The organism is cyanobacterium endosymbiont of Epithemia turgida isolate EtSB Lake Yunoko, from assembly GCF_000829235.1.
Taxonomy (GTDB): Bacteria; Cyanobacteriota; Cyanobacteriia; order Cyanobacteriales; family Microcystaceae; genus Rippkaea.
Window position 1 is genome coordinate 57672 of record NZ_AP012549.1, and the last position, 922746, is coordinate 980417.

561 protein-coding genes, 15 tRNA genes, 3 rRNA genes, 2 other RNA genes, 36 pseudogenes and 1 riboswitch (1 of these 618 cut by a window edge) are annotated in these 922746 nt (G+C 33.5%); of the genes and pseudogenes, 332 read left to right on the plus strand and 285 right to left on the minus strand.

The annotated features are described in order from the left end of the window. Positions 1-1987 precede the first annotated feature (1987 nt). Positions 1988-2170, minus strand: a complete 183-nt coding sequence (locus ETSB_RS10750; protein ID WP_408643579.1) for a hypothetical protein — start codon at positions 2168-2170, stop codon at positions 1988-1990. An 856-nt stretch (positions 2171-3026) separates the two neighbouring features. Here ETSB_RS10750 and ETSB_RS00160 point away from each other — a divergent pair. Next, on the plus strand, positions 3027-8975 hold the full coding sequence (locus tag ETSB_RS00160) for a translocation/assembly module TamB domain-containing protein (protein WP_044105515.1): 5949 nt from the start codon (positions 3027-3029) through the stop codon (positions 8973-8975). A gap of 1191 nt (positions 8976-10166) precedes the next feature. Here the strand turns inward: ETSB_RS00160 and lgt are convergent. Both lgt and ETSB_RS00170 read right to left on the minus strand, forming a co-directional pair. Continuing rightward, positions 10167-10994 carry a prolipoprotein diacylglyceryl transferase gene (lgt, locus tag ETSB_RS00165; RefSeq protein WP_044105518.1) on the minus strand — a complete coding sequence of 276 codons (828 nt, stop codon included), beginning with the start codon at positions 10992-10994 and terminating at the stop codon, positions 10167-10169. Positions 10995-11146: 152 nt separating this feature from the next. After that, positions 11147-12211 carry an LOG family protein gene (locus tag ETSB_RS00170; protein ID WP_044105519.1) on the minus strand — a complete coding sequence of 355 codons (1065 nt, stop codon included), beginning with the start codon at positions 12209-12211 and terminating at the stop codon, positions 11147-11149. A gap of 684 nt (positions 12212-12895) precedes the next feature. Between ETSB_RS00170 and ETSB_RS09785 the strand changes: the two genes are divergently transcribed. Both ETSB_RS09785 and ETSB_RS00175 read left to right on the plus strand, forming a co-directional pair. Further along, positions 12896-13054, plus strand: a complete 159-nt coding sequence (locus ETSB_RS09785; RefSeq protein WP_171816363.1) for a hypothetical protein — start codon at positions 12896-12898, stop codon at positions 13052-13054. A gap of 293 nt (positions 13055-13347) precedes the next feature. Continuing rightward, positions 13348-14424 (plus strand): calcium/sodium antiporter, encoded by a 1077-nt coding sequence (locus tag ETSB_RS00175; RefSeq protein WP_044105522.1) that lies wholly within the window; start codon positions 13348-13350, stop codon positions 14422-14424. Between the two features lie 512 nt (positions 14425-14936). Here ETSB_RS00175 and ETSB_RS00180 read toward each other — a convergent pair. Together ETSB_RS00180 and ETSB_RS00185 are read right to left on the minus strand one after the other, a co-directional pair. After that, positions 14937-15281: a phage holin family protein gene (locus ETSB_RS00180; protein ID WP_044105525.1), complete on the minus strand. Its 345-nt coding sequence runs from the start codon at positions 15279-15281 to the stop codon at positions 14937-14939. Between the two features lie 113 nt (positions 15282-15394). After that, positions 15395-17803, minus strand: coding sequence for a phosphoketolase family protein (locus tag ETSB_RS00185; protein ID WP_044105528.1), 2409 nt, complete (start codon positions 17801-17803; stop codon positions 15395-15397). A gap of 580 nt (positions 17804-18383) precedes the next feature. On the opposite strand from ETSB_RS00185, the gene gap reads away from it, so the two are divergent. Further along, positions 18384-19421, plus strand: coding sequence for a type I glyceraldehyde-3-phosphate dehydrogenase (gene gap / locus ETSB_RS00190; protein ID WP_044105531.1), 1038 nt, complete (start codon positions 18384-18386; stop codon positions 19419-19421). 3080 nt (positions 19422-22501) lie between these two features. Here gap and ETSB_RS00200 read toward each other — a convergent pair. Further along, positions 22502-23631 (minus strand): annotated as a pseudogene (locus ETSB_RS00200) (Gfo/Idh/MocA family protein). Positions 23632-25487: 1856 nt separating this feature from the next. Continuing rightward, positions 25488-26537: a CAF17-like 4Fe-4S cluster assembly/insertion protein YgfZ gene (ygfZ, locus tag ETSB_RS00205; RefSeq protein WP_044105538.1), complete on the minus strand. Its 1050-nt coding sequence runs from the start codon at positions 26535-26537 to the stop codon at positions 25488-25490. Positions 26538-27060: 523 nt separating this feature from the next. Here ygfZ and ETSB_RS00210 point away from each other — a divergent pair. The 3 genes and pseudogenes from ETSB_RS00210 to ETSB_RS00220 all read left to right on the plus strand — a co-directional run bounded on the left by ETSB_RS00210 (position 27061) and on the right by ETSB_RS00220 (position 29375). Further along, positions 27061-27723: a hypothetical protein gene (locus tag ETSB_RS00210; protein WP_232509893.1), complete on the plus strand. Its 663-nt coding sequence runs from the start codon at positions 27061-27063 to the stop codon at positions 27721-27723. A gap of 58 nt (positions 27724-27781) precedes the next feature. Next, positions 27782-28564, plus strand: coding sequence for an ABC transporter permease (locus ETSB_RS00215; RefSeq protein WP_044105544.1), 783 nt, complete (start codon positions 27782-27784; stop codon positions 28562-28564). 69 nt (positions 28565-28633) lie between these two features. Further along, positions 28634-29375, plus strand: a pseudogene (locus ETSB_RS00220) (energy-coupling factor ABC transporter ATP-binding protein). Positions 29376-29963: 588 nt separating this feature from the next. Here ETSB_RS00220 and ETSB_RS10415 read toward each other — a convergent pair. Then, positions 29964-30089, minus strand: a complete 126-nt coding sequence (locus tag ETSB_RS10415; RefSeq protein ID WP_269763970.1) for a hypothetical protein — start codon at positions 30087-30089, stop codon at positions 29964-29966. 962 nt (positions 30090-31051) lie between these two features. On the opposite strand from ETSB_RS10415, the gene ETSB_RS00225 reads away from it, so the two are divergent. Then, entirely contained in the window at positions 31052-31534 is a 483-nt protein-coding gene (locus ETSB_RS00225) for a hypothetical protein (RefSeq protein ID WP_044105547.1), read from the plus strand. A 448-nt stretch (positions 31535-31982) separates the two neighbouring features. Here the strand turns inward: ETSB_RS00225 and ETSB_RS09045 are convergent. Continuing rightward, positions 31983-32411: pseudogene (locus ETSB_RS09045) on the minus strand (bifunctional adenosylcobinamide kinase/adenosylcobinamide-phosphate guanylyltransferase); the annotation flags it as partial. Between the two features lie 2909 nt (positions 32412-35320). Between ETSB_RS09045 and gnd the strand changes: the two are divergent. After that, positions 35321-36742, plus strand: coding sequence for a decarboxylating NADP(+)-dependent phosphogluconate dehydrogenase (gene gnd, locus ETSB_RS00235; RefSeq protein WP_044105550.1), 1422 nt, complete (start codon positions 35321-35323; stop codon positions 36740-36742). 95 nt (positions 36743-36837) lie between these two features. Here the strand turns inward: gnd and ETSB_RS00240 are convergent, their stop codons facing one another. The 5 genes from ETSB_RS00240 to ETSB_RS00260 all read right to left on the minus strand — a co-directional run bounded on the left by ETSB_RS00240 (position 36838) and on the right by ETSB_RS00260 (position 43521). Continuing rightward, positions 36838-38073 (minus strand): LL-diaminopimelate aminotransferase, encoded by a 1236-nt coding sequence (locus tag ETSB_RS00240; protein WP_044105553.1) that lies wholly within the window; start codon positions 38071-38073, stop codon positions 36838-36840. A gap of 458 nt (positions 38074-38531) precedes the next feature. After that, a 5S ribosomal RNA gene (rrf, locus tag ETSB_RS00245) occupies positions 38532-38649 on the minus strand. Between the two features lie 68 nt (positions 38650-38717). Next, a 23S ribosomal RNA gene (locus tag ETSB_RS00250) occupies positions 38718-41590 on the minus strand. Between the two features lie 218 nt (positions 41591-41808). After that, a tRNA-Ile gene (locus ETSB_RS00255) sits at positions 41809-41882 on the minus strand. A gap of 152 nt (positions 41883-42034) precedes the next feature. Next, positions 42035-43521: ribosomal RNA gene (locus ETSB_RS00260) — 16S ribosomal RNA — on the minus strand. Together the 16S, 23S and 5S rRNA genes with 1 tRNA gene alongside form the textbook arrangement of a ribosomal RNA operon. A 709-nt stretch (positions 43522-44230) precedes the next feature. Between ETSB_RS00260 and ETSB_RS00265 the strand changes: the two genes are divergently transcribed. Then, positions 44231-45073, plus strand: a complete 843-nt coding sequence (locus ETSB_RS00265; protein ID WP_044105555.1) for a tetratricopeptide repeat protein — start codon at positions 44231-44233, stop codon at positions 45071-45073. 3 nt (positions 45074-45076) lie between these two features. Further along, positions 45077-45337: a hypothetical protein gene (locus tag ETSB_RS00270; RefSeq protein WP_145972220.1), complete on the plus strand. Its 261-nt coding sequence runs from the start codon at positions 45077-45079 to the stop codon at positions 45335-45337. Between the two features lie 1065 nt (positions 45338-46402). Here the strand turns inward: ETSB_RS00270 and ETSB_RS00275 are convergent. Further along, the gene (locus tag ETSB_RS00275; RefSeq protein WP_044105561.1) at positions 46403-48037 is read right to left on the minus strand and encodes an alpha-D-glucose phosphate-specific phosphoglucomutase; all 1635 of its coding nucleotides are present in this window, start codon (positions 48035-48037) and stop codon (positions 46403-46405) included. A gap of 195 nt (positions 48038-48232) precedes the next feature. Here ETSB_RS00275 and pth point away from each other — a divergent pair, with 195 nt between their 5' ends. Next, on the plus strand, positions 48233-48847 hold the full coding sequence (pth, locus tag ETSB_RS00280; protein ID WP_044107509.1) for an aminoacyl-tRNA hydrolase: 615 nt from the start codon (positions 48233-48235) through the stop codon (positions 48845-48847). 45 nt (positions 48848-48892) lie between these two features. After that, positions 48893-49225 carry a 30S ribosomal protein PSRP-3 gene (locus ETSB_RS00285; protein ID WP_171816448.1) on the plus strand — a complete coding sequence of 111 codons (333 nt, stop codon included), beginning with the start codon at positions 48893-48895 and terminating at the stop codon, positions 49223-49225. A gap of 79 nt (positions 49226-49304) precedes the next feature. Here ETSB_RS00285 and atpC read toward each other — a convergent pair whose 3' ends face one another. The 3 genes from atpC to ETSB_RS00300 form a co-directional block, all read right to left on the minus strand. Next, the gene (gene atpC / locus ETSB_RS00290; RefSeq protein ID WP_044105567.1) at positions 49305-49715 is read right to left on the minus strand and encodes an ATP synthase F1 subunit epsilon; all 411 of its coding nucleotides are present in this window, start codon (positions 49713-49715) and stop codon (positions 49305-49307) included. Positions 49716-49814: 99 nt separating this feature from the next. Then, positions 49815-51266 carry a F0F1 ATP synthase subunit beta gene (gene atpD / locus ETSB_RS00295; RefSeq protein ID WP_044105569.1) on the minus strand — a complete coding sequence of 484 codons (1452 nt, stop codon included), beginning with the start codon at positions 51264-51266 and terminating at the stop codon, positions 49815-49817. Positions 51267-53477: 2211 nt separating this feature from the next. Beyond that, a complete protein-coding gene (locus ETSB_RS00300) occupies positions 53478-55094 on the minus strand; it encodes a Ppx/GppA phosphatase family protein (RefSeq protein WP_044105571.1) in 1617 nt (538 codons plus the stop codon). Between the two features lie 2148 nt (positions 55095-57242). Between ETSB_RS00300 and ETSB_RS00305 the strand changes: the two genes are divergently transcribed. Beyond that, a complete protein-coding gene (locus ETSB_RS00305; RefSeq protein ID WP_044105574.1) occupies positions 57243-58118 on the plus strand; it encodes a 4-hydroxybenzoate solanesyltransferase in 876 nt (291 codons plus the stop codon). 1357 nt (positions 58119-59475) lie between these two features. On the opposite strand, the gene ETSB_RS00310 is transcribed toward ETSB_RS00305, so the two are convergent. The 5 genes from ETSB_RS00310 to ETSB_RS09790 form a co-directional block, all read right to left on the minus strand. After that, positions 59476-59549: transfer RNA gene (locus ETSB_RS00310), tRNA-Met, on the minus strand. 59 nt (positions 59550-59608) lie between these two features. Continuing rightward, positions 59609-60562, minus strand: coding sequence for an asparaginase (locus ETSB_RS00315; RefSeq protein WP_044105577.1), 954 nt, complete (start codon positions 60560-60562; stop codon positions 59609-59611). Positions 60563-60705: 143 nt separating this feature from the next. Next, complete coding sequence (locus ETSB_RS10755; protein WP_171816364.1) at positions 60706-60828, minus strand: CGLD27 family protein; 123 nt, start codon at positions 60826-60828, stop codon at positions 60706-60708. Between the two features lie 307 nt (positions 60829-61135). Further along, positions 61136-61549 (minus strand): ribosome silencing factor, encoded by a 414-nt coding sequence (gene rsfS, locus ETSB_RS00320; protein WP_044105580.1) that lies wholly within the window; start codon positions 61547-61549, stop codon positions 61136-61138. Between the two features lie 86 nt (positions 61550-61635). Beyond that, entirely contained in the window at positions 61636-61776 is a 141-nt protein-coding gene (locus ETSB_RS09790) for a hypothetical protein (RefSeq protein ID WP_171816365.1), read from the minus strand. A 2200-nt stretch (positions 61777-63976) separates the two neighbouring features. On the opposite strand from ETSB_RS09790, the gene ETSB_RS00325 reads away from it, so the two are divergent. Next, positions 63977-65575: a S8 family serine peptidase gene (locus ETSB_RS00325; RefSeq protein WP_044105583.1), complete on the plus strand. Its 1599-nt coding sequence runs from the start codon at positions 63977-63979 to the stop codon at positions 65573-65575. A 572-nt stretch (positions 65576-66147) separates the two neighbouring features. Here the strand turns inward: ETSB_RS00325 and ETSB_RS00330 are convergent. Beyond that, positions 66148-68619 carry an ATP-dependent Clp protease ATP-binding subunit gene (locus ETSB_RS00330; RefSeq protein WP_044105586.1) on the minus strand — a complete coding sequence of 824 codons (2472 nt, stop codon included), beginning with the start codon at positions 68617-68619 and terminating at the stop codon, positions 66148-66150. Positions 68620-68763: 144 nt separating this feature from the next. Further along, on the minus strand, positions 68764-69345 hold the full coding sequence (gene rimI / locus ETSB_RS00335; protein ID WP_044105589.1) for a ribosomal protein S18-alanine N-acetyltransferase: 582 nt from the start codon (positions 69343-69345) through the stop codon (positions 68764-68766). A gap of 2203 nt (positions 69346-71548) precedes the next feature. Here rimI and mnmE point away from each other — a divergent pair. From mnmE to ETSB_RS00350, 3 genes are all read left to right on the plus strand, one after another. Then, positions 71549-72925, plus strand: coding sequence for a tRNA uridine-5-carboxymethylaminomethyl(34) synthesis GTPase MnmE (gene mnmE, locus ETSB_RS00340; RefSeq protein WP_044105592.1), 1377 nt, complete (start codon positions 71549-71551; stop codon positions 72923-72925). A gap of 651 nt (positions 72926-73576) precedes the next feature. Next, entirely contained in the window at positions 73577-76489 is a 2913-nt protein-coding gene (locus ETSB_RS00345; RefSeq protein ID WP_044105595.1) for a DEAD/DEAH box helicase, read from the plus strand. A gap of 135 nt (positions 76490-76624) precedes the next feature. Further along, positions 76625-76711, plus strand: a tRNA-Ser gene (locus ETSB_RS00350). 53 nt (positions 76712-76764) lie between these two features. On the opposite strand, the gene ETSB_RS00355 is transcribed toward ETSB_RS00350, so the two are convergent. Continuing rightward, complete coding sequence (locus tag ETSB_RS00355; protein WP_044105599.1) at positions 76765-77199, minus strand: peroxiredoxin; 435 nt, start codon at positions 77197-77199, stop codon at positions 76765-76767. Between the two features lie 111 nt (positions 77200-77310). Between ETSB_RS00355 and ETSB_RS00360 the strand changes: the two genes are divergently transcribed. Further along, positions 77311-77730, plus strand: a complete 420-nt coding sequence (locus ETSB_RS00360) for an Npun_F0494 family protein (protein WP_044105602.1) — start codon at positions 77311-77313, stop codon at positions 77728-77730. A 1533-nt stretch (positions 77731-79263) separates the two neighbouring features. Then, entirely contained in the window at positions 79264-79503 is a 240-nt protein-coding gene (locus ETSB_RS00370; protein ID WP_044105605.1) for a 2Fe-2S iron-sulfur cluster-binding protein, read from the plus strand. A 271-nt stretch (positions 79504-79774) separates the two neighbouring features. On the opposite strand, the gene ETSB_RS00375 is transcribed toward ETSB_RS00370, so the two are convergent. Continuing rightward, positions 79775-79861 (minus strand) — tRNA-Ser (locus ETSB_RS00375). A 418-nt stretch (positions 79862-80279) separates the two neighbouring features. On the opposite strand from ETSB_RS00375, the gene ETSB_RS08950 reads away from it, so the two are divergent. From ETSB_RS08950 to ETSB_RS00380, 3 genes are all read left to right on the plus strand, one after another. Next, positions 80280-80441, plus strand: coding sequence for a DUF2256 domain-containing protein (locus tag ETSB_RS08950; protein ID WP_070104596.1), 162 nt, complete (start codon positions 80280-80282; stop codon positions 80439-80441). 111 nt (positions 80442-80552) lie between these two features. Further along, on the plus strand, positions 80553-80777 hold the full coding sequence (locus ETSB_RS10760) for an isoaspartyl peptidase/L-asparaginase (protein ID WP_145972262.1): 225 nt from the start codon (positions 80553-80555) through the stop codon (positions 80775-80777). A gap of 886 nt (positions 80778-81663) precedes the next feature. Next, a complete protein-coding gene (locus ETSB_RS00380; protein WP_044105607.1) occupies positions 81664-82035 on the plus strand; it encodes a YkgJ family cysteine cluster protein in 372 nt (123 codons plus the stop codon). Between the two features lie 2807 nt (positions 82036-84842). Here ETSB_RS00380 and ETSB_RS00385 read toward each other — a convergent pair. From ETSB_RS00385 to larC, 3 genes are all read right to left on the minus strand, one after another. Then, positions 84843-85529 carry a lysophospholipid acyltransferase family protein gene (locus ETSB_RS00385; RefSeq protein ID WP_044107511.1) on the minus strand — a complete coding sequence of 229 codons (687 nt, stop codon included), beginning with the start codon at positions 85527-85529 and terminating at the stop codon, positions 84843-84845. Positions 85530-85983: 454 nt separating this feature from the next. Continuing rightward, entirely contained in the window at positions 85984-86901 is a 918-nt protein-coding gene (locus ETSB_RS00390; RefSeq protein WP_044105609.1) for a lysylphosphatidylglycerol synthase transmembrane domain-containing protein, read from the minus strand. 83 nt (positions 86902-86984) lie between these two features. Beyond that, on the minus strand, positions 86985-88214 hold the full coding sequence (gene larC, locus ETSB_RS00395) for a nickel pincer cofactor biosynthesis protein LarC (RefSeq protein WP_044105611.1): 1230 nt from the start codon (positions 88212-88214) through the stop codon (positions 86985-86987). 95 nt (positions 88215-88309) lie between these two features. Between larC and ETSB_RS10145 the strand changes: the two genes are divergently transcribed. Beyond that, positions 88310-88600: a Sua5/YciO/YrdC/YwlC family protein gene (locus ETSB_RS10145; protein WP_232509819.1), complete on the plus strand. Its 291-nt coding sequence runs from the start codon at positions 88310-88312 to the stop codon at positions 88598-88600. Positions 88601-89564: 964 nt separating this feature from the next. Here ETSB_RS10145 and ETSB_RS00405 read toward each other — a convergent pair. Further along, on the minus strand, positions 89565-90428 hold the full coding sequence (locus tag ETSB_RS00405; RefSeq protein WP_232509821.1) for a tetratricopeptide repeat protein: 864 nt from the start codon (positions 90426-90428) through the stop codon (positions 89565-89567). 2597 nt (positions 90429-93025) lie between these two features. Between ETSB_RS00405 and ETSB_RS00410 the strand changes: the two genes are divergently transcribed. Continuing rightward, entirely contained in the window at positions 93026-93490 is a 465-nt protein-coding gene (locus ETSB_RS00410) for a hydrogenase maturation protease (protein ID WP_044105615.1), read from the plus strand. A gap of 4 nt (positions 93491-93494) precedes the next feature. On the opposite strand, the gene ETSB_RS00415 is transcribed toward ETSB_RS00410, so the two are convergent. Beyond that, positions 93495-94043, minus strand: a complete 549-nt coding sequence (locus ETSB_RS00415; protein ID WP_044105618.1) for a (2Fe-2S) ferredoxin domain-containing protein — start codon at positions 94041-94043, stop codon at positions 93495-93497. Between the two features lie 531 nt (positions 94044-94574). On the opposite strand from ETSB_RS00415, the gene dpsA reads away from it, so the two are divergent. Further along, the gene (gene dpsA, locus ETSB_RS00420) at positions 94575-95126 is read left to right on the plus strand and encodes a DNA starvation/stress protection protein DpsA (RefSeq protein WP_044105619.1); all 552 of its coding nucleotides are present in this window, start codon (positions 94575-94577) and stop codon (positions 95124-95126) included. A gap of 268 nt (positions 95127-95394) precedes the next feature. On the opposite strand, the gene ETSB_RS10765 is transcribed toward dpsA, so the two are convergent. The 3 genes and pseudogenes from ETSB_RS10765 to ETSB_RS00430 all read right to left on the minus strand — a co-directional run bounded on the left by ETSB_RS10765 (position 95395) and on the right by ETSB_RS00430 (position 97245). Beyond that, positions 95395-95589, minus strand: coding sequence for a hypothetical protein (locus ETSB_RS10765; RefSeq protein WP_408643587.1), 195 nt, complete (start codon positions 95587-95589; stop codon positions 95395-95397). A gap of 21 nt (positions 95590-95610) precedes the next feature. Further along, positions 95611-95844, minus strand: a pseudogene (locus ETSB_RS10770) (GTP-binding protein); the annotation flags it as partial. Between the two features lie 438 nt (positions 95845-96282). Continuing rightward, positions 96283-97245 carry an undecaprenyl-diphosphate phosphatase gene (locus ETSB_RS00430; protein ID WP_084220166.1) on the minus strand — a complete coding sequence of 321 codons (963 nt, stop codon included), beginning with the start codon at positions 97243-97245 and terminating at the stop codon, positions 96283-96285. A 2435-nt stretch (positions 97246-99680) separates the two neighbouring features. On the opposite strand from ETSB_RS00430, the gene dxs reads away from it, so the two are divergent. Beyond that, entirely contained in the window at positions 99681-101591 is a 1911-nt protein-coding gene (gene dxs / locus ETSB_RS00435; protein WP_044105621.1) for a 1-deoxy-D-xylulose-5-phosphate synthase, read from the plus strand. A gap of 2176 nt (positions 101592-103767) precedes the next feature. On the opposite strand, the gene grxC is transcribed toward dxs, so the two are convergent. Next, positions 103768-104034, minus strand: a complete 267-nt coding sequence (gene grxC / locus ETSB_RS00440) for a glutaredoxin 3 (RefSeq protein WP_044105622.1) — start codon at positions 104032-104034, stop codon at positions 103768-103770. A 178-nt stretch (positions 104035-104212) separates the two neighbouring features. Between grxC and ETSB_RS00445 the strand changes: the two genes are divergently transcribed. Further along, a complete protein-coding gene (locus ETSB_RS00445) occupies positions 104213-106009 on the plus strand; it encodes a S8 family peptidase (protein ID WP_044105623.1) in 1797 nt (598 codons plus the stop codon). 1000 nt (positions 106010-107009) lie between these two features. Here ETSB_RS00445 and ETSB_RS00450 read toward each other — a convergent pair. After that, complete coding sequence (locus tag ETSB_RS00450; RefSeq protein WP_044107512.1) at positions 107010-108257, minus strand: FIST signal transduction protein; 1248 nt, start codon at positions 108255-108257, stop codon at positions 107010-107012. A gap of 335 nt (positions 108258-108592) precedes the next feature. Here ETSB_RS00450 and ETSB_RS00455 point away from each other — a divergent pair, with 335 nt between their 5' ends. Then, positions 108593-108817: a Calvin cycle protein CP12 gene (locus tag ETSB_RS00455; protein ID WP_044105624.1), complete on the plus strand. Its 225-nt coding sequence runs from the start codon at positions 108593-108595 to the stop codon at positions 108815-108817. 158 nt (positions 108818-108975) lie between these two features. Then, positions 108976-109605, plus strand: a complete 630-nt coding sequence (locus ETSB_RS00460) for a DUF3177 family protein (RefSeq protein ID WP_044105625.1) — start codon at positions 108976-108978, stop codon at positions 109603-109605. 702 nt (positions 109606-110307) lie between these two features. On the opposite strand, the gene ETSB_RS00465 is transcribed toward ETSB_RS00460, so the two are convergent. Then, a complete protein-coding gene (locus ETSB_RS00465; protein ID WP_044105626.1) occupies positions 110308-110715 on the minus strand; it encodes an ArsR/SmtB family transcription factor in 408 nt (135 codons plus the stop codon). Positions 110716-111560: 845 nt separating this feature from the next. Here ETSB_RS00465 and ETSB_RS00470 point away from each other — a divergent pair. The 7 genes from ETSB_RS00470 to ETSB_RS00500 all read left to right on the plus strand — a co-directional run bounded on the left by ETSB_RS00470 (position 111561) and on the right by ETSB_RS00500 (position 119789). Then, positions 111561-111740 (plus strand): hypothetical protein, encoded by a 180-nt coding sequence (locus ETSB_RS00470; protein ID WP_044105627.1) that lies wholly within the window; start codon positions 111561-111563, stop codon positions 111738-111740. Between the two features lie 11 nt (positions 111741-111751). Next, the gene (locus tag ETSB_RS00475; RefSeq protein ID WP_044105628.1) at positions 111752-112837 is read left to right on the plus strand and encodes a DUF3326 domain-containing protein; all 1086 of its coding nucleotides are present in this window, start codon (positions 111752-111754) and stop codon (positions 112835-112837) included. After that, entirely contained in the window at positions 112830-113408 is a 579-nt protein-coding gene (locus tag ETSB_RS00480; RefSeq protein WP_044105629.1) for a CPBP family intramembrane glutamic endopeptidase, read from the plus strand. The genes ETSB_RS00475 and ETSB_RS00480 overlap by 8 nt, the downstream gene beginning before the upstream one ends. Before the next feature lie 32 nt (positions 113409-113440). Continuing rightward, entirely contained in the window at positions 113441-113887 is a 447-nt protein-coding gene (locus ETSB_RS00485; protein ID WP_044105630.1) for a DUF3531 family protein, read from the plus strand. 217 nt (positions 113888-114104) lie between these two features. Then, complete coding sequence (locus ETSB_RS00490) at positions 114105-115823, plus strand: ABC transporter ATP-binding protein (protein ID WP_044105631.1); 1719 nt, start codon at positions 114105-114107, stop codon at positions 115821-115823. 1289 nt (positions 115824-117112) lie between these two features. Further along, a complete protein-coding gene (gene recJ, locus ETSB_RS00495) occupies positions 117113-119461 on the plus strand; it encodes a single-stranded-DNA-specific exonuclease RecJ (protein WP_044105632.1) in 2349 nt (782 codons plus the stop codon). Between the two features lie 61 nt (positions 119462-119522). Beyond that, positions 119523-119789: a LapA family protein gene (locus tag ETSB_RS00500; protein ID WP_044105633.1), complete on the plus strand. Its 267-nt coding sequence runs from the start codon at positions 119523-119525 to the stop codon at positions 119787-119789. 848 nt (positions 119790-120637) lie between these two features. Here ETSB_RS00500 and rsmD read toward each other — a convergent pair. The 4 genes from rsmD to ETSB_RS00520 form a co-directional block, all read right to left on the minus strand. Next, a complete protein-coding gene (rsmD, locus tag ETSB_RS00505) occupies positions 120638-121180 on the minus strand; it encodes a 16S rRNA (guanine(966)-N(2))-methyltransferase RsmD (RefSeq protein ID WP_044105634.1) in 543 nt (180 codons plus the stop codon). Between the two features lie 317 nt (positions 121181-121497). Next, positions 121498-122136 (minus strand): imidazole glycerol phosphate synthase subunit HisH, encoded by a 639-nt coding sequence (gene hisH, locus ETSB_RS00510; RefSeq protein ID WP_044105635.1) that lies wholly within the window; start codon positions 122134-122136, stop codon positions 121498-121500. Positions 122137-124341: 2205 nt separating this feature from the next. Beyond that, positions 124342-125583, minus strand: coding sequence for an FAD-dependent hydroxylase (locus tag ETSB_RS00515; protein WP_044105636.1), 1242 nt, complete (start codon positions 125581-125583; stop codon positions 124342-124344). 2019 nt (positions 125584-127602) lie between these two features. Beyond that, positions 127603-128523 (minus strand): alpha/beta fold hydrolase, encoded by a 921-nt coding sequence (locus tag ETSB_RS00520; protein ID WP_044105638.1) that lies wholly within the window; start codon positions 128521-128523, stop codon positions 127603-127605. A gap of 146 nt (positions 128524-128669) precedes the next feature. On the opposite strand from ETSB_RS00520, the gene ETSB_RS00525 reads away from it, so the two are divergent. The 5 genes from ETSB_RS00525 (at position 128670) to prmC (ending at position 132230) form a co-directional block, all read left to right on the plus strand. After that, the gene (locus ETSB_RS00525; protein ID WP_044105639.1) at positions 128670-129197 is read left to right on the plus strand and encodes a GNAT family N-acetyltransferase; all 528 of its coding nucleotides are present in this window, start codon (positions 128670-128672) and stop codon (positions 129195-129197) included. Positions 129198-129314: 117 nt separating this feature from the next. Then, positions 129315-129388, plus strand: a tRNA-Pro gene (locus tag ETSB_RS00530). 319 nt (positions 129389-129707) lie between these two features. Continuing rightward, complete coding sequence (locus ETSB_RS00535) at positions 129708-130463, plus strand: Tic22 family protein (RefSeq protein ID WP_044105640.1); 756 nt, start codon at positions 129708-129710, stop codon at positions 130461-130463. Positions 130464-130569: 106 nt separating this feature from the next. Next, entirely contained in the window at positions 130570-131298 is a 729-nt protein-coding gene (locus tag ETSB_RS00540; RefSeq protein WP_044105642.1) for a Tic22 family protein, read from the plus strand. Positions 131299-131306: 8 nt separating this feature from the next. After that, positions 131307-132230 carry a peptide chain release factor N(5)-glutamine methyltransferase gene (gene prmC / locus ETSB_RS00545; RefSeq protein WP_044105644.1) on the plus strand — a complete coding sequence of 308 codons (924 nt, stop codon included), beginning with the start codon at positions 131307-131309 and terminating at the stop codon, positions 132228-132230. Here prmC and ETSB_RS00550 read toward each other — a convergent pair. The 3 genes and pseudogenes from ETSB_RS00550 to hemH form a co-directional block, all read right to left on the minus strand. Then, positions 132227-134113, minus strand: coding sequence for an ArnT family glycosyltransferase (locus ETSB_RS00550; RefSeq protein ID WP_044105645.1), 1887 nt, complete (start codon positions 134111-134113; stop codon positions 132227-132229). The two genes, prmC and ETSB_RS00550, sit on opposite strands and share 4 nt — an antisense overlap. A gap of 39 nt (positions 134114-134152) precedes the next feature. Then, complete coding sequence (locus ETSB_RS00555; RefSeq protein ID WP_232509823.1) at positions 134153-134794, minus strand: phosphatase PAP2 family protein; 642 nt, start codon at positions 134792-134794, stop codon at positions 134153-134155. 1758 nt (positions 134795-136552) lie between these two features. Continuing rightward, positions 136553-137563 (minus strand): annotated as a pseudogene (gene hemH / locus ETSB_RS00560) (ferrochelatase); the annotation flags it as partial. Between the two features lie 127 nt (positions 137564-137690). On the opposite strand from hemH, the gene ETSB_RS09055 reads away from it, so the two are divergent. Next, the gene (locus ETSB_RS09055; RefSeq protein ID WP_052470599.1) at positions 137691-138008 is read left to right on the plus strand and encodes a hypothetical protein; all 318 of its coding nucleotides are present in this window, start codon (positions 137691-137693) and stop codon (positions 138006-138008) included. A 359-nt stretch (positions 138009-138367) separates the two neighbouring features. Further along, the gene (locus ETSB_RS00570) at positions 138368-138925 is read left to right on the plus strand and encodes a YqeG family HAD IIIA-type phosphatase (protein ID WP_044105648.1); all 558 of its coding nucleotides are present in this window, start codon (positions 138368-138370) and stop codon (positions 138923-138925) included. Between the two features lie 1005 nt (positions 138926-139930). Here the strand turns inward: ETSB_RS00570 and ETSB_RS00575 are convergent. Together ETSB_RS00575 and ctpC are read right to left on the minus strand one after the other, a co-directional pair. After that, the gene (locus tag ETSB_RS00575) at positions 139931-140920 is read right to left on the minus strand and encodes an adenosine kinase (protein WP_044105650.1); all 990 of its coding nucleotides are present in this window, start codon (positions 140918-140920) and stop codon (positions 139931-139933) included. 941 nt (positions 140921-141861) lie between these two features. Beyond that, positions 141862-143154, minus strand: a complete 1293-nt coding sequence (gene ctpC / locus ETSB_RS00580; protein ID WP_044105651.1) for a carboxyl-terminal processing protease CtpC — start codon at positions 143152-143154, stop codon at positions 141862-141864. A gap of 216 nt (positions 143155-143370) precedes the next feature. Here ctpC and ETSB_RS00585 point away from each other — a divergent pair, with 216 nt between their 5' ends. The 5 genes from ETSB_RS00585 to rnpB all read left to right on the plus strand — a co-directional run bounded on the left by ETSB_RS00585 (position 143371) and on the right by rnpB (position 152948). After that, entirely contained in the window at positions 143371-144138 is a 768-nt protein-coding gene (locus tag ETSB_RS00585) for a cell division protein FtsQ/DivIB (RefSeq protein ID WP_232509824.1), read from the plus strand. Between the two features lie 317 nt (positions 144139-144455). After that, a complete protein-coding gene (gene ftsZ / locus ETSB_RS00590) occupies positions 144456-145715 on the plus strand; it encodes a cell division protein FtsZ (RefSeq protein ID WP_044105656.1) in 1260 nt (419 codons plus the stop codon). Between the two features lie 2381 nt (positions 145716-148096). Next, on the plus strand, positions 148097-149458 hold the full coding sequence (locus tag ETSB_RS00595) for a 16S rRNA (cytosine(967)-C(5))-methyltransferase (protein WP_044105658.1): 1362 nt from the start codon (positions 148097-148099) through the stop codon (positions 149456-149458). Positions 149459-149529: 71 nt separating this feature from the next. Continuing rightward, positions 149530-149943 carry a tellurite resistance TerB family protein gene (locus tag ETSB_RS00600; RefSeq protein ID WP_044105659.1) on the plus strand — a complete coding sequence of 138 codons (414 nt, stop codon included), beginning with the start codon at positions 149530-149532 and terminating at the stop codon, positions 149941-149943. 2623 nt (positions 149944-152566) lie between these two features. Beyond that, an RNA gene (gene rnpB / locus ETSB_RS08945) (RNase P RNA component class A) lies at positions 152567-152948 on the plus strand. A gap of 91 nt (positions 152949-153039) precedes the next feature. On the opposite strand, the gene mfd is transcribed toward rnpB, so the two are convergent. From mfd to ETSB_RS00645, 8 genes are all read right to left on the minus strand, one after another. Beyond that, entirely contained in the window at positions 153040-156531 is a 3492-nt protein-coding gene (gene mfd, locus ETSB_RS00605; RefSeq protein ID WP_044105660.1) for a transcription-repair coupling factor, read from the minus strand. Positions 156532-158866: 2335 nt separating this feature from the next. Then, positions 158867-159184: a hypothetical protein gene (locus tag ETSB_RS00610; protein WP_044105662.1), complete on the minus strand. Its 318-nt coding sequence runs from the start codon at positions 159182-159184 to the stop codon at positions 158867-158869. A 73-nt stretch (positions 159185-159257) separates the two neighbouring features. Beyond that, complete coding sequence (locus tag ETSB_RS00615) at positions 159258-159674, minus strand: KH domain-containing protein (protein ID WP_044105664.1); 417 nt, start codon at positions 159672-159674, stop codon at positions 159258-159260. Then, positions 159661-159915 (minus strand): 30S ribosomal protein S16, encoded by a 255-nt coding sequence (rpsP, locus tag ETSB_RS00620; RefSeq protein ID WP_044105666.1) that lies wholly within the window; start codon positions 159913-159915, stop codon positions 159661-159663. The genes ETSB_RS00615 and rpsP overlap by 14 nt, the downstream gene beginning before the upstream one ends. Positions 159916-161562: 1647 nt before the next feature. Next, positions 161563-163146, minus strand: a complete 1584-nt coding sequence (locus ETSB_RS00625) for an NAD(P)H-quinone oxidoreductase subunit 4 (RefSeq protein WP_171816450.1) — start codon at positions 163144-163146, stop codon at positions 161563-161565. Between the two features lie 1686 nt (positions 163147-164832). Continuing rightward, a complete protein-coding gene (locus ETSB_RS00635; RefSeq protein ID WP_044107515.1) occupies positions 164833-165684 on the minus strand; it encodes an energy-coupling factor transporter transmembrane component T family protein in 852 nt (283 codons plus the stop codon). A gap of 10 nt (positions 165685-165694) precedes the next feature. Next, the gene (locus tag ETSB_RS00640; RefSeq protein ID WP_044105670.1) at positions 165695-167422 is read right to left on the minus strand and encodes an ABC transporter ATP-binding protein; all 1728 of its coding nucleotides are present in this window, start codon (positions 167420-167422) and stop codon (positions 165695-165697) included. Between the two features lie 62 nt (positions 167423-167484). Next, a complete protein-coding gene (locus ETSB_RS00645) occupies positions 167485-168270 on the minus strand; it encodes a membrane protein (RefSeq protein ID WP_044105671.1) in 786 nt (261 codons plus the stop codon). Positions 168271-171319: 3049 nt separating this feature from the next. Here ETSB_RS00645 and ETSB_RS00650 point away from each other — a divergent pair. Continuing rightward, a complete protein-coding gene (locus tag ETSB_RS00650; protein WP_044105673.1) occupies positions 171320-172369 on the plus strand; it encodes a Rieske 2Fe-2S domain-containing protein in 1050 nt (349 codons plus the stop codon). A gap of 1773 nt (positions 172370-174142) precedes the next feature. Then, a complete protein-coding gene (gene arsS, locus ETSB_RS00655; RefSeq protein WP_044105675.1) occupies positions 174143-175114 on the plus strand; it encodes an arsenosugar biosynthesis radical SAM (seleno)protein ArsS in 972 nt (323 codons plus the stop codon). 1924 nt (positions 175115-177038) lie between these two features. Here the strand turns inward: arsS and ETSB_RS00660 are convergent. Continuing rightward, positions 177039-177545: an SH3 domain-containing protein gene (locus ETSB_RS00660; protein ID WP_044105677.1), complete on the minus strand. Its 507-nt coding sequence runs from the start codon at positions 177543-177545 to the stop codon at positions 177039-177041. A gap of 2693 nt (positions 177546-180238) precedes the next feature. On the opposite strand from ETSB_RS00660, the gene ETSB_RS00665 reads away from it, so the two are divergent. Next, positions 180239-181204, plus strand: coding sequence for a lysylphosphatidylglycerol synthase domain-containing protein (locus ETSB_RS00665; protein ID WP_044105678.1), 966 nt, complete (start codon positions 180239-180241; stop codon positions 181202-181204). Positions 181205-181598: 394 nt separating this feature from the next. Here ETSB_RS00665 and ETSB_RS00670 read toward each other — a convergent pair whose 3' ends face one another. Continuing rightward, on the minus strand, positions 181599-182042 hold the full coding sequence (locus ETSB_RS00670) for an Hsp20/alpha crystallin family protein (RefSeq protein WP_044105680.1): 444 nt from the start codon (positions 182040-182042) through the stop codon (positions 181599-181601). A 378-nt stretch (positions 182043-182420) separates the two neighbouring features. Here ETSB_RS00670 and ETSB_RS00675 point away from each other — a divergent pair, with 378 nt between their 5' ends. Then, on the plus strand, positions 182421-184475 hold the full coding sequence (locus ETSB_RS00675) for an NAD(P)H-quinone oxidoreductase subunit 5 (protein ID WP_044105682.1): 2055 nt from the start codon (positions 182421-182423) through the stop codon (positions 184473-184475). Between the two features lie 1279 nt (positions 184476-185754). Then, positions 185755-186555, plus strand: coding sequence for a 5'-methylthioadenosine/S-adenosylhomocysteine nucleosidase family protein (locus tag ETSB_RS00680; protein ID WP_070104597.1), 801 nt, complete (start codon positions 185755-185757; stop codon positions 186553-186555). Positions 186556-186577: 22 nt separating this feature from the next. On the opposite strand, the gene ETSB_RS00685 is transcribed toward ETSB_RS00680, so the two are convergent. Both ETSB_RS00685 and secA read right to left on the minus strand, forming a co-directional pair. Next, the gene (locus ETSB_RS00685; RefSeq protein ID WP_044105683.1) at positions 186578-187759 is read right to left on the minus strand and encodes a M20 family metallopeptidase; all 1182 of its coding nucleotides are present in this window, start codon (positions 187757-187759) and stop codon (positions 186578-186580) included. 1767 nt (positions 187760-189526) lie between these two features. Beyond that, positions 189527-192337 carry a preprotein translocase subunit SecA gene (gene secA / locus ETSB_RS00690; protein ID WP_044105685.1) on the minus strand — a complete coding sequence of 937 codons (2811 nt, stop codon included), beginning with the start codon at positions 192335-192337 and terminating at the stop codon, positions 189527-189529. Between the two features lie 1423 nt (positions 192338-193760). Here secA and nadA point away from each other — a divergent pair. The 5 genes from nadA to ETSB_RS00720 all read left to right on the plus strand — a co-directional run bounded on the left by nadA (position 193761) and on the right by ETSB_RS00720 (position 201053). After that, the gene (gene nadA, locus ETSB_RS00700) at positions 193761-194732 is read left to right on the plus strand and encodes a quinolinate synthase NadA (RefSeq protein ID WP_044105688.1); all 972 of its coding nucleotides are present in this window, start codon (positions 193761-193763) and stop codon (positions 194730-194732) included. Positions 194733-196833: 2101 nt separating this feature from the next. Beyond that, positions 196834-197619: an MBL fold metallo-hydrolase gene (locus tag ETSB_RS00705; protein WP_044105690.1), complete on the plus strand. Its 786-nt coding sequence runs from the start codon at positions 196834-196836 to the stop codon at positions 197617-197619. A gap of 1412 nt (positions 197620-199031) precedes the next feature. Further along, on the plus strand, positions 199032-199385 hold the full coding sequence (locus ETSB_RS00710) for an STAS domain-containing protein (protein WP_070104604.1): 354 nt from the start codon (positions 199032-199034) through the stop codon (positions 199383-199385). A 172-nt stretch (positions 199386-199557) separates the two neighbouring features. Continuing rightward, positions 199558-199920 (plus strand): Mini-ribonuclease 3, encoded by a 363-nt coding sequence (locus ETSB_RS00715; protein WP_084220228.1) that lies wholly within the window; start codon positions 199558-199560, stop codon positions 199918-199920. Positions 199921-200705: 785 nt separating this feature from the next. Beyond that, positions 200706-201053, plus strand: a complete 348-nt coding sequence (locus ETSB_RS00720; protein WP_044105693.1) for a cell division protein SepF — start codon at positions 200706-200708, stop codon at positions 201051-201053. A gap of 212 nt (positions 201054-201265) precedes the next feature. Here ETSB_RS00720 and ETSB_RS00725 read toward each other — a convergent pair whose 3' ends face one another. Both ETSB_RS00725 and hemN read right to left on the minus strand, forming a co-directional pair. Next, positions 201266-202744 (minus strand): SulP family inorganic anion transporter, encoded by a 1479-nt coding sequence (locus tag ETSB_RS00725; RefSeq protein WP_044105695.1) that lies wholly within the window; start codon positions 202742-202744, stop codon positions 201266-201268. A gap of 1921 nt (positions 202745-204665) precedes the next feature. Further along, positions 204666-206060: an oxygen-independent coproporphyrinogen III oxidase gene (gene hemN, locus ETSB_RS00730; protein WP_044105696.1), complete on the minus strand. Its 1395-nt coding sequence runs from the start codon at positions 206058-206060 to the stop codon at positions 204666-204668. Positions 206061-207264: 1204 nt separating this feature from the next. Between hemN and ETSB_RS00735 the strand changes: the two genes are divergently transcribed. Continuing rightward, on the plus strand, positions 207265-207777 hold the full coding sequence (locus ETSB_RS00735) for a bifunctional nuclease family protein (RefSeq protein WP_044105697.1): 513 nt from the start codon (positions 207265-207267) through the stop codon (positions 207775-207777). A gap of 53 nt (positions 207778-207830) precedes the next feature. Continuing rightward, a complete protein-coding gene (locus tag ETSB_RS00740) occupies positions 207831-208961 on the plus strand; it encodes an aldo/keto reductase (protein ID WP_044105698.1) in 1131 nt (376 codons plus the stop codon). A 30-nt stretch (positions 208962-208991) separates the two neighbouring features. On the opposite strand, the gene ETSB_RS00745 is transcribed toward ETSB_RS00740, so the two are convergent. Next, entirely contained in the window at positions 208992-209612 is a 621-nt protein-coding gene (locus tag ETSB_RS00745; RefSeq protein ID WP_044105700.1) for a TIGR04282 family arsenosugar biosynthesis glycosyltransferase, read from the minus strand. Between the two features lie 724 nt (positions 209613-210336). After that, entirely contained in the window at positions 210337-210630 is a 294-nt protein-coding gene (locus ETSB_RS00750; RefSeq protein ID WP_044105701.1) for an RNA recognition motif domain-containing protein, read from the minus strand. Between the two features lie 308 nt (positions 210631-210938). On the opposite strand from ETSB_RS00750, the gene ETSB_RS00755 reads away from it, so the two are divergent. Together ETSB_RS00755 and aspS are read left to right on the plus strand one after the other, a co-directional pair. Next, positions 210939-211337 carry a tyrosine-type recombinase/integrase gene (locus ETSB_RS00755; protein ID WP_044105703.1) on the plus strand — a complete coding sequence of 133 codons (399 nt, stop codon included), beginning with the start codon at positions 210939-210941 and terminating at the stop codon, positions 211335-211337. Positions 211338-211616: 279 nt separating this feature from the next. Beyond that, entirely contained in the window at positions 211617-213413 is a 1797-nt protein-coding gene (aspS, locus tag ETSB_RS00760; RefSeq protein WP_044105704.1) for an aspartate--tRNA ligase, read from the plus strand. A 269-nt stretch (positions 213414-213682) separates the two neighbouring features. Here the strand turns inward: aspS and ETSB_RS00765 are convergent, their stop codons facing one another. Next, positions 213683-215308 carry an NADP-dependent glyceraldehyde-3-phosphate dehydrogenase gene (locus ETSB_RS00765; RefSeq protein ID WP_044105705.1) on the minus strand — a complete coding sequence of 542 codons (1626 nt, stop codon included), beginning with the start codon at positions 215306-215308 and terminating at the stop codon, positions 213683-213685. Positions 215309-216808: 1500 nt separating this feature from the next. On the opposite strand from ETSB_RS00765, the gene leuB reads away from it, so the two are divergent. The 3 genes from leuB (at position 216809) to ETSB_RS00780 (ending at position 220574) form a co-directional block, all read left to right on the plus strand. Continuing rightward, positions 216809-217894 carry a 3-isopropylmalate dehydrogenase gene (leuB, locus tag ETSB_RS00770; RefSeq protein ID WP_044105707.1) on the plus strand — a complete coding sequence of 362 codons (1086 nt, stop codon included), beginning with the start codon at positions 216809-216811 and terminating at the stop codon, positions 217892-217894. A 125-nt stretch (positions 217895-218019) separates the two neighbouring features. Then, entirely contained in the window at positions 218020-218238 is a 219-nt protein-coding gene (locus tag ETSB_RS00775) for a hypothetical protein (protein ID WP_408643855.1), read from the plus strand. Positions 218239-218903: 665 nt separating this feature from the next. After that, positions 218904-220574: an alpha-glucosidase gene (locus ETSB_RS00780; protein WP_044105711.1), complete on the plus strand. Its 1671-nt coding sequence runs from the start codon at positions 218904-218906 to the stop codon at positions 220572-220574. Positions 220575-220957: 383 nt separating this feature from the next. Here the strand turns inward: ETSB_RS00780 and ETSB_RS00785 are convergent, their stop codons facing one another. From ETSB_RS00785 to ETSB_RS00795, 3 genes are all read right to left on the minus strand, one after another. Continuing rightward, positions 220958-221647 carry a potassium channel family protein gene (locus ETSB_RS00785; RefSeq protein ID WP_044105712.1) on the minus strand — a complete coding sequence of 230 codons (690 nt, stop codon included), beginning with the start codon at positions 221645-221647 and terminating at the stop codon, positions 220958-220960. Positions 221648-221745: 98 nt separating this feature from the next. Next, positions 221746-223110, minus strand: coding sequence for a TrkH family potassium uptake protein (locus ETSB_RS00790; protein WP_044105714.1), 1365 nt, complete (start codon positions 223108-223110; stop codon positions 221746-221748). A 389-nt stretch (positions 223111-223499) separates the two neighbouring features. Further along, positions 223500-225113 (minus strand): SpoIID/LytB domain-containing protein, encoded by a 1614-nt coding sequence (locus tag ETSB_RS00795; protein ID WP_044105716.1) that lies wholly within the window; start codon positions 225111-225113, stop codon positions 223500-223502. 1139 nt (positions 225114-226252) lie between these two features. On the opposite strand from ETSB_RS00795, the gene ETSB_RS00800 reads away from it, so the two are divergent. From ETSB_RS00800 to ETSB_RS00810, 3 genes are all read left to right on the plus strand, one after another. Continuing rightward, entirely contained in the window at positions 226253-226483 is a 231-nt protein-coding gene (locus ETSB_RS00800; RefSeq protein WP_044107521.1) for a DNA-directed RNA polymerase subunit omega, read from the plus strand. Positions 226484-226692: 209 nt separating this feature from the next. Continuing rightward, positions 226693-227211 (plus strand): hypothetical protein, encoded by a 519-nt coding sequence (locus tag ETSB_RS00805; RefSeq protein ID WP_232509827.1) that lies wholly within the window; start codon positions 226693-226695, stop codon positions 227209-227211. A gap of 18 nt (positions 227212-227229) precedes the next feature. Continuing rightward, entirely contained in the window at positions 227230-227598 is a 369-nt protein-coding gene (locus tag ETSB_RS00810) for a DUF1818 family protein (protein ID WP_044105717.1), read from the plus strand. Between the two features lie 504 nt (positions 227599-228102). Here ETSB_RS00810 and ETSB_RS00815 read toward each other — a convergent pair. Both ETSB_RS00815 and thrC (ETSB_RS00820) read right to left on the minus strand, forming a co-directional pair. After that, positions 228103-228378, minus strand: coding sequence for a MoaD/ThiS family protein (locus ETSB_RS00815; RefSeq protein ID WP_044105719.1), 276 nt, complete (start codon positions 228376-228378; stop codon positions 228103-228105). 103 nt (positions 228379-228481) lie between these two features. Beyond that, positions 228482-229774 (minus strand): threonine synthase, encoded by a 1293-nt coding sequence (gene thrC, locus ETSB_RS00820; RefSeq protein ID WP_044105721.1) that lies wholly within the window; start codon positions 229772-229774, stop codon positions 228482-228484. Positions 229775-230893: 1119 nt separating this feature from the next. On the opposite strand from thrC (ETSB_RS00820), the gene ETSB_RS00825 reads away from it, so the two are divergent. The 5 genes and pseudogenes from ETSB_RS00825 to ETSB_RS09060 form a co-directional block, all read left to right on the plus strand. After that, on the plus strand, positions 230894-232117 hold the full coding sequence (locus ETSB_RS00825) for a lipid-A-disaccharide synthase-related protein (RefSeq protein ID WP_044105722.1): 1224 nt from the start codon (positions 230894-230896) through the stop codon (positions 232115-232117). Positions 232118-232201: 84 nt separating this feature from the next. Next, positions 232202-232747, plus strand: a complete 546-nt coding sequence (cysC, locus tag ETSB_RS00830; protein ID WP_044105723.1) for an adenylyl-sulfate kinase — start codon at positions 232202-232204, stop codon at positions 232745-232747. A 1006-nt stretch (positions 232748-233753) separates the two neighbouring features. After that, entirely contained in the window at positions 233754-235760 is a 2007-nt protein-coding gene (gene tkt, locus ETSB_RS00835; protein WP_044105725.1) for a transketolase, read from the plus strand. Positions 235761-236672: 912 nt separating this feature from the next. After that, positions 236673-236744, plus strand: a tRNA-Asn gene (locus tag ETSB_RS00840). Between the two features lie 246 nt (positions 236745-236990). Beyond that, positions 236991-237722, plus strand: a pseudogene (locus tag ETSB_RS09060) (FAD-binding protein); the annotation flags it as partial. A gap of 215 nt (positions 237723-237937) precedes the next feature. Here ETSB_RS09060 and ETSB_RS00850 read toward each other — a convergent pair. Next, entirely contained in the window at positions 237938-239131 is a 1194-nt protein-coding gene (locus ETSB_RS00850; RefSeq protein ID WP_044105727.1) for a glycosyltransferase, read from the minus strand. 2084 nt (positions 239132-241215) lie between these two features. Beyond that, complete coding sequence (locus tag ETSB_RS00860; protein WP_044105730.1) at positions 241216-243285, minus strand: thioredoxin domain-containing protein; 2070 nt, start codon at positions 243283-243285, stop codon at positions 241216-241218. A 295-nt stretch (positions 243286-243580) separates the two neighbouring features. On the opposite strand from ETSB_RS00860, the gene ETSB_RS00865 reads away from it, so the two are divergent. Further along, a complete protein-coding gene (locus tag ETSB_RS00865) occupies positions 243581-244840 on the plus strand; it encodes a DUF3747 domain-containing protein (RefSeq protein ID WP_044105732.1) in 1260 nt (419 codons plus the stop codon). 178 nt (positions 244841-245018) lie between these two features. On the opposite strand, the gene ETSB_RS00870 is transcribed toward ETSB_RS00865, so the two are convergent. The 3 genes from ETSB_RS00870 to ETSB_RS00880 all read right to left on the minus strand — a co-directional run bounded on the left by ETSB_RS00870 (position 245019) and on the right by ETSB_RS00880 (position 248784). After that, on the minus strand, positions 245019-246308 hold the full coding sequence (locus tag ETSB_RS00870) for a glucose-1-phosphate adenylyltransferase (protein ID WP_044105733.1): 1290 nt from the start codon (positions 246306-246308) through the stop codon (positions 245019-245021). A gap of 255 nt (positions 246309-246563) precedes the next feature. Beyond that, positions 246564-247445: a D-alanyl-D-alanine carboxypeptidase/D-alanyl-D-alanine endopeptidase gene (gene dacB, locus ETSB_RS00875; RefSeq protein ID WP_044105735.1), complete on the minus strand. Its 882-nt coding sequence runs from the start codon at positions 247443-247445 to the stop codon at positions 246564-246566. A gap of 319 nt (positions 247446-247764) precedes the next feature. Next, entirely contained in the window at positions 247765-248784 is a 1020-nt protein-coding gene (locus tag ETSB_RS00880; RefSeq protein ID WP_044105738.1) for a long-chain acyl-[acyl-carrier-protein] reductase, read from the minus strand. Between the two features lie 2985 nt (positions 248785-251769). On the opposite strand from ETSB_RS00880, the gene murJ reads away from it, so the two are divergent. Further along, the gene (gene murJ / locus ETSB_RS00885; protein WP_171816367.1) at positions 251770-253377 is read left to right on the plus strand and encodes a murein biosynthesis integral membrane protein MurJ; all 1608 of its coding nucleotides are present in this window, start codon (positions 251770-251772) and stop codon (positions 253375-253377) included. A 222-nt stretch (positions 253378-253599) separates the two neighbouring features. Here murJ and ETSB_RS09795 read toward each other — a convergent pair whose 3' ends face one another. Continuing rightward, the gene (locus ETSB_RS09795; RefSeq protein ID WP_171816368.1) at positions 253600-253758 is read right to left on the minus strand and encodes a hypothetical protein; all 159 of its coding nucleotides are present in this window, start codon (positions 253756-253758) and stop codon (positions 253600-253602) included. Between the two features lie 972 nt (positions 253759-254730). Between ETSB_RS09795 and ETSB_RS00890 the strand changes: the two genes are divergently transcribed. The 8 genes from ETSB_RS00890 to ETSB_RS00925 all read left to right on the plus strand — a co-directional run bounded on the left by ETSB_RS00890 (position 254731) and on the right by ETSB_RS00925 (position 266801). Next, the gene (locus tag ETSB_RS00890) at positions 254731-255609 is read left to right on the plus strand and encodes a hypothetical protein (protein WP_044105740.1); all 879 of its coding nucleotides are present in this window, start codon (positions 254731-254733) and stop codon (positions 255607-255609) included. Between the two features lie 58 nt (positions 255610-255667). Next, on the plus strand, positions 255668-255925 hold the full coding sequence (locus ETSB_RS00895; RefSeq protein WP_044105742.1) for a chlororespiratory reduction protein 7: 258 nt from the start codon (positions 255668-255670) through the stop codon (positions 255923-255925). A 113-nt stretch (positions 255926-256038) separates the two neighbouring features. After that, entirely contained in the window at positions 256039-257436 is a 1398-nt protein-coding gene (locus tag ETSB_RS00900) for a hypothetical protein (protein WP_044105744.1), read from the plus strand. A 337-nt stretch (positions 257437-257773) separates the two neighbouring features. Then, a complete protein-coding gene (locus ETSB_RS00905; RefSeq protein ID WP_044105746.1) occupies positions 257774-260938 on the plus strand; it encodes a DEAD/DEAH box helicase in 3165 nt (1054 codons plus the stop codon). Between the two features lie 1121 nt (positions 260939-262059). Beyond that, positions 262060-263142, plus strand: a complete 1083-nt coding sequence (locus tag ETSB_RS00910) for a TIGR00341 family protein (RefSeq protein WP_044105748.1) — start codon at positions 262060-262062, stop codon at positions 263140-263142. Positions 263143-263405: 263 nt separating this feature from the next. Then, positions 263406-264683 (plus strand): adenosylhomocysteinase, encoded by a 1278-nt coding sequence (gene ahcY, locus ETSB_RS00915; RefSeq protein WP_044105749.1) that lies wholly within the window; start codon positions 263406-263408, stop codon positions 264681-264683. 90 nt (positions 264684-264773) lie between these two features. Then, complete coding sequence (locus tag ETSB_RS00920) at positions 264774-265382, plus strand: exopolysaccharide biosynthesis protein (protein WP_044105751.1); 609 nt, start codon at positions 264774-264776, stop codon at positions 265380-265382. 54 nt (positions 265383-265436) lie between these two features. Then, positions 265437-266801 (plus strand): TIGR03279 family radical SAM protein, encoded by a 1365-nt coding sequence (locus tag ETSB_RS00925; RefSeq protein ID WP_044105753.1) that lies wholly within the window; start codon positions 265437-265439, stop codon positions 266799-266801. 201 nt (positions 266802-267002) lie between these two features. Here ETSB_RS00925 and petA read toward each other — a convergent pair whose 3' ends face one another. Together petA and petC are read right to left on the minus strand one after the other, a co-directional pair. Further along, a complete protein-coding gene (gene petA, locus ETSB_RS00930; RefSeq protein WP_044105755.1) occupies positions 267003-267989 on the minus strand; it encodes a cytochrome f in 987 nt (328 codons plus the stop codon). A gap of 67 nt (positions 267990-268056) precedes the next feature. Beyond that, on the minus strand, positions 268057-268596 hold the full coding sequence (gene petC / locus ETSB_RS00935) for a cytochrome b6-f complex iron-sulfur subunit (RefSeq protein WP_044105757.1): 540 nt from the start codon (positions 268594-268596) through the stop codon (positions 268057-268059). A 263-nt stretch (positions 268597-268859) separates the two neighbouring features. Here petC and ETSB_RS00940 point away from each other — a divergent pair, with 263 nt between their 5' ends. Continuing rightward, positions 268860-270263 carry an amidase gene (locus ETSB_RS00940; protein ID WP_044105758.1) on the plus strand — a complete coding sequence of 468 codons (1404 nt, stop codon included), beginning with the start codon at positions 268860-268862 and terminating at the stop codon, positions 270261-270263. A gap of 77 nt (positions 270264-270340) precedes the next feature. Here the strand turns inward: ETSB_RS00940 and ETSB_RS00945 are convergent, their stop codons facing one another. After that, complete coding sequence (locus ETSB_RS00945; protein ID WP_044105760.1) at positions 270341-271042, minus strand: C40 family peptidase; 702 nt, start codon at positions 271040-271042, stop codon at positions 270341-270343. A gap of 306 nt (positions 271043-271348) precedes the next feature. Between ETSB_RS00945 and ETSB_RS00950 the strand changes: the two genes are divergently transcribed. Beyond that, positions 271349-271816: a GNAT family N-acetyltransferase gene (locus ETSB_RS00950; RefSeq protein ID WP_044105762.1), complete on the plus strand. Its 468-nt coding sequence runs from the start codon at positions 271349-271351 to the stop codon at positions 271814-271816. A gap of 1523 nt (positions 271817-273339) precedes the next feature. Here the strand turns inward: ETSB_RS00950 and ETSB_RS00955 are convergent. Further along, positions 273340-273948: an L-threonylcarbamoyladenylate synthase gene (locus ETSB_RS00955; RefSeq protein WP_044105763.1), complete on the minus strand. Its 609-nt coding sequence runs from the start codon at positions 273946-273948 to the stop codon at positions 273340-273342. Between the two features lie 1530 nt (positions 273949-275478). Here ETSB_RS00955 and ETSB_RS00960 point away from each other — a divergent pair. Both ETSB_RS00960 and tyrS read left to right on the plus strand, forming a co-directional pair. Continuing rightward, positions 275479-276888 carry a glycosyltransferase family 39 protein gene (locus tag ETSB_RS00960; protein ID WP_044105765.1) on the plus strand — a complete coding sequence of 470 codons (1410 nt, stop codon included), beginning with the start codon at positions 275479-275481 and terminating at the stop codon, positions 276886-276888. A 138-nt stretch (positions 276889-277026) separates the two neighbouring features. Continuing rightward, on the plus strand, positions 277027-278250 hold the full coding sequence (gene tyrS, locus ETSB_RS00965; RefSeq protein WP_044105766.1) for a tyrosine--tRNA ligase: 1224 nt from the start codon (positions 277027-277029) through the stop codon (positions 278248-278250). Between the two features lie 743 nt (positions 278251-278993). Here the strand turns inward: tyrS and ETSB_RS00970 are convergent. The 7 genes and pseudogenes from ETSB_RS00970 to ETSB_RS00995 form a co-directional block, all read right to left on the minus strand. Continuing rightward, positions 278994-279905 (minus strand): methylenetetrahydrofolate reductase, encoded by a 912-nt coding sequence (locus ETSB_RS00970; protein ID WP_044105769.1) that lies wholly within the window; start codon positions 279903-279905, stop codon positions 278994-278996. Positions 279906-279946: 41 nt separating this feature from the next. Further along, positions 279947-280957, minus strand: coding sequence for a tryptophan--tRNA ligase (gene trpS / locus ETSB_RS00975; protein ID WP_044105770.1), 1011 nt, complete (start codon positions 280955-280957; stop codon positions 279947-279949). A 365-nt stretch (positions 280958-281322) separates the two neighbouring features. Beyond that, complete coding sequence (gene petN / locus ETSB_RS10420; protein ID WP_044105772.1) at positions 281323-281412, minus strand: cytochrome b6-f complex subunit PetN; 90 nt, start codon at positions 281410-281412, stop codon at positions 281323-281325. A gap of 1070 nt (positions 281413-282482) precedes the next feature. Further along, a complete protein-coding gene (locus tag ETSB_RS00985) occupies positions 282483-282971 on the minus strand; it encodes a DUF4168 domain-containing protein (protein WP_044105774.1) in 489 nt (162 codons plus the stop codon). A gap of 3314 nt (positions 282972-286285) precedes the next feature. Continuing rightward, positions 286286-286669: pseudogene (locus tag ETSB_RS10775) on the minus strand (glycogen/starch/alpha-glucan phosphorylase); the annotation flags it as partial. Positions 286670-287230: 561 nt separating this feature from the next. Further along, positions 287231-287755, minus strand: a complete 525-nt coding sequence (locus tag ETSB_RS00990) for a DUF4168 domain-containing protein (protein WP_044105776.1) — start codon at positions 287753-287755, stop codon at positions 287231-287233. Positions 287756-288601: 846 nt separating this feature from the next. Then, on the minus strand, positions 288602-291010 hold the full coding sequence (locus tag ETSB_RS00995; RefSeq protein ID WP_044105777.1) for a GH116 family glycosyl hydrolase: 2409 nt from the start codon (positions 291008-291010) through the stop codon (positions 288602-288604). A gap of 864 nt (positions 291011-291874) precedes the next feature. On the opposite strand from ETSB_RS00995, the gene ETSB_RS01000 reads away from it, so the two are divergent. The 3 genes from ETSB_RS01000 to ETSB_RS10780 all read left to right on the plus strand — a co-directional run bounded on the left by ETSB_RS01000 (position 291875) and on the right by ETSB_RS10780 (position 294251). Next, positions 291875-292192, plus strand: coding sequence for a hypothetical protein (locus ETSB_RS01000; RefSeq protein ID WP_044105779.1), 318 nt, complete (start codon positions 291875-291877; stop codon positions 292190-292192). A 146-nt stretch (positions 292193-292338) separates the two neighbouring features. Further along, a complete protein-coding gene (locus ETSB_RS01005) occupies positions 292339-293487 on the plus strand; it encodes an AAA family ATPase (protein WP_044105781.1) in 1149 nt (382 codons plus the stop codon). Between the two features lie 632 nt (positions 293488-294119). After that, entirely contained in the window at positions 294120-294251 is a 132-nt protein-coding gene (locus ETSB_RS10780) for a carbonic anhydrase family protein (RefSeq protein ID WP_145972265.1), read from the plus strand. A gap of 530 nt (positions 294252-294781) precedes the next feature. Here ETSB_RS10780 and crtR read toward each other — a convergent pair. Next, a complete protein-coding gene (gene crtR / locus ETSB_RS01010) occupies positions 294782-295657 on the minus strand; it encodes a beta-carotene hydroxylase (RefSeq protein WP_044105783.1) in 876 nt (291 codons plus the stop codon). A 442-nt stretch (positions 295658-296099) separates the two neighbouring features. On the opposite strand from crtR, the gene ETSB_RS01015 reads away from it, so the two are divergent. The 4 genes from ETSB_RS01015 to ETSB_RS09800 all read left to right on the plus strand — a co-directional run bounded on the left by ETSB_RS01015 (position 296100) and on the right by ETSB_RS09800 (position 298001). Beyond that, positions 296100-296675 carry a DUF2062 domain-containing protein gene (locus ETSB_RS01015; RefSeq protein ID WP_052470601.1) on the plus strand — a complete coding sequence of 192 codons (576 nt, stop codon included), beginning with the start codon at positions 296100-296102 and terminating at the stop codon, positions 296673-296675. Positions 296676-297291: 616 nt separating this feature from the next. Then, complete coding sequence (locus tag ETSB_RS10565; RefSeq protein WP_408643857.1) at positions 297292-297366, plus strand: hypothetical protein; 75 nt, start codon at positions 297292-297294, stop codon at positions 297364-297366. Positions 297367-297564: 198 nt separating this feature from the next. Next, on the plus strand, positions 297565-297810 hold the full coding sequence (locus ETSB_RS09070; RefSeq protein ID WP_052470602.1) for a hypothetical protein: 246 nt from the start codon (positions 297565-297567) through the stop codon (positions 297808-297810). A gap of 26 nt (positions 297811-297836) precedes the next feature. Further along, positions 297837-298001 carry a hypothetical protein gene (locus ETSB_RS09800; RefSeq protein ID WP_171816369.1) on the plus strand — a complete coding sequence of 55 codons (165 nt, stop codon included), beginning with the start codon at positions 297837-297839 and terminating at the stop codon, positions 297999-298001. 806 nt (positions 298002-298807) lie between these two features. On the opposite strand, the gene ETSB_RS01025 is transcribed toward ETSB_RS09800, so the two are convergent. The 5 genes from ETSB_RS01025 to ggpS form a co-directional block, all read right to left on the minus strand. Further along, the gene (locus ETSB_RS01025; RefSeq protein WP_044105785.1) at positions 298808-300724 is read right to left on the minus strand and encodes an ABC-F family ATP-binding cassette domain-containing protein; all 1917 of its coding nucleotides are present in this window, start codon (positions 300722-300724) and stop codon (positions 298808-298810) included. A 44-nt stretch (positions 300725-300768) separates the two neighbouring features. Beyond that, positions 300769-300987, minus strand: a complete 219-nt coding sequence (locus ETSB_RS01030; RefSeq protein ID WP_044105787.1) for a DUF4327 family protein — start codon at positions 300985-300987, stop codon at positions 300769-300771. Between the two features lie 244 nt (positions 300988-301231). Continuing rightward, the gene (gene argB / locus ETSB_RS01035; protein WP_044105789.1) at positions 301232-302110 is read right to left on the minus strand and encodes an acetylglutamate kinase; all 879 of its coding nucleotides are present in this window, start codon (positions 302108-302110) and stop codon (positions 301232-301234) included. 841 nt (positions 302111-302951) lie between these two features. Next, a complete protein-coding gene (gene glpD, locus ETSB_RS01040) occupies positions 302952-304625 on the minus strand; it encodes a glycerol-3-phosphate dehydrogenase (RefSeq protein ID WP_044105791.1) in 1674 nt (557 codons plus the stop codon). A gap of 171 nt (positions 304626-304796) precedes the next feature. After that, positions 304797-306290: a glucosylglycerol-phosphate synthase gene (gene ggpS / locus ETSB_RS01045; protein WP_044105793.1), complete on the minus strand. Its 1494-nt coding sequence runs from the start codon at positions 306288-306290 to the stop codon at positions 304797-304799. 525 nt (positions 306291-306815) lie between these two features. Between ggpS and trxA the strand changes: the two genes are divergently transcribed. Further along, entirely contained in the window at positions 306816-307133 is a 318-nt protein-coding gene (trxA, locus tag ETSB_RS01050; protein WP_044105794.1) for a thioredoxin, read from the plus strand. A 53-nt stretch (positions 307134-307186) separates the two neighbouring features. Here the strand turns inward: trxA and glgA are convergent, their stop codons facing one another. Further along, positions 307187-308620 carry a glycogen synthase GlgA gene (gene glgA / locus ETSB_RS01055; RefSeq protein ID WP_044105795.1) on the minus strand — a complete coding sequence of 478 codons (1434 nt, stop codon included), beginning with the start codon at positions 308618-308620 and terminating at the stop codon, positions 307187-307189. A gap of 1265 nt (positions 308621-309885) precedes the next feature. Here glgA and ETSB_RS01060 point away from each other — a divergent pair. Continuing rightward, the gene (locus ETSB_RS01060) at positions 309886-311115 is read left to right on the plus strand and encodes an HhoA/HhoB/HtrA family serine endopeptidase (protein ID WP_044105796.1); all 1230 of its coding nucleotides are present in this window, start codon (positions 309886-309888) and stop codon (positions 311113-311115) included. Positions 311116-314822: 3707 nt separating this feature from the next. Here the strand turns inward: ETSB_RS01060 and gmk are convergent. Together gmk and remA are read right to left on the minus strand one after the other, a co-directional pair. Next, positions 314823-315377, minus strand: coding sequence for a guanylate kinase (gene gmk, locus ETSB_RS01065; RefSeq protein WP_044105797.1), 555 nt, complete (start codon positions 315375-315377; stop codon positions 314823-314825). Between the two features lie 9 nt (positions 315378-315386). Beyond that, positions 315387-315662: an extracellular matrix/biofilm regulator RemA gene (gene remA, locus ETSB_RS01070; RefSeq protein ID WP_044105798.1), complete on the minus strand. Its 276-nt coding sequence runs from the start codon at positions 315660-315662 to the stop codon at positions 315387-315389. 604 nt (positions 315663-316266) lie between these two features. Between remA and rlmN the strand changes: the two genes are divergently transcribed. Continuing rightward, complete coding sequence (rlmN, locus tag ETSB_RS01075; RefSeq protein ID WP_044105799.1) at positions 316267-317292, plus strand: 23S rRNA (adenine(2503)-C(2))-methyltransferase RlmN; 1026 nt, start codon at positions 316267-316269, stop codon at positions 317290-317292. A gap of 418 nt (positions 317293-317710) precedes the next feature. Here the strand turns inward: rlmN and ETSB_RS10150 are convergent. The 4 genes and pseudogenes from ETSB_RS10150 to hisA form a co-directional block, all read right to left on the minus strand. Further along, positions 317711-318346, minus strand: a pseudogene (locus ETSB_RS10150) (zinc-binding dehydrogenase); the annotation flags it as partial. Between the two features lie 364 nt (positions 318347-318710). Further along, positions 318711-320339, minus strand: a complete 1629-nt coding sequence (locus ETSB_RS01080) for a glycoside hydrolase family 3 N-terminal domain-containing protein (protein WP_044105800.1) — start codon at positions 320337-320339, stop codon at positions 318711-318713. 9 nt (positions 320340-320348) lie between these two features. Beyond that, positions 320349-320741 (minus strand): 30S ribosome-binding factor RbfA, encoded by a 393-nt coding sequence (rbfA, locus tag ETSB_RS01085; protein ID WP_044105801.1) that lies wholly within the window; start codon positions 320739-320741, stop codon positions 320349-320351. Positions 320742-320889: 148 nt separating this feature from the next. Next, positions 320890-321663, minus strand: coding sequence for a 1-(5-phosphoribosyl)-5-[(5-phosphoribosylamino)methylideneamino]imidazole-4-carboxamide isomerase (gene hisA / locus ETSB_RS01090; protein ID WP_044105802.1), 774 nt, complete (start codon positions 321661-321663; stop codon positions 320890-320892). 1520 nt (positions 321664-323183) lie between these two features. Here hisA and ETSB_RS01095 point away from each other — a divergent pair. From ETSB_RS01095 to ETSB_RS09815, 4 genes are all read left to right on the plus strand, one after another. Beyond that, positions 323184-323489: a hypothetical protein gene (locus tag ETSB_RS01095; RefSeq protein WP_044105803.1), complete on the plus strand. Its 306-nt coding sequence runs from the start codon at positions 323184-323186 to the stop codon at positions 323487-323489. A gap of 1674 nt (positions 323490-325163) precedes the next feature. Next, positions 325164-325853, plus strand: coding sequence for a riboflavin synthase (gene ribE / locus ETSB_RS01100; protein ID WP_044105804.1), 690 nt, complete (start codon positions 325164-325166; stop codon positions 325851-325853). 1326 nt (positions 325854-327179) lie between these two features. Beyond that, positions 327180-327256: riboswitch (Glutamine riboswitch) on the plus strand. 43 nt (positions 327257-327299) lie between these two features. Beyond that, positions 327300-327524, plus strand: a complete 225-nt coding sequence (locus tag ETSB_RS01105) for a riboflavin synthase subunit alpha (RefSeq protein WP_408643598.1) — start codon at positions 327300-327302, stop codon at positions 327522-327524. Between the two features lie 643 nt (positions 327525-328167). Then, positions 328168-328329 (plus strand): hypothetical protein, encoded by a 162-nt coding sequence (locus ETSB_RS09815; protein WP_171816372.1) that lies wholly within the window; start codon positions 328168-328170, stop codon positions 328327-328329. A gap of 1376 nt (positions 328330-329705) precedes the next feature. On the opposite strand, the gene cysS is transcribed toward ETSB_RS09815, so the two are convergent. From cysS to ETSB_RS01120, 3 genes are all read right to left on the minus strand, one after another. Next, entirely contained in the window at positions 329706-331145 is a 1440-nt protein-coding gene (cysS, locus tag ETSB_RS01110; protein WP_044105806.1) for a cysteine--tRNA ligase, read from the minus strand. A 1761-nt stretch (positions 331146-332906) separates the two neighbouring features. Continuing rightward, positions 332907-334739 (minus strand): threonine--tRNA ligase, encoded by a 1833-nt coding sequence (gene thrS, locus ETSB_RS01115; RefSeq protein WP_044105807.1) that lies wholly within the window; start codon positions 334737-334739, stop codon positions 332907-332909. 279 nt (positions 334740-335018) lie between these two features. Beyond that, positions 335019-335798, minus strand: a complete 780-nt coding sequence (locus tag ETSB_RS01120) for an amino acid ABC transporter ATP-binding protein (protein WP_044105808.1) — start codon at positions 335796-335798, stop codon at positions 335019-335021. An 883-nt stretch (positions 335799-336681) separates the two neighbouring features. Here ETSB_RS01120 and ETSB_RS01125 point away from each other — a divergent pair. The 3 genes and pseudogenes from ETSB_RS01125 (at position 336682) to def (ending at position 340047) form a co-directional block, all read left to right on the plus strand. Further along, positions 336682-337044: a hypothetical protein gene (locus tag ETSB_RS01125; RefSeq protein ID WP_044105809.1), complete on the plus strand. Its 363-nt coding sequence runs from the start codon at positions 336682-336684 to the stop codon at positions 337042-337044. 1375 nt (positions 337045-338419) lie between these two features. Further along, positions 338420-339242: pseudogene (locus ETSB_RS09085) on the plus strand (magnesium chelatase ATPase subunit I); the annotation flags it as partial. Positions 339243-339483: 241 nt separating this feature from the next. Further along, positions 339484-340047 (plus strand): peptide deformylase, encoded by a 564-nt coding sequence (def, locus tag ETSB_RS01135; protein ID WP_044105810.1) that lies wholly within the window; start codon positions 339484-339486, stop codon positions 340045-340047. Between the two features lie 467 nt (positions 340048-340514). Here the strand turns inward: def and ETSB_RS01140 are convergent, their stop codons facing one another. Beyond that, positions 340515-342749 (minus strand): RelA/SpoT family protein, encoded by a 2235-nt coding sequence (locus tag ETSB_RS01140; RefSeq protein WP_044105811.1) that lies wholly within the window; start codon positions 342747-342749, stop codon positions 340515-340517. A gap of 292 nt (positions 342750-343041) precedes the next feature. On the opposite strand from ETSB_RS01140, the gene patD reads away from it, so the two are divergent. Further along, positions 343042-343389: a heterocyst frequency control protein PatD gene (gene patD / locus ETSB_RS01145; RefSeq protein WP_044105812.1), complete on the plus strand. Its 348-nt coding sequence runs from the start codon at positions 343042-343044 to the stop codon at positions 343387-343389. A 56-nt stretch (positions 343390-343445) separates the two neighbouring features. On the opposite strand, the gene ETSB_RS01150 is transcribed toward patD, so the two are convergent. Further along, on the minus strand, positions 343446-345017 hold the full coding sequence (locus tag ETSB_RS01150) for a M16 family metallopeptidase (RefSeq protein WP_044105814.1): 1572 nt from the start codon (positions 345015-345017) through the stop codon (positions 343446-343448). Between the two features lie 530 nt (positions 345018-345547). Between ETSB_RS01150 and ETSB_RS01155 the strand changes: the two genes are divergently transcribed. The 3 genes from ETSB_RS01155 (at position 345548) to ETSB_RS01165 (ending at position 348511) form a co-directional block, all read left to right on the plus strand. Continuing rightward, the gene (locus ETSB_RS01155; RefSeq protein WP_044105816.1) at positions 345548-345862 is read left to right on the plus strand and encodes a DUF6825 family protein; all 315 of its coding nucleotides are present in this window, start codon (positions 345548-345550) and stop codon (positions 345860-345862) included. A 132-nt stretch (positions 345863-345994) separates the two neighbouring features. Then, positions 345995-347680, plus strand: coding sequence for an ABC1 kinase family protein (locus tag ETSB_RS01160; RefSeq protein ID WP_232509898.1), 1686 nt, complete (start codon positions 345995-345997; stop codon positions 347678-347680). A 45-nt stretch (positions 347681-347725) separates the two neighbouring features. Beyond that, complete coding sequence (locus ETSB_RS01165) at positions 347726-348511, plus strand: Stp1/IreP family PP2C-type Ser/Thr phosphatase (RefSeq protein WP_044105817.1); 786 nt, start codon at positions 347726-347728, stop codon at positions 348509-348511. Positions 348512-348844: 333 nt separating this feature from the next. Here the strand turns inward: ETSB_RS01165 and ETSB_RS01170 are convergent, their stop codons facing one another. Further along, a complete protein-coding gene (locus ETSB_RS01170) occupies positions 348845-349348 on the minus strand; it encodes a GNAT family N-acetyltransferase (protein WP_044105819.1) in 504 nt (167 codons plus the stop codon). Positions 349349-349462: 114 nt separating this feature from the next. Beyond that, positions 349463-350590 carry an RNA polymerase sigma factor, RpoD/SigA family gene (locus ETSB_RS01175; protein ID WP_044105821.1) on the minus strand — a complete coding sequence of 376 codons (1128 nt, stop codon included), beginning with the start codon at positions 350588-350590 and terminating at the stop codon, positions 349463-349465. A gap of 805 nt (positions 350591-351395) precedes the next feature. On the opposite strand from ETSB_RS01175, the gene priA reads away from it, so the two are divergent. The 5 genes and pseudogenes from priA (at position 351396) to ppk1 (ending at position 361242) form a co-directional block, all read left to right on the plus strand. After that, positions 351396-353918, plus strand: coding sequence for a primosomal protein N' (gene priA, locus ETSB_RS01180; RefSeq protein ID WP_044105822.1), 2523 nt, complete (start codon positions 351396-351398; stop codon positions 353916-353918). 1728 nt (positions 353919-355646) lie between these two features. Continuing rightward, a complete protein-coding gene (locus tag ETSB_RS01185; protein ID WP_044105823.1) occupies positions 355647-356612 on the plus strand; it encodes an RluA family pseudouridine synthase in 966 nt (321 codons plus the stop codon). Positions 356613-356707: 95 nt separating this feature from the next. Then, positions 356708-357212: pseudogene (locus tag ETSB_RS01190) on the plus strand (photosystem I assembly protein Ycf4). Between the two features lie 40 nt (positions 357213-357252). Next, entirely contained in the window at positions 357253-357996 is a 744-nt protein-coding gene (locus ETSB_RS01195) for a peptidylprolyl isomerase (RefSeq protein WP_044105824.1), read from the plus strand. Between the two features lie 1077 nt (positions 357997-359073). After that, the gene (gene ppk1, locus ETSB_RS01200; RefSeq protein WP_044105826.1) at positions 359074-361242 is read left to right on the plus strand and encodes a polyphosphate kinase 1; all 2169 of its coding nucleotides are present in this window, start codon (positions 359074-359076) and stop codon (positions 361240-361242) included. A 77-nt stretch (positions 361243-361319) separates the two neighbouring features. Here ppk1 and ETSB_RS01205 read toward each other — a convergent pair whose 3' ends face one another. Further along, positions 361320-362684 (minus strand): UDP-N-acetylmuramoyl-tripeptide--D-alanyl-D-alanine ligase, encoded by a 1365-nt coding sequence (locus ETSB_RS01205; protein ID WP_044105828.1) that lies wholly within the window; start codon positions 362682-362684, stop codon positions 361320-361322. 1241 nt (positions 362685-363925) lie between these two features. Between ETSB_RS01205 and ETSB_RS01210 the strand changes: the two genes are divergently transcribed. From ETSB_RS01210 to ETSB_RS10165, 6 genes are all read left to right on the plus strand, one after another. After that, on the plus strand, positions 363926-364717 hold the full coding sequence (locus ETSB_RS01210) for an alpha/beta fold hydrolase (RefSeq protein ID WP_044105829.1): 792 nt from the start codon (positions 363926-363928) through the stop codon (positions 364715-364717). Between the two features lie 1534 nt (positions 364718-366251). Further along, entirely contained in the window at positions 366252-367940 is a 1689-nt protein-coding gene (locus ETSB_RS01215) for a TolC family protein (protein WP_044105830.1), read from the plus strand. 224 nt (positions 367941-368164) lie between these two features. Further along, positions 368165-368389, plus strand: a complete 225-nt coding sequence (locus tag ETSB_RS10425; RefSeq protein ID WP_269763971.1) for an alanine:cation symporter family protein — start codon at positions 368165-368167, stop codon at positions 368387-368389. Positions 368390-368409: 20 nt separating this feature from the next. Continuing rightward, positions 368410-368529, plus strand: a complete 120-nt coding sequence (locus tag ETSB_RS10430; protein WP_269763972.1) for an alanine:cation symporter family protein — start codon at positions 368410-368412, stop codon at positions 368527-368529. A 237-nt stretch (positions 368530-368766) separates the two neighbouring features. Continuing rightward, a complete protein-coding gene (locus ETSB_RS10160; RefSeq protein WP_232509830.1) occupies positions 368767-368949 on the plus strand; it encodes a hypothetical protein in 183 nt (60 codons plus the stop codon). Positions 368950-369125: 176 nt separating this feature from the next. Beyond that, positions 369126-369368, plus strand: a complete 243-nt coding sequence (locus ETSB_RS10165; protein ID WP_232509832.1) for an alanine:cation symporter family protein — start codon at positions 369126-369128, stop codon at positions 369366-369368. Between the two features lie 661 nt (positions 369369-370029). Here ETSB_RS10165 and ETSB_RS01225 read toward each other — a convergent pair. Further along, positions 370030-370839: an inositol monophosphatase family protein gene (locus ETSB_RS01225; RefSeq protein WP_044105831.1), complete on the minus strand. Its 810-nt coding sequence runs from the start codon at positions 370837-370839 to the stop codon at positions 370030-370032. A 321-nt stretch (positions 370840-371160) separates the two neighbouring features. Between ETSB_RS01225 and ETSB_RS01230 the strand changes: the two genes are divergently transcribed. Then, a complete protein-coding gene (locus tag ETSB_RS01230) occupies positions 371161-371358 on the plus strand; it encodes a hypothetical protein (RefSeq protein ID WP_044105832.1) in 198 nt (65 codons plus the stop codon). Between the two features lie 1959 nt (positions 371359-373317). Then, complete coding sequence (locus ETSB_RS01235; protein ID WP_044105833.1) at positions 373318-375960, plus strand: chloride channel protein; 2643 nt, start codon at positions 373318-373320, stop codon at positions 375958-375960. A gap of 542 nt (positions 375961-376502) precedes the next feature. Here the strand turns inward: ETSB_RS01235 and ETSB_RS01240 are convergent. Further along, entirely contained in the window at positions 376503-377423 is a 921-nt protein-coding gene (locus tag ETSB_RS01240) for an NAD(+) kinase (protein WP_044105834.1), read from the minus strand. A 1102-nt stretch (positions 377424-378525) separates the two neighbouring features. Between ETSB_RS01240 and wecB the strand changes: the two genes are divergently transcribed. From wecB to ETSB_RS01260, 4 genes are all read left to right on the plus strand, one after another. Beyond that, positions 378526-379647: a non-hydrolyzing UDP-N-acetylglucosamine 2-epimerase gene (wecB, locus tag ETSB_RS01245; protein WP_145972222.1), complete on the plus strand. Its 1122-nt coding sequence runs from the start codon at positions 378526-378528 to the stop codon at positions 379645-379647. Positions 379648-381963: 2316 nt separating this feature from the next. Then, entirely contained in the window at positions 381964-382473 is a 510-nt protein-coding gene (locus tag ETSB_RS01250) for an LptA/OstA family protein (protein WP_044105837.1), read from the plus strand. Positions 382474-382552: 79 nt separating this feature from the next. Further along, complete coding sequence (gene lptB, locus ETSB_RS01255) at positions 382553-383281, plus strand: LPS export ABC transporter ATP-binding protein (protein ID WP_044105838.1); 729 nt, start codon at positions 382553-382555, stop codon at positions 383279-383281. 12 nt (positions 383282-383293) lie between these two features. Continuing rightward, positions 383294-384472 (plus strand): LptF/LptG family permease, encoded by a 1179-nt coding sequence (locus tag ETSB_RS01260; RefSeq protein ID WP_044105840.1) that lies wholly within the window; start codon positions 383294-383296, stop codon positions 384470-384472. A 382-nt stretch (positions 384473-384854) separates the two neighbouring features. On the opposite strand, the gene ETSB_RS01265 is transcribed toward ETSB_RS01260, so the two are convergent. The 4 genes from ETSB_RS01265 to proA form a co-directional block, all read right to left on the minus strand. Beyond that, positions 384855-385832: an ABC transporter ATP-binding protein gene (locus ETSB_RS01265; protein ID WP_044105841.1), complete on the minus strand. Its 978-nt coding sequence runs from the start codon at positions 385830-385832 to the stop codon at positions 384855-384857. Between the two features lie 29 nt (positions 385833-385861). Beyond that, positions 385862-386848: a hopanoid-associated sugar epimerase gene (hpnA, locus tag ETSB_RS01270; protein WP_044105842.1), complete on the minus strand. Its 987-nt coding sequence runs from the start codon at positions 386846-386848 to the stop codon at positions 385862-385864. Positions 386849-387928: 1080 nt separating this feature from the next. Continuing rightward, positions 387929-388690: a YebC/PmpR family DNA-binding transcriptional regulator gene (locus ETSB_RS01275; RefSeq protein WP_044105843.1), complete on the minus strand. Its 762-nt coding sequence runs from the start codon at positions 388688-388690 to the stop codon at positions 387929-387931. 823 nt (positions 388691-389513) lie between these two features. Then, on the minus strand, positions 389514-390818 hold the full coding sequence (gene proA / locus ETSB_RS01280) for a glutamate-5-semialdehyde dehydrogenase (protein ID WP_044105844.1): 1305 nt from the start codon (positions 390816-390818) through the stop codon (positions 389514-389516). A 962-nt stretch (positions 390819-391780) separates the two neighbouring features. On the opposite strand from proA, the gene ETSB_RS01285 reads away from it, so the two are divergent. The 7 genes from ETSB_RS01285 to ETSB_RS01310 all read left to right on the plus strand — a co-directional run bounded on the left by ETSB_RS01285 (position 391781) and on the right by ETSB_RS01310 (position 398765). Beyond that, positions 391781-392707, plus strand: coding sequence for a spermine/spermidine synthase domain-containing protein (locus ETSB_RS01285; RefSeq protein ID WP_044105845.1), 927 nt, complete (start codon positions 391781-391783; stop codon positions 392705-392707). Positions 392708-393322: 615 nt separating this feature from the next. After that, a complete protein-coding gene (locus ETSB_RS01290; RefSeq protein ID WP_044105847.1) occupies positions 393323-393691 on the plus strand; it encodes an EamA family transporter in 369 nt (122 codons plus the stop codon). Positions 393692-393837: 146 nt separating this feature from the next. Next, positions 393838-393911 (plus strand) — tRNA-Arg (locus ETSB_RS01295). Between the two features lie 426 nt (positions 393912-394337). Beyond that, on the plus strand, positions 394338-395471 hold the full coding sequence (thrC, locus tag ETSB_RS01300) for a threonine synthase (protein ID WP_084220169.1): 1134 nt from the start codon (positions 394338-394340) through the stop codon (positions 395469-395471). A gap of 809 nt (positions 395472-396280) precedes the next feature. Beyond that, the gene (locus ETSB_RS10435; RefSeq protein WP_269763973.1) at positions 396281-396406 is read left to right on the plus strand and encodes a hypothetical protein; all 126 of its coding nucleotides are present in this window, start codon (positions 396281-396283) and stop codon (positions 396404-396406) included. A 148-nt stretch (positions 396407-396554) separates the two neighbouring features. After that, on the plus strand, positions 396555-398045 hold the full coding sequence (locus tag ETSB_RS01305; RefSeq protein WP_044105848.1) for a TolB-like translocation protein: 1491 nt from the start codon (positions 396555-396557) through the stop codon (positions 398043-398045). A gap of 345 nt (positions 398046-398390) precedes the next feature. Next, positions 398391-398765 (plus strand): slr1601 family putative cell division protein, encoded by a 375-nt coding sequence (locus tag ETSB_RS01310; protein ID WP_044107531.1) that lies wholly within the window; start codon positions 398391-398393, stop codon positions 398763-398765. An 863-nt stretch (positions 398766-399628) separates the two neighbouring features. Here the strand turns inward: ETSB_RS01310 and ETSB_RS01315 are convergent. The 5 genes from ETSB_RS01315 to ETSB_RS01335 all read right to left on the minus strand — a co-directional run bounded on the left by ETSB_RS01315 (position 399629) and on the right by ETSB_RS01335 (position 404234). Continuing rightward, positions 399629-399699 (minus strand) — tRNA-Gly (locus tag ETSB_RS01315). A gap of 111 nt (positions 399700-399810) precedes the next feature. Beyond that, a complete protein-coding gene (gene ndhN, locus ETSB_RS01320) occupies positions 399811-400317 on the minus strand; it encodes an NAD(P)H-quinone oxidoreductase subunit N (RefSeq protein ID WP_044105849.1) in 507 nt (168 codons plus the stop codon). A 529-nt stretch (positions 400318-400846) separates the two neighbouring features. Next, on the minus strand, positions 400847-401422 hold the full coding sequence (locus tag ETSB_RS01325) for a glyoxalase-like domain protein (RefSeq protein ID WP_044105850.1): 576 nt from the start codon (positions 401420-401422) through the stop codon (positions 400847-400849). Between the two features lie 1090 nt (positions 401423-402512). After that, positions 402513-403562 carry an ABC transporter permease gene (locus ETSB_RS01330; protein ID WP_044105851.1) on the minus strand — a complete coding sequence of 350 codons (1050 nt, stop codon included), beginning with the start codon at positions 403560-403562 and terminating at the stop codon, positions 402513-402515. A gap of 153 nt (positions 403563-403715) precedes the next feature. Next, positions 403716-404234 carry an adenine phosphoribosyltransferase gene (locus ETSB_RS01335; RefSeq protein WP_044105852.1) on the minus strand — a complete coding sequence of 173 codons (519 nt, stop codon included), beginning with the start codon at positions 404232-404234 and terminating at the stop codon, positions 403716-403718. 589 nt (positions 404235-404823) lie between these two features. Between ETSB_RS01335 and ETSB_RS01340 the strand changes: the two genes are divergently transcribed. The 9 genes and pseudogenes from ETSB_RS01340 to ETSB_RS01375 all read left to right on the plus strand — a co-directional run bounded on the left by ETSB_RS01340 (position 404824) and on the right by ETSB_RS01375 (position 419228). Continuing rightward, positions 404824-405432: a DUF3038 domain-containing protein gene (locus tag ETSB_RS01340; RefSeq protein WP_044105853.1), complete on the plus strand. Its 609-nt coding sequence runs from the start codon at positions 404824-404826 to the stop codon at positions 405430-405432. 2 nt (positions 405433-405434) lie between these two features. After that, positions 405435-406067 carry a DUF4335 domain-containing protein gene (locus tag ETSB_RS01345; RefSeq protein ID WP_171816451.1) on the plus strand — a complete coding sequence of 211 codons (633 nt, stop codon included), beginning with the start codon at positions 405435-405437 and terminating at the stop codon, positions 406065-406067. 1398 nt (positions 406068-407465) lie between these two features. Next, entirely contained in the window at positions 407466-407864 is a 399-nt protein-coding gene (speD, locus tag ETSB_RS01350; protein WP_044105855.1) for an adenosylmethionine decarboxylase, read from the plus strand. Positions 407865-409334: 1470 nt separating this feature from the next. Further along, on the plus strand, positions 409335-409742 hold the full coding sequence (locus ETSB_RS01355) for a hypothetical protein (protein ID WP_044105856.1): 408 nt from the start codon (positions 409335-409337) through the stop codon (positions 409740-409742). 444 nt (positions 409743-410186) lie between these two features. Beyond that, positions 410187-410633: pseudogene (locus ETSB_RS09090) on the plus strand (chromosome segregation protein SMC); the annotation flags it as partial. A 3686-nt stretch (positions 410634-414319) separates the two neighbouring features. After that, positions 414320-415822, plus strand: a complete 1503-nt coding sequence (gene glpK, locus ETSB_RS01360; RefSeq protein WP_044105857.1) for a glycerol kinase GlpK — start codon at positions 414320-414322, stop codon at positions 415820-415822. Positions 415823-416190: 368 nt separating this feature from the next. Next, on the plus strand, positions 416191-416529 hold the full coding sequence (gene ebsA, locus ETSB_RS01365; protein ID WP_044105859.1) for a type IV pilus biogenesis protein EbsA: 339 nt from the start codon (positions 416191-416193) through the stop codon (positions 416527-416529). A 118-nt stretch (positions 416530-416647) separates the two neighbouring features. Then, a complete protein-coding gene (locus ETSB_RS01370; protein ID WP_044105860.1) occupies positions 416648-417721 on the plus strand; it encodes a phosphotransacetylase family protein in 1074 nt (357 codons plus the stop codon). 85 nt (positions 417722-417806) lie between these two features. Continuing rightward, complete coding sequence (locus ETSB_RS01375; RefSeq protein ID WP_044105861.1) at positions 417807-419228, plus strand: protein adenylyltransferase SelO; 1422 nt, start codon at positions 417807-417809, stop codon at positions 419226-419228. A gap of 193 nt (positions 419229-419421) precedes the next feature. On the opposite strand, the gene ssrA is transcribed toward ETSB_RS01375, so the two are convergent. Continuing rightward, positions 419422-419811: a transfer-messenger RNA gene (ssrA, locus tag ETSB_RS08965) on the minus strand. Between the two features lie 2041 nt (positions 419812-421852). Here ssrA and ETSB_RS01380 point away from each other — a divergent pair. Next, complete coding sequence (locus tag ETSB_RS01380) at positions 421853-422848, plus strand: methyltransferase domain-containing protein (protein WP_044107534.1); 996 nt, start codon at positions 421853-421855, stop codon at positions 422846-422848. A 693-nt stretch (positions 422849-423541) separates the two neighbouring features. On the opposite strand, the gene mrdA is transcribed toward ETSB_RS01380, so the two are convergent. Continuing rightward, on the minus strand, positions 423542-425320 hold the full coding sequence (gene mrdA / locus ETSB_RS01385) for a penicillin-binding protein 2 (protein WP_232509900.1): 1779 nt from the start codon (positions 425318-425320) through the stop codon (positions 423542-423544). 3702 nt (positions 425321-429022) lie between these two features. Here mrdA and ETSB_RS01395 point away from each other — a divergent pair. The 4 genes from ETSB_RS01395 (at position 429023) to argH (ending at position 435575) form a co-directional block, all read left to right on the plus strand. Further along, a complete protein-coding gene (locus ETSB_RS01395; protein ID WP_044105864.1) occupies positions 429023-429955 on the plus strand; it encodes a glycosyltransferase family 2 protein in 933 nt (310 codons plus the stop codon). A gap of 345 nt (positions 429956-430300) precedes the next feature. After that, positions 430301-431224, plus strand: coding sequence for a hypothetical protein (locus ETSB_RS08775; RefSeq protein WP_052470604.1), 924 nt, complete (start codon positions 430301-430303; stop codon positions 431222-431224). 421 nt (positions 431225-431645) lie between these two features. After that, positions 431646-433064 carry a PP2C family protein-serine/threonine phosphatase gene (locus ETSB_RS01405; RefSeq protein ID WP_044107537.1) on the plus strand — a complete coding sequence of 473 codons (1419 nt, stop codon included), beginning with the start codon at positions 431646-431648 and terminating at the stop codon, positions 433062-433064. 1113 nt (positions 433065-434177) lie between these two features. Next, positions 434178-435575 carry an argininosuccinate lyase gene (gene argH, locus ETSB_RS01410; protein WP_044105865.1) on the plus strand — a complete coding sequence of 466 codons (1398 nt, stop codon included), beginning with the start codon at positions 434178-434180 and terminating at the stop codon, positions 435573-435575. A 1684-nt stretch (positions 435576-437259) separates the two neighbouring features. Here the strand turns inward: argH and ETSB_RS01415 are convergent. From ETSB_RS01415 to ETSB_RS01440, 6 genes are all read right to left on the minus strand, one after another. Next, complete coding sequence (locus ETSB_RS01415) at positions 437260-438123, minus strand: SWIM zinc finger family protein (protein WP_044105866.1); 864 nt, start codon at positions 438121-438123, stop codon at positions 437260-437262. Positions 438124-438137: 14 nt separating this feature from the next. Further along, a complete protein-coding gene (locus tag ETSB_RS01420; RefSeq protein WP_044105868.1) occupies positions 438138-438905 on the minus strand; it encodes a M15 family metallopeptidase in 768 nt (255 codons plus the stop codon). Positions 438906-441618: 2713 nt separating this feature from the next. Then, positions 441619-443010: an NAD-dependent malic enzyme gene (locus tag ETSB_RS01425; protein ID WP_044105869.1), complete on the minus strand. Its 1392-nt coding sequence runs from the start codon at positions 443008-443010 to the stop codon at positions 441619-441621. A 326-nt stretch (positions 443011-443336) separates the two neighbouring features. Next, a complete protein-coding gene (locus ETSB_RS01430) occupies positions 443337-444767 on the minus strand; it encodes an NAD(P)(+) transhydrogenase (Re/Si-specific) subunit beta (RefSeq protein ID WP_044105870.1) in 1431 nt (476 codons plus the stop codon). Positions 444768-444773: 6 nt separating this feature from the next. Continuing rightward, complete coding sequence (locus ETSB_RS01435; RefSeq protein ID WP_044105872.1) at positions 444774-445061, minus strand: NAD(P) transhydrogenase subunit alpha; 288 nt, start codon at positions 445059-445061, stop codon at positions 444774-444776. A 108-nt stretch (positions 445062-445169) separates the two neighbouring features. Continuing rightward, positions 445170-446327 (minus strand): Re/Si-specific NAD(P)(+) transhydrogenase subunit alpha, encoded by a 1158-nt coding sequence (locus ETSB_RS01440; protein WP_044107538.1) that lies wholly within the window; start codon positions 446325-446327, stop codon positions 445170-445172. Between the two features lie 611 nt (positions 446328-446938). On the opposite strand from ETSB_RS01440, the gene modA reads away from it, so the two are divergent. Beyond that, the gene (gene modA, locus ETSB_RS01445; protein ID WP_044107540.1) at positions 446939-447718 is read left to right on the plus strand and encodes a molybdate ABC transporter substrate-binding protein; all 780 of its coding nucleotides are present in this window, start codon (positions 446939-446941) and stop codon (positions 447716-447718) included. 19 nt (positions 447719-447737) lie between these two features. On the opposite strand, the gene obgE is transcribed toward modA, so the two are convergent. The 4 genes from obgE to ETSB_RS10575 form a co-directional block, all read right to left on the minus strand. Next, positions 447738-448724: a GTPase ObgE gene (obgE, locus tag ETSB_RS01450; RefSeq protein WP_044105873.1), complete on the minus strand. Its 987-nt coding sequence runs from the start codon at positions 448722-448724 to the stop codon at positions 447738-447740. Positions 448725-448811: 87 nt separating this feature from the next. After that, positions 448812-449513: a Mo-dependent nitrogenase C-terminal domain-containing protein gene (locus ETSB_RS01455; protein WP_044105875.1), complete on the minus strand. Its 702-nt coding sequence runs from the start codon at positions 449511-449513 to the stop codon at positions 448812-448814. 111 nt (positions 449514-449624) lie between these two features. Continuing rightward, entirely contained in the window at positions 449625-449696 is a 72-nt protein-coding gene (locus tag ETSB_RS10570; RefSeq protein ID WP_332403817.1) for a hypothetical protein, read from the minus strand. Between the two features lie 32 nt (positions 449697-449728). Further along, a complete protein-coding gene (locus ETSB_RS10575) occupies positions 449729-449971 on the minus strand; it encodes a L,D-transpeptidase (RefSeq protein ID WP_332403710.1) in 243 nt (80 codons plus the stop codon). 871 nt (positions 449972-450842) lie between these two features. On the opposite strand from ETSB_RS10575, the gene ETSB_RS01465 reads away from it, so the two are divergent. Next, positions 450843-452552 (plus strand): iron uptake porin, encoded by a 1710-nt coding sequence (locus ETSB_RS01465; RefSeq protein WP_232509834.1) that lies wholly within the window; start codon positions 450843-450845, stop codon positions 452550-452552. A gap of 1354 nt (positions 452553-453906) precedes the next feature. On the opposite strand, the gene gatA is transcribed toward ETSB_RS01465, so the two are convergent. Beyond that, positions 453907-455355: an Asp-tRNA(Asn)/Glu-tRNA(Gln) amidotransferase subunit GatA gene (gatA, locus tag ETSB_RS01470; RefSeq protein ID WP_044105876.1), complete on the minus strand. Its 1449-nt coding sequence runs from the start codon at positions 455353-455355 to the stop codon at positions 453907-453909. A 2754-nt stretch (positions 455356-458109) separates the two neighbouring features. Next, complete coding sequence (locus ETSB_RS01475) at positions 458110-459504, minus strand: TldD/PmbA family protein (RefSeq protein WP_044107544.1); 1395 nt, start codon at positions 459502-459504, stop codon at positions 458110-458112. Between the two features lie 1879 nt (positions 459505-461383). Between ETSB_RS01475 and ftsY the strand changes: the two genes are divergently transcribed. Further along, positions 461384-462892, plus strand: a complete 1509-nt coding sequence (gene ftsY, locus ETSB_RS01485) for a signal recognition particle-docking protein FtsY (RefSeq protein ID WP_044105877.1) — start codon at positions 461384-461386, stop codon at positions 462890-462892. Positions 462893-465080: 2188 nt separating this feature from the next. Here ftsY and ETSB_RS01490 read toward each other — a convergent pair. The 4 genes from ETSB_RS01490 to ETSB_RS10170 all read right to left on the minus strand — a co-directional run bounded on the left by ETSB_RS01490 (position 465081) and on the right by ETSB_RS10170 (position 468941). Further along, positions 465081-466580, minus strand: coding sequence for an Ig-like domain-containing protein (locus ETSB_RS01490; RefSeq protein ID WP_044105879.1), 1500 nt, complete (start codon positions 466578-466580; stop codon positions 465081-465083). A 52-nt stretch (positions 466581-466632) separates the two neighbouring features. Beyond that, positions 466633-467451 (minus strand): TIGR03943 family putative permease subunit, encoded by an 819-nt coding sequence (locus tag ETSB_RS01495; RefSeq protein WP_044105880.1) that lies wholly within the window; start codon positions 467449-467451, stop codon positions 466633-466635. 40 nt (positions 467452-467491) lie between these two features. Then, a complete protein-coding gene (locus ETSB_RS01500) occupies positions 467492-468532 on the minus strand; it encodes a permease (RefSeq protein ID WP_044105881.1) in 1041 nt (346 codons plus the stop codon). A 148-nt stretch (positions 468533-468680) separates the two neighbouring features. Then, positions 468681-468941, minus strand: a complete 261-nt coding sequence (locus tag ETSB_RS10170; protein WP_232509836.1) for a hypothetical protein — start codon at positions 468939-468941, stop codon at positions 468681-468683. A 141-nt stretch (positions 468942-469082) separates the two neighbouring features. Between ETSB_RS10170 and ETSB_RS10180 the strand changes: the two genes are divergently transcribed. Beyond that, positions 469083-469463, plus strand: coding sequence for a hypothetical protein (locus ETSB_RS10180; protein ID WP_232509837.1), 381 nt, complete (start codon positions 469083-469085; stop codon positions 469461-469463). A gap of 593 nt (positions 469464-470056) precedes the next feature. On the opposite strand, the gene ETSB_RS10580 is transcribed toward ETSB_RS10180, so the two are convergent. From ETSB_RS10580 to ETSB_RS01530, 6 genes are all read right to left on the minus strand, one after another. Continuing rightward, on the minus strand, positions 470057-470434 hold the full coding sequence (locus tag ETSB_RS10580) for a precorrin-8X methylmutase (RefSeq protein ID WP_332403716.1): 378 nt from the start codon (positions 470432-470434) through the stop codon (positions 470057-470059). Further along, positions 470364-470606, minus strand: coding sequence for a precorrin-8X methylmutase (locus ETSB_RS10585; RefSeq protein ID WP_332403718.1), 243 nt, complete (start codon positions 470604-470606; stop codon positions 470364-470366). The genes ETSB_RS10580 and ETSB_RS10585 overlap by 71 nt, the downstream gene beginning before the upstream one ends. A 446-nt stretch (positions 470607-471052) precedes the next feature. After that, complete coding sequence (locus ETSB_RS01515; RefSeq protein WP_044105882.1) at positions 471053-472225, minus strand: amino acid ABC transporter permease; 1173 nt, start codon at positions 472223-472225, stop codon at positions 471053-471055. A gap of 136 nt (positions 472226-472361) precedes the next feature. Next, positions 472362-473429: an amino acid ABC transporter substrate-binding protein gene (locus tag ETSB_RS01520; RefSeq protein ID WP_044107545.1), complete on the minus strand. Its 1068-nt coding sequence runs from the start codon at positions 473427-473429 to the stop codon at positions 472362-472364. 94 nt (positions 473430-473523) lie between these two features. Next, positions 473524-473856 (minus strand): ATP-binding protein, encoded by a 333-nt coding sequence (locus ETSB_RS01525; protein WP_044105883.1) that lies wholly within the window; start codon positions 473854-473856, stop codon positions 473524-473526. An 817-nt stretch (positions 473857-474673) separates the two neighbouring features. Then, positions 474674-475111: a DUF4168 domain-containing protein gene (locus tag ETSB_RS01530; protein WP_232509839.1), complete on the minus strand. Its 438-nt coding sequence runs from the start codon at positions 475109-475111 to the stop codon at positions 474674-474676. A gap of 208 nt (positions 475112-475319) precedes the next feature. Here ETSB_RS01530 and rsmH point away from each other — a divergent pair, with 208 nt between their 5' ends. Next, positions 475320-476234: a 16S rRNA (cytosine(1402)-N(4))-methyltransferase RsmH gene (gene rsmH, locus ETSB_RS01535; RefSeq protein ID WP_044105886.1), complete on the plus strand. Its 915-nt coding sequence runs from the start codon at positions 475320-475322 to the stop codon at positions 476232-476234. A gap of 147 nt (positions 476235-476381) precedes the next feature. Here the strand turns inward: rsmH and kaiC are convergent, their stop codons facing one another. The 3 genes and pseudogenes from kaiC to ETSB_RS01545 all read right to left on the minus strand — a co-directional run bounded on the left by kaiC (position 476382) and on the right by ETSB_RS01545 (position 479554). Further along, on the minus strand, positions 476382-477944 hold the full coding sequence (gene kaiC / locus ETSB_RS01540) for a circadian clock protein KaiC (RefSeq protein WP_044105888.1): 1563 nt from the start codon (positions 477942-477944) through the stop codon (positions 476382-476384). 20 nt (positions 477945-477964) lie between these two features. After that, positions 477965-478362, minus strand: a pseudogene (gene kaiB / locus ETSB_RS09095) (circadian clock protein KaiB). A 307-nt stretch (positions 478363-478669) separates the two neighbouring features. Then, positions 478670-479554 (minus strand): circadian clock protein KaiA, encoded by an 885-nt coding sequence (locus ETSB_RS01545; RefSeq protein WP_044105889.1) that lies wholly within the window; start codon positions 479552-479554, stop codon positions 478670-478672. A gap of 1168 nt (positions 479555-480722) precedes the next feature. On the opposite strand from ETSB_RS01545, the gene ETSB_RS09820 reads away from it, so the two are divergent. After that, complete coding sequence (locus ETSB_RS09820; protein WP_171816373.1) at positions 480723-480875, plus strand: hypothetical protein; 153 nt, start codon at positions 480723-480725, stop codon at positions 480873-480875. Positions 480876-481742: 867 nt separating this feature from the next. Beyond that, the gene (locus ETSB_RS10440) at positions 481743-481865 is read left to right on the plus strand and encodes a hypothetical protein (RefSeq protein ID WP_269763974.1); all 123 of its coding nucleotides are present in this window, start codon (positions 481743-481745) and stop codon (positions 481863-481865) included. A 406-nt stretch (positions 481866-482271) separates the two neighbouring features. On the opposite strand, the gene ETSB_RS01550 is transcribed toward ETSB_RS10440, so the two are convergent. Further along, a complete protein-coding gene (locus ETSB_RS01550) occupies positions 482272-482922 on the minus strand; it encodes a lysophospholipid acyltransferase family protein (RefSeq protein WP_044105890.1) in 651 nt (216 codons plus the stop codon). Between the two features lie 676 nt (positions 482923-483598). After that, positions 483599-483877 carry a hypothetical protein gene (locus ETSB_RS10185; RefSeq protein ID WP_232509841.1) on the minus strand — a complete coding sequence of 93 codons (279 nt, stop codon included), beginning with the start codon at positions 483875-483877 and terminating at the stop codon, positions 483599-483601. A gap of 2225 nt (positions 483878-486102) precedes the next feature. Here ETSB_RS10185 and ETSB_RS01560 point away from each other — a divergent pair. Further along, a complete protein-coding gene (locus tag ETSB_RS01560; protein ID WP_044105892.1) occupies positions 486103-486975 on the plus strand; it encodes an energy-coupling factor transporter transmembrane component T family protein in 873 nt (290 codons plus the stop codon). A 1518-nt stretch (positions 486976-488493) separates the two neighbouring features. On the opposite strand, the gene ETSB_RS01565 is transcribed toward ETSB_RS01560, so the two are convergent. Together ETSB_RS01565 and ETSB_RS01570 are read right to left on the minus strand one after the other, a co-directional pair. Then, a complete protein-coding gene (locus ETSB_RS01565) occupies positions 488494-489987 on the minus strand; it encodes a UDP-N-acetylmuramoyl-L-alanyl-D-glutamate--2,6-diaminopimelate ligase (protein ID WP_044105893.1) in 1494 nt (497 codons plus the stop codon). 875 nt (positions 489988-490862) lie between these two features. Continuing rightward, positions 490863-491912 (minus strand): fatty acid desaturase, encoded by a 1050-nt coding sequence (locus tag ETSB_RS01570; protein ID WP_044105894.1) that lies wholly within the window; start codon positions 491910-491912, stop codon positions 490863-490865. A gap of 255 nt (positions 491913-492167) precedes the next feature. Between ETSB_RS01570 and ETSB_RS01575 the strand changes: the two genes are divergently transcribed. The 3 genes from ETSB_RS01575 to ETSB_RS01585 all read left to right on the plus strand — a co-directional run bounded on the left by ETSB_RS01575 (position 492168) and on the right by ETSB_RS01585 (position 495712). Then, positions 492168-492851 (plus strand): Crp/Fnr family transcriptional regulator, encoded by a 684-nt coding sequence (locus ETSB_RS01575; RefSeq protein ID WP_044105896.1) that lies wholly within the window; start codon positions 492168-492170, stop codon positions 492849-492851. A gap of 2 nt (positions 492852-492853) precedes the next feature. Next, on the plus strand, positions 492854-494632 hold the full coding sequence (locus tag ETSB_RS01580; RefSeq protein ID WP_044105897.1) for a M61 family metallopeptidase: 1779 nt from the start codon (positions 492854-492856) through the stop codon (positions 494630-494632). Between the two features lie 168 nt (positions 494633-494800). Further along, on the plus strand, positions 494801-495712 hold the full coding sequence (locus ETSB_RS01585; protein WP_044105898.1) for a branched-chain amino acid transaminase: 912 nt from the start codon (positions 494801-494803) through the stop codon (positions 495710-495712). Positions 495713-496218: 506 nt separating this feature from the next. On the opposite strand, the gene ETSB_RS01590 is transcribed toward ETSB_RS01585, so the two are convergent. Both ETSB_RS01590 and ETSB_RS01595 read right to left on the minus strand, forming a co-directional pair. Then, positions 496219-497736, minus strand: coding sequence for a sensor histidine kinase (locus ETSB_RS01590; RefSeq protein ID WP_044105899.1), 1518 nt, complete (start codon positions 497734-497736; stop codon positions 496219-496221). Positions 497737-498553: 817 nt separating this feature from the next. Further along, on the minus strand, positions 498554-498988 hold the full coding sequence (locus ETSB_RS01595; RefSeq protein ID WP_044105901.1) for a ferritin-like domain-containing protein: 435 nt from the start codon (positions 498986-498988) through the stop codon (positions 498554-498556). Between the two features lie 1374 nt (positions 498989-500362). Here ETSB_RS01595 and ETSB_RS01600 point away from each other — a divergent pair. After that, positions 500363-501649 carry a TldD/PmbA family protein gene (locus ETSB_RS01600; protein WP_044105902.1) on the plus strand — a complete coding sequence of 429 codons (1287 nt, stop codon included), beginning with the start codon at positions 500363-500365 and terminating at the stop codon, positions 501647-501649. Positions 501650-503476: 1827 nt separating this feature from the next. On the opposite strand, the gene ald is transcribed toward ETSB_RS01600, so the two are convergent. After that, positions 503477-504562, minus strand: a complete 1086-nt coding sequence (gene ald / locus ETSB_RS01605) for an alanine dehydrogenase (RefSeq protein WP_044105903.1) — start codon at positions 504560-504562, stop codon at positions 503477-503479. 529 nt (positions 504563-505091) lie between these two features. On the opposite strand from ald, the gene ETSB_RS01610 reads away from it, so the two are divergent. Then, positions 505092-505559, plus strand: a complete 468-nt coding sequence (locus ETSB_RS01610) for a hypothetical protein (protein WP_044105904.1) — start codon at positions 505092-505094, stop codon at positions 505557-505559. Positions 505560-508074: 2515 nt separating this feature from the next. Here the strand turns inward: ETSB_RS01610 and ETSB_RS01615 are convergent. The 4 genes from ETSB_RS01615 to leuS form a co-directional block, all read right to left on the minus strand. Then, positions 508075-509103, minus strand: a complete 1029-nt coding sequence (locus ETSB_RS01615) for an AI-2E family transporter (RefSeq protein ID WP_044105906.1) — start codon at positions 509101-509103, stop codon at positions 508075-508077. A 32-nt stretch (positions 509104-509135) separates the two neighbouring features. Next, positions 509136-509324 carry a hypothetical protein gene (locus ETSB_RS09535; RefSeq protein WP_145972223.1) on the minus strand — a complete coding sequence of 63 codons (189 nt, stop codon included), beginning with the start codon at positions 509322-509324 and terminating at the stop codon, positions 509136-509138. A 763-nt stretch (positions 509325-510087) separates the two neighbouring features. Further along, positions 510088-510160: transfer RNA gene (locus ETSB_RS01620), tRNA-Ala, on the minus strand. 1899 nt (positions 510161-512059) lie between these two features. Then, the gene (gene leuS / locus ETSB_RS01630) at positions 512060-514624 is read right to left on the minus strand and encodes a leucine--tRNA ligase (RefSeq protein WP_044105908.1); all 2565 of its coding nucleotides are present in this window, start codon (positions 514622-514624) and stop codon (positions 512060-512062) included. A gap of 1148 nt (positions 514625-515772) precedes the next feature. Between leuS and rpmI the strand changes: the two genes are divergently transcribed. The 3 genes and pseudogenes from rpmI to ETSB_RS01645 all read left to right on the plus strand — a co-directional run. Beyond that, positions 515773-515976: a 50S ribosomal protein L35 gene (rpmI, locus tag ETSB_RS01635; protein WP_044105909.1), complete on the plus strand. Its 204-nt coding sequence runs from the start codon at positions 515773-515775 to the stop codon at positions 515974-515976. Positions 515977-516052: 76 nt separating this feature from the next. Beyond that, positions 516053-516406: a 50S ribosomal protein L20 gene (gene rplT / locus ETSB_RS01640; RefSeq protein WP_044105910.1), complete on the plus strand. Its 354-nt coding sequence runs from the start codon at positions 516053-516055 to the stop codon at positions 516404-516406. Between the two features lie 151 nt (positions 516407-516557). Continuing rightward, positions 516558-517025: pseudogene (locus tag ETSB_RS01645) on the plus strand (four-carbon acid sugar kinase family protein); the annotation flags it as partial. Positions 517026-517027: 2 nt separating this feature from the next. Here ETSB_RS01645 and ETSB_RS10190 read toward each other — a convergent pair. The 7 genes and pseudogenes from ETSB_RS10190 to ETSB_RS08780 form a co-directional block, all read right to left on the minus strand. Then, positions 517028-518685 (minus strand): annotated as a pseudogene (locus tag ETSB_RS10190) (radical SAM protein); the annotation flags it as partial. Between the two features lie 88 nt (positions 518686-518773). Next, positions 518774-519127 carry an STAS domain-containing protein gene (locus ETSB_RS01655; protein WP_044107546.1) on the minus strand — a complete coding sequence of 118 codons (354 nt, stop codon included), beginning with the start codon at positions 519125-519127 and terminating at the stop codon, positions 518774-518776. A gap of 2889 nt (positions 519128-522016) precedes the next feature. Further along, positions 522017-522997, minus strand: coding sequence for an NAD-dependent epimerase (locus ETSB_RS01660; protein ID WP_044105911.1), 981 nt, complete (start codon positions 522995-522997; stop codon positions 522017-522019). A gap of 1898 nt (positions 522998-524895) precedes the next feature. Beyond that, positions 524896-525798: a succinate--CoA ligase subunit alpha gene (locus tag ETSB_RS01665; protein ID WP_044105912.1), complete on the minus strand. Its 903-nt coding sequence runs from the start codon at positions 525796-525798 to the stop codon at positions 524896-524898. A gap of 113 nt (positions 525799-525911) precedes the next feature. Continuing rightward, positions 525912-527174 (minus strand): ATP-grasp domain-containing protein, encoded by a 1263-nt coding sequence (locus tag ETSB_RS01670; protein WP_044105913.1) that lies wholly within the window; start codon positions 527172-527174, stop codon positions 525912-525914. 229 nt (positions 527175-527403) lie between these two features. Continuing rightward, positions 527404-527590: pseudogene (locus ETSB_RS01675) on the minus strand (HlyD family efflux transporter periplasmic adaptor subunit); the annotation flags it as partial. Positions 527591-528540: 950 nt separating this feature from the next. Next, complete coding sequence (locus tag ETSB_RS08780; RefSeq protein WP_052470605.1) at positions 528541-528759, minus strand: hypothetical protein; 219 nt, start codon at positions 528757-528759, stop codon at positions 528541-528543. Between the two features lie 1121 nt (positions 528760-529880). Between ETSB_RS08780 and ETSB_RS01685 the strand changes: the two genes are divergently transcribed. From ETSB_RS01685 to ETSB_RS01695, 3 genes are all read left to right on the plus strand, one after another. After that, positions 529881-531095, plus strand: a complete 1215-nt coding sequence (locus ETSB_RS01685) for an HhoA/HhoB/HtrA family serine endopeptidase (RefSeq protein ID WP_044105915.1) — start codon at positions 529881-529883, stop codon at positions 531093-531095. Between the two features lie 380 nt (positions 531096-531475). Beyond that, positions 531476-532900: a TonB family protein gene (locus tag ETSB_RS01690; RefSeq protein WP_052470606.1), complete on the plus strand. Its 1425-nt coding sequence runs from the start codon at positions 531476-531478 to the stop codon at positions 532898-532900. A 170-nt stretch (positions 532901-533070) separates the two neighbouring features. Then, positions 533071-533143: transfer RNA gene (locus ETSB_RS01695), tRNA-Ala, on the plus strand. Between the two features lie 104 nt (positions 533144-533247). Here the strand turns inward: ETSB_RS01695 and ETSB_RS01700 are convergent. Then, positions 533248-534373: pseudogene (locus ETSB_RS01700) on the minus strand (site-2 protease family protein). A gap of 250 nt (positions 534374-534623) precedes the next feature. Here ETSB_RS01700 and argF point away from each other — a divergent pair. After that, complete coding sequence (argF, locus tag ETSB_RS01705; protein ID WP_044105916.1) at positions 534624-535547, plus strand: ornithine carbamoyltransferase; 924 nt, start codon at positions 534624-534626, stop codon at positions 535545-535547. Positions 535548-538245: 2698 nt separating this feature from the next. Here the strand turns inward: argF and ETSB_RS01710 are convergent. From ETSB_RS01710 to rimP, 6 genes are all read right to left on the minus strand, one after another. Then, the gene (locus ETSB_RS01710) at positions 538246-538443 is read right to left on the minus strand and encodes a hypothetical protein (RefSeq protein ID WP_044105917.1); all 198 of its coding nucleotides are present in this window, start codon (positions 538441-538443) and stop codon (positions 538246-538248) included. 135 nt (positions 538444-538578) lie between these two features. Further along, positions 538579-539223: a low-complexity tail membrane protein gene (locus ETSB_RS01715; RefSeq protein WP_332403723.1), complete on the minus strand. Its 645-nt coding sequence runs from the start codon at positions 539221-539223 to the stop codon at positions 538579-538581. Positions 539224-539283: 60 nt separating this feature from the next. After that, positions 539284-542292, minus strand: a complete 3009-nt coding sequence (gene infB / locus ETSB_RS01720) for a translation initiation factor IF-2 (RefSeq protein ID WP_044105920.1) — start codon at positions 542290-542292, stop codon at positions 539284-539286. A gap of 182 nt (positions 542293-542474) precedes the next feature. Further along, positions 542475-542765: a YlxR family protein gene (locus ETSB_RS01725; RefSeq protein WP_044105921.1), complete on the minus strand. Its 291-nt coding sequence runs from the start codon at positions 542763-542765 to the stop codon at positions 542475-542477. A 22-nt stretch (positions 542766-542787) separates the two neighbouring features. Beyond that, a complete protein-coding gene (nusA, locus tag ETSB_RS01730; protein ID WP_044105922.1) occupies positions 542788-544011 on the minus strand; it encodes a transcription termination factor NusA in 1224 nt (407 codons plus the stop codon). A 38-nt stretch (positions 544012-544049) separates the two neighbouring features. After that, positions 544050-544511: a ribosome maturation factor RimP gene (gene rimP / locus ETSB_RS01735; protein ID WP_044105924.1), complete on the minus strand. Its 462-nt coding sequence runs from the start codon at positions 544509-544511 to the stop codon at positions 544050-544052. A 1739-nt stretch (positions 544512-546250) separates the two neighbouring features. On the opposite strand from rimP, the gene ETSB_RS01740 reads away from it, so the two are divergent. The 7 genes from ETSB_RS01740 (at position 546251) to ETSB_RS01770 (ending at position 559298) form a co-directional block, all read left to right on the plus strand. Beyond that, the gene (locus tag ETSB_RS01740) at positions 546251-549745 is read left to right on the plus strand and encodes an AAA-like domain-containing protein (protein ID WP_044105925.1); all 3495 of its coding nucleotides are present in this window, start codon (positions 546251-546253) and stop codon (positions 549743-549745) included. Positions 549746-550498: 753 nt separating this feature from the next. After that, positions 550499-551665, plus strand: coding sequence for a sulfate adenylyltransferase (sat, locus tag ETSB_RS01745; protein WP_044105926.1), 1167 nt, complete (start codon positions 550499-550501; stop codon positions 551663-551665). A 485-nt stretch (positions 551666-552150) separates the two neighbouring features. Continuing rightward, on the plus strand, positions 552151-553440 hold the full coding sequence (locus ETSB_RS01750; RefSeq protein ID WP_044105927.1) for a dihydroorotase: 1290 nt from the start codon (positions 552151-552153) through the stop codon (positions 553438-553440). A gap of 290 nt (positions 553441-553730) precedes the next feature. Next, positions 553731-554459 carry a 16S rRNA (uracil(1498)-N(3))-methyltransferase gene (locus ETSB_RS01755; protein WP_044105928.1) on the plus strand — a complete coding sequence of 243 codons (729 nt, stop codon included), beginning with the start codon at positions 553731-553733 and terminating at the stop codon, positions 554457-554459. 1142 nt (positions 554460-555601) lie between these two features. After that, the gene (locus ETSB_RS01760; RefSeq protein WP_044105929.1) at positions 555602-556351 is read left to right on the plus strand and encodes a HEAT repeat domain-containing protein; all 750 of its coding nucleotides are present in this window, start codon (positions 555602-555604) and stop codon (positions 556349-556351) included. A gap of 133 nt (positions 556352-556484) precedes the next feature. Continuing rightward, the gene (locus ETSB_RS01765; protein ID WP_044105930.1) at positions 556485-557093 is read left to right on the plus strand and encodes a flavin prenyltransferase UbiX; all 609 of its coding nucleotides are present in this window, start codon (positions 556485-556487) and stop codon (positions 557091-557093) included. A gap of 1392 nt (positions 557094-558485) precedes the next feature. Then, positions 558486-559298, plus strand: a complete 813-nt coding sequence (locus ETSB_RS01770; RefSeq protein WP_044105931.1) for an inositol monophosphatase family protein — start codon at positions 558486-558488, stop codon at positions 559296-559298. Between the two features lie 187 nt (positions 559299-559485). On the opposite strand, the pseudogene ETSB_RS10785 reads toward ETSB_RS01770, so the two are convergent. Further along, positions 559486-559982 (minus strand): annotated as a pseudogene (locus tag ETSB_RS10785) (carbohydrate ABC transporter permease); the annotation flags it as partial. Positions 559983-560077: 95 nt separating this feature from the next. Here ETSB_RS10785 and ETSB_RS09110 point away from each other — a divergent pair. The 10 genes and pseudogenes from ETSB_RS09110 to ETSB_RS01820 all read left to right on the plus strand — a co-directional run bounded on the left by ETSB_RS09110 (position 560078) and on the right by ETSB_RS01820 (position 579745). Beyond that, positions 560078-560335 (plus strand): hypothetical protein, encoded by a 258-nt coding sequence (locus tag ETSB_RS09110; protein WP_044105933.1) that lies wholly within the window; start codon positions 560078-560080, stop codon positions 560333-560335. Positions 560336-561112: 777 nt separating this feature from the next. Continuing rightward, positions 561113-562600, plus strand: coding sequence for an Asp-tRNA(Asn)/Glu-tRNA(Gln) amidotransferase subunit GatB (gene gatB, locus ETSB_RS01785; protein ID WP_044105934.1), 1488 nt, complete (start codon positions 561113-561115; stop codon positions 562598-562600). A gap of 869 nt (positions 562601-563469) precedes the next feature. After that, on the plus strand, positions 563470-567048 hold the full coding sequence (metH, locus tag ETSB_RS01790) for a methionine synthase (RefSeq protein WP_044105935.1): 3579 nt from the start codon (positions 563470-563472) through the stop codon (positions 567046-567048). Between the two features lie 339 nt (positions 567049-567387). Further along, positions 567388-567564 (plus strand): annotated as a pseudogene (locus tag ETSB_RS10200) (class I SAM-dependent methyltransferase); the annotation flags it as partial. A gap of 1223 nt (positions 567565-568787) precedes the next feature. Then, positions 568788-570008, plus strand: coding sequence for a (E)-4-hydroxy-3-methylbut-2-enyl-diphosphate synthase (gene ispG, locus ETSB_RS01795; protein ID WP_044105937.1), 1221 nt, complete (start codon positions 568788-568790; stop codon positions 570006-570008). A gap of 121 nt (positions 570009-570129) precedes the next feature. Beyond that, the gene (gene rpsT / locus ETSB_RS01800) at positions 570130-570423 is read left to right on the plus strand and encodes a 30S ribosomal protein S20 (protein WP_044105938.1); all 294 of its coding nucleotides are present in this window, start codon (positions 570130-570132) and stop codon (positions 570421-570423) included. Positions 570424-570598: 175 nt separating this feature from the next. Beyond that, the gene (locus tag ETSB_RS01805) at positions 570599-571387 is read left to right on the plus strand and encodes a TatD family hydrolase (RefSeq protein ID WP_044105939.1); all 789 of its coding nucleotides are present in this window, start codon (positions 570599-570601) and stop codon (positions 571385-571387) included. Positions 571388-571425: 38 nt separating this feature from the next. Beyond that, on the plus strand, positions 571426-574734 hold the full coding sequence (gene rpoB, locus ETSB_RS01810) for a DNA-directed RNA polymerase subunit beta (protein ID WP_044105940.1): 3309 nt from the start codon (positions 571426-571428) through the stop codon (positions 574732-574734). An 83-nt stretch (positions 574735-574817) separates the two neighbouring features. Then, entirely contained in the window at positions 574818-578753 is a 3936-nt protein-coding gene (locus ETSB_RS01815) for a DNA-directed RNA polymerase subunit beta' (protein WP_044105941.1), read from the plus strand. Between the two features lie 296 nt (positions 578754-579049). Beyond that, a complete protein-coding gene (locus ETSB_RS01820; protein ID WP_044105942.1) occupies positions 579050-579745 on the plus strand; it encodes a response regulator transcription factor in 696 nt (231 codons plus the stop codon). A 369-nt stretch (positions 579746-580114) separates the two neighbouring features. Here ETSB_RS01820 and ETSB_RS01825 read toward each other — a convergent pair. Then, positions 580115-580187, minus strand: a tRNA-Phe gene (locus tag ETSB_RS01825). 2508 nt (positions 580188-582695) lie between these two features. Here ETSB_RS01825 and ETSB_RS01835 point away from each other — a divergent pair. Beyond that, entirely contained in the window at positions 582696-583799 is a 1104-nt protein-coding gene (locus tag ETSB_RS01835; protein WP_408643617.1) for a DNA adenine methylase, read from the plus strand. Between the two features lie 1732 nt (positions 583800-585531). On the opposite strand, the gene mnmG is transcribed toward ETSB_RS01835, so the two are convergent. Further along, positions 585532-587457, minus strand: coding sequence for a tRNA uridine-5-carboxymethylaminomethyl(34) synthesis enzyme MnmG (gene mnmG / locus ETSB_RS01840; RefSeq protein WP_044105947.1), 1926 nt, complete (start codon positions 587455-587457; stop codon positions 585532-585534). A 385-nt stretch (positions 587458-587842) separates the two neighbouring features. Between mnmG and ETSB_RS01845 the strand changes: the two genes are divergently transcribed. The 5 genes from ETSB_RS01845 to ETSB_RS09825 all read left to right on the plus strand — a co-directional run bounded on the left by ETSB_RS01845 (position 587843) and on the right by ETSB_RS09825 (position 593151). Beyond that, positions 587843-588070, plus strand: coding sequence for a hypothetical protein (locus ETSB_RS01845; RefSeq protein WP_044105948.1), 228 nt, complete (start codon positions 587843-587845; stop codon positions 588068-588070). Positions 588071-589174: 1104 nt separating this feature from the next. Continuing rightward, entirely contained in the window at positions 589175-590692 is a 1518-nt protein-coding gene (locus ETSB_RS01850; RefSeq protein WP_044105949.1) for a UbiD family decarboxylase, read from the plus strand. 1405 nt (positions 590693-592097) lie between these two features. Continuing rightward, positions 592098-592295 carry a hypothetical protein gene (locus ETSB_RS08970; RefSeq protein WP_070104598.1) on the plus strand — a complete coding sequence of 66 codons (198 nt, stop codon included), beginning with the start codon at positions 592098-592100 and terminating at the stop codon, positions 592293-592295. Between the two features lie 285 nt (positions 592296-592580). Then, a complete protein-coding gene (locus ETSB_RS08975) occupies positions 592581-592766 on the plus strand; it encodes a hypothetical protein (protein WP_070104599.1) in 186 nt (61 codons plus the stop codon). Positions 592767-593001: 235 nt separating this feature from the next. Further along, entirely contained in the window at positions 593002-593151 is a 150-nt protein-coding gene (locus ETSB_RS09825) for a hypothetical protein (RefSeq protein WP_171816375.1), read from the plus strand. Positions 593152-593273: 122 nt separating this feature from the next. On the opposite strand, the gene ETSB_RS01860 is transcribed toward ETSB_RS09825, so the two are convergent. The 5 genes from ETSB_RS01860 to lepA all read right to left on the minus strand — a co-directional run bounded on the left by ETSB_RS01860 (position 593274) and on the right by lepA (position 598869). After that, complete coding sequence (locus ETSB_RS01860; protein ID WP_044105951.1) at positions 593274-593783, minus strand: TolB family protein; 510 nt, start codon at positions 593781-593783, stop codon at positions 593274-593276. Continuing rightward, entirely contained in the window at positions 593784-594284 is a 501-nt protein-coding gene (locus ETSB_RS01865) for a TolB family protein (RefSeq protein WP_084220231.1), read from the minus strand. 114 nt (positions 594285-594398) lie between these two features. Then, positions 594399-595238 carry a Ycf66 family protein gene (locus ETSB_RS01870; protein WP_044105952.1) on the minus strand — a complete coding sequence of 280 codons (840 nt, stop codon included), beginning with the start codon at positions 595236-595238 and terminating at the stop codon, positions 594399-594401. 394 nt (positions 595239-595632) lie between these two features. Further along, positions 595633-596742, minus strand: a complete 1110-nt coding sequence (locus ETSB_RS01875; RefSeq protein ID WP_044107549.1) for a citrate/2-methylcitrate synthase — start codon at positions 596740-596742, stop codon at positions 595633-595635. Between the two features lie 318 nt (positions 596743-597060). Further along, positions 597061-598869, minus strand: coding sequence for a translation elongation factor 4 (lepA, locus tag ETSB_RS01880; RefSeq protein WP_044107550.1), 1809 nt, complete (start codon positions 598867-598869; stop codon positions 597061-597063). A 1697-nt stretch (positions 598870-600566) separates the two neighbouring features. Between lepA and ETSB_RS01885 the strand changes: the two genes are divergently transcribed. Together ETSB_RS01885 and ETSB_RS10590 are read left to right on the plus strand one after the other, a co-directional pair. Continuing rightward, positions 600567-601133 (plus strand): DUF721 domain-containing protein, encoded by a 567-nt coding sequence (locus ETSB_RS01885; protein WP_044105953.1) that lies wholly within the window; start codon positions 600567-600569, stop codon positions 601131-601133. 674 nt (positions 601134-601807) lie between these two features. Then, on the plus strand, positions 601808-602077 hold the full coding sequence (locus tag ETSB_RS10590) for a 5'/3'-nucleotidase SurE (RefSeq protein WP_332403729.1): 270 nt from the start codon (positions 601808-601810) through the stop codon (positions 602075-602077). Positions 602078-604580: 2503 nt separating this feature from the next. On the opposite strand, the gene lpdA is transcribed toward ETSB_RS10590, so the two are convergent. Then, positions 604581-606011 carry a dihydrolipoyl dehydrogenase gene (gene lpdA, locus ETSB_RS01895; RefSeq protein WP_044105954.1) on the minus strand — a complete coding sequence of 477 codons (1431 nt, stop codon included), beginning with the start codon at positions 606009-606011 and terminating at the stop codon, positions 604581-604583. A 707-nt stretch (positions 606012-606718) separates the two neighbouring features. Between lpdA and ETSB_RS01900 the strand changes: the two genes are divergently transcribed. From ETSB_RS01900 to sds, 5 genes are all read left to right on the plus strand, one after another. Further along, a complete protein-coding gene (locus ETSB_RS01900; RefSeq protein WP_044105956.1) occupies positions 606719-607555 on the plus strand; it encodes a prephenate/arogenate dehydrogenase in 837 nt (278 codons plus the stop codon). 318 nt (positions 607556-607873) lie between these two features. Then, positions 607874-609265: a cation:proton antiporter gene (locus tag ETSB_RS01905; RefSeq protein ID WP_171816376.1), complete on the plus strand. Its 1392-nt coding sequence runs from the start codon at positions 607874-607876 to the stop codon at positions 609263-609265. A gap of 394 nt (positions 609266-609659) precedes the next feature. Further along, positions 609660-611489 (plus strand): N-acetylmuramoyl-L-alanine amidase, encoded by a 1830-nt coding sequence (locus tag ETSB_RS01910; RefSeq protein WP_044105957.1) that lies wholly within the window; start codon positions 609660-609662, stop codon positions 611487-611489. 91 nt (positions 611490-611580) lie between these two features. After that, positions 611581-612426 (plus strand): glutamate racemase, encoded by an 846-nt coding sequence (gene murI, locus ETSB_RS01915; protein WP_044105958.1) that lies wholly within the window; start codon positions 611581-611583, stop codon positions 612424-612426. An 803-nt stretch (positions 612427-613229) separates the two neighbouring features. Then, positions 613230-614201 carry a solanesyl diphosphate synthase gene (sds, locus tag ETSB_RS01920; RefSeq protein WP_044105959.1) on the plus strand — a complete coding sequence of 324 codons (972 nt, stop codon included), beginning with the start codon at positions 613230-613232 and terminating at the stop codon, positions 614199-614201. Between the two features lie 510 nt (positions 614202-614711). Here sds and grpE read toward each other — a convergent pair. After that, entirely contained in the window at positions 614712-615485 is a 774-nt protein-coding gene (gene grpE, locus ETSB_RS01925; RefSeq protein ID WP_044105960.1) for a nucleotide exchange factor GrpE, read from the minus strand. A gap of 203 nt (positions 615486-615688) precedes the next feature. On the opposite strand from grpE, the gene ETSB_RS01930 reads away from it, so the two are divergent. Next, entirely contained in the window at positions 615689-616054 is a 366-nt protein-coding gene (locus ETSB_RS01930) for a Rid family detoxifying hydrolase (RefSeq protein ID WP_044105962.1), read from the plus strand. A gap of 283 nt (positions 616055-616337) precedes the next feature. Here the strand turns inward: ETSB_RS01930 and ETSB_RS10790 are convergent, their stop codons facing one another. Next, entirely contained in the window at positions 616338-616448 is a 111-nt protein-coding gene (locus tag ETSB_RS10790; RefSeq protein WP_084220232.1) for a DUF2811 domain-containing protein, read from the minus strand. Between the two features lie 479 nt (positions 616449-616927). Between ETSB_RS10790 and ndhO the strand changes: the two genes are divergently transcribed. The 3 genes from ndhO to sbcD all read left to right on the plus strand — a co-directional run bounded on the left by ndhO (position 616928) and on the right by sbcD (position 619903). Next, the gene (ndhO, locus tag ETSB_RS01935; protein ID WP_044105963.1) at positions 616928-617149 is read left to right on the plus strand and encodes an NAD(P)H-quinone oxidoreductase subunit O; all 222 of its coding nucleotides are present in this window, start codon (positions 616928-616930) and stop codon (positions 617147-617149) included. 223 nt (positions 617150-617372) lie between these two features. Next, positions 617373-617507 carry a hypothetical protein gene (locus tag ETSB_RS10445; protein ID WP_269763975.1) on the plus strand — a complete coding sequence of 45 codons (135 nt, stop codon included), beginning with the start codon at positions 617373-617375 and terminating at the stop codon, positions 617505-617507. A gap of 1145 nt (positions 617508-618652) precedes the next feature. Continuing rightward, positions 618653-619903, plus strand: coding sequence for an exonuclease subunit SbcD (sbcD, locus tag ETSB_RS01940; protein WP_044105965.1), 1251 nt, complete (start codon positions 618653-618655; stop codon positions 619901-619903). A gap of 3242 nt (positions 619904-623145) precedes the next feature. Here the strand turns inward: sbcD and ETSB_RS01945 are convergent. Continuing rightward, positions 623146-625089, minus strand: a complete 1944-nt coding sequence (locus ETSB_RS01945; RefSeq protein WP_044105966.1) for a transglycosylase domain-containing protein — start codon at positions 625087-625089, stop codon at positions 623146-623148. Positions 625090-625306: 217 nt separating this feature from the next. On the opposite strand from ETSB_RS01945, the gene thrB reads away from it, so the two are divergent. Then, positions 625307-626242 carry a homoserine kinase gene (thrB, locus tag ETSB_RS08795; RefSeq protein ID WP_052470652.1) on the plus strand — a complete coding sequence of 312 codons (936 nt, stop codon included), beginning with the start codon at positions 625307-625309 and terminating at the stop codon, positions 626240-626242. On the opposite strand, the gene ETSB_RS01950 is transcribed toward thrB, so the two are convergent. Then, a tRNA-Leu gene (locus ETSB_RS01950) sits at positions 626224-626305 on the minus strand. The genes thrB and ETSB_RS01950 overlap by 19 nt on opposite strands. 211 nt (positions 626306-626516) lie before the next feature. Here ETSB_RS01950 and ETSB_RS01955 point away from each other — a divergent pair. Next, the gene (locus tag ETSB_RS01955) at positions 626517-627719 is read left to right on the plus strand and encodes an HhoA/HhoB/HtrA family serine endopeptidase (RefSeq protein WP_044105968.1); all 1203 of its coding nucleotides are present in this window, start codon (positions 626517-626519) and stop codon (positions 627717-627719) included. Between the two features lie 1286 nt (positions 627720-629005). On the opposite strand, the gene ETSB_RS01960 is transcribed toward ETSB_RS01955, so the two are convergent. Next, a complete protein-coding gene (locus tag ETSB_RS01960) occupies positions 629006-631066 on the minus strand; it encodes a DICT sensory domain-containing protein (protein ID WP_044105969.1) in 2061 nt (686 codons plus the stop codon). A 774-nt stretch (positions 631067-631840) separates the two neighbouring features. Here ETSB_RS01960 and ETSB_RS10795 point away from each other — a divergent pair. From ETSB_RS10795 to ETSB_RS02010, 10 genes and pseudogenes are all read left to right on the plus strand, one after another. Further along, positions 631841-633019 (plus strand): annotated as a pseudogene (locus ETSB_RS10795) (DUF4912 domain-containing protein). Between the two features lie 192 nt (positions 633020-633211). Next, entirely contained in the window at positions 633212-633403 is a 192-nt protein-coding gene (locus ETSB_RS01970) for a hypothetical protein (RefSeq protein ID WP_044105970.1), read from the plus strand. A 272-nt stretch (positions 633404-633675) separates the two neighbouring features. Then, positions 633676-635646, plus strand: a complete 1971-nt coding sequence (recJ, locus tag ETSB_RS01975; protein WP_044105972.1) for a single-stranded-DNA-specific exonuclease RecJ — start codon at positions 633676-633678, stop codon at positions 635644-635646. A gap of 640 nt (positions 635647-636286) precedes the next feature. Beyond that, positions 636287-636412, plus strand: coding sequence for a hypothetical protein (locus tag ETSB_RS10450; RefSeq protein WP_269763976.1), 126 nt, complete (start codon positions 636287-636289; stop codon positions 636410-636412). Positions 636413-636491: 79 nt separating this feature from the next. Beyond that, on the plus strand, positions 636492-636761 hold the full coding sequence (locus ETSB_RS01985) for a hypothetical protein (protein WP_044105973.1): 270 nt from the start codon (positions 636492-636494) through the stop codon (positions 636759-636761). Positions 636762-636773: 12 nt separating this feature from the next. Beyond that, entirely contained in the window at positions 636774-636995 is a 222-nt protein-coding gene (locus tag ETSB_RS01990) for a hypothetical protein (RefSeq protein ID WP_044105974.1), read from the plus strand. 743 nt (positions 636996-637738) lie between these two features. Next, positions 637739-637948, plus strand: a pseudogene (locus ETSB_RS09125) (Rieske 2Fe-2S domain-containing protein); the annotation flags it as partial. A 575-nt stretch (positions 637949-638523) separates the two neighbouring features. Beyond that, a complete protein-coding gene (locus ETSB_RS02000; protein ID WP_070104601.1) occupies positions 638524-638706 on the plus strand; it encodes a hypothetical protein in 183 nt (60 codons plus the stop codon). 209 nt (positions 638707-638915) lie between these two features. Next, positions 638916-639653 (plus strand): photosystem II biogenesis protein Psp29, encoded by a 738-nt coding sequence (gene psb29 / locus ETSB_RS02005; RefSeq protein WP_044105976.1) that lies wholly within the window; start codon positions 638916-638918, stop codon positions 639651-639653. 775 nt (positions 639654-640428) lie between these two features. Beyond that, complete coding sequence (locus ETSB_RS02010) at positions 640429-641031, plus strand: hypothetical protein (protein ID WP_044105977.1); 603 nt, start codon at positions 640429-640431, stop codon at positions 641029-641031. Positions 641032-641598: 567 nt separating this feature from the next. Here ETSB_RS02010 and ETSB_RS02015 read toward each other — a convergent pair. The 3 genes from ETSB_RS02015 to ETSB_RS08800 form a co-directional block, all read right to left on the minus strand. Next, positions 641599-642471 carry a 3'(2'),5'-bisphosphate nucleotidase CysQ family protein gene (locus ETSB_RS02015; protein WP_044107554.1) on the minus strand — a complete coding sequence of 291 codons (873 nt, stop codon included), beginning with the start codon at positions 642469-642471 and terminating at the stop codon, positions 641599-641601. A gap of 179 nt (positions 642472-642650) precedes the next feature. After that, the gene (locus ETSB_RS09830; protein WP_171816378.1) at positions 642651-642794 is read right to left on the minus strand and encodes a hypothetical protein; all 144 of its coding nucleotides are present in this window, start codon (positions 642792-642794) and stop codon (positions 642651-642653) included. 24 nt (positions 642795-642818) lie between these two features. Continuing rightward, on the minus strand, positions 642819-643001 hold the full coding sequence (locus ETSB_RS08800; protein ID WP_052470609.1) for a hypothetical protein: 183 nt from the start codon (positions 642999-643001) through the stop codon (positions 642819-642821). Positions 643002-644323: 1322 nt separating this feature from the next. Here ETSB_RS08800 and gcvH point away from each other — a divergent pair. Next, a complete protein-coding gene (gcvH, locus tag ETSB_RS02025) occupies positions 644324-644719 on the plus strand; it encodes a glycine cleavage system protein GcvH (protein WP_044105978.1) in 396 nt (131 codons plus the stop codon). Between the two features lie 123 nt (positions 644720-644842). On the opposite strand, the pseudogene ETSB_RS02030 reads toward gcvH, so the two are convergent. Beyond that, positions 644843-645829: pseudogene (locus tag ETSB_RS02030) on the minus strand (photosystem II q(b) protein). 325 nt (positions 645830-646154) lie between these two features. Beyond that, positions 646155-647324, minus strand: coding sequence for an S-layer homology domain-containing protein (locus ETSB_RS02035; RefSeq protein WP_044105979.1), 1170 nt, complete (start codon positions 647322-647324; stop codon positions 646155-646157). A gap of 2015 nt (positions 647325-649339) precedes the next feature. Here ETSB_RS02035 and ETSB_RS10455 point away from each other — a divergent pair. From ETSB_RS10455 to rpiA, 3 genes are all read left to right on the plus strand, one after another. Continuing rightward, entirely contained in the window at positions 649340-649468 is a 129-nt protein-coding gene (locus ETSB_RS10455; protein WP_269763977.1) for a hypothetical protein, read from the plus strand. Positions 649469-649541: 73 nt separating this feature from the next. Continuing rightward, on the plus strand, positions 649542-650006 hold the full coding sequence (locus tag ETSB_RS02040; protein WP_044105980.1) for an RNA recognition motif domain-containing protein: 465 nt from the start codon (positions 649542-649544) through the stop codon (positions 650004-650006). A gap of 122 nt (positions 650007-650128) precedes the next feature. Continuing rightward, the gene (gene rpiA, locus ETSB_RS02045) at positions 650129-650839 is read left to right on the plus strand and encodes a ribose-5-phosphate isomerase RpiA (RefSeq protein ID WP_044105982.1); all 711 of its coding nucleotides are present in this window, start codon (positions 650129-650131) and stop codon (positions 650837-650839) included. 661 nt (positions 650840-651500) lie between these two features. Here rpiA and ETSB_RS10800 read toward each other — a convergent pair. The 3 genes from ETSB_RS10800 to ETSB_RS02055 all read right to left on the minus strand — a co-directional run bounded on the left by ETSB_RS10800 (position 651501) and on the right by ETSB_RS02055 (position 654669). Beyond that, positions 651501-651635 (minus strand): DUF3370 family protein, encoded by a 135-nt coding sequence (locus ETSB_RS10800; RefSeq protein ID WP_145972268.1) that lies wholly within the window; start codon positions 651633-651635, stop codon positions 651501-651503. A 416-nt stretch (positions 651636-652051) separates the two neighbouring features. Beyond that, positions 652052-653392, minus strand: coding sequence for a tRNA (N6-isopentenyl adenosine(37)-C2)-methylthiotransferase MiaB (gene miaB, locus ETSB_RS02050; protein WP_044105983.1), 1341 nt, complete (start codon positions 653390-653392; stop codon positions 652052-652054). A gap of 581 nt (positions 653393-653973) precedes the next feature. Then, positions 653974-654669 (minus strand): COP23 domain-containing protein, encoded by a 696-nt coding sequence (locus ETSB_RS02055; protein WP_044107557.1) that lies wholly within the window; start codon positions 654667-654669, stop codon positions 653974-653976. 389 nt (positions 654670-655058) lie between these two features. Between ETSB_RS02055 and ETSB_RS02060 the strand changes: the two genes are divergently transcribed. Beyond that, positions 655059-655721, plus strand: coding sequence for a DUF2301 domain-containing membrane protein (locus ETSB_RS02060; protein ID WP_044105984.1), 663 nt, complete (start codon positions 655059-655061; stop codon positions 655719-655721). Between the two features lie 712 nt (positions 655722-656433). Here the strand turns inward: ETSB_RS02060 and ETSB_RS02065 are convergent. Then, a complete protein-coding gene (locus ETSB_RS02065) occupies positions 656434-657282 on the minus strand; it encodes a DNA-formamidopyrimidine glycosylase (RefSeq protein WP_044105985.1) in 849 nt (282 codons plus the stop codon). A gap of 1116 nt (positions 657283-658398) precedes the next feature. On the opposite strand from ETSB_RS02065, the gene ETSB_RS02070 reads away from it, so the two are divergent. From ETSB_RS02070 to ETSB_RS02120, 11 genes are all read left to right on the plus strand, one after another. Then, positions 658399-658761 (plus strand): ATP synthase subunit I, encoded by a 363-nt coding sequence (locus ETSB_RS02070; protein ID WP_232509905.1) that lies wholly within the window; start codon positions 658399-658401, stop codon positions 658759-658761. Between the two features lie 56 nt (positions 658762-658817). Next, the gene (gene atpB / locus ETSB_RS02075) at positions 658818-659558 is read left to right on the plus strand and encodes a F0F1 ATP synthase subunit A (RefSeq protein ID WP_044105987.1); all 741 of its coding nucleotides are present in this window, start codon (positions 658818-658820) and stop codon (positions 659556-659558) included. Between the two features lie 328 nt (positions 659559-659886). After that, the gene (gene atpE / locus ETSB_RS02080) at positions 659887-660132 is read left to right on the plus strand and encodes an ATP synthase F0 subunit C (protein WP_044105988.1); all 246 of its coding nucleotides are present in this window, start codon (positions 659887-659889) and stop codon (positions 660130-660132) included. A 265-nt stretch (positions 660133-660397) separates the two neighbouring features. Then, positions 660398-660829 carry a F0F1 ATP synthase subunit B' gene (locus ETSB_RS02085; protein ID WP_044105989.1) on the plus strand — a complete coding sequence of 144 codons (432 nt, stop codon included), beginning with the start codon at positions 660398-660400 and terminating at the stop codon, positions 660827-660829. A gap of 37 nt (positions 660830-660866) precedes the next feature. Then, a complete protein-coding gene (locus ETSB_RS02090) occupies positions 660867-661403 on the plus strand; it encodes a F0F1 ATP synthase subunit B (RefSeq protein WP_044105990.1) in 537 nt (178 codons plus the stop codon). A gap of 3 nt (positions 661404-661406) precedes the next feature. Then, on the plus strand, positions 661407-661964 hold the full coding sequence (gene atpH / locus ETSB_RS02095; protein WP_044105991.1) for an ATP synthase F1 subunit delta: 558 nt from the start codon (positions 661407-661409) through the stop codon (positions 661962-661964). 48 nt (positions 661965-662012) lie between these two features. After that, a complete protein-coding gene (atpA, locus tag ETSB_RS02100; protein WP_044105992.1) occupies positions 662013-663524 on the plus strand; it encodes a F0F1 ATP synthase subunit alpha in 1512 nt (503 codons plus the stop codon). Positions 663525-663629: 105 nt separating this feature from the next. Continuing rightward, positions 663630-664574 (plus strand): F0F1 ATP synthase subunit gamma, encoded by a 945-nt coding sequence (locus ETSB_RS02105; RefSeq protein WP_044105993.1) that lies wholly within the window; start codon positions 663630-663632, stop codon positions 664572-664574. A 1034-nt stretch (positions 664575-665608) separates the two neighbouring features. Beyond that, positions 665609-666277, plus strand: coding sequence for a deoxyribose-phosphate aldolase (gene deoC / locus ETSB_RS02110; RefSeq protein WP_044105994.1), 669 nt, complete (start codon positions 665609-665611; stop codon positions 666275-666277). A gap of 27 nt (positions 666278-666304) precedes the next feature. After that, positions 666305-667150: a DNA repair protein RecO gene (gene recO, locus ETSB_RS02115; protein WP_044105995.1), complete on the plus strand. Its 846-nt coding sequence runs from the start codon at positions 666305-666307 to the stop codon at positions 667148-667150. 127 nt (positions 667151-667277) lie between these two features. Then, entirely contained in the window at positions 667278-668675 is a 1398-nt protein-coding gene (locus ETSB_RS02120) for an MFS transporter (protein ID WP_084220173.1), read from the plus strand. A gap of 305 nt (positions 668676-668980) precedes the next feature. Here the strand turns inward: ETSB_RS02120 and ETSB_RS10805 are convergent. From ETSB_RS10805 to ETSB_RS10815, 3 genes and pseudogenes are all read right to left on the minus strand, one after another. Continuing rightward, a pseudogene (locus ETSB_RS10805) lies at positions 668981-669400 on the minus strand (cobaltochelatase subunit CobN). A gap of 424 nt (positions 669401-669824) precedes the next feature. Then, the gene (locus tag ETSB_RS10810; protein WP_408643863.1) at positions 669825-670070 is read right to left on the minus strand and encodes a DUF3479 domain-containing protein; all 246 of its coding nucleotides are present in this window, start codon (positions 670068-670070) and stop codon (positions 669825-669827) included. 160 nt (positions 670071-670230) lie between these two features. Beyond that, positions 670231-670419, minus strand: coding sequence for a hypothetical protein (locus ETSB_RS10815; RefSeq protein WP_408643629.1), 189 nt, complete (start codon positions 670417-670419; stop codon positions 670231-670233). 810 nt (positions 670420-671229) lie between these two features. Here ETSB_RS10815 and ETSB_RS02130 point away from each other — a divergent pair. Further along, on the plus strand, positions 671230-672528 hold the full coding sequence (locus tag ETSB_RS02130; RefSeq protein WP_044105997.1) for a dihydrolipoamide acetyltransferase family protein: 1299 nt from the start codon (positions 671230-671232) through the stop codon (positions 672526-672528). Between the two features lie 1383 nt (positions 672529-673911). Here ETSB_RS02130 and ETSB_RS02135 read toward each other — a convergent pair. Both ETSB_RS02135 and ETSB_RS02140 read right to left on the minus strand, forming a co-directional pair. Next, the gene (locus ETSB_RS02135) at positions 673912-674307 is read right to left on the minus strand and encodes a hypothetical protein (RefSeq protein WP_044105998.1); all 396 of its coding nucleotides are present in this window, start codon (positions 674305-674307) and stop codon (positions 673912-673914) included. Continuing rightward, complete coding sequence (locus tag ETSB_RS02140) at positions 674304-674672, minus strand: YtxH domain-containing protein (protein ID WP_044105999.1); 369 nt, start codon at positions 674670-674672, stop codon at positions 674304-674306. The genes ETSB_RS02135 and ETSB_RS02140 overlap by 4 nt, the downstream gene beginning before the upstream one ends. Positions 674673-674788: 116 nt before the next feature. Between ETSB_RS02140 and purH the strand changes: the two genes are divergently transcribed. Continuing rightward, the gene (gene purH, locus ETSB_RS02145; protein WP_044106001.1) at positions 674789-676339 is read left to right on the plus strand and encodes a bifunctional phosphoribosylaminoimidazolecarboxamide formyltransferase/IMP cyclohydrolase; all 1551 of its coding nucleotides are present in this window, start codon (positions 674789-674791) and stop codon (positions 676337-676339) included. 136 nt (positions 676340-676475) lie between these two features. Here the strand turns inward: purH and ETSB_RS02150 are convergent, their stop codons facing one another. Beyond that, positions 676476-678731, minus strand: a complete 2256-nt coding sequence (locus ETSB_RS02150) for a PBP1A family penicillin-binding protein (RefSeq protein ID WP_044106002.1) — start codon at positions 678729-678731, stop codon at positions 676476-676478. A 1085-nt stretch (positions 678732-679816) separates the two neighbouring features. Here ETSB_RS02150 and ETSB_RS10205 point away from each other — a divergent pair. Continuing rightward, positions 679817-679999 carry a hypothetical protein gene (locus tag ETSB_RS10205; protein WP_232509843.1) on the plus strand — a complete coding sequence of 61 codons (183 nt, stop codon included), beginning with the start codon at positions 679817-679819 and terminating at the stop codon, positions 679997-679999. Between the two features lie 1229 nt (positions 680000-681228). Here ETSB_RS10205 and cysK read toward each other — a convergent pair. The 4 genes from cysK to ETSB_RS02180 form a co-directional block, all read right to left on the minus strand. After that, a complete protein-coding gene (gene cysK, locus ETSB_RS02165) occupies positions 681229-682194 on the minus strand; it encodes a cysteine synthase A (protein ID WP_044106004.1) in 966 nt (321 codons plus the stop codon). Positions 682195-682301: 107 nt separating this feature from the next. Beyond that, entirely contained in the window at positions 682302-683003 is a 702-nt protein-coding gene (gene purQ, locus ETSB_RS02170) for a phosphoribosylformylglycinamidine synthase subunit PurQ (RefSeq protein ID WP_044106005.1), read from the minus strand. A gap of 6 nt (positions 683004-683009) precedes the next feature. Continuing rightward, positions 683010-683291 carry a phosphoribosylformylglycinamidine synthase subunit PurS gene (gene purS, locus ETSB_RS02175; RefSeq protein ID WP_044106006.1) on the minus strand — a complete coding sequence of 94 codons (282 nt, stop codon included), beginning with the start codon at positions 683289-683291 and terminating at the stop codon, positions 683010-683012. A gap of 489 nt (positions 683292-683780) precedes the next feature. Next, a complete protein-coding gene (locus tag ETSB_RS02180; protein WP_044106008.1) occupies positions 683781-685265 on the minus strand; it encodes a site-2 protease family protein in 1485 nt (494 codons plus the stop codon). 151 nt (positions 685266-685416) lie between these two features. Here ETSB_RS02180 and ETSB_RS10210 point away from each other — a divergent pair, with 151 nt between their 5' ends. Further along, complete coding sequence (locus tag ETSB_RS10210) at positions 685417-685566, plus strand: hypothetical protein (protein ID WP_232509844.1); 150 nt, start codon at positions 685417-685419, stop codon at positions 685564-685566. A 2719-nt stretch (positions 685567-688285) separates the two neighbouring features. Further along, complete coding sequence (locus ETSB_RS02190; protein ID WP_044106009.1) at positions 688286-689479, plus strand: NHL repeat-containing protein; 1194 nt, start codon at positions 688286-688288, stop codon at positions 689477-689479. 998 nt (positions 689480-690477) lie between these two features. Here ETSB_RS02190 and ETSB_RS09835 read toward each other — a convergent pair. The 4 genes and pseudogenes from ETSB_RS09835 to ETSB_RS02205 form a co-directional block, all read right to left on the minus strand. Continuing rightward, the gene (locus ETSB_RS09835) at positions 690478-690615 is read right to left on the minus strand and encodes a hypothetical protein (RefSeq protein ID WP_171816379.1); all 138 of its coding nucleotides are present in this window, start codon (positions 690613-690615) and stop codon (positions 690478-690480) included. 433 nt (positions 690616-691048) lie between these two features. Beyond that, entirely contained in the window at positions 691049-691399 is a 351-nt protein-coding gene (gene sodX / locus ETSB_RS02195) for a nickel-type superoxide dismutase maturation protease (RefSeq protein ID WP_044106010.1), read from the minus strand. Positions 691400-691423: 24 nt separating this feature from the next. Then, a complete protein-coding gene (gene sodN, locus ETSB_RS02200) occupies positions 691424-691882 on the minus strand; it encodes a superoxide dismutase, Ni (RefSeq protein ID WP_044107558.1) in 459 nt (152 codons plus the stop codon). A gap of 409 nt (positions 691883-692291) precedes the next feature. Beyond that, a pseudogene (locus ETSB_RS02205) lies at positions 692292-693225 on the minus strand (succinate dehydrogenase/fumarate reductase iron-sulfur subunit). Between the two features lie 618 nt (positions 693226-693843). Here ETSB_RS02205 and ETSB_RS02210 point away from each other — a divergent pair. The 3 genes from ETSB_RS02210 to ETSB_RS02220 all read left to right on the plus strand — a co-directional run bounded on the left by ETSB_RS02210 (position 693844) and on the right by ETSB_RS02220 (position 697542). Further along, on the plus strand, positions 693844-694239 hold the full coding sequence (locus ETSB_RS02210) for an AbrB family transcriptional regulator (RefSeq protein ID WP_084220174.1): 396 nt from the start codon (positions 693844-693846) through the stop codon (positions 694237-694239). A gap of 267 nt (positions 694240-694506) precedes the next feature. Next, positions 694507-695343 (plus strand): CPBP family intramembrane glutamic endopeptidase, encoded by an 837-nt coding sequence (locus ETSB_RS02215; protein WP_332403739.1) that lies wholly within the window; start codon positions 694507-694509, stop codon positions 695341-695343. A 1833-nt stretch (positions 695344-697176) separates the two neighbouring features. After that, a complete protein-coding gene (locus ETSB_RS02220; protein ID WP_044107559.1) occupies positions 697177-697542 on the plus strand; it encodes a DUF1815 family protein in 366 nt (121 codons plus the stop codon). Between the two features lie 86 nt (positions 697543-697628). Here the strand turns inward: ETSB_RS02220 and pdhA are convergent, their stop codons facing one another. Continuing rightward, positions 697629-698663, minus strand: coding sequence for a pyruvate dehydrogenase (acetyl-transferring) E1 component subunit alpha (pdhA, locus tag ETSB_RS02225; RefSeq protein ID WP_044107560.1), 1035 nt, complete (start codon positions 698661-698663; stop codon positions 697629-697631). A gap of 426 nt (positions 698664-699089) precedes the next feature. Between pdhA and ETSB_RS02230 the strand changes: the two genes are divergently transcribed. Both ETSB_RS02230 and rpsU read left to right on the plus strand, forming a co-directional pair. Beyond that, the gene (locus ETSB_RS02230; RefSeq protein ID WP_044106014.1) at positions 699090-701381 is read left to right on the plus strand and encodes an IMS domain-containing protein; all 2292 of its coding nucleotides are present in this window, start codon (positions 699090-699092) and stop codon (positions 701379-701381) included. Between the two features lie 171 nt (positions 701382-701552). Continuing rightward, complete coding sequence (gene rpsU, locus ETSB_RS02235; protein WP_012596483.1) at positions 701553-701735, plus strand: 30S ribosomal protein S21; 183 nt, start codon at positions 701553-701555, stop codon at positions 701733-701735. A 126-nt stretch (positions 701736-701861) separates the two neighbouring features. On the opposite strand, the gene ETSB_RS02240 is transcribed toward rpsU, so the two are convergent. From ETSB_RS02240 to ETSB_RS10220, 3 genes are all read right to left on the minus strand, one after another. Beyond that, positions 701862-702209, minus strand: a complete 348-nt coding sequence (locus ETSB_RS02240) for a translation initiation factor (RefSeq protein ID WP_044106016.1) — start codon at positions 702207-702209, stop codon at positions 701862-701864. A gap of 349 nt (positions 702210-702558) precedes the next feature. Then, a complete protein-coding gene (locus ETSB_RS10215; protein ID WP_232509845.1) occupies positions 702559-702765 on the minus strand; it encodes a hypothetical protein in 207 nt (68 codons plus the stop codon). Between the two features lie 70 nt (positions 702766-702835). Further along, positions 702836-703027, minus strand: a complete 192-nt coding sequence (locus ETSB_RS10220) for a hypothetical protein (protein WP_232509846.1) — start codon at positions 703025-703027, stop codon at positions 702836-702838. Between the two features lie 718 nt (positions 703028-703745). On the opposite strand from ETSB_RS10220, the pseudogene ETSB_RS02250 reads away from it, so the two are divergent. Beyond that, a pseudogene (locus tag ETSB_RS02250) lies at positions 703746-705010 on the plus strand (cytosine deaminase family metal-dependent hydrolase). A gap of 1782 nt (positions 705011-706792) precedes the next feature. On the opposite strand, the gene hisC reads toward ETSB_RS02250, so the two are convergent. Then, positions 706793-707848 (minus strand): histidinol-phosphate transaminase, encoded by a 1056-nt coding sequence (gene hisC / locus ETSB_RS02255; RefSeq protein WP_044106017.1) that lies wholly within the window; start codon positions 707846-707848, stop codon positions 706793-706795. Between the two features lie 225 nt (positions 707849-708073). Beyond that, entirely contained in the window at positions 708074-710059 is a 1986-nt protein-coding gene (gene htpG, locus ETSB_RS02260) for a molecular chaperone HtpG (RefSeq protein ID WP_044107561.1), read from the minus strand. 502 nt (positions 710060-710561) lie between these two features. Between htpG and ETSB_RS02265 the strand changes: the two genes are divergently transcribed. Beyond that, positions 710562-711530: a hypothetical protein gene (locus ETSB_RS02265; RefSeq protein ID WP_052470610.1), complete on the plus strand. Its 969-nt coding sequence runs from the start codon at positions 710562-710564 to the stop codon at positions 711528-711530. Between the two features lie 1403 nt (positions 711531-712933). Here the strand turns inward: ETSB_RS02265 and dusA are convergent. Further along, on the minus strand, positions 712934-713929 hold the full coding sequence (dusA, locus tag ETSB_RS02270) for a tRNA dihydrouridine(20/20a) synthase DusA (protein WP_044106018.1): 996 nt from the start codon (positions 713927-713929) through the stop codon (positions 712934-712936). Between the two features lie 2576 nt (positions 713930-716505). Between dusA and rplC the strand changes: the two genes are divergently transcribed. From rplC to ETSB_RS02430, 33 genes are all read left to right on the plus strand, one after another. Continuing rightward, entirely contained in the window at positions 716506-717144 is a 639-nt protein-coding gene (rplC, locus tag ETSB_RS02275) for a 50S ribosomal protein L3 (protein ID WP_044106020.1), read from the plus strand. Between the two features lie 50 nt (positions 717145-717194). After that, positions 717195-717827, plus strand: coding sequence for a 50S ribosomal protein L4 (gene rplD / locus ETSB_RS02280; RefSeq protein ID WP_044106021.1), 633 nt, complete (start codon positions 717195-717197; stop codon positions 717825-717827). Further along, positions 717820-718122, plus strand: coding sequence for a 50S ribosomal protein L23 (locus tag ETSB_RS02285; RefSeq protein ID WP_044106022.1), 303 nt, complete (start codon positions 717820-717822; stop codon positions 718120-718122). Before rplD ends, ETSB_RS02285 begins: the two co-directional genes overlap by 8 nt. A gap of 95 nt (positions 718123-718217) precedes the next feature. Continuing rightward, the gene (gene rplB, locus ETSB_RS02290; protein ID WP_044106023.1) at positions 718218-719048 is read left to right on the plus strand and encodes a 50S ribosomal protein L2; all 831 of its coding nucleotides are present in this window, start codon (positions 718218-718220) and stop codon (positions 719046-719048) included. Positions 719049-719111: 63 nt separating this feature from the next. After that, complete coding sequence (rpsS, locus tag ETSB_RS02295; protein WP_044106025.1) at positions 719112-719393, plus strand: 30S ribosomal protein S19; 282 nt, start codon at positions 719112-719114, stop codon at positions 719391-719393. A gap of 55 nt (positions 719394-719448) precedes the next feature. Next, positions 719449-719811 carry a 50S ribosomal protein L22 gene (gene rplV, locus ETSB_RS02300; RefSeq protein WP_044106026.1) on the plus strand — a complete coding sequence of 121 codons (363 nt, stop codon included), beginning with the start codon at positions 719449-719451 and terminating at the stop codon, positions 719809-719811. 36 nt (positions 719812-719847) lie between these two features. Beyond that, positions 719848-720573, plus strand: a complete 726-nt coding sequence (gene rpsC / locus ETSB_RS02305) for a 30S ribosomal protein S3 (RefSeq protein ID WP_044106027.1) — start codon at positions 719848-719850, stop codon at positions 720571-720573. 87 nt (positions 720574-720660) lie between these two features. After that, positions 720661-721080, plus strand: coding sequence for a 50S ribosomal protein L16 (gene rplP, locus ETSB_RS02310; protein WP_044106028.1), 420 nt, complete (start codon positions 720661-720663; stop codon positions 721078-721080). Positions 721081-721084: 4 nt separating this feature from the next. After that, positions 721085-721339 (plus strand): 50S ribosomal protein L29, encoded by a 255-nt coding sequence (gene rpmC / locus ETSB_RS02315; RefSeq protein WP_044106029.1) that lies wholly within the window; start codon positions 721085-721087, stop codon positions 721337-721339. A gap of 30 nt (positions 721340-721369) precedes the next feature. Further along, a complete protein-coding gene (rpsQ, locus tag ETSB_RS02320) occupies positions 721370-721612 on the plus strand; it encodes a 30S ribosomal protein S17 (RefSeq protein ID WP_044106030.1) in 243 nt (80 codons plus the stop codon). 16 nt (positions 721613-721628) lie between these two features. Next, on the plus strand, positions 721629-721997 hold the full coding sequence (gene rplN / locus ETSB_RS02325; protein WP_044106032.1) for a 50S ribosomal protein L14: 369 nt from the start codon (positions 721629-721631) through the stop codon (positions 721995-721997). Continuing rightward, positions 721998-722348: a 50S ribosomal protein L24 gene (gene rplX / locus ETSB_RS02330; protein ID WP_044106033.1), complete on the plus strand. Its 351-nt coding sequence runs from the start codon at positions 721998-722000 to the stop codon at positions 722346-722348. A gap of 103 nt (positions 722349-722451) precedes the next feature. Continuing rightward, a complete protein-coding gene (gene rplE, locus ETSB_RS02335; RefSeq protein WP_044106034.1) occupies positions 722452-722994 on the plus strand; it encodes a 50S ribosomal protein L5 in 543 nt (180 codons plus the stop codon). 91 nt (positions 722995-723085) lie between these two features. Beyond that, positions 723086-723487, plus strand: a complete 402-nt coding sequence (gene rpsH, locus ETSB_RS02340; protein ID WP_044106036.1) for a 30S ribosomal protein S8 — start codon at positions 723086-723088, stop codon at positions 723485-723487. A 48-nt stretch (positions 723488-723535) separates the two neighbouring features. Further along, complete coding sequence (gene rplF / locus ETSB_RS02345; protein WP_044106037.1) at positions 723536-724084, plus strand: 50S ribosomal protein L6; 549 nt, start codon at positions 723536-723538, stop codon at positions 724082-724084. 2 nt (positions 724085-724086) lie between these two features. Beyond that, entirely contained in the window at positions 724087-724449 is a 363-nt protein-coding gene (gene rplR, locus ETSB_RS02350; protein ID WP_044106038.1) for a 50S ribosomal protein L18, read from the plus strand. A gap of 38 nt (positions 724450-724487) precedes the next feature. Beyond that, positions 724488-725009, plus strand: coding sequence for a 30S ribosomal protein S5 (gene rpsE, locus ETSB_RS02355; RefSeq protein ID WP_044106039.1), 522 nt, complete (start codon positions 724488-724490; stop codon positions 725007-725009). A gap of 77 nt (positions 725010-725086) precedes the next feature. Further along, complete coding sequence (gene rplO / locus ETSB_RS02360) at positions 725087-725533, plus strand: 50S ribosomal protein L15 (RefSeq protein WP_044106040.1); 447 nt, start codon at positions 725087-725089, stop codon at positions 725531-725533. Between the two features lie 78 nt (positions 725534-725611). Next, complete coding sequence (gene secY / locus ETSB_RS02365; RefSeq protein WP_044106041.1) at positions 725612-726928, plus strand: preprotein translocase subunit SecY; 1317 nt, start codon at positions 725612-725614, stop codon at positions 726926-726928. 83 nt (positions 726929-727011) lie between these two features. Further along, entirely contained in the window at positions 727012-727575 is a 564-nt protein-coding gene (locus ETSB_RS02370; RefSeq protein WP_044106042.1) for an adenylate kinase, read from the plus strand. Positions 727576-727747: 172 nt separating this feature from the next. Further along, the gene (infA, locus tag ETSB_RS02375; RefSeq protein WP_044107563.1) at positions 727748-727975 is read left to right on the plus strand and encodes a translation initiation factor IF-1; all 228 of its coding nucleotides are present in this window, start codon (positions 727748-727750) and stop codon (positions 727973-727975) included. Positions 727976-728091: 116 nt separating this feature from the next. Next, positions 728092-728205: a 50S ribosomal protein L36 gene (rpmJ, locus tag ETSB_RS09130; protein WP_084220176.1), complete on the plus strand. Its 114-nt coding sequence runs from the start codon at positions 728092-728094 to the stop codon at positions 728203-728205. 71 nt (positions 728206-728276) lie between these two features. Beyond that, positions 728277-728660 carry a 30S ribosomal protein S13 gene (gene rpsM, locus ETSB_RS02380; RefSeq protein ID WP_044106043.1) on the plus strand — a complete coding sequence of 128 codons (384 nt, stop codon included), beginning with the start codon at positions 728277-728279 and terminating at the stop codon, positions 728658-728660. A gap of 48 nt (positions 728661-728708) precedes the next feature. Next, positions 728709-729101: a 30S ribosomal protein S11 gene (gene rpsK / locus ETSB_RS02385; protein WP_044106045.1), complete on the plus strand. Its 393-nt coding sequence runs from the start codon at positions 728709-728711 to the stop codon at positions 729099-729101. Positions 729102-729199: 98 nt separating this feature from the next. Beyond that, the gene (locus ETSB_RS02390; RefSeq protein ID WP_044107565.1) at positions 729200-730144 is read left to right on the plus strand and encodes a DNA-directed RNA polymerase subunit alpha; all 945 of its coding nucleotides are present in this window, start codon (positions 729200-729202) and stop codon (positions 730142-730144) included. Between the two features lie 58 nt (positions 730145-730202). After that, on the plus strand, positions 730203-730553 hold the full coding sequence (gene rplQ / locus ETSB_RS02395; protein WP_044106046.1) for a 50S ribosomal protein L17: 351 nt from the start codon (positions 730203-730205) through the stop codon (positions 730551-730553). A gap of 27 nt (positions 730554-730580) precedes the next feature. Continuing rightward, positions 730581-731471: a tRNA pseudouridine(38-40) synthase TruA gene (gene truA, locus ETSB_RS02400; RefSeq protein ID WP_044106047.1), complete on the plus strand. Its 891-nt coding sequence runs from the start codon at positions 730581-730583 to the stop codon at positions 731469-731471. Between the two features lie 39 nt (positions 731472-731510). Next, positions 731511-731969, plus strand: coding sequence for a 50S ribosomal protein L13 (gene rplM, locus ETSB_RS02405; protein WP_044106049.1), 459 nt, complete (start codon positions 731511-731513; stop codon positions 731967-731969). Beyond that, positions 731969-732382, plus strand: coding sequence for a 30S ribosomal protein S9 (gene rpsI, locus ETSB_RS02410; RefSeq protein ID WP_044106051.1), 414 nt, complete (start codon positions 731969-731971; stop codon positions 732380-732382). The genes rplM and rpsI overlap by 1 nt, the downstream gene beginning before the upstream one ends. 50 nt (positions 732383-732432) lie before the next feature. Beyond that, positions 732433-732690, plus strand: coding sequence for a 50S ribosomal protein L31 (gene rpmE / locus ETSB_RS02415; protein ID WP_044106052.1), 258 nt, complete (start codon positions 732433-732435; stop codon positions 732688-732690). A gap of 589 nt (positions 732691-733279) precedes the next feature. Beyond that, positions 733280-734392, plus strand: coding sequence for a peptide chain release factor 1 (prfA, locus tag ETSB_RS02420; RefSeq protein ID WP_044106054.1), 1113 nt, complete (start codon positions 733280-733282; stop codon positions 734390-734392). A 1140-nt stretch (positions 734393-735532) separates the two neighbouring features. Continuing rightward, positions 735533-736483 (plus strand): cation diffusion facilitator family transporter, encoded by a 951-nt coding sequence (locus tag ETSB_RS02425; protein WP_044106055.1) that lies wholly within the window; start codon positions 735533-735535, stop codon positions 736481-736483. A 66-nt stretch (positions 736484-736549) separates the two neighbouring features. Further along, positions 736550-739237 carry a trans-splicing intein-formed DNA polymerase III subunit alpha N-terminal partner DnaE-N gene (locus tag ETSB_RS02430; protein WP_044106056.1) on the plus strand — a complete coding sequence of 896 codons (2688 nt, stop codon included), beginning with the start codon at positions 736550-736552 and terminating at the stop codon, positions 739235-739237. A gap of 182 nt (positions 739238-739419) precedes the next feature. Here ETSB_RS02430 and cysH read toward each other — a convergent pair whose 3' ends face one another. Continuing rightward, on the minus strand, positions 739420-740226 hold the full coding sequence (gene cysH, locus ETSB_RS02435; protein ID WP_044107567.1) for a phosphoadenosine phosphosulfate reductase: 807 nt from the start codon (positions 740224-740226) through the stop codon (positions 739420-739422). A 594-nt stretch (positions 740227-740820) separates the two neighbouring features. Here cysH and pyrH point away from each other — a divergent pair. Both pyrH and frr read left to right on the plus strand, forming a co-directional pair. Continuing rightward, the gene (pyrH, locus tag ETSB_RS02440; RefSeq protein ID WP_044106058.1) at positions 740821-741543 is read left to right on the plus strand and encodes a UMP kinase; all 723 of its coding nucleotides are present in this window, start codon (positions 740821-740823) and stop codon (positions 741541-741543) included. Continuing rightward, complete coding sequence (frr, locus tag ETSB_RS02445; RefSeq protein ID WP_044106060.1) at positions 741530-742078, plus strand: ribosome recycling factor; 549 nt, start codon at positions 741530-741532, stop codon at positions 742076-742078. Before pyrH ends, frr begins: the two co-directional genes overlap by 14 nt. Positions 742079-742728: 650 nt before the next feature. Here frr and ETSB_RS02450 read toward each other — a convergent pair. The 3 genes from ETSB_RS02450 to ETSB_RS02460 form a co-directional block, all read right to left on the minus strand. Then, entirely contained in the window at positions 742729-742998 is a 270-nt protein-coding gene (locus ETSB_RS02450; RefSeq protein WP_044106062.1) for a YggT family protein, read from the minus strand. 480 nt (positions 742999-743478) lie between these two features. Then, complete coding sequence (locus tag ETSB_RS02455) at positions 743479-744117, minus strand: hypothetical protein (RefSeq protein WP_044106063.1); 639 nt, start codon at positions 744115-744117, stop codon at positions 743479-743481. Between the two features lie 137 nt (positions 744118-744254). Next, a complete protein-coding gene (locus ETSB_RS02460) occupies positions 744255-745520 on the minus strand; it encodes a glycosyltransferase family protein (protein ID WP_044106064.1) in 1266 nt (421 codons plus the stop codon). Positions 745521-745742: 222 nt separating this feature from the next. On the opposite strand from ETSB_RS02460, the gene ETSB_RS02465 reads away from it, so the two are divergent. After that, entirely contained in the window at positions 745743-746306 is a 564-nt protein-coding gene (locus ETSB_RS02465; protein ID WP_044106065.1) for a DUF2808 domain-containing protein, read from the plus strand. Between the two features lie 3840 nt (positions 746307-750146). Here the strand turns inward: ETSB_RS02465 and ETSB_RS02470 are convergent. Beyond that, complete coding sequence (locus ETSB_RS02470; RefSeq protein ID WP_044106067.1) at positions 750147-751361, minus strand: M20 metallopeptidase family protein; 1215 nt, start codon at positions 751359-751361, stop codon at positions 750147-750149. A 791-nt stretch (positions 751362-752152) separates the two neighbouring features. On the opposite strand from ETSB_RS02470, the gene ETSB_RS02475 reads away from it, so the two are divergent. Further along, positions 752153-752371, plus strand: a complete 219-nt coding sequence (locus ETSB_RS02475) for a DUF3134 domain-containing protein (RefSeq protein ID WP_044106068.1) — start codon at positions 752153-752155, stop codon at positions 752369-752371. A 75-nt stretch (positions 752372-752446) separates the two neighbouring features. Next, complete coding sequence (mraY, locus tag ETSB_RS02480; RefSeq protein ID WP_044106070.1) at positions 752447-753544, plus strand: phospho-N-acetylmuramoyl-pentapeptide-transferase; 1098 nt, start codon at positions 752447-752449, stop codon at positions 753542-753544. On the opposite strand, the gene ETSB_RS02485 is transcribed toward mraY, so the two are convergent. Continuing rightward, a complete protein-coding gene (locus ETSB_RS02485; RefSeq protein WP_044106071.1) occupies positions 753541-754347 on the minus strand; it encodes a TlyA family RNA methyltransferase in 807 nt (268 codons plus the stop codon). The two genes, mraY and ETSB_RS02485, sit on opposite strands and share 4 nt — an antisense overlap. A gap of 2608 nt (positions 754348-756955) precedes the next feature. On the opposite strand from ETSB_RS02485, the pseudogene ETSB_RS02490 reads away from it, so the two are divergent. Together ETSB_RS02490 and ETSB_RS10225 are read left to right on the plus strand one after the other, a co-directional pair. After that, positions 756956-757716, plus strand: a pseudogene (locus ETSB_RS02490) (AAA family ATPase); the annotation flags it as partial. Positions 757717-758026: 310 nt separating this feature from the next. Continuing rightward, positions 758027-758797: pseudogene (locus ETSB_RS10225) on the plus strand (ferredoxin:protochlorophyllide reductase (ATP-dependent) subunit N); the annotation flags it as partial. A 1701-nt stretch (positions 758798-760498) separates the two neighbouring features. On the opposite strand, the gene ETSB_RS02495 reads toward ETSB_RS10225, so the two are convergent. After that, positions 760499-761647, minus strand: a complete 1149-nt coding sequence (locus ETSB_RS02495; RefSeq protein WP_044106072.1) for a SpoIID/LytB domain-containing protein — start codon at positions 761645-761647, stop codon at positions 760499-760501. Positions 761648-762775: 1128 nt separating this feature from the next. Between ETSB_RS02495 and ETSB_RS02500 the strand changes: the two genes are divergently transcribed. Then, positions 762776-765292: a DNA gyrase/topoisomerase IV subunit A gene (locus ETSB_RS02500; RefSeq protein WP_044106073.1), complete on the plus strand. Its 2517-nt coding sequence runs from the start codon at positions 762776-762778 to the stop codon at positions 765290-765292. Positions 765293-767179: 1887 nt separating this feature from the next. Here ETSB_RS02500 and glgX read toward each other — a convergent pair. Together glgX and ETSB_RS02510 are read right to left on the minus strand one after the other, a co-directional pair. After that, positions 767180-769267, minus strand: a complete 2088-nt coding sequence (glgX, locus tag ETSB_RS02505; RefSeq protein ID WP_044106075.1) for a glycogen debranching protein GlgX — start codon at positions 769265-769267, stop codon at positions 767180-767182. 344 nt (positions 769268-769611) lie between these two features. Further along, positions 769612-770052: a SufE family protein gene (locus tag ETSB_RS02510; RefSeq protein WP_044106076.1), complete on the minus strand. Its 441-nt coding sequence runs from the start codon at positions 770050-770052 to the stop codon at positions 769612-769614. Between the two features lie 420 nt (positions 770053-770472). Between ETSB_RS02510 and ETSB_RS10230 the strand changes: the two are divergent. The 3 genes and pseudogenes from ETSB_RS10230 (at position 770473) to ETSB_RS02520 (ending at position 773523) form a co-directional block, all read left to right on the plus strand. Next, positions 770473-770854 (plus strand): annotated as a pseudogene (locus ETSB_RS10230) (DUF7682 family zinc-binding protein). Between the two features lie 97 nt (positions 770855-770951). Further along, a complete protein-coding gene (locus tag ETSB_RS02515; protein WP_044106078.1) occupies positions 770952-772133 on the plus strand; it encodes a cysteine desulfurase family protein in 1182 nt (393 codons plus the stop codon). 124 nt (positions 772134-772257) lie between these two features. Next, positions 772258-773523 (plus strand): pentapeptide repeat-containing protein, encoded by a 1266-nt coding sequence (locus ETSB_RS02520; protein ID WP_044106079.1) that lies wholly within the window; start codon positions 772258-772260, stop codon positions 773521-773523. Positions 773524-775031: 1508 nt separating this feature from the next. On the opposite strand, the gene ETSB_RS02525 is transcribed toward ETSB_RS02520, so the two are convergent. Both ETSB_RS02525 and ETSB_RS02530 read right to left on the minus strand, forming a co-directional pair. Next, complete coding sequence (locus ETSB_RS02525) at positions 775032-776420, minus strand: DUF2079 domain-containing protein (RefSeq protein ID WP_044106080.1); 1389 nt, start codon at positions 776418-776420, stop codon at positions 775032-775034. A gap of 793 nt (positions 776421-777213) precedes the next feature. Next, the gene (locus ETSB_RS02530; protein ID WP_044106082.1) at positions 777214-778494 is read right to left on the minus strand and encodes a mannosyltransferase family protein; all 1281 of its coding nucleotides are present in this window, start codon (positions 778492-778494) and stop codon (positions 777214-777216) included. A 2078-nt stretch (positions 778495-780572) separates the two neighbouring features. Between ETSB_RS02530 and pstS the strand changes: the two genes are divergently transcribed. The 5 genes from pstS to pstB (ETSB_RS02555) all read left to right on the plus strand — a co-directional run bounded on the left by pstS (position 780573) and on the right by pstB (ETSB_RS02555) (position 785612). Next, a complete protein-coding gene (gene pstS, locus ETSB_RS02535; RefSeq protein ID WP_044106083.1) occupies positions 780573-781733 on the plus strand; it encodes a phosphate ABC transporter substrate-binding protein PstS in 1161 nt (386 codons plus the stop codon). 220 nt (positions 781734-781953) lie between these two features. After that, positions 781954-782922 (plus strand): phosphate ABC transporter permease subunit PstC, encoded by a 969-nt coding sequence (gene pstC / locus ETSB_RS02540; RefSeq protein ID WP_044106085.1) that lies wholly within the window; start codon positions 781954-781956, stop codon positions 782920-782922. Positions 782923-783050: 128 nt separating this feature from the next. Further along, on the plus strand, positions 783051-783869 hold the full coding sequence (pstA, locus tag ETSB_RS02545) for a phosphate ABC transporter permease PstA (RefSeq protein ID WP_044106086.1): 819 nt from the start codon (positions 783051-783053) through the stop codon (positions 783867-783869). Positions 783870-783905: 36 nt separating this feature from the next. Beyond that, complete coding sequence (gene pstB / locus ETSB_RS02550) at positions 783906-784715, plus strand: phosphate ABC transporter ATP-binding protein PstB (protein ID WP_044106087.1); 810 nt, start codon at positions 783906-783908, stop codon at positions 784713-784715. Between the two features lie 102 nt (positions 784716-784817). Then, on the plus strand, positions 784818-785612 hold the full coding sequence (gene pstB, locus ETSB_RS02555) for a phosphate ABC transporter ATP-binding protein PstB (protein ID WP_044106088.1): 795 nt from the start codon (positions 784818-784820) through the stop codon (positions 785610-785612). A gap of 753 nt (positions 785613-786365) precedes the next feature. Here pstB (ETSB_RS02555) and cobT read toward each other — a convergent pair. Together cobT and ETSB_RS02565 are read right to left on the minus strand one after the other, a co-directional pair. After that, positions 786366-787444 (minus strand): annotated as a pseudogene (gene cobT, locus ETSB_RS02560) (nicotinate mononucleotide-dependent phosphoribosyltransferase CobT). Between the two features lie 72 nt (positions 787445-787516). After that, positions 787517-788296 (minus strand): DUF2232 domain-containing protein, encoded by a 780-nt coding sequence (locus tag ETSB_RS02565; protein ID WP_044106091.1) that lies wholly within the window; start codon positions 788294-788296, stop codon positions 787517-787519. A gap of 964 nt (positions 788297-789260) precedes the next feature. Between ETSB_RS02565 and ETSB_RS02570 the strand changes: the two genes are divergently transcribed. Further along, positions 789261-791018, plus strand: a complete 1758-nt coding sequence (locus ETSB_RS02570) for a hypothetical protein (protein ID WP_044106093.1) — start codon at positions 789261-789263, stop codon at positions 791016-791018. Positions 791019-791101: 83 nt separating this feature from the next. On the opposite strand, the gene radA is transcribed toward ETSB_RS02570, so the two are convergent. Then, the gene (radA, locus tag ETSB_RS02575) at positions 791102-792601 is read right to left on the minus strand and encodes a DNA repair protein RadA (RefSeq protein WP_044106095.1); all 1500 of its coding nucleotides are present in this window, start codon (positions 792599-792601) and stop codon (positions 791102-791104) included. Positions 792602-792840: 239 nt separating this feature from the next. On the opposite strand from radA, the gene rpaB reads away from it, so the two are divergent. Further along, positions 792841-793572, plus strand: coding sequence for a response regulator transcription factor RpaB (gene rpaB, locus ETSB_RS02580; RefSeq protein WP_044106096.1), 732 nt, complete (start codon positions 792841-792843; stop codon positions 793570-793572). A 108-nt stretch (positions 793573-793680) separates the two neighbouring features. Here rpaB and ETSB_RS08805 read toward each other — a convergent pair whose 3' ends face one another. From ETSB_RS08805 to trhO, 3 genes and pseudogenes are all read right to left on the minus strand, one after another. Further along, entirely contained in the window at positions 793681-793935 is a 255-nt protein-coding gene (locus ETSB_RS08805; RefSeq protein WP_052470611.1) for a hypothetical protein, read from the minus strand. A 45-nt stretch (positions 793936-793980) separates the two neighbouring features. Further along, a complete protein-coding gene (locus tag ETSB_RS09845; RefSeq protein ID WP_171816381.1) occupies positions 793981-794118 on the minus strand; it encodes a hypothetical protein in 138 nt (45 codons plus the stop codon). Between the two features lie 65 nt (positions 794119-794183). Further along, a pseudogene (gene trhO, locus ETSB_RS02590) lies at positions 794184-794888 on the minus strand (oxygen-dependent tRNA uridine(34) hydroxylase TrhO); the annotation flags it as partial. A 112-nt stretch (positions 794889-795000) separates the two neighbouring features. On the opposite strand from trhO, the gene ETSB_RS02595 reads away from it, so the two are divergent. Then, positions 795001-795073, plus strand: a tRNA-Ala gene (locus ETSB_RS02595). Between the two features lie 1717 nt (positions 795074-796790). Here the strand turns inward: ETSB_RS02595 and ETSB_RS02600 are convergent. From ETSB_RS02600 to ETSB_RS02610, 3 genes are all read right to left on the minus strand, one after another. Beyond that, positions 796791-797636, minus strand: coding sequence for a hypothetical protein (locus tag ETSB_RS02600; RefSeq protein WP_044106098.1), 846 nt, complete (start codon positions 797634-797636; stop codon positions 796791-796793). A 27-nt stretch (positions 797637-797663) separates the two neighbouring features. Then, on the minus strand, positions 797664-798269 hold the full coding sequence (locus ETSB_RS02605) for a DUF1517 domain-containing protein (protein ID WP_044106101.1): 606 nt from the start codon (positions 798267-798269) through the stop codon (positions 797664-797666). A gap of 227 nt (positions 798270-798496) precedes the next feature. Then, on the minus strand, positions 798497-799675 hold the full coding sequence (locus tag ETSB_RS02610; RefSeq protein ID WP_052470612.1) for a Ycf66 family protein: 1179 nt from the start codon (positions 799673-799675) through the stop codon (positions 798497-798499). 135 nt (positions 799676-799810) lie between these two features. On the opposite strand from ETSB_RS02610, the gene ETSB_RS02615 reads away from it, so the two are divergent. Next, the gene (locus ETSB_RS02615; protein WP_044106103.1) at positions 799811-805744 is read left to right on the plus strand and encodes a translocation/assembly module TamB domain-containing protein; all 5934 of its coding nucleotides are present in this window, start codon (positions 799811-799813) and stop codon (positions 805742-805744) included. A 564-nt stretch (positions 805745-806308) separates the two neighbouring features. Here ETSB_RS02615 and dnaK read toward each other — a convergent pair. Beyond that, complete coding sequence (gene dnaK / locus ETSB_RS02620) at positions 806309-808222, minus strand: molecular chaperone DnaK (RefSeq protein WP_044106105.1); 1914 nt, start codon at positions 808220-808222, stop codon at positions 806309-806311. Between the two features lie 1732 nt (positions 808223-809954). Between dnaK and ETSB_RS02625 the strand changes: the two genes are divergently transcribed. Then, complete coding sequence (locus ETSB_RS02625; RefSeq protein WP_044106107.1) at positions 809955-811202, plus strand: MFS transporter; 1248 nt, start codon at positions 809955-809957, stop codon at positions 811200-811202. Between the two features lie 158 nt (positions 811203-811360). Next, a complete protein-coding gene (locus ETSB_RS02630) occupies positions 811361-812512 on the plus strand; it encodes a glycosyltransferase family 4 protein (protein ID WP_044106110.1) in 1152 nt (383 codons plus the stop codon). Positions 812513-813709: 1197 nt separating this feature from the next. On the opposite strand, the gene serS is transcribed toward ETSB_RS02630, so the two are convergent. After that, positions 813710-814993: a serine--tRNA ligase gene (serS, locus tag ETSB_RS02635; protein WP_044106112.1), complete on the minus strand. Its 1284-nt coding sequence runs from the start codon at positions 814991-814993 to the stop codon at positions 813710-813712. 1471 nt (positions 814994-816464) lie between these two features. Between serS and ETSB_RS02640 the strand changes: the two genes are divergently transcribed. The 3 genes from ETSB_RS02640 to fabZ all read left to right on the plus strand — a co-directional run bounded on the left by ETSB_RS02640 (position 816465) and on the right by fabZ (position 817542). Then, the gene (locus tag ETSB_RS02640) at positions 816465-816755 is read left to right on the plus strand and encodes a hypothetical protein (protein ID WP_332403747.1); all 291 of its coding nucleotides are present in this window, start codon (positions 816465-816467) and stop codon (positions 816753-816755) included. Beyond that, complete coding sequence (locus ETSB_RS10610; protein WP_332403818.1) at positions 816740-816823, plus strand: hypothetical protein; 84 nt, start codon at positions 816740-816742, stop codon at positions 816821-816823. The genes ETSB_RS02640 and ETSB_RS10610 overlap by 16 nt, the downstream gene beginning before the upstream one ends. A gap of 221 nt (positions 816824-817044) precedes the next feature. Beyond that, on the plus strand, positions 817045-817542 hold the full coding sequence (gene fabZ, locus ETSB_RS02645; RefSeq protein ID WP_044107573.1) for a 3-hydroxyacyl-ACP dehydratase FabZ: 498 nt from the start codon (positions 817045-817047) through the stop codon (positions 817540-817542). 1188 nt (positions 817543-818730) lie between these two features. On the opposite strand, the gene mgtE is transcribed toward fabZ, so the two are convergent. After that, complete coding sequence (gene mgtE / locus ETSB_RS02650; protein ID WP_044106116.1) at positions 818731-820119, minus strand: magnesium transporter; 1389 nt, start codon at positions 820117-820119, stop codon at positions 818731-818733. A gap of 371 nt (positions 820120-820490) precedes the next feature. Between mgtE and ilvN the strand changes: the two genes are divergently transcribed. Next, positions 820491-821021, plus strand: coding sequence for an acetolactate synthase small subunit (gene ilvN, locus ETSB_RS02655; protein ID WP_044106118.1), 531 nt, complete (start codon positions 820491-820493; stop codon positions 821019-821021). Here the strand turns inward: ilvN and ETSB_RS02660 are convergent. Further along, positions 821006-821221, minus strand: a complete 216-nt coding sequence (locus ETSB_RS02660) for a hypothetical protein (protein ID WP_044106120.1) — start codon at positions 821219-821221, stop codon at positions 821006-821008. The genes ilvN and ETSB_RS02660 overlap by 16 nt on opposite strands. 432 nt (positions 821222-821653) lie before the next feature. Then, positions 821654-822019, minus strand: a complete 366-nt coding sequence (locus ETSB_RS02665) for a DUF2237 family protein (RefSeq protein ID WP_044106122.1) — start codon at positions 822017-822019, stop codon at positions 821654-821656. Positions 822020-824254: 2235 nt separating this feature from the next. Here ETSB_RS02665 and ETSB_RS02670 point away from each other — a divergent pair. After that, positions 824255-824755 carry a Tic20 family protein gene (locus ETSB_RS02670; RefSeq protein WP_044106124.1) on the plus strand — a complete coding sequence of 167 codons (501 nt, stop codon included), beginning with the start codon at positions 824255-824257 and terminating at the stop codon, positions 824753-824755. Here the strand turns inward: ETSB_RS02670 and ETSB_RS02675 are convergent. Continuing rightward, positions 824715-825542 carry a fumarylacetoacetate hydrolase family protein gene (locus tag ETSB_RS02675; RefSeq protein ID WP_044106126.1) on the minus strand — a complete coding sequence of 276 codons (828 nt, stop codon included), beginning with the start codon at positions 825540-825542 and terminating at the stop codon, positions 824715-824717. The genes ETSB_RS02670 and ETSB_RS02675 overlap by 41 nt on opposite strands. Positions 825543-825711: 169 nt before the next feature. On the opposite strand from ETSB_RS02675, the gene rpsF reads away from it, so the two are divergent. Both rpsF and aroQ read left to right on the plus strand, forming a co-directional pair. Continuing rightward, a complete protein-coding gene (gene rpsF / locus ETSB_RS02680) occupies positions 825712-826068 on the plus strand; it encodes a 30S ribosomal protein S6 (protein ID WP_044106129.1) in 357 nt (118 codons plus the stop codon). A gap of 463 nt (positions 826069-826531) precedes the next feature. Next, positions 826532-826996, plus strand: coding sequence for a type II 3-dehydroquinate dehydratase (aroQ, locus tag ETSB_RS02685; protein ID WP_044106130.1), 465 nt, complete (start codon positions 826532-826534; stop codon positions 826994-826996). A 1149-nt stretch (positions 826997-828145) separates the two neighbouring features. Here aroQ and lpxD read toward each other — a convergent pair. Then, positions 828146-829186, minus strand: coding sequence for a UDP-3-O-(3-hydroxymyristoyl)glucosamine N-acyltransferase (gene lpxD / locus ETSB_RS02690; protein ID WP_044106131.1), 1041 nt, complete (start codon positions 829184-829186; stop codon positions 828146-828148). A 331-nt stretch (positions 829187-829517) separates the two neighbouring features. Here lpxD and ETSB_RS02695 point away from each other — a divergent pair, with 331 nt between their 5' ends. Then, a complete protein-coding gene (locus ETSB_RS02695) occupies positions 829518-829748 on the plus strand; it encodes a ferredoxin-thioredoxin reductase variable chain (RefSeq protein WP_044106132.1) in 231 nt (76 codons plus the stop codon). A gap of 679 nt (positions 829749-830427) precedes the next feature. Here the strand turns inward: ETSB_RS02695 and ETSB_RS09550 are convergent. From ETSB_RS09550 to ETSB_RS02710, 5 genes and pseudogenes are all read right to left on the minus strand, one after another. Further along, positions 830428-830920, minus strand: a pseudogene (locus tag ETSB_RS09550) (GDP-mannose 4,6-dehydratase); the annotation flags it as partial. Further along, complete coding sequence (locus tag ETSB_RS10820) at positions 830893-831072, minus strand: sugar nucleotide-binding protein (protein ID WP_084220234.1); 180 nt, start codon at positions 831070-831072, stop codon at positions 830893-830895. The gene ETSB_RS10820 and the pseudogene ETSB_RS09550, both read right to left, overlap by 28 nt. A gap of 209 nt (positions 831073-831281) precedes the next feature. Then, complete coding sequence (locus ETSB_RS02700; protein WP_044106133.1) at positions 831282-831998, minus strand: 4'-phosphopantetheinyl transferase family protein; 717 nt, start codon at positions 831996-831998, stop codon at positions 831282-831284. A 33-nt stretch (positions 831999-832031) separates the two neighbouring features. After that, a pseudogene (locus tag ETSB_RS02705) lies at positions 832032-832664 on the minus strand (sensor histidine kinase); the annotation flags it as partial. Then, complete coding sequence (locus ETSB_RS02710) at positions 832657-833640, minus strand: aspartate carbamoyltransferase catalytic subunit (protein WP_044106134.1); 984 nt, start codon at positions 833638-833640, stop codon at positions 832657-832659. The gene ETSB_RS02710 and the pseudogene ETSB_RS02705, both read right to left, overlap by 8 nt. 280 nt (positions 833641-833920) lie before the next feature. On the opposite strand from ETSB_RS02710, the gene ETSB_RS02715 reads away from it, so the two are divergent. The 4 genes from ETSB_RS02715 to ETSB_RS02730 all read left to right on the plus strand — a co-directional run bounded on the left by ETSB_RS02715 (position 833921) and on the right by ETSB_RS02730 (position 839046). Beyond that, the gene (locus ETSB_RS02715; protein ID WP_232509847.1) at positions 833921-834547 is read left to right on the plus strand and encodes a GUN4 domain-containing protein; all 627 of its coding nucleotides are present in this window, start codon (positions 833921-833923) and stop codon (positions 834545-834547) included. 518 nt (positions 834548-835065) lie between these two features. Next, entirely contained in the window at positions 835066-835257 is a 192-nt protein-coding gene (locus ETSB_RS02720) for a hypothetical protein (protein WP_044106136.1), read from the plus strand. A 1518-nt stretch (positions 835258-836775) separates the two neighbouring features. After that, positions 836776-837969: an NAD(P)/FAD-dependent oxidoreductase gene (locus ETSB_RS02725; RefSeq protein ID WP_044106137.1), complete on the plus strand. Its 1194-nt coding sequence runs from the start codon at positions 836776-836778 to the stop codon at positions 837967-837969. 573 nt (positions 837970-838542) lie between these two features. Further along, positions 838543-839046 carry a hypothetical protein gene (locus tag ETSB_RS02730; protein ID WP_044107574.1) on the plus strand — a complete coding sequence of 168 codons (504 nt, stop codon included), beginning with the start codon at positions 838543-838545 and terminating at the stop codon, positions 839044-839046. A 1385-nt stretch (positions 839047-840431) separates the two neighbouring features. Here the strand turns inward: ETSB_RS02730 and ETSB_RS02735 are convergent. From ETSB_RS02735 to ETSB_RS02745, 3 genes are all read right to left on the minus strand, one after another. Next, complete coding sequence (locus ETSB_RS02735; protein ID WP_044106138.1) at positions 840432-841502, minus strand: potassium channel family protein; 1071 nt, start codon at positions 841500-841502, stop codon at positions 840432-840434. Positions 841503-843421: 1919 nt separating this feature from the next. Further along, positions 843422-844576, minus strand: coding sequence for an iron-containing alcohol dehydrogenase family protein (locus tag ETSB_RS02740; RefSeq protein WP_044106139.1), 1155 nt, complete (start codon positions 844574-844576; stop codon positions 843422-843424). 185 nt (positions 844577-844761) lie between these two features. Next, on the minus strand, positions 844762-845175 hold the full coding sequence (locus ETSB_RS02745; protein WP_044106140.1) for a universal stress protein: 414 nt from the start codon (positions 845173-845175) through the stop codon (positions 844762-844764). Positions 845176-845378: 203 nt separating this feature from the next. Here ETSB_RS02745 and ETSB_RS02750 point away from each other — a divergent pair, with 203 nt between their 5' ends. Beyond that, entirely contained in the window at positions 845379-846581 is a 1203-nt protein-coding gene (locus ETSB_RS02750) for a phosphoglycerate kinase (protein WP_044106141.1), read from the plus strand. A 201-nt stretch (positions 846582-846782) separates the two neighbouring features. On the opposite strand, the gene petE is transcribed toward ETSB_RS02750, so the two are convergent. From petE to phoU, 8 genes are all read right to left on the minus strand, one after another. After that, positions 846783-847142 carry a plastocyanin gene (gene petE / locus ETSB_RS02755; protein WP_044106143.1) on the minus strand — a complete coding sequence of 120 codons (360 nt, stop codon included), beginning with the start codon at positions 847140-847142 and terminating at the stop codon, positions 846783-846785. Positions 847143-847280: 138 nt separating this feature from the next. Continuing rightward, entirely contained in the window at positions 847281-848465 is a 1185-nt protein-coding gene (locus ETSB_RS02760) for an aspartate aminotransferase (protein ID WP_044106144.1), read from the minus strand. A 1272-nt stretch (positions 848466-849737) separates the two neighbouring features. Next, positions 849738-850931, minus strand: a complete 1194-nt coding sequence (locus ETSB_RS02765) for an anhydro-N-acetylmuramic acid kinase (RefSeq protein WP_044106145.1) — start codon at positions 850929-850931, stop codon at positions 849738-849740. Between the two features lie 1965 nt (positions 850932-852896). Continuing rightward, positions 852897-853784, minus strand: a complete 888-nt coding sequence (locus ETSB_RS02770) for a phosphatidate cytidylyltransferase (RefSeq protein WP_044106146.1) — start codon at positions 853782-853784, stop codon at positions 852897-852899. Between the two features lie 176 nt (positions 853785-853960). Next, complete coding sequence (cbiT, locus tag ETSB_RS02775; protein ID WP_044106147.1) at positions 853961-854551, minus strand: precorrin-6Y C5,15-methyltransferase subunit CbiT; 591 nt, start codon at positions 854549-854551, stop codon at positions 853961-853963. Between the two features lie 95 nt (positions 854552-854646). Beyond that, positions 854647-855747 (minus strand): tRNA guanosine(34) transglycosylase Tgt, encoded by a 1101-nt coding sequence (tgt, locus tag ETSB_RS02780; RefSeq protein ID WP_044107575.1) that lies wholly within the window; start codon positions 855745-855747, stop codon positions 854647-854649. 1956 nt (positions 855748-857703) lie between these two features. Next, a complete protein-coding gene (locus ETSB_RS02785) occupies positions 857704-859452 on the minus strand; it encodes an iron uptake porin (protein WP_044106148.1) in 1749 nt (582 codons plus the stop codon). Positions 859453-859742: 290 nt separating this feature from the next. Further along, entirely contained in the window at positions 859743-860411 is a 669-nt protein-coding gene (phoU, locus tag ETSB_RS02790) for a phosphate signaling complex protein PhoU (protein WP_044107577.1), read from the minus strand. 347 nt (positions 860412-860758) lie between these two features. On the opposite strand from phoU, the pseudogene map reads away from it, so the two are divergent. Next, positions 860759-861639, plus strand: a pseudogene (gene map, locus ETSB_RS02795) (type I methionyl aminopeptidase). A 69-nt stretch (positions 861640-861708) separates the two neighbouring features. Here map and petH read toward each other — a convergent pair. Further along, a pseudogene (gene petH / locus ETSB_RS02800) lies at positions 861709-862870 on the minus strand (ferredoxin--NADP reductase). Between the two features lie 2704 nt (positions 862871-865574). Continuing rightward, positions 865575-866369 (minus strand): SAM hydrolase/SAM-dependent halogenase family protein, encoded by a 795-nt coding sequence (locus tag ETSB_RS02805; protein WP_044106150.1) that lies wholly within the window; start codon positions 866367-866369, stop codon positions 865575-865577. Between the two features lie 382 nt (positions 866370-866751). On the opposite strand from ETSB_RS02805, the pseudogene ETSB_RS02810 reads away from it, so the two are divergent. Then, positions 866752-867325: pseudogene (locus ETSB_RS02810) on the plus strand (MazG family protein). Between the two features lie 85 nt (positions 867326-867410). Then, positions 867411-868001, plus strand: a complete 591-nt coding sequence (lepB, locus tag ETSB_RS02815) for a signal peptidase I (protein ID WP_044106151.1) — start codon at positions 867411-867413, stop codon at positions 867999-868001. Positions 868002-868129: 128 nt separating this feature from the next. Here the strand turns inward: lepB and hypB are convergent, their stop codons facing one another. Beyond that, entirely contained in the window at positions 868130-868954 is an 825-nt protein-coding gene (hypB, locus tag ETSB_RS02820) for a hydrogenase nickel incorporation protein HypB (RefSeq protein WP_044106152.1), read from the minus strand. A 3-nt stretch (positions 868955-868957) separates the two neighbouring features. Next, positions 868958-869290, minus strand: coding sequence for a hydrogenase maturation nickel metallochaperone HypA (hypA, locus tag ETSB_RS02825; RefSeq protein ID WP_044107578.1), 333 nt, complete (start codon positions 869288-869290; stop codon positions 868958-868960). 358 nt (positions 869291-869648) lie between these two features. Here hypA and ETSB_RS02830 point away from each other — a divergent pair, with 358 nt between their 5' ends. Continuing rightward, positions 869649-870398 (plus strand): response regulator transcription factor, encoded by a 750-nt coding sequence (locus ETSB_RS02830; RefSeq protein ID WP_044106153.1) that lies wholly within the window; start codon positions 869649-869651, stop codon positions 870396-870398. Positions 870399-870638: 240 nt separating this feature from the next. After that, positions 870639-872354 carry a DNA mismatch repair endonuclease MutL gene (gene mutL, locus ETSB_RS02835; RefSeq protein ID WP_044106154.1) on the plus strand — a complete coding sequence of 572 codons (1716 nt, stop codon included), beginning with the start codon at positions 870639-870641 and terminating at the stop codon, positions 872352-872354. A gap of 882 nt (positions 872355-873236) precedes the next feature. Here the strand turns inward: mutL and queF are convergent. Both queF and ETSB_RS02845 read right to left on the minus strand, forming a co-directional pair. Further along, complete coding sequence (gene queF / locus ETSB_RS02840) at positions 873237-873665, minus strand: preQ(1) synthase (RefSeq protein WP_044106156.1); 429 nt, start codon at positions 873663-873665, stop codon at positions 873237-873239. Between the two features lie 47 nt (positions 873666-873712). Continuing rightward, positions 873713-875020, minus strand: a complete 1308-nt coding sequence (locus tag ETSB_RS02845) for a sensor histidine kinase (RefSeq protein ID WP_044106157.1) — start codon at positions 875018-875020, stop codon at positions 873713-873715. Positions 875021-875251: 231 nt separating this feature from the next. Between ETSB_RS02845 and ETSB_RS02850 the strand changes: the two genes are divergently transcribed. Further along, the gene (locus tag ETSB_RS02850) at positions 875252-875581 is read left to right on the plus strand and encodes a DUF3155 domain-containing protein (RefSeq protein WP_044107579.1); all 330 of its coding nucleotides are present in this window, start codon (positions 875252-875254) and stop codon (positions 875579-875581) included. 107 nt (positions 875582-875688) lie between these two features. On the opposite strand, the gene ETSB_RS02855 is transcribed toward ETSB_RS02850, so the two are convergent. Further along, a complete protein-coding gene (locus ETSB_RS02855) occupies positions 875689-876243 on the minus strand; it encodes a cofactor assembly of complex C subunit B (protein ID WP_044106159.1) in 555 nt (184 codons plus the stop codon). 84 nt (positions 876244-876327) lie between these two features. Next, entirely contained in the window at positions 876328-876720 is a 393-nt protein-coding gene (locus ETSB_RS02860; protein ID WP_044106160.1) for a DUF4359 domain-containing protein, read from the minus strand. 100 nt (positions 876721-876820) lie between these two features. Here ETSB_RS02860 and ETSB_RS02865 point away from each other — a divergent pair. Next, a tRNA-His gene (locus ETSB_RS02865) sits at positions 876821-876893 on the plus strand. A 57-nt stretch (positions 876894-876950) separates the two neighbouring features. Here the strand turns inward: ETSB_RS02865 and ETSB_RS02870 are convergent. The 3 genes and pseudogenes from ETSB_RS02870 to ETSB_RS02880 all read right to left on the minus strand — a co-directional run bounded on the left by ETSB_RS02870 (position 876951) and on the right by ETSB_RS02880 (position 881900). Next, positions 876951-877505: a DUF2808 domain-containing protein gene (locus ETSB_RS02870; RefSeq protein WP_044106161.1), complete on the minus strand. Its 555-nt coding sequence runs from the start codon at positions 877503-877505 to the stop codon at positions 876951-876953. 81 nt (positions 877506-877586) lie between these two features. Beyond that, complete coding sequence (locus ETSB_RS02875; RefSeq protein ID WP_044106163.1) at positions 877587-879743, minus strand: polyribonucleotide nucleotidyltransferase; 2157 nt, start codon at positions 879741-879743, stop codon at positions 877587-877589. 1265 nt (positions 879744-881008) lie between these two features. Beyond that, positions 881009-881900, minus strand: a pseudogene (locus tag ETSB_RS02880) (heterodisulfide reductase-related iron-sulfur binding cluster). A gap of 184 nt (positions 881901-882084) precedes the next feature. On the opposite strand from ETSB_RS02880, the gene ETSB_RS02885 reads away from it, so the two are divergent. Further along, complete coding sequence (locus tag ETSB_RS02885) at positions 882085-884328, plus strand: APC family permease (RefSeq protein WP_044106164.1); 2244 nt, start codon at positions 882085-882087, stop codon at positions 884326-884328. Between the two features lie 92 nt (positions 884329-884420). Here the strand turns inward: ETSB_RS02885 and ETSB_RS02890 are convergent, their stop codons facing one another. Further along, entirely contained in the window at positions 884421-884633 is a 213-nt protein-coding gene (locus tag ETSB_RS02890) for a hypothetical protein (RefSeq protein WP_044106165.1), read from the minus strand. A gap of 548 nt (positions 884634-885181) precedes the next feature. Here ETSB_RS02890 and ETSB_RS02895 point away from each other — a divergent pair. Beyond that, positions 885182-885922 (plus strand): cytochrome c biogenesis protein CcdA, encoded by a 741-nt coding sequence (locus ETSB_RS02895; RefSeq protein ID WP_044106166.1) that lies wholly within the window; start codon positions 885182-885184, stop codon positions 885920-885922. 95 nt (positions 885923-886017) lie between these two features. After that, on the plus strand, positions 886018-887394 hold the full coding sequence (locus tag ETSB_RS02900; RefSeq protein WP_044106168.1) for a cytochrome c biogenesis protein: 1377 nt from the start codon (positions 886018-886020) through the stop codon (positions 887392-887394). A gap of 21 nt (positions 887395-887415) precedes the next feature. Here ETSB_RS02900 and ETSB_RS02905 read toward each other — a convergent pair whose 3' ends face one another. The 5 genes from ETSB_RS02905 to ETSB_RS02925 all read right to left on the minus strand — a co-directional run bounded on the left by ETSB_RS02905 (position 887416) and on the right by ETSB_RS02925 (position 894361). Next, entirely contained in the window at positions 887416-887733 is a 318-nt protein-coding gene (locus ETSB_RS02905) for a DUF3082 domain-containing protein (protein ID WP_044106169.1), read from the minus strand. A 46-nt stretch (positions 887734-887779) separates the two neighbouring features. Next, positions 887780-890509, minus strand: coding sequence for a valine--tRNA ligase (locus tag ETSB_RS02910; protein ID WP_044106171.1), 2730 nt, complete (start codon positions 890507-890509; stop codon positions 887780-887782). Between the two features lie 1144 nt (positions 890510-891653). Then, positions 891654-892565: an alpha/beta hydrolase gene (locus ETSB_RS02915; protein WP_044106173.1), complete on the minus strand. Its 912-nt coding sequence runs from the start codon at positions 892563-892565 to the stop codon at positions 891654-891656. Between the two features lie 12 nt (positions 892566-892577). Then, positions 892578-893231 carry a phosphoribosylglycinamide formyltransferase gene (purN, locus tag ETSB_RS02920; protein ID WP_044106174.1) on the minus strand — a complete coding sequence of 218 codons (654 nt, stop codon included), beginning with the start codon at positions 893229-893231 and terminating at the stop codon, positions 892578-892580. A 56-nt stretch (positions 893232-893287) separates the two neighbouring features. After that, entirely contained in the window at positions 893288-894361 is a 1074-nt protein-coding gene (locus tag ETSB_RS02925; protein WP_044106175.1) for an aromatic ring-hydroxylating dioxygenase subunit alpha, read from the minus strand. Between the two features lie 758 nt (positions 894362-895119). On the opposite strand from ETSB_RS02925, the gene ETSB_RS02930 reads away from it, so the two are divergent. Together ETSB_RS02930 and ETSB_RS08810 are read left to right on the plus strand one after the other, a co-directional pair. Beyond that, positions 895120-895347 carry a c-type cytochrome gene (locus ETSB_RS02930; protein ID WP_332403758.1) on the plus strand — a complete coding sequence of 76 codons (228 nt, stop codon included), beginning with the start codon at positions 895120-895122 and terminating at the stop codon, positions 895345-895347. A 338-nt stretch (positions 895348-895685) separates the two neighbouring features. After that, entirely contained in the window at positions 895686-895883 is a 198-nt protein-coding gene (locus tag ETSB_RS08810; RefSeq protein ID WP_052470613.1) for a hypothetical protein, read from the plus strand. A 624-nt stretch (positions 895884-896507) separates the two neighbouring features. On the opposite strand, the gene ETSB_RS02940 is transcribed toward ETSB_RS08810, so the two are convergent. Further along, entirely contained in the window at positions 896508-897941 is a 1434-nt protein-coding gene (locus tag ETSB_RS02940) for a glycosyltransferase (protein ID WP_044106176.1), read from the minus strand. Between the two features lie 269 nt (positions 897942-898210). Between ETSB_RS02940 and ETSB_RS02945 the strand changes: the two genes are divergently transcribed. The 4 genes from ETSB_RS02945 to ETSB_RS02960 all read left to right on the plus strand — a co-directional run bounded on the left by ETSB_RS02945 (position 898211) and on the right by ETSB_RS02960 (position 901562). Continuing rightward, positions 898211-899440: a bifunctional sterol desaturase/short chain dehydrogenase gene (locus ETSB_RS02945; protein WP_044106178.1), complete on the plus strand. Its 1230-nt coding sequence runs from the start codon at positions 898211-898213 to the stop codon at positions 899438-899440. 593 nt (positions 899441-900033) lie between these two features. After that, positions 900034-900705: an energy-coupling factor ABC transporter ATP-binding protein gene (locus ETSB_RS02950; RefSeq protein ID WP_044106179.1), complete on the plus strand. Its 672-nt coding sequence runs from the start codon at positions 900034-900036 to the stop codon at positions 900703-900705. Between the two features lie 77 nt (positions 900706-900782). Then, entirely contained in the window at positions 900783-901328 is a 546-nt protein-coding gene (locus ETSB_RS02955; protein WP_044106182.1) for an NYN domain-containing protein, read from the plus strand. Positions 901329-901489: 161 nt separating this feature from the next. Then, a tRNA-Glu gene (locus ETSB_RS02960) sits at positions 901490-901562 on the plus strand. 139 nt (positions 901563-901701) lie between these two features. Here the strand turns inward: ETSB_RS02960 and ETSB_RS02965 are convergent. Then, on the minus strand, positions 901702-902985 hold the full coding sequence (locus tag ETSB_RS02965; RefSeq protein WP_044106183.1) for a serpin family protein: 1284 nt from the start codon (positions 902983-902985) through the stop codon (positions 901702-901704). 234 nt (positions 902986-903219) lie between these two features. Between ETSB_RS02965 and ETSB_RS02970 the strand changes: the two genes are divergently transcribed. Together ETSB_RS02970 and ETSB_RS02975 are read left to right on the plus strand one after the other, a co-directional pair. Next, positions 903220-903903 (plus strand): MotA/TolQ/ExbB proton channel family protein, encoded by a 684-nt coding sequence (locus ETSB_RS02970; RefSeq protein WP_044106185.1) that lies wholly within the window; start codon positions 903220-903222, stop codon positions 903901-903903. Between the two features lie 26 nt (positions 903904-903929). Continuing rightward, positions 903930-904580, plus strand: coding sequence for an ExbD/TolR family protein (locus ETSB_RS02975; protein ID WP_044106188.1), 651 nt, complete (start codon positions 903930-903932; stop codon positions 904578-904580). Positions 904581-904650: 70 nt separating this feature from the next. On the opposite strand, the gene ETSB_RS02980 is transcribed toward ETSB_RS02975, so the two are convergent. Continuing rightward, positions 904651-905076, minus strand: a complete 426-nt coding sequence (locus ETSB_RS02980) for a hypothetical protein (protein WP_044107580.1) — start codon at positions 905074-905076, stop codon at positions 904651-904653. A 192-nt stretch (positions 905077-905268) separates the two neighbouring features. Between ETSB_RS02980 and ETSB_RS02985 the strand changes: the two genes are divergently transcribed. Next, positions 905269-906447, plus strand: coding sequence for an extracellular solute-binding protein (locus ETSB_RS02985; protein WP_044106192.1), 1179 nt, complete (start codon positions 905269-905271; stop codon positions 906445-906447). A gap of 16 nt (positions 906448-906463) precedes the next feature. Beyond that, positions 906464-906700: a membrane protein insertion efficiency factor YidD gene (gene yidD, locus ETSB_RS02990; protein ID WP_044106193.1), complete on the plus strand. Its 237-nt coding sequence runs from the start codon at positions 906464-906466 to the stop codon at positions 906698-906700. Positions 906701-906797: 97 nt separating this feature from the next. On the opposite strand, the gene ETSB_RS02995 is transcribed toward yidD, so the two are convergent. The 3 genes from ETSB_RS02995 to ETSB_RS03000 form a co-directional block, all read right to left on the minus strand. Further along, a complete protein-coding gene (locus tag ETSB_RS02995) occupies positions 906798-907244 on the minus strand; it encodes a phosphomannose isomerase type II C-terminal cupin domain (protein ID WP_044106195.1) in 447 nt (148 codons plus the stop codon). A gap of 1837 nt (positions 907245-909081) precedes the next feature. Further along, positions 909082-909243: a pentapeptide repeat-containing protein gene (locus tag ETSB_RS10825; RefSeq protein ID WP_145972270.1), complete on the minus strand. Its 162-nt coding sequence runs from the start codon at positions 909241-909243 to the stop codon at positions 909082-909084. Positions 909244-909340: 97 nt separating this feature from the next. Further along, positions 909341-911251 carry an NAD(P)/FAD-dependent oxidoreductase gene (locus tag ETSB_RS03000; RefSeq protein WP_044106196.1) on the minus strand — a complete coding sequence of 637 codons (1911 nt, stop codon included), beginning with the start codon at positions 911249-911251 and terminating at the stop codon, positions 909341-909343. Between the two features lie 160 nt (positions 911252-911411). Here ETSB_RS03000 and ETSB_RS03005 point away from each other — a divergent pair. Further along, a pseudogene (locus ETSB_RS03005) lies at positions 911412-911647 on the plus strand (hypothetical protein). 24 nt (positions 911648-911671) lie between these two features. Next, positions 911672-913210 (plus strand): uroporphyrinogen-III C-methyltransferase, encoded by a 1539-nt coding sequence (gene cobA, locus ETSB_RS03010; RefSeq protein WP_044106197.1) that lies wholly within the window; start codon positions 911672-911674, stop codon positions 913208-913210. Between the two features lie 491 nt (positions 913211-913701). Here the strand turns inward: cobA and gcvP are convergent, their stop codons facing one another. Then, complete coding sequence (gene gcvP / locus ETSB_RS03015) at positions 913702-916656, minus strand: aminomethyl-transferring glycine dehydrogenase (RefSeq protein ID WP_044106198.1); 2955 nt, start codon at positions 916654-916656, stop codon at positions 913702-913704. Between the two features lie 1032 nt (positions 916657-917688). Further along, positions 917689-917829, minus strand: coding sequence for a hypothetical protein (locus ETSB_RS09855; protein WP_171816385.1), 141 nt, complete (start codon positions 917827-917829; stop codon positions 917689-917691). 440 nt (positions 917830-918269) lie between these two features. Between ETSB_RS09855 and uvrB the strand changes: the two genes are divergently transcribed. After that, the gene (gene uvrB, locus ETSB_RS03020; RefSeq protein WP_052470614.1) at positions 918270-920279 is read left to right on the plus strand and encodes an excinuclease ABC subunit UvrB; all 2010 of its coding nucleotides are present in this window, start codon (positions 918270-918272) and stop codon (positions 920277-920279) included. A 217-nt stretch (positions 920280-920496) separates the two neighbouring features. On the opposite strand, the gene ETSB_RS03025 is transcribed toward uvrB, so the two are convergent. The 3 genes from ETSB_RS03025 to ETSB_RS10830 all read right to left on the minus strand — a co-directional run. Next, positions 920497-921669: a sugar phosphate nucleotidyltransferase gene (locus ETSB_RS03025; RefSeq protein WP_044106199.1), complete on the minus strand. Its 1173-nt coding sequence runs from the start codon at positions 921667-921669 to the stop codon at positions 920497-920499. Positions 921670-922254: 585 nt separating this feature from the next. Beyond that, on the minus strand, positions 922255-922401 hold the full coding sequence (locus ETSB_RS10235; RefSeq protein ID WP_232509849.1) for a hypothetical protein: 147 nt from the start codon (positions 922399-922401) through the stop codon (positions 922255-922257). Between the two features lie 323 nt (positions 922402-922724). Then, positions 922725-922746, minus strand: partial view of an aminotransferase class V-fold PLP-dependent enzyme gene (locus ETSB_RS10830; RefSeq protein WP_408643664.1) — the final stretch only. It continues 260 nt past the right edge of the window; only the last 22 of its 282 coding nucleotides appear in the window; its start codon lies off the right edge, out of view — the gene reads right to left on this strand; its stop codon occupies positions 922725-922727.

Genomic DNA, 922746 nt, shown 5'->3' on the forward strand with positions numbered 1-922746 from the left:
AAAATCTTTATGATAAATTCATAATTATTGACTATATTAATTAGAGTTAAATTCATGTTGTTTTAATGGATATTGTTTATACTAACTCCCTTTAACAAGACTTTGTTTAACTACTTGAGCCAAATTATATTCATTCTTAAACATCTTCCCTACTATTATATTTAGCCATGAACTATAAATTTACATAATAGAAATAAATAAATTGAAATAATAAATATATATATTTATTATTTCAATTTAGCTTTAACTGAATTACTTGCTTGTGCAAACTAGATAATTGTCCAGAGCAATTTTATTAATTATCATAATCTTCCGTCCTTCCTTTTCTGAAAGCCTTTCAATAATTTTTATATTTTTTTATTTTTATGTCCTTTTTATTACACTTTTTTCTCTAATATTTTATCTATAAATTATCTTTTTTATTGTATTTTTTAAAAGGTTCACCAAATTTATATTTTTTTTACTCTATGTCCTTTTATATTTAAACATAATATTGTTTCTCTGGTTCTAGAAAAAATTTTTAGATTACAAGTAAACTTCGATAAAAAAATATAAATAAATTAGTAAAGTATGAGCACAGTTCTTTTGGAAAACTTCCTATGAATTAAAAAACTCTTTGAGAGTAGATTACGATACCTCAATTATTTTTATAAAAACAAGCTTAGCAATAAACAAAGAAAAATCCAAAAATAAATTGAAAATATAAACCCGTCAAATCAAGAGTGTATTTTGTAGAAGACAACTTACTTAATTAAATTTAAATCGAGTAACTTACTCTGCTCATTAAATACTTGCCATACTCATCTCATAATTAATTTTAGATATCTGAACATAAAACCCTTACTACACAAGCAACTTTCCTAGATAGTTTATAAAAATTTATTAAATCTAAAGTATTTTTGATAACCTCACTAAAATCTTTATGAGATTCTGAAATTTATTATGTCAGTTAGTCTGTTACTTTTACAGGTTAACACATTTTATTATATTAGAATAGTCAGGACATTCTTTTTGTTTATTAAAAAATAATAAATTCACGATGTATGGATCAGTAAATTTACTTCTTTACTGAATACTTTTACTCTTATTATTGACATGTAAATTATTATATCACAATATAAATTAAGATAACAACTTCTATAGATAAAAGTAGACTTTAGCATAGTTTATAAACTTAATATATTATTTAAAGTAAGTGTTTTTACGTCAATCATTATTTAATATTTATGAAGCAATAGTTTTTATGTTTAAAAATATAGAAAATTTAACTTATTTATCAATATCTATAATTTTTATGTTAATTCTTTTCAAGAAAAATCAGTTGGTAAATATTATTTAATACTTATTGTTTTTTTTAAAAACTTCATATTATTAGTCAAATATTCATTAAATTATCGACTAAGTTTAACCATTTTATACTCACTCTTGTAATTAAATTACATAAAGTTTATTTCGTTATAGGTTTAACAAATATATAGATATAGGATCGGCTGACCGTAGAAGTCAACCTTTTTCTAATAGAACTTTAAACTCTTCTTCTTTAATTTAATCTTAATCTAGGTTAATATCAAGAAATAGATCTATTTCTTGATTTATTTGCGTTCAATAAATCATTTTCTTCTATATTATATCATCTGATGCCACTAATATATTATGATATAATTCAAGTAATCTAATATTATTTTAAATAAAACTTTTTTTATATATTTAAAATTATAATTTTTGAGTTTTTAACTTCTACCTGCTATGAGCATAATTTATTCTTATAGCAAGTACACTATTTTTGAAATTCTATCTCCAAAAGACTTACTAAATTAGATATTATCTACTTTTTTTATATAATTTTAACTTTTTAGGTACTTATTTCAGATACTTATTTTTTAGTCGATATCAATTAAAATCCAAAACCAAATATAATATTGAATTATAGCCTAAATCTTATTAGATAAAGCTATGCAATATTATTAAGGCAGGTTTTGATATTACTTTAATAGTGAACAAGAGGAACCAATTCATAACTGTTAATAGTTCCTTGAAAATAATCATTAATTGCTTCTCTTGAATAGGGAGTAACTCCAGTTTCTTCTCCAAACCACTTTTCATAAACCGCTACGGCTTCAAGTTGATCACTAACAATTCCTTCCATAAATTTGACTAAACTGTAATTCACAATATTCCGCCAAGTAGATTCATCTTGAGGAAGTATACAAGTATAAGATTCATAGACATAGGGAAGCTCTGGAACTACTTCTAATTCATTAGTATTACTTAATTCTTGTTTTAATCTTTATAGAATAATTTCATCACCTGTAAAAGCATCTATTATTCCCTTCTCTAGTTTTTTAAACCCATTATAATCTTTTACTATAACTAATTTAGCAGCAGGTTGTTGTTGTTTAATTACCCGTTAGTTGCTAGTTTTAGAAATTACTCCTACTTGACGGACAACGAGGGTATCAATTGTTTCTATCTCGCTCCCTTTTTTAACTAAAGTTTTGTTACCACTAGCAAAATAACTTACGGTAAAATATACTGTTTGAGTTATTTTTTAAGTAACTGCTAAGAATCAAGTTTAATGGGTTTACCTATTTTTTTGAATATCTTTACGAATTACTTCGAGAATATCCAAAGAATATCCCACTCATTTCCCTGATCATTAACATAACTAAAAGGGATAGCGTCTTTACTAGTTCCGGCGGTAATTACTCCAGTTTATCTAATTCCTTCTAAAATTACACCAGCTCAACTGGAAGATTGGCTAATTGTAGCAAACATTTAAATTCAAATTACTAAAGTTAATTTTTTTCCCATCGTTTCTTTCCTAAGACAACTTAGGTTTATAGACCAAGAGGATGGAAAAAATGTTTCGTCAAAGTTGATTGACTTAAATAATAAGAGGGTAATTTAAGCAAGTCGCAAAGATACACTTAAAAATTTTCCGTTGCTTATGAGAAATAGATGCTAATGTAACTAGCTAGGTATGTTAACTTAATCAGTAAATCTTACTGAATTCTGCTTAGGCAAAAATGACGAATAATCCTCCAAATTCACCACTAAAACCGTCTAATAAAAATAATTTGCTAACTAGATTAACTAGTTTTGCTAGGCGGCCTTCTACCCTGATAATGGGTGGAATGTTGTTAATGTTGGGGATAACAACCTATTGTGGGATCAATTATTTCGTCTGTCAAAAACTATCACCTCTCCTTTCTAAAGAATTAAGTAAACTTGTTGAAAGGGAAGTTAAAATAGGTAAAGTAGAAAGCTTTTCTTTTAATAAAATTAGTGTTGGACGTTCTTATATTCTCACCACTGAGACGGATACAGATTATGCTGAAGCTGCAAAAATTGTCATCAGTTTTAATCCACTGCCCATCTTTATTGGTAGACCTTTAATTATTGATATTACTATCAAAAAATCTAATTTTTTTATCGAACAAAATAAAACAGGAGAATGGGTTAAATTTTCCAGAAATAAAGAAAAATTAGAACTCAATTTTCCAATTAATATTGACGCTAAGATTCGTCTCAAAGATGCAGACATTATGGTCCATCCTTACGGGTTTAAAAAATCTTTATCGCTTAAAGTAGATGGGAAAACAGATTATAATTATAAGTCCAATGACAATCAACAATTTAGTTATGCTTTTGAGGTTAATCTTCTCAATAGTGAGATTAATATAGAAGGAAAAACCAATATTAATAGTTGGAAAACTCAAGTACAATTACAGGTTTATAAATTGGAGTTATCCGAACTAGTTTCTTGGATTTCTGATTTACCTATTATCATTAAAAATGGGCAATTAAATAGTAATCTAAAATTTTATTTTCCTTCTTTAGAAGAAATAGAAAAAATTACAGGGTTAGGAGTATTTAATATTTCTACTATTGAAGCAAATATTAAATACTTAAAAACTCCCCTCAAAGTTGACTTGGGTTTAGATTTTCAAGAAAAAACTGTTAAATTACAAAAGACAGAAATTAGTATAGGAAAATTAATTGCCAAAATTACTGGAAGAATTAATTGGGACCAAGGTTATAATGTTAACATTGATATTAATCCAGTTTCTCTAAAAGATTTACTTGCTATTGTTCCTCTAAAGTTGCCTCTCGAACTAAAGGGAGAAATTCAAGGAAAATTTAGACTTAATGGGGAAATTAAAAATCCTATTTTGACTGGAACAATTAAAAATACAAAACTTCTGCTAATCGATCAGGTTATTATTAAGACATTTACGAGTAATTTTAAAGCTAATTTATATCACTTTATCCTCGAAAAAGTTAGAATTATTCCTGCTGCCGGGGGAGAAATTATAGCTAGAGCAAAAGTAGATCCAGGAGTTCTAAAAGAGACAAAAAAACGAAAAAAGACTGATTGGAAAAAAATTCCTTTTTTCCTTGCTTTTAATGTTAAACTTCCCACAGAAGAATTAGTAATTCCTTATTTTCAAAAGAAACAAAATATTAATTTAGGCCATATTACAGCTCAAGGTATAATTACCGGAACTTTAGGGAACCCATTAGGTAAAATAGAATGGCAGTCTCCAAATCTAATTCACAATTCAAAAGAACAGATTTCAGGGAAAGGAAGAATTTTATTGTCAGGAATAGAAATTTCACTTCAGGAAACAATTTTACGGTCTGCAGAAGGACATGTTACCATTCATGGTTTAGGAAGCTTGAAAGATAAAAAATGGAAGATAGCTTTGAAAGCTAATACTTTTTCTCTCAGCCCATTTTTAATGATTACTTGTTCGGTTATTACCTGTTCTGAGCAAGTTACTCGTCAGTCAGTTACTCTTACTAAGAGTAATGTAAAATTATCGGGTAAGTTAGATAATTTTCATTTAATTAAAATTAATGGTCAGGGAAATTTAACTATTGATGTTGATGGTGGGACAATCGCCGTTAGTAGTCGTCTCGCTAATGACAATATAAATTCTGTTGTTAGTATATCAGGAATTTATCTTAATCCCTATATTTCCAATTTAGCAGTTCCTACAAAAGTAACAGAAAGTTACTTTAACCTATCAGGTTCGTTGGAAAAACTCTTAGGAAATTCTACTTTAAATATTGACCATCTCCAAGCAAAGGGAAATTTACAATTAACCATTGATGGCAGTCCTGTCAATGCAACTATAGACTTAGGCAATGGAATTCTACAAACAGTGGTAAAATCTTGTCAAATTTCCTTTGACAAGATTTTTCCTGATTTATTCGTTAATGCTAAGTTAATTAGGAGTAGTTTTGACTTAGCATTAAATCTTAATTCTGTCTTCACATCCCCAAAAAACTTAATCTTCAATAGTTTAAAGGCTAATGTCAAGGCACAATTTGTCGTGGAGAATAGTCTGGTTAATATTGCTGGAAAATTAAAAAATGGTCAGGTAAATGGGTCAGTTCACCTTGGTGAATTATATCTTAATAAACTTGTTGCTACCCTACCTGTTACTGCAAAAGTTATCGGAGGAAAAATAAAATTTTCTAGTCAATTAATACCTTTACTTTCTACTAAACCTGACGTGAGTAGTGTCGAACTAATAGCTAATATACAGCTTTCTACGGCCCAAGGTAACATAAATACCACTACCCAATTATATAATAATCAGTGGACAACAAACATCAATGTATCTAATCTCAATACTGCTCTGATTTCAGAGAAAATTATTCCCCAAGCGTTCTTAACTAAAATTTCTAATTTAACCGCAGAAATTAAATTTTCTGGCAGTATAGAAGATTTTCTCGCAGGAAAGAAAATTATTCCTGTTCAAGTTAATAATATTGTCGTTAGAGCCGATGGACAAATTTTAAATGCTCAAGGAAATTTGCAATTATCTAATCTTTTGAGTAACCCTGATATTTCCAACCTCAACCTATCGGTTAATGTCAGTTCCAACTTATATCAATTACCCTTAACTGAATTAGTTTCCATTATTCCTCCAGATCGAAAATTCCTTTTCGGAGAACTTAGCGTGGAAGGTCAGGGAGAATTTACTGGAAAATTTTTAGGGAAAAACCTTTTAACTTCTCCTACATACCCAGGTAATCTCCAATTATTAGGAAATTTAAAATTTACTAATTTTGTCTTTAATGATCAAGTTTTTGAAGAAATTTTAACAGGAACTATCAAGGCAACTTTTAGAGAAAAAATTGCTCTAAATTTAGAAGGAAAAGACGATAAAATTAATGCAGTCTTTACCCCTTGTACCAAAAAAAACTGTCTTGCTCCTTATGTTCCCGCCTCTTTTGAATTACGTCAAACTGCCGGAGAACAATCTCCTATCCTTGTACAAGGAATTTTAGAAGGTAATCGCCTTACCACTAAAATTGAAGTATTACCTCTAAAATTAGCTAGAATTTCTTTAGGTAGAGAATATGGTGTCCCTAGTTATCTTTCAGGTTCGGTTAGCAGTCAATTGGAGATCGATACTTCCACTCTCGAAGGACGGGGAACCCTCACTATTCACAAACCAAAGTTAGGATTTATTGAAGGACGACAACTCACCGCAAAGGTCCAATATAAAAATAATGTGGTTTTTTTACACAATGCAAGCCTAAAATTAGGGAAGAGTGATTACAATGTGCAAGGTTCACTTGATCTGCAATCATTAGTCTTACAAGGAAAATTAACGGTTAATGATGGTCGCGTAGAAGATCTGTTGACCGCCTTAAACGTTACTAACCTTGAACGGTTTTTAGACGTAATTAAATTACAACCCCCAGAGTATAACTATACTACTGCTGAAGCCATCCCTCCAGAATCTGTCGGAGATGCTCAAGAAACCATTGCCGGACAAGTAAACTTATTAGGAGTTATTGATCAAAAAATACGTCAATTAGCTGCTCTCCGTAAAGCAGGAGGAATTCCTAGCGAATTGGATATTCGCGGTCGCTTCGATGCCAATGTTGCCCTAGGAGGAACTTTGTTAGACCCCACTTTTAACCTAAAATTTATGGGTAATAAGTGGGAATGGCATCCTCAACAACCCTTCCCCGACATTGTGCCACCCTTGGGTTTGGTGGTATTAGATGAACAATTTATTCCCATTAACTCTGTGAAAGTTCAAGCTAAGTCAGTTAATGGAGTAATTGCAGTTAAATACGCCCAAATACGACTAAAAGAAACATTGTTTGCTTTACAGGGAGATTTTTCCTCACAAAACATAGATTCTGAGTGGAGAGTGCAACGCTTATCTGTTGATACTGTAGGTAACTTTGTGAAACTTCCCGTAGATATTGGTGGGTTTGTTAATGTATCAGGGACTCTAAGTGGAACCCCTACTCAACCGGAAATACAAGGACAGTTTGCCTTTTTAACAGGAGCATTTCAAGGACGATCACTGAGAAAAAACCTTCCAGGACGATTTAGCTATCAAGATGGTCGGTTTCGACTCGCTACTACTGATGCATCCTTTGTGTACTTAGCAATTAATATTCCTTTTCCCATTACCCCCGAAAATGATATCTTTAACATTGAGGCAAAACTAGGCACAGATGCACTAGAGTTAGTAAGTGTTTTAACTGGAGAACAAGTAATCTTAATTGGCGGAGAGGGGCAAGTTAACGCCCAAGTCCAAGGACGTATTAATCTTTTCAATGGACTGACGGTTAACGATTTAAACGCCCAAGGAAAAGTACTCCTAAGTGAAGCTATCTTCAAAAGTGCCGCTTTGCCCGAACCTTTAACTATTAGCGGAGAAATTAACCTCGATGATCAAGCCATGAAAATTTCTCAACTAAAAGGAACTTTTGCCCAAAGCAACCTGATTATTGCCGGAGTTTTACCTTTATTCGAGTCCCAAGCTCAAGTTGAAAACCCCCTCACTGTTGCTATTGAAAAAGGAATTATTGATTTAGAAGGATTATATAGTGGAGAAATAGAAGGAAGTATTTTTGTTACGGGAAATGCACTTAAACCTTCTGTTAGTGGTGTAGTTCGTTTAGCTGATGGACAAGTCTTTATACCCGAAACTCCAAAAATCGCTACAGGGTTACCTAATGTTGCTCTAACTCAATCGTCAAAAACTCATCCTCAAGTGTTTTTCTCTCAAGAAAATGTTTCTTTTGTCCCTAAATTACGGGATTTTAGAGTGATTATTCAAAATTTATCGGTGCAAACTCTTCCTCTGTTTCAGTTTCAATTCGGGGGAGATTTAATAGTTAATGGCTCTTTAAATAATTTAACTAGCCTGAAGCCTCAAGGAAACATTACCCTCAATCGGGGGCTGATTAATTTTCTTGAAACCCGCTTTTTTCTCGAACGTCGAAATCTTAATCAAATTGTTTTTTATCCAGACAAAGGATTATTAAATCCCGATCTTGATCTACAACTGCGGACGATTGTTTCAGAAGTTCCTGAGACCTCAAAGGACCTCCGTGCGGCCGATACTACTGAAATTCCTGATGATAGTTTAAATAAAGTACAACGGATTGATATAAATTTGGCTCTTAAGGGATCTTTAAATCAGTTAATTCCCAGTTTTGACAAAGATAAATCTGAGTCGTGCTTGATTAAACATCTTTTACAACCAATCCGTATTGAAACCACCTGGTCTGAGGAGGAATTAACTCTTTTAGAAAACTGTTTAACTCTTCTAGCTGAGCAAAGTCAAGAGAACTTAGATGAACAACTTCTAAGTAATCCAGTAATTAATTTAACTAGTAGTCCTCCGCAGAGTCAAGGCCAAATCGTCCGCTTATTAGGAAAACAACTATTTGTTTTAGCTGAATCTTTACAAGGACAAAGTACCGAGCAGTTAATTCAATTTGGCATTGTCCAGTTAGCATTATCAATGGTATTCCAAACCCTTATTTATGATATGGAGAGTACTATCAGTGAAACGATTAGAAGTACTGATTTTAGAATTGTTCCATTCTTAGAAACTATTTATGAAGTGGAAGATAAAGGGTTTATTAAATTCTCCTACGATTACGGTCTTAATGAATTTCGAGTGCGCTACGAAAAACAATTTTAGTTAATTTTTAATAAATTGAGATAAAAATTATGTTAATGATACTAACTGGAAAAAATAATGGCAATAATATATTAATTATAATCTCAGTTTATTAAGACTAAAATATGCGTATAAATTTAACGGTTCACTGTCAATAAATATTTTTCTTTAACCATTAGTGGCATAACTAATACCAAAAAACAAATATTTAGCTATGTATTGAGTCAGAAGGATATTGAAGGATAAGGAGATGCTTCTATTTTTTTACTGATTAAAGACTAAGAAAAAATTAACAAATAGATTCAAAAAAATCATAAACCATGATCTCAATCATAGGGCAATTTTATCCTTTAAAACATCCTAAAATTGAACTCAGTTAAAAAGAAAACAATAATACTTTATCCATCTATACAGATGTCGATATAGGTTTTTATTTTCTAATTATATTAGCTTAATTTTTTAGACAGACTGGCATCTAGGAATTACTTTTATTTAGCTATTTTTTATTTTGTATTTATTTAAGCTCACTTACTTAACTATTTTATTATTAGTATTTTACATTCCTATGAAATAGGAGAATAAATTCGAATTTATATCTTTTCCCATAATCATATATTCAATATTATAGTTTAGTTAGTTCATTCCTGGTGAGAAGATAGGTTAACCCCGATTAAACTAAATTCTCTGTTGGATGACAATAGCTTACAGTAACTTGAACTACTTCTTCCTTATTAATTAGGATTAATAGGTAAATAAAACAAGATATAACTAAAATAAATTCTCAATAATTTTAGATTTATTATTAAGTTGTCATTTTACTAAAAGTCATAGTAACAACAGCAGTTTTCATTTGGATAGATTAAAGTAACAAAACAAAAAAATGTTAGTCATATAAAAAAATGAAGCTATATTCCATAGATATTTTCAATAAAATTATGGAAATTAACCATAAGATCGACCAATTAATTTAACAACTAATTAGCTGATCTAGCCACTACTGTTATCATGAACTATCCAATTATAATCTACCATAAAATAATGGTTAAAAAATATTTCTAGTTAGGTTATCGTCATGTTTGAATTTTCTCTAAAATTGAAGCACGAGACAGGTATATTCGGTAAAAAATTTTACATCTATTCCTATAATTTTGAGTGCCAAAACTTACTTTCTATTTAAACAGGTTTTGAAATGGAAAAACCAGATGTTCATTATTAATGAACATCTGGTAGTGATCGCTTTTCCTTATAGAGCCAAATTAAACCCAAAATTCCTAATCCTATCATTACTAAACTAATCATTTGAGCAATTTTCAAAGAGCCTAACATTAGGCTATCTGTTCTCAATCCTTCTATCCAAAATCTTCCAAAACTGTAGGTGATTAAATAGACTAAAGACAATGTACCTACTTGGATTTTATCCCTATGTTTTAATCCAAAAAAAAATAGACTTAATAACAAAAAAAATACTAATACATTCCAAATAGATTCATATAAAAAAGTTGGATGAAAATATTCCTCATTAATATATGTTAAAGGACGGTGATTTACAGGAATATATAGTTTCCAGGGTAAATTAGTCGGAGAACCGAAAGCTTCTGAATTAAAGAAATTTCCCCATCGTCCAATGGCTTGTCCTAAGGTTAAAGATGGCACAATTAAATCTGCTAACTGCCAAACAGAAACTTTATTTAAACGAGCAAAAATAATAGCTGTTAAAGTTCCTCCGATAATGGCTCCATGAATGGCAATTCCTCCTTTCCAAATGGCAATGATATCCCCTGGATTTTGAGCGTATTGTTGCCATTCAAAGATGACATAATAAAGTCGAGCGCAGGGAATAGAGGAAATTACCAACCAAATCACTAGATCAGCCATTAAATTGGGATCAACCTGACGTTTTTTGGCTAACCATTGGGATAAAGCAACACCAATTAAGACCGAAGACGAGATCAATAGTCCATACCAACGAATAGTAAAAAAACCAATTTCAAAGATAATTGGCCCTGGGGATTGAAACTGAAACCCTAATAAACTGTTCATTATCCAAATTAGTAGTTGAAACATCGGAGGAATAGATTGTCAATACCAAAGCCAATCAAGTACAATTGCACAAATTAATAGCTTTTGAGTTCTACCAAGTTAGCAGTTAAATATTTTTCTCCTTGTTATTTTCTCATAGTTCTTACAATTACCTACTTCCATTCGGGGTGAGATTCTACCGGTAAACAAGGACTATATTGGTTGATCTGATTAATCATTTTATATAAACGACCAAGGTTGCGTTGATCAAAATGAAATACTAAGCGAGGTAAGCTTTCTGTTTCATCCCCTTTTTCACTAGGTAAGGCAGCACTTTTACAAATTGTTTCCTTGACAAGGATATCTGAATAGTCGTCATTGAGCTGGTCTACTTGTTCATCAGATAATTCTGAATTAAGACGCATCACAAATAAATCTCCCACATAGCGACTTGAATGATACACGCAATAGAAATTACGGATAACGTTACAGGCATGAGCTAAATTGTCTGTAACAGTATAGAGACTAAAATCTTCTGGACTAATTAATCCCCGTTGTAAGAAATTCTTCTGGTTATGCTTGTTCCAAATTTTCCAATAGTCGCCTCCAGGTTCATCAATTAATACCAAAGGACAGGGTCCATATTTTCCTGTCTGAGAAAGAGTTAGGGTTTCAAAGACTTCATCTTGGGTGCCAAACCCTCCTGCAAATAGAGCTACTGCGTCACTTTCTCGCATAAAAAAGAGTTTTCTGGTAAAAAAGTATTTAAAATTAATCAATTTTGGATCATCAGCAATAAAAGGGTTGGCACTTTGTTCAAATGGTAATTGAATATTAAGTCCAAAAGAATGCTTTGGTCCTGCTCCTTCATTCCCTGCTTGCATTATCCCTCCTCCTGCGCCTGTAAGAACCATAAACCCAAACTGAGTGATATAACGAGCAAATTCAACTGCTAAACGATACTCCGAACTTTGGGGAGACAGACGGGACGAGCCAAAGATAGTAACTTTACGTATGTGACGGTAAGGATAAAAAGTCTTAACCCCTTGTTCTAAGTCTTCTAGGGTAGCAGTTAAAATTTTCCAGTCGAGGCGGTCTATCTCTTCTCCCGCAATTCTCAACAAGACAGATAGTGCCCGTTTGACTAGGGTGCCATGTTCATGTTCTGACAATTTTGCTATTAATTCCCGTATGTCTTTAGCTAAAGAAGGGGTTGTATTATCTTTTGATAAAGTCATAGTTTTGGATTGAAGACTACCCTCATTGTATCGAAAATTCTATTTATTCATACACATCTTTATATGTGTATGAATAAATAGAATTAAAAATATAGAGTTTTATCATTGTTTTAAGTTTTGTATTATTTTATTCTTATTTTTTTAGTTTTATTAAGTAATAATTGTGGCTTTTTTATACCAAGTATGATGTCCAGTGTTTTTTATAATTTTTATCCTAACTGTATTAGATCATTCCAAAAACTTGGTATTGATCACGACCGAGTTTCTCGGATTTTAATAAATACGTAAAACAAGAATTCCAGTTTTTATTATGATGTTGTCACAACTAGTATAGAATAGATATGATTATTAAATTTTTAAAACCTAGAAAAAATATAATAGCAATTTGGGGTTAAATAGATAGGTTTTGAACGCCATATAGGAGTTTGGAGTCTGTGAATTTTTACTATTGATGTAAAAACCAGTATAGAACTGTATCGAAACCCCTACTAACTCTTCTAAAAATAAATAATAGACCTTTGGCAAGGTAAAATATAAATTTATCTGTTAATTGTCATGAGTTTAGTTTCATTATTAACCACTTTGATTTTTTGACTTTTGTGTATTTTTCTTTTTTGACACTATAAAAGTGTTATTTTTAAAGTGAGTGAATATTGTTTTAGCAAACAACATTTTTAGTCAAAAATGGATAATTGTCCTATTTGTTCTAGTCAAATTCTACGGCATATCAATCATCACAAAATTTACTGGTATTGTCCCCATTGCCATGAAAAGGTTCCTAATTTCACTCGATTTTTAGTTTCTCAGAAGATTCATGAGGTTGTAACTGAGGAAAAACGTTAATATGTAACAGTCAAAATTAATTATCCTACTCTTTTAAAGAGTAGGACAACATATAAATACTAATAATATGGACGGTCTGATCAATCCCGCCATAGCGCACAGTGCACAAGGGATATGATATGGTCAGATACATTGCCAAACTGTTGATTTGTCAAAAATCGGGTTGATATTTTGATGATCGATTAATAAACTTGGACAGTCAACCAATCAAATCAATCATCTCAACTCCTTTAAAGAACTTCAACAGATCAATCAAGACTATTTACTCCCCTTACGTCAAGAGAGTGCAACGTATGGATTTTTTCGTGCTAGGTAAACTCTTAGCTGGATTAGTATTGTTAGTCGTTGGTGCAGAAGGATTAGTCAACGGTGCGTCTTTCCTAGCAGCTAGTTTGGGGATTTCTCCATTGGTCATTGGGTTAACTATTGTTGCTTATGGGACAAGTTCACCCGAAATGGCTGTGGCTATTCAATCAAGTTTTACCGGACAGGCCGATATCGCGTTGGGGAATATAGTTGGTAGTAATATTTTTAATGTCTTAGTCATTTTAGGGTTATCCGCCTTAGCAATGCCTCTAATAGTGGCACAACAGTTGATTAGACTTGAGGTTCCTATCATGATTGGGATTTCATTGCTGACTTTGTTGTTTGGATTTGACGGCTTGATTAACCGCTCAGATGGAGTAATTTTAGTAATCGGTGGAATTATTTATACTATTTTTCTCATTGTTAAAGGGTCAAAACAACCTTCTGAAGAAAAAGAATATGAAAAATACACCGTTTTAGAAGATATTTCAGTTTTTCAATGGATGAAGAATTTAGGATTAATGTTAGGGGGAACAGGGTTATTAATTTTAGGCTCTCGTTGGTTGGTGGAAAGTTCTACTAGCATCGCCCTCACCATTGGAGTTAGTGAATTAGTTATTGGTTTGACGATTGTTGCAGTAGGAACGTCATTACCAGAATTGGCCACCTCAGTTATGGCTACTTTGAAAGGAGAGCGAGATATTGCGGTTGGTAATGTGATTGGAAGTAACATATTTAATATTTCGGCTGTATTAGGAATAGGGGCTATGGTTTCTCCTCAAGGCATCCCTGTCTCTAATGCTGCCATTGGATTTGATCTACCAGTGATGATTGCGATCACTATTTCTTGTTTACCTATTTTCCTTACAGGAAATGTGATCGACCGTTGGGAAGGGTTACTGTTTGTTAGTTATTATATTGCTTACACAACTTATTTAATTCTACGTTCGACGGGACACGATAGCCTACACATATTCAGTAATATCATGCTTCTTGTTGTTATTCCCCTGACTGTACTTACTTTAACTATAGTCACCGTCAATAGTTTATGGAAACAAAGGTAAAAACGATAGATTTTCCCTAATGAGTATTTAAGTTGTTCCTCGTTAGTAGCTATTATAAAGATTTCAGTTGAAGATATTATCGACCTAAACTATTTATCCGAAGAGGTATTAGTGAGGATTGTATTTATATATACTATACTGCCAACAGTAGGTTTTCAAATTAAATCCTCAATATTAGTCATCAAATTGTTAGTCATAACACTTATGAATGCAATCTCTGTAATATTACTTATAAAAAAATAAATGAAAATATCACAGAGAATTGTCAACAAATGAATCATAGTTTTTGAATGAAGATAAAAAAATAAAAGAAGATGTCTATTTACTCTATCATGAAAAATAATGGAGTAAATAGATTAGTTAAATAGTTAGATCAAGATAATTTAAATCAAATGAAAATATTAAGTAATTGACTAGAAAAATAAAAACAATTTGGTGATGATATTTTGGGCTTTGTGGTTTTCGACAAATGACTCTGATGTTAAATGATGGCAATAGCATAAATATAAAAGTTATTCTTTAGGCTCTAATAATTGACCAAAAAATCCAGAAACAAGAGATAAAATAATTGAACCAAATAAGGCATCCCAAAAGGTATCAATGCTAAACCCTGGTGTCAAATAACTCACTAAAGAAAAAGCAATAGCATTAACCACAAATAAAAATAACCCTAAACTCAAAAAAGTTAAAGGAAATGTAAATAAAATCAGAATAGGCCGAACAATAGCATTAATTACTCCCATCACAATAGCAGCAAAGGTAGCAGCAAAAAAGGATTTAATAAAAATGCCTGGAATAACATAAGCCGTAATTAATAGTGAGATTGCTGTGATAAGCCACGTAAATAAAAATTGCATATCAGTTATTTAACCTCTTTTTAATAAAAAATATATCAAGCTTATAGGAAGACACAATAATAATGTTGCGCTAAAAGATTTTCCTGATTGTCTTTATTTATTAAAAGCCAAAATTAGTAAGGCCATTTCCATTCAGTTATTTCTGGTTTGTCGATACCATTATCATAGGCATAAGCTCTATGTGCCATAATAGCATTCTTCATGTGTTCATGAACATAAGCGGCGGCTGACCCTAATTTAGAAACACGGTGAATGACATCAATCACTAAATTAAAGCGATCAACTTGATTATTCATCGCTAATTCGAGGGGGGTGTTAATATTACCCTTTTCCTTATAGCCGCGAACATGAAGGTTAGCATGATTGGTGCGACGATAGGTTAACTTATGAATTAACCAAGGGTAGCCGTGAAAGTTAAAAATAATAGGCTTATCTTTAGTAAACAAATTATCAAAATCCCAATCTGAAAGTCCATGAGGATGTTCTCGTTCCGGTTGTAATTTAAACAAGTCAACTACATTAATAAACCGCACTTTTAATTCAGGAAATTCTTCTCGTAAAATAGCAGTAGCGGCTAAAGCCTCTTTAGTGGCAATGTCGCCACAACAGGCCATAACCACATCAGGGCTATCAAGTTCTGTGCCACAATCATCGTTACTAGCCCAATCCCAAATACCAATGCCCTTAGTACAATGTTCAATAGCTTTTTCTATGTCTAAATATTGGAGGTGTTTTTGTTTATCGGAAACGATGACGTTAACGTAATTCTTACTTCGAAAACAATGATCTCCAACAGACAGTAAACAGTTAGCATCGGGGGGGAAATACACACGAACTATGTTTGCACTCTTATTGGTAACAAGATCAACATACCCTGGATCTTGGTGACTAAACCCATTATGATCTTGTCGCCAAACAGTGGAAGACAACATGATATTTAGGGAAGAAATTGATGCCCGCCAAAATACTTTATTTTTGCAGATATCAAGCCATTTAGCATGTTGGTTAAACATTGAGTCAACCACATGAGCAAACGCTTCATAGGTGTGGAAGAATCCGTGACGACCTGTTAATAAATAGCCTTCTAGCCATCCTTGTAACGTATGTTCGCTCAATATTTCCATTACCCGTCCATCAGTGGCAATTTCAGTGCCGTCAGCATCTTCAGGCAGAATATCAGCCATCCATACTTTTTTACTTGCTTGGTAAATATTGCTTAGACGATTAGATGCAGTCTCATCAGGACCAAAAACACGGAAGTTAGTCATGTTGTTAGCCATGATATCCCGTAAAAAATTTCCAAACAAGAAAGTATTTCCCACCTCTATTGTTCCAGGCTTGGTTACTTCAACTTTATAGTTACGGAAGTCAGGCATTTTAAGGTTTTTACGGAGTAACCCTCCATTGGCGTGAGGGTTAGCACTCATGCGGCGATAGCCGATGGGGGCAAGTTTCTGTAATTCGGAAATTAATGTACCATTTTCATCAAAAAGTTCTTCGGGTTTGTAACTCTTCATCCAGTCCTCAAGAACTTTTAAGTGAGCAGCATTATTGTGCATTTCTGATAAGGGAACTTGATGTGATCGCCAGAAGTTTTCTGTTTTCTTGCCATCTACTTCTTTAGGGCCTGTCCATCCTTTTGGAGAGCGTAACACAATCATTGGCCACATGGGGCGTTTAGCTGTCCCACTACTATGCGCTTCTTGTTGAATTTGTTTAATTGCTTTGATCGCTGCTTCCATGGTAGCGGCCATTTTCTGATGCATTACTTCAGGATCAGAGCCTTCGACAAAATAAGGTTTATAACCATACCCCTTGAAGAGACATTCTAGTTCTTCATGACTAATACGAGCCAAAATTGTCGGATTAGCAATTTTATAACCGTTGAGGTGCAAAATAGGTAACACAGCACCATCACGTACGGGGTTGAGAAATTTATTAGAATGCCAAGAAGTGGCTAATGGTCCAGTTTCTGCTTCTCCATCTCCTACCACGACAGCAACGATAAGGTTGGGGTTATCTAAGGCCGCACCGTATGCGTGGGAGAGACAATAGCCCAATTCTCCCCCTTCATGAATTGATCCAGGAATTTCTGGAGTACAATGGCTACCGATTCCCCCAGGAAAGGAAAACTGCTTGAAAAACTTTTTCATTCCCTCCTCATCTTGGCTTTTATCAGGGTAAGTCTCAGAATAGGTTCCTTCAAGATACACTGGCCCGAGTATTCCGGGAGAGCCGTGACCAGGACCTGTTATATAGATTGCGTCTAAATCATATTTTTTAATCAGGCGATTGAGGTGGATATAAACAAAGCTCAAACCAGGACTTGATCCCCAATGTCCCAACAAACGCTTTTTAATGTGTTTTTCCTGTAAAGGTTCTTTGAGTAAAGGATTATCTTGTAGGTAAATCATCCCAACAGCAAGGTAGTTACAAGCTCGCCAATAAGCATTAATTTGTCGTAAATCGCTGTCAGAAAGAGGATTTTCTTCTAAAGTTAAGTTTTCTGGTGTAGTTGTCATAGTTTATCGTTTTAAATTTGTATTTAAAGTTTATTACTGTAAATTAGTTACTTTTATTTAGTATAGTTATTTTTTTAAAATTTATTCACGTATATTCAAAAATTAAGTAACTGTAATAGCATGGCGACTATAATTTTTTCATAGTAGCAATTTTTTGTAAATATTGCTACTATGAAAGGCTTTCAAATTATCAGAACTCGGTACTTATAAAGATTAAGTCTTTGAAGTTATAGAATTTCATTAAAATAAGAGTTTTGGAGTTTGTTAGCTACTAATTTATAATTCTTGGTCGAGAAGAGCTATGACTGTTTACTAATTTAGAAAGTTTAGTGATTTAAAACAAACAATGTAATTCAAGAGAATTTTTTTAAGTTATGGGATTAAATCAGAATGATGAAATAGTTAAAATTTTAAAAAATTTATGAAATACAGAAATATCAGCTAAATATATATAAAATATTGATATTTTAGGCTTCACTTAAGATATAAGTTACGGGAAATACAGTACTGTAAGAACAAATAGTCTTTTTTGATTGCTTTCAAAATAAAAATTGTACATTTAATTTTAGGAGCTTATTTTATGGCAACTGTAAAAGTTGGTATTAACGGTTTTGGCCGAATTGGGAGATTAGTCTTTCGGGCTGGTGTCGATAACCCTGACTTTGAATTTCTCGGCATCAATGACTTAATTTCTCCAGACAACATTGCTTATCTACTTAAATATGATTCTACCCATGGGCGCTTTAATGGGAGGGTGGAAGCCAAAGAAGATGGTATTATTGTCAATAGTAAATTTATCCCTTGTTTTTCTGTCAGAGATCCCGAACAATTGTCTTGGCGAGAAAAAAGTATCGATTATGTACTGGAATCTACAGGATTATTCACCACCTATGACGCAGCCAGTAAACACCTCAAAGCGGGAGCCAAACGGGTAGTAATTTCTGCTCCCACCAAAGATACCGAAAAAGTTAGGACAATCGTAATGGGGGTCAATGATAGTGATTATGATTCCACTAAAGATCATGTAGTATCTAATGCCAGTTGTACCACTAATTGTTTAGCTCCCATTGCTAAAGTGATTAATGATAACTTCGGCTTGTCCGAAGGGTTAATGACCACAGTACATGCAATAACTGCCACTCAGCCTACCGTAGATGGTTCTGGCAAAAAAACTTTTCGGGAAGGACGGGGAGCACTCCAAAATATTATTCCAACTTCTACTGGTGCAGCTAAAGCTGTTATTTTGGTTATTCCAGAGTTAACAGGAAAATTAACAGGGATGGCTTTACGAGTCCCCACTCCTAATATTTCTGTGGTTGATCTAACTTTTAAGACCACTCAACCTACAAGTTATAAAGACATCTGTGCAGCAATGAAAGCAGCTGCTGAAGGTTCTTTGAAAGGTGTTTTGAACTATACTGAGGAGGATGTAGTATCCATGGACTTTAATGGAGATTGTCATTCAAGTATTTTTGATGCCAAAGCAGGAATTGAACTTAACTCCAATTTCTTTAAAGTTATATCTTGGTATGACAATGAATGGGGTTATTCTTCTCGGATATTAGATCTAATGAAAATGATGGCAGCTAAAGACTCAGAAACAAGGACTGCTGTTTAGTTTCTTCGGCTCTTCTAGACGACTAGCTGTGGAAGAGCTATAATAGTTGACACTACACACCCTTTCCTAAGTTATAAAATACTTCCAAAGTAGAAGTTCTAGGGTGCGATTTTAATTGATGGATCTAAAAGAGAACATCTAGTTTCCCATCATAGTTCTTTAACTCCATCATAGTTCTTTAACTAGTGTTAATACTCTGCTTCTCTGTCTTAACCTCTACACTTCGAATTTGAGCTATAGTCAAAGCATGAACACTTTTAATCTGGTTTATCTGGTTTATTTTTTTTACTAAAACTATTGGAGATGCCTCCCTATTAAACCAAGCTTTGTCTGTCACCTCAGTTACCTCAATTGAATAAAGACTCTTAAATAAGAAGACTTCACTATCCAAGAGGTTGGATAGTTCTCCTCAACATTTACTGAAAAACTGAATCTTACGAATTGATTCATCACTAGACTAAAGAAAAGGATAATAATTATGATAGTCGTAATAATCGTTAAAAATAGAATCAGCGATTGTCCTTGACATTAACAAGTTAGCCGAGATAATCGCTTATAAATATCACCCATAATTTTAACCAATGATTAATAATTTCAATTAACTCGATAAATATTAATTAGCTATAACTATCTATAAAAAATTTCCCAAACACATAATGCTAAAGTTTATCTTTCGTGTAGTATATGTGGACAAGCAGCTAGTCAATATTCCGATCTTGTTGAAGATTTAGTTCAGTGGGAAATTACCAACATTTCGGTGGAAACTGAAATGGTAGAACCAACTTATCAAGTAGTCGCTAGGGCTGAGAAAAAATTACTTTTAGAATTGATCATACAACAAAGACAAAACTAATTTGCAACCCGTTATATTCAGACATAGGCTTTATGTGTTGAGCATAGCAATTATAAGGTATTAGTTGTACTAAACCAAGTGAGTCAGCTCAAATAAGTGTTAAATAAAAGAGTTCTATAAAAAGAGTGATCGCTCGATAGTAGACTGCCCGAGAGTATAGTTGACATAATTAGGAATACAAGAACTATCAAAATTGACTAGCAACCCAAAAGTCTTTTCCAGAGTTAGAATATAAACATCATATCTAAATATAAGAGGCTAAGAAAGTTAAAGAGATATCAAATTGGGTGTAACTATTAGAAAATACAATTAAAAAAGAATTGATCGAGTAATTATTTAAGCAAGAAAAGGATAGTGATATTGTTTTGTAAATGGAAGAAAAAGAACTTTGATTTGAAAAGATATAAAATCTCTTCAAGAGAGCTCAGAAAGAGATGAAATAACTTATTATATCCAAGTTTTTTTTATTAAAAAATAGATAAAAGTAAAATTTACTACTAAAAAATAGTTAACTTTGTTTAAATAGCTACAAATATAAAGTATTAAAACTAATGACAGCAATTGTTCTGTATCCTACAAAAAAAGAGGTTAAAAAGGTAGTACAATTTTAGACAATGAGACATAGGGATTCAAGCAATACGGAAAATATAAAAAGATAGATATAGCGATTATTCTTGGTAATTACTCGGTATATATCAAGTGGTTTATAAAAGTAAAATTGAAACGTTAGTAAGAGCTAAGCCTTGCAAACAAAGGTTGTATACGCAATCTGTTAATTTATTCAGTGAACGTGACATTTATTTTTAAAGAATCAGCTTTTAGTCTATTAGTAGGTGAATTATATCATTTTTTAAAACGCTATCATTGTTGTTAATATCTCAATTAGCACATAACAAGGTTAACGATTATCTCAGATAATTATCATCAATAATTGAGATTTAAATTATTGTTTAAATTTAGCATAACACGAAGTTATCTTAGTTTTTTACTTTAAAATAAAAAAATATTTTTTAGGGAAATATGGATAAGTAATCAGCAAAAAAAATATTAATATAAGAGTTACAAATAATACAGTTTATCGAATGTTATATTTTTAATATGTTGTTTAAATAGGATTAATTCTAAAAAATTAAAAAATATTTATAAAGTATAATTATATCAATTAATTTTATTAATTTTTATTTTATATTCTGTTGATAATAGGGAATTACTGAAAAACTTGTTGATAAAATTATCAACAAGTTTTTCAGTAAAATATCCTTGGACTACCAATAATTTACTAGTCAAATTTTACATTAACTTAGAAAGTAATTTACGGTCATCGGTGTTGCCTAGAGTTAACTTAAAAGTCAATATTTACTGCAGTAATTTATAGTTAAATGCGGTTTTAATCCGCAATGCTATCTCGCATAATTTCATACCTATTCAACTAGTTCTTTAAAAACTCAATATACTCTTCGGATTAGAATTGATGAAATTAATTTTTATTATTTTTATTATAAAAATTAGTAAAAATTAGCATATTAAAATTATTATCTAGAGCATAAATTTTATAAAATAATGATAGCTGATTTTGTAAAAAAATGCTTTTTTACAAAAGACAAAAGAAGCTGTAACATATAAAGTTTCGATATCCTGATCCAGGAAAAATGATAACAAAAATTTTAACTTCACTTCTTCTCAGTTAAACTCCCATTTTTACAATAGAAGATCAATCTGTATTCACTTGAGATTTATCATTATGTGTAAATAATTATTTATTAATGGTTCCGATAATCCCTGAGATTATCACTAAAAACTTAAATTTAATAAATTACTATATAATTATAAAATTATAATCTTAATAAGATATTATCTTTAACCTTTAAAGTAGCTAATTTATTTCTGTTTAAATTGCTTTTAATTCAATATTTATACTGCTTATATTTGCCATCATTTTTACTCTCTATTAGTTTATATTATTATTTTTTAGTTAATTACTTAAAGTTGTATTATGTATAAATCATTAACTGTTGAAACAGTAATAATTGGTTGTTTTAACTCTAGAACAAATCAATCGTAACTCTTCCAGATTAGCTGTGAAAAAATAATAATCAATAAAAAAAAGCTGAGAGTCTTGACTTATAAGATTTACAGCATATCAGAAAATTTTTTATAAAAATTAAGTTTTTGAAGTTACAGAATACAGTCAAAATCATAGTTTTGGACATTATTAGCTACTGATTTATCATTCTGAGTTGACAAGATCCATATATTGTTTTATATCTAGCACGTCTACCCAGCAGTTCTTATCATTTACTTTATAGGCTAAATCCACTATTTATTGAGAATAAACTCCTTCACATAAAGAGGGAACTAAATACTTTCCTTGATCAATACTTTTTCCCCAACGATCAACGACTCGAATAAATAGTGCTAATCTTCCATCGGTAAAGAGTTCAGGGAATGCCAACTGTTTAATAATTTCAACTTCTGTGAGGGATTGACCTGCAGGAGCAGCTTGTAAATGAAAGCCATGAATATAATCTTTTAGGTTATTACTTCCTAAGACTAAAGTACCATGATCGCCATATACTTCACTTATACCCAATGTCCGTGTCCATTATTAAGTTAACGAACTGAGGGATACTTGACAGGGTACTCCATCATTCAGTTCTAACATCAATAAAGAAGTGTCATCAGTATTAACCGGCTTTAACTTACTATTATCTTTAGGATCAGGACGTTCTTTAATTGCAAAAATTATTTGAGCTGATAATCGTTTAAAAGGTCCAAATAACCAGTGAATATATATACTCGAAACAATGGGAGCCAAGTGTCCCTAAAACTCCTCCTCCTTGATCTCAAGGGGAATACCAATTCTAAGCAAGTTCTGGGTTTGCGCGACTCGCCACTAACCAATCAATCTTAATTAGGCGAATTAGTCTCACATAATTTTATTGTAAGTATTTTTATAAAAGTTGCCACTTAGGAACATAACGAAACTCAAAATATGTTGTGACAACTAATTTTTTTTGTTGCGTTATGATGATAAAGTTCTTTTGCTTCTTGCGCTGACATCGCCATAGGTTTTTCTAACAGTAGATGTTTATCTGCTTCCAAAATTTATTTACCCATTTCTTAGTGAAGCAACAGAGGTTCAGAAAGACTAACAGCATTGATTTTACTTAGAGATAAGAGTTTTTAAAAATTATCAAAAACATAGGGGATATGGTGAGAATCTGCTATGGCTTTGGATTTTGGTAAATCATGATTGTAAATAGCAATTACCTCGGTGCTAGAATGGTGTTTTAATCCTGGAATATGGACAGCTTGACTAAAACCGGTTGCGATAACAGTGACACGAATAGTTGACATAATCCCCGTTATAATCGAAACTTAAAATGTTACATGACAGTTTACTATCTATTTTTTAATAACTGCTCCAGTTTGTAACCATATCATGACTTTGAATTAAAAAATGAAGTATCTTATTGTATATAACCAAAATCTTCATGATGATTTTGTATAACTTTAAGCATTGAGATATTTGCACATATCTCAATGCTTAAAGTTATTTGAATAACTATTCACACTCAAGTAGAAGATAACTACGATGAAGTAGTAATTTCACTATGAGCAATCTGTACTAACTTCAATTAGAATGACAAAGATATCTATTTTATAAACTCGGGTAAATAGTCTATGAACTCCGTTGATAACGAAGTCCTTTTTATAGTCTTACTTACTTCATTTTTTTCATTATTTATAATGATTTCTCTGGTATTTTAAGTCTATTGTCATGATAACTCACTTAACTTTTTAGAAACTGATTGAAGCTCAGCTTTTACGCTTACAAAACTTCATAAAAAAAGCAAGATAAGATATAAAAGTAATAGTTACAGTTTTTTTATGCAAGAGGGGAAGAACCTAAAACTTTTTATCAAGTAAGTTCTACAAAAGTTAGTTTGGCAGCACGGGGGAGTCCTCACTCTAGTTTCTTTTGTAGGAGGCAGAAAAATTGGGGAGATTTTAAACAAATAAAATAGGCTAGATAGAGCAATTTTATTACATGAACTCGATCTTCTGGTGAGAAATAACATTCTCTATTACCATTAACCACAATAATTAACCAGTTAGGAGTAGCTGGAAAAATTTTAGCCGCTTACTTATCTGAAAACACTAGAGAATGGGAACACGATCTTTCTTTTTCTTGAATAATCTTTATGTAAATTATTTTTCTAGTTATATTTTCTGATAGATTTAATCAATCTATAATTTTTAAAATTTTTTATCCTCTTGAATTTTAACATAATATTTGTACTTTTGTTCTCGTTATAGAGAAAATTTTTAGCATTAGTTGACTTTAATGTTTCTTATTCCTCTAATCTTATTAGCTTAATTCTTAGCTAAAGTGGTATTTAATAAGCACTCTTTTGTAACCACCTTATTTTAAAATTAATTTAGCTATCAACTTGTACTTTAATTAATTCAATTTTCTTGTTAGTCCTTTTTACTACTTTCTGGAGAGTTCTATTTTTAAAATATATACAATTTTGTAATCCATCTGCTTATTATCTAATAACTATTCTCCTCTTTTATTGAAAAAATATTTTCTTAGACTAAAAAATATTTTTATTTTTTATCTTAGCTTTTTCTTGTTTACTATTTAATAGTATTTTTTTAGGTTACTTTTAAGTCTTTTTGTTGTTCTTTATTTTATACTTTTTTTGCGGGGTTATTGATAATTTGTCTGTATTTATGATGTATTTTTTTTACTTCTATTTTGGTATTATAAAATATTTATTTCAATGCCTTGAAAACCATATTTTAATAAAATTATGCTACTACCTTTTTATTTATTTTCATAAAAAGCCATACGTTTTCTACCTTGTATACTCAACTAAGGCTGCTGTATCATTTTTTTCTTTAAAAATAAGTTATTTCATCTTTACTGAGTAACATAATCTCTGCTTGGCTGTAAAAATAAGTATTTTATAGATCAGTAAACAGAAAAAACTTAGACTTTAATTATGCTAATCTATTTAATTTAAAAAAGTAATAAATCTTAAGTAAATTGTAGGTTATATTACGCTTTACTAATAAAAAAACCTTATGTATATTCTTAATTATAGCGTAAGAAAAATCATAGTTTAACTTATAAACAATCAAAAGTTCACCTAATGTGCCCTACTTGGTATTTTTTTCTCAAAAATTTATTAACCAGCAGATAGTTAATAATATTTATGGGTTAAAAAAGGTACTTTTATTACTTTTCCTCGTGCTTTTTCTATTTGAATGCTTAATTCTACTCCTCCTGCTTTGGTGCTAATATAAGCTAACCCAAAAAAACTTTGATTAATCTCAGTACAACTTGTCAAAATTCCTACTTTTTTTCCATCCAAAATAACTGGAGTTCCTGGAATAATCTCTTGACTCAACTTAACTCCCCATAGTCTTTGTTTGACTCCTTTATAGGTATTTAGACGAGCAATGGTTTCTTGTCCAATATAACAGCCTTTTTCAAAGGAAATGGCTCGCCATAATCCTGCTTCTAGGGGATTATAATCTTCAGTTAATTCCTTATCAAAAAGCGGTCTTCCTTGTCGTATTCGTAATTGTTCCCACACGCGATCTCCGATAGGAATAATTCCTAATTGTATTAATTGCTCCCAAACAGTTTTGGCTTGATTGATTGGAACAATTAAGGTATAGCCGGGGATAGCTAACCCACTTCCTACAGCTATCCTCATAGAAGCCTCTCCTATAGCCGTTAAACAATGACTTTCTGGTAGAAGTTCAGCCAAACCATTAATCCCCCCTTTTTTTAGAAAGGAAGTACATTCGGAACCAATTAAGGTAAAAACAATATTTTGATCGGAAACATCTGTAATTTTTACTTTATCCATAGGAAAGATGTACCGGTCTATCCACTCCATCAAGAAGTGACGACGGTTTGGGGAAACCAAAATCAAGATTGAGTCGTTTGTGACGTAAACTGTAACCAAATCAATGATTCTACCAGTAGAATTGATAAAAACGGTGTCACACGCTAGTCCTGGCTTTAATTTATTAATATTATTGGTAGTTTGATTATGAAGGAAACGTAAGCGATCATCTCCTGTAAGTTTTAGAAGTCCCCAATGACTGCGATCATAAATAACCGCTTTGCTATAAGCTGTTTCAAATCCTTCACTATCATTGCCAAAACTACCGATTCTTGTTTTATTTTCTGTTAAAGTTGTCTCTGATTGTCTTTGAATTTTATGTATTTTTTGTCTCATAATTGATAATAAAATTTGATACTAAATTAATAAGTTAGTTTACTAAATATTTCCATTGTAATTCGTTGTTATTTTATATATCGTTACCAATTGACTTCTCCTGTTTCATTAAAAAATTAATATTTCTGATCGTATCAACATTACAATCCTACAATTTTACTTCAATGAAAGCTAACTAAACATTTAGTTTAGAATATTTTATTAAATAAGTCAAATATGGTTATTAACCATATTTGACTTATTTAATAAAATGCTTTTTAACTTAATTTTGACAATTGTTTACTTAAGTTATTCATCACCCAGATAAAAATAGGTTGAATGATAACTTCTACTTCTCGTAGATTCTCTATTATGCTAAATATAGATTTTATTGTTAACATCGGGGTTTCCTCTATATCGACGTCAAAAAACATTATAATGCTAGCCTAGCGGTGTTTCTCTTTTTTAAAAAATGACCGAACAACAATTACATCCAAGATTTTATTGGTTTTATATCATTATTTCCAATATTTTCCTAATCTTTATGTTGAAAACTCCAGCTGATAGTCAATTCTCATCAGAGGTTAATCCTATTCAGGATAGTTCGCTTGAAAATACCTTTGATTTACCACAAGAAATTATTGAAGATAGCCCAGTCTTAAAAAGATGGTTAAATAACATTCCTAATATTTTATATGATATTTATACTGATCCGAGTTTTCGAACACGTGTGGGAATAGGATACGCAGAATTTCCTTCTACTGAACATGATGGAGGAATTAATATTACGGTTGATGATATTTTCATTGGGAAAACTGGTTTGACAATTAGCGGTGACTATCAAACTTCTTTTGGAAGAAGAGATGCAGGAGGGGTTAACTTACAATATTATTTGTTGCCTTTGGGAAATTATATTAATGTTGCTCCTATGGTAGGATATCGTTCAATCTCCACTAATAACTATTCTGAAAGTGGAGTGAACATTGGAGGTAAATTGTTTTTTCCCTTATCACGTACTGGCGCATCTGATATTTCCTTGTCTCACAGTTTTATCTCTCCTGGTGAAGATAATGAAGTAGGGATTACAACGCTTTCTTTTGGTTATGCAATTACTAAAAATATTCGATTGGCTACAAAAATTGAAAGACAAAATTCACAGGTAAAAAAAGATAGCAAAATTGGCGTTATATTTGAATTAATACCATAGTTTAATACTATATTTTGAAATAAAAATGGTGAAATAAATTATTAAGCAATAGACCACAATGAGAACCTATTTACAAGTTTTACGATTATTTTGGACAACATCAGTTACAGCAGAATTAGAATATCGATTTAACTTTATAATTGCTATGGTTAGCAGTTTTGCTAATTTGATTGGAAGTTTATTTAACCTATTCCTATTCTATGGAACAGGTTATACCTTTCATGGATGGACCTGGGACGAAGCAATGATAGTGGTAGGAATATTTACTTTCTTACAAGGTATTTATACTACTTTTTTAGTCCCTAATCTAAATCGAATTGTCGAACAAGTAGAGAAAGGAACCCTAGATTTCGTGTTACTGAAACCAATTAGTAGTCAATTTTGGTTGTCTTGTAGAATTTTATCTCCTTGGGGATTTTCAGATTTGGTTTTTGGGGTAATTATAATTTTCTATTTTAGTTCTAAACTATCTTTACATCTAGGAGACTATATACTCAGTTGTATAACAATAATTTTGGGCATTACCATTTTGTATAGTATTTGGTTTATCTTAGGAGCAACCAGTGTATGGTTTGTCAAAATTTATAATGTGACTGAAGTTCTAAGGGGATTATTAGAAGCAGGTAGATATCCCATAAGTGCTTATCCTAAGATCTATCGTTTTTTCTTGACTTTTGTAATTCCTATTACTTTTTTAACCACTGTTCCGGCAAAGGTACTTTTAGGAAAAATTGAAGGTTTATGGATTTTAGGCGCAATACTAATAGCATTATCTCTATTATTGATCTCTCACTATTTATGGCAATTTGCTCTTCGTTTCTATACTAGTGCTTCTAGTTGATTTTTACTTTATAAACAAGGACTTCTTCTACTGCTAAAAATATACAATAACTTTATTGTAATTTAAAATATAAGCTACAGTTATCCCGATGTGACTTACCCTCTGAACGGAATTAACTTATCAGTTCAAGAGGAGAAGAGAGTTGCCATAATTGGAGCAAACTGATCGAGAAAATTCACTTTACAATTTCACCTCAATGGAATTTTTCTACCTCAGTTAAGAAATATTAAAGTAAGGTAGTAGGAAGTTAATACTCAAAATTTTACCAAGATCAGAAATTTTGTTGGTTTAGTTTGTTAAAATATCGATAATCAGCTATTTATACCTACTGTGTGGGATGATATCGGTTTTAAACCGAAAAATGGTGGTATAAAGGGAAACCCCTGTAATTAAGAGTTTGAGAGGCTATGGAAGCGGTAAAAATAAATCCCAGAATCTATAGTTTAAGGAGCGCTGATAATTTATCAGAAGGAGAAAAAAAGCGGGTAGCAACTGCCGGAGTTTTAGCCATGCAGCCTCAAGTGTTAGTGTTAGATGAACCTTCTTCCCAACTTGATCCCTGTTCTCGACGCTATTTAATTGGCTTGCTACAGACTTTTTCTCTAACTCAATTAATTGCTACCCACGACCTTAATTAATTTAGCCTGGGAATTATGTGAGCGCACTATTATCTTAGGCAAGATCAGATTGTCTATGATGGTGATACAGACAGGATAATGAGCGATCAAAACTTTTTAAAGAAACAGGACTTAGAAACCCCTCTCATCTCAGTTACAGTCGCCCCTACTGTAATTTAGGAGACGCCCCTTAAGTGAGTACAGAAAAGGCGAAGTTGAAATTTATGCTCTTAGAGTGGAAACATACCATAGTTACCTCGAGTCATTGTATATTGTTAAACCTCTGCCTGCTCTATAAAATGCTTTAACCTCGAGACAGAATACAGAAAAAGTTTTTAAGCAAGAGTTAGCTGTGTTCTGTTGATAGAGTGTTCAAGATTAATAAATACAGTTGCAGCTTTTGTTTGAGTAATTAGATTTTTCAGCTACAAACGCTTAATTTAGTATTTAATTAGCATTTTTTAGGTGTTAAAAGTAAAAATTTTTTTAAAATTAGGATACCTAGATAAGATGAAAAGCTATCAAGGTCAATAGAAAATAAAAGTAGAAAATTATAGATTAAGTTCAACTATTTTAAAATAATTGTTTAGTTTTACGAAGGGACTCGATTAAGTTATTCAATAAATTATGATTATGAAATATACAGGATTGTAAGTCTTCTGCTGACAATCTTGAAAAATAGCCTAGGGTAGGCTTCACCTATATTTTTACAAACTACAAAAAAGTTTAGGTTTAGCTTGTACTAAGTTATTTTTTTAAAAAATGGGGTGAAATGACTAAAATTAGAACACACAAGCGTTAAGCAATCTTGTCATCGATTCGCTTGAACCGACCCAAGTAGAAAAAATATTTTCTAGGGTGACAACAAACTGTTTCTGGTTAGAGATTTTCGCAATTGCTCTCTTCAAGAAGTCTTGGTTACTCTTCTTTAAATAAGATACTATCTATCTCTATAACTGTACTTCTAGAATGAGTTTTGTGGACATCGTTGATCTAACTTTGACTCTAAGGGTTTATAACTTTGTTTCTCAAGAGTTACGTGCAGCAGAAGACTTCGAGTTCAAGATATTCTACACTAAGAATATTTTTCTTATTACAAAAGTTCACGAACTCTGATGGCTTTTTTAGAGAAACCCAAGACTTTATCTTCCTTTGAGGAGGCACTTTCCCATAGTAACGCGCTTTCATGTATATGTTGCCAGTGAACGTGATATTGAATGAATCTACCGGTTTTGCGTGGTGGTCAGACAAGCAAGCTTAATTAGCCTTTCTGGTCAACTTCTTGGTATTCATGTTACTTAACTTACGCCAGTAGATTTGGTGTGCTATTGTTGATATGTTGGTATTTTAAAGTTCTGTTCTTTGGCGGTGCTTATGAAGCCATAAAGTAAAATGGTGATATATCAAATCTTCGACATTTTAATTCTACAAGATGACAATAGAGTTACAGAGCTTAAAATTCTATAGATTTAGTTATCATGGAATAAAGCTTTAGACTGTCACTAACTATTCAGTTGAGCGCGGCTAGATTTTCAGCTAAAACTTTAACAATTGTCTATAAGAAGTAATATAGACTAATTTACCTATTTTTAGAGTAAATTAGTCTGAAGCAAGTCACTATACTTTCTCTTCTTTTTTTAAAATAGGTTGAAAATTCTAACATCACTAAAATTTTGTGTTCTATGCAGTTTAAAATCTATTTTAGGGTGTCTTCTCAAGAAGAATGATCAATTATATTAGAGAATAGAACCTCACACTGCCATTGCGTTTTTAATCAAAAATTAATCCTTTGAATTGACTAAGAATGTTGCAAAAATTAGGTGCTATAGTCAAATAGATTTGCCAGAGAATTATCATAGTAGACGCAATTGTGATGCTTAATTTCTCTTTTAAGTTAATGTTAATGACCTTTAAGGGCAAGCTTTTATGTGCTTTTTCTCTTTACAAGAGATATCGTGTTGTTAGTACCGCCCCTGTCGACGTTCTTTGGCAGAAATTAATTAATTTGGCTGATGTTTCTTGGCATCCCCTATTCTCAAAAACAAATGTCCCTTTGGGACTAATTGCGAAACCAGGGTTGATTTATCAAGTAGTAACACGCCTCACCCCCATCCCCATTCGTCTATTTGTAGAAAATGTAAGGCCAGGAGAATTATTAAGTATGCGAGTTTTAGCTATTCCAGGAATTGAACAGAAAATCACTTATCAAGTAGAGTCTACTCTCTGCGGGTCTTATATTTCCTATTCAGTGACTTTACGTGGATGGCTATCTCCATTGATCTGGTGGCTTATCAAACCCTATTCTGCTCGTGTCGCCTCTGAGTTAGCCAATGCGGCCGAAAGATTAGCTTAATCCTCTTTGCTTAGTTAAATGCACCAAAGTTGAACTAATCGTAGTTTAATCTTGCAAGTCGCTGTTGAATGTGAGCCAGGTAGATTTTGTTGTCAATAGCAACTCTTGGGGATGGTAATTTATTATTTGGCTAACCGGGCAAGTTAACACATAAGGCACACAGGGGAAGTACCTCCAGAAATAGCGACAGGACAAGACATCCCACACCTTGTCTATTCGACTAGCTCCCACTCGGGATTCAATAGTTGTTGAATAGTTTGTTCAGCACCCTCCAGATAACAATCAGCATCTATGGCGAAGATCTATTGCTAGTAGCTTCCGAAGTCATATCTATAAACCTTTCTGTGGTCAGCAGTGCAACCTCATGCTAACACCTGTATTGTTTTTCATCATTCTTTGTAATTTTATATTTACAATGATTCTCTTCTCAGAGGTTCGCCAAGTTAACCTAAGTTAACTTGGCGATTGCCCCCAGGTGTCGGGTTAAATTTCCTAGGCGATCACAAAATGTACGTCTTAAGGGGAAAGTTGGAATGACTCCCCATCCTGCCTCCTCAGCTACTAAAACAACATCTACCGGGGTCGTTTCTAAACGGTCTAAGAATTGAGCCATCGTCTTTATCCAGGTCAAACCATCTTGTTCTAGACAATTGGACACCCAGGTTTCTAGAGAATCAATCAAAAGACAATGAGGCGGCGTAACTGTTTCTAATATAACTGATAAGTAATAGGGAACTCGTCGGGTTTCTCAATGGGGAAGACGACGTCCTCGATGGCGAGTAATCCTTTCTAGCCATTCTGGGTCCTGGGTATTATCTAAGGCTGTAGCGATATAAATAACAGGCTTCTTAGATTTTTCAGCCAGGGTTTCAGCCCACTCACTTTTACCTTAAGGGGTAGGCCCAGTTACTAAAATAATTTGTTGGTTTTGAAGCGGTTCTAAATCATTTACCATAATAACTAGAATTGCTTTGAAATTTTAGGACTCAATAAATTCCACAAAAAAAGTATATATTCCATGATCGATCATCCTTTTAGCTTGAGATAAAGCGGTATAAAAATTAGCCATTGTCTCAGTGACAAAAATAAAAAGTACCGGACGTTATACCCAAAGAATCTATCTTAAACCTGGAGATATTTCGAAGTCAGTTAAAATAGTATGAATATTTATCATGATTTTATTTTAATATTAATAATTTAATTAATATTAAAAAATATAATTTATTTTAGTTTAGCACTAATAATTATTAATTCTTGCTCTTTATTTTTATTTTCATAAAGTAGACAAAAAATAAATTAATTATATCCAGGGTTTTAAGATTTAATAATAAGTGTGTAAGGTTTGCTTATTTATTGTTAGCCTTGAACACCATAAATCATAAAAAATAATTAGCAAAAAATGACAACTAACTTATTAAAAACTTTTTGACTTTAATTATACTGTATTTATGTTAACTTTAGCAACCTTAAAGCAAGTAATTTTAGTCTAATTATAGGGTTAATCTACGATACTATAACATTGTTGATAATTTCTGATAACGCAATATAAATTCTTCGATGTTTAATCATAATGATTGAAAGTTAACTATGATGAATTCTCGATTTGGTATATAGTGTAGGTTCAACTATAATTTAGTTAACAAGAAGTTTTTTTCACCACTAGGCTAATTGATTTGGAGTTGATGGATGTTTTCCAAGCTTTAATACTTTAAAATCAGCTGATGTACTTGCAAAACTTGTCTACGGACTTGACTTAAGGAAGTTGACACGTAGAATATTAGCTCTAGATTAAATTAATCACAATTGAGCGTAATTTGTATAAAACAACCTATTTATTAAGATTTTTATTTAAATAGAAATTATTATATCTAATAAGTAAATTAGTAAAATACTAGGCATGATATGCTTAAATAATTTATATAAATTTTAGCTATATTTTTTAGACAGTTGTTTATAAAAAATTTTTTATATAACCAGATTAATAAAAAAATAAACATAAGTTTTATGTATTTTAATAGGTGACAATAGCGGAAAAAATAATTAAAAATATTTTTTTGAAATAGAAATTAAGCTGCAATTATATTTGTTATAATTTATCTTATAAGTTCTCTTGTCGGACCAGTTTATTTTAATAAAAAAGAAACCACGCAAACAGTTGTTAACGTTGGTACGAACAAGGGAATAAAAAATAACTCACCTTCTGTTTCGTAATTTTAGTGAGATTTAAACTTTGTTACAGTTAATTTTGTACTTTATCTACTACAATAATAGTTTTATTTCTTAAAGCAGATCGTCACTCCATTTTTAATAAAATTACGCTAAGTGAGCACTCTTTACTACGTAAAAGGTTTAAAATTTACTTTTAACTTCCTGAGAAAGGTTATTTAAAGTTTCTCTAAGATTTAATGTATTTATCGTTGATCAATACATTAAATTGCAGCGCATGGATACCGCAATTACGATTTATTATAAGAGAGGTTGTTAAATTTTTATGCTGAGTAAGGCAACATTACCAATACGGTTAATATAATTAATTTATTCAATTTCTTATGCTCTGTCCTCTAGGTTTTTATTTTTTAAGAATTATTCCAGGTCAGCATTCAATTTGGGCTAAAAGTGGTTATAGTTATAACCTGTAGAATCAATTTATTCTATGATAGAAAGACAAATGGGGTGATGAGAGATAAAGATTTTTTTAACCAGGCTTAGATACTCTCATAACAGTAGTATTTAAAAGTAAAATTTATCTAGAAAGATAATAAAAATGTACAGTAAAAATTAATAATCGTATCCTTTCCTTTCTTCAAAAATCCCTCTGAAAAAAACTCAATTACTTTCAGTATATAAAATTCAGTATCTCGACTTTTCGACAATTTTGGTCTTATTTTTTCTGTCGACTACCTCATAACAAGACTATAAACTGCTACGATCCTTCATTTAAGATGTAGTTAGTAGTCAAAACCTCGATGTTACAAACATATAACTTAAATTTAACTGCGTGAGCACATCTTTATAATTCGAAAAGCGGCACTAGATTTTATGGTTAAAATTAGGGTTTAAGTGCGCTTAGCAAGATTAAATTCAGCTAAAATCGCGAAGACCATAGCAGAACACTTTTAAAAAATACTAGGATATCAGTTGTTATGGCGAATTATATTAATTTTTTTTCTACAGTCTTTTCATTAATCAGAGGCTAAGCAATCGTTCTAATCTAAGTAAATTAGAGAATAATCTTACAATTTATGAGTTTATCTACTCAATAATTGACTCAAGTTGCTTAATAACTGCTTTTTATCCATTTATTCTTTTATTTATGTCTCAAACAAAAGTTTACCAAACTTTAATGTGGTGTTGTTGATTTACAATTACTTAGAGGCTCACATATATGAAATAAAAATTAAAGTGTAACTAGAGCTACCAACTAACAAAAAAAATGATCTACAAATATTCGCATAATTATCCATATTCATAAAGTACCAATTGTGGACATAGTTAAAGAAAAAAGAGGTTTAAATGCTGATTTCTGACTTTTGACTTCTGAGTTTCAATTACTGCCTTGTTAAGATACTGTTTAAAGAATTGGGGAAACTAAAAATCCAACGTTAGACTAAAAAACGTTAGATTAATTAGGGTGCACTGCTACGCAGAAGGCGAAAAGTAAATAGCCATCAGGCAAAAGTTGACCATAACAAAGCTTCAGCTTTTACCAATGTCTAGTCAACCAATGCCTTATGCAATAGCAAAAACCCTTTTTGATAAAAACCAAGTAGATTTGGTAGCAGTTATATGACGAAACGTACCTTTGCTGTAATCGGTTTAGCCGTGATGGGAGAAAACCTAGCCCTTAATGTGGAGAGTCGTGGTTATCCCATTGCTGTTTACAACCGTAGCCGCGAGAAAACAGACAAATTCATGAGTACCCGGGCCGTCGGCAAAGATATAAAAGCGGCTTACTCCCTAAAAGAATTAGTCCAAATCTTAGAACGGCCCCGTAAACTTCTGGTGATGGTTCAAGCAGGACAACCTGTTGATTACGTCATTCAAGACTTAAAACCTCTCCTTGAAAAAGGAGATATGATTATTGATGGCGGTAACTCTCTCTATGAGGATACCGAAAGACGTACCCAAGAATTAGAATCCACCGGACTTGGTTTTGTAGGAATGGGTGTTAGCGGTGGAGAAGAAGGTGCCTTAAAAGGACCTAGCTTGATGCCTGGGGGTACAAAAGCTGCCTATAAAGAACTCGAACCCATTTTTACCAAAATTGCTGCCCAAGTAGATGATGGCCCGTGTGTCACCTTTGTGGGACGAGGTGGAGCTGGTCACTATGTAAAAATGGTGCATAATGGGATCGAATATGGCGATATGCAATTAATTGCTGAAGCCTATGACATCATGAAAAATGGATTAGGGTTGAGCAATGAAAAGTTGCACAATGTCTTTAAAGAATGGAATACTACTGATGAACTTAATTCTTTTCTCATTGAAATTACCGCCGATATTTTCAAATACAAAGACCCAGAAACCGGAAACCACCTAGTAGATCTCATTCTCGACTCCGCAGGACAAAAAGGAACCGGACGCTGGACCGTGATGACTTCCTTAGAGTTAGGGGTTCCTATTCCTACTATGTATGCTGCGGTAAACGCACGCGTCATGTCTTCGTATAAAGATGAACGAGTAGCTGCATCAAAAGAACTACCTGGACCCAGGACTAAATTCGAAGGAGATGTCAAGGCATTTGTTAACAAAGTAAGAGATGCTTTGTACTGTTCTAAGATGTGTTCTTATGCTCAAGGAATGGCCCTAATTGCTAAGGCCTCAGCAGAGTATAATTACGGGGTAAGTTTACCTGAATCCGCTCGTATTTGGAAAGGCGGTTGTATCATTCGTGCTGGGTTTCTTGATAAGATTAAAAAAGCATTTCTTGATAACCCCACCTTGCCTAATTTGTTATTAGCTCCTGAGTTTAAGCAAAGCATCTTGGATCGTCAAGAGGCATGGCGCGAAGTGTTAATGTTGGCTAACAAGTTGGGTATTCCTGTTCCTGCTTTTAGTTCGTCTTTAGACTATTTTGATAGTTATCGTCGTGTTAGTTTGCCTCAGAATTTGACCCAAGCACAAAGGGATTATTTCGGGGCGCATACTTACGAACGTATTGATAAACCTAGAGGCGAATTTATCCATACTGAATGGGCGGCTCAATAGTAGATTTTTCCCCTCGTTTATTAACTAAAAAAACTCTCCCAAGAGAGAGAGTTTTTAGTTAATAAACGAGGGGGCATAGCTCACCTTACCTGAGACTACATAGAAAACTGTGTTGTAATACGTTTCATAGCTTCTTCTATATTCTTCCGACTATTGAAAGCAGAAATCCTGAAATATCCTTCTCCTGCGGCACCAAACCCAGATCCTGGAGTTCCCACAACATGAGCAGTTTGCAGTAATTTATCAAAAAAATCCCAACTTGAGAGATTGTAGGGTGTTTTTAGCCAAATATAGGGAGAATTGACGCCGCCATATACTTTAAACTTTGCTCTTTTTAGTTGATTGCAGATGATCTGAGCATTTTCTAGATAAAAACTGACTAATTTCTTTACCTGCGCTTTTCCTGTATCGGAATAGACTGCTTCTGCTCCTCGTTGTACGATGTAGGAGACTCCATTAAATTTGGTACACTGCCGACGGCTCCACAGTTTCCATAATTCTATATCTGACTCATCAGAGACTTTAGCGGTAAGTGTTTTGGGAACTACTGTGAAGGCACAACGAGTCCCTGTGAATCCTGCATTTTTAGAAAAAGACCTAAATTCGATTGCACAGTCTTTTGCTCCTTCAATTTCATAGATGGAATGGGGGAGACTGTCATCAGTGATAAAAGCTTCATAAGCAGCATCAAAAAAAATGATAGACCCTCTAGCTTTAGCGTAGTCTACCCAGATTTTGAGATAATCTTTGGTGGCGGTTGCCCCTGTGGGATTGTTAGGAAAGCAAAGATAGATCAGATCGACTTTCTGACTAGGGATGTCTGCAATAAAATTATTCTCTGCACTGATCGGAAGATAAACTAAACCGTCATATTCTCCTTTGTCATTGGCTTTCCCCGTATGACCAGCCATGACGTTTGTATCAACATAAACGGGGTATACAGGGTCGGTAACAGCGATTTTGTTATCCCTGCTAAAAATATCAAGAATATTTCCTGTATCGCATTTAGCCCCATCTGAGACAAATATTTCTGAGGCATCTATATCACAATTCCTTGCTTGGAAGTCATTAGCCGCTATCTTTTCCCGTAACCAGCCATAACCTTGTTCTGGTCCGTAGCCTTGAAAAGTTGCGCGATCACCCATATCTTCCACCGCTTTAATCATGGCAGTGCGACAAGCTTCGGGCAGAGGTTCTGTTACATCTCCGATACCCAGCTTAATGATATTGGTATTAGGATTGGCTTCGGAAAAATTTTTTACCCGTCTGGCAATTTCAGGAAATAAGTATCCTGCCTTAAGTTTTAAGTAATTTTCGTTGATAGTCGTCATGTTTATTTTTATACAAATACTTTTTATTAAGCTTACACTGTGTCAAAAATTTTAAAGATAGTTTCAAATGTTATGGGTGTTCTGTTAACGTAAATTCTTAATGATTTAAAAACTTAAAAATTGTTTAAACCATTAAGAATTTACTTGTTGTCAATAAAAATACAAAATTAGTAGATCTTAAATTATACTAGACTTTACTATATTTTAGTGCTTCAGGTCCTCAATATTTAAATCAAAATGCGATGAAGTTGATAATTATCTAAAGCTGTTCAAAAACAGCGGGTAGTAAAGTAAGGAGAACCTACTTTCTAATTTAGTCTAATTTCTCAAACATTCTTCTGTTTTAAAAGTAAAGTCTTATAACTGAAAATCCTACTTATAGTGCAGAAAGTATCGGTCCAGATACTAACAGAGAATCTCTTTCCCAATAGGAAAGAGATTCTCTGTTAAAAAACAAATCCTGGCATCGAGCTATTGTCCCGGTGGGCTACCCCACAAGTATCTTGGCCGCTGCCGCGTTTCACAAGCGAGTTCGGGATGGAATCGCAGTGGGTCCACGGCGCTAGAGACACCAGGAAGTCAAATGGCTAAAAGCACCTTCAAGACTGCAAAAAACGAGAAAAGAAAAGTTTAAGACAACATAAAAGGTCAAGCCCTCGATCTGTTAGTATGCCTCGGCTTCATTCATTACTGGATGTCCACCTAGCACCTATAAACGGGTAGTCTGCCCGTGATCTTACCAGGTTAACCCTGTGAGAGCACTCATCTTGAGGTGGGCTTCCCACTTAGATGCTTTCAGCGGTTATCCGCTCCACACTTGGCTACCCTGCGTTTACCGTTGGCACGATAACAGGTACACCAGCGGTGTGTCCTTCCCGGTCCTCTCGTACTAAGGAAGGCTCCTCTCAATGCTCTTACGCCTACACCGGATATGGACCGAACTGTCTCACGACGTTCTGAACCCAGCTCACGTACCGCTTTAATGGGCGAACAGCCCAACCCTTGGGACGTACTTCCGCCCCAGGTTGCGATGAGCCGACATCGAGGTGCCAAACCTCCCCGTCGATGTGAACTCTTGGGGGAGATCAGCCTGTTATCCCTAGAGTAACTTTTATCCGTTGAGCGACGGCCCTTCCACGCGGTACCGTCGGATCACTAAGGCCGACTTTCGTCTCTGCTTGACTTGTAGGTCTCGCAGTCAAGCTCCCTTATGCCTTTGCACTCTACGGCTGATTTCCAACCAGCCTGAGGGAACCTTTGCGCGCCTCCGTTATCTTTTAGGAGGCGACCGCCCCAGTCAAACTGCCCACCTGAAACTGTTCTTTCCCCGGTTAACGGGTTAAAGTTAGAATTCTAGCTTTTCTAGAGTGGTATCTCACTGTTGGCTCCATCTGACCCACGAGCCAGACTTCAAAGCCTCCCACCTATTCTGCGCAAGAAAAGCCCGAATCCAATTCCAGGCTACAGTAAAGCTTCATAGGGTCTTTCTGTCCAAGTGCAGGTAGTCCGTATCTTCACAGACAATCCTATTTCGCCGAGCCTCTCTCCGAGACAGTGCCCAGATCGTTACGCCTTTCGTGCGGGTCGGAACTTACCCGACAAGGAATTTCGCTACCTTAGGACCGTTATAGTTACGGCCGCCGTTCACCGGGGCTTCAGTCGCTAGCTTCGGTTACCCTAACCAACTTCCTTAACCTTCCGGCACTGGGCAGGCGTCAGCCCCCATACTGCGTCTTACGACTTGGCGGAGACCTGTGTTTTTGGTAAACAGTCGCCTGGGCCTCTTCACTGCGACCACCTCTCGGTGGCACCCCTTCTTCCGAAGTTACGGGGTTATTTTGCCGAGTTCCTTAGAGAGAGTTATCTCGCGCCCCTTAGTATTCTCAACCTCCCTACCTGTGTCGGTTTCGGGTACAGGTAATTAGAAATTAACGTGGTCCGGGCTTTTCTGGGAAGCTTGACATCAGTCACTTCCTCTCCGTAGAGAGTCGAACTCGCAACTCAGCTCAGGATGTTTTCTCCATCCCTCAACACCTCGTATACTTATACCGGTAACCATTATCCGGCTGACCTAGCCTTCTCCGTCCCCCGCCACAATCTCTAATCAGTACGGGAATGTTAACCCGTTGTCCATCGACTACGCTTTTCAGCCTCGCCTTAGGTCCTGACTAACCCTCCGCGGACGAGCCTTCCGGAGGAACCCTTAGGGTTTCGGGGTATATGATTCTCACATATATTTTCGCTACTCAAGCCGACATTCTCACTTCTATGCTGTCCACACCTGCTTGCCGCTAGTGCTTCACCCTACATAGAACGCTCCCCTACCACAGTTTCCTGTCCACAGCTTCGGTAGAATACTTAGCCCCGTTCATTTTCGGTGCAGGAGCGCTTGACCAGTGAGCTATTACGCACTCTTTTAAGGATTGCTGCTTCTAGGCAAACCTCCTGGTTGTTTATGCACTCCCACCTCCTTTATCACTTAGCATTCATTTGGGGACCTTAGCTGGTGGTCTGGGCTGTTTCCCTTTCGACGATGAAGCTTATCCCCCACCGTCTCACTGGTTGATGCATAACGGGTATTCTGAGTTTATCTCGCTTTAGTACCGCTTTCGCAGCCCGCAGCGAAATAGTGCTTTACCCCCCGCTATGGTACACAACCGCTGCGCCTAAACGCATTTCGGGGAGAACCAGCTAGCTCCGGGTTCGATTGGCATTTCACCCCTAACCACAGCTCATCCGCTGATTTTTCAACATCAGTCGGTTCGGACCTCCACTTAGTGTTACCCAAGCTTCATCCTGGCCATGGTTAGATCACCCGGGTTCGGGTCTACAAATTGTGACTAGCGCCTTATTTGGACTCGCTTTCGCTTTGGCTTCAGGTATTTTCCCTTAACCTGCCACAACCTGTAAGTCGCCGGCTCATTCTTCAACAGGCACACGGTCAGACGTTAAATCGTCCTCCCATTGCTTGTAGGCTAACGGTTTCATGTTCTATTTCACTCCCCTTACTGGGGTTCTTTTCACCTTTCCCTCGCGGTACTATTTCACTATCGGTCACACAGGAGTATTTAGCCTTACGAAGTGGTCTTCGCAGATTCATACGGGATTTCTCGTGCCCCGTACTACTCGGGATTCAGCTAGGCTGCTTAAGTTTTCAACTACAGGACTTTCACCTTCTTTGGTGCAGTATTCAGCTGCTTCGTCTAACCGCTACAGTCCACATTGCTGTCCCACAACCCCATCAGCCGAAGCTGATGGTTTAGGCTGGTCCCTGTTCGCTCGCCGCTACTGGGGGAATCGCTTTTGCTTTCTTTTCCTCGGGTTACTAAGATGTTTCAGTTCACCCGGTTGGCTCGCACCACCCTATGTATTCAGATGGTCGTGTTTAAGGTTGCCCCATTCGGAGACCTCCGGCTCAATGCTTGTTTCCAGCTCCCCGGAGCGTTTCGTCGGTAACTACGTCCTTCATCGCCTCTGTGTGCCTAGGTATCCACCGTTAGCCCTTTGTAGCTTGACCATTTTAATATGGTATTACTTAGACTTTTCTATTTGGTCAATATTCTCTTACGCTTCAATCTAGTAACGTAAGTAATGACCGTTTTCTCGTTTTTATGCAGTTTTCAAGGTGCTTTACTAGGCTCTAACTGCCCAGCAGTCTGCCTCACTTTGTTCAAGCGAGACTCGGTGCTGAACTGGTACTTGAGTGTTATTCTGTTCAATACACATTAGGTTAGGTGGGCCATCCTGGACTTGAACCAGGGACCTCACCCTTATCAGGGGTGCGCTCTAACCACCTGAGCTAATAGCCCTTATCCTGAACCAATCATAATTTAGAAGCTAATTCAGATATGTTTCCCTTGCACGACCTTGGGATTAGTTCTAAGGAAAAGCATTATTTTATCTAGGTTTTAGACTTTCGTTTTATACCTTTTGCTTTATTCCTTGAACTGAGGTCTCCCTATAAGGAGGTGATCCAGCCACACCTTCCGGTACGGCTACCTTGTTACGACTTCACCCCAGTCACCAGCCCTGCCTTAGGAGTCCCCCTCCAAAAGGTTAGGGTAACTACTTTGGGCGTGACCAGCTTCCATGGTGTGACGGGCGGTGTGTACAAGGCCCGGGAACGAATTCACCGCAGTATGCTGACCTGCGATTACTAGCGATTCCTCCTTCATGCAGGCGAGTTGCAGCCTGCAATCTGAACTGAGGCTGGGTTTGATGAGATTCGCTTTCCCTCGCGGGGTCGCTGCCCTTTGTCCCAACCATTGTAGTACGTGTGTCGCCCAGAGCGTAAGGGGCATGCTGACTTGACGTCGTCCTCACCTTCCTCCGGTTTGTCACCGGCAGTCTCCCTAGAGTTCCCAACTTAATGATGGCAACTAAGAACGAGGGTTGCGCTCGTTGCGGGACTTAACCCAACATCTCACGACACGAGCTGACGACAGCCATGCACCACCTGTGTTCGCGCTCCCGAAGGCACCCTCAACTTTCATTAAGGTTCGCGACATGTCAAGCCCTGGTAAGGTTCTTCGCGTTGCATCGAATTAAACCACATACTCCACCGCTTGTGCGGGCCCCCGTCAATTCCTTTGAGTTTCACACTTGCGTGCGTACTCCCCAGGCGGGAAACTTAACGCGTTAGCTTCGGCACGGCTTGGGTCGATACAAGCCACACCTAGTTTCCATCGTTTACGGCTAGGACTACAGGGGTATCTAATCCCTTTCGCTCCCCTAGCTTTCGTCCCTGAGTGTCAGTTCCGGCCCAGTAGCGCGCTTTCGCCACCGATGTTCTTCCCAATATCTACGCATTTCACCGCTACACTGGGAATTCCCGCTACCCCTACCGGACTCTAGTTTCTCAGTTTCCACTGCCTTTCCAGAGTTAAGCTCTAGTATTTAACAGCAGACTTGAGTGACCACCTGCGGACGCTTTACGCCCAATAATTCCGGATAACGCTTGCATCCTCCGTATTACCGCGGCTGCTGGCACGGAGTTAGCCGATGCTTATTCCTCAGGTACCGTCATATCTTCTTCCCTGAGAAAAGAGGTTTACAACCCAAGAGCCTTCCTCCCTCACGCGGTATTGCTCCGTCAGGCTTTCGCCCATTGCGGAAAATTCCCCACTGCTGCCTCCCGTAGGAGTCTGGGCCGTGTCTCAGTCCCAGTGTGGCTGTTCATCCTCTCAGACCAGCTACTGATCGATGCCTTGGTGAGCTCTTACCCCACCAACTAGCTAATCAGACGCGAGCTCTTCTCCTGGCAATAAATCTTTTACCTTACGGCACATTGGGTATTAGCAGTCGTTTCCAAATGTTATCCCCAACCAAGAGGTAGATTCTCACGCGTTACTCACCCGTCCGCCACTAGCTCCGAAGAGCTCGTTCGACTTGCATGTGTTAGGCATACCGCCAGCGTTCATCCTGAGCCAGGATCAAACTCTCCATAGTGTTTGATCTGACTTTTAGCCGGTATCTTCTAACTTAGTTAGTTTTCCGGCTTTCTTTACTTTTATCTCTCTGCTTTCTCTATCTAGTAGACAGGGAAAGTAGTGAGATGTATAATTATCTTGAATAACAAGGGGCACTATACAGTTGTTAGCTTCTAAATTATTGATTTTTCAAGGTCCAGTGCGCTGGGGAGAGTGTTGCTCTCAGTTGCGCATTTACCAATGTACACCAGTCGATTTAAAAATGTCAAGCTTTTTTCAAAAAAATTTTTTTCTTTCTTCCTAAATCAGGCTATAACGTAGTCTTGGGTTTATAACTGGTTTTTGTGTTTTATTGAAGCATAGTCTCTATAAACTCTAAAACTTGTTTATCATGTATAATAGCATATAAAATAGGTCCACTAAGCAGTAGAAGTCTTTAGGGTGATATCCACCAGAACTCATCGAGATAGATGAATTACCGTGTTCATCACTAGCGAAAAGTCTAGCTAAAATTGTTAAATTCTTATCACATCTCAGAGGATACTTACTCGATTAATGATCTAACTACACTAAAGTAAGTCGTTTAAGGGAGTTGTATAGGTAATAGAGTAGCAACAAAAATGGACAAGATACTTACTCATAGTAAAGTTTAATGTTGTATTTGTGATTAATAGAGCTTGATTAGACTATTAGAATATTTAAAAGTTGTTTCTTAACTTCGAACCAGAATGATAACTAATAATCTTTATATTTTAAGACTGTTAACCAATATTCTCGCAGCTAGTTCTTTAGTGTCCGCTCATCCATTGCTGTTGTCTCAACAACCAAGCGATGTCCCAACAGAAATAACTCCAAACAGTCTTTCTCCAAGTCCATCTCAAGAGTCAGATGCTCTTGAATGGTATAACCAAGGGGTAGATAAAATTAATGAAAGAGACTATGAAGGAGCTATCATTAATTTTACCGAAGCCATCGAATTAAACCCCCAAGATCCTGATGCTTATTATAATCGTGGCTATGCTCAACATATCTTGGGTAAGCTCAATGAAGCTCTCAATGACTATAATCAGTCTATAAAGATAAATCGTAAATTTGTTTATGCCTATGGTAATCGTTGTTACGCCTTTTTTCAATTAAAAGAATATCAAAAAGCTTTGGCTGATTGTTCAGAAGCAATTAATCTTAATCCTGAATATGCTGATTTTTATATATATAGAGGTAATACTAAAGATTACCTTGGTAATCATCAAGAAGCTATTGCTGACTATACTAAAGCCATTGGACTTAATGATAATTATGCCAAAGCTTATTACAATCGTGGTTTAGCTTACAATCATGCTGGAGAATTAGAAGCAGCGATCATTGATTACACTAAATGTTTAGAATTAAATCCCAATTCAGCTGATGCCTATTACAATCGGGGAGTAACTAAGTTCCTAATAGGAAATCAGAAAGAGGCTTTCACTGATATACATAAAGCCGCAGAATTATTTAAGGTTCAAGGCAATTTGGATCATGCTAAGCAAGCTCGCGGTACAATTAAAAAATTACAAGCTCAAAATGATACTTAGATTTTGAGATCTAGGTTCAATCAACACTCAAGAAAGTATAGTTCTGTGGGACAGGAAACTATCATAGTCGTTGGCGAAATGAGACAGTTAGCTACCCTTGAAGCAGACAATGACAATTTATTTAAATTTGTAATCCTACTGGCTCTTAATCAATCTGATAGTTTTAGTATTACATGCAGTATTACATATGAATCAATACTTTTATTAGTCAATGCGATACGAGCCGTGATTATACCTGTGATGTTATATCCTTATCGTCGTTAAGTTTCCACGAGAGATGAACTCTAATTATTTTAATTTTCATAGTTTGGCGTTGCGAACTGGGGCTGTGTTAATAGAACTAAACAATTAGTTTTTTATATTTATTTAGTAACTTGACTATGATACATCGGTAATCGTATCAAACTTTTTCAAGACGTGTTAAAAATATTTTTCTAAAAAATATATAAGTTCATTGATTTTGTAGATTATCCTTTTTAAGGTTAACTCAATTATGTCGTCAATTAATTTTTTAACATCTGATGTATTGGGCACTCGTGAAACGCTTATTTGATAATTATACGACTTTAGTCATTGAAGTTAATCCCTTAATAATTAAAAATTGTTTTTTTAAAAAACATATAAATCGACATATAAATCTATCTTTTTTTTTAAACATTAGAAACTAAAATAATATTATTAAGTTTATTTTATAATAAACAAATAAGTAAATTAAATTCTAGTTATTGACAAAATATCTAGTTTTTTTTGAACCTAATAACATCAACAAAAAATTAAAAAATTGTTATAATTAATATTAATTGTAACAATTTTATCTTAATCAAGGCATAAGCTTAATATTAACTTGTCTAGATTATATATAAATCCTAAAGGTTAACTAAATTATTTATTTAACTTAAAGCTTTTTAAACAGAAGCTGATAAATAATATTGTTTAAATGAGCTTTTACTATAATTTATATATCTAAATATTAAATTTTTTATCCTGTCCTGCGGTTACCTATAACTCATATTATATATATAGGCAGCAATCAAATCTATCAAATTTGTATTATAGAAGTTAAGGCTTATATTTTCTAGTAAATTATTAGCTTTTCTAAAACATGCTATTTATGTATCTATTAATTTTGTGTAAAAAATTAATAGATACATAAATAGCATGAAAAACGTTACATTTAATGCTCTATAAAAAAATAAAAAAACTAAAATTGATAATAAGACATCAGATAAGTAGTTTTTAAAAAATCTATTAAATAATTAGTTTGAACTAAAATACGAGACTTATAGGGTGAATATTGCCTACTCTACAAGTCTCAATTCAGAAAATAAATTAAGTAATAACAGTGGGTTTATCTCGTCCTGTAAACTCCTTGATTTTAGCTATTTCATCGGCTAATTGAATTAAAGGTTTTAAAGCTTGTTGAGTTTCAATATTATGCTGACTAGCATCTAATTCATAACTCTCGATATAAACCCTTAAAGTAGCTCCTTTTGTTCCCGTCCCTGATAAACGAAAAATAATACGAGAACCATCTGTAAACCCAATACGAACACCTTGTTTTTGACTAACACTACCATCAATAGGATCAGAATAAGAAAAGTCATCAGCATAGGCGACTTCATAATAACCATATTTCTTTCCTTTTAGATTCTCCACCGTTAATCGGAGTTTATCCATCAATTCATTAGCAGGTTTTAAGTTAACTTCTTCATAGTCATGGCGGGAATAATAATTTCGTCCGTATTCTTTCCAGTGTTCTTGTACAATTGTCTGAACAGACTTATCTCGAACTGCTAGAATATTAAGCCAGAAAAGTACTGCCCATAGACCATCTTTTTCTCGAATATGATTTGAACCGGTTCCAAAACTTTCTTCTCCACAAAGGGTTACTTTTCCTGCATCTAATAAGCTACCAAAGAATTTCCAACCGGTGGGGGTTTCATAACAATCAATACCCAGTTTTTCAGCTACTCGATCTACGGCTGTACTAGTAGGCATCGAACGAGCAACCCCAGTTAAACCATCTTTATATCCAGGGACTAATTTCGCATTCGCAGTTAATATTGCTAAACTATCACTGGGAGTCACAAAAAAGTTACGTCCTAAAATCATATTTCGATCACCATCCCCATCGGAAGCTGCTCCGAAGTCAGGAGCATTTTCTCCAAAAAGAACTTCTACTAAGTCATGAGCATAGACTAAATTAGGATCAGGATGACAACCTCCGAAGTCTTCTAAAGGAGTCCCATTTTTTACAGTTCCTTTTGGAGCCCCTAAACATTTCTCAAATAAAGCACGAGCATAAGGTCCAGTTACGGCGTGGAGGGAGTCCATACACATCCTAAAGCTTCCTAAACTAAACAAGGTTTTTATTTTGTCAAAATCAAACAATGTCTGCATTAATTCGAGGTAAGGAGCAATAGAATCTATAACTTCTACTTCCATTATTCCTAATGTGAAAGATCCAGGAAGATTAAGTTTTATATCTGCTGCATCAAGTATTTTATATTCGCTAATGGTTTTAGTACTCTCAAAAATAGTATTGGTAACTTTTTCGGGAGCTGGTCCACCATTGGTTACATTATATTTGACTCCAAAGTCACCGTTAGGTCCTCCAGGATTGTGACTGGCTGAAAGAATAATGCCGCCTAAAGCCTTAGATTTGCGAATAACAGCTGAAGCTGCTGGGGTAGAGAGAATCCCATTACACCCTACCAGAATACGTCCAATGCCATTTGCAGCAGCCATTTTAAGGATAATTTGTATGGCCTGACGGTTGTAATAACGACCATCTCCTCCTAAAACAAGAGTTTGTCCTTTAATCTTATCAAGGGAGTTAAAAATAGACTGAATAAAGTTTTCAAGATAATTAGGTTGTTGAAAAACAGTAACAGCTTTACGTAGTCCAGAGGTTCCTGGTTTTTGATCAATAAAGGGAGTAGTCAAAACAGTACGAATGATCATATTAATCTAGCTCTAATCTTTATAGTGTAAGCGTTTGAAGGATTTAGATAACTTCAATATGGTAAATTAACTTGGCCTTATTTTATAGTCAATAGGCAATGCAACAATCTTGGAGTGATTTAGATGCTTATTTTTGAGATTATTCTATAAGATTTGTTTTAATTTGTTTATACTCAAATGATAATGGTATTTTCAATGTCTAAATCTCTTTCATCTTCTCTAATTATTCCCCGACTAATTATCGGGTTAGGAAATTGCGAAGATAAATACGATAAAACCCGCCATAATATCGGATTTGAAGCTCTTGATGCTTTAGCCCAAACTTGGAAATTATCCTTCACAGAAAATCGCCGTTTTCAAGGTTTATTTACCGAAGGAATAGTCAAAGGGAATCAGAAAGTTTACTTACTTAAGCCCCTCACTTATATGAACCGTTCAGGTAGATCAGTTCGCGCCGTTAGCGATTGGTATAAACTATCACTGGCTTCGATATTAGTAATTTATGATGATATGGATTTACCTGTCGGACGAATACGAATTAGATTAGGAGGATCAGCTGGAGGACACAACGGCATAAAATCAATTATTTCTTACTTAAGTAGTCAGGACTTTCCTAGGTTACGCATTGGAATCGGTGAATCTCATCCTTCTAAAGAAACAATTTCCCATGTTTTAGGAAAGTTTACCCTTGATGAAAAAAATATTATGGAGAAGGTCTTACCCTTAGTAGTCAATGCTTTGGACATGAGTCTCAAAGAAGGAATTGAAAAAGCTATGAGTCTTTATAATAACTGCACAGTTACCAAATAAGGTATAATAAACTGCCGTAGTGTAGTTAGAATAAACGAGGTTTATCTGTTGCAGGAGTCATTAGAGTTAGAATCAAAATTTCTTTTAAAAGCACTTTGGTTAGATGCTAATGTGGCGATTACTGTCGATCAGATAGTGGGAAAAGGAACCAGTCCCCTAACTGACTATTTTTTTTGGCCACGAAACGATGCTTGGCAACAGTTACAAGATGAATTAGAAGCCAAACATTGGATTACGGAAACCGAAAGGATTGAAATTCTCAATCAAGCTACAGAAGTCATTAATTATTGGCAGGATCTCCGTAACCAAGGTAAACGCGTCTCTATGGCTGAGGCTCAAAGCAAGTTTCCAAAAGTCGTCTTCAGTGGCACCAATTAATTCGATGGTGCTGACAGATGAGGGACGAGTCTTTAACCCTTTCTTTGCCCTCATCTAATTTTTTCCTGGAACTAAATCTTTAAACTAGTCTACCTAATGCTTGAAGACGTGCTCTAGCCCGTTTGAAAGCTTGGGAGGCTCTGATTTGCTCTTGACGGTTACCCCCTTTGTTTGCCTGTTCTAAATGGGTTTGAGCTTTAATGAATTCCGTTTGTGCTTCCTCTTTGCTAATATCATTGTCAACCTCTGCTGAATTAACCAAAACTTTAAGAACATCGTGGTCGACTTCGGCAAAGCCGCCCATAACTGCTAAATTTTTCCAATCCTTACTAGGGCGGATTCGCATAACCCCAATATCGAGAGCAGTCAAAAGAGGAGCATGACCAGATAAAATTCCCAACTGTCCAGAGGTGCTTGGTAAGATGACTTCTTCTACAGCTTCATTCAAAACGATTCCATCTGGAGTAATTACACGGATTTGTAATGTCATATCAGTTATTCGCTATTAGTTTTAACTATTAATTATTTAGTTATCAGTCAACAGTGACTCGAAAGGTATTTATCCAAGAGACTGTTGACTGAGGAAGAATTAGTCTTTTTGCAGTTTTTCGGCTTTTTCTTTAGCTTCGTCGATATTTCCGACTAGATAAAATGCCTGTTCAGGCAGATCATCTAAATCCCCATTAAGAATCATTTGAAACCCCTTAATAGTCTCTTTAAGAGTTACATACTTACCAGGTGAACCAGTAAATACCTCAGCCACAAAGAAAGGCTGAGATAAAAATCGTTCAATCTTACGAGCACGGTTTACAGTGCGACGATCATCTTCAGATAATTCATCTAATCCTAGAATAGCGATAATATCCTGTAATTCTTTATAGCGCTGTAGAGTTGATTGCACCGCACGAGCTGTATCATAATGCTCTTGACCAACAACGGAAGGTTGTAACATGGTGCTGGTAGAATCTAGAGGATCGACTGCGGGGTAAATCCCTTTAGAAGCTAGTACACGGGATAACACAGTGGTTCCATCGAGATGAGCAAAGGTGGTTGCAGGGGCAGGGTCAGTTAAGTCATCTGCAGGGACGTAAACTGCTTGAACAGAGGTAATAGATCCTTCTTTTGTAGAAGTAATCCGTTCTTGCAAATCTCCAACATCAGTCCCTAAAGTGGGCTGATATCCAACTGCAGAGGGCATCCTTCCTAACAACGCAGACACTTCAGAACCTGCTTGAATAAATCGGAAGATATTATCAATAAACAACAATACGTCCTGTTTATTGACATCACGGAAATATTCCGCCATGGTTAAACCAGATAGACCAACTCTCATTCTAGCTCCTGGAGGTTCGTTCATCTGACCGTAGACAAGAGCAATTTTCGATTCTTCAGGGTTATCAGGATTAATAACCTTAGATTCAATCATTTCGTTGTAGAGGTCATTTCCTTCGCGGGTACGTTCTCCTACACCAGCAAAAACGGAGACCCCCCCGTGGTTGATAGCGATGTTGTTGATTAATTCCATCATGATGACAGTTTTACCGACACCCGCACCACCAAATAGACCAATTTTCCCCCCTTGACGATAAGGAGTTAGAAGGTCGATAACTTTAATTCCAGTCTCAAAAACTTTAGGCTCAGTTTCTAATTCAGTTAATTTAGGCGCGGGACGGTGAATAGGGGAAGTCTTACTCATATCTACATCACCTTTCTCATCCACAGGCTTTCCTAGGACGTTAAAAATGCGACCAAGAGTAACTTTACCTACAGGAACGCTGATAGGCGCACCAGTATCAACAATTTCCATACCGCGAACCAATCCGTCTGTCCCACTCATAGCAACAGCACGAACTCGGTTGTCTCCTAACAACTGCTGCACTTCACAGGTAATGGAGACATTTGCCCCAGAGGAGTTTGTGCCTTCAATTGTGAGTGCATTATAAATTCGAGGTAATTTGCCACTGGAAAATTCGGCATCAACAACCGGTCCAATGATCTGCGTGATTTTACCAACGTTGGTTTGTTCTGTTACGGCTACCATACTTATACTTATTCTATTTGTTTAAGGGGTTAGCTTAGAGTTTGGCTAAGGTACAACCTACTCTTATTAATCTTCTTTCGCCACCCTATAGAGTACCACTTCTGGGTAACACGGGGAATGTCTCTAAGATTGTTTGGAGAAAACCGATTTTATCAAAACCTGCCATCTAAAAAAATAAAATCTAAAGATAAAGTTTAATCACTGACAAAAAACTTATCAAAAACTAGAATTCTAATTATGGATAGCATATGATCAGATTTTGTATATGAGTTAAATCAGGTTCAATTAATTTTTTTTGTTTTATATATCCCTAACATTATTCAATATTCAAATAAGTTTAATAAAATAGAGTTGATATAAATTTATATTTATTATTTTTTAACTATTAACAAGCTGCTTATGTCAACCAAATTAACTATAAGATGTTCTCTTTGAGTAGAAAAAGGTTTCTTTTGTCAAATTAAAGATAATTTATATGAAGATATATTAACATAATAGTTAAGCTATTAAAGCATAAAAAAATATGTATTAGGCTATTTAAGTAAAAATTATCGCTATGGTCCTAAAAAGCAAAAATTTTGAATAAACCTTAAGAGATCGTAGTAGTATCTAAAGAATTAAGGTTTGTCGTTTATCTCAAACTACTAGTGATACTATAATGCTTCATTTTGATTAAAAAAGTAAATAAAACAGGAGATTACACAGTAATCAATAACCAATAATAAAAATACAGCTAAGACGAATAAAAATTAATTTTTTTTATTCAAACTCAATAATAATTTAGCTTTAACTAAAATAGTTTGATTATGGTTAACAGGATTACTTGAAAAAATATAATTATTTGTATAAAAAACAGTAATAACAAAAAAATAGAAATATTAATAAATAAATCAGAAAAAGTATTTTCAGATAAAAATAGATTTTACTGGAGAGATTATCCTCCATATATTAATGGCTTTAGAGGATGAATACACTACTTTAATCAGCACAAATCTTAAAAATATTTGTGCTAGAAATTTGTTTAAAGCTTGATTATATTAAGGTTTAATTATTCAATGGTACTAGAAGATATTATTTTAATGAATAGATGTTACCTTTTATAAAAAAAATATTAATTTTAAAAAATGGACATAAGCTATAGTATTTTGTTTCTAATTTTCTAAAATTAGATAGAATTAAAATTGGATGCTGATAACAAATTAATCCGACAAACTCAAATAATAGTAAATAGATTTTATCCAGTCAAATAAATTAGTAATAAGTCAAATAGTTAAACAATTTTATTTAAGAATAAAAATTATGTTAAACTTATCCAAAAAATAGAAAGATTAATTAGATTTAAGATAAAAAACTTTACTGATAGAATTAAAAGCATACTAATTAAATCTAATTTTTTTTACTCGGTATTCTATTCCAAACTTACCATCCTCTATTAAAAATAATAATAAATTAATAAAATTTATTTAATTAATTTATTATTTCAAAATACTTATTATAGGATAATAAATATTTTTTATTAATTAATAAATTTTTTTATATTTTTACTATGGAAATTGAATTCCATAAGATTTTTCTAAAAATATATAACCATTTATAGTCCTAACTTATCAGAGCAGTTGGTCATTTACAAATACAATTTTAAATTATTTTTTTTAAAAACCTCTATGTTTAGAAAACATAAATATTTACTCTATAAATTTATAATATTTTATGCAATTATTTTATTGTTATAAATTAATTTAAAATTATTTTTTAATTTAAAATATATTCTTATTCTATATAATTTTTAATTAAATATTTTTTTGAACACAATTTTTGTCTATATCACAAGTTACTTTTCATTCTATTTATATTGATTAGATACTAATATTCAGTTTAATCACTAGACTAGGTTTTTATTATTCTATTAATTAATACATATCTATATATAGAATAACTTTAAAAGAAATACTACCTTTTTAACTCTACATAATTTTAACTTTTTAGATGGTATTTATCACTATAATTCAACTAAGATATACTTTTTATATGCCGTTTTATATAAATTAGTTATCCCTTATTATTAAGTAAGTTTTTATAGCCGTATTTAGTATCATTAGCTAATTCTTAAGATATAATTGCAAAACCTGCTTTACAAGAAGAATTAAGGAATAAGTTTCTCAGTAACAAATTAGCCTTGCCAAGGCTAATTTGTTACTGAGAAACAGAAATTTAGTTTAATGTAGCGACAACTTTAACTCCAAATTCATTCTCAAAAACTAGTTTATTATAGTTTAAATTCCACAGTTCTAAGGCACAATCATCATTAGGATCAGTAGAAAATAAATGTAAATAAAGCTTTTTGCCTTCTTTATCATACTTACATTCAACAGTTTTGACAGCTTCTATTTGCCGACTATTAAGGGCAACAGCTAAGCGTAAAATTAGACTTAGTTGTCTAACTATTTTTTTATGAGTATCCGACAACTTACTATAGGGCTCATGTTTTTTCTTAGGGATACTTTTACGATGATAACGAGCCACATTGGCAATAGTTTCTAATTCAAGTTCTGTAAACCCTAATAGTTCTGCATTACGAATCAAATAATAAGAGTGTTTATGATAAGCAGAATGACTAACATATAAACCACATTTGTGTAGAATAGTTGCTGTCCAAAGTAACTCCCATTCTTCTATTCCCCAATTGTGAAAAATTCCTTTTAATTGCTTAAATAAACTTTGGGTAAATTGTGCTACTCTTTCACCATATTCTATATTAACTTGATACTTACTGGCAATATTATAAACACTACGATGACGTACTTTTCCCTGATAACACAATCGATCTTCAATTAACTTGTGAGTTAGCATCCAGTCAACAATCATTCCTTCACGTAATGCCCGTTCACAAACGATAATATTATCTAGTTTTAGCATGGCCATTGCTTCCATTAAAATCACTCCACCTGCCACAATAATTTCGGCACGTTTATAGGGCATACCTGAAACTTTTAACCGTTCTTTATAAGTCATGGAAACAAATTTTTTTACTAAATCTTTAACCTCTTTAAGTCCTATTTGATAACCCTGAAGACGACTAGGAACTTCTCCTAACTTTTGTAATGCATTGATAGCCACTATGGTTTCGATAGTTCCAGAAGTTCCCACCAGTTGGGGCTGTTCGTTATTACCTAATTTACGACGTAATTCATCAATCGGACGTTCAAGCATTCCCCGTATATAAGCCTGTAAATTAGCAAATTCTGTTTCACTGACAGGATCAGTAGTGATCAATTCCTCTGTTAGTCGTACCGCTCCAACTTTAATACTACTGAGAAAACGGGGCTCATGAACATCAGCAAGGATAATTTCTGTTGAACCTCCTCCAATATCAATAATGATATGAGGCTGAGTCTGAAAATTCATACCTGACAAGACTCCTAGATAGATGCGACGTGCTTCTTCATAGCCAGAAATTAGGTCAACTTGAATACCAACCTCTAATGCAACTCGTTGAATAAAATCTTGCCCATTAGGAGCTTCTCTAGTAGCACTGGTAGCAATAGCAACAATATGATCTACTTTCATACTAGTGGCTAAGTCTTTACAGCGTTTTAGAGATGCGATTGCCCGTTCTATAGCTTCTTCGGTTAACTTTTTAGTTTTTGCCTCCCGTACCCCTAGCCGAACTGCATCTTTTTCTCGGTTTATAATCGTGAAAGTGAGCAGAGTTTTATCAATTTCCACTACTATCATATGGATCGAATTTGTACCAATATCAATGGCTGCTAATAAACAAGTATTACGGCTGTCACTATTAGTAAAGTTGTAATCAAAGGATGTTGTCATAGACTCAGTTTCTCGATTCTTTTACATGAAGAAGGTTTTTGGTTAATTTATTAAACTATTTTTTTCAATAAATCAAAATCAAGCTACATAGGCATTATCTAAATATTCATATGAATAATAAAAATCTTACAATAATCCACAATTTACTTAAACAATTGACTTAAATTTAAAATAAAGATTTTGAGCACAAAGTTATATATTATCACATTATTTTCATTGAATAAATTTGAGCTCATGAGTAAAATAATTATATTAAAGAATATTTAATTACTCTATTCAAATAGATATTTTTTTTATTTATTTGTTTTTTGCATTAAGTTTTAAACTAAAATTTAATGCAAAAATATCCATATATCTGTATATAAATATTATGTAAGCATAAAGAATACTTCAAGTTAACTATTGAAATTGATTCTATTTATAGTTGAGTTAATGATAATTAAATACATTAGTAATAAAATATATTACAAATACAGCAATTTACAGATATTTATTTACGTTAGATAAAAAATTAAAAATTTAAATAAAATAGAGTAGAAACTTATTTAGTTATGTATTTAAAATGTATGCGACTAATAAAAATAGGTAATAATTAAAAGTAATTTATATTACTAAAGTTTATAAGATAAGTAAAAAAATAAGATAAATAAAATTTATATATTTAATCATAAAACATTGATGCACTATATAAAACTAGATTTTAAATAAAGATAATAGTATAAAAGTACTCAAGAAATATTAGAGATATTAAAAGTAGGACTTAATACAAAAAATAAACTAAAACTAAATTAACTTAAATTAATTACTTTAGTAGTTAGTGAATACATTGTAATTATTTTACTTAGAATTATAAGATAACCTTCTTAAAAATATATGAGATATTTAATTATTAACTTTAATATCTTAATAAGAAAAGTAAAAAATTACTAAAAATAAATTTTATAGATAAATAAATATTAAAAAATAAGTACTCTCTTATAAAGAAAGCTTATTTAGATGATTTTTAAATTAAATAAAATTTCTACTAATTTTAGAAAATTAATATTTATTTTTACCAATAATAGAAATCAAAATTTTATATTCTAATTACCACTCAATAAAACATGCAAATAAAATATATAGAGATAAAAATTTTAATAAATTAAAATTTTTATTAAAATGATGAATATTTTTTAGAGATATACTTTATATATAGAAGGCTATTGATCTATAAAATAATTTATACTCAGGAGGCTCTTTTAAATATAAAAATATATTTTTTAAAAAAATAAGATAAAAATTATTAAATACTCCTTTAATAGTGAAGTAAATAATCTGATTATTAGAATTAAATAGACAACAATAAAAACCTTTAAAATTTAAGTTAATTAACTCAAATTTTAAGTTATCATCTATGACCAGTAGAGTTAGATTGACAAGTAGATATTTTAGAGATAGAAGTAAGTAGATTTAACAAATACAAAAATTAGACTTAAAACAAAATTTAGTGAATCAAGATAGAGCTTAATAAATACCATAAAAATATGGTATATACATTTACATTCCAGCCTAAAATAATAAAGATTTTAAAATAAAATAATAAATAGCTTTCGATTTTAAGTCTTAGAACCTATAAAAATAAAAAAGTAATATAGATTAAAATAATAGATCGAGCTAATTATATCAAATATTTTGATTAGTTTTACGTGCTAAGATAATAAAATACGAATTTAACTATTTATAGAAATAAATTAGATAATCTGAATAGGTTTTAAAAACCTATTCAGCAAGAGTTATAGTTTATTTAAATTTTTAAAAAATAACTTGACAAAATTACTCATCTTAAAGGAAATCAAAATAGTTTAGAAGTGTCTATGAAGATAGAATATAAAAAAATAAATTAATTTAATTTATAATGTAATATAAACATACTTTTATACTCAACTGATAACATTAGTAGGTTTATTTTGAATAATAAACCTACTAAAAAATATTAAAAAATAATAATTAAAAAAATATTCTGTTATTATATGTCAATTTTTTTATTCATTTATATTAAATAAATATTCTAATACATAGAGTGTTAAATATTTTCTGAGCACATCTTTTCTGAATTTTATGGTAACTTTTATAATAGAAAAGTTATAAATAATTAGCCTAATTTATTTTATGGTCACTTTTTCTCAATCAACTTCTGAACCTACTTGGCTAAAGATTATTCGACTCTTGCGGTGGAATAAACCGGCTGGAAGGTTAATTTTAATGATTCCTGCACTATGGGCAGTTACTTTAGCATCTAAAGGAAATCCTTCTTTACCATTAGTGGGGATAATTATTTTAGGAACTTTAGCTACCAGTGCGGCAGGTTGTGTTATCAATGATTTGTGGGACAGAAATATTGATATTTACGTAGAAAGGACCTGTACCCGTCCTTTGGCAGAAAAGTCTTTATCCGTAAAAGTAGGTATTATTGTTGCTTCTATTGCTCTAGGATGTGCAATGATTTTATCCTTGTATCTTAATCATTTAAGTTTTTGGCTCTGTGTCGCTGCGTTGCCTGTGATTATTGGTTATCCTTTAGCTAAGAGAGGGTTTCCTTTTCCCCAATTAATTTTATCCATAGCGTGGGGGTTTGCTGTTTTAATCAGTTGGACGGCAGTGACAGCTCGATTAGAGCTTTCTACTTGGATATTATGGGGAATAACGGTATTCTGGACATTAGGATTTGATACAGTTTATGCTATGTCGGATCAGGAAGATGATAAAAAAATTGGAATTAATTCTAGTGCCTTATTTTTTGGATCTTATACGGCTAATGCCGTAGGAATATTTTTTACAATAAGTGTTGGTTTATTATCTTATTTAGGAATAATTTTAAAACTTAAAGTTGTATTTTGGATTACTGTATTTATTGCTCTAGTAGGTTGGACAGTTCAATATTTTTACCTCCGTTTAAAAAATATCCCTAGATCTGTATATGGAGAAATTTTTCTTCAGAATGTTATATTAGGTTTTCTCTTATTACTGGGAATGGTGTTCGGTTAATCTTTTGCTTTAAATTCTGTGTAAACAGTATTTAAAAAATTAGTATCGTAAAATTACGAATAAATTTTTGTATTGTCTTTATCATTAATCTTCTATAAATATCTTCTAGACAAACTTCAACAATTAATCAATAACACTGTTAAAATTCTTTTAGACGGTTCAAAAATTTGTGATTAACTATTTACCCTAAAGTCTTTAATATAAATAGCCTAGTATTCTTTAATCCTTTACTACTTCAATAACTATGATAAACTCTCTTTTCGATTAAATTTTTTAAATTAATATCTGTTCAGGATATCATTTTTATAAAATTCAATAAACTTCTTATATATTCTTTAATGTGGAGTATTTTTCCTGCTCCACATTAAAGAATGTTCTAATAAACTTCTCAGTCACTTGCAGCAATAAGGATAGGGTTTATTAAGTATTAGTATTTGCTTCTTTAAATATAAGTCCTCAAGCAGTAGTCATCCCTAGGGATATATCTTATTGCTCAAGGAAATGACATCCATAATGTCCAACAGTAAAGAGGCTAACTTATTAGACATTTCTTCAATCCGTAATCTTTCTTGATAAAGCGAAAGAAAAAACTTAGATATAGACTAGATAATATGGTGATATTAAGATTTTTGAATAAAGTAAAAAAGATAAATTTAGCCAAAACTATAGACGAAACTTCAACATAAAGAACACTATAAATTTTTATTATGAAAGTAATTTCAGTTTAAAAATATTTAATAAGATAGTTTTTAGTACTTTTTTGTTAAGTCCTAAACTTCTACTTTATGAAAGTTAAGCAGTAATTTTTTAGTTTACAAACAAATAGTGTAGATTCCTTCAAACTTGTAAGATTTATTATATTTTTTAGCTACCATTTATTTGGCAATAGAAAGATTAACTCTAATAAAAGCTAAATTTTGGGTCAATTTTGTTAGGTCAAGAATCTTAAAACTATATTCTTAATACTGCTTAAGAACATAATTTTTTCTACTCGGTTAAAGAAAGTAAACTACCTCTAGTTTTTGCTTCAACAAAAGTTTTGATAAAGTCACGATATCCTGAACAGATGTTTAAAACAAAATCGGATTTTCAGACATTTTTTGGCAATTAGGTAAGAACATTAATTACAGCCATCTTAACTATCAATTTATCTGAATTATCAAAACCTCTCAAAGCTCTGGCTATTGTATTGGATTTCCACCTAAATTCCTGAAACAACCTTCACAAAACCTAGAATAATTAGTGGCAGACCTAACTCTAACAATCGTTAATATACAACAGTAATAGAATATGATGTAACACTTCAGTAAAAACTTATATCAGCCAGATTTTATATCTAAAAGTGACCTTTACAGAATGGCGGGAGGCGGATTTGAACCACCGACCTTCGGGTTATGAGCCCGACGAGCTACCAGACTGCTCTATCCCGCGTTGCATTTACGAGTATAGCAGAAAGTATAAGCTTATGGCAAGTTATTTACTAAATAATTTTAAATCATAGATAATTCCCCAATGACTTCAAGACGTTTGTAGTTACTAAGGCTCACAAATTTTTTAGCCAAGGTTTCGACTATACTAGGAACTATCCAACCCATACTTCGCAACAAATGAAGAGCTGTGGCATATTTAGCTCGTTTTGAACCGTCTATCACTTTAATAGCTAATCCCATTCCCTGTCCTACACGACCAACACATTGAATGCCTTCAGCCCCAGATTTACTGACGAGTTCTCCTTCAGTCAAACGCATTAATTCTGTATCAAAGGCTCCTTCCCCAGCTATCATTTTTGGGTAGTAAGTCATTGCTCGAACAATTCTTTCTAAATCTAGGTTATTCCCCGATGCTAACTGAGCATATAAATGAGCCATTTGACTAAGTTTTATAGAGTAGGTGGGAGCTCCACAATCATCATAGGCACTGATCAATTCTGCCCCTGGCATAGCTAACAACTCACCAATTTTGTCTAGGATTAAGTATTGTACAGGGGAAGATTTTTTAAGGTAGGTATTAAGAGGCCAGTTGCGTTGTTGACAAATAGCTAACATTGCAGCGTGTTTCCCTGAACAATTGTGCTGTAAAGAACTTTGATATCCTTTAGGAATAGGGCATTGCAACGCACTAGGGTCAATATTAGCCCGCCACAGTATATTGAAAACTTGTCGTGCCTGTTCAACTGTCCCTTGGTGAGAGCTACAAATAACTGCTAAATCTTTATCATTTAGCTCATAGCGTTCTAGGGTTCCAGTGGTAACTACAGCTATGGATTGAAAGGGCTTTAGAGCTGAACGAACAAATGCTGTGGTCTCAGAATTTCCGGCGACTGATAAGAGTCTTCCACGAGCATCACAAACCGTTGCTTCAACTTGATGAGCTGACTCAACAATGCCTTCCCGTAATAAATGAACTTTCAATTTAGGAGTATGGGTGCGTGTTCCTCTAGTCATTCGATTCTAAAGTTTAAGGTTGTGGGTTGGTATTGGGTGTGTCGAAATGTTATTGAGACAACCACATCATGATATTACCAATGATTGTATCTACGACAATTATTTCTATAAGAGTCAGAGGTTGTAGAATTGAGTCTACTTGGTTAGGAAACAATCAGACGATCATGAGTTAACATTTTTGGAAGTTTAAACCAAGTTTGTCCGTCATACCATCTTGACTTTTCATAAAAAATAATCTTTTTTTTATGCGATCGCCCATGTAACACCAGCTTAACCCCAATTGTATGACGACTAGGGTAACCATTAACCCCACCCCTAGGTTATTTATTGCACAGTATAAATAACCTAGGGGATATTTGAGGAGAAAACCTAGCTGTAGTGATCGGACTAACTAATATTTATTTAAATAGTCCTACATAAGTAATTTTTCGCTAATAGAATTCTTTTTCTATAGTTGCTAATGGACAAAAAACACAATTTTTTTAAGTCTTCGTATTCCTTAATTGACTGCCGTTCGGCAGGAATGGGACAGATATTTATGGACAATTCCCTCATAATAATTATAGCTTCTAACTAGAATAATTCAATACGTTTAGCATGACCCCAGAAAGCTTCTAAATTATAAAATTTTCGTTCTTCAGGCAGAAGAATATGAACGATTACATTTCCATAATCTTGGAGGATCCAAGTCCCTTGTCGTTTTCCTTCAATGCGTAAAGGGGATTGTCTACAGGTCTGATCAACTTTTTCTTCAATCGCATCGGCAATTGCTTTGACTTGAGTAGTAGAAAATCCAGTAGCAATAATGAAGTAGTCACTTAGGTAAGAAATCTCTGTTACTTTCAAAATAACAATATCATCGGCCTTCCGGTCGTCGGCTGCTTGGACGATCGCCCAGATGAGGGTTTGTTTTTTGGGATCAGTGAAATTATGTGTCACCGTTAAAGTTAAGGTATTTTCTGAGAAAGATGGTTTGTAATTTATCATTAAGGGTTATTTTATCTTAGACCTTCAATTATTCATAATTTAAGCAAAATTAGAGTGTTAATTATTTTTCTTGACTGGAGTAAACTCTATTTTTGTTTGAGACAATACCTAACAGCGAGTTGAATGGCTCTTAGACGAATATCAATGATAGCCATCCCAATTAAGCTTTTTAAGAAAAAGTTACAGGTTTGCTGCACGCTTCCATAAAAGTCTCGCCAACCGAACACAATGCATAGTCTTAGATTCTAGCGTATTTTCCTGATTGTATTTTAAGATATTAGCTAAACAATACGGCACACATTTGAAAACTACCTAAAGTAGGATTACTTGATAGTTATCAACATCTTTTCATCTTTTACTCTAAATTGTTCTTTAGCTATGACTATATTTGTTTCTTCCAATGAACAATAGTTTAGATCAAAAACATAATTTAGCCAAATTATACATTAACCTTGCGATCGCTGCTTTCAAGGAGCTAACTTAATAATAATTAAACAATTTAATCTACATACACTCTTCACTTAAAATTAGATTCTAAACAATGGAGAGTAAGTAATTGTTTTTTAGCCTCAAAATTACCTTTACTCACATACTTATCTGTCATTATTTGATCATTAAATTTGTTTTACACTCCGTATTACAACTAATTCACTATAATAAATTTTTAAATTTTACTAAAGAAATTACAGTCATATTTTTTAAGGTCATTGTAGAATTTTACTAAGTTATCAAAACCTACCTTAATTTTAATAATTAAATAATTTATTTTTTATATAAAAATCATTCAAAAGCAACCTCTATCTTAACTAATATTTAAATAGTTTTACATGATTTAATCAATAATTTTATTTAGTTTATTTTTTAAAAATTTATTAATAAATTTTTGTGAATTTTTGGGGTAATAAAAACTAATTTTTACTACTCTCCTAAAATTTTTTATAAAAATAAATATGATTAATAATCATTTACGCTATCATGGTATAAATTTCAGAGTTATAGCAATAAAGTAAAAAATATTTAATCAAGTAGATTAAGTGTAATTATAGCTATATTCGTTGTTAATACAATACTATTTAACTAGTATATTGTCAATATAATATGATTTTAAATATTAGATTAGCTATGTTCAATTAATACCATTTAACTTGGATTTGTTAAGATTATTTTTTGCCAAGAACTATATAGTAATAATCACAGTATTTAAACGGCAAGATAGATGATAATAATTAGAAAATAAAGATTTATTTTACAAAAGTTTTTATTTAATTTTGTTTAGCGTTCATCTGACTTTGATCTTCTGATATAATTACAAACCTTTTATGTAGTTTATTGGTAGTTCTATCAGCAATATATCAGAGGAGTTTAAAAATTTGTATTTCCCAATAATAAATTGTTATCATCCATTCTTCAGTCCGGTTGAGTTTGGGAGCTTGAATAACATAAAGAACTTTTTGATTGTCTGATTTTATCTTATAATCTTCCTAGGGCTTGATAAACGATAACTAACCATATTTCAATTCCTGAGCGGGATAGCAAGTTAATTAATTCGGTTGCTTCTCCGAGATTTTGTATACTCAGATGATATTGAATCAGTCATACTCAATCTAGTCCTACTTGATATTTAAGTTGTAATTATCCTTGGTTTAGAACAGTCATAACATTAACAGTTTTTAAAGTAAACAATTTCAAACTGAATAATTGTACAACTATAGTCATTAAGCTATGGTATTAAATAGTTATATGTATTATTCAAACTATAGAGAGTTATTGATAACTAGAACTTAGATACTCAACGATTAAACTATATTATCTTGAATAAGATTGAACAATTTATCTGATAGTCACTGGAGAATTGTTGACTGAAAAATCATCAACAGAAACAAGATAGATATGAGAATGCTGGCGTAACTAACGATTTTTTCTAAGATAAAAAATTTAAAAACAAATACATAATAAATTACATTAAACAATGATCATTAAAATATGATAAATTAAACGAATCTAATTTTCTAGATATAGAAATATATACAATTGATGTTTTTGACATTTATTTAAAGCTGCTTATCTGTGATAACTGTTATCTTTTTCTTGCAATATAAATTTTTCTCAGTTAATTAACGCCATAGTTTTGTTATAAAAATTTAATTTACTCTTAATTTATTAATATTCAGATTAAACTCAAAAAAATAGAGAATTTTACTTTCATTCCCCAAGTAAAAATAAAACAAATACTCGCTTTAAATTGCCGTTTTAGACAGAAATCTCAAAAAAATCACTTTTATACTAACTAATCAACTGTGATAATAATTTAATCATAGATTTTGTTCTCTATTGACCACTCTAAAAAGAAATTTTTATTTACAAGTCTACCCAGACGTTAGAACTCTCATTAATATAGGTGATAACAGTGATATAGATTCACAATACATGAAAAAGAGTATTGCATGGTTGGTAGGGAGTTTAAGTGTCTTGGAAATCATGACCACCATTGGGGCTTTAGCAAATTCTATAGGCGAAGCGGGAATTAATGCTGAAAGGTTACACAAAGACCCTTACAATCTAACGGGACGTAAAATTGCTATTGGTCAAGTGGAAATTGGCCGACCTGGACAATTTGGGTTTGATAAAATTGCTGCCTGGAATCCAAAGATTAATTTAGCAGGAGTCTATTTCCGCAACAATTTTGTTAAACCTAACAATAATTTAGATAACCATGCAGCAATGGTGGCAACAATGATGGTGAGTCAAGATAAACGGATACCTGGAGTTGCTCCAAAGGCTAGACTATACGCCTCAGCTGTTGGTGAGCTTAAACGAGGAGGACAACCCGAAGAATGTTTAGCCAGTCAACACGTAGCTCAACAAAATGGTGGTGATGTTCGGGCGATTAATTTTAGTTTTGGGGAATCTTTACAACGAGATCCTAGAGAAAATGCGAGGCTTGATGGCAATGCTTTGTTGACTCAATGTATTGATTGGTCTGCAAGGGTTCATGACGTTCTTTATGTAATTGCCGGCAATCAAGGGGAAGGAGGTATTCCTATTCCGACAGATCATTACAATGGAATTACTACTGCTTATACGACTAAACAAAAAGGGAAATTTACTAAGGTTGATTTTGCGAATTTAAGCGCGCTTCCGGTAGGAATTGGTCGGCGTTTGATTAGACACGAAATTAATACAGGACTAAGGCGAGCAATTAGTTTAGTCGCCCCAGGAAATAAAATTATTCTATATGATCTGTCGGGAAAAATTAATGAGGTCAGTGGGACAAGTTTTGCTGCCCCCCATATTACGGCTTCGGTGGCTTTACTCCAGGAATTTGGTGATCGCCAACTACGAGAAAAAAAAGCTAATTGGAGTTTAGATTCCCGTCGCCATCAAGTTATGAAAGCTGTCTTGCTCAATTCTGCTGATAAATTGCAAGACCACGGCGATGGTTTATTACTAGGTATGGTTCGTACAGTTTTAAGTAAAAAAAATCAAACCTGGTTAAAATCTGATGCCTATCGCGACCCAAAAACCCCTTTAGATATAGAGATGGGAACAGGACATCTAAATGCCTTTCGGGCTTATCAACAATTTAGTGCGGGTCAATGGAAACCTGATAAGGCAGTATCTTCTTTAGGTTGGAATTATGATACGATCACTTATAATGAACATCATGATTATGTAATAAAAACCCCATTAAACAAAGGAAGTTATGTTGCTATTACCCTTGTTTGGGACCGTCATGTTGAGTTGAATGATACTAATAGAAATAAGCGATATAATTTAGGCGAAACATTCCGTAATCGTGGCTTAAATAATTTAGATTTATATTTAATGCCAGCAACAGGTAAAAATATTTCTCAAAATATCTGTTCTTCTATCAGTAAAGTAGACAACATTGAACACATTTTTTGTCAAGTTCCTAATACCGGATCATACAAAATTCGAGTTCAATATCCCCAACCCCTAAATCAACATAAACAACCTTATGGGTTAGCTTGGTGGAGTGCTTCTTTGACGTCCTTTCCACAGTAGGTTTTCTTGAGTAAGTTCAACTATTACCATTGACTGACAATGTACAATTCAAATTGGTGGACTTTAATAGCCTAATTTTGGGAAGATTCTTAAACTCTGATTATGAATAATGGCAAAAATTAAGTAAGGGTCATTCGTGCCTCAGGAGATAATTATATCTAAGACTAATTTAGAGAACAATAAATATTATTTGTGCTGAGACTAATGACCGTATTGACATAGAGCTGGTAATGACCTAGTTTTACTAAACTGTACTGAATAATCTTTTGCTTACCAAGACTAAGATCATTAGCTATCATAAAATTATCGAAAAAAGATGAAATTAAATTATTTTCCATTAGCTTAAAATTTGGGGTTTTTTGAAAAACTCAGGATATTTATTGAGACAGCTTTAACACAATGATTAAAGCCTTTAGATTTCAAAAAAAACCATCCTCAGCTTAATTTAATTACCGCAAATATAAACAAGTTATCATCTCGAGAAGTTTCCACTTTAAAAGCGGCAGTAGAAGTAATTCGCCACCGCTATAAGTTGGGTTTAATAATCTAGACAATTATTCGATAAACCGTCATCAATCTGTAGTCTTTGCTAACAAATCTTCCTTGTTTTCGCTGGATATAACTTTGACTTTGCCATCTGCATCAATGTCCACTAATGCAGCATCTCCTTCACTAACTCGGCCTGAAAGAATTTCCTCAGCTAAGATATCTTCAAGGAGACGCACAATGGCACGACGTAAAGGTCGTGCACCATAAGCGGGGTTATATCCTTCTTCGACCAAACGTTCTTTGAACTTTTCGGTAACATTTAAAGTAATGTTTTTATCAGTCAACCGAGCAAAGACTTCTTTAAGAAGAATTTCAGAGATTTCCTTAACTTCATTTTTATCCAATTGACGGAAGACAATAATTTCATCGAGACGGTTGAGGAATTCGGGACGAAAGTAATTCTTCAATTCTTCATTAACTAAAGCTCGAATACGATTATATTGAGCCTCTGTCTTATTCTCTTCAAACTCAAATCCGAGTCCACCACCACCTTTTTCGATCACTTTAGATCCGATATTAGAAGTCATGATCAACAAGGTATTTTTAAAGTCTACTGTACGACCCTTAGCGTCAGTAAGCCGACCGTCTTCTAGGATTTGTAAAAGCATATTGAATACGTCAGGGTGTGCTTTTTCAATTTCGTCAAAGAGAATTACTGTATAGGGACGGCGGCGCACTGCTTCGGTTAACTGTCCCCCTTCGTTGTAACCCACATATCCAGGAGGAGAGCCAATTAACTTAGATACTGTATGGCGTTCCATATATTCGGACATATCCAGACGGACCATGGCATCTTCCGAACCGAAAAAATAAGCAGCTAATGCCTTGGTTAACTCAGTTTTACCTACTCCAGTAGGTCCAGAAAAAACAAAACTAGCAATCGGACGGCCAGGGTTTTTCAGACCAACTCGCGCCCTGCGAATCGCCCGTGACACTGCTTTCACTGCATCTTCTTGACCGATTAAACGCTGGTGTAGTGTATCTTCCATGTGTAGCAGCTTTTCGGATTCACTTTCCGTCAGTTTATTCACTGGAACTCCAGTCCAAGAAGCTACAATATGGGCGATTTCCTCTGAATCTACAAAGGGGTCATCGCTATCTCCTTCTGTTTTTTTTGCCGAGGAGATTGACCGAATTTCCTCTTTAATTTCCATTTCACGATCACGGAGCTCTCCAGCCTTATCAAAGTCTTGAGCTCGGACTGCATCGTCTTTTTGTTTAAGGATAGAACGAAGCTCTTTATCAAGTTCTTTGGCTGCGGGAGGTAATTGGGAATTAATTAACCTTACTCGTGATCCTGCTTCATCAATGAGGTCAATCGCTTTATCAGGAAGATAGCGGTCCGAAATATAACGATCAGAGAGCTTAGCAGCAGCTTCCAGAGCTTCATCAAGTATCTTTAATTTATGGTGTTGTTCATAACGTTCTCGTAACCCATAGAGAATCTCAATGGTTTCGTCAACAGAGGGTTCACCCACCATAACTGGTTGGAAGCGACGCTCTAGGGCTGCGTCCCGTTCGATATGTTTTCGGTATTCATCGAGAGTGGTAGCCCCGACACACTGCAATTCCCCCCGTGCTAGAGCTGGTTTAAGAATATTAGCTGCGTCAATTGCCCCTTCAGCTGCCCCTGCACCGATAAGAGTATGTACTTCGTCAATCACTAAAATCACATTTCCAGCCTGACGAATTTCGTCCATAATCTTTTTAAGACGTTCTTCAAATTCCCCACGATATTTAGTTCCGGCTACTAACAAGCCGATATCGAGGGTGACTACTCGTTTTTCTTCAAGAATATCAGGAACATCTTTGGTAGCGATACGTTGAGCGAGACCTTCAGCAATTGCGGTTTTTCCTACTCCTGGTTCTCCAATTAAAACGGGATTGTTTTTGGTTCTACGACCAAGAATTTGAATCACCCGTTCAATTTCTTTATGTCGTCCTACTACGGGATCAAGTTTTCCTTCTCCAGCCATATTGGTCAGATTAGAACCAAATTCGTCAAGAGTTGGAGTTTTATTAGATCGTCCGGATGGACCTCCGCCAGCAGCTACTTCAGCCGTTTCTCCAAGTTGTCGTATCACTTGAGTCCGGACTTTAGACAAGTCTACTCCTAAATTTTCAAGAACCCGTGCGGCTACCCCTTCTCCTTCACGAATTAACCCTAGGAGGAGGTGTTCGGTTCCAATATAGTTATGTCCGAGTTGCCGAGCTTCTTCTAATGAGAGTTCAAGAACTCTTTTAGCTCTTGGTGTGAAAGGAATTTCGACGGCGACAAACCCTGAACCACGGCCAATAATTTTTTCGACCTCAACGCGAGCGTCTTTAAGGTTGATACCCATCGACTTAAGAACCTTGGCTGCCACTCCAGTTCCTTCACCAATTAGCCCCAGAAGAATTTGCTCCGTCCCGACAAAGTTATGTCCAAGACGGCGGGCCTCTTCTTGAGCCAGCATTATGACCTTGATAGCTTTTTCTGTAAAGCGTTCAAACATGATTTATTTGTCCATCACCTGCTGCTTTCCCTTGTAAGCTGATTTTAGCACTCAATATCCTAGGGAATAATCTAAAAACTTTCTTAAATTTTTTTAACTGATTAATTATCTTGATTCCTATTCATTAGATTAGGGTTACTATATTCATTTGTTTTTTCCACTTATATCATCATCACCTCCTTCTAATGATAGTTGCCAACTAGATTGACTGAGACGATCACTGATATGTGACCACCAATGGGACAAATCTTCTCGAAATCGGGGATGGTTTAAATGCCCTCGCCATAAAATCAAGGCATCCTTTCCGGTTTTTTGATAATAGCCTTTGCGCCTTCCAGCCAGTTGAAAGCCAATTTTTTGATAAACGGCGATGGCTGACTGATTGGAAACTTGCACCTCTAAGGTAGCACGTTCTAGATTACAGTTAACGGCTTTTTTTAACAAACTGTAAAGCAATAGTTGTCCTAGTCCTTGTCCTTGATAGTTGGGGTGGATCATTAATAATACAATATGAGCTTCTTCTAAAATTGCCCAAAAACAACCGCAACCAATAATGGAATTGGATTCTAGAGATAAAACTAATAAGCTACTATCTGGGTTATCTAGTTCTCGCTGGTAACCTTTTTTTCTCCATAATCCTCCTAAACACGCACGATCTAACTCAACTAATTGAGTTAGTTGGTTATAGTGGGGCGTGTTTAGTAAGATAAGACGTGAGAAAACCATTATAAATTATCAATTTAGACTAAAAGGTAGTTGTGATGCAAGATAAAGTGGTTGGGCAAATAACGACTAAGTTATAGAGGTAAAAGTTACAATAGTCCAAGTAGTTTCTCAATATTTCTTAGAAGACGATATGTTTATATTCAACTGCTTAGAAACTTTTTTAACTAAATACCTACTATATTCTAAGTTCTCGTGATACGTTTTTGATAATCAAGATCAATTATAATTAATAGTACGATTAAACTAAACTAATTACTGTGAAGATAAAAGATTAATAACAATTTGAGCAGATTACTAAAAGAGTTATCTAAATTAAATTTTGTAAAATCTAATTTAGATAACAGAATTTGAAAAGTATTTTATTAAAATAGGATTAAATTTAATTAAATAATACCTTCTGATCAATTAAGTTGAATATCCATTGCCTGGATATAGCTAGGTAAGATAATTTCTACATATTTAAATAACTAATTTTTTTAAAACCCTCACTAAATATATATTACTTATTTGCTAGATATAAAACTAGGATACAGTTATTCCCAATTTTAGATTGTATATTCAACCTCTATTAAAAGACTCATCCATAAAATTCATAAACATATATTTCAATCAATTGCATCTTTTTTCCCTTTTTAAAATTATTACACTCTATTATATATATCATCTCAAGTATTTTTTATTAGTTAATATAATTTAAGGGTATTTCACTAAATTTGATTAACTTTATTCATAAAAGACTCCTAATAATGAAAATAAAAGTTATTAGTTTAGAGGGTAAAAACTTTAAAATAACATAAATCTAGGTGTAAGAAAATAATTAAATTAGCATTTAATTATTTTCTTACACCTAGATTTTTATTACTAATGGTTTATTGATTTATAAAAAGAGACTGATCCTGAAATATTAATTACTCATAAATAATGAATTTATATTTTCTATTTAAAATAAAAGTATAAACATTGTTAATTCTTATGTTATGTTACAGTAACAAATAATTTGATTTAACCTTTATTTTTTTCTCTCTATATTGGAGTATCTTATTTGCAAGGCTCTCATAATAATTTTACTACCAAATTTTAAACAATCTAAATAAATCCCCATTTTATATCTGAAACTAAAATACTTAGTTTTATATAAAAAAATACAAAAAGTCTGTAGTTAATATTAGAATTAAAATAAGACTAGAAGCAAATAACTCCTTATTACTATTTATTATATAAGTTATATTATATATGAAAATATTTTACGTCATAAAAACCTATTTTTATATACCTTATATTTTTAAGGGACTTTCTATATATAAATCAATAAGAAATACCTAAAAATTAAATATTCTTAATATTATTAGTTAAGGTTAATCTTTAAATATATTTAAAATTTTTAAAGACTATCAAGTCTACGAATTTGACTAAACTTAATGCTGTTTCCTCCGTGAAAGCTATATGATGTTTACTTATTCTGAAATATTTACAGACATGACAATTCCTACACTTTAGTTAAGTATTTAAATTGAGTTATAACTTTTTTGATTCTCTAACTATACATCTATTTAATTTCTTAATAAGTTTATCTGCTTTAATATAAAATTAAGGTACCTATATCTAATATTTTTTTGTAGAGATAAGTGTAACAAATGTAATTTTATCTAAAAGTTTCTGTTTATTTAATACAAACAACAGATAAGTAGTTGAAACTAGGATCTCTTTTTTATTTTCTAAATTTTTATAGCAGTTTTGATAAAAATAACTAATAGTTAAACATGCTTTATTTGGTAAAAATTTACATATAATTAATTTATTTTCTAGTTAAAAACTATTTTTATAAAAAACCTATATAAGTATAAATTACTTTTTTACCGATTCCACAGTTATGTTGACATTATGAAGACATTTATTACCGATAATATAAGCTGTATGAACGGATCCATTATATCAACTAATACTGAATCTTTTTATAGAGCAACTAAAATTTCAAGGTAAAAATTCGCTTTGAATATTTAAATCTAGACCATCGTGATACGAAAAATAAAATTTTCATTTCACTTAAGGCTGATCATTCTATATTTCACTATTGACAGATTCCACCTCAGTGAACTTTCAATACAAACTTCTGTCAAAAAATATAAATAATATTAGAGATAATTAAGCAATTTTAACTGATAATAAGGAGAACAATTACAAGAAACCCAGTTAACGCATAACTATGACGATTAATCAAGGAGAAACCATAGCTGCGATTGCTACGGCTATTGTCCCCCAACAAGGTAGCATCGGGATTGTGCGTCTATCGGGAAACGAGTCCCTAAGCATCGCCAAAACTTTGTTTTATTCCCCTGGAAAACAACTTTGGGAAACCCATCATATTCTTTACGGTTACATTCGCCATCCTCAAACTAAACAGGTGATAGACGAAGCTCTTCTACTATTAATGTTAGCTCCTCGTTCTTATACTCGTGAGGATGTTGTAGAATTTCATTGCCATGGAGGCATGATTCCTGTGCAGCAGGTTCTACAAGCATGTTTAGAATTAGGAGCAAAACTAGCACAACCTGGACAATTTACTCTGCGAGCATTTCTTAACGGTAGAATCGACTTAACCCAAGCTGAGAGTATAGCAGACTTGGTGGGAGCACGCTCCCACCAAGCATCTCAAATGGCATTAGCTGGGTTGCAAGGAAAACTAGCAAAAACAATACATCAACTCCATGATAGTTGTTTAGATATTCTTGCAGAAATAGAAGCTCGAATTGATTTTGAAGATGATTTACCCTCTTTAAATAACAGATTAATTATTGAGAGGTTAGAAAAAATTTTAGAGAAATTACAGGATATTTTAGTCACAGTCAATCAAGGAGAATTACTCCGTAGTGGGATTAAAGTCGCTATTGTTGGTCGTCCCAATGTGGGAAAGTCAAGTTTATTCAATGCTTGGAGTCAGTGTGACCGTGCTATTGTTACCAACTTACCAGGAACCACTAGAGATATAGTAGAATCACAGTTAGTGGTGGGAGGAATTCCTGTCCAAGTATTGGATACTGCCGGAATTCGAGACACTGTGAATACAGTTGAAAAAATAGGAGTTGAACGATCACGTCGTGCCGCGGGTCATGCTGACCTTGTGTTGCTAACCATTGACGCCCAAGCAGGATGGACTGTTGAGGATCAAGAAATTTATCAACAAGTAAACCACCGTCCCTTAATTTTAGTTATTAATAAAATTGATTTAGGAACAATAGAATCAATACAATTGCCCTCAACAATAAAACAAATTGTTAAAACAATCGCTACAGAAAATCAAGGAATTGAAGCTTTAGAAAAAGCTATATTAGCATCGATTAAAATTCAAAAAATAACAGTAGTTGATTTAGATTTAGCTATTAATCAACGGCAAGCAGCAGCCTTAACTCGTGCTAAACTTGCTTTAGAACAAGTACAAAAAACTATGGCTAATCAATTACCTTGGGATTTTTTAACAATTGATCTACGTGTTGCCGTTAAAGCATTAGGAGAGATCACTGGAGACGAAGTTACAGAATCAATTTTAGAAAGAATTTTTAGCCGGTTTTGTATTGGCAAGTAATAATAACACTTAACTTTATTTATAAAATTTAGCAAGTAAATAGTTCTAAATTAATGTAAAAAATAAATAATTTTATTTTTAAATTTTTACGGTCAAGCAATCTAAGAGTGAATATCTAATACTTATATTTATATCTTTCAGAGTAATTTTCCTAAGTAGATTATATTGATTTTTAAATATTTTTATAAAAATATTTAAGCTCTTATTTAATATGATCTGCTTTCTATTCTGTTTAGTTTGAGACTCTAAGTCAGTAGATAAGTATAATAATTATTGAAAATAATTATTATACTTATTCTTTTTTTATTTGGAATATTTTTTAGTTTAATCAGAACTCTTTGTCTAAAATAATGCTACTTTTTGGGAGTCTTTATTAAAAGGGCATATTACATACTTTCTTTAAATTCTCAACTTTATACGTTTATTTAACTATCAGGTTCCTATAACGAAAAATAGATATTTTAGTAAACTTGTGTACTGGTTTGTTAAATAAGACGATAATTGTTATACAGAAATCTACTCAATCATTAATCATCAGTTAATCAAAAATTTATCTGCGTCAGTGTTATTTTTGTATTTATTCCCTGACCACCGTAATAGAATGGGAAAAGAGATATGAACCTTTGACAGTTAACCGTACGTATAACTTGAGTGAAACAATCCTTAGATCCGTCTCCATTAAACTTAGATAAGCTTTTCCCCTTTGAACTAGATGAGTTTCAACAAGAAGCGATCACAGCCCTGACAGAGGGAAAGTCTGTTGTTATCTGTGCACCTACAGGTTCAGGGAAGACCGTTATTGGGGAATATGCAATTTACCATGCCTTAGAAAGAGGTAAGCGTGTTTTTTATACTACCCCCTTGAAAGCTCTTTCAAATCAAAAATTTCGTAATTTTCAAGATCAATTTTGTCCAGAGTTGGACCAAGAGGAGCAAAACTTAGTAGGGTTAATAACGGGAGACATAGTGATTAATGCTAATGCCTCCATCGTTATTATGACCACTGAGATTTTCCGTAATATGCTTTACCGAACCCCTATCGGACAGGTAGGAACGTCTCTAGAAAACGTGGCTACCGTGATTTTAGATGAGTGTCACTATATAAGCAATCAAGATCGCGGAACAGTCTGGGAAGAATCTATTATTTATTGTCCTCCTACTATCCAATTGGTCGCTCTGTCGGCTACTATCGGTAACCCTAAGGATCTTACCAATTGGATAAATCAAATCCGAAAAACTGCCCCGGGTATTGACTTAAATACTGATACAGTCAGTCTGTGTAAGTTGATTAATTCTAATTTTCGTCCCGTTCCTTTGAGGTTTTACTTTAGTAGTAAAACGGGACTTTCTTCGCTCCTTAATCAGAAACAAAATGCTCTCAATCCTTGTTTAAAATCTAAGGGACAACAAAACCAAAAAAGGCGACTTAAACGTGAAGATTGTCCCAATCTAATAACAGTAATTAGACAACTCTATCAAGAAGACTTACTTCCTGCTATCTATGTTATTTTTAGTCGTCGAGGGTGCGATCAATCAGTACAGAAACTTAACAGTTTAACCTTAGTTTCTTCAGAAGAATCTCACGCTCTACAATATAATCTATTAACCTTTTTTCTTTCCAGAAATCTTCCCCTTCAAGAAAACCTACTTCAGGTGGTTCAAATTGAAAATCTTCCCCTATACCAACCATTATTAAACTTTTTATCTAATCTATCTTATGATGCCGATTTGTTTGATTATCTAAGAAAAGATGAAGAAGCAAAAATCTATTTATTTCAATTATTAGCTAAAAAGTGTCAATTAGTCAGAGGTGACCAACTTGAACCTCTAACCAGAGGCATTGCTGCCCATCATGCGGGAATTCTTCCTGTTTGGAAGGAATTAGTAGAGCAGTTGTTTGAGGCAGGTTTAGTTAAAGTGGTGTTTGCCACTGCAACCTTATCAGCAGGAATTAACATGCCAGCGCGAACTACGGTGATTTCTGCTCTTTCCAAACGGACCGATACTGGACATAGCATGTTGAGACCATCCGAATTTTTACAAATTGCTGGGCGGGCAGGACGACGAGGAATGGATAAGGTAGGTTATGTAATAACGGTCCAAACCCCCTTTGAAGGAGCAAAAGAAGCTGCTTATCTAGCAACTGCCGACTTGGAACCTCTAAAAAGTTGCTTTACTCCATCCTATGGCATGGTTTTAAATCTTTTGCAAAAACAGACTTTAGAGGAAGCCAAACACTTACTGGAGAGAAGTTTTGCAGAATACCTGGCCCAATTAGAATTAGAACCTGAAAAGCGGAATATTGCCAGTTTGACTACTGAATTAACAAAAGTGGATATTGATTTAGCAGGACTGACAGAAACCGATCTCTTTACTTACGAGAAACTTAAGGCTCGTCTTAAAGAAGAACAGCGATTGCTGAAAATTCTACAACAGCAAGCAGAGAAAACCCATAGACAAAAAATATCCCCTCAATTGGATAAGTTGAATTTGGGAGCTCTTTTTTATCTCAAAGGAAACCGTCTAAAATTGCGCAGTCCTCACTTAGCCGTATTAGTAGCAATTTTGCCTGGCTCAGGAAAGTCTTATGATTATCTATGTTTAGGGGAAGATAACTATTGGTATAGAGTAAAACGTAACGATGTAGTCGATATCAGTGAAACTTATCTCCCCCTTAATGTAATTAAGGAGCTAAATTTGCCCGACCTTGATACTCTTCCTTTCGGCAAAAGTCATAAAGGTGATGAGAATTGTGCAAAGATCCACAGTCAAATACGTGACCATGCTTTTTCGTTGAAGCTCGCCCCGGAGTTAATCGAGCAACAGCAACGTATTAATAACATTCAAGAGAAAATAGACAGTCATCCCTTTTCCCAACAAAAAAATCCGACTCGTTTACTAAAACTACACCGTCAACGCTTGAAACTCCGAGAACAACTCCATATTAGCCATGTCAGATTTCATAAACTCCAGTCTCGTCAATCCTATTATTGGGAAGAATTCCTTAATTTAATCGATATTTTAAGAGAGTTTAAAGCATTTAATGGTCATGAACCCACGACTCTAGGGCAAGTTTGCGCTACCATTCGAGGAGAAAACGAACTTTGGTTAGGACTGGTAATTATGTCTGGATCCCTCGAAGGTTTAGAGTCTCATCATCTGGCTGCTGTGGTGAGTGCCTTAATCACTGAAACCTTGCGCCACGACACTTGGACAAATTACTCCCCATCTCCAGAGATTTTAAATGTTTTTAATTATTCAGATGAAAACAAAGTAAGTTTGAGAGAAATTCGTCGTCTCCTTTGCGAATCTCAATCTCGGTATGATATCACTATTCCAGTGTGGTTAGGGTTGGAATTGACAGGAGTAATTGAACAGTGGGCTTTAGGGACAGACTGGCAGGAATTGTGCAATAATACGAGTCTTGACGAAGGGGACTTAGTGCGCTTGTTGCGACGAACTATCGACCTTCTTTTGCAAATTCCCCAAATTCCAAATATTTCTAGATATCTCAAGAGATCTGCTAAGGACGCCGTGACTAAACTTAAAAGATTTCCAATTTAGGTTTACAAGTTTTAATATGCGAAGTCTTTTTATAAACAGATCTCTATGCTGAGCCATCGCTGAAATTTTAAGAGTTATGATTAGAATTTCGCTTCTCTTTTCCATTATATAATGGAAAAGAGAGCATCTACCTTTGGAGAGGTGGCAGAGTGGTTGAATGCGGCGGTCTCGAAAACCGTTTCTGAATTAACTCAGACGAGGGTTCGAATCCCTCCCTCTCCGCTATAGTTACAAACCGTTTTCAAGTAGACCATGTCTACCTGAAAACGGTTTGTTTATCCTAATGTTGCCAAAATATCTTGAGCGTGACTATCAGTTTTGACCTTTTCATCTACATGGTTAATTCTACCTTCATTACCTATAATATAGGTAACACGCTTAGAACGAACTCCGTCGTGTACATCGTAGGACTTAGTGATCTCTCCATCACTATCAACGAGGAGCTGAAATGGTAAGCTGTACTTTTCTTTGAACTTGCGGTGAGAGGACTGTTCATCCATACTAATTCCAAGGATAACTATTTCTTTATCCTGATACTGACTGTAATTATCACGGAAACTTTGAGCCTCTTTGGTACAACCAGGGGTATCATCCTTGGGATAAAAATACATAACAATGACTTTGCCTTTAAAATCAGATAAGGAAACAGTTTTGCCTTCATCATCTATAGTAGTAAAGTCTGGTGCAATAGTTCCAAGAGATAAAACCATAATTCCTAAGTATTTAGATTAAAAGTTTATTAGTTCCGATCATAATATCTTAAATGTTTTTTGAACACCCTTAATGATAAAAATGTTATAATTTCACCCTAAAAAATCTTTATGACTGCTTCTTCAACTGAAGTTCTAACTCCCTCAGACCTCAACTATTCTAACAAGACTCTAAAACGGGCTGAACGTGCTTTACGTTGCACTTCGTTTAAGTTATCTTTATTTGTTACCATGAGGAAAAATAGTGTGCCTCTATCTGAAATTGCTCTATCTACCGGTGTTGAAAAAAAATATACTCAAAAATTTCTTTCAGAACAACAAACCGAAACAGACTTGATATGGTTAATTACTGTGGGTATCCTACGACGGGAAGTTGATGGACAAGGGATTACCGATAGTTTTCGTTTGACTCCCTTAGGACGGAAAGTTATCCTTAAATGGGAAAGTGAAGGCAAAGAAGTGTCTAAAGCTTTGTGGTGGGATCGTATCGTAGATAACTTAACCCGTTGGATTCGTTTTTTCTTATTTTAAAGATACAAAAAGTCATTGGCCTAGCTGGACACAAGTATTATGTCCTTAATACTAGGTTAAACTTATTTATGAACTCTATAATCCTACTAGGAACAACATCCCACGCTGGAAAATATTTTCTCATTGCGGCTGGCTGGCTATTTGTCGAATTTTAGTTCGTCAAAGATGGCGTGTTACCCCATTTAAGGGACAAAATATGGCATTGAATACCTACTCCTAATGGCAGGGAAATTGGACCCGCCTAAGCAGTACAAGCCTGGGCGGCTAAAATAACTCTTACAGTCGAAATGAATCTCATTTTACTGAAACCTCAAGGAAATATGATTTTTTAAGTCATTATAAAGGAAAATATGATAGGAACAACTCATGCAGCTGAATCTTATGAAAGGTATTTTGATTAAGAATGGAATGCTATTACATCATATCTTGAGCGTTTAAAAACAAGATGTGACGTGATCGTCTGTGAAGGTACCGGTAGTCCTGCTGAAATAAATATAAAATGGGATTTAGCGAATGAATATGCAAGTTGCTCGCTATTTAAACGCAGCAATCATTTTGGTAGTTGATATTGATCGCGGAGGAGCGTTTGCCCATGTGGGAAGACATTACAACTTCTTGAACCTAAAGAAAGGGCATTAATTAATGGTATTATTACCAATAAGTTTCGGGGACAGCGATCGTTATTAGATTCAGGGATTGATTGCTTAAAAAATTACACTTGAATTCCTGTCTTGGTAGTCATTCCTTGGCGTGATGTTGTGTTTCCTTCGGAAGATTATTTGAATTTATTAGATTGACAACCATTCAATAGAAAAGAAAATTTAACCATTAATCTTCTTAGCTTACCTCATATTTCGAATTTCATAGATTTTTATCCTTTAGATGCAGGACTAACAGTTGATTTAAACTATCTTAATATACAAGACTTTTTGAACCATACTAATGCGGTAATTATCACAAGATTTCAAACTATTATCGTTGATTTGATTAAAATTTATGAAAGTGAAATGGAAAAAAATACCAGATTATATTAAATCAGAAGGTGTTGTCATTAGGATTTGCAGCTGGTTTCAAATGTCAGGAAAACAGATACTCCATCCTAAGTAATTAGAGGACCATCAATATTTCTATTTAGGCTTAGATTTACTTCTAATGGAAACAGTTATTACCCCTAAAAAAATTTATCGTCAACTAAAAGTAATGTCTAATTATACCGAATATAATTTAATTGTAATAGGGTATAAAATAAACCAAGGAATTACTTGTTTAATTACGGTCTCAGAAGCAATAAAAGACTTTGTATTCTTTATTTGATGATTCTAGTTTGGGGGTGTTATTTACACGAACTATTTAATAATGGAGTCTGGCGACGGACTTGGTTAAATTTTTTATGTTAACGTAGGGAGTTATCTCCTTTGTCTACAGCGATGAGCAATTACTACAAACATAGCTGAATTTGGTGGAGGAATTTGTTTATTCAAAAACCATATTAAATTAATTAATAGATTGTTAATCTTAAAGTTTCAAAAAGTTATGACAGTTAAAGTACAATTTCTTCCTCATTCAATCACTATCGAAGCCCAGCCCGGTGAACTTATATTAGAGGTAGCACAAAAAGCAGGGGTGTTTATTCCCACAGGATGTTTAATGGGTTCTTGTCATGCTTGTGAAGTGGAATTAGGAGAAGGAAATCCTGTTTGTTCCTGTATTAAAGTAATTCCTGCTGGAAGTGATTTTTTAAATATCTATGTCTATTCCGATCCTGTTTGGTGATTATCGTATCTATAATAAATAGAGTCTTTTTATGTTATACAAATTTTTAAGTTATTGACTAAATCAATAACTTCTTACTGCTATGCATCGACTTTTTTCCAAAAATTTTACATCTTCAATTTAACTTTTTGGATTAACTGGGGATAAATTACCAGATTTCAATTGCTTAATCATTTTTTAAACCCAAAGGACAAAATCTTAATCGTATCGTAGAAGATTTTCAGCTATAAAGTAATAAATTTTATACTTTCATCCTACCTAACTCTATCTACGGAGAGGGAGGGATTCGAACCCTCGTTAAAGTTACCCTTAAACAGCATTTCCAGTGCTGCGCCTTCAACCACTCGGCCACCTCTCCATGTTATGTTACAAACCATCATTATAGTATCAAATCTTATATTATGTCAAGTTTTATGGTAAAACCTGTGGGCAGAAAACAAAGTAAGGGGTATAAGTAATATTTTTTGACGATAAAATATTACTTATACTCCAGGACTTGCCATTGACCACAATAAACCCCCAGTAATTACGCTGTTTTTACCATAAACGTCTAGAGGTTAACAGGATACATCAAAAATGTTCTAACACTCTCACTTGCAGATAAATATAGATAAGCTCGCAAAACATTATTTCTTTTTTCTCTCATAAGAAGTGTATTTCTTTTCTATTGCTGTTGGGTTTTACTTCTTGAGCAGTGACAACTAAGATGAATTGACGAATGGAAGATCAAAAAAATTATCTATAATATGATCACTGGTAAATTAGTAGTATAATTTATGGCAAGTCAACCTTTAAAATCCAATTTACCGAGAAAAACTTGTCCAGTTTGTGGATTTTCTTTTACCTGGCGTAAAAAGTGGGCTAAGTGTTGGGATGAGGTGAAGTATTGTTCCAAACGCTGCCGTAAGCGTGTTTTTCAGTTAAAACGGTCATCTTGACTTTTAACTTCACTTATGACTACAGTTAAACCTAAATTTATTATTCATAGTAATACAAGTTTTCTTACAGATAAAGGAGATTTAGAAAGTTTTTGTTAACTCCTACACAATATTGTTAGTGAAATTTATCAACTATTTAAAAATAAAGAAAGTACGATAAATAATGTAGTTTTAGGTTGTCAAGATATAGAAAGTAAACTCCGATTTAATGTTGGAATTAGATCGAAGTTTATTTTCGATAGACTAGTTCACATTACTGTTTGGTTAATGGATAGAACTAAGCAAATATTTAGCGGCATAATCAAGGTCTCCTCCCTCAAAATTTCATTTAATTAGCCTAATTTTATAAATCTAAAGTGATAAAACTTTTTCTGCTCTCTATTCGGTAAAATTGGTCGAAGAACCTAATATTTTCATTTATGATCCGCTCACAGAGTTTTGTATATTAAAAAAATGACTCGAAAAATGAAAAAACAACTTTTAAGGTAAGACGTGCTGATTTATTGCTCAACTGTATTCAGAAACAAGAGGGTTCTATTGGAATGGTTATCCGAGATAAATAAGGAAATATTGCTGCAATTACTTCTACAGAGGTCAACTTGAGAGATCAGAGCGGGGACTCAGCGATGCTGCCTGGGATGCTAACTCCCACAATGATGTGGCTTGTATAAAAGTGGTAAGGGATATCGTCAATAGAGTGTTTAGCGGTAAAAATTGTTATTCAGGTGAGTGATAGAATGAACTTGTCCGATACTTTGTAAAAATATAAAATCAACTAAAACAAACTAGGTGCAATAGTTCTTGAATTAAAGTGGGTTTATTACTTAGGGCAAAACCTGTCAAATCATTTTTGCCGCTTACCACAGCAATTTTATCAAAAATAAACCCTGGAATGTAAACTGATAGAATTTATAGGTTATTCTGACAGGGAGACTATAGGAAATAGAAAGTAGGCTTCAGGAGAAGCGCCATTACAAATATAACCATAAAACCTAAGACTATAATAGAGTTTACAAAGATTAATTAAAGAATAAATTTTAGATTTAAGGCTGTTAGCAATTTCATCTCTTTTCCTTAACGTTCCTGTTATAACTTTATTTTGAAAAGTAAAGATCTATAAAACTTATAGTCTATAATATCTATCAATGCTTCAGCATTTCTAAGTAATAACATAAAAATACATAAAATCCTATTACAAATTTAAAATAAGGTTCTTTAAATTATGGCAACTTGGCAATGTGTAACAGGATGTGGAGCTTGTTGCAATCTTGATCCAGTAGACCGTCCGGATTTAGAAGATTATTTGACCCCGGAAGAAATAACCCATTACTTCAGTTTAGTGGGAAAAAGGGGGTGGTGTATTAACTTTAATCACAACACCCGTAAATGTCGTATTTATCAAACCCGTCCTGATTTTTGTCGGGTAACACCAAAAACATTCGAGACAATGTATAAGGTTGAGAAAGTACAGTTTAATGATTTTGCTATTAAATGTTGCCAGCAACAAATTGCAGGAATTTACGGAGAAAATAGCTTCGAAATGAAGCATTACAACCAATTAGTGATGGTAGATAAAAAGACGGAAGGTGAATAAATCGGTACTGTTGGAATCCTCTTTTCAAGGCAGATTTTTAATATATAAGGAAGGGGTAGCTCAAAAATTGATTTACATTTTATGTTGCAAAATCGACCAAAGCTCACTCTAATTTATCTGTTTTGTTTCCTAGTAAATGATTAAACAAGGAGTAAATTCAACTTCATGGTTGAGCCAAAGTAGTATCTACATCTTATTTTGAGTTTCACTATTGCATCAATATTTTTTGCATAAATGGGCAATACAACCTAATTAATAACGTTATTAATTAGAGTAAAATCTCAGTTTTTTATAATTTTAGCTATCGCTTTAATTATTTACTACTAGTTTGTTTAGAGTATTAATTGGAAATTTACTCTTTTATCGTTTATTCTTCTTTCTCTGTTATTAATCTAAGAGATTATCTCGGATTTGTGATATATCATATGATATAGTAACTAGTTAATCAGTAGAAACTACTCCTGAGCTATGCATCTAAAAAATGTAGAATCCTGATAATCTAAAGGTTTTTAATGAGTTATTTAACTATATATATTATCAAAAAAATTAGTTAATTAAATCGATTTAATCTATTAGATTTTGAGAATAACTAGTATCTAAATAAATTTTGGGTTGGAGTTTATAGACAAGTTATTAGCCTGGTCATAGGCGGTATTTATCTGGCAGCAGTCAATATCAAAATAAATAATTGTAATCTGTTATTTTGATAAAGTAGAAAAAATTACAATTAATTAAATTGTTTCTATACTTAATCTATAGAGTTTCAGTGTTTACCTTGTTCCATAAAGTTGATGCAGATTAAAATCATAACTAAAAAATAGTTTAGTTCACAGCATTAAATGTTGTAAACTAAATTGTTATATCTGTAGCTTCATCTCAATTTCAATAATTTATTTAAAAATCTAATAAAAAGATTTATTTGTGTACATCATTTACGTTTTATTTCTGAGATTCATGAAATATATGAAGTTAAAGCTATCTATAATGTATATATTATTTATGCAAACTGCTATGTTATAGCCTATAGCTGTATTCGTTTATAAGTTTAAAAATTTATTAATTTTTAAACTTAGCTAAATATTATTCTGTTTTACAGAAGGTATCTATACATAAAAATATATTCGACGATTTTGATAGTTGGGTAAACTGAAAGAGATCTAGCTATCAACTGTTTAAGTTTCCTATAATTTTACAATTACTAGTCTCTTATGGTTTAAGATAAGTTATGATTTTTAATCATAAAATTAGCTACTACTTTCACCTGTAAAGATGTCCAAAGTAAATACAAATTGAGTTAAAACTTAAGTAAATTTTAACTCAATTTGTATTTTGTTATTATTTTAGCACAATCAGTTACGTTAAATTTTTTTAAAAATAAGGATTTTAATAACAAAATTATCGACCCCTTATTTTTACTGAACCTAATCTCGACTTATTACAGGTTGAATATCTTCGTTTGATAGGAATGGGTGGCCAGCAATTTTTAATTAGACAGCAATTAATAAATATCTTTTTATAACTCATGTCCGTGGAGTAATACTAGATTTTTTCTATAATTTACGAGCTTAAAAGTAAGCAATAGCAAAGTTTTTTCTTAGAAAAGATTAATTCAATCAGTCTATAATGTAAACTTATAGACTGATTGTAGCAAACAGAATAAAAGATTGCTGTACTGTATTTACCTTTGTAAGAACAGTACAATTTACTCTCTAGAATTTTCACCTACATTAATCTCATAATTTGGATTAATCAGAGACAACTCAATGAGCATACGATTTAACTTTACCTTTATTTCACAAATATTCATCAATTGTACTTTAGGATAAATCAAAGTAATTTCATACTAAATTTAGGAACCTGCAATCTTTTAGAGCAAGTTAGTATTGAGTCATGCTTTAAATTACTTGGAGTAAGTCTCTTAAATACTGACGTTATTAACCTTTCTTTAGACTATATCGATTCAGGCGATCATGATGGGCTATTATTGCGTTGAACTTAAGCAAGACAAATTTAAGTTTTAACTGCAGCCAGTCTGTATTGAAAATAACCAAGTATTTAAGCAGGTCACTATAAATAAAATATAGAAGAATAAATGATTCTATCCTTCTATATTTAAGAAATTATAGTTATATTTATATTGCTTTAATTTATTTTTTTTATAATAAATATTTAAAGCAAGACTTTATTTAACTAATTTGACTTAATTATATTCACTTTCCAATGTTTTTAAGACAATTTAATGAGCTTGTATTTGATATTATCCCCTTCTAGATTTAGTTTTAAACTCTAAATAGCTAGAAAGAATAGATAGAATTCTTCTCATTACTTTAGTTTGGGTTTAACCAAACTTATTGTATGTATATAAGTAATAATTTGCTAAAAAGCTAGAATAACTTCTTTAATAAGAAAACTGATTGAAAGCTTTGCTATCTATCAATTATCTGACACAAATTTAGTGTAAATCTATCTGATGGGTACACTATCACATTATATCTATTCTGTTTGTGTAGGACCCTTGACTTTTGCATAGCTCAATTCAAGGGTGTAATGATTATTTTTTGATTGCTATTAGTATCAAAAACCATTTCAATCAGCTGGATAAAACTAGTTAGTCTTGAAAACTTAATTTTTTTACAATTTTCAGGAAACATCAAAATCTATTTAAACATTACTTAAATAATCAAATAACAATATGACTAATTGTTGTTATCATGCTATTTGCTTTTATAAGTTTTGATATCATCATGCTCAATGATCACATCTTTTTGTGGAATAATCTTAATTTAGAAAACAACTACTACTGATTCTTAAGGGTCTTGTTTTTGATATAATTCCCTAAGAATTACTTCTAAATCATCGGTTAGTTTTTCAGAGCTGCTTTTTATTCTTTTTGAAGAGTATTTAGCGACCTCTATAGGTTTTCCAATAGTTACCGTCACATCGGTACCCCAACTAGGATAAGGTCGGATATATCGAATCCCGACGGGAAGAATTTTAATTTGAGATTCTGGTTTTTTGGATTCTACTTCTAGGGCAATACGAGCAACTCCTCGCTTAAGAGGATGAACTTTATTGTCCCGAAAAATTCCTCCCTCTGGAAAGATAACTAACATTTCTCCTGCTTTCAGGAGCGCAACACTACGTTCCAAACTACTTAACCCTGGACGCTTAACATCAACAGGAAATCCTCCTAAATGGTGAATTAGGCAGCCTTGAATTCCCTTCATTTCGGTTGATGTTACCATAAACCGTACGTCTCGACTACTGGCAAGTCTCCCTACAGCTTTAGGAATAATCAAAGCATCCCATCGGGAACGGTGGGTTGGGGCGACAATTGTCGCCCCAGTTATTGGAATATTTTCTTGACCAGTAATTATTATTTGACCAAAAAATAAAGGTAACACTAACCAACAACCTAGATGGTATACCAATTTAACTAACCAGGGATTAATAGACGATTCAACAGAGTTACTATATAAAGTAGATAAATTCATAAAATTAGCTAAAATACAACTTTTAAAAAAACTCATTTTCTATAACTATAGTTAGTTTCAGCTTCACTTTAATCGGTCTTACGAATTAATGTCTTAAAAGTAGAGGACAGTTGGTCGAGTGTCATTCAGGCAAGAACTACATACTCAGTAATCTCTAAAAATTAACGATAAAAATAAAGAAAAATAATTGCTATAACTTCAATAGCAATTATTTACAAAACAGTTAAATTAATTTAAATTATTTAGATATTTTTACTAATTTTTTAGCCTAAAAAATAGTAAATACTACACTATAAATCTCTTGTTATTTTATCTAATTTAATAGTTACTTTTCTATATTTTTAGGTAATTAAATTTAAATATTAATAGTAAAATTTTTCTTAATTTATTAAATACAATGTAAATCTTTTTTGTAAATACACTTGTTTACAATCAACATACGTATTCTATTGATTTATTCTTTTGTCAATAGCCATAATCCTGCCCCTGCAACTTCTGCTAAGATACTAATTAATCGAAAGATAACAATAGTACTAAGAACTATTTGAATAGGAAAATTTTCTGTTTTTAGTAGAAAAATAATGGTGGCTTCAAATACGCCTATACCACTAGGTGCACCAGGAATTATTAATCCTAATAGCCAGGCAAAACTAAAAGTATTTAATAATAAAGGAATTTGAAGAATTGATATTGGCATAAATGCTATCCAAGTAAAAATAAACCCTAATGCTCTTAGTAATATGAATACTATTTCTCCCAATAAAATAGTCTTGGGATAATGTTCAAAATAAATATTATTCTGAATACTATCTTGGTTATTTTTTTTAAAATAAAAAAATATTCTATTGATAAAAAAAGGATGAATTGCCAACAATCCAATTAACATGATTATCATTTGTATAATAAATAACCAAGGATTGTAAGCGGTTTTATTTACTCCAACAATATAACTCGATAAAGTAATCATTAAAGCTGAATTAGCCATAAATAGTGGTTCTAGTAAAACAGTAAAACTAGCAATCTTAAAAGAAATTCCTTGTTTATGAATTGCAAAAATACGTCCATAAAAATGTCCTATATTTCCAGGAACATATTTAAATATATTGGTAGTCAAGTAAACTTTTAAACCCCATTTTTTTGTCATTGGTTGTTTGAGTAGTTTTAATATTTTAACCCAGACTAACGCAGACCAAATATGAGAAAAGAAAGTAACTAAAAAGGCTATTATTAATAAATAATAACTTTGATTATTAAAGGTTACTGTTAGGACAGTACTCCAATTACGTTGAAAAGTATTTACTATGAACAATAAAACTATTCCGAAAATGAACCATTTGAAGTAAATTCTAAGGACAGCAAAAGCTATTTTCATATAGAGATTCTCCTTAAATGTCTTCTGAAAAATGGTTTAGCAAGAATATAAAGATAAATCTAAAATTATTATTTATTTTCTTTCTATTTGTTATGCCAAATATTCAAAACCATCTGTTGAACAGTTCGTAATGGTTGATTTATTTTTCTAGCTAAAACTACGCAGTCTTCATATTCTGGTTGAACATTAATAATTGTTTTCTGTCCATTAATCTCTTGACTAGCAATTTTAACTCTTACCATACCATAATCTGTATTTAACTCCTGAATTTCTCGGTTTAATATAGAGCGATTTTGAATAAGATAGCGTATTCCTAGTGTGGTAGTTTCCTGAAAAATAATCTTCTTACAATCTTCCATTTTATCCAGAGGACATATTACAGTTAATAAAATTCCTGGACGAGACTTTTTCATACCAATAGCTTGCGTAAATACATCGACTGCTCCTACTAAAAATAACCTTTCAAAAAGGTAAGTAATTATTTGGGGGTTAAGATCATCAATCTGAGTTTCTAACACAGCAATTTTTTCTGAGCTATTAATAATATCTTCGCTAGGAGATTCTCCGATCCATAACTTTAAAATATTGGGAATAACTAATTCCTGTGAACCTGCCCCTAAACCAACTTTTTGTAATTTTATTGGAGGAGGAGAGCCAAAGCTTGTTACTAAAGTGGTTACAATAGCTGCTCCTGTAGGTGTTACTAATTCTCTATTAATATCATTGCTATAGATAGGAACTTGACGAAATTCCCATAACTTAATTACAGCTGGAACAGGAACTGGCAAACATCCGTGGGCTGCCCAAACTATTCCTCCACCTCTCGGCATAGATGAACAATATAAAGCTTCTATCCCTAGCCAATCTAATCCTAAACAAGTTCCTACAATGTCTACAATAGCATCAGTAGCTCCTACCTCATGAAAGCGTACTTTTTCCGGTTCTACCCCATGTACAGCTCCTTCTGCTATAGCTAGTTGACGGAATATATCCAAGCTCCATTGAGTTACTTGAGAAGATAAATTAGCTTGTTTAATCATTAATTCAATTTCAGGTAGATGACGCACACAATAATTATGACTATGATGATGCCCAGTTAACTGATTAACTCTCAATAAGTCAACATGAACCTTGGTAGCTAATTGTCCTTGACGGTGGACCTGTTCTTTCCACAAACAATATTCTGCTTCAATACCTAATTGTTGGAGTTTTTTTATTAGATATTGTAACGGAACACCACTGTCAACTAATGCTCCTAAACACATATCCCCAGCAATTCCTGTTGGACAGTCTAAATACCCGATTTTTTTCATGATTTTTGTCAATTTTATCTTATTGGGCAAAAAAAGCGTTATTATTTTAATTTTATTCTAATACTTAAAATAAAGTTTTATCTTTAATTTTTAACATGGCTAAACTATACAATCTTTATCCTAATAATTCCCAATCTTGTACTATTGAAATCATTATGAAAGACCTAAAACAAGAGGCAATTATTTTATGTCCTACTAATATAGTTTATGCTATCGGTTGTGATATTAATCATAAATTAGCTGTACAACGGGTTAAGCAATTGAGACAATTGTTCAGCAATGAATGCTTAACCTGCCTCTGTTCTTCTTTGTGTAGGGTTACTGATTATGCTTTTGTCTCTGATAAAGCCTATCGAATAATGAAGAGTGTTATTCCTGGTCTTTAGACTTTTTTTTAAGGATAAAATTAGTCACTAAATTAGTGATGAGTCTCAAATAAAAAGACATAGTAATCCGAGTCATCTACAGTAATATTTGTCAAATAATTTTATAAATTTTAGATAATCCTATTGTATCTAATTCTGTACATTCACTTGATAAAAAAAGAGGTTTTTTAACTATTATAGTAGAGAAAAAAATTTTTTGATATTTTAGATAATCAAGTGAATTTCATTATTGATACTGGATTAGAATATGGAGTTGAAGTATCTACTATTTTAGACATGAATTAATCTAATCCTATAGTTGTTCGATAAGGATTAGATTAAGATGATTCGTAAAATTTAATTACCTTAATAGGTTAATTAGATTTTTTAAATATTCATTATTAATTTAAGTAGATTTAAAGCATTAAATTTAATACTACAATAACTACTGATGCTTTAATTATTAAAGCTTGTATTTTGATTAATATTTAAATTTTTTCTATAAAAAAACTTTAGTTTAAAAGCTATAATTAAAATCAAATTGATTCAAGATAATCATCAAAATTGTTTAAAAAATATATTACGAGGTTTACACTATTAAATTTAACAGCTTCAAATAAAATTAGTGCGAGCTGTTGTATAAGAAGTGTTAGATATTGTTAATATCCTTAAAAGTTCTCCTATTTTTAGACAATAGATAAGCTGTATCTTAAGTTCAGAAAATCAACATATGTTTTAAGTTGCTGAAGTATTAGCCCATGGGTTTATTATTTTTTCAGATAAAACAGAGATTCTCTATAAAGCTACGTATGATTATATCTTCTAATATAAGAGATAAAAAATCATTCTTTAGAACAAGACCGATATTGATGTTGATTGACAATCAATGGAACAACCAATACTGTCAAAAAATATCAACCAGGAGTTCTTTTAAAAGAGATAGAAGTCTGTAGGTAATTTATTTATTTTAATCCACTTAGGTAAACTATGAAGGTGTTTTTTCAAGGCTTTTTAGGAGGGCTTTAATACTAGGAGTATCTAGAAATACTTTAGTATCTTTTAATAGCTTAGTTCCCCAGAGATTATCTTCTAGAAATTGCAATTCACCATAGCGACTGTCAAGTTTTAAAGCGGCTTCTCCTAACTTAAGTCCTTCCTCTGTTTTCCCTTGAGCATATAAGGCTACTGCTACAGCTAATTTTGGCTCTGCTTGTTCGGAATCAATAGTTAATGCTGCTCTCCACTCTTCAATCGCGCTCTTGGTATCTCCTTCTTCGTACTTAATCAAACCAATATTATTAACCGCAGGCCAAAAATTTTTCTCTTGAGCAATTGCCTTTTTATAAACTGTAATTGCATCTGTAATTTTTCTTAATTTTAAATAGGAATTACCTAAATCAAACAAAGCTGCGGGTGTATTTGGTTTAAAGACAAGTCCTTGTTCTAATTCCTTTACCGCCGCTCGATACTTTCCTTGTTGAAAATAGGCATTTCCTAAGGTAAATTTAATTCCTGCTTCTTCTGGAGCTATGGATAATGCTTTTTGTAATGCCTCAATCGCTTGATCTAATTCTTGTTTTTGAATATATAAAGTTCCTAAAATAAACCAAGGTTGATATTGAGTAGGAGCAAGTTGGGTAGCCAGTTTGGCTCTTGACAAGGCTAACTCGTATTGTTGAAAACGAACTAACTGTACCGCATCCTCGGCTAATTCTAAACCCCGTTGTTCCAATTGCTCTAAGTTTAATCGGGGAGTGTAGGGCAGAAGGGCCTGTCCCATTACGGGGGTCATCAAAGTCCAAAACCCTGTCAAAGCAAATAGGGAAAGCAACCAGTTACGTTTAGGCACGATATTTTTGTTAAAGTCTTTCAGAATAGCTAGTTGGTCATCCCAATCATTGTAGTCTGTCTCGTTGCAATTTGGTTATACAATAGTGTTGGCAAATTTGGAGATTGTAAGTTGTGTGTATTTTGTTAAGATCTGGTTAATTTTAATTAAGTTTAAAGTAAAAAAGAATGAGTTATACTAAACCTTTTATATGAAGACTAAAAACACAAGACTAGAGTTATGGTATCGATAATAATTGTTGTTATAATATTTTAACTTAATTTTTATTTCTTCAACAAACTACTCAACTCAGTTTAACTAATATAATTTTAAAATTAAAAGCACTAATCTATTACCAAAAATTAAGATTACAAATAAAATCTAACTAGTTAAATTTGTAAAGAAAAATAACAGTATTTTTTATTTTTAATGGCTTAATCAATAAAAAAATATTTTTTTATTGATTAAATTATCTAGAAATGAGATATCATAAGTACTAAAAATAAAATTATCGAAAAATTTAATTTCTTTTTTTTAAAAAAAGATTTCTTTAAAATAATTAAGATAAAAATTTAAAATAATTCTTATCTTATGATACGAGAAGTATATGCAAACACAAAATAAAACGAATAAACAATGAATAAAAGCAATTCTCCGCTATAAACAACATTCATTAATGTCACCTATTTAAAATAAGCATTAAAAAAAGTATTTTTTAATCTAGTTAGCTATCAGCATTTTTTAATGCTTAGCTTATCTCTCTTAGTAGAAGATATCATTATGCTGTTTTTTGGCAGACTCGCACTGGTTAAATTAGATGAATTAGTTTATTACTAGTATTAGAGTAAGGTATACTGAAAATTTAAAACCTTAAGTAAATTATAGTAAAAATATGTAAAATAGTATTAGTAACTTAAGGCATTTAAAATTATAAATAATTATTGTAAATATTGGGTTTAAAATTAACTGTAAATAACAATTAAACCTATAAAATTTTTTATTTATTATCATAATAATAATCTAATAAATTGTTGCAAATATATAGTATTTTATCTTTTATAGCTCTATCAATAGTGGTATCTCTACTTAAAAATATTTTAAGTATTTAGCAAAATTAAATAATATAAATATATATTTTGCAGATGTTTTAAAATTGTTATAGTTTATTACGAGCTTAAGAATATTTTTGGGATTCAATATTTTATTAATTAGACTATTTAATAAGTTTTTAATCCTACTAATATTTTATATTTATTTACCTGTATTTTTATGTTTATGATCAAACAACAACTTGTATTTAAATACAAGTTAGTTTATGAATAGAAAACTCTCTATAATAAATATTATTTTTATAATCAATTGAATCAACAAATTTTAAAGTATTTAAAGTTAGTTTTAATTTAATTGAATAAATTTTCAGGCGTCATAAAATAACAAAAAAGATATGATATTTTTATAGTCATCAAGAAGAATCTTTAGCAGGATGACTTTTATGTCATGAAATAACTAATAAAATAATAATATTTTTTATGGCAATGAAATACTTACTTGCACAAAAAATAAGTGTTATATACAATATTTAGACTATGTATTTAAAATTTATAGAAGCAGGGTTAAAACTTTAAAAATAAATATTGACATACATTTTGAACTCAAAATTTTAGAATTAGATTTTACGATAAAATCAAGTTTAGTTGTTTATAAATTATAATAATTTATAAACAACTAAAAAAATATAAAAAATATTGTCTAATTTTAGAGTACTGACTACATCAAGATATTTATAGTTTAAATTATCTATTATTATTGATCTTAAAATTTTTATAAAAAATATGGTAAAAATTTATTTTAATTTGCTAAGGCACTTAAGTTTTATTTTGTATTAACTGTCAAATTGCGCGTTATTTTTATCGAAATAACACGTAATTTGACAAAAATTAAGTGTAACAAAAAACTATATTAAATAAAAACCTATTTAATATAGTTTTTTGTTACATAAATAAAAATTTAAAGTTTTACTTTGATATGGTTCCAAAATTTTATAACTCTAATTTCTATAAATATCTAGTTTCTAAAATTGAATAATACAGTCAAAGTATAAATCTTGTAATTTATTAGCTACTAATTTATTAGACTAACTCTGAAAGAACCACCAAAATACTTATGAGAAATATCGAGTTGGAAGAAGACACTTACAATCTTTTAGTGTCGCAATCAAAGCACATTTAGGATTAAGTAAGCTAAAAAAGTTAGAATAAATCTAATTGACACTCAGAAACAAGCTGAAAGATCAAAAAACAAATTTTCTCGCTTTAGTTAAAGGAAATAAGTATCTTTAGGTTTAGCTGGGTAATAAGAAAATCGAAATAAAGAGAAAAGAGTTTCTGGACAAAAAAAACAATATATTTACAACCGATGAGTAATAAGTAATTTTAATTGTAGAGAAAGCAGGACGGAAATAATAGATAAATAACAAATTTTCTATTTAGAGAAAGATTACTAAAATAATAATGTTCTATTCTTAGGTAGGGAAACTTTCACCATACGCTGATTATTTTTTCTGAAATTGGTTATCTCATAGTTAGGATGTTCCTTTTGTTGATACTTTTATACTGTCTATGTTGACTATTATTGGTTGTGGTAATCTAAATCGATCTGATGATGCTGTAGGGGTTGTCATTGCTCAAAACCTTCAGGAATTTCTTTTAAAACATCCTGCTTCTAATGTTCGTATCTATGATTGTGGAACAGCTGGAATAGAAGTTATGTTCCAAGCTCAAGGTAGTCAAAAATTAATTATTATTGATGCATGTTCGACTAATTCTTCTCCAGGAACTATTTTTGAAGTCCCTGGAGAAGAGTTAGAGAACTTACCAACACCAAGTTATAACTTACATAATTTTCGGTGGGATAATGCCTTAGCAGCCGGACGTAAAATTTTTAAAAACGATTTTCCTCAAGAGGTAATCGTCTACTTAATTGAAGCAAAAAATTTAAACCTAGGATTGGAATTAACTCCTCCAATACGAAAAGCTGCCACAGTGGTTTTGGAGAAGTTAAAAAAACAAATTATAAATTGGTGACAACTTAAGTAAAATATTTCTCGAGTAAATTATCCACTTGTCTGACACTAACCTGATTATATTGAATTTCATCAGGTAGAATTACTATGTTCGGTCCTTTTTTGCATTGTTTAAGACATTCTGTCAACCTAATTTCTACCTGATTCATTAAACTGCGGTCAACTAATTTTGCCTGTATTTGTTGATATAATGATTTTCCTCCTCGCTCCCAACACCTAGTTTGTTTACAGACTAAAATCTTCTTTTTACTAGCTTGTTCCGGCATAATCATCACACAGGCTTTTTGAGGTCGAGTTAAAGTTTTAATAGTTTCCGCTTTAAGTTTAAAAATTCCCATACTACCCTTTGTTTCCCTAGTTCCTTGAATTTCTAGCCAATCCTTAGGAGAAAGTTTAATATCTAAATAAACTCCTAATTCTTTGGGAATTTCTACCCAAAATTCTCTTGAAGTTACTTTAATACGCAAATATTTAGTTATTAGTGCGTTTTTCATGACAAAACTTTCTAATTGACCGATAAGGAGGAAAGGAGAAATAGTTAAAAACTTTGACATCTTTTTTTATTTATTAATGAAATAATTGATAATTAAACTTATTAGTAATAACAACAATAATTTAACTAGTAGATTAATTCTTTACTAGAGCTTAATCATCCCTTAACCACACTCAAAAGTTGGATGACGACAATAGGACTAGTTGGACTTATAATAGTTGATTAATACAGCAATGTCAGGGAATTTATAAATCTTGAAGATAAATAATGTACACTTCAACGATCACTATAAACCAGTTTTTATGACTTAAGGTTAATTCTAAAGAAAAATCAACTTAGTTTATTGACATCAACGAATAAATATAATTTCTATTATTGCTTTACATAAAAACCTAAATAAATAATTATTATTTTGAAGTATCTCAATAAAAAAAATTATTGCCGAAGACAATTCGGAACTAAATTAAATCTGGGTTCATCCGTTTTGGCTTAAGCCTAATTTTTTTAATATATTTTTAGGTATTGATAAATTGTTGCTAAAATAAGGTATTTTAGATATAGAAAGTTTAATATAAAGAAGGCAACCATGAAGATGACAACTACTCAGGGCTTGGTACGTGCTTTTGGAGACGTGGGGGAAAACTCTGTTTTGCTAGACAAGAGTGTTACCATTCCTATTTGTGAAGGATTAAACGTGTTGATAGCTAGTTTTCAAGGACTATACCTTCAATATGAAAAACATCATTTTGTTGTAGAGGGTTCAGAATTCTACTCTTTACATGAATTTTTTAATGAAAGTTACGATAATGTTCGTGATCATGTTCATGCCCTCGCTGAACGGTTAAATGGACTTGGAGGAATTCCCGCTGCTAGTTTTAACAAATTAGCTGAATTGTGTTGCTTTAACCCTGAAGCAGATGGATCTTACGGCTGTCGGGAGATGGTAGAACATGATTTAGAGGCAGAACAGGAAGTTCTTAAGCTACTCCGTAAACAAGCCGCTCAGGCTGAAAGCTTAGGAGATAGAGCAACTCGTTATCTTTATGAGCAAATTCTACTTAAAACAGAAGAACGAGCTTATCATTTAGATCACTTCTTAGTTAGCGACAGCTTAACTCTAGCCTTTGTTAATGACGGTAACTAAAACTTCCTTAAGAGTTTCCAAAGAGAGAACAAACAGTACCTGATTGAACAAACTCCCATTCTTAATGGGAGTTTTCACATTTCTAGTTTAATTCACACTCAATCTTTTCTAATGTTAATCGACGATTAATCAATACTAATCAAGTTTGGCGCAGTTTATTAAATTTACAAGAACGATCACCTACTCCCTGTAAAACTAACCGAATGGGTTTAGATAAAACATGTACAAACCCTTTGATCCAATCAATTTTTTGAGTTTTAACTATTTTTTAAAGTTGATTAACTAAGCTCTTTAGCTCAAACTCTTGCTCTAAAATTACTCGAACAGAATTAATATTATCATCATGATTATGGTCTTCTTCCTCATTGTGATGACTAAGACGATTTTTAAAATCATCCTCGACAGCAACATTAAAATCTAATAAAACATTAGGATTAATTTCTTTGTTATTATAAGAAACCATTTTGATTTCTGCTCTTAATTCTTATCTCAACCACTCTTTGACTTGATGAAGTTGAAACGGTTCAATTAAGTCAGTTTTAGCCAACAATACTAAATTTACACAGACTAACTGATTTTTAAATAACTCCTCAATTGGATTTTCATATTCTAGTTTGGGATTATCCTGTCGTTGCGCTTCTAAGACAGCCAAATCCCTTACTAGAATACCTAAAACTAAAGCTTGAGGATCTACTACTGCTACCACTCTGTCCACAGTGGTCCTATTAGGTAGGAATTTATATTCTCTGAAAGGCTTAAACTAAAGGGTTTGGCAATACCAATCCAGAAGTCTCAACTAGTACAAAATTAATTCAAAAATATTAGTATTTGAGTCTTTATCTTCATCACAAATCTGACAATACCGCAAAAATTTTCTATCTATTCCTACTTCCTGAAATTTGTTAAATAAAACAGCAATTTATTTTTGTTGATTATATTATAGTAGATGACGAACCAATGTTACCTTAACCACTCCGAGAAAGTCAGTAATAACCGTAAAATTTTATGTATAGTAAAGTTTAGCATGTTGTCAAATGATGTTTTATCAAAAATTTTTCTTGAAACCCCTTTAAAAATATTAGAGAAACTAATTGATTGTAAGTGTTATTTTTTATAATATTATTTTAACTTAAAAGTAGTGTATATATGTTTTAATTCAATTAAGATTGAACACAAAAGATCCTAAAATTAATACGCCAAATCCTAAACGATACCAAACAAAAATCCAAGTATCACGGTTTTGTAAATAGCTGGTTAACCAAGCGATAGCTAAATAGGAAAAAATTGTTGAAGAGATAACTCCTATAATAACAGGAAATAAAATTTCTTTGGAAAAGCCTAGTACCAAAACTTCTTTAGATTCTGCTAATCCTGCTATAGTAATAGCTGGAATTCCTAATAAAAAAGAAAACTTAGCTGCGGTTGCCCGTTCCAAATTCATAAATAATCCAGCTGTCATAGTAGAACCTGAACGAGACACTCCCGGAATTAAAGCCAAAGTTTGGGCTAGTCCCATTAAGACCCCGTCTTGTAATGTTAGTTGTTTAAAATCTCGTTTATGAGTTCCTAATTTTTCTGACAAAGCTAACAATACAGCCATTACAATTGAAGAGATTGCAATAGCTCCTATACTGCGTAATGGAGAATTATCTAAATCAGAAACTAACCATTTCCATAACAACCCAAAGAAAGCAATCGGTAAAGTTCCCAACACAATGCCTGCCGCTAGTCGAAAATCATAAGATTTATAGTCCGAGATGCAGATAGCTTTTAGCGTCCCTTTAATAATATCTGTTAAATCTAACCAGAAATACCATATTACTGCGGCAATACTTCCTAGTTGGATCACTGCTGTAAAAGATACTCCAGGATCACCCCATCCTAAAGCCAAGGGGACAACTTTTAAATGAGCCGTACTGCTAATGGGCAAAAATTCTGTCAATCCTTGTACCATTCCTAACACAATAGACTGAAACCAGTTAAATTGATAAATGGGAGTATCAGAAACTTTTAAGGAATTAGAATGAACAGTTGCTGTAAAATTCCAAAATAGGCTCAATACACCGCTAAAAACAAAAAAAGCAACTAATTCTAGTGGTCTGTGTTTTGGTTGAGTCATAAGAATTGAGAGACTTATATAAACTTAAAGGATAAAAGTTTCAGCAATTTTATCAGTAAATACTTGCTGTTTAAAACTTTTCTACAAAAATTGAACCCCCTAGCAATTCATCTTATAACATTCAATAAATTTAAACCTAATTATCTATTTAAAACCTAGATTTTTTAAAAAATTGTTAAAGTTATCTAATTTTATATATGAGAAATTACTAGCTTATTTATTTTTTTTAAAATACATCGAAATCAAGAATAATTACTAATGTCTTGGTATTCTATCTAGATAGTAGCGAAACTCAACCCCAACTTATTGATCTTGAAAATCAATTTTTAGAAAATAAAATTTTAAGCTTTAAATTTTATTTTAGTCTTCTTTATAAATTCCCTATAAACTTAAAGCTGTCTCTCTACCTTTTAACCTCTTTCCTTTCCCCTTTTTCTGAAAATTTATCTTTAAGTAAATTATCTCTAATAGAACTCTATAAATAAACTTAAAAGCCTTGGATAAGACTTAATATCTTTCAGCAGATCTAGAAAATAAACTCAGATTAGATATCGTTAAAATTCCTGAGAGAGATTTTCTAATGTAATCATCCCTAACTAGTCTCAGGAGTTGAATCTGTGAAAAACCTTAACATTTAGTTGCAATCTAAGAATTTCTTTTTATCTAAAATTTATCATCATTTAAGCTAAATACTCTATTATTACTAGATTTCCTGGAATTTAACAGAATATTTACACTTATCCAGAGAATTTTAAAGGAGTGATCACCTAAAAAAGTCAATTTTCTAGTTTAATACAATATAATCTTACGATTCTTTCTTTGAATATAGCCAACGATTTTAGCGATTTACAAATAAGTCTCGATGAGAATGTGCTTATCGTATTTATACGACAACTATCTTTAATTTTAGATCCACTTTAACAGATAATTTAGTAACATATATGGTTAAACACACTTTATCTAAACGAGATGTTGAGAGAATATCATAAAATAATTTATCTAGTTATTTTAAAAGGACTTAATTCCTTTTTTTAACATTTATATTTATTACTCTCGTTTATTTTACCCTCAAGCAACTTAATTTTATAAAAAGCTACTTTTTATTTGGGTTAATAAAGTATGTTAAATCATTAATTTTATTATTAAATACATAACAGGAAAAACATCAATTATAAACAATCTTTTAAATAAAATTAGTGCTTATTATTGATTAATAATTTTTATGTTTTTTATTCTTAAAATATTTTATAGCTATATAGGTTTTTGATCTCATTATAAATAGGTCAAAAACCTATATAAATTTAATAATCATTGTATTAATTTATTCAAAATAAACAATAATTTTATGCTGCTTAAATTAAGTATTTTTTATTTTATTATTCCTAATATCTATTGGAATAATAACCAAAAAGTAACTTTTATTCTAACCCTATTAGTAATTTTTGACAATCTAGGCTCTCTTACTTGTTTATCTAATATAATAGAACTCTAATATTAGATTTAATTATTTATTTTTAACATTAAAATATAAAAAATTATTAAAATTTAAATATTAGCGTTAATTTAAGTTGTTTATATTAGCAATGTTGATATATTGTTTGTTAGACAAAATTACTATAATTATAGAATTATATTTTGTCTATGATCATCTAATTGCTAAGTAGATGATTTTAAACTAAAAGAATTTAACATTAAATAAAAAGACCATTTTAAACTAAAAAATAAGTTAAATGTAATGAATTACTTGAAGTAAAATGGTTAATTTTTATATCTCTAAACTTATAAGTAAAAATTAATAAATTGTTTTAATAGTTTTACCATATAAATATATATTTTATGCATATTTATATAGTAAATATTTTATTATATTATCCGATAAAAATAAATAATTTAAATTAACCTAAACTCAAAAATATTTAATAAAGTATTACTAATTTACTCAGATTTTGAAGTGTTTTTTGGACATTCATTCCATTATGGTTGATAACCTCTTCAATTTAATATATAGATTTAAAAAAGTAAATTAATTTTTTAATTTAAAATTTAAACTTAGCTATTCTGTATTGTTAATGACAAAATATTTTTTTATAAAATGTATTAAATATTAACTTGATTGAATAAATAACTATAATATATATATTATAGTTATTTATTCAATCAAATCTTAAAACTGATTTATATAATTTATTTATCTTAAAAGCTTTTAAAACTTATCGCTCATTATTTTGTTTAATTTTTACTGCAAAAATTATAATATTTTAATTAATAAAATAGTTAATAATTTCATTTAAAATATATATAGAAACTCTGATAATTAATCAGATTAATTATCAGAGTTTCTATAATTAGTCATGAGGAAATAATAAACTAAAGTCAGAAAATCAATTAAAGTTGTAATATAGCGCATTAATCAAAATGGTAGAGAAACATACAGCATGCACATAAGTGAAATCACTCATCCAAACCAGTTACATGGTTTATCGCTCCGACAACTAGAAGACATCAGTCGTCAAATTCGAGAAAAGCATTTACAAACGATCGCCGCTAGTGGAGGACATTTAGGTCCTGGGTTAGGAGTAGTAGAACTCACTGTCGCCCTTTATCAAACCCTAGATTTAGATCGGGATAAAATCACCTGGGATGTAGGACACCAAGCCTACCCTCATAAAATGTTGACTGGTCGTTATGATCGTTTCCATACCCTACGGCAAAAAAAAGGAATTGCTGGATATCTAAAACGTTGCGAAAGTCAATTTGATCATTTTGGGGCTGGACACGCCTCTACAAGTATTTCTGCTGCCTTAGGGATGGCATTAGCTAGAGATGCTCAAGGAGAAGACCATAAAGTTGTAGCAGTGATTGGAGATGGAGCATTAACTGGAGGAATGGCCTTAGAAGCCATCAACCACGCTGGACATTTACCCAACACAAATCTCATGGTCATTCTCAACGACAATGAGATGTCTATTTCTCCAAATGTAGGAGCTATTTCTCGCTACCTCAACAAGGTGCGTCTGAGTGATCCTGTTCAATTCCTTTCAGACAACCTGGAAGAACAATTTAAACAGCTCCCTTTTTTTGGAGGGTCTTTTACCCCCGAAATGGAAAGGGTTAAAGAAGGGATTAAACGTCTAGCAGTGCCTAAAGTAGGTGCAGTAATTGAAGAATTAGGTTTTAAATATTTTGGTCCAATTGACGGACACAATCTAGAAGAGTTAATTGACACCTTCAAACAGGCCCATAAAGTATCCGGACCCGTCTTTGTTCATGTTGCCACTATCAAAGGAAAGGGCTATGACCTAGCTGAAAAAGATCAAGTAGGCTACCATGCTCAAAGTCCCTTCAACTTAGCTACTGGCAAAGCTCATCCGTCCAATAAACCTAAACCTCCCAGTTATTCTAAAGTTTTTGCTCATACTCTTACTAAGCTAGCCGAAAACAATTCTAAAATTATCGGAATTACTGCCGCTATGGCTACGGGAACAGGATTAGCTAAACTTTATGCTAAACTTCCTAAACAATACATTGATGTAGGTATTGCTGAACAACACGCTGTTACCCTGGCTGCTGGTCTTGCTTGTGGAGGAATGCGTCCCGTTGTAGCTATTTACTCCACATTTTTACAAAGAGCTTACGATCAAGTTCTCCATGATGTTTGTATTCAAAACCTTCCCGTTTTCTTGTGTCTTGATCGCGCCGGAATTGTCGGTGCAGATGGACCGACTCACCAAGGAATGTATGACATCGCTTATCTAAGATGTATTCCTAACCTGACTATCATGGCTCCTAAAGATGAAGCGGAATTACAACGAATGGTGGTGACAGGAGTTAATTACACTAATGGACCTATCGCTATGCGTTATCCTCGTGGTAGAGGTATTGGAGTTCCTTTAATGGAAGAAGGTTGGGAACCTTTGTCCATCGGTAAAGGAGAAATTCTCCGTACTGGAGATGATATTTTACTTTTAGGCTATGGCTCCATGGTAAATATAGCCTTACAAGTGGCAGAAATTCTCGTAGAATATGGCATTGAAGCGACAGTAGTTAATGCCCGTTTTGTTAAACCCTTAGATACGGAATTAATCTTTCCCCTCGCTCGACGCATTGGAAGAGTAGCTACTTTAGAAGAAGGTTGTCTCCTGGGTGGTTTTGGTTCAGCAATAGCTGAAGTCTTGTCTGATAACGGCATTTTAATCCCTTTGAAGCGATTTGGCGTGAGCGATCACCTAGTTGATCATGCTACCCTCGAGCAATCCAAAGTAGATTTAGGGCTAACCAGTCCCCAAATTGTTGAACAAATTATACAAGTTTTTTTCAAAAGTCTTCAACCGTCTGTAATGAGTTAAGACATTTGGGTAAATGAGTATTATTAAACGAACAATGGGGAAGTTTATCGTTAAACTCTTTTCCCTTAATTACACGCTCAAATATAACAACAAATTATTTTTAATGTGTTTATGTCTACTCAATTAAATTAACAACAATAGGGGCTTGTTATTAAGCCTCTATAAATTGTCCAGTATTAACTGAAAATTTTAGAATCATGAAATCTTTATCACAATGCTTAACTTCTAAGGTAACAACATCATTTTGTTTGTAAAATAGTTTATCTTTTATGTTCTCCTAGATTAAATCCGATAGATGAATTTAAAAATATCAGTCTTCTAATCAGACTCCCTTCCTTAGAGAATTAAAGTAAGTTATGACCCTATTGTCATAATCAAATTTTTTTTGATAAATACTGAATTAATAATGTGTAATTAAAAAGTAAATTTTTTGGAGTTTAGAATTGACGGAGTTCGCGAGTATATAAACTTTTTAAAAGTTAACTTTAATTAATATTTTTTACTATTTTTTTAGTTATTCATTACTAAAAATAGATACTAACTATTCTAGTACTGTATCTAATTCGTTCACGATATTTTAGTTAAAAAAATAAAACTTTATAAGATTAGTTGACTAACTTTAGTGATACTAATATATGGTTTGATGTTTATAAAAAAAAGTATTTATTTCTGAATAAAATATTTTTTTATATTTAAATATGATAAGATTTTATCTTTTTATTATTATTTAATAGTTTAATAATTTTACAGACTATTAATTCATTTTATTACATGAAATATCTCTATTATTATTTCACTTGTATTGTAGCGCAAATTTATTCATAAAATTATGATAGGGTTTCCCAATATCCATGACAACCTCTTAAATTTTAGTCAGAACTTTTTACCTCAAGCTCTTACTCATTTTACTGTTCTTTAAATTTTTCTTATTTTTATAATTACTACTCTCACACCTTTATCTAAATTTACTAAAGCACTAAGAAAACCTATTAGGATAATTTTATCCTTAGCAAGGAAGTAAACAAATAGTAAAATGAGTACTATTTTTTATTAGAATTGACAATAATATTTTAGTTTTTTTGTTGAAAATCTAAAATAAGTATAAGATAATGCTGCAGTCAATTATGAAGGAAAAAGTATAACAAATTTTAGAAACAATAAAAAATTTAGGTTTTTGTTAGAAACAATATACTAAAAGTTAAATAAAAATAGCTTGATTATATAAAAATTATATTACCCAGTAACAATATAAGTTGTACTTGCCAAAAAGTAATAATAACAAAAAAATACGAATACTAAAGAGATAAATAAACCAGAGTTAAATTTTTTCTAAAAAAATTTAAAAATATCTACATAATTATTATATTAGACCAAGAAAATATTGTCTTTTAAATAATAAAAATAACTAGAAAAAATTTGCTTTAATTGTTATTTTTTTTAAAAAAATTACTTATTTAAGTATTTATAAAATTTATAAAGCTATAATAGAGATACATTTCGATGTTAATCATACAAAAATTTACTTCTTTAGCAAAACCTAGTAGATATTATTATCTATATTGATTTATCTTCTTATAAAAAAATATCTTTAAAAAAAATATCAAAAAAAGCTGAATACAAACTATTATATTTTCTGCTCTATTCTTAAAATTTAAATAAAATTTAAAATTAATAGTCTATTACAAAAACTTTACTGAAAGAAATACTACCTAAATTAAAACTAGTTTTTAAAAAGTCATTTTATGTTTTTTGGATTAGTTATTTATTGAGTATAAATATATAGCAATGAGTATATTTAACCTAAGAATACTTGATTTGTTGAGGGAAATAGTTGGTGACTATTTAATATAATTTTTTAAAAATATACGAGTAATTATTATAAGTCTTATTGACTCTATTGTTACGTTTGTATATTAAATAATAATCTCTAGAATGATCAGGTTTTATAAAAAAATAATTTGGGTCTATTCAGGTTTTTTATACTTTAATAGATAGTTTTTTTATTTCATAAATTTGGTTGCAATAAACATTAAACATTTAAATCAAATTAAGTATATCTCTTATATAACCTTAGCTTAGTAAGGACAGGCTCAGCCACTGTTAAGCAGAAGATCTTTACCGAGAAGGGTTTGAATTTTTTTAAAATTCAAACCCTTCTCGGTAAACATGTGGTTTGTTAAACCGTCGTAGTCAAGAGAGAATCTAATTCACTCATGGATTCCAAAGAATATAATTCATTACATCCACCAATAGGTTGATTATTGATAAAAATTTGGGGCAGACTACTACGACCTTCAGCTCTTTGTTTCATTTTTTCCCTTGTTTCATAATCTCCATCAATACGATATTCAGTGTACTTGACTCCCTTTTTATCGAGTAAGGCTTTAGCCCGAATACAAAAAGGACAAGTACCCCAAGTATAAATTTCAACATTAGCAGTCATTTTGATCCTGAATCTAAGTTTTAAGTCTTAAATTTATATTGTACTAAAATTAACCGCAAAATTAGTCAATCATTACCTGAAAACTAAGTAATAAGAACATTTTAAATTAAGAATTGAAGGTCCAGATAGGTTATTCTGAATATTTAGACTAGTACCTGCTGTAACGTTGGTCAAGCTTATGAAAAAGTTATTATTCCTTAGTTTATTTATTATTGGGCTATGGGTAGCCTTATATAACTTCAAAGGATTAGCAAATCAGGGAAAATTTGATTCGATAGTGATTAATTTTCGTGAAGATGTTCCTACCTCAATTATTAGTAAACAATTAGGAGCGATTACTAAACAATATGAAAAGACTGTAAGTCTCAATAGTATTTTTTCTGCTGATGAACACATCTACACTGTATCAGGGGATAAAACTTTCCTTAACCTGATAAAACAGTCTTCTATTAAAAAATATATTGAATACTCCGAACCCAATTATATTTACAATGCTTTAGAAATACCCAACGATCCCGACTATAACAAGCAATGGAACTTGCATAGTATTCATGTTGAAAAAGCTTGGAAAAATAGCCAAGGGGAAGGAATCACTGTTGCTGTGATTGACACAGGGGTTAGTAGAATCCCTGACTTACGACAGACAGAATTTATTGAAGGTTATGATTTTGTCAACGATCAAACTGATGCCTCTGATGATAACGGTCATGGAACCCATGTTGCTGGAATCATTGCCCAATCGACAAACAACAAGTATGGAGTAGCTGGTATTGCTTACCATGCTAGAATTATGCCTCTCAAGGTTCTTGCTGCTGAAGGTGGAGGAACTGTTGCTGATATTGCTGAAGCAATTCGCTTTGCTGCTGATCATAATGCCGATGTGATTAATTTAAGTCTTGGGGGAGGTGGTGACAGTCAAGTTATGAAAGATGCTATTGACTATGCTTATTCAAAAGGTGTTGTTATTATTGCTGCTGCGGGGAATTCTAATAAAAATGCTGCTTCCTATCCCGCCCGTTATCCTAAAGTAATTAGTGTATCTGCTCTAGATGCAGCTGGTCAAAAAACAACTTATTCTAACTATGGGGCTGGAATTGATATTTCTGCCCCTGGCGGTAGTGAGATAGGGAAGATTATTCAAGAAACGATTAACCCCCAAACGGGAGAAGCGATTTTTGTCGGGTTCCAGGGGACGAGTATGGCCGCCTCTCACGTCGCGGGTGTAGCGGCTTTAATTAAGGCTTCTGGTATTAAAGAACCATCTGAAGTATTAGCTATCCTTAAACGATCCTCTCGTAATGTTCGAGAAGATCCTTTTAACCATTACGGGGCAGGACAATTGGATGCTGGGGAAGCGGTTTCTTTAGCCTTCAGAAGTCAAATTATCTTCAGGGACTTCTTCCGATGGATGCGCGCCAATGGCTACCTTTACCCTCGTTTTTGGATTGATTACAGTGTAGTGGCGTTAGTTCCCAAACTATTAATGTTTGTAGGGTCTTATCTGTTGGCTTGGTTTTTAAGGGTCTATTTTCCTTTTGCCTGGACTATATCTCTAAATTTGGGGTTAATTTTGGGAAGTTCAGGACTGTTTTTTCTGCAAGGAATCTATATTTTTGATTTGCCTCAATGGCCCTTCCGAGTTATGGGGAGTTCTATTCCGGAATTAGATAATTCTATTCGCGGAACTTCTTTGCTAAATCCTTTTTTAGCTAGTATTTTAGTTCCTTTTACTTTGATAGTTTTGTTATTAGGTTATGAACGAGGAAAATCATTTGCGTTGGGAATTTCTTTAGGAGTCTCTTCTTGTTTAACAATTCATACTGTCATGAATTCTGCAGTTTGGGCAATTCCTTCAGGAGATATTTCCCGATTTTTTTTAGGAGTTAATGTTATCCTCTGTTTTTGCTTAATTTGGCCAATAGTCAAAAAAAAAGATCAAACAACACAATTACAGTATAAAAAGGCTAAAAAATGATTTATAAAATATTTTTGATATAGAGGTTATCTGTTTTTTGATTGGTTTTCAACTTATCACAGATTAATAATATGAAATGAACTAGTATAATGTCTAGTCAAGAAACTTAAGGTGTATAATTTATGAACTTTCTTTATTTTTAGCTTTTTCTTACTAATTTAATTGTCAAAATAAGCAATTATTTATAAAGTACAATACTTAATTATTTCGAAGCTTTTTTACAGCAATTAGCTAATTTCAATAGGCCTTATATTCATCCTGGATTTTTATTAAAGATCTTCTAATTGTTTTTAACAATATTTGTTTAAATAACTGGCAATATTTTATTAAATTTAATTTCAACTTTTTCTTCTTCACTTAAATCTTTTTTATTTTTATTAAAAATATATTTAATCTTACTTTAACTAAAACTATTTTTTCTTTTGACCAATATTTTTTATTTAGATTTTTTAGTTTGTAGGTTAAATTTTTTATTATTAAATAATAGATTGTTTCAATAGATACAATCTATTTGCTACTATTTTAACTTACGACATTAATTTATTGATACAATTTTTATAGCGATTTTTTTAAAAAATACTGAATTCTTTAATTTAAATAAAAGTCTCGTAATAAATTTATTATTTTTTAATAAAGACAATTTTAATACTTTAGATTTTTAATCTGTATTATGCGATATAAGTCTTTGAGAATTATTTTTATTTATTATTTACCCACTCCATTTCTTGTAGATATATTCAGCTTATATTTTTTGTTTTACTCTTTTGCATATTGATTAAATCTTATTTAACAAGAGGCAATCTTGAAACAAACATTTATTTTCTCTATCCAAGACAAATATTTAATAATTTATTCATTATTTTTATGGAGTTTTCTGGTGCCTAAAACAAAATAAATATAAGTTACCGAGAAAAAATACGCTCAGTATATTGGAGTAGTAAAACTTTTTTGTCACCTTAACCTAGAAAAAAACAAAAAATAAATATACATTTTTATCTACTTAATTTGGCTGAAGAAAAAGTGCAAAAATAGAAGTATAACCATGCAAAAAAGTTTTCCCCTCCACCGGTCCAATTTCTCCGTTACAGAAAAAGCCTCCCAAAGGTGGTTGGGGAAGATAACGACGAAACAGCCATGAATCAAAATTTGGCTTGTCATAAAAAGCTTCTCCACGCCCTAAACAGGAAAAAATTAACGCCCCCCGAATCTTTTTGTCTAGTTCACCAACAGTGACATAAGTCCTGAGAAGAAATTCCAAATCATCTGCCGAAGTTTTAGCATCGCATAGATGAAATTGAACTCGTTGACCTGGACGAATAGGATTGCCGATAGCAATCGCCCCTACTTGCGGATCAAACCCAACCAAATGACGAATCAAAAAATCTCCAGGTTGCAAATCGTGTTTAAATTCATCGCTGACAATCCCAATCAACAGAGAATGTTTGGCTAATTGACGATCATCTTTATCCAACGTTTTGATCAACTCTCTAAGAGATTCTAAAGAAGAACGACTAACTATGGGTTGAGCCATATTTTCTAGTTTTCCCAGCTGTAAAATAATATTGCGTCCCCCTTGCATAATTTGATAAGGCTGTCCAATAGGACGACATCCTTGAGCGACAATAGATTCAACTATAATCTTTCCATTTAAGGCTAATCCTACGGTTCCCTGATGACATAGCTTAAGCTCTGAAGGTTCTGAGGTATAGTAAAATAAAGAACTTTGAACATTCATAGCCCCTGTACTTGCTAGCCCCCCTACTTTTACTGAATCTGGGTACGCAAAATCAAGCCCAGCTAATAAATCATTAATTCCTGAAAAAAAGGGATCAGATAAAAGAATAAAATGTGGGTGTTGTTGAAGAGGAACACCCACAAGTTTGCTCCAAGCATCGGGGGAACTGTCGAGATCGGGTAAATTATCAGGAGTAAGATAGAAGGCTTGAACATCAACCTCCGGTAAGCTAGCAACAGTAAGACTTAGAGCCGGTCCACTTTCAACCTCGATGATTTGGGTAGAATTATCCACGCCAATTGTTCCTCCTCCACTACAACCAATAAGAATAGGTAAAGACAACTTTTCTAGAATTAGAGAAATTAATCTAGGATAATCACTAGCGTAGGCCGAAGAAATGAATAAGATACCCAAGTCAGGGGACTGAGATAAAGATTTTGTGACTCTATCTACAACTTCTGTGACTGCGGCTTCTAGTGATGGACGGACAGATAAAGCATTCACCCACTGCATTTCATTGATCATAGAAAGTTCATGAAATTATAAAACGACGAGTAACTATAGAGCAAAAAAAAAGAATTATTAGTTTATAAACACAGACGAGATAGGATTACTTCAATAAGTATGTTTTAAGATATCAAGCAAAGACAGAGAAATTTTGCGATTGAGTCAATTCTTTCAAGTATACTTTTCTTGAGAGAAGATTAAGAATTAGTCATAATATTAAGTAGGTATGAGTAGAAGATTTATATATACTATGACATGAGTCGTGGCACAGACAAATCCGTTAGGATAAACTGAAATCTCAATACCTATAAGATTAAAGTCAAGAAAACCAAGGAGGAATAATGGGTAACATCGAAAATCAAATTGAACAAGAGAGACAAAACGCTAAAATCGTCTGCAGTATTAAAGGAGATAATTCTAGAGATTACGCTGCCGCTTGGGATGCCGTCGAAGAGCTGCAAGCGGAGGCTTTTCACCAAAGGCAAAAACAACTTACTAAAACCCCTTTCAAGACCAATTGTGATATTAATCCTGACGTGGTTGAATGTCGAGTTTATGAAGACTAGAGTTTAATACACTCGCATATACAGTCTGTTGCCCATTTACCGATATTACAACCTAGTGGTAGTGACAATAATCTAAATGCGGATCATCACTACTATTCTGAGCATAAAAAACATCCCTTTAAAATAATTAGAGCGTTTTTTGAGGAAATTGAAAGAAAATGGATGAACTATGGTTTCGGCCTTTAGTTTGGACTGATTATCGATTAGCGATGTCATTCATTGTTATAGTTCCTACAATTTTGATTATCTGGTCTCTAGTTCGACAAGCAGAAGCCATTAGTCGTCTTCTTATTATTTATTGGCGAGTAGCTAGTTTATTAATGATCACGATCTATTTGTTGGTCCCAGCTTGGGGGATCGAAAACTCCACTTTTGAAAATCTTTGTGGACAAATTGGCTTTATCACTGCTTTGGTCGCTCGTATTCTGATTCCCATTTCCCTTTGGTTTTGGGTGGATATTAACGACGAAATTAAGGATTTATCTCCGAGTTTTCTAAAATTAATGGTTGTCTCCTGGCGTTGGGCAATGACAGTTTATTGTAGTTTAGGGGTCATCGCTAGTGTTCCTTTTTTGTCTTGTGCATTTTCTCTAGATTTACTTTCAAGTCCATTCTGTCAAGTTTGGATTGAAGCTCCTTTAGGATATCGTTCTATTATTCATAGCGATGCTACTCAAGGATTTATTGGATTTTTAGGCCTGTTAGGATTATCGGTCTATGTTCTTTATTTTGGGTATTTTCTCTTAATTAGACTTGGTAAGCAAGGACGCTTAGCTCTTGAACAGTAAAATAGAGTAGAAGTAGTACAAATTTAGAATTAAAACCTCAGAAACAATAATCACTTAAATTTTCTATTGATAAAGAAAAAATTTTAACTTGTATTTTACATTTAAAATAGTATTATTTACTCAAGTTAAACAATTGAACTTTATGTTCTCCAAAGTCAATAAAAAGTTCTACTAGTAGATAGTATATAATTTAAGAGATCCTGAGCTAAATTATGATTTTTAAAAAATTTTTCAACTCTTCAATGAAGATAACCGATTTCATGATTAAAATTTATTGAATTTTAAAATAAACTATTAGTTATTAACATTGATTGTTTGTTTAGTCCCTACATAATGAAAGATTTAAGAAGCGCTGAGAATTGAATGATTAATAGATTTAGTGATATTCCCCCAGACAAATCGCACAAGCTTACAGTACAAGTTTCCCTGTCTCATGATCAAGATGCTGCTATCTCACCGGGGGTTTCTAAATAGCAAATATTTGCTATTTAGAAACCCCCGGTGAAATATTTCCAAAGTCAGCACTATGAACTATCTATCAGTTAGAATACATCGGTTTTTAAGCAGGTATTTTTTCATATATCTATTAGACTTGTTCTAAGAATCTAGTTTTTCTAGCTTCCTCATTAAACTTTGACTCTATTTTTAGACCGATACATTGAACATTGTAGGTACTTACTACTCCGACATCTGATACCGTAGCTAGAAAGATTGTTGAAATACTTTTAGGGACTTTAAGTGTTTATTTTTTTTTTGTAATTGAGTGGCGATTGAATTGCAAACTAAATCACATAAAGAAAAAACTAAAGGGTTTGCGATTGCATAAACTACATTAACCCCCTGTTGAGTTCGTGTCACAATTCCTGCCTGGGTGAGAAGTTTTAAGTGTTTAGATACATTTGCTTGTCCTAAACCCGTAATTTCAATAATCTCAGAGACATTTTTTTCTCCTCTTTTAAGACTGCAGACGATCTGTAATCGGCTGACTTCAGATAAAACTTTAAAAAAATCCGCAATCATACCGAAAACTGCTGGAGATAACTTAGACGTCTCAGAGTCCACCGATAATGCTATCTTTATTACTGATCGTGAATTAGGGCTTTGAACCATATTGCTATAGAGTTTACTAACTGAATAGTTATATTTATTTTTGTAGTATAGCTTGATTTACAGCTAATTTGCTATACTACTCACTAGTAGTATATTAAGGTAATCCTCAAGATGAGGGGATAATAATTTAAATCATTGTGAAATAAATCTTCTATGGGAATAATTAGTATAATAAACCCTATATAAAATTATTTTTATAAAAAACTTAGCAAAAAATAATTTTATATAGGGTTTTCTAAAAAATGCAATTAAGATATAGTTTCTTTTAAAAGAAACTATATCTTAAAAATTTGATTAACATTAAATTTTTAAGAGTAAATTCAAGCTAAATTAATTTCAAAGAATAGATATCAATGAAGTAATAGAGGTTAATTTAAACTGACTTAACAGGGGTAAAGTCAACTAATAGTAATTTTTTTTGCCGACTCGTGGAAAACTTATAAGCAATAAACTAATTTTTTAAAAGCCGATTTATGTTATATAACCCTTAGTTGAGATCTTTTATCTAAAGCTGATTCAATAGATGCTAAGTTATGATAAATAAAATTTAGTCAATAAAACAATAGTCGTTATTTTATAACTTAATTGAAACTAATTTAGTAAATGCAGATTTAAACTGCGTGATTTCATTCAATTGAAGCCAACAAATTTAACAAGGGCTGATGAAAAAGAAACAATTTGATTTATATCTAATTCTGAGTAGATAATTATGCCGTATAGAACAGTTTACAATGATAATTAAATTAATACATATTATCCACTGTTGATCTACATTAATAGGTTATTTTTTCAAGAAATATTTGTTATGGTAGAGTAATTAAACCACCTATGCGAATTTAAAAGCAATGACGACTCATTTTATTACTGTCGAAGTCAACCTTCAAAAAAATATCTTAAAATTACACGAAGAGATTGAAGCTGAACTTGGAAAAAGAGGAGAACCTCTTCGCTGGTCGATCACGGAAGTTGACACTAAAAAGCAAACTGTTCACATAGAAGGAATTATTACAAATAGCAGTAATTAAAATTTACTATAGTGGTTCATCTTCCTTATACCGTCGTTTTAATTGTTCCCACCGGAATTGGGGCTACTATTGGGGGTTATGCTGGAGATGCTCTTCCCGTTGCCCGTGCTATTTCCCAAGTGTGTGATCGCTTGATCACACACCCCAATGTTCTCAATGGAGCACAACTCTACTGGAATCTTCCCAACACCTTTTACGTTGAAGGATATGGACTCGATCGCTTTGCTCGAGGAGATTGGGGACTGCAACCAGTTCATCAAAACCGAGTTGGTCTAATTTTAGATCAAGGACTCGAACCAGAATTACAAACACGCCACTTACAAGTTGCTGATGCTACGAGAGCTACTCTAGGATTAGACATAACCGATTATATCCTTACCGACACTCCTCTAGAGATTAATCTAGGCATTGCTTCTTCTGGGACTAGTTGGGGAACTATTGGCAATCCAGATAGTTTACTCAGAGCAGCAGAGACATTAATCACCCAAGCTAAAGTTCAAGCAATTGCAGTTGTTGTCCGCTTTCCCGACGAACTTGACAGTTTAGCTCTAGATAACTACCGTCATGGTCAAGGAGTTGACCCCTTAGCGGGAGCAGAAGCAGTTATTTCTCACCTAATTGTCCGTCAATTTGGTATTCCCGCTGCCCATGCTCCTGCTTTGATGCCTTTACCCCTGGAGCCAAATCTTTCCCCCCGTGCCGCAGCCGAAGAACTTGGCTATACTTTTTTACCTTGCGTCTTAGTAGGGTTGAGTCGCGCACCTCAGTTTGTTTACACAGAGGGAGTGAATTTAAAGTCCACACTTGTGGATTCTGTGATTTGGGGAAATCAAGTAGATGCAGTAATTATTCCAGAGACTGCTTGTGGAGGAAGTGCTATTCTCAGTTTCAGCCATCGTAACACCCGTATTATTACAGTTGCAGAAAATAAAACTAGATTACAAGTTACCCCAGAGTCCCTCGGAATTCAGGCGCTTAAGGTAAACTCTTATTTAGAGGCGTTAGGTGTTTTAGTTGCTCATCGTGCTGGAATCAGTGTTAGTGTCTTGCATCCTACTGTCTCATCCCTTAATTGTTTTTCTAAAACTCGTGACTGATCCTAAATTGTCTGATATAGAATCGTTAACCCGTGAGCAAATTTTAGTAGTAATAGGAGTAACAGCAGTTATTCTCTTAATTATTGCTAAAGTTTGGCAGAAAGTATGGTCTGTTATCCTACTGGATGTTCAATTAACCTTCAACGCTATTTTAGGTGGTTTAGGAGTGGCGGGGGGAATTATTGTTACTAGTAGCATTATTTATCATCTCTGGCCAGCCTATCGTCAAAGTGCAGATATTTACTTTAAATTAATAATTCGACCGTTAATGTGGTTAGATTTAATTTGGTTAGGATTATTACCAGGTTTAAGTGAAGAACTGTTGTTTCGTGGAGTAATGTTGCCCGCATTGGGATTAAATTTACTCGCAGTGATTCTGTCAAGTGTAATCTTTGGAATGCTTCATTCAAGCGGAATGCAACAGTGGCCTTACGTGATATGGGCAACGATAGTAGGATTTGTGTTAGGTTATAGTGCTTTATTGACAGGGAATCTAGCGATTCCAATTATCGCCCACATTATGACTAATTTAGTGTCAAGTTACTTGTGGAAAATTAGTAAGTCGGTATAAATATATACTAATCAATAATTGATATTTAATATATGAAAATTCAATTTCGAGAATTTAATCCTTTTGATTTATGGATTTGGCTAGAGTTTAAAACTATTCCTTCATCTATGGAAAAACAATACATAGAGGAAGTATTTAATGCCTGGTTTTATTTAGGAAAGTTGGGAGCATTTAACGCCGAAAATTTACAAGTACAAGATCAGGGAATTGATATTAGTTATATGGAATATGAGACAGGTACAGCTAACAGTGTTATGATGGCTCTCATGCACAATATGACAGAGTTTCAATATCGAGGAGTTTGGGGACGCTGCTGGTTTGATTTGGGAACGAGTGATTTAATTGCTTTGGATATTTTGATTAATGCTTTAAATCAATTAAGTAAGGAGTATGTCACTATCAATAGGTTGATTATTGGTGGTGAAAATGAAAATTGGAAAGCTGAAGATAAAAATCAATCAATATTTATTGAGAACTAAGTTTTAAAAATATTTTCATTTTATTGATATTTAAGACTAATTTTTTAAAAAATTAGTCTTGGCTGAGTGAGAAAATTAAAAACCTATATAATTATCATTATTTCATTTCAATAAGTTTTATGACTCTTCCAAATGTTTAAACGATTGATTTCAAGAAAGCCAAGTTATACAGAAAATAATGGAAAGATTTTAAAAATTACCTAAAAAAGACAAGCGCATGGCAACGTCACGACTTCGACAACTAGGTAAATATTTGCATCCTTACTGGAAACAAGTGTTGTGGGGAACAAGCACATTATTTGTTGTTAATGCTCTAGGGGTTTATATTCCTCTACTGATTCGAGATAGTATCGACGATTTGCGTCAGGTGTTTAGTTTGGATCGAGTATTATCATATGCTGCTCTAATTTTAATTCTGGCAACTATTATGTGGATAATTCGCATGATCTCGCGCCTCATAATTTTTGGAGTGGGTCGTCAGGTAGAATTTGACCTCAAACAGAGGATATTTGAGCATTTACTTACCCTAGAACCTGCCTATTTTTCTACTAATACCTGCGGCGATTTAATTAACCGTGCCACCAGTGATGTAGATAATATTCGTCGTTTGGTAGGCTTCGCAATATTGAGTTTAATTAATATTATTTTTGCCTATGCTCTGACTCTTCCGGCGATGTTGTCCATTCATATTTCCTTAAGTTTATTGGCTATTGCTATCTATCCAGTGATTCTATTTATAGTTCATATCTTCAGTGGACAATTACAAAATCAACAGTTTAAGGTGCAAGAAGGACTGTCTGAGATTAGTGAATTAATTCAAGCAGATATCAGTGGCATGGCTTTAATTAAAATTTATGCCCAAGAAGCTAACGAAATTCATGCTTTTGACCAACTAAACCAAAAACTACTAAAAGCTAACTTAAAACTCGCCCAAATTCGTAACTTTTTATTCCCTATCATTGAAGGTATATCATATATCAGTCTATTACTGCTGTTAACTTTTGGAACTAAAGCAATTAATGAAGGAACTATCAGCATTGGAGATTTTGTTGCTCTAATTATTTTAGTAGAACAGTTAGTGTTTCCCACGGCTTTCCTGGGATTTACAATGACTGCCTATCAACGGGGAGAGGTGAGTATTGACCGAATAGCAGCCATCTTTCAATCACAGCCGAGAGTTCGCGATCGAAACCAAGTTAAATCTATCTCCTCATCAGAGATTAAAGGTAAATTAGTTGCCCTTAACCTAAGCTATACTTATCCTGGGGCAAAAAACCCAGCTTTAGACAAAGTTAACTTTACAATTAATCCTGGAGAAACGGTAGCCATTGTTGGTCCAATCGGCTGCGGAAAATCTACCTTAGCCAATACCTTACCCCGTTTACTTGAGATTGCCCCAGGACAGTTATTTTTAGATGATTATGATATCACTGAGTTACCTCTAGCCCAATTACGGGAGGCAATCGCCTATGTTCCTCAGGATAGCTTCTTGTTTAATACTTCTATTGAAAATAATATTCGTTATGGAGACCCTCTTAAAGGACGAGATGAAGTAGAATGGGCAGCTAAACAAAGCCATATTCATCCAGAAATTATGAATTTGCCGCAAAAATATGATACTTTAGTTGGAGAGAGGGGTATTATTCTTTCAGGCGGTCAACGACAACGTATTGCTCTAGCTAGGGCTTTATTGATGGATGCTTCAATATTAATTCTAGACGATGCTCTATCGAATGTTGATAATAAAACCGCTGCCCAGATTCTAAATAGTCTTTACAAGGAACAGGGTAAGACTGTCATTTTTATTTCTCATCATTTATCGGTTGCAGCGCAAGCAGATCGTATTTTAGTGATGGATAAAGGAAAACCTGTTCAGATAGGAACCCATAAAACCTTGTGGCAACAACCTGGTTTGTATCGGTCTCTTTGGAATTAACGCCAATCATAGAAAGTCTACAAACAAATAAAATTCAACCCTTACTTACTTAAATTTGACTATGAATTGTTTAGTCCTATTATACCGATATAAGCTCTGAATATAACTCAAAAATAAAAATATTTTGATAAATTTAATTTACAGTTTTACTTGATGAGGACTTCATAGAAATAAGAACTACTTTTAACTGTTAATTTCGTTTTTGTTCCAACTCCGAAATTAATTTGAAATGAATTATATTAATATCAATATAAACAAGTTCTTATAAATTGTGCTATTGAGGAATCAAACTAACTTTACAACTGGCTTAGATTAGGAAATAACCCATTCTTCACAGTCTACTCAATAAATAATTTTAGGATAAATTTCTGCCGCTTCATAGATTTTGTAATCAGCCCAGCAAAACTTACAGTGAATAACTTTTAAATAAAATTAATTGATTAATTTATCAACGTTAATGACTTATTTCTGGGTAAAGATAAAATTACTAGTAACCCCTAAAGAAAAACTTTGCTTAAATAACTTAAGAGAAGTTCAAGAATGACCTTATGAATCTAAAATTGTAGATAATATGCTGCTGTACTTACTAAGAAATTAACGATTAGTTTTAGCTTTAGGATTAAGAATTCTTCTCTTAACATTAACAATATTTATTAAATAGATTAGGCCTTTTCTCCTTAATGCAGCTCCAATGCTCAAAGTATCTACCCAAGCTGACTATGACGCATAAATTTTAGGTGTACCAGTAAATTTTCTTTATTGGTTGGTTTTTAGGATAGAAATAAAATGGTAAAGTTTTCTTTATGTACTAATTTTAGTACAATAATCGTAACAAATCTCTTAACCCCAAATACTATGTTGTTACATATATTTTACTTTGGAAATGTATTGAATTAATGGATTAATTTTGTCACCGAATCTTTAGGTGTTAAGGTATAAATTTTAAAGAAAAAGTAGCTAAACAAGACTTACCTCCTCTATGAAAACTGACAAGAATAATTGCTTTAAGTGTAAAACTAATATCAGCTATAGCTTTTACCTGTACTAGGATTTACTTCAATTGTCTTTATTTTAGATGGCTATTCTCTGGGACTAGCTGAAGGAGTAATTTCACGTAATACAGCTTTGATTTATATTTTTTTGGGTTTATTCCTTGAACTATTATTACTTGACAGTTAAATAATAATGACTTATTACAATTAACTCTATCTTACTTTATGATACTCAGAGCTATTTTACTCAGTTCATAAATTACTCAAAGTATTAAAAAGGCAAAATTTTTATTTATAATGAATATCTTGCAAGATAAATGGCAAATAGCACCATCTCCATTAATTCCTCAGTGGTTTCTAACAATTGTTAAATTATATACTCCTAATTCTGAAGGAAAACATGTTGCTAAAATTCTATGGCAACGAGGAATTCAACACAAAGATCAACTGATGTCTTTCATTGATGCTGATGCCTATCATCCAACTAGTCCTTTTGCTTTTGGAGAAGAAATGAAATGGGCAGTTAAACGCCTTAAAAGAGCTTATGAAAATCGAGAAAAAGTAACTATATGGGGGGACTTTGATGCTGATGGAATTACCTCAACTAGCGTTCTTTGGGAAGGATTAGGACAATTTTTTCTTCCTCATCTTCAACTTGACTATTATATCCCTAATCGTATCACAGAATCACACGGATTAAATTGTCAAGGAATAAAAAAATTAGCAATATCAGGAACTCGGTTAGTTGTGACTTGTGATACAGGCAGTACTAACTTAACTGAAATTGACTATGCTAATGAGTTAGGTATTGATATAATTGTCACCGATCATCATGTTTTACCAGATACTCGGCCCCCTGTTACTGCTATTATCAACCCTCGCTACTTTAGCACTAATCATTCTCTATTTAATCTATCAGGAGTGGCAGTAGCCTATAAATTAATTGAAGCATTTTATCAGGAATTACCTAATATTCCTCAAGAACCACTAGAACAATTATTAGACTTAGTTGCTATCGGGCTAATTGCTGACTTAGTTGAGTTAAAAGGAGATTGTCGTTATTTAGCACAAAAAGGTATTCGATGCTTGCACAAACAGCAACAATTTAAAACTCGTCCAGGAATTGCTAAATTATTAGAGTTATGTAAGAAAAATGGTGATCGACCTACTGATATTTCCTATGGTATTGGACCTAGAATTAATGCTATTAGTCGCATTTATGGAGATGCAACATTTGGAGTTGAATTATTAACTAGTCGCGATATAAAACTTTGCCACGAACTTGCTTTTAAAACCGAATTAGCAAACACAAGACGTAAAGAAATACAACAAAGAGTTTATAAAGATGTTAAAAATAAACTATCTAAAATTGACTTGTCAACTGTGAAAGCTATTGTCTTAAAAGATACTCAATGGGATAGCGGAGTTCTAGGGTTAGTTGCAGGAAAAATTGCTCAAGAATATAGTCGTCCAACAATTTTATTAACCATAATAGAAACAGATAATGAAGACGAAGTTAAAGGCATAAAAATGCTCAGAGGTTCAGCGCGCTCAGTTAATCAAATAGATTTATATAAATTACTGGATTATCATAAAAATTTGTTACATCGTTTTGGAGGACATCCTTTTGCTGTAGGGTTAAGTTTACCTCTAAAAAATTTAACTTTATTTAGAGAAGGGATTAATCAACAATTACGACAAAAACTCGATCATATTACTTATTTAAAAGCAACGATTGAAGTAGATTTAATTGTTACTGTTGTTGACTTAGGACAAGATTTATTTCGAGAACTAAAATTATTAGAACCCTGTGGAATTGGTAATTCTATTCCTAAAATTTTAATACAAAATTGCTGGTTTGATAATGTTTTCAGCAATAATATTGAGGACAGAACAAAAAATAAAATACAGTATATAAAGACAACTTTTGAGATTCATGATTTTTCTACTGACAAAGGATTTCCTGGAGTTTGGTGGGAACATTATAAAGATGAGCTTCCTTTTGATAAACTCCAAGATACTATTGTTGAATTATATTTTAATTCTTATTATAAACGTTATGAAGTTAGATTAATTGCTATTAGAGACTGTGTAGATAATGTTGAACTTAATCAAAATACTAATAATAATAACTATTTGTTAGATTGGCGAAACAAAAAATATAAAGAAGACTTTCAAAAAGTAAATACTCAAATTCAAATATTACAAGAATGTCCTAATAGCTGGGATGAACTATTAACAATATATCATCAAACTCAACAAAAAAAAATTAAACTTGCTCTTGCTTATGATTCACCAAAATATATAAATTCCATAGAAGTTTGGCAACAATTATTAGGAATTGCAAAATATTACAGTCGTACTAATGAAGTTGTCAATATAAAACAAATAAAGACAAGATTAGAACTTAGTAATTATACCCTAAAAATTGGATTAGAAACCTTGTATGAATTAGGATTTAATTACAATAAAATAGAAGAAAAGTTCCAATTTAGATGGATCAAAAAGATTGCTAATAATGCTCAAAAACAAGTGAGTAAATTTCTAGAAATAGTGGACGAAGAACAATTTCAGCATAAATATTTTTCTGAAGTTTCGCTTGAGTATATCAACAAAAAAATATATATAAACAATAAAAAAGAATAAATATAATTTATTCTTTAAGCTAGAATAGATAAGGTGCTATTGCAAAAGTACGTATAAAATTATGAAATCTTTAACCTATCTAATTATCACAATAATGATTGCTTTCTGGTTTGGAGTAATCGCTATTTTTTCTATTCAAAACATTACTGAAATTTCTTTAAAATTTTTAATGTTGGAATCTATCAAATTTCCCATTGGAGTATTATTATCTTTCTGTATAGGGGGGGGAATGGTTTTGGGATCACTAATGACTATATTGTGGGAATGTTCAAAATATTTACCTCAAAGAGATTCAAGGAAAATTTCTAAAGAAGTTGATAATTTTTGATTTAAATTGAATCAATGTATATGTTAGGTTAATGTTAAATTACAAGTCGTAAAATTACGTCGAACAATTGATGCGTAAATTCTAATAGCCATAGAAAAATTAGTTATTTAGTTGCTGATGATTTAATTAAAATATAAACAATAAAAATAAGAAAAAAATTAATTTAAAATTGTAAAAATTATATAAAAATTTTTACAAATAAAGTCAATAAAAGAGTAAATAAGAAGACTTTAATAAAAGCAAAATAAATAAAGTGATAGAAAATTTTAGAACAGAAAAACCTCTGTTTTAAGTTAATTTTTTTAATCATAAAAATTAACTTAAAATAGAGGTTTAAAAATATTGCTTAAAAACTTAATTAAAAAATAAATAAAAAAGTTAAGATAATATTTTCAATGAAAACTATTAGTTGGTGACTAGAGTCTTGTTAACTAATTTAGTTGAACTAGCTCCAGTAGGTTTAATTTATTGAGATTTATAAATAATAAATTTGCTAAGTGTTAGTGTTTATATAATCCCTTATAAAGAATAGTAGATTAAAATAATAATGGTAATTTTAATAAAATAAAAGTTAAAATAATTGCAAATAAAAGCAGTAAATTTACTTCGATTAAAAACCAAATTAAATTAGACTTATACTATTAATTAATTAATAGTTTATTCACTTAGTAGAATTGATGAAATTGATAATATAGAATTTATTAGAGATAAAATATTTGTACTAGTTAAATAATAGCGACATTTCGATTTTGAAAATTAAAGTAAGTAGGAATTTTTAAAAAATAACTATGACAAGCATAATTTATATTAGAGTTAACAAATTTTTTTTGCTTTCTGATTTTCTTCTTTTAACTCGATTGAAATACATACAATGTTATAGCACTATTTCCATAATATTTTTTCTGACGAATTTCTAATCCATTGATTGTCATTGCTTGCCATAATTTAGGATTATGTTCTACTGCAATTTCTCCGCCTTTTTTTAAAAGTTTGTGAGCTGCTATTTTTTCTAAAACAGGTTGATACAACATACTAGTATAAGGCGGATCAAAATAGATATAATGAAATTGTTGTCCTTCTAGAGTTTTTAGGATGTTTAAAACATCACCTTTAATCACTTTAAAAGTCTGATTTGTCGTGGAAAATTTTTGCCAATTTTGCTTAATAATTTTACACGCTTTCCCATAGCTTTCAATACCTATTACTTCCCTTGCACCACGAGATAAAGCTTCTGCACCCATTGAACCATTTCCTGCACATAAATCTAGCCAACGACATTCGACAATTGAACCTTGCCAAATATTAAACAAAGCCTCCCTAACTTTAGCAGATGTAGGACGAATTAATTGTCCAGGTAAAGTGGTTAATAATCGATTTCCATAAATCCGCATTCTGGTTAATAGTTAATTATAGGGATATTGATTAGGAACTACTGACAAATACAAAAGTCTAGCCAAACTCAAACACGTAATAGTGATCAGTCAATGCAACACGACTAATAAACTCTTGAGTATCTAAACTATCCATTGTTTTTTCTAATTGTACTTGTCTTAGTTACCAACTACTAAAATAGTAATCTATCCTAAATACAATTTTATCCAAAAAAACTATTGATAGGTTTTTAGATATCTCTAAGTGAATAAGTAACTGCAATTGAAGTCTAACTTAACTAATCTTAATTATCTAAGCAGACAATTAAAAATTCTAGTTATTTATAGAGTTGTACTGATTTAAGTAAACTCACAAAATTAGATAGGCTTTTTAAGCCATAATTGGAGGATTTTTCAGGGTGAAATTGTACTGCCATTAAATTATCAAAAGCAATTGCTGCTGTTACTGTTTGACTGCCATGAGTAACGGTTGCTGCGGTAACACTTATATCAAGTGGATCAACATAATAAGAGTGAACAAAATACATGTAAGGATTAGGGGGTAAGCCTTGCCATAAACTTAAATTAGATTGAGTAAATTCCAATTGATTCCAACCCATGTGAGGAATAGTAAGATAAGGTTCAGAACGAAAACGACGGACCTTTCCAGGAATAATTCCTAACCCTGGTTCTTTCCCTTCTTCAGAAGTATCAAAAAGAATTTGTAAACCTAAACAAATTCCTAAAAAAGGTTTTTTATCAGCAATTGCCTGTTTAATAGGATTAACTAAATGGCGCGCCCGTAAATTTTGAACTGCCGGATCAAAAGATCCTACTCCAGGTAAAATAATTCCAGCAGCTTTAGCAATTTCGTTAGGAGAATCAGTGATTTTTGGGGTTATCCCTGCTCTTTCGATTCCCTTACAAACAGAATGTAGATTTCCCATATCATAGTCGATAACTGCAATAAAATTCATGTTGTAAGATTTAATATAATAAATGCTTTGATCCTATTCTAGAGTATAAGAAACCATGACTAGCATTGTTTTAACTTTACTTGATTTCAAATTTAGATACCCTATCAACTCTCTAGTTCCTTGAAGGTTATTTGAAGATATATTTAAAATAAAGCTATCGAAGGAGTATTTATTTAAACACTCCTTCGATAGCTTTATTTTTGTCATAATGACTAGATTGTATCGATTATTAATTATAAACTTGAATATTAGGAGAGAATGGGATAAACTTAAAAGCACAATTAACCTAAAAAAATAGTTTTATAATTGCTTAATATATCTATTGGTTACGATGAATGAAAATTAATTTATTTATAAAAAATTTTATTATAAAGTAATATAATATTTGCGACAATTTAATTGTATCTATATCTTGATCCTGATTCTATATTTTTATTTATTTTTAAAAAATTTATCTAGTTGAATTTATAATAACTTATTTAGAGATACATAAAGTAAAAAAAATATCTATGATTAGATTAAAATATAATCATTTACTTATAGAAAAAATAATGTTAATTAATTGTGATAAAAAAGAGAATTAGTTTAGAAAATAATTATTAAATGGCTTTAAATAAGTGATTAACAAGTCATCAATTTTTTACCAACTACTTGAATAATCTAAGCAAAGACTGGAACAATTATGACAAGAAGGCCTCAGCTAGATAAAAGTCTAACTATTCGACAATTAACATAGATTTTTACAAAATTTAATTATAGGTAAAGTTCTTATTATTATCCATAATGGAACAATTAATATGCTTGTCTTTATAAGAATTAGTATTAAACTATTTCTAATAATACTGCTATTTTATGAATTTTAAAATAAAAAGTAATTTAATCATTGAATAACCAAGAGTAGATTTACAATATTAGAAGTGTTATGTTAAGGTTTTATATATAATATAATTATAATGTCTATTATATATAAAACCTAATTATTTTAAAGAATTTTATTTTAATTTTTTAAAAAAAATATTAATTTTTATAACTTAAAAACTTGAACTATGCCCTTATATAAAAATACTTTAAATATAATTTATAACCTATTACAAAGATAATAAAAAAAACAGATGATCTCTATCGTAAAAATATACAGTATTATATTTCATTTTTTATCATTGCTGTCACTCCATCGGCTATTCCTCTTTTTTTTGTAAATAAGAAATTTTTAATAGCTTGACAAGTTTTTCAGACAAGAGTAATTGTTAGTAGCCATTACAGGTTATTTTTTAAACAAATAGTACGTGATACGAAAATCAATCAAGTCTATACTAGGATTTTATAGTACAATATCAGCATCTTGGGTAAGGGCTGATACGTTAACATTAGGATAAAATACTTCTGTTTATCTTTGAAGTTTAATGGAAGGAAAAAAATTGATCAGTAAATTTATATATTATACAGGAGATATTTTAAAAAGCATAGGAACAATTTGTTGAGAAAGTTAGTAACAGAAAGAAAATATATAATTGGAGTTTTTATCTATTGGTATAAAAATTTTCCTTTCTGAGAAAACTTAAACTTTAAGATAAATTATTATTTACCAAAAACCTATTACAGCAATCAAATAAAAACATGTTATTATTTAATTGATAAGACTAAAAAGTGCAGACTAAAGTAGTTTAATTAATACTATTTTTAATACAAAACTAGCTGAGGTTAGTGTTTTGTCTAGTACTAAAAAAATTAACTTTTTGAAATACTGCTGGTTATGAATAAGTCAATCGCCCTTAATTTCATAAACAACTTCCAAATTCTTGTATGAAAGCTTACTTATTATTAATTACTCCTATTCTTAGCCTGCCTTTATAAATAAACGTTATTTTTTTTATGCTGTCAAATCTGAGGGAATAGACTTACCATCATGAGTTTACTTTCGATTCAGAGACTGTTTTGAACGAAACTTTAAGTAAGTGACATATAAGAAAATAAAATTTTTTAGGTAATTTTTTTTTCTTTAAGCCATTTAGATGATTCTTTTGGAATGTTAGTTCAGCGAAATACATCATATAGTTATCTTAAGATAACTATTATAAATAGTCTCCTATGAGTTCTTTTAGATGAAGAACAAATTGACCAATTTTCTGCTCTTATTATTCTTTTAAAATTTAGATAAAAATTGATTACACCTAAAAATCTAGAATGATTTACTTAATTGATCGTTTATTTAAGCAATTGAGGCATTTTCCCTAGTAATCCTGTCATTAATTGCAAAGAAACCCGTTTAAATAAAGGAACAGTATTAATCAACCACAATCCCAACCGACGCAATATCATTAATAACCACCACTGATTAGAAAATAAGCGATTTAAAAAGTCAGTAAACCCCAATATTACCCAATTCTCGCTTCTGCGCCAGTGTTCGTAACGTTTCAAGACCTTTAAACTTCCGATATCTTCTCCTTGTTGATGAGCTTTTTGTAAAACTTCTGCTAAAGCCGCCACATCTCGAATTCCCAAATTTAACCCCTGTCCCCCCAAAGGATGACAGCAATGTGCAGCATCCCCGACCAGAACAAGTCTGTGCTTTGTATAGCGCTCACTTTGCATTAACTGAATCGGAAATATAAAACGATCACTGACCAATTCTAATTTTCCTAAAATTCCTCCAGTCCGTTGCTGTAACTGACTTAAAAATTTTGTTTCGTCTAATTCTCTAATTGCTTTCGCTTGGGAATGAGGAGCTGTCCAAACAATTTGACAACGATTTCCTGGAAGGGGTAAAATCCCCATAGGTCCCGAATACCAAAATCGTTCAAATGCTATGTTATTGCTCGGGGCGTTATGTTTAACTGTGAAAGTAACACAAGACTGCCAATATTTCCATCCTTGAGTTTTAATACCTACTTTTAAACGTATTGGCGACTGTGAGCCGTCGGCTCCTATAACTAATTTACTACGGATTTGCTGTAATTGTCCCTCCACTTTGACCTTGACTACAGCCTCTGTATCTTGATAGTCCACGGCTATCACTTCAGCCGGACATAACCATCGAATTTCCGGCTCCTCTAAAATCGCTGTTTGTAGTGTTTCTAAGAGCATTTTATGTTCTCCCACGTAGCCTAGATAATCTGTTCCAATATCGGTAGTTTGGAACTCAACTACCTGTGGATAATCAGCATCAGAAAGGCGAATAGAGTGAAACTTTCCAACTTTAGGAAATATTTTTTCCCAGATCCCAATTGCGTCTAAAATACGCGCAGACAGTAGTGAGAGAGCATAAGCTTGAGGTTTGCTTGCAACCTTTATCTGAACCTGAGTCTCAACAATAACGATTTTCAATCCGGATTTTTTGAGGGCTGTAGCTAAAATCATACCAACAATTCCTCCCCCCACAATAGTAAGATCGTAGTCTGCAGTATGTTTAGAGAGTGCAATAGAGGCGTTTAGCTGATCGACAGTCATTTTAAATTATTTCTTCAAAAAAGGTTTAAAAAACATACACTTTTTAATTGTGACGTGAATTTTTTGAGTATGCAAGGTCATTAATCTAGATCCTTACTTTAGGATGAAGTATTTTGGCATTATGGCTCTCAGGTTAAAATTTAACTGCCCATGAGGAGTTAAAGTCTGATTTTTAACTCCTGATTTTTACCAGATTAGCTACTACAATTCCTATGAAATAGCCCCACAATAGTCCCTAAACTAACATTTTGTACTAATTTCAAAACAGTAGAGTTTTTTCCACTTCAGGGGGAATAATCAACTGCAAAGGATCTATTTGGGGGTTAACAGATTCTATCTGCACCTTTTGGAAAGTGTTTAAGAGATGAGTTAAGACTATTGTTAGTTATAGTTAATTTTTGCTGCCAATGATCATAAATATTGCGTACAACAATAGATATTTTGTATATTTCGTGCTGAATACTTTATATTTCTTTGCGAATATCTATCTTAATCGCTCGTAAAACCTCAATTTAATTTATGGTCTCAATAAGTTACTAATGAAAGGAAAAACGTAAGTTACTAAGAGATATTCTCGAATGATATGAATTAATATTTTGGCTTTCCAAAGCTTTTGAAGCTTCCTGTCGTAAAAGTTTCATTAAATTAATTTTTATGTTTCTAAGTAATCTCAATTATTAGACAAAAGTCTAATAATTGAGATTACTTAGAAAGTTGAATGTCCAGTATCTGAAGTTTATGTATAAGATCTTGATAATAGGAGTAATCACTCAATATACTGACTTTAATCATCTCTTAAAGAGATTATTTTCGATAATTTTCTAAAAAATTGTATAATACATTATTTTTTGTGATTTTTATTTATTTATTGTAATCTAAACTCCTTAACCAGTTAAATTATCGAGAAAGCTTTTGGTATTTTTATTGAAGCTCTATCAAATAAGATTGCTGGCACAACCGTTGTAGTTGCTGTTGATTTTAACTTACTGCCTAACGTAATTTAAAAATTTGCTCAGTTACAAACTTTATTCCTTATTTAACCCAAATATTTTTGTATTTATTGTCTTAATCGATATAGGATTAAGCTAAATGAGCTAAGACAAATTTTTTGAGTATCCTCATGTTGCAAAGTCACCTCCATCATGTTCTTCATTTTTAAGGGTTTAATGATCAGAGAAGCTTTTTTCCTTGAACTAGACTGTGATACCCTAGGGCAGGATTTTCCCAAGTAATTTATGAAATAATTAGTCTCAATGTACCATAACTTGATTTTTTAAAACTTTAATTTTTATCTTTAAATCAATTGGTGTTTTAGGGTAATTTTTTTAGTGTTAAAAGTTTATAAAAATATTTGAAAATGCCCTCTATAAATAAGAGCTTATTTCATCAATTAAATGGCTACTGTTATTATAATCGCTAAAATTAGGGAAACAATTAATGTTTAATCGTATCCTTAAATATACTACTAATCGTCCTATTTTTTATCTCAATTGAGCGCTTAATTCTCTTTTCTAAATAAAAATCTCTTCAGTTATCTTTATCTCCTCAGGGAATAATTAAATTTTTATTACTATCGTTTGTACATAAGAGATTTCCTCACAATACACTCACATTTCACATTAATATAAAACACAATATTCAGTTCAGGCGTTTGCTCCAATGATTATAATCATTGGAGCAAACGATTTAGTCTATCATAGTAAATAGACTCCTAAAAATAACCTATGCTTTCTTGATTGTCATTAAGTCAATCTATACTTAATGAATATTGTCTATATAAATTCATGGACAAGAAACAAAGAATATACAGATGATGATAATTTCATGTTGTCAATCGCAAAGATTGAGAGAAATAGATGTTTGCAGAAATAATTACTTTTTGCAGTCCCCAAATCTGTTTTTGAATTAATGTTAAACAATTAAAGAATTAAGCTCTTTGGCAAGGTGGATGGCACACTCCAGAAAAAATAGATTATCAAGAAGCATACATAGAGATTTCGTCAATAAGTAGCATAAATTTTAACTATGGTTCATAATAATTTTTAACATCTTCTCCCCTAATATCTTTGGTTGTTCTATCATAGACATATGACCACAATTAGACAGTTCAATAACATTACTCCCCTGACCCTCAAAAAGAGGATGAAAACTAGCTAAATAGCGAACATATTTAGTTTCCATTACCGTGTCTTTGTCCCCAGCCAAAAAATAAACAGGTTGTTGTAAACGAGATACTATCTGGGGGAGTAAGTGAACCTTAGTTTCTGTTGTAGAATCAAGTAAAAATCCCAACGCAGCTTGAGTATCTGCTTTAAGCAAATCTAGGACCCGTTGTCGTCCCCAACGTCGTTCTAAAGAACAAGCCATTATAAGTCGAGAGAAAAGTACATCAATTAGAGCCACAGAGAGTAGCCAGCTTGGTCGGCGCCTGATTAACCGTTCTCCGACTGAGCGGAATTGTTCGAATTCTTCCTTGAGATAAATTCCGCCTCCTGAATTCAGGCAAATAACTCCCTGAACAGTTTCAGGACAAACATCAGCCCCCCACAAAGCAATACTACCCCCCAAAGAATGGCCTATAAGCCAAGCTTTCTTAATAGCCAATTTTTGTAGTAGAACACTTAAGTCTTGAGCATAAGCCCCTAAACCGTAAGGAGAGATGTTATTAGTTGAACTGGGATTGGCTCGTTGAAATGAAGTTCTCCAGTTGATTACTTTGTCTTGATTTAAAGCTTCTCGAACTTGCTGAGAGTCACCAAACCCTCGGAGATCATAAATTAGACAAGGATAGTTAGGTGTTAATTGTTCAATTAACGGAAGCCAGTATTGACGACTCAATAACCATCCATGAATAAAAATAAGTACAGGGGTAGATGCTTGAAAAGACGTGGATGTTAGCTCATAGGCGTGAGGAACTCCCAAAATGTCGATAGTTGGCATATATTTATCCTAACCTGATAAGAAGGCTTTTTAGTCGATATAATGATTTAAGGAAAACCTTGCAATTTGGTGTCTACTTAAAACCCACCCAAATAGCCTAAATACAGTATAAATTAAATAAAACATCAAAGCTTAGCCGTGTCGGCATGGTCTTTTGGAAACGATTGTTTAGTAACCCTTCTGATTCAGTCACCTCTGCTCTAACTTCGAAATTCAACGGAGAACCCCTAGACATAAAAGGCGAGACAAACAGTCAACGGCGCATTTTCTTAAGTACCGAACGAGATATTAATCTCTACGAACTCGAAGAATTATGTAATGCTGTTGGCTGGGCGCGTCGTCCCCTACGGAAGGTTAAGCAAGCCTTACATCATAGTTTTATCGTAGTCTCTATGTGGGAAGTTGAGAAAAATCAGAGGCGTTTGGTTGGATTTGCCCGTGCAACTTCCGATCACGCTTTTAACGCTACGGTTTGGGACGTGGTCGTCCACCCAAGTTGCCAAAATAAAGGACTTGGGAAAGCTTTAATCAAATATATGATTCATAAACTTAGGAATAAGAATATTAGTAATATTACTCTGTTTGCTGATCCTCAGGTAATAGATTTTTATCGTCGTCTGGGATTTGTTTTAGAGCCTGAAGGCATCAAAGGGATGTTTTGGTACCCCAATTAGACATCTCCAAAAATTAAGATGCAACCCTGATGATATAAAAGTTTTAGGTTAATCTTTGACAAAGGTGTATTGATGATTTGTGAGTATTTAGGCTACAATAAATAAGTAAGCGCGATACGGGATGTAGCGCAGCTTGGTAGCGCGCCTGCTTTGGGAGCAGGATGTCGCAGGTTCGAATCCTGTCATCCCGACTTTAACTGGATTACCCACAACTTTACTGCCTTTGATGTTTCATCAGCTCTATGAGTATGAGTTTGTTATGATGAGATAAAATTGCGTAGGAACTTGGTTTTAGCGAATTTCGTCCGACTCCAAGTAAAGGTCTGGTCACGTATCGAAAAAATTCTGAATCTTAACTACCTCAGGTAGTAAAATTACTATGAAAACAATAGATTTGTAAGAGATAAATTTTCTAAACTTAAACTTGTGCCCAAAAAATTAGTTCATTTTTGTCGGCTATTAAGTATAAATAAAGTCAATCATAGTCATAGAATGTGAGGTTAACTTCTTATGAAATCATTCATCCGTAGCAGTATTACTCTAGGATTAGCTAGAAGTTCTGTTATGATTTATTCTTTGTTAAATTATGATTTGAGTGTTTTGGCATTAACTCCAGAACAAATTGTACAGAAACTTAATCAAGTGCCTGTATTTACTATTGGCAACAGTAAAGAAATATTATTGTCTACTGACAATAATAAAAAAACATTTGTCACTTATCTGAGTCATCAGGATGCTCAGCAGGTTGTTGAGCAAATTACTAAAGACAATCCTCAAAGTCAGCTAGAAGTAATTACTATTCCTTTAGGTAAGGTTTATGAATTACTAAAAAGCAAGGAAAAAAGTCAATCCCAAGAACCTCCTGATTTATTTACTTTTATTCCTTTAAAAAAACAACTTCCATCAGCTTTATCAATTCTTAAACAAGAAGATCCTAGTGCTAAAGATTTTCCTGGAATTCCTTTATTTTACGGAATGATCAAGGTCAATGAACAAGAGACTTTTTTGTCTGTAAAAGACGGAGAGAAAAATTTTACTCCTTTTTATTTTGAAAGAGAGTCTCTACAGAAATTAATTGAAAATATCAGACTACAACAACCTAAATTTGCTTCATCTATAGAAGTCAAAGTAACTCCATTAGGTGGAATTGTTTCAGCCTTTGAAAGTGACGATAAAAAACAAGAAGACTTCATAAAAAGTGTAGTACTTGTTCCTTCACAAGAGTCAGCAAAAAAGTTACTAGAAACATTCAAACAAAATCAGTAAGTAAAGTAGGAAATTCAGGATGGAAAAGCTAGTAATGTCATCAATTTATTGACATAAAAAATGATTTTTCATCAAATGTTAAAAAATATTAAATTCTTATAAAAATATGAAAACTTTGATTCGTTGGGGTGCCACTCTAGGATTAGTTGCTAGTACAATTTTATGTTCTGGCTTGTATCAGTCGCGTTCAGCTTTTGCCTTGCCTCAAGAAGAAATTTTTAAGTTACTCCGTGGAATTCCCGTTTTCATGTTGGTAAACGATAAAAATGTCCCGTTGGGAGGTAAAATAGATGAACAAACAATGTTTACTAACGTTTTTATGAGCAAACAGAATGCTCATGAATTTTTGATCCAACTTAAAAAAGATAAACCCTCTATTGCTGATCAATATAAAGTAGAACTTATCTCTTTAGGTGCAATTTATGAGGTTTCTCAAAAGAATTCTAATGAATCCCAACGATTGGCACTTCAATATATTCCCACTAAAACTGAAGTTGAGTCTGCTAAGCCTATTCTAAGTGAAGATGGAAAGGAATATAGAGGAGGTGTTCCCTTATACATACTTAAAGGAGGACCTGAACAAAATTATTTAACAATCAAACAAGATGGGGAAACTATTATTCCTATATTTTTTGAAAACCAGACAATTCAACAAGTTATTAATAACCTAAAACAACAGGAATCTGACCAAGCTACTAATCTCAAAATAGAAGTAATTTTACTGGGAAATTTAATTGGTACTTTGGAAAAAGAAGATAATGAGTTTTTTCGAAAAATTCGGTTATGGCCATCTCAGGAAATGATGAAAATCATCCAAGAAAATCGCCAAAATTAACAACGCTAATGGAAAATTTAACAGAAGATAGTCAAAGAACTGCTGTATCGGGATCGGACCTAGAAACTTGGCGAAGTTGGGCTATAAGTGAATCAATCGCCGCCAATGTCCTTCCTCAAGAAGTAGACTGGGTACTTCAGGAAGTAGCAGAGTTAGATCGACTTTCATTGAAGTTAGAGTTATTTCGGCAGCGATCAAAAATTTACCTAAAATTTCCCCTATCTTACTTAGAGCAATTATGGCGGCATCGTCTCAAAGATAGGGTTCCTATTCAATATCTTGTAGGTGTAACTCCTTGGCGTAATTTTTTACTGAAAGTTGCTCCTGGAGTTTTTATTCCTCGCCCTGAAACCGAGTTGATCATTGATTTAGCTGTTCAAGCAGTTCAGAAGAGTTCCATTCTTAACTTAAACTCAGGACATTGGGTGGACTTGGGGACTGGTAGTGGAGCAATTTCAATTGGATTAGGTATTATATTTCCCAAAGCAAAAATCCATGCTGTTGACTATAGTGAAGTCGCCCTAGCTATTGCTAAAGAAAATGCTAAAAACTTAGGACTCTCTTCAAAAATTCAATTTCATGAAGGATCATGGTGGACTCCCCTAGAAAATTTGAAAGGTAAAATTAGTGGGTTGGTCTCTAATCCCCCTTATATTCCCACAGAAATACTGTCTCAACTCCAACCAGAAGTCAAATACCATGAACCATATTTAGCTTTAGATGGAGGTAAAGACGGTTTAGAGGCAATTCGCTATCTAGTAGATAGTGCTCCTAATTATCTTCAGTCTGGGGGAATTTGGTTGATTGAAATGATGGCCGGACAGGGAAAAAATGTAGCTCAATTGTTAGAAAATTCTTCTAATTATCATTCAATCAAAATATTGTCAGATCTAGCAGGAATTCAACGTTTTGCTTTAGCTTATCGTACTTAATTAAACTGTTTGATTAATGCTTCTCTATCCAAAATTGTTTGTATTTTTACCCGAATTAATTGATAAGCAATACTTTCCCCAATAACTTGATAATCAGATGATTTTAAGGCTAACTGTTCAAAATATTTAGGTTTAGCTACTATCAAGATAGTTGATGACATATTTTGCTGATTAGCTTGCTCGTTAAAATAGTCAATTACTCTACCATTATAGATATCAGTTTCAGTAATAGAATCAACGGTTTGTTGAGTGTAATAAGTTATACTCGGACGCATAAAACCAATAAAAACTAATTTTTCTCCTGGCTTCTGTTCTTGTTTTACCAAGGTTCCAAGTTCTCTCAGAGGAAGTTGCCGTTGACTGTCAACAATTGGAGCAATAGGAAGTGCAACCCAACTAAAAAAAGCCATAAAACCTAATAAATTTGCTGCCCAAATCCAGCGTCGATGATGTTTCCAGAACAGTAAAATTAAAATACCTAAAGTGGAAAATGACAAGATAATTCCACTATGGATGGGTACACCTGATTCCTTTAATAACTCGCTAAACTGGGGCATCATTGGATCGTAACCAATAAGTTTAGGGCTGATGAAACTTGCAACAGCTAATCCACTTAAAATTCCTATATTAGCTAATCCACTAAGCCAAAATAAAATTATCCAAAATCCTGACGATTTTTCTCCTTTTGTTGCCATTTGTTCGCTCCAAAACAGTGTAATCATAATGGCTGCAGCTGGTATTAAAGGAAGAACATAACCTGCTAATTTAGTGACTGAACTAGAAAAAAATGAAAATATAACAACAAACCAAACTAAAGCGAATAAACCTAGGTGGTTTGAACGATGGGAAGAAACCCAAAATCTCCGTTTCCAAAAACGTAAACGAGCAATAGCTAATGGTAAGAAAATTGACCAAGGAAGTAATCCAACTAAGACCACAAAAAAATAATAATACCATGCCCCAGGATGGCGACTAACAACACTAGTAAATCTTTGTATATTGTGCAATCCAAAAAAAGTATTAATATATTCTTGACCGTATTTTAAAGTAATAAGAACAAACCAAGGAACAGTAATAGCAACAAAGCTCCCAATTCCCAATAACCAAGGAGTCTCTTTTATCACTTCACCTAAGCGATTAACAAATAACAGAAATACAATGACGATAATCCCTGGGAGAACAATTGCTACAGGACCTTTAGCTAAAACACCTAAAGCCATAAATACCCAATATCCCACATACCACCAATTTGTAGAAAATAATTTTAATTGCTTAGTAGAATCTTTTAGGGGATGAGCATAACCAATAAAAAATGACAGTAATGCTAATCCAATATTACTAGATAAAAACATATCAGAAACCGCTGTTCTTCCCCATGCAATCCAAAAAGGATTAAAAGCAACAATAGCTGCTCCTAAATTAGCTGAAAACCAGGATTTACAAGAATCGGGTCTTATTTTCTCTTCTATGGAGGAGTGGAAAGGTTTAAGGCTAGAAAATCCAAAATTGTGTAAACTATAAAAACTCAAACCTACTAAAGCAATCGCAAATAAAGCCGAAGGAAAACGAGCCGCCCATTCACTCACTCCAAATAGTTTAAAAGATAACGAAACTAGCCAATAGGTCAAAGGCGGTTTATCAAAGCGAGTTTCGCTATTCCAATAAGGAGTTAACCAATCTCCTGTTATGTGCATATGACGGGATGCTTCAACAAACATAGGTTCTGTTTTATCAATCAACCCAATAGTTCCTAAATCCCATAAAAAAGCGATCCAGCTAATTAGTACCAGCCATAAAACAGAAAAGAGCCATAGTATTTTGGGGGATTTTTTTAAAAAGTTATATTTGCTTATAATTTGTTTATGTGCGTCTATTTTATCCATAATAATATCCAATTTAAATATTTTTAATAACTGAAATAACTAGAAATTACGATATTTTGTGTCAATAGTTTTCAAAAGAAAAATAGATAAAGTAAAGGCTAGATAGCCAACGCAAAAACCGGCAATAATATCTGTTGCCCAATGAACTTGTAAATAAAGACTCGCCCAACCCATAAAACAAATCAAAATAATTGATATGCTATAGAAGTAAACAGTTAGTTTAGGAAACTTGAATGAAATCAAATAAGAAATGTATAAATACAGCATAAAGTTACCAGAAATGTGACCACTAGGGTAACTGTTTCCCTGAACATCTATTAATCCTGGAGCGGGACGAATTCGATCAAATAAAGGCTTTAAAAACTTATCAGTTAAAATAAGAATTCCCAGAGAAGAAATTGCTAAAACTTGGGCTTCCTTTAAATAACGTTTCCAGAATAAAAAACTTAAACTGCCTAAAACAAAAAAAATAACAATTTCAGCTTCTCCCGAAATATAAGAGAATCGTGCAAATTCCAATAAACCAGGTTGACAAAAGTGGCGAACCCATCGTATAAAAGTTTCATCCCAAGCATCAAGATTTCCCCGAACAACTTCTTGATTCAGCCATAATAATAGTAATAAGACAATCACAAATGATGTTAAAGTCTTATTTGTTATTACTTGGCCAATCTTTTCCATCACACTCTTTCTTAGCTTTAGCTTCATATCTAGTTAGATGTTAAAATTTAAGTAAGTATCACCATATAATAACACTCGGATTTATAAACGGCTTTACTCTGACTTAATCTGGGATAATTAGGATCCTTTCTGAGAACTAATCATCAATAATCCTATAAAAATCAGTTATTTTAAAGATAAGTTAAAAAAAATAAACATCTGACTCATCGGGTAAAAATTATTACTATCATTGGTTCTGTAGGCAATTTTTAAACAAATAGTTAATGACCGAATAAATGTAACGAGGTTTAACTTTTTACCTGTAAGCAATGAAACTCGCACTTTTATGAGATCTCTATTATGTGATCTTTTCTGAAAGATTGGAAACTTCTATCAATTTACTATTAATACTTACAGTGTCTCAAAATTCAGGTGTAACAAATTTTGGTGGATAAATTCTCTTCGACCAAGAGAAGTTATTCCCTCTTGTTGATAAATAAAGTAATCAAGCGAATACCGCCTTAATTACTTTGAACTTATGGTCAAAATCTTGCTATTCAATCAAATATTAAGGTTAATATTTAAAGAAATTCAAAAACAGTGGGTTATCTACAAAATTGCTGAAAAAACTAACCTATTAAATCTTGATTCATGTATTATTTCCATAATAGACCGAGACAAAAAAGAGTTTAGATTCAACTTATTTTAATAAATTCACTTATCATCTCTAAATTTTACTGAAAATAAATAATATTTGTATATTAACGAAATTGAATTAGTGTTTCGATTATTACAAAAATCAAGAAACACTAATCAGTAAATAATTTTAGAATAGATTATAGAAGACTATGATAGTGTTATATTGACAAGGAGAGATTTAGGAGTAAAAATAATTTATTAACTAATTCCCGTGCTAAAAAAATAGACTGTTCAGTTATGTAATTATAAAAGAATGCCCGCCATTACCGCTACCTAAATACTAGACAGCACATTTCATAACTTCTATCGGACTCGTGCTTAAACTATTAATTTTGCTGATGTTAAAGACTGTATCATTTTCACTAAAGTGGTAAAAATTCTAGCTGCAATTACCCTCTTTGAAAGGTATTAAATTTTTTAAGACACTTCTCTAGACAAGATTAATGATACCGAAGCCTAAAATTGCGCTCTTATTATTTTCAATAAATCTTCAACTTACGGCATACCGTCACCCTTACAGGATAAAATAATCCCTTTTTATTAGTTTTAAGAAATTATCTTCATTGGTCCATAATTATTATTATTTTCTATGAAAAAGTTTATTAACGTCTTGATTTGATTTAGGAACTGATTTTTGCTTAATTAAAGAGGAGGTATATTTTTTTACAATATTAGTTAGTCAAACAAACTTAAATTTATTTTATTTGAGACAATTTAACTTTAAACCAGGAAAGCTAGAATAGCTTTTACATTTTAGTAATACTATTAATTAATAAGTAAAACAATAAATAAGATTAAATAAATCTAAAACATTAAAATGATTAAAAAGAGCAAATACGCCAATGTTTCTGAGAATCAATTCTTAAGTTTTCTTGATACAAATAACCGTATTAGGTGTATAAAGATGTTCTCTAAAAGTTTAGTTACCAATCGAGCTAAAAATCAATAAAAATAGGGTATGTATTCAACTAAGGAACTCGATAAAAGTTTTCAATCTCTACTTTTCATCAACTCTCTAATATTCGATATTAATTTATTGAAGAATTTTAATGTCTAATGTTTTTAGGGACAAATTTTTATTTTTTTTAAACGAATAACTGTATCAAAAGTACAAGGAGGTTCTTTAAGAGATTTAGTCACCAGTCGAGCTAAAGAATCAATAAAAATAGGGTGGGTATTTAACGCAGGCACTCGATAAAAGTTTTTAATCCCTGCTTTTTTAGCAATTTCTCGATATTCAATATCAATTTCTTGAAGAGTTTCAATATGTTCTGAAACAAAACTGATAGGAACTACTAATAAGTCTTTGACTCCTTTTTTCCCTAATTCTTTTAAAGAATCTTCTGTGTAAGGTTTGAGCCATTCTATCGGACCAACTCGACTTTGATAAGCCAGAGTGAAATCATTTGGCCGATTGAGGGTTTTCATGATTAAGTGAGTACAAGCTTCAATTTCTGCTTGATAGGGATCTCCGGCTTTGTCAACATAACTTTGAGGGACTCCATGAGCACTGAAGAAAATATGGATATGACAAGGATTTTCACATTTATCTAATTCTTGAGTAATTAAATCGGCCATCGCTGTTAAATAATCAGGATGATCATACCATGAGGCAATCAAAGTATAGTTAATTTGTGTAAGATTACTATCAGATTGCCACATTTTTTCAAGCACTTGAAAGCTGGATCCACTGGTGCTGATGGAATATTGAGGATACAAAGGAAAAATGACTAAACGCTCTATTCTGTCTCGTTTGATGTGATTGATTGCCTCTTCAGTAAAGGGGTGCCAATAACGCATCCCAATATAAATTTGAGCATCTTGACCAATTTCTGCTAATTTTTTCCCGAGAGCTTTTCCTTGAGCTTCAGTAATTCTTCTCAAAGGGGAACCTCCTCCAATTTTTTCATAATTTTTCTTAGATTTTTCACTTCTTAGTAGAGAAATTAACCAAGCTAAGGGCTTTTGTAACCAAGGGAAAGGTAATCGAATGATTTCTGGGTCAGAAAATAGATTGAACAAAAAGGGGCGAACATCTTGTAACTGTTCCGGACCCCCTAAATTTAGTAATAAAACCCCGACGCGATCCATAATTTTATGTAGATAAATAACATTTTCGGATTCTTTGTTAAGTTTAACAATATATAGGCTCAATATTGAGATTTCAATGACAAAATATTCATAATCTAGTGAGTTACATAAGTTAGGGGGTAACGAGTTGGTCACAATTTTAAAGACCTGGAGTCATCAATATTCTTGGTTGCATAACACTATTTCCCGTTTAGTATCCCTAAGTGTCGAAGGTGAAAGGAAGTTTTTTTACCTTACCATTGAAAATGTTCCTCTGAAGTCTGATACTAAGATTTTAGATTTATGTTATGGCGGAGGTAAAGCCACTAACTTTTTTTCTACTAAAACAACCAGACTTAACGTTTTATTAACTCCTCTTTATCAAACAGTTAAAGCAGTTTTTGAGGCTAATTATTTTGGCGAGCGAGCTAAACAAATGCCTTTTGCTCAATTTAAATTTGGTTGAGTTAATACCAGATTTGCTTTTATTGTTCTCCACAAAATGTAAGCCAAGCAGCTTGAAGAAATTTTTAAAAGTTTATCAGGTTCTTAACACTGAAAGTTTTGTTGCTGTAACTGACTTACATAAGCCGACTAACCGTTTCGTTTATTTTGTCCATCTCTAACTATTTTTATATGAATAGTGAATATTTGAAATGAAGACAGCCTAAAAGTTACTCAACACTTACTTAGTGACAAAGTTAACTTCAGTAGTTTTTCGAGCTTATCAACAACGACTTTATGGAGGAGGAAGTTTGCAAGTAATTCAAGTTAAGAAATAAGATTGAAAATGATCCCTCCATTATCATTGAGGTAAATAAACGAATGTCCAAGACCAAATTACTACAACCTGATTTAGTTTTGGGAGATACTATTCTCGGTCTAACACCAGAAATTCTTACCTATTATCACATTCAAGGATTAGTCTTGGATGTAGACGAAACTTTGGTTTCCCTCCAACAGAGCCAAGTGTCCCAAGAACTTGAGCAATGGATAAAAACTATTAGACAAATCACTCCCATTTGGCTAGTTAGTAATAATTTAAGTGAAGGTCGCATTAAGAGAATTGCTAATACTTTAACCTTGCCTTATCTATTAAGAGCGGTAAAGCCTTCTCGACGCAAATTACGGCAGGCTGTCCAGGCAATGCAACTCCCAGTTAATGGTGTAGCTATGGTAGGTGATCGCTTATTTACTGATGTTTTAGCTGGTAATCGTTTAGGAATGTTTACCATCCTCGTCAAGCCTATAGCAGATACTGCTGTAGTTGATCGCTACTACCCAATTCACAATTTCGAAATCTGGCTGTCTCAAATTTTGGGGGTATCTCTGATAGTCCCAAAATTTGAATTTACTAAAAACGATCAATCTTTAAAACACTAGGCTAATTCTGAATAACTTGATTTACTACTTTAGGTTAACTTTTTTGAGGAGAATTTAATCCTACCATCCTCAACAAATACTAGCCCTTACTTTAAAAGCTCCAACAATAGTTTGATATGATACAACCAATATCAAAGTCTATTGTTTGAGAAGCTGTTTTTTTCCAAAAAACATATCCTGTGAGATACAACATCTACATCTTTATTTATAGCGTAACCAGATTTCATCTACAATCAAGGTAAACAAATCAATATTTACTGCTAGCAGGTTAAATATTTTAAATCAAACGGATCAGTGTCTCAGTTTTGTTATATTTTTTATCAAAGTACCTTTTTTTGTTTCCTTAATATTTATGAGGCAATTTTCATGCTTATTTTCAAATATTAAGTAAAATTTAAACATTTTTCAAAATTTTTATGTATAAAATAAAATATTTTTTTACTCTCGTAATAGGTTCTGTTTTTTTGTTAATCAAACACGTCTGTTCAACAGAACATACTTATCATTAAGTTATTGTGATGTTTAGTGAAAGTCTTCTAATTAAGATTTTTAAGTTACGGCTGTCGCAGTATTTTTCGATTTAATTGACTTTGATAGCCTGTTGGTCTCTGTGTCAATATTTGAGGGTAACTCATTGCCATTCCCCAACAAATATGTATGCTCTAATCTCTTTAATGAGAACTTGTGGTCATGTTCTCATTGAAGAGATTAAAGTTGTGGGATTTATAGCATCACATTAAGCTAATTTTAACTGTTAGCATCTTCTTTCGAATATTTTGGTAATGATGTAGGCGTAGAATAAATAAAGGACGAAGATTTATTTCCCGGATAGCCTTGATCATATTTATTGATGGATGGTTATCAGACTGTATATATATATTTCACATGATTATAGAAAGCCGATGTTGGTCATTTATAAAAGAGCTCTGTGATCAGAGATAAATTAAAACTTACAGAGACATTTAGTCAGATATCTCTATAGTAGATTGCTAACAGAAAAATTTTTTAACTTGTTAGTAAAGATTTTAATTCCTCAGTAGTTAAACGAGGTCCATAACTAGTAACAATACGAGAAGAAGCCCGTGAAGCAAGATCGCCTGCCTGGACATAGGTCATTCCGTGGGTGATCCCATAAAGAAATGCTCCCGCATACATATCTCCTGCACCAACGGTATCAATAGCCCGAACAGGATAAGGAGCAATTTCAACTAATATTTGACCATCAAAAACTAATGATCCCTTCGATCCACGGGTGATAGCAAACCCCTTAGCTATAGTTTTTAAATAAGCGATCATCTCGGAAAAATCTTTTGTATTAGATATTTTTACAGCTTCTGCTTCATTAGTAAAAATAAAATCTAACCCAGAGCCAATAATCTCTAATAGCTCATTTTTAAAAAACTCCACTATGTTTGGATCAGATAAGGAAAAAGTGGTTTTTACTCCTGAAGCTTCTGCAATTTCCCTAGCTTTCATAGCTGCTGCTTGAGCAGTTGAAGAAGTGACTAAATATCCTTCCAGGTAAAGATATTCAGAGTCAGAGATTGCTTCGAATACTAGTTCTTGTTCAGAAAAATTGCTCGAAATACCTAAAAATGTATTCATAGTGCGATCAGCATCAGGAGTTACCATAACTATGCATTTTCCGGTAGTTCCCTCTTCGCCATCGCCATTGTGTTCATTTGTATCTAACCCACACTTGCGTAGGTCTTCTAAATAAAATTTTCCTGCTTTATCTGCCGCCACTTTACAAGAATAAAACCCGTTACCACCGAATTGATTAATAGCTATCATGGTATTAGTAGCAGAGCCTCCACTACTTTGTTTACACGGTTGTCCATTGAGCTTCTTTATCAACTCCTCTTGAAAGACTTCATCTACAAGAGTCATGACACCTTTATCAATATTTAATCTCTGAAGTAATTCTGGTGAAACTTTAAATTCTATATCTACTAAAGCGTTACCAGCACCATAAACATGATATTTTTTCTGCATGAATGCTTTCTTGTCTTATGACAAACCTCTAAAATGTTTAATTATATTTTAGTCCAACATAGAGTATTCGCATTATAATTTTGGTCAGTTTAGCAATAAACAAGATTTAAGATAAACTACTAATTAAAGTAAAAAATAGCTATGTTTATAGAAAAAATTGATATAAATAGCTAAAATAATTAAATTTTTTTGATTATAGATTTATCAATATTTAAAGTTAATAAATCTATAATCAAAAAAATCATAACTAAGTTTAAATAACTCAAGTAAAACTTGAATTTTAAGTGTAAATAGATTTCACTATTAGGTTTTTATTTTATTACTGTAAAAATGATCTGAAATAGTTTAAATTTAAAGCTTAGTTTGATCGATGATAACAATCAATGAATAAGAAGTATATATATAGCTAAACAATAATTGTTTTTAGTTTAAAGGCGGATAACATTTAAAAAATAATTAAGCTATCCAAAATTAATTAACGTGATATTTTTTATTATTTTAAACAAAAAATTATTCAAATTATATTTATTTAGATAATAAACAGCTTAACTTGTGCGTATATAGTGTTTCCTGATAATTACTAATTTAATAATTGTAGTTATTTTGTCCTAAATTTATTGTGTAATTAGTTGATAAGATTTTTAAAATCTATAACTGAATCAATTGAAATATCACTAAATTAGAAGGATTTAATAAAAATTAAATACTGTCAGCTATTTTTAGTTACAGAAATTGTTTGTTCTTTGATAAAATAGTTTATTTGTTTACGGAAACTACAGTCATTTAATAGACTTACATAATGCTTTCTCTTCTTTATCTATGATTCAAAAACAAAGGAGAAAAAACAAATACCAAAATCCCTGCCTTTTCTCCCTATTTAAGTCTTAAGTGACTTAAGGCAAAATCCTGCTAATTTTAACTAGAAAATGCCTAAAATAATGTTATTGACTTATGGCCTGAACGTTGCTTTCTTTAGAGTTCGTTATTTGTTGTTTAAGTACTTCAAACGCTTTATTAAACTGGGGATCACCAAAACTTCCGATTCGCTCGCGATCTTGTTGAAGAGCTTTGCGTTCGTCGTTGCTCAATTCAAATATAACATCAGGGTCGATACCTTGTTTATTAATATCTCGACCATTGGGAGTGAGATACTTAGCGATGGTCACAGCTAACCCAGAACCATCTCCTAATCCCCGAACAGATTGCACTAAACCCTTACCAAAAGTCTGCGTTCCTACAATCATAGCGCGTCTATGATCTTGTAAAGCTCCTGACAAAATTTCACTGGCACTCGCTGAACCACCATCCACTAGCACCACTAGGGGTTTATCTGTTAAGGCACGATTACTAGCTCGTTGTTGCTCTTCTTGTCCACCACGGTTAACTGTTGAGACAATTTTTCCTTCATCAAGCCACATCCGAGCAATTTCAATGCTTGAATATAACAGTCCTCCAGGGTTGGAACGAAGGTCTAAAATATAACCGTTAACCTGTTCGGCTTCTAAATTTTTAATAGCCTCTCGCATTTCTTGACCAGCTTGACTACTAAATTGAGTCAGACGGATATAGCCAATTAACCCAATAGGAGTTTGTTGAGAACGAGAGCGAACAGGGTTTAGCTCTATGCGCGCCCTGACAAGGGAATAATCAGTTTCTTCAGCACTACGACGAATAGTTAAAGTTACTTCACTACCTGGTTTACCCCGAATTAACTTAACGGCATCTCCGACATCCATACCCTTAGTAATCTTGCCATTAATTTTTGTAATAACATCTTTAGATAAAATTCCGGCCTTAAATGCCGGAGTATTTTCAATTGGGGCAACTACCATCAATTCGTTAGTTTCTTCATCTTTAGTAATTTGAATACCTACTCCAGTTAATTCTCCTGAAGTATCAATTTGCATATTCTTGAATTCTTCAGGATCCATAAATCGAGTATATGGATCTTCAAGCCTTTCGAGCATTTCTCTAATCGCCTTATAAGCCTCCTTTTTATCTCCATAAGGACGCTTTAAATATTCCTGACGAATAGCTCGCCAATCTACCTGATTAAACGTTACGTCAACATAGGTCCGGTTAATTATCTGCCAGACTTCATCAACTAATTCTTTTGGATTATCTTGAAAAAAGGCTTGACTCTGGGAGAAGCGTAGTCCTCCACCTGTGACTGCAACCGCAGTTAGGACAGCCACAGTCGCGCTGAGAATTAGTCCGCGTTTTTTATTAACCATAAGCCTAGAATTTATGCAAAGATAAAAGGGTAAAGAGATTTTTACTAACTGAGTGTCAATTGTGATACTTAAACCTGATAGTCCAACTTGATATATCTTCTACTATTAAGTTGTTTAGTTCATAGGAACATACAGTTGGTTATTTTAAAATTAGAGTACTTTCCTCTAGTTATAACATTTTTTTAAAGCAGATACAGGCATCCTATGATGAATAACATGCCCATTGATATGAATTCTTTGAAAAGTAAGCGACAAACTTTACGTGTTCAGCGAAGATTCAAGGCATGGCAAAGTGTATGGCGTTTTTTAGCCCTTTTGGGAATGATGGGAGGATTAATTTGGATGCTTAGTTGGCCTCATTGGGTCATCAAAGATAAATCACAAATTAAGATTGTAGGAAATCAACTATTGTCTTCAGAGAAAATTCGGCAGCTTCTTAAACTATCTTATCCTCAATCTATCTGGCAACTCCCCCTTCATGAATTGACCCAACAATTGAAGGCAGAACCCCCATTGAAAGATATTCATCTTACTCGTCAACTTTTTCCAACCCAGATAACTGTTACCGTCAAAGAACGACAACCTATTGCTATGGGGACTTCTTCTCAAGGAGATGGCTATCTCGATGCCGCGGGGGTCTGGATTCCTAAGAAGTTCTATAAAAAAGATACGAAAATTGAAACAGAACAAGACCTCACGGTCCTCGGTTTTGAGCCTCAGTACCGTTCCTATTGGCTTGAAATATATCACCTAATTCTTCAGTCTCCTATCAACGTTATGGCAGTAGATTGGCGAGACCCAAGTAATCTGATTTTAAAAACTGAATTGGGAACTGTTTATTTTGGACCTTATGGCAATCGCTTTCGGGAACAATTGCGGATTTTGGCTAAAATGAGAGAAATTTCCTCGCATATTCCTCCAAACCGGGGTTTTTACTTAGATGTGACCAATCCTCGGTCTCCTTCAGTTCGTCTAGTGCCTTAGTATAAATTTGCTGCATTAATTACGTTAATTTTGAACTATTTATTTACTATTTTAAACTGTATTATTAAAGATTTCTCACTTGACTTTTAACAAAAACAATTATGCTTGTAGTATATAAGGGTTGAAAACTTCAGATTTTTAGGATATGAGATAGTATAAATTTACGTGATATAGTAAGTTTTATATTACATATAGGTGAATATTCAATTTATTATATATGTATACTAAATTATAATCTAATTAGCTATATTTGATAGTAATTAAACATACTGTTGTTTAATGATTTTTAATTATTCCTAATTACCCATTAATATAAAATGGATTCTCGTAAAAAATTAATGTCTAACAATTCGAGTTTCAGTGACACTAAATCTTCCGAAATGTCCAATACAGTAGACGATTGTGGTATTCATAATAATAATCTGTTCTTGTCTCAATTGAACGATCCTTCAGAATCCCTTATAGAAGACATCAGGAGCAACAGAATAGTGCCAAATAATGTGGCTAAAATAAAGGTCATTGGCGTTGGTGGTGGCGGATGTAATGCGGTTAACCGTATGGTTGAAAGTTCCTTGACTGGAATTGAGTTTTGGGCTATCAACACTGATGCTCAAGCTCTTTCTCAATCAGCAGCACCTCAACGTTTACAAATCGGACAAAAATTGACTAGAGGTCTAGGAGCTGGTGGAAATCCATCTATTGGGACTCAAGCTGCTGAAGAGTCTAGAGACGAAATCGCTCACGCTTTAGAAAATACCGACCTTGCTTTTATTACAGCTGGTATGGGTGGGGGAACTGGCACAGGAGCAGCTCCTATCGTTGCCGAGGTAGCAAAAGAAATGGGCTGTCTAACGGTAGGGGTTGTCACCCGTCCTTTTACCTTTGAAGGACGACGGCGTACTACTCAGGCAGCCGAAGGAGTCAATAATCTGCAAAATAACGTTGATACTCTCATTGTTATTCCTAATAACCAGTTACTACAAGTCATTCCTCCAGACACTCCTTTGCAAGAAGCATTTCTGACAGCCGATAATATTCTGCGACAGGGGGTACAAGGGATTTCGGATATTATTACAATTCCTGGTTTAGTTAATGTAGACTTCGCGGATGTTAGGGCAGTGATGGCTGACGCAGGATCAGCATTAATGGGACTAGGAACTGGTTCAGGGAAATCTCGTGCTAATGATGCGGCAGTACAGGCAATTTCTTCTCCTCTATTGGAACATTCGATTAAGGGAGCTAAAGGAGTTGTCTTTAATATTACTGGAGGCAGTGATCTCACCCTTCATGAAGTAACAACAGCTGCTGAAACTATTTTTGAGGTAGTTGATCCCGAGGCCAATATTATCTTTGGAGCGGTTATTGATTCAGTGTTACAAGGAGAAGTAATAATTACAGTCATTGCGACAGGTTTTAGTGGAGAATCTGACAATATAGCTTCAAAAACAGTAAAGAGTACTTCTGTGCGAAGAGTAAGCAACACTACAACTACCAAAGTTCTTGAGTCAGAATCTCCTAAACCCACAGGGTTAGATATTCCAGACTTTCTTCAACAACGTCGTTTTCCAAAACACTAGTTGATTAATAAGTATACTCGAAATAATTTTTATTAAAATCAATCTTATGAATAAGAGACTTTTTAAAATTTTGGTTTTCCTCATAACTTGATTTGAATAAAACATTAATCTAAGTATTTTTTGTTCAAGAAACTTACTACTATTACTAATCATTTGGTGTTAATTTTCTTTACTTTGATGCGTATTAAGCTCGTTTCAGAAGAAACCGCAAAGTAAATTCATGATAAATTAAAGTTTATAAAAAAATAAGTTTATATATTTATAAATTTTGTCAATCTTCAACTATAAAGTTTGTTTACTTAGTATTCTATAGGTTGATTTCACATCATATAGTTGGATACGGTTAAAAATTTTTTTGATAAAGAGAAAACATAAAATATATAATTATATTAATCTAAAATAAATAATAGTATTAAGTTGTCCAAATAGGAATATTCTGAAGTCCAGAGATATATAGGGTTTTATTTTAATTGGCTTCGATCTAAATAAAAGTTAATCAAAACCTATATATCTATATTAACTTTTTTAAGTTACAATATACGTAGAAAGTATTTTTTATTCAAAACCCTCTTGTTTTCTATAATGTGTTTTAAACTCTGATAAGAGTATCTAAACTTTTTTAAAGTAATACCATTCTCGTTAAGTTTAATTTTTTTTTCTAGCTAATGAGCAACTCTCGGCCCTGTATATATTTGCTAATATACTGATATATATTTTAATATATGAGCTAATTATTAAATAATTTGATTGGTTAACAAGGTTTTTTCTTCTTTATTTTAAATTCTTATTATTAATATTTTTGTCTATCTCTTCTTTTAATTTACTAAATTTTTTTGTATTTTTTTACTATAATCATAATCTATTACTACAGTGAATAAAATATTTTTGGGATTCCTTTCTAAAAAATTTTTAGAAGAAAGTGTTATCTTTTCAATTAGACGAAATTTTAACTTCCCATGTATTTATATTTTATTTTAAACAAACTAAAATATGAAGCTAAATAAAATTTTTTAACAATTTTTTGTATAAATCATTTCTTTCTTACTAAGAGTTAATGTTTTTATGATTAAATTGAGTAAAATTTAGTATTTACATAATTTTTTTTGATAATTATATTGTTATATATATAAGTTATATAAATAAACCTATTACTATCTTATTTAAGATATCAAGACCGGGAATGGTAATTTATCTAAATTGAGAGTCTCATTTATTAAACTAAATCGAGTATTTGATACTATAGGTATAAATTAAATTAAAATATTGCAGATATGATAACATCATATACATTAAAAATATGTATTTTAACAACTATATTATTGATAATAAAATTATGTGTATATATAAATATGTATATTAAGTATATCTAGAGAACTTAAAGTTTTAAAAATCTAAAATAGTGTAGTATTATTTTACATATTTTACTACTTAAATAATATTAGTTCACAGAATAGTTTCTAAAGTAATTATGTAGAATAAATAAACTTTCAGTCACAGAATGATAGTTTTAATCTCATTTTTTATTTATTAGGTTATTTTAGGTTAAAGTTAATAAAGACTAAAAATTTTATTTCTAATTAAGATAGAGTGTAAATATAATTATTTTTGCAATTTGATTAGGTTTTTAGATTAAATTATTAAAGTTCAAATTTAGTTTTTAGTTATTATAATATCTATCGATAATTTTATTTATATTAGATTTTATATATAAAATCTAATATCTATCTATTAATTTTTTATATATAAATAGAAATATAAAAAAATATTGTAATTTATACTTATAAATATATTTTTTTATCAGAAAATTATATACTTTACTATGTTTGTTTATTAACTTTTGATAAAAAATAGTAGCAATATTTATATTCAAAACTAATTTAAAATATCTAATTTACGCAATTTTAAATCTAAATTAAAACTAAAATATAAACTACCTAAATTAGTATTTAGGTAACAACTTATAACTATAATATACCTATTAATAGAGACTATTATATTAATAAATTACAACAAGATTTACATAAAATTTTACTTTATAAAACTATTTTTATAGTTTTATAAAGTCTCAATAAAGTTAATACACGATCAAATTTTTTTATTTTTAATAAAAATAAATTTAATATAAAATAAATAAAAAAATAATATCAATAATTATATATTAATAGCAGTATTTATTGAAGTATGATACTTCGAACAAAAAATATTATTTCAATATTTATCGAAGTATTTTATACTATTTTTATGAATTGCTATATAAAAAGTTTTTATATTAAATATTTAGGAATATTTTACTCATAAATTAATTATTTACTAGTCAACATTGAGCCAGTTTATGTTAGCTTAGATAGTCTACTCAATAAAAAAATGGTTTTGTAAAAACTATGAAAATTTCAGCTGAAGGAAACACAAATTCTCGCCAATTAGCTCTAGTAATTCTTAAAGAAATTGAACAACGGGGAGCTTATGCTGACATTGCCCTTAACCACGCTTTGAACCAAACTAATTTCAATCTAAATGATCGCGCTTTGGTCACGGAATTGGTCTACGGCATTGTCCGACGACGGCGTACTTTAGATACTTTAATTAATCAACTAGGCAAAAGATCTGCTCATCAACAACCCCCAAATCTTCGTTTAATACTACATCTTGGACTCTATCAATTGCGCTATCTTAATCATATTCCCTTATCAGCAGCCGTTAACACCAGTGTTGATCTAGCCAAAGAAAACCAATTACTTCCCCTTTCAGCGGTAGTTAATGGTATCCTGCGTCACTATATCCGTTTGAGTGAGACTAAAATTGATCCTCTAATCTTACCTGATCACCCTGTTGAAAAATTAGGTGTTCTCTATAGTTTTCCTAATGAAATTATCGAACTTTGGTTGCAGCAATTCGGGGAAAATACTACCGCCCAACTATGTGAATGGTTTAACCAATCTCCTCATCTTGATTTACGGATCAATCCTTTGACAACTACTCTAGAAACTGTTAAAGCACATTTGAAGCAAGCTAACATTAATGTGATGGGTCTAGAAAATATTTGTCAAGGATTAAGACTAATTGGTAAAACTGGAGATATTAAAAAATTACCAGGGTTTAAAGAAGGGTGGTGGACTGTACAAGACAGCAGTGCGCAATTAGTAACTCATTTACTTGATCCTCAACCTTCAGAAGTAATTATTGATGCTTGTGCTGCCCCTGGCGGAAAAACTACCCATATTGCTGAATTAATGCAAGATAAAGGGATAATTTTTGCTTGTGATCGCACTTCATCAAGATTAAATAAACTACAAGCCAATGCCCAACGATTACACCTAAAATCCATTAAAATCGTCACAGGAGATAGCCGTCAATTCAACCAATTCACTGCGATGGCTGATCGAGTTTTATTAGACGCTCCCTGTTCAGGACTAGGAACCTTGCATCGACATCCTGACATTCGTTGGCGACATAGTCCTGAAAAGGTCCGACAGCTATCGAAATTACAGCAAGAGTTATTAGAGAAAACGGCAACCTGGGTAAAACCTCAGGGAGTTTTAGTGTATGCTACTTGTACCCTTAATTGTTTAGAAAATGAATTAATTATTAAACAGTTTCTTGATACCCATACGAATTGGTACATCGAAGCACCATTAGCTCATTCGCCCTTGTGTAATTGGGTAACTTCATCAGGATGGATAAAAATTTTGCCCCATCAACATCAAATGGATGGCTTTTTTCTGGTGAAGTTAAAGAAAGGTTAATAGAACCTCCATGTGTTTGTTAAGTCCTTCATTATAGAAATAGGAAAAATTAGAAATAATTGAAATTAACCATGAAAAGTGTTCATAAAAAGAAACAACTCCTCAAGATTTTAATTGGTGCTGCTTGGATTGACGGATTAATCCAGAAAGAAGAACGAAATTATTTGAATAAGATGATAGCTGCTCAGGGTCTTGCCGATGATCAAGAGATTGCTACTCTTTTCTCTGAACTTAAGCCAGTTCAACCTAGTCAGTGTTATCAATGGTTAGAAGAATATTTAGGAGTTAATCCTACTACTAAAGATTATCAAAAGCTACTTGAGTCTATTAGTGGTTTAATTTACAGTGATGGTGATGTGCAGATGCAAGAAGCCCAATTGTTGACTAAATTACAATTGCTTAATCCGTCTCAGGATTCTTATAAATCTTCTTTTGAGAAGATATTAAAAATTGTTCAAAAATTATATAAAAAGGCTATTAGCTAAGAAATAATCAAGAGCAAAAACTATCGATCAATAATTTTATTGCCGATCATTAAATTAATTTATTGGCCATTAAAATAACAACCGCAGTCTATTCATTTTCATAAAGCCCTATTTGTGGATACGATGAGGTTAACAACTACACCCAATGATAACTGTTAATATTTAAGACTATAGTTGTTATTTAAAAACAATAATAAGTAAAGCCAATTTATCTTTTGTACTCTCTCTTGATTTCTAGACATAAAGATAAATTTTCTGTAGACGATTAGTCGAAAAATGAGTTAATAAATATAGTTTTAAGCACTTAGATTGATCAAATGTTTAATTTGATCAATCTAAGTGTTTGAGTTAATCGTTAATTATTTTAATACAAAAATATTGACGAAGTAAAATTTTATCAATTAGTTTGACTGACTTTTACTTCATCTTCTATTGAAGATAAGTAATTTCTTATATTTTTTGTTGATAGAGGTTTTTAAAAAGTCATTGAATAATAAATTTTTAATCTTTAGAGAATTTGCTAACTCAATTGCTGCATCAACTAAAAAACAATTTTATGATTGTCTATATTCTCTGGGGTTAACTTAAAAAACAAACAATTCACTACAATTGTTTATAACTAAATTTATTTTAAATTCTTAACACCATTATACAAGATTTTAGATACATCGAATCTAAGTCTTTATAAACTCGGTGCGCTCTACTACAAAACTGATGAAAAATCTCTATATAAATAAAAACAATAAAACTAATTTGTGTAATTTATTTTTGCCTAGGAAATAAGCTTCATAAAATGATTGCCGCTGACTAGATTAGGAGATATTTTTCACATTTGTAATATGTTAAATTGTTCAAAAGTCCGATATTTTAACGCATAAAAAGCAATTACAATAAGTAAAACTTTACCTATTTAAAAATAAAAATGTTGTTTATATTTTATAATGAATATTATTAATTTTTAAAATATAAACAATGTTGCCGTAATTTTTGAGATAAGTACTCTGACTTACAAAATACTTCGGTACGATATAATACTTTAGATCTAAAGTACTATATAGATAGTTATTTTCTTTTATTAGCAAAATATGGTGTCGTATAAAAATTTTAGAAGATAAACTGTTTGTACGACTACAAAAAAATTATCTCGAAAAAATTTATGCTATGCAATGAGAATTATTACCCTTATGGAGGACAAATTATCCTCCATAAGGGTAATAATTAAATTTTATTAATAAAAGAAGAGCTCTTTAATTTAACCTAAGATAAAAATATACTTCCTAAACTGTTATAATCACGTTATTCAACTGTTCGATATTTTGGAGACTTATTAAAAACTTACCTAAAGTTTAATGAATATTTATTTATCCTCTATAAATAATAGAATGAACGAAATCATGTAAGTCTTAACAGGTATCCCTACTATTTTTATTACTCTAACTTTTATTGTAGGAATTTATAATATGAATTTTGAATATATACCATAATTTTATTGGTGTTAAAATTATATTACTGGTCTAGGTTTAATAGCAACTGTTACGACAAGTTTATTATTTTACTTTTCCCTACGGGGATAGTTTTATTAATTTTATAGTCTTAACAAAACCCTAAATTAATTAATAGCAATAACCAATTAAGTAGATAAAATCATTACAGTTATATTTCTTTGCCAAATATTAGTACTTTCTTAAAATTTTCAGATAATACTAAGTTAGACAAACCCAAAGAAATCTCAAATAGAAAAGTAGCTACTAAAGTAAAAACATTATATAATTGTATTATTATAAGAAATTTAACAAGCATAATCAAAAGAGCAAAAAATATTAAAATTAACTAGTAATCTATAAATTAATACCATAACAATAACAAAAGCAGAAATCTTATATTTAAGTATTCTAGAATAGAAAATCAGAAAAATTGTAGGCAAAATAAAATATTTAAAATATATATTTATAAAAATAATTTATAGATAGATTATCTAGAAAAGAGAAGCATTATAGAAGTTTTTGATAAGGTTTTAAAACTAACTTTTAAATAAATAAAAATTTTAATAATACTCTTAGACAAAGGTAAAAATATTTTAAATAATTAAAGACAATCTAAATTTTCTTAAAAAAGATAAATAAAAATTAATTTTTTTTAAACTTTTAAAATATACTATAAACGGAAAAACATAGAAGATGGCACAAATGGCACAATAATCATCTATTTTTTTAAAAAAAGAAATTAATATTGTAATTTCATTAAAATAAATCTGTCTATACTGAATGTATTAATTAAAACTATATCGGAACAATAATAAAATAAAAAAAAGATACCCTCTGTTTTGTATGATAAATCATAGTTTTATATTAAACACCATGAAAAATGGTATCAAATAAAAGTTTATAAAACTGTAGGAAGGATATTTAAAAATAAATATTATTTAGCTAGGTCAGCTAAATAAAATCCTGCTTAAAAAAAGTTACCCTAAAAAATATAAATTAGAGCAATAGAAATTTAGCTCTATCTTAAAAAAGATAGAAATATAAAATTATTGAAGTTTTGAACGTTTACTTAAAGCTACTTACTTGTCTACTTAGAACACAAACTTTCCGAGCAAAAAACAGTATACTAAACATAGGAAAGAGTTAGCGAGGGAGTTGCGGATTCGTCCTTGAGGCGAATTCGAGGAAAGTCCGGGCTTCCTAAAGACCAAACTTGCTGGGTAACTCCCAGTGCGCGTGAGCGTGAGGATAGTGCCACAGAAAAATACCGCATTTTTTAGGCATTGTCTAAAAAATGTAAGGGTGCAAAGGTGCGGTAAAAGCGCACCAGCAGCATCGTGAGGTGCTGGCTCGGTAAACCCCGGTGGGAAGCAAGGTCGGAGGAACTAAGGTTGGTCTTTTTCCGTTCCGTTATTGGAGAACCGCTTGAGGCGTTTGGTAACAAGCGTTCCAGATAGATAATTCCCCCTATAAGACTAATATTTTATAGGAACAGAACCCGGCTTATGTCTAACTCTTTCCCCTTTCCTTAATCATTATTTGGCGTCTATCCTTACTAATATAGGTGGCACAGTGAAGAACTACTGCCCTGAAAGGATACTATCTGAGAACATCAATTAGCAATTTCTATTTCCTCTTGGGGTAACGCTCTTTTCATCTTTCCCAACCACTCAATTAAACTCTCTAATTGTTTTTGGGGTTTTGATAGTCCTAAACCTCTAACAGTTACTTTCTTAGGACTATAAACAAATCGTGATTGCAGATAATGAGGTAGGTTTTCTTGTAATAATTTCCAAGCAGGTTCTTCCATCGGAGTCTCTAAAATGATATGTTGTTTGTCATCAGTTTTAATACGAGAAAAACCTAAAGATTTGCCAATTTGTTTTAATTCTATTACCTGCAGTAGTTGTTTTACGGAGGTGGGTATCTCTCCATAGCAGTCTGTCCAAGCTACCATAATTTGCTCTAAATCTTTTTTGGAATTCGCTGTTGCTACTGCTCGATAAGCATCCATTTTTTGTTGCGTATCAGCAATATAACTATTAGGAATAAAAGCGGTTAACTGTAAATCAACTTGAGTTTCATTAACTTGAGGTATTTCCTGACCTTGAATTTCTTTGATTGCTTCTTGTAACATTTCCATGTACAGTTCAAATCCAATAGCCGTCATTTGACCTGACTGTTCAGCCCCTAATAGGTTTCCTACTCCCCGGATTTCCATGTCACGAGTGGCTAATTGATATCCTGAGCCCAATTGGCTGAGTTCTTGTAAGGCTCTCAATCTTTTCCTGGCTGTTTCTGTTAATTCCCCTCTACTTGGATATAATAACCAAGCGTGGGCTTGTACTCCAGATCGTCCAACTCTTCCTCTCAACTGATAAAGTTGAGATAAACCAAATTTTTGAGAATCTTCAATAATAATCGTATTAACTCTTGGAATATCTAATCCTGATTCAATAATCGTTGTACAAACTAAAATATCTCCTATCCCATTGTTAAAGTCTAACATGGTTATTTCTAATTCATTAACATCCATTTGTCCATGAGCAACCATAATTCTCGCACTGGAAATCATTTGTTGCAATTTTCCCGCTACTTCTTCAATTCCCTCAATCCTAGAAACAACGTAAAAGATTTGTCCCCCCCGATCTAATTCGTTACGAATAGCGGTTCTAATAACATCAGGATTATAACTGGATAAGTGGGTTTTAATAGAACGACGAGAGGGTGGAGGGGTAGTTATTAAACTCATTTCTCGAATACCTGATAGGGACATATATAAGGTCCGAGGAATAGGAGTAGCACTTAAAGCAAGAACATCAACTTGAGTTTTTAACTTTTTAATTTTTTCTTTTTGATTAACCCCAAATCTTTGTTCTTCGTCAATGACTAATAATCCTAAGTTTTTGAACTCAATAGTTTTTCCTAAAATTTCATGAGTTCCTACAACAACATCTAATTCTCCTGTAGCTAACCGTTGAACAATATTCTTTTTCTCTGAAATGGTACGGAAACGATTTAGTAGTCCAATATTAATTGGATAAGGTGCAAATCTTTCTTTTAGAGTATGATAATGTTGTTGCGTTAGAATCGTAGTCGGTGCCAGTAAGGCAACCTGTTTATTTCCACTAGTAATGGCTTTAAAAATTGCTCTGACAGCGACTTCTGTTTTGCCAAACCCCACATCTCCACAAACTAATCGATCCATAGGGCGATCACTTTCTAAATCTACTTTTATATCTTGAACTGCTTGCAGTTGATCTGGTGTCGGTTTATAGGGGAAAGAACCTTCTAATTCTTCTTGCCAAGGGGTATCAGGAGGATAAATAAACCCTGATTGTTGAGAGCGCTTAGCATAAAGATTTAATAGGTCAACTGCTAATTTCTTAATAGTTTTACGAACTCTCTGTTTAGTTTTTTCCCATGTTTTTCCTGTCATTTTATGGAGTTCTGGAGAACGATTTTCAGATTGATAATAGCGGGATAAACTATCCACAGAATCTGCTGGAATTCTTAATAACCCATCATGATATTGAATAACTAAATACTCACGAGTTGCTAAACTCTCTAGTTTTAAAAATCTACCAACTCCATGACTTTTATGAACAACATAATCTCCGGGAAGTAGTCGCTCTAAGTTTATTCGTTTAGAGGCAGCCCGACGACGTTTTCGGATATATCCTGTAGGGGATAAAACATATTGTCCAAAAAACTCTTCATCGGTAATAACAACAACCCGAAAAGTAGGAAGAATAAATCCTTTTAATTCTGCTAAACCTGAATACTTTAAAGCTACTGCTATCCCTTGAGTATGATATTTTTCAACTCCTGGGTAATCACGAGGATTTGGAATAAATTGAGCTGGACAGTCATGTTCTTCTAATAAAGAAACTGTTCGAGAAGGTTGGGCAGAAACCAACCAGGTTGAATATTTATTTAGATAAATACCACTGTAAATTTCTTGTTTTCCTCGTAATATTTCTGCTAGTTTAGAGAACTGATGAGGAACACTAGGAATCGGACGACTTGACAAGTCTAATGCAGTTATATTCGTGCTTTCTGATAACTCTGAAAGATAAATAATAGGAAGTTTTCTAGCTAAATTTACAGAATTTTGAAAAGAACGATGAATCTTCGGCAAAGGTAATTCTAATTCTTGCCAGTTATCCTCTATATATTCTAACCAGCGATTGCTATGGGACTCACATTGTTCTAATTCATCAAAAACACAAAGGGTGTTGTCTCCTAAATAATCTATTAATGAAGCGGGTTTTTCAAAAGCTATTCCTAAAAAACGTCCCATTCCCTCGGGATAATTATCGTCCTCTAATGCATCTATTTCTTCAACAGATAAATAAGTCTTTAAAGATTGATGTCGTTCATTAAGAGTGTTGATAATGATAGGATCAAAACTTGTAGGAGTTAGAAGAACTTGGTCAAGTTTTTCTAATGAACGTTGAGTTGCTAGATCTAATTCTCGAATTTTTTCTAATTTATCTCCAAACCATTCTAATCGAATAGGTAATTCTAAGGAAACTGGAAAAATATCAACAATGTCTCCTCTTCTACTCCATTGACCCTCAGTTTCTACTAAAGAAACTCTTTTATAACCTAATTTAGTTAATGATTGATTAATTTCTTGAGATGATTGAGTTATTCCTGTTTGTAAATTTAAACAATAAGACCAAAAAATCTCAGGAGGTGGTAAATGAGGTTGTAAAACTTTTTCTGTGGTAACAATAGCTAATTTATTATCAATAGACGATGAACTATTTATACTTGACAAAACCTGCATTTGTCCCCAAATCATTTCTGATTCAGCGTTAAATAACTCATAAGGAGATGCTTCTGAGGTTGGGTAAAAATCAACAGTTTTCCAGCCCATAGTCTCTAACTGAGTTGCCCATCTTCCCGCCTCTTCTTGGGTTGCACAAACCACTAACAAACTTCGATTCTCCGCCTGTGCTAATGCTGATACCATTAAGCCTTTAGGAAATCGAGGAATTCCTTTTAATCCTAAATAACCTATTTTTTTTAGTTTCTCTAATAATTCTTTAGTTAGAGGTGATTTTTGTAGGGTACGAATTAGAGAAGAAAAAGTCATAACTATATTAACAAATCTATTTTATCTTTTAGTATATAAAAATAAATAAAGATGATTTTTACATAATCAAAATATTTTCAGATAGCTATTGTAACACACTTTATCATTGGCTGTTTTTGAAAACAAAACAGCTTGTTCAGACTTAAGATATACCCTTAAATAAACGTTAAAGATCTAAATTATTTTATGCCTCTACCTGTAACTACTTTAAATGAATTAAACTCATCTTTAAACATCCTAGGAATCTTCTGAACTTTTTTCAGTACTATTTTCTCTATATTATATTTAGCTTTATACTCTAAGTTGGTATTTTATATAGAATAGATATATTTTTTTATTATTGTTTTGATTTTGCTTTAAATAAACTACTTATATGTACTAAATCATCACTGAGAATAATTACCTCATTTATCTCTTTATTTCTACCTTTTAATCAAAAAAAAATCTATCTATTTAAATTATTTATATTTTTACCTTATTTTTTAAAACAATTTTTATTTATAGTTATATAACTGTAAATTTTTAACTATTTTTAGTATACAGAAAATTTTTTATCAGTTATTAAATATATTTAATAGATTTGCTAAACTTTTAATTCATTTAAATTCCGATCTTTTTGTATTAAAATAGTATATCTATACCCTTGTTCTTGTTTTGTATAAATTTTTAAAATAGTAAGTTAACTCCAATAGGTTTTGATGTTTGGATTTTATTATCTTAATTTTTAAGTGGTTATTATCTAATATTTTTTATTATCATATAAATTTGTTAAATTTAAACTCTTTGCAATATTTAAAATCAACAGAAAACTTGTATAAAAAAGTATAATATAATTTTTATAAATTACTCATATTTAAAAACAACATAACTTTATTGAATACATCAAAGCTATTTACCTACATTGTAATTACAAATATTTTAAATCGGTAAAGAGTACCCAACGTCAGCTAATATAATTAATTGTACTCCTATATTTAATCAATCACTTATTTGCTGTTCTCTCAACTCATTAGCTATTTTTTACTTTAACATATTCAAACTCTCTATATTACTACAAAAAAACTATATTAATGAGGGGTTCTAGCTTATGGCTGGTGTTTATTTTTTAACCCTGTAAATATAATAAATGACAAATATTCTAATTTACTAATTTATTAGAGTCAATTAGTCTCTTTAATTTACAATGCATTAAAGAGACTAATTGACAGTTAACTATACTTTAGCAAAATTTTTTTAATCTACTTATATTTTTTGAACAATCCTTCAAATTATCTACTAAAAAATGATTATTTTTTAAAAAAATAACTACATTCTACAGTATTAATAATATGGTCAATATCGTTTTTTTAATAACCATCGATCATCTGTTTAACTAATGCTTGTGTTTATTTTTATTCTGCCTTACTTTCTGGTGATTCTGCACAACATCCTTGGATTTTAAAAATAAATATTTCACATCCATTTATTGTTAAAACTTTTACTATTGTTTGATGAAAAAAGAAAAAGATAGCCTTTGCAAAAAATATAAAATAATCCCTGTTCGATATCGTAATTTTTCTAAATCGCAATAACTTATGAGATTTGTTCTCCCCATTTTTAATAATACGTTTAAAAGAAATTATTAAACTCTATCTCTTTCCCTATAACCAATTGTTGAACAACAAAGGACGGAACAACTTCTGCTATAGTGATTTATAGCTCTAATTCGAGTAAGGTTCGGTCTATCTTAGGGATTGCGGTTTTATCTTCAATCATTTCTAAGATTCCCGATGTGTAAGGAGAGTAAGAATAAATTCTAAATATAACTTTACAAATAATCTTTAACGTACAAAAAAAGTCTTAGGTCTAAATCTATAATTTTTTTATAACTTTTTCTCCCACTTTTCATATCTACTGTGGATTTAATCTCATCAATGATGACGTCATTGAGGTAAATAGGGTATATAGGTATAAATTGGTTAACCTATTTAAGAGTCCGTCGTAAATTGACCAATTTAAATTCTGCTTCTACAGTTTTTATGAAACCTACCACAGCACGGTCAACAATACAGTTCAGATTTTGAATATTTATAACTAGTCTTGGGGATAATACTAAGCTACTTCAATTTAAGTTTAGTACTATCCCTGCATGATAAAAATAGATCATATTCTTTCCTTAGCAGACTGAATAATCTTAGACAGATTTTTTAAATTAAGGGTATATCAGATAATTAGAACAAATATTAAAACATATGAAGTTGTCAATTGAACTTTTTTAAGATAAATCTAGGGTATTTTAAAAAAGAATTGCATCATGGGAATCAACCAAAAACTCAAGTTGTATAAGTAAGATTCTTTAATCTAAAGGTAACTCACTCCATTCTGCACAAAAGTTGTCCCAACATAATACTTTTTCTTTCCCTGGAAACCAGTCTACTTGGTCTACTCTAAACCATTGTTGCATCAAATGACTCCAAAGTTCAATGTCTTCCCCATTGTTTCGGTAATAATATTTTTGACCGCTACGGGTCACGATTTCCCAGGTTAGACCATTTTCTAAGTGATCAAATTCTATGCTTAGAGTACAATTTTCAGGGGATAATAATTTATCTCCTTGACGTTGATAACAAGTAGTTTGACAATTTTGCAGGTTGGATTTTCTTAAATTAGCCATAAATACAATACTCAGTAATTTTTTTTAAAGAGTGGAAAGTATTAGGAGGGTTTTTTACTCTCCTAAACTTCTCCTAGTTTTCCCAATGAGATCTTACAGAAAGTCTTGGCAAAGGAGGACGATTAGTCCTGGTTTTTTTAGGCATAAATTTACCTTCAGGTCTGTAACCAGTTTGATAGCTAGAGCCAGAACTTCCCCCTGCAATATCATAAATATCAAGGTATAAAGATTGACCAGCAGCAGTAGCAGCTAATTGTAGGACCACACAAATAGCCTGAAAATTACTTCCACTTCTTCCAAAAATTCGTTCTTTATCATTGCCTTCAAAGGCTAAACGAATCCAAACCCGTTGATTCTTATTAACCTGTTCACAATCCACACTTAAAGAATCGGACGATTCTAACAAAGGTTCTACCAAAAATTCTACTAAACCCAAATAATCTGGGCTGGTAGAATTTGATGAATTAGACCAAGAATTAGGCTTGAGCATTGACTTGTTCAAATACTTGCGCTTTCTTAAGAATACTACGAACAGTATCAGTGGGTTGAGCTCCCTCTTGAAGTCTTTTAACAATCCCTGGAACATTTAAGTGAGTTTCGTCGGTTCTGGGATTGTAAAATCCTAATTCTTCTAAAGGGCGACCATCACGACGACTGTTGTTATTCATAGCGACAATTCTATAACTGGCCTCACGCTTTTTACCGTACCGTTTTAAGCGTAGTTTTATCATATTAGTTACTGAGACTCCTTAACTCATTGATAATTTTTAATCACTGTCTGGTAAGAGATTGACTTTTAGCTCAAATTGACTAAGTCATTTCCGAACCTATAATCATACCATTTTATTGTCAACTTCAGTAAATTATCAGAATCGCTATTGTTATGTAGACTTAATTGATATATGCGAAAAGTAGTTAAATGTAAACATTGCCTATTTATTCGGTATTTCTTCTAATCTTTCAGTCCTATTACTAAGAGCTTAGAGTTGGTCAATTCTAAGAATTTAAATTTTATTAGCGTGACATTTAAGACATTACTGAATAAAAATGGAATTGGGCACAACTTATCTTTTTTTCAGCGATGCTCATGCAGAAATTAGGTTTATTTTAACAACCTTAAAAAGTTAGACGACGAGATAAAGCTATTGCTATAACAATTTTTTACTTCAGATTAGTCCCTTGAGAAGCTCGAAAAGCAGATGCAAACTTCTCCATTTGAGAAGAAGAGAAATTGTCTCTTTTTCTGCTTGTCAAAGCATTAAAATATATGGAAAACACTTCTTTGGTTTCCATGACTAAAAATCTAATATTACCATGATCTCTCTTTCTCGCTACGATTTACTTGAGTCAAATATCCACACATCAATCTAGTTTTAATGCGAGATTTGCTTTCTATTACTAATTTGGTGAAATCATTGTTCTCTATAAAAGCAAATCTCGCATTAAAACCTTTAGTCAAATTTTATGATAGTTGGACTAACTTTATGAATTAGGGTAGTAAATGAGAATATTGAGGGTGGTTAAATGGCTTTAAAATAAAAAATATAATATCGTATTATTACTTAAATAAGTAACGATTTGCTAAAAAGAATATTGATATTTTTTTGGTTTTAATACAGAAGTGTTTGTTGATTTAGCCCAGGATAATGATTTATTAGAATTAATAGTACAGTCCAATTTTGATATTGTCTTCTTTTACTTTAAAAGACAAAGAAGACTTAAAAGTAATAAAAAAATCTAAAATATCTTTATTCCTGCCATTCATAATGCTATTTTGTAATTAAACCTACTAATTTACGTTTAATAGTTAACTTTATCTTCAGGTTTAATTACAAAATAGTCAGCTCTATATATTATTCTGCTTGTGGAAGATATGACAATTCTTATCTGTCATATTTTGTATATTACAAACTATTTTATATATTCCTGTTTAGTATTTTAAAAACAAGAAAAGCGACTGCAGGTTTGCGCAAAAAAAATATTAATCGAAGTACCTTAATCAAATGTGTTTCCATCCATACTATCAAAAAAAATTTTTAAGAATAGATTGAAGCTTTATGATTTTTCTCAAATGAAGAAATATTCTTATAACGTATATATAATTAGGTTATGAAATTAAAAGTTTCTTAATTTCATTTTTTCTTGGAGTTACCCAATTAACTTTATTTATACGTTTTAGTAATTGTTATCTTATAATAATAATTCAAACAAAAACCTTGTTAAGAAGTTTAGTATTTTTTCTTAAAAACTTTTTTTAAGAAAAAATTAAATAATAGTCACAAAATCTTAAGATTAGAAAAAGATGACAATCATTAATAAAAATTTATTATTGTACGCTAATAATTTTAGTAAGGCGGGCACTACCCACCTTACTAAAATTACTTAATTGCAGGAGCTTTTAAAGCCATTTGTTGAGTTAAAGAGAGCTGCACTTCCTTAACTCCCCCTCTTAAAGTTGGAACTGAATCACGTAATACTGTGGTGAGTTGGTTAATACTAGAATCGTAAATCTGGGTGACAATTTTTGGATATAAACCAATACCAATGATAGGAATTAATAAACACCCAATAATGAACACTTCTCTCGGTTCAGCATCAATTAATTTGGTATGGGAGATTAATTCTTCATTTTCAGGTCCATAAAGCATTTCCCGCAACATTGACAAGAGATAAATGGGGGTTAGAATTACCCCGATAGCAGCTAAAAAGACTACAATTACTTTAAATGTTGAACTGTAAGCATCACTAGTTGCAAATCCTACAAAAATCATTAATTCTGCAACAAATCCACTCATTCCAGGTAGTGCCAAAGAAGCCATTGAACAAGTAGTCCACATGGCAAAGACTTTCTTCATCTTTTGTCCTATTCCTCCCATTTCATCTAGCATTAGAGTATGGGTGCGATCATAAGTACAACCTACCATAAAGAAAAGACTCGCTCCAATTAACCCATGGGAAATCATTTGTAACATTGCTCCACTGGTACCCAATGAAGTAAACGAGGCTATTCCAATTAGGACAAACCCCATGTGGGAAATTGAAGAATAGGCAATTTTTCTTTTTAGGTTTCGTTGAGCAAAAGAGGTTAAAGCAGCGTAAACAATATTTACAACTCCTAAAATTACTAACATGGGGGCAAAAAAAGCATGAGCATCCGGTAACATCCCTGCATTCATCCGTAGCAGTGCATATCCTCCCATTTTTAAGAGAATACCTGCTAATAACATATGGGCAGGTGCAGTGGCTTCTCCGTGAGCATCTGGTAGCCAAGTATGAAGAGGAAAAATGGGTAATTTAACGCCATAGGCAATGAGAAGACCTCCATAAAGCAATAATTGCAGTTTCAGAGGAAAATCTTTACTCGCAATCGTCACCATGTCAAAAGTGATATTGTCACCATAGAAGGCCATGGTTAAAGCTGCTACTAAGATAAATAATGATCCCAGCGCAGTGTAGAGAATAAACTTAGTTGCTGCATAAAGACGGCGTTTTCCTCCCCAAATAGATAGGATGAGATAGACGGGAACTAATTCTAATTCCCAGACGAGAAAAAAAAGTAACATGTCTTGTACAGCAAAAACAGCGATCTGTCCCCCATACATCAACAACATCAGGAAATAGAACAACTTTGGCTTAAATGTCACCGGCCAAGCAGCCATGGTAGCCAAGGTAGTGATAAACCCCGTCAGCAAAATGAGGGGCATGGATAGCCCGTCAGCCCCCACTGACCAATTTAAGTCGAGTTGAGGAATCCAGGAATAGCTTTCAAATAATTGAAGGTCGGGATTGTTTAAATCATATCCAGTATAGAAAGCATAAACAATCACTGAGAAATTAATGAGTCCAATAGTCAAAGCATACCATTTGACTGTCTTACCGTCCTTATCAGGAATTATAGGAATAAACAGGGCGGCAATAATTGGAAAGAGAATTATGGTAGTTAACCAGGGCAAATTGGCAATATCCATTGCGATTATCTAATGTACTGAGTGATACTTGGAGTTTGGTTAAACAGTTTTTCAGTTCTTTGTTATCAGTGTTTTCACTGTTGACTGTTGACTGTTCACTAGTTCAATATCTCCAAAAAATAGCCGCTATATCTTAACTACTTTTTCTTTAAGCTTTTAAAAATAGATCTCATATCTTAATCTTTGGATAAGCTCGGTGAAACGATTTCGATAATCAGGCATTAACCATAACTTAAACTACAAGAGTCTCTAAATCAAAAATTTATAATATTTATGTAAATTTTTGATTTAGAGACTCTTGTAGTTTAACTATAATAAAACAACGACAGGAAACCCCTGGAAGTATTAAATTTTTAAGTTCCTAAACAGAGTAAAAAAAATAGAGTACTTACTTAAGACAGTTTTGGCTATTAGTAAAAATGATTATAATTTTAATAAAAATTTTGTTATCTTAATGGAAGATCAGTAATTTTTTATTGAAACAGGACGAATAAATATCAATAAAACTACTGTCCATTTGTCCATCAATAACTTTATATAAAATTTTGTCACTACAGTTTTGAATAGTATCAATTTTAGAGTTTATGTTGAGATGATTTCAGATTAAAGTATAGACAATATTTTTATAATTTAAGAGGCTATAAATGTGATTTTATAGTGTGCTGTTATCAGCTTTTAATTTTAAATATTAGTATAAAATATAAAAATTTTAATAGGTTACAAATAGTAGGAGTCTGGAGCAATCATTTTAACCATGAGGACAGTAAATTTTCTAGGTAATATTTAGATATATTCTGGACAATATAAGCCCAGTAATCAGATATTCTTTTTGAGAAGAACCTGAGAAAAAACTAAAAGAAAATACACAAAAACCAAATTTTTATTTTGTATATATAGACCCAGTTAATTTATTTATAGTCAATCAAATATTTTTTAATACAAACATTATATAAATGTATCTTATTGACAATAATTTTCTGCTATCTGAAGTCAAAATTCAGTTAGCTTTAATGGGAATAATAATACTTCTAATAATTTTTTATATTTTTATTAACCCTGTATCTTACAGAGTAAAATAAGCAAATAATAACTTTATAATAAATATATTCGAATATCTTGAGACAAGAGTGGCACTTTTTTATAAATTTATAATATTCCCTAAATAAAGATAATTAATAGTAATTATATCCATTGTTTTACGATTTAGTTTTCGAGGTTTTTATTGACTGACTCCATTACTTTTAGCTACATTATCAATGTCACTATTGATAACATACTTAACAATCTTTGTCTTAAATATTTAAGTATACTTTATTTTTTAAAAAATTGGATTGACTCTTATATGAATTTGTTTCTAAAATAATTAGATTGCACCTTATAAAGATTAATTTTAAATAAATGTATATTTATTTTTATGTTCAAGAAAAATTTTTAATTCTTAATTTATTATTTTTATATAGTTTAACGTTGAATACCTCAATGTTATCTGAATCTATTGTGTTATCATTAAGATATTCTTCGTAAAACTCTTTTATTAGTTGCGCAGTGTCTATATCTAAGAAATTAAGTAATATAGGAGGCTTGAATATGGAGTAACTATATATAAGAGTTATTACTTCCATGACAATTTTTATTGCTAACAACTTACTATCATTAAATAATAAAAACATAAGTAAGCGACTAAGAATAAATTAACCAAGCAAATTTGCCTACACCCAGTTTAAAGTAAAGAATTAGTACAATAATCAATAAAATAATTAATAAAATAATTGTTATATAGTCCGCCTTAGTAAGTAATGATTTATGTAAATAAGTACGATTAGAACTACCAGAAAATGCTTTAGACTGCATAATAATTGATAGTTTTCGAGACTTAACCATCGCATTTATAATTAGGGTGACTGCAACGCTTGAATATATTTTTGACCTAGAGATTAATCCCATTTTTTCTATAGCTAATCCTCGTAATTTTTGGGCTTCAATAATAGTCTCAATTTCTCCTAAGAAAAGGGGTAAAAAACGCAATGTAGAGGAAAAAATAAAAATAATTTTATAAGGTATTTTTAATCGTGCCATACTTACTACCATTTGATTGATATCAGTAGTAAAAATAGCTAAGGGGATAACTAAAATCATAGTTAAGGTTTTAACGATAATATTTAGAGCATAGATAATTCCTTCTTGATTGATAGAAGCTCCTCCAATCCACCAATAAGTTTGAGGGATACTGAAAATAGGGGTCAAAGTATTTCTATTAATTAAAGTTTTAACCTGATCAACATTAAAAAATCCCATAGTTATTAATAGAAATACATAAAAAGGAAGCATTACTTTTAGAACTAATCTAAGATACTCTAATCTAATCCCAGCTAACAAACAAGCAGAACCGACAGATAAAGCAAGAATTCCTCCAGTAATAGGACTATCCCAGATAAAAGCAATTAGAGTAATTATCACAATCATCACTAGTTTAGTCCGAAAATCTAAACGCTTGAAAAGGTTATCGTGTTTAATATATTCAAGTTTAAGCATAGGATTATCGTTAGTCATTGATAATGAGTTCAAAACAATTACTTAATTCAATAGGAGTTAATACACGATAATTGTGTCCCAAAAATTGACTCAGATTTTTTCCCAAAAAAACCACTTGAGGAGGAGTAAGATAAGTAGACTTTAATAAGTCGATTTCATAATAAGCTTCACGAATAGGAGCATCAAGTAAAATGGTTCCTTGACCCATTATAATTATGCGTTGAGCGTAGCCTGGCATTAGATATAAATGATGGGTAATAACAATGACAGTTTTTCCCATTTTATGTAGTTGACTACTCATTTCTAAAATAGCAAGAGAACCATGGTAATCTTGACCAGTTGTGGGTTCATCAAGAATGATTATATCAGGTTCCATAGCCAAAATAGCAGCAATTACGATTCGAGCGCGATCACCCTTTGGTAGGGACAAAGGATGATCGTGACGATGTTTTAATAACCCCATTATTTCTAAGCTTTTATTAACCTCTTCATCGATTTTATTGAAAGGATAATTTAGCTTTTCTAAAGCAAATGAGACTTCTTTTTCCACTGTCATATTAAAGATTTGAGTGTCTGGATTTTGCCCTACATAGCCAATAAAACAAGACAATTCACTCACAGAAAAAGTTTTGATATCTCGCTGACGAATTTTAACAATTCCTTTGGAAGGAGATAACAAATTTAAAAAATGTTTAACTAAAGTACTTTTTCCCGCTCCATTTTGACCCGCAATTAATACATATTCTCCTTGATAAATATCTAGCGAAACTTGGTTTAAAGCTTTTGTTCCATCCTTGTAAATATAAGTTAAATTATCAGTTGACAGAACTAATTTTTTTTTATCTTGATCATAAGTCTTAGACAAAGTGAATGATGGAGCAATAGATACATTATTTTGTATCCCTTTGAGAGCGGAGAGTCCTTGATTAAGTGTGATAGGAATTCTAGGAAATTTAATTCCTTTTCGACTAATATGGTAGAAAGTTTGAGCAACTTCGGGGGGACGTAAATTTTGAGCTTGGAGGAGTTCAATTTCTGAGTAGATTTTATCAGGAGAACCGATGGTTAACAATTTTCCCTCTGATAATATGGCAATACGATCACTAAACTCGGCCATCTCTTCCGCAGCATGAGACACCATGACAATGGTGATTCCTAATTCCTCGTTTAATTCCTTGACAGTAGCAAACACTTCTTGGGAACCAATGGGATCTAATTGAGAGGTAGGTTCATCAAGGATCAATAACCTAGGTTGTAAGGCCAAAGCTGCGGCAATTGCTAACCTCTGTTTTTGCCCTCCCGACAATTCTTGAGGATGTTTCTTTTGGGTTCCTTCAAGTCGAACCGCTGCTAACACCCGGGGAATGCGAGTAAGAATTTCGTCAGGTTCCACAAGGAGATTTTCTAAGGCAAAAGCAATTTCATTTTCTACCGAAGTCGAAAGTAGTTGAGTTTCAGGATCTTCAAAAACTGCTCCTACATACTGCGCTAAGGTACTGACTGTGTGTTCTATCGTATCAAGTCCCCCGACAGTGACGTAACCAAAAAAACGACCACCATAAAATTGGGGAACAATCCCATTAAGGGTTAAAGAAAGAGTAGTTTTTCCAGCACCAGTTGAACCAATAATGCCAAGAAATTCTCCTTGAGCAATGTCTAATGAAATATTTTCGAGTACGGGTTTGGAGGAATTGGGATAAAGATAAGAAACATTTTTTAAACTAGCAATCACATCCATAATCATTTCTATGAAACGAACAAACCAAGGAAAATATATTAATTTCTACTTTTTACCTGCAATTAATAAATAGCTTGTTTGGGTTTCATTAAACCAATAGCTCGTAAACCAGAAATAACTCTAATACCGATAAATGCTCCCATTAAAGAACGGATTAAGTTTTCTAACGGTACAATAGGAACTAAAAATAACCAGGTTTCTTCTGGCCAGTTAAACATATAGTAGGTAATAACCACTTGACCTAGGTGAGATAGTCCCATGACCATCCAAGTCCCTACAAATACCCCAACAGTTACGAAGAAGGGTTTCTGACTATTAATACATTGTGCAATCAAAGAACAGGTGGGCAAGGCAAATAATAAAATTCCTGACCAGTCAATAAAAGAACCGGCAATAATTGTTGAAAGAGAAACCCTATTGTAAAGAGCATGGCGAGTATATAAAAATAACTCAATTACAAAAATAAGGGTTAACCCAAAACGCCAACAAGTATTTCTCTTCCCTGAAGACATTACACCGGCCGTAAAACTAGCTATTACTGCTCCTAAAATAGAGATCAGAGGAATTCCTGCCGTATGAGGCGCGAGAAACACACCAATAAGAGTCCCCATTCCACTGGTTATTGCTCCAGCTAATGGACCTAGTAGCCACCCAACTAAAGGAAAAATTCCCTGACTCATAGGAAACAACCCCCCCGAACCAATAGTTATGGAAAAAGGAATAAATGCGAGAACTGTAACTACAGTGGACAAGACCACAATGTAATCTAGGGGAGTGCCATCGACTGAGACTTCTCCTGAAGTTTTAACTTCTCTTTCTTCGCCTTTGAAAAGTTTTGGGGATAACATGACTGGTTAATGTTATAACTTTTTTATTCTAAGCTATTTTTGAGCAGTTCTAGCGCATTTATTAGTTGAGGAAAAAAAACACGCGATCAAACAGAAAAATAATATATATGTTTAAAAAACAGTCCAAATATAGCATTACAGGGATAATAGTTAATTAACTATCAATTAACTATCAATCTTTCTAGATTACCTGAATAATCTGTTACAAATATGGGCTTTAAGTACTCAATCGATTGCATGTATTGTGGTTATAATTATAATATTGATAACTTCTGATAATGATAAATAAAACTTTTTTAAAAATGAGGGTGAATAGAAGATTAAGATAGGATTATATCAAGCTACAGATGATGATAGCATTAATTGCTTTAAGTTTCATATTAAGACAATAATTTACTTTGCGTATGATCCTTACTATATTTTTATTCTTTAAAGTCAAGACTAACCCGACTAACGCATTAAAATTTTAACTAGAGAACTTTAAATAATTGATTCAGATGAAGTGTAGTCAATAATTATCATGAATAAACAACTAGTTACTAGTAAAAATTTAATCTTGATTTAAAGTCGTATCAAATATTATCTTCAAGAAAAAACTAAACCTAATAATAAAGTATAAAATAAATTTATTAATTGAGAAATTAAATACTTCTTTAAAGTTAAGCATATTAGACTTAATTTATTCGCCCTTGGTAAATTATCTTGAACATCTCACCATTTATGATTTAGTAACATACAGATAGATTTATTTTTAAGTTTATCATTTATTCATAAGTTAGGACTTTTTTGAATAAATTACGTCAACAATCTTGATAATTAGTTAATTTTTGAATTTTTTCTTCAATGTTTTTTTAGTTAATATTTATTTAAGATTTGATTCTGTATTTGTATCAGACTAAACAGGTAGGTTTTCTTAAGAAAAATAAGATTGCTCCTATAAGCGAAATATATTCACTGATCATTCTGAATCTCTAAAGCTAAAAATTTTAAATAACTGTTTCATAACCTCAGAAACTACAACTTTTTCCCCTGAATTTAGATACTTATTAATTATCGAAATTAGCGCTCACCAATACTACTTTCTCTTCATAGAAGAAAAAAAGTTTCTAACTAAATATTAAACTATGTTGTTATACCATTATTTTTTACAGCAATAGGGATAGTCAACGAAGTTGAAAAATATATAGGAGGACTTTACTAAACTGTATTGAAAGTCATTATTTTTAACACTTTTTTTAAGGAATAGCTCAAAAATTTATCTATATCTTTTTTGAAGAAGTTAGAAATAGCCTAACCACTCAATATTTGAAGACAACTATTCATGAATAACTTTTATTACTCAATTGTTGCACCACCAAGAAGCTTACTCTTACCTTCTAGCATGCCCTTAATTATGATTAACTCCAGAAGTAAAATTTAGTTTAAGACGCCTGATACATACATAACATTACGTTGATGCAATTCTATTTGCTAACCCTAAGAAGGTGTTAAGTTGTTTATTGATGTAAACGATGTTAATATTCTTTGTTATTATTATAACTATATAGTTAAAATGAGATTTCCTTTAAATCTTGATTGTTTAAAATCTCATAATTCTTAAAAAGAATAGAGTTATTTGACCTAAGCAAACGAGGCTATTAAGCTTTTTAAAATTACATTAAAAATCTTTATAAACCGAAATAAACTTATATTTATTTATACTGAATTTAAAGATAAAATAGAGTCAATAAGTAATTTTTTATATATTAAGTCAAATAAATGATATAAAAAATAACAAAGATTGTTTGTACTAAAAGTAATTTATAAAAATTATATGGATTAAATTAAATTAATAAAAATTATATTCAATCTTTATCATTAGTCCCCTAAAACAGGTTATTTGAAATTAAACAAGGGAAATAAAAAATACAATTTTTAGTTTTCCTTGTTTAATGCATGTGTATTTAGAAAATTACTATGTTATAGTTAAAATATTCAAATCTAGAGAGTTGATTTTCTTATGTGGGCATTAATGATATAGATGGCAAGACATTGTCACTTTGGAGCAAACAATATGTTTACCAACAATGAGTTATATAATAATAGTAATAAAATCTGTTTCTATTTTAGAGCTAATACCAGATAAATAAAAAATATGCAAAAAGTTACATTTTATTTTAGCAGTTTATATTTTTGATTAATTTTAAAACTTCTAATCTTATAGCCAAAAATAATAATGATATATCTGATATAGATTAATGTTATTTTCCAGAAAAAGATAAAAATTTTTGTCACATACCAAACAATGATATTATCAGTATTCATAATACTTTATATCGTTTAATCCAATTTAACGGCTCAAAAAGGTTACTCTCAATATAATGAATAGAGATTTGATATAAAAATATGGTTAGTCTATCTTGTTCTTAATTATAAAAGCCTTTAACCGAAGTGCTGGTTTGGACAGTTATTTTTATTTCTTATTATTAGAATAAAATTGATCGGTAAGTTATCAAGTAATATATAATGATTTATGACAATAAATTTATCAATAAATTAGACTTTAAGGCACTAACAATAAGTATCGTAAAAATAATAAATTTAAATTTTTAAAATAAACAATATTAAGATAGGCTAACTTAGCTATAAAAATTATTTTTATGGCTAAATTTTTTCTAGCTTTGTTTTATTTGAGTTTAATTATAATTTTTGATTTATGAGAAAGAGAAAATAATTTTTAAGACCTTGACTCTTTTGAGATTATCTGATATTAAGTTAACAAACCATGACTTTTAAAACTCTCATTATAAATGTTTTCTATTGACTCTGTATTGAGGTAATTTAGACGAAGAATAGCCTTAGTAGAATATTCAATTCATTTTTCTATCACTCCCGAGGGAATTAGTAATATAGATAGAGAAAATATTAAAAGCCAAACATTAGTACTACTTCTGTTGAGTATTTATCTTTTAATCTTAGAGATATATTAAGATAAAATTGATTGCAATCTCGTTAATTTGGAACAAAACAAAAGAAACTACGTCAGCTTCTATGAGAGGAGAATAGCTTCATGACCACTTTGTTGCATGATTGTTGGTATGTCGCTTTGCCTGGTAGACAATTAAAACCAGGTGAAATGATTCATAAGAAAATGCTTGGCAAACCCGTTTTAGTTGGACGACGCAAAGATGGGGAAGTCTTTGCTATGCGTAACATTTGCCCTCATCGAGGAATCCCTTTACAATATGGATGGATGGATGGGGACAATGTATGTTGTCGTTATCATGGTTGGAAGTTTAACACTCATAATGGGAGTTGTAAAGAAATTCCTTCTTTAACTGAATATGATGATTTAGATATTAGTCGTATTCAGGTTCCTACCTATCCTTGCCGAGAAGTTCAGGGAAATATCTGGGTCTATTTTGCGAGGAATACTGACAAAGGAACTGATATTGCTACTATTCCCCCAGTGCCTACCATCCCAGATTTTGGTAAGATCGAACCTGGAATTTCCGAAGTCATCCATTTTACCTGTAACATTGACCACGCTATTATTGGATTGATGGATCCAGCCCATGGTCCGCACATTCATAGTTCTTGGTGGTGGCGTAGTGGTCCACAAAAATTTCGAGTCAAAGAAAAGCAATATGAACCTGTCACTCAAGGATTTCGTCTTGTTCCCTATGATATGCCGGTGAGTGCACGCCCTTACAAGCTCTTAGGGGATAAAGTTTCCATTGAAATTATCTTTGAATTACCTAGTGTACGAACAGAAATTTTAAGAGGTGATCGCTATTCTGCTTGTTTATTAACCACTATTACTCCTATTGATGAAAACGAATGTGAGGTTTTTCAGAGCATTTATTGGACTATTCCTTGGATAGGAGTCTTTAAACCTTTATTAAAGTTACTAACTCGCCAATTTTTAGCACAAGACCGTGATGCGATAATTCAACAACAAGAAGGGTTGAGCCACAATCCTGCATTAATGTTAATTGATGATGCAGATACTCAAGCAAAATGGTATTTTCGCCTAAAACAAGAATATCAAAAATCTAAAGCAGAAAATCGACTTTTTAAGAATCCAGTAGAGCCGAGAATATTACGTTGGCGCAGTTAGAAAAAATAAATGAGATTTTTGATGTGATCAAATGTACTGAGCATAATAAACCAGTCACTAATAACTTTTAGAACTCTCATTAGAAAAACCTATAGCTCCAAGAACTATAGGCTTTTCTAATGAGAGTTCTAAATCTCTTATAATTTTGAGAGCCTTGCAAAGCTGAACTTTTAGGTTTTGTTCCAGTCGGTATAAAAGAACTATAAAAAATACATATATCTTGAAAGTTTCCTTTGAATTTAAATACCATTGAGAACTTTTCGGTTATGAGATGGACTTCATTTTATAAAATTACGACATAGACATAGTCTGTAGATCTATGGCAATCCCAGTATAGACTAGAGCAAACTTATTATCTCAAACCTAAGTAAGAAAACAATTTTACTTCTCAATTAACGATTTCTAACTCTTTCTTTATTTTTAAAATACTTCTAGACAGGATATATTTAGCGAATGACTTCATAATTTAAATGTAAAACTACCGAAAAACTTACCTTCTATTTTACAGGAAGTTAAAGCAGCAATTACCTCCTATTGCTTTGAGTTCTCGGTATTTAAGTCTCTGTTTTATTTTATTGATGACATACACTACTATTTCTTATTAAAAACTCAGTAATATTCATTGTAGTAACAGTGAAAGTTAAAAGACTATTATTATAGTCTTAACTTAGGAAATTACTATGCAATCAATTCTCAGTCAAAGGTCTTCTTTTTTCAATCATTATGATAGTGAACAAGCGGTTCTATAATTTTATTAAGTAAAGTACAAATCCAATAACCGAGTCTATCTTATTCTGTTGACGATGAAGATAGTTGTTTAAAAATTTTGTGGCAGGTAATCACTAACAATGACAATAAACTTCGTGACATAACTTTTGATATTAATGAAAATAAAACCGTTTTTAATTTTTGTTTATAAACAAAACCCTATTATTTTATATATCCCAAAATTCATCAAAAAGATAGAGTCATTAGAACTTATAAAATAATTCATTTAATTTATAAATATTAGGCATAATTTTCTAATAAACTTAGATATAAGAACACTATATCTATTAAGGGATAGATACAAAGTTTAACTATATATCTCAATTATATACAACAATAGTTAAAAAAAAATATAATATAGTGATTTGAATCTAAACTTAAATATTATTAATTTGACAGGATACTTGAATTGCTGATAATATCATTTATCTTTTTGTTTATAACTATGTTTTAAATTTGATTTTTTTAAAAAACCCATTAATAATTTACTAAGCCTTGTTAAATAATAAAATTAGGTAAAATAGCCGTTGTTGCTGATATTGTATATAATCAAAACTATACCCCAAAAATATTGGCAATCCTAAACTCAAAAAAGTCTATTAGTATAAATTTATGTAAATACAGTTAAGAAATTTTTAAAAAAACAAGAAACATAATTCTAATATTAAACTTGTAATATAAGAAAAAATTCCTGACAAGTTATTAATTAATTTTAATTAAATACTTTTATTACTTGTATTTATAAAAATAAATACAAATCTCATTTAAATTTTTTACCTATAAGTAATTATTTTTATTTCTACTAAACAACAAAATTTTATATAGATAAACCTATAAAAATAATCAACAAAAATAATAAAATAATTCAGATTGTACTCATGCTAACTCAAAATAATTTTAAAAAAGCTATCATAGTTAATGAAACCTAACCACGATTTATTTTACGTTACTAGATATTATAAAATAATAAAAATTATTAAATTTTATGGAGAAACTAGATAAAAAGTGACTATCATAAATTTTTCTAAAATTATTCCTTTGAGTAAGCAAAAAATAAAAATTTTACAAATTAATTTAGGTAAACGATGCAATCTTACTTGTATTCATTGCCATGTGGAAGCGGGACCAAAACGTACTGAAGAATTATCTCCAGAAGTTTGTCAGCAATTAATTGAAGTAATTAACCGTTTTCATCAAATAGAAACTGTAGATTTAACAGGGGGTGCGCCAGAAATAAATCATGAATTTCGTCCTCTTGTAGAAGCAGCTAGAAAAGTGGGAAAACGAGTGATTATTCGCTCTAATTTAACAATTTACTTTGAACCTAATTTTAAAGATTTACCTGAGTATTGTGCTAAACATCAAGTAAGAATTATTGCTTCTTTTCCCTGTTATGTAGAAAAGAATACTGATACACAAAGAGGCAATGGTGTTTATATTAATTCAATTAAAGCTTTACAAATTTTAAATAAAAAAGGGTATGGAAATAACCCTAATCTAATATTGGATTTAGTTTATAATCCACCCATGCCAAAAAATGATAATTTTATTTTAATTCCAGATCAAAATCAATTAGAAAAAAAATATAAATTTTTTTTAAAGAAAAATTTTAATATTAATTTTAATCGTCTTTTTACTATCATTAATATTCCTGTAGGTAGAACAAAAAAATATTTACAAAATCAGTATTTATATATTCCTTATCTTGAGTTTTTAGAGTCTAATTATAATGAGTTCACAGTGCCTCATCTAATGTGCAAAAATCAACTATCAATTGATTACCACGGTAATGTTTATGATTGTGACTTTAATCAAATGGAGAATATTTATGCGACTAATCAAGATGGAGAAAACCTTACTATCAAAAAACTCTTAGCTTTGAATAATTTAGATACAATTAAAACTATCAAAACTGCTACTCATTGTTATGGGTGTACAGCTGGAAATGGTTCGAGTTGTGAAGGATCATTAATCTAAAAATCAAAAGAACAATTATATTTTTTTGCCAAGAAAAAATAGCTATTTATTGAATTGATAAGTCTAGGAATATTCTGGTAAAATCTATTATAATTACTTTTGTTATTGCTAATCGTAATAAAGTAAGTTGAAAAAATAAACCCCACAATAAAACAATGGTAAATATAATTTTTTGATTAAATAAATAGACTAATAAATCTGGTATATATTATTATTTTCGTTTATATATTAGCAATATTTTTTTAGCTTTAGAGCATATACTGAAAGTACTTTACTAGAGAAGTTATTGAAAAATTTTATGAATAAAATTTTTCAATAACTTCTCTCAATTAATATAAAATGCAAAAAAATATTAAATTCAATTTAATTTTAATTAAATAATTAAGCGTTTTTTAATTGAAGCAGTTAACGACAACCTTAAAAATAATTTTTAACTTCAATATTTAAAAAATTAAAATTTTTATACTGTTTTATAACCTCTAATACTAGATTTATTTACTATCAATAGTAAAGCTAAAACCTATTTATTTATCTTTCAATTAAAGTTTTAAATAGACTATCTTTCCCTTATAATTATTTATTTAAAATTATTAACGTACTGATTATTAGTAGCTCCCATAGCACAATGCAAAAATATTAAGATAGGTTTTCAAAGCAGTATCTACAAACTCTTTAACTGTTCCAAACTTAGACAACATTTGTTTGAGTTAAGTTTTTACAACAAGTCACCAATTCTCAATTTCGTTTAAATCTAGAAAGTCAGGTAAAAGATATCATCGTTGACGTATAGATTTTTCTTCTATTTTCTAGATAAAATTTAAAAATTAAATATTCAGATAATCAGTATCTAAATAAATCTTTATTTTTTTATTAAAAATTTAAAAAATTTCTCTCTTTTAAGAAACTAATATAAATATATTTTTATCCTCTATTTTTATATATTAATATTTATTATTTTTCTTATTTATTACTATTAGTATATAGCTAACCTTCTATATCATTAAATATGACTTTATCTAAATATTTATTTCTGCTTTTAGCAATTAATTACAGGTTCTTCTAATTTTTTATACGTAGAATTTATATTCTATGCAGTGATATTCTTTTCCCCAAATAGAGTAATTATTATTTAAATGATAAAATTATTTTTTTTAAGTATACTTTAAAAGTATTTAAACCTTTTAAAAATATTAAATTTATGTAAGTTTTGTATGGCTACAATTATTTTTTATTCTAACTCTTACCTATAAGGTGCCGGTATAATTGATAGTGTTTGCTTAGCTATTTAATTACTTATATTATAATAATAGAACTATTATAGTAGAAATATACTATAATAGTATTTATCTATATGTCAATAAATTATTTAAAAATAAAGTTAACAATCGAAAAAGTGGTGAACTTAATTTATAAACTATTCAGTATCTAAAAAAAATATTTATTGCTCTAGTAATAAATTTAAACTGACCTTAGTGTCTTTTTTAAAAAGTAATAATTGCCAAAATTATTTTTTAAAAAAATATTGTCTATAGCTACCTGGCTAATTTTAGCCTTTAGAAAAAAAATATTAATATTTTTTTTCAATTACTTTATCATAAGATATTTTTTATGAAGTTATCTCCATTAATTTACCATTTTTTTCTAAAAATTAATTGATAATTTATCAGGTAAGTATATACTTACGTGCTATTAATAAACTTATCCTGTTTTTATAAAAATAAAAATTATGGCTAAAGACGCGGAAACTGAATTACAATCAGATTCACTAACATGGCTCAGTTATAAAAATTATTAGGGTTATCTATTTATAAAACCCTTAGCAATAAATTATACAAGTACCTTTTTAAAAAATCTTTCATATTGACGTTTTTCAAAGTAAGCTTTTTTTTCTAAAGAGTACAGTGGGTCTTACCCACTGTACTCTTTATTCTATTTTTTGTACATTTCCTGCTTTAACCCAACCTTCTTGCCCATTTTGAGAGAGACGAACATTTTGCCAGTCTCCATCAAGACTCGTCTTCAAAATAATCAATTCAGCTTCGTAATCAATACCTCCAATCCTTTGAGCATCTTGGTCAGGTTCAGCCCGCAAACTTAAACCACTAGGCCAAATAACAGAGGCTTTATAAGCCCCGGAAGGCAAATCCTCTTTTTTTTCTTCCTCAACTTCGGGAGAAGCTTGAGGTTGTTGAGCAGCTATTTCTTCTTGAGATTTTTCTTCAGATTTTTTAGCCTTTTGTTGGGCATTAGACTCAATTTTAGACGTCTCTGCGGCTTTTTTTGGGGTTTCTTCGACAAAAATAGGTTTTGGAGGTGAGGTATTTAAACGATAAAATACTACATAAGCTAAGGCTGTAGTCCCGCTAACGAGTAGAAGAATCCCTACAAAGAATCCTAAAATAAATTGTAACAATACAGAGAAATATTTCATAATTGCTTCAAAATTTGATTTTAAAACTTGACATAAGATTAAGACAGTAATTCTAAATCCCGGACTAAGTTAATCGTAAATGATATTACAGTAAACGACTTATGAGGAAAGCTTGACTAGCTTACTCCACAGGAGCTTGGTATTGATATAGACTCGATTTGTTTTTGGGCAAAGCCAATGTACATGTCCTTAATCAAAGCTTGTTCAATTTCTTTCCCAAGAAAATTCGGTGTTTCATAAACTAACTAACTATTTAATATTGTAATTTTTCAAGTTACAAGATCGAAGTCTAGATGGAGAGACGTTAAAAATGACTTCACGTTCCTCTTCTATAGGCGGACTTACAAAAAAATTTTATCAAAGGAGCTTTTACGTAATATTTAAGGGAATCAAGCTGAACATTATTGACAATCGCGACTAGAGACATTAAAAACTTTCTTTCCGCTAACTAGGTGATAAAGGTTTGAAAAAACCTGCTGTTACTTCTGCTATTTCCTTTGCTATCAACTCTCTAAACGCTTGATTAATTTCACAAATCTATAATATGCAGGGACTAGGACTTCTATAAGATTAATCATCTGACAGACACGAAAATCCTAATTATTTTATTAACCATTCAAATAACTGCTCTACATTCAGAGGTAATGATGATAAATACTAATACATAGAATATAGCTCTCACACTAAGAGATTTTCAGTTTCTTGTATTTCTACTAAAAGAAAACTATAAAAATAAAGTAGGTTATGGTTTTTGACTAAATATTCTTTCTCACCTCAATAACTAATTTTTAAAGTTATCTAAACTATCTAATATTAAAGTGATCATATTTAATATCTAAAATATGAATATGATGGATTAGTTTCTGACAGATTAATTAAAATTTTTGTTTAAAAATAAGATTTAATTTTTGAGGTTTATGTATCTTGTGAATAGCAATATAAGAGATTAAAATATTACTAATACGTCTTAACCTCTTATGTCGCTAGTTGGAGGGAAAAAAGTCAACTAATTCTAAAATAATTTGGATTACAGGGACAAGAATAACAATGTTTTCTGGTTATATTTTTAGGTTATGTAAAAGATAAAAAAGTCAAAAAAATATTTACGAAAAATTAGGTAAAAGGTTCTAAAATTTTGTTCTTAGTTTTAAATATTTTTTTGACTAATTCTAAGGCTTGCAAAGGATTATACTAACCAAATTTTTATCGAAGTTATTTTGAATAGCTATCCACAAAGTCCCAAATCAAAATATATGCAGAATAATATCTCAAGGTTTGAGCCTGTTGGGTATATTGTCCCTTTAACTTCTTTTTAATTGAGGGATTTTGATTATAAGTTGGGGAATAATAAGCTTTTAATAGTAGTTTCAATGCATCATCAAAATATATTTTTAGTGATGAGTTATCGCCAATTTCGTTATTAGATCATGTCTAAAGTTAAAATATTTGTTTAAATTTAGCAAGTTTTTTAGTAAAAATTAAATTACTTGCTAAGTTTTTATCCCAGGTACTTTGTAACTTTTGTGTTTAAAGTTGCTTTTCAAGTAATTATAATTCTAAGCCTTAGATATTAATAAATTTTAATCTAAAGCTATTAATTACTTTCTTGACAGAGTCAATGTATCCAAGAATTTAATTAAAATAATTATTCTTTTAAATTACTGTATGAGAGAAACACATAAAAACATGATAAATAATAAATTATTTTAATTAAAAATTAATTACATCATATAGTATATATTATTTTAGTTTAATTACAGCCATAATCACTCAATCATAGAAATATAAAATAATTCCCATTTTTAAGATTGATTTATAAAAATATATTTAACAAAAAATAGGCAATAGTTAAATAAAATAGTAGTATAAAATCTAGTATTAAGTTAAGTTGACTAAAAATAATGTAAATTATACAAAAAACTTCCACACAAGTAGATTTGATATCCTTTCATAGAGTCATTCAATCGTCGCTATTTTATTTAAATTTTTTAACAAATAGCGATGTATTACCAAAAAACAGACATTTTGATTTACTTATACAGACAATCATGATAAGTATCGAGTATTTAAATCAGTTTAGTCATAAATTTATTTATAATTTTAAAAAATAAAGTATTCAAAGTTTTTAAATAAGTTTGACAATATAATGTTTGGAGATTGGATATTGTTTCTCAGTCTAATGGTAAAGAATTAAGATAAAATACAAGTTCAATTTTTTCGAGATCTACTACTTTTATTAAAATAAATAGATAACAACACAACTACTATCTAAAGCCAATCAATATATCCTTGTATAAGGTTAAAGAGCAAGAACTAGTTCCTAAAAAAGTTAGCATATATTTATCTTGGGTAAAGATATTATGATTATTTTATTAATAAAGATTTTATAATCTTTATTAATAAAATAATCATAGATAAATCTTAAATCTTTAATTATAATGTAAATATTAACTTAACTTATCTCTACTAAAACTAGTTTTAGTAGAGATAAGTCAATTTTTTACTTTAAATTCTTAACCAACTAGTATCTTTTAATTACATAAAAATATAGTTTAAAGTTTTTTTAATTTTATTTGAACTGTGATTTGACAATAATAGTAATTAATTTAATCAATATTTTTTACAAGAGATATTTGATTTGTAAATCAGTTCTGTTTGTAGATATTTTTTATATAAAAATTTAATTTATTAGTATGTTTAATAGCATTTTTTTTCGCTTACTTACATCTTGTTCTAGCTTAGTAATTTTTATTTTATCCCTTTGGACAATCCATGAAAATTTCCACTACTACAGTACTCAAAATATTTGGAATGCTTTATCGACAGTTCCCTTGTCTAATATTCTGAGAGCAATTGTTTTAATGAGCTTAAACTATGTAATCATGACAGGATATGACTGTCTAGCAGTAAATTATGTTCATCATACTCTTTCCTATTCTAAAAAAGCTTTAGTAAGTGTTATTTGTTCAGGAATTAGTAATAGTGTTGGTTTTGCTTTAATTAGTAGTTGTATGATTCGCTATCGTTTATATTCTAATTGGGGATTATCTGCAATTTCTATAACTCAAATTTCTGCTTTTTGTAATTTAACTTTTATTTTAGGATTATTGTTTATGGGAGCGATTATTTTTACAACAAATCCTTTAGAAATTCCTCATTTATTAAGTTTACCATTTGTATCAGTACAGACATTAGGAGTTATTTTTCTTTTAATTATTTTAGTTTACTTATTCTTAACAACTATCTGTAAAAAGCCAGTGAAGATTGGTCAATGGACTTTGCCTAATGTTTCCATCAAAATGGCTTTATGTCAGCTAATTGTATCCGCATTAGATTGGTCATTAGCTGCAGCAGTTTTTTACTCTATTTTGAGTGGATATGTTTCTTTTTCTTATTCAACTTTTTTAGGAATATATATGTTAGCACAAATAGCTGGATTAGCAAGTAACGTTCCAGGTGGGTTAGGAATTTTTGAAACAGTTATACTTTTATTTTTATCTCCCTTTATTTCTACAGAAAAAATATTTGGTTTTCTTTTAATATATCGACTAGTTTATTATTTTATTCCTTTAACTATATCTGTCTTATTACTTGGAAAATATGAATTTAAAAAGTTTTTTTTTACACCTAACCAGATTTTTTTAAAAGAGTATTTATAAACTTATTTTTACTTCACATACTAAATTTATTTTTTTTTTACAATTTACAATATAGAAAAAATATCAAAAATTTTTTATTCTTATTAAACAAACTATAGTCTTTTATAAGACATATTTTAAAAAATTACTGTATTGAAAATAGGCTAATATCTCTATCAATAAATATGTAGTTAAAGTTAGATAAATAGATATCTATTCATCTAACTTTATTAAAAATATAAAATTTATTAAGGAGTTATTAAGGAGTTATTAAGAGGTATTTTGAAAAGAAAGATAATAAAAATTTTATTATTATTTAGTAATTGTAAAATCAGGAAAAAGCTAACAACTTCTCAGATAATGATCTGAGAAGTTGTTTAACTAGAAAGTTAAGCTATGTGACTACTCCCAATGACTAACTAATATTTACTTTAACAATCTTATTTTTTTCATCTTCAGCCTTAGGAATACTTAAGTGAAGAATGCCGTCTTTATATTCAGCAGCAACATTACTCTTGTCAACTAAAGAAGGAAGTGCAACCACCCGTTCAAACTTACCATAACGGAACTCACTTTGAGTTACCCCTTGATCTTCGGAAACGACTTCCTGCACACGTTCACCTTTAATATAAACAGCTTCTTTAGTCAACTGAATATCTATATTTTCTGCTTTCATTCCAGGGAGTTCTAATTTAAGTAAAATCGCTTCACTAGTTTCCGAAAGTTCAGCTGCAGGTATAGAAGCAAACTCTTTCATGTTCTTTCCAACAGTAGGGGAAAATACATCATCAAATAAACGGTTCATTTGGTGTTGTAGAGTATCTAATTCACGGTTGTTTCTGTAACGAATAAGTGTCATATCAAACCTCCATCAACTTTAATCTAGTACTTTGACTTATTTACTGTACTGATTACAGTTTAAACAAGACTATATGATTAGTACAATACGGTTTATACAACAATATAAAATGTAATTTCCCTATAAAATTTAAATGAAAAAGTATTTAGAAGATAAGACTTTGAGGTTACGTTTTTTTCCTATCTCTAACTTCTAATCCCCAACTCCTTGAGATTTTTAATTGATAATTCGTAATTTAGACGAAAAGACTGACGTACACTAAAGAGTAGGTTTGTAGAATATGGCTGAACATGAATCAACTCTAACTTCTTGTTCACTCGCCATAGTCATCAGGCTATGTTCCAATTATCTTGTAACCTCTAGTGTTTAGAAAAGTACATGAGTGAAACTCTTTATGAATACGCCTGGTTAATACCCGTCCTACCCTTAGTTGGGGCGATGTTAGTCGGGTTAGGACTTATTTCCTTTAATCAAGGAACTAACCGCCTACGACAGATAAATGCGGTCTTCATCCTCTCCTTATTAGGATTATCGATGGTGATGTCCTTCACTCTGTTATGGAGTCAAATTCAAGGACATGCTAGCTATACTCGTATGATTGAATGGGCTGCAGCAGGCGATTTTCACCTTAATATGGGTTATACCATCGATCATCTCAGTGCCTTAATGAATGTTATCGTTACCACCGTTGCTTTTTTGGTAATGGTATACACTGATGGTTATATGGCACATGACTCTGGATACGTCCGATTCTACGCTTATTTAAGCATTTTTAGTGCATCAATGCTGGGATTGGTCATTAGTCCTAACCTAGTCCAGGTTTACATTTTCTGGGAATTAGTGGGAATGTGTTCCTATCTTTTGATCGGCTTTTGGTTCGATCGCAAAGCTGCTGCAGATGCTTGTCAAAAAGCTTTTGTAACCAACCGTGTAGGAGATTTTGGACTACTTTTGGGAATGTTAGGGCTGTACTGGACAACTGGAAGCTTTGATTTTCACATCATAGGTGAACGTCTCGAAGAATTAATTTCTGTAGGTACCATAGCCCCTGCTTTAGCTGCTGTATTTGCCATTTTAGTTTTTTTGGGTCCTGTGGCTAAATCAGCCCAATTTCCTCTCCATGTTTGGCTACCAGATGCAATGGAAGGTCCTACTCCTATTTCTGCTTTAATTCACGCTGCAACAATGGTAGCAGCTGGAGTTTTTCTTATAGCGCGGATGTACCCTGTCTTTGAACAAATTCCGGTAGCAATGTCTACTATTGCTTGGGTCGGAGCGTTAACCTCCTTTTTAGGCGCGACTATTGCTTTGACTCAAAATGATATCAAAAAAGGGTTAGCCTATTCCACTATTTCTCAATTGGGTTACATGGTAATGGCTATGGGAATTGGGGCGTATAGTGCTGGATTATTTCATCTGATGACCCATGCTTATTTCAAAGCTATGTTGTTCCTTTGTTCTGGGTCTGTTATCCATGGAATGGAGGGAGTTGTGGGTCATAAACCTATTTTGGCTCAAGATATGCGATTAATGGGTGGATTACGTAAGTATATGCCTCTAACTTCTTTAGCTTTTTTAGTAGGAACTTTAGCTATTTGTGGAATTCCTCCTTTTGCAGGGTTTTGGTCAAAAGATGAAATTCTCGGTCTTGCGTTTAAGGTTAACCCCACATTATGGTTAGTGGGTTGGTTGACTGCGGGACTTACTGCATTTTATATGTTCCGTATGTATTTCATGACCTTTGAAGGAGAATTTCGCGGCAATGATCAAGCTATCAAAAATCAATTGTTAGCTTCTTTGGATGCATCTTCTCCTTTTCCTAAATTCAGTCCAGGGGTAATGGAAATTAGTAAATCAGACCATGATAATGATCATGTACACGATCATAACTGTTCTCCTCATGAGTCTCCTTGGACTATGACTTTACCCTTGTTGATTTTGGCGATTCCTTCAGCTTTTATCGGTTTATTGGGAAAACCTTGGGATAACAGATTTGAAAAGTTTATTCTTACCTCAAGAGAAGTCATTGAGGAAACTGCTCATTTTGATTGGACCGAGTTTTTAATTATGGCCGGAACTTCTGTCGGTATTGCCGTCATCGGAATTACAGTTGCTTCTTTGATGTATTTGCAACATAAAATTGATCCCGCAGCAATTGCTAAAAAATATCCAACTTTGTATCAATTTTCTCTCAATAAATGGTACTTCGACGATGTTTATCACAATGTTTTTGTTATGAAGTGTCGTCGGTTAGCTCGTCAAATTATGGAAGTAGATTATCGTGTCATTGATGGGGCAGTTAATCTAACCGGTTTGACTACTATTATAAGTGGAGAAGGATTGAAATATCTGGAAAATGGTCGCGTTCAATTCTATGCTTTAATCGTCTTTGGGGCAGTCTTAGGATTAACAATTGTTTTTAGTGTAGTTTGACACTAATTTAAACCTAATTTGGTGACTAGAGTGAGAGGGCTTTTTGCCCTCTTTTTTTATAATTTAATTTATAAAAAAATAATAAAAATTTATCTAATTATCTGATTGAAAAAATATCAATTAACTTTAGCTATTAAATTAAGACTTGTAAATAAAAGAAAATAAGTATAAAACATAAAAATAGTTTAACAAACAACTCAAAAATACAAGAAAAATAAAAAACTTTTCTAAAAATTATTTTAATTATCAAATTGTTACTTAAATATCTATAAAAAATCTATTGATTAAGCCATTAGTTTATATTTTTTATCTAGCCAAAAAGAGATTAAAGCCATTCAAATAAAATATGAAAATATAGTAATATATCGAATTTTTATTTTTAAAAATAAAAATTTATATTTATATTTACCAAACATCAAAAATATAAATTAAGATGGCAATTACTAATCAACAGAAAAATTAAACAAAATCTAGAATAAATAAAATTTTAAAATTTTTATTGGGTAAAATAATGATATAAATTACAAAACAACGGTAATTTTATAAATAAATAATATTGCTAAATATAATATAATTCATAGATATGATAAATCAGGAATAACTAATAAAAACTACGTATGATAAAAAGTAAATACACCAGACAAAGAAGTATTTAAGAGAAAAAATTATATAAAACTTGCTTTGACAATAAACAAAATCAACAATATACTACTAATAGTACAAAAAAATAATATGCCTTGTATCCTTATAGTAGTTAAATCAAGTTTTACTCAAGGAAGTCACTCTAAAAAATATCAATAGGAGTGATATAGATTTTACTATAATTACTTGAGTGTAGAAATACAAAATCTTTTTAAAACTTATCTGAAAAGTATTCAGATAAGTTCCTCTGTTAAAGCTTCCCTTTAGACATCTAAGCTAGCGATAATGTGTGAGAGATTAAGTTTTCTACAACCCGATGCCTTAATTTTTTTAAAATACCTCTTTGATATTAAGTTTAGGCTGGCATGAATAAACACTAATGTTTTATCACGAGTAAACTGTTAAACAACTTGATTTAAATGAATAATATTAAAAATTTTAGTTAAAAATTAATTATAGATATATAAAATAAAAGTTTTAAAAAACTTATCTAGTATTTTTACTCAATAAAGTATTGATATACTATTTTTATGCTATGATCATTTTTTTATCAGCTTTTTTAGAATTGGCATAGTTTCTCAAAAGGTAAAAAATCAAATAAAAACTTTTTTAAAACAAGGAGTGGGTTATCAATAAAATGTATTCATCCTTACATAGTATTTCTCTCACAAACTATATCGACATGATTCTAGTTCCCCAAGGAATTGAGTATAAAGTCGTTTGTGAAGGATTCAGAGAAGTAAAGCAATTTAGTCCTAAAATTAAAATCATTCAGATTCCTGCAGGACTTTTACCTTTTAAAAGTTATCTTGAACAATGGCAGCAAATTCATAAATTCGTTGATCATCCTCCTAAAGGAATCTTATTAATGGGGTTAGGCGGAAGTTTATCCCCAAAATATCAGGTAGGCGATAAGATTATTTACCAAAAATGTTGTTTAATTTCAAACAATACCTTGCCTCTACTCTGGCAAACTTGCGATATAAATCTAGGTAATTTAGTGTATCATTATCTTAATAAGAAGATTATACGGGGCAAAGGGGTGACAAGCGATCACATAATTTCTTCGGCTGAGGAAAAATGGCAATTAGGACAACGTTATCAAGCTGATGTAGTAGATATGGAAGGAATTCCCCTTTTAGAGTTTTGTGGCTATTTTAAAATTCCTGTTGCTATGATTAGAGTTATTAGTGATAGCTGTCAACAGAATTTACCTAATTTAACCCCTGCATTCAGAAAAGATGGAAGCTTCAATCCTTGGATATTAACATTTCAAATGTCCAAAAATCCTCTAAGTTCAATTCATTTGATTAGAAGTTCTCTAAAAGGTTTAAAAACACTGAAACAAGTTTCAAAGGATCTTGCCACAGCAATCACCACATCGGTTATAGAAACCCAATTTTATTCAAAAGAAACAAATGACAGAAATATCTCATGAATTATTTCTAATTACTATATATTTATTTGGAATACTGATAATATTTATAGGCGGCATAGGACAGAGTAATAACCCCTGTCAAGATAGCGGACTCATCTACCTCGAATTGAGGATGATGTAACGGATGATTGAGCTTTTCTGAAAATCCTACTCCCAAACGAAACATACTTCCTGGAGCGTGTTCAAGGTAAAGGGAAAAATCCTCTGCGCCCAAAGATGGTTCAGCTAAAATGTGTAGACGATCATTTCCCCAAGCTTCTCTACAAGTAGATTCAAGAATTCGAGTCAATTCTATGTTATTTTGCACCGAAGGAACTCCCTGACGATAATCAACCTTATATTTTGCTCCATAAGTATCACAGACATTAGCGACTATTTTTTCAATCCACTGAGGTAAATTGGTGCGGGTATCAGGATGAAGAGATCGTACTGTGCCGGACATTCTTACCTGATCTGCAATGATATTAGGAGCGCGGCCACCGTTAATTTGCCCAATAGTTAATACTACAGGACGTAAAGGATTTTGAGTTCGACTAATAGCTTGTTGAAGAGTCGTAATGACCTGAGAAGCAATCCAAATGGCGTCAATAGCTTTATGGGGACGAGCTCCGTGACCTGACTCTCCTTGAATAAAAATTTCTATGTCATCAGCTGCAGCGGTAAAAGCTCCGTATCTAATTCCCACGGAACGGGCTTGAAGAGAAGGAAAGACATGTAGTCCAAAAATTGCATTCACATCGCGCATTGCTCCGTCCTGAAGCATCCAGCTTGCTCCTTGGGCAATTTCTTCTGCAGGTTGAAATAAAAATCTTACGTTTCCTGACAATTGTTTAGCTAACTTAGAAAGAACCATAGCGGCTCCTAACCCCACCGTTGTATGAACGTCGTGTCCACAAGCATGCATAATACCAGGTTTACACGAAGCAAATTCTAGGTTTGTTTGCTCATCTATCGGCAGAGCATCCATATCGGTACGAATAGCTAGGAGACGCGGATCTGTTCCGTTTCCGTTTAAGTTTCCTACTACTCCAGTTTTTCCTACATTTTCTTGAACGCGAATACCGCACGAAGAAAGAACACCCGCCACATATGCAGCAGTTTGGTACTCTTGTCCACTTAGTTCAGGGTGAGCGTGAAAGTGACGGCGAATTTCAAGAAGTCTGGGAAACAGAGACTCGGTGAGATCTTTAATTTCAGAAAACATGAGACTTGAGTAATTAGGAAGCTTATAATGTTTCTTGTATACTAAACTCAAAGTTAAGGTATGGATTTTTAACTTAATGAGAGCTTCACTATGCTTATTTATACATATTTCTATAATATAGACTTAAATTATGAATAAACTTAAATCGTGAATAAACTTAAATAAGCATAAGATTAGTCAATGTTTGTGATGTAAATTCTACATTTATTAAGTTTTTCTTAGAAGAGAACAATAGTTTTTATGGAATTCTTTTGGTCTGATTAGACTAAAAAATTACAGTTAAACTTGGTAGTTTGTTTATTTAGGCTGAATTAATAGCTATAGATGCCATTGAAACTCAAATAGTAGTTGATTATTTTCATAATCTAAAGTAAAAAGAAACAGTTGGTGAAGCCAAAGGCAATCAATAAGTAATATAGGAAAAGACTTTTGCAATTCCAGTTGAATACACATCCACTACATTAACCCTGACTATACTCTGAAAAAACTAGCAGCTTTAATGATTGTAGATTATTTTGGAGATATATTTTCGGACTTAGGAATTGCAATGGTATCTCCTTTTTGTAGGATAACATTCGCTTGGTTGGATATCACCTCTTTGTAGTAACTTCCATAAATTTACCTGAATGTTCTGTTAGGAAACATCACGGTTTAGAGGACATATTTCTATTTTACGAATGTCGGCTAGGTTTTTAACTCTATTGGTTCATTTGATAGCAACAGTAAGTTTCAGAGATTATTGTCGACTGCTAGATTTTTTACTTCTTCCCAAACTTATGTTGGGAACGACTCGATAAGATTCTAGCCGATGCACTTCCTACATTAATTTTCGATTGGCTCATCACCCCAGACTCGTATTGTAGAATATACAATACGAGTCTGAGTGATATCAATATTGTCTTCAGAGGAAATAATGACTGTATTCCCGTAGCGTAAGATAATATCTTGCCGAATCCTTCTTTCTTTCTCTGAGCTATGTCTACAAATTAAGGTTTAATATCAGGGGGTATCTTTGAAATTGACGGCAAATTTGAACTTTATTAAGATTAGCGATTGTGTAAAATTGTTGTTTTTCGAGAATGGGGAAGAGATTAAAAGCCTGAATTATTGGTTTTTAAATCTCTACAAGCAGAAATCGAGGAATTAATAAATTGACGGTAATATATAGAGTGTTTAATATGTTGAGCGTATTATTATGCTCAATAGTTACTATAAACTATAGTACAATTCCTAATATAGATATTAACAGTGTTCTATATACTATAATTTGGTATTTTTCAGTAATTTTTTTAATATGAAAGACATTCACATAAATGCGATCATTGGCTCCGAGACTATATTTAATTTTAGTCAATAGACTTTTGTTCTAAATAGAGTATCGATTCCAGCGGAGCTACATAGTCTTAGAACAAAAGCGGAGATTTCATGGGAGAAGTTAGTCCTCAAATAGTACACATTGAAAAAAACAAAAAGCTCAACCTTAGCAAACTATCATCAAATAATGAATAAAATAGCATAACTTTAAAGAAAAATTATTCACAGTAAACTAGCTTAATATTGTTAGTTGTTAAAATCATAATTTTCATATTTAAATTTATTTTCAATAAAACCTATAAAAACAGTGTTATTAACAATAATCTTATTGTTTTTATTTTAATAATTAAGTTTTTAAATAGCTTAATTATTAAAATAATTTTTTAAAATAGCTTAATTTTCTTAAAAACCCCTCGAGGATTGTTTTTTAATCCTCGACAATATCACTAAAATTCAAGCAGTTTGAGGTTGTCCTTGTGGTTGAAACTGAAATAATGAATATACTACATTTCGACGAATATCAATCATCATTTCTAAGAACATTTCATACCCTTCTTGCTTATATTCAATTAAGGGATCTTTTTGTCCATAACCTCGTAAACCAACAGACTCTCGTAATGCATCCATCGCCTGGAGATGTTCGCGCCATAGAGTATCAATTTGTTGTAAAATAAAAAACCGTTCGGCTTCGCGCATCAAACCAGGGCGAATTTTATCTACTTCATCTTCTTTTATATCGTAAGCTTTACGTACCTCTTCATTGAGAAATACCTTCATTTCACTAACGGTCATATCTTCCATCTCTTTAGCAGTAATGTCCTGTAAGAGATAAACGAATTCCTTGACTTTACTCACCAAATTGTCTACATCCCATTCTTCGGAGGGTAATTCTGGGTTCACGTAGGCATCTACAATTTCATCCATGGTTTTCTCAGCGTACTGGAGAACTTGTTCCTTAAGATCTAACCCTTCAAGAACTCGACGACGTTCAGCGTAGATAGCGCGACGTTGGTTATTCATCACCTCATCGTATTCAAACACTTGTTTACGGGTATCGTAATAGAAAGTTTCCACCTTTTTCTGAGCACCCTCTAGAGAACGGGTGAGCATCTTGGACTCGATGGGCATATCTTCTTCAACACGAAAAGCATTCATCAAACCGGCTACGCGATCACCCCCAAAAATTCTTAATAGATTATCTTCTAAACTTAAGAAAAATTTTGTTGATCCTGGGTCACCTTGTCGTCCTGCTCGTCCCCGTAATTGGTTATCAATGCGTCGGGACTCGTGACGTTCAGTCCCCATCACGTTGAGTCCGCCTAATTCCACCACTTCATTTTGTTCCTTATTGGTAACAGTTTCGTAGGATTGACGAATAGCTTTATAAACTTCCCGCAATTTTTTAATCACAGGGTCTTTGGTGGGAGCTTTTTCTGAAGCAACTGCAATTTTCTCCTCAGCTTCAAGTTCCGATAAACTTTGTTGTCCGTAATTATCAACAGCTATTTTTAGCATAGCTTTCAGCATCTCTTCGATTTCAGGAGAAAGCTGAGTGGGAAAAATATCTGAATCAGAAGGACTCCAGTTTTTGGTTTTCTTCTTTTCTTTCCCGAATCCTTGAGACCGACTACCTCGACCATTACCCACCGTCGCCGCCACTATACCATCATCTTCAGGCATCACAATTTGAGGCATAAGGAATTCCCGAATTTTTAGCCGTGCCATATAGTCAGCATTGCCCCCTAAAATGATGTCAGTTCCTCGTCCTGCCATATTGGTAGAGATAGTAACTGAACCTTTACGTCCAGCTTGGGCGATAATTTCTGATTCCCGCTCCACGTTTTCAGGACGAGCATTGAGAAGATTATGGGGAATTTTTTTTGTCTGCAAAAGTTGGGAAAGAACTTCTGATTTTTCAACACTGGTAGTTCCTACCAGGATAGGACGTCCTTGATGGTGTAACTTCTCCACTTCATCGGCTACGGCTCGCCATTTGGCGGTTTCGGTTTTATAGACAACATCAGGAAAATCGTAGCGTTGGGAAGGTCGGTTGGTGGGAATAATGGTAACTTGAAGATTATAGACTTTTTCAAGTTCTGTTTCTTCAGTTTTTGCGGTTCCTGTCATACCTGAAAGTTTAGGATAAAGAAGAAAGAAATTTTGATAGGTAATGGTAGCTAGAGTCTGAGTTTCCTTTTGAATATTCACTCCTTCTTTTGCTTCAATAGCTTGGTGTAATCCGTCACTCCACCGTCGTCCAGGTAGCACCCGCCCGGTAAATTCATCAACAATTACAACTTCTTTATTGCGGATCATATAGTTGACGTCTTTAACAAATAATTCCTTAGCTTTAATAGCATTAAAAATATAGTGTGCCCAAGGATTTTCTTGATCGTAGAGATCCTTAACCTTCAATAATTCCTCCGCTTTCTCGAACCCTTGATCCGTCATTAAAATGTTCCGAGCTTTTTCGTCTACTTCGTAGTCTCCTGGTTCTTCTTCACTTTTTTGAGCGATGAGTTGCGCAGCAATGGAGGCTGCTTTGAGATATTTTTCGGTAGGACGTTCTATCTGTCCTGAAATAATCAGAGGGGTTCGAGCTTCATCAATTAAAATAGAATCTACTTCGTCAATGATGCAGTATTCGAAAGGCAGTTGAACTACTTCAGCCATAGCAGTGGCCATATTATCCCGTAGATAATCAAACCCTAATTCACTATTGGTGGTGTATGTAATGTCACAAGCATAGTTTTTCTTTCGTTCATCAGGACTCATTCCCGCTTGAATTAATCCGACACTGAGTCCTAAAAAACGATGAACCTGTCCCATCCATTCAGCATCCCGACGGGCTAAGTAGTCGTTTACGGTAACAACATGGACTCCTTTTCCAGTTAATCCATTAAGATAGGCAGGAAGGGTTGCTACTAAGGTTTTCCCTTCTCCTGTTTTCATTTCTGCAATTTGCCCTTTGTGTAAAACAATTCCACCGAGAATCTGAACATCAAAGTGGCGCATCCCTAAGACTCGAATTCCAGCTTCTCGTACCACAGCAAAGGCTTCAGGCAGAATCTCATCTAAGATATCTTCTAACTCCTCATTATCTTTCGCTTTGTCAATCACTTCTCTAAATTCGACTGTTTTCTGCTTGAGTTCTTCATCGGATAATTTTTGAATGTCTTCTTCAAGTACATTAACTTCTGTGACTAAAGAATAAAATTTTTTGAGTTTGCGGGTGTTTGGGTCACCAAATAAAGTTTTAAGCATAGGTTTCTTTTGGAACTTATTCTAATTATTTGAGGATTGAGGCTCTAAGATGCCTGAAATGACGATTTTTATCTTAAGCTATAAAGATTGAGAACTGACAAAAAAGTTATAAATCATTGTATCATCTAGGTTTTAGTACCGAGTTTTTACCTTGATATTGAAGAGATGAGGAAAGAATTTATCATGACAACCTATAGTCAACAATAATAAAATTGAACTCGTATATAGTAGGTGTAACAAAACTCTAATAAATAAAATATAAAAGCATTGATTTGCAAAATCTAAAAAACTATAAAAACCCAGTTTATATATAAACTGGGTTTTTATAGTTAAAGAACACTGTCACAATAAATCATTGATAGTTAATAAATATCAATAATTTATAATTATTAGTCTATAAAAGTGGAAGATAAACTGAATAGACATAGTTATTCCATTGAATAAATTTTTATAAATTAAATAAATAACTATTTTAAAAACTCATGTATAACAGTTTAATAGTCATAAGTCGACAACATAAAATAAAAGATATTTTTATAACATTAAAGATCAATGATTTTAAAGACTCAAAAATTTGGACAAAAGACATAGGCATTATTAACAGTATTATTTTGCTACCAAAATTTTTTCTTAAGGTAAAATGTCTAATACTATTAGATGCTTTTAACACAGCATATCGTAGTATTGTCTTAATTTAATCTAATATATAAGAAGGATATACAAAAAAATATAACAAGAATATATCAGGCCTTTAATTATAGCATAAAATTTGACTAATCAAAAATATAATTTATTTTGAAATTGTCTAAATGATGGTTAATTTTTTACTTTAAACTTAAAAATATAACTATTTTTAAGTTTAAAGTAAAAAATAGAAACATAAAATTTATTGATAAAGGGTTTTTAAAACCTCAATGACGATTATAATTTTATGAATAACATTTCACTCAATACAATTATTTTCAACAGCACAACCTTCGAAATTTTAAGATCTTATATTAAAATCTTTCAACGTATAAGTATTGTTATCTGTTGAAATACTTGTCAACGCAGATTACGATGTACGGACTATTATTTGGAAACCCTTTACAATCACAAACTTTTGTTGCAATACGATGCGAGTAAATAAAAATTATTTTATGATTAATATGGTTTGTTTAAATGTATTTATCAATACAACTAAAATCATCAACAAACAAGAACTAGGGATTTATGGACTTGAACTGAATAATTTCTTTAGTAAACAATCCTTAAAGTTTATATTTAATTTTCGTGTGTCTATGCTTAAAGGGTTAATTCCTGATATCAATAGCATATCTATATTCAATTCTTGGGATAGTGATGTTGCACTAATTTAGTTAAAATTACTATAATAGGTTTGGTAATACTAACTGTAAATACCAATCAGGAGTAACATTCCACTGTGTTGACCACTATAAGACCTCATCCATACTCACAATCTAATCAAATTCCCAATGATTTATTGACAGCGATAAGCCAACTCAAAAAAGAATTAAATGCTGTTATTTTAGCTCATTATTATCAAGATCCTGATATCCAAGATATTGCAGATTTTCTAGGTGATTCTTTGAGTCTTTCTCAACAAGCAGCTAATACAAATGCAGACGTCATTGTCTTTGCCGGGGTTCATTTTATGGCAGAAACGGCTAAAATTTTGAATCCTAATAAATTAGTTTTACTACCTGATTTAGAAGCTGGGTGTTCTTTAGCTGATAGCTGTCCTCCTAACACTTTTGCTCAATTTAAGGCTCAATACCCCAATTGTATTGTAGTTTCCTACATCAATTGCACTGCTGCTATTAAAGCGATGAGCGATATTATTTGTACGAGTTCTAATGCGGTTAAAATTGTTGAGCAACTACCAAAAAATCGTTCTATTATTTTTGCTCCTGATCGCAATTTAGGAAAATATGTAATGAAACAAACAGGACGAAAGTTAATTCTTTGGCAGGGCAGTTGTATAGTTCATGAAACCTTTGCAGAAAAGAAAATAGTTCAGCTAAAAATAAAATATCCCCTTGCGGAAATAATTGCTCATCCTGAATGTGAAACTTCTGTTTTACGTCATGCTAATTATATTGGTTCAACTACTGCTTTGTTAAAATATTGTCAACAAAGTTTAAGTACTGAATTTATTGTTGCAACGGAGCCGGGAATTATTCATCAGATGAAAAAACTTGCACCTATGAAACACTTTATTCCTGCACCAGCAATAAATAATTGTGCTTGCAATGAGTGTCCTTATATGCGATTGAATACACTAGAAAAATTGTATCTCGCTATGAAGTTTAAACAGCCAGAAATTACAATAAATGAATCTATTAGGATTGCTGCTTTAGGCCCTATTCAAAAGATGTTAGAATTGTCATTTTAGTTAATAACTTACTTAATCAACCTCCCTTGCAAAAAATAATATTGATTAGGCAAATCTCAAAATAACTTTACGGTATTTTACCCTATATTCAATACACTAGACTTGTTAATAAAAGTATGTAATAGTATCACAAAAATTTTAGTTTGTATTTAACAACAAGATCTAATATAACACGCCCTAATTTTTGTTTAGTTTGTAAACATTCTACAAAATATTAGTAGATTTTGTTGTCAAGCTACTCAGGTCTAACAATCTACTTTTTTGCTATCATAAAACTTTGGATAAAAAAATTAGACCAGCTATAAAAAATAAAATTTAGAAGAATATCCAAGATATAGAGTCTTTGATTTTAATGAAGTCATTCTTTCAGCGTCACCAAGAAAAAATGATGGGAAAATTATCTAGACTATTACGATCTTAGTCTGTTTTTTTCGTAGTAAATTTAATTTACCTTATTTTTTTCTAAATTCTAATCTATCAAAAAATAAATTACTTAAAAAACCAAAATTAAAATTAATTTTGGTTTAAACACCTATCAAAGCAAATACTACCATTTTCAAATATAATTTGAAATGGTAGTATTGATGCTTTTAATATAAATTAAATTAAACCATAGTAATAAAAGGAGTTTAGTTATATAAAAATTAAAAAGTTAATTTTAATAACTGTCAAGTGTAAGTAGTAAATTGAAGAATATCTTCAAACTTACCTTAATCAACTTTTATATAAAAAAACAGATAACGGACTTAAAAAAATTGTAAATTTTAAAATTATATAAACAAGAAAATTAGAGGTAATAGTTAAATAGTTATAAGTTTATAATAAAAAATTATACAATAATTTTGCCCATTAATTAATACTATAAACTACTCTAGTAGTAGATATGTTTTGTATACTAGAATTAGTTAATATTTAAATTATTTAAAATAACTCTTAAATAAGAAACTATAAAAACTAGAAATACTACACTACTAATACAGAAAATATATGTTTTTAAAAAAATAAAAATTTTAAATAATAAATAAACAGTTAAATTTAACTAGGTGTATAAAACGTCACCAATCTTCTAAAAAAGATACTAACTCTTTTAAAGAAATTGAAAAATTCTTTATGTAAATTTGGATTGAGCATTAGAACTGTTAAAATCAGTCAATTGGTGTCAGGCAGGTTACTTTTTACATCAAAAGTTATCAAATAGTTAAGCTAGACATTAAATTAGGAGAATTATTCCTTATTTTTAACCAATAAAAACTTAAAGAACAGGAGAAAGTATTAACAATAAATAAAAGTCTACTAAAAAGAGAACTTATGGACTCAGTAATTTGATCAATTTTAAACTTTAAATTTTCTTAACTTTACATATCATTAATTAATTTTACATTACCAGGTTAGTATAATTATTTTTTGTGGCCATGTAGAATTATTTTCTGTTTTCTAACTTATAGATAAAAAAATGATTTTACTTAATATAAAACTTATTTTATATTAAGTATATTAACCTTATACTTCTATTTGTTTTTGAATGATGCAGTATTTCCTGATTTATTTTTTTTATTTCTAGCTCTATATTTAAAATAATTCGGAATTATTTTAAATATAGAGCTAGATTTTCCTTTTTTTCCAGAATATTGAAAAATTATTGGCTATTAGTAGAGTTTCCCATCTCTTTCTAAAAAATAATAAATATATTTTATATCTTATTCGGTAAAAGCTCTTTTTTATTTCTCAAAGAATTACACAATCCTCTTTTTTACTTTTTTGCTGATATATTTACTCAACCTACAGTTTTTTCACCTGTTATTTTCTTTTTTTTAAAACTTATACTTCTGTTCTAGTTCTAGTAACAACTTTTAGTTCGCGGGTCAACTTTGATAGTTATTACTCTTCTAAATTAGGTTATTTAAATTCTTGGATAGACTGAGATATAGTGCTGTTCCCTTTTTAACTAATCTTGATTTTATAATTATCTAGGCTCATTGACCCAATGTAACTTACTATTTGTGCTCAATGAATTATACAGTCCCCAAATAATTATCAACTGATAACACTTCTCCGAGTTGCTATACTAAACAAGATTAAAATACCTAATTTTGGACTAAAAATGAAACGGCGACAGTTACTCCATTATGCTAGTGCAGGTGCTATTACAGCTACTGTAATTTCCCTGATTTCTCACTTTCAGCCGGCCTCAGCCGAGGGTAACGGTTCATTAATGATAGAGTATTTAGGTCATACTTCTTTTTTATACATAGGAGGAGGACTAAGAATTTTAGCTAATCCTTTCCGGGCAATTGGCTGTACCGCCGGATATAGACTACCTAAAATAGAGGCAGATTTAGTAATTATTAGTAGCCAACTCTGGGACGAAGGAGCAGCTGAAAACCTACCTGGAAATCCCAAGGTTTTGTATGAACCTGGAGTTTATGAAATTAAAGGACTAAGAATTCAAGGAGTCGGTATTGATCATGATCTTAAGGGAGGCAAACAATTTGGGACTAATGTCGCTTGGCGTTGGATTCAAGGAGGACTGCGAATTGTCCATTTAGGCGGAGCAGCTGCTCCTATTGGCATTGAACAGAAAATTCTTCTAGGAACTCCTGATATTGCTATGATCCCTGTGGGAGGCGGACGAAAAGCCTATAAACCTAATGAGGGAAAACAAGCAATGGAGATTCTTAAACCCAAGGTAATGATTCCTACTCATTATTTAACAGAAGCTGCAGATACGGAAGCTTGTGACTTATCTCCTGTAGATGAATTTTTAGAGTTAGTCAAAGACATGAATATTCGTCAGATTAATGACAATAAATTGCTAATCAAATTTCAAGATTTACCCAAAGAAGGAACTCTTATTCGAGTTTTGAGTGAAAAACCAGTTCTTAAATAATTCTTAGGCAAACTAAACTAATACACACATAGATTGTGAAATACAACACCTGAAGACTTTAGAAATCGAGTCTAAACCATGGGATAAATTGATAGTTGTTTCGATAGAAGGTTTTGGGTGAGTATCATAAACTAATTTTCCAGGGTAGGGATAAGTTTTAACGATCAAGCCATAAGCCCAAGTTGTAATCGCAATTTTTGCTAAAGGTCCAATTATTTCTGTTCTTCTAGCAGAATGGAAAGAACTAACGATAACGGGTAAATAGGTACGTCATTTCAGAGTAACCACTGCTTGTAAGTTTAGGACATTGCGAGTGTATGGATAGGTATCAAAACCATAAATTCTCGCCCACATAACACTGTCTGGAAATTTTTTTGACTTAAGATATATTCTACCTCAAAATAAACTCTTAAAGAGTTGCAGCTAAACCTCATTTTAAAAGTAATTGAAACTAATAGAAGAAGATCTCGGTTTCAAATTTCTTTTTCCGCAACTATTGAGCAGATTAATTTGCTTATTGAGAGGTAAAAGTCTCAATTTATGCTAAATATTTAATAATATAATGACTGCTAATAATTACATTTTCTTGATTCTCAAAAAGAAAGATACCTGTTGAAGCTATAATGTTTACTACTTTGGAGTAAACATTATAAGCCAAGTTTTGCGTTTAATCTGGATCCAATTTTTTTTTGACAAGAATAAACATTGAAAAAACGAAATCTCGTATCAGTACTCAAGGAATGATGTGAACTAAAAAGAACAATACAGCTCAATTTTTCCAAAACTTTTGTCATTGTCAAATAAAATCAAAGCTATAAAATCAGATTCGATTCGAGATGTAATTATGTTGTTTGTCTAGAGAAAAATAAAGAGAATCTTGTAATTTTGTTAATTCACCTCAACTTCCTGCTAGTGTAGGCTAACTTTATCGATCTCATGCTAGCTTGACTTAAGCCTGTGGATACTAGGCTTAAATTTTAGAGTGTTGAGGTGGAGCTATTATTCTTAAATAGAAAAGAAACAATCGATAGATATTCAATATCTCTAAAATTAAAATAATTAAGTAATTTTAAAAAAAAATCAAAATAATGTTCACATGGCATATCCTCCAAAGACTATAAGGTTAATTAGCTCAAAGTTAGGGTATATAAACAAACACTTTAGTACGTTATGAGATGAAAAAGTAGATAAACTGCTTAAAAAGCTATAATTTACATAGCATACTTTGTTTCCTGTTTCTAAACAAAGCAGTCTTCTGAAGTTTGATGATGATCACGTTAAAAAATGTTGATCAGTTCAAATCCTTAAAAAAGTTCACTTTTTATGTCTCACAACGCTATAATATCTTATCAGAATTAAACCCTATCATCGACTCGGAGGAGGAAGCTATTCCTGAGCAACTTATCCTGACCGTGAGTTTACGAGGAACTCGCGATGTTCAAAGCACATACCAAATTTTTCGGCTAACTGGCCTATTAGATGCTTTTTCTGAACCTACTTTTCGGAAGGTGATTGGAAATTGTATAGATGAGGGACCAGCCAATATTATTCTAGTCTTGTCTCAAATTGACTTTATTGATAGTTCTGGACTGGGCGCTTTAGTTCAACTTGTCAAAAAAGCACAAACTAATAAGGGTAGCTTACAAATCGTTACTAATCCTAGAGTGACTCAAACTGTTAAGCTAGTTCGTTTAGAGAAATTTTTGTCTTTGCAAACTTCAGTCGAAGATGCTATCAATAATCTCCCAAAGATAGTTAACTCATGACAAGGACGTTACTGCTGTTTTTGTTCTTCTAGGATACTTAAACCGAGTTGAGGCTGTGAACTTACCTAATTCTGACCAAGACCAAGCTCAGTCCCTGATTTTCCATGAGGTTAGTCGAGTCTATGATAGCCTCTCTTCTGAGTGCATCGGTGTTAATTTTAAGTCAGTTGGTATGATACAGCAATTGTCTCCTGGCTTTCTGGCTTATTTGGGGGATGCAGTTTATGAACTTTATGTTCGGAGCCACTATATCTTCCCTCCGCGGCGGCTAGCTGACTATCATAATAAAGTAGTATCATTGGTGCGTGCCGAAAGCCAAGCAGCTTTTCTGTCAAATCTTCACCCACATTTAACGGAATTTGAGAAGGACATTGTTCGTCGAGGACGTAATACAGCGGCAGGAGGACGTCGACGTATATCACCAGAACTTTATCAACAAGCCACCAGTTTTGAAACTTTGATTGGCTATCTCTATCTACAAAATCCACAACGTTTAAATCAATTACTCGGAAAATTAAATTTAAATTCAGCTTAAGTGATGAATTCCTAAGAAAGACTTATATTAGTTGAAGGAAACGATATCTTCTAGAAATTTTTTTATTTTCTGTTGTTGGTGAATTGAGAGAATTTATTTATAAGAATATTTATTAAGAAAAGATGCCATTTTTAAATGAGGACAGATAATGTCGCAGTTGTTGTAACCACTTCTTGAAGGTTCAGGATATCAAAACTTTTGAAGGTTTTTATTCATGATAAGTTATTTTTCAATCATCGACCTTGTCGTACTTTAGATTGGGTATGAAAAATAAAAAAAGTGTTTGTCAATCTCGTGGAATACATATTTGTATAAACTGTATTATCCCGAACAATAAAGTTGGTAAAATTGAATATTGTTTAACAATTGTGTACAGACTATCTGACTACTAAAATGGATGAGTAGTCTATTGCCATTCAAGAGTAAACTCTCAGGAAGATAGCTGCAAATTTCAAAGCATTGGACTTTTGGGAGAGACTATGTTAAACCATTGTGAAGGGACTAAACCTTTAAAATAAACCATGTTAGATCATAATATAAAGGTAGCAACAATGAGAGATAAGATGTAGCGTAAACGAGTCTTTTTTTGAGATGTATTTAAGATTTAGTTTAAGCCATAAGGCGAAATAACTAAATAGAATCTTATATCGCTGGGTTAAAGGTGTCTCTATTATTGTCAAATATCTAAGGTGCTCGACAATAATGGTTTAGTAAACTGTATGCTCTGAGGTTGTCAGAAGTATTTTAATTTTTTCAAGTTAACACGTGATACTAGAACGAAAGTTATGACTAATATCTATCCATTCGATTGGCCTACTAATAGTGATTGTCAGGCCGAAGTAGTGGTAAAAACAGTATATTCAATACAGGAAACTCGTCAGGCTCTCGAGCTGGTTCAAGAGCGTAAAACTGTAGTTTTAATCCTAGATAAATTGCCCTTAGACCAGGCTCAGCGAGTAGCAGATTGGGTCGCGGGGGGAGCTTGTGCCACTGATGGACGAACCTTTTGGGTTGGGAAGAGGACTTTGATGTTTGTTCCTAACCAAGTCAGTGTTAAGTCTAGCCGCCTTTCCACTTCTCCTTTTGCTCCTAACCTCAAAACCTGTACAGAGCAGTTGACTAGTATTCCTTAAAGAAAGTTCCTACATAATTTTGTCAATTAACCTCTTTGGTGGAGAGGAAACCGACATTCTCTGAACTGATATTCTTTAGAGGACTAATATTCTCTGAGTAAAGTTCCTATAGAATTTAGCTAAACTTGTTATGTAAAGTAAAGATTAAAGATATAAAAGACATCGCCGACAATGAACTCAATTAGAAGTTGCAGTTTTTGTGAGTTAACTCTTTATACACAATCATTTTCGAGATCATCGGGTTTATTATGAACTCCTAAACGTTCTATCAGGGTAGCACTCGCTTCGTTGAGGCCGACTAGATCAACTTTGATGTTATGTTTACGGAACCGTAAGACAACCTTATCTACAGCATCGACGGCAGAGTGATCCCACAAATGAGCATGAGTTAAATCAATAATTACTCTTTGCAGGGGTTCCTGAAAATCGAACGTACTGATGAAGTTATCAACAGAAACAAAAAATATATGTCCATTAACACTATAAACTCGTTCATTTCCATCTCCTTTAAGTAGGGAATCTACAAAAATAAGAGAGGCAATTTTACGACTAAAGAAAATAGCACTCATAGCAACTCCAATAAGCACCCCAATAGCTAGATTATGGGTTAACACAGTAATTAAGACGGTGGTAATCATTACTGCAGTTTCATTCTTCGGAAACTTAGTAATACTGAGGATGGAATTCCAATTAAAGGTGCTAATAGACACCATAATCATAATTGTTACTAGAGCCGCCATAGGAATTTGTGCTATCCAATCGCCAAAAATTAAAATAAAAGTTAAAAGAAAAATTCCAGCACTGAGGGTTGAAAGTCTTGCTCGTCCTCCAGAACGAATATTGATCACAGATTGACCAATCATGGCACATCCAGCCATTCCGCCAAAAAATCCCGTCACAATATTTGCTATTCCTTGGGCGATCGCCTCCTGATTTTTATCACTAGATGTATCAGTTAAATCATCAATTACATTAGCAGTCAAGAAAGATTCCAATAATCCTACCAAAGATAGAGTAAAAGCATAGGGTAGAATGATTTGTAACGTCTCAAAGTTCCAAGGAATTTTTGGTACAACAAACACGGGAAGAGTACGAGGAAGACTTCCTATATCCCCAATTGTAGGCAATTGAACCCCTGTAAACAAAGAAAAAATAGTTAAGCCAACGATAGCTACTAATGGAGAAGGGACAACAGTTGTGAGACGAGGTAAACCGTAAACAATTATCAGCCCCATAGCAACCATCCCGTAAACTAACCAGGAAGCCTCCTTGAATTGGGGCAACTGGGCGTCAAAAATCAGAATAGCCAGAGCATTAACAAATCCGACCATAACCGCTTTGGGAACAAAGCGCATCTGATAACTAAGTTTGATCCAACCTAAAATAATCTGGAGAATCCCTGTTAAGATTGTTGTGGCTAATAGGTATTGTAGTCCATAGTCTTTAACTAAAGTAGTCATCAATAAAGCCATTGCTCCTGTCGTTGCTGAAATCATCCCAGTCCGACCACCAATAAAGGCAGTAATAGTGGCAATGCAAAAAGAGGAATATAATCCTACTTGAGGGTCAACTCCCGCGACAATAGAGAAAGCGATAGCTTCAGGAATTAGGGCTAAAGCTATCACAGCTCCTGCCAATAGGTCATTTTTAACATTAGAAAACCAGACTTTTTTGCTAAAAATTTCATTCATACTTGTTTGACGAATAAAGATGATCTTAAATTAAGCTGCACGGGATTAATGTTATTTTCCTACTAAGTGGGTAACTTCGGTTATGCTAGCCGATTAATTGATTATTCACTGCATCACTTCATACAGCCACAAAAAATCTAATGCGATACCTCGTTACCTAGCTATTATCTCTGTAACTGTCATTTCTTTAGTTACTTATAAAAGTAATTACTTATACAATTAATACTAGTAAATTTTTAGCAGATTAGATATAAATATAAACTAATAGTGCTTTACTCTCTAAGTACGACTATTAATTTAGCCAAAGATACAAACAATAAAATCTGATTAAAGAATCTAACGTAAGAGGAAATTAAAAACTATATTTTTCTCAATTATTGTAATTAAAATTTTAGAGGCTTGTAATCATTTATGACTATGCAAACAGCCTTAATTTTTTCTACAAAAAATTACATATATTCCATCTATACTTCCTATAAAAATATTCCTTTCCTGAAAGTTATTTTAGACCTTTATCTTTAAAGTTTAAACATGCTCAATAAGCAGTTAATCAAAAATTGTAGTTTCTTTTATTGAATCTAAAGTCTTAACAAGAAGATTCTTATAATCTACAGATATATTTTAGCATTATAAAACCCTATCTGTAGACTACATACCATTTTTTATGAAAGCTTAAATATGGTAATTTTTAGTTGATGATGTTCGGTAAAAAACTTATAAGAATAGGTAAAATTGTTGGGCTATCTTAAAAAGAGGTTAATTATTTACCTCTGAATAAAAGGTAAAAGAAATTGAACAAGCCAAAAAATTCAAAATAGACATTATACTATAGTTAGTACAGGTAATTTATTAAACAATTGTTTGAATAATGATTAGTTATTTATGAGATAGTGCTCGCTATACTTTAGATTCACTTGGGTTATAAATAGATACAAAAACAGTTCAATAAGTATGAATTTTAAAAATTATAATCATAGCCAATGTATTCTTAAAGTTAGTAGCAGAAAAGGTTATATAATATGCAGCTTTAGTGTGAAAAATATTAGATTATATTAGTGTAAAGTATAGATTATATAAATTAATTGAAGGAGATTGTTAGTATCAGTACACTACCAGAATAGTATACCAGATTGTAGCCACTAAACACGAAAATAAAAAAATAGATAAACAAAAATAATAACTAAACTTTATCAAAAGTATAATAATTACTGCAAATACTTTATGAACGTTTATAAAAACTATTTCTATGACTAAATAATTAATATGTTTTTATAAACAATCAAATATCAATATGTCATTCGCTAAACTTTAATAAAAAGTTAGCTACTAAAAAATATATGGGTTTTTATTATTTTCCAATATCTAGTACAGTTGATTATAAATTCAGTCAATCTTATCAATTTTTCAAGGGTTACTTTGTTATTAACAATATTTAATATATAAATATTGTTAAATTTTAAAATTTTATTCATTAAAGAATATTATATATACTAAGTTATAACTCGGATTTAACTTAAATTAAAATACTTTAAAGATCAACTAATATTGGTATTTTATGGTGAAGTATTCTGCCTTCAGACCCAATGAAGATTAAATTATATCAGATCACTTAAAGATTTCTCTATTTAATAAAATTTTTAATCTTAACCTGAATCTTATTTTAAAACCCTTGTTTAAATTTTTGAAAATATTAATTTATACAATATAAACTTCACTCTAATTATTAGGGATATAAAATCATTTATATTGGTTAACTTATATTTTAAAGTTTATAACTATTTGTTCTTAAATTCTTAATTAAGCCTTGACAAAAGGTATTTACAGTATCTTTTGTCAAGGCTTAATTAAGAATTATTTCAATATATTATTGTGGAATAATTCGTTACTGTTTGTTAGAAATAAGTTCTCAAGCTTAGTTCACTTAAATTGCTTTAGAAAATGATTGTTCTTTACGTCTTTTAAGGTAAATATCAAAGATAGAAACAACATTACGAATTAATAATCTTCCAGAAGGTGTAATTTCAATATAATCGCTAAATAATTTGACTAAGCCATCAGCCTCCAGAGATTTTAAGTCTACTAATTCATGAGCAAAATATTTATCAAAATTAAGATCAAACTGATTATACCTTTGTTCTAAATAAGACTTATTTATTTTAAATTGACACATAAGCTCCATAATGACTGCCCGTCGGATAAGATCGTCTCTGTGGAGAATAACGCCTTTTTCAATAGGTAGTTTTTTAGAAATTAGAGAATTATAATAGTCTTTTAATCCTTTATAATTCTGAATATAAACATCATTTAACATGCTAATAGATGTTACACCAAACCCAAAGAGATCAGATTCTGGTTTAGTAGTATATCCTTGAAAGTTACGATGTAATTTACCTTCTTGTTGAGCAATCGCTAATTCATCATTAGGTCTAGCAAAGTGATCCATACCAATATATATATAACCACTATGATTTAATTTTTCAATAGTCATTTGAAAAATAGCTAGTTTTTCTGCTGTTTTAGGTAAATCTGTTTCAAAGATATTTTTTTGCACTGCTTTCAACCAAGGCATATAAGCAAAGTTAAATAAGGCAATACGATCAGGATTGAGTTCAATGGTCTTTTTAATGGTCTCTTTAAAAGTTTCTAAAGTTTGAAAAGGTAGCCCATAAATTAAGTCAACATTAGCTCCTTTAAACTCTGCTTCTCGAATCCAACTCATCACATTAAATAGCATAGATTCCGGTTGAATGCGATTGATTGCTGCTTGAACTTTTGAATTAAAATCTTGAATACCAAAGCTAATCCGATTAAATCCTAATTTTCTTAGAAAGAAAATATAGTTTCTGTTAATATATCGAGGGTTAATTTCAATAGAAATTTCTGCTTTTTGATCAATATTAAAATTATTAATTAAGCTATTAAATAATTGATCCAGTTGTAGTTGATTTAAATAATTAGGAGTACCGCCTCCCCAATGGATTTGATTGACTTTACGAGTAGGGGAGACTAAAGCAGCAATTTGATGAATATCTTGAATTAAATAACTTAAATAAGTAGGAGCAATTCTTTTATTTTTAGTAATGATTGTGTTGCAGCCACAAAAATAGCAAGCAGTTTCACAAAAGGGAATATGACAGTAAAGAGAAATAGGTTTTGTTTTGTAATTTTCTACTCCTATTCCTGCCCAGAAATCTATTTCTTTTACCTCTGTGTTGAATTCAGTAGCAGGGGGATAACTGGTATAACGAGGTACGGATTTATTATATTTATTCAGTAAATAGGCATCAACTTGTACATTCTGTGAGTTAATTTTCATAGATATTAACCATATTTTTAACGGGTTTTAAAAGGATTTTAAAAAAGAGATATATTTTAGGATATATAGAATTTATAAACAGCTGATAGTTTTTGGTTTTGATTATTAAGTGGTTAGTTTTTACTGTCATGAACCGGCTGTTACGATTTTTACATTATGTCCATGACCATTATGATGCTCCGCACTACCAGTATGCCTTGACAAGTAATCAACTCAAAAATATGATCATTAGTGGTGGCTTTGGTATCAATTTCTAATTCATAGACTACATCAAAATTCAGTCTAATATAGACATTAATCTTATCAATATTTTTTTAAAACAACTAATCATTAACGATTTTAAAAAATAAAGTATTCTAATATTTCTTTTTAAAAATTAACCCAGTTTCTGTGATATTAATCTTAGTAAATTTATAAGATTTAGTTCCTTTAACTAAAGTTGATTATAAAGCTAAATAAATAATGTTTTTTAGCCTTGTTCTCCTGATTAATTACCCCTAAAACAGTAAACCAATAATACAGGTTTCGTCTTAAAAACTTTACGAAAGTAGTCAACATTAACTTTTAGCTAAAGAATTAATAACTTCTTTACACTAAATTTGCTTCTCAGAAAATAATAAGTAATTACTTAAAACCTGTTAGCAGTTCATTCAATAAAAATAAATCTAACTAATTACTAGACAATGATGATAACTTTACAGTTCTTCTAGTATACTGTATAGGGAATAAAAATAAGCTAACAGTTTTCTAAAGATTTTCTGTCTAAAGAAATTTTAAAAAAGAAAACTTTGAGTGAATACTATATTTCAGCCATAGTGTAATAATTGCTGGTTTTTTGCGTAGTTTTGTAGCTAAATTATTACTTACAATTTTTTCCTCATAGATGGAATATGCTTTCCTTATAAAGGAAACTAGATAATTAATTGTTGACTAACTTTATGAGTTTACAACTATATTTCGATATATTAAGCATAATTTTAACAGAACTTAATAAGTTCTTTGGGAAAACTAAACAACTCCAGCAAGAATACCAAAAAAAAGGAGGATTAGTGCCTTCTCTTTTTGGGGCATACTGTGAATGGACCTGATTCTTTAAGGAGTTAGGCTGGAGTCCTAAAAAATGTATTTAAGTAATCTAGTTTCCTCTAAAGTTAAATAATGTAGGAAAAATACTTAAAGATTAAAATTCAATGAGGATCAGTAAATGATTGAAATGAATGTTGCTGGAATCGCCTTAGATGCTGTTACCCGAAGTCCTATTGTATTACTTCAAGATGGAGCTGAACGTCGTGCTCTTCCCATTTTTATTGAACAAGATCAGGCAAAATCTATTATTGGGGCTTTGGAAAATCAGACCCCTCTTCGTCCTTTAACTCATGATTTAATTGTCAATCTATTTCAAGCGTGGGAAATGGAGTTAGACCGTATTATTATCCATTCTCTTCAAAATAAGACGTTTTATTCTGTGCTATGTTTACATCGAGGAGAAACCAAAAAAGAAATCGATTGTCGTCCCTCTGATGCTATTTCCATCGCTTTGCGCACAGGAAGTCCCATTTGGGTTATGGAAGAAGTGATTGCTAATGCGTCGATTCCTGTAAATCGGGATGCGGATGAAAAAGAACGCCGCGCTTTTCGTGAATTTGTGGAAAATCTATGTCCAGAAGATCTTATCCAACGGCGCAGAGAGGTTCCAGAAGATGATAATGAAAATTAACAACAGTAGGTATAATTTACCTTTAGCTTTTAGCTTTTTATTAAGGTATTAGCATGCGCTATAGACGTTTTGGCAAAACAAATTTACTCTTATCTGTTTTCTCCTTGGGAACCATGCGTTGTTTGTCTTCTAAGGCTATCTTCGAACAAACTATCGAACGGGCGATCACCTTAGGAATAAATCATTTTGAAACGGCAAAAAGTTACGGAAAGAGTGAACATTACTTAGGGCAGTTCCTTGCTCAGCAACCTTTAACTTGTCGAGAAAACCTTTATATTACAACGAAATTACCACCTACTCCTAACCCCGATCAAATGAGTCAGTGGCTAGATGAATCTTTACAACGTCTTCAAGTAGACTATTTTGACTGTTTAGCAATTCATGGAATTAACACATGGGACCATTTTCGTTGGCTCACTCAACCTAATGGATGTTGGATAGCATTACAAAAAGCATTAGACGACAGAAGAATTCATCATCTTGGATTTTCAACTCACGGCAATTTAGACTTAATTTTAGAAACAATCAAAACGAATTTATTTGAATTTGTTAATCTTCATTATTATTATTTTTTCCAACGTAATGCGCCCGCAATCGTCCTCGCATCCCAAAAAGATATGGGAATATTTATTATTTCTCCCGGGGATAAAGGAGGTGGTCTTTATACTCCACCAGACCGCCTAAAAAGCTTGTGTAAGCCGTTTTCTCCTTTGGAATTAACCTATCGATTTTTGTTGAGCGATCAGCGTATTACCACTTTAAGTGTAGGTGCAGCAAATCCCGAAGAATTAGCTTGTCCTTTAGAGTTAGAGTTAGACCTAGGGCCTCTTACCTTGAGTGAAATCGAACTCTTTCAACGTTTAGAAACTCATATAAAAACAACTTTAGGAAGTTATCATTGTCGTCAATGTTATCAATGCCTTCCCTGTCCTGAAAAAATAAATATTCCCGAAATATTACGATTACATAATCTCGCGGTTGCTTATGACATGACCAATTTTGCCCAATATCGTTATAGGATGTTTGAGAATGCTGCTCATTGGTTTCCAGGAAATAAAGGTAGCCATTGTACTGAATGTGGAGATTGTCTTCCCCGTTGTCCGGAAAAATTAAACATTCCTAAATTGTTACAAGATAGCCATCAACAATTCAATGGTTTACCTCGTCGACGTCTGTGGGAATGATTTGTTTATGATTAAGTCCCACGGTCTTTTTTAATCCATTCTGTACTTTTCCCAAGTTACTAAATCTTCGGGACGATCTATATCAGACAAAACAGATAAAACAAATGTATTTAGTTTTAGTTGTCGAGCAATAATTTTAGTTTTAGATAAGACTTCATTTGTTCCCCAAGGAATATTTTGAAACAACTCAGGAATCATTGTTCTTAATCCAATCAAATAGTAACCACCATCAGATGCTTCTCCTAAGACTAAATCATTTTTATCTAACAACTCGAAAGCATTCCTGATAATTTTTATATTCAAATCAGGACAATCAATTCCAATAATGACTACTCTAGAAAATTTTAATTTAAAAGAATCCTCGAAAGCCAACTTCATTCGATTCCCTAAATCTTCCTCATGTTGAGGACAATAATTTAAATCATTTCCCAACCAACTCTCCATAGATTTTTGACTACCTCCTGTATAGTAAACAGCGGTAGAAATTTCTTTCGTTAATTTTCTTACTTCTGCTATCGTGTGCTCTGTAAGTTGAAGCTGTAACTCTGCTGCACCTTCTGCACCTAAAGCTGGAATCAAGCGCGTTTTAGTTTTTTTAGGTTCGGGATAACGAGTAAAAACAATTAATCGGTGGCAATTATTATTAGTCATTTTACTGGCTTATCATTGATAAATTAAGCTATTAATGTAGATACTATTTATCTAGTAAGCGTTAACGATAATTCAATGTTGGGTTTTTAAGTATATTAATGTTATGATCTGAAACTTTTTGTACCTTTCTAATAAATAAGAAAAAGGGTATTCAACTAATAAGTTGACAATTAAAAGAGTGAGCTGACCATGACACAAAATTATACTGATTGGTCAATTAAGATTAAAAACTTAAGCTAATAGCAGCATGTAAAATTCCATGAAAGATCGTTTTTACTTTGAAAAAGATGGATCAAACCTTGTACATGTAAACCTACACTAGTATGGTTTCATCACTAGCTTGAGGGATATAAATTTATAAAATTTATCCTAGAATTAGTTTTAACTTTTGTCTTAAAATTTAGTTAACCAGTCTCAATTCTTTTTATAAAGACTTACTCGAAAAATACACAAAAATATCGTTTTGTACATTATCCTAATGAATAGCAACCAGGAATTTGTTATGAGCGTAAATCTTAGTCAAGGACAACAAAGAGCAAGAAATTTCTCATGAATCATTTCTGATTGCTATAGTTAATTGGTAAACCTCAAAAATAGCCTGGAGATCTTGTACACAACGTCTTTAGGAAAATCTGGTCATATAATTTAGATTTATCTGAAGAAATTCCAAGCCACAGGAGGACCACACCTCTTTAAAGTGGTGTGGCAAATAATGTCAGGCAGTTTAAAAACGGTTCCGTCCGCGTCCGCCACCATAACCTCCACCACCCCGCTGTTCACGCTCTCTAGCTTTGTTGACTTTGAGAGTACGTCCCATCCACTCAGCTCCATCAAGAGTCTCGATGGCTTTATCTTCTTCATTAACTGAGTTCATTTCAACAAATGCAAAGCCACGCATCCGACCAGTTTCCCGGTCAGTTGGGACATACACTCTTTTGACTGAACCATATTCGGCGAAGACCGAATTAAGATCATCTTCCGTAACATCGTAAGAAAGGTTGCCTACATAAATGGACATAGATTGTCTCCATTGACGACTGATGTGTGTAGAGATATTAGATTTCGGAGAGCATCTTGCCAAGACAAAACGGGAAAAACCTGTCAATGCTAATAACAAACTCAAAACCGATACTCAAACTCTCATTATTTCAATCATAGCACTTTCAGAACAAGAAAGAAACATTTTAGACAACTCGGTACATCTTTACTCAAAAGAATCACCTAACTTTACTTTGAAAAAATTTGTTAAGATCCATTGTGTTAATTTTTTTTTCATATTTTTTTCTTGCTTCTTTATCCTAAAATTCCCTATCGATCTAAAACCTAATGTATCAGTCGGATTACTCTTTACCTGACTTAGCTCAAGGATCTCTATTACAAGAATTTCTTGAAACTTTGCCGCTCCCATACAAAACCATAGTAGCAATCGCCTATTTTACCTCGTCAAGAATTAGTGATATTTTATTGTTAAAAAATAGCGATATCTACCCCAATCAAATTAATATTATAAAATCAGAATCTAGTTTAAACAAGTTAGTTCCTATCACTCCCTTATTAAGACCTTATTTAACTATTTATCTTAATGGACTTAAGTCAGAAGAATCAGCTTTTCTTTTTGTTAATTCCCAAGGAGAACCTTTAAAAAGTTGGCTAGTTTTTCGAGTATTAAACATAACAGCGCGTCAAATTAATCTTCCAGAAGTATATTTTTTTATTCTTCGTTAATTTTTGTAGATAATTGGTTATGTAATTTTAATTGAAATTAAAACGGCTAAAGGTTCCAATTGGTATTGAATTATAAAAAATATTGAGTATAAAAAAATTAAAGACTTTTTCCATCTTCAGCAATTTCTAACACCCTGTAACCGAATCTTAACTCGATCTAAAAAAAGGTGCTTAAGATTAACTAAATGCGTGATAATGGGCAATGCGTCTTTTGATTTGGCCAGGCTGAACCAGAAAACGTAACTTTTTGTATGATGATCAAACTTAAGATTAATTCCGATGCGAACTCATTATTGCGGTGACTTACGAGCAACTGATATTAATAAGACCGTTACCCTATTCGGTTGGGTTGATCGCCGAAGAGATCATGGAGGTGTTATCTTTATTGACCTACGTGATCGCACAGGAATTGTCCAAATTGTTAGTGACCCCCAACGAACCCCTGACTCTTATCCTGATGCAGAAACCCTGCGTAGCGAATATGTAGTCAAAATAGTAGGCTGTGTAAGTAAACGTCCCCCAGAGTCTCTCAACCTGAAATTATTGACTGGAGAAGTGGAAATATATGCTGATAGTATAGAATTACTTAACGGAGTGGATAAGCAACTTCCCTTTGTGATATCTAGTTTAGAAGCAGAATTAGTCAGAGAAGATGTTCGTCTCAAGTATCGCTATTTGGACTTAAGACGGGATTGCATGGCCAAAAACTTGCAATTGCGTCATAGGGTAGTTAAAGCAATACGTCGCTATCTAGAAGATAAACAACAGTTTATGGAGATAGAAACTCCCATTCTTACTCGTTCTACCCCTGAAGGAGCGCGGGATTATTTAGTTCCTTCCCGTGTTAACCCTGGTCAATGGTATGCTCTACCACAGTCGCCTCAATTGTTTAAGCAATTATTAATGATATCGGGATATGATCGCTACTATCAGATTGCCCGTTGTTTCCGCGATGAGGATTTACGGGCTGATAGACAACCAGAATTTACTCAATTAGACATGGAAATGAGTTTTATGTCCGAAGAGGAAATTTTGGACTTGAATGAGGGATTAGTTTGCTATATTTTTAAAACTGTTAAAGATATAGAAATTTCCCGCCCCTTTCCTCGTCTAACGTATGCAGAAACTATAGAAAAATATGGGACAGATTGCCCTGATACCCGTTTTGATTTAACCTTAGTTGATGTTTCAAGTATTGTTAAAGATAGTGGATTTAAAGTTTTTTCTGAGATAATTAAAAATGGTGGAAAAGTAAAAGTTTTACCAATTCCTGGGGGCAATGAAACGATCTCTAATGTAAGAATTAAACCTGGGGGAGATTTATTTAAAAAAGCTACTGATGCAGGAGCTAAAGGAATTGCTTTTATTCGAGTCAAAGATAATAATACACTTGATACTATTGGAGCAATTAAAGATAATTTAAGTCAACAACAAAAGGCTGAATTGTTAGCTGTAACACGAGCTAAACCGGGAGATTTATTGCTATTTGGAGCAGGAAATACAGATACAGTTAATAGATCTTTATCTCGATTGCGATTAGTAATTGGAGAACAATTAGGATTAATCGATCATGAGCAAGTTAATTTACTCTGGATCACTGAATTCCCCATGTTTGAATGGAATGCCGATGAAAAGCGATTAGAAGCATTGCATCATCCCTTTACTGCACCTAATCCAAAAGATTTACATGATCTCAAAACTGCTAGAGCGCAAGCTTATGACTTGGTCTACAATGGAGTAGAAATTGGAGGTGGAAGTCTAAGAATTTATAAAAAAGAAATCCAGGAAAAAGTACTTACAACTATTGGCTTATCTAAGTCGGAAGTAAACAATAAGTTTGGTTTTTTATTAGAGGCTTTAGAATATGGAACTCCTCCTCATGGTGGTATTGCCTACGGGTTAGATCGCTTAGTGATGTTGTTAGCCCGAGAAGATTCCATAAGAGATGTTATCGCATTTCCGAAAACCCAACAAGCAAGCTGTTTACTTACACAAGCACCGGCTACTGTTGACGACAAACAATTAAAAGAATTACAGGTTCAATCTATTTATAAATCTAAATCTAAAACTAAATAATCAAGATAAACTAGTAATGAAGTTATTTTACTCAGTATTGCTTCATAAAAACAATACTAGAATTATCGGGTGGTAAGCCTCACTTGATCTAAGTTATAGAGGTAAAACAATGAGCGGATAACCCATCACAATTAGAGTTTTATACTTCTGATTATTTAGTTTAAAAAGTTATAAGTGGTCAACCACATCCTCTCTATCGAGAGAGTCTAAAAATACAATTTTAGACTCTCTCGATAGAGAGGATGGAAAGGGTGAATTAAATAATTTACTTATAAAATGAAATCAGTAGATAAGAAATTGGACTTATGTTCTCTGACGATTTCAGAAATTAATTTTTTATTAATATCAATTTCTTTAGCTGCCACTAAAGTCCGGATGGAAAAAGCTCTTAAAGCATCATTAACCGATAAAGTTCCTTCTGCAGAATCTTTTCGTCCAGTGAACGGGAAACTATCAGGTCCCCGTTGACATTGACTATTTAGATTAACTCGACAAACTTGATTAACTAAGGGATCAACTAATTGAGCGATCTCTTCTGTGTTCTGTCCAAAAATACTTACCTGTTGTCCGTAATCTGACTGCACTAAGTAGTCAATAGTAGTCTCAATATCATCAAAGGGAACAATGGGAATAACTGGTCCAAATTGTTCGACAGAATAAATTTTCATTTGTTCGTTGACAGGATAAAGAACTGCTGGATAAAAGAAGGTTTCGTTAATGGTTCCTCCTGCCTCATTAATCACATCAGCCCCATGTTTTTTGGCGTCTTCTACTAAGTCTTGAAGATACTGAGGTTTTCCTCTTTCAGCAATAGGAGTTAAGAAGACTCCTTCTTCCCACGGCATCCCAAATTTAAGGTTACTAATCGCCTCGATAAACTTGTCTAAAAACTTATCAATAATAGCAGTATGCACGAAAAGAATCTTAATAGCAGTACACCTTTGTCCATTGTAGGATAGAGTTCCTAGAATACATTCTTTAACAGTCAAATCTAAATCAGCGTGTGGTAAGATAATCCCCGGATTTTTAGCTTCTAATCCCAAAATCGATCTGAGACGGTAAGATTTTGGGTGCTGTTTTTTAAGGTTGTTAGCCGCTTGACTACTTCCAATAAAAGCTAACGCATCTATTTTTCCTGACTCCATTAATGCAAGTGAAATCGTTCGACCTTTACCATAAATAGTATTAACAACTCCAGGAGGAAAAGCTTCTTTAAACGCTTCCAGCAAGGGATAGTTTAATAATACCCCTGGACGGGGGGCTTTGACAACAACAGTATTCCCCATAATTAAAGCAGGAATTAGAGTCGTAAATGTTTCGTTGAGGGGATAATTAGCTGGTCCCATACTCAAGACAATCCCCAATGGTGCACGGCGAATTTGTCCTATAACTCCTTGGGTAATCTCAAAGCGCGAAGAAACTCGATCCAGATTTTTAAGAGCATCAATAGTATCTTCAATATAGTCAACAGTTCTGTCAAATTCTTTGCAAGAATCTGTATAAGATTTCCCAATTTCCCACATTAAAAGATTGACGACTTCTGCCCGTTTTTCCTTCATTCGATAAGCAAAGTCTTGGAGGCATTCAATTCGTTGACCAACGGGCATAGTTGGCCATTTTCCACGTCCATTATCATAGGCTTTTGCTGCTGCATCTAAAGCAGATAAAGCTGCTTCTTCTCCTAAACATGGAAAGTCACCAATTTTTTTACGAGTTAATCCTTGAGGTGTTTTTAGGTAAATAGGAGATAAGGATTCTTCCATTTCTCCATTCCAAATCTCTAGTTTTCCATTGATTAGATATTCCCGTTGTTCGATAGAATTTTCTAGGTAAAATTCTGGAGGAATATTTTCAAGAGAAGGAAAAATATTGTTGATTTTTGCAAAAATACTCATGATGTTTTGTTATGTTGTTTAACAACTTTAAAGATATATCAAATATCAAGTTGTTTAAAGATGTTCAATAAAATTTTAGCTGAGTTTAATAATTGCTTCTTTTGCATCTCATTGAGAAATAAGTTCACGCATTTTAATGATCCTCCTTCATCAACAACGATGGACAAACTAAAACGAGCACATTGATGCTATAGAATCTCTGAATTGGAAGAATAATAATTAAAATCAGTTTTTAATACCATAAGATTACTTTTATTAATACTTGCAACTACTAAATAGATAGTACTGATATTGTAGCCCCTTAGTTTAAAAATTTTATATGCAGCATTTTTTACTTAATTAAAAACATTATTTTATATTTTTTTATGACTTAGATAAGCTTTGCCCCTTTACTGAAAAAAATTTAGTTTTTTCAATCAAATGTATATGCTATTATATAGATATAATAGATGGTTCTCATCCCCTATGACTTTGGGCATGAATAATATTAAGATTAAAGTTTTATGCTAATAAAGAGAGGAAAAAGATTGTATCTAAACTAAATAGTTACTGAGCCCAATACCTTAGTGTTAAAAAATTCAATATCTTTCAAGTTAATATTAGATTAACACATCAATAGTGTTACTAACAATAAATAAGATTGCATTATAACAGCGTCTTATCATATCACTCAAGATATTTTTTTGACTCTCTTTTGCTGTAATGACTATCATGTCAGCATTTTTTCCTCAAAGTCTATCTGAGTAATAGTTTATAGTCTATTGAAGACACAAAATACATGCTGTGTACTAGGTCCATAAGCCTTTCATACACTTTTTTTTGATTAATACATCTCAAAATTAATTTATCAAATTAGTTTTAACTCAAAGTATCATTAAGCATACACTGTCTTCACCTGTATACCAAGAATAATTGCTTCCTGAAGGCAAACAGTGGCAGAGTTTCTATCTTGAATGATAGAAACAACAACTTGATTAAATATGGCTAGCTCTGAAGAGAATTTAGTATCAATTCAAAGAATATACTAGATGATGAGCTTAGGCTAAAATTTAGTTCAAAAATACTTAATAATGAGTATAGATTCAAAATCTAAAAATTTGCTGTATCTCATTATTTTGTAAAGCTCAAAAAATTAAGTTTTTTCGAAAAATAAAAAAATATTTTCAACTCAAATATTAAGTAGTATTCGTTAGATAAACTTTTGTTATCAGACACAAACTAAAATTTATAAGAATGGATGTAGTAAATGATTTTGTAATTTAAAAACTGTAATCTTTATACTTTTTATGTTGAAGAGTTAAATGAGTTAGGACAAATAGCTGTTTGAAATAGTAAAAAAGTCATGAAAGTTATTCAAAATTGCTTATCAAGACTAAATGTTTTGACTTGTGTTCACTGACCTTTAAGACGTTACTGTAATGAGGAGTTTTTTAAAAACCTATGAGAGAGTTCAGGGTACAATAAAAAGCAAGCACATGAACTAAATAGTAAAAGTCCCCTATGACGAGGCAATATACAATTACCCTTCTTCCTGGTGATGGCATTGGTCCCGAAATCTTGACAGTTGCTGTAAAGATTCTACATCTCATCGGAGAACAGTTTGATATCAAATTTAATTTTAAAGAAGCCCTCATTGGAGGATCAGCGATCAGTGAGACGGGGAAGCCCCTTCCTGAAGAAACCTTAACCTGCTGTCGTAACAGTGATGCTGTTTTATTAGCTGCTATTGGGGGGTATAAATGGGATAATCTCCCTCGTCATCAACGTCCTGAAACAGGATTATTAGCTATTCGTGCTGGACTTAACCTCTTTGCTAACTTGCGCCCTGCGACCATTTTCCCCCAACTAATTGATGCTTCTTCCCTTAAACCAGAAGTGATAGGGGGAGTTGATATCATGGTGGTTCGAGAATTAACAGGGGGCATTTATTTTGGACAACCTAAAGGCATTTTCGAAACGGAAACAGGAGAAAAACGGGGAGTCAACACAATGGCTTATGTAGAGTCAGAAGTTGACCGTATTGCCAAAGTTGCTTTTGAAACAGCCCAAAAACGAGGCGGTAAGTTATGTTCTATTGACAAAGCTAACGTCTTAGATGTGTCTCAATTATGGCGCGACCGTGTTAATCATATAGCATCCCAATATCCTGATGTAGAACTTTCTCACCTTTATGTTGACAACGCAGTTATGCAGTTAGTTCGCGCTCCCAAACAATTTAATACTATTTTGACAAGTAACTTATTTGGGGATATTCTCTCCGATGCGGCGGCAATGTTAACTGGTAGTATTGGGATGTTACCCTCAGCTAGTTTAGGTTTAGAAAAACCAGGGTTATTTGAACCTGTCCACGGTTCAGCGCCTGATATTGCCGGACAAGATAAGGCTAACCCCCTCGCCCAAGTACTAAGTGCAGCCATGATGTTACGGTATGGATTAAATGAACCTAACGCGGCAAGTAAAATTGAACAAGGCGTATTAGAAGTGTTAGCTCAAGGCTATCGGACAGAGGATATTATGTCCCCACAGATGAAAGCAGTGGGATGTCAGCAAATGGGAGATATATTACTCAAAGTAGTAGAATCTTAATGTCTAAGATATTCGTCTTCGAGTGGGTATTGACTGGTATGGAGATACAACAAGAGTCAGGTTGAGTTATGGGGAATAAAACAGTGAAATATGCATATCAAACACCAAATGCCAAACAACAAAAAATGCAACTGCCTATCACTATTGACTGCGCTATTTTAAGAGCGGCGCAGCGTATTTATAGGGACTATTGTGTTTTTCATCCAAAACATAATAAAAGGCCTTACGGCATTGCCATTGATCGCCAAAGCAAACGAGGACAACTAATCTTTCGAGAAAACCCTGTTCTCTTACCTGGAGAAAGTTTTGTCTCGACTAATCAATTTGAAGTTAAAATTAATTGACTTTACAATAACTACATACTTTACACAAACATAAATTTATGGAGATCACAAATTATTTACTTGAGCATTTGTAAGTTATTTCATTCTCTTCTGATAACTATTCAATATATTTTATATTGTCTTTTTTTCTAATTTGTTACCTATAATTTTTTAAAAAAATATTGAAAAATTATTTTTATAATTATAACTTATAATAAGTTTATCCCAACTAACTTTCTATCCTCTTGTCTTTAAATAAATGTAAAATCTCTATTTTTGTTCTTGTTTTCAAGTACATTTTTTACTACAAGTTATCTTTAATAGTTTTTTTCTTCTAATTATGTTAGTCTGACTTTTAGGTGGACTTACATCTATGTAGTTACTCTTTTTAAAAGATTTTTCTATTTTAGACTTATTTGAATTTACCTATTTGTTAGGTATAGAATAGCTGTGGTGACTTGTTAGGAGACATCATCAGTTAATATTGATGATGTAGCAGGGTGCCATATAGGCATTAAATAGTTGTTGATGGCAACAACATAGCAAAAAACAAGATTCTAATTAACAGTTATTTGTTTTTGAGCAGTTGGTGCGAGTCGAAACTCTTATCATCAAAGGCCTTCTAATCTACTTCTCGATTTTAGCTTTGTTTTTTTTAACCTTCGTTTTTTGAGGTGACTACTCTAATGTCTAGTTTCCAATCAAAATATCCATGGTGGTATGGATGCGTAATCTATGAAATTTATATTCGTAGCTTTTACGATAGCAATGATGATGGGGTAGGAGATTTACAAGGAATCATAAAAAAAATCGATTATTTAGGGTCTCTTCCCATTGATGCTCTTTGGATCACGCCTTTTTATCAATCTCCGATGAAGGATTATGGATATGATATCTCAGATTATTATTCGGTTGATCCTCTGTTTGGAACTCTAGAAGATTTTGAGGAATTAATTGAGAAAGCCCACGCTCGCAATCTTAGAATTGTAGTCGATCAGGTATGGAGTCATACCTCTGATATACACCCTTGGTTTATTGAAAGTTCTTCTGATCGCTATAATCCTAAAGCAGATTGGTATATTTGGGCTGATTCTAACCAAGGAGATGTTCCCAATAATTGGTTATCAATTTTCGGGGGAACTGCTTGGAAATGGTGTGAATCTCGCCAGCAATATTATCTCCATAATTTTATCGATAGCCAACCTGATCTCAACTGGCATAACCCTGATGTCGTCAGAGAAATTATGAAAGTAGGAGAATTTTGGCTAGCAAAGGGGGTTGATGGGGTACGTCTTGATGCCTGTAATTATTACATGCATGATCAAAGTTTACTAGATAATCCGACTCGTACCAAAGGAATGCCTAATCAAGATGGAGTTTCTTCTCTTAATCCGTACTCTAAGTTTATTAACCTCCACAATATGAACGAGGTTAAAAACATCAAATCTTTAAGACGCATCCGCAAAACCTTGAATAAATACCCTGAAACCTTTGCTATTGGAGAGATTGTGGCGGCTGATGATCCAATGCGCCAAACGGTTGAGTATATTCGGGGGTCAAATCGATTACATACAGCGTACAATAGTGCTTTGTTAGTTAATGAGAAACTAAGTCCAAAATTAATTGCCAGGGTGATCGAAGATTTATCTCTTCATCTCGAAGCGGATGAGGAAGAGATGATCTGTATCACTATGAGTACTCATGACTTTCCTCGTGCTAGGTCAAGATGGAAACCGAATGATGATTCTCTAATTCCAGCTTTTGAGAAAATGCTCATTTCTTTGTTACCTACCTTGCGGGGCATCATTTGTATTTATCAAGGGGAAGAATTGGGGCTAACAGAAACCAATGTCTCTAAAGAGAAGATGAAAGATCCTTTTGGTATTTTCTTTTATCCTTATTTTGCGGGACGCGATGGCTGTCGAACTCCTATGCCTTGGGAATCAAATAAAAAAAACTTTGGTTTTACAAATAATGAGGAACCTTGGCTTCCTGTAGATGAACAATATCAGTCTCTTGCAATTTCGGCTCAAGAAGAAAGAGAAGATTCTATGCTTAACTATTTTCGATTTTTCCTAGAATGGCGTAATCGTCAACCGGCTTTAAAATATGGGTCGGTGGAATTGATTGAAGTCGGAGATAGTATCTTATCCTTCTTAAGAAAAACTCCTGATCAAGAACTTCTTTGTGTCTTTAATATTAGTGAACAAATAATTTCCTATCTCATTTCTTTTCGGTATGGAAAGGCAATCGTCGGGTCTAATATTACAAGTTTCCCCACAACCAATTTGGGTAATGGACAAAGAACCGTTGAAATGGAACCTTTTGGCTTTGGCATCTTCGAACGAGAATCTTAATTAAGTATTATTATTTTGATGCTTCTTCTACTATTGTTAGCAGGAGCGTCAAAAAAGGGAATCATTTTAATCTTAAGTTTTGCAAAATAAATGATATGGTGGCTAACTTAAAATTTGTTCAAGGATTTCTAATAAATAAAAATAACTTAGCTAGGTTTCCAACAATAAACACAATCAGAGCAATTGATGAGTTGCGACAATGAGTTTTCGACTATCTAGTCTCTAAATCAGTTACTTCTTTTCAAAGAGTCCTTATTTTTCAGTTGATTTCCTTTTAATTTCTATCTATTCTGTCCTTAATCAACTTAAGAATTTCCATCTATACAAATAAGTCACTATAATGGATTCATTGGGTAGATTGCTAATTAGTGGATTGATTATCATTAAATTGGTAATTGTTGAATATCTCTGTTGGAACCAATAATAACCATCACTAAGTTTTTATCAAGTTTTTCTTGGGGAGTAGGATTTATTTTGAATTTATCTTCTTTTCCAGTAGCCAAAACATTTATTTTATAACGATTCCTAAGATTTAATTCCTCGATTGTTTTTCCGTGAAACTCTTCAGGAACCCAAATTTCTACAATACTGTGATCAGGATCAAGATCAAACCGTTCAAGAATAGCTGGTTTTGTCAGAGTATAAGCCAATTCACACCCAGCATGATATTCAGGAAAGACCACTAAATCTGCTCCCACCCGTTCCAATAACTTTCCATGAATCTTAGAAGATGCTTTAGCAACAACCCATTCAACACCGCCCTCTTTTACGTTGAGGGCCGTAACAATACTTTCTTCTAAATAATTCCCAATAGCCACAATTACCGTATCAAATTCGAAAATTCCAGCCTCTTTTAAAGCATTAGGTTGAGTTGAATCTAACTGAATAGCACTAGAAGCAATTTTCTCATTTAAAACTTGTGCTACTAGAGATTCTTTAATGTCAGTTCCTAATACTTCATAGCCCAGTTTATAAAGTGTTCCAGAGACAGCTCGTCCAAAACGGCCTAAACCAATAACCGCAAATTGACGAGTCTCTCGACGAAGATTATTCAAAAAGTTTAAGGATTTCAATGTTCTCCCCCTATTCTTTTGTTAGTTAAAGAGTGCAGTTCTTCAATTCCTATTTTACCTTTTCTGGGTAACAATCACGAGATAACTTAATCCATTCTTTACCCAACTAACAAACGTTCTTCAGGGTATTGAACAACTCTAGGATTAATTTCACCGACAATAGCTGCCATAAAGACAAGAATACCTACTCTCCCAGTATACATGGCTAAAATTATTAAAAGTTGTGACAGGGAAGAAAGGCTGGCGGTAATCCCGGTGGAAAGTCCCACTGTAGTAAAGGCTGAAATTACCTCAAATAAAACTTGAAATGAACTGACCTCAGTATCAAAAAAAGCCGGGTGAAAACTAATCTCAATAAAGGAGATGAGAAAAGTAATAGAAATTACCGTAATGGTTGAACCAAAAACAACAGCTACTGCTTTTAAGATTAGAGAAACTGGAATCTCACGCTTATACATAACTACTTGATCGTTACCTCGTAAAACTGAACGGGTACAGTTAGTTAAAATCCGAAGTGTTGTAGTTTTAATTCCTCCTCCTGTTCCGCTAGGACTTGCACCAATAAACATAAAACCCATGGTTAAAAATAGTCCAGAAATTGTCATTCCTCCAATATCAATACTATTAAACCCAGCAGTTCTAGTTGTTACAGATTGAAACCATGCACCCAATAATTTACTTTTAAAATTTAGTGATGCTAAGGTGTTCTGATTTTTATATTCAACCAATAGAAACATGATCGTTCCCAGTATCAGTAAAAATGCTGTGGTGCTAATAACCACTTTGAAGTTAAGAGATAAAAAAACTCTTTCTCTACGCTTTGTAATTTTGTGTAAAATCCAAAGATATAGCTCAATAATAACTGAATAGCCAATGCCTCCCAAAATAATCAAAAAAGCGACAACGAGATTAATTGTTAGAGAATCTTGAAAACCAACCAAACTATCTAGAAATAAACTAAATCCAGCATTATTCCAGGCACTAATACTATGAAAAATAGATATCCATAATGCACTAATTTTTCCATATTTTTCTTTAAAGAAATTAAATAATAGTAAAGCTCCTACAATTTCAAAAACAAGAGTCATCCCAATAATAGAACGAATAATTGTTTTGCTATTTTCTTGGCGAAGGGGACGATCTAAAGATTCTTGAATAGCTAATTTTTGTCGAAGATCAAATCGCCGACCAGTCAATAATATCAAAAAAGTTGTTGTTGTCATATATCCTAATCCTCCTATTTGAATTAATAGCAGGATAATCAATTGTCCCCAAAAAGAAAAGTAGCTCCCTGTATCAACTACAATCAAGCCAGTTACACAAACAGCAGAAGTTGCTGTAAATAAGGCAATAATAGGGTTATTCCAATGATAATCATAAGTAGAAAATGGCAAAATCAACAAGAGAGTTCCAACTGAAATAACAGCTAAAAACCCTAAACAAATAGTACGAGCAATAGTCATAAAAAAAAATAGTAAGTAACGATAAAAACCAATAAAACATGGCTTTTTAGATTATTTCTGACAACTTTATAATAAAAAAATCTGAAAGTATTACTTTACAAGATTTCTACGATCCTTAAAACTTGATCTTTATCAAAATTAAGTTTTGAGAATAACATAAGACAGTCAGAATAAAAATTTTAACTGCATTATGTCACTAACTTATCATACTAAGTCTAGAAGAGCCAAGAATATTACTTATGAGTCTGAAACTTATTTGTTATTAAGTGAAGGGTGACATATTGTTCCCTCATTACTAGCTGAAAGTCTAGCGTTGATTCGGTAACTTTATCAATAAATAAAGCTCAATTTGGCACTTATCTATTTTTGACATAAGTAGTCTTAATCATTTATTCTTGTGCTCGCCAAAAAACAATCGATTCATTAAGGGGTTCAATTATTGCTCCGGGATAATAAAAAGAAAGTATCTTTTCAGCATTCCAACCTAATTTAGCTAAATTGTAAGATCCGTATTGACTCATCCCTACACCATGGCCAAACCCCCCTCCAACAAAGGCGAACCCTCTTAATTGTTTCTCATTATTATAGATAGGTTTTAGATAAAATAACGTACTACGAGGGGGATAAAAAGCACTACGAACTTCATTCTTATGTAACTCTAAAGAACCTTTATCCGTTTCGACTTTCATGGTTAAAATACGTCCAGATTCTGATCTTTCAATGACTTCCATCCATCGAATTATTTTAAAATCAGCTAAGGGATCTTTACGTTTTTTTAGATACTTTTTTAAATCCTGACTTAAACTTTCAAGAGTTGCCTGTCGATCCCAACGAAAAACATTTCTTCCTGTTTCATTAAATCCATTTTTTAAACTAATAAAATTACGAAAATTTTGTTCCTTAGCTAAGGATGTTTTTGACAAGTCCCAAAGTTTTTGGGGAGAATCAATAACCGCTTTAAGATAAGGTCTTTCTTTTCCATTCCAAATATCACTAAACTTGGCCGTCACTCCTCCTGTAGTGGAGGAATAGAGGGCATCTACTAACTCATTTTCATAAGTCAATACTAAGCCTTTAGTAGCTTTGATCGCTTGATCAGCTTTAGGACTAGTTCCACTTAACCCATAATAAACCTGACAGTGGGTTGTAGCACACAATTGATAGTTATCCGCTTGAAACCGTCGTATATTTCGTAAAGCATAAGTACGGGCAATAATAGTTTGAGCTTTCGCTGCATTAAGGGGAGCCGATGGTCCAATTTCGTGAGGAACAACCCCCCTAAGATAAGTTTCAAGGGAAATATTGTTAACTAAAGTGTAGGTTCCATAGGCGTTGGGTTGTAGCCTCAGACTTCCTCCATAATAACGGACTTTTCCTTGACTTAGACTAACTTGAACAGGACTTTTGCCTGGGATTATCTCTAAATAATCAGGACTATAAATTTTACCAGCCACGGTAAAAGTTGCTCGAGGAGTAGCTGCTACAATTTCTAATTCAAGATAGACATTCCTAAATCCTTTAGCTTTAAGATTTTCTAGTAACCAACGACGTAATAAGGGGGTTTCGTAAACATCGCGTTTTGCCCAAACTTGCCACTGTTCAGGTTGAGTAACTTCTACTTTAATTCCCCTTTCTTGCCATTTTTTCGCACTGTCTTCCGCGGTTTCAAAAGTAGCATGATCACTTAAAACTACTTTCTCTCGTAGCACAGGCGTTGATAAAGGTTGTTTAACTACTTCAATAGTGAATTGGTTGGTTTGAACTATTTTTTGTTGGCTATCATCGTCGTCAAATTTTAGAGTTAGGGTATCTTCACTAGTAGTGGCAATGACTAATTTTTCCTTTTCTTTTTCCCCAAACCGTTGAACCACTCCTACATCTAGCTCAACATCTGTTGCTCTTACAGGGGATGTACAAACTCCTCCAAGTAAAATAGGAAGGCAAAATAAGCTGATACATAGAAGTTTGCCCCTGACTGGGCGATGAGTCTTGGTAATTTCCATATTGAGCTAGATTTATAGGTTTTCTATTTTACGCCTTGTTATTTTTTATATCAGAATTATGGAAAATTCACATTTTTCTATTATGTAAACATAAGTCAACTCATAGGCTAGACGGGATCTTATTTAAAATTGTTGCTAGTCATCTTGAAAAAAATTTTGTTATGTTTTAACACTTATATTCATAAGTTTTGTGCTAAGATACGAATCGCGGTAGAAAGTTGAAAATAATCTGCTTAGACTCTATAAAGTCTAGTCATACAAAGCATTGTAACAGCAAGTATAATAATTGCACGCTGGCAAATTTACTTATCTTGAAAGGATTTACGACATCACTGGGGATACTGAAATTAGCAATTATTAAGTTAAAAGGGTGAACTTAATAAATATTGACTCTCTCAAAATATTTATAATTTTTATAATTATCTATATTCATAAGCTAGAAAAATTGTATATTAGCTATCAATTTTAATGTAAATTTCTAATTAATTAGATCTTCTGGCAAAGATTTATAACCAACAATATTAGGATGAAGTTCATTGGAAGTTGATCGTTTTCATGAAAATAGCCGGACAAAATTATTGTAACTATTGTAATAAATGCTTGCCTTGCTGATCAAATACTATGAAGTCTGTCAATGGGTGCCCGTTAGGTCGCCTTAGCATAGTAGAAGAATCATTAACTACCACCGAAAAAATAATTCTATAAGAGACTTGGTTAAGTAACTCCCCGCGAGATTAAAATTCTCTCTATAACTGTTCAGACACCTGAGAAAGACGATTACCCCCAATTCCTAAATTGTACAAAATATGACCAGTTTGTAAATCTTTCATTTACTGACGACGTAGTCTGTTTGTTCAACCTCAACCGACTCGATTACAATGTCTATGAATTAGACTATTTCCAAAGTGACTATTTTTTAAGGTTTAGACTTGACAGGTGATTTAAAGAGTTAAGTGGTTTCCAAACAGTTTGCATTAGGGGATATCTCCTCAATCGAATTTATGAACAGCCTCATATTTTTGTAGCAAGGTTGCTTATGACTTAAATAGTAATCGCTTTTAGTGTTGGACTATACAGTTATTAGAACGACTGTTAAACTAGATGAATCTTGGTTAATCCGTTACCCGGCTTATATATTCATGCAAAAAAGACTTGCTTTTGACTCATCTGAAGTTATATATCACGCTCAGAAACTCCTCGATGCTGCGACTAACCGCTATCGAATTACGGTACAAGTAGCTAACCGTGCTAAACGTCGTCGTTACGAAGATTTTGATAGCATTGAGGATCCTTTAATGAAACCGGCTATTCGTGCCATCATTGAAATGTCAGATGAACTTACCCAACCTGAAATTATTAGTGATAATTGAAGATCAAAATCTATGCTAAGCCTACCAAATTTGTCTATATAGACCATGAAAATGGAAAAGACTATATAAACCATATTCAATATTATTCGGTTATGATTTGGAAAATTCTTCAACCTTGGAATTATTGCTCATATCTCCGGCAAAACATAAGACTACTGATCATTTTTCTTCTGAGTGCTACTCTAGTTATAGAGGGGGGGCGGTTTAAATTGTCTCGAGGTAACAGCTTTAGAGTTCAACCTGTTAACGCTCAAACTCTACGACCTGAAGAAGCTGCTGGTATAGTTTACAAAAAATTATCCTATCTGCCCAAAGAAAATCAATATATTCGTAAAGATACAGAGAGAATTGATCCTGTTCAAACTTTAATCAGTCGTTTTATCCGTTATCATCGGGATTTAAAACGTCGGGAGCCTAGTGTTTCTCTTGATTGGAAAATTACCCTGGCTGACTATTTAGGGGTGAATGAATCAATAAAGAAAGATCGCTATCCTGGTAGTTCCACTCTGCAAAATAACCCATTAACTCCTGACGTTGAGGCAATTCGAGAATTAAACCGCCATCAACGTCAGGAGTTAGTGGATTTGTTGGTTAGTATCTATGCTCCTAAACAGAAAAAACTCAACCTTCCTACAATTCAGACCGAATCAATACCTGAGTTTTTTCAACCAACTCCTACTATAGGTCCTAGTCTTTCTAAACCGGGGGATGCTGATTTATTAAAGTGATGCTGCCTTATTAAAGTTATGAGTGATCGTTTACTTAAAAAAGGAACAGGATGGCGTATTGGCTGGAATCCTAACGCTGTTCCTTATCAGGGATTAATTGGTGGTAAAGATTGGGCAATAGAATTGACAAAAGCTGAATTCAAGGATTTTTGTCGTTTGTTTAAACAGTTAGCCGAGACAATGGAAATAATGTCCCAGGAATTGATGGACGTTGAAAAAATCGCCTGTGAAGCAGAAAGCGACTTTTTGTGGTTAGAAGTAGAAGGATACCCCCATGCTTATTCCTTGCGTCTTATTCTTAACCAAGGTCGTTGTTGCGAGGGAAACTGGTCTGAAGAAATGGTAAGAGAATTATTGCAAGTAGTTAAAATTTTTGAAATATCTTAATTTTCTTAGAAAATATAATAAAAATAATTTCTAGGTGAATCGTTTAAGGAAAATAAGCATTATAATCTTTTCTAAGAAATAAGGATATGAAATTGCAGAAAAAGACAATATATAGTTTATTCAAAAATCCTTGGCAAGAATAAAAAAGCTTAATAAGAGTCAAAAACTTTTTACAGTAGAGAGAAAAATGAGATTAATTTCCAGCAGCAGGTGTAATATCTTAAAAGAAGACGAAAAATATACACAGGGATTGTTTCTTATAACGGCTTTAGTATATACAAGTAGTATAGTCAAACTCAAATAATGGATAGAAAAAAGATTATACTTATTCTTTCTATAAAAATATTTAAACATAAATATGATTCAGATAAAGCGGTTAGACAAAGTTTTTATCGAATGGTTTCTAATCTAATCAATTGAAGCTTAATATGACCTACTAATAAAAGACAAAACAGCAAACAGAATAAACACTGTTCACTGTTTTCGATTTACAAATATATAAAATTAACCACCAGCAACTGCTGGGACAATACTTACTTCATCCCCATCACTGAGAATAGTATTTATATTATCTAAAAAGCGAATATCTTCACTATTCACATAAAAATTTAAAAAGCGACGGGGAGCTCCAGTTTCATCACATAAACGCGCTTTAATTCCAGGAAAAGTTTCTTCAAGGGAGTCAAGTAATTCATTAAAATTACTCGCTGTACATTCACAGTCTTTTTGATTGTTCGTAAACTTTTGCAAGGGTGTAGGAATTAATACTTTAACAGCCATAGTTATTTAGCAATAATTAATAATTACCAATTATCTAGTGTAGTAAGAGAGTGTAGCCATCAGGATATTAAGAAATGAGAAAACTTTGACGACTACGCAGAGATTAAACTAAAACTTGTTGCCATTCAAGACGTTCTAAGGTCCGAGAACGTTCCAGAGCACGTTCAAAGCTATCAAGTTTTGGCTCAATGGTCAGGGGTTCACCGATATATCCTTGAACTGCTTCTTGAGTTTTTAGTCCATTCCCGGTGATGTAGGCTACGGTAGTTTCTTCAGGCTCAATCTTTCCGGCTTCTACTAGCTTCTTTAGGACGGCAATAGTTGTCCCTCCGGCAGTTTCGGTAAAGATACCTTCAGTTTCTGCTAAGAGTTTAATGCCTTCAATAATTTCTGCATCGGTTACACTTTCAATATTGCCATTAGTTTTACGGGCAATATCGAGGGAATAGCACCCATCAGCCGGATTTCCAATAGCTATAGATTTTGCAATAGTATTCGGTTTAACAGGAGTTATAAAGTCTCGTCCTTCTTTGAAGGCGGTAGCGATAGGAGAACATCCTTCTGCTTGTGCGCCACTGAAGCGAACAAGTTTATCTTTAACTAATCCTGTTTCGATGAATTCTTGGAATCCTTTATAAATCTTAGTATAGAGGGAACCAGAAGCTAAGGGAGCAACTACATGATCGGGGAGTTGCCAGCCAAGTTGTTCAGCCACTTCAAACCCTAGGGTTTTAGAACCTTCAGCATAGTAGGGACGTAAATTAATATTAACAAATCCCCATTCGTAGCTATTACTGACTTCGCAACAAAGACGATTAACTTGATCATAGTTTCCTTTGACCGCCATTACCGTAGGGTTGTATATAAGAGTTCCGAGAATTTTACCTGCTTCTAAATCGGTTGGGATAAAAACATAACAGTCTAACCCAGCATGAGCAGCGATAGCTGCAGTAGAGTTGGCTAAATTTCCTGTACTCGCACAAGAAACCGTTGTAAAGCCTAATTCTCTAGCACGAGTTATGGCCACAGAAACCACTCTATCTTTAAAGCTGAGGGTCGGCATATTCACCGCATCGTTTTTAATATAAAGATCTTTCAGACCCAAGCGACGAGCTAAGCGCTTTGATTTCACCAAAGGAGTCATCCCAGTGCCAAGATCAATAGGATTTTCGCTTTCTACGGGCAAAAATGCTTTATAACGCCAAATGGAATTAGGTCCTGCTTCGATAATTTCACGACTAACTTGAGCGCGAATAGCATCGTAGTTATAAGCCACTTCTAGAGGGGAAAAAGTTTCTTCACACACATGAAGAGCTTTTAGGGGATATTTTACACCACCTTCTTTAGAAACGAGATGGGTGAAAGTGGCGGTTTTGGTTTGCGTTACCTGAGTCATGGATTTCGATCCTGATTTCTCGTGAATCTTTAATAGTGAAAAATGCTGTAATCTTCCGTAAATTTTCACCCGTTTTTGAACATGTTATCATAGTAAATATATTTCGTCAAATATACCCGACTATTTTTATCGGCATTAATATTCAGATGTTTTGTATACTGTTTTTACAGGAAATAAAAAAATTTTGATAATACATTATTAAGTCAATTATTTAAATAAATGCAGTAAACTCAACTTAATAGGTCTCAAAATTATGATTTTAGTTAATTGTAATCAACTAAAAATTTTTATAGTCATTTATGCTCAATCATGTTAGTCTAACCAATACAAATCTATTTATAGAAGATATTGGTCAACAAATTATAAGACAGCTATTGAATTAGGTAATTTAGAAATTGCACTAAGATTAACTTGAATACATTGCCTATAATTGAATGCTACCTAAACAAGATGTAAAAATTAGATTTTGTACAAGGGATAAAAATTTTTATTAATTAAAAGAATTTTACTAAATTAAAGCCTAGATATTAGTGTTATTGTTAAATATAAATTTAATTTCTATTTAACAATAGAATTTAAAATTTGTCTATATTTCTGATTCACGATAAAATTCATCATATCATAACCTGATCAACTGTAATATATCTTTATTGGTTAGTATTCTTGATACTAAGTCAGCTATTTTGAATTTAAATATTTTTTGAAGAAAGTGTTTAAACTTTTGACTTTAACAATTGTTAGTTTTATTATAAAATAGATTTGTTATAATCTTTCCTTATGATCCTTGCTTTTAAAATATAAAATATGAACTTATAAATATTGCTCTTTAATACTGCTAGCCTATTCACTCTTTACTGGAACAAAATATAAAGACCAGTTTTCTTCCCAGGAAAACCAAATGTAGATGACCTAAAAATATTTGCAAGAAATTTAAAATGGTTTAATAATAAAAAAGTTGATTTTGGTAAAATACTTACTTATTTTTTAAATATTTCACTTAAACTTACTTTTATTTATAAATAAAAATAGGGTTAGATCCATGTATTATTAATTAATAAATTATAGTTTTATTTTCTAAATACTTCGAATTATAATAAGCAATTTTTTAAAAAACCTATTATGTTAAAAAAGCAGGTATTATTCATTAGCAATGGAACAGGAGAAGACCTTAATGCAAGTTTGATTCTCCAGTCATTAGTTAAAATCGCTCCCAAAATTAACATTGTAGCAATGGCGTTAGTAGGATTAGGAAATGCTTACCAGAGTTTAGGCATTCCTCTCGTTGGACCGAGACAAATACTACCGTCTGGGGGAATTTTTTACACCCATTTTTTTAATTTAGTTAAAGATTTAGTATCAGGACTAGTGGGCTTGACATTACGTCAGATTCAATTCTTGCTTAATTATCGCCATAATTGTGATTTTTGTATCGCTGTGGGAGATATTTTCCCGGTTACTATGGCATATCTCACTAACCGTCCCTTCGTAGCCTTTCTTGTATCTACTTCTAGTTATTATGAGGGCAAATTGCGGCTACCTGGGTTAACTCAATGGTGTTTACGATCACATAGATGTTTAGCAGTATTTACACGCGATGTATTTACCGCCGAAGACTTACAACAGCAAGGCATGACTAAAGCTGTGTTTGCAGGTTATCCTATTCTAGATGTCTTGTCTCCTATAGGTAACGATTTAAACCTAAATCCCAAGATACCAACAATTGCCTTACTACCCGGAAGTCGTCTTCCTGAAGCCCTTCATAACCTAACATTACAATTGAAGGTATGTGAGGCAATTAGTGAACTGGAAATAGTACAATTTCGAGTTCCTTTAGTGTCTAGTATTAGAGAAGAAGAGCTAGAAACTATTGCAAAAAAACAGGGATGGCATTATCAATCACCAGGAATTTTCAGTAAAATCAAGCAAAATCAAACAATTGTTGTAAAGTGTTATTGGAATGCTTTTGCCGATATCTTGCAACAGTGCGATTTAGTTTTGGGGATGGCAGGAACAGCCGTAGAACAGGCAGTTGGTTTAGGCAAGCCTATTGTACAGCTTCCAGGATACGGACCCCAATTTACTTATGGTTTTGCTGAGGCACAAAGGCGATTGTTAGGGATTTCTGTGCAAACTATCGGTAAAACTCCAAATAATCCTACTTTATTTACGGATGCTGCCCACACCATTCAAACTATTCTTAAAAATCCCCAATATTTAGAGGAATGTCTAGAAAATGGGCGGCAGCGAGTAGGACAAAAAGGAGGATCTGATAGCCTAGCAAATGCGATCGCTCAATTATTGTTATCTCAACACTTAACTCGAGCTAACAAAAACATGGACTAATCTATTGTCATCTGCTTTTATTCAGGTTATCCTTTTCAGGATTGTGTATAAACATGACATATTTAGTAGGATCATAATGCCACTATGGAACGACGAGGCGTAACTATCTGGTTAACTGGATTAAGTGGTGCTGGAAAAAGTACTATCACTCATGTTTTAGGAAAAAAATTGAGTGATGGAGGCTATTCCGTAGAAGTTCTTGATGGAGATATTGTTAGAACAAATTTGACAAAAGGGTTAGGTTTTTCTAAGGAGGATCGTGATACAAACATTCGTCGTATCGGTTTTGTGGCTAGTTTATTAACCCGTCATGGAGTAATGGTTCTTGTCTCCGCTATTTCTCCCTATCGTGAAAGTCGGGATGAGGTTCGGACTAGAATTGGAAACTTTGTAGAAGTTTTTGTTAATGCTCCCTTAGATGTATGTGAAAATCGTGATGTCAAAGGATTGTACAAGCGTGCTCGCTCGGGAGAGATCAAGTCTTTTACTGGAATTGATGACCCGTATGAATGCCCTTTAAACCCGGAAATAGAATGTCGTACTGATTTAGAATCACTCGAAGAAAGTGTTAATAAAATTTGGCAAAAACTTAGAGAAATGGGATATCTGTCTAAATCTATAGCAGTTTAATAGGAATTAGGTTAAGAATTTTCTGTCAAAATTTTTCTTTCCAAAATAGACTGAACCTTAAGTTAGTAGTTTAAAAGAAAAAATAAAGTAGAAAACTAATATATTGGAAAACTTTATTAAAACAGGATATAGTTATCGGAACTTATGTCAAGAAATAAATGGTTAAATTCCAATATTAGGGACATAATTATTTGCCTAGACATTTTAAGATTTATCTCATGACCAGGAATTAAGTTAAATGATTAAAAACAGTTAAAAATCGATAATTCTCAATTCTGAAAAAGAGATTATTAGTTCAGTAAAAATAAAAAAATAAAGAAAAAAGAGGAAATCGTTTATTAAAAAAAGTTTAGTAAAGTCAAAGTATTAAATTTTCTTAAAAACCCGATATAGTTCGGTTGTATTTCGCAAGATAGTCGAGGGTCAAATGGAGTCGGTAACAGTATATTCCTCTAATTTAGAGAAATATACTGTGTTATTGAATGTTACTGCTAGTTTTTAAAACAATTATGTAGAGCCTATAAATTCATAGTTAAAATATATAAGGCGATTTTGACTTATTTTTTCAGTGTTCGGAGAGTTTTTATCAAGTTAGAGTTTGTGAGAGCTGACAAAAAGTTAGATCGATAATTGAATTTGAATAAAATTATTTCTTAGAGTTAACTTCGACTTTATTTGAGAGCATTGAAACTAAAACTTAAGTTCTCTTATTTCTTGAAATATTTGATTATTATCGATAAATTTTAAATTTGTATAAATACCATAGCGATCATTTTATCCATTTAAAAACACACATATTTAACACAATGTGTCAATGTGTAGCTCTTAATAGATGACTATCAAACAAATGTGATTATAAAGAAAATTATGAGAATATTATCTTCCCATTATGACAAAAGAGTGGGAAGATGGATACAAACCTTGAGGTAGCCTACAGTTAGCAGTTATCAAACTCGGTACCCATTGTTGTCTTAAAATTTATCGTAAGTTTATTTCAAAAAAAGTTATGGTCGTTGCCACCCAATCACTCGAAGAACTGTGCATTAATTCTATTCGCTTTTTGGCTATTGATGCTGTTGAAAAAGCTGAATCTGGACACCCAGGATTGCCGATGGGAGCAGCTCCAATGGCATTTGTCCTTTGGGATAAGTTCATGCGGTACAACCCCAAAAATCCTAAATGGTTAAACCGTGATCGCTTTGTCCTCTCGGCTGGACATGGCTGTATGCTTTACTATGCTTTGTTACATCTAACCGGATATGACAGTGTTTCCATCGATGACATTAAACAATTCCGTCAATGGGGTTCACAAACTCCTGGACATCCTGAAAACCACGTTACTGAAGGAATTGAAGTTACCACTGGACCTTTGGGACAAGGAATTGCTAACGGAGTTGGGTTAGCCCTAGCTGAAGCTCATTTAGCAGCTAGATTCAATAAACCAGATTGTAAGCTCATCGATCAATATACCTATGTAATTTTGGGTGATGGCTGCAACATGGAGGGAATTTCTGGAGAGGCTTGTTCTTTAGCTGGACATTGGGGCTTAGGTAAACTGATCGCCTTATATGACGATAACCATATCTCCATTGATGGGTCTACAGATATTGCCTTTACTGAAGATGTCTCTAAACGGTTTGAGGCTTATGGTTGGCACGTTCAGCATGTCGAAAATGGCAATACAGACTTAGATAGTATCGCTAGAGCGATTGAAGTAGCCAAAGCAGTTACCGACAAGCCTTCTTTAATCAAAATTACCACTACTATTGGTTATGGTTCTCCTAACAAGGCTAACAGTCATGATGTCCATGGGGCAGCTTTAGGAGCTGACGAGGTTAAGGCTACCCGTAAGCACTTAAGATGGGAATATGCTCCATTTGATATCCCATCTGATGCCTTAAATCACTTTCGTAAGTCCGTTGATCGCGGCGCTAGCTACGAAGCAGAATGGAATAAGTTATTGACTCAGTACAAAACTAAATATCCTGAAGATGCTGCTCTTCTAGAACGGATGGTCAGTGGCGAATTACCCAATGGATGGGATAAAGCACTTCCTGTTTATACCCCCGAAAGTAAAAAAGACGCTACCCGTAATCAATCAGGCATAACCTTGAATGCGATTGCTGGCGTACTACCTGAACTAATTGGTGGATCAGCTGACTTGGCCCCCTCTAATAAGACCTTACTTAAGGGTCTTGGAGATTTCCAAAAAGGGCAATACCAAAACCGCAACATCCGTTTTGGAGTGCGCGAACACGGTATGGGAGCTATTTGTAATGGAATAGCCTCACATGGGTCCGGGTTAATTCCTTACGGTGCAACTTTCCTGGTTTTTACCGACTACATGCGTAATGCTATTCGTCTCTCTGCCTTAGCTGAAACAGGAGTGATTTGGGTCATGACCCATGACTCTGTGGCTTTAGGCGAAGATGGACCTACTCACCAACCAGTTGAGCATATTGCCTCTTTAAGACTAATTCCTAACCTGATTGTGATTCGTCCTGCGGATGGTAATGAAACTTCTGGGGCTTACAAAATTGCCATAGAAAATCGTCATCGTCCCACTTTGTTAGCATTATCTCGCCAAGCATTACCTAACCTAGCCGGAAGTTCCATCCATGCAGTAGCAAAAGGTGCTTATATCGTTAGCAACTGTGATGGAACTCCTGATATCATCCTCATCGGAACTGGCAGCGAAGTAGAACTCTGTCTTAATGCAGCAGAAGTGTTAATCGGGGAAGGTAAAAAAGTTCGAGTTGTTTCTATGCCTACCTGGGAATTATTTGAAGAACAAGATGCAGCTTATAAAGAGTCTGTTCTTCCTAAAGCAGTTAAAAAACGCCTTGCGGTAGAAGCGGGAGTCAGCTTTGGATGGCACCGTTATGTCGGGGATGAAGGCGCAACTATCAGCATTGATACTTTTGGTGCTTCTGCTCCTGGTGATGTCGTCCTTGAAAAATTTGGCTATACCGTTGAGAACGTCGTTGCTAAAGCAAAAAAAATTTTAAGTTAATTCATATTTCTATCATTAACTTAACTAATAGTCCTCTAAAATTTTAGAGGACTATTATGTGTTTTGGCATTTATAATAAATTGTCATGAATTATCAAAAATAACTATTTTATGATCATTCATATACAGACAAGTAGATCCTAATTATATTGATAAAGTAAAAGACACTTTTTAAAATCGTAGTTTTCCTAGTCAACAAAAATTAGCACTTAAAACAAGCTCATTGATTACTGTACCTGCGATCCTATTGCCGATAATCTAATATTTTTTGAGTATCAATTTAGTATAGACTTAGTGATGAATTTACAAATGCAGGACATATTGTTCCATCTGAACTAGTCCTAACCACAATTCATACTCTAATCGTAAATATTCAGGTATAGTTTCTCCTTCCAAATCATAAATTATAGGTTTAGTGTTTTAAACAACAAGCATCGTTCAGTTCATTTTCATAATTATTTAAACAGTAAAAACTTAAGCTATCAATTCCTTTTTCCTGAAAAGAACGACAGAAAAATTATCTTTATCCTATAGGGAAAAAGATAACATGGAATGAGAAATCCCTAGCTACATTAGCCGGTTAGCTATTTCCATTATAGTAACTTACTTCGACTCAACAGTGTTTGGTTGATCTGTAAATGAAAGCCTAAATAACCTTTCCAGCATAAGGTAGCAGAAGTTTCACCAGTCGGAAGGATAGTTAAATCGGTTAAGATTCAAGATAAAAAGATAGGATAGTAATTATGAGTAGATATAGAAACCGAGGGGTAAAAGAAGTATGTTTTTAAGATAAAATTGCAAGGTTACAATCTACAACGTCCTATGCAGCGGAGATTGTAACAAAATATTCATTGAGGGGTTGCTAAATTTATAGATTTATTGTTAGAATCAATGATGGCAACAAAGCAGATAATCCTCAGTAGCTCAGCGGTAGAGCGGTCGACTGTTAATCGATTGGTCGTAGGTTCGAATCCTACCTGGGGAGTCTATATAGAGTATATGCAGTTTTTATTAGTGATGGGCTAGAGTTGTTAAGTTTTGAGCTTGGGATGAGCAATAAAAATATTATCAAAACCTGCTTGATTGTAAAATAAACAACTCACTTTCTTGAAACTTTCTCAAGTTAATTTTTTGTGTTCTGACATCCAGGTTTGATACTAACTATAAATTTTGCCTAACTAGCCTGATTTAAAGTCTTCATAGGAGATAGGAAGTCATAATCTAATGCAAGATGTTACAATATGACGTCATTATCATTGATGTTTGGTTAGCTGAATATCGTGCCGCTCTAGAAATTAAAAGTTTTACCCCTACAGTTAATGTAGCTGTTGTGGATAAAACTCATCCTATTTGATTACATTCTGTAGCGGACTAAGGATGGATCGCTGCCAGTTTATAAATGCTTATCCTAAAGACAGTAGATAGTCTGAACTTTTGATAGCATCAAAGGTTCAGACTATCTCACCGAGCAAAATACAGTTATTTTATTGATCAAAGAAGCTCCTGATATGATTATCGACTTAGAACATTCAAGGGTACTATTTTCTCTTGTAGAAGATGGCAAAATTGCTCAACGAGCTTTTGGTGGTCATACTTACAACCGCACTTGTTCCGCCGCCAATAAAACTGGACATGCTATTCTCCACAATTTAGTTAATAACCTCCATTGTGATGAAATTACTATCTATGATGAATGGTATGTGATGCAATTAATTAATTCTTGAAAAAGGGGATGTAAAAGAGATCATTATGTATCGTATCGAATATGAAAAACTTGGAATTGTCCAAAGTCAAGTAGTCATGTTTGCTATAGGGGGTTATGTACAAGTATTTAATGCAACTTCTAATGAGCGTCTACAGGGAACGATTTAACCATATCTGCCATGGCGGGGATCCCTTTAGAAGATATGGTTAAATCGTTCAGTTTCACCCTATTGGATTGTATTTCGTTAGGGTCTTAATTTTTTCAAAAATACTTTGGTCTATTATTTTACTGTAAAAATTGATATTTAATATATGCCTGTGGTGATTAATATATTTTACCTGAAGGAAAGTATTGATTCTTAGGGGACATCTTTCATCTATTTTAAGTTAGTTAAATTAATTAACCTAAGTGTAATTTATAACATCGACAAAGACAGTTTTTTATAAATTAATTAAAATTTGATAAAGTTACTGTCAGTCAATCTCTGTAACTCGCCAACTTAATTTAAGATTAAACCAAAAATTACAAAAAGTAACTATGGCAATCGCTAATAAGTTTGCTATATATTTATTATAGTTAAAAATACTAACAAATATATTCAAAAATAATACATTGAGAATTAATCCTGCCAAACAAATTAAATTAAATTTAATTAAGCGTTTTAATCTTTGTCTTTTTTGTGGTTGTTGGCGGGAAATATCTCCAAATGTCCAACAATCATTCCAGAGAAAATTATTAATAACAGCCAACTCAGCCGCGATAATTTTACTACGTATTAAAGGTAATTCTGGGCCGATCTTATCACTTAATAAGTAAAAAAATACCATATCAACAACAACACCAGTTAATCCAACTAAACTAAACTTGATAAATCTGGCTGAAATTGATAAGCGTAAGCCCAATAAATGCTGGATATATTCTATATATTGTTTCCAAGTGACTTTACTCTCTCCATCCTGACGTTCTCGAAATACATAACCTACTTCAGCAATCCAACTGATAGAACCTCTTGCAGTTACCTCAATGAGGATTTTGTATCCCACTGGACTTAATACCTTGCAGGCTATAGCATTGCGACGCACCATAAAATAACCACTCATGGGATCAGAAAGTCGACTAATAACTTCTGGGAGAATTATCAATCCTAATATTTGCGCCCCACGGGAGAGAAAACGACGCAAAATACTCCACTCACTGACACCGCCTCCTTCAACATGACGACTAGCAACAGCTAAATCAGCCCCTCTTTCCATTTCTTTTAATAGTTTTTCTAACACTTCTGGGGGATGTTGTAGGTCTGCATCAATGACCCCTAAAATTTCTCCTTTCGCTACTTGCCACCCTCGAATAACCGCCGTTGATAAACCTTTTTCATTAACACGGCGCATTACGTGCAGTTGGGGATAGTTAGAGGTTAATTCTAAAGCTAATTTCCAGGTATGATCAGGACTATCGTCATCAACAATTATTAGTTCATAACGTTCTGACATATATTGGTCCAACAACTGACTTAAAATTTCAACTATATCCTTAATATTCCCGGCTTCGTTATAAGTTGGGAGAATGAGAGATAATTTGGGAAGAAAATCGCGAGCAATTTCTTTAGTTGCACAAAAGTAAGAAATTTTTAAAGTCCCAGAGGGAGTAGAGAGAAGGGATTGATTCATTAGTTATTAAAGTTTAATAAAAGTTGTTTAAGAATTGTTTGACAATATTGTCGATTGAGTCAGAAAACAAGTAATGAAAATTGATTAAATCTAGCGATTTTAAATAAAAAGTACTTATTTAAATGAATTTAACTTGTTTCAATTCAATTCTACTAACTCAATAGGTTGACACAGGTACTTAAAACAGAAATAATTATGGAAGAAAATTATAGATAAAACAGTTTCAGGTTCATATCATACATCCTAATTCATGTAAAAACTCTGAATTTATATCCCAATTCTATAGAAAGACAACTCAGTTTTTTTCTAAAAAAATACTTGATTTTTGTCGTCGATGTCATCTCATGAAAAGCTAGCAGTTCGAGGTACAATTTGAACAATAGCAAGTTATGGGGAAGTTAAGTTTTGCATCTTGCTGATAGTATCATCCTGACTTGTCTATTAGTTCCAGGGTTATTCACTCTAATAGCATTGATTAGTGCCTTTGTTCAGAGTCTTGACCTGTTTTTTATATAGGTATTAAAACTAGTATTATTTGCAGTCCAAAGGGAGAAACTCAATCTTTTCTCAACAGAGCTTGAATTTTACAAATTGTTCGTGGTTTTGTTTTGTGATTAGGTTGTTGCTTTATAGCCTAGTTGGATGGTGATCTTTGAGCCTCATGGCTAATATTAATCATTCGTTTAGCTACCATTATTAATAGATTTAGCTTTATTTCTTTAACTACTCTTAATCGTAAGATGGCATTAGGTATCCTAAACAGATTTGAGTTTAAAGTTCAATTCTTAGTTATAGCCATCAAAGTTATCTGGGCTTATTTTCAAGGAACGATTTGGGCTTTATTTGGTGGAAGTTTACTAAATAACATATTCACGTTAATCGAAAGCTATCCTTTAAAAGCAAGTTCACTCAGATGTTTGACTTGGAAAAAAAGTTGATCAAGGAATTCGTTTCTTTTGGTCGCTAGATTTTTATTTCTACGGTAATATTCTGGTTGGTTAACTCAGCTGATAAACTCCTTTTAGGAAAATTCTTGTCCTTGGAGATTTTAGCTATTTATACATTTTTTTTACTTACTAACTTGTTTAAGATCGTAGCAAAAAGAATAATCCGTCAAGTAATTTTCTCCTTGATAGCTCGCGATAATAAGATTTTCAAGGAAAAACTTGGAAAAAAATATCTAAAGTCTGTTAGCATATCTTACTTTTTATTCTGTATGGTGTAACTATGTTAGTAAGTTTTGATGGCACAAGAATTATTACTCTATACCATGATAAGTATATTCAAGTAGATCGGATATTATCGATGCTTTTCTTTGAATTTTGACAACAACTTTTTTTATAACCATTAATCAAAATTTTTTGGTTATAGGTAAGCCGTGTTATAAGAATTTTGGGAACTTTTCAAATTTTTACGTATGATCGTCATGTTACCATTATTATTTTGTTTACAGGGAATTATTGAACTCATACTTAATCATTAAATTTAATGACATTATGTTTTACACTTCAGTTGCCTATGACGTCTAAAGACCCAAAGTTAATTTAAAGTAGTACTTATTTTAATCTATTAAACCGTACCAAATAGTACTTTTTTTTTAAAAAAATTTTAGTCATGAAATAGCGTTTTTAGGCAAAAGTAATCTTTTTCATGAATTTTAAGTACATAAAATAATTAATATATAACATTTTTATTGTTGTCTTTTCTTAACCGTTCCCCATCCACCGTTTTTTATTTTCGATTTCCTGCTATCAGTTTACCATCCCAAATTTGATGAAACCAAAATTTATAATAAATACACAAGTAAAAAATAAGTTTATTGTCAATCAAGTTGAAACAATTTTGTAGTTTATAAAGCCAACTACAGTATAGCTTTTACACTTAATCTAATGCAACGCTCTTATTTTTCTATTTTATAAATTATATAAATTGCAAGTAATCTTTATACAACTATTATAAATCATGGGGTCCAAGTGCATTGAAAATTAAATAACTAAGAATTAATTATATTTTAGTTTGGTATGTAGGAATAGCATAATAACACTAGTCATCAAAGTATACTTACAATAATTTTAAAAGACAAATTATTGTAAGTTAAGTGAATTGGATTCTTGTATTTGTTTTAATAATTCTTCCATAGTTTTGGCTGGTTCTAAACAAATTAATCCTTGACAAAGCAGCCCAACAGAATTATTAGGAAGATTATTATCGACGCGATAAACTGTAGTGGGAAAATATTGAGAACTTAATTGTTTTAAAACCTCTGGGTTGCTTCTGACTAAATTACCAAAACGGTACCAGTCTAAGGCTAAAAATAAACTTGGACAAGCTTTAGGTGATTGACTTAGAACAGAACTAAACGCCTGTAGTCCTTGTTCGGCGCGATTAAGATATTTTAAGTTGTCTGTGAGTCGGGCTAAGCGCACTAAATTGCTTATAGCAATACCATTAGCGGAAGGAGTAGCATTATCGATATAATTCCGTTCTCGGACTAATAAATCTTCACTATTATCAGAAGCATTATCAAAGTAACCTCCCTTTTCCATACTCCAGAAAAACTCGTCGAATTCTTGTTGAATATTGATCGCTTTTTCTAGCCATTGAGTTTGGCTAGGATTTGCTGTTTGTAAATCCAATAATGCTTTGATAAACAAAGCATAATCTTCTGACTGAGCTAATACAGAGGGGTTACCACTATAATTGAGACGATGTAATCGTTTTTCTTTCCATTGTTTATTCAGAATAAACTCAGTAGCCTTGATAGCTAATTTCCAATACAAAGGTTCTCTAAAAACTCCATAAGTCCTAGCCAAACCTGAAATCATTAAGCTATTCCAGGCAACAATCATTTTAGTATCTGTTACAGGAGAAATGCGTCCTGTCCAGGATTTTTTTTGGACTTCTTCTTTATTTTTTACTGGAGGAAAAGTAATTAAATCTTCTCTGGAATTTCCATAACGTAATATGAATAATTTATCTAATATTTTTTCTATATCTTCTGAAAATACTCCTTTTTGACGAAGTTGTAAAACATTTTTTCCCTCAAAATTTCCTTGAGGAGTGATGAAAAATACTTTTGCTAACACTTTTAATTCGTTTAAAGTTAAACTGTCTTGTAACTGTTTATAACTCCAGACATAAAATGCTCCTTCTTCTGGGTTTTCACTTTGGGTAGTAGTGAAATTATCTGCATCTTGAGATGCATAAAAATAACCTTGTGGAGCAGTCATTTCCCGTTGCAACCATTCCACCGTGAGCGTAATCGCTCGTTTAAACGCAGGTTCGGTTTGTCCTTGACTCCAAAGATTAGCTAAATATTCGATAATTTGCCCATTGTCATAGAGCATCTTTTCGAAATGCGGAACTGTCCAAGTTGGATCTATGGTATAACGATGGAAGCCACCTCCTACATGATCATAAATTCCCCCTAAAGCTAAATCTTCTCCCCTTTGATTAGCAATGGCTTTACTCTCTTCTTGAGAATTCCAAGCAAACCGACTCCCTTGTAAAACGAGATTTACATATGGAATCATGGGAAAACAGGGATAGTCAACATTTTGGGAACTAACCTTAATAATCTCCGTATTGATAGTAATTCCCTGATAAAAAAGCTCGTTGTTTAGTAATTCGGTTTCAGTTGACGGAAAAAGAGCTGACCTTCGTAGGGTAGTCAGAAATTCCTGTTTGAAATTATTTAGTTTTTTGGTTTCTGTCTCATAAAAACGGCAAATTAACTGTAAGATACGTAAAAAACCCGGACGTCCGTAACGAGGCTCTACCGGAAAATAAGTCCCCCCATAGAAAGGAACCATATCTCCGGGTGTCAAAAAAATATTGAGCGGCCATCCTCCTTGTAACCCCATCATCTGAACTGCTTTTATATAAATTCTGTCGAGATCAGGACGTTCTTCTCGGTCTACTTTAATAGGCAGAAAATTGATGTTAAGATAATCTGCGATTACTTTATCACAAAAAGCTTCTCTCTCCATCACCGTGCACCAGTGACAGCTAGAATAGCCTATTGAAAGAAAAATTGGTTTGTTTTGTTTGTGGGCTCTTGAGAGAGCTTCTTCGCACCAATACCACCAGTCTATGGGGTTATCAGCGTGTTTACGTAAGTAAAGACTTTGAGCCATTGCCAGACGGTTAGACATAAAAATTAAATAATCGTGTGTTTTTCCCCCAATAGTTTAACCGAAATTTTAGAAGAGATTCTTCCCTGAAATCTAGTCAGCTAAAAATATACTCAAGCTAGTTTAGGTAAAGGGCTTGCAAAAAGTTAATTTATCAAAATTAATTCCAATAATCTCTATTTATGCTAATTTTGTAGTACTTCTATAAGAGACGGAACTTGATTATCCTTAATAAGGTCAACGAATTACGTTAAGTGTTATCGTCCGATCTAATTGTTCAAATAGCCATAGTAACAATAGTTTATTTTAAAAAGCCATGAAAAAATTGAACTTAATCCTAAGACTTACAACTTTAGCAAGTGTTATTTTTCCAAGTCTGATGTCTTCTAATATCTCTGTTCAAGCTTCAACTTTTGAAGAACAAGCTGTGCAACAAAATAACGTTGTTGCGATTGCGAGACCTTATGGACAGGGCAAATATGACTTGTTAATTATTGAACAAATTCCGGACAAACAGGCTTGTTGGACTGAAAGTGGCTCTAATCCTATTTTAGTGGAGCCTCTATTATTAAATTTTGACTTTGTGGGAATTTGTCGCCGCGCTACCGATAGTAATGGCTACTCTATTCGGGTCGACGGAAACGACTTAGGATTAGATTACCTCTTGCGTTTAGTTCCCCGTGATGAGGAGTTAGTACTAGTAGGAACCCCAAGAGGTGGTAATCATCAAGAAATAGTTGTCGGTAGCACCAAAGGACTTGCTTCTGGGTTTATGAAAATAATTCTAAATCCTGGATGGCAATTTTCTAAACGATCTTATCAAGGAAAAGTGTTAGGGCACTTTTATTTAAGCACATCTCAAGCAGCAATAACTGGAGAAGTAGAAGCAACTGAAATCGCAATTAATCCTAAACAAAGAGCAACTTCAATGGCAAATACCAACCAGGAAAGTGTCTTTACAGACATTGACGATAATGTCTATAAGCCAGAGGTTGAACAAGCTGCAGCCATTAAAATTGTAACTGCTTTTGAAGATAATACCTTCCGTCCTCGAGAAGCCATTACCCGTGAACAACTGATTGTCATGGCTGTTGACGCTCTTGGAAAGGTGTCTAATATAGATTTAGAGACACCTTCCCAACGGGACATTGCCACTTTCAAAGACGTATCAGGTGATCGTTGGAGTGCAAAAAAAATTAAATGGGCGCAGTGGAATTTTTTAAATATTGGTAATCCTAATAATACTTTTCGACCAACTGAGTCCATTACTCGTGCTGAATTAATTGATACTATGAGTCGTGTAACTATTTACCTAAAAAAACAACTCAATTTACCCCTGGAGATCCAACAAAAACAAAAACCAGTCCAGTTTTCTGACATTTCTGATAATTGGGCAAGAAATGTAATTAGCCAAATGTCGGGTTATTGTGGTGTTGCTAGTCCTCTTAACGAAGAAGGAATCAAGTTTGCCCCTGATCATAAAGCCACCCGTGATTATACGGCGGCGGTTCTAGTGCGGGTACTTGATTGTATCCAGTCCGAGTTGAAACAAGCTAATAACATCACTGAAAAATAAAAATTTTTGTTTTAATTTAATGTTAAAGAGGAAAAGACTCTCTTTTTCTTTTCCTCTCCTCTTATTGTTTATCTCTGAATTCAAGAAAAGGAGTGGGTTTAAGATCGTGTTTTTTGGTCTTGTAAAGTTAAAAGGCAAGAGATTCCTTAGTCTTCGAGGGTAAAAATTTGTTAACTACTTAGATGACTTTTCCGTCAGGAATGCTAGCATTTTTAAGGACGACTACAATACCGTTGCGAATATAGAAGCCCTCGTTTTCACAATTAGATTCTTCGACTTTTTCTTTGTTGACAATAGTGACATTACGGCCAATACGCGCATTTTTATCCACAATTGCCCGTCTGATGGTACTAAATTCTCCAATACCTATAGGAATTTCACCTTGCTGGGTTTGAATTTTTCTAATTTCTAAAGACTCATAATAATCTGCTCCCATCACCATCGTATCTTTGACAATACAATTGGATTCGATTCTTGAACGAATTCCTAAGATAGAATTGTGAATACGACAGTTTTTTATAATACAGCCTTCACTAATCATTGATTCAGTAATGTTAGAATCAAGAATCTTTGTTGGGGGTAAAGAACGTCCGCGGGTATAGACTGGAACTTTTTCATGGTAGAAGCTGAAAGATGGATTTGGCTGACGATTGAGAGCCAAATTAGCTTCATAAAATGATTCAATGGTTCCAATATCTTCCCAATATCCCTTGAATAAATAGGCCTGTAGATTATAATCTTTGGCAGAAAAAGGGATAATTTCCCTGCCAAAATCTGTTTGTTCTGGATTCTTCTCTAAGAGTGTAGCTAAGACCTCTTTTTTGAAGACATAAATCCCCATAGAAGCAATATATGGACTTGCTTTAGCTTGTTCTGGGTTTAAACCTAGAATAGCTGTATTGACTGCCATCTGTTTTAGTTCTTCTCCTTTGGGTTTCTCGCTGAAATCAACCACGCGGCCGTGATCATCGATTTTCATCAACCCAAAACTGGAAGCTCGTTTCTCGTCAATGGGGACGACCGAAAGGGTAATATCAGCGTTGGTGTCTCGATGTCGTTGGATAAAATCACTGTAATCCATTCGATAAAGATGATCCCCAGACAGAATCAAATACTCATCAATATCCCATTCTTGAAATGACCAAATATACTGACGTACTGCATCGGCGGTTCCTTGAAACCACTTGGGGTTTTTTGGAGTTTGTTGTGCAGCTAATACTTCCACAAATCCATTACTAAATCCTGAAAACCTGTAAGTTCGGGTGATATGACGGTTGAGGGAAGCAGAGTTAAACTGGGTTAAAACATAGATTTTGAGAATTTCCGAATTAATACAATTGCTCACTGGAATATCAATTAGACGGTATTTACCTGCTAGGGGAACAGCAGGTTTAGCTCGTAGCTTAGTGAGGGGATAAAGCCGTGTACCTGCTCCGCCGCCAAGTATAATTGCTAAAACCTTTTTCACAACAAAACCTCGCTATTGCCTGTTATACTTCTTTTAGTAAAGTGTAAGACTATAAGGGACATCTCGGAAACAAACTTTAGATATCCATTAACAATGGAGCATCTACTTTCTCTTATTACTAGAATTAAGGACTAAGTAAAATCTTAGAACATAAGTTTTTGCCATATCCTAATGGATATTAGATGAATTTTGTTAAAGAATAGAAATTGCGGCCAGTAACTATAACCAAACATTAAACAACATGAATTTTTACATCTATTTACAAGGTTGGGTAATGCTGAGTTGAAGGACCATTCTATCAATAGCACGAACTAGAGAATAACCAGAAACCCGAGTATTATTGGCAAGAATGCTAAAGACTATCTCTCCAAAATCGGGATGGTTAATATAACCTGACAAAGCCCTAACTCCTCGTAAAGTCCCGGTTTTAGCATGAACTTTTCCTTGAGCGGGGGTTTCTTTCATACGATTTTTCAAGGTTCCACTTATTCCAGCGATAGGTAAAGAAGAATAAAAAACATCCTTATCTGGAGTATAGTACATTGCCCGTAAAATCATGATTAATGATCTGGGGGTGGCAACATTGCGTCGAGATAATCCTGATCCATCAGCTTGATGGAAACTATTAGGGTTAACCCCCATTTGTGTCAAGGTTGATTTAGCAGCCGCTGCCCCTCCAATATAACTCAAAAGGATATCAGCGTAATAATTATCACTTCTAACGTTGGTAACTTTAATCCAATCTTGTATAGATTTAGACTGAATTTTAGATTGTGGATTTAATGTTTGCAAGGCGGCAGCAGTGGTAAATAATTTAATATTAGAGGCAGGGATAAATTTTTTATCCGCATTATGACTATATAAAGTAGTTCCGTCATCGAGTTTTTCTACTAGAATTCCCCAGTTAGCATGATAGCTACCAATAATACTAGCGATGGCCGGTTCAATTAAAGTTGCACAGGTCCCCGACGTTCTTAGTTCAGGTTTAGGAACATGAATTTCAATAGACTGTTGCCCCTGAAAATAATCAGTTGTGGTGATGGGGTTAGTTTCGTCAGCAATAGATGAAGTTCCCCAAGCAAGGGAAATAGTCGCCAAAATAGCGATATATTGAGAATAAAAAATAATTCGTTTCATGAGTTTATCTTTGTTTGTTAACTACCTGTTACACCAAGATCAATGTTGATTGATTGTTTAACCAATCAATTTAAGTTCATAGTTAATCAAAATATGATCAAAATAAGATACTTTTCGCTTGGTCGGTATTATCAGAACTCGATGAACCATGGCAATTTTTACCCCAATAACTATAAACATAGGGTTACTCCACTTAAACTCAGAAAATGCCGGCAAAACTCTAGACGATTTTAGCCTAACAAATCCGGGCTAAGCCTAAAAAAACTTGAATCATTAAACTTTCTCCCTATTCAGGTATTTGGTCAATCCTGAACTTAAATTAGCCTAGGAGAGGTCGAAATCCATGTTTTATAGAAGCTTGGCCAATTTGTTCCATTTTGCTAACAGTAATCTGATTACGACCCCAAGAAAAATTAGTGTGCCAGCCTTCAAACTCTAATAAAATACCCTCAGCAAAACAGGCAAACATTTGGCGAGAAGGAATATCCATGTTGACAATCTCCATGATTTTCCAGTTGATATCAAGAGAATGTTCAACAATTCCCCCCTTAAAAATATGAATATCAGGATGTTTAATTTTAGTTCCCAAATTTTTTGGATAGCCGCCATCTATTACAAGAACAGGCTTTTTCAAGATCTCGGGGTCTATTTCCACCCCTTTGGGCATACTAGCTACCCAAACAATGATGTCAGCCTGGGGCAATGCTTCTTCTAACCCTAAAATTCTACCTCGTCCCAATTCTTCTCGTAGTGTTTGTAATCGTTTTTGATTTCGAGCAATTAACAATAATTCGGCTACATTAGTTTTCCTGTCTAACCAGCGACAGACTGCACTTCCAATGTCACCTGTTGCCCCACACACAGCAACCGTTGCCCGAGATAAGTCAATACCAAGCTGAGCTGATGCTTGTTCAAGCTGACGACAAACAATATAGGCGGTGTGAGTATTGCCTGTGGTAAAGCGTTTAAATTCTAACTCTACATTGCGGACTTGCTTGTTATTTTTAAGGTTGAATTCTTCAAAAACAATCGAAGAAAATCCTCCTAATGCAGTGATATTAATGTCTGACTTTTGAGCTAAAGCCATGGCATTTAAAATCTTACGAATAGCAGCTTTAATTCGTCTATTCGTAAGCATTTCTGGCAAAAAACAAGATTCTATATATTTTCCCTCGATGGTTTGTCTTGTAAGACTAGTGACATGAAAATTATCAACAATTTGTGGTGGAGCTGAGCACCAAAAATCAAGACTTTGATTGGCGTATTCAGAGTAGCCGAGAGCATGGGCAACGGCTTGGGCGTGTTTCAAACTGGTAAGATGACCGATCAGAGCAAACATTGATTGTTTTTAGGTTAAACTATGCTTAATGAAAAGCAGAAAATAAAGAAAACAGGATTTAGATAATATTAATACTGTTAATAATATTACATAAAAATCCCCCTCTTGGAGAAAACCAAATTGTTGATATCTTTTTTAAGAAAGAAAATTTAAGATTGCAAAGTGTTGTACTTAGTGTCTAAATTATCGTAGTTGTCCGTTTAATTAGCTATCTAACCAAAGTTTGAGTGCCGGTGTGTTCGCAATCACTGTTGGGTATGTCTGAAAAAATAGCAAAATAGTCTAATTTAGCCTATGAATATTTAGTAAAATAACTCGAATTATGAAATAAATATTCAAGGGTTAATGAGTCTTGTTGTTCGACAAATCTTGATATTTATCTTTTAACTGAATCCAAGCTACTTCTCATAAAATTGAGTCAGTTACTGATTTTATTGGGAGTAGCTCTCTCATTATTTTTTATATCTCATTATTATTGAGTTCTTTCGAGTACAGATCATCTAAACTCTGTTAAATCTTAATAATGAAATCAAACCCTAAGGGAATTACAGTATCAATACAGACTCAAGCTACCACTTGTATTAATGATTTTTAACTATATTATCTTTCTAAAAAAAAGGACATTAATTTCGGCTACTAATTTTAATACTAAATCCAAAGTTTATTTTTTATTTGAATTTGAAATAATTAAGTACAAAAGGTTTATAAATGAAACTTGTCATCCACTTTGTTGCCTAATGTTTCCCTTTTTAACGTACTATCAGTGCGATTTAGGCTTTGATATAGCCAAATATCTAAAATTAGTTTACCTTGTGATATGACAGATAGCATTCTCAAATTAAACTGCATTCTTCCACTCCCTAAAACGACAAAATCAATAGTTTTTGGGACTTTAATAGTTAAATTATTAGTTGATAGTTTATTTACTAATTTATAAATGGGCTTACTCGTTACTGTCGTCTATACTTAATTGTTAGTTAGTAACCAATTAAGTATAGGTGATACATCAAGATTAAATTTATATAACCTGTTCTAGATAACACTTTCGACAAAAGAGAGATCATAAGTCGATACTTTTATTTGGAGATAATTAACGACTAAATTTATTGCCATACCATCTCTTTGTTTAATTTTAGGATAAACATAGATTTTTTAGCAATTACACTTATGTTTAGTAATAATACTGAGATTTTTCAAAATATTTAAATTGTTATTACTGCCATTTATTAAATATCTTTTTAAGATTTTACTTCAGTAAAGTCTTTTTTGTCTTGAGTAAATATCTATCCTTATTATAACCGTCGCTGGCAGAGGAAAGAATCGATTTAAATTTTTTTATCAATAGATTCACTTACCATTAGACTTGCTCTCTGTTAACTATTTTCTTATCGTAGTTTATCAAATATTAAAGGAGATTGAGTGATACAAGTCGTTAAAGACGAAAGTGTAGAGATTAATAGAATGACGATTATTTTACAAAATTTTAAAATATTTAATCTCTTTTTTTAGCTCCAAAAGTATTATTTTTATTGTTTTTTGTTCAATTTGATAGTATTTATCTATTATAATTGTATACTAAAAAAATAAAATTTTTATAAATAATATTAAATATTTATTCTACTTTTAGATAAATCGTTAAAATTCATAATAGGTTTAAATTCTATTAATTCAAAATTTAAGCTCAAAAGACTAAGTTTATTCATAAATAATAGGGGTTTAGTAAAAAAAATCTATTATTTATATATTTTTTTATCAATTACTGCAAAGTTAAATTTATAAAAAAATATATAAATAATAAATAATCAAACAATTAACTAGTTCAATTGGCCTTTAAAGGTTGACTTGATTGGTTAATCATATTAGATATTTAATACTAAAATAACATATTTTAAATAAAATTAAAATTTTTAAAGTCAAGTAAAATACTTTACAGAAAAAATATTAATTATGTTTTTAGTATCTAAATGTCGTAGTCTAGTTTGGAAGGAAATTACAATTTTTTAAAAATTCTTAATAAGAAGAGTAAAATAAATTGCTATTTTCAACTAAAACGTCTCTTTTTAAAAAAAATTTAGTAGAAGAGTAAATAAAATTTGTTATTGTATTATTTTTTATGGATAAGATGAATAAATTAGCTCTATACTGGCTCAAAAGAAATATTTATTGATTTGATTCTAATAAGTAACCGTGTCGAAGCAGAGACACAAATGTCAGTATGATTTTAGCAATAAACTAGTTAATAATAACATAACGATGCTTGAGGATAATTTACTCTTAAACTATGTAAAATCTCGATTATAAATAATCTATATTTAATGATTATATACTAATCTCTATACACAACGATATAAACTACTTTTTTAGCTAAAATTAAGGCAGTAATGGGAATAACAAAAATAGTACATAATTGCCCATTATTAGCAACTTACTACAAAAATTAAAGAATAATTTTTTATTCGATATTAAAGATTTATTTTTATAAAAACTTATATGACTAAATTTGTGATTGTTTTTTATCAATTTTTCTTAATACTTACTGCTGGAAACTTTGGTTATTCTTGAAACTCTACTATAAATGCTGATTGACCAAAGTTGTTTTCACCACACTAGGAATAACAGCTTAAGTTCTTAATTAATTTATTAGACCATATATAATTGTAAACAATCAAAATATTTTTTTAGAGAAAATTTTAGTAAGGAGATAGCACTTTTCGATAATGTCCATACTCCTATGTTAAATTGTGTGGATAAAAATACCGTTTTATATCAACTTTTTTACAAAATTTTATAGATATTTAAAAAACCTTTTTTATTTTTAAAAATTTTATTAATATTGTTTTTATTTGTATTTTATGGATATATAAATTATTTTATATATTTCATTTAAAGTTAAGTATAAACTAATTGAATTAGAGCTGAATTAATTTCTTGTCTATCTTCTCGAAATCACTGATAATTAGTAGTCAGTCTTTCATTAAAAGTCCCGTGTCTAACCAGAAAAAAGTCTCTCGTTCTCTATTCAGTATTGCAAGTATTGTTGCCCTAGCTACCTTTATTAGTAAAGTCTTTGGCTTAGTCCGAGAACAAGTGATTGCCGCAGCTTTTGGAGTAAGTTCGATAGTTAATGCCTATGCCTATGCCTACGTCATTCCAGGTTTTCTCTTAATCCTTTTAGGAGGGATTAATGGACCGTTTCATAGTGCCTTAGTTAGTATTCTTGCTAAACGGAACAAGTCTGAAGCTGCGTCCCTTGTGGAAACAGTAACTACCTTAGTAGGTATTATTTTGCTGATGACTACCATTATCTTGATTATCTTTGCGGGAACATTTATTGATATCCTAGCCCCAGGGTTAGAAGAACAAACTAGGGCGATTTCAGTTCAACAATTACGAGTTATGGCTCCTTTAGCCCTCTTGGCAGGACTTATCGGTATTGGTTTTGGCACTCTTAATGCTGCCAATCACTATTGGCTACCCAGTATTAGTCCTTTGTTTTCAAGTTTAGCAATTGTGATCAGTGTAGAGATTTTTACTTGGTCAGTGGGGGCGCAAATAAACTCCTCCCAATATATTCAGCTAGGGGGAATGGTCTTGGCCGGAGGGACTCTTGTTGGTGGTATTTTACAATGGGTTGTTCAATTAATCACCCAAAGTCATCTTGGGATGGGAAAATTACGCTTGCGTTTTGATTGGCGTACTCCAGGGGTGATGGATGTGATACGAGTTATAGGACCTGCTACCCTCTCATCAGGAATGTTGCATGTTAATGTTTATACTGATCTTTTTTTTGCGTCGTTTATTCAAAATGCAGCAGCTGCCATGCGATATGCTAATTTTGTTGCCCTAACACCTTTAGGAATCATTTCTAACATGATTTTAGTACCATTTTTACCTGTTTTTTCTCGTTTAACAACCCCAGAAAATTGGCCTGAATTAAAGGTAAGAATCCGTCAGGGACTGTTATTGGCTGCTTTAACAATGCTTCCTTTAACAGCTATTTTTATTGCTATTGCTCCTTTAATTATTAAAGTTATTTACCAACGGGGAGCTTTCAAATCAACGGATGTAGATATTGTTGTTCCAGTTTTAATGGCCTATGGACTGGGAATGTTCTTCTACTTAGGTAGAGATATTTTAGTTAGGGTATTTTATGCTTTAGGAGATGGAGAAACTCCTTTTAAGGTGAGTGTTTTTAACATTTTTCTCAACGGATTACTTGATTTTTTATTATATAAACCTTTTGCTACTCCAGGGTTGGTGCTGGCTACCATTGGAGTAAATATTACATCCATGATGATATTTTTATGGATTTTAAATCGCCGTCTTCATGGTTTACCATTAAAAAAATGGGGACTTTCTTTATTGGGATTAACAGCAATTAGTTGTATGGCCGGAGCAGGAAGTTGGGCAATTAGTTTAGCTTGGGAACAACTATTAGGAAGTAATAATCTATTGCTACAATTGTTACAATTAACTCTAGCGTTAGGGGTCGCTTTTGGTATCTTTGTTGTTCTGTCTATGCAATTAAGACTGCCTGAAGTTGACATCTTACTCTCTCGTATTCGTCATAAGTTTAATAGAGCTTATGAATAGGCTAAGAAAGACCTAATACACTTAGTTTTTTCCACCTATCAAAAAAATTTAGGATAAGTTTTGAGAGATTAAACCAATACATCTCAGAAAGTTTTTGACAATCTGGGTGGGCTGATACTTTGTGAAACTTGTAATTACTCAGTTAATTACAAGTTTCACAAAGTATCAGCCCACCTAAATAATTGCTAAACCAAAAGAAGACTTAGTGTTCTACTCATCAGTTTACTCATCTTTATCTTGACTCTCGTTATTATTGCTGTTCTGATTACCAGCATGATGTCTACCTCGAGACGAAAATCGAGAAGATTTATGACGAAACTGACGAGCATAAGCTTGATTCCGTTCAGCTTTCTCTTTTTTTAGATTACGACGCTTAGCCACTATGATTTCCTCAGTAATTTAGATAGAATGGCCATCAAAAAGCTACTCTAAAGATTAACTCTAGTTCACTTTGACCAAGTATTGATGGATTAAAGATAGAAAGTTTAGATCCGAATAGTTTCTGCGCCCTCCCCCGCAATATAAACTTTTGCTGTTTTTATTAGGTCTAGTTTTATTAACCTTAAGTTTTTACCTCATCCACTCAGCCCTTCCAGCTAAGTGGATGAGGTATTTTCTTTTTTTTACAATTAGCCATTTTAAAAAAGCTAAACCCCTGCATTCTTTGAGTTTTACCCTAAGTAAACAACTCCTTTAGGTTTTTTTCAGTAATCTCTTTTTCAAAATTATTGCAGAATACTGACATAGGATGATCTCTTTATTCAGATATTATGCAGAAATATCAAGACAAGACTCCGGGGAACAGCCTACCAATGATTAATCTGGAAAAAAGCTAACTAATAATAACAACAAAACTTAATTGCCTATCTTTATTTCCGTTGTCAGACTATATCCTAGCACTTTTGGCTAACTTAAAGCAAATTTTAAATATCTTCTTCCATGTCAATCGAATTCTTATTATTTGATACAATGATTATTGCTGATACCATGACAAATATTTAAAAATAATCAGCAAAATTATTCTATATGAATAAAATTACCAACTATTTTATAAGGGGTTTGTGTACAAATAAAAGTACGTCAATTTATTGCAGCCAATAACAGTTGCTTTAATAGTAGTAATATCTTGATTTTTAAGTTCATAAAATATCTCGTTTACTAACTAATAAATTCAGTATGATGGAGCTTTTTAAAAAATGAGAAGCACACCATTATAAATTAAGTACTTCTGAACTTTTTTCCCGCAGAGAATTTTATCTTCCCATCAAGGTGGGATTTATGATAAAATAAATTCGGCTAGAAATATCTAAATAACATAACCCGGGATTAACAAAAATATAATACAAATGCCAAATGCCAGAAAATAAATTGTCTCAAGAACAGTTAATTTTTTTATTAGAAACAACTACTCAACAACTAAATAGGGTTTTAGAAATACTCAAAAAGGCATCCCCTGATAAACTTCCGACTACAAACACTGTAGAAACTTTAGTAAAGACCACTCAAATGATTGTGGCAGATCTCGAACCTTCTTCATGTGAAGTTGTTCTCTCAACCTCACATGAAGAAATCACCGCAGAATGGGACAAATCAACTAGGTCTGAGTCCTCAAAACCATCATTAATTCCTGTTGTTGACTTTGAAAATTCTATTGGATCTAAAACTTGGTGGGATAGTTTTTTCAGAGCATTTCGTTTGATTTTACCTTCTAGTTGGAACAAGAACCTATCCAATTGGTCAATTATCACGATTCTCGCCAGCATACTAATTGTGATCTTATTTATCTCAATTTTGCTATTTTATCGACTTTTAACCCCTATAGCTGAAGATCTTTCTGTACCCTCTCGACAAAAAGTTGTAGCCATCTCCTCTCCATTGAAATCGCTTAAAATACCTCAATCTATGAAAATATTGTCATCTTCTGAACCCAGATTGACTCCAGAACAAAATCTGATTGAGGCGATTCGGCATGACATCATTGATTTAACAAATCAGTATCCAGAAGAATTAATAGGTCTAATTGAAGCCAATTTCAAAGCAAGCTGTTTAATGATAACTTTAGGGAAAGAATGGTATCAGTTAACACCAAAAAAACAAAATATATTAGCAAAAAATATATTTAGACATTCTCAATATTTAAATTTCCGCAAGCTAGAAATGATTGATTCTCAAGGCAATCTAATTGCATATAGTCCAGTAGTGGGAGATGAAATCGTTGTTTTTCGTCGATAAATTTGAATAATTAATTCAAATGCTATAATTCAATTTATATTGAGGAATTTAAACACTGATGGTAGATTCAATTTTGTATCAAGATGATGTTTTTATTGTTCTTGAAGCAGATCAATCAGAAAAAATTTTTACTTCCCTAGAGTTATTAGAAAAACTCAAGAAAATTTTATTAACTCGCCAAGATGATTTACCTAGAGATTTGAAGAAATTGACTTTAGTTGACGAACAAGCAGAGTTGTTGAAAAATAATTTTTGTGAACTTGATATAGGATCTGATACTTATTTGCAATGGTATGCAATTCGCTTAGAAAAATAATTATGCTGATTACTGATTACTTTCTTCAGCCTTCAGCAAATTTATGATTAGGAAACAAAAATTCATCTAATCGAGTCCCAGAATTTTAGTCATCGTTAATTAATAACGAATCAATGCGTGCCTCTGGTAATTTTTTACTATTTACAGTTTTTTTCGCAATTTCCTTTGCAATTCCTCCTGTCATCACTTTTAATGGATGTTATGACCTAGTTTGGTCCGCTGATATTAAATACTTTGGTGAAAATGGACAAAATGGTCAATCTGGACAAGCCGTTAAAAACACTAGAAATAGTGATGATTTAACTCTATTTGCTGATGGTTCCCCTCTCACTTTAGACTTGGCTGGTCTTGATGGGGAAAAGGGAAAAGATGGTCAAGAAGGAAAAGCCGCTAACTGCAAATCCCAACCAGTTGATGTATCCTATAATCTTCAAGCACCTAGTGGTGGCAACGGTGGTAATGGTGGTAACGGAGGCGATGGTGGTAACGGAGGGTCTTTAAACATCTACACCACTGATATCACTAATTTAAAGCAAATTTATGTTAATGCAGTAGGAGGTAAAGGAGGAGAACCTGGACTTGGTGGTAAAGGTGGTAAAGCTTGTCAGTGCAACAATTCCTATTGGAGTCTAGAAACTTGTACAGGAAACCCTGATAATTCTAATTATCGCTGTACAACCCGTGAGTTTAACTGTCAAGAGGGAAGACAGGGGTCTAATGGTATAAGTGGGCTTAGAGGACGCGATGGAATTTTAGGAAAGTTAACTTACATTAATCTTGATAAGCCTTTAGAACCAGATGAGCCTGCTGCAACTGTAACAATGGCTACACTAAAGAAAAAAGGTTATCTTCTCTCAAAGAATAAATGGGAAACTCGTAATGGCGCAATGGCTTTATTTTCTCCTGGTTCAATTATTGATGACCAATATTTAGCTCTTACTGAGCGAATAGAAAAGTCATTTTTATTGGTATGGAATGCTCCTCAACAGTTTTCTAAATTTGCTAATCAAAAAATAACTTTGGGATTAGAAAAAGACCAAAAAATTAAGGTTTATATTCCTGATGATCTTTGGATTGAAGCAACAACTCAACAACAGAATAAACTAACTCAGTTTATTATCTATAATGCAATTAATGCTGAAGATACTACACAATTAGGGAGTGCAAAATTATCTGGTAGCAAAAGCAATCTTCAGGTAACTTTAATTGATAAAGGGCAACAATCTGATTTGATTGCTACTAAGTTTAAAATTATTTACAGAACGACTCGTTCTGATGCTCGTTTTCGCTCTGTTTCTGATTATATTACTCGATATGAAGGAGAAATTCCTGAAGAATTAGTAACTCTCGATAAAAATAAATTTACTATTAAAATTGGACAGCTACCTATTAAACCTAATGATTTTCAATTGGGGTTAGGAGTAGAAATTAAAATCTTCGCTCTTCGCTCTTTTGCGGGTTATTCTGCCAAGCAAGTCATTACAGTTAAAGATATACTCAGACCATTTTAATCAACAAAATTCAAAGAGAACTATTCCCTAATTATAATGAGAAGTCTTATCATTAAATATGAAAATAACAAGAGTAGAAGAAAAAAAATAGAAAATATTAACTTTAGAATGCTTTTGTCTTAATAAGATTACCATAAATATGTCACAAATGTAAAATTAAAGTGGTAATTAGCGAAAGATTTTAGATTAATATTACAAGTATCTGTTTATTTTTAATTAATCTAATCGCTCATAATTTACTCCTTAATTTAGTAAAAACGACCCAAAAAAATCATTAATAACTAGAAAAATAAACTATACTTTGTAGTATTTTAATTAGATAATTTTAAAAATATTTATGCCTACTCTACATGGAAGTTGGATTAACGAACTAGATAAGAGTTTTTTGTTTATTTGGGGAGAAACCTGGCGAAGTGATTATCTTAATAAATCTTTAAATAAATTAGTTAATTTACATTTTTTTCTTTTAAATAAATTAGAGTTAATTAATTTATTTAAATCTAACAACCTAGAATTTTCTCCTCAAATAGAAGAAACATGGACTAGTAAAATTATTAATTTGCCTAGTACTAGAATTAAAAGCCAAAATATCGATGTTCCTTGTTTATCTTCTCAATTAGAGTCAAGCGAATTTAACACTTCTAAAAATACTCTTTTCCTGAAAAGTTGGGAAATACAAGGTTTTTGTTTAAAAGACATAGAAGCTATTAACTTTTTTAGACAATTACCCTTAGGGTTTTCAGACAACTACGAAAATTATTTAGGTGAAGATTTAAGATTTTGGTCCCATATTTATCGATGGAGCCTCGATTTATTAGCCAGGGGAAAATTTTTGCCTGGACTTACTTATGTAAAGGAGGAAACTCTTCAAAGTCAGTGGTATTTAATCTTAGATAGCACTATTGATCAAACTCGACTTTTTGAATTTAGTAACCTGATGCCAACTGGATGCTTAGCCTATTTTAAAGGGCTTGAATCTGAGGGAGACATCAAAGCAAATGCTTTAGAGTCTCAACAATTAATTTTAGATTTTCTTATAAATATTATTAATATTTATATACGTTCATTTTCCCAGTCTAGTCCTCTTCTCAATCAGGATTTATTAGTTCAACGATGGTTGAAATCTTTAACTGAAATAAATCCTGATTTTACCGCTTCTACAAATAATATTAAAAGGCTAGAAAATGCTTTATATAATTGGAATTTATCTATTCAAGAATACTTAGTCACTCCAACTAATATAACCTTAGGAGTTAATCAATTTAGAGTATGTTTTTATCTAGAACCTCCTAGCTTAAAAGCTATCAATTTAGCTGATAATGACTGGAATCTAAAATATTACTTACAGGCCTTAGATGATAGAAAAGTTTTAGTAGATGCTCAAACTATTTGGGAACATCCTGTTGAACAATTATTATGGGGTAAGAGAACTATTGAAAAACCCCAAGAAACTTTATTAAAGGGATTGGGACTAGCCTCCCGTCTCTATTCTCCTATTGCAGAAAGTTTACAAGAAAGTCAACCTTGGTATTGTAAACTCAATTCCATTGAGGTCTATAACTTTATTAAATCGAGTGCAACAATCTTAGAAGATAATGGACTGGGCATTATTTTACCTTCTAGTTTAGCCAGAGAAAAAGAAGAAAAAAAATTAGGAATTAGTATTGAGGCTGAAGTCAAATTTAAAAAAGGAGAACGTCTAAACCTACAAAGTTTACTGAACTACCAACTAAAATTAGTAATTGGTCAACAAATAATTTCCCAAAAAGAGTTTGAAAAATTGTTAGACAAGAAGTCTCCTTTGGTAGAAATAAATGGAGAATGGATAACCTTGCAACCCTCTGATATTCAAGCGGTAAAAACAATTTTTAATAATTCTTATAAGTCACTTGAATTATCCATTGAAGATGCTTTGCGCCTCAGTATAGGGGATAGAAAAGTAATCTCTAAACTTCCTGTTATTAACTTTAAAACATCTGGAATTTTACAAAAATTAATCAATAATTTTACAAATAATCAATCGATTAAAATACTCAATAATCCCCCGGAATTTAAGGGAGAATTACGTCCTTATCAAAAAAGGGGTGTTAGCTGGTTAAGCTTTCTTGAACAATGGGGATTAGGAGCTTGTTTGGCAGATGATATGGGACTAGGAAAAACACCTCAATTACTTGCCTTTTTGCTTCATTTAAAAGCACAGGAAATGTTGAAAAAACCAGTATTATTAGTTTGTCCTACCTCCGTATTAAATAACTGGGAGCGAGAAGTTAATAAATTTTCTCCTACCTTATCAACTTTGATTCATCATGGAGAAAACCGAAAAAAAGAAAAGTTTTTTGCTAGGATAGTCAAAAGTAAACATTTAGTAATCACAAGTTATCCTCTCGTTTATCGAGATATTGAAACCTTAGAAAAAGTTGAGTGGAAAGGAGTAGTTTTAGACGAAGCTCAAAATATTAAAAATTCCCAAGCCAAACAGTCTCAGGCAGTTCGTAGATTCAAAACAGAGTTTCGAGTTGCTTTAACAGGAACGCCTGTGGAGAATCGCTTGTCAGAATTATGGTCAATTTTGGATTTTTTAAACCCAGGATTTTTAGGAAGCCAGCAATTTTTCCAGCGTCGTTTTGCTGACCCTATTGAAAAATATGGAGATCGAGAGTCTCTACAAATCTTACGGTCACTGGTACGTCCTTTTATTTTAAGACGCTTAAAAAGTGACCAAGATATCATACAGGATTTTCCGGAAAAACAAGAAATAAATGTATTTTGTGGTTTATCCCCTGAACAAGGTAGATTATATCAAAAATTAGTAGATAATTCTCTTCATGAACTTAATAACAAAACCGGAATTCAACGTCAAGGAATAATTTTTTCATTATTAATAAAACTTAAGCAAATTTGTAATCATCCAGCACAATTTTTAAAAGAAAAACAACTGAAAATACCTGAGCGTTCTGGAAAGCTTATGAGGTTAGAAGGAATGTTAGAGGAATTAATTGCAGAGGATAATCGCGTTTTAATTTTCACCCAATTTTCTGAATGGGGAAAATTATTACAACCTTACTTGCAAAAAAAATTTTCTCAAGATGTACTCTTTTTATACGGTGCAACTCGTCGAGAAAAACGACAAGAAATGATTGATCGCTTTCAAAATGATCCCAATGGACCTGCTATTTTTATTCTCTCCTTAAAAGCAGGGGGAACCGGATTAAATTTAACCCGTGCTAATCATGTTTTTCATATTGATCGTTGGTGGAATCCGGCAGTAGAAAACCAAGCAACAGATAGAGTATTTCGCATTGGACAAAAACGAAATGTTCAAATTTATAAATTTATTTGTATAGGAACATTAGAAGAAAAAATTAATGATTTACTAGAAAGTAAAAAACAATTAGCAGAACAAACTGTTGACACAGGAGAAAATTGGCTAACTAAGTTAGACACTGATCAACTCAAAACTTTATTATTGCTTGATCGCAAAGCAATTATTGATGAAGAGTAGATAGTAAATAATTTTAATTATATTACCTATTAAAAACTGACTTAATTAAAGCTTAAATTTTATTTAAAAACCTAGTTATATTAAAGCTAAAAGTATTTCTTAATAATGGTTACTTTTTATAAATATAAAATACAGTCAAAATAAAAATTGAAAAAGTTATCCCAAGTACAATTAATATACTATTCAAAAAAATAGACAATAATAATTAATTTGCTTTTATAATTTATTCTTCTATTTTAGGGGTTTTAAACCACTCATTCAAGCTGTACTATCTTCTATAGTAATTGTTTTAACATTTTGTTTGAATTCAATTCAATTAAATCAAGTATTTAGATTTATTGATAAGTATTTAATTGAGAATCAAACTTTATCTTTATACTTTTAATCTTTACATTACTACTTTGATTGTTTAGAAGTAGATTATTTGAGTTGTTTAAGATGATTTCTGAAAATAAGTGAACTATAATTATGTTCATAAATTGAAGTGTTTTTAGTGTCTTATTTTCGGGAAATATATTATAAGTTTAACTTAAAATATTTCCCTCTAAAATAGATTTTTTGTTATTTTAAAAAAGTTTAACTATATAGTTATTATTTAATATAAGCTTAGCAAGACTATTAAACAACTACTTTTAATCTTAAATTTTATAAATAAAAATTTATTCATTTTTAGGAGTGTTTTTAACAGACCAAAGTCACTAGGCTAAAGTATAATTAGCTGTCTAGTAAGGTTCTTGTATTTCAACTATATACTAGTTAACATGATAAAGATAAATAATCAAGAATATGAGTGTAGTTAAAACTAGTATATAGTTGAATATTTACTTGGAAATAGCAGATTTTGTAAATTCTAATTCACTCTAAAACTTCTCCTCTTCGACGAGCAGGATAACTATTGAGCCCGTATTGGTACTTAACAATACAAGCTAGATAACTAAGTACTATATAAGCGATACAAGTGACTTGATGTGAAATTTTGGTTTATTTCTGGATAATGACTAAGTTTTAGACAAAAAAATTTCTTATTTTTTGACAAGGTCAATTTTTTGCCAATTTAAAGCTATGCTACATAATTAACTTATTCCTCACCAACTTTAATTAGGAAGAGTTCGAGCTAACCTATGAAAACTTGGATTAAAGATAAAATTCCTCGAGTTTCACCAGAGGCTCTAGATAAATTGCGCCAGGAACTTTTAGAAGAAGCCAAACTCGAGACTAATTTTCTAGTTTTGACCTTCAGTTCTTGTATTATTGCCAGTTTGGGACTATTAATGAATAGTGCTGCCGTAATTATAGGAGCGATGTTGATTGCACCACTAATGTTACCATTAAGAGCATTGGCACTAGGTGCACTGGATACAAACGGGAAACTTTTAGAAACTAGCTTATTAACCCTAAGTGTAGGCACTCTAATATCCATCCTCATATCAGGATTGGTGGGGGGGTTGTTTGGGGTTCCTGCAACTTCTTTTGGGGGAGAGATTTTAGCACGGACTCAACCCAACCTAGCAGATTTAGGAGTAGCAGTGATGGCAGGAGGGATTAGTGGTTTTGCCAAAATTCAACGTAAAATCAGCGATGCACTGGCGGGAACTGCTATTTCAGTGGCTTTAATGCCTCCATTATGTGTGGTGGGTATTGCCCTGTCTCAACAAGATTGGCAACTCAGTAGTGGATCCTTTCTCCTTTATTTAACCAATTTATTAGGAATTACCCTTTCTTCTCTATTTATTTTTACTTTGGGGGGATATTACCTCAATTATAGCCGTACAGGGAAAGCGTTAGGAGGATTTTTCGTTATGACAGGACTTCTAATTTTTCCTTTGTTTATAAGTTTTTGGAATCTTATTCAAGAAGAACGATTTGAAGCTGATATAAAAAAAATTCTTCAGAATCAAACAATTACTGTCGGTCAACAAACGGAACTAGTTAAATTTGAGGTCCAATGGCCTCGAGTCCCTTGGAGTAAGAAAAGGCCTACTGTATTTTTGACTGTTCAAGAAAATGCAGACAATCCTGTCACCCCAAATCAAGTGCACTTAGTGGAAACTTTACTTGAACGCTCCTTGGGAAAAAAAATTAAGCTAGTTTTTCTAGCTAGTGAATTAAGAGAAGTTCGTGCTGAGCAAGAAGAGGAACTCTCTCCCTATTTTCTTTTTGATTCCCTTCCTCCTCCATTAATGCCTCGAAATGAACGTAATTAATCATCCTCTTCTTTTACTCCTTTGTTTCGATCTGACAAGAATCTCGAAATATCCCTATTTCCCTCGGATTAGTTTGCTAATCAAGATGTAATGTTTCACAGACCCTTAATCTATTAGTTGAAGTAAGTACAGTAGATGAAGCAGAATTTAAGTCTTAACTATTCTGATAGTAATTTTTTATGTTAGAAAAGCTCTGAGAAAGTGTTAACTTAAGTTATTAGATTAGCAAGTTAACATTTCATTTCGTTGAGGAAACAAAAGATATGGTGGCTACTCCAGTCCAACAAAAATACGATATTAAGGATATCTCCTTGGCTTCTAAAGGACGGCAGCGCATCGAATGGGCTGCAAGAGAAATGCCTGTGGTCAGACAAATCCAACAACGTTTTGTTAAAGAAAAGCCTTTTGCAGGAATTCGTTTAGTCGCTTGCTGTCACGTTACTACTGAAACTGCGAGCTTAGCGATGGCCCTAAAAGCCGGGGGAGCGGATGCTGTACTTATTGCCAGTAATCCTCTTTCTACCCAAGATGATGTAGCAGCTTGTTTAGTAGCTAACCATGATATCCCTGTGTATGCCATTAAAGGGGAAAATGATGAAACTTATAAACGTCATGTTCAAATTGCCCTTGACCATAAGCCCAATATTATCATTGATGATGGTAGTGATGTGGTTGCTACCTTGATTAAGGAACGACAACACCAAATCAAGGATATCATTGGAACCACAGAAGAAACCACTACCGGCATTGTGCGTTTGATTGCAATGTTGAATGATGGAGTTCTTACTTTTCCTGCAATCAACGTTAACGATGCTGATACCAAACATTTCTTTGATAACCGCTACGGAACTGGACAATCCACTCTTGATGGTATTATCCGCGCAACTAATATACTTTTAGCGGGTAAAGTTCTCGTGGTAGCTGGCTACGGTTGGTGTGGCAAAGGAGTTGCTATGCGTGCTCGTGGATTAGGTGCTAACGTTATTATCACTGAAATTGATCCTGTTAAAGCAATTGAAGCTGCTATGGATGGTTTCCGTGTTATGCCCATGACAGAAGCTGCTACTTACGGCGATGTGTTCGTAACCGTAACTGGAAACAAGCATGTTATTTGCGCTGAACACTTCAAAGTGATGAAAGACGGTGCAATAGTTTGTAATTCAGGTCACTTTGATATTGAAATTGACCTAGAATCTTTAAGAGCAAAGGCGAGTGAAGTCAAAGAGGTTCGTAATTTTACCCAAAAATATACCCTACTCAGTGGTAAGTCTATTATTGTTCTAGGAGAAGGTCGTTTAATTAACCTGGCCGCAGCAGAAGGACATCCTAGTACAGTGATGGATATGAGTTTTGCCAACCAAGCTTTAGCTTGTGAATATCTAGTAAAAAATAAAGGAAAGTTAAAACCAGGAATTTATAAAATTCCTAAAGAACTTGACCAAGATATTGCTACGTTGAAATTGAAAGCAATGGGCATCACTATTGATACCTTGACTGCAGAACAAACCCAGTATATCAATTCTTGGACTGTTGGAACTTAATCGACTGAAGATGGGTGGGAATAACCCACCCGTAGTGATTTACGGTAAATAATCAATAGTTACTTTTTCAAAAAATCAATTTAGCATAGCATGGCAAAACTTTCAGTTGAATTAGAACGCTATTTTTTTGAAGAAGAAAGAGCTTCAGATGTTAAACTTACCGATATTTTGTCTTTGGCTGGAGAGCGAATATTTGGATTTTTATTTATTATTCTAGCTTTACCTTCTGCTTTACCAGTTCCTGCCCCAGGTTACTCCGTTCCTTTTGGAATTTTAATGTTTATCTTGGCTATTCAACTGATTGCAGGGTATAAAGCTCTTTGGTTTCCTGAAAAAATAATGAAAGGGTCAATTAAACTAGAAACAGTGCAGAAGTTCCTAGAAAAAGGAATTCCTTGGTTAAAAAAAATCGAGGCATTGACTCACCCTCGCATGACCTATGTTTGTACGAGTTTACCAGGAAGAGTGGTGATCGGTGTTGCGATTGCTTTAATGTCTATTTTCATGATAATTCCTATTCCTGGAACTAACACTTTACCTGCAATGGGAATTTTTGTAACTGCTTTTGGGTTACAAGAAAATGATGGATTTATTAGTTTAGTAGGACTAATAATTTGTCTAATTGCTGGGACTATGTCAACCTTAATTATTTTTTTAGGGAAAGAGGTTATTGAATTAATTTTTAACCTTATAAAATAGTTAATAGGTAGTTAAATATTTATATAATTACCTATTAACTTAGATACATAAATAATGACTCATTCTTCAATTTACTCCGCTAAAATTAGCTTTGTTATCCCCAATTCTATCGCCAAGGAAGTTGGTTTTGAAGTAGGAGATTCTTTGATTTCTGTTAATGGGTTTCCACTGCGGGATTTAATAGATTATCAGTTTTTATGTGCTGATGAATATTTAGAATTAGAAGTAGTTGATAACAAGGGACAAACTCATTATATAGAAATTCAAAAAAACTATGATGATGATTTAGGATTAGAGTTTGAAAAGGCCTTATTTGATGAGCTAATTCAATGTAAAAATCATTGTCCTTTTTGTTTTATTGATCAACAACCTCCAGGAAAACGAGATAGTCTTTATTTTAAAGATGATGATTATCGTTTAAGCTTTCTTTATGGCAGTTATTTGACCTTGACTAATTTATCTCAGAAGGAATGGGAACGTATTGAAAAAATGCGTCTTTCTCCTCTGTATGTTTCAGTTCACTCAACAGAAGCTGATGTACGAGTTAGCTTATTGAAAAATTACCGCGCTGGACAAATTATAGAACAGTTTAAATGGTTTCAAGAACGACAGTTGCAAATTCATGCTCAAGTGGTTGTTTGCCCAGAAATTAATGATAGTTTTCATTTAGAAAAAACCTTGACTGATTTAGCCTTATTTCATCAAGGAGATATTCCAACTATTATTTCTACTGCGGTGGTTCCAGTAGGATTAACTCGCTTTCGTCCCCTAAACGATAAATTAATTCCAGTCACTAAAACTAAAGCAAAAGAAATTATTAAACAAGTTCTATCTTTACAAAAAGAATTTCACCATAGATTTAACAATAATTTTGTTTGGTTAGCTGATGAATGGTTCTTAATTGGACAAGAAGAATTACCCCCAGAATCTCACTATAAAGATTGTCCACAAAGTGACAATGGAATCGGTTCAATTCGTAAATTTATCCGGGAATTTGAAACAACAGCAAAACAATTATTGCCAGCTAAAGTTGACAAGTCAGTTACTCTGACTTGGGTCGTTGGAAATGCAGTAGAAAAAGCTTTTCAACCCCTAGTTAAAAAATTAAATAAAGTAGATGGATTAACAATTAATTTAGAAGCATTGCGGAGTCATTACTGGGGACAAGAAACAACAGTAACAGGATTATTGACAGGAAAAGATTTATTGACTCAATTACAAGGAAAAGATTTAGGTGATGGTATTTTGTTACCCTCAATTATGCTTAAACACAATGATATTTATTTCCTGGACGATATGACGGTTGAAGAATTAGCTAAACAATTAAATATTAAAATTTTTCCTGTGACTGGAATTGAGGAACTTATTCGAACTTGTTTACATAGTTCCACTTTACCTACTACTATATTAGACCGATAGATAACTGAATTATTTTTATATAAAAATAAAGTATACCTTTGTAGATTTAATTAATAAGTCACTACGCCCTTTCTGCAAATTCTCTCTTTAGAGTTTAAATCTATTTTTTAGACTAAACTAGTATAAAAAAATAGCAAAATGGACAGGCTAGTGCCCTGTCCATCTAGAATTATAAGATTTTTGAAAAAGTTACCAAAAAGTTTATAATTTCATTTCGGCTGCTTGAACTCTTTCGACTTGTTTCTTCTTAAGAACTAACAGGATTTGAGCTAACATAATCGCTGCTAAGAAGATCAATAACCACTTAACTCGTGTAGGACTTTGTAAAACAATTTCTGTGTCTTTTTGGCCAAAACCACCAATATTAGGATTAGTTGTGAGGGCTTCTCCCGCTGCCACTTGTTGTCCTTCATAAACAATCAATTGAGGACCTGCAGGAATTATATCTACTACGTCACCATTGGTCGTCTCCAAGGTAACAGTGTAACCGCCAGTCTCATTTTTACTGATGGCAGAAACCTTTCCAGCTTGGGATGCTTTAAAAATGTTATTATTGCTAGATTGTCCGTTGGGATATATTTGACCCCTACCGCGGTTAGCCCCTAAGTGAACAGGATATTTGCCAAAGTTCACACTTTTGTCCTTGGAAGGATCAGGAGATAAAACAGGGAAAATAATCTCTTGATATTGATCTCCAGGTAAAGGTCCAACAAGAACTACGTTTTCTTGATCTTCACGGTAGGATTGAAAGTAAAGTCCTTCGATCTTTTCTTGCATTTCTTCGGGAATGCGATCAGATGGAGCAATCTTAAAGCCTTCGGGTAGCATGAGGACAGCCCCTACATTTAGACCCCCTTTGGATCCATCTCCTAACACCTGTTGAGAATTAAGATCGTAGGTAATTTTTACCACTGCCTCAAAAACTGTATCGGGTAGAACCGACTGAGGAATTTCTACTTCAGCCGCCTTTTCTGCTAAATGACAGTTAGCACACACAATACGTCCAGTCGCTTCTCTAGGGCTTTCTGGAGCTGTTTCTTGCGCCCAGAAAGGATAGGCAGCAGCCCCTTGGGGGAAAGCAACATCGTTAAAAATATAGAGGGCAAAAGTAGTACAAGCAATCAAAATGATTTGCTTTGTAACCTGCTTACTTGCTTGCCAAATTGCCGAGAAATTGGGTGTTCTCATTGCTAAGTCAAACCACTCAAGTCTTAAATGTTAACATTACTAAGGATCGAGACAATTGACCGAATCATCACCACCAGGGGTTTTCATCAGTTCGAAAATCCGTTTCTGTCCAAGTGCTAAAAACTACTTTGTTGCTGTCGTCAAGATTGACATGAGCCAACATTAATGATACGGGAGCAGGTCCACGCGTGACTTTTCCCTGGGCATCGTATTGGGAGCCATGACATGGACAGATAAATTTTTCTTCGCTAGTATTCCAAGGAACAACACAACCTAAATGTGTACAAACGGCGTTAATTCCATAATCAGCCAGAGTTTTATCTTCCTCAACTATGATATAAGTAGGATCGCCTTTCAACCCTTCAGTTAAAACGCGATCACCTGGATTGTGAGCCGCTAAAAACTCGCTGGCAATGACGTCATTACCAAGAGCATCTTTAGCTGTTACACCACCACTAGTCCCACCATTAGAAGAGGGAATAAAATATTTAGCCACCGGATATAATGCCCCAGCTGCTATGCCAGTAATTGTTCCGAAGGTCAATAGATTCATGAATTGGCGACGTCCCATATCGGGGACATCGGACAAACCAGATACTTGAGTCATAACCAATTATTACTTGTCTATGTTTGCTGATACTTATGATTTACTAAGAATCAGGAGTTATTCATCTGTGCTGCTTAGAAAGGATATAATAGCAACCTTGAGCTAAATTGAATACTCTCTCACAGAGAACTCAATTTGCATCATCAAGTCATGCGGTTGTATCCTTGCTTTGAAAACAGATTATTAATTCCATTGTCAAGTATGGCAGAAATCTGCCCAGAAAACTTAGTAAGTTTGGCAGTCAAATAATTAAGACCAATACAATGAATTCTCTTGATTTAGCTTTTACTCCTGCTTTAGAATTGGCCAAATTAATTCGCAACCGTCAAATTTCTCCTCTAGAATTAACCCAAGTTTACCTTGATCGGATTCAACAATATGATCCCAAATTAGGTAGTTTTTTTGCTATAGCAGGAGAAATGGCTATGGCCGACGCTAAAATAAAAACGGAACAATTAGCCCAGACTTCAGAAATTAATGCTCTTCCCCCTTTTTTTGGAGTCCCTACGGCGATTAAAGATCTTAACGCTGTTGCACAAATGCCTTTAAGCTATGGAATTTCTGCCTTTAAAGATAACGTTGTAAATTATGATGATGAAGTAGTAACACGAATCAAAGAAGCAGGATTTATTATCTTAGGTAAAACAGCGACTTCTCAATTGGGTTCTTTTCCTTATACAGAAGCTCCAGGGTTTCCTCCAACTCGTAACCCTTGGCATCGAGATTATGTGGCGGGGGGGTCAAGTGGTGGAGCTGCTGCTGCTGTAGCGGCAGGATTATGTCCCATTGCACAAGGATCGGATGGAGGGGGATCAATTCGTATCCCAGCTGCTTGTTGTGGGTTAGTAGGGATTAAACCTTCTAGGGGTCGGATATCTAATGCTCCCGTAGGGGACTTTCAAAGTGGAATTTCAACCCACGGACCATTAGGGAGGACGGTGGCTGATGCAGCAGCGTTACTGGACGTGATGTCCGGCTATGTGACAGGAGATCCTTATTGGTTAGTATCTCCTGAGATTTCTTTTTTAGCGGCTACTCGTCAATCTCCAATTCCTCTTAAAATTGCCTTTTCGACTAAAATATCCCCGTTTCCTGAACCTGAATGGGTCATCAAAGAAGCAGTTCATAGGACAGTCAAAATATTAGCAGAAATGGGGCACGAGCTGGAACCTAGCTGTCCTAATTTTCAGGAATTAATCAATCCTTTTAAGCAAATTTGGCAAGCAGGAATTTTAGCTTCTGGAGTTCCGTTAAAAGTATTGAGTCCCATTAATCAGTGGTTAGGAGAACAGGCAGAAATGACAGGGAAATATTTACAGGCGGTTCATCAAATGCAAATTGTTTCACGGCAAATTGTTGCTTTTTTTGATCGTTTTGATTTGTTGGTTTTACCTGTTTATCTACAACAACCGATTAAGGTAGGAGAATGGGCTAACTTATCTCCAGAAGAAGTCGTAGAAAATATTATTAAATGGATTGCTCCCTGTCCTCCTTGTAATGCGAGTGGTTTACCGGGAATTACTTTATCGATGGGACAAGATGAAAAAGGTCTACCAGTGGGTATCCAATTAATTGGAAAACCTGCCGATGAATTAACATTAATTCGGGTAGCATCACAATTAGAACAAGTAACTGATAGCCTTTCATTTAAGATGATTGAATTATAATTTAACTATCCATCCAATTTGCTTACCAATTGTAATTTAGTTCATAAAGAAAAACTTTATTTGTATACAAATAAGGACTAAGCCGTTAAAGAATTATTATAACTTCTCATAACGCGCCCACAACTCCAAAAATTATTGTAATATACCTGACTAATTACATCGCCTTGTCCTGAAAAAGGATCTATTGCAATACTATTTCTACCCGTTTCGTGACCAGAGCTATGAATATAGTACCCCTTGCCTAAATAAAGAGCAACATGGTTGACTTGTCTTTGCCCAAAAAAAATTAAATCTCCAGCTAAGAGATCTTCTTTTTCAATTTTTTGGGTAAAAGCTTCTTGTTGATAAGAGTCTCTCGGCAGCCAGATTCCTGATATCGCGAAAGCTCTTTGTATTAAACCTGAACAATCATAATTTGGTCCAATAGTTCCCCCCCATAAATAATAATTAGGCTGTTCCATAGCTGCCTTTGTAAAAGCGATAACTTCTCCCAAACGGGGTAAAATGTCGTTGCGGTTAAAAATGAGAGGATTATAAGGCTCACTCACTGGTTTTAATGTTGATAATTGAGCAATGGGTAGCCATGCTAAATAGTTGTCTTCCTTTAAACAAACTTGAACGGCTTTCTCCGTGGCAGTATTTAATAAAACAGTAAAATTTCTTCCAGTAGCTGCTTGAGTAGCTAATTTTTCGCATTGAGAAGAGTCAAATAAATCTAAAGGAGTATGATTACAATATTCACCGCAGACGGAAGGAGGTAGAGAGTTGAGGGAAGTCATAATTTAAGATAAACAACAAAAGGAAATTTATTTAATAAATAGTTATACACCATTAAAGTTAAAGATAAGGCAAAGCAATAGGCAATGATTAAAGTTTTAGGTTTTTAAAAAATAGTTTTTAACACAAGGCTGTGTATTTATCCACAGACTACTTATGTCAGGATATGAAAACAATAAGTAGCTGATTTTTTTATAAAATTCGCTACGATTTATTGTGTATCAAAAAAGAGTTAAGTACATTCTAAGCATATCTATGACTTTTGACTTCCAATTAATCTCCAAATACCTTTTAGGAATTATTTAAAGATGGATTGTCGCCACATTAAGTTCTCTATTGACAGAGCTGAGGTTGATCTTATACAACTTCAAGCATTGTTCAACGAGGTAGCCTTTTGGGCAAAAGAAAGAACTCTTGAAGATTTAGGGATTGCACTTGCAAACAGCAATCCAATCGTTACTATTTGGGATACAACAAGAATGATTGGCTTTTGTCGAGGTATATCTGATGGAATTTATCGGGGAACTATTTGGGATGTGCTTGTTTGCCCAGAATACCAAGGATTAGGTCTAGGACGCAAGTTAGTAGAGACGACTTTAAGCCATCCGTTGATGTGTCGGGTTGAACGAGTCTATTTAATGACGACTTACCAACGAAAGTTTTATGAACGCATTGGCTTTCAAGAGAATAAGTCGACCACCATGGTATTACAGAACACCTGTGAAATAAATTCTCTGCCTTTGGGTGAAGAATCTTTTGAGTATATACTAAAGTAATCGAAAAAAGTACTTGGGCAATCTTTTTTTGAAACTTTAAGATAAAGATCTATTGCTTTTAATACTTCTTATTCTGCAACAGAAGTTCACATGTAGACTATAAAATAAATACTTGTAATAAATGTTATTTATTAGCTACTAAATAGGTGAGTTTAAATAGATATCGAATATAAAAGTAGTTGAAAAAATGCAATTACTAAACAACATACTATCTAAAATGCAGTTAATATAATTAGATGCGCAAGTACTATCAACGTTGGCTCGCAACCTAAACAATTTTCTCTAGAACGAGAATAGAAACATAAATTCTATGTTCACATTATAAAAATGAAAGATTAAATAAATTGTGAATCGGATAAAACTGTAACATAATTTAATTAGATAAAAAATATATAGAAGTTTTATAAACAAGAGAAAGATTATAGTCTTACCCAAGAAGTAAAATAAAAATAATTTAAAATGAAGAGAAGTGTGAAATATTTTAACTTACTTTAAAAGAACTTGCGATAATTTATCTATATCCTAAAAAATCTTTTTAACTATTCTAAATAAATACAAAAAATACAGTGATCATCATAAATAATCGCAATTAGAATAAACTCATTATGTAGAGTTAACTAGCAAAATACTTAGTTTAAATATCCTTTAAACTAAGTATTTTGCTATCTTTATAAAAGTCAGATTTCTAAATTAGAGGCATAACCTGTTTTTAGTATTTTTTATACGTCTTAGAAAATCTCAATAATATTGATACTAAGTCTTGATTGTCATAAGTAATTATTATTAGGTTTTTATCCTGCAGTTCATAAAAATATAAAAATATTCTATATAAATAGTTTAATTCAGCTTATGTTTTTTGCATCAATATTTTTTTAAATCCAGTATTTGTAAGTTATCTATTTTTTGATTCAAAGGGGTTTATTTTTTTAGATAAAAATATATATTACTACTTCAACTTCGACTTATCATATTATTTTATTCATAATTTTCTTTGTAAATCCTCTGATCTTCAGATTGGACTATTTGATCTTAATTAAAACCTCTGATCTTTAGTTGATATTTATGTTATTTTTTTAGATTTTTATCTCTATGATGTCTGCGCTCACTTCTTTATATGAATCTACTTCCTGGTATCTCAATTATAGCAATTTCATCAACTGTTAATAGTTTTGATTTTTGAAGGGTTTGGTATATAAATTTTGACTAAAGTCTCTTAATCCTTATGTATATTTTTTATTCACTTCCTCCATTGATTATATTTTTTAATATATGTTATTCTTAAATATTAATTTTTTTTAAAAATTATTTAAATATTGATTATATTCTATCTAACGACAAGTTATTTTGAGATAGATGGTTGCTTTTGTCCAAGACAAATTTCCGATAGTTAATTTATTATTTTTCTAAAATTTTCTAGTGGTTGAGCCACAATAAATACAAGTTGCTGTTTAGTATATTTTTTTAATCAACTCGTTATGTAAAAATTAAATATTTTTACATAACGAGTTGATTAAAACTACAATCTATTCGATAATTTCTTCTTCCTCAAGAGAGACGTTTCCTTGACGTAAAATCATCCACCCTTTTTCTGTCCATTTTGCAACAGTTGAGGGAATTCCACTTCCATATTTTTTTTTAGAAGTTAAGTCACTATCATCTAGGGTATAAACATCAGGGAAAGTTGCCGCAATCGCTTTCATAGTTTCTAAAGGAGGATTACCTGATAGATTAGAACTTGTAGTAGCTAAACATCCCGTTTTTGCTAAAATTTCTTGGGCAGTCTTATGGTTAGGAATACGAAGACCAATACTACCTGAATTAGTAGGATTTATTGTTGCTGTAACCAGGGGCGAAGCAGGTAATACTAAAGTTAATGATCCTGGCCAATAACGTTGGGCTGTTTGTTGCCAAATATCCAATTCTTGAAAAGTCCCTTTAATATATGGCCTAAAATCTTCAGGAGATGCTCCCATTAAAATTAAGGGTTTGTCGGGGGAGCGTTTTTTAAGAGAGAAGATCAAGGAAGCACGTTCAGGTAAAACTCCTAGAGCGGGAACAGTATCTGTAGGAAAACTTATCACTTGACCAGTTTTTACGACTTTAATCAATTGAGATTGGCGAACTTTAGGCATATTTTCCAAAGTAACTACTATAAAAATCGTTAGAGGTTTTTTAAAAAACTATTCCATTAAGCAAAATTACATTATGTTAAAATTACCAGGGGTAATTTTAACATAATGTAATTTTTTATTCCTATTTTATACTTGAAAAATCTCCTTCTGATAAATCTATCTAAATTAAATTAATTTGCTTAAAATGAACTAACTTATTCTGAATTTACTTAATGTTAAAAAATATAATTTAAATCTACGCAGTTAAAACTAGTATGAATTAATTTATGTCTTTAAAAATATTTTTTATATTAACACTCTGTAAATTACTTCTTAATTAAGTCATAATAAAACAAGCATTTAGATAACTGAGGTGAAGTATAATAATGGAATGATCACTACAATTTAAATGATTATAAACATAAGAGTTATGTGGCTAATAATTATAAGGGTGAGTATAATTTTTTTCTATTTTGTAATAGTAGAATTAGTCTGTTCAGAAGAAGATTTATTAAATTGACGAGACTTATCTTGTTTACAAGTGTAATTAAATTCTCAGAGTTTAGCTATAACTTTAGCCATTAACTGTTAATTTTTTTCAAAGGACAATCAGAATGTCAAATTTTGGCAATCTTGGTTAATCCTTTTAAAGGATTTACCTATTTCTAATCCCAACACTGTGTAAGACTCTTCTATTCCTTTTATTACTACGCAAAGAAACTAACTAAACGACAAGACCAATTCTACGAGGCTATTACAGCAGCCTAGGCATTGACTCTGAAAAATTAATGAACTAGCTATATTAGTTAGGATAAATATTAGTTAAGAAGAAATAAGAATTAAAAGACTAAAAAAAGTGACATTTGTATTCAAACAGAGAGAAAATATAAATTGAAAATAAGGAAATTAGTTATCCTATGAATAACTAATTTTAAAAATAATTTAATTAGTTAATAATTTAATTTTTATTTTGTTTATTTAAGATTCTATGCTTAATTGCTCATGTCTTTGTTACGATAAAAATTAACAATGTAACCATAGATATACAAATAATTTATTAAATATTTTTTAGCTTGAGTCAAATTTTGTTTTCAAAAAGACTATTTACGAATGTTGCAGTAATCATAAAAAATCAGACATTAACTCGACAATATTGATATTAGAATTGATTCTAGTAAAAGAGTACAGAAGACGATATAACATCTACTAGAACTCTTAATTATAGGAAAAGATTAATTGAGTAAAGAACAAAATTAATGTAATTTAATTACACAAAGTAGAAACATACTTGGGAAACCTCGCAGAAATGACTACTACTTTATTAAAAGAAGAAATTAGACTAATTATTGATATTTTAAAAAACCTAGAAAATTAAAATATATTCCTTATTTTTTTCTCTTCAGAAATTATTCCTACGTAACAGATCTGATAGAACTATCTTTTCATCATGATAACCTTACTTAGTTTCTATTCGTGAAAACTACAAAACCGTGTACCTGAGCAGGTATTATCTATAACTGAATCACAGAACAGTTTAGCTAGGATGTCAAGATGATTAACTGGATTAATAAAAATCGAGGAAAAAGTTGGGTAAGAAAATTATTTTGGGCGGGAGTTGTCATTACTCTAGCAATTTTCCTATTGAATTTTACTTTAATAGGGTTTGGGGTATACGGAGATGGAATAGGATATTATACACCTCTACGTTCCTTGATTTTTGACGGTGATCTTCGAATTTATAACGAATATGAATACTTATCCCATTCAAAGTCTAATTTTGGTGGAGGTGCTCGTGTAGATAAGGCTATTCCCCAATACAGTAAATACACCTTAGGTTTAGGATTAATCCTATCCCCTTTTTTTTTCCTCGGACATTTTACAACTTTAATTGCAAATACTTTGGGGTTAGAAATTGACCCGAATGGACTGACTTGGAGTTATGAATTATTCTATTGTTTAGGCAGTATTATATTAGGTATTTTGGGACTAATTGCTTGCTATAAAACCGCCAGATTATTTTTTAGTCAGACTGCTTCTGTTTTAGCTGTCGCAGGAATTTGGTTTGCCTCTCCTTTGAGTTTTTACCTTACTTTAGAAGCTTCTATGTCTCATGCTGTCTCTCAATTTTTAATTTCTGTCTTTCTCTATATTTGCATCTCTACAGTTTGGGCAAAACAACGCCGTCAACAAATTTTATTAGGACTAGTTTTGGGATTAGGGGCACTTGTTCGTCCTCAAAATATTTTGTTTGCTATTGTTCCTATCATCATGATTGTCTGGAATATAATTAATAGAACCATTAAAGCTAACCCAATTAGTAGAAATAACCCCTGGAAAGGAATGATTGAACTACCAGACATTACTTCATTAGCTGTCATAGGATTTGTAGCTTGTTTAATGCAGCTTCCCCAAATTTTTATCTATCAATGGCAGTATAGTAGTTTTTTTAAAATTCCTTATCTAGAAGAGGGGGGAGCAGAAGGGTATGAGTCGAGTTTTAACTGGATTCAACCCCAAATTAGTAATGTTTTATTTTCGGGACATCGCGGGCTATTTTTTTGGCATCCTGTATTATTTTTAAGCATCATCGGCTTGATTTTAAGTTATAAAAAATTACCAATATTAGTCACAAGTTTTTTGCTAGCTTTTGGATTACAAGTTTATTTAGTTGCTTCTTGGTGGTGTTGGTGGCAAGGCTCAAGTTTTGGGGGAAGAATGTTTATAAATTGTAGTTTAATTTTTGTTTGGGGATTAGCAGCTTTTTGGGATAATTTATCCTGTAAGAGATCACCACTAATTGGAGTAGTAGTGACTCTATTTTTAATAGGATGGAATGCCTTATTAATTCTACAATACGAATCAGGGATGATTCCTTCAGAAAAAGCTGTTACTTTTGGAAGAGTTTTACATAATCAATTATTTGTCATTCCTCACTTTATAAATCATATTTTTAATCGTTAGTCATTAATTGATGATTTTTAAACTTAAAAATCATCAATTAATGACTTGAAAATGTTAATTATAGTGGTAGATTTTAATCCTAGTGAGTTAATAGTCAGTTATCATGTGAAATGAAATTTTAGTAATTTTAAATTGCAGATGTCTCCTGTTATCCCTTCTGAAAACTTAGTTTGGTTGTATAGAGGAACTCATGAAATCTTCCCCCATCAACCCCATTCAGATAACCTTGAAGAAAACTTTGAACAATACCTGAAAAAATGCGATCATCCTCTTAGAGTCAAGTTAGGAATCGACCCCACAGATTCGAACATTCACCTAGGCCATAGTATCCCTTTTCGAAAGTTAAGAGCGTTTCAGGATGCAGGACATACTGCTGTAGTAATCATAGGAGATTTCACGGCACAAATTGGTGATCCGACAGGAAGATCGGAAGTTAGGAAACAATTAACGCCCGAACAGGTTCAGGAAAACGCTAAAAACTATTTAGAACAATTGTCTCCTATTCTTGATTTTGAAACCCCAGGAAGATTAGAGATTCGCTACAATTCTGAATGGTTAAAAGAATTAAATTTAGCTAAAGTTCAAGAATTATTAGCTACAATGACTGTAGGACAAATGTTAGCTAAAGAAGGATTTGCACAAAGATTTAAGCAAGAAAATCCCATTTTTCTGCATGAATTTTTGTACCCTTTAATGCAGGGTTATGATTCAGTGATGATTGACGCAGATATAGAATTGGGGGGGACAGATCAAAAATTTAATATTGCTGTAGGAAGAGACTTACAAAGACACTTTGGAAAACCTCCTCAATTTGGTTTATTATTACCTATCTTAATTGGAACAGATGGCCATAAGAAAATGTCTAAATCTCTTAATAATTATGTTGGCTTAAAAGAAAATGCGCTGTTGATGTATTCAAAATTAGAAAAAACTCCAGATACTTTGATCAGAAATTATTTTGAATTATTAACTCAATTATCATTAGATGATTTACCTGAAAATCCAAGAGACTGTCAAAAACAGTTAGGGATTGAAATTGTCTCTCAATTCCATGGAAGAGAAGCTGCTTTAATTGCCAAAAAAACCGCGGAAGAGTTAGTGAAAAAAAGGAATAAAACCTCGAAAGATATAGTAGCTGAATATAACCTCTCTGGAGTCGAATTTCCCGCCAAACTATTTTATGTTTTGAATGCCAGTGGATTATGTAGCAGTAGTGGAGAAGGAAGACGACAACTTCAAGGGGGTGCAGTTCGTTTAGACGGTGATCGCGTTACTGACGTTAACTTAAGTTTTGAAACTGTCGAAGAACTCCGAGGAAAAGTATTGCAAGTAGGGAAAACAAAATTTATTAGGTTAGTTTGAACGATTGATATAAAATCAGATATTCATAGCTCCTTTATGTTTCTTTATTCTCAAACTATCTTGTCTTCTATCTATTTTTATGCTTTTTAATATAAATAAATTTCTACAGATAAATTTAGAGATAATTAAGTATTTTTACTCCTAATAATATAATCCATAAATTAAATCAATTAGGGAATAGTTAGACAAGAAAACAGCTTATTTTAAATATTTAAGATATTTCATATATTTTTCTATCTATTGATACTCTACTCTAATCATAGACGAGAGCCTTTAATAGTTAATGAATAAAAAGTTAACCTAACTATATAGATGAAGTTACTCTCAATATAGAGGTTTATTAGTTTTTACTCTCGGGCTACAGCATTTTTTACTTTAATATTTTGGGTTTAGTACTTCGAGTGAAGTTACTCGGTAAAAATGCTATAGTCCAGGAAGTATTTCATCAGAAATTAAAAAAATAATGCCAAAAATATGTTAATTAAGATCAAGAATAAATTAAAGTATTTTCCTTATTCCAATTGTATAAATCAATCTACATTGACCAATACAAAATTAAGTTTTATATTTATTCACAATAATATCCTTAAGACATACCTTATGCTTCAAGATTAACAACTTGGTAGCTTACCAATATGAGAGTTCACATTAATTTTTAGAGATATATAAAAATTTAGAAAAATAAGCATAAATTTTCGGGTAAATTATATATATTCATTTTTTATTCCTAAATTTCCATTAAGTTAATTAATAATAGCTTGTTCCAAAGAAATAGGAGAAACTCCTGCTAAATTTAAAATCTTAGGAATCAAATCTTCGCGTTTAACAGCCATAACATGAACTCCTTGACATAACTCTTTGGCTAATTGAACTTGTTCAGCAGCAATTTTAACTCCTTCTTGCAAAACATCATTCGCATTAGCTAATCTTTGGATAATTGTTTCGGGAATTTTAACTCCAGGAACATTACGGTTAATAAAGTTAGCATTTTTAGCTGATTTTAAAAGAAAAATTCCCGCTAAAATTGGTTTACCTGTTCCTGCAGCAATTTTGTGCATAAACTTATCTAATTGCTCAAAGTCTGTAATCAATTGACTCTGAAAAAATTGTGCCCCTGCTGCTAATTTATGTTCGAACCTTCGTTGTAACCCAGACCAACTAGGACATTGAGGATCGACTGCTGCCCCAGCAAATAAATCTAGAGAATCATCGGGAAGAGATTGATAATTAAAATCCACTCCACGATTAAGATTATTAATCATTTTGAGTAGCCGAACAGATTCTAGCTCAAATACCGCTTTTGCTTTTTTGTGATCACCAGCATTAACTGGATCACCAGTTAATGCCAGAACATTACGTAATCCTAGAGCATAAGCCCCCATTAAGTCAGCTTGTAGTCCAATTACATTACGATCACGGCAAGCTATCTGACAAATAGGTTCTATCCCATATTGTAACAACAAGGCTGAAGCTGCTATGGAAGACATTCGCAAGACAGCTCTACTCCCATCAGTTACATTAACCCCATGAACTCTCCCTTTAAGTTTTTGAGCCATCTCCACCATACGGGCAGGATTGCTTCCTTTAGGAGGAGTTACTTCTGCAGTAATTAGAAATTCTTTATTTTGAACAGCTTGTCGAAAACGATTGATCATGAGAATAATGACGGATAGAATTAAGGGGTTTTCGGTAGTCTTTAAAAAGAGGCTAAATATCCCAAAACTACTTTAACTCGCTCTAAAGTTTGGTTAGCAACAGCTTCAGCTTTTTCTTTTCCACTTTTTAAAACTGATTCTAAATAATCTTTATTATCCATTATTTCTTGATATTTTACTTGAATAGATTTAAGAGCTTCTACTGTTGTTTCACTCAGTAGAGGTTTGAATTTTCCCCACTCCATCCCTTGACATTCAAAGATTACTTGTTCTTTCGTTTTCCCTGATAATAAACCATACAATTTTAATAAGTTATTACATTCAGGACGTTCTAGATTATCAAATTCTAAACCTCGAATAGGGTCAGTTTTACAACGTTTAATCTTTTTATTAATTAATTCAGGAGAGTCTAATAAATTTATTCGACTCATATCCGAGATATCAGATTTGGACATTTTACGCTTACCATCTGTTAAACTCATAATCCTCGCACCTTCAGCTCTTATCAAAGGTTGGGGAATCTTCACCACAGGGTTTTCAGGAGTTGCAAATTGATCATTTAAACGAATGGCAATATCACGGGTTAATTCTAAATGCTGTTTTTGATCTTCTCCTACGGGAACGAAATCAGCATCGTACAGAAGAATGTCGGCAGCCATCAATACGGGATAGTCAAGTAAGCCAACACTAACGTTTTCCCCCTGTTTAAGCGCTTTTTCCTTGAACTGTATCATTCGTTCTAACCAATTAAGAGGAGTAATACAATTTAGTAGCCAAGCTAATTCGCTATGAGCTGTTACATGGGACTGGACAAAAATAGTAGCATGTTCCAAATCGATACCACAGGCTAAGTAAAGAGCGGCAATTGTATAGGTATTTTGGGCTAAAGTTTGAGGATTGTGGGGAACTGTAATGGCGTGTAAGTCCACTATACAGAAGAAATTATCGTAATTTTGCTGAATCTGAACCCAATTGCTAATTGCTCCTAAATAGTTGCCTAGATGTAGATTACCTGTGGGTTGAACCCCTGATAGTACTCGTTGTTTACCCATTCTTGATTATACTGTTAACGGTTATGGCTCATCCTTCATCATAGTAATTATCGATAACTCGAAGGCATGCCTATATTTTTAGTTTAAAAATATGTCTTTGACAAAAAAAGTACTTAATTCTCAAAGGCATAATACACAAGGACCAAAGAAGATTTCTTTGTTGTTAAAAGATTTATGGAAACGAAAATTTGTTCCCCTAATTTAGTGCTTTATCACCCTGTTTTTTGAGCTCGGTTTTGACAGCGAGCGGCGACCATCGATCATACCACTTTATTCTGGTTAGGTGATGTGATCGCCACTAACCAGGATGATAAGCAACCCTAAGGCGACCAAAAGTATATTCAGGTAGACGTTATCTCCACTGTTTAGAAACCATTACGGCCCCATACAACCATTGCTAAAGACCAGGTAAATAAAGCTAAAATGCCAACCCAACCGAGAGCTAAAATATCCATAGTTGTTTACGTATGTGACTGATGCACTTATTCAAAATTACAGATTCTATGATACTTTATATTTAGGTAGAGTCATGAAGGACTATGGGACGGGACAACAAATTTCGAACTTAGAATGTCCTAAATCGCTCTAAGCAGAGAATTGAAAATTTATTACTTTTAGGAAAATTACCTAACAGCCAAGATAATTAATTACTTTCTGAGCAAATCAGACCTCTTAAAATTGTTAACACTGGGGTTAAAATTGGAGGTCACTTTGTTGAGTTGATTTTTGTTTGTTGCTACTTATACATTATATAATTCATCCCTATAACAATTTTTATCTCAGAGATTGAGCAGTATGGCTTTTGGGTTAGTTTCTGGATTTGTTCTCGTCAAAATGTCTACCAATTTAACTGATGACTCAGTATAATGAAGTTTTTTAGTCGTCAATGGTATTTTTAGGTTTGACAATTACTCGTTTTTACCTGAATTTAGCTTTATATCATTTGTTAATCATACTTTTTGCTGAATTTTTAGTATTGATTTGCTCTAAAACTATAAATCTTTCATAATCTCTATGACTAGAGAATAAAATAGTTGAGAATTTTTAAGAAATTAACCTAACCGCATTTATAAAGAATAACGAGTTTATAACAGTTTTACTCCCATAAAGATCAACTGCTTCTATTTCTTCAGAAGATAAAGAAAGACTACAGTCCTCAATATATTAATAGATAATCATTTTTTTATTATATTTTTTGATAGTTTAATCCAGTTTTAAATGAATATAAATTTATATTTTCTTGAATTTTAATATTATATTCCTGATTTTTTTCTTGTCCTGGAGAAAATTTGGGGTTGTAATTAAAATCTGACAGTTTTTTCTCTTCTAATTAGACTAGCTTAATTTTTAGCAACCTAACATCTAGAAATTGTTCTTTTTTGACTGCCTTTCTATTTTAAGCTTAGTTATTTAACAGTTATAGAAGCAACCAATTTTTTAGTTTTTAGTCGTATATAAATAAAATACACTCACTCATCAATTTGTCCTAAATATACAAAAAATATTGTTCATAACTCAGCAAGATTTAATTACCCACCATCTGTTGTACTTTTTTTTGTAATTGACGATCTTGGGATATGATGGTCTCAATCTGCCGAAAACGCTTGATTTCTAATCCCTGAGACTGGATTAAACGCTCTTTTTTTTGTTCCGTATTGGCGATAATCTCTTCTACTTCACTTATGGTTTTCTGGAATTTTTCTAGTTCCTCTGATGAAGCCTGAAGTCCAGTTGTATAATTGTAATTACTATGACTTTCTCCGATTTCCATAAATCGTTCGTAACTTAGTCCTCCTTTTTTTATTGTTATTGCCATTTTTTGTTGGGTTCTATAGTCAATTCCTTGAAATTGCTGTAGGATTTGAGCAAATTGTCTCAGTTCTAAGGGGCTAATTTCTGAATTCTCGGCTTCAAAAAACCGGGTAGTTTTAGCTTCAATTTGACCATAGACAGGTAAAGACATAAATAAGGAAAAAAATCCTATAATTCCTCTGACTAGAATTGGTTTTAGCATTAGATAAATTTACTTTGTTAATTGTTGATAAATATGTAAAAATCTCAATTTTACTCAAACGTTAACACAGTCATCCTCAAAATTGCAAGTCACTAACTTGTGATTAATTGTATTGTCGGGTGTATTCTTGAACCCTAATGATTAGGTGTTTAACTTTTTCGAGGTTGTGATCTCTGATAGTACGGTTGATTTCTAGATTTTAGGTCTTGATGAAACTGAATCGCTAAAATTTCTTTATCTGTTTCTAGTTCGTCCTCTAGACTATTTGAATGACACTCTTAGTTAAAGACAATTGATAAAGATCTCAGTTATGTTTCCTCCAAACATATTCCAGGTCTGTCCTAACTTTCTATCTGCAGGAACAAGGACGGGAGAGAAAATACTAAGTTCAACAAATAAACAACAAAGCCAACAACGACTTTTGCCTATATTTTCCTGTTTTTTAAACTTCTAAGGTAAATTTTAAATATATTTCTGATTTTATAGGCTCTCTCTCTATGTTTTAGTCTCTGACTCAGATAATAAAGTCATTTGAGTTTTTAAAAGTAATCCCATTCTCTTTAGCCTAAAATTATTTGAACATAATTTTTTTTCTATCCAACAGGCTACTTTTAGTCTTATATATATTTTTATATTTGTAGGGTTTTATGTTTATTTATGAGGCAATTTTCCAAGTAGTCTATTAATTAAGAAAAGTTTTTTTCCTCTTTTTTGTATTAAATTTATATTCTTGATATTTTTTTATTTGGTTTTAAAAATATGATTTTTAAAAACTTTTATACTTAAATTAAAATTTATTACTACAAAAAGAGCACTATTTTAAATTATCTATTACTGAGATATTTTTCAAATTATGTAGATTTATAATTTAAATATTTTTCACTTTATAAACATCGTTTTTATTTAGATTATTTTATATCTACTACAAGTAAAATTTTAACATTAAATTTCTTATTTTTCGACAATAAAATAGGTTTTAATAAAATTATTTTTGTGATAGGTAAATCACAATTAAATACCCTAATTAGCTTTCAATAAAATAAATAATAGTTATTTCTCCCTGGATATCAAAAAAAACCTAAAGTTACTATTGTTAATAACAATTTGATAAACCAGATAAAATTTATACAATTAAAATTTACTTATTAAATGATAAAAATATTTATTAACTTTTTTGTCTGATTTATTCAGGTTTTTAGAATTAGTTTATTCTCTCTAGAGATTATATTTTTAAACATTAGTGATTGAGTTAATCAAATATTAACTATATTAGCAATAAATATATTTTTTTACAACTACTACAGCTTATAAAATTAGTTTCTATATTTGTTTAGATTGATGTTTTTCGACAGCATAATAAATTGTAATTTTAGTATTTTCTTTGTGTACTTTAGTAAAAAAAATACTTAATTTTTTATACTCATGAGGAAACCTAACAATCTTTAGAGCTCATTTTATACTATGTAAATTTATTCTAATTTTATTGAAATAGTTAACTTGTTGATTTGCCTAGTCTTTTTTAGAGAGACGACTATAATAGATTAACAATATAAACTGGTGTTTTGTCACAACACAACTTCTAACTTGACCCAGCACTGTAACCCATCATTGAATGGTAAAACCCTATCTGTCGGAATGTGTAATTTTTTTAAACTTGAGTTACTCTAAGAGGTTTGTTAAGGATTGACAAATGAGATATACATAAATAGTGCAATTACTGCCACTATTTATGTATATCTCAGGGAGATAGTTGGCTATTTTGTTAAAAATAATTTTGTTTATACCTTGTTGTGTTTATTATCGAAGTCTAAAAGTTTAATTAAGTAAAGACACTTAAAGAACATAGAGTTACGTCATATTTTTGTTTTACATAAATACAGAAAATTTCTGGGTAAATATCTTCAAACTTAATCATAGCCTTAGTTTATATTTATGGGTATAGTTCTTATTAGATAATGTTTAACATTAGTTATTAACAACTAAATTAATTTATGAAAAAGAATAGAAATTTTAAAAATATAAATAATTTAATTTATTAACTAAAAATCATAATTATATACGATATTTTAATTGCTCATATTTTTTCGATTAAGACGATTTAGTTCTTTAAAAATAGGCTTAAGTAAATAGAAAATTAAAACTTGATTTAGTATGATATTTTGCATTATTTTACGATTTTATGCCAATATAAATACGAGTTACTGAAAAAAGTATAAATTCATCAATTATTAGCAGAAGTAATAGTAGTTAACAATTTTTTTAAAATTGTTAAAAAATAAATGACTTTAAGAAGTAAATTGCAAAACTCGAAAATATTGGATCATCTAGTATTACGTGAAGTAGAATTTATTCCAATTTAGAGTATAAACCTAAATGAGATAATTTCATATAATGATGATTAACTATTTATAGATAGCGAAATTAGATATTGGAAGTCTACTTCGGAAAAAAATAGACGATTTTATTGAAAGTTTTTTGACATTTTTATAACATCTGTCTAATATCTATTTTTTTTTAGATAAAGGTTGAGACTAAGACTATTTTCGAGAATATCTCTGATTTATTTGTGAACACTACAAATTATTTTCTTCCATTTACCTTGATTATATTTTCTCTCTAATTGCCAATAAGATAATTATTTTAAACGTTATAGAACTTAAGTTGATAAACTTTTGAGTTACATTCATCACTTTTTCCAAAACTTTCTAATTGTTAACTCAAGTTATCCAACTGTAAGGTATAAAATTATGTCATATCATTGCGTTTATTGTTGCGTACCAGCTTTGTTATAGCAATTATTCTTTAAGCTGTTTATTGTTATCCTTAAGATTTGGTTTAGGCTGATGAAATTTAATCTAAGCAATATCAAATAGCATTATGCATTGACTATTAAACATTAACCTTCTTTTGGAAGAAGGAATTTTAGATATAGTAGCGAACAACAGCAAAAATTTGCGTTAAAATTAGTACCTGTTGCAATTATTTCTTTTCTATAGACGGTGGGTTAAATAGTGTGATTATACTACTTCTAGTTTTTTTGTTGTTTTAAACGACTTACAATAAAATGATTAGCTACCCTAACTTAGACTTTAAACTTTAGAGCTAGCACTATTTTGAGAGCTAAATCATAATTCGATAGTAGCCTGTTTGGGATACCAAACAGGCTTACAATATTCTTGAACAGAGCAATCATTATAAAATTTACTCATTTGTATCACATTTCAAGTTGAACTGCCTATTGTGTATGAAAATTATTTCAGTTGGAGTTTTTTATCAAATATAGAGAACAAGAGAAAAGAATATTGTTGTAGCTATAATTTTTTCTCTTGAATCAGTTCATCGTTAGGATAATAAACTTTGCTGATATTTTCCGAGTTAACTTTACTATTGACTGTCTAGTAGTAGTCTCCAAAGTTAAGGCATTGAAAATCAAAGAATTCACAGGCTTCTAATTTTCATAAACGTAGGGGGTTGGAGGTGTTAACTTTGTATTCTAAAAGGGGGTATCCTTAGGAATTTCTTTAACTACATAGTCAAGAATCTAGTGTACTCGGTAGGCTCTACATTCATCTGTGAGCTTATTGGCTAAATATCCCAATTTTGTAGCGAATTCCATAGCCAATAGCTAGAGTTTCTAAACTCGATAAAGAGTCCATTTAACAAGGAGCTAATCTCCTTGATTTCTCATTTTCTAGCCCGGTTTATTTATCATAATTAATTAGTTTTTAAAGACTATTTTTTTATCATTCTATTGCTTAGCATATATATAATAATTTTTTTAAAATTAATTGATGCCGTATTTAACTAAATTTTAAAAAAGCAATTACGAACATAAAATATGAGCTAATACAATATAACAATCATTTGTTATCGCAATAGTCAAAAACTTTACCTAAATGTGGAAAAGATCATCGAAGATCGCTCATCAAAAAGTGTCTCTCTCTAATCGAGAGTGATCATCTTCTATAGCTAATTATCTTGATGAAGATGTATTCATTAGTCTTTTGTTACCTTCCTCACTTAGAAGATAGATGATTCTTGGTTTTAAATAAGTCATCCCTAGAATGGTATTAAAGAAATATTCAAATCCTTATTGAAGTTAAAAAGAGAGAAATTTAGGTTAAGTTGTTGAATAATTTCTTCTACATTAATAATTTACAATTTGCGTTATTGATAAATATCCTGACATACTTCCCAGTCACATCAAAAACGATAATGGTATAGTATGCCAATGAAATGTTGGCAAACTTAAACTATGCTTAATTTTTAATAAACTTAAGAACTTCTCGCTGTAAGGAAGGATTGTTTTGAACTTTAGTGGCAATCTCATTAAACTCCCGGATAGTAAATCCTTGAGATTTGACCAATTCCCGTTGTCCGAGTAGATTTTCTTGAGCAATTTTTTTTACTTCGGGAAAAACATTCTCGAATTTTTTAAGATCTTCATCTGAAAAGTTTTCTATAGGCACTTCTGTGTCACGCTTCCTTTGAGCAATTTCTCGAAAACGTTGTCTGCTTAATCCTTCACTTTCAAGGATTTTAAGTATTTTTTGTGTGGTTTCTTGGGCTAAACTCCGTTGTTTTTTGATAGTTAAAGCAAATTTCTCTAAGTCTTTTACAGTAAGATTTTTAGAAGTCTGAACTATAGTATATCCCTGAGTTATCTGTTTAAATGCACTTCTTAATACATAGTCATCGGTTTGACTCCACGTTGGAAGTTCTCTTACTCCCAATAATAAAGGTAACACTCCGATAAACTTTCCCAAAAGCAGTTTTTGAAACATTGTATGATTTCCTTAGAAGTATAAATTTGTGACTATTTGTCAATCTCAGATAGTTCTTTTGTCCTCTATTCATTGGTAATGCAAAGAGTACTGTTAATTTTAACAACTCTTCGTTCAAAAAAGAGAAAATATGTAGGAAATTCAAAAATATTTTTATTTTTTCTTATTTTGATAAATTTGAATAAATTCTCTCTTACGTAAACTACCAATTCTGTTACAAATTAAATAAATTATTTATCATTATTTAGTTTAATATTTATTTTCTAAATTACCGTAGTGCCATACGAGATTTGTGATTTAAAGCTAATGCCATACATTTGATGAATATTTTAAATGTTAAAATTAACCAATGTTAGAATAACAGAACTTAATTAATATCTGTAAGATATCTATTATATGGAGCTATAGTTTAGCCGTTAATTAATCTTCTAGACAGAATTAATCATCAGTTTAAATATTTGTTAATGCAAAAAAAATAAGAGTGATTTTATCGAAATAATCTCAGGGTTTTCCTAATTTATATAATGAACTTTTGACTGAATATCAAAGAGTACAGATTTGTTTTTTATGACTTAACTAAAGATAATATAAGAATACTTTTTTAGTGTTAGACTGAAAAAATACTCTATTGGCGGATATCTATAAAATTTTTATAGTATTTTAAGCTCTAATAATAATCTAATGATAAGAATACAACTTTACTTTTTAGAGTTAGTATTTCAATACTTTGCTTGACAGTAATAAATATACTTTTTATAAAACTCAATAGTTTTACATAATCAATGGAGTTTGACTATTCTACTAAACTTTAGATAATAAAGTAGTATTGCTCATCTTAGACAAGCACTATAGAGAACTAAAATTAGTTAAGACTTCATAAATTGCCCAAATAGCCATTGCCCGTAGATAATGACATGCACGAACAGTTCCATCAGCTGTTATCGCTTCAGGAGTACGAAATTGTAAACCATTTTCATATACTTGTTTAACTACTACTTCAGTTAACTTCAATGCCTCATCTCTGCGTCCCATTTGTACTAAAAATGCCGCCAAACCAAAGTTAATTCCTGTCCAAACTTCCTGGGGATGAGTTGAGTTAGGATCTTCGGGAATTCCATCGGGTTTCATGCCATTTGCTGCCCCATATTTTCCTTCTTTAAACTTCAAAAAACAAGCATCATAAATCTTATTTAAGGTTGACTGGATATATTGATTTTCAACTACGTTAGGCAATTCCAATAAACGAGCATAGAATTGACCACACAATTGATCTGTCATTACCACACTAGAACCACTTTCACTATCGAGTTTATAGTATTCTCCATTCCACAAAGTTTTATGATAAATTGACCGAGATTGTTGTAACCAATAATTATAATTTTTTATATGATCACTAACTAGTTTAAGTTCTGATTCTAAATTGATTGGAGTATTTTCTAATATAATCTTGCCTATTTTAATAGCAGACTCCAGGGCTGCTATCCACAACCCACCACAATATGCACTTATTCCTTGTAATTGCCAATCATCAAAAGTTTGATCAGGTGCACCGGAATTTTCGGGTATACCATCATCATCTAAATCAAAAGTTTTTAAATAGGCTAAGGTTTCTACAATCGCAGGCCAACATTTCCTTAAAAACTCTTTATCTTTGCCTGGTGTCAATAAATAATCTCGATACACTTGGAGAACAAAATCACTGCCTAAATCTTTCCACAAATTACAATCTTGATAGCTAGTATAATTGGTTTTTTCCCAGGGATGTTCATTAGGAGCGCCTAGGTCATGAGGGGTAGCCCCTTTAGCTTTTCTAATTGCTTTTGTCTGGTTATACCCAATAATTCTAGGGGTGTCATCATAAGTTAAAATTGCTCTAGCAAATGCTTCTAAAACTGATTTTTCTATCCTTGGCCAAAGCATCATTAACCCAAAAGAACCATATAGTCGAACATCTAGACTTTCATACCAACGATAGTCTAGACATTCAAGAATACCAAATTGCCCTACAGGATAATCCTCTGAAGCAGCTGTCCATAAAGTTCCTCCATCAGTGAGTAAATATAATTCATTCAATAAAGCCATTTTAAACCAGTCAGGCAAGTCGTCTCTTTTAATAATAGGAGACTGCCATTCTTCTATCTTTGTATGCCAAACATTAAAATTTTTTAAAGCTGTTCTAACTATTGCCCAACCGTTCTTGCCATTGTGATCAAAAAAGTCAGTGTAACGACGATAATATTCTACTCCTGGAGCAAATTCTGTAACAGGAAAATCCCAGGCTAAAATAAAGGGAATTTTTTTAGTTTTTCCAGGACAAATAGTAAACCGAATGGTCATGGCTACGGCAATTTGTTCTCCAGGTTCGGCTGGGGTTTCGTCTTCGGTATTTGGTAACGATCCATTGATAGTGAAATTGTCCCAAACTTCTGAACCATCTCCCTTGGGGTTCCATCTTCCCATATAAAAAACTTCGACACTGGGATTAGTCACACTAGCAATGCAAATTTGTCCTTCCCCTTCTTGCACTTGAGTCTGGAGTTTAATATGGTTGCAGATAAACCCAACACTGAAGTTATCTCGCACCCATTGATTAAAATTTCCAGCACTCTGTTCCCACCGAGGTTGATATCTATATTCAGGGCTACCATCGTCTCTAATGGTAATTTCAGAAGATTTGATAGTATTGGTAAACCATCCCACAATATTTTGCCACGTTACCATAATACTGAGAGTAATGGGTTTATCTGTAGGATTGTGGGCAGTCCATTCAAAGATAGCTAAAGGATAGCTAGTTTCCTGATAGTTATCTGGAATAATTGGGGAAAACTGCTCACAGGTTAGCTTACTTTGGAATACACCTTGATATTCGTACCAACTGCGAGGATAAAGGGCATGATAAGTCCCTTTCTCCGTAGGATACCAATTCCAAGTTGATAAAGTTCCATCTTTAGGAGCTTGGGTACACAGAGCATAAGTTTGAGAGGGTTTTCCTTCGGACTGTTCGAAAACGCTAAACTGACAGGCTGGAATACTACCGAATGTATGTTCACCCCCATCAAAATGCCAGAGGTTGAAGTCACCACTGGGAGAACGGCCAATGCAACCAGCTCCAAACCCGCCGAGAGGCATTCCATGGTTTGGTCCATCGTCTAAGTTACTAGCTATTCGTACTGTGTAAGGCTTATCCCATCCTTTACCGATAGGACGTTTCCAAGTGCAAGTAGGAATCTTGGGAAAAGAAAGTGGTGTTTCCATAAAGTCTATTCTAACCTATTACAATTATCCGATTAATGCTATTAATCGGCTATGAATTTCAACATCTATACTCAAAGACTAACTAGAAAAAAAAATCAAAACATGCTTGTTAGTTAACAGGAAAAATGTATAACAAAGGTTATAGCTTTTTATCCGAAGCTCTAACCCTTGTTCTTTCTAGAACCGTCTCAATTAGCTATTTGTAATAAAAAATAGATTACAATATTCATTGTAACGTATAAATTATTAAATTTTTATTCATCATGCAAAGTGATTAAGCTCAACTTATTTTATATAATACTCTACAAAAATATAGTATTACTTATTGCACAATAAAAACGTAATTATTTTTATGCTTTTAGACTAAGTATGATACATAAACAGATGATATTTTATATCAAATTATTTTTATATTTTTAACGGTTTAATTTGTATTAAAATAAATTTTTTAATTATTTAAAATTCTGTAAATACTTATTATAATAATTATTCACTAAATATAACATTATATTTAGTGAATAATTAACTCAAAAACTAGTTTTTAAATAAAAAATAAATATTTTATTTACTTTTTATTTATGTATCTTTTTCCTTGAAAGATACATACTAATATTTAGTTAACTAAATAAGTTGGACAAAGATTTATATTAATAACTAAATTACTGATAGCGGCGAAAAAATGTATAAATATAATTAACTTAATAAGGTATAAAATTCTATCTATATTACCTAATTATCTATTGAAGTTTGACATATCGTCTTTTGACGAATATTAAGGATTATTTGTAAGATTAATCTTGCTAATATATCTAATTACCTTACGCTACCCATGGATTCAACAGTCGAAAAAAAAAGTTTGTTTCTATTCAACCCACAGGCTTTTGTAATCAACAAAAAACTGCCCTTGTCTCCATTGGTATTACCCCGACAGGCTATATCTCCATTGGTATTGCTCCCATGGGTATTATCGCTATTGGCATTGTTCCCATGGGAGTAATTTCGTTTGGGGCAGTGGCCATGGGAACTGTTGCTACAGGAGCCGTTTCTATGGGAATAGTGGCTTTTGGAGTCGAAACTATGTCTCTCTTGAACTTAGAGCGGTCACAATTAGGGTCTATAGAAATTAAGTTAAAACCTCACAATCACGATAGTTACAAAAACTATAATCATTCGAGTCCTTAAAGTTTAACACCTAATATACTTGAGATAAATTATTAATTTTCTGGAAACTCTACGAGCCAGGGATTAATCAAGTAGATTAAGGAAACCAAATCTGGCTCTAGACCATCTATGCTATATACTAAGAGCCAGTTTGTATTGCTATTTCTATGAATAATTTTAATCCTCCTCAGATGCCCTTAGACAGTAATTTAAATCTAAAGCATACTTCTAATCACCTGAATCAGACTGATACTACTAATCCCAAAATTTGCCAGACTACAACCACAATTGAGTTTAGTGAACCTCCTTCCTCTACATCCATAGAAATTTTAGTTACTCCTGAGAAGGACCAAGTCACTAGTCAGGATTGGTTTAACCTTTCCCAAAAACTACGAAAACAAAATAGAGAACTACTTGAAAACATCGTAACACTAGAACAATCTCTAGCTGAATGTCAACAACAGTTACAAGGAGAAGAACAAGAAGCACATCAAAATAATTTTATTATTGCCCAAAAGCCCGCCAAAATAAAAAACATAAAAGAACAATTTCAAGCTATTCAAAAACAGTTACAGCAGCAACAACAGGAGTTAAATACTAGTCAAAAAAGATTGGTAATAACTCAATCAAAATTAGCTCAGATAGAACATCAATGCACCTTGCTTAAGCAAGGTTATCGGGAAAAAGCTGATCAACTAGACCATAGTCAAAAACAGGTTGAAGAATTACAAACTAGGTTGCAACGACAACAACGATATGCCCTACAGTATAAAGCGGCTTTAGATGAATGCTTGAGTAAGTTGTCTGCTAGGAAGCAAGTTCAACCTTCGATAAACTCTCTCAGTTCAGCTAAAACTTTGACTCCTCAGATAAATTCCATTAAAATCTGGTCAGAACAACTCACAGGACAAAAAGTATCAGAGTCAGTTTTAGATAAGGTCCAACCGAGAGCTCTGCTTGAGCGAATTGCTACCTCTAACCCCCCAACAAAGTCTGAACCTTTATCGTCTTTAGGACACTTCAATCAACCTCTTCAAAATCCGTTGTTCTTAACCCCAGAAATACCTGAGTCCATGAAACAGATGAAGACTAACAAGGAGGGCATACTCAATCAAAAAAACCCGGAATTTACATCAGCTGATTTTAATCCCAAAACTGTTGCTAAGTATGATATTCACTCTCAGAAAATGGTTACTCCAACACCTCAAAAATTAGCAGTGCAGCCTCCTGTCACTTTCAGTTTTGACATTGGTTGTAACAAACCTCATGATAAAGTTAAGATTGACTTACCTTCTTTTTTGTCTAGACGACATTAATTATTAACTCCAATGTTAAGATTATCAATCTTTGGTTAGAAACTGTTTTAAAAATCAACTAATTAAGTAATTAACGCCATAATTAGACCCAATAGTTCCGATAAGTTAGTTAAAATTATAGATATACGCTCTTTTCTCGAATCAATTCCTGTGAAATTAGTACGGACAACCTTTAGCGTAAATTTTCCTTCATTATTAGCAACTATTGGCAAAGAAAATTATAGTGAATGGGATTAGCGGCATCCTAAACAATGGGGAGAGATTTCTGAAGAACACCGAGTTTGTAAAACTGAAAAATAATAGTCACTTATTAACTTACAATTTTCTATCAAATCTCAGCTTGGACATGTATAAATTTTTTATAAAGAAATTCCCCTGCGCATTATCAATAATGGTCATACCATGCAGGTTAATAGTGTAGCAGGGAATTTTATTATTGTTGATAGCCCAAAATTTGAGCTTTTATGATTTTATTTCTATTATTCTAGTGAAGATACTGTCGATGGAAAAAACTACCCGATGGAAATACATCTAGTTCATCGAAATCAACAAGGTTTCCTTGCTGTTTTAGGAGTTTATCTTAAACAAGGCTAAGAACATCAAACTCTTCAGTTGATTCTGGATAGTATTCCATCCATAAAAAGTGCAAAAAATTAATTTATAATCATAATATTACCTTAGATAAACTATTATTAACTAACTTTGACAGCTACCTATATTTTGGTTCTCTGACTACTCCTCCTTGTTCTGAAATTGTCTATTAAATAGGATAGTATTTCAAGAACGGGGGAAAGTTTCTCTCAAATAAATGCAACAATTCAAACAAATTTTTTCCTAAAATGTTCGTTCAGTTTAATCGATTAATTATCGTTTTATCCTGATTGCTATTTAAAAACCGATGAAACAAACTCTCCAAACTCTCCATACAGATTATGATTGAAACCGGTAATTTGTGGGACTAAATTATGGTTTAAGCTAAACGTCGTAAGAATGGCATCAGAAAAAAATATAGCCAAGATACAGTTATTTTTTCTTAACTTCCTCTTATTAAACGCCGAACTGACGTTTTCTATCAATGGACAATTCAGGGAGATTGTATCATGGTGGTCAGCCTCCACATTCTTTATAAGTTATAGAAAAAACTAGAAAGTATGATCCTAGATTTAGATAATAGTGTTCCAATTTTTTATTGACCGTCTCCAAGCTTTTGCTTCTTGTAATCTGCTTCGCTAGCAGTCTACAAGTAGTTTAAATTACTTAGTGAATTATCATAAAAATACGACAACTCATTAACTCATTTATGATGGAAACGAATTCCTAGAAAGACATCATATAAAAAACTCCATAAATTTTTTCCTTCCAACAGATCTAGAGATTGCTCACACTCCTTAGCGTCTAAAAGAAGTTTGGTTACATTATAGGCTGACTCATACTTGTACCAAGGAATAGATGGCCATAAGTGATGAACTAAGTGATAGTTCTGTCCAAAAATCATTAGGTTTAAAATAGAATTAGGATAAACCCTTGCATTTTTCCAGCGATCACGTTCTTTGAAAGGACGATGGGGAAGATAGTCAAAAAATAAACCCAAAGCAACTCCCACCACTAAAGCAGGAACAAACCAAAAGTGCATTAAGTAGTCGATAAATCCGAAATGAATACCCAAAAAAACTCCCGTAAATAGAAATAGTCGACTTATAAACCATTCCAATAACTCATGCTTACGCCACAAACGACGTTTAAAGAAAAAAACTTCGTGATAGAAGAAACGAGCAGCAATCATCCAGAGAGGTCCTCCAGTTGAGACAAAATAATCAGGATCATTATCAGGATCATTAACATGGGCATGATGTTGTAGATGTACGCGTGTAAACACGGGAAAGGCAAAGCCTAACATTAGCGCACTACCATGTCCCAAAATGGCATTAAAAATCCGATTATTATGAGCAGCATTATGGGAAGCGTCGTGAATAACTGTTCCTGATAAATGAAGAGCGAGAACATTAGAAAAAAAACAAACCCAATTAGACCATCCCCATAACCAATAACCGCAGGTTGAAAGACTAATCAGTGAGAGTGCACTAAAAAACATCAAGACATTAGGGTTGAACCCACCTGGTGTTCTGAGATACCCTTCGAGAACTGTTAGCGAGGTTTGGTCCGACTGCATTATGTTGCTTACTCCTTTGCTAGGGTCATATCTATCCTTAGATAGTCTGCAAGACCACCATATTTTAATAAAGATTTGTAGTGTTATGGCATGTTTATAGAATAAGGGACGAACAGTCACTGATCATAAAACATAATCTTTGAAAAAATACCGTTTTATTATGTTTAGCTCAGATTGTTTCAGTATTGATAGAAAAAATATTCTATACAGTTTAACTTTTATCTCTGGAATAGATTAAGTTTTAAGTAAGTTTCAATGGTAATTTTTTTTGTATTGACACTTAATTCAAGAAAATTAAACAATAAAAAAATTTTACAACGTTGTTTAAATAAGCAGCAACTTAATTGATTTTTAAAATTTCTCTCATATCTCGTAAGATTGTTATATTTTTTTTAAGAGACTGATAGCATAGTAGAAATAGTGGTTCAATTGTTAATTGACAATGCCTCTAAATTTCTGTTCTAGTTACTCCTCTGAGTCGATGGTGATAGAAGAAGATAGTCCTCCGAACTTTACAGACTTGAATTTATTACCTTGTCGCTTGGGAAGGTATTGCCGTTACTTATATTTGCGGTTCCGTCGGTTACGGGGAACTCCACATTCCATAGCGAGAGGATTAGCTTGTGGAGTGTTTGCCGGGTGTTTTCCTTTGTTGGGGCTTCAAACTATTATGGGGGTTTTGCTAGCAGTTATTTTTCGGGGCAATAAGTTGGCTGCAGCTATCGGAACTTGGATTAGCAATCCTCTAACTTATGTTCCTGTTTTTGCTTTTAATTATAAAGTAGGCGAGTTTTTATTATTGGGTTTTCGAAATACAGTTGTACAAACAGATGTTCGACAAAGTTGGCAATCTTGGTCAACCTTAATAGAATCGGGTTTTGATTTTATCTTTACACTATTTTTGGGATGCTTAATTGTTGGTATATTCTGTTCTTTTGTTAGTTATTTTTTGAGTTTAAAGTTATTTTCTTTGGGCAGAAATCACGTAGATTTACCAATCGGAAATGATAATCACTAAATTTAAGATGGATAATTCTAGATTAGGTCGACTCGAAATTGCATACCTCAATTGAAATAACTAAGGATCGATACACTAATATTTACATTAAAAATTATCAGTTTGATAGGAAAAAAATAAAACAAAGCTAATTCTATTTTTCTGTAAACTGTTTCTAACACAAAATAACGATCTGATAACCCCATCTAAAAATTGAGTTATAAATTGCCTACAATAAAGTAGAATTGACAGTCAGTTAGGAAATAATCTCCCAGACAAAAGCATGACAAAAACTGTTCTAGCTATAATGATACCAAATACTATAACGGTGACTCCACAAAGACTGTAAAAAGAGGCTAGCAAATTATTAACCGAAAAATATATTAGTGAACTACCTGTCATTAATGATTTTGAAAAATTCATTGAAGTCGTCTCTGAGACCGATTTAATATGGAAAAAATCGGAACTTAAAGTATCTACTTATCTAATGATTTTAGACAGTGTTATTTATTTGCAAGATTCCGCTCGCTATAAAAAAGAGATCCATAAAATATTAGAGTAAACAGTAGGAGAATTAATGACTAGTAAACCTATATCAGTTAAATCCTCTCAATCTTGACGTGAAGCTGTCCACATTATGCACAATAAAAAAATTGTCCGTTTACCAGTAGTTGATAACCAAGGAGATAAGATCATTGGTCTGTTAACTTAAGGAAAGGAGATATTATTCGTTCAATGGTTCAACATTAGCTTCATACATTAATCCAGAGCAAAATGAGTATTTTAAATTTGTACAAAAAATATTTATTCGACATCGATAACCATGTCCAACAGGCTTAACTTTTGACCTAGTGTAGGGTGACTCAATTAAACTAAAACTTGAAGAAAGAAACTTCAACTGAAAACTATTTTGTTTCCGAATATTTCCGGTAGTTTGATTGAAAACTACATTCAACGAGTTACTGAATTAAGTCAATTGAGTCAGCACATTTCCACTATAAGAGAAGTGGAAAAAATTGTGGCAGAATTTGGTATTGAACCTGATGAAATTGAAGCCGCTCAAAAACAATCCTACGACCACTATGTTTGCCCTCAAGGTCATACATATGCTTCAGGCGCATATGATGCTGTATTAGAATTTCACTTCAAGAAGTAGTAGCTTTTAACCATTCTAATTTAGAGGTGTTAATTAATCTTACTGGTTCCGATATGGAACGCTGGAAAGAAAAACATTACCATGAAGACGAAAATAATATTTGTTTTAGAATTTGTCAATGTCTTGTCATTAAACTCGATTGTGAAGAAGCGTTAAATTTATTAGAACGGGTTTCTAAAGCTTTAAAATAGCGTAAACAGACATCAATTGGTATTATTGTTGGATGAGGAGTATTAGTGCTAAAAGTTAGTAATTTTTTCTGATTAAGTGATACATTACCTAATGTGTGTGAAAACCATCAAAGCTTCAACAACTAGAAAGGGCTGTTTTCCAATATCTAAATAAGTTGCAAAAAGAACAAGCAGTCTCCAAAGCAAAAATTTTTATCCTACAAAAACGTAATGATCAGCGTTATCAAGTTAATGTCAATAGGCTCTATAGTCGTATGAATCAATTAGAATAACAGTTGGCTACTATACAACGAAAAATACTTGAGATCAAAAACCCTCAACCAAAGAAACTAAACCCTAAATCCTTTCCTGACATTACAATTCCCTAGGTATAATATTTTTTCAGCCTCCGTGCAAGAAGAAACCCTACGCCATAAATGAGTGAAACGTATCGAACTGTGGGGAAGTAACTGTATAAGTAAGTTTTTTTGACACAAATTAGATAATGAGAATACTATTAGTATGTAGTCTGAGTTTTCCTTGAAAATTATGCTCAATTTCTCTTGTAATTAGTGCATTTTTGAGGAAACTGGTTGCACCTTATACTTATAATTTACTATGTTTTTTTTAAAGTCAATCATAAGTATAAGGTGCTGGAATAACTGATGACGATCACTTAACTCTTTGATTATTAATTTTTTAACTATGAAATAGTACTAATATTCTTATATTGTGTTACGATTACTATAGAATCATAAAAGCAATTTAAAATTTATGAATCCTTTGAATATCATCTTTGTGCTTGTTGTCTAAAAAAACACGAAGATTTAGATGTCTCGCTCTGCTAATTCTAGCCATCTCCCAGTGGCTGTCTCAATGGATTCAATCAATTGAGCTAATTCTTTTGTTAACTCTTGTATTTTAGTAAAATCACTAGGAGTACTACTATATAGTATTTGTTCAAGGGTTTCTTTTTTAGCTTCTAATTCTGGAATTTGTTCTTCAAGTTTTTTATATTCGTGTTTCTCATTAAAAGACAGCTTACGAGATTGACTAAACTTTGATTCTTTTAAAAGAACTATTTTTTTCTTAGTTTTAGTTTCTTGTTTTTTATTTTCTTCTTTACCTTGTTCTTCCTGAGCTTTTTTATAATCTATGTAAACAGAATAATTCCCTGGATACTGACGAATATTTCCACCAAGTTCTAAAGAAAAAATAGTCCTGACAGTACGATCAAGAAAATAGCGATCATGAGACACTACAATCAAACAACCATTAAATTCCTCTAAATATTCTTCTAAAACTGCCAACGTTTGTACATCAAGATCATTTGTAGGTTCGTCTAAAATCAAAACATTAGGCGAACTCATCAAAACTCGTAGCAAAAATAATCGCCGTTTCTCTCCCCCAGACAGTTTATGGATGGGTGCATATTGTTGATCCGGTGGAAATAAAAATCGTTCCAACATTTGAGAAACAGTAATCACATTCCCATCAGCAGTTTCAACCAGCTCAGCTATACCTCTGAGATAATCAATCACCCGTTGATTTTCATTAACAATTAAATCTGCAGAGTGTTGATCTAAATAACCAATATGAACGGTTGATCCAATATCTACTGTCCCTGAATCAGGGGTAACTTGACCCATAATAATATTCATCAGAGTAGACTTTCCCGCCCCATTGGATCCAATAATACCTACCCGATCTTCTGGACCAAAAATATAAGTAAAATTTTTAATTAAAGTGCGCTCACCGTAAGACTTACTAACCTCTTTTAGTTCAACAACTTTTTTGCCAATTCGACGACTAATTGTGGAAATATCTACTTTATTTTGAGCTTGTTTATGTTCTTTCTCCTGCATCTCTCTAATACGGTCAATTCTAGCTTTCTGTTTAGTACTTCTAGCTTTTGGTCCTCGCTTAAGCCATTCCAATTCCCTTTGTAAAATTCCTGCTTGTTTGCGTTGACTACTTAATTCGGATACTTGGGCCTCAACTTTTTTTTGCAGATAATAGCTATAATTACCAGAGTAACCATAAAGATATCCCTGATCAATTTCTAAGATACGATTGGTTACCTTATCGAGAAAATAACGATCATGGGTAATAAGCAATAAAGCTCCTTGATAGTGAGCCAAATAACTCTGCAACCATTCTACCGACAGAGCATCAAGATGATTTGTTGGTTCATCCATCAGTAAAACATCAGGGTTAGACAACAAGGCTGATGCTAGAGTAATACGCTTACGACAACCCCCTGATAAATTAGCAATTTTATCCCCAAAATCTTCAATTCCTAGTTGACTTAAAATGATTTTAGCATTGGTTTCCATCTCCCAAGCCTTCAGTGCATCAATGCGTTGGCTGACACTTGATAACTGAGACATTAAGATTTCTATTTTTTCTGGTTGATGTGCTAATTGATATGAGAGTTGCTCATATTCCTGAACTAACTCCATTTGTTCTCCACAGTCAGTAAAGACCTGCTCTAAGACTGTGAGATTTTCATCTAGGTTAGGTTGTTGGGGCAAATAGATAATTTTGGCTCCAGCATTAATCCAAATATCTCCCCCATCAGCTGATTCTAGCTGAGCAATGATTTTAAGCAAAGTGGACTTACCAGAACCATTTGTTCCAATTAACCCAACTTTGTCTCCTTCATTAAGGCTAAAGCTGATATCCTTAAGGATTTCTTTGATGCCAAAGTTTTTTCTAAGTGCTTTCAGGGTAAAAATGGTCATAAAAATAATGTTTTGGAAGAAGCAAAATATCCCCACTTATATGATTATTCTTCATCCCACGCCTCCACGTTCAGGACCTCACTGACAGGGTCTTTCATGGTAAATTCAAACTCTAAAAGTTCCCCTTTCCAATAACCCCACTGATCGCCATAAAGGAGGGCGAGTTTCCATAAACTATCGTTTGGTTTAAGCACTTTGGACTCTACGAGTGAAGCGACTTTACGCTGAAACTTCACCATGGGATGGGCCACTTGCTGCGTCATAGACTCAATTAACTTGCATTTACTAAATTTTACAAATACTCGCTGGGTTATGCTTCTTGTGTGTGGTTATAAATTAGCGTTGCTGTATAGACTTATATAATCAGACAGATTAATAGAGAAGCAGTCCCCGCGTTCTTAGTTTTAGCTTATCTGTTTAATTTTTGCAAGGGCTTTCGGGCTAATGTACGGTAATTACTACCAACATCAAGACTTATTAAGTTAAAGCTGACTTAACTCTAGAGTTTTATGCAACTAACATCGAGCCAATACCCTTATCAGTGAATATTTCTAATAATAGGGCGTGAGGGAATCGCCCGTCAATAATATGAGCAGCCCTTACTCCTTGAGCAAGTGACCGAACACAACAATTGACTTTAGGAATCATTCCACCTGCTACAACACCTTGACTAATTAATTCTCTAGCTTGTTGAATATCCAATTTAGTCAACAAGGTCGAGGAATCATTACAATCTTGGAGAATTCCTCGAGTATTGGTGAGTAAAATTAATTTTTCTGCTCCTAAAGATGCGGCTATCTCACCAGCGACTGTATCGGCATTGATATTATGTACTTGTCCTTTTTGATCAGCAGCTACACTCGAAATCACTGGAATATAACCACTATTGATCAAAGCATTAACAATTCTCGTATCAACTTGATTGACTTCACCAACAAACCCAACACCTTCTGTGCCAACGTGGCGAGCCTTAATTAAGTTACCATCTTTGCCACACAGTCCCACCGCTTGACCACCAGCCTGGTTAATTAGGGCAACTAATTCTTTATTGACTCGGCCAACTAACACCATTTCTACCACATCCATGGTAGCGGCATCTGTCACGCGCAACCCGTCTTTAAATTGAGGTTCAATGCCTAGTTTTTCTAGCCAAGTATTGATTTCAGGACCGCCACCATGAACAACAATAGGATGAACACCAACACAAGCTAAAAAGACAATATCACGGATAATTTTATCTTTAAGGTAACTGTCTTTCATGGCAGCACCACCATATTTGACAACGACAGTTCGTCCAGTAAATTGTTGAATGTAGGGAAGAGCTTCACTAAGAACTCGAACGCGGGTAGATTCTACTTCTCCAATATACTCATTTTCGATACGCATAATCGATTACTCATTTGTTAACGTAGCCAGATTAATAGTTTAGAGGAAAAAGTAGCTAAAACCAAGTGTTTTTACAGTAAATCATAAACTTTTTCACTTAATATTAAGGTTAATATTTAATCTTGAAGATTTCAGAGAATAACTTTACTTAGTCATTCTGTAAAAAATTAAATTTTTATCGGGAACATTATTATCTATTTTGTTCGTCTCCATTTATATTATTAAAAAACAAAAACATTGAGGATATAGAGTTTAATTTTAAATCTAAAATGACACAGATTTAGACTTCAAAAGTTTTACTACGATATTACTACTACAAAAATACGAGATAGAACGCAAATTGTCACAAAAATCTATAGTCTTAAACTAAGATTTTTGACATCAGCCTTTATAATAAGAACATCTTAGTCTATTGTCTGATGATACGTTCAACTGGTATCCTAAGACGTTCTCTTTTAGACAATTTAAGGACAAGAACGTAAAAACAAGTGTCTTTTCGACTGATTTTAGGTGGTGTGAGATGTTAGAACGTTTGCTATTAGCTAGCACAGTAACGTGTTTGTTATACTTTTCCGCTCAAGTAGGTCGATCTTCGCTAAATCCAACACAGACTAATCAGCCCTTTGGGTATATAAAGTTTGAGAGCTCTTCCCTGCCGACCTCTCGAAGAGTGTGGTCCGCTTTTGCAGCCTCCAAGCCAGATTCTGTCTTTGGTTAAGCTATTAGCTTAGATCATTGTTTAATTCATTATAAGAGCTGGTGGGGGGAGAACTTCACTAGTCGAGTCTAAGTGTAGTTGATCTTTGAGAAACATCTCCTCTCACCAAAATGTTAGTGTTGACTACCAAGATTTCTTTAAAGAAGTAAAATCAGGAATACAATTATTTTGTATATAGTCAATGTATCTCTCTTTTTCTTGACGACATTTATCTTCGTCCCAACTACAATGTCGACTCAGAGTCTCTATAAGACTTGGCAGTAAATCGATTCCATAATCAGAGTGTATAGCAAGAGTAGTACGACGACGCATAATATCTACTAAAGTGTAAGCTAGTTCATGACGAACTGCATAAACAATTTGGGCTTTGATATCGGGAAGTTCAGGAACAATAACTGCTGCCAAATCCGGTTCTGAGTCTGTTAACGCTAAAATATCTAGTGTTTTTGCTCCATACATGGATAACAAATGATCGATGGTCTGGTTCGAAACGCGATCATGATATTCCGTTAAAACTTTTTGTACACGGAAATCACTCGGTAGAATCGAGCCTGGAAGAGGTTTATCTTCTGTCGGACAAGGGGGGACAGGTTTTCCTTGTCGCTTAAAGACCATATCGACTACTTCTTCGCCCACTTGGCGATAAGTGGTTAATTTTCCTCCAATTAAAGAAATTAGGTTAGTTACTCCTTCTTTAGTGTGATCAAAGAAGATGTGTTTGCGGGTAATACTCCCTGTGTTTTTACCTTCAACATTAGGAAGAGGACGTACTCCTGAATAAGTAAACTGTATGTCTTTACGCGAAAGTCGAGCGTTGGGAATAATATTATTAGTTTCCCTCAATAAATAGTCAATTTCATCATTGTCGGCTTTGAGTTGCTCTAGACTCCCTTTAAATGGTTGGTCAGTAGTTCCAATTAAATACATCCCGTCCCAAGGTACAATAAAGAAGGGACGACCATCAGATTTAGCCTCTACATAAAGACTGGTATTGAGTGCCCCAACAAAGGGTTTAACTACAATATGACTACCTTTTGTTCCACCAATTTTCTTTGTTTTACCAATGGGGGCCTCTCTGCTATCTTTCATCCCCAACCGACAGATATGATCAACCCAAGGGCCTACCATGTTAATCACTATCGATTTGTCATGTCCATTAACGATAAATTCCTGGTCTGTCCAATAGTCTTTACAGGTCAGAGATGTAATTCTATTGCCCTGACGGTGTAAGTGAATCACTTCAACGTAACTAAAAACCGTCGCTCCGGCCGCTTTTGCCGAGAGAATATTTTCTAAACACAATCTTTCTGCATAAGTTACTTGAGCGTCATAATATTGAGCTCCTCCAGCTAACCCATCTGGATCGATAGAGGGAAAAAGTTGTTTAAATTGGGCAGAAGGTAACATTCGATGAGAAGGAACTGTTTTATCCGCACTTAAAATATCATAAAGTATCATTCCCGCCCAAATTTTCCAATAAGGACGAGAGCGATCACGGTAAATGGGAATGGTTAACAATAAAGGTTTAACTAGATGAGGGGCAGTACGAAGGAGAATTTCTCGTTCTCTTAGGGATTCTCGCACTAGGGAGAATTCCAAGTATTCTAGGTAGCGCAACCCTCCGTGAATCAAACGGGTTGACCAGCTAGAGGCTCCACAAGCAAAATCCCCTTTCTCTATGAGAATTGTTTTTAATCCTCGTAAAGCAGCATCTCGAGCTACACCGGCACCATTGACACCGCCACCGATGATAATCAGGTCGTAAGTTGTTTGTTGAATTTCATTAAAATCTCGCATGATCATCATCACTTTATTTTTAAATTCTTCAATAACAATTCCTAGTTTTATTAGCTACTAACAACTCTTTTTTTATGTCCTTTGAGAAAGAGAAGAGAACTAAAAATAGATAAAAGACTTTCTAGATTAAACCAGGTTGCTTTTTGTCGGTTACCCTTAACTCAATAGGGGCTATCGGTCTAAGACAGTTTCGTGTTTTATTTCCTTAAATAACTTAAAGAGACGATTTGCCCAATAGCTGACATCATAGGTTGTCACAGTTTTATACATTTCAGTCATACGTTTCTTTTGGTCTTCAAGGGGCATAGCTAAAGCTTCTTCTATTGCTTGGTCCATACGATCAATTGAATATGGGTTGGTTAAAATCGCTTGAGGAAGTTCAATAGCAGCTCCAACAAACTCGGAGAGAATTAAAACCCCATCTTTACCTTCATGAGCGACAATATATTCCTTAGCCACTAAGTTTAAGCCATCTCGTAAAGGAGTAGTCCAGCAAATATCGGCGACGCGATAGTAACAGAATAGATCTTCTAAAGGCAGAGGTTGAGTAAACAGTTGAATGGGAGTCCAATCAAACTTAGCATATTGTCCATTAATTTTTCCCACTAGCTGTTCAATCTGCTTTTGAGCCGTTTCATACACTCGCATTCCGGTAGCAGGTTGTACACAGGTCATAACGAGGTTAATTTTACCATGTAAGTCAGGACGGCGTTCTAATAAACGACCAAAGGCTTCTAATGTCTCACTATTTCCTTTAACGTAGTCTACCCGACCAGCAGCAACTAATAGTTTGCGTCCTTGGAGTTCTTCTCTAATTTGCTCAAGTCTAATTTTAATTTCTGGTTTATTAAGGACTTCAAGAATATTTTTAGGGTTGGTCCCTACTGGAAAAGCATCAATATTAATAATTTGTTCTTTATGGGAAAGCTTTGTAGTTCGTTCAGGTTCAGCTAGAGCAATTCCTACCGAAGTCATGTGTCCAGCAACTTTTTCTCTCTGGACAATTTTTACTTCTCGCAAACTGCGAGCCACATTCACAAAGTTCTCTGAATACCGAGGAATATGAAACCCAACCACATCACAGCATAGCAAACTATCCAAAATAGCTTCGCGCCAAGGCAGAATGTTAAATATATCTGCCGGTGGAAAAGGTGTATGGTGGAAAAATGCAATGCGGACATTCGGCATTTTCTGACGAATATAATAGGGAACTAACCAAAGATTGTAGTCATGAACCCAAACTAAGGCATCATCGGCCGCTTCTTTACAGGCAGCATCTGCAAAGAGACGATTAATTTCTGTAAAATTATCCCAATCTGATGACTCACTTGTAAAATGCGAAGGGAAGGAATGGAGAATTGGCCAAAAGGCTTCTTTTGAGGTAATGTGGTAGAAATGCTTAACTTGATTAGCGTCTAGGGGGATACGATGGACAGTGTAACTTGCATCCTCTTTTACAGTAACCTGTTCGGTGAACGTAGCTTTTTGTTCATTACTAACCTGCTTCCATGCAATCCAAGTTCCTTGACCGACATCAGTAAAAAAACTTTTTAGAGTTGGGACAATTCCATTAGGACTTTTCTTTGGTCGGTAGTGAATTTTTCCATTTTCTACTACTTCATCGTAGGGTTCCCGGTGGTACAGAATAACAAGAGATGATTTCATACTTTTCTTTGCTGGCTAGTGTTTGTCGCGAGTTGTTGACTATCTAAACTCCCAACAAATACTCTATGAACTTTTGAGCGAGTATTTTGGCAGCTTATTAGTTAATTGTTCACATATTCGCATACATTTAGGCTAAAACTCATTGCTTGGTTCTACTCTCGTCACTATGAATTCCTGACGAAGGAAGAGTGTGGCTTTGATTAACTCAATCCATTTGTCTAGTCTAGGATTTTTCTTGTCTTCATCCTCATAGTGAATCAGAAGAATAACCCTTCTGTACCTAACTTTCTCATTTGTTTTGCATGGATTTATATTAGGTACTTTAACATAAATTTACAGTGTTGGGCATGAAATATTGAGGTATGAATTAGGGGTGTTTTATATTATGAGACAAGGAATAATACTTAACAAAGTCTAAAAAATTAATAAGATTATAAAAAATTCCTGTATTATCTGGATAACTAAACTAGATTAAAACTCTCAAACAAAGTTATCTTGACGTCAGCTATCATAGGGTGGAACATTATGGTGATTAAAAAGCAATTTTCTAGTTTTAAAACCCTGTTAGCCACTTCCAAAGTTCCTGTGTTGGTTGATTTTTATGCAACTTGGTGCGGTCCCTGTCAAATGATGGGTCCCATCTTAGAACAGGTCGGGGCTAATATGAGTGGCCGTCTACAGATTATTAAGATTGATAGTGATAAATATCCTGGAATATCATCTCAATATGGAGTCCAAGCTTTACCGACTTTAGTTTTATTCAAAAAGGGCAAACCGGTTGAACGTATTGAAGGGGTAGTTCAAGCGTCTCAACTAATTCAACACTTACAAATTCTCATATAAATTGTTGATGATGAATTGATGATCACCTAATCGCTGTTCACCTTTAATTGTAACTAGGTTATGGACCCAATTAAAAAATTAATTTGGTCGCGTTCAGCCTTACTTAGTTCAGGAGATTTACCCATAACTGACTTATATATTTTGACATATTCGGCGGCAGATTTATACCAGCTAAAGTTCTGGGACATACATCGTCGTTGAAGTTTTTGCCAATCTTGTTTAAAGCGAAACCCCTCCCAAGCTCGTATCATACAGGTTAAAAAATCTAACGACTCATAGCGATCAAAACAATATCCGGTTCCCGTATTATTGGCGGGATCATAGAAGGATATTGTATCCACTAGCCCCCCAGTACGGCGAACAATGGGAACACAGCCATAACGCATGGCTAACAATTGACTGATGCCACAAGGTTCAAAACGAGAGGGCATTAAAAAAACATCTGAACCAGCATAAACTCGTCGGGAAAGAGCATCATTGTAGAGAAATTGCACCGACATTCTACCTCGAAAACGGGAAGCAATTTGCCATAATTGGGTTTCATAATAGCAGTCTCCAGTCCCAACAATGACTAATTGAGCATCGGTATAAGCCATAAACTGATCTATAATTTGCATCAAGAGGTCAATGCCTTTTTGTTCGACTAGACGAGTTACCATCCCCATCAATAAGATATGTTTATTCACCTCTAATTCTGTCTCTTCTTGTAACCCAATCTTATTAGCTTCTCGCATTTCCAGAGTGTTTTTTGTGAAGGTTTGATATAGATATTTGTCAGTAGTTGGATTGTAATCTTCCATATCAATACCGTTGAGAATTCCTACTACATTCTTATGAATGTGAGAAAGCAAACCTTCTAACTTTTCTCCATACTCCACCGTTTGAATCTGCCGAGCATAAGTAGGAGAAACGGTAGTAACTCGTTCGGCAAATTGCAGGGCTGAAGCCATAACATTATCCCCTTGCATATACCAAGGACACCATGTTACTTGTTCTAAATAGCCACGCCATGGTCCTTGATAAGCCAAATTATGAATAGTAAAAACTGTATGAATATCAGGAGACTGCTTCATCCAAACAGGGATCATTCCTGTATGCCAGTCATGACAGTGAATAATGTTTGGTTTCCAGACATTCCAAGCAAATTCAGCCGCCCCATTTGCAAAAAGAGTAAACCGCCAAAATTCATCTTCCCCACGATAAATACGACGGGGGGAAAAAGCCGGATGGCCAAATAGATAGACTGAAATATCACTATTTGGCAAGGTAGTCTCATAGACAACAAAATTTTGAAACATGGCAAACCCTTGCCAAATAGGAATCGGAGAAATTCCTATTTGGTCAGTCAAAAAGCCATAATAAGGCATGAAAATCCGTACATCATATCCTAATTTACGTAAAATTTTTGGTAAAGCACCGACTACATCCCCCATACCTCCAGCTTTTGCGAGTGGTGCGACTTCTGCCGCAACAAATAAAATCCGCATCTTTGCTCCGTGTGTATTGGCGTTAATTCTCTGACTGATTATACGAGAGTTGATCCCTCTTAAGATAGTTAAATTTTGAATGGTAGAAATTAACTATTTACTGTTTATTCTTGAGAAGACATAAAGTTCAATATTTAAAAGTGTTTTATCGGCATAAAATTTACTAAAAAATAAGTTAACTTCAGTTTTTTTATTTGAAGTTAATCTTGTTAAGATTGATGTACTTTTAAATAAATGCAAGTTATTTTTATTGTTAATTTAATAAAATGTTATTTTTTGTACAAAAAATAACTTGCATTTATGTCTTATTTATTCCACTTGTTAATTTTTTAAACCATTACTTAAGCTGAATTTTGTTAATTTTTATCGTTTAAATATAAGTTTAAAACCCATTAACATTAATATTTTTATTATTATTTTTGATGAAATACATATTTTAAAAAGTGAGGTTTCTATTTATCCTATAAAATATAATTGAAAAAAAATAATATTTTTATATTTTTCTTTAGGCGAGTATCTTATAGACTAATCTGATCTAGGTAATGTTATTTAAATTGATATTTAAATAACATTAAGTTTTGTATTTTATATTAATTTAATAGATTTATTTTGCTGCTATATACTTATTGTATTTATATATAAAATACAAACTTTTATATATAAATACAATAAGATTTAAAAAATATAAAAACTACTTATATTTATATGATAAATATTTATTAAAAGTTATTTAAAACAGTACCTCTATTTTAAATAAAATTAAAGGATATGTATTTTTTATATTACAATAGTTATTATTTAATAATATAAATTATTGAACTAAATAAACAATTAATTTTGATATAAAATTTAAAAAACTAATTGAGCAATTTATTAAATATTAAAAATAAACTTATATAAAACTTCCATAAAATCACTGATTATATTCTTTATTAATCTAATTTTTGGTTAAGACAGGCATTTTTACCATAAAATATAGTACGATAATACTTTTGATTCAACGAGAGTGAATTTTCTCTTGGTGTAGTTAAATTTTAAGAGTATCAGGATTAAAATACTGAAAGATTGACAGAATCATGTCATACTTGTTACATTATTTTGTCATGTATTCATAATTTCATATAATATGAAATATATGTTGTATTATACATTGAGATCAAATTACCCAATTTTTATATACTAGACTAGTAAGCTTACTGTCTATCTTGATGACTATTTCAATTTCAAACTATTTTAATCTTAAATTATTAGAGGTAAAATCCGTAATGAAAAACGATACGCTTAACCTCGATTATTCGCACCCCAGTAAATCCCAACGTCCTATATTAGCAACTTACTTAACTTATGCTTCCTTAGTACTATTAGGAATCGGAATAGGAGTTGGGGGAGTTTTTGTTATTAGTAAATCTAAACTTTTGATAAAACCCACTGAACCTTTAGAAAAATCCCAGGTTACTGAATCTTCAAAACAATTTCTTTCTTTTCAAGATAACGGAAGTTTTGTCATTGATGTTGTTAAAAAAGTAGGACCTGCTGTTGTTCGTATTGATGCTTCTAGAACAATTACAAATAAAGTTCCTCCAGTTTTTGATGATCCATTTTTTCGCCGCTTTTTTAGCTCTGAAATTCCTGGAGTTCCTCAGGAACAAATTGAACGAGGAACAGGGTCGGGATTTATTTTAAGTAGAGATGGAAAAATTCTTACTAATGCCCATGTTGTCGCCGGAACAAAAGAAGTAACTGTTACTTTAAAAGATGGCCGTACGTTTGAAGGAAAAGTGCTAGGAACTGATTCCCTAACAGATGTGGCTGTCATTAAAATTGAGGCTAATGATTTACCTAAGGTACAACAGGGTAATTCTGATAATCTTCGGGTAGGAGAATGGGCGATTGCCATTGGTAATCCTCTAGGATTAGATAACACAGTTACAACAGGAATTATTAGTGCGACAAAGAGGTTAAGTTCTCAGGTTGGAGTCGGTGATAAACGAATCGAATTTATCCAAACCGATGCGGCAATTAATCCTGGTAATTCAGGAGGTCCTTTACTCAATTCTGATGGACAAGTTATCGGAATGAATACTGCTATTATTCAAAATGCTCAAGGAATTGGGTTTGCAATTCCCATCAATAAAGCCGAAAGAATTGCTAATAAATTAATTGAAGATGGGAAGGTAGAACACCCATTTTTAGGAATCCAAATGGTAGAAATTACTCCTGAAATTAAAAAGAAGCTACAGGAAAGTCAAAGACTGAATTTAACAACAGAGCAAGGGGTATTAATTGTTAAAGTCATGCCGGACTCTCCTGCTGAACAAGCTGGATTAAAAGAGGGAGATATTCTTCAAAGAATTGGCGAAAGACTCCTAAATAATCCAGGAGAAGTGCAAAAATCTGTGGAAACAACTCAAATTGGTGAAATATTAGATTTACAGATTGAGCGAGATGGAAGCCCTATAAATTTAAGTGTTAAAGTGGGAGTGTTACCTAATTAGTTAATTGTAAATAGTGATTTTTTTATTATTGACTAATTTTTTAGATTATTCTGACTTAAAAAACATTGCTAGTTGTTAAGTTTTTTAAAATAAAGACTCACATAGTTTTTTACATAAAAAATATCATTAGTAGGGTTAGCTTTTTTTCAGGAGAAACTTATTCTTTCTGTCTTTGATAACTTTTTAAGACTCGTCTTCGTCTTTTATTTCATATAATTATTCATAGCCCAATTAATCTGACTTTAGGAATTGTTCTGTGTTTAAGATTATTATTTTTCGGTTGGCAAATCAATCAAACAGCAATAGTAAATTTGATTACTTACATAAATGTGGTTTTAGCTAATTGGCCCGGTTGCTTAGAAATTTAAGATTATTTTATATTTAGATTAATGTTTTTAGTCAAATTTTTATTAAAAATTATTTTATTGATTTTAGCATGATTTATTTTAGCTTAATTTGGGGTCATTTTAAGTACCTTTTGGTATGGAAAGCTTTAAAATAAATTAGACAAATTAAAGAGAGTAACAATAGATATTGTATTAGAATAATTTTAAATATTTAGCGAGCAATTAGAAGCACAAAAATAAGTGTCAGTTATTTTTATTAAATTTTATTTCCATTGTAGTAATTTTATTGTCTAATGTAGTAAAAATTACTGTAAATATAATAATTATTTGTCTTAATTTTTAAAATTTAATCTGAGAAAGATGGTAGCTATAGTTTCGTTATAAATTATTTGTAAAAGTTTACCAAGAAGTGCAGGGTTTACTTGAGTTAATTTTTTATTAATTAGTATTCCTTTAGCGAATTTTTTGATTATTTCTTTTTCTGTTAGCGAGGGTACTTTATTTCTCTGTGATTATATTCTACTAACCGGACAATTACCTAATAGTAATTAACCTAACAATGTTTTTCTTGACAGGTTTTATCTTGCGCAAATTATTACGTTTCAAAACTAGGTACTCACTAAGATTCATGTTAAGATTTAAAACTTATGAAAAATAATAATTATCTATATAATTAGATTTTATATTTTATGTATAAACTATTATATTTGATACAATCTAATGTTTTTATTTCATGTGTACAGTGTAATATGTTTAAACTAAGTTAATAAATAACATTCTAAATTTAGATATTATAAGAATAATTTTATCTATCAGAAAATAGATCTTATGGTAAAGATTTGTATTTATTATAGACAATTAATAAAAAAATATAACAACAATACATGAATTTTTCTAGTTTTTTTAATTTTCAAAAAAAGTCGTTTACATTGAAATTAATTCTTCTTAAATAAGAGCTAATTTATATATAAAAAAATATTTATAACACAAATAGTAAAAAAGATTTTGAATAGTGAGATTAATAATGAAGCCCATAGAATAGGAACAGTGCTTAAAAATTTAAGTAAATAATTATAAAAAAAATTAAATTTTTAAATATATATAACTAATATTAATTTTTTTCTAAAAATATAAAAATATTAATATTAAAATTAAGCCATGTAATGCCAATTATAGACATATATTATTTTATATGTCTATTGATCTTTTCAGAAGAGTTAATATAGCTATTTTTAAAATATTTTTTATTGTTTCAGGTTTTATTTTTGATTTTCAGTGACTACCTTCTATCTTCTAATAAATTAGATCTAAGTTCACTGGTAAATGCCTAATTCCTAAATATTAGATATCTTATCAAAAAGTTTATTTTTTATTAAAAATTAGTTAAACTAGGCGCGATTATATTTAAGTTAAGTCACTAAATTGCAGACAACTTATCTACAACAAGTAAAAAGTTTTAATGAGTTTCTTCTGATGTAAATTTCTTTAAATTAATCACAATTGATCAGCAATCTCATGTCACTCTCTCTGTATTATTTACAATAAAGAAATATTAACAATGATTGTCAATAAAACAATAGACAAGGCTGAAAAAAAATAAAATAACTCAGCAAGTTAACTTCACCTCTTTTTATTGAATTAGTCAAAGAAATCATCATTAAATATTCTAAAAACTAAAAGCACACCTCGTTGAATTTAACTCCATAAAGGAAATATACTTCATCTTCTAGACTTTAATATCTGTCGTGGAGAACTTATAACCGATAGAATAACTACAGTTATTTAATCAAAATGCAATAGAATGGTAATTTAGGAACTTTTTGTTAAAAAGCTCAGCGTTGGGGAAAAATATAAATTTGTTGTTAAAAAGACCAACAAACACTGTAGTCATAAAACTTATACCTACAATTACTGACAATAATTATATTATTGTCTAGCTTCTAGAGTCACTGCTCTTAATATCTGAAACTATCAAAAATCGATTTTCACAATATTCTTGTATTTATTTATGAGGTCTATTTAAAGTTATGGCTGCGCACCAGTTATTACTTTACCCATAACGTCAGTTTTACCATACTTGTTCCCCACAAGCCTGGAGGACGTTTTTCAACCTATCGTAAATTAGCAAATAAATTAATTTCCTATGTAAAAAAAATAGGTTGTATCTATATTGAACTCGCTCTCATAGCCAAACATCTTTTTGGCAGATATTGGGGATATCAAGTAGTAAACTACTATATCTCTCGTTATGGAACTCATCAAGATTATATTTACAATTTTGTTAATTATATTGATTGACAATAAATATAAATTATTATGAATTAGGTTGGAGTACATTTTTTACAAAACCTTAACAAGTTATCCATATTTGACAGAACTCTCTTATATAAATACAATTTCTCTCGTAAAAAACATAAAAAATAGGTCCTTCGTTTTTAACTACGGACGCAATGAAGTTCACAATTTCTTGATTGCTGACACCTTATTTTTATATGATAACTATCAAATTAATGGTGTTAAATATAGATGCAGTGTACTCAATATGACATTTTAGTTACGATCAAAAAACCAGTCAATAGATTCCTGACTAACACGAAGACACGATAAGATTAAGGTGATGGCTCTTATTTATCAATTAAACGTGGACTTGTTTAAGAATTATCCAGAAGTTTTATCCATTGCTGAAAAATATACTACTTGACTGATGTTACACCCCATCCTACTGGTATTGGCAGACTAGAAATCCAGTTTAAATGGGATATGTATTAGATCAATGATACTCTGCAGTATTTTAAAATATATCCCCAAAATAGATCTAATTATCATAAACAAATTCTTTTTAGTCTTCAGTTTACTTTCAATAAAAATTATATGTTTGCACTTTCCCATGAAGAAATAGTTTATGGAAAAGAACATCTCTTTTAAGAGAGTTCGGTGAATAGCAAGCATAAGTTAGCTAACTTATGCTTGCTATTCACCGAACTATTTACGTATTCAAAGAGGAAACTTTGTTTATAGAGATTTAATTTTATAAAAGCCATCAATAGAACCTAACTGTTTGTAACTTCGAACCAAATATTTATCAAAATTATTGGGTTGGCGTTCTTCAATTAGAATCATAACTATTATTAATGATCAATGCTAGTTATGATTCTGAGGTTTATAGTGGTTATGGAACGCTGAAGCAATCTTCTCTCAAAACCTGTTAATGAAACTTTCACACTTGGTTTTATAGTTTAGAAGTAAAAGCTCCAGCCTTGACTGCCTTGGTCTTTAAATTAAACCAACAGGAAATATTAAGGTCATAGTATTGAGAATGGGTAATTTGCTCACTCTCAATAAAATATGGACAGTGTTGAACTAAACAGCCAAAATCAAACTTTCAAACTTTTGTAATGTTTGGTTTGGGTCATCATTAATAAGAGTGTAGTTAAATTCTCCACTAGCCGTCAACTCTTCTTTAGCTAGTTCCATACGGTAGGTGATAGCCTCTTGTGAATCTTTACCTCGTTTTATCAGACGACGCTCTAGTTCTTCTAGAGATGGAGGTAGAATAAAAATTCCTAGAGCATAAGGAAAAGTTTGTTTAATTTTCCTTGCTCCCACTACATCGATTTCTAATAACACTTTTGTTCCCAATTTAATTTTTTCTTCTATATCAAAACGAGGGGTACCATAGCAATTATCAGCATATTTTGCCCATTCTAATAATTTTCCCTGGTTAATCATCTCTTTAAATTGGGAGCTTGTGATAAAGTGGTAATCTTTTCCATCCACTTCTCCCCTACGAGGCAAACGGGTAGTAACGGAGATAGACAAATAGAAGTCATTATGGCGTGCTAGTAAGGAACGAACAAGCGTCCCTTTACCAACGCCACTAGGCCCAGTCAGTACGATAAGCTGTCCTGATGACATGGGGAAATTTTACCTTGAATTACCGTTAGCATGAGTATCTTTGCTGGCAACAAAACGATGGGCGACAGTTTCTGGCTGAATGGCTGAAAGTACTACATGACTCGAATCTGTCATAATAACTGCGCGGGTTCGACGGCCATAGGTGGCATCGATAAGTTGCCCACGATCACGCGCATCGGTGATAATACGTTTAATAGGCGCTGATTCAGGACTAACAATTGCAATCACCCGATTAGCAGAAACGATGTTTCCAAACCCAATGTTGATCAGTTGTATGTTTTCCATAGTTGTAACGGCTGTGCCGTGTAAGAAATAATTGATAAACCACCATTACTAATGGTATCGATAAAAATTAAGACTTACAACGTAAAAACCTATCTAACCATTTATTTTTCAGTTTTTTCACCTTTTTCTCACAATTTTTCCGTAATGGCTTTGGGTAGTCTCTACACTTATAACAGATATGATGGTCACCATTACCCCAAAATGCCTTAATTATGTTGAATATACCTATATTTAAAAAAATTTAAATTTATATAGGTTATCATTTTTATATTAATGTTTTCTAATTTTGCTTGAGGGGTAATTGAAATCAATATCAGCAAAGCAATCATGATCAAGGATATTTTCAATGGGAATAAATTCAACTAAAATAATTATCTTTGTACTCAATAAATAGACACTCTAGTTTTAGGATAGATTTACAAAATTTTGGTTGAAACAACGAAATATAACCTCAGATCTTATATAAAAATTCTTTTACCATAACATTGCCAGACTTATCATACTGTAAAATGACTAAGATTATTTTTTGTGGCAAGTCAAAAACTGACAGAAAGACACGATACACTCAAAGAGTGTAATTTTCATAATTTGTAAATATTTATCAATGATTTCAACCGAAAAAACCCTCTTAGGTAAATCTTTAGAGGAATTAACTCATTGGGTTCAACAACAAGGACAACCGGCCTATCGAGGCAAACAACTTCATCAATGGCTATATCAAAAAGGGGCACGATCATTGGAGGAGATTTCTGTTTTTCCCAAGCTTTGGCGTAACCAACTGGGTAATTACCCAGTTGGTCGTTCTAAAATTAATTATCGCATTATTTCCCCTGATGCTACTCGAAAATATTTATTATCTCTTGATGATGGTTTAATTATTGAAGCTGTTGGTATTCCCACTACCAAACGCTTGACTGTTTGTGTTTCTTCTCAGGTAGGGTGTCCTATAGCCTGCGACTTTTGTGCAACAGGAAAAAGAGGCTATGACCGTAATCTTAAAACTCATGAAATTGTGGATCAAGTTTTAACAGTTCAAGAAGATTTTCAAAGACGAGTAAGTCATGTTGTTTTTATGGGAATGGGAGAACCATTACTTAACCTCGAAGCAGTAATCTCTGCTGTGAAAATTCTTAATCAAGATATGCATATTAGTCAGCGATCACTGACTATTTCTACGGTGGGACTTCCTCAAAAAATTATTCGATTGGCTAATCATAATCTACAAGTTACTTTTGCCGTCAGTCTTCATGCTTCTAACCAAGTATTGCGAGAAAAATTAATTCCTAGTGCAATCTCTTATCCTATAAAACAGTTATTAGAAGACTGTCGACAATATATCGCAATTACTCGACGGCGAGTAACTTTTGAATATATCTTATTAGAGGGAGTCAATGATCTACCTAAGCACGCTATTGAATTGGCTAATCATTTACGGGGATTTCAAAGTCATGTTAATTTAATCCCTTATAATCCCATTGAAGAAGCGAATTATAAACGTCCTAATCAACAAAAAACTCAAAATTTTATGAATGTTCTTCAACAACATAAAATTGCTGTTAGTGTTCGCTATTCAAGAGGATTAGGGGCTAATGCAGCTTGTGGACAATTACAGTCTTCTCGTTTATTTTGAAAGAAGTGACCTAGGTATGAGGTATCACTAATTTTACAGTTCGAGAATAATCGACTATTAAATAAATATAAACTAGATAGTTAATTTCAATCATTTTACTCTAGTTATAGAGAGGTTCTTGATTGAGATATACAGAATTAGAACAGTAATTTTTGGGAGTTTTATTCATGATTAACTAGGTAAATTTAGTCAAAAATACATAAATACTAGTTTTGCTAAGATGATAAGACTTCAAATACTGTTTATCAATCTTCAGTGAAATTATCTTTTCCTGTTTAGAACATGATAAAACGTGAAATAAATTTCACAGCTAATATCTTAAAATGGTCCAATAATATGGTAGACTTCTTTCCTAAAAGGAGAAAAAAAGATGCCGTTATGGGAGCTCCGACTAACTTCACCCAAAGTGCATTGTGAATTACCTTTGTCCAGTTACTAATAAAAAAGTCAGGTCAATAAATGATAGAGATGTAATAACACTCCTAATGGAATTACCTTGATGCATTAACTCAACGCGTTGTTGATATTCTCTAAGGACATAATGTGGGTAATAAAATCATCAATATCAATCTTGTGATCTATAATATCGGTCAACAATTGTAGTAACATCAGTACGTCCCCTGGCACCACAAAATGTGCTCTCTTTGTAAACCCTTCCAGTGACTAATTGAGACAGTCGGATACTGATTTCTTCTTCTACACCAAATTCATCCCAACAACCGTAGAAACTCCCCAACCTTTATGAAAACATTCTACAGCTTGTTCCATAATGCTGACATCACCAATACATCTAAAACTATAATCTGATTAGTCCCGTTTGGTTAACCCTACTAAGTACTCTACTAAATCACCATCAATTCCTGTAGGGTTAACGAAGTGAGTCAGTCATGCTTTTTGGCTAATAGACGTTGTTTAGATGGGTTAATATAAACCCCTACAATCATGCCCCACCATTTTCGTTTCTTAAATAGCATTTAAACTAACACTTCCTAACCCGAATAAGCACTACATTAGAACCCGGTTCTACCTTAGCAGTATCTACCACCGCCCCAATTTGATGTCTATTGTATTGTGATCGCAAATTTTTAGTCAGTGTAATGGCACGGCCCAAGAAAATAATTCCCAACCTTTTCCCCGGAGTTGTAGCTTTTAAAAATTGTTTACATGGTGTATTAGTACATTTAATATGACCGCAAATTATGCACTTAAATGCTACATTTAAGAGACTGTTGATGAAGATGGGATCAAATATAATCAGTTAGACAAACTTTGATTATTTTCAATATATTAAGTTAATTTTTTACACCATAACACTATTTTTCTCGGCTTATTAGCCTACTTTGGAATATTAGATTACACCAATATATTTTAAAGTAAGAGGATAATTTGCTTTATCAACATTTTCTAACGGTTATTAACTAGAGAAAAGTATCCTGTAAATTACCAGAAACTTCCGATAAACCAAACAAAGTCTTACAAGATATGTCCTGTCCTTCTGCCATTTGTCCGTAAGAAAATACCCAAGGTAAATCATCCTTCAAAACTTTAGTTTCATTAAGAAACCAATCTCTAACATAAGGACTCCCATAGATAATTAATCCCTTAACTATTTTGTACTTTAGCAATTTCTTGTAAATCTTCTGTACTCTATCAGTTAATCCTGCATTCCCTCGAAATGGATTTCCCCTAACAAATATTTGTAATAAAGTGTTGCGATTATCCTTTAAAACAAAACCAAGAGTATTTTCATCTACTAACTGTAAATTGTATCCCAGTTGTTTAGGGATAGTGACAGCAGGAGTCTGGCGATCTAAAAAATCACAATTAAGGAGATCATCTACCACAATTAAATTACGTTGTTTTAATTTCTTCTTTAGGGGTAAATTTCCTCCCTTCTCACTGGAATATTGAAGAATGTGAACAACTATTTCTTTGGATATAGGTTGAGATAATTGACTTAGAGAAGATAAAAGCTGATTCTCAGAGGAAGAAATAGTAGTCGATACTTTCTGTTTAGCATGCCTTATCCTAGCTAGAGAGGCTTCAATTCTCTCACAAGTAATACGTCCTGACTTAACCGCTTGGTAAACTGCCTCAATAGTTTTTTGGGGATCGTGAGGCATTAATAAAATATCAGCTCCCGCTTCTACCGCCATCACCGCTACTTCTTCGGAAGTAGCATAATTGGTTATTCCTCCCATTACCAAAGCATCGGTAACAATTAGCCCTTCAAAACCTAACTTTTTTCGTAACTGACCTGTTAATATTTTCTTAGAAAGAGTTGCAGGTTTTTGTTCATCCCAAGCCTGAATTAACAAGTGGGCAGTCATCACACTATCGACACCAGCCTCTATTGCTTTTTTGAATGGGACTAATTCTACCTCCTCTAGTCGACGCGTTTGATGAGGGATAACCGGTAAATCTAGGTGAGAGTCGGTGTCAGTATCTCCATGTCCTGGAAAATGTTTAGCAGTAGTTAGAACTTTATAGGTCTTAGCCCCGTCTATAAACGCCGTTGCTAAGTGGCTAACAATCTCAGGATTATTACTAAAAGACCGGATATTGATTACCGGGTTTTCCGGGTTATTATTAACATCAACTATGGGAGCTAATATCCAATTAATCCCAATGGCGAGAGCTTCTTGGGCAGTAATCATCCCCATTTTGGTTGCATATTCAATCGCTTTACCCAAATCTTGTTTAGCAATAGCAATACTTCCTAAGGCCATCGGGGGAGGAAACCAAGTCGCTCCAGAAAATCGCTGTCCCACCCCCTCTTCAGTGTCCGCAGCCACTAACAGAGGGGTCTTTGACCACTGTTGTAGCTGTTGGGTTCTTAGGGCTAATTCAGCTCCAGTTCCCCCCAATAAGATAATGCCTCCTAAATTTAAGGTTTGTAGCCAATGGCGTAATTGAGTATTAGGGACTTCCCAAGTAGGGAAACGAATCTGCTGATCGAACAAATGTCCAGAGGCACGAACCACTACCATTTGCCCAATCTGTTGTTTGAGGGTTTCGTTAGTCGAATGGAATGATAAGTTGGTCACAACGGTTAATTATACATATTCCTCTTGGTCGAGATCATTTTCGTCGGGGAGAGTTTCCTTAATTTGATTGAGTAGATGAACCATTTTATCTCCTCTTTCCAGGGAAAGATCTTGGAGAAAGATCACTTCGGGAGTGCGTCGTAACCGCATTCGCTGTCCCAATTCTCGACGAACAAATCCTGCAGATGATTGGAGTCCAGCCATGGTTTCTAATTGAGCTTGTTTACTTCCATAAATACTGACAAAGATTTTGGCATGTTGTAAGTCTCCTGATACATCAACTGATGTAACACTAACCATTCCTGTTCCCACGCGGTCGTCTTTAATATCGTGGAGTAACATTTGACTGATTTCGCGTTTTATCAATGAGGAAACACGAGAAACTCGACGACTAGTAGCCATTTTTGCTCCCTATTGTTCCAGAATTATGGTCTACAATTGAGACAAAATATCTCAACTTGACGATTATGTTGTCCATAACGATACTAAATATATATTACCTTTATAATTTAAAGAAAATAGTCTTTATTAGTTTTACTCAGTTGAGAAATTATGCTAAGGCTGAAGATCCCAAGTCAGGGGGAACATCTTGCCAACGCCCAGGACCAACAGCCCGAAGGGCTTCTGCTAAGTCGAGGTTCCCTGTGTATAGGGCTTTTCCTATAATTACCCCTGTTATTCCTACAACTTCTAAAGAAAGTAAACTTAATAAATCAGTCAAAGAACTGACTCCCCCCGATGCAATGACTGGAATATTAACATGACTTGCTAATTCTCGTAAGGCTTTGTGGTTAGGACCGCCTAAAGTTCCATCTCGATGAATATCGGTGTAAATGATAGTGGTCACTCCTGATTGCACCATTTGTTGGGCAAGGTTTGTAGCTAAGACTTCTGAGGTTTCTAACCATCCTCGTGTGGCTACTCTCCCATTACGTGCATCGATGCTTACGGCGATTTTTCCCGGAAATTCTTGGCATAATTCTCGGACCAAAGCAGGATTTTCTACAGCAACGGTTCCCACAATGACACGCTTAACTCCCAGATTGAGGAGTTGAGCAATACTCAAACTATTGCGTAACCCTCCTCCTACTTGGACAGGAATAGAAATAGATTTCACAATGGCTTCAATGGTGGTTAAATTGACAGGGTTTCCTTGTTTAGCCCCATCTAGATCTACAAGGTGAAGGCATGTTGCCCCAAGGTCTGCCCATTGACGGGCTATTTTCACTGGATTTTCACTATAGACTTGGGATTTATGATAGTCGCCTTGATAGAGCCGGACACAACGCCCATCAAGAAGATCGATCGCAGGGATAATATCCATTTTTGATTTATATTTTGTGATTAATTTACCTTGATCTTCATTATCCCTTAGAGTTATACAATTAGAAATTAGAGACAAAAACATCTAATCATTAAGACTCGTTTGATAGTTTTTAACTTTTTAGTATCCTGCCTCTAGGGATGTTTTGCTCAATATTTCTATAAAAAATTAAGCTTATTGGAATAGAAAATCAATTAGCTGTTCCTCGTCAGGACTCTACATCGATAGTTTTTAGTAAATAAATTCGTAATAAATCCTCAATATTTCTCCGATAATTCCAGCGATTAACGATAATTTACCGATGGCTTTTACAATTTTAGGCTAGTTACTCTCTTCAATTTATTTTATCTTTAAATTACGCTTAGAATATTTGAGTATAAATTCAGGATGATCTACATCAAAAATAATTTTAAATACTCGTACTGATGTTTGATTTATTTTATGGATTACTTCTTGTTCAAATTTAGTAGCATTATAACCCTAAAGACTCATAAAAACTAGCTATTTGATGAATGGTTAAAGTGGAAGTAACAAAGATAGATAAGAGGAAAAAACAGCTTCATAATCTAGATTGTCAAGTGGTCTAAAATTTAGGTTGAGAATGGAATAAAGCAATCACAATATCTCCGTAACAATTTTTATATTGACACTAGATTTAAAACTTTTTTTAAAAATATAAAATAGTTTTGTGAGACATTTTTCTAAATAATTTAGAATCATAATATAACGCTAATATCTAATTTGTTTAGAAAGATAGATAGCGTCAATTATCTATTCTAATGGGAAGAACTTATGAGTACAATTTTTAGTAATTTTTCCTAGATACAAGGATAAGTTAAAATCTATCATGGACTTATTTAAAAATCCCGCATAACGGGCTTCATCCAGCGCCATAAAGTGAAAAGTTCTAAAATACAAACCCGTTCAAGATATTCAATAAATCCTTCTTTTATAGTTTTATCTGAATAATTTTAAGAGCCTGTATTGAATTATTTATCACGGATAAAATGAATGGTGGCAATTGTAGTCTTTCCTCATCTCTGTCAACATTGCATTTATTCCATCTTTTGTTCGGTCAGAAAAGGTCAGCGAACGTGGGGAGAGAAAGGTTTCTCTAGTATGGGCTTTAGTTCTTAGTTTAACTTCTGTTAGGGTTAGTTTATCTAGTGTATTAATCATAGCTTCTTGGCTAAGAGATTTTGTCTAAGTGTTACGGAATACTGATATTTAGATCTACCTTTAATCTGGTAAGCAAATAGATTCAATTAATCATTGAGTTTTAGTTGAAACTCGATGATTAATTGAATTTGAAAGTATTTGTCTATTTATATCGGTCTATTTTAATAAAAATAGACCTAAATTTGATAAAAGTTATAAAAATTAGTTTAACGTATTGTGTTGATCTCATCCGTTTAGGTGAGGTAAACGTTTTGTTGTTTGTTTTATCATCCTGAGGGTGAGGATCAATAATTTTTAGTGTGAAATAAACAAAAATAACCCCATACACTTCCTAAGTCGTTATGAAAGTCGTTTTATTGTTCATTAGTTTAAGTTTCTCTCTGACAGTAACTGTGATCGCCTCTGAAACGGAGCCTTTGGCTAAAGACTTAGCCGGAGTTGAACCAAGAACTTTTGACGACTGGGATTGGGCCGTTGGAGGTAAATATACAGATCATATACAACCGGAATCTTACAACTCCAATGGACTAGGTTTAGATGCTTATCAAATTAAAGTTAAGAAATTAAACGACACTTTGGGAATTAATGATCGCCAATTAGGAGATGTTCAAAGAACGACCCGTCGCCTTCCTTTTGCTGAATTTTAACCTAAATAGGGTAGAGCAATTTATAGGGTCTTGCCCTTGAGTAATTTGCAGCAATTAGTGATCGCCAAGTAACTTTTGGGTTTAATGATCAACAAGAATATTTAACCGTCACTACTTGATAGTTAAGAGGAGGAGATGTTAACAGTTGAAATTAAATAGGGGTTGAACTTGTGTCGGAGTTAATGACTATAATTTTCTGAAATATAGATTCGCAGAATCTATATTTCTTACAGCTGGGGGTAATTGCTTGTCCTGGAAGGAGATTTGATCTCCTAAAGCTGTAGACTAATGACTACCCTAAATTAAGTTCTAATATAAATAAATCATAGAAAAATTCGTGGGTATGAAACAACTCTTGTGTTTAAGCTAAATTGAAGAATTGTTAGTGATCCCTTAAAAGTCCTGCAAAATTTGTTAGTCAAAGTTCGGTGATTATGTAAGCTCATTTTCTTGAAAAATTTTTATAAAGTGGAATATATACAAAGTTCTGGAATACCTATAATGAGTAATAAATGTCAGAAAAATCATCGCATAACAACTCATTATTTACACTAGCAGGATGAAAAGCGATAGAAATTTCCTTGTCAAATGATAAACGCGATAATTTAATTATATCAAAGGGTTTTCCTCAGTTTTAGTAATCACTCCATAAATATGTGAAGTTCCTATAGTAAAAAATAAATTTGGCTATGAGCTTCTTGATTTAGCTATTTTCGATGAGCTGAGAACTATTTTGTAGTTTTCTATCATATAAACTTGATAAATTCACTTATTTAAGTTTATTTTTTTGTATAACTATCTATGAATTAGATTATACTTATTTGGCATAAAATTCTTTATCTAGTTAGCAACTTAATTAATAGATAAATCAATCCAAACAACACCAAGCAAACATTTTATTTTTCAGTAAAACAGGTAAATATAGATTGTAATTTTTAATTATTTATCTTTGAAAGACTCTCTTGAATATTGGTCAATAGTCGATTATATTAAATAATATAATTGACTATTCTAAAAAAAGATTATTTATAGAATAAAAACATAAATTCTTGCTAAAATATATTAATATTATTTAATACCTATATTACGCTGTCATAAAACTTTTCATGAAAAGTACACTTACCTCATAAAGAGTGCTAAAAAGCAGTTTATACAAAACCTACATAACTATTAATAGTAGATTTTATAGAAAAACATCAAACATAGTAGCTTTATGAACAAAAATTCTGTTAAGAACATTAGGTTAGAGATATCTAAAAGATTCTGTACTTTATAAAGTACTTTTATAAACTTATTTTGGCTATCTTAATTACACTTGATTGTAATTCGTAGTATTGTTAATAACTTATCTAGTCTTACATAATTAAATTTTATATCATTACTTCTATTTATGCCATTCTGGCTACAGAAGAGTTAATATTCTTAATAAGATTTAAATAACGTTACTTTGTGATCTATCAAAGTTTCTAAAAACCCAAAACAATTAAACTCTTCAGGAGAGTATCAAATAATAAAACCTACTCACAAGAACATATTTATTTTGAGTAGTTAACACTTTAATTTTACTGAGTTTGGGGATTTACTCTAACTAAAATTTATTAGCTGCTGAAATCAATTATAATAGTAGAAGGAAAAAGTAAAAACAAAACTAAAAGTTATTTTTTTTTAAAACCTGTGTTCACTGGATTAATTCAAGGCCTTGGTACAATACATCCGCAGGGATCCGACTGCTTTATTATTTCCTTAAGAGATAGCAAGAAGACCGATATTTGGACAGATCTTGCCCTGGGAGATAGTGTAGCCATTGATGGAATTTGTTTAACTGTTGAGGAAATAACCTCTGATGGATTTATAGCTACTGCTTCCTCAGAAACATTACAAAGAACAACTTTAGGTCAACAAGTCCAAACTGCTAGTTATGTTAATGTGGAACTTTCTTTACGAATTGGCAGCAAACTAGGCGGACATTTTGTTACTGGACATGTTGATGGAGTAGGTTATTTTGTGGAAGCGATCATTACTGGGAAAGCTTGGGAAATGTTCTTTGCCGCACCCCCTTCCCTTCTGGAACAGTGGCAAAAGAACATTGAACGGTATCTTTTTCCTAAAAGCAGTGTGGCAGTCAATGGCATTAGTTTAACCATCGCTGAATATGATCCTAAGGAGCACTGGTTTAAAGTAGCAGTAATTCCCCACACTTATTATCAAACCAATCTCTCTCATCTTAAAATTGGGAACTGGGTAAATATTGAAGGAGATATACTAGGCAAACACGTTGCCAAGTTGTTAGGACAATATTCAAATTCTTATCAAGCTTCTCAAGATATTAGCTTAGGTTTTCTTTCAGAACATGGATATCTCTAGTTATCCTAACAATATGTTAAGTGTAGAGACATAGACATTGAGATTATAGTTAAGGTCTGATAATCAATATGTTAATTATGAAGTATTTGAAAAATTCAAAGATATGACGATAAAAGGTTTTTACTGCAAAAAAAATCAGATAAAATCGTTCGGTTTTTATGTATATGAGAAAATAAACTATTCTGGAAAAACAATACTTGAAAAAAACAATAATCTTGAGCTATTGCTGACTTATCATAACTAAATAAATATACATGAACCTCTTCCTAAGAGAACAGAAGTTTTTTAGTATTTGAGAGTTAATGAATATTTTAGTAACTTAGTTGGAGCTTATCGATAACGAACTAAAGACTGTAAGAAAATATTACTATATAGACGATAATTTTTTGCAAAATAATATTTTGGGACAACAGAAAATTGATAGATATTCAATGGTTAATATTCTGACACTAATACCAAGCGTTAGTAAAACACCGTATAGCTAGATACTCAATTTTATAAACCTTTAAAAATTTTTACCTACATCATTCCAGAATTAATTCAAAAAAGTACGCACGAGACAACTGTTAGATTAGCCGACCGTAGACAAAAAGTCATCAATAAATCTAGACTTTTGAGAAAAAACAAACTAAAACTGTCTCATAAATTGGCTTTAAAGCAATGTTCGAAAAATTTTTGTCAAGTTCCAATATGAAAAGATTCAATAACACTTAGATTATCAGTAATAGATTTGCATACGTAAAGTCTCTCCATCCCATTAGCTTTTCAACAACATTTTTTATCTGTATCCAAAATTTTAGCAAAACTTTCTTTTTAAAAGCTCTTTATTGATAAAGTATAATTAAAATTTTTATTTAGTTTATATTTAGTTTTATTACCTTTTCTTAACTCTTGTGCATTACTCTTTTCATTCTTATATTTATTAGATACCCCACAATACTCCCTGATTTATAAATTTTTTTCATTAAATTATACCCAAGCTACGACTTCTTGAACTTCCCATATTTTTGTATTTAAACATAATGTTTCTGTTACCCAATTCTGTTATTGGCTGAATTTCCAGATGTTCCAAAATCTAAAATATCATTTTTCATCTAAACTAGATTACTACTTTAGTTTTTTAGACTTATAGTCTGTTTATCTACTTAGCAATAAACAGACTATAAGTAGTATGCCCTTTAAAAATCTACTTTCAACTTAGCTCTTTTGATTATTTTTATTAAAAAAAATCTAACTAAACTACAAAAAAAATAACAAATATTCACTTAGAGTTGACATTTATGTTAAAAGTTATGTAGCTTAATAAGGGGTAAAATTAGACATAATATCGTTCATCTCGACATAGCTAACAGAAAGGGTTGTGAAGGGACGGAAGTAAGTAAAGACAACTGAAGGAACGCAAGACAACCTATAGACTATTAATGAGGTATAAACACGTAGATGCTTATGTTTTCTTTGATTACTTTAACAATTGCTTCAGTGTCTGTTTTTCTTAGCTTTAAGGCTAAAGAAGATGTGTTTAAGGCAGCAATGGGATGTACTGCTACTTTGTCCACTTTCGTAACTTTAGTTGTTGCACCTTGGATTCTTAAGCTCGCTATTTTAGCAATTCCTATTTTGATTATCGACAGACTCAACAACAAAACTACTGAAGAATCAACTCACGGCTAAAAGTACTAATTGCTATGTTATCTTAACTAAGTAGAGGCTAGGGATGGGATAAATAAAGGTTTATACCTCTTCTAGACTTAGGATAATACGTTAGTAGCTAATAACTTACGATAGTTTCGCTTTAACTGTGTTCTATGGCTATGAAAGCCTAATTTTAATAACAATTGAGTTTTTAGAACGCAAGGGGATTGTACTTCTAGAGAGGGAAATTAACCCGCCAAATGCTCCTTGTTATAGTGATTTAGGCTTAGACTATTAGTCGTAAATCGATAAATTATCACATCAACTTTGTCACAAAGAAATTTAAATTCATCGTAATTTATCAGAAGAATTAGGGACAGATACACAATCTCAAAAACTATATTTATCATTGATAATTTTGAGAGAATCTGCTTCCGAAGCGATTACTCAAAATCACAAGAAATTTGTAATTTGTCTTCAATGTTTAAATTTTCAAAAAGCGTGCGAATTGGAACCTCTTTTAAATCCAAGTTCTATTTCTAGTAAACTGACGCTACTTCATGGATATATTCACCCTCAAAAAAATAATCAAGTATATTCCCAAGCTTTTGTTTGACTTGAAGAAGAGAGTCAAATTGAGTCAGTTAAACAACTATCAACACAAGAAAATCGTACCGTAGGAGTGATCACAGCCACCCAAAAGTATCATAGTCGATATACTATCGTTTGTGCAGATGGACTAAGTCGTTATTTACTCAATAAAATTGGTGTAACAGTTGATGTTTATTTTACTCATATACAGTTAATCGTGATTCCTCATGTAGATATTAAATTGCGAATGTGAGTAATACCAGCTATTTTCAAAAGACTAATAGCAGAATCGAAACTTAATAATTATCGGCGGAAATAATCCCAGTTCAGATATTATTGCTGAGAAACATAATTTCTTGATGATCATTTTTGTTTAAAATCACTTAGCTAAATTTGCACCGATCCGATAGTAAAAATTGATCAAATTTTGAGTGAAGAAACCATAATAAAAGAAATTGATCGAATTTTACCTACTTTAGAAAGTCTGCCAGAAACATTATATGATTGTTTAATTGTATTTACGCCTCATTCTAGTACTAGGGTGGGGAGAATTGAAATGTTTACCAGACTTTATTGATTTTTTTATTTACAATAAATACCTTAGTTTTTACTTCTACTATAACCAGACAGTTTGCAAATTAAGTAACAGAAGACAGTCAACAAATACCAGTTATTAATTAACTTTTGTATGTTAAAAGTTGGTATTGTCTAAATTAGCTAGTGTCTAACCCCTTCCCTACTCAATTAATTATTTTAAGTTTACTGTCAAACGTGATCAACGTCTGATTGCATCGAGAGTTAGGATAGATATAAAAAAGGAATTAAAGAACTTAAAATATGAATTAACTGGCTTATGTAGATAACTAAAGTAGTTTATTAAGAAGAAATTAGAGAACATTTAATCAACATAAATTATATCTAGTTAGTAATCTAACCTATAAATAAAAAAGTTACAGTTATCTATTTGATAGCATAAATTCTTAAAGGTATTGAAAAATAATTATACAATCAATTAAAATCAATAAAGTGATTAAAATAGTGGCATAACTAACTGAATTGTAGCTATAACTAGTGGCGTGATTAATTTATTTTTATCTAAATTTATAAAAATTTAGATAAATTATGTAGTAATAGTTTATATTAAAGTGATAAACACCTTATAGTATCTAAGGTTAAGACATAGTGAGGGATAAAAGCTTTATATACATACTCCCTTAGCTGATTTTAAAAAAACCTCTAACCAAATAGCTAGGGATTCAAGAAGACCGAAAAAAAATTGTTTTCTACATTATCTGAAAGATAATGTTAATACTTCATCTTTTTCTAATTATAGAAAGGTATTTTAAATAACTAAATTTACTACGTCTACAGTTAATGACTAACCTAAAATATTGCTCAGTTCAAACATTCTAGAAACCGAAGTATTGATAACTGTTTGATTGATATTTATTATTTCAGATAATTGTCAACTTATTTATATTTGGATCTAGATATTGAGAATAACAAATGTATTTTTTAATGTTGCTTAATTCGCCTTAAATTAAGGATATAAGCTAATTTAAATTAATTTTTAAAGAGGTTTTTTTATTATTGATAATTTATATTTCATACTTTAGCCATATTTTAAGTCTAACTACGATACCAATTTGTGACACCTTCAGGTTGATCAACTAAAATAATACCGTGCTCCTTTAACTTATCTCTAATACAGTCACCTTCAACATAATCTTTACTTTGACGGGCTCTTTTTCGTTGCTCTATAAAATCTTTAATTTCTTTATCACTTAACCTGTTATTCAACTCTTTTTGGTCCTCATGTAGGTCAACTTCTAGCCCTAAAACTTGTGCTAATTCCACTAAAGTTTTCCATTTTTCTTCTAATACTTTAGGTGAAGTGTCTGTATTTCCCTGATGTACTAAGACATTGCTTGCCCTACGTAATTCTTTAGCAATTTGAAATAATATTGCTAAACCACCTGCGAAGTTAAAATCATCATCAACTACTTCTTGAAATCTTTGTTTTAAAGTAGAGGAAGACTTGGAAGTAGAAAAGCCTAATTCAGACCCGTATTGATAACCAAAAAGTAACCCTTCTTTAAGAGAATGCCAACTATTGGTTGCTGCTTTCAACGCTTCATCAGTAAAGTCCACTGGTTTGCGATAATGTGCCTGAAGAATAAATAGTCGCATAGCCATTGGATGAATTTTATCTAATAAATCTCGAATAGTGATGAAATTTCTTAAAGATTTAGACATTTTTTCTCCTTCTACTTTCACCATACCATTGTGCATCCAATAACGAGCTAAAGGTTTTCCTGTTGCGGCTTCTGACTGGGCAATTTCATTTTCATGATGAGGAAAAATAAGGTCACTTCCCCCTACATGAAGATCGATAGTTTCTCCCAGGTGTTCTAAAACCATCGCAGAGCATTCAATATGCCACCCTGGGCGACCCTTTCCCCACGGAGATTCCCATGAAGGTTCTCCTGGTTTTGCACTTTTCCAGACAGCAAAATCACAGGGATCTTTTTTTGCTGTTTCAAATTCTTCTACATCTACTCTTCCACTAGCTCCTACTTGTAAATTCTCTAATTTTCGACCTGAAAGTTTTCCATAGTCTTTGAAATGCCGTACTGAGTAATAAACATCTCCACCAGATTCATAAACATAGCCTTTTTGTTTGAGTTTAGACACTAAGTTTTTAATACCATTGAGAGTATGAGTCGCGCGGGGGTAAGCATCTGCCTTTTTGATATTAAGACGTTCCATATCCTTAAAATAAGCCTTAATAAACTGTTTGGTAATTAATTTTATCGGTAAATTATCTTTCTGCGCTCGATTAATAATTTTATCGTCAATATCCGTAAAATTTTGAATATAAGTTACATCATAACCACACCATTGTAAGTAATTCCGCACTACATCCCATATCATACAGGTTCTAGCATGACCCAAATGGCAATAGTCATAAACAGTAATACCACAGCAATACATGAGTACTTTATTATTTTCAATAGTTTTAAAAGGTTCTTTTTGACGGGTTAAAGTGTTATAAATACTGAGTGTCATTAGTAAGTTTATACTTGATAGTTACAGTGCAGTGATACTATTATTAATAGTATCACTGCACTGAGTACTTTTTAGAAGATTAAGAGCATGCACGGTTCGTTCCATAATTATCGGAATAAAATTTTGACAATCGATAAAGCAAAGGAAATATACTTAATTTGGTGACTTAGAGGAAGTTTAACTCATAAGTTCTAGAAGTAGAAGAATGTAACTTTATGGAATAACAAAAATGACTAATTTCTATAAGACTAAATTTCTGTAGACAACTTGATAAACTCATGCCTTAAATTTCATATAAATAATCTTAATTCGGATAACTTCAAAAGAGAAGATCAAAGACTTGTCAATAGAAAAATCTCATACTATTAGAGTAGTTGAATAAAAAATTAATCAAAGATAAACTAAAATTAATTTACTAAAATATAGATATTGCTACTTCATTTAAATAAAGTCAGTATATAACTTTATTTTTAATAATTAAAATAATATTTGTATGTTTTGCCACAATTATAGGATTATTTAAACTATCTATTTTAATAGAACTCATCTACATCATTTAAGCAAGAATATTAGTATAAAATCATACTGATTGCATTAATTATATTTGTCTAAACTTTATAAATTCTCGAAATGACAGTTTATAATTAACTATTTAAATAAAAAAATAAGAAATAATTTAAAATTTATGATAGTTATTAATCCATAAGTTCTCTTTTTAATAAACTTCAATTTATTGTTGACGCCTTCCACTATTTTTCTTATTATAAATCACTCAAAATTTTTGCAAAATTACACATATACAGTCTATAAAAAATATAAGAAAAATTTAAATAATTTTAAAACTAACTATTATCAATGATGATATTATTCTTATTCGAAATTAAAGAAAATTTAAGTATAATAGTAAAAAATAAGAATGATAATCTAAATTAGATATTTTTATATTAAAAATTAGTATCAGATTTAAGTTAACTAACGCGCCTATTGATTTTAGGTTTGACTAGAGCTTCTCAGACTAAGAAATTATCTGATTCTCTCAGAATAATTTGTGTTAGTTAAGAGTTCATCTACTTTCTTGACAATTGATAACATAGTGTTGTTTATTTATATTCAACTACTTATCTATATAGTAGAGCACTACGTAAAAATAAATATTAAAATGAGTTTTGAATTAAAAAGTGAGTAGTATTAGTTATACTGACATTTATGATTTATGATAAAAAGCAATTAAAACAGTATAAAACAACACAAAAAATCAAAGTTTATCGTTTATTTGTAATTAGTCGCAATATTTTCAATTTACAGTTTAAAATAGCAAAAAATAAGAGATTATACTGTAGCTATTAATATAATGAAGACTTAGTACAATGTATAATTAAGAATATATAAAAATTTTAGTACTTTGTAAAGTAAAATAATAATTTAATTTTAAGAAACATGGCTAAATTATGGGAGATCAATATTGATCAATGAAGTATGATTTATATATGCTAAAAATTATGAATTATTTTAAAAAATAAATAAACTAAAATATTTAGATAAAGTTTATCTGTTAACAAAGAGAATTATCTATATAGCTAAAGTCTTACTCTAATATTTTTACATAGTACTATAACTATAGCTCTTTATAGATTTATGATCAATTGTTAAACTTTGCCTTTGCATTTTTTATATTTGTATGACAGTTTTCATAAACCAAATTATCTTTGAAATCAATTAATATTTTAGTTATTTTAGGGTGAGCAATCCCCACCCATAAACTTAGAAATTAGTATAATTAGTTATAGCTTCAGTTAACTTTTCTATCACTTCATTAACCCCCATTTGCCCTAATTCACCTGATGTGCGAGTCCGAATGCTTAAATTGTTAGACTCCACTTCTTTTGAACCGACAATTGCCATTACAGGTATCTTTTGTTTTTCCCCATTACGAATCATTTTACCCAGTCTCTCTCCAGAGGCATCGGCTTCTGCACGAATATCTAATTTTTGCATCTTGTTTGCTATTTCTTTAGCATAATCTAACTGAACATCACTAATAGGTAAAATACGCACCTGAATAGGAGATAACCACAAAGGAAAATCTCCAGCATACTCTTCGATTAGAATACCGATTAATCTCTCTATAGAGCCAAAAGGTGCACGGTGAATCATCACCGGACGTTGACGAGTTCCATTCTCTGCTATATATTCTAACCCAAATCGTTGGGGTAAATTATAATCAACTTGAACCGTTCCCAATTGCCATTCTCTTTCCAAAACATCTTGAAAAATAAAGTCTAATTTAGGACCATAAAAAGCCGCTTCTCCTGGAGCCTCAAAATAGTCCATTTTCAGTGTTTGTACAGCGCGAAGAATGGCATGTTGAGATTTTTCCCAAACTTCGTCAGACCCAATATATTTACCTGGCTCATTACCTCTAAAACTTAATCTAGCCTTGAAATTATTCAGTTGCAAACTTTTAAAGACAGTAAGAATTAAATCAACCACATTAAGAAATTCTGCATCTAACTGATCAGGAGTAACGAATAAATGAGAGTCATCAACAGTAAACCCACGAACACGAGTTAATCCTCCTAATTCTCCTGACTGTTCGTATCGGTAAACTGTGCCAAATTCTGCCAACCGAACTGGTAAATCGCGATAAGAACGCAATTCACTTTTATAAATTTGGATATGAAAAGGACAGTTCATTGGTTTAAGAACAAATCCCATTTCTTGCGCTGCTTCCTCAGCATTTTCTGCCATCATAGGAAACATGTCCTTTTTATAATTTTGCCAATGACCCGAAATTTTGAAAAGATCGATTTTAGCAATATGAGGGGTTACTACCCCAAGATAACCCCGTTTGATTTGTTCGTTCTTTAGAAAATTTTCCAGAGCAAACCTAATAATAGTTCCTTTGGGAGTCCACATAGGTAAACCTGGTCCCACGAGGTCAGAAAAGATAAATAACCCTAGTTCTTTACCTAATTTACGGTGATCTCGTTTTAATGCTTCTTCCTTTCGTCGTTTATATTCGGCCAGTTGTTCAGGAGTTTCCCACGCAGTCCCATAAATACGTTGCAGTTGCGCTTTTGTTTCATCCCCTCTCCAATAAGCTCCAGCCACACTTTCTAGATCAAATGCTCGGGGGTCAATATCTCCAGTAGTTTCCATGTGGGGACCAGCACAAAGATCCCACCATTGATCTCCTAAATGATAGAGAGTAATAGGAGGTTTAAGTTCTTCAAGTATTTCAAGTTTATAGGGTTCTTTGAGATCGGTAATACGTTTTTTTGCTTCCTCTGGGGTCACTTCTTCGCGGATAACGGGAAGTTTGCGTTTGATAATTTTAACCATTTCTTTTTTGATGTCCTTGAGATTCTGTTCAGTAAAAGGTTCAGAAATATCAAAGTCATAGTAAAACCCTGTTTCGGTCCAAGGTCCAATGGTTACTTGCGTTTTAGGAAAAAGTTTCTGAACCGCCATAGCCATAATATGGGAGGTGGTATGGCGAATACGCTTTACCTTATCAGACTCACTGGTACGGGGAAGTTTGATGGGAGTTAATTCTTGGAATGCCTCAAGGTTAGCAGTTGACTGGTTAACCATTTACTTCATACTCTTCTATGATTCTTTATCTAGTTTATTGTGTATTAAGGAATAGAGAACTTAGAAACAGCTTTAAGCTCAATATTTTATATTCTGATAGTGTAGATTTAATTTGTTAAATGTTAAATCGATCAGCTTCTGAATTAAATATCTACGAAAGTTCTCAATCCATAAACCCTCTTTTTAATCAATCTTGATTTATTTTTAATACTTTCTGCTGTTACTGGAGTTATTTTTTAGTAATTGAATAATTATTAGAGAAAATATAGAGTATCAAGATTATAAAATCTGAGATAAAAACTGTCTGGATCTTTCTGTTTGAGGCTTATCAAAAAATTCTCCAGGGGTTGCCACTTCAACAATTTTTCCTTTATCCATAAAGACTACACGATCAGCTACTTCCTTTGCAAATCCCACTTCATGGGTAACACATACCATGGTCATCCCGGAATCAGCTAAACTACGCATTGTGTCCAACACTTCTTTGATCATTTCTGGATCTAAGGCAGAGGTAGGTTCATCAAATAACATAATCTTGGGTTGCATGGCTAATGCGCGAGCGATCGCCACTCGCTGCTGTTGTCCTCCTGATAATTGACCTGGATATTTATGAGCCTGTTCAAGAATACCCACCTTTTCGAGTAATTGCATAGCTGTCACTTCTGCTTTTTCTTTCTTTTGGTGGCGAACCCAGATGGGAGCTAAAGTAACATTATTAAGAACTGTGAGATGGGGAAATAGATTAAATTGCTGAAATACCATCCCCACTTCCCTACGAATAGTTTCAATATTTTTAAGATCATGGGAAAGTTCCACGCCATCAACAATAACATTCCCCTTTTGATAAGATTCTAGAGCATTAAAAGTGCGAATAAAAGTAGATTTCCCTGACCCTGAGGGTCCCATAATGACCACCACCTCTTGGGGGTTGACTCGAAGACTGACCCCCTGTAACACATGAAAGTTATTATCGTACCATTTCTCCACATCTTGAGCAATGATGATAGGGTTCTTTTCAGAACTAGAATATGAATTGTTATTTTTAATAGATTGAGTCATCGATTTTAAGCAGTGACTATTTGGTCTTCTACCACTGTATTGCAAAATTCTCAAACTTTCACTGTGAACTATAACTTAAACTTGTTTGAGGACAAAGAAAAATACAAAGTAATGGAACCAAAAGAAATATATAAATTATAGATTAAAACAAAAGCTGACGATCTATCTTTCGTTGTTTCATCTCCCAATAGTATAACGAAAAAATACTCAATAGATAGAAATTTTAACTCATCAGATTTAATAACACTTCTTGTTTATCTATTTTGGTAAAAAATTATGATCAACTCCTTTCCTCAAAATAGAAGAGCAGCAAGACCATAATTGCAATTAAGACTCTGACTCAACAAGACTCTAAAATCTGTAGCAATTTACTTTTAAGTTCAGAAGTATCCCCTTTTTTATTTCTTTAAAATTAACATAACACAAAGTAGCTTAATATGAATTAAGCTACTTTGTGTTATGTCTACAATAAGTTTTCGGAAAACAAGATAGTGACAATAGTATAAATATATTAAATGTAAAATATATTACAGCAAAAAGCTGATATAAAATTTTCTATTTTTTTCTGCAATTAAATGGCAATCATATGTAGACAACCAGTCAAATTATTACTTTTCTAAATAAAATACAAATCAAGATATTAATTTTATTTATTAATAAAAATTTAATTGTAATTAAAATTGCAGATCAATTGAACTTATTGGAAATAAATGTATAGGTGATAAATATAAGTTTGAAAATACCAAATTAATTTTTCAGGAATTACCTATACATTTATCAAAATAAATTGAATAATAATAACTTTTTTTATATCTTCTTCTTTATAAGTAGCCGCCAACATCAGATAATAGAGAAGATAACCGATATCTAACTCATACTTCTCATGAATACTCCTTTCCTTTCCCCCGAAGACTTACCTTTGCAAAGTACGACGGACTTCGGACTGCGACGGAAACTTGATGAAATCATCGGTAAATATTTCTACGAATCTTGTGATCGCTCACTCCAGACCTTATTGTCCCAATGTGGCTGGTATCTTACCAGTTCTTCTAATGTTTTAACTTTGGTGATTACCTGTCCTGATCATTCAACTAATTTACGCATTCTTAAATATGTTACAGCCCTGGGATATTATTTAAAAAATTTTACTGAGAACGGAAAAATCCAGATATATCCTCCTGTGGGTGAAGGAACTTCCTTGAAAATTTTCGTCAAACAAGGACGAATCTATCAAGACTCTCTTTAAAAAAACCCTCAGTAAGATGGACAATGCCATCTTACTGAGGGTTTTTTTAAAGAGAGTCTTATTACAATTATTAACACCACGAATTTTACGAGTAGTTGGTGATGATACGGTCAAACTAGACTATAAAATCAAAGTTAAATCTCAGCTAGGCTCAATAGACAATTATATTTTATTCTCTTTCTCCAATAATTTTTATTCTAGTGACATCCATCTTGCTCAATGTACTGAAATCTCTCCTTGTAATACTCGTCAAACATTAATGCAGTGCTTGTCTGTAGTTATGGTAATAATTGTACACTTACCACCTCAACTTTGTTAGGATATTGTTAGTACTTACCCCATGGTTGCCAGGTTTTGCCGTAGAAATAACGTTTTAAGTTGCACAAAAAAACAACCATTTATCATTATTAATAATAATTTTTCTGGATACTAATTAGAAACTTTTATCTATTGGTCGAACCTAGTCAATAATTCTCCGTCCAGCTATAATTAATCAATTATCATTGTAACTGCACATAGCTACCATATTCAATTATGGAGATAAATATCTATCTTTATTTGTAGGAATCTTTTTTAAAGAGCTATAGCGAGTTATAATGATAATCTCTGAATAACCAAAGACTTTAAATCAATACAATAGTCTGGGTTGGATAGGTAGGAGTGAGCAAAAATTAGAGTAACACCTAATAAAAAAATATACTACATAACTATAATTAAAACCACTATCAAAATAGAGATTATTGCATACTCAGAAAATTTTCATTTTGACATGACGCCACAATAGTTATAGCTAACTTAATTAGTATAATATTGAGCTTTGTATTTTTCTAGATTAACTCTACTAACAAAAGATAGTATTCAAAAACTATAGATATTATCCTAAATTAATTCTTTTTACTTGATCTTAAAAAGTAAGGAATAAAGATAATCATTAGAAAACAGTAAAAAAAATTAATGTCAGTTAAGTGAAAACAAAGACAATTATTCCGGTGGAATACTTTCCCTTTTTTCTTAGTAACATGACTAACAAAGTGGGCGGAGATTATTAGGACTCAGAATCGGCTCGATTGTAGTCACTATGATAGACCCTTAATGCTATAGGGTTTCTTTTTTTAATACTCAGCTTTGGAATATTTTCTTGTGGTTTAAGACACTGTATTCCATACTTGATACATTTATACTCTGGAGCTTGTTCAATAATTTTCCAATTTTTGGGGTATCAAGATGCCATATCCATTAAACTAGACTGAAACAAAGCATATTATCAATTAATTTTTCTATAGTTTCCACACCTCTGATACTCCTACAATATGGCACAATAGAAAAAGCTGACTATTATGATAGTCATGTAAAACTGAATTAACTAAAATTTTAAATGATTCTGGTGAATGCAACTTTTGAAGGATCTACAAAGACTTGTCGCATTGTTTTTCCCCTCACTGCTATTGTCGGACAAGAAGAGATGAAATTGGACTTGCTACTCAACGTCATTGACTCTAAAATCGGTGGTGTAATGATTATGCGTGATCGAAGTACTGGAAAATCTACCACTATTCTCGCGTTAGCCGACTTACTTTCTGAAATTAAGGTAGTAGCTGATGATCCCGTCAACTCTGACCAGAATGATCCTAACTTTATGAGTGAGCGCGTTCGTCAACAACTGAGGAAAAATATTCCTCTCCAAGTGGTTAGTAAAAAAGTTACGATGGTAGATCTTCCCTTGGGAGCCACTGAAGATAGAGTCTGTGGTTCAATTAATATTGAAAAGACCCTCTCACAGAAGGTGTGAAAGCTTTTGAACCACAGACTTTTGGCTAGAGCAAACTGTGGTATCATTTACATAGATAAGGTTAATCCTCGATGACCATCATGTAGATGTTCTCCTTGATTCGGCAGCTAGTGATTGAAATAAAGTAGAACGAAAAGGGGTTTCTATTCGTCATCCCGCACGGGTTTTCCTAGTTGGCTCAGGAAACCCAAAAGAGGGAGAATTACGACCTCAATTACTTGATTGTTTAGGAATGCACGCAGAAATTAATACCACAAAGGAACCGTAATTAAGGGTGAAAATTGTAGAACAACGTTCGTAATTTGACAAAAATCCTCAGAAATTCTATATTAGATACCAATTCCAACAAAAAGACCTGCGAAAACACTTAGTTGAAGCTCAAAAACTTCTCAAACAATTGGAAATAGAAGAACATTAAGATAAAAAAAGTGTAAATTGAGTGAACTGTAAGAAGTTTAAATTTTTAAAAAGCATTTTCTTTACTGTAATAGAATTGGGGAAATTAGAAGTTTGCAAGTTTTTTTTATCTTAAATTATCTGTACTATTTTTGATTATCTTTCTATGATTTTATTTGAGCTAAACCAGAAAAAATTCGTTAAAATCAAAGTGAATTAGAAAATCGCTTTACCATTGACCGGCTCACAGTTCTATGACTTCTGTAATCGCTGTAGAAAAAGAAAAGTTAGAAAATCCTCCGTTAGATATTCACTATTTGGGTGACCGCATTTTACGTCAACCAGCTAAACGTATTGCGAGAGTTGATAACTCTGTTCGCAAACTAATTAAAGAAATGCTACAAACTATGTATAGTTCTCATGGAATCGGTTTGGCTGCAACTCAAGTAGGGATTCATAAACAATTAATTGTTATAGATTGTGCTCCTGATGATTCGGACAATAAACCTGTGGTTTTAATTAATCCTAAAATTACCAGTATTTCTAAAGAATTATCTCTGTTTGAAGAAGGTTGTTTAAGTATTCCAGGAGTTTATTTAAATGTTACTCGTCCTGAAATGATTGAAGTATCTTTTAAAGATGAACAAGGAAAACCTCGCAAGCGACAAGCAACTGATTTATTAGCACGGGTTATTCAACATGAAATAGATCACCTCAATGGAGTGATGTTTGTTGATCGAGTTGGCAATGGTTTAGCATTAACTGAAGCTTTACAAAAGAATGGATTTTCTCCACAAGCTATCAGACCGGTCAAATAACCAATAATTAATTGGTTACTAAAAAGAGGCAATTTTTTTATCTTTAAAAGTAGCTTACTATTGTCGGGGTTGTCCATTATTCTAATTGTAGACGTTAGTCCTATCTTTGAACTTTCGTCACAAATCTTTGATTGCTCAAAATGATCACAAGTATTATTTTAACCATTAGCACTTTCTCAACGGCTCTTTTTTTGTGCGCCGTGTGAGACACAAAAATCAACATAGAATAATCCCAACTCTTCCTCTAGAGCTAGGCTTAATGATGAGAGTGTCGATCTCGACAATGTTAACTGTGAATGAGTTATATTTAAGGTCTAATTTACTATTAACAACTTAGCTTACAAAATATCAAGAGCAACTACTTAAACTCTCCCTAAAAATACTATCAAAAACTACAGGAATCTTATCCTTTTGTCGTAAATCTATAAAAATATCTTTTATTTAAGTACTTTTGTCAAGATTTCACACTATTTATTGACACGGTGAACATTGACTATATCACTTAAATTCCGAATTTGAGTGATAACATATTCTAATTGTTGACGATCACGAATATCAATTCGCAAGTTAATTATTGCAGGCTTACTACGACTGGTTTTTACCCCAGCATTACGAACATTAATGTTATTGTCACTGAGACGGGATAAAATATCCTTAAGGATTCCTACACGATCGAGAGCTTCAATAAAAATATCCACCGGATAGGTTTGGGTATATCTATTGTCTTCTGTGGGATTCCAACGAACTGGAATCAAGCGGTCACCAAGTACATCATTTATGTTAGAACATCCTTGACAGTGAATTGAAATACCTCTAGCCCCCTTTGTCACTATACCGATAATGGGTTCTCCGGGCAAAGGGTAACAGCAGCCAGCAATATTGTAAACTAACCCTTCAACGCCTATAATCGGAGATCTATTTTGCTTGACTGGACAAAAAGCAAGAGGAGAAGGGTTGGAAGCTCGAATTTTATCATTGGAAATTTCTTCTTCTTGAACCTTAACAGTATTTTCTCTAAGTCGGTTAGCGACTTGGTTTAGGGTAATTTCTCCATACCCTAAAGCCGCTAGTAAGTCCTCAACAGATTGATAATTAAAGCGTTCAGCGACACTTTGCATGGGATCAGATTTAAGCAAAGCATCTAAGCCATTTTTACCTAATTCCTTTTCTAACATCTCGCGTCCTCGGGAAAAATTTTCGTCTCGGTGTGATCGCTTATACCATTGACGAATACGATTTCGCGCACTGGGAGTCACTACAAAATTAAGCCAGTCTAAACTAGGGTGGGCGTTTTTCTGGGTAATAATTTCTACAATATCTCCATTATTAAGAGGAATATCTAAAACCGACCACTTTTCATTGACTCTTGCTCCTTTCATGTGGTTTCCGACTTCTGTATGGATACTATAGGCAAAATCAACGGGCGTAGCCCCTCGCGCTAGGGCAACTACATCTCCTTGAGGGGTAAAGACATAAACATCATCATTAAAGAGATTATCTTTGAGAGTATCCACATATTCTTGAGCATCTTGGAGATCTTTTTGCCATTCGAGAAGTTGACGCAACCAGGTAAATTTTTTATCCTCTTCAGAAAGAGTAGTATAGTTCGATTTCCCTGTCTCTTTATATTTCCAGTGAGCAGCGATCCCATATTCAGCTATGTGGTTCATCTCCAGGGTCCGAATTTGTACTTCTAGGGGACGACCCGTTAACCCCACTACCGTTGTATGAAGAGATTGATAACAGTTGGGTTTTGGTAGTCCAATATAATCCTTAAAACGCCCAGGAATTGGTTTAAATATGTCATGAACTACCGCTAAGGCCCGATAGCATTCCTCATTATTGTGAACAATGATTCTTAGAGCAGCAATGTCGTAAATTTGATGAAATCCTTTTTGCCGCCGCTGCATTTTATGATAAATTCCGTAAAGATGTTTGGGGCGAGCTTGTAAGTCCAACACTCGAATTCCAACACTTTCTAAGCGTTGACGTAAGGTTTCTTTTATTTTTTCTAAACGAGTTTCGCGATCACTACGTTTTTCGGCTACTAAGGATTGAATTTCTCGATAGGCTTCTGGTTCCAAATATTTAAAGGATAGATCTTCTAAGTCCCACTTCAACCGCCAAATTCCTAAACGATTTGCTAAAGGAGCAAAAATTTCTCTAGTTTCCAGGGCTATACGTTTTTGCTTTTCTGGTTTAAGGTGTTCTAGGGTTCGCATATTGTGTAGGCGATCAGCTAATTTCACCACAATTACCCGAATATCTTTAGCCATTGCTAAGAACATCCGACGAAAATTTTCAGCCTGGTGTTCTGTTTTACTCGAAAAATTGAATTTAGATAGCTTAGTTACCCCTGCCACTAAGTTTTGTATTTCCTGCCCAAACTGTTCCTCAATTTGTTCTAGAGTGACATCCGTATCTTCTACTACGTCATGGAGAAATCCGGCCGCAATCATAGCTTTATCTCCACCTAAATCCCGCAATAACCCTGCTACAGCGATGGGATGTGCAATATATGGTTCTCCCGATTGACGATATTGTCCTTCATGTAGTTGATAGGCAAAATTGAACGCCCGACAGATTAGACCAATATCTTCATTATCTTGATCAGATTGATAGGTAACCAGAAATTGATTCAGCCAGTCAGGAAAAGATAGTTTAATATGTTCTGGTTCAGGATAAGTAGCTACTAGGTTCATAGAATAATGAATGGTTAACAGGGCGATAATAGACAGAACAAGACAACTATGGTAGCCGAAAGCAAAATTACTGTACAAATTAACGATTGACTGCCGTTTAACGAAAAAAGTAATAAAAAAGGCGCCCAGAAACTAAATATGTGTTTTTTCTTTGTATCTTCTACAGAAAGACTAACTAAAAGAAATCAATGCTTGCTTGAATAGTTTTAGTCGAAGAAAAGGTTTAGTACCAATACAATTAACTTCTATGGTCTATCATAATTAAATATATCTTAGCTCGATCCTGTTGTTTATGTTATCGAAACCTCATCAAAAATTGTTAGCTTCCTTGATTACCCTCAAAGATCAAGTCATGATGAAGGACATAGACTCGAAACGATTATCCCAAAATTTTCGAATGTTACAAGAAATTTTCCAAAATTATATTTTGGGAGCAACAACTGAGAATTTAGAGAATTCTGTTGTCTCTTCTTGGCAATCTATCCAGACTGAAATCCATCGGACGTTACGCTTGTTGATAACTGATTTTCTATTTTTACAGTCTTCCCACAAGCGAAGTACAGAAGAACAACGATTAGAAATCGTGCTTGATCACATTGAAAAACTGATAGGTTATTGTCAAGTTATTCTAAATAGGTAACTTTTTAAAAAAATTATTGGGGAAAAAATGCTATTTTTATTCCCCATATATGGATATTATTTTGTTTTAGATAAAATACGACCAATAGTTTTATTTTCAGGAATAAACGTTTTTTTAGCTACTCGTTTAATGTCTGCTGCACTCACCGCTTCAATAGCTGTTAATTGATCAAAAAGATTGCGCCAACTTCCAGTTTTAACTTCATATTCAATCAATGATCGAGCCATACCTAAATTAGAGTCGAGCGATCGCACTAAGGCTGCCCTAAGTTTAGTTTTTACTCTTTGCAATTCTTGATCGGTGACAAATTCTTGCTTTAATCGTTCAATTTCTTGTTCCAAGGCTTCACCTACTTGGTTAACTGTACTATTAGGAGCAGTCTGAGCATAAAACAACATTAAATTAGGATATTTATCTCCTGGAAATCCATTAAAACCTTGAGCAACTAAAGCCACTTTTTTCTCCTCAACCAGGGACTTATAAAGACGAGATGTCCGTCCTGAACTTAATAAAGTTGCCATCACTTCATAGACAGCATGATCAGGGTGAGTAATCGCCGGGCGGTGATATCCTTCAAGATACCAGGGTTGAGACAGTAATTCCAGGGTAATTTCTTTGGCTTCAGTTTGTCGAGGTTCTATTTCAGTTACTCTTGGCGGTTTAGGTTTAGCTGAATAACGACTGAAATAAACTTGGGCTAATTGTTTAACTCGTTTGGGACTCACATCTCCTACAATGGCGAAAGTTAAATTATCAGGAACATAATAAGTCTCGAAGAATTGCCGGACATCTTCACGGGTCAGACCAGTAATATCTTGATTATAACCAATAACAGGGCGTTTATAAGGATGTTTAGCAAAGGCGATATCAAGAAATGCCTCCACCATTTTACCAATAGGACTATTATCAGTTCTGAGGCGACGTTCTTCCAAAATAACGTCCTGTTCTTTATAAAATTCTCGGAAAACAGGTTCTAAAAATCGTTCTGATTCCAGCGACATCCAAAGTTCCAATTTATTCGACGGAAAACTATAAAAATAGGTCGTCCAATCACTCGAAGTCGCTGCATTCATCCCAACTCCTCCGGCCGTTTCCACAATTTGACCAAAGGCATTTTGCTGAACGTATTGGTTAGCTTCTGTCTGAACTTTTTGGAATTCTTGAACTAATTGTTCAACTTCTTTGATTTTCCCCGCAGCTTGAGCGGCTTTCATTTGAGAAAATAGGGTATCTAGTCGCTCTAAAAGAGGCTTTTCTGCTGTGTAATTGGTGGTTCCAATGTCTTTCGTCCCTTTAAACGCTAAATGTTCTAAAAAATGAGCGACCCCTGTCTTGCCATCAGGTTCATCTACCCCTCCCACATCAGCATAAGTTACGAAAGACACCACAGGTGCGTCATGATTTTCCATGACGATGAACTTCATGCCATTATCGAGTTTAAATTCCGTTATTTGTTCAATCGCTCTATTAAGATAAGGTGTAATTGATTGGTTGGCTATTGGAGTGGAAGAATTATTAGAAAGTGGTTGAGCAATAACTGGAACACTACTCCAAAGAAGAAATAGCAAGCTGAGGGTTGCAAAAGAATAGCGCATAGGAAGCGATCGAGTTGAAGAGTTTATTACCATTGATGCCATCAAAGAAAACGACGTTTAGAATCTCTTTTCTAGGATATCGAGATTTAAAAATGATAGCAGGGAGTCATAGGGTGATTAAGTCGTTTCTATGAAAAAGGATTATTTGTTACAATGTGAGTGGGTCAAAATATAACTGAGATATTGATTTGATAATAAAAAAAGTGTTCAAATCTCTAATATAGATCATACACATTACAAAATACCTCTGTAAGATCAAGACGAAATTTTAATTTAATATCTACCCCATCAGACTTCAATGAAATGTTGCTTCTAGGATCAATCTACTGCTTCCTCTTCTCTCAAGTTTATGTCGGACTCATGTTTTTAGAAAATCTTCTCTGTCGCTACACAGGAAACTTATTTTATTTAGTGCTACCTTGTCTAAGTTAAACCTGAATTTTCTCCTCTTCTCCGCTACTGTCAAACACTTCCCGAACCCAAAGCAATTTTTAATTTTACTGGATAAGTCTTGAAGAAGCAAGATATAATTTGTTACAAAACAGATTAGAGAAAATTTTGTAATGAGTAATCCAGTACTTCATGCCTTTTTCTTAGGCCGAGCTTTTGCTGAAGTCCTTAGTGAGAAAATAGAAGAGAACTTTACTAATGCCCTCAGCGAATTGGGCAGATTTGACGCAGAACAACGCGAACAACTGCGGCAATTTATCGAAGAAGTACAAACAAGAGCTAAAGTCGATGTTGCTCCAGAAAAAACTGTTAACACTACCCATAGTGAAGATTTTCCCATCGATTTACAAGAGACAATAGACAATTTACGTGCTGAAATCGCTCGTCTGAAAGCAGAATTAAAAATTTATCGCGTTCAAAAAACATAATTATTTCTTTATAGCTCTCATTTTCTCACCCTATTAGCCTAAGTTACTCTTAGCACCACAAATCGAGTGTTTCCCCTGTCCTTCAATGTCAACCGTTTCTATTCCACAAAAACTACTTTAGTCTCTAACTACGTGACCGAATTAGAAAATAAACAACAATTCCGTTGGAATCAGGAAAAATACTCTATTAATCGCCGTCGTCTGGACATTTGGTGGTTCATGTTGACCTTATTTACCCAATTTTGGCTCAATGGTAAAAAATGGAGCTATCGAGGGGGCTATAGTGAAGAAAAAGAGACCGCCCGACGGCAAAGACAAGCGGTGTGGATTAGAGAAAATTTATTCAATCTCGGACCAACTTTTATTAAAATAGGTCAATTGTTCTCTACTCGTGCCGATTTATTCTCTGCCGAATATGTTGCGGAACTGGCAAAACTTCAAGATGAAGTTCCGGCTTTCGCCTACGAACAAGTTAAAGCTATTATTGAAAGGGATTTTAGTAAACCACTTCCTAAACTATTCCATAATTTTACTTCAATCCCTATTGCAGCAGCTAGTTTAGGTCAAGTCCATAAAGCTCAACTCCATTCAGGAGAGGAAGTAGTCGTTAAAGTTCAACGGCCAGGGTTAAAACAACTCTTTACTATTGACCTAGCGATTCTAAAACATATTACCCACTATTTTCATAACCATCCTCGTTTGAGGAAAGGACGAGACTGGACCGGGATATATGAAGAATGCTGCCGTATTCTCTGGTTAGAAACTGATTACCTTAACGAAGGACAAAATGCGGATACCTTTCGTCGTAATTTTCGTGACGAAAATTGGGTTAAAGTCCCCCGAATTTACTGGCGTTACACTTCCCCCCGTGTCTTAACTCTTGAATATATGCCGGGAATTAAGATTAGCCATTATGAAAAACTCGAAGCAGCCGGATTAAATCGTAAAATCTTGGCTAGACTAGGAGCAAAAGCTTATTTGTACCAATTGCTTAACAGTGGATTTTTCCATGCCGATCCCCATCCGGGAAATATTGCTGTAAGTACGGATGGAGCCTTAATTTTTTATGATTTTGGTATGATGGGACGTATTAACGCGAACGTCCGCGAGAAGTTAATGGATGCTTTGTTTGGGATTGCTCAAAAAGATGCTGCTAGAGTGGTCTCGTCTTTAGTAGCTCTCGATACCTTAAGTCCTGCAGACGATATGGGGCCAGTGCGTCGTTCCATTCAATTCATGCTCGATAATTTTATGGACAAACCCTTTGAGGAAAAGTCAATTAGTCAAATTAGTGATGACTTGTATGAACTTATCCATAATCAACCCTTCCTCTTTCCAGCAACTTTTACCTTTGTTATACGTGCGTTTTTAACAATAGAAGGGATAGGAAAAGGGTTAGATCCAGACTTTAATTTCATGGAGGTGGCACAACCGTTTGCCATGGAACTTATGACTGATATCAATGGAAATAGCGAAACTAACATTCTCAATGAATTAGGACGGCAAGCGATTCAGGTGAGCAATATAACGTTAGGATTACCGCGACAAATTAACGATACAATGAAAAAATTAGAGAGCGGTGATATTCGCGTAAGAGTACGCTCAGTTGAATCTGATCGTCTATTGCGTCGCTTAGGTATGATACAGATGGGGACTAACTATACTATTCTCACCAGTGCTTTAGTCATATCTGCAGCCCTTTTATTTGTCAACGGTTCGCTTCTTTTGGCAATAGCCACAATCATGATGGCATCGGTTCCAACATGGGCTTTATTTTGCTTACTGCGTCGTCTTAATAGTCTAGATTTGATGTTCTAGTTCTTGTTTATCACTATTGTAAATTGTTTAGTAGTTAACTCACCAATGATAAATCGTAGGTTCACGGGTCTAACTGATACAGGTGTCGTGCGATCAGTTAACCAAGATAATTTCTATATCGACCCTGGAGGGCGGTTTTTTATTGTAGCTGACGGTATGGGAGGCCATGCTGGAGGAGAAGAAGCAAGCTTAATTGCTACTCGAGAGATTCAAGCCTATCTTGAGACTCATTGGAAATCTGATATTCCTTCTCGTATTCTCCTTGAACAAGCTTTTTTAGAAGCTAATAAAGCAATTCTCATTGATCAACAAGATCATCCTGAACGAGTAGACATGGGAACAACGGCTTTGGCGATTATTTTCCGAGATAATCAGCCCTGGCGAGCCCATATTGGAGATTCTCGCCTTTATCGCTTCCGTGACATTGAGCTTGAGCAAATTACAGAGGATCATACTTGGGTAGCAAGGGCATTAAAAATGGGTAATATTACTCGAGAACAGGCGACAACTCATCCTTGGCGACACGTTCTTTTCCAATGTTTAGGGCGTAAGGACGTTAATACCATTGAAATTGTCCATCTGGATGTTCAATCTGGTGATCGCTTATTGCTATGCAGTGATGGGTTAACAGAAGAAGTCTCTGATGAAACCATTGAGCAGCTTTTAAAACAACAAAGATCTTGTGAAATAGTTGCTCAAAATCTCGTAGAAACAGCTAAAAAAGCTGGGGGGTCGGATAATATTACAGTAGTTATTGTTGTTGAAGAGGGAGAAACTCAGAGAGTTCAAGGAGATGACCTTGATACTAGAGTTGATATAAGAGGTATTTGAAATGGACTTTAATTAGCATAAATTACTGTTTCATAATTTTTTTAGACAAGATCAGGGTAGTAATTATAAATTGTTTACACTGTTAGCCTTGTTTCTCAAAGTCGATATAGGCGTAACCTATTTATCTAAAGGTTGAATAGTTTTCTTAGCTTTAGGTCAATTTATAGTCCTTTAATTTTTTTAAAAATCTTTAGGTTGTTTATAATTTTTGTTTGAATATAACTCATAAATTCCGGCGAGTAGCTAACTCTACATAAACATTAGTATTTTTTACCCCTATGTTTAAGCGCAATTAAAGTTCAATCCTACTTGGTAAATTTCAATGGTCTTTTTTTATTGACTGTGATGTTGATCATCATTAACTAACTGAGATAAAGTTCTCTCACTTACTCGACATATACGCCAGTCAGGTAATATATCAGCACCCATTTTCTTGTAAAATCCAATAGCGAGACTATTCCAATCTAAAACACTCCACTCTAACCGTCCTGCCCCTCGTTTAACAGCTAATTGAGCTAAATAAATCAATAAAGATTTTCCAACTCCTTGACGACGATAATCAGGTAAGACAAATAAATCCTCGACATAAATTCCTGGCTTAGTCAAAAAGGTAGAATAATTGGGAAAAAAGACAGAAAACCCTACACATTGAGTTCCCCATTGTGCCACAATAGCTTCTATATAGGGTCTTTTGCCAAATAAATGTTCCCGCAACATCTCTGCATCTCCTGTTACTTTATGAGAGAGCTTTTCATACTCAGCCAAGGCTTGAATTAGCGAAAATAAGTCTACAATATCTGATGGTTGAGCAGAACGTATTCTGAGATTTTTGTTCATAAATTTTATTTCAGGTAACAGTGAACAGCAGCCTTTCGAGACCTCTTTTTAGACTAGCCTAAACTGCTACTTTGTCCACGATAATCTACTGATTCACTGTCAATTACTCAATAACTAATGTAACCATCCTTTTAAACGACGAGCAACCTGGGGACGACGTAATTTCCGCATGGCTTTACTTTGAATCTGACGTACTCGTTCACGAGATAGATTAAACATTCCACCTACCTCTTCCAAGGTGTGGGGTTGACTAGTGGATAATCCATAGCGTAGAGAAATTACATCTTTTTCCCGTTCAGTAAGAACATCACTTAACACCGCTGATATCTCATAGCGTAACATTCCTTCACTCATTTGTTCTTCAGGAAGTTGTAGCTCCTGATCTTCAAGTAAGTCCAGCAGTTCTGTATCTTCTCCTTTCCCAACGCGATGGTTTAACGAAAGAGATTGTCTGCGCAATTGAAGTAACTGGCGCAGTTGAGGTGGTGTCACTTCTAACTCCATAGCTAGTTCCTTTTCGTTAGGGTTGCGCTGCAAGTTTTGCTTCAAAACGCGCTGTGCTTTTTTGAGTTTGTTAAGCTTCTCAACAATGTGAATCGGTAAGCGAATCGTCCGTGCATCATTGGCAATAGTACGAGTAATGGCTTGACGAATCCACCAATAGGCATAGGTAGAAAACTTATAGCCTTTATTTGGATCAAATTTTTCAGCTGCCCGATTTAAGCCAATAGCTCCTTCTTGAATCAAATCTAGAAAAGGAACCCCTCGATTAAGGTATCGTTTTGCAATAGAAACTACTAACCTTAAATTCGAGCGAATCATTTTCCGTTTGGCAGTACGTCCTCGATAAAGACGACTTTCAAACTGCCGTTGGACATCAAATCCCATCGCTTCGGCTAATTCCTCTTTGGTCGGAAAACGCTGCAGTTCTTCTTTAAGTTTTTGACGTGTTTCTTCTGTTTGAACTAAAAATTGAATATTATTAGCTAATTCAACTTCTTCTTCGGGCCCTAATAGGGGATACCGTGACATTTCTTTAAAAAATGTTCCTATAGTGTCATCTGAAACTGCCTTGCGGTATTCATTGGAGTGCTGATTGCTCAATTCATTAGATAAAGACGAGAACTCAACTTCAATCGCTTGAAAATTAGTATCAACTTGATCAATATTATCTGGCTCAAAGACTTCTTGAGGCAATGGAGCAGTTAAAGAATGGTCTTGGAGCATTTGAGTCATGTTCATAATTAATAAACAGATGAGAATGGTGTGTAAAAAAATTAATAAATGAGGGAACAATAGAACTAGATACAATGTCGAATATTTTGTAGAGCTGATTGTGACATTTAATGAAATTTGGAGAAAATATTTAAGGTTGTCTTAAGTAGTTACCCCAGATAAACAGCTATCAAAATAAAGAAAAGTTATGACACCTTAATAAGGAATAAGAGAAACTGAGCCATCGGACTTCTCACTAAACCTCTATCTTAACTTTGTCAAGATTATTCCCTAGTGAAGGATCATGTCTACTAAGCTACCAGAATTATTTGAGGTTTCTGTTTGTCTAATTACAAAATGACAAACAAGTAGAGGGAATCTTGCTATGATTTTTTTGAGATAAAACCTATGACTAGAGAGAACTTAACATCTTTAACCCCAGTAATAATCAAGGATATCAAGAAAATTAGTAATGATTAACTAGTCTTATTTTTGAGATATTTATTTTTTTGTGGTTGTAATAAAGTTTTGTTACAAAAAAATCTAGATTATTTATAGCTAAACTTTAAAAAAAAATAACAATGGTATATTTTTATACCTTCGATGCATCAAAAAAGTTTTGGCATAAGTGGAGGTAAATTTTTGATAGAACTCTGATGTTTGAAAGAAAATAGGAGAAGATAACGATTCAAGAAGTAGATCACAATTTATTAACTAATTTCATTAACAAATTAAGCTTTGCTTGCATACCTAGTACGAAGAAATAGGTAAATTTTTTCAGACAATTATATGTAGGATCGCTATAGTTTACCTTTAAAAATCCTAAAGGACTATGGTTGATAGCATGAAAACTTTTATTGGAGCTGAATCTAGCTCCCCTTATGACGTAAGATTCTCTTCCGAACAATGGGTTGAGGTGTTGGTCGACTGTCCAGGGGTACAAGGATTATATACCTACCATATTCCTCCAGAATTAAGCATAAAATCAGGAGATATACTAAATGTTCCTTTTGGTTCTCAAATGGTGGGGGGAATTGCTATCCGTCGGGTAACTTCCCTTCCTCGTGATCTTGATATACAACGAGTTCGCGATGTAGAGGATGTAATTACAGCAGGGTTCTTTCCTTCTGGATATTGGGAATTACTTAATCGAGTTGCCCAATATTATTGTACAGATTTAATAACGGTGGTTCGAGGAGCGTTACCACCAGGGTTATTGGGACGATCACAATATCGTATTCGTTTAAAATATAAAATTCTACCTCCTGAGGCTAAAACTTTTTGTAGTTCAGTGGCTAGAAAAATTTTAAACTTATTGCTGTCGCAAAAAGACGGAGACTACAGTAGTCAATATTTACACCGAGAAGTTATAGGAGCAAGTCGGGGGATACGAGAATTAATCAAACGGGGTTGGATTGAAAGTTATCTCAACCCCCCAAAAATGAATAAACCCAAACGACAAAAGGCTGTTACATTAGTGGTTGATCGCTTTCCCACAAATTTGACTAAACAACAGTTAGAAGTGTTACAGGTATTGCGTCAGCAAGATGGGGAATGTTGGTTGACGGAATTAGTTAAACTTTGTAATAGAAGTTCTCAAGTGGTGAAAAAGTTAGAAGAAAAAGGGTGTGTTGTAATTCAATATAAAGAAAGATTAAGGTTATTAGAACAGCCTCAATTAAATAAAGATCACCCAAAACCATTAACCACATTTCAAACAAAAGCTCTGAACGTTATTAAAGCCCTAGAAAACTATGCAGAAATTTTATTACATGGGGTAACAGGTTCAGGAAAAACAGAAGTCTATTTACAAGCTATTGCCCCTTTATTAGATAAAGATAAATCCGCCCTAGTTTTAGTTCCCGAAATTAGTTTAACTCCTCAATTAACCGATCAGTTCCGGTCTCGTTTTGGAAATAAAATTTGTGTTTACCATAGTGGGTTATCAAAGGGGGAAAGATATGATACTTGGAGACAAATGTTAACAGGAGAACCCCAAGTTGTCATTGGAACCAGATCAGCAATTTTTTCACCCTTACCTAATTTAGGATTAATTATTCTTGACGAAGAACATGATTCGAGTTTTAAACAAACTCAAATTTTACCCACTTATCACGCCCGCAATGTTGCCTTATGGCGAGGAGAAATAGATAATTGTCCAGTAATTTTAGGATCAGCCACTCCCTCGTTAGAAACTTGGATAAAAATAGCTAATACGAAACAAAATAACTCTCTCCCTTTATCTGCCTCTTCCTCTCCTAATTCTTACTATTTATCTTTACCAGAAAGGATTCAATCTCGTCCCTTACCTCCGGTAGAAATTATAGACATGAAACAAGAATTAAAATTAGGAAATAGTTCTATTTTTAGTCGTTCTTTACAAGACGCTTTAGCCGAGCTAGAAAGCTCAAAAAAACAGGGTATTTTGTTTATTAACCGTCGGGGTTATAGTACTTTTGTTTCCTGTCGTAGTTGCGGTTATGTTTTAGAATGCCCCCATTGTGATGTATCTTTGTCTTACCATTATGCTCATGAAGGAGCAATGGAACTGCTGAGATGCCATTACTGTAATTATAGTCAAAGTCAACCTAGTCGATGTCCTCAATGTAGTTCTCCTTATTTAAAATTTTTTGGCAGTGGAACCCAAAAAGTAACCCAAGAATTAACTAAACTGTTTCCGTCTCTACGTCCTTTACGTTTTGATAGTGATGCGACAAGAACTAAAGGATCACATCGTAGTTTATTAACCAAATTTGCTCAAAGAAAAGCAGATTTGTTAGTAGGAACTCAAATGCTAACAAAAGGGTTAGATATAGCCCAAATAACCTTAGTAGGAGTCATAACAGCAGATGAACTATTACATATGTCTGATTACAGAGCAGCAGAACGGGCTTTTCAAACTTTAACTCAAGTAGCAGGAAGGGCAGGAAGAGGAAATGATTCCGGCCGAGTAATTATCCAAACCTATTCACCGGAACATCCTGTTATTCAATCAGTCAGTTCCCATGATTATCAAGGCTTTATTGAAACTGAATTACCCCAAAGAGAGGTATTAAGTTATCCTCCCTATGGACGATTAATTTTAATTAGATTGAGTGGAACTAATAAAATAGAAGTTCAGCAAACTTCTCGAGCATTAGGAGATATTTGTCGAGATAAAGTAGGAAAAGGTTGTGAAATTTTAGGTCCTGCACCAGCAAATATTATGCGAATAGCTAGACGTTATCGCTGGCATATTTTATTAAAGTTTGATCCTAATGCTCAAGTAATTATTCCAGATATTAACAACTTAAAAAAGGTTTGTCCACAATCAGTTAACTTAACCTTTGATATTGATCCATTAAGAATTGATTGAACAACAAAAACTATAAATAGTTTAACCTATAATGTACTATTATTTCATAAAATTATTTCTTGTATAAGAGATAAATGTAATTATTTTCAATGAAATTTTTTAAGGGGTTTTTTTAAAAAAATAAATTTGTCTATTTTAGAGATTATATAGTCATATTTATTATTTAATAGTAAACGGTTTAAATTAATAATAATTAACAAATAATGACCACCATTAGTGTTATGATCTGAATCGGTTTAGTTTACCTGTATAAGAGAGTCTCAAAATTACCAGAAGACTTATCGTAAAAAAAAATTGTGAAATAGTTATGTTAATTATGTTAATCTTGTAGCCTTAGTTTTTAAATTCAGAGTAGAACTAAATGCTCACAATGACTATTTTCGTTAAAATTGCCTTGTCACCAATTAATTATTGAAATAATTAATTTTAATTGGATTGAGTGGAACAAATAAAGATATTTAATGTTGATGTTTTTAAATATTTTTTTGAATATTATTTAAGTAACACTGCACGGCATAGATCATAAAAAGATTACGCATCACTAGTACTTATAGTAATATTTTATTATTTCATGTTTTATTTAAATGTTTAAAATACTATTTTGATAATTTATTTACCTTTGAAAGTACAACTTGTAATCTAGAGAATATTTCACACTAAAATCTCACAAAAATTTCAAAAAATATTAAATGTGCAGAACTAAATAGACAAAATGAAATGATCTCATTTATCGTCTAGTAAATATTGCTCTTTTAGGCTTGTGACAATATGTCAATAAATAAAAATTAAAAGTTTTATATTGCAATATTTATTAAATTTAAAAAATTAATGATCATTCAAAATAGCTAAAAATAATTATTATTTTCAGAATTAATTTAATAAAAAATTAGATAATAGAAAGTATACTGACAAATAGTTTTTATAAAAAAAAGTAATTTTAAAACTAGTTAGGTAGTCGCTAAGTACTACAATATATGGGATAAGAAACAAATTAAATCTCGACAATAGAAATTACCTAAGATGACTGCTAATATTTAGCGAATCTACTTTGAGAACTAGTATTGCTGAAAGTTAATCTAAAATATTTAATGAATTAATCTTCTACTATTTTTTAGACTATAGAGTGTGCAATTATGATAGTGATCTCGAACATTATCTATCATCCAAAGCTTACACGCACTACAAAATGATAAAAAAAGTTAAACGAAAACTAATTGATATGATTCTAGGTTTTTTATCTAAACAAATACCATTACGGATAATATCAGGTACTATTTAGTATAGGCAAATATTTTACTTAAAGTTTTTATACTGGCGTGACTAGTAATTACTTGCTCCGTTAAGAATTACTATTGTGCTAGACTAACTAAAATGACAAGATCAGATAGAGGATCTATGAAAACTTTTAAGTTTAGAAGTAGTGACTAGTTATGAAACGAAAACACAAGGAATAAAACTAGAAAAAATCAAAAAAAGATAAATTGCTAATAATTAGACTTTTTATGATCGTTGACTTCAAATTCAATGGTAATTTTTTGATTGTGCTTAATAACTCTTAATATGTGAGAGAGTAAACTAAATACTTAATTCTAGATTAGGACTAAGAATTGATTAAGTTTCCTAGAATATTGATTAACTTAGTCTAGTTATCGAGCATATCTGTCGACAAGAAAACCTAGTTGACTATTTGCTCGACGAATGTTTTATTTATCCTAAATTTGTCAGAAAATGGAAGTAGAGTTAACTGTAGTAGAAAAAAGTGATCGTCTTGATCGTTGTTTATCCCAACTTTTAAAAGATATCTCCCGATCACGTCTCCAAAAACTCATTCAACAGGGAAATGTTCAGGTTAACCGTCAAATTTGTACTAATAAGAAAATTAAAGTTAGTTTAGGCGATCATCTACTTATCTCTTTTCCTCCTCTTCAACCATCGAATCTTGAACCAGAACCCATTCCACTCGATATTCTTTACGAAGATGACTCCCTTATTATCATTAACAAACCCGCAGGGTTAGTTGTTCATCCAGCCCCTGGACATCCTACTAAAACATTAGTCCATGGACTGTTGTATTATTTTCCTGAATTAGCAGGAATTGCAGGAGTACAACGACCAGGAATTGTCCATCGTCTTGATAAAGATACAACAGGAGCGTTAATGGTAGCAAAAACTGATTATGCCCACCAGCACCTACAAAGTCAACTAAAAACAAAAACAGCGCGACGAGAGTATTTAGGGATAGTTTACGGTGGTTTTCATTTTCAGTCACCGGGAAATTTTTCTACTCACGATCACAAGGAACATGGCACAATTAACTTACCTATTGGCCGTCATCGAGTTAATCGCAAAAAAATGGCAGTGGTTCCTGTGGAAAAAGGAGGACGCGAGGCGGTCACTCATTGGGAAATGTTAGAAAAGTTAGGGAACTATACTCTAGTTAAATTTCGACTAGAAACCGGACGCACGCATCAAATACGGGTTCATAGTAGTTATTTTGGTCATCCAATTGTAGGTGATCCACTGTATTCTTCTAAAAGATCGGTCGGAGTAAATTTAACAGGTCAGGCTTTACACGCTCATAAGTTGAGTTTAGAACATCCAGTTACAGGAAAACCAATTGAGGTAGTCGCCCCTTTTCGAGAGGCTTTTACTAAACTTTTGACTACATTGCGTAAACGATATTCAAACACTTGATAAAACAAGGTAAAAAAAGTAATTTGTATTTTACAAATGAAGTATGTTGTTAACCAGAAAATTTTTTGAATATTTTTATTAAAATACTTTAGGAAATTTTAGAGTCTTGCCGCTCTAGTACTACTTTGTGGGGAATAGCAGCCTCAGTAGGGGTAATTGGTATTTTGGGGCTGAACTATCGAGCTATTCCAAAATTTACTTCCTCGTTGTTAGAGGTACGGGTAGACTGAAATTTATTTCTCAAGGAATAGCTCTTCTATTCTATGGGGTTGTAAGTTCGGCTTATGAACTCTGTCTCTGGTCTAGTATTATTTTAAACATCGGAGAAGGCTATGACAAATCCAATAAAGAAACGGGCAAATTAAGCATATTTCGCTGGAGGTAGAAGTTTCTTGGCAAAAGCATCGGATCGAATTTAAAGATGTCCAAGCAGCTATACGGACTGATATAAAATAAGGGTTAAATGTCACACGAAAACTGTATGTACGGCTGAAGCAATATAGAAAAGTTTCCCTGATTCGCACAGGACAGTCTATTTCTTTTTCAAGACTAGAAAACCAAGAGGCTGAATTGGCTTGTTTTTGGGGAGTTCCCTTCTAGGGCTTATAATAATTGCCAACCCTAGCATTAGAAAATTGAAATGAAAAAATTACTACAGCGTTGGTCAACTATCTTAGCTTGTTTAGTTTTAGTTGGCGGTTTACTCTTAACGGGATGTTCTAGTCCGTCGGCCACTTCTTCTGATGCCAATACTAGCGAAAACTCAACTCTATCCATGCTGACGGGTCAAGAGAATCAGCTAGATATGGACAATTATGTTCCTAGACTTGAAGGTAAAGCAATAGTAGAAATGATTATTAAAGGCTTTCCCGTTACGATTGAAGTCAATGGAAAAGATGCTCCCGTCACCGCTGGAAACTTCGTTGATTTGGTTAACCGCGGCTTTTACAATGGATTAATTTTTCATCGGGTAGTTAAAGAACCCCAACCTTTTGTTGCCCAAGGAGGAGATCCCCAAGGAACTGGAACCGGCAGTTTTGTTGATCCTGATACAAAGAAAACTCGTTATGTTCCCCTTGAGATTAAATTAGAAGGAAATGAAAAACCTATCTATAGTAAGGCTTTGGGTCGGCAAGGAGCTTCTGTTAAAAAAAATGTAGTTCTATCCCATACTCGTGGTGCAGTAGCTATGGCTCGCTCTCAAATGCCTGATACTGCCTCTTCCCAATTCTATTTTGCTCTGTCTGATTTAACTTTTCTTGATGGAGACTATGCTGTATTTGCTTATGTCACTAAAGGAATGGATACTGTCGATAGCCTTAAACAGGGCGATCATATTGATTCAGCTAAAGTGATTTTTGGATTAGAAAACCTAAAACAATAATTTATAGAAGTTTAATACTAAAATACTGACTTGAATGACTTGTTGATGATGGCTTTAGTGAGGCTGAGTATAAAACAGTCATAAAGTTTGAGTCCGTTGGCTTATTTAACAGACTGTAGTTGCTGAAAGTTCATGACACGACTACGTTATCGTTAATTCGCAGAATCCTTACGTCTTAGAATGACAGAAAATTACGGACGGAAAGAAAAACAGTAGCTCCATGGTAAAAACAGTATTTGTTGAAGTCTGGTGCTATGCAGATAAAATATCGTCCTAATTCTACCGGAGTATTTTGTGATTGGGATCACTTCTATAGTTAGGATATTGAACTGTTCAAACATTTTATACATCACAGGTTCTTCTCCATTACAAGAAAACATTTCTTGATTTAATCAGCCATAATCGTTTTGTGGACTTATGCCTCAGGCAATGACGTTGCTGTGCTGTTTTTATGGATTTATCAAAGCTAAATTACACGGACAAGTTTTATCAATTATACTCCGATATAGGTCTTTCGTCAGGTCTTCAAGAATAGTGCGCTTCCTGTTCTTGAGAAACTAAAGAGTTATATAGGGTATGTAATTTTTAAAATTTTTAAAAAAGCTATATTGACAAAGACTTCAGGCAACTACTTGCTATTTACAAAGGATGAAGTAAAAGTTAGTTTAACTGATTTATAAAGTTTTTTTATAGGTATTTTGAAATTAAAACGATTAACGACAAACTTTAAAATATTTCTCGGGTTGAACAAATATTCAATATCCCGAAATATTTGGGATTGTTTTGTTAACTTTTTTGCTCGCCTGATTGCTTATACTTATTTACAAAAAAAATTTTTTCTCGGTTTAGGAGAACAAGATCAGCTAATCTTGTCTACCACTATTTGAAACAACCATTGTAGTTTTTATTTTATTATTGGCGATTGTTATTTAAGATTATCGTCAACTTTGTTGTTTTTAAACTTACGTCGTCTTAATCATAGATATGACGCTGAGAGAACAAGTTCAATATAAAATCAAAAGCAATAACTCCTATGCCGAAATTAGTTTATGTGTCTTCTGTATGTTTTTGAAAATCATGTCCCAAGCCAATGTAGTCAATAATACCTTTAATCTTAAAGATTCTCAATACTATTTCAATCGAGAATTAAGCTGGTTAGAATTCAACTATCGAGTCTTGCACGAGGCATTAGACGAACGAACTCCACTTCTAGAACGCCTAAAATTTACCGCAATTTTTAGCTCTAACCTTGATGAATTCTTTATGGTTCGCGTAGCAGGGTTAAAACAACAAGTAGCTGCTGGTGTAAGTAAATTAACTCCTGATGGTCGGACTCCTTCTCAACAGTTAATCGATATTGGTGCACGTCTTCGTCCTTTAGTTAAACAGCAGGATCATCTGTTTGAATACACCCTCAAAAATCTCTTAATTGCTCAAGGAATTTACTTAATTAACTACGTCGATCTCGATCAAGAACAACGTACTTATCTACATCAATATTTTGATGATTATATCTTTCCAGTACTAACACCATTAGCCGTTGATCCGAGTCATCCTTTCCCTTATATTTCTAACCTAAGTCTAAATTTGGCGGTTGTAGTTCGTGAACCTAACACCGCAAAAGAACATTTTGCAAGGGTTAAAGTTCCTCAAGTGCTTCCCCGTTTTGTCGTATTCCCCAAGGAATTACGCCATCAAGAAAATGAGCATACTGCTGTCTGGACAGGAGTTCCTCTTGAACAAGTAATCGCCCATAACTTGGAGGCTTTGTTTCCGGGGATGATTGTGCAAGAATGTCATCCCTTTCGTTTAACTCGCAATGCGGATCTATTAGTAGAAGAGGATGAAGCTGATGATCTTCTATTAGCCATAGAACAAGAACTTCGCAAACGTCATGTAGGTAAATCTGCAGTTCGTTTAGAAATACACACTTCTACCCCCAGTAACATTCGAGAACGACTGATAAAAGATTTAGTTTTAGATGAGATTGATGTCTATCATATCGATGGGTTACTAGGACTCAAAGACCTATTTTATTTTATGTCCATTCCTCGCTCTGATCTTAAAGAGAAACCTTGGAGTGCAGTCATTCCTAGTCCTTTACAACGAATTAAACAAGTTTTTAACAACAATGAAGATAGCATAATCCAACAGAAAGGAGAAAATATTTTTTCCCTAATTAAAAATTCTGATTTGTTAGTTCATCATCCCTATGATTCTTTTAGTGCTTCTGTTGAAGAATTTATTAACCAAGCTGCATATGACCCTAATGTTTTAACAATTAAGATAACCCTTTATCGTACTTCTGGCGATTCTCCTATTGTCAAAGCTTTAATTGCGGCAGCAGAAAATGGTAAACAAGTAGCAGCCTTAGTGGAATTAAAAGCCAGATTTGATGAAGAAAATAATATTCTTTGGGCGCGGCGCTTAGAACAATCTGGCGTCCATGTTGTTTATGGCTTAGCGGGACTCAAAACTCATACTAAAGTAGTCTTAGTAGTGCGACAGGAAGATAATAAAATTCGGCGTTATGTCCATATTGGAACAGGAAATTACAATTATAAAACTGCTAAGTTATACACCGATCTAGGCTTATTAAGTTGTCGAGAAGAACTGGGGGCTGATTTAACAGATTTATTTAATTTTCTCACAGGATATTCTCGTCAGAAATCCTACCGAAAATTGCTAGTCGCTCCCGTCACTATGCGTAATCGCATGATAGAAATGATTTATCGTGAAGCACAACATTCTAAAAATGGAGGAAGTGGACGCATTGTAGCTAAAATGAATGCCTTAGTTGATTCCCAGATGATTAGAACCCTCTATGAGGCTTCTCAGGCAGGAGTTAGAATCGACTTGATTGTGCGGGGAATTTGTTGTCTACGTCCAGGAGTTAAAGGGATTAGTGACAATATTAATGTTATTAGTATTGTGGGTCGTTTTTTAGAACATTCACGAATTTTTTATTTTCACAATGGTGGAAAAGAAAAAATATATATTGGGAGTGCAGACTGGATGACTCGTAACCTTTCTCGTCGGGTTGAAGCTATAACTCCTATCGAGGATCCATCAATTATGCAGGAGTTACAAGAAATCTTAGGAATTATGCTAGCTGATAATCGTCAAGCTTGGGAATTACAGTCTGATGGTAGTTATATTCAAAGACATCCTGGGGAAAATTGTCGAGAACAGAGTGCGCACGAGATTTTCATGAAAATGGCATTAAAGAGTCAACAGTTAACATAAAGAAATAACTGAATATAGAGGTTAATACTTATTGTCTTTTGTTATGAAGCCCAAGAGACCTCATAGGCAGTCTATGATTAGACTATTAACTGTTCTCGAAACTTTTCTACCACTAAGTTTAACCCGACAGAATTAGAGGCTTTAAAAAGTAAGCGATCGCCCGGTTTGACGATTTCTTTTAATCGTTCAATAAGTTCCTGATGGGTAGAGATACAATCAGTGATCACACCTAGTGCGCCCTGGGTAATTGCCTCTGCCTCAGGATCATTAACCAACACTAACAAATGATCAATCTCTAATTCCTTTACCATTTTTCCAACTTCACGGTGGAATTGAGCTGATTTTTCTCCTAATTCTTTCATAGTTCCTAGAATAGCTAAATGTCGTTTGCCAGGAATCCCTTTCAACAAATTTAGAGCCGCTTTCATAGACTCTAATCCTGCATTATAGGTCTCATCGAGAATGATAATGTCACCTGACAATTGATATTTTTGGGAACGTCCTTCAGGTACATGAACCCCAACTCCTTGAGTCAAAGGAGTTAAATCGAAATTTAGACATTTGGCTACAGCCAAAGCCCCTAAATAGTTTAAAGCATTGTGATGACCTGGTAACGGCACAGGAAAATTCATCCCCTCTACCTGTAAAGTTTGAAAATCAATTAATTTGCCAGTTATATCTCCTCCTTCAAGCCCATAAGTAATGGTTTTTCCTGACCAAACTTTCTTTGCCGTTTGAATTAAAAGAGTATTATCGTGGTTGAGAATAGCAATTCCCTCTTGAGACATTTGAACTAATAACTCACATTTAGCTTGCGCGATCGCCTCTTTTGAGCCTAGTCTCCCAATATGGGCTGTTCCCACATTTGTAATTAGCCCAATAGTGGGACGGGCTATTTGAGTGAGTAAAGCAATCTCTCCTAGAGCTCGCATACCCATTTCAACTACCACATAATTATGATCAGTCGTTAGATCTAATAAAGTTTTAGGAACACCAATTTCATTATTGTAGTTACTTTTAGTTTTGTGTACTTTCCCCTGTGTTCTCAAGACAGCTGCAATTAATTCTTTTGTAGTTGTTTTGCCAACTGAGCCTGTGACAGCTATCACCGGAATATCAACTTGATTACGCCACCAATGAGCAATTTGTTGATAAGCAACTAAAGTGTCTTTGACTTTAAACTGTGGTATTTTCTTACTTAAATTTACTGGTAAATAGTGATCGACAATCAGAGCTACTGCTCCCTTTACTGTTGCATCTTCTGCAAATTCATGTCCATCAAAATGGCTGCCTTTTAATGCCAAAAATAATTCTCCTTTTTCGATGGAGCGGCTATCTGTACTAATTCCTTTAGCCCTTTCATAAGGAGTAAAATCAAAAACTTGTTCTAAATTACTTTCAAATAAATTAAGAAAGTTGCTGAGATAAATTTGGAATGACATAATGTTTCAATCAAACTCTTTTATTGAAAAATAAACTTGAATTTAGTGATTTTATAATAACAAATATTACTTAACAAATATATCTAATTTTAGCTACAGTTATGATACTATGATAGTAGATTTTATAGATCTACTTGGTATCTAAAGCATATTTAAGAAGCTTAATGTTACAATGTTGACTATCTAGCTTTGAATATTCTGAATCAATGCTAAAAATCATTCTAATGAACAGGTTATGTGCAAATTAATTCGTCCGGGTGCTTATTCGATTATTGTCTGAATTTTGAATGTGATATTTTAATCATCCGTTGACAGATAAAGCCTCAACTACACAATTGTATTCCTAACCTAATTAGTCTGTTTAAAAATTTAGTGGAACTTTGTAGTGTTTTTTAGCATTACATCAATTAAATTCACTATTTGGTTAAAAAACTTAGTAAATCTAATGAATTTACTAAATTTCAGTGGTTAGTGAGAATAATTAATGTTAAAAGCACCAACAATTAATTCATAAGCAATCTTATCCATTGTTATTAATAATTTATACAAATATTATTCATCTACAGACGATAGTAGAGGTCGATATAAACAAATCGTTGTAAGTATTAAGCACAACACAGAACTTTACTTATAAGGTTGGGATTGTTCAACTAATACCACTCTTCAGGCTTAAATTAATGACACTAGAATATTGTCAAATTTAAAATTCTACGTTTTCAATAGAGTTAAGTCCTGTTTTTAAACACTTTGTGTAGACATAGTAGACGATAGTCATACTTATGAAAGTATGTCCCATAATTTTTCTAACTCCAATTGTTTCCGCCTAAACTATTAAATGGTTTCAACAAGATTTTTATAAGTATTTAATTATTATTTAACAACCTTTAATATACAAAAAATTAATTAAAAAAACTATCCATAACGTCTTCTGAAATATTATACCTGAATACAATAATAAAAAATCCAATAAATTTTTAATGGTGCAGATATCGAATCAATTATTAAATTTTTTCACCGTTAAAAGTATTCAGTAGCCGGAACACTATGTTTTCACTAAAAATATTACTTTTAGTAAAGTGAATTTAACTATCTTAAGCCAAATCAAGTTTTTTTCAAATGAAATCGACTGAGATCATGACAAACTTCTCATTTTTATATCCAGAAGAATGAGAAGTTTGCTATGATTTGAAAGTTTCCTGTTTAAGAATATATAACTAACTATCAACTCTACACAGTCAATAATGAGGTTACTTTGTCCAAAATACTCAACATCATCAGAAGTTCCTCTATTTATCTATTTGCCAGGAATGGATGGAACGGGGAAGTTATTACATCGACAAGTTAAAAAATTGACTCAATTTTTTAACGTTCGTTGTTTAGCAATTCCCCAAAATGATTGTAGCAACTGGAATACTTTAGTTTCTCAAACCATTTGTTTAATTGAAAAAGAACTCAAGCATCATCCTCAATTTTCTTCGGTTTATTTATGTGGAGAATCTTTTGGAGGATGTTTAGCGATCAAACTTGCTCTAAAGTCTCCTGAATTAATTAAAAAAATGGTTTTAATCAATCCTGCTTCATCTTTTACACAACGTCCTTTATTAAGTTGGGGAAGTGAATTAATTCAATGGGTACCGGAGATTCTACATCAAACTTCAACCCTAGGATTTTTACCATTTTTAGCAGCTTTAGGAAGAATGCAAACAAAGGATTATCATGTTTTATTAAAAGCGATGCAGTCAGTTCCTCCATTAGTAGTTAGTTATCGACTGAAGTTATTACGGGATTTCAACGTCGATGAAGCACAATTAAAACAGTTAACCCAACCTATTTTAACCGTCGCTAGTGATAGCGATTACTTATTACCGTCTGTCACCGAAGGAAAACGATTAGTCAACTGCTTACCTAATAGTCATTTAGTAATCCTAGCTAATAGTGGACATGCTTGTTTATTAGAAACTGAAGTTGATTTAACTAAACTGCTTCAAAACTATAATTTTTTACCCCTCAAAATCACAGCCAATGAACACTAAAACCGATAAGACTTATTAATTTCTAGTCATTATTGAATATCTTAATACGAAGAAAATATTAGGGAAGATAGATATTCAAAAATGTAACAATAATTTTAGCACTTTTAGGTTTATGAGATAGCTCTGTAAGGTACACAACTACTGCTAATATCACTATTAACTCTAAAACTATTACCGACAGTAACAGGATAATAAGGGGTGATATAAACCTATATCTTTAGATTAAAATCTAGCTGTTTAGGAGCGAAAATTTTCTGTACCATACATTTTTTTAAAAGTATTTTTATTTTGATACGTGCGTATCAAGGTAGACTAAATGTAGACTTTTTACAGCCCTATAGGAATATAGAAAAACTTATTATCCTTATATAAATTTTTATAAAAAAGGAAAAATAGCATGTAATGAAAATTCAATCAATACTCTAAAAAGTATTGATTAAACTATAAAGTTAAAATTTTAATTCAAAAAAAATTAATTTTTAAAAATATAAGTAAAATATCGGGATGGGAAACTACCAATAAGCTCTATCCTGATTTTAGAAGCTAATATTAATTATTTAGGTATTTAAAATATCCAATAAAAATTATTGTTAAGATATATAATTTAGTAGTTATCAGCATTTTTGGATATTGGTTTTAGGTATAGAATCAAACAAGGCGGTTAGTCAAAAAGATTATAATAGTTATGTTTATAGCAAAAAATTGAATATTTTCTTAAAAAAATTATATTGATTATCAATTTCAACGAAAGAAGACAATAAATAAATTAGAGAGTAGCAGCAATATTAGTAACATTAGTGTTGTTGACAGTGAGGGTAATGCTACTAGTGTCACTAACTCCAATGGGAAGGGATCATCTTACGTTATTTCTGAGATAAGAATTATGTTGAATAATCTGCTTTAGAAAGCAGACTTAAATTTCTTGAGGTTTCACCTATGATCTTCCAATCACCATACTTTCTCAATCAAGTCTTACACAATTATTCTTAAACAAGAAAACCCTGAAAATATCTTAGAATTATGGATAAATTGTGTTTAAACTGCTATTTTATAAACAAGTTTCAATTTACTCTATTTTGGGTATTTCTTGGATAAAGCCATAACCTATCCACTGTTTAAACAGAGAACTTAGAAGAATTAGTCCTAACCAAAGGCGACACAAATTATTTAATCAACATAAACAAATATGTTTTTTAGGAAGGTTCGTGTGTTTCAATACATTGATTGTGACAGAACAACTGCCATTGGCAATCCTCAATGGTTCGGACTTATGTGTGATTGAACTAATTGCTTATTGAACCAATAATAAATTGTAATACTCAACTTGGGTTGAAAACTCCTACCAACATTTTTGCTAGACTACTCTGGAACAGTAATAGGATATTTTCTTTGTCCTCGGACGATTTTCTCTTTTATTGAAAATAATGTAACTTATATAGCTGAAGAGTCAAGAGCAAAAAAACATCATGATTCCCTCAGTGTAATTTAGCTGACGAGGTCATCATCGGTTCTACTCAAATTTTCAATAAATACTATGTTTGTTTTACGTTTGTGTGTGAGTATGAGTGCAGGTATTTTTCTGTCCTTAGTCTGGAAAGTATCGGTGGCGACACAAGTACCGTCATCTTCTGTCAAAACTCAAGATGGAACTTCGGAAACTTCTCAGAAAACTTATTTGTTATCCCCCAATGAGCGAGTGCAAGCGAAGAAGTCGAACCCTAATCTGGCGGACACCCAACAGATAAAACAATCTATTTCAAAACAAACACCATCAACTATCAAGAAATTTCCTACTCAGGTTACTGTTGAGTCAATAGACTCGTTAAATGTAACCAACACTGTTGATCGCTCTTCAGGCATCTCAAAAAACTTGCTATCAAACAAACTTAATCCCGGTGGCAACCCTTTATTGTTTCCCACTAAACCCTCAGAAGTGGAGACCGCCATCAGTCAACCGATTACCTTAGAACAAGCCATTTCCTTGGCATTGCATAATAATAGAGAACTCCAAGCCTCTCGTATCAAACTAGAAGAGCGTCAGGCTCGTTTAAAGGTCGAACAAGCCGACTTGTTTCCTACAATAGACATTGGAGCTAGTGCCGTACGGTTTAGAAATGATCGGGTATTTGGTGGTGGTACAAATCAACTTGGAAATTTAATTCCTGAAGAAACCAGTGCTGAAACTTTTACGGATCTTCGGGGTTTAGCAACCCTTAATTACATTATTTACAGTGGGGGTGAACGGTCAGCCCAAATTACACGGGCTCAACGAGAAGTCCGAAACCAAGAGCTAGAAGTAGAGCGAATTTCTGAACAAACCCGTTTTGAATCTACTGATCGTTATTATCGCTTACAAAACGCCGATGCTCAGGTTGCCATTGCCCAAGCGGCGGTAGAAGATGCCAATCAAAGTTTACGGGATGCTCGATTGTTAGAACAAGCCGGGTTGGGAACACGATTTGATGTTTTGCGAGCTGAGGGTGACTTAGCTACGGCTAATCAAGGGTTAACCCGTGCAATTGCAGAACAGCGAACTGCAAGACGTAGTTTGTCCGAATTTCTGAGTGTCGGACAACACATTCAATTAACAGCAGTAGATGAGATCTCCGAAGCAGGGACTTGGGCAATGACCCTTGATGAAACCATTGTCCGTGCCTATAAAAATCGCGCTGAGTTAGAACAACAATTAGTACAACGAGAAATTGGTCAACAAGACCGTGACATTGCTCTGTCAGAAATTAGACCCCAGGTTAGTTTTCTGGCGGAATACGATGCACGGGAAAACTTAGACGATGGCGTTCCTGTTCTTATGGACTGGACATTCGAAGCACGGGTTCGCTGGCGGATTTTTGATGGGGGGAGAGCCTTTGCGGGAGCCAGACAAGCTGAACGGAATATAGACTTAGCCAATACTAACTTTGCTAAACAACGTAATGCCATTCGTTTTGAGGTAGAAGAAGCTTATTATAACCTTATTGCAAATCGGGAAAACATCACCAGTACCCGCAAGAACGTTGAAATTTTTACAGAGGCTCTCAGACTGGCTCGATTACGATTTCAGGCAGGAGTTGGAACTCAAACTGATGTCATTGATGCTCAACGAGATCTCACCGATGCACGGGGGCGTTTTCTACAGGCAGTTATTGGCTACAATCAATCTCTCAATGCTTTACAACGCTCAGTTAGTAATTTACCTGATAATGGACTGTTTGAGGCACGTTGATCCTAGGCAATTGTCTGTCTTCTGTCACTTTAAACATTGTAGGAGCAATTTATGTGTCTTTACGTATAAGTTAGTATCTTTCACAGAAAAATTAATTTTTAAAATTGTGAATCATCTTGTTGTTCTAACTGATCAACTCTTTTCTCATTTTGTCTATATGTATTGAACAGACACTTTTCTTTGATCTTATAGGAGTTTCCCTAATTACTCTCTGAGTATTGGTCATGGTAATTTTTTGTACTATACAAATGGTATTTATTAATATTTGGGGGTTTAAACACGCTGTTGATATTGCCCTAGTCCAATATGATTACCTCCAAGATAACTCAAAGGAAAAATTAACTTTCTTTCCAGTTTTGGCGACTGCTTTATCTGCCAGTGTAGGATTATGGAATATGGCTGGGGTAGCCCTTGCAATTAAACTCGGAGGTCCAAGGGCAATATTTTGAATGACCATAACAGTAATTTAATGTCAACTAAATTTATCGAATGTGCTTTAAGGCTGAAATATCGCATTGTTCATTCTGATGGAATAGTAGTTTGTGGAGCGATGTACTATTTGTGTGACGGGTTAAATACATTAGGTTAAGCTCAATTGAGATAAGGTTTTAGCAATCATTTATCGAGTTGCTGGAATTGATTCAGCCATAGGTGCAGGAAATATGTTCCAGTCTAATCAATCGTTTGCTGTATTAGTCATCATCATTCCACAGTTAAAACCATATAATTAGGCTTATGCTTTAAGTTTAGCGCTGTTGGTAGGATTAGTAGAGGTATTGGCAGTATTAACCATATTAGCATCGTCACTAGTAAGTTAGTCCCAATAATGGTTGTAGTTTACATTTTTAGCTATTTGTGGATGTTAAAAGTAAATTTTACGGTAATTCCCAGGGTATTTTTTATGGTTCAAGGAGTCCGGCACAGTGCCTTTTCTAATGGAGTTGAATTGGAACAGCGGCGATTGCTCATTCAGTGGACAAGACTTAAGAACCTATTCGATAGGGAATGATTTCCATCTTAGAACCGTTTGTTGACAGGGTGATTATCTGTAATTTAATGGCATTGATAATCATAACGATAGGAATCTATAGCGACGTAGTGGGAGTAACTATTAGTAGTTGAGCTCTAGCAGCGCTAGCTTTTGGTTTAGTTATTAATTGGGTTCCTTTTGTTTTAGCTGAGGTGATGGGTCTGTTTGCCTTTTCAGGGATAATCACTTGGTGTTATTACGTCCAAAGATGTTTGGCTTATGTTTTCGGAGAATCTAGTCGTCATACCTTTAAAATTATGTTTCTAATTTTCATCTTTCTGGGATCTATTATTAATTTAGGAGACGTAGCAAACTTTAGTGAAACAATGTTATTAACCTTAGCTATTGCTAATGTTCTAGATTGTATTTTATTTTCAATAAAAATAGCTGATAATTGACAAAAATATTGGCAAAAGTTGAAGTTTAAAGAAATAAAAGACAAATAATACCTGCAAAGGGAAGATATCCACGCTATTTTAGTCGCGCGTCTAGTCAAAATATTTTAATCGCTTGATTGAAAGATTCTGGTGCTATCCAAAAGGCCCAATGATTTCCCCGGACTTCTTTAACATGTAAGTTATTTAAATAAGTTTTATAAGGCTTAATTTGCTATCAAGTTATATTAAGTCCTTGTTTGGGTTTAATAAATAGTGTAGTAATCTCAATAAACTCAGTCAATCCTGTGCATCTTATCATATCTTTAAAAAGATAGAGGCATATCACATTTAATTCCCCATTTTTCCTTGTTTTTTCAATTCCTGATTAGAAAACTTTTTGTTGCGAGGGAGTCTATCCTTAAATATAATCTGCAAATTTATAACCAGTTTAAGGTTTACTGCTATCACCATGACTGCCTAAATTAGGTGCAAAAACTATGATGATCCCTCGATAAATAATCTTCTAAACTTGACTAAATTAAGCTATTATCAGCCAAACGATACAACAGTATAATTATTTTTTTCCTAGATTCCATTCTGAATAAAATATATGAATACCTGATAAGTTAACAATGTTATGAACAAATATTTTTTACCATAAACAAAGTTATTAGATCATAATTTAGGATAAAATACACTGTACGAAGGGCTTAAAAAAGGGCACTAATTCAGGTTGACTAGCCACTAAACAAGGAAAAGATTTTTTTCCATAATCATCACCAATCTTAAGCGGAAAAATAGGGTCATCATTTAAAGAGACAAAAACTCCACCTGCACCTCTAAGAATAACCCAAACCGCTGCAATATCCCAAATTTTAGGGGTGACTTCTACCCCCCCTAATGCTGCTCCACAAGCCACTAATGAAATGTTATAACTAGCGACTCCAATCATACGAATTTTACACGGAAAAGGTTCTCTAAGAATTTTAGTACTACGAGTGCATAAATTAAAAAGATGACTTTGGCTAGGCTGGTCATAACTAGTGTGAATTTTTACTCCATTTGAATAAGACCCTTTAGGTCCAGTTATTCCGGTTTCCCCATACCAGTATCCATGAAAAGATTGCTGAAGTTGGGGAAAATAAACAAAGCCAAAAACAGGGGTTCCTCTATATAACAATCCCAGAGAAATCCCCCAAATTGGGATACCTCGCGTGAAATTAGTGGTTCCATCAATCGGGTCAATGATCCAACACCAGTCTGTTTCAGGGAAGATATGAGTGGTTTCCTCAGTAAGAACTCCATGTTCAGGAAATTTGGTAGCGATCTCTGTGCGAATAGTTTGATCAGTCCAATGATCAGCTTGGGTAACTAAAGAACCATCATCCTTCTGTGTAGGGGATATTTTACCTACATCAGCCACTAAATGATGTCCGATTTTTTGGGTTGTCGTCCGACAAAACGTTAAAACCTGGTGCCAAAATTGTTCCATGTTCAATTGTAAAAATAAGAAGGTAGCAATAGGATATCATCCTTAGAAGATATAGGAATATAATTTGATAAAGCAAGTTTTTTGATTCCAGGTTCCCCAAGATAAAAGCTAGAAAGATTTCATGAGTTGCCCTCGGATAGAATTTTAACAAAAGTGTTATGCTAGTGGGCAATCACATCTTTTTGGATATTTTTTCTACAATAAGGCAAAAAATTTAAATTCATTTGAACCCCAAATTATCAATATTTTACTTTTGAGACCGATACTGCCCATAAAATTTTTGTCGTAGATGAAACTTTAAAATATTAATGAGATAAGAAAATGTTATCAACTTCAACTAACAAAGCTGCTATGATCCGTAACTATATTCTTCTTTCTCTAGTCGTTATGATTTTGGGAGTGGGATTAACGGATATTTTTAAAAATCCTGGTCGAGTTGGACAGAAGGATCGTATTGATAATTATGTCCGCTACATCAATGCCGGTTTTGTTGCTCAAACGCAAAAATCAGGACGTTAACACTCCGTCGTTAAGCTCGTGTTGGCAATATTTTGGCTCAAGATGTCTAGACAAACAATATCTCTAGGTTCTTCCACTGATCTTTTTCTTGCTAGCGTAAGAACCACGACTAAAACATTTTTATATGAAATTACCTTTCGCTCTCCAGCTTATATGTAAGTACGACTTACTAAACTCTATGGATGAAACCATACTTTAATATAAGTAAATAATCCTTATACTCCTATTATTTGAGGAATAGCGCAGTATTATTTTATCCCCTTGTTAGCTTCTTTTTAATTAAAAAATAAATTAATTATCGTACCTATTTTTATTACTTTCATCTATATTTTTTTATAAATTCAACCATTGTTTTTTATAGGCTTAAATGAATATTATCTATTAATAAATCATTAAATCCTTTTTTGAAAGCTCTTGAAATCATTCTTAGTGAAGATATTTTTTAAAACCTTATCTAAAAATTTATATAAGATTGTATTTTTTGATTAATTCACCTAACTTACAATATCTTTGATTTGCTATACTCTTCTATTTTATAGATAATATTTATGCTCTTTTCTATCATGGAGTTTATCTTTTGGCTACGAGTAAACTTTGATAACATTTATCTTTCTAATTATGTTAGCTAAATTTTTAAAAAAACACTATATTTTAATTAATCACTAAATTAATCACTTTATTTATGAACTTGATATTTTAATCAACAGTTTTCAATATACTTAAAATTAGGATAATAAGGAGAAAAAAATACTACTTATGCTCCGATAGACTTCATCAGTGAGAAAATCTTTTTTGTTTACATATTTTTAAATAGTAAAATAGAAAAACCTAATGTAGCGAGCGTTACGATTAACGCAATATTTTTACTTGATTATTAGAATGTGTTCCCTAAGCTCGTTTCTCTTTAGTTGCTCCGGCATAGCGACAAGTCATAGCTAGCTTAACTTCAGTTTCATTCATCAAAATTAAGTACGCAAGTTTAAGTTATCTAAGTAACATAGAACACTCCCATCTCAGGGTTTATACCTTGGTAGATTGAGAAGCTACCAAGGTATAAAGTATTTATTTTTTCGTTTGAGTGAATACTTAGTTCTTGTAGAGCAGCATAGTTATTTTATTCTAGCAATTCTTCTACAATGTTTAGGTGATTATGCTTCCATTAAAAGGAATGTTTCCGTCCATGAGGAAACAGTTATCTACTTTTTGTTGTTTTATAATCTCCAGGGAGATAATCGATAAAACTATAACTGACTTAAAAAGACTCTGATAGTTATAAAATTAATTAACTAGTCTTATTATTAGTTTCTATTACTTCAGTGGAAATATCTATAGGAGCACAGTTTGTTTTTTTTTATATTTGCTTCAATTTATTCAGTTGATACTACACTTAAATTAAGTTTACTAATAAAAATATATTAATTTTAACCTTAAATTATACTAAATATAATTTATATTCTTTGATTAATTTTACTTATGCCAATCACAAATATTTAATTTGGCTCACTCATGTAAAGCTTTCAAGTATCACAAAACATATAAAAATTTTTATTATTTCAGTTATTATTTAATCTTAAAACTGTTAATACTATTTTTAAGTTAGCCGCTGCAAAAAAGTAATATTCAAGAATGCATTTAAGATTTAATATTATTTAAATCTTAAAGTTATAATATTAATTGATATTAGGTTTTTCCAAAAGATTAGAGAGGTTTCTTTGTATCTGAAGATAGTATAAATTCTGATTATATAGAAAACAATTGCTCAGGGAGACTTCGACTAATATCATTAATATCTATTAAGTAATATTGAAAAACTTAAGAAACTTAGAAAATATTTGACGAAAACATCATCATCACACCGTCACATTCTTCAAATCTAAAAGAGATCTAGAGGATTGTTAGCTAAAGTTCTAATCTAATAATAATCTATGATTAATACACCTAGCCTCAATCTGGTGAAGCATGCAGCCTCATTTGTATCCCAAACGCCTCTACCAGTGGCTCACTTCTAGTAACTTTAGGCTCGGTACCACCGATCCTCGCTATGCCTTAGTAGAGGCCTGTTTGATCGGATTTCTCTCAGCCTTAGCTGCTCTTATTCTTAAAGTAGGAGTCGGTTGCTTGGGAGGATGGCGAGTAAGTTTAGCCAATCAATTTGGGGCGATTTGGGTCCTTCCCCTTGGAGGCTTAATTTTAGGATGGGTATCGGGATGGTTGATCGAACAAGTTTCTCTTACTGCTGCAGGAGGTGGTATTACCCAAGTCAAAGCTTCGTTGGCTCGCTATCCTGTCCCATTATCTCTACAGGTTGTTCTAGTTAAATTAATTGGCACGGTCTTGGTATTAGGGGCTGGATTAACCCTAGGTCGTCGTGCCCCCACAGTCCATATTGGAGCGGCTTTAGCAGCACAGTTAAGCAGTTGGGTTCCCACCTCTCCTGAACATCGACGACAAATGATTGCGGCTGGAGCTGCTGCCGGACTAGCTGCTGGATTTAGTACTCCGATTGCTGGAGTTCTATTTGTGGTTGAAGAGTTGATGCGCGATGTTTCTGGTCTAACTCTACAAACCGCTATTGTTGCTTCATTTGTGGGAGCTGTTGTCTCTTTAATCCTTCAGTCAGCATCTCTATCATTTTCGTCTTCCCTTTTAAATCTGCCTAATATTAGTTTTTCAGCTTCTGAAATTCCTTTTTACCTATTGTTGGGGATTTTAGCTGGGATATTAGGCTCACTTTTTAAACGGGGACTTCTGTTTAGTCTGAGCGTGCAAAGTCGTCTTAATTTACCTTTACCTTGGCGAATCGGATTAGTTGGGATGATTTCCGGGGTAATCGTTGCTCTCTTACCTCCTTTTTTTCAAGATAATGCAGGATTAAGAACTTTTTTGGTTACAGGTGGATTGAGTGACGACAAAATTCTTTTAGCTTTTGTTGCTCATTTTTTCTTAACTATACTAGCCTATAGTTCTAATGCTCCGGGGGGACTTTTTGCCCCCGCTTTAGTTTTGGGATCCGCCCTAGGCTATTTAGTGGGAGATTTTGAGGAGTTTATAACAGGAACGGGCGCCGAATCTACCTATGCCCTGGCAGGAATGGGGGGCTTTTTTACTGCAGTAGTTCGGGTTCCGGTAACAGCTATTGTTATTGTCTTTGAATTAAACACGGATTTTAATATCGTTCTTCCTTTAATGGTGACTTGTGCGGTTTCTTATGTGGTAGCCGAGAGTGTATCACGAGGGTCTTTATACGAAGATATGCTTAGGACTAAGGGAATTTACATTAATGAAGCAGCAACGGCGCAAGATTTTTTGTCTCAATTGACTGCAGCCAATGTCATGCAGTCCAAAGTAGAAAGTTTACCTAGTCATTTGACCCTTGAAGAAGTTTTTCAAGCAATGTCTATATCGAGTCATCGCGGCTTTCCAGTGATAGAGAACGGCAAATTAGTGGGAATTGTCACTCAAACTGATTTGTCCAATTCGGCTCAATATTTACCAGACACATGTCTTAGAGATTTCATGACACCACGCCCAATTACGGTTCCAGCCGATGCTTTTCTAAGTGATGTTCTCTATATACTTAATCGACATGGATTATCTCGTCTTCCAGTAACAGAAGGGACAAAATTAGTAGGAATTATTACCCGCACTGATATTATTCGTGTAGAGGCTAATCAACTTGAAGGTCATAATGCTCAAAGAAATGAATCCTTGCAAGAACCTTCTTATGCTATCTATCAAACTCGCGCTCCAGCTATTGGAGAGGGACGCATTTTATTGCCTTTGGCTAACCTAAATAGTGCAACAGCTTTGTTTCAAATTGGAGCGGCAATCGCAACTCAGAAACAATCGGAATTAGAATGTTTACAGATAATTAAAGTTCCAAAACACAGTAATCCTGCTCAAACTTCCCTAAAAAATCAACCCCAGCGTCAATTACTCCAAGACCTGGAAAGATTAGGCCGGCATCAGCATCTTCCGGTTCACACTCAAATTCGGGTTGCTCATGATATTGCCCAAGCTATTTTAGAAACAATCCGTGATCGCCATATTACTTTGATGATCTTGGAATGGACTGAAGACAGTCGAACTCCTGGAGCAGTTTTTGGACATATAGTAGATTTTTTGATTAGTAAAGCCCCTTGTGAATTAGTTTTAATTAAATTGGGTGATCACCATAATGTTTATCCTTACAATTTAGATAAGGATGCTACCTGGTTAATTCCTATCGCTGGAGTACCTAATGCTCAACGGGCTATGGAGTTACTCCCTGGACTAACTGGGTTGTATAATTGTTCACGCTCGCCAATTATTTGGTTGTGTAAAGTATTCTCTCCTGATGGCAATTTTCCTGACTACCAAGCTTTAGAACAAACTGCTCAAGAGTTACAACGAACTCTTGAGCGCCTTGTTATTCCTTTACCCATTCGTTCCCAATCGGTGGCTGATGCGGTGGTTCATTTGGCAACCTCCGAAACTTGTGATGTAGTCATGTTAGGGGTCAGTCGCGAGGGTCTGTTAGAACAGGTGATACATGGTAATCTTTCCAAAACAATCGCTCGGCAAGTCCACAGCACTGTTATTTTAGTTCAAGATGCATTATAAGATTAGTCCACTGCAAGAAAAATCTAAAAATGTATAAAAAATATGTCTTAAATTCATATAAATTAGATTTTTTTTGCATGCAGATGCCTCAGTGAACAACCTATGCTGGGAAAAATAATCACATGAAGAAATAATATTAGGTTTGAGATCATGTAAATAATCACTTAACCTTATAAACTCATTATTTATTTTTCTACCTGGTCACTATCGCTGGAGTATCAAATGCTCAACAGGTTATGGAATTACTCCCTTACTAGGACTAGGACTACTTAGCTTGAGTTTATCTAAAATTGTCATTAATCAAAAGAAAATAGACTCTTAGGTCTCTCTAAAAAAATGAGGAGTTTAATTTTTAAAAATTACGAAGCAAATACATCCTAGTAGATTATTAGTAAATAAAATATGAATTAAGTAAGGTACATTCGGTTAATTTTTTTCGTGACAATTCTAAACTGAAGTTAAATCATAGCATAACGTACTAAGGTGAGTGAGTTTCAAGTATCTTATGCCACGCACGCCGCCAACATATCCCAGTTTACTCCTCACCCTCGATGGTTGTTGTCATAGTGGATTCTCGTTCCAGCCCATTGGAGTTTTTCTCGTAAGGTTTGATAAAAAGAATAATTTTCTTGAAGAATAATAAATTTGGCCACACATTCAGCCATATGAACCCTTATCCATTGTCCTGGCCAAATAGACGTAGCTAAAGCTCCATCAGTCCACAATTTAGTATTTAATTCAAAGTCCCCCAAAGACCAAATATCTACTACAGACCGAGGGGGAATAATAATAGGACGACTGGCCAAACTTAGGGGACAAATGGGAGTAACAGCGATCGCATCCATGCCTGGATGAACAATAGGTCCATTGGCTGAAGCAGTATAACAAGTTGACCCCGTAGGAGTTGCTACCAATAACCCATCCCCCTGATATTGATCCACCACTTCTCCATCGAGTTCTATTTCTAAAACTGATGTGGGCATCCGATCAATACTTGCAGGCTTCACACACATTTCATTGAGACAATAAAACTGTTCACTACTGGGGATTGGGTTGGTCTTATCTCCTTCAAATAAACAAGCTTCTAACATCATGCGTTGTTGTACTACATAGCGATCCCCTAACAAACGAGCCCAAACGTTTTCTATATCCTGAAATAACTCAAAGGGTTCGGTGAGAAAGCCTAAATGTCCTCCCACATTCACTGCCAAGATAGGGATGTTTTCTGGTGCTAATTGTCGCGCTGCGGCTAATACGGTTCCATCTCCTCCTAAAATGATAGCTAGATCAATTTTTTCGTTAACAGAAGATAAAAACACGGGGTAGGGATTGTCTTTAATCCCACTAGGCCCCATCAATACTTTACAGTTACGGACTTCTAGTTCTCGAGCACAGGTTTGAGCCCATGATTTACTTTGGGCATCTGCAGCTTTGTAAGCAATAATTACTTGTTTAAGTTCCACGTTAGTTGAGTTTAATTGTTAATTTTTCCCTCAACTTACCGAGGGATGTTTAAACCTTACTTTCCTATTATTGTATCGAATTAAGTTATCTATAAGCTACTCAATGCACTAGACTTTACTAAAAGTCTAGTGCATTGAGTAGCTTATGATTATAATAGTGAACAACAAGGCAATTGTGTCTTTATTCAGTTTTTACTCAATCAATATCTAGATTTATCTCTCTCAAATTCAAGGATACTAGAATTTAAAAATATTTTTTTATTTTTTACTAACAGTTTTCAATGAAGTTGAAATCAAGAGGGTAAAGAGATAAAAATACGACCTTTGCTCTTATAGATTCCATCAGTTCTCTAATCTTTTATTCTTCTATTATAGTTTAGTAAATTATCCATGGGCACATAAGCTTCTGGCTACAGTGTGTCAGTGCCTCTGTTCCATAATCAAGAAAAACTTCTTTATTTTGTTCATCATTCAAAAGTAAAAGAGGCTAAAAAGACTGATTTAGCGGATACTCTAATCAACATAACATATGAAGATATTTTCCATAAACTCATCTTTTTTTAGTTATTTCGACAAAGTGATGAGTTATAGCCAGCACGTACTCCAGTTTTGTCAGTAAAAACTAGATCTGAAAGTTTTAGTTATCCAAATATCGTCGAATATTCTTCCTTCAAAGTTAAAACCCTATCTTATGTAAAGTTCTAAAGCATGAAATGTTTTTCGCGGTCAAGTTAAGTCTTTGAACGAAACAAAGCATTGTAAAAATACTGACCCTAACACTTATTGTCTTTTTTAAGTAAGTACTGATATCTTGTACACTAGCATAGGGTTTTTACATTTTAGTAACTGCTCTGCGCCAATTAAAGAAAATTATTCTCGGCAACAAGAGAATAGTTCTATTATTTTAGTGAGAATATCTATGGAGTACAGCTTTATTTTTTTGCGCAACTAATTTATATTTCTTCACTTGTATTTATCGAGATATAAACAACTATAATGCTAAAGTATTTTTTTAGTACAATTTTTTATAAAAGGGATAACTTCATTGCCGGACTCTAATAATATAGAATCAATAAGCTAACATTACCTCTTAACAATTTCAGTGCCTTACCCCATTTGTATTACCCTAGGAACTCGTCCTGAAGCAATCAAACTTGCTCCCGTGATCAAAAAATTTCGTCAATCGCCGGCGTTTAAGACTTATGTTATCCTCACTGGACAACACCAGGAAATGGTAGAACAAGTGATGAAATTGTTTGAATTTGAATTGGAAGGTGATCACAATCTTAAAATTATGCAACCCCGTCAAACTCTGACTGATATTACCTACCGTAGTTTACAAGGGTTAGAAGCTGTCTTTAAAGAAATTCAACCACAATTAGTCATAGTTCAAGGAGACACCACTACTGCTTTTGCAGCTACATTAGCGGCGTTTTATCAACAAATCCCCATTGGCCATGTTGAAGCGGGATTACGCACTGATGATATTTATAATCCTTTTCCTGAAGAAGCTAACCGCCGTCTAATTTCCCAACTTGCTCAATTACATTTTGCCCCCACTCAATTAGCTGTGGAAAATCTTAAGCGTTCAGGAGTCACAGGCGAAATCCATCTCACAGGTAATACAGTAATTGATGCCTTATTAACAGTTGCCAAAAAGAAGCAGCAAACCCTTGACATTAAAGGCTTAGATACTAATAACTATCGGTTGTTACTCACAACAGTTCACAGACGAGAAAATTGGGGTCAACCTTTACAAAATATCCTCACTAGTCTTCGTCTTATTTTAGATAAGTATCCTGATACAATCTTATTATTGCCAATGCACCGCAACCCAGTAGTTAGGGAACCAATTCAAAAAGTATTACAGGATCATCCAAGAGTTTTCCTAACTGAACCTTTAGGTTATGGAGAATTAGTCGTTGCAATTCAGAATTGCTATTTATTATTGACAGATTCAGGTGGATTACAAGAAGAAGCTCCTAGTTTAGGTAAACCTGTGTTGGTGTTAAGAGAGACTACTGAACGTCCTGAAGCTGTTGAAGCCGGAACTGCTAAGTTAGTGGGTACTAATTCTCAGAATATTTTAGCAGAAGCGAGTAAATTATTAAATAGTAAAAATGCTTATAAAAAAATGGCTAATGCGATTAATCCCTTTGGGGATGGGAAAGCAAGTGATCGTATTTTAGAAATCGTACAACGTTATTTAGGAGAAAAGTATTAACTATTTTGACTAAGTATTGGCTAAATACGTATCATTAATATTAATAATTATCATCACGTTCTTATTTAAGAATGCGGATATCAGGAACGACAATAGTTATATTATATGAGTAATAGTAATAATTTGTAACAGATGTGGAAAAATATAAATCACTTAATCATCAGTTATTTTATACAGCATTAAATCAATATTCTTCTAACTAAGAATACATTGATGAAAACATCGTTGTAGAACAAACTGCTTATAAAAAATAGATAAACGACATTATCAATTAAGATAACTTTATAAAGTTGCTATTTTATTTAGCAGAAAATATGAAAAATATAGATTACTTTTACTGTAGTACTACGCAAACGTGTTAGATTATCCTTATGATTAACACTAATCATTGGTTGAGGAAATATAAAAAATACATAAAAAAGTTTATGGGGTTTCATTTCGTTAAAATTAGTTACAATACTTTATTTTTTTACTCCACACAATTAAAAAATAACTCATAAAATATAGTAAAGTCAAGGACACATAAAAGTTTAGATTCTTGAGAAAAAAAATAATAATATAACTCAAAATAAATAGCTTAATTATGATGGAGTAACTAACGTTTGTCAATAAAATAATAAGTTATACGCTCCAAGAGTCATGAATTCCTAGATAAAAAATTACGGATATAAAAAAATATTATAATTTTTGGAATAAAAATGATAATAAATATCTAAAAAAAGAATATTTAATTTATATAAATCTAAATTAAATAATAGATTAAATAATCTATATAAATATTATTTTAAATAATGGATACGTTATCCTATAATTTGTGTATATTTTTGAATATATAAGTGTAAATAATATTTATATTAGGTTTTTTAAAAAGTAACATTTTTTACCTTCTCAACCTGTTAATATTTAAAAATAGAGATTTATTTAAAGCTTAGTTATGCAATTAATTATCTAAAAGTTTAATTACTCAATCGTAACTAGGAGAGAACGTTAAATCATACTATTCTTTATAAGAAAACAACATAAGAAAAATGGTTAAAAAAACTAGACATAAACTATGGCAGCTCCCATCTAACCTTCCAAATTTAAATAAAATGTAGAATCGGTAGTCTTGTATAAAAACTTTAAGGAAACAAATGTTACCTGAATTTAAAATAGCTATAGAAGAGATAAAAAAAGAACATAAAAGTACAATTATATAAAATAAAAGCTTATGAAATTTTTCAAATATGTTTGAAGATAAATATACTTTACCTAAAGTATTTAAACAAAGTTTTAATCAAAAATATTTTTATTGAAACTTCAACTTAAATAATATATATTTAAGTTAAATTACTGATGTAATTATTACAATTTAAATATTGTTATACATTTAAATTGTAATAAAAAATATAAATTAGTCTGTCATTATAACATTTAAACTTATTTTTTTAAAAAATAGAACTAAATATATACTAATTTAAACTCTGTTTAAGGTGTTAAAAAATTGAAAATTTTTTGTCAATAATTCTATATTAACCATCATGATTAATCAAGCAAGGATTAGGAACTATGTAAAATCATTAAGGATAATAGGAACTCAATGGTGTTAATCAGGAAGTTTCTTCTTTTGAAAGGAGATAAAACTGACCATAGAGAATAGTAAATCCTTTCAAATTTAATACTTATTCATTAAACCAAGTTGCTTATTTGACATAGAAAGTATAAAGACAGATTATCTATCAAACAAAACACAATTTAATTTTTATTAATAATTTTTTGTAGTATTGACTATATAGTATAAGTTGTTACTTGTATTATCAGGTTTCGTATTTATATAACTATTAGAGGCATATTTATTTGACTTATAAACTCTCTATAAGCAGTAGCAAAAAAAAATATCAGCATATAGCAGCAATTTTAATTATATATTTATTCAGTTATTTTATAAACTTTTGTATGTATAGATTGTAGGTCTAGCAATAGAAAACCATAATAACATTCAAGCAAAACTTTCTTTGATTTAAATAGTATAAAAAACCTCTAATTTAGATAAACAACTCTAAATTAGAGGTTTTTGCCTTATGAAGTCTTCAACATTCCTATTGCTTCCTAACTTAAAACAGTTATAGCTGTTTTGCAACCTAGTATAGATATACAGCTATTAGATATTTTCGTTTTAGAAGGGGTGCCCAAAACAAAGATATTTAAATAAAATAGAGCGCGATGGGATATCCAATGATTACAGTCCGCCTAATGTTTTTACAACTTCCGAACCAACTCGTTGTTTTTATCCCTATAATCGAATCAATAATCTTGGACCACTAGACTAGAAGAGCAATGTTATCCGTTCCGGTATTAACGCCCAAATATTCCTTAAAAGTTCTAGAGAGTGTTCTCGCCCTAATAATAGGAATCTTGACCATTAAAGGGACATCCCTAAACGCGATTGCCCAAACACCATCCTCCAACAGTCCCTTGACCGTTCGCGCTGATATTCAAGAAGCCAACTCAGAAACGGGCGTTGTCACCGCTAGGGGTAATGTGCAAATTTTTTATCCTGCCCGCCAAATTCAAGGCACTGCCGCCCAAGCACAATATTTTAGTCGAGAACGTCGTCTGGTTTTAACAGGTAACGTTTACGTCTTACAAGAAGGCAATAGTATGCGGGCAGAAATCATGACTTATCTCATCGACGAAGGACGATTTATTGCCACGCCAGAATCTAGCGAGCAAGTTGAATCTATCTATCTTGTCACTGAAAATGAAGAAAGTCCTCCCGCCCCTGCATCCGTAGCTCCTGCTCCTCCTTTAAACTCAACTCCTTTACCCCTACTCTTAAATCCCTGATCGGCAATTCATATAGTTGCAATTTTTGATAAGGTGTCTTTTTGAATTTTATAAATTAGCGACTTCTGAGTTTAATATAATGACACTCGTTTTAGATAACATTCATAAATCCTACGGAAAACGCTTTGTCGTTAATCGAGTTAACTTACAAGTAGCCCCTGGAGAAATTGTGGGACTCCTCGGTCCTAATGGAGCGGGAAAAACTACTACCTTTTATATTGCGACAGGGTTAATTAAACCCAATACAGGTAAAGTGTGGCTTCATCAACAAGATGTTACTACTTTGTCTCTCAATAAAAGAGCGCAGTTAGGAATCGGTTATATGACCCAACAAGCTAGTATTTTCCGCCATTTGAGTGTTCGCGAAAATATTCACTTAGCTCTAGAACAAACTAAAGTTCCTTTTCGCCAACGGGCAAACCGTCTGCATCAACTTATAGAAGAATTTCGTCTAGAAAAAATTGCCAATACCCAAGGCTCTCAAGTTTCTGGGGGAGAACGACGGCGCACAGAACTCGCTAGATCCTTAGCAGTAGGACTCAATGGACCAGAATTTCTGTTATTAGATGAACCTTTTGCTGGGGTTGACCCGATCGCAGTTTCGGAAATTCAGACTCTAATCGCCCACTTACGTGATCGCAATATAGGTATCCTGATTACCGACCATAATGTCCGAGAAACCCTTGCTATCACTAATCGTGCCTATATTATGCGTGACGGTCAGATTTTAGCTGCTGGTAGTGCTGAAGAACTTTATGCTAATGATTTAGTGCGACAGTATTATTTAGGGGAAAACTTCCAGTTATAACGAAAAATAACCATGAACATGGGGCAATTTAAATTTAAAAAAGTTAATTTGGAACTTCCTAGCTTATCCATTATGGATCGCTATCTTTTTATGGAGATTTTATTACCTTTTCTCTTTGGAATGGGGATTTTCACCTCATTAGGCATTGCGATCGGAACTTTATTTGATCTAGTGCGCCGTGTCACAGAATCGGGTTTATTACTTACTGTAGCCCTAAAAATCCTGGCATTGAAAATGCCTGGGTTCGTTGTTTTGGCTTTTCCAATGGCCATGTTATTGGCAGCTTTAATGGCTTATAGTCGTCTATCGAGCGATAGTGAATTAATTGCCATGAGAAGTTTAGGGGTCAGTATTTATCGCTTAGTAATTCCTTCCGTGTTATTTAGCTTAATAGTGACAGTATGTGCCTTTATAGTGAATGATTGGATTGCCCCAGCAGCCACTCACGAAGCGGCTGTTACCCTAGAAAAGGCTATTAACCAAGAACGTCCCAATTTTACAGAACGAAATATTGTTTATCCCGAATACCGTACCCTTCAACAGGAAGATGGAAAAGAAGCAACTATTTTAAGCCGTCTATTCTATGCGGAAGAATTTAATGGGAAACAAATGCGGGGATTGACGATCCTTGATCGTACCCAAGAAGGGGTAAACCAAATTGTCACATCTCAGTCGGCAACATGGAATATTTTAACTAATACCTGGGATTTTTTTAACGGAACAATTTACTTAATTGCCCCTGATGGTTCCTATCGTAATATTGTCCGGTTTCAACATCAACAATTAGCTTTACCCCGCGCTCCTTTAGATTTAGCAAATAGTCGTCAAAACTTTACTGAAATGAGTATTCGTGAGACTCAAGAATATTTAGAAGTTATGAAACTTAGTGGTAATGAAAAACGGGTTCGTAAGGTACAAGTTCGCATACAAGAAAAGTATGCTCTTCCGTTTGTTTGCGTAGTGTTTGGGTTAGTGGGAGCAGCGATAGGAGTTAGACCGCAAAATACCAATCGAGCCACTAGTTTTGGAATTTGTGTTGGGTTGATTTTTGGCTATTATCTTCTTGCTTTCGTTACTAGTTCTTTAGGAATTTGGGGAATTTTTACTCCGTTTTTAGCAGCTTGGGCTCCTAATATTTTAGGATTGAGTGCCGGAGGATTATTACTAGTACAATCAGCCAGTCTAAGATAGTAAAAATAGAAAAAAATATGATATTTAATATCCTTATTCAAGGAAAAGTTATTGAAATCCCAAGAGTTACTTTCCCTTTAGAAGAAAGTATGACTTCTAGAAAATAATTGCGGATCACATCATGAAAAAAAAAGAAAATGTTTGCTAATTCACTTTCTATAATTAGACTAAGTACAAAAATTATGGGTATTGACATTAGATTATGAGTCTTTATATAATAAGTTTGTTTTTAACAAATTAATAAATTAAACATTTAACTTATTATTGTTATTAAGACTTATTAAAATTTTCATTAGTGGTGGCAATCCTATTTAACTTAATTTTATTTATTTACTTAAACAGGTTTAAAATAATAGCTCAAAGGTAAAGATTTTATTTGTGATTAAATACTGTTAGTTTGAAAAATATTACCAATGATTTCTTCTATGGAAGGGTCAGTTACATTAAGATCAATGACTTCCAATTGATCTAGAATATGAGTAATCATAGTGATTAAATTTTCTTGTTTAACTAAAAACCTAACTACTTGTCTATCAACGGTTTCAACATTCCCATAACTAGCTAATTGATCAGTTGAAATAGAGTGAGCTAATTCTACATTTACCTGTCGATAAGGGGAAAATCTAGAGAAAATTTTCTCTAAATCTCCGTCATAGATTAATTGTCCTTGATGAATCAATAAAACCCGTTTGCATAAAGCTGTAATATCAGCCATATAATGACTGATTAACAGAATTGTTGCTTGATACTGCTGATTATAATCCCGTAAAAATTTCCTAATCGCAGCTTGAGCATTAACATCTAATCCTAAAGTCGGTTCATCTAAAAATAATATTTGGGGATAATGTAAAAGAGCGGCTAATAATTCAGCTTTCATCCGTTCTCCTAAAGATAGTTTACGGACTGGCTGGGTTAGTTTATCTTCAATTGATAACATTTGAGATAATTCTTGTAGTCGTTGTTTAAAGATTTTATCTGGAATTTTATAGACTGCTCCGTTAATCCTTAATGAATCTAATGTTGGTAAATCCCATAATAATTGCTGTTTTTGTCCCATCACTAAACTGGTTTTTTGTAGAAACTGGGGTTGGCGACGAAAGGGAAGATACCCCGCAATTCTCACCTTTCCTTCTGAAGGATGAATTAGCCCAGTAAGCATCTTCAGGGTGGTGGTTTTCCCTGCACCATTAGCTCCAAGAAATCCAACTATTTCCCCCTGTTCAATAGTGAATGAGATATCTTTGACAGCTTCTACTTTTCGGTAAGTTCGATTGAAAAAGTGGGATAATGTTCCTCTAATTCCAGGTTTTTTAATAGGAATATAGTAGTTTTTAGCAAGATTTTCGACAATAATTGACATTATGATTACAATTGATAATTGTTAAACTTTTATACATATCTATGATTAACAAACCAGGTAACAGCATCTTGTAAAGCTTGTTTAACCGATGATTGGGGTAATCCTAATTCCTTGACTGCTTTGCTTCCATCGTAATACATCGGAAACTGAGACATTCGTACTTCATCTAGGACTAGGGATGGAGATCTTCCCAAAGGAGCTAACAGAGATTCTTCGATCCAAGCGATAGTTAAAGGTAGCCAAAAAGGAACAGTTTGCTGGGGAGCATTTAATCGAGTAATAGTAGCTAATTCTTCTAATAGCCTTTTAAGGCTTAAATTTTTGTGTCCTAGGAGGTAACGTTCCCCCGATTTCCCTTTTTCTAAAGCTAATAAATGACCCCAGGCTACATCTCGCACGTCAATTACGTTTAACCCTGTGTCTACATAAGCGGGCATTTGACGGCGTAAAAATCTCAAGATGATCTTTCCCGTGGGGGTAGGTTTAATATCCCATGGTCCGATAGGGGTACTGGGATTAACAATGACTACATCTTGACCATTTTGGACAGCTTTATGAGCCTCTTGTTCAGCCCAATATTTTGATTTTTTGTAGTGACTAACTAATTTCTCTACTGGACTTTGATAAGTTTCATTAATGATTTGACCGGACTTTCCTACTCCAATAGCGGCGACGGAACTTGTATAAACCGTGCGTTCAATTCTAGCTTGACGGGCGGCTTCTAGAATTGAACGAGTTCCCAAAACATTACTTTGATAAAGTTGGCGGCGATCTTGTTGATAGAAAGAATAGTGAGCTGCAACGTGAAAAAGTATGTGAGTTCCTCGTATTTTTGCAGCCAAGTCAGGACCATTTAGATCACCTTTTACCTGTTCAACATCTAGGTTTTTAAGGTTATTTAAACAACTGTTGGGACGCACTAACACTCGCACTTGATAACCTTGCTCTAATAACAGCCGAACTAGGTTTGTGCCGACAAATCCAGTTCCTCCTGTAATAAATGCTTTAATTGTCATTTATGAAGTAATTTTTTTGTAATTAAATATATGTAAATTTTAAATTGCTCAGATAAGCATAATAAACGAAAGAATTTTTATCAACAAAACATTACATTAAGGTAAAATGTGCTAAGCAAACTCTTCCTGTTGGATATAAACTAGAGTTTTTATTATACTGTGACACATCTTTCATAAAAAAGTTTTGAGTGATTCTTCTATACTAACATCCTCTTCAATTACCTTAAAATTAATTTTTTAAATCTCCTCCTTATTGAATAATTTGACAAACTTCCTTTAGTTTTTTAATATTTAGCTAATTTTTATGTGCCTAACTTAAAAATAAATTTACATCTTTCAAGAAACATTAGGTTAGAAAGTTAAGATTATCAAAGTTTCGCTGTTTCATTTATTCTATTTTGTTGCAAAAGGTAGAAGTATATAAAGTACTTTTCGCAAAATCACCATAAATCTATCAGTGTTGACTCTTTGATATTTAACTAAACTAAAAATACTTATATAACAGCAATTAAGTGATTTAACATTTATATTTATTCTAGGATTTATTTCATAATATACTCACCAATATAATGCGAATCTAAACCGTAATAAAATATTATTACATTCCTGATCATTATTTAAATTAAATTTACTTTGCTCATATCGTCACTAATAATATTTAAGTCCTAGCTTGGAAAATACTACCTGAAACTAGAATTTTAGGCAATCTGCTCCTAGGAGCACTACTCCTTGTTGAAGGACTCTGCTTCCATTTTAGGAAATTGCTCTTATTTCAATCACAGTACAATTTTGGAAAACGAACTTTGAAGCTTAAAGTTACTTCTCGAATAACTTTGAGATCTGTCAACATTACAACGAGAGTATCTATTACTCGAATTGCTTATATCCTTATAAGGGATAATATTGCACAAATGTCATAGGAAATTTAACAGCTTTACTGAATGTTTGACTCTAATTAGCAGCATAAAAATTTATTTGTACAAACATTGAAACAATAATTTTTTTCCACAATCTAGCTTATAATATTCCAATCTTTATAAGTATTAGACTAGTATTTTATAATTAAAATCATAAGTTTATTCAGGCGACATTAGCCTCAATGAATATCTCAGATATTAAAAAATTTGCATTTACGCTATACACATCTTCAAGAGATTCTAGTGTATCAATTAATTTTAAAAGTAATCTGTATTGATCTGAATCATTAACTTCTACAAGAGTATTAGGAATCCATCTTAATTCCACTTCAAAAGAATTAATTTTTTTTTCTTTTAAGGTTTGAGTTAGAGGATCTAAGTTAGTAACTTCACTAAAAATTTCAGCCTTCATTTCTTCTTCAGATAATTTGTAGGTTTCCGCCCCTCCTTGGACGGAAACTTCAAGAAGAAAATCTTCACTGATTTCTCCTTCAAGAATGACAACCACTTTTTGGTCAAACATCCAACTTACACAACCTATTTCTCCTAAATTTCCTCTGTTTTTACTAAACGCTTCCCTCAGATCAGCAGCTGTGCGGTTGCGATTGTCGGTTAGGGCTTCAATGAGAATAGCCACGCCCCCTAATCCGTAGCCTTCATAGCAGATTTCTTCGTACATAGAATCGCTATTTTCATAGGTTCCTGCCCCTTTAGCAATCGCCCGTTCTATATTTTTATTAGGAATCCCAGCGGCTTTGGCTTTTTCAATTGCAGTCCTAAGTTGAAAATTAGCCGCTGGATCAGGAAGCCCATGTCTTGCTGCTATGATAATGGCACGGGATAATTGAGTAAAAGTTTTGCCTTTCTTTTTATCAACTCTTTCTTTTTGGCGTTTGATATTTGCCCACTTACTATGACCTGCCATAATTTTTTCAAAAACCCTATATATATTATATAATTTTACTACATCCTGAACTAACTCATAAATAGTTAACTGTCTGATAGAATCATTACTTAACTTTGACAACTATAATTAGATACATTCAATTAAATTACTAGATACAGTTGATACTTATTATGAATACTAAGTAGTCTTTCTTATTTTTTAGTATTAATTATCAGTTTATTAAACTTAATAAAATATTTTAAGTATTTATATAATAAATCTGCTTTAACTCTCCATATTTATTGATTTAATTTAGGTAATTTAAGGTAATAATAATTATTTTGAATAAAAGTTTTTATTTTTTTATGTATATATTTATCAAATTTATTTTTTACGGTATTCAACAAATTAATAACAATTTGGGATATCTGCTAATATAAAAGTATTTTAAATTACATTAATACTCATTTTGGATAATAGACTGTTTACAATATAGAAAAAAATGAACCAATAAGTGTACTCTAAAATAAATATTTTATTCTAAATCCTTAAACTAAAGCTGTCACCAATAAAAAAATTATGGTATTAGGAATAATTTTAAATAGCTCTAATATAAAAATAGCCATGAAAACTGTTAATACTAATAGTAGTTAATCACCATGCAATTAAAAGATTTATAACTTACCTTCTCTTAGTTTGCACTATTTTACAAAAAAGTTAAATTTATTTATAAAATAACTGTTAATCTAAATTAATTTAAAATTATAAAAATGGTTCAATTTTTTTGATCAAATATCATTAATAACAATAACTTTCATATTTATTCAATATACGACCTTAATATTTTTTGATAAAAAGTTTCTTACATATCTCGACAGTTAAAAGACTTAGCGTGATCTCCTGAATAAGTTGCTACAATGTGAGCGTCTCCAGTCACTTGATATTTATAGGTAACTAATCCTTCTAAGCCTACCGGACCTCTGGGAGGCATTTTTTGAGTACTAATACCGACTTCAGCCCCAAAACCGTAGCGAAACCCATCAGAAAAACGAGTTGAACAATTATGAAATACCCCGGCTGCATCTACTTGGTTTAAAAATTTTGTAGCGGAAATATTATTTTCCGTAATGATTGCATCGGTATGTTTTGAACCATAAGTGTTGATGTGAGCGATCGCGTTTTCTAGGGAAGCTTCGATTTTAATTGAGAGGATAAGATCACTATATTCTGTTTTCCAATCCTCTTCTGTAGCAGGCATTATATCGATTAATTCTTGACAATTTTTATCTCCCCTTAATTCAACATTATTTTCTTTTAAAACTTGAGCTATCTTAGGCAAGAACTGAGGGGCAATTTCTTGGTGCACTAATAATGTTTCAATGGCATTGCAAGCTGCAGGATATTGAATTTTAGAATCTACTGTTATGGCAATTGCCTTATTTAAATCTGCCTGTTTATCAACATAAAGGTGACAAATTCCATCGGCATGACCTAAGACAGGAATATTAGTATTTTGTTGAATATAACTAACAAAATTATTAGATCCTCTAGGGATAATTAAATCAACATCCTTTTCTAACGCTAATAATTCTTTAATTTCTTCACGGGTAGTTAGTAATTTAATACTATCGCGATCAACGCTAGTTTTTACAAGTGCGTCTTGGATAACTTTGAATAGAGTTTGACAGGAATTAATTGCTTCTTTTCCTCCTTTAAGAATTACCCCATTACCAGATTTTATGGCTAAGCTAGTAATTTGAATTAAGGCTTCAGGTCTGGCTTCAAAAATAACTCCTAACACTCCCAATGGGCAGGTTTTTCTCTTTAATATTAACCCCTCATCCAACTCTCGATGGATTTGAATTATCCCTACAGGATCGGGCAATATTCCAATATTTCTTACCCCCTTAATCGTAGCTTTTAATTTGGTCTCGCTAAGTTTTAAACGGTTATATAAAGGTTGAGAAAGTCCTTCCCTTTTAGCGGTTTGACAGTCAGATTGGTTCGACGTAATAATTTCAGGAATTTTGTCTTCCAAGGCCTGCGCGATGGCTTCAATTGCATTATTGCGCTCGTCTATAGATAGTAATCCTAACTGACGTGCAGCTTCACGGGTTTTCTTGGCAATTTTTACTAAAGATAAAGCTGTGACTGAAGTTGAAAGCATAAAAATTTTTAAATTAACGTTTCTTTCGATATACTATCATATCTAAAAACCTAAAAATCTTACTATTCTAAACTTATATCTTTAATGGGTTTTTATATTTCTAGAAATAAAGCAGAAAAAAATATTGAAGAGTATAGATGTAGACTGAAAATATTAATATGTTTACATAAGTAAAAAAATTGATAGCTAACTTAGGAATAAAGTCTTTTAAATTTAATATTTTAATTTTTAATCATTGTGGTTATTCTAGGCTAGCTGCAAAACACCACTATTTGATAAAGATACAAAATTATAAAACTTATTTTTATAGTTATAAAGTGTAGTATTACCGTTAAATTTCAATCACTAATATTAAAATTTTAAATAAAATGATATTAGTAATTAGATATGAATTAGCGTGAAAGATAAAGATAGGTTAAGGGTTCAAACTATTTAGAATATATAACAGTTTTGCTATTGGTTCAAAAACAATAGCAAAACTGTTATATTTTTCTTGAAAATAAATTTTATTTTATAAAAAAATGATTCAGATAAAATAAAAACTGCTCGTAATATATATTATTTCTGTTATACTACTATTTATAGTGTACTATTACGTCTCTTAGTCAATAAAGTAATTTTTTCTCTTTTTGCAAAAAAGTCTTTTCTATATCAATAGATAAAAAATATTCTTCTTAAATAATAGTTATTATTATATCGACTTATACCAATATATAAAATACCATGTATAAACAATAAACACAAATTGTTTAGTTATACACAAAAGAGAAAATCTTCTAAGTAAGATTGGTTACTCAATAAATACATAATCTAATTTATTTTATCACTTATAAAATAAATTAGTAGAGATTTTTTTGATTAAATTTTAGAAAAAACCTTTCAAATAAATAATATTTTAACGCTATATAACAATTTTGTGCTTTGATTAATAGCTAGACTATCTTTTAAATGAAATGAATATTATGACTACTAGTAAAACTAAGACAGAGCTGTGGATTAATGAAAATATTACCCCTTGGGACATTTATAGTCATGGAATTAAAGAAATTTTAGTTTATAAAAAAACTCCATATCAGGAGATGTATATTGTTGAAAGTGAGTCCTATGGTAAAGCATTAATTTTAGACGGAAAATGGCAATCCTGTGTAGGAGATGAATTTATTTATCATGAAAGTTTAGTACAACCAGCAATGATTACCCATCAATTTGTAAAAAAAGCCCTCATTTTAGGTGGTGGAGAAGGGGCGACTATTCGGGAGATTTTACGGTGGAAATCTATTGAAAAAGTGACGATGATTGACATTGATGGAGAAGTAGTAGCTGCTTGTCAAAAACATCTACTTGAAATGCACCAAAACTGTTTTGATGATCCACGAGTGGAATTAATTATCGATGATGCTCTAAAAATTTTAGATAAAATCTCCGGAAAATGGGATATTATCATCTCAGATTTATCTGATCCCATTGAAGAAGGTCCGTCATTCCCATTATTTACCAAGGAATATTTCGCTAAACTACAGAAAGTATTATCTCCCCAGGGTTTAGTGATTATTCAGAGTGGTCAAGTTTCTCCTCCATTTATTAAATATCACGCCCGTTTAGTGAATACTCTAAAAGCTGTTTTTCCTCAAGTTAATTCTTATTGTGCTCCCACTCCTACCTATGGTTCTCCTTGGGGTTTTGCTATCTGTGGAAATCAAGTTTTAAACACTTTCCCTGACCCAGGTTTTGTTGATGATTTATTGGCGACACAAACGACAGGAGGATTACGTTTAATTGATGGACAAACTTTATTAGGAATGTTGCAAACTCCTCTTTATATTCGAGACGCAATTTCAAAATGCACGGATGTTTATACTTTTGATAAACCACCAAAATTTTTTAGTTAATTATCCTGAAGTTAACTTTTGATACTAGTATACCTTTGAGTTCAAATTAAATTGTTATTTAGATCTAATAAAATTAGATTGTTATTTTCTCAATTTAATTTTTTTTAAAATTGTGTTTTGCTCTTCTTCATTATCTTCAGTTTAATTAAATTCAAGTTTAACGATAGATATCTATGTATAGTTATCGACTGTAATTATATACCCTAGGTGTAACCATCCAACCATTATAGCTATAAGTATTATAATTACCTATAATAACTGTGGTTAATATGTCAATAGTAAAATTGAACATTTCTCCAAGGGAAGTTAAGGTTATCTTCTCGTCTGGACGATAAGCAGAAAGAACTAAAGCTAGCAGAGTTTTAGGATTACGGTATTTCAAAAAAATTTATTGTCTATAAATAATTTATTGAGTTCTTGTTCATGATCGTGGGTTATAAATAACCGTTATAAAATCCGCCTTTTAGGAGAAAAAGGTTTAAACGGAGATATCATACGTAAGTTAACCGCTTAATAGTGAATAACTATTAAGCGGTTAATTTTTTAGTTTCGTTGTAATTTTGTATATACTGTATACTGACTTAAATTATATAGAATCCAGATGGAACCGCTGTTGTGACTTATAAGGAATTGTACCTGTTGTTATTTGCGGTGCTAACTAGTACCATGGGGCAGTTATTGTTAAAACTCGGGGCAACTAAGCTAGGTAAAGTAAACGCAGATAACGCGGTTAGTCATATTTTGAATATCCTCATGACTCCAGAATTATTGGCGGGATTATCTTGCTATGGGTTAGGAGCGATAGCCTATATTCTCTTATTGACTCGTGTTCAACTGAGTATCGCTGGTCCTTCTGCGGCGTTAATTTATGTTTTTTCGGTTTTAATTGGCTATTTTTTCTTCCAAGAGTCAATCCCTGTATATCGTGCTTGTGGGTTAGGATTTATTATTTGTGGGGTTATTTTAGTTATTTGGAAAGCTTAAGACTAATCTCCATGTTACTTTAAACTATTAAGTGAGTTATTTATGAGGCTTAACTGCTTTTTTTTCCTTTGGACTTATGATTTTTAAAATTATCCCCTTGTGCAATCAATAGAAGTTATGCTATGATAAGCTGTTGAGAAAGACATGGGACTGTAGCTTAGTGGATTAGAGCGCGTGGCTACGAACCACGAGGTCGGGGGTTCAAGTCCCTCCAGTCCCGTACTCATTAAAAGTTAGTAAAGTTAAGATTAATTGTTCTTCCAGATTCAGTGTTTTTTTACGACCGACCCATTTTAAGTATTTTTAGTATGGAAGAGCTAAATTGACAAATATAATCAACTTTTCTAAGTAAATTGATTGTGTAAGTGGAGTTTGAACTATTTATGGGGTTAGTCAAAATTTACCGAAGATAGGGACTGTGAAGGATGAAATAAACTCCTTTAGATTTTGGTCAGAACAACTGATTTATATTTGTGGCTCCTGCAAACTTGTTGTTAGTCAAAACTGAATCCATAGAAACTTGTTTATCTGTTATTCAATAGGGTAAAAAGAGTGATATTCTAATCTACCTGACCGATCTAAAATAATGAGGAATAATCCTCCCAGAAACTAGTAAAGGCAACCAACCCTCAAGCTTAACTTATCCATGAAAGTTGATTATCTAACGCCACAAGCCGCTCAAACTCAATTCTTGGAAGTGCCAACTCTTCCCCCTACAAACTGCCAACCCTGGCCAGGGTTAATCGAAACCTATCGTCCCTATCTCCCCGTAAGCGAAGCAACTCCAATTATCACCCTTTTAGAAGGAAATACTCCCCTGATTGAAGTCCCCCGTATTTCCCAACAAATTGGGCGCGGAGTCAAAGTACTGGTTAAATATGATGGCTTGAACCCTACAGGAAGTTTCAAAGATCGGGGCATGACCATGGCGATTTCCAAGGCTGCTGAAAATGGAGCCAAAGCAGTAATTTGTGCTAGTACGGGAAACACTTCAGCAGCAGCGGCTGCCTATGCTAAACGTGGTAATATGCAAGTTTTTGTTATCATTCCTGATGGCTATGTTGCCCTAGGAAAGTTAGCGCAGGCTTTGCTTTATGGAGCAGAGGTGATCGCCATTGAAGGGAATTTTGACGATGCTTTAACTATTGTCCAAGAAATGGCCGAAAAGTATCCCATTACCCTGGTTAATTCTATTAACCCCTATCGTTTAGAAGGGCAAAAAACCGCAGCTTTCGAAGTGGTAGATTGCTTAGGAAATGCCCCCGATTGGTTATGTATTCCTGTGGGCAATGCAGGGAATATTAGTGCTTATTGGATGGGATTTTGTCAATATCATAGTTTAGGGAAATGCGATCACCTACCCAAAATGATGGGGTTTCAAGCTGCAGGGTCTGCACCATTCATCAGTGGTAAACCAATTGGATCACCTGAAACTCTGGCAACAGCTATTCGTATTGGGAACCCTGCTAATTGGGATAAAGCTTGGGCAGTTAAAAAAGCTAGTCTCGGAGAGTTTAACGCTGTCACCGACCAGGAAATTCTAGAAGCTTATCGCTTATTAGCCTCTCAAGAAGGAATTTTCTGTGAACCGGCCAGTGCCGCTTCTGTGGCAGGATTATTAAAAGTCAAAGATCAAGTTCCTAGTGAAGCAACAGTGGTTTGTGTATTAACAGGCAATGGACTTAAAGATCCTGACTGTGCGATCAACTATAGCAATAATCAAATAAAATCGGGAATCAAGCCCCAATTACCTCTTGTTGCTGAAGCGATGGGATTTTAATACTCAGTGTCGGACTTAATTCTCGATGCTTTTTATAGAAAGTTAGGAAAAATCTGAGATATTTGATACAAATTTTAGAAACTTTAACTACACATTTTATAGGGGCAATAGCTGTTTACCTCTATAAAATGTGATTTCAATAAAATTTAAAATATCGGTTGTTATTCTCAATATCCAAGTCACAGTACAATAAGGTTGATGATTGCCTTAAATAACAACTGTCAACAATCTAAACTACAATAGTTGTTCAAAAAATAGTAGAAGGCAAAGCTAACTTACCTTTTTGTCTTAAATAAAAAGAAGGGTTTTGAGATCAGTAGGTATAAGCAACCGGTCAAGCAAAAAAGTTAAAAAAGCAGTTCCAAATACCTAGATTTCTCGAATGCTCAATCTAAGAGATTTTTTGATGTCTATTGTTTTCCTTAGATCTACCAGTTGAATCTTCTAGGGATGTCCCCATTTTTTTAAAATACCACTTTATTCAAAGATACAGAAGACGTGTATTATGTAATTTTTCAACATATGGAATAGAGCTATGACGAAGGAGTATTTAGTCAATATGGACAATAGTAACTTCTAGTAGTAAATTACTCTACTAGAAGTTACTGATATTTTTTTATAGTTATATTTATAATCCTAAAAAATGAAGATATAAAAATATAACTCCATAATTAATATTATTTAAGTCCTTACATTCAGCATCACAACAGCAATTACATTGCATTAGAGCTAATTTTTAAAAAATTAAAGAATAAATTGAAATATTAAAAATTTTTTAATATTTTTTTCTCATTAGATTTAACACAATTATGGCTGTTCCTTATACTAATTTGGAATGGGATACTTTACTCACCTATGCTGATGGTATCATTTCAGAGGTAGTAATAGCTTTGTCTTCAAGTACAGTTATAGCAAGGGAATATGGTCTTCCTTGAGTCATAGATCTTTACTATGCTACTCAAATATTCAAAGGTGAACAATGAGGTATTGCAGAAATTTTAGATAATTAGAGTTTATCTAAAAAAGACCCTATGAAAAAGGTTTTATGTCTAACCTGCACCTATAATAATCTTTATCACAATCATGACAAATTCATCAAAAAAACCTCAATCTTTACTCAAAACATTAAAACTATTTGATTGGATCGCCTTAGGGTGTATTGTTATTCTCAGTTTGGCAATGGGAGTAGTGTTAGTGAGAGGAGAACAAATTCCCTTGCGAGTCAGTTATTTTAGTTGGAACGGAAAAAAAATTGGGTTACAAGATAAAGCCTTTAGACTAACTTTTAACCGTCCTGTAGATAAGTATAGTGTTGAAAAATATCTATCTATTGATCCTCCCCTTCCTGGGAAAATTAGCTGGCAAGGACGCCAATTAATTTATACTTTAGACGATCCCCCAATTTACGGGACAAATTATCAAATTAAATTGCAAAATGCTCACAGAATTTATGATCAGAAACCGATTGAACCATTTGTTAGTTTATTTAGCACTCGTGATCGTACCTTTGCCTATATTGGCGTTACGGCAGAAGAACGAGGGCGGCTAATTCTCTATAATATTACTGATACTAATCAACCGAAAAAAACAATCCTAACCCCTCTCGATCTAATCGTCACTAATTTTAGAATTTATCCCAATGGTAATAAAATTCTGTTTAGTGCTTATGAACCTAGTCTCAGGGGTAAAACATTGGTAAAACAGCAATTATACACGGTCACCACAGGTTTACAAGTTTCTCCTAATGGTGTTGAAATGCCACGGGCTGGAAGACTAAAACGCATCCTTGACACAAAAGACTATCAAAATTTGAGTTTCGATCTATCGCGCAATGGTCAAAGTATTGTCATTTGGCGAATTAATCATAAAAATCCAGATGATTCAGGTTTATGGACGGTTTCTGACGGACAAAATCCAAGACCATTGGGAGTTCCTGGAGGAGATTTCGTTATTTCCCCTGATGGTAAGCGTGTAGTTATCTCTCAACGAGGTGGGGTGGGAATAGTTCCTTTAACCTCTGATGGGGGATCGTCAGAGTTCTTAGCAGGGTATGAAAAAAGTCTAGGATTTTCTGCCGATGGGAAGCAGATGCTTCTGGTTAGAGATAATCGGGATTATACGCGATCACTGATACTTATCGATCGAAACAAAAAAAAGCAAGAGTTATTCCGTACCCTTTATCCAATTATTGACTGCGAGTTTGAACCCAGGGAAGAAAAATTGCTTTATTGTCTTAAAACTGACTTAATTGAGGATAAAAAAGGTAAATATCGTGAAGAACCTTTTCTTTCAGTAATTGACATGGAAAAGACAGTAGATTTTCCCCTACTTGCTTTACCCAACTATCGGGATGTCCAACTAAGCATGTCCCCTGATGGAGTCGCTTTATTATTTGATCAAGTAGCGACAACGGTTCCTAAATCAACCAATGATTTAATTACCTCAGAACAACAGGCAATCGTTGATGGACAAGTGTGGTTACTTCCTCTCCCTGAGTTAAAAGAATCAGACAAAACTCTTAAAATTAAACCAGAAGAATTAGAAATCGGGTTTAAAGCACAATGGTTGCCTTAAGGTTTTGTTTATGGGTTATCTGTTTATTTTGTTAGTGTTTGTAACAAAATATTTCAAAAAATACCTTAGGTTTCCTAGTTTATGCTCCAGAAATGGTAAGTTTAGTCCAGAGCTGAATAATAACACACCGAAGTGAGTGAACAGTGGTTAACAAGAAGTTTATTTCCCATATCCATATCGGAACTCCAAGTTGGAGTTACTTTGGTTTCTAGATTGTCAGCTTTTTACCTATCTATGGAACTTTATAAGTAGGATGTTCGTTTTATAAAATAGTCAGCATATTTGTTGACCAATTGCTTTCCAGAGTTTTTTATTAATGATTCTTCGTCAAACAGTTAAATGCCTATGGCTGCACCTCAGATTTTAGAAACTTATCGAAGTCCGAGTTTCTCCTCTGTCCGCCGACGTCGTCGCAAACCTGATCAGAAAGAAACTCATGTTCAGGCTCAATGGATGACTACCGAAATTAAAGTCAAACTGATCGTTAATGGAACTTTGTCAGTTCTTGCCGCTTTCACCTTGCTAAAACTGTTACCTTATCAGTTTTTACAACAGGTAAAACTGAAAGAAGTTCTAACTCAAGTCCAAGAAACAGAAAGACGAGTGGGGGAGTTAAGACAAGATTTTGGACGTAGTTTCGATCCACATCAAGTTAAACAAGTGATGCAAGAAAATAGTCCTTTAATTGACCCTAATCAACGGCAGATTTATTGGAAATAATCTTTTTATTATTCATTAGACAATAATTAAAATGTTACACAGAAAAGACCAATCAAGTCTAGGTTTTTTTAGGTAATTTAGATTTTTTAGCAATTTTTTCTATGGGTTGTCTTGAATTTGTTGATATTTTTTATAACAAATAATTGCTAAATTCAGAATAAATTTATTAATCCTCAACCTCTCTCAAACAATATTCAACTTCGGTGATTATTTTGTTAGATAAAGTCAAGTTTAACTATCTTCGCATGGTGTAAATTTCAGGATGTTGTTGTTCTAGAATACCCCAGATGCTAATTTTAGACACCTTGATCCCAAAACTATTGAAGTAAACTACATCAAAAGGGTGAATAAAGCGACCATCTGAACCATCGCCAATATTTTCCTATCCAATAGGAAAAAGATCTCTACCCCTTAGCAGGTAGCCAGTTTTGATACAAGTTAAGACTAAAATGTAGCCCTTTGATCTTCAAATTTTAGAATAAACCTAGGCTTATATAATACTCTATAATACTATTAGTCACATGGATAGTTTTGAGTTGACCACCATGGTATATCTGATGTTGCAGGTTTCTGTTTCGAGGGTGATATGGTCTCATTTGAGTCCCTGGCATTTTTCTGCCGGTTCTTTACCTTTCTAGGTATATAACATTGCTTGACTTAAGAATAGTATGGGTTAGTCTTTATTAAAGAATTGGAATCAACAAACTCCAATAAACTTTAACCTCCGTTTCAAGTAATTCCATCTGGGACTTATACTGCTAACTGTGGGAGGTCTCAATCCTTTTCTATTTTAACCGACAGATCCTATAAAATTATTAATAACTAGACAGCAGTTCCTCATGTCAATTTTATAGCTTAATTAAAGCGGGTGAGGGGAATCGAACCCCTATCATTAGCTTGGAAGGCTAAGGTTTTACCACTAAACTACACCCGCAAACCAGCTGTAAGCTCATTGATCCTACCCAAATGAAATTAACATGGATCTTAAACACTTGTCAAGGTCTTGGTTTAGAACTTTTCCAGACCTTGAAGAACAAGTCCTTGACTAAGTTGTCTTAATGGCATCTGACAAGGTTTTCCAACAAAAATAACGTTCTCCCCCCATTTCCACAATAACCTTAATCCGACGTTCAATAAAGGGCAAATTAGCAAGATATTCTAATTCGGTTTTAGATAGAATGTGTCCTTCTAAAATCCATAATATTAATCCCTTAGACTTAGCTGGTAAGTGTTCTACTTGATAGGCGGCAATGGGAGGAACAAAATATGTGGAGCCAACAGCCGCATCTTGTCCAATATTCTTTTTACCCAAATGAGGAGGGCGAACTCCATGAATGCCCATCAAATAGGCACTGACATCGCCAAGTCCCTTAGCTGTTAAAGAAAGGCTATTATAACCATTAGCTCGTAAACGTCGTTGATAACGCCCTTCAAAACCACCCTCTAGAGGGGCGTATACTGCCAACGCGCCTGATTTTTCCAAAGCGCGGACTAATTCTTTTCCAGTCTCTAAAGCGCGTAGCAATCCTTTTCCGATGGTTAGCAGTGTCATTGCAGTCCTAAAAAAATTCCTTTATTGATTATAAGGGAATCCTTCCCGTTGAGAGAAAGATTTAAACTTTAGCTTTAAAGTTAAGAGAGTTTTACTAAAAATACTCATAACCACTCGTCCCAATAGATCCTAATGTTTTAGGAGATTTAACCACGCTTGTTGTCCCAATTCCTTTCGTTGCTGACGACTATGAAAGTGAATTACCTCTAAGAAAAAGGAAATAAAATGCACAGGACCTCCTTTGAGAATCGATTATGTACATCTGACAATGTATGTGGAAGATCACTTCAGGCTGAATTCTTTTAGAGCAAGAAATTGTTCTGTTAGACGACCCAAAAGTAGATCTATTTCACAAGCAAAATTAGGAATTTTGTAAGGATGGAGGAGGTTTACATAAAAAAATAACCGTTGATAGATTATCTGATAAAAAATTATTGCCAGTAAGCAATCAAAACTGAAGACTCAACAATCAAAAAAGTTGTTTTATTCAATATGTTTATCTTTATGGAGTTGTTAAAAACATTAACAACTAATTATCGATCTCAGTTATTTCAATTATTCTTTCTTCAATATCTTTAACTAAAAAATTGAGAGGTTGATTACGACGGATTTTGTACTTTAAGCGTCTTGATTGGACTCGCAGCAAAATGTCTTCTAAACATTCATGGTCAAAACAAACATGGCGTTGACGGTTCTTGTGTCCATAACTAGCCCCAGCAATAATATGCAACTGAGCATTTTTTTTTAATTGATACCAAAGTCCCTCAGAATTGCTGAAAACTGCTGTTGTTGGATTATGGGTAGTAGATACATAAAAAGAGTCAAGTGCCTCTGTTCCTAAATTCTGTTCATAATTGTAATAGTAATGTAAGGGAACTTCTGCGACAGGTAATTCTAGCAAGCCCTGATAAAATTGTCGGGCTATTTCCAAATCACAAACCATAATAGTATAAATTTTGGGTGCGCTGGTAAGAAACATCCACATTGTTAAACCATAGGATGCTAGTAGCATTACCATAATACCTTGGGTTGAGAAAAGACTATCAATGGGTAAAAACATCCCTAAATAATAGTGGTGTAGAGAAAAATTAGTCTCAAGATCCATAGAATATAATCGATATAGATATATTAGAATTTTTGTTTTGATTAAGCAACTGAAAAAAGAGCTAAATGTCAAGAATGACAACTTAATGTTATCTATTCAACTATAACAATAGTCTTCATTCGTTGAGTTAAGCTTTGTGTGTGAGTGGTAGCTAGCAGATATATGTCTTATCTTTCTCATGAGACTTGAAAAATCTTAAAAAGTAGGCGAGGGCAAACTAAAAAGGTATGATATCGAGAAAATACAGTATAACTAGGCTGAATTTTATCAACTTGTATTTTGATTAGACGAGATAAATTATACTAAGTTGTTGGCTATTTGTTACTATCTGTGTTGTTATGGGAGTTCAGTCAGTTTACGCTCATCTTCTTTGCTGATTGCGCAGAATAGTTTTTCTAGGGGTTAAAAATTTTAGAGTTTCTTTAAAACCGGTCGTTTGAATTTAAAAAATCGCTTCATGTTTTAAATTTTCTCCGATGGGGTTATGCACTAGGAGTTTGCCATCCTAAATCTGATTCTAATTTCAGATCAACGAGAGTCTTTCCTAATGTTTTTGAATTGATTCGTGATATTTGTCCAGTATTGAGAACTTTAGAGCCGCGTGAAGAAACCCAAACTCTTGAGATGATTAAGCTAGTCTTGAAAGATTATAGCTATAAAATCGGTCAATTCCTACTGCTGTAATTGCCCATAGCAATCACAATATTCGGACATGATTGTTTGACAAAGAGGAACCGTCCTTGTATCTCCTAAAAACTGGGACACTTTTCCCAATCTTTCTGATAGAGTTCATCACAGGGGCGTTAGAATAACGAGGATTAGAATAGGAGGCAATTATAAGCAGACGCAAAGACTGAGATACTTAAAATACAGCCATTTTCATTCTATTCGATTTCATCATAGTTGTCATTAATGACTCAATTAGGTCTTGTAGACTGGGGTCAGTAAAATTCATAGTAATTTGGGCAGTTCGTTATAGGATGGGGCTACCTACTTTAGTAATTTGTGGAGAAAAATAAGTCTTTATCATTGATAATAATTTTCTTGAGTTTGAAACCTCTTCGTTGACGAAAAAAGAAAAGATTTTTCCTTATTTTAAGTTTTCCAATTTAATGCGAGGATCAACTGCTTTGAGTAATAAATCTGCTAACAAATTTCCCACAATTAGCATAGTTGCCCCCATGGTTAGACTTCCCATAACTAGGTAAAGATCTTGTGCTTGAACTGCCCCTAAAATTAAAGTTCCTAACCCTGGCCAATTAAAGAAAAATTCTGCAATAAACGATCCTCCCAATAAACTAGCAAACTCGAATCCCAGCAAAGTAATTAAGGGATTAATGGCATTGCGTAATCCATGAATATAAACAACTTTGTCTTCAGATAATCCTTTTGCTCGTGCAGTTTGAATATAGTTTTGTCTCATCACATCCAGCATTTGTCCACGTGTCAAGCGCATCAACCCTGCAAAACTCGTAATACTTAAAGCAATAGTTGGTAAAATCATGTGCCATACAATATCAGTTATCTTCTCAATGGAAGATAATTCTTGATGATTTAAACTTATCATGTCCCCCACAGGTAAAATAGGGGAGATATTCTGAGCCAAAATTAATAATAATAATGCCGTAATAAAACTGGGAAATCCCTGTCCTAAATAACTAATTATTCGCAAAAGTTTATCAATAAAACTATTATTTTTAACTGCACTTAGTATGCCAAAAGGTAAGGCAATTAGCCAAGTTAAAATAATTGAGGATATACTCAATAATAATGTTGCTATAATTCGTTCATTTAATAGGGAAATAACTGAACGATTAAAGACAAAGCTTTCCCCAAAATCAAGATGAATAACAACTTGCAATAACCATTTAATATATTGCTTATGCCAAGGTTGATCTAATCCAAAACGTTCGTTTAAACTAGCCAGGGTTTCTGCGGAGATATTAGGATTTTGTTTTAAGGTATCAAGATAATTTCCGGGGGCAATTTGAATGATAATAAAACTAAGGAAAGAAGCTAAAAGTAAAGTTAAAAGTCCTTGTATAACTCGTTTTACAACATATAAATTAGTGTCACTTGTTAACCTTTTTTTTAGTTCTATTAATAGTTTATGAAAATGAAAGGATAAGAAAGAATTCATGGGTTGGTAAATTTATCCATTGTGAATTGTTAATTTTTATTAATTATATGTATGTTATACTAATAGCAAATAACCAAATTTTAAAAAGACTTCTGTATAGAAGATATAAAGTCAATCTAAATCAAAAAGAAAATATAGCTAAAGGTTATTGTCCTAATAATCTACTAGGGTAACAATTGGCACAGCAGGAAGTTTTTGGCGGCCTTCTAAGGCTTTTAACTCGATGATAAAGGCAAAGCCCAACACCTCACAACCAATTTTCTCTAACAAATCTACTGTTGCTCTAGCGGTTCCTCCCGTGGCAATTAAATCGTCAATAATAAGTACCCTATGATGAGCAGCTAAAGTATCTTGATGAATTTCGAGTTTATCGGTTCCATACTCCAAATCGTACTCAACTTGATGGACTGCCGCCGGAAGTTTACCGGGTTTACGAACAGGGACAAAACCCGCCTTAAGTTGGTATGCTAAAGGAACTCCAAATAAAAAGCCGCGAGACTCTATCCCCACCACATAATCAGGCAATAAACTCTGATGTTTACATTTTTGGCATAAGGTATCAATGGTATAGCGTAATCCTTCCTGATTACTGAGTAGAGTGGTAATATCTCGAAACATAACCCCGGGTTTAGGGAAGTCGGGAATATTTCTAATCAATGCTTTAATATCCATAAGTTATATTCTAAATTTGTTCGGGAGAAGTCAAAAATTACTTTAACAAACTGTCAGTATAAGTTTTTAATTAAAAATTACGCTTTTATCACTGATTAATTTTAGCAATGATAGAGGATTTTTAGTTATGAATAACTAAGTAGAACAATATCCATTTGATAAAAATTGATCTCGCCCGAATAAGCAACAGTTATTTCTGGTTAAGTATCTGAGAAGCTTTTTACTTTTTCTTAATCACATTCTTCATTATTCGTGTAGGTAATTGGTGGTGTTCCACATCATTCGGCGTTTTTAGGCCCCAATAGTTTACTATTGGGGCAAATAACAAATACAGATTTTTTTGAATCTAACTCAGCTAACTTCTAAAAGATAGTTGTATTTTTTGTCTGAAGATAGATTATTGAACCTACAATTAATGATCTTTATTGGAATCGCGCATCATTATCCTGTCTTTTGATACTGGTGTTATTCTAACCATTAAATCGATAATCAACTAATTGACTCTCTTGCCAGATATAGTTAGAACAGATAACGGACCAATTACCAAAACACTAAGCTATTCTGTAAGATAAATTCCACTGTTAGGATAATGTCTAATTTGAGTTCTCATACTAAGTTTAAACCTGTGATTTTAGATGTCCTACCGGATTTTCCTATTTCTGGACAGCGATGTGCCGTACGACTTCAACAACGGATTGATTTATTATTATTGGCGATTGAAGCCTTGGAAAGGGGAGCATCAGAACAGATGCTCAAAACCATTCAACAACTACAATTGCAGGAGATTATTAAAAATAGAATTATCTTATGGCGGTTGCGATGTACAAATCCTTTACGGCGTTCCTATACCCGTGAAAGCCTAACTATTATTCAAGCTAAAGCATTAGTAATTATTGCCAACCATCAAGCAAAACCCCTAACCGTTCAGATTCGACAACTCTTGTTAGCTGAAAAACAGATGAGACAAAAAAGACTACCAGTCAATTGTCATTTTCTGTTAGCAGAATATTTAGACCAATTTCGTGCTCATTTTCAGAGTCGGATGAACCCTCGTCGTGCTAAAGTTTCAGTCTATCTAACTTCCAATGATGAATTAAATAAATTGGCTTTGTTTTTATTAAAACAACTTTTGTTTTGTACCGGAACTACTGGAATACAAAGATTTTGGATTAGTTTATTTGATGGAGAGATCGCGTGAATATCAAACGACAATATAGCCTACCCAATTGTACCTTAATATTAGAAGGATTGAGTGATAATTTTACTGAAAGTGATTCCCAAGATAATCGCTCTCTTTTATCAATTTTAGTCAATGTTGAATGTCGTTTTGTGGGGACGTCCCAAACACTCCAAGGGGGAAGGACGTTTCTGGAAAATTTAGCCAAAGTAGCCAGTGCCTACGCCCAAGAATACCTCAGTGGTATCCCTCACCCGCAAGATACCCAAGGGAACGAAGATTTGATTTGCCTTGAGAAAATTGAAGGCACTGATCTTCATCTCTTGAAATGGCAACCTAGTACACAAATGAGTCAATCCTGTGTGCAGTTAGAATTAAACACTGTTCAGTTATTTGATTTGGTTGAAAGTCTTGATCAGTTTTTTGCTGATTGTAGAACACTTCCTGATTTTAGTTTGCAATTACACCCAATATCTCGACGATATCGTCCACCTGATGAACCGTTACGACAACGGGCAGTACCGGCTGCATTGGGAATAGGGAGTGTTGCCTTGATGTCCTTGATTTTATTTTTTTTCCCCATTCCCGAAATCCGTGAACCAGAACTCAACCCACCTGAAACATCTACTAAAATTATTCCTACCAACAACTTTTGAACTTTTTTCAAGATAAGTTTAACGATATTTTAAAAAATGGTTGTTGTTCTCAACATCTAAGTCAAAATACAACAAAGTTGACGATCATCTAAAACAATAACCGCAAACGACAGGAGGTAAATTAAACTAGCATTCTAACCCTAAATCAATATACGATTTGTCCAATAAATAGATATGAGAAATTAGTAGAGTAAAAAGATGAACAAAACAGTTAAAAACACTTTAATTTTTTAACTATTCAATATGAGATATAGTTCTAAACTAGTTATCTTTAATCAAAGAACACTGACAAAACGAAATTCTATTGAGCAGTTTCACAAACTTTTACTTCATCTACTGTCAATGGAGATGAATTGCTTAAATTGCTTGCTAATCAAACTTTTTAAAGATTTATTGAGCAATATATGCTCTTAAATTCCTGGTGTCATACAACATAATTTTGGTACAGTTCAATTCAACTAAATTTTTAAAAACTCGGTGTGCTCTGCTGTGAGACTAATCACAGAACTATAGTATAGTGGAGTGAGACAGTACAGTAAAATCATTACCCTGGACATAAGTTATACAAAACGTTGTAGTTCACTGGATGTAGGACGGGCTTTTTGGCAACGGGTAAGAATCTGTAATAAATAAAATTCTTTAAGGGTTCAATATCCTGAGCAAGAACAAGCAACTACAATGACGAAAACTTAACCTGTTCTCAAGCTATAACAGCATCTTTTCTCTTCAATATTTAAAGGATAGAATAACAATGCCGTTCAGATTTTTGGTGAAAGTTATCTGAAGCATACTTTCCGTAATATCAAGAAAAGATTGTAGAGCCATAGCACCAGACCTCAATTGATAAACATTGCTTATGGCATAGAGCTGCCGCTCCTTTTTTTCTTAAAATTTTCATTGAATTCACATTTTTCCAACCCCCTAAACTTCTTTTCAGAAAAGTAGGAATTAACAAATATTAACTCAACTCCTACTTGATAATTAGTAACGTAAAAGTAGACTAAATGTAGAATAAGCTCAATAAATAACACTAATCCTTTAGGACAATATCTTCATTAAGAATTTGGTCGTAAAATTCCCTGGATTACTCAGATTATCCTTTAGTGACTTTTTTGTGAGAATAAATAGTTGCTTTGATGGCTTCACTTTCTCATTTATATAGTCTTCGATTTACTAAATTTCTCTCTATAATAGTTTTAATTTGCTCAAGTTCTATATTTAAATTTTATTAAAATATTTGTTTTAGCTTAGACTATTTTAAACTTTCATTAGATTAGATATTAATCTTAATTGTCAGCAAACTTGTGAAAATATTTCCATCAATGGTTGAGTTTATTCGCTAAATTGTGCTATATCTAGATATCTTGAAAGGGTAAATCATTAAGGATAAATTCAAGAATGACAAAATTGGGAACTCATTTGATTGTCGACGCTTGGCAAGCACCATCAGATCTCCTCAACGACCCCGAACGAATTCGCCATGCACTTTTAGAAGGAATTACTGCAGGGGAGGCAACCCTGATTGATTTATGTGTTCATCATTTTAGTCCTCACGGTGTTACTGCCACAGCAACTTTAGCTGAGTCCCATATTGCTATTCATACTTGGCCTGAATACGGTTATTTTGCAGCCGATTTATTTTTCTGTGGACAAGGTGATCCAGAACAAGCTTTAGCTATTTTAAAAATTGCTTTGCAAGCTCAACAAGTTCAAGTAAAAATTATTGAACGAGGGTTTCCTAACTTACTTGATCACGATCCCTCTCTTACTACTACTATTTGTCAAAGTGTTGCTTAGAGGTTATTAGATAAACTTTAAAAGTAATAAAAGTCTTCTGACTCGTGATACACGGTAAATTTTACTGTCAATGACTATGCTCTATAACTTAGTCATCGCCTAACTCATCCCACCCAAATATTAAATATTTTGTTTACTAATAAACTCTTAATCCTTAATTATTAATTATATCTAGAGAGTTTTATATATCATATTTACATCTTTTATTTTGGTTAGATTGTTGACTAATTCATTAAGTTTATTATCTAATAATAAAGCGTCTTATTTCGATGGGTTAATCTTTTTAAGATACTAATTACTTGATCATCAAATATACTTAAAATTTTTTCCCTATTGTTACTAATTTACATGATTGTCAAATAGTATTTAAAATTATTATCAATAAAAAATAATTAGTGCCATGAATTATAGCTAAATCTCCTGCTAACATAACATTATTTTTTATTGATCATCTATTTATAATGCAGTTAGTAACATATCATTAATACCATTAGATACTCAACTATTATAGAAAATAATTTGATAAAATTTAGCTTTAAAAGCAATTAATTTTTCTATAAAAAATATCATTAATAGGAATAGTTTAAGTTTCTACAGATATAATTCAAGAAAGTATATAAGCTACTTTAATTACTAAAAATAAGTCAAATAATATGAGAGTTTTATTGATTTATTACTTAGTATATTTTCTCTGCATCAAAATAATTTAATAGCTATTAAGTTATTAATTGAATTATCAAAGATAAAAGCTAATAGAATAGATGACTAAAATAGAAATTTTCTATTTTAGAAAAGCGTAATTGCTTTCAACTACAAATAATTGTTTTTCGTAAATAATATAACATCTGAATTTTTACTGAAAGAATATATAATGCACTTTGCTAGTCAGGATAATTGCCATAGTTTTAGTCAATTAAAAGCTTATCCAACGTGATCATGGTGTATTTATGAAGAACCATCAGCTGTAAAATGTAAAAATCAAAAGGGATACACGACTTTTGATTACTTCAATTCCCATCATATATTTTAAAAAAGTGAGTCGTTAAAGATGCAAGGTCAGGGGGATAGAAAAACTGATCCCTTAGCTTAGTGAAAGGATTAAATAGTTAAAACTAAAAGGAGTTAAGGTTTTTACAATAGTTGCTACTACTACTTTCTGTGCTTGCTGTTGTTTGATCAAATCAGTAGGATTTAAAGTGAAATAGCATGATCTCTTTGCAAATCTTAATGTTGATAATGTTCCCAATTTACAAAATGTGATCACCAATGCTTATGAACAAATTATGTGGACGCCATAAGTCATGACATCAATGTTTGTGATAACTTGAATTCTGAAAGAACAGAAATAATATAAAAAAGTATTACAACAAGTAGTTGACTTAGCATTTGGTTTTATTAAAGCTGCAACAGCAGTTATTTTGGCTCCTTGATTAGATAAAATAAACTTAATCCCAAATAAAGATTAATAATATGGAACACAGTTTTTTGTGGCTACCCTTACTAATTATTTTCTTCTGGTTAGCTTGGAGTGGTAAAAATGAATATCAAAAACTAGAAGCATATCGTCAATGGGCAAAACAATTTGATCAGTCAAAATATGATATTTACTCAATTATTGGGGTCAAACAAAAACAAATAACTTGGGGAAACCCAACGCGATTACCTCCACAAAACTTACATTCATTTTCTTTAGAAGATGTCACCGGCATTCGTCTATTAGTCAATGATTGTCCGGTAGACATCAATACCTTACCTACAAAAGGAAATCCAACTATAGAATTTATTTTTATAGGTGATAAAGCCTCTATAAAAATACCTTTTACCGAAATTGACTTGGCAGTAAGATGGCTAAAATTCCTAAGAAATCTTAAAAAATAATTAATATTTACTGCTGAATTAATTAATATAGTTGTATTATCACAAATAAAATACTACAAAACTAAAAAAATAAATTAAATGTCAGTCTAAATCTAAATTATTTGTCATCAATTAATACGCTAAATGTTTTTATTGATACCGTATAAAAAATAAAACCTAATTTTTTTTTATACAATAATCGTTAACAAAAACATGGCAATAAAAAAAAGAATTTTTAATAAGGTTAAAAGAACAGTTAAAATTTCAAGAAGTTGAACTTCCTAATCCCTTACTTAAAATTACTTTACTTAACAGAATTAAACTATACAGTATAGATTTAAAACCTCATATTGAATAAAAGCAAAAGGCAATCTGTAGTGAAAAAAATATCTTAGAACAATAGAATTTGTTAATACATTGGTGTTTAAAAAATACAAAAAATTATTAATCATAGAATTTTAAAATACAGAATTATTATTAAAAATAATAATTTCTTCAACATTAATATATCGCTCCTCAAAAAAAGTATTTAATGCAGTTAATAAAAACTTTAGCACTACTTTTGATATCCTTTCTGATGGGGATAGCTATTTACAATTATAGAATAAAGATAAACCTCTTGAAGACCACTTAAACCTAGTTGCACATTCTAAAGGAAACCTTGTTTAGAGGTTAAGTTATATATCAGGAGGAGAAAAATATTTAACAGCTTTAAGCTTTATTTTTTCTTTGCAAAGATACTGTCCTTCTCCTTTCTATGCCTTCGATGAAGTAGATATATTTTTAGATGGAGCGAATGTGGAAAAATTATCAAAAATGATTAGAAAACAGGCGCAATAAGCCCAGTTTATTGTAGTTAGTTTACGTCGTCCTATGATTGAAGCTTAGGAAAGTACTATTGGGGTGACTTAAGCAAGAGGTGCTTATACTCAAGTATTAGGTATTAAACTATAAATAATAATTTAGTATTTTCTTCTATGACAGCCTCTTAATCTATATGACATTTGTACATTATCTTTATTTGATCTAGTCTTAAGAAAGAGTTTCACTTACTAAAGTTATGTAAATATTTTAGTTTAATTTAAATTAAGGAGAATGCAGGGTTTAGCGCTCTTCTCCTTTATAATATAGACTATAAAGTCTAACCAATATAAAAATTTATTTTAAAAATTAAACTAATTTAAGTGATTTTTTTGAAAGAAGTGAATAATAACAGAAGTTATTTCTATTTATGAGTAAAATTGATAACTTAATCTCTAATAATTAGAGATTATTTTGGAGGTGACTCCTCAAGATTTAGCCCCTTCTTTCGTTAAGCTTAAAAAAGCAGATTTAAAAACTATAAATCTGGATCTTTTTTGTGAAAGCCTAAAAGCTACTATAATTTGCAAAATTACCTAGTTTTAAATTAGATAAGGTAGTTTTTTACTAAAAAACTATCTTATCTCAGCTATCAATAACTTAACCAAGTCATGAAAAGCTTCAGGGGAATTAGGAACAGCCTAGAGAAGAGGAAAACCTAAGTTTCCTAAAACGACTCTTTTGCCATATCTAATTTATTACGTAATTCTCCATAAGCAATCAAAAAAATTTAAAGGTTACTTTCTCAAATTTGTAGGATATAATCAGCCGTAAAAATATATCAACCAGCAAAAATTTTTTCTAGCTGACATTATAGAAAATTTTAGGCGTGTTTACTTTTTACTTTTATCCAGGATATACTCTTAACTTCTACTACTTTACTACGTCAAAATTATAGGGTTAAGAAATTTTTACTAAACAAAAATTAATATTTTTTGTCCAGTATTTTTACTTAAAGTCTTCTCTATTATGGAGGAAATGGTAACGAGTGTATCGAAGTACTTCCCTGAAAATACAGCTTTCAATAAATCGATAATGGTCTAATCAATTAATTACTTAGAGCGCAAAATTGTAAGTGTTTTTTTCGGATAAATTTACAAGTGGTCATCTCTACACGTTTAAGTGTTACTCATTATAGTTATCTGTGATTTAGTCACTTGTTATTGATCGTAACAAGTTTTTTTAGTGAAAGGGAGTATCAAAATAAAGTAGCTAAGTAATTATAAAATAGCAATGGTTGGGATATCAGTTTACCTAAAAGCTCACTTAACTTCATTAGAAGAGTAATCATTATTAGATTTGACTAACAACCTAAAAATTTTGTGTTTGAACATAAGAGAATGGAAAATTATAAAAATTGCAGATTAGGTGAAACTATAAGAATATTTAATTTTAAAAGCATTTTATAGATCCTCTTCTTTAAGAAAAAGAGAGATTATAGAATTCTCTAAAAAGTATAAAAAAAATAACACAGTAATCCCATATAACAAAAAAAACACGACTAAATACAAGAGAAATGTTATAAACTAAATTTTTTTTTAACTATGTTTCATTTTGAAATAGCTCAAATACATAAAAATATTATAGAATTAGTAGGTGATAAAAGAAATAAAATTAGAAAAATACTGCCAGGAAAAAGGAATGTATATAATAACTTTTATTGAAAGGTGTTCGGGTTTTTATGTTGTTTTATTTTAAATTAAATTAAAATCTTAGAAAGAACAAGTATTATATCTATATTTTTATAAAAATTTAATTTATTATGGAGTAATAAATTAAATTACTTTGAATCGAATATTTTAATTTAATCCCTGAAAACAGATAATTTACCGATTTTTATTGTTACTTTTTAATAGTAATTGGTTAATTCAAATGCTATGAATACTCAGTTTAAATTTTTATCATAAATTTACTAAATCATTTTCACTATTAATAATATTATTGAGAGAGTTTATAAGATTTGATAGTTATAGTTTAATTTAATGTTCTCTAATTAAATAAGCTTATATCTAAAATATTTTTGCTTAATTATTTAATTAAATATAAATTTATTTTACTAAAAAAATTTATTTGCTACTACTTAAACTTGTTATATTAACTGATCAATAATATTTCTATAAGTTTTTTAAAACTGTATGCTAACCTCTTTTATTGAAATTAAAGAGGTTAGATATTTTACTGGGTTTTAATTTTACAAGTCAACTTTTTTAAAAAAAGATACTAATACTATATAATAGTTTTATTGTCCATTATTTGTAACTCAAGTATTTGAGTATTATTTATATTGATAATTTATTCAATTTGTATCTTATCCTAAATTTTTAGGTAAATATTTACAGCCCATTGATGATATTCTGTATTATAAGTAACTAATTTAACGATAATTAATTTTGAGATAAATAACTTTTTATTTCTAAGGTAAATTTATGATAATTAATTTATTATTTTTATATTATTTAAGCTTGTTATGATAGGTGATAATTAATTTTTATAAAATTAAAATTTTACTTTTTAAATAAAGTTAAATAATTTATTCTAAATTCATAAATTAATTTAATATTTTAAATTATATATAATTAAACTTATATATAATTTATGTTTGTATTTTATTGATAAAGTAATTTTCGTTTTTAATAATTAAATTATCAATAATAAAACTTCATATTTTTAATTTAGTTTCACAATAAATTTATCTAATAATCTCTAAACTTGCCTAAATTATATTTATCTTTAAATATAATTTAGGCAAGGTAGTCTCATTAACTTTTTGTTAAAAACAACCCCATATAAATCTGTTAAAAACTAGGTAAATTTAGCCATATATATTAAACATATAAGAATATACTAAAATAATTTATTTTCTGAATATCTTAATAGTTTTAAAAGATAAATTACTTGACTGTTAATCGCTTATTAGTGCCCATAAAATTTTATAAAATCTTGTATAAATTCTTTAAAAAATTTTTTAGAGAATAAAAAAAAGTCAAAAATTTACTTTGATAAAATGATTAAATAGAATATTTGATTATCAAAAAAATTAATTGTTTTTGTTGACATTATTATTTTTCTCTATACTTAGACACTTAATTATTACCACTTGAAAAACTTCCAGTTAATTTGGCTTCTTAGGAGGGAAAAATGAGCTAACTCATAAATACACCGACATGAAATAAAACAAATATTTACCACCAGCAACAACAACTATTACTATATTATTCTTGCTATTCCCTCGCCACAGCACATTTGTTTTGTTCTGTACTTTATAAGTGACAGTTATAAAACTGTCCTGGTTTTCTTTCCCATTAAAAATAACGATAGTACAATATGCCTAGATTAGGTACCAATTCGATGAATCGTGGTGTGAGAAAAGTAAGTAGAAAGGCATTTGGGGTCGAAACATGGCAAGACTCCCAAGTGCCTTTCTTATCAGGGTAAAAAGTACCAGCTTTTTACAGTCTCAGTCGTAACTGGACTTTTATTAAGTGATTAACTTGACATCTTAAATTCATTTAAATTTATTTTTTGGACTTGAAACGAGTTTAAGATGTCAAGTTACTTGTAAAATAGTCTCATAGTAAGTGTTTAGACTGATTCTAGATAAAAGCTCCTAATTACATAGGAGACAATCTATAGATATAGTCTTCGATTTTAGCAGTTCAAGATTGCTAATCATGATGATCCAAAACATTTTTCAGTGAGAGTGCTTTGGACAACCTATTATTAATGATAAATAACTAATGACAATCAAACACGACAAATATATCCTGGCGATAGACTTAGGGACTACGGGGAACCGCGCCATTCTTTTTGATAAAGAAGGTGCAATTGCTAGTCAAGTATATAAAGAATTAACTCAACATTATCCTCATCCAGGTTGGTTAGAACATGATGCAACAGAAATTTGGCAAGATACCCTTAGGGTTATTAATCAGGCTTTAGAAAAAAAACAAGTAGATATTACAGCAATTGCAGCTATTGGTTTGACCGTACAGCGGGAAACCTGTCTCTTATGGGATAAGACTACGGGAAAGCCCCTATACAAGGCTATCGTCTGGCAAGATCGTCGTACTTCCGATTTATGTGCTAAATTACGCGAACAGGGAAAATCTCAAGAAATTACTCAAAAAACTGGTCTAGTTCTCGACCCCTACTTTTCCGCCACTAAACTTGCCTGGTTGATTAATTGGGTTAAAGAAAACAAACCCTTAGTCAACTTTGAGAATATCATGGCTGGAACCATTGATACTTGGATGCTATGGAAGCTAACGGGAGGTCAAGTTCACGCTACCGACCATAGTAATGCCTGTCGTACCATGTTAATGAATCTCGATAGCCTAACTTGGGATTCAGATTTATTAGAATTGTTTGGCATTCCATCAACTTTTATGCCAAAAATTCAAACAAGTATGAGTTATTTTGGTAAAACCGATGCTGATATATTAGGGGCAGAAATTCCTATTACCGCTATTTTTGGTGATCAACAAGCTTCTCTATTTGCTCACGGTTGTAACCGTCAAGGAGTACTTAAATGCACTTATGGGACGGGCACTTTCCTGATTCTACAAGCTGGCACAAAAGTCATGCGCTCTCAAAATCAACTCCTTTCTACTATAGCTTGGACAACAGATAACTTTACTAACTATGCCCTAGAAGGATCGATCTTTACCTCTGGAGCCGCAGTTCAATGGTTACGTGACGGCGTAAAATTAATTAATAGTGCAGTTGAAACTGAAACCATGGCTTATCAGGTTTCCGATACTAATGGAGTCTACTTTGTCCCTGCGTTGAGTGGATTAGGAGCACCTCACTGGGATATGTCAGCTAGGGGAGCATTTTTCGGTATAACAGGAGGAGTCCAAAAAGAACACATGGTAAGGGCAGTATTAGAATCGATCGCTTACCAAGTTAAGGAAGTAGTCGAAGCTATAAATAAGGGCTCAGACACGGCAGTAGCCTGTCTCAAAGTTGATGGAGGTGCTTCCGAAAATAATTTTTTAATGCAGTTTCAAGCCGATACTTTGGGAATTCCTGTGGAACGTCCTATGATACTAGATGCCACTGCCCAAGGTGCCGCTTTTGGGGCTGGATTGACCGTTGGTTTTTGGGACAGTTATGATGATCTGATTGCTGCCCGTAAAATTGATCGAGTCTTCAACCCTGGAGACAATGCCCCTAAGGCTCAAGCTAACTTTATTCCCTGGCAACGAGCAGTAGAACGGGCTAAACATTGGGTTCAATAGTACCAGGACCATCCTTAAGACTGGACTACTACTTCCCCGATGCATCAGTCGGGGAGTGATTAGAAGTGATCAGAAAGTGAACTGTCCATTACTCTTGGTCTTAACATTATGCTCAATATTCATTGTGATGAATATTGACTAGAATTTTTATCTATAAAGCTATTTAAATTCATTTTTTTACATTGATATCTTTTATTTTTGTACGACCTTCTTGCAGCGTAGCCGTTTCTTATCTTTCATCAAAGCGATACAATACAATGACAAAGACTTAACAAATTTAGGTCGGACAGGACAATGAAAGTAGTACAGTTTAAGGGCGTTTGTCTATCCTCTATTCAATATCGAACCCCTTTAAAATTGTTAATCCCATGAGAACTACTATCAATCAAATTAAACCTGCCCTAAAAGGGAATGTGATAAGTTATAAGCCTTGCTATTTTCCAAAAGAGATTGATGAATATAAAATTCTCCGCCATGCGCTTTATTCAGATGAAGGTGCTCTAGAAAGAAAATGTCGTATTGAGGGGATTGACAAAATTCCTTATGAAACTACCATTCTTAACTCAGAGTTTATCAACTTTCTTGTTGACTCGATTAATATTTTTCCGAAAGCTTATTTTTCCGATTTTACTCGAGTATCTTATCACAGATTACTGCATCTTGAAAAATTTTCTTCCTTATCCTTTTACAGCAGTTTACACAGTTGAAAACTGTATCAGAGCATTAAGTGGGAAAAAAAAGGTTAAGAGCAATGTTTGATAGATGCTACATCTATACCATTTCCTAAAAAACTGCCGTTGAATGACATATTTAAGGAGTAACCTCGTGGCACTGTCAACAAAATATTTACTAGTTGGATCAATTGAAGCGTGCAGTGGCAAATCCGGGACAATCATTGGACTTGCTCATCATTTAAAGCAAAAAGGGTTTTCTGTGGCCTATGGTAAACCCGTCGGAACCTATTTAGGAGATAACTCGACTCTAGGTAAAGAAGCTGATGTGCAGTTTATCACTGATGTCCTGGAATTAAAATCGACTCAAATACGATCACCTCTGTTATTCCTAGAAACAAAAACTGTTGAGAGACGCCTCAGAGGGGAAGATACTAAAAACTATACTCAATTGTTAAACCAGTCCTATGGTGAAATAGAAGCTGATGTGGTAATTCTCGAAGGAGTAGGAACACTATGGAAAGGAAGTTTGTTTAGCTTATCGGTAATGGATATTGCTCATACGCTCGGCGCGTCGATCATGCTAGTCGCCCGTTATCATTCTCCTTTAGTGGTTGATAGCCTTGTCAAGGCTAAACAGCAGTTAGGCGATCATCTAATAGGAGTGATTATTAATCATATTCCTGTCGATGAATTAGAATCCACTCAAACCCTAATTAGACCCTATCTAGAAGGTCAAGGAATTAAGGTTTTAGGAATGTTGCCGTCGAGTAATTTACTGCACAGCGTTAGTGTTCGTGAAATTGCTCACCAATTAGAAGCAGATGTGTTGTGTCGTGGTGATCGCTTAGATTTAATGGTGGAAAGTCTCACTATCGGGGCGATGAATGTTAACTCGGCGTTGGAATATTTTCGCAAAGGACAACATAAAGCTGTGGTTACAGGAGGTGATCGCACAGACTTACAACTAGCTGCTCTGGAAACTTCCACTAGTTGTCTGATTTTGACTGGACACATTACCCCTCAACCTTTAATCATCAACCGGGCTGAGGATCTAGAGGTTCCCATTCTTTCAGTTAATCTTGATACCTTACAAACGGTAGAAATTGTTGATAGTACCTTTGGAACTGTTAGACTTCAAGAACAAATTAAAATAGATTGCATTGAACAATTAATGACCGATTATTTTGATTTTGATGACTCCCTCCAAACCTTAGGACTTAGTTAAATTGATGCAGGTGTATAAGTTAACTGGTATTAAACTTTGCATTCGGTGATCAAGGATTTTAGATTTTAAAATTTTTTTAGCCAATATGATAGAAAACCCAGATAATCCCTTTTTCAATCTTAATTATGAACCCGTTCTCGAAAATCTTGGGGATGATTATTATGACCAAGTTGCTGCTGCTGAATTTCCCCAACAGATTCTTCGTTTCCGCAATAATGAGTTATTACCCTTGTTCGGGTTATCTTCTGAAGTTGTATCTGATAATCATTTTATTGAAGCCTTTGGTAAATTAAAAGGAGTTCGTCCTTTTTTAGCTTTACGCTACCATGGTTATCAATTTGGACAGTATAATCCCCTTTTAGGGGATGGAAGGGGTTTTCTTTACGGACAAATACAGGGAACAGACAATCACTTATATGATTTTGGAACTAAAGGATCCGGTCAAACTCCTTATTCCCGTGGTGGCGATGGTAGATTAACTTTGAAAGGGGGAGTTAGGGAAGTATTAGCTGCCGAAGCGTTACATTCTTTGGGAGTAAGAACATCACGTTGTTTAAGTTTAATTGAAACTGGAGAGAAGCTATGGCGTAGTGACGAACAGTCCCCTGCTCGTTCATCAGTTATGATTCGTGTTAATCGTTCCCATATTCGTTTTGGTACTTTTGAACGGTTGTATTACCTAAAACGTCCCGATTTAATTCAGAAATTATTAGACCATGTTATTGATATTTACTATCCCGAAATTGGTAAATATTCAGACCGTTACTCCCTCTTCTATGGAGAATTAGTCAAACGAGTTGCCAAATTAGCAGCACAGTGGATGGCAGCAGGATTTTGTCATGGAGTATTAAATACAGATAATATGTCAATTACGGGAGAAAGTTTTGATTACGGTCCCTATGCTTTTATTCCTACCTATAATCCAAAATTTGTTGCTGCTTATTTTGATGATGGTGGACGCTACAGTTATGGGAATCAAGCGTTTATTTCTCGTTCAAATTTAGAGATGTTGCATCTCCCTTTGATGACCGTCATTCCTTTGTCTGAGTTGGAAGAATCTTTAGCGAAATTTGATTATTATTACCGCCAATTTTATCAAGAATTAATCCTAAGAAGATTAGGATTCGATAATTTTATGATTACTGAGGGACAAAATTTAGTGGAAAAAACATTAGAAATTTTACAAGAAACCCAAATAAGTTATTTTGGATTTTTTAAAACTTTATCTCAAGGATTCAATTATGGATGGCGTGAAAACAGTCTAACTATTTTAGAAAACATAACATTACCTCCTGCTGATTGGCAAGGTTGGTGTATGATTTATCATCGAATTCTAAATCAATTACCTATAGAAATGATAAAAACAGTAGAAAATTGTTTGCAGGTTCATAACCCAAAAATTAGTTTAGTAAAAGAAACTATTGAAACAGTTTGGGAAGCGATCGCCTACAGAGATGATTGGCAACCTTTTTATAACCTAATTAAAAAACTACAATTGAAAGAGTGACTGATCTCCTCTCAAATCATCTTTAATAATATTTTTCTATCTTCTACACAACTTTTAAGAGAAAAGAGCCAAACAATTAAATCAGCTACATTGCTTGATAATCTTAGGTTTATCGGACTCAGAATGTCTCTCTTAACTGAAAAGACCCAGCCATGACCATAAATTAGCTGAGCCTTTTTGAAGTTAATGTTATTTATGGAGCCGAGCAGAGTCGAACTGCTGTCCAGACTGGGTATTGACTGTCCGCTCATTCACAGGTTTAGTACTTTTGATCCGCAGAACGGGAACCATTCTTTATCCCGAATGGTGGGGGATACTCTAGTAAGGTCTTTACCCAATAGCCAACCAGAGATAGCTATCGAGTGCATCCGTTGGGTTTAGGCTTCTAAAATTTAACGGAGTCACCCTAGAAGCGAGCGTACTCTTTAAGAGTTTAGTTATGCAGCTACAGCCGCACGCTCAAACTTAACGATTTTATTCGCATTTACTTTTTTGTTTGAATCTTGGATTTACGAGAGGAGACTCACTCTCGACCTGAATCACAGAGGAGATTTCGCCAACCTGTCGAAACCGTTACGGCCCCTTGCTGATCTTGTCTACAATTATAAGTTCTAGTCTAGGATTTTGACAACCTAACAAAGGATGATTGTTCCATCTACTTAAAAACTTCTCGTCTAGGACCGAAGGCATAAAAAACTTGTATGGAGTTGTCACTAAACCTCCAGTTATTGTAATTGTATTCTTGTTTATGGAGACATTGTATATAAGCAGCCTGAAATAAATGCTTTTCAAAACAATTATTTCGTATCTTTATCTCTAAGTAATTAGAGTTAAATTTATATTACCATGACTAATATTTTTTGAAATTAACTTATTTTTTAAAAAAATATTTTACTGCCTCAGCTAAATCATATTTATCTTTAGACTCCCTTTCGGGAATTTTATGAGTTTTATTGGCGCTATTTTCTTTCTATTACATTTAGTTTTGAACTATGAACCTTAAAAATTATACTCCATATACCTCCTTATCTAATATTTTTCTACTTTTTATGCTTTTTTATTTCTGAAATATATATAAATTATTATACTTATTTTTATTTAATTTTATTTTGAGCCCTTATCTTAATAGATTACGTATTTTTATAAAATTTAATTTTACTCCCATCTATTACTACTATTTTTTTGAAAAACTTAGATTATTAACTACTGATATAGACTCAATTTACCCTATTATTAGTAATTACTAAATATACTTACTGCCTTCTTCTATATAAGTTATTTTTCTTGAAAAGTAAGAGACAAATATAATCTTTCTTTTGTTATAATCCCGAAAAAAATTTTATAGTCCTGAGTTGACTTTGATAGGTTTAAGGGTTTCAATTCTGTCAGCCAAATTTTTAGGCAGCCTGAGATATAAGATCATCGCTGTTTTTAAAATACTTTTCCATTCTACATTTTAAAAAGCTCGTCAACTGAGATAGTCTGTTTGTCTGGCAGAATAATTCAATAGTTTTAAAATTTTTTCCTTCCCGATTAGTCAGAGCCGCTGTTTCAGCGTAACTTACTTCGAGATAAGTGAACCAATTACCAGAGTAATTAAAATATTTTTTGGATTCTATAATTCGTCATTTTTTAGTTTCCCACACATGATTTTTATGAGTATAATCGCCGCCAGCTACAAAAAATCCATGAATACAACAACTTCTTGTTCTGTCATGATAAATATTTTTAGTAGTTTCCTTTCGATAAGATAGAGTTATTTCACTAATAATTTTAGCTATTTTTTTCATATATATACTCTTAAAAAAAATATTTCTTATCTGTTTTACTTATAACACATCGGCAAAATTTATAGTTCTAAATAGTTAAGTGTAAATAAACCTATTTTAAATAGGATTAAAACATAATTAGTCTATATATTTATAGTAGTTTTAAATTAAAATTTTTACCATAATAATAGTAGAAGAACTAATCAATTAACTTAAATATAAGTTTTCTAAGAACTAGTCTTTACTACAATTATTTTGATGGTTTTTAAAATTTATATATATTTAATTTTCCCCTACTTTCTGGATGTATCCAATTGTTTTTACTACTTTTTCGACCAGTTATGAGTTACGGCTTACCATAGATTAAAGCCCAATTAATCCAGATACTTGAAACCTTGAAACAAATTTATTCCACAATTTTGTGAAGTATCTCGTAGTTGTATCAACCCAAGTTTTTACACAGATGAATTGCTACGCGAACTCTCGAGGAAAAAATTTCAATTAAATGTCAATTATCTCTACCTTCTATACTATTGTTGATAATCTAATCGCACTAGCTTTATCTTTTTTTTTGCTAAATTTTTCTAGCTTTAGTTAACTCAAATAAAGACCCTTCCTACTCCGAACTTGGAAATATTCTTAAATTAGAAGTTAAAATTAGTTAACCAAAGTCTTGATAACTAACTCTCTCAACACACTTTTCCTAAATAATCGCCTTCAAATATAAAACATATATTAACATAGTGCTGTTTGATTTATGTCCAACCACCTAATCCGAGCAAACAACAACAATCAATTTCATAACTTGATATAGTGAAATTACTAATGTGAACAGAGACTACGGTGTCAGAACTGATGGGCTTATATTACCCTCTAGGATTTTTACTGGTCTTACTAGCGATAGGAATGATACTCTATCTAATAACCCCTCGTCGTTATCAGTCCTCCAACACAGTAGCTAAATCCTACGATGAATGGACTCAAGACGGTATTTTGGAATTTTACTGGGGAAAACATATCCACTTGGGTCATTATGGTTCGCCACCTCGAAAGAAGGATTTTTTGACGGCCAAGTCTGACTTTGTAGATGAAATGGCCAAATGGGGAGGGTTAGATCAATTACCTCATGGCACTACCCTTTTAGATGTAGGTTGTGGCATTGGTGGAAGCAGTTGTATTTTAGCCAAAGATTATGGGTTTAATGTAACAGGGATTACTATTAGTTCCCAACAAGTTAAACGTGCCCAGGAGTTAATCCCTAAAGGCGTTGATGCTAAATTTAAGGTGGACGATGCCCTAGCCCTTTCTTTTCCAGATAATAGTTTTGACGTGGTGTGGTCCATTGAAGCAGGTCCCCACATGGTAGATAAAGCCAAATATGCTCAAGAAATGATGCGAGTATTGAAACCTGGCGGCTTGTTGGTCGTAGCTGACTGGAATCAAAGAGATGATCGCCAAAAGTCTCTTAATTTTTGGGAAAAACTTGTAATGCGTCAACTTCTAGATCAATGGTCTCATCCGGCATTTTCTAGTATTGAAGAGTTTTCCGAACTATTAGCAGAAACGGGATTAGTAGAAGGACAAGTGACAACAGCCGATTGGACACAAGAAACTCTTCCTTCTTGGTTTGATTCTATTTGGCAAGGAGTTGTTCGACCTGAAGGATTATTTCGTTTTGGTCTATCGGGATTAGTTAAATCTCTGCGAGAAGTTCCCACTTTGTTATTAATGCGTATTGCTTTTGGTAGTAATCTGTGTCGATTTGGGATGTTTTACGCAATTAAAGTTAATTCTGAAAAAAAAATTAGTCAAAACCAACACGGAAGAAATAGTTCAAACTTAAGAAATTAATTGCCATCAATAAAAAGTAAAAGTTAATTGTAAGTAAGTGGACTAAAATACCGCTAAGACTAATGTACAAAACCGTTCCATTGGTTATCGTTAAGAGATACAAAGGTCAAAGCTGACTCTAAACTTAGACTTTGATGTATTGTTTTATAGAGATTGTCCGCTTATAGTATCTATCAACTGATCAAGTTTGTGTTATACAAAAACCGAAATGGATCTCTCCTTTAAAATGTTCTTATAGGAGATAATTTCCCTCGTCGACTACGATGATCTAGTACAAACCTGTGTTGACTTGATTCAGGTAAATGCTATGCTTCTACCTGAATCAAGTCAATGTGGCCATGAGTTGTTTTGTAGCTGGAACCAAGCAGTGATAGTAAAACGAATCTTCAAGAGAAGAGTCATCGGACTGTACGTCAATTAAAAGACTATTAGGGTTTACTAATAAACTTCCTCAGTAATTAACATTTTTTTCTAAAAAAAATTAGGCTTTTCTAGATACAGTTATGATCAATCAGGAGTTAGTAGTCTAGAAGGACTATGACTTTTTAGAAAACCAATAAGTTTGACTGAATTTAAATAGCTATACTCATAGGTTTAGACTTTGTTAAAATTACCTAGTAAACAGAGAAAATGGGGAATATTTCGATAAACTCACTGCCAAGTCAATCTCTTAGAGGATAACCCTAAAAACAATTATTTCTTATTTTTAAAATGAGCTTCCATGACCTGACGCACCATAGGGGCAGCCACCGACCCTCCACCCCCGCCGGAATGTTCAGCAAAAGCTACCACTACAATTTCTGGCTTATTATAAGGGGCATATCCCCCAAACCAGGCATGAACCTTCCCTGGAGGGGCTTCTGCAGTACCGGTTTTTCCTGCTGCAGGTGGTAAATTTGGCGAATTTAAGGCTTTTCCGGTTCCACTTGACACAACTGCCCGTAGTCCTTGTTTTAGGGTTATAATAGTGCTAGGTTTAAGATTCATAGATGTTCGCCATTTACTCACATCTCCGTCTCCTTTTAAGAAATGGGGTTTGACTCGATAACCACCATTGGCAGGGACAGCAAACATAATGGCCACTTGTAAGGGAGTTGCCTGAGTGAACCCTTGTCCAATAGACATATTCACTGTATCTCCATCAGTCCACCCCCAGCTGTAATTTTTTTGTTTCCAGGTATCATCCGCAATTAACCCTCGTGCCTCTTCTTCTAACTCGATGCCAGTTTTGTCTCCAAAACCATAGTTACGCGCCCACTTAATTAAGGTTGTCCCTCCTACCCCGCGTCCGATTTGTCCATGAAAGGTATTACTACTCCAGGCAATCGCCCGAACATAGCCCATCGGTCCAAATCCAGCCCGATTCCACTCCCCAAAGAACGTTCCCCCAACATTGAGGTAAGCGAAAGTATTTAAAACTGTATTGGGGGGATATTTCTCTGTTTCCATTCCAGCAGTCGCCGTGACTATTTTAAAAAGTGAGGCAGGAGGAAATCCCCGTAAAGCGCGATTAACAAAAGGGTCTCCCTCACGACGCCATTTCTCCCAAGTTTCAGGAGTAATTTGGCTAGAGAATACATTAGGGTTGAAGCGTGGATAACTAACCATAGCCAAGACTTCCCCGTCTCTTGGATCTATGGCGACGATAGCACCTTTGCGTTTACCTAGAGCGGTTTCTGCAGCTTTCTGTACGTCTAAATCTAGGGTAAGAGTAACATCTTTTCCCGCCTTCCCAATTTTTTGCCCTAAAACTTTTACTACTTTTCCTACGCCGTCTACTTCTAGCTGCAAGCCCCCCCATTCTCCTCGTAATTGTTGTTCATAAGCCGCTTCTATCCCCATTTTCCCTACAGTATCTCCTAGACGGTATCCTTCCGAACGACGTTTAGATAATTGTTCAGCATTAAGTTCTCCAGTGTATCCTAAAACATGAGCTGCTAGGTCTTGGTTAGGATAGTTTCGTACACTTTCAATATCGACTTCAAGTCCGTTAAGTTCACTTTTAAATTCTTCTAGGGCAGTAATTTGAGCAGGGTTAAGACTACGGGCGATACGGATAAGAGTAGGGGAATTATAGCCTGCTTGTTTAATCTTTCGTTCAATATCATCTGCTGAAATAGATAAAAGTTGGGATAGGTAGCGTAAATTTTCTTCCCAGTTAGATTCTTTGATGACAACAGGCCAAAGATAAGCAGCATGGGTTAAGCGGGTTGAGGCTAGGACTCTACCTTTGCGGTCAAAAATATTACCTCTTACGGGAGGTTTAGGGATGATGCGAATGCGATTATTTTCGGCTTTTTCCCGATAAACTTCTCCTTCCAACAGTTGTAGATAGACCAGACGTGACCCAATCCCTCCTAATAGAATTAAACTAATTAAGACCATAATTAGCCAAGGCTGACGTTTTTGTCCGATAGTACGATTGGTTTTCTTTTGTCTTGTGTTGTAAAAATCATGACTATCACCAAACATTGGTGTTTGCCATTTGGACTCGGAGTGGAAAGAATCGGTAAGCCGCATATCGTCTATTCAAGAATTGTTAACGTACTAGGATAGCTTTTTAAACACTATTATTTTTAGTATAGAAGTGTTGAAGTTAATTAAAAACCCCTGAACTATAATCTATGACTGATACCAATTCTTTACTTTCTTATTTACTAGAAGGCTTTTATAAAAAATTTAAAGTTCTTGATAATCATTGGCAAAATTTATGTTAGCATAATTAGGTTTTTTCTATGTTTATTGTTCAAGTTTATGAAAAAATTAGAGTTTTTAATATAGATGTGTTAATTTGTAGAGAAAGCTAAATCATGGCATTTCTACAATAATCAAGATAGAAGACTACTTTAATTAAACAAGTAGCTTTAGTGGAAGGTGCGTAGTCATAGAATGTTTGCCGTTAGCAATTTAAAATATTTAAATATAAAAATCGCTATCAAAAACAAAATTAGAAGAGGCAATCACAACAGAGTACAATTATGCTTATGTCGAATTTTATCAAGGCTATTAACTTTGAGTTAAGTACATTTTGGGGATTAATCCTGTTTTATTATTAAAATTACTCACAAATAAGTTTATCAAAATAGGAAAATATTGACCACAAAATACCAAGTTTAATCCAGCTAATATTCATACTCACAGAGTTACTGTTTAAGACAATAAAACGGATTTTAAAACTTAATTATTGATTTTATAAATTAATAATTAAGTTTATTTGACGAGCCAGACAATAAAACAAACTACATAGCATAGCTTGTTTTATTGTTGTAAGTTGGACTAAAGTTTGTTTTTACAATACAACAGAGAACTTGATAATCTTTTCATCTATTTATTTATTTAGATGCTAATACTTAGTGTTTTACTTTCCTTATTTTTCATAAGTAAATATTGAAAATTACTACTTGAGTATCGAAGTACTAAATTATATTTTGAGGAATTTATATTTTTTCCCTAATATAAAATATTTTAAAAAATATTTTATATTTATATTTAAAGCCTATCAGATAAATATGTAAGTAATTATCTTTTTAAGAGATAAATCTTAAAGTTAATTAATATATTTATTTTAATTAAAATAATGAGTTAATAACTCCGGCTCAATAAAGACCTTACTTATGTCAAAATTTTTTATTTAACTTTATATAGTCAGTTTTATTTTTTATAAATATTGTATAAACTATTAGTTTAATAATAAACTACGGATAATAATATTGTTATTATTTTTGTTGAAATACCTAAAAATGTAAAGTGGAATATATTCTAAAAAAAATATAAAAATTAGTAGTTGTATATTTAACTTTTATTTTATTAAAGTTAAATATACAAAAAACTTACTATAAATCAATCTTAATTTTTTGTATACATACTTATCTTAATTCAAAAAAAATAAAGGTAAAATCTACGATAATACACAATATAGATCAACATCAAACTACCTTTTTAAATTAATGCGTAAATTATATAATTTTATACTCTAAATCAGGTAAATATTATTAGATATAATAAGTGGTTTAAACATCATTTATTAAATAAATATTGAATAAATATTAAATAATATTAAAGGTTGTAATTATTATTTTTCGTATATATGAGAGGAAATTTTTATCGTTTTAAGTATTTGCTAAAACTAAGAAGATAGGTTTTTCTATTCATTTTTTAATTTTATTTTTCTATTACAGTTGATAATAAGTTACTTGATGAAAAATAGTTATCGTTTTTAGGTTTTAACACTTAACATCCACTTTCAGAGAGAACGCATTGTTATTTGTTTTTATATAGACCTTTTCTAGCTACTGTTGTATCTCTAAAAAAAGATTACTTAAAAACAATACATTTATGCTATTGTGACTTCTGTTGCAGCTATCTTTGAAATTTAAGTTAGTAATTACTAATCAGTTAAAATATTTTAGCTGGTTTCTCTAACAAGAGAATAATATAGACTAACAAATGCACTGCGAATAATAAATGATTTATTATTTAATCTTTTTCCTAAACTTCCTCCTTTTGTATCAAGATTATTGATGTACCCTAATAGGTTTCTTTTATCTTCCTAAAAAGAGAATTCATTAAAAGTTGAATATCAATAACAATATTATTATTTTTTAGTTCAGAAGAAGAGTAAGAACAAAAATTAAGTTTTTTATTTTTACTATTACTGACACTAAATATCATAATTATTTTTGCTAACTGTTTTTTACACTGCTGTCTAAAAGTTATAGCAACAAAGATTGCAACCTTGGTAAACTTATCAAAATAACAATAAGATTTTTTATACAAAGCACTAGGATGACTTCCTATGACTATTTTTGTTCAACTAACTTCTGATTAAGAATATAGTTAGTTATTTAACGATAACATCGTAACTTAAATATAACTAATTTATGATTATATTACAAATATTAAACTGTAATCAAAAATATTTAGTGTAATACACTGTAACTTACAATAAAAATTGTACCTATTTTTTTAAAAAAATAAATCTTTTGTATCTATTAAAATCAATTATATACATATTTTTTACTATTGTTAATTGTCTAAACAACTTACCAGATTAGAGCTAGTTCAAACTAAACTATATTTTCTTATAGATATAAAGATTATATCATTTATTTAAATTTTTTCAAACAATGTAGTTATTGAAAGTAAATATCTATAATTAGATATTGTGCCTAAAATATTTATTATTTTTTAATATTATTTAAATAATAATAATATTAAGTTGAGTATTTTAAACGGTTTCTTGATTTTAATTAAGAGTAGGCAAGTACTTTATCTTTGTGAAATTTTTTAAAAATAGACTTGAGGAATATGAATTTAAAAAATAAAGTAGTAAAAATTTAATTTTACCATTAGAGTAGTACATTAAAGTTGATCTAAATTATTTTTAACTCTTGAACTTAAAATATTGTAAATATTATCTAAATCTTAATCGAGAAATTTATTCGTTTACCAGTTGCTGTAGTCTGGCCATCTCGTCTATAAAAACCCTGAAGACGCGTAAGATATTGTTAACAATAAAACCTGTATTATAACCTTATTAAATTATTAGTTAGCAATATTCATTACTACAAAAAAAATAAGTAAAAATAATTGCAGTATCTCAGTATGTTTTAGTAATAATATCTATTATCGTAGCATTAATTAGATTAAAATGGAATTATCACGATACAGTCTATAATTGTAAATAAACTAGATAATTCAATACGTTATTACTCAAATTTGGCATAAATATAGTATATAGTATACGGTAGTTCATGCAGAGATTACTAAATAGATTAGTCTTTCTAGGAAATAAATTAAAATACTAGGATATCATCTTATTTTGGTTGACTTCAAAGATACAGTTTAACAAACTATTTTACATAAATTGTCAGTAATTAATAAACCTTAGTATAAATACTACTAAAATTGAAATATACTTTTTTTTAAAATAAACAATTTCCTAAAATTTTGTCAGCAATATAATTTAATATTACTGCCATTTTTGAATCATCTTATGAAATTACGTGTTCATGATTTGCCCTGTTTTAAATTTAAACGATTGCTAGCTGTTGATATTCTAAACAGCTAGCTATACTACTCTAGAACCAGAGTCTCGAGAGCTAAAAAAATAGGCAACTTTTGGATAAAGTTCGTTAGACTATTGATTAAACCCGATTACAAGAAAAAAAAGCTGTGTTTTTTAGCGTTGTTATTCCTACCTATAATCGAAAACCTATCCTGGAAAAATGCCTAAGAGCTTTAGAAAATCAACAATTAACTGATGATAAAGTAAGTAACTACGAAGTCATCTTAGTTGACGATGGCTCGACAGATAATACCCTAGAATGGCTAGCAGAAAATATCGCAGAATTCCCTCATGTGCGTCCTTTTCTTCAAAATCATCTGGGTCCTGCCGCAGCAAGAAATTTAGGAATAGAAAAAGCCCAAGGTGATACAATTATATTCATTGATAGTGATCTAGTTGTAACTGAGACATTCATTCAGTCCCATGCGAATGCTTTAATCACAGGAGAAAAAGAATTAGGAAATAAAAAATTATTTACCTACGGTGCGGTGATTAACACTTGTAACTTTGATAATCCTACCTCAGAATCTTATAAAATCACTGATTTTTCTGCAGCATATTTTGCTACTGGCAATGTAGCAATTGCCCGTGAATGGTTAGAAAAAGTTGGAGTTTTCGATACGAGATTTCAACTTTATGGATGGGAAGATTTAGAATTAGGAGTGCGACTTAAACAACTAGGATTAAAATTAGTTAAGTGTCCCAAAGCAGTTGGTTACCATTGGCATCCGTCTTTTACTTTAGATCAAATACCTAGCTTAATCGACCAAGAAATTCAACGGGGAAAGATGGGAATTCTTTTCTACCAGAAACATCCCACATGGGAGGTTAGATTGATGATCCAAATGACTTGGTTACATCGTTTATTATGGGGATTTTTATCTTTAGGAGGCAGTCTTAATGAACGCACGCTTGCACCTGTTTTGCAATGGTTAATTAATCAAGGAAAACCGCAACTCGCCTTAGAAATTGCTCGAATATTTCTAAATTGGTATAATGTACGCGGAGTTTATACTGCTTATCGAGAATTACAAACCTAGGTGGTATATAAAGCTTATGGATTTTAGGTAAATTCCTCGCCTAAAATATAACCATCGAGTTAAAAGTTGGGACGGACTTAATTATTAAAATCCAGTCATAAACTAATTTTCTCTTGTGTCTTCTGCTTTCTCTCTTCTCCATTTTGGATAAATGGTTTTAAGCCAATATAAAAACTTTCGTTAAAAATAGGCTGATGGAAAGACCGATGTCCGAGATCATTGAAATATTAGCAGCTATTGTCAAAGTTTGTTGAAAACTAAGCTGTTCTAAAAGTGATAACTTATTGATTTAAGTGAAACTTCTGGGCATATTGGAAATTAATTACCCCTATTTTGGAGACGATAATGAGTATTGCGATTGGCATTGTTGTAGGTTTAATTATCGGAGGAGTTATCGGTATTTTTCTATCAACCTTCTCCAAGGAGCGCAAACTCGCAGCTCAATTAGAAAGAAGTACAAAAGCTCTAAAAGAGGCTGAAATACTTCAGCAACAACAAGCACAAGAAATCAAACAATTACGGCAATCTCCACCGCAGATGCAAGAGATTGAACAATCTTATCAAATTAAAATACAAGAAATCGAGCAATCCTATCAGAAACAATCGGAAGAACTGTCTCAGACTAAAACTAAACTAAGTAAATTAGAACAGAACGAACGACAAATACAAAAAATTCAACAAACTTATCAAACTCAACTTGAGATACTAGAACAAACCTATCAAGCCAGACTTAAAGAAACGCTGCAACAAGTGCAAAGGTTTGCTCCAGTATTAGAAACCAATCAGGCACACATTCAACAAATTGAGCAAATTTATCAAACTCAACTGCAAGAACAGCAACAAGCTCATGAGCAAGCTATTAACGAGTTAGAAAAAGCCTATGACGAAGGAGACTTCGCCTTAGATGAGTGGGGGGAGGCAGAAACCTCTGATACCTTATCAGAAGACCTAGTCCATGACACCACTAAAGCTCTATCCTTAGATCAAACTGAAGGAAGAAACCAAAACAGGGTTGCTGACTTATTGCAACAAAAAAAATCTGACGATCTAGATTTTTTTGAGATGTTACCTACTGAGGAGGAAACAACTAAAGACTTATCGGGGGCTTTCACAAAAGACTCAAAAAATCCTTATGTCGGTTTTTTTGAGTCAGAAACCAAAGATACAACCCATGACCCTGATGAAATCTTTTCCAGTTTTCTAGATACAGAAAAGTCTGAGGAAAATTTAACGAACCTATTAGAAACAGACGACAAAAACAAGTCTTAACAAAGAAATCTGTTTTAGCCGGCTAACGACAATCATCAGAATGACATAATCACATAACAATAATCTGACAAGCGATGAGAAATCGGAGCAAAATTATAATCTGAAGAGATTCGAAAATCTTTGACAACAGACTCCCGTTCATAGATATTTGTTATAGATATTTAATTCCCAGGAGAAAGTTTCTGGGATTTTTTGCTCATAAGAAAACTTATAATAAAATCTTTTCAAGATATTTATTGGCAATCTAACAAATTAACGTTATGATTAACCAGTCATAATTGTGGTTAAAGTTGCCCTCAACTCACAAAACTAATACTTTAAACCTAGCGCGTTTAAGATAGACTGCCTCACTAGAAAATTACTCTTCCTCAACGTTTATGGTCTAGGATTAAGACACTTGATACCTTTACCGTCTGATGTCATTACTGCTGTGCCTATTCACCGCCAGCCTCCTTTTGCTCAAAACATACCAACCTGTGGTCTCAAAACCGATACCACTCCTGTTTTTGCCCTGAAAGAACTTGTTGCCAATCTTTATCGAGAACAAAATAAAATTCAAAACTTATTAAGTTCCCTAGGGTTTGCTTTACGAAGTTTTAATAATCTCAATCAGTTTCTAGAACTCACCCCTTTGATGACAGCACGGGTGACTGATGCTGATGGAAGTGTCTTGATTTTCTATAAAGCGAATGGGCAAGTCTCTTTAGAACAGTTACATTGTCAAAATCATCAAATCGAGGTGGAGATTCAAGAAGTTCTGACTCGCGTCATTAATCAGATTAACAGTAACGCCTCAATTACTCGTAGCCTGGCGGTTTCCTTCGACGAACAAATTCGCCATGAAATGGGTACAAAAATTCGTCTGTATAATACGCCAATTTTAGTCAAAAATATGGAACGGGGGCGGCTTTACGTTTTTAGTGCTAATCCTCAATATGTTTGGACCCAAACCCGACGGAGATTACTCCAATTGGTGGCTGATCAAACAGCCGTTGCTATTGCTAATAATGAATTAACGGTAGAACTACGCTCCAAAGAACGACAGGATCGCGAATTGGAAATTGCTTCTGAAATTCAATTACGTTTACTACCACGCAAATACCCAAGTATTCATGGTGTAGAATTAGCTGCCCATTGCCAAACTGCTAACCGGGTTGGAGGTGACTACTATGATTTTATCCCAACTAATTATGATCAACTCCGTCAAAATCAAAACAGCACAGAGCAAGTATTAGATCATTGCGTTCCTTGGAGTATTGTCATTGGAGACGTGATGGGAAAAGGAGTTCCTGCCGGGTTGATCATGACTATGACGAGAGGAATGCTTAGGGCAGAGGTATTAAACCGTAACTCTCCTGGACAAATCCTCCAACACCTCAACCGAGTCATGTACTCTGATTTAGAGAACTCCAATCGGTTTGTAACACTTTTTTATTCGGAGTATGATCCCAAAACTTGTATTCTCTCTTTTAGCAATGCAGCCCACAACCCTCCTCTGCGATGGCAGTACGCTACACAAGAGATTGAACGACTCGATACCGAAGGAATGTTAATTGGATTAGATCCTAATTCTGAGTATGGGGATGAACGGGTTCAACTAAATCCAGGAGATATTGTCCTTTATTACACCGATGGACTAACTGATGCGGTTAACCTAAAAGGTGATCGTTTTGATGAAGATAATTTGATTGCTGCTTTTCAAGCGGCTTGTCAAGAATGTGATAGTTCCCAAACTATTCTTAATTATTTATTTAAAGAGGTTGAGCAGTTTATTGGGACAGGAAATAATAATAGTGATGACATGACTTTGGTCGTCATGCAGGTGAAATTATCGGAATAATTCTTGAATTTATGGGAGATTTTCGATTTTACTGTTTAATTATCCTATAAATTTGGGAATTATAGCCCTATTTGCTTATTATAACAGGTTTTATCTGGCTGCACACTAACTGCTTGGGCAAACGTAAGTTCGATAGAAATTAAAAAAAAAATGACTAAGCAATAACTTTATGCTGGATGATAGAATTTATTAGACTTTAATATTCGATACTTGCTTGGTATTTTTAAACTTAGATTGCTTCTATTTAAAATAGATGAATGATTGGCTTTCAAGTTAACTCTAGACGACATATATGACTATAAATTTATGCCTAAGTTAAAACAAGATTTTACTGGTAAATTTTGGGGATACTAAGGAGATATTCTTTCAGAACTCTCTTAAGAACTCTGTCAACAAATACTTTAAGCAATTAAATAAAGTCAAAGGTTAGTGACACTAATTGATATAATTTTGCTTCGTCAGCATTCTTTGATTAAAACAATTAACGATTAACTTAAACAAATCTTTGTAATTGAACATTAGTAGAGATTAAAATATTTAAAATTATTTTGTTAAACTTTGTACTCAACTGACAGCCTAATACCTATTTATCAGAAAACTCTTCTTTCGATTTAGAGTCAAAAGGCAAGTCGGCTTTCACCCCTTGTTGTTTTTGCAGTACTATTGTAGCCTTAATTATTGGCAGTTACTGTTCTCGATAATCGTCGACCTCGTCGTCTTTTGATTGAGACATTGAGAATAACAACCGTGTTTTTAAAACTCGTCGAACTCACATTGAGTTGAACTGTCTCGCACCTCAAAGTATTGAAAATACTGACATTATTGGAAAGTTTCAATCATTAAAGATTTTATCAAGTCCGGTCGTGTCTGAACTTTGGATATTTAATTTGTTCCAGGATATATGTTTAGAATTTTTACTGGTGCTTAAACGCTTTATTTTTAGTCAACGGCCGATAGTAAACCAATGGTTGACTATCGATAACGGATAATCAGATAAAGAATATTTTTCTTGGATTAATGAAGTACAACACATTAGGTTCAAAATTTATGACCCATTAGGGTTTAACTTACTTTTGACAACAATTTTTTATTTTTGACACCTAGGGGGTTACTGTGAGCAAACAAAAAAAGTGGAGTGAGCGCTTTGAAGGCAATCTTCATCCTTCCATCGCTCGATTTAACGCTAGTATTAGCTTTGATATCGAATTACTTGAATATGATATAACAGGTTCTATTGCCCATGCCAAAATGTTAGCCCATACAGGAATTATTGCTGAGAGTGAAGCACAAAAATTAGTGCAAGGACTAGAAAAAATTCGTCAGGAACATCATAATGGAGAATTTATCCCTGGAATTGACGAAGAGGATGTTCATTTTGCAGTAGAAAAACGTTTAATAGATATTGTGGGGGATGTCGGCAAAAAACTTCACACAGCAAGATCCCGTAATGATCAAGTAGGGACTGATATTCGTCTTTATCTACGAGATCAAATTAATAAAATTCGGAGTCAATTACGGGATTTTCAACAAGTCTTACTTGATCATGCTCAAAACCATGTAGAAACGCTTATTCCAGGTTATACCCATCTACAACGGGCTCAACCGATCAGTTTAGCTCATCACCTATTAGCTTATTTCGAGATGGCACAACGAGACTGGGAACGATTGGGAGAAATTTACGCTCGGACAAATATTTCTCCATTAGGATGTGGTGCATTGGCAGGAACAACATTTCCCATTGATCGTCAATATAGTGCCCAATTATTAAAATTTGAAGGTATTTATGGCAATAGTTTGGACGGAGTGAGTGATCGTGATTTTGCTATCGAGTTTCTCAATGCTGCTAGTTTGATTATGGTTCATCTTAGCCGTCTAAGTGAAGAACTAATTTTTTGGGCTTCCCATGAATTTAAGTTTATCAGCCTTACCGATAGCTGCGCTACGGGGTCAAGTATAATGCCTCAAAAGAAAAATCCTGATGTTCCTGAGTTAGTCCGAGGAAAAACTGGACGAGTCTTTGGCCATTTACAAGGAATGCTAGTTTTAATGAAAGGGTTGCCTTTATCTTACAATAAAGATCTCCAAGAAGACAAAGAAGGAATTTTTGACGGGGTGGCAACGGTTAAAAGTTGTTTGGAAGCCATGACAATTTTTTTAGGAGAAGGCATTGAGTTTTGTAAAGAACGTTTAGCTCAAGCAGTAGCCGAGGACTTTTCAAATGCGACAGACGTAGCCGATTATTTAGCTGTCCGCGGGATTCCTTTTCGGGAGGCTTATAATTTAGTAGGAAAGGTAGTGAAGACTAGTTTAGCATCGGGTAAGCTCCTTAAGGACTTATCTCTAGAGGAATGGCAAGCCTTACATCCTTTGTTTGAAGCTGATATTTACGAGATAATCGCCCCCAAACAGGTAGTAGCAGTTCGTAATAGCTACGGTGGAACTGGTTTCAAGCAAATTCACCAAGCTATTGCAAGGGCGAAAGCACAAATAGAATCTTCCCAACTACACTAAAATCTTAGTCTTCATCTTTTAAGACTGTAAATTGATTGCGGCGATATATTAAACCATCATGAGAGTTATATCTCATCTTTTTACCCCCTAACCTAAGCAACTATATATTCTCATTCTTGTTGATGAACGTATTGTATTTATACGACTGAGGCATACAAGTACGGTGGATATTTTCTAGAGAACTTGTGGACTGGAGAGAAAATATTCTAACAACAATCAACGGGAATTGTTAGGATAAGCCTGCTTAAAATTGTTGCAAATTTGCCGTGTAGTCGGGATTTATGCTTCTACTCATCAAAATCATAAAGTTTGTTTCTATATTTTAAAGGAGATGTGATCTGAACTTAAGCGATTAACGATCTCTATGGAAGTTTATGCTATCATTTCCCTTCAGAAGAGGGAATGGGGATGATGGCAACAGTAAAAATTGGAGTTGGAACTAGTCTGTTTCCTCTCTTAATCAGTCAGTTTAAAATCTTCATCTTTTTCTTTTGAGAACAAGCAGTATTGACAGTAGTTTCAATCCCTTATCACACACCTTTCTGTATTTCCCTTGACCCGTTGTCTTACTTAATAGCGGATTTAAATTTAATTATGGAGCTTATAATAACGGCAGTGGGCAAATTAGTCCATTAAGTCTTTATCGGTTACTCAATCAATTGTTTCATTGAGACCTTAAAAATTTTTATATTTTTAAATTAGCGAGTATTTAAAAATTTTTGTTCAATAGTTTTCAATTAAGTTTAAATCAGTGGAATGTATAGAGATAAAAGTAAGACTTGTACTCGAATAGATTCCATTATTTATCTAACTTTTATTGTTTGACAAGCTGATAAATTATCCATAATTACACCAGTTTTTATCCACCGTCATGGCATCAAGATTTTTTTATTAAAGATAAAAAAATTTTTTTGTTTGCCTATAGTTAAAAAATAAAAACGACTACACAATCAAATGTAGCAAGCGCTCTGATTAACGGAATATTTTTCATAGACTAGGTTTCCTTTAGTCGCTCTGGCACAGTAATAAGTAATGGATAGATAACTTTGGTTTTGTCAATAAAAACTAAATATGAAAGTGTGGTTTGTTTAAGTATCGTTAATGTTAAGTAATGATATCCCAATCAAAAGTATTTTTTCTTGATCATGGGAAAATAATTCTACAATTTTTATTGCTTTCTAAGGTCTAAGGAGACAATTAACAAAACTATAATTGGTTTGAAAGTGCCATGTCAGTTATTGAGTTTATTTATTGGTCTTGTTGTTAGTTTTGCTAATGCTAGTGGAACTATTTATATAGTCTACTTATATTAGTAAGTTAAACTACTTTTTTTGTTCTTTTAACTTTAATTTATCCAGGTACTCCTTATAAATTAGTTTTTTGTGTTTATTAACTTTAACTAAAAACTTAATTAGAGGTTATATTAGCAGTCTCTATTTCTGTAAAATATCGATGACTATAATTTTAACATGAGTCAACAGGGTTTTAAAAAAGAACTTATTATTTTTATTTAAATTATTAAAGTGATTATAAAAAATAATCACTTTAATAAAAGGTGAAGCTAGTTTACATATTTTTACTATAAGTGACGTTTATCATTGTTGTTAGAGATACTATAAGATATCAATTTTTTACTCAAATTAAAGAGAATTTTACTTAATCATTCTGTGAATTGTTATCTATCTTAGACTTTACGATTCAATGCCTCCATTACTGCATATTGACTCATGTTTTTATAAACTTGTTGTAGATGTTGTTGAGCGACTCGTGCTTCTTCATAAGTTAAAGTAATTCTTCCCAAAATATTTAACACTGTTTGATCATCAGATGGGGGAATAATAACGATTAGTGAGGAATCTAATCCTCTCTTATACTGCCAAAATTTAGTAAAGTCTAAAATCTTAGATTTTTCTGCTTGGTGATTTAATGTTTCTGTTATTTCTGGCAATTTATCTTTATTTTTCGTTAATTTTCTGTCTTTCTGCTGATTAAGTTTATGAAGGCGTAGCTGACGTAAAGCATCAAGAATTTGCTCCTTTGTTCTTCCTCTTAATTTAAAGATTGTAAAAGGATCTTCCCTAAAATACTCAGCTAATTGATAATAAACTGCCCCAATATGTTTACAAAGGTTAGCTTTGTCGGGACAACTACAACAAGCATTAATATCTGACAAGGTAAAAGGAAAAACACTAAGTCCGTTATTAATAAAAACTTCTTCAATATTTTCTGGCATTTTTCCGGCTAATAATTGGGCTGAAAAAATTGCTTTCTCAGATAAACTCTCAATAATATAATCCCAATCTTTATCAACAAAAGGAACTAATGAAAGTGATACTTGATAGGGATTAATATCACTACCTTGAACTTTTGCAAATACTTTTGCGTCTTCAAATTTAATACTTAAAATTTTTCCTTCTCTTGCATAAATTCTAGCCCGTTCTAATCGTTTTTTAAATCTATAAGAATCCAGCAATTCCAACCAACGTTCTACCCACCATTCCTTGTGATATAAAGTCTCGTCACTGTTTGATGAATTAGAATTAGTCATAATCTTGTTGTCTTTTAGTTAGAAGGGGTTTGTTGTAAATTTCTAGCTTTATAAAAAGTCTCTAAACTTTCTTGATCTCCCACATATCGCCAGTGCCAGGGTTCATAACTAATGCCTTGGTGATTATCAGGGGGAAAAGACAGCTCAAAACTGTACTTAGCAGCATGATTTTTTAACCAGCTAAAAGCAGCTGTTTTCTCAAAATCAAGGCTTAAATGGGTAGCAGGGGTTTTAGCATCGCCAATATCTACCGCATATCCAGTATGGTGTTCACTATAGTTAGGGGGTGCACTCACTTCAGCACGTTCACTAGGATTTTGGTTCCGTTGTCGTTGGATTTCAAAAAATAAGTAGTTTTGTTCAGAAACCGTCCTAAATCCTGAAATAGGAGTCAGAATAATTCCTTTATCTCGAGCTGCCTTTTGCATTTCTATGAATTGCTCAGCTGCATTAAGACGCAATCGGACGTGTCCATCAGAAGTAATTGCTTTCAATGTTGATATGGGAGCTTGTTTATATTCTAAATGTCCAAGAACATTTTCTAATGGCTCGGGAGAAGGATTAACTACTGGGATTGATTTTGGGACGGGAGAAAGTTGAATCGAGATTGCAGAAGATGAGGATGTGGTTGATGGTAAAGGAACTAGACGCATGAAGAAAGTTCCACCTAAAATCAGAATAGGCCCTGCCCCTAGAATGCTTCGTATTAACAATTTTCGTTTTTGTTGTATCTTGGCTTTACTGATAGAAGTTTCTCTTAAAGCCTCTGGAATATCATTCATGTCATGATCGTATAATTAATAGTTCATTGAACATTGTTGATGTATTATCGTTTTTTGTCTACTCTCAACATTTGCCAATTTTATAGGAATTTTCAATTTAGTAGATAAAATTGACAGTAATGAGTCAATATGTCAATTATATTTTATTCAGTACTTAAGATAGATAGAATATAGCTTTATTAAACATTTAATTAAGTTTGTTTCATGATTTATTTCAGATTTGGTAAGCTCTATATTAATAAATATAACTCTGGGAAATATCACTGTTTCTTTCTCTCTATAGTTAATTTTAAATTGTACTGACTACTTATAATGAATTTATTGCTTAAAACTTAGTATTATGTTGAATGAATAGCCAATAATAATTAATTTATCTGTTTTTTAGAACTATTTGCTAGGGAGTTAATAATTTTAGGAAAATTTCTGAAAGTAATGGAATATATACTCATTTTTTAAAATTTTATGGATTGCTCAATATCTGCAATAAAAATTTATTAAAACAGAATAAATCTAAAATCAGTAAATATTTGAGCTATAAACTATAATTAGATTCGATATGTATTGAGTAAAAAACAGAGAATCAATATAAATTTTACCAAGACTAAAAAAAAATATTGTTATTTAAGTAATAATAAATAATTATTAAATTTTTCATACAATCAATTAAAATTTAAATAAATGTAGCTTATGCCCTAGACAATAATTTAAATACACTGTTTTTTTATAGGTTTAGAAAGGAAAAATCACAGACATTGGTTTCATTCATTTTCTTTCGATAGAAATCTATTATGAGACTAGTATTGAACACATAGAGTTTTTAAATGTTTAGTTGTATGGAACTAAAATCTTTTTGTTTGGCATTATAGATTTGAACTATATTCAGTTATAAACGATCACAGGGAATTATTGACTTTGAAGTGAATTACAAGCAACACAGATAATCATCGATCTGTTCCTAAGTTAAGAAATAATTTAATTGGTAAATTTTGGGAAACCCGAGTATATATTGTTTAATAACTCTTTTAAAGACTCTATCAATAACGACTTTAATTAATTACTTGTGATCAACAGAAAACAAAAAAAGGAGTTGGTGGAACTAACTATTATTATCTCACTTTATAAGCGCTCTTTAATCAAAACAGTCAAGGGACAACTTTATAATATCTCTCCGATTGAATCTTCTAGAAATAGAAGTGTTTAGAACTATTTAAGCTAAAAAGAGAAGTTTGTATTGTGTCCGACTGAGTTAAAATAATCATTTCTGTCTTGCTTTATTGTTAGTAGTTACTGTTTTAGGCAATTATCAATCTTGTCTTTTTGTTTACTCAAATATTGAGTAAATGTGCTTACAGCCTAGTTTGACTCACCTATAAATGGCTTCTTAGAGGATAAAACAAAATAATAGTATATACCTAAAAAATTAGATATATACTAGTATAACTAATTGTGACTATTATTAGTATAGCTGATGGCTACAATTAGAAATATGTTTAATGGTTATATTTATAGCAAGTTTCTTGGTCATATAAGTCAGTCTTATCACAAAATAGTATTATTTTATCCTCAAATTATTAAGGAAAAAATTAGATATTTTTTCCAAGAAGTTTGTTGCTTCAATAGTTCCCCAAAGATACTTCACTGTTGTAGTGATTAATTACTGCAATAGATGTATCTATCTGGTTAAAAGACAGCTTCTTTATATGCTTGTATGTTTATAGTAAAAAATGCAGATTTATCAATTACCATCTTAGTAAATACTTAAGCAATCACATAATAATCATTTATTTGAAAGAAAAATACTGATAAATAATATGGTTTACCAAGGAAAATATACTGACTCTTTGTCAACTGTTTATAAGCTAATAATTACTAAAAATATTAGACACAATTAATTGATCAATAATTTTATTTTTTTTTATAAAAATTACAAGGAAGTTCGCTTTGTTAATTATGGCAATCGCGAATAAATTTTTTATTATTAAGTTCCGTGACTATCTTTTATATATTTTCTGTTAGTTTCGTAAGTTTTAAAAATTTATTTCTTAAAGTTTGTCAATTTTATTGACTCTTTATAAGTTAAAAGAAACTATTCGATAAGGTTTTTAAAAACCCTATTATTTAATGCTGTCAAACATACCAAAATTTAGAAAATTTATGATGTAATATTAACATCAAACTTTTTTCTCCTTAAATAAGCAAAGTTAAACACAATTAGTTTTAACATAGTTACTATACTACTTAGATTTAATAAATAAGAACATGAATTTCTTTATTTATTAAATATTTAAATACCAACCTGTTAGTTATTTCAATATTTATCGTACTTTGTAGTTATAATATATTTTTTGATAAATTTTTTATAGTCATACGTATACGTATATACTAAAAATATAATAGAATAATACAGTTTTTTTGTTTTTATTAAGGGGTTTATATTTAATTTAAGAAATCTTTTTCTACCAAACAAGAATACTTTTTTTCTCTAAATCTATTAAGGTATTTTATTCTAAATTTTTCATATATACTAATATTGTTTTTGATAAAGCTACATAGAATTTATTGATATTTTTAAAACATTTAATTTATGTTGTTTTCTCTGCTTATAAATTATGACTTAGCTGTTCGGTAGTTCTATAACCATAACAACTAAAATAAAACTATCCTAAGTTATAGGGGAAATAAAATATTTTATTTCCCCTATAACTTAGGATAATTATTGAGAAGCTACCCTATCCTGACGAGCTACACGACAAACTGCCTCAGCAACTGCTCGATACACCCTTTTATCAAACACCGAAGGGATAATATATTCGCGATTAAGTTGACTAATATTCACCAGAGACGCAATAGTCTTAGCTGCTTCTAAATACATATGCTCAGTGATAGTTTTAGCCTGACAATCTAAAGCTCCACGAAAGATTCCGGGAAAAGCTAACACATTATTTATTTGATTGGGATAATCACTACGTCCAGTAGCTACAACTGCTACATCATCGCTTATTAATTCCGGTTGAATTTCTGGGATAGGGTTTGCCATAGCAAATACAATGGGCTTAGTAGCCATGGATTTAACCATTTCTAGTGTCACTACCCCTGGCACACTTACGCCCAAGAATACATCAGCCCCCTGCATGGCATCTACTAAAGAGCCATTGACATTAACTGCAAATTCCCGTTTTTGAGGGTTTAAATCAGTGCGGGAATTGGAGACAAGTCCCTTAGAATCACATAACCAAATATTAGTAGCTCCGGCAGTGCGTAATAAAGCCGCGATTGCTATCCCTGCTGCTCCAGCCCCATTAATCACAATTTGTACTGTTTCTAGGGACTTCTGGACTAATTTCAAGGCATTAATTAATGCCGCTAAACTGACAATAGCCGTTCCATGTTGATCGTCATGGAAAACTGGAATATCTAATTCCTGTTGCAGTCGCCGTTCAATCTCAAAACAACGAGGGGCAGCAATATCTTCCAAGTTTACCCCTCCAAACACTGGAGTAATGCGTTTAATAGTTTCAATAATTTCTTCAGTGTCTTGGGTGGCTAAACAGATGGGGAAAGCATCAATATCAGCAAATTCTTTAAATAACATGGCTTTTCCTTCCATGACCGGGAGGGCAGCTTCAGGACCTAAATTTCCTAATCCTAGGACTGCACTTCCATCAGTAACAACTGCTACGGTATTTTGCTTAATAGTCAGGTTAAATACTTGAGAGTGATCGTGGGCAATAGCGTTACAGATACGTCCAACCCCTGGAGTATAAGCCATGGCCAACTCAGAACTAGATTTTATGGAAATACGACTAGCAACCATGATTTTTCCCTTACTGTGGAGATCAAAGGTGCGATCAGAGACTTTGAGAATTTTAACGTTAGGAATTTCTCTAACTGCTGCTAGAATCTCCTCGGCATGTCCTTCACTCGAAGCATCTACCGTAATTTCCCTTTGGGTGATTGAACAAGTATGTTCAATTAAAGAAATTTGTTCAAAACTTCCTCCTGCTCCGGCTATTGCCTGGGTAATGTTGGAAAGAGTTCCTACTATGTTGGGAAGTTCAATAGTTAAAGAGAGACTATAACTTGAATTGGGCTTAAGATTTGCCATGTTTAGAAGAGTTTAGGGGTTATGAGTTACGAGCTAGGAGCCAGAGAGTTCAGTATACTAAATATGGTTTTGGGAAAAATATTTCAAAATGACGATTATAGATTTTAAGTTAATGAAACAACTTCTTCTCTGAAGAAGAATATAGTTAACTAGAAATTTTGAAAAAAATAGAAAATTATTTACGTTACATTCAATTGAATTGCTGCCGAAGATTGATCTTCAACAACTTATTTATTGTTCTCTATATAGCCATTGCTTTTTTCATGAAATACAGTGAACAGTTCCAAGATTAAAAAGGAACAACTGTTCACCGATAAAAAAATAGTTTATAGTTGCTTCACTTGAGCCACTAACTGGGATAGCATATCTTGCGCGTTACCAAAAAGCATCATAGTTTTATCTTCGTAGAAAAGTTGATTATCTACCCCCGCAAACCCAGTGCTAAGACCCCGCTTAATAACGATAGTATGATGAGCTTTGTCTACTTCGAGGATAGGCATTCCAAAAATAGGACTATCCTGATCGCTTTTTGCAGCAGGATTAACAACATCATTTGCTCCGATCACCAAGGCAACATCAATAGTATCAAATTCAGGGTTAATGTCCTCCATATCATGAAGTTGATTGTAAGGGACATTTGCTTCAGCTAACAGCACGTTCATATGACCAGGCATTCTTCCTGCAACAGGATGAATAGCGTATTTAACTTCTACACCCATTTTTTCAAGTTGATTAGCCAATTCGCGCACAGTGTGTTGTGCTTGCGCTACTGCCATTCCATAACCAGGAACAATTACTACAGAACGGGCGTATCCTAACATCATTGCTCCTTCTTCAGGATCAATGGAGTGAACAGTCTTATCAGTTGTTTCTCCATAACTTCCACCATTAGCGGTAGTTGCTCTACCAAATGCGCCAAATAGAACGCTTGAAAGAGAACGGTTCATAGCTTTACACATGATTTCCGTTAAAATAATTCCTGATGCTCCCACTAACGCCCCTGCAATAATGAGCATATTGTTCATTAAAATAAACCCAGCAGCACTAGCAGCTAAACCAGAAAAGGAGTTTAAGAGGGAGATAACCACGGGCATATCACCACCTCCAATGGGGAGGACAAATAATACCCCAAAGATAAGTGAAACCAAAACCAATCCCAAGAAAATAGAGATGCTAGTGGGATCTAAAAAGAGATAAATACTACCAACAATAAAGCTAAAAAATATCAGAACATTAAATGGCTGTTGTAAGGGGAAGGTAATAGGAGAACCACTTACTACCCCTTGTAATTTTCCAAAAGCTAATAAACTTCCAGTTAGGGTAATACCGCCGACAAAAACCCCTAAAATTGCTACTATAGTCGCCTCAATGGGGATAGTCTTTTCAACTTCTAATAACCGCCAAAATTCTCCAACGGCAATTAAAGCACTAGCTGCTCCTCCTAGCCCGTTGAAAATACCTACCATTTGGGGCATAGCTGTCATAGCAACTTTTTGGGCGGTAATCCCCCCGATAAGTGAACCAATTACCACACTAATCAAAATCATTTGATAGTTAACCACTGACTGATTAATCATGGTGGCAACAATAGCCAGCAGCATTCCAAATGAAGCAATAATGTTACCCCGACGGGCAGTTGCCGGAGAGCCTAGTTGTTTTAACCCTATAATAAAAAAGGCGGCGGCGGTTAAATAGGCTAATTCGATGCCAGTAGTTAATCCTGACAGTATATCCCTACATAAAGTTGTATCATTCACAGTTATCTATGCTCCCTTCTTTTTAAACATCTGCAACATACGGTCAGTCACTAAAAACCCACCCACAACGTTAATAATAGCGAGAACAACGGCGATTAAGCCCAAAACAACGGTAATACTCCACTCTTTAGGTCCGGCAATTAGTAACGCCCCAACAACGGCAATACCTGAAATTGCATTAGCCCCTGACATTAGAGGAGTATGCAGAGTAGGAGGAACTTTATTAATTACCTCAAATCCCACAAATGAGGCCAAAACAAATACCACTAAACCAACCAACAGTCCAGTTGTCATAAATAATTTCACTCCTAAGCAGGATTCAGAATTATGATATTGATGAGATAAAAACTCTAAACTTGATCTGTTCAAACTGTTGCCTTTTTCCTTCCCGACAGGCTACCCTTAGGCTTTCACCAAACGGAATAGAGCTTCTTTTACTTTGGGATGGCGCAATTGTCCTTCATGGGTAACACAAGCTCCATCAATTATGTCATCGTCAAAATCAAGCTGCATTACTCCGTCTCTAACTAGATATTTCACCAATGTCAAGAGATTCTTTGCATAAACTTGGCTAGCATTAACAGGAAGACTAGATGGTAAGTTCAAGGGTCCAATCACATTAACCCCGTTGTAACAAACATTTTTTCCAGGTTCAGTACAAGCGCAGTTACCTCCACGATCAGCTGCAATATCGACAATCATTGAGCCGATTTTCATTTCTGCGACCATTTCCTCGGAAATAATAACGGGAGCTCGTTTTCCTTGAACTTGAGCAGTTGTGATCACTACATCGGACTTTTTAACATGCTCAGTTAATACCTGACGAATAAGTTCTTGGGTATTCTGGGTAACTTCCTTGGCATAACCCCCTGTAGTGGTAGTATTCTCTTGTATGGGAATTTCCACAAATTTAGCCCCAACACTTTGTACTTCCTCTTTGACGCCAGGACGAATATCAAACGCTTCCACTACAGCCCCTAAACGACGTGCAGTGGCGATTGCCTGTAATCCTGCAACTCCTGCCCCAATTACTAAAACTTTAGCGGGGGGAATGGTTCCAGCAGCCGTTGTCATCATAGGAAACAGTCGGGGGAGAGAAGCTGAAGCGATTAGAACAGATTTGTAACCGGCAATATTGGCTTGAGATGAAAGAGCATCCATACTTTGAGCGCGACTAGTACGAGGGATTAACTCCATGCTAAAAGCAGTGATTTGACGCTGTGCTAATTCCTGAATTTTCTCTGGGTTTCCCAGGGGGTCAAGGAAACTGATTATCTTAGCTCCTGATTTAAGCCAATCCATTTCCATTTTTCCATGCTGTTCCCCTGGAGGAGCAACTTTGAGGAGGATATCGGCTTCTCCCCACAATTGTTCTGGAGAACTAATGATCTGTGCTCCTGCTGCCGTGTATTCAGCATCGGTAAAATGACCTCCAAGTCCTGCTCCTGATTGAACCAATACCTCAAATCCTAATTTGATAAAACGGGCGACGGTATCGGGAACTAGAGCTACTCGCAATTCTCCTATTTCACTTTCCTTCGGAACAGCAATTTTGGTCATGCTCAACTTTCCTTCTATAATGTTATCGGTTAAAAAAGGCATTCCTAATATTTTGATGGTTATCTCTTGGTTAAGAGCAAACCTTAAACCCTTCTTCGTTTTTGAAGACGTTTGCTTCATAAAGTTTAGCAAAACTTGATTAGTATTTTACCGTCAGTGTAATTAACCACACTTTGATTGAGTTTTAAATAAACTTTAATCCTACTTCTATTCCATAGATGGTAGCCTATGGAGAAACATGTAACTATAACTCAATAATTTAAATTAATAAATTTTTTCTCATCACTAATTATTCTTGAGAAGAAAAAAATCTATCATTATCATTGAATTTTATGTCAAAAACTCATTAGTTATTTTTTAAATAGAAGCTAATTTTTTTTACAAAAAAATTGTAATAAAATGAGTGTAATTTAATAGGTTAACTTTTTTAAAGTATAGTATGTTAAGATTGAGTCTAGAGACAAGATTACTTTAGTTCTTAATAAAGTAATCTTGCATAGTTAAAAATTGTTTAACTAAATAATTATAAAGAACAAATAAACTATTTTTGTTTTCTATGACATAACTGTTTAAGTTGATTATTTTAGGAGCTAAAAAGATAAATTATGATCATAAACAGGAGAAAATTTATAGTTTTTATTTTAGCAATTTTGACGACAGCTTGTACAGATTTTAATTCATCTAAAAAACAATCAAAAATTAATTTAACTATCTCAGTTGCATCTAGTGTTCAGGATGTAATGAAGGATATTCGAGTCCTTTATCGAAAGGAAAACCCAAATGTTTATGTTGACTATAATTTTGGTTCCTCTGGTTCGTTGCAGCAACAAATTGAACAGGGAGCACCAACTGATATTTTTCTTTCTGCGGCTCCTAAACAAATGGATGCTCTGCAAAGAAAAGAGCTGCTGTTAACAGAAACTAGACAAGATTTACTAAAAAATAGAGTTGTTTTAATTGTTCTTAAAGATACAAATAATAATGCAACTTTCGAAAGCTTAAACAATGCTGAGTTTAAAAAAGTTGTTTTGGGAGACCCTGGCAGTGTTCCTGCTGGACAGTATGGAAAAGAAGTTTTAAGTTTTTTAGAACTATACAAAAAAATTGATTCTAAGTTAGTTTTTGGGAAAAATACTCGTCAGATTTTATTTTATGTAGAAACAGGTAATGCTGATGCAGGATTGGTCTATAAAACTGATGTTAGAATTTCTGACAAAGTTAAAATAGTAGATACAGCTCCTGAAAATTGTCATTCTCCAATTATTTATCCTATTTCTGTTATTAAACAAAGTAAACATCCAGAAGAAGCTAAAAAGTTTATAGAATTTCTTTTTAGTGAGAAAGTAAAATATATTTTTAAAAATTATGGATTTAGCTTAGTGAAAGATTAAGTCCATGATAAATATTCTTCTATTCTAGCTTGTTCCAGACAATTTGGAGAAGTTCCTCTAATCTTGTTCTTGTTACTGCAGAAATGGTGATAATTGGGTATGAATTAAGATTTTCTAATTCTGTTTTAATGGTTTGAACAGTTTCCTCATCTGCCGCATCTACTTTGTTAAGAGCAAGAATCTGGGGACGATTGTTTAACCCTCTGCCATAAGCGTTTAATTCCTCTTGAATAATCTGATAATCAGCAATCGGATTGCTGGAAGTTACATCTACTAAATGCAATAATAGACGAGTTCGTTCAATATGGCGCAGAAATTCATGTCCTAACCCAATTCCTTCATGAGCACCTTCAATTAACCCTGGAATGTCTGCAAATACTGTTCCGTCTCCTGTAGGTTTACGCACCACTCCTAAATTGGGAACTAGAGTAGTAAAAGGATAATCGGCAATTTTAGGACGGGCTGCCGACAATGCAGCCATCAAGGTAGATTTTCCTGCGTTAGGTAAGCCTATAATCCCTACTTCGGCTAGTAATTTTAGCTCGAGGCGTAACCAGCGATGTTCCCCTGGTAATCCATCGAGGGCATAGTCAGGGGCGCGATTTTGGTTACTGAGGAAGTGTTTGTTTCCCAATCCCCCCTTACCTCCAGCCACTACACAGAGAGTTTGTCCTTTTTCTACTAGGTCTCCCAAAATTTCTTCGGTTTCCCCATCGTAGATAAGAGTTCCACAAGGAACTTCTATGATACAGTTTTTGCCATTGGCTCCTGTCCGATTGCTAGGTCCGCCTCGTTTCCCATCATCGGCCTTAAAACGACGCGCATAAGAAAAGTCCAGTAAAGTTTGTAGATTTTGATTAGCTACGAGAATAACTGAGCCTCCCCATCCTCCATTACCTCCTGCAGGTCCTCCAGCCGGAACATATTTTTCTCGTCGGAAGGCAACTGTACCATCCCCTCCTTTGCCTGCTTCAACTTCGATCTCAGCTTGGTCAATAAATTGCATATAAAATTATTGTTGTAAATCCCTAAATATTTCTTTTTAAAGGGTCAACACCTGTCGACCCTTTAGTGAGTTGATTGTTTACTTATTCTAAACGTACTCTGAGATATCTTCTTTACAATTATCAGACAAATAGCATAAAGCACGAAAACGCAACCCGACTAGTTGTTCATAGAGAGGATTAAGTTTACATAAAGCAGGAATGTGAACAATTTTATGTCCAAAAAGCTTAATGTCTCGTTCAAAGGGACATTGAGAAGGGACCATCTTACAAATAAATCTAGCAAGGCGAGGGTCATGAATCTCCATTCCATCGAGCCATTCCTTGAGAGGATGTAAAAGATCAGGATGGGGATAAGGAGGACTTGATAAAGAGATAGCTGCCCCGCTGCCAGCCTGTGCTTGTGGGTGTTCTTTCAGAGAATTGCACAGGGTATGTTCTAAGGATTTGAAGGCTTCTATTTTGAGTCCTAAAGCATCACTAAACTGATGTAATAACTCTGCTTCGGAGGGGGAGTAAATTCCATCAGCAATTGCTACTAAAACTGCGGTTCTTAAGAAATTTTCGGACGTATTTTGATCAGAACCTAATGCTCTGGCTAATTTTTTAGGAGTGATCGCGCTAAAAGCTACATCTGTTGTATCTTCTAAGGCTAAATCTTGAATAAGTTGAGAGATTAGATCTTGTTCTTCGGGATCATAATGCCCGTCAACCCAGGCAATAGTTAGTAAACCTTGTAGCCAAGCAGCAATTTGAGTTTCAGTGTAAGAAGATTGAGCAACGCCAGCCATAATAATATTCTAATTCAACACATTAAGTAAGGGATAGAGACAGTCGATTGCACGATAAAGAATTAGTTTTTTCTCTCTCTATCCCTTATAAGTTTAACTTTGCACGTCACCCTATGGTTGAACAATCACCGAAATTCCTTTATTTACCAATTTGGATAAAGCTTTTACATTAATATTCTTCATACGAACACAACCGTGAGAAACTGCTTGACCGCTCAAATGTTTTCCATTCGATGAAACCCAATATAATCCTTTCTGTTCGTCCAAAAGCCAATCCAACTTTCTCCGAGAGGGCTGTTTATCCCTGGCGCACTTATTTTCCTATTCCAAGGATTTTCCCCTTTTGGTTTTTTTATCATTTGAATGATTTTAAATTTCCCTTGTGGGGTCTCCCAACCTTTTTTACCGATTGCTACTCGATAACTGGCTAACAGTTGATTATTTTGATATGCGTACACCTTACGCTCTTTTAACTTCAGTACTAAACGTGTTTCTAATACTTTAGTTTCTGCCAGGGTTGCTTTGTCGGCTAGACTAGCTTCTACTAAAAGCGTAATGGGAGAAGTAGGGGGGTTTTTCGTTTCTGTCTTTAATGGTGCAACCGCTTTTCCTGCACCGACCTACTTACTGATCAAGGATACGGGTCAAAAAAGACTCCCACCAGTTAAGGTCAATAATATTAAAATTTGTTTAAACTTTATTTTTTTACAGTTCTATGTAAACTTCCAATAGTTAGTTGGTAAACAAGAATCGCAGTAGCCCTCCAACATTTTAGAAGATATCTCAGACAATATAATCTAAATTGAATATTATTTTTTCCATAGTTTATTTTCCATCTTCCCAACTACACTTTATCTGTACATCTCCAAACCTGCTGCCCTAATTATTTCACTGCGTAAACTTTTAAGATAACTAGCGCATAAAAATGGTGTCAATGAGTTAGGCAACAACTTTATTTTTTAACTTTAAAGTAATGAAAACTAATATCAGTTATAGGGGTTTTTCTCTATTTCTCCATTCAACTATAGCCACAATATGAGTGTTATTGATCTAATGAAAATTATTGAATTTTCGTATAGCAAAAGGCTTTTTATTAGTTTTCATTTAGATAAGCTTAGTTCTTTTGAATATTATATAGTGAGGATTATGTGGTAAGGGTAAGCAACAAAACTATAAAGTTTATCCAACAAATGAACAAACATAAATTATGGACTTTTTTTGATAAGGGATAGTACAATAGCAACCGTTACCAAAAATTCCGGTGTGAGCGTTAATTTAATGTTAAAGATTCTAAGCATAGTCCAATGTCCCCTAATTATCCTAGGAATAATGATGATAATTACATCTAATTCCCAGGCTTCGTCTTTACCTAATCTATCTAATCCCTCGGTTTTGTCTTTATCTAAGTTGCGAAAAAATAACCTAAAACTGCAACAATTAACTGATGGTTTCTTGAATAACACTGATCATCCTCATCAATCACAGGTAACAAGTGTTTCGGACTTACAAAATGGTTTCTTAAGTAACACTGATCGTTTTGATCAATCACAGCTAACAAATGTTTTGAAGTTACAAGATGTTTCTCCCACGCAATGGCCCTATGAAGCATTCCGAAGTTTGGTAGATCGCTACAACTGCATTAAGGGGTATCCTGATAAGGTTTTTGAAGGAGATAGAACCTTATCCCGTGATGAATTTGCTGGCGCGGTAAATGCCTGTGTTGATAGCATTCAATTTGAATTCCAACAAAATGCATCAATTTTACGAGAAGATATAGAAAAATTAAAGTCGATAGCGCAAGAGTTTGAAATAGAAACGGGCTCCTTGGGAACACGAACGAGTAATTTAGAATCGCGGGTAGCCTATACTGAAAATAATCAGTTTTCCACTACCAGTATTCTCACTGGTGAGATGATCATGGGGTTAACGGGGATCACCAGTGGAGAAAAAAACCAAGGTACTGAAGACATCTTTAAGGTAACTAACCTAGGATATCGGGGACGACTGAAATTAAATACTACTTTTGATGGGGATGATTCGCTCTATATCCGTTTTACAACAGGGACCGCACCGGCTTATCCTGATATTACAGAAACATTTGAAGGAAAATTAAGCTTTTCACAACCTGATGCGAGTGATTTAGGTATACAACTGATTATCTATGATTTTGCACTCGCAGAAAATGTACGGATGTTTGTTGAACCAGTCGGAGGTGCTTTTGATGACTTCGTTCCCACAGTGAACTTCCTTGATGGGGATGCGTCGTCTGGAGCATTATCTTCATTTGGCACTCGTAATCCCGTTTATTATATGCCCGGGGGGCCAGGTATTGGTTTTCGAGGGCGGGTTTTTGAAGTGTTTGAATGGAGTGGAGGTTATTTAGCAGACAAGGCTGCTAGTCCTGATTTAGGTGCAGGGATGTTTAATGGTCCCTATGGTGTAATGGGACAATTGGCTTATGAACACAAGGAAAATTTTAAAGCAGCGTTTACATATTTGCATGGATATAACAATCTTGATTCAGGAACTGGTAGTCGTCGTTCCAATTTCCAAAGCTTTATTGAGAAAGAGTTTAAAGACTTTGGAGCCTCTGTTGATACAGTTAATAATTCCTATAGAGTGGAATTGAGTTGGCATATTCTTGATCAATTTGTTCTAGGTGCTTGGGGAGGCTTTACTACAGTCAGAACTTTAGGGGCAATTGATTTAGGGAAAGATTTAAAACCCATAGACAGAGGGAATCTAGACATTTGGAACTGGACGGTAAGTTTCGCTTTTCCTGATGCTATTTTTGAAGGAGATACAGCAGCAATTATTTTTGGGATGGAACCTTGGGTTTCTAAGTCTAATCTCGTCTTACCTAACGGTTTAAGAAATAATGACCGCGATAGCTCTTTTCATTTCGAGGCAATTTATGAATATGCAATCAATGATAATATTTCAATTACCCCTGGCATAATTATCATTACTTCTCCAGATTATGATAACAGCAATAATTCTTTATTTATTGGAACAATTCGCACAACTTTTACTTTCTAATTGCTGTATATAATTTCTTTATATTGATTCTTCTTATAAAGAAATTATCTCAATAAAAATCAAAATTCAATTTAATTATCATTCAATAATAGTAATTATACAAGACAGGTTTAGTATAATTATTATTATTGATGTTTTTAGTTTCTTATCATTTAGGATAATTATAGTTGCTGACAGTTAAGATTATTATTCTTGCCAAATTAAGCTCTGTTAATATTTGGTATACTTTTGTTATTATAAACTTGATATAGGCAAAATAATTGCCGTTTTTATTCTTTTCTCTTGATTGTAGTTTTAGTTTTATCTACTTCTTTATTGAAAAATTTTCTGTTTTTAGGGGTCTTCTTCTTTAGAAGATAGATAGGTTCTTATCTTCACTTTTGTTCTTTAGTTATTTATGACTTTTTTTGACTTACTGATTCTCTTGTAAGCATAATGTTTTTGTCCTTGTTCGTGTTCTGAAGAAAATTTTTAGCGTAGGTCAACGTTGATAGTTCTTACTCTTCCAATGCTGTTCGCTGGATATCAGTTTACTTGGTGTCCAGCGAACACTCTTTTAAAATTATTTTTTTGTATTTTTTAAAAAAAAGATCACCTATTTTAACCTTTAAAAAAAATACCACAAAAGTAGTCATTCTAGACCGAATATGATATGTTATTTATTAAAAAATGCTAGAACTCTTATTATGAATATATTCTGCAAATTCAGAGATTTAATTTCTATAAAGATAAAATTTTTTTATTCTTTGATACCTGACAAAGTAATACTCTTTTGTTCACTATATTTTTTAATGGTTGACACATAAAAACTATAAAAGTAAACTTATGTAAGTACTGCAGTATTTAATTAATTTTGATAAACTTCTGATTCATAGAAAAAATCTCTATTAGTTTTGCTATATTCTCAATAGTCAACCATAAAAATTAAGAACCCTATACTTTAAAAGTATTGTACTAAACTGATATTGTAACTAACGTTTCCAGCATGACCATATAAATATAATAAAACGCGATAACTGTTTAAAATCAGTAGATATACACCATACATAGATGTGTTTCTTTTCATTATTTGTAATCAATATATTTATTTAACCTAAAATATTGATAATTTAATCCTAACTTTAATAAATATAATTTACCTTACAAAAGGTAACAAAAATTGATTGCTTTTCTTGAATTATCAACCCCAAATAAGCGACTTTTATTTTGATTGGTTTCAGTTTATTGACTATCTGTCTTTGAATAAAATTAAGAATAGATACCCCAAAAGTCTTATCTGGATAATTATTAAAAAATTAATAGCTTTAATTTAAAATATATGTTTAATCAGTTATTAAAATTAATTAATTGTTAACTACTTTAACGTTGGTTTTTGATTATGCCAATCAGTGGCTTGTTCATAAGCGTAACCGACTTGAAATAGTTTCCCCTCTTCTAAAATATTTCCAATCAACTGTAAGCCAATGGGTAAGCCATTTACATCGAAACCGCAAGGAATACTCATTCCTGGAAGTCCAGCTAGATTAACAGGAATTGTCGTTAAATCAGACAGATACATACTTAAAGGATCATCCGTTTTTTCACCTACTTTAAATGCTGTAGTGGAAGATGTAGGACAAACTAAGACATCAACGGTTTCAAAGGCTTTATTAAAATCCTGTTTAATTAAAGTGCGAATTCTTTGCGCTTTTAAATAAAAAGCATCATAGTAACCAGCAGACAACGCATAAGTTCCAATCATAATGCGTCTTTTAACTTCAGGACCAAAGCCTTTAGCACGGGTTTTAGTGTACATTTCTAAAAGGTTTTCTGCTTCTTCTCTAATACCGTATCTAACCGCATCGTAACGGGCTAAATTAGATGATGCTTCCGAGGGCGCAATGATATAATAGGCAGGTAAACCGTAGCGGAAATGAGGACAAGAAACCCTCTTAACTTTTGCTCCCAATACTTTTAATTGATCAACAGCGTTATTAACGGTTTTAGCAACCACAAAATCTAAACCTTCTTCAAAAGTTTCTTCAATAATGCCAACTGTTAACCCTTTTAAACTACTTTTAAGAAAAGTAGTATAGTCTGGAATAGGAACATTGAGACTAGTAGAGTCTTTAACATCATAACCCGCAATCGCTCCCAAGAGAATTGCTGCATCTTCAACACTTCTTGACAACGGACCGACTTGATCCAAGGATGATCCATAGGCAATTAACCCAAACCGTGAGACTAGTCCATAAGTTGGTTTTAGTCCGACGATACCGCAAAAAGAGGCCGGTTGCCGGATAGATCCTCCTGTATCTGAGCCCAAGGCTACTACACACTCATCAGCTGCCACCGCCGCTGCAGACCCGCCAGAGGAACCACCTGGAATACGTTCAAGATCCCAAGGGTTAGCCGTGACCTGATAGCTGGAATTTTCCGTAGAACTTCCCATAGCAAACTCATCTAAGTTCGTTTTTCCTACTATAACTGCCCCAATTTCCTGTAATTTCTGAGTGACAGTAGATTCGTAGGGAGGAATAAAATTTTCTAGTATTCTCGAGGCACAAGTGGTAGGAATACCTGCAGTACAAAGATTATCTTTTATACCGATGGGAATACCCGCTAACAGGCCAATTTCTTCTTTGGCGGCAATTCTTTTATCTACTGCTTTAGCGGTTTCTAAAGCGTGATTGGCCGTGACACAGAGAAAACTCTTGACCTTTGGTTCTACTATTTTGATACGTTCTAATACTTCTATAGTAGTTTCGACGGCAGAACGTTCTTTGTTGATTAATTGTCTATGTAGTTCGCGGATAGATGTCATAAATATAACCTAATATGTTTTGGATGGTATAACTTAACACTCCAACGGTTTAGATAATACTAGCATTAAATGCTATCATTTTTCAGGGAATAAGGCACCGATGATTGACCACTAAAAGGATGCCTTAATTAATAAAAATTCTAGCTTAACAATTAAGTCTAATTTTTATAGTCTAATTGAGTTAATTTGATAACAAATAGTGATATTATATTCATATGATTTAGACTGCTATCTGAAAACTAAAATTTTATAGAATAAATACAATATTTTAAAACGTGAAACTATCCATAAAAATGATTGTGGGTAATTTGTAATTTTTATTGTTATTATTAATAGTGTTATTATGTTATTTTTTTCTAGACTTTTAAAGAAAAAATAGACATTGTTAGCATAGAAGTAGCTAGTTTATGTCCTTTTTGATTCTTGTTTTCTTCTAGTTTAAGTTTATACAAATTTACATTATGGTAACTACAGTTATCAATAGTTACTTGATCAAAATCTTATATTATTGCTATATAATTATTTTTTATATCTTAGAGACTACCGTGGTAAGTGCCAACTCAATAAAAATTATGCCAAACTAATTACGCTTCAGCTCTTTATTTTATTTCCTAATACATTTTGATATTATCTAATTTATGATTAAGCTATTTTACCATACAAAGCTTATATACTAGTACTTTATTATATGAAATTATTAAAAAGCTATAGTAACCTATTTTGATTTTAGGAAAAAGAGAGATGTTATTAAATTAAAACTACTTTAATGCTTCCTTATATGTTCTTATTTATATAATTTATATACTTACTCGTTTATCTAAATAAACTCACATTCTGTAATATTTTTTTTCTTTAATTTAACTATAGTGATTTTATTAGTTGTCAAGTATTTAAATTTTTAATATTTTCTATAAATTCTTGATTACTTATTTTATTTAGCTGAATTTTTAATGCCACTATTTTAAACTTTTTCAGATTTTATTATCTTACATGTTTAAGTGCATGTTCTTTTATTTTTAAGTCAACTTAATTCTTTTGTGAGTTTGTTTATATCTTAAGATTAAGTCTCATGTGATGAGACTTAATCTTAAGATATAAAGCTTTTTCTACTCAAGGTCAATTGATCGTAGTTAATTTATAATTTTGATGAAATTTATTGATGACTTTACTAGAATAGAAAAATTAAAGAGTCATGTTGTTTTTTAAAAAAAACTATACCATTACTATCTCTTCTAAGCTATGAATAATAGATAATATTTATTCCGTCTAAATTTAGAACCTCATTCATTAAACTGATTAGAGGATTTGATGCAGTTGGTATAAACTAAGTGAAAATTTTAAGTTTCATATAATTTGATTCAAATATTAAATATCTCGGAATACCATCTATAATGGTAATTATAGTTTTTAATAAACCTATAAGTGATAATAAAACTTTAGCTTTTGGTTTTTATTAAGCTAATAATAGCATAGCAAATTTTAGGTTTTATATTATATTATAAGCTATCTATTTATCATTATTATTAATATTTTATAATTTATAATTTTATACAAATAAAATTATAAGTAAATTAATTATTTTATAAAAATAATTTTTAGTTTATTTTTATAGCATTACAGCGAATAATTCTCTAAAAATATTATCTGTTTAAATAAATATTGGCTATTCAATAGATACATTAGATTGCCCAATAAGACCTTTAGTATAGTAAAATCGCTGGAACTATGTCAAACTTAAATTTAAAATTTTGCCAAAGAAATATTAATAGTTGTATTCAATAAGTTTTAAAATTAAGGTTAATTTTAAATATTTTATAAAAGATAAAAAGCTATTTCTCTAAGTTACTAGAATTTTGATAAAGTCATTACTAAAGATAAAAATAATTTAATTTATAAAATAATTTTAGACAGTGGCAGTGACATCTTATAATTGGTTCTCTCAATATAGAATAAATTTTTAAACAACAATAAAAAATTTGCATAAATTAAAGCTTAAATAAATTTCTTTGTAAGTTTACAAATGTTATAAAAATACATAGCTTAATAATAAAGAGAATACAAAACTACACAAGTAGTTTTAAAAACTGTTTTAAAAACTATTCATCTTAACCTTTATCTTGCTATTTAAAATTTATTTGTAGCTACTATTTTTAGTTATTAAAAATTGGCTTTCATCTTTTATGAAATCAATTTAAAATCCATAAAATGTGGATATAGTTTAGAATTTGTTTATTTTTTAAAAAATTAAGAATCATCATACATGATAAATTCTGGTTATTAAAACTAATGGCTAATCTAGTTTTCAGAAAATATTAATTTTAATAAAAAATAATTATGCTAGCATAATTATTAACATGATAAAGGACTTAATTTTATCTTTTTATCGAAAAGTAATGACTGGCAAATAGTTCTAGAAAGCACTATTTTTATTTAGTTTATTTAAATTATTTTTATTACTTGCTTTACATTCAATATTTTTTGTCAAGTTAAGTTGATGTAAAAATTAGATCTATAAGGTTATCAATTATTATCGTTACTTTTTTAAAAAAATATTAATATTGATATTAATTTTATTACCATTAATGCTTTTACTAAAAGTTCGAATATTAACCTAGTAGGATCATCAGCCAGTTTTGAAATTCGAGGTTTGACAGTTACCTTTGTGGTACAGTAATTCTCTGAACAACTATTTGTTTTCTTGAATGAGTTCTGTGACCTCAGTTCTAGATATTAAAATCTTAGATTTAATACGTATTAAGCTACTTCTCCCCCTACCATAACCTCTTTAATCCGTAGACTTGGTCCCCCACAACCAACGGCTAGACCGCTTTGTCCCTCTTTACCGCAGCCTCCTGATTCATCCCAATAAAAATCATTTCCGATCGCTTCAATATTACCTAGGGTTTTAAACACATTCCCTGATAAAGTTACATCTCTGACAGGTTCAGCTAACTTTCCATGCCGAATCATCCAAGCTTCCCCTGCACTAAAAGTGAACATTTCCCCATTTGTCATTCCTCCTAACCAATTTTTGGCATAAATTCCCTCTTGAATATCCATAAATAAATCTTTTACTGGAGTCTTTCCACGTTCGATCCAAGTGTTTGTCATTCGTACTAAAGGAGGATAATGATAGTTTAAACAACGAGCATTTCCAGTAGGTCGTTCGTTCAATTTTCCGGCAGTTTCCCGTGAATGTAACCGTCCAACCAAGACCCCATTATGAATTAATTGGGTCTTGGTTGCAGGAACTCCTTCATCATCATAAAAATAACTCCCTCTGTGACCTTGAGGAGCAGCCCCATCAAAAATTTGCAGAATCTCAGGTCCAAATTGTCTCCCCATACTCATCAACTCTAAAAGCTCAGGATTTTCGTATAACATATCCGCTTCAGAAAGGTGGCCAAATGCTTCATGAACAAACAAACCTGTAAGAACAGGGTCTATCACAACTGTATAGTTATTTCCCTTCACAGGGGGCAAAACTAAAGCATTTAGCGCGCGTTGGGCTGCTCCTTGTATCTGTTGTTCTAAACCTGTTAAGTCTTCATACCCCCGACGAGAACCTATGGTTTCCCGTCCTGTTTGTAAGTTTTCACCACTTCTAGCCGTTGCTGAAAACCGCATTTCCAAATCTGCCCAAGATTGTTTGATCAATGTCCCTTCAGAGCTAGCGAAAAGGATGTTTTGGGTACTGTCTTTATAGTGAACTGAGGTAGTTGCAATTTGGTTACTCAAACTGCGAAGGATAGCATTGTAATGTTCACACAGGGCTTTTTTTTGTGCTATTGGAACCTGGCGAGGATCAGTTCCGGTTAAGGGCAACTGACAGTCAATCTGGACGGGTTCAATGGGAGCTAATCGAGTTTCCTTATCCCCCACCAAACGTGCTGCTGCGACCACCTCTTCCACTCGCTGGTTTAAAGTTGATAATTGATTAAAGGTGGCAAAACCCCACCCCCCTCTATAACAGGCTCTAACTTGACCTCCACTGGCAATACCTTCGCTCAGAGTATCTATTTTATTCCCTCGCAATATAATATTTGTCTCTTCAGAGTATTCGACCCGAATTGCTAAAAAATCTACGTAATCTCGGTGACGGTGGATGATTTCTGTTAGTTGATTTTTGTAGGTGTTAATCTCAGTCATAGAGGCAGCCATAGCTAATTGTGATTCTAATTTCTTTTAGTTTAAAGGACATATGGAAAGTATAGGATGCGGGAATAAATAACCTTTAAATATAAAAATAAACAATAATTTAGTTCTTGTTTTATTAATACCTTTAGTTAAATTTTCATTAATCGCTTAAGCGGTGGATTTGCTAAAAAAATGTCAACGCTTAATCCACATACCTATATTGTTTATAACAAAGAATTCCTGACTGCAGGTTTTGTTTTTTGGGATTTAAATGTCATATAAGGAAGTGTTTTTGTCACTACTGTGAACATAGTTACATTAAAATCAAAGCCATGAAATATTGCATTATCAGAGTGCACCTTATTTTTTACCACATTTTTACCTTGGTCATTTTCACTATCTCTTAAATTTTGTCAATATTTCATTATAGTAGTCATCAAGTTTGCTTTATTAGAAACATGGACACAGAAAACCTTTAAAGGACTCAATTTTATTAATCCTACCATAAGTTTATTCATGTAGTTCTGCCTTGGCTTTCAGTTTACTTGTGAGTGTTCAGACCCTTCAAGCTTCTTATTGTTTCTAAAAAGTTTTTGTTCATAAAATTAGTATTACTTTGATCATTAAAAGTATTTCATTGCATCCACTCATTCTACAACTGATAAACTTGTTTTAAATCGGTGTTATCGCTCATTTTTTTCTTATAAATTCTATTAGAATAGGGAAATAGTTTTAATGCCACTTCCAAGGATAGATTTGAAAGTAACTCAAATCTTGACATCGTCAGCTTCTGAGATATCCAAGATATTTTAATTATCCTCCCTAGCCTCCTTCATCGCCACTGTTTTTATAATTTATTGATACTTCTTTGGTAATTTACTCCAAACAGGTTCATTAATTGGAATTTTTAAAATTTTGTCTAATTTTGACTATACTCGATAGTAATAATGAGAATTAACTTTAATTTTAGCTTAGTTTTTTACCCTTAATCAGCGACTATCCACCCTACTGTATTGATCGCTTTTTTATCTAGAGCTAGAAAAATTTTCCCTGGTAAAACTTAAACATCAATCCCGAAACTGGACATCATCTCACCCTCCAACCCAGAAATATACATTTTTAACTCTTTGAGATCTCTTATCGACTTAACTTTTATTTTAAACTATCTCCCATTTTTGCCCCATATTACTAGTCGGGAAATTAATCACATTAAAATCAGCATAAAATATGTGCATACCTTCTAGTTCACTTCCGTGATACAGCCAAGAAATGTATTGCTGACAACTTAACTCAAAAGGCATAGACTTCCCAAACTCTAAAACTAGATTGTTGCCTATGTGCCTATGTAATAATGACTTGCTGTGTATCTACATTCAACAGTAAAATACTGTTGAATGTAGATACACTATAACCTTAGTGTAATTTTTTCCTTGCATAAGCAATAGGCAGCAATGGTAATCTTTCCTTTCATCATATCCAGAACTCGATTGCAAACTGTTTGCACTCCCCAAAATTGTATGGAGAGACTTAGTCCAACTGGTGGTCACTTCTAGCAAAAACAGGGAAGCTGTTTCTGGTCACTTCTTCTGAGCTAGATCGAGCATCACAAGAGTTAAAAATCATAGTAGTGGCAGCTCCCAATTCAACATTACTAAATAGAAGATCGGCGTTTCGTTTATATATGGATAAATTATCAAGAGGTTTATGACTAAATTATTCTTCAGCTATAGTTATCGACTATGTTAAAGTTTATCTTGATTTATAAGTTTCCTAACCAAATTAAATGAAAGGTTGGTATTGTCTAGCAACAGGTTTTTATTTATTAAATAATCCTGAAATCTCTGTTAAAATGTTCTGAACATATAACTTAACTTTTTTAAAAAACATTCTTATGTTTAATTGGTTTTACAGTAAAGTTGAAGCGCCGGCTAAATCTCAAGAATTAGAACCTGTTGAAAAAAAAACTCCTACTGATTCTTCACAAATCCAAAAACAAATCCCAGAACAAACATCCCAGCCAAGTCAAGAGGATTATCTGACTTGGGCTAAGTTAGCTTATAAAAACATTCAACAAAGCAAAGAAGAGTCTCAATCAGAAGAAACTCCAGAAACGCTTGAAACAGAAGCTGATTTACAACAAGAAACTCCCACCAAAATCGAGCCTTCAAAGACTCCTAAAAACCCAGTCTCAGAAGTTTTTGAAGGACCCGTTTTCACCACCAGTGCAACCACTACTACCGTTGAAACTCCTAAACCCTCAGTACAAGAAGTTAGTGAAGAATCTGCTTCCGTTGAAGAAAGAACCAGTCCTGCTTGGATGCAAAAATCAGATCGTTTAGAGATCCTTAAAGAGACAGCGATAGAGAAGGAAAAGGTAGACGAATTAGGATTAGCCTTTGATGAAGAATTTGTTTGGTCAGTCAAAGTTCTTGCAGCTCAAGGCCGTGCACCTAAAGATATTTCTGCCGAAGAAATCAGCTGGTTAAAAAAACTGCGTCAAGGACTCGGTAAAACCCGTCGAGGATTAGTTAACAAACTTAAAGCGGTTGTTGGACAAGGACCCCTCAACCAGGATGCGGTAACAGAAATTGAAACTCTGTTGCTACAAGCGGATGTGGGTTTAGAGGCTACTGAGTATATCATTACAAGTTTACAAAGTAGATTTCGCGAAGAGACATTACCCCCCGAACAGGCGATTGCCTATCTTAAAGAAATTCTACGCGATATTCTTGATGCTCCCTTGAAACAAATAAAGAATCCAGGGTTTGCTCCTGAAAAAAATACCCTCAATATTTGGTTAATGACAGGGGTTAATGGTGCTGGCAAAACAACCACGATTGGAAAACTCGCCTATTTATCCCAAAAATCTGGGTATAGTTGTATAATTGCTGCGGCGGATACTTTTCGAGCAGCAGCCGTGGAACAGGTAAAAGTATGGGGACAGAGAAGTAATACTCTAGTCATCGCTAACCCAGGTAAAAATACTGATCCGGCGGCAGTAGTGTTTGATGGCATTGTGGCTGCCCAATCTCGTCAGATAGAACTCTTGTTAGTGGATACGGCAGGACGGTTACAAAATAAAAAGAATCTAATGGAAGAATTGTCTAAAATTAGGCGAATTATTGACACAAAAGCCCCTAATGCCCAAGTTGAAGCTTTACTAGTTCTTGATGCTACTTTAGGACAGAATGGATTACGCCAAGCTGAAGTTTTTTCAAAATCAGCCAACTTAACGGGAGTGGTGTTAACTAAATTGGATGGAACTGCTAAAGGTGGAATAGCCTTGGCTGTTTCTCAAAAACTTAATTTACCTATTCGCTTTATCAGTGCAGGAGAAGAAATTGAAGATTTACATCCCTTTTCTAGTTATGAATTTATAGAGGCCTTACTCAATACTTAACATCTCGAAGAATTCTAGTCTTTAGGTAAGCATTGTTCAACTTATTTTCATTGATTGAACTTTAGTAATTACTCACAAGTTGATTGTTTATACAAACAATACTAATTTTTTATATCCAATTATAACCTAGCAAACTGAAATTTGAAACTTTAGCTACTTGTAATTTTAAATGTTATTAGCTAAGGTAAGTTGAACTAATGTTGTTATCTGAGCATAAATGCTTTTATCCGCGGATACAAGATTAATAGTGTTTTTACTTTTTTAATTTTTTGACAGAGTTATGGAATAATAACAGTTGACAATAGATTTAACAAAAGTGCTACACACAGAATTCACAATATTTAGAAAATTTTATTTCTTGGATATACAGTAGATAAAAAAACAACCCATTTTTTTAAAATTTTTATCAACTTTAATTAAGAGAATTAATGTCTTCGTAATATTTTCAATATTACAGAAATAGTCAACATTGATAGTTCTATTAAACTGGTAATGTTAAATTAAATAGTTAAATCTCAAGTCAAGAAACTTTGGAGTTAAAAATAGACTAAATTTTTGAATCTATGAGCTTTTGTTTCAATCAACTTCAACTTATTATTAATACTGTTTACCGTTCCCTAAATTGTTCTTTAGTCAGAACAGATAATAAATTCTATAATCCAATGTTTAGCCTAATTGTTTCACGAGTATTTAGCTACAATAAATAAGTTTTATGACACATATTAGTTAAGTTCAATAGTCATGATATTAAATATTAATTTTTATTAAAAATATTTGTTTATTGATATTGAATTTTAAAAAATAAACCTAAATTAACTTTTAATTTTTTTGTAATTATTTCTATCCCTGATCTACTTATTCGATTTCTTTTCGCAGTATTCTTGATATCACTATTTAAAGTCTCTTGAATTAGTTTTTTTAAAAATTTTTAGTATATGTTATCTTCTTTTAAAGAAAATTAACTTTTCTATAAATTTATTTTTATGTTAATTAAATCTAATTCAACGAAAATTAATTATGATATGAACGGTTGTCTTTGATTAAAGTAATTCAATAATAGTTAATTTATAAATATAAAGTCTCTAAGAGATGAATTTTTTTAAAGAATTTTAAAAAATAGTTTAAAAACTTTTATTAATTTATAAACTTTTTAAAAAATATTAAAACCAATCAAAATTAAGGCTAGTGGATAGAATATCATAGGCATAATTTTACATTTTTTTGCAAAATAATAGAAAAAATATAAATCATCAATATATATTATCTAATAAAAGTTTATATGCTCATATTAAAGTAAAAAATAAACCTAAAAAATAGAAATAGATAATTTTTAAACTTTTTAAAGTAAACTTTTAAAAAGTTTAAAAACCTAAAAAATCTACATTTAAAAGCCAATATAGATATATGTTTTTTTCAATGAACTTAGAGCAGGATTGAAGCTAATCTCGTTTAAGAAAGATAAACTTTTTCAAAGATACTACAAGGCTATAAATAGTCATATACTTATGAATTTATTAAACTTTTAACAAAAAAATTTTATAATATAAGACTCAAAGAGGAAATATAAAATAGTTGAGTTTAGTTTATGAATATTTGATTAAGAATATAGCTCTATCTAAAAAAAGTTTTATTGATATAAGATAATATAGTCTAGTTTTAGAGCAAAAAGAGAAAAATTTATTTAGCAATTACTAAAAAGTGTTTGCTGGGTTTCTATTTATAATTCAAGCCAGCATAAAGATTATAGATGTTAATATGCAAGCCTTGAGTCAATGAGTATTTTTGAACAATTAATGAAATGAAAGAAGTATTACTGAATCGTTATCATATATTCAATAAAATAAAAAAAATTAAGAATATAACTTATTTTAATTGGCTAAATTTTCAATTTCTTTTTCTAGGAGAATGTGTCCGTCGCATTTAGTATCAGACAATAAGTAAAGAAGTTGAAAGAATTGTAGTATATTTTTATAATCGATTTTCCTAAGTAGTGATCGAAAAAATTAATCAAGAAATTAAATTGATTATAAAAGATAAGCTTATAGCTGAACTAACTTCGAGAGGTTTAGAAAAAAAAAGAAGAGTTTGATTAAATAAGTATTTCTCCTATAAACTTATAACACTCAATATAGAAAAGCTTTATTCATTAAGATCTTTTGAGTTAAACCGAAAAATTAGAGTTAAACAATTAAGGCAACCATTGAGGATGAAATCCAATTAGAGGTAATTCTTTTAGTTCCACTTGAGTATTCACAGTATTTTGTGTTGGTGGAATCAGTAGCCATAATTGTCCGCCGACAATTGCTTCTCCTGAATTACTAGTTAATTTATCATTAAAAATGGGATTGTCACTAGTTACAACCTGATCAAATAAAAGAGCTAAACCGTCGGGGGATAAACTAATCTTTATATCCCGATAATCGGATAAAGTTGCCAAAGGGACCATAGCTCCTTTTTTAAGATCAAACTTCGCAAAATAAGGTTGTTCTTTGTATTCTTCAGTATTTACCAATTCGGTTAGTAAGCAATAAAGAATAGTTCCCTTTAAATTGAACTGACAATCAATGATAGACCCTTCAGTTGTTAGGAGTTCTTTTTGCACCCCTTGATTATTCACATAAAAAAGTGATCGCATGTAACGCAAATTAGCATCATCTGTATTGAAGTCTACCATAGCTGCCGCTGAACCATTAGGAGCAAAATTGAGTAATTGACCGAATTTAGGTAAAAAATCCAAGGGTTCAGCCAGAGGTTCTAGGGGTAAAATTCCAATTCCTTCTCCCCTAGCTACTGCTAACGTCTGGCTATCAGGAGTAATGGAAAACTCTCCCCCCGTTACTTTTAACCGTTCCGGTTTGTCTCCAGATTTCAGCATCCACAGATCAAAATCAGCTGGATTTTGGCGGTTAACTCGTTGTACTACAATAATTTTTCCATTATCTGACAAATCAAATTGGTTATTTTGATAGTCTTCATTATCAAGTATCAGTTCTATTTTCCCTGGTTGATTAGCCGTAGGGTTATCCACCCCATTATCAACTCCTGTTGTCACTTTATACAGTTGCAATTCTCGTAATCCCTCAATTCCTCGACCTTGAGAGGCAGCCGAAAAAAGGATGTAATCACCTTGAGGATAAAATTCAAAGTCAATGACAACTAGCTCTCTAGGAGTTAAAATTCGCTTATTCTGTCGGGTTAAATTATAAAAAACCAGTCTTCCTTCTTCTTTCCCTTGAGTTCCAATGTAAGCTAAAGCGCGATCACGACTTTGAAACTCTCCCATAAATGGTTCCATTACTTCCCCTGGTTGTCCTTGTTGTCTAAACCGTTCCCTGGCCCCAGAAAGATGGATTTGATAGGTTTGTCCGTAGGGAACTGGATTTTTTAAGGTGTAAGCCAGTCGTCGTCCAGCCCAACTGAATTTACCAGGAACAGGAGGATCAATCACTAAATTTTTTTCAACACTAACAGTATCCATCGGGCGATCAAAGGTTAAAATAAATGCTCGATCTTTGGCCCCAATTTGCTTATTTTGCCAGGTTAAACTTTTAACTCGCGGTCCTTTTCTTAAAAAACATTGACTTCCACAGTTTTTTTCTCCTATGATCAAACCTACAATGACCAACATTAAGGCGGCCATGATAAATAAAGAAATTCTGTCAATAGGTCGCAATACTAACTTATTCATAAGAACATAGTTAAACAACAATTAATTTCTTTTCAAAAAGTTATATTTTAGTTTAATATCCATAAGGAGAATCAGGAGTCGGAATAGTCTTAATAGACGTAGCTTCTAACACCAATTGACGTTTTTCTGTAGGGTTTTCTTTCATAGTTTGTGTATCAATTTTTAGAGTTTCTGTCATCATTAATGCTTCTACTTCTAACCAAGTATCAGGAGGATAAGCACTGCGATCACCCTCTAATTTTAAAGGCAACCCTACCGGATAAGCATCTACTGCACAACAAGTAATAATAAAACGACTTAGAAAAATGTAATTGTTAGGTAGAATAGGGGAGTGAACGACAAATCCTGTGACTTTAGCCTTTTGTCCTTTATAGGCATCAGGTTCAGGATAAGCATTCAAGGTACGTATCCATTCTATGAGGGATCTCTCCTCTGGTTTCACAGTAGTTCTAAAGGTTTGGGTTTGAGTTTGAGTGATGGGCAAAGATTCAGAAATTCCCCTTTGTAGTGCCATTTGACTGTTGAAAATGGTTGGAGGAATCACTAATCCAGTAATCGCTGTCACAATTAACAAACCACTGCTCCATCCAGGTGGAAATAAAGTAATATGTTGAACGGACTCAAAATTTGCTATATTAGTGTTTTTGCGGCTGATATTCTTAATAACTTGCCAGGTTTTGAGCCCAGCTAACAAAAAGAGGATAATACTGGTGACAAAAACCAGCCAAAAGTAATTGGGGTGAATCAATAACTTCAACTGACCAGTTACCCAATATTTAAATAATAAAATCGCCCAAGTCAGTAAGGCTAAAACATCTAACCCTGGTAGGAGACGCCTTAGAAAAGATTGTAATTTCGAAAGAAAATTCATTATTATAGCTAGTATCACCTGATTAGGCACTGTTTTTATTTTAGAAAAAATAACTATGATATAAGGCTAAGATAAAGGTTAATTGAGCAATTAAGACAAACAAATAAATCAACATTCTGGGTTTAAAGATTGAAAACATCAAACCGATTGCTTTAATATCAATCATGGGACCAAAGACCAAAAACGCGAGCAAAGAACTTGTCGTGAAGGTAGACGCAAAGGAAAGGGCAAAAAAGGAATCTACTGTTGAACAAATAGACACAATTGCCGCTAAGAGCATCATAGCTATAATAGAGCTAATGGTTCCCTGACCTAAGTCAAGAATCATTTCACGGGGAACAAAGACCTGTAAACAAGCAGCAATTGAACTCCCTAAAATTAGCATTCCTCCCAATTCTCTTAATTCTTGTACAACATTATCCAAAACTAGTTTAAATCGTTTAGTTGAGTCTGGAGTAGAGTTTGTGGATGAGGCAATCGCTGTTTCTGCCATTGCCTCGATTGATAAGGGTTTTCCTGGTTTATCAAGTAAAAAAGTTCCTGACTGCAGCAATGTCAGGCTATCTTGACGAAAGCCTTCTTGAGTTGACAAATTCCTTTTACTTATCTGATGGCGTAATCTAGTGACTCGTTGTGCTAAAAATGGTTGCAACAGAGGGCGGGAATCTTTTTCGACACTGAAAACACAGCCCATGAACACAGCAATGCTTAAGGAAAATACAATCCTAAAAACAACAATTTCTGGTTGTCCCCGAAAAGCTACCCAAGTTGACCAAATAACAACAGGATTAATGGTCGGGGCAGCTAATAAAAAACCAATAGCTGCTGAAGTAGGTATTCCCTGCATCAACAGTCGTCGCGCTACTGGAACGTTTCCACATTCACACACGGGGAACAAAAAACCAATACAACTACCGGCCAATGCTCCTAAAAAGGGATTTTTAGGCAATATTTTGATTAATCTTTCCTCATCAATCAATAGCAGTAAAATACTTGATAGTAATACTCCTAATAAAAGAAAGGGAAAAGCTTCTATCAGCAGGCTAAGAAATAATGTGAAGGCGTTATATAGTTGACTCATTATCAGTGATTTGAGGATTTCTTTAGGCTGAACTTATCCTAAACCTTAAAGGATATGAGCACCTTAACAAATCCCTTGATTGGTTTATTATGGAAGCCCGTGCAGCACAAATTTATAGTTCAGTATTGATAGAATAATAAATAATGCCTTACGTCTTCAATAAACTTAAGGACGCCCGTAATAGCATAATAGGATTTAAAGAAGAAAATCGGGTTAAATTACAGGCGGAGGCAGAACGAGTAACCTGTAGGTTTAATAGCTGATAATCCCAGGATCTTTTCTTAAACCAGTCTATAGCAACAGCTAAGTTTTCCACTGTTGCTAGTGCTATAACTAAGATTCCATCTTTAGCCAACTTATCTTTGCAGACTTCTAAAATTGGAATAATGTTTCCCCCACTTCTTCCCATAAAAATACGATGAGGTTGGGGTAAGTCAGCTAGAATACCAAGGGCTTTTCCATGAATGGGGACAACATTAAAAGCTTTAAGATGCTGCCAGTTTTTTCAATAAATGTAATTACAACTGCTGTTTTTTCTAGAGCATAAATTTTGGAATTAGGACATAATCTGGCAATTTCAACAGATACATATCCTGTTCCTGCGCCAATATCCCAAACAATTTGTTTATTATCTAGGGATAATTATCCCAGAATGCTAATGCAACTTTCTTGTTTTGTAATCAATCCTGGTCTATCTTTAAAGGTAGAAAATAAATTATCAGGCAGACCAAATAAAGGTAAGTCATTAAGATCAATTTATAAAAAGTTATTTAAAGGTTTTTGTAAAATAACAACAATATTAAGAGAAGCAAATATATCAGGTTTATTTTCTGCTAAAGAATTAGCAGAAAATAAACCTGTATTTTTTCAGTATAATATACTTTGTTTTTACAAACTAAAAATTAATAATAATAAGATAAATTTAAACTAAGATAAAAACGAGTAATTACTGATAGATTGTGATTGTGAGTGCGATATGTTAAAATAACATTTTTATTAACTCCCTGTTTAAATAAATAATGCAATTAAGTTATCTATTTATCGTCCGTAAATGCTGATAGTTTTAGTGTCTTGCCAAGGTATTTTAGGTAAATTAAGTACTAATTGTATACTACTTATATGAGTATAAAACTTTAAATTTTTTGTTGGCAAATACTCTATCAATAATCCTCCTAAAAAAAAATAGATCTCCAGTCACTAAGATAAGAATCCAATTCTGATTGTCTTTTTCTTTATTAATTTCTTTGATATTTTTAAGTAAATCCTTCATGACTATTATTTTAGCAGGATACTCAAGAAAGTAGCTTAAGTGTTATTTACTTCCAACCAATAATGTAGCTTTATTGACAATTTCTTGGACTAGTTTAGTTAGTCCCATTACTCTGTTTAAACTAATTACTATTACTTTAATCATAATTATTTTAGACAATAGAGGTAATTTATTGATTTCCTGTTTTCTTGAAATGCTACTATCAATAAAATTTTAAAAATAGCAGAGGTAAGTGTTAATATCCCTTTGCAACCTTATACTCTAATCTGAGGCATACTAGTTTTAGCTAATATTTTTTGTGAGTAAACTACAGAAACAAAACCAACAGAGTAATCAATAATCAAGGTTGATTTTACTTTAGAAGTGACCAATTCTTTACATAAAGCTATTAAAGCAGTGGGGACATTTCCAATTACATAAATAGATTGAGGATATTGGTTAAAACAATTTAACAATCCAGTTTCGGTATGAGGTTTTCCAGGTAGGGCGTTGCTGACTTGTTCTATAGCAGCAATAATAGTATTTTGAAACGTTTTATTGACTAAAGTAAAGATTCCTTGTTTAACTATTGTAATATCGGTTACGATAGTCTTTACTTTTGGGCAAAAATTTGATGGTTTTAGTAATTGCATCAGGGCTAAATTTAAGTAAATCAATAAAATCAAAATCTGTGGTAGAATGGATAACACGACGAGCAATTGCATACTCAAATTTATTAAGATTACAATCTCCAACTTCACGATCAATAATCGCAAAACTTTTTTTAACAATTGTATGATTAAATTGTTGATTTATTTTTGGCAAAAACCTTCATCAAAATAAAAGGAAATAAGAGATTTATTATAAATTTTTTAGTAGGTTTATAGAACATTGCCATTATGGATAGATTGATTAACTACCAGAAAAGACTTGGTGAATATCTACAAAACTGAGAAAAATACGTTGCCCTGATACTAAAAAAAATTGGTAAGTAACATAGAAATAGTTATCCCTATTGTTTATTAATAAATAGACTTTTTTATCCTCTATTTTGGGGTTATCTTATTACTGTTGCCTTGACGAATATTAGTTTATGGAAACAGAGTTTGAGACTATTTATTATGTCTCAGTATCTTCTACTCCTGATACCTATGCTGTTACGCTTAAAACTAAGTAAGTTTCCGTTAATTCTTTCACAATGTAGATAACTTCTCTATGTGCACCTATGGCGCAACGACTAAAACTAACTAGCTGCTGAACAGTAATAGTTTTTAACGTTCTTTAAGCCGTACGATTGCGTTAAGTTGGTTCATCGCCGTAGATATAATCAAATTAAAAACCAGATAAGTTATCATAACAATCAATAACATTTCTACTGCCTTTCCAGTTTGGTTGGAAACAGTATTAGCGACAGCATAAATGTCATTATAACCAATAGCAACTGCTAAACTAGAATTTTTAGCTAGATTGAGAAATTCACTTGTTAATGGCGGAATCATAACTCGTAACGCTTGGGGAAAAATTACTAACCGCATTACTAAACTTGGGTTAAGTCCTAGTGCTTTAGCTGCCTCCCATTGTCCTTTAGACACTGATTGAATACCGGCCCTAACGATTTCAGCAATAAAGGCCGCCGTATAAATGGTTAGTCCCAATAACAATGTCGCAAATTCGGGGGATAAATTTAATCCTCCTTGAATGAGATTAATGTCACTATTATATTGAGGCAATTGCCAATCAATACCAAAGATAAAAATTAATGAAACAAAGATTAATATCCCCAGCATTAGTCCTTGATAAGGTCTTTCTTTTTTTTTCAACTGAACTATCATTTGATTCCGTTTACGCCAAACTAATCCAGCTAAAAAACTATTGAAAATAATAAATCCCAAAAACAAGAAAGTTTGTAAGTTACCTAAAGGACGAGGAAGATAAATTCCTTGATTAGAGAAGAAAATTAAATTATAAAAGTTACCAGGCTCATAAATTTTAGGGAATTTTAAAAAAACGGCAAAATACCAAAAAAATAATTGCAATAGTAAAGGAGTGTTTCGTACAGTTTCTACGTAAATTGAAGCCATTTTCCGGACTAACCAATTATCAGATAGTCTTCCTAATCCGACAGTAATACCGACAATAAAAGCTAAGACAATACCACTAATCATTACTCTTAAAGAATTAAGTAATCCCACTAAAACTGCCCTGCCGTAGGAATCAGTAGAATTATAAGGAATCAAAGAGTCAGAAATACTGAAAGATGCTGTGCGATCAGAATCAATTAAAAAAAATAATCCAAAATTTAATCCTAATCGTTTAAAATTATTAACCAAATTATTACTTAAAATTAATATAACTAATCCTAAAACCAGGACAATGAATACTTGAAAGAAAGTCTTCAGAAAACGAGAGTCTCGCCATAATAGTATTTTTTTTTTGTCAATCATTTTAGTTAGTAATTAATAGTGAATAATTTTAAAATTGTTAATAGCTTTAAAGCATAGTACTTCATGTTTAAAAGTTAGCAGTAAAACAGCTTCGACATCAGCTATTAAGTATTACTCCTTAACTATATATAACATCCTATCTAAACGGTGGGGAATAAAGCAAACCGCCATCAGTCCAAAGTTTATTAAGTCCTCTATTTAATTTCAATGGTTGACCAATGTTGCGTTCATAAATTTCACCATAATTTCCGACATGCTTAATAATGCGGAAAGCAAAATCATTAGGTAATCCTATGTCCTCACCTAATTTATTATCCAATCCTAAAAACCTTCTGATATTAGGATCTTCACTAGATTCAAAGGTTTTTATATTTTCGGACATAATGCCAAATTCCTCTGCTTGCATAGTAGCAAAAGTAATCCATTTCACTGCATCAAACCAATCAGGATCTCCATCGGCGACAACTGGACTGAGTGGTTCTTTAGACATAAAAACCCCCAGTATAACATGATCATCTTTTTGAGGAAAAACAGAACGACGGGCTACTAATTGAGACCGATCTGCAGTAACCGCCTCGCAGCGACCTTCCTGATAGGCAGCATAAAGAGCGTCCACATCATCAGAAATAACGGAATTATAGTTTTCTACTCCCCTTTTACGCATCTGATCAGCTAAATTCTGTTCTGTAGTAGTTCCAGCTAAAACACAAATTGATTTAGCTGCCAAATCTTCCAATTTAGTTGCCCCACTCACTTTAGTCACCATGATGCCTTGTCCATCATAAAAAACTATAGGGGCAAATGCCACACCTACTGAGATGTCTCGACTCACTGTCCAGCTGGTATTGCGATTGAGAATATCTACTTCCCCTGTCTGGACAGCCGTAAAGCGCTCTTGTGCACTAAGCTTACGGTATTCAACTTTGGAAGGATCATCAAATAAGGCTGCCGCGATTGCTCGACAGATGTCCACGTCCAAACCAGAATATTGCCCATTTTCATCTACAAAACTAAACCCTGGCACTTCCCCATTAACTCCACAAATTAGGTGTCCTCGTTCTTTAACTATTGCTAGACGACTTCCATTAAGGTCTGTTTTTCTCTTCTCGGCAGTGGGTTGAGTAGTCCTTTGTTGGCTTCCACAAGCCGTTAATGGAACTACTGAACATAAAGTCGCCAAAACTAAGGACAGCCATTTAGCCATAAACCAGGTTTGCTCAAACATTTGTTACTTTTAGGATTAATGTGATGTATCGATACTAAGTTATCCCTTCAAAGGATTTTAAAAACTTTCAGCTTTATACTAAATCAGATTTAGAGTAATTCAATGATGATGTTAGAGTAAGAATTGTTCTTTGATTCAAGCTACTGCTTATGATGATCTGTCTTTGATGATTTTTGACAATCGCCTCAGCAATAGCTGATCCTAAACTAGATTCTTCTGAACTTCGATGAATATGAGACCGGTTAAAACGATATAAACGGTCCAATAGATGAATTTTAGGGTTTTCTAAAATGCCTTTACCATTATCTTTAACAGCAACCTGTTGTAGGCGAACAAGATGGTCGCGCTTGATTAGTTCTTGTCTCGCCTTTTTTATTGATGCTTTGGTTTTCTTGACGTTGGTCATATTTTTTCCTTTATCTAGGTTGCGCTAAAAACAAAAGGTTATTGACCATATTTCCTAACTGTTAAGTTAAGTTAAGTATCCTACTACTTCGAGCTGTCGTTGTTGCATTTAAAAATCTGTTTCAAAATAAGCTAAGTCTATCTGAACATTAGGTTGAACGATGGCGATGGGGCTTCCCAACTTATTAAAAGCATCGGTAGCAGATTATAATTATTTAGGATTTTAGGCAAGATTCCCAGGCAGGTTCGATCACCAGCTTTAAAAGGAACTTGAGTAATAGCCCTCACCATCCTAATCTATACTCAATAGCTGGATAGATTTAATTATCTTAAACTAGGGATAATTTGCTGTTAGATATTTTAATACATAACGATTACGGTCAGTCTTTTGAGTAATTTCTTCTGAAGATGTGAGCGCCTTCCATAAGTGTTTCAGGATATTGTAAATCTAGTTTACTAGATAAATTCTAACGCAGAAAAAGACCTCTCTTACAAACAGTAACAACAGGATAGCTGTCACAGCAGTATATCAAATCGCTAAACGAGTGATTTATATTGATTAATCTCTTTAGTTTAATACTTTTAAAGAGTCAAACAAGCATGGATTTTTTAGTCAAGCTGCGATGAAATTACAACAAAACAAACTGATTCTTTAACTTGCAAGGTTTTTAAGACTTCAAATATTTTACCTTTTAATAGTTTTCAAACTTATCATCCACTAATTTATCACACTCAGTCTAGAAGAGCCATAATTGTTTAATTATGGATAGGTAATTAAATTTTATTATAATCTTTTTTTTTAAAAAAAAATCGTTTCTTTAGTTTTCTTGCTGTATCTTAACCATGGCGTTTTGGATTTTTTGTTTTAAGGTTTCGTCTCCTTGTGCTTTTTGAGTCATGATATTAAACTTACTCGCGGTAAATCCGCGTCGTTCAGCAATAGTTTTAGAACTATTGCAAAAATCAACTGCAATTTTTTGCGCTTCGCCGGGTAATTTTCTAAAACTTTTAGGACTATCACAAGCAATTTCTGGGGGAGAATCATTGATAATATCTTCAATTTTTTGGTATGCGATTTGACGTTGAGATTCTATAGTTAACACAGTTCTAGCATAATTAATAATATCGCTATCAGTGATCTCCGAAATTGACGACGGATCTTGTCGAGAAAAGATGGGGACAATATTACATCCGTGGAGGATACCGATAAGTGCTAGTAAACTAGCCATTAAAGAACGAGTCAATGTTCTGTTCAAATTCAATAGGGAACAGTGAATAAACACCATGCGCGCTAACCGTCAAGTATATAATACTATTGGAATCTCCGCCCGAGTTTCTTCTTTGTTTTGAATTATTTTAAGTATTATAAGTTCCTGTGATCTCCAAAAGAAACTTAGACTACATCGTTCATAATTTTTCCTGTTTCTATCCATCTGTGTGATTCTCAATTATCTATTTTTTTTTATGACTTACTTAAATAATTCTGTTTCAACAACTTTTACCAATATTCAAGAGACTTCATTTATCCATATTCCTGTTTTATCGCAAGAAGTCATTGCCGGATTAAAAATTTGTCCGGGAGGACATTATCTGGACGCAACAGTGGGAAGTGGTGGACATAGCTCCTTAATTTTAAATGCCTTTCAAGATGTGCGGATAACTGCTATTGATCGCGATCAACAGGCAATTGCGGCAGCTAATGCCAATTTAGAAAAATTTGGTCGAGAACGAGTTCGGTTCTGGCAAGGAAACTTTGCTGATTATCCAGGAAAACAAGCAGAATTTTCGGGCATTATCACTGACTTGGGTGTCAGTTCTCCACAATTTGACCTTCCTGAACGGGGGTTTAGTTTTCGTCATGAAGCTTCTTTGGATATGCGGATGGATCAAAACCAGTTGCTAACGGCGGCTGAAATTATTAATTGTTGGAATGAAAAGTCTCTAGCTGAACTTTTTTTTCATTATGGAGAAGAACGGCAATCACGACTTATTGCTAAACGCATCGTACAGCAAAGGCCATTTTATACCACAATCCAACTAGCCCAAGCCATTGCTCATACAGTTTCTACTAAATACCGTTATGGACGTATTCATCCTGCTACTCGTGTTTTTCAAGCGTTACGAATTGCAGTGAATGAGGAACTCGTGTCTTTAGAAAGATTTTTAGATCGGGTTTCCCAGTGGCTAAAACCTGGAGGAAGGATCGGAGTTATTAGTTTTCATAGTCTCGAAGATCGTATTGTAAAGCATCGTTTTCGTGACTCTTCAACACTGAAAATAGTAACTAAAAAACCAATTATTTCTCAACCCCAAGAAAAAGCTATAAATCCTCGTTCCCGTTCAGCTAAACTCCGATTTTCTCAGCGTATGAAAGATTGAGGATATCGAGAGTAAAGATTTAGCTTTTCGTTATTTGAATTGATAATTTTGACTGTGAGAGAACTTTGGAGCAGGAAAGAAAAGCGTTAAACGTCTATAATTGAATCTCTAATAAGCGATTCAAATGCACAACAGCTTAACCATTAACTACTCATCAAGAGATTTATCTTTAACTTCGCGAACAATACGGAAAAATTCATTTTTTTCATCGATAGTAATTCGAGTAGGAGAACCACTGATGATGCCTTCGTAATTACGGAATGAACCCTTAATTCTTGGACCGCCTTGATCAATAGTGTATTCTCGAATCCCTTTATCATGCCAAGACCCTCGCATTTTAAAGACATTAATCGCTCTGGACATTTTCCCTCTAATTTCCACATATTGCAGCATGAGAATGGTATCAGTAATGGTGGAAATATGAGATTCCGTAATAGAATGAGAACCCATAAATTTATCAGTTGTGTTGGTAAAAAACCCTGTTATTTCTTCTTGTTTTGCATAACCTGTTACCTCAATTACAAACTGACGAAAGGCGTTGTGAGTAACTCCTCTTGCTAATGCTGAGAGAGAATCAATAGCAATTCGTGAAGGTTTAAATTCAGAAATCTCTGATTTAATGATCTGTAAGTGATCCTCCAATCCTGCAGATTCAGGATAGCTACATAATAATTTCAGTAGTCCCTTCTGTTCCATTTTTTCAAAATCAATTCCCCAGGAAAAAGCATTTCGAGATAATTGGGCATGAGACTCTTCATAAGCAAATAAAATTGACCTTTCTCCTTGACTACAACCTTCTTCCAAAAACTTATTTACCAGCAAAGTTTTACCAGTTCCTGTTGCTCCAGTTACCAGAATAATTGAGTCTTTAAAAAAGCCTCCTCCACACATTTCATCAAGAGTTTCAATTCCAGAAGAAGCTCGAGTATTTGAAGAACGCTGAGTAAGTCGCATAGCTCCTAACGGAAAAATATTAATTCCATCATTAGTAATGGTGAAAGGATATTCTCCTTTCATATGGGTTGTCCCGCGCAATTTAAGAATTTCAGCTGTTCTTCGACGACGTTCTCCTTCTAAAACATTTCGTAAAATGACTACATTATCAGAAACGAATTCTTCTACCCCAAAACGAGCGATTTGCCCGTATTCTTCCACCCGTTCTGTAGTCATAATTGAAGTAACCCCTAGGAGTTTTAACCGTGCTACTAAACGGAAAATCTCTCGACGTACCACGGATGCTGCATTATATTGTTGAAACACTGCCGTTACTGAATCAATAGAAACGAGTGTTGCTTTGTACTTGTGAATTGCATACTGGATACGTTCAATTATAGCCGAGAGATCAAAACTTCCTACCACTTCTTGTCCATCAGGATCAGGGGAAGCATCAAGAATAAATAGTTGACCCTTATCAATAATTTCTTGTAAATCCCAACCAAAACTATAGGCATTTTGAATAACGTCTGCTGGCGATTCCTCAAAGGTTACAAATAATCCCGGATAATCAAAATATTTAATCCCATGATAGAGAAACTGAATTGCTAGTAACGTTTTACCAGTTCCTGATGTTCCACTAACCAAGGTGGTTCTTCCAATGGGAAGTCCGCCATGGCTAATTTCATCAAACCCTTCAATCATAGTCCGAATCTTACAGACTCCTTTAGGAGGTAGTTTTTTTGGTATTTGCCTATTAGGAAGCGATTCATTCATTGTTGATTTATTGATTCTTCTTATTTAAAATTAACGATAATTTCATATACAAATATATGTAAGTTGCTCTTACTATATATTAGCAAATAACATGGAGATTTTTTTTGTAAATTATCTTCTCTTTCTTTAATTTTTTCATAAAAAAGATATAAGCCAATAATAACTTTTTCTCTATCTGAAATATCGCCTATAATCTTACGAACAAGGAAAAATAAAATTTTAGTTAAAGTGGTTTTTTCTAAAATTTTATTTTCCTCAGGTAGTTGAGGGTTTTTAGGATATCAATAACTTTGAAAGCATAAACTCCTTTAAATTTATCTTCAAGACTATTTTAAAGTATTTTAAAAGCTCTGACACAGTTAGTGGTATTGCCTGCTACATAAAGCTTAAGACCATAGGGAATTTTGAATTTTTTCATCGGCTAAAAATCAGGAGATTTTGATATAAAGAATATTGTTTAAAAATATTTTTTTACTTCTGTAGATCAGCTACAATAAAACCATAATTAATACAAACTTCAGGTCTTATTTTGCAAGATTATTAAGGCTTATAAGACTTGTTTTTTAGAAGAAATATAGTTTCTATTTTTATAGAATGAAGTTAAACTAAAAGTTTTATAAGTTATTAGTAATTAATTTATCGTACTTAATCTAGAAGAGCTAATTTTTTTATTTCTCAAAAAGTCTGGGATGGTAACAATGCCTTTATATTTTTGGTAAAGTTAATCAAACATAAAGATTTTCCCTGGGAACTGAGCAACGATACATTTCTCCCAAATGTGCTAAAACATCAATGATAGTGAAGCGGTAATCTAAAAGAATTTCATCACTGCGGCCTTCTATCTTAAGCTGCTGAGAAAATTCGTCTATTAACTCCATATGAATTTCTAAAATTTTAGAAATTGCAATATTGGCAAAAAAAGCTTTGTTCACAAACTGATCAATAAACTGGTTAATTTCAGTCTCATCACTAAAGTAATTAAGAACAATTTTTCGATATTTTTTAGTTAAATAATTAATAAGTTCTTCTTGCTGTATTTTGGAAATATTTCGAAAAAAATATCTGGGATTTCTCTTGTAAAACACTCCTAAATAGCCCAGTCTTTCCTTGAGCTTTTTTGCTAACCGACGTTGTTGTAAGAGCACAAAACTTAACTGTTTATCAGGAACTAAGACTTCGGGCAAAGAAACTGGACTTTTTGTTAAAGAATAACTTGGTCCCAAACGTAAAAATTGCGCAATAGCTAGATCAAGAGATTTTGCCATATTATCTAAGGTCGTTACTGGCTGTCGTACCTCCGCACTATGATAGAGACACGCTAGGGTTCCAACTTTATCTGGAAAAACGTCTGTATCTAACTCTGGTTCAATAATAACCACCGGAAGTAGGATTTCTTGTTCGTAAAGTTGATTAAATAAAGAAGAGACCGTAGTATCTCGGAAAATAACGAGACAGTCAATTTGTACGTCACGACTGTTTACTAAGTCGAGCAACTCCTGAGAAGAGTCAACTAGTTGAATAAAATAAGACGTACTGCTCAGAATATTTGTCAAATACTGGGCAATATGGTGATTACTGATATAGAGACAAATTGATAATCTAGATTGCAAGGTTTTAAGATTAAGAACTAGGTCACTAGAGAATTATAAAAGAAAAAACTGAATAGTATTAGCAACTCCTTCACATAAAAGTTAACATAAATACTTTGTTAACACAAATACTTTCATATCAGATAATTCAGCGTCTTCGACTAAACTCTTTTAAACAAAATTAAGTGATCATTTACTAGTTGACTATGATCACTTAATTTTCGTTATAAAAATATATCTGCATTTTATAGAAGGTAAGATTAAATAAGCCTACCTTCTATAAAAGCAGTTAAAAACTAGTAATTGCTAAATACTAGTCTATCCAAAAATATAGTTAACAGAATTAAAAGAGCAAGAACTTTAAAAGTTAACTAATGAACCCCCAAAATTAGTCCAGAACAAGGATGAGAGCCCAAATTTTATACGTAAATTTTAAAAAATAAAATTATAACAATAATTTATAGATATATTATTAAAGTAAAAGAAGAATTGTGCTTGGTTTTTTTTAAAAAAAATAATTAGGAATCAAGAAGAGGTAAAATCTTTTGGATATTTTTTATATGAATGATGATAAAAATTTATTATAGCCAATAATAATCTAATTTTTATAAAAAAATAAAAGTTTAATTAACTCTTTCCAGGATTTCTATTTTTTTATAAAAGAGCCAGAAATAAGCAATAATTAAAACAAAAAATAATGATTTTATCAAAAAAATATTTAAAAATACATGTAATTATGTCAATATAATTACATGTATTTTTATCTAAAAGATAACTATAATCATGGGAGTTAAATTTATTTAAATTTAACTCTACTTAAATAAAAAATAGTTGTTCGAAACCACTCTACTCATTATCTACATAAATAGACCATAAACTTCTGTTATTATCGAATATGAATATTAAGTATCTTAAAAAAAGTTCAATTAATTAGTAGTCAATAGGTTTAAATTTAACTGTGCTATGTGACTCCAAAAAATTAATTTTTATAGAGATTAATTTTTTGGAGTTTATAAAGTTGCACAAAACAAAATTTTATAGCTGATTTAGATAGTTTATAAGTTTTTTAACAAACAAATATTTGTAAATTTATTACACTAATTAATCATTTGTAATTTATGAGCCTTCAAAGACCACTAATCAGGGCAAGATCAAGATTAAAATATAGGACAGAGATACCTATCTTGATTTGGACAGAATTACTCCCGCTAGTCCGATGCTGACTCTAAAACAATTTCTTCACCCTGTCCCGATTTGTCAATATTCTATCACCATTAAAGAGATTACTACCCTATTTCGCTCAGGGAAGTATGAGGGGCTAGTAATAGTAGATTGTGCCTAAAAGCCATTAGGTATGGTCTGTGTCCATTATCTTCTTTCTTTACTCCTAAAACAATCTTTTGAGGCTATGCCTTCGTCGTTTAGGGTTTTTCAAAACGATAGTCAAGTATCTCAATCGTTGATGCTAGATAACCTAGAGAACTTGTCAATTCCTGTAGTACTTATTCCTTATGACTTAAAAGTAATAGATTTTTTTGCCTATTGACAAGACAAAAATATTGACCGAAGAATTTCTCCCACCTATGGACTTGTAAATGACAGTGGAGATTTTCAGGAACTTCTCGATAGCTAATGCTAAAAGCTTTTTTAACTCAAACTCTTCCTATTACCCCTCAACCGTCTTTATTATTCACCTATCGTTACTGATCGAATTGTTAGAGCAATTTCCCCTACCCGTTCCGTTACAAACACAACAGAAAAACATGATACAATAAAATTACTTGTGGCGTGAGCCAATTGAGAAGTTAATTCTCTCCAATAATACTAGTGTTTGCTTCTTATCAAGTCAAAAATTACAATTCCTTTCGGATCAAGTTGTCGCATTGGCCCAAACTCCCACCTTTTACTTTCCTTCCCCTACTACTTAGCAGAGGGGTTTTCTCTAACAAGTCACCCTTCTTGTTCTCAATGGTTTCAATCTGTTCCTGAAAAGCTTAAACCTCAATATTTTCTAACCGATACCAATTCTTTACATTCTCTTTTGCCTTCTCCTAGTTCATTAATAGAGTATAATCTGGGCAAAGAAAGAGTTTCGACCATCGTATTCGTGAAGGCGATAATATCGAACAAGTCCAAATATTAACTAAATGTTTGGCAAGTAGATGTAGTAGTCTTACATGAACGTTATCTTGATGATCCAACCGATTAGGTGCAATCACTTTCTAAACAACTCAGACTAGCTGAGTTACTCTTAGTCACCCTAGACCTAAAAACAACCAAAGCAGCCAATCGAGTTAAAAATCCATCTGTTTTTCCTTGCTTAAATCCTTGAAATCAGCAAAATATTTAGCAATTATGGCAGGTAATTTATATTGCTGCCTCAAGTACCCTTTAAGATCCCTAAGTAATAAGGTACATAGTGTAAGGCGGTTGATCAACTCCTTCGATGAATTCCCAATGAGTTAATTGGGTCTTTAGCTCCCGCGCGGAGTACCTCATGGTATAAACAAAAGAGAACGCATCGAACTGTAGAGGAATTTCGCAATATCTTAGGTCTGAGATGAAAACACACTCAAGGCTCGGCGACTAAAGCTGATGAAAAGTTGACGATACTGACTGTGGAGGTATTTGGGTGGGATAGATCAATAGGAGTGTTTTGTATCTATAAAATATAGTTGAAATAGCAGGGTTTTATGGCGAGGAACAAAAAGCCCGCACTTATCAAAACTGTCAATAGTCTAACGCCCTAAATCATGCATTTTATTAATGGCCATAGTACATTGTTGGGTAACGGCTGTTAATTCTGTACGTTTAACTGATGCAGGGGGATCGATTAAGGTTCCAATGCGGAGAGTAACAGGAACAGGAAGGGGAATACTAACCCCTTTAGGTAGAATTTTATGCGTTCCCCATAAACAGACTGGAAGTAGGGGAAGTTGAGCTTTAGCAGCAATCATGGCTGCTCCTAATTTTGGGTCATGAATACGACCATCTGTTGTGCGAGTTCCTTCAAGGAAAATACCTACAATCCATCCTTCTTTGAGAGCATTCAAGGCCGCTCGAATTGCCCCGCGATCACCTGAACTTCGTTTGACAGGATAAGCTCCATATAACTTAATTCCCTCCTTTAGAAGGGGAATCTCAAATAACTCTTGTTTAGCCATATATGCCACAGGACGACCAACTCCACTGCCCAAAATAGGAGGATCAAAATAACTAGCGTGGTTACTGACAATAATTAAAGGATGTTTTAGCGGAACATTTTCCAGTCCATAAATCTTTCCTCGGAAATAAGTATAGAAGATTGGAGTAATAATAATTCCCTTAAATAAATAATAAAGAATTAAATTTTTAAGAGTTTCTCGTTCACGAAATTCACTGTTAGGCATGGTGATTACTTATTTTTTTCTGAATTTTTTCCCCTTAATCAAACCATCCTATATTCTCATCGGTTAGTTCCTCATTAAATAACGAGGGTGCAACATAACGTCTAAATGAGCACAGTGGTTGACTTGTCTGAGATTTTTTAGTTTTGATAAACATTGCTACTTGAGACTTAAGAGAAGATCTGAAGACATGTGATTTTTAGGCTGCTTCAGTTTTGAGTTTATCAATAAATTATTGTTATTGAGTTAATTGAATAGATATCTCTTCCTTTTTGTTAGTTACGTGTAAAGCTTTTTAACTAGTTGTCTTTGTGCTTCTAATTCTATCCGGTATTGATTCACTTTTTGAGTATCTAGCTCAAGAGTTGTGAGCAATATTTTTTTGTCATAAGCTCATTTGTAGATCATTGACTTGTTAGTTGGTTTTATCTAAAATTTTAGTTTATTCCCTAATTTTAACTTCAAGTTCAGCTTTAATCGTGTGAATTAACCTAGAATTAATTGGTCGTGGATTGTGATGATGCGAGATCCTGAGGACTTTTTTTGGCTGTGTCTGAAGTATTTTTAGGCGCATCTAAGAAAACCTCTTCCTTGAAGAAATCAGATAAGCTTTTCTTTGTCATAATTTACTTCAATCTCATTGGAACTCTTCTGTTAGCATGCGATAATCCCCTTGGGCTTATTTGGCAGGGTTATCCCGCAATTCTGTAAGAGAAACTCCTTCTAATACCACTTGTTCATGAGCTTTATACTGACGAATAAAAGTATAGCCAGTGGGAATTGTCAATGGATTGAATAAAACTCGGTGAGCAGTTTTAAGCGATACTCCCATGGTGTGTACTATCTCAATTAAAGTTTTTAAATCCATCGGGGCTACTGGAGTAGTAAAAATTAAATAATCAGCAGACATAATTACAGCTTTTAGAGCTTCTGAACACAAAGCTGGAGGTGTATTCACAATAATAAGTCTATAATTGCTGACGTGCTAGATTTTCGCTAATAATTTAGGATTATTTTTTGCCGTTAAATCAAAGTTCATACATTCTTTTCCACGTCTAGTCCAACAAGTTGTATCCTTCTGAGGATAAAAATTTACTAACAAAACTTCTTGTTTTTTAACTACTACAGCCGTAAATTTAGCGGCTGTAGTAGTTAGTTTTACTTACGTCCCTTTACCGTTACCAACGGCAAGAAGTGATCATTATCTCTCACCATATCATGGGGGCTGACCTTTGGTCATTAATTGTCATTAAGCTAAATTGAATAATAGTGTTTCACTATCACTTAGAAAATCCTTCTTTAGGAATATTCTCTAAGTGATTAATCGCCGCTTCACATCCAGCATGAGTCAGTGAGTTTAGATAAATATGAAAATAGAAAAGTAGTTAAAGAAAAGCGATCTTCTATATGTTGGACTGCCTACAAATTAAGCCAATAATTTTATAACAATCAACACTATAAAAAGTTGATTATCGCCATATAAATCTTCTCTAAAACAAGATAATAAATATTATGTTTAAGTTTGAAAATATAAAATCTTAAAAAGATAATAGGTCGAGTAAATATGCCACTAAATATTATTTATATGACAACTAGATAAACAATTTTTAGATAGGTTATTCAACAAAGAGAAAAATTAAAGGCGTATCCGAGAAATAGAAATAAAAGAATAAGAATAAAATATATCGAAGAGATCTCAAATAAAGATAAAAAAAATTATCATAGTAAATAATTATTTGGAATTTCTAAAAACATGGAAAAATTATATTAATTATCTAATAAATATATAAGAGGCAAAAAAGAACTGTAAATAAAAAAAATAAAAATATAATTAATCCGTACTAAAATTATCTTCTTTGCAAAAAAATATAAATAAAAAGGATGGTATAAATTCGGTAATTATCAATAATATTTATTAGATATACGTGTTTTAGTTACAGTAAAGTCAAAATAAAAAAAGGATATCTATCTATTTTTTATTAACTTATAGTCTATAAAAAATATAAAGTTACCGAAACGTCTACATATTCTCTGGCTGTTTCAAGTTTAGGAAAAATTTGTTTAATCAAAGTTTTAAAATTAATTATAAAATTTGTTAAAATTTAGATAATAAGACAAAAAACTTTATTTTATATCTATTTTTATTACTAGTTTACTAATGGTTTTTATGAAAAATCTTGTAGTAAAAATAATAAATTTTATTACTTAAAACGGTGAAATTTTTATTTATTTTAAGTAAAATTTAAACTAAGGTTTCTTGCTGTTTTTATATTCTACAGTAATTTATTTAAATTTTTAAAATGTGAATACATGTATGTTTTTTCCTATTTTTATATATAAATTTATTTAGATATCTCCTTTTAATTCTTAAATTCTTAGGTCATTCTTATTTATTTATATAAATAATTCATATATTATTGTCCAATAATTTAGCTATTTTTAGCTTATAAAGATTTTTTTATTTTTTAGACTTACTATATTTTTATATCTTAATCAATAAAAACTGTGCTGGTTTATATATTTTTATTTTTGATAATTATAAATATAAAGTAATATAACTATGTTTAAATAAATAGCATATGTTAATTTTTTTAAAATTAGATTTTTAAAAAATGCCATAATTAATGGCGCTATTTTTATTATTTAATTACTTTGTTTACTAGTAGAAACTTTGTTATTTTTTTTGCTAAATTTATAGTAAATAGGCAACTATAGCACGATACAAAAAAATAACAAAACTATAAATAAGTTGACAACTAACTACCAGTTGTCGAGTTGATTTATTAGTATTAGTTGTTAGATTTTTTAATTTTTATTAAAACATTTATGGAGTAAAACTTCATTAATCAATAAATCTCACGATGAAGGTTAAGACTATTGGATATCTACTGATCTTTAACAGGTATAATTTCTCTATTTTCTCTAAATTATAACTGAAATATTAAATAATTTAAACAACAAAAATAATTTTACCCAAAATATTCTCATGATGTCACTAACTAGTAAAAAGTCTTGAGTTAAAAAGATTAATTGTTTCAGACTGTACCATAATTTTTAAAAAAATAATTCAAGAAATTAATGAGCTATGATAGGATGAGTTGATGTATAAAAAAATAACCTTGTTCATATTTACATTAACTGTTATTTTTTTAAGGTTGAAGATAAGAGTCTAAATTGTTTACTATGGATTTACTGCGATCACTTCCCATCGGACTCTATCTTGAAAAACCTATCACCTGGTTACATCAACTCGATCCTAGAGTGAAGTTAGCTTGGTTAATGACCTTTCTCGCTTCCCCAATCCTAGCTCACCCTCTCTGGCAACTTGGGGTTGTTGGAATTTTAATTTTATTGACCATAACTGCTAGGATTCCCCTAAGAGTCTGGCGACAACAAATGGGCTGGTTAATCATTGTCTCAATCCTCATATTTATAATTACAGCAATTGCCCCTGATGGTTTGACGGTACATACTCAACCTCGACTCTTGGATGGTGACGTATTTTTACCACAGCCTACTGATTATAACTATATTTTATTGGATAAAGGGCGTTTAATTACCCGTCGATCTGTTGAGTTAGGAATTCGTATTAGTGCCCTCATTTTTATTCTTATTTATAGCACTAATCTTTATCTTTTAACTACCGCTCCAGAAGAAATTACTACTGGGTTAGAATATCTACTAGAACCTTTGCGTTATCTTAAACTACCCATTACAGAAATTATGCTAACTCTAACCCTTTCGTTAAGGTTTATTCCTCTGGTGTTAGAAGAGTTACAAAATTTAGTTAGATCAATTCGGACTAGGGCAATTAATTGGAAAAAGTTGGGACTTAAGCGCGCTTTGCAGGTCTGGCTAGTTGTAGTTGAAAAATTATTAGAAAATTTGCTGATGCGGGCTGAAGAGATTGCCGTCGCCATGGAAGTCAGAGGGTTTACAACTCCTAATGAACACCGAGTTCAATGGTATCAGTTACGCTTAATTGAGTGGGATTGGATTGCTTTGGCAATTTTAATTCCTTTTTGGTGGACGCGGTTTATCTTGGGAAGAATGTGATGTTAACTTTCTGTATGTATTTTAAGGAAAAAATTAACATTAACTAGCAGTGAGTCGTCAACTGAGTTATAGTTTTCTCAATCTTTTCCTTAAACGTTATAAAGTAGCAAAAAGCACAAATTATTATTTGATAGCTTAATATTATAAAACAATTTTTAGAGCAAAATAGTGGTGTTTTTCTACAAAAACTAAGTACCATTTTTGATAAAAAATATATATTACAGTTAATATCCTTACCATATATCGTTTAAGATAAAAATTTAAGTCTACCTAAAAAATACTTTTTCTAAGACGGAAATATTTGATGACGTTGGAATAACTCCAACTTTAAGACCTAGTTGGGTTTTTTAAAATTGGAGTTTGTTCAGGCATGATTCCTCAGGGTATCTGAGTAACTGAAGGAAGACGGTCCTATGGAAAATTTTGTAATAATTAAGAAGAAAATATTCTGTTGGTTGTAGTGAGCTAGGAGCTTGTGTAGTCATGAATAACTTACCAGTTCATAAAGCAATAAAAATTTTTAAAAAATAGAGTTGACGAGAAAAAATTATTTTTTTACTTTATTTTATAAATTTAACTTTTAATAAATATTCATTAAAAGTTAAATAATATTTTCTAGTTTTATTGTTTAATCAAATTAAAAATTTGAATTAAACGATTAATTAAGTAACTAATGACAACATAATTAACTAGTTTATCTACTTCTGTTATTATGAGTTATTAAATTGAAACCCACTATCAATGGATACAAGTAGTCTAGTTGAAATTCAATCAAAACAATAGTAATAATAACTAATATTTTTGTATAAAATATTAGTGCGGAATTTTTCTTTATAGAAGGGGCATAGCATCAAATAAAAATTATTAAATTGTCATAAATATATCTAAAGATAAATATAATTTAGCTAAGGTAATTAAACAGGAAATGGACTAATAAAAGTATTTTTATAGAATATATGAATTAAAGCAATATAAATTTCACTGTAATTACTTCACTATAAATATACAAAATAATTAACGTTGTTAATATTTATTTAAGATCATTTATTCAACGTTGAAGTTAATCAGCCGCATTAACTTTTTGCTATCTTTTCTCTTACCACTCACCGTCTTCCCCTTGTTAATTCTGAATCGGCGGGAACTCTTAAACTATTCTATTGATAGATACAGCGGAATTTATAAATGAACTTTCCTGTCATTAATCAATGCTTTTCAGGCTTTTCTACAGGAAGAAAGTGACTGAAGGGGATGTCCTTCTCTGTGTGGTTGACTGGTCTCGCCCAACGTGAAAAATTTAGGTTGAATCAATTTGCTATGATAGGTTTGGAAAAAATATCCTTAACCCTTAGAGCAATGTTGTTGACATTTAATACAATTGATTAGATGGGAAGTGTATTTTTGAACAGACTAAGGTTAAATATTCCTAAGTTGTGTTAATTCATCTGAGTAAGTAGTTTACATTATAAGCTGTACATCAAAAGTTGAAGTATTTGATTTGCTTACACGGATTTAGATACTTTAGTCTAATTTGACTGTTAAAGCTTTTCTAGCCTGTTCACGATCATCAAAGTGTATTTTTTCTGTTCCTAGAATTTGATAATCTTCGTGACCTTTTCCGGCAATTAAAACCCCGTCTCCTGGTTTTGCTCGTTGAATGGCTTGATTAATAGCTTCAGCACGATCACTAATAACAATGGGGTTCACTGAATCAGAAATTCCCTCTAAAATATCAGCTAAGATCCTCTGGGGATCTTCAGTTCGGGGGTTATCAGAGGTGACAATGCACACGTCTGCTAATTGACTGGAAATTCGACCCATTAGGGGACGTTTAGTGCGATCACGATCACCGCCACACCCGAAAACACAGATCATTCTGCCCCGAATAAAGGGACGGGCAGCATTGAGCAAATTTTCTAGACTATCAGGGGTATGAGCGTAGTCTACAATAACGCTAATGTCCTGTTTATCACTAATTTTTACCCGTTCCATTCGCCCTGGAACTCCTCTGAATTTAGGTAATTTAGCAACAATTTCGTCTAAATCTAGCCTAAAATGTAAGACTGTTGCGACTGCTGCTAAAAGGTTGGACAGATTGAATTGTCCGACCAAGGGAGAACTAAAGGAAACAGTTCCTTGAGGCGTATGTAAAGTTCCTGATACTCCCGCTGCTTCGTAGGTGAGATTGCTTGTATAAAAATCTGCTGTCTCATTGTTTACGCTATAACTCCATACCTGATAAGAATCTAATCCCTCAATTAACCTTTTTCCATAGAAATCATCTAGGTTAATAATTGCTCGTTCTGTAAGGTATTCTGAGCTGAACAAGAGACTTTTAGCGAGGAAATAATGTTCCATGTCTTTATGAAAGTCCAGATGATCTTGGGTTAAATTAGTAAAAACTCCTACCTTAAATGGGCATTCTTTAACTCTTCCTTGGGCTAAGGCATGGGAACTTACTTCCATCACACAATATTGGTTTTGAGCCGCCACTGCTTCGGCCAGTCTTCTTTGTAATTCTGGGGCAAAGGGAGTGGTGTGAGTAGCTATTTGTTGAAACCCCTGCCAACGGGTATATAAGGTTCCAAATAAAGCGGTGGGGTGTTGTCCTTGAGTCAAGAAAAATTCAATTAAGTGGGCAGTGGTAGTTTTTCCATTAGTTCCGGTGATCCCAATCATGTTTAACTGTTGACTTGGATATTTGTAAAATGTCGCAGCTACTTGGGCACAAACCGTCACCATGTCCTCTACTGTAATAATGCAAACGTCAGGAGTAGGGGGAAATTGAGCAGCCGCTTGGGGCGTAATAATAGCTGCGATCGCCCCTGCTTCTATGGCACTTGGCCAAAATTGGCCACCGTCAACACGGGTTCCTGGCATTCCGATAAATAAATCCCCCGGTTTACAAGTATGGGAATTGGTGCAAATACCTTTAATTTCGCGATCAAGAGGATTATTAGTATATTCTTTTCCAAGAAGGAAAGTTTTTTTCAGTAAATCTCGTATTTTCACCATAAAAATTCTTTGTTTGTCATAAATTTAGGGTCAGATTTTATAATCTATTGTGAGTGATGTTAGCAGAATTCTCTAATAAGTTCTCTAAGAAAGATAAAATTTTAAAATTAAGCATGTCAATAAGTGCACATGTTTCAAGGTAGTCAATGAAGATATAGAATAATTATTTGATTTCATAAGGATAAGGAAACCCTTTTAGAAAATCGAGAATAAAATTTGCTTTTTTGATGTAATATATTGCAAAGCCTTGCCATAATCTTTTAGAGGATTACCACTTAAGTAACTGTATAAATTAGTGCTTTAATATTTTTAAATTTAAATTGTCAAACTCATAATTTTTTAAAAAATTTTTAGATAGAATATTCTCATTTTATTTCAAATTTAAGCGCTAAAACGTCTTTTCTTTATAAACTCTAGCTAAATAGTCTATCTCAACAAAATTTTTATTGAAACCTCCTCAGTTAAATCATCTAAATCAAATTACTGCAACCGTTTTTTCTTCAAAAGTTTATAATTTATAGCTACCTATAAATTATAAACTTTATTTTTTTTAACTATACATTACACTCTTCTACAGTTGTTGAAACTATGATATAAAATCATAATAATTCTTCTCTCTTAAAATCAAGAAATATCCCCTAAGATTGTCTGTAAAGTATCATTATTTATTTTTCTAACAAAGAAAGGTTAGAATAGAGATTCATAAAACTACTCCGCGAAAAAAACAGTGATCAATCATCAATAAATTATCTTATTTAAGATAATAACAGTTAAACTAACATAGAGACGCCGTGTCTAGCGTCCCTAGAGGCACTTTTTCTAAATTAAGAAAGCTTTAAGCCGACATTCCCTATTAACTCAGGGAAGAAACATTATTATTTTTTAAGTTTCCAGTAATTTTCAAAGGATTGGTAATTAAATTCGCGGTGATAGAGATGGCACTGATTTGTAATATCTTGTATTAAAGACCAAGAAAAACGGTATTCACAAAGATAATTTCCCCAATTCTTCTTTAAACTTTGATGAGCTTGCCGTAAATTATAACTGGGAATTCCGGTAGAAATATGGTGGGGAATGTGAACATTGATATCATGGCAAAGAATTTCTATCCAATGGGGATAGTCACAATGAACCGTTCCACTTAATTGAGCTTGGGACTCATTCCATTGGTCAACCTTTTTAAAAGCAATATTTGGGACTGTATGATGCACGAGGGTAAAGGTGCTCATCCAGAAATGAAAGACTAACCAAGGTAACAAGCAAAATTTAACAAAACCCCAAGCTCCCAGGGTTATTAATAAAATAGGAAAACCAATAACTGCACTAGTAATCACAACTAATACAGAAAAACGAACTTGCTCTCGTTCTCTTCCAGTAAAAGTTGTCCAATTGAAGTGAATTTTGGCCCAATGAACAACAGAAGCAAACCACCAAAATCGTCCTCGGAGTTGACGATAACTCCATTTAGCTAATGGGGAACAACTTTCATAAAGTTCTGCGGTGAGGGGATTCCAGGCGTTGTCTACATTAAGCTTGTTGGTATGTTTATGATGATGATCATGGAGAATACGCCAACTATGGAAAGGATAGATAATCGGTAAAAAAGATAAATGTCCCACCAAATCATTAACCCAAATACGATTAGAAAAGGAACGATGGCCACAATCATGACCAATCACAAAAAGTCCTGTCAAAGCAGTTCCCGTAAATATCCACAGAATGGGTAGTAGATACCAAGGAGTGAGCGCTAAAGCTCCCATACCTAAAGCCACCATGAAAATACTTAGAACTACCTTAAACCATGCTTTACGTGGGTCTTTAGTAAATACATTTGAGGGAAGGGTATTGATAATATCCCGTAAACGCACTGTGCAATCAGGTTGTAATAAAGTTTTGTGTTGAGTAGGACTAGTCAGTGTTGTCATGAACGATGAATAATATTGAAATGGTGTATTTGGAGTAATTAAAAAGCCAAATTGACATATAGAAACTAACTTCTCCTAGTGGAGAAGTAATATATTTCCCTTAAGAAATAAAAATTTCTCAGGTTGAGCTTTAGTAGTTATATCATAATCTATGAGTCACCCTATGTTAGTTGACAAACAGTATGGTGTAATGGAATGGTAGATCTCTTGTGATTTCCTACCCCGTTATTTTAGTGAAACACTGACACACTTTGCATGGAGACTCAATCAATTAGCGAGCTGTTTCCTCTGTTCCATACAGCTAATTCAGAGACATTAGAATGGTTTTTATCAGTTGTAGACCAAGAGGACTATCCTCCTGATACTAAAGTTGTGAGGGAGGATGATTGGGGAAAAGCGGTTTACTTTGTCGTTTCTGGTTGGGTTAAAGTTCGTTCCCATTACCAAGGTTCCGAAATAACTCTAGAAATTCTTAGTCGAGGAGATTTTTTTGGAGAAATGGAGGTTCTTGAGGAATCCTTGAGGTCAATTGAGGTTATATCTTTATCTGAGTTACAATTATTGAGTATTTCGGCTCAACGCTTCTTACAAATACTATTCAAAGATCCTCAATTACATCATCGAATGTTACAGCTACAAGTCCGGCGGGTTCGTCAATTTTATCGCCGTCTTCAATTGCGCCAACAGTCTCCTAAAGTTAGGTTAGCTAAAACTTTAATTAAATTAGCAGAAACCTACGGTAAGTCTACTGAGAAAGGAACAGAAATTTGGGATTTTCCTGAGCAAGATTTAGCGGACATCGCTGATGTTTCTTTAGAAGAATTACAGTCAGCGATAACCCAATTGCAAAGTCAAGGCTGTCTAGAAATAGACCTAGTTAATCATAATTTATATTTAAGTAATATTAAGCAAATTCACCATTTTTCTCAACAGCTTTAAGCATGACTAGAGCAACAAAAATCGATATATCAGATATTTTAAAAACTTCTCCGACTATTGCCTACACTGTAGCCATGCCTCAACCCAATTCCCATGTTTTTGAGGTAAAGTTGCAAGTTAGCCAATGGCAAGAATCTATCCTAGAATTAGGAATGCCTTTGTGGACTCCCGGTTCATATTTAGTCCGGGAATACGCTAGACATATTCAGTCTTTTTCTGCATCTTCTAGTCAAAATAAAATAAAATTACCAAGTCAGAAAATTAGTAAAAACCATTGGATAATTGAAACTGGCAATATTAACGATATTACGATAGACTATCAGGTTTATGCCAATGAGCTAACCGTCAGGACAAATCATTTAGATGGAACTCATGGCTATTTTAATGGAGCTGCTTTATTCTATTTTATTCCAGGGTTAGAAAAACAATCCATTACTGTGCAAATAATTCCTCCAACTGCTCAATGGAAAGTTAGCACAACCCTGCCTGAAATTAATGGAAAAACTAATTTATTTCAAGCAAATGATTATGATACCTTAGTGGATAGTCCCTTTGAAATTGGCACCCACAACATTTATACTTTTGAAGTATTAAGAAAATCTCATCAATTAGTCATTTGGGGGCATGGCAATATTCGACCTATTCCCCTTATTAGGGATATAAAAAAAATCATTGAAGTAGAAGCTAAATTATATGGAGAACTTCCGTATAACTACTATATATTTATCCTACATCTATCGGATAGCGACTCCGGTGGATTAGAACATAAAAACTCATGTTCTCTAATTTATCCTCGTTTTAGTTTTCGAGCTAAAGATAAATATAATCATTTTATTCAGTTAGTCGCTCATGAATTTTTCCATCTGTGGAATGTTAAACGCATTCGACCAAAAGCTCTAGAGACTTTTGATTATGACCGAGAAAGTTACACTAAATCTCTTTGGTTTTTAGAAGGGACGACTAGCTATTATGATATGATAATGCCCCTAAGAGCAGGAATTTACAATACCGCTAATTTTCTTAAAATTCTAAGCAAGGATATCACCCGATATCTAAACACGCCAGGGCGTAAAATTCACCCCTTAAGTGAATCAAGTTTTGATGCCTGGATTAAATTATATCGCAGCGATGCTCATAGTGATAATGTCCAGATTTCCTATTATTTAAAAGGGGAATTAGTCTCATTACTTCTAGATTTATTAATTCGAGCACGTCATAATAATCAGCGATCACTCGATAATGTTATGAGTAAGATGTGGCAAAAATTTGGGAAACCAGAAATTGGTTTTACCTCCCAACAACTACAAAATGTGATTGAATCAGTGGCCGGAATTCAGTTACAAAACTTCTTTGGACGTTATCTTGATGCAACTGAAGATTTACCTTTTGATGACTATCTAGAACCCTTTGGATTAAAGCTAAAACCAATTCTAGACTCTGAAACTATTCCCTTTCTGGGAATACGTATTCAATCAGAAAATAGCAAAGAAATTATTAAGTTTGTTGAAGCCGGATCACCGGCTGAGATGGGAGGAATCGACGTAAACGACGAGTTATTGAGCATTGATGGATTTCGCGTTAATTCAAACCAATTAAACAATCGTCTAAAAGACTACCAAAGCGGTGATATCATTTCAATTACGGTCTTTCATCAGGATCAACTGAAAACTGTCCGTGTCACTTTAGTAGATTCGCAACCCAGTCGCTATGAGGTGATTCGTATCAATCATCCATCCAGTAGCCAAAAGCAAAATTTGATGGATTGGTTAGGGAAAAAATAAGGGAATTGTTTTCGATTTTAGATAGAAATACTTTTTCTCTAATATTTTCAATCGGCAAACTATAACCTAATACCTAGAAAAATGGCTGATTTGTACCTGTAATTAGGATACATCTTGAGTAATAAAAATATCTAGGGTATTAGATTCAATTAAGTCATAGAACTAGTGATGCATCAATTTCTTCCTATTGCTTACTTTCAAAATCAATTTATTCCGTTCGAAAATGCGAACATTTCCATTGCTACTCACGGGCTACATTACGGAACAGCAGCTTTCGGAGGAATGAGAGGAATTCCTGATCCCGAAAATTCTTCACAAGTCTTGTTATTTCGTTTAGATCGTCACTGTCAGCGTTTAAGTCAAAGTGCAAAATTTTTAAACTATGAATTACCAGCACGAAAAATTGAACAGATTATTATTGACTTTGTGAGAAAAAATAAGCCATCAACTTCTTTTTATATTAGACCCTTAGTCTATACTTCAGGATTGGGAATTGCTCCCAGACTTCACAAAATTGAGAAAGATTTTTTTGTTTATGGTTTAGAAATGGGCGATTATTTATCCTCAGATGGAATCAGTTGTCGTATTAGTTCTTGGTATCGTCAAGAGGATCGTAGTTTTCCCCTACGAGGTAAGATTAGTGCTGCTTATATTACCTCAGCTTTAGCCAAAACAGAAGCAGTAGAATCAGGTTTCGATGAAGCTATTTTAATAAACTCTCAAGGTAAAGTTTGTGAAGCAACAGGAATGAATATTTTTTGTGTAAGAAATGGTAAATTAATTACTCCTGGACTCGACCAAGATGTATTAGAAGGAATCACCAGAGATAGTGTTTTAAACATAGCTGAAAGCCTAGGAATCGAAACTATTGAAAGACCTGTTGATAAATCAGAATTGTTTATTGCTGATGAAGTATTTTTATGTGGAACTGCCGCGAAAATTATTCCTGTAAAACAAATTGAGACCTTTAAGTTATCAGAAGAACGTCCCATTATGGAAAAATTGCGCAATAAATTATTTGCAATTACAGAAAATAAGGACCTAGAGTATAAAGACTGGGTATATTCTGTTACTATTTAAAATTTTTTAAATAATAGAAGAAGCAGATTGTTGGTAAAATTATTTCTGGCAAAAAGGTACTATTTTTATTCAAGAAAAAGTGAGGGTATGATATTGAAGACTAAGAAAATATTGCTCGATAACTTTTTAAAACCCTCTATTAATAAAAATTGTAGTTAATCATTTATCTTCAACAGAAGACAAAGTAAAAGTTAGTAAAACTGACTGATAAAATTTTGCTTCATAATCGTATTTCTATTAATACAATTGACGACTCTTAAACATTCTAGACATTGGAGTGTTTAAAAATATTTTGCCAATTCTTTTTCTTGGCTGATTACTTAAAAACTTTCTCTCAAACTTAAGGTCAAGAGGCAAGCTGGTATTGTTTTCTGTGCCGTCATGACTGTTATCTTTTAAAATTATAGATAATTATCAATTTTGTCGTATTTTGACTTAGATATTGACAACAACAGTGTTTTTAAGTCTCCTAGAACTTACATGTCTTGACTTAAAAGCTTGTTCAGCTATCTATATTCTTTCTGAGAAAAAGGGTGTAAATCATGGTTATTAGGATCTTGACTCAAAGGAAGGAAAATGGTAAACACCTGTTTATATTGTGATCGTTGACGCACAATTAACTTACCTCCTAGGACATGAAAGATATGTTTTGTTACATCTAAATTGAGACTTAACCCTCCAGTATTGGGATGAAACATCAATACCTGTCCCAAAGCCTCTAAGGGGTTATTAAGGGAGGAAGATTCTGTGCGAAATTGTAATTTTAGTTGATGGCCTGCAGTGGCAACTTGAACGCTGATACTTCCACCTTCAGAGAAGCTACGGGTAAACTTTTCGATCAAACCCATTAACACCTGATTAAGTATCGTCGGATCACTGAATACTTGGGGCAATTTTTTAGGAACCACTATATCAAGAATAACATTGCGTCGTTGAGCTTGTTTTTTCCAACAAGGAATACTTTCATTTAGGACATTTTCTAACGACGTATACACCAGTCTAATTGATTTCTGCTTTTTGGAAGTGATTCTAAGTTCGGTAGCCTTCAAAATCAACTCCATACGATTAATTTGTTCCGTACATTCTTGATCAATTCCTTCGAGCAATTTAGTCATTTTGGGAGTTAATTCTTTGTTGCGTAACAATAACCGTGTCATAGTGTGAATAGTGGTTAAAGGTGTGCGGATTTCATGGGTTAATGCTTGAAGTATGGCTATGTCTGGGGCATTATTGAAAAGTTCTAAGGACGATTTTTCTTTATCTTTAGATTTCCAATGAATTAAGCGACGCTGTCCTGGATGGACAACAGAAATTTCAGGTAAATGGTATAGTAATAATCGACTAAATTGTGTAACTAAGCGATAGTCAGGGTTGGGAGGGTAAAAATCTTGAACTAAAGCATCAAACTGAGATAATTGTGGATAATTAGCGGCAAATAGTCGAGATCTTAAAGCCAGCCACCCTTGGTTGATCACTTCTGGTTCAAAGGAAAAATGAAAAGCAGGAAGTTTTTGAGAATCTTCTCCTAAAACCGCAATTAGTCCGAAATAGGGAGTCAACACTAAGTAGAATTGTTCAGTAGCGATAGGATCTTTAGGAAACAAAGGAAGTTCGCTCACCGTTGCTATAGTGCATGACTCAGTCTCACGAGCAGCCGGAAGTTGAGCTTGGATCGAGGTCAACTTCTGTCCTGTTTGGGGTGTAAATACTCCTGTTTTAAATTGACAATTGAGGGACTGATGGGAAAAGATTGTGGTAGGAGCTGATAAAATTAATCCTCGATAAGTAATATCGTATGTCCCTGTATCGTTAACTTGAGACAGTAAGATTTCTTCTAAAGTAGCAATAGCTCCAAACCATTGTCTTTGGGCTTTTGAGTTAGCTCGGTTAATTTTGTCTGGGGTATGATCAATGTCTTTGACAATCGCTGATACAGATGGCGATAGACAAGTATCAACCGCCATGGCTTCGTAACGATTGATAATGTCACTTAATTTCATCAATAATCCCTTAGACACAACCATTTACTTTCCTAAATATTAACATCAGTATAGTTTACTTTTTGTCTTCACAAGGATAATTGTGTTTAGGAGTTAAATGTAGTAGTAGAACCGAACCAATCAGTCGCAATCTCCGATATATGTGTAGAACTTTAAAGCTCTTAGATTATTGTTTGGACTTTAATTTTTATGAAATTTTTTAAGTCAAAAAGTTACATAAACTTTAATACAGACTGCTTTTGAGTCATTGTTTAGTAAATTTTAAGTATAGACAATAAATAAGTCTCAATCGTATCAGGAGAGTATTATGAGGTTGAAAATTTACTAATCATTTAATATTTACTGAATTAAATGACCAAAAGCTACGCCAAAGCTAATCTATGCACCTATCTCTAACAGAGTAAGTGATTGAATAATTGATCTAGAAAAATTATCTATCTAAAAGTTTACCTAATTATTTCTGAGTAAAAAAATTGTTATATTGGCTTCTTCGATACTTTTTATAATGCTTGCTCTTCTAAATTATGTTAGCTATATTTTTAGGCAGGCTGTCATCTAAATCTAGACAAGTTAATAAAAAAATAATTTGATATTATCTAATTATCAACAATAAATCATTGATTTATTTTAACTTTAATATTTATTTTTAAATATCCTAACGTTACTTGACGTTGTATCAGCATTACATGGTAGTTACTAGTTAATCTTTAGTAGCTTTCGTTGAACTCAAGATATTTTTACTAGAAGGTTTATCTTCAGCTAAAATGGCACTCCCCTTAGGGATAAGGGTTTAATCAGATTAAGCCCTTTACTAATTTTTTCTATCAACTAGACGTTAAAATCAGACGTAATCCCGTAACATTTTCTTTAGTTCAATATTATGAATTTCTTCTTGTCCAATCATCCCGCGAGCGAACTCTTCAATATAGATACTCCCATTCTCTACAACTTCTAACAATTCCTTGTACAAATTTAAGGCTTTCTTCTCATGATTAAGGCTTTCCGTTAAAATTGCGTGTAAGTTATGTTCATTAGTTTCCTCCATAGGAGCAATTGATAAACTAGGATGTCCCTCTAATCCAGTTAAAATCTCTCCAACTTGTTGAGCGTGAAGAAGAGATTCAGTGGCCTGTTGTTGAAAAAACTGCACTATGGGAATACGATGAGGTCCTGTGACCATTAAACTATAGTGAGTGTAGCGAACGACCCCGGCTAGTTCATACTCCATAATTGAGTTTAGGAGTTTAGTAGTTTTTTCGCAATCAAGTTCTCGCATTTTAGTACCTAAGACAAAGGAGAGTTCTATGCCAATAGAAACACTTTTGATAGTAGTCTGTCAAGATAAATTGAAGTAGTTGTCAGGAGACGATCATTAATTTAAAAATTAGCTTTTATTTCTTGGATATTCGTTTAACTTTAAACTAGATTAATTATAATCACTTGGGTTAAAAATATTTTTAAGTTACTTTATTTACGGAAACTTCGTGCTTATCTCTATTTATTATAAGTTTAGTCAGTCAGTTAATCGCAAGTAAACTGTTTACTTTTTATAAAAAAGATAAGAAAAATTACTAGTAAGAGAAGCTTTTAATTAATATAAATATTAGTTAAATAAAAAAAATATTCAACGTAAATTCTATTTTAGATTTTAAATATTTATAGCTATTAATAATAATTACTGAAAAAATAAGTGTTATATAAAAATAATTTATTTTTTAAATCTCTTCTTATGATTTTACTAATTAATTTGGCTAACATAACAATTGGTTTTAAAATTTTAAAAATTTACCTTGTGTTTAAACTATTATTCACTTTTGTTTAATCTATTTATTTTTTTAAAATCTAACTATTAATGACAAGTTACCAAAAATTATAATAAAACTCATATGTATATTTTTACTCGACTCTGCTGTAGTATTAACGGAATATTTTATTAAGTCTATTAATCTAAATCTGTCACATCAAAAAATGTTATTTTTACTGTCAATAAAGTACATTTTCAACAAACAACTAATTTTTATGTTTTTTTGTAGAAATTTTTTAAACTTTACTTGAATTAAATTAAAAGTCTACCTGCTTCGACTTTATAAATCTATGATTAAATCAGTAAACAATATGATTAAATGATAGATTTTTTGATTAAATTTACTAATATTTTTAAGGATATATTTATGGTAATTTTTTTTAAAAAAATTAAATCATTAAGATAATACTATTTACTTATGTCTAACTACTTATAAATTTTAAATTTTCAATTAAAAGCTAAATCATACTATATTGTTTTTTCTATTGATTTTAACAATAAATTACTTCGAGAATAAAAAATAATAATTACGCTTTTATATAAACCACTAAAAAGAGAAAAAATATAGTTCCAATGATTTTATCAATAAAGCTATTGCAATTATGAGCTTGTTTACGACGATTTAAATATCATAAATTTATATTTAAAAAAGCAAACTAGATTAGTTCCGACGATTAAGATAAAAAAATATTTAAAATGCCATGTTTCATTTATAATGAATTGAAACCATTTAAATTAATCTGAAAATATGATGAAACTGAACTTCATTGAGAACAAGTAATTTTTTTATAAAAAATTAGTGTTTATATTGTTAAATTGCAATTTAAGTATTTGGTTATTAACCTTATGACAATTCATCCTCAAAACATCATTGATCTAGCCCTAAAATATGATGTGTCAGAAGTAGAGGTTTATCAGTTAAGTTCCTTATCTCATCCAGTTTTTTTTGAAGCTAACCGTCTTAAACAACTGCAAAGTAAACAGTCCGAAGGAACTGCACTACGTTTATGGAAACAAGGACGCCCAGGATTAGCAGTGGCCTACGGTTCTATTGATTCTCAGGAATTAGTAGAAAAAGCAATTGCTCTGTCTCAATTAAATCCTCCTCAAACTATTGAGTTGAGTGAACCCCGTATCGCTATTTATCCTAATATTGGATCTTCCATCCCGGTTGAAACCCTAATTTCAATGGGAAAAATCGCGATTAATCAACTTCGGGATACTTACCCTGATGCTATTTGTAACGGTGAATTCAGTTGTGAACAACATAAGACTTTATTAATAAATTCTCAAGGACTCCATTGTCAATATCAAGAAACATCTATCAGCTATTATTTAGGATTGGAATGGGTAAGGGGAGAAAATTTTCTAGGCATTTATGACGGTGAATTAACCAGAAATCAACTGAATCCAGATAAAGTCATTAAATGGATTTTACAAAGGTTAAAATGGGCCAACAAAAATGTAAGTTCCCCCACAGGAAAAATTCCCATTATGTTTACTCCTGATGCAGTTACTATATTGTGGGAAACAGTTGCTGATGCAATCAATGGAAAGCGAGTCCTAGAAAATTCTTCTCCTTGGAATAAAAAATTAGGCGAAGTGGTTATGTCCCCAAAAATTACCTTATTTCAAGATCCAAAGCGCGATCCTTATACCTTCCCCTTTGATGATGAAGGAACTCCTACTCAATTTTTATCCTTAATTGCCCAAGGACAGTTAAAACAATTTTATAGCGACCATACTATTGCTAGAGAGTTGGGTCAAAATAGTACAGGAAATGGCTTTCGACCAGGGTTAGGGCATTATCCAACTCCTAGTTTAGGGAATATGATCATTGAGTCAGGAACTCAGTCTTTTGAAGAATTAATTAGTCAGTTAGATAATGCCTTAATTGTGGATCAAATGTTGGGAGGTGGGGCAGATATCTCGGGAGAATTTTCTATTAATGTTGACCTAGGATATCGGGTTGAAAAGGGAGAAATTACGGGTCGAGTTAAGGATACTATGGTAGCTGGAAATATTTATACTGCCCTAAAACAGGTGATAGGATTAGGGAATGATTCTCGATGGAGTGGTTTTTGTTATACTCCATCATTATTAGTAGAGGGGTTGTCAGTTATCGGTGGATAAATTTATATTTAAAATTATGCTAAATCTAGCATGTAACATCATTAATGCTATTGAAAGCCTTATTTTTGAATTAATTGTATCTCTAAAAGTTTGCGTTTTATCAATAAATTAACCAAGTAATAATTTCTTTAGGTTTGGCTTATTCTTACTATTGCAAAATTTATTAGAGTCATATTTTTATATTTTAAATATCTAATAAATATGGCTCTACATAAATAACTCATAGAAAAGTATATTATTACAAATCAAATAAAATAGTAATTAGCTATAGTAACTTTTTTAAAGTTAGATTTTGTAAATAATATAGAAATTATTAATTATATCGTAGTCAGGTTGTTTGATTTTTTTAAATAAAAATATGACTTGTAAAAAATTTTTACAAGTCATATTTTTTACTTTAAATGGGTTCTAGTATAGTCTAATAGTTAGCCAAATATATTCTTAATATAAAGAATAAAACGTATATGTATATGTGATACTAGACGATCTAGACTCTGATGAATATAATTGAAAACGCGAATATATGAGCAACTATTTCAATGTATAAAATTCTCTGTCTATAATCTTTGAACTAAATCTTTGAGTATTATTTATCTCCTTTATTTATATTATTAATTATCTTATTAAAGAATTTTTTAATAATCTTTATTTTAAATCTTTCAGGATATGTTATTTTTAAACTTTAAAAACTGAACTCTTCTGTATATGTCTTTAAAATTGATAACGTATCATTTAACAACATTCTCTATTAAAATAAATATTTTTTTGACTAAGCAAATTATCTTATAGTTAATTCATTATTTTGATAACATTTGCAGGTTTTCGAGCCATAATAGATATTAAGTTGTTGTTAAGTCTATTTTTTTTTATCAATTAAACGATAAGATCTGATGATGGATAATAATGAGTTCTTCTAAATTTCAAATCTTATTCATTAGCTTAAATTTAGTATTTGATGTCATAGGTATAAATTAAGTCTGGTTATTGAGTTTATCATAATTTGATTCAGACAGAAAACATGCGATAATACTGTCTATATAATAATAGTGACTTTTGATAAGCCTATGATCAATAATCCAACCTGGTATTTATTTGTTAAATTTTTTCATAACAATTTTGATATAACTATGAAAATCTCATGCTCAATTATCATTAAAAAGTAAAATTTATAGTTCTTGGCTTGTGCTGTATCCTTTAAAAAAATTCTTAAGTTTAAATCTTTGATTTTAATTGCTCGATAGAAGGCTCCAAATATAATTGATAAATCTGTTTAGTTCATTAAAAATCTTATACGCATACCTGTATTTTTGATACTCAAATGTCAAAAATTATATTCTGTCTTTCCAACTGGATTATTAATCTGCTAAATATTTCTATATGTTTCTAATCTTTACCAAATTGCTGTATAAATTTTGCCATAAAAATTTTAATAATTTAAACTAATAATCATTGATTTTCAATATTTATTGAATTCATCTAAATACTCCTAAACACTTTTATTATATCAATAAATTTCTAAAATATATTCTCTTGATTGAGTATTAGTCATAGTACTGAAATTAATTTTATTTATTATCATATTTCCTTATTTAGTATATTTTTGGATACCAGATATTCATCATATTCAAGCAAAACCTAAAATATATAGATTTTGAGTCTACTGACTAATACAAACTAAATAAACTGCTTGAAACATTATAAATGTTAACTGACAGATAATACGATGTTAACTTTCTAATTATCTCCTGATAGGTATCTTAGCTATTTTTTACTTAATTATTTTTTCAAACGTTTTGAAAACTAATAAAAGTACACTGTTTTCAGTATTTACCTTAAATCAGGAAAAACATCTAAAATAGCTGGATGTACTACACGACTTTCTTTAACATTTAAGCCTTTCCCTAAAGCAACATCTTCCTCCAATACATCTAAACTATGATCAGCTAATTTCATCACATATGGCAAGGTACTATGGTTGAGGGCTTGAGTAGCTGTCCAAGGAACTGCCCCTGGCATATTAGGAACTCCAAAATGAATGACTCCTTCTTCAAGGTAGGTCGGGTTAGTATGGGATGTAGTTCGTGAAGTTTCAATACAACCTCCCTGATCCACCGCTACATCAATAATGACTGAACCTGGATTCATTTTGCCTACTAATCCTCGTGAAACTAAAATGGGAGCGCGTTTTCCTAAAAGTAACACTGCTCCGATTAATAAATCTGCTTTGGGAATAGTCGACTCAATGTTATATGTATTGCTGTGAAGTAATTCAACCCTCGATCCGAAAAGAGTTTCTAAGTAAAATAATCGGTCAACATTAATATCCAGAATCTGTACTTGTGCACCCATTCCTACAGCAATTTTAGCTGCTTCAGTTCCGACGATACCACCCCCTAGAATAGTAACACGACCTGAACGCACTCCAGGAATTCCGCCTAACAGAACTCCTCGTCCCCCTTGTTTTTTCTCTAGGTATCTTGCCCCAAATTGTACCGCTAACCTCCCAGCAATAACACTCATAGGGGTTAATAGGGGAAGTTTTCCATTAGGTAATTCTACAGTTTCATAAGCGATAGCGGTAATTCCTGAGTTTATCAATGCTTCAGTTAGATAACGATTAGCCGCTAGGTGAAGATAAGTAAATAATAACTGGGGTTTGTCTAAATAAGGATATTCGTCAAGTAGAGGTTCTTTAACCTTGACCACTAATTCTCTGTCCCAAGCATTGATTGCGGTAGGAACGATATTTGCTCCTGCTTTTTGATAGTCAATATCGGAAAATCCTGCACCAATTCCTGCATTAGTTTCGACAAAGACAAGATGACCACGATCATGCAATATCCTAACACTGCTAGGACTCAACCCGACACGAAATTCTTGGTCTTTAATTTCCTTAGGAACGCCTATCTCCATTTGTGTCCTTATTTTAATGAATGTTCTTTATCATAACGTAACGAGAATTAAAGCTGATGGGGTCATTCATGGAAGTAATCATTACTGAGGCTAAGTTCTCTGGTGTCATCAGATCGCACTCGATAGCCTTGACAAAAGCTATCGAGTACACATAAAAATTGAAACATCTAAGCTGATTTTAGGATACTTTAAATATTCTGTCTTATCGTCAGAAAATTTAACATATTTTATAGCTTATTCTGGTATGTTTTTAGTATTTGCTAAAAATCTATTGATAATTTTTTAGTCTTCGATTATTGAATCATAGATATTACGCTATTACTTTTACAAATTCTTTCATATATTGTTATGCTTTTTGATCAGGTGTTTTAGTTATGGTTAAAAAAATCATGTATTTTTTTCTATATTTACCTTTCAATAAATAATAAAATTAATAATACAAATTAAGAAAAAATTATTTTTTCATAAATTATATAAAATTTGTGTTGTAACTAAAGCCGTTATTTTTTTTATTCAAGTTGTTCTTTCTATGAAACTCAATTTACAAAAAATAGCAACTTTATTAGTAATATTTACGATAACTATTCCCCGTCATATCCTAGCTCAGGATCTACCGGCTGAAACTTATCAGCCTGGCTACTGGCAGCCTGTGGATAGATTTGATGTTAAACGTTCGGTGGAAGTTTTATTAATTAACAAAACAGAAATACCATTGGAATATGATATAACTGATCTAAAATCAACTAATCCGCAAGCTCTTAAGGCTGGAGAAAGGGGAACTTTAAAAAATTTTGGTAACTCCGTTTATATTGTTGTTTATCCAACCATTTCTATAGATTATGACAATCTCTTAACCCTTAGATTTAATGTAAAAGTAGAGAAAGATAATACAATTATCGTCACTATTAAAAATGCCCCAATCAGTACAAAAACTCCAAATTTTTTAGGACATCGAGCCATTAACTTACAAGAAAATGGGGGAATTTATTTATATTAAACTTTATTGATTCTAGATATTTTAGACTGACAATACTAAATTAATAGCTGACAAATTCTAACCCCTTATTCTGAACGGTATTCTGTAACTACATAAACTTAGTTTTTGTAAAACTTAAATTTATGTAGTATTAGAAATATTGCAAAGTAAAATTTTCGGATTATTTTACTATAATCTTATGACAGATAGTCCAGAAAGACGTCAATTATCTAGATTTCTAAGTCTTGTAAAAACCAGGAGAAATAACACTTAATAAAATTAAACTAGACGAAAAATCACGATTTAAGTTTTTAGCATTTTATGGATACTTAACTCGCTATGATGATTAATCTCATCATGGACCATTGTTAATATTTAAACTAATTCATAATTAAGAAAATTAGGTATAGAAATCGGTTCCGATCAATAATTTATACTTTCCAGATCCATAATGGGTATAGTTTTTTATTTAAATAAGTATTATTTCATTAGATTTGAAAATAAGTATGATACAAATTATTTATCCACTAATAGTATAAAATAAGGGTAAAATCACAACCATAATTACAATAATTATTCTGTATTTAAATCGTTGATTATTAGTATATTATAATATATATTACAAGTAATTATTACAGTGAAGATATAGATTTTTTAAGTAATTATTTATTTTGAATTTCAATTTTAATAGTGCTATTGAAACTAAGACTAAGTTTTACTGCGACTATAAAATTACGGACTATAAGCACTTTTATTAAGAGATATGATAATTTTCTAATAATTTTTCTTGTTACACTACTTTGAAAGAAATTGAGGTTGATTTTTACTCCAATAGATAATTATAAATATTTTCTGTTCTTAGCTAAATCTTAGGATAGACAAAAAAGGTTCTTTTGGGTTTAAGTAAGATAAATTATCTAATCCAACAGCTTCTAACGTTTCTAAATCTAGACTATGGAGAAAACTTTCTTTCTATTTAAAGGACTAATAACTTAGCTTGAAAAGCTAAAATCTCAATTTAGATTAGATTTTCAATTTTTTAAAAAAGTTTAAAAAATTGCTCTGAAATAATCAGACCACAATTAGGGTATAAAAATTGCTGAACTGGAATTTTTTGTTGATATATTTTAGTTTAAGTCTAATAAAATAGATCGTTGTTACACTTTGATAGTTAGCGTTAATTGCTGAAATAGTACTATTTTAGTAGACTATTATCCAACCATTTTTACTCCTTATTGTAGTCTTACTGGTACATGACAATAGAGTATTTCTTTGAGTCTAATGGTGGAGTTTTTGTCTAATGGAATAGGCAAAAATAGCAGAAAGTATTTTTATACTAATTGAGTGCTTATTGGGTATTTTGGTGATTGATTTTAACTAAAATAGTAATAATTTAATAATTTAAATTATTAAATTAATATCGTTAATATTATTATTTAAATAATATTAACGATATTTTTAGCTTCTATTTATTTTCTGTAAAAAATTTAATATTTTAGGCTTCAATTTTAAAAAAATATTAATAATTTAAATAAAGTTACAGTTACAAGTTGTATGATAATACTCACCCAATACCTGAGATATAAAAAGTAAAAATAATAGCTAAATTGATAGCAACGATAGTATAAACTTGAATTTTGACTTCAGAACGGTAAAAAAAAATATACTATAATTTTCGATTTTTTTATATTTTTAGCCATTTTAATACAGACTAACTTATTATACAAGTTTAATTTTACCTATAAAAAATTACTTTCAAATAATTACTTTACCAGTATACCTTTCTTGGCTTTAAAGTAAAGAATTTAGTTCTATTAGAGAAATAAAGTGGTAATTTAAAAATACAAATAATTAACTTTAATTATTTATTTATCTTTAAAAATTATGTATTTACCTCAATTTTTTAAAAATTGATTTTGATTTATAAATTTATCTCTAATTTTAAAAAATTAGTTAAGCAGTTTTGAATTATACAATACCAACATAACTAAGGTTTATCGTCTTTATTTCCAGTCCTAGTATTGACGATATAACTATTATCAATATTATTTGATAAATAAAATAAAAGTATTTAAATAGTATGTATACTATAGAAAAATGAGTATTTTTTTATGTTATACATACTACTGATAAAGTTAACTTAAGCCTGTTAAGATTTGTATATTGTCTTAATTTTAAATTATTACCTTATTCCAGCTATAACCAGCTATTTTATCTAAATTTTGTCAATTTAAATACTCTCTAAGTAAGATGGTTAATGCTATAGCTAGATTTGTACACAATCACTTTAGTTTACTAATAGAAATAACAAGGGCTAGTAATTCCTACTATAATGGATTTTTATTGGTTGTATCATCTGTTATTTTTAACAGTCCAAAGTTGGTTTTATGAATTCATTAAAAACCTAGAAAAAAATACATAATTAAAGAATAAATAACCCGTTATTTCAAAGTTTTATTAGTAAATTTTACTGAACTGTATAACCATTTTATAACTTAAGAACAAGTAACTGATAAATACTCAACTATACTCTTAGTTATGGTTTGTCTTGCCAGAGATCTAAAATATCTGCCACTAATATTTCCTTAAGCCAAACTTTACTAACTACTGCTAGAGGCAAAGCAAGAAAAAATCCTAAGATACCAAAAATAATTGTAAAAAATAGTTGAGATAATAGAATAAATGCTGGGAGCAAAGATGTTTTTTTACGTATAACTAAGGAGTCTAAAAAATGAATTTGTATTTGGTGTATTGAAATATACAAAATAATAACAATAATCGATTTCCAGGGACTTTCTAAAAGAGCAATAGCCACAGGAGGAACAACACTTAATACGAATCCTATATTAGGGATAAAAGCAAGACTTCCGGCCAACATAGCTTGAGATAATGCTAAGGGAATTCCTAATATTAATAATCCCAGAAAACTTAATAAGGCGATTACTAAAATATCAAATAGAACACAAATCAACCATCCTTGTAATGCTTCATCGCATTGACATAAAATATTGTCAATTTTCTTTCTATAAAATGATGGAAACAACCGAATAAATCCCTGACGGTAAGGTTTAGGATTAGTCAATAACATCAGGGTTAGTGCTAACAATAAAAGTAAACTTAGGGGAATAGCAAGAGTATTGTAAAATACAGATAAGCCTTGTCCAGCAATTTGATTAACTAAAGGTCGCAATTGTTGAGTTAATTCTTGTGTATTAGGAAAATCAATAATCCATTCTGGATCAAGTTTAGAAATAAATTTTCTGAGGCTTATAATTAATTGTTCAATACCTTGAGAAACTAATTTAATTAACTCTGGAAATTGATTAGTAAAAGGAGGAACAATCACCCAAAAAAAACCAGCTATAGTAGCTAGTAATATCCCAGTAGAAAGGAACACTCCATAGCTTCTTCTGATGCCTTTGTCTTGAAACCATTTAACTAAATGGTTCAATCCATTAGCAATCACAACAGCTGCTAAAAACAACGACAACAGTTGGCGTATTTGCCATAAAATATGAAGACTAACAGCTATAACTATAAATCCAAGCCATTGAGAAAAATTCATCTGATTGAATCCTTATAAGGATCGATTGAAAGTTAATTTCTTAGTCTCAATACTAGAGCATAAATCATCAACAGAGGAAGAATGACAATTACCATAATTGCACTGAATAAAGTGGAGGTAATCGCCACGTGTTCTTCTCTATATTTAATGACAATCAAAAGAACAATACAAAGTTCCAAAACTTTTACTATAAAGCTAATTTGATGATCAATGATGTCCATATTTTTGTCTACATTAGTTAAATTTTACTAAAATCCAATCTCTATTATTTTTTTCTTTAATAGTCTCTTGTCTCAAATCAAAGGATACTAATAATTTTTACTGAAATATATAAGTATAAGTTTAATGACTAATCATCAATATAGTCAAGATCTAAATGAGCAGCATTCTTAAAATATTCGATACTTAAAAGTAAAGATAAAGATAGAATATTTTGTTATCCCTGGAGAAAATTTCATTAATTATAAACATTGCTAACAGCTGTAACCCGACAATAGGTATAAGTTGATAAAATTCTCCATAAAAAAATAAAGCAATAGTTACAAACACGTAAAATAAACTAAACATTATTAGTTAAGTATAACAAAGTAACGCAGATAGAATGTAAGAATAAAATTGATCTCAATAATGAGTAATTAACTAAACTACCACTGGAGGTATTAGATCACTTAGGAGTAAGATTAAAATTCGATACTTATATTTATTAGCTGGATTTAATTAGCGTTTATAATGGAGGGTGTAAATGTAAGTTTACTATTGATGAGTATAAAGCTTAATACTTTTCATAATCACTAATAAAAATATCTATTTTGAGTTGTCCCAATCTCGTTTTTTATGGGAGATAATATAAAGATTTACAAAAGTGACTCTTCAATAAATTGGAAATTGTAGATTAGAGGTTTAGAAATTTAATCTAACCCCTACAATGAGATACTGGATGCTATGACAAGGTTAGTTTCAATTATTGATAACTGTTGTTTAGAATGGAGAATAGGGGAGTCGAACCCCTGACCTCTGCGGTGCGATCGCAGCACTCTACCAACTGAGCTAATTCCCCATAAGGTTTTATAACCTATAATCATAACATTGAATGCTCGTATTTGTTATATTCTGTAATTTTCTGCTAACAATTCTTGATTTTTATGTTGCTTTCCGTCTCTGGAAAATTTACTGTTTCCTTGCTAAGGTGACTCAAATCTCAACAAGGATTGAACAACATACCAACTATATTTTTAAGCAGGTCTCTGTGGTGATTATGGGCAGACAATTACAAACTTATCAAGCCAGAGAACTATATCAAGAACTAATTTGTAAAATTAAAAAAATACAACAAAATATACAGTTGATCAGTATCGTATTTTCCTTTTGTAAACGTTATTTTTGAATAGTAATGGAAGAAATACTACTATTCATATAGTTTAGTTATTTAGTTAAATCTTGAACCGGTAAATTGATTTATAATTTATCCATTAAGCAGTTTTGATAGATTGACTTAGACTCTCCATAGTACGATGTCAACATTCCTAATTTTTTTTAGAAAAAAAAGTAATTATTGAATTTTAATATTATTAAATAATATAAAACAAATTGATTATAGCTAATAAATTAGTTAAAGGTTTTAAATCCAATAAAAAAGTTAAGCTAATTAATCCAAAAATCTGAATTTTTTTTTAAAAAACCCTAAAAATAAAAAAAAAGCAACCATAATCGTTAATATATTTTCTAAATAAAAAAATTAAAAAATAGATTAATAGATGCTGTTTTTAAAACAAAATAAATAAAATATACCTAAACAATAATTATATTGTTTAGGTATATTTTATTTTGTAAATCTTAATTTCAGGGGATGTAATTGCCGTAATTATTGTATAATTTACTGATGTTAGTTGGTTATTTGTTACTTACCACCTTATCTTAGTCTACTAAAGATTAGTGTAAATTAGATTAACACAATGATTTTTATTCCAATTAAATTACTTAGTTTTTTGTCGTTATATAAATTCCATAGATCCACGATCTAACAACTTAATTCTACCCAATCAATTATTTTATAAGAAAAATTTAGTTTATTTATATTTATCTTCGACAAAAATGAGGAAGAAGTATAAGTAGAATCCAAACTATGGATAGTTATTGTCTTTACTTATTTTATATACGGTTTAAATCAATAATTTAAGTTTTATTAATTAATAAAACTTAAATTATTGATTTAACAGCAAACATCGCTAAAGTTAAATTTTATAAATTTTTTCTTCTATACTATCGATACTATTTATGTAAATTATGATTTTTTGAGTCTTTACTTTTATAAAAATTATTTTTTAGTATTTAAATCAGGTTCCCATATTATGTAAATAAAAATTATTTATATAAGTTATATTTACTGATATTTACCAATCTATTATTGTATGTTTATTCAATAATTTAAAGCTCGACTTTTTAGCTCGGAAAATATAGTAAAATATAGAAATTTTAAATAATCATCATTCAATAGTTTGTTTTTGTTATTATAATAACTAGCCCTATTTTTTACTTTTATCTCTAAAATTAAAAACCTAGTAGTAACATAATGTAATGTTACTACTTATTTTGATATTTAATCTTTAAGCTAAAAAATATTTAATAATTATTGTTGAATAGCTGTTTATTTGACATACCTATAATTTTATATACTGGATCAATATTCATGACAAATATTAAAAATACTAATTCAATTAGATTGATTATAATTAATTTTATCTTCATTGTTTATAAATTTAAATAGATATAGCAACGAATTAATTTACTTTTAAAACCTTGTCTTAATTACTATTATTGTTACTAACAAGTAATTTAAATTAACTTATGCAAAATGGCAGGTATAAAAGCTATCAATATATATTTTTTTACTATTAAAATTTATACTATTTTATTTTTCTTATTAATAAGGCAGACAATAATTGCCCGCCTTTTAATGTTAATTGACAACCACAAAATTAACCAATTTGTGGGGAACAACAATAATTTTTTTTATTTTTTTTCCGTCTAAATAGTGTTGTGCAATTTTTGAATGATAAGCCAAATTTTTTAACTCATCTTTGGTTGCAGTTGCTGGTACTTGAATAGTTCCCCTTGTTTTACCCATGACTTGAATAACGAGGGTAATTTCATCTACAATTAAAGCATCAGAATCAAGTTTTGGCCAACTTGCTAAATGAATAGAGTTTTCATGACCTAAATTATGCCATAATTCCTCAGCAATATGGGGAGCAAACGGTGCAAGTAAAAGCAATAAGGTTTCTATTCCTTCTTGATATACTTCAGAATCTAAACATTTGCTTTCATTAAGTGAATTACTTAACTTCATTAGTTCTGACACAGCAGTATTAAATTGATAGTCTCCTTTTAAGTCTTCGGATATTTCTTTAATTGCCGTATGGATTGTCCGTCGTAAGTCCTTTTCAACTTTATTTAGTTTATTAGTTTTTTTGAGTGCTTTAGATCGATTATTTACATAGTTAGCAACTAACCGCCAAACTCGATTTAAAAACCGAAATTGTCCTTCAACATCTGCATCATTCCATTCTAAATCTTTTTCTGGGGGCGCTTTAAATAGAATAAACATTCGCGCTGTATCTATTCCATATTTTTCGATCACTTTTTCTGGATTAACCCCATTATATTTAGACTTTGACATTTTTTCATAAAATACTTCTAATTTATCTCCTGTACTAGGGTCTTTAGGATATTCAGGGTTTACTTGATCTGAGGGAATATATTTACCTGTTTTAGGATTTTTATAAGTTATTGCTTGTACCATTCCTTGAGTTAAAAGACGGTTAAAAGGTTCATCTACATTAATTAACCCTCTATCTCGCAAAACTTTAGTAAAGAAACGAGAATATAAGAGATGTAAAATAGCATGTTCAATACCTCCTACATATTGATCAATAGCCATCCAATCATTAGCTTTCTTTAGGTTAAAAACTTCCTCTTTATTGTTTACATCGGTGTAGCGCAAATAGTACCAAGAAGAGTCAATAAAAGTGTCCATGGTATCGGTTTCCCGCTTTGCCGCTTCTCCACAATTGGGACAAGCAACATTGATCCAACTTTCTAAATTGGCCAGAGTAGATGTACCTCGTCCTGTAAATTTGATATTTTCTGGCAATTTTACTGGTAGATCTTCATCAGGAACCGCAACTACACCGCAACTGGGACAATGAATAACAGGAATAGGACATCCCCAATAACGCTGACGAGAAATCAACCAATCCCGCAAACGATACTGTACTTGGGCTTTGCCATAGCCTTCTTCTTCTGCATATTTAATAATTGCTGTTTTAGCTTCTATAGACTTCATTTTATTGAATTTACCCGAATTAACTACAATTCCAGGTTCTGTATATGCTTCTATTAAGATAGGGTTAGTATCCTTTGAGTTTTCGGGAATAATAACAACTTTAATAGGTAACTTCTTCTGGGTTGCAAACTCAAAGTCACGGATGTCATGTGCAGGAACTCCAATTACCGCACCTGTACCATATTCATAGAGTACATAATCTGCAATTAAAATGGGTATTTCCTGACTATTAAAAGGGTTTATAGCAATTCCTCCGGTTAAAACCCCACGTTTTAGTTTGTACTTTGTAGTTCGTTCTATTTCACTTTCGTTAGCGACTATCTTCGTGAATAAGTCTACTGCTATTTTCTGTTCTTTTGTGGTAACTTTAGGAGTTAAAGGATGTTCTGGGGCTAAAACCAAGTAGGTTACACCATAGACAGTATCAGGACGAGTTGTAAAGACAGCTATCTTCTCTTGACTTCCTTTAACAGGAAATTCTAAATATGCCCCCACAGACTTGCCAATCCAGTTTTCTTGCATCAATTTAACGCGCTCAGGCCATCCAGAGAGTTTGTCGAGATCGTTTAATAATTGTTCCGCATAATTAGTAATTTTAAAGAACCACTGACGCAATTGTCTTCGTTCTACTTTAGCACCTGACCGCCAGGAACAACCTTCAATATCTACCTGTTCATTCGCTAACACGGTTTGATCGATGGGGTCCCAATTAACCGTCGCCTCCTTCTGATAAGCTAACCCCACTTGATAAAATTGCAAAAACAGCCATTGTGTCCATTTATAATACTCAGAAGAACAAGTGACTAGCTCCATATTCCAGTCGATAGATAGTCCCAAAGTTTGCAATTGTTGCTTCATTTGGGCAATGTTTTTGTATGTCCATTCTGCAGGGGAAATACCGTGATCAATGGCTGCATTTTCAGCTGGAAGTCCAAATGCATCCCACCCCATCGGGTGTAAGACACGATATCCTTGCAATCGCTTGAGACGGGCAATAACATCAGTTATAACATAGTTGCGAACATGACCCATGTGTAGGTTTCCCGAAGGGTAAGGAAACATAGATAATGCATAAAATTTGGGTTTATTGCTATTTTCTGGGGTTTTGTTTAAATCCCTTTCAACCCAGTATTGTTGCCATTTTTGTTCGATTGTTGTAGCCTTATATTGAGACTCCACGAATGTTCCTCCACCGTTAACATTTTCCCATAATCAATTATCCATGATTGTCGGAGGAAGTTCAGAAATTTTTATCCGTTGTTGTCGGGATAGGATAAGCAAGTAAGAATTCCTGTTATTCCAGATGTTTGTTCATCTATTTGATCGCAATGTCAATAAAAATCTAATTGTATTTCTTAATAGTTAAGACATTGAACAGGTTAATCATCCTAACAGTTTATATAATCTATTCTGTCTATTTGCGATTCCGTTCTGTCTTCATACTATTTTTGTTTAAATAAAACAAAATCATTGATTAATGCTTTAATGGTGCGAACACTATGCTCAATTATTTTTTGAAATCATTATCAGACATAAGTTAATTTCCAATGTAATACATTCTTATTTTATTTATTTGGAGGAATTTACAAGGTGGGAAAGTGATACCATAATTATTTTTCATTATGTTACTCTAAAATTTAAAGGTTAAGATAATGAAATTAGTAAAATTGGATAACTAAGTGTATTAAACTTTAAAGATAAAAAATGATTATTTGTGGCTTAGTTTAGTTTTTATGTATCTTTAAAATAGGCATTATTCTTTTTATATCTTAATCATAATTTATATTTTTAAAATCACGTAAATATAATATTTTTGTTAGAATAAGAATTGAAACAAAAATATTATATTTACGGTATGCTCAACATATGAATAAAAGTTAAAAGCTAAGAACAGATTAAACCTGAACAGATATTGAAATAAATGGTTTGATAAATATTACTGTCTAAATTAGATAATAGTTATAAACTAAAATATATCAGTAAAAAACGAGAATATTATAGTTGTTTATCCCAATTTTAAAGTTTTTAAATTTAACTTAATACTTGTCCAGATTCATGATTGGCCGAGAATAATTAGAAACTAGAAAAATGATGTTTATATATAAATAAACTATAAGATATCTACTTGTAACTTTATTTCTGTAAGTATCAACAATTCTTAACCTAAGACTCTGCTTGTTATCCTGAGCCAGGTTTTCATAATTTTCCATTATTTTCGAATTAGTCTTAATTCTCTGATTTATACAACATTATAACTCAACTCATTCTTGTACAATTCTATGAAACTATGGTAGAGTGAGGAGTTGTTCTGAATTTATTCTAAGTTCATGCCTAAACTAAAAACTCGCAAAGCTGCGGCTAAGCGTTTTCGTCCAACTGGAAGTGGTAAAAAGATTTTTCGTCGCAAAGCTTTTAAAAATCACCTATTACAACATAAAAGTTCGGAGCGCAAGTATCGTCGCCTATCCCAACTGTCTTTAGTCAGCGAACAGGATGAACCAAATGTACGTCTGATGCTCCCTTATATTTAGGGAAAGATGTAAGAATATAATCACTGAAACCTAACTCACACGACAAACGTTTAAAAAATCAAGTAGAGAGTTATTTATGACAAGGGTAAAACGGGGCAATGTTGCTCGCAAGCGCCGTAAGAAAATTCTCAAATTAGCCAAAGGGTTTAGAGGATCTCACTCTAATCTATTCCGTATTGCAAATCAACAGGTAATGAAGGCTTTGCGGAATGCTTACCGTGATCGCCGGAAACGGAAACGGGACTTTCGGCGTCTGTGGATCACTCGGATTAATGCTGCGGCACGGATGCACGGGGTAAGTTATAGTCAACTTACTGGACAACTAAAAAAAGCCAATATTGAACTTAACCGTAAGATGTTAGCACAATTAGCAATCACAGATCCCCAAGCGTTTGAAAAAGTAGTTGAAATGGCCAAAACAGCTAAATGATTACAGTCGAGTCAACAGCGGAGAATTCAGTTAATTGAGAAAACTTCGCTGCAATTCATCAGTCAATCAATAAGGTCAGACATTAGAAGTAAAACTTTTATTGGACAATAACAAAGGTGGTATGTAGGATAACTATGAGTAAACCCCAAAAATTATTGTCCTTGATCATGACCCCACAGGTTCTCAAACAGTGCATAATTGTTTGCTGCTGATGCATCCTGATATCGATACCCTGCGGTTGGGTTTAACAGATAAAGTTCCCCTTTTCTTTGTTCTCACCAATACGAAAGCATTAACTCCAGAAGATGCTGCTACTCTTACAAAAAAAGTTTGTCACAATAATTAGCTGTTGAAGCAGAAGAAGTTGAAGATTTCCTAGTGGTTAGTAGATTTAATTCGACACTACGGGGACATTATCCCATCGAAATCGATGTCATTACCCAGAAATTAGGTGGATTTGATGCTCATTTTCTGGTTACTGCTTTTTTTGAAGGGGAAAGAGTAACCCGTGATAGTATTCATTATCTACACATGAACGGCGTCTCTATCCCTGTTCATGTGTAGATAATTTGCAAAAGATTATGTTTTTGGCTATCACCACAGTTATCTTCCTGACTATCCTCCATTCTTAACCTGACAGTATTTCCACGTTAACTCTGCTTCGTCGATGCCTTGTTCCGTAGAATGGGCTTTATCTAGATTTATTTTCCCACCAATAGTTCATTCTTACCCCCAATGCCCAAGCACGACGTACCACAGAGGACAAACGGCTATCACTTCGTCCAACAACATCCTCTATAGCAGAGATACGAATATCAGTGCAATTAACTTTAACTCCTCGAACTTTATGGAACACTTCTCTTAATAATTCCTGTTTACGAAGAAATTCACCGGTAGATACCTAAATTGAAAGGGGGTGGGGGGTTTAAGAGTCAAGTTAGAAATTATTAAGGTAAGTTAGAGTGACCCTTTACCCTTGAGACGACATTCTCGTTTTAATCAGCACACAGTTTCTACAATGTCAAGCATATCAAGCTCCATTTCCTCTGGCAAGCCAATCATAAAATAGAGCTTAATTTGATCCCATCCTTGCTCAACAGCAGTTTTGATACCCCTAAGTAGTTTTTCCTTCGTCGGTTCACCCTTTATTAATCACATCCCGCAGCCTTTGGTTTCCTGGCTTGAAGGCAAAGGTAACCCTGAATAATGAAATTCCTACAATGATCTCGACGATATTTTTGTCAAAACAATCAACCCGTTGACTAGGTAAGGACAAGGAAATATTTTTCTCTTTAAGACGGGTTTTTATTTTTAATCCTACTTATTGGAGAGAAAGGTAGTCGGAACAGCTTAACGAAAGTAGGGAAAATTCGTTATGGACTGTCTGACGAATCCCTTCTTCAAGGCTATTAATGATTTGTTCAGGTTCTACACTCGTGCTGGACGGGTCAACATTACTAGTTTGCAGAAACGACAGCCACGGGTGCATCCTCGACATACTTACTAATATTAGGCGGCGATTATGTATGGTTTCTATGAAGGGGATTAACCCAATTGAGTAAGCAGGAAGAGAGGTCTCTACTCTTCGTATAATTTTTATAGGGACTTCGGGACGGTTAGAAACGACTGAACTATCTTCAGCAGGGAGATCATAGAAACGAGGGACGTAAACTCCTGGAATTTGGGCTAAATATTAAGAGTAAGTCTTCTTTACTCAAGTTGTTAGTTTTGCCCTCTTCGATCACTAAGCCAATTTCTGGAAGTAATTCTTCCCCATCTCCTAAAGCGATAAAATCGAAAAAGTTGGTAAAAGGTTTTGGGTTAGAGGTTACAGTTTATCCTCCTGCAAAAACCAAAAGATAACCTCCCTGGTTGCGTTCTTGCCAGATTAGAGGAATTTGAGCTAAATTAAGCATTTCTAGAACATTAGTTACCCCTAGCTCATAGCTGAGGTTAAAGCCCAAGACATCAAACTCAGTGAGGGAACGACGAGATTCCAGGGTAAATAGAGGAGTTTTGGTGTCTCGTAGTCTAGTGGCTAAATCTGGAGCGGGGAGGTAAGCGCGGTCGCATAGTTGTCTGGGTTGAACCTTTAGGATATTGTAGAGGATAATATGACCTCAACTAGAAGCTCCAAGTTTTCAAATTTCTAGATAGGTAAGAACCCAATACAGATCCTTCTTATTCCAAGGTTTATGCTTAGGTATCAATTCATTGCCTAAGTAACGGGCAGGTTTGTTGATCTCAAGGGTAATCAGTTTTTCTGTTGCAACTGTCATAATAAAACCTCCGGAACTTAGACTTCAGGATAAAACCCTGTAGCTTTTCTAAATGTATACCGGAAGTTTTGGGAGATGAGATACAAGTTTAGGCGGCTATAGTGTTGGGCATTAACAATTCAAACTGACGACGATTCTCAAAAATTTCTAGGGCTTTATCTAACTGGGTTAGCTCAAAGACTATACGCACCGAGGGTTCTAAAGAACATACACTGAACCGCTTGCCCAAACTTTCAGCTAAAGAATAGACATACACTAATGCCATTAATCCTGCACTGTCAAGAAACCCCACACTGTGCATATCGATCAAAAAGGTAGAATGCTTGGAAGAAATTATCGCTTGAGTTAGTTCCTGTTGAAAACTAGCTGCATTGGCAGCTGTAATGTAGCCACTGGGCTCAAGGATAGCTAGTTCGTGATCAATAAAATTACTCCTCATCATTGCCATGTATCCTCTGTTTAAAGCAGTTTCCGTGATTAATGTGTACTCAAATTATAACCAGTTATCTTGGAAAAATAGTTAATCGAAATCAGCTAAGTAGCTGTAACTTAACTTTAGAGAGTTAGCTAACATCAATGTCTAGTGTTATGGTTTGGTTATTCCTGGTTAAGGAGAAAATTAGTTTCCTTGACATTGGAAATTTTAACCAAATTCTAGTTAGCTTTAGTTACTTTTCAGTAGACATAGATTTTTCGAATTGTTTTGAGTCAAACTCCCGATTTGGAATCTTAAACTAGTACACAGTTAAAATTCTATAGACAAAAAGTTAAGAATTCTACTAAGGTTAGTTAAATCTGAACCACTTAGACTAGTCGATGACCTCAGTATAAGTCCGAAACAACGAGCTATTTATGATATACCTGCTCTGTATCTTGCGCCTTGTTCGTCATTATCAAGAGATGACAACTCGATAAATTTTACATTGCCTTAACCTAATTTCTAATAAAATTCAAATTTTCATTGAGAAATGAACAAAAACGAAAATTAAGGTTATATAAAGTTGTACAAACCTCTTCATTGTTAATTTAGACTTCATAATGTGATGACAATGGTAACTAAAATCTATAGGGAAACTGTTGATAACGGCAAATATTGCTGTGGATACCATAGCTATTCGTTTTCTTGACTGGTATCGCGATCATTTTAATATATAATTTGGACTACAAAACAACTTATAATTCTTGATATTATTTAAGGAAATAGACTTGTGTTAGTCGATACATACCACACTAGATTCAGTCAACTTTTACTCGATACGTTAACGGAGATTGCTTTGACTACTATTGCTTGTCCAACCATACAAAGCCTTATCCTAGTGGGTTAGTCAGAGAAATCTTAGAGTCAACCATAAAAATTACTGTTGTTAGTTCTTAAGCAGCGATCAAATCTCTCAAAGAATTTGTCCATCAACCAAAAGTATACTTGTCAAAGATGGAGAAACTATAAACTTAGAAAAAAGTCATTCCTTAGCATTAGTAAATTCACTTAGTTTTACTGGGTTTTATACCATTCAAATTTATGATTGCCAAACTCAAACTCTATAAATTTTAAACCTACTAATGCAATAAATATTATAAAATTAAATTTTAATAATAAATAAAAAATGCTTGAACTTAATTAATGAATATTTTACTAAAGATACAGGGATATTTTAAAAAAAATTACTAATAAGAATATAGCAATCTTATTCATTAGAATACTAATAATTTTCTTACCTTTTGAGAAAAGCAATTTTATTGATTACCAACTGTTTTTGTATCTGATTTTTTTTATTAATAATTTATAATTTAAATTATTAAGTATTGTTTCTCTTTATTGTTCCCTCGTGTCATTAATTTTATCTTAAATATTAATATTTATATTAATATTTAAGATATTTTGTATCTGAATTTTTTTGTTAGCTATTCTTTTATTTTTGAAAAAGCTTAATTATTATATAAATATCTTTTCATATTTATGAAATTTAATCTAATGAATATTAGTTTTAAGACATGCAGGTTTTTTGTAAAAAATTATTAATCGTTGTTTTTATATATTTAACTGGTAGTTAACCTACAATAAATATAAGCTTTTGGTGGTATATTCTTTTATTAATTTGGACTATCTGTATTTTGTTTTAAAAATATTGATTTAAACGATACAAATTAAATATTTTTTAAATAAAATCTATTTATCGCTGTCTGCTTAAAAAATAAAATATTTATGTAATAAAAGCTAGGATAAAATAATAGTAGTACTCGTAAATAATGTTCTAAATTATTAAATGATATCTAGCGTATTAGAAACTTTTAAAAAGAATATAGTATCAAGATGATTACCAATACATTTTTTAAAAACCTTAGGTAAATATGCCAGACTATAAAAAAAATTTAATCTATAATTAGAAGCAATAAGATAAGTACAATACTCTTTATATTCATCTTGATAGTAATGTTAAATAAGTGGGACTAACTCAGCTATTAATTAGTGTCTTAACTTAAAAAAGTAAGTTGGCTCCAAGCTAAGCTTTGACTTCTACTAAATCTACATAGAGATATTAAAAAATCTTCTTTTTTATAACTAACTTCAATCATATACTTGCTATTAAGTTGATGGACTTAATAACATTAGCAATTATACAGTTTTCTTATTAAGACTAAGTTTAATGTTTTCTTTAATCAAATCCAGAATAGTCTTAAGTAATTTTTATAAAAAATTCTAGTAGACTTAAATATTTAATTTTTTAAAAAATTAACAGTATTTATTTATAAAAAAATATATAAGTTAAAGTCTTTTTATTTATACTAAATATGCTACGTAAAACTCACATTTGAAGAGAATGTAATAGAGAACAGATCTTAACTTTCCACTTGTTTGTATAAAAAACAATAATTTCACTTTCCTTGTCTTAAAAAGCAAGAATTATCCCTAGCTCTTGAAAATACCTAAAAATAGTCATATCCTTTCAAATAAAACTAGATAAGTTTTGTCTTTCATTAACTGAAACTTGTCCTATGTCTAAAAATCTGATGTATTTTATTCTATATAATATTTAGTATCCTTCTGCTATTTGAGTTAAAAATAAAAGTAGCACTTCTCCTAATTTAGAGACTTATACTAAATAGTTTACATTTAAGGATAATATTGGTAAGTAAATAATATATCTTGAATATATACATATATTTTTGTTAAATATTGAGGAGTTCAAATCTTTAATATCCGATATTTTTTTAGGTTTCTGTTTTGACTGTTTTCTGTTTTTTGTTCAATAGTTTATAACTGATAAGTTTACTAACTTTATTTAAGTATAATTATTTTTATCTTTTATAATAAACGAAAATAAAATAATCATTAATCATGATATTTATAAAAGTCTTGATACCATGCAACAAATTGTTGAAGACCTTGGGTAATTTTAGTCATTGGTCTGAACCCGATATCGTTGACTAATTCGTCTATATCAGCATAAGTCGATACAACATCTCCAGGTTGCATAGGTAAGAAGTTTTTTACGGCTTTCATATTTAAGGCTGTTTCAATTGCCTCAATAAATTCTTTTAATTCTACTGGGTTATTATTTCCAAGATTATAAATTTTATATGGTGGTTGATTAATAGTATTTAAGGGAGACTTAGGGATAATCCTTACCATAGCTTCAATAACATCATCAATGTAGGTAAAATCACGTTTCATCCTACCATAATTATAAACGTCAATAGGTTTTTTTTCTGTGATCTCTCGAACAAATTTAAAATATGCCATATCCGGTCTTCCCCAAGGACCATACACAGTAAAAAAGCGCAATCCAGTAATAGGAATTTGATATAAATGACTGTAGGTATAAGCCATTAATTCATTCGCTTTTTTAGTAGCTGCATAAAGAGAAACTGGTCTATCTACATTATCAGTAACAGAAAAAGGAACCTTTTTGTTAGAACCATAAACTGAACTAGAAGAAGCAAAAACTAAGTGATTAATATAGTTGTGACGACAGCCTTCTAAAAGATTAGCAAATCCTACTAAGTTACTATCAATATAAGCTTCAGGGTTTTCCAGGGAATAACGAACTCCAGCCTGGGCAGCTAGATGAATAACATATTCAAAAGAATATTCTTGAAATAGATCTATAACCAAAGATCGATGGCTAACATCTAAACAGTTAAATTCAAAATTATTTTGGCATAATAATTGCTCTAGACGAGCCTGCTTAAGGGTAACATCATAATAGTTATTGAGATTGTCAATTCCATATATTTGGTATCCTTCTACTAATAATCGTTGTGCTAAATGATATCCAATAAAGCCAGCTACGCCTGTAATTAAAATTTTCATTTTTATTTATTAAAGGTTTTAATTAAAAATTAAATCATCAATGAATCATGGATTTTATTAAGTTTTTATTTAAGGACCGGAGCATAAATTGATGTTATCCGACTATAGTTTGTCTTTTCTGTATATTGGGTTTTAGACTTTATTTTAACTGTATAATACATTCCATCGTACTCAACTAGATATTTCTATAACCACTCTATTTTAACGGCTAAATCGCTTGAATTGTTAGGATCAAAAAGAAGTGCAGTAGGACTGTGCTCAACTAATCTGATAATCGATTCAGTATTAGAGGCAATAACAAGAGTCTCTGTAAAAAAGTCTTAATTACTACTTAACTGAAGATTTTATGCAATTTTAAGGAAAACACTAGAAACATAGCTTTTCTCATTAATTAATAAACTTTTGACGTTGATCGATAGCCTAGCCGTCCTAACTTCATAAAATTTTTGAGTAGCCTCTATTGCTTAGTCAAATAAAAAAGACTACTCAAAAATTTTCAGGGAAATTGGGTAATTAAACTGTTCTTAGGTTCTTAAAAGGACATTGAGTTCTCTTCTTGCAAAAAATCGACAAAAAAAGAGTATAATCACTTTTATCCTCTTCCATGGCCTAATTTTTATCAATCAAATACACTTAACCACAATTTTTTCTTCAGTCCACTCTGCTTTTATAAATTTCTGTTGTGCAAACTGGTTAATAGAAATAAATTGATTTGTCTGATTAAGATCAGTATATTCAGGTTTAGTCCAGTAGCAACATTAGTTTCACTAGTAGCATCTTTGTCTTGTCGGTAACAAATAGAAGTAATTACAGGCTAGGGAGACAACTTTCTTAAATAATCTTCACATACTTGTCCATCATGAAAAAATAGTATACCGGGGCATAGTGGCCAATGCTTTCGTAGAGTTTAGATACGGGAAACCCTTTCATCTAAAGCAACATATTAGACTAATGTTAAAATTCAAGGGAAAATTCTGGATGTGGACGAGTTCTATAGGCATTTATTTGAGTTTTATTCGCACCGTCTAGTATCCTCCCCAAAACAGTTTTGATTTAGATATTTTAAAGTAAACAGACACAAAAATGAGCCCATATTCCACAAATATTCCCACTAAAATCATAGAAAATAAGAATAATACTAATTATTTGATAACTAACAAAATATTTGCAGGTTAGTTATAATTTTTTCAGTCTTCTACTTTTGAGGGTTTTAGCAAATCTCTTTTATTAAATCTGTTAAATAGTCCTTTTTTGCTATATTTTAATATAGTACTATTTCAATAGTATCTGAGGATTTTAAATTGATTTTTCTATCTTTGTACTTAGACTTTTTCAATATATTTTTTTCTCCAATAAGCTTCTTTCAGGGAAGTACTATCCATATTCATCTATATTCTGGTCTTAATTTTAATTAATGGGCTAATTCATCAAGTTAATTATAGGTTTTTAAAAAGGTTTTTTACTTTTTACTTCAAATTCTAATTACTGAAATTTTTAACCTCTTCTTCTCCTATCCTAATCTATTATCTTTTTGATTAATTTTATACTACAACTAATTTTTTTTGTACAATAAGCACACTATTTTTTATAGTCCATAATTGTGAAACTGTTCAAAGTAAATATTATCTTCTTGATTCCATAGAAGGTTTACTTTTTAGATATACCCAACTTAGTTTACTTAAACTAAGTTGGGTATATTATTAGGTTTTATTAGGCTTTACAGACATCGTTTTCACCTAGATTATTTCCCTACTATCACAAGTAGATTGTCACGACCGTATTTAGGGTTGTTTCTACAATGACTGTTCAAACTATAAAGCTAGGCAGAAAGTGTTTACGTGTTGATGTCAACGTTGATTTAATTAAGGTTAAGACTTTTGATTACTTTAATCCTTTGTCTAAACAAAGGATTTCTGAGAGATGGACATTTTAACTAGCTTAATAATCTCAGCGGGATGTTGAGCTACTTTTATCTTAGCTTTTTCAAAACTATCTATAATGGACTCTTCGGGTGAATTTTGTATCACTGACGAAGAGAGTTGAGCAGCTACAATTGTTTGAGCATCCCGAAAATTATGTTCTATGGGAGTATCAAGCCCAGTAATATAAGCAATCACAGGTTTTTCGACAGCTGAGGCAATGTATTCAGCCGCACAGAATTCAGCATGGCTATTACCTCTTCCTAAAAGAACAATTACTTCAGTGGTACTGTCCTCTTCGAGTATCTGTAACCAATGCTCAAAATTTGAGCCAATAATGAAATCTTTGCCTAAACTAACAACGAGAGACTGGCCTAACTTAGCTCGGGTTAATTCCCTAGCTACTTCATCGACTAGGCGATCACAACGACTAACAATCCCCACAGAGCCCGGACTATAAAAGGCATGCTCACATATACCCAACCAAAACTGATTAGGAACAAGTAACCCCTGACTGCCTGAACCCAAGATAAAAGTCTGGTTAACTTGTGCTTTATGGAGAAGGTCAACCATATCTAGAGGAGGAACCCCCCCGGATACAATCACCAGTTGTCTAATTCCTGAAGCCATTGCTTCTAAAGCTGCATCCAAGACTTTATAGGGGGGTGTAAAAATAACACTAATATCGATATTTTTGAACTCACTGACAGCTTGTTCTACTAAGTTAAAGACTGGAATTCCATCTATTTTTGGACTGTCATCGTTTATACTAATTCCAGCTACAATATTCATTCCAAAAGCTTTCATTTGTTTTCCGTAGATGGTACCCAGAGGAGTTGTAATTCCCTGGATAATAACTTTACTATTAGCTTGCCATTTCATAAATCAATATAGTCGTCGTGTAATTGAATTGCAATTTTAGTCAGATTAAATTAGAAAATAACCTAATGTTTGATTGAGTTTTACCTAGACTGGGGTGAGGGAGACCTATTTTTTTAAGCTTTAGCTAGTGAAACCGTTGTAGTGATCGCTTGTCCTAAATCCTCAGTTAAATTAATGTCTAATCCAAAAAGACTTTCTTTAATTGAGTCAAGATCATCCCCGAGCAAACGAACCACTAAAGATGGTAGTTTCGTAACTCGGGACAGACGATTTTGGGATTGACTATCCTGTTGATGCTCAAAAAAACTAGTTCTGGTGGCTCTTGGGAAAAGGTCTTCACGGAAGTCCGTCTCGCGTTTCAGATAAGGTTGAAAATAATCAGCGATCCCTTTTGCAATTGCTCCGGAAGTCTCAAGACTACCCAAAATATTAATTAACAGAACTTTTATATGAGTCGATTTAATGGCTTGTTCTAAGGCGGTAGTTAACTGATCGATAAGAGATATTAATCCTTCCTGTTCGCTGAGCATCCAACCAGAGGCGGGATTAACTTGTTTATGAACTAACAGCTCCCAACTAGTAAGGGTTAATCCCCAGCCATTACTAATGATACCGATATTACCCTCTCCTGAGGTGGCTTTAATCACGGAAACTTTAGGGAGAGTTAAAGGTTTAGGGATAACAGGTTCGAATATCATTGACGAAGTTTCTGGTTTAGAAGATGTGAGTAATTCTACTAGATCTCGATGGCGAGACAAAGCTGCATCATTAACCGCAATTTTCCCATCGAGGGCCATAACTTCTCCAGTTGGACTCACTGCCAAAGGGTTTATTTCAATCAAATCTAAATCCTTCTCCCGAAAAATCTGGTACATTTTTTCAAAAATGGAACTCACAGTCTGGATTAGTTCCCCTTTGAGTCCCATTTTTACGGCTAAACGGCGGGCATAAAAGGGCGAAAAGTCGCTATCGACTACCACTTTTTCCATATGTTTGAGGAGAGTTTCTACATCGATTCCTCCTTTGGGTGAACCAAGTAAAACTGGACGCTGAAGTTTATAATCAAGCAGAACCGAAAGAAAAAATTCAGATTTGGTATCGTAGCGAGCTTCTGCAAGAATAACTTCTGGATATTCTCCTAAAATTGCCAGACTAAAAATGGCTTGGGCAGCTACGATTGCATCGATCGTATTTTCCACAAAACGAATGCCCCCGGCTTGTCCACGACCTCCAGAACGGACTTGTGACTTTAACACGACAGGATAAGGAATATGAAGGTGTTTAATTTCACTAAGATTAACGATAGGTTGGGAGGGTAAAATAGGAATACCCACCTGATGAAAAAGTTTTTTAGCTTGATATTCAAGTAAATACATAACACTTTTAATCTTATAAGTATAGTTTTTAGAAAAATAGGAGAATATGCCAATTAGTGTTCTACATTCTCTGAAATGGAATTTATCATAAAATTATCAAGAAAAAAGTAGAAAACAAGACTATACCAAGTAATTCATAAAAATTTTAGAACTTGAAGATATTACATCAAAATAAATACTCTTCTAATAAGATAGAAAAAAGTCGAATGCTTCCCATCAACATGCTTGATTAACGGACCTGTTTGAGATTCTCTACTTTGTTTTCTAAAGAGTTCAGTTATTAGACTCATTACCGCGCGATTCTCTCGAACTTTAATATTTACAATAACGGATATTCCTGATTGCAAAGGAATTTCACGATCGTGAACTTTTAAAAATTGTTGATCTAATTTAATTTTACTGGGAAAGTGATAACAGCGATTAATTATCCCAGGATTAGTTTCCCTTCCAAAACTAAATAAACTTTTACCCACAATGCCAGCAATTCAGAGATCTCATTGAGGAACTTGCTGATGGAAGTAGCGAAGGTGGAGGTGATTACGGTATTAAATCCAGCTAAAACATAACGGGAGTATTTATATTGTCATTGCCAACGTGAATGCAATTCCATACTTTGATCTTTAAACAATTTTAATTACTGACATCATCTCAACTTAATAGGATTGAGTCGAGGTATTACGCTCAGCTTTTGTCCGTAGTTGACGGTGGATAGTTTGGGAAAATTCAAGTCACTACCACAAAAATCGGGATAATAGCCAAAGCCACTAAGATCAGCAGAGGACAATAGAAGACCATAGCCACAATGATGATAAAGAAAACTCAATCAAGTATCACAGTTAAAGGTGTTCCAGTGAGAATTTTTTGGATCTTTTCGAGTTCATTGATTCGAGTGGCAATTTCTTCTACAGGTCGTTTTTCAACATAGCGTCATGGTAAACATAACAAGTAATCGATAATTTCTGAGCCTGAATTCATGTCAATACGACCAATCATATCGATAAACAGATAGGTCCGCATAATAGTTAATATAACTTCAAAAATAGCAATAATAAGCGAAAAGCTTTTAATATATGCATATTAATTGTGGACAATTATCTTATCAAAAATCACCCAAATCATTAAGGTATTAGCTAAACTGAACAATGGGACAAAAAAAGAAACAATTAAGATTCCAATTAACACCTAACGGTATTGAATTAAGGATGGGATAAACCAATTTAAGTCAAACCGCTTTTGGGAAGTATCTTTAGTAGGTTGTAATAGGAAAACTTCTCTTTCTTCTCCCTGAGTTTACAGGAAATTTTGTGGGTTAATTCTAATTATTTCTAGCTCATAAACGGCGATCATAAAATTATGATTGCTAACTTCATAAAACTTCATAAAGTACAGCAAGACTTTCTTGCCGAAGGACTAGGGCAGAAGTTTCCAGTTGGATAAACGATTTGCCTAAAATGGTAATCAGTTGGGTATGGAGTCCTATTACTTCAACAATTACTCCATATAAAGGGAATGATAAACTTCCTGTGCGTTGCAATTGATCAACTAAGATTCGACAAATCAGATTCGGACGACGACGGAAGGGCATACCGAAATACTAAGTCAGCATTTTGAAACAAGTAATTCCTAGGTCTAGACGGGTATTACATCGCATTAACGGATAGGTTTTACCCCTTGTTCCTACAAGTTCGGCATCAGCATAGAAAATTTATGATTCCAAGTCAATGGTGTCGGGCAAACCTACTTCTATTCGCTATTGGTTATCTCTAAATCATGATTTCATTGTTTCAACCTTTGATAGTTGTTGCTATTGAACAGGTAATTCGATTAAACAAGCGGGTTGGTTTCCTGTCCTTGTTAAAGGGGAGATTTCTCCCATTTTGAGGGACACAACTACTAACGGGGTAGTTGACAATTTTTCTCCATCTACTCACTAACCATAAAATTTTAGGATTTTGTAGAAAAATCAATACCTCGGAGGCTAAATTTCCTGCTGATAAATAGTAAATCTGGGTATCACTCAGGACCTATATAGCTAACTCTTTGAAGTTTCTTGAACTTTGAGCATGTTGTTCTAGTCGAATGTTAAGTTGCTCAAACAGTTCAGGAAAAGTGCCTTGCTCTCTAAAAATTTCGGAAAGACTGGATATTTCTCTATGAGAGTTTAAAATTCTCGTTGTTATAAAGTTATGGGAATATATTCGGTGGAGACGATCACCTTTTTACATGGAATTCTTCACATTAGACTAACCCAACTTATTATAGACTCCGATTCAAGTCATTTTTAATGTTAGGGGCAAATGAAGTGAGGAATACTAAGAATCTTACCTAAAATTTTAAAAGCCTCGAAAAGCAACCCACAAAAAGAAGAGTAATTCTACGCTACTGCAAGGTGTGGTACTTTAACTTATAATAAGTCTTAGCCATATTACTTCCAACTAATTGTATCAGTCTATATTATAGCTAATAGCTATTGTAAACCTGCTTGAATGTTGGTATACCATTATAATTTAATGAGCTTTTTTAAAAAAACTATGTATCCTGTATTTAAGTGAAGACACATTAAACAGCCTATCAAAACATCCTCAAAATGTTAGGTTAATGGTGTAGAAGTCCAGCGCTGTAAGCTTACGCGACTCGCCAGAACGGATAACAAAGCGTATCCAACTAATATAGTCGATTCAACCGGTTTGAGGTTTTACAAAAATTATGAAGTTTACAAAACTGCTATGTCAATTGAGTAGTTACCTAATATCACTTTTACTCGGTATGCTTCTGTGCTTTGGTGGCTTCCACTTTCTTTCGTCTCAAGCTGAACCTTTTTTGGAATCATCCCTAGATAATCAGGAAAATACTTCGGCTCCCTTAAATTTAGCTAAAGTTCTCGTTGCTGGAGATCGTGATAGCTTTGTCTCCACAGCTGTAGCCCGCACTGGTTCTGCAGTGGTTCGCATTGATACGGAAACAGTTGTCACTCGAAGCATTGATCCAGTTTTTAACGATCCTTTCTTTCGTGAATTTTTTGGAGAACAATTTCGCTCTCCTCTTCCTCAAGAACAAAAAATTACGGGACAAGGTTCGGGGTTTATTATTGACGGAAATGGGATAATTTTAACCAATGCTCATGTAGTAAACAAGGCTGATAAAGTCACTGTTACTCTTAAAGATGGGCGGACTTTTAATGGACAAGTTCGAGGAACCGATGAAGTCACTGACTTAGCGGTGGTGAAAATATCTACCCAAGAAGATAAATTGCCAGTTGCTCCTTTAGGAAACTCAGCTAATCTTAAAGTAGGAGATTGGGCGATTGCCGTAGGGAATCCAGTCGGGTTGGATAATACTGTTACCTTGGGTATTATTAGTACCATCGGTCGTTCAGCCGCTAAAGCGGGAATTCCCGATAAGCGTCTCGATTTCATTCAAACTGATGCGGCAATTAACCCAGGTAATTCTGGAGGTCCTCTCTTAAATTCCCAAGGGGAAGTAATTGGCATTAATACCGCTATTCGTGCTGACGCAATGGGAATCGGTTTTGCTATTCCCATCAATAAGGCCAAAGCTTTACAAAATATTTTAGTCAGTGGACAAAAAGTTCCTCACCCCTACATTGGGGTACAGATGATTAATCTTACTCCTGAATTAGCTCGGGAAAATAACAAAAATTCTAACTCACCCATTCTTATTCCTGAAGTTGAAGGAATTTTGGTAGTACAAGTTGTTCCTAATACTCCTGCTGCTAGAGCCGGAATCCGTCGAGGTGACGTCATTGTAGGAGTTAATGGAAAACTGGTGACTGATGGTAGTGAATTACAGTCCATTGTAGAAGATTCTGGTCTCAATGCTCCTTTAAAGCTTCAACTTTACCGTGGCGATCACATTATTTATTTAACGGTAAAAACTGCCCAACTACAAGGAACACCCTAAATAACCACGGCGGCTAGGCCCGCTATGATAGTTAATTTGCCACACCTTGACAATTGATTCAAGAGGTTATGTTAGGAAATCATGAATCGCCTGCAAGTCAAAAACTATTTCGAAATCTGACGAGGAAAAACTATAACTTTAAACTGAGATGGTGTATCAATTTTAAAATCATGGTTTAAAGATAGGAACTATAATTTGCGTAGCGATTACATAAATAAGTATTAATCGATAATAGACCATTAACGTTATTGTTTTAATCTTAAACCGTTATCTGTATTCATCAAAATATCGACATGGTGTTCACAGGGATTCAACTTATTCTATAGTCTATTATAGACAATAAACTTAGGCATAATTGCGGAACGGATTAAATAACGATTATGACTTCCACTCTTTTTATTAAACCCATGTCCATTAGAGTATTTAACTCTAATAGTGTATCCGTGATAACATCAGCTGGGATTCATGCGTTGTTGTTAGGTCTGCTGCTTCCTAACTTAACTGACTTAAACCCATTACAAAAGTCGGACCATCATAATCAACGTGATGTTGAAATAATCGAATTAACCTCTGCTGAAATAACACGTTTACCAGATCAGTTGCCATTGTTGGATATACATAACTTTCCTAAGAGTTTCCCCACCGATATACCCGTCTTAGACTCTTTTTCCTTAAGCCCTTCCGCCGCGCCCAACACTTTTAATGCTTTACCCGCGTTACCAGCTTTACCCGCACCTCCTGCTTTACCCGCGTTACCAGCTCTTCCGTCCCTAAATTCTGCTCGTCCTTCTTTTCCTAGACCACTTCCTAAACCACAACGATCACTACCAACTTCTTCTCTTCCAAATCTTCCTTCAAGACTGTCTCTCTCCCCTCAGCCTACTTCTAAGCTGGACAACTCCCAATCTTCAACTTCTAGATTTCCACCTATTTCTAAAAAACCAGATTTTGGTCTGTCGAAAGCTCCAGTTACCATTGATCAATTAATTAATCAAGATAGAGGTGATCTTGACCACACACCTACTTTACAAAAACCTATTTTTCGTAATGTTACGCCCCCTAAAATAGCTTTCAATGCAGAGCAAGCCCGAAAAGATAGACTGATCAATAATTTATTACGTGAGACAATTGAAGGAGCAGACAATCTTCGTTATAACAAGAATAATACAACTAATGAAGATGCAAGACGCAATGATGTCCAGTGGATGGCGAAGATAGGCAGTTCTGTTACTAAAAAAGAGAATTGGCAAGCTTTAAGAGGAGATTATCCCAAAGCAGCTTGTTTAAGACATTTAGAGGGGACAGCCATTTATGGTATCACTGTTAACCCTGAGGGTAATGTAGCTAAAAATCCTTATCTCATTAAAAGTTCAGGTTATGGACTCTTGAACCAACAAGCTTTTAATCAAATTAAGTCTACTAATTTTAGTACAGACGGTCAACTTCAACACTACCGAGTTAGGATATCTTTTAGTCTTGATCCAAAAATTTGTCCTGCTGTTACCCAAAGTCCACAGAACCAACCAGACGAATCTACAACCCCAGAGACTCCAGTTGAATCAGCAAAACCGACTTCTGATAGCAAGCTCGAGCCAACAATTCGAGAAATGTCAATCCCAGAGACTCCAGTTGAATCAGCAAAACCGACTTCTGATAGCAAGCTCGAGCCGACAATTCGAGAAATGTCAACCCCAGAGACTCCAGTTAAGTCAGCAAAACCGACTTCTGATAGCAAGCTCGAGCCGACTACTATTCCAACCTTTAGCCAAAATACTCCCCCTCTCCCTCCTAGTATTAAAAAATAGGTAACTCCAGTCAATTCAGAAAACTTTCAGCTGAACCTGTCCAATGATGTTTAGATAACCTATTACGAATTTTGAAAGTTATTTAGCAATTATCGTCCAAAACCTCTAGGAGAGAAACCCTTGACAAGGATATTAAATTTCAAGTACTATAATGGGTGGATGTTATATTAGGGGCTATAACTCAGTTGGTAGAGTGTCACAATGGCATTGTGAAAGTCAGCGGTTCGAGTCCGCTTAGCTCCATCTAGAAATAAGAGAGAAATTCAAGATGAAGATGGATATATGCTTCGTCGTTCGTATTGGTAATTTGTTATTACTAATTCTTTAAGGTTTTTTAGACCAGAGGATCATGCCGCTTTAGCTTGGGTTTGTTCTTGGAGAAATTTGATAATTGACGCTTTTTCTAAAAATCCTAATACAATGCCATTTTTTTGAATAACAGTTAGTTACTGACAAGGGTTATTTTCTAAAATCTTTACTACTTCTAACAAAGATTTATCCGCTTCTATCATGGTTAGACCATCATTGATGGGCTGCATTATTTCTGAAATTTTTGACTGAGTCCATTGGGAAGTAGAAATTTTATTCAGAGCGTCTAGTTCAAGAATTCCTGATAGTTTGCCTTCTGTATTAGTGATTAAAAATTTCTTCCACTTCCTCTTGCCAATCACATAATCATTAACAAATTGTCTCAGGTTAAAACTATCAGGAACTACGGGACTACAAGGAATCACTACATCTTGGCTGTATAAACACTTAAAGTTTCTTGAAACCTAGCATATTTACCAAAAAATACTGCATTTTGTAATAAAAAAAACCAATTAATAATGTCCAGCAATTTCTAATAGGACTAATTCCTGAAATTGCTAAAGCACTGATAGCAACAGCTGACCAACCGAAAACTTGTCCAACACGACTAGCAAAAATAATCCCTTTATTTGAGTTTCCAGTGATTTTCCAAACTAATTCTTTAAGAATATTGCCACCATCTAAAGGGTATACCAGGAATTAAGTTAAATAATCCTAGAATTAAGTTAATTGAAGTAAGTAGTGAAATAATCGATGTAATTGGTGCACTAAAAGAAAAGTTAATTTGAATTAGGTTTAGTTTAGCAAAGATTGCTAAACTAACAATAGGTCCCGCAATCGCTACTAAGAATGCTCCCAAGGGTGTCTCAGATTCTTTTTCTAAATTAGCTAATTCCACAAATAAAAATAAGGTAATGGACTTAACATTAATCCCTTGGGAAAGTGCAACAAAACTGTGCCCCAATTCATGAAAGACCACAGAAGAAAACAGTAACATTGTAGCAAAAAAAAACAAAATCCAAGGTACAATCTCTACTAATTGGGGAAATAATGTTAACTGTCTCCCCTCCCATAACTGACGGCAACTAACCCCAGAACTAGAAACCAAGAAGGATTCACATAAAAAGAAATTCCGAATAAATTGCCAACCCTTATATTATTCATGGGTCGAACCTTCTATTTAATTTGTGAAATTTGTTTTAAGGACTTCACTCTTGTCTAATCCCATTGTAACGAGATGTAAAATTAATAAACCTTAAAAATAACAGTGAAACCTGTCTTACTAAGTTCGTTTATCTACAGCAATTATGAATTATGCCTTATGAATTCACGGCTAACCATAGTCTAATCGATACAATGACGGTCTGTTCTTTACAGACAAAAAGATACCACCTATACATAGATTAAAATAACTATGACAACTCTAACTCGACGAGATTTTCTAGGAATTGCTGATCTTAATGCTACCGAACTTAAGAATGTTCTAGAATTAGCAGCACATCTTAAAAGTGGGAGACGGTCACCTATTTCTCAAAAGGTCTTAGGACTTTTATTTTATAAAGTTTCGACCCGCACCCGTGTTTCCTTTAGCGTGGCGATGTATCAGTTAGGAGGACAAGTGATAGATCTTAATCCTAGTCTTACTCAAGTGGGGAGAGGAGAACCCATTGCCGATACTGCTAGAGTTCTAGATCGCTATTTAGATATTTTAGCCGTTCGTACATATAAACAAGAAGACTTAGAAACCTTTGCCAATTATGCGGAAATTCCTATTATTAATGCCTTAACTGACTTGGAACATCCCTGTCAAACTTTAGCCGATTTGTTGACAATTCAAGAGAATTTAAACACTCTATCCGGCATTAAGGTTACTTATCTTGGGGATGGCAATAATGTTGCCCATTCTCTAATTTTGGGAGGAGCATTAATGGGGATGAAAGTTCATATTGCCACTCCTGATGGCTACCAACCAAATAGTCAGATTGTTGAAAAGGCTAAAGAATTAGCAGTAGACGGATTTGAGGTTATCATAACCAATGACCCTATTGAAGCTGCTAAAAACTCTCAAGTACTTTATACTGATGTTTGGACAAGTATGGGACAAGAAGATTTAGCAGCTTCAAGAATTCCCTTATTTGAACCCTATCAGGTTAATGAAACTTTACTGCATTATGCTGATAAAGAAGTCATTGTTTTACACTGTTTACCCGCTCATCGTGGAAAAGAAATTACTAATTCAGTTATTGAAGGGAAACATTCCCGGGTATGGGAGCAAGCAGAAAATAGAATGCATGTCCAAAAAGCATTAATAGTAAGTTTACTAGGAATTAATAGTTAATGGGGGTAAACCTTGCGTCAATATTTAAATAAATTAGTTAAAGGCAAAATTTCAGAAATCATTGAACAATCTAGAAATGGGCTGGAAGTGAGAACTTTATCTGAAGTGGGATACTTACAAGGCTAAAAAAACAGATTAATCGAAGAATTTCAAGAAGCTGCCTAAGCTAATTCTAACAATATTTCGCAGGAGTTAGGAGATTTATTTGAAGTTATCGATAATATTCGAATTACTTATGACATTACTTGTGAGAAGGTAATTAATAAACAGCAAAAATAAAAACAAGAACGCGGCAGCTGTAATCAATTTCTTCAGTTAATTTAGACTAAAACTTAACTCCAGGAATAGTATGAGTATGATGTCAATAAGTGTTTTACCAAAAATTACCACAGAAGAAAACTTATTAAAAATTGCTAGTATATATATACTCAATCACAAATATTTCACCATAAACAGTCTTACTCACTCAATATGATGCCGAAATCTTCAAACAAGTTTTTAAAGCAACGAGTAATTTCGGGTTATTGAGGTTGAATGTTCCTTAACAATAAGACGGCGAGAGGTATTTAAACAGCGAGGGGTATTTAAACTTAACCTATCGTCACTTTCAGATTTGAGTGTCTTAGAATACTAAGACATTAGCTTTCTTGCAAACTCAACATCAGGATGTTGTCTCAAAGTTGATATTGAATCTTAATGTTATTTTCATATCAATCTATCTAGCCTTAATGGCTATTGCAGAAATTTTAGTATAAATAAAATTTACATAATTGTATCGCAAGGAAACCCCTTAATCTAAACTATCCCAGTGAAAGAGGATATTGCTTAACGGGAAAAGTTTTTTGTATAACAGAATGGAACATCTTTGATGAGTTTATCATCTTTACAATCTTATCCACCGCAGAAAATTTTTATGGGATGGTCTCTTTGACGGGGTAAAGCTTTAGTATTTCCATGGAATTAGCCGTGATGGGAGTCCTTAAGACACTAAGTGCAACCCTAACAGACTGGTTTTACTTAGTGATCGTCTAGTCTTTTTATATCTTCTGGAAACCGTTCAAAAAAATGGACTAGAATGTCTTCTAAGACAGATTGTCATTTGAGAAAACACTAAAGTAGGTTTATATATCCTTAAACAAGTCTATCAAAGAAAACTTTTCTTTTTTTCTTCCTAAGTCTTAGATTTTTTAGCAGAAGATGTAACTTGTTGTACGAAGACAATCTTAGAATATTTGTCATTTGATCGAATTCTCCATGAAAAATGGTTACGGTTGCAGGGATAGGCGATTAATTTGACTCCCAAATACACTCAGACCGTGGCAACAGCCTCTAGTGGGGAAGCAAATTTCTTATACCATCTAGTCCAGCGTGTCTATTGAGAAGTGTTAATGTTTACAGTATTAGGACAAATTATTTAAACTAAAGAAAACCATTTAGTCAGTTACGTTCCCGATAATTTTGAAAATACAACTGAGAATTGTAGCACCGCAGATGTAGTTTAGTGGTGGAATATCACCTTTTCAATCTGAATGTCATGGGGTCGAGTTTCACCACCTGCTTTTTTGTTTTTTGGGAATAACAAAATAATACTACTGCTTATTTATTCTGAAAATGTGCCCAAAACAACAGAAATGCCGGGAGATATGTTACAGCAGGTTAAACTAACTATTAAGATTTACTGCCAAGGAGAAAAATCTTAAACTTCTTGAAAAGAAACGGTTCCAATAAATTTTAATTATGACTCAAATTTTACTGTTTCCCGTTGCCAGGTCCGAGGTTTCTTCTTCTGAAGGAGGGTAGAGAATAAGTAAGTAATTCCAAATAATTCTTAAAAAGTCAATCACTTTATAATTTTGTATTTAGGTAATTAGACTATAGTTTATATTACTTTGATAGATACTTTTTATTTTTTATCAAAACTTTTTTCATTTATCTTAGCTTTATAATTTTTATTTTTGAGTATTATTTAGAAATTTTATAACTTTTTGTTTGAACCTATTACTTTTTTATTATATTTAGTTATGAACTATAAGGTTTCAAAAAACACTATATTTATTTTTTTTAAAATTGTAGTTTATACCGAATTAAACTACTTGTGTAAAGTTATTTTTTATAAATAAAATCACCGCATCTATTCCTTTCTCTCTGTCATAGTTTTTGGTTTGATTTTAATTTTTATTTATTTTTTTTGCTATTTTATTTTTTATAAACATATATATAAAATCGAATTTTTACTTTTTTCTCTTTTTTAAAAAATCGAAGAATTGTTAGCTCTTATTAAGTGCTTGAATCCTTCTAGGAAAGCTATTTAAAATATTCTATATTTTTCTTTATAAGTTTTTTTTCCTTTTCACTTTTTGGAAAATTTTACAATCACTATTTTCCTTCAGTAATAAATTCATAAATTGTTTTTATCATTGTAATTTTTGAGATATTCACCAACATAATATACAATTTTTTTAGTTTTTTCATCTTGTACCTGAACATAATGCCTTTATCTCTTATTTAGGAGGAGATTTTTAGATTGAAAGTAGACTTTGACAGGTCTTAAATTTTGTAATTATGTTAGCTGAATTTCTAGGTAGGTTTTCAGTCAGCTATTGTTTTTAATTTAAGAAATTTACTATTTGATTTGAGTTAAACTGGACCTCTTATAACAAAAACAATAAAAAGAGGGCAAAAGCCCCCGCTAAAAATGTTAGTAAGCCAAGGTTTCTAGAGTTTCTCGGAGATAACAACGCACTTGTTGCTCGAAAGGAGAGAAATCATGATCTTTAGTCTGGCGAGACTGCCACTGTTTAAAACCAGAACAATCAGCAATTGCCTGTTTTAAATGCTCCCAAATTTCATGATTTTGCTCAGATTTACGATTACGGGAGATAGTTGAGCTCAACATAAGAATTTCATCAAATGACTAACATTATCTTTCTTTAAGCAAAACTCAGGCAATTCGAGAGATTCTGATAACTTTGAGACAAATTTTTTAAAATTATGGAGTTTTTGGATAAATTTCTTCAAAAGAGGATGAAAATTAAACCTTGATCGGGAGAATTTTTTGCACGCAAAGTCCACAAACAGTAAAGTCTTGGAGGATTTTTTCGGTTGCGTAAGGCTCAGTGCTTAGCCATTGTTGTTGAGGAGTCAGGATAATCCCAACAACTGCAATGGGGATTTGAACAAACAAATTACTCAATAAAAACCCGATCGCTGCGATAAACAATCCTAGTATTCGCCATTGAGGTAGTGTAGTGACCGTCACTGCGCCTAGGGGGGCGAGTAGATAAAGTTCCCATAAAACACCTAACATGGCAAACGCCACGATTATCGTCAAAATTCGGATCTTTCGAGTTTTTAATGACCCTAAAATTTTACGTTGTTCAACGGTTAAACTATCAGGATGAAGGGAAAGCAGTAATACACTAAAAAGATCGAAGGGTCGAGTCAACTGCATCAAAAGAGTTGGAACCACCCCAAACACTCCAACGATAAAGAGTTCTAGCCAACACAGGGGTAAGGGGTCCCCTATTGCTAGTCCTAACAAAACTAATTGTAAGCTTAAAGGAACAATAGCAATTCCGGCTAGATGAAGCCATAAAAAAGGTTCCACACGGAAGTTATTCATAACACCAAAAGAACATAATTCAGAATAAAGAACATAATTCAGAATAAAGAACATAATTCAGAATAAAGAGTCCATAATAGCTTATAAACTAGCTATTATGGACTCTTTGTTGTTTTACCTTCCCGCTAAAGTACGACGTTTCATTACCATTTCGTAAGCTTCAATGATATCCCCTGCTTGCCAATCACTGAACTTATCGATTCCGACACCACATTCATAACCAGCGTTAACCTCACGGGCAAGTTCTTTAACCCGTTTGAGGGAATCAAGATTTCCTTGATAGACTATATTATCGCTGCGCCGCACTCTAACAAAGCGGTTTCGTACAACCTTGCCAGACTGAACATAACAACCGGCCACTGCTCCTCGTCCCAGGGGAAAGACAGCCCGAACTTCGGCTTGTCCAAGGGGAGATTCCACTTCTTCAGGTTCGAGTAACCCTTCCATAGCTCCTTGAATATCATCGAGGAGTTTGTAGATGATGTCGTACTCTCGAATATCCACCCCTTCGTGGTCAGCCGCCGCTCTAGAGCCACTAGCAAGGGTTGTATTAAAGCCGATTACCACTGCACCACTAGCAGCCGCTAAGTCTACATCGGTTTCGGTAATTTCCCCAGGAGCAGCCAGGAGAATTCGGATTTGAACCTCATCTTGAGGTAACTGTTCTAAAGAACCGAGAATTGCCTCTACAGACCCTTGAACATCAGCTTTAACAATAAGATTAAGTTCTTTCAGTTCTCCTTCTTGAGCTTGAGCCGAAATAGTACTAAGGGTTACCCGACGAGAAGACGTTGCTTGTTGCAGACGGGTTTGGCGTTGATCAGCCGCTCCTTGTTCAGCCACGACGCGGGCTTCTTTTTCATTGGCATAGACATCAAATTCGTCTCCCGCCGAGGGAACGTTACTAAGTCCGAGAACCTCAACGGCAAATGAGGGAGAAGCGGCTTCTACTTTTTCTCCACGATCATCAATCATGGCACGAATTTTACCGAAGACTGAGCCAGCAACGATAGCATCTCCTACCCGTAGAGTTCCATTTTGGATAAGGAGGGTGGCTACTGGACCCCTAGTACGGTCAAGGTTAGCTTCGATGACTGTTCCTTTAGCGAGACGATTGGGGTTAGCTACCAATTCTTCTACTTCCGACAACAGGATAATCATCTCTAGGAGAGTATCAAGGTTTTCCCCTTTGAGGGCACTAACGGGAACCATAATAGTTTCCCCTCCCCATTCTTCAGAAAGTAAACCCAATTCTGCTAATTCTTGTTTGATGCGATCAGGGTTAGCTTCAGGTTTATCGACTTTATTGATAGCTACTAATAAAGGAACCTTTGCTGCTTTAGCGTGACTAATCGCTTCTCGTGTTTGGGGTTGAACCCCATCATCCGCAGCCACTACCAGAATCGCAATGTCTGTTACCTTAGTTCCGCGCGCTCGCATGGCGGTAAAGGCCTCGTGACCAGGGGTATCCAAGAAAACAATCTGTTCTGATTGTCCATTGTGTTTAATATCCACATGGTATGCCCCGATATGCTGAGTAATTCCTCCAGCTTCTCCTTGAGCGACCTTCGTTTGACGGATGGAGTCGAGCAAGGTAGTTTTTCCGTGATCGACGTGACCCATAATAGTGACTACTGGAGGGCGACGCTGAAGATTATCCAAGTCGTGTTCATCGAGCATTTCTGTATCTTTAGTCGCTGCAGCTTTTACTTCGGGGACTTCCACTTCCACCCCTAATTCTTTTGTGACTAACTGAGCCGTTTCTAAATCCAGTGTCTGGGTAATATTGACTGCAATTCCCTTAGAAAAAAGATTCTTAATAATTTCAGTTTCAGGGATTTGCAGCCTATTAGCAAGTTCTCTGACTGTCAGATTACTGTCTAGAATAATAGTTTCAGGACGTTGAATGACTTCTTGACGTTCGCGACGTTCTGTTTTCTGACGTGTTGTTGATCCCCCACCGGTGTCGGGTTTGGGCATCGGTTTTTTAGGCTTGCTGACAGCAGCTAGTTTCGTCTGAGATTGAGGTTTAGGGGGACGAGCCGTAGAGAGACTTGCGGTCAAAGGAATGGGATTGAGACCAGTTGTTGACTCAAAATCCTCATCTTCTTCGTCAAGACGTTTAGTCCGACGTTTAGCTTTGGCAGCTCCTTTGTTTTTTACTTTAGATTCGCGTTCTTCCTCTTCTTCTTCCCATTTTTTCTGTTTTGAAGGACGCGCTGACGTAGGACGTTTTAAGGTTGGTTTAGGTTTTAGAGGCGTTTCGAGAACATCATCATCGACTACATCTGAATCATCAATTTCGTCTGATGGGAGTTTGACCGAAGGAGCAATTAATTCAAGGGTTTCCTCTTTTGGTTGCCTTCCAACTTGCGGTCGCTGGAGATCCAGTTTAGCTTTGATTTTAGTGATTTTCTTATTAGGAGCCGGAGTTTCAGCGGAAACTGTTTTTGGAGTCGAGGTGGTCTCTAACGAAAGTTTTTTCTGTGGCTCAACTCTTTCTGTTGGTTCAGGTTTAGAGGTAAGTTTCAAACCTGACTTCCCAGAAGGAGATTTCTGAGAAGATTGAACTAGAGGTTTAGATAGTTGGGGAGGATTGAGAAGAGTCGGAGTAGGTTCAAGTTCTTGGCTATCTTCAACTAGAGTAGTTATAAGGTTTTCGGAGAGTTTAGTTTTCTCTGTAAGTTTTGGCTTCTCGCTAGGATTAACAACTGTTTCCTCTTTGTTTGATGCTTTTTGAGGCGATTTTTGAGAGTTTACGGGGGGGCGAGATAATTGTGGTTTAGTAGGTAACCGAGGGGGAGCCACTAAGGTTGGAGAAGAACCCTGAGGTTGTCTTGAGGCTTGATTAGAAGAACTCTTATGGATTTGCTTATGATGAATAGCTAAGATTTGTTGTGTGTTTTTTTCGTTAGGAGATGTTTTTTCTTTTTCCTCAGTTGTCTGGCTGGCAACGTATTTACTTGCCATGGCCTTGAGCCGTTCAGCCTGGGATTCACTAATCGTGCTACTGTGGCTCTTAACAGGAATGTTAAGCTGAGTGCAAATTTCTAGGATATCTTTATTTTCTAGGTTCAACTCTTTCGATAAATCGTAAATTCTAACTTTTTGTGCGTTGTTCATCCACTATCCCCCTGACTAGGTTTGTGTTGGTTTAAAGACTTGGACCCTTGGCTTTTGAGCAACGGGCAAGTTCTGGGTTTTGTCAGTTCCATCTGACTGCCATCATGACGATCTTATAAAATGACCTTACTCCTATGCTAACGACCAAAGACATCAAGACGCATCCCTAAATAACCTAAATGTTAAGAATTGGGAGGTTTAGCTGATACAGACTCGGTATCAGCTAGTATCTGCCAACGACTCCACAGAGTTTGATAAATGCTATCAGGGACATTAGTCCTAAGCATTTTGCCCAAAAGGTTCTTTTTACTGGCGTTGTACAAGCAATTTTCCTGAGGACAGATATAGACAGATCTTCCCATCCCCTTATCTAATTGTACCTGTCGAGATGAATGAACTCGAACAATACGCCAAAATGTCTGTTTTGGTGCTATCTTACGACAACTAACACAACGTCGATAATTGGGCTGCATAACTAAATGGAATGATTATTCACTATTTAAATACAAGGTCAGTTTCGTCATTGTCTTTTTCATTACTCAAAAGCTCTGACTTGTTAGAGGGTTGCTGTTCTTTGTTAATTTCTAGCTGATAAGTAGATGTATCTTTGATGTCAATTTTCCACCCAGTTAAACGGGCGGCTAAGCGGACATTTTGACCCTCTTTACCAATGGCTAAGCTCAATTGGTCTTCGGCGACCAAGACCAGAGCATGACGTTCATCAGGATTAATTAAAACCACTTGATCTACTCTGGCTGGACTAAGGGCGTTGGCAATATAGGTAGCAGGATCAGGAGACCAACGAATCACATCAATTTTTTCTCCTCGCAGTTCATTAACTACTGCTTGAATTCGAGATCCTCTAGCTCCAATACAAGCTCCTACAGGATCTACATCTCGCTCTAGGGTATCTACCGCAATTTTAGTTCTTGGCCCGACATAGCGAGAAGGGGGATTAGCTTCACGGGAAACAGCCACTATCCGCACAATTTCTTCATCTATTTCAGGGACTTCTACAGTAAATAAATCGACAACTAAGCCAGCAGCTGAGCGCGAAACGATCAGTTGAGGTCCACGATGTGAGCCTTCTAAAACTTTTTTAAGGATAACTTTGAAACTAGAATTGGCGCGATAATTGTCATTAGGTAGTTGTTCTCGTTTGGGTAGGACTGCTTCAACTTCGGGTTGACTAAAAGCACTTTGAACAGCGACGATCGCATCTTGGCGTTCAAAGCGTAAGGATCTCGCATTCAAAACTGTTCCTTCAAGATCATTAAATTCTTCTTGAATAAGTTTACGCTGTTGATCTCGTAGTTTTTGTATAAGAACCTGTTTAGTTTGAATGGCCGCCATGCGCCCGAAATCCTTTTGATTTGGAGTTACATCTAAAACTACTTCGTCTCCCAATTGAGCTTCTAAAGCAACTTCTTGGACTTCTTTAAGAGAGATGTGATGGTCAATGTTATCGACTACTTCCACGATTCTTTTGGTAGAAAGGATGCGAAACCCTTCTTCTTCAATGTCTAGTTCTACTTCAAAGTTATTAAAGTATTCATCATGAAATTGCTGACGATCTAAGCTTTGGGAACGACGATAACGTTCATACCCTTTGAGTAACGCTTCTCGCAAGGCTTCTTGGACGGCAGATTTTGGTAAATTGTGCTGTTGGCTAATTTCATCAATCATTTTAGCCAGACCGGGTAAGCTGATAAGGGACATTGTTATGGACCTCCTTGACTTTAAAATATAGAGTTTGGTTAGGGATGGTCATCAAGTGTGATTGTGGTAATCAGGTCCCGAGGAATTATGATCGCCCGTCCTTTCTGGTTTAGATGAACGCTCTCTGTATCTCGTTCTTGAAGTCTACCTCGCCATTCTTTTTGATTTAGGTACGGGGCATAGGTTGTGACAATGACGGCAAATCCTTTGAAAGACATAAAATCACGATCACTATTTAGTTGTCGAGAAACTCCTGGGCTAGAAATTTCTAAAACATAGGAACCTGGAATGGCTTGGGATTCATCAAGACTAGTTTCTAAGGATCGACTTAACCCTTCACAATCATTTAAGCTTGTATCTCCTTGTGCGTGACGAATATTTATACGCAACACAGGGGGTCGTTTGTTAGTCTGAAAAACAACATCAACGACTTCTAGTCCGAGATTTTCGGCAATAGGGGTAGCTATTTTAATAATTTGTGAGACTATAGGGTTATTCATTGCAGCTTAGGCACTAAAAAAAGCGGGTTCCAGCCCACTTCCTTTGAACGTTAATAATTTGGAAGGGTTGTAAAAGGTACCATGATTACTTGTCCTAACTTACTAGTCTAGCAAACTTTTAGTCCCTTTGTTTCTAGTCTGGAATTAGGTATACTTTGAAATATTTAAAAAGTCTATATTCAACTACTAGTAATCTTAGCTTCTTGGTATCAGTTGCTAGGTTGTTCTTAAACTGATTTAAAATATTCAGTAGAAAATTGTATAACATAATTAATTTATTTTTTTTAGTAAGTTATCAATAGATATTTTTAAAATGCTTTTTTAAAATTGCAATTTAATAATAATAGTTAGCGTTGATTTTTCTAATAATTTTTAAAAATTATTATTTTATTTAAAAATTTGAATTAATACTTATGTAAGTCCTTCCTATAATTTTTAATGAAATTGAGATATATTTATTATATTATTTGATATGTTATTTAACATATATCTCTAACTTTAGATAAATTATTAAATAATTAATATCTTGATAGTTAATCATATATAATTAATAATTATAGTGTCAATATATACCTTATTCTTAAGGGTTTAAACATATTTATAATTATTCTTTATTGAACAAAAATTAAATTAAATTTAATTAATAACGTTATTAACCACTATCTCGGTGATTTATAAGGTAATTACAGCAACAAATATTTTACTTTTTTGTTGCTTAATCGCTTTTACGTTAATTAAATTAGATTTATTTAGGCAAATAATTAAGTAAATAATCTTAAAACAGCGCAATATAGAAATCAACAAGAGAATATCATGGCAACGTTACAACATGGCATAAAAACAATTTATCCCGATATAAAAACGGCTAATATACCAACTTTGTACCATAAGTTATATAAGAAAGATTAAGAGAAAAAGAAAAATCAATTAAACCAAAATTATTAATAGGTTCTCCATTTGTCCCCACTGGAGAAAAATAGTTAATTTATAATAATAGTCTAATTTATTTTTTAAAAAAAGAAATTTTTAATATATCTTATGGCTATATTTTAGGTTTTGGTAAAATTTTAACATATATTTAACTGAGATATTTTTATTGTTAAATATATATTTTTTTATTTTACTTATTCCTATATATTCAAAGAATTTAAATAAATTTAATTTAATTAAATCCACATATTTTTAAGTTTTTTTACTACTCTTTAAAATATTTTACTTTTTTATTAGGTTTAATCTTTTTCTTTTAATTATAAAATTTTGTTAATTTTAAAAGTTAAGTTTTTATATATTTTTCTATATTTATGTCTCAATTACTCCAATTTTTAAATATAATTTAATTTTATATTACAACCCCAAATCTCACCAAAAAACACAGGTTAAATCAAAATAAACAAATCCATAATTAACTAAAACTAAAGCTATTAGTTTTTTATAAAAGTATTGTAAAAAAATGTATTTTTTTCGAAAAATTGAGAATAAATTTATTAATCTAAAACTAAAAAAGTTAGAAATTATTATAATTTATTGAGTCTTTTATTAATTAGGTGACTGAATTGATTTTGTCAGTTCCTGATTAAGTTATTAAATATGAGTCCTGATATCATATCTTTTAATTTCAAGTAATGCTCAAGAGAGCATTTTAATAAAAGTTGTGAAGATTTTGCCTAAATTAGAGAGTAAGTTGTTTTTAGTTATTTATAATAACATTGGTATTATAAATATTATTTATTAATGTTTTTATGATAGATAAAAATATTTCTGTTCAAAAACAATATAAGTATAAAATAGGTGGAAGTCTTTCTTTTAATCATCCAACCTATGGAGAACGTGCAGCGGACAAGAACTTATTAAAAGCTTTAAGAGCAGGAAAATTTTGTTATATATTTAACTGTCGTCAGATGGGTAAATCTAGTCTTAGAGTTCGTATGATGCATCAACTTCAAGCAGAAGGAATGACTTGTGCTTCGGTAGATATCACTAGTTTGGGAAGTGATATTAGTCAGCAACAATGGTATAGTGGAATTATCACCCAATTATTTTTAGGATTTAATTTAACTGAAAAAGTTAATTTAAAAACTTGGCTGAGAGAAAAAAAAGATTTATCGGGAGTTCAAAAATTTATTCTCTTCTTAGAAGAAGTTCTTTTAGTCTATTCTCAAGGAGAAAAGAAATATATTTTTATTGATGAGATTGATAAAGTTATTAGTCTTAATTTTTCCCTTGATGATTTCTTTAGTTTGATTCGATTTTGTTATAATCAACGAGCAGAAAAGCCAAAATTTAATAAGATTATTTTTGCATTATTTGGAGTAGCTACTCCCTCAGATTTAATTCGTGATAAAACTCAAACACCGTTTAATATTGGGCAACCTATTGAATTAACAGGATTTACCTTAGAAGAAGTTAACCCATTAGTTCCTGGATTAACTACTATTACAGATTCTCCCAAAAAAGTTTTAAAAATAGTTTTAGATTGGACAGGAGGACAACCTTTTTTGACGCAAAAACTTTGTCAATTACTTCTGAATAATTTAGACATTATTTATACAGGAAGAGAAGATGAAATTGTTACTAATATCGTACAAAAATTTGTTATAAAAAATTGGGAGTCTCAAGATGAGCCAGTTCACCTAAAGACGATTCGTGATCGTCTCCTTATCAATGAAAAAAGAACTGGAAAATTACTAGGATTATATCAAAAAATTTTAAAAAACAACTCAATTGAAGCTGATGATAGTCCAGAACAAACGGAACTGCGTTTATCTGGATTAGTGGTTAAATACAATAATAAACTTATTGTTTATAACGAAATTTACCGAGGAGTTTTTAACCAGAAATGGGTAAGCAAAGAACTCGAAAAAATTCGTCCTTATTCAGAAGCAATTACTGCTTGGATTAACTCAAATCATCAAGATAATTCTCGTTTATTGCGTGGAAAAGCTCTTGAAGACGCCTTGAATTGGGCAATAGATAAAAACCTTAGTAATATTGATTATCAATTTTTAACAGCAAGTCATAATTTAGATAAACAGGAAGCAGAAATTAACTTAGTAGCTGAAAAAAAAGCTAACGAAATTTTAACTCAAGCAAATCGAAAAGCTCAAAAAATGATCCGCTTTGGGATCGCTATTTTAGTATTCTCTTTAGTAGGAGCAATTATTTTCTTTACCCAGGCAAAATTAGCAATCAAAAAACAACAAGAAGCGCAAAAAGGAACTCAATTAGAACAAGCTGGGAATAGTGCATGGAGACGATTTAGATTTGAACAAATTGATGGGTTATTATCAGCTATAGAAGGGGTGCAGCAATTACAAACTATCGTCAGAGATCAACGAATATTACAAGACTATCCCGCTACTAGTCCCATTTTAGCCCTAGAACAAATTCTTGATCGAATTCACGAAAAAAATAAATTAACCAGTCATCAAGATGCCGTTAATAGTGTCAGTTTTAGCCCGAATGGACAATTAATAGCTACCTCATCGAGTGATGGAACCATCCGTTTCTGGGATTGGCAGGGCCGAGAGCAATTTGCCATCACCGATCATCAGGGAAATGTATATAGTGTAGCTTTTAGCCCTGATGGTCAAAGTATCGCCACCGCTTCCCAAGACGACACCGCCAAAGTCTGGACTTTACAAGGGAAAAAATTAGCAACCCTGAAAGGCCATAAATCATCAGTCTATAGTGTTAGTTTCAGTCCAAATGGAAAACGCTTAGTAACAACTTCTAGGGATTATACAGCCAGAGTTTGGGATATCCAAGGACGACAACTGGCTATTTTAAAAGGTCATCAAAAATCTATTGATCATGGGATATTTAACCCAGATGGACAACGTATCGCAACTGCGTCACGGGATGGAACCGTTAAAGTATGGGATAGTCAAGGAAATCTTCTAAAAACTCTGAAAGACGATGTAAACTCCTTTTATAGCGTCAGTTTTAGCCCAGATGGGCAACGATTAGCTGCCTCAGCCAAGGATGGAACTGTCAGAATTTGGGATAATCAAGGAAAATTAACTTTAACCTTGAAAGGACATCAGGAGTTAGTTAAAAATGTAACCTATAGCAAGGATGGCAAATGGATAGTGACAGGATCAAGTGATGGTACTGCCAGAGTATGGAATAGCGAAGGGGAAGAAGTAACGGTTTTTCATGGACATCAAAATCCCATTTATGATATCGCCATTAGTAATAATGGTCAAAGGCTAGCTACTGCATCAAGTGATGGGACAGTAAAGCTTTGGGACATGACTTCACCTATGACCAATGGATTTAAAACGATTGATAATTATGTCACGGCGGTTAGTTTTTCTTCTGACGGTCAATTATTAGTGATTGCTGCTGAAAATGGGAACGTTTATCTTTGGAATTTACACGGTAAACAGGTAAGACAATTTCAAGCTCATAATAGTGGTATTAATGATGTAAAATTCAGTCAAGACAATCAAAGACTAGTGACGACTGATAACAATGGTCGTGTTAAATTATGGAACTTACAAGGAAAATTACTAAGTGAATTATTTGATAATTCAGTGAGGGTTTATAGTGTTACTTTGAGTCCCGACAGTCAATTATTAGCGACAGCGACTCGTTCAGGAGAAGTTTGGCTGTGGAATATTGAAGGTACGTCTCCAAAGTTAATTAATAAATTTGCTGCTCACAATGAAACTATCCATCATATTAGTTTTGGTCCCAGTGCTAAAATATTAGCCACTGCATCTGAAGATGGAACGGCTAAATTATGGGACTTACAAGGAAATTTACAACAGTTATTTCTTGGTCATAAAGATAGGATTGATTGGCTAGATTTTAGTCCAGATAGTCAATATTTATTGACTGCTTCTAAAGACAAAACTGCTAGATTATGGAAGATCAATGGTAATCTTTTAGAAGTATTTAAAAGTGATCTTTTCCCTATTTCTCATGCTAGTCTTAGTCCTGATGCTGATTATTTGGCAACTGCTTCAAGCGATGGAACTATCAGGTTATGGGATTTTCAAGGAAATCTTCATACCAAAATAAAGGGCTATCAGCAGCCTATTGTAGGACTTAGATTTAGTCGAGATGGTCAACAGATTATAACAGTCGCTAGAAATGGCATCGTAAGAATATGGCCAGTACAAGAAGAATTCACTCGTTTAGAAAATCTGTTAACTCAAGGATGTCAATGGTTAGAAGACTATTTTGTTACTCGCCCCCAGGAAAAAGTTAAGCTGAAAGTCTGTAAATAATTGACAGCAAACTTTTTAGAGGTTATATCAAAAGTTAAAAGTTTATGCAAATACAAACAATAAATTAAATTAATTTTGCATGAATTTTCTTCGTCTCCTTTAATTTATAAAACCCATAAATACTTTGGTGGTGAACCTGCTCAAAAAATGATGAATATCTCTAAACTTGGAACCAATGCAAGGGTAAGGTTGAAATAAATTGATACACTTGTTTAGAATAAAGGGAGAAAATCGGTATCATATTCCAAATTGATTATATTTTTTTATGAAAGGTTAGAAAACATTGTGTTAGAAGATGGTTTTTATACAACTGTCTATAAATTTGTTATTGAGAAGATCATTAAAATTATTGCTTATAAACAATAATTTTAGTTAAAAACTATAAATTTATTTAAACATAAGAGTTAATTAGTTTTAATCAATTAATATTTAAGTCAAATTTAGTATATCGTTATTTGTTTATAAACAAATAACGATATACTAAAAAATAGGTTATTAATGTAATTAATACGCTTGCTTAGCAAATTTTAGATAAATATAAGCTAAATAGAAGTGTATCCAAAGCATATAAAACTCTAAAAATTTCTAATTGTTTACATAGAACTATTAGCCTTCCTGGATGCAGCTAAAGACAATTCTAAGAAAAATTAGAGATAAAATAGTTAAAAACTATAACATATTCCTATTTTGTTTTGATGTATAAAATTATGGGATACTAAACCTTTTAAAGAGCCAATTTGAGGATTAATAACTATGACGAGTATAATCCCCCCCCATGGCGGTAAATTGATTGATTGTATCTTAAACGGCGCTAATAAACAAATTACTTTTGAAAACGCCCATTTATTACCTCAATTAACACTTTCTAGGCGTAATCTCGCAGATCTTGAGTGTATCGCGACTGGTGTTTATAGTCCTCTCAATGGCTTTGTCACTGAAGAAGAATATCAAACAATCATTAATGATATGCGCTTAAAGAATGGTCTGGTATGGCCTATTCCTGTTACTTTACAGGTTCCCAAAGCTAGTTCTGAAAAATATCGCCTAGATAGTAATATTGCTTTAGTTCATCCTAATGGTGATATTTTGGCTGTCATGACCATTACCAGCAAATTTAAACCCGATCAAAACCACGAAGCTCGAAATATCTACCGTACCAGCGATGAAGATCATCCAGGGGTGAAGGCAATGCAAGCTGAGGGAGAAATTTACCTAGGTGGTCCTATCAACGTTATCAACCCTATCCCAAAAAGCAGTTTTCCTGAACACAGCTTTACTCCAAAAATGACTCGAGAAGAATTTGCAAAGCGTGAATGGAAGACTGTGGTTGCTTTTCAAACCCGTAATCCCATCCACCGTGCCCACGAGTATATTACTAAAATTGCTCTCGAACTAGTTGATGGATTATTCATCAATCCCTTAGTTGGGATGACAAAATCCGATGATATCCCAGCTGATGTACGGATGCAGTGCTATCTAACTTTAATTGATAAATACTATCCACAAAACCGTACCTTTTTAGGCATTTTTCCCGCTGCTATGCGTTACGCAGGTCCACGGGAAGCTATTATGCACGCGATTGCTCGCCAGAATTATGGCTGTAGCCATTTCATTGTAGGACGAGATCATGCAGGAGTTGGAGACTATTATGGTACCTACGATGCTCAACACATTTTTGAAGAATTTCAAGAGGATGAACTAAAGATTCAACCCATGAAATTCGAACATGCGTTTTATTGTACTCGTACTCAAACTATGGCAACTGTAAAAACTAGTCCTAGCACTCCTGAAGAAGGAATAAATTTGTCTGGCACTAAAATCCGCAAAATGCTCAAAGAGGGTAAGACTCCTCCTCCTGAGTTTAGCCGTCCAGAAATTGCCCAAATTTTAGTAGCATCAATGCAACGAAAATTAAGCTAGTCTAATATCGTAAATCTCAACTTGTGGAGAATTTTAATAAAATTGGACCTTCTAAACTAAGCTTTATAAATTAGTGAACAATAATTTTTGAAACTTTTATTCTGACTGTATTATCCTAAATAATCACTCCAAATACTTTATTTTATAAAATAAAGTATTTGGAGTCTTGGTAACCTTACAAGGTTAAAAATTTTAACTTTTACTTATTATGATTTTGCCAGAAATAGTCTAAAACATTCATAATAATCTTCTACTAAGCCTTTCTTGCTCCTTATCTAATTCTTTTTGATTAAATAAACTATTTAGGTTGCATTAAACAAATAATTGATAGTTTGCAGTGGGAATCAACAACTATTTACCCTTACTTTAATACTTGGAGTAGTTCATAAACTTGATATGATTAGCAACGGTTGGCTGTTTTAATAACAAAAAAATCAGACCTCTGCCAACTTGCAACTTTCAACCTCTGACTTGACGAATCTATTTTGACTACCTCTACTCTATTCCGAAAAGTCCGATTATTAGATCCTTTCTCCAATACCGACACTATTGCTGATGTTTGGTTGGCTGAAGGAAAAATCCAAGCTATTAACTCCCATATTGACTTTTTGACCCCAGATACCACTGTCATTGAAGGACAAGGATTGATTTTAGGTCCGGGTTTGGTCGAGCTTTATAGTTATAGTGGCGAACCTGGATTTGAATACCGAGAAACCTTAGCTTCTCTTGCTGCTTCGGCGATTGCTGGAGGGTTTACCCGTTTAGCTATCTTACCTGACACAATCCCAGCCATTGATACGTTAGCTGTTCTATCTTTCTTACAACAAAAATCCCAAACCTTGCAAATATCCCCTAAGTTTTATTTTTGGGGAAATTTAACTATGGGAAGAAAAAAGAAAAGAATGACGGAACTAATAGAATTAGCAACAGGAGGAATTTTAGGATTTACTGATAGTCAGGGTATAGAAAATTTGGGGTTGTTACGACGAATATTAGAGTATACTAAACCAATAGGGAAACCCGTAGCCTTAGTTCCTGAATGTCGCTCTCTTAAAGGAAATGGAGTGATGCGTGAAGGACCTCTATCGATTCATTATGGACTTGTAGGAAATCCCCAAATCAGTGAAACAACAGCTATTGCCGCTATTTTAGAGATGGTGAGTGTCATTAAGACTCCTGTACATCTTAGGGGAATCTCGACCCATCGGGGAGTGGAATTAGTTGCCCGAGGAAAAGAAAGAGGAATACCCGTAACTGCTAGTACTTCTTGGCTTAACTTATTATTAGATACTCAAGATATCGCTAGTTATAATACTAACTTACGCTTAGAACCACCATTAGGCCATGTAAAAGACCGTCAAGCCCTTAAAAATGGAGTTAGACAAGGAATTATTGACGCAATTGCTGTTAATCATCGCTCTTATAGTTATGAAGAAAAAATAGTCCCTTTTGCACAAGCCCCTCCAGGAGCGATTGGGCTAGAATTAGCTTTACCATTATTATGGGAGAATCTAGTTGTTAGCGGAGAATTGAGTCCCCTACAGTTGTGGAGAGCTTTAAGCAATAACCCTCAAAAATGTTTAGGAAAAGAGTTAACTCATCTAAAAGTGGGAGAACCAGCAGAATTAATTCTTTTTGATCCTCAAAAACTCTGGACAGTGGACTCATCTCATCTTCACTGTTTAGGAAAAAATACTTCCTGGTGGGGTCGTGAAGTTAGAGGACGAGTCGTAATGTCGGTGAGATCGCTATCTCAAAAGTTTAACGACCAATAGATAACCTTCGCATACTACTGAGGTTGTCTAAAAGAACTTATGTAATAATAGATACTGGAAACACATAGCTATAACTGACAAATAACACAATACACTGGTTAATGCTTCGCCTTATGTGAGCAAGTGTGATGCCGGTGTTAAAAGATATAAAGATAAATTGACAAATTATCCTAGTAGGTGTGGTGCAGATCCTCATTTTGAAACCTGTTGCTTAGTTTTCGTTCTTTCTATTATCTGACCTATAACAGGATGGTTGGTATAAGCTAGTATCATTGGGAATTTTCACGAAGGTGTATCGATTAGTTGTCGAATCTATTCAAAACCTAAATCAGAGGATAAGTCTAAATCCTGAACAACAGCATTATTTAAGGCGAGTTCTAAGATTAAATGACGGCGCTCACTTTGTGGCAATGAACGGACAAGGTCAATCCTACTTAGCACAATTAACAGAAAATTCGGCTTATATTTTAGAGATTTTTAAGGAATTAACAGAACTCCCCATTGCGGTTACTTTAATAATTGCTCTTCCTAAAGGCAACGGCTTTAATGAAATTGTTCGTTGTTGTACTGAATTAGGGGTAACGACCCTAATCCCAACCATTAGCCAGCGTACTTTGCTTAAACCCAGTTCTCACAAACTAGAAAGATGGCGTAAAATTGCTACTGAAGCGGCCGAACAGTCAGAACGTCAAATTGTTCCCACAATCATCGAACCTATACCGTTTGAAAAACTTTTAATAAGTGTAGACAAAACTGCTGCTGATCACTATATTTGTGCACCGCGTAGGAAAACAAAACACTTATTAACTTACTTGCCTAATTCCTCCCGAAAATCCATAGTGATTGCTACAGGATGCGAAGGAGGTTGGACACAAGAAGAAGTAGAAAAAGCTATTATTTCTGGATTTCAACCCGTTACCCTAGGTCGTCGTATTCTCCGGGCTATAACCGCTCCTATTGTTGCTTTATCCTTAGTAACTTCTGTTATTGAACGAGAGCTTATGACAATCGAAACATAGTTTAGAAGATCTCTAAATTCTTAAAATTTATTAAAAAACTAATTTAACCTGAAATTCATCGTCAAAAGTTATGATGTTGATCATTCTTCTCTTACTTTTCCCGCTCTGTTTTTCCTGCTATGCTCTCTAAAGTCTCTATCCTCGGGTTGCTCACTGAGGCTATCAATCATCAAGATCGTACTACATCATACCCAAAAATATGCAAGTAGCCTTAGCTCGTCTACAATTACCTAGTCACTATTAAAGCTTATATTTAACAGAAGCTGAAAGGAAAACTTTATATATATACTTAACAATTCAAATAAGTATATATTCCTAATTTTATGGTTTTACTTAGAGATATTACCACTTCATAAGATATATCGAGTGCTATAAGTTGAATCACTGATTACTCAAATTTTTCTTAAATTAACCTAATTTATCAACGGTAAAAAATTACCGAATAATCCTAATATTTGGCTGATCTAAGATGGATTAACTGGCAGAAGAAATATTTTTGATCTTTAGGGAATGTGCGAAAATAAAGTTACGCAAAAAATTGCAACGTAGAACTGAAACCCTAGACTGTGATATATTTTGTGAGATTGAGTAATTTACGGATTGATGAGAGAGGAACAATTCATCATAGTTGGGTTCATTTGGTAAACTTAATAAGTGAGCAGTTATTTAATAATAAAGTTCGGTTATAATTTCTCCTCTTTGGAGAATCATCTTTTAATTATTAAAAAATTTTTAAGTATATTCCTTATAAATGTAAACTCATTCCGTTGTAAAATACCTCTAGGAATGTAGTCTTTCAACTGTTTAATAGGTTAACCCCTTTTAAGGGTATATCCTGAAAATAAATTACTCGATTCAATGCTATGATGAGTTAGATAGCAGTAGTGACTTGAAGTTATTTCTTGGTCTTAACACGATGAGAAAAGAACAACTTTGAGATTTCTAGTGGAAAAAATTCAGAAATTCTTCATCATCGCTCTAGAAAAATAGTGAAAAGCAGCTGAAAACTACCGACAGCTAGCACATACCTGTGAAGCAGTGAGGAGATAACCTTCTGGGATAAGACAGGGGTTAGATAACTTAATGTCTGATATTGCGTAGGTTTCACGAAGTATAATGGATAATGGACTATCCTAACAACTATGAACGACAACGACCTTAGCGTAATCGAGACGACGGATCAGTTTAGTGAACCATTAGATTTCTTAGACTCTGCTAGTTCAGAACTGCCGCCTCCTAACCCAGAGTTAATATTACCCCTGTTAACCGATCCAGAGCCATCACAACGGATGTTAGCAGCGCGTGTGTTCTGTGAACTGCAAGACCAACGGGCAATTGCTCCTCTGATTAACCTGTTGAAAGACATTTGTCCGTTAGTAAGGATTAGTGCGGCCTACGCCTTGGGAAAAAATACTAGCCCTGATGCAGTGGGGGCATTAATTGAAATATTAAAACAGGATTGGAATGGATCTGTCCGTAAAGGTATTGTTTGGGCTTTAGGGAATGGAGGCGATCGCCGTGCATTAAATCCTCTAATTCATGCTGTTAAAACGGATATTTCAGCAGTACGTCTTTGGGCCGTTAGTAGTTTAGCCCAAATCGCTAAGCTAGAATACGAAGATCTCATAGCAACTATTGCCCCTTTAATTGAAGGGTTAAGACAGGACTGTATGGCTGCAGTCCGTGGTAATTGTGCCTGGGCAATTGGTCAATTGTGTCGAGAGATACCTTCTAATATAGTTTATGCAACGGCAATAGATGCCTTAATTGAAGCATTAGCCAAAGATGAAGATTTAGGGGTTAAAGAGGATGCTAGAAATGCGTTACTTAAGGTTGGCGATCCTAGAGGACTGCAAATGATTGAAGAACTCGAACTTGAAGGACTGATTTAATTAATTTGAGTCGTCAGACGTAATAGGACAATAGTTAAGATCTCAGATTTATTAATATTTGTTAACATAAAATTATTGATTATTTATCTATCCTAAAAGTGTAGTAGGAGAGTTCATAGTCAGACATCTTGCAATGACAAAACCTTTGATTTTAGGCATTAGTGGCGCATCTGGGTTGATTTATGCTGTTCGTGCTTTAAAGTTTCTGCTCGAAGCAGATGTTGTGGTTGAAGTAGTAGCTTCAAGAGCAACCTATATGGTATGGGAGGCTGAGCAAGGAACTAGCATACCTCTTGAACCTAAAAAACAAGCGGAATTTTGGCGAAATCAAGCAGAAGTATCCGAAAAAGGCAGACTTAACTGTCATCGTTGGGGAGACTTAGGTGCAACCATTGCTAGTGGTTCTTTTCGGACGTTCGGAATGGTGATTTTACCATGTAGCATGAGTACAGTGGCTAAGTTAGCGATAGGATTAAGTTCAGATCTGCTTGAACGAGCAGCCGATGTTCACATCAAAGAGGGTCGTTCTTTAGTTATTGTTCCCCGCGAAACTCCTTTAAGTTTGATTCACCTTCGAAATTTGACGACCTTAGCTGAAGCTGGGGTTAGGGTGGTTCCTGCCATTCCTGCTTGGTATCATCATCCTCAAACTATTGAAGACTTAGTAGATTTTGTGATAGCTCGAACTTTAGATCAACTAGATATTGATGTTGTTCCTCTTACCCGTTGGCGAGGTCATTAGTGAGTTAAGGTCTTTATAGACAGAAGTATAGCTAAAAGTATAGTCAAAAAGTTTCCATTGAAATACTCAATATTGCAAAAAAACATTATAGTTTAGCTTTAAGCTTATTTGTTAGAACTTTCAAAGTTTTTATTTGAGCGGTTGGCAAGTTCTACCAGACCTTTACATAATATTGCTTTTATACTTTTATATAGAGCTAAGTAATAACGATGGGACATCAATGAAAATTTTTTAAAACCTATGTTAACAATAACTTTTTAGACATTTTCTTTGGGCAAATAGAGACTCAAGCCTATGCTTAATCCTGTTGAATGATATTTTACTAAATAACCTGAATGTGATTAGTTAACTTATACAGAAAACAAAGTGCGCATACGCATAGGAGATACTGCTTTTAGCAGTATCTTGTCAATTAGTTAATCTGGATAGTAATTTTTATGTTCTTCATTAGTCTAATCTACATATAGGAATTTTTTAAAAAATAGAAGTCAATAAATTATTGACTAGTAAATAGTTAGATTTAGTAGTCAATAATTTATTGACTTCTTGTTAACTACAGAACGTTAAAAGTATTTAAATTTAACTTGTTATTTGAAACCTACAATAAAAACAAAGTTTAATAGTAAATCATAAGTCTATTTTTAAAAATATTATTATTGTATTCGTCATAGAGAACGTCAGCTTTCGTGTTAAAAATAAATCATACTTAACCTATATTAATAAATATGGGTTTAAATTTTGTTTTTTTTGAAAAGAGTAGGCAATAGATGTATTTAATGAATTACATAATTACCAAAAATAAATATATATTACAATTTCCTCTAAGGTTAGCAAAACTAGATCTGATTACTTTTTTAGAAAACTTTTAAGAAAAAGTTTGTATATATTGGAAAATATTTTTTTATCAAACCTAAATAACTTAGTTATTATAGATACTTTGTTGGTAGTTAATAGCTTATAAAAATTAGTTTTTGTAAAAGATTTATTTATGAATTAAAATTTTACGTATTTTTTTATAAATTTACTTAAAGTTAAATAAATTAGATAATAAAATATTAACTAATCCCAGGATTTATTAAAAATTTATAAATTATAAACTTACATATCTATTGATTTAGATCCGTAAGTTTATAGTAGCAGATTTAACTCTATCTAGTGAATATCTCTGTTACTATGTAGACTCGTAAGTACAGAGTTAATATTTCTAGGTTTAAATTCTTCTTGTTCTACTATAAGCCATCAAAATCAACTGGCTATCCCTCGTTCACGGTTGGGTTGAGTGTCATATTTTTGTCACATGCTTGTAACATTTTTTATCTACAATGAAGTATCCCTGTCATTACTTAGTTTTGACATAGACAAGATTAATAATAACAATATCGGAAGCTATTTATGACTGATCTAGTTCAACAACTCAACATTATTAATGAACTTGCTGATGTTTCAGGAAAAGTTATTAACCAATATTTTAGAAAACCTAATATTGAGACTGAAACAAAAAACTCTGACCGCTCTTCTATTGTCACTATTGCTGATCGCGCTGCTGAAGAAGCAATGGTCGAAATTTTGCGGCAAAGAGCCTCACTTGATGGGATAATTCGAGAAGAAGGGGATAATATTCCCTCCCAAAATGGTCGTTATTGGGTACTTGATCCCATTGATGGAACCTCATCTTTTGTCAAAGGATTACCTATATTTGGGACATTAATAGGGTTAGTAGATCAGACTTATAACGTTCCTCTACTGGGTTGTATGAATCAACCTATTTTACAGAAAAGATGGCTGGGAATACATGGAGAACCACCTACTTTGAATGGAAGACTGGTCAAAAATTTATACGGGAAACTAACTGATAGTCACTTAGAAGACGCCTGTCTAGCCTCAACGACTCCCATGATGTTCGTCACTAAAAGACAACAAATGATTGCGGCTAAATTACAAGATGTTTGTAAACGAATAGCTTTTGGAGGAGACTGTTACAACTATGTATCGCTAGCCAGTGGATGGAGTTCTATACCAATGGTCATCCTAGAATCGGATCTTAAGTACTACGATTTTTGTGCTTTAATTCCCATTATTGAAGGAGCTGGATGTATTATAACTGACTGGTCAGGAAATCCACTTAATCGTCAATCGACAGAGGTTTTGGCGGCCTCTAACAAAACGTTACATGAACAAGCTTTAGCGGTCATAAATTGTCAATAATAAAGCCTTCAATTTAATTTAAAATCTACCTGACTATCTTCTATATAAAGACATAGTAGTTAAGACCTGACATAACCGGCGGCGAGAATTACTCACATAAAATAGCGTTGTTGTAGAGCAAAATACCATTAACAGCACATTCATGGTAATAAATAATCATGCTGTAAGCTGCTGTAAATAAATACTAATTATGACCGCGAGAACCTACTATATTATTTAGTTGAATGGTAACAGTGGCAACATCAGGAGTTCTACCAAGATAGACTAAATCGTTCCAAACCCAAAGCTATTGAAATGAAACACGGTAAAAGAGACTAAGTCCTGCATAGAAAAGGGAACAATAAGTTTAGTGAAAATTTTGAGATGAGATGCCCCATCAACCTTAGCTGTTTCTATCAGATCCTTAAGTAATGCCCCAATATAGTTGCGTAACAAATAAATACCGAGGAGTAACCCATAACCAGTATGTGATAACCAGATCCCTAAAAAAGTATTAGACAAACCGAAGTATAGATATATTTACAAAATGGGAATAAGAGTTGTTTGTAGAGAAATCACTAATAAAAAGACCACAATAATAAACAAAAATTGTTGTTGAGATAATTCCATCCAGGCAAAAATATAAGCAGCGAAAGCGCTGATAGCGAGAGTAATTACAGTTGCAGTAATTGAAATTGTTAAACTTTTTTAAAATGCCTATCCCATCCCCTAAGATTGAATCACGTCTATCTAGATTTAACCATGTCTTAGGATAAACGTCTTGTAATTGTTCAGGGGTCATGAAGTTTGTCAGGGGAATCAATTTTCTTTCTCTAGCAAAATCGGACATAAACCCTGGTTGGGGAAACATAGCTAAGTCTGGGGTATTTGCTGAATCAACACGAATGGGTAAGGTAGGAGCAAAAGTATCTATCCCTTCATATACCACTTCAATTTCAATACCTGTTTATTCGGTGAAAGGGGCTAACACTTGTTCAAGTTTTTCTTTTCGATTGATTCAGGGGTTGACAACTTACCAAAAGAGAAACCCTGATTAATAAGGAAGAAAGTGTAGCTGTCTTAAAAGATTGTTTAAAATTTTTTTAGTAGCTAATCAAACAGAATCAATATTGTCAAAAAGAGGAGCAGAGGTTTTAAGTAAATTTTAAACTGCAAAAATACAAGAAGTGATAAGGTGATAATATATTATTTTATATGCGTTATTATAGTTATATATATCAATATATACAGTTGCTTTATAGGGTTAGTAGCCAATAATATTTTTCTCATTACTAAGAGATTAATGTAGTTAATAAATACATATTTAGCCATTTTATTTTAGCTTTTAAGATTTAATTTGACAAAGCTTCTCTCATCAGTTAGTAATTAGGTTTTCTTGGACATTAATCTAGAATAATTTTATAATTTATTTTAATAAAATTTTACGTTTTTCATAAAAAATATTTATTTAATATGTTATTTAATTCTATGTTTTTCGATAATTTTATATATTAATAGCTATACAATGTTTCCTTTTACTCTAATAAATATAGATATTCCAGTGGATATGTCTGCCGTAAATATTTTTTAATAAGAACGATGAAAGTTATCTACGTCAAAAAATTGTATATTGCATTCTACCGTCATGATCATGAGCGTAACTACGATAAGTACAACATAAAGTGTAAGTTATTATAGATTTATAGATTCTTTAATTTTATAAAAACATGTTAGGATAATTCGTGAACTTTGTTTTACATTCGACTTTAGTATTCAGTTAAAATCAATAAGTTGTTCTCAAGTTCTAACATAAACTAAAGTATCATTAACAAAATATGACTACTGCAACCCCCATTCAAACTGAATACGAAGCCGTTATCGGGTTAGAAACCCATTGTCAACTTAACACCAGCAGTAAAATTTTCTGCACCTGTTCAACTAAATTTGACAGTCCTCCCAACACTAATATTTGTCCGGTTTGTTTGGGCTATCCGGGGGTTTTGCCTGTCCTCAACAAAGAAGTTGTAACCTCTGCGGGTAGGTTAGGGCTAGCAATCGATGGAAAAATTGCTCTGTATAATAAATTTGACCGTAAACAATATTTTTACGCTGATCTACCCAAGAATTACCAAATTTCTCAATACGATCTTCCCATCGTTGAACACGGTTCTCTTGAAATTGAATTAGTGGACAAAAAAAACAAAGAAGTTACCCGTAAAATTATTGGTATAACTCGTTTACACATGGAAGAAGATGCCGGAAAATTAGTTCACGCAGGAAGTGATCGTCTATCAGGATCAACTCACTCTTTAGTAGACTTTAACCGGACAGGTATTCCTTTACTTGAAATTGTTTCAGAACCTGACTTGCGCTCAGGACGAGAGGCAGCAGAATACGCCCAAGAGTTACGTCGTTTAGTCCGTTATTTAGGCATCAGTGATGGTAACATGCAAGAGGGTTCCTTGCGTTGTGATGTTAATATTTCTGTTCGTCCTATGGGACAAAAAGAGTTTGGAACCAAGATAGAAATAAAAAATATGAATTCTTTCAATGCCATCCAAAAGGCTATTGAATACGAAATTAAACGGCAAATTGAGACCTTAGAAAGGGGTGAATTGCTATTCCAAGAAACTCGTCTTTGGGAAGAGAAAAATCAGTGTACCGTTAGTATGAGGAAAAAAGAAGGAGCTAGTGACTATCGTTACTTTCCCGAACCTGATATTCCTCCCTTAGAGATATCTCCCGAACAATTAGAAAATTGGCGAAAAACTATTCCCGAACTTCCTGCTCAAAAACGGAAACGTTATGAGAAAAAATTAGGAATTTCTGCTTATGATGCTCGTGTTATAACTGATGATCTAAATATAGCCGATTTTTATGAAAAAGCTGTAGAGACTGGGGCTGATGCTAAGTTAGTGGCTAATTGGGTAACCCAAGATATTGCCGCCTATTTAAATAATAGTAAGTTAGACATAACTGAAATTGCCTTGAAACCAGTTAATTTAGGGGAGTTAATACGACTTATTGAAAAGGAAATCATTAGTGGTAAAATTGCAAAAGAAATCCTTCCAGAACTATTAGAAAAAGGTGGATCACCAGAAAAATTAGTTAAGGCTAAAGGGATTACCCAAATTTCTGATATAAAAGAAATTGAAAAAATCATTGATGAAATATTGTTGGCTAACCCTAACGAACTTGAAAAGTTCCGCAATGGAAAACCTAAGTTAAAAAGTTTTTTTATCGGTCAAGTAATGAAAAAAACAGGTGGACGGGCCGATCCTAAATTAACAAATCAGTTAGTGGAAAAAAAATTGAAAGACTAGGTATTTAAATAAATCTTTCTAGTTTATAAAATGGGATGATTATAAAATCACCTTCTTCAAGAATTTTACCTATTATGTCTAGTTCAAGTGCATACTAGTTGAGTTGTTAGTCAGACACGTATCCACACGAATGAAAAACTCATCAGGGGTTACTTTTCTGTACACCGCTAGATATTATATTTTTACTAAAACAAGCACGCAAACTTTAATTTAGAGAGGATCAAAGATAGCTTATATAGTACAATTAAGGTTCTTACTCTGTTTTTTTTATCTCCCTCAAGAATTTATACGGAAGTCCTTTGATTTGGTGTAGCATATAGCTACACCAAGCGCTCTCTTTCGTTAATAAACACAAGTTAATCCGAAAAATAGTTGGACTATATTAGTCTATCTTAGACAAGAGAAAAGATTAGTATTGTAAGTTAGTTCACTATCTGTATGATACAGTTAGGATGGCATTAGTAATAGATATGAACTTTTTCGCTTTGCAAAGAGATGTGTTGTTAAAAATAGCGCTGAATAATGAATGATTGTGGGCGAAATTGCCAAAATATTATAATGAGTCTGTCTCCGTCTCTATTTGTCTTGTCAAGGTAAATAGAGACGGAACTTCCCAAGTTGGTCCCAACTATAGTTTACATACATTGAGAGAAAACTCTGTGTATTAGAATTCGCCACTGTAATGAGTGTGAATACTTCACGCTACTGGATATATCAGCTAGTCAAGATATTAAAAATAAAGAAATATCTGCACTTTTAGGCATAATATGCCTAAAAGTCTCTATTGACTCGAAGCCTTCGGCTCTGCTGACAAGAGCTGTGTCAAAATAAGATTGAAGTTCTAACCTGCTATTTTAAAGTGTAGTTCTATGAGTAATGCTTTCTTTAACCATCTTCGAAGTCCTAAACGCCCTGTTATTGTCTTTGACGGTGCAACAGGGACTTCATTACAAACTCAAAATTTAACTGCTGAGGACTTTGGAGGATCTGAATATGAAGGGTGCAACGAATACCTAGTTCTAACCAAACCAGAAGCAGTTGAAAAAGTACATAGAGAGTTTTTGGAAGCTGGTGCAGATGTTATTGAAACTAATTCTTTTGGAGGAACATCGATTGTCCTTGCTGAATATAATTTAGCAGACAAAGCCTATGATCTAAATAAAAAAGCGGCTGAACTGGCAAAAAATCTTGCAGCTAAATATTCGACTTCTGAAAAACCCCGTTTTGTAGCAGGTTCAATTGGACCAGGAACCAAACTACCCACTTTAGGACATGTTGAGTTTGATACTCTCAAAAACTCATACATCGAACAAGTAGAAGGATTATATGATGGTGGAGCAGATTTATTAATTATTGAAACTTGCCAGGATGTATTACAAATTAAAGCAGTTTTAAACGCTATCGAAGAGGTTTTGCGCCAAAAATGTGACCGTTTACCAATTATGGTTTCAATCACAATGGAAGTAATGGGAACGATGTTAGTAGGGACAGAAATAGGCGCCGCATTAGCTATTCTAGAACCTTATAAAATTGATATTTTGGGACTTAATTGTGCTACAGGACCAGAACAGATGAAAGAACATATTAGATACTTATCTAAACATTCCCCCTTTATAATTTCTTGTATTCCCAATGCTGGGTTACCCGAAAACATTGGTGGACAAGCACATTATCGCTTAACTCCAATAGAATTAAAAATGGCGTTAATGCACTTTATTGAAGATTTAGGGGTACAAATTATCGGAGGATGTTGTGGAACTCGTCCTGATCATATCAAAGCGTTAACAGAACTTTCCCATAGTTTAAGACCTAAAAAACGCCACCCCCATTATGAAGCTTCTGCTGCTTCAATTTATAGTGCACAACCTTATAATCAAGATAACTCATTCCTAATTATAGGAGAAAAATTAAACGCTAGTGGCTCTAAAAAATGTCGTACTTTACTTAATAAAGAAGACTGGGACAGCCTCATATCTCTAGCAAAATCTCAAGTAAAAGAAGGCTCACATATACTTGATGTTAACGTAGATTATGTCGGAAGAGATGGGGTACAAGACATGCGAACATTAGTTTCCTCTCTTATTAAGAATATAACCTTACCTTTAATGCTTGATTCGACAGAATGGCAGAAAATGGAGGCAGGGCTAAAGGTAGCAGGAGGTAAATGTATCCTCAATTCTACTAACTATGAGGATGGGGAGGTACGCTTTTTAAAAGTATTAGAGTTAGCAAAGAATTATGGTGCAGGAGTCGTGATAGGAACTATTGATGAAGACGGAATGGGGCGAACTAAAGATAAAAAATTTGAGATTGCAGAACGAGCTTATAATACAGCAATAGAGTATGGAATACCTGCCCATGAACTTTTTTTTGATACGTTAGCATTACCTATTTCTACAGGTATAGAAGAAGATAGAAAAAACGGAGAAGCAACTATTGAATCTATCAAGCTTATTCGAAAAAAATTGCCAGGGTGTCATATTGTACTGGGAATTTCTAATATTTCCTTTGGCTTAAATCCCGCAGCACGACAGATATTAAACTCTATATTTTTATATGAAGCAGTGCAAGCAGGATTGGATGCTGCTATTGTTAGCGCAAATAAAATATTACCCCTCACAAAAATAGAGCCAGAACATCAAAAAGTATGTCGGGATTTAATTTACGATCTACGAAAATTTGATAAAGATATCTGTACCTATGATCCTTTAACGAAATTGACGGAATTATTTCTAGGGAAGACTACGAAAAAAGATGCCACGAAAATAACCAATCTTTCTCTAGAAGAACGACTTAAACAGCATATTATTGATGGAGAAAGGGTTGGTTTAGAAGAAGCCTTAAAACAAGCATTAAAACAATATCATCCCCTCGATATTATCAACATATTTCTTCTTAATGGAATGAAAGTAGTAGGTGAATTATTTAGTTCGGGACAAATGCAGTTGCCCTTTGTGTTACAATCTGCCCAAACAATGAAAGCTGCGGTAGCTTTTCTAGAACCTTTAATGGATAAAGAAGAAAGTGGTAATGACAATGGAAAAGGTAAGTTTATCATTGCAACTGTCAAAGGAGATGTTCATGATATTGGCAAAAACTTGGTTGACATTATCCTTTCCAATAATGGCTATAAAGTGATTAATCTAGGGATTAAACAACCGGTTGAAAATATTATTCAAGCTTACGAAGAGCATAAACCTGATTGCATTGCAATGAGTGGTCTACTCGTTAAATCAACAGCATTTATGAAAGATAATTTAGAAGTCTTTAATGAGCGTGGAATTAATGTTCCTGTGATTCTAGGAGGAGCTGCTTTAACCCCAAAATTTGTCTACGAAGACTGTCAAAATATTTATAAAGGCAAAGTTGTTTATGGGAAAGATGCTTTCTCCGATTTATCCTTTATGGATACATTGATGCCAGCAAAATCAATTGGAAGCTGGAATAATTCCCAAGGATTTTTAGGAGAATTAAAAGAAAAAAATAGCATCTTTCAAAAAGAAAGAGGAAAAAAAACAGCAGAAAAATTTTTGGAAAAAGATGGTAAATCTATTTCCATGGAAACTCCACAAGTTATTGACACAAAACGATCAGAAGATGTAAAAATAATAGACCCTGTTTCCCCTCCTTTCTGGGGAACTAAGATTTTAAATTCAGAAGACTTAAATATCAGTGAAATATTCTGGTATTTAGATTTACAAGCGTTAATTGCAGGTCAATGGCAATTTCGTAAGCCTAAAGAACAATCACGGGAAGAATACCATCAATTTTTAGTGAAGAAAGTTTATCCTATTTTAGAAGACTGGAAACAAAAAATTATTACAGAAAATTTATTGCATCCTACAGTGACGTATGGTTACTTTCCCTGTCAGTCTGAAGGAAATCAATTGTTAGTTTATGATCCCGAGATTATCCAAAACTTAGACGGAAAAATACCTAAAAATCTAGAGCCTATTTGGATAATTGAATTTCCTCGCCAAAAATCCGGTCGTCGCTTGTGTATTGCAGATTTTTTCACTCCTAAAGAATTAGGATTAACTGATGTATTCCCAATGCAAGCAGTTACTGTTGGAGAAATTGCAACAGAATACGCACAGAAACTCTTCGCCGATAATGATTATACAAATTATCTTTATTTTCATGGTATGGCTGTTCAAACGGCCGAAGCATTAGCTGAATGTATACACTCTAAAATTCGTCGAGAATTAGGCTTTGGGCAGAAAGAGCCGGATAATATTCGAGAAATGTTACAACAGCACTATCAAGGTTCTCGTTATAGCTTTGGGTATCCTGCTTGTCCCAATATTCAGAATCAATATAAACAATTAGAGGTCTTAGGATGCAATCGCATCAACATGTACATGGATGAGAGTGAACAAATGTATCCTGAACAGTCTACAACAGCAATTATTACTTATCACCCTGTTGCTAACTATTTCAGTGCATAAGTTAACTACTTGTCTATGATCTATCAAAACTCGCCTTCTGCTACATAAATTTTAAAAATTTTTGAGCCCCTCGCCCCAGTTTACAATAGATATAAACAACGTTTTAAGTTTAGAGCAACATCGTACCTGGAAGCTAATAGCTATTAAATGAATTCAACCTCAATCAGGGGATAAAAGATTATACGTCTGCTGTGGAAGTTGAGATTTAGCCTAATTATTAGCTTATCAAGTCGAAAAACCGGGTAAAGTGATGGGATGATATTTTTTCCGGAAACAACTGGCGATCATTTGTCAATTATTTTTAATATCAATCAAGTGGACTGAAAAAATGTCCTTAATTTACTATTTGAGAATCAGAAATTGAACTGTGTCACCATGATCTATGGATTACAAAACTTAACTAATACTCCCTATTGCTTACAGAAATTAAAACGTGTATATCGTGTCCTAAAACTAGACTCACAAGTTATTTTACTTGACTTTCATCGTTCTCGACAGCCCAAAAATTTGGCTTAACCTAAGAATATATCTACATTAATTCCAGTTTGGGGAGATTTTCACCCCAACTCAACAGGTTAAATTAGCCTATGACATAGGATTTATCTATGCAATCTATTATTCTATTGTCATAGGCATGATGAGGGTATTAGTTGCCATAAAGTAAAATTATATATAGAAAACAAGAGAAGAAAATTTAATAATTGCTTTCTATCTCCTCATTTATTTTTTTTAAAACTATGTCATCTTGTTTAATGTTTAAACAATCAATTTATATTAAATATAGTGAACTATTGTGCAATCATATATTGTAGGTCTAAAATTAATACACTGTTATTTAAATTCTATTTCTAAGTGTTAACTTTTTAAGAAATGGTCAATATAAATTGGCGTAAAAGGGTTTTTTATTAAAATACTTTTTATTAATCCAACTTGATTTAGTAAAGTTTTAGAAAAATAACCAGGGTAAATTATTAGAAATTTTAAGTAATTGGTGAAAAAATGATATCGATAGCAATGTAAATTAATAGTCAACAAAATTATATCAATCAACCGATCTAAATTTAAAATGATTAATTTTGTTGTCCCTTAGAGACTCAGTACATTTACGATGATTAAGACTGAACAAGATATATACGAGCAACAAAGAGTAATTAAAAATTATCGATTATAAAAAATACACTTGCCTTTGGAGAGGAGATTATAGTGTCTTAAAATTTTATGTAAGGAGTAAACAACTGTTACTCTCTGTAACAGTAAGCAAAGACAATAAACAACTACTGTAAAAAACTTAAATCTAAAAATATAAAGACTTACTTTTAATTTCATGAATCCTCTGATTTTCTTAATAAAAGTAAAATTACTACTAAGTAGAATGTTGAACTAATCTGGATTATATTCTTGTTTTATTTAAATAATTTTCAAGTACCTTTTTTTTGAGTTTGATTAGTCTTTATATAATACAATTACCCTTTTATGATATTTAGTTTTATAATATAGTATAGATTTTTTTTGTATATCTATTTTTTTTATTTTTAAAAACAAGACATAGAGTAATTTTTATCTTTGCTATTTATAAATATATAGCTATTTTTTAGAAGTTTATTTTTTTTTGAAAGGTTTTTTCTATTACCTATTTTTGAAATAATTACAATATCAAATATTAAAAAATGAAAAATATGTCCTTAATCAATTAAAATAAATTCTTAGAATAGTCCCTAAACAACCTATCTGGACAGACTATGAAAACCCTGGAAACCTCTAAGCTTTTAAAATCCTCTGCTCCTGAATTTAACACTGCTATTCATCGTCGCAAAACCTGTCCCGTCCCAGTGGGAGATATCATCATTGGGGAAGGTTATCCTGTGGTGGTGCAATCAATGATTAATGAGGACACCCTAAATATTGATGGGTCAGTCACTGCTATTCGGCGTTTACATGAAATTGGCTGTGAAATTATTCGAGTCACTGTTCCTAGTATGGCCCATGCCAAAGCCTTAGCAGAGATTAATAAGAAACTTACTCAAGTCTATCAACGGGTTCCCCTAGTGGCTGACGTGCACCACAATGGCATGAGAATTGCTCTGGAAGTCTCTAGGCACGTAGATAAAGTTCGTATTAATCCTGGATTATATGTCTTCGAGAAACCTAATCCCACCCGTGGTGAATACACACAAGCTGAATTTGATGAAATTGGTGAAAAAATTGCCGACACATTGAAGCCCTTAGTTATTTTATTGAAAAAACAGGGTAAAGCTATGCGAGTTGGAGTTAATCACGGTTCCTTAGCTGAAAGAATGTTGTTTACTTATGGGGACACTCCCGAAGGAATGGTAGAATCAGCCCTGGAATTTATCCATATTTGTGAATCTCTAGATTTTCACAGAATAATCGTCTCGCTCAAATCATCCCGTGTTCCTGTGATGTTAGCCGCCTATCGCTTGATGGTTAAACGAATGGATGACCTAGGAATGGACTATCCCCTACATTTAGGAGTCACAGAAGCTGGAGATGGTGAATATGGAAGAATTAAATCTACTGTCGGAATTGGAACTCTCTTAGCTGAAGGAATTGGGGATACTATTCGCGTTTCCTTGACTGAAGCCCCTGAGAAAGAAATTCCTGTTTGTTATAACATCCTCCAGTCCTTGGGATTACGTAAGACCATGGTAGAGTACATCGCTTGTCCTTCGTGTGGCCGGACTCTGTTTGATTTGGAAAAAGTCCTGCACAAAGTACGAGAAGCCACCAAACATTTGACAGGGTTAGACATTGCAGTGATGGGTTGTATTGTCAATGGGCCAGGAGAAATGTCCGATGCAGACTATGGTTATGTTGGGAAACAAGCCGGATACATTTCTTTATATAGGGGGCGAGAAGAGATCAAAAAAGTTCCTGAAGACCGAGGCGTTCAAGAATTAATTGAGTTGATAAAAATTGATGGCCGTTGGGTTGACCCTTAAGAAAATTTAAATCTATCAGAGTTTTTAGCTTGTAATTTTTATGGAAGAAATGTTATCATAATTCTTCCGTGTTAAAAGTTAGCATTGTTAGACATTTAGCAATCTGTTGTAGGAAACGACTGTGGCCAACTCGAAGTCTGCACTTAAACGTATTGATATTACCGAACGCAACCGACTACGCAATAAAGCGTACCGATCGGCACTGAGAACTTTAATGAAAAAACATTTTAAAGCTGTAGAGGAGTACGCAGCAAACCCCACCTCTGACAACAAAACAGTTGCTGATGAGTCTTTATCAGCAGCCTACAGCAAAATAGACAAAGCCGTCAAACGGAGAGTTTTACATAAAAACAATGGAGCCAGGAAAAAAGCTCGTTTGGCTAAAGCTTTCAAGGAAGTTGCTATGGTTTCTTAATATAGATTAGTTTTTGAGTTAAATAAGACATATTAGAGATAGAGAATAGGACAAGAGAGTTAGGACAAGTTAAAACCTACACTTCCTTGATAAACCGAAAACAACCGCAAACAGGTCAGTATTGATTTCTCTAGTCTAGGAGACTTAGCTGAGCAGTCGGCTTACGATTAACCAGATGCAACTTATTGATACCCATGTCCACATTAACTTCGACGTCTTTGAGCAAGAACTCAATTTACTCCAAACTCGTTGGCAGGAGGCCGGAGTCGTTCACCTGGTTCATTCGTGTGTTGAACCTAAGGAGTTTAAGGGAATACAAGCTCTAGCGGATCGTTTTCGAAATCAACTGTCCTTTTGTGTGGGATTACACCCGCTAAATGCTTACAAATGGACAGTAACAACCTATGAAGAAATTCTTGTGGCAGCCCAGTCAGATCCGAGAGTGGTAGCTATTGGAGAAATAGGGCTAGACTTTTATAAAGCAGATAATCAAGACTGGCAAAAACAAGTATTAGAAGCTCAACTGGCTATTGCTTATAAACTCGATAAGCCAGTTGTTATCCACTGTCGGAACGCCGCGGTTAACCTCCGAGAAATATTGAAGTTATTTTGTACTAATCAAGGCCCAGTACGAGGGGTAATTCATTGTTGGAATGGAACTCCCGAAGAAACCCAATGGTTTTTAGATTTAGGATTTTACATAAGTTTCAGTGGCATTGTCACCTTTAAGAGAGCTACTCAACTTAAGGAAAGTGTGTTGGTTGTACCAAGGGATCGTCTTCTCATCGAAACTGACTGTCCCTTCCTTGCCCCCGTACCCAAACGGGGAAAACGTAATGAACCATCCTATGTTCGTTATGTTGCCGAATTTCTAGCCCAATGGCGGGGGGTGTCCTTAGAAAGTCTGGCTCGAAAAACTACCCAAAATGCCTGCCAACTATTTCAATTATCGATAGCTCACTAAGTGTTGATAATGAACAATTAACTCGGTGATAAAGCGCAATGACTAATTTAATCTATAACTATGATTTACTCCCAGACTTGATAGAAATTCAACGATCAAGTTTTGTGTGGTTTTTAGAAGAGGGATTGATCGAAGAGCTCAACAGCTTTTCCCCCATCACAGACTATACTGGGAAGTTGGAATTACATTTTTTAGGAGAAAACTATAAACTTAAACAACCGAAATATGATGTTGATGAAGCGAAACGACGTGATAGTACTTATTCAGTACAAATGTATGTTCCGACCCGTTTAATTAACAAAGAAACTGGGGAAATTAAAGAACAAGAAGTATTTATTGGTGATTTGCCCTTAATGACCGAACGGGGAACCTTCATTATAAATGGAGCAGAACGGGTGATTGTAAACCAGATTATACGGTCTCCCGGGGTTTATTACAAAGCAGAAACTGATAAGAATGGACGACGAACCTATTCAGGTTCTTTAATCCCTAACCGAGGAGCTTGGTTAAAGTTTGAAACCGATAAAAATGGATTAGTGTGGGTTAGAATTGATAAAACGCGCAAACTGTCGGCTCAAGTATTACTTAAAGCCATTGGTTTGAGTGACTCGGAAATTTTAGATTCTTTACGCCACCCTGATTTTTATCAACAAACCCTGGATAAAGAAGGGAATCCTAGTGAAGAAGAAGCTCTGCTGGAATTGTATCGCAAATTGCGTCCAGGAGAACCTCCGACCGTAAGTGGGGGACAACAACTACTTGATTCACGTTTTTTTGACAGTAAAAGGTATGATTTGGGACGTGTAGGACGTTATAAGCTTAATAAAAAACTACGTCTAAATACGGCTGATACCATTCGGGTCTTGAGATCGGAAGATATTTTGTCCGCGATCGATTACTTAATTAATTTAGAATTCGATATTGGTAATACTGATGATATCGATCACTTAGGAAATCGTCGAGTACGCTCCGTGGGAGAACTGCTGCAAAATCAGGTAAGAGTTGGGTTAAATCGTCTAGAAAGGATTATTCGAGAACGGATGACAGTCAGTGAGTCGGATAGCCTCACTCCTGCTTCCTTAGTCAATCCTAAACCCTTAGTAGCTGCTATTAAGGAATTTTTTGGTTCTTCCCAACTGTCCCAATTTATGGATCAAACCAATCCCCTAGCAGAATTAACCCATAAACGCCGAATCTCTGCCCTAGGTCCTGGAGGATTGACTCGGGAAAGAGCCGGCTTTGCCGTCAGAGATATTCATCCATCCCACCACGGGCGAATCTGTCCTGTAGAAACACCTGAAGGACCTAATGCTGGGCTGATTGGCTCCTTAGCTACCTATGCTAGAGTTAACTCCTATGGATTTATTGAAACTCCCTACTATAAGGTGGAGAATAGCCGGGTAAGGCGAGATTTAAACCCAGTGTACTTAACCGCTGATGAAGAAGACGATCTACGGGTTTGTCCTGGGGATGCAGCCACTGATGAAGAGGGTAACATCTTAGGCGATACAGTCCCTATTCGTTACCGTCAAGAATTTTCCACCACCAGTCCAGCTCAGGTAGATTATATCGCCGTCTCTCCGGTGCAGATTGTCTCAGTAGCTACTTCCATGATTCCTTTCCTCGAACATGATGACGCCAACCGTGCTCTGATGGGGTCAAATATGCAACGCCAAGCGGTTCCTCTTCTACGTCCAGAACGTCCCCTAGTGGGTACTGGATTAGAAGCACAAGCAGCGCGAGATTCAGGAATGGTAATCGTCAGCCGCACCAATGGGATTGTGACCTATGTAGATGCTTCAGAAATTCGAGTTCGAGTCACAGGACCGGAAAACCACGAAAAATTAGGCGATGAAATCGTCTATCTTCTGCAAAAGTATCAACGGTCTAACCAGGATACTTGTTTAAATCAACGTCCGTTGGTTTATGTTAATGAGGATGTTGTCCCCGGCCAAGTGTTGGCTGATGGCTCAGCTACAGAAGGAGGAGAATTAGCCCTTGGGCAAAACATACTTGTCGCTTATATGCCCTGGGAAGGCTACAACTACGAAGATGCCATCCTGATTAGTGAGCGACTGGTATACGACGATGTTTATACCAGTATTCACGTTGAAAAGTACGAGATTGAATCCCGACAGACTAAGTTGGGTCCGGAAGAGATTACCCGAGAAATTCCTAATGTTGGGGAAGATGCGCTAAGAAGTCTTGACGAACAAGGAATCATCCGGGTTGGGGCTTGGACAGATGCTGGAGATATTTTGGTGGGGAAAGTAACCCCCAAAGGAGAATCGGACCAACCACCCGAAGAAAAGCTGCTGCGTGCAATTTTTGGAGAAAAAGCCAGGGATGTACGGGATAACTCTCTACGTGTTCCCAACGGAGAGAAAGGTCGTGTAGTTGATGTACGGGTATTTACCCGTGAACAAGGAGATGAATTGCCCCCAGGAGCCAACATGGTCGTTAGGGTTTATGTCGCTCAAAAGCGAAAAATCCAAGTAGGGGATAAAATGGCAGGTCGTCATGGGAATAAAGGGATTATTTCCCGAATTATGCCTATTGAAGATATGCCTTATCTTCCCGATGGTCGTCCTGTCGATATTGTGCTTAATCCTCTAGGAGTTCCTTCAAGGATGAATGTTGGTCAAGTTTTTGAATGCCTACTGGGTTGGGCAGGAGAAAATTTAGGAGTTCGGTCTAAGATTACTCCCTTTGACGAAATGTATGGAGCCGAAGCGTCGCGAAATACCGTTTATGGTTTGTTGAAAAAGGCCTCACAAAAACATAAACGAAGTTGGATTTATCAGCCAGAAAATCCCGGAAAAATACAGGTGTTTGATGGACGCACAGGAGAGCCTTTTGATCGCCCAGTCACTGTCGGTCAGGTCTATATGTTGAAACTGGTCCACCTAGTGGATGATAAAATTCATGCTCGCTCAACTGGTCCTTATTCCTTAGTGACCCAACAACCTCTCGGGGGGAAGGCCCAACAAGGGGGACAACGGTTTGGAGAAATGGAGGTGTGGGCTTTAGAAGCCTACGGTGCGGCTTATACTCTTCAGGAATTATTAACCGTCAAGTCTGACGATATGCAAGGACGGAATGAGGCCCTCAATGCAATCGTTAAAGGTAAACCTATTCCTGAACCAGGAACCCCTGAGTCCTTCAAAGTGTTGATGCGCGAATTACAATCCTTGGGCTTAGATATTGCCGTTCATAAAGTAGAGACTTCAGCTGATGGAACTAGCCGAGACGTGGAAGTTGACTTGATGGTGGATACCCAACGTAGGACACCGAATCGTCCTACATATGAATCGTTAACCACCAAAGACCTTGAAGAAGAAGCCTAAACGGTGAATAGTAAGCAAGAATTAACCAAAATGGCAATCTAAAGCTTAACTATCAACTATTAACTGTTAACACATCAAAAAATATGACATTCTATAATCACATCGTTGATAAAGGTCGTTTAAAAAAGTTAATTGCTTGGGCTTACCGAAACTATGGGTCTACGAAAAGCTCTCAAATGGCTGATAATTTAAAAGATTTAGGATTTCGCTATGCCACCAAAGCTGGAGTGTCAATTAGCATTGATGACTTAACAATTCCTCCCACTAAAAAGGGATTACTCGATAGTGCTGAGCAATCAATACGTGCCACTCAAGATCGCTATGCTAAAGGAGAAATTACTGAGGTTGAACGCTTTACTAAAGTAATTGACACTTGGAATAGTATATCAGAAGAATTAAAAAATGAAGTAATTCGTAATTTTCAAGAAACCGATCCCCTCAATTCGGTATATATGATGGCATTTTCCGGCGCACGAGGAAATATGAGTCAAGTCCGTCAATTAGTAGGAATGCGGGGCTTAATGGCCGATCCTCAAGGGGAAATTATTGACTTACCCATTAAAACCAACTTCCGAGAAGGGTTAACCGTAACAGAATACGTGATTTCTTCCTATGGAGCACGTAAAGGATTAGTAGATACGGCATTACGAACAGCCGACTCAGGCTATTTAACTCGTCGTTTAGTGGATGTTTCCCAAGATGTGATTGTGAGGGAATTAGACTGTGGAACTAAGCGGGGACTAAAAGTGGTTGCCATGAAAGATGGTGATCGTGTCAAAATTCCCCTAGCAGACCGTTTATTAGGACGGGTACTAGCTGAAGATATTGTCGTAGATGGGCAAGTGTTAGCTCAGCGCAATCAAAGTATTGATCCAGAACTTGCTTCCTTGATTAGTGAACATGTCGAAGAAGTCATGGTGCGATCTCCTTTGACCTGTGAGGCAGCTCGCTCAGTCTGTCAGCAGTGCTATGGTTGGAGTTTAGCTGCTGGTCGCCTCGTGGATTTAGGGGAAGCAGTAGGTATTATTGCTGCTCAATCTATCGGAGAACCAGGAACGCAATTAACTATGCGGACTTTCCACACTGGAGGAGTCTTTACCGGGGAAGTAGCCAGGGTAATCAAAGCTCCCAACAACGGAACCGTAACTTGGGGAAAAGGATTGAGCACTCGTAAAGTACGGACTCGTCATGGAGATGAAGCCTTTCAAGTAGAAATTGCAGGGGATATCATTTGGACTCCAAACGGCTCAGGGAAAAAAGTAGCCAACTCCGTTACCCCAGGCTCCTTTATCTTTGTGGCTGATGGAACGGAAGTTGGCCCAGACCAGCTATTAGCTGAAGTGACTAATGCACGGATACAAAAGTCAACTGAACGGGCAACCAAAGATGTAACCACTGATTTAGCAGGGGAAGTGCTTTTTGCCCAATTAATGCCAGAAGAAAAAACAGATCGCCAGGGAAATAGCACCCGTACTGCTCAACGAGGGGGGTTACTGTGGGTGCTGTCAGGGCAAGTCTATAACTTGCCGCCAGCAGCAGAACCCGTTGTCGCTAATGGAGATAAGGTTAAACCGGGGACGATTTTGGCAGAAACGAAATTAGTCTCAGTCAGTGGGGGTGTAGTGCGCACTGTAACTGGTAGTCGTGAAATTGAGATTATTACAGCCTCAGTTCTATTAGATGAAGCTGAAGTCAAGATGGAAGGTACCGGAAGTCGAGAACAATATGTTATACATACAGCCGAAGGACAGCAGTTTTTATTGTTGGCAGCTCCTCAAACCAAAGTACAAAATCATTCCATCATTGCTGAATTAATTGATGATCGCTATCAGACTAATACTGGCGGAATTTTACGCTATGGTGGCATTGAAGTATCCAAAGGAAGTCGCAAGACAGGGTATGAAATAACTAAGGGGGGAAGTTTGTTATGGATTCCTGAAGAAACTCATGAAGTTAATAAAGATATTTCATTACTATTATCCGAGGATGGGCAGTTTGTTGAAGCAGGAACTGAAGTCGTCAAAGATATTTTCTGTGCCAGCAGTGGAGTGGTCGAAGTAGTTCAAAAAAATGATATTCTTCGAGAAATTATTATTAAACCGGGAGACTTTTACTTTGATGTTGACCCAGATAAAGTTAGCATTGAAAACGGCGCATTAATTCCTCCAGGAACTCAAGTGTTATCTGATGTTACTACTGGAAGTCTGTGTCAAGGAGAATGGATTGAAAGTCCCGATGGATTAGGCTTGCTGCTGCGTCCAGTTGAAGAATATCTTGTTTCAGACGAACCACTAGCTCCTTCTCAAGGATCCATTAATGACGATCAGGGACGGACTATTGAGTTAGTTCCTTGTCAAAAACTATTTTTTAAAGACGGAGAACGAGTTAAGTCAGTCGATGGCACCCAGTTGTTAAGTACGCAGCTAGTTTTAGAAATTTATCAGAAAGAATCGGAACATGGAACAAATCTCGTAGCTGACATTGAACTAAAAACTGATGAAAACGCTAACTGTCAACGATTACAGTTAGTTATTTTAGAATCTTTGGTTTTACGTCGAGATCTTGATAGTGATCCTCATGGAGGCAAGATCCAAACTAATATACTGGTATCCAATGGAGAGCAAATTCCCCCTGGGGCTGTGGTGGCTAAGACAGAAATTCAGTCTACTTCTATCGGTGAAGTACGAGGAATTAAGCAAGGAATTGAAGCAATTCGCCGAATTTTAGTAGTACGGGATGACGACTTAGAAACCATTACTGTTGACAAAAAACCCATAGTTAGGCCAGAAGACTTAATGGTAGCTGATGCTGAATTAGCCGCCGGCGTCAAAGTACAGTCGTCGGGACGGGTGGTAGCTGTCTCCCAAACTCAGGATAATTCAGGGTTTGAGGTTGTTTTACGTAGAGCTCGGCCTTATAGGGTCTCTCCTGGAGCTATTTTGCATATTGACGATGGAGATTTAGTCCAACGGGGGGATAATTTAGTCATATTGGTGTTTGAACGTTCTAAAACTGGGGATATCATCCAAGGACTGCCTCGAATTGAGGAATTGTTAGAAGCTCGTAAGCCGAAGGAGAGTTGTATACTAGCTCGAAAACCAGGTATTACTCAAGTTGAGTATTCAGATGATGAAATGGTGGATGTAAAGATTATTGAAGATGACGGAACAGTGAGTGAATACCCCATTCTTCCTCCCCAGAATGTGATGGTGTCTGATGGAACTCGTGTGGAAGTTGGTGATCAATTAACCGATGGACCGGCAAATCCTCATGAAATCCTAGAAGTATTTTTTGATTATTACGTGGACTTGCTAGGGGTTTATGGAGCTGCTGTTAAGGGATTACGAGCTGCCCAAAAATTCTTAGTAAATCAAGTACAAATGGTTTATCAGTCACAAGGGATTGATATTTCTGATAAGCATATTGAAGTCATTGTTCGCCAGATGACCGCTAAGGTTCGGGTAGATGATGGAGGAGATACCACCATGTTACCGGGGGAATTAGTTGAGTTGCGCCAAATTGAACAGGTCAATGAAGCGATGGCTATCACAGGAGGTGCGCCCGCTCGATATACCCCAATTCTTTTGGGAATTACCAAAGCTTCCTTAAATACAGACTCGTTTATTAGTGCGGCTTCTTTTCAAGAGACAACTAGGGTTTTGACCGAGGCAGCGATAGAGGGTAAATCTGACTGGTTACGGGGTCTCAAAGAAAATGTGATTATCGGTCGTTTAATTCCAGCGGGAACAGGTTTTCATACCCATGAGGAGCTCTCCATGGGGAATGTAGAAATCGACTCAGAACGGTTATCTCGTGTTACTGCATATAACAAGAGTGAATCAGAAAAATCTTGCTCATGGGAGTCCTTCGTTTCTTCCTCAGACTCTAACTCATCAGAACACTTATTAAAGTCCAATTTAGATGAAGTAGATGAGGATATGGTTCTTGATGATAATATTGCCCGTGCTTACACTAAATCTGATATCCCTTGGGAACTTGATTCTAATACTACAGAGTAAGATTACTTAGATTAACGTGAGTTTAACTTAGAGATTTTATTAACCCCTCAAACCAGTCCTTCAGTCTTATGGAAGGACTGGTTTGAGGGAAATTTATTTATTGACCTGTTGTTAATAGTGGGAGAATTACTAGCTTTTCAGCTAATAACTTACCTTCAGGTAAAGAACTGTAAAATCAAGTAAATCATTAATATAACCTCAGTTCGATGTTAGAAGTTAGGTTATATTATAGGAATATGAAGATAAAGCATCATTAATATTAATACTTAATTGTTGTTAAACAAGCGAAAGAAATTATGTCAAATCCTGGGAAAATATTGTTGGTAGATGATGAGCCTGGAATCCGCCAATCCACACAAGCTTACTTAGAATATAGTGGAGATTTTGAAGTTAAAGTTGCCAGTAATGCTAATCAAGCCTGGGAACTTATTGAGAAAAATATTCCTGATTTAGTCATTTCTGATATTATGATGCCAGAGGTAGATGGCTATCAATTTTTACAAAAACTTCGAGAACATGCCAAGTATAAAACTCTTCCCGTTGTTTTTTTGACCGCTAGAGGAATGACTTCAGATCGCATTCGAGGATATCAGTCTGGTTGTGATGCTTATTTATCTAAACCCTTTGATCCCGAAGAATTAGAAGCTATCATTAAAAGTCTACTTGAACGTCGACAAGTCAGTATTCAATCAAGTAGTGAGGCAACAAAACTAGAAGAAATTGCCCAGGAGATTCGAGAACTTAAAGCGCAAATTGTTCAACAGCCTCATTTAGTAACTACTCCTCCTCCTCTTAAAATTGAATTAACGCCGCGAGAACAAAGTGTTTTAGACCTGGTAGCAGAAGGGCTAATGAATAAAGAGATTGCCGTGCGTTTGAATACCAGTGTAAGGAATGTAGAAAAATATGTTAGTCGTTTGTTTGGCAAAACAGGAACTAATAGCCGAACAGAATTAGTTCGCTTTTCCCTAAAACACGGTCTAACAAATTGAAATATAATCTTTAATTAATAGACAGAAACATAAATGTTGATATGATTTTTGTTTCTTATTCTATAGTTTAAGTCAATTTTGTTAACTATTTTACTACAAAAACTAATTTATATACACTGAAAACATATTTTTGCTAGAATTGCTGTTTTAAAAAGTGTAAGGTTAAGATTTAGAAGCGACTTTCTAATTCTAGTTCTTCATGACGTTTTATGTCCTCTGTTTGTTTAAACTACTCAATTTAATTGTCCTGTGGAACTGATTAATCTATAACTTTTCCAATCTCTTCTCATTGGTCAAGGCATCAGATACTGAAATAACTTTATATATTACAGGGGTTTCCCCACTGCTCAATTAGTGCCAAAGTAAAAATGCCAGGAGGCGGATTTGAACCGCCGACACGAGGATTTTCAGTCCACTGCTCTACCAACTGAGCTATCCCGGCGACTAACTTTATTTAATCTCTCTTTTTTTGCTCTTTATAAGAGTAGCAAAAACTTTAGTCTATTGCAAGAGAAAAGATAAAATTTTCTGCAGTTTCCCCTTGAAGGCTATCTTAGCTTAATTAAGTTTTATGCTCGATGTGTTTGGAGAAGTCAATGATGTAGGAGTTATACCTCCAAAAATTGCGTTAAATATATTTTGGCTAAAAAAGATACAGTGGCAATTATGCCATTACCATCAAAATTGTTCAATAATAGTCAAATATTTTAAGAAATGGTAAAAATTAATTTTAGTGTAAATGCTCTAAAACAAAATTTAAATTAAAATTAAGTTCAAGAGATAATTCTCTTTAATATCAATTAAAGATTAATTCTTTAATTGATATTAAAGATTAATTCTTTAATTGATATTAACTTTGACCTAATAAAAGCTTAAAAAATACTCAAAAAATGAGTAAAGATCACATCATACTTTTTGAGTATAATTTTATATATATCACACAATTGTTGTAAACTACAATAGTGGCATTAAACGACACAAGAAATTATTTTTGATTAAAGAAATAAACTTTCACTAACTCTAAATGTTTGACCTTAGTGTTAATATACCAAATATAGAGATACAAGAAAATAGCCACTGGATCTTTCTAAGAGTTAAGTTGTCTAAACTCTTATTTTAGGAATTACCCCTATATTATCAGTATAATGTCAATTTTTACTCTTGATTTTGTGTTTTGAGACAAATTAAATCACAGATAATTTGTCAATACATAACTACTACAATAGTATCTTTTTTATATAGCTTAATGAATAGTCGATAAATGCAATTTTTAAAAATATATGAAATCGGTAATTTATTAGGTAGAGTAATACTTGATAAAATTTTTAAAAACTCAATTTTAAAACGGAGATAGCTTATTGATAAGTCAAACTTTTGATAAAATCCAAATTATCTTTTGTGACATTAGATATCATAAATTAATAGCTATTTACTGCTAAGATAATTGTTAATATCGCAATACTTTGTAAGATTCAGTTTAAATAGAGAGTATTTGTTAGATAATCAAAAAATTGTTAGAGTAATTTAAGTCAACTTACTTTATTTAGGATAAAGGAATTGTTGAGATTCTGGATAAGGATTAACTTGATATAAATTTAACTATACTTCGCTATTTATTTACCTATAAAAAATATCCGAGCTATTAATTAGTAGCAGTTTACAGTTATGGATTAACTGAAGATCATCTCTTTCATTTATAAAAATAAATATACTATTATTATAAATATTTTAAACTTATTAGCTACTAAATCATTCTACTTAGTCTAGAAGGACTACAATTTTTACTTGTCCTTTTTGGATAATAAAGAAGCGATCAGATAGTTCTTTAAGCTTCAAAAACACACTCTCATTATTTCAGTACTCGCAAACTATACTAAATCTAGTTGCGAAAATTCATTCATCAATGATGGGAAAATACTCTAGATACAAACAATGCCTAGAAAATGTGATTTAGTCCTAAATATTAGTTTATTGAATCTACAAAATTTTAATTTTGTAGATTCAATAAAATGGCATCCACTTTTGATAGTGTGCTTGTTATAGTAATAAGTTTTGATAAGTTTTATAAAATTTACCTAATAAAATAGTTAATCAAGATAAAAAACATCAAAAAAATTTAAATTTTTTAAAAAAAGTAAATAAGAGAAAATAAATTTTTATTGTTTTATAAACTACTTTTAAAATTAGTCCACAAATTAAAATTAAAACCAGTTAAATCAATAAATATAGACAAAAGTGAAAGCAGCTTGTTTTGTAGACAAAAAATTATGTTAGAAGAGTTTACCTCTAAAAAGGAGGGAATTTAAAAAAAAGTTTAAATCCTCTTGTCATAGTCTAAAATCATAACATAGAAAAGGATACCCTCTTGAACAAAAAATATTTATTAGCAAAAATACTCTTAAAAGTCAAAAAACTGGGAAACCTATATCTAAAAACCGAAGTATATAGTCTATTGATAAAAATATAGTTAAATTGTAGTCAATCAGAAGAAAAGTTTTATATTCTATGATGGCAGACAGTTTTATGAAAAAAATAAAAATATATTCGAAAATTACTATAGAATATTTGCTACCTTGTCCTACAAAATTAGGGTTATAAAAATGATTAAAGTATTTTGTACTAAAAACTACAACATAATTCTTTTTAAGTATCATATATTAGCAAATATGCTGTTCCTATTTTCATAGTCTATAGTCCATTTATGTCCTAGTCATCAAAAATTATTAGTTTTTAGTGTATGGTGGGTTAGAAGCTAATTAATTATTGCTTACAATGAATGATTTGGCGAACAACTTGCCGTAACCTACAACTTAAAAACCTTTCATTATTCTTAGTATTGACTTGATAAATTACATCTTATAATCTTAATTTTATAAAAATAGAATATAAAAAAGATTAGTTAAAAGTAGTTTTAATAAAACATGTTAAGTATTTATTAGTTAAACTTCAGTTGGTTAAAATATTAAACATTACAGTCTCAATTTGTATTGACAGAAAAAACATATGTTTACAGAAAGTACATAAATTAAATCTAACTAATTTACTATTTAAAATCAAGATGAAACATGTAATAAATCTTTGTACAATTAAACAATTACGCCCCTTATATAAGTCAGAAGATTCCCAAAACATTAAAGCTTATCCTGTGCTAAAATGGGCAGGAGGAAAAACAAAATTACTACCACAAATTAAAAAACAATATCCTTCAAAACTACAACAAGGTTGTCTCAAAACTTACATAGAATCTTTTGTTGGAGGAGGTTCAGTATTTTTTGATATTTACCATAATTATGGTATTGAAAAAGCTTACCTTTTTGATAAAAATATTGAGTTAATTATTTTATATAAAGTGATTAAGAATAACGCAGAATTATTAATTCATAGATTATCGAAAATAACAAAAAAATATCTAAATTTAACTGAAGAAAAAAGAAAAAATTTTTACTATAAATCTAGAAATGATTACAATACTTTTGACAAAAAAGCTGATACCAGTATTTATAAGAAAAATTGGGTAGAACGTGCCGCTCTAACAATTTTTCTTAACCATACTTGTTTTAATGGGTTGTATCGAGTAAATAGGAAGGGTTTGTTCAATGTCCCGATGGGTAGATACAAAAATCCGGCCATACTTAATAGCAACAATATTAGAGCTGTTAGTCAAGCATTTAAAATTGCAGAAATTAAACAATGCGATTTTTCTGAAGTTCTGGAATATGCAGATCAAACCACTTTTATTTATTATGATCCTCCTTATCGTTCTATTAGTAAAACTGCCACTTTTAATGCTTATAGTTCTTTAAATTTTAATGATGATGAACAACGACGGTTAAGAGATGTTTTTATAAAAGTATCTCAGCAAGGAGCTTATCAAATGTTGAGTAATTCTGATCCTACTAATTATATCGAAGATTTCTTTTTTGATGAATTATATTGTGATTTTAATATTCAACGTATTCTTGCCTCGCGGATGATTAACTCTAAGGGCAATAGTCGTGGCAAAATCAAAGAAATTCTTGTAACAAATTATTCGGAGTATATCAATAAAATTTGATTGTCATTAATTTTAAATCCTAAAAAATAGACAAGTTTTTTAAAAATAAATTAAGTAGAAAAGTAGCAACTCACTGAATCAATTAGCTAAAGTGTTAGTTATACAAAAAATAGTTATATAAAATAACTTGCAATTTTTCTTTTTTTAATTATTACTTTAAAATAAAAGATGACAGAACAAGAATCCTTGTAAGAATTACTGTAGTATGTTTTAAACAAAAATCTCTATCATAGGTAACTTTTACTTCTGGGTTTTAATTAATTAATGAAGATCAATAGCCTCCGGCTAAATAGCTGCAGTATAAACAAAAATATTGTTTATTCATTATTATTAAAGGAAATTCTTTTTATTTTTCAGTAACTAGGCGCTATGCAAATAATGTGGGGAAGATTAATTATAGATTAAATTACTAAACTATAAGAATTAAATGATAAACCAGTATAAATAACTGTATTGTAATCTTAACTTATAAATTAGATAACATGGTCTTTGTAATATCAATTAAATTGTACTCTTTTTAGAGTAAGTCATAAATTTAGCTATTTTTAAACCTAAAACAAAAATGATAAAATAAATTCTAAAATTAATTAGAAGTATTCCTGTTGCATAAAAGTATTGTTGTAAAAATAATAATTCTGCTTTTTAGAGACTCTTAAAAAGATTAATAAAGAGCCCACACAAAACTCGACCTATTCATACTGGTATAACTTGGCGAGTAGTACGATAAGATAATGATGCTCTTAAGTAATTTTAGAAATCCGTCACCAGTTTATTGACTGCTGAAGGAGATAATTATACTTTGTTATTTCGTTCAGCAGATTTACTGTTATTAACGTATTGAGTAAATACACGCATATTTTTATACGTATTCATAATATTTATAATAGTTTAACTCGTTAAAATTTAAATTATCTTTTTTGAATAGACAATCCATAATGAAAAGTGATCTTTATCAAAGAGAAAGTACGAATAATAGGTTCTGTTCGTCAGTACCAAGCAATTGATAAAGATAATTTTAGTTAGTTCGACACTAAACACACCTTTTATTCTTGTTTAGTTTTGATATATTTTTTCGTTTTTTTAACTTTTATCTTAAAAGTCAATTTTCAATAAATATTTCTTATTCAATAAGCTCTTATTTGCTACGTTTTAGTATCGTGCTGGAACAAAAATATCTGAGATTTCTTCAGTAATTTCATCCCCTTTAATTACAAATTTTTTAACATAATTTTTTTTCTATCCAGCGAGTTATTTTAGATCCCATCTATACTTATTCATCTGTTGCTCTCAATTTTAATTTAGGGGCTAATTGTTCAAGTTGTTTATTTGGTTAATATATTGTTTTTACTTTTATTTACTTAAAACTCCTATTCTTGAAAATTTTTCCTCTTTTTTCTCCCAATTAATTATATTTTAGAGAATCTTCTCATTGTAATTGCAACTTATTCTTACAGCGAGCACACTATTTTTGAGAGTCCGTCCCTGAGACACTTACGAAAGTCAATGTTATCTTCTTAATTTAGACAAAATTTTTATTTTTTATGAAATTAAATTTCAGGACAAGTAAACTAAGATACTGAGTTAAATAAGGGTTTCTAAATATTGTTTTTATCTATATTATTTGCCTCTGATTATGATTCTATGTTTATTTTTGTAAACATATTTTATATAACTACTTTCTTAAAAATTAAATAGATATTTACACGTATTTAGGACAGTTAACTTTTATTTTTTATGGAGTTTCTTGATTATAAATTATTGTGAGGGGATACTCTTTTGGGGGCAAATGCAATTCCAAATACACTAACAAAGCGTTAATATCAGCCGGGTTAACTCCCCCAATACGCGACGCTTGCCCCAGGGTTAAGGGTTTAACTTGAGTTAATTTTTCTCTAGATTCCATTGCCAATGTTTCAATTTTCATATAGTCTAAATTTTCTGGTAATTTACGATTGCTATAACGACTAATTTGGTCAATTTGATTTTGTTGGCGTTTCAAATAACCCGAGTATTTAATATCTATTTCTGCCCCTTGTTTTTCTACTAAACTAAGTTGAGAATTTCCTAATCTATAGCGATCTAAATCAGCATAATGAAACCCAGGACGGCGTAATAAATCTGCTAAATTAATTGATCCCTTAATCTTTTGTTGAGTTTCTGTTGCAATGATAATTCCTATCTTATCTGTTTCTTTAATTCTAATTTCGTGAAGACGTTTTTTTTCTACGGAAATACTATCTTGTTTTGTTTTAAAAAGTTGCCAGCGACGATCATCAATTAACCCAATTTTTCGACCTAATGGTGTTAACCGTTGATCGGCATTATCTGACCTTAAAATTAAACGATATTCTGACCTAGAGGTTAGCATTCGATAAGGTTCTCGTAGATCTTTGGTACACAAATCATCAATTAAAGTTCCCAGATAACTTTCTTCTCGTGGGAAAACAATCATCTCTTTATTTTTAACTAGCTGAACTGCATTAATTCCTGCAACGATGCCTTGGGCGGCTGCTTCTTCATATCCTGTTGTTCCATTGACTTGACCGGCGCAAAATAAACCTCCAATTTTCTTAGTCATCAGGGTCGGATAACATTGGGTGGCGGGAAGATAATCATATTCCACCGCGTAGGCGGGACGTAACATTTCGCATTTTTCTAACCCTGGAAGGGTTCTTAACATCGCTAATTGAATATTTTCAGGAAGTCCTGTAGAAAATCCTTGGATATAAAGCTCAGGAATATCTCGTCCTTCGGGTTCAATGAAAATTTGATGACTCTCTTTATCTGCAAACCGAACAATTTTATCTTCAATAGAAGGACAGTAACGAGGACCTTTAGAGTCGATAAACCCGCCGTAGATTGGAGATAGGTGTAAATTATTATTAATTATCTGATGGGTTTCGGCTGTGGTTCGGGTTAAATAGCAATTCATCTGTTCTCGTTTAATCCAAACCTCAGGATCAAAACTAAACCAACCTACTTCATCGTCAGGGGGTTGAATTTCTAAATTACGATAGTCTACTGATCGTTTATCTACTCTAGCAGGGGTTCCAGTTTTAAGTCTTCCAGTTTCAAACCCCAATTTATTCAAAGTTTCGGTAAGTCCTACCGCTGCAAATTCTCCGGCTCTGCCTGCTTCCATCGATTTATTGCCGATCCAAATACGACCCCTTAAAAAGGTTCCGGTAGTTAAAACAACTGCTTGTGCGCCGAAGCAAGTCCCAAAATAGGTTTCAACGCCGATTACTTGATCATTTGTCCCTAGGACTAAATCCGTCACCATACCTTCACGAATTGTTAAATTATCTTGATTTTCAACAATTTTTTTCATTAAGGCTGAATACTCCCGTTTATCGGTCTGGGCACGTAGTGCCCACACAGCAGGACCTCTTGAGCTGTTAAGAACTCGTTTTTGCAAATAGGTCCGGTCTGCCATTTTGCCGATTTCTCCCCCTAAGGCGTCTACCTCATGGGTAAGTTGAGACTTCGCTGGTCCCCCTACTGCGGGGTTACAAGGTTGCCAAGCAATTTTATCTAGATTAATGGTTAACATCAGGGTGCGACATCCACGACGTGCACTGCTTAAAGCTGCCTCACATCCTGCATGGCCTGCGCCAACAATAATGATATCAAAAGTATCTTGGAAATCGATGGTCATTAGTATAAATATACGAAAAAATATAGCCTCTCAGACTTATAGAATAACAAATTTTGAGATTTATTTTATAAATTAGCAATTGACTACTCATTATTAAATCAATTTTAAAAAAATTATATCTATAAAGATAGTTTAATAATATTTCTAATACTTTATTTACTCTCAAATCAAATGAATCTAAGAGTTAAGTATAGGGATATTTTAAATATTTAATTAATTTTTAAGTATCACTTATTAAATTTGTAACCATTTTTTATGATCACAGCAACTGATATTTTTTGTTCTTCATATTGGATGATGAGACTTGGCAAAATTTGTATCTCAGGTTAAGCTCTAAGCGGAATCATAATCTGATCTAATTTTCTCGTGTGGTGTTGAGAAGTTAATGAAAGTACAGACCCCCCAACTTCGAACTCTTCCCTGGAGTTTACTCTGGGAGTTTTTATTGCTAACTAGTGCACTAGGCACTTCTGCTGGTCTAGGTTTTGGAGCTGCCATAACGTTAAACCGCCCTGTTGAGCCGGGAGGGACTGTTTTGCATTCGGAACAGTCTTTTCCTCCTCGTCAGGACTGGCCAATTGGCCCAACTGTAGGGACTGTTTTACAGCGTTAAGTTAAAAGTCTATAGGGGTCGACAGCCGTTTACCCCTACACTGTGTGTATAAACAATTTAAATTTTCGTCGTAAATGAATTAATCAGTGGACAAAAAATATAAAAATTTCATTTCCTTCAGAAAAAAGTTATATTCATTTCGTCCAATTTCATAATGGGTTAAGGGTTCATCCATAATATATTAGTTGTTTAGAGAACATCCAGTATATTTCCCTATTTCTCCTATTAACACGCCATTATTAGCTAGAATCTTTTCATATTTATATAACCGCATCTTCTACTAATTTAGTAATAGTAAGGTTACGATCAACTAAAAAATATTGCAAATACTTAAGTTTTACTAACTATTAGTTAATAGTAATTTAAATCTCTTCCTCACTTTTTAATCAAAATTGGTATGATTTTATAGATCACAATCTTTTGCTAGAATAAAGCATAGGGTTAATAATTTTATGAAGTGAGCAATCCGAAACTTCCTTTGAAAGAGACATTTGTAGCTTGTTTAAAATTATAAATTAAGTCAAAATACTAGTTGTTTCTAGACTAGCTATCATAAAAATATAACAAATAAAAGCTGTAATTATTCCCTTGTATATATTTTTTGATGAAAGATATGGGAATCATCAGTTACTCATTTAGCATATTCAGTATATAAAAATTAAATAATATTTAATATTTTTAGTGGTTATTACTTAAATAAGGAACTTATTAGTTATTTATCTTTACAATTCTTTACTTAAGTAAGATTTACCAAAAATCTACTCCCTTTAGTTTTATTAATTACAATCAGAATAGTTAAACTTCCTAAAATAGGACAAACTATTAAGCTTTATTGTATAATTTTAATTTTTATAATTATAGCAATTAAAGTTTATGAACATTATTAATAAGTTTACTTAGGTTTATTTTTAATCGTTATAACTGGTAAATTAATCTGATCAATCTTAATAGTAAATAATTATACTTTTATTCACTCTGCGGGATAATTTATTTTATATTTTGTAGACTCACAATAAGCTGGTTTTTATAAAAATTTGTCCCTGAGATATTATTTTCCCACAATAAGTCATAATTAGAATATCAAAATTTGTAACCAATTGCACTATGGCTAGAGATTTACGGGAATTTATCAATCAACTTGAACAACGGGGGCAGTTACGCCGGATTAAGACATTAGTTGATCCTGATTTAGAGATTGCAGAAATATCCAACCGAATACTACAAGCCGGAGGACCTGGACTCTTATTCGAGAATGTCAAAGGATCAAATTTCCCTTTGGCTATTAACTTGATGGGAACTTTGGAACGCATCTGTTGGGCGATGAAAATGGAAGAACCTCAAGATTTAGAAACTCTAGGTAAAAAATTAGCCATGTTGCAACAACCAAAGCCACCCAAAAAAATTTCCCAAATAATTGATTTTGGTAAGATTTTTTTTGATGTAATTAAGGCGAAACCAAGTAAAAGTTTTTTTCCTCCCTGTCAACAAGTGGTAATTGAAGGGGAAAAGCTAGATCTGGACATTCTACCTCTAATTCGTCCTTATCCTGGAGATGCAGGGAAAATTATTACGTTGGGACTAGTTGTCACTAAAGACTGTGAGACTGGAACCCCAAATGTGGGAGTTTATCGTTTACAGTTACAATCTAAAACTACCATGACAGTGCATTGGTTGTCTGTCAGAGGTGGGGCGAGACATCTACGAAAAGCAGCAGAAAATGGCAAAAAATTAGAAATTGCGATCGCTCTAGGAGTCGCTCCCCTAATTATAATGGCTGCGGCTACTCCTATTCCTATAGATCTCTCAGAATGGCTATTTGCCGGATTATATGGAGGTTCAGGGGTGGCATTGACTAAATGTAAAACCCTAGATTTAGAAGTCCCAGCAGATGCGGAATTTATTCTAGAGGGAACCATCACTCCAGGCGAAGTTTTACCTGATGGGCCCTTTGGGGATCACATGGGATATTACGGAGGAGTAGAAGACTCACCATTGGTTCGCTTTCACACTATAACCCATCGTAAAGAGCCCATTTATTTAACGACATTTAGTGGTCGTCCCCCTAAAGAAGAGGCGATAATGGCAATCGCATTAAACCGTATTTATACTCCGGTTTTACGACAGCAAGTCTCAGAAATTACAGACTTTTTTTTACCTATGGAGTCCTTAAGTTATAAAACAGCAATTATATCTATTGATAAAGCTTATCCAGGACAAGCAAGACGAGCAGCTTTGGCTTTTTGGAGTGCGTTGCCTCAGTTTACCTACACTAAGTTTGTGATTATTGTAGACAAAGATATTAATGTCCGAGATCCTCGACAAGTAGTTTGGGCAATTAGTTCTAAAGTTGATCCCTCAAGAGATGTTTTTATCCTTCCAGAAACACCTTTTGACACCTTAGATTTTGCAAGTAAAAAATTGGGGTTAGGAGGCAGAATGGGAATTGACGCTACTACAAAGATATATCCTGAGATTGACCACAAATGGGGAGAACCTTTAGAACCTGACACAGATGTATCTACGATGGTTAATTGCCGTTGGGTTGAGTACGGTTTAGGGGATATTATTTTAGATAAAGTTAATGACAATCTATTTGGTTATGACATGAGGTTAAGTAAATAGGTAGCTCTAAATAAATATCAAGAATATAAACTATTTTTTATATCTATTTTTATTTTAATAAATTGAAGTAAGGCTTATATTACAATCATTTATACTTATTACATAAATGATTGTAATATAAAAATTTATTTAACTTTTTAGGCTTCAGTTATATTGATACCTAAATATATTTAAATTAATTCAATAAGTTTTCAGTCAATGCTATTTATCTTCTAGCATATTTACCTTTATATTTTAAAGTTTGCATAAAAAATAAATATATTTTTTTCCTTCCTATTGTCTCAATTTAACTTTAAACAAAACTACTTATATGTTATATGTGCTGAGTAATGATTAAAAATAATTCTGTATTTATTTCTTTCTCTTGTCAATTATTTTGTCCTTTGTTGAAATATATTCAAGATATAAAATATCTTGTTACTACTAAGGTTTATTCTATAATTTTTAAAAAAGTATCACAGTTCTTTTCTTTCTTGAAAAATTTACCTGAACTATAAATTATTTTTTTAGTTAAATTTTACGATAAATTTACACGAACTACAATTTATTTGACTTTCTATAATTCTGTGTTTAAATACGAAATTTTTACTTTGGTTATTATTCTAGTAAAAGTCTTGGGCGTAAGTTAAATTTTATATTTCTAATTTTATTAACTTAATTTTTAGGTAGACTGGAGCATAGCACTTTTTCTTATTTAACTATTGTTTATAGTAGATTTATTTAGAGTTATATACTTAAATATTCTTCGTCAATTATTATCTAAAGTACTTTTTTAGAAAAAAATAAGGACAAAATTCATATTTTTATTTTTTTTCTTGCTTTTAAGATACAAATCTGTGCTTTAAAAAACACTAACTATTTAAATTTTACTAAAAAAAATATCATTATTAATGATTAGACATGAAGTATTAAGCAGTTATTTTAAACCTATAAAAAATTAACAGCAAATGTTATTAGTTTATAAAAAAACTTTGATGTCTGTCTGGTTATTGCTTTTTTTTTGGAAAAGTAATAACTATTTTTTATAGTTTAGTAAATTTATAAATTTATTAGAATTAGATCTATTAAAACAGAGTAACTTTTAAGTTCAGAATAAATGTAGGCTATAATCTTGTTGTAAGTGGAAATACTCCAAAAGCAATTTATGCTGTGTTAGAAGTAGCTAAACTTAAAAAATATCCCACCTAAGTTATGGGAAACGAGAACAATAATCATTGTACAGAGATTGATAACTATACTATTGGTCATTTCACTCATCTCAAACAACAATGGAAAATAAAAACTCAATGGGGTCTTTGCTCCTAACTTTTCTCTGTCTAAATTTAACCCAACTGATATCAATACTTATACGCAACAAGTCAAAGCGAATTGATAAAGAACAATATTCCCTGTAGTATTAGCAGCAATGGGGGTAGATATAATTATTGAATCTAGAGAGTTTTGTCGTTTTCCACAGCAAGCTTTCGTTTTACCCAGTCAAAAATTGTGCTCGCATACTTATCTTATTGCAACTGGTCTTATTGCAACTGCTTATATTCCTCTAATTCCTCCTATTATTAGCCTCTCAGAAGTTAGTTTTCAAGCTCAGAAGCCCTTTCTTTAAGTAATCTTACTCATGAGATAATTATTGTAGGCAAAACCTCCATTAGAATTGAATTAGCTGAAAATTTAGGTCGTTTAGGCAAGAAAATTACTTTAGTTATTCAACAGTCTAATATTTTACCCCCAAAAAATATTTGTATATCTTAAACTACTTCAAGGACAATTAGAAGTTTAAGATATACAAATATTCAGCTAAAGTCCTATAACTAAAGTTAAACTAATTAATAAAATAAAATGGGTAAAAGCTGGAAATAAAAAAAATAAATCTGATGAAATTATTATAACCATGGAAAACACACCGAATATCAAAGGCTTGAATTTAGAAGGAGTAAAAGTTAAATTAACTGCTCAAAAGATTAAAGTTAATAAAAAACTACAAATAACTAACACTAAAATTTATGCTTATGGCAATGCTATTAGTGGTTATAATATTTCTAATATTGTTAAATATGAAGCTAGTATTACCCTTTAAAATATATTATTTGTTTCTTAGTTTAAGGTAAATTACCGTCATCTTTGCTTGTGTTACTTTCACCAACCCTACTTTAAATACTATTGGACTAACATAAACAGAGGCAAGACAATAGAATCAAACCAATATTATTGTGATTGAAGAGGATCTTAAAACCTAATATGAAACTTAAATGACGGAAAAAATAACATGTGTTTGTAACCTTATTACTAGGTGGAATGGAGAAATTTTAAGTTTGTATTGTATAGGGTCTCAAGCAGAAGAATTAACCAGGCTAATTGTGTTAGCTATCCATCGTAAAATCACTATTCAGGATTTAGCATATCTATCTCCCCCTTCTCCAAATATTTATAGACTTTTATCAGGAATAGTTCATCAGTGGTAAAGATAAAAAATTTTAAAAAATTCAATTTTAAAGCAAGTGATCAAAACAATTATCATGATTTTTCTAGACTAGCTGTTCTTCTTTTAGAGAAGAAAACCGAGTTAACATATGCTACAAAAACGTTAATCAATAGGGTTTCCTGCACGATCATAAACCATAATATCCCATTGACCATCTTGAGCAATCTCAAAAACAATACGATCACCATCTGCATTAATCATGGGGTTACGAACCTCTGCTTGTAGATTTTCAGTGAGGCTACGTTTTTGTTGATTTTGGCGATCATAAAGATAAATATTTGATTTTCCCTGACGACTCGTTGCAAAAACAATGTAGCGGCCATCTTCAGAAATTGAAGGGTGAGAAGCTACTTCATCGAGAGAATTTAGTCCCGGTAAATCAATCAACTGTCGTTTTTGTGCATTAAATAGATAAACATCTTGAGATCCATTGCGATCAGACACGAAAATAATATAGGAAGAGGTGACTTGTGGTGTTAATTCTGAAGATCGACTATTTAATCCTCGTCCCCCCGGATCAAAAGGAAACCTCAAAAGACGGGGATAACTGCCACAACTATTTAAAAGAGTGGTTAAAATCGCCATCGAAATGAGGACAAAACACTTCACCATTTAAGGGTTAACGACTGAAGCACCATCAGGAATATCTAACTCTATTAAAGGACCGCGATCAAACACTTCAACATCCCATTGACCTCGCTTTGCTGTTTCAAAGACAATATAGCGTCCCTCAGGGCTAATCTGAGGATTTTTGACCCAACTTCGATACCCTTGGGTTAACAATTCAGCTTGTCGGGTGGCGCGATCATATAGAGCAATATCCGGCCGTCCTCGAATACTAGAAACATACACCAGATAGCGTCCTGTTCGGCTTAAACTGGGACTGTCGAGAACAACATTGTTCTGATTCAGTCCAGGTACGTTGACTAACTGTTTTCCCCGCAAATCATAAAGTAAAATTTGACTGGTGCCATTACGATTGGAAACTAAAGCCAGCCACCGTCCATCACCACTTAGGGCTGGTTGACCATCATTATAGCGACTATTAAGTCCACCCAAAGCTTGAGAATGGTTAATAAAATCACAAGAATTCAGTAAACTTATTAAAATCAATAGAACCAAGTAATGCAACGGAAAACATAGACCAAATTTTTGACTAGCAAGAAGTTTGGATAAATTTCCTGGGGCTACTTTTATTACTCTAGTTTTCACTTGAATTAATTGAGATTAATAATCGAAACGAGTAGAATTCGAATCATCATCATAGTGATCATTAATCTTTGATTCTTGATCAGTACTTGATGGATTTTTTTCCTTTCCTAGTTCGCGTTGTGGTTGATCAATGGGCTGATAATCGACATAATTGTCTGGTGTAGGTTCTTCGGATGGAGAATTGGGATAATAGTTTTGATCAGATGAGGTATGAAGAGGGTGTTTTCTAGAAGATCTAGAAGTAGTTTCTGAAGCTTGATGATCTGGACGAGGACGACGAGGGGTGGGACGTTCCTCCCACATATCAGAGGAATCATTCCAAGCATCATATGATTGAGGGGAGGGTGAAGTAGGACGACGAGGACGACGTTGACGAGTAGGTTCGCAATCAGTATAGGATTGAGTCGAACGACGAATACTCTTGGAAGAACTACGAGGTTCTTCATACCCTCTTAACCGGCGGTTTTTAGCATATCCTGCCTCTTCTTCATAGGGTTCGAGTTGATCCAATTCAGCTTCTGTGTAGACACGGGTTTTACTTACCCGACGCTCATCATCGACGACAGGAAAATTTCGTTTAGCTTGCTCTGTTGTGGCACCTCGTAGTCGAATAGTTTCCACGGCAAAAAATATAACTGAACCAGTCAGAAGAAACTGCCCAAACTGCAAGATAGGATCAAGTCGCCATCCTTGAAACAATAGAATCAAGCCACATAATAAACCTACTGCCGCAAAAAAGATATCATGGTCTCTAGATAATTCAGGGCGGACAGATCTTAAAAAATATAAGCCAGCTCCCGCAACCGCCAGAAATATACCAAGAATGCTGGCCGAATTCAACCCAAAATTTACCATTACCCCTCTCTATATTCCATCTCTATAGTAGCGAGTTTTGACAAGGGATTTCTACTTTTTACTTCTAGGATATCTAGGAAACATCCCTATATTTAAAAATGTTAATATTTTGACTAAGACAAACGTTTTTACTGTATAGTACCTAGTTGTGTTACTTTAACTAATAAAAATTTAACTAACTGTGATAGGGATAACGATGATAACATTTCTCAAAACGATACTCTCCAAGAAGTTCGCTAAATAAAGTGCTATTAACTCTACACTTTTGGCTAGTTTTGGATACGCCTGTCTACCTATTTTTAAGGGTGTTTAAACAGTTAGCTCAAGAAAATAACTTGAATTAGGGGAGTACCCCAAGTCACTACAAGTCTTTCAGAAAAAATTGTCGATTAGATTATCTCTCTGTAATGGGAAACCATTTTTGTTCGCTTGGTCCGGTGTATATAGATTTAGGACGAATAATACGATCATGCTCTAGTTGTTCAAAACAATGAGCTAACCAACCCACCACTCGACTAATTGTAAATGTACTAGTAAATAGAGGCGTAGGAATATCCAGTCCATGCAAAACTAGCGCGGTGTGGTATTCAACGTTTGTTTTTATACTTCGGTGAGGTTTATATTCTTTGAGTAGCCTTAAAGCGATTCTCTCGACATCAACCGCAAGAGTCCAGAACTTGGAGGATCCCTTGTGGTGCCAAATATCCTCGGCTACTTCTGAAAGAAGTGCCGCTCGTGGATCTTTAACCCGATAAATGCGATGACCAAAACCCATTAGACGCTCTCTACTTTCAAACTTATGCCGTAAGTAGGGCTCTATTTCCGAAGGTTCTTTGATCTCTAATAACATTTCAATGACTGGACCTGGTGCGCCCCCGTGAAGAATCCCCTTCAACGCACCAATAGCTGCAGTTATAGCAGAGACAAAATCTGATCGGGTTGACATGACTACTCGTGCAGCGAAAGTGGATGCGTTAAGTCCATGTTCTACAACTGTGTTGAGATAGGTTTCAAGTCCTCGAACATGCTCGGGAGAGGAATCTTGTCCCGTAAGCATATAGAGGTAATTAGCTGCATGACCTAATTCTGGATGAGGAGCAATTATGGTTTTATCATTGATTAATCTCCAATAAGTTGCAGTAATTACAGGAATTGAGGCAATTATCTTCAGTGCACCATTAATCCCTTCTTTATCCATACGATGTGAACGCATATCCATTGACAGGCAACTTACTCCAATCCGCAAGGCTTCTGTTGGCTCAATCTGATTCTCAGCTACACTCTTTAGGACATCTAATATCTTGGGCTCGAGATCCCGATGACCTAATAACTTTTCAGTGAGTTGCTCCAATTCACCTTGGGTAGGGAGATGGCTGTATAAAAATAAAAAAATAATCTCCTCAAAGGAAGCATTAATTGCAAGTTCTTCAAACGGAAACCCCAATATGGTCAACTTACCTAACTGCCCATCGATCTTACTGAGGTGATTGGGAATATTGTCCATATACTTCAAAAATCTGACTGAGATGGCTACCATACCGCAAACTCCCGTATATTGTAACATAGTCAGATTATATATTTATCACTTAAGTCAAAAGCTTTAAAAGGCTTATATATTGCGCATTATCTCTTTATTTTAGTTAATTAGGATAGGGTGTGTTATTAGAAAGATTTTCACATCCTTAAAAAAATTATCTTCTAAGGTAAGGCAAGAAAAGCTACATTGCATGACTATGATTTCTCTATAGGTTACCTTTGAGTTTAAATTTTAAAAACAATAGTTAACCCTTTTATTAGGGATTAACTATTATCTAGCTAGTTACTATAACTCTAATTTTAAGACGGCCATAAACGCTTCTTGCGGAACATCAACAGTTCCAATAGACTTCATTCGTTTCTTTCCTTTAGCTTGTTTTTGTAATAGTTTCTTTTTGCGAGAAATGTCTCCTCCATAACATTTAGCTAACACATCTTTCCGCAGTGCAGGAATATGTTCACTGGCAATTACTTTTGTACCAATTGCTGCTTGAATAGGAACTTTAAATTGATGACGGGGAATCAACTCTTTAAGTTTTTCTGTTAGAGCACGACCTACGCAATAGGCTTTATCTCGGTGGACAATTATAGCTAAAGCATCTACTCCATCTCCATTCACAAGAATATCTAATTTAACTAAGGGGTTTTCTCTATAACCGATTAAATAATATTCCATACTTGCATAACCCCGTGATCGCGACTTTAATTGATCAAAAAAGTCAGTGACCACTTCAGCCAAAGGCAATTCATAAGTCAAAGCAGTTCTTGATAAAGTGAAGTAACGCATATCCTTAAATACCCCACGGCGACTTTGACATAATTCCATCAATGTTCCTACATAAGTTTCAGGGGTAATCATTTCTACTTGGATATAAGGTTCTTCAATTTTCTCTTGTTTTTGAGGTGGAGGAAGTAAACTAGGATTATCAATTTTAATAACTTCTCCATCGACAGTGGTAACGCGATAAATTACTGATGGTGCAGTGGTAATTAGATCAAGATTGTATTCTCTTTCGAGTCTTTCTTGAACAATTTCCATGTGAAGCAATCCCAAGAAACCACAACGAAAACCAAACCCCATCGCGCTGGAGGTTTCAGGTTCATAGGATAAAGCTGCATCATTGAGTTTAAGCTTATCTAAGGCTTCGCGTAGATCTTCATATTGATCCGCATCGGTAGGAAATAGTCCACAAAAGACCATTGGTTTGGCCTCAGTATAGCCTGGCAGAGGTTTATTGGCTGGTTCTGTGGCTAGAGTAATCGTATCTCCTACTCGCGCATCTTCTACTGTTTTAATTGCTGCGGCCAAATAACCTACTTCCCCAGCGTGTAGACTATTTACTTGGACTTGGTTAGGAGAAAGAACCCCCAATTCATCCAGATCGAATTCTTTGCCAGAGGCCATTAACCGAATTCGATCATCATTCTTAACAGTTCCATCCATAACGCGGAAATAAACAATGACTCCCCGATAAGGATCATAATAGCTATCAAAAATCAAAGCTCTCAGGGGCTGATCCAGCATATCTTCTGGTGGAGGAACTAGATGAATGATAGACTCTAGAATTTCATCAACTCCGACACCATTTTTAGCGGATGCTTTGATAATATTGTTACAATTAAGACCTACTACTTCTTCAATTTCAGTAGCCACTCGTTCGGGCTCAGATCCTGGTAGGTCAATCTTATTTAAAATAGGAATAATTTCTAAGTTATTCTCCAAAGCTAAATAAACATTAGCCAAGGTTTGGGCTTCCACTCCTTGGGACGAGTCTACTACCAATAAAGCTCCTTCACAAGCTGCTAAAGAACGGGACACCTCATAAGAAAAGTCTACATGTCCAGGAGTATCAATAAGGTTAAGAACATATTCTTCGCCGTCTTTAGCAATATAGTTCATTCGCGCTGCCTGTAGTTTGATTGTAATTCCTCGCTCCCGTTCTAGATCCATATTGTCAAGGAATTGCTCTTTCATCTGTCGTTGTTCTACCGTTCCAGTATTTTGCAACATACGGTCAGCCAAAGTAGACTTACCGTGGTCAATATGGGCAATGATAGAGAAGTTACGAATATGAGAAACAGGAACGTCGGTCATATAGTTTCTAGTGAGAATAGGTTTAGCATAATTTAGAACTTCTTTATTATTTATTGTAATGGTGATTTTGCTAAATATTGCTAGGTCTTTGGACACAATTTAAAGTTATTGAACTGAGAGTTCTCTTTTTGCCTTTCAGATAGTTGTTGGACTTTAAACCTGGAATTCTTGATTAGTTGGTGATAGATGTTCATTGGCTAAATCTAATACTCTAAGCTATTGGAAATATTCTGATTGCTTAATTGGTTGAGAAAGTTGAGTGAGAGCAATTTAATTCTCACTATTTTGTATTTATAAATAGGTTTTGTGTTTATGTCCTAGAAAAACAATAAACTCATTAATTAGTATGTTTCTTTTTAAATAAAAAAGGCATTATTTCAGGTACTTGCTAGTCTTGACAACCCTCAGAATTATTAGAACCGGGAGAGAGATTTTAGTTTTAGGGAGTTGAGTATACTCAGAAGGGGAGAAAATTTAAATTATCGGAGTATTAAGTGTAGATTTTAAAATTAACTTTTAAAAACATGAGACTAGACATAAACCTACCTTAAATCCAACTAATAAAATAATCAAAAAACCACTATAAAAGTTTACTGATAACTTAAAAATCATCTCCATTAATAGAGATAAAAATCTCTTGCACTATCAGAAAATAAAATTAAATATAACAAAACTGTAAAAAAATACATAAATAAATATGATTTTATTAACAAACACTAATTTAGTGTATATAAGCAATTTATTTTAAAAAACAATATAATAAAAAAATAAAATAATTATGTTTATACTCTTAAGAATTTATATTCTGAGATTAAATCTAACAAATAAGGAAATAGTACGAAATAAAAAAATATGGAACTGATAGATTAATTAAATAATATGAGTGTGTTTTGTTGATAATTTTTCTGATTGATGTTGCTGAGTGTTCACGTATCAACTAGAACCACGAATTAAAAAATATAAAAGAAAGAGATAAGAGAGGCTTAAAACTGATTTTTATTTTCATATCTTGGCTGTTGTATTAGTAAAAATGATAGGAAACGATTTGAGAAAATATCTTATATGATGAGATGCTAAGATTAATCAAGGTTACAAAAAGATGGTAATAAAGTTTTAGTTAGGTTATAAGAGAGTTATAGAAAAGTAATGGGTTTCGACATCACAGCAACCGAATTAAAAGTTGAATAAACAGAAGTAAATTTAGATTGAGTAGATAAGATTGTTGAATACTTTAGTAAGAAAGTAGTCTTTAAGAGTTTGCACTAGATTTAATTTTTTGGCAAAGGGTAAGTTTTCTAGGTACAATACTAATACTTAAGTATTCGAGCTAACTTTTCTCAACGTTGACGACTTTGTGGGAACCTTCTAGTATATATAATCACCCTACAAGCATTTATTAATAAGTGTCAGCAGGCTTTATATTGATGTGCTTAACTCATTTTCGGAACATCGTCTGAATAGCTGTGGTAAAAATTAGTAAAGCTTTATAGGTTAGTCTGGTTATTGACATATTTCTCAAGTAAATATTAAGGCATATTTTTAAGTAAAACTCAAACATTATCGTTAATTATGAGTCATTTCCCTAGATAAGTTAGAAAAAGTTGATGAAGTAATAGTCATTAGGATGATTATTTTATTGTTCAGTCTCACAACAAATCATAATTAAAATAGAACTAGGAGATTAAGGATGAAGTTTAATGGCTTTTAATTCTCTCAATCATTTAATAACTGCTTTAACCACACAACCTGGATGGGCGCAATATCAACGCTATTACCGTCTATGCCAATGTTGGAATGAGGTAATTGATCCCAAAATTGTTTTTCATACTCGACCCCTATACATTCAAAGAAATTTACTCTGGGTAGCTACATCAAGTTCAGTTTGGGCTCAACATTTATCGTTACAACGCCCCCTTTTCCTCAAAAGCATTAATGCTCGATTTCCTGAAGAACCTCTTGTTGATATTCGCTTTTCCTCAGCTAAGTGGCATGATTCTAAACTGGTTGCAGACACCTTTGTCGAATCATCTCATCCAAGTAAGATTGATTTTCCCGCTCCTTGTCCACAGAGTGTCTCTGATAGCTTAATGACTCCAGCAATCGCTTTTCAACGCTGGACTGAGTTAATAAAAGGGATATCACAAGGTATGTCATTATGTCCTCAATGTCATTGTCCAACACCTCCTGGTGAACTCAAACGTTGGTCAGTGTGTATGCATTGTGCTACCCAACAATGGCAGACTAATTCTTCTTCTCCTCAGTGATTTTACTTAAATTTAAAAATAATTTAAAAGAGTTTATTGAGGATAAATCCATTGACATGGTATTTCAGCTACTTTTTGCTACTTTTTTTCTGTTTAATCTCTATAGGTTTATCTCAATAAAAATTTATATTTTATCTTTCAACTATTAATATGTTTTTTAGATTTTAGTGATATATAAAACTATCAGATGTATAGTAAGACAATGATTTAGACTCAGAAATTAAATTTCTTCATTTATAATATAACCTTTTATAGTAAAAACTTGATAAATACTGCTAATTTTTTTATTTTTTTATCGTAATTATCAAACGTAAGAACACAAAAAAGAAATCTGTAAGCAGTTTAATGTAACGGTTCAATCAGCAATTCTCACTGAATAGAAAGCTTACACTCTAGCAGTTATACTTTTTACTAGGAATTTGTACAGTTTTAGACAAATTATTCGACTACAAAATGCTTTAATAACAGAATACTCACTCAAGTTAGTAAAGATTTTTATCTCTGAAACTTGAAAATCATTCCTGTGTGAGGACAACGTCTATTTAAATAAAATATAAATATTAAGGTTAACAACTTTTATTTTTTAAAGAGTTCGTGTCGGCTTTATATGAACGTAATTGTAAGTTAAATTAAAAGCTAAAGGTTGAACATCGACTTAGAAAATAGGGCACAACATGACTTTTGTTTTGACCAATGATGAAAGGATAGATTCTCCTGGAATTCGTGCCTTACACAATGCCCTGGGAAAACAAAGGGTTATTGTCGCTCCTAAAGAACAACACTCAGACTGTGGTCACCTCGTCACGACTAATAAACCTATTCATCTCAAAAAGCGGTCTGAGTGTAAATATGTTGTAGATGTGATCCATGCAAACTATATTTGTCTAAGTTTAACTCAATTACCTAAAGAATGCTGTCAGGGATCAATCTCGGAGCAAATATAGAGGTGTAATCTACATTTCAAGGACGGTAGCTGTTGTTAGAGAAGCAGTTATGCATGGAGTTCTATGTCCATTTCCCATTAGTTTAAGCGACCTTTAGTCATCGATTGGGACTTAGCAACAAAATGAACAGCTCAAGTATTGGATAAGCTGTGAAATTATCCCTTATCTTTTGGAAGTTTTTGGAATGTCAATTTGCCTCATTTAGAGATCGGTTCCTCAGAACCTGAAATTATATTTTGTGAAAGAAGCACCCATCACTTACCGGTAGACTATTGAGCTAAAGGAGAATTTTCTTATTATCAAGGGGAATATATTAAACGACAGCGATCATAAGTAAAAAATGTAGATATTTGTTTTTCTGGCAAAATTACAGTAACATCGATTAACATTTAGTAAAAGCTGCCAATGTTATCAAGAATTAATTCTTAGGTCAACTGTGGCAAAAACCTCTTGATCCTATCAGCATTATTGACACTATTAATTTTTTCTGATTTTTCTTACTGCTTTACCGCAAGAAATTTTTGTAATTGTGGATAATAATTTCAGGTTGTTAGTCATTGCTTATTTTATATTTTTAGATTCCATTTTTTTAAAAAAGTCATTGCTGAAGGAGCACTATTAACTATGAAAATTTTATTTGGATTAATATGTGAAGGACTAGCATCAACAGTAGTAATTGTGAAATTATTATTGGTATAAAATCAGAGAGTTTTAGCTGTAATAGTGGTCACCATGAGGTTTATTCTCTTGTCCACTACATTGCGTCATAGCTTACAATAAAGGATGAGCGACATGAGTAATTGTTACATCAAGAACCTTAAAAAAATTAATTACTTCCAGTGTAGTCTTAGTAGTTCTTGTTGATCAATTAAGAATACCGACAAAGAAAGTTTTTGTTTATTGGTTATATGATTCCTGAGAATATGATAGCAGAGGTGTCTTGTTTTTATGTTATTATTTTATCTTTTTTATATTTGAATATTGCTATCTATTTACTAATAGAAAAAAGTACTATAAAAAAAATTATCCAAAAAAATTTTGCGAGCTATGTTACTACCGTTACTATTATTTTTATTAGTATTAGATACTATTTTGGGTACTATTTCCCTAGAAGCATATACATTTGTAGAGTTATAAACTGCTATAGTAGCAGTATCTAATGAACGATTAAGTTGAGTTTCTTTAAAATAAGTTTGTGATGTAAAATCATAAGTGATAACTATACTAATTTTTATCTGTTTTTATATTTTTTTGTTGATTTTATATTTTAAGCATGAGCTAGTAGTTACTTTATGTTAGTTCTACTAACAAATCTACCAATAGGATAAATAAAATTTTTATTAGTTAGTCTCATAAAAATTTTATTTAATGTTTTTTTATTTGTATTTTAAAACTGACTGCAGGAACATTAGACTAAGATTTAATGGAACAGGAGGTGATTATAATAGCTAATTTGTAGACCTAATTTTATCTTATTTAAGTCGTAGAGAAATTACTTTTATTTCATTTTAAGTATCGTTACTTATTTTAATTATTAATTAATATTTATTGGGGTATTTTTTATCCTCTCTAGATTATTTATAATTTTAATAAGTTCAAACTGGTAATAGTTTAGATACATTAGATAATATTCTATATGTAGAAATCATATTTATACTAAAAAACACCAGTAGATTATTTTAAAATATCTAATAGCTTCATAATTTAAAAGTTAGTGAATGGTTTGTTTTTTTTAGTATTATACAGGCAAGTTACACAAAACTTTAAATATAAGTATATGTTCAAAAGCAATGATTTAGTACATTTAAAGCATCATAATTTATAGTCAAAATTAATTAAATTAGTCTTCTTTAGAAGAGTTTAATGGTAACAGCGAAAATACAATGCTAGACCATTTTTTATCTTCGTTAATAGCTAGTTTGGAGAAGTTATGCTAAAACTTAGCAGAGGATTAGTTAGCTTTGTATTTTAATATTTGCTAATTAACTATTATATTTAATAACGTAAAATTATGTTTTTGATTTTCCTAATTTGACTTAGTTTAAATAAACTCATTTTATTCTTAAAGTATTTACTGATGATTGTTTAATATTATATTTATTAATACAACAAATAAAATATTTTTTTGATCAGTAATTTTAAAAACATTACCTTTAATTTTTAAAGTATTCACTACATTTATAAAGGATAAATATTAATAGTATAAGTATCAAATAATTCAAAAAATATCAACAGGTTCAAATTCAAGAAATTTTACTGCAGCAGAATAAAAGATTTTATATTCACTATCTATAAGGGGCTTAATACACATAAAATTTTAAAAATAATTTTTTGTATTACTTGAACTTTGAATAATTAGAATATTATGTTTTTATTTCTTATATATTTTAAGAAAGTAAAATTTTTTATAATGTAGATAACATCTTAAAAAATAAATAATAAATAGTGTATTTATTACTTTTTTTGTACAAAAAAGTAGGTGGACATTGCCCACCATACAAAATTAAATTGCTAAATCAGCCCGTTTAAATGCTTCATCGATGACTTCTGATAAAGTAGGATGAGCATGAATATTAAACGCCAAGTTTCGTACAGACTGATGTTGAGCAATCGCATTGGCTGCTTCTTGAATTAAATCTGAGGCATGAATCCCAATAATATGGACTCCCAATATTTCCCCTGTACCCTGATGATAAATTATTTTAGCAATACCATCGGTTTCCCCTTCTGCTAAGGCTTTAGAATTACTCTTGAAATGAGTCTTAACCGAGGCTATGGTAAACCCTTCTTTTTTCCCTAATTCTCTCGCTGCGGGTTCAGTTAACCCAACATAACTAATTTCGGGATGGGTAAAAGCAGCAGCCGGAATACTACGATAATTAATCGTTTTATCTCGTCCACAAATATTTTCTACTGCGATCACTCCTTGTCCTGAAGCAGCATGGGCTAACATCATTTTGCCTGTTGCATCTCCCACAGCCCACAAGTGAGGGACAATTTTCCCGTCTGATAAGACTTCTAAGCGCTCATTAACGGGAATAAATCCTCGTTGAGTTTCAATACCAATGTTTTCCAATCCCAAGTTTTTCGTTGCGGGCATGCGTCCAGTTGCTACTAGACAAGCATCTACTTCTAGGAAATTTACAACTTCTTTTGTCTTTGCATCAGTTAATTCAATGGTAACAGGAGAACCTGGAACAACTTTGGTAGCCAATATACCAGAATATGTTTCAATATCACGAGGTTTAATTAATACCCGTTCAGCAACTTTTGAAATATCTGGATCAAAGCCTGGCATTAGATTATCTAATGCTTCAATCATGGTTACTTCACATCCCAAGGCGGTATAGATATCTGAAAACTCTAACCCAATATAACCACTACCAATAATTGCTATCCACTGGGGCAGAATTTCTAATTTAACTGCCTCATCACTGGTAAAAACAGTTTTATGATCAATTTCAATACCATGAGGGACAAAAGGGACTGACCCGGGACACAATATAATATCTTTTGCGGTGATAAATTTTTCCTCATCATTAGTCAACACACTAATTCTTTGGTTATCAATAATTTTCCCCCATCCTTTGATGGTATTAACTTTAAGACGGTTTAAACTTTTAGTAAGATCACTCCGAATTTTATTAACTAAATTAGTAGCATGATCCGCGATTAATTCTCGTTGAAAACCGACTCCATCGACTTGAATTCCCAAACTCTTAAGGTGATGAGTATTTTGTAATGCTCTTACCCTTCCTGATGCAGCTAGGAGGGCTTTAGATGGGATACATCCTCGATTAACACAAGTTCCTCCCATGTCTTTTGCTTCAATGATAGCGGTTTTTAGTCCACAATTAACGGCATGAACAGCTGCCCCATGACCTCCAACTCCCGCGCCAATAATAACTAGATCATAATCAAACCGATTACTCATATACGTTTTCCTTGTAATACTATTAATTTTTAGTCTAGAGTAGTTCGGGTAGGAGTGATACCAATATAATTATTTTACTTTTGTAACTAAATTTTAAAACCTGTAGCAATTTTACTGGAGTTAATAGTCTTTTTAAGAATTAATCTAATATTTTTTACTTTAATTTTTAGTATTTAAAATAATTATTAATAAAATTTAATATAAACCTCTATCAATAGATTTCTAAAATAGAATAAGTTTGTTTTTAACATAGTCAAATACTGTTATATAAAAAATAGAATTAACAAAATAACTCTAGTAAAGAAGATTATGTCTCCCCAAAATCATGTATTAGCTATAATTAAAATATTTGGTTGCTTATTTTAATTGGATAAATCAGCAATTATATTTATTAGGTAAAATTTTAAATTTAGTATTTTACCTAATAAATATAATTAATTCAAAAACTTTAACTCTATGTTAACTTAAATATAAGCGTTTTTCTATTTTATTCTGACTTGGTTTATTATGTTTACATTAGATTGGTTAATATGGAGTACTATCCGAAATACTTTAGGAAAAATCAAGATAACACATCATATTTCGTGTAATACATATAAATATTGCACTAGCAATTATTTTCTAAATTTTCCAGTCAATTTATAAATATCCGACATATAACAAGCTATTAATCGTATTAACTATAGTTCAGTCTTAAGTATTAATTTATGAAAATAGGAATTATTGGACTGGGTTTAATTGGGGGGTCGTTAGGATTAGATCTACGAGAGCACGGACATACCATTCTAGGAGTTTCTCGGAAAGAAAGCACCTGTAAACGGGCCATAGAACGAGGAGTAGTGGATGAAGCTAGTATTGATTTACAATCATTAGGTAATGCAGACATCATTTTTATTTGTACTCCCATCAGATTAATTATTCCTACGTTAGAACAGTTAATTTCTTATTTAAACGCCAAAACAATTGTTACTGATGTGGGTTCGGTTAAAACGTCAATTGTAAAACAAGGTTCTAAGCTATGGGATAAATTTATTGGAGGACATCCTATGGCTGGAACTGCAGAACAGGGAATAGACGCAGCACAGAAAAAATTGTTCGAAAATGCTCCCTATGTTATTACTCCAACTGAAAATAATCTCTCTAAAGACGTTGAGACACTTAAAACTATAGCGAATGAATTAGGCTCTAAGGTTTATACTTGTACATCAGAAAATCATGACTGTGCAGTTGCTTGGATCTCTCATTTACCAGTTATGATTAGTGCTAGTCTAATTAGTACTTGTTTGGCAGAAAAAAAAGATTTAATTTTTGAATTAGCTAAAAACTTAGCTAGTTCAGGATTTAGAGATACCAGTAGGGTCGGTGGAGGAAACCCTGAATTGGGAGTAATGATAGCAGAATACAACCAAAAAGCATTGTTACGCTCACTTTCAGAATATCGTCAACAATTAGACCAGATTATTAATTTAATTGAACATAATGATTGGCCAAAACTAGAAAAAATTTTGCGAGAAACTAAGCAAGGAAGATCCAATTTTTTGTAAATATAAATAACATAAATCCACTGGAAATACATAAAAAATCTAAGTTTAATTTTTTCCTGTCTAGTTGATGTTTCCCTTTTTCAAAAAAAGCTAAATATTGTTAAATCTAGAACCAAACCTATTTAATTGACTACCTGTTCTTTAGTAAAGATTAATGACAATTAAAGTTCTCAAACTGACTGATCATTATGGTATCCTACAAAAATTTACACAGCAAGGTAGTTGCGAAAAAAAAATCGGAGATCTTTCAAAGAAACTTGTACAGTAGATCAAAATGATTTTTGCCGATACTATACCATAGCTAACATAAAGATTCCGATGAGTACACTAACCTTGACATTATCTCTACTTGACTTAGTTTCTAAGCTACCCCTGTTGACCACAGTAAATAAAGGCGAGGCTGACGGCGCATTAATTTTAGCCGGTGTCCTTTTGAGTTTAGTGGTTATTTATTTTGCCAGTAAACTCGGAGGAGAGCTCTGTTTTCGGATTAATCTTCCTCCCGTGTTAGGAGAGCTCGTTGGAGGTGTAGCTATCGGAGTTTCAGCCCTAGGTTTATTAGTCTTTCCTGAAGGAGGAGCAAGTGCTGACGATTCAGCCCTCATGCAATTTTTGCAATTTACTACAGATTTAAACCCCGAAAGCATACAAGCCATATTTTCAGCTCAAGGAGAATTTATTTCTATCTTGTCGGAATTAGGGATCATAATTCTATTATTTGAAATTGGTTTAGAATCAAATCTTAAAGAACTAATTCGCGTTGGACCCCAGGCAGTAGTTATCGCCATTGTCGGTGTTGTTACTCCTTTTATTCTAGGGACATTAGGTTTAGTCTATTTATTCAACATTCCCATGATTCCTTCTGTATTTGCGGGGGCTGCTTTGACTGCTACCAGCATTGGAATTACCGCCAAGGTGTTGGCCGAAATTGGTCGTCTAAGTTCTTCAGAAGGACAAATTATTATTGGGGCGGCTGTCTTAGACGACATCCTAGGAATTATTATTCTGGCAGTTGTGGGTAGTTTAGTCAAAACTGGTGAGATTCAAGTAGTCAATCTTATTTATCTTATTATTAGTGCTGCAGCCTTTTTAATTGGGGCGATTCTAATTGGCCGACTGTTTAGTTCTCTCTACGTTAAATTAGTTAATGAGATGAAGACTAGAGGACAACTTCTATTGATTTCTTTAAGTTTTGCTTTTGTTTTATCTTACATTGCTCAGGCGATCCAATTAGAAGCGATTCTTGGTTCCTTTACAGCTGGTTTAATTCTTGCAGAAACTGAGAAACGAAAAGAACTTGAAGAACAAATTGTCGCTGTCTCTGATATTTTTGTCCCGATTTTCTTTGTATGTGTGGGAGCAAAAACAGATTTAAGCGTCTTAAATCCAACTATTCCCAGTAATCGAGAAGGGTTAATTATCGCAGCTTTCTTAGTTATCGTGGCGATCATTGGTAAAGTGGTAACTGGATTTACTATTTTGGGGCAGCCTCATCTCAATAAACTTGCCATTGGCGTTGGCATGATTCCGCGAGGCGAGGTGGGATTAGTGTTTGCTGGAGTGGGGGCTGCTAGTGGGGCCTTAAGCCAGTCCACCGAAGCAGCCATTATTATGATGGTTATTCTGACAACTTTTATTGCTCCCCCTTGGTTACGAATTGTCTTTAAAGAGCTAGTTCCCACGACTCAAGAAAAAGAGTCCAGTTCTTAACAAGAGCTATCAAGATTTGTTGACAACAGACTAGAGTTATTTGAAACCTGAATAAAAGAGTTTTCGTCTTTTGGTTTTGGTGGAGCAGGCCTTTACAATAATAAGTAGCACTTTTGATCATTATTGGCACAATTTAAACGGTCAACTGAAGGAAGTGGAAAAAATCTCCTTTCTTTGTTACCAGAATTTATGTAGTGTGTCGTCGGTATTAACGAATTAAGTAAGGCAAGGTTAAACATCTAAAACTTTTACTTAATGAGTTGTTCAATAGTTATTCGATTTTATCAAATCTCTCTTGCCGACGTGCAGTACCAACCCCCAAACTCAACGAGAGAATCGCTATAATTTCTTCAACCTGTCCAACAGCCACCTTTGTGTCACAGGAGCAATCATTGTGAGATTTCACTGGCTATTACTGAGTATCTTAAGTACATTATTGTTCACCCTCCCAGCACAAGCAGGAAGGCTTTTATATTGGCGTTTTGAGTCAAATGATAATCGCTTAGTTTTTACTACTGACTCTCAAGTTCAACCTAGAGCTCAATTGATTCCTGATCCAACCCGTGTTGTCCTTGACTTACCTGGAATTATTTTGGAGCGTCCTAGTGTTAATCAAGCAATTGGAGGAACGATTAAAAGTGTTCGAATAGGACAGTTCAATGCTCAAACCACCCGATTGGTGATAGAACTGGCCCCAGGATATACTCTCGATCCTCAGAAAGTTACAGTTAAAGGAATTTCTCCTACTCAATGGACTGTAGACCTTCCCACTCCCCAACGAATTGCTCGTCCATCAACCTCTCCTTCTCTACCTCCGCGCTCTACCCCTGCGCCTCTTCGTCCTCTCTCTAGACCTCCGGTTCCGAATTACAATGACTTTCAAATAACCCGTAGTGGCCTTTTTATTAACTTAGAACGCAACGGAAGTAACAGTCAAATGCAAATAACCCGTAGTGATGACCAAAAAACTATTGAGTTTATTTTGCCAGAGGCTTCCCTTCCCCAGTCACTTCTTAACCAAACCCAATCGGTAAATAAGTATGGGGTCAGTGAAATTCGATTTGAGCAAACCCTAACTTCAACCCCAGAAGCTCGCGTTACGATACGGGTAGATGAAGATAGCCCTAACTGGCAAGGCTATTATTCCAGGTTAGGAGGGCTAGTTCTCATGCCAAAAGGGGGTATTTCTCAAGTCAGAGATTTAACTTACCCTAAGCTATCAGCTAACAATAATTCTAGTAGCTCAGTTTCCCAAAACCAACTACCAACTATTTCTGCTATTCAACTAAGTAACAATAATACTCAACTGTTAATTCAGTCTAATCAACCTATTAGAGGGCGTGGTAATATTGACCGACGGACAGGAGTGTATACCATTAACATTCCTAATACTCAACTAGCTGAACCGGTAGTAGGCCCGCAACTAGGGAAAAATAGTCCCATTTACGAGTTGAAGGTTCGTCAACTCAAACCTGAATCGGTGGAAATTTTAGTAAAACCGTCTTTAGGGATTCGCTTTGGGAGGCTCACTCAGCCCAATCAACAGGTCTTAGCTTTAGATGTTCATTCTGTACGAACTTTGACTATTAGTCCTGATCCTAAGCCGATTAACATTCTCCCTCCGGCAAATGCCTCTCCAATTATCCCTGATTCGACTAACTCTTCTTCTGGAGCTCCTAAGGAAGGAGTACTTGTCATTATTGACCCCGGACATGGAGGTAAAGATCCAGGAGCGGTAGGACTCAAAGGATTACAGGAAAAAAATGTTATTCTTCCTATTTCTTTAGATGTTTCTCGCTTATTACAAGAACAAGGGGTTCAAGTTAAGTTGACACGCAGCGCAGATTATTTTGTAAGTTTACGAGGACGGGCTGATTTAGCCAATCGAGTGGGAGCCGATATTTTTGTGAGTATCCATGCTAATGCAGTTGGTGGGAGTCGTTCCCACATCAATGGGATGGAAGTTTTTTATTATGGACATCCAGATTTATCAGAAGCTATTCACCGCAGTATTATCCGTAGTATTGATGTGGATGATCGTGGGGTAAAAAAAGGACGGTTCTATGTCTTGAGAAAGTCAGGAATGCCGGCTTCTTTGGTGGAAGTTGGCTTTGTAACGGGGACTGAAGACAATCGTAAATTGAGTGATCCTGCTTATCGTCTTAAAATGGCTCAGGCGATCGCCAAAGGAATTTTGGATTATATTCAACAAAAAAAACTTTAAGATATATTTATCTTCCCAAGATATATTTACTTCTCTGAAGATTTTGTGTTTCAATTATGAACAACTTAAAGTGTGGTGTGTTAAATTGTTTATGAACAACGTTCAAAACAGTCCCATTGGTGTCTTTGATAGTGGCGTGGGGGGACTAACCGTTTTGCGAGAACTTTACCAACAGTTGCCCCAGGAGTCGATCATTTATTTTGCAGACACAGCTCGTTTGCCTTATGGAAATCGTTCTGAGTCGGAAATTTTGCGGTTTGTTCGAGAAATTCTCGTCTGGATGAACCAACAAAACGTAAAGATGGTAATTATGGCTTGTAATACCAGTTCAGCCTTGGCATTAGAGACAGTCCGCAGCGAGTTTAATTTTCCTATTTTAGGGGTTATCTTGCCAGGGGCAAGGGCAGCAGTTCAACAAGGTCAACGCATTGGGGTTATTTCCACCCCAGCAACGGCAAAGAGTGGTGCTTATCGTCAAGCAATTCAAGAAATTAACCCTGATGCTCAAGTTTGGCAAATAGGATGTCCTGAATTTGTTCCCCTAATTGAACAAAACCGAATTTATGACCCCTATACAAAACAGGTCGCTCTACAGTATGTGAGTCCACTACTGGCTCGTAATATTGATACTCTAATCTACGGGTGTACCCATTATCGTCATCTTGCTCCCATCTTTCGTGAAATTCTCCCCTCAACTGTCAACCTCATCGATCCTGCCAGTTTTGTGGTACAAGCTGCTGAAAAAGAGTTGAAATTAATGGGATTATACCGAAATTATACTGCTCAAGCTACTCGTTTTTATGTCAGTGGTTGTCCTAAGACTTTTCCTAAGGTTTCCCAACAATGGTTAGGTTATTGTCCAGTCGTTGAGTCGGTTTCCCTTCCGAAAATAATGAGATCTTCCTGGGCTCGGGAAGAAACTGAAATTCTTGAATAGAAAAGGATTGGTTTGCGAGAGCCCCCTTGATACAGTTACCAATCCCGGAAGGATTAATCAATTCTTTTTGACTCGACATTTATCATTTAATTGATTAGTTATCGTTGATGATTATGGATTTCTTTATCCTAAATCACGACGAGGTGGAAACATCCACTTTCCCGTCCACTTAGCAAGAATAAGTAATCCGTAAATCATTAATAAATAGAGGGCAGCGAGAAGCACAGTGATCACAGGCATTTTTTGTTATTAGTCTTTCATTGCTAAGGTGGACATAGAAGTAGAGTTAATGACATAAGTAGTCATGTCAAACTGCCTGAATATTCAGCGCCTTAAGTGTACTACTGTTAAGCGATGGCAGGATAAAAACAAGCATTCTTCCTCTTCGCTTTGAGGACACTGGCTTTCAAGAGTGAACAAGGTTTAATATCAGTTTAAGGCTAACTTAAGCTAACCCTCCGATTGTTTAACAATCTTAAACCGAGCAATTCTGAGTCGACACGCTTGAGTAACTAGTTAGACAAGGAATTTAGCTGGATCATATTGACCCGAACTTCCTCAGTCAAGGAGATACTTCTGAGGAGCCTGATAATTGAAAAGATAGGAAATCCTTAAAAACCTCTATTTTTAGATTAACATAAGAAATTAGGTTGGGTCAGTTTTTTAAAGGGATTTTACCGAATTAGTTGAGGTATTTAGTCAAAAAAGTAGATAATTTCGTTTCCTTGTCTGGAAAGGGTAGCTTATTATGAATATAAGAGTATGTAAATTTTCGTAACTGATGCACCAGGTTTAGCTAACCCATGATGACAAGCACCTCTCTCTTTGCTACTGTTGACGACGATCTAAGCCTCTTGACTGATAATCTCAAACGGTTGGTCGGAGCCCGCCATCCAATCTTAGGGGCAGCAGCTGAACATTTGTTCGATGCTGGGGGAAAACGCATTCGTCCGGCTATTGTTCTCTTAGTTTCACGGGCGACTCTGTTGGATAGAGATCTGACCCCCCGTCATCGTCGGCTGGCAGAAATTACTGAGATGATTCATACTGCAAGTCTAGTACACGACGATGTGGTCGACGAAGCAGAGTTACGTCGTAATGTCCCCACCGTTAACAACTTATTTGATAATCGTATTGCTGTCTTAGCTGGGGATTTTTTGTTTGCTCAGTCTTCTTGGTATTTGGCTAATTTAAATAACTTAGATGTGGTTAAACTTTTATCTAAAGTTATTCGTGACTTTGCTGAAGGGGAAATTCTCCAGGGAATTAATCGTTTTGACACCAGTCTGACTTTAGAAGCTTATTTAGAAAAAAGTTACTATAAAACAGCTTCATTAATAGCCAATAGTGCAAAAGCAGCCGCGGTGTTGAGCGATACTTCACCTGAAGTTAGGGAACATCTTTATGCTTACGGACGAGACCTAGGATTAGCTTTTCAAATTGTCGATGATATCTTAGATTTTACAACCCCAACAGAGGTTTTAGGAAAACCGGCTGGTTCTGATTTAATTAGTGGCAATCTTACTGCTCCTGCTTTATTTGCTATGGAGGAAAACCCATATTTAGAAACTTTAATTGAACGAGAATTCAGTGAAGTAGGAGATATCGAAAAAGCCTTGTCCATTGTCAATCAAAGTCAAGGAGTCGAGCGGTCACGGGAGTTGGCTTCCCATCATGGAAACCTAGCCATCCAACATCTTAATTGCCTCAAACCTTCTACTTCTTCCCAGATTTTAAAAGACTTGGTAGATTATGTCTTAAGTAGACTTTGCTGAGTATTTTTATCCCTTAAAAATAGGGATTTTTTTGTCCTTTTGCTCCAGATTAAATATCTTCTAAGGTCAGTCCAACAAAATCTAATTAAAAATGATGATAACTTGAATAAAATTAAAAACCAGGTTTATAGTCATTCTTTATTATTATCAGACATTACCTTTGTGCCTTGCTCGATCGTTGTGTGTTACGTTTAAACTCTGGATTTGCAAATAAAGTTTTAGCAGATTCCACCGAAAAGTCTTAGGTTATAACAAACTTATCAGTTAAGGGTTTAGGATTTGAATTAAAGTCTGTGATAAGATACTCTGCTGTCACGCTAAAGGCATGAGCTTAGTTTCAATAGTTCTCTTGCCCTTTTAACATTTATCTAGCGCTGTCTACTTAGTTCTGTTGATTTATGAAGGAAGTGATTAAGGAATTAGCTATAAACCTAAATATTGCCGGCATAACTTGTTCCCAATGTTATTATGTTGACCACTCCCTTTTGGATTTTCTCTAAGAAAAACTAGTTAACTAGTTAGAGAACCGCCGCCATCTGTTGAAGTAGACTCTTCGGCGGGAGTCACGGGGGATTCTTCTGCCAGAGCGGCTGCCACTTTAACCATAGCATGGCGTAATACTTGTTCTCCTAGAAAATATCCCCTCACTAACTGTTCGATCACTGTTCCTTCAGGATAGTTGTTAGTACATTCTCTTAACATACTTTCATGGTATAGAGGATTAAAGGGTTCTCCTTCAGGGCGCATTGGGGCTACTCCTAAGCGTTTAAGACTCTCAACAAGATTTTTATAAACTCCTTGATAGCTCTTATGAATTGCTAGCTCTCCATCATTAACAGGTTGGATTTGGCTTCTTGCCCGTTCGAAGTTATCGATCACTGACAGTAATTCACTAATTGTCCGACATTTAACTTGAATTTCCAGTTCTTTTTTCTCCTTTTCAGTTCGTTTACGGAAATTATCAAATTCTGCTGCTAAAGTAATGTAACGTTTCTGCAAAATCTCGGACTGTTGAGCTTCTTTGCTTAGGTTTCCGTGTAAAACTTCCACTTCCTGAGTTAGGGTGGCTATAGTCTGCTCAGGAGTAGGTTCCTCTGCGGCAAATTGAGGTTCAGACGCTATCGGCTCTGCTACAACTGGTTCTAAATCTGGATTATCAGACATTATTGTTGATTCTGGCTGGTCAGTTACTTTGTTTTTGAGCTCTACAGAGGAATCATCAACGTTTTTTGATATTTTGGAGGTTTTTAAGGTTTTTTCTAGCTGCACTTGCTCGTTGTTCATAGTAGGTTTTCTAAACTTTTATAGAGAAGATTGGATTGAATAGTCTCTTATTTTTACTTTAGAGATTATGTTTTTTGAGGTGTATCATTACCAGTATAAAGGACTTATCGCTATATTTTGAGGATTTTGAGGAGAAACATACTCAAGTATAAACTCAAAATAGAAACTCTTTTGCCCTCATAAGTGTTTATAAATAACAATAACTGACTCATCAAGTAATTAGGACAACGAAAGCTCCTAAGCCTATTGTACCTTACAATCAAGCGATCACTGCCAAGGGTACATTTTTGTTTGTGTCCGGACAAATTCTCCTGAGTCCTGAAACAGGAAACATTATAGGAACAGAAAATATTGTTCAACAGACTCAACCAATTATCGCTAATATTGAGGCAATTTTAACTTCAGCTCAAATGAATTGGAATAATGTGTTTAAAACAACGGTTTTTATGAGTGATTTTACTAATTTTTATTCTATGAATCAAGTCTATGCACAATATTTTGATGAGTCCACGGCTCCAGCTCGTGTTTGTGTAGAAGTTTCTCGCTTACCAAAAGATGTGTTGATATAAATTGAATATATTGCGGTTATTGACTAAAATCACTTGAAATAAATTGTTATTTAATAACTGTTAAAGTTTTTATTATTACTTAATTCTAACAATATACTTTTTAAAGTCATAGTAACTGTGATAGAGTAATAGTTGTAGCTTTTTTTCTTATTATTTTGTTACAGTTAGTTTAAAATAAATATCATAATAACTATTTTCAATTAATTTAAGATTGTTTCAACAAAGTTTCTAGACAAATATGAGTGCAAGCGCGATAATCTAATTGAGAATTAATTGAGAGATATCATAGTTTGTTTTTATTTAGTATAAGGGGCAAAGATAAAGCAGAAGTAAAAATCCAATCAAGATCCCAGTCTACATGAATATCTAAAAAATTATTGAGATATTCATGTATTTATTTGGTAATTTCAGCAAAAATCTTGAGAGATATATTCATTAAAATTCCTAAATTAACAACAAAAACTTCCCTATCAACTGGGATTTTTTTCAAAATTCAACTACCTTCGGATGAGAGATTTATGTCGACATCATTCTGCTCAAAAAAAGTCAGGCTGGTTAATACTATTAAATATCACAGAAATGGTTAATAATAATTTATTTATACCTAATAATCGGCTTTATATTTATTTTTTTGCAAAAATTATTAGATATAAAAATATAGAATTTAGTTAAAAAATTTTCCACAATATGCTTAAGGATTGATGTTATGGAAAACTTCAAAAAGTACTATGGAAAGTCTGATCAATGGTTGAGGGGAAATTGACTCGTAAAAATAAAAATTACAATTTTTTTAAGGAGTCTAGAGATTCATTCTGTGTTAATTGCGTGTAAAATAATACTCCAGGATAAAACTTCTGTAATTAATAATTGATTATGCCAGCTAAAATCAAGAAAGGTTCACTTGTTCGTACTGTGCGTGAAAAACTTAAAAATAGTTTGGAAGCGCAGGCTAGCGATTCGCAGCGCTTTCCTACCTATATTTTTGAAAGTAAGGGTGAAATTCTTGAGTTAAATGATGAATATGCCCTTGTTAAATTTTATACTCCGATTCCGAATGTTTGGTTGCGCCTCGATCAGCTGGAAATAGTCGATTAAGGTTTATTTTTTCAAAATAAGAAAGTAATTTCTCCTTGGCAAATCCTCTTGTATTACCATTGTTAGTCTAAGCAATGTTGGTAAAACTTAAGCCTCACCTGTTGCTTACAACATCTCGCTAATACTATCTTGATTGATAGTGTTGAGGATGAGCCCCAAGAAATTACCTTTGATTTAGCGGCTGTTTAAAGTCTTAAGCGATACTATAGATAGTCGAGTTGAAGTGATCAATAACTGTAAAATTGTAGTCATTACGGGAGGCTGTGCTTGTCCTACAAAATTGGACAAGGGAGATTTAGAACAAATTAAGTTTAAAACTGTTACTTCAGATGCTATGACGTCGATATTACGGCTTTGATGTTAAAAGGAAAAATGAAGATTTAATATTGTTTCTATTACGCTACATTACTATAATGCCAATATCAATTATTCAAACACACCTTTCATGGAGGTGCGCAGATTGTTAAACAATTACAAAGAAAAAAAGCCTGATTATATTCGTACTTTCTCTTTTTATTTAATCATTCTAAGTAATCCTAACATATAAATCATAACCACTTTCAGCTGCTGCTTATTTGTCAAAAAAATATTAGAGAGCTCTATTTTTAGATTCTCCGTTCATTAGGATGTAGTAGAGGTCAACAAGTTTTAGAGGTCACTTTAACAGATCAAGAAAAAAAATCTTAATATTCTAGCTAATTCTGTTTGTCTGAATAAACTCATAACAGTTTATAGAATTAACTAATGCGCAATGACTATTTATCAAATAATTTAAATTAAAGATAGCTAGTAATAGATATCACTATATATGTATAGTACCTCATTTTTTTAAAAAATAAACAACTTTAATCTTCTCTATGAGGAGTAGGAGTAACTGTTGTAATGGTTCCATAAAATATTTTTTTACGACTGTTTTAGAATTAGTTTCGTTAGTAATATGAACAGTAATTTTTCGACGACTTAAACGTTCTGTATAAAGAAGAGAAAAAAACTTAGCAGGAAGAATATAGAAGATATCTTGAATAACTATAAGAAATAAATTTTAATCATTATTAATAACAGATAATTATTTAAACTATTAAAGTATATAAAAATGATAAACCGATTTAATAAAAACTATAAAAAGTTTTAGAAAAAATTATAGATAAAGTAAAAATACAACAATAATAATTAAAATAATCTATTCTCTCTGTAAAGTATAAGTCTATAACTAAATAAATTTTAAGAAAAAATATTTTATAATAACAATACATTTTATCTTAAAATTTTGAATAAAAGGTTTTCTTTAAAACATAAATTTAAATGTAAAATAAAGCAATAGCTATTTTACTTTAATTATTTAAATGTATAGATATAAAAAAAATTTTTTTAACATTTATTTAAATTATTGATCATCTAGACAGTTAATGATTAATAATTGATATTAGGTTAATTAATTTTTTATCCTCTATCTTAAAAGATGAAAAAGAGAATTCTTTCGATAACCATTAAAAATAAGTAGGTATGATAAAAAGTATTCATTTATCTGACATTCATCTTGGTAGTGGCTTTACCCATGGTCACCTCAATCCTAAAACAGGTTTAAATACACGCTTTGAAGATTTTATCAACACATTAAGTTTGTGTATTGATCGAGCCGTGAGAGAAAAGGTTGATCTTGTTTTATTTGGGGGAGATGCTTTTCCTGATGCTACCCCTCCTCCCTATATTCAAGAAGCCTTTGCTTCCCAATTTCATCGTTTGGCTGATGCCAAGATTCCTACGGTATTATTAGTTGGAAATCATGACCAATATTCTCAAGGTGATGGAGGTGCAAGTCTTTGTATTTATCGAACATTAAGGGTTCCAGGGTTTATTGTGGGGGACAGTCTTAAAACCCATCAAATATTGACTAAAAATGGAAAAATTCAGGTAATTACTCTACCTTGGTTAACCCATTCTACCCTCTTGACTCGTCGCAAAACTGATGGCTTATCTTTTGAAGAAATTCAGCATTTATTAATTGAGAGTCTGACTTTAGCTTTAGAAGGGGAAATTCGTCAACTCGATCCCCAACTTCCAACTATTTTATTAGGTCATCTGATGGCAGATCGTGCTGATCTGGGATCAGAAAGATTTCTTGCTGTTGGCAAGGGATTTACCATTCCTATATCTTTGTTAATTCGTCCCGAATTTGATTATGTTGCCCTTGGTCATGTTCATAAACACCAAAATTTAAATCTCACTAATGATCCTCCGATAATTTACTCAGGGAGTATTGAACGGGTAGATTTTAGTGAAGAAAAAGAGGATAAAGGTTATATCACTTTAGAATTAACTAAAGGAGAAGTTAATTGGCAATTCAATCCTCTTCCTAGCCGTATTTTTTGCTCTATTAATATTAATGTTTCTGAGGAATCTGACCCTCAATTTGCTATCCTTAAAGCCATTCAGAAAAAGTCTATACAAAATTCAGTAGTACGTTTGATTTACAAAATTCGTTCTGAACAATTAGAATTAATTAATACAGGAGAGATTTATAAAGCATTAAAAGATTCCCATAGTTATACCATTAGACCGGAATTAGTCAGTCAATTATCCCGTTCTCGTTTACCAAAATTGGGGGTGGGAAATAATTTAGACCCCATATCTGCTTTGCAAGCTTATTTAGATAGTAAAGAAGATCTCAAAGATATCGTTAAAGATATGTTAAAAAGTGCTGAACTTTTACTGAATAATAACGATCCCAATTTAGATATATCAGTTAAACAGTAAATTTTACTATTATAAAATTTATCAACTTTCAGTTTCAAGGGATAGAAAATAATGAGTATTTAAGTTAAATTAATTTTGATTAAATTAATGTTGGAATAGTAATAATTTCCAAGACTAATTAGGATTATTTCATTTATCGATATAGCTAGTGATAGTAAAGTTACGCTGCAGTTAGTTAAGATGACTAACTGTAGTCTAATTTTGCTATATTTAGTTCTTCCTAAGTTTAATGACATTTATATATGTAAGCCAATTGCTAGGCTCTTATAACTTTAAGGTGCTGATTAATTATCACGACGACCACTCTGGGCAATACTTAAATCAATCAAATTAGAGAATTAGGTACGAAGGCTAATAATTATGTTACACCTTTAATTAATCTGTATTGTCGGCACAGGTTCTGTTTTCTTGTCTATAAAAAAGATTAAGACAATTATTTTCAACTATAAAAATTTATGATTTAATTTTAATACTTATCAGTTTACCTATAGAGATAAGTCATTATCCTTTAATTCCAAAGAGTTTACTATTACCAAATATCATCTCAAGGATCAACCGAAAAAAAGTTAAGGCAATTATGATTAAAATTAGACACATGTCCCAATCAAAACAAGGCAAGATGAAAAAAGTAATGAATTTTCTAGACTAGCTATTTTAAAATAATAAAAAACAAAAGCTATAAGTCTAGCCTTGAGATATTAAAATACATTCAAAATGATAGTTTTAGAATTTATTAGCTGCTAACTAATCACATTCAGTCTAAAAAAGTAAAATTTATTATAAATCAAGACTTTAAAATCGAACAGTTCAACACAATTATTAAGATTATTTAACAAAATACTTCGATGTATAACCAAATTAAACAATATTGATAATGAAAGGACAAAATTATGAAGAACTAGAATTAGCCTCAATTATTACTAAAAACTAAAGACAATTACACCAATGGCTAATTGGTGTAAGCCTGAAACTTTTTAGAGAGAAGATTTGTAGCTACCACTTCTACCTGCCATGAAAATAGACAGAGAACTCTACCAACACCAGATTAATTAATCAGTTGAGTAATTTTTTCTTGTATAGCTTGTTTTTGTTCGTGCTCATAACCTTATCTATTTCAAAATGATTAGTATTTATCTTTTTTAGTACAAATAGTATAAAGCAATAACCGCAATAATTAATAAATGGCATCAACTTAGCTTTGATGCCATTTATTAATTATTATTTCATCAACGTACAATTACCATAGCAGTTAACATAACAAGGATTTAAATTATTAATCCACTAACAATTTCAGAAAATATTGTAAAGAGGTAACGACCGTAGAATGAAGATATTTAAAAATAACACTATCACGGCTTCAATAAGCTCTTAAAAAGTTTTTAGCACTTTATTTTACTTCGAACAATATCCATAATCGTTTGTTTAATTTTGTCATCGCTTAATTGTTCTTTCTCCATCTGCTCTAATAGAGAATAAGCTAACTCAGTCCTTTCTTCATTTGAAATATTTTCAGCAATACATCAATTACTTGTCATGTTTTACTGATCATATTTATACTATCTACTCCTCTCATTTAGTTCATTTAGTAATAAGAGCTTTTCAATATATTACAGAAAGAGTAAGGGTAATTAAATTTTTTATATCATAGTAAAAAAAATTTTTATTTTTACTCTATTTTTGTAACCCCTAAATACAATAACATTAATTTAAAATTAATAAGATATAAGATATAAAAAATAATTTTTTATATCTTATCAAAAGACGTAAACTATAACATATAATGTATCAAAAATCATAGTTAATTCATGTATAAAAATATATTTGTTATGTATATGGTCAAGATTAACACTCCTATTAAATATAATTCACATAAAAAAATTATGATTTTTTATTTTAGATGATTATAATAGAGTATATAAGTTTATTGGTGATTTAGCTAGCTTTAAAATAAAGTTTAGAGTCCACGGCAAAAGCAATCATAAGATAAAAAATACAGATTTAATTATTGGCTAAACACTTCGAGCTTAATTAAAAATTTTAATTAATAAATTTTTCCAAACTAAAAATAGTAAAATATAAATAAATATTACTATAATAATAACTATTAAAGACGTGAAAAACACTAATTTACACTAAAAAAATCTTCAAATTTTTTTTCTTAATGAGCTCAAATAAAGCTAGAAACTGACAGAGGTATTAATTATATTATCTGAAATTTAAAACTAATTTTTAATCTGGTTAAAAAAAATTTAGATCATCACACTATTATGTTTAGCTTACAGTCAATCAACCTCCTCAAAATTTTAATGCTAAACAAGAAATCTCTACACTTTTAAACTATTTTATTCTAAGCATGATTCGATGATTTATGTTACTAGTGTTGTCAATTTTTTTATTTTTTAAGATTTAAACAACTAATAAAGCCTCTTTTGTTTTTTGCTATTTGTTCTCAATTCTATTTATTTATGGAAAATAAGAATTAAATTTTGAAAAACCTCTTTAAGGTTAATTAAAATTCAAACCTTTTTCCTATTTCTGATAAGCTACATGTATTTTACCTTTCACTTTTTTTTTCAGTTTATTTAATTCCTTCTTGTCCCTTTCTTTTAAACTAACTATAAGTGATGGCTGACCAAAAGTTAAAGCCTGATTGATCTAGATATTTTACACGAATTTTTCCCACAGCTTCGCTAAGCATCTCATAATTCCATTAATCCCAGTTAATTACACAGATTAATTTTTGTATAAACTTTTAAAAAAGCCCTTTTTGAATAGATGGCAATTTTCTTAAACTTACACTATATTGTTAACAATTCAATCGCACTAACTCTATCTTTTGCTCTTCAAGTAATTTTTTTAGCTTCACTTTACTCGAGAAAGTTTTTCCCTGCTTTAATTTAGGAAATATCCTTAAACGATAAGATTGCATTAATTGATCAGAGTTCTCATAGTCAACTTTACCAACACATGTTGATGTCTGTTCGTAGCGATTACTGTTTAATCCGCAATACAGATTAACAGAATCTCGCTTAATTTTATTTTCAATAATAATACTTAAGACTAATTTTTTTTTAGGGATAACAGTAAATTAGTGCCATTCTTATGAAGACTATGCTCCTAATACTAAACTCTCCATATAACAAAACCTCATCATTGATATAACAGGCAAAACTACTTCTAATTATCTGGGCAGTACTGGTTATCCTATAAGCTTTTTATACATGATTTAAGGATTAAAACGCTTAATTACCTTTTTTTTGTACTTTGGGACGAGGAAACTCAGAAGCAGCAGGAAAATATTTAACCGGTTCATTGACTACTGCTTGTTTCATAAAGTCTCGCCAAATGGGGGCAGCATTACCTCCTCCTGTAACCCCTCGCCCTAAAGCGCGGTTAGCATCATCTCCTATCCAAACTGCTGTAGCCAATTGAGGAACATAACCCACAAACCAAACATTACGTTCTGAATCTGTGGTTCCTGTTTTACCTGCGGCAGGACGATCAATATTAGCCGCTCTCCCTGTTCCACTCGTAATAACTCCCTGTAAAACTGCTGTTAAGTTAGCCGTTGCCCAGGGATCTAGAACTAATTGGGGTTCTGGAGTATTGTCTAATAAAACATTGCCAAGACTGTCTGTGATTCGAACAATGGCTGTTGGTTTAGAATGCCAACCATTACTAGCAAAGGTAGCATAGGCTCCCGCCATTTCTAGGGGAGTGACATCTCCAGCCCCTAAGGGAAGGGAAGTCACCGCTTGTAACGGACTTTTAATTCCTATGCGACGACAGATCTCAATAACTTTACTAACTCCAACTTTACTTCCTATAATCACTGCCGGAACGTTACGCGATTGTATCAAAGCAGTACGAATTGGCATAGGACCTCTATAACTCCCTCCATAGTTTTTAGGGCTATAAACATTTTGTCCATCCCGGAAACTTACAGGATTATCATTGACAATGGAGTCGGGGGTAAATTGGCCGCTAGCAAAAGCAGTATAGTAAACAAATGGCTTAAAGGAAGATCCAGGTTGACGACGAGATTGAGTAGCACGATTTAGCTGACTTTTATTGTAATCAACTCCTCCTACGATTGCTTTAATAAAGTGAGTGCGAGGATCAACCGATACTAAAGCGATCTGTAGATCTTTAGCAGAAATTCCCCATCGCCGTAAGTTACGATAACCCCTTTCTACGCTTTCTTTAGCTTTAAGCTGAAGATAATAGTCAACACTAGTTTGGATCCGCATTCCCCCTTTTAGGGTAACTTCTTCACCGAATTTATCCTCTAGCTCTTCCATAACAGTATCGGTCACATAGGGAAGTTTACTGTTCTGCCATGCTGTAGGTTTACCCATCCTTAAAGGTTCTTTTTTGGCTGCTTCAGCCTCTTGAGTAGAAATCCATCCCAAACCCCGCATTCTGTCTAAAACCATTGCTTGTCTTTGTTTAGATTTAGAATAATTAATAAAAGGGCTATAGGTTTCTGGAGCTTGGATGAGTCCGGCCATCAAAGCAGATTCAGCTAAGTTTAATTCGGATGCCGGTTTATCAAAATAACTTTCTGCCGCAGTTTGTGCCCCATAGTTATTATGACCCCAATAGATATTGTTTAGGTACATTTCTAGGATCTTATCTTTCTCAAAAACCTGTTCTACCCGAAGAGAAAGAACCGCCTCAGAAAGTTTGCGGTTAAAGGTTCGATCCGTCGACAAAAAGATATTTTTGACTAACTGCATGGTGATGGTAGAGGCGCCTTCTACCACACCACCACTTTTATAGTTCACCCAAAGCGCACGACCAATACTTGTGAGATTAACCCCGTGGTGATGATAAAAGTGACTATCTTCAATCGCTAGTACCGCCCTTTTAAGTTCAGGAGACATATAGTTTAAAGTTATCACTTCTCGGTTGGCTTCTTCATGAAGTCTCGATAGTAGCCGTCCTTTGATATCGTAGATATAAGTGGTTTCTGGTGGGGCATAGTTATTTAGACTCCGAACGTCTGGGAGATTGCGAAAGCTAATGGCAAGTCCAACAAGTCCCCCTGCAATAATAGAACTGGCTAACAGGGAGAGACTGAGTACAGTTCCTCCAGCCACTTTTACTACACCTTGCCTAAAGGAGGCTTTAGGAGAGGGGGGCTTGTTTGGATTAGTTTGTTGTCGAATAGTGCTAGACGACACGATAGTTTTACTTTCTCACTCCGAGTATAGGTTTATGAATTAGCGGAAGACCTGGCATAAATAAAGTTTTTTATAAGTAGTTTATAGGAATTTAGCCGAGATTCAATCCCCTAGTCTCATTTATTATGCCCTATACTCGAAATAAATTCCTAGCATTATGTCTATACACAGAATTTTCCATAATGTATAAGCAAGTTTTTTTGATGAGGATTTGATTATGTCTACTATTAAAGTTTCGGTTCCAGCTACAACAGCTAATTTAGGCCCGGGGTTCGACTGCATTGGAGCTGCTTTAAACCAATATAACTACTTCAAGTTTAGCCCCATTGAAACGGAAACTCCTGACCTGACTATTGCTATAACAGGGAAAGAAGCCGCAAGAGTAAGTTCTGATCGCACTAACTTGGTTCATAAGTCTTTTCTGAAACTCTATCAATATCTGGGACAAACGCCTCCTGATGTCGCCATCGATATTGAATTGGGAGTTCCTTTAGCTAGGGGGTTAGGAAGTTCAGCCACCGCTATTGTTGGCGGTTTAATGGGAGGAAATAAATTGGCTGGCGAACCTCTTTCCTTATCCGAGATTATGGAATTAGCAATCACTATTGAAGGTCATCCTGATAATGTGGTTCCTGCTTTGTTAGGGAATTGTCAATTATCTGTAGGACAAGCAGGAAATTGGCAAATTTGTCCCATTGTTTGGCACCCAGATATAATTCCTGTGGTTGCTATTCCTAATTTTGAACTGTCTACCCAAGAGGCGCGAGCTGTTTTACCTACTCACCTAAGTCGCCATGATGCTATCTTCAATATTGCTCGTCTGGGATTATTGATTAAAGCATTAGAAACAGGCAATCGAGATTGGTTAATAATGGCATTGGACGATAGAATACATCAACCTTATCGTCAAATGTTGATCAAGGGCTACAATTCTCTAAAAAAAGCTGCCATGTCCGTGGGGGCCTATGGGGTAGTCATTAGTGGGGCAGGATCTACAGTAATTGCCTTAACTTCTTCTGAGCATGCCGAGCAGGTATCACTTGCTATGACTAATGCATGGATGCATATAGGAATTGAAGCAGAAGCCCTATTGTTATCGATTGATTTAAATGGTACTAGAGTTGTTACTTTAAATGCGGATGGCGAGACTTGAACTCGCATGGCATAAGCCACACGCCCCTCAAGCGTGCGTGTCTACCGATTCCACCACATCCGCATCATAACTATTCGCGTCGTGTACCATCATACATAATCAAAAGCTCAAAGACAAGTAAAATTTTAAACTATTTTTTAAGTCTTCTAATGAGTTGCCAGAAATTACCAAGAAAAAAAATGTTAAAACAAGAGGCCAAGATTGACCCTCCATCTAAAAACCCTGTCATAATCTTTACATAGGGAACCCTGTATTTATCCAGAACTAAAGAATCATGAGCATTTCCATCAAACAATTATGTGTCTATGTTGCACTTCTAGCTGTAGGTAGCAGTCTTGGATTATGGAGAAGTTACTATACAAATCAACCATTGGTTACTCAGACGGTTCAAAACCCTCCAGTGGTTCCCACCAATCTGAACCCTTTATATTTTCCTTCTAGATCTGCGGGTGTAAACAATCTCAATTTTATTGCTAAAGCTGCTCAAAAAGTTGGTCCAGCAGTGGTTCGCATTGATGCAGCTAGACAAGTATCTAGCAACCTTCCTGACTCTTTTGAGAATCCTTTTTTCCGTCGTTTTTTTGGCAAGGAAATTCCGATTCCTAAGGAACATATTGAACGGGGAACAGGATCAGGGTTTATTCTTAGTGAAGATGGCCAATTATTGACAAATGCCCATGTGGTTGATGGAACAAAACAAGTTAAAGTGACTTTGAAAAATGGACAAATCTATCGAGGACAAGTATTAGGGATTGATAAAATGACTGATGTGGCTGTAGTAAAAATTGGTGCTACGGATCTGCCCACAGTTAAATTAGGAACAGCTGAGAATTTACAACCTGGAGAATGGGCAATTGCTATTGGGAATCCTTTAGGATTGGATAATACTGTAACAGTAGGAATTATCAGTGCCTTGGGGCGCTCAAGTTCAGAAGTTGGAGTTTCCGACAAGAGATTAAGATTTATTCAAACCGACGCAGCCATTAATCCAGGGAATTCAGGAGGGCCTCTTCTTAATTCTAATGGAGAAGTGGTGGGTATTAATACAGCGATTCGTGCAGATGCTCAAGGATTAGGGTTTGCTATTCCCATCGAAATAGCCCAACGGGTGGCCCAACAATTGTTTGTCAAGGGAAAAGCAGATCATCCTTATTTAGGGATTCACATGGTTACGTTGGATGGAGAGTTACAAAAAGAACTTAATCAAGAAAATAAATTAGATTTTGAAGTAACTGAAACTAAAGGAGTTTTAGTAGTTAGTGTGGTAAATAATTCTCCTGCTGCTGAGGCTGGTTTTAAACCTGGAGATGTAATTTTAAAAGTTGGGGGTAAATTAGTAGAAACTGCAACGGATGTACAAGAACAAGTGGAGCTGAGTTCTATTGGAAAAATTCTTGATGTAGAGGTAATTCGCCAAGGAAATTCTAATCCTAAGACTTTAGCAGTATGCCCAGAATCTTTCCCAATCAATAATTAATATTCAATAGTTTTAAGGTTATTTAATGGTGTTTTCAGGACTACTAAGTCAATATATCTAAAATGAATTAGAAAAGAACAAGTTATTTTGTATCACTACATTCAATTCATTGAAATTAAGTTAATACTGTCTTAGTTGATGTTTATTGGGGAGTTTTCTATTAAAAATGTTGGTTTAACAAGATTTAAGGATACGGTTGTTATTTTAAACAACTCAGTTAAAATACAACGATAGTTAATAATTAGCTAAAATAATAATCGCCAACAATAAAAACTAAAATAACTAATGGAAAAACAGCATTACATATGATTAATATACCTTTTTATTGTAAATTAATATAATTTTTTTTAGGTAAATAGATATATAAATTAATTAATTTTTTGAATATTTAATCTGATAAATATATTTAAGTGGTAGTTAATTGTTTCAATTTAAAAACATTAATATAGTTAAATTTTCTTGATTTTATTTATAAATCTCACTAATTTTTACTTCATTTTCTATTTATAACGAAATAATCATGCTTCTCAGTTTATAGAACTTTTAAAAAAGTTATTGTATGACATATCCTCGTTCCTAAAATAATTGGTTAATCACATCTTGCCTAAACTCAGGGATAAATTTACAGTTATCTATAAAGCCAATAATTTATTATAGTTGTTTTTAGTTAAATAAAGTTTAAATCTAAAATAACATTCCCTATAATTTTGTACTGATTCTACTAAGCCTTCAAAACTTGGCATACTCCACTACAAGATTGATAACAGACTTATATCAAAGTAAAATTGGTAAAATTAATTTTTGTATTTTCTCCCTTGCGAGCCTATAAAAAATGCTTCAGGAACATCATTGTTCAGGGCAAAACTTCTACAAAATAATGATATCTAACTAGATGAGGAAATACTTTTTTACAAGGGGAAAGAACCTGCAACATATAAATTTTTTTCATGATTCGATATCTTGAATCATGAAAATTAATTACCACGGTTATAGTTCTACCTGTTCTCAACAAAATTACGGTACTGCTCAAATCTTTGATGAGGATTATCTAGATCAGAAAATACCTCCGCGAGATTAAGATGAGATTTTATGTTCATAGTAAAAATATCGATAAATACTAATTCTCTTTTCACCAAACTCACATTTTAAATAAACAAAGATATTTTAGCATTTTCTACACTAAACTAAATTCAGTAGCTTTAAAAAAGCTAATAAAATAAATCTAGTTTTCAGTAAAAAGTATCAAATTTTTTAAGATTCTTAAATTTAATTCAGATGATCATTGTCTATTTTTTGTTTAACTTACTTGTCTTAGCCAATGAAGTTTTCTTAGTCCTTTTGCAAGGAATAGTTTTAAGGAAAATAGGAACCGTAAAATGAAACTGACTTCCGAGATCTTTCCCATCTGATTCCGCCCATATTTCACCGCCCCACCCCTGAACAATCTGACGACAAATAGCCAAGCCTAACCCCGTTCCCCCTGTACTACGCCGTAATGCTCCTTCTTCTTGATAGAATCGATCAAAGACTGTTTCCAAACAGTTGGGCTCAATACCTCGCCCCGTATCAGCTACCGTAACTTCTAAACTACCAGGATGAGTGCTGCTAACTTCAATGGTTACACTTCCTTTAGAACTGGTAAACTTACATGCGTTGTCGAGCAATTTAGCTAACACTTCCACTAGCCATTCCCCATCGGCTTGAATTAAGGGAAGTTCAGCAGTTACTAAGTTTTTAATGTTGGGTAAATTTCTATCTCGATTACGGGACCTAACATTACTCAGAGATAGTTCAACACATTCAGCTAAATCTAAGGGTTCGGGATGCCATTCTACCCGTCCACTTTCTAACCGAGAAAGGGTCAGAAAATCTTGGACAAGCTTACGCATACGTTCAGCATCTTGCAAGGCTGTATTAAGCATCACTTGACGCAATTTTGGGGACATATCAGGTTCAGTGGACAAACTTTCTAAACAAATTTGAATAGTAGACAGAGGTGTGCGTAATTCATGTCCAGTAATAGCCACTAAATTAGAACGGGTGCGATCAAGGGCCTCAAGTTGTTCATTAAGATCTTGTAGATTAGCATAAGCTTCGGCTTGAATGAGGGCCACACCAATTTGAGTGGTAATCGCATTAACTAAAGCCACATCTTCATCTTTCCAGTCCACAGGATTAGGACCACAGTGATGCAATTCTAACATCCCCAATAATCTTCCCCGATATAGAATAGGAACTAGTAGCCAGGATAGGATTGAACACTTAATAACAAGACTTTGCAGAGATTTTGAATCGGACTTTGTTCGGTTGAAAATACGCGGATCATTATTTGCATCTTCAATCATCAAAGCATCACGCAACTCCATCACTTCTTGAAATAAGGGATTGTCGTGTAACGGCCAAGTTTCTCCCTTAATTGAAGCAATACCAGCACTTAAAAATTCATGTTGAATTGTAGCTGTGGTATCAGTTTCCCGACAGCGATAGACAAGACAACGACATACTCCCAAACCTTCTCCTAATTTCTGAACGGCTAGGTGCAAAATCTCTTCAGGATCTAGTGAGTGTCGAATAGCAGTGGTAACCGAGTTAATCAGACGTTCCTTATGCTCTTTGGAGGCTAGGGAACGGTTGGCCTTAAGCAGTTTATACTGACTAGCTTGTAGATAACTAACGAGGCGTTGTACAAAAGGATCGGGATATCTGTTAGGACAATCCCACGTTAACTTATTAACTTCTTTTTGCTTAAGATTTACTCTTCTTTGTTTTAAAGTGGTCACCGGTAAATATTTCTGACGAGCTTGCTTGATTTTTGTCTTTAATTCCGGTCGATAGGCGAGAATGCGTCGTAACAAGGTATCTGCGGACTGTTGACTTACTTGACGATCGAATGTCCAAATTCCTTCAAAACGTCGGCTATTGTCCATAGCTGAACCAACACGGTCATTGGTATTATCATAATTTACTCCAATGCGTTCTTGACATACTAAGCAGCTCGCATAATCTTGAGCAATAACGATTAAGTTCCATTCTTGAGCCAAGCTGTCTGTTGATTTAAAGGCGATCTTTTCATAAACTTCAGAACTGTTTTCAAAGTCGGCTTCTGGAGCAGCCAATACATAAACCTGATCTGTTTTTTGAGCGATTCGCCGATATCGTTGAGCTTCTTGCCGATAAAACCGTTCTCGTTGAAAACTGGCAATAACTAGAGGATAACCTGAGCCGGCTAAGACTTGATCTTCCATAGCATGAGATAAAGCTGTCAAGGAAGCCTTGAAATACATTTGAGGCCGCCAATAGGGAAAAATTTGCAACAGTTCTGTTAAAACCGATATTGAGTTGCTCATCGACGTCTTTTTGGTATCTCCTCGCAAAATCGATTCATATCGCCCTTATAGCCTTTATATTGCAGTTATGGCCCCTTAAAAAAGGGTGTTGAAATATAAACAAAAAATCTATGTTTACAGTTACTCCTCATTGTAACGGGATTGCTATAGTGGCTAACGATAATGTTATTAGGATTTACTTAACTCTATGGACATAGCCTAGATAAGTTATTTTTTCTTTAAATACCATTCTATTAGAAAAACTTGATATATTGTTGTCATTAAGTCTGTGCGCATCTTCTATTTAGCCTAAAATATCAATAATCACTCTTCAATTAACAAAAAGGTTTTGTATGTGTTTTTATAATTTCGGCTTCAAGGACTTTTTCTGCACACTTTTACTTCTAATGCATTATCAAGGTAACCAAATCTTTCCAGAACGCTTTTCGAGACATTGATGCTTTTCAAATCGGTCTCTTCATAACCTTACTATTAGGCTTTTACAAAATCTGTCATTATTTTCTGATCTTTTAAGCTAAATAGAAGATCTTATCAGTAGTCATAAATATCAGGAAAAAATGACAATATAATCTCCCAAAACTTAATAAATTTGTTAATAATCTTGTAATTTAACAATCTCGCTTCTTGACCATTTATCCTAGTTTTTTGTTACTTAAAATTGAGCAAAAGATCTCTTTAATCCAAATTACATGAGTTAACCATAATTAATATGAAACTTTTAAGACTTTAGCAAAAGCTATTTATTGCCTAAACTATCGGAGAGCATATCTCATGATGGCACAAGAGCAACCCTCGTTAGAGGAAATAACTTTCAGACAGCTATGCAGCAGAGTAGCCAATAAGTATCATCTCTCCCTTTACAGCAGAATGCGTAAAGCACGACTACTGTCTGCGATAAAACAACTTATTCAGGAATAAACTGTTCAAAACCCAAAAATTAAAGAAACGACAATAAGTCCAACACTCGTTCAGGAAGAATAAGAAATGGAAGCATTTATATTTAAAATAGGTTAAGACGATATCGTAGAAGAACTTTCATCTTCTGTTGATGGCGGGCTTGGTGATCTCCACGATGGCTATAGAGAAAGCCGCATTGTAATTTTTCCTTGTGATGCGCAATGGTCTTATGCTTATTGATATGTTCCTAATGGTGCTAAAGAAGAATGACCTCGCCAAGGAGAACAGATGAGTTAGCACGGGAATGGTATTTACCGATTTCCGTAAGTGATCGTAATTATGTTCTCGACATCGGTTATCGTTGTTTCGATGGACGCTGGTTGATTCTCGCTCGTTCAGCTTCTGTTCTGTCTATCTTTCTGACTGGGCAAAGGACATCGTTGTTACTGTCGACTCGAACCAAGAACTCCAAAGCAAGATTGTTTAAAATTTCGTTCCTCTTACTCACCATCAAGCAATTCCAGGCGTCTTGTCTACGACGAAATTTTTGGTATGCTTCAAGGAGAAAAAGCTCAGTGCATGGCAGCTTCTGTGTTCGGTTCTATGCAACAAGTTGCAGGTTCAATGATCAGTCCCTACATTCATAAAGAAAAAGTGGTTAGTTCTTATATCTTTCCTTCCAGTATTGGAATGTGAGCAATTCCTCCCGCTCCTAGTGTGAATGTATCTAGTATATTTGGTGTGGGGTTAGGAGTTCCTGTTTTTACACTGCCCGGGTATTCCCGTAAGTTCTTGTTATTAGCTGGTGCTGAGTTAATTGTTTATGGATCTACTAAACCTGATGCTACTGTTAGCATTGGTGGTTATTCTATTGGATTTAATTCTGATGGTATTTTCCGTTTCCAGATGTCTTGATAAGATGGTTTGATTGACTATCCTATAGTGGCTGTAGCTGTTAATGGAGAACAAACCCGTTCTATCCATATGAAGTTTAATCGTGAAACTCTTAAGTGTCATGCTAATTTTAAGCAAAAAGCAGTTTTGGAGTGTCTTTAAATCTAGTCTATAACTCGAGACAATAATTGCTTTTTTAAGCATTCTTAAAAGTTTGCCAACTTGATTGCTCCTGATGAGTTTGTCGGGAGCTTATTTTCTAATAATAGAGAAATCCTTAATTTTTTAGAAAGAACGTTACCCCCCCCAAAAGTTCTATACTAGAATAGAATAAATATTAACTTTCTTTAAGAGATGTTGAGCCCAATTTTAATATTTGATGTGGCTTTAGTCGCCTGGTCACTCCACTTAATGCAAGAAGCAATTGACCAACAAGAATTTTCCTTAATGCTAGCAGGAACTTTAGTAGCCATGTCTGCTGCAGCAATGCTAGTAGTCTATTTTCTGATGGGCAAGTGTTTAAGCTATTTAATTCAACTCCATTAGGTTTCCTAAAAATAGTACAAATCAATAAATCTGAATATAATCAACAACATACAAACAGAATAAAAAAATAAATATTTTTTCTTCTTCTATTATCATAAAAGTTGATTGTACAACATATATTTTATGTTTGATTTATAGTGTTGCACTTCAATTAAATAACTCAAAAAAATCTCTAAAATTTTCTCTAGTAGGGTGTAGTCGTTGAAATTAAATCTCAAGAATTTTGAATAGGACTTAAAATAATAATCTCCAATAATCAAGATTTAATCCTAATGAAATTGCCCGATCAACGATGGCAAGTTGCTGTTCCTAATCCCAAACAAGTCGAGCAACTGATCAAAACAACAAAACTACCACCTTTAATTGCCCAAGTTATTATTAATCGGGGTATTGAGAGTTCCAATGCTATTGAAATCTACCTCAGTCCTGAAACTCAAACTCTTCCTTCACCTTTAGAGGAATTCCCTGATTTAGAGATCAGTGTAAAATTATTAAAAGATGCGATTACCACAGAGAAAAAAATCGTTATTTGTGGGGACTATGATGCTGATGGTATGACTAGTACTGCCTTATTATTGCGTGCTCTCACCCACTTGGGGGCTGATGTTCACTATAAAATTCCCAATCGGATAAAAGATGGTTATGGCATTAATGAACATATTGTAGAAGCCTGTGCTAATGAAGGAGTAGGGTTGATTTTAACAGTTGACAATGGCATTACAGCTTGTAAACCGATTCAACGAGCTATAGAATTGGGGTTAAGTGTTATTATCACTGATCATCATAATCTCCCTAAAAAATTACCTCCAGCCGATGCGATTCTTAATCCAAAATTACTTCGAGAAACTTCTCCTTATTGTGGATTAGCAGGAGTCGGAGTAGCATATATTTTGGCAGTAACAATAGCTCAAAGTTTTGGGTTACTCAAGGGTTTAGTAAATCCATTATTAGAATTATTCACATTAGGAACTATAGCAGATCTAGTCCCCCTTGTTGGTGTAAACCGACGTTGGTTAAAACGGGGTTTAAGGAAGCTTCCCCACTCAAAATTAGCAGGAGTTCAAGCGCTCATGCAGGTTACCGGAATCAGTGAAGAACAAAAACAACTTAAACCCGATGATATTGGCTTTCGATTAGGACCAAGAATTAACGCAGTAGGACGTATTGGCGAGCCTCAAATAGCGATTGAATTATTGACTACTGATGATCCTAAAATCGCATTAGAAAGAGCGATGCAATGTGAGCAAATTAACAACAAACGTAAGTCCATATGTGAAAAAATTGAATTAGAAGCTATTCATTTAATAGAAAATACTCCAATCCTTTGGAAACGTGACCGAGTTTTAGTGGTGATCAAATCTCAATGGCATCATGGGGTTATTGGCATTGTAGCTTCCCGTTTAGTAGAACGTTACGGAGTTCCTGTTTTTATCGGAACCTATGAAGAAAACTCTAGTAAAATTAGAGGGTCTGCACGAGGAATTAAAGAGTTTAATATAGTTGAAGGATTGGATTTTTGTCAAGATATTTTAGAAAAATATGGAGGACATAAAGCAGCAGGTGGCTTCAGTTTATCAGCTAGCAAATTAGAGGCTTTCAAACAAAGATTAAGCACCTTCGCCCATCAATGCTTAAAAACTCAACATCTCAAACCTTTAGTAATAATTGATGCTCAGGCTAATTTTAAAGAATTAACTACTAATTTATATCAGTCCATTGATCAACTTCAACCTTTGGGAATTGGCAATCCTTTCCCTGTTTTTTGGACTCCTAATATTTATATTGTTAAGCAAAGAATAGTAGGTAAAAATCATATTAAGTTAGAAATTTCTCAAAATGATTATAATCAAACAGAGATATATGCAATTGCTTGGCGTTGGGGCGAGTATTTTCCCTTACCTAAACGAGTTGATATTGCTTATAAACTAACAGAAAATGACTGGAATGGTAATTCAAAAATTGAGTTAGACATTGTAGGAATACGATTACCATCATATCCTTTGTCTGCTTCTGATCAGAAATCAGAAATCTTTCAATATCAAGGGCGAAACTATCGATGTAGTTTTTCTGCCACGGAGAAGAAATTAAAAATTAGAAATGATCAAGGAAAGGTGTTAGCCGTTAAAAGAGGAGAAAGACAAGGGTTTTTAGGAACAACGCGGGAAAATTTGCAGAACGTCGATATTACTCAGCAACGTTACTTTGATTTAATTAAAATAGCCATGGAGGTTTTAGGTTTATGAACCTCAAATTTACCCTAATTTTTTGAGTGAGATAGCTTAATTATCATTTTTTATCATTCAAATTGTAGAAAAAATACACAGATAACAAATTATTAATCAATAAAGTATATTTTAAAATTAGAATTTAGGTTTTGTATGAAAAAATAGTAAATAAATTTTAAAATATCAACTTACCGAATACTTATAGATGATAGTAGGTTGTGTTTAAATCTACGTATAAGTCAATTTATTTAAAAATAAAAACATAAAGAAGTTTACTTTTGAGTGTAAGTCAAACCATCTGAATTAGAATTACTAATTAACTACTCTGATCAGTTGTTTTCTTAAGAATATTGCGACCCATTGAACTAGATAAAAAAGGTTGACAAACCCTATGACCATATGGGTAAAAAATACGTAAAGCTATTGCGGTTCAGTCTTTTAAATCGGCTTTTAAATGGGTAAAGCTAACCGATTATCCTAGTGAATATACTATGCTCAATAATAATCTCACTGACGCTCTACAATCTCTTCCAAGTGTCATCCGGTATAAAATAATTTGAAAGCTCTAGCTGCATACAATAAGGCGTTAAAGGTTTGTACTCCTCAAAATACTCCTGTTGAATAGGCTCACACTATTTCAAATAAGGCAAACGTTTTATTGAATTTAGCTGATGATGTTGAGCATCCTGAGAAGGGCAATCAAAATAATATGATGGAAGCTAAAACTTACTATTTAAAAGCCCAAGGAGCATTTAGTCAATACGGACAATGGGAACGAGTATAAATCATGAAAAACGCTTTACAAAATATAGAGGTATAATTAGAAAGTTGGTAATTTAATTTCTCTAAGGAACGTAATTAAAATGACTGAAATTTTAGGTGACTTAGGAACAGATACAAGCCTTCATAGTTTTTTTGTAAACCTAATGATGGGAGAGATAACCCTAGTAACAGGCTTACTCTGGTTAGTAGTAGCTGCTATCATTTCTGTTGTTGGTGGAGCTATGGGTGGAGTGTTATTGGCGGGGAAGGATATTGGCTATCAATTGTCTGCCATGTTGGGTAGTTTATTTGGTCCTGCTGGAGTTATTCCAGCTGTTGCCGTTGGACTTATTTTGTTGAGATTAATGTAGGAGTTACAGATAATGTTAAAACTTACCTGGTATAGTGCGAAATTGTTTTTTAAAGGAAAATTAATTCGTGACACTGGATATTTTTACAAACAATACGCTTTAGGGTTTTTTATCGGACTATTGTTATTAGTCGGATTGTCTAAAATGGAGGTTAATTTAGCTTTGGCTATTACAGTGTCTAGTCTAGTGACAGGGATGCTTATGCCTTTTTTGTTTAAAGATATAAAAATGTAATGATTTTCCACATTGAGTTATTCAGATTCTATAGTGGCTAGCTATTAACTATTCACTATAGAATTTTAACTGTTGATATATAAATAAATCTATCTCCACATCAGGACAAGTGAAGATATTAAAAAGCCTAGCAAAAGAAATTAGTCCCTGTGAGCAAATAACATCTTAATGGGATAAAAATCAGAAGGTGATTGTTAAAAGGTACAGTAAAAGAATCACATCAAGAAAAGGTTAACTCGTATAGTTCCTAGAATTAAACAAAAATCAATGGATATATTGCGCCATGCAGTTGAGGGTAAAATTGTTTATAGATTATTACGTTATAATCAATTAATTAAACCTCTAACTCCGCTCTTAGAAGAACGTATTCGAAAAACATTATAAGCTGTTCAATTAAGAGCAAAAAGTCATAATGAAAATATAGAATTGGTGGCGATTGAACTACCTAATAGTGTCAAAGTTCAATTGATTCGGACTTGTAAGAATTGTGCAACTTCTAGCCTAACCCCAAAACAGGAGTTAAACAGGTGATAAAAACTTATTGTCGTAAAATCACGTCCTATCAGTGAATAACTCTACAATAGTTAATTGTTAAGAATAACAGCTGTTTAAGTGGTTCATTTTCTTCATTCTAAGATAGAGGTTAGACATTTTGAACAACTATTGACGAGATATTCAATCGAAGAATTTCACCGCTGTAAATTTAAGGATTAACGTTGATTTGAACCAGACAACATGAGCAAGTAATTGTGCATAGTAATAGTTGTAATCATGTAACGATGCCCTTAGAAATTAAAAAAGTTGAAAATGGTATTTTAACCTGCTTATATCATGAATTTAAATATCGCTTAGCTAAAGAACAATGTTTAACGGCACTAGAAATATCTCTGGAAGCTTATTCCGTTAAACAATATGGATATCGCGTGTTAGTTCAAGTTTCTTCGGAGAAATGACATAAGCTGTTCAGATTAAACTTTCTTGTGTTTGCTGACAAATTTTTCTTTAACAAATATATTCTTGGGGTCATAAATAATAATATACTACCAAATAAGTTCCCCCTACTGCGACAAGAATTTATCTCCGAGTAAATTTAAAATATGAGGGTATTTGTTGGCTAATTCCGTATTTAAAATTTCATCATGGGTCAGATTCTAAGGATTAACCAAATTTCCCTGTCCATCGATACAAACCATTAATATCTACAAACAGAGTATCAGAAAGATAATAATTTAAGACATAAAGCCTTTCGTCCTACTTCGTTTTATTCATCTCAAATTAAAAATCTCTTATACCTATAAGTATTTTAAGTGAAAAATATAATGTATGAAGTTTTAGATAAGTTACGTTAACGACATCGTGGTCTACTCTACCGAAAATTCGTAACTATTCCGATCCCCTTCTCTTTATCATAAAGATGATTGGAAAAAAGATTTAAGGAGCAACGATGACGCAACCACCAAAACTACATACAGTAAACTATTCGTATAATTAGCAAAACAGTTCACTGTTCCAACGTCTTTAAGAAATAGTGGCTATTGTCGAAACCCTAGGTTTTGATTGTAAAGACAATACTTATGACTTGCTGTCTTTATTATGCATTTTAGAAACTTTACACCGAAAAATCCGATCTAACCTTTTCGAACCTTCTTTGCCCAATACTCGTAATAAATTATATGAAGTTTTAAAAACCATTAAAGAAAAGGGAGGTTAGCCTTATATTTAACGAATAAAACTGCAAAAATTCCCTAATTATTGTCCCAATTCGACCTCTTCCTAAATTTTGAAAATGGCGAGAGAAAGACTCTAAAATTAGATATTTGACTTCCACTGAGTGACTTATTTTTCCTTGTCTTGGCAAAGAAGTCTTTACAAGGGACAATAGATTGCAGTTACTATATCAATTAAATTTAAGTCTCTTTTGTGGATAAAATTCGTACTGTTTCGGATACTAAACGGGATTTCTACACCCATCACGCCCGACCCATAAACTCTGTTTACCGCCGTTTTATTGAAGAGTTGTTGGTAGAGATACACCTGCTCTCAGTTAATGTAGATTTTCGTTACGATCCTATTTATGCTCTAGGGGTTGTCACTTCTTTTGAGCGTTTTGTTCAAGGATATCAACCCCAAAAAGACAAAGACTCTATTTTTTCAGCGTTGTGTTATTCAGTTGGAGGCAATGCTGAACAATATCTACAAGAAGCTCAAACTCTTTTAGCTCAGGTTAAAGGAATGTCAGTGTCAGATTTCAGGGAAATTCTTAAAGCTGCTAGTTCACAAGTTCCTGACAATAGAACATTGTGTGAAATTTTTCAAGCAATTGCTCAAAATTCTCGGTTTAAATATAGTCGTCTGTTTACGGTAGGTTTATATACTCTAATAATGGAACTTGCTCCTGATTTAGTCACAAATCAGGAGCAAAGCAACCTAATTTTTAGTCAAATAGCTGAAGTGCTTCATTTATCTCCAGAAAAACTCCAAAAAGACTTAGATCTCTATCGTAGTAATCTCGATAAAATAGAACAGTTACTTGCTGTTGTTGAAGATGCCCTCAAAGCAGAACAAAAAAAACAAAAAAAAGTAACACAACAAACACAGACAACTAATTTTTCCGTTAATTCAGACAATGATTCTAAGGATGATTTGAATAACTCATAATGGATTTGTGCCAAAGTTTAGCTGGATTTAACTGAGAAAAAGGGAAAAGGGAATAGTTTAGAGAATTTGATAATCTTATTATCATCATATTATTGATATAAAACTCAAGTTATCAGTTTGGACTCTTTACTTTCTTCTAATCCCTAATTCTTGATTTATAATCCCCACTATAGCTAAAATTTAAAGACAAGAAAAAAGATTAACTTTCATAAAAGTTACTGATATATTTATCACTTTGTTGACGTTCTATATTAGTTACTAAATTAGCCTAAATTTCTTATATAATTAGGAGATCTTGATTAAGATTTTGGGATCTTTTGTCTAATTTTTAATAGAGATTCATAAGATAGAATACTCAAGAGATTTTGTAGATACAATTTATATTTTATTTAATAATTTATGGATATTATCTATGGAAGTAACGGGTATTATTTTTTTATTTAAAACTGCTATGTTTTAGTTTGTTGATAAGTAGATTTTTTAGAAAATACAAAAATAGACACTATATTTATAATAGTCAGTCAAAATCATAGTCTCGACTTTAAGGATTAAATAAATATTCTTAGCAAAATTTATCTCCCATTGAGATTATTCTCAATAATCAGCAAACAATTGTTAATTTTTTTAAAAAAAAGTGCCGACTAGACTGAAGCTGACCCTAGCTGACAGTCAACTTCATTACAATAAACAATGATTACGCGACCAGCCCGAAGACTGAAAATCTAATCTTTTGGATCGAAGGGTGTGAGGAGACTAATTAAAGATTGTATTACTCATGAATACCGCTCGAATTTCCCAGCTTATCCATTTGACTTACAGTTTACATCAATGGTTCCCAAAACTTATTTCTGACAGTCAACTTTGGTTGTTTTTAGTCATTTCCATTGTTGTAAGCCTTCCTTTGAAGAGTGTTTCTCAAAGTTTAGGAACTCTGCCCTTTCCCCCTCCTCTTCGAGTTCCTGAAAATGCAGTTCCTAATACTTCTACTGAACCAAGTTCTGAATTTAGTAGTTTTATTCCTGTTGAAGTAGTTCCAGCTAAACCTATGTCCCCTATGAGCGTTCGTGAATATACCTTTCAAGCTCCAACTAGCCACCCGTCTTCTGTCCCCGTCAGCCCTGTCACTCCTAGAAGCTCGGCTTCATCTTCCCAATCAAACAAGACTCCTAGTCTCTATCGAGTAGAAGTCGTGGGTAAAAATACATTGCTTTTATCTCAGGTTCAAACTGTGGAACCTCTTGCGTTTATTCGTCAAAGTGAGGGGGTTATTCATGCAGGGATATTTAAACAATCCCAACAAGCTCAAAAAAGGGTTGTTGAATTGCAGCGCAAAGGGTTATCTGCAAGCGTCGTTCGAGTTTATGAAAGTAAACAATGACGTAATTAGATAGAAAACCATTGCAAATCAGCAGTCAATGTGTTGTCAAATTAGTCATACTAAAGATCAATGCTAATTAACTTTTAGTATGACTAATTTAAAAAAATGTCACTGAAACAGATTAAAGTCTTAGTGGGGTTTAGTTTATCTAACAAATCATATAAACTTTAATAAAATACATGTCAACCTTGATTCCTTTACATTAATTTCTGTGACAAATATTTATTATACTTATTTATATAAGTTAATAAAATTCGAATTGAAGGAGTCATAACAATCATGTAAATATTGTTATTATCTTATTTGTTATTAGTTTAGTCGTCGCTGTAGCAATCAAGACCACAGCTCATTTCCGTAGTGAATAAACTAAACCTATCCACAAGATAAACTAGCATTCTAAATCCTTTGAAATCTTGTTTCAATCTATAACTGATCAAGGAATAAACTACAGAGATAGTCACCCTGTATTTAACAAAGATGCGTATGGTAGTCAAAAACTATCCATGAGCTAAAACCTGTAGTGGTTATAAGCTGTCAACCGCTATTAACTTTTTCAAGGAAGGATTGTTATTTATCATCAATCTTCGATAGCAATTTGATAGCTTTCTGACAGAGAAGTTCATGACAGTGACCATTGCTGGCAATTAATCCTCCCCACTGTTCAACATCCCCCTTGTTATAGGCTAAAGGTGTGCCATCAAAGTTAGTGAATTTTCCTCCTGCTTCTATTAGGAGCAACTCAGGAGCAGCGAAGTCCCAGTCTTTGGGAGCAGATTTGCCAGACAAAGAAGCATAAACATCAGATTTTTGTTCAAGAATAGTAGAAATCTTTCCTCCAACACTCCCCATATAGTTACAATCTTTCAATGGTAAGCTATTGATCAATTCCTGAAAACGATCATCACGATGGGTTCGACTCACCACTAAGAACAAATCTTTCATTTGATTTCGTCCTGAAACACGAATAGGTCTAACTATTCCGTCGGGAGTTTCTACAAAAGTACCCTGATGTTTCGCTGCAAAATATAGTTTTTTAGCTTCAGGAATGCCAACTACGGAAACAACAGGATGACCTTTATAAACTAGGGCAATATGTAGAGCATATTCCCCAGTTTTATCAATAAAATCTCTAGTACCATCAAGAGGATCAATAATCCACACCCAGTCTTGAGGAATAGGATCAGTTTCTTGGTAAGTTTCTTCACTAAGATAACCAAAACTGTCAGGAGCAAAAACTTCTTGTAATTTCTCTAAAATATAGTGGTTGGCAGCCAAATCTGCCGCAGTGATTGGTCCATCTTTTTTATCTTCATTAACATCTAGATTGCCTTTATTGGCTTCCCTTCGGTAGTAAGAACGAAGAATTTCAGTGGCTCCCCAAGCAACAGAGCGAACAACCTTAAGAATTTCCTCTAAATTTTTGGTCTGTGTAGTTTCCAAAAGACCCTCAACTTTACTTTTTGTAATTTTCAATTGTAAGATGATACCCTACCTGTCCTAAAAGTTTTTGAGTTTCTTAATAAAAAAAAATTTATCTTTTTTTTGAATAATTTTGCCCCCGTTTGCAGATCCCTAATAGCTTCAGGTTGGTTATTTAAGACTAGACAAACTTTAGCCCGTTAGAGGTAGACTTCAGCAAATTCATTATCTAGATATAAGGCATAGTTAAAATCAGCGATTGCTTGGGAATAGTTGTTTATTTTAGTATAGGCAATGTCTCGATTGTAGTAGGATTCTGCATCGTAAATATTAAAGCGAATCACTTGAGTAAAATCTGCAATTGCCCCTTAATAATCTCCTTTAATTCCTTTTTCCATACCTTCAATCAAGATTTCTTCAAGGTTATGAACGTCATTGGACTGTCGACTCAAAAAAATAACTTCCTGGAAAGGACTATAGAGAAGACTATGTCCTTGCGTGAAGGATAAAACAATCAATATCTCAAGATAGTTAAAATAACATAAACTCATTATCATCAGGGTATGAAAGAAAGATAGTTTTTATATTATGATGTTGAATGCTTATAATTTTTAACAGATCTGGGAATTATTAGAGAAAATAGATTGTTCAATCAAAATAAATTTTCTCTATGCTCCTCTTCAGAGATATTGAGAGATTTACCTAATCTCTTTTTAGTAGCTAACTGATAGAGTCAGACTACATTAATTTAACTCAGATACAACAAGGATTGATCGAACTCGAAATCTAGATTATCTGCTTATAATAGTTATTGAATAAATTACCAGTCAATCTATTCCACCTGAGTTAATGTGACAAAATTGAAACTTCATCAGAGGTGGGGATTTCCTTGGTAGTGACCATGGTAAATTTTTGTGATATCAATACAAACAATTTAGTAAGCGTGTCAAAAAACAATGTTCCTTGGTAACAGATGAGCATTATTTAAGAGAATTACAATAAATTATCTGGTGAGGTCATGAACCTATATAAATAACAATACAATAATAAAAAGTAGTTTAACATTTATTGAGAATATAAATAATCTAGTTAATTATTATTAGACTTTGTATTTATTGCAAAAATACAAAGTCTAATAATAACTTTTTATATTTCAGATAAATTCTATCGTTTTACTAATAATTTTATTAGCTAATAAAATTATTAGTAAAATCATTATAAACTAATTAATTTCACGAAATATTGAACATAAAAAAGATTTATTATCAATTACTATAAAAAGCTAGAAGAGAGCTATAAGTAGCTATAGTATAATGCAAAAATAGTTAAATGTCTTTCAAAGACAACATCTATACATTTTCTAATTATTTAAAATTTCAATAAACTATTTCTTATATTCATAGAAGTCAATAAATAATTAGAAATTTAATCATTTTTAGATAAGATATTTACTTATTGTAAAGTATATCTTTAAGAAATTGTAAGGCTATCAATATAGCATAAAAGATTAAATAAATTACTGTAGACTACAACAATAAACAAGATAAATCACTGAAAAACTGCAGTTTACCCAAACTATCCTAGTAAATGGTTTTATGCAGATATTTTTAAAAAATCTTGTATTTTCTTCTCAAGAAAGCCTATTTATTAGTCTTTCTCGTGAAAAGGGTATGATCTTCTTCCATTTAGAAAATAAGAAAGTGTTGACCAAAGTATATCCATAAGAAACTGCAGATGATTACAGGTTTCTAAGAGAAGCTTGTAATCATCTGCTACAGATTACAAGATTTATCTTGAAATTTGTAACAAAATTCTATCTCCTTCAGCATTAGCGGTGTTAAACTTACGTTTGCTGTGAATTTGAGAATAAAAAATGGACTTAGAATATCCCGATGATCTAAGATACTTAGATTCCCATGAATACATTCGTTTAGATGGAAAAATCGCTACTATTGGCATTAGTGCTTATGCGCTCGAACAACTTGGAGATATAGTGTTTTTAGAATTACCTGAAGTAGGAGATTCCATAGAGATTGGGGAAGTTTTTGGGGCAATTGAATCAGTAAAAGCGGCTGAGGATCTCTATCCTCCCGTATCAGGTACTGTTGTAGACCGCAATGAACAGATGATTGAAACTCCTGAACAGATCGCTGATGACCCGTACGGAGATGGATGGTTACTCAAAATTCGGGTTGAAAACCTTGATGATCATTTGGACAATACTTTATCTGCTAGTGAATATCAAGCTCAAGTAGAAGGAGAAGAATAACATTATTGATATGTTACTTTGCCATAAATGAACCCAAAAAAGGTGTTCCCATTACGGAGAACACCTGAAAATCAACTAGAGTTAAAATGTTGGCTATAAATAATAGGGGCTGTTCACCATTAGCTAAATCAAAGGGTAGTTGTGAGCGTTTCGTTCGTACATTATTTTCATTATTCCAATTCCCACATAGTTTAAGACATCAGTCTAGGTACTAATCGTACGATCTTAAGAAGATGATATTAATTGGTCGAAATTAAATTCACTTAAGGTTAAAGTCCATTAAGTTGATTTCCATTGTTGTTAACCAGATACTAATAACAGGCTAGTCCTCTAAAAAAAGAAGTGTAAAGCACAGCTATCATTAAAAGATACATATTGAAAGATTAAGTGGACCAAATAACCGTTAACAGCCATAATATTATAGTTTTTCTCTTCTTATTCCAAGTCAGAATTATAGTTCTGAGACTCTATATGGCAGAAAATAGTGCCCCACTAAATACACCGACAACCCCCAACATGTAAAATTGGTGTATCAATATATTGTATTCTGTTTGAAATACAACCACAAAATTAAAAGTTCCATTGATTCCTACGAGCATTTTATCAGAGAGGTATCCTTGACTAATTAGGATAGACGAGGAAAACAGTGGTTGTCGTAGAAATACACATACTATAAGTAATAAAAATTCAAGGAGCTATTCCTAAACGGTTAATAGAGTTCTTATTGTTTTCCCATTTAACAGAAAATACCAATCAGAAAATAAAAAATTCCTAACTGACAAGGATTTTCATTGTATAGCGACTCATCTAGGGAGGTTGTTCACCACAAAATAGGGTAAAAGTGCAATTTCATGGTGTTAGACGAAGAGATAACCGCTCCAAAAGTAATATGATTTCTATCAAGGAGAAAACCGCTACAGTTTCGCTGATATGATAAATATCTACAGTAAGAGGGAGAGTATTTTAGCTGGGTAGAGTCGCAATGAAAGCAATAATAAAACAAATAGTTAAAGTAGGAATAGTGAGAATAAGAACAACACCAAACCAACCGACATATAGACGGTTATTAATGCCAGGCAACCACTGACAAAACCGTTCCCATAGAAAAATATCTTATCTAGTGTGTAAAGTTACTTTTATAGGAAAATGATTACTGAATCACAATATTTAAAGTCAGTAATGTAGCAATGACTACGTTTTCTGCATCTATAATCTAAGTGTATTTATTCCTTTAGTCTATAATCCACTATTCTTCCTTGTTTTTAACAAAATCATATCCTTTATTATAAGTTTAATAAGTCAAAATAGTTTTTTAAATTAAAAACCTTAAAATCTTACTATATTTACTTGTATTCTATTAGACATCAAGGTGATTGGTGACGAAACCCTATTTTCTAATATAGTTTTGATAAACTGTCATTTTATTTTACTTCTATTAACTATTTCCTGTTCGATTTAAAACATCTTCGGCTGATAGACCATCCCCTTGATAGCCAAAGTACCATAAGGCGGCTGCGGCTTGAGCGCGAGTGACAGTTTTTTTAGGTTGAAACAAGATTATATAACCAAAAACACGGCGGACGTTCCCCTGTTCTCCATTTTGGAAATCAGCATATAATCCCCGTAATCCTATAGGCTCAATTTGAGTAGTGTCCTGAAACCCCCAAGTTTCTCTAATCCCATCAATAGAAGCTTTAGGTAGACTTTTCCCCATGTCTAAAGGAACTTTCCAAGCAATTAAATCAGACCGTGTTAACAATTCATTAGGACGGAATAAAAAAGTGTTACTGTCTCCTGTCAGATGAGAGGAAATTAACCCTGCCTCGGCTAATCCTTGAATTACGGCAAAATCAGCGTCATTTGAAGGAACATCACTAAAAACCGGTTGAGCATTTTTTAATCCTAAATGGATTTGTTGCTCAGGATAATCTTGATAAAATTTATTTTTAGCCTTGACTAACCATCGTGCGTATTCCCGACGAGTAATCGGTTCATTAGGGTTAAATTGGTTATTTTCTTTAGCAGTTAAAATACCCAAGTTTGCTACATCTTTAACATAGGAACGTAAAGCTTCAGGGACTTGATTAAGATCAGAAAAATTAGTGGGTTTACTAGTAATAGTTGAAGACTGATCAAAAGAACTATTATTTAATTGAGTCGTATTAACCTGTTTATATCTAATGGTAAATTCTGTTGTTGATTTCATGGGAAATAGAGATAGTCTAATCTTTAGATTATTTTTTTGAGCAATTAATGAACTTTCTTGAGAGTCAGACGAAAAAGACTGAATAATTTCCCATTTTTGCAACTTTAATTGCTGTTCATAAAAATTCTTAACTGTCTCAGTAGGTTCATTGGTTTTCCAACTAACTTCTCCGTTATTTTGTGTAATTTTTTGATTTATTTCTTGTAGAGTAGCTTGGGGATATTGGGGAATTTCTGAGGGAAAATTATTGGGAAGTTTAATGATTGGATTTTGATGAATTTCTGAATTTTTTGTAAATTTAGGATTTGCAGAAAATCGACTTTCTAACCCTTCTATTCCCCTACATGCTGTTAATAGTCCTATTAAGGAAAGCAAAATACTGTAACGTATCACAACCATAAGCCTAAACAATACCTAAAGAATTAAGAGTTCGTTTATCTAGACTAACGCATTACAGCAAAAGTAGAGTAAGCAGATATTATGTCTCTTCTAAATATAGAGAATATAATTATTCTTTTTTATCTCAAATATTACTGTTCTTACAAAGCAAGCGACATAATAAGTATACAGCTTTAAATAAAATTTTAAAAATATAAATTATTTTATATCTCTATATCTACTAAAGTAGAGCTATTTTTCTATTGTTTTATTTTTTTAAAAAAATAATAAAAATTTTTATTCAGTCAATAATAATGTAGCTATTTACTTTATTTTATAATGTTTATTTTTACAATATTGTACTAATAATTTTTACTGTATTTTATATAAAATAACGTATTTTATATAAGTGAATAAATATTGCCATGTTTTTATTTTTTTATCTTTTTTCTTGAAAAATATTTATCTTAAATACTTTAAAATAAATATTTTTTTCTTTTTTTGTATATTTATAATTTCAACTACAAAGTACTTTTTTTAGATTGAAAATTATCAATTTTTAGCTATCTATTTTATTAAACCTAATATCTCAGATGAACGATTACAGCCTAAAAATCTAGATTGAACTATCGAAAATTCTATTTTGATATTTTTTTTATTTGCTTTCTACTTTTTTTTCAACGTTAAAGCGATTACTTTATGTTCTCATACATCTCATATTTAAGTTCATCTCTTAAGATGTTACTTTTGCATTTGCAATTATATTGTTTAAAAAACTTCGACATGAAAGTCTTATTTGGACAAATAGGAAAAAATTGGAGATCTAAAACTATAATTTTATCGTTAAATCTATAATAGAAAAAAATATAACTATGACCTTTTAACTTTATATAAATCTCTTTATCATCATGAAGATGTACTCAAATATAATTACTGAATCTATTAGTATAATACTAATTTTTTTTAAATATTTAAGATAAATTTAAGACAATAACCTTATCCCAACCCCGACTATAAATATATTTTTTGACTGTGGCAGTATACTACTCTCCTCTATTTTTAGAATAAACTTTATACCATACAATAGTAAGTTTTTTATGTGGTTATTTACATTCAAAGATTTTAGGAACTAACTTCTACCATAAATAGGGAATAACATTGCTGCACCCTTTATCTGTTTTCTACCTAAAATTAGAATGACTTTAAATAAATTTAACCTGAAATTTAATTTTTTAGACTCCGACTTCTCATATTAGTTAGCTAGGATCCGATCTCAAATAATATTGTTTCGCATAATTAACTTTTACATGATATATAACAAATAGTTAACAACTCATCCTCATCCTAAACTTCAAAATTTATTCTGTAAACATTGAAGCTACACTTTTTGTTCTAATCACAACTAAAAAACATTTGCATTCATAGTGAATTTCTTTGCTTAAAGCCTATATTGCTAATTAACTACTAAGTTAATTAGCAATATTACGGATAATATTTATCTTGATCATTAGTAGCTATGATACCTACATCAAAAATTCCAAAGCTTGTTTTTGGTTTATTTGAAACGCTGCATTTTACATCCACTTCATCTCAAATTGTTGCGTTAAGCTGAGATTGGAAAATTTTGACTTTATACAGACCTCTTGAAAAAATAAAAACCTCATTTGTACTACCCCAACAAAGTTAATCCCACAAAGGTACTTTTTTTAGAAAATCTAACAAAAACTTAACAAAATGTCTAGTTTAAAACCTATAAACTAGGCATTTTTAGCTTGGACAGCATTTGGAGACCCAATTAATAAGCTCTATGAGTCGACAGAATATGCACATAACATTATTCTTGGCAAGATATTTGTCAACAATTTACTCAGCATGAACAAAATATTAAGTATATCTACTCACAAAAACAGAAAATTCGAATAACTTTCTTTCAAATCATTTGACGAATACTGTAAAGAATCTGTAATAATCTAAAAGGGCAGTATATTTTGCAGTCCTTATTCATTGCCAGAACTGTTAAAGATTAAAACAAAATCGTGAGTGATCACCCTATCAGCACAGCTAGAGGTAAGATAATTTCGACGGCACAAGCCAATATTACTAACAATAATCTGGGTTTTATAGAAATACGTCTCCGAAAAATTTCTGGACAAGTCTCTATATAAATCATATTTCGATATGGCTGATCATTGCTAAACTAATGAGTTTTTTTTAAACCAATCAATGGAGATATATCCTATGCCCATACGTTTATATATCGGTAACTTACCCAAAGAACCTATCGAACGCCAAGCTTTGGAAGAAATGTTTGCTAATGCTGGTGAAATTATGTCGACAAAAGTAATTAAAGATCGCAAAACGGGAAAATGCCGAGGGTTTGCTTTTGTCACTGTAGCCACAGATGAATTAGCCGATGCGTTTATCGAGGAATATAACGGTCAACTTTTCATGGATAGTTCTCTCAAAATTGAAAAAGCCTTACCGAGAGCTAAAAACACAGACAAAGAAGAAAACCAAGAAGAAAAGCTTGCCCCAATTCCGGCTCCATCTCCGAAGTCATCAATGAAAAAAGGTGGTGCCAAAAAACGGTCTCGTGCTCAAAGCAGTGACAGTAGTCCCTCTGGCGATAGCTTTCAACCTGATCCACGTTGGGCTGATGAGTTAGCTAAGCTTAAAGAAATGCTTGCTACTTCATCTAATTAGAAGAATGTTAGGGTAAAGGGTGGGTTCATAAAAAATGACTGATTAAGTAATTACTCATCCTCTATTCTTGAAGTTGGAATCTAAAAATCCAGACGAATAATCTGCTGTTAAGGAGTTTAACCATGTCAATGACCAATGATCTTGTTGTGCTTGCGAAACAAGAGGTAGGAAAGTCTGCCGTTGCTCGTATTCAATCTAATTCCATTGTCGGGTTAGGTACAGGCTCTACAACAGCCTATGCCATTCAATACATTGGAGAACGCCTCAAATCGGGAGATTTAAAAAATATTGTTGGGGTGACGACTTCCTTTCAAGGAGAAGTCCTAGCTAGAAAATACAATATTCCCCTGACCACCCTTGATGTGATTGATCATATTGACATTGCAATTGACGGCGCTGATGAAGTTGATCCGAAGAAAAATTTAATTAAGGGAGGTGGTGCTGCTCACACTCAAGAAAAAATAGTAGATAGCTTAGCTAGATTTTTGATTGTGGTAATTGATAGTAATAAGCTAGTAGATAAATTGGGCTCAACTTGTCCGTTACCTGTGGAAGTAATCCCCAAAGCAGTAACTCCTGTTATGCGTCAATTAGAACAACTGGGAGGAAAACCGGAAATCCGAATGGGACTCAGAAAAGCTGGACCTGTAATTACAGATCAGGGAAATTTAGTTATTGATGTCAAATTTAAAGAGATTAACGCTCCAAAAACCTTGGAAGTTACCATTAACAATATTCCAGGGGTACTAGAAAACGGTTTGTTTGTTGGGATAACTGATTTGGTCCTAGTAGGAGAAATTATCAATGGTAAGCCAATAGTAAGGGAACTATAAACTATAGCTGCTTTTGCCTAATGAACATCGATCTCCCCGTTGTCACAAACAAAGGGAGCTGTACCACTGAATTATTCTTTAGTTTATGTCAAGATAATTACATTTAATAGAATTTGTGTGTCATGGAGGATAAACATTAAAAATAAAAATTGTGACAAAAACTATTTATACCTGATTTGAGGAGATCAGGAATTCAAAGACTTTTAAGTTTAGATAATAACTCTGTTATGCTGTTTATAGCTAACTAAATTCAGCAACTCCAGAAATTATGACTAACAGCTAACAGTTATGATAATTTTTATTCTAAAAATAACAGAGGAACCGTGAAGCTCAATAAGACGGTTAATAAAAGTGAACGAAATAAGTTAGATAGAATGGTCATCTCCGGATAAATAAGACGTGCTTCAGTTCAACTAAACAAATTCTATTTGTTTAGAACATAATTCCGAAATATTTCAAATATTAAATAAAAATTTGGGCGGATATCTATCCAGTAATAGGCTCAAACTCGGTCCATGGTATGTCCGATGACATTTATATAATCCAAAATAAAATTTATAGATGATCATGCTATAAAAGCGATTTTATCTGAGTTATTTTAACTTTATTGGAGATAGGGTGACTTTTTCATCGGACATACACCTTCCCTGTTCTCTGTTCTTTATTGCTTTAAACCACTTTCTGTGCTCACGGTCAACACTTGAGGAGGAGTAGCATCAGGGGAATAGAAAAAATTTATTCTGACTAGCTTCCATACTTTGGGAAAAATCGTTTGTTTGACAAGAAGTTTGCCAATTCTCCCCTATGTTGAACAATATGAAAATAATAGGTTTACTAAGTATGCATCTGATCAAAATAACAGATGCTAATTCCTCCTAAAAAAAGACTTATGAAGTAGGGAAATGAAGGAAACTTAACCCTCCAATTGATTTATCTCGTTTAACGGGAGTTTGTGGTGTACTCGTACACAACTTTAAGAAATGGTTAATAATTTGTTAGTAACTATTGTTTCTTAACACTATCAGTCATTCACCGTATTTAAGGAAGTTGTTAGATAGTCAACTTTTTAAAAAATATTAAGTAAGAGTTATAAATTCCTATCTGTTATTTTACCTATCCTAAAAAAATAGCAGAAGTTCCGTTAGTTTTAATTAAAAATTACTTGGTTAAATTTATTGCTTTTCTTAATTTGAATAAATTTTAAATAGATGACTAAGCTAAATTACCTGTCAAACTAAACGCACGAGCTTCCGTGATTTTTACTTCAACAATTTGACCTTTTAATTGATTAATATTCCCTCTAAAAAATGTTAAACGATTACCCTGAGTTCGTCCCATCAATTGAGTTTTATCTTGTGGGTTTTGTCCTTCTACTAATACCTTTTCTATCCGCCCTAAATATCGTTGTGATCTTTCAGTAGCTTTTTGTGCTACTAAATGATTGAGACGTTGTAGGCGCTCGCTCTTAACATCTTCACTTAATTGATTCTCCCACAAGGCTGCAGGTGTTCCAGGACGGGGAGAGTAAGCTGCTGTGTTGAGTTGATCAAATCCAATATCAGCGACCAATTTTAAAGTCTTCTCAAATTGTTTTTCTGTTTCCCCAGGAAACCCCACAATAGCATCAGCACTAATGGAAGCGTCGGGCATACGGTCCCGAATGTTAGAAATAATTCGGTGATATTTTTCTTGAGTATAGCCCCGTTTCATAGCTTTAAGTATTTCATTATCTCCTGACTGAAAGGGAATATGAAAGTGTTCGCATACCTTAGATAATTCTTGACAAGCAACTATTAAACGTTCGGTAAAATAACGAGGGTGACTTGTCGCGAAACGAATACGCTCAATTCCAGGAACATCATGAATAGTGTAAAGTAAATCTGTTAGGGTGTGTCGATATCTGCCTGTTTCTACCGCTCCCGGTAAGTCTCGTCCATAGGCATCAATGTTTTGTCCTAAAAGTGTAACTTCTTTGTATCCTTGTTGTCCTAACACTTTTATCTCTCTTAAAATCTCTTGTGAAGTTCTCGACTGTTCTACACCACGTACATTAGGAACCACACAATAAGTACAACGTTCATTACAGCCATAGATAATATTAACCCAAGCAGTAATCGCACTTTCTCTACAAGGTTTTGTGATATCTTCAACAATATGGATAGGTTCAGTGACAACTACTTGATTCCCATCAAAGACCTGTTGTAGTAAATCTTCTAGACGGTTAGCGTGTTGTGGTCCCATAACTAAGTCTAATTCAGGAACCCGACGCAGGATTTTTTGTCCTTCTTGTTGTGCGACACAACCAGATATTACTAAGGTTAAACTGGGGTTTTGATGTTTTCGTTTAGACTGTCTTCCTAAGTATGAATAAACTTTTTGTTCGGCATTATCCCGAATAGTACAAGTGTTGTAGAGAATTAAATCGGCGTTATCAGGATCTCCTGACCAAATGAACCCCATGTTTTCGAGGATACCTGCCATGCGTTCCGAGTCAGCTTTATTCATCTGACAGCCAAAGGTAGTTATGTGATAGTAACGTTGGGAAGAAGCCATAGCGTACGTAGGTTGCAAACTAGATATTTATCTTAGAAGAGTCTAGTCCTTCATTGTAAGCTTTTCATCATCCACATGACTTGTCTTAGAAACTAAAATGGATGAAACTAACTAAAATTAGATAGCAAGGCCGCCACCAAATTTTAAATTAACTTTCAGTGAAAAATATTAACAACTAAGATAGGAAAGAGCGCAAATAGTGTAGTTAACTTTAGATTAAATCATTTTTGCATACCCGTTTATAATTTTTAAAATTTATTATGATACTCTTGAGAGTAAAAGGTCTTAATGGACCCGCAATCTAAGTGAGAAAAGCATTATTTTTAAGACCAACTAATCCAGTTGAACGATTGTTTTATTATGAAGATTATACTTTATGGATACATTTGCATCAGTGATGAGAAAAAATTTAAGTTGTTTGTCATCTGAGGAGCTGTTAGTGAGTGTTCCGGGAGAAGAGAGAAATTGCTTACAAAGAAAAATAGAGAGCAGCATAAGAGCTTACTCTCTAGCAGATTGACCGAGTAAAATAGAAAAGAAAGAATTACATAACTGGAATTTCTCTTCTCTGAAATCTGATATTATTCCACAACAGGAGGTAATTCCTCAACAGCAAGTTCAGGACCACCAATCCCTTCAGCAATACCGCCAGAAACACCAATTTTAAACTGGGTTAGGGTTGTAGCTGCTTGCTGTGCATTCTCAGGCTTTAGAGTGAAAATTACGTTTCTGGTGGACGCATTTTCGGGATCATGAGAAAGGAAGATTACCCGCTCTCCATTAACTTTACCCACTAAGCTAGATTCGCTAAGTTGTGCTACCTGTTCGGGGGTAACTAAACCAAAGGCGTAGGAAAGATTGGTTAATCGAGCACTAACCGTTTGACAACGACTTTCAGGAATGTAAGCTCCATCAGGATGGCTAGAAGGTAGGGTTGCCGTCCAAACCATCATAGGTTGGCTATCCAGACCGTACTCAGCAGAAATATCTTCCGTGGTATAAACAGGGTAGTGATCAGGATCCATTGTTTCCCTTACTGCTTTTTCTACAGTTGTGTAGCTTCCATCCCCTTGAGCTTCACAGGTAAAAACAACCTTTTCTTGAATATGGGGAATCACTGCGCGGTTGCTATCCCAATCTACACTAGAAGGAAATCCTTCTGAGACCATGTTATACTGGGGATATTTAGGATGAGCTTGGGCTCCAGAAATTGTGCTTAGTAAACCAAGAGTGGCTAATGCACTTGCCGCAACAACTTTAACTGAATTGTTAACCATTTTGACCTCCAATGAGTGTAAGAAGCAGTAATTAATAGCTACTACTATATTTTTATAAAACTTCCCATTAGCTAAAAGGCCCCGGGATAGTTCCACTTCCTCACCTCACACATTACGCCTTACAGGTCGTCAGTCGTCGTACCTTAACCTACGCGCTTTGTCTATAACTATAAACATCCTAACCGTATCATTATGTTCAAAATTTACAATAATAGCATTATTTTACAATTGAGTTAAAAACCTAAGATTTTCCTTCTTAAATCAATGCCTATGACTAAAAGTAATCCAAGACTGGATGCTAGTGTACAGAAAAGAGATCACTTTAAAGTTTAATAGACAAAAGATATAATTCAGGAGTTAAATAGAATTAAAGCTAGTAGAAGAATCTTATGGCAGCTGAACCTGAGCAGTTAACCGTTTATCAAGGACAATTTGGGGAATTTACTGTTACTCAAAATGATCGCATAAAGGTCATCATATATCGTTTGGGGTTATGTTTAGCGTCCTTCAACTTTGCGATTGCTACTCTGTTAGTATTGATCATTGGAGAACAACTCTGGGTACTAAACTTGCTAACCCTATTATTTATGATGTTTTCAGTGGGATTAGGGATTAGTTTAGTAACTATTCACATTTATCTCCGTCCTCTCCATCGACTATTGCAGATATTTTGGATTATTGGGACAATCACGGCATTAATAATTGCCTGGCAAAGCTCTGATCCTCTAGCCCTATTTGTCTACAATCATCCTTCAACCTTATTCGGGATTGGTTTTACTTTTGCTGCTTTAACAGGTATCTTCTTCAAAGAAGCCTTTTGTTTTAATCGTTTAGAAACCAAATTTCTGACCTTTCTAGTTCCCAGTCTCTTGTTATGCCATTTAATAGAGATTCTACCGGTTAGGGTAGAATCCCTACTCTTAGCTAGTTGGGGATTATTATTTGTTATTTTTGGTTCACGCAAAGCGATTCAAGCTATTCCCCCCGATATTGGTGATAAATCTGTATTCACCCATCTTGAACAACAACGTTCTATATCACTGTCATCGTAGTAAATAGATCAGGGATGAAGTTAACCTTTTAACCCTTCAGATTTTTCTATCTTTCAACAACTGTCAGGATTATTTTACATCATAGATAAAAAACTCAGTGAACATCACTCTTTAAAGGCTGATGTTTGATTATATTGCCAATAATATTTATATTTTCTCAAGGTCATCTCTGTGAAATTACATCGTCGAAGCCAACAGAACTGCTACCTCGACTATGGCAGTTAACGACTTGTGATCTCAGTTTAATTTAGAGATTACGAGAGCAACTAATTTATTCTTATCAGGTTTATATTTAAAATATTTATTTGTCCTGCCGATACCAACAAAACATAAAGATAAATAGCTTAACATTGTACATTTTATATTTTACAATTAACCTTAAAATTAAGATATCAAGCCTGTAGTATAGGTATAAAAATAGACAATTTATTTAACTTATCTTAAATGTCTATTAAGACAAAGCTCAGGACCACTTCAAGGTTTTCAATTATGAGCCCACTAGTTACTGAAACAATTTCTGTAACTAGTGGGCTACCATGACTAAGTCTTAAATCTGAGTTGTTAGGAATGGGGTGCTGCCATGGTCTGAAAAGTTGATAAAAACGACTTTTCAGACCATGGCAGCCTCAACTTTCATTAGTAGTTATGAAAAATTGAAATTATAAGAACTAGTATGAGAAGTATTTTAAAGAGTAAAAGTGAGTGTAACAATTTACCTTTGACATTGCGGGCAAAAGTGTGCAGAACGTCCGCCTAATTTTAAGCGCTCAATGGCTGTTCCACAAACTCGACAGGATTCCCCTGTGCGACCATAGACCCAGGCAATCTTTCCATAATTACCATTGATTCCCGTCACTCCTCGAAAATCACTAAAGGTTGTTCCTCCTTTATCGATAGCCTCTTTCAATACTTCAATAATTGATATTCTTAGCCTTTGAAGTTGTTTGCAATTTAAATTTTTAGCCATTACAGTCGGTCGAATACCGCTCTTGAATAAGGCCTCATCTGTATAAATATTTCCTAATCCTGCTACGATACCTTGATCCAATAACAGGCTTTTAATATTGCGTTGACTAGTTCTTAATCTTTCGGTTAAATAACCTAAAGAAAATTCTTCAGAAAAAGGTTCAGGACCCAATTTTTTTAACCCCGTAATAATTATTTCTGGATTTTGGTTTTGGGGAACCCACCATAGTCTACCAAAAGTGCGAACATCAACAAAACGTAGCTCTTGAGCTTTATCACAAAACAAACGTAAACGCGTATGTGTTTGTAGGGGTTCAAGTCGATTCAACCATAATAACTGACCGGTCATTCGTAAATGAACGCCTAAAAAACCCCCATTTTTGCCGGATTTTTTTCTCAATCTTCCTAATAAATATTTCCCTCGTCGCTCCCACCCACTAACGGTGACATTGGTAATTTGGGTTAAAAATTCCGTAACTGATAAAGGATAAGCGAGAGTACGATTCAGTAATACTTCGCCACCTTGTATTGTTGTTCCTAAAGTTAGCCGATTAAGACCTTGACGAACAGTTTCTACTTCAGGAAGTTCTGGCACAGTTTTATCCTAAAAATCATTATTAACAATAATAGTCCAGTCCGAGTACTCTTATTTTAAGAGTGGTTCCTTCGTGTTTTCTTCTCTCCTTAGGTTAGAGTTAGATTATAGTCAAAGTTGATATCAGTTTGGCATCAACTTTGTATAAAAGTACTCTTTATTGGCGTATACTAAAAAATATGACATTATTTGATTAATTTTCGGTAAAACAAAGCTGTTGGTATCAACGCCACCAAGACTGCTGTTAAAGCTGACGATGATAGGATAGATAATTTTCTATTTGTCAACACTAGCAACAGTTCCTACATCTTTCGGGATTGCCTAGCTCTCCTAAACCTAAATACTATTGGATAGCAAGATCTTGATGGTCAAAATTTTAAATTGTATTGCAAATATGACCATGTTACCTCGACAAAATAAGTGAAATGTCACAAAACCCTTCAGACAGGAGAGTTTTCTCTAGCTATAAACTAGGTTTTTGGCTGATCTTTATAAGTTAGAGGATAATGTGGTAGCCAATACTAACCCAATAAATTGTTCAAGTTGTAAGTTCAGTAAACTTTGGATTCTCAAATAGTTTTAAGTAAGTTACTATGTCCTATGTTAGTTAGAATGGATAGGATTTTAAATCCCAAAAACCATAAACACTAGAGTTAGCAGGAGTGCTCATAAGGCATGAATAGATTCGGCCCAAAATAATTAACATTAGACTGAATTCGGACTATAGGTGAGGAGGGAGTGTACGGTTAATTTTTTACTATCATAAATATTTTTTATTTATCAAAATTTTTCTATCTCCTTACCTCCAAAAGTTTTTCCTCAAAAATATTTATCAAGAAAAAAACAGTTTTATACTTAATAAAGTTAATTGGAAGACTCGGCAATCCTAGCATAATATCAGCAGTTAAGAATAATTTAAAAGAGTTATGCTGCTCCTAAGAATCTCTCATCTCTAGTGAAGGGAGTGTCAAAGCGGGTACCTTTTTATGATATCATTGCTGACGGTTCGCTATTGGCTTTATGGATTAATTCTAATAGCTTCACTTGTCTAACACTATGCCCGTGATTGATCATCAGACCCCGACGGCTAAAACCGTTTCCCTCTCAGTTGATCCCATGAGAGATTACTATCAATTGCAACGCACTTTGTTGTTGTTGAGTTTATCTCTAACGGTGATTATTTTTATCTGTGTCTGGACTGTATATTCCCTAAATACTGCTCTTAACTACCTAGTAGGAGCTTTTGTCGGCATTGTTTATTTAAAACTATTAGCCGGGGACGTAGCACAAGTTGGTTTAGTCAAAAAACGGATAGGAACTAGAGGGATGGGATTATTTGTGACTTTAATCGTTGTGGCTAGTCAATGGCAGAAAATGCATATTCTCCCAGTTTTTCTGGGATTTTTGACTTATAAAGCCGCCATAATTGCCTATATGCTCACAAGTATTCTAATACCAGAATCTGAGCCAAGGCATTAGGGCATCGAGAAATTTAACCATTCTCGTATTTTGATTAAGTAAATAAATCTCACCGAATGACAATGTTAGATGGTTTGAGTTTTGTACAAACATTTCCTCTTGCTTCATTAGAAGTCGGTCAGCATTGGTACTGGGAAATTGGTAACTACCGGGTACATGGACAAGTATTCATGACCTCTTGGTTCGTAATTAGCCTCTTGGTAATCGCATCTTTAGCCGCCACTCAAAATGTGCAACGCATCCCCAGTGGAATGCAAAATTTTATGGAGTATGTCCTAGAATTTTTGCGAGACTTGGCTAAAAATCAATTGGGAGAGAAGGAATATCGGACTTGGTTACCTTTTATTGGGACCTTGTTTTTATTTATCTTTGTCTCTAACTGGTCAGGTGCGTTAATTCCTTGGGCGCTAATTAAACTACCAGAAGGAGAATTAGCTGCTCCTACCAACGACATCAATACCACTGTTGCCTTAGCATTACTAACTTCTCTAGCGTACTTCTATGCTGGTCTAAGCAAGAAAGGATTGAGCTATTTTTCTCACTATATAGAGCCAATTCCTGTTCTCTTGCCAATTAAAATCTTAGAAGATTTTACCAAGCCTTTATCGCTAAGCTTCCGTTTGTTTGGAAACATCCTAGCTGATGAATTAGTGGTGGCCGTATTAGTCTTCTTAGTGCCTTTATTCATTCCCCTACCCATTATGGCCTTGGGGTTGTTCACTAGTGCGATTCAAGCCTTAGTATTTGCTACCTTAGCGGGAGCTTACATTCATGAGGCGATCGAAGAAGAACATTAATCCTTATAAGGGATGAAGCAATGATCGAGCGTCGTAAATTGAATATTAGGATCTGTTATTGAAATATGTCCAAAACATAGGACAATATCAGATGAGTTCATTTTTACAATTCAACATCGAGAATTGCTGAACTCTTCAAGCATATAGGGGTTGACTAGTAGGGCTTTTTTCCTCGAGAATCAGAGAGAACTCCGCCGTACGACGATGGAGCCGGTTCTGACCTTCGGTCAATAACTATTCATTGCTTGGGAACGTCAACCTCCATGGTTGTTAATCTAAAATAACTCACTCCGAAATTTGTACTGTCAATAAAAAAGGAATAATCACAATGAATCCAACTATTGCTGCTGCTTCAGTTATCGCTGCCGCCCTCGCCGTTGGTTTAGCGGCTATTGGACCTGGTTTTGGACAAGGTAATGCTTCTGGAGAAGCAGTTTCTGGAATTGCCCGTCAACCAGAAGCAGAAGGCAAAATCCGGGGTACTTTACTTTTAAGTTTAGCGTTCATGGAATCTTTAACCATCTATGGTCTAGTTATTGCGCTAGTTTTACTTTTCGCTAACCCCTTTGTATAAAAAGTTTTGAAACAGTAGAGACGCACGTTGTGTGAAGGCAAAAAGCGAAAAGAGACAATACAGTCCTTACTACTTTGACTAATGTTAAGTGTCAACTCAGATAATATCGGGTGTAGTAAATAAAAAAAAGTTTGTATTGACTTGGCCACTTGCGACTTCAATCATTGTCTCGTCTCTACTGATTTCTCTAGCACACTAAGCAAAGATTCGTTAGCCGCTTAGATCTTTTTTGTTTTGACTGAAAAATCAATGGGAACCGCAAAAAATGTTTGATTTTGATGCAACTATGCCTTTAATGGCTTTGCAATTTGTTCTCTTGGCAGTTATCCTCAATGGAATTTTTTACAAACCCTTGAATAAAGCATTAGATGAGCGAGCAGATTATATTCGTCAGAAAGAGACTGACGAAAAGAAGCGTTTAGCTAAAGCTAAGGAATTGTCCCTACAATATGAAGCGCATCTTGCTGACGCGCGTAAGCGGTCTCAAGAGATAATCGCACACGCTCAGGCTGAAGCACAAAAAATGACAGCAAAAACTTTAGCTAATGCTCAACAAAAAGCTCAAGAGGAAAAAGAGAAAGCCGCCCAAGAAATAACCCAACAACGCCAAGAAGCACTGGTTGTTCTAGAACAACAGGTTGATACCCTCAGCCGTCAAATTCTAGAAAAACTTCTAGGGACTGAATTGGTAAATTAAATCTACCATCGATTGAGTTTTAACTAGCAAAATACGTATGATCGATTCTTTTTTTATATTAGCTACAGAAGCCCATGAAGCTGCTAAAAGCTGGTTCGGCTTAGATTCTAATCTTCTGGAAACGAACCTTCTTAATCTTGCTATTCTTATTGGGGTGTTGGTATTCTACGGCAGCAAAGTTTTGAAAACCGTCTTAAATGAGCGGCAACTGCAGATTGCTGATGCTATTCAAGAAGCTGAAGAGCGCCAACGCAAAGCAGCTACTGCTTTAGAAAAGGAACAGCAGAAATTAACGCAAGCTCAAGCTGAAGCTGAACGAATGTATCAAAGGGCTAAAGACAGAGCTGCTGCCCTAGCTGACGAAATTACAGAAAAAAGTAGGCAAGATATGGAGCGTCTTAAAGAGACAGCTGCAGCTGACCTTAGTAGGGAGCAAGAACGAGTTATTGCTCAATTGAACAAACAAATTGTTCAAATAGCCCTCAATAAAGCGGAAAGCCAACTCAAAGAACAGGTCAATGAGGATATACAACAGCTCCTAATTGACCGTAGTATCGCTCAATTAGGAGGTTAATTAATGAAAGGTTCCCTCATTAGTACTGCGATTGCCGAACCTTACGCTCAGGCCTTGATGTCAGTGGCTTTGAGCCACGATCTTGCCGATGCCTTTGGGGAAGAATGCCGGTCTTTAGTCACCTTACTAGAAAAGTCCCCTGATTTGGAAGCATTTATTGCTTCTCCAGTGATCAAAGAAATAGATAAAAAAACTGTTTTGGGAAAAATCATGGGAGAAGGTACTAATTTGTATCTACTAAATTTTTTGATGTTGTTGATAGATAAACGGCGGATTATCTTTCTTGAAAAAATTTGTCGGCAGTATCTTACCCTATTGCGGAAGTTAACCAATACCGTTTTAGCCGAAGTTACTTCAGCCCACAAATTAAGCAGCGAACAAAGTGAGTCTATAGCCAACAAAATTGAAGAACTTACTGGTGCGCAAGGCGTGGAAATCAAGACTAGAATTGATCCCAACTTGATTGGGGGTATCACTATTAAAGTAGGGTCTCAAGTCTTTGATGCCAGCCTTCGAGGACAACTACGCCGTGTCAGTCTTAGCCTAGGCGGTATTGCTTAGGTTATTTGTGTTTCATTCTATTTATTCGACTTCTAGAACAACTTAACTATGTTTAGTATCAGACCCGACGAAATTAGCAGCATTATTCGCCAGCAAATTGAATCCTACGATCAAACTGTAACGGTTTCTAATGTAGGAACAGTGCTTCAAGTAGGAGATGGAACTGCCCGTATTTATGGCTTAGAACAAGCCATGGCTGGAGAACTTCTTGAATTTGAAGATGGAACTATCGGAATCGCTCTCAACCTTGAAGAAGATAACGTTGGGGCCGTATTAATGGGAACCGGTCTCGATATTCAAGAAGGAAGTACCGTTAAAGCCACCGGAAAAATTGCACAAGTTCCCGTAGGGGAAGCAATGATAGGACGGGTGGTTGATTCCCTAGGTCGCCCTATTGATGGTAAAGGGGATATAAACACTTCTGAAACTCGTCTAATCGAATCAATGGCCCCTGGGATTATTGCTCGTAAATCAGTTTGTGAGCCCATGCAAACAGGGATTACAGCTATTGATGCGATGATTCCTGTGGGACGGGGACAACGAGAATTGATTATCGGTGATCGTAAAACTGGAAAAACGGCAATTGCGATTGATAGCATCATTAATCAGAAGTCCGAAGACGTAATCTGTGTCTATGTAGCAATTGGACAAAAAGCGTCTACTGTCGCCCAGGTAATAAGAACCCTCGAAGACAATGGTGCGATGGACTACACCATAGTCGTTGCCGCTAACGCAAATGATCCAGCTACATTACAGTATCTTGCCCCCTATACAGGAGCCACCCTCGCTGAATACTTTATGTATAGGGGCAAAGCTACCCTGGTCATTTACGATGACCTCTCCAAACAAGCTCAAGCTTACCGTCAGTTATCTTTGCTACTAAGACGTCCTCCTGGTCGGGAAGCTTATCCTGGTGATGTGTTCTATATCCACTCTCGTTTATTAGAACGTGCGGCAAAACTTAGCGATAAGCTCGGTGGTGGTAGTATGACAGCGTTACCCGTGATTGAAACTCAAGCAGGTGACGTTTCTGCTTACATTCCTACTAACGTAATTTCTATTACTGACGGACAGATTTTCCTTTCCAGCGATCTGTTTAACTCAGGTTTTCGTCCCGCTATTAACGCAGGGATTTCAGTAAGCAGGGTAGGATCTGCGGCTCAGACCAAGGCCATGAAAAAGGTTGCTGGTAAATTGAAGCTAGAATTGGCACAATTTGCTGAACTAGAAGCCTTCTCCCAGTTTGCCTCTGACTTAGATGCCACCACTCAGTCTCAACTGTCACGGGGTCAACGGTTACGTCAAGTATTGAAGCAGCCTGAAAATTCCCCCTTAGCAGTGTGGGAACAGGTAGCAATTTCCTATGCAGGGTTAAATGGTTATCTTGATGAAATTGCTGTGGAGAAGGTGACTGAATTTACTATGGGACTACGGAACTATATTAAAACCAGTAAAGCCAAATTTACTGAGATCGTTGGAACTGAAAAACAACTTACCGATGAAGCAGAAAGCCTCCTCAAAGAAGCTATCAAGGAACATAAACAGACCTTTGCCGCGTAATTGACCATAAATAAGTCAGTGGTTAGTCATTTCCTGACGAACGAGAAGGAGGGCTAACCACCCATGACCCCTTATGAATAATTAATCCCACAAAAAATAAAAAATATGCCTAACCTCAAAGCTATCCGTGATCGGATTAAATCAGTCAAAAATACAAAAAAAATTACTGAGGCTATGCGTCTGGTAGCCGCCGCTAAGGTTCGCCGAGCTCAAGAACAGGTAATGTCTACTCGTCCCTTTGCTGATAATTTAGCCAATGTTCTTTATAATTTGCTCAACCGTCTTAAGTATGAGGATGTGAGTTTATCTCTATTGCAACAAAGACAGGTTAAAACCGTGGCTGTAGTTGTTGTCTCAGGTGATCGGGGGTTATGTGGTGGATACAACTCTTATGTGATTCGCCGTGCAGAACAACGCCAAAAAGAATTAGAAGCTCAAGGACTTGATTATTGTTTCATCACCATTGGAAACAAAGCGACTCAATATTTTTCTCGTCGCAAGGTCCCCATTCTAAGCAAGTACACGGGATTAAATCAAATTCCTACAGCCAATGAAGCTATATCTATTGCTGACGAGTTGCTGTCTCTATTTTTATCAGAAACAGTTGACCGAGTAGAGTTAATTTACACTCGTTTCGTTTCTGTTATAAGTTCTCGTCCGGTGATTCAAACTTTGCTACCTTTGACTCTTCAGGGGTTGGAAGTTGAAGATGATGAAATGTTCCGCTTAATTACCCGCGAAGGGAGATTAGGCGTAGAAAGGGAAACGATTACTCAAGAGATCGAGATCTTCCCTCAAGATATGATTTTTGAACAAGATCCTCTGCAAATTCTTGATTCCTTGTTACCTCTGTATATCAACAACCAATTACTCAGGGGATTACAAGAAGCGTCGGCGAGTGAATTAGCAGCTCGGATGACGGCGATGAGTAACGCGAGTGATAATGCTGGTCAGTTGATCGACAGTCTTACTCTATCTTACAACAAAGCGCGTCAAGCAGCAATTACCCAACAGCTAATGGAAGTAGTTGCTGGTGCTAATGCTTTGTAGGAATTAGTTATCAGAACACTTTAACGATCTTTCGAGCGTTTAGAAATTTTTCTAGACGCTTGCTCTTTAAAATAGAGGAAATACTTTTGGTGTCCTATCTATCTTGGTACTAGAATATCTTCGGTTGTCTAGGTTGACAATAGTGTACAAGGCATATCGCTATAGAATTTATCGCGACACCTGGCAAAAGCAAGCACTAGTCAAGATCTTTAGATGATGTCAGTGGTGTTGAGACTGTTCATATTTTAGACTAATTTATAAAAATTATTAAAAGACAGATAGGGAGCTGTTCGATGTCTTTTGTCAGTACTTTAAAAGAACTATTCTTAGCTTAGTGATATTTCTTTTCGGTGCTTATCAGTATTTACCAGTTGTGAATGTAGGTCTATTGTGATGGTTAGTCCAATATATCTTTAACAAAAAAGAAAAATAACCAAAATAAAACAAGTTATTTTGCAAGCACAAAGAGAGTACACTCGTCGGAAGGTTATTTGATAAATTTCACTTCATAATTTATAGATGTAGAGTAAATTTTATGTACCAACTATCACATCGTACAATCAATCAAAACCAAGTAATTGCCGCAAAAAACGACGTAAAAGGCATAAGAAAACCCTAAAAAATCTAACACTATTAATAATTATAACTAGATAAAGTTCTGTTCAACTATCTCTGCTTGATACTTAAGTATCAAGCAGAGAATAAAGGGAATATTTACATTGAAATTGACAAACTCTTCTATAGTTATTAAGACTTATAATGACTGCATGAATTAAGTAAGCAGATTGCCTCTTGATTTCAGTAATTGGATTTGCGAATGTTACAAAACCAATTATAGTTGTGACATCAACACCTCAATAAACGCAGAAAATTAAGTCTTAAGAACATGTAAGATACCTATGTATTAAGATTTATTACCTCTTAGACACAACGCGCAATGAAGTTGAAAGTCTCAAATATAATGCTTTGAACTGGGTGGGTAATTCATCTCACAATATACAATGTAAGGGAATCTTTTTAAGAGAAAAATAATTATGTCAGAAATTGACATTGCCAGTTATATCGATAATAGCTTACTCAGTCCTACAGCAATTGCCCAAGAGGTAGAACAGTATTGTCAACAGGCTAATCAATTTGGCTTTCCCACTGTCTGTGTATATCCCTCCATGGTATCTCAAGCAACCGAATTACTTCAAAATAAGCAAACCCAAGTTTGTACAGTGGTTGGCTTTCCTACAGGAGCAACCACCTCAGCCGTCAAACTTTATGAAGCCAAAGAAGCAGTAGAAAATGGAGCAACGGAACTCGCTGTAGTAATCAACTTGGGATGGTTAAAAATTGGACTTTATGACAAAATTTATCAAGAAATTGCCGAAATTTGTTCAGAAACGAGACAAACAGTTAAAGCTATTCTCGAAACTAATTTATTGACGGATACAGAAAAGCGACTCGCTGCCGAAATTTGTATGGATGGAGGGGCAACTTATTTAGAGACTAGTACTGGATGGTTTGGAGGGGCAACAGTCGCTGATGTAAGTTATCTTAATCAACTAACTAAAGGACGAGTGGGTATTAAAGCTTCTGGGGGTATTCGGACTCTAGAACAAGCTTTAGCCCTAATCGAAGCAGGGGCAACTCGGTTGGGAACTTCTCATGGGGTTAACTTAGTGAAACAACAACGTGATCCAGTACGAAACATTTAGGGGATTTTGACAAAATATAATGAGCTAATGAGTCGAATTTATAAAACCACAGGGATTATCTTAAAAAGAACACCTTTCGGGGAAGCTGATCGTTTAGTCAAAATTCTTTCACCAGAATTCGGTTTAATTCGAGCGATGGTCCCAGGGGCGAGGAAATATACATCAAAACTAAGCGGACGTAGCGAGTTATTTGTGGTTAATGATTTATTAATAGTCAAGGGGCGATCACTTGATCAAATTATCCAAGCCGACATCTTAAAATCTTACCCAAGATTGAGTAAAAATTTAGGAAAATTGGCTGCTAGTCAGTATTTAGCTGAATTGGTATTGTCCATAGCCTTAGAGCAACAACCTCAATGGGAACTTTATGAACTCCTCAACGAACATTTACATCGCCTCGAAGAAATATCATCTGATCAAAGTTTACATAGTCATTTAGCCCAAGGGGTGTTACATATATTGGTACTTGCGGGAATTAGTCCTCAAGTTCACACTTGTTGTTTGACTGGTGAAACGTTATCAGCCAATTTTAGTAATCCTCATTGGCGAGTAGGATTAAGTTTTAAAGAAGGAGGTTTGATAAAATTAGCAATTACAGAATCTTCCGTATCAACTAAACAAGAATACTCTAAAATCATCCGAACTTTAATTGATCAACAACTAAATGCCGTAGAATTTAGTCTTTTGCAACAATTATTCCATCCTTATCTCCCGCAACTACGAAAAATCTTACCTCTAGAGTATCTCAATGATTTCCTACCCTTAGCTTGGGTTCACATCGAACATATGCTACGTAATTATGCTCAATACCACTTAGGGAAATCTTTTCGGTCAGCCGATCTCATCAGTACTTTATCTCGGTTAGAGTTTTAAGGTTTAATAGAACTGTATGATTAACTACAAAATTAATTGCTATCTTCGCAATTAAGTCAAGTAAAACCCCTATTTTTAAGCCTTAACTTAAGTTATTTTTTCTCCCCAAGATTCCTCACCTAACTCTATGGATCGCCAATCTACCCCCTCTAAGCCACCAATGAGTCAAGGATTTATCCCTATTCTGCAGAACCCGCGTTTTTTAACGCTTTGGGTTGGACAAATTTTCTCTCAATTGGCTGATAAAGTTTATCTGGTCTTAATGATTGCCTTAATTGCTGGTCACTTTCAAGGAAACAATCAACCTATTAGTGGTTGGGTATCAGCGATTATGATTGCTTTTACTATTCCGGCGGTTTTGTTCGGTTCCTTTGCTGGGGTTTATATAGATCGATGGTCAAAAAAAGGGGTGTTAGTTATCTCTAATTTTGTACGAGGGGCATTAGTTTTCGTTATTGCTCCCCTAATCTGGTTATCCCAAGATAAAACCTTAGCATTACCTGTCTATTGGCTTCCTGTCTGGTTAAGACAGTGGCAATTACAAGTTCAAGATCACTTTTTTATTCCTTTGGGATTTTTATTCATACTAATATTAACCTTTATAGATTCAACTATTACCCAGTTTTTTGCCCCAGCAGAACAAGTTACTATTCCTTTGATTGTTGAACGCCGTCATCTGCTTTCGGCTAATTCTCTCTTTACTACTACCATGATGGCTACGACCATTATCGGGTTTGCAATTGGAGATCCTTTACTAGAATTAGCTGCAACGTTAGCTAAATTTGTGGGATTATCTTGGGAACTCGGTAAATCTTTAGTTGTTGCCTTATCTTATCTGTTAGCGGGTTTCATTTTAATTTTTTTAAGGACAGGAGAAAAAAAAGAACACTACGAAAAAGAACGCTCCCATATATTTAAAGATATTCGCGATGGTCTTCATTATCTCAACAATAATCATCGAGTTCGCAATGCTTTAATTCAACTGGTAATTATTTTTTGTATTTTTGCAGCCTTGTCGGTATTGGCTGTCAGGATGGCTGAAACTATTCCAGGGTTAAAAGCTGAACAATTCGGCTTTTTATTGGCTTTTGGAGGTTTAGGAATGGCTTTTGGAGCAGGTATTTTAGGCAACTGGGGTCAACAGTTTAGCAAAAATCGATTAGGATTGTGGGGATCGTTGGGAATGGCAGTTTCCTTGGTGGGGTTATCCTTGTCTATAGACAATCTATGGCTAACTCTGTTGATGACCACATTTTTAGGATTATTTGCAGCTTTTGTCGGAGTTCCAATGCAAACTATGATTCAATCAGAAACACCTGTTGACATGAGGGGTAAGGTGTTTGGTTTGCAAAATAATGCGGTTAATATTGCTTTGTCTTTACCTTTAGCTTTAGCTGGTATTGCAGAAACTTTAGTGGGGTTGAAACCTGTTTTACTTGCTTTAGCTGGATTAGCAGTCGCAGGGGGAATTCTCACAGGGAATATAGGAAAAAATAGACCTGGCAATAAAATACCAGAATCATGACTGATTTCAAAAAAAAATAATCATAACTTCTTTACAAGATTTCTCCTTTAGTCACGGATTATCAGTAATCTTTTTTATATAACAAATTTACAAAATTTATTCTAAACCTAAAATATAAGTATACGATATATTCTTCCTGATCATGTATTGAGACTGTTTAATATTTCTAGTTTTTTCCCTGTAAATAAATTTGAATTTATTTATCCTTGCTATTAATCATTTACCATGATTTTAGATATATTCTTTGATTTGTTCTGGTAAAAAAACTTGATTCATCACTAGGAAAATTTAATTCAATCACAAAATCAAGAAATAAAAATAGACCCGAAAACATTCAAATATACAGCGGTACCTACGTTTTCTTGAGCAGGTGACAAACTAAACACAGTGATAGCTACCTTTTTCTCTAGTTTAGGTTTGTCCCTAGATTAGCCTATTTTATTGCTTGTTGGGGGACTGCTTCGATGCGCTCTTGCCGTATTTCCGTCCCGTTTTGAGAGGATAATAGGTTCTATCGCCCCATCTAATTCAGGAATAGCTATTTGTAAGGCTACTTGGACAGGATGTAATCCTAGAACAATTTCTTTCCATTCTTGGTTAGGTTGAAATACAAGAGACAACGCACACATATAAGGACGGTTGAGGCGTTTTAATGATTCGATTGCTTTTGGATAGTCTTGACGAGCTGGACCCATAACTAATACAAAACCTGTCAAAGAAACCATTGCCTCGACAATAGTAATTGTCTCTCCTCCTTTACTTTAATCTAAGAAATAAGCATCCATCGGGTTATAAAAGTCTAATCCTCCTGCCAATATAAAAAGCACCCTCGCTCCCATAGCTTCTAATTCCTGCACTGTAGCCACATAGTAAGCAAAGCATCATCCTCAATCGGATAAGTCTGTTGTAGAATCAATCTAATACAGGGGTCTGAAGGGTCTTTTTTTGAGACTATCAAAAATAAATATCGATTCGACTATTGAACCATCTTAAATAAGAAGGAACATCCTTAAACATTTCCCTCGATAAAGGATGCCAAATTCCTATGTCAAGATAGACTACTAGATCCTGATAGTTAACAGTTTTATCTTCGAGGAGATCTGGATAGGAATATTTGTGGAACAACATTACCAGAAAATTCTCTAAATTTTACGAAGATCTTCCCAACCAATATTGGAAACTCAACATAAGACTGCGAGCATTTTGAGCTTTTTCAACTGGAAAATACTTCAAAATTTGAGGCAAAGTCCGCAACAAGTTTAACATAGTATCTTGAAACCATGCGCTGGAATTTTCCTTTCGTTTCCGCATAAATTGGGCGATTGCATTTTTATACTGTCTCAACTGAGCCATAGAAAACCTATCTAATTTGTTTAAGTGCATTATCTCGAGCATTGAGGGGAAGACCACCACGGCATCTCAATTATCCCGATGGGGTTCCATCTCGTCTAGGACTTTATCCGCTAAATATTCAATAAAAATTAAAGAGGCAATAAATTAAGTTGGTACATACCACGTTATTCATAAATTATGTATATTTTTCAGTATTTATTAGTTATTTGACTATATAACCACTAATTTTTATGGCTAATTTAGGGTTATTTTTATTGATTGCTTCAACAACTACCGAAAGGGAACTTTGATATTGTGGATCTAAAACGATATAGACCACCTTTAGCAAAGAACGACCATTAATTGCCTCTGGAACGATATGCCGAACGGTGGACTTCACACGAGTAAACATCTATTACAGTACTCCTTAATTTTATGATGGTCTAAACGCTGTAAAGCATTAATTCAGAGTTGGCAAAAAATTTTATAGGACTCTATATGTGTTTCTACCCAAAATAGCTCTCACATGAGCATTTTATCGAGTATTTGACATAATTTCTAAAGAAGTATTCCATGATTCTCTACAAGAATTGACATACTGGCGATAGTAGTTTCTTTTTTTCTTGTTTATAACAACTAATTTTATATTCATTGATGAATTTATTATTGACTAAATATACTTACATTTTAGATGCTATCATTGCTATGATAATGCTCACAAAATGAATTTAATGAGTGAGATTGGAGATTAATCATTAAAAATAACAAGACAAAAATTTTAGTTTGTATTTTTTTATCAAAAGATGATGTTTAATAAAAAAATACAAACTAAAATTCGATAGCCATAAGCTATAGTATTTTTTTTATTAAACATCACTATCAATTAAAACAACAGTTAAACTTTATTTATTATTTTGTTTATAAAACTAAAATATAAAAACTCCTAAGTGTCTATCATAAAGTTAATTTAGCTAGTGAAAAAGTTAAAACTACAGCAAACACTCACACAATGTTTTTAATATTTGTGTTCACAAGTCTGCGATGTGCCCAGTCTAACTTGAAAACCACAATTTGTCTTGATTTGGATTCGAGATAAATTTTGACCTACAAGTGATCACTAATAGCCATAGCATTAAGGTTAAGACGATTCACAAACAATGATAAGATTCAATTTAGTATAAACTTCACTGTCTATTTACACACTTAAAGGAAAAGCCACTTCATGATTCACGATATCTTCATGCCTGCACTCAGTTCTACCATGACCGAGGGAAAGATCGTCTCTTGGTTGAAGTCTCCAGGGGATAAAGTAAAAAAAGGAGAAACTGTTGTTGTAGTTGAATCAGATAAAGCGGATATGGATGTGGAATCTTTCTATGAGGGTTATCTAGCAACCATTTTGGTAGAGGCTGGAAAAGAAGCTCTCGTAGGAACAGCAATTGCCCTCGTGGCAGAGACCAAAGCAGAAATTGCTCAAGCACAGCAAAAAGCTCTCTCAAGCCCAGAGCAAACTCTTCAAACTCCCTCAACTGTAGCCTCAATCTCCACTCTTGAACTAGCTACGACACCAACAACAACTTTTTCGACGAATGCTTCCAAAACCGATGAAAGTCGTGGCACTAATGGCCGTATAATTGCCTCACCACGAGCGAAGAAACTAGCTAAACAATTAGGTATTGAGCTCACAACTATTCAGGGCAGTGGACCTTATGGACGCATTGTTGCAGAAGATGTAGAACGCACGACGGGGAAACCCCAAACTGCAACTATTACCCCGACTTCATCTTCTGCATCTCAATCGACTACCACTCCGAATACGTCGCCGACTCCTGTAACTGTTATTTTAGAAGAAACTATTCCCCTTACTACCTTACAAAAAGCAGTAGTACAAAATATGGTAGCGACAGTACAAGTTCCTACCTATCATGTAGCTTATACAATAACTACCGATAGTTTAGATAAACTCTATAAGATAATTAAATCTAAAGGGGTAACTATGACGGCTTTATTAGCAAAAGCAGTGGCTGTTACCCTTCACAAACATCCTTTACTTAACGCTAGTTACAGCAACCAAGGAGGAATCCACTATAATAGGTCAGTTAACGTTGCTTTAGCAGTAGCAATGCCCGATGGAGGACTAATTACTCCTGTTCTACAGAATGCTGATAAAATCGATATTTATTCTCTATCTCGTACTTGGAAAGATTTAGTCGAACGCGCTAGAAAGAAACAATTACAACCCCAAGAATATCAAAACGGAACTATTACCATCTCAAATTTAGGAATGTTTGGGGTAGACCATTTCGATGCAATTTTACCTCCAGGACAAGGAGCAATTTTAGCTATTGGTAAATCTCGTCTCCAAGTAGTAGCTACTCCAGAAGGATTGACTGGAGTAAAAAGTCAAATGACAGTCAATATCACTTGCGATCATAGGGTAATTTATGGGGCCCATGCAGCTGCGTTTTTGCAAGATTTAGCTCAATTAATCGAAACTGATGTCAAATTACTAACCATGTGATAGGTAATTAATGAAGGGAAATTATACTTCTCGACTTCAGTCTCTTTACAAACCTGTCAAGCTAAATCTATCAAGGTATTAATAATAGCTATGATTGCCACCGCACTTCTCAGAATATTGTTTAGTGAAAGTTAAAATTACCTATGCCGTTTATGTTTTCTTTTTTTAAGGATGGGCAATGGTTAAGGTGTTGCAATAAACTGGATTGACAAACGTTGATTACAGATCAGGCGCGACGTCGACTTACACTATGAGTAAATTATCTATACAACTGCCCTAGCTGCTTTTAATGATATGTCTTTTTATCAGAACAAATTAACCTAAAGTAGTCACAATTAGCCGTTTGACGGATCAATCGACGAATAATTTTATACTCAACTTAAAAAAAATGACAGTCTTTAGACCAAAAACCTGACGATTAAATATCGTTTCATACCGAGCTTAATATATCTAAATTTTTAGCTTTAAAAGAGGTTTTGATTGACTGAGTACTAAAGACAGGTATAACTCTGATATTCTTAGGAAAAATTTAATCATATTACGAAATAAAAGTAATCAAATTGCCAAAGAAAAACTTTATCTTTCTTGCGTAAAATTCTAGTAAATCCGCACCAAAAACACCAACGATAAAAATTACTATGGTTAAGATAAATTTTTAAAATAGTTGTCTAAAAATCACTGCACGACCTTCTTTGACAAGATAATCTTATCTAAGATATTAACAATAACCGTGTTTTACCACTAATTCGAATATGGTGAAGGGTTTCAAAGCGCGCGTCTAGCTTTTTCCGGAAAATTCGGGATAACAAATAATAAATAGTATTACCGATACTAAATGCTAAAAGTTGCCGTCAGGGGAATCGATCACTCGATGAAGTACTCCGATTATTAGGTCTCCATAAATTGATAACAGTCCGGTCCGGAAAAAGATTATATTTGGTTAAAGTTCTGCTTAAATCCAGTATTTTCTCATAATTGGTGAGGTTTTAAAAATTAGAAATGATTTTAAAAACCAAGAGAAAAAATCTACTAAGTTGACTACGGGAGTAATAACATCGAGTAGAAGTTCTAGATGATTGAGTGCCTAAGCTAGATAGGAAAAAACTTAGCTTCCTACACTGAAGATACAAGTTATTAGTCCCACCAGGAAATACTTAAGATAGTGTTATTGTATCGTGATTTTGCCTAGAAAATTATCAACACACATCATAATTTTATTTTTTAGTATTTTTTAAAAAAATTACTCCCCTTATTTATTCTGAATATATTGGTTTATTTTTGAACAATTTTAAGTTAGTTTAATACATATATAAGCAATTTTTTATATGCAATATTTCACATAATTTATCACTATGTAATTCCTATATTTTTAGTTTTTATCTCTCATGCTTTCGGGGACCAATCTTTTTGTGTTGGATAACTTTGCCACCTCTGCCAAGCCGCTTTGAAGCCAATAGCAACTCGACGGGTTCCCTGTTGAACAAGACTTACTTGTCTTTTGGTCTTACTTAAAGTAAGGTCGACTCTTTTTACTACATCTGAAGCACTTTTAACTCCATGATTTAGCTCATCTGTTAATTCAGTAATTTCTAATCCTGTCAGACGAATAGATTCCAGCGTAGGGGGAAGTTCTCGATTGAGAGTATCACAAAGCTTTTCTACACTACGAGCCGCTCTTATTAACTCTGTACAAGTCGGTATAACCATCATTAAGACTGTCATCAAACTGACAGTCACCAAAAGTGAAGAAAGTCCAAGCCATAAAAGAGGATCGCTCACGCTTGTTTACCTGAAAAGGGTTTAGCAGAGGAAGATGCAAAATCCATAGTCATCTGTGACGAAGAGGTTTCAGAGTTCTCAAAATTTCCTTGACTGGCTTCGAGTCCAGCCGCTATGGTGTCTTTGAGTCGTGTCAGAGTGTTATTCCAGCTCTGAAGTGCTGATTCTGATAGACGATAAGCTTGTAACTGCACTGTAGTTGATAGATCTTCAGCTATCTCTGGCAAAGCATCTGCTGATTTTTTGAGAATACGTCTTGTTTCCTTTCCCGAGTGTGGAGCTATCAAAATGCCGGTTACTGTCCCCAGCACTCCACCGATGACCATTCCGGCAGCCAAAATACTACTCTTGTTATTGTTAGACATTAATATTTGCAAAATTTTAGTAATTGTAATTTTATTCTAAAGTCAAACCTTAGGCTTTGATAAGCAATGTCATAATATTCCTAAGTAATGGTTAGCATCTGGAGATTAGATCTTAAATGGCCCGTTTAGCACTACTGAGCGTATCGGACAAAACCGGAATTATCGATCTAGCTCAACAATTGGTTGATAAATTTGACTTTGAGTTAATCAGTAGTGGAGGAACAGCAGATCTTCTACAAGAGGCACGACTTCCAGTCACTAAAGTGAGTGACTATACCGGATCACCAGAAATCTTAGGAGGACGAGTTAAAACCTTGCATCCTCGCATTCATGGGGGTATTTTGGGGCGACGGGATTTGTCACAAGACGACCAAGAGATGGCGTCCAATCAAATCCGTCCGATTGATCTAGTGGTAGTCAATCTCTACCCTTTTGAACAAACCATTGTTCAGCCTCATTTTACAATATCTGAAGCTATTGAGAAAATCGATATTGGTGGACCAACCTTGTTGAGGGCAGCATCCAAAAATTTTGCTCATGTTACAGTCTTATCTAATCCTCAATATTATGATAGTTATCTACAGGAGTTAGATATAAACAATGGGGAAGTTTCCCTAGCGTTCCGTAAAAAAATGGCGAGGGAAGCCTTTGCTTTAACTCATAGTTATGATGGAGCGATCACTAATTATTTTATGACTCTTACTTTAGAAACAGAGTCTTCTTTACCAAGTCATTTAACTCTCTCAGGTACTCAATTTCAATCTCTTCGTTATGGAGAAAATCCTCATCAAAATGCAGTTTGGTATCAAACTGGAACTCAACCATCAGGGTGGGCTGCCGCGACTAAATTACAGGGGAAAGAACTCAGTTATAATAACTTAGTAGATTTAGAAGCGGCGCGGCGTATTATTGCTGAATTTAACTCCGAAGAACCAGCTGTTGCTATTCTTAAACATACTAATCCCTGTGGTATGGCGATAGGAAAGACTTTGGCTAATGCTTATGAGAATGCATTTAATGCAGATTTAATTTCGGCTTTTGGGGGTATTGTAGCGGTCAATCAACCCTTAGATAAGGAGACAGCAAGCCAATTAACAAAAACCTTTTTAGAATGTGTGGTCGCCCCGGGATGCGATGAAGAAGCTAAAAGGGTTTTAGCTGCTAAATCTAAAATTCGTGTTTTATTATTACCAAACTTAATGAGTGGGCCAAAACAGACAGTTAAAGTGATTGCTGGAGGATTATTAGTGCAAGCATCCGACGATCAGATAGATACTTCTGAGAGTTGGGAAATTGCTACAGAAAAGCAACCGACTTCCGAACAATTAGCGGAATTATTGTTTGCTTGGAAAGTTACGAAATACGTAAAATCAAATGCTATTGTAGTGACGAAAAATCGTACAACTCTGGGAATTGGTGCTGGACAAATGAATCGGATTGGTGCCGTCAGAATTGCCCTGGAAAAAGCTGAAAATAAAGCTAAAGGGGGATTCCTTGCTAGTGATGGATTTTTTCCCTTTGATGATTCAGTGCGTACGGCAGCAGCAAAGGGAATTGTGGCTATTGTACAACCTGGAGGGTCACTACGGGATAAAGATTCTATTGCGGCGGCTAATGAATTAGGGTTAGTGATGGTCTTAACCAGAAGACGGCATTTTCTACATTAATTTTTGCAAAAAATATTTTAGATTGATAAATGAGGTGAGGAGAGATCTTTTCTAGGAATATCAATGGAGAAATGGAAAAAGATTGAGCTGTCAGTCACTGAGTGATTTCGCCCGACTAAACAAAAATGGAATGGGACTACCGAGAAACTAATCCTTTCTTCATATAATTTCTCCACAAGGCCGCTGCTTGACTACTACTGCCTCTGGTTGGGGAGTTATCGTCATTACCCAACCATACCCCTGTTACTAAATTCTGACTGGGAACATAGCCCACAAACCAAAGATCCACGGCTTTATTGGTAGTTCCTGTTTTCCCTGCTTCTCCCAGTCCGATGCTAGCTACTTTCCCAGTTCCCCGTTGTACGACCCCCCGTAATAAATCAGTCATGGTTTGGGCTAATTGGTAGGAAATAACCCTTCTTCTATTAGTTTGATCTTGATTAAGATTGTAAATGACTCGACATGTCTGCCAATTATTTATATCTAAACAATCTCCCCCGTCAAGGATACGCTGAATTGCATGAGGACGGTTCCAAATTCCTTGATTAGCAAAAATAGCATAAGCCCCAGCCATTTCCAAAACAGTGACTTCACTTTGTCCTAAAATTAATCCTGGTGATCGTGTTAATGCTGATACTACTCCCAACCGTTGCGCCATTTCAATCACTCGATTTAACCCTATATCTTGGGCAACTCTGAGGGCGATTGCATTTTCTGACTGTGCTATTCCTCGATACATATCTACATTTCCATCACTACGTTCACAGGGTTTGTATCGTTGTCCCATCCAGCGTAGTCCGTCACAGGAATAAACTTTTCGAGGAGAAATTCCTTGTTCAATAGCCGCCGCATAACTGAATACCTTAAAAATCGATCCAGGTTGACGTTTAGCTTGAGTGACGCGGTTAAATTGACTTTGTTTATAGTCTACCCCTCCCACTAAAGCTAAAATTTCTCCAGTACGGGTATCTAAGGTGACAATTGCCCCTTGGGAGAACTTATATGTTGATCCGGCATTTTTAACGTGATTTCGTAGCTCTTTTTCAGCTTTAGACTGTAAGTGAAGATCTAATCCTGTTTCTACAATAAAATTACCTTCTTTCGCTAATTCGTTCCCTAAGAGAGTTCTTAGTTCTTTAAAAACGTGACTATAAAGATATGGAGCAATCACATTTGACAAAGTTTTTCTAGCTTTAGGACTAATTTCTATGCGTGATCTTCGCTCACGATCAGCTTGTTCGGGTTTAATCATCTCTAAATCTGCCATACGAGTGATGACACGGTTTCGGAGTTGAACAGAAGTATCATAGTCCTGAACAGGGTTATAGAGATTTGGGGCGGGTAACATTGCCACCAGAGTGGCCGCTTCGGAGATTGTTAAATCTCTGGCTGATTTTTCAAAATAGAATTGGGCTGCGTCTTCAAACCCGTAAAGGCTACCCCCTAGATACACTTGATTTAGATAAGTTTTTAAAATTTGATTTTTGCTATAAACAGCTTCTAATTTTAAAGCAACAACCATTTCTCGTAATTTACGACCGGCTGTATCTTCCCATCCCACTTCAGTAAAGAGACTGCGGGCTAATTGTTGGGTCAAGGTACTCGCTCCTTGACGAATGCCTTGATCTTTTGAATTGATGACTAACGCCCTAACAATTCCGTAGGGATCGACTCCAAAATGCCAGTAGAAGCGAGTATCTTCTGAGGCAATAAGGGCTTTAGATAAATAAGGAGAAAAGTCTTGTAAACGGTTAATTTCTCGGTGAGTACTTTGGGTAATGGGGTTTAGGGGGATTTTGTTATTGCTTGCATAAACAACTACTGGACCACTAACTCCTGATGGGAGGGGCGTTACATCATATTTACGGCTTTCCCAGATGATAACGACACTGATCAGAGCAAATAGTCCAATGGTTCCATGAAGGGTATAGGAAATCAGTCTACGCCAAACAGGAGGAGGACTATGATAAGCCAGTTTAGCAGTTTTAGCTAATTCTGGGGGTCCAAGGATAATGACATCTCCATGACGTAAGGAAAGATTTTTAATACGTTGTCTGTTGTGGTAAATACCGTTGGTAGATTGTTCGTCTTCGAGGACGAAATATTGGGGATCGTTTTTGTCACGGCGGAGAGAACAGTGAACTTGACTAACAAAACTATTAGTAATGAGAATGTCACAGAATCTCGAACTCCGTCCCAAAATATAGCGATCACCAATTAATGAGTAGACTCGAGGTTTATCTCCTTCTTTATCTTGTATGTGTAATTCAGGAACTTTTGCCCCTTTTTTGAGTGTTTCAGGACTTAGTCTTCCTTGTCCAAGTTTTTGTACTACTTGGGTAACCAGTTGACTCAAGGGATGTTTGGGAAGAGATGGCGGTTTTGAGAACATAGCTTACTATGTTTGGGAATCGATTAGCTAAATTTCTTAAAATTTTCTGTGATATCGTTAAGAACGTGTCACTAATTTCTTTAACACTACAACCTATTATTGTAACCGCTAAGTGGATAGATATCACTAAAGTTAAATCTGTTTCACTAAGTACTCCATTTTTTACACTTTCTAAATCTCCCCTTGTCAAGAGAAACTTTTTGTATCTTTTCTTCCTTGCAAAGAGAAAGTTTGCCACATTTTTTTATTATTATACATATTATTTAAAAATATATATGCTATTTTTAATATCTAAGTAAAAATACGAAAAAGTTGACTTTTATATAGAATAATCACTATCAGTAATTTATTCTGAGACAATGGACCTGATAAGATCATCCTAAACTTTTAGAGTTTTAAAAATTGTAAATAAAATATTATCAATATTTTATTTACTTAATATATTTAGAGGTTTAGAGTAGAAAGAATGATAATAGACAATTGTTTTTGGTATTTGCTCAAAAATAAAGAGATTAATTCACCAAGAAGACACGCTGATCTCTTATTGATAAGCAGTTTAGGCAGCTTTTGAGTACTTTCTCGAATGAGATTATCAGTGACATCATAGCTAAATAGTGCGTTAATCAAGATTAATACTATAATTCTTTGGATAGAACTGCATCGATTGTTTTGAGGTTTATCATTTTTGACAGAACATACGTTGGTATTTTCCGTAAGGTGATGCAATCCAATATATGTCTAAATTTATGGTACTGAGGATATTTTTGAGATATACAAAAGCTATTTATATTCGTTGTTTTACTACAAAAATTTTATGAGATTTAAGTCTTTGAATAATTTAAAATTGTAATGCAATGTTATTGACTTTAATCTTTTTGAGAAATTTATCAATAAAAATTGATACATACTTTTTTGAATGAATTTTAAATCAATAGTATTTATACTAATTTACATAGCTATAAAGCCTGTAAATTATGCAAATAAGTAAATAAATGATAATAGTAATAGAGATTCTATCTCTACTACTATCTTAACTTTTTAAGTCGCTCGAATCATTCTGGCTAATCCTTTCGGATAAACTCCCCATGAAGAGAATTTTTTTCTTAGAATTGCTAGTAACTAGCTTATTCATTGGTTTAATTTTATTATTTGCTTCTCCAGTCAAGTCCCAAATTATAGAATTGGGTAATGATATTCCTATAAATTTTTCTCATGAACGCCGTCGCCGTAGCAGAACTAAAGTAAGAATGTATCCCGAAAATGGTTGACTCAATGTAGGAATAGAAGAGGAAAGAAGACCTCAAACGAGAATCAGGGTATTCGATAAAAATAATTTTTCTTTTATTGGTGTTCGTGAGGAGAGGCTCGTTTCTCAGGAAAGAGTTAGATTTTCTCTTCCTTTCTAACAAATCAGTATGGGAAATCTCTGAATTTTAGTAGCAAAATATGCAGTTAGGATTTTCCTGTATTTGTCGTTAACCAGTCTTATTTATTTAAGAGACCAAGCAAGTTGCACAAAATATACATTTAGTAAGCTCTAAAAAGTCGCAGACCACTTATTTTGAACTAAGAAAATGTGGTGAGCGGGCTCCGAACTAATGAAATCCATTGAGATCATTGGAATACAAAACAAGTTCTGTTTTGTCGGGGTTTTAGCCATTGCAAAGATGAAGACTCCCATATGAATGTCTAAATGCGTAGACATGTCGTCGGTAAACAGTTGCTTCGTTAAACCTAAACCTAGTTAAAAATTTTCTGAACTTTGTTTAACTGAATCACTGTTTACTTAGTTTAGTTACATTTCTTCAATAATTTTGGTGGGGGATAATAACCTTCAGTCTCTATAATTGTAATAAAAGGTTTCTTGAAGATAGTCTCCCCCAAAAAGGGTATAAACTTCTCCAAATAGAGAAAAATAATTTCACCTAGCAAAAGTTGGTAACGTTTTTTTCACACATCTTTTTTGTAATTGCCTTAATTTTACCACTTACTTGATTGAGGCAAAAAGGGAGATAATTTGCCTTCTAAACTACTAGTGTAGGATTTACAATGATAAAATATATGCATTTTCATCATTGTAAATGAATTTCGACATTAAAATTTATAATTTTGGAAAGCTTCCATTAATTGATCATCAGAAGGGTCTGCTACTAAATCATCAATTTGCTCTCCTAAAGAGTAAATAATAAAACTTACCAACTGATCTTAATTAATTAAGACATAAATTTCTTATAACCAAGAATCTGAATTAATTTATATTGCTTTTTGAGCTTTTTGACGAGATTGATGCATAGTATCGAACTGTAGCCTAGTTATGGGTGGCAAACTACCTTATTTAAAACAAGAAGTCTAACTCATTAGATATGATTAAACGTGTATTTTCATAAAAAATTAAAAGTAAAGGACTAAGATTTAATTTATTAGACAAGCTCTCAATAAACCTGCTACGAACTTACCATTACTTTTGTTGGCAGACTTATCCTAAAATAACCAATGATCAATATTCATCATTGTTCGGTTGAAGTGTTTCTAGACTCTCAAAGAGGGGAGTACTTAAGTAACGTTCCCCAAAACTCGCTTGAATCATAACAAGTAGTTTGCCTGTATTTTCGGGACGTCGAGCAACTCGAATAGCAGCAGCTAAAGCCGCCCCTGTAGAAATTCCTGACAATAGCCCTTCTTCTCTAGCTAAGCGACGACTATAAATAATAGCTTCATCATCAGTCACAGTTACTACCTCGTTAATTAGCTCTACCTTGAGAACTTCAGGAATAAAACCTGCCCCTATTCCTTGAATTTTGTGACTGCCAGGGCTTCCTCCTGATAAGACAGAACTATTAGCTGGTTCAACAGCGATCGCCTGAAAAGTTGGTTTACGTTGTTTAAGTACTTCAGCTACTCCAGTGATGGTTCCCCCAGTACCTACTCCTGCAACAAGGATATCTACCCGGCCATTTGTATCTTCCCAAATTTCTTGAGCAGTGGTTTGGCGATGAATTGCAGGATTAGCAGGGTTGTTAAATTGTTGCAGCATGTAGGCATTTGGCAACGTTTTCACTAGCTCATCAGCACGTCGAATACAGCCACTCATACCTTCAGTTCCGGGGGTTAACTCTAATTGCGCGCCATAGGCTTTTAACATTGCCCGTCGCTCTTGACTCATCGTTTCTGGCATGGTCAAAATTAGTTTATATCCTTTAGCAGCTGCGGCCATAGCTAATGCAATTCCCGTATTACCAGAAGTAGGTTCAACTAAGAGAGTTTTCCCAGCAACAATTAATCCTTCACGTTCTGCGGCATTAATCATATTTATCCCAATACGGTCTTTTACTGAAGCCGATGGGTTCATTCCCTCTAACTTTACGACAATCTGAGCCATACATCTCTCTGCTTGAGGAATTTGGTTCAATTGTACTAGTGGGGTCCGACCAATTAATTCTGTAATATTGTGGGCAATTCTCATCTTTTTTAAATTAATGTTTACTTACTTTAATAATCCTTCGGTTGTAATATTTCTATTGTCTTTTTGAGAGCATTCTTTAAATTTTCTTTACACTAAAGCTTACTCCTCTATTGAGGTTGTGGTAATTTTTCTTCAATTAACCCTTCAAACAATCCTCGCCCGTCTGTAGATCCCAAAAAGGGGTCTGAGGCACGTTCCGGATGGGGCATCATGCCTAAAATATTTCCTTTCCGATTGCCAATTCCGGCAATATTATTAAGAGAACCATTAGGGTTTTGGTCCTCATTAATTTCTCCTTGAGCTGTGCAATAACGAAACAAAATTTGTTCGTTGTCTTCTAAACTTTTAAGGGTATCTTGCCCTGCATAATAACGGCCTTCTCTATGAGCGATAGGTAGAGTAATGATCTGTTTTGATGTATATACTTGTGTCCAGGGTAGACGGTTATTTTCAACTCTTACAGGGATTTGGTCGCAGATAAAATGTAAGTTTCGATTACGAATTAATATTCCGGGTAATAACCCAATTTCCGTCAGAATCTGGAATCCATTACAAATTCCTAATACCCATTTTCCTTGGTTAGCGTGAATTATGATTTGTTGCATCACCGACGAAAACCGAGCTATCGCCCCACAGCGTAGATAGTCCCCATAACTAAATCCTCCTGGTATAACCACCACATCCAAATCAGAAATATCTGTTTCTCGATGCCATACCATACGAGTTGGCTGGTTTAATAATCCTCGAGTAACTGTTGCTACATCACGATCACAATTAGATCCTGGAAAAACTACAATACCAAATTTCATGGATGCTTACCTCATTGAGGATTGAATCACGTTAACAGCTGTTACCTCAAAACAATAATTTTCAATGACTGGGTTAGCTAATAATTGATCACACATTTGTTCAAGTTGTTCTTTTGCATGGATTTCGCAATTTGCTGTTAAAGTAAGTTCAATGTATTTCCCAATTCTTACTTTTTCAACCCCTTGATAGCCTAACTGTTTTAATCCGGATTCAACTGCAGTCCCAGCTGGATCTAACACTGATGGTCTAAGGGTAACGTAAATAAGACACTGATATTGTTGAGACATAGAATGTTAGTTATTGCTAAGATAATCATAAAAGTTAAATACATTTGTTCTTAAGCGTAAATCCTCCACTTACTCAAATCTTTAAAATTGTGCTATTTCAACTCTAGCCTATGATTCATATTTAACACTCAACAGTCGAGATTAACCCTGGGGACCGTCCACACAATTTATTCTGCTTTAAAGACTGACTTTAGAATTTAAAGAAACGATGTAAGCGCAACCCTCAGTCGATAAAGAGTCCTTCTATAGTTTAATCCTCCATGGCATGCTCAATACTGTCTTACCTGTGTCAAGTTCAGTATATCTGTTTCCATTAACTAAGTGTCTTACTACATGACCGAAAGGAATAATTAAAACATTCCCATTATTTTTGAGCCATCATACCTTAGAATTTTTTGGATAGTTTTACCAATATCAACTGATTGAGCCAAGAAACTATTTGTTTTCACCGACTTAGTTTTTAGTCAATCAATTTAACTTTTGACTAGTTTAAAGATTTAACCATTGAGCTAATGTCCCAGGTAAAGGAAGTAAAATCATTATCAGCAATGCTAATGAAAACAAACCTAAGATATCTCGTCTATCATCTAATTCTGTTACATCATTTAGAGCAGTCTGCTCAGAAGTTGGCATAAAAAAGAGCAGGATTGCCCATAGTAAAAACTCTTGTCTAATAATTCCTAAAGCTAAGACAAATAATCTAGTAAATTGACCAATAATAATTGCTGCTCGTTGGCCAAACATTCCATGAACAATATGTCCCCCATCGAGTTGTCCCACAGGCATTAAATTTAGAGCTGTAATAATTAATCCTACGTAGCCTGCAATGGCTAAAGGATGAAGATGAATTGCTTTTTCAGCAATAAAACTACTCCCAAAAACCAATTTAGCAAAAATAGCAAAGAGGAAAGAACCTCGAGGATCAAATGCTTGTAGACTTAATAGGTTAGACTCTTCAACCAGAGGCACAACTTTTGATAAAGATAGTCCCCATAATAGAATGGGAACAGTTACCATAAACCCCCCCAAAGGTCCTGCTATACCGACATCAAATAAGGCTTGACGATGAGGGATAGGAGATTTTATCTGGATAAATGCTCCGAAGGTTCCTAAGAAAAAAGGGATAGGAATAAAGTAAGGTAGTGTTGTAATAACTTTATAACGAATAGCAGTTAAATAATGACTTAGTTCATGAATTCCTAAAATTATAATTACTCCTAGACTATAGGGTAATCCATTTAATAGTAATCTTAGATTTTCTTGCCATTGTTCTACTGAAATACCAGCTATTTCAGTCCCAATAATTGTTGTAGTCAACAACGTCAGTAATAGTAACCCTAAAGCAAATAAAGGACGGGTGGTAGGTTGTTCAGGTTCTTTCTGTTGAGACTTAGCCCAAGGATTAGCTACTAAGGCAAAAAAAGGCTGTCCCTGTAGGCTTTCCTGAAAAAGAATCAAAAAGCGATCACCAAACACCCGCTCAATATTAGTTTTAATTGACTGATAAGCTTTTTCTGGAGCTATCCGTAACTTTCCCCGACAAAGAATAGCTTGAGGACGATAATCTAAATTCTGCAAGTAATACACTCCCCAAGGGAAACAATTTCTTAATGACTGTTCCTCAGTAGCGGTAATCGGACGAATGAAAACTGGATTTTCTAGGGTTTTTATCTTTTTTTCAAGGTTAGGGAATAAAGAATAATTCTGACTATCTTGGTTTTTCGTGAGAATACGTCCGATGGAAATTAACCACCCATAAGTGATAAAACAAATAAATAGGGGCAAGATGATCCACACCAAGGGAATAGACTTTTCTTCATCCATTACCATATACCATACTGTCCAAGCTATGGGAGGAGTCATAACAACTAACCACAATAGCCAAGCAGGAGTATGAGTGACTGACGTTACCGTGCGCTTAATGAGGATATAAGTAATAATGCTTAAAGTAAGTAACAGTAAAAGTAACCACATAGTTATCTATTGAAGAATGTATCAAGAAATCGTCTTCACCGTTTATGATTGAGACGATTTACTAAATTTAAGGAATAATAGGGTCACAAGGCCACACTCAATTTTGAGATTCCCTGTAATAAATTAACAAGGATTCTACTTTTCACCTATCATGTTTCGAAAGACAGCTAGGCTCTCTAAATTCTCTCGTCAACTATTAGAGGAGTTGTTTGCTTTACCCTCCAATAAAGATACTTTAGGCGGGACGGCTTATTTTATTCTAGAAAAAACTAGCAATATCTTGATGGATTATCCTGAATGAAATCAACAAGTTGAAGACTTTCTTCAACAACACGGGGGAGTGCGTTGTTTATTTATCACTCATCGTAGTGCTGTAAGTAAATTGGTAAAATCCCTACAAAAAACTCTAAAGTGCTCAGTTGTGATCCAAGTAAGAACAGGAGGACTATCTGCTTCCAGAGACAGCCGTAACCTCTTTTAAAAAAGAAGCCTGTCTTAGTCCAAATATTAAAGGAAGGAGTTTGGATTCCTGTTAATTCCCCAGGTTTTTCTTATCTTTATCGGAGCTTCCATGGAGGAATTCTTTTTACTGAACTGCACTTTTGTGTGATCTTTTAGGGACTCTAAGACCTTGACGGTTAGCTAAAACTTTCCATTGGTTACGTCAGCTAAAGAGTGTTCAGATGTTACGCAATCACTTCAACTCCAGCTCCCTTAATTAGATTTTCCCAGGAGCCAATATAGAATTCTTACTAGACAAAGGACTGATTGACAGAGCTTATGAGCAATTATCTGTTTTAAATTTAGATAATTTTTGTAAAACTCCCATCAGACAATAATTTTATTTATGTTTCACTAGTTCTTGGATTCTTATAACTCTATCCTCTTTTTTAAAAAAAATTAACATTTTTTAACATCAGATGATATCCTCCTAGATTTAGGAGAATATCATCTGATGGCAGAATTATTTAGATTGTTCGGCAACAAAACCAAGTCTGTTGATGAACTTAGTGTACAAGCATAGCAAAAAAAAAGAAATGTTTCATTCTCGAAGCTGATGATGCAAAAAGATGAGGAGATGCGGAGTTTATGAATAAATATCTTCAATAAAGACAAATATCACTGATAGCAATAGGTTTGTTCCTAAAAATCTACTTCACCCTAAACCTCAAATCAGTCCCGCAGCAGAATCAAACATTTAACGTTGTCGTAGCGAAAGTAACATAGATATGTCTCTTAAAATGGTTCGCAAGCTTAATAAGTAAGTTGATCTAGCTTGATAAACATTCTTTATAAGACACTAAATAACTAGGTGAAGTAGACATGATTAATTTATTTTTCCTATGTTTAAAACTAAGTTTTTTAAAATAAATACAAAATTTAGATAGTGTAATAATTTTAATTATTTTTAATATCTAAAATAAATTTATTTTTTATATCATTATGACATTTTATTGATTTTTTCAAGAAACTAATTAATTCAAAGTTAATTTGCCAATAGCATAGATAAGCTTTAAGTTTGCTCTGATTGTAGAGAGTAAGTTTGTATATATTCTCTAGTAATTTATTGAAATATTTTTTTTTGATAGCTGATTTTGATCTGCTTTAAAATTATTTAATTCTCGACAAAACCTCTATATATACTTATGTTTATAGATATCTTATTTATAATTTTTTATATTAAATATATTATTTACTTTGTATAAAAAAATATATTTAATGATAATACTTTTTATGTTTATTTCTTATTTATTTTATACTGATTTTAAATGACTATTAACTTAGTTAATTATTTTATAAATGAACTAAAAATATTATATATTCTCTGGTTTAATTGGTTATGTTAAAAGTTATTAGTTTACTTTAATAAAGTAAACTAATAACTTTTATGATTAATGTACAGGATACTTATTGAATTTAGTAATATTCTCTTATTCCTACAAAATTTTGTTTTTGATGTACTTATTTTTTAGCTTGAATCACCTAGAATACAGTTAAAATAAAAAAATAATAGTTTAATCATTTTTTATTTCAACTGTTTTCTTATATTGTAAATAGGTTTAAATGATAATATTCAATACTAAATACATATAGATCATGAATACATTATTTAATGATATTATTTAAAATAACAATGATTATTATAGTCGCCAACTATTTGCACAATTTATTGTACAAATCAGGTAAAATAATTCTTTTTTTATTAAAATTAGTTCTATAGTTATGGACTTTATTGGAAATAAAAAAACTTAATTTCATAAAAATTTATTTATTTACTGAGTTACTAAAATTTTTACTAATAATTTTATAAAATTGTTTTTTATTTAGAATAATAAATTCTAACTCATTAATTAAATCAATAAGTTTTTTATCTAAATCTTTGTTTATTTTTTAAATAAAATTTCATATGTGATATTATTCACATTTCGTTAATTTATCCTTTTTGTTATTTATTTTATTAAAGGTTAATTATGTTATTATTTTATAGCTTAATTATTATTTTTTTTGAAAAAGCTTTTAATATGTCAACAATCCATATAATCATTAGTAGCACATTACTGAAGCAATAACTAGCAAATAATTAACTATTAAGAAATAAACCCTGATCCAATCATCACCTTAAGATATCTAGTTTTACTGTTAAATGGAAATCCCCCTAATTGTAGCAAATCTACCTCATAAATAGTCCATAAATCAATGCTGTAACTATACAATAAATGAGTATTAATATAATCATCGATGATATTTATTTTTTATTTAGTTACTTTGAAAACAGATTAGATTTCTTATAAACCTAAAAAAATGAAATTATAAATAATAAATTTAAAAGAAAGTTATATGCGAATTAATAAGTTTTTTAAAAAAATTCTTGTTTGAGTTGTATTAATTGAAAACATTCCATTAAAATACAATACCAGTAATAAAAAATTCAGAAATAATATTTTTTATCTATTAAAATAATCTATGTATTAAGATATAATGCCATCGACAGTCATATAAACTCTGCTGATTTATACATTATGAAAAATTTTTTTCAAATCAACCAAAACTTCACCTCTACAACTAACACAGATGAATCGTTTTTTCAATTTCTTATTCCCGAAGGCCCATCTATTATTTTAGGTGAACAGTTCTCTAATACTTTGGTAATGCCCCTAGAACCTAAGTCCACTACTATGTTTGGTCCAAGAGGTGTTTGTTTAGTATCTGAAACTGGTCCGTTATGGATAGCAGACACAGGACACCATCGACTGTTGGGATGGAAAAATCGGCCTGAAACTGATGGCAAACCCGCAGACTTGGTCATCGGACAAACAGACTTTTATCAAGAAGGGCAAAACGCTAATGGAACTCCCCAAAGCAATACTTTCAGTGTTCCTACTGGGATTTGCACTTGTGGAGAAGGATTAGCAGTGGCTGATGCCTGGAACCATCGGGTCTTAATTTGGAAGAAACTACCTCAAGATCATAATGTTCCTGCGGATATTGTGTTAGGACAAACAGACTTTCACCAAAATCAAGTTAATCGAGGAAAAATTAATACAGCTGCGGATAGGATGCATTGGCCTTATGGCGTTTTTTACCATCTAGGTTATTTTTTTGTCGCAGATACCGGAAATAGACGGGTTTTAGTGTGGAATCGACTTCCGGAAGTTAATGGACAACCGGCAGATTTTGTTCTAGGACAGTCCCAGATGAATCTGCGGGACGAAAATGGAGGAGGACCTCCAACAGCTTCAAGTATGCGTTGGCCTCATACATTAGCAATTTGGCAAGATAACCTAGTTGTAACTGATGCGGGAAATAATCGTGTAATGATTTGGGATGGAATACCAACCGAAAATAATGTTCCTTGTAAATTAGTTTTAGGTCAATCAAATTTTGAAGATGTAGAACTTAATCAAGGGGTCTATTGTCCATCTTCTAGTAGTTTAAGTATGCCGTATGGCGTAGCTGCTTGTAAGCAATGGTTGATGGTGGCAGACACGTCTAATTCTCGTTTATTAGGGTGGAAAAATTCCCTAGAGATGGGTATCCCTTCCCAAGGATTAATGGGTCAACTTAACTTTCTTAGTAAAGGAGAGAATCGTTCTTACGGGAGGACTTATCGTAATAGTTTAAATTGGCCTTATGGAATCTCGGTTTGCGGTGATACGGCTATTATTGCTGATTCTGGAAATAATCGAGTTTTACTATGGTCTATTAAAAGTTGAAATAAATAAGTAATAAATTCCAAATAGCAGTAAAAAATATATTTTTTATATCTCTTATATTTAGAGAAATTAGAATTACAATTTAATCACTTTTATTAACACTTTTTATGGTAACGATTTTGTAAAAAATTTTGAGAAAAATTATATTGATTGCAAAATATTCTTCCGTTAATTTTATGAACTTTCATGTGATGCTATTTTCCTTGTATAAGGGTATTTTAGTTATTTTTATTTCTAAAGTCCATCTTTGAATAATAACTTTTCAAGTTTAAATATTATTAATAAATCTTAGGTTTACTCATTTATAAATTTTTTATATATTTATATATTTTTTAGAAAACCTTACTAATAAGGTTATTTAAATCTAGGTAAAATAAAGCTAAATATCAGTAAACTTATAAACTAACTTATCTTAAGATTAAGAGTCGTCATTATTTTCATTACCTTTTCACATAAACTAAATCAAGAAAAGACATACATTGTAAATAAGTCTCTACTATAGAAGATACAAATAGAAGTTAGCCCTCATGTCCAACATGATGCATAAAACCAGTGTTTGTCATCTAAGTTTTTTGAGTAGGTTTTAATTTCTCGTAAATGGATGAAAAGGAAATTATATCGAATTGATAATATAAAATTATCTAGTAAAATATCAAATATAAAAATTTCAGAGTTGAAAATTAACAAAATTTCTGTATCTATAAGCTCTCTTTTTAATAAAAATTAATATATTATCAATCTCTTCTACTTTTCTTCACTCAAAATAGGGAATAGTTTTCCAAATTTAACGCCTAACCTAATTGTCGTAATGCTTTTTTCTAAAAAATAAGTACTATAGTATCTAATTGTCATCTTAAACAAGAAGACCAAAGTAGAATCATTAAACAGAGCAGAAAAAGAGAATAGAAAAATAGATAAAGCTAGTCTTAAAATGTCAACTAGATATAAGTATCTATTCTATTTCTTAAGATGGAAATGAGAGTAACATTCTGCATATTTTATTTTTGTCGGTTTTGTTGTTGGTATTGACTAATTATATGAACAATCATGCCAGAAGGAAAATTAGGAAACGGAATTAAATCAGCAAAACAAAAAACAATCGCACTAACCAGGAAGAATTTTAAAAAACAACTCATGATGATAAACCTTTGTGCAATCTTCCTTTCACTATCCTAGAATTAACTTGCTTAAATCTTCCCCTAATTGGATGAATCACTTGAACTCTTATTTTTATGAAAATTTAATTGATTAACCACTAACCCATCAACAGAACTGATATAGCAATGACTACTGTAGTAATTCACAAAGTCATCAATCATTAATTTAGCTAAATCAATTAGCTAAACTAATGTCTGAATATTTCAGAATAGCCAGAAATTGATAATTATATAGAAATCCTTAGGATCAAAAGATAGTTGTTTGGAGTCAACCTAAAATGACGAGCAACAATGCCCAAAGATTAATTGCGAACGCGATCCTCTCAGTTATCCTATTATATCCTATTGTTTTAGATGAGCACCTAAACAAAATTCATTGTAGGGTGACATTTCCTAAGAAAATAATTATATTTCAAGGAAATTTACTAGTAACTTTACCAATAATATGATAAGGAGTTATAAAACCAAAAGACCGACTATCATTACTTTCTGCTTTATTTTCTCCCAACAAAAAACAATTACCATTTTTGTTAACTAAAACAACTCGTTTAATAATCTTTAAATCCTGACGGTGAGGGTGCCTAGCAACGACCAAATCCCCTATTTCTGGCAAACGACGCCGGTAGGCCCTTGTGTCTACAAGAACTTCATCTCCTGCTTGAAGCAGAGGAAACATAGAAGTCCCTGTAACACAAAACCGTTGACGCAACCTAAACAACCAAAGAAGCAATTCTTGATTGTTACTAGCAAGGATCAACTGCATGCCCACTACCTAAGATCAACAAATTTAGCTAGCTCTTACCCAGGCTACATTCCGATTTTTGGTAGACCAGAACATAGTATGAATTTTTTCAACAGTAGCAAGTAATTCGGTTGCTTGGTCTAAGTTAACTTCTACTTTACACGCAGAGCAAAGTTTAGCTGCCTTCCAAAAAATATCGTGAAGATCAGGATATTTTTCTAAATGTACAGGTTTAAAGTAGTCAGTCCAAAGGATAAGTAATTCTTCTTTAGTTTTTTGTGCTTGCTCTTCCTTAATTGCAATATAGCGGAAAAGAATATTAGCAGTGGCATGATCTCCGACAGAAGGATTAAGGTCTAGGATTTTCTTAGTCATGGACAATACTGCTTCAGCATAGATGCGAGCAGAGGCGGAGTCATAAACACCACAAGGTCCATCGCAATGAGCACTAACTTCTGGCGCGCAGAAGTGCTTTTTAATGTGAGTAGCAATTCTGTTGAGCATAGTTTTCTCAGATGTATCTAATTTTTCAAAAATAACGTTTGCAAACGTTATCATAAGGAACTATTTTTAGGGAAAAACTTTCTTGGTAACTTCCCTACTCCTAATTTTAATTGAAAAGTGTAGGCATTTCAGATCTTAAAATTATAGATTCTTGCCTCTACCCTTATGGCTTCCTAAAGAGTTGCACTGTGTTAATTATTTAAATATTGTTTTTGTCTTTGAATACAAAGATTTGGAATGTTGGAATTGACCGAGAAAAAATGGACGGTTTTTAGGCTTATATAGCTTGGACAAATCAACCTTTAAGTAGTGTTCTGACTTTCTCTTATGCTTCCTTTCGACAAAAAGTAAAACCTAGCAATATCATTTGATTTGTTAAAAAGCTCAAAAAGACTAGCTTTTAGCCAATTTATGCTTGTACTCGTTTAATTAGTAATTGAATTTGATTAGTTACTTCTGATGATTCAAAAGAGAGAAAAAAATTACTACTAGCTACCATTTACAAGCCCAAAGGAGCAAGACTAAACAATCCTCTTAGATCTTTCAAATAATTCCCTATTATAAATAATCCAAACTTACGCTGATAAATCCATCCTCTTGTTTGCCTAAGTCTACTAAAACTTTACAATAGCGAATAGAACGACTGTCTTAAGAATTTTTTCTGTCTAAAATTTATTGTTTAATGTGAGCAATTTAGTCCATTGGAAAACCGTCCATGGAACAAACGACATTACCAAAATAGCAACGAGCATACCCCCAAGCTCCTTTGGTTCTGTCATTATGGGATTATAGGCGAATCTCAGTTTCTATATCCCTTAAATCAACTATCATACGTTGTGTTTTGGCGAGAGCGTGAGGACTGACAAAATCGTGGTTGACCGTAACGTAAGAGCATTACATTCAAAATGACAGGCTCCACAGATAATACAGCTACTAGTTTGATTGAGATGTAATCACTCTTCAGTGGTTTGCCGGAATTCACGTTCAGAAATAGAATATGCTTTGACATTAAGGTATGGTTCTATAGCTTCTAATTTTTTTCCAAAAAAAGACATGTCCACCACTCAACCCTTAACTACTGGAAGATTTTTGGGGTCAATGGTCATGGTTGACGGGTTTTGCTTCCCAGAGTATCCGAATTTTTCAAGTTCACCACCCATATTTTCTTTGCAGGTAAGGGCAGAACGACCATTAATTTTCATGCTACAACTACCACAGATTGTAGCATGAAAATTTTTGCGAAAGGCAAGGGTTCCATCTTTTTTCTATTTAATACAATTGAGGCAATCTAAAATAGTTGAGTTTGACTTCACGTATAAGCTATAAGTCCATAAATAAGGTATGTTATTTAACTTTTGTTTTGTCGTAGAATTTTAAATTGAACTTTTATAGGGAAAATATAGGGTGATTTATCAGAAGGGAAGTAAGGATAACCCTATCTATTAGTTTAGTGCACCAACACATTCACTAAAATATCTTAATCATTGTTCCACTGCAGTCGCAGTAGAAATTATCGAAAGTCTACAATCTCTATGGAGTATCCTCTTCTTTAGCCTTCTTTTAAGAAGACAATTAAACGGTGAGGTTTTTAAAACTTCTGGGACAATTCCATAGATCGAAATCCTAGCAAATGATTCTGCGATCTTTAGATTTAATCCTGTCGTATACCCATAAGTATATTCCCCAAAACTCAGTATCACAAAGGTTATCCAGATTTGTAGAATCTAACTTTTAAAAACTTATTTTTAGACTGAGCAACTCAAATCCATCACGATCTTAGTGGTAAATTTTCTTGAGGGGAAGCACTTCTACTTGCATTTTGTCTCCTTGAACTGTCTGCTTCTCCCGTTCATAATTGTTGAAAATTTTCTTGATTTTATTAGGAAGATAACGCTATATTTTTGATATGATCAATAAAAGCAACGATCATTAAACTTCAATCAAGGAACATTGATAACATCATGACCGACAAACCAATCCCTTTAACGGGAAAAGCCCTACTTCAAAAAGTCAAAGAGCTATCCCACAAACCAAGGAGAGAAACAGCCAAAGATTGTGGCTATTACTCGGTTACAAAGGACGGGCAAGTCCGCGTTAATTTGACAGAGTTCTATGATGCAGTGTTGGGAGCAAAAGGAGTTCCTCTTGAGCCAGGAACTGCTAAAGATGGTCGAGGACGTGAACCCACCTACCGTGTAAGTGTCCACAAAAATGGTCAAATTGTCATCGGCTCAACATACACCCAAGAGATGGGATTGAAACCTGGAGATGAGTTTGAAATTAAATTAGGATACAAACACATTCACCTCAAACAAATTGGAGATGATGGAAGGGTTGTTGAGGAAGAAGCGGCTTAAGAATTATTTGATCTAGACAAAGATTATAGAATCTCTTAAGCCTAAAAAACTCCATTGGATGGGTTTACATTCACCTGTTTTTATTAGGGTCTAATGGGTAATTAGTCCTAGAGTCCATCGTCTTACCCGGGGCGGCGTAATACAAAAAACAGACGTTAGCCCCCATAGATTTTTCTGCGAAACCTGTCCTAATTTAAATATTTTGCTAGGGTAGTGAGGATAGATTCTTCATTAAAAGATTATAGATAGACAGTATAAGGAGTAATTTTGTCATCTCAATTCTATTCTTGGATAATTTTGCTCCCAACTCTTTCTGGGACGGTAAAAGTGTGCCTCTTTCTAATCACTTGGTTTATGCTCTGGTTACCTTTGGCTTGGTCTATAGCTAAAAAAATTGGCTGGCAACCCTTTAGTCCTTTAGTGGGGTCAGAAAAACTCCCCCTTGTTATATCTCTCTATTTAACTGTTCCTTTTTTACTATGGCTAACTATTTCAGTAGAAGGAACATCAATACCAGACTATGGAATAGAGTGGAAACTAACTTTTATAATTTCTTTACTTTTTGGAATAGGATTAGCAATTGCCGGTTTAGGAATTGCTTTTGGACTCGAAGGATGGTTTGGCCGGTTAATTTGGAAAAAAAATAATTTATATCATCTGGGTAAATTAGTCCTACCCTTATTAGGGTTAGGACTTTGGGTAGGAATTACTGAAGAATTAATCTTTCGGGGAGTTTTACTAAACTTACTACAACAAGACTATTCCCTAGAAGTAGCTGCTGTTATCTCTAGTGGCATTTTTGCTCTCTTACACCTACTATGGGAAAGACGAGAAACAATTCCTCAACTTCCTGGATTATGGATAATGGGTATGATTTTGGTGTGGTCCAAAATAATGAACGAGGGAAGCTTAGCGTTAGCATCGGGACTTCATGCAGGTTGGATTTGGGGGTTATCGTACATTGATGCGGCTGACTTGATTTCCTATTCTGATAAAGGAGCTGCTGAGATAGTTAGCTGGAAAAAACATCCTCTAGCCAGAGTATCCGGAATTCTTTGTCTGTTAGGAACAGGTTTAGTTTTATGGCAATTTTCTTTATTTTAATCTAAGAATTTTATTCAACTGAACTAGACAATAATTTGACTTTGAACTGAACTAAAATTTTTCGGGTTAATAAGCCTTCGACGGTAATTTCTAAAAATCACTGTTTATATACCCAAAATACAGCTTAACACAATCAGTTATTACAATTTATATCAGGTTAGTTTAGCAATTGTTCGTCCTGTCCCATGTCTTTATTATTAATAGGGTATGTTTCAGTCTACTTACTTTCTGTAGGAAGAGTTACTGAGCGAGCACTATCAAAATAGACTACCGTTTCTTCTTTTTTAGAACTTAATTTTTTTATAATTAATTTCATCCTTGGTTAATTATTGATAGAAGTTCATAATGTTAGTTTGATAATATATTTTATCAGATAAGTTTTTTCAAATTTAATATATAAAATGTCATCTATGACAATTATTTTTACAACTATAATGTAGAGAAAGTTAGTTAATTAAAATACTTAAAATAATTGTAAAGCTACTGAGATAATTGCTTTAATAGATCGATAAACTTTGATTGTAGCTTTATTAAAATACTGTTTCACCCTATCTTAAAAATTAATGTGTTTTAATAATTTATTCAAATTTGTCTTGATCGAGATATAACTCATAAATATTTAATATTTTATCATTAAAATACACTTTTCTTACTTTGATTTAGGATAGTAGTTTGATGTTAAGAGGGTGATAGTTGAATTTTTAACGGTTCTACTAAACGTAAAAGAAGAGAAGACTGTGGTAAACTTTAGGTAACATAAAAATACCATATCAAATAACTATCAATGTCAAAACCGCTCAAATTTAAACCAGCATTGATTAAATACCTATGATATTTTATTGAACTTGAACTGAATGATTTATCTCCTATAATAAAATGCATTATTAATTTTTATGTCAAGTTTTTAAGGTTAATCAAATTAGGAATAGATTTATAGGGTTTCCCGAAAAATCTATTCCTAATAATGTATTTGTTTCAACTACTCCATATGCTAACCCTGCTGTAGTATTTTTATCAACATAGTCTCACTTGTTTAATAAACTAATACTGATATATATGGATCAACTAACAATAATAACTTTTAACAATATCTACTGAAACGGTTATAATTGCAGATTTAAAGTTAAGAATTTATTATTATTTAAGTTGTTTGACTAACTTAGTTAAAGATTGTTTTTTAATCTATTTAAAGATTAAAATTTTTTTATTCAAATTTTACAACAAATCTTAAACTTATGAGCTAATCCCTCGCTTAAATCTTTGAAAGAATCCAATATCTAAGCGGCGACATAGTATAAATTGGTTTTCGATTACTTGAAACTCAGTGATATCTTCTAAATAAAGTAAATTGGGAATTAATCAAAAGTTACCACTTAAATTAACAGAATAGTTTTGAGAATTTTACACTTTTAGCCTATTCTGTAATTGGATTCCAGTAGGTGATGACAATATTGCTAGTTCAGAAGTATATGGGGTAAGATACGTTCATTAGGTCGAAAGAACCCCGGCTAAATCAAATATTTAAAAATTAGAACCAAGAACAATTTATTGAAGTTAAAATTCCTAACAATAAAGTTAAAAAGTTTAGATAACATATCGAATCAATATCTTTTAAAGATAAATTTAAGACTTATATTAGAACCTTTTTACATGGCGTAAAACTTCAAGAGAATGAGAAAAGCAAACTAAACTCGGTTAGTGTCAGTTCACTCTTATACTGAACTGATTTTGTGGTTACCTAGGTTGTTAGGTGAATATATCTTGGATACCCTAAATAAAATCAAAAAAAGTGTTAGGGTTTTACAATGGATAGTGTTACTCGGAGGAAGAAAAGTGTTTACCCGACTAGCTCAACAACACCGCAACTTCGTGAGAGATTTAGTAATTAATCTCCAAGCACTAGCGATTGTACTTGAAAAACAAGGTTATCTAGCTTCTTGCTATACTTGTGGTGGGCAGATGAACAGTGGTTCATTTATGGTTAGCCTAGGAGAAAACCATCTGATTCGCTTTCTGGTATCGGACTACGGAATTACCTGGACAGAGATGCGAGACGATCTTGAGCTAATGAAACTTGAAGGGGCGGAGGCCATCAGTCAATTGCAGGAGTTAGCTGATTTAGTTAAATATCAAATCGAGCCATCCAAGTCCAACACGCCAGACAATTCTACTCCTGAACCTCAGATCCAATCGATTTAGACATTAGGAGATTCAGCGAAAGAAACATAAACAAGAAAATATTCTTGATTTTATCCTTAGACTATTCTCTGTTTTAGGGAAGCAAATTATTTATCTTCAGCAAAAATATAGCGATAGAGCTCATTAACATCAGGTTCTGGACTATCTTGAGCAAATTGGACGGCTTGATCAATTTTCTCTTCGATCTGCTTTTTAATGTTCTCGAGTTCTTGATAATTAGCTAAATTCTGTTCTACTAAATAAGTAATAAATTTATCGATGGGATCTTGTTCTCCCCAAAATTCTTTTTCATCAGAAGATCTAAGTTCATCGGGATCAGCCAGAGAATGTCCTCGAAAACGATAAGTCAAAGCTTCAATTAAGGTGGGTCCTTCTCCGGCACGGGCGCGGGTGATAGCTTTTTGAGCAACACTACGAACAGCTAGTACGTCCATACCATTAACTTCTACGCCGGTCATATCAAAAACAGTAGCTTTTTGATATATTTCCGGTTGAGAGGTGGCCCGCTCATGAGCCATGCCGATCGCCCATTTGTTATTTTCAACAACATAAATAATTGGCAATTTCCATAATGAGGCCATATTTAAGCATTCGAAAAATTGACCATTATTGCTAGCTCCATCCCCAAAAAAGCACACAGTAACTTGATCAAATCTCTCATCTCCCATCATTTCCCTTCGATATTTACTTTGGAAGGCTGCCCCTGTGGCTACAGGAATTCCTTCAGCGACAAAGGCATAACCACCTAAAAGTCGATGTTTAGCAGAAAATAAATGCATTGAACCTCCCCGTCCTTTGCTACATCCAGTCTCCTTGCCAAATAATTCTGCCATCACCTCGTGAGGGGGAACCCCACAACTAAGGGCATGAACATGATCACGATATGTACTAGATACATAGTCTTCATTAGGACGCAAAGCTTTGATTATTCCAGTAGAAACTGCCTCTTGTCCATTGTACAGGTGAACAAAACCGAACATTTTACCCCGGTAATACATTTCAGCACACTTGTCTTCAAATAAGCGTCCTAACATCATGTCTTCATAAAGGATTAAACCTTCCTCTTTAGTAATTTTGACAGAAGCTGGGTTAAATTCTGGTAATGTTCGTTGGTAAATCATAGATTTTGCAAGATTATGATAATTTATCAAGCCCATTAAGCGATTAAGGTTGACTTAGCTCAACCTTAATCGCTTAATGGCAAAAAATACTGACTTAGAAATTATAGAGGGAGATGAGATTTTTATCTTAAAATACTTATATGATTCTTGATAACTACAAGTTTTTACTAAAAACCCCCAATAAACCCAATAGAGTTAACGTGGTTAGGACAAAGCGAATCTCTATGAAGGCTAAGATTGAGAGAGCTGGTAACTATTTTACTAATTGGAATATTTTAGTTATAATCTTTCTCAGCTTTATCTATGGTTACCAGTCCCTAAATTTTTTCTGGAGCTTAAGTATCTTAAACTGGACGTGTATCCTAACATAGGTTATCAAAATAAGAACAGATTTATTGTCTTGACCCGGCTCTGAGGAAATCAACCGTGCTCATTCCCCTCGACTACTACAGAATTTTAGGAGTTCTTCCCCAAGTAACAGATAAGCAGCTTAATCAGGCTTATCATGATCGCTGTCTGCAATCACCCCGCCGAGAATATAGCAAGATGGCGATTCTATCGCGGAAGCAACTGCTTACTCAAGCTTATGAAATATTATCGGACTCAGAACAAAGAGCTGCTCACGAGGCCTTGTGTCTAGAAAACACTTTTTCCGACAAATTAAAGTCTAATCCAGAAATTTCTTTAACTGGACAAGGGGAAGAAATCCTGCCTGATTCATCGCCATTAAAGCCTAAGATATTAGAAATTGCCCCTGAGCAGTGGATAGGTTCTTTAATGATTCTCCAAGAGTTAGGAGAATATGAACTAGTCATTAAGTTTGGTGAAATTTTTCTTGAAACCTTGTCAAATCCTCGATCAGAGTTGCATTCTTCCATATGCAAGATTCAACCTGATGTTATTCTTACCATTGCCCTAGCTGCTTTAGAATTAAGCAGAGAACAGTGGCAACAAGAAGAATATGAACAAGCCGGGATTTCAGGAGGAAAGGGACTCAGCATACTCCAAGAAAATTGTTTATTTCCCTCATTACAACTCGAAATTACCAAAGAACTTTATAAGTTACGTCCCTACAGAATTCTGGAGTTGTTGGCTCAACCTAACAAAAATCGAGCTGATCGAGATCGAGGTAAAACTCTACTTCAAGAAATGTTAGAGGAAAGACAGGGAATTGATGGTCAAGGTGATGATCACTCTGGGCTTGGTATTGATGATTTTTTGCGGTTTATTCAACAACTAAGGACTTATCTGACAGCTTCTGAACAAGAAGATATTTTTTATCGTGAAACTAATTACAGATCGGCTGTAACTGCTTATTTAAGAGTATATTCTTTAATTGCCCGTGGTTTTGTTGAAAAACAACCTACTTTCATTGTTGAAGCAAAAGGTATTCTTGACGGCTTAGAGAAACTTCAAGATGTCTCTTTAGAAAAAGGGATTTGTGCATTGCTCTTAGGAGAAACCCAGGAGGCTATCCTAGCATTAGAACAATGTGAGGATGAAGAAGTTTTAGCTTTTATTCGACAACAATCCCGAGGTGCGCCAGACCTTTTACCTGGATTGTGTTCATATGGGCAATATTGGTTACATACAGAAGTATTTTCTCATTTTCGTGATTTTAAGAAACGGACTGACTCTTTAGAAGATTATTTTGCTGATCAAGCAGTTCAAATTTACCTAGAACAAATATCCTTGGATTCTCAAAAGACTTCTTTTGAAGAGAAACAAGATGAAGAGAAACAAGAAAATGAAGTGATGTTTAGTAGAAAAATCTCTCGAAATGATTATGTCGTTCAAGAAAGAAGATCTTTCATCAAGGGACGACACTTAAGACAAACCCGCTTTCAACATCAAGAACCTCAGTTACTCGTCAGTGGAGGTGGAGGTATTCCTACTATAGCTACAGCAGCTCCTGTCCCTAGGACTCCATATCGTCGCAGGTTTAGAGAAAATTCTTCGAGAGTACCTAGAGATAAATCAGTTATTACAACCTCTTACCAAGATTCCCTTCGGAGAGCCGAAACTGACCGGTCCTTTAGTTTGCCGACAACAGCTGAAGAACTAGAACAAAAGCCCCAATGTGGGTCATATAAACGAACCGATCCCTACAAAACTGGTAAAACAATCTTTAAATTTCGTCCTTGGTTCTTAGTGGTTACATCATTGATAGTTTTAGGAGCAGTAGGATCATCGGTTAAATGGATTCAATATATTGTGTCTCCCTTGGTTGCTTTAGAGGAAGAACAACTGGTTTTGGAACTACGTCAACCCCCAATTGCAATTCCAGTGCCAGAAACTCAAATCAAAAAACAAATCAAAAATCAAACAGAAACCCTGACAATAGAAGATGCTAAACAAGTTGTTGAGATGTGGTTATTGAGTAAAGCTGATGCTTTTGGACTTAACCATAATCTTGAGTCATTGAATAACATTTTAACGACTCCTCTTCTTAGTCTATGGAAGGGGAGGGCGCAAAATCTTAAAAAATACCAAGAATATTGGCAATATAAGCATAATGTTACTATAAAATCTCTAAAAATTGTTGATAATAACCCAGATAAAGTTGTCGTTGAAGCTGATATTAGAGAAATCGCTAATTTTTACCAAGGTGGTCAACGAAATGCGAGTAGATCCTATGATGATCAACTGAAGGTTCGTTATGGGTTACTCCGCAAGCAAAATAATTGGCTAATTGACTCCCTTGAACTTATTGATTAAGAAACAATAAAAAGTAAATCTTTCTAGTTATTAAAGAATTATTTTGACAAAAAGTAGGATAGCTGATATGCTAGAGAACTGTAACTAAACGAATTTATATCGGGAGAGCCAATAGTAGGATTGTTGGCCTATTTATTGTTGTAAAAAAATAGGAGGTATAAGAGTTAATCAATGACCCAAGTTGTCGTCGGTCAGAATGAGCCCATTGAATCTGCTTTGCGTCGGTTTAAGCGACAGGTTGCTAAAGCCGGAATCTATACAGATTATAAAAAGCATCAATTCTTTGAAACGCCGCAAGAGAAACGGAAGCGCAAAGAAGCGACTCGGAGAAGACAGCGATCACGCCGTCGTTAAGAGTCAGACTTGCAATATAGGCTATACCTTAGTTGGTTAAGTGTTCTTAAAATTGTTGATATATTCTGAAGAGTTCTATAGTGTCCATAACCTCTCCCATTCAGGAGAGGATTGATTTTTTGGGAATTAACCACCACTAATTTTTACTTTGTAGCCTAATTGAGAGAGAACAGTTACTAGTTTTTGGCGATGATCTCCTTGAATTTCAAGAGTATTGTCTTTAATAGTTCCGCCACTACCGCATTTATTTTTTAATTGTTTGAGTAATTGAACTAATTCTTGAGCGGAGTGTTGAAAACCGGTCATAACGGTCACGGTTTTGCCCTTTCGTCCTGATCGAGTGGACTTTATCCGAATGTTTTGTTGTTGGGCAATTAGATCTTGAACCTCATTTGTTAACATCTCTGAATCGGAGGATAAACCAAACTCCTGATAGGCGATGTGCTTAGAAGAATACTGATGTTTGGAAGACATAAAAAACCATAAGAACATAACCTAATTTAACTTTATCTTGAACTGTGAGCAAAACTTACTTAGTTGCCTCTTCTGACCAAACTATAGAAAGTTAACTAGAACGATTAGGTAAAGTCATTAGTTCCATTCGTGCCAAACGAACTAAATTAGACAAAAAATACACTTAAATGCTATTAAAACTGGCTTCTATATAGTTAGAGTACTTTTCTAAAGCTTTTCCTCCTACATCCAAAAGAAGGGAACCGTCTCGCAGTTGATATAATTACTAAAAACAGGCTTATAAATCTATAATTAACGATTTAATTACGATGTATTTACCTTTTTACCCGTTAGGTTGTTCGTTACTATTCTAATGTTCTAATTGATGATCTAAAATCAATTTTATTGCCTCTAATTTAGACATAGTTCTGAGGAGTATTGCTAGCATAGAAGAGCAATCACAATAAGATCCTAAACTCGCATTATCTAAATCTTCTGAGAGTTTATTAAACACTTCAGTTGAGGCTTTTACTAACCCAATACGATAGAGTGTTTTGGACAAACGCAATCGTCTCAAACTTAATGTCAGTAAGTTGAGAATTGTCCAATGGTTTCTTACAAAGCGACGACTCTACTCAAAGAAATGTTCAGGGTTTATGGTGATTACGTTGATCCACTCGTTGGGACATTTTCACAGAAGCTTGCAACTTACTGGCTACTAAGTTTTGATTAAGGCGACGAGCTTGCTTTTCTAAGTCTACTAATTTTTTAGTCTGACAGTTCACGGTTACATACTTGATATCGACTGCTTTAGAGATGGTTAACGATGCGAGAGACAACTTTAGTTGAATCAATAGAGATATATTACGGAGTAGTAGCAAATTAGGAACACATCCCCTCAATTCAAATCTTGGCTTTCTTTTCTACTAAATTATGAGCAACTGTCTACAGTCCATAAAATTTAGGTATCTGCCTGGGGTTGACTTTCATCACGGACCCCTTCCTCGGAGAATTTATAATACAATACCATTAAGGTAGGTATACCCCTCCTATGAGCAAAAATGACTAAATCCTACCATTATACCATTGGATCCACTGTATTCAGTTTTACAAGAAAAACGTAGTCTAATCATCTACTTTTATAACTGATAACGCTGCTATCGGGAACAGCTATTACTACAATACGACGAAACATTAGGCGATATACAAATGAGTATCAGCCTCTTACTTGTGAGGAACATTTTCCTTGTTGAAGGAGAAGGGAAATGATAACTAGAGGCGGTTGTAAGGATTTAGAATAGGTTTGTAGGATATAATCTTCTAGGGCATGACAGAGGACGGCTAAAGTAATTTAGAAGTAAACACCATAATTTGAGGAAAGTTGCCCATCAGGTAAAGCAAATTTCAGTTGATTAAGAGTCGATCCCAATAGTATTGGGGATAAGTTAACTCAAATTCTGTAAGTGTTAATATACATTCCTAAGAGAATCATTTTTAAAATACTAAATTAGTATTGTTTATAGCATCGATTAATCAAAATAAATTTTGGTTGCTCTTATGTCTATTATTTCTGAGATCTTTTTGAGTGATCGCTACTGGATCAAAAATGCTCATATTCCCTTGTGTTTGTTAGATTATAGGCACTTTACTTCTGATACTAGAGAAGGTTTATGTCGAGTTGATCTAGAAATTGCTCAAGGAAAAATTTCCTCAATTGTTTTTTCTGGTTCTACTGTGATAGAAAACTCTTTCATAGATTTAAAAGGAGGTATTATTTTTCCTGGGTTTGTCGATATTCACACCCATTTAGATAAGAGTCATATTTGGGAACGATCACCCAATTTAGATGGGACATTTGATACGGCAATAACAACTCTTAGAAAAGATACTCAAGTATTTTGGCAACCCGAAGATGTTTATGCTCGCATGAAGTTTAGTCTGAAGTGTAGTTATGCTCATGGAACAACGGCTATTAGAACTCATTTAGATTCATTTGGGGGAAAAGCTGACTTAGTTTTTGAAGTCTTTAGAAGATTACAAACTCAATGGCAAAACAAAATAATTCTTCAAGCTGTTTGCCTAGTTTCTTTAGATTATTTTTTGACAGATGAAGGTGTAATTTTAGCGGATAAAGTAGCTGAATATGGAGGAATTCTAGGTGGAGTTGCTTATATGAATCCCTATTTAGACAAACAACTCAATCAGTTTGTTTGCATAAAATTGCTGAAATTGCCCTTAAATATCAATTTTCAAATCAAATTATTTGCGGTCACTGTTGTAGTTTAGCAGTTCAACCACAAGAAATTGTGAATAAAACAATGAGATTAGTTAAACAAGCAAACATTGGAATTGTTAGTTTACCAATGTGTAATCTATACCTTCAGGATCGAGCCTCGAATAGAACTCCTTATTGGCGAGGCATAACAAAAGTCCATGAATTTAAAACCCAAGGAATTCCGATTACATTTGCTAGTGATAATTGTCGAGATCCTTTTTTTTGATTTGGGGATCATGATGGGTTAGAAGTCTTTAAAGAATCCGTCAGAATTGCTCATTTAGATACTCCTTATAGTGATTGGTGTAGTGGAATAACGAAAACCCCTGCAACCTTAATGGAACTCTCTAATATTGGTCGAATTTCAGTCGGTTTAAATGCAGATTTAATTTTATTTAAAGCTCGTTATTTTAGTGAATTATTGTCGCGTTCTCAAAGTGATCGCATTGTTTTGCGTAGAGGAAAACCAATTAATACTAACTTGCCTGATTATGCAGACTTAGATAATTTAGTATTAGTTAATAGAGAACATAATCAAAGTATGTAGGTAGAGGTTTCAGGATCAATCTAATATGGATTTATATTAAAAATAAATTTTAGTATAAAAAATGATTAAATGGTGAGTAGCACGTATAAAAAAATTACGGTTACCCCAATAATAAATAATAAATATTTAAATAAACTAATAAAATTAAAATATTTTTTATTTATAAATGACAGTTTTTTTGATCAATAAAATATTATCCTAATGATTTCAATTCATATAATCAACTGTTGAGTCTACCAAATCGTCCGCCAATAAATCTATGAGCTAATAATTAAATCTATTACTATCAAAAAAAATAATGTTTATAGATAAATTAACATAATTTATACTATTTAATAGTCAATAGGTAATGACTGGCTAACTATAGTTTTCCTCTAATTTAATTAAATTCAGTTAAGGTCCACCACGAGAACTGTGTTCCCTTGACGCACCTTAACTGTTACTTTGTCAACTGTTAACCCCTAAATATTAAGGTGTTTATAGATCCAGATAGTATCGTCAGTGTTCTTAAACTCTACAAAAAGTTATAATAAGAGATTCTTTCATCGTCATTTAATCAAAAAATTTTACCCAAATTACTACTAAGATTCTGTACTTATAGCTGAATAAGTTAGCTATCAAGTTTTAGGCGAACAATTTACTCTATCTTCAATATCAAAAAGTACTTTGACTGGTAAAAGCCAAACTAAACAAGAATCAAAATGTTGTCTTCTTGACTTCATAAAATAAATCTAAAATATTATTTTTGGATTTGGTAAAGCTTTATATTTTTAGTATAAAGGTCATATTTTCTTCTAGTTTTTAAGTTAGCTATATTAACTAAATAAGAACATGCAAAAGTATAATTAACATTCAAAAACTATATTAATAATTTTTTTTTATAAAGACTGAAAAAATAAAAGAGTAATTAGAGTTAATACTAAAATAAATTGATATAAATTTTGATAAATAATTTAAAATATACTCCTGTTAATAGTAATCAAATCCTACTCTTATGCTAATTTTTTTTATTATCAATTAATTGTTAGGATTATTTTAATTGGCAGTATAAATTTTGAGGAAGACGAGATAAAAATATTACTTGTATTCCTATAGATTTAATTAGTTTTCTGACTTTTATATCCCTATGAGCCAGTCATTTATCTATAAATACACAAACTCTAGGCCAAAATTATAATATCAGCACTTCTGTTTCATTAGTTATAAATACTTCTTTTTTTCTCCATTATTAAAAAACAAAATAAAAATTTATGTAGCTATTACTTAAATTAACATAATATTGTCTTCTTAATTATTGGTAAATTTTCTATCATTTTTTTTAGTTACTATGTAAAAGTAGAAAATTTTGTTCAAAAATAATAGATTATATTAATAAAAAATAGAATTTATTTTGAGCAATAAACTATGATTAAAAATCACAATAGCGACCAATTTTATTCCATTAATCTTATCAGTTAGATTGCGTAATCTAGGGCAACAATATTCTCGACTGAGTGAAGAATTAACTTATTTTATCGACTACCTTCAGATATTAAGAATATGAAGTATAGCTTTACTAAAGTAGTGTTACCACTAAATTTCACAACCAATGAATCTATTACCAAATTCTCTAGCACATTCGGTAAAATTTTGACTACAGGGAAATTCTATAAGCTAGGGGATCTTATTTATCCGATAATTTTTAAACATGATTATAATTGAGTTGATGTGTTCTAACGATATTTTTTCCATTTAAATTAATACAATATGCATAATCGTCGAATTATTTTTTTCTTTAAAAAATTAACTAAATCCTAAACTAGATTTAATTTCGTTGATTGTCTGTAATAATTGAGCCATTTCCTGATCAGTTCCAACAGAAATTCTAATATAATCTTTAATACGAGGATTTTCAAAGTATCTTACCAATACTTTTCTCTCTTTTAACTTTTTGTAAAGCTCTGATGCAGGTATCCATTGAGAAGATGCGAAAACAAAATTTGAATCAGAATCAAAGACCAGGAAATCCAAAGCTTTTAGGGATTCAATGAGATGACTACGGGTCTGACGAACTTTTTGCCAAATTTCTTTAAAATATTCTTGAAAATTAAGAGCATTTGTTCCTAACAATTGTGCTATTCTATCTAAGTTATAGGAGTCCTTGACTTTATTCATTTGTTCAATTACGGGAATTGAAGCAATTCCAAAACCTACCCGCATTCCTGCTATACTATAACTCTTAGACATAGTACGAGAAATAATAACGTTATCATATTTATTTAAAAAGTCAAGATGATTTTCATCGCTAAAATCTGCATAAGCTTCATCAATTAAAACAATTCCAGTAGCTCTTTCACAAGTTTCCTCTAAGTAATCACGGTTCATATGTTGCCCTACAGGAGGGTTAGGAGAAGCAATAAATATTAATTTAGCTTTAGGACAAATAATCGGCTGATTAATGGCAAACTGATCATTTGTAGGGATTTTAATGATAGATGCACCATGAACCCCCGCAATTGTCTCATATAAAGAGTAAGTTAGATCGAGAAAAGTAACAGTTTCTCCCGGATTGACAAATGTCCTTACTGCAATATTTAAGATATCATCAGAACCATTTCCTGCTAGGATGTTCACAGGAGAAACCCCAAATACTTTTGCCGCAGCTTCTCGTAATTTAGTAGAAACTGGATCAGGATACAATCTAATTTTTGCTAATTCTTGTTGAAGTCCCTCAAAAATTTCAAGAGGAGGTGGATAGGGGTTTTCATTAGTATTCAATTTAGTAAAATCATTAGTTTGAGGCTGTTCTCCTGGAATATAGCCTGATGTTTGTTCAACGCATTGCCGAATAGGTAACATAGAGACAAAGTTTATTGCTAGACCCAGAAAGTCTAGCGTAAAGTTATTATAAAATATAAACTTCTTAACGATACTTTAACGAGAATCTATAGCTAATAATAACCTAAAGTTTTATATTTATCTGCTATCCCAAAGAAACTATAATAAACTTTTTTTAAAAAAAAGTGGGGATGCTATTCACTCATAACATCCCGAGATAAGTAATATATTTAGTAGATAATTCTCTTATTTGGTTAAGCGAGTTAATATTTTATTAGAGCGTTCTACAAAGGATTTCATTCCTTGTGAACCTAATCCTTGTTGCGCTATCACAGCTAATTCATAAACATGCTGGCAAAGCATTTTAGCAGTCTCTCCAGAAGGAGATTCACCTGTCCCTTGAATGATACTAGATTGACTTAACTGATAAATATTTTCAATCAACGGATGGTTAATATTGATCACTAAAACGTGCTCTTCTGGAAATTCCACAGCTTGTTTTTGCATCATGGCCGTCATTTCATGTAAACGTCGCATTGCTTCAGGTAATAGAACCATTACAGGAGGAGTACTTTCAGGAGTATTAGATTTTAACGCCTCAGTGCGAATATTTATCTTGGGTTTATTAAGTGCTTTCTCGAAAATTTCTTTAATTTGTTCACTTCGAGTTTTATTTGTAGTCGGATCAACAATTTCTTTGTCTTTATTCTCCTGTAACAGGGTTTTATCTAACTCCGCATCCACACGGGCAAATTGAACATCAGAATATTCTCGTTCTAAGAAAGGGATAAAGTAGTTAGTGTCAATAAAAGAGTCCATAAATAGTACTTCTATTTCCTGATTTTGATAGAGTTCTATATAGGTTGTTTGGGTAGTTTGATCAGTACAATAAAATACTCTATTTTCGTGATTTTTTTTGTTTCTTTCTAAATAGGCATTTAAAGTAGTAAATCCTGATTTTTCATAGGTTAATTGTTGATTTTTATTTTCTTTATTTTGCCAAATATCTTCTTTGGCTTTTAATTGATTTTTTTCCGTTTCACCCTTAGTTTGAGTTGGTGTATCAGTGGGCTGATAAGTGGTCCGATATATAAGGATATCTTCTACTTGTTTCTTGAATTTATCATCTTTGATGGAACCATATTTAATAAATGTCCCTACATCTTCCCAGCAACGAATGTATTCTTCTGGGTTTTCTTCTGAAAGTGATTTCAGACGATCAGCAATTTTTTTAGAAATATGATTAGCGATACCCCGAACAGTTCGATGATTAGTTAATGCACTACGAGAAACATTTAAAGGAATATCAGGACTGTCAATTACCCCTCGTAATGGCATTAAAAATTCAGGAATAATCTCTTCACAATGGTCACTGACAAAAACTTGATTACAGAAGAGTTTAATAGACCCTTTTGAGACATCTATATCGGGACGAAGTTTAGGAAAATAGAGAATTCCAGTCACCAAAAAAGGATAGTCAGTATTGAGATGTATCCAAAGTAGAGGATCTTCTTGGAAAGGATAAAGATAACGATAAAATTCTAAGTAATCTTCTTTAGTTAAATTTTGAGTTGGTTCCTTCCACAAAGATCGTTCTTTATTGATAGTCTCTCCTTCAAATTTGATAGGAACTGATAAAAAGTCAGAATAAGTTTTAACCAACTGACGAATACGAGAGGGTTCAAGATATTCTTGCTCCTCATCCATTAAAGTTAAGATGATGGTTGTTCCAATTTCAGTCCGAGAAGAGTCTGTTAATTCAAATTCAGGAGAACCATCACAAGACCAATGTACTGCCTGGGAACCTTCTCTATAAGAAAGAGTATCAATTTCAACTTTTTTAGCTACCATGAAGGCAGAATAAAAACCCAACCCAAAATGACCTATTAAATCATTGGTATCTTTCTGATACTTTTTAATAAATTCTTCCGCACTAGAGAACGCAACTTGATTGATATATTTCTTAATTTCATCAGTTGTCATGCCAATGCCATTATCAATGATAGACAGAGTTTTGTTATTTTTATTGATCGAAAGTATAATTTCAGGCTCAGGAATTTCTCCCCTTACTTCTCCAGCAAATACAGCCATTTTTAGTTTAGAAATAGCATCAACAGAGTTAGAAATTAACTCCCGTAAGAAGATTTCGTGATCAGTGTAGAGGGACTTCTTAATAATGGGAAAAATATTTTCAGTATGGATCGTAATATTGCCTTTTTCAAGTACTGTCATAGCTTTTAAATCTAGAAAGGGTTTGCATATTCTCAATAGTAATTGTGCCTGATTATAGGCTAATGTTGACTCAGGGATTGTCCCCCTAAACAGATGTGGATTTCCGTACACTTATGATTTACAATCAGATCTCCTCGAATAAAATTGCTCAAATTTACTGTACTCTTGAGGAACAGATTAAACAAAGACACGTCAGTCCTCAATAGTGGTTAGTAAAGGTTTAGTAGCAAACGCTTTAGTTTTACTCAATTTGGCAAAATACTGTTGCGATCTCAGAGAGGATATTATCCCTCCCTTAAAAGGTTATCTATAAATTCTACTTACTCTTCAATCATTCACCTTTTAAGTTCCCCCTGAGGTTTCTCTAAGCTTGCTTTACTTCACCAGCAATTTTTTTATTTAATCTATTGGTACTGCTACAATCCTTAAAACGCATCTTAATGCTAATGACAAGGCAACTTTTATTCTACTTTTATCTGAAACTAACACTGAAATGGCATTCATGACCAGTCCCCGCAAAACGCCTGCCACTGGCTGTTTAAACAAACTTATTTTTCTTACAATCCTAATTCTTAGTTCAGGAATCCTCGGATGGTTTGCGGGGAAAGCTTGGATCTTTCTGGTTGTTGGAGTTAATGAAGGGAAAAATGCTGAAGTTTTTTTAGAAACGTCTAATGAAAGTAATGTCTCTAACATTAACAATGAAGAGTTACAACGCAAAAATAAGTTACGTAGTCGTTGCCGGAGTTTAGGATTAAATCCTAGTTTATTTATTACCTTAGTCGATGAATATTTTAGTGAGCAATATCCTGAAAAAAAAGGGCATCATTTAAGTAATAATTCTGAAGATTATTCCTGGCAAAAAAAGTGGGACCAAACGGCAGTTTATTTACTTGATATTTTGGCATCTTTAAGTCCTGAGGCAGTTCAACGAATGGGGACTTATACTCAAAATGACCGACATCACTGGAAACAACAGGTTAATAATTTACATTTAAGTAGTCGTGCTCTTTATGATTTAGTTGATACTCGCTTTTTTCAGGCATTTCCTGCACAAAAAAACATATCTTTTCTTGATAAAGCTATCGGTCAAATTTGGAATAGTATGATGTTCGATACTTTACAAGCTTTGCAATCTAGTTCAATTTATGAAAAACTTTCTTTTACGGCTGTAGAATCTAACGTTATTCGGCGAGAGGCAACCCTAAAACTAGGAGAAGGAAGAACATATGTTCTTTTCTTGGAAGCTTCTGATCGGATGAAGTTTGACTTAAAAGCCAATCGAGATATTTTATTGTCTATTTACTCTCCAACGGGCGATAATAACTTAATAGAAAATTCTCCACAACATCAATGGTCTGGGATACTTCCTGAAACAGGATATTATGAAATAATAATAGTTTCTCATTACAAGAAAACAGTTAACTATCAATTTAAAATTTTGGTTGATAAGAGTAGTTTACCATTTTAAAACTATTTTTTAATCAAATATATTTGACTTTTTAAAATTATGTATAAACTATAATCTTTTTGACTAGATTTAGGTTAAAATTCTGGTATTAATTTAGCATTATTCACAATATATATTCATTTCTCTTAGGGAAGAAGAACAAGAAATAGGCTACAATGCACAACGGTCAAAAATTAAGTTTAAATTATAAGCTATTAGAACTATTTAGTTCCCTTTTTACAATCAATAAGTTTAAAATCTTTGTTCTTTAGCGACAAGTACTAATCGCGCATTCAACAAAATTTAAAAATACGATTTTTATTTTTAATAACTAATTTAAAATTTAATAATTTTGACGGTTATCTGAAATATAAACTTCTAACAATCAAGACTACAATGATTGCTTAAAAAGAATAATAAGTTAAAATTAGCTTGCCTTTTTATACTAGATCTAAAAAAAAAATTCTGATTAAATCCGCAAAGATAAGTAGTCCATATTTCAAATATTAAATTTGAGATATAGTTTAAAATTTGTCGTTAATAGTTTAAATTTTAAACCGCTTATAAAATAAAAAAATATTAATTTTTTCTGCTAATTTTTACGTTATATTCTATTAATAATAATTAATTGATTTAAATTATTTTTAATAGAATATTTTAAAAAGTTCTTGAGTAAGATACCCTCTGCATTCAAATTATTTACACATTAAACCTTACGTTAACCCATAAATAAGTTTACAGTCAATGAAAAAATTAACAGTTAAACTTATATACTTGCATTTAATTGTTAAACCTCAATGTTTAGGTTGAAATCATTGATATAAAATATTTGATTATTTATCTAATAACCAGAAGTTAGGTATTATGATGGCAATCACTAAAAACAGACTATTTTCAACTACAGAAGAAAAGTAATAGTTGGTTTAAACTCTATAGATATAGGATAATAGAATAATTGTTTATTTAAAAGAGTTTAAACAATTCAGAGTGTTGAGACAACAGTTGTACAACAATATTATTTGGTTTTATTTTATCCAGACAATTAAAATATATTTGATATTCAACAACTAAACTAGTTGTTGAATATCATCACTAAGTCCTTCAGCAATTATGTGAAATTATTATATTTATAGCAAAAAAATATTAGGTAATCTTGACTTACTTTTTTAGTAGGTTACAAGTTTTAATCGAGTTAAAGTTAATAATAGTTTAAAAATTAACTGATAACCAGGATTATCTTCAAAGATAATTATATATTATAGTTAATTATAATTATACTTTAGAGCATTTTAATAAACCTTATTCACCTTATTTTTAAATATCTTTGAGCATTACTGAACAATTTTAAGTTAGTTCAATGTATAGTCACCACTTTATTCATTCCAGAGAATTTATATTTTACGTAATTTGTCAATATATAACTTCTACTCTCTAATAATCTTAGTCAATGCTTTTTCAATAACCTTAACATCTGCCCCAGGTAAGTGAGTATTCTCATTAATATATTGTTTCCAAGCTTTCGTCCCTGGAATACCTCCAAAAATGGCTAGTAAATGACGACTAATACTATGAAGTTTCAGTCCATTATTACTCCAATAATCAATATAAGGAAACATTCTTTCAATAATTTCATGACGTGTTAAGGGGGTAACTATTTCTCCATAAATATCCCGATCTACTGTAGCAAATAAATAAGGATTATTATATGCTGCTCGACCAATCATAACTCCATCTACAAATCGTAAATGTTGTTTTATTTTCTCTAGAGTAATAATCCCCCCATTAATCTCAATAGAAAGCTGAGGAAACTGTTTCTTCAGGCGATAAACATCATCATATCTTAAGGGAGGAAGAGTGCGATTTTCCTTGGGACTTAATCCTCTTAACCAAGCTTTGCGAGCGTGTACTATAAACCGTTGACATCCTGTTTCTGAAACGATACGAACAAAGTTAGCAAGATCTTCATAGCGATCACACTCATCAATTCCAATACGATGCTTCACTGTTACGGGAATATGAACCCGTTTTTGCATTGCTTCAACACAGTTTGCTACTAATCCTGGTTGTGCCATCAAACAAACTCCAAAGTTACCACTTTGGACACGATTGCTCGGACAACCTACATTCAAGTTAACTTCATCGTACCCTAAGTCTTCAGCAATAACTGTACATTCTGCTAATTCTTGCGGACTGTCTCCTCCTAATTGCAAAGAGAGAGGTTTTTCTTCAGGTGAGAAATCCAGTAACTTAGAGCGATCACCGTATTGAATGGCCGCTGTTGTAATCATCTCCGTATAGAGTAGAGTATGACGAGTAATCTGACGCATAAAATAACGGAAGTGGCGATCAGTAAGATCCATCATCGGTGCTATACTGAGCGGGTATCCTGAAGGCTTCTGATTTATGAAATTAAAAGTCATTGGACTAGTCGATTTTCTGTTCTTAGGTATCTACTGTTGAGTTTTAAATTTATTGAGAAAACTAATTGGTCACTTTAGTATTGCTTTCTTATTTTAAACGTTTTACTGTTCGCTATAATAAACTAACTAGTAATTTATTTAAAACTAAATAACATTATTTTTTTACATTTATTGCTTCTTGATTAAGAAGACATAACTCATCCAAATTAATACAACAGTGTCACCTAGTTTATATGTGGGTTAATTTTTTAGAAAAAAATATCTTAGTTAGACTTTAAGTTGGTTTAATTAAATTTATTTTTATATTAACTAAATGAAATATTATCCATTTGATTTTTATTAAAAATATAAATAATATCTTTTTTTCTAGATATCAGAAAACCTTTTGACAAAAATATAGTTTTATCACTTTTTTTGAAATCAAGTAAGTTACGATTACAGACTAGAAACTGATATTATTGCAATCCTTATATTATACTTTAATTATTTGTAAATTTTATTTTTTAGGTTACGTCAGCAAGAAACTTAAACTATTGATACGAAAAAAAATCTCAAGTTTGATTTAATTAATATAACGTATATATAAAATTTTCTAGTATTTATTAGACTAATTTACAATGATTCAAAACTTAGAATAATAGAGATTTTATGGATACTAAAATATTTGATGAACTAAAAAAAAAATTAATGTAAAAAATTTTTATATTCAAAGTACTTGCTAGTAGTAGAAAGTATTATTTATGCTTTGCTGGTGATAGATGAAGATAATTATAATGAGAAAAATGACATCCACAACAGGGTCTTAATTATTGGTATAAATATACTAATACCGTACAATACAGTAAGCTGGATAGAATAACAACTATTCATTAGAAGTATCTATTGTCAATTCAGTTCGGTAGATTTAATAAACAGATAAAAGATGTAAAATAAGCAGTGGTTATATTACTATGATCAAACTTTAAAGTATCTTTAAAGTTTGTCTACGCCTTAGTCTTCAAACAAGAAGTATTAGAAGTATTTGACAAAAAATACTAAGCAGAAGAAATTAAAACAATGTTTGATTAATATTTTATTTTTAATCATAGCTACAGAGTTAATTTTAGAGTGTTAAAACTATTATGATATATTTTTATTTTTTATGGTTTTATGTTTATTGCTTTTAACAAATATAGAGACAGAGTTTAAATTACAAATAATAAATTGTTCCAAAGCTATAGTTATAAGATAAATTGTTTAATATGAAAGTTTTGATTGATATTAAATTATTATAAATATAATTTATATCTATATTTATTATCCACAATTTAGATTATAAATTAGATTAAGCTCTATAACAATTTGCATTAATTGAGGTTGATTTATCAAAAAAATTTATCTCAAAGTTAAATAAGATGTAATCAATAGGAAAACACATCAATAAAAAGGACTACTTCTCTTCTTTTTAAAAGAAATTAAATAAATAAAATAAAAAATATCAAAAATTTGTTTATTATCTTAGCATAGAATATTTAAATAAATAATAGAGATAATACTTAAAAATTAAGATTAAAGATTACAGGAAATAAAATTAAAATAAATACATTATCTAATGATAGTAAATTTTAGAAAAAAATGATTGTAATAATTTATAGAAACAAAAAAATCTGAAAAAACAGTAAAACGGGAAAAATATTAGGGAAAGAAATTTGGGTTAAAAATGAAGATGCTTATATGAAGCATAGAGATGATAGTAGAAGCATACTAAAATTATGGAAGAACATTGTAACTGTAAATAAATCAATCCTACAAAAAGGACTGCTATTTATAGATCCATTCATCCAAAGAGAACCCGCCTCTTTAGATGATTAGGACAGAAGTGAAGACCAATGGTGTTAGAAGAAGGAATAAAACCATCAAAAACGATATTGTTTTCATCATAGAAAAGTGAACCAGCTACAGACTTACAAATGTCGTCAGTATCTAGTGAAATAGCTGCGACGGAGTGCTAGCCGTTATAAAGAGTAGGAGGCACTTAAACACCGAGATAATCTAGATCAAGGTGGTTGTTGGTATTATTGGTTCATTAGCAAAACTGTTTTGTTGTCTTAATGGGATTGATACTTGAGACTGCAATCACCTCATAAATAAGGCTTGGCAATCTTGATAACACAACAACTATTGAATTTAGAACTCTCTACGGTTGAATAAATTCTACTCAGGGGTTGATTTTTATAGGCACTTGCTTGTATGATATACAGTTGTGGCTAAAAAGCATTAATGACTATCGTCATAGCTAATAGCCGTTACCTTAGCTGATAAGGTATCGTGAGAGCATCCAGCAGCTTAGTGTTGCCAGGCCGCCTTAAAGATACTGAGGACTACAAACTATCCTTAAGTCTTGAGGAGAAAACGGCACCTTAACCAGGTATATTTAACTGGTTAAACGTATAATCAAGCATCTTCTTGATATACCGAATCTAAGAATGTCACCCAAGATATAGAGAAGTGCAGAGGTATTCTCTCGCGCCTCCTACCCTGGTTGATCGCTGCTGACCTATTGTCTAAATAATATAATAATGTAGAGGAAAAAATCCGTGGCTGTTGGTATCCTCGGAACTAAGCTCGGTATGACCCAAATCTTCGACCAGGAGACGGGACTCGCAATTCCCGTTACTGTGGTTCAAGCAGGTCCATGTACCGTCACACAAATTAAAACGTCTGAAACAGATGGATATAGTGCCATCCAGGTTGGATATTCCGAAGTTAAAGAAAAAGCTCTAACCAAAGCTGAATTAGGGCATCTAAAAAAAAATGACGTATCGCCTTTGCGTCATTTAAAAGAATATCGACTAGATGATCCCAATCAATATCAGTTAGGGTATGCCATAAAAGCAGATATATTCAACACAGGTGATTTAGTCGACATCGCCGGGAAAAGTATCGGTCGTGGGTTTGCTGGGTATCAAAAACGTCATAACTTTAAACGGGGAAATATGACCCACGGGTCGAAAAACCATCGTCTTCCAGGATCCACTGGAGCCGGAACTACTCCAGGAAGAGTTTATCCGGGGAAACGTATGGCAGGACAATATGGTGCAACCCAAGTTACCATCCGCAGACTTCAAGTAGTGCAAGTCTATGGTCAACGAAACCTAATACTTGTTAAAGGAGCAATCCCGGGTAAGTCTGGGGCTTTACTTAGTATTACTCCCGCCAAAAAAGTCGGTAAATAATCAATCGTGTGTAACAATGACGACCGATAACTGATAACTGAGAGCTAAAAATGGTTGATTGTATTATTAAAAACTGGCAAGGAGAAGAAGTAGGTCAAGCTACCTTGGAGTTAAAGGTGGCTAAAGAAGAAAACGCCGCTCATATAGTTCATCGTGCCTTAGTACGGCAACAGACAAATGTTCGTCAAGGGACTGCCTCAAGTAAGACTCGTGCTGAAGTTAGAGGAGGTGGACGTAAACCCTGGCGACAAAAAGGAACTGGACGAGCTAGGGCAGGATCTAATCGTTCGCCATTATGGCGAGGTGGGGGGGTTATTTTTGGACCTAAACCTAAGGACTTTAACCTCAAGATGAACCGCAAAGAGCGTCGGTTAGCCTTGAGAACTGCCTTCCAAAGCCGTGCTGAAGACCTAGTGATTGTAGAAAACTTTGCTGCTAACTTTTCTCAACCCAAAACTAAAGAATTAGTTTCGGCTTTGAGCCGTTGGGGAGTAAAACAAGGTAAACAAGTCATTTTGATCTTGTCGGATATCTCCAATGACGTCTATTTATCCGCCCGTAACGTTCCCTATCTAAAGCTGTTAAAAGCTGATAGTTTAAATGTTTATGATTTGTTAGTAGCCAAAAAAATTGTTGTTACCCCAGAAGCCTTAAGCAAAATACAGGAGGTTTACAGTGACTGACTATGACCCCCGCAACTTAGCTGATTTAATTCTTAAGCCAATTGTTACTGAAAAAGCAACCTTACTTTTAGAAGATAATAAATATGTCTTTGAAGTTGCTCTTAAATCAAATAAGTCCCAAATTAAGGCTGCCATTGAGAGCTTATTTAAGGTCAGCGTCTTGAAGGTTAACACAGCTCGCCCCCCACGCAAAAAAAAGAGAGTGGGCAAGTTTGTTGGGTATAAGCCTTTATATAAACGTGCGACCGTGACTTTACAAGAGGGGGACTCCATTGTCTTGTTCCCTGATGTCTAAAGAATCAGTCAATATATATGAAGATATGGAAGAAGGCCTCTGACAAACCAAAATATTTGCTATCAACCGCTAACGATTAACTATTAACTATCATCATGGGTATTCGTTCTTATCGGCCTTGTACTCCAGGAACTAGACAAGCGTCTGTCTCGGATTTCTCAGAAATCACCAAAGGTAAGCCGGAAAAATCATTAACCACATCCAAGCACAATCCCAAAGGGCGCAATAACCGAGGGGTGATTACCTGTCGTCATCGTGGAGGTGGACATAAGCGTCTTTATCGATTAATAGATTTTCGCCGCGACAAGTACAATATTCCCGCGAAAGTTGCCGCTATTGAGTACGATCCCAACCGTAATGCCCGTCTTGCTCTTTTATTCTACCAAGATGGGGAAAAAAGGTACATATTAGCACCAGCCGGCATCTCTGTTGGAAGCATGGTGGTGTCCGGGGAAAATGCCTCCTTTGAAGTCGGTAATGCCCTACCTCTGATTAGAATTCCTCTAGGAACCGAAGTTCATAATATTGAACTAGTACCAGGGAAAGGAGGACAAATAGTACGTGCTGCTGGAGGAGCTGCTCAAGTGGTAGCTAAAGAAGGGGATTATGTCACTTTAAGATTGCCCTCAAAAGAAGTCCGCATGGTTCGTAAAGAATGTTACGCCACCATTGGTAAAGTGGGCAATATCGAAGCCAGAAACCTCACACTTGGAAAAGCCGGACGGACTCGTCATCTCGGACGACGGCCTCACGTTAGAGGAAGTGTCATGAACCCGGTAGATCATCCCCACGGTGGGGGAGAAGGACGCGCCCCCATTGGTCGTAGTGGACCAATGACACCCTGGGGTAAGCCTGCATTAGGGGCCAAAACCCGCAATAAGAAAAAACAGAGTTCCAAACTAATTGTGCGCCGTCGCACGAAATAATTTGCCTGAAAAATGTAATTCCTTTAGGAAATTAATCACTAAATTTTTACCATTGAACTGCTTATGGGTCGCTCTCTTAAAAAAGGTCCGTTTGTTGCCGATAGTCTTCTCTCTAAAATCGAAAAACTCAACGAAAAAGGACAAAAACAGGTTATTAGAACTTGGTCAAGGGCTTCAACTATCGTTCCCCAAATGGTTGGTCATACCATTGCCGTCCACAATGGAAAACAACATGTACCCATTTTTGTATCAGAACAGATGGTGGGACATAAACTGGGAGAATTTTCTCCCACCCGAACCTTTAGAGGACACGCCAAAAGCGATAAAAAATCGGGTCGTCGATAACCAAACTAGTAGTCAATAGTCAAAAGCTATTAACTATTAACTATTAACTAAAAAAATGACAGTTGATACGACAGTAGAAGTAAAAGCGCTTGCTCGTTACATCCGAATGTCACCAGCAAAAGTGCGGCGGGTATTGGCTCAAATTCGTGGGCGTTCCTACCGGGAAGCTCTAATTATTCTTGAATTCATGCCCTATAGGGCTTGTGAGCCTATTCTCAAGGTCCTGCGTTCAGCCGCAGCTAATGCAGAACATAACCAAGGGTTAGATCGGGCAACTTTAGTAGTCAGTAAAGCCTACGCTGATGGCGGGCCAAGCCTAAAACGCTACCGACCTAGAGCTCAAGGGCGAGCTTATCAAATTCGCAAACCCACTTGTCACATTACGGTTGCCGTCGCACCCAATGCAGCAGAAAACTAACGAAAACCCTTAATACTTTCCTCCTTTTACCTCAATATGGGACAAAAGATACATCCAATCGGGTTTCGTCTCGGTGTTACCAAAGAACATAAATCCTGTTGGTACGCTGATGCTAAACACTACCCAGAACTATTACAAGAAGATCGCCAAGTTCGCGATTATATCACTAAAAATCTTAGTAATGCCGGTATTTCTAGCATTCGTATCGAGCGCAAAGCTGATCAGATCGACCTCGCTATTCATACAGCACGACCAGGAGTTGTCGTTGGGCGAGGAGGTAGTGGTATAGAGCAACTACGTGTTGGCTTACAACAGGAATTAGGCGGTAACCGTCAAATTCGCATCAATGTTATAGAAGTATCGCGAGTCGATGCTGACGCAGCTTTGATTGCTGAATATATTACCCAACAGCTTGAGCGAAGAGTTTCCTTCCGTCGTGTTGTCCGTCAAGCCATTCAACGGGCACAACGAGCGGAAGTAAAAGGCATAAAAATTCAAGTAGGAGGTCGCCTCAACGGAGCAGAAATTGCCCGGACTGAATGGGTGAGGGAAGGAAGAGTTCCTTTGCATACTCTCCGAGCCGATATTGACTATTCCTACCGCACCGCCCAAACCATCTATGGCATATTAGGGGTTAAGGTTTGGATATTCAAAGGAGAAATCATTCCTGGTCAAGAAGAACAACCTGTTCCCATGCCGACTCAGGCGCCCCGTCGTCAACGTCGCCGTCAACAATTTGAAGATCGCTCAAATGAAGAGTAAGTTAACAAAAATTAAGTAAATATAGTCAATAGTGAATTATTTAATGGTTATTAACGACTAACTATGAACTTATAGCGGATAATTACAATGCTTAGTCCTAGAAGAACTAAATTTCGGAAACAGCAGCGAGGGCGAATGAGGGGAATGGCCTATCGAGGTAATACCCTTAACTTTGGTGAATATGCCCTACAAGCCACTGAGCCCTGTTGGATTACCTCTCGTCAAATTGAAGCTGCTCGACGCGCCATGACCCGTCATATCAAAAGGGGTGGGAAAATCTGGATTAGGATTTTTCCCGATAAACCTGTTACTATGCGCCCCGCAGAGACTCGAATGGGATCGGGTAAAGGCAATCCAGAATACTGGGTTGCAGTGGTTAAACCTGGTCGAATAATGTTCGAATTATCGGGAGTGACTGAATCCATTGCGCGAGAAGCCATGCGGTTAGCAGACCAAAAATTGCCAATTAAAACGAAGTTTATAACTAAAGAGGAGGAATACACCTAAGATTATGCCCCTACCTAAGATAGAAAATGCAAGAAAGCTCAACGATGAAGAACTGGTTGATGAAATTTTAGCTGCCAAGCGTCAATTATTTAACCTGAGATTTCAGCAAGCAACCCGCCGCTTAGAAAAACCCCATGAATTTAAGCATGTACGCCATAGTTTAGCGCAACTTCTCACCGTGGAGCGGGAACGTCAGATTCGGGTAGGTAATTCAAATATACTACCAAAGTTAGAGTCCACGGCAACTAAAATCTCATAATCAACCTTAGAGGAGGAATCAGAGTAAACTATGGCAGTGAAAGAAAGAGTAGGAGTTGTCGTCAGTGACAAAATGAACAAAACCGTTGTTGTTGCTATTGAGAACCGTTCTCCTCACCCAAAATATCGAAAAATTATCGTGAAAACGAAAAAATTTAAAGTTCACGACGAAGAAAACCAATGTCAAGAAGGCGATAGAGTTCGCATTCGAGAAACAAGACCTCTCAGCAAAACCAAACGCTGGGTAGTTGCAGAAATTTTAACGTCCCATTAGTTCTTTTGTTAGCCCTGTGATTCAACAGCAAACTTATCTAAATGTCGCTGATAATAGTGGCGCTCGCAAGTTAATGTGTTTGCGAGTCTTAGGAACTGGAAACAGTACCTACGGCAGGATTGGCGATGTCATTATTGCTGTCGTCAAAGACGCCATCCCTAACATGCCAATCAAACGGTCTGATATTGTCAGAGCCGTTATTGTGCGGACTCGTCAAGCACAAAAACGGGCAACCGGTATGAGTATTCGATTTGACGACAATGCCGCTGTTATCGTCAATGACGATGGTAATCCGAGAGGAACCCGTGTTTTTGGACCAGTTGCGCGGGAACTGCGCGATAAAAACTTTACCAAAATCATTTCTCTGGCTCCGGAGGTAATCTAAATGAGTAATAAAAAAAACCAAAAGCTCCAACGGTATAGAATGCACCTCAAAACAGGCGACACCGTTCAAGTGATTTCTGGTCGAGATAAAGGAAAGGTTGGGCAAATTATTAAAACCAATCCCAAGACCAGTAAAGTCCTTATTCAAGGAGTTAATGTGAGAACAAAGCACGTTAAATCTCGGCAGGAAGGAGAATCTGGGCAAATTACTACTTTTGAAGCCCCGATTCACAGTTCTAACGTTATGTTGTATTCCACCAAAGAAAAAGTTGCCAGCCGAATTTGTTACACCTTCACAGAAGAGGGACGTAAAGTACGGATGCTTAAGAAAACTGGGGAAATTATTGACTAAGATGAGGAAAAATCGATTATCATCCCTGGATAGTTAACCCGTTCCTTAATTAATGATCAATTCCTTCCCTGACCAAGCCCAGGGAAATGAAGGATAAAATACCATGACTCAACGCCTGAAAATTTTTTATCAAAACACCATTGTCCCAAAACTCAAAGAACAGTTTGGGTACAAAAATCTTCATCAAGTTCCTAAAGTAGTTAAAATCACCGTCAATAGAGGATTAGGAGAGGCATCTCAAAATGCTAAAGCTCTAGAATCTTCCATTAGTGAACTGTCTACTATCACCGGACAAAAACCCGTTGTTACCCGAGCGAAAAAAGCAATCGCTGGCTTTAAAATTCGTGAAGGAATGCCTGTCGGGGTCATGGTTACCCTGCGGTCAGAGCGAATGTATTCCTTCTTGGATCGTCTGATTAACCTAGCTTTGCCTCGGATTCGAGACTTTCGTGGTATCAGTGATAAAAGCTTCGATGGGCGAGGTAACTATAGTTTAGGAATCCGCGAACAACTTATCTTTCCTGAAATTGACTATGACGCCATCGACCAAATTCGGGGGATGGATGTCTCAATTATTACTACAGCAAAGACTGATGAAGAAGGACTCACTTTACTCAGAGAAATGGGAATGCCCTTCCGCAAGTAGTCACCATATTACTCCGCTTTATACGGAGCCTGCCTGCTAGTAACTGTTGGTTAATCAGCGACTTTATAGGAGAAATTCACCTTAAGCAATAATGGCACCTAACGACACTATCTCAGATATGCTAACTCGCATCCGCAATGCTTGTGCCGTCCGGCATTCTACCACCCAAGTGCCGACCACAAAAATGACCCGTAGCATTGCTCAAGTTCTCAAAAAAGAGGGCTTCATTGAAGACTTCGAAGAAACAGGAGAAGGAGTGAAACAATTTCTTCTCCTGACTCTCAAGTACAAAGACAAAAGCCGTCAACCCATTATTAGTATGCTTAAGCGGGCAAGTAAACCAGGGCTACGAGTCTACTCTAAGCGAAAAGACTTGCCTCGAGTACTTGGCGGCATTGGTATTGCAATCATTTCTACCTCCAAAGGAGTTATGACTGACCGAGAAGCAAGACGTCAAAACGTGGGTGGCGAAATTTTATGCTACATCTGGTAGCGTTTTCAGTAAATAGTAAATAAGAACTGATAACTGGTAATTAAACCTATGTCTCGTATTGGTAAACGCCCCATTCTCATTCCTAATAAAGTCACTATTGAGATTAACGGGCAATATGTGGCAGCTAAAGGACCTAAAGGATCGTTGGATCTCACCCTTTCGGAAAAAATCAAAGTATTTCAAGAGTCGGACACCCTGGTGATAGAACGAGCTGATAATTCTCGGACTGCAAAAGAGCGTCACGGACTTAGCCGCACTCTTATTGCCAATATGGTTGAGGGAGTATTTAAAGGCTTTGAAAAACGTCTCAGTATCCAAGGGGTCGGCTATCGAGCTCAAACCCAAGGAAGTAAAATTATTCTGAATGTAGGCTACAGTAAACCCGTTGAAATGATTGTACCTCAAGGCATTCAAGTCGTAGTTGAAAACAACACTCAAGTGGTGGTTAGTGGCATCGATAAAGAAATTGTGGGCAACGTTGCAGCCCAGATTCGTGCTGTCCGTCCCCCAGAAGTTTATAAAGGCAAAGGCATTCGCTATCTGGGCGAGTTTGTCAGACGTAAGGCAGGTAAGGCAGGTAAGGCAGGTAAAAAATAAATATGAAACTTACGCGTAGACAATCAGCTCAACGTCGCCATCGGCGGATTCGCAAAAAAGTCAGCGGCACGACTGAGTGCCCCCGTCTGGCAATTTTCCGTTCCAATCAGCATATCTATGCTCAAGTTATTGATGATATAGCTCAGCAAACTTTAGCCGCCGCCTCGACCTTAGAACTAGATTTAAGACAATCTTTGTCTTCAGGGGCTAATTGTGAAGCATCAGTCGCAGTAGGCAAATTGATTGCTCAACGGACTATCGATAAGGGAATTGAACAAGTCGTCTTTGATCGAGGGGGAAATCTTTACCATGGACGAGTTAAAGCATTGGCAGATGCAGCCCGTGAAGCTGGATTACAGTTTTAAATATAACGAACTAATATCTCAATGTAAGAGTATAAATTATGGTAAAGCGTCGTAAAGGCAGCCGAACAAAAGCGAAAGAGACCAACTGGCAAGAACGGGTAATTCAAATTCGCCGGGTCAGTAAAGTTGTTAAAGGCGGTAAAAAATTGAGTTTTCGTGCTATCGTCGTCGTTGGCAATGAAAATGGACAAGTCGGCGTCGGCGTTGGCAAAGCTGGGGATGTTATTGGGGCAGTTCGTAAAGGAGTCGCTGATGGCAAGAAACAACTAATAGAAGTATCTTTGAACAAAGCTGACTCCATTACCCATATTGCTAAAGGTATTTCTGGAGGAGCTAAAGTTGTTGTTAGACCTGCTGCCCCAGGTACAGGGGTAATTGCTGGAGGAGCTGTACGTACCGTTTTGGAATTAGCAGGGGTGAAAAATATTCTTGCTAAACAACTTGGCTCAAGTAATCCTCTTAACAATGCTAGGGCCGTGATTAACGCTCTTGAGGGGATCCGGACTTTCTCTGATGTAGCCCAGGAGAGGGGGGTTCCCCTAGAATATCTTTACAGCTAATCCCTAAACTCAAATGGATTATCAAGGTGTAAGGAAGAATGAGTGCCTAAACATTAAACGTCTAAAACAAAAAAATTATGAGAATTCATGAAATAACCCCAAAAGAAGGCTCCAAAAGACGCCGTCGTCGCTCTGGGCGTGGAATTTCTGCTGGAAAAGGGGCAAGTTGTGGCTTTGGAATGCGGGGGCAAAAGTCACGATCAGGAACAGGTACAAAACCCGGATTTGAAGGTGGACAGATGCCTCTTTATCGCCGTGTTCCCAAATTAAAACACTTTTCTATAGTTAATCCCCATAACTACACCATTATTAACGTGGGTAAATTAAATTCTCTGTCACCTCAGACCGAGGTTACCCTAGAGAGTTTGATTGAACAAAGAGTTATTACGAGTAATGATGGTCCATTAAAGGTGTTGGGAAATGGAAATCTAGAGAAATCTTTAACAATCCAAGCAGCGGCTTTCACCAAAACTGCTAAAGAAAAAATAGAAGCAGCTGGAGGAAGTTGGAAAGAGTTATATTGAAATAATACCCCAAAAACACCGAAAACGATTAACAATTGATAAGTAATAATTGATCATTGATAACTGAGGTAGCCATTAATGGTTGTCAGTCGAGATAAAACGCCTACAGCACAAGAGACATTTTTACAAATGGCTCAAGCCGCCGGTCTTAGAGGTCGGCTCTTGATCACCATTGGATTATTGATTTTAATTCGTTTTGGCATTTTTATTCCTATTCCAGGAATTGATCGTGAAGCCTTTGCCGCCGCTATTAGTAATAGTCCTATTTTAGGTTTTTTAGATATTTTTACAGGAGGAGGAATTGCCGCTTTAGGAATCTTTGCCTTAGGAATTCTCCCGTTTATTAATGCCTCTATTATTATGCAGTTATTAACGGCTGCTATCCCTGTTTTGGAAGATTTACAAAAAAATGAAGGAGAAGCAGGAAGGCGTAAAATTTCTCAGATCACTCGCTACGTCGCCCTAGGTTGGTGTATTGTCCAGAGTTCAGGCATTACTATTGGTTTGTTGAGACAGTATGCTCTTAATGACCAATTTTGGTTTGTCCCTGAAACAGTTTTGGCTCTAACAGCTGGTTCGATGTTCGTCATGTGGGTGTCAGAAATTATCACAGAACGAGGCATTGGCAATGGAGCATCCTTATTGATTTTCGTTAATATTGTTGCAAGTTTACCGAGAACTTTGGGGAATACTATAGATTATGCCCAAACAGGCGGTCAACAAGCTGTAGCCCAAGTTGTAATTCTTTTGCTAGTATTTCTGATTATGATTGTGGGAATTGTGTTTGTTCAAGAAGGAACCAGACGCATTCCCATTATTTCAGCTCGTCGTCAGGTAGGACGAAGATTATACAGAGAAAGAACTAGTTATTTACCTCTACGGTTAAATCAAGGTGGAGTAATGCCGATTATTTTTGCTTCTGCCGTTTTGATTTTACCCCAGTCTTTAGCAGGATTTTTTGGTAACCAAGGACCAGTTAGTCAGGTGTTGGTACAAATTGCTAATACGTTACGTCCTGGAACTTGGACTTATATTGGAGTCTACTCATTGTTAATTCTGTTTTTTAGTTACTTCTATGCTTCCCTAATCATGAACCCTGAAGATGTCTCTAAAAATCTTAAGAAAATGGGGGCAAGTATTCCAGGAATTCGCCCAGGAAATAAAACTAAACAGTATTTAGAAGGAGTTCTTAACCGTTTGACTTTCCTAGGAGCCGTATTTTTGAGCATTGTCGCAACTGTTCCTACTTTAGTTGAAGGAGCAACTGGAGTTACAACTTTCCGGGGACTAGGAGCAACTTCTCTCTTAATTTTAGTAGGGGTCGCCATTGATACTGCTAAACAAATCCAAACTTATGTCATCTCTCAAAGATATGAGGGAATGATTAAACAGTAGATAATATAGGGAATAAGGAAGTTTAATTACTCTCAGTCCCTATTTCTCATCAAGTCTAACTAACTTTAAGACAAACAATAGCTATGAGTCATGCAAAGGGATTAATTTTTTTAGGACCACCAGGTTCAGGAAAAGGAACCCAAGCCCAACTTTTATCAGAACAATTAACAATTCCTCATATTTCGACCGGAGAAATGTTAAGAGAAGCAATCTCTAAAAAGACAAAATTAGGGAAAAGAGTTCAATATTACGTTAACAAGGGGGAGTTAGTGCCTGATGAGTTACTGTTAAACTTGATTAGAGAACGACTTAACCAAGACGATGTCCAAAGTGGATGGATTTTAGATGGGTTTCCCCGAAATGTTTCTCAGGCAACTTTTTTGGATAAACTATTACTAGAATTTAGAAAATTTTCGGAACAAGCTATTAATTTAGAAGTGTCTGATAATAAACTTGTTGAACGGCTTCTGTTAAGAGGTCGCGAGGATGATAATGAAGAAACTATTCGTCGTCGATTAGAAGTTTACCGAGAGAAAACAAAGCCGGTTATTGATTATTATCAACAACAATGTCGACTTACTTCTGTGGATGGAAACCTCCCACTAGAACAGGTAACCGCTTCTTTGAAAGAAGTTATCACTACTTAATTTAGTGACGTAGTTGACCAGAAATCGACGAATCCCTCGACCTTAAAATTTCTGATAAAATAGGCGGAGAGTGGTTTATAAGGCTTATACGTCAGACGGCTTAAACTTACCTATTCCTAGCTCAGATCTCTACCTAATCCTTTTCCAAAAGTACCATTTGAGGCTTAATCTTTTGTCCAAACAAGATTTAATTGAAATGGAGGGAACAGTAATAGAATCCCTCCCTAATGCTATGTTTAGAGTTGATCTTGATAACGGGTTTAATGTATTAGCTCACATTTCAGGAAAAATACGCCGTAATTATATTAAAATTCTGCCAGGTGATCGCGTGAAGGTTGAATTGACCCCTTACGACTTAACTAAAGGAAGAATTACTTATCGGCTAAAAACTAAAAAATAAATAGTTAGTAGACTGAAGCTCGATAACAATTCCTTAAAAAATTCGTTAGACTAGCTAAATTTAAAGATAATTATTGCTACAATAGTAAGCTTGCAGTCGAAGCTTTAAAAACCAAAATGAAAGTTAGAGCATCAGTGAAGAAAATGTGTGACAAATGTCGGGTTATCCGACGGCGTGGGCGGGTGATGGTACTTTGTACCAATCCTAAACACAAGCAACGTCAAGGTTAGTCGTTGTCGTTACACGAGAGTGAAACAATTTCTAGAAATGCAAACAGCAATATTATAGAGGGAGAAAAAACGTGGCAAGGATAGCTGGTGTAGACCTGCCTCGGGATAAACGAGTGGAGATTGGGCTAACTTATTTATTTGGCATTGGTTTATCGAGGTCTCAAAAGATTTTAGCAGAAACAGGGGTTAGTCCCGATACTCGAGTTATAGATTTAAGTGATGAAGACGTTGCTAGTCTACGTGCTTATATCGAAGCGAACTGTCAAATCGAAGGGGATTTGAGACGTTGGGAGGCAATGAATATAAAGCGTTTGGCGGATATTGGAACCTATAGAGGCCGTCGTCATCGTCAAGGGCTGCCAGTGCGTGGACAACGGACTAGGACCAATGCCCGTACTCGTCGCGGTAGAAGACTTACCGTTGCTGGTAAGAAAAAAGTCCCCTCTAAAAAATAATGAGTTTCTATTGGTAATTGAGTTAGACAGAAAATTCAGTAAAGAACTATGGCGCGACCAACAAAAAAAAGCGGTGCAAAGAAACAGAAGAAGAATGTTCCTAATGGCACTGCTCACATCCAATCTACCTTCAATAATACTATCGTTACCATTGCTGATACAAAAGGTGACGTCGTTTCTTGGGCATCAGCTGGTTCAAGCGGTTTTAAGGGTGCGAAGAAAGGAACTCCCTTTGCGGCACAGACCGCGGCCGATTCAGCCGCTCGACGAGCAATTGATCATGGAATGCGGCAAATTGAGGTCATGGTCAGTGGGCCAGGAGCAGGACGTGAAACAGCTATTCGTGCTCTTCAAGGCGCAGGGCTGGAAATTACTCTTATTCGGGATGTTACCCCTATACCTCACAACGGCTGTCGTCCACCAAAAAGACGTCGAGTTTAGCCAGCAGTTATAAACTTTCAGAAAAGTAAAAAGTTGGCGTTAAACAAGGCACGAATCCGTGTCGTAGGGGCATTTGACAATGAAGGGAGGTCATGGTCGTGGCGCAGTTTCAAATTGAGTGTGTTGAGTCTAAGACTCAGAAAAATCAAAGTCAATATAGTAAGTTTGCCCTAGAGCCTCTAGAAAGAGGACAAGGAACGACAATGGGTAATGCTCTGAGGCGAGTATTACTATCTAATTTAGAGGGAACATCGGTCACGGCGATTCGCATTGCGGGAGTTAACCACGAGTTTGCTACCATCCCAGGGGTTAGAGAGGATGTATTAGAAATCATGTTAAACATGAAGGAAATTGTCCTTAAAAGTTATAGTGATAAGCCGCAAATTGGCCGCCTGGTAGCAAGAGGAGAAGCTACGGTAACTGCGGCAAATTTTGAGTTACCCTCAGAAGTGGAAGCTGTTGATCCAACCCAGTACATTGCTACCCTGACAGAAGGGGCAAAGTTGGAGATGGAATTTCGAGTAGAAAGAGGAACCGGATATAAGGGAATTTCCCGCCACAAAGATGAATCTTCTTCTCTGGATTTCTTGCAGATCGATGCAGTTTTTATGCCGGTCACCAAAGTTAATTATAGTGTAGAAGACATTAGGGGAGATGGGGCTGAGCCTAAAGACAGACTGATTTTAGAGATCTGGACGAATGGTAGTTTTAATCCAAAAGATGCTCTTTCCGAAGCAGCAGAGATTGTAGTAGATTTATTTAGTCCTCTTAAAGATCTTAATCAACTTGAAACTAGTTCTCCTGATTATCAAGATGACGACAATCCTCAAAGTCAGATTCCTATTGAAGAACTACAACTTTCGGTGCGAGCTTACAATTGTCTAAAAAGGGCACAGATAAATACAGTTGCAGATTTATTGGATTATAGTCAAGAGGACCTTCTCGAAATTAAGAATTTTGGGCAGAAGTCTGCTGAAGAAGTGATTGAAGCTTTACAAAAACGGTTGGGCATTACTTTACCTCAGGAAAAAACTAAACCTTGATCTAAGTCCTCAAATTTGACTTATTACATTACAATTTACTTTAGGAGGAGTAAAAATCATGCGCCATCAATGTCGCGTTCCCCAACTGGGAAAGCCAGCAGACCAACGGAAAGCTTTGTTAAGATCACTCACAACAGAGCTAATCCGTCACGGTCAAATTACAACTACTAAAACTCGAGCCAAAGCAGTGCGCTCTAAGGTGGAAAAAATGATTACCTTAGCAAAAGACGGCTCTTTAGCAGCTAGACGTAGAGCAATAGGATATATATACGATAAACAGTTAGTTCATGCCCTATTTGCAGAGGCCAAAGAGCGCTATAGTGATCGCAATGGGGGTTACACTCGAGTTGCCCGAACTCTGCGTCGTCGCGGAGATAATGCAGAAATGGCTATTATTGAACTCGTCTAAAGTGTTTTAAAATTTGTTATCGAGTTTATGAAGCGAACCCAACCACTAGAAAAACAACGAGTTGCCCTAGTTATTCAATACCTGGGCAGTTGCTTTCATGGTTGGCAATGGCAGCCCAAACGACGAACGGTTCAAGCTGAGATCGAAGCAGCAATTATCCAAGTCCTTGAAACCAAAGTTACCTTATACGGTGCAGGACGAACAGATGCAGGAGTTCACGCAGCCGCTCAGGTAGCTCACTTCGACTGTTATAGTCCCATTCCCGCCACTCGATGGGCAGAGATTCTCAATTCTCGTCTACCCGAAGATATTCTCATCCGAGCCTCAGCCCTTGTTACCGAAAACTGGCACGCTCGTTTTTCAGCTCGATGGCGACGCTATCGCTATACTCTATATACTGACAAACAGCCAAACCTATTTGTAAAACCCTTCAGTTGGCACTATTATCATTCGCCTTTGAATGAATCTTTGATGAACACAGCTCTTAAACCCTTGATGGGAAAACATCATTTAGCAGCCTTTTGTCGTACAGGTTCCCAGCGTGATCATTGTTGGGTTGAGATTCAAGCAGCTCATTGTTACCGACAGGGGCCATTTATTCATCTAGAAATTCAAGCCAACGGTTTTTTATATGGAATGGTGCGCTTATTAGTAGGAATGTTAGTTGAGGTAGGAAATGGTAAGCGTTCTGCTGATAACTTTACCGATATCTGGATGAATCAACGAAGAGAAGAGGTTAAATATTCTGCCCCGGCTAAAGGACTATGCTTGCTAAGGGTAGGTTATCAAGATTGTCCTTTTCCCTATAGTGTTTGGTTCGATAACCAACCCTTTTTTGTATTTCATCAAAATTTTGAACCACAGTTTTCTGTGGCTGAGCAGCCTATAAATATGTGCCATCAGTTCCTAGAAAACTGAATAAAATAAACTTTCTTTTAATTACTAACTGAGTCCTCCATGAATAAAACCCTAACTTCAACCCTAGAAAATATTGAACATAAATGGTATGTTGTCGATGCAGCTAACCAACGTTTGGGGCGTTTCGCTTGTGAGATTGCAAAAGTTTTGCGGGGGAAAAATAAACCCACTTTTACTCCCCATATGGATACAGGAGATTTCATTATTGTAATCAATGCCGAAAAAGTTATGGTAACTGGTAGAAAAAACACCCAAAAACTCTACCGTCGTCATTCAGGTCGACCGGGGGGGATGAAAATAGAGACTTTTGAAAAGCTTCAAGCTCGTATTCCTGAGAGAATTGTCGAAAAAGCTGTCAAGGGAATGCTTCCAAAAAATGCTTTGGGTCGTAAGTTATTTACAAAACTCAAAGTTTACACCGGAGCGACCCATCCCCATCAGGCACAACATCCTGAATCACTTAATATTAATACTATTCCTAATGGAGGAAAAAATTGATGCAAGTTAATGCGCCTGAAGACAAAGTCGTTTATTGGGGCACTGGGCGTCGTAAATCAGCGATCGCAAGAGTTCGGTTAGTGCCTGGTAGTGGTGAACTTACCATTAACAAAAAACCTGGAGACATTTATTTTAACCGAATTGCTTCCTATATTCAGTCTATCAAAGCTCCGTTGGAAACCTTAGGGCTAGAAAATGACTATGATATTTTAGTCACTGCTCATGGAGGAGGGTTGACCGGTCAAGCGGATGCCGTCAAACTTGGAGTAGCGAGAGCTTTATGTGAGTTAGCTCCTGAAAATCGCCAACCTTTGAAAGTTGAAGGATATTTAACTCGTGATCCTAGGGCAAAGGAACGGAAGAAATACGGCTTACATAAAGCTCGTAAAGCGCATCAATACTCAAAACGGTAATCCACAATTTTTGTCAACAATCATTAGTAAATCATAGCAGAAGGAGTTTTATGGCTAAACCGAACATTCACCCTAGTTGGTACCCCGAATCGAAAGTATTTTGTAATGGGGAAGTTGTGATGACAGTAGGATCGACTCAACCCGAAATCAATGTGGAAGTTTGGTCGGGAAACCACCCTTTTTACACTGGAACTCAGAAGATGATCGATACGGAAGGACGAATTGATCGCTTCCAAAAACGGTATGGAAATATTGGTACAGGAGGCAATAGGAAATCTGAACAAACATCTGATGATTCTAAAAAATAGTAACGCGATTGATATTAGTGTCCCAGCATAAATTATGCTGGGTTCACAGTTTTTGAAATAAAGATAAAAAAATATGCTGTGTTTGGAATATTAGCGGTACCAAGTAAATTTTAAGTCAGATACTGTCAAAAATCATCAATTTAACTTTTTAAAGCTAAAAGAAATTTAATATACTAATCTATGAGTTATTAACAAATTTAGCTGTCTAGAAACTATCTGGTTAAGATTATTACAAAAAGATCCCTAGTCTATATTATTTTTCACTTACACTTAATGTATACATTTTTAGTGAGTAAAGAAACGATTTATCACTAGTATTTTTATTCCCCACAAGGGTAGACTGAAAATAATTCCATCCTAAAAAGTTAAATCAACAGCTGCCGTATACTCTAGTCGTATCATAAAAGTTTCACTTCAAACATAGTTAGTTTATTATGCATGCAAGAGAGAAACACTAAGAAAGTTTATAATTTTCAGTCTATTAAACGGATATCGTAATTCTTGAGTTAATTCAACCCGAGTTGAAAATAAATCCCTTAACATAATATTGTTATTGTTAAATTAGAAATATTAAAGTCAAGAGAATCCTATGGCTGAGTCTTATCTATTAGAAAAGTTACAATCTGTTGAACAAACCTATAAGGAGTTAACCTACCGTCTAGCAGATCCTGACATCGCTACCAACCCTGATGAACTTCAACGGGTAGCTAAGGCACGTTCATCTTTAGAAAAAACTGTTCTTACTTATGAGACTTGGAAAGAAACTCAAAAGGAGTTAACAGGGGCTAAACAGATTCTTAAAGATGCTGGAGGTGATCTCGACATGAGAGAAATGGCGTCCCTAGAGGTGGAGGAGTTACAAAAAAAGTTAGAATATTTAGAACAAAAATTAAAAATCCTGTTACTTCCTCGTGATCCTAACGATGACAAGAATATTATGCTAGAAATTCGCGCTGGTACTGGAGGAGATGAAGCCAGTATTTGGGCTGGAGATTTAGTGCGGATGTATTTTCGTTATGCAGAAGGTCAGAAATGGACGGTTAAGCTAGTGAGTGAGTCCCTCGCGGATATGGGTGGGTTTAAAGAAGTCATTCTTGAAATTAAAGGTGAACAAGTTTATAGCAAACTTAAATTTGAAGCCGGAGTTCATCGAGTACAACGCGTTCCTATGACAGAAGCGGGAGGACGGATTCACACTTCAACCGCAACGGTGGCAATTATGCCAGAAGTGGATGAAGTAGAAGTCGATATTGATCCTAAAGATATTGATATATCGACAGCACGTTCAGGGGGAGCAGGGGGACAGAATGTCAACAAGGTAGAAACGGCAGTAGATTTGTTTTATAAACCTTTGGGTATCCGTATCTTCTGTACGGAAGAGCGTTCGCAGCTACAAAATCGTGAACGGGCAATGCAAATTTTGCGGGCAAAGTTGTACGAAGTAAAGTTGCGGGAACAACAAAACGCTGTTAGTTCGATGCGTAAGTCTCAGGTAGGAACAGGGGCACGTTCTGAAAAAATTCGGACTTATAACTATAAAGACAATCGGATAACGGATCATCGTTTAGGTCAAAATTTTGCTCTTGGGGGGGTTTTGGAAGGAGATATTGAGGATATAATCCAAATTTGTATTAGTCAGGATCAACAGGAACGTTTAGAAGAATTAGCAGTTTCCCCAGAAATAGCTGAGGGAATCAATTAATCAGGTTGATAATGTCTAATTGTGATACAAATCACTCACTATCTTCACGCCGCCATTATTATTTCTAATTTAGAAAAATCTGAGTATTTTTATAGCTAACTTCTAAAATTTAAAATGGTTTATTTTATCCTTATGCCAGAGTTTAGTATCAATTAGAAGACTATCAACCTCAATATAAATTGTCGACAGTAATTTTGCTGCAATTTTATGCAATAAAGAGAAATTATACTGAAAACATCACATTACTTTGCGGTTGAAAATCTTAGTAAAACGATATGAAGGTTAGAAAGTGCTGATTATTCGATTAATGAAAATAGTTCGGAAAAAGTTATTTTTATTATCAGAAACTCTAATAGAAATTTGGTTTAAATTAGTAAATTCTAGAATACTTTTATAAATAAACATCAACAATAGAATCTGCTTATCCTACGGGATAATAATATTTATCCTTTATCTTTGTTAAAGACAGTATACATAACGTAGTCATTTCCTTAAGTATTAGGGACAAATAATACTCCCAAAGGTTTTTAAAAACCTGTATTTTACAGCCAATAATTAAGAAAGTAAAGTTGGTATATTTCAATATTTTTTAAATAAATAGTATTATATAACAATATTCAGTACGTAATATAAAGAAAAAAATACATGAATACTATATTTATTCGTTAAAAATAAAATTATTAAACACTAGTTAATATTTAAACATATCTCACTTTAAGTCTCTCTAGCAATCTTAATAAAGATTATATATATTTAGGCTAATAAGGACACGTGATTATTAGTTGATTTAAAACATACTATTTTTTGTTAATTTAAAAGAGGTTTTAAACATGCATTCATATTATTTTTTTTAAAAATAGCTACCAAGTAAACTATTCGTCAATTTATTTATAAATTTTATTTTTTAAACATACAAGTAAAAAAAGTTAAAAACCAAAAAAGTATAGAATCTATCATAAATCTATCAATCACTAAAATTAGATTAGTCATGGTCACTTATGGATTAAATTTCACTTTTTAAAATCATTAAATTTAGCTTAAAAGACGGACATTGCCACAAACTTTATATTTTTTAGAGAAAAAATAGTTATTACTGTTTTAGATTAAACTAGGTCAAATTGTATATCTAAGATCCTATAAATGACACGTCATTATCATCATACTAACTCTCACTATAAACAGCCTACTGCAAGTAATGGACATCATCATAATCCTACTAGTTACAATCGTGCCTTTGCGCTTGGGTTACTGCTTAATATAAGTTTTGTATTAATTGAGTTTATAGGAGGGTTTCTCTCCAACTCAATTGCCTTGACGGCGGATGCAGGACATAATTTAAGTGATGTTTTAGGGCTAATTTTAGCCTGGATAGCTAGTTTAGTCGCCGGCCGCCAACCATCAAGTCGAAAGACTTATGGTTGGCGAAAATCATCAATTCTAGCCGCATTTTTGAATGCAGTATCTTTATTACTAGTAACAGGAGGAATAGCTTGCGAGGCACTTGAGCGATTATTCTATCCTAGGGATGTGCAAGGTAGTCCAATTATTTGGATAGCAGCGATAGGTATTATTATTAATACTGGTACTGCCTTAATGTTTCTCTCCGGTCGTCGAAATGATATTAACATCAAGTCCGCATTCTCCCATATGATAGCCGATGCTATGCTATCGGTTGGGGTTGTTTTGGCAGGAATTGTAATTCTCCTAACCCATTGGTATTGGCTAGATCCAGCCTTTAGCTTAATTATTAGTATATTGATTATTGTCAACACCTGGCAACTGTTAAAAGAGTCTTTTCACTTAGTAGTTGATGGAGTTCCTACTAAAATTAATGAGCGTGCTGTTTACACTTATTTGTCTGAATTTCCAGGGGTAACTCAAATTCATGACTTACATATTTGGGGAATGAGTACCACAGAAACTGCCTTGACAGCACATTTGATTATTCCTCAAGGTCATCCAGGTGACAAATTTTTATTCCAAATTTGTCAGGAGTTACATAATAACTTTGGTATCGATCACTCAACAATACAAGTTGAATTAGGCGATTCACAATATCCTTGTATATTAGAACCAGCAGAGAAAGTTTAATAGAAAATAATCAAGATTTTTGATTTATAAACAATCAATTAAAAACCTATTTTTAAGGAGAATTGTATGTCTTTTGTTGGTTTACATATTCACAGTGAATATAGTCTACTTGATGGAGCGTCTCAACTCAATGCTTTAGTTGATCGTGCTTTGGAATTAGAAATGCCAGCTATTGCTCTAACTGATCATGGAGTAATGTATGGAGTGATCGAACTCATGAAAGTTTGCCGTAATAAAGGAATTAAACCAATTATCGGCAATGAAATGTATGTTATTAATGAAGATATTGAAGTTAATAAACGCCATAAAAGATATCATCAAGTTATCTTGGCTAAAAATACCCAAGGCTATAGAAATTTAGTAAAGTTAACCACTATATCTCACCTCAAGGGTATTCAGGGAAAGGGGATTTTTTCTCGCCCTTGTATTAATAAAAAATTATTAGAGCAATATCATGAAGGGTTAATTGTTACTAGTGCTTGTATAGGAGGGGAAATTCCTCAAAAAATTTTATCAGGAGATTTTAAAGAGGCTCAACGGATTGCTAAATGGTATCAAAAGTTGTTCAAAGATGATTTTTACTTAGAAATCCAAGATCATGGTTCACAAGAAGATCGGATTGTTAATCGAGAAATTATCAAAATTGCTGATGAATTAGACATTAAAATTATTGCAACTAATGACTCTCATTTTATCTCCTGCTATGACGTAGAAGCTCATGACGCATTACTTTGTATTCAAACACAAAAGTTAATTACAGAAGATAAACGGCTTAGATATAGTGGAACTGAATATCTTAAATCTGCAGAAGAAATGAGATTATTATTCCGAGATCATCTTCCTAAGAGTGTGATTGAAGACGCAATAAATAATACTTTAGAAGTTGCTAATAAAATTGAACATTATAAAAATATTTTTGGAGAACCTCGTATTCCTAATTATCCTGTTTCTTCAGGACATAATCCTGATAGTTATATTGAAAAAATAGCTTGGGAAGGGTTGATAGAAAGGCTAAAATGTCGTTCTCGTAAAGAAATCTCAGACAATTATAAGGAAAGATTAGGATATGAATTGAAAATGTTGCAAAAAATGGGATTTTCTAGTTATTTTTTAGTAGTTTGGGATTATATTAAATATGCAAGAGATCACAAAATTCCTGTGGGACCTGGAAGAGGATCTGCTGCAGGTTCTTTAGTTGCTTATTCTTTAAAAATAACTAATATAGATCCAGTTCATCACGGACTTTTATTTGAAAGATTTTTAAATCCTGAACGAAAATCTATGCCTGATATTGATACAGATTTCTGTATTGAAAGACGAGATGAAATGATTAAATATGTCACCGAAAAATATGGAGAAGCCAATGTTGCTCAAATTATTACTTTTAACCGCATGACTTCTAAAGCTGTTTTAAAAGATGTAGCTAGAGTGTTAAATATTCCCTATGCAGACTCCGATAAAATGGCGAAAATGATTCCAGTTTTACGTGGAAAACCCACTAAATTAAAAGCAATGATTTCTAATGAGACACCAGAGCCAAAATTTAAAGAAGCTTATGATAATCAAGAAGTAGATATTAAAGATGATAAAAAAAATGTGATTGGTAAAATCCCTGTGCGTAATTGGGTGGATATGGCAATTCGCATTGAAGGAACTAATAAGACCTTTGGAGTTCATGCTGCAGGTGTAGTTATTTCTTCTGAACCTTTAGACGAAATCGTACCTCTTCAAAGGAATAATGAAGGAGCAGTTATTACTCAGTATTTTATGGAAGATTTAGAGTCTCTAGGATTGTTAAAAATGGACTTTTTGGGGTTAAGAAATTTAACAACTATTCAGAAAACAGCAGATTTAATTAAGCAAAATAGAAATATAGACTTAGATTTAGATCAACTACCTTTAGAAGAAAGAAAAGCCTTACAAATCCTTGGTAAAGGAACTGCTAAAAAACTTCCCGATGATATAGACAAAACCTATAAACTTTTAGAAAGAGGGGACTTAGAAGGAATTTTTCAGTTAGAATCATCAGGAATGAAGCAGATCGTTAAAGAACTAAAACCATCAAAAATTGAAGATATTTCCGCTATTTTAGCTCTTTATCGTCCTGGTCCTTTGGATGCTGGACTTATTCCTAAATTTATTGCTCGTAAACATGGAAAAGAAGCGATTCAATATGAACATTTTTTATTAGAATCCATTCTTGAAGAAACCTATGCTGTCTTAGTTTATCAAGAACAAATCATGAAGATGGCGCAAGATTTAGCGGGTTATTCTTTAGGAGAAGCCGATTTATTACGTCGAGCAATGGGAAAAAAGAAAATCTCAGAAATGAAAAAGCATCGAGAGATTTTTATTGATGGAGCGACTAAAAATGGAGTTTCTAGTAATGTTGCAGAAAATTTATACGAACAAATGGTTAAGTTTGCGGAATATTGCTTAAGTTATGATACAGAAGTATTAACCGTCGAGTATGGAGCAATTCCCATCGGTAGAATGGTAGAGGAAAGTCTCGACTGTACTGTTTATACAGTAGACAAAAATGGTTTTGTTTACACTCAATCTATTCAACAATGGCATTCACGAGGTCAACAAGAAATATTTGAATATTGTTTTGAAGACGGTTCCATCATTCGAGCAACAAAAGACCATAAATTTATGACTGCCGAAGGAAAAATGTCTTCTATCCATGATATCTTCGAACAAGGATTAGAGTTGAAGAAAATTATACCCTGGTCCGGTGATAACAAAAGCTAGTCAAAAAGAAAACGATAATGAAAAGTTTTAGGGCTCTTCTAAACCGAGCAGCAAAGACTGACTGTATACTCTAAAACCTGTGAGGTAAAACAGGCAGCTTTTGTTTATTATTACCTTGTCTTGTCGGGGTCGGTCTTAGGAGAATCAGTTATGTCGACTCAATTATAATGCTTGGTTGTAGATTACAAGCTACTTAAATCTAAACTTTGTGCGGCTTCTGGCGTCAAGGGTAAATGCAATCCGCACTCCTGCTTAAGCCCGTGAAAACGACCATCTCGTTCGCTTTCATCTCCTGCTATCATAGGACGACTTGAATGCCAATCTCCAACTGACACATATCCTTGGTTAAAATAGGGATGATAGGGCAAATTGTGGACTGTCAAATACTGATAAATATCACGGGAGTCCCAATGCAAAATGGGGTGAACCTTATAATAGTTTCCTTGTTGTTCTACCCGTTTTAAAGATTCCCGATGACTCGTTTGAGTCCGACGTAAACCTGCTAACCAAGCTGTAGCATTTAACTCAAGTAATGCCCTTTGCATTGGCTCTACCTTGCGAATATGATCATATAGGTCAAGAGATTCTAAATCCTTTTTATCCCACAGTTTCCCATAAAGAGCTTCCATACGTCCTGGGGTAAGAGGAGATTGATATATTTTCAAATTAAGGTTTAACTGTCTGCTTAATTCTTCAGCAAAACGATAGGTTTCCGCCGGAAGATACCCAGTGTCAACCCAAATCACCAGAATATGAGGGATAACTTGAGTTACTAAATGGAGCATAACTGCCGCTTGGATACCAAAGCTGGTACTCATCACTAATCCATCCCCGAATGTATTGGCAGACCACTCAACTACATTTTGGGCACTCTTATTAGATAGGAGTTGATTGGTTGTTTGTAAATCAAGATTAGGTTTAAGAATTTTGAGAGTGTGATGTGGTTTATAACCCTGAACAAAGATAGCTTGAGTACCATTTACTTGCATTTGGGAGTTAAGCAGATCAATATGGGGCATTTGGTAACTTTTTCTCTGGTGTTCAACAATCTTAACGTTAAATAATGGTATCCATCAAAGTTGAACGATACCAACAAATCCTCTTAACAATTGCTAGCGCAATTGTTAAGAGGATTTGGCGATTTGATATCTAGGTTTTGTATTTTTCTATCTGAAAGAGAGATTTTAACCAAAATTTAGTACAGTTATTCGTCTATTCTATCCTAGTTCCTGAAAGGACAACTACTGTAACTAATTCATTAGCTTTTTTAAGATTGAACTTTACCAAAATATTTAATCGATAGACCCAAGAGTCATTGAGCGATATGATTATCTAGAAACTGTAACTGATTTAACTTAAGTTGACAAACCTACTTAAATCGATCATGTTGCAGAAAACACTCTACTGTCGGATAGTTAGTGGAAGTTCAACAAATACCTGTAGAGGGGAATTTGGAACGAGTTCAGAAACCTTGTTTTCTGAACAAGACAAACTTAATAAAACAAGAATCCCGCAGGGTTCTACCTGCGGGAATATCGGTTAAACATAAACTTTAGGTTCAATTCAACAGTAGCAATAGAGGGATGACTTACCACCGAGTATTAGTTAAACTAAGCGGCGAGGCATTGATGGGCAATCTAGGCTATGGCATTGACCCTAAAGTGGTAGCCGAAATTGCTCAGGAGATTTCAGATGTCATTGAACATGGCACCCAATTGGCTATCGTTGTTGGGGGAGGGAACATCTTTCGTGGAGTCAAAGCGGCTTCGGCCGGTATGGATCGAGCGACAGCTGACTATATTGGTATGATTGCTACAGTTATGAATGCTATGACGTTGCAAGATGCCCTCGAACAGATGGGAATTCCTACACGAGTCCTGACAGCAATCGCTATGCAGGAAGTAGCCGAACACTATATCCGTCGTCGTGCTATTCGCCATCTTGAAAAAGGACGCGTAGTCATTTTTGGGGCTGGCTCAGGAAATCCTTTTTTTACCACTGACACCACAGCCGCGCTCCGGGCTGCCGAAATTGATGCGGAGGTGGTTTTTAAGGCTACAAAAGTCGATGGGATTTACGATAGTGATCCTAATATGAATCCGAAGGCTCGTCGTTATCAAAGTCTGACCTACGGTCATGTATTAGCTAATGATCTGCGGGTAATGGATGGAACGGCGATCGCCCTTTGTAAAGAAAATAATATCCCAATCGTTGTCTTTGATCTCTCGGTTCGAGGCAACATCCTTCGAGCTATCAAAGGAGAAGCGGTTGGAACACTTGTGGGAGGTTTCTGTGAAGTTAGTTGAACTTGAAGATAATATGAAAAAATCCATTGAGGCTACTCAAAGGTCTTTCAATACCATCAGAACAGGAAGAGCTAATGCTTCACTTCTTGATAGGATAACGGTTGAATACTATGGGACAGAAACTCCCCTAAATCAACTAGCCAATATTAGCATTCCTGATGCCAGTAGCATCAATATATTGCCCTACGATAAAAGTAGTATGGGAGCCATTGAAAAAGCTATTAGCCTTTCAGATATTGGTTTAAACCCGAATAATGATGGTAAGGTCATTCGTTTAAATATTCCTCCCTTAACGGAAGAACGGCGTAAAGAAATGGTAAAATTAGCTGGCAAGTTGGCTGAAGAGGGGAAGGTGGCTATTCGAAATATACGTCGAGATTCCATTGATTTAATTCGTAAACAAGAAAAAACCAATGATATCTCTGAGGATGAATCCCGTGATTTACAGAATGAAATTCAGAAAATAACTGATAGATTTACGGCGAGAATCGACGATTTGTTGAAAATCAAGGAAAAAGATATTATGACAGTCTAATCAGTCAGGTACTATGTATATATACTTGCCTGAAGTCAGTATCAGTAGGGGATTGATCTCATCAATTAAGCTCCTACTGGAATAGAAACTTTATCAAACAAAATCAATCTTCTGCTTTTTGAAAACAGGAGGCGTCGGAGTTGATGATTTAACTGAAAAAATAATTAAATAATTCATTTTATGAATAAATATCCATAAAATTCATAGCGGTTACGATCGCTGTTAAATTTGCTTAATCACTCCATTCCATCACTCCATTCCATCACTCCATTGAGGATTGCCTTTACTTGAATCAGAGTATTTAATATAGAATGTCAAGATCATCCCTTTAAATTGGCTGGAGAGAAGTCACCAAAAGCAGTTACAAGTCTTCTGCTATTTGTTATATGGTGACAAGAAAAGCTAAAAAAATATTAGGGAAAACTGTTTATTATACTGTTATTTTTAGACAAATTTTAAACACGAACAATGAATCAGTATTTTGATATTAAATTACTAGAGTTCCCCCAGGGGTCAGCAAGTTTAAACTAAGGATTACGATTCCAGCCAATTAACTGACCCCTTAAATTAAGGTAATTTAAAGCCTCCGTCTTCAACACCAAAATGACCTCTATTTTCTATAAAAGTGAAGCCTATAATAGTTACTTAAGCTAGAAGAGAGCGGGAACTTGGGTCAGTATCGAAGAAATAAATTGTAATGCTAAAATTGCTAAAAGGGAAGACATGTCCAAGCCACCCAAGGGAGGGATAATAGATCGAAAAATATTGAGATAGGGGTCAGTAATAGGGCTTAGAAAAGCCATTATACTGTAAGCCCATTCAGCAGTTTGGAACCAAGAGAGTAAGATTCTAATAAATATCAACAGTAAATATATGTTGATGAAGTTGATCAAAGTTTCAGTAATTAACGCAGTGGCCATAAGTTACAATCCTCTTTAATTAATTGATCATTGTTGTACAGGTTGATCTTATATCCAATTTGATTCTTCAATCACAGATTAAGGGGAACACCTCCCTTGATTGAGTTGATCACGATTATATCAAAAGCCGCTTGAAACAGTTCTCTAAGTAAGTTTTATTTTATCTGACACTTAAACTTTTTCTCCATCAGTCTTATCCTTTAAGTATTTTATAGTCGGTTTCATTATTTTCTTCATATCTTTAAAGCCGATATTTGCAATAATTTAATCGATAATTTGGACAATTTCGTAATATATGGACCTTGATTTACATTTTTTTCTAAAGCAGTTTTACAAGGTACAGTTTTAAAAGAATCTATAAACTACTTTAGCCTAGTTAAGAGCTATTGCAAATTCGTTTTGGCAACTGAAAAAATAGAACAGTTCACTGTATTAGTTGCCATGATGAACTGGTTCAAAAAGGTTTTTAAATGAGTAAATTTAATTACTGGGAGTTTTAGCTGTCGAAGAAGTTCCAAGAGGCACATCAACAAATCCCAATTCATACAACTGCTGATAACATTTTTTTCCTAAATCAGTTGTGGGGTTTTGGGAACGAATGACTTGAACCAACAAAGGAACAGCCAATTCCGGTTTGTCTTGTGATCGGTGAACAAGAGCTAATTGATAAGTAGCAGAATCTCTCATCTGACCTGTTTTTAGTGCGCTATTACGTTGAGATTCATAAATATTATTATCAATTCCGGCAAAACTCTTGGCTAGTTGTAAATAGAAATTAGACAACTGATTAAAAATCTTGCGAGCTTGCTGGAGTTTACTAGTTGCTTGGTCATAGTTTTCAGCATTAACAGCTTCATTAGCCTCTAAAACGAGTCTTTGAGCTCCTTGTGAGCTAAGTAAACTGTCAGCTTGAGTCAGGGGACGCAAGTTAGTAGGATCACTGGGATCTTCATCTGTGATTTCCCCTCCATTATCTGGGGTAGCTCCAAGCACCGCACCATTATCCTGGCTAACAGGGGGCGTTTGAGCTTGTATTGGATGTGATTGGGTGATTCCCAAGGCTAATAAGGCAACCATTAGACGATTCAAACTAAAGCAGCGCATTAACACCTTTAACATAGCAGAAGTCGCTCGAGCCGAGTTTTGGTAAAACAACTTATGAAGACTCGAGACATCTTAACATTTGTATTCCCTCATTAGTTGATTTTTTTACAAAAAGCCACTCAACCTAAAGCAAGTTATAGCTCAATTTTGTATCAAGAATTGAGTAAATTTAATTGTTCCTTAAGGATATTGGTAAGCTCAGTTGCTGCTCCTGACTTTCCTCTAACCTGTAACAACCGATCGCGTATTTCTGTCAATTTAATGGGATTGGCTAACCAATCCAATATCAATTCTGCTACATCGGTTGCTTGAAGTTCCCCCACTAATTCTGGCACAATCTCTTCATTAGCCCAAAGATTAGGCCAAGCAAATAATCGTCCCTGTTTAAGTACCATTAAATTAATAGCCTTAGCCAAAGCTCTCCCCACTAAAGGGAAACTAGCTAAAATCCCTGGAATCCCATCCCAAGTCCGCATAGCATCGAGTTGTTGGGTAGGGAGCAAGACGATCATGGGAATTCCTAATGCTCCTAATTCGGCTGTGTTAGCCCCTACAGTGGTTAAGGCTAAACAACACTTACAGAGGTGATTGTAGGCAGGAAATTGGGTGATCAATTCTACTTGAAGTCCATTAGGAGTTTCTAGTCGAGGAGAGGAAGATGAGTCAGCACTAGCCATGACTAATTTTGCAGACACTCCCCCCATCTTCATTACCATAGGATTTTTACTCGCATCAGCAAATTCGGCCAGAGTAGATAAATCTAGAGTGGGGGCAACAGGAAGAATAAAACGAGTTCTGGGGTTTTGTTGATAAACTTCTTCGGCAATAGCTAAACATAAAGGAATCCCCTGCATCAATTTTCCTGGTTTTGATCCAGGTAAAATTCCAATAGTGGGAAAAGGAGCAATTGGGAATGAACTTACAGGAGTTGGGGCAAAATCAGACATCAAATCCCCTACTACGGTCAGTTTATGTTGATGGGATTTGGGAATAGGTTTAATCACATCTACATTCATGACTCCAAATCGATCAATCCAACGATACCAACGTGCTTCCCGTTCTGCATAGATGACGGTGCGGTATCCTAATCGTTTACCGAGTAGTATTGGATAAAATTGATCACCCCCCAGAAATAAGACAATGCCGTGTTTATGCCAGTTCCAATTCTCAGCCGTTTTTCCCCAGAATAAAAAATTAAAAAAATGTTCACTTGACTGAACCCGATCAACTTCCAGGTAACGACCCGCGATGGCGGCTTCTTGTCCAGTAGCATGAGGACAAGGGGATAAAACCACAGAAATCCGTACTTGAGAGCTATTCCAGCCTAGAATTTCCCGTACAGCTTTCACTACAGGACGGACCCAAGTGGTTACTTCCCCTGGCCCGTTAGACAAAATAAGAATATCAGCTGGTTGCATTGATAGTTGTTGATCCTTTTTTGCAAGAAAACCTCATCTTTATGATATCTTTGAGTGCAGCAATTGCTTCCCCTAGAAAGTAAGTTCTTCTACTGAAGTTTCGATACTCGGAGGATTATCTTACTTCCTCCCCATAATGGGGAGACATTTGTTATCCTAAGACCAAATAAGTGTATTTACTTAAATCTGCCGATAAAACGCCTTTGGCTAAAGAAATGAATTATGAATAAGAATCATTTATTTTCTGCAATCTTTTTTTCTAAGCGTCTGATTTCAACTTTAATTTTGTCTGGGTGTTTTTTTACCGGTGTTCAAGCTTTAACTTGGGCAGGAAGTAATCCTGGATTAACAATTTTTAGTGGAGTTGAGAACCGTAAAGATATTCTCGATTATCATTTGGACTTTAATGGCCGTCCTAGACAAGTGGGAGAACGCTATAGACTCTATGTCCCAGGAAAAAAGTTGACTCAAGGGGCAAGTAAATTTTTTATCTCTTATCTTGAAAGGCCTAAATTCGATGGAAAATTTAATCTTGACAAAGTAGAAGTTCGTGTTGATGGCGAATCTTTACCCTTAAAAGATGTCTATTGGGATAAAGAAAGTCGTGTCGTCGAAATTGAGCTAGAAACACCTATCGAGGCTAGTAAAAAAGCAGAAATTATTTTTTCTGGGGTAAAAAATCCTAGCAATGGTACTTATTACTTAATTTGTGACGTTTTGAGTTCAGGAGAAATCCCCATTCGTATGTATGTAGGAACTTGGATTGTATCAATTGAAAGAGTTTAAGTTTTTGATGGTTAAAATTAGTCAATAAAGATTGGACAATGATAAGGGTTAACGACTGTTGATCCTTATTTGTTTACTTTTATTTAGTTAAACGAATTAAGTTATATCCACTCTACCTTAGAATTTCATACATGTATTCAAACAATTTTTAAAAATCAATCCCTTTATTTATTATTTTAGAGGTTTAAAAATTTTAGCTATGTAAAGTAACGCCACTATTTAATTTAGATATGTGTAAAGTTTACGATTCATCAAAAAATTTTATTGAACAAACTCTTTAGCTTTGCGATTTATTTCTATTCAGATAAGTTCTACGGAAAGTTTTACAGAGAAAAACGAGTATCATTTATTGATATCTATTACTTTGTCTGTAAAGTATTGTATGCTTAATAGCACTAAGTAAAAACGTCATAACAGTTTCTGAAAACAATGTTTACAGATTCTCTAACTGTTTGAAACTTAGGTGATATTTGTTTGAATAAAATTTTTAGAATAAACTGTCAATTTTAAATTCTATTTAAGTTTGGTAAAGTCAAGATAAAAGATACTAAAGTAGTTTTATATAAAAATAATATCTCCTAGTTTTGATTAAAATATTAAACATCAAGATAACCAAGCTTAAAATAAACCTTTATCATAACTTATCTCAAGAGTTTAATAGAAAATTTTTCTGGCCTGAATGGTTTTTGTCCTCATTATTTTTTATATCTTCAACTTTTATTTCTGACTACCTGTTTTTTTAACGTATAACTTAGTATGTTATAAAATATTCTCTTTTCACATATTTTCTTTTCACAAAAAAACTATATTTACTAGATTAGCACCATTATTATCCTTGATAAAAAATATTAATTACTATTTTTAATAAATATGTAAACATTATATAGTGCATTATTTAGGTTGAAGTATTTTGATTAATTGTCTCCAATATTAATATCAAAGTATTCTAGCCGTAAAGAAATATATTAAAATCCACTTCAGGCTTAAATTCATCAATAGCTAAAATAATATATTTTTAACCAAACTAATAGATTTTATTCTTACAAAGAAGTCGGTAAATTAAGTAATCAAACATAAGATTAAAATAGTTTTTTACAACAAATATTTTTTTTACTAAAATTTTACTAGTTCAGTTAGGTAAAATATTAAATAACAAAAAATTTTGGCAATTACCAAAGTTTAGAAGGAGAAATAAAGGATCGATTTAGAGAGGTGTACTGTCAATATTCTACAGTAGAAAAAAAAATTAAACTGGTGATTAAAAGTACAACAATCGCTCCTTAAATCAAATAAACATGTTGTAGTAAAAGAACAGGAAATTCAACTTAGTCAAGTTAAGGTTTAACAGTATAGTTGTTCAGAACATTGTCTTTGAGTTGAGTATTAGTGTATATTGCTTGTTCCTAGCTTGGCTATTTATCTAGATCGGTGTAACCATAATATTAAAATTTGCAAAGTTAGCTTAATAAAACACTATGATAGCATTAGTTATATTGACTTATTTTTATCTTTCATAGCGGTATTTAGTAGGATGTATTATTTCTTAGCGTCCTAAAAAAGTTTAAATTATGTCGATTTTTTCTCCTCAAGTCAAAACTTTCTAAAAAAACTTTCCAAAAATTATGGTAAATTTCATGTCGGGTACTAAATCAATTGTTTAACTGAGATCTTAATAATTACGAATTTCTTGAGTTTGTAAATACGCTTAGATTTTCTAGCAACAGTTTTCAACCGGGTTAAAATCAGAATATATAGGAGATAAAAATAAGATTTGTGCTCCTATGTATTCTATTAGTTTCCTAACTTTTTATGAGCTTGTCAATTGTGCATGACCATAAGAGTCTTTGGCTACAATTATGATATCATCACCTCTATTTTATAAGGAATAAAAGTTTATTTGTCAATTTTTCGAAAGTAAAAGTGCTAAAAAAAATAACTTTCGTTTTTTTAGTTGTTTTGGTATATTTATGAATCACGACTAGCTTAAATACTACCATGTTATTAACAATAGCATAGTTTGAAAGTTTGATTTATTCAGGTATTGTATAATATTCTTAATTTTATTTGGATAAAAATTATACAATGTTAAAATATTAAGTTTTTCTACTTTAATTAAAAAATTTTTTATCTAAATAAAAAAATGCTTCTATGCTTTTTCTTGCTTTCTAACGACTAATGAAACAATTTACATAAATAACTTGACAATATTCTGCTAGTTGTGGAGTATATTAATTGTCCATATTTTGAGTTTATATGATTTTAGTGGGAATATCTATGGAGTACAACTTTATTTCTTTATTTTGATTTATCTAGATCAAATCTATTATCAACGGAGGAAATCATTGTCGCTCATAGAAAACGAATTTCTACTTAATTTCTTTTTGAGAGGGAAAAAGAAACAGCAAAACTTCTCAATGTATCTTAATCTTAGGACTGACATCACCCTTGAGCTCCTAATATAGTAAAGACATCAAGAAGAAAAGAGTAGTAACTTAAATTTTATACTATAAGCAACGAAAACATTACCGTTATCTGCAATTACATCATTATCTCTACTATTATTATTTATTAGTTGATAATAAGTTATAATCTCAGACTTTTAAATATTTTTATACACTGCCTATTTATTTTATTATACAAAGTGCTTTTTAGTATAGTTATTTATTGTCTTTATGTTTATTTTATACTTTAAGTGATAATGTTATTGTGCCGTTTTTTACATATTAGTAAAAAAGAACTTACTGTGGGATGTAATCATTAAATTAAATTGAATTTAATTTAATAAAAATATAAAGTCAAAATTTATAAAAATAATTAATAATATCTAATTTTATAATTATTTTAACCTACAGTAGTTTACTGCTAATTGAAACATATATCTCTGATTATAAATTTTAAAAATTGAGGTATTTAAAACTATTTAATTAAGTTTTTTATTCGCTTTATTGTTTATACTTATTTATCTAAAAATTTTTCTGCGGTTTTTAATTCGTTCTAATTAATATTCTGTTAACTGATCAGCAAATTTAAATAAATAACTAATTTATAATTAATTTTTTTTTATAATATTCACTATAAATTATGTATAGCAATAGATCTCTTTCTAACAAATTTTTTCTAAGTGTTTATTTTACAAATATTGTTGATTGTCGTTTTTTTTATAGACATTATTTAATATAGTTAATATTTTAAATAATTGTTTTATATTATAACTTTTCTGTTTTTTATTGACTTTATTTATAAACTGTTCTATATTGTCGTTTTGAACATTATCTTTTTTTACCTTATTGATTATTCCATAATTCTATTAATTAAAATTTGGTTTATTGATAAATTGCTAGACAATAAATAGCATAAATTAATCATAATTATGATAACTAATTATATTAATATATTTTGGTATATATTTATGTAAATTATATTAAAATTTACGATATAAATTAATATAGTATTGTTTATTTATATCCAACTACTTAGTGCTGAGCGCTGGGCAATAGACAATGGTAAATAAGCCGCAAAATAGCTCTATAATGTTAAAACATCTTAATTATTTTGAGTGCTGCTATATTGGCTTAATTTTTCCATAATAAGACTTTAATTTAGAGCCTAAACATAGCCAAACTTCACTTTGTAGATACCAAATAATAAATAGATTAATATTGTCCGAAAACATCCTATTTATGAAGGTTAACTATTATTTGTAAATGAAACTTTTGTAGAAAAAAACTTTCGGTCATGTTTTTATAAACATAGTATAGTCCTAGTTAAACTATTATAAAATTCACCTGTGTATAACTGTTTACACTAATAAATTATTATACTTAATATTGGTTTTTAAGCCTACTTACAAAAATTTTCAGCGGCTCTAACAAAGATTTCAACTCCTAATAATAGTGCTGTTTCATCAAAATCAAAACAAGGATGATGGTGAGGATAAGTAAACCCTTTATCTTGATTGGCTGATCCCAAAAAGAAGTAACATCCTGGTATTTCTTGTAGGAAGAAAGACATATCTTCTCCTCCCATAGTTTGACAAGAAGAAATGATTTTGGCAGGAGTTTCCATAACATCCATAGCCACTGAGTGCACTAAATCTGCCATCTTTTCATCATTAATAACCGGAGGATACAACCACCAATAATCTAGCTCATAAGTTGCACCAAAAGTTTGACAAATTCCCGTAACGATTTCTTCAATACGTTGACCAAAATATCCTTTTAAATTAGAATTAAAATAGCGCACAGTACCACTCATCCTAGCCTTATCTGCAATAATATTTAATCCCGTTCCCGCATGAAGTTCCCCTACTGTAACGACGGCCGAGTCAAGAGGATTAACACTACGCGAAATAATTGTTTGTAAAGCATTGACAATTTGTGCACTAACTACCACAGAGTCCACAGTTTGATTAGGCATTGCCCCATGCCCACCCTTTCCGAAAATATTTAAGTGAAAACACTCTACTGCTGCCATCAACGGTCCACTGCTCACCCCCACTGTCCCTAAAGGAAAATTATTCCACAGATGTAATCCAATAATGGCATCTACATCAGGATTTTTGAGAACTCCTTCATTAATCATCAGTCTTGCTCCTCCTGGACTTTCTTCAGCCGGTTGGAAAATGATTTTAACAGTTCCTTTAAAATCATGGCGATGATGCCACAGATAATCAGCCGTTCCCAGAGCAATTGCCGTGTGTCCATCGTGACCACAGGCGTGCATTACACCACTGTTTTGGGAACGATAAGGAACCTCATTTTCTTCTTGAATGGGTAAAGCATCCATATCAGACCGAATTGCTAAAACTGGTCCAGGATAGGGACTAGTAATAGTGGCGACAATTCCTGTTTTAGCAATTCCTGTTTGATGAGGAATACCTATTTTTCTTAAAATTTGGGAAATAAAAGCCCCTGTTGCTTGTTCTTGAAATCCTAGTTCTGGTTGCATGTGCAACCGTCTACGCCATTGAACTAATTTTGATCGACAGGAACGAATATCTAAGCGAATTTTAGAGAAGTTAATGCTAGGAATTGAGAAAATTTTAGATGAAGCCATCAGAAGTAACAGATGTAGAAAACACATTACTCTATTCTAATATTTTATCAACAAGGTATTTTACCGAATCTAAGATTCTAAACTCAACAATTAAGAATGAGAAACAGGGATATAGTTGAGAGAAAAAAAAATAAATGATTTTAAGGATTTGATAATTTAGTAAATAGCACAGATTAAAATAAGTCTCGCCTTAAATATAAGTATGGTGGAAAGATACATAAATAAAACTATATTTGGATAAATACACAAGATTTTTAAATCTAGCATAAGGCTAAACTAATCTAAGAAAACCTCGTCTTATTTTATATGAAAGGGTAGTAATTATGCTCGCAAAAAAATAAAAATAATTTTATTAAAATTATTTTTATTTTTTTTGTTGTTCTCTATTCTCTACTTTCAAGGGTTTAATTATATATGAAAATCTCGATTCATTGAAAACAATTATACACAAGATAAATATTTTTTAAAATAACCTTACTCATTTATATATGAATTTTGTACTTATGTATATATGGTATAAAAAAATAATTCACTATTTAATCTTTTTAAAGAGAAAATAATAATTATTTTAACTTAAAGGGTAGAAACACAGATATTTTTAAGATCAATCATCTAAAGAGGTTTCTACAATGACTAGACTAAAATAAGGATCACTCACATATTTATATAAATTCTGTAAACTGAAGAAGACATTAACTAGCAGTAAGTATAAAACTTCTTGACTATAGAGACAAAAAAGGGATTTCAATGGTAAACTCTAATAGTGTTTCGGTAAAATTAAGGGTAAACCTATGTACAATCCCTCTTGGCGCCAAGAACCACGTTATGAGCCAGCTGTGGTGATTCCAGTTAAATATGATTCTTCTATCCTAGATTGGTTAAAAACCAATGACCGTCTGATTCCCTGCGAACAAGAAACCCTGATAATTCCCCTGAAAGAGGATGAAGAAATCTCAGAATTGATGGATGTTGATGATAGCTATGATGATATTGATTTAGACGAAGACTAAATTAGTCTATACAACCTCACGCTGTATTGTCTGTGTTGATTGTTATTCGATTCTAATCCAATATTCAAGATAGTTGTGGACGCTAAATTTTTCCCTTCAACCTTCTTTACAAAACCATCAGGGACTTTTTTACTAGTTCTATTAATAGTGCTGTTAAACCTTTTGGTTTTAGGGTTAGTTCAACTTGTAGGACAACCAGTTGACTTTAGCCTGACACTTATTTTTCCTCTTGGTATTTCCGCCACTATCAGTGCAATTCTTGGTTATGGGATCGTTCCCCTGCTACGACGGCTTAAAACTGGACAAATTATCCAAGAAGACGGTCCCCAAGCTCACTTAACCAAAGCGGGAACCCCAACTATGGGGGGAATTTTTTTTATACCTGTTGGAGTGATCGTAGCTCTAGTCTGGACAAACTTTGATCCTGCTGTTATTGCTGTTTCAGGCGTTACCCTTGCTTATCTTGGCATTGGTTGGATAGATGATTGGCAGATTCTACGACAACAATCCAATAAAGGGATTAGCCCTTGGGGAAAACTTATTCTACAAATCGTAATCGCTATTGGGTTTTGTTTTTGGGTATTTCAGAGTCAACCATCTAGCATTACTGATGTCACCCTTCCTGGTAATCTGATTTTGCATTTAGGACTTTTCTTTTGGTTAATTGCAGGATTTGTCCTAGTAGCTGAGAGTAATGCCACTAACCTCACTGACGGGGTAGACGGACTAGCTGCAGGAAATGGGTCCTTAGCTTTTTTGGGGTTAGGAGTATTAGTGGGTTCTGACAACTCAGGATTAATGATTTTCTGTGCTTGTCTGAGTGGAGGATGTTTAGGATTTGTCGTACACAACCGTAACCCTGCTAAGGTTTTTATGGGGGATACAGGTTCTCTCGCATTAGGGGGTTCCCTTGGGGCAGTGGGTATTCTTAGTGGCAATCTTTGGGAATTATTTATCATCAGTGGGATTTTCTTTGTTGAATCTCTCTCAGTTATTGCCCAAGTTGTCTACTATAAGGCAACTAAAGGACCTGATGGACAAGGCAAGCGATTGCTAAAAATGGCTCCATTGCATCACCATTTAGAATTAAGTGGTTGGGCTGAAACCAAAATTGTAGGAACATTCTACCTAGTGAATGCAGGACTGGCAGTTTTAGCTGTAGTTTTAACCTAGTACACATTGAGTATGGATCGGGTAAAGTCCTCAAGCGTTTTAAGCTGAGGTGATTTTTTATGTTGATCGCAACGCAACCATAATAAATATTCCAAGTTTCCTGCAGGTCCGGTAATAGGAGATTCAGTTAATCCTTGATAGGACCATCCCAGAGAACAAGCAGCTTGTAAAACTTGGTCAATAGCTTGGGCGTGATCTTTGGGGTTACGAACAACCCCTTTTTTTCCAACCCGCGACCGCCCTGCTTCAAACTGAGGTTTAACCAACAAAATGACTTCTTTGGGAACCACTAATAAATTCCACAGGGGTTCTAATAATTTCGTTAAAGAGATAAAGGAAACATCCATTACCCCTAAGTCAGCTTGAGGACTGTTTCCATATAAATCATCAGAGGTTAAATAACGGAAATTAGTTCTTTCTTTCAAAATAACGCGCTCGTCTCGACGTAAACGCCATGCCACTTGTCCATAACCTACATCCACTCCATAAATCTGTTTTGCCCCAGCCTGCAATAAACAATCAGTAAATCCACCGGTAGAAATACCGCCATCTAGACAAATTCGCCCTGATATAGCTATCTTAAAAGTATTTACAGCTTTTTCGAGCTTAAAACCACCACGAGAAACATAACGGGCTTTAGCTTGTAGTTGAATGTCGGCTGTAATATCGACTCGGGTTCCTGGTTTATCAATAACTTGCTGATGTACCTTAACTTCTCCAGCTCGAATAAATCCTTGGGCTTCTTGACGGGAAGAACACAGGTTCTTATCAACTAATAAAATATCGAGGCGTTGTTTACTCACAGATTTTACTTTTTGTTTTTTGCAAAAATTTTATTTATCTAAATTATAAAAAAGAACATGTGTTTTTATAGAAAAATATATGTTTCTTTGACTGAGTAGGCAGGCGGTTATAAACAAACCCTAAAAGAGGTAAATTAATTTTTATCTTTGTACTTAAGCAAGTAGAGTAAAATTTGTGTTGCTTTAATTTACTCTTTTTAGAGCTGTTATTTTGAGCAAAACCTTGTTTAACTGTTATAGTAAAATCCCATTAAAACATACTTTAAGTGATTATATGAGTTTTTATTTTGTATCATCACCTTTTCATTATATTCCATACTAGACTATGAGTTGATAGATACAATAGATAAAACTCTTTTTTTTGACATTGTTTTAATTCAGCTTAAACTAAACCACTCATAGACAATAAGTAATTATCAAGAATAATCACTACGTATATTTCTTTGTATTTTCCATGTTCTCCAGCTTTATTTTTTTTCTGTAATTTTTATGTTTTTTTATCCTTGTTTTTAGGACATAAATTAGTCATTATAATCACTTTTGTTTCTTTCTGTTTATGATTTTTAAAAAACTTAATATAATTATTGACTATTATAAGCTCTTTCATTTTCTTTTTGACTATCTCTCTTAGAGAGATTTTATATTTTATATTTTCTTTTTATATAATTTCACAATCCTCTTTTTGTTTTAGTAATCTATCTAGAGATTGTTGTTCTAGTTGTATTTTGTGATAGGTTCACCTCATATACAATTTATTTTAGTTTCTATACTTTTTTATTTAAGCATAAAATTTATATTCCTGTTATTGTCTGAAAAAGTTGGAGCATGAATTAACTTTCATAGCGCTTTTTATTTTAATTTTATTGACTAGATTTTGAAATGACTTGATATTTAAATATCGTTTATTTTACAATAAATTTATATTTTATACTAATTTAAATTCACCTATATTAATTGAACATAAATAAGCAATACTATGCTAATAAAGATTACACTATCAAAAGTAATCTCCATAAATAAACCTCAAAGTATATTAGTATAGTCGGCTATAATGAATTTAATCCATTAATGTCACCTTCCTGTTTAAGGGTATTTATCAAGTCGAAGTTGAGGAAAAAATTTATTTAAGTTAAATAAATTTTCAAAAGCGGTTATACTAAACTGATGATGTATAATTGCCCAGTCAAACGCCGGTTTATAAGAATCAAAAGTTAAAAATTAGCAAAATTTATAAATTCATAGAGTCTCCTTTTGATCAACTTCAATTTATTATTAATACCTTCTACTTTTATTTAACACTAACAGAGTGCTTTATTTTTAATTATTATTTTAAGCTTCTTAGCTTCTAGTTCAATAATTTACTTTTAAGTATCTAATTAATCACTAATTTATATTATTTCTGCGTTTACTTTTTTTATTAATTATTAACTGTCTCAATATATAAGTTTTCTCCCATCTATAAGTCTCGACCTAAATCTCTGAACATTGTTTCTATTTCTTGTTTATTCACTCAAGTTCTTTTGATCACATTCTGATTTCACTCTTTAAGGCCTCTCCAATAATTTTTATGCTATATCTTATCAGCCTATGCTATCTTCTCTTTAAGAAAACTTAACTTTTCTGTAAATTTATCTCCACGTTGAACTTTTTTCTAGAAAACACTCTTACAAAGGTAAAAAAGGGGTATATTATTTGATTTAAGCGACTTCCGAGAATCAAATTTACAGTTAAACTTCTCTTGATTTTTATAATGTGAGCACTTGATGTAGTTTTTTCAAAACTTATTTATAATTTTATTGAAAAAATAAATAAACCGGAAGAGATTTGCTGGCATAGCTAAAATTTTTACTAAGTGAGATCTTACTAATTTTTAGTTATTTGGCTATTTTTATAAGATCTTAGCAAGAACAAGTTGAACTTTTCCTGATTTTTTAAAAACAATCGCTGAGATGTTCAAATTGTTTAGACAAAGGGAATAATTGCTTAGAATAAGAAATAAAATTGATCATAAATATGGTAAAGATGAGAACTCTATTATACTTGTTATTTTTAGTGTCGATTGCTTTGTGCGCTGTACAAGATACCTAGCAAAGTTGAGATAGTTACCAATATCAGCGCTATCCCTCCTGGAAAAAAGCTCAAAACCTTTAGTCCTCTCAATATATAGAATGTAAGTGTTATTAGTAACGACATTATGAAAAGATAAGGTATGGAGGAAGTCTTGGAACGAGTTAATTTACTCATAAACTATATAATATAGCAACACAAGGAACAATCATGACATTAATGTCAAGTCAGCAGTATATCAGCTTACAGTATTTTATATATAATTTTATCAATGTTATAGCTATAGTGTTTAGTACTTTTTCCTATAAACATCAGTGAAAGTAAACCTCTAATTTATTAAAAATGTAAAGATTATTTATCTCTTTAAAAAGCTTTCTAAAACTCTAAATTCTCTAGAACTGATATTTTATTTTTCGTTCAAATAGACCGTAATTTCTAGTAATGAGATTAACCAAAGAAGGCTGCTGTTGATCCCCAGTTGAGGTAGCTATAAGCAAACAACCATTAAGAGAGATCTTTAAGAAGAAAACGAACTTTAACTTTGAGACTTGCAGTTGACGGTAAAGGCGGCATTAACAAATCTGCTATGAGCTGTAATATTTCTACAGCATTGGACAAACGAAGTAAGAAAGTTTTACAAATTGATTATGATCCTAAGCACGACAGCACCTTTACTCTAACCTGGTTCCTTAATCACTATCATTATACCTTGTAAGAAAAAGACTTTCACTACGAAAATGTCCTAAAGATGTCACCGGCAAAAGCTATGTGGTAGTCAACTGCGTGGAAGCTGGTGGAAAATTAGGTTGTGGAGGTTACGTAGTTGGAGAAACTGTTTAATTACTCAAAGAATTGAATGCATTTGATGAGCATGACGTCATCATATTTGATGTGTTGGGCGACGTAGTTTCTGGCGGAGTTGCTGCAGAGTTGAATTATACGGATTATTGTTTAATTATGACCGATAATAGTTTTGATGCCTTATTTGCTGCTAACCGTATTGGTGCTTCGGTTCGGGAAAAAGTAAAAACTTATCCCTTACGTTTGACAAGATTAATTGGAAACCGTACTTTTAAGCGTAATTTTATTGATAAATATATTGAAGTGTTTCCTATGCCTGTGTTAAAAGTTATACCCTTAATTGAAGATATTCGGTTTTTCCGTGTTCAGCTCAAGCTCAAAACCTTGTTTGAAATGTCAGACAAAAATACCTCTCTTGAGTACATTTGTAGTTACTATCTCAATATTGCTGACCAATTGTTAGCAATGCCAAAAGGAGTGGTTCCATATAGTGCTCAGGATTAGGAATTGTTTACCCTAAGCCTCTCTTAAGAATAACAAATAAAAGTTAGATTAAATGATAGTTATAGTTTAGGCTTAAAGTATCGTTTTTAAAACAATTTAAAATAAGGTTTGACAACTTTACTACACTACGAACTAATGTTTATGAAAATCTTTATAACGTAATCAATATAAGTTTTGAAGTGAGATTTTAATCCTAACCCCAAAAAAGCAAAGTAGAAAATAAAACTATCTCCATAATTATCATCAGTAACTGAAGAACTGGAAGAAATTAAACAACAACTTCCTTTAACTAAGAAAATTATCAATTATGACTACGACACACAAACCTACTGTATTACAATTTTACTTTAAAACTGGAAACTATAATGCTTTTTGTTCCATTAATTACATAGTTTGGTTATCCTCAATGAGGATAGTTTCTTTTTAGTTATTGGAACTAAAATCTGTGGTTACTTTCTACAAAATACCATAGTAGTAATGATTTTTGCAGAACCTCGTTAGGCAATGGCAGAGTTAGAATAGGAATATATTTCCGCTCAATTAAAAGATTGTGTTTATAAATTAAACGTGATTGCAACTTTAATGTTACCGTTTGGATTGGCAGTTGTACAACTTAAATGATCAAAATAGACTTGAAAGAGTTAGCCCCCAAATTTTTTAAAAAAATCAATATTACGATTGTAACTACGTGCGCAAATGGCTAAGATTGTATTTTCCCCTCACGGGGAAGATACAATCTTAGCAGCAATGGTACATAAGTGTCCCAAAAAGAAATAAAAAGAATGTAACGCAAGATAATTTAAAATATATAGACCATCTTCCTTTAGTTTTATTTGGTTCTCTTCCTGATCCATTTGTTACTAATTTAACCCTAGAGTTGAAGAAACAAGAGGTCATAATTGCGGGTTGGTTATCCCCTAAACATTGCACATAGTTGTCGCTGATTAATGAGGTATATTATGTTAGTGGGGTTAGTGGGGTTAGTGGGGTTAGTGGGGTTAGTCCATCTCTATCACGGACTGCAACAACTTTGATGTGCCGCCGTAAGTATAAATTAATTGGTGCGTCCTTCCCTATTAGTGTTATTTATAAAACATCTATAAAATAACCTTTAGCTATTTCTATAAAATACTTGTAGTCAGTTTATAGAAAAAATAATACACAAGTTTAATTGTCATAGCAGAATTCTATAACAATGCGTTTAGTTTAACCGAATATCAAAGTCTTTTTAAGAAAATTTAAATTGTAATAATTGCATAAGTTATAGTTTTATTTTTTGATGTATCAACTACTAAAAATTAAGGTGTATTTAAAACTAAATTATAAAAAAAAATAAATATTATATAATATAAATTAATAAAATTATTGATTTTAATTTTTATTATTAAAATTTATAGACTCGGATTTTAAACATTACTTTAATTCATTAAAACAAAGATAAATTTTATATTAAAAATATCTTTGAGTAAATAAAACAAAACTTAATTTTAGTAACACTTATTTACGAGAGAAATAAACTCCAAGTTAGAAGTATTTCAAAAATAAAAAACGAGCAATAAACAATATAAAATTAAAATATTTATTTAAAATAATTTAATTTTAATTGTATATATACAAATAATTTTTTTATACCCAGGGTATTACAATCCTTGATGCATAAAATTAAAGAATATTTAAAGGTTAATTACTGCTAGAAAATAGTGCTATCTTTCTTTCTGAATAATAGTTTTCAACAAAAAGAGACAATTATCTATCTCAACAAGAGTAACAACTTCTAAAAATCAAGGTTAATCCTAAAACATTAATTAAAATTATTAACCTAAAAATAGGTTAACCTTGAGACACTACAATAGTTTTTGTAAAACAATCAATTAATATTATTAGGACTACGCAAAGTTAAACACAGAAGAGTTAATAAACAAAAAAAAGTAATTTTGTCATCATCAAACTAACCTTAATAAGGAGATTTTCTTGGATGATAATCTAAATGGTATTATGAGTTATCTCTTGAATAGTAGTGGCAGTAAAAGATAAAAATTATTTATTTTATTGGATAGTTAACCACAATAAAATTAAAGCAACCAGATAAATTAAGGCCTCTTTATTAATTATCCGCATCTCAGCAATAATGACCGATAAAATAAAGTTAAGTATAGTTTTACTAGTATCAGCAGAGGCAGAGAGAAAACAATTTTTTTGATAATTGTTATAGTTTAAGTTAAAATCGATATAAGATAGCTTTTAAATCAGCTAACGCTATCTGCCAAACTTCATCTACTGACTTACTAATTAATAGTTATGTTTCAACTATTTCGGGATAAGAAGAAATAACTAAGTTACCGACCATGATTTTATAAGAAAGAATTTGGACATTGTCAAAGAAAATAGTGGCAATAACACTGAATCTAGTCCAGCACAGTCCAGCACTAACCCTGATGTCTAGTAATGTGATAGTTCTCCCTGTTAGGTTTTTTCGTTCTCCAATACACTTTCTAAATCATGAAAATATGGAAAGTAGGGTAATCACTAAAATATTGCCTTAAAGAATAATTTCCACAAAAGGAAACAACAGAACAAAACACCAAATAGATAAAAATTATACCCAAAAGAATCTTATAATTATATCGACAATATTAGAATAAATTTCTAGAAAAAAAGATGGAAAAACAGTTTATTATCAAATAGTTTTACCATCAAGTGAGCAAAGTTGATTAATTGTTTAATTTTATAGAGATTAGACCTGTGCTCACTTGATGAATGTCACCACATTAACCAAACTTTAGTTTAAGGTCGTTAACTGAGCATTTTGATAGTAATGGCTGACAATTTGGGCATAGGAGATACCTTGTTCTGCTAGGTAATGACTGCCCCATTGACTCAGACCAATACCGTGTCCGTAACCTCTACCATCAATTTGGAATGTTTCATCATTGGCAGAAACAGTAAATAAGGTACTTTTCAGATCGAGAGCTTTTCGTAAATTATCATCAGTAATATTTTTAGAACCGTGAGTTCCTACTACTTTCAGGGTAATAATTCGTCCGTGAGGGGTTGTTCGTTGGGGAATCAGTGATTTTACTGCTCCTACACCGCCGATGAGTTGTCCCATTTGACGAGCACTAAAAGACTTACGCCATTGGAAAACGGGGGCGAGTTGATCGTAGTCCAGCACGCCACGCAGATAAGGTAGAGGGGAACTCCAAACATCTTCAACATTTTCGGTATGACCTCCAGACGAAGAATGAAAGGCTGCCAAGATGACCTTACCATTGTGGGTTAATACCTGACCGGCTGTCTCATTAACCGCTTCATGAGTCGTGACAAATTCAGTTTCTAATCCCTTATACACCTGGGTTTTAGTGGTTGTATCAAGATCGTAGTAACGATTCTCTCCCTTAGAACTTTTGTAGAGAGCGTAGGTGCGTGCAACCACAGCTTGGGATTTAAGAGCTTCCATGGGCCAAGTTGGATAAGCTTCTGACCCCACCACACTGTAAAGATATTCCTCTAAATTGACCAAATTAACTGCTGTTATGCCATGTCCCTGACGAATTAGTCTTACCTTGCCCCGATACCAACGATCACTGATCCAAATAGAGCCGTTTTTAGTAGGTTCAATGACAATTTGATTGGAATTCCATTGATCGAGATTTACTCCACTACGAAGAGGCTTCACGGCAAAAGCCTCTAACTGAGTTAATTCTCCCAATTTACGTCCTGCCCCATCTCGGATTATAGCAAGGGTAGAACTTCCTACTTTGAGACTACCAACACCCTTTTCAATGGCAACTCGTAATTCAGTAGCCCCTTGAACTGGAAAACTCAAAATCATCCAAATTATTCCTATTAACCAGCAATAGCGTCCCAACAAAATCTGTGAGAGTTTGAACGTCCAGACTCTAGAATCTAAGTTATGGTTTTGTGACATTTACTTATTCTCCTCACACACATCCACAAATATGAAAATTTTATCGCAAAATTAAAAGGACTTGAGAGGTGATTACAGATACTGAGAAAACTTCGGATGAATAGCTCAGATAAGTTGAACTCTGTCAAGATATTCAAGCTCGACAAAATTAACCATCTTCACGCCATTTCTCTGGACTAATTGGTTGTACTTTACCTCAATACCAGCGATCACTGATCCAGAATAAAGCCGTTTTTGGCGGGTTCAATGACAATTTAACTGAAATTCTATTGATTGGGATTTACTTTACCACGCACGACAAGGTTTCAAAGCAAAAATCTCTAAAACTAAGGTCGATTTTTCTAATTGACGGACTGCCCCACCGCGGACTATAGCAAGGATAGAACTCCCCAGCTTGAGGATACCAACGCCTTTTTAAATAGCAACCTTTATGTATTGTCTTTTCTTGTATAAGCTTTTTTCTCAGAAAAACAGACAACTTTCCAGTGAAAGACTTATCTTTAAGATGCTGAATAATTGCAACTCTATTCCATCGACCGCTTGTTCTTGATAGAACAAGCGGTCGATGGGATAGAGAGATAAACATTATGTAGGATAGGGAGATATCCATTGAAATCATATCAACTTCTTTATCTTTGGGTATTCTTAATTATTTCCTCTATATTCTCTATTCTTTTGACATCCAAATCACCACATTTAGTGAAAATTTTTGAAGCCACGCGAAAGTTAATGAGATCGTCTTCTACGATCAAAATGCTTTTCATAGATACCAAGGGCATTATATTTGGATAACAAAAAGATAGATTACTGATTTTTAGTGATTTGGGTAAGATTAAAGAAACTATCGAACTACTCTAAAAAACAGGAATGACTTTAGCAACTTAATATCTGATTAGACATCAACTCCCACAAACTACCTCAAATAAGCTCTGCCGGACTAACCCTCTAGCTCTAAATCAGGAAGAGATTCAACTAAGTTTTTGGGTAATATCTTAACAGTCAACGTGAATTGCTAATGCTTGGCTTACATCCGATGCAATTTATCCACAAGTTGCTTAGTGATCAGATTAAGTCAAATTTAAGGACTCTTACTGTAAACCGACAGAATATTCTTATCAAGAAACTTCAATGACAAGACAGCTAAACATATTAGGAACGGGTAAAATTATCCCAACCGCATTGCATATAGAAATGCAGCGCTCTTATCTTGAATATGCCATGAGCGTTATTGTCGGGCGGGCTTTACCTGATGTTCGTGATGGACTTAAGCCTGTTCACCGACGCATTCTTTATGCCATGTATGAATTGGGATTAACCCCTGATCGCCCTTTTCGTAAATGTGCTAGGGTAGTTGGAGATGTGTTAGGAAAATATCATCCCCATGGTGATCAGGCGGTGTATGATGCCCTGGTGCGGATGGTACAAAATTTTTCGAGTCGTTATCCTCTCCTATCAGGTCACGGAAACTTCGGGTCGGTGGATAATGATCCTCCCGCGGCAATGCGCTACACGGAAACACGACTGGCCGCTATTGCTGATCGCGGTCTTTTAAAGGATATTAGCGATTCAACTGTCGATTTTAGTAAAAATTTCGATAATTCTCAACAAGAACCCGTTGTTTTACCCGCTCAACTTCCCATTTTACTCCTCAATGGGTGTACCGGAATTGCTGTAGGGATGGCGACAAGTATCCCCCCCCACAATTTAGGGGAATTAGTTGATGGATTAATTGCTCTAATCGATAACCCTGATGTTTCTGATGAAAAGTTATGGAAAATTATTCCTGGACCTGATTTTCCTACTGGAGGGCAAATTATCAACACAAACGGCGTTAAGGAAGCTTACGCGACTGGACGTGGCATAATTCCTATTCGGGGAGTAACTCGGATTGAAACCTTGAATGTGGGACGACGACGACGCAAAGAACGCACCGCTATTATCGTCACAGAATTGCCTTATCAAGTCAATAAGTCCAGTTGGATTGAGAAAATGGCTTCTTTGGTTAACCAAGGAAATCTAGAGGACATTGCCGATATTCGGGATGAGAGTGATCGCACTGGAATGCGCGTTGTTATTGAATTAAAACGGGATGCTAACTCCAATACTGTCTTGAAAAGACTTTATAGAAAGACTGCTCTACAAAGTAATTTTGGGATGATTTCATTAGCTTTAGTGGATAATAAACCCTGTCAACTTTCCTTGCGTCAGTTATTAGAAGAATTCTTAAAATTTCGAGAACAAACCCTAAAACGGAAATATAGCTATGAGTTGAAAGAAGCACAAAACCGTGTCGATTTATCGAAGGGTTTATTAATAGCCCTCGATAATCTTGATCAGGTTATTGATATTTTGCGAAATGCTGCCGATGGAACTACTGCTAAATTCAAGTTTAAAAAGGAATTAGAAATCAGTGATGCTCAAGCTAACGCTATTTTAGCAATGCCAATGCGTCGTCTAACAGGGTTAGAAAAGCAAAAGTTACAGGCCGAATATCATAAATTACAAACTCGTATAAATGAATTACAAACTCTATTAAATGACCGTAATGAACTATTAAAAACGCTTAAGAAAGATCTGCGATCACTAAAACGTAATTTTGGTGATCCTCGTCGTACTAAAATAGTTACTCTCCCCAGAGACACGAAAGCTCAATCAACGAAAAGTGAGCTTAAAACCAAATCATCTTTCTCTAAACAAGAGAATAATTTAGAAAAAAAATCACAATCTTCGGAGTTGCCCCAAACATTAGGCTTCTTTTCTTGTCAAAAACCCCCTGAAGATGCAATTTTAGAGATTACCCATAATAGTGAAGTAGCTTGGCGATCGCCTGGAAATAAAGGACTCGAGCACCTTGTTTATTCTGCAACCATTGGACGACAAACCAAGTTAATAGTGATTACCGATGCCAGCAAAGCTTATCCTCTCACCGTATCGGAAATTCCTCCTGTTACAATTCAATCAGTTTCTCTGTTGAGTCTTTTGGTGAAAGTGAAGCAAAAAGATGTAAATCGGGTTATTTATTCAGGTTTTCTACCTCAAAATTTAGAAAATCAAGATTTATTATTATTAACTAAACTCGGACGCATTAAACGCATTGCCATGTCCCAATTGACCCGTTTAACTAATCGAGGATTAATGTTAGTAAAGCTTAAGGATGGTGATTATCTTGACTATGCTTGTCCTACTCAAGAAGGACAAGCAGTAGTGATTGCTACGTCAGGAGGGCGTGTATTACGACTGTCAGTTACTAATGGGATGATTGGCGTAATGGGACGAAATACTCAAGGAAATCAGGCTTTAACATTACGCTATGGAGAAACTTTAGTCGGTTGTGTCACTCTGAATATGGAGGAAGATATTCTCTTAATTTCAAGTCTTGGTTATGGTAAACGCTTATCTTCAAAAGACATCAGAGTAGGAAAGTTGGGGGATATCGGTCATCAATGTCTACAATTTAAAAGTAAAACAGATGGTTTAAGGGGAATGATATTGACTAAAGACAAAGAAGAAATTACCTTACTTACCGATTACAACCGTTCTTTAGTTGTTCCGATTAGTTCAATTCCATTTTTGGGCAAAGATGGCACAGGGGATAGGTTAGTCAAACTCCAATCAGAGGAAACAATTATTACTGTATTAAACTGACTTAATTCCTTGTCGCGCTACTGTACTCAATGTTACAATAGAAAAATTTTATGTTTTGTAGGATAAATTAAGCAAAGCCTTTATTATGAAAAGAGGATTTTCTCTACGATATAACCCGCTCTAATGGTTGACTATGTAGTTTGTACCGGGCTGTCAGGAGAGTCAACTTTACTAACGTGAGTTCGATTGAAGTTTGGGGAAAGCAGTTACTAATTTTGTAAAAATTATGTTCTGAGCAATGATGTTACTATGTTATTTTTTGCCAACTTGCAAAAAAAAATATCAACAAGTATTTTAAGTAACTATACTAAATTTTATTTTTTTTTATTTGAATGAGGATATCACAACAATCCAGTAAGACTTCTTCCATTTAATTAAATATCTTTCGATAGTAATGAATTCAAGTATCATATGTCAAAGTCCAGAATTTTTCTCTTTGTTCAAATTTTAGAGAGTAAGCTAACAAATATTATTTAGTAATTACTTCAGAAATTTTTTACTTTTTAATATGATGCTATCTGGCATTATCTTTTATTGATAAGACTTATTTAAAGAATTAATTTTTTCTAAGTTGGTAGATAATCTTACTCATTTCCCCCATTTCTAGTAAGGTTATTCCTAATAAGAGCACTCTTAACAAATCTAATATAGCTAACATTGATATTTTTTATCTTAAATTAGGTTATTTATCTTTAAAATACCTAAATTTAATCGTATATCCTTTTAATCAGAGATCCTTTTTCAAAGTCTTCTGAGATTCGACGATATACTAAAGAACTGCTGGAGTCACTTCTCGCTTATCTGGTGGATTATTGATAGACTTTGATTAAATGTTGGGATAAAGGCACTTTTGTATGGTGAATAGTTTCCATTGTACCAAAAATTCTGAACAAATCTCGTAAACAGTTGTTTTATATCTTTTTTTCTTCGATCTTCTATCCCATTATTCTTTTAGATTTCTTTTATATTCCCAGACCTAAATTTTGGTTTTTTAAATTTTTTAACCTATTTGTTAGAGTACATCTTTGATGTTTTTTAACAAATTATCCTCTTAATTATAAAAAAATTTAAATACTTATTATTTCGTTTTAGTGAACTAATATACGGAATATTTTTCTAGAAATATTTTTTATCTAAATTATATTTTTTTCCTATTAAGTAGTTTTTAATGGCTGGATTTAATCTTGCTAGTTATTAATAAAATATGAAGTAAAAATTTAGAAAACTAATTTATAAAATTTTACTGTATAAAAATTATTTGATTGAATGGGTTAACGATAAATCTAAACAGTATGTTTAGATTTATCGTTTGAAAAATTAAAGTATTTAAAATTATTTAATTATTTTTTTTACTCGACTGATTGCTTATCCTTATTTATCTAAAAAATTTCTCTTACCTAATTAAAAATATAAAGGCTATTTGGACCGAACTTTTGCTGTTTCATGAAAACTGCTTTAGTCTTAATGACTGGCAGTCACTATTTCATATAATTGTTAACTTCGTTACATTTTAACTTACATATTGAGAATAAAAACTATGTCTTCAAATATTATCAAACTAACACAGGAATAAATTTTAAGTCATACAATGATTGTTTCTAGCAGCAAACTAACAATCACAACAAACATTAGGATATTGACTTTCTCTAGAAAACCTCCTCAAGACAGAATGGGGAAAGTAGACCAGGATATTGTCGATGTCCCCATATGATGTATTACCATCAATGTTATTCTATTTATGAAGCTGGTCCAATCATGTGGCATTTGTGTCAGTCACAATTGTATAAATCGGCTAGTGAAAGCTGCTCAAGAACTATTAAAGTGGACATCAGTTATAACTCTAGTTGTTATTCACAAGTAGTAACCTTCAAAGAAAATCCACTTTTTTTAAAGCATAGGTTTAGCCATCAAAACTACAGAGGATTGCCCTCGAACATGATAGCTGTTAGTTTTAACAGCATTACCTTCATCCAATTTGCAGAAGCTCTCGGATGAAGGTAATGCTGTGTCAATGATACGATGCCAATAGTCTCCGTGATCTAAAACGGGCAATTCGAATTTCAGGGATTTCCAATAAGCATTTAGCATTACGTGCAAATGTTCATCCGCATCAGGATGGCGCATACTAAAAGCCAAACAACGCGAATGGTAAGACCAGTCAGGGTGTCTTAGTTTGGTTCCATGCCAACTAATTTGAGGATGATAAAAATTTGTATAGGTGACTTCTAACCGTTGTTCTTGACGGAATAATTCTAACCCTTGGGTAAAGTGAATTAATTTTGTAACAAAACACCATAAATCAAATTGTCGATCCACATCATCCCAATCAAACCAGCTTAATTCGTTATCCTGGCAATAAATGTTATTATTTCCTTTGCTGGTTCGACTCACCTCATCTCCCATCAAAATCATTGGGGTTCCCTGGGAAATAAACAGAATAGTCAGAAAATTTTTAATCTGTTGCAATCGTAAGACATTAATTTGAGAATTATCGGTTTCCCCTTCTACTCCACAATTCCAGCTTAAGTTATCATTGCATCCATCACAGTTATTTTCCCCATTGGCTTCATTATGCTTTTCATTATAAGAAACCAAGTCATTAAGACTAAAGCCATCATGACAGGTAACAAAGTTAATGCTAAGATTAGTGTCCATATCTATGCGGGGGTAAATATCAGGACTACCTATGATTCTTGCTGCTAAACAGGGAACAATTCCTAAATCTCCTTTTACAAAGCGACGAATATCATCTCGAAATGGTCCATTCCACTCAGCAAACCGGTCTGTTAATTCTACAAATCGACCTACATCATAGAGTCCAGCAGCATCCCAGGCTTCAGCAATAAGTTTAGTTCCCGCCAAGATAGGATCAGATTCGATTATCCATAATAAATCTAATGCCTGACGATCTTTAATGGGAGTCCCACTAGCATCCCTAGTCAAAATTGAAGCCAAGTCAAAGCGAAATCCATCAACATGCATTTCTGATACCCAGTAGCGTAGAGAGTCTACAATTAAACGGGCAACAATGGGATGATTACCTCTAAAAGTATTGCCACAACCGCTATAGTTTTTATAATGGGCTAAATTATCAGCGTCTAGGATGTAATAAGTTGCATTATCTATGCCACGAAAACAAAGGGTCGGTCCTCCTTCGTCTCCCTCTGCAGTATGGTTAAAAACTACATCCAAAATTACTTCAATTCCTGCTTTATGTAATGCTTTGACCATATCTCGAAATTCGTTAAGAGGTCCCAGAGAACTTTTGTCAGAACTATAGATGCGATGAGGAGTAAAAAAATTAATGGTACTATAACCCCAATAATTTGTTAGTCCAGATCTAGCATCTTCGCAGTCAAAATAGTGAACCGGTAATAATTCAACCGCCGTAATGCCTAAGCTTTTAAGATAGGGAATTTTTTCTATTAATCCGGCATAGGTTCCCTTTTTGTCAGGTTTGACGTCAGAATTGGGATGACGGGTAAATCCTCTCACGTGCATTTCATAAATAATACTTTGAGAATAAGGAATGCGTAATGGGTGATCGTCTTCCCATTCATAATTGCTGTTGTCAATAACAACATTCCGTAAAGCTTGAGCACAATTATCTCCGGATTGGAAAGCAGCATTACGACTGTAGATGGAAGATCCGACAATAGCTTTACCATAGGGATCTAAAAGAACTTTATTCGAATCAAACCGATGACCATTTTCCGGTTCAAATGGACCATGAACCCGATAAGCGTAAACTTGTCCAGCTGTTAAACCAGGTACGAAAATATGCCAATAATAGTGGGTGCGGTTTGTTTCTCGTTCCAAAACCAGGATATATGAGGGCTGAGGGGCGTTAGATTCCTTGAAAAGGAGCAATTCAACAATTCTGGCATGTTTGGAAAAAAGACAGAAATTAACGCCTGTTGGATAAACGGTAGCACCAAGAGGGTGACTTTCGCCAGGTAGGGTATTGAGGTCCATGGTACAATTTGTATTCCAGACGTTGTAGGAGTTACTCACATTTGGAAGTTTATCTTAAGTTTACAGATGATTACTGTTTTGTTTAGTATCTTTTTAGATCAAAAATAAATCAAAATAGTCTAGATATTGTTAGTAATAATTACTAAATGATAATGAATGTCAGTTTTTGTACACCTAGTTTTTACCGAAAAGTACAAGTATAAAGACACAAACTAAACTGAGATAAATGATAATTGTGTAATATACTTGAATCTAAAGTAAATCGCAATGTCTATTTTTCTTCAATTGCTGGGAAATACAATATTTTAACTGATTTTCCCCTAGAAATAACTAGGGGAATAGCTCTATGCTGATGTCTCTGCTTGCAATTCTAGAGCTTTCTTTTTCATTAATTGGAAAATATTATAAAATCCATTAGCACGGGAAGGAGTAAGGCTGACTTTTAACCCTGTATCTTCCATAAAATCAGGGGTAACTTGCAAAATTTCAGCTGGTGGTAAACCATTTAATCCCTCAATCAGAAAAGCAACTAACCCTTTGACCAATTGAGCATCAGAATCTCCCTGGTACCAAACCTTACCATCTTTCAGGTTAGCAGTAATGTAAACCTGAGAGACACAGCCTTGAACTTTATTTTCGGCTATTTTACTTTCTTCTGGCATTGATTCTAGCTTTTTGGCATACCAGAGCAATTGTTCATAGCGCTTTTTGGGATCAGAACGCTGTTTAAATTTCTGGACAATCGCATCAAGGTTCGGGGGTAACGAGATTGGAAATGATGACATAATTCTAGTTTTTCAGTAGTAAACGTTATTTACATTAAATCTCACTATAACTATGCTACCTACTTCTGAGAACCTATTATTATAGATTAATAACAGCAAACAGTTTCTAAATCTCTTTGAATAGATAAATTATTAGGATGTTTATCAAGAAGAACTTTACAAGAATTTAACTTAAAATATAGAGATTTAAATCTTTACCAAAGAGGATTTTGTGAATTATAGATGGTGAAGTTCTCTCAGTATCTTTATAATTTTTTGTACTGGAAATAATAAGATATTTTATGCTGAACACATATAGAACTGTAGGTTACAGAAATGCCTCAATATTTTCTTAAGAGAAGATGTTGAGAAGTTAGGGGTCGTCGAGATGATCTATTTTAACAAAATAGGCTGTAAGTATTTTATTGATAAATAATTATTATGTCGAAAAGAAAAAAGCTCTTTCCGTGTGGTCATAGAGGATACGGTCAACGGTATCACCGATGTGATCAAGCTAAAGTTGCCTAGAAACGAAAAAATAAGATAAAAATGTATGGGAAGACAGGTTCGATCAAGATCCCATTGATTTGAAAACCCTACCTATAAATGTTGTTATTAAAGCCCGCAAAATTCTTAAATAATTAGCCAATCAAAGAAAATTATCGGGAATTTCATGGGAAGCGACTTAGGTATAATCGTTTTGTCATTAGTATACCTGTAACACGACAGTATCGTTTAATTTGTCATGTTACAGGGAAATTTACTAGTCCCAGAAACAGTCATTTCCCATGAAGAGTATAATGTTTATAAATCTGGCCATTGATACATAATAAATATCTAAGTTTTTTAAAATCGCTCTGATTGTTTAATCTTCAAGTCAGTTTTTTATCTTGCTTTCGACTATTCACTCTGGTGAAATGATGCAAATTTATCTTGACTACAGTGCAACCACGCCCCCTCGCCTAGAGGTGATAACTAAAGTTCAGGAAATCCTAAGACATCAGTGGGGGAATCCTTCAAGTTTGCATACTTGGGGACAGCGGACGGCTACCATCGTCGAAACTGCTCGATGTCAGGTAGCAAGTTTAATCAATGCTCCTAATGTTGACTCCATTATTTTTACATCAGGGGGGACAGAAGCCGATAACTTAGCTTTGTGGGGAATAGCCAAACAATACTCTACTCCCGAACACTTAATTATTTCATCAGTTGAACATTCTGCTATCTCAGAAACTGCTAGACTTTTAAATCAAAGAGGATGGCAAGTGACAACATTATCTGTTAACCATCAAGGACGAGTTAATCCGTTAGAGCTTAAAGAGGCCATTCGACCAAATACAGTACTTGTTTCTACTATCTACGGACAAAGTGAGGTGGGAACAATACAACCGATTAAAGAATTGGCACAAATTGCTCGTTCGTCTGGGACACTTTTTCATACCGATGCCGTACAAGTAGCCGGTAGATTAGCCTTAGATGTGCAGAGTTTAGGAGTAGATTTATTATCTCTCTCAGGTCACAAAATTTATGGAATTCAAGGAGCAGGAGCCTTATATGTGCGTCCAGGAGTGGAAATTTCTTCCTTATTGGGAGGTGGAGGACAAGAAAGAGGTTTACGCTCAGGAACCCAATCTGTTCCGGCTATTGCCGGGTTGGGAGTTGCCGCTGAATTAGCTGCCTCAGAAATGCAAGAGGAAACACCCCGGCTAACGAGACTACGCGACCACCTTTTTGATCTGATGGCTGACTGTCCTTACCTGATTCCTACAGGTGACAGATTACATCGTCTACCTCACCATGTAAGTTTCATTGTAACCGATCCATCAAGCAATGATAACCGAGAGCAAATAACTGGGCAAACTATTGTTCGCCAGCTGAATTTAGCTGGAATTGGTATTAGTGCGGGTTCGGCCTGTAACAGTGGAAAATTAAGTCCTAGTCCAATTTTATTAGCGATGGGTTATTCTAGGAAAGAAGGATTAGGGGGAATTAGACTCACTTTAGGACGGGGAATTACCTTGGAAGATACTGAATGGACTGCTATAGTCCTAAAACAGATTCTTGATCGGTTAATGCAACCATTGGTTTTGGTGATACGTTAATTCGATAAAACTAACGTCTGAGAGTGTTAGGCTTTTTTGACTATAAATGAGGAGACTCGTAATGCATCCATAAAAGGATAGTTGTTATCTTGTTATCAATTTACTGGTTAACAGTCAATATCTTATGTCCAAAACCGCTAAATTTCATTCCTTCAACGAAACTCCGGACCGTTTGGCAGAGCAAAATGGCAAAAAAAACACCTCGCCTACTACAATAGGGACAACTGTTTTCTCCAACTCGTCAACTGTATCTTCTATCTCACAACCTCAACCTTTATATCTGTACGAAGTGAAATCCTCTAATCCTTGGTTACTTTTGACCGCGGCAGCAATTATGGGACTAGGATTGGGATTTAATATTTCTTGGTTAGGATTTTCGGCGGGAGTTCTTGCTTTATTGCTATCTTTACAAATTATTTTGCCGTCGATCCGAGATTGGGTGATTCAATATTTAACTCGCCAAGAACGTGACACTTTGCTCGGATTTTTGGTGTTTATCCTGGCGATCACTGGACTTGCAAAATATGTTGGCTTTTATCAAAAAATTGGAGATTGGCTTAATCAGTTTAAATATGATGAATTTGGCTCTTGGGCTGAATGGGTAGGGGCATTGGGTCAAATTATGATCGCCTTACTTGCGGTTTATGTCGCCTGGGCTCAGTATGTCATTTCCAAAGATTTAACCATCCAACAAAACCGTATTACTCAACAACAAACTATTGATACCTACTTTCAAGGAATCTCCGATCTAGTTCTTAATGAAGAAGGAATGCTTGAAGATTGGCCGCAAGAACGTTCTATTGCTGAAGGGAGAACGGCAGCTATTCTCAGTAGTGTTGATGAAGTAGGAAAAGCAAAAATTCTGCGTTTTCTGTCCCAATCAAAATTATTAACCCCCTTGATGCGGGATGGTCGTTTGGGCCGACCTATACTTGATGGTTTTGGAGGATACGCTGAAGATAAAGTTTATGGGGTACGAGTAATTAATTTAGGGGTGATGTTAGCAGGGACAAATTTATCGGGTCAAGATCTACGCTGGACAGATTTAAGTGAAGCTAATATGGTACGTGCCGATTTAAGTTGGTGCGATCTTGTCAAAGCCAATTTATCCCGAACTGTTCTTTATGATGCCAACTTAAAGGGGTCAAATCTTAAAGATACTCGTTTGTTTTATGGCTCTGTCGAAACTGCTAGTCCCCGTTCGCGTAGCTTTCCCCCTAATTACGAAACGGGGGCTTATACAGGGGTTGTCTTGGAGAATTGCAATCTGATGGCAATTCAAAATCTCACTGAAGAACAGCGTTATTATTGCTGTGCTTGGGGAGGAGAGAAAACCCGTGCAACTATATCAGGGGGATGTTACGAAATTCCTAACAAATTAGCTCGATAAACTACCCCACTTTCTATGGTTTAATTTGGGGCTTCCAATCGAACTGAGGATTAGGTTTAAGAGATAAGGAATCTTACTCTCTAGTACTCTCACATCTCCTCCGTTAGACGTAGGAGTAGTTCCTAATTACAATTTTGTAAACATGCCTTTATTTATAATGTTTATCGACGTATTTATGTCTCGGTTATGATTAATCTAGTAATATTCATCAGTCCAGTTTCTCAAGTAAAGAAGTAAGTTATCAGCATAATTTAGACATATATGACAAGTTTCAGGGTTAGATTACTACACTCTCTTTAAAAAATACAGAAAATTTAACTTATTATTATTGATTAAATTTTTAATTAATTTTTTAATTTGACTGACAATTTTACAAATATGCTGCAAAAACTCTTACATTTCAATAAGTATTCTCAAGTATTTATTGAATTAATGCTCATATGCTAATGTCCATAATCTTTCTGATTACTCTAACTCTGGAGAATAAACTAATAAATATTCTCTATTAATTTATAAAAGACTTTTTTCTATTTGCTATTAAACTATCTACTATATTCTTTTGTTAATGTTGTTAGCAAATACTTTGTAGATAGCTCTATGCTTATACTTTTAACCAAATATTTGTAAACTGAATTTAGTTGTTTTATATTCACCCTGAAACTTTAATATTTAAAAAAATTTCTAGCTAGTTATTTTACAAATACTATTTATATATATGTATCAAAATAGTACTTTAGGTTTTGATTTTTATTAGCTTAAACTTCAATTTATACTCATTAAAATACATGCATGTATTCAATTTATGTGTGTATGCTTTAAGTCTCTTAATTTTTTTTTAAAAATATTAAAATTTTAAAATACAAAAATCTTTCTTATCTTATGTTTTATTGTTAGACTATGAACAAGAATATTTAAGTTTTTAAAGTAATTAAATTTTCTGTATTTTTACTATTTTTACACATATTTTTGCCTATTTAAAGAGTTATCCTGGAATTCATTTATACCTATTAACCTATTAATTTAGTAATTGTTTGATCAATCAAGAAAGTTATTTTATTTATTCATTTTTCTTCAAAATTTTAACTATTTATTTTTCTAATTTATTAAATTTATTGAGATTGTTGACCTATATTGATTGTAAAAAGAGATTTTGTTAACAAAATCTCTAAAGTTAAACATGTTTCTTTAGTGGTTAACGATTGATTGTTTATAATCCTGATAAGATATCTCAAATATTTCTAGTGAATAGGTTTTGATACTGCGACTGTTTAATAAAGCTTCTGGGATTCTTCTGAAGAATATCTCCAACCGGTTAAGTAAGTGCATCTGAATGAACAATAGAAGAATATTTAGTTATACAAAGGTTTTTATAAAAAAATAACATTGTTTTCTAATCTTTTATTAGAGGTTTTTTCATCGATAAATAAGCATATATGCTCTAGTATTTTAGATGATTAAGTTATTAGACTCTCATCCTAGTTTAATATTAGCTAATTTTACTCTAGATACTAATTTTGCTTAAATAGAAAAACATTATCTTGTTCATAAATAGAAATAAAATTAGAATTTTCTTTTGATTTTTTTACTAAATCAATAACAGTTTTTTTAGATTTTGGCCAACTCGGATGACGAATATTTAGCAGAATATAGTCAAAATTATTAATATCAATAGATTCCGCCTCTTTAATCCCTAACTTCACTATAGGACGATGGGTTAGATGAGGAGCAATTTGAGGAGATGTTAAAACTTTCACCTGAGGAGGGACTAACTTTACTCCTTGTTTCATCGCCAGTAATGTGTCTAATTGTTCTAAGTATTTTGAGCCAAAATAACTATATTTAGCTAATACCAAAAAAGTAATTAAGGACCAAATTATAATTTTTGTGCGATATTTTATTGTTTTTTTTCTGGCTGCTAATGTATAAATATTTGATAACAATAAAAAAGGTAAAATTGGCAGAGAATATTGATGAACTAAATCTTTTTGTGGTTGATAATCAGTTAATAAATTTAATCCTAGCTGAGGAATAGCTGCAACCATTGGAGTTAAATGAATGAAAGATAATCCCCAAATCACCGGCAAAACTAATAGAATTAAATATTCAAGATTAGCTAAAGTAAAGATTTTACTAAAAATAATTCCAGGATTTAAGAAAAGATTTTTTATGATTTCTCCGACAGAATCTCCTAAAAATGAATAACGTCCCAATGCAGCAACTTTATCTCCACTAAACTGAGGAATAATTACTTGAGTTGTAATCAAAAGCCAAAAAATCCCTAATCCTAACGCCACACTACCACAAAGACGTTTTTTTTCAAATAAAAATAACCAAAGTCCCATAGCTGCAACGGTTAAAGACAGCACAGCTTTACAACTCAAAATAATAATAATTGCTAAAAAAAATCGCCAAAAATTATTACTTTTGGCTTCTAAAATTGCCCAAAATAAAATAGGTAAAGCTATGACTTCTGAATGAAAATCAAATATGTTGAGATTAAACACTAAAGGATAAAGTAAATAAACCTCTGATATAGTTAAAGCCCAATTTTTTTGTAGTCCTGATTTTTGTGCTAATCTGTAAAGGGGGACTGTACCAAAGCCAAAAGCGATTGCTTGGATAGCAAATAACCAATGTATATTGGGATAAATTACATAAAGTAATGCTAAGGGGTAAAGAATAAAAGCAGCATGATCTCCCAGAATGTGATTATCTACAAAGGAAACTATCGGCGGGTTTCCCCGACTAATTAAAAAAATTGCTTGATCAAACCAACCTAGATCTAAAGCATTCGATTGAAATAAAAAATGACGTAAACTTGCGCATGCAAAGAGTATTATTGTACTCGTACCAGTAATAATCCAAAGCAAAAAAAAATTACTATCCTTCCCTTTCATTAAGTTAAGCATAACCAGAATAAGAATGCTATGTTAGCTTAACTATTTTAGTAAAAAAATACGAAAAAGTTAAATAAAATTAAGTGATAGGGTGGATATAGACTTTGAGTTATAGTTTCCGACGAAAACGTCGAAAGAGTACTCTGTAGATAGAATATAATCTTACAGTTACTTTTGGTCAGCATTGTTTATGTTTAACCACTTTTTTGTTCCGCTTGACTACTAAATACATTCCGAACTGCTTTTAAATTAGTGAGAATGGAGAACTCATATGACAGATATTTTAGAGACAACAACTGAGGCTAACTGAGACTTGACTGAATAAGATGATAACTCGGTTAGCATAAAATAACGCTTGAGAAAGAGTAGTAAGTAGATAAGATTAAATAAGTGTAAAATAAAAAAGTAGTTAAAAAAGGATAATCATTAAATACTAGCCTCCCTAAAAATTCAATTAGCAGAATTATCAAGAGCAATAGTTCAAGCAAAATAGTTACAAGGAAAAAAAATTATAATAACATATTGGTTTGATTTAAACATTTATTAATAATACTAAAACTTATAGTAAATCTTAAGTATCTTTAGTCGCTTTACTAAGAGCATTACGTCATTTCCACTTAGAGGTTGTGATTACTTACGCTATAATCAAGCTATAAAAAAATACAATTAATCTCTTAAAAAATTATCTAATTTTATGGGGGTAAAAATCTAAACTTTTAAATCAAAATTTTTCTTTTAAACTAAAGAAAGCTAAATTTACAAAAATGTAATATTGTTGACAATCATCAATTATTTATGCGACCCAAAGATGTTGTGCGAAACGAATTGAAAAACTGACTAACAAAACAGTACAGAAGCCAAGCATAGCATATCCCCAACGGGGATAATTTGAGAGTAATACTCCTAAACCTAGTCCTAGAGAAATAATCCCATAAGCCAAACGACTCAAAGAGATAGTACCACCAGATACTAATAACAATCCAAAAGCCGAAAAACCATAAGTAACTACAATAAAACTGAGCTGATTTCGTAAGTGCCATAGTAAATAAATCCCACCTAAAACAGATATTGTATTTAGCAAAGGATCACCAATTAATAACCATAATAAAAATAGTAATCCACAACAACTATAATCAAAAAAAGTTGATCCTAGACAATCGCGATAATGCCATAAGCCATAAGCAATGACACTCATTAGGAATAATAAAAAAGGATGCAATAGATCCCATAAATTCTCATAATGCCACTGATTTCTTCCTGTGGCAATTTCAACCAACATAGTTCCCCATCCTTGCCAATCAATACCACGACTACGGTTCCATTCGGTGTGCTGAACGGTAATAAATGCCAAAGGATCATTAAACTGCACCCAGCAATAGCCACTATACAGTAAAACTCCTAACGCACTACCAAAACTTGTTACATAAGCAGTAACGGGGACGCGCTTATACCATGCTGTGAGAAAAAAGGCGGGAATTAAAGCTAATCCTGTAATGCGGGTTGCGGTTGCCAACATTCCCCATACTGCAGCTTGTAGGTAAGACTGGCGATCAAAAGCCCACAAAGAAGCGGTGCTTAAAAATAGAAATAGTCCTTCAGTATAGACAACTGCAGTAAATAATGAGAGTGGACACCAAGCTAAAATAGTCGTTGTCCACTGTGCCGTCTTAATTCCATTTGTCCTTTTCACCCAATAAAAAACAATAAATAAAGTTCCTAAAAAGGCTAAATTATTGATCAATGTTCCCGCCACTTCTGCTGATAATCCTAACCTCATTACAATCCTGATGGTTAAGGGAAAAAAAGGAAAAAAAGCTACGTTAGCTCCCGGTGTAGTGCCGATGCCATCATAATTGGCTGTAGCAATTTCTTGATAGAAATTGCTATCCCAAGCCGAAAAAACCCCCCAACCCCATTCCGTCTTAATTCCACCAGTAGGAGCTTCAAGTAACGGGGCAATCCCTAACATCCCTACAAGAATTAATCCTCGACTTAATAACCAAATACCGACAATAAACCATAAGGGTTGCCAGAAAAATTTTCCTAACTTCTGAATACTGACTCTTAGCTTCATCTTTATCTTAATTGGAGACTCCTAGGAGAGTTGCTAAATCAATGTGGATCTTAAACTCTGCAATCTTTCTTTGATAAATGGTAAAAACGTGGACGTATTTGTCTTAAAGGAATTTAGCCTTGAACTGTCGTTTCTCCTTACTTAATAAAGAACTTAGAAAGCTGCAATTTTTTTCTTCCGCGACTTTGCAGAGTTGTTTGACGATTACTAAGTTTTTTGATTTATTCATTATCTTGACTACTTCGCCGTCTTTCAATTTAGCCAACTTTAGACTGAAAAAATATCTTGGTTACTCATTTATTATCACAGATGTTGATAATAAACAAATTATTCAAATCAATCAACTTGGAAAAAAATAAACTGCTAATTTAGATTAATTTATAACTTCTGAAATACGATTAGTGATTTTATGTTAGTTTTAAAGAAATCTCAAATATATTTTTACAATAGGGTAACCCTTAAGAAAAATTATTTTGAGGAGAAAATAGACAATCTAAAGCTTACCAATATTTTTTTAAATTAGATAAATTTTGGGTTACAATCTCTTTGTGTAAATTACACTACAATCGTACTCTTGAAACATAATAACAGCCTATCGTTCTACCTATAAACAAGTAATTTTTAAATTCACAGCCTTATATTAAGGCGGTTTACTCAAACTAATTATTAGTTCAGATTAAGGAAGGCTAGAGACAGATATTAAGGTATTAATTCTCGGAATCAAGTTTTGAGGTTTTTTAGGACAGCACTATGTTCATAAGTTTTTTTAGCTTTATATAAAAATAGGGTACTGATCAACTAACTTTAGGTTATAACCATTAATTGGAATCACTTCTATCTTGTTACTAAATAAAAAAGATAATTGAAACAGTCATAATATAATTATACCTCATCGAGTCTTATTAAAATCTAGCTTATTTACGTAACAATTCGTTAATGATCATATCTGTTTGAGATTTTCTCTCAAAGACTGTCCCGACTTTAAATTTTTAAAATTGAACTTTTGCAAAATGATATCATTATTCTGATAAAAGAATATAATCTACTTAAATCGTCAATTTTGGGATTTGTTTGAGGTAAAATTCAACAAAATCTTTTAAAGTTGGATTCTCTTGTGTATTTGTAATATTAACATAAACAAATAAAGGTCGCGACAAGGGCTCAGGTTTGTTCTTCTCTATAGTTTCAGTTGAAATAAACACTCGCTTTTGCCATTGATAATGGCAAAAGCAAGTGTTTATTTTGGTTCTATTGCTTCACCCATGATCGTTTCTGTAAGATGATTATAGGTTCTCGAGCTTTTAGCTCTTATATTTGTCTTAACTGACTCACTTTCAGGAAATATATCCAAGTATTTTGGATATTTGCCACGACTGTGATCACATAAAAAGCAATAGGAAGCTCAATACAACAAACTGTGTTGTCATTACAAAAATTCATTTATACAGAAGAAATGGGACGAGAGGTTACATTGATGTCTATTTTCCCTCTACAAAATTTTCTAAATCCTCCTCTTGTTCCTGACAAATTGTTTTCTATGCTCAAATCTTTAACTCGTTTATGGACAAGTTATTTTTTATAAATTTATAACACTACTTAGGTCATCACAAATACCGCACTTAAACCATCTATTTTGATGGAATGAACATCATTAGAGATCACTTGACTACAAGCTAGTATAACTACTATGGCTGTGATGACAATGGTTGCCTTTTTAATATATAAAGGATCATTAAAATATATAAACTTTGTAGATCATCTTACAATTTATTTTCTATCAAAAATACAGTGACTATATACGTTATTTCATTATGGTTGTTAAACAATTTTTAGCAATCTAAACTTAAATCAAAGTCAATTTAAGAGTTCAAGCTTTACCTTACAAAATTACACCATAATCCTAAAAGTTAAGAGCTAATTTAAAAATGAATAAATCCTGAAGATTTATCTATTTTTCTCAAATAGTTCATCAAACCTAGACTAAGAACTATATTTCTTAACCTATTGTTTACCCAAATTCGTTAACTTCTGTGTGAATGTTCATTGTGTAAGTAACTCAATTTACAAAACACCCAAATATGTTAAACTTTTTCAAACTCGAACAACGTCCTTTTCGTTTAATATCTTCCCTATCAATACTGGCATTAATAGTAAGTTTAGGGGCTTGTGGTGGCACTACTTATGATGATAGCTCTATCGAGAGAACGGCTACTAACATAAACAAACCTCCATTAGAAGGTAAGGTCATTCTGACTGGTGCAGGGGCATCTTTTCCCGCACCTCTCTACCAAAACTGGTTTGTTCAACTTAATAGTGCAATTCCTGAGCTTCAAGTTAACTATCAGTCTATAGGTAGTGGGGCAGGGGTAGAACAATTTACCATCGGGACGGTAGACTTTGGTGCTAGTGATGTAGCCATGAAAGATGAAGAAATCGCAAAAGTTTCTAGAGGGGTGATATTGCTCCCTATGACTGCCGGAAGTATTGTAATAGCTTATAATCTTTCTGGGGTTCAAGGGCTGAAATTGTCTCGGGAAGCCTATGTAGGAATCATGCAAGGCAGTATCACTAACTGGAGTGACCCCAAAATTGTTGAAGCTAACCCTGATTTAAGCTTACCTAATCAACCAATTACCGTCGTTCACCGTTCTGATGGTAGTGGAACCACTGAAGTCTTCACCAAGCATCTGAGTGCGATTAGTTCAGAATGGGAAACTATGATTGGCCAAGGAAAAAGTGTAGAATGGCCTACCACTAAAGGAAGATTTATCGGTAGCAAAGGAAATGAAGGGGTAACTGCCACTATTCAACAAAATGAAGGAGCTATCGGCTACATTGAGTATGGCTATGCGAAGAATAATGGGTTAACCATGGCAGCCTTAGAAAATTTATCAGGGAACTATATAGAGCCTAGTGACGAGTCAGCCGAACACACCTTAGATGCGGTTACTCTTCCTGAAAACTTACGAGTTTTTATCACCGACCCTAAAGGAGATCAATCCTATCCCATTGTGACCTATACTTGGATACTGGCTTACAAGCAATATGACGATCCCCAAAAAGCTATCGCTATGGAGGCCATGATTGAACATGCGTTAAACTATGGACAAGAAGCTAGTAAGGAACTAGGTTATGTTGCTTTGCCTCCTAGTATCAAAAAGAAAATAGCCGCTGCTGCTGATGTAATTAGCCCAGACTACACTATTAAGGTCAAACAAACAGACAATTTTCTAGATTGATGTCCTAAACATTGGCTGGATTAAATCACTTATAAATTTTTCCTAGTCCTTTCTAAAAAAATAAACAACCTGAGTTCAGGGATATTTCGACGCAAAAATTAGAAATAGGGACTTCTGATTGCTGCAAATTGTCCGTAAGCTTGACTTATGCTGAACTCAGGTAAACAAATCATCAAGTCAAACTATTATTTCTTACTTTCGACCTGAGTATTCTTAATTTATGATTACACCTACTGCTTCTAAGTTTAAACAAACTGGAGTTGGCGTTCGCTCTGTTCTGGAGAAAACTTTCAATACTGGTTTTATTTGGTTGACTTTAGCCTTTGCCGTCAGTATTGGGTTGATTTTATCGTCCATTGCCATTGTAATTATTATGCGAGCCTGGCCAGCAATTCAAACCTACAGGCTTGGCTTTATTACCAACAGTGCTTGGAATCCCGTTATAGGAAAGGAAAAATTCGGGGCGTTACCGGTTATTTATGGAACTATGATGAGTTCCTTCATCTCCCTACTCAGTGCCGTTCCCTTAGGGATAGGAACGGCACTGTTTTTAAGTGAGAATTTTATCCCTCTTCAATTCCGCACTCCCTTAGTGGTAATGGTGGAACTGTTAGCCGCCATTCCTAGTGTGGTGTATGGGCTATGGGGTATTTTTGTCCTAATTCCCACTATCAACCCTATTAGTTCCTGGTTACACAACAACTTTAGCTGGGTACCTTTTTTTGCCACCCCTCCTGCTGGACCTGGAATGTTACCTGCAGGAATTGTCCTTGCTATTATGATTCTTCCTATTATTACTGCAGTTTCCCGTGATTCTTTAGCTTCTTTGCCCCCTGAATTACGCCAAGCTTCTTTAAGCTTGGGAGCAACCCGTTGGGAAACAATTTTTCGTGTGTTGATTCCGTCAGCTATTTCAGGAATTGTTGGGGGAATTATGTTAGCTCTCGGTCGTGCCATGGGGGAAACTATGGCAGTTACGATGATTATCGGGAATGCTAATAAAATCAGCATCTCTCTACTCGAACCAGCAAACACTATCTCTTCTCTTTTAGCCAACCAATTTGCTGAAGCATCAGGAATGCAGGTTGCTGCCCTGATGTATGCTGCTTTGGTCTTAATGGTTTTGACCTTAATTGTTAATGTTGCAGCCGATTGCATTGTAACTCAGGTGCGAGCCAAGTATCAGTAATAGACAAATAGCAAAAATTAAGCTTTCTATCCTCTGTCTCTAGCGTTTTACTTTTTTAAAAAAATGACTGATTCAAGCACAACCGAGATTAGTTTAAGTATAAAAAAAAACTAGGCAGTCCCCGGGCTATATTTAATAGTTTATGGACGTTTTTAACCTTTTTATGTATGATTATCACTTTGATACCATTGTTTTCGGTTCTTATCTTCGTGATGTTTCAGGGATTAGAACAAGTTAACCTGGATTTATTTACTAAGCTTCCCCCACCGCCTGGATTGTCACAAGGAGGTATTGCTAACGCTATTCTTGGCACTTTACTAACTGTAGGTTTAGCGACTCTTATTTCTGTTCCTATTGGGGTACTCACTGCCGTTTATCTATCGGAATTTAGCGCAGGGAATCAAATGGCCCGTTGGGTTCGTTTTGCAACCAATGTTCTCAGTGGAGTTCCTTCAATTATTGCTGGCATTTTCGCTTATGGTTTATTAGTTTCAACAAAAATTGTAGGGTTTTCTGCCGTTGCAGGAGGAGTAGCTTTAGCTGTATCAATGTTACCAACTATTATCCGGACGACCGATGAAGCCTTACAACTTATTCCTCAAGAAATCCGTTGGGCGGCCTTTGGACTGGGAGCTTATAATTACCAAACAGTCTTAAAAGTTGTTCTTCCCGCGGCTGTTCCTGCTATTTTAACTGGGGTAACCTTAGCGATTGCCCGTGCTGCAGGAGAAACCGCTCCTTTAATTTTTACTGCTTTGTTTTCTAACTTTTGGCCTAAGGGCATCTTTGAACCTATTGCCACTCTATCAGTGTTAGTTTATAACTATGCCATTGTCCCTTTTAAGCCCCAACAAGAATTAGCCTGGGCAGGGTCCTTAATTTTGGTCTTGTTAGTTTTAATTACCAATGTGGCTGCTCGTTGGGCAACTCGACAGAAAACTCATTAATTGATAGTGAACAGTTAATAGTAGTAGAGGACTTTGATGATAGATAACGAGATTTCGGATTCTATTAAGACAGAGACAGTTTTTAGCTTAGAAAATGTTGATATCTTCTATGGAGATTATCACGCGGTTAGAGATGTTACTTTTACCATTCCTAAAAACCAAGTAACTGCTTTTATCGGTCCTTCAGGGTGTGGAAAAAGCACTATTCTACGGTGTTTAAATCGACTCAACGATTTAAACGAAATCTTTCGCCTAACGGGAACTATTTCCTATCATGGACAAGATCTCTATGCACCTGATATTGATTCTGTAGAAGTAAGAAAACGGATCGGAATGGTCTTCCAAAAACCTAATCCTTTCCCAAAAACTATTTACGATAACATCGTTTACGGAGCGAGAATAAATAATTACGAGGGAGATCTTGATGAATTAGTAGAGACTTCCCTAAAAAGAGTTGCCCTTTGGGATGAAGTTAAAGATAAATTAAAGCAGAGTGGACTTGCTTTATCAGGGGGACAACAACAACGTCTGTGTATTGCGAGAACTATTGCTGCTCAACCAGAAGTTGTTCTAATGGACGAACCCTGCTCAGCTCTTGACCCTATTTCGACCTTAAAAGTGGAAGAATTAATGCACGAACTTAAGGAACAGTACACTATTGTAATTGTCACTCACAACATGCAGCAAGCAACACGAGTAGCTGACTTAACCGCTTTTTTTAATACAGAAGCAGCTGAGAAAGGAAGCAAGATCGGTTATCTTGTAGAATACGATACAACCCAGATTATTTTTGGTAGTCCTCATCAACAAGATACTAAAGATTATATTAGCGGCCGGTTTGGTTAGACAAAATGAAGAGAGGAAAGTAGAAAAGTAGGTAAAAACTGTATAGTTAATTTGTACAAACTTCAATATTGTCTCTATTGTAGGGGGGTACAACAAAAAATTATGGTAGCTGATGTAGCAACAGAAACAGTCTTGAAAACCCAAAAACTTAATGTTTTTTACGGTACTAATTTGGCAGTCAGAGAGGTTTCTATAGAGATTCCCAAAAATAAAGTTGTAGCTTTCATTGGCCCTTCAGGTTGTGGAAAAAGTACTGTTCTCCGCTGTTTTAATCGGATGAACGATCTAATCCCCAGTGCTAGGATTGATGGTACAATAACCTTTAAAGGAAACAATATTTATGCCGATAAAGTTGATCCTATAGACTTACGTTGTCGCATTGGCATGGTATTTCAAAAGCCAAATCCTTTTCCCAAATCTATTTACGAAAATATTGCGTTTGGGGCAAGAATAAATGGATTTAAGGGGGATATGGATGAATTGGTAGAAATATCTTTGAAAAAAGCTGTAATATGGGATGAAACTAAAGATAAATTAAAGCAAAGTGGACTTGCTTTATCCGGAGGACAACAACAACGTCTGTGTATTGCGAGAACCATCGCCGTCAAACCAGAAGTAATCTTGATGGATGAACCATGTGCCGCCCTTGATCCCATTTCCACCCTTAAAATCGAAGAACTAATTCACGAATTGAAGCAACAATACACTATTGTTATTGTTACTCACAATATGCAACAAGCATCACGGATATCTGACTTTACTGCCTTTTATAATGTAGAAGTTACTGACAAAAAAGAAAAAGTAGGGTATTTAGCAGAATATGACGAAACAGAGATTGTTTTTCAAAATCCTGCCCAGGAAACAACTAGGGATTACGTAAGTGGACGGTTTGGTTAAAACTGAGATAGGCTCTCAGTTGACTTATGGCACTTAAAAAATCCGATACTTTGCCGAGTGGATTAGACACCCTTTAGTATTAAGGAATAATGAATAAGTTTTTATCTGTACCGTAATTGGACACAGTGGGTATTGTAGATAATTGTACTGTTTATACCCAACTTTTGAAATAGATAAATTGCTCTACAGCAGATCAAAATAAGAGATAAGAAAACTAACCTGGATACTTTTTATTGTTACTTTTTTCGAGCAAAACAGTTTCATCAGATTAATGATAAATTTCAAATAATATTAAGTAATATATCCTCTTTTGATAAAGTTTTATAAATATCTAATATTTAGACCTTTTTCCTTTACCAAGGAGTTTCCACTGTTCATATTTTTAATTAATTTTCTTCGTTGTTTGAGGTTTCGATAGTTCCATTTTTCTAAAGTTATCTAAGCATTATCAGGGTCTCTATCTGCGCTATTAGGGAACCTAAAATCTTTTAATAAATCAAAAGTAGTCTTTAAATGATTATTTTGATCTCAGTTCCACAGTTTTGCCGTAGTTCTAAAATTTTTCTCCTGTTCCTTCTCAGAGAATGGCATAATTATCGGGTGTCCGTCGAGATGTTTTTAAACTGTCAATCTTGGTTATCTTGGCAAAGTTGATATAATTGTTTATCAGTAAGTTTAAAGAACTCAACCCTAACTTCTAGATGATTAAGCATCGTTTATATTTCTTCTCATCGCTATATTAAATATTAATTTTCAGTCTTTTTTAGTACTTACTATAGATTCAATCGCCTGTAGTAGGTTTTCCTGAGTCCATTGATATGATAAGCTAGCGGCGATTGCACATCCCCGAGACCCGACGCCCTCTTTAACAAATCCTTGTTCATACACTGATCATTGAGGATAGAAAGACTTAGTAAAACTCAACTGAGTCCCTAAGAGGAAAACTTCACTGATCATCTTAGCTAATCCTACTGTATCCTCTGTAGAGTATTCGGCGACAAAACAAGTTTTTTCTACAATAATTTGGTCTAGATTAGCTTTTTTTGGAAATTTTTGACAATTGCCTTGATAAAAGCATAGACCGTTAACATTTTGCTCCCTCCAGCTAAAAGTATCCTTATCCGATGGCTAGCGGTGATTGCCATATTTGCGGCGGCAACAAAATAAAAGAGACTAATCGGCTGTAAAATAGGGTAAATTACGGCTTTAGTAAGTTCCATCTCAACAACAGACCATTTTTGCTTATGATTGCATTTAGAATCACTACTATTAACTTTTTTAATTACATTGCAACCTAATCCTGTTAGAATCTACAGGGCAGTAGTAGTTCCTCCCACAACACATTCACTCAGAATCAAATAAGAATTTGGGTATTTTTTAGCCCTTTTTTCTCCCTATTCTAGCCCTTGCTGAAATAGATGATTAATGACAGTTAAAGGTAAGGCTTTTCCTGTTGTGACACGATTGGCACTAACACCTTTTAAATGAAAATTAGGAACAGGGAGAAGAAACGGTAAATAGACATTAAACAGATAAATAGGAGTAAATATTAAGATTTTCTAGAATAGCGCGGGTAATAAATACTGGTGAAACTCCTTTAGTTAAGGGAGGGAAAGGATGTTGATAATGAGATTTAATCCCCTTAAATAAAAATTCTGTATCCGCAATCGCGGTATATTTTCGGTCTTCTGGCGTAGCCCAGCAGCAGAAACTCCTGGGATTAATCCTGTGGATGTAAACCCTAAAATGCAAGCAAAAACTGGGTCATAGGTTTGATGAGATTCCAGCCATTGTTCACCTTTTTTTGTTGTGCATAAACTTGAATAACTGATTTTTAAACACCCATTTAAAAAATAAATTCATGAATTAACTTTTACTTTCTTGAGAAATTCAGTAATTACTTATTACCTATAATTTAAAATTATTTGTATCCATCTAGGAGGTTTAGAAATAGGATTTCCTAGTTTTTCTAAAACTAATAAGGCAACTAAATGAACAGCAGATAAATAAATTAAACTATTTAAAATAACCATTCCAATAGTGAGTAACTGAATGAAATAAAAACTAGGTTGAGATAAAATTCCTAATTTAATAAATAACCATTGAGCCAATTGAGTGAATTGAATAATCATATACTGCCATAAATCTTCTCCTAATAAAATTGAAAATAGCCAGAAACGAAAAAAGAAGCCGAATGTCCCAATCAACGCCCCTGTCACCATAGAAAATAGCCAATTTGTCTTACGTCGCCAACAATATCCTAATTGAACCCCCATCAAGCCATAGGGCATCACAAAAATAACACTACGGGTAGGCCCCATTAACACTGTTAATAGTAACCCAGATACTAATGCTCCCATCCAAGCGGCGCGATATCCCCATCGTAGATAAATTAAAGCAATAGGAATAGGAAAGAAAATCTTTAAAAAAGGACCGATGGGAAAATAATAATTAATCAACCAAATCAAGCTACAAACACTAGCTAAAAAAGCTGTTTCCACCATTGCTAGAGTGCTACTTTTTTTAATTTTAGACAGGGATAAATGTTGAATATTTTTGAGGTTAGACGGAGGCGCAGTAACTTTTTCTTGAGGGTCATCATCAACCCAATTAGAATCACTATTAGTTAAAGCCTTAGATTCCCAATCAGATTCTGGATTAGCATTATCAGAAGAGTAGTTCATGTTTAAAAATTATCTCATTGTAATTACAAGAAAAACTTAAGTGATAATCTGTTCTAAGTAATACATATTTTAATTATTCTAGACTTAGTCTAATACATGTTAACAACTAATAACTTTTAAAACTATTATTGTAAGCGCATTTTATAATTTTTAAAAATTGATTGCTGCAACAATTAAATCCTTAAAATTTTGAAACACTTGAAAAGTAATACTTTCAGTTTTTTAAATTATGATGTTGTCACGGCTAGTCTAGCCAAGACTGTATTATCAATACACAGAATATCGTATTCTCGTAATTAAACCTTTTTTTCTCCTTTGGTAAGTGACTGCGTTACGGGTTTCCTCGCTAATTCACTAATACTAACTAATCCTCGATGAGGTAAGTCAGCAATTTTTATGTCGTGTTTAGTTGTTGCTTCTCGTCCATTTACTGAGAATAACAGAGTATCAGCTATCCGCGATGAATTACTGGGTTCGCGTAAACACAGTCGTCGGTTCAGTTACCATACATATACATTTAGCAATCACTTGTGTCAAAGAAATGCCTATTACTAGAATGTCTATTACTAGATTGTTATAAAAAAGACTAATAAATTTTGGGGTAGGAATACTGCTAACAGTCATAGTTGTTAGGGCAACAACACCTGTGGAATGAGAAATCTCTTCTAAAGTAGTTATTTATCCTCTACCTATGAGATATGAAAGTAACTTCTTTTACTTCAACACTATAGATATAGATTTTTACTCAAAATTCTCAAATGAAATGAACCGGGCTACCCAATTATTTTACAAAAATCTTTAATATCAATGTTTTCATGATAGTGGTGTTTTTTATTTAATGCTCAAGCGAATTTTTGATCTATCTGTTATGCTAAGCCTAGCAAAAATTGTCAGCCTGATTGTTAACTTTTAAAAGTTAGTTTGTTCTATTTAATCTTTTTTATGAGATCTTTAGCGAGTAACTGTGATTTTTCAAGACGATCTTGCCATTTTGATTGCTGACCTTGAGGAAATTCTTTGGGATAGTCAGTTATCAGACGATTCAGTCCTGTTAGCTTTCTTAGAGAGAGTACGATATTATTTACTCACTCATCAGTCTTATAAGAAGCCTGAAAATTATCAAAAAAGGACTGAAAGACTAATCGAAGATGTTTTAAAAAGACTGGAGACCCCAATAATACTCTGGGTACAATCCGTGGAAAATGACCTAGAGAATTTACGCGACCAAAGACAGTCTCTGCTTCAAGAAATTCGGCAGTTAGAATATAAACGACAACAAATGATGTCTGAATTTTTAGAAAAGTTAACTATCGGTTGCACTCAAGTTATCGAAGGACAATTTTCTAATTCTCAAAAAAGTGACTGTTTCGGTAAAGGTTACTTAAACAATCTCTCAGTTTCTCCCGAAATGTCTTCAGAAAGGTTAATCGGTCATATAGATTTGGACCTAAAAAAATTTTTAGACAGTCTTAAACAAGACTTACAAACCTATTCCGATTGTTTAGCTCAAGGAATCGAACATAGTTTTGAAGGGCGGAGGGAAGCTAAATTTCTGGACTATTATAATCACTTGCAGCAACAATTAGAAACAACGGCGGATAGAACTACTCTAACTTCGTCACTTCCTGAACAATCTACCAGGGTAAAGTCTACTCGGGAAAGATGGTTTTTAGGAATTGATTTAACTTCTGAGCAACTGACATCTGTTTTATTGAAATTTAGCCCTACAACCAATCCTAATGCAGTAATTTCTACTTTAGAAGAAACAGTTAACCTTTCGTCGGTTACATCAGAAGATGTAATGAGTCCTTTAGCCACATGGAAACTAGCTTTAAAGACTCTCAAAGCTCAGTTAATGGCTCAAACAACCTCTTTTACTCTAGGGGAAACACAATATTCTGTAGCTCAGATCATGAATGAATTGCAGGGAATTATTGTAGTTTGTCCTGGTCAATGGAATTTGGTTGATCGCACCCATCTTCAAAGTCTAATTTTAGATACTTACTCGTTGTCAACTTCAGATCAGATTGTCTGGGTCCCTAAAGCAATCGCTGTTGCTTTTAGTTATCTTTCTCCTGCTGAAACAACTAGAAATACCTTAATTATTGATGTAGAAGAAACTATAACAGAATTAGCTTTAGTGAATGTTAAAAATCCTTTTTCTAGTCTAATTAGTCGACAACTAACCTATGCTTTTAGCTCGATAGATCAAGATATTTTGTGTCAACTTATTTATCCCCAATGGCAATCTCAAATTACTAATATATCATCCCGTCTTCAATTATATTTTCCACAAGTGGGAAGTACTGACTTATTATTACGAGAAACTTTTAGTCAACATTTAAAAAATCATCCTTTAGGGAATACTTTTCTAGAAGTAGCTCAATTAACTCGACTTATTTTAAAACAACAAGATAGTTTTATTTCTTCGTTAGGAGAAAAATCTTGGGGCGTCACTCGTCAGGAATTTATACAGCAGATTACTACTCACTGGATCAAAAAAATAAATAAAACTTTAAATAATCTTTTTAGTTTAGGAGAAACTTCTCAATATGAAATAGGACAAATTATTCTTTGTGGAAAAGAAATAGAGACAGTTGATTATATTTTATATGCTTGGTTACAGAAAAAATTTTTTAAAAAGCCTGTTATTTTAAAGCAAAAAAAACAATCAGAAAATAAATTAACCCAAGGATTGGTTTACATAACAAATTTTCTTTAAATAAACAATGCACAACAGCCTACAGAGCTAGATTAATGCTAATTTTATTGTTCGTTATTAATATCTAGTATTTCTTTTCCAAATTAATATTGGGCCGGAATAGCCACACTAATAGCATCAATCACTTTATTAATCGCAATAATTTCTAGTCCAATATCATCAGCAAAAGTCTGACCTTTAGGTACAATTGCTCGTTTAAAGCCTAACTTAGCTGCTTCTTTAAGACGTAGTTCCATTTGAGATACCAGCCGAACTTGTCCCCCTAGTCCCACTTCGCCAATCAAGACAGTACGAGGATCAACTACTCGATCACGAAAACTAGCCACTACAGCAATTGCCACTCCTAAGTCAGCGGCTGGTTCCTCCACCCCTAACCCACCGACAGAGGCTACATAAGCATCCAATTTTGATAACGGAATTCCTACCCGCTTCTCCAAGACGGCTAAAATCTGTTGTAGGCGACTATAATCAACTCCAGTAGTGGAACGACGAGGAGAAGAATAACTCGTAGGACTGACTAATGCTTGCAACTCTACCACTAAAGGACGAGTTCCCTCACAAGCAACCACTGTAGCGGTTCCTGGAGCAAATTCATCGCGGCTGCCCAGAAATAATTCCGAGGGGTTAGTAACTTCTATTAGCCCATGTTCGGCCATTTCAAAAATTCCGATTTCATGAGTCGCCCCAAAGCGATTTTTAACTGACCTGAGAAGACGATGGGAAGCATAGCGATCACCCTCAAAATATAGGACTGTATCAACTAAATGTTCAAGCACTCTTGGTCCTGCAATCGTCCCTTCTTTAGTTACGTGACCAACGATCAGTAGAGTGATGTTCTCCCGTTTAGCCACTTGCATCAACGCTGAAGTACACTCACGGACTTGAGCGACTGAACCGGGAGCTGAAGTTAAGGCAGCAAAATAGAGAGTTTGAATACTATCAATAACAGCAACTTGTGGCTTTAACGATTCTAACTCTCGCAGAATTTCTTCCAAATCTGTTTCTGATAAGATGTAAAGGTTGGAATGAGTTTTGTTTGTCTCTGAATTTGCTGATTTGGAGTTTTTGAGTTCTTGAGCATTACTGTTAACATCAGTGGTCGTTGTTGTTTCTTTGACCCCTAACCGAGAGGCCCTTAATTTCACCTGTTGTCCTGATTCTTCGGCAGATACATAGAGAATGCGAGGTAATCTTTGGGACAGTTGGTTAGCCGTTTGTAGCAATAGAGTAGATTTCCCGATTCCTGGATCACCCCCAATCAAAACAAGAGAACCAGGAACCACACCTCCACCGAGAACTCGGTCTAATTCTTCGTATCCCGACGGAAACCTAAATTGTTCCTCTTGGGTGATTTCCGAAAAAGGAATTGAAATTCGGGGTTGAGGAGGTATAGCGGAGGTATTCTGTAAACGGATATTAGATTGCCATCCTCCCCGTAAAATTCCCCCTGATAGATTGGAGTTAGGGTTGATAACTTGTTCTTCCAGAGTTCCATAAACTCCGCAACTAGAGCATTTGCCAAACCACTGAGAAGATTCTGCGCCACAGGCACTACAAATATGAATGGTCCGAGATTTTGCCATAATGCCTTTTTTAAGAAAGGTTAAAAAAACTTAAAAAACTAGCTGGTCCGAGTCCAAAATAATTAAAAGATGATAATGGGTATGCTGTTCCATTATTCCGTTAAAAATCGTTACTACGGGAAAATAATCTATAGTTATTGACTTAATCATAATGGGAAAGCGATATTCTAGAAGCAGAAACATCATTATATAACTTAAAGAAAGTTCAGAAATTTTACATTTAAGGAGTACTGGAGAAATTGGAAATTCATAAAGAGAAAATTCTAGTGGTTGATGATGAAGCCAGCATCCGTCGTATTTTAGAAACTCGTTTGTCTATGATTGGTTATGATGTGGTCACAGCTGCCGATGGAGAAGAAGCCTTAGACACTTTTCATAAAGCTGATCCTGATTTAGTCGTTTTGGATGTCATGATGCCTAAGCTTGATGGTTATGGTGTATGTCAAGAATTACGCAAAGAATCGGACATCCCCATCATCATGTTAACTGCTTTAGGAGATGTTGCTGATCGAATTACGGGGTTAGAGTTGGGGGCTGATGATTATGTAGTTAAACCTTTTTCTCCTAAGGAATTAGAAGCAAGAATTAGATCCGTGTTGCGACGGGCTGACAAGAATGGAACTCCGGGAATTCCCAGTTCAGGAGTCATTCATATCGGGTTAATTAGAATTGATACGAACAAACGTCAAGTTTACAAAGGGGATGAACGTATCCGCTTGACGGGGATGGAATTTAGTTTATTAGAGCTGTTAGTCAGTCGATCAGGTGAGCCTTTTTCTCGTTCAGAAATTCTACAGGAAGTCTGGGGATATACTCCCGAACGTCATGTGGATACCCGTGTAGTAGATGTTCATATTTCCCGTCTCAGGGCAAAATTAGAGGATGATCCGAGTAATCCTGAGTTGATTCTGACAGCTAGAGGCACTGGCTATCTCTTTCAACGTATTTTAGAATCAGGAGAAAAGTTTTGATCATTCCCCGTCAAGCTCGAGCTGTGGCGGGGACAAAATACTCAGTTTCTATGTAATGTATAAAGTTAATCCAAACTTGGTGTACGGATATTTTACACAATGCTTTTGCTAGTTGCAGACTTCATTACTCATAATCAATTTTCCGTGATTACTGCTAACAATAATAGAGCGATTACGTCCAAATAAGACTGATTCTACTCTCACGTCAACGTCAGTACGCATATAAACTTGACTTCTTTGATCAATGGTCTGAGCTATAGATTGATATATTTTTTCAGTCCAATTACTTCCCATTTGTTCATCACAATCCCGCAATAATTTTAATCTATTTTCCGTAGTAGAACTTTTTAAAAGCTGTTGCAACTTAGTACTTATACAACCTATTTTAGTTCCGTGAGCAACTCAGATTTATAATCTTCTATCAACTAAATGATGATGAGTATGAAAAATTCCTCCAGCTAATTTGATTAATTTGCCATGATAACCAAACAGTACAAGAGAAACTAATTTTTGAACTCCAGCCGTAACTAATGAAGAAACTAGCAAATTCGTAGTTTTAATTCAGTATTTTATAATTTATTCCTTGTTGTCTCGCTAACTCTAACTTTTTATAAATTATGTTTAACCGCCACTCTTTTATCGAAAACGAAACATTCTCCGTTCCACAAACTTTGTTCTGATTGTACTTTCTCTAAATATTTTAAAATTCCCCCCTTGAGTTGATAAACCTCCTTAAAGCCTTTACTAACTAATAAAGAAGTGGCTTTTTCGCAACGAATTCCACCTGTACAAAACATAGCTATTTTTTTGTGTTTGGATGGATGAAGATTTTGAGCAACATAATTGGGAAATTCACGAAAATAATTAGTTTTAGGATTAACTGCTCCTTTAAAGCTTCCCATTTCTACCTCATAATTATTACGCGTATCAATAACTAAAATTTTTGGATCAGAAATTAAATTATTCCAGTCATTATAATCAACATAGGTACCGAAATTTTTAGCTAGATTAATGTCTGTAATTCCTAGAGTAACAATCTCTTTTTTTAGTCGAACTTTCATTTTTTTAAACGGTAAATACTCTGTAGAGACTTCTTTGGTTTCCAAGTCAGTTAAGCGAGGATCACAATGTAAGTAATCTATTACAGCATCAAGTCCCTGACGAGACCCCACAATTGTTCCGTTTATTCCTTCTTGGGCTAATAAAATTGTACCTTTAATGGCTTTTTGGTAACAAAGTTCTAGTAAAGGTTTTTGCTTTATATTAAAATCTGTTAATCTCACGAATTTATAGAAGGTAGCGACGATTTGATTCATGGTAGATTGGCTCTCAAAAAACTTGTCATTTTAAAAATTCTATGTGTATAATAACAAAAGTAAATGATTTATCTTGTCAAAGACTTCTCATAAATTGTCTGCTCGGTGGCTTGGGGGTATAGCTCAGTTGGTAGAGCGCCTGCTTTGCAAGCAGGACGTCAGCGGTTCAAGTCCGCTTACCTCCATCAGGCTGTACTTTTATGAGTTGTCTTTTAGGTATTTTCATGCAGTATTCTTCTTTTTTAATCGGGGAGCTGCAGGATTTTGGTTTCTTGCGATTTGACCTAGCGTTTGATTAACTGATTCCTAAATAGGGCCATAAAATTGGGTTTACTGATTAGATGTCGCCGCCCCGTAATCATTTAGACCTTTGAATGAATTAATACAAACATTTATAAGCAACTCAAGGTGGTAGTGGTAGGAGTTTATTCATAAACTAAAGGTATTTCATCGAAAGTCACTAAAGTAGCCTTGTTGATAGTTTTGACTCTTCCAGATTGAGTATGATGAATTAGTAGCTAATGGTAACTGCTGAAACTTATTTTTTAATTGCATTCTGTAACTTCAATATTTTCAATGTTATAACAATTTAGTCTTTAGAAAATTTAAAATTTTGCATTGCATAACTTTTAGCTTTTGTTTACTACAAATTTATCAAACTTAGGTTGTAAGAGCCGGATTTTTTTGATAGGATTTATTTCAATAACTATCATGATGACAATGATACTGATAGCATTAACATAACAATAAATTTTTTGCATTGCTCATTGTCATCATGAACGAGAAAAAGAACAGAAATATTATGTTTAAATCCAAGAGGATATAAAGTTTTAAAAACTACATATTGGATGAAACTATCATAAAATTTAATTAGAAAAATAATTTAATAGATGATTTAAAAATTAAAATACTTATGTATTTATTCAATAAATAAAATAACCAGAACTTATATCGAAGAAGGTATTCAATATCTTGAATAGTTCCTATGAAAAAATATAATAATTCATGCTAATCGATAATGATCTAATTTCTTATTTTTTGTCTTAAAAAATTTGTCAAGTTTTTACTCAAAAACTTGACAATAGAAAGAAACAAGAGTGAGGACAAGGATTATTCCGTCTCCTAAAAAAAGCGAAAAAAATAGATGATTTTACATTAAGGAAAAATTGAACTGAAACTTACTGCAAAGATAAATAAATAATTACTCAGTTTGTGTAAGTAGTTAGTAAAAAAAGGGCACATCAGTTATAGTGGTAAAGATTTTTTTCTTTAAGATACTAATCCAACTAGCCCCTTTGTTTTTGTATTTTAGTATACAGTATTTAGTACATAGCATTTTTATCTTTTAGAATTATAATCGTATGGATAATTTTTTTCTGCTTATTCCTGATTTTTAGCACTTAGAGTTGATATTCTATTTAGTAAAATTACTGCCCGATAATTAAGCCATCTTTGTTTAGATTTTATCATTTTTATCCTTAATTTGAGTGTATATTTTGGGTGTTAGTAATTTTTGCCTAATTTCCTGTTTTATTTGCCATTTTGAGCAGTAAATATAAGACATTACGAATAGTCTTAAATAGACGACATACGTTTTGCCTCTTTTTTGTACTATTTTAATCACTTTTTAAGGTCTTGGCATAACTGATAATGTTCACTAGACTATTTGATTACTTCTTTTTGAGTTATCAAACTATCTAAATGTTTTTAGTTTGTGTTACATCATTAATTACATTTTCCTTAAAAACTTCATTTATCAACGATTTTTTATCATTTCTATTTTATGAGACTGATAGTCTTAGTGAAGATTTTACAAATTTTTTCTTGCCATTTCTAATTTGTTTAAAGATTAAGCCTCGCCCTAAAATGGTGAGGCTTAAAAACCAGGTTTTGGCTCAAAAGTTAGCGTTTTCTACTACCAAAACTACGAGAACGCGACCGAGGATAACTACTACCAAAACCACTCTTGCGTTGAGTAGTTGGTTTAGACATTCCAGAAGTTCTTAGCCTACTCGAGCCCACCCCCGAACCACTTGATTTACTAGAATCAAGGGAACTTTTGCGGGTAGAAGGAGACCGTCTTAGATTTCCTGAAGTCCGTAGGGTTTCGCGATTTTGCACAGCCGCAGGGGGAGCATTGTATTTACTTCGGTAGCTATCAACTGCTTGAGTATAGGTGTTTCCGGAACCCCCATATCCCCTAATTATATCTCCTGGTTGATACATGGGAGGAACATAGTAACGAGGGCTAAACAGTAAACTGCCTACCGCTTGACCCACTAACGCCCCAGCAAAAGGAGTCCAAAAATTAGATTCCCGATTCACTACTACGGTTTGGGGTTGTCCAGTTTGAGCATTAGTTTGGGTTTCAGTTACGGTATGGACGTATTCAATTTTAAAGTCTTTGGTGAGGGACATGATAGCTTCATTTCCGGTCACTTCGACTGAGGTTTTGTCCCCATTAGCAATTTGTTCATCTGTCAATTGTGCCATTTGTAAGTCAGCAGTCTGATAGACAGAAGATGTTCCTGGGGGCGTGTTTAAAAGCATCAGAGTATAGGTTCCATCAGCATCGTCATAGCTTGCCTGTTGGACTGGATAAGTTCCTTTATTCACTTGGTTAGGAGAAATAACCGGTGAATTCTTAGGGGTGGAAGAAGACTGGGTTGAAGTGGTTGATGAATTGCAGGCTATTGTCGTCCAACATAGGGCTACAATCATCAAAATAGTAATGAATCTGCGTTGCATAAGTTTAGATTATTAGACTAGGGTTGATTATAGGGAGATTAGTTCTGAGAAATTAAGTAATAACTGATCATTGGTAAGTTCATCACCTAATCGGGCGGGGGAAAAGTGTACTTGTATTGCTTCTAAAATTCCTTGATAATTAAGGTTAATAAGAGCTTTAAGTCCTTTTTCTAAAGCTAAGCGATCATCTAAACTGGTTTCTAATTCAGGCGCTTCACCTTTAAAAGCCACTATAATCATAACAACCACATTACGGGTCATGGGAAGAGATAAGGGGACGTTTTCCTCACTGGTAAAACTATCAAATTCTGGTTCACTGAGGTAACGTTGGGCAGAATCCGTGAATAGTTCGGTGATATAATCTCCCGCCTCTTCTTCTTTCCAAAAAACATCTCCTTCATTGGCGGCTGATCGCCAATAAATAGACATCTCTAAGAGTTTTTGGCAGATGCTAACTAAGCCTTCTCCTAACACCCCTAAATCTCCTTCGGATTCTAGGGCGTTTTGGGCAGTCTGGTTGAGAACCCCTAAAAGGGGAGCGACTTCATCTCCTGCAAGATGGATGAAAATACGAGAAACTACAAAACGGTTTTTCCCTGTTAACTTGTTAAAACGATTACCTAAAGAACTCATAATAGTGTTTTCCTTAACTATAGAGAATTAAGCGGGAGAGAGGGAAATTTTTAACGTATGACTTCTAACAGCTAACTTTATTTTTTATTGTTTTTGTCTGACTTTCTTTCTTTTTCTGGGGCAAAAATTTAAAAGAAACCGGAAGTAGATGGTTCTGTCTCAAGATTATCTGTGTCTAAGTTAGTCTCTTGGAAGTTTTCTATAATGTAAGACCCACTGGTTTGAGATTAATCGTCTGCGATCATTGTTGGTGTTTCTTTACATCTTTCTAAGGCAATTTCCTTAGAAAGGATAGATTCTTTTGAGGTTTCCTGTTTATTTTCTTTTGGCTGTTCAATATTACAAGTTTCTGAGGTCATTTCTGTCCCTTCAACAATTATTTTCGTTGCTTGGGGCTGTTCTAAAAAATTAAAATTCTCTTTCTTTACTTGTTGAATTGCCAATTCTTCTCGCTCTCCTAATGCTTCTGCTACTTCATGTTCTATCACTGCTTTTTTTTGAGAAATTGTTTCAAACTTTTCTTGTTTCTCCAAAGTCTCAGAATTTTTCCAGTCCTCTTTTTCTATGTTTAATTCTTGTTGATTAGATGATTCAGTAATAATTTCCGATGACGGTTTAGATTTCAATCTGATAAACCTAAATAGAGAACTTAGAAGAAAACTTAGAGAGAAGCCCTTCTGCTTGGGTTTTTTGAGTTCTAATTCAATGGTCGTAGAGGATTTGGATTCGGTTTTTACAATAGGGGTTTTTATTGGTTCTTCTGTTGATTTTTCCGCCAGTGGGGGTGAAGGAAGTTTTTCCTCCGAAATTAATGATTCAGGTGTTTTTTGGGAAGAGGTTTCTAGGGTTTCTGTTTCTCCTATCAGGGCAATCGCTTCTGTTGACTCTTGAATAAAGGTTTCTGCCATTTCTGGGAAGGTATCTTTTTCTGTAGACACTTCTTTAGAGATTGGTAGATTAACTTCTCTGGTAAGGAAGTCTTTTGCTTCTGTTATCGTCTCTACCACTGGGGATGGAGTATCGGCAACATTAGAGTTTTTCTTGCTTCCTAAACGGCTTTTTACCCAACTTAGGATGGAAAAATTAGTGAGAGCAGTTGGGTCCTCTGGACAAGCGATCACTCGTCTCAGCCGAACAGTTTGCCACCCGAAGGATACTACTAAAATCACTGCCGCCGACTGTCCCAATAAGATTCCACCAGTAATGCGTTCAGCACATACCCACAAAACTAGGGCATAAAATAAACCAATAGCACTCCAAAGAAAGTCATCTTGGCGATGCAATCTTGATAAGAAGAAAGCTGATAGATACAAAATTATGCTAGTGAAGGCGATGATAATTGCTAGGATATAGGCCAACATCGAATGGGTTACTCCTTGGGTATTTTCTTTATCATTGTGAGGCATCTTGCCTCTTATTTTATTGTTCATCGGATTGATGATCCAGTTTTTCACTTTAGTAAGTTAGATTAGTTACCAAATTCTTTGACTGAGGTTGTCTCCTTACACTTGATATTGTTTTTAAACCTTTAAGAAACCTCCATGAGTCAATCGCCTCTTCCTCCTGATTCTACGTCAAACTATTTGATTCGTCTGCTAAAAATAGCTAAAAACCCGTATAGTGTCGCGATCGGATTTGCTTCTGTAACCATTATTATCATTGGCTACACGGGGTTATGTCTTTTTCTTCAAAAATATCTTCCTCCTTGGTTAGAAAAACAAGTTAGTTACTTGATTAATCGTCCTGTTGATATTGATGAACTTCAAGGTTTTTCTCTAACTCGTCTTTATCTAGGATCTACTTCTGTACCACAAACTTCTAAGCATCCTAATCAACTTACGGCTAGTCGTGTTGTTGTTCATTTTGATCCCGTTGCTGTTTTATTCAAACGAACTTTAGTGATTAAAGTTGTACCTGAAGATGTTAAAGTTGAGTTACATCAGTATTCTGAAGGAGATTTACTTAGGGGAGAGATAACAGATGAAATTATTCCTTTAAAGTTAGACCTTACTTTTGATGTTACAAATGTTGCAATCAATGTCTTTCCTCGAAGTACAAATAATCTTCTCGTAACAACTATCAATGGACAAGTAAAGTATAGTGAAGTTACGAAAGCAAAGTGGGATTATGATCTTGATTTAGCCTTGCTCGGTAGTAAAATTTTTCTCGAAGGGACAACAGTTATTGATACTAAAGAAAGTTTAGTAAAGTTAGCTGTTTCTAAGTTTGATTTTAGCAGATTAATGCCTCTTATTATTAATTCTCCTATTCAATTAGATCAAGGAAATATCGAAGCAGATCTCAATTTTAATTTTCCTTCTCTTGAAAGATTATCTGAAACTAAAGCTAAAGGTGAAGTTAGCTTAGATAATATTAAGGGAAAAATTAAATCTTTTCAAGAACCTTTTCAAATAGCTGCTAATTTTATTTTTTTAAAAAATAAAATTGTGATTAAAAAAACTCAGGTCAATCTAGGCAATATTACTACTAGTTTATCCGGTCAATATGATTGGACTACTGGATTTAATTTAGAAGCTAATATTAGTGGTTTAAGCGGGAAAAATATTTGGCAAATATCCCAAATTAAATTACCCATAAAAGTTAAGGGAGAATTACAAGCTAAATTGAATTTAATAGGAACATTTAATGCTCCTTTGCTAAGTGGAAAAATAAAAAATAAACAAATAATAGAAATAGCTCAAACTAAACTTAAGAATATTACTATTGATTTTCAAAGCAATTTGGATAATTTTTTATTAAAAGATTTATTAATTATCCCTGAAGTCGGGGGGTGGATTACTGCCCAAGGTATAGCTAAACCTAAAATTATTCAATCTCTTATTAATGGTAAGCCAATTGATTGGAACGATATTCTTTTTGAATTAGTTTTCAATACTGAACTACCAGGTAAAAAATTAGTTAATGACTATTATAAATTGCCAAGAGAAGTAAAATTAAATCCCTTAAAAATACAAGGGAATATAACTGGGAATTTTGCCAATCCCAAAGGTTTAATAGAATGGAATACAGCTGGACGTTTGAACAGAACCAATACTCAAATTATCAGTAAAGGTAATATTTTAATAGACAAGAATAATGTATATATTAAAAATATAGAACTAGCAACCCAAAGAGGGAGATTAAGTATAAATGGTAGTGTAAATCTTGAAAGTAAAAAATGGCAAGCTTACTTAAATTCTACTCTTCTAGATTTAACTCCATTTACTTCAACCATTTGTAGCGTAAAATTAATAAAATGTCCTGATAATATTTTTCTAAAAACTGCCAAAGTTAAAATACGAGGTAATCTTAATGAACCTTGGAAAAAATCGGTTGATTTATCATCTAATTTAGCCTTAGTATTAGACGACGGTAATCTTATTATTAATAGTCAGTTACAACAAGCTAAATTTACGACATCAGTAACGGGATTAGAAATACCTTTCAATTTATTATTATCTAATATTTTTATCCCAGTTACATTAAGAAAATATCAATTAAATTTATCAGGAAATATAGAAGAAATTTTACAGGAATCAACCATTGATGTTAATGCGATTAAAAGTGATTCTAATTTAGAAGTAGAAATAGCTAAAAGTCCTCTGAATGTCCAAGTGACCTGGCAGAATGGATTTTTTAAAGGAAACGCTGAGCTGAGATCTTTATCCCTCAATCAATTTGTCCCTCAGCTAGCTATTCCTGTTCAATTGATTAACAGTAAGATTAACTTCCTAGGTAGTCTACAATCGCTATTATCTTTGAGTAAAACTCCCAACTTTAATGACTTTCAAGTAAATGCTGACATGCAGTTTAAGCTCGCTGATGGAACTATTACAGCTATTAGTAAATTAAACCAAGAACAAATAACTGTTAATGCGATAGCTATCCCTCTATCAGTTCCTAATCTTTTACCACAATTTTTTATTCCTATCAAAGTTAAAAAAATAAATATTAACTTAATAGCTAATTTACCTGATTTACTAGCTTTTGATTTAAATACAGTGCAGGGTAGTGGTCAGCTCGAACTCGGAGTTGCTAAAAAAGAAATTACCACATCAATTAAATTAATTAATAATAAATGGCAAGCCAATATTATTGCTAATCAACTAAGTTTATCAAGCTGGAAAAATCAATTATCAACGAAAACAATAATTGAACCAGTTGATGCAGAAATAAACTTATCAGGAACTTTAGAATCGTTATTATCATCTGACTCTATAATTCCTATTGAAGCTAATAATATATCAATAAAAATAGGACAACAAAATATAAAAGCTAATGGAAATTTAATACTAACTAATCTTTTCAACAGTCCTGATATTACTTCTATCAATTTAAATGTTGAAACCCAAGCTGATTTAAAATTTTTACCTATTACAAAATTTTTATCTAAAATTCCTATTTATAAACAGCTTTTACCCCAAGCCATTAATTTAGCAGGAAAAGTAAAATTTAAAGGTAATATAGTTGGAAAAAATTTATTAACTTCTTCTATATTTGATGGCAATTTAAAAATAAAAGGAAACTTAATTTTATCAAATTTTGCCTTTAATAAATTAAATTTTGAATCAATCTTAAAGGGAGAAATTAATTTAGTAACTGGAAAAAAGATTTCCCTTGATTTACGAGGAAAAAAAGATGTTATTACTGCCATTTTTACTTCCTGTTCGCAACAAAACTGTTTGCTCCCTTATATACCACATTTCTTTGAAATCAGCCAAAAATACGAAAATTTATCTCCAATCACTATCAAAGGAAATCTTAAAGGTGATCGCTTAGTTGCTAACATTCAAAACTTCCCCTTAGAAGAATTAAAATTGTTCCCAATTAGTGATTATGGTTTAACTGATTGTTTAGGGGGTAAAGTTAATCTTGATTTAGAAATTGATTCATTAACTTTAACAGGTAGAGGAAAGTTGGATATTATTAATCCTAACTTAGGTGAAGTTTTTGGAGATAACTTACAAATTAATTGGGTTTATCAGAATGACTATATAACTTTAACAAATACCACTTTAAAATTAGGACAGAGTAGTTATAATATTGGGGGAGAGATCGCATTAAAAACAGGAGAAATTCAAGGAAATTTACGAGTAGATAAAGGTTATGTTCAAGAACTTTTAAATATACTAAAAATTTCTGATTTTGACAGTATTTTACGATTTATACAATTTAAAAAAGATTTTTTAACACATTTTAAACAAGTAATTCCTCAACCAGTTGGCAATATTAATACGCTACTTTCAGAGCAGGTCAATCAGTTGTGGGAAAATGATCAAAAAATCAGTAAAATTGCTATTGAGAAACAAGGTAGCAAATTACCACGAGAATTAGATATTCAAGGTGAATTTAATGGAGAAATTTCCTTATCAGGAACTCTTGAAGCTCCAAAAATAACCTTTCAATTTGAAGGAGAAAATTGGGAATGGATATCTCAACTACCAACTTCCTCTATCATTAATCCCTTAGGGTTTGTTCTCGAAGATTCTCCAGTAATTTCTCTCGAAAAGTTAGCAATCAAAGGAAATCTAGAAAATGGAATTATTAACATAAATCCAATGATTAAACTTAATGAAAGTTTAATTCAAGCTAATCTTAACTTAACTTATGACAACAATCAGTTTGACTTACAACCTTCAACTTTCAGTCTTAACAATCTAACTTTAGAAACAGTACGTAACTTAATAGCTATTCCTGGGGATATTAATGGTAGTATTGATATAGCAGGAAACCTCACTGGAAGTTTAATCAAACCAGAAATTAATGGGATATTTTCTTTAGAAAAAGTAGTTATTAATGCTCGATTACTTAGACAAAGTTTTCAAGGTAATTTTACTTATAGTAATGCACAATTAGAACTACAAATAGATAAGCCAGATTTTATTCAAGCTTATGCTCATCTTCCCTTACCTATTAAGATCAATAATGACAATCGATTTAAAATTAATGTTCTACTAGGAACTGAAGCATTTTCTCTATTAGAAATTTTAACTCAAGAACAAGTAAGTTGGGTTGAAGGGAAGGGAAAAATAGATATTGATCTGAGTGGTAAAATTACTGTTAACAATGAAGTAAAAGTCAGTTTTGATCCTAATAGTCAGTCAATTTTAGATTTTAACTCAATAATATTTAAAAGTTATTTATTGCCAGACACTTTAACTCTGAATGGAAAAATAGCTATACAAAATAGAAAAATAGAAATAAATGAATTGATAGGTAAAATTGGAGAAATAACTGTTAATACTACCGGAGTACTACCATTGTTTTATTCATCGCTTGAGGATACTGATAGTGCCATTCCTTTAAGCGTTACTTTAAACACAAATAAGATCAACTCTAATAATTTATACCAAGGAATTACTAATGCCTTAATAAACATTAAGGGAACAGTTTTTAGCCCTGTCATTGAAGGAGAAATACAGTTAAATCAAGGTAAGTTTATAGTTCCTAATTTTATTTTTAATTTTTCTAAAAAAACAGAATCACTAATTTTAGAACAGTGGATAAGAAGAATTAGTTACCTGGAAGAAGTTGTTATTCTTCCAAAATTTAATGACTTTAGAGTTTCAATTAAAGAAGTGGCAGTTGAGCAGAAAAATATTAGCCCCAAGTTTGTTTTCAACGTTAGTGGAAATTTAAGTTTAAGCGGTCAATTAACTAGTTTTTCTTTGCCCGGATTACTTGCTTTAAAACCGTCAGGAAAAGTTTACATCAATAGTGGAAAAGTGGATATTCCTGTTACTCGTGTTTTTATCCCTCGTCAATCTAATAATACTATCACCTTTTTACCACAGAAAGGGTTATTGAATCCTTATATTGATCTAGAATTTAAACTTTATATATTGAATATTGCTTTAAGGGCAATTAATCTTAATGAAGTAGCTGATGATATTGTCCAAAGTGGTCGTTCCCAATCAGTAGAAATTACCCTAGGAATAAAAGGAGATGCCAACCAATTACTTCCTAATCTTGGTGCCAAATTAGAAGAAGTTTGTAAACTACGGCTAGATCATTATCGTCCTATTCCCCAAACTTCAGCAATTGATCCTAATAAATTAAGACAATTAGCTAACTGTATCAAGATCAATAATTTAGGAACCAATTCAATTCAAGACTTACTCCAATCTCCCATTGTTTCTTTTTCTAGTAGTCCTCGTTTAAGTAGGAGTGAGTTTCTAACGCTTTTGGGGACACAACTTCCTAATTTAGTCGAACAATTACAACAACAAAATTCAGCCCAATTAGTGGAAGCAGGACTACCTCAAGTGGCAGTGGTCTTGTTTCCCTTCTTACAAGATTGGCTTTTTGACCTTAATGAAACAACGAATCAAGTGGGAAAAGAATGGGACATAGGAAATTTGCGCTTATATCCAGTCTTAGAAAAAGTTTATGAACTTGAAGATAATTCACTGATTCGTTTTTCCTATGATTATTCATTTAATGAGGTAATCATCCGTTATGAGAATAAATTTTAATACAATTTAAAACTCAGATCGTGTGTGTCGTCAAACATCCACTTCTTTCAGCCAAAAACAGAAAATAGGTGATAGTGAATAGTTATAAAAATTAATAATCTCTCCATCACTAATTTAAAGTGAGTTCGGCTAGCTCTAAAAACACAGTCATTATTCTCAATATTTTGAGCTGAAATATAACGAGGTTGACGAACATCCTAAATAGCAACTATTAACAATTGTTTAAGAACAGCAAAAGTAAAAGCTAACTTATATTTTAATTCTAAATTATGGAAAAGTTTTTTTAAAATAAATGAGTATAAGTAATAATTTTAACTAGAAAGTTAATAATAAAAAATACAAATACTTTTGTTTAATTTTTAAAATATTTTAAGTTAGTTGCTAACTATTTCAATTTTAAAAAGCCTACGAAGTAAAATTAAATCAATCTAAAATTTTGTTAAACTTACGTTTTGTTTCTTGAGGTTTTTTCTTGCTAGAATAAAGTTTCAGTTCAATAAGTTTTGAAACTCCCGACTTGTAAAAGGTCAGGGTTTCCAAAACTTGAACTAGGCGAGAAGTGAATTATTTAGTTTCTGAAAATTCAGCATCAATTACATCATCGCCACCCTCGGAAGAACCCCTGGAACCTTTACCACCTCCAGGTGTTGCGCCTTCAGGAGAAGTTGGTCCACCAGCTTGTTGATAGACACTAGTACCAATACTATAGAGAAGTTGCTGTAAATTTGGCATAACGGTTTTGATGGTGTCTTCATCTTCTTTGTTGATAGCTTCTCTGAGTTGACTAATTAATCCTTCAGCCTTAGTTTTATCAGCTGCAGGGATTTTATCGCCCAACTCTTTGAGTTGTTTATCGGCTTGATAGACTAAAGAGTCAGCCTCATTTTTGCAGTCAATTTTCTCTCGACGCTCCTTGTCAGCTGCAGCATTTACTTCAGCTTCTTGGATCATGCGATCAACTTCTGTATCAGCTAAGGTAGAAGCCCCAGTAATGCTAATAGACTGTTCTTTACCTGTTCCTTTATCTTTTGCGGTTACATTAAGAATACCGTCCGCATTAATATCAAAAGTAACTTCAATTTGAGGAACACCACGGGGTGCAGGAGGAATACCATCAAGACGAAAAGTTCCTAAACTTTTGTTATCTCGCGACATTTCCCGTTCTCCTTGAAGAACGCTAATCTCTACATTTGCTTGTCCATCTTGTGCGGTGGAAAATACCTCAGATTTTTTGGTGGGGATAGTAGTGTTACGGGGGATAATTTTGGTCATGACACCACCAAGGGTTTCTACCCCAAGAGATAAGGGTGTTACGTCAAGGAGCAGAATGTCTTTAACGTCTCCAGCTAAGACCCCCCCTTGAATTGCTGCACCTACAGCAACCACTTCATCTGGGTTAACTCCTTGGTTGGGGTCTTTTCCTAAAATTTTTTTAACTAATTCTTGTACAGCAGGAATGCGAGTAGACCCACCCACTAAAACAACTTCGTCAATATCACTATTACTGACTTTAGCATCCTTCATGGAGTTTTTTACAGGAATCCCACAACGATCAATTAAGTCAGAACAGAGGTCTTCAAATTTAGCTCGTGTTAAAGTTGTATCAAGATGTTTGGGTCCTTCTTGAGTAGCTGTGATAAAAGGAAGGTTAATTTCGGACTGAGTAACGCCAGATAGTTCAATTTTTGCTTTCTCTGCGGCTTCTGTCAGACGTTGTAGAGCTTGTTTATCTTGTCTTAAGTCTACTCCTTCTTTTGCCTTGAATTCTGCAGCTAAGTAGTCCACAATTTTTTTGTCAAAATCGTCTCCTCCTAGATGGGTATCTCCAGAAGTGGCTAGTACTTCAAAAACACCATCACCGACTTCTAGAATGGAAACGTCAAATGTTCCTCCCCCTAAATCAAATACCAAAATAGTTTCGTTACTTTTTTTATCTAACCCGTAAGCCAAAGATGCTGCAGTAGGTTCGTTGATAATACGTTTTACTTCAATTCCAGCAATTTTTCCCGCATCTTTGGTCGCTTGACGCTGAGAGTCGTTAAAGTATGCGGGAACGGTGATAACTGCTTCTGTAACTGTTTCTCCTAAATATTTACTCGCATCGTCGACTAATTTACGGAGAACTTGGGCAGAAATTTCCTCAGGGGCAAATTGTTTGCCTTGCGATGGAGAATCTAATTTAATGTTACCATTGCTGTCTTTATCAACTTTGTAGGAGACTTCAGTGGTTTCAGTTTTGACTTCGCTGTATTTACTTCCGATGAAGCGTTTAACGGAATAAAATGTATTTTCGGGGTTCATCACCGCTTGACGTTTAGCAATTTGTCCTACTAAGCGCTCACCATTCTTGGTATAAGCTACCACTGAGGGGGTGGTCCGAAACCCTTCAGCATTGGCAATGACAGTAGGTTTTCCTCCTTCCATAACCGCCACGCACGAGTTAGTAGTTCCTAAGTCAATTCCAACAATTTTTCCCATATTAAACGCAACTCCAAGATAACTATAAAAATGAACTGATACTGAACTTGAATAAAAACCATATAATATTTTAGGGATTATCTTAGGTAAGTTCAGCCACCTATATCTATAGTGACGGCAGTGGGTCAGTCTTCGGTAGTGTAGTTTTCCGAACCTAATATGACGGGTGGAAAAACAGGCAAAAAGACAAAGACAAAGGTAAAAGGTCAAGTCAACTTGGTATAAAAAGTATTTAATTCACGCAATTTATTTCTATAATGAATAAGAAATAACACTATTATCTTGAAATACAGCTAAACAAAAAAATTACATTTTTTTGTTTAGCTGTAGCACTAACTTGATGATTATCTTAAAGACTTTGTAATAAAAATAGATAAGATTCCCGGATATATCAGTAATCTTTATTAGTTAACTTAATTTCATTATTAATATTTTGTACTGTTTCTTGGTGAAAATATACAATACTTTTATTAGCTAATAGCTCATTATGCTACATCTTATAATTATGATTAATAGATCATAAAATACTAAAAATTTATTATATTCTAATATTCAGAGCTTATTTGTTTTAGTTAATTATCTTAAATCTCTCTTTTCATGAAAATATTTGAAAGTAATAGTTAGGTTTCATTCGTATATTGGTAAAAATTTACTTTTTATTCTTTAATATTCTTAATTTAAAGAACGATATACCTACTATTGTAGTACATATAGTTGCCATATGTTTCTATAAATATACATAGTATTTAACCAATAAATCAGTTCTTTTCTTTAATTTAAAATTTGATAATTTTCGTAAAGTTAAGGCTTTTATACGAATGTCTATAATCTCTATTGCAACTACTCTTTTAAAGAAGAATCTAACAAATATTTTCTGGTGTTTTCTGCGTATAAAATTTTTTCATAATTTTATACTCCACTATTGTCTGTATAGTAAAACTTATTTAGATATACCTACATTTTTAGATCAATGTTGATCAACTAAATTCAGCTATTTGGTATTTACTCTGAGAATTTAATTCTATAAGTTTTTTAGTTAGTAATTTGATAAATCAGTGGATACATTACTATCCAAAGTCATGGAATACCATAGCAGTTGGTATTTTTTTATGTAACTCGAACCTTTTTTATAATTCACTTGAATTGTACTCTAACTTCATTCAAACATTTAACTGGCTATTGTTTTCTAGGGTTTTAAGTTTTCGAAGTAAATATTAAATACTTTCTGATTGAAAAAGCTTTCTTTAAAATCTAAAAACTCAAGGCAATAACTAATGCTCAGGTGTATGAAGCTTTATAGATAGAAGTTATTGATCTTCCTTATCTTTCGATCAAAAGCTCGCCCTTAAAATCTCTGATCCTTTCTGCTCAAAATCAGGATATCTATACAAAGGGAACAAATCTCGATTATCGACTCATCTCAACCTGAGAATCTATCCGGTGTTTAGAGTATTTCGAGCAATTGACCATTAGAATTATGATACTAGTACCTTTTTGAAAATATCGAGAAATTTGGGGAACTCTCTAGATACATCCCTGTTAACCTCCTTGTACTTGGAATTACTCCGGAGGTGATTGATTATCGTTTTCAGGGGATTTGTTTAGATATCAGTTTTTGTTAAGTCTTCTTAAGACAAAGATTAAATTTTACTCATGGTAACTTTTAGGGTTATTTTGATGATTATATATTAATAATAACTAAAATAACCCCCTTATCGGCCAACTTTAACCAGTGACTATTTTTAATACCTTTAAGTCTCTTGACCAAGATAAACGACGTAACCTTTCATTTTTATTTAGTATAGACTTACTATTTTGGACTAATTTGACAAGTTTTCTTCCCACTTTACCTATTTACATTGAAGATATTGGGGGGACAACGACTCAAGTTGGATTAGTCATGGGAAGTTTTGCTATTGGGTTAATTTGTTCTCGCACTGGGTTAGGATACTTAGCTGATGGGTATAGTCGTAAATTGGTGGTTCGCATTGGTATGTTAGTTGCCACACTTGCTCCTATCGGTTATCTTCTAGTTCAGTCTGTTTGGCCACTGATGGCTATTCGTACTTTTCATGGCATCAGTTTAGCTGCTTTTACCACCGGTTATAGTACTTTGGTCATAGATTTATCTCCTATCAAACAGCGAGGGCAATTCATAGGTTATATGAATTTAGGAGCTCCAATTGGTATGGCAATTGGTCCAGCTATGGGTACTTTTTTAAAGGAGTCTCAGGGATACCAATCGTTCTTTTTAACAACTGTTGGCATCGGATTTTGGGGTTATCTACTCGCTTCTCAGATTCGGGAAAAACCCCGTAATCGTGACATAAACGTAAACTCAACGATATTTGATGTACCTCCTCGAAATTTTAGACAATTGTTAAGTAGTCCCTCGATTTTGGTTCCGGCTCTCATTCTATTATTGATTGGATTAGTCTTCGGGACATTAGTGGCTTTTTTACCGTTATTTTTACGGAGAACTGCCTTGGGATTAAGTGCCGGATTGTTTTACACTACCGTTGCCGTTGCGAGTTTCATTATGCGGGTTGTTTCGGGACAAATGTCTGATCGCTATGGTAGAGGACTATTTATTACTGTTAGTCTTGTTTGTTACGCAATTTCTATGGGTTTGTTAACCCAAGCTCACAGTGCCAGAGACTTACTCCTAGGAGCCATTTTTGAAGGAATGGGGGCGGGAATGCTAATTCCCACGATGATTGTACTTATTTCTGAGCGGTCTTCTCCTTCTGAACGGGTTCGAGTTTATTCGGTATGTATGGGAGGATTTGACTTAGGACTAGCCATAGCTGGTATAGTTTTGGGAATTTTAGAACAAATGATAAGTTATCGTTCCATGTTTGCTTTAGCTGGTAGTTTGGCTACCATTGCCATGATAATATTTATGAGTCAGTCCAATAAAAGTCTCAAACATTCCCTAAGTTTTGCTTTAGGACAGGGAAAGGATTTATATTCTCGGTAAAAGAATTAGGCTGAATAATTAATCCCATTAATTTTTTCTAGAGATTAATTTTAAAATGTATAGCTTTAAGATCGGTTTTTTCTCTACACACTAATGTAATTAAATGTTAATTTAGGGTATATTTAATCTATTTAACTTAATTAAATCTCTTTATCTGAATGCATATTGCTTGGCTAGGAAAAAAATCACCTTTTTGTGGAAATGTTACCTATGGTAGAGAAGTGACTAATGCCCTTCTAGATCGAGGATATAACGTTAGTTTTCTTCATTTTGCTCAAGAGGAAGTCCATTCTTCTAATTGGCCTGATTGTCCAGAAGTTTTTCTTCCCTTTCTATATAAATCCCAAATTTATACGATTCCAACGCCAAGATCAAACAAAATTTTGATGCAGTCATTGGAAGATCTAAAACCTGATTTAGTTCATGCTTCTCTAACCCTTTCCCCTTTAGATTTTCGACTTCCTGAAATTTGTCAAGCTCTCAATTTGCCTCTAATAGCAACCTTCCATCCTGCCTTTGATAGTAAACTTCGTAATCTTAAATCAAGTACTCAATTTTTGACTTATCAATTTTATGCACCATTTTTGGCTCACTATGATAAAGTCATAGTTTTTTCTGAGTTACAACGAAATTTACTAACTAAACTAGGAGTTCCCACTGAAAAATTAGCGGTGATTCCCAATGGGGTACATACAGACAAATATTCTCCTGGTGTTTCTCACCTTAAATCTAAGTTTTTTGCTAAACGTCTTTTTGTTTATGTAGGACGCATCGCTACCGAAAAAAATGTTGAAGCTTTACTCAAGGCTTGGAAACATACTAAAATGGGCTCGGAAAGTCAATTACTTATAGTGGGAGACGGTCCTTTAAAAACCTCGTTAGAACTATTTTACGGAGCCGAGTGTGGAATTCATTGGTTAGGTTTTGTCGCTGATGAACAACAACGCATCGACATCCTACGGGGAGCTGATATATTTATCCTACCCTCGTTAGTGGAGGGGTTGTCTCTGTCCCTTCTTGAAGCCATGTCCTGTGGATTAGCTTGTGTAGCGACAGATGCGGGGGCAGACGGAGAAGTCTTAGCTGATGGAGCAGGAATTGTGCTTAATACCCAGGGCGTGACCACTCAATTGAAAACGTTGCTTCCCCTATTTCAAGATCATCCCGATATCACTAAACTTTTAGGGCAAAAAGCACGACAACGAGTTTTGGAAAAATATAACCTCAGTGATAACATTATCCATTTGGAGCAAGTATATACTCAAGTACTACAACAGTCGAGTTTTACTATCCTGGGTTCTTTATTTTAAATTTTGAATAAAGAGTAACTGTCGTCTCAAATTGAGATCTTTATTTTCGGTGAATTACTCCGTTGAAATCTCTCCATAGAAAATTTGAAGCTATAATAGAACTATACATTCTAGTGTAATGTTACTCAAATTAGAATGAATTATTCTGAAGTTATCGTCCATCGCTTTCTTTGTCCTCTTTCCAGAAAAGCGATGGACGATTGTCTCAAGTATACTGGTATTACTAAAAGATCATAGAATTTAGAATAAAGACTATTATTGTTTATTGAGTTTTGTATATAGAGATGAACAATTATTTAGCAAAACATACAACATTAAAATAGTACATACTCCTATTGATTAATATTATTTTTAAAAATGAGTAGTTATTTTAAGTTCTGTTTTATTTATCCTGAATTTTACTTTATCAAAATTTCTTTACAAGAATACAGTTAAAGCAATTATATTATCAATTATAATGATAATATATAAAATGATTAATGTGCTATATTCATGATATGATACCTATTGGTCAACTTTAAACAATTGATACGGCAGATACATTTTTTTAAAAAAAATAAATAATTAGAGAAAAAAATATGTCAGCATCATTATAAATATTAATATCTTTTTAGATAAGCTGATTTAAACAAACTGATTATACTTCAATTTAATAGAGATTAAATTTAACAGGGCAGAAAAGCGGCAATTATTAAATATAAATCTGAGTTTATAAGAAATAACTTCATCGACCTTAATGAGAAAATTTAAATCACTACAAATAGGTAGTTTAAAAGTTTTAGGACAGGAGTTAGTAGAAAAAAATAGATTTTAGTTGATATTTATAATAATATTTATCACGTTTTTCACCAAATATAATAAATTATATTTGGTTACTTTTACACATACTTTAATTAATGAAAATAAAAATATTTTTAGCTAATAAATTTAATGCTTACTTTTATAGCAAATATGGTCATAATGTGGTTAATTTAATTTAATAATTAACTGAAGCATAAAGCCGCACTGTTTTAAGTGTTACTTGCGATAATCGAATTTTGGATATGGCTGCCCGTATTATTAAGCTAGGATATGGATATCTAGCAACCTAAGCTGTTTACTTTCAATTGTAGTTAGTGTGTAGCTCGGTAAAGTGAGTAAAGGCAATAGAAGCTAAAAATTATCAAAAAAACGAAGTTTAATGTCTATCTTATAAAGTTATAGGATATCCCGTTTTAAATATTGTTGTAAAACATCAGGAACTTTAACAGTTCCATCAGGGGTTTGATAATTCTCTAAAATAGCAGCCATAGTACGACCAATTGCCAACCCTGAACCATTTAAAGTATGGACATATTGAGTGCCTTTTTTGCCTTTTTCTCTAAAGCGAATATTAGCTCGTCTTCCCTGAAAATCTCCACAATTAGAGCAACTTGAAATCTCTCGATAGGTTCCTGAGGATGGCAACCAGACCTCTAAGTCGTAACATTTATTCGCCCCAAACCCTAAATCACCTGTACACAATTCCAAAACTCGATAGGGCAATTTTAAGGCTTTTAAAATTGCTTCAGCGTTGTTCACTAAACTTTGGTGTTCCGCATCAGACGTTTGAGGATGAACTATCTTCACTAACTCCACTTTATTAAACTGATGAAGACGAATTAGTCCACGAGTATCTTTTCCATAACTCCCTGCTTCCCGTCGAAAGCAAGGGGTATAGGCGCAATGTTTTATAGGAAGTTGTTCCGCTTTCAATATTTCCTCTCGATATAAATTAATTAAAGGAACTTCAGCGGTAGGGGCTAACCAGAGGTCATCTTCGCTACATTTAAAGCTTTCTTCGGCAAATTTTGGTAATTGTCCAGTGCCCTCCAAAGAAGTGCTATTAATTAAGACAGGGGGCATCACTTCAACATAACCCACCTCTACCTGACGATCAAGCATAAAATTAATTAGAGTACGTTCTAGAGCCGCCCCTACTCCCATTAGGGCAATAAAACGACTTTGTGCTATTTTTACCGCTTTTTCTACTTCTAAAATACCTAATCTTTCGGCCACTTCCCAGTGGGGAAGAACTTCAATCTTTGGTAGATACTCGTCTCCCCAGCGACGGACTTCTACATTTTCTGTTTCATTTTTGCCTAGGGGAGTCGAGTCACTCGGAAGGTTAGGAAGCTGAAGTAATAGAGTTTCTATCTCATATTTTATTTTTTTCTCTCGGTGTTCTAATGCATTTATTTGTTTTTTTAAGTTATTGCCTTCAATTTTAAGGATTTTAATTTCTTCCTCTTTGGGGTTACTTCCACTTTTAATCTTCTGTCCAATGAGGTTTCCAATTTCGTTACTACGGGCCTGTAATTTGGTTCGAGTTACTTCTAATTCACGCGAAGCACGATCACGGTCTAAAATAGAACTCAAATCATATTCACTGTAACCACTGCGACGATTGAGACGTTCTTGAATATGTTCTGGATTTTCTCGAATCTGTTTTAAATCTAACACAGAAGACTCAACCCCTTAACTAAAATTTTTCCTCTGTTAGGATAGCCGATTTTGGGCAATGTATTGAAATGGTCTTTATTTATTTTTAGACTCTAGGTTAGACAAGTGAAAGAGTTTTTTAAAAAAAATATAAATAATCGAATACTTACCCCATAAAAGTACTCTTTAATTGGTGGTCATAAAGTTAATAAATATTTATCTATTTCAATTCATCGCAAATATATTATTCAGTGCTACTAAAATATTAAGTAAGATCAAAATATCGTATCAATGCTATGCATGTATCCCAAATATTATACCATCTACCGATTCAAATAAACTTAAATTTTGGGAAAGTTATAAACATAAATATAAAAAATTAAGTTATTATTAAATATATTTTTAGGGATCATCAATAAACCTTTATTTCTATTCTAGAAAAACCTTCTTAATTGTTTAATTCCTAAAATTTTTCTTGTATTTTAAGGGAATAAAGTTTAATAATTATATTATAAAGCTGAGTATTTTTATTTAGAGATAAATAAACTCTTTGCTAAAAAAATAATAAACAGATTATCTAATATGGTTGTAAAACCTATTTTAGTAGGTTTATTTTAAAGGAGAACAATACCATATTTTAGTTATAAAAAAATGTAATTTTTTTATAACTAAAATATAATTAATTATTGCTGCTGGCAATATTATAAGTCATAACTAGAATTAGTCAAACTAGAATGGAAGAAGTAAAATAAAAAATGTAATTTTTTTGTTAATAAAGTTTGCTCTAATTAGATAGATTTATTTTTATTAAAAATATTTAAACATAAATAAATAACTTAAATACAAGTATATATCAAACATCAATCAGGAGGTTAATTATGACATTAATTATTTAAAAAATGTTAATTTTGCTATTGACTCGGCTATCTTAATTTCATCTAAAATTAAATATTAAAAAATAATTTAGTTAAATGTATAATCACTATTCTTCTTTTTTTTAGCTTAATTATTATCTTGGAACATAATCTTCAGATAATAACTTATTCAGTAATTACAATAATTTTGTGAGAGTTGATAACCATTATTGGTTAGTAACTATTAAATATAGTATACATCTTCTATTTATTATTCATAGGAGTGACTGAATGATTGTTTTATTTTTAAGTTTATCGAGTTAACTAAAAATCACGCAAAATTCTATATTGAATTATGTTGAACACTAGAGATGCTCTATTAAAAATGTTAAAACAAGGATTTTTTTATTTTCATAAATCTACTGATCGTCATCCTATGGTTGGTAAAAAATGATGTTGATCGAGTATCTTGTACCAAGATTTAATAAAAATTAGTTTTGCTCGATTGTTCTTGTCTATGAAATCACTAATTCTCCCTATCTATCCTGTACTCTAAAATGAGGACAAGGTGTTGCTCATTGATCAAGTGTTATTGCCTTATAAATATTACCTTGGTAGAAATTATTCCTTATGAAAACATGGCTAAAGCCATTAAAACTATGATTTTCAGGGTGTTCCCAACTATTGGGATTACGGCGGCTTATGGCATATGTTTAGGGGCGAGGGAGATTCAAACGAGACAAGTAGATAAGTTTTTAATACATCTTGAATTATCTACCATTGACTTTGACGTGGAGAACGGAGATAAAATTCCTATCGAGGAAAGTCATCCATCTGAAATTTACCAAGTAGGAGAGACTCAAGTTGGTCTCAATGATATTGGTTTGGTTATCATAATCCAGTTTTTGACATTATGCCAACCAGTTTAATTGATGCCATTTTTACAGAAAAAGGGGTTATTAAGCCGAATGAACTTTTAAAGCTCAAAAAAGGTTAATTCCCATCACTGAGTGCACTCATAGTAATAGCTGTCTAATTGCTCAGATATTTTTCACTAAAGTGTTTGGTTAACTGTTACAGTTGTAGTTCTTTTGAACTTATTTTACAATCTAAATTTAGATATGAGCTAAAAATATGAAACAATAAGATAAATTTGATTAAATTCTGAATAACCAATTATCATAATGAAATTCTATGTCCACTGTAACTAATACTGATATGACTCAAACCTCTCAAGAGTTAAGTAAAAACAAACAAGAATCAATAGAAAATTTTTCCATTAAAACAACTTTTACCGTTCAAGAAATCCAAGAATTACTTCCCCATCGCTATCCTTTTGCATTGGTTGATCGCATTATTGATTATGTCCCTGGAAAAAAAGCTGTCGGGATTAAAAATGTGACCATTAATGAGCAGTTTTTTGCTGGACATATTCCTATTCGTCCCATTATGCCAGGAGTATTAATTATAGAATCGATGGCGCAAGTTGGAGGGGTTATTTTAACTTTACTTCCTGATATGAAAGGTGAATTTTTTGTTTTTGCAGGTATTGACAAAGTTCGTTTTCGCTTTCCTGTAGTTCCAGGAGATCAGTTAGTTATGACGGTAGAATTATTAAAATTCAAACAGAATCGCATTGCTAAAATGAAAGGGCAAAGTGTAGTTGATAAACAAGTAGTTGTCCAAGCAGAGATGTTGTTTTCTAGATTTCATTAAATCCTTAAAATTTTTAGTAGTAACCTGGTAGTTTTAAAGTGGATGTAAATCCTAGTTAATATCCATAATTATTATGATTAAATTATGCTATGCAAACTTTAAACAAGTATTTAAATAAAATAAATAAAAAGGTAACGTTGTTATTGTTGCTGCTGTAGGAATGATAAATAATAGTTAAACTAGGACTAACGATTATCTAAGTTAAGACAATACTCAAGATTCTTCCAGTCATTAAATTCTCGTTAGATCACAAAACAAGGTTTTCTATATTTCTATTTATTGGTACTCAATCTCTGAATAATAACTGTTTAAAATTATGTTTTAATATTTCTTCCTGTGTCAATCAATAATGGAGTAGAAAATACTAAAGTAAAAACATAATTTAAACCAGTTTTATAGCTTATAGCAACTAATACTGAATGCAGTAACCGAGTTTATTGCCAAGAAATTCACAGTAAAAAAATACGCTTTTAATCAATTATCATCAATAAATTTTAAAGTAATCATAGTCTTCTAATTAGACAGCTACTATTTTAGATACATCTTATATTTTTCTTTCTAAGGAATACAAAATATTATTAATAATTACGTTCTATAATATATTTTTGGTGCACCCTACAATGGGTAAAGCTGATAAGTTTTGATGTTAAATGAGTCGAGCAAATGCTTATTAAAGAGTGCCAATATTAAAAATATACTATATACTTTTTCAGTATTTAATCCTAGCTTGCTCAGGACAAGCTAGGATTAAATACTTTAAGAAGATAATTCTTAGTAGTTAGCGTAGTTTATATGTTTGATCAGAAAAAAACTAACCTCAGATACTTTAAATAATTTAATTAGAATATTCCTCTTTGTACTTTCTTTGCTGTTAATGTCTAAGTACGTTGAGTATATTAGGAAGTGATTAGGTGCCCTGTATATAGTATACTGAAGAGCTTATCAATTTATAAAACTTGTCAATTTTTACCTTTAAAGTTTATTTACTTAGCATCTCACTAGTTAGTTTTACATCAAAAGTTCGGTAAAATTTTAATAAAAAATGGTGCCTCTTTAATAGATTTTTTATTTTAGTAATGATCTAAGTTAACAACAAACGATATTTTTAATATTACTTTTTAACTTTTTTAAAAAATATTTTATGCATCTATTATTAATATTTAACTACGTTATTTATGGATAAAAATTTTATACTCCTAGAAATATTTTAGCCAGATTTAGATAAATAACAATTCCTAAAATATCAACAATAGTAGTAATAAAAGGAGCAGACATTAAGGCCGGATCTAAACCAAAAGATTTAAAAATATAGGGAAATGCTGCCCCAGCTGTTGCAGCAATTATAGTAATTACCAATAAACTTATTCCTACTGTTAAACCTACTTCTTGGTGTCCAAAAAATAAAAAAATACCAATGACAACTAAGGGTCCTAAAACAATTCCCAATAATGCACCACTAATTAATTCACGAATAATAACACTAACAGGTTTTTTGTCCCTTAAAGCTTCTGTACTTAATCCCCGAATAACAACAGTCGAAGATTGCGCTCCTACATTTCCTCCTGCGCCAATTAGTAAAGGTGTAAAAAAGGCTAGGGCAACAGCTTCATCTAATACCGCTTCATACTGACTTAGAATAATTACCGTTACTGAGTTGGTTATTAACAATAATAACAGCCAAGGAATCCGTTTTTTCACTACTTCAAATAGTCCTACTTGGAAGTAGTTATCTCCTTGAGATTCTACTGCTACCATTTTATAAAAGTCTTCGGTTACTTCTTCTTGTATTATGTCAATAACATCATCAACAGTAATAACCCCTAACAGATTTTCATCTTTATCCACAATTGGTAAAGCTAATAAGTCATAACGTTGAATAAGTCTAGCAACTTCTTCTTGATCAGTATCAGTGTAAGTATAAATTACATCCTGTGTCATAATTTCTCCTAAAGTTTGATCCGGTTCAGCAATAATTAAATCTTTAAGGGATAAAATGCCAATGAGACGTTTATTAGTATCTGTCACATAAATGTAATAATTAACTTCTGATTTATGAGCTAATGTTCTAAGTTTTCCTTGTGCTTGGGTTGCCGTTAAATATTCTTTAAGGGCAATATATTCAGGGGTCATAAGTCGCCCTGCATTGTCGCTTTGGTAACCTAATAGAAGAGCAGTGACCTCTCGTTCTTTTGGGGCAATTTGAGCAATTAACCTTCGGACTAATTTAGGTGGTAATTCATCAAATAATTTAGCCCGATCATCCGGAGACATATCATTGACAATAGCGATGGCTTCTTGATCATGAAATTCTTGAATTAATGATTGTTGTACTATCGGATCAAGATATTCATAAACATCTATTGCTTCTAATTTTGTTAAAAGACGAAAAGCTATTATCTGTAAAGTTTTTGGCAAGTCTTCAATGGCTTCAGCAATATCCACAGGTTGAACAGGAATAAGCAAAGTTTTAACCCCTTCATAATTTTTCTGCTCCAATAAAAGTTGAAGTTGGACGCAAACTAATTCTCTAAGTTCACTATGAGAACCAATAGAAGTGGTCGTATCAGCATTCGTCATTATTAATACTCCTTTATTTATGGATTTATACTATACTCAGTTTAAAGGCAAAACAGCTTATTTTTGAAAATTATTTAAGCTCTGATTGTCAAATTCTAATATTTCGTCTTCATAGGTTTAAAAAATCTTGATTTTTTATTCTTACAATAATTCCTCATGATTAATTATTTGATTCTTAGAATTCATTAATAAAAAATAAAACTATTAGATAAAAATAGAAAAAATATTTTATATATTATGAATATCCTTGATTGTGGTAAGATTATAGGCTAAGGAAACCCTGATTATGTAATAGTAAGGTATAGAATACAACCTTTATAAAAGTAGTTAGTTAGTCCGAATTTTTTAGCAGATTTAGTAATGAATTAAGTATGAAACATACCCTATCTGTTCTAGTTGAAGACGAAGCCGGAGTTTTGACTCGAATTGCAGGCTTATTTGCACGTCGTGGCTTCAATATTGAAAGTTTAGCTGTCGGTCCTACTGAGACAGTGGGAATCTCCCGTATAATCATGGTTGTCCCTGGAGATAATGACAGTATTGAACAGTTGACTAAACAACTGTACAAGCTAATTAACGTCCTTAAAGTCAATAATATTACTCAGACTCCCTGTGTAGAACGGGAATTGATACTCGTTAAAGTTAATGCATCGGCTTCTAATCGTGCCGAAGTAATTGAACTAGCCCAGGTGTTTCGAGCTAGAATTGTCGACATTTCTGAGGAGACAGTTACCATCGAAGTGGTCGGTGATCCTGGTAAAATAGTAGCCATTGTCCAAATGTTAAACAAATTTGGGCTTAAAGAAGTAGCACGAACCGGAAAAATTGCTCTAGTTCGAGAATCTGGCGTTAATACAGAATATTTGAAATCCCTCGAGGCAAAACTTCAAAGTTTTTCTTGATAAATTGATTTGAGTAAGTTTTCTAATTGTTCCTCTCGACAAAGTTTAATCAGCTCATGGAAAGCCTCTAATAATTTTGCACAACTATCTCCATGCATGGGGCTTAACCCCCAAACATCGTCAACCCAATCTTGTGGACAAGTATCCTCAAAAATAAGGCGTTCTAGAAGTTGTTTGATTTCGGTTTTGGACATAGTCATTTTTATTAAAAATCACTTAATTATTATTAATATGAACGAAAAAGTTGAGAGTGCAAGATCCCAGTTTTTAACCATGGGGATAAGCTCGACAGGCAATTTATTGCAGTCTCACAAAATCTATACTAGCTTATATTAATACCAACAATATCAGCACTAAATGATAATCTGTAAATTTAAATTCAAAGAAAAAAGCCAACAATACCAACCCATTGGTGAGAAAATAAAAAAGGCTTAATTTATCCGTAATAAATACTTACAATCCCAGAATATTCTAATATAGAGCTTTGGGTACAATGGGCAACAATGAACTAGCTCTCAAATGCAAGTTTTTGTAGGGATTGCTTCGCTACCATTGGCGGTTCGCCAAAGTTATAGCAAGATAACTCTGGCGAAAAAGGAATTTCTCAAGTCATATTTGTTTGATGGAGAAGATTAATTCAACTCATATTGTTTTAGCTCACTGAAAGAAACTATTTCTAGTGCTCTGACATGAGTTGCTTCTAGGATAATTCGGGGAGCAACCCCAACTTCTAAGGCTTCTTGCCAGCGTGACCCACACAAACACCAGCGATCACCTGGTTTTAGCCCAGGAAAATTGTACTGAGGAATAGGAGTGCTAAGATCATTACCCTGAGACTTAGTGAATTCAAGAAATGCTAAACTCATTTGGGCACAAACAACATGGGCCCCGTAGTCTTGACCCCCTGTACGACAATAGCCGTCTCGATAATATCCCGTCATCGGAGAAGTGCAACATGCAATCAATTTAGTCCCCAAGACGTTTTTAGCTTCTGTCATCTCTGTACTCCTATTCAGAGAATTACATCTCAAATGATACTATCATACCAGTATTAATATCAAAAAAATATGTTTGGATTAAACTTAATCCAAACATATTTCAATCAATTCATTGTCAGTTATCAGAAGATTTTTAAAAACTATGAACTATTCATGCTGAAGCTTGGAAATAAGTAACATAAGTAGTTTATTAGCAGAATTTTTTTTTATCCGACTTTTGCATTGTAAAAAAAGTCCTAAAATTATTCTTTACAAGGTGGCAAACTTCTCATTTTCTATTGATATATTGAACTTGATAGCGATTATATTTCTACTCTCAATAGAAAGCAATCCTAGAAAATTGTCTTGTCTTAAAAACTATAAAAATCACTACTGTTATGGAATACATCGTTAGTCCACATTATGTACTCTAATGATGATCGTACCTGATGATGCTAAATTGAGACTACCAATAGTTATTGAAAAGATTGAGCTAATTAAGATGATTTAGCTAGCTAGTCAAGTTAAAGTTTGTCTATTTTTGTATTGAGTCACCTAATGATATAGCTTTTCCAAATTCTCAATAAATACTTTGAGATATTGTTAAATAATCAAACTGCTATAAACTGGTCTATTTTGATTGATTTTATAGGTTATCTTTTGGCTTTGATGAGGAGAGAGCTTTGAAATATATTTGATAATCACCTAATTTAAAATTATGGTTACACCCTTAAAATGGCAAAAACCCGATCAAAGAGGAAGATACAAGTTTTAAAAAAAATTTTTATACATTAGTAATTCTAATTTATCAGAAAGTTTTATTAATGGTTAGTATTTCAACGACTCAATCGAATATAGAAGGCTAGTATTTTATTACTAAATAAGGTAATACTTATCTTTTTACTTATTATTAAATAAAATTTAAACTTCCTTAAAAATAACGAGTATAAATACTTACAGTATGAAAAAATAATAATACTAAATATATCTTAAAAATTAAACCTAACTAATAAATTTCACTATTATGGTATTGTCTATTATCTCTTTACCTTACTAAAAGTCTTGTTTTACAAGGTCTCCAAGATCATAAAAACAAAGTTTTTGTAGTTATAGAATATAGTTGAAATAAGAGTTTTAGAATTAATTTATTACCAATTTATCATCTCTAATCTAGAAGTGGCACTGAAACCTAATAACTATATATTAATAGTCATTACAATTTGGAGAAAAAAGTTACCTTTAGTTCAAAAACATCTTATTTAATTCTTTAAAGAACACTGTAAAGATAATTAGTGAGATCAATAATAGACTTAAAAATAATCGATTACTTTGATGCTAATTTTAACTTTAAAAAACTAATCAAATTTTATTTAACTTATTGATAGATCAAGAATTTATTTAGCAGAAGCTGCTTAGTCAATAAATTTGAAAAACTTATATCAAACTTATAAAACTTGTTTTTACACTAGTTATTTATAGTTTTAAAAACCTGAAACGGATGCTGGCTTCTAAAAATTATTAGAAGTTTAATAATTAAATTTTCAGCAATATACTGTCAACTTTTATGTTGACAATAAAAAAAATTAAACCTAGTTATCTTATAGAAAAATCTGGCAATTATTTGTATCAGTTTTGTATACGTCACTAAAATAAAAAACAAGCTTCTCATGTCGCTTAAAAACTTTTTACCAGATTAACCGATAACTTCTTATTTTTATAATCTATCCATGACCTCGTAAAATTAAATTATTTCCCTCACTAATTTATAACACTTGTATTTTGAGAAAAATAAACACTTTAAAATTTTAACCTACTATTAGGATATTTACTCCAATTTAAAACAATATTCAGTTTGTAAATAAAATAAGTTTATTTATGAAATAATAGTACATAAAAAGTTAAATATACTCAAGCAATTAATGCTAAAAATTTGTGAAGGAATAAAAAAATAGATCAATTTAAAAAGAGATAAACGTTAAAAAATCAAGACCTAAAAAAAATTCTATACGAATTGAAGCTAATCTACAAGAGGAATTAAAAAATAGAGGAAGTTAAGTTGAAATCAAGTTAACCCTAAACTTATATAATAAGGTTTATTAAACATGATTTAACAGTCAACAGATAACCAAATAATTCCAAGTAGGATTTAACGGTTATTGCCTCATCAGCTGATAACTAATGTTAAGATATAAAATCTGGCATATATTGTTAAATTAAAGAGTAGACATAATCAATCACTCATAGGAGACAAATATTATGGCTTGGCGTGGTTCTATAGAGATTAAGGATCGCATTTTTGGAACCTTGGTTTATTGTTTCGCTATTTTCGATGCAATATTTTTTAGTACCTTTTTAGTTAACCAATTTCCTGTTTTTAGCTTCTTTTTACTACCAGGGTTTCCAATTGCAGTTGTTTACAAATTTTCCGTTCAATTGTTTGGGATGTTTGGTAGTTTTCTAGTTTTTATGATTCTCTTTTTGGGAATAGTTCGAAATGATAGGATCAGCCACTTTGTCCGCTATAATACTATGCAGACTATTCTTATTGGAATTCTACTATCGCTGATTCAACTAATTATGCAATGGGCTCTCGTTCCCGCCTTTGGCAATAGTGGTCTATTCATAGAGACTTTGTATAATGTTGTATTTCTAGGTTCCATTGCAGCTTCCTACTATTCAATGATTCAATCAGTTTTAGGGCGTTACGCTGAAATTCCTACGATTTCTGAGGCGGCATATTCCCAAGTTCGTTACTAGAGATTTGAGACACAAAAGCAGGCATGACAGGATTTTCTAAACTACCAATTCCTTCAATTTCAACTCTAATCTTATCTCCTACTTTAACTGGACCTACCCCTTCTGGTGTTCCTGTGAAAACTACATCCCCTGGCATTAAGGTCATAATATGGGAAATATAGGAAACTACAGCTTGCGGTGAAAAAACCATCTCATGAATTAACGCTGATTGTCTAGGCTCAGGATCATCATTGACAAAAGTCTGTATTCTAGCTCCTGCACTTAATTCTCGCACAATCCAGGGACCGAGGGGACAAAAGCTATCAAACCCTTTAGCTCTTGTCCATTGATCATCTTTTCTTTGTAGATCGCGGGCGGTGACATCATTGCCAATAGTATATCCCCAAATTTTGGTACGAGCTTGTTGAGGAGAACAATTTTTAGTAATCTCACCCATCACTAAAGCCAATTCCCCCTCATAGTCAACCTGCTGGGACTGAGGAGGATAGTAAATCGGCTGACTATCAGGAGTTAAAGTTGAAGGTGGCTTAAGAAATAATAAAGGTTCTTGGGGAACCATATTACCAAGTTCAGCAGTATGGGCACGGTAATTTCTCCCCACTGCTATGATTTTGGAAGGAAAACAAGGGGCTAACAAGTGATAAGTATCAGCTCCTAAAATAATGTCAGTCATTTGTCCACCGTGCCAAGGAGCAGCATTTATGACTGTCACTGTGCGGTTAGGATTAAGGGAGCCGTAGTGGATTTTTCCTTGAGCCGTTTTGACTCTAACATAGCGTTGCGCCATAGCAGTATACGGTCAGTTAAATATATTTGAGTCGATGAGATAACAGATATACTAGCGTTAAATCTTTTAATCGTAGTATGATCTTATTTGGATATGTTCAAAAGACTTCCCTTGCTTCTCAAGCCTAAAGCTATAAAGAAGCCCACTTGTCCATAAGGAGATTACCGTTATGCATGAAAGTTACGAAATGTTATACATTCTGCGCCCCAGTTTATCAGAAGAGCAGGTGCAGCAAGAAGTGAGTAAATATGAAGATTTTCTCAAAGAGTACAACGTAATCGATCTTCAAACCAATATTTGGGGTAAACGGCGGTTAGCTTACCAAATTCAGCGGTACTTTGATGGAATTTATGTTCAAATGAATTACCAGGGTGAAGGGACTCAAGTAGCCCCCTTAGAGCGAGCAATGCGCTTAAGTGAAGAAGTAATTCGCTATTTGACTATTAAACTTAAGAAAGCTGCGTCAAAAGAGCTAGATTCCGACGTTGGAAACCAAGAAGAACTAGAACAATCTGTTGATAGTTGAAATATGACGGGGTAGTTGACAAGACAAAACCCGTACATATGGGTCAGGGGTAATCTATCCCGAATTTTTGGTTGATCCTCTGTCTCAATACTATTCCAATATTTTAACCATAAGTAGTGTCCATCTCAAAAACCTTGTGTTAGAATCTATACACCTATAAAATTTGTTTATAAACTAGTTTGTTGTTGTAAATATTAGAACAACTAGCACAGTTCTTGAGGTAAATCTGTCTTGAAGTGATTCTGTTGCCGATCTGACAAACCTCACAGAAAACCGATTGAACATATTCATCAGGAGCAGTCTGTACTAATGGACTATTTGGAGAGAGTTCTCGAAAAGCTCAAAGAATGGGCACAAAAGTTGATTGAAACGTTACTCGGTCCGCAAGCTGAGCCTGAACCTGAGCTGCTCCCTATCCCTGTAAACGATTCACAGCACCGCCGTTAGGCACAGTTGATCTGAAGTGTATTCTGAAACTTTTAGACGACTCAATGTTTTGGTTCTTCACGGTCCTAGTCTAAATCTATTAGGAAAACGGGAACCACTTGTTTACGGCTCTGTCACTTTGGATAGTATAAACTACCTTCTAACAGAGGAGGCTAAAATTCTTGGCTGTAGTCTAGAATGTATGCAATCCAACCACGAGGGAGTTTTAGTGGATGCTATTCATGATTCTTTGGATAAATACCAAGGGATCATCATTAATGCCGGAGCTTATACTCACACTAGCATTGCCATTAGAGATGCTTTGTCTGCAGTAAGAATCCCTACTATTGAAGTTCACATGAGTAATATTTATAAGCGGGAAGATTTTCGTCATCATTCTTGTATTGCTGCTGTTGTTATCGGACAGATTAGTGGTTTTGGTGCGCAGAGTTATAAATTAGGATTATACGCTTTGGTTGACATTCTTAGAAATGGGAATTGAAGCAATTTTTCTTGTAGGACAAGAATAGAACTGACTATTTTCTATTAGATTAGAGTGAAAACGGGGTTAATGCGAAAGAATAAAGTTAATTTGCTGTGACTGTTAGCGAGATTAAGCCTTCAAATCTCGAATTATTCTTGAGACGGCTATATTATTGATAAGTAGTCGACCTGTAACTACATTTACGATGATATCCAACAAGAATTGATGTCTTAAGTGTGGCGTCATAAACATTAGGATGAATTACATAACAAGATCAATAAAACGACAGAAACAATGTAAATTGCTTATACCTTACTGAAGTTATTTCTTTAGATAAATTAGGTAACAATCGAAAAAAATTAACAGAATATGTACAAGATTTTAGAGTATTAAGTGCTGTTTGCAATAGTCGCCTGTTAGATGACATTGTAAATCGACAACCTAATTATACGTAGTATTTGGATTTATACACCCAAATCAGACTCTCATGATAGAAATGTTTTTGATATTGCTCAAAAAATTGCAGTATATTATTAATCTAACATTCCAGTTGCTATAATTAAAATCATAAGAACGGTTTTTATTGCATCAATTAAAATTGAAAATTGATTACAAAAAGCAGTATGTAATTACATAATAAGTAGTGAGTTAATTATTTTTCATTTTATACTGACGGGAGACAATTTTAAGTCTAAAGTAGCAATCAAACTCATTAATTTAGTTGTTCCGTTTGTTTATCTATCCAAGGTGCTATATTAATTCTAATTAGAATATAACTTTAGGGATATTTGTTGGTGAATTTATTTAGAAATCTATTGTTGCTAGACAAACAAGAATAGACCTAAAAATAATGATAAGTATAGAAACTATCTAAAAATATCAAAAAAAGTAAAATAATTATTGAATACAAAGTAAGAGAAACAAAGTATCAACAATATATAGAAAAGTTATTGATAAAAATTAATAAAGAAATACAAGTAAGTTTAAATCCTAAAATATAAAAGAAGGTATAGAAAGTGAGTTGTTTTAAATAGTTATCTAGATTTATTTTATTCAAAAAATAATTATTATTAATAAATAATAGCAAACCTAGTTTTTTAACTTTGCTATAGAACACTAGGTCATTATAGTATATAGATTTTTAAAAAGTTTATAGAACAATTAATTCTATTCAATCTTTTTTTGCAGACGTTTTAGAGTTTTGTACATTTCAGGAAGGCGTTTATAGATAGCAGAAACTTTCAGATATAATTTATGAGGAACTGCCGGACTACTAGAGATTATTTCTCCTGGAGCGATATCATTAGTAATACCTGTCTGTCCTGTAGCAATCACCCCATCTCCAATGTTGATTTTATTAGCTACCCCTACCTGTCCAGCTAAGATTACTCTATTTCCCAACTTGACGCCTCCCGCTAAACCAACTTGTCCGGCCAAAATGCAATTTTCGCTAATTTTGCAACCATGGGCAATATGAACTAAATTATCCAGCTTGGTATTACGTCCAATATTAGTAGTCCCTACAGCAGGACGATCAACCGCACTATTACAGCCAATTTCTACCCCATCTTCGAGAATTACATAGCCTGATTGTTCGATCTTAAACCAACCTTGAGGGGTTGGAACAAATCCAAAACCCTCCGAGCCAATAGCTGCTCCACTATGAATTACACAATTAGACCCGATTTGTGTACATTCATGGATAGTACAGTTAGCATGAAGGATGCTATGACTTCCTAGGAAAACCTGTGGATAAATGACTACATTAGAATGAATACATACGTTGTCCCCTATAGTTACATCGTGTTCAATAACGACATGGGGACCAATATAAATATTTTTACCAAGCTTAACAGAGGGATCAATGATAGCACTCGGATGAATCCCGGGAGCAGGGTGAAAAGGTTTATAAAAAAAATTAATCGCCTGAGCGAAGATTAAACGGGGTTCTTTGGTAGCTATCCAAGCAATCCCCCTTTCACTGGCTTGATTTTGTAATGCCTCATCAAGGGGTAAAATAAGAGCGCTAGCTGCCGTTTTATTAACCATAGGAGCAAATTTATCTCCCTCAATATAGCTGAGTTGTCCTGCTATCGCTTCATCGACGGGGGCGAGTCCGACAATGTTAGGGTTATTATCGGGGTGATTAGTGAGGCTAGAATTGATGACTGAGGAATTAAGCTTTTTGGTAATTTCATTGAACTTCATCATTAATTTTCCTTGAAACCTGATTAACTTGAAACCTGATTAAATTTTAGGAAGTTGTTGATTATTTTTCTGGATACCTCTGATGACAATAATCCTAGCAAAGATTTAAGCCAACTTTTAATCAAGTAACTAGACCAAGATTAACCCCCATTATCCTAAGTTATCTTTAAAGGGAAAAGTTAGTTAACTCAGTAGGCTAAGTCTAGAGTAAATGATAAGCTGGTCTAGATGTTACCTAAACAATTACTCACCACTTATTATCATCGACGATAGATGATTAATAGTGAAGTGATCTTTATACCACCCTATAACCGTACAATTAAAAACACACATGAAAGTTGGCGATCGCGTCCGTGTTATGGCATCTATTATTGTTTATCATTACCCTCAGCATAAAAAACAGCCCTTCGATCTCAAAGGGATGGAAGGAGAAATCATTGATATTATTACAAATTGGCAAGGAAGGCCGGTTAGCAGCAGTTTTCCCTTCTTAGTCAAATTTGATAAACGGTTTAAGGCTCATTTTCGAGATCATGAACTAGAAGTGATCAAACCCGAATAAGCATTTAGCTAAACTTGGGGAGAATAATTTTCAGAAACTTCCCAAGAACCAATCACCTGCAACTTTTAGCGTAGTTAGACTTTACTGACAATCCTCTGTTACAGCTTTAGCTCGCCAGGAAGTTCTTGCTTGAATAAAAAGTTTTTTTCTCCGAATATTTCTTGTCTGTAAAAAAACGCTTGTTAAGTCAATCTTAAAGATTAAGAGTAGAGTGTATTGAAGCAGCGAACCTAAAATGCATTTATTTTGGTGTGTTACAGGATAATTCAACCTAAGCCTAGCTTACCACAAGCATCATTAACTTAACGTACCCCACTTAATGTTTTTTCGAAAACCGGTCTTAGGAGTTGCACATTGACAGATTAACTTAAATATGGTTGCTATGAAGATATTAAAATAGTCACTAAAGGTAAAAAGCAAAAAATTAGTGAAATAGAGAAGGTTGTCAAAATTAAGAGATAGTTATCCGAACTCTTATCTAAAAAACAACAACTGAGCATCATAACATACCTATATACACAGTCTTGAGTTATTCTAAGATGTAGATGTGTAGATGTCTCTTGTTTATATCCAGACGAGATATATTTGATGTAGTTTGTCAGTATAGTAATTTCTAAGTTGGTTAACTACTATCAACTTTTTGAGAAAATTACTAGTATTCTCTAGATAATAAAAGTTGCTACCAATCTTCATTGTCTAAATGCCATTGGAGCGTTTTTTAAAATTTTTTCTCTATAGTTTCTTGAGGAATCGATCCTAATTCCATGTTTATTTTTGTGGCATCAATAGCATAACAACGATCATGACCAGAGCGATCTTTAACAAAAATAATTCATTGTTTAGCTGTTTTCAAAGGTGAGTTTGGAGCTAATTCATCCATTAAGTCACATAACATAGTAACTAGATCAATATTTTTAACCTGATTATCGCCGTCGAAATTATAAGTTTATCTTAAATTTCTCTTGTTAATAACTGTCTCTAACACTGAACAATAATCGCCAACATATAACCAATCTCGAATATTTTGATCGTCCCCATAAACAGGTAAAGGTTTTCCTTATCAAATATTAATAGATGTTAAAGAAATTAATTTTGTAGGGATAATGATGAGAGCCATAATTATTAGAACAGTTCGTAATAATAGTTAGGACACCATATCTGTAGAAATATGAAAGAAAAAAGTCCCGAGTTTTTTATATTCTTCTGCCATAATTGTGGAAGCAATTTCATTGATTGAGAAAGCAACCTTGGACTTACTCTCAGACTTATCAACAGCAGCATTGACAATTAGATCAGGCTTGATTTCTTGTATTCCCTTGCGAATTTGATCAAGTCAAGCTAAATCAATAATTTTGCGATTTATACAAAGTACTTGCCCAATAGAGATTAAAGTCTGCTTTAACTCTTGACATAATTGTTCATCAGTTTCTATTGATAAAACTTTTGACATTAGGTTTTTCATTGCGAATCTTAAGTCGGAATTGTACAGAGAATGGGGTCCACTTTGAAGAGTTGAATATGCTGTCTACCTTCTTAAATAGTCCAATAACTCAATTTCCATTCGTTAGTGTGAGAAACTACTGCTCCTTGATAATTAGGGTGTGGTATGAAAAAGAATGTAGTCCAGTTTAACAGAGATTGATTGTTGGGTAACTTAAGTAATTGAGAAAAGGAGTCAAGGGAGACTTCGACTTGATTGAGTCCTCCAGCAATTCCTTCTCCTGTAGCTTTCAAATAGGCTTCCTTGGCTGTCCAAAGTTTAAAAAAAGTTTTTTCCAGATCAGGAGAAGTTAGAAGGCTGATTTGATTATATTCTTGGGAACAGAAAAAACGTTTGGCCAGTTTTTTGGCCTCTGACATAGGACGAACATATTCAAGATCAACTCCTATAACGTGATTGCAGGTTACACCATAAATCGCCAATTCGTGGGAATGCGAAAGGTTAAATTGCAAGCTATTTACCCCTAATTTATTCGTTAATCGTGGTTTTCCTCGTGAACTATAAGTAAATTCAATTGTGGAAGCCGGGATATTTAAGTATTGACCTAAAATTGTTTTTAGGGTACCTCTGGCCACAATGAAGCGTCGTTTATGTTCTTTAAAAGAAAAATTTTTAGCCTTTATTTTTTCTTCTTGACTAAGTATTGCAAAACACCTATTCACTTCTAAGTCTGAGACTTTTAGGTCTTGTTTCCATAAGTGAATATCCGATGGATTTAAGGTTAAACGATTGGGAGACTTAATCCACATTAGATATTCATAAAATATTTTACAACTAATAATCTAAGCAATCGAAAGATAGAAAGTAAAGATACTTCCTTTTCCTAATTCGCTTGTGACCTCTATTTTTTTCCCTTGTAGTTCTACTAGACGGCGGGTAATAGCTAGTCAAATCCCTGCTCCTTCAGCATGACGTGCTCTAGATTTATCTGCACGCCAAAATCTTTCAAAGACATAGGGTAAATTTTTAGAATTAATACCAATTCCTGTATCAATGACAGATATAAAAACTCGGTGATTATCGCAGCAAGCTTTAACAGTAATTAGTCCTTTTTCAGTGTAAAGAATAGCGTTTCCTAATAAATTCATTAAAATCTGTTCAGTGCGATCTCTATCTCCCGAGAATAAGGGTAAATCTTTAGAAGAGTCTAATTTAATTATTGGACCACTCTCAAGAATTTGAGCAGAAAATCTTTCTACTAAAGTGATTAAAATCGGTATATTTGACAAATACCCCGCTTCGGCTTGAGAAAGTTCTTGAATATCTTGAATTAATCGCTCTAAACGTCTTGTCTCTTTAAGTAATTTTAAATACAGTTCTGGAAAGAAGTCAATGGATTTATCAGCTAATTTTTATAAGTATCCTCTAACTACTGTTAAAGGAGTTCTTAATTCATGGATTAAATCGCTAACTATTCAATGTTCCAATCAAATATAATAAGGCCATTCGCACAGCGATTCCATTTGTAACCTGTTGTTGAATCAAACTAAACTCTTGATCGTCGATCAAGTCAGAACTTATTTCTACTCCTCGATTAACTGGACCTGGATGAAGAACCTTGACCTTAGGTTTACATAACTTAAGACGATCACGGGTAATACCATAATATTGATGATACTCTCGTAAACTGGGTAATAAATTATCTGTCATTCGTTCTTGTTGTAAGCGCAAAGTTATAACAAAGTCAGCTTCAATTAAGGCCGATTCAATGTCCCAATGTAAACATAATTGATCGCTTTCCAATTTTGTCACCATCTGGAGAAAAGATTTGGGAACCAATGTAGGGGGTCCGGCTATATAAACCTGGGCCCCAGCTTTGGTTAAACTCCAAATGTTAGAACGGGCAACCCTTGAATGTAGAATATCTCCTACGATGGCAATTTTTTTGCCTTTTAACAGTTCTATTCTAGGGTTATCAAGATCAAGTAAAGAACATAAAGTAAATAAATCTAATAATCCTTGGGAAGGATGTTCATGTTGACCATCTCCTCCATTGAGAACACAGACACCTGTTTCTAAAAAGTCCATTTCTGCTGCAATCGCTTGAGGAACGCCGGCTTGTTTGTGGCGAACAACCATAATATCCGTTCCCATCGCTAGATAAGTTTTAGCTGTATCCAAAATTGTCTCCCCTTTTGTCAAAGAAGAACTTTCAGGAGAAAAATTAAGTATGTCTGCCGAAAGACGTTTGGCAGCTAATTCAAAACTACTGCGGGTACGGGTAGAAGGTTCAAAAAACATATTGGTCACCACCTGTCCCTGAAGGGCTGGAACCTTTTTAGTGCGTCGAGATAAAACTTCCCGGAAACTAGAGGCAGTTTGTAAAAGGATATCGTATTCCTCAATCATCCAATCAGCCAACCCTAAAATATGATTTCGAGTCCAATTCATGTTAGTCGGTTTAATTTAGATAAATTGTGAATTCTGACTGAGATGCGAGGAAGCAACCAATCAACCAATCAATAACTATGCTACTGTATTGTATTCGCTCACTCTACTAATCTTTCCTAAGAAGAGTCTTAAAAAATATTCAACTTAACAGTTGAATATTTTTAAAACTCCCTACAGACTTTGATAATCGAAACAGTTAAAATTACAGAAGCTTAAAACCTCTCTTGTATTTTTCAAAAAAATTATCAATAGTCAATATATAATGATATTCACAGATACCTTGCCTACACTCCTGTTAGCTTTAGTCTTGAGTTGTTTATCTTTGTCACCAGTGTTGTCCGAAGACACCGTAAATTTAACAGAAATTAAACCGAGCAATCGCTCCTTAATATCTCCAGAAACAGGGGTAGACTATACACCCCTACAAGATCGTTTACAACAACAACAATGGCAGGAGGCTAACGAAACTAGCACCTACCTAATACTTAAAGCTGTGAATCGAGACGAACAAGGATGGATGTCTGGTAAAGATATGCTCCAATTGGCTTGTTGGGACTTAAAAACCCTTGATGGTTTATGGAAAGAATATTCCCAAGGAAAATTTGGCTTTAGCGTTCAATTTCCTATCTTTATTGACACTGGAAATAAACCTGGAAAATTAGTAGCGAGTTATTTCTATGACGATTTTGGGACGCGAGTAGGATGGCGTAAAGACGATCAATGGATCGCCTTCAAACACAACTTAATTTATAGTTTAGATGCTCCGATTGGTCATCTTCCAAACCCCCGATCAGAATACCAAATTACTGGAGGGCAACTGAACTATACAGCCCTAACCCAAAGGATGGTAGAGTGTAGAATTGTTTCTCCTACTTTTCCGAGAAGACAGACTTACAACTCTAACTAAACGATTATCCTAGTCTAAGAAAGTACAATAAGCTCGAGACTCAAAAATTTTGAAAATTTACAAATATCCCTTCCTTATTATACCTAAACAATTTTGAACAAAAAATTAATATAGAAATGACAACAATCTAGTTCAAATACTTTGAAAATTACTAAAAAACTTTCTAATTCTATTCTTGCCGATAATAGCCTATGGCTCAGATGAACAACAAGCTACAGGTCTTAGGGCTAATTTCTGTTAAACTCTAAACCCTACAATAGGTTATCCTAGTCTCTAGTCGCACCAGTGGAAGTATTTATTGTCAAGATTTTTACTAAAAAAGAGGATATCCTTCGTTAAGGATAAGCCTCAGTGGAAATACAACCTCTCTAAGAGAAAGAGGATGTAAGAGCTGCTATCGGATGCTTGAATGTTGCTAAAGCAGAGTTACGGATTGCTGAAGCTAGCTGCTAAAGCGTAATTATGACAACGGAAAGCTGAGTGAGTTTCAAGGTTGACGTATAACCGAAGCTAATTTAATGTTAGCTGAGATCAATTGTGATCGACCACAATTGATCTCAGCTAACGATATGGTTCCTCAAGAAGACTTGAACGATAAAATCTGCACTTTAAACGCTACAAAAGTTCAATTAGACTCCATAATTAAAACCTGTGATGCTGGCAAAGAATATCTCAATGCTGCTATCCAAAATCTACTAGCCTTTTTTTAGAAGTTAAACTAAGTTTTAGCCAATATGGATAGTCGATAATTCGTTGTATATCAAGCCTAATGAAAATCAGGAGCAACTAACCAGTTAAACCTTAGTCTATAATTTTCTTTATGCTCCCATTAATGGGATGTCAGGAAGTTTAAATCAAAAATAAATGGGAGATAACGTTGATCTTAGCGAAGTGATTACTCCCATCACAGATAATTAAATTTTTAATCTTAATGTTGTTTTACTGCCAAAAATTTTAATTTATTGCGTTCAGAGTTCAGTACTTCCTATAGGAATTATTAATCCTAATGGAATAACGGAAGTGGATGGAAAAATTCCTTATATTGTTCTTTTGGTAAACTGAAATATCCAGACTGTTCAAGTTAAAATTACCTTGCACAAAAATAGCAGTTTACGAGATCAATAATATGTACAGGTAAAAGTAATGGAAAATCTAAAACTTAGGGGTTTAGTCGATGTTATTACAATGAACAATTTAGATAAACACAAACTTGTTTTAATTGCTCAGCTTGGAGTATCAAAAGATAGAAAAACATACCTAATGACTAAATAAATTTTGCTTAAAATAATTGTTATTCAAAATTACTTTTATAAAACAACAAATATTTACCTTTTTAAGGTTGTGGGTTTACTTATATAAAATGCAGATAGTAATTTTTTTTTAAAAATGGCATCAGTGTTATTTTCACAATAGTTAGTTTATCTAGAGACGATTATCATCTAAGGATATATAAGCGTTCATGTTTGAAAACTTAAAAAACTAATATCACTCATATGAATTTGATATTTTAGTCATTCTAAAGGAAAATTAATTTTTGTAGTAATTTTGTAGCAATTTGATTATCATTAGTGATGTTAACAGTAACAATAAAAAAAACATTAATATTTTATTACTTATTTTCTAGTCTTTTCTTAGCCTAATACACACTTACACATTACTTTTTTTAGTAAAAGTATAGTAACAAGTATTTTGAATAACTTATTTTCTATTAAAATCAGACTTTATATATTAGAAATATTTAAAACCTACGGCTAGAAATAATTGTTAATATTGAATAATATCCTTGAATTTAAATTCAAAGAATATTTAATTAGTTTAAAAACCTATATTTTATAAATGTAGGATATCTTGTCTTTTTTTTTAAAAAAAATAAAATTTTTTATTTTTATCTGTTTTCTCTTTGACACAAGATTTAAACTAACAAAAAAAATAAATAAAATTTTAAAAAATGATAACTAAGAATAGATTATTTTTTATAAAAAAAAAATTTATTGGATACAGTAAGTTAATTTAATTCGGTTATTAATTTTTTTTTATATTTTAAAATAGCGAAAAATTGATGTGTGTGTCATTATCTTTTTGAAGTATTTTTAGTTCCACGGGGCGGACCTATGGTTTTTATTTTTTATAGAGGAGATCTCATAAACTCTAATCTCTAACCTCTGACATTAAGTTATATTAAGGAATAATCAAACTTAGTTTAAGCAACCCCATAATATTGAATCATTATGAATAAGCAAGCATTACGCATCTGTATTTTGGGGGGAGGTTTTAGTGGTCTATATACTGCCTTACGTTTGAGTCAGTTTCCTTGGACAGATGGACATTCTCCTGAAATCATCCTAATTGATCAAAACGATCACTTTCTGTTTACCCCTCTACTCTATGAATTAATTACTGGAGAGATGCAATCTTGGGAAATTGCCCCTTACTTTGAAGAATTATTGACTAATACGAGAATTCGTTTTCACCAAGGTTGTGTCACCGCAATTAATATCGAAACCAAACACATCGAGTTAGACAATCTTCATAGTTTATCCTACGATAAATTAGTCCTGGCAATGGGGGGAAAAGCACCCTTAGAGCAGGTATTAGGGTCAAACAATTATGGCATCTCCTTTCGGAGTCTCCAAGATGTCTATCACATCAAAGAAAGGTTGCGTTTACTAGAAGTCGCCCAAGCTAAAAAAATTCGTATCGCTGTAGTAGGTGGTGGTTGTAGTGGGGTAGAACTTGCTTGTAAGCTCGCAGACCATCTAGGAAAAATAGGAAGAATACGCTTAGTAGAACGGGGAAAAAAAATTGTAAGTAATTCTCCTGAATTTAACTTCAAGGCAGTTCAAGATGCCTTAGAAAAACGAAAAGTTTGGATTGATTTGGAAACAGAAGTTAGTGAAATTACTCGTGATAGCCTATCCCTCTGTTATAAAGGTCGAATAGATACTATTCCCGTCGATTTAGTTATTTTTACTGTGGGAACTCAAATGTTAGACTGGATAAAAGACCTTCCCTTAAAACACAGTGAACAAGGGTTGATTACGGTCAACCCAGAATTACAGGTTATAGATCATCCTGAAATCTATGCGCTGGGTGATTTAGCCGACTGTAAAGATGCAACCGGACAACAAATCCCCCGAACGGCCCAAACAGCCTTTCAACAATCTGACTATTGTGCTTGGAATCTTTGGGCTTCTATTACCCGACGTCCCTTGCTACCCTTTCGTTATCAAGTATTAGGAGAACTGTTGGTTCTAGGGATTAATAATGCTACTTTCAATGGGTTAGGAATAGAACTTGATGGACCATTAGCTTATCTAACTCGACGATTAATTTATCTGTATCGTCTTCCCACTTTTAAACATCAACTGAGTGTAGGATTAAGTTGGATGATTAGACCTCTTGTAGAAGCGTTATCAGATTAGTTGATTAAAAAAGAAAACAAAAGTATGTAAAGTCAAAAAAAGGAGTTAAAAGATAATATTCCCAAATAAATTAAGATTATGAAATCTGCTCGAATTTTAGTAGTAGAAGATAAAGCAAAATTGACTTAGTTTATCGAGTTAACATTTCAAGTATGAGAGTTATGCGATTACTATGACTAATAATTGGTTATCAAAATCAACTTTCGCTAGAAAAGGTGATCTAGCTTCTCATTTTATTTAATAGGATGTTACCGAACATCTCAGACCCTGAAATCTATAAACGCTTATGTTCTATCTCCTCTATCTTTGCCAAATTATTATTAGAGAGAAAATTATCGAAAGGGTATAGGATCCCAATTTTGTGGAAAACCCGAATATTATTGAAGTCTATATTCGTTACCTAATCCTAAAATTGGAAGTCCAAAAAGAACTTTGACTAATTCAAACTGTTTGAGGGATAGGCTATGTTTTGCTGAACTAAAGGAATTTTTAAAAAATTTTACAAAATAAATGACACAAGTAAGTTAGGTTTTGCTAGAATTACAGGCGGTCATTCAGCTTAAGATAGAATCTTTGAGTAAAGCAATAGAGATTCCCAACCTAGATATATTGGCGCAAGAGCTAGCCGCTATCCAACAGACAGGTTCCAAACGGATTGCCCTATTAGGTTCGCGCCACGTTCCCATCACTCATCAACAACTGATTGAGATGATGACCTATGCCCTAGTTTTAGGAGGCAATCGTCTTATGACATCCGGGGCGACAGGAAGCAATGCAGCCGCTATTAAAGGGGCAATGAGAGCTAATCCGAACCTCTTGACGGTTATTCTTCCCCAAAGCCTTCGATGCCAACCTAAAGAGTCCCGCGATCAATTACAAAAGGTTATTCATTTGGTGGAAAATCCGGAAAATGACGGGCTATCCTTGAGACAAGCAAGTTCTCTGTGTAATCTAGAGATTATTTCTCGTTGCCAACAGTTGATTTGCTTTGCCTTTCACGACAGCCATACTCTTCTCCAAACTTGTCAAGAGGCTGAAGGGCAGCGTAAGCTAGTTACATTATTCTATTTTGATTAGCTAAAAGAACGCTGTTCTGATATAAGAGTTGTAATTTCTTAAAGATGATCTCAACTCTGCTCGGTGCTTAAACTGAGCCGGACTCTTTAGTGACATTCCACCTCTGGGTTCTCGATGGAGATGTTTATAATTTAAGCTCTTTCGTTGACATAGAGAATTCTAGTAGTGGTACAGAGAGAACCCCTGTTACCAGGTAGTTCAATGGGGAGTATGTCAACATAGAGATTGGATTATTGTCCTAACTCTTTCTTTGTCGCAACTAATGCTCGTTGGCAAGTTATTACAAGAGATCAGTTAAACCAGTAGATAAATATTGCTAAAATAGATAAATTTAAGTAATTTATAGCAAACTCCCTAAAACCCATAAAAATTTTTATTCAACGGATTAGTTGAAGTAGAATTTTATGTTTACTCAACACAATTTTTTTATGAAATAAAATAATAGCTTTAATAGGCATTTAAACAAAAATTAATGGGTCATTAACAAAAAACTTGATTTACTCATTGTTCCGGCGAGAGAACATTATTGCAGACAGTTCAGCAATGGTCTTGCAGCTCCCCCTATTTGAGAGCTAACATTGAGTATACTCATCTCTAAAAAAATTGCTACTGTCTAGAGTCGCATTAAATGTTTCTTTCAAGTAGAAGTTACTTCTTCGCTTGAGGATTGATTTTTTAGTCTTATTGTGTAAGTAGCAGGAAACCTCATCTGATGATTGGAAAGCTAACGTAATAAAAAATAATTTTCCAGGTATTATATTCGAGCGATGAGGAGTAGAGTATGGTTTGCTTTAGCAAAATTAACTACTTTAAGTTATGGACATACACTATTACCAAAATAAAGAAGACAATTACAAGTTTGTAAGTATTAAAATTATTATGGTTGATTTGTCCTCCTTGAAAGCAATTATTGCTAAAGTTTTAAGGCTTTTAATCTCTAAAGAAATCGTTGACTTTTTAAATCAAGGTTAAGATATTCAAGGCAAGCAAATGGCAATTGTTGCTGAAAGCACAAAAAAAATGAGTCAAATATCACGAAGCACAGTTATTACCATCTTCCAATTCAGAACAGTCCGTTGATTATTTAAAATTAGGTCAGGTATAAGCGGTTATATTCGATCTTTCTACCCTAAAATACTATTCATCAGTTGCTGCTGCTAAGGATTGTGGGTGAAGAGTATCTTTCTTGATAATTAAACATTTGATAAGTTAATGATTTAAATATTATCATCATACAGTCAAAAAAGACTATAAGAAATTATTCAAAAGTAAATTTAAAGACATGAACAAGTTGATAATTTAGATTCCAACAATCTAAACTTTTTTGTCAATTAATTTAAGAACAGCAAGGTTTAATAAAGAATGCTTTAATATCAAGATGTTAATTATCGATGTCTGGGGGGGCGTAATGCAGGAAAAAGACGAATTGGACCTAAAATCTGGTTTAGTTCCCGTAATTGTTCAGGGGTTCCCATACAAATTAGTAAATCTCCAGCAAGTAATAGAGTATCTCCTGTAGGACCGCCTAAAAGGTCTCCATCAGACCGGCGAATCGCTAACACTAATGCCCCCGATTTTGACCTTAATCTAGCTTCACTGAGAGTTTTTCCTACACAAGGACAAAATTGTGGATCGAGCAGGAATTCTTCCATGTAAAATGTGCGCTCAGTTCCTGTTAAAATCCCATCTACAAAGTCCATCACTTGGGGACGCAAAGCCGCTGCTGCTAAGCGTTTTCCTCCTGTAATATAGGGAGATACCACCGCATCAGCTCCAGCCCGTTGTAATTTTAGAAGAGCTTCTTCTGTGCTGGCACGAGCTATCGCCCGAATATTAGGATTTAGAGTTTTTGCTGATAGAACAGTGTAAAGATTTTCTGCGTCAGAGGTTAAGGCCGACACAATACAGGCAGCTTTATCGATTTTTGCACTTATAAGACATTCATCGAGGGTCGCATCCCCTTGAATCACTATGTAGCCTAGTTGTTTAGCTTCTTCCAATTGCTCGGTACGCGAATCAATAATTACAAATGGAATGTCTTCTGCGGTAAATTCTACAGCTACCTGACGAGCAGTACGTCCATAACCGCAGACTATACAATGATGTTCTAACGTATCAATCAAGCGTTTCTCCTGTCGTTGTTTAATTCCTTCTTGAAAATATCCTTGAATTAATGCTTCGGTTAGACGATTAACAATATAACCAATGGTGATTAATCCCATCAAGATCAGGACAATAGTAAATAATCGCGAGCGATCCTGGAGAGGATGAATTTCTGAAAATCCTACTGTAGATAGGGTAATCATGGTCATATAGGCTGAATCAATAACAGACCATTTTTCGACTAATAAATACCAAATGGTTCCCAGTCCAAAGACTCCTCCTAACGCCAACGCCCCAAACAATAACTCCTTTTGTAAACGTCGATATTTATCTTGAAATGAGTATAGTGTCATCTCCATCTCACCTAATTATTTACCATGTTTTGTCCCTTTGATTTTTCATTAAAAGTCTGTTTTTAAATTTAGAGTTAAACTAATCAAACTCTTTCTAAGAGAGACTCTTTATAACTACCTTAACTTATCTAAAATTAAACTCAAGTTGCCTTCAAAGTTATCGGCTAAGTTTATTAATCATTGGGCAATAATTTAGGTCTAAATTATTGCCCAATGATTAACTCTATAACCTTTAACACGTAACAGTTTATTGAGCTGTAATAGTTGCAAAACCATAACTTTTTGGTTAATTAGCTTGTAGCTATTCCTTAAGTGTTAAGCTATGATCTTTGCCCTTGTTAATTCTACCATTTTATTTTAAGGAACGAGAACATATTCTCAGAGAATATGACAAGTATTCCCAATAAATAAGAAAGCTAGGATAAATCACTGATTTTCTGTCTTGTTACTACGTCAGACCATAAGTCACTCTTCTAATTTTTTTATTTTAAGCAGCACATTGCCAAATTCTTTGATCTAATAAGCTGCACAGTTGAAACCCATAAACATAATCAAGAAAATATGATTTAGTGGTTTAAAATAGTAAATATATCATAATAATTACTTTATTAAAAGTTTTAAATTTTTTGATCAAAATAGAGATAAATAATTTAATTACATTTGCAGAATTTTTATCAAAATTAATATGAAGCATAAAAAATAAATTATAAAGATAAATATCAAGAGTAAAGTAATATAGGTAATAATAATTAAATTTTAACAGAAAATAATAATGAAAACCTCTATTTTAATTATTCACTCATAAAGTAGGGATGGAAAGACAAAGATAGCATCTTATTTACCAGGATAGTCTTATATTTTATATTACTTTAGTATATTTAACTCTTAAATAAAATCTATAAAGGTTAGTTATGAATGGAGTTGATCTCGTCAAATATAGAGGTGTTGATAACACTATTGAGATGTTTGCCAAAGAAGATTTATGGAAAAAATTAGTCTATAGTTATAAGATTATTGTTTGTGATTTTTCCTAATTAAAGAACGCAATTATAAACTATTATTTATATAATTTTAAATTTGCTGTATATCAATAATTATTCTAAATTTATCTAGAGTATTTTAAAACAAATCTATCAAGTTAATCAAGAATTTTATTGATTCATGCCAGTTAAGTAATTAATGAAAAATTACTGTCGAGTAGTTAAATTTTTTGAGGATAAATTTTTAAGTAAAAGACTAGTAAATTAGCAACCCGGCTGAGAAAAAACTGCTGATAAGTTTTATTGTATCGATTCTGAATAAGCCTACATTAAACATGGTTATTTTTTATCTCACTGATACATTTATATTGTTGAATATTTTGATAATTTCCGCAGGAGACTAGCCTTTAATGTTAATAAAAAATAAATGTTACCCACGAGATAATTTAATTAATTTAGCTGACTATATTGAACAAAAAATCGAAATATAACATTTGATGAACAATCATTTTGTTTAATAACTAATTTGTCTTTTGTGTTTCAACTAAATTAGTTTAAGCCTTATAAACTCGATTTAGCTCAGTTAATGCTTGACACATCTTAATATAGCTACATTAGCCTTGGAGTGGAGTTTAATAAAGTGGTCTTGATCTTCAAGATTAGATTTGACTAATTCTTTAGGATTTTAACTAATTACCATTGTAGCCATTTAAATTACTTTAATTGGCTACAATGGAGACTATCAGTTCCTTCAACATAATTTCTCCCTCAATAGAGCACACTTTAGTTTTGTTGTTTTTTTGAAAGCATTGGGCGAATGTTAATTTAAATACTGTCAAATTGTATTGTGCCAAGGATTACATTCAGTCCAGTCAAAAATCGATCAATGGGGGATAAAAATTAGAAACTGAGGAGAATCAAGGTACTGTAAAAGAGAATCTAGACATTTAAGGAAACTCTGTTAGAAACAAAATCATTAGTAGTAGATACCATTGCTGCTAATAATTGTTCAGATGAAACAACAAAAGGAAGGCGGTGAATATCTGATTCAGGACGACAAGTAACCTCTGCTGCTCGGCGCAATTCACCCAATGTAACCCTAGACAACCCTAACTCTTCTAAGGTTTTCGGTAAACCAATTTCTTCATAAAATTTTAGTAATTGCTGTCTAGAGGAAACCGCCAATTGATTGTTCTGAATCATCTCCTCTAGGCGCAGTTGAACTAGAATACCGTAAGCAACTTTCTCCCCATGTAAAATCCTGTGGGCCGCCCCAATATAGGTTAAGCCATTGTGTACTGCATGAGCAGCTACGGTACGGCAATTAGCTCCACCTAACCCTCCAATAACTCCAGCTAATAACACACAAGCATCAACCACTTCTCGCCATGCCTCACCTCCAGGAGTATTCAGCGCAGCTACTGACTCCTGGAATAATAAATCTCGTAATACTCGTGCTTGTTGAACAGCAGCAATGGTAAGGGTAGTAGTGGAATTACCACTACTGACAGAAGCTTCATACCATTTAGCGATCGCATCGCCTATCCCTGCCACTAAAGTCCGTTCTGAGGCCGTTTTAATAATGGCGTAGTCTAAAATCAGTAAATCGGGGCATCTTGATAAAGAAACGTCGTATTGAAACGCCCCTTCATTGGAATAGATATTTGACAAAGCTGTCCAGGCTGCACAGGTAGCAGCTGAAGTTGGGACAGTGATAATAGGCAATTGATATTGATGGGCGAGTAACTTAGCGGTATCGAGGGCTTTACCTCCCCCCACTCCAATAATAACGTCCCCTTGATGCTCCTTAAGTGTTGTTTTAAGAGCTTCTAAAGAGCTTTCTGAACAGTCCGGTGTATAGACAGCATAGCTTGACTCTAGCCTACATTTACTAATGATAGGATCAAAGTGAGGGTAAATCACCTTAAGAGTTTGCTGTCCTCCCACTACTAAAGGGCGTTGTCCAAAACCAGCGATCACGTTTCGAGCTTTATACAAGACCCCCTCTCCCTTTATCACTTGACTAGGGGAGACTAACAAAGGGGTTAAGCTTGCAGACAGACAAGAAGGGACAGGAGAAGTTTTTGAGGGCATTGCTACGGACTAATCTAGTCTTGTTAAATTGAATACACTTAAATAATTCAGCTTGGCAAATCTATTAAGTTAATCACACTTTACCTTAAAAAACATATCTCTCCCAAATTTGAAAAAAAGTGAAAGAGGAAGAGAAAGAGAAACGAGAGAAAAACTTTAACTTTTAACTTTTCCCTTAACGAAGGTTAGGGAATAATTAACACGGGACAAGGAGATAGGTTAATCACACGGTTGGTAACGCTCTCGGATGCACCTTCCATCGTTAATCCGAGTCCTCGACACCCCATAATAATTAAATCCGCATTAACTTCATCAGCCACATCGCAGATAGCAAATGATGGCATTCCCTCCCGTTCAATAAGATCTGCCTCTATGCCTTTGTTAGCAAAAAGTGCCTGAGCCGCTTGCAGCAATTTTGCTACCACATCAGCAGACCCCATAATACTCTCTTGCCCAATTTTTTGTTCTTCTGACGGGTTTTCTATGACCGATAGTAATATAAGATGACTATTATAGGTTTTAACGATATTAGCTACGATTTCCGCAGCTTCGCGTGTTTCCCGACTTTTATCCATAGGGAATAAAACGGTAGTAAACATGACTCATCCATCTCCTGATACATATCATTCCAAGATAATCAGTAACATCAAATACCGCCTGATTTCTTGTTTGTATTCCTATTATCTCAGGAATTATTCGATATCAATCTTAAGAAGGAAATAATATTGAGTCATTTTTAAAGCAATATCGATGTTAGTCTTTTTTTGTAATGACTAAACAATGATTTTAGAATAAATTGAAAATGAACAAAAAGACTATTTTAAACTTATCGGCAGCCGAATTAGCTGGAAAGAGGGTTTTAGTTCGCGTTGACTTTAATGTTCCCCTCGATGGAAAAACTATTGTCGATGACACTCGAATTCGGAGAGCCTTACCAACTATCAAAGATTTAATGGAAAAAGGGGCTAAGGTAATTCTCTGTAGTCACATGGGTCGTCCCAAGGGCAAAGTGGTAGATAGTATGCGCCTTACCCCTGTCGCTGCACGCTTGTCTGAATTATTAAAACAAGAGGTGGTAGTATGTCCTGATTGTGTAGGAGACTCTGTAAGTGCAAAGCTTAGTAAGCTTGAAAGCGGTCAAGTGGCTTTACTCGAAAACCTCCGTTTTCATGCAGAGGAAGAAAAAAATGATCCCGAATTTGCCAAGCAATTAGCTTCTAATGCAGATTTATATGTTAATGATGCTTTTGGAACTGCTCACCGCGCCCATGCTTCGACGGAGGGAGTTACTCACTATCTTAGCCCTAGTGTTGCGGGCTATTTAATTGAGAAGGAACTCAATTATCTTAAAGCAACGCTCACAAACCCCCAACGTCCCTTAGCAGCAATTATTGGTGGTTCTAAAGTTTCTGACAAAATTGGAGTAATTGAAACCCTACTAGAGAAATGTGACAAGCTAATCATTGGTGGAGGAATGATTTTTACCTTCTATAAAGCTCGTGGTTTAAGTGTTGGCAAGTCTTTAGTTGAAAATGATAAACTAGAATCGGCTAAGTATCTCGAAGCTAAAGCTAAAGAAAAAGGTGTAGATTTTTTATTACCTTCTGATGTGATTTTAGCCGACAATTTTGCGGCAAATGCTAATAATAAAACTGTTAACGTTGATAGTATTGAAGACGGCTGGATGGGGTTAGACATCGGACCTAATTCCATTAAATTATTCCAAGAGGCTTTAGCTGATTGTAAAGTAGTGATTTGGAATGGACCTATGGGGGTCTTTGAATTCGATAAATTCTCCTTTGGAACGGAAGCGATAGCTCGGACTTTAGCGGATTTAACCGAAACTGGAACCATTACTATCATTGGGGGCGGCGACTCTGTTGCTGCGGTAGAAAAACTTGGGGTTGCTCAGAGAATGAGTCACATTTCCACTGGCGGTGGTGCAAGTCTAGAGTTTTTAGAAGGTAAAACTTTACCCGGTATCACTGCTTTAGATGAAGCTTAATTTTTAGCCTAGTCGATTTTTTAAATGAGCAAAGTTGAGTTATTAGCGATAATAATGAATTTTGTTTCTTTTCTAAATTCTTAGTGTATGGAAAACTCTCTTGTTCAAAACAACTTTAGACTAAAATAATATCCACGAATGAATGCTATCCGTGGATTTAAGTTGCCTATATAATTAATTTTCAATTAATTATATTAGAAACTACTCGACAATTATTTTACCCACCATACCAGCACCACGATGGGGTTCACACCAGTAGGTGTATTCTCCAGGTTCGTTAAAGGTAGCATCAAAAGACTCTCCAGGGGAAAAGACAAGACCTTCATGGTTGTACTCACTCGCCTTATCAAAAACAACGTTGTGGGGAGGTAATTTATTGTTCACCCACTTAACGGTGTCCCCAGCACTGATCTTAACTTGCTTAGGTTGAAACGCAAGCATTCCGTTATCTGCACCCATTTTCACCGTAACAGTTTCAGCAGCAACAGGGCTAACAGCTACAAAAAAGCTAGAAAAGACTAGCACAACAGTAGCAAAAAATAAGCCTAATTTGTTTGACATTCAGTTAATCCTGTAAATAGTTTAATGACCTTAGCGGTTTAGCTTCTTACTCATTTTACTATGTTTATTCAAATATTACTACCAACTTTGACAGTTTGTCTTTTGACAAATACCTGAAACTTTGCTAAGGACTGCCTATTACTGGTAACAAATCCCCGCTTGTTGAAGACGCAGTAGAGCTTCTTCTAGACGATCACAATCAGCGATTAAACTAATACGAACATATCCTTCACCCCCTTCCCCAAAAGCATTACCAGGAGTAAAGACAATCCCTGTTTTTTGTAACACATCGAGAGCAAAATCCGTCGAATTTATTCCCAATGGACAGGGAACCCAAAGATACATAGTTGCTTTAGAAGGAGTCATTCCCCAGCCTAATTTTCTTAAGCCGTTAATCAAAAAGTCTCGCCGTTTTTGGTAGCGTTCTTGAACTTGTTTGATGTAGATGTCTGGCAATTGTAAAGCTGTTTGGGCTGCAGCTTGGATAGCAGAAAAGATACCATAATCTAAATTAGTTTTTAGGGTTCTTAGTCCCTTAATAATATCGGCATTGCCCACTACAAACCCCACACGCCATCCTGCCATATTGTAAGTTTTTGAGAGAGTATGAAACTCCACCCCAATTTTTTTAGCCTCTGGAATCTCTAATAAACTAGTGGGTTGATAACCATCAAAAGCCAGTTCCGCGTAACATAAATCGTGGACTAAAATAACTTCGTAGTGATTAGCCCAGCTGACAATTTCCTCAAAGAATTCTCTTGGAGCAGTTGCTGTTGTTGGATTATTAGGATAATTGAAATAAATTAATTTAGCTCGTTGAGCAATGGTTTCAGAGATCTTAGTCAAATCAATCAACCAGTCTTGTTCAACTGATAAAATGAGTGGATATAACTCTCCTCCAGCAATTAAAGGACCACGAAAATGGGCGGGGTATGCAGGACTAGGAACTAATACCACATCCCCAGGATTCACATAAGCTAAAGCTAAATGAACTAAACCTTCTTTAGAGCCGATTAAGGGCAATACTTCACAACTGGGATCGAGATCGACGCTGTAACACTTTTGGTACCAAGCTGTAATGGATTGGCGAAAACTAGCAGTTCCTTCGAAAGGAGGATAGCCGTGAGTTTGGGGTTTAGCTAAAGAGGTAATTGCTGCATTAATGACAGGTTGAGGCGCACAACCGTCAGGATTGCCCATTCCTAAGTCAATTAAATCTAATCCTTCTTCGGTTGCCCGTGTTTTAAGTTCATCTAAACGGGCAAAAACATAGGGAGGTAAAGCCTTTAAGCGATCAGAACGGCGAATCCAGTTGACACTCATCGTTACGGAAGCTTAGCAAAATATACACAGGTTTTCATTCTCCCATTAATGAGGTCATTTTGACTATTTATCCACTGACGATATCTTAACTTTTCTAGAATTCACAACAAATCGGTAAAAGTTTCTTATGAGTTTTTGATAGTGTGGAAAAAAAATTTTTTTGTTACGGTTTATTGTCAGACCAGGTCATTGTTAGACAGAAATCTTGAACAGAGGGAATCTATTTTAGGACAAGTAGTCTCAGTATTGAGCTTAAATCCAATCAAGAGAAATTAGAAGTCATGTTTTTTTCGAATTTAGCCTGACTCAATTCTACTTTTCATAAAGTTTAAAGCGTCAATGAGCCGCTTTGGGATCGATCATCAATTTTAGCCAAATATCTTAGAATTATATTTTTAAGGATTGATGGGAGATTCAATTGAGAATACATGGGTTTGAGTTTGTCATAGTAGTGGGCTTTATATCAACCTTTAAAAGAAAAGTTTCCTGAGAAAAGGGGAATTCTCAGAATATAAAAAGAATCTAAAGTTTTCAATAATTCTCTTAAAGCCTCATCTTATGTAATAAAAACATTACTAAGTTTAATATTCCGGGGATTCATAGAACACAACTCCTCTTAAAATAAAATACTTTTGACCAATACATTTGTTTTGTTAGCATTGAAAGATGATTAGGTAGCACACAGCAAAACTTTAATGATTTCGTTAAGAGGCTTCCCTTCAAAGTATTACATTCTTATAGAAGACAATTTCTTTTTAATCTACACCACAGTCTTCAATATATAGATAGACTCTTCCCCTAAGGGGGCATAAACCATTCACACATATTATCCCTATAGTAGGGGCTTGAATTCAGTGTGATAGTCATTGGGTACTTGTAATGATAGGTTCGAGTTGACTTTCTAAGGTCACTTCCATAGTATTAGACTTCTTAGATAGTAACCCTCTAAGATTTCACTTGACGAATAATTAAGTACTATTGCCGAGGAGATAGAAAGTTTTAAGTTCGATACGCTGTTGTCGTTGTCGACAATCATCCAGGATATAATATCCTTAAATAATTAAATCAGTGGTAATACAACCTGGTTTTCACTCTCTTTAATAAGCTGTACTCAAGTGTTTGGGCTTTATTAAGAATATGTAAGCCGGTCTATTACCGCTGATTCCCATTGACAATAGTTATCAGTGACTTTTAGTTTTAAGGTCAAATTCAAGATTTCTTTTCTATCTTTAAGTAATTATCTACGATAACAGCGATTTACACTGCAAACTTTTATCCCAAATATTTAGAACTAAGGCTATTTTTTTTCCAGTCAATGGGTAGATGAATGTCTCCTAATAGCATGGGCTGTTTTCCCCCAGTTACTTGAGGTAAGTTACCCGATATACGATAAAAAAAACGCCAGTAAGCTAGGACACTAAAAGCAATAGATTCTTTGAAGTCTGTGCTAATTCCGAGATCATTGGTAGTCATAATTCGGGAATTAAGTAAGTGTTGTTGTAATCGTTTGGCCAAATATTGATTACGACTTCCTCCACCACATAGTAGAATCTCATCAATAGGTTTATTAATAAATTGGTGATAGCTATCGGCAATTGAGGCGGCTGTCAACTCTGTTATGGTGGCTAACCAATCTTCGTTTGTGAGATGACACGTTTGTGCGTCTTGCCAACATTGTTCTAGATAAACATAACCAAATAGTTCTCGTCCCGTTGATTTAGGTGGTGGTTGTTGAAAAAACTCTTGTTTTAGCCATTTTCGTACTAATGGTTCACAGGGAGTCCCCTGAGAGGCCCATTCACCATTATTATCGTAGGTTTGTTGGCCATTGGTCAATTTTTGAACGGCTAAGTCAATTAAGATATTTCCTGGACCTGTATCCCATCCACGAATTTTTTGTTCCCAGTGAGGTTGTTGATGAGGAGGGAGATAAGTCACATTTCCAATTCCCCCAATGTTTTGAACACAGCGATGGCGGGTAGTATGGCCTAACAGGTATGCGTCAACCTTAGATACTAAGGGCGCACCTTGTCCTCCAACAGCGATATCAGCCGCCCGAAAGTTACTGACAGTAGGAATCCCTGTTAAATTGGCAATAACTGATCCTCTCCCCAATTGTATGCTATATCCCAATTCAGTTTTTTTGTTACTTTCCTTAAGGGGTCGGTGAAAAACAGTTTGTCCATGAGATCCAATTAATTTCACTTGGGGATGGCTTTCTTGAATTATTTTGGCTGCTTGGGCAAAACAATAGGCGACAGAATCATCTAATCGGGCAAATTCTTCAACAGAAATTGGTTTTCCTCCACAAACTTCTATTATTTGGGATCTGAGTTCTTTGGGATAGGAATAGATTTCTCCTGACAGTAAATTAATTTTTAAGTCTAGTTCTGTTCCGGTAATTTCCACTAAAGCAGCATCAATTCCATCAACAGATGTGCCACTCATTAAACCAATGCAATGCATAATTTTGCTCCTAATTACCCAAAAGTTGAGTAAATTATTTTTTTCTAGGGTTCTCTAATTGTGTTTGCCAAGGTTAAATTACCTTATTTATATAATTGGTGGTGACCATCTGCCGTCTTATCATAAAAATGATAAACAAGTTTATTTGTCATATATTAAGGATGACTTGCATAAGAAAATTTTTCAACATTTTATCGATTTTATTAGGAAGATCAAAAAGAAATAATAAGAAAATTTATTTAGCTTATTTCATAATAATAGCTATTTTACATGAAATATCTATTTTTATTGTGGCTAAGATATTGATATTTTTTTATGTTAGATTTATAGAATGTATATTTTACTAGATTTAGTAAATTTAAGTAATACTAAACCTGTTGTACACAAAGGATCATATAAGCATAAGGTATGATTATTAATTAAAGGTTAAGTATAAATTATATATAGCATATAAATACTATTTTAGTATGTTTTATATTTAAGTTAAACTGTGTTAAATTTAATATTTTAAATTAACTTATATTTCAAACAATAAATACCTAATTTAGTTAAATAAAATTATAAATCCATAAATATCTACTCTATTTAAACTTAATTCTTGAAAAACTAAAAGACTAAAAAAAATATATTTATAAAATAATTACGAGATATAAATTATAAAAAATGAGGCATAATTAATTACTATATAAGTTTATTTAAAAGTTAACTTATATTAAAAATAACCGTAAAATTCATAAAAAAATTAAGTCATAAAACAAGAAACATAAATAATGCTTAAAGATTTAATTTAGGATTAATATATGAAAAAAATATACATCCAAAGAGTTGATAATTAATGTAATTACTGTGATAAAAAAAATATTATGTATTATTAGTAAATACAAATCAAAAAGTAGTTAGAAACTCATATACAAATATTATCAATTAATGCCATAAATTTATGTATTAACATATATATTCTTTGTGAAGAAAATAAGTTATTGATTAAATAATTGGCAAAAATTATTAATATAAAAATTTAAAAACTTGAGGATACTAGTAAGAAACAAGAAGATTTTAAATTTAAAATCAAGGCTAATATATTTTTTATAAAAAAAATTAAGCATGTTTATAAATAAAAAAATAAAAAGTCAAATCAAACCAGATATGTAAAAAATTAGTATTTTTTTCGACAATAACTTAATAATCAATAGAGATTTAAGATAATTTCTGATAATAACTTATACTAAGTATCAGAACTATCAAAATAGCTAATTAGCGTTAAAAAGCTGTAGTATTATTATGTGTTCTTATCTAAAAATTACTTATTCTATTTTTTTGCCAAGAAACAATTCAAGGACCAGTAGGAGGGATTTAAAATAAATCTAAGTTGATCAAAATAATAACTTATGGATTCAGAAATATAGTCAATTTTTAAGGGTTAAGTTTCTTTAATTGATATTTTTCTAGTTAATTTTATATTCTGAATTCAGAATATAAAATTTTTGCGACAGAAGAATATCAGTTCAATAATTTAGCTATAATTTTGTTTGGAAAATTCAGTTAATATCTAAGTTAGATAGTGATCGAGTGAATATTATAACTTTTATTCAAAAAATAAGAGAAAACGTGGTATTCTCTTCTAGTGATTTATTAAGGAATGAATTTCTGATTAAAACTCAACTGTACTTTTAATTATTTTTTAATATTTTTATAGAAAGATCATAAAACTTTTTATTTGTTTGACTATTTAGCAATTTAACTATATAAAAATTAGGTAGTTTGGGAAGACAGAGACAAACATACTAATTTAATTATTGAAAACAACTATTGAGTTAACAATTAAGACTGGATTTAAGTTATTGACAATAAGTAGCTACGGTTCTTTATTCCGAAAGAATAAAAATCAGGAATCAACTCTGACAATATCTAAAACAAGAAAATAAATTTATATTTAGGAATTACTATTTTTAATAGTACTTAATCTTAATCAAGCAAAGGCAACAATAAAGTTACAAAATAATAGACTAAAGGAGCGGTAAAAACATAACTATCAGTGCGATCTAAAATCCCTCCGTGACCAGGAATTAATTGACCTGAATCTTTTACTCCTGCATCTCGTTTCATCATTGACTCAGTCAAGTCACCTAATAAGCTAACAATACCGATTAATATCCCTAGCAAAAGTCCAGTTAAATACCCATAGGGCCAAGTTAAATACCAAGCTCCTAATTCAGCAACAATAATACTCCCTAATAGGCCAAAAATTGCTCCTTCAACTGTTTTTTTAGGACTAATATCAGACAGGCGCGTTTTTCCTAACCATTTTCCCATAATATAAGCTCCAATATCTGCCGCCCAAATACAGCTAAAGGCAATAAAAGTCACCATCAACATAGGGGGAAATAAATTGGGTTCAGTCCATGATTTAGGCCAAAATCCCATCAATGAGAAATTATTACTAGTAATATTCACCGTGGGAACTGTATTGGCAAACCCGACCCGTAATCTTATCCAGTAACTAGGTAAATACCCCCCATAAAATAACCCTAAGATAGAGGTTGAAATATCAGCAATAGTGGCTAGTTTAGATTGGAATAATAAGTAAAAACAAATTAAAGCCCCTGTTAAAGGAAATAGGGCATCGGTGAGGGGAGGGGCTACAGCAGCAGTGATTAATAATACTTGAGACACTACTAAGGTGGTTTTAGCAGCAGGGACAATACCTTTTGCCCGGACTAATTGAAAATATTCTAATTGTCCTAAGAAAACGATTAGACAAAGCCCTAGGGTGAAATACCACCCTCCAACGATGAGCATAGTTAAGGCAAGGGTAATGGTAACAATAGTACTGATAATCCGAGTCCAAGGCATAAGTTAGAGTGACATTTAGGTGAAAAGATCAAGAAATTCTTATAAAGGAAAAACAAATGTCTATGAAAAATTAACGAGTTCTCTTATCTCTAATCGTATAAATCTTCTGAGGATGAAAGCAGCTTAACTTGAATTATAAAAAATGTTTTCACGTTACCAACTTCTTCACTTAGAGATTAAAACTTTTCTCCACTCAGAATAAAACTAGGATCAACAGCAGCAAAAACCTGATGAAGTCCTCTAGTCTCTAGACGATTTACTCCTGATTGAACAACTTCTATGTTACGCGCTTGTAGTGAGGCTAACCCTTCGGCAATCAAATACAGGGTTTCTAGACTACTTGCGGTGGCTATTAACCTACCTTCAGGCTTTAAAAATTGCCAAGCTTCTGTCACGATATTTTTAATTGGCCGGCCCCCTTCGATACAAATGCGGTCAGGCAAGGGTTGCAATTGGTCGAAACATTCAGGTGCACTACTTTCAAAAATCGTGACATTTTTAACTCCAAAGCGATCACAATTATTGCGAATTAGTTTTACCACGTCTTCGTCTCGTTCGACAGCAATGATAGTACTTTCAGGGCATAGTAAACCAATTTCTACGGGAATCGTACCTGTTCCTGCACCTATGTCCCAAAGAATTGAGTTAGCATTAAATCGTAGAGCAGAAATTAACAATAGACGAACTTCTCGTTTACTTAGGGGAATTCCCGGAAAGCACTCGAAAAGATGATCCGGAATACCAGGAGTCTTGTGAGGCCAAAGCATAAGATAGCAATATAATTGGACAATGATAACTAGGTCTATTATCGGAGACAATGGGCAATTAGAAACACTAAAATAGTGTCTCATTTTTTAAGCTTTTAGTTTAACCAATGACCAAATTCTTCTATGAACCGATCGCCTAAAATAGCTTCTCGAATGCGTTGAGTAAATCTCACTAATTCCGTAATGTTGTGTAGGGATAGAAGGGTATATCCTAACATTTCCTGCGATCGCACTAAATGATTTAAATATGCCCGGCTAAAAGTCTGACAGGTATAACAAGGACAATCAGCATCAAGGGGACCAAAATCCTCGCGAAACTGGAAATTTTTTAGATTCCAACGTTCTCCTCTCACTAATGCAGTTCCGTGGCGGCCAAAACGAGTAGGAATGACACAGTCAAATAAATCAATCCCGGACGCGATTGTTATAGCCATCTCCCGATAAGTCCCTACTCCCATTAGATAACGAGGTTTAGTTGCTGGAAGCAAGGGTGCGGTAATTTGCACAATTTCTCGAATTAAAGCTGGTTCTTCCCCTACACTAACTCCTCCAATAGCATATCCTGGTAAATCGAAGTCTATCAAAGACTTAGCTGCTGATATCCTTAATTCTGGATAAATTCCCCCTTGAACAATGCCAAACAAAGCTTGATCCTGGGGACGTTGGTGAGCATCAATACACCGTTCTAACCAACGATAGGTACGTTCAGTGGCTGCTGCGACCGTTGAATAATCTGCTTTACCTGGAGGACATTCATCAAAAGCCATAATCACATCAGCTCCCAAAGTATTTTGAATATGTATTGAACGTTCGGGAGTTAATTCAATAATTTTTCCATCCCTAGGAGAACGGAAAGTTACGCCAATTTCTCGAATATGGCGTAACTCACTGAGACTAAACACTTGAAATCCACCAGAATCAGTTAGAATTGGACCTTTCCATCCCATAAACTGATGTATTCCCCCTGCTTTTTCGATCAGGGTTTCTCCGGGTTGCAAATGTAGATGATAAGTATTGGCTAAAACCATCTGTGCTCCCGTAGTTTGCAGTTGAGCGGGGGTTAGCCCTTTCACTGTTGCTAGGGTTCCCACAGGCATAAATCGAGGAGTTTCTACCGGTCCATGAGGGGTGTGCCAAACTCCGACTCTAGCGAGAGTTTGACAACATTTTTTTTGAGTTTGAAAAGAAAATCTCAAAGTTACTATAAAATATAAAGTTAACAGAATCACTCCATTGTAACTAAGTAGTTGACATTGATATAGAAATCCAAATAGTTTTCGAGCAAAAAGTTTAATCACGAGTTTCCTTATTAAACTTTTTAAGAACTCAATCAAAAAAAATTGTCCTCAAGCAAAAAGAGTAGAAAATAGATGTGGTACGCAAAGTGCAAACCCAGATACTATTGTTGTCATTATTACCATCGAGAATTCCTTAAATTTTAGAGATAAGCTAGGATATTTTTGTCTAAGGGCGATATTGAGTTTCTACAATATATTAGAGTATCTTAATATTGATGCTACAACCATTCCCTAAGTTATCTAAACCCTATGCTTTAGCCAGGGCATAAGCTCCTTAAGAAAAGAAAATATCAATCTGTCAGTCTTCTGATAGTAGGCGAACCCAGGAAAAGAGCTCTGATGATTAGCTAAGATAAAAATAGGGATAAGCAAAAGTAAAATAGAGAAAAGACTATGAGTTCGGTAAACTTTATTATTTTATTTCTTAAAATGAGCAATTTTTTTTGTATTTAAATGATAAAATTTCTGCTCCTATTTTCGTTTCTAAAAAAATTTTTAGGTCACGAGTCAATTTTTATGGTTCTTGCTCTTCTAATTGAGTTAGCTATTTTTTAAAGTAGGCTGATATCCAATTACTTAGACATAAATAAACAGTACTGCGTTAATGTGTATTTTAGGATTAAAAGTGAGCATTATAAATAAATATAAAAATGAATATATTAACAGAGTGAGCTATAAGAACTCGAACTAACTCATATCATCTTCTTCTCATTTAAGAGTTTTGCTAAGGTCCAAGTAAGAAAGGACTTTATTTGAGTCAAGTTAAGCTTAAAGAATTTTAAAAAAAATCAAAGATAGAGCTAGGACAATACAATTGCTAGCAATAAGTAGGAAGATGGAGAAAATATAATTTATTTAAAATGGACTTATTTGACAATTCGCACAACAATTTATTAATGGAATAAAAACAGTCCTACAGGAAGTACGAGATACTTCGTAAAATCGTAAAAAAATATGTTTAAAATATCTAGATTAATTAGACTTTTGTCTGTAATAAACAGTCATTTTTTTAATTTAAAATAAAGGAATATAAAATAATTTAACAGACTTAGAAAAAATATGTAGCCTATATCAACTGATACAAGTATTCTACTTTAAATTAGTTTTAAAGAGTTTAACAAGTAAAATATTATAATGAGTTTTTTGAATTAAAAATAAATAGTAAATAATTAAAAATTATACTATTCCTTTCCTTACTTAGGATGCAAAAATAATAATTTCAAAAACACAATTTAATTTTTAATATACAAATTTTTAATAATCAAATTTTAATATATAGATACCATTCATTATGGTAGATTATCTTTTATCAAAAAACTATGCTATATTCATTTAATTTTAACTTATTAGTTGAACGAACAAAATCTTATCTTAGACAAGAGTGAAGTGGTTTTCTTCATCTTTATTGAAGTTAAACTTTTTAAAAACTTCATCACAATAATAAATTAAATATTAGAGATATACTTATGGTATAGATCGTCGTCAAATGAGATATGATTAATTTGTTAAAAAATCCACATAAAAGAAAGCTAAACCTTTATCTAACTAAGTTAAAAATTAGTGTCGAATTTAGGCTAGCTGATGTATCTATCAGTTCCGAACTTTGTTTAAGCTTCTATAGTTTTGTTTGTTTATGTTCGACTACTTAGCGGTTGCTCTTTCTTTAATTATTTGTCTATTTTGGAACTCACTGATCTAGTAGTTTATTCCAATGTCCTAAGCCTAAAAAAAGATTTTTCTGAACAAACATTAGTCAGAAAAAACCCTTTCTTAATTCGTAGATAATAGTCACTAAACTAGGGAAATAGTTAAAATCTGAGATAAATTAGATTAACTAAATCGGATTAACTGAGTTTAGAATTTAAAGGTGGTTCGTAAAGCCCCAACCCAAATACTGTTATTGTCATTATTGCCCTCAGGTTGAAGAACAACATAAAAACCAGGAGTTAGCAAAATATTTTTGGTGATGGGGTATTGATACTGAGCTTCAATGATGTAAGGAATATTCTGGTCAGGAACTTGCAAATCTCCAGTAATGGCATCAACCCGTTGGGTATGGGTAAGAGCACCGCCGGCAAGGGAAAGAATAGCTCCTTCCTTAAAGACGTCAACGACGTTAAGGGCTGCCATCCAGGACCACAAGTCAGCACCAAAACCGCGACGACTGTTTTCATCTTCGTCAACCCCTTGGGCACGCCCTAATCCATAGCCTACCCAACCGGTTAGGTTAAACATATGATTGATACGCCAGTTACCGTTAGCTCCGTAAGCATCAAGAATCGTCGGGGTTTTTAAGAAAGGATCACTAGCTAGTCCGCTACCGGTGCTAGAAGTCAAGTTGACATGATCCTCTTTGTAGTAAGTGTGTAGGTAGTGAAAGTTCAAGGCAAGATTGTCAGTTGGATAAAATCCAAGTTGACCCCCTGCGCTGAAGTTACCATTAAATAAACCGCTTCCTAGTTCAGGATTAGCACCGTCATTACTAGGGGTCAAATAAAGCCCACGAAGGGTGAACATATCATTTAATTCATAGGCAAAACCGGCACCAATACCTTCTTCACCCCGCATAGTTATAGGATCACGACGGACAAATCTTGACAATGCCCCAGTTCCTGAACTTTTTAGGAATGGGTTTCCTTCATCAAAAATATCATCTATATCTAGAGAGTTACCTCCAACATAACCAGTGAAGTTACCGATGGGAAAACGGTAGTACAAGTTTTCAATGTTAAGGTCAGCATCGCTGTTAACATCGTGTCCTAACCGTGCCATATTAGTCCCTGTGGCACGACTTAAGTTAAAGATAGTTCCTGCTTCAAGACGAGTAATTAGTCTATCCTTTCCGTTAAAACTAGCATCTAAGTTAAGACGAGTCCGATGACCAAAGGTCACGTTATCGTCAATACGTCGCCGTGCGTCTGTAAATCTACCGTTTTGCAAGTCTTGGTTAAACTCGTCTCGCTCACGAGCGTCTAAAGCTCGTTCCCCTGATGCAGAGGAGATAGTAAACAGTACTTCCCCTTTTAACTTGGTGGTAGTGGAAAACTGATGATTTTCGAGGAACGCTATCCTATGTTCGAGGTTATAAACTCGTGCGCCTAAGGCGATTAATTCTTGTTCAAATTCTCGGGTTAATCGCTCTAGTTTTTCAATGTCTTCTCGTAAAACAGCAACGTTTTCTTGTAAGAGTCGTTCAATGGTATTCAAACAAGCATTTAAGCCAGCTGCAAATTCCCAACGACTGGCAGCCCGGTCGCCTCGGAAATTTCGATCAGGATAACCGACAATACAACCATAGCGTTCAACTAAACTTGATAAAGCTTCATAAGTCCAGTCAGTAGGGGATATATCCCGTAATTCCGAAACGTTGGTGACTTGGAAAGTAGAAGTAACAGATTTACGCTTAAAAAGACTACGATTAACGTAATTTTCTAATTGGGGACGATTCCGTAGAATCTCTAAAGCTTCTGTCGAGTTTATCATATTGGGGTTAGCTGTTTCTATCTCCGTTTCTGGAGATGCGACCACCCCTTGAGCAACTGAACATAGAATTCCCAAGACCCCTGGGGTTGCTTTGAGCATTTGACTAAAGAATCGTGACATTGGGAATAGTCCTCACACCTGAAATAATAAGTATCAAAACTACTGAGTTTATACAGTGTTCTTTGATACTCAGTTGATTTTGTTGATCTTATTTTCAAATTCTAATCTAACAGACAAATTATACAAGATAGATCAAAGTCTGGACGAAAATAAGCTAAGGTTTCCTAAAAGTCTTGTAAAAGAACTGGACTAAAAGTTTGGGATATTTTTATATTTAAGAAAATGTCAAGGGGTTATAGCCAAAGATACACTTATTAACTTGATTATGAGAATACTTTAACAAATTCTGTTTAACCTCGATATCCAGTAACTATATAAGAAACTCGTTGAGCAATATTGGTAGAATGATCTGCCATTCTTTCTAGGTGACAAATGACTAAAGCTAATAAAAGAAACGGTTCAATGACTCCCTGAATATCTCGTTGACAAGCTAAAGTTTGATAAAGTTTTTCATAGGTGTCATCTACCGTATCGTCAAGTCGTTTAACCTGTTTTCCGGCGTTGCCATCAAGTTCCACTAAAGCAACCAAACTTGTCCCTAGCATCATTTGGGCATGATAGGACATAGTGGCAGCTTCCTCCATAATAGGATGGGGGGGATAAGAAAGCAATTTTACGGCTATTTTTGCTAAATCTTTGGCATAATCCCCAATTCTTTCTAAATCTCTGACTAATTGCATGAAGGCGCTTACAAGACGTAAGTCTTGAGCCACAGGGGCTTGTAGTGTCATTAGGCTAGCGCAATCAAGTTCTATCTGTCGGTAGTAGCGATCAACTTGTCGATCAATTTTAATAATTTTGCCAACTGCGTCTAGATTCTGATTAAATAGGGCTTGATGACTAAGACGACAGGATTCTTCTACTAAAGTTCCCATTCGTAATATTTCTTGTTTTAGTCGTTTGAGACATCGTTCGAAGTGAGTACGTTTAGGGTGATTATTATAATACGATAGGTTCACAGGACTTCTTGCAGAAGAAAGACAAAAGGTATTTGAACAAAAGTTAAAAAGGAGATCTAACGACACCTTGCCCATGGTGCGTCATCCTTAGACTATACACCAACTTGTTATCTATCAATAGTCATAACAAAAAAATCGATAATTTGGTATTAGTAGGTTTCGATGTTTATCCTAACTATATTTTTAGGAAAAATAATTAATTACTTCAATCTTATGAATAATCGTACTTAATTTTGTAATCAAAAGTTGTTATGGATCTATATTTCAACTTAATCCGCCAACTTGGGTTAAACATGTAAATTCTATTGAAAAAACCTAAATTAGCCTCTAGGTTTCTGTAACGTTCCATGAACATCTTGACTAATCTTTCCAAACTCCGAAACAATAACCAGAAGGAACTTCCCTCCTTGAAAATAAGCAATCAAAGAATAGAAACTAAATCTCTCCAAGAAATTGCTATTATGCGCAAATCATCTCAAATTGTAGCCACGGTCCTCAAAGAAATCGAGATGATTGTAGAACCAGCAATGACAACAGAGGACTTAGATAGATATGCTGAACGCAGAATTAGAGAAATGGGAGCAACCCCTAGTTTTAAAGGATATCATGGTTTTCCTGCTTCTATCTGTGCTTCCATTAACCAGGAAGTTGTTCATGGCATTCCTAGCCCTATAAACGGAAGGTTCGTGTTGGAGATGTACTTAAAGTAGATATAGGAGCCTATTTTCAAGGTTATCATGGGGATTCTTGTATCACTATTGCCGTAGGAAAAGTTTCGCCGACAACTTCCCTTCTAATTATTGGAGCCCAGGAAGCATTGTATGCCGGAATTGAGTAGGTAAAAGCGGGAAATTATTTATTAGCTATTGCCGAAGCGATCGAAGATAAGGTCAAAGAGTATGGTTATAGCGTTGTAGAAGATTATACCGGTCATGGTATAGGGCGTAATCTCCATGAAGATCCCTATATTTTTCATTATCGCACTAAGGAGTTGCCCAACGTTAAATTACGGGCAGGAATGACCTTAGCCATAGAACCGATTGTCAATAAAGGGTCAAAATATACGAGAAAACTTCGTGACCGCTGGACTGTGGTAAGAGTGGATAATTCTCTGTCTGCACAATTTGAACACACGGTATTAGTCACACAAACGGGATATAAAATTTTTACAGATCGTACTGCTCTGCTATTTAGCGTTCGGCATTCAGTAGGAATCAACAACCGTTGACCTCTAAAATCCCTTATAATGGTAGTAAGGCGGGCAACACCCACCCTACTTAGGTTGGAGTGAGGGATTTTAGTAAACCTCAACGTGCCAACGATGATCCTTTTTCATAGACCTAACAAAGTCAGACCATTCTACTCCCTGCTTGTTAGCAAAGGGAGCGAGTCCTTCTTCAAGTCCGCTTTCCATACCTTTTAGTCCACACATGTATAGGTGAGTTTTGGGCTGTTGTAACATATTCCATAACTCTTCGGCGTGTTCAGCGACTCGATGCTGAATGTACATCCTGCCACCGTCTTTGTTTTTCTGTTCCCGACTGATAGCAGTGCTAAGACGGAAGTTTTCGGGGTAATCTGCTTGCATCTTCTCCCAATCATCTTTGTAGAGAATATTAGCGGAGTAAGGAACCCCAAAAATTAACCAACTCAGCCCTTTAAATTTATAGTCTTCGTGTTTCTCTTTGAACATCCGCCAGAGAAATGAACGAAAGGGAGCAATTCCAGTCCCTGTTGCCAACATGATGACAGTGGCGTCTTCATCCTCAGGAAGAAGCATTTCCTTACCTACAGGTCCCGTAATGGCTACATCAGCACCAATCTCTAGATAACACAGATGGGTTGAGCAAACACCATAAATAGTCTCTCCAGTTTCAGGATGTTTATATTCAAGTTGACGAACACACAAAGAAACTGTCCCATCGTCGAGTTTATCACCATGACGGGTAGATGCGATGGAATAGAGTCTTAACTTATGGGGTTTGCCATTCTCGTCAGTTCCCGGAGGAATGATTCCAATACTTTGCCCCTCTAAATAGTGCAAATCTCCGCCGGAGATATCAAAGGTAAGGTGTTGAACAATTCCACTACCGCCTTCAGCGACGAGAGGATAATTTTCAATACATTTCCCGATATAAGGATCTTTGGGCTTGTAAATATTAACAGGAATTGTCGCCTTTGCTTGAGTCATAGACTTATCTTGTTGGTTTCTTGTTGCTTTGCGGTTGTTCTAGGACCCGGGGTTTTGACTGGTTGGTGATAACTTGCTAAAGGAGCATCTGCGTTCAGAGGTTTGACGTCAACAATCCGAATACCCATGCGAGCAATGCGGCGTATTTCCTAATTTATTCACTGATAAGAAACAGTGACAGAGAAACTTCCACTGCGACGAACTAGGTAGTCAAGACTATAATTAATCGCTACTCCGAATTTAACTCCACAACTCCGTAGACAAACAGTTGGTTTGTCTAGGGAGTTGCTTTGATTGAAGTCGCCCATTAGGCGGCTGTACATGTTATCTGTTGTTCCCAATCCACTCAAAACACAACAGCTGCACTCTATCGTCAACCTACGTTAGCAGACTTAGGGTACAGTGGTAAATCAGGTTAGAAAACCTATAAACCAGACCAGGTCACAATTTAATTGTACCTTATTCTAATATTAAAACCTGTCAACCTTGCCTTAGTTTAAAGTTTTTTTAGGAAAAATTTTAAACTAAGGCAAAAGGCAACAATAATTGATACTCAACGCTTGAAGTGTAGATTAAATTAGAATTTTCAGCTTGGAACTGATGAATATTTAGTATACTCGCTATACTTTAAGCCTCCGCAGCAGCTGAGATACAAATTGCTCTCACATTATTTATTAGTCATTCAACTTATTTTTATTTCATTAGTCAGTCGATTATTAGCAATTACAGTGGTTGAGCTTGAGAAGTCGTGCATCAATTCTTTCCCATTATGATTCATTAGGATTAGTGGGAAGTTTGTTTGCTTTATCTATTAAAATTAGTTTGGTCCGAAGAGTTGTTCTGGTTACTAGAGCTTCCTTTTTGACTATTTTATCTCGAAGATGTTACATAGATAGCTATGGGTATTTTGCATTTAAAGCACCCCAAAAAAGCAGCTTAATTATTGAAATAATATTGTGCCTAGCCTTTTAAAGTTTCATGGCTTAGCCATGATAGCAGCCCAGAAGTCAGCATTTTAAAGTAAAAATTATTACTAAAAAGTAAAGATAATTAATTTTATTAAAGTAGAGAAAAATATCTTGATTAAAATAAAAATATCTTGATTAAGAGAATAATATATTTTAACTATAAACGATCAATCTTTTACTAGAAAATCATAAATTTAGTTGACTATCGTCGCATCAGGATGTCAGCAGCGTGTGTCTTAAAATTTACTAATCTTTATTTTTTAAAAAAAGAACTTTTTCTACGGGTTAGGGTAGTTATATTCTTGATATAAATTGCTACGTTTACCAAAACTGTAGATTTATATATAGCCATTAATGAGTTTTTATTAAGTTCAATAACATAAAATATTTACTATATAAGATAATAAAAAATTAATATCAATTTAGATTGATTAAAGTCAAGTAATATTTAGTAAATCAATGATTTATTGTAAAAGTTTGAGATTTTAAAGTTGACTATTTTATTCATTTTTAGACTAGACAATGAAGTGTTAGGTATTAGTACATGTATTTTATTCACTTTATGTCTACCGGAGATGCTGAACTATTGAACAATTGTATCTGAGCTCAATATAGAGATTTCAAACAATAATCTTGTTAAGAATAAAAACTAATTGAACCAACTATGAAATATCATATTCCTGCAGGTATTTTTCATGGTTTTTAAAAAAATTAGGATTGACTAGTCAGATATATATTTATTTTATGATTACTGTAACTAAATACGTCTTGTTATCAACAGTTAATTACGACATTGTTTATTAAATAAAACGGTAGAGATTAATCTAAAAAATAATTACCATCAATAGCATAGTAAAGTATCTTCCTGTATTATCTAAAATTAGACTAATTCTGTACTGGCAGTAAAATCATCGCAACTAAAGAGTATATAGCTCTCTTTTGTACTATTATTAGTATCATTTCATTACCATTAGCATAAGTTATACTTATGCTAATGGTAATGAAATAAAAGGGGTTGTTTCTATTGAGGTCTAAAAAATTGAAAGATTAAATTGTTATTTGTCCTAAAAATTATAGATATTTTATTTTTTAATTTAGTATGAATATTTTTTTATTCAATTTATTTAAACACTAAATTTAGTTACTTAAAAAGTTAGTTAGGTAAATAGATAAAAATTTATTCACTATTTTTTATAGGACAATTTTTTTATTAAATTAAGGAAATTTTTATTCTCTATATTTAGAGAATAAGTGCCAAATACATCAAGGCAATATGTTAAACATCTATACCTTTATTAATCTCCAAATATTAGTGAATTTCAGAATTACTGGATAAATATTCATTAATATGAAATTGTATTTCAGGTACGGGATAAATTATTTATTGAAAATATAAGCTAGATTGTTTTTTCAAAAAATTTAAACATTCTTTGAGGTTATATCAAAGAATGTTTAAATTTATCTAGTTTTACTCATAATCATACCCTAGGATAAATTACTATCTAAAAATAAATATTTTTCAATAGTTGTTTAAATATTATTTCCCTAGATATCACTTCCTTAGGAATGTTCAGTATATACCAGGAATAAACTTATGAAAAATTAGCTACTGGATTTTAAATTAAAATAGAACAAAATAAATATTAGAGTATTATTTTTTCTGTAGTAAAGATAACTGTTTTTACATAATTTTTTACCACAAATAATAGACTAAGACTACATTATATAAAAAACTAATTTTGCTGTCTATCTATATATTTGACAATCAAAATATCACGATCAACTCTTATATTTAATTTAAAATATTAGTTTTAGTTAAACTCTAATAGATATTTAATTTAACGCCAATATCATTAATATTGTATTTTACATAGGTTTTTGCTCTATTTTAAAGTAAATTTTATTTATATAACTAAATAATAGATTAAACTAACTTACTATATTGCTCAACAGGTTTTTATGATAATTGATTATAACTTTTTTTTAAAAAAGGTCTATTATAAGTCACTTTTTTCCCAGAAAAATATTTATATGATCTCCCCAATTAACTTGTAATTTCTGTTGAGCACTACCGCCATTGACTGCAATTTCTACCCAGCCATGACTACCGATAAAACTGACTAATTCTTCTCGAGTCACTTCACTATAAGTCAATGCAGTCTTAATCTGTTGTTTCGCTATTTCAACTGACCAATTATGATCCCTAACTAACTTTCCTGAAATATTAGTAATAAGGTTACCAAAACGGTCAATGTATTGAATGCAACCATGAACATGGTTAGCGGTTATTATTACTTCCTTAAGGGGCAATTTAATTAAACTATCAGGACTAATACAATTTCCTAAAACGTTGAGAGAAATCCCACTGGCTAAATGTGCCCCTACGGGAGCGAAAATATCCCTTCCATGAAAAGTCAAACTGGGATGTCTAACTCTCCAATAATTAGGGTTTGTCAACTCCACCGCGACGATTGCCTCAGATAAACTCAGAACACCGCCAAATAAGCCGTTGTCAGGTCCTACCAAATACCCTTGAGAAAATTGAATCGCAACCCCTCTTCGTCGACTTCCTACTCCTGGATCGATAACCGCAACATATACCGTTCCATTCGGGAGGAAAGAATAAGCATTCATCAAACAAAACCGTCCGGCGGCAATATTCTGGGGGGGGATTTCATGGGCAATATCGATAACAGTCAAGTAGGGGTTGATACAGGCGATCGCTCCTTTGATGATTCCTACATAACCATCTTGTAAGCCAAAGTCAGTTAATAGGGCGATCACAGTCGTATAAGTCATGAGTTATAGCAAGGAATAAAGTTAAATCTGTGTTAAGTGTTGGGAACAAGGACTACAAAGTAGTCTACTTATTATCTTTAATAAACCATTATTACTTAACACTAAAATACTTTTTCTGTTGTTCAGTATTATCAGTATTAAGAGACTGTTTATCAAGCTGTCTTATTGGTGCGTTAACGCAGAGAAATAAAAGTAGTTTGCCTAGCAAACTATAAACTTAATGTTTTGTTTGAAAATAGTCTTTAAGGATTTTTGTATTTACAGAAGGGTACAATCAGGTTAACAATAGATAAGAGGTTATTTATCACCGTCATTTATGTCTGATCCCTAGAAAATGCCTAGTCAGGCTTATGATATGATTTGAGATGCGTTAAATCGCTTAATCAAGATAGTGGCTAAACTGCGATCACCTGATGATGGATGTCCCTGGGATCTTGCCCAAACTCCCCAAACTCTCATTCCTTACGTCATTGAAGAAGCTCATGAATTGGTTTACGCTATCAAAAACAAAGATCATCAAGCTATTGTCGAGGAATTAGGAGATTTATTATTACAGGTAATACTGTAAGCGCAAATTACTAGTGATAAGGGACATTTCAGTTTAAAAGAAGCTGATCAAGGAATTACTAACAAACTAATCTGTCGTCATCCTCATGTTTTTGGAGATATAGAGGTCAAAAATCAAAAAGAAGTCCGTCAAAATCGGGAAAAAATCAAAGCCCAAGAGGAGAGAGAAACTTCAGAAATGGCTCAACTATTAAGTCGAAAACTCAGTCGCTATAATCCAACTTTACCCCCTTCAATGGCTAGTAATAAAATTTTAGTTAAAGCTGTATCTTCCGGTATTGTATGGTTTAAGTTCCTCAGAGGTTTTGTCAGGAAGCAATGAGAGGTTTACTCAACAGTTATCAATAATTGAGACTTTTGCTGAGCGTTACTCAACAGATTACACTTGAAACGAGTTAGAAATCTTGTAGCAAAAAGCGAAAGAATACTTAAACTAATAGTAAACTACTCTTTATAAAAACTATTGAGATTTTTATGAGTTTAGATCAAGAGAAAGCAAATAGTTCCACTGATTGTGATTTAAAAAGGGAGAAGAATCAAGTTTGGAGAGTACTCTTGGAAAACATGCAAATTATCGTTGTTGCTTTAATTTTATCACTCATCATTCGTACTTTTATTGCTGAACCACGTTATATTCCGTCTGAGTCTATGTTGCCGACTTTAGAAGAAGGTGATCGCTTGATAGTGGAAAAAATTTCTTATTATTTTCATCCTCCCAAAAGAGGTGATGTTGTTGTATTTGAACCTCCTATACAATTGAGATTACAGGGATATAAAAAAGAACAAGCCTTTATAAAAAGAGTTGTTGGCGTTGGAGGAGAAACCGTCGCAGTTATCGATGGAAAAGTATACATTGACAACCAATTAATCCCGGAAGATTATATTTTAGAATCTCCTCGTTATAACTTAAAACCTATTACTATTCCCGATAGCAAATTATTTGTTATGGGAGATAATCGAAATAACAGTAACGATTCTCATATCTGGGGTTTTTTGCCTCAAAAAAATATAATTGGCCATGCAGTTTTTAGATTCTTCCCTTTTCAGCGAATTGGTAATGTTTAAAGAGTTAATCCTTAAAAGTTTGCTCAGCAATGACTTTCAGGAAACTTCACTGGTTGTTTCATGTATTCCGAGCCAATTTTAGTATATTTTGCTGTATAAGCTATTAGTATCCTAAGTTTAATATGCTTCTAAGCCTGTTTTAGAGTATTTTCTAACCAATCATACCAAATCGATAATCCTTCTCCTGTAATTGAAGAAACCTGAAAAATGCAAATATTAGGATTAACTTGTTTGGCATAATCTAAACAGCGGTTTAGATTAAACTGGAGATAGGGAAGTAGATCAATTTTGTTTAAAATCATTACATTACTTTTTTGAAACATATGGGGGTATTTTATTGGTTTATCTTCTCCTTCTGTTACAGAAAGAATAGCCACTTTAGCATATTCACCCAAATCAAATAATGCTGGACAGACTAAATTTCCTACGTTTTCGATCATTAAAATAGAATTAGTAGAAGGATTTAATTCTGTGCAACCTTTTTCTACCATTGCTGCTTCTAGATGACATCCCATCCCTGTATTAATTTGAATGACTTTACATCCTGTTTTTTTTATTTTACGAGCATCATTTGCCGTTTCTTGATCTCCTTCAATTACACTAATCTTTATCCTATCTTTTAAATCTTCAATCGTTCGAGTTAATAGAGTTGTTTTTCCTGAACCTGGAGAACTTACTAAATTTAACGCCAGAATATTATTACTTTTGAACCAAACTCGATTTTTTGCTGCAATCAAGTCATTTTTTGTTAGAATATTTTTCTCTAAGCTGATGGTTGTGCCGTGTATTTGAGAATGAGTTTGGAATGGTTTAGTTGTGGAATGAGAATGAGTAACCACTGTCCCATCATCTAGAATATGGGTGTGGTGGTGTTCATTCACTGTTGTAACCTCTGTTTCAAGATTAGTGAACCGTACTTGACTATCACCTAAACAACCGCAAGTTACACACATGTTTTATTGTACCTCCATTTCTTTAATTTTTAACTCTTGTCCCTGAATAATATCCAACTTAGCACTGTGACAGCAATCACAACTACCAAAGGGTTGAGAAAGGTTCATTTCGGACCCACAGTCCTGACATTTTCCTCTCCCTGGAACTTCGATGATTTCTAAAGTTGCGCCTTCTAAAACTGTCCCTTGACAACAAATCTCAAAACAAAAATGAATTGCATCAGCCATAATTGTTGAAAGTTGTCCTATCTCTAGAGTAACACGCCTAACTGATAATCCTTTAGCGTGTTCAGCTACAATAGCTACAATATTCTGAGTTATTCCTAATTCATGCATAAACTCCATAAAATTTATTACAATCCTACAATAGGACGTTTGACTTTACACTGTCAAGACTATATTTAACTGAATATTTTCTATTTTCTTTTTTAGAAGATTTTAAGTAATTTGGTTACAATCAATGTTTTATCCTTAATAGCTATTTGAATCTAACCATTTAATAAAAACCAATCTAAAACTAGATTACATGTCCACCAAATATCGGAATTAATCGAAGGTTATATCAGCAAATACTAACAATTTTAGACTCTCTTTCATCATAATCATGCTTATAATCGGGACAGGATTCTTCATTTTATGATCGTATTTCTTAGTTAGCCTTTACAATACACGATAGTAATTACTATTTTATGTTATGCCTCGAATACTAGTAATAGACGATGATGCTGCAATTGCTGAATTAGTCTCCATTAATCTGGAGATGGCCGGTTATGATGTCAATCAAGCAGAAGACGGCATTAAAGGACAAGCTTTAGCCGTCCAATTACAGCCAGACCTAATTATGCTTGATCTGATGTTGCCTAAGGTCGATGGTTTCACTGTCTGTCAGCGACTGCGCCGAGATGATCGCACAGCCGATATTCCGGTATTGATGTTAAGTGCTTTAGGACAAACTCAAGATAAAGTAGAAGGATTTAATGCAGGGGCTGATGACTATCTCACCAAACCCTTTGAGGTAGAAGAAATGTTAGCCAGGGTACGGGCGTTGTTACGACGAACTGATCGAATTCCTCAAGCAGCTAAACATTCAGAAATCCTTAACTATGGTCCATTAACCTTGATTCCAGAGCGATTTGAAGCCATTTGGTTTGAAAAAACTGTCAAGTTGACTCATCTAGAATTTGAATTACTTCACTGTCTCTTGCAACGTCACGGACAAACTGTCTCTCCGAGTGAAATTCTTAAAGAAGTTTGGGGATATGATCCCGATGACGACATTGAAACCATTCGGGTTCATATCCGCCACTTAAGGACTAAATTAGAACCCGATCCTAGACATCCTTGCTATATAAAAACTGTGTATGGTGCAGGTTATTGTCTAGAGTTGCCCAGTGCTGAACAACAACTTATTGAACAACCTGAACCTAATGCAGCCAGTGTTTAAGTGACCTAATGATCAGGGACAGATATTTCGGTTGTGAAGCCTTTAGCAACGATTAAAATGGGGGGTTGATAGCGATAAAATGTCCTAACGTTTATTTGTGAGGGAATCAATTTTTATCGTGAGATGATTAGGAAGTCATCAACTTCCCTTCCATAGTATGGGAAACTTAAGATACAATGAATCTTTGGTTTTGAAACCTACGTTAATAGGAAGTCTAATTTCCGGCTTGACGATTTTTTTATGTCCCCCCCCATTCAACCCTTACCTTCAGATGTTGTTAGCCTCATTGCTGCTGGAGAAGTAATTGACTCTCTAGCTGCGGTGGTGCGAGAGTTGTCCGAAAATGCTCTTGATGCTCAAGCAACTCGCCTAGTTATTTCCCTTTTACCAGAGGCCTGGCGTGTTAAGGTAGCAGATAATGGTGAAGGAATGTCTCTTGATGACTTACGCAACTGTGCTAAACCTCACAGTACAAGTAAAATTACTCACTTCAATGATTTAGCTAAGATTACTAGTCTAGGATTTCGGGGAGAGGCATTACATAGTTTAGCCCAAGTCTGTGAGTTAGAAATTTCTAGTCGTTATTCTATAGACCCCCAAGGGATAGGATGGCATTTACATTACAATAAACCAGGAGAACCTATAACAGAAAAACCAACGGCAATCGCCCCAGGAACAATAGTGACTGGATCAAATCTGTTTGTAAATATGCCAGTCCGTCGTCAAGGCTTACCTTCCCTCTCGCAACAACTCAAAGAAGTACAAGCAATTGTTGAAAACCTCGCTTTATGTCATCCTCAGGTAAATTGGCAGGTCTGGCACAATGAGCGATTGTGGCTTAACATTAGTCCAGGGAAAACAGCTCAGGATATTTTACCTCAACTCCTTAAACAGGTTCATCACCATGATTTACAATTCGTTTCACAACAGGTGAAAATTTTCGATAATTTTGGTTTGCAATCCTTGGAAAAGGCGCAATCAATGGGTTTCCCCTTACCTCCATTAGAAAAAAACGGATTAGTCGAAGTTACTTTAGGATTGCCTGATCGCTGTCATCGCCGACGACCTGATTGGGTCAAGGTAGGAATTAATGGGCGCGTTGTTAGATTACCTCAATTAGAACAGACAATTTTAATGACTTTTAGTCGAACCTTACCTAAAGATCGTTTTCCTATTTGTTTTCTCAACTTGACTATTTCCCCTAATCACATTGATTGGAATCGCCACCCTACTAAGGCTAAAATTTATCTTTATTCCCTTAATTTTTGGAAAAAAAAAATTTCTGAAATAATTGAACAAGGATTACGATTATTTCCTCAAACCCTGTCGATAGCGGCTCAAAATCAACGAGTTGAAAAATTACTTAAGAATAAAAATTATAACATTATACCTAACACTTCTAATGAAATTAGATTAATGCCTTTGAAGGCGGTGGCACAGGTACGCAATACTTATATTGTGGCAGAACATTCAAGTGGATTATGGTTAATTGAACAACATATTGCTCAAGAACGAGTGTTGTACGAAAAGTTACAGAGAGACTGGGAATTTATAGGTTTAGATACCCCTATAATTTTAACAAAAATATTAAATTACCAAGTTGAACAATTACAAAGAATTGGGTTAGAAGTTGAAGAATTTGGTAGGGAAATGTGGGCAGTTCGTACGATTCCTAAAATATTAAGTCGACGCGACGATCTCCAAGATGCTTTAACAGAGTTAAGTTTGGGAGGTGATTTAGAAACGGCGCAAGTAGCTATTGCTTGTCGTAGTGCAATTCGCAATGGAACTCCGATGAATTTATTCCAGATGCAAGACCTTTTAGATAGTTGGAGAATAACTAAAAACCCCCGGACTTGTCCTCACGGTAGACCAATTTATTTATCCTTAGAAGATTCTTTTTTATCTCGGTTTTTTCTCCGTCATTGGGTAATCGGAAAAAGTCATGGAATTTAATAAAGATAGAAGTCAACTCACTTTTCCATAAAGGGAAATGATAAATCATAAGTTAGATTTATAGTTAGTTCTTCTCATTACTAAATTAAATCTAATTGAGATAACATTTACTTTTTCTAGGGTTTTCTTACAATACTTTTATGTTATTCTATCTCAAATTTAGTTGTAGGGTTTCCGTGTTTGAGCAAATATTTATGATATTGACCCTTTGCTTTTATTCAAACATGACAAAATCTTTTCTGTGTTAACTAGTATTTGAAGCCATTTCACTTCTGGTTTAAGAAGTTTTCTTTTACTATCTATTTGAGTGTTAACTTGTTTAAGCAGGTTAAATATATCTGTTATTACTTCAGCTTATAGCATTAATTTGTTTGCCGCAACATTACTAGAAGATTTATAAAGACTTAGCCAAACTTCTTAAATCTTGGTTAAAACTTTTTTCTTGCATACTTATAGCTATTTTACTATTTGTTTATATATTCTTTTTTCTCTAATTCTATGCTCACTTCTTCATTCTCTAATTACAACAATTTCATCTTCAATGGCTGAAATTTTTCACCTGCAATTTTTTACGTATATCATTGAGTGTTCTTTTGGTCTATTGTCTATCTACTTTATTTCTTTTGTCCACATTTTTAATATCATTATTTAAGAGATATTTAATCGCTTTTATCTTATAACTTTCACCTCTTGAAAAATTAGCTCAACTCTTCTACAACAGAATTAACTCTCAATTATTAAACTTTACCAGAAGATCACAACATCTACTGCTCGATTTTTATTGAACAAACTTTTGTTCTGTCTTACGCGACCTAATCGAGGCATTCATAAGATTCTATTTTTATTACCTACTTCAATAAAGAAGCTAATCTTTTTATGACTTTAACCTTTCTGTTTATGATGACAAACTTGAATAACAGTATGAACATTTCCCCTAGGATTAAAGTCTCCTTTTAATACTATTTCTAGTGGATCGCAAGCTACCACAAAATCGTCTAGGATTTGGTTGATTGATTCTTCATGAGAAATATAGAGATCACGGTAGCCATTAATATACAATTTTAATGCTTTTAATTCAACCACTTTTTCATCGGGAATATAGGTTAAATAAAGGTTAGCAAAATCGGGATAACCAGAGAAGGGACACTTACAAGTAAACTCAGGTAAAGTAATATTGATGTCATACCGTCGACCTGTACGAGGATTAGGAAAAGTGATTAATTTCCCTTCTTCAATAAACTGTTCCCCATATCTAATCGCCGAAGAATCAAACTTAAAATTAGAAGCTTGAGAATTAGTAACTTGATTCATTATGCAAATACTCTTTTGAACTTACCTAATTTTCTTATTGTACACTATCAACTATTAACTAGAGGTAACCAAACTATGAATTTAGTCCCCCTATTGTGTGTTTTATCAATAGGGGGACTAACAAGTTCAATCAATCCTTGCATCTGAGTAACTAAATCTTTAGCAATCGCCAAACCTAATCCACTTCCTGCAATCTCTCCTTTATCTTGAACCCCTCGATAATGACGCTCAAAAATATGTTCTTGATCTTCAACAGGAATACCGCACCCTGTATCTTGAATTACAACACCTTGATAACTTTTTCCATTAGTTATCGAGAGTAAACCAACTTGTAAAAATACTTGACCTCCCGATGGTGTATATTTAAGAGCGTTGTTAATAATATTACTAAAGATCTCTCTGAGTGCTTGAGGATCACCCCATATACAGGGTAAGTTCTCAAAGATATCGATTCTTAACTCAATTGATCTTTCTTCGGCAATCGATTTAGCAGAAGTCAGCAATGGTTCTAATATTTCTGTAACCTGGATAGCTGATAAAAATGGAGATTGTTCTGAGCGCAAAGAACGAGTTGATTGAGTATCAAGAGTAACCACATCGTCTTTGAGAGAGTGCTTATCAACTTCAAATTTTTGGAGTAACTCTTGAAGGTGATTACTTTCTCGCACGATACTCTCTGTAATTGCCGTACCTTTTTCATCTGAATGCAACCGCTTAAGTAATAGTTTACTAAAGATTTGTAAGGCGGTTAACGGGTTACGCAATTGATGAAATAAATCATCGAGGCGATTTTGTTCTTGTTGTTGTAATGTTTGCTGTTGACTCAATTGTTCTTGATACCATTGTTGATGGCTATCTAATAAACGAGCTATCGCTAGGGTTTGAGCAATGGTTTCAATTTGTTCTAATTCTGACTGTTGCCAGGGATAATTTTTACGTTGAGTTACTAATAATCCTACTACGATATCTTTATACATCAAAGGTAAGACGAGTTGATAGGGATTGCTTATAGTTGTTTTATTCTCATCAATAATTTTGTGATCACCTTCAAAATTAGTATTCAAAGATTTCGATAGTTTAAGAGGGTTAGCTATCGGTAAACTGATAGAATTGTTTAGAATTTTTTCTACCTTAGGCAAACTTAAATTAACATTTTTTCTGCTGTAAAATTCACGGTTTTGCGGAACAAACAAGAGGGGAATCAAACTCATCTGTGTTTCTTCTTCTCTTTCTTGGGTCAGATAAATTCCACTCCAATTAGCCTTCAGTCCTTGAGTTAACAACGTGATTTGAGCTTGACATAAAGTAATGAATTCTTGACTTGGTGTTACCAAAGTATAAGCAGCAGAGGACATAAGGGATTTAATCCATCAAGTTATAAAGTTTTGTTAAGCAAATAACTTTTAATCATTTCGTAATTTTTCTTTAAGTTTAGCGAAATATATTGATTATTGAAGCCTTCTGACTCTAATAAATCTACTAAAATGCGAACAAAGGCTCTTGATTTCCTAAGTTAAACTAGATATAATAACCTCAACTTTTGTAACGATGATTACAGCATGTATCCAGAATGGGAGGTAATCGGGTTGGCAAGAAAACGTAAGCGTAAGAGTCGTCGCCGTCAAGAAGGTCGTAGGATTCTCGAGATTGTACCCCAGTATAGTATCGAAAGTGGTGAAGATAAACCAGTGACAGCCGCGAGAAAGCATATTGGGGCAGTCGGGATCCAACCTCCGGCTTTGCTAATTGTAAGACGAAACGAGCACACAACGGATAGATACTTTTGGGCGGAAAAGGGTTTGTTCGGTGCCCAGTATGTTGAAGAAAATCATTTTCTCTTTCCCAGTTTGCGAGAATTCCAGCCTCCTGTGCTGAGTAGAGTTCCCGCAGTGATGACCGCTGGAACTGATCGTTAATGAACAAGTAAGATCGCTGACTCTTGTCTAATAAAGTTTTAAATCCCATTTCCCATTCTAAACATCATGTAGATTGGGAAATGTCTTGTTGCAATTGCAATTTTTTTTTAAGGATTGCAAGCAGATTTCAAAAAGTCCACTTTTTGTAGCTGAGCTAGTTCGTCTCGATGAGCTGTTACTATGACTAAACTCTGCATGTTCTCATCCGGTTGTGACTCGTTATGTTCTGATATCATTTTAACTTCGAGCAAGACTTTTTCGACACGTCCTGACTTCTTCCAATAAAAGAGCCCAGCAACTGGACATAAGAGAATTAGTCTCAGAAATAATAAAGTCAACGAAGGATATAAAAAAGATAGAACTAAGGAGAAACAAAATAATCCGATAGCTGTTAACCCACTCAGAAAAATAGTCAGGAAGCAACTAGGACTAACAAAACCTTCAAAAGTCATAGTCTGGTGTTGGAGATCAACAGAAGTAATGTGATAAGCACGTTGAGTAAAATATACTTGTAGTTGACTTAAAAGCTGATCGATAGACTCTCGTGGGGTTAGTTTGATTTGTTCGGTGCGATCTTTAGTAGATGCGCGGATAAAAAAGAACAAACCCATCATTAACAAAAGAGTCAGAAAAAAAGTGGAGCTAAGAACAGGGAGATCCACAAAGTTAAGAGGTAGGTTGGTTATCCGAATAATCGATTACAATAAACTATTATTTATGTAGATACTTATTTAGACAATAAAAGTTCAAAGCTTTTCTTGGAATTCCTGGACCTCGTAGGTATAAAACTTCTGGAAAGCTCCTATTGTGCCAAATTCATAACTGGGGACTGGAAAAGGCAACAATAATTCAGTTTCGTAGATACTAAACAGAAGATAATTTCGCCGAATAGTCTCTTTAGCAATCACTTTTTCAATTTGTGGTCGTCCTGTATCTATTAGAGTTTTACAATAGCTTTGCAAGAAGCCTCCTAATTGTTGAGGGGCTTTGGGGCAAACTTCTTGTTTTAAATATTCAGTGATGGCATCAGTAGCATAGTGTTCATAGTCATTCTGTCCAGGATTGCTTATCACCATTAAAACACTAATTCCAGCTAACGCAACTCCCCCGACCGTATTCACCAACTGTAACACTTCCATCACTTTTTTGGTTACTTAACTTGCTTAACTATTAGGATAACTTAGTTTAGACGATCATGAAACAAACAAAAAGTATGTTATAATAAACATCGAGTTTATGGCGAGCGTAGCCAAGTGGTTAAGGCAGCGGTTTGTGGTACCGCCATTCGTGGGTTCAAGTCCCATCGTTCGCCCTGGTTTATATAGTTCTTTGTCTTTTTATTCCAATCCAGGATGTGCTATCTTCTAATTTAGGGGAAATGATTGCCTAGTTGGTAGAAACGAAGTCTACCGAGTCCAAGATATAACCCCAGAGGGTTTTCTCCTTTTGGATAAGCAATAAGACTGAATAAATAGACTCCTGCTAACTCAGGATTTTGTTGAGGTTTTAGTCCTACAGTAAAAGTTGTTCCCGGAGCAATAGGGTAATCGAAGATGAAAGTAATAGCTTCATTATCTAAATTTCTTTTTATACGAGCAATGGTTAAAGACTTGCCTCGATTAATCAGTTTTCCCTCAAAAGCAAAGGTTTCGTCTAAATAATAGTTAATAATTTGGTTTGTTTTAACTTGTTGCAGTGTTAATTTTTCAAGGGGTTCTCCAACGTCATTTCCCAACTCGATTGTAAAGTAATACTTTGCCCCCTTCACCCTAATGCCACTCGACGTTGTGATTGCATTAACTAAACGAGGTGACTTATTAAACATAGTCGTTCCATTCCCTAATTCCATCGCCAGGACAGGGAAAACACTAAGGGTTAGTATACTTGCTATTTCTAAGATAGGTTTAAAACTGATGTAGCCCATTGATGAAATCTAAGTTAGGTTTAAATTTGCCCGTACAGGTCAGTCACCTTTGACCTGTACACTAGAGTTTAGGATTGATCCTTAGACAGGAACTGCTGCTTGGCGGGCTGCTGCTGCTTCATCAGGATGAATACCCAATCGAGTTAAGTTAAGGCGGCCTTTGCTATCGATTTCTCGGACTTTGACCACGACTTCATCGCCTACAGCGACTTCATCCTCTACCTTCCCTACACGCCCTTCGGCTAATTGAGAAATATGAATCATGCCTTCTTTACCGGGAAGCACTTCGACAAAAGCCCCAATTTGAATAATACGGGTAACGCGACCGGCATAAACTTCACCTTCATTAAGTTTGCGGGTCATATTGTAAATAATTTGCTTAGCCTTCTCAGCTTTCTCGGCTTCGAGTGCCGCAATGGTTACCGTTCCATCATCAGCAATATCAATTTTAGAACCAGTTTGTTCGGTAATACCTTTAATAGTTTTTCCCCCAGGTCCGATCACTAATCCAATCATATCGGGATCGATTTTCATAGTTAGTAGACGAGGAGCATAGGGAGATAGATTCGTCCGGGGTTTATCAATGGTGGTCAAAATTCTATCAAGAATATGTAATCGAGCTGGAAGAGCTTGTTCAATGGCTTTTGCCACCACCTCTATAGGCAGTCCGGTAATTTTCATATCCATTTGTAGAGCTGTGATACCGTTATCAGTGCCGGCTACTTTGAAGTCCATATCGCCCAAAAAGTCTTCAATCCCTTGAATATCGGTTAGAATACGAACTTCATTCCCTTTCTTAATGAGTCCCATGGCTACACCACTAACTGGTTTCGTAATGGGAACCCCTGCATCCATTAATGCTAAGGTTGAACCACAAACTGATCCCATAGATGTAGAACCATTAGAAGATAGCACCTCCGACACTACGCGAATCACATAGGGAAACTCTTCTTTCGGGGGAAGAATAGGGGTTATTGCCCGTTCTGCCAAAGCTCCATGTCCAATTTCTCGGCGGCCAGGGGAACGCATGGGTTTAGTTTCACCCACAGAGAAAGGAGGAAAATTATAGTGATGCAGGTAACGTTTTTCGTCTTCGGGATGGAGATCATCAGCGAGATCTTGGGCATCCCCTGGGGTTCCTAAAGTAACAAGGGATAACACTTGCGTTAATCCCCGTCTGAATAAACCACTTCCATGAACCCGTTGGGGTAATAAACCAATCTGAGAGGAAATAGGACGCACTTCATCAAGTTTGCGACCATCAACGCGAACCCCTTCATTAACAATCTGAGAGCGCATTAATTCTTTGGTCAAATCTTTGTACAATTTTCCTATAGATTTTAGGTCTTCAGTGGTGGACACCTTAATTGGGTCTTCTTTCGGCAATTCGGCGATAACCTTGTTAATTTTGCTTTCTTTAATCTCATCAAGACATTTATCTCGACCACTTTTATCGAGGTCGTATTGTGTTAATACCTTTTTAATTGATTCCGAGGCGTGATCGCGAATAAATGCTTCAACTGCTTCATTGACTAACGGTGGTTCCTCGGTAGTTAATTCGAGTTCTAATGCTTCCATCACATCCCATTGAGCTTGAATAAGATCCCGCACTGCTTCATAACCAAAGTCAATTGCTTCGATGATATCTTGTTCTGGAAGTTGATTGGCTCCTGCTTCGACCATCACTACTCCATCAGGACTTCCAGCCACTACGAGATCTAAGTCTCCTGTGTCTATTTCCCGATAAGTGGGATTAATAATAAAATCATCTCCAATTAACCCAACTCTAACGGCGGCCATTGGACCAAAAAAGGGAATTTTTGCGGCAATTATCGCAATTGACGAACCTGTGACTGCAAGAACGTCGGGGGGAACTTCTTCATCCATCGAAAGGGTCGTAGCAATAATTTGTATATCATCGCGTATCCAGTTGGGGAACAGAGGACGTATAGGACGATCAATTAAGCGGCTAATGAGAATAGCTTTTTCAGGGGGACGACCTTCTCGTCGCAAAAAACCACCGGGAATACGCCCTGCGGCATACAGTCTTTCTTCGTAATCTACGGTTAGAGGAAGAAAATCAATTCCTTCTCTCCCTACTGTTCTTGTTGCAGTTACCAAAACTACCGTGTCTCCAGATTGAATTAAAACGGCTCCCCCTGCTTGCGGGGCCAGTAGTCCCAACTTGAGCCGAATATCCCGTCCGTCAAAAGATATTGACTTGTCAAACTCTTGCATGTAGCGTTTTTTCCTTTTTTTATCGCGTTTCTTCTTCTAGAGCAATCCTAACATTTTTAGTTCACTCTCGCTGATTTCTCTGCTACATATATTCTATATTTTGATAGTGTAGAAAATATGGTGCCACGAAAGTTTATAAAAAAAATATACGAATATTTTTCTGTTTAGTAAAAAATTTTAAAGATTTAAATTAAATTGCAATTGATAAGTGTTAGAAACAATATTAATAATTAAAATTTTAAGCTAAAAAATGTAGCGATAAATCATGTTATTTTGAGAAAATATTTTTTCAAAATCTATACTTTTAACTTAAATTTTTAATTATTAATAAAGTATTTCAAACTCCTGCGTAAGCTTATCACTTCTAGTGATTTTCAAAAATTATATTATGTAATTTTAAATCAGAAGCAATATTACTGCATAATAGTAAACGTCAAAAATGATAGTAGCAACATTAAAGATTCTATTAGGGAATAAAAAAATAAATTTTTGAAAATTGGATATATTTAAACTTTCTGTTCCTTACGCAATGAATATAGACATAATCTTTTGGTACTTAAATTTATTGTTAACTACTTTTATAATATAAATATTAATGGAAAATCATGTCCTCCGTAATAGTTACAGTAACAATTTTAATTAAACTAGTTTATACCTATTTTTAGTACATGTATTTCAGTACATATAATATAGACAATGTATATTAAAATTAATACTTATGTTTTTATTGACTGACTAAATTTATCATGTAAAAAATAATCTAAAAGTAGAGTGTTATTGTGGATAATTAATAATATAAAAATTATCTTTCTTGTATGGTAAATATTGTAGTATCTCTCTTGAGAGAATCAAGGTATTTAAGTAAAATCACTTATTTAATTTAAATTCTAAACAAAACCCTCAATTTAATCAATAAAAATTAATCCTAAAAATAACCAATTATAATTATTGTTACGTTAACATAGAAATAAATTAGTATATGTTGTATAAAAATACTAAATAACAATTTATATTTATTGTGATTTAACTATTAGTAAAAATTATTAAATTCATGAATTAATTATGAGAGATTTGTCTGGAGCAGAGAAAGCCGTCTATCTTAAGATAGATTGTCATCAAATGAACTATAATTAGTGTGCAAATACATTCAATGAAGAGTTGAGCTAATTTTTCAAGAAGTAAAAATTATAAGATAAAAGCTATTAAATATATCTTAAATAATGATATTAAAATTTGGTTAATAAAATATTACCTTAATAAGTTAATTATTTTAAAACAGACTTTGTTAAAACGGCATAACAATATAATTCAAGTTTAGTGCGATTAAGTCCTAATACTAATGCTACTAACTGGGGTAAATGTAGCACAGATAAGTTTAATTTATGTTCAATGATTTTCTCAACTGTTGGTTGTAGAGAAAATAAATTTAAGTGACATAAAGGGCAGGAAGTGACTAAATAATCTACACCAGCTTCAATAGCTTTTTTAAAATGAATTTCCGCCATTGTCAACAAATCTTTGGTCGCATAACTTGTTGAGGTACAACCACAACATAGAGTCCGTCCTTGATAATAAAATAGATAGGAGTTGCCCCAAGCGTACAAAAAACCCTTTCTAAACACTCTAGCTGAAAGCGATTATTGTAAGGAAAACTATCCTGAGTTCATAATGAATAATAGCCAGAAAATACAGCACAATTTAAACTGATTAACTTCTGTGTCGCTTTTTTAAAAAGGTTTTTAAGACCATAATCAGTTACTAATGCACATATATAGATGTTTAACTTTAGTCGTTCCTTCACAAAGAAAACAATGTTCTTTCTCTAAAAATCCACTAACTTGTTCCAAATAGTTAGGATCATTATCTTTGTGCATTTTTGAAACCTTCGGCTACATGGCAAATAACTCCCGGACAGGTACTATAATAGGTTAACAAGAGGAGATTTGAAGAGTCAGCTAAAGCAATATGACGCGCATCGACCGTATCTTCTAATAACTGGGAATCCCCTTAATATGTTCTTGAACCACCACAACAGGCAGCTTTTTTGAGTTCAATCAATTCTATTCCTAACACATTAGTCAGAGCAGCCGTAGACAAATAAAGTTCACGACAAGCACCTTTGGCAAGACAACCTGGATAATAAGCATACTTCAGCATTATTTAACTTAGCGGCTGATAGGTCTGGTAACTCTCGCTGTTTATGCTAAATTTAAGGATAAGTTCTGTTTTTTACTGATTATGCCACATATTTTGTCTTTCCCATACTTCTAAAATATTTAATTGTACTAACTCATTTGGAAAAAATTTGGGATAATGACCATAACCGAATAAACGCTAAACTATGCCCGATTGGAAACTACCCTTTGATCGCTCTTCTGAATCTGCTACTGTCTTTCCCGGAGAAACTCAAGGAGGTTTAGGAACTTTTGGGGGAGTCTATACCCCTTCTATTTTGACCATTCTTGGCGTAATCATGTATCTTCGCTTTGGTTGGGTGGTAGGAAATGTGGGGTTATTAGGAACCTTATTGATTGTCATCTTAGCCAACAGCATCACCTTTTTTACCGCTCTATCTGTCTGTGCGATCGCAACAGACAAGGTAGTAAGAGCAGGGGGAGCCTATTACATGATCAGTCGCTCTTTAGGGGTAGAAACAGGAGGAGCTGTGGGAATTCCTCTCTATTTTGCCCAAGCTCTTTCCGTGGCTTTATATACTATCGGTTTTGCTGAAAGTTTGAAGGCAGCCTTTCCGCACCTTAATCAACTTTATGTGGCGCTGGTGGTGACAAGTTTAGTTGGAATCTTAGCGTTCATGTCAGCCAGTATTGCCATTAAAGTACAATATTTTATTATGGCTGCCATTGTCCTGTCCTTAGTGTCATTCTACTTTGGACACCCCGTAGAAGAAACTCATATTGAATTGTGGGTTAACAATAAAATTCCTTTTTGGACAGTTTTTTCAGTATTTTTCCCCGCGGTAACGGGAATTATGGCTGGGGTCAATATGTCAGGAGATTTAAAAGATCCCATCAGATCTTTGCCCAGTGGAACTCTATGGGCTGTTGGGACAGGATTTGCTATCTATATAACCATGCCCATTTTCCTGGCAATGCGAGCTGATAGTACTACTCTAATTGCAGAACCTCTGATCATGCAACAGATGGCTGTTTGGGGTCCTTTAATTTTATTGGGGGTATGGGGGGCAACCCTCAGTAGTGCCATTGGTAGTATTTTAGGTGCGCCTCGTATTCTCCAGGCGTTGGCTAGAGACGGAATTTTACCAAAATGGATGAGTTTCCTCGGACAAGGAAGTGGACCTCAGGATGAACCCAAAATGGGGACCCTAGCGACCTTGGTAGTAGCGATTGCAGCGGTTTGTGTCGGAGATTTAAATTTAATTGCCCCTGTCCTAACGATGTTCTTTTTAACTACCTATTTAGTGTTAAATATGTCAGCGGCTATTGAAGGATTTTTACAAAGTCCTTCTTTTCGTCCTTCGTTTAAAGTTCATTGGGCGTTTTCTCTCACCGGGGCGATCGGTTGTTTAATTGTCATGTTTCTGATTGATGCTGTTGCGACTGTTGTAGCAGCGATTGTGGTGATTGGAATTTATTTTTGGGTACGTCAACGAGAATTAATAGTTACGTGGGGGGATGTGCGCCGAGGACTTTGGATGGCTTTATTAAGGATGGCAATTCTGCAAACAGATCATACCGACGATACTAAAAACTGGCGACCTCAACTCTTAGTGTTGTCGGGGGCCCCGACTAAACGGTGGACTTTAATTCAGTTAGCAGAAGCATTAACCCATAATCGTGGTTTAATTACCGTATCAAGTGTTCTTCCTGTTGGTTCGCGGGATATGGCCAAACAAGCAATCCTAGAAAAGCGGATTCGCAATTATCTGCAACGACGGGGTATACAGGCGTTAGTTCGGTTGGTAACAGCACCTGATCCGTTCGATGGAGCTGAAAGACTTGTGGAGACTTACGGACTAGGATCTATTGTCCCTGATACAGTATTGTTGGGAGATTCTAAACAACCATCCCATCGTGATCGCTATTGTCAAATGATTGCCAACCTCCATCGCGCCCAACGCAATGTTATTATTTTACGAGAAAATACTAAACTTGACCAAAACCCCTTTTTGGAGTCAAGACACCGCCCCTGTTACATAGATATTTGGTGGAGTGGGGGAATGCAGGGAAATGGTAGTCTAATGTTAATTTTGTCCTATTTATTGCGTTCTAATCCCAACTGGCAAGATGCGGAGATTCGTCTCAAGTTAGTAGTGAACGATGAAACGGGGGTTCAAGCAGCCCAAGCTAATTTAGATAATTTGGCTAAACACTTGAGAATTGGGGCTTTATCAGAGGTTATCTTAGCTGATGGAAGAACGTTTGCCACAATTCTTGAAAAATCCTCTATGGGAGCAGATTTAATCTTTTTAGGTATGACTAGTCCTGGGGAATTATTTATGCAGTCCTATGAAAAGTTACAAAATTGGACAAAAAACTTACCTACATCAATCTTTGTACTGGCTGCCCCAGAGTTTAATTTCGAGGAAGTATTGGGAGAAAATTAGGTTAAATATCCCAAATAACTAAGTATTTTACCTAAGATATCTACATTTAATCATAAAGAACTGCTACTCTTTCCTCTTCTCTAATTATGACCTTAGACAACTCCTCCTTTATTACCGAAAAAGCTACTTTTATAGACTTTTATTCCATCGGGTTTATCACAAAAACCGTCTTTTGGTTCAACCCGCAAAAGAAATGTTCGGTTATCAAATTTAAGGAGAGAACTTAAAATATTTAACCAGGTAATTAGGGAATGACTATCTTCTAATAATTTAAAGATTACCTTATTTTCTATATAAATTAACAATGGAACATCTTCTTATTTGACATAGGTATTACTGGTAAACTCAGCTTCGATGCAGATGTTTTAACTGAGATGATTTAAATGCTCTAGAAGATCATAAGCTGTTACATCTCTGTCTATACAATATATGTTTTAAGATAAATAGATTACCTTCTTCTTGTTAGCTTATTTTTTTATAATGTGAAACACAAATAGTATATTCTATAAATATAATTATAATTATTGTTCAGAATAAATTTAAACACAATTAAAATCTCTTAGATTATTATATGTCTCTTATTGTATGTTTTAAATATTCATCTAAACTGACTTATTTTTATCAACTTTAATCTTGGTACTATTTAAAATAACAAAAACATTGTTTTGCTATTTTAAATTAATTTAATATAACAAAATACTGACTTTAAGCTAGGATAGAAATTGGATATAAATTTTCATTAAAAAATATTAGCTTGTTATCAGCTTCTTTAAAATTAGAACTATTTTAAGCGCCTGATTGTCTCATACTTTAAGCTACAATGTAAAATAAACCGCCCCACACTTTCTAAAATATGCTCTACAGATTTCAAACTCAACTCTATCAGCTTGAACAATTTGCTAATAAATTGGTTTCTTCGCAGTTAACCCATCTCAGTTGGTTGAGTTTAACAGTTGTTTTTGTCGCTGGATTATTAACAAGTTTAAGCCCTTGCGTGCTCTCGATGTTACCGGTTACCATTGGCTACATTGGGGGTTACGAAAAGCAAGGGAGAAGACAAGCTGCTATCCAATCAACTTGGTTTTCTTTGGGTCTAGCTACTACTCTTGCAGGATTAGGAATTGCAGCAGCTTCTTTGGGAAAAATCTATGGACAAATTGGATCTGGATTACCAATCTTTGTGAGTTCAATCGCAATTCTAATGGGGCTAAATTTATTAGAATTAATTTCTTTAAAATTACCTCATTTTGATAAAAGTAATTGGATTACGGACAATTTACCACCGGGGATACGTTCCTATTTTCTTGGTTTAACTTTCGGATTAGTTGTATCTCCTTGCAGTACTTCTGTCTTAGCGACTTTGTTGGCTTGGGTTGCATCGACTCAAAATTTATTATTAGGAGGGGTATTATTGCTATTTTATACAATTGGCTATGTCACTCCCTTAATTGTAGCAGGAACCTTTACTGCATCTCTAAAAAAATTATTAGAATTACGTCGTTGGTCAGTTTGGATTAATCCTGTGAGTGGTATTTTATTAATTAGTTTTGGATTTTTCTCTCTTTTATCTCGTTTACCCTCCAAAAGTGGATGATTGGCAATAAAAGTCAAATCTACAATAATTTTCACAGACTAAACCTAACAATATTTATCTAAGAAAAGTGTTTATTTTAAAGAGATATTGAAACTATGACCGCTTCTAATTTAACTCAAAGAACTTATTTTTTCACATTATTTCAGCAAGGATTGCAACATATTATTAAGATAATAGCTGATCTACGGTTAGCTATTATCTTAATACTAGTAATCGCTCTATTTAGTATTAGTGGAACGGTCATTGAACAAGGAGAAAGTCTACCCTTTTATCAAGGAAATTATCCTGAAAATCCTGCATTATTTGGGTTTTTTACTTGGAAGATTATCCTTACTTTAGGATTAAATCATGTTTACAGTACTTGGTGGTTTTTATCTTTATTAGTTCTTTTGGGAACAAGTCTCACTGCTTGTACGTTTACTCGTCAATTCTCTGCCATTAAAGCTGCTTGTAACTGGCGTTTTTATCAGCAACCTCGTCAGTTTCAAAAGTTGGCTTTAAGTGGTGATATTGAAAATAGATCTCTGGCTAATGTAGTTAATTCCTTAAGAAAACGAGGTTATAAAGTTTACCAAAATGACAATTCCTTATATGCCCGTAAAGGAATTGTAGGCAGAATAGGACCAATTATTGTTCATGCTGCTATGTTAATCATTTTAGGAGGAGTAATCTGGGGGGTATTGGCAGGATTTTTAGCTCAAGAAATGGTTGCTAGTGGCTCAACTTTTGAAGTTAAGAATATTATTGAAGCAGGCCCTTTCTCAAAGCCATTAATCCCAGCTGATTGGAGAATTAGAGTTAATCGGTTTTGGATTGACTATACTCATAATGGAGATATTAATCAGTTTTATTCTGACCTCTCAGTTGTTAATAATCAAGGAGAAGAATTAGATCGCAAAACCATTTTTGTAAATCAACCTTTGCGATATGATGGAGTTACTTTTTATCAAACAAGTTGGGGAATTGCTGGGGTAAAAGTTCAAGTTAATAAAGGTCCTATTTTGCAACTTCCTATAGTCCCCTTAAATACCCAGGGAGAAAGAAAAATATGGGGAACTTGGATTCCTACTAAACCTAATTTAAGTGAAGGGATATCCTTACTAGTTAAAGATTTACAAGGAACCATGATTATTTATGATAATAATGGGGATCTTTATAGTGCAATTCGCCCAGGAATGGTGGTTGATATTAATGGAGTTACTCTCAAAGTTTGTGAATTAATTGGGAGTACAGGACTACAAATTAAAGCTGATCCTGGGATTCCTCTTGTTTATACTGGGTTTGGATTATTAATGCTTGGGGTAATCATAAGTTATATTTCCCACTCCCAAGTTTGGGTTTTACAACAGGAAAGTCGCTGTTTTATTGGTGGTAAAACTAATCGAGCGCACGTCAGTTTTGAAAAAGAAATAGTAAGAATTTTAGACGAATTAAAAAGTTACAAAATAGAGTCTCAATTCTCAGAAATTTAAGGGCAAAAACAAAGAATTTTATCATTCTTTTTCTATAGATATAGAAAAAAGGTTTTTCCAAAATAGTTGAATGGCTAAAAGAGTTAACCCAAGAGCTACAAAACCAAAAATAAAAGTTACTAAACAAGAGATTCCCATCACTAAGGTTCTTACCAAAGAACCAATTTTTAAGACCAAAGGATTATGAGAAATGAGAGGTTTAGTCGTAAAGCTTTGAAAAATAGAAAAAGTGAGATGATAAAAGCCAAATGCCAAAGATCCTGAAATAGTTGAACCAATTAGACAACGTAACGGTGTAACTTTTTTATCTTGAGAACGATCTTTTTCTGGAGTGGGCATGAGTAAATTTGTCTTGTCATAAACAGTAGGGTAAACGATCATATTATCATTTCAGACGATGCAGACGTTCTTGTAGAATCTCCGATTGTTTTTGGGCTTCAGCTAAAGAATCCTTAGCTACCTGAACTACTTTTTCAGGGGCTTTATTAACAAAGCTGGGATTATTAAGACGCTCAGTAAGAGATTTAACCCCGGCTTTAATTTTACTTAAATTTTTCTCTAGTTTTCCTTTAAGACTTGCAATATCGACAACATTTGATAAAAGAATTAACACTTGAACTGTCCCTACAACACCTGCAACGACCTGTCCAGTTTCTAATTCTAACTGGGGGGTAATAGTCAATTGTTCTACTTTCCCTAAATCCTGAATATAAATTTGGGCTGATTTTAGAATTGTCCTCTCTGTTTCATCTTCACTTTGTAAAATTACAGAAACTTTAAATCCAGGTTTTATTTCAGCTTCAGCTCGTAAATTCCGCAGAGTACGAATGGTTCCGATAATAAGGTTAAATGACTCTTCTAATTCAGCATTAATAAGTTGAGTGTCAGAAGTAGGATAATTTTGTAAAGCCAGAAATTTATTGCCAGTTTGGCTTAAAGTTTGCCAAATTTCTTCAGTAATATGAGGCATAAAGGGATGAAGTAGCCTCAGAATATTATCGAGAATATAGGCTAAGGTCTGTTGGGCAACTAGACGAGATTCAGTGTTAGCACTCTTCCAAAGACGAGTTTTAACTAATTCAATGTACCAGTCACAAAAGTCTCCCCAGATGAATTCATATAGCCCTTTAGCCGCTTCTCCCAACCCATAAGTTTCGATGTAGTTCTTAGTTTGCTCAATCAGTCGATGGAAACGAGATAAAATCCAGCGATCGCATAATTCTAATTTTTCTGCTTCTGGAAATCCCAAAATTTCAGGAGTTTTTCCCTCTAAATTCATCATAACAAATCGCGCTGCATTCCACAGTTTATTGGCGAAGTTTCGAGAAGCTTCGACAGATTCTGATTCATCAGTTTTACGATTGTATTGTAAGCTGATATCTTGACCTGCCCCTGCAACTTCCCTAATCAAAGTGTAACGGAGAGCATCAGTTCCATAATTTTTAATCAAAATTAAAGGATCAATTCCATTGTTAAAAGATTTAGACATTTTCTTTCCATTTTCATCTCTAACCAACCCATGTATATAGACATCTTGAAAAGGTATTTGATCGGTCAAATACCCTGCCATCATGGTCATCCGGGCAACCCAAAAGAAGATAATGTCAAACCCTGTAACTAAAGTACTAGTCGGATAGTATACTTTTAAATCTTCAGTATCTTCAGTCCAACCTAATGTTGAAAAAGGCCATAAACCGGAAGAAAACCAGGTATCGAGAACGTCAGGATCTTGTTCTATTTTAGTATTTTTACCGTATTTTTCTTGAGCTTTTTCGATAGCTTCTATTTCATTATTTGCCACAACAAATGGGGTATTATCTGTAATTTTATTGTTGGTTTCACTAATTACATACCAAGCAGGAATTTGATGCCCCCACCATAATTGACGGGAGATACACCAGTCTTTTAATCTAATCAACCAATCTCGATACACTTTTGTCCAGTGGTCGGGGACAAAGCGGGGAGAATTGTGTTTATCCAAAAAGGTTAATGCTTTTTTGGAAAGAGGGTCAATTTTTACAAACCATTGGGTTGATAATAAAGGTTCGATAGGAACTTTACCGCGATCACTGTAAGGAACTGTATGGCGGTATTCTTCTACTTTAATTAGAAACCCTTCTTCTTCAAGTTTCTTAACGATATTTCGCCGTGCAACATAGCGGTCCTGTCCCTTAAATATTCCGGCATTTTCATTCAATGTGCCGTCTTTATTCATTATATTAATAAAGGACAAGTTATGATAGTTTCCCATTTTGAAATCATTGGGGTCATGTGCGGGAGTAACTTTGACGCAACCTGTACCAAATTCAGGGTCAACTGATTCATCAGCAAAAATAGGAATTTCTCGATCAACAATAGGTAAAGTTACGGTTTTTCCAATCAACTCTTCATAACGTTTATCTTTAGGATTAACCGCTACTCCTGTATCTCCTAAAATAGTTTCGGGTCGAGTAGTTGCAACTTGCACATAACCACTGCCATCGGTTACAGGGTAACGAAAATACCATAGATTACCATCCACTTCCTTGTTTTCCACTTCTAAATCTGAGACGGCAGAAAGAGATGCAGGACACCAATTAACTAAATAATTTCCTCGATAAATTAACCCTGCTTCGTAAAGGCTAACAAAAGCTTTTATGACTGCTTTAGAAAGTCTTTCATCGAGTGTAAACCGTTCTCGTGACCAGTCGGCAGAAAGTCCCACTCGTTTTAACTGGTTGATAATCTTTCCCCCCGATTCTTGTTTCCATTCCCAAGCATGTCTGAGGAATTTTTCTCGACCGATATTATAGCGGGTTTTTCCCTCTGCTTTTAACTTGCGATCAAGAATGGTATGAACTGCGATGCTTGCATGGTCGGTTCCAGGAAGACAGAGAACATTATAACCGCACATTCGATGATAACGCACCAGAACATCTATTAAACAGTCTTCAAAGGCGTGACCCATGTGGAGACTTCCTGTGACATTAGGAGGGGGAATAACAATGGTGTAAGGTTTTCCTGGGTGCTTAGGGTCTGCCTTAAAGACTTGGTAGGTTTCCCAAGCATTTTGCCATTTAGATTCAATCGTTTTGGGGTCGTATTGGGGGGGTAAAGTGGATGAGTTTACGGTCATGAACAATAGAAGGGTATGGGTATGATTATCCTCGTCTATCAAATTGTGCCACAACAAGTTAAGTAATTCAATTTAACATTCTTTACTCAGACTCCATGATTTTTGTTTTGGAGATTACAGTAAGTTTTTTCTTAAAAAATTATTCTAAATTAATTAGTAAAACACACTATAGTCCGATTAATTCTTGTATTGAGAGAGTTATTATTTATTTTATTTATCTTTAAATAGCATACATTAAGAATACTTTAAAAAAAATAACAATTCAATTATTAATTATTAATCCATATTAATTTTTTAGAGATTATAATAGTTTTAATTTATCCAGAAAATTAAATTTTATTTATACTTGTAAAACATAATTAATAAATGTTAATTAACATTAATAATACCACTTTTTATTTTCATATTATACATGAATATTTTTCTAAAAATAGATTAAAATCTACTAATATTTGTACTGCTTTAAAACGTAAGCTAGACAATACTAGCTTATCAATCTCTGATATTGTAGCAAAGTTAGCAACTTTATTAAACGACTTTTAATAAAAATTAAAAAGTAAAAGGATAAGCTGATAAAAAAAGTTTCATATTTAACTCTATGTTTAGACGGCAATATACAGTCCTATAAAAATCTAGGCTTGATACTTTTTGATATTTTTTATAAAAAACCTAAATATTTTTGTTAAAACTATAGAGCCCATAAAAATATACATAGAAAATAGAATATATATTAAATTTTTTTATAAAACTAAAGTTTTAGTTTTTAGCAAAAAATAAATAATCTTAATTATTAAATTACTTTTAAAAGATAGGTTTAAAAGAGTAATTATCTAGGTAATAGCTTACCTAAAGATTCAGCTAACATAATTATAATAGTAAAAACTATCAAACTTAACTCACGTTAAAAAATTTCCTTCATAACAAGAAAAATAACATAATTATCTCTATTTAAGTAGAAGAGTATAGAAACTTAAAAATTGCAGATCGAGAACATTTATCATAAGGCATATTCAAAAAAATATTTTTTATATAGATTATTTAAAAAAGAGAATAATTGTGAAATTTTCCGGAACTAAATTCATATATGCAGTTAATAATAATTTTTATATAAAAAGTAGATATTCCATTTTTTCTTGTATTTAATTTAATCAAATCCATGAATAACTAATTCATAATAATCTTGATGAATTGCTTCAAGACTATTTTGCAATTCCTGTGCATGAACCAAACCTACACATCCTGAATATAAACATTCTCTATTTCTATTTGCCAGAAAAACATAAAGTATATTAAGAGAATTTTGCCAAATACGAATACTTTTTCCATCTTGGAATAATAAATAAACCTGGGATCTTTCAATATCACGGTTTTGAGTATATGTCATTCCTGGAACTGCTTTTAAACGTTCAATTAAAATAATTGTAAAGTCTTTTTTGGGAATCACTTGAATGGGTAAAAAATCCCAAAACTTCTGAATAACTTCTACAACCTGGGGAGAGGTTTTTAACTTAGCATGGGAAAGATTTGGTAGGCAGGTAAATTTTCCAAATACGACTTGAGTTGTCTCAATCCTGATAGTTCCATCACTGTTGTTACCAAGATCTCCTGCAATTGATAAAGTCGGAATAGATTGAGCAATTTTTTCAGTAACAGCTTGACGACTTTTTAATAAATATTTAGCGATTTCAGTCTCTAAAGGGTTAAGAATACTAAATGATTCTAATCCATTAATAGGACAACCAATTAAAACAATTGAGTTAATTTTTGACCATAATTCGGGATGTTTATCTAGAAAGTCTAACCAAAGTAACCCCCCTAAAGAATAACCGATAATACGCCAAGGTATATCAGGATAGCTATCCAAAACCTCTACTACTTTTTGTTCAATAAGTTCAAGAATATCTTCACTTTCAATCCATGTTTTTAACCATCCAAAATTGAGGGCAACAATTTGATTTTTTGCTGTTTTTAGGGTTTTTACAAGTTGTAGGATATCTTGATGTGTATCAGTCCACCCGTGTTGCACAAATAGGATATAATCTGGAGGGTCAATCATGGTCTTGAATGATTAATAATATAGCCTTGCGGCTAAAGCAATGGCCTGAGGAAAAATAATATGTTCTTGAACTTGAATGCGAGCTTGTAGTGTTTCTGGGGTATCATTCGGTAAAATAGGAACAGCCGCCTGTGATAATATTAGTCCACTGTCGACTTCTAAACTGGCAATGTGAGCCGTGCATCCGGTAATCTTAACACCTGCAGCCAAGGCTTGTTCAACGGCGCGAATTCCTTTAAAACTTGGTAATAAGCTCGGATGAATGTTAATGACGTGGTTAGGATAGGCTTGTAATAGAACATGAGTGACAATACGCATCCAACCAGCCATAACGACCCATTCTACCTGATGCTGCTGTAAAGTCTCAACAATAGCCTGATCCAAGTCTCCCCGTTGCTTAAACTTGCGATGATTGAGTAATACTGTCTGAATTTTTAATCGTTGCGCTCTTTCTTTAACTTTCGCTCCGGGATTATTATAAATTAATACGGAAATTTCAGCCTTTAGTTTTCCTTCCTGTATTGCTTGGACAATAGCTTCAAAATTTGTCCCACTCCCAGACGCTAAAATTCCCAATTTTAGGGGATATTCTAACTCAAGTTCTTTAGAAGATAATTGAGGAGAGATGAAGTTAGGAGTCGACTGAGAAGAAGCAGAAAAACTCATGGATATTCTAGATAGATATTCTAGACAGTAACTAATGTTAAGTATACAGTTAAATTTTAATCATTTTCGTATAATTGAAACTGTTTTTTAACCATTGTTTGGACTTGGTTAATGGTAGGATTTATTTCATAGGTTTGTTGTCGTGAACCTTTTAAATATGCCTGCTGTTCTTGTTCAATCATGGTAATATCTTGTTTGACTAGTCCATCTAACATTTTTTGTGCTGATCCAAACAAACTATTTTTAATCCAGCGTCGAAACCAGATCGGTAGTTTATGAAGTCTCCCAAAAGCATCTAAGGATGTAAAATGAATTAAATAGGCACGAGTATAAGTCTTATTAATAGGACAGAATAAACAATAAATTTTAAAGTTCCTTCCTAGGGTTGACATCCAATGGGGATAAATATAACTAACTTGTAAAAGTTCAGGATGTAATCGGCGCAAACGAGGAAAAAAAAGTTGAAAAATAGACCATATTTTATCTATCTTATAGTAGCTTTTGGTTTTATATAGAGCGTCTACTCGTTTGTTATTAGATGAGAGTTTAACTAATTTAGCTGAATTCCAAGCTTGATAGTTTTCATGCAAATGTCCATGATACATATCCATTAAATTTTCAATCAAAAATGAGAAATGCCCTCGACATTCAATCGTTGAAATAGTTGCAATATAGTTGAGATGCCCCCATTCAGGAATTTCTAACGGTTTATTATAGGTTTCTTGTAATTTCTTCGAGTCTCCTAAAAATATCCAAATAAACCCATCGGACTCGCAAACCGGGTAGGACATAATTTGACAGTTAGGTAACTTGTTTTTTTTATTTAAATAGGGGACAAATATACACTTTCCTTCGCGATTAAATCGCCATCCATGATAAGCACATTCTAAGCTATTTCCAATGATTTTACCACTACTTAGTTTTACTTGACGGTGAGGACAGCTATTTTCAATGGCTTGGACTTCTCTTTGCTCATCTCGATAGAGTACGATAGACTGACCCCAGATCATAACTTCTAACAGTTCATCGGTTACCTCTAAACTCTGAGCTACAACATACCAGTGATTAAGATTAATCCCACAGGTACGAACATCAACAGTGTTGGTGGTGTTGGTTAAAAATTCAGCCATTGCCTCATGTGATTTCTAGGCAGTAATTTTTGAGCTAATTTTAAATAACTCGCCTTTAACATAACATTTAAAAAATATAATGTGAAGTATTAAAAGCATTAATGGATGATCGTTGTAGATGGGAGTCAAGGAAATCATTAAATTTATCTATCAAGTAGTGTGAGGAACAGTAAAAAATAGCCCATGAGGATCAATTGAAATGTCAAGTCCTTTGATAATAATAGCTCGAGCCATTATTGTCATCCAGAAGTTAGACTTAACCACTTTTAAGATGAGTTAACTTTAGAAACTTGGTTATTTTTGTCCGTGGTCCACCACAGCTAATCTAAAATAGAAATAAGTTTTATCTCCTCCCATTGCTAATTATTAGCTACAGAGATAAGGTAAAATCAAAAATTGCTTCAGATACAATTATTTAGAACAGTTATGAGATTAGCAACTAAAATTGAGGCAATCCAACTTTCGTAGCCTACACCTTGACAGTTATCATCTAATATTTAATATTAAAAATATCTGCCAATTTTAACAAGACAAATAAATTGTCAAATATCCTCCTTTATTATTACAAAAAATTAATGAAGCTAGCTTTTAATACTTAAAATTTTGCAAAATATAAAAATGATACTAGTCTGTTTTATCGAATACCTGTGACTGACCAGTTTACCCAACCTAAAGATGTCATTAGATGGTTGACCTCAACCCTAATAGCTATGGTTGTTATAACCTTTATATTAATAGTAGGTTGGTATTTGCACTAAGTGTTTGAACCTTATGTTCAAGAAGTCTTATCTCTTAAAGGAGATATGAACAAGGGACGGGCTATCTTCAAAACCAACTGTGCAGAATGCCATGGCTTACAAGCTGATGGAAGCGTAGGACCCAGTTTACATCAAGTCCACAGACATAAATTTAAAATAAAGCTGATTCATCAAGTTACCAGTGGCAAAACGCCGCCTATGCCAAAATTTAAGCCAAGTTTTCAATAAATGGCTGATTTACTTAGTTATTTAGAGTATCTTTAAATTGAAAAATTATGTTTTGGTATGACGAGGAATTGATAGAAACAGAGACTATTTCTATTAAGGTAACCTAACCTAGTTTAATTTATGGGACAACAGTATTTACAACATTACGTCTCTATCAAAAGTCTCTTGAGCATTGTTTAACCTAATAGTCTACTCATTGTAATCGACTCGAATACAGCTTAAAAACCTTTGGTTGGACGTGAACTAATTGGCAACAATTACGCCAAGAAGCCGAAATATTAATTTACTATTATCCTGTTTTAAGATTAACGATTTTTGCTGATGAGAAAGAATGGATTATGGGACGTTTTTTACCTGAAGATTTAGAACAATCTCAACAACGAGAAATAAAAGGGTGGATCGCTAACACTAGTTCATATAAACGATCTTTAGCTAATTTAAAAACTGGCAACTATTTAAGAACATTTTTAGCTTTACAAAAAATTGATAAATTATGCTTAAAAGAAATAATTTTAGTTAATCACCAAGAAAATTAGTTATAAACTAGTACTAGGAAATCTTTGGAGATATAAACAGGGGGAATGGTATATATTCCTTATCGAAGAAGCAATCTTACCAAGAATAGGACAATCACATTTATTATCTCGATTAAATTATCAACAAATTACTATTAATTAAACTCAATGTAATTTAGATTTTATTGATAGTTTAGAGATCATTGCTTATGGTAACAGGGTGGCTTGTAAGATCATTACTGGTCTAATTAAACTAGAGAGAAACACAGTAGCTATTATGGGTTTTAAAATGTAACTTTTATAGTTTTTAGTCTTATAATTCTGTTAGCTAAACTTTTGAATAAGCTGGGATATAGTTGAATACTATTGTTCAAATGCTTTTCTATTATAAATAGATTTTAAATAATCTGTTTATGACTAAAATAGTATAAAATAACTAATTCTATACAATAACTAATAAACTTAAGAAACAACATGAAAAAAATAATTTTTTATAACTATTACTTATCGCTTTCCTATTTACGATTACAATAATTCTATTCCTCATCAAGTGTTATATCCAAGTTTAATACATATAGAGATAGGAACACAAATCACTTTATATTGTGTTCCTAATTAGCCCGAAATACTACCAAACTAATTAATTTAATCAATAGGACTTTCTTCAGGAGTTCCTTCATGAATTGTCTTAACCCATTTAAGACGTTTAGGAAAAATTGACATTCGAATAGTGACACTAGGAATAATAATAAACCAGTGCATCATATAAAAGGTTCCCTTCAAAGATAACCACGTCAACCGAAACACATCTATAGTCCCCAAATTTTTGCTTTTTTCACTGCGACGTAACCCATTAAATACTCCCCAAGAAGACAAAGATAAAATTAATATGGTTAACGGACTAAAAATTGGTAGGTGATGAAGCATAATTACCATTAAGAAGTCAGGAAATACAGCCATTAAGATCAAATACTGCATAACAATAAACGATAGCATATCAACCTTTTTCGTCCAGCCAATATGCTCATTAAGAATAAACCGCCAATAATCTAAATATCGTTGATACCCTCCCTCTCCCCAACGGTTTCGTTGATGCCAAAGAGATGTTACTGTTGTGACTCCTTCCTCTTTCACGGTAGGAGCGGATAAAAAGCCAATTTTCCAATTATCCAGATGTAAACGAATAGTTAAATCAAGATCATCTGTAATTGTTTGTTCATTCCATCCCCCGCAACGAGATAAAGCTAAACGCCTGACAAATTGTCCATTACCGCGTAATTCTCCAATTCCCCCGAGGGCAACCCGTTGCTCTTGAAAATAGCCATCGAGGGACATCTCTATTCCCTGTCCTTTCGTCCAAAAATTCAGAGGTGCATTAGCAATATCCTTGCGAACTTGAACTGCTCCTACCGTTTTGTCTTTAAATAAAGGAACTACACAACGTAATAAATCCTGAGAAACCTTAGCATCTGCATCAAAAACCGCAATAATATCTCCATGAGTTTGGGATAACGCCTGATTTAATGCTCCTGATTTTCCTCCTCCTCCATTAGCCGGACGACAAATCACATTGAGTTGAGAATACTTTTGGGCTAATTGCGCTAAAATTTGGGGAGTATTATCAGTACTGCAATCATCAACTACCCACAAGTTATATTTATCACTGGGATAATCCAAATTACACAAGGTCGTTATAAGTTGACCAATAACTGCCTCCTCATTTTTAGCCGCCACTAACAAAGAAACTGAAGGAACATGACCATTAGCAATAACTTCATCAGACAAAGGGCTCGGCACATCCTCCGGTTTAGCGGTTATCAGACGTAACGCTTGAATAAAAAATAACCCTGTTAATACTAAAACTACCCAAGTTCCCCAATTCACTAAATGAAGAACAATGGTAATACCCCAAACAGCCATAAGGACAAAAGCAGCTTTTTTACGCCGTCCTGATAATCCTTGGAAAAAATTGTTTCTAAATTTTTCTTCTTCATCCTGGAGATCAGACCATTCCGATAATAATGAACTGAAGGGATCCAAGTTCTGAGCAGCTTCGTCTGACCAATAATTATTTTGCATAAATCGATGTTTTGATTAATTCGTTTGCTTTGATGCTAACAACTCCCGTTATTCTCTTTGTTCGTTTGTTGCTGCTCTACACTTTAAGGTTTTATTCTAGCGGAGAATACAAATTTTGTTTGTTGGTGTTTCTTGAGGTTCATTTCGGTTAAACGTTAAGAATAAAAAGCCATAATGGGGAGGCTATACTGATACGTCAGCTACTGTTAAAATAAAAGCGAACTATTCATTATTTTTCACCCATCTTAACAAATAAGTCTAATCATTTTATGCTGAGTGATATTATTACGACGATCTCTCTACTGTTAGGTTCAGTCCTCTGGGTAGAAATTGTTCGGGACTGTCATCATACGTTATCCCACCATTGGATTCCTTTATATCGTCTTCATGCTTGGCATCATCGTGTATTTCGTCCTGACTTATCCCCCGTAAGTGAGGAAATTTACCGTAAAGCTCATTGGTATAACGATCTCCCAGAAGCATTAGTAATGTTAACTCTGAGCCTAATTTTTGGGACGGTATTTTTTTTTGGAAGTCTTCCCTACAGTTGGATGGCGTGGGGAGGGTCAGTTTATGCTTTAACCTTTCTGATAGGGGCGATTACGCGAGGTGTAGGAGTCCCCTACGCCGATGAATTGACGGATATTACCCACCGCCAAGGAGAATTTGTTACTCTTCCTGGAAAGTGGTTTGTCAATCGTCCGTACCATTGGCGACACCATTTTGACAATCAAAAGGCTTATTATAGCGGAACACTAACTTTAGTGGATAAACTTATGGGAACCGCATTATCTCTGAAAAGAAAAACCGTTGCAGTTACTGGTGCATCAGGAACTTTGGGGCAATCACTCTTAAAACAGCTTTATATTCATGAGGCTATACCGATTGCTTTTACCTCTAAACATCAGTCTATTTCAATAGAAATTGAAGACAAAAGATTACCGATAAAAACATTAACTTGGCAAGTTGGTAAAGAATTAGAATTAATCGATGAGTTAGAATCAGTTGATATATTAATTCTCAATCATGGTATTAATGTTTATAGTGAAAGAACCCCAGAAGCTATTAATAAGTCTTATGAAGTAAATACATTTTCTAGTTTGCGATTAATGGAGTTATTTATTACTACTATTAGAACAAATAAAGATAGGGCTTGTAAGGAAGTTTGGGTTAACACCTCTGAAGCAGAAGTTAGTCCCGCAGTTAGCCCTCTTTATGAATTAAGTAAACGAGCTTTAGGAGACCTAGTTACTTTACGTCGTTTGGATGCTCCTTGCGTGGTAAGAAAATTGGTTTTAGGACCATTTAAAAGTAATCTAAATCCTATTGGATTAATGTCCGGAGATTTGGTTGCTAAGCACATTATGAAAGCAGCAAAAGCCGATAATAGGAACATTATCATTACTGTCAACCCTCTCACATTTATTGTGTTTCCTCTCAAAGAGTTTTTTGTTTCCCTATATTTTAAATTATTCAGCAAGAAGGTAAATCAAATTTAAAATTTGATAAAAAAAAGAGTAAAATTAGCTATTAATTATAGAGTACTGTAACTGCGCATAAATCACAAGGTATTAAGATTGAATAAAGACCCTATCTATCTATTGATAATTACCAATATGTCCTATCCTATATTTAGGAGAATATCTATTTTCATATGGGTAATTAAGTCATTATATTTAACTTGTTTATTATGATTATGTACGATTATTTTATTTTTTTAAACTAATACCAAACTAATAAAAGTAAATTTTTATTAGTTTGGTATAGATCATCAATGCTCGAGATAATTATAAGTATTTTATGTTTATCTAGCTAAGGAAAAAATAATTCTTTATTCTACTTTTGTTCTTCAACAATAGTCCGGTTAAAGTTATAGTAATAGATTGTTAATATTGAGGATTATTTAAGTTTCTAATAGTCTACTTCTTGTTAAGATTATCAAGGAATATATCCATGTTAGGTTTGGATGAATTTTTACTATTAAAAATATGGTGAAGCTTAAAGTATTAAGATTATAAAGTTAGTTTTAACTAGAATAAAAGTATTTTAATTTTAGCTTTAAACTTCAAAAGAAAGTAGGACTAAATTATTAATGACCAATTTTGCGATTAAAGTTAAAGATTTAAGCTTTGGTTGGGATAAAAACTCTTTTGTACTGCAATCATGTTCTCTAGAAGTTCCTGAAGGGGAGTTTTGGATGTTATTAGGCACTAATGGTAGTGGAAAATCAACCCTCTTACGATTAATGACGCGACTGTTAACTCCCCAAGTTGGAACTATCGCCATGAGTTCCCCTGTCGGTTTTGTCTTCCAAAACCCTGATCTTCAGTTAGTTATGCCAACTGTTGGGGCTGATATCGCCTTTGGATTAGTTTCTGAAGGTCTATCCCCTATTGAAGTCCGTAAGCGTGTACAAAAGGCTTTGTCGGCTGTTAACCTTCTAGAATTAGAGCGAAGGCCTATTTATGCTCTTAGTGGAGGTCAAAAACAACGTATCGCTATTGCTGGAGCGATCGCTCGTCATTGCCGAGTTCTTCTCCTTGATGAACCTACAGCCCTCCTCGATGTTAATACCCAGTTAGAATTAGTTATCCAAGTACAACAGTTGGTTAAAAGTCAAGGCATTACCGCTTTATGGGTGACACATCGTTTAGAAGAGTTAAATTATTGTGATGGTGCTTTTTTACTAGAAAATGGAAAAGTAATAGAAAAAGGAGATCCCAGGCATCTGAAAGTTCGATTGGGTTTAGAAACTTCACCTTAAAATAAAAATTTTTTGTTAAAATCTGGAGATATTTGCATCCAAAATATCTTAAACATATATGACCACGTTTAAAAAATATGGTTACTCTTTACAATACTTTATTGTTAATCGATGGTTATAACATTATCGGGAATTGGACTTCTTTACAACTAACCCGTGATCGTCATGGTTTAGAACCGGCAAGACGAGAACTCGTAGAGGCTCTAGTCAATTATGCAGCCCACAGTGGTTATCAAGCCCAAGTCGTTTTTGACTCCCAATATCGCAAAACCCCCAGTTCTTTAGAAAAACATTCCCCCAATTTATCTATACACTTTACTGCTTGGGCGCAAACAGCTGATACATACATTGAAAAAGTCTGTGCATCTTTTTTTCATAAAACCAGTTTCACTCCACCTCGATTAATCGTTGCTACATCAGATCGAGATCAACGTTTAACAGTGATAGGATATGGCGCAGAATGGATGTCGGCTCAACATCTAGCTGATGAAATTAATCTATCCACTCATCAAGTTAGACGCAAACAACGACCTAGTAAACGTAGTCAGGGTCGTTTTTTATTCAACTGTCTTGACGCTGAATCTCAAGCGCGCCTTGCTCAATGGCAAGAAGGGACAAATTAACAATAATGACTTCCTTTATCAGGTTTCGGAAATTTATAGACAGATTTTAAAGAACATGTGTATTAAAAAAGATCAGAGTCAGAAATTTCTAGAAAATTAATGAGTAATACTATTGACATCAAGAAAGATCATTGCTAAATTAATATACGTGTAAAAAACAAGCCCCCATCGTCTAGTGGCCTAGGACACCTCCCTTTCACGGAGGCGACAGGGATTCAAATTCCCTTGGGGGTACTTCATTAACAAGAAGTAAAACTTCTATTTTACTTCTTACTCCCCTCTGTATAACAGAGTCGAATTCTGGGTTTTCAGAAAGCTTTGTTACAAGTGAAATATTCCGGAAATTTAGAGCTTTTTCCACTTATTGTGGGCTTTAGTTAGGGTTTTTCACGACTCCCATAAATATTATCGCATTAGTCTTATGATCACGAATTGTACATAAAAATGGACGATTAACGATCATAGTAAATTGTTCTTCTGGAAGAAATACAGAAGTCATCCTCGCACGAAAGGAACTAGTGACGGCTGAGTGTGTTCCTTTCTCGTTAATCTCTACTAAGGTTTTGTGTCTAATACGATTCACATAAACTTGACGAGATGTTAACTTAGAAAAGTTAGCTGATGATTGTTCAAATATTGTGGACATTCCTAAGTATATTAAGGCCTTTTCTATGTCAATTTCATTGGATAAACTGAAACGAGGTAGTTTTAATCTGCCTTGTTGTTCGCGAAATTGTCCTATCCATTTTTTCCACTGACTTATTGTTAATTGTGAAACTAGGTCTTTTAGATTCTTATCTGGTCGAGGAAGGAAAATTTCTAAACTAAAGCGTTCTCCTGCATAAGGTAAACTCACCGCTTGAAAGTCTGATGTTTCAAAATAGCGGTACTTTCCTTCCCGAGACATTAATGGAAATTTGATGACCCGATCATTACTTAAATAAAATGGCTGTTGTGTAGTCAGATGAGGATCAAATTCTATTTGCCAAACTCCTTTAAAATAAATTGCGTTGGCTAAAAAAAGTACATCTTCATTACTAATTTGCTCAATAATTTGGGGAATTTTTCCCAGAGTTTTGTCTTTTACCCAACGATTAATAATTCCGACTGACTCAGAACTATCAAAATTTAAATTAGTAATTTGAGCCTGATAATATTCTTGATTAGTTTTAAGGAATTGATAACGAAAGGAAAATCCTTGTCTAGTCCAAAGCGAATTAGCAATTGCCAATTGACCACGATAATCATTCGTCTTTAACGATTTTTCTAGAGTTTTATTGGCATAATTAAAAGCATTAAGATCTACTCCTTTAATCCCTAATGCACCAGACATTTCTTGCCGAGTGGTTCCGCTTGCGCCATTATAGAGCATGGATAAAGCTAGGGCTAAACTAACAGGAGAAACAGCAATATTTTGTTCTGAATTTTGTCTAGCTAGGGTGGAAAAGAGTTTAAAACCAAATTTAATCTGAGCATTTACCAGTTTTTCCTTGTCCAAAGACTTGTTCAGGAAAAATATTTTTGGGGAAACTTCTTGTAGTGCTTGAGCGTCTGCTAATATGCTGAGAACTTGAATTTTAGACGAAGGAATAAACCAACTCAAGAAGAATAAACCCAGAAATCCGAAAGTTGTGATCAAAGTTTTTCGATTCGTCATCACTATCACTCCTATTTACCACACAGCAATGTCCGAATAAACTCACCCCTGAGCTTTTTGACCTGTACCTTTTTGGCAACTCTATGCTTTATTAATGAGATTTTTAGACAAAGCATTTTTCTTTCGAGAATATACTTGATTGCTAAACATAAACCCTTAGAATTGTAAACAAATAATTCTAACCGTTAAAGTCACATTTAGTTGGGGACAAGAAACGGAGGTAAGCTAAAGACCATGAACATCGCAGAAATCATTCAAAAAGGTGGGGTGGCTATGGGCCCGCTCCTCTTCTTGTCAGTACTCGCATTAAGTACTATTATCGAGCGTTCCTGGTTCTGGGTAAGATTTCTCCTTAAAGAAAGGGAAATACTTAATAGAATCATGGATACCGCCGCTAGAAACTGGAATTTGGTTCCAAAAATTGTCAGAGAATACCGTAATCACCCTATAGGCAACTATCTTTATAGTCCCCTAAGATTGACTAATCCTGATCCTGAAGTCTTCCATTTAGCTTTAGAATCAACCGCCGATGATGAATTGGCTCTCATGCGTCGAGGGGATAAAGTACTAGAAGCCGTCATTGCGCTGTCTCCTCTTTTAGGGTTGTTAGGTACAGTATTAGGACTCATTGGTTCTTTGAGTTCAATTCAGATTAGTGATCTTGGAACAGCCTCAACAGCCGGAGTTACCCTAGGGATTGGCGAAGCTTTAATTTCAACAGCAGTTGGTTTAATTGTGGCCATTGTTAGTTTAGTTTTTTATCGCATTTTCCAAGCCTTATGGTTCAATCAAGTGAGAATTTTCCGTAAAACAGGCAGTGAACTGGAAGTGATTTATCGTCAACACTGGTTAGAAATAGACGATGATCGCTATCCTATAAGTACCGATGCAGAGCCTTCTGAAACAGCTGAACACTAACTTCTTTGATCTTAGTAAAGGTACTTATGACACAGTCCACTGGACAAAAGCTAAAAAGTCAGAAAAATCAACCCCATGTTCACTCGCGCCCCCTAAAATTGTGGCAAGATACCTCTCTCCAACAGGAGGTTCGCATTGAGATTTTGCCGATGATAGATGTAATCTTTTGCATTTTAACCTTTTTTATTTTGGGGGCTGTGGGATTATCTCGTCAGCAGGCTATGAACCTGGATTTACCTAAGGCTAGCACTGGAACACCGCAAATGCGAGAAATGTTAGTGGTTAGTCTCGATGATTTCGGTCAGGTGTACGTGGAAAAACAACTGGTGACGCGCAACCAACTTTTTGATGCAATTAAAAACTACCACCAGTTTAATTCTAATGGTCTGATGGTTCTCCACGCTTCGGGAAATGCTAGTTACAACGAAGTCATTCAAGTCCTTGATATGCTAAAACAAGTGGGGGGTGATCGTGTCGCCCTAGCAACTTTACCAGGGGAGTCAGATCCTTCCAATAATTCTTTGAATCTGACTCCTTTGCCATCAAGAAATAAATTACCCGAGAATGTTCCTAGTACCTTGCAACCAAAAGTTCCGACTAGTCTAGAGCAAGGATCGGGAGATTCCCTTAACATTCCTCTTAACTCTTCCTCATTAAGGGGTTCCACATCTCCTTAAACTCAACTCGCTAATTAACTTAAGGAAATAGTGTCCATCAAATATCTTGTTTAAGAATGAGCCCATAAGACTAATCTTGTGAGTGAGCAACTTTCATAAAAGATAACCCAGAGCGGCGATAGGCAAGTAGTTGTTCTTCTAACGCAGCAATTCTATTATATGCTGCCGTTAGTTGAGCTGTTAGTCGGCGAACTTGGAGATCCCTTGAGAGAATTATCTCTCCTTCAGGGGAGACTACGCTTTGTTTATCACGGTCATCTGAAAGAATATCCTTGTGTTTCATCCCTAACTTCAAGGGTTTGTTGCTGATTGATAATTCAGTATTAGGGCTCGGGATAAGATGAGAAACGCAATCAAAAGATTTTTGATTAATGTTAGCAGAAACTTCTGAGGGTTTTTTCAAGGTGGAGATCTGTTGACTAACTTGTTCCACCATTTGATGAAGTTGATTAAATTTGTAATTAAGTTCATTAATTTGTTGCTGTAGCTCATCCATAAGAGTTCCCATAACTAACACTTAGATTTACATGTATTATCCTAGAAGTGACCAAGGAAAATCTTTACATACTCCCGATTGATTTAACGATTAGTTAACTATTCTTAGTTTAATTTAAGAGACACAATTGTCGTTTATTTGCCATAGCTTTTTATAAGTTATTTAACAGTAATCATTGATACAACATAAATTATGCTTAGTCGTCGTTCTTTTTTAATTAGTGCGGGTACCCTGCCACTAACGCAATTACTATCGGGATGCGACAATCACTCTACTGCATTAAGGGTTTTGTTGTTACAAGGTTCGATTCCTCCCCAATTATTAGAAGCTTTTCGTCAACAATTTGCCAAAGATCAGTCTCTTTCTTTCAAGCCGATAGCTCAATTAAAAGATCTTTGGAAACAATTACAAAGTTGGCAAGGGAGAAATCGAGATACTCAAGGTCTTAAAGATTGGTTAAGTCAACTTCTCTTTATAAACAACACTTCCCATAAGATGAGCGATTTAGTAACCTTAGGAGATGCTTGGTTAGGGAAAGCCATTCAGGATAAATTAATTCAACCCCTGACTTTAACTGAGATAGCAAGTTGGAAAAAGCTGGGTTCTTGTTGGCAGGCCCTGGTTAAACGAGATGAAGCCGGAAATTTAGATCTGCAAGGACAAATTTGGGGTGCACCTTACCGTTGGGGAACTACATTAATTGCCTATGATAGTGATAAATTTGAAACCTTAGGATGGACTCCGACCAATTGGGGAGATTTGTGGCGAGAGGAATTGCGCCATCGCATCGCAGTTGTTGATCAACCAAGGGAAATTATCGGTTTAACTCTAAAAAAACTTGGCTATTCCTATAATAGCCCAAATTTATCTCAGATTCCCAACTTATCTTCACAACTCCAAGCGCTAAACCAACAGGTAAAATACTATAGTTCTCAATACTATTTACAACCTTTGATTATTGGAGATGTTTGGCTGAGTGTGGGTTGGTCTAGTGATATTTTACCTTTAATAGCTAAAAATCGGAAAATTAAGGCAATTATCCCTCAATCAGGAACTTCTATTTGGACAGATATCTGGGTACAACCGAGAACTAAAGAAGATAATGTTAATCTATCGACATTAACAAAACAATGGATTGATTTTTGTTGGCAAGAATCATCAGTTAATCAAATTTCTTTATTAACTGATGGCGCCTCACCAATGATTTATACAACCCCCAAAATATCTACAAAAATACAAACAAATCCCCTCCTATTTGTTGATAAAAATATCATGAATAATTGCGATTTTATTGAACCACTATCCGAGCAAAATAAACAAGAATATGAAAAATTTTGGCAGGAAATGAGGCAATCCCAAAAAGGTAAATAATCAGGCAATAATTGAGATGAAAAATGTATTACTTTTACTTATTAAAATATATAGACGTTCAATTTCTCCTTTACTTCCTCCAAGTTGTCGTTTTCAGCCTACTTGTTCTGAATATGGCTTAGAGGCTGTTGAAAAATTTGGCGCTTTCAAAGGAACTTGGATGACAATGAAAAGAATTTTACGCTGTCATTCTTTACACCCGGGAGGCTATGATCCTGTTCCTCCACTAGAAAAAGATTTAAATAAAAAGTAACATTAGTTTTTTATGAAAAAATCTGCCTAATTTTTGGAAAAGAAAAGACAGATTTCATGAACTTGACAATAGACCTTGTTAATTTTTTAAAATTTACTTACGCTTGATGACGAGAGTAATCATCTTGAAAACGAACAATATCATCTTCTCCTAAATATTCCCCATTTTGTACTTCAATAAGAATTAATTTAATCACTCCCGGGTTTTCTAGGCGGTGTACTGTACATTGAGGAACATAAGTAGATTGGTTAGCCACTAAAATCTCTTCTTTATCTCCACAGATAACTCTAGCAGTTCCTGAAACAATAATCCAGTGCTCGCTACGATGGTAGTGCATTTGCAAACTGAGACGGTGTCCAGGATTAACTTCAATGCGTTTAATTTTATATCCTGGCCCTTCTTCTAGGGTAGTAAATGATCCCCAAGGGCGCATTTCAGTAGCACATATACCGTTATGAGAAACAGAAAAGGGGATAGATACAAGACTATTTTTGTTGTTAGCAGTCTCTTTTTTATTGCTAGTAACTTGTTTTGTTTGAACCATATTATTTATTCCTCGGAAGGTAAAAAATTTAAAATTTAATAATTTTACGATATTCGTTGAATACCGTAGCATAAATCATTCAAAATAGCAGTGAGCTTGCTGCAAATACTAAAAATAAATCTACTGAGAAAAATATGAGATAAATTTGACTAAATTTTCTATTCATGAGTTTATTTATACATTTCTAAGTAGTCAGCAATGACTTTAATAACTCTTATCAAAAAAAGATCCGATAGACAGTAGTATTATATAGAGTCAGTTTCATGAAAATTACTAAAGATAATTAAAATCAAAATTATTGTATAGATGGTGTATATTTTTTGTATTTTCATAGAAAGAAACAAGAGCTATTAAATCTATTTTTCTAGGTGTCAATTGAAAATATATGATTATTTTTTAACTCTATTATGTTCTATGTAATATTAATTATTAATTAAAAAAGGTTTATATTAAATATGATTTAAACATAAAACATAAAATATAACATCTGGTTATTATTGATTACTTAAATATTTTTTAAACAAAATATATGTTAATAAACTAAAAAAACATTAAGACTATTATCTATAAAGATATTAAGTATCTCAGAAAATATATTTTTATAATAAAAAAATAGCTAATATTAAAACTTATTTACTTGAATTAGATTGGGCTAAATTAAAATATTATGTTTTATAATATTTTAACATTTTTAGTAAGTAAAAAATATTTTATGAGTAACAATAAACTGAACTAATTCAGTTCTTTAATTTTATCTACTATTTTTTTTAGGCGTTCAGGAGAAATTTATTTAAATGTTTCATTCAGTACGATTATTAACAATATTTTTGAAAGTAATTACTTCTATAAATAGTAAAAATATCAGAAAATTAAAAAGTTTTTTTATCTAAAAATAGAAATAATAATTATTGTAATTTTTCAACAAGACAGGTTTTTTTATAAAACATAACTTATAGATTATTAATGTTTTCTTTGCTGTTGGATATTTTCATGAACTTAAAGAGTTACTGTGACACCTTTTTTAAAAAAATCAACATAAAAAAGTAACTTATTTCATGGTTTTTACCATAATCTTTGCAAAAAAATCTAGCTTTATCCCATTTTTAAGCAATAGCTGTACTATAATAATTATATTGTAGACTTTTTCTAAGTCTTCTTGTTAAAATACTTTGTCAAGATTATAAAAATAATGTTATTTATCACCGTTGTAATTATGTTTTTCTAAGAAAATAATTACCTGATCTATGTTTCAATTTCTTAGACAATGTCTAGTGAAACTACATCAAGTAAAATATATATTGGATATGCTAATCTAAAATCATGGTAAAATTGCAAACTACTTCTAAAAGAATATTCACTAGATATTAGCTTGTACAAAAATTTAACTAACATAATTAGAAGAATAAGAGCTATCAAATTTTACCCGTGATCCCAAAATTTTGTTAAAAAAAATAAAAAGAAAGAAAAGTTAAATTAACTACCGAAAAAAAACTTGCGATAATTTTTGACATAATTCTGGAAATATAAAGGAACAAAAGTTAGGATTAAATTTTATTAAAATTCTAAAAAAAATAAAGTAATAACATTTTAGAGTTAAGAACTAACAAATTTTATGAATCTATAAGCTCTCTTTGAAATCCAATTAGTTTTATTCTTAACAATCTCTATTTTTCCTTAAGTTTTCCCTTGCTTAAAATATATAATTATTTTCATAATCTAATATTTAGTCTGATTGTACCATTGCTTTTTAGGTATGATAAATAGGGTTCTGACACTAGTTAGGCAATTTGAAAGGATACACAATAATTTAGATAAAAAATTTGTTTAGAGATACCTACTAAATAGCAGAAACTTCAGTAAAAAATTTTTTATCTAAACTGGCTACTTTTAAAGTGAATTTACTTAAATTGCATTGTTTTAAATTTGTTTTATTGAGGTCTACTCTCCGTAGATTCACTTTAATACAATTTTTTTGTAACTGTAGCTTGTGATTAATAATTCACTCATATTTAGCTGGAAAATAAGGGTTTTATCTAGACGAATGAGTTAAATCTAGGTAATTTCAGGAAAAGCCCTAAAACCTTGATGATTATAAATTATTGATGCTTGTTTCTTGACCATAAATTTTTAAAAGCATCTAAAGTAAAATCAAGATAAGATTTTAACCACCGTAAAAGATATTGAGTACCTGCCATTTCCCAAATCCAATATAACAATATTGGATTTTTTATAGCCGCTTTTAAGGCTAATTGGTTAAACATTATCCAAGTGGTTTTATCCTTAAGAAAGGCATCTACTACCTCTGTAGGAGAATCTGCGAGGAGTCCAAAAAAGGTATTTAATATCGCATTAATTCTTTGAGGAGGCAAGGGTTTTCCGGTGGGAACCATCATTCCTTTAGAAAATAACCATGTCACTGCAACATTACTTTGATAGGCACGAATTTCATTTAAATCTTTTGCTGTTAAACGATTATTTTTTAATGCTAGATCTAAAGAACGAGTTAAACGACCTAAATTGCGGACTAAAGAGCCAAAACCTGTAAAAATCAAAGGAGATTGTAAAGAAGCGGCATCCCCAATTGATAAAAGTCGCTCAAAAGCTACTTGACGATCGCGTTTTCCCATAGAAAAATGACCTGGAATATAACCGAAAGTTGGCTTTTTCCAAACTAATTTCTCTAAATCACAGCGACGATACTCCGGTAGGATATTAAAAAAGTCTTCATACATTTCCAATAAAGATCCAGGGTTTTCAGAATGTACTTCATGATAATGAAACAAATAAATTGTCAACTCATCTCCTTTCCCTGGAAATAATTCCCAAATCAATTGTCGTCCCCTGGAGATATCTCCATGGGAGTTTAATACATCTCCATATTCTGAGTTCCAAACTTTAGGAGATAATCCTTCAATAATTGCCCCGACTGTCGGACAAACACTGTCAAAAGTTTGCTTTCCATTCATTTGCCAAGCAATAGGAGAAGCTGTTCCCATAGCATCAATTAACAATTTTCCTCTCACCTTTTGAGAAGTTCTATTATCTAAGTTAACTAACTGTATAGTTACTCCATCAGGGTCAATATCAGCACGAATAAATTCTGTTTTATCTAAGATTTTTCCTCCTAATTTAAGTAGTTTTTCTCCACATAAATTTAAAAATTTAGTGGTATCAATAGCAATATTTAAAGCTGTGTTATTATGTAAAACCTCTGCTTTAAGATGGGGAGGATTATTACCATCGAAAAATTTGTTAAACCCATCAACATATTCCCTGATAATAATACTTTCAAATTCTTCTGGAGTAAATAATCCTAAATCAATTAAAGTTTGAAATTCAGAACGGGAAATATTCCATTCTCGATTCATCCGTCCAAAAGCTAATCGTTCTACTATTAAAACTTGATAGCCTAATTGTGCCATCATCGCTGCGTGAACTGCTCCTAAAGCACCACCAACATAAATAATGTCGTAATTGATCACAGTTTCTTTGGAGAATTCTTGAAAAAATATGACCTGTTTGGGTTTTTGTGGGCTTCGTACCCCTTCATACCAGCGTTTTTCCCACCAATAGACTCTTTGCAAGTCTGTTTCCCCTTGAGGCATTTTTCGAAAAAAATGAACGGTTTGGGGATAATTATTTTCTAAGTTCTCAAAGATTGAAGTTGCTGATAAATCGAAATCATAAATTTTGGGATATTGAGGGAGAAAAACCTGTTGAATGTCTTTGGTTAATTGATGGCGAATATTTCCCTCTGAAGGAAATGGCTTTTTTCCCCAACGAAACATTTTAAGATAAGTAGTTCGTTGAACTGACCAAAGAAAAATTGATAACTCTGTTTCGGACATGATAAGTCTAGTTGATACAGAATTAGAGATCAATTGTAATCGAATACCTTGGGGTGTAATCACCTTTTGTCCTACCTGGGGAGTCCATTTATCTTGCAACCAGTTAGAGACAATATCTATATGGGGTGTTGGAATTTCTAAGTAAAGGATTTCTTGCATCTCAAAATTGTGAGGAAAAAACTCAAGAAAAAATATAGAATTAACTTATATAGAAAAAAACTAAACTTATGTTCTATTGTAGGGCGACAGACACTTTTGTAAAAATTTATAATTGTTTCATATCATCATCCACATTATCTAATGCCGTAGTTGATTGGTTATGCATTATCTCATCTCCGCTAGTTCTGAAGAAATTTTTTCCTTCCCCCCAGTCAACCTGTTGATAAAGAAATGATTGTTTTGGCAATCTCTGGTGTTGTTAAACTTGCCAGTTCTCAGGGACAATCGTTAGATGAGTTAACCGCCGAAGTTTTACAAGATGATTTTATGCTTGATCTCATTCAACGCCGTTGCCTGAGTAATCTTGTAGAGCAAGTATGGCAAGTGTTACCTTGAAACAAGTTAGAGGCATGAGAGTAGATGAGTGATCGTCGAGGAAAAGTTTATTTAGTAGGGGCGAAAATTGGTTCTGTTGCTTATTTAACCCTCAGAGGACAACATTTACTAAGTAACGCCCAAGTTCTAATTTATGACGGTTTAGTTGATTCTCAACTCCTCGTTTCCCTACATTTAGCTCCAGACAATTGTATGAAGCTAAATGTAAGGAAACGAGGAGGCTTCCCTAGTATCAATCAAAATACCATTAATCAGCTTTTGGTGACTTATTGTCTTCAAGGAAAACAGATAGTTAGGTTAAAAAGTGGCGATCCCTCAATTTTTGCTCGAGTTAATTCTGAAATTAAAGTCTTAACCCAAGCAAATTGCAATTATGAATTAGTTCCAGGGATTTATTCTGTCTTAGCTGCCCCTTTCTTAGCTGGAATTCCTTTAACGGACAAAAATTTAAGTTGCTGTTTCACGGTTTTGACAGGCCATCAACCGGATTTACTTGACTGGGAAGTCTTAGCAAAAATAGATACATTAGTCATTTTAATGCCAGGAAGGACATTACCCCAAATTGTCTTTCAGTTACAAAAAAATGGGCGATCTTTTTCAGAACCTGCTGCGATTATCCGTCACGGGGGAAGTCCTCAGCAAGAGGTTGGGATATCGACGTTAGGAGACATAGTAAATCAGATATCAGGGGTATCTTTATCTCCTGCGGTTATTGTTATTGGCAAAGTTGTTGGTCTAAAAAATATGAACTTTTCTTACAGTCCCCTTGCCGGACAAACGGTTTTAGTTACCCGTGCAGCAGAACAATTAAGTCAGTTTAGCTTGATGTTACAACAACAGGGAGCAAGGGTAATTGAAATGCCGGCTTTAGAAATTATTCCCCCATCGAGTTGGAAGGGTTTAGATCATGCTATTGAGAAACTGTCTAGCTTTGATTGGTTAATTTTTGCTTCAGCGAATGGGATTAAATTTTTTTTTCAACGGTTAGAAACTTTAGGTGAAGATGTTCGGGTATTGGCAGGGATTAAATTAGCAGTAGTGGGAGAAAAAACGGCTTACGTACTGAAAAAATATGGATTAAAACCTGATTTTATTCCCCCTGATTTTGTAGCTGATTCCTTAGTAGAAAACTTTCCAGAATCTTTGAATAATAAGAATATTTTGGTCCCCCGTGTCGAAACAGGAGGTAGAGATATTTTGTCTAAAAAATTAAAGCAGCAAGGAGCGCAAGTCTCAGAAATAGCTACTTATCAGTCAAGATGTCCTAATAAAATTAGTCCTAAAGCTTGGGAAGTTTTACAACAAAAAAAAGTTAATATTATTACCTTTACTAGTTCTAAAACTGTTCGTAATTTTTATAATTTAATTTACCGAAAGTTAGGTAAAAGCTCACAAAAAAAAATATCATCTATTTTAGATAAAATTATTATCGCATCTATTGGACCTCAAACTTCTAAAACTTGTTATGAGCTTTTAGGAAAAACTGATATTGAAGCAAGAGAATATACTTTAGAAGGATTAAAAAAAGCGTTAGTAGAGGACATAGAAAATAGCCGATGCTAAAGAGTTAAATTAGGCTTAAATGTTCTCATAAATATTTTAAATATCTTCTATTTATTAGGTATATATCATTAGCTGAAAAAAATTACCAGCTAAATTAGCTGATATTAAGAGATTTATTGGCTTAGCAATTAAAATGATTGATAAAAACGTTAATACACGATGTCAAGAAAGAAGCCATAATATATCAATTTAATTAATTCTATACAATCATTGATACTAAAAATATTAACTTAGTCCGTCAATTTCTTTGTTTTTTATTAACAATTATGTATTCAATTGTCTTATTCAAGTTTTTTTCTCACCAATCAGTACTTCTCAGAAATAGTTATAGGAAATATTTTTTACAATTTAGTTGTTCTTTTTTGAAAGAAGTAATCCAAATCAAAAAGTATTTACGTGAGATCGAGATAAGATTTATGTCCATAACATCAGATTTCAATAAATACTACTTTCTTTTTTCTCCAGAAATTATCCTCGAACCCACGTTAACTTTATTGATAAACTTTCATTCCTTCACAAGAACAAACTAAATTTCTATCTCCATAAGCATTATCAATACGTCCTACAATCGGCCAGAATTTATATTGTTTTGTCCAAGGTGCAGGATAAGCAGCTTGTTCACGAGAATAGGGACGGTTCCACTCACCACAAATTACCGTTTTTGCGGTATGGGGTGCATTTTTTAGAGGATTATTCTCGGGGTCAATAGACCCATTTTCGATGGCTTCTACCTCTTTGTAAATAGCAATCATGGCCTCGCAAAAACGGTCTAATTCTTCCTTATCTTCACTTTCGGTGGGTTCGATCATCATCGTCCCAAGAACCGGCCAAGATACCGTAGGCGCGTGAAAACCAAAGTCCATCAACCGTTTTGCAATATCATCCACTTCCACCCCAGCACGTTCCTTCAGAGAACGTAAATCGATGATACATTCGTGGGCAACACAACCGGATGTTCCTTTAAATAAAATAGGATAATAACCTTCGAGACGTTTAGCCATATAATTTGCATTTAAGATAGCCACTTTTGTTGCCTCAGTCAACCCTTGAGTCCCCATCATAGCGATGTACATCCAAGAAATCACGGAAATACTGGCACTGCCCCAAGGAGCCGCTGAAATTGCCCCAATAGATTGTTCTACTTTATCATTGTTGTCATTTGGGTTAGTGTATTTTTCTATGGACACACTGGGCAAGAAAGGCACTAAATGAGATTTAACACCAATAGGTCCCATTCCTGGTCCACCACCGCCATGAGGAATACAGAAAGTTTTGTGTAAATTGAGATGACAAACATCAGCCCCAAAGTCTGCCGGACGACATAATCCAACTTGGGCGTTCATATTCGCCCCATCCATATAGACTTGACCCTTGTTACGGTGAATAATGTCACAAATTTTAATAATTTCCATTTCAAATACCCCATGAGTAGAAGGGTATGTTACCATCAATGCACCTAAGTTTTCAGTGTGTTTCTGGGCTTTCTCATCTAAGTCTGCAGTGTCAATATTGCCATCCTTATCACATTTTACTGCAAGAACTTTCATACCACACATTACTGCACTAGCGGGATTTGTTCCATGAGCGGACTCAGGAATTAAACAAATATTACGGTGTCCTTCTCCTCTACTTTGATGATACTTCCGAATCACTTGCAACCCTGCATATTCTCCTTGAGAACCCGCATTTGGTTGCAACGAAACACCATCAAATCCTGTAATTTCCCCTAACCAGTTTTCTAACTGTTCAAATACAATTTGATAGCCTTTTGTTTGGGATAGCGGGGCAAAAGGATGAATTTTTGCGAATTCTGGCCAAGTAACCGGAAACATTTCGGCAGCTGCATTTAACTTCATGGTACATGACCCCAAGGGAATCATCGACGTGTTCAATGCTAAATCTTTGGCCTCTAGTTGGTGCAAGTATCGCAGTAATTTACTCTCAGAATGGTAGTGACTGAATACAGGACTAGTTAAGTAGTCTGTGGTACGTCGACAGAAATCAGGCAGGTCCAACTTTACTGTTTCAGCGATTTCAGTAACTGTAAAAGAAAGTTCATCTTGATCAGCAAAAATTTGCCATAAGTCAATAATGTCTTGTACAGTAGTAGTCTCATCCAAACTAATGCCTACACATCCCTCATCTACTAAGCGTAGGTTAATTCTACGAGTTTGAGCTACTTCAATTATAGCTGATGCACTGGAATTATCTACTCCTATCTGAATAGTATCAAAGAAATGCTCATCTTCAATACTGTAGTTAAGACGTTTTAGACCTGCGGCTAAAATTACAGTTAGTTGATGGATGCGTTGAGCGATAGCTTTAATCCCTTCGGCACCATGATATACTCCGTACATTGATGCAATCACTGCGAGTAAGACTTGGGCGGTACAAATATTACTAGTAGCCTTTTCACGGCGAATATGTTGCTCTCTAGTTTGTAACGCCAACCGTAATGCGGGATTTCCTTGAGTATCCTTTGATAGACCAACAATGCGTCCTGGAATTTGCCGTTTATAGGCCTCTCGTGTAGCAAAATAAGCTGCATGAGGGCCCCCATACCCTAAAGGAACACCGAAACGTTGGCTGCTTCCCACGGCGATATCTGCCCCAATTTCGCCAGGGGGAGTCAACAACGCTAAACTTAAGAGGTCGGCCGTTACGGCAACTAAACCTTGCATTTCATGAACTTTATCAATAAAACTGCGATAATCGTATATAACTCCATGAGTTGCCGGATATTGAAGTAATGCCCCAAAAATAGGAACTTCAAATTCAAAGAAGCGATGGTCATCCACGATGATCTTGATTCCTAATGGATTAGCCCTAGTTTTAATGACTTCGATGGTTTGAGGATGACAGTGACTAGACACAAAGAAAGCATAAGCGTCTTTATTTTTGCACAGTCCATAACTCATGCTCATAGCTTCTGCTGCTGCAGTTCCTTCATCAAGTAAGGATGCGTTAGCAATTTCGAGTCCAGTGAGTTCCACTATCATAGTTTGGAAGTTAAACAATGCTTCAAGTCTTCCTTGCGCAATTTCAGCTTGATATGGGGTGTAAGCAGTATACCAACCTGGATTTTCTAAGATATTACGTTGAATAACTGGGGGAGTAATGGAATCATAGTAACCCATTCCAATAAATGAGCGATAAATTTGATTTTTAGATGCAATTGATTTTAATTGGACTAGTGCAGCGTATTCACTTTGAGAAGCGGGTAGTTTTAGCGGTTGACTCATTCGTATGCTTTTGGGAATAGTAGCTTCAATCAGTTGCTCTAGGGTGGAAAAGCCTAACACCTTAAGCATTTGTTTGATTTCCTCTTTATTAGCTCCTATATGCCGCTTGACAAAAGAATCTGTTGTCTTAAGATTAGTTTCAATATTTTCTAGTATTTCACTAGAGGTTAGTTGAAGGTTTGTCGTAATATCCAAGTTAGGCATATTTAGTTAAATCGGGTTTACTTTTTTTTAAAGATGGTATCAAAAATTTATTGTAAGCTGTCGTTATAAAGGTTTGCAATGTGAAAGTATATTTTTTATATGATGGATTTTTTAAAAAAATAAAAGGCAATATAAATTATCTCTACATGTAGATAAAGATTTTAAATTTAAAATCTTTATCTGTATTTTTGAAAAATTATTCAATATTTTAATAATTATAATACTTACTTAAAGTTTATATTTAGGTAATAATTGCTCACCTTTATTATCATAATTTTTTTTAAATATTATTTTTAGTATAAAGCATTTTTATGGTTATAAGTATTGTTTTTTTGTCAAAATTCCTCAAATGGTATATATTACGAAATAACTTTATCTTATGCATTAAGAGATTACCTAAAATTTTTATATGAGCTTTAGTTTACAGTATTACGTTCATTCACAAGTTAAAATCCTGATAAATTACTGAGAATTACGAGTACTACGACTATGGTTAATTCTGACTATCAAAAATTATCATTAATATTCACTCTACTATCAACCTTTACTGACAACATTTTGAAAGAGCACTCCCAGGTTTCCTGCTTTTTTAAAAAATTATAAGCGAGTTATTTGTGTTAAAATAGATTCCTATAACCAAATATTTAGCAAAACGTACTCTTTGAGCATGTTAATTCACTAAATAGCCCCATTAACTTGTCCTAATTTTCTTAAAATTTTGTTAGAAGGCGCATTTGCCAACAATACTTTGCTTAAGATAGCGATTATTGATTGGCAAATTTTACTGATATTTTATTTAAGTCCTGGGACTGAAAAAAAATTTATGTGCGTCTGCTACAAGAAGCAACCTTGCCAGCCAATGAAATGCGCAAGATACTCTTCTTCTATATTGTCTCTAAAGTTAAAATCCTGAAAAATTACCAGACACCATCAATGTGACTGAAGATTTTTACTGTAAATAGGGAATAATTAATCAAAAAATTTCATTAATAACGCAGAATTACTTACTTTATTAGCAGCAACAGTACGATTTCACATCACCGCATAGGTTTCATTTACGTGTAAATAACTAGCTACAATAGGAAGTTGACCAGAAATAGTTAAAGTTCTTATAACATTTATACTACTGGCGACTACGAAACGATCACTTTCTACAGCACTGTAAGTTCTCACAATGCTTAAGTGACTTGCTTCAATGGAACGCTTCGCAGGAAAATGACCTTTTTCTACAATTAATTGTATGCAGTGAAAAAAGTAAATTGTCTTTTCTTCAACCGATAATACACTAGTAGATTGCTCTTCTTGAGCTTTTTACCCTCGGTACTAGTTTTTATTACTTTAGCCAGTTCTATGTTTTTTTAGTTTTAATTCCGCTAGTTTCTACTTTTTAAGTAGTCATAATTTTAATATCCTTGCTTATAGTGCCACAAAGTAGCTATTTAAAGGTTAAGTAACTCAGGATAATTATGCTCTAACTTTTTTTTTAAAATTATTTTTATTCTGGCACGTCTCTATTGCCTCATTTTATCATATTAAAGTGTAGCTCCTCTCTTCAAACTACTATAAGAGTCTGTAATAGTGTTTATTATTCTAGAATATTTTTTCTTTAAATTATGAATATTAGTCCTTTCTATCTTGAAGCGCCTTTTGAACCTAAAGGAGATCAACCCAAGGCAATAGCCGAACTAGTCACTTCGGTACAAGCTAAAAATCGATTTCAGACGCTATTGGGAGCGACAGGAACTGGGAAAACTTTTTCTATCGCTGCTGTCCTTGAACAAATCGGCAAACCAACTCTAGTCCTAGCTCCTAATAAAACATTAGCAGCTCAATTGTGTAATGAATTACGGCAATTTTTTCCTGACAATGCTGTGGAATATTTCATTAGTTATTACGATTATTATCAACCGGAAGCCTATATTCCTGTCAGTGATACCTATATTGAGAAAAGTTCTTCTATAAACGATGAAATTGATATGCTACGTCACTCCGCAACTCGTTCTTTATTTGAACGTAAAGATGTGATTGTGGTTGCTTCTATTAGTTGTATTTATGGCTTAGGAATACCTTCGGAATATCTCAAAGTGGCAGTTACTTTAGAAGTCAGTAAAGAAGTGAATCAACGTCAATTATTACGGGATTTAGTTGGGATACATTATTCTCGTAATGATCTTGACTTACAACGAGGTAAATTTCGGGTTAAAGGGGACGTTTTAGAAATTGTTCCAGCATATGAGGATAGGGTAATTCGTGTTGAATTTTTTGGAGATGAAATTGAGGCAATGCGATATCTAGATCCAGTGACAGGAGATATTTTACAAAGTCTAAAAAAAATTAATATTTATCCTACCCGTCACTTCGTAACTCCTAAAGAAAAAATTGAATCTGCCTGTAAACAAATTCAAGCAGAATTGGAAAAACAAGTTAAAGCCCTAGAAAAGGCAGGAAAATTAATAGAAGCACAAAGAATTAGTGAACGAACTCGCTATGATCTGGATTTATTGCAAGAGGTAGGATATTGTAATGGTGTCGAAAATTATTCCCGTCATTTAGCCGGAAGAAATGCCGGGGAAGCTCCTGAATGTTTAATTGATTATTTTCCTAAAGATTGGTTACTTATAGTAGATGAATCGCATGTTACTGTTCCTCAGTTGAGGGGAATGTATAATGGTGATCGCTCTCGTAAACAAGTGTTAATTGAGCATGGTTTTCGTCTTCCAAGTGCGGCGGATAATAGACCTTTAAAAGCAGAAGAATTTTGGGAAAAAGTTAATCAGTGTATTTTTGTTTCAGCAACACCTGGAGATTGGGAAATTGAACAATCAGAAGATAGAATTTATCAGCAGATTATTCGACCAACAGGGGTATTAGATCCTAAAATTTTTGTCCGTCCTGCTGAAGGACAAGTTGACGATTTATTAGGAGAAATAAAAGATAGAACAAAGCGTAAAGAAAGAGTTTTAGTTACTACCTTAACAAAACGCATGGCTGAAGATTTGGCAGAATATTTCGGAGATCGAGGAATTTTAGTCCAATATCTTCATTCAGAAATCAAGTCTATTGACCGAATTGAAATATTGCAAGCTTTACGAAAAGGAGAGTTTGATGTTTTAATTGGAGTAAATTTATTGCGGGAAGGATTAGATTTACCAGAGGTCTCTTTAGTGGTTATTTTAGACGCAGATAAGGAAGGATTTTTAAGGACTGAACGGTCTTTAATTCAAACCATTGGGCGGGCAGCACGTAATGTAAATGGTCAGGCTATTTTGTACGCAGATAATTTAACTAAAAGTATGATGAAAGCCATTGAACAAACTGAAGAACGTAGGGAAATTCAAATGGCTTACAACAAAATTAATGGTATTACTCCCCAACCTATTATTACAAGAGATAGTAATGCTATTTTAACATTTTTAGATATTTCTCGACGTCTAAAATCTCAACAAAGTGAAATCGGAGAAGTTCATCAAAAGTCTGATGAATTGACTTTGGAAAAAATACCAGAATTAATTCAAGACTTAGAAATAAGAATGAAAGAGTCTGCTAAACAATTAGAATTTGAAACAGCCGCTAAATATCGAGATAAAATTAAATATTTACGAGATAAGTTGCTAGGTCATTAACAATATATTTAATCGATAGTTTACTTCAAATTCTTGAATCATAAAAGATAGCAGTAAGATCACGAGCAAGAAATAGATTCATGGTCGTCAATCAAAACTAATAAATCAATAAGTCTAATTGTCAATTTATTGTGCATAAATTTCACTGTTATAATCTATACTTTTAAAGTATGGAGAATTCAAGACTCCGCAATTGCTAAACCTGTGACAGTGTTGTTTATATCCAACCATCTTTATTGAGTAAATCGGCAATTGCTTGTTGGGGATTATGGTTTGTGTGAGAGACTTTTTGACGTGCATCGGTAATTAACCAATCTAGGGCTGCCGCTTGGACATCGATAGAAGCCCCTGTTTTGTCCACACAATAACGACCAAATACCAATTTATCCATTAAACGCACCCCCGGACCGAGGCGAGAATATTCAAAAATAACGCTGTTGTCTACTGTTGCGCCGCTACAAATCCGACAATTAGGTCCAATCATACTTGGACCAATAATGGTTGCCCCATCTTCAATGTGAGTCATTGCACCAATATAAACCGGTCCTTGAATATTCACTTTATCCCAGTTAACTAAAACATTGAGTCCGGTATAAATCCCTGGCTTAACTTCCACCCCAGGAATAGCAACATTTTTAATCTCTCGTAGTAAGACACCACGAATGGCGTGCCAGTAATCAGGAACTTTGCCAATATCTACCCATTCAAAGTCCATATTAACCGCATAGAAGGGCGCACCTTTTGCTACTAATTGGGGGAACAATTCACCCCCAATATCATACTTTTGATTTGGAGGAATATAATCAATAATTTCAGGTTCAAAGATATAAATTCCCGTGTTGATTTCAGTGCTAATTGCTTCTTCAATTGAGGGTTTTTCTTGGAAAGTTTGAATGCGTCCCTCTTCGTCGCTAACTACCACACCGTAACTAGAAACCACTTCTTTAGAAACCGATTTAGTAACGATTGTAGCGATTCCTCCCTTTTCTTTATGTTGTTTAACTGTGGCTGTCAAATCTAAATCAATTAGGGTATCTCCACAAAGTACCACAAAGGTATCATCGAAAAAAGGATTAAAATCTTGAATTCGCCTCAATCCTCCCGCTGAACCTAATGCATCGCCAACTAAATCTCCATTATCTGCAATATGACCTTCAAAAGAATAGCCAATCTGTACGCCAAACCGTTGTCCATCACGAAAATAACTTTCAATTTCTTCAGCTAAATGACTCACATTGACCATGATCTCAATAAAACCGTGCCGTCGTAAGAGTTCAAGAAGAAACTCCATTACTGGTTTTTGGAGAATGGGAATTAGGGGTTTAGGGATGGTATGGGTAATTGGACGAACACGAGTGCCTTTTCCTGCGGCCAAAATCATGGCTTTCATTAATGTTATTTCCTCAATCACTGTCACAAGTGTCTAGGATGACAATGCTCAGTTTACCATTTACCATTTCAAAAGCTTAGGAAGTTATGATCGAAGGACTTGTATTTTTAGGTCTTGATAAAATTTCTCTTGGGATAATTCCACCTTAGACTGGGAACATAACAGCCATAATGCCCCAAAATTCCCACACGATCACGCTTAACTTCGGGAGTATTGGGGGATTTTATCCTAATACCAAAAAGTTAATAATTCTTCCAATTTAATCCAATTTTGGGTTTGGACAAATTATGATAATTTCTTTTGAAAAAACTGTTCTAATTGTTGGGCTAATTCAGTTAAATTCTCTTGATGAGCCAATTGAGTTATAATTTATTTAGCTTTTTTACAAGAGGCATTAGAAGGTTGTTTACGTTGTTGAATACTATTAGGTTTGGTACAAGCCAATTCTTCAGCGATTTCTTCAATATGGGTAATAAGTTCAAAGAGGGTGATACGGCGTTGACTAGGGGGAGAGGCAGCAATGCGACGACAAAGTTTTTGTTCTAAGTAAAGGGTTAAGGAACGATTAGAGAAATTTTGGGTAATTTAACGGAAATTTAACTGATATTTTTCTTGATCTTGTGTTGAGTCAAGTTTTTCGAGTGTGTCGGACTTGAAGCCTACCAACATCGAGTCCCAAAGAAAAGCTTGTCCAGATCTTGGTAAGTTATCCTGTTGATAGCCTAGATCCAAGTCATGGTTTATGCCTGATTCATCTAAAAAGCGATCAATTACTTCAACATTGCAGGGACCAATATCTCCTTATTGTGCTAAATCAATTAAGCTAGCGATTGTCTTACTGGCTAAGGATATAGTCATAATGAAGTTAAAAAGTGTAGAGGTCCCGCCTACCCGTATTTGAGAGAACAGCCTAAGCTGCTTTTCTTTTTATAATGTTTGAGGAATGAGAAAATCGTTTCGGGTTCGATGTCTAATTAATGCCTGTAATAGGGGAAAGTTCCGCAATTATCTAAAGCTTGAACTTATCCAACAATCGAGTCAATAGCCTCTACTAACTATTCTATTTCAGCCGAAAGG

Excerpts from the sequence above, each read along its gene's own strand:
- ETSB_RS00765 (WP_044105705.1), bottom strand. The coding sequence starts at position 215,308 with ATGAGTATTTTTGCAAAAATCAACAATATTTTTCCTTCTCTTGAAAAT.
- ETSB_RS01425 (WP_044105869.1), bottom strand. The coding sequence starts at position 443,010 with ATGGCAAATCTTAAGCCCAATTCAAGTTATAGTCTCTCTTTAACTATT.
- ETSB_RS08800 (WP_052470609.1), bottom strand. The coding sequence starts at position 643,001 with ATGAGTTTATGTTATTTTAACTATCTTGAGATATTGATTGTTTTATCC.
- ETSB_RS00960 (WP_044105765.1), top strand. The coding sequence starts at position 275,479 with ATGATTAACTGGATTAATAAAAATCGAGGAAAAAGTTGGGTAAGAAAA.
- ETSB_RS01250 (WP_044105837.1), top strand. The coding sequence starts at position 381,964 with ATGTTATCCGTTCCGGTATTAACGCCCAAATATTCCTTAAAAGTTCTA.
- ETSB_RS02885 (WP_044106164.1), top strand. The coding sequence starts at position 882,085 with ATGCCCGATTGGAAACTACCCTTTGATCGCTCTTCTGAATCTGCTACT.
- lptB (WP_044105838.1), top strand. The coding sequence starts at position 382,553 with ATGACACTCGTTTTAGATAACATTCATAAATCCTACGGAAAACGCTTT.
- gcvP (WP_044106198.1), bottom strand. The coding sequence starts at position 916,656 with ATGCCTAACTTGGATATTACGACAAACCTTCAACTAACCTCTAGTGAA.
- ETSB_RS02610 (WP_052470612.1), bottom strand. The coding sequence starts at position 799,675 with ATGCCTCACAATGATAAAGAAAATACCCAAGGAGTAACCCATTCGATG.
- thrB (WP_052470652.1), top strand. The coding sequence starts at position 625,307 with ATGTCTACTATTAAAGTTTCGGTTCCAGCTACAACAGCTAATTTAGGC.
- cysH (WP_044107567.1), bottom strand. The coding sequence starts at position 740,226 with ATGCAAGTAAATGGTACTCAAGCTATCTTTGTTCAGGGTTATAAACCA.
- ETSB_RS01585 (WP_044105898.1), top strand. The coding sequence starts at position 494,801 with ATGCATCAATTTCTTCCTATTGCTTACTTTCAAAATCAATTTATTCCG.
- rplD (WP_044106021.1), top strand. The coding sequence starts at position 717,195 with ATGGTTGATTGTATTATTAAAAACTGGCAAGGAGAAGAAGTAGGTCAA.
- ETSB_RS00360 (WP_044105602.1), top strand. The coding sequence starts at position 77,311 with ATGACTGCTTCTTCAACTGAAGTTCTAACTCCCTCAGACCTCAACTAT.
- ETSB_RS01550 (WP_044105890.1), bottom strand. The coding sequence starts at position 482,922 with ATGCCTAACAGTGAATTTCGTGAACGAGAAACTCTTAAAAATTTAATT.
- cysS (WP_044105806.1), bottom strand. The coding sequence starts at position 331,145 with ATGACACTCAGTATTTATAACACTTTAACCCGTCAAAAAGAACCTTTT.
- ETSB_RS00305 (WP_044105574.1), top strand. The coding sequence starts at position 57,243 with ATGGTCACTTTTTCTCAATCAACTTCTGAACCTACTTGGCTAAAGATT.
- ftsY (WP_044105877.1), top strand. The coding sequence starts at position 461,384 with ATGTTTAATTGGTTTTACAGTAAAGTTGAAGCGCCGGCTAAATCTCAA.
- ETSB_RS01760 (WP_044105929.1), top strand. The coding sequence starts at position 555,602 with ATGAACGACAACGACCTTAGCGTAATCGAGACGACGGATCAGTTTAGT.
- ETSB_RS00525 (WP_044105639.1), top strand. The coding sequence starts at position 128,670 with ATGGTCTTTTGGAAACGATTGTTTAGTAACCCTTCTGATTCAGTCACC.
- rbfA (WP_044105801.1), bottom strand. The coding sequence starts at position 320,741 with ATGGCTACTAGTCGTCGAGTTTCTCGTGTTTCCTCATTGATAAAACGC.
- ETSB_RS00900 (WP_044105744.1), top strand. The coding sequence starts at position 256,039 with ATGCGTGCCTCTGGTAATTTTTTACTATTTACAGTTTTTTTCGCAATT.
- argB (WP_044105789.1), bottom strand. The coding sequence starts at position 302,110 with ATGCGTATCGAAAATGAGTATATTGGAGAAGTAGAATCTACCCGCGTT.
- ETSB_RS02700 (WP_044106133.1), bottom strand. The coding sequence starts at position 831,998 with ATGTGGATTAAGTCTCCCAATCGTTTAACCTTAAATCCATCGGATATT.
- ETSB_RS01580 (WP_044105897.1), top strand. The coding sequence starts at position 492,854 with ATGACTAGAGCAACAAAAATCGATATATCAGATATTTTAAAAACTTCT.
- ETSB_RS00905 (WP_044105746.1), top strand. The coding sequence starts at position 257,774 with ATGCCTACTCTACATGGAAGTTGGATTAACGAACTAGATAAGAGTTTT.
- ETSB_RS01565 (WP_044105893.1), bottom strand. The coding sequence starts at position 489,987 with ATGGTGAAAATACGAGATTTACTGAAAAAAACTTTCCTTCTTGGAAAA.
- ETSB_RS01170 (WP_044105819.1), bottom strand. The coding sequence starts at position 349,348 with ATGAACAAAAATCTCAGAATACGTTCTGCTCAACCATCAGATATTGTA.
- ETSB_RS02760 (WP_044106144.1), bottom strand. The coding sequence starts at position 848,465 with ATGAGTGTCAACTGGATTCGCCGTTCTGATCGCTTAAAGGCTTTACCT.
- ETSB_RS02120 (WP_084220173.1), top strand. The coding sequence starts at position 667,278 with ATGGATCGCCAATCTACCCCCTCTAAGCCACCAATGAGTCAAGGATTT.
- ETSB_RS00615 (WP_044105664.1), bottom strand. The coding sequence starts at position 159,674 with ATGCTCAAGCCTAATTCTTGGTCTAATTCATCAAATTCTACCAGCCCA.
- ETSB_RS01150 (WP_044105814.1), bottom strand. The coding sequence starts at position 345,017 with ATGGTAATAAACTCTTCAACTCGATCGCTTCCTATGCGCTATTCTTTT.
- rplQ (WP_044106046.1), top strand. The coding sequence starts at position 730,203 with ATGCGCCATCAATGTCGCGTTCCCCAACTGGGAAAGCCAGCAGACCAA.
- deoC (WP_044105994.1), top strand. The coding sequence starts at position 665,609 with ATGTCAGAAATTGACATTGCCAGTTATATCGATAATAGCTTACTCAGT.
- ETSB_RS00895 (WP_044105742.1), top strand. The coding sequence starts at position 255,668 with ATGGTAGATTCAATTTTGTATCAAGATGATGTTTTTATTGTTCTTGAA.
- ETSB_RS00355 (WP_044105599.1), bottom strand. The coding sequence starts at position 77,199 with ATGGTTTTATCTCTTGGAACTATTGCACCAGACTTTACTACTATAGAT.
- rpmI (WP_044105909.1), top strand. The coding sequence starts at position 515,773 with ATGCCTAAACTAAAAACTCGCAAAGCTGCGGCTAAGCGTTTTCGTCCA.
- ETSB_RS01670 (WP_044105913.1), bottom strand. The coding sequence starts at position 527,174 with ATGTATTTACTTGAATATCAAGCTAAAAAACTTTTTCATCAGGTGGGT.
- ETSB_RS00325 (WP_044105583.1), top strand. The coding sequence starts at position 63,977 with ATGAAAAAGAGTATTGCATGGTTGGTAGGGAGTTTAAGTGTCTTGGAA.
- pstC (WP_044106085.1), top strand. The coding sequence starts at position 781,954 with ATGATTACACCTACTGCTTCTAAGTTTAAACAAACTGGAGTTGGCGTT.
- rpsK (WP_044106045.1), top strand. The coding sequence starts at position 728,709 with ATGGCGCGACCAACAAAAAAAAGCGGTGCAAAGAAACAGAAGAAGAAT.
- ETSB_RS01495 (WP_044105880.1), bottom strand. The coding sequence starts at position 467,451 with ATGAATTTTCTTTCGAAATTACAATCTTTTCTAAGGCGTCTCCTACCA.
- ETSB_RS01355 (WP_044105856.1), top strand. The coding sequence starts at position 409,335 with ATGGAACACAGTTTTTTGTGGCTACCCTTACTAATTATTTTCTTCTGG.
- rpsP (WP_044105666.1), bottom strand. The coding sequence starts at position 159,915 with ATGATAAAACTACGCTTAAAACGGTACGGTAAAAAGCGTGAGGCCAGT.
- rpoB (WP_044105940.1), top strand. The coding sequence starts at position 571,426 with ATGACTAATTTAATCTATAACTATGATTTACTCCCAGACTTGATAGAA.
- rplV (WP_044106026.1), top strand. The coding sequence starts at position 719,449 with ATGACAGTTGATACGACAGTAGAAGTAAAAGCGCTTGCTCGTTACATC.
- ETSB_RS01435 (WP_044105872.1), bottom strand. The coding sequence starts at position 445,061 with ATGACAACTGGACTGTTGGTTGGTTTAGTGGTATTTGTTTTGGCCTCA.
- ETSB_RS01820 (WP_044105942.1), top strand. The coding sequence starts at position 579,050 with ATGTCAAATCCTGGGAAAATATTGTTGGTAGATGATGAGCCTGGAATC.
- ETSB_RS10145 (WP_232509819.1), top strand. The coding sequence starts at position 88,310 with ATGGCTAAACTATACAATCTTTATCCTAATAATTCCCAATCTTGTACT.
- ETSB_RS00170 (WP_044105519.1), bottom strand. The coding sequence starts at position 12,211 with ATGACTTTATCAAAAGATAATACAACCCCTTCTTTAGCTAAAGACATA.
- ETSB_RS02745 (WP_044106140.1), bottom strand. The coding sequence starts at position 845,175 with ATGTTTACTACCGTTTTATTCCCTATGGATAAAAGTCGGGAAACACGC.
- ETSB_RS02910 (WP_044106171.1), bottom strand. The coding sequence starts at position 890,509 with ATGACCGTAAACTCATCCACTTTACCCCCCCAATACGACCCCAAAACG.
- crtR (WP_044105783.1), bottom strand. The coding sequence starts at position 295,657 with ATGCAGTCGGACCAAACCTCGCTAACAGTTCTCGAAGGGTATCTCAGA.
- cbiT (WP_044106147.1), bottom strand. The coding sequence starts at position 854,551 with ATGCTTTGGCCTCACAAGACTCCTGGTATTCCGGATCATCTTTTCGAG.
- ETSB_RS01990 (WP_044105974.1), top strand. The coding sequence starts at position 636,774 with ATGTTAAAACTTACCTGGTATAGTGCGAAATTGTTTTTTAAAGGAAAA.
- rsmH (WP_044105886.1), top strand. The coding sequence starts at position 475,320 with ATGACTTACTTAAATAATTCTGTTTCAACAACTTTTACCAATATTCAA.
- ETSB_RS02615 (WP_044106103.1), top strand. The coding sequence starts at position 799,811 with ATGAGTCAATCGCCTCTTCCTCCTGATTCTACGTCAAACTATTTGATT.
- ETSB_RS02525 (WP_044106080.1), bottom strand. The coding sequence starts at position 776,420 with ATGAAAGGGAAGGATAGTAATTTTTTTTTGCTTTGGATTATTACTGGT.
- ETSB_RS02190 (WP_044106009.1), top strand. The coding sequence starts at position 688,286 with ATGAAAAATTTTTTTCAAATCAACCAAAACTTCACCTCTACAACTAAC.
- rplX (WP_044106033.1), top strand. The coding sequence starts at position 721,998 with ATGAGTAATAAAAAAAACCAAAAGCTCCAACGGTATAGAATGCACCTC.
- ETSB_RS00385 (WP_044107511.1), bottom strand. The coding sequence starts at position 85,529 with ATGAATTTATCTACTTTATATAGTAACTCTGTTGAATCGTCTATTAAT.
- ETSB_RS00380 (WP_044105607.1), top strand. The coding sequence starts at position 81,664 with ATGGCAACTTGGCAATGTGTAACAGGATGTGGAGCTTGTTGCAATCTT.
- ETSB_RS02455 (WP_044106063.1), bottom strand. The coding sequence starts at position 744,117 with ATGTTAAAGGTGTTAATGCGCTGCTTTAGTTTGAATCGTCTAATGGTT.
- recO (WP_044105995.1), top strand. The coding sequence starts at position 666,305 with ATGAGTCGAATTTATAAAACCACAGGGATTATCTTAAAAAGAACACCT.
- ETSB_RS02510 (WP_044106076.1), bottom strand. The coding sequence starts at position 770,052 with ATGTCATCATTTCCAATCTCGTTACCCCCGAACCTTGATGCGATTGTC.
- ETSB_RS08775 (WP_052470604.1), top strand. The coding sequence starts at position 430,301 with ATGAGTATTGCGATTGGCATTGTTGTAGGTTTAATTATCGGAGGAGTT.
- sat (WP_044105926.1), top strand. The coding sequence starts at position 550,499 with ATGACGAGTATAATCCCCCCCCATGGCGGTAAATTGATTGATTGTATC.
- secY (WP_044106041.1), top strand. The coding sequence starts at position 725,612 with ATGGTTGTCAGTCGAGATAAAACGCCTACAGCACAAGAGACATTTTTA.
- ETSB_RS02905 (WP_044106169.1), bottom strand. The coding sequence starts at position 887,733 with ATGCCCACTCCAGAAAAAGATCGTTCTCAAGATAAAAAAGTTACACCG.
- ilvN (WP_044106118.1), top strand. The coding sequence starts at position 820,491 with ATGAAACATACCCTATCTGTTCTAGTTGAAGACGAAGCCGGAGTTTTG.
- ETSB_RS01590 (WP_044105899.1), bottom strand. The coding sequence starts at position 497,736 with ATGGTTGTGTCTAAGGGATTATTGATGAAATTAAGTGACATTATCAAT.
- ETSB_RS00635 (WP_044107515.1), bottom strand. The coding sequence starts at position 165,684 with ATGCTTAAACTTGAATATATTAAACACGATAACCTTTTCAAGCGTTTA.
- ETSB_RS09110 (WP_044105933.1), top strand. The coding sequence starts at position 560,078 with ATGAAGTTTGTCAGGGGAATCAATTTTCTTTCTCTAGCAAAATCGGAC.
- ETSB_RS00810 (WP_044105717.1), top strand. The coding sequence starts at position 227,230 with ATGAGTGATCGTTTACTTAAAAAAGGAACAGGATGGCGTATTGGCTGG.
- ETSB_RS00825 (WP_044105722.1), top strand. The coding sequence starts at position 230,894 with ATGTTAAAAAAGCAGGTATTATTCATTAGCAATGGAACAGGAGAAGAC.
- cobA (WP_044106197.1), top strand. The coding sequence starts at position 911,672 with ATGAGTGATCGTCGAGGAAAAGTTTATTTAGTAGGGGCGAAAATTGGT.
- ETSB_RS00550 (WP_044105645.1), bottom strand. The coding sequence starts at position 134,113 with ATGGATAAAATAGACGCACATAAACAAATTATAAGCAAATATAACTTT.
- ETSB_RS00585 (WP_232509824.1), top strand. The coding sequence starts at position 143,371 with ATGCCCATTGATATGAATTCTTTGAAAAGTAAGCGACAAACTTTACGT.
- rpsS (WP_044106025.1), top strand. The coding sequence starts at position 719,112 with ATGGGTCGCTCTCTTAAAAAAGGTCCGTTTGTTGCCGATAGTCTTCTC.
- petE (WP_044106143.1), bottom strand. The coding sequence starts at position 847,142 with ATGTCAAACAAATTAGGCTTATTTTTTGCTACTGTTGTGCTAGTCTTT.
- ETSB_RS01060 (WP_044105796.1), top strand. The coding sequence starts at position 309,886 with ATGAAAAACGATACGCTTAACCTCGATTATTCGCACCCCAGTAAATCC.
- ETSB_RS00640 (WP_044105670.1), bottom strand. The coding sequence starts at position 167,422 with ATGGATGTGATTGCTAGTTTAAAAAATGTTTCTTATCTTTATCCCAAT.
- ETSB_RS02130 (WP_044105997.1), top strand. The coding sequence starts at position 671,230 with ATGATTCACGATATCTTCATGCCTGCACTCAGTTCTACCATGACCGAG.
- ETSB_RS01685 (WP_044105915.1), top strand. The coding sequence starts at position 529,881 with ATGAAGTTTACAAAACTGCTATGTCAATTGAGTAGTTACCTAATATCA.
- ETSB_RS02240 (WP_044106016.1), bottom strand. The coding sequence starts at position 702,209 with ATGTCTTCCAAACATCAGTATTCTTCTAAGCACATCGCCTATCAGGAG.
- hypB (WP_044106152.1), bottom strand. The coding sequence starts at position 868,954 with ATGTGTGTAACTTGCGGTTGTTTAGGTGATAGTCAAGTACGGTTCACT.
- ETSB_RS02695 (WP_044106132.1), top strand. The coding sequence starts at position 829,518 with ATGAAAGTTGGCGATCGCGTCCGTGTTATGGCATCTATTATTGTTTAT.
- rplB (WP_044106023.1), top strand. The coding sequence starts at position 718,218 with ATGGGTATTCGTTCTTATCGGCCTTGTACTCCAGGAACTAGACAAGCG.
- ETSB_RS00715 (WP_084220228.1), top strand. The coding sequence starts at position 199,558 with ATGATACAGCAATTGTCTCCTGGCTTTCTGGCTTATTTGGGGGATGCA.
- ETSB_RS01660 (WP_044105911.1), bottom strand. The coding sequence starts at position 522,997 with ATGAAAATTTTAATTACAGGCGTAGCTGGCTTTATTGGATATCATTTA.
- ETSB_RS01615 (WP_044105906.1), bottom strand. The coding sequence starts at position 509,103 with ATGAATTTTTCTCAATGGCTTGGATTTATAGTTATAGCTGTTAGTCTT.
- rplP (WP_044106028.1), top strand. The coding sequence starts at position 720,661 with ATGCTTAGTCCTAGAAGAACTAAATTTCGGAAACAGCAGCGAGGGCGA.
- recJ (WP_044105972.1), top strand. The coding sequence starts at position 633,676 with ATGAAATTGCCCGATCAACGATGGCAAGTTGCTGTTCCTAATCCCAAA.
- ETSB_RS02900 (WP_044106168.1), top strand. The coding sequence starts at position 886,018 with ATGACCGCTTCTAATTTAACTCAAAGAACTTATTTTTTCACATTATTT.
- ETSB_RS10430 (WP_269763972.1), top strand. The coding sequence starts at position 368,410 with ATGTCAACTAAATTTATCGAATGTGCTTTAAGGCTGAAATATCGCATT.
- ETSB_RS00750 (WP_044105701.1), bottom strand. The coding sequence starts at position 210,630 with ATGTCCATTTATGTAGGCAACCTTTCTTACGATGTTACGGAAGATGAT.
- rimP (WP_044105924.1), bottom strand. The coding sequence starts at position 544,511 with ATGAATAACCCTATAGTCTCACAAATTATTAAAATAGCTACCCCTATT.
- rpsE (WP_044106039.1), top strand. The coding sequence starts at position 724,488 with ATGGTAAAGCGTCGTAAAGGCAGCCGAACAAAAGCGAAAGAGACCAAC.
- ETSB_RS01025 (WP_044105785.1), bottom strand. The coding sequence starts at position 300,724 with ATGACCATTTTTACCCTGAAAGCACTTAGAAAAAACTTTGGCATCAAA.
- ETSB_RS02180 (WP_044106008.1), bottom strand. The coding sequence starts at position 685,265 with ATGTGGTTACTTTTACTGTTACTTACTTTAAGCATTATTACTTATATC.
- ETSB_RS00370 (WP_044105605.1), top strand. The coding sequence starts at position 79,264 with ATGACAGTTAAAGTACAATTTCTTCCTCATTCAATCACTATCGAAGCC.
- ETSB_RS02140 (WP_044105999.1), bottom strand. The coding sequence starts at position 674,672 with ATGTCTAACAATAACAAGAGTAGTATTTTGGCTGCCGGAATGGTCATC.
- def (WP_044105810.1), top strand. The coding sequence starts at position 339,484 with ATGACTTCTGTAATCGCTGTAGAAAAAGAAAAGTTAGAAAATCCTCCG.
- ETSB_RS00500 (WP_044105633.1), top strand. The coding sequence starts at position 119,523 with ATGAAATCTTTAACCTATCTAATTATCACAATAATGATTGCTTTCTGG.
- ftsZ (WP_044105656.1), top strand. The coding sequence starts at position 144,456 with ATGGATTCTCGTAAAAAATTAATGTCTAACAATTCGAGTTTCAGTGAC.
- ETSB_RS00445 (WP_044105623.1), top strand. The coding sequence starts at position 104,213 with ATGAAAAAGTTATTATTCCTTAGTTTATTTATTATTGGGCTATGGGTA.
- ETSB_RS02630 (WP_044106110.1), top strand. The coding sequence starts at position 811,361 with ATGCATATTGCTTGGCTAGGAAAAAAATCACCTTTTTGTGGAAATGTT.
- ETSB_RS01815 (WP_044105941.1), top strand. The coding sequence starts at position 574,818 with ATGACATTCTATAATCACATCGTTGATAAAGGTCGTTTAAAAAAGTTA.
- ppk1 (WP_044105826.1), top strand. The coding sequence starts at position 359,074 with ATGTCCCAAGCCAATGTAGTCAATAATACCTTTAATCTTAAAGATTCT.
- ETSB_RS02370 (WP_044106042.1), top strand. The coding sequence starts at position 727,012 with ATGAGTCATGCAAAGGGATTAATTTTTTTAGGACCACCAGGTTCAGGA.
- dnaK (WP_044106105.1), bottom strand. The coding sequence starts at position 808,222 with ATGGGAAAAATTGTTGGAATTGACTTAGGAACTACTAACTCGTGCGTG.
- ETSB_RS00675 (WP_044105682.1), top strand. The coding sequence starts at position 182,421 with ATGAGTGAAACTCTTTATGAATACGCCTGGTTAATACCCGTCCTACCC.
- ETSB_RS00595 (WP_044105658.1), top strand. The coding sequence starts at position 148,097 with ATGAAAATTTCAGCTGAAGGAAACACAAATTCTCGCCAATTAGCTCTA.
- proA (WP_044105844.1), bottom strand. The coding sequence starts at position 390,818 with ATGCTTTCAACTTCAGTCACAGCTTTATCTTTAGTAAAAATTGCCAAG.
- trxA (WP_044105794.1), top strand. The coding sequence starts at position 306,816 with ATGGTGATTAAAAAGCAATTTTCTAGTTTTAAAACCCTGTTAGCCACT.
- ETSB_RS01265 (WP_044105841.1), bottom strand. The coding sequence starts at position 385,832 with ATGTCAATTATTGTCGAAAATCTTGCTAAAAACTACTATATTCCTATT.
- ETSB_RS00175 (WP_044105522.1), top strand. The coding sequence starts at position 13,348 with ATGGATTTTTTCGTGCTAGGTAAACTCTTAGCTGGATTAGTATTGTTA.
- ETSB_RS00850 (WP_044105727.1), bottom strand. The coding sequence starts at position 239,131 with ATGAATCAATCCCTTCTCTCTACTCCCTCTGGGACTTTAAAAATTTCT.
- ETSB_RS09785 (WP_171816363.1), top strand. The coding sequence starts at position 12,896 with ATGGATAATTGTCCTATTTGTTCTAGTCAAATTCTACGGCATATCAAT.
- ETSB_RS02770 (WP_044106146.1), bottom strand. The coding sequence starts at position 853,784 with ATGCCTTGGACTCGGATTATCAGTACTATTGTTACCATTACCCTTGCC.
- ETSB_RS01600 (WP_044105902.1), top strand. The coding sequence starts at position 500,363 with ATGACAATTCATCCTCAAAACATCATTGATCTAGCCCTAAAATATGAT.
- mnmG (WP_044105947.1), bottom strand. The coding sequence starts at position 587,457 with ATGACCATCGATTTCCAAGATACTTTTGATATCATTATTGTTGGCGCA.
- grxC (WP_044105622.1), bottom strand. The coding sequence starts at position 104,034 with ATGACTGCTAATGTTGAAATTTATACTTGGGGTACTTGTCCTTTTTGT.
- ETSB_RS01475 (WP_044107544.1), bottom strand. The coding sequence starts at position 459,504 with ATGACTGAGATTAACACCTACAAAAATCAACTAACAGAAATCATCCAC.
- ETSB_RS01875 (WP_044107549.1), bottom strand. The coding sequence starts at position 596,742 with ATGGACAATATTCCCAATCACCTCAGTAAGATCGATGGGCAGTTAGGT.
- petA (WP_044105755.1), bottom strand. The coding sequence starts at position 267,989 with ATGAGAACACCCAATTTCTCGGCAATTTGGCAAGCAAGTAAGCAGGTT.
- ETSB_RS01095 (WP_044105803.1), top strand. The coding sequence starts at position 323,184 with ATGAAAGTCGTTTTATTGTTCATTAGTTTAAGTTTCTCTCTGACAGTA.
- fabZ (WP_044107573.1), top strand. The coding sequence starts at position 817,045 with ATGACTCAAACCTCTCAAGAGTTAAGTAAAAACAAACAAGAATCAATA.
- rpmE (WP_044106052.1), top strand. The coding sequence starts at position 732,433 with ATGGCTAAACCGAACATTCACCCTAGTTGGTACCCCGAATCGAAAGTA.
- ETSB_RS01330 (WP_044105851.1), bottom strand. The coding sequence starts at position 403,562 with ATGAATTCTTTCTTATCCTTTCATTTTCATAAACTATTAATAGAACTA.
- ETSB_RS02500 (WP_044106073.1), top strand. The coding sequence starts at position 762,776 with ATGACAAGACAGCTAAACATATTAGGAACGGGTAAAATTATCCCAACC.
- ETSB_RS01235 (WP_044105833.1), top strand. The coding sequence starts at position 373,318 with ATGCAGCCTCATTTGTATCCCAAACGCCTCTACCAGTGGCTCACTTCT.
- ETSB_RS01500 (WP_044105881.1), bottom strand. The coding sequence starts at position 468,532 with ATGAGTCAACTATATAACGCCTTCACATTATTTCTTAGCCTGCTGATA.
- rpsU (WP_012596483.1), top strand. The coding sequence starts at position 701,553 with ATGACCCAAGTTGTCGTCGGTCAGAATGAGCCCATTGAATCTGCTTTG.
- purS (WP_044106006.1), bottom strand. The coding sequence starts at position 683,291 with ATGTCTCAACAATATCAGTGTCTTATTTACGTTACCCTTAGACCATCA.
- glpD (WP_044105791.1), bottom strand. The coding sequence starts at position 304,625 with ATGCGAGATTTTAATGAAATTCAACAAACAACTTACGACCTGATTATC.
- ETSB_RS01595 (WP_044105901.1), bottom strand. The coding sequence starts at position 498,988 with ATGCGAGAACTTGATTGCGAAAAAACTACTAAACTCCTAAACTCAATT.
- mutL (WP_044106154.1), top strand. The coding sequence starts at position 870,639 with ATGTCCCCCCCCATTCAACCCTTACCTTCAGATGTTGTTAGCCTCATT.
- ETSB_RS01525 (WP_044105883.1), bottom strand. The coding sequence starts at position 473,856 with ATGACCAACGTCAAGAAAACCAAAGCATCAATAAAAAAGGCGAGACAA.
- ETSB_RS02750 (WP_044106141.1), top strand. The coding sequence starts at position 845,379 with ATGAACAAAAAGACTATTTTAAACTTATCGGCAGCCGAATTAGCTGGA.
- ETSB_RS01515 (WP_044105882.1), bottom strand. The coding sequence starts at position 472,225 with ATGATTGACAAAAAAAAAATACTATTATGGCGAGACTCTCGTTTTCTG.
- ETSB_RS00160 (WP_044105515.1), top strand. The coding sequence starts at position 3,027 with ATGACGAATAATCCTCCAAATTCACCACTAAAACCGTCTAATAAAAAT.
- rpsH (WP_044106036.1), top strand. The coding sequence starts at position 723,086 with ATGGCACCTAACGACACTATCTCAGATATGCTAACTCGCATCCGCAAT.
- ETSB_RS00705 (WP_044105690.1), top strand. The coding sequence starts at position 196,834 with ATGAAACGGCGACAGTTACTCCATTATGCTAGTGCAGGTGCTATTACA.
- rplR (WP_044106038.1), top strand. The coding sequence starts at position 724,087 with ATGAAACTTACGCGTAGACAATCAGCTCAACGTCGCCATCGGCGGATT.
- ETSB_RS02475 (WP_044106068.1), top strand. The coding sequence starts at position 752,153 with ATGTACAATCCCTCTTGGCGCCAAGAACCACGTTATGAGCCAGCTGTG.
- mnmE (WP_044105592.1), top strand. The coding sequence starts at position 71,549 with ATGACGATTAATCAAGGAGAAACCATAGCTGCGATTGCTACGGCTATT.
- ETSB_RS01655 (WP_044107546.1), bottom strand. The coding sequence starts at position 519,127 with ATGATGAGGAGTAATTTTATTGATCACGAACTAGCTATCCTTGAGCCC.
- ETSB_RS01275 (WP_044105843.1), bottom strand. The coding sequence starts at position 388,690 with ATGGCAGGTCATAGTAAGTGGGCAAATATCAAACGCCAAAAAGAAAGA.
- leuB (WP_044105707.1), top strand. The coding sequence starts at position 216,809 with ATGACGAGGCAATATACAATTACCCTTCTTCCTGGTGATGGCATTGGT.
- ETSB_RS02940 (WP_044106176.1), bottom strand. The coding sequence starts at position 897,941 with ATGCAAAATAATTATTGGTCAGACGAAGCTGCTCAGAACTTGGATCCC.
- ETSB_RS01030 (WP_044105787.1), bottom strand. The coding sequence starts at position 300,987 with ATGACGCAGCAAGTGGCCCATCCCATGGTGAAGTTTCAGCGTAAAGTC.
- lepA (WP_044107550.1), bottom strand. The coding sequence starts at position 598,869 with ATGACCGACGTTCCTGTTTCTCATATTCGTAACTTCTCTATCATTGCC.
- cysK (WP_044106004.1), bottom strand. The coding sequence starts at position 682,194 with ATGAGAATTGCCCACAATATTACAGAATTAATTGGTCGGACCCCACTA.
- ETSB_RS00575 (WP_044105650.1), bottom strand. The coding sequence starts at position 140,920 with ATGCAGAAAAAATATCATGTTTATGGTGCTGGTAACGCTTTAGTAGAT.
- ETSB_RS01765 (WP_044105930.1), top strand. The coding sequence starts at position 556,485 with ATGACAAAACCTTTGATTTTAGGCATTAGTGGCGCATCTGGGTTGATT.
- ETSB_RS02870 (WP_044106161.1), bottom strand. The coding sequence starts at position 877,505 with ATGGGCTACATCAGTTTTAAACCTATCTTAGAAATAGCAAGTATACTA.
- radA (WP_044106095.1), bottom strand. The coding sequence starts at position 792,601 with ATGGCAAAATCTCGGACCATTCATATTTGTAGTGCCTGTGGCGCAGAA.
- ETSB_RS10435 (WP_269763973.1), top strand. The coding sequence starts at position 396,281 with ATGGCTGTTCCTTATACTAATTTGGAATGGGATACTTTACTCACCTAT.
- argF (WP_044105916.1), top strand. The coding sequence starts at position 534,624 with ATGACAACTCTAACTCGACGAGATTTTCTAGGAATTGCTGATCTTAAT.
- ETSB_RS02040 (WP_044105980.1), top strand. The coding sequence starts at position 649,542 with ATGCCCATACGTTTATATATCGGTAACTTACCCAAAGAACCTATCGAA.
- ETSB_RS01970 (WP_044105970.1), top strand. The coding sequence starts at position 633,212 with ATGTTGAGCCCAATTTTAATATTTGATGTGGCTTTAGTCGCCTGGTCA.
- gatB (WP_044105934.1), top strand. The coding sequence starts at position 561,113 with ATGACTACTGCAACCCCCATTCAAACTGAATACGAAGCCGTTATCGGG.
- ETSB_RS10425 (WP_269763971.1), top strand. The coding sequence starts at position 368,165 with ATGGTAATTTTTTGTACTATACAAATGGTATTTATTAATATTTGGGGG.
- ETSB_RS10610 (WP_332403818.1), top strand. The coding sequence starts at position 816,740 with ATGCCAACCAGTTTAATTGATGCCATTTTTACAGAAAAAGGGGTTATT.
- ETSB_RS02460 (WP_044106064.1), bottom strand. The coding sequence starts at position 745,520 with ATGCAACCAGCTGATATTCTTATTTTGTCTAACGGGCCAGGGGAAGTA.
- prfA (WP_044106054.1), top strand. The coding sequence starts at position 733,280 with ATGGCTGAGTCTTATCTATTAGAAAAGTTACAATCTGTTGAACAAACC.
- ETSB_RS02600 (WP_044106098.1), bottom strand. The coding sequence starts at position 797,636 with ATGCAACGCAGATTCATTACTATTTTGATGATTGTAGCCCTATGTTGG.
- queF (WP_044106156.1), bottom strand. The coding sequence starts at position 873,665 with ATGAATCAAGTTACTAATTCTCAAGCTTCTAATTTTAAGTTTGATTCT.
- ETSB_RS00970 (WP_044105769.1), bottom strand. The coding sequence starts at position 279,905 with ATGATCAATCGTTTTCGACAAGCTGTTCAAAATAAAGAATTTCTAATT.
- ETSB_RS00415 (WP_044105618.1), bottom strand. The coding sequence starts at position 94,043 with ATGTCAAAGTTTTTAACTATTTCTCCTTTCCTCCTTATCGGTCAATTA.
- rimI (WP_044105589.1), bottom strand. The coding sequence starts at position 69,345 with ATGGTTTTCTCACGTCTTATCTTACTAAACACGCCCCACTATAACCAA.
- pstS (WP_044106083.1), top strand. The coding sequence starts at position 780,573 with ATGTTAAACTTTTTCAAACTCGAACAACGTCCTTTTCGTTTAATATCT.
- ETSB_RS02085 (WP_044105989.1), top strand. The coding sequence starts at position 660,398 with ATGTTTGATTTTGATGCAACTATGCCTTTAATGGCTTTGCAATTTGTT.
- ETSB_RS01710 (WP_044105917.1), bottom strand. The coding sequence starts at position 538,443 with ATGTTGAGCTCAACTATCTCCCGTAATCGTAAATCTGAGCAAAATCAT.
- aspS (WP_044105704.1), top strand. The coding sequence starts at position 211,617 with ATGCGAACTCATTATTGCGGTGACTTACGAGCAACTGATATTAATAAG.
- ETSB_RS00910 (WP_044105748.1), top strand. The coding sequence starts at position 262,060 with ATGAAAACTTGGATTAAAGATAAAATTCCTCGAGTTTCACCAGAGGCT.
- tkt (WP_044105725.1), top strand. The coding sequence starts at position 233,754 with ATGGTCGTTGCCACCCAATCACTCGAAGAACTGTGCATTAATTCTATT.
- ETSB_RS10810 (WP_408643863.1), bottom strand. The coding sequence starts at position 670,070 with ATGCTCGAGATAATGCACTTAAACAAATTAGATAGGTTTTCTATGGCT.
- ETSB_RS02425 (WP_044106055.1), top strand. The coding sequence starts at position 735,533 with ATGACACGTCATTATCATCATACTAACTCTCACTATAAACAGCCTACT.
- ETSB_RS08810 (WP_052470613.1), top strand. The coding sequence starts at position 895,686 with ATGGGACGTTTTTTACCTGAAGATTTAGAACAATCTCAACAACGAGAA.
- ETSB_RS02055 (WP_044107557.1), bottom strand. The coding sequence starts at position 654,669 with ATGGTTAACAATTCAGTTAAAGTTGTTGCGGCAAGTGCATTAGCCACT.
- ETSB_RS00450 (WP_044107512.1), bottom strand. The coding sequence starts at position 108,257 with ATGCAGTGGGTGAATGCTTTATCTGTCCGTCCATCACTAGAAGCCGCA.
- ETSB_RS01340 (WP_044105853.1), top strand. The coding sequence starts at position 404,824 with ATGTCTAATTTGAGTTCTCATACTAAGTTTAAACCTGTGATTTTAGAT.
- ETSB_RS00955 (WP_044105763.1), bottom strand. The coding sequence starts at position 273,948 with ATGCCTAAAGTTCGCCAATCTCAATTGATTAAAGTCGTAAAAACTGGT.
- ETSB_RS02965 (WP_044106183.1), bottom strand. The coding sequence starts at position 902,985 with ATGACGAATCGAAAAACTTTGATCACAACTTTCGGATTTCTGGGTTTA.
- sds (WP_044105959.1), top strand. The coding sequence starts at position 613,230 with ATGATGACAAGCACCTCTCTCTTTGCTACTGTTGACGACGATCTAAGC.
- ETSB_RS02530 (WP_044106082.1), bottom strand. The coding sequence starts at position 778,494 with ATGAAGCTAAGAGTCAGTATTCAGAAGTTAGGAAAATTTTTCTGGCAA.
- ETSB_RS02945 (WP_044106178.1), top strand. The coding sequence starts at position 898,211 with ATGCTGAGTGATATTATTACGACGATCTCTCTACTGTTAGGTTCAGTC.
- ETSB_RS00685 (WP_044105683.1), bottom strand. The coding sequence starts at position 187,759 with ATGTTTTCTGAAATTAAAGATCTCACCGAGTCTCTGTTTCCCAGACTT.
- ETSB_RS00460 (WP_044105625.1), top strand. The coding sequence starts at position 108,976 with ATGGATGAACTATGGTTTCGGCCTTTAGTTTGGACTGATTATCGATTA.
- ETSB_RS00740 (WP_044105698.1), top strand. The coding sequence starts at position 207,831 with ATGCGCTATAGACGTTTTGGCAAAACAAATTTACTCTTATCTGTTTTC.
- thrC (WP_084220169.1), top strand. The coding sequence starts at position 394,338 with ATGAAAGTTGATTATCTAACGCCACAAGCCGCTCAAACTCAATTCTTG.
- ETSB_RS00995 (WP_044105777.1), bottom strand. The coding sequence starts at position 291,010 with ATGGAAACACCACTTTCTTTTCCCAAGATTCCTACTTGCACTTGGAAA.
- ETSB_RS00925 (WP_044105753.1), top strand. The coding sequence starts at position 265,437 with ATGACTCATTCTTCAATTTACTCCGCTAAAATTAGCTTTGTTATCCCC.
- patD (WP_044105812.1), top strand. The coding sequence starts at position 343,042 with ATGTTATCGAAACCTCATCAAAAATTGTTAGCTTCCTTGATTACCCTC.
- ETSB_RS02975 (WP_044106188.1), top strand. The coding sequence starts at position 903,930 with ATGACACAGTCCACTGGACAAAAGCTAAAAAGTCAGAAAAATCAACCC.
- hypA (WP_044107578.1), bottom strand. The coding sequence starts at position 869,290 with ATGCATGAATTAGGAATAACTCAGAATATTGTAGCTATTGTAGCTGAA.
- ETSB_RS01570 (WP_044105894.1), bottom strand. The coding sequence starts at position 491,912 with ATGACAACACTGACTAGTCCTACTCAACACAAAACTTTATTACAACCT.
- ETSB_RS00470 (WP_044105627.1), top strand. The coding sequence starts at position 111,561 with ATGACGACTCATTTTATTACTGTCGAAGTCAACCTTCAAAAAAATATC.
- dacB (WP_044105735.1), bottom strand. The coding sequence starts at position 247,445 with ATGAAACGAATTATTTTTTATTCTCAATATATCGCTATTTTGGCGACT.
- ETSB_RS02495 (WP_044106072.1), bottom strand. The coding sequence starts at position 761,647 with ATGTCACAAAACCATAACTTAGATTCTAGAGTCTGGACGTTCAAACTC.
- grpE (WP_044105960.1), bottom strand. The coding sequence starts at position 615,485 with ATGAACAACGAGCAAGTGCAGCTAGAAAAAACCTTAAAAACCTCCAAA.
- ETSB_RS01205 (WP_044105828.1), bottom strand. The coding sequence starts at position 362,684 with ATGTCATTCCAAATTTATCTCAGCAACTTTCTTAATTTATTTGAAAGT.
- ETSB_RS02565 (WP_044106091.1), bottom strand. The coding sequence starts at position 788,296 with ATGAACTACTCTTCTGATAATGCTAATCCAGAATCTGATTGGGAATCT.
- petC (WP_044105757.1), bottom strand. The coding sequence starts at position 268,596 with ATGACTCAAGTATCTGGTTTGTCCGATGTCCCCGATATGGGACGTCGC.
- thrC (WP_044105721.1), bottom strand. The coding sequence starts at position 229,774 with ATGACTCAGGTAACGCAAACCAAAACCGCCACTTTCACCCATCTCGTT.
- ETSB_RS00800 (WP_044107521.1), top strand. The coding sequence starts at position 226,253 with ATGCAAAAAAGACTTGCTTTTGACTCATCTGAAGTTATATATCACGCT.
- ETSB_RS00665 (WP_044105678.1), top strand. The coding sequence starts at position 180,239 with ATGTTTAATAGCATTTTTTTTCGCTTACTTACATCTTGTTCTAGCTTA.
- ETSB_RS00430 (WP_084220166.1), bottom strand. The coding sequence starts at position 97,245 with ATGACTCAACCAAAACACAGACCACTAGAATTAGTTGCTTTTTTTGTT.
- ETSB_RS02520 (WP_044106079.1), top strand. The coding sequence starts at position 772,258 with ATGTCCAAAACCGCTAAATTTCATTCCTTCAACGAAACTCCGGACCGT.
- ETSB_RS00755 (WP_044105703.1), top strand. The coding sequence starts at position 210,939 with ATGTATCAGTCGGATTACTCTTTACCTGACTTAGCTCAAGGATCTCTA.
- pstB (WP_044106088.1), top strand. The coding sequence starts at position 784,818 with ATGGTAGCTGATGTAGCAACAGAAACAGTCTTGAAAACCCAAAAACTT.
- rsmD (WP_044105634.1), bottom strand. The coding sequence starts at position 121,180 with ATGCGGATTTATGGAAATCGATTATTAACCACTTTACCTGGACAATTA.
- ETSB_RS00315 (WP_044105577.1), bottom strand. The coding sequence starts at position 60,562 with ATGACTAGAGGAACACGCACCCATACTCCTAAATTGAAAGTTCATTTA.
- ETSB_RS00610 (WP_044105662.1), bottom strand. The coding sequence starts at position 159,184 with ATGGCTAATTTAAGAAAATCCAACCTGCAAAATTGTCAAACTACTTGT.
- ETSB_RS02925 (WP_044106175.1), bottom strand. The coding sequence starts at position 894,361 with ATGGCTGAATTTTTAACCAACACCACCAACACTGTTGATGTTCGTACC.
- ETSB_RS02060 (WP_044105984.1), top strand. The coding sequence starts at position 655,059 with ATGGCAGCTGAACCTGAGCAGTTAACCGTTTATCAAGGACAATTTGGG.
- truA (WP_044106047.1), top strand. The coding sequence starts at position 730,581 with ATGAAGCGAACCCAACCACTAGAAAAACAACGAGTTGCCCTAGTTATT.
- tyrS (WP_044105766.1), top strand. The coding sequence starts at position 277,027 with ATGTCTCCTGTTATCCCTTCTGAAAACTTAGTTTGGTTGTATAGAGGA.
- ETSB_RS02010 (WP_044105977.1), top strand. The coding sequence starts at position 640,429 with ATGAATACCGCTCGAATTTCCCAGCTTATCCATTTGACTTACAGTTTA.
- gap (WP_044105531.1), top strand. The coding sequence starts at position 18,384 with ATGGCAACTGTAAAAGTTGGTATTAACGGTTTTGGCCGAATTGGGAGA.
- ETSB_RS01575 (WP_044105896.1), top strand. The coding sequence starts at position 492,168 with ATGGAGACTCAATCAATTAGCGAGCTGTTTCCTCTGTTCCATACAGCT.
- ETSB_RS02785 (WP_044106148.1), bottom strand. The coding sequence starts at position 859,452 with ATGTCACGATTCTTTAGTCAAATGCTCAAAGCAACCCCAGGGGTCTTG.
- ETSB_RS02875 (WP_044106163.1), bottom strand. The coding sequence starts at position 879,743 with ATGCAAGAGTTTGACAAGTCAATATCTTTTGACGGACGGGATATTCGG.
- ETSB_RS02725 (WP_044106137.1), top strand. The coding sequence starts at position 836,776 with ATGAATAAGCAAGCATTACGCATCTGTATTTTGGGGGGAGGTTTTAGT.
- ETSB_RS00920 (WP_044105751.1), top strand. The coding sequence starts at position 264,774 with ATGGCAAAACTTTCAGTTGAATTAGAACGCTATTTTTTTGAAGAAGAA.
- ETSB_RS02450 (WP_044106062.1), bottom strand. The coding sequence starts at position 742,998 with ATGGCCACTGCGTTAATTACTGAAACTTTGATCAACTTCATCAACATA.
- yidD (WP_044106193.1), top strand. The coding sequence starts at position 906,464 with ATGAAAAATGTATTACTTTTACTTATTAAAATATATAGACGTTCAATT.
- ETSB_RS01610 (WP_044105904.1), top strand. The coding sequence starts at position 505,092 with ATGAAACTCAATTTACAAAAAATAGCAACTTTATTAGTAATATTTACG.
- ETSB_RS01740 (WP_044105925.1), top strand. The coding sequence starts at position 546,251 with ATGATAGATAAAAATATTTCTGTTCAAAAACAATATAAGTATAAAATA.
- ETSB_RS00735 (WP_044105697.1), top strand. The coding sequence starts at position 207,265 with ATGATTGAAATGAATGTTGCTGGAATCGCCTTAGATGCTGTTACCCGA.
- ETSB_RS01175 (WP_044105821.1), bottom strand. The coding sequence starts at position 350,590 with ATGAACATGACTCAAATGCTCCAAGACCATTCTTTAACTGCTCCATTG.
- ETSB_RS08970 (WP_070104598.1), top strand. The coding sequence starts at position 592,098 with ATGGGGGTAGATATAATTATTGAATCTAGAGAGTTTTGTCGTTTTCCA.
- ETSB_RS02915 (WP_044106173.1), bottom strand. The coding sequence starts at position 892,565 with ATGATTGACCCTCCAGATTATATCCTATTTGTGCAACACGGGTGGACT.
- dusA (WP_044106018.1), bottom strand. The coding sequence starts at position 713,929 with ATGACTTTTAATTTCATAAATCAGAAGCCTTCAGGATACCCGCTCAGT.
- ETSB_RS02090 (WP_044105990.1), top strand. The coding sequence starts at position 660,867 with ATGATCGATTCTTTTTTTATATTAGCTACAGAAGCCCATGAAGCTGCT.
- ETSB_RS01805 (WP_044105939.1), top strand. The coding sequence starts at position 570,599 with ATGCAACTTATTGATACCCATGTCCACATTAACTTCGACGTCTTTGAG.
- ETSB_RS00180 (WP_044105525.1), bottom strand. The coding sequence starts at position 15,281 with ATGCAATTTTTATTTACGTGGCTTATCACAGCAATCTCACTATTAATT.
- ETSB_RS02470 (WP_044106067.1), bottom strand. The coding sequence starts at position 751,361 with ATGGCTTCATCTAAAATTTTCTCAATTCCTAGCATTAACTTCTCTAAA.
- ygfZ (WP_044105538.1), bottom strand. The coding sequence starts at position 26,537 with ATGAGACAAAAAATACATAAAATTCAAAGACAATCAGAGACAACTTTA.
- ctpC (WP_044105651.1), bottom strand. The coding sequence starts at position 143,154 with ATGGTTAATAAAAAACGCGGACTAATTCTCAGCGCGACTGTGGCTGTC.
- miaB (WP_044105983.1), bottom strand. The coding sequence starts at position 653,392 with ATGGCTTCTTCCCAACGTTACTATCACATAACTACCTTTGGCTGTCAG.
- mgtE (WP_044106116.1), bottom strand. The coding sequence starts at position 820,119 with ATGACGAATGCTGATACGACCACTTCTATTGGTTCTCATAGTGAACTT.
- purN (WP_044106174.1), bottom strand. The coding sequence starts at position 893,231 with ATGAGTTTTTCTGCTTCTTCTCAGTCGACTCCTAACTTCATCTCTCCT.
- htpG (WP_044107561.1), bottom strand. The coding sequence starts at position 710,059 with ATGACAGTACTTGAAAAAGGCAATATTACGATCCATACTGAAAATATT.
- ETSB_RS01185 (WP_044105823.1), top strand. The coding sequence starts at position 355,647 with ATGGAAGTAGAGTTAACTGTAGTAGAAAAAAGTGATCGTCTTGATCGT.
- rpiA (WP_044105982.1), top strand. The coding sequence starts at position 650,129 with ATGTCAATGACCAATGATCTTGTTGTGCTTGCGAAACAAGAGGTAGGA.
- ETSB_RS01985 (WP_044105973.1), top strand. The coding sequence starts at position 636,492 with ATGACTGAAATTTTAGGTGACTTAGGAACAGATACAAGCCTTCATAGT.
- ETSB_RS00670 (WP_044105680.1), bottom strand. The coding sequence starts at position 182,042 with ATGACACTTATTCGTTACAGAAACAACCGTGAATTAGATACTCTACAA.
- ETSB_RS01380 (WP_044107534.1), top strand. The coding sequence starts at position 421,853 with ATGGGCTTATATTACCCTCTAGGATTTTTACTGGTCTTACTAGCGATA.
- rplF (WP_044106037.1), top strand. The coding sequence starts at position 723,536 with ATGTCTCGTATTGGTAAACGCCCCATTCTCATTCCTAATAAAGTCACT.
- ETSB_RS00945 (WP_044105760.1), bottom strand. The coding sequence starts at position 271,042 with ATGACTTCCCTCAACTCTCTACCTCCTTCCGTCTGCGGTGAATATTGT.
- ETSB_RS02670 (WP_044106124.1), top strand. The coding sequence starts at position 824,255 with ATGGCTTGGCGTGGTTCTATAGAGATTAAGGATCGCATTTTTGGAACC.
- rplT (WP_044105910.1), top strand. The coding sequence starts at position 516,053 with ATGACAAGGGTAAAACGGGGCAATGTTGCTCGCAAGCGCCGTAAGAAA.
- ETSB_RS00880 (WP_044105738.1), bottom strand. The coding sequence starts at position 248,784 with ATGTTTGCTCTGATCGGTCATCTTACCAGTTTGAAACACGCCCAAGCC.
- ETSB_RS08975 (WP_070104599.1), top strand. The coding sequence starts at position 592,581 with ATGGAAAACACACCGAATATCAAAGGCTTGAATTTAGAAGGAGTAAAA.
- ETSB_RS00555 (WP_232509823.1), bottom strand. The coding sequence starts at position 134,794 with ATGGAAAAGATTGGCCAAGTAATAACAAATAAGACTTTAACATCATTT.
- ETSB_RS02605 (WP_044106101.1), bottom strand. The coding sequence starts at position 798,269 with ATGAGTTCTTTAGGTAATCGTTTTAACAAGTTAACAGGGAAAAACCGT.
- obgE (WP_044105873.1), bottom strand. The coding sequence starts at position 448,724 with ATGCAATTTATTGACCAAGCTGAGATCGAAGTTGAAGCAGGCAAAGGA.
- rpsI (WP_044106051.1), top strand. The coding sequence starts at position 731,969 with ATGCAAGTTAATGCGCCTGAAGACAAAGTCGTTTATTGGGGCACTGGG.
- glpK (WP_044105857.1), top strand. The coding sequence starts at position 414,320 with ATGACAATCAAACACGACAAATATATCCTGGCGATAGACTTAGGGACT.
- lgt (WP_044105518.1), bottom strand. The coding sequence starts at position 10,994 with ATGAACAGTTTATTAGGGTTTCAGTTTCAATCCCCAGGGCCAATTATC.
- ETSB_RS00985 (WP_044105774.1), bottom strand. The coding sequence starts at position 282,971 with ATGCTAAAACCAATTCTAGTCAGAGGAATTATAGGATTTTTTTCCTTA.
- ETSB_RS02980 (WP_044107580.1), bottom strand. The coding sequence starts at position 905,076 with ATGGATGAGCTACAGCAACAAATTAATGAACTTAATTACAAATTTAAT.
- ETSB_RS02985 (WP_044106192.1), top strand. The coding sequence starts at position 905,269 with ATGCTTAGTCGTCGTTCTTTTTTAATTAGTGCGGGTACCCTGCCACTA.
- thrS (WP_044105807.1), bottom strand. The coding sequence starts at position 334,739 with ATGGTTAACCAGTCAACTGCTAACCTTGAGGCATTCCAAGAATTAACT.
- ETSB_RS01165 (WP_044105817.1), top strand. The coding sequence starts at position 347,726 with ATGATAAATCGTAGGTTCACGGGTCTAACTGATACAGGTGTCGTGCGA.
- ETSB_RS02970 (WP_044106185.1), top strand. The coding sequence starts at position 903,220 with ATGAACATCGCAGAAATCATTCAAAAAGGTGGGGTGGCTATGGGCCCG.
- ETSB_RS01210 (WP_044105829.1), top strand. The coding sequence starts at position 363,926 with ATGAGGTTACTTTGTCCAAAATACTCAACATCATCAGAAGTTCCTCTA.
- pth (WP_044107509.1), top strand. The coding sequence starts at position 48,233 with ATGTCTAAATCTCTTTCATCTTCTCTAATTATTCCCCGACTAATTATC.
- hemN (WP_044105696.1), bottom strand. The coding sequence starts at position 206,060 with ATGAAAATTAACTCACAGAATGTACAAGTTGATGCCTATTTACTGAAT.
- recJ (WP_044105632.1), top strand. The coding sequence starts at position 117,113 with ATGAATATCTTGCAAGATAAATGGCAAATAGCACCATCTCCATTAATT.
- ETSB_RS10165 (WP_232509832.1), top strand. The coding sequence starts at position 369,126 with ATGGGTCTGTTTGCCTTTTCAGGGATAATCACTTGGTGTTATTACGTC.
- atpB (WP_044105987.1), top strand. The coding sequence starts at position 658,818 with ATGACAATGTTAGATGGTTTGAGTTTTGTACAAACATTTCCTCTTGCT.
- ETSB_RS10580 (WP_332403716.1), bottom strand. The coding sequence starts at position 470,434 with ATGCAATTACTAAAACCATCAAATTTTTGCCCAAAAGTAAAGACTATC.
- ETSB_RS08950 (WP_070104596.1), top strand. The coding sequence starts at position 80,280 with ATGGCAAGTCAACCTTTAAAATCCAATTTACCGAGAAAAACTTGTCCA.
- ahcY (WP_044105749.1), top strand. The coding sequence starts at position 263,406 with ATGGTGGCTACTCCAGTCCAACAAAAATACGATATTAAGGATATCTCC.
- ETSB_RS01665 (WP_044105912.1), bottom strand. The coding sequence starts at position 525,798 with ATGAAATGGCAAGCTAATAGTAAAGTTATTATCCAGGGAATTACAACT.
- ETSB_RS01285 (WP_044105845.1), top strand. The coding sequence starts at position 391,781 with ATGACTACTAGTAAAACTAAGACAGAGCTGTGGATTAATGAAAATATT.
- sodX (WP_044106010.1), bottom strand. The coding sequence starts at position 691,399 with ATGCAGTTGATCCTTGCTAGTAACAATCAAGAATTGCTTCTTTGGTTG.
- ETSB_RS00465 (WP_044105626.1), bottom strand. The coding sequence starts at position 110,715 with ATGGTTCAAAGCCCTAATTCACGATCAGTAATAAAGATAGCATTATCG.
- ndhN (WP_044105849.1), bottom strand. The coding sequence starts at position 400,317 with ATGACACTGCTAACCATCGGAAAAGGATTGCTACGCGCTTTAGAGACT.
- atpH (WP_044105991.1), top strand. The coding sequence starts at position 661,407 with ATGAAAGGTTCCCTCATTAGTACTGCGATTGCCGAACCTTACGCTCAG.
- priA (WP_044105822.1), top strand. The coding sequence starts at position 351,396 with ATGGTTGATAGCATGAAAACTTTTATTGGAGCTGAATCTAGCTCCCCT.
- purH (WP_044106001.1), top strand. The coding sequence starts at position 674,789 with ATGGCCCGTTTAGCACTACTGAGCGTATCGGACAAAACCGGAATTATC.
- murI (WP_044105958.1), top strand. The coding sequence starts at position 611,581 with ATGAACAACGTTCAAAACAGTCCCATTGGTGTCTTTGATAGTGGCGTG.
- ETSB_RS01325 (WP_044105850.1), bottom strand. The coding sequence starts at position 401,422 with ATGGATCTTGAGACTAATTTTTCTCTACACCACTATTATTTAGGGATG.
- trpS (WP_044105770.1), bottom strand. The coding sequence starts at position 280,957 with ATGGGTAAACAACGAGTACTATCAGGGGTTCAACCCACAGGTAATCTA.
- ald (WP_044105903.1), bottom strand. The coding sequence starts at position 504,562 with ATGGAGATAGGCGTTCCTAAGGAAATTAAAGACCAAGAATTTCGTGTC.
- ETSB_RS02035 (WP_044105979.1), bottom strand. The coding sequence starts at position 647,324 with ATGGTTGTGATACGTTACAGTATTTTGCTTTCCTTAATAGGACTATTA.
- ETSB_RS00300 (WP_044105571.1), bottom strand. The coding sequence starts at position 55,094 with ATGACAACATCCTTTGATTACAACTTTACTAATAGTGACAGCCGTAAT.
- pyrH (WP_044106058.1), top strand. The coding sequence starts at position 740,821 with ATGACTTACCACCGAGTATTAGTTAAACTAAGCGGCGAGGCATTGATG.
- ETSB_RS10205 (WP_232509843.1), top strand. The coding sequence starts at position 679,817 with ATGAAGAGAATTTTTTTCTTAGAATTGCTAGTAACTAGCTTATTCATT.
- ETSB_RS00275 (WP_044105561.1), bottom strand. The coding sequence starts at position 48,037 with ATGATCATTCGTACTGTTTTGACTACTCCCTTTATTGATCAAAAACCA.
- ETSB_RS00645 (WP_044105671.1), bottom strand. The coding sequence starts at position 168,270 with ATGTTATCCCCAAAACTTTTCAAAGGCGAAGAAAGAGAAGTTAAAACT.
- ETSB_RS01015 (WP_052470601.1), top strand. The coding sequence starts at position 296,100 with ATGCCTCTAAATTTCTGTTCTAGTTACTCCTCTGAGTCGATGGTGATA.
- ETSB_RS00490 (WP_044105631.1), top strand. The coding sequence starts at position 114,105 with ATGGCAACGTCACGACTTCGACAACTAGGTAAATATTTGCATCCTTAC.
- lpdA (WP_044105954.1), bottom strand. The coding sequence starts at position 606,011 with ATGAGTAATCGGTTTGATTATGATCTAGTTATTATTGGCGCGGGAGTT.
- ETSB_RS02995 (WP_044106195.1), bottom strand. The coding sequence starts at position 907,244 with ATGGTTCAAACAAAACAAGTTACTAGCAATAAAAAAGAGACTGCTAAC.
- ETSB_RS01715 (WP_332403723.1), bottom strand. The coding sequence starts at position 539,223 with ATGTTCTTTATTCTGAATTATGTTCTTTATTCTGAATTATGTTCTTTT.
- ETSB_RS00795 (WP_044105716.1), bottom strand. The coding sequence starts at position 225,113 with ATGGAAATTACCAAGACTCATCGCCCAGTCAGGGGCAAACTTCTATGT.
- ETSB_RS02660 (WP_044106120.1), bottom strand. The coding sequence starts at position 821,221 with ATGACTATGTCCAAAACCGAAATCAAACAACTTCTAGAACGCCTTATT.
- ETSB_RS02895 (WP_044106166.1), top strand. The coding sequence starts at position 885,182 with ATGCTCTACAGATTTCAAACTCAACTCTATCAGCTTGAACAATTTGCT.
- ETSB_RS01870 (WP_044105952.1), bottom strand. The coding sequence starts at position 595,238 with ATGGTAAATTTTGGGTTGAATTCGGCCAGCATTCTTGGTATATTTCTG.
- ETSB_RS01230 (WP_044105832.1), top strand. The coding sequence starts at position 371,161 with ATGTTATCAACTTCAACTAACAAAGCTGCTATGATCCGTAACTATATT.
- ETSB_RS10210 (WP_232509844.1), top strand. The coding sequence starts at position 685,417 with ATGTTTCGAAAGACAGCTAGGCTCTCTAAATTCTCTCGTCAACTATTA.
- rplO (WP_044106040.1), top strand. The coding sequence starts at position 725,087 with ATGAGAATTCATGAAATAACCCCAAAAGAAGGCTCCAAAAGACGCCGT.
- ndhO (WP_044105963.1), top strand. The coding sequence starts at position 616,928 with ATGCCAGCTAAAATCAAGAAAGGTTCACTTGTTCGTACTGTGCGTGAA.
- ETSB_RS01225 (WP_044105831.1), bottom strand. The coding sequence starts at position 370,839 with ATGGAACAATTTTGGCACCAGGTTTTAACGTTTTGTCGGACGACAACC.
- ETSB_RS01415 (WP_044105866.1), bottom strand. The coding sequence starts at position 438,123 with ATGACTAATTCTAATTCATCAAACAGTGACGAGACTTTATATCACAAG.
- rpmJ (WP_084220176.1), top strand. The coding sequence starts at position 728,092 with ATGAAAGTTAGAGCATCAGTGAAGAAAATGTGTGACAAATGTCGGGTT.
- mfd (WP_044105660.1), bottom strand. The coding sequence starts at position 156,531 with ATGACTTTTTCTTCTCTAATTCGTACCCTACAAAAATCACCTCTAACT.
- ETSB_RS00410 (WP_044105615.1), top strand. The coding sequence starts at position 93,026 with ATGTTGACTATTATTGGTTGTGGTAATCTAAATCGATCTGATGATGCT.
- ETSB_RS01310 (WP_044107531.1), top strand. The coding sequence starts at position 398,391 with ATGGCTGCACCTCAGATTTTAGAAACTTATCGAAGTCCGAGTTTCTCC.
- ETSB_RS01305 (WP_044105848.1), top strand. The coding sequence starts at position 396,555 with ATGACAAATTCATCAAAAAAACCTCAATCTTTACTCAAAACATTAAAA.
- rlmN (WP_044105799.1), top strand. The coding sequence starts at position 316,267 with ATGATTTCAACCGAAAAAACCCTCTTAGGTAAATCTTTAGAGGAATTA.
- ETSB_RS02515 (WP_044106078.1), top strand. The coding sequence starts at position 770,952 with ATGCAAATTTATCTTGACTACAGTGCAACCACGCCCCCTCGCCTAGAG.
- rplE (WP_044106034.1), top strand. The coding sequence starts at position 722,452 with ATGACTCAACGCCTGAAAATTTTTTATCAAAACACCATTGTCCCAAAA.
- ETSB_RS02640 (WP_332403747.1), top strand. The coding sequence starts at position 816,465 with ATGGCTAAAGCCATTAAAACTATGATTTTCAGGGTGTTCCCAACTATT.
- kaiC (WP_044105888.1), bottom strand. The coding sequence starts at position 477,944 with ATGAATGAATCGCTTCCTAATAGGCAAATACCAAAAAAACTACCTCCT.
- ETSB_RS02860 (WP_044106160.1), bottom strand. The coding sequence starts at position 876,720 with ATGGAAGTGTTACAGTTGGTGAATACGGTCGGGGGAGTTGCGTTAGCT.
- ispG (WP_044105937.1), top strand. The coding sequence starts at position 568,788 with ATGAAAACCCTGGAAACCTCTAAGCTTTTAAAATCCTCTGCTCCTGAA.
- atpC (WP_044105567.1), bottom strand. The coding sequence starts at position 49,715 with ATGACATTACAAATCCGTGTAATTACTCCAGATGGAATCGTTTTGAAT.
- ETSB_RS01215 (WP_044105830.1), top strand. The coding sequence starts at position 366,252 with ATGTTTGTTTTACGTTTGTGTGTGAGTATGAGTGCAGGTATTTTTCTG.
- ETSB_RS00780 (WP_044105711.1), top strand. The coding sequence starts at position 218,904 with ATGTCTAGTTTCCAATCAAAATATCCATGGTGGTATGGATGCGTAATC.
- dpsA (WP_044105619.1), top strand. The coding sequence starts at position 94,575 with ATGACAACTACTCAGGGCTTGGTACGTGCTTTTGGAGACGTGGGGGAA.
- ETSB_RS00775 (WP_408643855.1), top strand. The coding sequence starts at position 218,020 with ATGCAACTGCCTATCACTATTGACTGCGCTATTTTAAGAGCGGCGCAG.
- ETSB_RS00485 (WP_044105630.1), top strand. The coding sequence starts at position 113,441 with ATGAAAATTCAATTTCGAGAATTTAATCCTTTTGATTTATGGATTTGG.
- ETSB_RS10815 (WP_408643629.1), bottom strand. The coding sequence starts at position 670,419 with ATGTTTACTCGTGTGAAGTCCACCGTTCGGCATATCGTTCCAGAGGCA.
- ETSB_RS01900 (WP_044105956.1), top strand. The coding sequence starts at position 606,719 with ATGAAAATAGGAATTATTGGACTGGGTTTAATTGGGGGGTCGTTAGGA.
- ETSB_RS02070 (WP_232509905.1), top strand. The coding sequence starts at position 658,399 with ATGAGAGATTACTATCAATTGCAACGCACTTTGTTGTTGTTGAGTTTA.
- ETSB_RS03000 (WP_044106196.1), bottom strand. The coding sequence starts at position 911,251 with ATGCAAGAAATCCTTTACTTAGAAATTCCAACACCCCATATAGATATT.
- glgX (WP_044106075.1), bottom strand. The coding sequence starts at position 769,267 with ATGGACCTCAATACCCTACCTGGCGAAAGTCACCCTCTTGGTGCTACC.
- ETSB_RS00455 (WP_044105624.1), top strand. The coding sequence starts at position 108,593 with ATGGGTAACATCGAAAATCAAATTGAACAAGAGAGACAAAACGCTAAA.
- ETSB_RS00815 (WP_044105719.1), bottom strand. The coding sequence starts at position 228,378 with ATGGCTGTTAAAGTATTAATTCCTACACCCTTGCAAAAGTTTACGAAC.
- secA (WP_044105685.1), bottom strand. The coding sequence starts at position 192,337 with ATGCTTAAAACTTTATTTGGTGACCCAAACACCCGCAAACTCAAAAAA.
- speD (WP_044105855.1), top strand. The coding sequence starts at position 407,466 with ATGACAAAATTGGGAACTCATTTGATTGTCGACGCTTGGCAAGCACCA.
- ETSB_RS08780 (WP_052470605.1), bottom strand. The coding sequence starts at position 528,759 with ATGCCCTTCCGTCGTCGTCCGAATCTGATTTGTCGAATCTTAGTTGAT.
- ETSB_RS00790 (WP_044105714.1), bottom strand. The coding sequence starts at position 223,110 with ATGACTATTGCTCGTACTATTTGTTTAGGGTTTTTAGCTGTTATTTCA.
- ETSB_RS01440 (WP_044107538.1), bottom strand. The coding sequence starts at position 446,327 with ATGACCAAAATTGCTGTTCCGAAGGAAAGTGAAATAGGAGAATTGCGA.
- ETSB_RS02265 (WP_052470610.1), top strand. The coding sequence starts at position 710,562 with ATGACCAGTCCCCGCAAAACGCCTGCCACTGGCTGTTTAAACAAACTT.
- ETSB_RS00940 (WP_044105758.1), top strand. The coding sequence starts at position 268,860 with ATGAATTCTCTTGATTTAGCTTTTACTCCTGCTTTAGAATTGGCCAAA.
- ETSB_RS02955 (WP_044106182.1), top strand. The coding sequence starts at position 900,783 with ATGGTTACTCTTTACAATACTTTATTGTTAATCGATGGTTATAACATT.
- ETSB_RS01005 (WP_044105781.1), top strand. The coding sequence starts at position 292,339 with ATGAATAATTTTAATCCTCCTCAGATGCCCTTAGACAGTAATTTAAAT.
- ETSB_RS01850 (WP_044105949.1), top strand. The coding sequence starts at position 589,175 with ATGGCTAGAGATTTACGGGAATTTATCAATCAACTTGAACAACGGGGG.
- ETSB_RS01960 (WP_044105969.1), bottom strand. The coding sequence starts at position 631,066 with ATGAGCAACTCAATATCGGTTTTAACAGAACTGTTGCAAATTTTTCCC.
- ETSB_RS02740 (WP_044106139.1), bottom strand. The coding sequence starts at position 844,576 with ATGCCCTCAAAAACTTCTCCTGTCCCTTCTTGTCTGTCTGCAAGCTTA.
- ETSB_RS09535 (WP_145972223.1), bottom strand. The coding sequence starts at position 509,324 with ATGGACATCATTGATCATCAAATTAGCTTTATAGTAAAAGTTTTGGAA.
- mrdA (WP_232509900.1), bottom strand. The coding sequence starts at position 425,320 with ATGTTTGGTGATAGTCATGATTTTTACAACACAAGACAAAAGAAAACC.
- ETSB_RS01455 (WP_044105875.1), bottom strand. The coding sequence starts at position 449,513 with ATGGCTGGCGTTGCTCAATCTTCTTACACTGAAACTCAAATTGCTGCT.
- ETSB_RS01560 (WP_044105892.1), top strand. The coding sequence starts at position 486,103 with ATGGATTTACTGCGATCACTTCCCATCGGACTCTATCTTGAAAAACCT.
- ETSB_RS02765 (WP_044106145.1), bottom strand. The coding sequence starts at position 850,931 with ATGCATTGCATTGGTTTAATGAGTGGCACATCTGTTGATGGAATTGAT.
- ETSB_RS02845 (WP_044106157.1), bottom strand. The coding sequence starts at position 875,020 with ATGTCCTCTGCTGCTTATACTTTGGTAACACCAAGTCAAGAATTCATT.
- ETSB_RS01520 (WP_044107545.1), bottom strand. The coding sequence starts at position 473,429 with ATGGCTAAATGGCTGTCCTTAGTTTTGGCGACTTTATGTTCAGTAGTT.
- ETSB_RS02710 (WP_044106134.1), bottom strand. The coding sequence starts at position 833,640 with ATGAATTGGACTCGAAATCATATTTTAGGGTTGGCTGATTGGATGATT.
- ETSB_RS01860 (WP_044105951.1), bottom strand. The coding sequence starts at position 593,783 with ATGGTGAAGTGTTTTGTCCTCATTTCGATGGCGATTTTAACCACTCTT.
- ETSB_RS00860 (WP_044105730.1), bottom strand. The coding sequence starts at position 243,285 with ATGTCTAACCGTCTGGCAATGGCTCAAAGTCTTTACTTACGTAAACAC.
- ETSB_RS00725 (WP_044105695.1), bottom strand. The coding sequence starts at position 202,744 with ATGAATGAAATTTTTAGCAAAAAAGTCTGGTTTTCTAATGTTAAAAAT.
- ETSB_RS00570 (WP_044105648.1), top strand. The coding sequence starts at position 138,368 with ATGTCCAAGACCAAATTACTACAACCTGATTTAGTTTTGGGAGATACT.
- ETSB_RS00890 (WP_044105740.1), top strand. The coding sequence starts at position 254,731 with ATGCCAGAAAATAAATTGTCTCAAGAACAGTTAATTTTTTTATTAGAA.
- ETSB_RS01155 (WP_044105816.1), top strand. The coding sequence starts at position 345,548 with ATGAGTAATCCAGTACTTCATGCCTTTTTCTTAGGCCGAGCTTTTGCT.
- ETSB_RS00745 (WP_044105700.1), bottom strand. The coding sequence starts at position 209,612 with ATGACTAATAATAATTGCCACCGATTAATTGTTTTTACTCGTTATCCC.
- ETSB_RS02150 (WP_044106002.1), bottom strand. The coding sequence starts at position 678,731 with ATGTTCTCAAAACCGCCATCTCTTCCCAAACATCCCTTGAGTCAACTG.
- ETSB_RS00520 (WP_044105638.1), bottom strand. The coding sequence starts at position 128,523 with ATGCCAACTATCGACATTTTGGGAGTTCCTCACGCCTATGAGCTAACA.
- rpsF (WP_044106129.1), top strand. The coding sequence starts at position 825,712 with ATGCATGAAAGTTACGAAATGTTATACATTCTGCGCCCCAGTTTATCA.
- ETSB_RS00185 (WP_044105528.1), bottom strand. The coding sequence starts at position 17,803 with ATGACAACTACACCAGAAAACTTAACTTTAGAAGAAAATCCTCTTTCT.
- ETSB_RS00390 (WP_044105609.1), bottom strand. The coding sequence starts at position 86,901 with ATGAAAATAGCTTTTGCTGTCCTTAGAATTTACTTCAAATGGTTCATT.
- ETSB_RS00330 (WP_044105586.1), bottom strand. The coding sequence starts at position 68,619 with ATGTTTGAACGCTTTACAGAAAAAGCTATCAAGGTCATAATGCTGGCT.
- gnd (WP_044105550.1), top strand. The coding sequence starts at position 35,321 with ATGACGAAACGTACCTTTGCTGTAATCGGTTTAGCCGTGATGGGAGAA.
- ETSB_RS00215 (WP_044105544.1), top strand. The coding sequence starts at position 27,782 with ATGAGAACCTATTTACAAGTTTTACGATTATTTTGGACAACATCAGTT.
- ETSB_RS10765 (WP_408643587.1), bottom strand. The coding sequence starts at position 95,589 with ATGGTTTCTTATAATAACAAAGAAATTAATCCTAATGTTTTATTAGAT.
- gmk (WP_044105797.1), bottom strand. The coding sequence starts at position 315,377 with ATGTCATCAGGACAGCTTATCGTACTGACTGGGCCTAGTGGCGTTGGT.
- ETSB_RS01885 (WP_044105953.1), top strand. The coding sequence starts at position 600,567 with ATGGCTTTTAATTCTCTCAATCATTTAATAACTGCTTTAACCACACAA.
- gcvH (WP_044105978.1), top strand. The coding sequence starts at position 644,324 with ATGGACTTAGAATATCCCGATGATCTAAGATACTTAGATTCCCATGAA.
- ETSB_RS02210 (WP_084220174.1), top strand. The coding sequence starts at position 693,844 with ATGACCGACAAACCAATCCCTTTAACGGGAAAAGCCCTACTTCAAAAA.
- ETSB_RS01420 (WP_044105868.1), bottom strand. The coding sequence starts at position 438,905 with ATGAATGATATTCCAGAGGCTTTAAGAGAAACTTCTATCAGTAAAGCC.
- pdhA (WP_044107560.1), bottom strand. The coding sequence starts at position 698,663 with ATGATTTACCAACGAACATTACCAGAATTTAACCCAGCTTCTGTCAAA.
- lepB (WP_044106151.1), top strand. The coding sequence starts at position 867,411 with ATGAGTTTAGATCAAGAGAAAGCAAATAGTTCCACTGATTGTGATTTA.
- rplM (WP_044106049.1), top strand. The coding sequence starts at position 731,511 with ATGAATAAAACCCTAACTTCAACCCTAGAAAATATTGAACATAAATGG.
- ETSB_RS00535 (WP_044105640.1), top strand. The coding sequence starts at position 129,708 with ATGAAATCATTCATCCGTAGCAGTATTACTCTAGGATTAGCTAGAAGT.
- ETSB_RS01125 (WP_044105809.1), top strand. The coding sequence starts at position 336,682 with ATGAATACTCCTTTCCTTTCCCCCGAAGACTTACCTTTGCAAAGTACG.
- ETSB_RS00210 (WP_232509893.1), top strand. The coding sequence starts at position 27,061 with ATGTTGAAAACTCCAGCTGATAGTCAATTCTCATCAGAGGTTAATCCT.
- larC (WP_044105611.1), bottom strand. The coding sequence starts at position 88,214 with ATGAAAAAAATCGGGTATTTAGACTGTCCAACAGGAATTGCTGGGGAT.
- metH (WP_044105935.1), top strand. The coding sequence starts at position 563,470 with ATGAGTAATGCTTTCTTTAACCATCTTCGAAGTCCTAAACGCCCTGTT.
- ETSB_RS01195 (WP_044105824.1), top strand. The coding sequence starts at position 357,253 with ATGAAAAAATTACTACAGCGTTGGTCAACTATCTTAGCTTGTTTAGTT.
- ETSB_RS02735 (WP_044106138.1), bottom strand. The coding sequence starts at position 841,502 with ATGACACTATACTCATTTCAAGATAAATATCGACGTTTACAAAAGGAG.
- dxs (WP_044105621.1), top strand. The coding sequence starts at position 99,681 with ATGCACATAAGTGAAATCACTCATCCAAACCAGTTACATGGTTTATCG.
- ETSB_RS10170 (WP_232509836.1), bottom strand. The coding sequence starts at position 468,941 with ATGGGAAGAAGTGGGGGAAACATTATTCCAATTTTAGAAGTCTGCAAA.
- ETSB_RS00540 (WP_044105642.1), top strand. The coding sequence starts at position 130,570 with ATGAAAACTTTGATTCGTTGGGGTGCCACTCTAGGATTAGTTGCTAGT.
- ETSB_RS00515 (WP_044105636.1), bottom strand. The coding sequence starts at position 125,583 with ATGACTGTCGATCAGCTAAACGCCTCTATTGCACTCTCTAAACATACT.
- ggpS (WP_044105793.1), bottom strand. The coding sequence starts at position 306,290 with ATGAAATCATCTCTTGTTATTCTGTACCACCGGGAACCCTACGATGAA.
- glgA (WP_044105795.1), bottom strand. The coding sequence starts at position 308,620 with ATGCGGATTTTATTTGTTGCGGCAGAAGTCGCACCACTCGCAAAAGCT.
- pstB (WP_044106087.1), top strand. The coding sequence starts at position 783,906 with ATGATAGATAACGAGATTTCGGATTCTATTAAGACAGAGACAGTTTTT.
- ETSB_RS02430 (WP_044106056.1), top strand. The coding sequence starts at position 736,550 with ATGTCTTTTGTTGGTTTACATATTCACAGTGAATATAGTCTACTTGAT.
- ebsA (WP_044105859.1), top strand. The coding sequence starts at position 416,191 with ATGAGAACTACTATCAATCAAATTAAACCTGCCCTAAAAGGGAATGTG.
- atpD (WP_044105569.1), bottom strand. The coding sequence starts at position 51,266 with ATGGTAGCCGTAACAGAACAAACCAACGTTGGTAAAATCACGCAGATC.
- ETSB_RS10590 (WP_332403729.1), top strand. The coding sequence starts at position 601,808 with ATGACTTTTGTTTTGACCAATGATGAAAGGATAGATTCTCCTGGAATT.
- ETSB_RS01120 (WP_044105808.1), bottom strand. The coding sequence starts at position 335,798 with ATGACTCAATCTATTAAAAATAACAATTCATATTCTAGTTCTGAAAAG.
- remA (WP_044105798.1), bottom strand. The coding sequence starts at position 315,662 with ATGGAAAACATACAACTGATCAACATTGGGTTTGGAAACATCGTTTCT.
- sodN (WP_044107558.1), bottom strand. The coding sequence starts at position 691,882 with ATGCTCAACAGAATTGCTACTCACATTAAAAAGCACTTCTGCGCGCCA.
- ETSB_RS00680 (WP_070104597.1), top strand. The coding sequence starts at position 185,755 with ATGTATTCATCCTTACATAGTATTTCTCTCACAAACTATATCGACATG.
- sbcD (WP_044105965.1), top strand. The coding sequence starts at position 618,653 with ATGATAAAAAGTATTCATTTATCTGACATTCATCTTGGTAGTGGCTTT.
- gatA (WP_044105876.1), bottom strand. The coding sequence starts at position 455,355 with ATGACATCTATCCGCGAACTACATAGACAATTAATCAACAAAGAACGT.
- ETSB_RS01770 (WP_044105931.1), top strand. The coding sequence starts at position 558,486 with ATGACTGATCTAGTTCAACAACTCAACATTATTAATGAACTTGCTGAT.
- hisA (WP_044105802.1), bottom strand. The coding sequence starts at position 321,663 with ATGGATATTATCCCTGCGATCGATCTTCTTGATGGGCGTTGTGTCCGG.
- hisC (WP_044106017.1), bottom strand. The coding sequence starts at position 707,848 with ATGTTACCTATTCGGCAATGCGTTGAACAAACATCAGGCTATATTCCA.
- rsfS (WP_044105580.1), bottom strand. The coding sequence starts at position 61,549 with ATGATAAATTACAAACCATCTTTCTCAGAAAATACCTTAACTTTAACG.
- ETSB_RS00650 (WP_044105673.1), top strand. The coding sequence starts at position 171,320 with ATGACCACTTTGTTGCATGATTGTTGGTATGTCGCTTTGCCTGGTAGA.
- ETSB_RS01905 (WP_171816376.1), top strand. The coding sequence starts at position 607,874 with ATGAGTACACTAACCTTGACATTATCTCTACTTGACTTAGTTTCTAAG.
- prmC (WP_044105644.1), top strand. The coding sequence starts at position 131,307 with ATGGAAAATTTAACAGAAGATAGTCAAAGAACTGCTGTATCGGGATCG.
- ETSB_RS01105 (WP_408643598.1), top strand. The coding sequence starts at position 327,300 with ATGTTTTCTTTGATTACTTTAACAATTGCTTCAGTGTCTGTTTTTCTT.
- ETSB_RS00660 (WP_044105677.1), bottom strand. The coding sequence starts at position 177,545 with ATGAAATATTTCTCTGTATTGTTACAATTTATTTTAGGATTCTTTGTA.
- ETSB_RS01335 (WP_044105852.1), bottom strand. The coding sequence starts at position 404,234 with ATGGATATTAAAGCATTGATTAGAAATATTCCCGACTTCCCTAAACCC.
- ETSB_RS01845 (WP_044105948.1), top strand. The coding sequence starts at position 587,843 with ATGAAAGTACAGACCCCCCAACTTCGAACTCTTCCCTGGAGTTTACTC.
- ETSB_RS09835 (WP_171816379.1), bottom strand. The coding sequence starts at position 690,615 with ATGAGTTGTTTTTTAAAATTCTTCCTGGTTAGTGCGATTGTTTTTTGT.
- ETSB_RS02675 (WP_044106126.1), bottom strand. The coding sequence starts at position 825,542 with ATGGCGCAACGCTATGTTAGAGTCAAAACGGCTCAAGGAAAAATCCAC.
- ETSB_RS01375 (WP_044105861.1), top strand. The coding sequence starts at position 417,807 with ATGATAGAAAACCCAGATAATCCCTTTTTCAATCTTAATTATGAACCC.
- atpA (WP_044105992.1), top strand. The coding sequence starts at position 662,013 with ATGTTTAGTATCAGACCCGACGAAATTAGCAGCATTATTCGCCAGCAA.
- ETSB_RS02950 (WP_044106179.1), top strand. The coding sequence starts at position 900,034 with ATGACCAATTTTGCGATTAAAGTTAAAGATTTAAGCTTTGGTTGGGAT.
- ETSB_RS00865 (WP_044105732.1), top strand. The coding sequence starts at position 243,581 with ATGAAAAAATTGAACTTAATCCTAAGACTTACAACTTTAGCAAGTGTT.
- rpsC (WP_044106027.1), top strand. The coding sequence starts at position 719,848 with ATGGGACAAAAGATACATCCAATCGGGTTTCGTCTCGGTGTTACCAAA.
- ETSB_RS03025 (WP_044106199.1), bottom strand. The coding sequence starts at position 921,669 with ATGAAAGCCATGATTTTGGCCGCAGGAAAAGGCACTCGTGTTCGTCCA.
- hisH (WP_044105635.1), bottom strand. The coding sequence starts at position 122,136 with ATGAATTTTATTGCAGTTATCGACTATGATATGGGAAATCTACATTCT.
- ETSB_RS00990 (WP_044105776.1), bottom strand. The coding sequence starts at position 287,755 with ATGTTTCAAAAACTGCTTTTGGGAAAGTTTATCGGAGTGTTACCTTTA.
- rpmC (WP_044106029.1), top strand. The coding sequence starts at position 721,085 with ATGCCCCTACCTAAGATAGAAAATGCAAGAAAGCTCAACGATGAAGAA.
- ETSB_RS02805 (WP_044106150.1), bottom strand. The coding sequence starts at position 866,369 with ATGACTTATACGACTGTGATCGCCCTATTAACTGACTTTGGCTTACAA.
- ETSB_RS00950 (WP_044105762.1), top strand. The coding sequence starts at position 271,349 with ATGGATTGTCGCCACATTAAGTTCTCTATTGACAGAGCTGAGGTTGAT.
- ETSB_RS01955 (WP_044105968.1), top strand. The coding sequence starts at position 626,517 with ATGAGCATTTCCATCAAACAATTATGTGTCTATGTTGCACTTCTAGCT.
- ETSB_RS02665 (WP_044106122.1), bottom strand. The coding sequence starts at position 822,019 with ATGACAGAAGCTAAAAACGTCTTGGGGACTAAATTGATTGCATGTTGC.
- ETSB_RS10160 (WP_232509830.1), top strand. The coding sequence starts at position 368,767 with ATGGTTGTAGTTTACATTTTTAGCTATTTGTGGATGTTAAAAGTAAAT.
- ETSB_RS01725 (WP_044105921.1), bottom strand. The coding sequence starts at position 542,765 with ATGCAGCCCAATTATCGACGTTGTGTTAGTTGTCGTAAGATAGCACCA.
- infB (WP_044105920.1), bottom strand. The coding sequence starts at position 542,292 with ATGAACAACGCACAAAAAGTTAGAATTTACGATTTATCGAAAGAGTTG.
- ETSB_RS01260 (WP_044105840.1), top strand. The coding sequence starts at position 383,294 with ATGAACATGGGGCAATTTAAATTTAAAAAAGTTAATTTGGAACTTCCT.
- purQ (WP_044106005.1), bottom strand. The coding sequence starts at position 683,003 with ATGAAATTTGGTATTGTAGTTTTTCCAGGATCTAATTGTGATCGTGAT.
- ETSB_RS00720 (WP_044105693.1), top strand. The coding sequence starts at position 200,706 with ATGACTAATATCTATCCATTCGATTGGCCTACTAATAGTGATTGTCAG.
- ETSB_RS02830 (WP_044106153.1), top strand. The coding sequence starts at position 869,649 with ATGCCTCGAATACTAGTAATAGACGATGATGCTGCAATTGCTGAATTA.
- ETSB_RS02105 (WP_044105993.1), top strand. The coding sequence starts at position 663,630 with ATGCCTAACCTCAAAGCTATCCGTGATCGGATTAAATCAGTCAAAAAT.
- ETSB_RS02720 (WP_044106136.1), top strand. The coding sequence starts at position 835,066 with ATGTTAGCTGAGATCAATTGTGATCGACCACAATTGATCTCAGCTAAC.
- atpE (WP_044105988.1), top strand. The coding sequence starts at position 659,887 with ATGAATCCAACTATTGCTGCTGCTTCAGTTATCGCTGCCGCCCTCGCC.
- cysC (WP_044105723.1), top strand. The coding sequence starts at position 232,202 with ATGGAACGACGAGGCGTAACTATCTGGTTAACTGGATTAAGTGGTGCT.
- nusA (WP_044105922.1), bottom strand. The coding sequence starts at position 544,011 with ATGTCCCTTATCAGCTTACCCGGTCTGGCTAAAATGATTGATGAAATT.
- ETSB_RS00265 (WP_044105555.1), top strand. The coding sequence starts at position 44,231 with ATGATAACTAATAATCTTTATATTTTAAGACTGTTAACCAATATTCTC.
- petN (WP_044105772.1), bottom strand. The coding sequence starts at position 281,412 with ATGGATATTTTAGCTCTCGGTTGGGTTGGCATTTTAGCTTTATTTACC.
- lpxD (WP_044106131.1), bottom strand. The coding sequence starts at position 829,186 with ATGAAGTTCAATGAAATTACCAAAAAGCTTAATTCCTCAGTCATCAAT.
- ETSB_RS01140 (WP_044105811.1), bottom strand. The coding sequence starts at position 342,749 with ATGAACCTAGTAGCTACTTATCCTGAACCAGAACATATTAAACTATCT.
- ETSB_RS00600 (WP_044105659.1), top strand. The coding sequence starts at position 149,530 with ATGAAAAGTGTTCATAAAAAGAAACAACTCCTCAAGATTTTAATTGGT.
- ETSB_RS01690 (WP_052470606.1), top strand. The coding sequence starts at position 531,476 with ATGACTTCCACTCTTTTTATTAAACCCATGTCCATTAGAGTATTTAAC.
- rpsQ (WP_044106030.1), top strand. The coding sequence starts at position 721,370 with ATGGCAGTGAAAGAAAGAGTAGGAGTTGTCGTCAGTGACAAAATGAAC.
- ETSB_RS01465 (WP_232509834.1), top strand. The coding sequence starts at position 450,843 with ATGATGATAATTACATCTAATTCCCAGGCTTCGTCTTTACCTAATCTA.
- hpnA (WP_044105842.1), bottom strand. The coding sequence starts at position 386,848 with ATGACAATTAAAGCATTTATTACAGGAGGAACTGGATTTGTCGGCACA.
- ETSB_RS00240 (WP_044105553.1), bottom strand. The coding sequence starts at position 38,073 with ATGACGACTATCAACGAAAATTACTTAAAACTTAAGGCAGGATACTTA.
- uvrB (WP_052470614.1), top strand. The coding sequence starts at position 918,270 with ATGAATATTAGTCCTTTCTATCTTGAAGCGCCTTTTGAACCTAAAGGA.
- ETSB_RS02465 (WP_044106065.1), top strand. The coding sequence starts at position 745,743 with ATGAATAAGAATCATTTATTTTCTGCAATCTTTTTTTCTAAGCGTCTG.
- ETSB_RS01490 (WP_044105879.1), bottom strand. The coding sequence starts at position 466,580 with ATGAATAAGTTAGTATTGCGACCTATTGACAGAATTTCTTTATTTATC.